The following is a 922,746-nucleotide window of genomic DNA, read 5'->3' on the forward strand; positions in this document are numbered from 1 at the left end:
CCACCTAAGTGTGTATCACCATCAGTAGATTTCACTTCAAAAACGCCATCACCTAATTCTAAAACAGAAACATCATGCGTACCACCACCACAATCAAACACAACAATTTTCATGTCTTTGTGTGCTTTATCTAAACCATAAGCTAAAGCAGCTGCAGTTGGCTCATTAATAATACGTTTTACACTTAAACCAGCAATTTCACCAGCTTCTTTAGTCGCTTGACGTTGAGCATCGTTAAAGTAAGCAGGTACTGTAATAACCGCTTCTGTTACTTCTTGTCCTAAAAAATCTTCAGCAGTTTTCTTCATTTTTTGTAAAATGATTGCCGAAATCTCTTGTGGAGTATATTTACGATCATCAATTTCTACACGTGGAGTGTTGTTATCACCTTTAACTACTTTATAAGGTACTCTAGCAATTTCTTTAGCAACCTCAGCATAGCTGCTGCCCATAAAGCGTTTAATAGAATAAATTGTTTTTGTAGGGTTAGTTATCGCCTGACGTTTAGCAGGTTCACCTACTTTACGCTCGCCATTTTCTGCAAAAGCAACAATAGATGGCGTAGTACGTTTACCCTCACTGTTGGCTATAACTACAGGTTCGTTACCTTCCATTACAGAAACGCAAGAGTTCGTTGTTCCTAAGTCTATACCAATTATTTTTCCCATTTTATTTTGTATTTCTTGTAAATTTTATTGTTTACAAGCTAATAACAAGCAATGTGCCAATTAGGTTTTGGCAGAAATAACGCTCAAAAGACTGTTAAAATGTAAAAAAGATTAGTAAAAATTGCTGACACGTTGGCAGAATTATAATAAAAAGCAACAGGATTAAGGAATTAGCTTCTGCAACTGATATAATCGAGCCGTAACATATCCCTTAAACCTAAGTCGAAATGTAAATTACTCTATATGAAATTATTTTTATTTCTTTCCCTCACAATTTTACTAATAGGCTGCGTTGATCCATTTAGAAATAAATCGATAAAAGTCAGAATTCTAAATTCCTCAAATTCTGTTATTTCAAATGTTAAAATTACCACCTCAGAAAATTTAGATTCTTTGTATTTTCCAGATATAGCTATTTATGAGAGAAAATCTAAAAATTTAAATATGACAAAAAATAAAATAGATGGTGAATATCGATTAACCTATAAGAAAAATGGTAAATATCATTTTGCAAAAGGCGGGTATTATACTAATGGCAGATCGTTAAATTACTCCATGAATATTGTAATAAAAAGTGATACAGTATTTATCAAATTCTAATTAGATCTTCATCAATCTTTCCAAATGGTGATAATCTATTCCGAAATAAGCTTTAGTCTCTTTAATTTTCTGTAGGATTTCTTCTTTATTCTTTGCTCCTTTATCCTTGTTCTTCACTCCCACTACCAAAACATTTTTTGGAGTATGTGCATCAGAAATAAACTCGAATACTTTAGTTTTATAACCATAGTATTCTAAAATCAAAGCTCTTATTCCATCAGTAACCATTTCGGCTTGACGCTCTAGAAAAATTCCATATTTAGTTAAAAAAGAAACATCATTTTTCACTTTGTGCTTTTCAATTTCTCTTCTAATCTGTTTATGACAACATGGTGCAACGACAATTAATTCGGCGCCAGCATTTATTCCCTTAAAAATTGCATCGTCAGTCGCAGTATCACAAGCATGCAAAGCGATTAATAAATTAATGTCTTTTACGTTATAATCTTCAATCGTTCCTTGAACAAAATTTAATTGATCAAAACTCGATTGCTTGGCAATATCATTACATAAAGCCACTAAATCCTCTCGAAATTCTACTCCAGTAACTTTAGTTTTTATGTTAAGTTGTTGATGTAGATAATCATACAAAGCAAAAGTTAAATACCCTTTTCCAGAACCCATATCAACCACATTTCTAACCGTTCCTTGTGGTAACTCCTTAATTAAAGAGCTTAGTATTTCAATATATTGATTAATCTGTTTGTATTTATCTTGTGCATTTTTAAACACATTCCCTTCTACATCAGTAATCTTCAATGCATGCAAATACGCATTTCCCTCTGGTTTGATAATGCGTTTTTTCTCTTTATTATGGTTTAAATTTGGTTGTAGTGTGGTATTTAAATCTCTTTCTCTAATCTTTATCACACCTTTCTTATCGTGCTCTATTATCACTTCTTTATTGACAGAAAATAAAGTACAAATCTTGAAATCGTTACTTAATAAATTATCAATTAAGTAAAGTCCATCCCCAATTGCATAATTTTTAAAAATGTCTCTAGTTTTATATCGATAATTAAAAGAAAGCATATCAAGTTTCTTAATCTTTACCTTTTTTACGTACAGATTTTTTAACTCTTTATCGTTACCCTGATAGTTACCAAGCGATAGTTTTACAAAGCTACCATTTGCAATAATTTCACTTAAAAGACTACTAAATTTTGCTAATGCTTGGCTGTTACTCATAATTCTAGATTAATTTGTTACATCCATTTTATTAAAATAGTAGGTGTAACATTTCCATTTGACAAAATTAAGCTTAAATTAGGATATCGTTAAATTTCTAACCATTTATAATGAGTGACTTTCAAATAAAAAAATCCTCTACGGTTTACGATGCCATTATAGTTGGCTCAGGAGCAGGTGGAGGAATGGCAGCATATGTATTAGCAAATGCTGGACAAAAAGTTTTAATGCTTGAAGCTGGTCAATATTTCGACCCAAGAATTGATGCCCAACAAATGAAATGGCCATGGGAATCGCCTCGACGTGGGGCAGGCACAACACGGCCTTTTGGAGACTTTGATGCTTCTTATGGTGGTTGGCAATTAGATGGAGAACCTTATACAACAAAAGATAAAACAGAGTTCGAATGGTTTAGATCACGTATGTTAGGTGGTCGTACAAACCATTGGGGAAGGATTTCTTTACGAATGGGACCAATAGATTTTAAACCAACAGACGGGTTAACAGATCCATGGCCTATTACCTATGCTGATGTGAAACCATTTTACGATAAAGTTGATCGAATGATAGGAATTTATGGCACCGCAGAAGGAATAGAAAATGAGCCTGATGGGATTTTCATGAAACCACCTAAACCAAGATTGAATGAACTTTTCATTAAAAAGGGTGCTCAAAAAGCAGGTGTTCCTGTAATTACGGGTCGAGGGGCAGTAATGACCGAAGAAATTAAAGGAAATAAAGATCGTGCACCTTGTTTTTATTGCGGTCAGTGCGGAAGAAGTTGCAAAGTGTATGGTGATTTTTCTGCATCCTCATGTTTGGTCATTCCAGCAGTAAATACTGGTAATCTAACTGTAATTACTGATGCAATGGTTAGGGAAGTAATTACAGCTAAAGATGGAACTGCAAAAGGCGTTTCTTATGTGAATAGAAAAGATTTACAAGAATATCAAGTAAATGCAAAATTGGTGATTTTAGGCGCCAGTGCTTGCGAATCAGCCAGGATATTATTGAATTCAAAGTCATCACAACATCCAAATGGCTTAGCTAATAATAGTGGAGTAGTAGGGAAATATCTTCACGATTCAACCGGTGCAAGTGTTTCTGGGTTTCTTCCTCAATTATTAGATAGGAAAAGATATAACGAAGATGGTGTTGGTAGTGTTCATATTTACTCGCCATGGTGGTTAGATAATAAAAAATTAGATTTCCCTCGAGGTTACCATATCGAATATGGAGGTGGGATGCGAATGCCTTCTTATGGCTTTGGTGGAGGAGTGCCTACTCAAAATGGAATGGTTCCAGACCGAAATGGAAAAATGAAAGAAGCTGGTGGCTATGGTGCATCGTTAAAAGATGATTATCGTCGCTTTTATGGCACAGGTGTTGGTATGGCAGGTCGTGGAACCGCAATTGCCAGAGAAGACAATTATTGTGAAATTGACCCTAATATAGTTGACAAATATGGAATTCCAGTATTGAGATTTCATTACAAATGGGCAAAAGAGGAAATTTTGCAAGCTAAACATATGCAAGAAACTTTCTTATCAATAATGAAAGAAATGGGTGCCGTTGTAACTTCAAAAATTGAAGGCCCAGAAACCAATTATGGATTAGAAGCACCAGGAAAAATCATACACGAGGTTGGAACAATTCGGATGGGCGATGATCCTAAAAAATCAGCATTAAATAAATATTGTCAGGCACACGACTGTAAAAATTTATTTGTGGTAGATGCTGGACCATTTGTACAACAGGGTGACAAAAATGCAACATGGACCATTCTTGCATTAGCAATGAGAACAGCAGAATATATTTTAGCGGAAAAGAAAAAACAAAATATTTAAACATGAATAGACGTGATTCCTTAAAAGCAATAGGTCTAACAGCACTAAGTACAACTGTACTGATAGAAGCATGTAAACAACCAGGGGCAAATACTGAAACTTCAATAGAAGACGGTGCAAAAGAAGCAGGAAGAGAGCAATGGGAAACTGACAGAGATAAAAAATTAAAGGCGGAAACTTTTTTCACCAAACATGAGATGGCTACCATTACTGTTTTGGCAGACATAATCATTCCAAAAGATGGCGTTTCAGGAAGTGCTTCTGATGCAAAAGTTCCAGAATTTATAGAATTTATTGTAAAGGATATGCCAGATCATCAAATTCCAATGCGTGGTGGTTTGAAATGGTTAGATATTCAATGTTTCAATAGATATGAAAAACCTTTTATAGAAGCATCAGCTACACAACAAATTAGCATTGTTGATGAAATTGCTTATCCTGCAAAAGCAAAACCAGAAATGCAAGCTGGAGTAGCATTTTTCAATAGAATGAGAAGCCTTACCGCCTCTGGTTTTTACACCACTGAAATGGGAGTTAAAGATATTGGATATGTAGGAAATGTTCCAAATCAATGGGCAGGTGTTCCAGCTGATGTTTTAAAACAGTATGGAATGGAAAATGTAAAAATCTAAAAAAGCAATTTTCAACCTAACAAAAAAGCCCTCTGGATGTAAAATCAGGAGGGCTTTTATATTTTTAGTTAAGATTAACTAACTATGCTTTTGGAGCTTCTTCGTCAGCAGCTGGTGCTTCAGGAGTTGCTTCTTCAGTTGCAGGAGTTTCTTCAACAACTGCAGCAGCTGGTGCGGCTTCTTGTTCAACTACTACCGCATCTTCAACAACAGCTTCAGCTTTTGATGCTTTAGCCTCAGCAGCAGGAGCAGCAGCTTTAGCTGATTTGCTTCTACCTCTACGTGTAGTTTTCTTCTCTGCAGCAGCTGTATCTTGACCGTAAACTTCGTTATAATCAACTAACTCAATTAACGCCATTTCAGCATTATCACCTAAACGATTGTTTAATTTGATAATACGAGTATAACCACCTGGACGGTTAGCAACTTTCGCAGCTACATCACGAAACAATTCAGTTACTGTTTCTTTATCTTGTAAGTAAGAGAATACAATACGACGAGAGTGCGTAGTATCGTTTTTAGATTTTGTAATAATTGGCTCAACATACACACGTAAAGCTTTTGCTTTCGCTAAAGTAGTTGAAATTCTCTTGTGTTTAATTAATGATGATGCCATGTTAGCCAACATCGCTTTTCTGTGCGATGTAGTTCTGCCTAAATGGTTGTGTTTTTTACCGTGTCTCATTTTTTGTTTTGTAAAGTGTATACCGTCTCTTTGAAATTAATCTGAGGGAATTATACACAGTGAATATTTAATTAATACTATATTCCTAGCCTTGAATAGAATTTCACAACTGCAACTCAAAACTGAAAACTGTTTTTATTCTTCGTCTAACTTGAATTTAGAAAGGTTCATTCCAAACGATAATTGTTTAGATTTCACCAATTCTTGAATTTCAGTTAAAGATTTTTTACCGAAGTTTCTGAATTTTAACATATCAGCAACATCGTAAGAAACTAAATCAGCTAAAGTGCGAATATCTGCTGCTTTTAAGCAGTTTAAAGCACGAACTGAAAGATCTAAATCAACCAATTCTGTTTTAAGGATTTTACGCATGTGTAAAATTTCTTCATCAACTTCTTTAGTTTCTTCTTTGGCTTGAGATTCTAATACTAAATTCTCATCTGAGAACAACATAAAGTGTTGGATCAAAATTTTAGCTGCTTCTTTTAAAGCTTCTTCTGGGTGGATAGATCCATCAGTAGAAATATCTAAAATTAATTTCTCGTAATCTGTTTTTTGTTCAACACGATAATTTTCAATCGTATATTTTACATTTTTCATTGGAGTAAAAATCGAATCGATTGCAATTACACCAACTACTGTATCAGTAATTTTGTTCTCCTCAGCAGGCACATAACCACGTCCTTTATTAATAGTTAATTCTACTTCTAAAGTAACTGACTTCTCCATGTTACAGATTACAAAGTCAGGGTTTAAAACCTCGAAATTGTTAGAGAATTTTGTAATATCACCAGCTAAGAATTGATCTTGACCGTTTACAATGATGAATACTTTTTCTGAATCTCCAGAATCACCTACTTTTTTAAAACGAACCTGTTTTAAGTTTAAGATGATTTCTGTTAAATCTTCTACAACACCTTTCATAGTAGAAAATTCGTGAGAAACGCCTGAAAAACGAATACTTGTAATAGCAAAACCTTCTAAAGAAGAAAGTAAAATTCTTCTCAAGGCGTTACCAATTGTTACACCGAAACCGGGCTCTAAAGGACGAAATTCAAATTGACCATCGAAATCAGTTGATTTCTGCATGATTACCTTATCGGGTTTCTGAAATGCTAAAATTGCCATTTATAATGTTTTTAGATCGTTATTAATTTTGTGTAACGTAAAAAAGTTAAAGCCATTAAGGCTTTAACTAAATTTATTACTTCGAGTACAACTCGACGATTAAATTCTCTTTAATGTTTTCTGGGATCTCATCACGGTTAGGATAAGCTAAAAACTTACCTGTTAACTCGCTTGCATTCCAATCTAACCAATTAAATTTATTGATTATTCTTCCTGCTACAGAATTTGTGATTGCTTCTAATGATTTAGATTTATCACGTACTGCGATTACGTCACCAGCTCTTAATTGATATGATGGAATATTTACTACCTCACCATTAACAGTTACATGTTTGTGGCTAACCAGTTGACGTGCACCTGAACGGGTTGGAGCAATACCTAATCTATAAACGGTATTATCTAAACGTGCTTCTAATAATTGCAATAAGTTATCACCAGTGATACCTTCGCGAGATGAAGCTTTAGTAAACAAGTTACGGAATTGTTTTTCTAACACACCATAAGTGTATTTTACTTTTTGTTTTTCCATTAACTGTACTGCGTACTCAGATTGTTTTCCTCTTCTTTTTGAAGCGCCATGTTGGCCTGGAGGATAGTTTTTTCTGTCTAATACTTTATCAGGGCCGAAAATTGGCTCTCTGAACTTACGGGCTATTTTGGACTTTGGTCCTGTATATCTTGCCATTGTTGTTTTTGATTTTAAAGTATCTTCCCAACTTAAATCAGGAGACTCTTAGCTTTAAAAATAATTAATTAAACTCTTCTTTTCTTAGGAGGACGACATCCATTGTGTGGAAGTGGAGTGATATCTTTAATTGAAGTCACTTCGATACCAGCTACTTGCAAAGTTCTGATTGCAGACTCACGGCCTGAACCTGGACCTTTAACAAATACTTCTACTTTACGTAAACCTAAATCAAATGCTACTTTACCGCAATCAGATGCAGCTTGGCCAGCAGCGTATGGAGTGTTCTTTTTAGAACCTTTAAATCCCATTTTACCTGCAGACGACCATGAAATAGTTTGACCGTTGTTGTTTGTTAAAGTAACGATGATGTTGTTGAACGTAGCATTGATATGTGCCTGACCAACAAACTCTATTACAACAATACGTTTTTTGGTAACTTTTTTACTTTTAGCCATTTTGCTTTAATTATCAGTTACTGAATTACTGGATTAACGAATAACCCGGACTCATTAACTATTTTAATTGATTTTATTCCAAGTAACCTTACAATTACTTATCAGTTATTATTTAGTAGCTTTTTTCTTGTTAGCAACTGTTTTTCTCTTTCCTTTACGAGTACGAGAATTATTTTTAGTACGTTGACCACGAACAGGTAAACCTTTTCTGTGACGTAAACCACGGTAGCAACCGATATCCATTAAACGTTTGATGTTCAATTGAACTTCAGAACGCAATGCACCTTCTACTTTAATACCGTCGTTAATAATAGTACGAATAGCCGACAATTCATCATCTGACCAATCTTGTACCTTTTTATTGAAATCAATTCCTGCTTCAGTTAAAATATTCTGTGCAGTAGTTTTACCTATTCCGTAGATATAAGTTAATCCGATCTCACCTCTTTTGTTTCTTGGTAAATCAATACCTGAAATCCTTGCCATATTTATTTGTGTTTTTAAGTAATTCCGAACGGCGGGCCACCGTTGTGCGGTACATTACAATATTCTTTAATTACCCTTGACGTTGTTTGTATTTAGGATTTTTCTTGTTAATTACGTAAAGTTTTCCTTTACGGCGAATAATCTTACAATCAGCGCTACGTTTTTTAATTGATGACCTAACTTTCATTATAATATTTATTTATATCTATAAGTGATCCTACCCTTTGATAAATCGTAAGGCGACATCTCTAATTTAACTTTATCTCCAGGTAAAATTTTGATGTAGTGCATCCTCATTTTTCCTGAAATATGAGCAATAATCTCATGGCCATTTTCAAGTTCAACTCGAAACATAGCATTCGATAATGCTTCTCTTATTACTCCGTCTTGTTCAATTGAGGCTTGTTTAGCCATATTATATTGATTTTTACTTAATTAGCTGCTACTAAACAGGGTTGCAAAATTAAATAAAAATTTTTAATTTTTTACTTTTTTTCTTTTAAAACTTCTTCAATCAGTGAAAAGGTCGATAAAACATCTGCTTTCCCCTTTTTGACAGCAACCGTATGTTCAAAATGTGCTGAAGGTTTATTATCTACTGTGGTAACCGTCCACCCGTCAGACCAAAACTTAACACCAGCTTTACCAGCATTAATCATTGGCTCAATAGCGATAACCATTCCCTCTTCTAATTTAATTCCACTCCCTCGTTTACCATAATTAGGCACTTCGGGTTTTTCATGTAGTTTCACTCCAACACCATGTCCAACAAGTTCTCTTACTACACCAAAGCCATTAGTTTCTGCATGATTTTGTACTGCAAAAGCGACATCACCTATCCGCATACCAACCACTGCTTTTTCTATTGCTAGAGCTAAACATTCTTGAGTTACCTTAGTCAATTTTTGCTTATCGCTATCAACTTCGCCAATAGAAAATGTGTAAGCAGAATCTCCGAAGAAATTATTTTTGATTACACCGCAATCAACAGATATTAGATCTCCTTCTTTGATGATATAATCATTTGGAAAACCATGTACAACTTGCTCATTAGGAGATATACATAATGAATTAGGAAAACCGCCGTAGTTTAAAAAAGCTGGTATTGCACCATGATCCTTAATAAACTCAAAAGCTAGTTTATCTAACGCAAGTGTAGTAACTCCAGGTGCAATTATCTTCGCAACTTCGGCTAGTGTTTTTGAAACAAGTAAAGAACTTTCTCTTATTAATTCGATCTCCTCCGGAGATTTATAATAAATTTTTGACATACTTATTTTTTACAACACAGCATTGCTACCGCTTGCAGGAATACCTGTACGTCCAGTAACTCTACCAGTTTTCATTAATCCATCGTAATGACGCATTAAAAGATAACTTTCAATCTGTTGCAAAGTATCTAATACTACACCTACTAAAATCAATAAAGAAGTACCTCCAAAGAAATGAGCAAATTCCTGTTGTATTCCAACTTTAACTGCAAACGACGGAAGAATAGCAATAATAGCTAAGAACAACGATCCTGGGAAAGTAATCTTAGAAATTACATCATCTATAAAAGAAGAAGTAGCTAAACCTGGTTTAATACCTGGAATAAACCCTCCATTCTTCTTCATATCATCAGACATTTGAGTTGGATTAACTGTAATTGCTGTATAAAAGAAAGTAAATGCAATAATCAAAAATGCAAAAGTTAAACTGTACGTCGCTGAAGTAATATCAGTGTACTGGTGCAACCAACTATCTGTCAATTTAGGGAACAAACCAATTAAAGCATTTGGAATAAACATTAATGCTTGAGCAAAAATGATTGGCATAACACCAGCTGCATTTACTTTTAATGGAATGTACTGTCTTACACCACCAACTTGTCTGTTGCCAACAATTCTCTTGGCATACTGTACAGGTACTTTACGTACACCTTGTACAATAAGAATAGTGAACATCACGACAGCAAATAAAGCAACGATTTCTAAAACAAGCATAATCATCCCACCTTCATTCCCAGTAAATCTTGATTCAATCTCTTGCTTCAATGCTAATGGTAAACGAGCAATAATACCCACCATAATAATTAATGATGTGCCATTACCAATACCTTTATCTGTTATTTTCTCACCTAACCACATTACAAACAATGTACCTGCTGTTAAAACAAATCCAGAAAGAACATAGAACATAGTATGATCTATCAATATTGCCTCTACAGGGACTTGTGTTTTAACATATCCAACAGCTTGTACTGCTGTAATAGCTACGGTTAAATAGCGAGTAATTTGAGTTAATTTTTTTCTGCCACTCTCACCTTCTTTTTGCATTTTTTGGAAAGAAGGCACTGCAATACCTAATAACTGAACAACGATAGATGCTGAGATATATGGCATTACACCTAATGCAAGAATTGATACTTTAGAAAAAGCACCACCTGCAAACATATCTAACAAACCTAAAATGCCTGTTTTTTGAGTATTCACTAACTGAGCTGGATCTACACCTGGTAAAACCACTTGACAAACGAACCTGTAAATAACAAGAATCATTAACGTAAAAAGAATACGTTCTTTTAATTCTTGTATTTTCCAAATATTACTGAAAGTAGTAAATAGCTTCTTCATTAATTACAATTTTACGATTGAGCCTCCAGCAGCTTCAATAGCTTTCTGTGCTGTTGCAGAAAAAGCATGAGCTGTAACTTCTAATTTAGCTTTAACTTCACCACGGCCTAAGATTTTCACTAAGTCATTTTTTGAAGCTAAACCATGCTCTTGAATAGCAGCAAAATCTATACTAGTTAAGTTGAATTTTTCTGCTAAACCTTGTAATACGTCTAAGTTAACACCAACATATTCAGTACGATTAATAGGTTTGAAACCTACTTTAGGCACACGACGTTGTAGTGGCATTTGACCACCTTCGAAACCAATTTTAGTTGAGTGACCAGAACGTGAACCAGCTCCTTTATGACCACGAGTAGATGTACCACCACGACCAGAACCTTGACCACGACCAATTCTTTTAATTTTTTTAATAGACCCTTTTGCAGGTTTTAAATTACTTAAGTTCATTTTTAAACTTGTTGTGTTGCCCTTCGCTTTCACTAATCAGGGACAACGATAAATAAATAAAAATCTGTTTAAAAGAAAGACTCCTTCAAACAGATTTTAATAATTAAATAGTCTCTATAGCTACTAAGTGATTAACTTTTCTTACCATCCCAATAATGGCAGCGTTGGCCTCAACTTCTACACTTTGGTTCATTTTAGTTAAACCTAAAGCTTTCATTGTTCTTTTTTGGCGCTCGCTTCTATCGATAATGCTTTTTACTTGGGTAATTTTAATTTTAGCCATGATATTATCCGTTAAAAACTTTATTTAAATCTACACCACGGTGCTGAGCTACTGTATAAGCATCACGCATTTTAGTTAAAGCATCTACTGTTGCTTTTACCACGTTGTGTGGATTTGATGAACCTTTTGACTTTGCTAATACGTTATGAATACCAGCACTCTCTAATACAGCACGCATTGCACCACCAGCAATTACACCAGTACCCACAGCTGCAGGTTTGATTAAAACAAAACCTCCAGAGAATTTACCAATTTGCTCATGTGGAACAGTACCATGCAAGATTGGAACTTTAACTAAGTTCTTTTTTGCATCATCAATTCCTTTAGCAATTGCTTCAGTAACCTCTTTCGCTTTACCTAAACCATAACCTACAACACCTTGCTCATCTCCAACAACCACAATGGCTGAGAAGCTGAAAGTACGACCACCTTTGGTTACTTTGGCAACACGTTGTATGCTAACTAAACGATCTTTCAATTCGATTTCGCTAGTCTTAACTCTTTTTATATTGATAGTTGACATCTTATCCTATTTCTTAGATTAAAATACTAAACCAGCTTCGCGAGCACCCTCTGCTAGCGATTTAACACGACCATGGTATAAGTAACCATTTCTGTCGAAAACAACTTCTTTAACACCAGCTGCGATTGCTTTTTCGGCAACTAACTTGCCTACTGCAACAGACTGATCAGATTTGTTTCCTTTACCAGTAAAATCTTTAGATAAAGAAGATGCTGAAACTATTGTATTACCAGTTACATCGTTAATGATTTGAGCATAAATACCTTTATTGCTTCTATAAACTGATAAACGTGGACGGCTCTCAGAACCAGTAAGTCTTTTTCTGATACCTTTTTTGATACGATCTCTACGAGATAATTTTTTTCCTGCCATTTTGATTATTTTTTAGAAGCTGATTTACCTGCTTTTCTTCTTAACACTTCACCAACAAACTTGATACCTTTACCTTTATATGGCTCTGGTGCACGTAACGAACGGATTTTTGCTGCTACTTGACCTATCAATTGTTTATCAATACTCTCTAAAATAATTTTAGGAGTTTGACCTTTTTCAGATGTGGTGGTTACTTTAATCTCTACTGGTAATTGAAATACATAGTGGTGAGAATAACCTAAAACTAGATCCAAAGTATTACCTTGGTTAGTAGCACGGTAACCCACACCTACTAATTCTTGTTCTATTTTATAACCTTCTGTAACACCAACAACCATGTTGTTAATTAAAGAACGATATAACCCGTGAAGGGCTTTATGTCTTTTTTGTTCAGTTGGACGACTAACAGTTAAAACATTATCTTCTTGTTTAACTATAATATCTGTATCTACTTGTTGAGATAACTCTCCTTTTGGACCTTTAACAGTTACTAAATTATCATTAGCAACAGTTATAGTTACGCCTGCTGGGATATTAATTGGATTTTTTCCTATTCTTGACATTGTGCTATCCTCCTTTAATTAATAAACGTGACACAATACCTCACCGCCAATGTTTAATTTGGCTGCTTCCTTATCGGTCATTACACCTTTAGAAGTAGATAAGATTGCTATACCTAAACCATTTAATACTCTTGGCATGTTTTCTACACCAGCATATTGACGTAAACCTGGTTTACTGATACGAGTTAACGTACGGATAGCCGAGATTTTAGTAATTGCATTGTACTTTAAAGCGATTTTAATTACGCCTTGAGCATTCGTCTCTTCAAACTTGTAGTTTGCGATGTAACCTTTATCAAAAAGAACTTTTGTAATTTCTTTTTTAAGGTTTGATGCAGGGATTTCTACAATTCTGTGATTAGCTTTGATAGCATTTCTCACTCGTGTCAGATAATCTGCGATTGGATCTGTATTCATTATTATTTATTTGTGATAGTGGTATCCTTTTTGCCACTCGGCTTGGGACCTGCTATCGGTTAAAATTCTATTTGTAGCTATATATACAATGAGCTATAAGTTGTAAGGGCTGCAAAAATACAACTTACAACTTATAACTCAAAATTTATAACTCCGTAATTACCAGCTAGCTTTTCTAACTCCTGGTATTTTACCGTCTAAAGCCATTTCGCGGAAAGTTACCCTTGATATACCAAAAGTACGCATATATCCACGAGGACGACCTGTTAATTTGCAACGGTTATGCAAACGCACTGCCGATGAATTTTTAGGTAATTTATCTAATCCTGCGAAATCACCTGCTGCTTTTAATTCAGCACGCTTATCTGCATATTTAGCAACCAATTTTTGACGCTTAACTTCGCGAGCTTTTACACCTTCTTTTGCCATTATTGCTCTGTTTTTTGATTTTTAAATGGTAATCCAAATTGTTTTAAAAGTTCCAATGCTTCAACATCAGTAGTAGCAGACGTTACAAATGTAATGTCCATACCTAAAATCTTATTGATTTTGTCAATGTTGATCTCTGGGAAAATGATTTGTTCAGTAATACCTAATGTATAGTTACCTTTTCCATCAAATCCTTTATCATTGATACCTTTGAAATCACGGATACGAGGCAAAGCTACTGAAATTAATCGATCTAAAAACTCATACATGTTATTATCACGTAAAGTTACTCTTACACCAACTGGCATACCTTTACGTAATTTAAAGTTTGAGATATCTTTTTTAGATTTTGCTCCAACAGCTTGTTGACCAGCGATTGTGCTCATTTCTAAGATAGAGCTATCCATAACTTTCTTATCAGTTACAGAATAACGGCCAACACCTTGGTTAATGGCAATTTTCTCTAATTTAGGAACTTGCATGATGCTTTTGTAATTGAACTTATCTTTAAGAGCAGTTACAATTTCCTCTTTATATTTACTTTTTAATCTTGGTACGTATGCCATTATTTGATTTCCTCCCCTGAAATTTTAGCAACTCTAACTAATTTTCCGTCAGCGTTTAATTTACGACCAACACGAGTAGTTTTACCAGATTTTGGATCAACTAACTGAACGTTAGAAATATGAAGAGCAGCTTCTTTTTTAATTATACCACCGTTTGGTGTAGCAGCATTTGGTTTAGTATGTTTTGATACAAGGTTAATACCTTCAACAACAACTCTACTTTTGGCAACCAATACTTCTTGTACTTTACCTTGTTGGCCTTTTGAAATCGCCAGCTATCACCTTTACTAAATCTCCTTTACGGATTTTTACTTTGGCTTGTGTTACTTCTTTTTTCATATTATAATACCTCCGGTGCTAATGATACAATTTTCATGAATTGTTTTTCACGCAGTTCTCTTGCAACCGGGCCAAAAATACGTGTACCACGTGGCTCGTCTTGTGCATTTAACAATACTGCTGCATTGTCATCAAAACGAATATAAGAACCATCCTTACGCCTGATTTCTTTTTTAGTTCTTACTACAACTGCTTTAGAAACTGTTCCTTTTTTAATGTTACCAGATGGCAAAGCGCTTTTTACAGTAACAACAATTTTGTCACCTATTGAAGCATATCTTTTGCCAGTTCCACCAAGTACACGGATAACCAGTACTTGTTTTGCGCCGCTATTATCGGCTACGTTTAATCGTGATTCCTGTTGTACCATCTTATTTAGCTCTTTCTAAAATTTGTACCAATCTCCAGTTCTTGTTTTTACTCAGCGGACGAGTTTCTTGAATTAATACAGTATCACCGATACCACATTCATTCTTTTCGTCATGAGCCATAAATTTGGTAGTTTTCTTAACAAACTTACCATAAATCGGGTGTTTCACTTTACGCTCAACCGCTACAACAACAGATTTATCCATTTTGTTGCTTACCACCAACCCGGTTCTTGTTTTTCTTAATTGTCTTTCCATTTCGACTCTAAAGTTATTTAGTTTCAGTTGCAGACTGAGCATTAAGCTTAGTCAATTCAGTGTTTAATCGGGCAATGTCTTTTCTTACCTTAGTAATACGGGTAGGATTTTCTATAGCCGAAATTGTATGTGCAAATTTTAACTTTACTAAGTTTTCTCTTTCTTCTGCAATCTTAGCTACTAGTTCTTCTTTTGAAAGCCCTATGATTTCTGAGTTCTTCATTTTATTAATTTTTATGTTCGGGTCTAGCGGTTATAACAACAAGTTATTTACAACATTGATCCCAAAACTTTTTTATGCTTCTACGTAATCTCTACGTACTACAAATTTTGTTTGAATAGGTAATTTTTGAGCTGCAAGTCTTAATGCTTCTTTGGCAATTTCCATTGGAACACCTTCTGCTTCAAAAATTATACGTCCGGGTCTAACAACAGCTACCCAATATTCTGGAGCACCTTTACCTTTACCCATACGTACCTCAGCTGGTTTCTTAGTTACCGGTTTGTCCGGGAATATTCTAATCCAAACTTGACCTTCACGTTTCATGAAACGAGTTACCGCAATACGGGCTGCTTCTATCTGGCGACTTGTAATCCAAGTTGCCTCTAAAGATTTAATCCCGAAAGATCCGAATGATAATTCAGCACCACGAGTTGCTAAACCTTTCATTCTGCCTTTTTGCATCTTTCTGAACTTCGTTCTTTTTGGCTGTAACATTTTATTTTAATATTATCGTTAAACGATCTTGTTAACTATTTGCGTGGACCTCTGTTGGCACCACCACCTTTATTATCTCTTCCGGCTCCACCTTGACCTGGACGACCACCACCTGGGCGTTTGTCGTTTCTTCTGTCTCCACCGCCTCTATTATCTCTACCGCCATCTCTGCCACCAAAAGCACCTTGAGGTCTGTCGCCACCTTTGCCTGGAGCATTGCTCGCAGCGCCGATGTTTGGAGAAAGATCACGTTTACCGTAAACTTCACCTTTACAGATCCAAACTTTAACACCTATTTTACCATAAGTTGTTAATGCTTCTGCTAATGCATAATCAATATCTGCACGGAAAGTATGCAAAGGAATTCTTCCTTCTTTATACTGTTCGCTACGAGCCATCTCAGCACCACCTAAACGACCTGAAGTCATTATTTTGATACCTTCTGCACCCATACGCATTGTTGATGCGATAGTAGATTTCATTGCTCTACGGAATGAGATTCTAGCCTCAAGTTGTTTTGCAACACCTTCTGCAACTAATTGTGCATCAAGTTCTGGGCGTTTAATTTCAAAAATGTTAATTTGAATTTCCTTTTTAGTCAATTTCTTTAACTCTTCTTTGATTTTATCAACCTCTTGACCTGCTTTACCGATTACAATACCTGGACGAGCTGTATGAATAGTAACAGTAATACGTTTTAACGTACGTTCAATTACTACTTTAGCTACTCCACCTTTTGCAATACGTGCTGAAAGGTATTTTCTTATTTGTTCGTCTTCAACTAATTTATCAGCATAGTTGTTGCCTCCGAACCAGTTAGAATCCCATCCTCTGATAATTCCTAATCTAGCACCTATTGGATTTGCTTTTTGTCCCATGTTTATGAATTAGTTTGAGTTTCAACGTTTTTACTATCTACTACCAAAGTAACATGGTTTGAACGCTTACGTATTCTATAACCACGACCTTGAGGAGCTGGTCTTAATCTTTTTAATTGACGACCACCGCCTACCATTATCGTTTTCACGTATAATTGGTTTTCTTCAGGGCGAGAACCTTCATTTTTAGATTCCCAATTTTTGATTGCTGATAACAAAAGTTTCTCAACTCTTATTGCTGCTTCTTTATTGGTAAATTTCAAAATGCTTAATGCTTTCTCAACACGCTCACCTCTGATTAGATCTACAACCAAACGCATTTTACGTGGTGAGGTTGGACAATTGTTTAATTTCGCTAGTGCTTCCATCTCTTAATTATTTTTTCTTATCAGAGTGACCCCTAAATGTTCTGGTTGGAGCAAATTCTCCTAGTTTGTGACCAACCATGTTTTCTGTTACGTATACCGGAATAAATTTATTTCCGTTGTGTACTGCAAATGTATGACCCACAAAATCTGGTGAGATCATTGATCTGCGAGACCAAGTTTTGATCACAGACTTTTTGCCTGAAATCATTCATAGAGACTACTTTCTTCTCTACGTTATGGTCAATATAAGGTCCTTTTTTTATCGAACGAGCCATTATTTCTTCCTTTTCTCTATGATGAAACGATTTGAGTATTTTTTCAGTGTACGGGTTTTGAAGCCTTTAGAGTAAACTCCGTTTCTTGAACGAGGTTGACCTCCTGAAGAGCGACCTTCACCACCACCCATCGGGTGATCTACTGGGTTCATCGCTACTGGACGAGTTCTAGGGCGACGACCTAACCAACGGCTACGTCCTGCTTTACCTAATACTTCATTAGCGTGATCTGAGTTAGAAACTGCACCAATTGTTGCTAAACAAGTAACTAAGATAGATCTTACTTCACCTGATGGCATTTTAATAGTTGCATATTTACCATCTCTAGCTGCAAGCTGTGCATAAGCACCTGCGCTACGTGCCAATTGAGCACCTTTACCAGGATGAATTTCTAAATTGTGTACAATAGATCCCAAAGGGATATTTGCCAATTTCAAAGTGTTGCCTACTTCTGGAGTAGCTTTGTCACCCGAAAGCACTGTCTGTCCTACTTGCAATCCCTCAGGAGCAATAATGTAACGCTTCTCGCCATCTGCGTAATGCAATAATGCAATACGAGCGGTACGGTTTGGATCGTATTCAACAGTAGCTACTGTTGCAGGGATATCAAACTTATCACGTTTAAAATCGATTAAACGGTAAGATTTTTTGTGACCTCCGCCCATGTAGCGCATTGTCATCTTTCCTGTATTGTTACGACCTCCCCGATTTCTTAGAAGATACAACCAATGATTTTTCGGGCTTGGTTGCTGTAATCTCCGAAAAGCTTGCGCCTACCCTAAAACGGGTTCCCGGAGTGACTGGTTTAAATTTTCTTAAGCCCATAGTTATATATTATTCAATTCTTATTAAATATTCGCGTAATAATCTATTGTTTCGCCATCTTTCAATGTTACAATAGCTTTCTTATATTTCGGGCTACGTCCCGATACTAAACCACCTTTAGTATTTCTTGATTTCATTTTACCTACAACCACCATGGTGTTTAAGGCAACAATGTTCACTCCATACATTTTTTCGATGGCCGATTTAATCTGCAACTTGTTAGCTCTGTGATCTACTCTAAAAGTAAAACGGTTAGCTTTTTCAGTTAATGCAGAAGCTTTTTCAGTTAATATTGGTTTTTGTAAAATTTCCATATTACTTGGCAAATGCCTCCTCCAATGTTTTAAGCGAATCTGCAGTTAACAAAAGTTTACCAGCGTTTAATACATCATAAGTATTTAACTGATCAGCAGTAGTTACTTTTGCTTTCTGAATATTTCTGCTTGATAAATAGATATTGTTATTTTGTGCAGGTAAAACTAATAACGTTTTCTCTCCAGCTAAATTCAATGCATTAACTAAATTGATATAGTTTTTAGTTTTAATGTTATCAAACGTGAAATCTTCTAAAACTACCACGCTGTTATCAATTGCTTTGTATGATAAAGCTGATTTACGTGCTAATGATTTTAATTTCTTGTTTAATTTAAAACTATAGTCTCTTGGTTGTGGACCAAAAACACGACCACCACCATTGAATAATGGAGATTTAATGCTTCCGGCACGTGCACCACCAGTACCTTTTTGTTTGTATAATTTACGGGTCGAACCTGCAATTTCGTTACGTTGTTTAGATTTATGAGTTCCTTGACGTTGATTAGCCAAGTACTGTTTTACATCTAAATAAATCGCGTGATCGCTTGGAGTAATTCCAAATACCGACTCAGGAAGTTGCACCTTGGCACCTGTCTCTTTTCCTGTTATGTTTACTACTTTAACTTCCATCTGCTTACTTATCTAAGATTACGTAAGAACCTTTAGCTCCTGGAATGGAACCACTAACTACAACTAGGTTTTGCTCAGCATAAACTTTCAATACTTGTAAGTTTTGAATTTTTACTCTGTCTCCACCAGTTCTTCCTGCCATACGCATACCTTTAAATACACGAGCTGGATAAGATGCAGCACCCAATGAACCTGGAGCACGCAATCTGTTATGTTGACCGTGAGTTTGACCACCCACACCACCAAAACCGTGACGTTTAACTACACCTTGAAAACCTTTACCTTTTGAAGTACCTACAACATCAACAAAATCGCCTTCGGCAAAAATATCAACAGTAACTGTATCACCTAAACTAAGTGATGCTTCAAACTGTTCAAATTCTACCAATTTACGTTTTGGAGTTGTGTTTGCTTTCGCAAAGTGACCTTTTAAGGGCTGTGTAGTGTTTTTTGCTTTGGCTTCATCGTATCCTAGTTGAACTGATACGTAACCATCTTTCTCTTCGGTCTTAACTTGTGTTACAACACAAGGTCCAGCTTCGATCACCGTACAAGGAATATTCTTTCCTTCGGCGTCAAAAATGCTGGTCATTCCTACTTTTTTTCCAATAATACCTGACATTTTCTATTTTAAATTTAACACCCATCGAAGCAGTAGGGCTTCGTTCAAGGTGGATATACATTCCCCGCTAAGGGACGGCAAAAATAGGAAAGAATTCTTAATTTTCAAATAGTTAGCTCATTATTTTTTCAAATAATTGAGATTATTTTTCTAAGTGTCAGCACAATAGCTTAAAAAAGGCCTTTAATGTACCACGTCGAGGTATAAACTGGTGATAATCACGCACAATACAATTATGCCTATAAGCACATACATATAATCTTTTTCCATTAAGAAACTAAAAATAGAAAAAACTACTCTAGCTATCGGCGTAAAGATGAGCAGTAAAACTCCAAACTGAATAATGGCAAGCCCATCAAGTGTTTTTAACCCCTTAAATATTTCGGCTACTGATGAAAATTTTGCTTCCTCTGGTTTAAAATCTGCGTAAGAAATAGATTGATGCGTATGATTCATTAAAAAAATTATTCCACCTAATAAAACAACACTAGTAGATACTATAACACCTACCCGCAAAAGTGTTCCAAGAATAATTTGAACATCTTTATCTCCTAAGTAATGTTTAATTTGTCTACTCATGCCGCTCCTGTTAGTCCTTTATAAATCATTTGAAGTGCCAAAAAGGTGACTACAATCGCAAATATTACTTTCAATTTATCGGTTTTAGTTCTAATTAGAATTTTCGCACCGATGGTAGCTCCAGTAATAACCCCAATTGTTACTGGCATTGCTATAGCTGGATCGATTTGACCTTTATGCAAATAAACCAGTGCACTTGCTGATGCTGTAACACCTATCATGAAGTTGCTAGTGGTAGTAGAGACCTTAAAAGGTATTTTCATGATGTTATCCATACCTATTACTTTTAGAGCGCCTGAACCAATCCCTAAAAGTCCAGAAAGCGTGCCTGCAATAAACATCATTGAAAAACCACCAACTACATGATGAACTGCATATTGTTTTGGTCCATTTTCGGTTGGATAACTGCCATTCAATTTAAAATAATTGGCCAGAATGCTTGTTTTTTCATTATTAGAGTGATCCACCTTCTTACGAAGCATCATAAATGCGGAAAACAATAAGATTAATCCAAAAATAACAATGATATAATCTGCTTTAATATAGGTAGCAATAATTACTCCTACTATGGCACTTGCTGTAGTTGCTATCTCTAAAAACATCCCAATTCGCACGTTCGTAATTCCTTCTTTAACATAAGCCGCAGCAGAACCTGAAGAAGTTGCAATAACCGAAATGATTGAGGCACCAATTGCATAATGAATATCAACACCTAAACCTAAGGTTAATAATGGTATAATGATCACACCCCCACCAAGACCGGTTAAAGAACCTAATAATCCTGCTAGGAAAGCTCCAACTAATACAATAATGGTAAAAAGCAATACCGACATGCTGGCAAATATACCCGCCTTACTTCGCTTAACCTAGAATAATTTGCATTAAGTAAACTACCAAAAAGGTGTGCTTAATAGGCTTAAGCATATGAATAGACCAAAGGATGAGTAAATTTTGAACTGTTTCAAATTAGGCAAACACAATATTTTTTGATTATACTTGTTAAAGTTAACAACGATATTAAACTATGAAACAAAGATTACTTTCTATTACTACCATTTTAATTTTAGGAATCTTTGCTCAAAATATTTGGGCACAAACTCCAATTAAACCTCAAAAAGCGGTTGTTAAAACGCAAAAGGTTTATACAAAAGTACCAGACACTACAAAAAACACTGATCCTAGTTTAAAAGGGCAATACTTATTTATGTTGTCTAGATCAAAAAGCTTAAATGGTTATAAATTAATTAATCCTTATCGATTATCAACAGTTTGGCAAAGTGTAACTGACACATTGCGCAAAGAGCGTATAGAGCTAAAAAATGCAAAAAACAAGGTCACTGAGCAAGAAAAAACCATTTCTAGTTTAAAAACTGAGATCAGTGGAAAAGAAAATACCTTAAATGATACGACTGCTAAAGCTGATGAAATTAATTTTCTTGGCATTTCCTTCACTAAAGGAACTTATAGTATCATTGTTTGGTCTATCATCATCATATTAGCTATTTCTTTATTTATTGTGATAGCAAGATCTGCTAAAAACATATTAGAAGCCAAGCACAGAACACAGCTTTACGATGAAATTTCTGCTGAATATCAAGCGTTTAAAGCAAAATCTAATGAACAGCAACGTAAACTAGCAAGAGAACTTCAAGATGAACGCAACATTATTGAAGAGATGAAAAGTCGAGGTAAGTAAGTGACACAAAAATAACTCACAAAAAAGACCCTTGGAAACTCCAAGGGTCTTTTTTATTTTATAAAATCATTAAACTTTGATTTCTACTTCAACACCGCTAGGTAATTCAAGTTTCATCAATGCATCAACAGTTTTAGAGTTAGAGCTATAAATATCTAAAAGACGTTTATAAGCACACAATTGAAACTGCTCACGTGCTTTTTTGTTTACGTGTGGTGAACGCAAAACAGTGAAGATTTTCTTTTCTGTTGGCAACGGAATTGGTCCGCTAACTACTGCACCCGTAGGTTTAACAGTTTTAACGATTTTCTCAGCAGATTTATCTACTAAGTTGTAATCGTATGATTTTAACTTAATTCTAATTCTTTGGCTCATCTTATTTTAAATTATGACTTCTTGTTAGAGCTATTAATAACAAGAAGTCGGTTTTTATTTTATTTAGTCTTCTGACTTAACTTTACCTTTTGATTTAGCAATTACCTCATCTTGTACGTTTTTCGGTGCTGCTTCATAATGATCAAATTCCATTGTTGAAGTTGCACGTCCAGAAGTAATGGTACGTAATTGAGTTACATAACCAAACATTTCTGACAAAGGAACAGTTGCTTTAATTACTTGAGAACCAGCACGAGTATCCATACCTAAAAGTTGACCACGACGACGGTTCATGTCACCGATAACATCACCCATGTTTTCTTCAGGGGTTAAGATTTCGATTTTCATGATTGGCTCCATCAATGTAGGTTTACATTTTGGCAATGCTTCTCGATACGCCATTCTAGCTGCTAACTCAAATGACAATGCATCTGAATCGACCGCGTGGAATGAACCATCAATTAAACGAACTTTCATATCAGGTAGTGGATAACCAGCTAATACACCGTTCGACATTGCAGATGCAAAACCTTTCTCTACTGAAGGAATAAATTCACGAGGAATTGCACCACCAGTAATTTCGTTTACAAACTGTAAACCACCTTTTTCGTAGTCAGCATCAATTGGAGAAATGATAACTTGGATATCCGCAAATTTACCACGACCACCAGATTGTTTTTTATAAGTTTCACGGTGTTGAGTTGAACCAAAGATTGCTTCTTTGTAAGCAACTTGCGGAGCACCTTGATTAACTTCTACTTTAAATTCGCGTTTTAAACGATCAATTAAAATATCTAAGTGAAGCTCACCCATACCTGAGATAACTGTTTGACCAGTTTCCTCATCAGTTTGAACTCTAAATGTTGGATCTTCTTCAGCTAATTTACCTAAAGCCATACCTAATTTATCAACGTCTGCCTGAGTTTTAGGCTCAATTGCTAAACCGATTACTGGCTCAGGGAAGTTCATTGATTCAAGAATGATTGGATTTTTCTCATCACAAAGTGTATCTCCAGTTTTGATATCTTTAAAACCTACAACCGCAGCAATATCACCAGCACCTACATTAGGAATTGGATTTTGCTTGTTTGCATGCATTTGGAAGATACGAGAAATACGCTCTTTGTTTTCAGAACGTGTATTGTAAACGTATGAACCTGCTTCTAAGTTACCTGAATATACACGGATAAAGCATAAACGACCTACAAAAGGATCTGTTGCAATTTTAAATGCTAAAGCTGCAAACGGCTCTTTTTCAGATGGTTTTAATAATACTTCTTGATCAGTGTTTGGGTTAATACCGGTTACACCTTCGCTATCCAATGGTGAAGGCAATAATTCCATCACATAATCAAGCATAGTTTGTACACCTTTGTTTTTGAAAGATGAACCACAAACCATAGGAACGATTTTAGCATCTAAAACAGCTGCACGTAAAGCGTCTAAAATTTCACGCTCAGTGATTGAATTAGGATCTTCGAAGAATTTCTCCATCAAAGTTTCATCATAATCAGCAACTGATTCTAGTAATTTTTCTCTCCATTCAGCAACTTCATCTAACATATCATCAGGAATTGGCACTTCAGTAAAGGTCATCCCTTTATCATGTTCATTCCAAACAATACCACGGTTGTTAATTAAATCAACCACACCTTTAAATGAATCTTCAGCACCGATAGGTAATTGCAATGGAACTGCATTAGAACCTAACATATCTTTAACTTGCTTAACAACTTTTAAGAAGTCAGCACCAGAACGGTCCATTTTGTTAACGAAACCGATACGAGCTACATTATAGTTGTTAGCTAAACGCCAGTTAGTTTCAGATTGAGGCTCAACACCATCAACAGCTGAAAACAAAAATACTAAGCCATCTAATACACGTAATGAACGGTTTACCTCTACGGTAAAATCCACGTGTCCTGGTGTATCGATAATGTTAATATGATATTTGCTACCTCTATAGTTCCAATTAACTGTTGTTGCAGCAGAAGTAATGGTGATACCACGCTCTTGCTCTTGTGCCATCCAGTCCATTGTTGCAGCACCTTCATGCACCTCTCCAATTTTGTGACTAACACCAGCATAATAAAGAATACGCTCAGTTGTTGTAGTTTTACCCGCATCAATGTGAGCAGCGATTCCGATATTTCTTGTAAATTTTAAATCTCTTGACATTATAATCTTATTAGAATCTAAAGTGTGAGAACGCCTTGTTAGCCTCAGCCATTTTATGCGTATCTTCTTTCTTTTTAACTGCTGCGCCTTCGCCTTTAGCTGCTGAAACGATTTCACCTGCTAATTTCTCTTTCATGGTTTTTTCACCACGTTTACGAGCGTAAGAGATTAACCATTTCATGCCTAAAGCAATTTTACGATCTGGTCTTACCTCTGTAGGAACCTGGAAGTTTGCACCACCAACACGACGAGATTTAACCTCTACTGCTGGCATAATGTTAGTTAAAGCACGTTTAAATACTTCTAATCCGTTCTCGCTAGTTTTTTTCTCTGCGATTTCAACTGCATCATAAAAAATAGAGTAAGCGATAGATTTTTTACCATCGAACATCATATTGTTTACAAATCTTGTAACCTGAACATCGTTAAATTTAGGATCAGGAAGAATAATTCTCTTTTTTGGTTTTGATTTTCTCATTTCTGTTTCCTCCTAATTATTTTTTCTTTCCCTTAGTTGGTGCTGCAGCTGCTTGTCCTGGCTTAGGACGCTTAGTACCATATTTACTACGACGTTGGTTACGACCAGCTACACCTGATGTATCTAATGCACCACGAATGATGTGATAACGTACACCTGGTAAATCTTTAACACGACCACCACGAATTAACACGATCGAGTGCTCTTGTAAGTTGTGACCTTCTCCAGGAATATAGGCATTCACCTCTTTTCCATTGGTTAAACGTACACGGGCAACTTTACGCATTGCTGAGTTTGGTTTTTTAGGGGTAGTAGTATATACACGTGTACATACACCTCTTCGCTGTGGACAGCTGTCCAACGCCGGAGACTTACTCTTGAACTCCAGTGCTACTCTACCTTTTCTAACTAATTGTTGAATGGTTGGCATTTCTTGCTTTTTGTTTTTTCTATTTTATTTAAAAACTTCCCTTAATGGCCAGCCTACAATAAGGCCACATTAAGGGACTGCAAAAGTAGGAACTTAATTTGTGATAATCAAGGTCTTGCAAAAGATTTTTTTCTTTTATCGTTTTGCATCCTTTAAGAAGACCAACAAATCAAGCTCCTTATGTAAAACTCTAAATCTGCAGGTAGTAAATAAGCTAGAAATGTGGCTTTTCCAAAAAATCATTGCCATTGAATAGTAGAAACTAAACAAAAAAGTCCTAAACATTTTCAACAAAAGCTTTCGCCCAGTTTTGAATTAAGGTTTATCATTTAACTCTTGCTTTACCCACTTCTTCTTTTATTAAGTTTTTCTTATTAAACTCGTTTAACAATTGCGAACAACTTTAACATTCTCTAATTACATTGTGATTTCTTTAGTCTTCGTTATAGCAAGTCCGCATCTAGTCCGCATCTAGTCCGCATTAATTCGCAAAAACGCGGAGTATAGGCGGATTTATTATGGTCTTATTATTACTTTAACACGAAGCAACCTTTAAGGGAAAAACCATGTTCTCTTTTTGGTTAACTTTTAAGTTGAAGCATTTTCGATAATTAATCTAAATTTGAATTGTTAATTTAACTATTAGAGAGAAGTCTTATTCAAACTGAATTTTTCATTTTATCAACTAGAATAAATAAGAGTTTAAGAGAAAGGATATTTTTAGTAGACTGTCATCTTTTTGTTTTAATAACTCTTCCTGTAATTAAATGAAATTCGTAAATTTTATACAAACCGTCATCGGTTGTTTCTATACGTTCAACTAAACTCGTTTTACTAAAGCCATCTGTTACTAAATCACCAATTTTAATAGTTTGAAGTACTTCGTCAGGTGTTTCATCATTTATTCTAATCATGGCTTAATTTTTCATTACAAAGTTAACTCTTTAAATTAATACCTAATTTTAAATTATGGTAGCTTTAGAAACAATGCGGAAAATTGCTTTAAGTTTTCCTGAGACTAGTGAACAACCTCATTTCGATAAAATTTCTTTTCGTGTAGGTAAAAAAATATTTGCAACCTATGATGGTAAAAAGAACCAAGCTTGCTTACTGTTATCTCCAATAGATCAATCAGTTTTTTCAGCATTTGATTCAAGTATTATTTTTCCAGTTCCCAATAAGTGGGGACAAAATGGTGCGACATTATTTAATTTAGACAAAGTAAGAGTTGATTTATTTACTGATGCATTAACAACTGCTTATTGCAAAGTAGCTCCAAAGCAACTTGCTGAAAGATATAAACAATAAAAAACTCCCTAGTAAATTTATACTAGAGAGTTTTATAAACAAAACTTAATTATTGACTATTTTTTAGTCGCTGCTTTTTTAGCTACTTTTTTTGCTTTTTTAGCAGTTTTTTTTGCAGATGTAGTGTCTGCTTTTTTCTCAACTTTAGCTGGTTTAACAGTTTTTGCTGTTTGTTTAGCTGGCGCAGTTTGTGCGCTTACTGTGTTTACTGTAAATGCTGCTACTAAGGCGATCATTAGAACTTTAATTGCTTTCATTTTTTTATGATTTAGTGATTGTTATAATTATTTAACACTGCTAAATTCTATATCTAAAATGAAGATTTTGTGAAGTTTTTAATTAAGCTCAAAATTTGCTAATTATTTCAATACCCATTTGATACCAGCTAATAAATGCTGCAAAAATAAAGGGTCTGTGTAGCATTCCTTAGTATGACCAAGTGCAGTATAAAACACCTTTCCGCCCTCAAAATTATGATACCAGCTAATGGGATGATCATTTTTCATAGTACCACCTTGATATGAGGTTTCATCTACTTTAATTAATACGTTAACAGAAGTATTAAAAGATTTAAAATTATACCATTCATCTTTATGCGGCCAAGGTTGAGGCAAACCCTTTACTATTTTATTCTTAGGCTCAATAATATTCAATTTTGCATCTTGTACTTTTGGATGGCTATCAAAAAAACCACCTACCATTTTCCCGTACCATTCCCATTCAAAATTACAATCAGTTGCTGCATGAATACCAATAAAACCACCACCGTTATTTATGTATTGTTTAAAGGCAGCTTTTTGTTCATTATTAAAAACACTACTTCCTGTAGGGCTTAAAAACACGAGTGCTTTGTATTTTTTCAGATTTTCTGGAGTAAATAATCTGACATCAGTTGTTGTATCTACTGTAATTCTATTTTCTAAACCTAGTTTTTTAATAGCAATAATTCCATCTGCTATTGAAGCATGATGATATCCTTTAGTTAAAGAAAAAATAAGAATAACTGGTTTTTTTGCTACTTTTTTCTTTTCTATTTTAAAACCAAAAAATAGAATGCATAATAAAAACAAGATTATTTTTGATTGGAATTTCATGTTAACCCGGCTAATTAATGGAAGGTATTTAAGTATAGTTTTTCTACTTTCTTTCTAGCCCACTCAGTTTTACGCAAAAACTTAAGGCTCGATTTTAAGGATGGATCATTTTTGAAACAAGCAATTTTAACTAGATTTCCCAGCTCTTCCCATCCATAATGGAAAAACAACTGCTTTACGATAAACTCGAGTGTTAAACCGTGTAGTGGGTTATTTTTTTGTTCTTGTATTGCCATTAAAACAAAGATAATAGTTTAAGCTGAAAGCAAAAAAGGCGCAAGGTTTAGTTACCTAATCCTTGCGCCTTTTAGAAAATTTAATATTCTTTATTTAGCTTTAGTTAAAACAAAGCTTTGACCTTGTGCTCCTAATGTAAGTTCATTTTTAGCTGTATTAAAATCAAATTCTAAATCATTTGCTTCTTGAACAAATTTAGTACCACTTGAAAAAGTTATTGGGAAAGCAGGGTTTGTGCCTATTTGAGCCATTAATTTACCATCAGCTTTAGTAATTACAATTTTAACTGGTATATCTGGAGAAGAGTAAGTACCTAAAAATACATCTAAATTAGCTGGTGGAGTAGTTGAAACAGCTGCAGTTCCTTCAGAAGTCCATTTGTTATTATCTGGATTTCCATCTGGCAATACTTTTTCTGGATCTAATGTTACTTCCGTAATTTCTTCTGTTGTAGGGTAACGTACCAACCAAGTTGTATTTTTCATCCAAACATCTACCGGAACTTTAACAATTTCGGTTTTACCACTTTTCGATTTAATTTGTAATATAATTGGCATTGGCATTTTTTCCAAGTTTTTAACTTGAATGGTATAACCAGTCAATTTTCCATCTTTCATTACTGGTTTAACATCTCCTAATCCTTGGTCATTTTTCCAGCTGTTTAAGAACCAACTTCTCCAGAACCATGCTAAATCTTCACCAGCACCATTTTCCATTGAGCGGAAGAAATCAAAAGGAGTTGGATGTTTAAATGCCCAGTTTTTGATGTATTGTCTAAATGCGTAATCAAAACGATCTTTACCTAAAATTTGGTTTCTTAAAATATCTAAACCCCATCCTGGTTTGCTGTATAAGTTAATACCGATGTTGGCTTCAGCCATTCCATCAGGCATTTGCATAATGTTTTCATAACGAGGATTACCAATATTAGCTTTCCCAATACGGTTCATATCTGCTGGACGTTGTTTGTATTCGCCATTGTTAAAGTTTTGAGAAGAAATACCATTAATGAATGTATTAAAACCTTCGTCCATCCAACCGTATTTACGTTCATTTGAACCAACAATCATTGGGAACCAAGAGTGACCAAATTCATGATCAATTACGCCCCAAGCACCACCTTTTTTAGCAGTCCAACCACAAAAAACAATACCAGGATATTCCATACCACCAATATTTGTAGCTACGTTAACTGCCATAGGATATGGGTACTCATACCACATTTTTGAATAATGCTCAATAGTAGATTTAACATATTCAACACCACGACCATAACTATCTACACCATTGCTTTCTACAGGATGTGCAGAAACCGCTAAGCCTTTTCTTCCGCTAGGGAAATTGATACGAGCAGCATCTAACACAAATGCTTTTGAAGAAGCCCAAGCTGCATCTCGAGCATTTGTAATTTTAAATTTCCAAGTCAATTTATCTTTTGCAGGACGAGATTTAGGATCTAAAACCTCCGCTTCTGAACGAATATGAACGGTTGCATCACTTAATTTAGCTGCATTCCATCTTTTTAATTGTTCTGCTGTGAATACTTCTTGTGGATTTAATAATTCTCCAGAACCCATTACAATGTGACTTGCTGGTGCAGTAATTGCATAGGTGATATCACCATATTCGCAATAAAACTCACCACCACCCCAATAAGGTAATGTATTCCATCCTAACACATCATCATACACACACATACGCGGAAACCATTGGGCAATTGCAAAAATTTCTCCGTTTTTTGTAGTTAAATGACCTGTTCTATCCGAACCTTCTTTTGGAAGAATGTAAGAATAATCCATTTTAACTGTGATGATATCGCCATTTGCAGCCATTGGCTGATCTAAACGAATTTGCATACGTGTATCCTCCACAATTGAGGTGAATTTTACAGCAGCAGCTTTTTGCGAAACACTAATGTTTTGGATTTTGTAACCACCATCAAATTTCTCACCTTGTGCACCATAACGACTACGTGAAGGTGTAATTGCATAACCACGTGAAGTTTCTTTAAATGTATTTTGATCTAATTGCAACCATAAATACGGTAATTTATCAGGGCTATTATTTTTGTAAGTAAGGGTTACAGTTCCGCTAACCATATTTTTGGCTTCATCAAGACTAGCAGTAATGTTGTAATCTACTCTGTTTTGCCAGTATTTAGCGCTAGGTGCACCATTAGCCGAGCGAAATTCGTTTCCATTTTGTGTATAGAATAATGGTCCGAATGCATCTGCAGGGACATAGTTTGTTGCGGGTGGAGTTGTTGATTGTTGTGCAAAGCTGGTAAGGCTACACGCACTAATAACCACCGCACATAAAAAGGGTTTAGTTATAAATTTAAGCATGTTAATTGTTTTTTGTGCTAAAGGTAATTTCTAATTGAATAAATTCAAATATATATTCAATATTGTTACGCCCATAATTTTTATCTAATGAACTAGGCAAAAACTTAGTTAAAAGTTTTAGGCTTAATTAGTGGTGGGAGTTTTCTTTGATCTAAAGGCAATTTTAACCAAGCATGATATGATTTTACAATATAATATGAATAATTAAAAGGTCTCTCTGCTTTAATCTGATCTACAGTTGGGCGAAATAAATCTATAAAATTCTTTATATCTGCTCCTTCAAACTTCAATGCGTTTTTAATGGTTTGTTCATTAAAATTTTTAGTAATTTCTTCTTGGTAATTCTCTTGCTCTGTTAGTTCCTGAATTTTCAATTTCTCTTTGCGCCATTTACCATATCCTAAATTAAGGCGTAAACCTCCCTTTTCTTTGGAATAATCTAATTGACGTGTAGGAGGTTTATTATCTGGATTACCTAAATTGCCTAACATTGGAGACATTTTAGTAGAATTAATATCCACTGCGTTTAAATTATTTACTTGTACTCGCAGATATATATTTTTAGGAAAAAGATTGGTTAAATACACTGTATCGGTTTGATAACCTACCATGCCAAAAGAAATTAAATCGCCAATTTTTGCAGGTATTGCAAAATTACCATTTTTATCTGTTAACACTAATGCTTTGGTACTTAGGTTTTTTATAGATGCTCCTTCTAAACTTGTTGCTCTATTATCATTGTCAAAAATATTTCCTGTTAAGATATTATTCTGAGCCCATATTTTAATTGGAGCAATAAGTAATAGTATTAAAATTAACTTTTTAAGCATATTCAAATTTAAAGCTCTTTTAACTTAAGCTTGCCTATTTAACAAAATTTAACAGAATGACCAATTTATGAACAGGCAGCAGACTACTTTAGTTTTTCTTTATATGTATCTTCTACAAATCCAATTAAAATGGCTTTCCCATTTTGTTCTATAATTGGGCGTTTAATAGCACTAGTATTTTGCATCAAATAAACAATGGCTTTATCTGCCGAATTAATTTCTGCCTGCTCTTCTTTAGCCAATTTCTTAAAGGTTAATCCGTTTTTATTGATTACTTTCTCCCAACCAAAAGTGTTAAACCATTCTGTTAATTTCTCGGCAGTTATACCCTTCTTTTTAAAATCGTGAAATTCAAAATCTTGTTGATGTGCTTTTAGCCAATCTTGTGCTTTTTTAACCGTGTTGCAATTCGGGATACCGTATACTATCATTTGAGTTTTAAATTAATAGGCCTAAGTTATAAGTCTGAGAACAAAATCATTACTAATTAGTTCAATTCTTACTAAAACTTACAATTTCATCACATTTTTATACTGGTTTATCACATTTTTATATTCAATAGATTTAGAGTTCTTAAAATTGCGCTATCAAACTCACAATTATGAAATTAAAAGATTTACAAAAGGCAGAATTTTGGATAGCAACTATTTTATATGCATTTGCCATTATAGTGCTTATATCTAATACAAGTAATAGACATCACGATTTTGACTACTATTCTTTTAAAGAAGCAAAAGTTTCTTATTCCTATTTTTCAAATTACTTTGTACCTGGAATTTTTCGAATTTCAATTATATATTTTACTTTTTTATTGCTTAATTTCTGCATCATTCCAGCTCTTATTCAACGAAAAAATGAAATTCTTAATTACTCGTTAATCTTAATTTTTATTGCATTTATTGGCTTGGTTAATGGTGTATGTACAACCTATACAGATGCTTATTTATTAGTTCAATACGATACATTGCAACAGGCCTACAATCGCATTTTCTTTAGCAGTTTTAGTTATTCAATCTGGCTAATTATTTTAATATCAGCCTATGCTTGTGCAAAAGCTTTCATCATGTACATGGTTGAAAACAAGGATAAAAATACCCAAAGCCAAAATCAAATGAGATTAGACGTGGGCGTAGGATTAGCATTTTGGTTTGTTGGAATGTTATTATGGCTAACCACAAGATCGCCATTTGAAATAATTATTGTGTGGACTTTAGTGATCTTCTCAACCATTGGTATCATCGTTTATTCAATCTATTATTTGCTCCCTTATATTTACGCTCAAAACAAAAAATTTAAATCGTTTTTCTGGCAAGTATTTTTTATCAGTATTCTTTTAGCAGTGCCGATGAGTTTTATTTCGATGTTCTTTTTTTACACCAGACCAGAAGGTGTTTTAGTTGTGTTTTTATTTCATTTACCTACACAATTAATTATTAGTGCACCACTAGCTTGGTATGTTTATAAAAGGCGTTTAGCAAGTAACAACGAATTAACTTCTTTAAGAACGGAGTTAGGAAAATCTGATGCTTCTTTAAGCTTCTTACAATCTCAAATCAATCCGCACTTTTTGTTTAATGCATTAAATACTCTTTATGGCACAGCTTTACAGGAAAATGCAGAAAGAACTGGCGAAGGAATTCAAAAATTAGGTGATATGATGCGCTTTATGCTGCATGAAAATGTGCAAGATAAAATTTCGCTAACGCGGGATGTTGATTATCTAGAAAATTACATCTCTCTTCAAAAATTAAGAACATCAAGATCTGCAGATATTGTAATTGAAACTCAAATTGATGAACAATTGAATAATTTACAAATTGCACCAATGTTGTTAATTCCTTTTGTAGAAAATGCATTTAAACATGGCATCAGTTTACAACACCCTTCGCATATTAAAGTAACCCTACAAACCAAAGAGAATACACTTTATTTTGATGTACATAATAGCATTCATATTAAACCAGATAACGATCCTGAAAAACTGAAAAGTGGCATTGGCTTAGCAAATGTGAAACAACGTTTGGCCCTATTATATGTAGGAAGACATGAATTAATTATTCGCGAAAGTGCGAAAGAGTTTTTCATTCATTTAACTATTCAGTTATAAACAAATAATCTTTAAAAGATGAATTCAAAAATTGTTAAATCTGAAAGTATTTGTATTTTAACGATGAAATAAATGCAGAAAATGATTGCAATTGCAATAGATGATGAGCCTATAGCTTTAGATATAGTTGCAGCGCATGCTAGCAAAGTGCCTTTTGTTGATTTGAGTGCTCAATTCACTAATGCTTTTGAGGCTATCACGTATTTACAGCAACATAAGGTTGATTTGATTTTTTTGGATATTAAAATGCCCGACATCAATGGCATTGATTTTTTAAAGGCGCTGAGCAAACCTCCAATGGTAATTTTTACCACAGCTTATAGTGAACACGCTGTACAAAGTTTTGAACTTGATGCTGTTGATTATTTGTTAAAACCTTTTTCATTATCTAGGTTTTTAAAAGCCTGCAACAAAGCAAAAGAACTTTTCGATTTGCGCAATCAAATTCCAGAAAGCAAAGCTGATTTTATTTTTATAAAGGATGGCTATGAGCAGGTAAAAGTGTTTTTATCAGATATTTTATATATTGAAGCATCCGGAAATTACACACAAATCCATTTGGCAAATGATAAATTGTTAAGCTCAAGAATTACAATAAATGAGTTGACAGATCTTTTACCAAGCAAACAATTTATTCGTACACATCGGGCATTTATTATTGCAAAAGATAAAATTAGCAAATATGACCGTTCGCAAGTTTGGATAGGTAAAGAATCGCTTCCAATTGGCACAACCTATCTGCCAAATCTTAAACTTTTTTAATCAAAAAACTAACTGTTTAAACTTTTATTTTTTCCGAAAACAGAATATCTTTAGTCAACATTTAGCTAAAGTATTATCTTAGTGCTTTAAAATTTGGCCATCCCTCATTCCGTTTAAAAAAATGTTTAAACTCTCATTCAAACAACAAGTATTAACTGGCTTTGCGGTTTCTCTGATATTTGTTTTTATAGCTGCATTAGTATCTTATTTAAGCATAAAATCCTTTAATGAAAGTTCTAATTGGATTGAGCATACTTACAAGGTTATAAGCACTGCTGAAAAGACAAAGACAGAATTAATTAATGCAGAAACGGGGTTAAGAGGATATATCATCACTCAAAGAGTATCTTATAAAAATCCATATAATAAGAGTATAAATGAAGTTTTAAAGAACGTAGATGCTTTAAAAACACTAGTTAAAGACAACCCTAACCAATCTGTAAAAGCCGATAGCATTGAATATTATGCTATACAAAAGGTTGATGACATGAAAAGCATTATGGAAAAAGCCGAAACTATTGGCTTTGAAGCTGGGCGAAATCAAATTTTAACTAATCAGGGTCAAATAGCTAAAATTAATTTTTTACGAATTACCGAAACCTTCACTAATGTAGAATTAGCATTATTACAGCAACGGAAAAAGGATAATGAAGAAAAAAGTAAACAAACTATTGCTATCGTTTTATCAAGTTCTTTCATCATTTTCGTTTTAATCTTATTTCTTCTTTCCTATATCAGGAGAACATTTGATCAGCAAAAAGAAACTGAACGACAAATTTTAAGTACAAATACAGAATTAGCTCAAGTTTCTGCATTAAATGAACACCACAACTGGCTTTTAACTGGAGCAGCCGAAATTAATGAGGCAATGCAAGGAGAGCAAGAGATTGAGGAGCTTTCTTCTAATATCATTTCAAAAATTGGAAACTACATTGATGCCGTAATTGGAGCTTTATATTTAGTAGATGATAAAAGAAAAATCCTATACCTCACAGGTTCTTATGCTTATCAAAGCAAACAAAAAAATCATATCAAATTTGGCGAGGGATTAGTGGGTCAAACTGCTGTAGAAAAAAAATCGAAGTTCATTAGTGATATTCCAAAAGACTACGTTAAAGTGAATTCTGCACTAGGAAATACTCATCCTGCATACATATTTTTAGTACCTATTATTTTTGAGAATAAAACAATTGCAGTAGCAGAACTTGGATTTTTAATAAAACCTCAAGAAAACAAACTACAACTCATTAGCAATATTGCAGAAAATATTGGGATAGCATTACACAGCGCATTAGCACATTTACAATTAAGAGAATTGTTTGAGCAAACTCAACAACAGGCAGAAGAGTTAGCTAGTCAGCAAGAAGAATTACGAACGACCAATGAAGAATTGATGTATAAAACAGATGCGCTACAAGCATCTGAAGAAGAACTTAGAGTACAACAAGAAGAGTTGCAACAAACAAATGCTGAGTTAGAAGAAAAAGCACAACTGCTCGAAGAACGTAATATTTTAATTAATGAAGCTAAAGAAGCCATTAGTGTTAAAGCTGAAGAATTAGAATTAAGTAGTAAATACAAATCTGAATTTTTAGCCAACATGAGCCATGAGCTCAGAACTCCTTTAAATAGTATTTTAATTTTAGCTAGAATTTTAAAGGAAAACAGACCCAATAATTTATCAGAAGAGCAAATAAAATATGCTGGTGTAATTCACAATGCTGGTAACGACCTCTTAAATTTAATTAACGACATCTTAGATTTATCAAAAATAGAGTCTGGTAATATTGATTTGCACATAGAGAAAATTAAACCAATTGAAATCAAAAACAATCTCGAGTCGTTGTTTACCGAATTGGCAAATCATAAGAAAATAGATTTTAACATTAATTTAAGCACAGATTTACCAGCTAATTTCACATCAGATCAAACTAGATTAGAACAGATTATTAAAAATCTATTATCAAATGCATTTAAGTTTACGCCAGAAAAAGGTAAAATTAGTTTAACTGTTGGATTAGCTAATTCAAATCAACTTAAAAACGATATTAATTCAAAAAACAACAAAGGAAAGTATTTATCTTTTGCTGTTAGCGACACTGGGATTGGAATCTCTAAAGACAAACAAAAGGTAATTTTTGAAGCATTTCAGCAAGAAGATGGCTCTACAAGTAGAAAATTTGGAGGAACGGGTTTAGGTTTATCCATTAGTAAAGAATTAGCAAGCTTATTAGGCGGAGAAATTCAGGTAGAAAGCGAACAAGGCATTGGTAGTACATTCACTTTATTTATCGTTCAAGATTTAGATACAGAGGTTACAGAATCTGTTGATTCGCCTGAAGAAGCTCAAAATGTTCACACTATTATATCAGAAATCAATCCTAATCCGACTTCAACCACCAGTAAAACAAATAATTTATTAATTATAGAAGATGATATTGAATTTGCAGATATCCTAAAAACTTACGCATTAGAGAAAGGATTTAATCCAATTTTAGCACACAGTGGTGATAAAGGGTTAGAAATGGCGACTGAATTATTACCTGATGCTATTGTTTTAGATGTAATGTTGCCAATTATGGATGGATGGACTATCCTTAAAAAATTAAAGTCAAATCCAGCAACGCAACACATCCCTGTGCATATGATGTCTGCAGGTGATGAGAAAGAAACAAAAGCAAAAAAAGAAGGTGCAATTGGCTTTCTTAAAAAACCTATTGAAAAAGAAAAACTAGATCAGGCTTTAGATTTATTAAGTGTTCAACATCAGTACGATTTTAAAAATGTATTGGTAATTGAAGATCAAGTTTTACAAAACAACAATTTAACAGAACAATTAGAAAAAAAAGGTGCAAAAGTAGCACAAGCTTTTACTGGTAAAGATGCTCTGGAGCTATTAAAAGACCATCATTTCGACTGTATTATATTAGATTTAAAACTTCCAGATATCAATGGTTTCGATCTTTTAGATCAAATTAAGATGAAAGAAGAGCTAAAACACATTCCAGTTATTATCAATACAGCAATGGAATTGGATAGAAATGAAATGGCCCATATTATGCAGTATACGGAAGCCATGGTGTTAAAAACAAATAAATCTAACGATAGATTATTAGATGAGGTAAGTTTGTTTATTAACAAACTAAAAAGTCCTGCACTTGTATCAAATAGCTCGCAAAATAATGCGACAAAAAGACCAGCAGCAACTACATTAGAAAAAGCATTGAAAGAAAAAGTAATCCTAATTACTGACGATGATATGCGCAATATATTTGCGTTATCAAGTGCGTTACAGGCTTATGATATAAAAATAATCATTGCAAATAATGGTATAGAAGCGCTTCAAAAATTGGAAGAGCATCCAGAAATTAATTTAGTATTAATGGATATCATGATGCCAGAAATGGATGGATATGAGGCTATGCGTAAAATTAGAGAGCAAAAAAAACTCGCGAACCTCCCTATTATCGCATTAACTGCAAAAGCAATGAAATACGATCGTGAAAAATGTATTGAAGCAGGAGCAAATGATTACGTATCTAAGCCTGTCGATGTAGATAAACTGTTATCAATGCTTCGTGTTTGGTTAAGTTAAAAGTAAATGAAAAATATACCTAAGAAAAGTGCAGAAGGTATTTCTGATGAAGAATTACAGGCGCTAATTTTTCTGATTAAAAAAGTATATGGCTTTGATTTTAGCAATTATACGATGGCTTCTCTTAAAAGACGCGTCAATCGTATAATGGACTTGCAAAAATTAGATTATTTCAATTTGAGCAATCAACTTATAAATGACACTAGTTATTTCGATTTTTTCTTAACAGAGGTTACAGTAAATGTTACTGAAATGTTTAGAGATCCTCCATTTTTCAAATCGATAAAAGAAAAAGTCTTCCCCTATTTAAAATCTTATCAGCATATTAAAATTTGGAGTGCTGGGTGTTCTACTGGAGAAGAAATCTATTCCTTATCCATTTTACTTTTTGAAGAAAAGCTATACGAACGTAGTTTTTTATACGGAACGGATATTAATCAGGATGTTTTGATGAAAGCAAAGGAAGGAATTTATGACCTCAAAAAAATGAAAAGTTATTCAGAAAACTATATTCAAATTGGTTCAGGGATCTCTTTAGCAAATTATTATACAGCTAAATATGATGCTGCTTCAATGAGTAGAAAGCTTAAAAAGAATATCTTTTTTTCTATGCACAACTTAGTTTGTGATGGTCCATTTAATGAATTTCAACTAATTTGCTGTCGAAATGTGCTAATATACTTTAACACAGAACTACAATCGAACGTAATCCGGTTATTCTATAATAGTTTAGCAAATTTTGGTTTTTTATGCCTTGGCACAAAAGAAAGCATTAGAGATAATGAGCTGCTGAAAAAATTTAAAATAATTGACAAAAAGAATAATATCTACCAAAAAATTAATTAAAATCAATTTAAAATGAATAAAGTCAATCTTTTAATTGTAGATGATAAACCTGAAAATATTATTGCATTAGAAGCAGTTTTAGATCAACAGGATATTAATATTATATCCACAACTTCGCCTAATGAAGCACTAAGAATTTGCTGGGAAAAAGATATTGCACTTGCGCTTGTAGATGTACAAATGCCAGGCATGAATGGTTTTGAATTGGTAGAAATATTGAAAAGTAATGCAAAGACTCAAGATATCATGGTAATTTTTGTAACTGCCATATCTCTAGAAGTTAAATACGCACTTAAAGGTTTAAATGCTGGAGCAATTGACTACTTATATAAGCCGCTTGATCCTTACGTTACTTCTGCAAAAGTAGATTCATTCATTCAGCTTATTCGTAATCAACGAGAAATAAAAGATAAAAACCAACAGCTAGAAAAGTTTCAAAAAGAGCTAATTAAAGCTAAAAACGAAGCAGAACTAAGCAAAAAAGCTAAAGAAAATTTCATGGCAAACATGAGCCACGAAATTCGAACGCCCATAAATGGAATTATTGGTTTAATTAACCTCTTAAAAAAAACTGAATTAAATAATGATCAAAAAGAAATGTTAAGCCTTTTAGAAGTGTCATCAGAATCATTGCTTGGAGTAATTAATGATATTTTGGACATTTCTAAAATTGAAGCGGGTAAATTCAGAATTAATTATGCTGAAACAAATATCAGGCTTATTTTAACGCAAGCTACAAACCTATTAGACATTAGAGCAAAGGAAAAAAAGCTAAACTTAAAATTAGAAATAGATGATGATTTGCCAGAAATCATTATCGCAGATTCACTTCGTTTGAATCAAATTTTCATGAATTTATTAAGCAATGCTGTCAAATTCACCCAAAAGGGAGAAATTAAACTTAAAGCAGAAGTTCTAGGTAAAAAAACCAATACGGTACAAATTCGTTTTTCCGTTATAGATTCTGGAATAGGTATTTCATCGGCAGATCAGGCCAAAATATTTGATAAATTCGAACAAATCGAAGATCACACCATTGCCCAACATGGTGGAACTGGATTAGGTCTATCTATTGTGAAGAAATTAGTTGAATTAAAAGGTGGAACACTTGAATTAATCAGCAAAGAAGGTGAAGGAAGTACGTTTAGTTTTACAAAATGGTATGAATTTATAGCTGATGATAAAGCAAAACAAGATGCTGAAAAAACAAATGAAACGAGAGCTTTATCATCCTTAAAAGGATTAAAAGTTTTGGTTGCGGAAGATAATGTGATTAATAAATTCGTATTATTAAAGGTTTTAGATGGATGGGAAGTAACATCTGACGTTGTAGTTAATGGATTAGATGTTCTAGAAATACTTAAGACAAATGACTATGATGTAATTTTAATGGATACTTATATGCCAGGAATGAATGGCTTAGAAGCAACAGAAAAAATTAGAGCTGGCTACATTCCTGGTAAAGAAAATATACCAATTATTACTTTTACAGCTGGTGTACTTGAAACAGATAAAGAGACTTCTGTAAAAGCTGGAGCTAATGATATTTTAAGTAAACCTTTCAAACCAGCTGTTTTATATCAAAAGATTAAACTTTACTTAAAATAAAACTATTTATTAAATAAGGTCATGGTTTGGGCAGGGCCGATGGTTACAAAACTTTTAATCATGGTTACGCCCCTATTTATTAGAGTTGGCAATTCTTTTTGTTCATCTTTGTCAAACAAACCCAATACATAATCAGCTTGCTGACCTTTTCTAAAATTATCACTAATCCCAAAACGCAAGCGGGCATAATTTTGTCCGCCACATACTTCTTCAATACTTTTTAAGCCATTATGTCCAGCGCTGCTGCCTTGTAATTTCATTCGCAATTTCCCTAAAGGCAAAGCCAAATCATCCACCAAAACCAAAACATTCTCTGGTGCAATTTTCAAGTCTTTCATCCAATAGTTAACCGCTTTACCACTTAAATTCATAAATGTGGTAGGCTTTATCACATGCAATTTTTTGCCTTTAAAACTTACTTCAGCATAATAAGCCAATCGCAAAAGTTCAAAACTCCCGTTTAAATCTTTCACTAATTCATCAGCAATATTAAAACCAATATTATGTCGAGTGTTAGCATATTCTGGACCAATATTTCCTAAGCCAACAATAAGGTATTTCATTCTATAAATATAAAAAGAAGTTTGTAGTTTTCTATTCTGAATAATCAAACTAAACAAAAAAGCGATCCAAGATTTCTCTTGCATCGCTTTTTTTGAAAACTTCAAGCTAAATTATTTACCTTTAGCTGCTTCAGTTTCTGCTTGTTTTAATGCTCTAGACATACCAACAGAAACAATTGTATCTTCAGGAGTGTTAGTAACAACATAATCACCTTTTTGCAAATCACGAACGCGGAATAAATTTCCAACTTCCATTTTAGCAATACTTACTTCAACTACTTGAGGCATGTTTTTAGGCAATGATTTAACACGTAATTTACGTAGTTTTTGAACTAATTTACCACCCATTTTAACACCTGGAGAAGTTCCAGTTAATTTAACAGGGATTTCCATTACAATTTCTTTATCATCAAATAATTGAAGAAAGTCTACGTGTAATAATAAATCTGTTAATGGATGAAATTGAGCTTCTTTAATGATAGCTTTAGTTTTAGTACCACCAATAGTGATTTCTAAAAAGTTAGCTTCTGGAGTGTAAATAGCTTCGTTTAAATCGGTACTTAATACAGCAAAGTGCACTTGCTCTTTACCACCATACAATACTGCAGGAACTTTACCTTCATAGCGAAGCTCTTTAGCATCGCGTTTCCCTACGTTCTCTCTTGGAGAACCGCTAATTGCGATTGTTTTCATTTTATATTTATTTATTGTTAAAATTCTTAATTAAACCCTAAATAGGTCACTTATCGAGCCATGCTCATTAACATTTGCAATCGCTTTTGCAAATAGTTTTGCAGTACTCAATACTTTAATTTTAGCGCTCTCTTGTTTTAGAGGAATAGTATCAGTTACGATTAATTCTTCTAACATTGAGTTTTCTATTGTTTCGTATGCCTTGCCAGATAAAACGGCATGCGTACAAACTGCTCTTACACTATTTGCTCCGTTTTCCATAATTAAAGCTGCTGCTTTAGCTAAGGTTCCAGCGGTATCACAAATATCATCCATCAACACTACATCTAATCCCTTTACATCTCCAATAATCGACATTGATTCGATTTCATTGGCACGTAAACGACGTTTATCACAAATTACAACCTCCGCGTTAAAAAACTTTGCAAAGGTACGAGCTCTGTAAGATCCACCCATATCTGGCGAAGCAATTGTTAAATTTTTTAAGCCTAAGCTTTTGATATAAGGCACAAAAATAACCGATCCATCTAAGTGATCAACCGGAATATCAAAGAAACCTTGTATCTGAGCTGCATGCAAATCCATTGTCATGATACGATGAATACCTGCGGACTTTAATAAGTTAGCAACCAATTTTGCCCCGATCGCCACACGTGGCTTATCTTTTCTATCTTGTCTAGCTAAACCATAATAAGGTACAACTGCCGTGATGTAATGTGCTGATGCTCTTTTAGCTGCATCAACCATTAGCAATAGTTCCATTAAATTATCGCTTGGCTGATAGGTAGATTGTACTAAGAAAACATCACATCCCCTAATTGATTCATCAAAAGAAGGTTGAAACTCACCATCGCTAAACCGACTTAAAGTTACATCTCCTAGTGGTTTGCCGTAAGCTTCGGCAATTTTTTTTGCTAAATCTTTTGTACCGCTTCCGGCAAAAATTTTAACTGGGTTAAATTGCAATGGCATGATTTCGCGGGTATCAATGCTGGTTAAAAAAAATCGGATTGCGGTTTTATTCACAATCCGAAAAAAATTTGTTGTCCGACCTGGATTCGAACCAAGACAAACGGTACCAAAAACCGTTGTACTACCCTTATACTATCGGACAATCATTTCCCATATCGTTGTTCTGAAATGGAATGCAAATTTACGCTTATTTTTTATAGCTGCAAGTCCCAAATCAAAAAAATTTCAAATAATTTTAAAAGCTTATTTGTTACGTTAAAAAAGGGTTAATTTTTGTTAAAAGACCTTAACTATTTGTATTTATATCAATCTATTTCTTTATTTTCGGCAGCATTTTTATGTATTAAGGCATTTATTTTTATCCATTTTATACAATGAACTATTCAAAAATAAACAACATAGTTGGCTGGATTTGTTTCTTTATAGCCACTTTAACCTACATTTTAACTTTAGAACCATCAGTAAGTTTTTGGGATTGTGGAGAATTCATTGCTTCGGCCTTAAAAATGCAGGTAGTGCATCAACCAGGCGCACCTTTATTCTTAATGATTCAACGGTTCTTTTCTATTTTCGCCATGGGCGATGTAACTAAAGTAGCTTATTTCATGAATTTAGGTTCCGCAATTGCCAGTGGAGCTACTATTTTATTCTTGTTTTGGACAATTACAGCACTCGCAAAAAAAGTCTTAATAAAAGCGAATGAGAAAATTAGCACAGGCAATTTAATCAGCATAATGGGTGCTGGAGCTGTTGGCGCATTAGCTTATACTTTTTCTGATAGTTTTTGGTTCTCTGCAGTAGAATCAGAAGTTTATGCACTTTCATCATTATTTACAGCAATAGTTTTTTGGGCTATTTTAAAATGGGAAGCCATTTCAGATGAGCCAAGAGCAGATAAGTGGTTACTTTTTATTGCCTACATTATGGGGCTTTCCATTGGTATTCACTTACTAAATTTACTTACTATACCAGCTATTGCTTTTGTTTATTATTTCAAAAAAACAGCCAAACCAACTACAGCTGGCGTTCTTAAAACTTTTGGAATCGGTGTTGTAATATTAGCTATTATACAATATGGTATTATCCAATATTTAGTTTCTGCTGGCGCTTATTTCGATCTTTTCTTTGTTAACACTTTAGGTTTAGGTTTTGGTACTGGGGTACTTTTCTTTGCTCTTTTATTAATTGGAGGGTTAGTTTGGGGCATTCGTTATTCTATTAAACACCAAAAGAAGATTTTAAATCTGGCTTTATTATCAACTGCATTAGTAATTTTTGGTTATGGTTCTTTTGCCATGATTGTAATTAGAGCACAGGCTAAACCCAATCTAAATAACAGCGATCCTGATAATGCATTCTCGTTTTTAAGTTACTTAAACCGTGAACAATATGGAGATAGACCATTATTAGTTGGACCAAATTACAATTCAATTCCTAAATATAATGATGATGGTAGTAACCCTATTAATATCCCGGGTGGGAAAATTTATAGAAAGGGCGAAACTAAATATGAAGTAGCAGGTATAAAATCCGATCATATTTATGGCGAAAACGAAAATTTCCCTGATAGTATTAAACGCTTACAGCATGAAGTTTTGTTCCCAAGAATGTATAGTGATGATGAAAGACATGTAAAATATTATCAGGATATGATGGGTTTTGACCAAACTCATTTCCCAACGTTTTTTGATAATGTTGGCTTTTTTGCCCGTTACCAAGTTGGGTTAATGTATATGCGTTATTTCATGTGGAATTTCGTGGGTCGTCAAAATGAAATACAAGGTCAAGGGAGTTTATATGAAGGTAGATCTTTAAGTGGAATTAAACCTATTGACGCTTTAAATCTAGGAGATCAAACTAATTTACCTCCTTCTATTAAAGAAAGTACTGCTTACAACCGCTTTTTCTTTTTACCACTGATTTTAGGTTTATTAGGTGCAATTTGGCATTTTAAACGTAAACCAGAAGATGGTGGTATCATAGGTTTATTATTTTTCTGTACTGGTTTAGCTATTGTTTTATACCTCAACCAAAAACCTATGGAACCAAGAGAAAGAGATTATGCTTATGTAGGTTCATTTTATGCCTTTGCAATTTGGATAGGGCTTGGAGTTTTAGCAATAAAGGAATGGGTGTTTAAGAAATTAAGTGCAAAAAATGCAGCAATTGGCGCTACAGCAATTGCTTTACTTTGTGCTCCAGTTTTAATGGCTAGCCAAGGTTGGGATGACCATAATCGTTCTACAAAAATGGTGGCACATGATATTGCAGTAAGTTATATGGAATCTTGCGCACCAAATGCCATTTTGTTTACTTATGGAGATAATGACACATATCCATTATGGTACATACAAGAAGTGGAAGGTGTTCGTCCGGATATACGTTTGGTGAATTTAAGTTTGTTTGATACAGATTGGTACATTAACGGAATGAGAAGAAAAGTACATCAATCAGAACCATTGCCTATTACGATGAAACCATCTCAATATGTTTCCGGTGTAAGGGATGTGATGTATTATAAGGAATTCCAAATTCAAGGTTCTGTTGAATTGAAACAACTTGTAGATCTTTTATTGTCAGATAATCCAGAGGATAAAGTTCCATTGGTAGATGGTAGTAAAACCAACTTCATTCCGACTAAAAATTGGAAATTAACGGTAAATCCACAAGATGTGATTAGCTCGGGCACTTTACCTGCTTCGGCAATGGGTAATATTACGCCTGTAATGGAATGGAAATTTAACAAAGGAATTGTTACTAAAGGCACATTAGCCATGATGGATATTTTGGCGCACAACAACTGGAAAAGACCTGTCTATTTCTGTAGCACTGTTCCGTCTGAACAATTTAATGGTTTAGATAATTATTTATATAGTGAAGGTTTGACATTGCGTTTATTGCCTTTGAAACAAGATAGTATTGCAAACACTGGAGAGCAGCCTATTAATTTAGACCCAATGTATTCACACATCATGAATAAATTTAAATGGGGAAATATTAAAAATGCATCTTATTTAGATGAACAATCTTCTGATGATGTTTCTATTTTTAATAATATGTTTAACAGTTTGATTACTGGTTTGATTAAAGCTGGCAGACTTGAAGATGCTAAAAAGGTTGTTCGTAGATATGATGAGGTAATGCCTACCAAAATTTATAGCCTTCGTACTATGATGGGCGTACCAACTATGGCTCAAAACTTGTACATTTTAGGTGAAACTGAAAAGGCAAACAATTTGCTTAAAAAATCGGCTGATTATATACAAAAAGAGATTTCGTATTTGGCAGATGTTTCGAAAAGTAAGAACCAATTGGTAGGCGGCCAGAATTTACAAATTGGATTAATGTACGGTTTAGAACCAATGGTTAAGGTAGCTGCTCAATACAAGCAACAAAAACTTGCAGATCAATTGAATAAGCAGTACGACGAATTGTATAACAGATTTAGTCAATTCTTTGGTCCTGCACCACAACAATAAATTATGTAGTAAGTCAGCATGATGCTGATTCGAAATAAAAGCCATCAAAGTTAATTTGATGGCTTTTTTATGTCGCTATTAATTTTAAAGCAGTTGATAGTTCTAGTGTAGCAGTTTCCAGTTCGAACTTAGCAGTTGACAGTTCGAGCTTAGCAGTTGACAGTTCTAGTGTAGCAGTTAATAGTTCGAGCATAGCAGTTAATAGTTCGAGCGTAGCAGTTGTCAGTTTTAGTATAGCAATTGTCATTTCGAACTTAGCAGTTGATAGTTCGAGTAATGTAGTTGTCTATTCTTGCCTTAATCTAGGCGAGATTGCATACTCGGGAAAAAATACTTATCTATGATAAGGATTAAAACTAAAAAAGCCATCACGTTAAACATGATGGCTTTTCTTTATTAGATAGAACAGAATTAGTTTTCGACTACTACACCCATTGCACAGAATTTTTCAATTCTAGTTTCTATTAGCTTATCAGCATTTACATTTTTCAATTCTTTTAAATCTTTTACAATTTGTACTTTAAGAGTTTGAGCCATTAATTCTGGGTTTTGATGCGCACCACCCAATGGTTCTTTTACAATACCATCAATTAAATGGTTTTTGTACATATCATCTGATGTTAGTTTTAAGCACTCTGCTGCTTTTTCTTTAAAATCCCAGCTTCTCCATAAAATAGAAGAACAAGATTCTGGTGAAATTACTGAATACCAAGTGTGCTCTAACATATATACTTTATCGCCTATTCCAATACCCAAAGCACCTCCTGATGCGCCCTCTCCTACTACAAAACATAAGATTGGCACTCTTAAAACAGACATTTCTAATAAATTACGTGCGATTGCTTCCCCTTGTCCGCGTTCTTCTGCTTCTAAACCTGGATAAGCTCCCATTGTATCTATAAAAGAAATTACAGGTTTATTAAATTTTTCGGCCAATCGCATTAAGCGTAAGGCTTTTCTATAACCTTCTGGATTTGCCATTCCAAAATTACGGTACTGTCGTTCTTTGGTGTTTTTTCCTTTTTGGTGACCAATAATCATCACGGTTTGACCATCGATAGTTGCAAAACCACCAATAATCGCCTTGTCATCTTTTACAGTTCTATCACCATGCATTTCGATGAAATCATCGCATATCAAGGAAATATAATCTAAGGTTTGCGGTCTTTCTGCATGGCGAGACATTTGAACTTTTTGCCATCCAGTTAAGTTTGTATATAATTTCTTACTTGTGGTAGCTACCTTTTCGTCAAGCTCTGCTAAAGTTGCAGACATATCTACTTTAGTTTTATCGGCAACTTGCTTTACCTTTTCAATTTGCTGCATTAAATCAGCTAAAGGTTTTTCGAAATCGAATGATGTTTTTATCTGTTCCATAAGCGGGATACAAAAATAAGTAATTATCCCGAAACATAATGCAATAAAATTTCTCTAAAAGGTTTTACATTATTTAGCCACAGATTTGCCTATTTCTTCCTGAAATAACATTAAGGAATTAAGTTAGATTAAGAATTATGACTTGTTTGTTATAAACATGATAAGGAATTTATGTTAGTGTACACCGAAAGCGTAAGGTCTTTTCATTATCAAATAAAAATTGTAGCTTTATTTAAACTTAAAATCAAACATTTAATTATGAAAATTACAAAATTACAAAATTACAAAATTACAAAATTACAAAATTACAAAATTACAAAATTAAAATTTTTGTTCCATTAATCCTTTTATTATTTATTACGTGTAAAAAGGAGCAAACAAGTCCTATTGAAAGCCTTTCTGATTTAACCAAAGAAGTGCTTGCAAAAACTTCCCTTTTAGAGTTAAAACAAGGTCAATCTTTACTTTCCTATGAAGAAAGAGAGATACTATGGAAAACAAAATTAGATTTTATCCTATCAAATGGGAATGAGAAGTTCACTTCTGAGCAGAGAAAAATAGTTATTATGCTCAAAGAATTCCTTGATAAAACAGGAATAAAAAAATTGATTCAAAATCATTCGATTAGCGCTGAATTCATGAACTCTAATCTCCCTTATTTTGAACAACATTTTTCTAAAGAGCAATTAAATATTTTAATTGAAAGTCCATATTTTAAACAAAACATGTTAATATCGACTTTCTCCTTAAAAGAAATGCAAGCATTAAAGTCTCCTACACAAGCAATGTTAATAGCACCTGTTCATTGTACCTGTAATTATGATATGGGTTGTTCTGGACTTGGAAATGATTGTGATGTGAAAGGTTGTACTACGGATAGCGACCTAGAAAGTTGTGGTTTATTTGGAACGGAAGACTGCAAGAAAAGATGTGAAGGCATTCAACCAGATTTAGACTAATGAATCTCAATAAAAGATTATTAGTTAATATTGTTATTTCTATAGTATTTACAATAGTAATAAACATAATTATCTATAACTACAGGATTCTAATAGAAAATATTTTTGCAATTAAAGTAGAGCCACTGAAACATTATGTGGCTCGCTTTTGTGTTTATTTTGTTTTTACACTTTTATTCGTAAAGCCAAAAAATACGCCTAACCAATTCTGGATAATTTTTATTCCAGTACTCTTATTAGATATTGTTACAATATTTACTGGGAGGGCATTAATTCCGTTACGTTTCCCATTTGACACGCTATATCCGTTATTTGGAATTCTATCCGGGTGTTTTTTCAGGAACAGAAATAGATTTGTAATTATATTTACTTTTTCTATAATTTTTATAGTTATATCTGACATATATATAAGGCCCAGCTTGTTATGGTATAGAAGGGAGTATAATAATAAAACGAAATACCAGCCCCAAAACATTTCTATAATGGAAAAGAAATTTATGACGGTTGATAGCACTCACATCACATTATCAGACACACTAAAAACATCAGCAAAGCTTATTGATTTATACTTTGTTGGATGTGCTCCATGCGAAGAAAAGTATGAGGTTTTAAAAATTCTTTCAACTACTTACAAGAAATCAGATTTACAAATAGCATTAATATGTGATGGAGCAATATCTTCTTATACAAACTTTATTAAGCATGCAAAAAAAAATAAATTTGATGGGATTATTTTTTTATTTGATGACAATAAGATAATAAGTAACTACAACTGGGTCAAGGGTTATCCAATAGAAATTCTATTCTCAGGAAAAAAAATAAAAAACATAGATTTTGGTTTTGGAGAACCCATTAAAGAAAAATGGATCGAAAAAGAAAAATCATTAATTAACAATATAATAAATCATGAAAAGTAAAATAAGTTTTATTTTAATCATTTTTGCATTAGCGGCTTGCAAACAAAAAAAACCTCAAATATTTGTAGACTATAAGGATGTTAACAAGTCTGATACAATCAGGCATTTCACAATTTATAACAAAGGAAACGCACCACTTATTATAGAAAATTTTACTACAAGTTGCGAATGTACTCTTTTAAAACTTGAAAAAAATCAAATAATTAACCCCAATGAAAAGATAATAGCGGATATTAAAATTGATAAATCAAAAGTTGGAACTGGCAATCAAATATTTTTAACGATAAAAACAAATGCGGTACCTAGATTAACATCTTTTCATTTCAACCTATAAAAAAGATTAAACCTCACAGGTTTTAAAAACCTGTGAGGTTTCTTATGCACAACTAAAACTTAGCTGGAACTCCAGGTTTTGGTAAAGCTTTTTCTATAAATTCTCTAATATGATCGTTACCCATTTTTAAATCTGGTTTACGAAGGTACATCATGTGTCCACTTTCATAACCTTCCCAACTCATTCTATCTTTTAATTTACCACTCGGATCCATTTGCCACATGTTATATTTAGCATTGAAATAGTCGCAAGCACCATCAAAATATCCAGATTGAACCAGTACATGTAGGTATGGATTTTGAGCCATTGCAGATCGTAAATTTTCTCCAGTACGATCGCCAGTGTTATCCCATGGATAAACAGAGCCAAACATGTTGTATTTTAAATCGGTTTTATAATTGAGTTCATTACGGATATACATATTTATAGCTGGTGTAAACGAATGCAGCCATGATGTTAATTCTGCATTGTAATCTGGACCATCACCAGCATCAGCTCTATCTATTCCTTTATATCTCGAATCTAAACGCCCAACGGTAAATCCTTGATCGCGTAGTAGCTCTTTCCAAAATAAATTGGTAGATATATCTAGATTATTTTGCATAATTACTTTTTCAGATATTCCTGAAAACCTGGCCATTTTTGCAGCTATCTTTTGCTTATCAGCTTGCGGTAAAAAACCACCTTTAGTAATTGCAGGAATAAGTTCATTAACGGTAAAGTTTTCAACTTCTGGCAACATATCCGTTAATTTTTTGCTTTGTAAATCGGTAGGTAATTTTTTATGATACCACGCCGTTGCAGCAAAATATGGCAAACGTAACGCGGCATCCAAAACTGTACCCCTTTCCATACCTAATTCTGTTGGTGATACCAAAATAACACCGTTTAGATACATCCATTGGTTACTTTGTAACTCTAAAGCTAAGCCAGAAACTCGTGTTGTTCCGTAACTTTCTCCAATTAAAAACTTCGGCGATGCCCAACGATTATTACGAGTTACAAATGTATTTAACCATTCCGCCAAATATTTAATATCAGCTCTTACACCAAAAAATTTAGTGCCTGGAACATCTTTACTTGTTGCACGAGAATACCCTGTGTTTACTGGATCTATGTAAACGATATCAGCAACATCTAAAATAGATGAACTATTGTCTTTGTAACCATACGGCTGAATTGGATATCCTTCATCATCTATATTTAAAACAACTGGGCCAGTATAGGCAATATGCATCCAAACTGATGCAGAACCTGGTCCACCATTAAAAGAAATAACTAAAGGTCTGCTTTCCCTGTTTTGAACATCTGAACGTTCATAATAGGTATAAAATAAGCCAGCAATTGGCTTTCCATCTTCATCCCAAACTGGTAAAGTACCTGTTGTGGCTTTGTAAGGAACAGCTTTTCCTCTAATAGTTACCGTATGATTGGTTACTACGGAGCTCTCTGGAACAATTGTTCTTGAGGCAATATTTGTGTTAATTTTGGACTCTTCTTTAACAGGAGCTGTTGCTGTCGGAGTTCCAGCTTGAGTTGGTTTTACACCTTGAGAACGTTGTTGAGCTTGAACAAAACTCACAAAACTTAATGCAATAAGTGTTGAGGTAAAAAATTTCTTCATTTGAGTTTTTAGTTTGGTTGCTATAAATATCAAAAATTGAAACCCATATTTAGCATCAAACACGAAATTGTTACGGATGTATAGCCGTAGATGCACAGATTAAAAATTTATAGCCAAAGATTTAGCTGATTTAATAGTCTTAATTTATACATCAAGAATATCATTTATTATTTTAATCTGCGCATCTGCGGCAAAACCAAAATTACTATTTCAAAATTGGCGCTAACACTTTTGCTTGACCATCAATCTTTTGGGTATAGGTTAACCCCAAAATTTTCGCGATTAGTGGATAAACATTTACATTTTCGAACGCAGGAATTTTTAAATTTTGTTTAAAATTGGGTCCCCAAGCATAAAAAATTGCATGCATATCGGTTAGCGCTGGATCAAAACCATGCTGACCAAAATCAGGTTTTACACCGTTTATATTAAATACTTTTGGCAAATACGGGACTAATACTATATCTCCAACTCTGTTGTAAGTATCTTCTTTTTTATTGTAATGCCATGCTTTTGGAATATTCTTACTCAAATAAACATCGTAGTCTAGCGCTTCGGCCTTTAAAGCTTTATATGTTGATTTAATAAATGCTTTATTATTTGCATACACATGTAATAAGGCATTGCCAGGTGTAACTTTAAAATGTGTTAAATCTATTGCTTTTGGCAGCGGAATTGTGTTTACATTATCAATTGCTGACATACCGTGATCTGATAAAAGAATAAAATTAACTGCTAAACCTGTTGATTTAGCGGCATCAACCAGCTTACCGACGGCGTCATCTACTAATTGAACAGCTTTTCTTGTTTCTTCTGATTCTGGTTTGTATTTATGCGCTGCTTGGTCTACTTGAGGGAAATATAAAGCAATAAAGTGTGGTCTCTTTTCTTCAGGTAATTGAAGCCAATTTTTCACAACAGCTACTCGCTTATTTATTGGAATAATTTCGCTGTAATTGTACAAATAAGTTGGTTTTATACCATCCATAGAAATTTCTGAACCTGGCCAATAAAAGATAGCACTTAACATTTTTTGCTGTTCTGCTATTACCCAAAGGGGGGTTCCTCCATACCAAGAGCTATCGGCAGCCATGGTTTTATCAGATTTCCTGTAAATAACGTCTCTCTTTTTATCGTAAAAAATGTTATCTACCACCCCATGATGCACTGGATACAATCCAGTTACAATACTATAATGATTAGGGAATGTAAGTGAAGGAAAAGAAGGTTTTAAATATTCCGCTTGTATTCCAGTTTCTCTTAATTGAATTAAATTTTTAGCGTTGTATTTATCTGCTAAATCCCATCTAAATGCATCTATAGAAATTAGAATTACGTACGGTTTTTTCTGTTGTTCAATACTATTTACTCTGTTAGGAACTATCTTCTGAGTAGTGTCTTGTGCATGAGCAGATACATTTATAAATGAAAATAATAGAACTACAAATACTAACTTCTTAATGAGCATTGTTAAATTAATTTAAAGCTTGTTTACTATAAATATGGTATTCTCCAGGAGTTAAAGTTGCACCATATGTAGTACTTGCTAAATTAATAGTTGAACCACCGGTTGCATCAATCCAAGATCCATTTGCTCCAAAATCAATGTTTGCGGTTTGATTAATTACATCGAAATTACCTACTACAACCACTGTGTTTGTGCTATTAGTTAATTTAATATATTTAAGTCCACCGTTAACGCTGTATGTATATGTTGGGCTCGTAAAAATAGTATTATTCTTTTTTAGTTTGATGAATTTACTGTAAGCATCGTATAAAGCTTTCCTACGGCTATCCGCAAAATAATCCCACTTAATTGGTTTATCGCCTGTTCGACCATTAAAATCTATACTTATATCGTATCCAAGTTCACCAAACTGCCATATCATTTTCGGACCAGGAACTGCAAATAAAAATGCTGCAGCCATTTCTTCGCGTTTTAAAGCTGTAGTTAAATCCTTAACAGAATATCCACTAACAACATTTCCATAGGTGATATTTTTAAAGTTCAATCGTTCTTCATCATGGCTTTCTATGTAATCAACCAAATTTTCAGATTTGCTAAACCCATGCTTCGTATAAAATGCCCAAGAAAAGTCTGAAGTTCCTATCCAGCCCATTGTTGCTTCGTTCATGTTATAATTCAAATTATTCCACAGCATCATCCCTTCATCTGCTAATACTTTTTCTTCACTTGCTTCTGCAAAATGTTCTAAAATCACATAAAAATTATTTGGATCTATACTTTTGATGTAATTGTTGTATTCTTTCCAAATCGCAATTCGACTTGCATCATAAGCAGCAAAACCTGCATCATTTGTAGAGTAATTTTGTGTAAATCCTTTCGATAAATCAAATCTAAATCCATCAATTTTATATTGTTGCATCCAAAATTTAACCACATTTTTAACAAAATATTTAGTCGCTGCATTCTCGTGATTAAAATCATAACCCACATTATACGGATGTTTAGCATCTACATTAAACCAAGGACTATTTGAAGTGGGTTTACTACCATCAAAATACAATTGTACCATAGGTGATTGACCAAAAGAATGGTTTAGTACCATATCCATAATTACAGCAATTCCTTTACCATGACATTCGTCTATGAAGTTTTGCAAAGCAGTTTTAGACCCATAATATTTATCAGGTGCGAAATAATAAGATATATTATAACCCCAACTTAAATTGCCTTCAAACTCTGTTACAGGCATTAATTCGATTGCATTAATACCTAAGTCTTTTAAATAATCTAATTTTTGAAGTGTTGATGTATAACTATGATCCGTTGTAAAATCGCGAATTAACAATTCATATACTACTAAATTATCTTTTGCTGGCCTAGTAAAACTTCCATTTTTCCATGTATAAACTGCCTGATTTGCTTGCATTAGACTTACAATTCCAGTTGTCTTTCCAGTTGGATATGCTTTTAAATTTGGATAGGTTACTGATGAAATATAACTGTCATTGTTAGGGTCTAACACTTTCTCGCAGTAAGGATCTGCAACTTTCAATGTTCCATCTACAAAAAATTGATATGAATATTCTGTATTCGGATTTAAGTTATCAATTTGAACCCACCAAGTTGTATTGTCTGGTGCCAACTTCATTTGATAAGCGGGTAAAGTTTGCCAATCGTTAAAATCGCCAATTACATATACGGTTGATTTTGAGGGTGCATATAAAGTTACAATTGCTGATGTACCACCATTTATAAATACTACACCATCTTTAGCTGCACTTGGTAATGGATAGGTTGGAGTTGTTGGTACTGTAGGTGTAGGTGGTGTTGGATCTGGTTCTGGGAACGTTCCCGATTTTTTGCAATTAAAAAGCAAAGCGACAATTGCAAACAATAAAGGATAAATCAATTTTTTCATACGTGGGATTATATTTGGACTCAAAAATACTTAATATTAGGTATTTATGTCTATAAAATTAACTGTAATTTTCATTTAAATAGTTATTTAAAAAAACATTCACAGCATGAGCCATCAATTAATGTCTGTCATTATTCGTAAATATGGCTTGATTAATTCAATTGAGCATTTAATAAATGGCTTTAATACCTCAGGCAAAATTCACATTGAACATTTAATTTATGGTTTCGATGATCTTTCTAAATATCCAGAAGATTTTCAGCTTAGTTTTTATCATATTGTGCAAAAAATTTTCCAAAATATTATAGAACATGCCAAGGCTACAAATGCAATTTTTCAATTGATAGAACATCCAGATTCTATTAATTTATGTATAGAAAATAATGGAAAAGAAATAAATAGCGATATATACGATCGCAATGTAAAAAAGGTTGGTCTATTACCTGATCGGATAGATTATTATGAAGGAAAAATAAGTATTGAAAGACAGCATGGTGAAGGAATGCTTATTGTAATTGATATTCCAACTCAGCATATGATTTCTCTTCATCTTAATTAATTAAAAAACATGCACTACATCCTTTGTTTAAGCTTTTGCGTAAATAAGTACTAAACAGCTAAAATTAAACTAGTATTTGTGTGACATAACTCATTAATTAGACTACATTAGCTAAAATTAAAAAACCGCACCTACCACACTTTACATAAAATATGACAAAGAAAGTCAAGTTTACGAATACCAATAAATCTACCTTTTATGCTACCCTACGTAAACGTGTTGATGAACATTTTGATCAAAAACAAATAAGTGTGCATGCCAATGGCGCTATGTGGTTTAAAGCAGTTTTCTTTTTAGGAACCTTTATTACCTTGTATCTTTTGATTTTATTAGGTGGTTTTAATCCGATATTAATGTTGGGCATGGCTATTTTGTTAGGCATGTTTGGTGCTTTTGTTGGTTTTAACATTTGTCATGATGCTATTCACAAGGCTTTTTCTGATAAGCCCTCTATTAATAAATCATTTAGTTTTTTATTTAGTTTAATTGGCGCTAGCGCTTATGTTTGGAGCATTTGCCATAACATTGTACATCATACTTACACCAACATTTCAGGACATGATGAAGATATTGATGTGGCACCAGGCTTAATTCGCTTTTGCGAAAATGAACCTGTGAATAAATTACAACGCTATCAGCATTTTTATGCTTTTGGACTGTATAGTTTAGCTATGTTATCTTGGGTTTTTAGAAAGGATTATAAGAAATTTTTCCAAACAAAAATTGGTTGCCAAGTGGCAAATCATCCAAAAATTGAATATTTTAATCTGTTTTTCTTCAAATTTCTATATTATTTCCTATTCATAATTTTACCCTTATTTGTTGTAGATATCACATGGTGGCAATTTTTAATTGGGTTTTTAGCTATGCAATTTGCACAAGGTTTGGTATTGGGTTTAGTTTTTCAATTGGCTCATGTAGTGGAGGGAACTAGTTTTCCTCATCCAAATAACGAAGGAAATATTGAAGAAGCTTGGGCAGCACATCAAATGATGACTACTGCTAATTTTGCAGTAAATAGTAAACTTGCTGGTTTTATATGTGGCGGTTTAAACAGACAGGTAGAGCATCATCTTTTTCCAAAAATATGTCATATTCATTATCCTGCTATTGGCAAAATTGTTAAGGATACCGCTTTAGAGTTTAATCTTCCTTATATAGAAAGTCCAACTTTTTTAAGTGCATTAAGTTCTCATTATCGTATGTTGAGGAAATTAGGTAAAGAAGCATATATAGCGAAAGAGAAATTAGCCATAATACCTTGTATTCTTACACCAAAAATTAGCACGCCTTTATAACTAGCTAATTTCTTTCAATCAATCGAACAAAAAAATATATTATTTGTTAATTGGGGATATAAAATTTCTTAATTTACAATGAACTATTTTAACAACGCATGAATTTTGGCTTCATTAGTAGAGGTGGAGAATGTGGTGAACTAATCCGTTCTATTGATTGGATTAAAAACCCTCTTGGGCCTATAGAAAAGTGGCCTCAAAGCTTACGTACTACACTTAGCATTCTGCTAAATTCTAAATTTCCAATGTTTTTATTTTGGGGGCCAGAATTAATTTGCTTTTATAATGATGCTTATCGCCCTAGTTTAGGTAACGAAGGAAAACATCCAGAAGCTATGGGTCAACCTGGCATAAAGGTATGGCCAGAAATTTGGGAAATTATTAAACCGTTAATTGATCAGGTACTTTCTGGAGGTGATGCCACTTGGAGTGAGGACCAACTAATTCCAATTTATCGTAACGGCAAAATTGAAGATGTATATTGGACTTTTAGTTATAGTCCAGCTTATGATGAAACTGGAGAACCTGCTGGGGTTTTTGTCACCTGTACGGAGAGTACACCAAAGGTAAAAACCTTAAAAGCCTTAAGTGAGAGTAAAGATGAGCTTGAATTTGCCTTAAATGCAGCAGAATTAGGCACATGGGACTATAACCCAATTACTAATAAATTTACTAGTAATGCTCGCTTAAAAAAGTGGTTTGGCATTTCTTCGCATACTGAAATCGACTTATCTATTGCACTTAACTCTATTGCTGAAAGAGATAGAGAAAAAGTAAACGAAGCCATCTCAAAAGCTCTTGATCACTCATCTGGAGGAACTTATACTGCAAAGTACACCATTGTCAATGCAAAAACTGGAAAAGAACGGATTGTAAAAGCAAAAGGTAAAGCATTATTTAATGATCAAAATATAGCCTATCGTTTAAATGGTACATTGCAAGATATTACAGAAGAAGTTGCCGCTCAAAATGCATTTAAAGAAAGTGAGGAAAATTTTCGCAAGTTAATTTTACAGGCTCCAGTAGGAATGATTATTTTGAAGGGGGAGCAGCTTTTTGTAGAATTAGTGAACGATGCTTATCTAAATATTGCGGGTAAAAACAGGGAAGAATTTGCTGATAAAACGCTATGGGAGGCTCTCCCAGAATCTAAAACATTAGGATTTGATAATATCCTTAAAAAAATAATGCAAACTGGCGTTGCTCATCATGGTAATGAACAACCAATCACTTTAATCAAAAATGGTCAGAAACAAACAGTTTACATCAACTATGTGTATGAGCCATTGAAAGATGCAGACGGAAGCATTAATAGGATTATGGTTGTGGCGATTGATGTGACTGAAATGCTCGAAAGCAAACGCAAAATTCAAGATGCGGAAGAAAGAGCTCGGTTATCAGCTGTTGCTGCAGGATTAGGCACTTTTGACCTGGATTTACGTACTGGAGAAATGAATACCTCTGAACGTTTTGATGAGATTTTTGGTTATAAACATCACGTTCCAAGAGCTAGCTATGTAGCCGCCATTCATCCTGATGATCATGAATTACGCTTAAATGCCCATAGACGGGCTTTAGATATTGGACAAATATATTATGAAGTAAGAGTTATTTGGGAAGATAAATCTATCCATTGGATAAAAGTTCAAGGAAAAATTTATTACGACGCAGATGGAAAAGCGTTACGGATGTTGGGTACAGTTATGGACACTACGCAACAGCGAAATGCCAAAGAAGAGCTAATACGAATTAATCAAAGATTAGAAATTGCCTTAGAAGCTGGAAGATTAGGGTCCTATGAGTTAGATATTAAAACAAACAAAATTAGATTTTCTGATCAATTCAATAAGAATTATGGCGTTTTACCCAAAAAGAAGTTAACCTATGCTGAATTACTTAATTTTATTGAGCCACATTTTAAAGAGAGCGTAGTTAATGCAATAAATACTGCAATTTTAGATGGAACTATTTACCAAGCTGAATATCAAATTCGGTGGCCAGATGATTCCATTCATTGGATTAAAGAATCTGGCAAGGCTCAATATGACGAGAAAGGAAATCCGCTAACATTTATCGGTGTATCTTTTGATATCACTGAAACCAAACAATTGCAACAACAAAAAGATGATTTTATTGGTATTGCCAGCCATGAATTAAAAACACCAGTAACTAGTATTAAAGCTTATACTCAAGTATTAGAGCGAATTTTGTTGAAAAAAGGCGATGTAATGGAGGCTGGTTTGATGAAAAAGATGGATTTACAACTTAATCGTCTTACTAATTTAATTGGGGATTTATTAGATGTAACTAAAGTAAATTCAGGAAAATTACAATATAACCTCACTCATTTCGATTTTAATGAAATGGTTAGATCTGAGGTAGAAGAATTACAACGTGCCACAGAAAAACATGAAATTGTAGAGAATTTAGAAGAAGTGGGTCTAGTTTATGCAGATAAAGAGAGAATAAGTCAGGTGGTTACAAATTTAATGACCAACGCCATTAAATATTCTCCAAATTCTGAAAAGATTATAGTGCATACTACAATAGAAAGTGATAATGTTTTGCTGTGTGTAGAAGATTTTGGCATTGGTATAGCCGAAAATAATTTAAATAAAGTATTTGAGCAATTTTATCGCGTGAGTGGAAGTATGCAGCATACATTCCCAGGTTTGGGATTGGGGCTTTATATCTCTTCTGAAATTATTAAACGTGAAGGAGGGAAAATTTGGGTAAGTAGTAAAGAAGGAGAAGGATCTAAATTTTGGTTTTCTATTCCATTACAACGACCAATTGGTTAATTAACAATGTAGGCTCGATTTTTGCGCATAAATTAAAGATGAACAACCCAAAACGAATTACTGTTGCTGACGATGATCCTGGTATTTTAGATGCAGTTGGAATGATGCTAGAAATGGAAGGTTACATTGTAAATGCTACACTAAATGGAAATACTATACTTACTTCTCAAAATGAATTACCAGACATTTATGTCTTAGATATTTGGATGTCTGGTTCTGATGGTAGAGAATTGTGTAAAAAACTGAAAAGTGAAGAACGCACTAAACATATTCCAGTTATTTTAATTTCAGCAAGTAACGATTTAAAACATTCTGCCGAAATTGCTGGGGCTGATGATTTTTTACCTAAACCTTTCGAAATAGATATGCTGTTAGCCAAAATAGAAAAAGCCTTGCTTAATTAAACAAGGCTTTTTGGGGATAATTAGTATTATGTAGTGTACTTCTTAAACAAACTGCTAGCAGTATGTCCACCAAACCCAAAGGTGTTGTTTAGCACATAATTAACAGTTTGGAAGATGGGCTTACCTAAAACAATTTTTAAACCATTAGGCACTTCATCAGCTAGTTTTTGAGTATTTATTGTTGGAGGAATGATATCGTTTTTAACGGACAACACTGAAATAATACTTTCGACAGCACCCGCAGCACCTAACAGATGACCAGTCATAGATTTCGTTCCGCTTATAGCAACTGGTAAATCACCAAATAAATTTTTAATGGCTACCAATTCACTAATATCGCCGATACCTGTAGAAGTTGCATGTGCATTAATGTAATCTACTTCTGCTAAACTAATGCCTGCCTCTTCCACTGCTTTTTTCATACCTAAAACAGCACCTAATCCTTCGGGGTGTGTACCAGTTAAATGATAGGCGTCAGCAGCCATTCCACCACCTACTAATTCTGCATAAATATGTGCACCTCTAGCTAAAGCATACTCTAAATCTTCAAAAATTAATGCGCCTGCGCCCTCTCCCATTACAAAACCATCTCTATCTACATCAAATGGTCTTGAAGCTTGTTGTGGATTTTCATTATTTTTAGATAAAGCTTGAGCAGAATTAAAGCCTCCTACTGAAGCCTCAGTAATCGCTGCTTCAGATCCACCAGCTATCATTACTTTCGCTTTGCCTAATCTAATGGTATCAAAGGCATTGATGATTGCTGTATTTGAAGATGCACAAGCAGATACTGTACAATAATTTGGTCCATGCAGTTGATGACGAATTGATATTACACCTGCTGCAATGTCAACAATCATTTTGGGAATAAAATAAGGATTGAATCTAGGTGTGCCATCGCCAGTATTGAACTCTTTTAACTGACTTTCAAAAGTAGCAATACCGCCATTTCCAGTTGCCCAAATTACGCCAATTTCATAGCGCTCTTTTTCATCCATTGATTCAAAATCAAGTCCTGAATCTTTAATTGCTTGATCACTTGCTGCAATAGCGTATTGAGTAAATAGATCATACTTTTTGGTTTCTTTTTTATCCAAATAGGTTTCAATCTCAAAATCTTTAACTTCGCAAGCAAAATGGGTTTTGAATTTAGTACTATCAAATTTTGTAATTGGTCCAGCCGCACTTTTCCCAGCAACTATATTATCCCAAAATTCATTTACTGTATTTCCTAAAGGTGTAATTGCCCCTAGGCCAGTAATCACAACTCTTTTCATGTTTTAGTGATTAGTCTTTATCTTTTCTTTAACTACTTTTTGCACCAATTGTTCTATTAATGGTCCTGCAATTAAAATACAAGGCACTGCAATCAAATAGGCAATGAGCCACGATTTAATCCATATGTGTAAAAAATCGTTTATAAAACCCAAATTAACACCTATTACTGTGAAAGAAATAATACCAGTCGTCAATAATGCCATTAATAAGGCAAAGGCTATTTTCCTTTTTAGATGAAATGACATCTTTTTAAGAGTTAACGCTCTCTAACCATGCTTCTCTGTTTGCATTCATTACATTCAAAGCATCAGTAGGTGAAGAAAGGAACAATTCGTAAATTTTAGCGGTATCACCTACTCGTATTTCAAAATCGTTATTGGCAAATGCTACTAAAAACTCATTAGCAACTTGTGATGGATGAATACCATTATGGCCACCTATTGCTGCTGAAAGTTGTGTGTCAACTAAAGGGGGCATTAATTCGAATACTTTAATTGCTGTATTTTCTAAACTTAATCTTAATGAAGTAGTATATGAATGCAAGGCAGCTTTACTTGCAGCATACGTCGGCAAAGTAATACCTGGCACATAAGCCACAACTGATGATACATTTATAATTGCAGCCGCTTCTTGTTTTAACAATACCGGTAACAATGCTTGGTTTAATTTAATAATAGAAAGATAATTGGTCAACATTTCTTCTTCTGCAATGCTAGAAGCATCTTTACTTTGGTCAGCCAAATTATAAGCCTCAGCTCTACCTGCATTATTAATCAATACATTTAAATTTGGAAAATCTTGGTTAATGGTAGCAACCAATCGTTTTACATCGTCTGCATTACTTACATCTGCTTGAATAGCACTTACATTGCCTAGTTTAGCTTTTGCACTAGCTAATCGATTTTCATCTCTGCCCACTATGATTACATGATTTCCTTTTTCACTTAATAATTTTGCTGTTTCGAAACCAATACCTGCACTACCGCCGGTAATTAATATGGTGTTGTTTGTAGTTTTCATTTTTTATTGTTTTTAAATTTTAATTTATCTTTATATACCAATCGGTATATTTTGTTTCAAATTTTTTTAATCGATGCTTTGGATCATTTTTTTCATAGATTGAAGCACCATGGTTACATACTGTTTGTTATCTAGCAATTTTGCAATCATCATAGATCCTTCTATCATTGCAATCATTGTAAAGGCAATTTGTTCTGCATTCGTGTCAGATTTAAACTCTTTGTCTTTTATACCTTGTTCTATAATCTTTACAATTGTTTTTTTCCAGCTAAGAATAGCTTCGGTAGCTTTTGTTCTTAATCCTGCATGGGTATCATCTGCTTCTACTGCAGTATTTAAAACGGGGCATCCACCTTCTGTAAATGGTGGATTTAAAAACTTCTCATATTGCTCTGCATAAACTAACAATTTGTTTCTAGCACCTTTTTGTTGAGATAGGTCACTATTAATAATATCGGTTAGTTTTTTAAGATTATAATCAAAAACAGCTAAAGCTACCTCATCTTTATTCGCAAAATTGCCATAAATGCTTCCTTTGGTTAAACCTGTTGCAGCAGTCATATCATTTAATGAAGTACCAGCAAACCCTTTTTTATTAAAGATTGGCGCTGTTTTTTCAATAATGTATGCTTTCGTTTTTTCTGCTTTTGTCATGACATTTAAATTGACAGCACAAATATATACCGATTGGTATTATCTTGCAAATTTATTTTATCAAAATGATTTTGAACAGACAAATGAAATCTTAAAATGAGGAATCTCATTGCGTATTAAACAAAGAGATTCCCTTAAATTGCTAAGATTATAATTTAAATTTTATTCCTCCATTCATTACAAAACCATCAAGTGGAGCATAGATATCTCTAAATTGAGGATTGGTTAATGTACCTGTGTAAATGGAATCAAAACGTGTTTGGCGTACATCTAAAAAATTCTCAAAGTTGATGTAAATTGAGAAACGATCCCAAATCTTCTCCGCCATAAAACCTGTGGTTACAAAACTTTTACCAAGCGAACCATCACTTAATAATTGCTTGCTAAATGAATAAGCTTCTAAACCAATTTTCCACTCATCCTCTAATTCGTACATTAGAACAGCATTAACTCGATGTTTAGCCGTTAACGTATTTTCCATTTTCACTCCGTTTTGATGCTGATGTGCATCGGTATACGTATAGCCTAAAAACAATTTAAAATCTTTGTAGCCCAATTTTACATTTGTTTCAGTCCCCTTACTTTCTATATTTCCTTTCACGTTTACGAACTGATAATTTCCATTGCCAACAGATAATAATTGCAACGGATTTCTAAGATGGGTGAAGAAAAATAGATGATTAATAGTAAAAGAAATCGTTTGGTTAAATAGTGCAGTGCGATAATTAATGTCCAAATTAGCGCCATAACTTTTCTCTAACTGATTTTCTGTTTTATTAATCGGTAATACATTTCTATACTGAATTCTTTCGCTATCTTCTGTAAAAATTGTAGGCGCTTTATAACCTAAACCTCCACCTAAACGAGAAGTAAGTTTAGGATTAATTTTAAACAGCGTTGATATCCTTGGTAAAAAAGCAAACCCATAATCACTCACATGATCTACTCGCATTCCTGTTTCTACATGCAACCAAGGATTAGCTTTCCATGTATTTTGCACAAAAGCTCCAGCAGTTGTTTGATTGTAATTGCGCAAAGCGGAAGATGATAATCCTTGCTCCTTAAAGCGATCTGTCCATAAATTTATACCACCAATCCATTCTATCTCTTCGCCATGATTTGCATAATTAGCTTCAGTAAAAGTGGAATATTGAGTGCCATTAAACTCATATCCTGGTGTATTTAATACTCGGTTAAAATAACTCAAGCTATTTTTTACTGTAAAATGTCCGCATTTACCTAAATCATGATCTAGTGAAAATTGGGTACTGATGCGTTGGGTTTTATTTTGCTCGAAATAAGTGTGTAGTGCATCGGCATCTCCTTTTATATAGTGCATATCTCCGCCAATTCGATCTTCAAAAGTGGTATTTACACCTAATATTAGTGTGGTTTTAGCATTTGGATATAAGAATAATTTTGGATTGAATGTAAAACGTTCCGATTTAGGAATGGCTGATAAATCGATATTTGCAGGATCATAAGCAGCATTATTTTGATACGCAGCAAATAAAGTAGTCCCTATTTTCTCATTACGCTTGCTATAAAACCCATTCAGGCTTAAGCCTAATGCATCTGTCCCATCAAAATGGAAATTCAATTCTTTTTCCTTACCCGGAGTTTTAGAAATCAAGTTAACTAAACCAGCAATTGCACCCCCGCCATACAAAGTAGATGCCGATCCTTTAATTAATTCGACTTGTTTTAAATCTAATGGTGGAATTTGTAATAAACCCAAACCACTAGCAGCGCCAGCGTATAATGGAAATCCATCCTTTAAAATTTGGGTATATCGACCATCTAAACCCTGAATACGAATGGCAGCATTAGCTGATGTTGCGGAAGTTTGTTGCGTTTGAATACCTGTACTTTCACTCAACATCATCCGAATATCTCCAGGTTTCATATTCGCTTTTTCTTCCAATTCTTCTCCAGCAATAAATTCAACTCTTGTAGGAATATCTTGTATGCTTCTTGAGCTTCGGGTAGAAGAAATAGTTACTTCTTCTAATTCATCCTCAGTTGCTTTCAATAAAATTGTGGTTACTTCAGTTTGAGTAAAAGGAAATTTTAAAACAATCGTGTTTTCCTCATATCCAACCAATTTAATAAGGATGGTTTGTGTTCCATCTGGAATAGCATTTAAGGTGATTAGACCTTCATTATCTGCCTTTGCACCTACAGAAGTTCCTTTTAAAAACGCGGTTGCAGTAGGTAATGGCTCTTTGGTTTCGTTATCAATAATGCGGGCTCGCCATGTATTTTGCCCAAAAGTTAGTGTCGTTATAAATAATGCCAGTATTGACAATATGATTTTTTTCATCTGTATTTTAATAATTGATGTAATAGAATTATGCATTGCTACATTGTTCTATTATTAAATGGATAATGATATTATTTTGAACTGCCATACAGATGCTTCGACAAGCTCAGCATGACAAACTTAAATTGCATTATCCGAATTTTGGCGGCTGCCAAATATTATCTGCTCTTTGCTCAAGAGAAAATTGATGTGTAGAAATTTCATTTTCTACTTTAAATGTTGTGATTTTTGATTGAAATGCAACAAAGTGAGGTTCAACCACACTTTGCCCGCAACACGAACATAAACAAATTGGAGAACAGTTTTCTGCGCTACCCTTTGCTTTACCATGATCTACCTTAACAATCGTGTGTTGCGTAAATTCTTGTGCTTCTAACTCATCACTACATGGCAATACCGAAAGCAATACCACAAAGATTAAATAAAAGACAGCTAGGTTTTTCACCTCGCAAAAGTAAGAATTAAAGATGAATTTTAGGGCCCTACTTCAAATAAGGCTCCATAATTTTTGCCCAAATCGCATATCCTTTGGCATTCATATGCAGCTTATCCGACAGAAAAATATCTTCCATTATTTTGCCATCGGCGTTAAACATAGCATCATAGGTGTTGATGTAAGCTGCACGTTTCATCCCCTTAATCATTTCGGCTATCTTTTGATTTGCTTCTACCATTAACGGCCAATATTTCTCTCTTGAAGGACTTGGTTTAATAGAAATATAGGCTATTCGAACTCTTGGATATTTTGCTCGAATCAAATCTATCAACTTTTTAACTCGGTCTACCACCATTTGTGCAGTAGCATTTCCTGTAAAATCATTTTCTCCACAGTAAATTACCACTTGTTTTGGGTGGTAAGGATAAACAATATCACCGATGTAATTAATGACATTTGGCAAAGAAGATCCTCCAAAACCACGATTTAAAATTACGTGATCAGGAAAATAAGCTTGTGCATCTTTCCATTTGGTAAAGGTTGAACTCCCTATAAAAAGCACTGCCTTTTTTGGTGGAAATTTAATACTGTCTTGCTTTTTAAAGTATTGAATTTCATTATAAAATGCATCTTTCTGTTGTGCTTGCGCAGTAATAAATACGAAAAGGAATAAGGCAATTAATTTTAAAGTCTTCATAAATTAAGTTAATTTATAGTTTTTAAGTTGTAAGTACGTATATAAATTGGTTGTAAACTTGGTAAAGTGTGAGTTGGCTTATCCAAATAAAAATAACTTGTTGCAGAATAATCATCAACTCTGTAAAACAATACACCACCTGGCCTAAACTGTTCATCTGTAATTTTGGGTGCAGAATTCATCGCATTTAATTTTAAATAACCTGTTTTAGAATTAGCAATAACGGGTTTAATTTTCACTCCTTTTTTATATAAATCTCTTGCTATTTCTAAGCTAGTACCACCTAGTTCTTGAATAGTTACTTTAATGCTGTTGTTAAAATAAATTTCATCAGGAACGTGATATCTATAGAATGCGAAATAACCTAATTTATTATCTGCCACTAAACATCCTTGAAATTGATGATTAAAAGTTCCTAAACCCCAGGCAGCACCAACATAATCTTCTGTGCCTGTTCCATTAATAGTGGGATATTTGGTATCTTCATCAATATACATTTTCACTTCTCCCTCACCCCACCATGTACCACGATAAACAGAGTCGGTAATTACGCCAACATTTGTCCCTAAAAATCTTCCCCTGCCTTTTATGAGAGGTAATAGTTCAAAATCTTCACCTAACTCGCTGGTAATTTTTCTATTCCAATAGGCATGAAAATACAATGCATCAGTCGCATGTGGTGGAGTATCTAAAATATCGACGTCAAAAAATAGGTTTACGTTTAATTTACTTTCATTAATGAAAAGAATTTTTACTTGTTTACGAAATGGCATTGGGATAATACAATTAAATGATTTTCCTTCTGGATCACTAAAAAAAGCAGATTCAAATGGTTTTTTCTGACCTAAACCAATCCCAAAAAAATCGCCAAATGGCACGTCAACTGCGGGTGTTGTGGCACCGTCCCAAAATATTTGCAATCGAATGGAGCGTAATACTTCTGGACTGCGTTCACTAATGGTGTACCACATTCTTTGTACTATTCCTATACCATTGTAATCTACAAGTGTTCTTGTAGCGCCTGGCAATATAGTTTCTGTCGCATGACCTTTTGCACCATTATTTTCCTTGCCACCATTACTACTTGCGCCACTTAAGTTCTCAAAACTGATGAGTTTGGATTTCACATTACTCTTCATTTTAAAAAGCTCTTGTGCATTCGTCACTATGCTTAAACTCAAAAGAAGTAAGGAAATTGTAATTCTTAGCTTTACCATTTCATTGTTTTTTTAACATAAGCCGTCAGTTCATCGGCAATCTCTTTGTGCTCTGCTAGAGAAGGATGTCCACCACAGCCTTTATTAGCTTGTTTTGTAAAGAAATAAGAGCCAATATTGTGTTCGCCTTGGGCATATAAGTTCTTTTTAACAGCAGTGATATACTTTACTAATGCTGTTTTCAATTCTTTATTCGCCATTGGGCTAGTTAAAAAAATCAGCTTTGCTTTAGGATAATAACTCCGCAATGTTTTCGCAAATTTCACATAAGCATTGCAAAATTTGGCTGAGTCTTGTACGCCATCATTTTGCCCTAAACATACAGTCACCACATCGGGTTGGTATTTACTAAAATCCCATTTTATGGTATCTCTTGCCATGCTTACTTTATCAAAAACCTGTGGCATCACTATTTTTTTATCACAACAGCTATGCATTAATCCAATGCCCGAAACAGAAGACAAATGCCATTGTGCATTTAAATTTCGAGCAGTAGTAGGACCATAAGCAAGCCAAGCATTGTGTTGATCGTGCCATTCTCCTTTTCCGCAAGTAATTACACTTTCATCACTTCCTGCGCCACAGGTAATCGAATCGCCAATAAATTCCATTTTCCGTTTTTGCTTTGCCGGTAGTGGCACCAATTTTTCGCAGGTGAAACCTACAATTTCTACATAGCCATTTTCAGCTTCTGAATTTTTGCAAATAGTGATTACATGATCTCCTTTTGTTAATTTTTCGGCTAATACTAACGTATTTTCTTTTCCTTTTAATTGAATTCGGTAAGCCGGCTGATCATCAACTTTTATTTCTAGATAGTTCAGGATTTTACCCCAAATCATTTCATCATTAATTTGAAGTGTACATGAAGTTCCATTAAACTTTACTTGCACATAAGCACCAGAAGCCCAAAATTTAGGTTTTGCTGGGTTTGTAAAATCTACTCTACCCGTGTATTGAATATATGGGTTATCTGCACTGAAAAATTGCTCTTTCTGATGTACAGTAAAGCTGCCGCAAATTGTTAGCAATAAAATTGAAAATAATAGTCTCATACCATTAAACGAAAACTCTATGACCAGAAAGATTTTCTCTAAACTCTTTTGGTGTACAACCTTTTTTCTTTTTAAATATTCTATTAAAATTAGAGATGTTATTAAAACCACAATTGTATGCGACTTCTGCGACAGCTTCTGTGGTGTCGATTAATTTTCTTGACGCATGACCCAATCTAATTTCTATTAAACTGTCAATAAAACTAATGCCCGTACGACTTTTGAAAAACCGACTAAATGAAACTTCAGTCATGTTTGCTATTCTTGCAACCTCAGCAAGGCTAACCTGTTTATCAAAATTGACATTAATGTATTCCATCACTTTTTCTACTCTTCTACTATTATAAGAAAACTCAGCATTGCTAAATGTAGAATCAGAAAGCGTACGCATGTTTCTAGAAGTAGAAAGATCATGTAGAATAGACATTAATTCTAATACCGAATCAAAACCATGTTTCTTATTTAGCTTTACCAATCGCGGACCAATTGCTAATGCTGTTTCTTTAGAAAATAAAATACCACATTTCGATTTTTCAAATAGTTCTCTAATTACACGCAACTGATTTCTGCGTAGAAATTTTTCATCAAAAAGATCTTTGTGAAATTGAATGGTTACTTCATGAATTTCTTTGCCATTTAACTTATAGGTTTCCCAAACATGTGGTAAATTAGAACCAACCAACACCAACTCAATGTCGCCAATCTCTTCAATATGATCGCCAACAACTCTACGTGCTCCACTAGCATTAGAAATAAAATTCAATTCCATCTCTTCATGATAATGCAAAGGAAAATCAAAATCTTGTTTCTTCCTTTCAAAAATGGTGAAACAATCGCTATTAGTAAGCGGAGTAATTTCTTTTATTATAGTTGAATGCACAATAAATGATTAAATAATATCAATAAACAGGATAAAATAATATCAATGTTCAAATATAGAACAACTATAGCTAATTTGCTAATTAAAAGAGCATAACGAAAGTTAAATGGCAGCTATTTTGAATAAAACGAACAGTAAGGCGATAAAAATATTATAAATGGATAAAATAGTATTATTTTACGCAACGCATTGAACACTACTTTTGATATAAACCAAATAAAACGCTTATGCTTAATAAACTATCTACTAATTTATTGGCAATACTTGTATGCCTGTTATCTATTACTACTTGTTTTGCTCAAGATAAGAAGATCTCAGGCAGAGTAGCTGATGAAAATGGATTAGCACTTCCAGGTGTTTCCGTTAGTATTAAGAACACCAAAGTAGCCACAGTTACCGATGGTAATGGTAATTTCTCCTTAAACATTCCTGCTACTGCACAAACCTTAGTCATTACATTTTTAGGAATGGAAGGACAACAACTTGCTATTGGCACTAAAACCTCCTTCAACATAGTTTTAAAATCTAAAAGCACTACGCTTTCTGATGTTGTAATTGTTGGCTATGGAACGGTTAAAAAATCAGACCTTACTGGTTCCGTATCAAGAATTGAGCGAGAAGACTTAATCAAAGATGCACCAACTAACGTTTTACAAGCTTTGCAAGGAAAAATTGCTGGCGTAAATGTAACACAAAATGATGGCGCACCAGGTGCTGGCTTAAGTATTCGCGTTAGAGGATCAAACTCGTTTTTAGGCGGAACAGAACCTCTTTATGTAATTGATGGAGTTCCCTTTAATAACAATAGCAGTGGTTCTACACCTTTATCTATTGGCGACGATGAGAAACAGACTTTAAATGCAATGTCTTTTTTAAATCCAGATGATATTGAAAGTATTGACATCCTTAAAGATGCGTCTGCAACAGCAATTTATGGTTCACGTGGCGCTAATGGCGTGGTATTAATCACAACCAGAAAAGGAAAAAGTGGCAAAGACAGAGTGGAAGCTAATTTTACGTTTGGACAAGCAGAGGTGTCTAGAAAAATAGATGTACTTAATGCATCAGAATATGCTGCCTATCAAAATTTAGCATATACGAATTCGAATAAATATACTGGTACAGCTTATACTCTACCTTATAGAGGCGAAACTATTCCTGATCCATTAAACCCTGGACAAACGTATTATAATAAAAGTCCACAAGATTATATAGGGGATAACAACAACTGGCAAGATCAAATTTTTCGTCGTGGCTTATATCAGAACTACTCGGTAAATATTTCTGGAGGTGGTGATGCTGGTAGTCATAGTTTAACATTTAGCTACCTTGATCAGGAAGGGACCATTTCAAATTCCGATTATAATAGATTTAGCTTAGGCTTAAACCTAAACAGAAACGTTAGCAAAACATTTAAAGTAGGCACAAGCACTTCTATCGCCCGCACAATTAACAACGGCGTAAAAACGGGAACAGATAAATCTGATGCGGCAAGTGCAGGCGTTATCCGTTCGGCGTTAACATTTCCTTCTACCTTATCTGAGCCAATAGCATATGATGGTGTTGGCGATGCTTTTATTACAAACCCTTACATCTACGTAAATGATGTTTTAAATAGAGTAAAAGGATTAAATATTTTCACTTCAAACTATTTAGAAGCAACTTTCTTAAAAGATTTCAAATTTAGACAGAACATTGGATTTAGTTATGCCGGCAGTACCAGAGATCAGTATTATCCAAGAAGTGTGTACGAAGGATTTGCGGTAAAAGGCTGGGGATTAAAATCTGATAACGTTTGGAATAGCGGTGTGGCAGAAAGTATTCTTACCTATGCTAAAAAAATTGACAAGCATAGCTTAAACATAGTTGGCGCTGGCACTTTTGAGCGCACTAATGGAAATAGCAAAAGAGCGGAAGCAAAAACTTTCCCAAATGATGCCTTAGAAAATGAAAATCTGGCAGCTGGAGAAGTTGTACTGCCAATTATTACCTACCGCTACCAATCTACTTTAATTTCATTTTTAGGTAGAGCTAACTATAGCTATGACGATCGCTATTTGTTAACGTTCTCTTATCGCCAAGATGGCTCAAGTAAATTTGGAAAAGACAATAAATGGGCGGGTTTTTCATCAGCTGCTGCTGCTTGGAAAATATCGAATGAAGAGTTCATGAAAAACGTTAAAGCCATTAGCGATTTAAAATTGCGTATTAGCTATGGTCAAACAGGTAATCAAGGAATTGGCTCTTATGCTTCGTTAGCTAAATTAAGTGTATACAATTATCCTTTTGGAGGATCTGTTCAAACTGGTTTAGCCAACGATTTATATGCTGGCCCTGCAAATGAGAAATTGAAATGGGAAACCACTACTTCATACAATTTAGGTTTAGACCTAGGGCTATTTAAAAACAGATTAAACCTACATGTAGATCTATACAAAAAGATAACCGACGATCTTTTACAAAACTTAATTATCCCTTCATCTACCGGATTTCAAACCAAGTTGGTTAATTCAGGATCGATTGAGAACAAAGGTTTAGAGTTAACTTTAAATGGTATTGTCTTAAAAAACAAAGATTTTGAATGGAATTCTAATTTTAATATCTCATTTAACAGAAATAAAATTTTAAGCCTAAGTCCAGATGTAACCGAACAATATGGACGAAATATTTCTACTGGTGATGCACCATTCATTCAAACTGTTGGCAAGCCAATTGGTGCATTATACGGCTATGTTGAAGATGGCTATTACGACAACGAAGCAGAAGTAAGAAGCGATCCAGCATACAGCGGATTAGGTGATGCTATTATTTTAAGAACGATTGGAGAGGTTAAATACAAAAATTTAGATAACGATAGAACTTCAATAGCGCAAAGCGACAGAACATTTATTGGCGATGTAAATCCTGATTATACCTTCGGTTTTACCAATAATTTTAAATACAAAAGATTTGATTTGAGTGTATTCATTAATGGTGTACAAGGAAATGATATCATTAACATGAATACTAGATTTAGTGGCAACTTAGGTACCAATAAAAATATCACTCAAGAAATGGCTGATGGTGCTTGGGCACAAGGCAATGACAATACGAATGCCACTGGTCCAAAAATTATGCGTCAGTTCTTTAGAAACCTATTGTTTAGCAGAAGATTTGTAGAAGATGGAAGTTTTGTAAGAATTAAAAACATCACATTCGGCTATAACGTTCCGCTAAAATCTAAAACAATTTCTAATTTAAAAGTTTCATTAGGCGTTAACAATCTTTATACGTTTACCAATTATTCTGGTTACGATCCTGAGATTAACAGCTATGGCGATAACCCTGCTTTATTTGGTGTAGACCTTGGAGGCTATCCAAATTCGAGAACTTATAATCTTTCTTTACGTTGCAATTTTTAACCTTATTAAAAATATAATATGAAAGCGATTTCAACATATTTTATAGCATTTGTAACTGGCTTAAGTGTACTTAGCCTTAGCTCTTGCAAAAAAGCATTACAAGAAACACCCTATTCTTTTTATTCACCAGAAAACTTTTATAAAAACGAAAGTGATGCAAAAGCAGCAATTAATGGGGTATATGCCGAATTGTATACGTATGATTTGTATTTACAGCCGTTTTGGAACATCACTATTTTAGATGATGATCATGTATCTGGAGCCGATTGGTTTTTAGGAACAACTGGTGCTGGAAATCCACAAGCTTATTTTGGCTGGCAAGCACCTTGGATTGGGTGTTATACCATTATCGCAAGAGCAAATACGGTATTAGAAAACGTTCCTTCCATCACCAATATGGATGCTGATGTAAAGAAAAGGATTTTGGGAGAAGCTTACTTTTTAAGAGGATGGGCTTATTTCCAGTTGGTGCAATTATATGGCGGCGTACCCCTACGTTTGAAATCTTTATCGGCAGAAAACCCAGAAGTAAATGTGCCTCGTGCTACGGTTAAAGAAACTTACGATGTGATCATTAGTGATTTCAAATCTGCCGAAACCAATTTATTCCCATTAGGACATCCTAAAGCGGGTGAAGCCGGTAGAGTAAATCAAGGTGTGGCCAAAGCTTTCTTAGCCAAAACGTATTTAACAATGGCTTCTGGTGCAGCAACAGGCAATGTTACTGTACGTGGGGGAACTGATAATGGGTATTATACATACGCTAAAAATGTAGTAGCTGGTCATGAAGGAATGGATGCGAAAGCACTTTATACCTTAGCAAGAGATAAAGCTGGAGAAATAATTACTAGCAATACATACTCACTAACACCAAGCTGGAAAGATTTATGGAGTATCGCAGGCAGAAATAGTAAAGAACAAATGTGGGAGTTACAATCACTAGCTGGAACTGCATTTATTAATAATTTAAGTGCTTATTTCCCTGCTCGTTCTACCTTCGGACAAGGTGCTGTTTGGACCACCAATAACCATTACAACGATTACGATATTGAGGATAAAAGAGTATTGGATGGAATTACGCACAATTACACTACACTACAAGGAACCAATATTTTTTATCCTTTTGCACAATCTGCATTGTATAAAGTAGTCAATGGAGTAACGTATAATAATAGCAATACCGCCACTTCAGAAAGAGCGTATACTATTAAATATAGTGCTGTTGCAGACCCAACCGTGGCAAATAGCGATGCTTTCTTCCCTTTGTTACGATATGCTGAAGTATTATTAATGTATGCAGAGGCAGAAAACGAAGTAAATGGTGCTACAACTGCAGCATACGATGCATTGAACACTGTTCGTTTCCGTTCTTATCCAACTACTGGAACCCCAGCAATGCCAGTTGCATCAGCTTACGCTCCAGCCGGAATGACTCCAGAGCAATTCCGTAGTTATGTGTTAGCAGAACGTGCTCGTGAACTTAATTTAGAAGGAATCAGACGTTTTGATTTAATCCGTTGGGGAATTTATTTACAGGTAATGAATAAAATTGGAACTGGACAAAACAACATCTCGAAGGTTCGTACTAGAAAAAATTTATTATTGCCTCTCCCATTAAACGAATTGAATTCTAATAAGGCCCTTGGAGGAAAAAACAACCTTGATTGGTAAATTAAACTAGTTAATAAAATCATAACTTAAATTTATGAACATGAAAAGATCGCTATTCATAAGCCCCCTCGCTCTCTGTGCGATGCTATTTCTGCTTTTGGGAGCTTGTAAAAAGGATAAAGTAGTAGATACTGCACCTCCTACATTAAGTGCAGTAACTAATTTGACGGATAGGAATACAGCCTTAACCTCGATTGGATATGGAGAATGGATTGTGATTAAAGGCACAAATCTGAGCACCACCTATAAAGTTGATTTTAATGGTACGTTAGCTAAAAATTCGTTAATTTATGGCGATGACAATACCATAACGGTTAAAATCCCAGCGCAATTAACCGACCCAATCAATAACCCGATTACGGTTACCACGAAATATGGCACAGCAACCTTAAATTTCCAAATTAAACAACCGCCTCCAACCATTACAGGTTTTGATCCTGCGGCAGGAAATCCTGGCGACGATATGACCATTAATGGAAATTACTTTAAAGGTGTTACCGGCGTTACTATAAATGGTGCTAATGCGACGGTTGTGTCTAGCACTCAAACAGAAATTAAAGTAAAAGTACCTACTGGTGTTACCTATGGTGCAGTAGTGGTTACCACCCCAGTTGGCACAGTGACTACTGATAAAACCTTCGGGTTGAAGCACTTTATTTTTGATGACGCTTTAAGAAATGTGTGGACAAACACCTCTTACTCTTTTACTTCTTTAGATCTTGCCAACAGCGAAATTGTAAGGAGAGGTACTACATCCATAAAAGTGGTACACAAAGCATTTTCTGCGGTAAGGTTTAGGTTAGTAGCCAAACTTCCAATGACTGGGTATGCTTTCGTGAAACTATCCATGTATGGTGGTGCTGGTACACAAGGCAAAAAAGTTAGGGTATCATCTTCTAATTTAGGTGTAACTTCAGGTACGTATGATGTAATTTTAAATGAAGGAAAGTGGACCGAATATCAAATTCCTTTAATCAATATCGCAAATCCTGCAACCATCGAATACCTTACTTTTCAAGAATTTAGTGGTTTTGCCTCTACCATTTATATTGATGATGTTGGTTTCTATTAATTAAAGAATAGATGAGTTTGAAGAAATTGATTATCCTGAGTTTACTTTTTAGTTTTAACATCGCGTTAGCACAAAAAACAAAAAATGTAGTCATCATTACATTTGACGGTTACCGATGGAAAGACCTATTTAACGGTGCCGATTCAAGTCATCTATTTGGAAAGAAATTTACATCTCAAGACTCAACATGGCGAGTTAAAAAATATTGGGGTAAAACTGAGCAAGAAAGAAGGGCAAAACTAATGCCTTTCTTTTGGAGCACCATAGCTTCCAAAGGTCAAATTTATGGCAACCGAAAATATGGCAATTTTGTAAATGTAACCAATCGGTATTGGTTTTCTTATCCTGGCTACAACGAAATATTTACAGGCTATCCAGATACGTTAATTAACTCCAATTCACATTCTGCAAATCATAACATCAACGTATTAGAGTTTTTAAATAAAATACCTGCATTTAAAGGTAAAGTTGCCACATTCACTTCGTGGGATGCTTTTTATAAAATTTTAAATGAAGAAAGATCTGGTTTGCCCATTAATTCTGGCTACACCAATATGAAAGGCGACAAATTAAGCGATGTTCAAAAAACATTAAACGATTTGCAGTGGTGGTTACCAAAAGATTACGGAATGGGCGAAAGACACGATGGCATCACTTATTCTTTTGCGAAGGAGTATGTAAAATTAAATCATCCTCGGGTATTACAAGTAAGCTTTATAGAAACAGATGCCCTAGCGCACAGCAGAAAATATGATTATTACTTAGATGCGGCCAATTACAACGATAAAATGATTGAAGACATTTGGAAATATATGCAAAGCGATCCTTTTTATAAAGACAACACCACTTTTATCATTACAGAAGATCATGGTAGAGGATATTTAGACAATTGGCAACACCATTATTATACGGTTGAGCATAGTAATGAAATATTCTTTGCGGTGATGGGTCCAGATACCAAACCACTCGGAGAAATTAAAACCCAAGGACAACTCTATCAAAATCAATTCGCCCAGACTATCGCTACCTTTTTGGGAGTAAAGTTTGAAAACGGTCATGAAATTGGTAACCCAATTAAAGCGGTTTTACCTCAAAAATAGCAGCATCCCTATATGAAACTAAACAGGATTATTTTAACCAGCATTTTAAGCAGCTTACTATTTTTAGCAAGTAGTGCAACCTATGCTCAATCCTTAAGCGATAAACTCGCCACAAAAGAAACTAGTGCGCTCTATAAAAATCTACACAAATTAAGTAAACGCTACACGTTATTTGGGCATCAGGATGATTTAGCCTATGGTGTAAACTGGAAATATGTTGCGGGCAAAAGCGACATCAAAGACATTGTAAATGATTATCCTGCGGTGTATGGTTGGGATATAGCTCGAATTGAACACGATTCATTAAAAAACATCGATGGTGTTCCTTTTAGCAACATGAAAAAATACATTCAGTGTGGGTATAAAAAAGGAGCTGCAATTACCTTAAGTTGGCACTTTGATAATCCCTTAACGGGTGGCTCATCTTGGGACACCACTAAAAATTCCCTAGCGTCTATTTTACCTGGAGGTTCAAAACACCTACTGTATGTTTCTTGGTTAGATAAAGCAGCCAAATTTATGGGCAGTTTAAAAGGCAGTAAAAATGAAGCTATTCCGATTCTCTTTCGCCCTTTTCACGAGTTAACGGGCGATTGGTTTTGGTGGGGCAAAAATACCTCCTCACCTGCCGAATTAAAAAAAGCTTGGCGTTTTACTGTAGAGTATTTACGGAACAAGAAAAAATTGCACAACCTCATTATCGTGTATAACACGAATGGTTTTGCCAATGAAAAAGAATTTTTAGAACGCTATCCTGGAGATGATGTGGTAGATGTAGTGAGCTTTGATTTGTATCAATTCGAAAATCAAGATAAAAAGGCATTTGTAGATACCGTTCGATACGAACTAAACATTCTTTCTAAGATTGCGAAACAGAAAAACAAATTAACCGCATTTGCAGAGACTGGATACGAGGCTGTGCCTGATGCAACTTGGTGGACAGAAACTTTGTTACCCGCCATCAACGGTTTTGAACTTTCGTATGTGCTAGTGTGGCGCAATGCAGGCTATGTTCCTTCCATGAAGAAAATGCATTATTATGCTCCATTTAAAGGCCAAATCTCCGAAAACGATTTTAAGAAGTTTTACCAAACAGATCGCATCTTATTTGAAAAGAAAGTAGGCGCAAAGAAATTATACCAATCACATTAACGCACTCATGAAACTACAACTTATAGATATTTTAATTCTAGTTGCTTACTTGCTTACTATGGTTCTCATCGGTTTCTATATGAGAAATAAAGCAAAGCAAGATAAAGAAAGCTACCTGATGGGTGGCAAAAAACTGCCTTGGTACATGTTAGGGTTAAGCGATGCCAGCGATATGTTTGACATTAGCGGCACCATGTGGATGGTGGCACTTTGTTTTGTGTATGGCTTTAAAAGCATTTGGATTCCATGGTTATGGCCAGTTTTTAATCAAGTATTTATGATGATGTTCTTATCCAAGTGGTTAAGAAGATCAAATGCAACAACGGGTGCCGAGTGGTTAAAAACAAGATTTGGGTTAACTGGTAAAGGTGTACAAAGTTCGCATATCATTGTTATTGCTTTTGCTTTAATTAGCTGTTTAGGCTTTTTAGCCTATGGTTTTGTAGGGTTAGGTAAATTTGTACAAGTTTTCATCCCATGGGAGATGGTAAAGGACTATGTTCCTTTTCATGTAAGCGATAAGTATGTACCTCAATTCTATGGCATTGTGTTTACCTTATTTGCCATGTTCTATTCTATTATTGGTGGTATGCACAGTATCGTTTTGGGCGATGCCATTAAATATCTAATCATGACGATTGCATGTGTTGCCATTGGCGTTATTGCTGTACAACATTTACACGGACAAACTTTAAATGTGCCAAAAGGATGGAATGATCCTTTCTTTAGTTGGAAGTTAAACCTAGATTGGAGTAAGATTGCAGCTGATGCGAATAAAAAAATTGCAGATGATGGCTTTAGTCTGTTCGGTATTTTCTTTATGATGATGTTAATGAAAGGCATTTTTGCCTCACTTGCTGGTCCGGCACCAAACTACGATATGCAAAAAGTATTGAGTACACGTAGTCCTAAAGAAGCAAGTAAAATGACAGGATTTGTGAGTATAATTTTATTGCCTATTCGCTATTCTATGATTACAGGGCTAACCGTTTTAGCCTTGTTATATTACAACCAACTGTACTTAAAAGGACCCGATGGCGTAACCGATTTCGAACGCATTTTACCAGCAACAATTAATAACTTTTTACCAGTAGGCGTATTGGGTTTGGTACTTACCGGATTGCTTGGTGCGTTTATGGGTACCTTTAGCGGAACACTAAATGCCGCTCAAGCCTATATCGTCAATGATATTTATTTGAAATATGTCAATCCAAATGCCCCTACTAAAAAGATCATTTCGATGAATTATATCGTGGGCATAGTCGTGGTAATTGTAGGCATATTCTTTGGGTTTTTAGCTAAAGATGTAAATAACATTCTACAATGGATAGTGGGCGGATTATATGGGGGTTATGTAGCTGCAAACTGTTTAAAGTGGTATTGGTGGCGCTTTAATGCCAACGGATTTTTCTGGGGTATGGCGGTTGGAGTTGGTTCAGCTTTATTAATGCCGTATGTAACCACCGGACTACCTTTATACTGGTGGCCACTGCTTTTCGTCTTATCAATACTGGGGTGTTTAATTGGCACCTATACTGCGCCACCAACAGATGAAAAGGTGTTAACATCATTTTATAAAACCGTAAAACCATGGGGCTTTTGGAAACCTATCCATGCGCTAGTGGTAGCGAAAGATCCCGCTTTTGAAGCCAACAAGAATTTTAAATTAGACATGTTTAATGTCGCCCTAGGCATCCTTGCACAACTTTGCCTTACCATTTTCCCTATGTATTTAATAACAGGAATGTATAATCCTTTATGGATAACCATTGCTGTATTAGCCATCATCATTTTCATTTTAAAAAGAACGTGGTGGAACAGATTAGAAGATTAAGAAAACACGATCCTTTAAAAAACAAACTATACGAATGAAAACTATTTTCGAACAACGCATTGCCGAACTCGCTTTACATCAAGAAAAACTGATTAAAGTACCTAATAAAATGATTGAAGCTGGAAACGGCGTATTCAATCGCTATAAAAATGCTGTTTTAACTGCCGCCCATGTTCCGTTCAATTGGAAATACGATTTAAATCCACTAACGAATCCGAATTTAATAGAACGCTTCGGCATAAATGCTGTTCTGAATGCAGGGGCTATAAAGTGGAAAGATAGCTATGTTTTAGTAGCACGGGTAGAGGGCAACGACCGAAAATCTTTTTTCGCCATAGCTGAAAGCCCTAATGGGATAGACAATTTTCGCTTTTGGGAATATCCATTGGTGATGCCCGAAACAGCCATTCCAGATACCAATATTTACGATATAAGATTAGTTGCCCATGAAGATGGGTGGATCTATGGATTATTTTGTACTGAACGAAGAGATCCTTCCGCAAGTGAAGGAGATCAATCGGCAGCTATTGCACAATGCGGAATTGCCCGAACCAAAGATTTAGTACAATGGGAACGCTTAGCCGATCTTAAAACACCCTCACCGCAGCAACGTAATGTCGTTTTGCATCCAGAATTTGTAAACGGAAAATATGCTTTTTATACACGTCCACAAGATGGATTTGTAGAAGCAGGTAATGGTGGAGGAATTGGCTTTGGCCTTTCTTCAACTATAGAAAATGCAACCGTTACAGAAGAAATCGTTATTGATAAGAAAGTATACCATACCGTTTACGAGGCAAAAAACGGTCTTGGCCCTGCCCCAATAAAAACCTCTCAAGGTTGGTTACATTTAGCACATGGTGTACGAAATACCGCAGCGGGTTTACGTTATGTGTTGTATCTATTCATGACTGATTTGAACGACTTAACTAAAGTAACTCACAAACCTGCAGGTTATTTTGTAGCCCCAGAAGGCGAAGAACGTGTTGGCGATGTATCCAATGTGGTTTTTAGCAATGGCTGGATTGCCGATGATGATGGCACCGTATACATTTATTACGCTTCTTCAGATACACGTATGCATGTAGCCACCAGCAGCTTGCAGCAGCTTACAGACTATGTGATGAATAATCCAGCAGATGGTTTACGCTCTGCAGCATCCGTTGAAACGATAATCAACATCATCGACCAGAATAAAAGTTTAACCGAAAAGCATCCTATAGCTGTACATTTGAATGGAGAATCTGCTCATTAACATCAAATGAATTTAACCGTACTAACCACATTTGCCAACCAAGTCGAAACAGAATTACACGAGCTATTGCAGTGGTGGATGACCTATACCGTTGATGAAGAAAACGGCGGTTTTTATGGAAAGATTGATAACAACAATATTTCGACTCCTCAGGCCCCAAAGGGATTAGTTTTAAATGCCAGAATACTGTATACGTTTTCATCTGCTTATGCACTGACAAAAGAACCTGCCCATTTAAGTATGGCGAATAGAGCCTTTGAGTATGTAAGCACACATTTTTTAGACAAAGAATACGGTGGTTTCTATTGGTCGGTAACGGATACTGGAGCTGTATTAGATGGGAAAAAGCAAATTTACGGACAAGCTTTCGCTATCTACGCATTGGCCGAATATTATAAAATTACAGCAAACACAAAAGCCTTGTCATTAGCGCAAGGTACATTTGCATTGTTAGAGAAATACAGCTTCGACCCTATTTATTTAGGGTATTTGGAAGCTTTTTCGATAGATTGGAAATTGCAAGAAGATCTTCGCTTAAGTGATAAAGATCAGAATGAGCAAAAATCGATGAATACCCATTTGCATGTAATAGAAGCCTATGCGAATTTATATACCGTTTGGCCTGATGAAACCTTAAAAACAGCCATTAGTAAATTACTAGCTAATTTTAAGCAACACATTATTGATCAAAAAACTCATCACCTCCATTTATTCTTTACGGCCAATTGGGAAGTAAAATCTACTGTTACTTCTTTTGGGCACGACATTGAAACAGCATGGCTTTTACAAGAAGCCGCAGAAAGTATAGCAGACGAAACCGAAATTTCAACGTTTAAAACCATTGCGGTGCAACTTAGTGCTGCTACAGAAAAAGGATTAGCTAAAAATGGCGGACTTTGGTATGAGTATGATACAGCATTAAACCATTGGATTAAAGAAATGCATTGGTGGCCACAAGCAGAAGCCATGGTTGGTTTTTTCAATGCCTTTCAATTAAGTGGGGATGAGAAATACCTACAACATTCGCTACACAGTTGGGCGTTTATTAAAAACCACCTAAAAGATAAAAAGAATGGGGAATGGTTTTGGGGTATACACGAAGATTATGAATTACTACAAGATGAGGACAAAGCTGGCTTTTGGAAATGTCCATATCATAATGGCAGAGCTTGCTTAGAAATTATAAAGCGTATTAAATTACACGGAAATCATCTGGTGTAATTTGTTTTTTCCGTCATCCTGTACTTGATACGGGATTCTAATGCGGTAGTGTTCACTTAAGCCCGTCTTTGCGAGGTTTGCCCTTCGCAAACCGTGGCAATCTCCTTTTAGTATATCCAAACAACTTATAACGCAAAGAAAAGGAATACGCTAAGTGAAGAACACTTGAGTATAAATGTTTTTTTCGCCGCTATTTTTCCGTTTTTCCCAATGGGAAAAGACCTTTGCGTGATAGGAAATGTCCTTTGCACGATAGGAAATGTCTTTCGCATGATAGGAAATGTCTTTCGCACGATAGGAAATGTCCTTCGCACGATAGGAAATGCCCTTCGCACGATAGGAAATGTCCTTTACATGATGGAAAAACCAAATTTCCGTATCGAAACGTACGTAAACTACAGAGTTTTGATCAAATTAAACAGGTTTTGTATGAATGGTATAGGAATACTAAAAACAACACATTTTAATCATTTATATACGTTTATGTAACATTTAGCGACTAAGGATTAATTAAAACTCCTTAGCATCCATTTTTTAAAGTCAGCATTTTCCCGCTGACTTACATCAATTTCTAAATTTAAAGGAGACTTTAACATAATTGTTGTCTTTCTAGAATTGACAACATTCACTTTATTAATGACAGCTCTATTTACAATAAAAGAACGTTTAATCATATAAAATTGGCTTCTAGGTAAATAGTTGATACTTTTAATTAAAGTATCGTTCCAGATAATTTTTTCTCCTTGTAAATCATAGGCGAAGCAGTTTTTATCTTCAATAAAAACACAGGCTATTTGCGTAAAAGTTTCTTGTGCAGTTGATTCATGTGTGTAATCTTCTAAAAGTGCTTTTGGTACGCTTTTTTGTTTGTTGAGTATGTACCAGTGGTAAAATAAATATGCATTTAAGATAATGAGCATGAACACAATTTGTTGTAGATACCTACTAAAATACACTGTATTCAAAATGTTAATTTCATAGTAAGCAAAATACAGTGTTGCCAATATAATTGCTGGTAAAATCGGGAAAAGCACCCCGCCTACTAACTGCCTAGGCATTCTTATTTTGTAGCTTCTACCCCATGGGTAGTAATAATCTAAAAGACTAGTAATTCTAAAAACTATTGAAATTAATGCATAAGCCATACCAGCATTAATTAATAAGGCACTATAATAATATGGATTTGTAAAAATAGCTGCATACGTATGTTTTTCTTCATAAACAATAAGGAGGTGCGAAGACAAAAATGCAAATGGTAATTTTATAACATAGTTAGGGTATTTAACTGCGCCAGCAGCTCTATACCAAGGTGATTTGTTCATGTTAGCTGTATAAAAGGTAGATGTAAAAGATTACTGAAATCGATAATTGAGATTTAAACGTTTAAAAAATCTGAAGCATTGCCTAAAAATTAAGCAAATAGGTATACCAATATATAAAAGTTTTTGGAAGCGTTTAAAACAAGTACAATCGCTAAGGATTAGTTATTTGGCAAGAAATAATCTTTAAAAATTTATTAGCTGTAAACCGTTGTAAGCGGTAAATAAGATTAACTATTAGTTATTTAATTATTGCGAAACATCAGTTATCAAAAATAATGACATCGTTCAGCAAGAAATCCTATTTCTATTTTAAAAAATTTTGATGTTGATTTTAATTTAATGGCTTACTATTAACCTAATTTACAATGAAAAAATTTCCATTTACCAATGCGGGCTTTCTAGCCTTGCAACATGACCTCTATAATTTAAGTGATGAGGTTTTAAAAATCGAAGCCGATTTAGTACTTAATTATTTTGATTATTGGATGGACAATCACTTCGAGCTAAGTCATAATCAATTGTCTTATCTTAAAGCTATAGATCCTAGAGCAAAGCCACTACTAATTTTTAACACTAGTTTTGCTATCCAAAATAGATTACCTATTATTCTCAATAAAGCTAGAAATAGCAATGACAGTGAACAAGGTAAAATTATTTGGCATAAAAGTACATTAAGCGCAAGTTCTGGAGGGCATACTGGATATAAAGCAAGTGGCACATTAGAAATAAATATTGCTTATCAACTTGTAGAAATTCATCAACCCGTTTTTGCTAAACAGTTCTAATTATTAACTACGTAAGTTAATTCCCTTGACTTCATTGGCGTGAAGCAAGGGAATTTTTTATTTAAAGAATCCTTTACTCAAAAAGTTTATCCCTTCTTATATTGAAAACAAAGCAGGTGGCTATCAACTTTTACTATTAACCAATAGACTACCCACTTTGTCTAACTCAAATATATTAAAAAGCATTTAACTAAACAAATATGTTTAGTTAATTTTAACTTTATGATTGACAATAGTTAAGGCTATTTTTTTTATGTGTCGCATTTCACCCCAAAGATTGTCTTTTTTATAGCGCCATTACTTTTCATCTTCTTGATACCTTAGCTTAACTAAAAATTAAATCAGATGAAAAAAGAAAAAACAATTTTTTGGATCTCAACTACCATTATCTTCTTAATGGAAGGTGTTATGCCAGCTTTAACTTCTCAAACTGAGTTGGCAAAAGAAGGAATCAGACATTTAGGCTATCCTGAATATTTTGGAAATGCCCTAGTGGTTTTTAAAGTTTTGGGTGCCTTAATTTTAATGATTCCTCAAGTGCCGAAGCGTATTAAAGAATGGGCTTATGCAGGATTTGGATTTGACTTCATATTTGCAAGTATTAGTCACGGTGCAGTAGATGGTATTAATTTTCAAACATTTTTCCCATTGATATTCTTGGTGATTTTAGCCATTTCTTATGTGTATTATCATAAATTAAATACCGCTGCCATTAAACAAAATTAATTTTATCTAATATTAAATGGTTGATGTCACCAACCACTAGGCTAAAAGATCTCTCCGTTCCGCTACGCTTCAGTGACGAGTTTGTGTTATAAAAAAAGCTTCTCGAAAATTCGAGAAGTTTTTTTAGTTTTTGTCGTCACCTTGGATTGGAGCTAAAAACCTAAACTATTCAACGCTTTATCAACTAAAAGACTATCTACTGCTTTTAAATTAAAGGTTACTTTACGTTTTGCTTTTAATTTAATCACGAATAAATCGGTATTTCCTTTTAGCGTTTGCTTATCGCCTATGTTTACAAACGTAGGATATAAGGCTTTTTTACCATTTGTATGCAATCTATCGTAGGTTAGGTTTTCCATATCCTTAACGGCTAAGCCCTGTACACTTACAAATTCAAAGTCTTGTGGGTTGTAAGGCAAACCAAAACTCAATGCATTTACACCACTTAGATTAGTTCCTTTTACCATTATCTCTACAGTTTCTCCTTCGTTGTAACTTGATTTTGCGGTGCTTAGGGTAATGCTTCCTGTTAGTTTTTCGTTCTTATCAATTTCTACCCCACCATCTAATTGTACAGCTACGTTCGAAATATCATACACATCTATCAAGTCATTTTTGTTAATATCGCCATTGCTAATGTAACCATCAAAATCGCCATCGCCTTTACGTAAACCAGTATAATTGGTGTAAGAAGTGATATCATTTGCATCAATTAATTTATCGTTATTAATATCACCTGGAATAAAGCTTTCCGTTCCTGGCACTTTAAATACATATAATTCTCTGCCAGAACCAAAGCCACCAACACCTTCTGTCACTGCAATTTTGATGTAACGTACAGTTGGGTGATTAGCAAAATCAAATGTTTTCGTATCACCGTTTTTAGCCCACGTAAATTTACCAGCTTCTGTCCATGTTGTTTTATTGCTGCTGTAGTAGATTGTTCCTTTTAGCAACACGCCATTTCCTCCGCCTGTACGTGGTAAATAATTTAATTTTTCTAGTTGGTTTACACTTTTCAGATCTATAACTAGATCAAACGGCACTGAGTTCTGACCCCACTTGGTATGCCAGCCATTGTCTTCCTCAAAATCAAACAGTTTATTAATTCCTGCTCCACCTTGATTTTCTGCAGTAGTTTCTCCTTTTATTCCTTTAATGGCAAATTGTAACGGATTTACTGTTGTGGTAGCTTTAATATCTACCCAATTAGAATACCCATCTTTATTGGCTGCTCTTAATTTAAATGAATAAGGAGTTTCTGGTTTTAATCCATCGAATAAAAATGTAGTATCCTTAATAGTGGTGTACACCATATTGTTAAAATCAATTTCATAAAAATCAGCATTGCTTACTGCTTTCCAAGATGGTTTTAAGGTAAAAGCGGTAGTATTTTTTGCTGAAACCTGTGCTACTGTTGGAGCAGTTAATGTGCCAGATGTAATACGGTATTTATCCGCAGGTGCAAAAACGAAACCTTTAATTTGCACCGTAACTGCATTTGCACTGATATCAGTTGATGCTAACTTTACAAGAACCTGTGGATTTTTAGTCATCGCAACTTTTTCAAATTCACTGCCTTTAGTTGCAAAGCGATTTAAATTTGGTGAAGCTTCGTAAAAATATCCATTTTGCAGTTTTGCAAATTCATCAGCTGATTTTGCAGCCTCTAATTTTACACTTTTACCACCAACAGTTGCGGTAACTTTTTGAGGCTGATCGGTTACATTTATAGTAAACAAAGTCGATTTCTCTTTTACAAAACCCTCAAAATCACCTTGAGTAGGATTGATGGTTAGTGTTGCAGTAGTTTTATCTACAGAAGAGGAAATCAATGTTGTTGCTCCTTTGCCCAATTTGTAAGCTTCTGTTTTTCCATCGTCATCATATGCTGTAAAAGAGCTAGTTCCTGAGGGATAAACTTCGTAACTACGTACTGCATTATTAATTTCAGAAACATTATTATTTGCATTTACCATTGGGATAATTGCTCCGCTTTTTACAAAAACAGGCAGTTTCCAAATTGGTGTATTAAAGCTATTAATGACTGTATTTCCAGTATACTTTTCACCTGAAAAGTAATCTATCCACGTTCCCTCTGGCAGGTAAATATTGTTACGAATATCATTTCCTTTTTCATCGGCTTTTGTGGCTTGATAAATTGGCACCACCAAAAAACTAGGGCCATATAAGTATTCATATTGTGTTGCAGTACCCAATGTAAAAGCATTTGGATCAGTTAAAAATAGTGCTCTAATGATTGGTAAGCCATTTATTGCTTCTTTTGCAATACTATAACTATAGGGCAATAACTCCGATTTTAGTTTTAAATAATTACGATTGATAGAAGCAGCTGGTTCACCTTGTGCGTGTGGATATTTTTGACTTGAGCCCCAACCATCCATATTTAATTGCATTGGTGTAAATGTTTTCCATTGGAAATCTCTAATGTTTACTGGAACATTTTTACCACCAAAAATACCATCCACATCTGAAGTAATGTTTGGTTGACCGGATAAACCTGAGCCAATATACGTTGGAATGTGGAAACGAATATACTCCCAAGCACCACCGGTTTGATCTCCAGACCAAATGGTTGCATAGCGTTGTGTACCTGCCCAACCATCTAAGGAAATAATAAATGGTCGGCTGTCATTTCCATAATATGGAATGGTTTGACCAACATCGGCAACGCCATTTAATCCAAATGAATACCCCGCACCAACCCAAGCTACATCGGTTTTAAGTACTCTAACGCCTGCATCTCTAACTTCTTTTAAAATATCACGTTGTAATAAAGGACTAACTTCTGGTTTTGGGTATAAATCAGATTGGGTCCATAAACCAATCTCTACTCCGTTTTTACGGGCGTAATCACCAAAGCTTTTTAAGTTTTCAATGTTGCCATCTAAGGTTTGAGTTTGACCGTAACCAGCACCATAACCATCGTTAGGTAAAATCCAGCCTAATGGCATGTCGTGTTTTTTGTACCTATCAATTACGCCACGAGCAGAAAATTGATAGTTATTTTTTTCACCATTTAACGATTCCTTAATTCCTCCATTGTCCTTTTGGCTTTCCTTGTAGGTTTTACCATCTTCAAATAAAAGTCCTGCAGGATCTTCCTTCCAATAATCGCGATTAAAAGCGTTTAAATGACCTTCATAAAATCCGAATTTGGGTAACAATACTGGATTTCCTGTTAATTGATAGAAATCATTTAATAAAGGCACAGCCCCATCGTTTACCATAAAAAACAAATCCAAGTAATCTGTTTCGTGGAAAAGTTTAACCGTTCCTTTGCTTTTTGCGCCGAAATCATATCTACCTTGCTTAAAAGTGTACCATAATATGCCGTATCCTTTAGTTGTCCAATAATAAGGTGTTGGAGAAGCTACCCCACCATCTGTCCAACTGTTTTGGTTTTCTATGGCAATTGATTTCCCTTTGTGAGAAAAACGGCCATTTTGTACACCACCACCATAATAATATTCTTCCGGATTTTCTTTTAAGGTAAGTGTAACTCTATTTTTTTCAAACTGAATAGGTTCTGTTTCTTCGGCTACTACAGCTTGAGTTTGTAGGTTGATTACTTTAAATAAGTTTGTGTTTTTATCTAGTAAGAGTGTAATTTTTGCCGTTGAGATAAAAATTTGACCACTTTCATCTTTCAACGTAAGTTTTGAAACTGGTTTGCGTGGATTATTTACTAAAATTTGTGCAGCTGGCTTAGCTTCTGGATTTCTTAGTATACCACCATTATTATCTTGAAACATTCTGAAAATGTTCTCTCCGTAAAAATCAATGGTTAAGCGTTTATTATCGTCGTAAAGAATTTCAACAGTTGTTGGATTAATAATTTTTGCGCCGGTAATTTTAGAATCATATTTAAATCCTAATGATGATTTTACTGATCTACTTGCTTGCACATTTACTTGCGAGAGTAGCAGCATGATTACCGCAAAAATGATACCCTTAAAAGTGGTCTTATTAAGTTTCAGGTTCATGATGAATAGAGTGTATTTGTGTGTGTTGGTTAGTTGAATAAGGATGATTAAGTTGGCTAATGTAAACAACAAGATTGTTTTTTTAAGCATATTTTATACTTTAAAATCCGCTTAATTATACTTTAAAGCCAATAAATGACGAATCCAGCAATCTCAAACGTTTGTGTAAGATTTGTAAAATCTTAACATAGGTCAATGAAACTTTCACGATTTATTAAATATCTTTACAAAAACTTAAAAAAATTTATAATGAAATTAAAAATCACTTCAATCTTATTACTAGCAGTTATAGCTAGCTTTTCATTAGTTGCTTTTACAGCAAAAGATGATATTTATAAAGTAGATCTTACTAAATCTAGCATCACATGGGAAGGCAAAAAATTTGCAGGTTCTCATAATGGTACTGTAGATTTAACTTCTGGTAACTTAAATTTTAATGGCAAAAAATTAACAGGTGGTGGTTTTGTTGCAAACATGACTACAATTAAAGATGCTGATAAAAATGGTGGCTTAGAAAAACATTTAAAAGCAGATGATTTCTTTGGTGCTGATAAATTTCCTGCTGCAAACTTTGTGATTAAAAAAGTAGAAGGAAATGGTGCTAATGTAAATATCACTGGAGATTTAACTATTAAAAACGTTACTAACTCTGTTACGTTCCCTGCTACTTTAGTTTGGAATGCAGATAAATCAGTTACTGCAACTGCGGATAAAATTGTGATTGATAGAACTAAATATGGCATTCAATTTAAGTCTAAATCAGTTTTCTCTAACATTGGTGATAACTTCATTTATGACGAATTTACTATAGCGGTAAAATTAGTTGCTAAAAAATAAGGGGAATAACTAGATAAAAAAGACCCAATGGAAACATTGGGTCTTTTTGTTTTAAAGCTATTGTTATTTCAATTTGCAATATATACCTTTAACTATGTAAGAAAACGCTTTTTTACGTTACATAAGGAGCTAAATGTTAGACACTAACATCAATTTATTGGTTATAGATGACGATGATATTAACATTTTTATCATCAAAAAAATTGTAGAAAAGACAGGATATGATATTAATATGGTGTCTAAAAGTAATGGACAACAGGCAATAGCGTATTTAAATGATGTTATTTCGGCAAACCAACCCTTACCGCATCTCATTTTAATAGATATAAATATGCCAGTAATGAACGGATGGGAATTTGTAGAAGCTTATCAAACTTTAGGGATTGAACAACGGGTAGATTTATACATTCTTTCTTCTTCCGTTTACGAGAACGATATCGAAAAAACGAAAAGTTATAGCACTGTAAAAGGCTTCATTTCAAAACCACTTTCTATAGAGCGTTTAAAAGAATTAATAAAAGAGTTGGAGCATTAATTACACAATTTTAAAGCGGTCTTCTGTTAATTCAATAAAAGCTTGACTTTTTGTTTTGGAGTGATAAAACAAGCACTTCCAGTTTTCTGCAGCAGCTTTTTGCCCGAATTCTTCTCTAAGCTCCATTGCTTTACGACCATCAAAATCATATTTAGCTATGAACTTTCGTAGCAACTCTTCAGGCTCTGGTAAAACATCACCTCCAAAAAACACTTTATCTTCTCCATCATCTACTAGAAAAACTTGATGATATGGACAGTGGGCTCCAGTTAATTCGTAGCTAATTTCGTCTGTTAATTTTCCTGAACCCTCTACAAACTTCAGCTGTGCGTTACGTTGTAAAAATTCAAAAATTTCGGTGTGATAAGAAGATGAAGTACTGGTGAATGCAGTTTCCCACTCGCCTCTTTGTATAACATAAGTTGCATCTGGAAAACTCAGTTCCATTTTACCATTTAGATGATGAACCATACCGCCAGAATGGTCGAAATGTAAATGTGACATTAATACCATAGTTACATCTTCTGGATTGAAGCCTGCTTTTTTAATGTTTTCATGTAAGTGCAACTTTCCATCAGCATTGCTGTAACCTAACCCTGTATCAAATAAAATTAACGCATTTGCAAGCTTCACCAAAAAGGGTTGTACATGAATAAATAACGATGCAGGTCTATCTTTTGGATTATCTTTTGTTGGATCGAATGGAAGAAATTTTTTGGTAATATCAACTGAATAAGAACCTTCGTGTAATGTGTGAACTTGCAAAGACATGGGTTGTTTTTTGGAAAGAAATTAAATGATATATTTACGAGCAATAGGACAAATATATGGAACCTGTATGAACTTATAGTTATGGGAACCTTTGAATAATAAGAAAACTTGATGGAAAAAAGATGGGCTCAGATTGACCAAGGTGATGTAGAAACGTGTAAAACGCTTGCCCAAGAGTTAAATATAGATTACGCTTTAGCTCAGTTACTAGTTCAAAGGGGTGTTTCTAATTTTGAGGATGCTCGTTACTTTTTTAGACCAACGCTCACTCAATTGCATGATCCTTTTTTAATGAAGGATATGGAAAAAGCCATTGTTAGAATTACATCGGCTTTGCAAAACAACGAACGAATATTAGTGTATGGTGACTATGATGTAGATGGTACTACTTCAGTTGCATTGACTTATAGTTTCTTTAGTCAGTTTACTAGTGAAATTGCATATTATATTCCCGACAGACATTTAGAAGGATACGGAATTTCTACTACTGGGATTGATTTTGCAAAAGAAAATGGTTTTACCTTGATTATTGCATTAGATTGTGGAATTAGATCAGTAGACAAGATTGCTTATGCTAATTCTTTGGGCATTGATTTTATCATTTGTGATCACCATTTGCCAGGTGATGAATTGCCAAATGCCACTGCCGTATTAGATCCTAAAAGAGAAGATTGCGATTATCCATTTAAAGAATTATCTGGTTGTGGAATTGGTTTTAAATTGGCACAAGCCTATTGTCAAGCAAATGATTTACCAGATGAAAAATACGAGCAATATTTAGATTTATGCATGGTAAGCATTGCAGCTGATATTGTTCCTATTGTGGATGAAAATAGAGTAATGGCTCATTTTGGGTTAATAAAACTAAACGAAAATCCGTGTTGTGGTTTAAAAGCTTTAATGCAAATTGCTGGTAAAACCGAAAGCTATACTATAACCGATGTTGTATTTTTACTAGCTCCACGTATAAATGCCGCAGGGCGGATGGGGGATGCAAAAGATGCTGTTAAAGTTTTACTAAGCGATGAGGTTGTGTTAGCCGATGAGCAAAGTTTATTTATCAATTCACAAAATACCGAACGCAAATCTTTCGATCAAAATATTACATTAGAAGCATTAGCGATTATTGAAGAAAGTGAATTATTGAGAAATAGGAAGACTACAGTAGTTTATCAGCAAAACTGGAATAAAGGTGTGATTGGGATTGTAGCATCTCGTTTAACAGAAAAATATTACCGACCAACCATTGTGTTAACAGAATCAAATGGCAATTATACAGGTTCTGCTCGCTCTGTTGTTGGTTATGATTTATATGAAGCGCTACTTTCTTGCAGCGAATTATTAGAACAATTTGGTGGTCATAAATATGCCGCTGGTTTAACCATTAAACCTGAAAACTTAATTCCATTTTCTGAAAAATTTGAAAGTGTAGTCGCTTCAACCATTAGTCCTAATTTGCTTATTCCGGAAATAAAAATTGATTGTGAAATTGAATTGAGCCAAATTGATGCTAAATTTTATCGTGTATTAGCACAAATGGCACCATTTGGCCCACAAAATATGGCACCAGTCTTTGTAAGCAAGGGCGTAACTTTAGTTGGCCCAGCGCAAATTGTTGGTACAAATCACTTAAAGTTGAGTATAAAACAACAAAATTCGACTATTTTTGAAGGCATCGCTTTTGGTTTAGGAGAATTTGAAGCTAAACTAGATCCGAATAAAACTTTTTCTGTGTGTTATACCATTGAAGAAAATATTTGGAGAGATAAAAAACGTTTGCAATTAAATATAAAAGGAATTAAAATTGATTAATTATCATTCGTCATGCCGAACTTGTTTCGGCATCTGTTCTGTTTGTTAGAAATAGATTCTGAAATAAATTCAGGATGACGTAACATATAAAAATATGATCTTAAGAGCCGAAAATCTGGTTAAAAAATACAAGCAACGCACAGTTGTGAACCATGTATCTTTTGAAGTAAGTCAAGGAGAGATTGTGGGTTTATTAGGCCCCAATGGTGCTGGAAAAACGACTTCATTTTACATGATTGTTGGTTTAATTAAACCAAATGAAGGTACTATTTTACTAGATGGTTTAGACATTACAAAAGACCCAATGTATCGAAGGGCGCAAAAAGGAATTGGTTATTTAGCACAAGAGGCTAGTGTATTTAGAAAACTTACGGTAGAGGACAACATTATGGCCATTTTAGAAATGACCACTTTAAATAAAGAAGAAAGACACGAAAAACTTGAAGAATTAATTAACGAGTTTAGTTTACATAAAGTAAGAAAAAACCGAGGCGATTTACTTTCTGGAGGAGAACGTCGTAGAACGGAAATTGCTCGTGCTTTGGCTGCCAACCCTAACTTTATTTTATTAGATGAACCTTTCGCTGGAGTTGATCCAATTGCAGTTGAGGAAATACAAACCATTGTAGCTAAATTGAAGAAAAAAAATATCGGAATCCTAATTACAGATCATAATGTGCAAGAAACATTATCTATTACTGATAGAGCGTATTTGCTTTTTGAAGGAAAGATTTTAGAATCTGGCACACCTGAAGTATTAGCGGCCAATGAAATGGTGCGCAAAGTATATTTAGGCTCAAATTTTGTACTGCGTAGAAAAAATTTATAATCTTAGGATCTCACATGGCAATTGTAAATTCTATTTTTACTTGGTATATGAAAAAGCGCATTCATCAGATTGAGCTTTTTAAAAAATATCCACTAGATGTGCAAGAAGAGTGGTTACACACGTTGATTTCTAGTGCTCAAAATACCGAATGGGGTAAATTATACGATTATAAATCCATTCTTACCGTTGGTCACTTCAAAGAACGCGTGCCTATCCAAAATTACGAAACGTTAAAGCCTTATATCGAGCGCATGCTCAAAGGTGAACAAAATATCCTTTGGCCATCAGAAATTAAGTGGTTTGCAAAATCGTCTGGCACTACTAGCGATAGAAGTAAATTTATTCCAGTATCAGAAGAAGCCTTGGAAGAATGCCACTATAAAGGTGGAAAGGATATGATTTCCATTTACTGTAACAACCGACCAGACACACAGATGTTTACCGGCAAAGGATTGGTTTTAGGGGGAAGTCATCAGATAAATCAGCTATGCGAAGATATTCATTACGGGGATTTATCAGCTGTACTTATAAAGAATTTGCCCATGTGGGCTGAATATTATAGGACGCCTGATATTTCTATTGCATTAATGGATAATTACGAAGAAAAAATGGATAGAATGGCAGAAGCCACCATTAAAGAAAACGTAACTAGCATTTCGGGCGTACCAACATGGACTATTGTTTTAGCTAAAAAAGTATTAGAATTAACTGGCAAAAAAAATCTATTAGAAGTTTGGCCAAACTTGGAGCTTTATTTTCATGGTGCGGTAAACTTTACACCTTATCGTGAGCAATTTAAGGAGTTAATTCCTTCTAAGGACATGTATTATCTGGAAACATATAATGCTTCCGAAGGTTTTTTTGGCATACAAGATCAAGATGACTCAGAAGAATTATTATTGATGCTTGATTACGGTATATTTTATGAATTTCTTCCGTTAGAAAACATAGAAGAAGAAAATCCAAAAACGTTATCATTAGAGCAAGTAGAACTCCATAAAAACTATGCGATTATTATCACCACCAATGCTGGTTTATGGCGCTATTTAATTGGAGATACCATTCAATTTACTTCTCTTTCTCCTTTCAGAATTAAAATTACAGGTCGTACGAAGCACTTTATTAATGCCTTTGGTGAAGAAGTAATAATAGATAATGCCGAAAATGCATTAACCAAAGCATGTATTGAAACAGGCGCAAAAGTAAAAGATTATACAGCATGTCCTATTTATTTTAAAGGTGAAGATGTTGGTGGTCACGAATGGATTATTGAATTTGAAACACAACCAAAAGATTTTGAAAAGTTTATAGATGTTTTAGATTTAACCTTACGCGAAGTAAATTCAGATTATGACGCAAAACGTTTTAAAGATATGGCATTACGTCGCCCCAAAGTTCATAATGCACCTATAGATACTTTTTACAAATGGCTTAAAGCGAGTGGGAAATTAGGCGGCCAACACAAGGTTCCTCGCTTAGCAAATGAGCGCAAATATGTAGATGAAATATTGAAAATGCTTTAATTAGGTATGCTTATTGATAGGTAACTGAAAACGATTATCTATGGACTTTAATAAACTTACCACCAGATTTAATATCTTCAAAAAAATTGCGCAACAACTCCTTCTCAATAAAAACAATACTTTCAAAAAAGTGCAAGAAGGTTTAAAAAAAGCCGACAAGCATAAAGGAGTTTTAACTGCTATTTGGGATCAATTACAATTACTTTTTGAAGTAGCTAAAGCTTACTCTAATGGAAGTTATACCACTATTCCAAGAGGCTCCATTGTTGCAATTGTTGCCGGTTTATTGTATTTCATTTCACCATTAGACCTTGTTCCTGATTTTATTGCAGGTTTAGGTTTTGTAGATGATGCACTGATTTTAAGTTTAGTATATAAACAGGTTGCAAAGGACTTAGAGAAATATTTGAAGTGGAAAGCAGCCCAGAAAAACATCATTCATATTTAACTAACCTATTGACTTCAAGTTTTCATAATTTCTTAATTTGGAATTAAGGTTTTTTTCGCTAAATTTAAGTAGCTAATAAACAAACTATTATGAGAACTGTACAGCAAATTCTTAATACCAAACCTATTCAAATTTATAGCGTTAATGCTACTACTTCGGTTTTAGATGCGCTTAAAATAATGACAGATAAAAATATTAGTGCGTTATTAATTATGGATGATGAACGCTTATTAGGCATTTTTACAGAGCGAGATTATGCTAGAAAAATCGTTTTGCTGGGTAAGTCATCAAAAGACACGTTAATTAGTGATGCAATGACTACTAATCCTATTACCGTAAGTCCATCAGATAGTATTGAATTGTGCATGCAAATCATGACTGACAAACACATTAGGCATTTACCTGTTATGGCAGCAGATAAAGTAGCTGGAATGGTTTCAATTGGCGATGTAGTAAAGTTTATTATCGCCGATCAAAAACAAACAATTTCTCAATTAGAAAGCTATATTAACTCTTAGGTTTGTTGTTTGGTTTTTTAGTGCTATATGCTCAAAAAAACCAAACAACTAAAAACCAACAGTCTAATCTTTCCACCTCCAATCACCTGCAATTTTTAACGGCTCTTTTAAGTTTTGGCTTTCTAAAAACGCTTCCAGATCTTTTTCATTTTGTTTTGCAACAGGAATTTTTGGTGTACTTGCTAAAGCATAAGTAAGCATTGCTGAATAACGCACCGTATTTTTCAATTCTTGCTCATCTACCAATCTAAATAGATCTCCATCAGAATGATAATAAGGTCCAGAATTATTAGGTAATCTGCCACCAAAACCTCCACCAGTAGGTATTCCTTCTAACATAAATGGCTGATGATCGCTATGCAAACCAGCACCTGCTTGAAATAAGTTCTTAAAATTAGTATCAACTTGCGCTACTTCTCCACCCCAACCTTTAAACAAAGGTTCCATTTCTTTTCTTGTGGTCGAAAATCCTTTTGGATCATTAGTCATATCATAATTTAACATAAAACTAACCTGATCTAGTGTACCATTTTGTTTAGCTTGAGCAATATATGCTTTAGAACCTAATAAACCTTGCTCTTCACCCATGAATAAGACAAATTCTACTGTTCTTTTGGTTTTAAGATTTAATTTTTTAAATGTACGAGCCATATCTAGAATAGAAAAAGATCCTATCCCATTATCAATAGCTCCAGTAGCTAAATCCCAACTATCTAAGTGTCCACCAACAACAATTTTTTCTTTAGGGAATTCTGTTCCTTTAAAAGTGGCAATTACATTACGAGCTTTAATTAATCCAGAGAAATTAGTCATTTCGATCGATGCGATTTGATTAGCTGTTTTTAACTTTTCTTTTAAAGCCATTCCGTTTTCTAAACCAATACATACTGCAGGAATTGGAATTAATTTACCTGTAACCGAAGCTGTGCCTGTCAGTAAAACACCATCTTTCACGGTATTAATAATAATTACACCAATTGCACCATATTTTGTAGCAATAGCTGTTTTTTCAGAGCGATGCAGCGAGGCTGTTCCACTTGGAGAACCTGGCAATACACCTAGGTAAATTAAAGCAATTTTGCCTTTTACTTTATCGCCCAATGGCTGATAATCTGATTCCAAACCGTTACCAACATCAATTAAGTCAGCGGTTACTTTTGCAGCTACTGGCGAATGAGCCAATGTTACGGCTTTCATTGGCATTAATTCGTTGACAGAATTACCTATTTTAACAGCAATTGTTTTCCTATCCCAACTCTCTACTTCAAAAGGTTGATATTTAACATCACATCCATAAGATTTCAATAAATTGTAAGCGTATTCCTCAGCTTTTGCACCATTTGCAGAACCAGTTAAACGATGCCCAATAGTTGTCGAAGCATCTTTTAATGTGCTATACGCTTTTGAATTATTTTGTACTTCGGTATTAATCTGTTTAAAAACAGGCCCGAAATTATCTTGTGCACTGGCAGATAAACATAAACTTGTAAGTGCTACTAAAAAGAAATTCTTCATCAATCTAATTTTTTGATGAAATTAAGGTTTTTTAAGTGGAAGTTGAATTAATGCTTTTAGATTTTTACAAATGATTAAAGATTTAGGAATTATGTTGATTATTACGTCCTATTTCTCCTCTTCTTCTTTCCCGCTCACATTAATATAGAATTCCCTATCGCCCAACTTCACAAATGCTTGTCCCTGATTATTAAAAATTTCAGCGGCATCGTATTTGATCGGAATTATCACCTGACCATATTCATCTAGAAATCCGAATTTATTTTTTATTCTTACCCAACCCCTATGCCATTCTTCACTATAATAAACCTCATCATAAATGATTTCACTCACCTGTCTACCAGTTCGGTCAATAAATCCACTTTTGTACGTCTCTTTTTTAATGTTTATTACTTGCCAAACCTTTGGGCTGTATGGTGAGATTTGATCATAGTTAACATCTGCTATTTTTTCACCTTTGGTATTGATGATAAAATATTTATTCACATTTTTCACTAAGGCAGTTCCTTCATAAAAGGACTCCGCAAATTCAAAGTTAGTATCAAAAACACGTTTTCCTTTTTCGTCGATAAAAAAACTTTTTTCGTTCAAATCTACTAGAGCTAAACCACATGAATATGGATAAGCAAAATCATAATGTATTTGATTTTTGAGATAAGTCTCATCAATCTTCTCATGCAGATCAATAAAAACAAAGCCTTCACTCATTTCTACCAACGCTTTATGACCCTGAATAGTTTTTACTAAAAATTCGATACTAGCTGGCAATAATGGTTTTCTATTAATATCCATAATCTGCTCTGTATATTTATTACCTTGCCTGATGGAGGTTTTTCCATATCCAAATTCATTGGGTCTTTCATTACGTGTAAACTTTGTGTTATCATCCACCCTATCCGAACCATCTGTATTTTCTATGGATGAATACTTAAAGGATTTGTTATCTTCTTCCACCCATATATTATCAAGTACTTTACTATTACTTTTCTGTTTACAACTAGTTAAACTTATTGGGAAGATAAGCGCAGCAATATATTTATAGATTGTTTTCAATGTTTTGAAGATTAGCACTTATCTTTTTTGGTTTATGCAGATCGAAATTACTATCATGATTATAGGCTTTCATATCCGTTTCTCACCATTATGACTTTTCCGAATTAAAAAAAGGGCCCAGCGTTTTTCATTGCCAGACCCTATCCTCTCTACTTGTTAATCAGGAAACTCCTTTCCTAAAATCTTAATATTTATCTCAGCTCAAAGGTTCAGTTTGGCATAACTGTCAATAGCTGGTTTCTAATTGTAAAATTCGAAATGATTTAGAATTAACATTTCAAAAGTACATAGACTATTTTCTTTAAAAAATCATCTTTTGGGGGATAAGCCATTAAAACTGAATAAATGTTTAAACATCAGTAAGGGAGGGATTAACTTAAAACAAATGTAGAAATAAGGTATTTTTCTATTTTGCCTTAAAAGTCAGCTGATAGTGTCGCACAAAAAAACTCACCTAGATAGATGAGTTTTTAAGAATTAATCAGAATAGCTTTCTATAAATTAATCAATATGAACTCGTTTCTTCTTAGGAAAAATCAATGAGGCCACAACACTTGTCGTTAATATAAAGAGTATAATTAATAAAGAATGTTCTGTAGTAAAACCCCAAGCTTTTAAATAATCATGAGCTAGCATTTTTACACCAATAAAGGTTAACAACACCGCTAACCCTGTTTTAAGGTAATGGAATTTATGAATAATATTGATCAACAAAAAGAACATTGAGCGCAAACCCATAATAGCAAAGATGTTTGAAAAGAACACAATATACGCATCCTTAGTCACTGCGAAAATTGCAGGTATTGAATCTACTGCGAAAATTAAATCTGTAAATTCAACAATTAACAGTACTAAAAATAAGGGAGTTAGCAATGTTTTACCATTTACCTTATGGAAGAAATTATTCCCTTCATAGCGTGGATGAATAGCAAAAAATCTCGATGCGAATTTAACGACAGGATGTTTTTCTGTGTCAATTTTATCATCTCCTTCTTTAGAAAAGAACATTCGTATACCGGTAAAAATTAAGAAGGCTCCAAAAACATATAAAATCCATGAGAACTGATTAATCAAGGCCGCACCTACAAAAATGAAGATAAAGCGCATCACAATAGCTCCTAAAATACCCCAAAACAAAACACGGTGATAATATTTTTCAGGTACTGCAAAGGCAGAAAAAATAAGTACAATTACGAATATATTATCTACCGAAAGCGCATACTCAATTACATAGCCTGTCAAAAATTCTATCCCTAAATTCTGTTTATAGATTTTTAAACTCTCTTCGAAATTGCCAGAGATTAAGGTAATCTGATGCTGATGTGCTTTTACGATCTGTTCCAGTTTTGCATAATCTCGAATACCATGTAGCTCTTGCCCTTCTAAAATCAATAAAAAGTAAAAGCCTAAGGCTAGCATTACCATGATAAAACTCATGATACCTGCTTGTTTTAAGCTAATGATGTGATCTTTTTTACTAAATAAACCTAAGTCTAGTGCTAAAATAAGCACTATGAAGACTAAGAAACCACCAATGAATAATAATTCGTTCGACATTATTTTTTACGTTCAGTTGTATACCTTACTAATTGCTCTAAACCCGTTCTTGCATCGCCTTCTTCAAATTGATATAAAATATCAAAAGCTTGTTGCTGATATGCTAACATCTTTTCATTGGCATAATGCACTCCATCCTTACTATTTACAAAATCTATCACCTCTTGTATCTTTTTAGGATCATCCTGATGGTTTTTAACCAAATTTATTATTCTTTTTCGTTCTACCTTTTCTGCCCTATTTAAAGCATAAATTAAAGGTAAGGTAACTTTCTTTTCTTTAATATCAATTCCTAAAGGTTTCCCCACATCATCCGTACCAAAATCAAATGTATCATCTTTAATTTGAAAAGCGATGCCAACTTTCTCTCCAAACAAGCGCATTTTTTCAATCGTTTCTGGATCAGCACCTGCAGAAGCGGCACCACAGGCGCAACACGAAGCAATTAATGAAGCTGTTTTCTGACGAATGACCTCAAAATACAATTCTTCACTAATATCCATCCTCCTCACTTTCTCAACTTGTAGTAATTCACCCTCGCTCATTTGTTGTACCGCTTCAGATACTATTTTCAACAAAGCAAACTCGCTATTGTTTACCGAAAGTAACAAACCCTTGGCTAATAGATAATCTCCTACTAAAACCGCTATTTTATTTTTCCATAATGCGTTAATAGAGAAAAATCCACGACGTTCATAAGCGTTATCAACCACATCATCATGAACTAAAGTTGCTGTATGTAAAAGTTCTACCAATGCAGCGCCTCGATGAGTAGATTCTATAATTCCACCGCAAAGTTTAGCAGCAAAAAACACAAACATAGGTCGCATTTGTTTGCCTTTTCTTTTTACAATATAATGCGTAATTCTATTTAACAATGGCACATCACTGTGCATTGAATCTTTGAATTTTGCTTCAAATGCATCAATCTCTGCGGCTATAGGTAGTTTTATCTGATTTATTCCGGGCATTCAGCTAAAAATGTGTCTGCAAACTTACTTAAATTCCATTAAAAGCGTATTTTTAATCAAACTATTAACATGAAACCATTATGATTTTTTACAAAAATTACACTCATAGTAGCTTCATCACCTTTTTAAAAGCAAATTTCATATAGATGAAAATATTCTTAAGTGCACTATTTATCCTTGTGGTAACATTAGTTGTTGTTTATTTAGTAGGTCCTAAACCTACTAAACCAATTTATAATGCCAAACTTCCAATAGTTCCAGAATTAATTGCTCTGCAAGCCTATGTTTCATCGCAAGAAGCGCAACACAAAATTAAACCAGGTAATGAAGCCGAAATTGTTTGGGCAGATAGCACAAAACAACAGACAGAATATGCTATTGTTTATTTACATGGATTTTCAGCATCTAAACAAGAAGGGAATCCAGCTTATACTTATTTATCAAAGGCTTTACATGCAAATTTATATTTAGCTCGTTTAGCTGATCATGGCTTGGATACGATTGCACCAATGCAATATTTTACTGCAGATCGTCTTTGGGAAACTGGTAAACAAGCATATGCAATTGGTAAAAAATTAGGCAAAAAAGTAATAATAGTAGGCACGTCTACTGGCGGAAGTTTGGCTTTACAATTAGCCGCTGCCTATCCAGAAATAAACAGCTTAGTGTTACTATCACCAAACATTGCAATAAATGATAGCAAAGCATGGTTATTGAATGACCCATGGGGATTACAAATTGCTCGTAAAGTAACTGGAGGAAACGAACGAAAGGTAGACGGAAAAAGTCCAGAATATAAAAAATATTGGTATACTCATTATCGCCTTGAATCGGTAGTTCAGCTAGAAGAAATGTTAGAAAGTAGCATGACCACAACGCTATTTCAAAAGGTAAAACAACCGGTATTACTGCTTTATTATTATAAAAGTGAAACTGAACAAGATCCAGTTGTAAAGGTAGATGCTATGTTAAAAATGTTCGATGAATTAGGCACACCCAACACAGATAAACAAAAAATAGCGATTCCAAAAGCTGGCAATCATGTTATTGGTTCTTCAATCACATCAAAAGACGTAGAAGGCGTAGAACATGCAATGGATGGATTTATAAAAGCAAGGGTGGGAGGTCAGGCTAATCAGTAGTTTAGAAAAGGATAACCTTTATGAACTAAACCATTCATCCAACTATTTATTAGCTATCTACGCTAAAATACAGGCTGTTATTTCTCTAAAATTTACTTGCAGATTTAGTTTTTGATGTGTAACTTCATATAGCTTAAAGGAGATTTGTTATGAATGTTATCCAAAAAGTTGAGCACTGGGGTGATGCCCATCACGCAAAATGGCTAGATATAGTTCGCATTGTATTAGGCCTAATCATATTTACTAAAGGTATTGCACTCATTAGTGATACTGGAGCCCAGCAAGAAATTCTAATCAATAATAGCATCTTTGGTTTTTCTGGAATGATGGCAAGTGTTGCTATTCACATTGTGGCATTTGCACATTTAGTGGGTGGCATCTTAATCATTATCGGTTTAGTCACACGCTTTGCAGTCGTTATTCAAATTCCTATTTTAATTTGCGCAATTGTATTTGTTAATATATCTAATGGATTTTCTCCCTTAAATTCCGAGTTGTGGCTATCGCTATTAGTGCTTTGTCTGCTCGTTTTATTTTGGATAGTTGGCTCAGGTCCTATTTCTGTAGATCATCAGATTAAGCGGAAAAAATAAAACTCTGATACTATTGTCCCTTTGTCACATAGATTTTATTTCATTCATGATTTATTTTCAAGATAACTGATTACCTTTCGGTTTAGAAAACAAGTATGAAACCATCATGATTTTTCAATCACACCGTGACATGAACAAATCTGATAGATTCATCATAGATGAAAACAAATTATATTGATGAAAAAAATCTTTCTTTTTGCGTTAACACTATTCTCTACAGTCACATTTGCTCAAACTCAAACCGCTAACTATTTTAAGTTAACACGTGCAAGTTTTAATCAAAAAAACGCATACGAAACTACTGCTTTTGTAGAAAAGTATTTCCGAGTACCAGGCAACACTGGTTTTAACGCAAGTATCCACCGTGTGGAAGAAATATTGAAAAAAGCTGGTTATGTAGAAGAAAAAGCGAATGAATTTGAAGCTCCATTAACTTATCGAATAGAAAAACGTCCGATGAAACGCAGTACTTGGGAGCCTATAAATGCAAGTGTAACTATTGTTGGTGAAACGCAACCACTTATTGCTTTTCAAACCAATCGCAATATGATCCCTATTAATTGCCCATCAACTGTAGCTGGTGGCGTTACGGCCGAAGTAATTTTTGTAGGTAAAGGAACCGCTACTGATTTAGAAGGCAAAGACCTAAAAGGAAAAATTCTATTTGCAGATGCAGCTGCTGGAAGGTTGATTGCAACTGCTGCGAAAGCTGGCGCAATTGGAGTAATGGGTTATTCTGTACCTAAATATAATCAGCCAGAAAAATATCAAACTTCCATCTCTTTTGGCAGTATGCCAGCTAATGCAGGTATATGGTCTTTGCTTTTATCGTATGGTGTAAAAGAAAAGCTAAAAGCTGCTTGCTTAAAAGGTGCAGTAAGTTTAAAAGTTAATATTGAAACTAAAATTTATGAAGCTGATGAATTAACCATTGTTGCAAATGTAAAGGGCAGTGTAAAACCCAATGAACGTTTTGTATATAGTGCACATGTGCAAGAACCAGGTGCGAATGATAATGCTACAGGCGTAGGAACTTTAGCAGAAATGGCTCGTGTAACTGCTAACTTGGTTAAAAATGGCCAATTAAAGCCACAACGTACGTTAACCTTTTTATGGGGTGATGAAATTGTATCAACAAGAAGATATATCACCGATGATAAAGAACGTGCGAACGGAATTTTATGGGGAATGAGTTTAGATATGGTTGGTGAGGACACTAAAAAGACTGGTGGTTCTTTCTTAATTGAAAAAATGCCAGATCCTTCTGCAATTTGGACTCGAGGAGCTGACAAACATACCGAATGGGGCGCTGGCGATGTAAAAGAAAAGGATCTTTTCCCTCACTATTACAACGATTTTATTTTCGATATCTGTAAAACACAAGGTAAATTTGCCAATTGGACGGTAAACTACAACCCATTTGAGGGTGGTAGCGATCATACTCCTTTTTTACAGAATAAAATACCTGGTTTATTGATGTGGCATTTTACAGATGTATTTTACCATACGGATAACGATAGAATTGATAAAGTATCTGCAACGACCATGAAAAATGTTGGCGTTAGTGCCCTTACTGCTGCTTATACTTTAGTTACCGCAGATGAAAATACAGCAACAGCTACAGTTACTCAAGTGAAAACAGATGCTTTAACTCGTTTAAAAACTGAATTTGAGTTAAGTAAAAAAGCTATCGCCGAAGGTAAACCTGTAGCGGATGAAAAACACATTATTGAAGTTTGGGGAAAATGGTATATTGATGCTTTAGCAACGATTGGAACAATGCCTGTTGATGCAAAAACAACACGGGTAGGTTCTTCTATTAAAGTGGCTACTTTAGCGGTAGAGAAACAAGTTCAAACTTATTTAGATGAATTAAAGTAATGAAATTAGCAGTAGTTTTGGTTTCCTTAATCTTTCTATTTTTAATAGGGAGGCCAATAAATAACTATCAAGCTACTTTTACCAAAGAAACTGCTAAAAATAAATTCTTCAAAATTGCTGTGATAAGCGATTTAAATTCTGGTTATGGTTCTACAGCATATCATCCTGATGTTGCTGCTGCGCTTAAAGAAATAGACAGTCTAAAACCAGATATGATTTTATGTGCTGGAGATATGGTAGCAGGACAAAAATCTTCTCTAACTGAACAGAATCTGGCAGAAATGTGGCAGAGTTTTAAGGTGAATGTATTGTCGCCTATACAAGCGATGAAAGTACCTTTTGCTTTCACCGTTGGTAATCATGATGCTTCGGCAAATTTCAAAAAAGATAGAGCTGCCACTCAGAAGTTCTGGAATGACAATCAAGCTGATTTAGGATTAAACTTTATCGACAAGGAAAATTTCCCTTTTTATTACAGTTATACAAAAAATGATGTCTTTTTTATCAGTTGGGATGCAGCAAGCTCTACTGTTGAAGCAGATGTATACCAATGGATGGAAAAACAACTCAATTCTGAAAAAGCTAAAAAAGCGAAATTAAGAATACTATTAGGTCACTTACCAATTTATGCAATTGTAGATAGTAAAAATAAACCAGGTGAGGTTTTAGCTTCGACAAAACAGACAGCAGATTTTTTTAAGAAGAATAATATAAACTTATACATCAGCGGACATCAACATGCATATTATCCAGCTGGAGAAAATGGCTTAAGATTATTAAATACTGCATGCATTGGTGAAGGCCCGCGAAAACTTATTGGGGATTCTACTTCCGCTACTAGAGCCTATACAATCATTGAAATTCCAATTAAGTCTTATAAAGATTTTACCTACCGAACATTTATACCCAATAAAAAGGTTGAAATTAAGTTAGCTCAACTTCCTGATTCTGTAATTGGATTTAATGGAGTATCTAAACGGGAAAGAAATTAAGCTTGTTGCATTAATATGAGACTTTCTGTGCTACGTAATTGTTAACTTAGCATAAACGCAAATCATATGAATTTTCATACTCGTAAATGGATAAAACCAGAAGACCTTAATCCGAATGGCGGATTATTTGGAGGCAGCTTATTAAAATGGATTGATGAAGAAGCTGCTATTTATGCAATTGTTCAATTAGAAAATCCTAAAGTGGTAACCAAATATATGTCTGAAATAAACTTTGTGAGTTCAGGCAAGCTTGGGGATATTATTGAATTAGGAATAACAGCTACATCTTTTGGCAATACATCCATCACCATGTGTTGTGAAGTGCGAAATAAAATTACCAGAAAGAGCATTTTAACTATAGACAAAATTGTTTTCGTAAACATTAACGATTACGGCGAACCAACTCCACATGGAAAAACAAAAATTAAATATATCGAAGAGCAGTTTGATCAAGAAGGGCAAGTGTGATTGCTATCATGCTGAGCTTGTCGAAACACCTTAAATAAATTCGGCAAATATTTATACCATTACATGTTAAGTACCTTTTCCATCTCGATAAGGTTGATAACCGATACCTTTGGCTCGCCAAACCTGCCCTCGATATCCTCGAATGCAATAGAAGCTCCAGTGGACGCATAGCCATGGCGGCTGTACCAATTAATTAACTCAACTCGACTACTAATCACTGAAATGATAATCCGGGTGCAATTATTTTCTATAGCATGGTGCTCTGCCGCTATTAAAAGGGCCTTACCTATTCCATTACCTTGAGCAAGAGGTGATACAGCAAACATACCCAGGTACAACTTATGCGATTTTACCTCCAAGCAAACCGTACCCACAATTTTACCACTCTGATTGGTCAGTTTTAGGATGGTCACTTTTGGTTTAGCGATTAACAGCTCTAAAGCCTTTTCATCAATTCGGATACCATCAAGAATTTCAGCTTCGGTTGTCCAGCCTTTTTTCAACTCCTCGCCACGATAGGCGGAGTTTACTAGATTGTTCAATTCCTTAACGTCATTAAGGCTAGCCTGAGTTATTTTCATCTGAGAGATTTGAGCGGCAAAAGGATAATTAAACGGTTACTACTTACAAGTGGATTTACGAAATCTAATTCCCTTTTATTTGTTTTTCCAATACTTCTACATCTAAATCAAATGCATTTACAATGATCTGAGCTTGATTATAGAAATGATCACGCTCTGCTAATTTCATTTCTATAAAAGATAAAAGCTGTTCATCGTCCATACCTTTAAGTAATGGTCTTTTTTCTCTGTTGTGAAGCCTAGATACAAGTTGCGGTGGTGTCATGTGCAAATAAACAGTTTTACCATGTTCATTCATCCACGCCATATTATCGAAAAAACAAGGCAAACCACCTCCTGTTGCAATTACACATGTTTCTGGGTAGGGAAATGTTTTTAATGTTTGACTTTCTAATTCTCTAAAAGCGGCTTCACCATTTTCTGCGAAATAATCGGCAATTGATTTGCCCTCCTTTGCCACAATTTCGGCATCTAAATCTATTACTGAGCAATTTAATCTATTTGCTAATTGCTTTGCTTTAGTGCTTTTACCGCAGCCCATAAATCCGATTAAGAAGACTTTCATAATTGATGATCGCGTTTTAACATAATATAATCTGTAATCGGCGGGGTAATTCCATCTAACTTAAATAGGCTAGCTATTTGTGCCCTATGGTAAGTAGAATGATTTACCACATGAAATAAAATATCCTTAGCTAAACTTGTATACTGATCACCTAATGAGTTGGTATAGGTTATTTCTTTATCCAATGTGATGGTTTTAACTATTTGATCCAACAATTCAAAATTCTCAGTAGAAATCTGTTCGAACATATCAGTACCATATGTTTCCCAAACTTGATATTTTGGCAATAAGCCTAAAATTCTATTTGCCCAAATGTGTTGTGCATTTAAAACATGAGTAAATAGATCGATTGCTTTTGGAGAAATTTCTGGATGATACTTAAAAATTTCAATCAGTTTGCTATCAGCAACTTTAGTGTAGCGAATACTTTCTTCTAACATTTTAAGCTAGTTTAACTCTAGGATCTACCCAAGCATACAACAAATCGACCAATATATTTACTACTACAAATACAAACGCAATAAATAAGATGGATCCCATTACTACGGGAAAATCAGACATCTCTAAAGCAGTAACTGTGGTTCGGCCTAAACCGTTATAGCCAAAGATATATTCAACGAAGAATGATCCTGCTAGTAAAGAAGCAAACCATCCTGAAATTGCTGTAATTACGGGATTCAACGCATTTTTCAACGCATGCTTATAAATTATCGCATTACGACCTAAGCCCTTTGCTCTTGCGGTTCGAATATAATCCTGGGCCAAAACATCTAACATCGCACTTCGAGTTAATTGTACTATTATAGCCAAAGGACGTAAACCTAACGTAATCATGGGTAGCCAAAGGTTTTTCCATGAGATAACTTCGCCCTTAAATGGATCATAACTATATAAACTACCGCTCATATTTAAGCCTGTATAATCTGCCAATACAAAACCAAATAACCAAGCAATGATAATCCCTGCGAAAAAAGATGGAGCAGAAATACCTAAAATAGCAAAAGAGTTTGCGGCATTGTCTATCCATGTACCTTGATGGACAGCTGAAACTACACCCAATAAAACACCAATTATAGTAGCAAATATCATAGCGGTTAAAGCCAGTACAAAAGTATTTGGTACCGTTTCTGAAAGTATAGTAGTTACATCTCTTTTAGTTTGATAAGATCTCCGTAGGTAAGGAATCTTAACCACGACCACATCTTTACCTACACTAAATAGCTTTTGATAATGATATTTCTCTTGATTTTCAGCTGTGCTTGGATGGATGCTAATTGGAGATAAATCATTGATATACAAAAAGAATTGAACAGGTTTTGAGCGATCTAATCCAAATTCCTTGCGTACTGCTTCTAGCGATTGCACATCAGATCTCTGCCCCATTGTCATTCTCGCAGGATCTCCAGGCAAAATGTTAAATAGCACAAATACTACAAGAATAACTCCTGCCATTACTGCAAAGCCATATAACAATTTTCTAATCGCGTATGCTCCCATTTATTTTGTAAAATATTTTTCAGATAATTCATTAAACGATGGCAAATTATGATAATGCCATTTATTTATAATTACGCCATTTTTTAATAATAGTATACCAGGGTTTGCCCTTACCATACTTTTTAATGGAACAGCATCTGCATAAAAAACTTCCATAAAAAGTTTCATTCTCTTACTAAAGGTATCCGCATCTTGTGCAGAATTAGAAGTTAACAAAACGGTACGAATATTAAACTGATCTGCTGCATTTAAAGCTAAAGCATTAGTTGCTGCAATAGCATTTTCATTGGTATTTTTTAAATCGTAAGCAACTACAACTAAACTATAATATGGATTTTCTACAATTTCTTTTGTGTAATCCGTTCCAGATGCATCTGCAATTAATAAATCTTTAATTTTAACATCGTATCCCTTTTTAATCAATTTCTTTTCAGGATTACCAACTACTTCCCAATTATTATCTTTCCAAACTTCCAACTTTAAATAATCTTTATCACTCATGGTCTTAGTTTCACCAGTCGCTTTATTTTTAAGCTGGTACATGATTAGAAACTCATCAGGTGTCTCTCCTTCTGGAATTTTCATAGATTCAGGAATGTTCGATCCTATTTTATAGGGCAAGAAATCTAATATGGGTAAAAAATTATAGGTAAATAATCCAAAAAGTAAGGATACAAGTAAAACCAACAAGGCTAATCTTTTTTGCCAAGCTACATTAACTGTAATTGGTTCTATTTTAGTTCGGTGAATGAACAAATAAACAATCATCACCAATAGGATTAAATCTTTTGTAAATGATTGCCAAGGTGTAAGAGGAATGGCATCGCCGAAAACAACCGCAAGAAGTAACTACTTTAAATGCAGCCGAAACAAAAGTGAGAAAAGTGAAGAAAATAATTAGTGCTAATAAGCCCTTAGTTACTTGATTACGCCAAAAGCCAAACAATAACAGTGCACCTAAAACAATTTCTAAAACACATAGAATGATGGCAATACCTGTAGCCCAATTACTTAAAAAAGTCAGGTGAAAAACTTCAAAGTATTCTTGTAGTTTATAGCCAAAGCCAAGTGGATCATTCGCTTTTATTAAGCCAGAAAAAATGAATAAAACTCCAACAAACCAACGAGAAAAGGTTAATGCTATTTTCGACATTTTATAATTGCTTGTTTATTTTTAATTTGTTGCAACAATCCTACAACATGTAACTTGTAACTCTTATTTAACGCCTAATTTAATCAACGCAAAAACTGCATAGTTCAACATATCCTGATAATTTGCTTTTACACCTTCCGAAGCTACGGTTTGACCTAAATTATCTTCAATTTGTTTAACTCTTAAGATTTTCATCAATATCAGATCTGTTAAAGAACTAATTCGCATATCTCTCCAGGCCTCTCCATAATCATGGTTTTTGGCAAACATTAAATCTTTGGTCTCGGTAACGCGTTTATCAAACAAACTTTCTACTACCTGCACATCCATTTCGTTAGGATCGCTTTCGCTTAATTCTAATTGCAACATCGCAATTACGCAATAATTTACAATGCCAATATATTCAGATGTGATATCCTCTCCTACTTTAGAAATTTTCTTCTCTTCTAAAGTACGAATGCGTTGTGCTTTGATAAAAATTTGGTCGGTTATAGACGCTGCCCGAAGGATGCGCCAAGCAGTTCCATAATCTTTTGTCTTCTTTAAAAAAAGCGATTTACATACCGCTATAACGTTGTCGTACTCTTGTGATGTGTTTACTGCCAAAACAATTAAAATATTTAGTTTAAAGCTATTTTAATACCTATTTTTGTATTAAATGATGGCTAAAGATACATTTTTAAACCGAAAAGTAATACTAAATAGCAAAGGCAAACTGATAGATTTATGCAGTCCGGCTGTGATGGCCATTTTAAATTTAACTCCCGATTCATTTTATGCCAACAGCAGAATTAGCAGTGTTGATGAAGCCTTAAAAGCAACTGAAAAATTTTTAAATGAGGGTGCTAAATTCATAGATATTGGTGCTTATTCTTCTAGACCAGGTGCGGTAGATATTACACTAGACGAAGAATTAAAACGTCTTATTCCAGTAGTTGAGGCAATTACAAAAGAATTTCCAGATGCTTTAGTTTCCATAGATACGTTTAGAGCAAAAGTGGCGGAAGAAACTATTTCGGCTGGCGCACATATAATTAATGATATTTCAGCTGGAAATTTAGATGAACAAATGTTCGAAACAGTGGCAAAATTACAAGTTCCTTATGTGATGATGCACATGAAAGGTACGCCACAAAACATGCAACAAAATCCAACTTACCATAACATAGTTGAAGAAATAAGCACTTACTTCTCAGAGAAATTAGCTATTTTAAACAAATTAGGTGTAAAAGATATTATTATCGATCCTGGCTTTGGCTTTGCAAAGACCATTAGCCACAATTACGAGCTTTTACAGCAAATGGAACAGCTAAATTCTTTTAAATTACCAATTCTTGTTGGTTTTTCTCGAAAATCTATGGTGACAAAAGTGCTAAATAATAAATCTATTGACGCTTTGAACGGAACTACAATTTTAAATACATCTGCTTTACTAAAAGGAGCTAAAATTTTAAGAGTTCACGATGTAAAAGAAGCAATGGAGTGCATAACTTTAACAGAAAGAATAAAAAATCCTTAATAAGTTCGATTTTTATCTTTTATAGTTCGCTCTTAGTTGATGGAAAGGCTTAAATTAACTAACTTGTGCTCAATGAAAAGCCTTGACTTTGACTTTCTTAAAATTACTTGGGTTGATGGGATAGATATTGTCCTCGTCGCTATCCTTATCTATTATATTTATAGCTTAATACGGAATACATTAGCTGTGAATTTGCTATTGGGCATGTTCATAATTCTTATTTTTTATTATGTGGTAAAAGGGCTACACATGAATTTGTTGTCGGCCATTATTAATAAGTTTATGAGCGTAGGTATTATGGCGCTCATTGTTATTTTTCAACCAGAAATAAGACGTTTTTTACTCCATATTGGAAAAAATACCTTCCTCCAAAAAAATAAAGCATGGTGGGGATACTTGTTTGGGAGTAAGAATTTAGAACGTGACAATTTAATACGAATTAAACCCATCATCGATGCTTGCAAAAGCATGAAAAAAACACGTACAGGAGCATTAATCGTATTTGTTAAGTTTTATGATGATGAACTTTTCACCAATAGCTGTGAAATTATTGATTCGAAAATATCGAAACGCTTGCTAGAAAGTATATTTCAAAAACATAGTCCATTACATGATGGTGCTGTAGTTATTGCTGAAAATAAAATTAAAAGCGCAAGCTGTATTTTGCCTTTAACAGACAACGATAAATTACCTCCACAATTCGGTTTACGCCATAGAGCAGGAATTGGCGTATCTGAAACAGCTGATGCAGTTGCTGTAATTATCTCAGAAGAAACAGGTGAAATTGCTTATGCAAAGCAAGGTCGTGTGCGGATGAATGTTTCTTTTGGGGAATTGGAAAAGTTGCTGAATAAAGATTTTTAGAATAACATTTCTTAAATCCGCTACATAAAAAAAGGATAAAAATAATGGCAATCCAATATCTTTATCCCTTATTCTTTAATTTTTAGCTAATTAGCAGTATTGCTCAAATGCACCAATTAAGCTATCCGCTATCATTTGTGCAGGGCGACCTTCAATTTGATGACGCTCAATCATGTGAACCAATTTTCCATCTTTAAATAATGCCATTGCAGGCGATGAAGGCGGAAAAGGCATCATGTAAGATCTTGCTCTATCAACTGCATCTTTTTCCATACCCGCAAAAACGGTTACTAATTTATTAGGATGTTTAGCGTTAGATGCTGCAATTTTTGCCGCTGGGCGAGCATTTGCTGCTGCACAACCACATACAGAGTTTACAACTACAAATACAGTTCCTTCGCCTTTAATTGCGCCATCTACTTCTTCTGCTGTTTTTAATTCTTCAAAACCTACGTTAGTCAACTCAGCACGCATAGGTTCTACTAAATATTCAGGATACATTCTTTTCTCTTTTTATTAATAATATGCAAAGATAACAAATATGATGCGCTAAAAATTAGTACAACATAAAATAACAATTTACTGACTTACAGTCAACAAAAAAGCAACTTGCATAATCAATGCAAGTTGCTTCAAAAAATTGGTTTGAAAATATTATTGCATTCCTTTCATTATCTCCTGTAACTCTTTTGGATTACTTAAAATTCCAGCACCAAACATGATAATAATTGCAACAAAATATAATAGCGACAGAATATTTAGAATTAAGCCAATAATGGCACAAACCCTACCAGCATTTAAATTTTTATAAGAGCTTAAGGTATATGCTCCTGGATTTATTTGATATAGTCCCCTATCTTTTTTACTTAATACTAGCGCAATAATTGCGGGTATCAAGCCAAGTATACCATAGCAGCAGCAAAATACGATTGAGAGTATTCCTAATACCAAAACCACAGTTGCATTTGGTAAAGATTGTTGCATTCCATAACCAAATCCTCCATTTTGTGGTGGAAAAGGATTTTGAGAGCTTGGTTGTGGCGTAGGTTCTGGTTGAGGGTTTTCTTGTGGTTCTAATTGTTCTTCAGACATAGTGTTAGCTTAATTGATGAGTAAATATTTTATAAATATAATTGATTACAATAATTAATGTGATACCAATATAAAGCATTTTAATAAAAAACGCTCCGTTTTTAAAATCAAATTTTAAATGCACTATAGTAAACATAAATAAGGCAATAATGGGGAGCGTAGCTGGATAAAGTTTAAAAGAAGCTATAAAATTACCCTCCATCAATTCTAAAATCGAGCGCTGTATACCACAACCCGGGCAATCTATACCTAAAGTTTGTTTAAATGGGCACAATAACAAATGATTTTGTAGCCAATTTATAACGCCCTTACTTTCACTTAAAAAAAATAACGCTAGTAATATAATCGTTCCCTTCATCTACTGATAAAAATATCAATTTTTAACTAGTTACAAAAATGCTTTAATGTGGGGTGTCTCAAATAATTGATATTTGTGATATATAAGCATATATAGCATACACTTTAGCTTAGATTACATCAAAATATATTTTCAAAATTCTGAACTTTATTTTTCAATTTTATTACATTTAGAATTCAAATCAACTAAACACAAATGAATGAAAAATAACTTATTAGACACGAAGGATTACATTGTATTTCTAATCTACTTCGTAATTGTAGCTGCTTATGGTTTGTATATCTACAATAAGAAAAAATCTGCTTCTGGTGGTTCTAAAGACTATTTCCTTGCCGAAGGCTCGTTAACCTGGTGGGCGATTGGCGCATCTTTAATTGCCTCTAACATTTCTGCCGAGCAAATGATTGGCATGAGTGGTTCGGGTTTTAAACTTGGTTTAGCTATTTCTGCTTATGAATGGATGGCTGCAGCGACTTTGATTATTGTAGCTGTTTTCTTCATGCCAGTGTACCTGAAGAACAAAATTTTTACAATGCCTCAATTCCTCAGTCAACGGTACAATTCTCAAGTAGCTATGATTATGGCTGTTTTTTGGTTGATGCTTTATATCGTCGTAAACTTAATGTCTATTTTATATTTAGGCGCTTTAGCCATTAGTGGTATATCAGGTCTAAGCATTACCTTCTGTATTTTAGCCTTAGCTATATTTGCTATTTTTATTACCCTTGGTGGGATGAAAGTAATTGGCTACACGGATGTAATACAAGTATTTTTCTTAGTTCTTGGAGGTTTAGTAGCAACCTATATTGCTTTAAATCTTATTTCTGATGGAAAGGGTATTTTAAAGGGCTTCTCGATGTTGAAAGAAGGAGCATCAGAACATTTCCATTTAATCTTTAAAAAAGATAACCCCAATTATATCGATTTACCTGGATTAAGTGTGTTAATTGGAGGTATGTGGATTGCAAACTTAAGTTATTGGGGTTGTAATCAATACATTACTCAACGTGCTTTGGGCGCATCGTTACCTACTGCTAGAGCTGGATTATTATTTGCAGCATTTTTAAAAATGTTAATGCCCGTAATAGTTGTTTTACCAGGTATTGCCGTTTATTATATCATTAAAAACAATGTTGGTGTAATTAATTCGGGAGATTTATTAACCTCTTCAGGTGTACAAGATCCAAACAAAGCTTACCCTGCATTATTAACTTTATTACCAGCAGGTTTAAAAGGTTTATCGTTCGCAGCCTTAACTGCAGCTATTGTAGCTTCATTAGCAGGTAAAGCAAATAGTATAGCAACCATTTTCACTTTAGATATTTACAAAAAAGCGTTCGAACCTCAAGCTTCTGAAACCAGATTAGTGAATGTAGGTAAAATAGCTGTTGTAGTTTCTATGTTGCTAGCTGTTTTATTATCGTTTATAGTTGGCGATGCGTTAATGGGAGAAGGAAAACAAGGATTCCAATACATTCAAGAGTATACTGGATTTGTATCTCCTGGTATTTTTGCCATGTTTATTTTTGGTTTCTTTTGGAAAAAAACTACCTCAAATGCAGCTTTATTTGCAACCATTGGTGGTTTCTTAATTTCTGTTTTCTTAAAGTTTACACCTACCATGTTCGATTTATCGCCATTGTATGAGTTCGGGTGGGCTGTTAAAAACTCTGCGGGTGTTTTTGAAATTCCATTTATGGACAGAATGCTTATTGTTTTTGCATGCTGTGCCATTGGTATGTACATCATTAGCATGTACGAAAATAAAAAGGGAGTTACCCCTAATAGTTTAGAAATAGATACTAAAATGTTTAAAACAACTACTGGGTTTGCAGTAGGTGCCGTGTTAATTATAGGCTTATTAGTTGCGCTTTATACCGCTTTTTATTAAGCGCATAATCTAAAAGTAAAGCCTCTCAGAAAAACTGAGAGGCTTTTTTATTATGCAGCAAGAGGTAATTACAATTAAAACATAAATCTTTATCTTGTACCTTTTATGCAACCGACTACTTCACAGCCAAAGAAAATAATTTTACCCATTATTGTTGTCGCACAATTCTTTTGTACTTCATTATGGTTTGCTGGTAATGCAATTATCAGCGACTTAGTTAAACAATTACATTTCCCATCTTCTTATTTAGCACATCTTACAAGTGCTGTTCAGTTTGGTTTTATTAGTGGTACGTTGGTTTTTGCTGTATTGAGTATTTCAGATCGTTTTTCTCCATCTAAAATTTTCTTTAGTTGCGCTGTTGTTGCAGCATTAGTTAATCTTTGTGTAAGTTTTGATGGCATAACGGTTACTCAATTAATGAGCGTTAGATTTGTTACCGGTTTCTTTCTTGCTGGCATTTATCCAGTTGGGATGAAAATAGCTGCAGATCATTTTCAGAAAGGGTTAGGTAAATCTTTAGGTTTCTTAGTAGGTGCCTTAGTTTTGGGAACTGCTTTTCCTCATTTCTTAAAAAGTATACACGGGGTTCCTTGGCATTATATTGTGTTTTGTACGTCCTTACTTTCTTTAGTTGGAGGTTTTGCACTATTTATTCTTGTTCCTGATGGACCTTATAGAACTATCGGACAAAGATTGAGTTTAAGTGCATTCATAAAAGGATTTGGAAATAAAAAATTTAGAGCTGTTGCTTTTGGATATTTTGGACACATGTGGGAACTTTATGCTTTTTGGGTATTTGTTCCTGCTATTTTGCTAGTCTACAATAACCAACATCCAAATCAGGAGTTTAATGTTCCATTATTTTCTTTTTTAATTATTGCGGTTGGAAGTATTGCATGCGTAATTGGCGGAATGATCTCAACAACAGTTGGTGTGAAGAAAATTGCTAGCCTTTCTTTAGGGTTGTCTTGCCTTTGCTGCTTAACCTCTCCATTGTTTATACTCAATAGTTCGGCAACTGTTTTCATCGTATTTATGTTTATTTGGGGAATGGCAGTTATTGCAGACTCTCCTTTATTTTCCACTTTGGTGGCGCAAAATGCAGTAGCCGAATATAAAGGCTCTTCCTTAACCATTGTAAACTGTATTGGTTTTGCAATTACCATTGTCAGCATTCAACTCATTGATGTTTTAAAGACTGCAAACAATGTGCAATACATTTATATGCTATTAGCATTGGGACCAATTTTAGGTTTAATCGCACTGCGAAGAAGTGATTAATTATTTCTGTAACTTTAAATCTTATCTTTCATTAAATGTCTATACGATGAAATTAAATCTAAAAATAAAAAGCTGTTTTATGTTTGTATTTGCATTAGCATCCTCAGCTTTTGCACAAATCACTCCAAAGTTTAAAGAGATTCATCATCAGTTTTACGGGCAATGGCCAAAGACGATTACATTTAATCAGAAAACTGGTTTTTATAGAGCAGATACACTTAGTCGAAGCCAAATATGGTATGAGGCTGGTATTTTTCCTAATTTATTCAGAATTGATTTAGGAGATCCTAAAGATGGCAATGCTATAATTTACAGAGGTGATACCACTTACAATTTCAGGCAATCGAAAAAATTGAAGCCTGCAGTTAATCCAAACATTTTAGTCTATTTATTAGGTGGTATGTATTTTGAAACCGTAGACCAAGTAAATCAAAAACTAGCTAAAGATGGGTTCGATTTAAGTAAAGGTTTTAAAAGTAAGTGGAAGGGAAAAGAAGTTGACATTATTGGTGTAGCAAGTGCTGATACAACGAAAAGCCAATTATGGTACGATGCTAAAAATCATTATTTGGTGAGGATGATTCAACAAAATGAGAAATCTCGTTTAGAATGTCAATTTGAAGACCATCAAAAAATTGGCAAAATATGGCACGAAGGAAATGTAAAGATTTTTGTGAATGGCAAACTTGTACAAAAGGAAGAATATCACGATTTTAAAATCAATGTAGCTTTAAAACCTGAGTTTTTCGATCCTGAGAAATTTGGCTCATGGCATTGGCTAAATGCTAAATAAAAATCTTTACTGTACACTTAAATTCTTTTTCTCATCTCTTTCTATTTCTTCAAGTTCCTTTACGTATTGAACTTTCAGATGATCATATAAAGAATGTTTGTCTATCAACATCGATACTAAACTAGCTACCATTCCCGCAAGGATTAAGCTAAATATAGCTGTTTGACGGTTGGTCATTTCTAATACCAAAATCGCTGATGTAAATGGCGAACGGGTAACTCCTGTTAAAAAACCCACCATTCCTGCCAATATTAAAAGATTGGTATTTGTTTCTGATAAGTTGAACCAACCTGCAACAACAGATCCTACTGAAGCACCAGCAGCTAATGCAGGGGCAAAAATTCCTCCAGCAGCGCCCGTTGTAAAAGATACCATCGAACTACCTATTCTTAAAATTGGAATGTACCAATGAGCATGACGATCTGGGGTGAATAATACCGTTTCCATCACTTGTTTACCAGACCCCAATGCATTTGTTCCGAAAAGTATGGCAAGAGTTACCAATAGCACTGCACAACCAACTACATAGACCATATTGGCACGTACCGATTTCAATCTTGCTTTCCATCTAAGTATCAATAAAATTAATTTCCCCATCAAACTTCCCAATAAGCCAGAAATTAATGCCACTAAAAGAACTCCGAAGAATATATACCCAGAAGTATTGTCAATTTTAGGATAACCAAGATAAAGATAAGGACCTAATATAGCTTGAGCGGTTAATCCAGCAATAATTACCGATGAGAAAATAGCCGTTTTAAAAAAACTAAAGTGTGTTTTTGTTAGTTCTTCAATGGCAAATACAATTCCTCCCAATGGCGTGTTAAATGCTGCAGCTAATCCTGCGGCAGCCCCTGTTACCAGCATGTTTCTCTTTGCAACCTTAGGCCACCAGTTTGGCAACATTGAATTTACTGAACGAAATATAGAGGCAGAGATTTGAATGGTTGGCCCTTCTCTACCTATTGCTCCTCCACCCATTGCCATTACTAAACTAGATAGTACTTTGATCACCATAACTTTTAGACTAAGCAATCGACTGACTAAGTCATGCGTTTTAGGAGCAGAAATAGTTATTCCCGCCATTACCTGAGGAATACCACTACCTTTAGCATAAGGCGCAAACCTCCAAACTAAAGCCCAAGCAAGTACAAAACAAATTGGAGTTAGTGCAAATAATAACCAAGCATTATAGTTAAAAACCCAAAGTGCTACATCTTCTGCCATCACAAATAATTTAGCATAAGCAACTGCGGCTAATCCAGCAATCATCGAAGCAATCCAGAAAGGAACTGCTTGCAACAGATTCTTTTTAAATCGTTCATTGCCGATGCGATCAAATGATTTTTTTAGATGTAGACGAATGGAATGTATTATTTTCTTGAATTGCGACATAGATTTCAGAGAATTTTAATGAGCGCAGCGCAAATTACAAAAAAATAGTAGTGCCGTTTATACGTAAGTGCTATTTATTAGTTAAATACTGTAATGCTTTAGCCAAATGCATGTCTCTTGTTGCTATTAAATCTTTAACACTAGGTTTGTATACAACATCTGGAACAATACCAATGCGTTGGGTTTCTTTTCCGTTTGGATAAAAGATTCCATTTCCTGTAAACAAAAACTCATAACCACCTGGTAAGTTCAAGTGTTTCATATCGCCATCAGCTCCTGCGGTTTGATTACCAATCACTGTAGTATTGCGATTAAGTTGACGAAGCATCATGGTAAACCATTCGCCCATGCTTTGTGTGTTTTCGTCTGTTAAAATCACAATTTTGCCAGTATACAAAGGCATTTCAGTTGTTATATCCTTCGAAAGGAAAACTTCTATACCATCTTTTTTCGAGAAAACTCCAGGATTGCTGATATCAGCACCAAAATATTGTGCAAATCTAAAAGCAGGTTTACCCAATGCCATCGGTATAAAATAATAGAATAGACCTGGCGCTGCTGGATATTTACGCATATCAAAAATGATTGCTTTTTTCTTATTCAAGTTTTGCGAAAAGGTCATCATTTCATCGCCTTTAGGGAGGTTCTTATCGAAAAAGTAACCTGCTCTAATCAAGGCAATGTCGTTAGGTAAATCTTCATAACCTTTTACCAATTGTTCTTGTGCATATTTTTGTTTAAAATAGGTGTTTACTATTTCTCCAACTTTCTTATCCTTGCGATCTAAAAGCGACACTTGTACATTTAAATAGTTATGATTCCTTTTAATCCTTACATTAAGTATCGCATTGTCAATTGCACTAAAAGCAAATGCATCGTTATCGGCTAATAATCTATTTTTTACACTTTGGTTAGATGCAGGTAATAAAATAGAGCGTTGTTTAAGCCATTCTTTTGTTTTTACTCCATTTATCATTACAATTAAATCACCGGTTTTTAAACTACTTGTTTGCGCTAAAGAATCAGTTAGAAATTCTTTAACCACTATATAATTCTGATAAATTTTATAGGTAAAGGAAGGATAATATTTCAAGTTAAAGATTTCAGGTAAGCTCTTCACCTGATTTAAAAAACCCGAAGCATGGGTATCGTCTAGTGCACTTTCTAGTAAAAGAATACTTTTTTCATAAGCTGCCCTAGAATGAATACTGCTAAATATTGGAATTAATTGCTGCAGCGTAAGCTCCCATTTTTGATCCATTACATAACGATATGGAAACAAATAGGCTATGGCGTTCCAAGCTTTAGCAAGCGCCAGCAAATTCATGGCTTCACTATCAAATGCATAATTGGGATATGCATTTTCATGTGGCAGGTCACCTTCATATGCGATAGTAGGAATAAAATAATGTGTATTGCTAGGGTTATACGTTTTGGTTAATACAACCAATTGCTTTTGAATAGTAGAGGTGAATAGTTTATTTTTTATCCAGCCATAATCGATGTTTTTCGTCAATAAGCTTTTGTTAGTTGGGTGTACCCTATGTACATCAGGTTGGCCTGGATTTTCTTTCAATAGCAGTGCGATTAATTCTCTAAACTGATTTTCATCAGCTTTTTTTACGTTGTTTATTAAAGTAAGAAACACACTATCCGCCTTAAATTTACCTTGCGCACCATTTATCGACTTATATTTTACCAAACCCCAAACTTGTATAAAAGCTTTGGTGCGCTCATTTGTTGTCGAATTGTTAGTTCCATACACATTGCTAAATGAAAGAACAACTAGTAAAAAGAGGATGTTGTTGAACAGATATTTTTTCATGATATTAATTTTTGACTACTCAAAAGTCCAATCAAACATGTAAAACAAAGAAAGCGATTGACGAAAGCCTTTATTACCTTGACAAAATGAATTTTTAGTGAAAATAGATTTGGTGGATAAAGTTTAAGGCTTCGTCAGTAAGATTTAGCTTTTGATGTATTGCTTTTCTATTCACTACTATTTTAAAGTACTTTTAAGCCATGAATAAGCATAAAATAATTTATTTACACCTTGGTTACTGGTTATTGGTGGCTGTGCAAGTTTTGCTGGTGTCTTTAGGTACAGGTGTACTTGGCACACAAATCTATTGGAAGTTATTCTTTACAATTGTCATCCCTGTTAAAATCTTACAGATTGCTTGTTCTGCTGCCTTTTTCTACCTTAACTATCTCTATTTAATCCCTCGTTTTCTTAAGCAAAGAAATATTTTCCAATACCTTATCTCTATAGGTATAGCAATAGTACTATTTACACCACTCTATTATTTCTTAGAACAATCCTTCTACCCAACCCTAGGCTGGAAAACGTATGAGTTAGATTTAACATTTTGGTCTGCATTAATGATCACACTAAGTGCTAATTTCCTGCATATTTTCTTGGGCATACTTTTAAGCTACCTTATGGATTGGCGAACCATGCGAATGGAAAAGGAAATTGCAGAAAAAGAACAACTCCAAACAGAGTTAGCATTTCTTAAATCGCAAGTAAACCCGCATTTTTTATTCAATACCATTAACGATATTTATGCACTTACTCAAAAACAAGACGAACAAGCCCCAGAAGCGTTGCTTAAACTCTCAGAACTGTTACGTTACATGCTTAGAGAAAGCGATGGCCCATTTGTAGGGTTAACGAAAGAATTAGACTATTTAGAAAATGTGATAGAACTACAAAAGATTGGACAAAAGGGACTTTCACATGTAGATTTTACTATAATCGGCAATCCAGATAAATTAAAGATTGCTCCATTAATTTTGATCAATTTTATTGAAAATGCGTTTAAACATGGCATATTTACGGATAAAGAAACACCTATTCGCATTCACATTGAACTTAAACAAAGTACTTTTCATTTCAACATAGCTAATCAAGTAAACGGGTATAAGAAAGATAAAACTGGTGGAATTGGTTTGGTGAATGTAAAACGACGATTGGCATTGATTTATCCAAATAAACATCAGCTTTTAATTACACATGATCCGCTTAACTTTACTGTCGACTTAAAAATTGATTTATCATGATCAGATGTATTGTTGTAGACGATAAACCATTAGCGATTGATGTACTTACACATTATATCGCTAAAGTCTCGTTTTTAGAACTGATATATAGCACAACCAATCCTTTAGCAGCTTTAGAAAAGGTTGCCGAAGGAGAAGTAGACCTAGTCTTTTTAGATATTCAGATGCCTGAGCTAACGGGATTACAGTTTATGCAAATTATAAAAGGAAAATGCCAAGTGATATTAACTACAGCGTATACCGAATATGCATTAGAGGGTTTCGAAAATGACGCAATAGATTATTTGTTAAAGCCAGTTTCCTTTGAGCGTTTTTATAAAGCTGTAGAGAAAGCAAAGTTAATGCACAAAGGAATGTCACTCCCGTCTAGCGAAGCGCCTACTGTGAAAAAAGAAAAGGATATTGACCACATTTTTGTTAAAACAGAGTATAAGTTAATTAGGGTAGCTACTGCAGACATAGTGTACATAGAGGGTATGCAAAACTATGTGAATATTTATACCACTACCGAGAAGATAACTAGTTTACAAACCATGAAAAAGATGGAAGAATTACTATCGTATCCCCAGTTTGTACGTGTGCACAAATCTTTTATTGTAGCCGTAGACAAAATTGCTGCTATAGAACGTAATCGCATTGCCATAGGCGAGAAAGTAATTGCAGTAGGTGATAATTACCGCAGCTCATTTTATGATGCTATTGAGCACTAAGTGCTGTATAGGTCTTTACAGTACTTAATCATAAGGGTCTGATAAAGTTTACTATCGATATATATTCTAACGATACAATGGAGTATATTTACGTATGGATACTATCAAAACCAGCACTACTCAAAATATCTTAAGAATTATTTTGGGTATTTTCATGATCGCAGCCGCTATTGGGCATTTTACTTTTCAGCGAGCAGCATTCCAAGCACAAGTGCCTAACTGGATACCCATCAGCAAAGACAGTGTTGTATTAATTTCGGGCATAGTAGAAATATCACTGGGCCTAGCTATGCTCTTCTGGACAAAACAAAAGGTTAAGATAGGAATAGCTCTTGCCGTGTTTTATGTGTTAATTTTTCCAGGTAATATTGCTCAATATTTGAACCATACGGATGCATTTGGACTTGATACTGACCGTGCTCGACTTATTAGATTGTTTTTTCAACCCCCACTTATTTTAGCAGCATTGTGGTCTACAGGGGCTTTTACTTATCTTTTCAAGAAGAATAAGTAATTCTTAATCCTGCGCAACCCTTTTAGTAATCATGATTAGTCGAACGCTAATCAGCTGCGGCTAACTAAAAAGCTTTAAAAACAAGAAAGCCTTACGTTTCTGTAAGGCTTTCAATCTGCTTCCGAGCCTATTTACTTTTCTAGAAATCTACTTAATGATTGATTAGGATTTCAAAAATTGATAAATATCCTTTGTAGTAATAAGAGAATGTAATTTCGAACTTTACTGAGTTACCCAAATTTCTGCTATCTATTCTAACAACCATTTTTTCGCCGCTAAGATCACCCCATCACTTTTAGTATTAGTAAAGTCGTTCACAGTTACATCAGGCATGATTTTATCTACATAGGGTTTACCAGTTCGGTCAGCTACAAATTGGACTGCTAGCAGCAATTGCGACCCATTGGATAAAAAATAGGTTTGATTTGCCGTGGTATAACCTGCGGAGGGTTGTCCAAAAGTTTTCACATTTGGTAGTCCAATAAAGGAGATTGCCGTCATTTCTCCACTGCTTCCCGTCATGGAGTCAATAAGAACCGCAATTTTAACTTTCATATTCTCAATTTTATAATTACTGATGGTTGAGGAACCTAATTTTCCATTTTGGCTGATCCAAGGTTGTTTTTTATTTGAGTTGGGATCCACAAAGTAACCAACCGTTCCATCCTCAATGAGCGCATTCAGTCCCGCAAGCATAGGCCACATATTTCCTCCTGTGTTATGGCGAAGATCCACAATCCACCCTGAGATCTTTTGTCCAGAATCAATTCTTTTTATTTCTGACCGGATGGTATTGGCAAAGGCTTTATCCTTTACTGCATCGAAAGTTAGACACTCGGGAACTTTTACCCATGCAATTCCATCACCTAGATAGTCGGCTTGAGGAGGAATTGGTGCCTGTGCCTCCATAATTTTGGATATAGATTTCTTAGCTATAAAAAATGAGTGCTTATCTCCAGCTTTCCTTAGTTTTTGAGTAAAAAAATCGAATATAATTTTAGTGTCCGTGCTATCACTCTCATTTAATTTCAACGCATCAGATTCTTGGGCAACTTTATTCCAATCAAGGGAATCAGTGAACATTGAATTATTTTTAATTATCTTAAAAATCTCCCTTTTTAGTTTAATTACTTCAGGGCTTGGTAAATTTTTATCCTTTTGGCCGTATATAACCAAAGGAGATATGAAAAACAGGAAGAAAATATATTTAATCATTACGTACAATCAATCTAGTTAATAATAAAATCTAATAGTTGTTATTGATCTGTGTCTTTTTTATTATGATGTATTTTAACACAGAAAGGTTGCAAAGCAATATGTAAAAACACTAATCTTGATTTTGGACTTTGTGAAGGGCTATTATAAACAGTTGAAGCAATATAATCCTTATGCTTAAAGTACTAACGTAATATTCCCCACAATAAACATTTGGAATATTATATAATTAACAAAATCTATTACTACTAAAAGGTAATGGAAGATTTCAAAACTACAGTCACAATTGTTTTAGTAGAAGAAGCGGAGAAATATATTGATTTAGTTTATCTCTTCTCAGTAGCTAAACGCCGACCATGATTATTGGTGTGACCAACATAATACCTGTCTGCGTAACTTGATTAAATAATATAGATAAAACATAAAAAAGCTTTTAAAACAAGAAAGCCTTACATTTCTGTAAGGCTTTCAATCTGCTCCCTCTGCTGGGCTCGAACCAGCGACCCTCTGATTAACAGTCAGATGCTCTAACCAGCTGAGCTAAGAAGGAGTACTGGTTATTCCTAAAACGCTTTCTGGATGATGTTAAGAACATAATGCCTCGTTCGTTTTGGGAATGCAATATTAGGGCTTTTAAATTATTTATGCAATATTTGCAGAGAAAAAATTTAAAATAATTTTAATAAGATATATATGAGCCTGATAATCATAGGTAGTGTGGCTTTCGACGCCATAGAAACTCCTTTCGGAAAAACTGATAAAATTGTTGGCGGAGCCGCACCTTACGCTACTGTTGCTGCTTCTTACTTTTATAAAAACACAAAACTGGTAGCTGTTGTGGGTGAAGATTTCGGGAAAGAAAATATCGCCATCTTTGAAAAACACGGCATAGATACAGAAGGATTACAGATTAAAAAAGGGGAAAAAACATTTTTCTGGAGCGGAAAATACCACAATGACATGAATAGCCGTGATACTTTAATCACTGATTTGAATGTACTGGGCACTTTCGATCCAATCATTCCAGAGAGTTACCAAGATTGTGAGTATTTGTTATTAGGCAACTTAACCCCACAGGTACAGCAAACTGTTATTAAAAGACTTAGAAACCGTCCGAAACTAATTGTGTTAGATACCATGAATTTCTGGATGGACATTATGATGGACGACCTATTGGAAACCATTAAAATGGTTGATGTATTAACCATTAATGATTCTGAGGCTCGTCAATTATCTGGCGAATATTCATTAGTTAAAGCGGCCAATAAAATTTTAACCATGGGACCAAAATATTTGATCATCAAAAAAGGTGAACATGGTGCATTATTATTCCATGAGGATAAAATATTCTCTGCTCCTGCACTACCATTAGCTGATGTTTTTGATCCGACTGGTGCTGGCGATACGTTTGCTGGTGGCTTTATTGGCTATTTAGCACAAGTTGGCACCGTGAATTTCAATAACATGAAAAATGCATTGATTTACGGTTCTGCATTAGCATCGTTCTGCGTAGAAAAATTTGGAACGGAGCGCTTATTAGAATTAGATAAAGCTACAATTGCTGCTCGTTTACAACAGTTTGTAAACTTAAGTAGTTTTGAGATTATTCAAGATTAATTAGATTTAACTAAAAGTTAATTGCAACTAAACCCATGCAAAATTTGCATGGGTTTTTTCGTTTATTTTAACAAGGTTTTAACAGGGTAATCACAGGGTGCAAACAAGGTGAAAACAGGGTTATTTACCTTGTAAATTATTTGTTAAAACCTCATCGTTTATATTTTAACTAATAGTTAATTCTAAGTAAGAATTGTAGGCATTAGATGGCAGCATTTACATACCTATAGTGAAGAATTTTGAAAATATACAAGATTAAGTTTATTGGAGACCTATAAAAAAGGTAGGTTAAGCGATCTGCCTTTTTTATTTAGTATGCTCTACTAATTTTTTTAACCCTTTCAACACCTTTTTCCAGCCTTTAGTTGAGCGTTTATACCTCTTTTCTGCTCCTTCTCCTTGTCCAACATCATCTGTTATAGAAACCGTTGTTATTCCTTTGGCATACGTTAAGGTATCGGTTATTGTAGAAAATGATTTACCTTTTTTATCGCTACTATTTTTCAGCGTATATTTTAATAGCTTTTGTGGTTTTATTTCAAGGATTTTGCCAATCATTTCAAATTTAATGATCAAAAATAGGGTGCCTTTAAACGTTATTTTGCTTCCTTCTTTCCATTTGGAAAAGACCTTTGCGTTAAAAAAATATGCTTTTGTTTTTTCAGGGTTAGTTAATGCATCCCAAACCTGAGCAGGCTTAGCGTTGATTTTAATACTTTGCTTAACTATGTATTCCATTATATTTAATTTACTACATCCTCAATTGGAAGTTTAAATTAAAACGGAAATTAGCAGGATAATGTTTGTATTATTTTGACAATGAACTATTTACTTCAACATACCAATCACTGTAAATTTTTCGAAAACAGTTTCCGTATGCGGAGCATCAGGTAATTCATCTGTTAAATCTTGCCCAGCCCAATGTTCATAATGCTTACCATTTTTCCATAATCGACTGCTGCCTACATCATAAATTAATCCTTTGTAAGCAATCCAAATCTGAGGTTTGTCTTGTCCATTACGCAAAGCGAGTTGCTGTTTACTGTAAATAGGCAAATCCATTATTTAGCTGCTGCTCTTTTTTCGAAAAACTCTGATACATAAACCGCTAACAAAAGCATTCCCATGATATAAAAATGATTTTCGAGAGGAATATTTGATACGTTTAATTTAACGGTTTCTGTTGCTTGATATTGAATAATAGGCCAATTACAAATGATGCCATAACAGATATAAAACGGGATAAGGCAAACTACATATGCTCTGTAAAATCGATACATAAATCGTAGTTTATTTAAATATTCGATGTACAATAACAGGATAAATAGTACCGAAAAAGTGATGACTGTATACCATTTTGCATAAGCGAAAAACAAAAATGCTACACAAACGCCCAACATTAAATTGCTAACTGATAAACTAAATTTCTGTAAGTGATTATTCGGAAATTTAGCATTTAAATAGTGATAAATGCCTAAGCCCGCAAAACTGAAAGTAAATGAAAAAAGATATTGCTCTAAAGGAAGTTCTCTATAATAAACCCCAACTAAATAAGCTGGATTAAAGCTCCACACTTTAAAAATAACAAAGAATATGGCTATGGCCGAAAAAATAATTCCAGCTATTAAGGTAGCTGCAATAGTCGATTTCAATTTTTCAATTAGAAAAGCTTTTTTATCAAAAGAAAAAAATAGTGGAATGAGAAATAGAAAAAGATTTAGCAATAAAAAAATATAGTTCATTAAATACGGTGTTTAATTTTAGATTTTCAAAAGTATGATTTTGAAGCGGTTTACATCGTATAAATATTTATTAACGCATAAAAAAGGCTCCATATTGGAGCCTTTTCTGTTGTTTTTCATTCGTAGATTGTTAAACTTTTATGCATCTGCTGTTGTAAGATCTTTTGCATAAGTTTTTAAATATTTTTTTAAAATTCCACGTGCTACGTGAATACGTGTTTTTACAGTACCAATTGGAATATCTAGTTCATCCGCTATTTCATGGTATTTATATCCCTCAAAATATTTAATGAATGGCACATAATATTCTGGTTGTAACGTAGCTAAAGCTTTATGAATATCGCCCATCACAAATTTACTTTCTACCTCATTTCGTGTAGCACTATAATGTAAATTAGCTGAAGAAATATCTTCGCTTTGCGTAATTAATGTATTAGTTTTCACCATACGTCTATAGTTATTAATAAACGTATTGCGCATAATTGTAAATAACCAACCTTTTAAATTAGTTCCTTCTTTAAATTTACTGTAGTAAGTAACCGCTTTAAGCATGGTATCTTGTACCAAATCATTGGCATCCTCTACATCTTTTGTAAAATTTAAAGCGAATGACTGTAACGAACCAGAATAATCATGCAATTGGTGGTTAAATTGTAGCTGTGTCATAGTTTTTTAGTTTTAAGTTTTAAAAAAGAAACAGGGGCTTTTTTTTTGGTTCGAGCCAACTGTTTGTAATTATTAAAATCTATACAACTATGATACCAAAAAGAAAAATGAAGATTATTTTAAAGAAAAACCCTATCTGAGTGAGTAAAAATCAATGTATTACAAAATATTTACTTCTCGCTCTAGCTTAACAGCAAATTTGGTATACACAGTATTAATTATTTGTTCTGAAAAAGTGTACACCTCCTGTCCGCTTGCATGACCATGATTGACCAATACTAAAGCCTGGTTTTTCCAAGTACCCGTTTCTCCAACAACAATTCCTTTAAACCCACATTGTTCTATTAACCAACCTGCAGCAAGTTTAACCTTTCCATTTGCTGCCGGATAATTCACCACATTTGGAAATCTTTTCACTAAGCTATCAAACTCCGTTTTTTCGATAACAGGGTTTTTAAAGAAACTCCCAGCGTTACCAATTGTTTTAGGATCTGGTAATTTACTTACTCTAATAGCAGCTACAACGTTAGAAACATCTGCAATAGTTGGTGCTGCGATATTCCTTTTTTCGAGCTCTGCTGTAATAGCTCCATAATGAGTTTGCAGTTTTGCTTGCTTACTTAAATGAAATTGTACGGAGGTAATAATGTATTTATTCTTGAGTTCATTTTTAAATACACTATCTCTATATCCAAAATTACAATCAGCGTAATTAAAAATCCTTAATTCGCCAGTGGCGATTTCAAATGCTGTACAAGAAGTGAAAATATCTTTTAATTCTACACCATAAGCACCAATGTTTTGTATGGGCGATGCGCCAACTGTACCTGGTATTAAAGTTAAATTCTCTATTCCAGCGAAATTATTGTCGACGCAATACAGTACTAAATCATTCCAAACTACGCCTCCCCCAGCAGTAACAACTACATCATCACCTTGTGTTTGATAGGTAATACCTGGAATACTTACTTTTAATACAATGCCATCAAAATTTTTAGTGAAAAGCATATTACTTCCACCTCCTAATACCAATAACTTTTTAGTTTTAGCAATTGGATGATTAAAAACTTCCCTTAAATCTTCTACATTTTTAACTTCAACAAAATAATTGGCAGTAACATCAATACCAAAAGTATTATATGTTTTTAAGGATACGTTTTCTTGTAAGATCGGCATGGGTCAAAGATATTAAATTGTTGTATTGTTAAATTGCTAAATTGTTATTAAGTATTGGATATATCTAAACAACAATAAAAGCTATACATGCTAACAACTATTCTTTTTCATGTTCTTCGTGAATTACTTTTTCAATTCGTTTATCTGGAATTAACCACATAAAAGCCACTAAAATATATAGAGCTCCAGAAATCCATACATTAACAAATGCACATGGTATAGAAAGGATATAACAAGCTACCGAAAGTTTGCCTTTAAAATCATTTCCCAAAGCCCTTGCTAATAATGAATCTTCACCATGGTGTTTAACTAATAACGAAGCCAAAATTGAATAAGCAATTCCATTCATTAATAAAACAAAACCATACAATGCGATAGGTGCAGCAGCGAAATGATTTTCTCCCATCCAACCAGTGGCAAAAGGGATCATAGAAAGCCAAAACAACAAATGCAAGTTTGCCCAGAGTATAGCGCCATTTACTTTATTTACCACCATAAACATGTGATGATGATTATTCCAGTAAATGCCAACATAGATAAAACTCAATACATAACTCAAAAATACGGGCAATAATGGCATTAAATCTTTTAACGCACTTTTATCGTGTGGGATTTTTAACTCCAACACCATAATAGTAATAATGATGGCAATAACACCATCGCTAAATGCCTCTATTCTTCCTTTTTTCATTTTTTTGGTTATTTATTCCTTCTCATGCCGAATATAAAACAAATCTTTGAGTTGTTAAATTATTAAGCTAGTACGATAATACGTCCGAAAGCTGTAATCCGATTTCTTCAGAATTTCACCTACTCAAATCCTCCATTCACCGATTAAGACTGTTTCCGCCTTGCATAATTGTGTTTTTTTGTAGCATGGAAACAACACAAACAGAGCAAACGCTCATAGAAGAAATAAAAATATTAATTAGGAAACTTTGGAATTAAAAAAAGTTTCCATAGTTTTGCTCCATCATTTTTAAGAATATGTTGGGATATAAAGAAGTAGAAACTACGATAGCTGAAGAGATTACAATTTTAATCAAGAAAATTTGGGGCTAGTTTTACTACATTAATTAAGGAGCAAAATTGGAAGTTAAAGAATACATAGTTGAGGAATCGGATAAGCTTTTCTGTCAATACGGCTTTAAAAGTGTAACGATGGATGACATTGCCAAACACTTGGGCATGTCTAAAAAGACAATTTATCAGCATTTTAGAGATAAAGATGAACTGGTAAATATTCTAATAAAAGCCAAACTAGAAAATCAAAATTGTACAATGGATTTTTGTGCAACAAGTGCAGAGAATGCAGTTCATGAAATATTTTTCGCCATTACCAATATCCACGAATTATTAAGTAGCATGAACCCAAAGCTTTTTTATGATTTACAAAAATATCATCCAAAAGCATGGTTATATTTTAAGGAGTTTAAGGAAAATAATTTGGGTAAATGTATTTATGCAAATCTTGAACGAGGCATAAACGAACATTTGTATCGCCCTGAAATTAACAAAGATATTTTAACGCAGATGCGCCTTGATCAAGTTGATTTATTGTTTAATCAGCACGATCATTACACCAAGAATAAATATAATATTGCTCAGGTAATGGCTGAGATAACTGAACATTTCCTTTATGGAGTTTGCAACTCAAAGGGATTAGAAAAAATTAATTATTACAAACAACAATCGTCCCAAGTATAATCATTTATGAAAAAACAACTTTACATTTTACTTTTTGGTTTGAGTTTGGCTTTCCCAGCCTTGGCCCAACAAAAAGACACGACGGCAAGTTTTAGCTTACAAGATGCTATTTCTTACGCTCAACAACATCAAACGAGTATTATAAATGCAAAAATTGATGAGCAAATAGCTATTAATACTGTTAAAAAAACTATTGGTATTGGCTTACCACAAATTAGCGCCAATGCAGATTTTAACGATTTTCTTAAAATGCCAACATCTATTTTTCCAGATTTTATTTCGCCGTTAGTTTATAAAGCTTTCACAGACAATAATGTTAAAGATGGAAATGGAAACCCAATTACAATGCCTGCAGGCCTTGGGGGTTCAACTCCTGTTCAATTTGGCACTAAGTTTACTTCATCTGCTAGCTTACAGGTAACTCAATTATTATTTGATGGCAGCTATTTGGTAGGTTTACAGGCTTCGAAAACTTATAAAGAGTTGTCGCAAAAAAACACTACTAGAAGCAAAATTGAAACCACATTTGCAGTTACAAAAGCTTATTATTCGGTATTGGTTAGCAATGAACAGCTTGCTTTAATTGATGCCAATTTAGAGCGTTTGAAAAAATCATTAAACGATACAGAGCAAATGCTAAAAAATGGTTTTGTAGAAAAAATAGATGTTGACAGACTAAGTGTTTTAAACAACAATTTACTTACCGAGCGTGAGAATGTAATCAGATTATTAGCCTTAAACGTTAATTTGTTAAAGTTTCAAATGGGTATGACAATTGGTAGCACATTAACCCTAACAGACAGAATTAGTGATGTTAATATAGATAAAACACCAATATTAAATGACGGGCTGACTTATAATAAGAGGATTGAATATTCTTTACTACAAACACAAAAGAAATTAAATGAATTAGATGTAAAGCGTTATAAAAGTTTATACCTGCCAACGTTATCTGCATTTGGTAATACTTCAGCTAATTTCCAAGATAACAAATTTTCAAATCTCTATGATAAAAGTTTCCCAAGCACAGTAATCGGATTAAAACTTTCAATTCCATTATATGCTGGTGGTCAGAAACTTTATCAATTACGTAATGCAAAATTAGAATCTTTAAAAACTGACAACAACCTAATCAATTTAAAAAACTCTATTGATTTAGAAGTTGCACAAGCTCAAACCACTTATCTAAACGGTCAGAAATCTTTAGAAAACCAAAAAAGAAATATGGAATTGGCTAAAGAGGTTTTACGTGTTACTAAAATTAAATACGACCAAGGAGTTGGTTCTAGTTTAGAGGTAACTACTGCCGAAACTTCATTAAAAGAAGCCCAAAACAACTATATTAATGCTTTATACGATATGCTGATTAACAAAGTAAATCTAGATAAAGCTTTAGGAAACATTAACCACTAACCTTACAAACAATTTATAATGAAAAGAATATTATTTATAGCAGCAATCGCAATTTTAGCAGCGTGTTCTTCTGAGAAAAAAGATCCAAAAGCTGAATTAGCGGATCTTAAAAAACAACGCACAGAATTAGATGCGAAAATTGCAAAATTAGAAAGTACTGTTGGCGACAAGGACTCTGTATCTACTAAAGATGTAACTGTTTTCGAAGTTAAACAGACTACCTTTAATAACTATGTAGAAATTCAGGGTAAGGTTGATGCTGAACAAAATGTTCAGGTTAATCCAGAAGCACAGGGTGTAGTAACCAGAGTATATGTTAGTATTGGCCAAACAGTTAGTAAGGGACAAGTTTTAGCTCAAATTGACGACAATGTACTTCGTCAGAGCATGGCGCAGTTGCAAACACAAATTGATTTGGCTACCAATCTATTTAACCGCCAAAAAAATCTTTGGGATCAAAAAATCGGCACGGAAGTTCAATACCTAAATGCAAAAACTCAAAAAGAAGGTTTAGAGCGTCAAATGAATGTTTTACGTTCTCAACAAGCGATGTATAAAATCAAAGCTCCAATCAGTGGAAGTATTGAACAAATGGACCTAAAAGTTGGTCAGGCTGTAGCTCCAGGTGTTACAGGTATCCGAATTGTAAATGGAAATATTTTAAAAGCTAAAGCGCAGGTTGCTGAATCATACTTAGGCAAGATTAGCCAAGGTGATGATGTAAAAGTGATCTTCCCAGATATTCCAGATAGCTTAGTAACCAAGGTAAGCTTTGCAGCTAAGGTAATTGATCCTTCTTCTCGTAGTTTCAATATCGAAGTTAAACTACCATCAAATGCAAAATATCGTGCTAATATGATTGTAGTATTAAAAGTTGTCGACTATAAAAATCCAAAGGCGATTGTGATACCAGTTAGTGCCATTCAAAATGCAGAAAATGGTCAATATGTGATTACAGTAGTGGATGGAAAAGCGAAACGTACAACAATAAAAGCTGGAAGAACAATTGATGGAAAAACTGAAATTTTATCAGGCTTAACCCAAGGCGACAAGATTGTAACTACCGGAATTGATGACATCAACGAAGGCGATCCAGTTAAATATTAATCAGCTAATTAGTCTCTAACATTCAAATAAAATGAAAGACGTAAACAAAGAGTTTGGCCCATCAAGTTGGGCAATAGACAATAAAACGGCTATCTATATCATAACGATTATGATTACACTAGCTGGATTATTTGCCTATAATTCAACTCCGAAAGAGAATTTTCCGGAAGTAATTGTTCCTAAAATTTTCGTACAAACTGTATATCCTGGAACTTCTCCTGAAAACATGGAGAACCTAGTGACCAAACAACTAGAAAAACAAATCAAAGGTACGCAAGGCTTGAAAAAAGTGACCTCGAATTCTTATCAGGATTTCTCAGTTATTACTGCCGAATTTGGTACCGATGTAGATATTAAAGATGCTAAACAGCGTGTAAAAGATGCAGTTGATAAAGCTAAGACAGATTTACCAAATGACATCCCAGATGATCCGACTGTTATGGATTTCAATATGTCTGATCTACCAGTAATGTATATCAATATCTCAGGTAATTTCGATCTTAAAAAATTAAAAGACTATGCAGACGATATCCAAGACCGTATAGAGGCTTTACCGGAAATCTCGGGAGTTGATTTGGTTGGTGCCTTGGATCCTGAAATTCAGATCAATGTAGACATGAATAAAATGGCTGCTGCCCAAGTTTCTTTTACCGACATTCAAAATGCAGTTGGTTATGAAAATTTAACTGCATCTGGTGGTACTGTAAAAATGGACGGCCTACGTCGTACTTTGAACATTAAAAAGGATTTCAAAAGTGCTGAAGAAATTGCCAATCTGGTAATCAAAACACCTTCTGGTGCAGTTGTGTATTTAAGAGATATCGCTGAAGTTAAGGATGCATTTAAAGAACAGAATAGTTATGCACGTTTATATGGAAAGAATGTAATTACTTTAAATGTAAAAAAACGTTCAGGTCAAAATCTAATTGAAGCATCGGATAAAATCAATCAGATTTTAACGGAGATGAAGGCTAAATCGTTACCAAAAACTTTGGACATTAAAATAACTGGGGATCAATCTGATCAAACGCGTGTTACTTTGCACGATTTGATTAACACGATTATCATAGGTTTTATTTTGGTAACCATTATCCTCATGTTTTTCATGGGAGTAAAAAATGCCATTTTCGTAGCGTTATCTGTGCCATTATCAATGTTTATTGCTTTCCTATTCATGCCTCTATTAGGTGGAATAATGGGTTTTAACTTTACTATGAACATGATTGTACTCTTCTCCTTCCTGTTAGGGTTGGGTATTGTGGTAGATGATGCGATTGTAGTAATTGAGAACACACACCGTATTTTCGATAATGGTAAAGTTCCTATTGTAAAAGCGGCTAAAATGGCTGCTGGAGAAGTTTTTGTACCAGTATTTTCTGGAACATTAACCACTTTAGCACCTTTCTTCCCCTTATTATTTTGGCCAGGAATTATCGGTAAATTCATGTATTTCTTGCCGTTAACGCTTATTGTTACCTTGTTTGCATCATTAATTGTTGCCTATATCATTAACCCTGTTTTTGCAGTTGATTTTATGGAACATGATGATCATTCTGCTAACAAAAAACCCACTTTTGATAAAAGGACAAAGAAAATAACCCTCATTTTGGGTATTGCCACAATTGTTGCCTACGCTATTGGCGCATTGGCAGGCAGCTTCGGATTTGGTAATTTCATGGTATTTATCATTATATTATACTTATTGAACCATTATTTCTTGGAAAATTGGGTTAAGACCTTTCAAAACAAAATTTGGCCAGCTTTCCAAAACAAATATGTTAAGTTATTGCACTGGGCAGTAGACCACCCTAAAAAATTAATTTGGGGTACCTTTGGCCTATTTTTCGGGACGATTATTCTTTTTGGTGTTTTGGTAATTGCAGGTCGTCAGAAGGTTATTTTCTTCCCATCAGGAGATCCAAACTTTGTATACGTATATGTTGGTCTTCCAGTAGGAACTGATCAAGCCTATACGAATGAGGTAGTTAGAAAAGTTGAACAACGTGTTACAGGTGTACTTTCAAAAGATGGAAAGATAGATCCAGTAGTAACATCTATCATTTCAAATGTTACTAAAGGCGTTACAGATCCGCAAGATGAAGATCAAGGTGAATATCCAAATAAAGGAAAAGTGACCGTTGCCTTTGTAGAATTTGGCAAAAGAAACGGGGTGAATACCGCAGCTTATTTAGATAAGATCAGAAATGCAGTGAAAGGTATTCCTGGTGCTGAAATTTCGGTAGCCCAAGAACAAGGTGGTCCACCAACAGCTAAGCCGATTAGTATTGAGATTACTGGTGACAACTTGGATTCTATCGTTCATACCTCTGAAAGATTGAAAAAATACTTGGTGAGCAAGAATATTGCTGGAGTAGAGGAATTGAAGTCAGATTTCCAGAACAATAAGCCAGAAGTTATATTTGATATCGACAGAGAAAGAGCAAACAGAGAAGGAATTTACTCTGGACAGATTGCAATGGATCTTCGTGCAGCGCTTTATGGACGTGAATTGTCTAAGTTTAGAGATGATAAAGAAGATTATGAGATTAATGTTCGTGCTCGTGATGACCAAAAGAATAATCTTGAAGTTTTGAGAAACATGAAGATGACCTATCGTGATATGGCGATGGGTGGTCAGATCCGACAAGTTCCAATTTCTTCATTTGTAAATATCCGGTACGTAAATACTTATGGCGGTATTAAGCGTAAACAGCAAAAACGTATTATCATTCTTTCATCTAATGTTTTAAGTGATGCCAATGCAAATCAGGTAGTACAGAATGTTGCTCAAGAAGTAGCACAATTTAAAACACCTACAGGGGTTGAAATAAAAATGGCGGGAGATCAAGAAGAACAGGCAGAAACCATGGGCTTTTTAGGAATGGCATTCTTTATTGCAATTGGTACAATCCTTATCATATTAGTTACCCAATTTAACTCTATTAGCAAACCTATTATCATTTTGGTTGAGGTACTATTTAGTTTTATTGGGGTATTAGGAGGCTGTATAATTTTCAATATGCCATTCTCTGTAATGATGTCGATGTTGGGTATTGTTGCTTTAGTGGGTATTGTAGTTCGTAATGGTATTTTATTAGTAGAATTTACAGAGCTATTAATCAGCCAAGGCTCTACAGTTAAAGATGCAGTTATTGAAGCTGGTCGTACACGTATGACACCAGTATTATTAACTGCAACTGCAACCATGTTAGGGTTAATTCCATTGGCTGTAGGTTTAAATATCGATTTCGTGAAAATGTTTACAGAATTAAATCCACACATATATTTTGGTGGAGATAACGTTGCTTTCTGGGGTCCACTTTCATGGACTATGATTTTCGGATTAAGTTTCGCAACCTTCTTAACGCTAATTTTAGTTCCTTGTATGTATATCGTAATGGATAAAAATTCAAGAGCTATTAAAGGATGGTTTAAGAAAAAATCGGTAGAAGCTGATCATAATGCTAAAACAGCAGAAGAGCCAGCAGCTGAATAAAATATAATACACACAAATAGAATCCCTTTAGTCGAAAGATTAAAGGGATTTTTTATGTGTCTAACATCCGCCCAGTATAAAAAAATAGCCCGAACTATTGTTCGAGCTATTTTGTAGTTTATAAATAAGATCCTTCGAAAAGCTTAGGATGACAGAGTTGGTGACAATGACAAGCTAAACTGTTACTTCTTCTTCCATGTAGCTTTCTAATGGAGGACAAGCACAGATTAACGATCTATCTCCATGACTATCGTTTACTCTACCAACCGATGGCCAGAATTTATAAGTAGCTACATAAGGTAAAGGGAAAGCAGCAGTCTGACGGCTATATCCATGTTCCCACTCATTCGCAGTAACTACAGCAGCAGTATGCGGAGCGTTTTTCAATGGATTATCAACTTTATCTAATTCGCCTTTTTCTACAGCAGTAATTTCATTTCTAATGGCGATTAATGCATCACAGAAACGATCTAATTCATGTTTAGGCTCACTTTCAGTTGGCTCAACCATTAACGTTCCAGCAACTGGAAAAGAAACCGTTGGAGCGTGGAAACCATAATCCATTAAGCGTTTAGCAATATCAACTACTTCAATACCGAAGTTTTTGAAACCGCGACAATCTAAAATCATCTCGTGTGCACAACGACCTTGACTACCCGAATACAATACTGGATAATGAGCTTCTAAACGAGCTTTCATATAGTTTGCATTCAAAATTGCATACCTAGTAGCATCAGTTAATCCTTCACCACCCATCATAGCGATATAAGCGTGAGAAATAATTAAGATAGAAGCAGAACCCCAAGGTGCAGATGATACAGCTGGGATAGATTTTTCGTTATTGATATCTACAACCGCATGACCAGGCAAATATTTTACTAAATGTGCCGCTACACCAATTGGACCCATACCAGGACCTCCTCCACCATGTGGAATACAGAATGTTTTGTGTAAGTTTAAGTGGCAAACATCTGCACCAATATTTGCTGGGCTTGTTAACCCAACTTGTGCATTCATGTTAGCGCCATCCATGTAAACTTGTCCACCGTTTTCGTGAATGATGTTACAGATGTCGATAATACTTTCTTCGAAAACACCATGTGTAGACGGATATGTAACCATTAAGCACGAAAGATTTGCAGCATGTTCGACAGCCTTAGCCTTTAAATCTTCTACGTCAATGTTTCCATTTTCTAAAGATTTAACTACAACTATTTTCATTCCGGCCATTGCTGCAGAAGCAGGATTTGTACCGTGAGCCGAAGCAGGAATTAACGCGATGTTACGGTGAAAATCTCCCCTATCTTGGTGATAAGCACGAATAACCATTAAGCCAGCATATTCGCCTTGCGCACCAGCATTTGGCTGCAAACTCATGGCTGCAAAACCTGTAATTTCGCTTAACCATTTATCTAACTCATCAAAAACAGTATAATAACCTAATACTTGGTCTGCTGGTGCAAATGGATGCACTTTACCAAATTCTGGCCAAGTAACAGGAATCATTTCGCTAGTTGCATTTAGTTTCATGGTACACGAACCTAAAGCAATCATAGAATGACAAAGTGAGAGATCTTTAGTTTCTAACGATTTGATGTAACGCAACATTTCATGCTCAGAATGATGTGAGTTGAAAACAGGGTGCGTTAAATATTCAGAAGTACGTTGTAAACCTGCCGGGATAGTAGTTGAAACATGCTCTACAACTGTTAAATTATCAGAAGAGATCGCTTTAACCTTAGAGAAAATACGGACTAATAATTTTACATCTTCAAAAGTAGTAGTTTCATCAAAAGCGATGCTAACTGTATTTCGAGTATAATTTAGGTTGATGTTGTTATCTAAACATTCTTTATGGATAGAATCAGTTAAATCTCCTAAATCTAACTGGATGGTATCGAAGTAAGACTTGCTTAATACATTATAACCAATTTCACTTAAAGATTTTGCAAGAGTTACTGCTAATCCGTGTGTACGTTCTGCAATTAATTTTAATCCTTTTGGACCATGATAAGCAGCATAGAAACCTGCCATAATAGCCAATAAAGCTTGGGCTGTACAGATATTTGAAGTTGCTTTGTCTCTACGGATGTGTTGCTCGCGAGTTTGCAAAGCCATACGTAAAGCGTAGTTGTTATTGCTATCAATAGTTACACCAATAATACGACCGGGGATAGAGCGTTTATACTCGTCTTTAGTTGCAAAATAAGCTGCATGCGGGCCACCAAAGCCCATTGGCACACCAAAACGTTGTGTGGTACCCACAACTACATCAGCTCCCCATTCTCCCGGAGGAGTTAATAAAGTTAAGCTTAGTAAATCTGCTATAACGGTTAGTTTACTATTCTTTGTGTGTAGCGTAGCAGCAAAATTGGTGTAATCAAATACTTCTCCATTACCTGCGGGATATTGAACAATTGCACCAAAAAATTCTTCAGTTGCAGTAAATTCTTCGTGATTTCCGATTACTAATTCAATCCCGAAAGGGTTAGCACGAGTTTTTAAAATATCGATGGTTTGTGCAAAAACTAAATCAGATACAAAGTATTTAGTAGCTTGTTGATTTTTGCGCAAACTAAATTGCATAAACATCGCTTCCGCCGCTGCGGTACCTTCATCTAATAAAGATGCATTTGCAATTTCCATTCCGGTTAAATCGATAACCATAGTTTGGAAATTCAATAAAGCTTGCAAACGACCTTGTGCAATTTCTGCTTGATAAGGAGTATATTGCGTATACCATCCTGGGTTTTCCATTACATTACGCAAAATAACACCAGGTGTTAAGGTGTCGTAATAACCTTGTCCAATGTAAGATTTGAAAACTTTATTTAACGATGCAGTTTGCTTTAAACTGGTTAAATATTCAATTTCAGATTTTGCCTTTGGCAGATTTAACGGTTGCTTTAATCGTATTTTCTGAGGAATGGTTTGTTCAATCAGTTCATCAATAGATTTTACACCAACAGTGTGTAGCATTGCCGCAGTATCTTCCTTATTAGGTGCAATATGACGGTCTTGAAAGTCTTCTTGGTAATGGATGTTTAAACTCATGAAGTATAGCTATAATTGATTGCGCAAAGGTACAAAATTGTCTTGTTAAAAACATGTAAAAAAAGATTGACGAACCGTGTTTTTTGCCGCTTAAAGCCTATAATTTTAGTAGTATATTAAATCAAACGTTTGTTTAAATTTTTAAAAAAGTTAATAAACGGATCTATTCTTCTATAATCATTTGACTACAGAAAAACATTTTGCAAATAAGAAATTTGTTGTGGGATTCTTCTGGCTTAATCTATTTATTTACCTTCCAACCTTCGTCTTTACTTAGTTTTAAGCGATAGGTTTTAGTGATAAAATTACTATTATTCTCTTGATTTTTATCAAAAGCAGCAAATGGTGTATTTACCTTTTTAAGTGATACCGTTACTTTAGCATTGTTATCGTTTACTCTATTAAAATCTACAGGTTTTTCACTTGCCAATTCATACGTAACTGCTTTTACGGTTGCTTTATCTGCATCTTGTTTTAACACTAAATCACTGGCTTTATCCGTTAATTTTATCACGTACACAAAACTACTGTCTTTAGAAAGGAATTTCTTTTTAGCTTCTATTAAACTCAATGAGATATAACCATCATTAGCTAAGGCTCTATAATTAGCTAGCTCTTTCATCTCTTTTTCACTATTAAATTTCATTTCGCCGAAACTAAAGCGAGTGGTTTTATATTCAGGATTTGCTTTTAAATAATCAGTAATTACTTCGCCGGCCTCATCAGCATTAATAGTGGCAATATTTTTACATCCGCCAAAGGCGAAAAAAAAATAAACTCAATAGAATTAATAATTGGTTTTTCATATTATAGTTGTTTTTATAAATGTAATGAAGCTATGATGATTTATTAAAGATATTCCCCTTTTTTATATTTTCCAAATTCGGTAAAATCATCGCACTTAAAATTATGACCACGCCTAACCAGCGAATCCAACTTATATCTTCATGTAATACTAATGCCGACATGCTTACTGCAACAGGCAATTCTACTGAACTTAAGATGGAACTTAAAGTAAGTCCAGCTTTTGGTATACCTGATGAAAAACAAAGTGGAGGAATTACGGTTCCAAAGATGGCTAGAATTATTCCCCATTTTAATAGATTACCAGCTAAAGCACCATTGATTAAAAAGGTAGGAGGAAGAATTGCAAAAATTAATAAACAGGCTCCAGTAATCATTAATGCACTCTTTTTTAGTGGTGGATATTCGTTACCCAACTTACCGTTTAACATTAAGAATGCAGCGTAAAAAAGTGCAGCTAGCATACCGTATGCGATACCTAAAATGTTAAAACCTGTTATTTTTGTTTCCGTTAATCCACTTGCTAAAACCGTTCCTCCTAAAACAAGTAAAATTGCCAAAACTTGATTGCGATTTGGTTTCTTTTTATAAATAAAAAGTTCTAATAATACGCTGATCCATACAAATTGCATTAATAAAATGATGGCAACTGATGCTGGCACCAATTTTACACATTGGTAATACGTAATGCTGACTAATCCTGTAAAAAAACCTGCACCAATTAATTTTAGCCAATGCGTTTTTATAACTGGCTTTTTTTGCTCTTTGACTTGCGTTTTGGTTTGTACAAAATAGAGAAGCCATAATACAATAGCTCCAAATAATGCTTGTGTACCAGTTACATCACCTAAAGAATAACCTTCTGCATAAGCCAATTTTACAAAGGTAGAAAGGATGCCGAAACTGCAAGCACCAAAAAGAACAAGGATAATACCTTTGAACATAAATTTTTGATTAGTAGGAAATAGCTTAAGCACAAATACTAAGCTTTCGTTTTTCCGATTTAAGCTTATTAAGCTAATTGTTTTAAATAAAGTTGAATTGTGTTTTCCAGACCTAAATATAGTGCATCGCTAATTAAGGCATGGCCAATAGAAACTTCTAGTAAATTGGGAATATTTTGTGCGAAATACTGGAGATTGTGTAAATCTAAATCGTGACCGGCATTAATGCCTAAACCTAATTCATTTGCTTTTTTTGCCGCAGCGATGTAAGGAGCAATTGCTTTTTCCTTATTTAAAGGATATTCGCTTGCGTAAGCTTCAGTATATAATTCAATTCTGTCTGTTCCAGTTGCAAAAGCACCTTCAACCATCTCGATAACTGGATCTACAAAAATAGAAACACGAATACCTGCATCTTGAAAAAGCGAAACCATTTCTTTTAAGTAGGCTTGCTCTTTTATGGTATCCCAACCATGGTTTGATGTAATTTGACCTAAAACATCAGGTACCAAGGTTACTTGTGCAGGTTTGTTAGCTAAAACTAAATCAATAAATTTTTGCTCACGGCAATTACCTTCTATGTTAAATTCAGTTGCAATTACTGCTTTTAAGTCAAATGTATCTTGATAGCGAATATGGCGTTCGTCTGGTCTTGGATGCACCGTAATTCCTTGTGCACCAAAATGCTCACAATCTAACGCTACCTTAACTAAATCGGGATTATTACCACCACGACTGTTTCTTAAAGTAGCTATTTTATTAATATTGACGGATAGTTTTGTCATGCAGCAAAGATAAGGATTAAGCTGAAACCTAAATATCGATTAGCCCTTTTTCTTTTCTGTCAATAATTTTATCGTTGTAGCTTTAAAACGGTTATCAACAATTTCACCAGTTACTTCTGCTTTGCTAATGGTATTACAAAAACCATGTTTGCCGTGTGCATCGCCAAAATCATCTATGCCTTTTCCATCAACAAAATAAGATTTACCATCTATTCTAATGGCTAGCTCACAATCTTTACCTTTCATTTTAAACTGACATTCACCACAAGCAATTTCTACTGTTTGGTTAACAATCTTAAGTGATTTAGCAGGCTTTTGTGCATAAGAAGCAAAGCTGATGATAGCGATGATTAAAGTTCCTATTAATTTTTTCATTGCAATTTCTTTTAACCAAAGCTAAGTGTTTTAGGAGTTTTGATGCTCAATTTTTTGTAAAATAAGATGAAAATAATGAATTCTATTTATGTAATCTCAGTTATTTCGGCATCATGGTGTAAACAAACTATAAATTGATGAATAAATTCCTTTTAACCTTATTAATACTGGCCAGCATGATAGCTTTATCTAGTTGTAAGGAGCAACGAGCTGTTAAAACAAAAATTGACGAAAAGTATAGCGTTTGTTATATGGCCATAGACAAAACAGATACAGCCTGGTTAAAATTAGATACATCGGATAAGAAAAGAATATTGGGTGAAATGGTTTTTAATTACAGTAATAAAAATCGCTATGTAGGACTTATTAAGGCGGTATTTGCGGGCGATACCTTAAAGGGTAATTATTCTTTTAAATTAAATGAGGTAGATAAATGGTACAAAAACCCAATTGCTTTATTAAAGCAGGGGGATAATTTAACTATGGGGATAGGAGAGATTTACACTTTATGGGGTTCAGGTTTTTTTTTGAAAACTGTTCCAATCAATTACGAAAGGGCTAGGTTTATTTTTAAACCGATTGCTTGTAAGTAGAGGCCTTAGTTTATTTGCTATTTATAGGAGATGAATGAACAAATAAAAATTTGGTTTTATAAATTAAACTTGATTGGAGTGGCACGAAGTAAAGCGGAACGCAAGGCGAAATTGAGCAAAGCACTACTGACCTAGTTTTACTAAACCTTAAAAGGCTAGCATAAAAAAAGAGATATGCAAATTGCATATCTCTTTTTTTATATCTCAAACTGAGATTAGTATCTGTAAGTTTCTGGTTTGAAAGGACCTTCAACTGGAACACCGATATAATCTGCTTGATGTTGATCTAAAACGTCTAATTCTACACCAATTTTTTCTAAGTGTAAACGAGCAACTTTTTCGTCTAGGTGTTTAGGCAACACATACACTTTGTTTTCGTATTTACCTGGATTAGTCCACAATTCTAATTGAGCTAAAGTTTGGTTAGTAAATGAGTTACTCATTACGAAACTTGGGTGACCAGTTGCGCATCCTAAGTTAACCAAACGACCTTCAGCTAAGATAATTACATCTTTACCGTCTATTGTATATTTATCAACCTGAGGTTTAATTTCAACTTTAGTATCGCCATAATTAGCATTTAACCAAGCCATATCGATTTCGTTATCAAAGTGACCAATGTTACAAACGATAGCTTTATCTTTTAATGCTCTAAAATGTTGTTCGCGAACGATATCACAGTTACCAGTTGTAGTTACCACGATATCAGCTTCTTTAATTGCAGTAGCTAGTTTCTTCACTTCATAACCTTCCATTGCGGCTTGTAAAGCGCAAATTCGGGTCAATTTCAGTAACAATAACACGTACACCTTGAGAACTTAAAGATTCGGCAGAACCTTTACCTACATCACCATAACCGCAAACTACAGCTACTTTACCAGCCATCATTACGTCAGTTGCACGACGTATTGCATCAACTAATGATTCACGACATCCGTATTTGTTATCGAATTTAGATTTAGTTACTGAATCGTTTACGTTAATTGCTGGTAAGTGCAATGTTCCGTTTTTCATTCTTTCATATAAACGATGAACACCCGTTGTAGTTTCTTCAGATAAGCCTTTAATTGCAGCAATTAATTCTGGATATCTATCGAAAACCATATTAGTTAAATCGCCACCATCATCCAAAATCATATTTAATGGTTGACGTTCTGGACCGAAATGTAAAGTTTGCTCAATGCACCAATCGAAATCAGCTTCGTTTAAGCCTTTCCAAGCATAAACCTGAATACCTGCAGCAGCAATTGCAGCGGCAGCATGATCTTGTGTTGAGAAAATGTTGCAAGATGACCACGTAACTTCTGCGCCTAATTCCACTAAAGTTTCAATTAAAACTGCAGTTTGAATGGTCATGTGTAAGCAGCCAGCAATACGTGCACCTGCTAAAGGTTTTGATGGTCCGAATTCTTTACGTAAACTCATTAAGCCCGGCATTTCTGCTTCGGCTAATCCGATTTCTTTACGGCCCCATTCTGCCAGTGAAATGTCCTTAACTTTGTAAGGAATGTAAGTTGTCTCTACTGATGACATAATTTATTGTTTTTAAATGTGGTACAAAGGTAAGTCATTACGATATCAATAACAAAACTGCAAGCATTGGCAATTAGTATTTAAGAACAACTGATTTTAATTTGACAATATTCTGCATTTTATTTTTTTATGTACATTTAAAAAAATAACGTTCAACGCTCTCCATGACATCTCATTTTTTTAACCATTCATTGGTTAATTTACACTATTATCGTTTTGGAAATGGACCTAAAACCATGTTATGTTTTCATGGATATGGAATGCATGGAAAGCAATTCTCCATTTTAAAAGAAAAATTAGGGAGCGAGTACACATTTTATGGTTTTGATCTTTTTTTCCATAAAGAAACCTCATTGCATGATCAATCAATACAACAGGTAAAAAGAGGGATTTCAAAAATTGAATTTTGCGAGTTAATCAACTCATTTTGTACACATGAAGGAATTGATAGGTTTTGTGTTATTGGTTATTCGTTAGGATCGCATTATGCAACTGTGTTGGCCGAAAAAGAAGCTAAAAGAATTGATCAGCTTTTTATTTTAGCTCCTTCTTTTTTAAAGATTTTACCAATTTTACAACTGTTTTCTAAAAATGGGGTAGCAAATTTAACCTTCAGAAAGCTGTTTTTAAGTAAAAAAGGAATTCACATCGCATTAAGTGTTTGTAAAAAATTAGGAGTTATTGATTTAAAAAGTCATGGCATTTTAAGTAAGGAAATGGCAACAGAAGAGCTAAGATTTGCATTTTATGCTAACGTTACTTTTTTACGCCATTTACAAGTAAAACAGATAGATTTAATAACATCGTTAAATAAGCATAATGTAAAATGCTTTTTCCTTTTTGGACAAAGAGATAAAATGTATCCACAGCATTTAGCTGATAAAATGATCTCAAAATTGAATTTTGCAAGTAAAATAACGCTAGATGAAGATCATGATATGGTGAATAAAAATTTGCCAGCTAAAATTTATGAGTTAATGTATGATAATTAAGGCAAATCCTATTCGAGTTAAATATCTACTACTTGTTGGTCAATTTTTATCTTGGCTTTTTAGTTGGCGATTTAATAAAATGAAAATTAATGAGGTCGAAGTTTTAAAAAATCATTCGTACATATTAATGTGTAATCATTTTAGTTTTTGGGATGGATTTTGGGCAGGCTATTTATGCTTGAAATCTATCTATAAACAAGAGCCTAACCTAAAAGGATTTTATATTATGGTACTAGAAAAACAATTGGCACAACATAAATGGTTAACACGTTTGGGCTGCTTTTCTATTGCTCCAGGCACTATTACAGTGGGGGAAAGCTTGGATTATGCTGCTTCAATATTAGATGTTCCTGGAAATATATTTTTAATGTTCCCACAAGGAAATCTAGAATCGAATCATGTAAGGAATATTGTAGTTAAACCTGGTATTGCCGAAATTGTAAAACGAATAGAGGGAAATTGTCAGTTATTATGGAGCAGTAATTTAATTGAGTATTTTGAAAGCTTAAAACCATCTGTATATTTTCATATGCTAAATTGTGGTACGAACCACGAGTTTAATTTAGAACTGTTAACTGCAAATATTAACCAGCATCATAAATTAGCAATTCAAAAACAATTTAGGTTTACAAATTCTGATTAGTGACTATTAAAAATCAAATAACCTATTCATATCAACAGCTAATGCATCTGCAATCTCTTTCAATATATATCCCGAGGCATTTACTCGGCCATTTTCTATTCTACTGATACTTTGAAAATCTTTGTTGATAAGGGCAGATAACTGAGATTGAGTTAAACCTTTATCTTCTCTCAATTTTGCTATTTGTTTGCCCAGTTTTTTCTTAAAAATTTCTAGATCATTTGTCATGATGCAAACTCAAAAGATTTTCAACTAATCAACTAAACGCATTTGTTTAATTGCTAATTTTTATTAAGCAAAACAGCAATTAATTACATAATTAAATACAATTTATTGATTATCAATGACTTTAGCAACTAATATAGGTAAATAGAGAAACAAATAGTTTAACGAAAGCGGGTAGCTTACACTGAAATGCTTTCTTTAGTGAACTATTACTTTATTGCACTAATTTTGGCTACTAGTATAGAAATTAACAAACCAAAACAACCAATTACTGCATAAGAATAGCGTAAGTTGGATAGTGCTGATATATAGCCTATTAAGGGAGGTCCCATTAAAAATCCAAAATAACTAACCCCTGAAACCATAGCCAATGCAATACCCGGGGAGACTTTTGTGTTGCTTCCTGCTATACTGTATACCATAGGCACAATGCCAGATACGCCAATACCTACCAACATAAAACCGAATGTTGCAGGGATAATAAAAGGAAAAATGACAGAAATAAACATCCCTGTTGAAATAATGACACCACTAGTTTGTATCATTTTTTTCCTGCCATAGCGGGCAATTACTTTATCGCCTAAAAAGCGACCAGTTGCCATCATAATCATAAAAGAAGTGTAACCGAGAATTACCAAAGCATGTGGAGCCTTTACAATTTCTTTAAAATAGACACCACTCCAATCGAACATGGCTCCTTCTGTTGCCATGCTACAAAAACCTATAATTCCCAATTGAACGAGCACACCTTGAGGTTTCGTAAATAGTTTTGTTTTTTCGGTTTCTTTAGGTTTTTGCCAACCTAATAAATATCGGTAATTAATGAATATATGTATCCAAGCTAATACAGCAATTATACAAAAATGGATATATGGATTAAGGTGTAAATTGACCATAAATAAGCCTACTAACGCACCAGTAAATCCGCCTATACTCCATGCTCCATGAAAAGAAGTCATAATAGGTTTACCATAATAGGCCTCTCCTGCAACACCTTGGGTGTTTAGGGCGATATTACATAAGTTCCCAGCAACGCCAAATAGAAATAAAAATAATGCTAATTGCCATCCGGCAGTTGCCAAAGCTAAAATAGTTAAAGCAAAGGCATACAAAGGTGTAGCGATCGTTAACATTCTTCTGCTCCCAAAAATGGTGGTTAATCTACCAGAAATAGGCATGGTTACTAATTGACCTAAAGGTAAAGCTAGCAAAATGCTCCCTAATTGCGCATCGGAAAGATGCATAGTTGATTTTAAATCTGGAATTCTGCTCGCCCAAGAAGCAAAACAAACTCCTTGTCCGAAGTAAAATAAAGAAACCGCAAGTCTTACTCTTTTCTTACTATAGGGATGGTTTTGAAAAGGATTTTGTAAAACTGAAGCTTCAATAGTTTGGGACATAGTTTCTAGAAAAAAGTAGAATTCTTTAGAAGTGTAAAGTTCTTTAAATCTATTGGGAATAGAAAGGAGTTTTTATCATTTAGATAAATAGCTTTCCACAACCACTGGCTTTCCTCTTCGAAGGAGAGGGGTGGCGGCATGATGTAAATAAAAAAGCCGCAGATGGGCAGATTATTATTGTTTAATCTTTGCATCTGCGGCTAAATTAGTTATTCCGACTTCTTAAATATGTATTGCTCTATTTTCTGTTGCAGCCATTGCCGCTTCTTTTAATGCTTCTGTATAAGTTGGGTGTGCATGGCAAATTCTTGCAATATCTTCTGCAGATGCACGGAATTCCATAGCAACTACTGCTTCTGCAATCATATCGGCAGCACGTGGACCAATCATGTGTACACCTAAAATTTCATCTGTCGCTTCATCTGCCAAAACTTTTACGAAACCATCTGTATCCATACTAGCTTTTGCTCTTCCGCTGGCTTTAAAAGGGAAAGAACCAGCTTTGTATTTTATGCCAGTAGCTTTCAATTGCTCTTCAGTCTGACCAACTGATGCAACTTCTGGCCAAGTGTAAACCACACCTGGAATTAAATTATAATTGATATGAGGTCTTTGTCCAGCAATGGTTTCAGCAACATATATACCTTCATCTTCGGCTTTATGCGCCAACATAGCACCTGTAATTACATCGCCTATAGCATAAACACCTGGAACTGTAGTTTCTAAATGTGCATTTACAGGAATTTTCTTTCCTCTCTCTTCTACTGTAATTCCGATTTTATCTAAGCCTAAACCTTCACTATATGCTGTTCTGCCTACTGCAACGATGCAATAATCAGCTTCAAATTTAACAGGTTCACCTTTAGCGTTATCAGCAGTTACAGTAACGGATTTACCTTTAGTTGTTGCACCAGTTACTTTATGACCCATAAAAAATTCCATGCCTAAAGATTTCTTTAACACACGTTGTAATTCTTTGCCTAAGCCTGCATCCATTGTAGCAATAATTGATGGCATGAACTCGATTACAGAAACTTTTGTGCCTAAGCGGGCATATACAGAACCTAATTCTAGACCAATTACACCACCACCAATTACCACCATGGTTTTAGGCACTTCTTTAATGTTTAAAGCTTCAGTAGAGGTGATGATGCGTTTTTTATCGATTGGTAAAAATGGCAGTGCGGTAGGTTTAGAACCCGTTGCAATAATTACATTTTTAGCAGAAAGTGTTTCTGTCGTTCCATCTGCTTTAGTAACCAGAATGGTGTTTTTATCTACAAAGGAACCTACGCCTTCAAAGGCATCAATTTTATTTTTCTTAAAAAGATAGGTAATACCAGCAGTGTTTTGTGAAACAACATCGTCCTTACGGGCAATCATTTGTTTCATGTCAACTTTTAAATCTTTTAAATTAATACCATGGGTTGTAAAGGTGTGTGCCGCATTATGAAAGTGCTCTGAAGAATCTAATAATGCCTTTGATGGAATGCAGCCCACATTTAAGCAGGTACCACCATAGGTTTTATATTTTTCTACTACGGCTGTTTTTAAGCCTAATTGTGCACAACGGATGGCACCTACATAACCGCCCGGACCCGAGCCAATAACAACTACATCGTATTGCATATTCAAAGATTTTTTTGTGCAACAAAGTTAAGCAATAGGTTTCAATGTTGGAAGGTTGAATGTTGGAAGGTTGTAAAGTTGTAAAGTTTTTGATGCATCTTCTTGAAAATCCTTTAATCTTTAAATCCTGATAAATTGTTTAATATATTTATACTTTGTAACCTATTCTTACCGATATGACCAATTTAAAACTATTCTTATTTCTAGTTATCGTTTCATTTTCTTACTCAGTTTCTGCACAAGAAACAGACTCGGCTTATGTAAAAAGTCACTACACTAAAATAGAACGACAAATACAGATGCGAGATGGAGTGAAATTATTTACCTCGATTTATATGCCAAAAGATCAGAGTAAAAAATATCCCATGCTACTTAATCGTACTCCATATACAGTTGCGCCTTATGGTGAAGACAAATACAAAACTAGCTTAGGTAACTTTCCAGGCATGATGAGAGAAGGATTTATTTTCGTTTACCAAGATGTGCGTGGAAAATGGATGAGCGAGGGAAATTTTGAAGACGTTAGACCTCAAACTACCAGTAAAGGAAACAAAGCAATAGATGAAAGCACGGACACCTACGATACAATAGATTGGCTAGTTAAAAACGTACAAAATAACAATGGGAAAGTTGGTATTTCTGGTATTTCTTATCCAGGTTTTTATTCTACAACCTCATTACCTAATGCGCACCCTGCCTTAAAAGCGGTTTCGCCACAAGCACCCGTTACCGATTGGTTTATGGGAGATGATTTCCACCACCGTGGCACCTTATTTTTAATGGATGCTTTTAGCTTCATGACTACTTTTGGCGTTCCTCGTCCTAAACCTATTACACCAGATAAAGGTCCGAAAGGTTTTAAGTTTCCAATACAAGATAATTATCGTTTTTATTTAGAAGCAGGTTCAGTTAAAAATCTTAAAGACAAATACTTTGCAGATAGTATCAAATTTTGGAACGATTTATTTAAACATTCTAATTTAGATACGTTTTGGAAAGCTAGATTAATATTACCTCATTTAACCAATATAAAACCTGCAGTTATGGTTGTGGGCGGTTTTTTTGATGCAGAAGATGCATATGGAACTTTCGCTACATATAAAGCAATTGAAAAACAAAATCCTACTGCAAATAACATATTAGTAGCTGGCCCTTGGTTTCATGGAGGTTGGGTACGCAGCACTGGAAATAGCTTTGGTGATATCGAATTCGGACAGCCAACTAGTACCTATTACCAAGAAAACTTTGAACTACCTTTCTTTAAATATTTCTTAAAAGGAGAAGGCAATTTTAATCCTGCCGAAGCTAATATCTTTGTAACTGGTAGTAATCAATGGAAGAAATTTAATAGCTGGCCGCCTGCTGATACAGAAAGCAAAAATTTGTATTTACAACCTAATGGGAAGTTAGCATTTGAAAAAGTTGGCAGAACAGATAGCTGGGATGAATATGTGAGTGATCCTGCAAATCCAGTTCCGTACCAAGATGGAGTTCAAGCTAGACGTACTCGTGAATATATGATAGATGACCAACGTTTTGCAGCCCGCAGACCTGATGTTAAAACTTATCAAACTGATGTTTTAACAGAAGATATTACCTTAACAGGACCAGTCTTGGCAAACTTAGTAGTTTCTACCACAGGTACTGACGCCGATTATGTAGTAAAACTAATTGATGTATACCCAGAAGATGCACCGAACCCAACTCCAAATCCTAAAAACTTAATTATGGGTGGTTATGAAATGTTAGTTCGAGGAGAAATCATGAGAGGAAAATACCGCAATAGCTTCGAAAAACCCGAACCATTTGTGCCTGGTGCAATTACAAAAGTGAATTATCCTTTGCCAGATGTTGCCCACACTTTTAAAAAAGGGCATCGCATTATGATTCAAATTCAAAACTCATGGTTCCCATTGGCAGATAGAAATCCTCAAAAGTTTATGGATATATATCAGGCAGAACCTAAAGATTTTCAAAAAGCAACACATAAAATTTACCACGACACTCATAACAGTTCATTTATTACTGTGAATGTTTTAAAACCATAACTAATTTATAAACTGATGAAAACAAAAATTTTCACAATCTTAGTCTTACTGCTCGTAGGCTTTGGTGCCAAAGCTCAGCTTGGGGTAGCTAAAGAAACTTTTACCAGAGCAGATACTTTAAGAGGAATGCTTACTCCTTTACGTACCTGTTATGATATTAATTACTACCACCTAGATGTAAAAATCAATTTAGATGATAAATCGCTAAGTGGCAGTAATGAATTTGCTTTTACGGCTACGCAGGATTTTACAAAACTACAATTCGATTTATTTGCTAACCTAAAAATAGAGAAGGTAGTATATAAAGGAGCTGAATTGCCCTATACTCGTGAGTTCAATGCAGTATATATCACCTTCCCAAAAACCATAAAAAAAGGTAGCAAAGATAGTTTCACAGTATGGTACAATGGTAATCCGCCAATTGCACGTAACCCACCATGGGATGGCGGTTTTATTTTCAAAAAAGATAAAGGTGGTAATCCTTTCGTTTCGGTAGCCTGTCAAGGTTTAGGCGCTAGTGTATGGTGGCCAACAAAAGATCATCAAAGTGATGAAGTAGATAGTATGCTGATCAGCATTTCTGCACCGAAAGATTTAGACGAAGTATCTAATGGTCGTTTACGTAGCGTAGTAAATAAACCGGATGGTTATAAACAACACAATTGGTTTGTAGCAAATCCAATTAATAATTATGATGTATCGTTTCAAATTGGCAAATATGCACATTGGACAGATACTTACGCCGGAGAAAATGGACCACTAACATTAGATTTTTGGTCGTTAAAAGAAGATAGTGCAGTAGCTCGCCCGCATTGGGATGCAGATGTAAAACCAATGCTAAAATCATTTGAATACTGGTTTGGTCCATATCCTTGGTATAAGGATGGTTATAAATTAGTACAAGCACCACATTTGGGTATGGAACACCAAAGTGCAGTTGCCTATGGTAACCAATTTAAAAAAGGCTATTTAGGCAGAGATTTATCTGGAACAGGATTAGGCTTAAAATGGGATTTCATTACTGTACATGAAAGCGGACATGAATGGTTCGGCAATAATATAACGAGCAAAGATTTAGCAGACATGTGGTTACATGAAGGTTTTACAAATTATTCGGAAACTTTATTTACTGAATCAACACAAGGAAAAAAAGCTGGAGAAGCATATGTAATCGGCATTAGAAAAGGCATTGGCAATAGAGAGCCTATTATCGGCGCATACAATGTAAACAAAGAAGGTAGTGGAGATATGTATCCAAAAGGAGCAAATCTAATCCATACTATTCGTCAGTTAATAAATAACGACGAGAAATTTAGAGGAATTTTAAGAGGTATAAACAAAGTTTATTACCATAAAACAGTAACATCTGCAGAAGTAGAAAATTACATTGCTAAGCAGAGCGGTTTAAAATTGGATAAAGTATTTGATCAGTATTTACGCCATTCAAAAATCCCAGTTTTAGAGTATAAAATTGATAACGGAATCTTATCTTATCGTTGGATAACGGATGTAAAAGGTTTTGATATGCCAGTTAAAGTTTCGCTAAAAGCAGATGAATATACATTGATTAAGCCAACTAACGATTGGAAAACAAGTAAAATTGATGCATCGGTAACTATGGATAACTTTAAGACTGAGCCTAATTTTTATGTAAATACAAAGAAAGGAGAATGAATTTTTAAATAAGATGCAACGTTTAAGCAGCAATAAGCGTCTATTAACAAAAACCACGTAAACATGAAAAAAATATTTATCACATTAAGCTTCATCTTGGTACTAGCTACGATGAGCCTACAACCTGTTTTGGCAAACTATCCAATCGTTATTGGCTTATCTAGGTTTTCAAAACAAGATAGAGAAGTAAAAAACTTTAACGGTGTTGCTGCAGGCGGGCCAATAAATGTAGTCGTTACTTTAGGCAACACAGAAGGTTTAAGATTTGAAGGCGATGCAGATGCGATTTCAACTTTAATTACAGAGGTAAAAGGCAACGTTTTAATAATCAGACCTCAAAATAGTTGGACAAGCTGGAGCCACAAATACGAGAACAAAAAAATTACAGCCTATGTTAGTGCAAAAGTTATTAAAAGCCTAACCATGAGTGGTTCGGGTAAAATGAGCTTAGTAGGATCTACTAAAGGTGCTGGCTTCTCAGCAACTTTAAGTGGATCTGGTAGTATTTCGGCTAATGTAGATGTAGATAATTTTAATGGTGTAATTAGCGGTTCAGGAAATTTAAATATTTCTGGGAAAGCGGGAAGAGCAAATATTACACTTAGCGGTTCTGGCTCATTAGCTAAAAGTGGATTTTCAGTAGGTACACTTTCTACAACAATTAGCGGATCTGGCTCTGTAAATGTATATGCTAATGATAAAATTAACGCTGTAATTAGCGGCTCTGGTAGCGTAAACTACAGCGGTAATCCAAGTGTAGATCAAACAGTAATAGGTTCAGGTAGAGTGCGAAAAATATAAACGCTTTTAACACACATAAAAGCTAAGCTCTCTGACTTCAAATCGGAGAGCTTTTTTTATTGCAAAAAAACTTTAACTTGTTAAAAGCGTGTATATAATGCTAATTGTACAACACGATTTGAAGTATTCCTTGTTACTCCATTACTATACTGATTTAAATATCCTACCTCCAAATCCATTTGTTTCGAAAAACGATAACCAGCGGCTAGGTATAATCTATTTTGATCAAATAAGCTATTATTCAACAACTCTTTATGCTGAACATTCAAGAATACTTCGTTTTGCAAGGCGATAAAAGCGCCTTTGCTAAAACTTTCTACCTTACCTTGTAAAGGCTGTAGTAATCTAACAAAGTAGCGAAAACGTTGAGCGAAAATTTCATTGCCATTGGTTTGTTCAATAAAACGCTGTTCCAATCTTGCCCTATGACTTACAAAACTTGATTTTAATTTATGTGTAAAAATATATTGTTCCCAAATTCTATTTTCTGTTAAAACAGTATTAGAAGTTCCTATTAATCGGGTATCGGTTGTGGTATATAAATAACCAGCCGTAATATTATTTTTATCATTGATGTAATAAGTTATGCCGGGTCTAATCAATACATTTCTAACATACTCCCAGTTGTCAGAACTACGAATCTGGATATCAAAAGCAATCCCCCATTTGTTGTTAAACTTAGTACTATTAAATAAAGCCAACCAACCAGAATTTTGAATATTAGTTTGTGCCGAAATAGTTCCAATACTCCAAAAAAACAGTAAGCTTAATAGTATTTTCTTCATAAAATGAATATCATTTATTACCTATAGACTTAACATTAGTCTATAAAATTTATCAAAAAAAAGCCCTAATGCAAAACATTAGGGCTAAATGTATATTTTAAATTATACGCCTAATAATAACCTAGCGGGATCTTCAAGTAATTGCTTAACTCTTACCAAGAAACCTACAAACTCACGCCCATCAATAATTCTATGATCGTAAGATAAAGCTACATACATCATAGGACGTATAACAACTTCTTTGTTCTCCGCAATTGGACGCTCAATAATATTGTGCATTCCTAAAATAGCCGATTGTGGTGCATTAATAATTGGGGTAGACATCATCGAGCCAAATACCCCACCGTTGGTGATGGTAAATGTTCCGCCAGTCATTTCATCAATTGTCAATTTACTATCTCTTGCTTTAGTTGCCAACTCAATTACCGTTTTTTCAATCTGAGCTAAACTCATGCTCTCAGCATTTCTAATAATTGGAACTACTAATCCCTTTGGAGCAGAAACCGCAATAGATACATCTACAAAATCATTGTAAACTACTTCTTCTCCCTCAATACGAGCATTTACCGCTGGAAAATCTTTAGCTGCTTCACAAACCGCTTTTGTAAAGAAACTCATAAAGCCTAAACCAACGCCAAATTTCTCCTTAAACTGATCTTTATACTTAGCTCTTAAATCCATAATTGGTTTCATGTTCACCTCATTAAAAGTGGTTAACATGGCGGTTTCATTTTTTACAGTTACTAAACGTTTAGCCACAGTTTTACGCAATGGCGACATTTTTTCTCTGCGCTCATTTCTAGCACCTGCAACAACTGGAGCTGCTGTAGCTTTTGGACTTTCTGTCTTCGAACTAGTAGCTTTCGGGTTTTCTGATTTTAAAGCATCTTCCTTAGTAATTCTGCCATCAACACCAGTACCTTTTACTGAACCTGCATCAATACCCTTTTCAGCTAAAATTTTTCCAGCCGCAGGAGATGGAGTTCCTGAAGCATAGCTATCACCAGCTTTTTCTGCAACTGGAGCTGCTACTTTATCAGCAACCGCTGGAGCTGCATCAGTTTTTGGCGTTTCTTTAGCAGGAGCTGCTGCACCACCTTCTTCAATAGAACAAACTACCGCTCCAATAGACAAAGTATCGCCTTCGGCTGCTACAATTTTTAAAGTTCCTGCCTTCTCAGCTGTTAGCTCAAACGTAGCTTTGTCAGATTCTAATTCAGCAATGATTTCGTCCATTTCAACAAAATCTCCGTCGTTTTTAACCCAACGTGATAAAACTACTTCTGTAATCGATTCGCCAACTGGCGGAACTTTTATTTCTAAACCCATAATATTTAAATATCTGTTTTTTTATGCAGGTAATGGTCTACAGACTAGGTCCATGGACTATTGTCTAATCTATGTTTACTAATTTTTTAGTCGCTTTTGCAACAGTTTCTTTTACTTTTTCGGTTACTGGAACATCAAAAGCTGTTGAAACAATGTAAGCTTGTTGATTCGTGTGCTGTTTCATATATCCAGTTGCTGTACTGCTACTTTCTCTTCTAGAAATTACATCCATTTGGCTTAATGAAGTTTTTCTCAATCGACGTAACAGATAAGGCCAAGCGCCCATATTTTCTGGTTCTTCTTGCACCCAAACTGCATCAGTAGCGTTCTTATAACGTTTGTAAACAGCTTCCATTTGATCCACAGGAGTTGGATACAATTGCTCAACACGAACCAATGCAACATCACCTTTCGTATTTGCTTTTTGCGTTTCTAGCATTTCATAATAGATTTTACCACTACAAAATACCACACGTTTAACATCCGCAGGTTTTACATTTTCATCATCTATAACTTCTTTAAATTTACCATCTGTAAAATCAGCTAACGGGCTAACGCAAAGCGGATGACGTAATAAACTTTTCGGTGTAAATACAACCAATGGTTTACGGAAATCACGTTTAAACTGACGACGTATAGCATGGAAGAAGTTTGCTGGTGTAGTGCAATTTGTTACTTGCATATTGTAATCTGCACAAAGTTCCATAAAACGCTCAATCCTTGCAGATGAATGCTCAGGTCCTTGCCCTTCATATCCATGTGGCAATAACATTACCAATCCATTTTCTCTTTGCCATTTCGTTTCAGCACTTGCGACGTATTGGTCAACCACAATTTGGGCACCATTAAAGAAATCTCCAAATTGTGCTTCCCAAATCGTTAACGCATTAGGATTTGCCATTGCATAACCATATTCGAAACCTAAAACACCATACTCAGATAAATGCGAGTTGTAAATATCAAAAGCGGCTTGTTGGTCAGAAACATGTTCTAATGGAGTATATTCTTCTTCGCTATCTTCTAAAGTTAATACCGCATGGCGATGAGAAAATGTTCCCCTCTTCACGTCTTGTCCACTTAAACGAACTCTTTTACCCTCGGCCAATAAAGTACCGTAAGCTAATTGCTCACCCATTGCCCAGTCAAATACATGAGTGGATGTTGCCATTTTATTACGTTCATCAAATAATTTTTCAATCTTTTTGAAGAACTTTTTATCTTTAGGTAAAGTAGAAATCCGTTTAGCAACCTCTAATAAAGTTGCTTTCTTAACTGCTGTGTTTGGAGATACTTCGAAATCTTTTGCTGTTGCGATACGCATATCTGCCCATGCTCCACCAAATTTAACATCATGATATGTTGACGTAATTTCTTTAGCTTCATTTAAACGCTCTTGTAAAAGGCCTTTAAATTGTTTCTCCATTTCTTTTGCTAAACCAGCTTCTAACTCTCCTGTTTTAGTTAATTTATCGATATAAATATCACGCGGATTTGCGTGTTTTTCTATCGCTTTGTATAATAATGGTTGAGTGAATTTCGGCTCATCCGCTTCGTTGTGACCAAATCTGCGGTAGCATAAAATATCAATAAACACATCATTTTTATATTTCTGACGATACTCCATCGCTAAATTAATAGCGTAAACTAAAGCTTCTACATCATCTCCATTTACATGGAAAACTGGTGATAAAGTAACTTTAGCTATATCTGTACAATAAGTACTAGAGCGAGCATCTTTATAATTTGTAGTGAAACCGATTTGATTGTTAATGACCAAGTGAATAGTTCCACCTGTTTTGTAACCTTCTAAACCAGCCATTTGAATCACTTCGTAAACAATACCCTGACCAGCTACAGAAGCATCACCATGTATTAAAATAGGTGCTAAGCGGCTATTATCGCCAGCATATTTGAAGTCGATTTTCGAACGAGACATTCCCTCTACCACACCATTTACCGTTTCTAAGTGTGATGGATTTGGACATAAACTCAAGTGAACACTTTTACCACTATTTATCGTAGTTACATCTGTAGAATAACCTAAGTGATACTTCACGTCACCACCAAACGGAGATTCTGCGCTATAACCTTTGCCTTCAAACTCTGCAAAAATATCCTTATAGGTTTTTTGCATAATATTTGCCAGCACGTTTAAACGGCCACGATGTGCCATTCCAATTACAAACTCTTCGATACCTAGTTCTGCACCTTTTTCAATCACAGAATCCAATGCAGGTATTAATGCTTCAGCACCTTCTAATGAGAAACGTTTTTGTCCCAAAAATTTGGTGCCCAAAAAGTTCTCAAAGCTAACTGCTTCATTTAATTTTGTAAGGATGCGTTTTTTCTCATCAATAGAAAACTTAGGCGTATTGCGTTCGTTTTCCATCTTGGTTTGAATCCATTTCAAGATTTCTGGATCACGTACATATAGATATTCAGCACCGATAGAAACGCAATACGTTTGCTCTAAGAAAGCAACAATATCACTTAATTTAGCAGGCGCACCAATACCTGTTTCCACTGCAGAATTAAATACGGTATTTAAATCGGTTTGTGCTAAACCAAAGTTTTCTATAGCAAGTGTTGGTGAATGTTTACGTCTTTCTCTTACGGGATTTGTTTTGGTAAACAAGTGTCCACGTTGACGGTATCCATTAATTAAATTTAAAACATTAATTTCTTTCAAAAAATGCTCTGGAGCTTCATTACTTACATGAGTAGCATCAGAGCCCCTTCCAAAATCAAAGCCTTCAAAAAATTTCTGCCATCCAAATTCTACCGAATTTCTGTCTTCTTTATAGCTTTGATATAAGGACTCGATATATTCGGCATTGGCGCCATTGAGATAAGATAAGTTATCCATTAGTGTATTTTTACGATAAGTATTGCAAAATTAGGATTTTACCACAAGAAATGGCAACAATCTTAACAATTAAATCAAATAAAAAACGGTTTTTTTGAACGCGTAATATAAGCTACCCATTTTATTCGCTCATGAAGTTGACAAAAAACAGATTAAGCTCTTACACTTTGCGCATAAACCCCTTTTGGATCTACAATTTTAAGCTGTTTTTCGAAGTCGAAACTATTCGTTAAACGTTGATCATTACCAACACCAGCAACAGTTGCCCAATTGCCCCAATTACTCGCTGGACAATAATCGATTAGTTTTTCTTCTAAATAAGCTGCGCCCATTACCCAATTTACGTTTAACTCGTAAACTAAATAGGTCGCTACTAATTGTCGTGATGCGTTGTTAATGTACCCTGTCGCATTGAGTTCATGCATTATCGCATCCACCAATGGATGGCCTGTAGTTCCTGTTTTCCAAGAATCCAATAAATTGCTATCAGACAATGTAATTACTTTTGCATCTATCGCAAAACCTTCTGGTTTAAAGAAAGTATTACCATGCTTTTTAAACATAAAACGGTAATAGTCACGCCATAAAAGACCAAGAACAATCTGATTAAAATAAGGTTTCAATCCGTAATTAGCTTCCGCTTCCTTCATTTTCCAATATACTTCACGAGGGGACAAACAGCCTAAAGCAAGCCATGGAGATAGCCTAGAAACAATTTCATTCTTTTTTAGCGATGCATTTGCTAAAGCCATATCTTCTCCAGTATGTAGAAAATCATGCAAATGCTCCAAAGCTTGTTGTTCTCCGCCTTTAAAATCAATATTTTGAATTGAATTATCTAAATCTTCATGTACTACAAGCTCATTTAATTCAGGTAAAACGCCCCAATCTTCAATAGTGACAAAGTTGATTTTATCAGGGGTTAAAAAACAAGGTTTAACTATAGCGTCACGTTCAGTTTTCTTTTTAAACTGAGTAAATACATCGGGTATATCTTTTATTGGAAAAGGTAAATCTTCTTTGTTATACAATGTGTGCCCAATAAAATGTTTCAGATTTACTTTCTGTTTCCATAATAAATCTTCTACTTGGGTAGAAACTGCGGTCTCCTCGCTTGCCACTTCTCTATGATGGTAAACCTCAGCAATTTCATATTGGCTCACTAATTCGGGTAAAAAATCTTCAGGTTTTCCCTTTAAGATCAAAATATCACCACCGAGTTGTTGAAATGATTGGCGTAATGCCGCTACACTTTCTAATAAGAATTGAGCTCGAGTTGCTCCAGTTTTAATACTGTGATAACGTGTTAACTCAAATTGACGTGGATCGAAACAATAAACAGGTAAAATTTCATCAGATTTGGCAATGGCTTCTACCAGCATTTCGTTATCATGCAAGCGCAAATCATTCCTAAACCAAACTAAAATCTTCTTGCTCATATCCGTAGCCTTTTATATTGGTTTGCAATTTGCACAATTTGTCGCAATTACCCGTTTAAACATTATATTTTTTACATACTGATAACATATTCTTGAAATTTTCTCTTTAATAAATTTAATGTCCTGAATTGTCTTAATATGTCTGAACATGTCAGTATAAAAGTTAAGTTCTCCTAGTGTTGTTCGAGGTTTACCCTAGGTTTGTTCTTCTCAAACGGCATTTTGCAGGAGAAATGCAGGAGCATACTGGGAGGAATGTGGGAGAATTTAACACATTAACTCTGCATTAATAATAGGTTTAAATTAATTTGAACGATTTTTCTTACGGCTGAATTACTATATTGTCAAACCAAAAGCTAATTCAACGGTTTGTTAACTATGTCAAAAAATATTCTTATTACTGGTGCTAGTGGCTTAATTGGAAAACAACTCATTCCTGCTTTGCAGGAACAAGGTCACACAGTCTCTATTTTATCCAGACAACAAACTAACATAAAAGATGTGCATGTTTTCTTGTGGGATGTTTACAATCAAACGATAGATAAAAATGCGCTTAAAGGAATTGACACCGTCATAAATTTAGCTGGAGAAGGCATTGCCGATAAAAAATGGACAGATAAGCGTAAGCAAGAAATTATTGATAGTCGAGTAATGTCTGCGCAACTTTTATACAAAACTATAAAAGAAACAAAAGCGCCAGTTACCACGTTTATTTCAGCTTCTGCTGTGGGGTTCTATGGAGATAGAGGTGACGAAGTTTTAACTGAAAATAGTGATAGCGGTACTGATTTCCTTTCCAAATGTTGTGTACAATGGGAAAATGCTGCAACCCAAGGTGTAGAGTTGGGAATTAGAGTAGTTAAAATTAGAATAGGCTTAATTTTAAGCAAAGATGGCGGTGCTTTACAAGTAATGGAAAAACCAATTAAATTTTTCGTTGGCACACCTTTAGGTAATGGTAAACAATGGATGCCGTGGATACATTTAAATGATATTATAAATATATTTACAAAAGCTGTAGAAGACATTCAAATGGTTGGAGCATATAATGCTTGTGCACCTTTTCCAGTTACCAATGAATTGTTTACCAAAACTATTGCTCAAAAGTTAAATCGACCATTTTGGCCAGTTCATGTACCTAAATTTGCATTAAAAGCAATTCTTGGTGAAATGAGTATTTTGCCTTTAATGAGTAGTAATACAATAGTGCAAAAACTATTAGATACAGGCTATAAATTTAAATACAACTATCTTAGTGATGCTCTAGATTCGATTTATAGTTAATAGATGTTTCTCATTACTTCCCCATTACTAAAAACAAAAAATGAAAAAAGAAGTTTCCATCTGCTGGTTACGTAGGGATCTGCGATTAAAAGATAATGCTGCTTTATATCACGCATTAAAGAGCAAATATCCAGTATTACTACTATTCATTTTTGACAAAAATATTCTCCTAAAACTAGCAGATAAAAAAGATGCACGTGTTACTTTTATCCATCAAAGTATAAGCAAGCTAAAAAAAGAATTGTTAGAAAAAAATTCAACTATTTTAGTAAAACATGAAACCCCAGAAAAAGCTTGGGCTCAGATTTTAGCTGAATATAATGTAAAAGAGGTATATGCCAACCATGATTACGAGCCTTATGCGATTAAACGAGATGATAGTTTTTCAGAGTATCTCAGTAGCGAAGCAATTCCATTTTACACCTATAAAGATCAGGTTATTTTTGAAAAAGCAGAAGTAATTAAAGCCGATAGTAAACCTTATACTGTCTTTACGCCTTATTATAATCAATGGTTAAAAAAGTTAAATGATTTTTACATTAGCTCCTATCCTACGGAAAGGTATTTTGAAAATTTTTTACAGGTAAAAGATCTTCCATTTCCTACTTTAGAAGATTTAGGTTTTGAGAAATCTGAAAAGACATTTCCAACACTTCATTTTGAAGAGAAACTGGACGCTTATGATACACTGCGTGATTATCCTGCTAAGGATGCAACAACGCATTTAGGCTTACATTTGCGTTTTGGTACAGTTAGTATTAGAACTGTAGTACGTAAGGCGCAAGCTCATAAAGCAGATAAATGGCTTTCTGAATTAGCATGGAGAGAATTTTACATGATGATTTTATGGCATTTCCCCTACATAGTAGATAGTGCATTTAAACCTGCCTATAACAATATCCAATGGCGCAATAACGAAGATGAATTTAACGCATGGTGTGAAGGTAAAACTGGTTATCCGATAGTGGATGCTGGCATGCGACAATTAAATGAAACTGGTTTTATGCATAATCGAGTACGCATGATTGTAGCTAGTTTTTTATGCAAACATCTGCTAATAGACTGGCGTTGGGGAGAAGCCTATTTTGCTGAGAAATTATTAGATTATGAACAGGCTAGTAATGTGGGTGGATGGCAGTGGGCTTGTGGTTCTGGCAATGATGCTTCACCTTATTTTAGGGTTTTCAACCCAACCCTTCAACTTCAAAAATTTGATCCTAAAATGGAATACGTATATGAATGGGCACCTGAATATAAGTTGGCTATTTCCCCCGTTCCAATTGTAGATCATGTATTTGCTAGAGATAGGGTACTAAAAGCCTTCAAAAAAGCTTTGACATAAAAAAGCCATCAAGAATATGCATTGATGGCTTTAAATATTATTTAAATAATGATTAGTTAGTTACACTAACAATTTCTATATCGAAATCTAAAATTGAATTACCAGGAATAGCAGTTCCATTTCCAGCAACTCCATACCCTAAATCTGAAGGAATAAATAATCTAATTTTTGCTCCACTTTTAAATAATGGAAGAACTTTCCCCCAACCAGCTATTACACCAGTTAAAGTTGTTGTGTATGAATTATTAGAATCAAAAACAGTTCCATCTAAGGTTCTGCCTGTATACTTCACTACTAAGGTAGAGTTTTGATCTATTACGTCAGTTCCAGTGCCTGGTGTCAAAACTTGATAATAAACTCTTGATGGATCTTTAATAGCTGTAATTCCTTTAGCACTTAGAAATGCCTTTATTTTAACATCATCTAATTCCCATTGTGTTTTTTGGGTATAAGTTGATATTTCCGAAATAAGAACTTCGTTTGAAGGAATATTCCCACTCCCATTTTTTCCGAAAGCCAAATAAGATGGAAAAATGACTTTAACAGAACCTCCTCTTTTTAAATTTGTTAGTGCAATTCTATAAGGTGAGGGTGTGATGTAGCCCAAATAATTTCCAAAGTTACTAATGGTACTTTTTTTCTGATATTCTACTCCACTCAATGATTTAATATTGAAATCATAAAAAACAGAATCTTTGTTCAGCATAACATCTCCTGTTCCCTGCTCAACAATTTGATAATAAAACCCAGACGGGTCTTTAGTCATAGTTAAGTTATTCTGCTTTATATAAGCCTGTATTTTTGCTTCATCAATGCTCTCAATAGAATTCATATTCTTTTTTACAAGAATTTAATAGCATAAATGTGCCTAATAAGGCAAAAGTATATAAAGTTATTTTTTTACGCATTTGTATATTATTGTACATTGATTAAGTCTATTGTGAAATCTAAAACCGCATTTTTTGGAATTCCTGCTCCAGGAGATGTATTTCCATAAGCTAAAGCCGATGGAATAATTAATCTTATTTTACCCCCTTTTTTTATTAAAGGCACACCAATTTTCCAACCTTGAATTAAATTACCAGATAAAGAAAAAGAAACAGGGTTACTTGACGAATCGAATTGATATCCATCTAAAAGTTTACCACTATAATTAACAGATACCGTGTTTGAAGCTGTTACTTCATTTCCAGATCCTGGATTTAAAATTTGATAATATAATCCTGAACTATGCTTTACAGCAACAATACTATTTTTTGCAATAAAATCTACAATTAATGCATCATCTGTTTTTGCTTGTTTTTCTGCATCATAGCTATCTTTTTTACATGAAGAGAAAGCCCCAACGATTAAAAAAAGACCTAATAAAATTTTGGGTTTTAACATAATTGCACAAAAATAAGCTTTTATTGCCGATGGCGCAATTTTTAACCAATTTTAACAAATAAGAGCATTGGTGAGCTAAAATATGTAGGTTAAAAAGACCTTGTTAAAATGCAAAAAAGAACTAGGTTTAGTAATTACTAAACCTAGTTCTTACCTTATCAACCTCCCTAAAAAAAATATTTATTTGCCTCTACAATCTGCTGTGCTACATTTTGACGAGCCTGTTTCACATTAAATGGTTCCATTTTAGTAAATCTACGTAGGCCAACCAACATCATGCGTTGCTCATCACCTTCTGCAAAAGCCCACAAAGCTTCTTTTCCTGCCTTTTGAACTCCATCAACTGCTTCAACAAAATAGATTTTCATCATGTCGATTTGGCCTTTGCAAGCTTCTTCCCCGCGTAATGAAACTAATTTTTCTGTTCTAAGCATTGCTGATTCAGCTATATAAACATAACTTGTCATATCTGCGATGTTCATTAAAATCTCTTGCTCTTTAGATAAGCTCATCATCAATTTTTGCACCGCAGCACCAGCTACCATTAATGTCGCTTTCTTTAAATTTTGAATGATTTTTTTCTCTGCGGCAAACAAAGTCGTGTCTTCTTCACCAAAATCAGGTATAGACATTAGTTCTGCGGCTACTGCAGTTGCAGGTGTCATTAAATCTAACTCACCTTTCATTGCACGTTTCAACATCATGTCGACTGTTAAAAGTCTGTTAATTTCATTTGTACCTTCGAAAATTCTATTGATACGGGCATCACGATAAGATCTATCCATTGGTGCATCGGCTGAAAAACCCATACCGCCATAAATCTGAACACCTTCATCAGTTACATAATCCAATACTTCAGAGCCCCAAACTTTCAAAATAGCACACTCTACTGCAAATTGTTCTGTTGATTTCAGCTTTGCTTTGCCTTGATCCATTCCTCCTGCAACTAGTTCGTCATAAGCATCATCAATGTTTTGTCCGGCCCTATAATTTGCAGATTCTACTGCGTAAATTTTAGTAGCCATTTCTGCCAATTTGAAACGGATAGCTCCATATTTAGAAATTGGTCTATCAAACTGAACTCTCTCATTAGCATAATTAATTGCCTGATTTAAGACTTCTCTACTGCCACCAATTGCAGCTGCAGATAATTTTATGCGACCAATATTTAAAATGTTAACTGCTATTTTAAAACCATTTTCTCTATCAGAAAGCATATTTTCAACTGGGACATGGCAATCATTAAAGAACACCTGACGCGTTGATGAACCTTTAATACCCATTTTATGCTCTTCTGGGTTCATGGTAATGCCACCAAATTCCTTTTCAATAATAAATGCAGTTAAATTTTTATCATCATCAATTTTTGCAAAAACGATAAAAATATCTGCAAAACCGCCATTGGTAATCCACATCTTTTGTCCGTTGATGACATAGTGTTTTCCATCTTCAGTTAACTTCGCTTTTGTTTTACCTGAGTTGGCATCTGAGCCAGAATTTGGTTCAGTTAAACAGTAAGAGGCTTTCCATTCGCCCGTTCCTAGCTTAGGAATATACTTTGCTTTTTGAGCTTCATTCCCATAATAAAGGATTGGTAATGTTCCAATTCCTGTATGTGCAGATAAGGCAACCGCAAAAGAGTGGCCAGCACCACAAACATCAGCTACCAACATAGAGGTGTTAAAGTTTTTACCAAACCCTCCGTATTCTTCAGGAATAGAAACTCCTAAAATGCCTAGATCACCAGCTTTATCCATCAACGATGGCATTAAACCTTCTTCTTGGCTATCAATCCTATCCAAAATTGGATTAATTTCTGTAGCTAAAAAGTCTCGGCAAGTTTGCGCAATCATTTGTTGCTCTTCATCAAATTCTTCAGGAATAAATACATCCTGGTAAGTGGTTTCAGTAATTAAGAACTCGCCACCTTTAATTGTTTTTTTGTCTGTAGTTTCCATTTTTTAATGATTAAGGAGCAAGGATTGAAGCCAAGCTGCCTGCTTTATTTCTTAAAATACTTCAAAAATACCTGCTGCGCCTTGTCCAGTACCTACGCACATGGTTACCATTCCGTATTTTTTATTTTGTCTTTTTAATTCGTTAAAGATTTGCACTGATAATTTTGCTCCAGTGCAACCCAGTGGGTGACCTAAAGCAATTGCACCGCCATTCACATTTATTTTACTTTGATCTAATCCTAATGTTCTGATGATCGCTAAAGATTGTGATGCAAAAGCTTCATTCAATTCGATTAAATCAATATCATCTTGCTTCATTCCAGCTTGTTTTAATGCTTTCGGGATAGCTTCTATAGGACCAATACCCATAATACGAGGTGGAACACCAGCTACACCATAACTTACTAAACGAGCAATTGGCTCAGCACCTAATTCTTTCATTTTCTTTTCAGACACGACTAAAACAAATGCCGCTCCATCTGATGTTTGTGAAGAATTTCCTGCCGTGATTACTCCATTCGCTGCAAAAACTGGTTTTAATTTTGCCAAAGCCGCAACGGTAGTATCTGCTCTGGGCCCTTCATCTGTATCTACTACATAAGAGCGAGTTTGTCTCTTCATATTCGCATCCAAATAGTTTTCGTTTACCGTAATTGGTAAAACCCCAGCTTTTAAATGTCCATTTTTTATTGCTTCAATAGCTTTTTTATGCGAATTGAAAGAAAACTCATCTTGATCTTCTCTATTCACATTGTATTCTTTTGCTACCGCTTCTGCAGTTAAACCCATTCCCCAGTACCAATCTGGGTTTGTTTTGGCAACCTCAGGATTTGGAACTAATTTCCATCCGCCAAATGGCATACCAGACATTATTTCTACTCCACCAGCCACGATACAATCGGCCATACCTGCTTTAATTTTTGCTACCGCAGTGGCAATAGTATCTAAACCAGATGCACAATAACGGTTAATGGTTACTCCTGGAACTTTATCCGTATCTAACCCCATTAACGAAATCATACGAGCAATGTTTAGGCCTTGTTCTGCTTCTGGAGTTGCATTACCCACAATTACATCGTCAATTTGCTCCTTGTCCAAATTTGGAACCGAAGCCACCAACTCTCTAATTACATTTGCCGCCAATTCATCAGCCCTTGTAAAACGAAACAAACCACGTGGTGCTTTACCTACAGCTGTTCTAAGTCCTGCTATTATATATGCTTCTTGCATTTTATTAAATTTGAAATTTATAATTTGAGATTAATCAAATCTAAATCGTGTTTTTATTTAATTTCTAAGGGGTTTGCCTTTTGTAACTATCGATTGTATTCTTTCTAGCGTTTTACGTTCTCCACAAAGCGATAAAAAGGCTTCTCTTTCCAAATCCAAAAGATATTGTTCGGTAACTTCTGTTGGGGATGATAAATCTCCACCGCACATTACCCAACCTAATTTCTCTGAGATTTTTTTATCGTGTTCTGAAATGTAGTTACCAGAATACATGGTATTTGCACCAGCATAAACAATTCCTAAACCTTGTTTACCTAAAACTTTTATATCTTTTCGTTGAACGGGTTTCGTATAACCTGCATTTGCTAATTCAATTGCTTTTGCTTTAGCATCGGCAATTAAACGGCTCCTATTCATACTAATTGCATATTTATCTTTTTGGAGATAACCTAATTCAAAAGCTTCAACAGCTGAGGTAGAGACCTTCGCCATTCCGATTGTTAGGAAACGGTCTTTCATTGTGTTTTGCACAATTTGGTCGGCTTTGTATTCATCAGAGGCACGTAAAGCAAACTCTTTACTTCCACCACCACCTGGAATAACACCTACACCAAACTCAACCAACCCCATATAAGTTTCTGCGTTTAGTTGTACAAAATCGGCGTGTAAACTAAATTCACATCCACCACCTAAGGTTAAATTATGAGGCGCAACTACAACCGGAATTGATGAATAACGAATACGCATCGACGTATTTTGGAACAATCGAACAGCCATATTCAGCTCTTCCCATTCTTGCTCAACTGCCATCATAAAAATCATCCCCACATTAGCGCCAGCAGAGAAATTTGCACCATCATTTCCAATCACAACCCCACGATAATCTTTCTCCGCCATATCAATTGCTTTATTAATGGCTGATAAAGTATCACCTCCAATTGTATTCATTTTAGAATGGAATTCTACATTCAAAATTCCATCACCTAAATCGATGATTGATGCACCACCATTTTTCCAAAGCACTTTATTGGCTCTTAAATTATCAAGGATGATAAATTCATCAGCTCCTGGAATTGCTTTGTAGCTTTTTGATGGGATATCATAATATTTTTTAACGCCATCTTCAATTTTGTAGAATGAGGTATGTCCAGCTGCCAACATTTCAGTTACCCAAGCTGCAGGTGTGTGCCCCAAATGTTTCATTCCATCAAGTGAAGCTTGAATACCAACAGCATCCCAAACTTCAAACGGCCCTAAATCCCAACCAAACCCTGCTCTCATTGCATCATCAATGCGATACAATTCATCAGAAATTTCTGGAATACGATCTGAAACGTATTCGAACAAACCAAAGAAAGAAGCCCTAAATAATTCAGCAGCTTTATCTTTTCCTGTCGCAAAAACTTTCATTCTATCTGCAACTTTTTCAATGGTTTTAGTCATTTCCAAAGTGCTCGATTTAACTTTTTGCTGTGGACGATATTCTAGCGTTTTCAAATCCAACGCTAATATTTCTGTCTTACCTTCTGGTGTTTTTGTCTTTTTATAAAAACCTTGTTTGGTTTTATCGCCCAACCAATTGTTGGCTTCCATTTTCTGAACATATTCAGGAAGCTTAAATAAATCGTGAGCCTTATCGTCCGGGCAGTTATCATACAATCCTTTTGATACTTTAATCATTGTATCTAGACCAACTACATCTGTTGTACGGAAAGTAGCAGATTTTGGTCTACCCAATGCTGGACCAGTAAATTTATCTACTTCTTCAACAGTTAGATCCATTTTCTCTACCAAATGCAATAACGACATGATAGAATAAACTCCAACTCTGTTTGCTATAAAGGCAGGTGTATCTTTACATAAAACTGTTGTTTTACCTAAAAACTTATCACCATAATGCATTAAGAAATCTACCAGTTCTGGTTTGGTATGTGGAGTAGGAATAATTTCCAACAACCTTAAATAACGAGGCGGATTAAAGAAGTGAGTACCACAAAAGTTAGCTTTAAAATCATCACTCCTACCTTCAGCCATCATATGTATTGGAATACCCGAAGTATTAGAAGTAACTAAAGTACCTGGCTTGCGGAATTGCTCTACTTGCTCAAATACTTTTTGTTTGATCCCTAAATTTTCAACTACAACTTCAATTATCCAGTCGTAATTAGCAATTTTAGCCATATCATCTTCAAAATTACCAGTGCTAATTCTTTTTAAAACACTTTGTGAATAGATTGGCGATGGATTAGTTTTAACAGCAGTTTGCAAAGCCATATTTACAATACGATTTTTTACTGCAGGATGAGTTAAAGCCAATCCTTTTGCCTGCTCTTCTGCACTCAATTCTTTTGGAGCAATATCTAAAAGCAAAACCTCTACACCAATATTGGCGAAGTGGCAGGCAATACGAGAACCCATAATGCCAGAGCCTAATACAGCTACTTTATTTATTCTTTTCATCATTCTCTTTTATAGTTGCGTAAGCCAAGGTTAATTGGTTTACTTTATCTAAGGTTGATATCAATTGTTCTTTTTCTTTCGGACTAAGTTTATCGTTCAAATATTCATTGAAAGACACCACAACATTTCTGGCTAATTTCCTTTTTTCTATACCAAATGGCGTTAAAAAAACCTTAACCGAACGTTTGTCGCCTGTAGAAGTTTCGCGGTAAATTAAGCCCAGCTCTTCCATGTTATTTAACATTCGTGATAAACTCGTAGCTTTAACACCAAGTAAAGCAGCCAATGCCGAAACTGCCGTTCCTTCTGCTTCAATATTGATGAGCACATACCCTATGGCTTGTGTAATACCAAAGCCACCTGCAATTTGGTTGTAGGTATTGGATATATTTTGCCAAACCACCTTTAAAAAATAATCTACTGTTTCTTTCTGCCTCATTAATTACTATGCTTGCATAACAAATTTATAGAAATAGAATTTAGTATGCAAATAGAATTTGAAAATAATTTTCATATCTAAATCATAATTTTTTAAACTCAATTAAATTAGATTGATTTTATTTATTCAAAAATCCCTATGAGATTGGAATGAAAAAATACAGAATAAAAAAAAGCGCTTCGATTGCTCGAAACGCTTTGACTATAAGGATGATTTTTTTCTAGTATAAAGTAAATTCTACTCTACGGTTTTGTTGACGACCAGCTGCAGTTTTGTTAGTTGCAATTGGTTGATCTTCTCCATAACCTGTAGCTTCAATTCTACTTGCATTAGCACCTTGAGATACTAAATATGCTTTTACAGATTCTGCTCTATCTTTAGATAAGCGCATGTTTAATTCGTTTGAACCTGTGTTATCTGTATGACCTGCTAATTTTAAGCTAAAGTTTTTCTCCATTAATAAAGCAGCAACTCTATTTAAAGTAGCATACGATTTTGAACGAATAGTAGCTTTACCTAAATCGAATTCTAAGTTTTTAATTGCATCTGCAACAACTTTACGATCCGCTTCAGTAACAATTACTTTTTCTGTTACTTGTGGAGCTGGCACTTTTAATGGACAACCTGAACCATCAACTACTGTACCCGCAGGAGTTCCAGCGCATTTATCCAATTTATCAGCAACACCATCTCCATCGCTATCTTTTAATAAATCGCCCATTTCTGAACGTAATCTAGCATTTTCAGCCTTTTGAGCATCTAAATCAGATTTTAAACCGTTTGCAATGTTTTTAGCGGCTACAGCTTCATCATAAGTTGCAGCGGTTGGGCTATAAAAAGCTAATTGTTTTCCTTTACCTAAAGCAAATTCTAAACCAGCATAAGCGTAATTGTATTTATCATTACCACCTCTTGCATAACCGTCAAATGTATCGCCATCAACAAAGCTAATGGTCCAACCTAAATCCAAGTTTATTGCTTCTGCTAAACGGAATTTAGCACCTAATCCCACTGGGATAATCATTCTATTTACTGTTGCGTTTTCTACGGTTGCACCACCAGTACTTACAGTAGTTGTGGTATAATTTGCAACACCACCACCCACAGATGCATATAATTGGGCATTATTTTGTTGTTTAAACATGCTCCAATTAAACATATTAACTACAGCGTTTAAACTTCCCGAATAATTTAAATCAGTTGAGAAAGATTTAAATGGGCTAACGTTTACAACACCACTATTATACGGTTCTGCGTTATCACCTTTGGCGCTACCTCTATTACCGTCTAAACGTAAAGAGAAGTAGGGCGTAATTTGTTTCTTAATGTACAAGCCATATCCGAAACTAGATTCCCAGTTAGAATAATCGTTTTGTCCACCAAGGGGCGAGATTGGAGAAATTACACCTGCATTTACTCCAATAGACCACGTTCTAAAAGGAGTCATTGTAGAGGTTTCTGTTTGCGCTTGTGCAGCACCACCAATAAATAAACCAGCTAGGGCAACTGGTAAACATTTTAATAGATTGAGTTTCATAATACTAATTTTAATAAGCGTTTTGATATTTACGTTGCAATAGTCAATCGCTATACCAAAAAAGATCTAAAAATTAATATTTTTACTTTACCATCCTTATTTACAGACCATTAAACAAATCTTATTGACTTATCATATGTTAAAAAATGTTAAAAAGTGTGTGGTATGCTATACAAAAATTAAGTAAAAGTGTTGGGGCGAAGGCAAACAAACAAATATGCCTTTTGTTTCATTTTATGGAATTAAACCTGCAAATTTCCAGTTAGTAGTGAAGTTTTCTGGCAATACTTGTTGAGTTAAAATTGCTCTAACCATTTCTACAGGCATATTATTTTCTTTTAAAATTTTATCGTGAAATTGAATGTTCGTCATTTTACCGCTTTCTACTAATTCTTTATGTAGTGCTCTAAATTCTAATCCTCCAAGCATATATCCTATTTGATAAAGAGGTCCATATCCACCAGTAAAAGAACGACGAACTTCCGCTTCAGCATTTGCTCTCTCAAAACCCACACGTTCTACTAAAAAATCAATGCATTGTTTAGGCGTCCACTTACCTAAATGGTAATTCATAGAAAAAATAATTCTAGCACATCGATGCATTCTCCAAAATAACATCCCAATTTTATCTTCAGGAGTTTTCGCAAAATTTTTATCCCACAACAACATTTCCCAATATAACGACCAACCTTCTGTCCAAAAAGGAGTACCAAAACCTCTGCGATAAGGCTTATATCTACTTTGCATGTAGTATTGCAAATTATGCCCAGGTATTAATTCATGGAAAACTACAGCCCGAGAAAAATGCCTATTATTCCCTCTTAAGGTCATCATTTTTGCATCCTCACTCATATCTTCTGTCGGATAAGCGATTAAAACAGATTCTCCTCCTAAAAAGAAAGGTGCAAATTGCTGTTCTTGCGGACTTAACATTCTCATTCGCCAGCCTTCTTTAGCCATAGCTGGAATTTTGATCAGATTATTCGTTTCTACAAAATCAATGGCTTCATTTGCTAACTCGTACACAAACTCAGGTTGTTTCCCTAATTCTGGATAATCTGTTTTTACTTTTTCTAATGCTTTTTTCCAATCGTTACCAAAACCCATTTGCTGAGAAGCTTTTAACATTTCTGCATCGCACCATGCAAATTCTCGCATTGCGATTGCTTCTATTTGTTCAGGAGTGTAAGCAATCATTTCATCTTTCAAATTACTTATCAAAGCATTTCTTCCAATTGGATTACCTAAAATTCCACTTCCATCATCTTTTACATTTGATAGTTTTGCGATTTTCCCTAATTCCGCAGCATATTCTTTTAATGCATTCACTACATCTAGATAACTGCCTTTAGTTGCTTTTGTAAATTGTGGATCATAGCCATCGTAAAATTTATATGCTTCTGTAAAAACAGTTAAATATTGATTGACCGTTTGTTGTGCCCAATTTGCTTGCACAGGATTTATAATAAGTTGCTGATTGCGTACTGCTTTTGTCGCATTATTGATATCGTCTTTTAATTTGCCAAAAATCTCTTCAGTTTGCTTGCCATTTTGCTGTTTACCTACTCTTCTTTTTTGCTCAAAATCTAGCATTGCTTTTGCGAAAGGAATAGTAAAATTTGTGTTTTTGAATTCTGTATAGGCTTCTTCGAGGCTTCTAGAATCTGAATTGATATCGCGTTTAAGCAAAGTATAATCTACGCGTTCATTTACATTAAGTTTAGTAAAAGGCAGGGTTTTTAATTTTGTTAACCAATCGGTATAAAAGCGTTCCATTCTTTGAAAATATTCTTCAGAACGTTTCAACGTGTATTTACGTCCAAGCATAGTTTCATCTGCCTGATATTGATTAATAAATGGGCTAACTATACTCGCTTCATTACTTTGCGCATTTGATAATTGAGTTGCAAGGGTTAAAATGAGGAGCGACAATAATAGTTTACGCATAGCGGATGATTTTTTTGATGAATTTACAGATTTTAATCACAAATTGATTGGGCATTAGCAAGTTTTGCTACTTGAAATATGTAACTATTGTGAAAGATTAAAAATGACGAGAATAGGTTATCACTTTAAAATTCCATCCCAATAGCTCTCGAAATTTGTGGTTGCCGCTGTTGCGGGAATGGCAGATTGGAAGAATTTAGTGGTTTTGGCAGATTTTGGTGGATTTTAATGGACTTTAATGGATATGACAGTAAGGAATAAATATTGGTAAGGATAACTAAGCATTAGAAAGTGCGAAAGAAGGGTCTACAAGCATGAATAATATAAATAAATAGGAAAGAACCCCTGATTTTCATGACAAATACATGACATTGTACCGCATACAATGGTCATTGTAAAGCAAACAAAGGTCATTGTAAAGCATACATACGTCATTGTATGACATACAAAGGCTATTGTAAAGCAAACAAACGTCTTTGTAAAGCAAACATGTGTCATTGTAAGACAAACAAAGGTCATTGTAAAGCATGCAAAGACCATTGTATAGCATACATGCGACCTTGTATAGTAGATGTATGAGGAAGTATAGCATTAATAAATTGGATTGCCAATTCGGAGAAGAACCTATTAGTAAGGACTAGGCTTTTATTTATTTGTACTTAAATATGCAATAACTTGTTCAACCCAATCTTTATCTCGTAATAATTTTACGTCTGGAGGAATGCCATCTGTTTCATATATCTTAAATGCTGGATATTTATTTTCCGTAATTTCTGAAATATAATTAAAGCAAGATGTATTTATGGTGATACTAGATCGATTTCCATAACCATACCCCATATAACCTGCAGAATTTTCTCCGTAAGTTTTTACTTTAGGATTTTTGCGCATTGCCAATATAAAATGTTCGCCACCACTAGCACATGAAAGGTTTTGAATAATGGCAATTTGATTAGCAGCACATGCTGAGCTATTTACAAAATTAAGGAACATGTTATAGCTCCGTTCGCCGCCACCAGTATTATTTCTTACATCGATAATTAACTTTTTACCTTTTAATTTTGGAATTAGTTCTCTATAAAATGTATCTGTTTGATACGCTAGTGTACCATGGAAAGTACCTAAATAAACATAATCTGTTGAATCGTTTAGTTTTTGATAATCCCATCTTTTTTTTGTGGGCAGGATATAAGGATTGATAGGTTCTTTTTTTAAACGCTCTTGTTTAACCCATTCCACTCCATTTAATTTTAAATCTGCGTAAGTAACTTTAAAATATTTTGCAAAGTGTATATCATCATAAAATATACCATCAAAAGATCCATCTTGATTTAATTTCAATTTGAACTTTACTTGATTAGGCTTCCACATGCCGTTTTTAGTCGACAAAACAACTCCTAAATATTGGCTTTTATTGGCTACATCTCTTATTAAAGCTACTTTATATACTTTGTAGACGTCTTGATAAATACCCTCAATTTCATCTTTAAAATTCAGTTGATTGGTATCAATAGGAATAGTTTGTACTAGTTTATAATTAACTGAATTAAAGATATCTTGTTGAGATTTAATTTTACTATAATCCAAATACAGACTCAAATGCTTATCTCTAAACAAGCTTAAATATTTTTGAATGTAGGCAGAACAGTTCTTCTTAATAATTGGATCAGCTGCGATTTCTGCTTTAATCTTTATCAGTTCTGCTGAGAAAAATTCTACTCCTTTTTCTTTTACACTGTCTTTATAACTTGGTGATTTTTTAACTCCAGCGGCAACTTCATCTAAATCGGTTATGCAATTGCACTCTTGTGCTTTAACTAAGCTTGAGCTTGTGAAAATAAATAATAAAAGAAGTAGAGATTTGATTTTCATAAAATGAGTTTAATCAAATGACGCTACAAACTACTAAATAGTTGCATGAATAATTGTTGATTTATTCTCTACCAACCAACCGCCTTATCATCTCCACGTGGATCTGCTCCACCCTGATAATAACCCCATTTTGTTTTTAAAATAGCATCTACTCTACCAATTGCACCTCTATTAACGAATTTGTATCCTTTAGCTTTAAGTTTTTCTGTGGTTAAACTATCTAAAGCTTTATCTTCTACAGCAATTTCATCTGGTAGCCATTGATGATGGAATTTCTTTGCGTTTACAGCACTTTGCATCGACATGTTAAAATCGATCACATTTAAAATTGTTTGAAATACTGATGTGATGATGGTTGAGCCGCCTGGTGTACCAACTACCATAAATAATTCTCCATCTTTAGATACAATTGCAGGAGTCATAGAACTTAACATGCGTTTGTTTGGTGCAATAGCATTTGCTTCTCCGCCAACCAATCCATACATATTTGGCGCACCAGGTTTTACAGAAAAATCATCCATTTCATTATTCAATAAAAAACCAGCGCCTTTTACAACAACACCAGCCCCGTAAGAACCATTTAATGTTGTAGTAATTGCGACTGCGTTTCCTTCTCTATCTACAATAGAAAAATGAGTAGTTTCTTCATGTTCTCTTGGCGCAATTTCACCAGCACTAATCTCTACACTTGTACTAGCCTTTTGCCAATTAAACGTACTCATCCGTTGTTTTATATATCCGTTCTCTATCAACTTTGTTTGAGGAACAGGGTAAAAATCTGGATCACCTAAATGTGCAGCTCTGTCTGCATACACTCTTCTCTCTGCTTCTACCATTAACTGAACTGTAGAATCTGAATTGAAACCCCATTTAGTTAAAGGATAAGGTTCAACCGACTTTAGCAATTGGATTAACGCAATTCCTCCACTTGAAGGCGGTGGCATCGTCACTACTTCATAACCCCTATATTCTCCAATTACAGGTTTACGCCAAATTGCTTTGTAAGATGCAAGATCTTGTTTTGTAATAATTCCTCCACCACGTTGCATTTCTGCTACAATTGAATCGGCTACTGCACCTTCATAAAAACCATTTCTTCCTTTACTTGCAATTAATTTCAAGGTATTCGCTAATTCGTTTTGCGCTAAAAAATCACCTTCTACCCATTTAGCTTCTTTTACCAATGCTGTACCTAAAGGATTTAGTTTTGTAAATGTTCCTTTTAATCCATTTAACTCTCTAGCCTGCCTTGCGGATAATTTGAACCCATCTTGTGCTAAATGTATAGCTGGGGCAATTAAATCTTCCCATTTTAAATGACCATATTTTTGATGTGCTTCGGCCATGCCCGCTACAGAACCTGGAACACCGGCTGCCAATTGCCCGTGTAAACTTTTATCAATTATCGGATTTCCAGCAGCATCTAAATACATATCTCGACCTGCATTTGCACCTGCTTTTTCTCTAAAATCTAATGAATTAATTTCCCCCTTGGCAGAACGATACACCATGAAACCACCACCACCAATATTGCCAGCGTTTGGATATACTACGGCTAAGGCAAACTGAACAGCAACTGCAGCATCAACTGCGTTACCGCCTTTTTTTAAGATTTCTACACCAACTTCCGATGCGATCTCATTTGCAGAAACGACCATTCCATTTCTAAATTCGCCACTGTTATTTTTACCGAGCTGACCACCAACACAACTTAACAATAAGCTTGTTGCTAGTATTACGCAGGTAAATCCTGTAATTTTCAACTTATACTTTGTAATTCTCTGCATCTTTATAAATCTTTTCAATGATGTCTTTATTTTTTTCTAAAATAACCTTGCGCTTAAAGCTCAATTTTGGTGTGAGTTCACCACCGTCTATGCTAAATTCTTTTGCCAATAATGCAAAACGTTTCACTTGCTCCCATTTACCAAATTCAATTCCTAAAGTAGCAATTATGCGGTTAAATTTATCTATTACTTGCTCATTGCAAATCATGTCTTCATTGGTAGTGTAGACTATACCTTTTTTATCGCACCATGTTTTTAGAGCAGGAAAAGCAGGTACAATTAAAGCTGATGGGAATTTTCTGTTTTCACCTAATACCATAATTTGTTCAATCAATGGTGATTCTTTATATCTATTTTCTAGCATTTGAGGGGCGATATACTTCCCTCCAGCAGTTTTAAAAATTTCTTTTTTACGATCAGTGATTTTTAAGAATTTACCTTGTAAAATTTCCCCTATATCTCCAGTATGGAACCAGCCATCTTTATCAATGCTTTCGGCGGTTAAATCATCTCTTAAATAATAGCCTTTCATAATATGATGACCACGGGTTAAAATCTCTCCGTCTTCTGCAATTTTAATTTCTACGCCTTCGATCACCGGTCCAACCGTACCAAACATGGTTGCTCCAAAATGATTCACTGTAATTACTGGTGAAGTTTCTGTTAAACCATAACCTTCGAAAACTGGCATTCCCGCAGCCCAAAATATACGAGCCAATCGCGGATTTAATGCAGCACCACCAGAAGCTAACACCACAATACGACCGCCTAAAGCTTCTTGCCATTTTTTAAATACCAATTTGCGAGCTATACTTAATTGAAAATTGTACCACCAGCCATTTTTAACATCGTATTTTTCAGCTAAAGCTAAAGACCAAAAGAAAATACCTCTTTTAATTCCTTTTAAATCTTTACCTTTTTCCATGATTTTATCGTACACTTTCTCTAATAATCGAGGTACGGTAGAAAATGCATTTGGTTTCACCTCTTGAATATCAGCAACAATGGTATCCATGCTTTCAGCATAATAAATAGAAACTCCCGAATACACATACAGGTAAGAAATCATTCGCTCAAAAATATGCGACAAAGGCAAAAAGCTTAATGCTGTTTTTACTTCTTTGGGAAAAATAATAGCTGATTTCTCGAAGTTCATCACCAAATTATTATGCGTAAGCATTACGCCTTTTGGTGTGCCGGTAGTACCAGATGTATAAATTAATGTTAAAATATCGTCGCCTTCTACTGCATTTCTATAGGTTTCTAAATCTATTTCTAGTTTAGCTTTACCAGTATCAATCAGCTCTTGCCAGTTTTCAGTACCATCAACTTTGTTAAATGTGTAGATTTTAATAGCGTGTTTTAACTCTTTCGCAACAGCTTTTACTTTCTGATAGATTGCTTCATCGCTTACAAAAACCACAGTAATTTCTGCATTTTCTATAATAAACTTAACATCATGCTCTGCTAAAGTTGGATATAATGGAATTTGATAAGCGCCCAATTGCATAATTGCATAATCGCAAATGTTCCACTCTGGTCTATTATGTGACATTACCGCAACTCTACTTCCTTTCCCGATACCTATTGTGGTTAATCCTCTACTAAGATTATCGGTTACTTCACAAAACTCTTGAGTACTATATTTCTTCCACTTCCCATTGGTTTTCCCGCTAATAAATTCTGGCTTAGGAAAATTCTCGAGGTTATATTTTAAAAGATCAAATACTCTGGTTATGGTTGTAGACATGGGATGACTTTTTAACTTGGCTAGAATTGCTGTTTCTCAAATCTAATAAATTATCTTTTCTGCAACAACCGATTTTAAATTTATTCTGCATGCATAGCAATTTATTGCTTTCTAATGAACCTAAACACAAAAAAGCCCCGATAAATTATCGAGGCTCATTTCTGTATCAATTATAAATTCTATTTGTAAGTTGCCGCCAATTTTAATGCGTTATATGCATTTACAATTCCACCTGTTACACATAAATCTGAAAAAGGAATACTTACCGTATCTGCACCTTTAAGGGTAGAAACGTTATGATTCACTTTCACTACAGATTTCATAATAATCTCTTTCACTTGCATTGCAGTTAATTTTGGATAATACGAACGAATTAAAGCTGCTAAGCCAGTTACCACAGGAGCCGCCATACTTGTACCGTCTTCTTGAATGTATTTATTTTCTGGTACGGTAGACGTAATACGAACACCAGGCGCAAAAACATCAACAGATGTTTTACCATAATTAGAAAATGCTGCTTTTAAGGTTTCATCATCTTTTGGTCCAGATGCACCAACAGTAATCCATGAGCTTGCTACGCTTCCATCTAAATATTTATTGGTAGGGAAATTATTTTCTACATCAATATCTGCGTTCTCATTACCAGCGGCATGAACCAATAACACATCTTTACTTACTGCATATTTTACAGCCTCATCAACTGTAGCTTTATCCCACGAATATCCTTTACCAAAGCTCATATTCAATACTTTTGCGCCATTATCTACCGCATAGCGAATAGCATTTGCAACATCTTTATCCCTTTCATCGCCATTTGGCGTGTTGCGTACACCCATAATTAAAACATTATCGGCCACACCCATAATACCAATTTTATTGGTACGATCTGCGCCAATAATACCAGCAACGTGCGAACCATGTAAAGCATCAGGACCTTTAATGTCGTTATTTCCGTAGAAACGTTCTTTACTATCATTAGGATTATCGCCAACTATAGCTCTTGGGTCGTAATCTACATTGTAATTATATTTTACCTGACCTGTGTAATATTTTACACCTTCAGCAATTTGGGTTTCGTAAAAAGTTTTGAAATCCATTTCCTTTAATACATCAAGTACTGCATCTTTAACCCTAATTTCTTGTTGATCTGTAGATTTAAATGCTTCGAAATCTGCTTTAGTTGGATTTTCTTTACCAATCTTTTTCACAACAGCATCCAACACGAATTTAAAACCAGAAATACCAGCCAAATTACTTTTCGCAGTCGCTAATTCCTTTTCTACTTCAGTTCTATTTTTGATATATGCTTCATAATCTGCTTTATCTTTTTCAGCAACAGTTGCTGCTGTTACACCTGCAAAACGGGCATTATCTCTACGCACCAAACGAGTAAGTTCTAAAGCTTCAAATTCTACCGAACCATTTTTACCTCCCAAAAAGTTCCAGCCGTGCAAATCGTCAGCATAACCATTTTTGTCATCGTCCACACCGTTTCCAGCAATTTCTTTTTTATTCGTCCAGATTACTCTTTTTAAATCTTCGTGATTTAAATCTACGCCGCCATCTAATACAGCAACTACTACAGGAGTAGATTTCTTTCCTTTTAATAAATCAGTATATGCTTTTTCGGTACTGATACCAAAAATAGAATCCTTTTTAAGATCGAAATTTTGCCAATTTGCTTTTTGGCCAAATGAAAGAAAAGGTAATGCAGCTAATAGTACGAGCGGAATTAATTTTTTAAAGTTATTCATGTAATTTTTATATTAAATACGTAGGTTGAAACGATGGCGATTTATTTTTAGTATCAAATCATCTGCTAGCTTTCTTCAACAACAATGCCATAATTAGTGAGCAAACCTGCCAAGCCATCTGCAGAAAATTTTGCCTTTCTGAGTTGATTTTTTTCTGGATCAATAGTAAAGTTAATGGCTGATGTAAAGTTGGCACTGTTTAAAATACTTCGCATAAAAACTGCAGCACTTAAATCGCAACGTTCAAATACCGCAGACGTTAAATCTGCTTCAGAAAAATCAGTGCCTTTTAGTGAACAATTATTAAAATGGCTTTTACGATTTTTCTTCTTCATAAAAGCCGCATAATCTAAAATGCAATTCGTAAAATCTACAGCAAACAAAAAATCTTTAGTATGCGAAAAATCTACCCCAATCATTTTGCAATTAGTGAACTGAACTTTGTCAAAGCCAATCGGGCCAAATTTTACCATGCTTAAATTACACCCATCAAAAGTACATTTGATAAAATCACATTTTGAGAAATCTGTTTCAGTAAAATCGCAATTGATAAACGTACATTCGTCGAATTGCGTTTCAACTAATCCCTTTGTAGGGAGTGAAACTTTTTCGAATACCTGATTAACATAATAAAGATTTTCTTCGACTTCCATAGTTAGCGCAAAATAACAAAAAGTTTGTTAACGGTTGTCGTCTTTAGAACGCTAAACAAAAAACCTAAAATAGTTTAAAATAAAAATTTAGTTTTACCGAATGGAAGAGCATTTGGTGTACAGCCTGGGTGAAAGATTGGTTAAAGTAAAATCAGTAGATAAAAACTTATATCGAGTTACAGTAGATAATAAACCGATTGGTTTTATCAGAAAAATAGATGGTGGTTGGATGTTGGAAGAATATGCAAAAGAAGAACTAACTGCAGAAAGTGTACAACTAATTGGCGATAAAATAGATCGTTTGCCTTGGCAATTTACCCAATAAATAAAAAGATGAACACAGACTTTTAAATCTGGTTCATCTTTTCAAAAGCTTATGACACTGCTTTTTTATCTAGTAATCTTTTAATTCTATTTTCGATATCGTCTAAATCAAATGGTTTGCTAATGTAATCATCTGGCGCAGCCATTTCACTCATTTGCTTGCTTCTAATATTAGCTGACATTACAATAACGGGAATATGTTTAGTGAAAATGTCATTCTTTAAATCATGACAAATTTCAATACCATTTCCATCTGGAAGCATTACATCTAAAATGAAAAGATCAGGAATAGAATCCTTTAACTTCTTTTTCATTTCTTTAAACGTAGAGGAAAGTTGTAAATCATATCCCTCATCTTTTAATAAAAATTCGATGATGTAACCTATATCTTTATCATCTTCTAAAATGTGTATCCGTTTCTTCATATGCTAATATGAACAAAAAAATAGAAGGATTGTTTTTAGAAAATTAATTTTTTGATTCTTCTTTATAATTTAACGCACTATACCCATAAGCACAGAGCATCAGCATAATCGTCATGCAAATAAAAAGTAGGTTATAGCCAAATTTTTCTGCTAAATAAAATCCTGCAATTGGAGCAACAACCTGAGCTATAGACCAGCTAATCATGAAACCGGCAGCATACATACCTCTATTAAATTCATTACTTCTTTTGATCACAAAAGTATTAATAAATGGCATAGAAAACATTTCGCCAAATGTAAAGCAAACTATACTTAACAAGGCTACAACTATTGGCAAAAACTTAGGTATCATTAATACTGCAAATGACAGTCCTGTAATTAAAACCCCTGTTATAATGTAAAATTGAGGAGAGCGTTTATTCTCTAATTTGCTAATCATTACCATTTCTAGCAAAGCAATAATTGCTCCATTCACCCCTAATATTAAACCTATCGTTGCTTCATTTATATGCCATTCTTGCTTAAAAAATACTGGCACAACCCTAAACATTAAGAAAAAACAAGTCGCAAAAATGGTTGTAAGTAAAATAAACTTCACAAACAATGCATCTCTCCAAGGTTTCCTAACAGTAATGCCAATTAACTTTTCCTTTACTGCTTTTCTAAATCCTCTAACAGCGGGCAAAAGTAAAAATATAGCCATACCTACAGCAATACTTACTACTCCATCTACAATAAATAACAACTTATAGTTAAAAGAAGCAATTATTCCGCCCATTGTTATACCAAAAGAGAAACCAATATTAGTTGCTAATCTATTTAAAGAATACGAACGAGTTTCTTTTCCTGGTGCAGAATAAGCAGCAATTGCAGCAAAATTAGCAGGGCGAAAAGCATCATAAAAAAAGCTAATCAATAAAGATAAAATACAAAGTGTAGTAAAATCATTTACTTGAGCAAACACCAAGAAAAATGCCCCGCCAATTATTGAAGAAAAAATTTGAACTGGCCTGAAGCCAAACATATCTGTCAACTTTCCTCCAGCAGTTGCACCTAAAATAGCACCAACCCCAAATAAAGAAATAATAATTCCTGCATCAGATTCTGGACGATGTAAGGATTGCGTAACATACAAACCCATAAAAGGCACCGCCATATATCCGCAGCGATTTAGCAAAATAACACAACTTAACAGCCAAGTTTCTCTACTTAATCCAGAAAATGAGGTTTTATACGCGTTAATTATTTGCCTTAACATTTGGGTTTGGTTGGAAACCAAAAATAGACATTCGGCTGTAAAAACCTATCCATAATTTCTGTATTTTTGAGTTCGCCTAAAATTTAGCATTAATAAAATTATAGCAAATGTCTACAGAAATTAAATGCCCTAGTTGCAATCATATTTTTCCGCTTGAAGCAGCAATTACCGAAGACCTTAAACAAGGAATGAGGCAAGAAATGTTAAGCTACAAAAAGCAAAAAGAGGAAGAATTCTTGAAAAAATCTCAAGCATTTGAAATTCAAAAAAAACAACAAGAAGAATTATATAATACGCAAAAAAAGCAACAAGAACTAGCTTTTGAGCAAAAATTAGCACAAGAAAAAGCTGCTTTGCAAACATCGATGGCAGAAAATTTACGTAAAACAATTAGTGCAGATTTTGAAAATAAATTAAAAATGTTGGATGATGCCAACAAAGAAAATGAAGAAAAATTAAAGTTAGCTCGCGGTAAGGAAATTGAATTTTTAAAAAAAGAACAAGAGATCAAAAATCGCGAAGCTGAATTGGAATTGAGTATCCAACGTAAGTTGCAAGAACAACGTGAAGAATTAGTCGCCCAAGTACGCAAGCAAGAATTAGAGAAAAATAATTTGAAAGATACCGAGCATCAGCTTCGTGTAAAAGAATTAGAAAAACAACTAGACGACCAAAAGAAACTGGCTGAAGAAATGAAGCGCAAAGCGGAGCAAGGTTCTATGCAATTGCAAGGTGAAGTACAAGAATTAATTTTGGAAGAATTGCTTCGAAATACATTCCCATTCGATTTAATTGAGGAAGTTGGCAAGGGTGTTCGTGGGGCAGATTGTGTACATAATGTGCGCAACCAATTCGGACAAGAATGTGGTAAAATTATTTACGAAAGCAAACGCACTAAAGATTTTTCGATGGAATGGATTGAGAAATTGAAAAAAGATATGCGCAGCATGGGCGTAGATGTGGCTGTTATAGTAACACAAGCTTACCCAAAGGGGATGGATTGTTTTGGAGAACGAGATGGCGTGTGGATTTGCTCTTTTGATGAAGTTAAAGCCGTCTCTTACATTTTGAGAGATGGAATTGTAAAATTATTTGGTGCCACTAAAACGCAAGAAAACAAAGGTGATAAAATGCACATGCTGTACGATTACCTAAACGGAAATGAATTTTCTGGACAATGGAAAGCTATTCGTGAAGGTTTTATGAGTATGAAATTATCTATTCAACGTGAACGCGATGCCATGGAACGTTTATGGAAAAGCAGAGAAAAACAATTAGAAAAGGTATTGTTAAATGCAGCTCATATTCGTGGTTCCATCGAAGGGATTTCTGGCAATGATAATATCCAATTAAGCCTAGGAGATGAGGAAGATGATTTGCTATTAGAGTAGTTTATAAAAAGATCTGTCATTCCGAGGCACTAGGAATCTAATAATATTCACTCTGGATGAAAAACAGAGCTTGCTACAGCTTCTTCACCATCCAAATATCACAGCCAAAGTGTCCAGAATTACCTAACGAGCTACATAATTTTTCAAAGCCCATTCGTTCATACATACTTACCGCCTGATTTAACTCGGGCATAGATTCTAAATAAATATTTTCGTAACCTAATTCTTTAGCAGATGTAAAACATTTATCCATAATGGCTTTACCCAAACCTCTTCCTCTAGCTGCTGGATATAAATAAAGTTTAACTAATTCGCACGTCCCTTCAGGTAAATTTTCTGTCGGAAAAATGCCTCCACCACCAATTACTGCTCCATTTTCTTCTATCACCCAATAAACAGATTTGGTGTTTTCAAATACAGTTGACAAATGGTTTGTACTTTCATCATAGTAAGCAGTACCAGGTTTATTCGCTTTAAATTCTGATAAAACACTTTTAATAAGTTTGCTTAGCTCAGCATTATCGCTTGACTTAATTGGTCGTATTGTAAGTTGCATAATTCAAAGTTAGTGCTTTATCATAAAATCGCATAACCGCAAAAAGACTTCTCGCTCCTACGAAAAGACTTGTTGTATATGCCAAAAGACTTTTCACTCCCGACGCAAAAAACAAGGTTAATTTTTACAAAATCCCACCCATAAAAGGATCCGTTATAGAATCTTCTCCTGTTTCTACATGGCCTGCATAATGTTTACTGAAATTAGTTTTACCCTTTACCTCAACCTTAAAATCATACCAACCCTTACTCTTTTGCAGATTTAAGGTTATTGTCTTTTTACTATTCGCAGGAATCGTTATCGTTTTAGTATTTGCTTGATAAACATCATCTGTAATTTGAATTTGCAAAGCCGACAATTCTATATTCTCAAACAAAAGTTGAATGTTTCCTGTCGCTTTTTTGAGCATACCACTTTGCTCATAAATACAGTCTAAACTTAAAAGCGGGTCATTTTTATCACCTTTAAAATGTCTAAAAAATCCATTAGGACCATTTACAACAAGATTATATATTCCATTTTCAAAATCTTCAATCTCCCAACTATCTCTAACCCAACCACCCGCATTTACCGCATAATTCCAAGTTTTGCCAGCTTCTTTTTTGTAGGTAGTTGGCGTGTAAACAGTAAACGGAGCACCCACATTTTCTAGTTTCTGACCAAACGACGTTTTAAGCGATGTAAAATCTAGCTCAATAGTAGTTACATTAATAAGCGAATCTACCTGTAATTGATAAGGCAATGCACAGGCAGGTTTAATTCCTTTTTCTTGTACAGGGGCAAATTCAGATGCATTTTTATGAAATGGAGGTAACGAATTTATTTTATCAATCTCTTCCTTTGCTAACGCAGTTGGAACAACTTGAGCAGGCTTTGATTTTGCATTTTGAATATCACCTATTACTTTTTCTCTTTTCAGCCTTGATGGAGTATTAATATTCTCACCAATATAAGGTCTAAATATCGATGTTAAATCTCCGCAAATCGCCCTTCGCCACGGACTAATAGTATTACTTTTAATTTTCTTTCCCGTTTTATGGCTTAAAAAGTTCTCTAAAAACATCAATGAAGAAGTATGGTCGAAAACTTGCGAATTCACATAACCACCTTTACTCCATGGCGAAGCAACCATCATGGGTACACGGTAACCTAAACCTATCGGACTATCTTTTTTAAATTCGTAATCGGCCCAAGTTTCTAAACCCTCACTTACTTTCCCTGTAGAAAAATCTTCAGGTTTTGGTGGCACAAAAGGTGGCAAATGATCAAAGTAACCATCATTCTCATCGTAGGTTAAAATGAAAATAGTTTTCTTCCAAACCTCTGGATTTTTAGTTAAAATATCTATCGCTTCCGAAACATACCATGTTCCATACAATGGCGAACTAGTATGATCTGAAAACCGTTGTGGAGCTACTAACCATGAAACTGTTGGTAATTTTCCAGTATCAACATCTTTTCTAAACTGCTCAAAAATATCTTCCTTCGGGATGTTTAACGTTTCTTTTTTGCCCTCATCGTTTGTAAACGTAAAAGGTGCTAATTGTAAATAATCAGGGTTATCAATATTTGTGGTAAATGCTTTATCAATTAAGTTCTTTTCGCGTTGCGAGAGCTGATTGTATTTCGCTAAAACTTCATCAACTGTTAAAGCTGGATGACTGGTTTTATCGCCATTTTTACGGAAATAAGCAGATAGTTTTACGTGATGGCGAGTAACATATTCCAAAGGATTATCGCCATAATTACCCAACCAATCGTCAATTTCTCCGTCTTTATCTAAGTTGGTTAATTTAGCTGTCCATAATTCATTTTGATAAACCTTCCAAGACACCCCATTATCTTCTAACAATTCTGGGAAAGTTTGCCAATCTACAAACACATTATCTTGCGATTCGGCTTGCGAATTATTTACAACTGCAACAGAATTCCCATTTTGTTCTGGTCTAATTGTGCCGGTCCAAAAGAAGAGTCGATTTGGTGTTGTACCTGTTAACGATGAGCAGAAATGATGATCGCAAATGGTAAATGCATCAGCCATTGCGTAATAGAAAGGGATATCCTCTCTTTTATAATAGCCCAATGTCATTAAAGATTTTACAGGCACCCATTTATCGTATTTACCTTTATTTCTTGCTGCAACTTGATCTGGCCAAGAGTGTGCTAAACCACCCTGCCATGTAATTTTTGTTTTATTAATATCTACATGAAATGGCGCATATATTTTCCCCTTTTCATCGCTTTGCAACCATACTTTATTTTGATTAGGTAGTGTTTTTGCCCTTGGATCATTAAAACCACGCACTCCTTTCATCTTACCAAACATGTGATCGAATGAACGGTTTTCTTGCATTAAAAAAACAATATGTTCTGCATCGTAAAATGTACTATCAGGTTCGGCGTTAATAGCCATTGCCTTTTGTATAGACATTGGAATTACGTTAGGCAAACCAAATGCACCTGATAACAATGCCGCTTTTTTTATAAAGTCTCTTCTCGAATCCATTAGGAAATAGTTTATTTAAAAGAAAGTTACTTGCCAAGTTCTTTGCCAATCTTGTTTTGGAGCTAATGTAACTATGCCTTCTTTATCTTTTAATTGCTGATTATGATTTACACCATCGGCAATGCCACACCAAGGTTCTAAGCAAACAAAATCTGCATCTTTTGCGGCCCAAATGCCAAAGTAGGGAAAATCCTTAAAGATGAATTCTAAGCCATTGTAATTCTTAGTGTTTAAGATAGAAATACGATCGCTCTTTAACTTTTTAAAAACTAAAGCATCCTCGTAAAACAACTTGTGTTGTAAAGTAAGTTTGCCATCATCAAGTTTTAAAACAGATTTTTCATCTGAAATTAAATTATTAACAATGTGATGATAGGTTAATTCCGAGTCCTTGTTAAACTGCAAATAGTAGTTTGTATATGTACCTTCATTATTTAAAGGAACAGCAAACGCTGGATGTCCACCGATAGAGAATAGCAAATCTTTTTCTGCAGGATTGGTCACTTCATACGTACAGGATAAACTTGCATGTGAGAGTTTATACCGCAAACTTAATCTAAACTGAAAAGGATAAATTTTTAAAGTTTCTTCGCTATGCGTAAGTGTAAAAAGAATTTCTTGTTCATTGATGTGATGGTATTCAAATTCCATATCTCGAGCAAATCCATGTCGTGATAACTGGTATGTTTTACCTTCAAATTGATAAGAATTATTTTTTAATGCACCAACTATAGGAAATAAAACAGGACTAAACTTACCCCAATAATTGGTGTCGCCACTCCACATATATTCTGTTAAACTATCTGTGCCTAAAATGCTTTGTAACTCTGCACCCTTTGCTGCAAAAGATACCTTTAAGTGTTCATTCTCTATAAATATCATAACTTTTAAAAATAGAAAATTGAGATTTAATGATTACGAAATTAACATTAAATAACATATTAATTGATAATCATCTTTTTAAAACCAGTGGTGAGCGTGTCGACTATTTTACCATCAGATTTTTTATATATGAGGTATGCCTCTAAATTTTTATGCGCTTCAACAAAGGTTAAGGCTTCTTTTACTGTCATTCCCATAAGTACATTGTCGTAACCATCGGCAGTTAGTGCATCTGGTGCAAAAACTGTTGCACTTATCATTTCATTAGCTAACGGATAACCTGTTTTTGGATTAATTAAATGAGAGATTTTTTTTGATCCGTTAGTTAAATATTTACGGTAATTACCTGATGTAGTTACTGCGCCTTCTGTAAACGACATGATGTGTTTAATACTTGGCTCTGCATTTGGAGTTTCACTTGGTCCTTCAATACCAATGCGCATTGTTTTACCATCTGGTTTAGGCCCTTTTACGCGTAATTCTCCGCCAATTTCTACCACAAATATTTTAATCCCCTTGGCAAGCATAAAATCTGCTATCACATCTACAGAATATCCTTGCGCAATGCCATTTAAATCTATGCTAATGCAGGGTTTCTTTTTGGATAAGTAATTTTCTGTGAGCTCAAGTTTATCCATTCCAATACATTGCATTAAGCTTTCGATGGTTTGCGTATTTGGTTTTTCTGTTAATGATTTAGGCCCAAAACCCCAATACTGAACTAAAGGTGCAACAGTAATGTCGAATATGCCGTTGCTATCTTTATAAATATCAAACGATTGTTTTACTACTTTTTCAAAATGAGAATTTAGCGCTATTCCTGTTTCAGATGTATTGAATTTATTAATGGCTGAATTTGGTTTGTATAGCGACATTGATAAATCAATCACATTTAAAATACTATCTACTTGCGTTTGAGAAACTAAGCTATCTACAGCAAAATAGCTGATCGAATAACTTGTTCCTTGTGCATAACCACTCATTTTAAACTCACGTAAAGGCAAACGATTTGCTGCGGAAAGAAAAATAAGTGATATTATTAAAAAGTATTTTAAATGTGATTGCATTAAGTTTACGATTAGCCCAAAACTTTGGTTTTACCTGGCATTGCTATCGGATAAAGTCCGTTTGCATCTGGTAAAACTCTTGGTTTAGCATCCCAACTTAATTGATCTGGGAAGAGGTTATTTTCAGCTTTCAAAGCATCATCCCATTTAATAACTTCTCCAGAATACGTTGCATAACGACCAACTATAGCTGTGAAACAACTCTTAGCTGCTCGTTCTGCATCCCAAAATTTATATTCGTTGTTAGTAATTGCTGCAAATAATTCATCATGCTCTGTTTGGTAAGGGTTGGCATTCCCTTTTGTATTATGGCTAAACAGTTCTTTGCCATTGTGATCCCATAAAATTCCTGAATTATTGGCTGAAAGATAAACTCTACCTTTTGTACCTTGAAAACTCTCATCAACGCGGTTATTTGTTCCTTCAAAATGTCGACATTGACTGTAAATTACTGAACCATCTGCATAAGTAAGTTCTACTGCATGATTATCATAAATTTCTCCGTAATTTTTACCTGTTCTCCAAGCTCTACTTCCAGTACCCTGAATAGAAACTGGATACGCATTTTTTACCCAATTTGCGATATCTATATTGTGTACGTGTTGTTCTACAATGTGATCTCCACATAACCAATTAAAGTAATACCAATTTCGCATTTGATATTCCATTTCAGTCTGATTTGCTGTACGTGGTTTTACCCAAACGCCACCACTATTCCAATATACCTGTCCAGAAACAATATCTCCTATTTTACCATCTTCAATTCGCTTTAAAACCTCTCTATAATTGGTTTGGTATCTGCGTTGCAAGCCTACCACTACATTTAGTTTTTTCTGTTTTGCTAATTCTGCTGCTGCTAAAACTTTTCTAATTCCTGGAGAATCTACTGCTACAGGTTTTTCCATGAAAACATGTTTTCCTTGTTTTATGGCTTCTTCAAAATGAATTGGTCTGAAACCTGGAGGAGTTACCAATAAAACTACATCTGCTAAAGCAATAGCTTGTTTATAGCCATCAAAACCTACAAACTGACGCTCTTTAGGCACATCAACTTTAGCTCCAAATTTAGTGGAAATAGCTTTATAACTATTATCAAGGCGATCTTGAAAAGCATCGGCCATTGCTACCAATTTTAAATTAAACTTAGTACTTAAAGCTTGAAAAGCAGCTCCCGTTCCTCTGTCTCCACAACCTATTAAAGCAATTTTAATAGTATCATCGTTAGAAGAAGGCATGCCTGCCCAAGAATAGCCGCTCATCAATACGCCGCCAGCTACAAGTGCAGAGGCTTTTAAAAATTCTCTACGTTCGTTGTGTGTTTTGTTGTTGTCGTTCATTAGTTTTGGTTTATCAGGTGTGTATATTTAGTTAGTAATCTGCTATTGGAGGTCGATTATAATAAGCATCAATTTCTTCTTTTGTAGGAGCGTTAAATGGTCGTACTAAGCGTATGCCAATAAACGGAGCCTCTGGAAACCACCAATTACTTTTAGGTATTTGAGGATCAATTTGCTTCCAAACTGGATCAGATGCTCTTCTTGCTGCAGAGCGAAGTGCTTTTGCATCGTCTTCATAAGAACCTCCACGAATAACTAACGGATATAATTTATCAGCAACTGCTATAGGGTTATTAACTTCCGTTTGACCAGAACTCGCATAAAAATCAGGTTTATATTCATCGTATGTCCATTCTGCAACGTTTCCAAGCATATCATACAAACCCCAAGCATTTGGTTTTTTTAAACCAACTTCATGCGTTTTCTTTTCACTGTTTGAACCAAACCACGCATATTCGTTTAATTTTTTGCTGTCGTTCCCAAAGTAATAATCTTCATTACTTCCTGCCTTACAAGCATACTCCCATTCTGCTTCAGTTGGTAAGCGATAAAAAACACCTGTTCTAGCATACAACCATTTACAAAACTGGATCGCATTATATTGAGTCATTGCAAGCGCAGGATGATTTTGCTTTCCCATCCCAAAAGTCATGTCTAAATACGGCTTTGTTGGTCGAGTAACGGCGTCAACTTGTGCAGAAACAGATACAGTGTTGTTTACTTCGTAATCTTTGTAAAGAAAGGGTTCAAAAATATCCCAAGTTACTTCCACTTTGCTCATCCAAAATGGATCGAGTTTTACTTTATGAATTGGTTTTTCATCGGCATTGCCATTTTTACTCCCCATTAAAAAATTTCCACCTGGTATGGCCTGCATATCAAATGAAAGTTTTGTGCCTTCTAATTTTTGTGTATAGGATTCGTGCTTTTGCTGTGCAACTGATTTAAGGCCAAATAGTATTAATAACCATGCTACCCCTAGTTTAAAGTTCATGGATTTAAAAATAGAAAAAGAAAATCAGAATCAGGTGCAGATATTAACTAAGGGTTAACATTTTTTAGCTAAAAGATAGTTTAGGAATTACCTGAAAATATATTTTCAATGTTAAAATTGCAAGCTTTGGCAATAACTATTGCGATTACCACGATAATGATAAGAGATACAATTCTTCTTTTGCGAGCACTATCCATAAGTATGAAAGGATTTTTTACTAAATGTATGCTTTTAAAATAAAAAAGCCTTAGATTTCTCTAAGGCTTTTGGTGGGAGCTGAGGGGTTCGAACCCCCGACCCCCTCGGTGTAAACGAGGTGCTCTGAACCAGCTGAGCTAAGCTCCCTTTTATTATCCCTTTACTTCAAAACTTAATAAGTGTTCCTTCGTTTTGGGATTGCAAATATAGTGTCTTCTAACTGTTTTGCAAAAATAATTTTACTTTTTTTAAGAAAGCACTTCTTCTAATATTTGATGAGATTTAATTTGCCCAAAAGAAGCCGTATGTAACATATAGTAAACCAATATTTTATCTAAAATTAATCGCCTAATTTTATTATCGATTTTTATTTCATTTAGTCTTTCAAATGGAGTGGTAAATAACAATAAAAAGTAATCGGCTTCAGTTTTATGAATAAAATTAGGGTGAATTGGGGGTATAGAAGTAAAATCTCCTTCTTGCAAATCGAAATATTTTTGATCGGTGCGAGTTTGAGCATGTGGAGCAAAACCTAAAAATCGAGATAGTTTAAGCAAAAAAGCTAAATGAAAATTTATACTCAGTTCATCCGTTTCATCAAACCAAATCATCGCATTATAAATAAAGTCAAAAAGGTTTTCATCTGTATTTTGCTGTCGGATGCTTTTATAGAGTACTTCATTTAGAAATTGAACAATTGTATTTTTGATGACATGATAAGGAATAGAGCGAAAAACTGGCGATGGCCGAGCTTCGGCTACGCGTTGAATTTGCGTATTCATTTTATGATATACTACCAAATCCAATAAATGTAAAGGCTGCAAAACATTCATCGGTATCTTAGCTTTTGCCTTTTTTACGCCATTAATTAAGTACGATTGTATGCCAAACTTGTCCGTAAAAACTTGAACAATTACGCTGCTCTCGCTATACAAAGTAGTTTTTAAAACAATTCCACGAGTTTTGTGCAGCATTTACTAAATCAACTTTGGCACAAAAATAAGTAATCCGATACCTAAAGCAAGCAAAGCTGAGATTAAAACCGCAGCTGCTGAAATATCTTTAATTGCTCCAGCTTTTGGCTGTTGCTGTGGCGACACTAAATCTACCAAAACCTCTATTGCAGTATTAATTAATTCTAAAACTAGAACCAATGCAATTGCCAAGCTAATCCACAACCATTCTATAATGGATAGATTGAGGTAAAATCCTAATGCAATTACAAAAACTCCAGAAAAGCAATGAATTTTAAAATTTAGTTGCGTTTTAAAAGCATATGCTAAACCTTTTAATGCATACAAAAAACTCTTTAAAAACCTTTTCATGATAATGCTAAAATACATCAAAATTGTGGGATGATGTATTTCAATACAAAACAATACCACTTTTTTTATGTTAAACTAAAGCGAAATATCGGTGTAGATTTTGCATTAAGCCATTTTTATACTTTCTTTACTTTTTTAAAACGCAGTTGATTATGTGGGCTAAACTCTCCAGAGCTATACTTCAAAACCGAATTCTTATTATACTTTTTTTTCTTGTTGCAACCATTTTTATGGCTTGGCATGCTCGAAATTTAAAACTTTCTTACGCTGGCAGTAAAATTTTACCATTAACAGATTCGGTTTTTATTAAGTATAACGCGTTTAAAAAGACTTTTGGAGAAGATGGAAGTGTAATGGTTCTTGGCGTTCAAAGCCCAGGTATTTACAAAAAAGAAAACTATAATAAGTGGATACAATTATCAGATGAAATCCAAAAATTAAAAGGAATAAAAGGTGTTTTATCTATAGGAAAGCTGTTTGAATTGCAAAAAGACACAGTTAATCAAAAATTCATGGTTAGTCCAATTCCAAATGGTTTAGTTAAAACGGATACGGAAATGGATTCGTTAAAAAACAAGATACAAGGAATGCCTTTTTATAGTGGATTGTTATTTAATAAAGAAAGTAACGCTACATTAATGGCCATCACTTTTGATCCTAAAATATTAAATTCTGTTAACAGAAACCCGATATTAAAAGAAATAGAAGCAAAAGCAAAAGCCTTTGAAAAAAGCACAAACATACAAGTTCATTTATCTGGATTGCCATTTATTAGAACCGCAACAAGTAAATTAGTTTCTAACGAATTTGTACTTTTCTTAGGCCTGTCCATTCTAGTTTCTGCATTAATATTATTGATTTTCTTCAGAAGTTTTTACGCCGTATTCTTCCCTATTTTGGTGGTAATTATGGGTGTTATATGGAGTATTGGCACTTTGGTATTATTTGGTTATGAGATTACCATTTTAACAGGATTAATTCCGCCACTGATTGTAATTATTGGTATTCCAAATAGTATTTTGTTGTTAAATAAATACCATAATGAACTCAAAAAACATGGCGATAAACAAAAAGCCCTCGCCATTACTATTGAAAGAATTGCCGTTACCACATTAATTGCAAATGTAACCGCAGCAATTGGTTTTGGCGTTTTATATTTTACTGGTAGCGAATTATTAATGCAATTTGGTAGTGTAGCCGCTTTAAATGTAATGTTTACATGGTTAATGTGTTTATGCTTAATTCCAATTATTTTTAGCTATTTGCCAATACCAAAAGGTAAAGCAAATGCTAAGCATGTCCCTAATTTTTTAGATCATTTATTAGCAAAAACTGATGTATTAGTTCAAAATAAAAGTGTATTAATTTATGTTGTGACACTTATTTTAACTGCTATATCATTTATCGGAATTTATAAAATAAATATAAATGGTTATGTGGTAGATGATTTACCTAAAAGTTCTCAAATTTTAACAGATTTAAAGTTTTTTGAAAAGAATTTTGAAGGAATTTTACCATTAGAAATTAGTGTTGACACTAAAAAGAAAAATGGAATTTTAAGTATTTCAACACTAAATAAAATTGATAAAATGGAGCGCATGATTGCTTCCTATCCAGAATTTTCACGTTCTATTTCTTTAAACACTGGATTAAAATATGCTTCTCAAGCTTTTTACAATGGCGATTCTACATTTTATCGTTTACCAACAGATATTGAAAAGAATTTCATATTAGCCTATGCTGCCAACTCTGGTAAAGGCAATGGAAATATGCTCACCAATTTTGTAGATAAGGATAAGCAAACTGCTCGTGTAAGTTTTCAAATGGCTGATATTGGTTCAAAGCGATTAGATGCAGTTTTGCTAGAACTTAAACCTAGAATTGATTCTATTTTATCACCTAAAAGATATAATGTTGAATTAACAGGATCGAGTATTATTTTCTCAAAAGGAACAGATTATCTGTTAAAACATTTATTCGAGAGTATCGGATTAGCAATTGTTTTAATCTCACTTTTGCGTTTGGCACAGTTTAGAAGCTTAGGCATTATGTTCATCTCTTTATTACCAAATATTGTTCCTTTGGTAATTACAGCAGGGCTGATGGGCTATTTTAATATTCCACTTAAGCCATCAACAATTTTAATTTTCACAATAGCCTTTGGCTTAGCTTCTGATCAAACTATTTACTTTTTAACACGCTATCAGCAAGAATTAACTTTGACAAATTATAGTGTTGTGAAAGTGGTTTCAGATACAATTAGAGAAACAGGGGTAAGCATGACTCACATTGCATTAATCTTATTTTTTGGATTTGGCATTTTCACTGCATCAACTTTTGGCGGTACAGTAGTTTTAGGTTTATTACTTTCTATTACCTTAATTGTGGCCTTGGTTTTCAATTTAACCTTATTACCAGCATTAATGTTATGGTTAGATGCTAAGAAAGCTCGCAAATTAATACCAGCAGATGAAGCGGCGATGAATGAAGAAAAGATTGATCATTAATTATAGAATGATTTTTAGGGAAGCGACAATACAAGATATTAAACAAATTCAACTAGTTAGAAACTCGGTTAAAGAAAATACTTTATCTGACCCAAATTTGGTGCCTGACAGGGATGTTGAAGACTACATTTTGAATCGAGGAAAAGGTTGGGTCTGTGAAATTAATTCTGAAATTGTAGGTTTTTCCATAGTAGATTTAAAAGAAAATAATATTTGGGCATTGTTTTTAGCTCCTGAATTTGAAAGACAGGGTATTGGAAGAAAACTTCATGATATGATGTTAGATTGGTATTTCAGTCAAACAAATATTAATGTTTGGCTTGGAACTTCACCAAATACCAGAGCAGAGCAATTCTATAAAAAAGCAGGTTGGAAGATAATTGGAACACATTGAAAAGGAGAAATTAAATTCCAAATGACAGCAGACCACTGGAAAAACACTGTAAATTAAACTACATTCTCTCCTTCTAAAGGTTCTTTTTCAACAGGTTTTAGTTCAACCACTTCTCCTTCATTATCAACTTTTTTGGCAAATAAAATCGGATATAAAAGAACTAAAGATCCTACAATTAAAAGAACTCCAGAAATAGCTAAAACAATATTGCTATTTTCAATATGCTTACTACTCATTATTTGAGCAACAATAAGCGCAATTATTCCTAAAATAATTGCAATAACACCTTTTCTTAATCTTAACGCATTTATCATAACCTAAGCTTTTAGATTTTTTTTCTTCTTAACATGCTCATTATAACAAAGATTAAACCAATAAGTTCTAATAACATAGTAAAAATAAGCAACACCACAGTTAATGTTTCATTGCTATTTTTAAGCAAAATTGCAGCAGGCATTAATACCACTGCAGCTACCATAAATATTAGTCCGGTTTTTAGTCTTTTATCCATAAAACAAATTGACTTCAAAACTACCAAAATTCATTCTAAAACCTTAGCTTTGCATCCTTTAATTTTTGGAGATACTTGATTGATGTATAGGGAATTTAAAACTTTAGAACTAGCTAAAATAGGAGAAGAAATACTTAAGTTTTGGAAAGAAGAAATGATATTTGAAAAAAGCATTTCAACTCGTTCAAAAGCTAACCCATTCACTTTTTACGAAGGACCGCCTTCTGCAAACGGAATGCCTGGTATTCACCACGTAATGGCTCGTGCTATTAAAGATATTTTTTGCCGTTACAAAACCCTAAAAGGTTACCAAGTTAAACGCAAAGGCGGATGGGATACGCATGGTCTTCCAATAGAACTTGCTGTGGAGAAAAAATTAGGTATTACCAAAGACGATATCGGCAAGAAAATTTCTGTTGAAGAATATAACTCAGCCTGTAAAGAAGAGGTAATGCGTTATACTGATGTTTGGAATGACTTGACCGAAAAGATGGGTTATTGGGTTGATTTAGAAAAACCATACGTTACCTATCACAACGAATATATCGAAACTCTTTGGTGGATATTAAAATCGTTCTACGAAAAAGGATTATTATATAAAGGTTATACCGTACAACCTTACTCGCCTGCTGCAGGAACTGGCTTAAGTTCACATGAATTGAACCAACCTGGAACTTACCGCGATGTAAGTGATACCACTATTGTTGCTCAATTTAAAGCAATTGATTATACTTTACCAGCTGCTTTAAAAACCTTTGGAACGGTTCACTTTTTAGCTTGGACAACTACTCCTTGGACTTTACCAAGTAATACTGCTTTAACCGTCGGACCAAAAATTGATTACGTTTTAGTTAAAACTTTCAATCAATATACATTTGAGCCAATCCAAGTTATCTTGGCAAAAGCTTTGGTAGGTAAACAGTTTGCTGGCAAGTACTTTTTAGCAGAAGCTGATGAAGATTTTAACAACTTCAGAGCAGAAGATAAAAAAATCCCTTATCAAGTATTAGCCGAATTTGTTGGCGCTGATTTAGTTGGCATTAAATATGAACAATTATTGCCTTATGCCCTTCCCTATCAAAACCCAGAAAATGCTTTTAGGGTAATTGCTGGTGATTTCGTAACCACGGAAGATGGAACTGGTATTGTGCACACTGCTCCTACTTTTGGTGCTGATGATGCTCGTGTTGCTAAATTGGCGACACCAGAAGTTCCACCAATGTTGGTGTTAGATGATAAAGGTAACGCTGTCCCTTTAGTAGATTTACAAGGAAAATTCATTGCATCTTTAGGTGGTAATTATGGAGGTAAATACGTTAAAAACGAATATTATGCAGATGGCGATGCGCCAGAAAAATCTGTTGATGTTGAGTTGGCCATCCAATTAAAAGAAGAAAATAAAGCCTTTAAGGTAGAGAAATACGTTCACACTTATCCGCATTGCTGGCGTACAGACAAACCAGTTTTATATTATCCATTGGATAGCTGGTTTATCAAAACAACAGCCGTTAAGGAGAAAATGGTTGAATTAAATAAAACCATTAACTGGAAACCTGAAGCTACTGGAACTGGTCGTTTTGGCAACTGGTTAGAGAATTTGGTGGATTGGAATTTATCTCGTTCCCGTTATTGGGGTACACCATTACCAATTTGGCGCACAGCGGATGGTTTGGAAGAAAAATGCATTGGTTCTATATCGGAACTGAATGCAGAAATCAAAAAATCTATTGATGCTGGTTTTATGTCTACTGGTTTTGAGCTAAAAGACATGCACCGTCCGTATGTTGATGATGTGATTTTAGTATCTGCGAATGGAGAAAAAATGACTCGTGAATTAGACCTTATCGATGTTTGGTTTGATAGCGGTGCGATGCCTTATGCACAATGGCACTTCCCTTTTGAGAACAAGGAAGAATTTGAAAATGCATATCCAGCAGATTTTATAGCTGAAGGTGTTGACCAAACTCGTGGTTGGTTCTTTACTTTACACGCAATTGCGGTAATGTTAAGCGAAAGTAGCGATGAAATAAAAGCAATTAATAAACACGTAAACAATTTAGGTGTTGCATATAAAAATGTGGTTTCTAACGGACTAGTGTTAGATAAAAATGGCAACAAAATGTCTAAACGTTTAGGCAATGCAGTTGACCCATTCAGCACAATAAATACGTATAGTGCCGATGCTACGCGTTGGTACATGATTTCAAATGCATCACCATGGGATAACTTGAAGTTTAGCCTTGATGGGTTAGATGAAGTTCGCCGTAAATTCTTCGGAACACTTTATAACACCTACTCATTCTTCGCACTTTATGCAAATATCGACAAGTTTGAAATTGATTTAGAAAATCAAACGCCAATTGCACAAAGAAGTGAATTAGACCGTTGGATTTTATCTTTATTGCAAACTTTAATTAAAGAAGTTGATGAAAGTTACGAAGCTTATGAACCGACAAAGGCAGCTCGAGCAATCCAAACTTTTGTTGACGAACACTTAAGTAACTGGTACATTCGTTTATCTCGTCGCCGTTTCTGGAAAGGCGAAATGACGGAAGATAAAAAAGCAGCTTACGAAACGTTATTTACTTGTTTAATGACCATTTCTCAAATCATGAGCCCAATTGCTCCGTTCTTTGCAGATTGGTTATACATCAGACTAACAGAAGCAAATCCTGAAGTTCATACTGCAAAATCTGTTCACTTAACTATTTGGAATGAAGTTGATGAAACATTAATCGACTACGATTTAAATGAACGAATGGAATTGGCTCAGAACATTTCTTCGATGGTTTTATCGTTGAGAAAGAAAATGGGAATTAATGTTCGTCAACCTTTGGCAAAGGTTTTAATTCCAGTACTAGATGATAATTTCCAAACCAAAGTTGAATTGGTTAAAGATTTAATTTTATCGGAAACTAACATTAAAGAAATAGATTTCATAAAAGATACCGCTGGTTTTATCAAGAAAAAAGTAAAACCAAACTTTAAAGCTTTAGGTGCAAAAGTTGGTAAGGATATGAAATTAGTCGCTGACGCGATTCAAAATATTTCGCAAGAAGATTTAGCTAAATTTGAAAAAGAAGGTTCTATTGAAATACCTAACACAAATTACTCGATCATTCTAAGTGATGTAGAAATTATTGCTGAAGACATTCCAGGTTGGCAAGTGACCAATTTGGGGAATTTAACCGTTGCTTTAGATGTAAGTATTACAACTGCGTTGAAACAAGAAGGTTTATCGCGTGAGTTAATTAATCGCATTCAAAACTTGAGAAAAGAATTGAATTTTGAAGTTACGGATCGCATTACTGTAAATTTACAACACGATAATATTATTGCGGACGCAGTAATGCAAAACAAAGCCTACATTTGCGCAGAAATATTAGCTAATGACCTAATTTTGTCAGAAAGCATAGATAATGGAAACAAAATAGTAATCGAAGATGTTGAACTACAAATTTCGATTGCAAAACAATAAAATAATATGGAAAAAACTGAGAAAACCCGCTATTCTGATAGCGAATTACAAGAGTTTAAAGAGCTGATCCAAGGAAAATTAAAAAGTTCAAGAGAAGAGTTTCTTTCACTAACCTCGTCGTTAAGTAACCCAAATTCGCACGGAACTGAAGATACTTCTGGTGCTTACAAAACACTCGAAGATGGTTCTGCAACTTTAGAAAAAGAACAGATTAACCAATTAGCTGCTCGTCAAAAAAAGTTTATTGATAATTTAGAGGCTGCTTTAGTGCGCATTGAAAATAAAACTTATGGTATCTGTAGAGAAACTGGAAAGTTAATACAAAAAGAACGCTTACGTGCTGTACCTCATGCTACGTTGAGCATGGAAGCTAAATTGAAACAAGGTTAATGAAAGGCTATACAAAACCCTTACTACTTATTTTTCTGGTTTTAATTGCCGATCAGGTTTTAAAAACTTGGATTAAAACACATATGTTTTTAGGTCAGGAATTTAAAATTATTGGCGATTGGTTTATTATCCACTTTACCGAAAATAATGGGATGGCATTTGGATTAGAGTTTGGTGGTGAATTTGGCAAACTGGCTTTATCCTTATTTAGAGTGCTTGCTGTGATTGGAATTGGATATGGCTTGCATTATTTAATAAAACGCAAATATCACCGTGGCTTAATATTAAATGTGGCCTTGATTTTTGCAGGAGCATTAGGTAATATTATCGATTCTGTATTTTATGGCGTGATTTATAAGTATGAAACTCTTTTCCATGGAAGAGTAGTAGATATGCTTTATTTTCCAATTGTTAAAGGAACATTTCCTTCTTGGTTTCCTATATGGGGCAACGAATCATTTGAGTTTTTCAGACCAGTATTTAATTTAGCAGATGCTGCAATTTCAGTTGGTGTAATTGCCATTTTAATTTTCCAAAAACGTTATTTTAAAGAAGAAGTTAAAGATGAGGTCGGAATAAATAATGAAACTGTAGAAGATTAAGTAAAGTAAAAACTTATTTTATACAAAGCCATTTAGTTAAAGCTAAATGGCTTTTTTAATTTAGATGATTATATTTGAGAAGATCAAACCTAAAAATCATGCAAAAATTCAAGCTCATCCTTATTTTTATTACAATTGGATTATCTATATCTTCAGCTTTTGCTCAACAAAAAAGTCTTTTTGACGGGAAAACTCTAAACGGTTGGCATGCAGATGTACCAGCTAAAGATAAAGATCCAAAAACTCCTGATGCTTTTATTGTAAGAAAAGGATTGTTGGTTAGTCTTGGCGATCCACGAGGTCACTTAATTACAGATGCCATTTATAAAGATTATCGTTTGGAAGTTGAATATCGCTTTGCGGGGAAACCTGGAAATTGCGGTGTATTAATTCATGCTTCAACGCCGAGAGCATTGTATGGCATGTTTCCAAAATCTTTAGAAGTTCAAATGCAACATCAAGATGCTGGAGATTTTTGGTGTATTGAGGAAGATATTACTGTTCCTGATATGGAAGCTCGTCGTGGACCGAAGGAAAATTGGGGTGTTAATGGAAATAAGTTACGCAGAATTAAAAACCTAACAGACGGCAGCGAAAAACCTTTAGGCGAATGGAATAAAATGGTGATTGAATGTTTTAAAAATTCGGTAAAAGTTTGGGTAAACGGGTTTTTAGTTAATGAGGGAACGAATTGTACGGTAGATAAAGGACAGATTGCATTGCAAGCGGAAGGCGCTGAGGTTGAGTTTAAAAAGTTGCTATTAAAGCCAATTAAAAAACTTAGCAAATAATTAACTAATGGAATTTAATTTACAACCCACACTTGAAAATGATCTGATCAAGATTGTTCCATTGCAAGATGAAGATTTTGAAAAGTTATATGCAGTAGCTTCAGATCCACTAATTTGGGAACAGCATCCTAATAAAAATCGTTATCAAAGAGAAGTGTTTCAAAATTTCTTTAAAGGAGCAATGGAATCTAAAGGTGCTTTTTTAGTGTATGAGAAAGAAACCGGAAAAATTGTTGGAAGCTCTAGGTACTACGAATTAGATGAAGAAAACAGTTCTGTGACTGTTGGTTATACTTTTATTGGACGAGATTATTGGGGCAAAGGTCATAACAAAGCTTTAAAAAACTTAATGTTTAACTACGCGTTTCAATTTGTAGATAAAATAATCCTACACATTGGCGAAACTAATTTCCGTTCTCAAAAAGCTGCAGAAAAATTAGGCGCTAAAAAGATTGGAGAGTTAGAAGTAGCCTATTATGGAGAACCTGTTAAATTGAATTTTGTGTACCAAGTAGATAAGGTAAGTACTATTACTTAATTCTCTTCTTATTATCTTTTACAAAAGCATCCCAACCAGAATAAGATTTACCAGTTCCAGCAGTGCTAATTCGCTGAAAAGAGTGACAAACAGCAACAGCTAAACCATCTGTAGCATCTAAAAATTCAGGAGTTTCTTGAAAGCCCAACAATCGTTGTAACATTGCGGCAACTTGCTCTTTGCTGGCTGTTCCTTTACCAGTTATAGATTGTTTAATTTTTCGAGGAGCATATTCCGTAACCGAGATATTTCTTGATAAAGCAGCAGCCATTGCAATTCCCTGAGCTCTACCCAACTTTAACATTACCTGAATGTTTTTACCATAAAAAGGAGCTTCAATAGCTAAAACATCAGGTTTATATTCATCAATTAAAGCAATTGTTTTTTCAAAAATGCGTTGAAGTTTTAAAAAGTGATCCTCTAAATGATTCATTTTTACAATGCCCATGCCAACCAACTCAATTTTATTTCCCTTTTCTAAAACAATACCGTAACCCATAATGGCTGTACCTGGGTCGATCCCCATGATAACACGTTCCTTTTTTTCAACCAACATAAAACAATATTAAGCATATTTGCACAATCAAAAAGCAAAAATTTGACACCTCAATACAAAAAAATATTTTCCATCAGTATTAAAATCGCGATTGTAGTTTTTGCATTTTGGTTTATCTATGTAAAACTGATCGCTAATAACGATTTAAAGAAATTTATCTCGCTATTAACTGCAATGCCTAAATCTCAAATCTGGACAATACTTTCTATTGTTATTGCTTTAATGCTTATAAATTGGGGGTTAGAAGCTGTAAAATGGAAACGATTAATCAAACAAGTCGAACCAATTAGTATATGGCTGGCCATCGAATCTGTTTTTTGTGGATTAACTTGGGCAGTTTTTACGCCAAACCGATTGGGAGAATACGGAGGAAGAGTATTTTTTCTTTCGCCCAAAAGAAGGATAGTTGGTGTAGTAGCTATGGCAGTGGGTAACATTGGACAGTTAGTGCTAACCAATTTTTTTGGTGCAATTGCCGTTTGTATTTTTATTTACAGATTTACTCCAATAGACCATCGCTTGTTTTTAGCAGTTTGCGCTATAGCAATTGGGTTTTGTTTGTTCTTTATTATATTCTTCTTCAATATAAAGTGGTTAAATGGAATTTTATTATCCATGCGTTTTACCAGAAAGTATAAAAAATTCTATTCCATTTTAGCTCGCTATAAAAAAACAGAATTACTTAAAATTTTACTCTTTTGTTTAGCTCGTTACTTTGTTTTCAGTACCCAATATTTTATCATGTTTTTGTGGCTTATTCCCGAGCTTCGTTTTTTAGACATCATGATGTTAGTCAGTATTTTATTTTTTGTTCAATCTTCATTACCCTCATTAGATTTATTAGATATTGGCATTAGAAGTGTTACAGCCTTATTTTTCTTTAAATATGTAACGCAACAAAACACGGCAGTTGTAGCATGTATTGCAAGTATTTGGCTCATCAATATTATAATTCCTGCTATATTAGGATCTTATTTCGTTTTTAAACTCAATTTCTTTGGAAGTAATCAGCGTACTTAGTTATTTTACCGTTTTTTTAACCCTAATTTATGTGTTTGTAGTTAGTACATTTATACGAGGTTGGGCAAAAATTATTCCGTATAAACGGAATGACAACGTTGCAAAAACAAAGGTTTCTATATTAATTGCCGCTCGTAATGAAGAGGACAAAATAAGTAAAACCATCGATGACCTCTTAGCTCAAGACTACGATAAAAATCTAGTTGAAATTATTGTAATTGATGACCATTCTACCGATAAAACTTCACAGATTATAGCTTCTTATGCAAATCAAGATGTAAAATTAATACAACTTAATGAAGCAAATGCTTTAAACTCTTACAAGAAAAAGGCAATACAAACTGCTATAGGAGAAGCAACCGGAACCCTCATTATTACTACAGATGCAGATTGCAGAATGGGATCCAATTGGCTAAAGACCATTGTAAATTATTATGAAACTAATCATTATAAAATGATTTCTTCGCCTGTGGCTTATTTTGAAGAGAAAAGTTTTTTTGAAAGAATACAAACCTTAGAATTTTCATTTCTAATTGGTTTAGGTGCCTCAACTATTGGTAACAACAATCCAAGTACATGTAATGGTGCAAACCTAGCTTATGAGCGAGAAGCATTTTTTGATGTTGGTGGCTTTAAAGGAATTGATGATTTAGCATCTGGAGATGATGAATTATTATTGCATAAAATGGCAGCAATTTACGAAGGAAAAATAGGTTTCTTAAAAAACAAAGATGCAGTAGTTTACACCCATGCTAAACCAACAATAAGTGAATTTATACAACAACGTAAACGTTGGGCATCAAAAAGCACTCGATATAAAGACAAATTGGTTATTGTTTTGGGCATAAGTATTTGGCTATTTAACCTTAGTATCATTATAAATACACTATTAGCTATTATTTTCCCTGCTGGAGAAAGTATATGGTTTTTAGTTTTTCAATTAATTTGTAAAATTGGTATAGAATTGATTTTTTTGAACAGCATAACTTACTTCTTTAAACGGAAACAATTATTAGTTTTACTGCCAATAATGAATATCCTGCATATTATTTACTTCGTTTATATCGGTATTGCTGGTAACTTTGGTAAATACAATTGGAAAGACCGCATGGTTAAATAATTAAGATGAATAATAACAGTCCTTCGAAGAAAATATGGAATAGATTTAAACGCAATAGACTAGCGTTTGGCGGATTGATATTTATTATTTTATTGATGGTAATGGGTATTTTAGGTTATTTAATTACGCCAGATCAAACTCCTTATGCCAACTCCATGCATTTGCAAATTACCAATAAAAAACCTGGTAGATCATTCAATTTCTTAATCATCAGCAGAAACAACAACATAAAAAAAGTGAATTTTTTTGAGAAAATGTTGTACGGACAAGAAGCAAATTTTAAAAGTATTCCAATTACCTCCTATCGCAAAGTAGGAAATAAAGTATATGCTAGAGAATATATTGGTGATGATGAGCAGGCAGAAGAAATTGCTTATCCTTTAGTTTCTGGTACAAATCGGTATACACAAACTTTTTATTTAGGTACAGATATTTACGGACGAGATTTATTAAGTAGATTAATTTTGGGTATTCGCGTTTCGCTTTCAGTAGGTTTAATGGCTGTATTAATCTCGCTATGTATTGGTGTAAGTTTAGGCGCAATTGCGGGTTATTTTGGTGGTAAAACTGATGCAAATATCAGTTGGTTTATGAACGTAATTTGGTCATTGCCTTCTTTATTACTTGTTATAGCCATTTCTTTTGCTTTAGGTAAAGGCTTTTGGCAAATCTTTATTGCGGTTGGTTTATCAACTTGGGTAGATGTTGCTCGTTTAGTGCGTGGACAGGTTATGGCCTTAAAAGAAGTAGAATTTGTAGAAGCTGCCAAAGCATTGGGTTTTTCTACAAGTCGCACCATTGCAAAACATATTTTACCTAATATAGCTGGTCCAATTTTAGTAGTCGCATCAGCTAATTTTGCATCCGCAATTTTATTGGAAACTGGCTTAAGTTTTTTAGGCTTTGGCGCACAACCACCTATGCCAAGTTGGGGTACTATGATTAAGGAACATTACGGCTACATCATTATGGATGCAGCCTATTTAGCAATTTTACCAGGCTTGGCAATTATGCTTACTGTTTATGCGTTTAATTTATTAGCTATTGGCTTACGCGATGCTTTTGATGTAAAAGGTCAAAATACTTCTGTTTAGAGTAAAGCCAATAAATCTATCTAATGAATCTGTGTAATCTATTTTTTAACTTTGTATAGTGTTACTAAACTGCTACCATTTAGAGTTAATTGAAGCCGGGTGCGATGAAGCTGGAAGAGGATGCTTAGCTGGGCCAGTGTTTGCTGCTGCTGTAATTTTACGGAAAAATTTCTACTTAGAAGGACTAAATGATTCGAAACAATTAACACATGAGCAGCGTGACGAATTAAGGCCTATAATTGAAAGAGAAGCACTAGCTTGGGCTGTTGCATCAGTAGACCACGAAGAAATAGATAGAATTAATATATTAAATGCATCTTTTTTGGCCATGCATAGGGCGATAGAAAAACTAATGATTATTCCGCAGCATTTAATTATTGATGGCAATAGGTTTAAGGCTTTTTCAGATATTCCACACTGTTGTATTGTAAAAGGCGATGGAAAATACCTTAATATCGCTGCAGCTTCAATTTTAGCAAAAACACATCGCGATGAATACATGGCCAACCTTCATTCAGAGTATCCGACATATAATTGGAAACAAAATAAGGGATATCCAACCATTGAACATAGAAGAGCAGTAGTTGAAACTGGTTTGTCACCATATCATCGTAAAACTTTTAATGTAAGCGATCCTCAAATCAGTCTTTCTTTTGAAGCAATAGGATAATTCGTAAATTCATGGTGTGAAAGTACTCATTTTAACAAATCGTGTTCCATTTCCACCAAATAGCGGTTATCCAATTGTGGTGTATAATACCATAAAGGGCTTGCTTAACCTAAATGTAGAGGTTTCATTATTCAGTATTAATGCATCAAAACACAAGGTGGATGTTGATGATATTTACGACCCAATTTTTGAGCGAATCAATTTTCATTCTTTTAATGTTGATACCGAAGTAAATATTTGGGGTGCTTTCTTCAATATTTTCTCTAACCAATCTTATAACGTTTCACGTTTTTACGATGATGATGCAGCTAAACTTTTAGAGAATGTGTTAAAAGAAAATGAATTCGATATTATTCAGTTTGAGGGATTATTTGTTGTTCCTTATTTAGATCTTGTTAAAGAAAATAGCAAAGCAAAGCTGATTTATAGGGCGCATAATATAGAGTTTGATGTGTGGGAACGTTTGGCAGCACGTGAGCAGTTTACACCACGTAGAAAATATTTAGAATTTTTATCTCGTCGATTAAAGGTGTACGAGACAGAGCAGATTAATCGATTTCATCAAGTATTTGCAATAAGCGATTCCGATAGGCAAAACATATTGAGATTAGGTTGTCAAACGCGGTTAGCTGTTTTTCCAGTAGCGATAGATTTTGAAAAATACCAAGTTGATATAAAGAAGACTAGTTTCCCTACTTTGTTCCATTTAGGTGCAATGGATTGGCGGCCAAACAAAGAGGGATTGGAATGGTTCTTAGATGAAATTTGGCCAGATATTGAAAAATTAAGTGGCGAATTGCGTTTTTACATTGCTGGTAAGAATATGCAAAAGCAATTTTTTGATTACGATTCGGATAATTTAATAGTTGAGGGTGAAGTTTTTGATGCGGTAGAGTTTATGAATTCTAAAGCCATCATGATTGTGCCTTTGTTATCGGGTAGTGGTATGCGGGTAAAAATTATTGAAGGCATGGCTATGCAAAAATGCATTATTGCTACTACTATGGCTGCAGAAGGCATTAAGTGTCAACATGGAAAAGATATCTTAATTGCTGATACCCCTGATGAATTTTACCGTTCGATTTTACAATGCATTACTCAACCTAACCGCTGGAGAGAAATTGGCAAACAGGCTCGTAAAACCGTAGAACGAGACCATGATATTAATGGTAATGCAACGCGGATGTTAGAGATTTATACGATTTTGGTGAATAGTTAGGCCATTACCATTGTCTTACTTCTTTTTTACATAGCCAGATTTCCTTTTTACCAGATAACTATCGAGGAAGTGGAAATCATTTTTGTGTTGTAGATGCTTCGACAAGCTCAGCATTACAAATTCACACATATATTGCAACGCAAGCGGGGCTAGAATTGTGATGAAATGCTGCCTTTGTTTTTCGACTATTGAGCTCCTTTAAATTAACTTAACCTTAAAACATTGAGGTATTCTTAGTATTTTTACCAGCTAAGATTATATAAATTACAATGAAGAATACTGCATTAACAGAAAAACACATATCACTAGGTGCTAAAATGGTGCCGTTTGCAGGTTACAATATGCCTGTACAATATCAAGGTATTAATGTAGAGCATGCTACCGTTAGAAACGGGGTTGGTGTTTTTGATGTGAGTCATATGGGCGAATTTATTTTAAAAGGTGAAGATGCTTTAGATTTAATTCAGCGAGTAACGAGTAATGATGCATCGAAATTATACGATGGTAAGGTGCAATATTCTTGCTTACCAAACACTGATGGCGGTATTGTTGATGATTTATTGGTGTATCGTATTGACGAGAAGACGTATATGTTGGTGGTTAACGCATCGAACATTGAGAAGGATTGGAATTGGATACAAAAATACAATACTGGTAATGTAGAGATGCATAACATTTCTGATCAAACTTCACTTTTAGCAATACAAGGTCCTAAAGCTGCGGATGCTTTGCAAAGTTTAACGGATATTGATTTAGCATCAATGGAATATTATTCTTTTAAAAAAGGAACTTTTGCTGGTGTTGAAAATGTGGTAGTTTCGGCAACAGGTTATACTGGTGCTGGTGGTTTTGAAATTTATTTTGAGAATAAATATGCTGAGCAAATGTGGGATGCTGTTTTTGCTGCTGGTGCTGAATATGGAATTATGCCAATTGGTTTAGCGGCTCGTGATACCTTACGTTTAGAAATGGGTTTCTGTTTGTATGGAAATGACATTGACGATACGACATCACCTATTGAAGCTGGTTTAGGATGGATTACAAAATTCACTAAACCATTTACGAATTCGGAAGCATTATTAGCACAAAAAGAGGCTGGTGTTGAACGTAAATTAATTGGTTTTGAAATGATTGATCGTGGTATCCCACGTCATGATTACCCTATTGTGGATGTTGAAGGAAATGTGATTGGAAAAGTAACTTCGGGTACACAGTCTCCATCTTTACAAAAGGCAATTGGAATGGGTTATGTGAAAAAAGAATTTGCTAAAGAGGGTACAGAAATCTTTATCGATATTAGAAATAACAAGATCAAAGCTAAACTGGTTAAGTTTCCATTTTATAAATAGTATTACGGGTTGCGGGTTGTGTGTTGAAGATTTGGATGCATACAACTTGCAACTTATAAATAGTGTTGCAGGTTTGAATACCTAGCTTGTAACTCATACCTCTCAACTCACAATCCCAATATGTCTAGAACAATTGAAGTTTGCTTAACACCTGCTCTGCTACATTTATATGCTATTGAAAATAGTATAGTTGTGGTTATTGATATACTTAGAGCTACATCATCAATTACTTATGGGATAGATAATGGTGCAGAGACGATTATTCCGGTTTCGAATGTTGAAGATTGTTTGGCTTACGCTGATCAAGGGTTTTTATTAGCCGCAGAGCGAAATGGCGAGGTTGTTGAAGGGTATGATTTCGGAAATTCGCCTTTTTCTTATACTAAAGAAAAGGTTGGTGGCAAAACGGTTGTGCTAACTACTACCAATGGCACTAAGGCAATGCATATGGCGCATGAAAGAGCGCACCAAGTGGTGATTGGCTCTTTTTTAAACATAACTGCTTTATGTAATTGGCTAAAAACACAGGATAAAAATGTGTTGTTGCTTTGTGCTGGGTGGAAAGATAATTTCAATTTAGAGGATACCTTGTTTGCGGGAGCTGTTGTAAATGCTTTGCGCAATGATTTTAAACATAGCGATGATGCTTGCGTTGTGGCAGAGGACATGTATTTAATGGCTAAGGATGACTTGAGAACTTATTTGCATAAATCTTCTCATAGTCATAGATTGGCTGCCTTAAACATTGAAGAGGATGTGCAATTTTGCTTAAAACTAGATGTGTGTAAAGCTATTCCTGTTTTAGAGGGAGAGCGATTGGTGGCTTTGAATTATTAAGCGTGTATCAACTCTTGAAAACTCTCGCTATTTTTAATTGCTCTTAATGCTTCTTCGTGAGCTAACCAATAAATGGTTTCTGCTTTTTTCATGTCGAATGTGCTAATTTCGCCCATTCCTTTGGGCTCAATTAATAAATCGCAAAACTTAGCTTTCCGCTCCATATCATGATTAATAGACATTATTCCTGCTCGCTGCATGAGGTGAGAAATCCTGACTATTTTATCCACTGGTTTTAAGTGATTGCAGGAAGAACCGATAATGTAGTCGCAGTTATTTAGCAAAGGTTCTACCGGAAAATTGTTTAAGATTCCTCCATCCACAAACATTTGGTTCTCAATCATAATTGGTCTAAAAATCCCTGGTATGCAACTTGATGCCAATATTGCTCTAATTAAAGGGCCTTTTGTAAAATATACTAAATTACCCTCGCTAAAGTTTGTTGCACAAATGGTTAAAGGAATTTTGAGGTCTTCTATTTTATCGTGAGGAAAATATTCACTTAAAACATCTCTTACGTTCTCGATATTAATTAAACCTAAAGAGCCTAATGCAGGGCGTATAAATCGTAAAAGTTTGGTCCGCATAAAGATGTTTAACCCTTCTTCTGGGTCGATACCTGCTGCATAAAATGCACCAGCAATAGAACCAGCACTTGTACCACTTACATGACTAAATTTGATGCCTGCATTCATAAAGGCTTTTAAAATTCCTAAATGTGCAATACCTCTAATGCCTCCGCCAGATAATACAATGCCGATTTTCTTTTTGGGTTTTATTTGTTTCATTAGTTCATTGGTGATAATGTTCACTGTCCTTCGACCAGCTTAGGATGACACGTTTTAATTACTGGTTTTCTTTAGGCTTGTATTTCGCTTTGGTTAATATTTTTTGCGCATCTGCTTCGACCATTAACTGCTGTAAAGTTATAGTTGGGTTTTCTGCCATGTACTTTCTTACAATTTGCCAACCTAACCAAACCCCTAATTTAGGCGCTGATGACCTTTTCTCTCCTATGCCTGGTGTAAATGGCCCATCTGTTAAAAAGGTTTGTATTTTTTGATTATCACTTTGGTATAATAAATCGTTCTCTAAAAAGAAACCCCAAATGTTGCCTTCGTAATTTTGGCACCATGCTAATTGTTTTCCTGTATAGCCAATTTTAACGGTGTCAGCTGTTGTTTCTGGTAAAACTTGATCCATAAAATATAGAATTTTACCATTGTGAATCATTTTTGCCAGCAAGGTCTGATCTTCATCACGCTCTGGAAATAACTCCTCTCTTGCATAGACTTCGGTAACTCTTGGTATAATATATTGTGGCTCAAATCTTCTAGATTGATACATTGGAATACTTTGCACAATAGCGCCATAGAATTTACTGTTTCTGCCTAAAAACATATCTAAACCAATGCTCATATAATCGTCGCCTGTTGTAATTTGGTAAGCAAAACCAGATAAATGAGCAATAAAATGAGGAACTTTTGCTTTTGGATAATAATATTTGATGTATTTGAAACTCTGCGTTAACTCTTTCTCTACAGTTTTTAAATTAGGATAAATGCTATCTACCTCGTTATTTAAATCTGTATAGGCTTGGTCTTTGTATAAACCAGTTAACACTTCCTTTCCAGTTAAATTGGGGTTTCCCACCATTCTGTGTACAAAATCATCGTAAAAGAAACCATATTTCTGCTGTAAAAAGTTATCTGTCTGTTGTACATCTTTATTTTTACCACGGTACAAATCTTGGTCAAACCGTTGTATTTTTATATCGAGCTTACTATTGCTGATATCTGGTCTTTTATCCTGCTTGCAAGAAAAAATTACCATTACACACAGAAAAAATAGATAAATTTGTGCCGAAGGCATCCGTTTTGAAAGATGTTTTACGTTATAACCCATGAATAACAAATATAACCACAAGTAACATGAAAAAAACAGTAACCGCAATACTATTCCTTTTTTTTACATTGAATCTTTATGCTCAAGAAAATGCTGCTCCATATTATGGTTTTAGGCTTGGGTTAACCGCGCATCCAAACTTTGGCTATATCAAAGCAGAAAATGGCAAAAGCAATGGGGTTAGTTTAGGATTTTCTTATGGCTTAATTGGCGATTTTAATTTTGCGGAGAATTATAGTTTTTCTACGGGTTTAACCATTACTACTATTAATGGTAAAAGCACAGAAATAAATGCTTTACCTTATCACGCTAGTGTTAGCAGTACTACACCTGTAAGTTATAATCTTAAGTATAAAATGCAGTATGTTGAAATTCCGTTAACTATTAAATTAAAGACCGGCAATTTTGGCAATATTCGTTGGTTTGGTCAGTTTGGTTTATCGAATGATATCAAAATAGGTGCTAAACAAGACGCAGAGTCAAATGGAAAACAATTAGCAGATGATGTAAATTCATCAGATTGGACACGTTTTTACAGAGCCGGGCTAATTATTGGTGGTGGTGCAGAATTTAATATCAATGGTAAAACCAGCATCATGACAGGTCTTACGTTAAATAATGGTTTTACTAATATTTCAACTGGAGAAAACACTATTCGTAATCATTACGTTGCTTTAAATTTAGGCGTATTCTTTTAATAAACTACTCTACTCAGATCATTTAATGAAAATAGCACTAGCACAACTTAATTACCACATTGGTAATTTTGAATATAATACAAAACGAATAATCGACCATATAAATTTGGCAAAAGCTAAAGGGGCGGATCTTGTTGTATTTGCAGAATTGGCAATTTGTGGTTATCCGGCAAGAGATTTTTTAGAGTTTTCGGAGTTTATTTCACTGTGTGAAGAAGCTGCTCAGGAGATAGCAAAACATGGTGTTGATATTGCTTGTATTATTGGTTTGCCTATTAAAAATGACGTTTTAGAGGGTAAAGATTTATATAATGCTGCTTATTTTATTGAAAATGGGAAGGTAAAAGCGATTACAAAGAAAGCATTGTTGCCAACCTATGATGTATTTGATGAGTACCGTTATTTTGAACCAAATACTCAATTTGAGTGTATAGAGTTTAAAGGAAAAAAGATTGCATTAACCATTTGCGAAGATCTTTGGAACATTAATGATAACCCATTGTATATTTCTTGTCCAATGGATGAATTGATAAAAGAATCGCCAGATGTGATGATTAATATTGCCGCATCCCCATTTAATTATCGCCATGATGAAGATCGAATTCAGGTATTAGCAGATAATGCCAAAAAGTATAATTTACCTTTGTTTTATGTCAATCAAGTTGGTGCCCAAACAGAGATAATTTTTGATGGCGGCTCATTAGTATTTGATGAAGCAGGAAAAGTAAAAGCAGAAATGAAATACTTTGAAGAGGATCTTCAGGTATTTGATTTGGATGAAATACAAAATGTAAAAAATAAATATCCTGAACCAGAAAGAGCAAGTGATATCGCTCAAATTCACGATGCTTTAATTATGGGTATTCAGGATTATTTTAAAAAATCTGGATTTAATAAAGCGGTGTTAGGTCTTTCTGGTGGTATAGATTCTGCTGTTGTTTGTGCATTGGCTTGTAGAGCATTGGGCGCAGAAAACGTAATGTCAGTTTTAATGCCTTCTAAATATTCATCAGATCATTCTATAAAAGACGCTTTAGATCTAGTGAATGCTATTGGCTGTAAACATGAAATTATAGAAATAAAAGAAGCCGCCGCTGCTTTTGATAGCATGTTAGCTAAGCCATTTACAGGTTTGCAACCTAATTTAACCGAAGAGAACATTCAGGCTCGTTGTCGCGGAATTGTATTAATGGCAATGTCTAATAAGTTTGGTTATATTTTACTTAATACCTCTAATAAAAGTGAGTGTGCAGTTGGTTACGGTACTTTATACGGAGATATGTGTGGTGCCATTGGTGTAATTGGCGATGTATACAAAACGCAGATTTTTGAATTAGCTCGTTATATCAATAAGGATGGAGAAATTATACCAGAAAATACAATTGTAAAACCACCTTCAGCCGAATTAAGACCAGATCAAAAGGATTCTGATTCATTACCAGATTATGGAATTCTTGATCAGATTTTGTTTCAACATATCGAATTGCAAAAGGGCTCAAAAGCTATTGTAGCACAAGGGTTTGATGAAGCATTAGTGCAAAGGGTTCTTAAAATGGTCAATCTAGCAGAGTTTAAACGTTATCAAACACCTCCAATTTTAAGAGTTTCTCCTAAAGCGTTTGGCATGGGACGAAGAATGCCCATTGTTGGGAAATATATGTCTTAATAAGTAATTTTTCTTGGTAATGTATATGTAATTTTTCTACTGGCACATTAAACCTAATGCATCAAAAATTGTTAAATGCTAAAATGATGTGCCATGAAAAAGATATTAATTTTAGTGAGCATTATGATAGGATTAGCATCATGCTCAAGTTATGATTACTATTCAGTTAGTAACAAACCCGTAAATACTACACGTTATAAAACCTATGCTTGGATTCCCGAATCTCAATCTAAAGCATCATCCACTTACAATAATGATATTGCAACAGACAAAATTGTGGATGCAGCAAGTGCTGAATTAAATAAAATAGGATTAACATTAAAAAATACAAATCCAGATTTATTAATCAAATATACAGCGGTTGTAAATAAAGAAATTAAAACTTATGATGAGCCTGTATATTATAATCCACCAGCAAGATTATCTCCAAGACTAGGTTATTATCGTGGTAGAGCAATATATTATTATACTTATACAGATCCTTTTCCAGTTTATGTAGGTAGCAGAGCCAGAAAAATGCAAGTGAAAGAGGGTAGTATAATGATTGATATTATAGAACGGAGAACTTCAAAATTAATTTGGAGAGGTTGGGCAGAAGGAGAAGTTAACGATCCGCAAAAGGCAATTAATGATATTCCTAATGTAATAGCTAATATATTTAAGAAACTGCCTAAGGCTTAAATATTGTTTTCTAAAGAGGCTGGCTTAATTATTTTCCTTTTTAAAGATTGGATAAATAAGAGAGCTATGCCTATCATGATAGAAACATCGGCTAAATTGAAAATACCAGTTCTGAAAATTCCAAAGTCTAGGTGAAGGAAATCTGTAACGGAGCCAAATAAAATGCGATCATAAACATTACCAATTCCACCTCCTATTAAAAAACATAGACCGATTTGAACTCCGCTTGATAATTTGTTTTTACTGAGTACATAAAATAAGCCATAGCCTAATACTAAAACTGGCAAAATACTCAATAAAATAAATCTAACAGCTTCGGGTAAATTATTTCCAGCACTTAAAAACGCACCCGTATTCTCTACTTTGGTTAATATAAAATGATTTTTAATGATGCTGATATTTTCATCGTAATCAATTTTTTGTCTTACAATGCTTTTTGAAACTTGATCGCAGCCAATATTTAAAGCAACTATTGCCAAAATTAAAATCAATCTTATTGTTTCTTTCTTTTTCATGATCTTTTTATACCAGCTTTATTTTTTTATCCATTTGTTGTAAGGAATAATTAATGCCAACACTACTGCTAAAGCTGAGAATAATTGTGCTAATATATCACCACTATTAACGTAGGTTGTTATAGAATCGTTCAAATTGATGTCGGCTTTTAAAGCAGCTCTTGTCCACCATTTAGATTGTTTAACTACATCACCCCGTTGATTAATAAATGCAGAAATACCCGTGTTTGCGGAGCGAACTACCCACCTACGTGTTTCAATAGCTCTTAATTTTGCATATAATAAATGTTGATCTTTGCCTGAGGTATTTCCCCACCATCCATCGTTTGTAATTACTGCGATAAATTGTGCTCCATTTTTTACTGATTCACCAATCCAATTTCCCCAAAGGGATTCGTAACAAACTATTGGGGCTACCCCAATTCCACTTTGTGAATAAAAAACCGCTGGTTTCTCTTGCCAACCCCAGCCTGATGCACTGCCACCTAAACCTTCAAAAACTGGAGCTAAGAAAGAAAACACCTTAGGAAATGGCATTTTTTCTACTCCAGGTACTAATTTGGATTTGTGATAGAACTCTACTTCTGCAGAATTTTCTACTTGCATTGCTGCATTATAATTATCGTACCAAGCTGTACCTTCTTTAGATTGTTTAGCTGAAATCGTCTCTTTTGTATTATACCATTTTACACTTTCAATTCCTGTAATTAACGTTCCATTTTTGTACTTGCTTAAAAATTGTTGAGCTTGTAAAAAATCTGGATTGCTTCTTATTTTTTCTTCATCAGCATACCTTGGTAAAGCTGTTTCTGGCCAAATAAAATACTCAGTGTTTACTTGTCCAACAAAATCTGATAAATGAGTTAGGATATCCAATTGTTGTTCAGGACTAATTGATCCATATTTCTGATAAGGGTCAATATTTGGTTGAACCACTACCACATTAACTGGAACAGATTTCTCTTTGTAACTATAATACGTAAATAACGAAAATCCGATAGGTAATGCAACTACCAATGCAAAGCTTAAAGTTGATTTTAACTTCGAATCATTGTTTTTCCAAGCTTTGTAAGCCTCAAAAGCTAAAATATTACTTAACAAAATCCATAATGAGCCGCCGTACACGCCTGTATATTCATACCATTGTGCCAGTTGATGCATACCTGCAAATCCATTGCCTAAATTCATCCATGGAAAAGCTAAATCCCAACTTTGGTGGAGGTATTCCATAGCAATATAAAAGGAAATCAATCCTAAATAAGCGATTTTGGTGTTTACTTTTGTTGATAACTGATAATACAACCAAAATGCGAAAGTCATTAATAATGCACCTAAGCCATATGGAATAAGTGATACCAATAAAGAAACTACAGCACCAATAAAACCCGCATTTGAAGCGCTTATAGCATTATAAACCCAATAAATACTAGCGGTATTCCAAACTAAAAAAGTTAATCCTGCGGTTAAGAAAACACGTTTGCCAGTCTTTTTTTGTTTTTGATCAATAGTATAATTTAATGCAATAAATAGTGGCACTAAACCAATTAGCAATAAAGGAGCTAGCCAAATATGTGGTGGCCATGCTAGCCATAATATAAATGCGCTTAATAAGGCTAGTAGATAGTTCTTTTTGGTCATTTTATTATATGTCGGTCGTCATGCTGAATTTATTTCAGCATCTTTCATGCTATTCCATTTTTCAGCTATATCCTGAGTAAATTCAAGACAATCAGCTTATTTGTTATTCTAACTTAAAAAACAAATCATCCCAATTCGGATTTTCAGAATTAATTAAATTAATTTTCCAAGCCCTTCGCCAATTCTTTAACTGTTTTTCTTTACCAATAGCCTCTTCAATGGTACTGAATTGTTCATAATAAACTAATTTATTACAATTGTATTTAGCAGTAAAAGATTTTGGATATAACTTTTCTTTATGCTCTATACTTCTAAAATATAGCTCTGAAGTAACACCAATGTATAAAACGGAGTGAATGAAGTTTGTCAAAATATAAACACAACCACCTCTTTCCATTTTTACAATCTTATTTAATCTGTCGTCATGCTGAATTCATTTCAGCATCTTTTATAGTATTGCTCACCAACTAAACAGACCCTGAAATAAATTCAGGGTGACGGTTAGCTTCTATAAACTATCTAGAATAGCTGATTTTTTACTTTCGTATTCTTCTCTAGTAATTAACTGCTTATCGTAAAGTGTTTTCAGCTTTCTCAATTTCAATGTGGTTTCATCTTCTGGTTCTTCAAGTTGAACTTGAGGAATTACGATGGCTTCTTCAATTTCAATTGGTGTTTCGAATGTACTTTGAACAACAGGCGGCACATTAATAGCTGAGGCTGAAGCACGATTTTCTTCTAATTTTTGTTGTCTAGTTAATTCTTTAAATGCTTCTAATTGTTCATTTGCAGCTTGATGTAGTTTTCTAGCTTGTATTTTAGGAATAAATTCCGTTACAATATTTTCACCATGCTGCGGTACGCAGATAAATTTAGAACCAAAAAATTCTTCTTTAAAAGAAACCTCTTTAATGTTTTTCCAAGAAATATCTTTAAAATTCATCGTTAAGCCTAAATTTCCAGGCTCACAATAGAAAATGCGTTTATTGCTAATTGCAATGCTATCTGGTAGCAAGTTTACTGCTGGTTTTTTTTGTACAGCTAGGTATAAAATTTCTTCACCACTAGTTAGTAAATCATTTAATTTTCCAATTACTTTTTCTACTGCCTTTGGATCTTGTTCGTCACTTAAAAATCTATCTATTGAAATCATTATTTATCTTGTTTGTATTTGTCTTTATTCTTTACTGCTTTTTCTTTTTCTGGTTTTCCAGCAACACAAATTACGAATTCTCCTTTTAATATATTGTTTTCGAAATGTGATTTTATTTCTAAAACTGTACCACGAACGGTTTCTTCGTAAATTTTTGTTAATTCTCTACTTACAGATGCTTGTCTATCTTCTCCTAAAAACTCTGCAAATTCTTCTAAGGTTTTTAATAATCGATGCGGACTTTCATAAAAGATCATTGTACGCTCTTCATCTGCCAATAGTTTTAACCGCGTTTGTCTTCCTTTCTTAACAGGAAGAAATCCTTCAAAAACAAACTGATCGCTTGGCAAACCAGAATTAACTAAGGCAGGAACAAAGGCTGTTGCACCTGGCAAACAATTTACTTCTATCTCGTTTTTTAATGCTTCTCTTACTAAGAAAAAACCAGGGTCAGAAATTGCTGGAGTGCCTGCATCAGATACTAAAGCTACGTTTTTACCTTCTTTTAAAAACTTAATAATTTCTGACGTTGCTTTATGTTCGTTGTGTTGATGATGCGAATATGCCTTTTTATCGATACCAAAGTGTTTCAACATCGGCGCACTTGTACGCGTATCTTCAGCCAAAATTACATCCGCTTCTTTTAAAATACGGATGGCTCTAAAGGTCATATCCTCTAAATTGCCAATCGGTGTAGGTACGAGATATAGTTTTCCATCCATTGAGATGTGAGATTTTTAGATATGAGATTTGAGAACTGCTAACTGAGAACTGAAAACTCTTGCTATCTTTGTAAAAAAATAAAATAATGCTGCAAGTTAACTATATCCGCGAAAATAGAGAGAAAGTTTTAGAGCGCTTAAATGTGCGCAATTTTAAACAACCCGAATTGGTAGATCAAATCATTTCTATAGATGAAGAACGTCGCCAAACTCAAACTTCGTTAGATAATCTTTCAGCAGAAGCTAATGCAGCCGCCAAACAAATTGGCGAATTGATGCGTAATGGCAAAAAAGAAGAAGCTGAAGTGATAAAAGCTCAAACTGCTTCTCAAAAAGAAAGTATCAAATCTCTTGGTGAAAAACTGACAGAATTAGAGCAAAATCAATTTAATCTGCTTGTTCAATTGCCTAATTTGCCTTACCATTTAGTTAAACCAGGCACAACGCCAGAAGAAAATGAAGTAGTTTTAGTGCATGGTGAGCCTGCAAAATTACCAGCAAATGCCAAACCACATTGGGAGTTGACGGCTAAATATGATATTATTGATTTTGAACTTGGCGTAAAAATTACGGGTGCGGGTTTCCCTGTTTATAAAGGGAAAGGAGCTCGTTTACAACGTGCTTTAATTAATTTTTTCTTAGATGAAGCAGTTGCAGCTGGTTATAAAGAAATGCAAGTGCCTCATATGGTAAATGCTGCGTCTGGTTTTGGTACTGGTCAATTACCAGATAAGGAAGGACAAATGTATCACTCTACAGTTGATGATTTGTATTTAATACCAACTGCAGAAGTTCCAGTAACTAACTTATACCGTGATGTAATTTTAAAGGAAGAAGATTTACCAATAAAAAATACTGCTTATACTCCTTGCTTTAGAAGAGAAGCCGGTTCTTATGGTTCACATGTACGTGGTTTAAATCGCTTACATCAATTTGATAAAGTAGAATTGGTACAAGTTACTCACCCTGATAAATCGTACGAGACACTTGAAGAAATGAGTACTTATGTGCAATCACTTCTACAAAAATTAGGATTACATTACCGCGTTTTACGTTTATGTGGTGGCGATATGGGTTTTGGTTCAGCAATGACGTACGACATGGAAACATGGAGTGCTTCTCAAGAACGTTGGTTAGAAGTTTCTTCAGTTTCAAATATGGAAACTTTCCAAAGTAATCGTTCAAAAATACGCTTTAAAGGAAAGGAAGGTAAAACTCAATTGGTGCATACCTTAAATGGAAGTGCCTTGGCTTTACCTCGAATAGTGGCATCAATTCTAGAGAATTATCAAACTGAAAAAGGTATAATTATTCCTGAAGTATTAAGAAAATATACAGGATTTGATATCATAGATTAATCAACAACATCGCGTCATTGCGAGGTACGAAGCAATCCTAAAGCTGTCACATAAAACATTGTAAGATTGCTTCGTACCTCGCAATGACGAAATGTATAAAATGAAAAAGCCCCCGAATAATCAGGGGCTTTTTCATTTATATAGGATTGAGTACGTTCTTACAAGATTAAAATCAATAATAAAATAATGATAATAATTGCACCAACTGAAAGGTAAACACCACCAGACAAAGCACGAGCTTTATCTTTCATTTCTCTCAATTCTTTACGCAATTCTTTTTTCTCAACTCTGGTTAAATTAGATTTATCCATTTTACGGATTTCTTCAACTCTGTTTACAATTTTTTCAAATTGAACCTTTTGTTCAGCGGTCATTTCTGTTTTTGGTTCTTTTTTATCAGCAGCCGAAACAGTATTGGTGCTAATTCCTAATGTGAAAATTAGTACGAGAGAGTAAATAAATTTTTTCATGTGATTTTGATTTAATGGTTAATTAATGGTAAGATAACAAAAAACCTACCAATATGTTTGGTAGGTCTTAAAAACGTTATTTAATTTAAGTAATTAACTATTTAATTTCAAAAACTGCGTTTACAGTAAAATTCAGCTTTATTTTTTTGAAATCAATTTCTTGAGCAGGTGCAGCAGCATCGGCCATCTCGGCTTTCATCATGTAGTTTCTGTATACAGGTTGTACTACATTGTCGCCACCATCTTGTATTTCTAGTACACCGCCTAACTTTTCACCAAGAGCAGTAACCATGTAATTTGCTTTATCTCTTGCAGCCAATAATGCTTTTATTTTAAGGTCTTTTTTTAGCGTTTCCATTTTGCTATAATCATAACTTTCAATGTTAGTGCTTGCAATCCCTTTTACATCTATAGCACTCATAATTTCATTGAATTTGTTTAGATCGCTTACTTTTAAACGGTATTGTTTGCTTGCTAAAAAATCAGGATTTTTCTTTTTCTCTGTCGCATAATTGTAGCTTGATACATTATTAATCATTAAATCCTCTTTTGAAATTCCTGCTTTTAAAACTGCATTATACAACTGATTTTCCAACTCTGTAATGTCTACTCTTTTTTTACTATTGTTATCTTTCAAATACTCTTTTAAAGAAATTCCGATGTAAATAATATCTGGTGTTACTTCTGTTTCTGCCGAACCACTTACGTTAATCTTTTTTCTCAAATCTACTTGTTGAGCCATGGCACTTACACTAAATAAGGCAACAAAGGCTAGTGTTATTAATTTTTTCATGTTATGATATTTAAATTGTGTGTTATACCAATCAGATGTAAAAACCGTACCAATTCCACAGAATTAATTTTATTTTTTATTGCTAAGAACATAACATTCACATTTACAAAAACTTATATATGAATATATTTTAGATTTTTAGAACGCTTAACTTTTCACTATTTGAGAATAGCTTAGCGAAGCTACACCCAATTAAATCAATCGTAAATCGCTTACCTATAGAAAATCAATAAGATCGTAATTGTTTACCTGCAAACATTATGAGCTGGTATGTATTATGACCCATTGTCAAGAAATTTCTATCTCAAACATTGTTACATTAAGGTAGCATGGAACATCCTCTGTTAAGACTGTTAACCATTTTACATTTAAAAGATCCCTTAGCATTTTATAAGAAGACATCACTAAGAGATTGTTTTACTAAGTCTATTATTTTAGCCCTTTTTAAAAAGTCTGCCACTTAAATTTAGCGTTTGGATGTTTTTTCACCTCTATTTTTCAGTTTTTCCCAATGGGAAAAGGGCTTTGCATAATAGGAAATGTCCTTTGCGTGATGGGAAATGTCTTTTGCGCAATGGGAAATGCTCTTTGCGTGATGGGAAATTGTCATTTCCTATCGAGAAAAGCTCTTTGCGTGACGGGAAATGTCCTTTGCGTAACGAGAAATGTCCTTTGCGTGACGGGAAAAGCTCTTTGCGTGATGGGAAATTGACATTTCCTATCGGGAAAAACCAAATTTCCGTATCGAAACGTACTTATACCTACAGGGTTTGGCCAAATTAAACAGGTTTTATAGCGAATAGTATAGGAATGATACAAAACAACACATTTTAACTATGTATACCTTATTCTTACCGCTTTTACACGAATAGATTAAAAAGAAATTGGTTTCAAGATATTAAATTCGTCGCGAACTACCTTTTCTAATCCAATACCTAACTCCAAAAAATATTAAAAAACCTAATGCAATAATTGCCCACAAGCGTGATAAACCCAACAAGAATTCTTTAAAATATACCCATCCATCAATAATGTTTAAACCTAACCGTTGGAAGAAACCAGGGCGATAATCGTATAAATTATCATTGCCAACAATTAAAGTGTTAACCGTATTGTCTTGATAGAAATTAAGCGTTATTGTGCTAAATTTTACGCGATTATCAATAGTCATATTCTCGATTTTCTTATCTACGTAATCGTCTTTTATATACAATGATGTTTCCACATTTTTCCCTTTTCGAGTTGCTGTTTTATTGATGGTATTCATCGCATCAACTCTATTTTGAACTTTGAGTTTATTAGCCAAATAGGTGATACTTTGATCATCCATTTTCATTGCCTGATGATCAACGAAAACAGCCATTTTTGCAACTGTATTCGTAAAATCATCCAACTTTTCTGAAGGAATTTTTGCAATGAGAAATCCTTCTTTACGATAAGAAGTAATTTCTTTCAAGGAATCTACACTGTATTTTACTTTGTCACTTTCTTGAATTGAGCTTTCGATAGAAAATTCAGCAATTGTTCCACCTTGTGCTTTTATAGTGGCGCTTAACTGTTCTTTTGTTTTTTGAACATCTTTAACACGAAACCGCATATCTGCAGTCTTTATGATTTTCGCAGTTGAAGTTGTGTCAATAGATGCTACAGTGTCGGATAATACCATGGCATTTTCAGAACTTGCATAATCTTTTTTTTCCGAGTTGCAGCCAAACATAGCTATGATGATAGCGGCACAAAATAAATATCTTTTCATTATTTCTAATTGTTTAAGGTGTCAAAATCTAGTGCCAATTGATACAGCTTGCCCATAACAATTTTAGCATTAAAATTTGTTTAATTTATTTGTACCGGCCGGTATTGCTTAATGCCAATAGGATGCAGAAGTAACCTTAAATTCTTACGAGTAACAGAAATAATACGAAATAAAAAATCCTCTCTGGTTATTACCAAAGAGGATTAATACCTATAATAATAGTCTATTTATTTTGCGTCTAAAATCTTAAAAACAGCTTTAAAGCTCCAAATTGTACCAATTAATAAGATTACCCAACATGCAATTGAAAGTGCAGTTGAGTCGAAAGCAAAGCGTCCAAAAACACCTACAACACCAATTAAAATTCCTACTAGTAATGATTTATATATCGAAACTTGATTAGCAGATTTCATGCTTTGGTCTCTTTCTTCAGATTGTTCCATTGTTTTTTCTTTTAAAATTTTCTGCTACAAAAATAATATTAATTAGCTAAAATCAGCATACAATTTAATAACTTTTAAGCTTTTCAAATCTTTGTTTTGCTTTGTCTGCTTCGTTCAACTTATCGCCTGTGTATAAGAGTTTTTCCCAATCACCATACATAGGATTTGGCAACACGATAAAACGAGTTCCAAATAGGTTTTGCAGCAAATTAACCTGTTCTTTTGTATCTTTTCCTTCACGGTAAAATACATTTGAAAAATCGCTCAAATTATCTCCGCATAACAATAAAACATTATATTTTTCAAGTACTTTTTGTCTGCGTGGTTCTTTATCAGAAGTAGTAGTTTTTAACAATAAATGTGCTTCATCAGCATACGGAAACCCAAATTTTTGTAAGTTCTTTAGTGTGCCATCATGGTCTGCAATTTCTCTATTGGTTACATAAAAAGTTTCTACATTCTTACTAGCCGCAAATTTTAAAAATGCTAAAGCTCCGGGAACTGTATCAGCCTGCGCTAAAGAAGTCCATTTAGTCCAGTCCTTTTGCACATAACTCACTCCATTTTTCACTTCATGTCCTTGAAAAGCAGAATTATCCAAAATAGTTTCGTCTGCATCAACAATTACACAATTTGGTTTAGTATTCGCTTGATTCCATAACGCTTCTTTTAGTGATAATCGAGCAAAATTATAGGCTTGAAAAGACAGTGCCCTATATTCGCCACTGTACTGTTGCCATAAAACTGCATTGGTATAATCTCTACTTGGTGTTAGCGCTTGTGCAAATGATAAAATAGGTAGAATGCTAAGCATCCAAAATATAAACTGTTTTTTCATTGGTTTTTGTTTTTATCAAAGATAAGCCTTAGAAATGTTTTAAAGCAAAAAACCCTTACCAATTATGATAAGGGTTTTTATATTTTTGATCCTTCGACAAGCTCAGGATGACAAATTAGTGTTTATCCATTCAATGCTGCTGCACCACTTACAATCTCTGTCAACTCTGTTGTAATTGCAGCCTGACGAGCTTGGTTATATGCTAATTTTAATGCTTTAATCAAATCTCCAGCATTTTCTGTTGCTTTATCCATTGATGTCATACGAGCACCATGTTCAGAAGCATGAGAATCTAATACTGCTTTATATAATTGAGTTTTAATTGATTTAGGAATTAACTGTCTTACAATTTCTTCTTGATTTGGCTCTAAAATATAATCAACATTTGATGTTTTAACAGTCTCCTTAGTTTCTGTTTTAGGCAATGGCAATAATTGTTCTGTAGTTAAAATCTGCACGGCAGCATTTTTAAAACGATTATAAACCAATTCTACTCTATCAAACTCTCCCTTTTCAAAACCAGCCATAATAGCTTCTGTAATTTTAGTTACATTTTCGAAAGTTAAAGCCGAGTAAACTTCGTTATTGTTTCCAACTACTTTGTAATTACGTTTTTCGTAAAAATCTTGCGCTTTTTTACCAATAGCAACGATACTTACATTGCCATTTTTAAGTTGTTCACTATATTTTTCGGCAATTAAAATATTCGCAGTTTTAATTACATTCATGTTAAAAGCACCAGCTAACCCACGGTTAGATGATACCACAACAATTAATACCTTATTTGGCTCACGTTCCTGAATAAAAGGAGATGAAGCGCCTTCTAAACTGGCAGAAAGATTTCCTAAAATCTCTTTCAATTTAGTAGCATAAGGACGTAAAGCCACAATAGCATTGGTAGCACGTTTTAACTTTGCAGCCGAAACCATTTTCATAGCTTTGGTAATCTGCTGGGTAGATTGTACCGATGATATACGAATTCTTACTTCTTTTAAATTAGCCATTCTTGTTTAGTATAAAGTAGTTAGTCTTAAAATTTTAAGACCAACTACTTCTTATCTAATTAATATTTACTTGAAATCTCTTTTGCCACAGTTTCTAACACTTCAACTGCATCATCTAACTTACCAGCTTTTAAAGAAGCTAAAGCTTCTGGATGACGTAATTCTAATGCTTGTAAAAACTCAGCTTCAAATTCTTTTACTTTGTTTACTGGAACAGAACGCATTAAGTTTTTAGTACCTAAATAAACAATCGCAACTTGTTTCTCAACAGTAAACGGAGAGAATTGAGCTTGTTTCAACATCTCTACGTTACGAGCACCTTTATCTAAAACAGATTTAGTAGCCGCATCTAAATCAGAACCGAATTTAGAGAACGCCTCTAACTCGCGGTATTGAGCTTGATCTAATTTCAATGTACCAGCTACTTTTTTCATTGATTTAATTTGTGCATTACCACCTACACGTGATACCGAAATACCTACGTTAATTGCCGGACGTACACCAGAGTTAAATAAATTCGACTTCTAAGAAAATCTGACCATCAGTAATTGAAATTACGTTAGTTGGGATATAGGCAGAAACGTCACCAGCTTGAGTTTCGATAATTGGTAAAGCAGTTAATGAACCACCACCTTTCACAATTCCTTTTAATGATTCTGGTAAATCGTTCATATTTTTTGCAATCTCATCATTCTGATTGATTTTTGCAGCACGCTCTAACAAACGACTGTGCAAATAAAACACGTCACCTGGATAAGCCTCACGACCCGGTGGACGACGTAATAACAACGACACCTCACGGTAAGCTACTGCTTGTTTAGATAAATCATCATAAACAATTAAAGCTGGGCGACCAGTATCACGGAAAAACTCACCAATTGCAGCACCCGCAAATGGAGCATAAAACTGCAATGGAGCAGGTTCAGCTGCAGATGCAGCAACAACTACAGTATAAGGCATTGCACCGTTTTCTTCTAACGTACGTACAACGTTTGCTACTGTACTTGCTTTTTGTCCGCAAGCAACATATATACAGAATACAGGATTTCCTGCATCATAAAATTCTTTTTGATTGATAATTGTATCGATACAAACTGCAGTTTTACCAATCTGACGATCACCAATAACCAACTCACGTTGACCACGACCAATTGGAATCATTGCATCGATTGCTTTGATACCTGTTTGTAAAGGTTCAGTAACTGGCTGACGATAAATTACACCTGGTGCTTTACGCTCCAAAGGCATTTCATAAGTTTCACCTAAAATTGGTCCTTTACCGTCGATAGGCTCGCCAAGTGTGTTTACAACACGACCTAACATACCTTCACCAACTTTAATAGAGGCAATTTTTTTAGTACGTTTAATTGTATCCCCTTCTTTGATTTCGTCTGATGGGCCTAATAAAACCACACCAACGTTATCTTCTTCAAGGTTTAAAACGATACCTTGCAACCCGTTTGCAAATTCAACTAGCTCACCACTTTGAACTTTAGTTAAACCGTAAACACGAGCAATACCATCACCCACTTGTAAAACGGTACCAACTTCTTCCAATTCAGCTTCCGATTTAAAGCCTGACAATTGTTGTCTGATAATTGCCGAAACTTCGTCTGGTCTTACCTCTACCATAATTTTTATTTTGATTTCTTTTTGAAAATATAAATCTTGTACTCTTTTGTTATTTCAGTCCCGCTTTCCACTTTACTTCGTGTCCGCTTCAATCGGGTTTATATATTAGCGTTCGGTATTTCTTCGTTTGCTTTTTCAGCAATTAAGCTACACCTTGTGCAAATTCTTTTTTCAGTTTACTTAAACCGCTGGCAATACTTGCATCAAACTGCTTATCACCAACTTTTAAAATAAAACCACCAATTAATTTCTCGTCAATTTTCTCCTTAACAATAACTTCTTTAGCGCCTAATTCTTTTTTAACCAAGCTAACTATTTCAGCTCTGCTTGTATCAGTTAATGCAATAGCAGATGTTACTTCAGCAGTTACAATTCCTTTAATTAAGTTGTATTGTGCAACAAATTGTTTTGCAGTATCAAATAAGATTGCAGAACGACCTTTATTTACTACTAGCTTTAAAAAGCTATTGGTAATTTTATGAACTTTGTTACCAAAAACATCCGTCAAAATCCCTAATTTCTTATCTAAAGGAACAATTGGATTTTTAAGGATCGCTTCTAATTCACTATTATCATGAACGATCTTTTCAAATAACACCATATCGTTTTTAATTTCCTCTAAAGCGTTTTGCTCTGTAGAAAGGTCAATTAACGATTTTGCGTATCTAGCTCCTGCTTTACCTGACATATTCTTTTACTTGTAAGTTATACGTGTAATTATAACTTAATTTAATTCAACATCTTTTAACAAGCTTGTAACTAAGTCTTGTTGTTTTGCTTTATCATCTAATTGACTACGTAAAACACGTTCAGCAATATCTAATGATAGTGTAGAAACCTGACCTTTTAATTCAGCCAAGGCTGCTTTTTTCTGATTTTCGATCTCGATACGAGCTTTTTCAATCAATTTAGCACCCTCTGTTTGAGCAGATGTTTTAGCCTCATTAACAATAGCGTCTTTCAGCTTTTTAGCTTCTTTCAGAATTTCATCACGCTCAGCACGAGCTTGTTTCATTAAATCTTCATTTTGAGCAGCCATTTCAGCCAATGCTTGTTTAGCAAGCTCAGCTTTATTTAAAGCGTCATCTATTGAACTTTCACGTTCTTTAATTGCCGCTAATACTGGCTTCCAAGCAAACTTGCCCAAAAGAAACATTAACAATAAAAATGCTATTGTTTGAAATACAACTAAACCAACTTCAGGTATTAATAAATCCATTTCTGTATATATTATAATTTTTTTCTTGTTTCAAATAATAACCATTCTGTAAAACAATCTTATACAGAATGGTTAAGGGTGTTATTACATTAACGCAACAACAACCGCGAATAAAGCAACCGCCTCAACGAAGGCAGCAGCGATTAACATCGCAGTTTGAATTTTTGAGGCAGCTTCTGGTTGACGAGCGATACCGTCCATAGCAGAACCACCAATACGTCCGATACCTAGACCAGCGCCAATCGCAGCTAATCCTGCACCTACTGCAGCAATACTTCCTGTAATCATGATTTTATATATTAATTGTTAAAAATTAAGCTTATTAATGGTGTTCTTCTACTGCCATTCCAATAAATAAAGCAGAAAGAATAGTAAATATAAATGCTTGAATAAAGGCAACCATTAATTCAATACCACCGATAAAAATAGCGAATGGTATAGAAGCTGCAGATACCCACATGCTGTTAAATACAAAGATCAAGCAAATTAATGAAAGCACTAAAATGTGTCCAGCTGTAATGTTAGCAAACAAACGAATCATTAACGCAATTGGCTTAGTAAAAATACCAATTAACTCTAATGGCATTAAAAATATTTTCATTGGAACAGGAACACCTGGCATCCAAAAAATGTGTTTCCAATAATGCTTGTTACCATTAAATACAGTAATTAAGAACGTAGTTAAAGCCAAAACCATAGTTACCGCAATATTACCTGTTAAGTTAGCACCACCTGGTAAAAAAGGAACCAAGCCTAACATATTATTAAACCAGATAAAGAAGAAAACGGTTAAAAGATATGGCATGAAACGTTCATGTTTATGACCTAGATTTGGTTTAGCAATATCATCTCGTACAAACAAGATAATCGGCTCTAACCACGACTGTAATCCTTTTGGAGATTTGCCTTTACGTTTTTTGTAACCATTAGCAACACTAATGAATACAACCAATAATAAAACAACCGAAATTAACAGCGTACAAGTGTTTTTTGTTAATGAAAAATCTAAAGGACGAGCATTTGTGGCGTGATGTTTTTCATCAAGCTCTACATATTGACCATGCTCATTTGCTGTTGCCGATGCCAAGTAAATTTTCTCATGCATCTTAACAAAGCGTTCACCATCTTTCTCTACTACAACTTTTGCATCATCATCATGATTAAAATCATTTGAATTAAAAGTTATCAATTTACCGTTAGCATATAACATTACTGGCAAACCAATATAGGTTTCACCAATCACGTGCCAACTGTGAGAGTCTGCAATGTGATGCAAAGCAAACTTTCCAATCTCAAACTTTTTCTTTTCTGTTGTTTCAGCATGAGTATTCTCAACATTATGCACAGTATCAGCTTGAGCTTTTACACCAAGCGAAACCATGAAAAACGCTGAAAAAAGCGCAAAAACAACAATTAACCTTCTAAACTTAAACTCAAAAACGTGGCTACAATCCATTTACTCGCAGATTTTTACTATTTATTTTGGTGGCGCAAGTTACGTAACAAACCGTATATTTCAAAACCCGTAAACAATAAATATAAAGAAAAAAAATTGAAGACAAATACGAGGTCTTTTCCTTTATGGTTTAAGCTGTAAATCAGCACAAAAGCCATAGAAAAAAGCATCTTTACGGCAATTGAGCCCATAATTGCCAAAACACCCGTTTCTGGATTACGTTTTATCCCTAAATAAGCTACTATATAAGCGATAAAAGTAATACCTGCAATAAATCCAAAAACAAGCCAAAATTTATTACTTAACAGGTTTAGATTTGGGAAAGCATAGGTTAATCCGACAATAATTCCTATTAATAATAAGGTATATAAAAGATAGTATAAAATGAAACGCGGTAAACTCAAAATCTATAATTTTAAGGCAAAGGTATAAGAAAGCACTGATATTAGGGCTTTCATTTTGCAATTAATGCTGGGGCAAATAGAAGATTATTTTACTTTTTATTTGTTAAAGACCTAATTACCATAAATAAAGACATAACAACTCCTAGCAAACCTAACATAGCGGTGTAAATTGATTTTGTGTTTCCACTATTCTCATCAATTTTATACCCTATAAATGCAAATAACCCAATTGTAGCTAACATCTGAAAAGCTATACCTGTATACTTTGCGAAATTACTAGCCTGTTTATCTTTATCATTATCCTCAAAGTTTGTCATAATAACTATTCTGTTAAAAATATAAGTTCAAATATTAAAAATTTACTGTCAAATAAAATATTTTTGCATACATTCTGTTATCTTGTAAAGTTATACGCAATTCTTAAATTCTTGAACAACTACGCAAAACTCAGCGCAAAAATTATTCTATCTTGCCTAAGCATAACCATTTTTATTGGTTGCTCTACGCAAAAAGATAATGCTACAAACAGAAGTTTACAAAACCTATCTGCCCGTTACAACTACATTTATAACTCAAATGTTTTATTAACAACTTATCAGGATGATCTTTCTCAGACCTACAAAGATAATTATGATGATTTTTTGGCAGTTTATATCGCTCCTGCAACTTCAGATTATCTAAATCCTATTGCTACTACTGGCAATGCCAAATCATTAGATGAGATTACACAAAAGGCTCAAACAATTATTAGCGAAAAAAACTTTAGCAATTATATTGATGAAGCGTACATCCTTCTAGGAAAAACAAATTTTTATAAGGGTAATTATTTTACTGCGGTAGAATATTTTGATTATACTGCAAAAACTTATAAAAGAAATAAGGACGTCTTTTTAAGTGCGATGACATGGAAAGCTCGTAGCTTAATGCAATTGAATAATTATGAAAAAGCAGAACTTACCTTAGATACTGTAAAAGCAACATTAGATTCTGTTAAAAGTGAAAAAGCAGAACCATTGGCTACGTTAGCACAAATGAGCATTTATCAGCAAGATTATAAAGAAGCAATTGGTTTTTTAGAGCAAGCGATTAAGGAAACTAACAAAATACAAAGTAGAACTAGATGGCCCTATATTTTAGCTCAACTATACGAATATAATAAAGAGTACGATGCTAGTTTACACAATTATACAAAAGTTGAGAATAGCAATGCGCCTTTCGAAATGTATTTTAATGCAAAGCTGAGTAAAATTCGAATTAATGATTTTTTGAATGCACAAACTTCAAACCGCAAACAGCAATTACTTAAGTTATTAAAGGACGATAAAAATTTCGATTATACCGATCAGATTTATTATGAGGTAGCTGAAGATTATTTTGCGGATAAGGAGTATAAAAAGGCAGAGGAGTATTACAAATTATCTGTTCAAAAAAGTGTAACTAACCAATATCAAAAGGGCTTATCGTATTTAAAAATTGCCGATCTCAACTTTAAAAATCTCGGCGATTATGTGAATGCTAAGTTATATTATGATAGTGCAGTAACTACGTTACCTAAAAATTATCCAGGCTATGAAGGGATTCTTAAAAAAGCAGAAAATTTAGAATATTTAACTCAACGATACCAGTTAATTGCAAATGAAGATACATTGCAGCTTATTGCTCGTTTACCAGAACAGGCTCGTGAAAAGAAATTAAGCGAACTATTTGAACCGAAAAAGGAAGTTTTATCCACTAAATCTATTGATAATGGTAAGGTTATAAAAGCAGACGATCCTATAAAAACGCAAAGCAACGAAAAGTTTTATTTTAGCAATAACAATGCAATTAGCAGAGGTTTTACAGATTTTAAAAAGCGCTGGGGGAATAGAGTTTTAGAAGATAATTGGAGACAAAGTGTAAAGTCATCTGCTCAGGTTAATCAACAAAATCAGTCTGCTGCAATTGGTAATTCAACTAATCCATCAGATATTCAAACTGCAAACGCTGATAAAGAAACACGAATTAAAGAATATACAGCATTATTACCTTTAACAGCAGATCTGATGGTTAAGTCTGATCAAAGAATAGTAGATGCTTATTTCGAAATTGCTGGATTTTATCAACAAGTACTTCAGGATGAAGAAGAGGCTATCAAGGTTTATGAAGAATTATTAGCAAGATATCCACAAAACAATCATTTAGACGCAATTTATTATAGCTTATATCTTGGTTATGCAAAAGCAGATCAAGCCAATTCTGCGTTGTATAAAAATAAGGTGTTAGCTCAATATCCAAATTCTGTTTATGCTAAAACCATTTTAGATCCTAATTTTTCAGCGAAACAAAATGCTTTAGATTTAGAAGTAAATAAAATTTACAATACTGTTTTTGGTCGTTATGAACAAAAAGATTTTCCTGCTGTAATTGCTGCTGTAAATGAAACCAATCAACGATTCCCAGGGAATGCATTGCAAGCTCAATACGATTATTTAAAAGCTATCGCCATTGGTCGTACACAAAACGTGGATAGTTTATTGTTAGCCTTTAACACTATTATTTCCAAATACCCAGATGATAAACTGATAAATCCATTAGTTTTAGATCATATAAATTACATTAATGCTAATTTACCTGCATTTAAAGCAAGAAAAATTGCACTTATTGATTTTGATCCAACAGAACCTCATTTTATTTCGCAAGGAGAAAATAGTGCTGTCGTAAATAAGCCAGCGCTTATTGTAACTAGGTCAGAACCTGCAGAGGTTAAGCCTGTTGTTCCTGCCCCTACACCAGTTGTCACTCCTACTCCAAATACACCAATTAGCGCAAAATCGCAAGAAGTTAAAAATGAACCAGTAGTTAAACCTGTAGATAATTTTTTCAGCAAAGCGGAATCCGATCTTTATTATTATGTAATTAGCGTTAATGATATGAGCTTAAGTGTCAGCTCATCTCGTTTTGGTATTGGTCAATTTAATAGAGGAAATTATGCTGGAACAGGATTAAAGCATCAATTATTAGAACTAGATGAAGATCAATTAATTTTTGTTGGTAATTTTACCTCCTTAAATGAGGTAAGAGTTTATGCAGAAAGTATTACTCCGCAACTAGCAAAAATCATGAAAGTTCCTGTGACTACTTATAAAGGTTTTTATATTAGTAAAGAGAACTTCGACAAAATTAAGAATAGAGAACTATTAAATAGGTATATTGAGTTTTTCAAGAACAACCAGTAATAAAATGAATACATCCCTAACACCAGAAAACATAAAGAAATATAATCTCAGACTTTGGAAATTGCTCATTGGTGGCATGGTGTTTTTCGCTTTATTTATTGTTTCAATAGGTTTCGGGCTATTTGGCGATATTCCTTCCTTTAGAGCAATTGAACATCCAAAAAGTAATGAAGCAACCGAAATTCTTTCTGAAGATGGTAAAGTTATAGGAACTTACTTTGTTAAAAATCGTTCTAACATCAATTATAGCGAAATATCTCCAAATGTCGTAAATGCATTAATTGCAACAGAAGATGTCCGTTTTCTTTCTCATTCTGGCATAGACTTTAAGCGTACTTTTACCATTTTCGCCTATGCATTAATGGGCAAAAAACAGGGCGGGAGTACAATTACTCAACAATTGGCTTTAAATTTATTTTCTGAGGAAGGGAGACAAAAGAATTACTTTAAAAGAATAATCCAAAAATTTCAAGAATGGGTAATTGCTGTAAAATTAGAACGCAATTATACGAAGGAAGAAATTATCACCATGTATTTAAATACAGTAGATTTTGGTAATCAAGCTTTTGGGATTAAATCTGCTGCAAGAGTTTACTTTAATACAACTCCTGATAAATTAACAGTACCACAAGCCGCAGTTTTAGTTGGTATTCAAAGAGGTATTACAAGGTATTCACCAACTAAAAATCCAGAAAGATCATTAACCAGAAGAAATACAGTAATGGCGTTAATGGTTAAAGCAGATTTACTTACTGCTGAACAATTTGAAAAAGAAAAGGTAAAACCGCTAGATTTACATTTTAATGCAGCTACTACCAATGATGGTGTTGCCCCTTACTTCAGAGCCGTTTTAAAATCAGAAGTAAGAAAAATTTTAGAGGATCGCTCTATTACAAATAATGGCATTCCTTACGATTTAGATAGAGATGGATTGAAAATAACCACCACTATTAACTACGATATGCAAGTTTATGCTGAGCAAGCGCAAAAAGAATACATGAAAATTTTGCAACAGCAATTTACGAATAGTTGGAAAGGGCGAAACCCCTTTAAAGGAATGGAATTACAAATCGATCAAGGAATTAAACGTTCAGATCGATATAAAGCATTAAAATTAGAGGGGAAATCTGATGAAGAAATAAGAAAAGATTTTAATACGCCAAGCATGCTAACTATTTTCACTTGGAAAGGTGATATAGACACCTTGATGAAACCTATTGATTCTGTAAAATATTACAAATTATTATTGCGCAATGCGATGATGGCAATGGATCCTAAAACAGGTTACATTAAAGCTTGGGTAGGGGGAATTAATTTTGAGCATTTTAAATACGATCAAGTAAAAATGGGAACTCGCCAAGTTGGCTCAACGGCTAAACCATTTACATATGCGGTAGCCATAGAGAATGGATACTCACCTTGCTTTACAGTGCAAAACGAGCCTGTTACTATTTCGAACCCAGGCAGTCCTGACTGGACTCCTCGTTCATCTGGAACTTTACCTGGTGCAATTACCTTGCAAAAAGCTTTGGCCTATTCACAAAACTACATTGCAGCTTATTTAATGAAGCAAGTCGGACCGACCGCGGTAGCTACAGAAGCAAAAAAAATGGGTATAACCTCAGATGTTCCGATTGTACCTTCTATTGCTTTAGGCGTTTTTGACGCCTCTATTTACGATATGGTTGGTGCTTATGGTGTTTTTGCGAATAAAGGTGTTTGGACACAACCTACCTATATTTTAAAAATAGAAGATAAAAATGGCGTAGTGCTATATGATAGTAAACCAACCATAAAGGTGGTTATGAACGAAGAAGTTGCTTTTGTAATGACAAGAATGTTAAAAGGTGTAATTACTGGCGGAACAGGTTCAAGATTAAGCTATAAATATGGTATAAATGCACCAACTGGTGGAAAAACTGGAACAACTCAAAACAATTCAGATGGGTGGTTCATGGCAATTACACCTGATTTAGTGGCAGGTATTTGGACAGGTTGTGAGGACAGGGCTTTCCATTTTACAAGTACTAGAGATGGAGAAGGTGCAAATTCGGCACTACCTATTTATGCTGGTTTTATGAAGCGGGTATATGCTAATCCAAATTTAAAAATAAGCAAAGCTGATTTCGAACCTCCTAAAAACGGCGTTTCCATCGTTTATGATTGTAATCAATATCAGCAACCTGAACAGGACACAACTGAACTCGATAAAAAGTTAGGTTTCTAGTTTTATTAAATCATCCCGACGTATAAATGAGTGCTTTCGATTATAAAAAGGCATTGGCCGATATTCCGCATAAACCTGGAGTTTACCAGTATTTTGATGAGGAAGGTTTGCTGATTTATATTGGCAAAGCTAAAGATTTACGCAATCGTGTTGGTTCTTATTTTAATCAAGATAAACAGGTTAATGGCAAAACAAAAGTTCTTGTTTCTAAAATTAGACGAATAAGTTTTACCATAGTTGATACTGAAATTGATGCTTGGTTATTGGAGAACAGCCTAATTAAAAAGCATCAGCCTCGCTATAACATTATGCTGAAAGATGATAAAACCTATCCATGGATTATCATTAAGAAAGAAGATTTTCCGCGTATTTACTGGACACGAAAATTGATTAAAGATGGTTCTACATATTTTGGGCCATACGCATCGGTAGGAATGATGCACACTATTTTAGATTTAATAAAGGAAACCTATACATTAAGAACCTGCAATCTTCCATTAACTCCACAGAATATTAACGATGGAAAATTTAAAGTATGTTTAGAATATCAGATAGGTAATTGCAAAGGTCCTTGCCAAAATTATCAAAGCAAAGCAGATTACGATCAAAACATTGAGGAAATTACAGCTATTTTAAACGGTAAAATTGGTAGTGTAATTAAGGACGTAAAACAAGTTGTCAAGAAAGCTTCAGAAGATTTAAATTTTGAACTTGCTCATTCGTATCAAAAAAAACTATTGATTTTAGAAAAATACCAAAGTAAATCAACCGTTGTAAATAGCGCTATTACAAATATTGATGTGGTAAGTATTGCATCAGATGAACGTTATGCTTTTGTAAATTACTTGAAAGTAGTGAATGGTAGTATTATTCAAACGCAAACTATAGAAATTAAAAAACGATTGGATGAGACTGATGAGGAATTATTAACGATTGCAATTACTGAGTTCAGAACCAAATTTAATAGCACTTCCAAAGAGATTATTGTTCCTTTCAATATTTCATTATTAGATAAAAATTTAAAATTTACCGTACCAAAGCTTGGCGAAAAGAAGAAATTATTAGAGCTATCGGAAAAAAATGTATTGTTTTTTAAACGTGAGAAATTAAATCAATATGAAAAATTAAATCCTGATTTAAGAACTGATCGTATTTTAAGTCAGATGCAAAAAGATTTAAGGCTTACCCAAGTTCCTCAACATATTGAGTGTTTTGATAACTCAAATTTTCAAGGTAAATATCCTGTTTCTGCCATTGTAGTTTTTAAGGATGCTAAACCAAGTAAGAAAGATTACCGCCATTTTAACGTTAAAACAGTAGAAGGGCCAAATGATTTTGCGACTATGGAAGAAGCCGTTTATAGACGCTATAAACGAATGCTGGAGGAAGAACAGTCACTACCACAATTAATTATTATAGATGGCGGTAAAGGTCAATTGTCATCTGCCGTTAGCAGTTTAAAGAAATTAGGCATTGATAAAAGAGTAACGGTTATTGGTATTGCTAAGCGTTTAGAAGAATTGTATTACCCTGGAGATAGTTTTCCGTTGTATCTTGACAAAAAATCTGAAACCTTAAAAATAATTCAACAATTACGAGATGAGGCACATCGTTTTGGTATTACTTTCCATCGCAAAAAAAGAGATCAGGGTACACTGAAAACAGAATTAGAAGTAATTCCTGGCATTGGAAAAACTACCGCAGATAAACTTTTGGTGAAATTTAAGTCTGTTAAAAAAATAAAAGAAGCATCAGAAGAAGAATTAGCTCAACTTCTAAACAAGAGACAAATTATCGCATTAAGTAATTACTTTAAAGCATAAAAAAACCCCGAATAATCGAGATTTTATAAAATTTTAAGATTAGTATTCCCAAAGACCTTGTTCAAAATCTGCCATCGCCTTTTTAATACGCTCAGATTCTAATAATCTCTCTTTAGGATTAAACAAAATGTCTTCAATTCTATTATCCGCAGCATTAGAAACTTTAGTGATATTGCTAAAAAACAATCTTCTTGTAAATACATCATCAAAGTTAATTCCAGAATTATCATTCTGATTATTCGCAACTTTGTGTTTCACTAAGATTTCTCTTAGATCATCAAAATACAACCAACCTGCTACTGTTTTTAATGTATCTGCTCTCGGTTTCCCCGTTGTAGGATCAGGAACTGGATTTCCATTATTGTCAACTTGAGTTTTCACATCAATTCTAACTGGAGCAATACCAATTATCCTAGGTTCGAAAATTCCTCGTTTAATATCTAATATCCAATCTTCTTTAATTCTTAACGTAGTAAAGCTTGAAGCAAAGAACTCATTGTTTGCTCTGTTAATTTCATTTGTACCTGGATTAACACCTAAAAAAGCGGTATCAGCTGCAGAGCTATTGGTAATTTTTGGATCATTACCTTTTTTCTGTCCTAATGGTTCACCTTTAAAATCTTCATCTTCACTAGAATATAAATCCAATTCCCCATTGCTAACTGCATCATAAATAACACCTAATAAACTAACTTTAGGTGAAGCTAACACTTGGTTACCACGATCACGAAGATCTATTTCACGCCATACTCTCTTTGTGTAAACCACATCTTCTTTATTTACTGGTGCATAAGGTACGACAGTATCCGCTACACTTTCTTCTCTATAAATAAAGCCATCTTTCTTTGGGCCTTTCTTCTTAGGTGTTACTTTTTTATCCGCAGCTGTAGGAGGAGTAGTTGGATTTTGTGCATAAACAAATCCCACACTTAAAAGGAATATAGCTAGAAAAAATATTTTCTTCATAATTTTTAGTTTACGGTAAATACCATAGAATTTAATGTTGGTGTACGTCCATCTGGCATTTGAGCAACAATATTATCAATATAAACCACAGATTTAAATGGCAAGTTTGATAATGCAGCTTTAGCTTGTGCATTAAAATTATCGCCAGTGCAATAATAAACTTGGGCATCTTGGCGTGGTCTAACTACTGTTACACTGAACTTAGTAACTCTTACTTTAACATCAAATTCAAAATTTTCAATAGTTGCTGAAACTTGACCTTCTCTTGCAATTGTATTCCCAGAAATAATTCCTCCCATTTTACCAGCAAATTTAGCTACTGGATTAGGAATTCCTTTTACTCTAAATTTATTCGTTCCCAAGCTTAGCGATTTTCCATTGCTATTACCCGAAACACTAATCGTAACTTCATTACCAATTAAGCTACCAGGTACATTAATGGTATATCTACCAGAACCACCAGTCATTGAGCCTGCAGAAATACTAGCTTTAATACTTTCTAAAGAAAATCCTGGTGCAGAAATTGAAAATGGATTAGGAATACCTGCGTAAATTACATTTAAGTTAGTTGATGATACTGTTGCAGATGGTTTTGCAACTTGATATGTCATTTCTTCTGTTGGATAAGTTGAATAAGTACCATCAGTTTTTTTAACTCTAATTGTACCTTTCCATTTAAATTCGCCTACGCTGTTTGTGCCGCCAGTATACGTAGCGATGCCTTTTACAACCGATAAAGAACTACCACCCACAGAAATTTCCGGATTTGATTTTGTATCTCTTGCGGTTAAGAAAATATCCGCTTTGTACGGTTGACCTTGAATTACATAACTACTTGAAGGAACAGCCACAGCTTTAAACTCATCCATGATAATCGTAGTTTCGCTCATTTTACCAAAAATCTTCCGAACTACTTCTGATTCTGCATTTTTTAAATCTGCTTGTAATTTAGTTAAAATGGTATTTGCGGCTGTTAATGGAGTTCCTTCGCCAAAATTAACATCTTCCCATTTTTTACCATTCACCGCTTTTAAAGGATCCTTCGCTTCTAAAGAAAATGAAACATTTGCTCTATCTTTCTCATCTAATAATGCAATTAGCTTTGCTCGAGTATCATTAATTTTCTCTTTTAGCTTTGCGCCTTCTTTTTTATTGATCATGATGTTTTGAGCAATATCTAAATTGTCTCTTAACACAAAATCTCCAGTTTCAGGATCAATTCCTTCGCCTTTTTCTTTAAACTCATCTTTAAGTCTTTGAATTTCTTTATTCAACTCTTCAGCATAAGCTTTTACCTTTTGAGCTCGTTCCCAAAGTGGTTGAGCTCGTTCAGGTTTATTTTTTAATTCTGTTTCTTCAAATGCACTAAAAGTTTGCTCTAAACCAGAGCTTACATTCGTTTTTGAGGCATCTAAACTATCGTTAATGTTCTTAAAAGCATTTAAGATTGCATCTGAAACGTTTAAAGCAAGCATTGCTAACAATACCAAATACATGATATTAATCATCTTCTGCCTTGTCGTTTCTTTTCCTCCAGCCATGTTAAATTAGATTTTTGTTTACTGATTTAAATAATGGAACTAATTATGTACGTGGTTGGTTCATAGCTGTTAACATATTGCCATAAATTGCATTTAATGACGCTAAGTTTTTAGCCAGTTTACCTACTTCTTCTTTAAACTGTTTAGAATCTTCCATTGATTCATTGAAATTACCCATTGTTAAAGATAAATTCTGGTAGAACTTATTCATTGATTTTAAATGAGCACTAGAATCTTGTAATTCTAATTCATATACTGCGTTTAAGGCTGATAAATTCTTAGCTAAATTATTTACTTGATCATGGTATGCTTTAGAATCAACATTGCTTTCTCCCATTTCTACTAACTGTGAAGTAGCTTTTTCAAAAGCATTACTTAAATTATCAAAGCTTGATGAAGCTGTTTTTACTTTCCCCGTAAATTCGTTTGTTGCAAGCGCAGCATCACTCACATTAGAAATCGTAGCGACTTTATCACCAAAAGTGCGTAAGCCAGTTCCCAAACTCTCAATTAATTCAGGTCCAATTTTAGCATTATCTAACATACTATCTAATGCTGCTGTTGAAGAAGAACCTGAAGAAACTGCTGGTCTAGCAGTAGCTTTTGGTAATTCACCTGCAAATCCCATATTTAATTCAGGATAAACTCTTTCCCAAGGCAACTCTGGTTCTGGCGGAAAAAATCCTGTTAAGAAGAATAATAATGCTTCCACACCTAAACCAACTCCAATAATTATGTTTGCCCATGATCCACCAAAGTGAATAATTTTACATAATGCACCGATAATTACTATACTTGCTCCCCAGGAAATTGCCACGTGTAACCAACCCGGTTGTTTTCTTGCTGCCATAATTTTATTTAAAGTTTTTTATTTGTTGTTGTTGAAATTTTAATTTAATGCGTTGCCAGGATAATCAGAAACACAACGGAAGCCGATATACGATCTTGCTTTATCTTGGTATTCGTAAGTACCTACAGAGTTTTGCAAAAAGAAGCCAATATCTTTCCATGAACCACCTCTTACTACTTTAGCTCCTTTTGCTGTATTTACATAGTTAGGACTAAAATCTGACAATAAGCTTGTAGCTGATCTGTTATAAGCTGTTACTGTCCACTCGGCTACATTCCCTGCCATGTTATATAAGCCATAATCATTAGGAATATAAGCTCTAGCATCTACTGTATACAAACCGCCATCATCAGTATAATTACCTCGGCCTACTTTAAAGTTTGCTTGTAAACAGCCTTTAGTATTTTTAATATAAGGACCACCCCAAGGGTATTTAGTTTGAGTTCTTCCACCTCTAGCTGCATATTCAAATTCTTGATCTGTTGGTAGGCGATATTTTAATCTCCCATTTTCTGGAAGCTTTCTAGCAGATGCTATATTTTTATATAAAACTGTTCTCCAATTACAAAAAGCAGTTGCTTGTTCCCAAGTTACGCCAACTACTGGATATCCATCATACGATGGATGGTTAAAATATGAATCAACCATTGGATCATTTTGCGCATAAGAAAAATCCAATTTCCAAACTAAGGTATCTGGATATACACTAACCGAAGGATGCTCATTTGCTTTCCCTGGAGTAGGATTATCCGTATATGTTTGTATAAAATCTTGTCTGCTTTTGCTTGGATCGTTTCTTCCTGCAGCTTCTAAATCGTGATCCAAATAACTGTAAGCATATCTGAATTTACGAATATCAAATTCATTTTTACCTGGTAAAGCATCATTACCTGAATAATACATATTTTGCAATCTAGCTTTATATGCACTATTTTTTCCCCAAAGCACACCACTTTTACCTATAGCTTTCCAATTAATATTTCGCTGACCAGATACCGTTGTTCCTGCTGCTGCAGCTGGTTGCGGCATATATAAATTTGGCGCACCAGATTGACCTAATGTCGTTACCGCAACGGAATCTCTAACCCAATTTACAAATTGTCTATACTCTGCATTTGTAATTTCAGTTTGATCCATATAAAATGCAGGAAATGAAGTCATACGGCTTGGTGAACCCTGATAAAAGCTAATATCTTCATCAGTCATACCAATTAAAGTTCTTCCTGGCGGGATAAAAACCATTCCATAAGGAATTGTTTTATTCTTAAATTTTTTGTTGTATGCGCCAACTAGTTCTCCCTGCTGCCCACTTTTACAGCTAAAAAGCAAACTAGAGAGGATCAAAAATCCAAGAAAGTATATTTTTCTCATAAAATTCGTTAAAGCAATATCTTTTTATTATGTAGCAATTTTATCGAAAATCCTTGAAATAAACAATTATTTAGACAAATAAATCCACAACACCTTGTTAGCATAATTCAAAATATAACAACTTAATAGTAAGTTGTTTAATTTAAATCAGCCCATATCTCAACTAAGATTTAAGGTGAAGAAAATTGTTTTTAACCGTAGAATTTCTTCAAATATTGTTGAAGTAACGGCACATGTTATGAAAAATTACTTATTAGATTTTTTTATATAATTTTCTATTGCCATAATCATAGAAGGAGCTTCTGGACTAGGTGCAGCAATATCTACTATTTGACCAGCATCGGTTGCAGCTTTATTAGTATTTGAACCAAATGCAGCTATGCGGGTATTATTCTGCTTAAAGTCTGGAAAATTAGTATAAAGCGATTGTATGCTTGATGGACTGAAAAACGCAATTACGTCATAGAAAACTTCTGCTAAATCTGATAAATTACTAACTACTGTTTTAAATAAAACTGCAGGAGTAACATCATATCCATTTTTCTGCAAGAAATTCATGGTATCTTCTGTAGCCACATCAGAACAAGGATATAAAAATTTCTCTCCGGCGTGTTTTTTCAAAACTTCTGCTAAATCTGAAGCTGTTTGTTTACCAAAGAAGATTTTACGTTTTCTATATTGAATATATTTTTGAAGATATAAAGCAGTAGATTCAGAGATACAAAAATATTTAAGATCTGCTGGCACCTCATATCTCATCTCTTCACATATTCTGAAGAAATGATCAACTGCGTTACGACTTGTAAAGACAACGGCAGTAAATTCTGCTAAGTTGATTTTGTCTTTTCTAAAATCTCTGGCTGGAACTCCTTCAACGTGAATAAATGACCGAAAGTCGATTTTCAAATTGTACTTTTTAGCCAAATCAAAATAAGGTGATTTTTCTGTTTCGGGCTTTGGTAAAGTGATCAGTATACTTTTAACTTTACGTAACCTATCTTCTTTCTTTTCCTGCATTTTAACTAATTACCTCTTTAAAATCCTATTGCCTTGATTAATATTAATATAGGGCAAATTTCGAGGGTGCAAAAGTACAAAAATAAATAGACTTTTGAAAACCTATAATGAGATAAAATATTTACTCCTGCCCTGATAAATTGAAAAACAAAGATTACTACTACTAAAATAATTGCCGTTGCAATATAAAATGAGCCGTATTTTAGTGGAGAAAGTGCAAATGCGATAACTAGCGGAGTGAACAATAAAGAAGCATTAAAATAACTTAAATATAATATGGAAATATATTCGTTAACTGGTTTTTGGATGTTAAATATATAGCCAAGCACTCGCAATAATACAATTTTTAACACATATAGCACTATGATGGCGATTGAGATTGTTATAAAAAATTGGAAACCATTGGCAATATAATCTAGTTTTTGATATTGAGCCATCAAATAAAAAAACATCCCAATGGTAAAACCAAACTGAACAAAAAGTAATAAAAAAGGCCATGAGGTAAAGAGATTGTCCTCTTTATTTAAATTACCTAAAGCTCGATTGCTAAAAAAGGATAAAATAATTGCCATTAACTGTTTAGAAAAGACATTTTTTAAAATGGCAAATAGCACCAATAAAAAGGCAATAAAGGCTAGTATCCAAATATCGCCTTTCGCTAATATATCTCCTTGTTGCCGCGGATCATTATTTACAGAATTGCGTAAAAAATTTTCTACAAGAACCTTAAAATTTAATTTTGGATACCCAAATCCCTTTTTTAAACTATCTATAATAAACACCTTTGTTAAAGAATCAAGTGGTCTTAAGCGCTGCGGGGTTATAGTATCTTCTACAACAACTACAGTTTTAGCAGAATTTAAACTATCTGCTATTAATGAGATTCTAGAAATACTATCTGTTGTTAAAGGTATTTGTTGCGCTTTAACAGGCAATATTAAACTACTAAAACACAATAAAATAAGTAAAAGACTTTTTCTAAACATTGTAAATAAACAGCTAATTAGCTGTGCCAAATAATCACAAATTTACTGCTTTATTATTTTGTTTTCATAAAAGACATTGTTTTAAATCTTGAGCTATAAGAGCTGTCGGCTTAAATTAATTTATCTTTGTACAATGGCTGGCATTTATATCCATATTCCCTTCTGTAAAAAAGCATGCACCTATTGTGATTTCCATTTTTCTACTTCCTTTAAGTATGTAGATGAAATGACAGATGCAATTTGTACAGAAATTAGACTTAAAAAAGATCGCATAACAGAACAAATCGGGAGCATTTATCTTGGTGGTGGCACTCCTTCTGTTTTATCTGCGGCCTCACTTCAAAAGATTTTCGATACACTTACAACATGTTTTTCCATATCGGCCGATGCCGAAATTACGATTGAAGCCAACCCTGATGATCTTGATGCTAAAAAAATAAGCGAACTACGTCAACTTCCAATTAATAGATTTAGCATTGGCATCCAATCTTTTTTTAATGAAGATTTAGTTTGGATGAACCGAGCGCATAACGCGGATGAAGCTATAAATTGTATAAAAAGAAGTCAGGATGCTGGATTTGAGAACTTAAGTATCGATTTAATTTATGGCTATCCATTGTTAACCGACGAAAAACTGTTGGCTAATATTCAAACTGTTTTATCTTTACAAACCCCACATATTTCCGCTTATTCTCTAACGGTAGAAGCCCGTACGGTATTAGCTAATTCGATACAAAAAGGCAAACAAACACCTATAAATGAAGAACAAAGTGCAGCTCAGTTTTTAATCTTAACAGATCAATTGACGAAGCATAATTTTGAGCACTATGAGATTTCAAACTACAGTTTACCTGGCAAATATGCAGTTCATAATACTAATTACTGGAAGGGTGTATCGTATTTAGGTATTGGCCCTTCTGCTCATGGTTTTGATGGTTTCAACAGATATATAAACGTAGCTAATAACGCAAAATATTTAAGTGCTTTAAGCTCACAAAAACTAGCTGAAGATATTGAAGAATTAAGTCAAATTGATCGTTTCAATGAATACATTATGACTTCGCTGCGTACCATGTGGGGAATAAATTTACAAAAGATAACTACCGATTTCGGCAAAAATTATGCGGAACAAACGCTCAAACAAATTCGACCATTTATTGATAAAGAGCACTTGGTGTTAAACCATAATATCATCAATCTTACTCATGAAGGTAAATTATTTGCAGATGGTATTGCGGCAGAACTTTTTGCAACTGATGAATAAAAAATTCTAATGCATTTTACTTATTTTTGCTCAACATCCTCTATTATTTGCTGTTATGACCCCAGAAAATTTCCTGAAATATATTTTTGATGTAGGAACTCGTTATTTTTTAATCGCTGGAATTGCTTTTTTAATTTTCTATGTATTATTTCATGAACGGTTTAGCGGAAGACGCCTACAAAAGAAAATACCTAAAATATCTGATCACAAACGAGATATTTTCTATTCGATTATTACCATTGTAATTTTTGGAGCTTTACCAGTAATTTTTTTAGAAAACGACAAGATGCGTCCACATACACTGTTATATCAAAATATTAGTGATTACGGTTGGGTGTATTTCTTTTTAGCATTTCCTTTAATGTTGCTTATTCATGATGCTTATTTTTATTGGACTCACCGTATGATGCATCATCCGAAATTGTTTCGTCTTTTCCATTTAATTCACCATAAATCTACCAGTCCAACTCCTTGGACCGCTTATTCCTTCCATCCATTAGAAGCGGTAATAGAAACCGGAATATTTGTGGTGATCATCTTTATTATGCCAGTCCATCAAATACATTTAGCCGTATTTTTCACGATTGTATTTGTTTACAATGTGTATGGCCATTTAGGTTATGAATTATTTTCAGCAAAATTTCAAAAAAGTAAAATTGGCAAATGGGTAAGTACTGGAACTGCTCATAATATGCATCATCAATTTTTTAAAGGCAATTATGGTTTGTATTTTTTATTTTGGGATAGATGGATGGGAACCTTAAGACCAGAATACGATGAAAAATTTATACATACCACTTCCAAGAAAGAAAAGATAGTTACTGAGAAATCGATGGAAGAAAAAGTTATAGAAAATGATGCATTAAAAAACTCCACATCCAATGCAGATGAACAATAAAATTGTGTGGATTACAGGAGCTTCATCTGGCATTGGCGAAGCATTAGTATACGCATACAACAAAGCTGGAGCAAAATTAATTATTTCATCTCGCAACCGAGATGAGCTTTTTAGAGTGAAATCTAATTGCAAAGATCAAATTAATGTGCACGTTTTATCACTTGATTTAGCTGACAATACTTCCTTAAAAGGCAAATCCGATGAAGCCATCAAAATTTTCGGCAGAATTGATATTTTAATTAATAGTGGAGGAATTAGTCAAAGAAGCTTAGCACTAGAAACTAATTTAGAAACCGAAAAACGTTTAATGGATGTTAATTTTTGGGGTACAGTAATTTTAAGTAAAGCTGTTTTACCACAGATGTTAGCGCAAGGAAGTGGCAATATTGTTTGTGTGAGTAGTTTAGTGGGGAAATTCGGAACTCGTTTCCGCTCTGCTTACGCTGCATCAAAACACGCTTTGCATGGTTATTTCGATTCATTGCGCATAGAAATTGACAATCCAAATGTACATATCATGTTGGCTTGCCCAGGTTTTATCAAAACAAATGTAACTATCAATGCGGTAACGGCAAATGGTACAGCGCAAGGTACTATGGATGACGCTCAAGAAAATGGTATGATGCCTAAAGTTTGTGCTGAACAAATAATGAAAGCAATTGAAGCCAAAAAAGAAGAAGTTTACATTGGCGGCAAAGAAGTAAAAGGCGTATTACTTAAACGCTTTTTCCCTCGCTTATTTTCTAAAATCATCCGCAAAGCGAAAGTTACTTAGCTTTAATATTAAATTTAATAAATTGTAATTCAGAGCATTAAGCAATTCATTAAATCAATCTCAATCCAGTAAGTTTTATTCTGCGTATCTGCTTTCATATCAAATTAAAAAATTATGAAAAGAATATTCTTATCAGCGATTGTAGTAATAACTATCGCATTCACAACTCAAGTTTATGCACAAAAAAACCCAATGGTTGGTGGTGCTGAAATGTATCCAACCAAAAACATTGTTGAAAACGCTATCAACTCAAAAGATCATACTACATTAGTTGCGGCTGTGAGTGCTGCAGGTTTGGTAGAAACCTTAAAAACTGCTGGACCATTTACAGTTTTTGCACCGACAAATGATGCATTTGCAAAATTACCTGCAGGAACTGTAGATATGTTAGTAAAACCAGAAAACAAAGCAACGTTAACTACAATCCTAACTTATCATGTTGTAGCAGGTAAAATGGGAAGCAAAGAAATTGCAACTGCTATTAAAGCTGGCGGTGGTAAAGCAGAATTGACCACTTTACAAGGCGGAAAATTATGGGCTTGGATGGAAGGTAAAAATTTAATGCTTAAAGATGAAAAAGGTGGAATGGCTAAGGTTACCATTAAAGATGTTTTTCAAAGCAATGGGGTTATTCATGTAATTGATACCGTTTTAATGCCGAAATAAACATTTAATTATTTTAGTTTACTGGTTAATACGAGAGCGTTCTGAATATTCAGGGCGCTTTTTATTTACATCGAATTATCATAGTCTTAACATTTATGAGATTAATCATATTTTTTTTAAATTTTAATTTACACTTTTGTGTTGGTAAAATAATTAAACAATTTTTTTTGCCTAGAATTTACTTTATTGCACATTATGAGCTTTATTTTAAAACCAGTTGACACCGTTGAAACCATTAGCCGAGAAGACTTCAAAAAAAATTATCTCGATGCAGGTAAACCGTTAATTATAAAAGGATTAACCAAAGATTGGCCTGCCCGGGAAAAATGGACAACCGATTATTTAAAGGAGATTGGTGGGAATATTGAAGTTAACTTAGTGGATAATTCTAAGGCTGATCCTACTAAGCCGATTAATGCTTCTATTGCCAGCATGAAATTTGGCGATTATTTGGATTTGATTAAAAGAGAACCTACCGAATTACGCATTTTCTTTTTTAATTTGTTTAAGCATGTTCCAAGTTTAATAAACGACATTAAAATCCCTAAAGATTTAATGGGTGGTTTTATAGAAAGTATGCCAGCTATGTTTTTTGGCGGTTCTAATTCTGTTACATTTTTACATTACGATATAGATTTACCACATCTTTTCCATACGCATTTCGGCGGAAGAAAACATATCATTCTATTTGATAATAAATGGAAAAAGCGTTTGTATTGTATTCCTAACGCAACATATGCGCTAGAAGATTATGATGTTGCTAATCCAGATTTCGAAAAATTCCCAGCATTGAAAGGCGTAGAAGGTTACGAAGTATTTTTAGAACATGGTGATACATTATTCATGCCAACAGGTATGTGGCATTGGATGAAGTATTTAGATGGTTCTTTCTCTTTAAGTTTAAGAGCTTGGGATGCATCTTTAAGTAGAAAAGCTGCCAGTGTTTTCAATTTAGCCATCAAAGGTGGTGTAGATAGTTTATTGAAAATGGCTTTTAAAGCTCCTTATGCACAATGGAGAGAAAAACTAGCTATTAAACGTGCCGAAAGAGCATTAAAGAACGGAAATCCTAAATAGTTTTTCATAAGAAGTTAAAAAGGTCAAAGCAATAATGTTTTGACCTTTTTTTATTGTTCTTTTAGCTCGAATGATCTACCACAACTTTCCAAGCGCCATTTATCTTGCGCAATAGAAGTGTAAAATATCCTTTTAACTCATTTTTTTCCTGTTTTACATTCCAACTCCCTAAAACAAAAGCTCTATCTTTAGTAAAAAGCTCTACTTTTTTAATTCCGAAAGTTAAAAAACCCATTGCTGCCTTATCAGGATAGCCCTTCTTATAATTGTCCAATGTTTTTTGCCAACCATAAGTTGCTCCACTTTTTCCTACAAACAATAGACTATCGTTTTTCCAGTAGCCTTGCATAAAAGCTTCAACGTCACCCCTATTCCAGTCTGTTCGTTGCTTTTCTAGTAGGTTCAAAATTTCTTGCTTATCATTAACTTTTTGTGCCTGAGTTTGTAAAGAGAACAAGCAAATGAGTAGTACTATTAATTTTTTCATCTGTTTCATCTTTAAATATAGTAAGGTATTTTTACAAGTCCATAACATTACTTCATTCTCAAACTTTTACCTTCGATACTACGTTTATATAGGTCATGAGAGGATTTCAATTTTCTAAGTTTTTACCGAATAAATTGCCAAAAGGTGGTTTCGATGAATTGCTTAAGCTTTTTACCGAATTACTTAATTATACCGCTGGCGATGCTGGGGAAACTTTAGCGTGGATGAACGAACTTGATAAGCAATACAAATTCACCAATAATGATTATGCCATGGGCGATTTTATTGAGGATTTGAAAGAAAAAGGTTATCTCAAAGAGGAAAATGGTGAAGTAAAAATAACTGCAAAAACTGAGCAAACCATTCGAAAATCTGCGTTGGAAGAAATCTTCGGTAAATTAAAAAAAGCTGGAAAAGGAAATCACAACAGCAATATTTCTGGTATTGGAGAAGAAAAAAATGCAGATCGACGCGAATATAATTTTGGCGATAGTTTAGATCAAATCGACATGACAGCGTCAATTCAAAATGCGCAAGTAAATCATGGCATTAGTAATTTCACTCTAACTGAAAAAGATTTAGAAGTCGAGGAAAAGGACTATAAAACACTAACATCAACTGTGTTAATGATAGATATTTCTCATTCTATGATTTTATATGGCGAAGACCGGATTACACCTGCAAAAAAAACAGCAATGGCTTTAGCGGAGCTGATTAAAACAAAATACCCAAAAGACACTTTAGATATTGTAGTTTTTGGAAACGATGCTTGGCCAATTACCATTAAAGATTTACCTTACTTACAAGTTGGTCCTTACCATACCAATACGCTAGCAGGATTAGAGCTAGCTACCGATTTATTACGTCGTAGAAAAACGCATAACAAACAAATTTTTATGATTACCGATGGAAAACCAACTTGTTTAAAGGAAAATGGTCGATATTATAAAAATAGCATGGGCTTAGATAGAAAAGTAATTGGTAAAACTTTAAATATGGCGGCACAATGTAAACGGCTAAATATTCCGATTACCACATTTATGATTGCACAAGATCCTTATTTACAACAATTTGTAAGACAGTTTACACAAATTAATGGCGGTAGAGCTTTTTACAGTTCATTAACTGGCTTAGGCGAATACATTTTTGAGGATTATATTAAAAATAGAAGAAAAACTTTTAGGTAGTCGGAAAGTTATTAGACCAAAATTCGGACTTAAGACTTTACAGACTTACTGACTAAATAAAAATTATGCAAGCAAAAACATTAGGCGAATTAAAAGCCTCGAACTATATTTCACTTAGCGTTAAAGACGAATTAAGAAAAAATCTGATTAAACAGCTTCAACAAAAAGAGCTTGGTTTTGAGGGAATTCTTGGTTACGATGAAACTGTTATCCCAGAATTGCAAACTGCTATTTTATCAAGACATAATGTTTTGTTATTAGGGTTGCGTGGTCAGGCGAAAACCAGAATTGCTCGTTTACTAGTAAATCTTTTAGACGAATATATTCCTTACGTTGCAGGAAGTGAGATTTTTGACGATCCGTTAAATCCTATCTCATGGTATGCAAAAAACGAAATTGCTACGAAGGGTAATGAGACCCCAATTTTGTGGCAGCATCGCAGCGAACGCTATACAGAAAAATTAGCCACACCCGATGTAACCGTTGCAGATTTGATTGGCGATGTTGATCCGATTAAAGCTGCAACCTTAAAATTAACATATAACGATGAACGTGTAATCCATTTTGGGTTAATTCCAAGAGCGCATCGCGGAATATTTGTCATTAACGAATTACCCGATTTACAAGCTCGTATTCAAGTAGCTTTGTTCAACATGCTACAAGAAAAAGACATTCAAATTCGTGGCTTCAAATTGCGTTTACCGCTAGATGTTCAGTTTGTATTTACAGCAAATCCTGAAGATTATACCAACCGTGGCAGCATTGTAACACCTTTAAAAGACAGAATTGAAAGTCAAATTTTAACACATTATCCAAAAACAGTAGAAATTTCTAGAAAAATTACTTTTCAAGAAGCAAAATTGACTGAAGAACAACGTTTAATTGAAGTTGATGGGTTAGTGAAAGATTTAATTGAGCAAGTATCTTTCGAAGCACGTAAAAGTGAATTTATTGATCAAAAATCTGGAGTTTCTGCTCGTTTAACTATCTCAGCATATGAGAATTTAATAAGTAATGCAGAGCGAAGAATGTTGATCAATCATGAGCAATCTACATTTGTACGTTTAGCAGATTTAAGTGGAATTATTCCAGCAATTACAGGCAAAATAGAATTAGTTTATGAGGGCGAATTAGAAGGTCCAGCCAAAGTTGCTCATACGTTAATAGGAAAAGCGGTCAAACATTTATTTGCCAGATATTTCCCAGATCCAGAAAGAGCTAAAAAAAGCAAAAGTGCCAATCCGTACACAAAAATCACGGAATGGTTTACAGAAGGTAATACGATAGATATTGCTGATGATTTGAAGCTAGATGAGTACAAAAAACATTTAATGGAAGTGGAAGGATTGCATGAATTAGTTCAGAAGTTTCATCCTAAATTAAGCGAAAATCAAACACTTTTATTAATGGAATTTGTATTGCATGGTTTAGCAGAATTTTCACAATTAAGCAAAAATTACTTAGCAGGTGGTTTTGGTTTTTCAGATATGTTTGATAGTCTTTTTAATGTAGATTTAACCGATGAGGACGAAGACGATTTTAGATAATAAAAACCCCTCCAAACTATATTACTTCAACAATAAAATTATACCACTACTTTAATCCATAAATGGGAAGAACAGGATTTTTAACTATACTTTGTCTAATAGTACTTTTATTAGATTTTTACTGTTACAAAGCTATTATTAGCGTTTTTAAAAAATGGTCGCCCAAAACCAAAAGAAATTTTACCATTGTTTGGTGGACGATAAATAGTTTATTAATTATTGGTGTTTTTGCAGCCATCTATCTTAACTTATTTTTAACAGTAAGAGCAGTTATTCTGGTAGCTTTCTTTTTATTAAGTGTAGGAAAAGTCTTCATGCTTCCATTTTTATTAATTGATGATTTAAGACGGTTTTCTATTAAATTATTTAGATTAACTAGACCGAAACATCCAAGCAGCCAAACAACTCAACAACCAATGGGCGAACCTATCAGTCGCTCTTCTTTTTTAGTAAAAGCTGGACTTGTAGCAGCTGCAATTCCTTTAAGCTCTTTAAGTTGGGGCATTATTTCTGGCGCATACGATTACAAAGTAAAACGAGTAAAACTCATTCTTCCTAACTTACCAAAAGCCTTTGATGGTATAAAATTAGGACAAATATCTGATATCCATTCTGGCAGTTTTTACAATAAAACAGCGGTAAAAGGTGGTGTAGAAATGCTTTTGGCAGAAAAACCAGATTTAATTTTTTTCACCGGCGATTTAGTCAATAACTTAACGAATGAGGTAAGAGAATATCAAGATATTTTCTCAAAAGTTAAAGCGCCATTAGGCGTATATTCTACGTTAGGTAATCACGATTATGGTGATTATTATTTTGGCAAGGAAAGCTCGCCAGCAAAAGTTAAAAACTTACAAGACATGATTGCAACTCATAAATTAATGGGTTATGATTTGTTGATGAATGAAAATAGACGCTTAAAAGTTGATGGTGAAGAAATTGGGATTTTGGGAATAGAAAATTGGGGAATGGGTCGTTTCCCTAAATATGGGAAGATGGAATTAGCCCATAAAAACACCGAGGATTTGCCTGTTAAATTACTACTTTCTCATGATCCATCACATTGGCGTGGAGAAGTTTTAGAAAAATACCCAGATGTTGATGCTATGTTTAGCGGCCACACTCACGGTATGCAGTTTGGCGTTAGGTTAAAAGAATTTCAATGGAGTCCAGTACAATATATTTATAAAGAATGGGCTGGGCTTTATAGAGAAAAAGAGCAACAGCTATATGTAAATGTAGGTTATGGCTTTTTAGGATATCCGGGACGTGTAGGAATTTTACCAGAAATTACGATATTTGAATTAAAGCGATCTTAAGTAGTAAAAATACCAAGTTACTATTCGCTAAATTTATATTATGTTAAAAAAAGCACTTTTTTCTATTTTAGATTTTCTGCTTTTTAGCAATCTTTTTATTGCCATTTGCGCCGTTGCGCAAGGTTTAGTTACCTATTATCTCTTAAAGCTCCCGCCAGATATTTACGTTTTAGCGTTCGTTTTCTTTTCTACATTGTTGATATACAATTTAAGCATGTTGTTATCCAAGCCGAAAGAACCGCATAAATCGCCGTTTAAAAGAGTACGGTGGATTTTTTCTCATCATCGGTTAATTATTTCTATCACGTTAATTTCTATACTGTGTATTATCCCAGTAGGCCTACTGTATTTAAGTTTTCAGGCAAAATTATTAATGGGTTTTGTTGGCTTAATCGCAGTTGCATATAACTTTCCTTTTTTAAGTTTAAATCAAAAAAAAATAGGATTAAGAAATTTACCAGGTATTAAGCTATTTTTAATTGCTTTTGTTTGGTCGGTAAGTTGTGTGCTTTTACCAATTGTAGAACTTGAGAATAATAGGAATGTAGTAATCCCATTAGGAGAAACATTATTGTTAGTGGCTAAACGATTTTTATTTATTTGTGCCATTACTATCCCTTTTGATATTCGTGATCTTTTTCAAGACAAACTCTATGAATTGAAAACTATTCCTGTAATGTTGGGCGAAAAAAAAGCATGGATTTTTTGTCAAGCTTTATTAGGTGCTTATTTAATTTTACTCGTACTTTTCACTAAAAACATCAACTTAGATGTGATAGGTTTAGCTTTAACTATTTTCTTAACAGGATGGCTGATTTTTAAATCGAACTTCAAAAGAAATGAATATTACTACTTCTTTTACTTAGATGGAACAATGCTTTTGCAATGGGCAATTCTGTTTGTTATCCATTTTTTAAGTTCAGCAGTACCCATTTGAAAATAAACAGCATAAAAAATCCTGAATTTCTTAAATAAATCTGATTACAATCTTTAAGAAATTCAGGAGAAATATTATCCAGCATTAAAGCGATAACCTATACCGCGTACCGTTTGTAATAACTGAGGATTATCTGGATTAAGCTCAATTTTTTTACGTAATCTAACAATGTGCATATCAAGTGTACGCGTATTCACATCAGAATTGTAACCCCAAACTACCAACATCAATTCATCACGATTAATTACTTTATTTGGGTTACGTAAAAAATATAATAATATTCTATTCTCTAAAATAGTAAGCTCAATTTTTTTTCCATCACGATATAAGGTATGAATATTTGGATGATGCTCCATGTTACCAAATCGATGAATTTCTGAGCGGTCATTGTTCAACAAAAATTTAACTTTACTATCTAACATCGCCACCAAAACATCCATATTAAAAGGTTTAGTTACATAGTCTGACGCACCAAAATTATACGCATCAATTTTATCTACATCTTGGGCTTTTGCAGTCATCATAATAACTAGCCCCTCGTACCCTTGTTTACGCACCTCTTCACAAACTTCTCCGCCTTCTTTACCGGGCAACATCCAATCTAACAGTACAATTTCTGGTTTTTCTGCCATGATAGTTTCTACAGCAGTTGCACCATCGCTATTTTCTAGTACTTGATATCCTTCTGCTTGCAAGCGATGAACTACTAAAAAACGTAAGTTTTCATCATCTTCAACTATAAGTATTTTAATTCCTTTAGACATTTGTTTTTGTTTTAAGGTTGAAAAATTGAAAGATTGAAAGGTGTATTACTTCCAACATTCTAACATTTCAACATTTCAATTTAATTAGTATAGGGTAGTACAATTTTAAACTCTGTTCCTTTATCTACAACACTTTTTACCGAAATTTCACCGTTCATAAAGTTAACAAGTTCCTTACAAAAAGCCAAACCCAAACCCACGCTTCCATTTTGATTATATCGGTTTTGAATACGGTAAAACTTTTTAAAGATATTATTTATTTCTGATGATGGAATACCTATGCCAGCATCTTTAAATCGAAGTACAACTCTATCTTTAATTAACCGAGCACTAATGTGTAATTTTTTACGATCAGGCGGAGAATATTTATAAGAATTCTCTACTAAATTATCGAATAAACTGCCTAATAAAACAGGATCTGTTATAAATGTTTTAAAGCCAGAAACTTCATAAGTAAACTCAAAATCCGGATGTTTTAGTTGATGTACATCTATCGTACTTTCAATAAATTCTTCCATATTTATTTCATCCTGATTTAAGGTAATAGCCTTATTCTCTATTTGAGTAAATGCTAGCAACTTATTCATCAAACCATTTAGTTTATCAGCTTCCTCATCTAATATTTTACCATACAATTGTTGTTCTCTTACGGTTAAACTTGCTGCACTTTTAATGTTATTTCCAGCAATCTTAATTACACTTACAGGTGTTTTAAACTCATGTGTTAGATTGGTTACGAAATCATATTGAAGTTTAAACATTTTATGATTTATATTTAAGTTTCGATAGATTAAAAAGGCAACTAAAACCAATACTCCATACACCAATAATAACAACGCAGCAATAGGTAAAAAATAACTGAATATTTCTCGTTTTATAAAAGATTTGGAGGAAATAAAATAGAGTTTATATTCTGAAAATGCACCTCCCAACGTAATTTCTCCGGTAACATATTCTGATGAGGTATCTAAAGGATCGTAGGTAATAGGTTCAATTCTGATGTTTTGATATAATAATGGTCTAGAGTTTTTAATCCTTATTTTGTAAGGATCTAACTCAAAAGAAAGCATATCTTGCTCATATACAGGGTTAGATTCTAGCTTTGTTGTTACCATTTTTTTATAGGTTTTTAACAACTCATGACTAGGTATATTAAAATAATCGATGTGATTAGAACGTGTATTTGTGAAATTACTAAATAGCTCTTCCTGACTTGGCACCTTCGTGGTATCTAATTTTTGAATAAAATTGATGAGTTTTATAGAAAGTGCTGTAAAATCATCTAAACTCACATTTTTGCGAACTTCATTTTCCCCAAAAAGCTTTATCGAATCTTTAGGCACTAGGCTTCCAAACTGATAGGCACTTTTCATCCCTATGGAAAAATCTCCGATGTTAAGACCATTTTCTTCGTATTTTACATTTCTTACTTGTGTATCATAAAAAATCACCTTAGATACAAAAGGATATTGCAATAATACTGTATCGACAAATTTAGAAGCCGTTGCAGAATCTAAATAACCGTTGTAGTATGAAATTTCTGGCAGTTTATTTAAAAAGAAATCATTATATGGTTTTATACTTTCTTCGAGTACGTTGGCTTTGGCAGATACAAAATCGTTCTCTATATTCTTTTTACTAAAATTAAAAGCTAAGAAAAGGGAAAGAATAAATAAGATAGAAATTAAGACAATAAATGTTACTATCAGTGAAAAATTCTTGCGATAACCACTATCCTTTTCTGAAATCATTTTTGATTTATCGGATTATTTCTTCTTCAAATTACTTTCTAGAAACTGTTCTAAAGCAGTGTAAATTTGCTGACGGCTTTCTTCGCGGTTCATAGAAAAAGGTGTTTCGTCTTTTTCAAAATAAGTAACTGGCGCATTACGTTTTTTCAATTCTTTAACAAACTGTATCGCATCACTCGAATTAATGCGTGGGTCTTTAATATTTTGAGTAATAAAGATAGGAATATTAATTTTATCGGCATGAAACACTGGTGAAGCTTGGCGCATATAATCTACATCTGTATCTGGATTACCTAAGACATCGTAATACATTTGCAAATTCGATTTAAAATATGGCGGAATTGACTTTAAATAGCTAAATAAATTAAGTACGCCTGAATTTGATGCAGCACATTTATACAATTTCGGACTTTTAATAGCGCCATTTAGTGCGATATAGCCACCAAAACCACTACCATAAATTGCTATTTTTTGAGGATTAGCAATCTTTCTATTTATTAACCAAAGTACACCATCATCCACATCATCTTGTATTTTAGCACCCCATTGTTTAAAGCCAGCAGCATAGAAATCCTTCCCATACCCTGTAGACCCACGATAGTTCACTTGCAAAACTGCATAGCCTCTATTTGCTAAAAATTGTACTTCTGCATTAAATCCCCAAGTATTGCGCTGACCTGGACCATTGTGTGGCATAACAACCACAGGTAAATTTTTAGCGTTTGAATTTAAAGGCAGTGTTAGATATCCATTTATTTTTAATCCATCTCTAGCGATATAACTAATTGGTTTCATTTCACACATTTGCTCCTCATTAATCGCAGAGTTAATATCACTTAACTTCTTTAAGGTACCTGTGTTAGCACTATATAAATAATAAGATCCTGGATTTCTATCTGTAAATGTTCTAACTACAAAGACATTTTCATTTTTATCTCTGTCCATTATTCTTGATTCCGTTTTAGGTAATAGTTTATCCAATTTCTGATAAAGAACCTTTGCATCATTATCTAAATAGTGTTTTTCCTTTTTCCAACTTTCGTACACAACGTAAGCCATTTTTCCTTTTTGTCTCGAATACTGTGCATTAACCACATTCAATGTGTCGTTAGCAAATAATACGCTTTTTTCCTTTCCAGTAATACAATCTAATTCAATCAAAGCATTTTTATCCCTATTTACATTAGATATAGCATACACGATATTTGGTTTATCTTCAGCAAATGCAACTGGAAATAATGTTGTTTTAAAGTTGTTTGTAAGAATTGGTTTAAACTTTTGCTCTTCATTGGCTCGGTACAACACAGTTTCATTTACACCATCACTTGAAACGGCCATACGAAGCTTACCGCGAGAATCTGTTACCCAATTGGTGATATTACCTGGATTTTGCGCTGCCATTTCCATTTTTCCATCCCTAACATTTAAGCGATAAACATCAGAAACTGTAGAGTCTCTTTTATTAGAAAGCACTAACAAAAACTTATCTTCAATCAATTGATCTTCTAAAACCCGAATTCTACTCTTTTCGTTATTACCCAATTGCCGTTCTTTTGTACCCTCTTTGTTGATAATAAAAAGATCTGACTGAAAACGTTCACCAGCCTTTTCTTTATAATAAATTAGCTCATTATTACTTACCCATGAGTAAAAGTTGATATTTTTATCACGTAAATGCGTTAGCTGAACAACTTTCCCAGTTGCAATATCTTCTACAAAAAGATTTTGTTTTTTATCTTGTAGTTTTAGATAAGAAAGACTTTTACCATCTGGAGAGATATGATAGGTTGCTCTATCCTGCGATTTAAAAAAATCATTAACAGGAATAATCGCAACCTTATTTCCCTGCTTACAAGCAAAAAAGGATGCAACCAGCATTACCCAAACATATCTCTTCAATATCATCATAGTTAAATCGTATACAAAAATAAGCAACCCTATCTGCCAAAGGCACTAAATAGTAACATTGTTACTTACTCTTAAAAACAGACTTCGGAGTCTCAATGTAGCAACATTGTACTTTTATTCAAACAAAATATGAGTAACATTTAGAATACGCTTTAACAATTTTCGTTATTTTAGCAATCAGCTTAAATTGTGTTTAAAACTTAATTTAGGCGATACGTTAATCCATTTTTAATGAAAAAGTTTCTCTTAGTCTGTTTCCTAACCTGCGCTTGTTTTTTGCTACATGCACAAGACAATGTTGATGAAGCTTTGGCTTATCAGTATTACCAGCAAGCAGATTACGAGAAAGCTGCAGTTTTATTAGAAAAACTCTTCAATGCTACTAAGAATGATACGTATTTTGAACTTTATTTCACATCTCTCATTAAAATTAAAAAATACACTGAAGCAGAAAGTCTTCTTAAAAAGCTGATTAAACAAAATCCCACAAAAACACAGTATTCAATTGCTTTAGGCAGAGTTTATCAAGAGAATGGGCGCATTGCAGAAGCTAACAAATCATTTCTGGAAGCCATAAATAACACACCAAAAGACGAATATAGATTTAGAGATTTAGCCAATAGTTTCTACCGTTTTGAAGCTTATGATATGGCAGTCTCAGCGTTTTTGCAAGGAAGAAAATTGTTTGGTGACGACCAAATGTTTGTTTATGAATTGCTTAGTATTTATCGACTTAAAAAAGATAAAAGAATGCTAATTGAAGAATACTTGAACGCTTTACCTAGCGCCCCTCAATTAATATCGCAAGCGGAAAACGTTTTATCTTCTGTATTTGAGGATAATACAGATTATCAATTATTACAAACTGCTCTACTAAAAAAAATACAAAAAGATCCACAAACGGAAGTTTATACAGAGTTACTTACATGGCAATATATACAGCAACAGGATTACGAAATGGCTCTACGGCAATTAATTGCTCAAGATAAACGAACAAAAGGAGATGGATTATTATTGTTTAACTCGGCTGATACTTTTATTGCGAACAAAGCATTCTCAACAGCTATAAAAGCGTACGAGTATATTTTAACAAAAGGACCAGAAAATGAGTTATATCTCCCAGCGAAAATTGAATTGATTAATGCTAAATATGAATTAGCAGTTGCTGGAAAAATTGATAAACAAGCTATACTGGCGTTGGTAAATGAATATCAGGAGACTTTAACCAAATACGGTAAAACCCCGCAGACACTTTTTGCTTTAAAAAAATTAGCTTATTTGCAAGCTTATCATCTAAACGACTTAAAAAAAGCAGAAGCTACTTTAGAAGAAGGATTACAAATTAAAGGGATCTCTAATGCAGATATTGGACAAATAAAGATAGACTTAGGTAATATCTATATTTTAACTAAACAACCTTGGGAAGCTATTTTGGTGTACGAACAAGTAGCTAAACAATTCGAAAATCAGCCAATTGGGAATGAAGCTCGTTATCGCTCTGCTCGACTTAATTTTTACGTTGGTGATTTTGATTATGCTAAATCTCAAGCAGATGTTTTAAAAGCATCTACTACACAATTAATTGCAAATGATGCGTTGAACTTAAGCCTTTTACTCTCTGATAACCTGCAAAGCAAGAACGATAGTTTAGCACTAAAAATGTATGCTGATGCAGAAATGCTGCAATTTATGAATCTCTCTGATCAAGCTTTGAGGAAATTAGATAGCATTGATATTGCTTATCCGAATAATAGTTTAATGGATGATATTTTAATGGCTAAAGCTAGAATTTATATCAAAATTAATGAGATGAATAAAGCGGTTACTGCGTTAAAAGAATTAATTACTACTCAAAATACTAGCATTTGGATTGATGATGCTTTATTTACACTAGCGGACATTTTGGAGAAGAAACTGAATAACCCTGAAGAAGCTAAAAAGCTGTATCAACAATTGATAAACGATTATCCTGGAAGTATGTTTAATGCAGAAGCACGGAAACGTTTTAGAAATATACGTGGTGATAATGTAGGCACTTAATTATATCTTTGTACTATGTTATTATACAACGTAACCGTAATTATAGAAGATGCAGCTGCAGAAGAGTGGTTGCAATGGATGTTAGAAATGCATATTCCTGAGGTAATGGCAACTGGAAAATTTGTTTCCAATCGTTTACTGAGAGTGCTAGATTCTCCAAATGAAGGAATCACTTATTGCACACAATATGTGGTAGAAACAGTAGAAGATTATGACGATTACCAACAAAATTACGCTCCAGCTTTACAAGCAGACTTACAACGTAAATTCGAAAATAGATTTGTTGCTTTTCGCACATTAATGGAATTTGTAGCCTAATATGAATATTATAGAAACCCCTATAAAAGATCTTTTTGTAATTGAACCTAAAATTTGGAAAGATCCTCGTGGTTATTTTTACGAAAGTTATAGTGCAAAATTATTTTCTGAAGCAGACATAAATGCTGTATTTGTACAGGACAACCAATCCTTTTCTCAAAAAGGAACTTTACGCGGTTTACATGCACAAGCACCTCCTTTTGCACAAGGCAAATTAGTTCGTGTGATACAAGGAAGTGTTTTAGATGTTGCTGTTGATATTCGTAAAGATTCAGCCACCTATGGCGAACATTTTGCGATAGAATTAAGTGGTGAAAATCATAAGCAATTGTGGGTTCCACCAGGTTTTTTACACGGTTTCTTAACGTTACAAGACAATACTATTTTCACGTATAAAGTAACCAATTATTACGATAAGGATTCTGAAATTGGAATAATGTGGAACGACTCAACTTTAAATATAAATTGGAGTAAGCATCTTAATGCCAATCAATTTTTATTGTCCGATAAAGACTTAGTTCTAGGTGACTTCAACTCTTTAGTAAGTCCTTTTTAAAAATTAATAACCGATTAAAGCGAAGAATCTATAAATAAGTTATTAATTCTTCGCTTTAATTCAATAACAAAACACTTACTGTTTTATTAAGTCGTATAATTCATCCAATTTGGGTGATAATACAATTTCTATTCTACGATTTTTGCTACGACCTTCTGCGGTAGTATTTGGACCTAAAGGCTGGAATTCTCCCTTACCAGTTGCTGTCATTCTCACGCTTTCTACTTTTTGTTCATCTGTTAAAAAACGAACTACAGAAGTTGATCTAAGCACACTTAAATCCCAATTATCTTTAATTTGACCAAGGTTATTAATCTTTTGAGAATCAGTATGACCTTCTACCGCGATATTAATTTCTGGTTGTTGCTTTAATACTGAAGCCAATTGCGTTAATGCTTGTTTACCTTTTTCATCGATAATAATACTGCCTGATGGAAATAATAATTTATCAGTTAACGAAACGTATACTTTACCGTTTTTAATCTCAACGGTTAGCCCATTTTTAGTAAATCCTAATAATGCTTGTTGTAATTTTGCTTTTAATTGATTGGTTGCTTCATCACGTTTGCGCAGCACTTCTTCTACTTCTTTTAAGCGCTGTTCACGTTTTTTTAAATCATCAGAAAGTTTATTAATCTCGTTAGAACTATTGCTGCGCAACTTAGTATAGTTGGCATCCATTTCTGCATATTGAGATTTTAAATCATTTAGTTGACCACTTAAGTTTGTAGTGTCCGTTTTTAAACGGGCAATTAATTGTTCTAAGCTTTCATTTTTTAATTGAGATTCTGTCCAACCTGTACTTAATGAATCTTGTTTTGCTAATAAAGCTTTATACTTTTTAGGTGATAATATTACGCAAGAACTAATGGTTGAAGCGAATAAAAAGATCGCTAATGCTAGAAAAGTGTTTTTCATTATACGAATTGTATGTTTTATTGTTAACTGTAAACTGCCAGCTTTAACTAGGGTGTAGTGGCTTTTCTCAAAAATAGAACAAAAGGTTGGATAGTTTTAAAAGCAGTTATCAACTTATCAACGATTGTTGGTTTGAAAAACTCTGCGTCTGGTATTGAATAAATTGCGATAAAGCTTTTTAACTTTAACAATTCAATTTCAGGATGGGTAATTTCATATCCTTTTGGCGCTTTTTTCAGTTTATCTTCTTGGCTTAGCTTGAATATACTTTTAAATTCTTTTGCATTGATAACGTCTAAAAATTCAGAAGTATTGTAATCAATTTCCTCTCTAATCATTTTTAATACCGAAGACTCTGGTTGCCAAAAACCCACACCGAAAAAACAATTTCCAGGTTGCAAATGAAGATAATAGGCTGCTATATTTGGTCCATATCCTTTTACATCAAATGCGATACCGTAATTCTTTTTATAAGGATCTTTATTTTTGCTAAATCGTACATCACGGTAAATACGCATTAACGCTTTTTTCGGTTCTGTATCGGCAGAAAACTGTGGATCGATTATGGCAAGTTCTTTAATCAGCTTTGCTATGAGTGGAAATAAATCTGCTTTTGCTTCTTCATACAAATACTTGTTTTCTGCAAACCATTCACGATTATTATTTTCGGCAAGTTCAGTTAAAAAGGATAAGGTTTTAGGTTTAATCATGGCTTATCAAAATTGGCATTGTATTTAATTTTAGGCGATAACAAATGCAGTAAAATTATACGTGAATATCGATAATTTAAGGGAGATAAAAAAAGTGATCCCAAAAAAATGACACCTACATACAGCCATAAAGAATCGAAATCCAATCTTCCATTAGATAGATAATATGCTGCAAAACCCATGGTTATCATTTCAACCATATTCATCGCATAACTCACATACATTGCTGCATAAAAGTAACCAGGTTCTATTTCAAATCGCTGTCCACAATGTGCACATTTATAATTAGTCCGCTGCACATTAAAACCGTAAATACTTCCTGTAAATATTTCGCCTCTTCTGCAATGTGGGCACTTTCCAGTTAGGAGTGCATAAAGTTTAGGTGTTTTCTTTATAGAATGACCCATTACAATAAGTTTGATGAGGAAACCTAGTGATTACTAGGTGTAGATATCATTTTTTTACGGTAATTTCTATACCATAATACACCAATCCCTGTCATTAAAAGATAGGGAATAGCTAAAAGATAAACGATACCAGAATTAAGTCCTTTGCCTTGGGTATTTCCATTTTTAGTGCCTTGTTCGGCATTAATGGTACACATAGAACATTGCGCTTTAACTGTTGGGCTAAACGAAAAGCTCAATAAGATAAAAAATAGAAAAATTATTCCTTTTTTCATGATTACAAATATACCTAATAAAAGATAAAATTGCTTTAAAAATTATAATATGGCGATATCATGAGATATACGATTACCCCAGTTACTGCCACATATAACCACATTGGAAATGTAATTTTTGCAATTTTCTTATGTCTATCAAAACGTTGCGCTAAGGCTCTAACATACGTTACCAATACAAATGGAATAATAATTACTGATAAACAGATGTGCGTAATTAAAATAAAATAGTAGATGTACTTGATAGCACCTTCACCACCAAATTTTGTAGAATCTGATGTCATGTGATAAGCAACATACATTCCTAAAAATAAAACAGAAAGAAAGATCGCAAACTTCATTAAGTTTTCGTGCAACCTTCTTTTCCCATTCTTGATTGCCCAAACTGCTATAATTAACACTACAGCAGTTATTCCATTAATGGTTGCGTAAATTGGTGGCAAAAAAGAAAGCGGCTGTACATCGTAACCTAGTTTTCTTAAATTAACGCCAAAAAGCAAGGCCACAACTAGAGGTATCGCTATAGATAATACAATTATCCACTTATTATATTTTTGTTCTACTGCTGTATTCATTTGTATTTAACTTATCCTATTTGTCAATTTATTTGACTATGACATCTATCGTCCGTCTTTTATATCTCTTAATTCTTCAGCAATCAATACTTTAATTTCATCATCTAGCTTAGATAATGCTTCTTGATTTGTGGCTTCGTAATATCCTCTTATCCTATGCTGTGGATCCAAAAGAACAAACATATTACTAAACGTAAATTTAGTTTGTCCGTTTTCCGTGAATTTCAATGCATCTAACAATAATCCATTTTTAATAAACTGATGTATGGTTGTGCTATCACCTGTCAACAAATCCCATTTGCCTGGTTTGGCATTTAGTTTTTTAGCGTAATCGGCTAAAACCGAAGGTTGGTCATGTTCAGAATCCATTGTTAAACCCACAAAGTGAACCATTGTATTCTTTGCATATTCTTTATTCAGGGTTTTTAAAGCTGTATTCGCAACATCAATCCCGTAAATTCCTCCATTCGTATAAAAAAGATGAGTAAGAATAATTTTTCCGTCGTAATTTTTCCAACTAACTGTATCAGCCTTTTGGTTAACTAATTTAAAGTCTTCCACTTGGTGATAAATGGTATCTGGAATTTGCTTTCCTCTTACCGAATGAAAGGTTGACGCAACTTGCTTTTCGCCATAAATAGCTAAGGGCTTATATCTGTTTTTACCCTTTTCCTGAAGTAAATAATATAAAAATCCCGGTACCGCTAATATGGTGACCAGGATTAATATTTTTTTTATGGGGTACTTCATTAAACCTTTGGCATGTGAATGTGAAGATAGCCACCTTCAATTAGCATTAATGTTATGAAATAAATAATAAATACAAAGGAAACCGAAAGCGCTAACTGGAGTCCTAGTTTTTCGTACTTTAAGTGCATAAAGTAGGCCACAATGTAAAATGCTTTAAGTAAGGTTAATACGATATAAATATAATTACCTGTATGTTGTGTAAGATGTCCTTGAGGAATTGCCCACAAAGCGATGATAAACTCAATAACGGTAATCATCAATAAAATACCGAAAACTTTCCAGATTTTTTTCTTCGTCATTCCTTCATGCTCACCGTGTGCATGATCATCTGTATGTATGTGTTGTTCTGACATAATATTTTTTTTAAAATAATAATTAAACTAGATAGAAGAATGTAAATACAAACACCCAAACTAAATCTACAAAGTGCCAATAAAGACCTACTTTTTCTACCATTAAATAATGACCACGTTTCTCGAAAGTTCCGTTAATCGTCATACATAAAATGATGATATTGATCACCACACCACTAAATACGTGGAAACCGTGGAAACCAGTAATGGTAAAGAATAAGTTTGCAAATTGTTGTGCGGCAACTGTAGAGACAGGCCCATTAAAGAAATGAGTTAATTCTTCTGCAGATGGAATAGAACCCCACCAAAAACCATCGTGGTGTAAGTGTGTCCACTCAATAGCCTGACAGCCTAAGAACATGAAACCACCAATAATAGTTGCGATCATCCAGCCAATTACTTCTTTTTTAGCACGGCGATGACCAGCTTCTACCGCTAGCACCATTGTTACCGAACTCATAATCAAAATAAAAGTCATAATACCCACAAATACAAGTGGAGCACCGCTTTCTGCTATGCCTGGGATAGATTGGAAAACCTTGTCTGGTGCAGGCCAAGTAAACTTAGTAAAACGTTGTGCACCATAATAAACCAATAATGATGAAAATGTAAAGGCATCTGATAATAAGAAAAACCACATCATTATTTTACCATATTCTACATTCCAGGGAGAATGTCCGCCAGCCCATGGAGTGGTTTTAACTTGGTCTAATTTCGATAATGAATCCATTTAGTAATAGTATAATAGTTTGTTAAAAAATCTAACTGTTCAAAAGTAAAAAAACATACAGATATATCCATAATATATCTATAAAATGCCAAAAAATAGAGGTAATTTCTTGACGATAAACTGCTTTCTCTAATGGAATCTCTTTATAAGAACCAATTAATGCATTTAAGATAAAGCAAATACCTGCAAAAATGTGTAACAAGTGGAAACCTGATACAACATATATCAAAGAAATAGCTGCATTATTATTAATTAAAACTGCTCCACTACGATATAATCCTGTCCAACCTTGAAATTGCAAATAGGCAAAAACCAGCCCTAACGCAAAGGTAATCCATAAAAATAACTGTTGTGATTTTTTGTTCCCATTTCTTAAAGCTCTTGAAGCTAAGAAAAGTGTAACACTGCTAATTACCAATACCGCGGTGCTGTACATAAAAGCATCTGGCAATACTAAGCCATGTCCTTTACCTTTAGAAGCAGCGAATACAATGTAATAACTTGTCCAACCACCAAACATAATGGTAGAAGAAACCACAAATAACCACACCACAAACTTTTTGGGTTTGGCATCAAATTTAAATTCTTGTTGTTGCAAAGTATGCACCATTTTAATATTGTTAAACTATTAAATTAAATAATAAAACCACTTGTACTAAAGGGATGTAAATAAACGAACAGAACATCACTTTTCTTGCGCTGGGCAAATCCATTTTCACCATCATTTGATAAGCGAAATAGCTAAAAAGAAGGCCAGCTACAATAGATACTCCAGCAATATAATATCCACCAAAACCATAAATGGTTGGCAATAAACTTATAGGTATCAAAATCAATGTACTTACAAAAGTAAATACCGCACTTGTTTTATCACGTTTTTTGGTTGGCAATAATCTAAAACCAGCCTTTTTATAATCATCATCTAATACCCAAGCAATAGACCAAAAGTGAGGGAATTGCCATACAAATTGAATGAGGAATAAAATTAATGCGATCTGATAATCTACAGGAACATAACCAATTTCCGATTGTCCGCCAATAGCAGCAATATATCCAATAAGTGGTGGTAAAGCGCCTGGTATTGCTCCTACAAACACTGCAATTGGCGATTTACGTTTTAAAGGTGTATAGGCAAAAGCATACAATAATATAGAGAAAACAGAAAGCAAGCCTGTTTCTGGATTCAATTTCACCAATAAAGAAGTACCTGCCATTCCCATTATTAAACCAAGTACCAAACCTTGTCCTGTAGTCATTCTACCAGCTGGCATTGGTCTATCTTTGGTTCTAGACATCAATTTATCCAAGTCCTTTTCAATAATCTCATTGAAACAATTTGCTGAAGCGGTAACCAAAAATCCACCCACAATAAGAATTAGCCAATTAGTCCAATTTATGCCTGGTGCTATGCCTCTATCAATCTGAATTTTAGATCCAATTAAAAACGTAACCGACGCAGAAAACACTACCAAAAAGGTAAGTCTGAATTTGATTAGTTTTGAGAAGTCTGAAAAAAACTGTTTCAATTTAATTGGGTTTATAAGTAGCTGTACGGTAAACTAATAGGTATAAATAATATTGTAGGCTAAATAAAAGCATAGAAAACAACACATGTATCGCTTGTGCATATGGTGGTAGTGCTAAGTACGATAATAAAAATCCAGTAGCAATTTGTACTATTAGTGTGATCATGATATAATTAGCAGTTAACAAAGGCCAACCTTTACCACTAAAACGATCAATCACCATTTTGTATACGATGAAATTGCAAATGGTTACTAAAATTGCCAAATCCCTATGATATGAAAATATAGCACCAACTTTACCAATCCACGTATTTCGTCCATTAAATTGCAAAGATTTAGCAACTGCATCTACGCTTTCACGTACCTCTGTGCCTAAAATAATTTGTATAATGGTGATGATAATCGTAAAAGCTAAAAAGCCTTTTAACCATAAAATGCGGTACATAATTACACTGCGTTCTTTGTGCAGCATTTTAGCATAATTGTAGGTATAAATTAAAATACCAAGTATTACTAAAGCGATTAACATGTGCGCCGTTACCACCCACTGTGTTAAGTTAGTGGATACTACAATAGCGCCCAACCATCCTTGAAAACCAATAAGAATTAGATTTAAAATGCTGAGCACAATTATTCTTTTAGCTGACTTCTTAAATGCAAATGAATAGACCACTAATAGAATTAGACAAAAGCCTGCTACCACACCTACCAATCTATTTGCATATTCTGTCCACGTATTTGCAACGTTAAATGCTTCTGGTTGCGCAATTGAAGTATCGTGTCTAATACTATCTGCTAAATCAGCTTTGCCTAATTTTTCTAAAGTTTTAGCAAAACGTTCATTTTTAGCCAAGCGCTGAGCTACATATTTTTCTTTGTAGTTAGCAGGTAATTGTGATGCGGAAGTTGGTGGTATATATTGATCAAAGCATTTCGGCCAATCAGGACAACCCATACCAGATCCTGTGCTGCGAACAATTCCTCCAGCCAAAATGACTAGTAGTGTTACAACAATACTAATAAAGTTTAATCTAATAAATCTATTTTCAGATTTAGCAATCATTTGATGTGTGATAGATTAAAAAAATAAGGTATCTGTTGCAAGTTAAATTACTTCAGCAGATACCCTATCTATATTCTTATACAGAATAATACCTGCTATTCTGTGTCTTTTGCTGGTTTGTTATTAAACTCCCAATCTGCTTGAATTTTTTCAGCTTCTGTGTTTCCTTCAAAATCATGTGGCAAGTTAGAGCTCATGGTTTGAGAGAAAGGAATAGTTTGTGGAATGAAATCTTCTTCAGCACCTGGTTTGCTATAATCATATGGCCAACGGTATACTGTTGGGATTTCTCCTGGCCAGTTACCATGTATTCGCTCAACTGGAGCAGTCCATTCTAATGTATTTGCACCCCAAGGATTTTGTGATGATTTTTTACCTTTAAATATCGAATAGAAGAAGTTAAACAAGAATGCTACTTGAGCTAAACCAGCTATAATTGCCGACCAAGTTACCAATACATTCACAGTTAACCATTTCTCCATGAAAGCAAATTCAGTAAATGCATAATAACGACGTGGTACTCCATCCAACCCTAAAAAGTGTAGTGGGAAGAACACTAAGTAGGCACATGTAAATGTAATCCAGAAGTGTAGGTAACCTAATTTTTTATCCATCATGCGACCAAACATTCTTGGGAACCAGTGATAAACACCCGCAAGCATACCAAATATTGCTGCAGAACCCATTACTAAGTGGAAGTGAGCAACTACGAAATAGGTATCGTGTAAGTTAATATCTAAGGCTGCATTACCTAACCAAATTCCAGTTAAACCACCTGAGATAAAGAATGAAACCATACCAATAGCAAATAACATTCCTGGCGTAAATCTAATGTTACCTCTCCACAAGGTAGCTAACCAGTTAAATGTTTTTACTGCTGATGGAACCGCAATAATCAATGTAGTGATCATAAATACACCACCAAGCAACGGATTCATACCCGTTACAAACATGTGGTGACCCCAAACGATAAATGATAAAACAGTAATACCAATTAGTGAATAAATCATGGCATGGTAACCGAAAATTGGTTTTCTAGAGTTTACAGAAATGATTTCTGATGAAATACCCATTGCTGGCATGATTACAATATATACCTCTGGGTGACCTAAGAACCAGAATAAGTGTTGCCATAAAATTGGCGAACCACCTTCATTAGGCAAAATCTGCGTACCGAAAACAATATCCGATAGGTAGAAACTTGTACCAAAACTACGGTCAAATACTAATAATACAACACCTGCTACTAATACAGGGAATGATAGTATACCTAAGATAGCGGTTAAGAAGAATGCCCAAATTGTTAAAGGCATTTTCCAAAGATCCATACCTTTAGTACGCATGTTTAAGATTGTACTTACATAGTTAATACCACCCATTAATGATGATGCTACGAAAAGTACCATACTAATTAACCACATCGTCATACCTAATCCAGAACCCGGAATTGCTTTTGGTATGGCTGATAAAGGCGGATATACCGTCCAACCAGCACTTGCAGGACCTGTCTGAATAAAGAATGAACCCATCATAATCACACAAGCAGTGAAGAAGAACCAGTAAGAAAGCATGTTCAAGAATGGCGAAGCCATATCTCTAGCTCCCACTTGTAATGGAATTAATAAGTTACTAAACGTTCCACTTAAACCAGCAGTTAACACAAAGAATACCATAATAGTACCATGTATTGTAACTAATGCCAAGTAAAAGTCTGGTCTAATTCTACCACCTTCAGCCCATTTACCTAAAAATGTTTCTAAAATAGGAAAGCTTTTATCTGGCCATGCTAATTGTAATCTAAATAAAATAGATAAACCCATAGCAATAACAGCCATGATAATACCAGTTATTAAAAACTGCTTGGCAATCATTTTATGATCTTGACTAAATACGTATTTAGTTAAGAACGTATCTTGGTGATGCTCATGACCGTGATCATCATGATTATCGTGGTGGTGTGTATCTTGTAGTGATATAGTTGACATAATAAGGGCTCTCCAGTATTATTATTTTTTTAAAGCTAATTGATTTGTAGTTGCAGTAGTATCTTTTGCTGTAGAATCAGCTGTTGCAGGTTTTGCAGTCGGTTCAGCAAGTAAAGGTAATTTAAAGGTCTTTCTCAAATCGTTAGTTAAATAAGTTGCTTGTTTAACCACCCATTCCTCATATTCTTTTTGAGAAACAACTCTAACTGGTTTTTGCATGTTATAGTGGTTAGTACCGCAAATTTTAGCACAAAGCAATAAATAGTTGAAATTTGGATCGTTTGTTTTAGCCTTCATTTCAGCAGTAGTAATGGTAGGCGTAAATTCAAAATAAGAAGTCATACCAGGTACAGTATTTAATTGAACTCTAAAATGAGGCATATAAAAACTATGGATAACATCTTTACTTGTTAAAATAAAACGAACTGGTTTGTTTACTGGAAGTACAATTTCATCAGCAACTTGATCATCCAGGTTGTTTTTATCGTTAAAATCGATACCTAAATTATTGATAGAGGTAATTAATTTGTAGTTTTTTAACCCAACAATACCATCAGCTCCTGGATAACGCACATCCCACTGAAATTGAGAAGAAGTTACTTCAATACTCAAAGGCTTATTTTTAGGGTCTTCTATTTTATAGAAAATTGATCTCCAAGTAATAAAGCCCATTAATACCAAAATGGTTAAAACAAATGCAGGAATAACAGTCCAAACACGTTCTAAAACATTGTTATGTGGATAATAATATGCTTTCTTATCTTTTTGATGTCTATAGATATAGGCAAAGCTAAATAAAACAATATGCGTAGCAATAAATACGATGGTCGTTAATATCAACGTAATATTAAACATTTCATCAATTTTCTTACCGTGCTCAGATGCAGCCTCAGGTAAAATCATATTACCATGAACTGTATATTCCCAATATACACCGTATAAACCTACTAATAGGAATACAACGAATATAATCCCATTAACTAAATCCCAGTTAATTCCTTCAGATTTACCTTCGCTCTCACGAGTTAACTCATACACCTTCATTGCTTTACCAACTATCGCGATGAATAAGCACAATAGCAAGAATAACAATACGTAGAATAACGTTGATTTATAAACAGGACCCATATCTACAGGTTTAGCTGTAGCGGCTGCGGCTGCTTCTTGGGCAAAAGCACTGGTGCTTGCAAACGCAGTAAGAATTACTGCTAAAGCTCCCATTGTTTTATTACTTATTAATTTTTTTAAACTCATTTTCTTAAAAGTAGTACGCTGTACTTTTATAATATTAATTTATATACTCCTAAACCTAATCTATTATAGATGATGGTTTAAACTTTCTTGTAAAAACGGATGGTTTTTAGGGATTAATGCTTTTTTACTTAGTGAGCTTAACACTGTAAATGTAAATAAGCCTAAGAAACCTAATGCTGTTCCTATTTCTATGATCCCAAATCCACTTCCTGGTTTTCCATCAACTACTTTAGGTCCAAATTCAAATACACCTGGCATAATCATTTGGTAATAATCTACCCAGTGTCCACAAAGAACCACAATAGAAACTGCCAATAATATATTTTCGCTTCTTTTGTTATCACGATCCATTAACAATAATAAAGGAGAAAGGAAGTTCAATATTAAATTGATGTAGAACCAAGCCTCATAGTTATTGAAACGTTTGTAGAAGTATACAGTCTCCTCAGACATATTCGCATAGTAGATCAATAAGAATTGAGCAAACCATACATAGGTCCAGAAAATAGAGAAACCGAAGATAAACTGACCCAAGTTATGCAAGTGGCTATTGTTAACCCAACTCATATAACCAGCTTTCTTTAATAAGATAATGATGACAGCAATCGTAGCTAAACTACTTACCCACATTGCAGCAAAGTTATACCAACCAAACATAGTTGAGAACCAATGCGCTTCTAATGACATGATCGTATCAAAAGCAAAGATTGGTGTAGTAAAACCGTAGATTACTAAAAATATACATGAATATTTAAAGCTTTTACGGTATGAATTTAATCCCCCTTCTAAGTCTTCATTGTTAGACCACTTTGCTAAAAGCACAGCAAAAATACTATATACTCCCAAAAAGATAACTTGTCTCGCCATGAAGAAAGGCACATTTAAGAATGCCGATTTACCATCGATCAATTTATCATAGTTCGGAGAATTTGGATCTGTAATGCCTGGTGCATTCCAATGGTGGTATAGGTTATGTGTGTATAAACCTAAGCCTACAACAACCAATAAGATAATCACAGCTAAAGGCAAAACTTTCGCCATTGCTTGTGGTACACGTAAAATAGACGCAGACCAACCTGCTTGAGCTACATATTGAACGGCTAAAAAGAAAGCCCCCGACATACATACACATGCAAAGTAATATGCCATTAGTAACAGGTTAGCGAATGTACGCTCGTGAGCATCGCTCATAAAACCGTAAGCAATAGCACCAATACCAATTACGATACCGATAATGCTTAGCGTTTTTACCTTTCCTGTAAACTCAAATTGTTCACTTAAATTATAATGATGAGTTCCCATTTAAATCTGCTTTTCTTATTTTATTTTTTGTAATTGTTGAACATACATCACCACTTTCCATCTTTCTGTTGGCGTAAGTTGTGAAGCATGAGATCCCATTGCATTTAAACCATACATAATCGTATGATAAATTTTACCAGCTGGCATATCTTTCATTAATCCACCACGTGATGAAACTGCATCAGCTCCATGATATGCTGGAACTCCAGAAATACCTTTATCTAGTTTTACGATATGACCTTGACCGTCTCCTTTATCTCCATGGCATGGAGCACAGAATACTGTAAAGAAGTGTTTACCTTCTACTAAATTCTTTTCTGTTAAAGGTAAAGGGTTTACTAATGCTGCAGAAGCTTCATAACCTTCTTTGGTATTAGCGTACTCATATCTTACAAATCCAATTGGATCTGTATTTGCTGGTGGAGTTTGTGCAGTAGCTCCATTTGCAAAGTTTTTGTTTGGTTGATCCTGATTGTACGCAATTGGATCATACATATTTCTTGCATACTCTAAGCCTGTACTGCGTTTATCTCTACAAGCCGAAAGCATCGCCACAGAAGCAAGCACTATAAATGCGGCGTAAACTATATTCTTCTTATTCATAGCTAACATACTTCCTTTCATTATACTTTACTTCTAAAGCACCAGCACCTTTTAATAGTTCGTCAATTTTAGTGTGCTCAATATTTTGTTTTGCATCAATTGCGATGATAAAACGATCATCAGTTGCACGTAAATCCATTACCCTTGGTGCTCTTCCCGGAAACAAGTGGGTAGAAGCATAGTATGATCCTACAAGGCCAAAAGCACAAAATAAAATCGTTAACTCAAAAGTTATTGGAATAAAATCTGGTAAGGCGAAGTGGGTTTTACCACCAATGTTAATCGGCCAATCTACTGTTGTAGCTAAATAAACCCCAGTTAGCATAGTTATCGTTCCGGTAATACCGAAAAAGAATGCAGCTATATCTAACCTAGATCTTTTAACTCCTAATTTTGCTTCGATGCCGTGGATAGGCATAGGCGTGTATACATCATGTATTTTGATGTTATTTTCCTGCAATTTTTCGATGCCGTGCATCATTTCATCAGGATCGCCAAAACTGCCTAAAATATATTTGATATTACTCATTGTTATATTTTTGCGTATTCTTCTTGTTTAACACTATCAAATTTATCTAAAGACTCTATGTACTCAGCTACTTGTTCTTTATCCAAGTGACCGTCTTTGATTAATTCCATTTTAGATTGCTCACTCGCACTCTTCAACAATAATTTCACCTCTGCTATCGCGATAGATGGCAATACTCTTAAGAACAATAGGAATAACGTAAAGAATACACCTATAGATCCTACAAATACACTTACATCAACCCATGTTGGATAGAACATTGCCCAACTTGATGGTAAATAATCACGGTGTAAAGAGGTTACAATAATTACGAAACGCTCAAACCACATACCGATGTTTACTACGATAGATAAAATCCAAGTAGCTGCAATACTGGTACGGATTTTTTTGAACCATAACAACTGTGGAGAGATTACGTTACACGTCATCATCATCCAATATGCCCACCAGTAAGGACCAGTAGAACGGTTAATGAAGGCATATTGCTCGTATTCTGAACCAGAGTACCAAGCGATAAAGAACTCAGTTAAGTAAGCCACACCTACAATTGAACCTGTTAAGATGATAATCTTATTCATTAATTCGATGTGGAACATTGTGATGTAATTCTCTAAACCTAATACTTTACGTGCAACCAATAATAAAGTTAACACCATCGCAAAGCCTGAGAAAATTGCCCCAGCCACAAAGTATGGAGGGAAAATGGTCGTGTGCCATCCCGGAATTACCGAAGTTGCAAAGTCCATAGATACAATCGTGTGTACCGAAAGTACTAGTGGAGTTGAAATACCTGCTAAGATTAGCGATACGGCCTCAAAACGTTGCCAAGTTTTTACGTTACCAGTCCACCCGAAAGAAAGAATAGTATATACTTTTTTACGCATACCTACTGCTCTATCTCTAATAGTCGCGATATCAGGCAATAAACCTGTATACCAGAACAATAAGGATACTGAGAAATAAGTTGAGATCGCAAACATATCCCATACTAATGGCGAGTTAAAGTTTACCCAAAGTGAACCAAACTGATTTGGTAAAGGTAATACCCAATACGCTAACCATGGTCTACCCATGTGAGATACTACGTATGTTGCGGCGCAGATAACGGCGAAAATGGTCATCGCCTCTGCAGAACGGTTAATTGAGTTACGCCAATTTTGACGGAAGAGTAGTAATACTGCAGAAATTAGCGTTCCTGCGTGACCAATACCTACCCACCATACGAAACCGGTGATATCCCAAGCCCATCCAACTGTTTTATTTAAACCCCATGATCCGATACCGAACCAAAAAGTATAACTCACGGCAACTACCCAAAGTGTAGCACCGCAAAGTGCGATGATAAAGCCAATCCACCAAGCCCTGTTCGGCTTGTTCTCTACCGGTAGTAAAATATCATTCGTAATTTGAGCATACGTAATGTCTTTACCGGTAATTAATGGTTCTCTTAAAATTGATTCGTTATGTCCTGACATAATTTATAGTGCTGTAAGTACAGCTTAAGCGTGTACTTCTTTAGTTTCTGAATCTGTATTTCTAATTTTCGTCATATAACCAATACCTGGTTGTACGTTGATTTCCTCTAAAACGTAGTACGTACGTTCACTACGCAATAATTTCGATACTTCTGAATTTGGATCGTTTTTATCACCAAAGATAATCGCGTTAGCTGAACAAGCTTGTTGACAAGCCATTTTAATATCTCCGTCTTTTAGTGCACGTTTTTCTAGTTTAGCTGTTAATTTACCAGCTTGGATACGTTGAATACACATTGAGCATTTTTCCATTACCCCACGAGAACGTGTAGTAACATCTGGATTTAATACTAATTGTGTGAACTCATTGTTTAAGTAGTTATCGAAACGTGAATCATTCCAGTAGTTAAACCAGTTGAAACGACGAACTTTGTAAGGGCAGTTGTTTGCACAATAACGTGTACCTACGCAACGGTTGTAAGCCATGTGGTTTAAACCATCTGATGAGTGTACAGTTGCTAATACCGGACAAACTGTTTCGCAAGGTGCATGATCACAGTGTTGGCATAACATTGGTTGGTGAACAACTGAAACATTATCTAAATTGCTCATGTGAGCGATTTCTTTTTCTTCAGTTACATTTTCACCTGTTTTCTCATCGTTAAAGCTGTAGTAACGATCGATACGCAACCAATGCATTTCTCTACGTCTACGAACCTCATCTTTACCTACAACAGGAATGTTATTTTCTACATTACATGCAACAATACAAGAACCACAACCCGTACAAGCATTCAAATCGATTGCCATTACCCAGTCGTTACCTAATTTCTCGTATTTATCTGTTGTCCATAAATCGTAAACTTTATGTTTATGGTGATTACCAGAACCAGCAGCTGGATCTTTTAAGTAGTCTTTTAAACTCGCTTCGCGAATAATATTTCTGCCTTCAAATGAATAGTGCGTTTGTGTTTGCGCTAATTCATCTGTCATTCCTGTTCCTGTTAATTTAACAGTAGTCGCATATTTTAATGTGCCGTTGTTAAAGCTTACAAAAGGGAAAGCGTTTTTACCAACATTATCACCAGCTTTACCAACTTTAGTACGTCCGTAACCTAAAGCTACAGAAGCAGTACCCATTGCTTGACCTGGCTGAATTAATACCGGTAAATCAATTGATGTTCCTTTTTCATCTTTAATCGTAACTACATCAAATTCTTTGAAACCAGATGCTTCAGCTTGCTTAGGTGAAAGTGCTAAATAGTTATCCCAAGTTACTTTAGAAACTGGATCAGGTAATTCTTGCAAGAATGCATTGTTAGCATGTTTACCATCACGCATCGGAATGCTTTCGTATACATGTAATTCTAACGTATCTTTTCCATTTCCTTTAGCTAAAGCTTTGCTGCTATTTGCAATTGAAGTAGCAACCGCATCTAAAGAAAGAGCGAAATTATACGCTCCAACAGATTTTGCAGGGGCAGTAACTACACCGCTTTGCAATACATCGTTCCAAGTTTTACCTACAGTAGGTAAAATGTTTTTCTCCCAATTGTTACGTACATATTGGTAGTAATCTTGAACCGCAGCATCAGACCAGATTAATAAGCTTTGTTCTGCTTGACGTGAGTTGAATACAGGATTAATGGTTGGTTGTACGATTGAATAGAAACCTTCGTATGTATTTGCATCACCCCATGATTCTAAATAGTTAGGTGTAATAGCAACAGCATCACAAAGATCAGAAGTTTCATCAACTCTATCTGAGAAAGAAACTTTCAAGGCTACTTTAGCTAAAGCATCTGTAAATGCCTTCGAATTAGTAGCATCATAAACAGGGTTTGAATTTAAGAAGAATACCGCAGCAACTTCTCCTCTGTTCATTTCATTAATTAATTCTGCAAACTCTGCATCATTACCTTCGTAACGTTTATTTGCATTATCTAAATCGATAGTAGTGCCGTAACTACCAATAGCGGAGTTAATTGCATTTACTAAGGTTTGAGTAGAAACATCATTAGAACCAGAAACTACTAACGATTTTCCTTTGTTCTGAAGCAATTCTTTAGCAACTAATTTTAAAGCTTTATCGGCACTGGTATTGTTACCTAATGTTCCGCCAGCTAAATTGCTACCTGTAATTGCATTATATAAGGTAATTAAAGCTGGACCTTCTTCAGATAATTTAATCGGAATACGTGTATCAGCGTTAGTACCAGTTAAGCTCATACCAGTTTCAAACTGAAAGTGGCGAGACATTTTACCTTTTTCTAACGATTTATGATTTCTGTTAGAAACGTATTGAGCAGTAAATTCTTCTCCACTAATCCAAGTTCCTAAGAAATCGGCAGCGAAACTTACAATTAAGTCTGCTTTATCAAAGTTATATTTTGGCAATACGGCTTTACCAAAGCTATTTTCATTTGCTTTGATGATACCTGTATAAGATACCGGATCGTATTGTACATGTTTTGTAGTAGGGTATTTAACCGCGAAATCTGTAACAACTGCTTTAGCCGATGGGCTATTTAAGCTAGATGATACAATACGGATTTTTTTACCTGATGCTTGTGCTTTGTTTAATTCACCTTTTACAAACTCGTCTAACTTACTCCAAGTTGCTTCAGATTTTTTAAGCAAAGGCGCTTTTAATTTAGATACATCGTACAAATCTAATACAGAAGCTTGCGCTTGTGCATCTGTACCTGTACTAAATATACCAGCATTTGGATTAACCTCTATTTTAATTGGTCTACCAACTACTGTTTTAACCAATACGCTTTGACCTTTAAAAGTCGAAACATAATAGTTAGGGATACCTGGCACAACCTCTTCCGGTCTAATTAAATAAGGAATTGATTTGTGTACAGGTGTTGATTGACAAGCTGCTAAGGTTACCGCACCTAAACCAAAACCTAAGGCTTTTAAAAAGTCACGGCGTGGGGTAACGGTACTTAATCCTGCTTCACTTAAAACATCTTCTATTGGAAGTGGCTCTGCAAATTCGTTTTTGTTGTTTTCAACAAAATCGGGAGTGTTTTTAAGCTCCTCTAAGCCTTTCCAGTATTTTTTATTGCTTTCCATTTAAGCTCTATTACTGTTTATCGAACGTTCTTTACTAAACTCTATTAATTAATAATGGCATTTACCACACTCTAAACCACCTAACATGGCTGGAGTAATTTTTTCGCCTTTTTTAATTTTCTCATGCGCTGCAATAATGTTCGCATAGAAAGCATCATTTTTCTTACCAGAGATATCTGCATCTTTATGGCAATTGATACACCATTTCATAGTTAATGGAGAATACTGATAAATTTCTTCCATTGTATTAACCGGACCATGGCAAGCGAAACATACTGGGTCTTTTGGATTAATGCCTTTTTCTTTACGAATAGCTGCTTCTCCAACTACTACGTGTTGTGAGTGATTGAAATAAGCGAAATCTGGCAAGTTGTGTACACGAACCCACTCGATTGGTTTTTCTTTCGTTTTATCGTAAGTCTGTTTATCAGCATCGTAACCTAAAGCATTGTATATTTTCTGAATTTCTGGAGAAATCTGACCGTCTTCTGTTCTCGCTTGTACGTTTTTGTGACAGTTCATACAAACGTTAAGCGAAGGAATAGTAGAGTTTTTTGATTTAAATGCACCAGAGTGGCAATATTGACAATCGATTTGATTGATACCAGCGTGTAATTCGTGTGAGAATTTAATTGGTTGTACTGGTTGATACCCTGTATGTACACCTGTTTCCCACATGCCCATCCAACCGAATGAACCTAATACAATGATTAAACACAATACAAAGAAGGCAACAAATTTTTTGTTTTTAAATAATCTTCTAACACCTGTAGCAAGAGATACATTTTCTTCTTCAACAATATCGATACCTTGTTTTTGTAGAATTAAGCGCTCTAACATTTTTACTGCACGGCCTAAAACCACCAATACAATAATAGATAGGATAATGATGGCAATTACACCAACAATAGAAAGACTTGAAGTGCCTTCGTCTTGAACAGCAGCACCGGCTTCTGCAACTTTCTTAGGCTCTCCTGCTTTAGCGTAAGCGATGATGTTTTTGATTTCTTCATCTTTCAACGTAGGGAATGCAGTCATCTCTGAAGGAGAAAACTTTGCAGCCTCTATCGCTTGTGCATTTCCAGAAGCTCTTAAAGCAACGTTGTTTTTAATCCACGCAAGTAAAAAGGTTTCATCCAATTCATTCATCTTTGGAGTAAGTGCTGGACCTGTAGCATCATGATCTAGCGCATGGCATGAAGCACATTTTGCTTTGAATAATGTTCTACCAGCTACTACATCTTGCGCCTGTGTTACAGTTACAATTAAAAAAGATAAAGACGCAAAAACAAATGCTGACTTCCAAACTTTCTTAAAAATTAATGAGATATTCCTCATAATGAGTATTTTATGCTATTTTTTGAAATAATTTTTAAATCTAGATGATGATTTGACTTAGCCATTCAGAAAGATTTGAACAAAAGTAAAATTTATTAAGATACCAATGACATATTAATGACACTGAAATACAATTTATAATCATTCTAAATTATTGTATTTTCTGCTTTAAATGATAAAAAATCAGCAATTTTTAAAAACTGCTGATTCTCTTATCCTTATCTTTTCGAAAAAAATTTGGAATTAAATTACATTTTCAATATCCATGCAAAAATCAATGGAGCCACGATTGTAGCATCAGATTCTACTATGAATTTAGGTGTATGAATATCCAACTTACCCCATGTAATTTTCTCATTTGGCACAGCACCTGAATAAGAACCATATGATGTTGTTGAATCAGATATTTGACAGAAATAACTCCAGAATGGAATATTCTCCATTTCCATATCCTGATATAACATCGGTACCACACAAATTGGGAAATCGCCAGCTATACCCCCACCAATTTGGAAAAAGCCAATTCCTTTACCAGCAGAGTTTGCGATATACCAATCTGCCAAATAGCCCATATATTCAATACCACTTTTCATGGTGGTTGCTTTTAACTCATTTTTCATCACATAAGATGCGAAGATATTTCCCATTGTCGAGTCTTCCCATCCTGGAACTACGATTGGTAAATTCTTTTCGGCCGCTGCCAACATCCATGAATTTTTAGGGTCAATTTCATAGTATTGCTCTAAATCTCCACTCAATAGCATTTTGTACATAAACTCGTGTGGAAAATAGCGCTCGCCCGAAGCATCAGCATCTTTCCAAATTTTGTGAATGTGTTTTTGCAAACGACGAAATGCTTCCTCTTCTGGAATACATGTATCCGTTACACGGTTATAATGGTTTTCTAATAAATCCCATTCATCTTGTGGACTTAAATCACGGTAGTTTGGAACGCGTTTATAGTGCGAGTGTGCAACAAGGTTCATAATATCTTCCTCTAAGTTGGCACCTGTACAAGAAATAATAGCCACTTTATCTTGTCTAATCATTTCTGCTAAAGAAATACCCAATTCTGCTGTGCTCATTGCACCTGCAAGGGTAATCATCATTTTTCCACCTTCGTTTAAATGGGTTTCGTAACCTTTAGCTGCATCCATCATTGCCGCAGCGTTAAAATGAAGATAGTTAGTCTCCATAAATTTCGATATCGGTCCTCTTGTCGTACTCATTTGTATATTTTTATTGTTTGCTGCAAAAGTACAGTTTTTAGATTAATTGTTTACTGGTTGCTTTGTATTATCAGTTCATTCATAAAAGTCAAAAGTAAAACCTTAAAGTTTAACTAATAGTTATACCTAGCTTGGTCTTATATCGACATAAGTACGGCTTTACTTCGGTGTTTAGTCGGAGTTTGTTCGGATAAGTAGCCAAAACTCCGAACGAACTCCGAACAAGCTCCGAAGAAGCTCCGAAGAAGACAAAAAGAAAAACTTAATGAGCTATAGTTAACTATTAGTTAATATATAGAGGCTAGATACTTATTAAACAATAATTCCTTTACTTTGTGCCGATGAAAAAAATAATACTCTTCCTACTGATATCTTTATCCTCAACCGCACTTTTTGCACAAAAAAAATTAATCCAAAAACTATTGTCTAATGAGAAGGATACTACTCGAAAGGCCAGCTTTATGCCTATACCTGTTTTGGGCTATGCGCAAGAAACAGGGTTTGAATTTGGCTTAGGTGCGCTTTACTCGTTTTATATGGATAGAAAAGATACCACAAACCGAAGCTCTAATTTCTCGGGTACGGCATCTTACTCTACTAAAAAAACATACAACTTAACACTAAAAGGCGATGCCTGGACAAAAGGCAATCGCTATCATTTTATTGGTGAAGTACGGTTTAAAAAAACACCTTTCAATTTTTACGGCATAGGGAATGACACGCAAAAAAGTGATGAAGACAAGTTGGTGCAACAACAAATAAAAATTTTATTAGATGCGGAAAAAACGTTTATAAAAAATGCCTATACCGGACTTTCTTTAGGGTTTGAAAATTATAGTTTTACTGATAAAATTACCGGTGGAATTTACAGTTCATCGCCTATTTTATACGATAGAGCAGGCGGTTCGGTCGTATATGTTGGTTTATCTCAAAGTTACGATACCAGAAACTCTAATAACTACCCTACAAAGGGATTTTTTGGAAGAATAACCTATCAATATGCACCAGATGTTTTTGGTGGCAGCCATTTTACAGGCAGCCAAATAAAGGTTAATGTGCGTAATTTTTGGTCGTTGGCTCCAAAAGTAGTTTTAGGTGTACAGGGCTTATATCATACAGTGCAGGGTACACAAACACCATTTTATCTTTTCCCACAATTGGGTAATGATGAAATTATGCGTGGTTATTATACGGGACGCTATCGCGATGAAAATTTACTGGCTGCACAGGCAGAATTACGCTACCGTTTTATGAACAGGTTTGGCATCGTTGCCTTTGCAGGCGGAGGAAAAGTTTTCGCCAATGGCAATCTTTCTCTGGATGATTTAAAACCTAACTATGGTGTAGGCGGAAGATATTTCTTTGATACCGCCAAAGGATTAAGTGTTCGTTTGGATTATGGTGTGGGTGAGAAAAAAGCAAATGAAAAGCGTCAGAGTGGTTTTTATATAAGTTTAGCAGAGGCATTTTAGTGTAGACTTTAGCCGCAGATGCGCAGATTTATTTTTAATCTTATTGTTTAAATAAAAGGAATATTTTGGTCGATGAGACATTAACAGACAGGCAAAATATGAACCTATAAATAGTTAGGAATCTAATCAGTCAAAAAATAATATTTACCAGTATTATCATTCTTCATATTGAAGAAAACTGGATCATTACCATATCCCTTAAAAACTTCTGATTTTAATCTGCTGTTTTTTCCTACGCTTGTAAATGTCCCATATTGAGCATATAAAGTAGCTGTGTCTTTTTCAAAGAAAAGAAAAAGTTCAAATCCTGAATTAAATCCTGAATAATCTGGCGAGATATAGTTTTGTGGGATGCTTTTAGATTCATATTTACCATATGTAAAATATGTTTTGCCATCATAATCCACTCGAGTTACTTCATGCTGTTTATCAGGCGAGCTAAAGTATGTATACTTATACTTAGGCAACAAATTTATAGTGATTATGAATAGTGCAACAAAAAAAATCACTATTATGCATTGTAAAAGTATTTTTACCATTTAAATTGACTTGGTTTTTTTGCTAATTGATGATATTGTTTAATGAAATCTATACACCTATCGAATGAATAATTTTGAAGAAGAGTAGTATTCTATAGCCATATAAGCACACCAAGAACAAGAGCATGGTTACTACAGATCCAATAATTGATCGAAGTACTGAGGCTTTATAAAATCTCCTTGCAGCAAAAAAGTAATACACTCCGAAAATTACCCAGGCTGTTAGTGCACTTACCAAATCATAGGTGCTATCGTAATTACCTTTTACAAAGAAATAGTAATAGGGATTTGTGATACAGGAACCAATAAAAGTGTAAAACAACAATAAGAAGGCAAACAAGTATGTACTAAAAATTAAATGCTCTGAAAGGTACCTCCTTCTGTACACCAAAACACCACCAATTGCTAGTAAAGGAATAAAAGCAACTAAAAAAGCTTTCGATTCTATCCCCATCTTTTGGTTAAAGATGGTAGCAACAACTTTAAATTGTTCATTTGTAGGTGCAACCTGATCTATAATTTCTTTAGAGTGAAATTCTGTAAATGGATAAAAATTATAAAAACTAGTTAAGGGAGTAGAAAACAGATTATTTTGTCCAATTAATAAGAAATAAAAGATATTGCAGACAAAGAACAAAGCAAATGGGCGCATAAATGGCACTCTTTTACCTCTGCAAAAGTCTAAGGCTAATAGACCGGGTTTAGTAATTAAAAGCTTTACCGACTTAAAGAATTTATTATCGAAATGGGTAATGCCTTCAATTGATTCTTCAGCATAGTGCTTCAAAGCTAAATCATGAAGTTCAAATCTTTTCTCGCCACAAACGCTACAATAATTTCCTGTTAATATCGACCCGCAAGAAATGCATGCTGTTTTATTTTCTACAGTAGAGTCGATTGTTGTATGATGGCGCATGAGTTTAGATTTATAACTAATTTCGATAATTATCTAGCGTAAAGCAAATGAAATTTCATCTGTAATCCACTAATTTAAAGTCAATTATACCATACTACTTTATAAATCAAAAATATTTCTCAATTTAGGTCTTCACATCATACTGTGCTTTTAATACTTGGTTATGAAAAAATTAGTGTTGCTACTTTTCCTCCCTTTTTCAGTTTTCGCTCAAAAGTTTACTGCTGCTGAAATTGCAGCGTATCAAGCACAAGCTAAAAAAGTAACTATTATACGAGATAATTGGGGCATTCCGCATGTGTATGGGAAAACAGATGCTGATGCTGTTTTTGGCTTATTGTATGCTCAGTGTGAGGATGATTTTAAACGTGTAGAACTTAATTATATAGAAAAATTAGGCAGATTAGCTGAGATTAATGGCGAACGAAGTCTTTATAATGATTTGCAAATTCGTTTATTAATAGATTCGACTGAAGCTATAGCTGATTATCAAAAAGCACAACCATGGCTTAAGAAATTATTAGATGCCTATGCTGCTGGAATTAATTATTACTTGTATAAGAACACGAAAGTTAAACCTGCCTTATTACAGCGCTTTAAACCTTGGTATGCTTTATTGTGGACTGATGGGAGTATTGGGGCAATTAATACAGCAGATTTAACGCTAGAAGAACTTAAGAAATTTTATACTGGCAACCATTCTCCAACTGCTACTATTCCAGTGATAAAAGATCAACACAGTGGATCAAATGGATTTGCTTTTGCGCCATCCATGACCGAATCGGGGAATGCAATTTTGTATATCAATCCGCATACTACTTTTTATTTTAGACCAGAAGTGCAAATGCAAAGCGAAGAAGGTTTAAATGCGTATGGCGCTGTAACATGGGGGCAGTTTTTTGTATACCAAGGTTTTAACGAGCATTGCGGTTGGATGCATACGTCTAACAATGTTGATATTGCCGATATGTATGCGGAAAAGATCACAAAATCTATGCATTATAATTATTTATACGAGTATAATGGCATCAAAACACCTGTTATACAAAAACAGATCGCAATAAATTATAAAGAAGGGAATGTGCTAAAAACAAAGAAATTCGTTGGTTATTTCACCAATAATGGACCTGTTATGGCGATAAGAGATGGTAAGTGGATTAGTTTGAAATCTAAAAACAGAAACACCCAAAGTTTAGTACAAAGTTGGGTGCGTACCAAAGCCAAAAGCTTTAGTGATTATCAGAAAGCGATGGACTTAAAAGCAAATGCATCTAATAATACCGTTTATGCAGACGCACAGGGAAATATCGCCTATTGGCATGGGAATTTCATTCCAATACGAGATAAAAGATACAATTGGAGTGAGGTGGTAGATGGTTCTACATCAGCTACGGCCTGGAAAGGCTTACATGCTGTGAAAGATATGGTCCATGTGTATAATCCACCAAATGGCTGGTTACAAAACTGTAATTCTACACCGTTTAGCTCGGCAGGAAAAAATAGTCCGATTAAAGCTAATTACCCAACTTACATGGCTCCAGATGGAGAGAATTTTAGAGGAGTTGCTGCTGTTAAATTGTTGAGTAGATCTGTAAAGTACACTTTAGATAAGGTTATTGCAACCGGTTATGACAGTTATATGCCTGGTTTTGAAGTACTAATTCCGGCATTGCTAAAAGCATATGCGCAATTGCCGCAAAGTGATCCGTTACTAGAAGAATTGAAAGCGCCAATTTCCATTTTAAAAGAGTGGGATTATAGATCGGGAGAAAATTCTGTAGCTACTACTTTAGCAAGTGAATGGGCACCACGATTAAATTCGGCAATACGCAAAGTATACATTAATCCTGGAGATATGGATCAGGTGGAAGCGACTACTGCATTTGCAAAAAGTGCTCGGCCAAATGAATTATTAGATCCGTTAAAAGCTACAGTTGCCGATTTGACTAAACGTTTTGGTAAATGGGAGATTGCATGGGGAGAAGTGAATCGCTTTCAAAGGTTAACTGGTGCTGTTACTGAAAAATACGATGACAATTCAGCCAGCATTCCTGTAGGTTTTGGTTCTGCCATGTGGGGTCAATTGGGTTCTTTTATTAGCAATACGTTTAAAACCAACAAACGTTATGGCTATAGTGGCAATAGCTTTGTTTGTGCAGTTGAATTTGGAAAAAGGATTAAAGCAAAATCTATTTTAGCTGGCGGAAATAGCGGAGATCCAACGTCAAAACATTTTAACGATCAGGCTTTAATGTACAGCAAAGGACAATTTAAGGACGTGTTGTTTTATAAGGAAGATGTGCTTAAACATGTAGAACGCAGTTACCAACCTGGTGAATAAGTGATTTTTAGCCGCAGATGCGCAGATTTATGTTTTTCTAATTCATTTGTCATCCGATAGCGGAGGAATCTCTCGGCATTAAGAAAAGAGATTCCTTGCTGTGCTCTCAATGACAAAAATATTATTTATAAATGCTACCAGTTGGTTCTGTTACTGTATACTTTTTAAGGAGTGCATCGTATTCAATTTTGTCGCCACTTATTTTATACCCTTCTGGAGTTGTTAAAGTTGCTACATGAGCGGTTATTATATTAGAATTTTTATCTACGGTAACCACTTTGGCGTTAAATAAATATTTATCAATATTTAATTTCACCTTACCACTTACGATCAAGGTTTTATCCATTATGGTATTCATTTTTAACGAATCATTATCTGCCTTTAATTTAGTGACTAACTCGTATGCATCAGAGTTTACGTGAATAGTATTGCCAGGCGTTTTATTAGTGATATACGTTCCTTTTTTCATATCATAAATGATATACTTTTCTGCTACTGTAATTCCGCTTTTTAAAGTAAGTTTGGCATCTTTTGCAGTTAGCTTTTCATTTCGCTTATCAAATGCAATTTCTTCACCTTCTAGTTTATTTTCTCCTATTTGAATTATTCCCTTTTTTAAATAAGAAATATCATATTTTTTATCAACAGTTATCTTCGAGGAAGAGATGATTGTAGGTTTGGGATAGATTTTAGCTTGTGTATTTTGAACTACATTTCCTTTTGCCTTAAGAGCTTTATATGTTCCTCTTTTCGAATCATAGATAATTGATTCAGAAGAAATAACTTTATTTTTAGAAGTTATATTAGCTCTTTTTGCACTAATGATTTCATTTTTTTTATCCCAAATGATTTCTTCAGCTTCTAATTTATTCTCTCCTATTTCCATCTTACCTTTTTCGATATAGGAAATGTTGTTTTTAACATCAACAGTTAATTTTGAAGATGAAATTAATACTGGTTTGGGATAGATCCTATTTTGCACAATATTAACATCATCATTTGTTGCCATTGTATTATTTGCAGTTTTTGGCCATCTATCAAATAAAACTTTATCACCTTTCATTAATTTATAACTAGTTACTATTGGAAACTCCGTTTTTTCCGAGTAGTTGGCATTATATATTTTTATGGAAATTTTATCGCCTTTGGCTATCATCGTTTGAGTTTGCTTAGCAAATTTTTCCTCAACATTTGCTTTTAATGTTTCTCCATTAGTTGTTTTTACGATAAAACCATCCATTACTTTTGAAATAGGAGAATAGGTATACTCTACTATTTTTCCATCTATCGTTTTACCATTATACTTCTCATAAATGCTTCTATTTTTTATCATTGAAGCAGATAATTGTGGCTCTTCGCCAAACCAAACTACATAGTTGTTATTTGAATTTTCTACACCAGGCACCACATAATTGTTTTTAGTATTTCCGATGCCACTTTTACTACTTAATTGAGCAATAAATTCTGGAGTAAATTTCATTGCTTCAGCTTCGCTAAATAGCTTTTGGTTGATATAGAAATACAATTTCGTTTGTCCAACAGAAGTTGTATAAATTTTCCTGATAGTTTTAGGATTAGCCGTTATAACAATATATTCTCCTTTGAAACCATCATTATAATTAGTCTTAGTTCTTTGAATAAATGGAACATTTTGTTGATTTGGTTTAGGAGGCAATTGTAATGATGCTCCTTTCATATTCGATTCTATTTCCTCATCTGTTCGCAAGTTTTCTTTATAGCGCAGTATTCCGTTTACTATAGCTTCAGCCAATTCATTCTGCTTAGCTTCATTGGTAATGGCTTTTAAATCTTGTTCATTCGTTAAATAGCCCATCTCCAGCACTAAACCAGCTGCAGTAGAATTTTGTAATAGAAATAATTTCTTTTGAATTGGTTTATTGCCGGTTTTAATACCATCTACAGTTTTTAGGTTTTGATATAAACCATACGTCATGCTTGTCGATTTAAACCAATTCAATTTCTTATCTGAAGTTGGTGTGTACATTTCTATTCCATTCTTTGAGCCATTAGTTTTAATTGGTTCGCTGTTTACATGGATAGAAAGTAAAAAATCTCCTTGTGGTTTTAATCTGTCGGCTAAGCTTAAACTCTCATCACTAGCACGAGTAGTTACTACTTTAATTCCTTTAGCTTCTGCTAATGCTTTAATCTTTTTTGTAAATGTTAAGGCGATATCCTTTTCTTTATATCCATTTACATTGGCTCCACTTTCTTTACCTCCATGACCAGCATCTAATATTAAGGTAAATTCATTTTTAAGCGTTGCATTAGGAGAAACTTCAATAACATCTACCGTAAAACCCCATAACAATCCCAATCCAATTGGCAATGCTAACAAGTACATTAATTTTTTCATGTTTTTAGATTTTGAGTTAAATAACATTTTTATTCTTTCTTTAATGGGGCTTTTCACAAAGTTGTGAATGAGCGGCATTGTATTTTTGCTGACGGCTAGTTTTAATAATAGATGAGCATACTGTTCTGTTCCAACGTTTAACGATGTAGCTTCATCTGCTTCATATTCATGCGTTTGCTCTAATGCTTTATCATATAAATAAACTATGGGATTAAACCACAACACTGCTTTAGCTATCATTAACAGAATTTTATCTATCGAATGAAGTTGCCTAGCATGCACCTCTTCGTGTCGCAATAAAACTTGTAACTCAGTTTCTGTTAAGCTATTTTGATCGATAAAAACATAGTTAAAGAAGGAGCAATTGGTAAATCCTACACTTTTAGTTACTAATTTTAGCCCATTCACTTCGTGTGCTTTTGTTCTAGTGTGCTTGTACAATTGAAATAATCGCCATGCGGCTATCGCCAACAAACCCATAACAATAGCAGCATAAACATAGGGAAGCAAGCCGTACCAATTGAACGGTTCAATCTCAGTATCTCTAGTTCCTGCACCAACAACAATTGGTGTGGTAAAAGCAGCCTCGCCTAGGTCGACATCTTGCAAAACAGTTGGTTGTTCAATTATTGGACTTCGTTCAACTTCTCTCTCTATCGTAAACTGCAATGCAGGTATAATTAAGCTAAGCACTAAACTGCCTAGTAAATAAAATCGATTAATTTTAAAAAAGGTTAGTTTCCTTAAAACCACTAGATAAAAGGCAAAGAATAACGCAGTACAAGCGCTTACTTTTAAGAGGTAGTTGAACCATTCCATAAGTAGTTTTTTTAATTAGATCTTAATTCAAGAACTCCATCGTATTTACCTACTAACTCTGGATATAGTCTTGAAAATTCACTACCTCCCTTTTCGCAAGCCGAAACCTTATTGTATTTTTCTATCGTTACTTTTTTAAGTCCTGCTGCTTGACTTTCAGTATAAGGAACTCCATCTATATAGATCATCACTTTTCCATTTCTAGGAAGTTCAATAGCAGCGGAACTGCCTTTCGCCGTTTTTATTACTGCTACATCGTGTGCTTCACCACTTCTTCCTATTTCTGTATATCTTTCATAATACACTTCTTCTTCTGTATTCGCTTTTCTACTTCTAGCTATAGGTTGCTCTGTTACTGCTGCAAAAACTTGAGTGCCTTTTATTCCGGTTACTCTAGCATTTGTTGAAGCGATGCTTTGCACTCCTGTTGTTATTACTCCATCGTGAACTGAAATTGCTTTCATATTATTAATGCCAGTAACCGTAACACCAGTTAATCTATCTACAGATGGTCTTACCTCTGTAATTACGCCTCCATTAACAGAGATAGCATTTAATCTTTCCACGCCAGCTACTCTTTCAGTTATTGCTTGTCTTCCAGTTACTACAACCTCAGCTACCTCACCTCTTTTTTCAGTAGCTCTTACTGCATTGCCAGAAAACACGGTATTTCCCGTAGCTTTTATCTGCACACCGCTAACTTTAATTGGCACTTCTTTTACTTCCAGTGGTACAGTTTTACCTTCTATTCTTACTTCTTTTACTTCGTTTTCTTTTGACTGGGCATACACTACATTAACAGCGAAACCCCACACTAATACTAAACCTATTGGCATTGCCAATACATACCTAAATTTTTTCATGTCTTTTGATTTTGAGTTGTATAACATTTTTATTCTTTCTTTTAATGGACTTTTCACGAAGTTGTGGATGAGTGGCATATTGGTTCTTACTACTGCTAACTTTAATAAAAGGGTAGCATAAGGTGCTGTCCCAAAATCTTGAGACGTCACCTCATCCGCTTCGTATTCGTGTGTTTGTTCTAATGCTTTATCGTACAAATAAATGATGGGGTTAAACCATAATATGGCTTTTGTAATCATCAGCAATAGCTTATCAAATGAGTGGTATTGTTTGGCGTGTACTTCTTCATGTTTCAGCAATAGCTCTAATTCTTCATCTGTTAGGCTATCTTGATCTATAAAAACATAGTTGAAAAAAGAGCAGTTTGTAAATCCATCCGTTTTGGATACTAATTTCAGCCCGTTAATTTCACGTGTTGGTTGTCTGGTGAAGCTTAGTAATTGAAACAAGCGACATGCAGCGATAAATAGTAGACCTGCAACAAGTACCTTATAAGTCGAAATCAATAAGAATTGCCAATCTAAATGTTGAGTTACTATTGGAGTGGCAACTTGAGTACCATTTGCAATTGGGGTTTCTTGCTGGAAAACCACACGATTAACGATTTCAGGAGCGGCTCGTTCTACTTTAAAATTTAACGTTGGAATAATAAAACTCAACACCAATGCCGCAAGTAAATAAAAACGATTGGCTTTAAAAAAGGTTAATTTGCGTAAAAACAGTAGGTAAAATGCAAAGAACAACCCAGAGCATACACTTACTTTAAAAAGATAGATGAGCCATTCCATACTTATGATTTTTTATTAATTAAAGCTTTTAATTCTTCGATATCACGCTCGCTCAATTTCTCTTCTTTTACCATAAATGATAATAGACTTGTTGGCGAATTATCGAAGTAACCCGAAAATAGTTTGGAGAAAGTAGTCTTGGTATAATCTTCTTTACTGATGGCTGGAAAATACTCGTAAGTTTTGCCGTATGCTTTATAGCTTACGTAGCCTTTCTTTTCTAAAAGCCTAACAATAGATGAAATGGTATTATATGGTGGTTTGGGCTCCTCCTCTAATTCATCGATGATATCTTTTACAAATGCAGTTTTCAGTTTCCATAGAACTTGCATGATGCGCTCTTCTGCCTTAGTTAATTCTTCCATAAACTAAAGCTATAACTTAATTTTCAGTTATACAACTAAAAAATACGTTATACAATATATATGACTGATTATCAGGTAAATAATTTTCAATTGTGAGATAACTAAGAAAATAAAAGGGGGATTAGAACTTAATCTTGAAGTGTTCTTTGGCTTGTCCTTTTTTGAAATAAACTAGTCCTATCCAAAATAAATCGATAGTTATGGCAACCTGCGGATGGTTTTTAATTTCTTCCCATGCTTCTTTCATTCCTTTGCTCCAATAGATATCATCGAAAATAAGCAGTGAATTTTCATGGATTTTTGGCAAACACCAATTAAAGTAATTCAGTGTTGCTTCTTTGGTGTGATTGCCGTCTATATACACAAAGTCTAATTTTTCAGCTTCTTTTATCGACTTTGGCAAAAGATCATTAAAATTACCAACTTGTAATTCGATGTTATTTAAACCAAGTTCATTAAAGTTTTGGTACGCAACAGCAGCAGTTTCTGGACAACCTTCTATAGTTAATATTGCTGCTTCTGGCGCTGCTTTCGCTAAATATGCAGTTGTAATACCTAAACATGTACCCAATTCAATCACATTTTGCGGGTGTTGATTTACAACTAAACGGTAAATCAGCTGTGCTAAACGTGGATTTTTTAGCGCATTCTTTGCGATTTGACTTACTTTCTTTGTGCGATTTTTATTAAGGTGTGAGCCTGCGCCCAAATCAGTTACTGTGATTAACTTATCGTCATTTAAAAGTTTTTTTCGTTGATCTTCAATGCTGTTGTATACTTTTTTTGCAGAAAAGTCGTAAATTACCTCATCAGTTAGCTTATAAACAAAAGGCGAGTGCGTACCGTGTCTACTTTTAGCGGTAAGACGATGTTGAAGATAATCGACAAAGAATTGAAAAACCATAAGCGCAAAAATAGGCAAACAGAAAATTGTAATTTGCATTTTTAATGGAAAATCTTGCAGAAATAGATGCTTTAGTTAAATTATTAGATGATCCTGATGAGGAAATCTATCAGCATGTGCAACAGCGCCTGTTAAGCTACGGTAATGAGGTAATTACGTATCTCGAAAGCGCATGGGAGCAATCTTTAGATACTTTGCTTCAAGAACGCATTGAAAATATTGTTCATACCATCCAGTTTAATAACGTTAAAGAAGATCTTAATCTATGGTATCAAAGTGGTGCATTTGATTTATTGCAGGGTGCTTTAATTATCAATCGTTATCAATATCCAGATTTAGATGAGCAAGCAATTATTAATCAGATTGAAGAAATAAAGCGAGAAATTTGGGTGGGTTTGCAATATGAGATGAGTTCTATTGAAAAGATTAAACTCATTAATCATGTTTTTTATAATCAGTATGGATTTGGTGGCAATACCAAAAACCATCATGATCCACAAAATTCATACTTAAATCAGGTTTTAGAAAGTAAAAAAGGAAATCAAATATCTTTAGCTATTATTTATGCTACGCTAGCTCAAAAACTAGATATTCCAGTTTATGGAGTGAATTTACCGCAGCATTTTATTTTAGGTTACATTGATGAGAGCAATGCTGAAAAAGAATATGGGGTGCTTTTTTACATTAATGCATTTAATAAAGGGGCAATTTTTGGCAAACACGATGTAGATCAGTTTTTACGTCAACTGAATTTAGAGCCACAACCTGGATTTTATTCACCATGTAGTAATACAGAAATTATCCGTCGCATTATTCGTAATCTTATTTCAGCATACGAAAATTTGGGTGCTGCAGAAAAAGTAGAAGAATTGAAAGAATTGCAGGATATTTTATCGGAGTAGGCTATTGCTTTAATAAGTCCTGAAAAGCATCAATAAATTTTATCACGTTGGATAATGTTGCTGTATCTGCAATTTCTAATTGGTCGTTTATTTTTCCTTTAATTCCTTTGATTAGCAAAGTTGTATGCTCATTAAATTTAGTCTCTAGGGTTTGCATAATTAATTGCAATTCTTCACTTGCTTTATCTCCAGAAGCTGATGCTGTAATTAAGCCGACTGGTTTTTGAGAAAAGACCGTTGTAGAAACACACCATTCAATTGCATTTTTTAAACTTCCTGGTAAGCTGAAAATATATTCTGGTGTGCAAATAATTATGCCATCTGCCTCAGCTATTTTTTTCCGAAAGCTAATTACATTTTCTGGTGGATGATTAGTGTCAAGGTCTGGATTAAAGTGTGGAAGACTGGAAATTTCATCAAAAATAGTAAGATCGAAAACCTTTTTGGATAGCGCTTCTATTTTAGCAACTAACTTAAGATTGGATGAATTCGCTCTCGTACTTCCAATAATTGCAAGTATTTTCTTTTTAGCAATCACAGTTTACTCTTACAATAGGTTATTGTTTCGCATCCAGTTTTTCATGGTTTCGAACCAATTTTCTTTTGTTGTGGTATTATTTAAACCAAAACCATGTCCACCAGCCTGATAAATGTGCATTTCTGATAGCACTTTATTCTTAGCCAAAGCTTCATCATACGCTAAACTATTTTTAACTGGCACGGAGCCATCGTTATTTGCGTGAACTAAAAATGTTGGTGGGGTTTGCGCATTGACGTGAAGTTCTGTAGAAAAGTAGCGTCTTTGCGCATCTGTAGGCTGATCGCCTACTAAGTTTTTAACTGAGCCAGCGTGAGCATAACTTCCGAAAGTAATTACGGGATAGATTAACAAAGAGAAATTTGGTCTTAAACTGATATTCTCTTGGTTTTGAACTTTCATGTCGTTGTAATGAACACTTAAGCTAGCTGCCAAATGTCCGCCAGCAGAAAAACCCATTACACCAATTTTAGCTGGGTTTATTCCCCATACATTTGCATTTTTACGAACTAAATAAATAGCTTGCAATGCATCTTGTAGCGGCCCCATCGATTTATCATCCATAATTAAATCGCTCGGTAAACGGTATTTTAATACAAAAGCTGTTATCCCTACCTCATTGAATTTTTTAGCGACGTTATTTCCTTCTTTATCAATAGCTAATATTCCATACCCACCTCCCGGACAAATAATTACTGCTGTGCCATTTGGTTTGGCAGGAATATAGGCTATTAACGATGGATCTGTAACCTTACTTACTCTCGTTACGCCATCTGCCCCTGTTACTATGGCTTCTTTATAATCTGCGGGTGGAGTTTTTGCTCCGGGAATTGCACCATTGTAAAGCGGAATAACTTGTTGAGCGTTTACTTCCATGACTATAAAAAGAGAAAATAAAAAAATGAATAGCTTTTTCATTGGATGATTTAATTACAGCTTAAAAGTATCAAAATTATTGTTGAATTTACATATCGTTACCCTGAATTCATTTCAGGGTCTGTTTATATAAGAAAGATGCTGAAATAAATTCAGCATGACGGCAATGCATATTAAAACTCCATCAGATACGCTTTCAAAAATTCGTTTATATCTCCATCAAGTACTGCTTGGGGATTTGAAGTTTGATAATTTGTTCGGTGATCTTTTACGCGTCTATCATCCAACACATAACTTCTAATTTGCGAACCCCATTCAATTTTCTTTTTAGAACCTTCAATTAATGCCGTTTCTTCATCGCGTTTGCGTTGTTCTATTTCATACAATTGTGATTTCAGTAAACGCAAGGCATTTTCCTTATTTTGTAACTGCGATCTAGATTCTTGATTTTTGATGATGATACCTGAAGGTTTATGGTATAAACGAACTGCAGTTTCCACTTTGTTTACATTTTGTCCACCTGCGCCACCTGCTCTAAATGTTTCGAATTCTACATCTGCTGGATTGATATCAATTTGGATGGTATCATCCACTAAAGGATACACATAAACAGATGCAAATGAAGTATGACGACGAGCATTTGAATCGAATGGAGAAATTCGCACCAAACGATGCACTCCGTTTTCTCCTTTTAAGTAACCATAAGCAAATTCGCCAGCAATTTCAATCGTTACAGATTTAATTCCTGCAACCTCGCCTTCTTGATAATCTTGTTCTGTTACTTTATAGCCATTTTTCTCTGCCCACATTAAATACATCCGCATGAGCATGTACGCCCAATCGCAACTTTCTGTGCCGCCTGCGCCTGCTGTAATTTGGACAACTGCATTTAATGAATCTTGTTTGGTTTTGAGCATATTCTTCAACTCTAACTCTTCAACAGCCTTTAAGCTTATATCAAATTGTTCTTGGAGTTCTTGCTCGGTAGCATCGCCACTTTGAAAAAAATCATACAGCACTTCTACATCTTCAACTGCAGCATTGGCCTTCTGCCAACCATCTGTCCAGACTTTCTTTGCATTAATTTCTGCAATATGTTTTTCGGCTTTTTTAGGATCGTCCCAAAAATTGGGCTGCAAGGTGAGTTCTTGCTCTATGCGAATATCTTCTAGTCGGTTTTCAACGTCAAAGATACCTCCTCAGCGACGTTACTCTGTCCCTTAAATCCTGAATTAGTTCTTTAGTCATAGCACAAATATATAAAAACTGATACTCAAAGACTAAAGCTGCAAACCACTCACAAAATAAATTTACGTATAATCTGTTATTTCTTCTTGATCGGCATATAATAATCAAACAAGTTACACAAAGCTTTTCCTAGTATAAATGCTCTTGGTACGCTAGTTATCCCTTTTTAAAAATGACAATTTTTCTTCCATAAACATCACAAACTATCACTTCATCATTTGGACCAATTGTTACTCCGACAGCAAGTTGAAACTGTCCCTCTCCAATTTTTTCTTGCACATCACCATTTTCATCTGTTTTAATAATATAACTAGAGGTGGCAATATATAAATTGTCACCTTTGGCCTTAATAGCATAATAAGCGTTCTTATTTGCAAATGTCTTTAAATATTTTCCAGTTTTATCAAAAACCTGTATTCTACTATTTCTAGTATCGCTAACATAAATTTTACTCTTAAAATAACAAATTCCAAATGGAGCATCGAAGTCTCCGTTAGCATTTCCCTGTTTGCCAAATTTCAGCAATAGATTTCCATTTTGGTCGTATTTTTTTATTCGGTGATTTATCCCATCAACAATCCATATATTTTGGTCATCATCGATAGTTAATTCTTCAATATTTCCAAAATTGCTATCTCCTGTACCATAGGTTCCCCATTCTCTAATGAGTTGTTTACTAGCATTGAATAGTTGAACATAGGTTTGGCTTTTCGTTCTGGTTGCAACATAATTCCCATTGGCAAAAAATGCCATTGCTCTTGCTCCAGAGCCACTATAAAACTGTTCCAAGAACGTTCCAGTAGAATTAAATTTCAACACTCTATTTGCACCTTCATCACTAACATATATGTTTCCATTGGAATCTGAAGTGATGTGCATTGTAAAATTAAACTGTGATGCTCCAGAGCCTTCTGATCCAAAAGCTAAATATTTGTAATAATTTAAACCAGAGGTATACCCAAAATCTGCATCGCTAAATCTACTAAAGGAAGTTGCGTTATTAAATGTTCTCACTTTATAAAAGTTCTTAGTGAGGGGTTTAGCAATTATCAAATCATCAAAAGTAGTATCAGATAATTCTTTTAACAAAACATATTTCTGAGTTGCTTCATTGAATTTGTAGAGCTGATACTTTTGAGCAAGAGGCATTGGGGTCCAAGAGACATTTATTTTAGTGCCAAATAACCCTTTTGTAGCTTTGAGATTTATTGGTCTATCAACATCTAATGTGTCTATTATCTTAACTGTATCCCGAACAGTTTTAGTTTCTATCTCCTTTTGAATTTCCTTATCACAAGAACTCAAAGTAAACAAATAGATTACAAGGCAACATAGACCCGTTAGTGAAAGCGTTTTAGGCATTTATAGATTTTTTTTTGCAATATAAGTTTAAATAATAATTTCTTTAAAAACTAGTTGAATTATTAATGGTGTGAATTTTTATATATTCAGTGTTATTCATTTTTAAATCAAATACTACAACAACTGAAATATCATCAAATTAATGTTTTGTTTGTAGATTTACATTAATAAATATTCAATTATGCTTCCAAAAATAAATTTTACCACTACAAATGCTTACAAATATTTAGCAGATCATTTTATAGCTATTAATGAAACTAATTTAAAAGAGTTATTTACTGAAGACGAAGAACGGTTTAAAAAGTTCTCCATCTTATTTGAGGATATTTTAGTTGATTTTTCTAAGAACAGAATTAACGATACTACTTTAGCTTTACTCGTTCAATTGGCTCGCGAATGCAAATTAGATGAGGCGATAAAAGCGATGTTTAGTGGCGATAAAATTAACGCAACTGAAGGCAGATCTGTATTACACGTCGCCCTGCGTAACCAAAGTAATACCCCTATTTTGGTGGATGGTAAAGATGTAATGCCTGATGTAAATGCTGTTCTAGCCAAAATGGAGAAATTCAGTAATTCAATTATCTCTGAGGAATGGAAAGGCTATACTGGCAAAGCAATTACAGACATTGTGAATATTGGTATTGGTGGCTCAGATTTAGGTCCAGTAATGGTTACAGAAGGGTTAAAAGCTTACAAAACACGCTTAAATTTGCATTTTGTTTCTAATATTGATGGGACACATTTGGCAGAAACTTTAAAAAGTGTAAATCCTGAAACGACTTTATTTTTAGTGGCTTCTAAAACATTCACTACACAAGAAACTATGACTAATGCGCATAGTGCGAGACAATGGTTTTTAAACAGTGGCGCTAAAACTGAAGATATTGCTAAACATTTTGCTGCGCTTAGTACAAATGCAAAGGATGTTGCTGCCTTTGGAATTGATACCGAAAACATGTTCGAATTTTGGGATTGGGTTGGCGGTCGCTATTCGTTATGGAGCGCCATTGGACTTTCTATTTCTCTAGGCATAGGTTTCGATAATTTTAAACAACTATTAACAGGCGCACATGCTAGCGATCAGCATTTTGAAACTACACCACTTGAACAAAATATTCCTGTAATTTTAGGCTTATTAGGAGTTTGGTATATTAACTTTTTCAATGCAGAAACGCATGCTATTTTACCATACGATCAATATTTACATCGCTTTGCAGCATATTTTCAACAAGGAGACATGGAAAGCAACGGCAAGCATGTGGATAGAAATGGAAATGCAGTAGATTATGAAACTGGGCCTGTAATTTGGGGTGAGCCAGGAACAAATGGTCAGCATGCTTTTTACCAATTAATACATCAAGGCACTCGTTTAATTCCTTGCGATTTCATTGCACCAGCGCAAAGCTTAAATCCATTAGGCGATCATCACGCTATCTTATTATCTAATTTCTTTGCTCAAACGGAAGCTTTAATGAATGGTAAAAGTGAGGAGGAAGTGATAAAAGAATTGAAGGAAGCAGGAAAATCCGAAAGTCAGATAAAAGAACTAGCTCCTTTTAAAGTATTTGATGGCAACAGACCTACTAATTCAATTTTATTAAAAAAAGTAACTCCTTATAGTTTAGGAAGTTTAATTGCATTGTACGAACACAAAATATTTGTACAGGGAATTATTTGGAACATCTTCAGCTTTGACCAATGGGGAGTTGAATTGGGCAAACAGTTAGCGCAAAAGATACAACCAGAATTAAAAGATAATCAACCTGTTAATACACACGATTCTTCAACCAATGGATTGATAAACTTATATAAAGAATGGAGAAAAAAATAAGTCATTAGCCATTAGTTTGGCTCTAATCTCAAATCGCCATTTAGTTGAAAATTAATCAATTAAATGGCGATTTTTCTTTATACAATAATTTATACATAAATTTCTTAAGCGCAGGCAACCTTTATTAATGATCTGCCGTAATTGCTAATATCTGAACTAATCTAGATTGAAATTATTTTGTTGACACCTGAACTCATAAATGGCTGTATAAAAAAAGACCGACGAAGTCAGAAGGAATTTTATCGTCTTTTTTATGGGTATGCCATGAGGATCTGTTTACGTTATGCAAAAAATAAAGATGAAGCTGTTGAAATGGTAAATGATGGTTTTATGAAAGTTTTCATGAATATCCATGGATACGATAAGGAGCGTTCTTTTAAAGCTTGGCTAAGCACATTGATGATTAATACATCGATAGATTATTACAGAAGCCGAATAAAAAAAATAGAAATGGAAGAGCTAAATGATAAACACGAAGTGGAAGATAGTGAAAACATTCTCTCCCATTTAAATTACAACGATCTCATAAAGTTAGTTCAAAAACTATCGTATGCTTACAGAACCGTTTTCAATTTATTTGCCATAGATGGCTATTCACATGAAGAAATTTCGAATATGCTATCCATTTCTGTGGGCACTTCTAAATCTAACTTATTTAAAGCTAGAGAAAATTTAAAAAAAATGATAGCTGAAGCACCTGAGCACAGCAGACAAAAAATTAATTATTAAGAAATGAAAGAGTTGAATGATGAAGACTTTGATCAAGCCTTTAAAACTAGGATAACTGAAGAGTATCTTGAGTTTGAGGAAGAATCATGGTTGAAGATGGAGAAGAAGTTGCGAAAAAGAGATCGACTGGTATTCTATAGAAATGCTAGCATCATATTGCTTTTTCTTTCATTTGGGTTGGGATTTTATTTAATTAATGGAAAAGTTGGAGATAAAAATAATGTTATTGCAGTAAAAAAACAGGAAACTAAAAGAGCTGAAGGTTTAGACGGGAAATTAAATCAAACAAAAAAAGAGGAAATAAAAATTGCTGAAAATGGAAATAATAATAGAGTGGTTAATGGAACAGGTCAAGCTGTAAAATACACTCATTCTGCAACGCCATTACACTCTGAAAACGAACCTATTCTATTAATTTCACAAAATGCGAATAGTAAAACAATTGATAGTTCTATTGCGCAAAAACCATTGGTTGCTGTAAAAGCTCAAGAAGTTATTACTACACCGCAGGAACAATTAAGCAACAAAGTTGATTTTCCTAGTGTTGTACAAACTATTCCTGAAACTAAAATTAGCGATGAAAATGATATTGAGAACAAAGTTAAAAAGGGAACAAAAGTTAAACGTAAAATCCCATTTAGTTTAGCCTTAAGTGTTGGGCCAGATTTTAATTCAACAAACTCTATTGTTGGCGGTAAGAGTAGTATAGCTTTTGGAATTGGAGTTGGTGTAGGTTTAACAAAAAAATTAAGTGTACAAACGGGTATAATCTATGGTTCAAAAAATTATACAGCAAGCAGCTACAATTATACATTTAACAATCCTGCCGTAGCAGCTACTATTGCAGAAATTAATGCGGCTTGTAAGGTCTTAGAAATTCCATTAAGAGCGTCTTACACTATAGCTAATCATCAAAAAAGTAGCATTGATTTGAATGCTGGCTTATCTAGCTATTTAATGTTAAAGGAAGATTATGTTTTCAAATATACTGCAGCATCTGGCCGAAAAGATAGAATTACCGAGAAAACTAATGCCAATCAGCACTTTTTAAGTGTGATCGATTTATCTGCTACCTATACTATCAAATTAAATAAAAAATTGGGTTTTGGTATTGAGCCTTATGTTAAAATTCCATTAAGTGGAATTGGAGAAGGTGATGTGCCTTTAAAATCTAGTGGTGTATCCTTAAAACTGCGTTATGATTTCAATAAAAAATAGTAGTCTGATCTTACTGTTGCTCCTTTATTTCGCGTTTATAATTTCTGCGAGCGCACAAACTTATGTTGGCAAAAACATTAAAACGAGCATTTTTTCATCTACACCTGTGGAAGATATTAAAGCAGCTAGTACAGCTGGAACGGCAGTTTTAGTGACTCAAACGCAAGAATTAGCGATCCAAGTTCCCATTAAAAGTTTGGAATTTGATAAAAAAATGATGCAGGAACACTTTAATGAAAACTACATGGAAAGCGAAAAGTATCCTTTAGCCAAATTTAAGGGAACAATCGAACCAAAAGTAGATTGGAAAAAAGATGGTGAATATCCTGTTTTTGCTAAAGGTATACTTACCGTTCATGGTGTAGATAAACCCAGAACGATTGCTGGAAGAATTACCATTAAAAATGGAATTCCAACATTAGGTTCAACCTTCAATGTAGCTTGCGCTGCTCATGAAATTAAAATTCCAAGTCTGGTTTTTACCAAAATTGCTGAAACAATAAAAGTAACCATTCAAGGCACATTAAACCCTCTAAATAAGTAATTATGAACAAGCCTAAACTATTTATTTATTTATTTTTAATCTTACTGGTGATTGCATTAAGAGCGAGTGCGCAAAAAGCAGATTCACTACTTAATACACTAGATAGCACAGCTAAGTTTACTAAAATTGAATCAACTTTTAAATCAACGCATGTTGTTTTATCTCATTCTACAGAAACGCAGAAAAAACATGATTTAGACTTAAGAATTCGACATCATTTTGGAGATATTGGTGGACAATTTGGTAGCGCACATACGCTATATGGTTTAGATGTTGCCACAGACTTATTTATTGGTTTGGATTATGGTATTACGGATAAACTAACCGTTGGATTTGGCAGAAGTAAACACGATGAACTTTACGATATATATGTAAAACAAAAGTTTCTTCAGCAAAAGAGCGATGGTAGCATGCCGATAAATTTCACCTTTTTAGCACAGGTTGGACTAGTAGCTAGAGAACCCTTTTCTACAAATGAATTTGATAACTATTCTAATCGATTAAGTTATCTCATTCAACCTATTTTTTCTCGTAAATTTTCATCCAGACTTTCTCTCCAAGTGATGCCTGCCTTATTAATTCGTTCGGTCACAACTGGAGCAGATGATCCTGAAAATTTATTTTCTCTTGGCTTTGCCGGAAGAGTAAAATTAACAAAACGTCTTTCGTTCGTTGCAGATTATACACTTGTTAATGGCTTATCAAGACCTAAAGATTTACCTATTGTATTTTATAATCCACTTGGCGTGGGATTAGAAATAGAAACTGGTGGACATATTTTCTCCCTTAATTTTATGAATTCAGAATACATCGTAGAAAATAACTATATCGGAAATACCAAAAAATCATGGACCGAAGGTGGTGTACGTTTTGGGTTCACTATCTCTCGAAACTTTAGCTTATTCAAAAACAAGAATCCAGATACTAAATCAACAATTTACTAAAAAAGAAAATTATGGAACGTAATGAATTTATCAAATCCTTAGGGCTTGGTGTGGCTCTGATATGCACAGGAAGTTGCCTTTCTGGCTGCGGCGGAAGTAAATCAAATGACCCAAGCCCAACACCTGGAGGTGGGGGCGGAGGCGGTGGTGGTGGCACTGTTGGAACAAAAGTTAATGTGGATTTAAATTCACAATTAACATCTATAGGCTCTTTTGTTTCTACAGGAGGTGTATTATTTGTCCGCCTAGCTGCAGGAAACTCAACTTCATCTTTTGTAGCTACACAGGCAGTTTGTCCTCATCAAGGAGGCACACTAAATTGGGTGCAGGCGAGCAATCTTATTCAATGTAGTCTACATAGTTCACAGTATAGTTCATCAGGAGCTGTGCTTGCACAACCTAATGATGGAGGCGCAACAACTGCATTAAAAGTTTATGCCACTTCTATTACAGGGACTGTGCTAACTGCTACTATATCATAGTTTTAAGGTTGGTCAGGGAGGGTTGTGCTATTTTCTCTCCTTGATCAATCTTATTCCCTAATAAGCTTATACTAATTGCATTTACTTGTCGTTTTCAATTAAACTTTAAATCAATTATTTTGTTTAATTGGTATATATAGATTTATTCCTATGAAAACGCTTAAAACACTAGCCTTTGTAATTTTAGTCCTGATTGGCTTCAAAGCAAATGCGCAAACAGATAAGGCAACAACTTTAAGAATTGTTGAAGAAAAAAATTACGCTTTTGTTGCAACAAGTGCCATTCCTACAAATAGCACAGACATTAATGATGTATTGCGAAAAATGCCAGGAAATGTAGGTGGTGGAAGTATTAATCTTAGTGGCAGCTCTTATGATGTACGTATTACCAAAGATAGTGTAGTTGCTTACTTGCCTTATTATGGCAGATCATACTCTGCTTCCATGAATCCTGATGAAAATGGATATAAGTTTAAAACCAAAAATTTCACTTACAACGCCGAAAAAACCAAAAAAGGCGGCTGGAACGTAAATATCAATACAAAGGATGTAAAAGATAATGCAAGAATGACCTTTAATATAAGTACTAATGGTTATGCTACTCTAACAATAGTTAGCAATAACAAGCAGTCAATTATGTACAGTGGTTATTTAAGTGAGAACAAAAAGAAAGATTAATACTACTTATTTGTAGAGTTTGCAATTAGTTTTATCTCAAATATTTTTGGCCATTTTTTACCTGTCACAAAAAGACGTTTGCCTTTAGCATCCCAAGCAATCCCGTTTAATACATTATTTCCTCGCTCAAAATCGGTTTTAAAGTAATCGTTTGCTGGAAAAATACCTGAGAGATTTATTCTACCTTCAACAGCACCATTTTGAGGATTAATGATTAATATGGTATCGGTAGTATAAACGTTTGCATAAATCTTACCATCGATAAATTCGAGTTCATTTAGGTTTTCGATTGAACCTTTATTATCATAAACAGTGATTGAACCAATTCTTCTATAATCATTCTTATCTAAAAAGAAAATAGTATCTGTACCATCTGTATTTAATACTTTTTGCCCATCAAAAGCTAGTCCCCAACCCTCTTTTCCTGTAGTATACGAGAACTCTGAAAGCTTTTTTAACGTTGCTTTATCGTAAACAAAACCCATTTTTTCTTGATAGGTTAATTGAATTATTTTATCACCAATAACTGTTATTCCTTCAGCAAAATACTTTTTATCTACTGGTGTAGATTGCAAAACTTTTCCTGTTGATGGCTCTACTTTACGCAAACTAGAATGTCCATAATCCCCAGCACTTTCGTAGAAGAAACCGTCGTGATATTCTAAACCTTCTACATAAGATGAGGTGTCATGCGGTAAAGTTTTAATTATTTTATATGTATATTCTATTGGAGCTTTAGCAGCTAAAACATTAATATTTGCCGTTAGTTCTTCACTTGTTCCTTCCCCATAAATTTTTGCCGTTAGTAAATGGCTACCTAATTTTAATTCTTCTGTTTTTAATCTAATTGATGTAGTATCAACTTTTGAAGCGACTTTTGTACTATCTATTAAATAAACCACAGAATCCACTTTTTTATCTTTCCCAAATAGGATTTTAACTTCAACTTCAGTTCCTGAAGAAACGTTTTGTCCAACTTCTGGAGAAAGAAAACTGCGATAAGTAGATGAATTTTTACAAGCGCTTACAAAAACGACAACTATTCCAATAAATAATAAGGTTTTGATTTGACTAATCTTCAGGCCAGAATGCATCTTCAATATGTTTTAAAGTGTGATTATTTTGTTTATCAAAAAGAATAGAAATAATATCAAAGCGGATTTCGCCTTCATGATTCATCAATTCTATATATTCATTTGCAGCTAATTCCATTTGTTTTTGTTTAGCAATGCTTACAAAATCTTCGGGTAAGCCAAAAGCTATTGAGCTCCGAGTTTTTACCTCCACAAAAATGATTTGTCTATTTAAATAAGCTATTAAATCAACTTCTGCTTTGCCATGCACCCAATTTTCATCTAAAATTTCATACCCATTTTTTTCTAAATGTTGCTTTGCAATTGTTTCTCCTTTAATACCTAAATCGTTATGAATTGCCATTATTTAACAATTACAGAGCCTAGAAATCTAGAAATTTCTTTCTCTACATTCTTAATAAAAGCATATCGTTGCATCAAAATCTCTTGATTAGCAGCATCACTTTCTGTTTTAATTTCTTTCAACAAATCCAATAAAATCCGATCTACTTTTCTCTTTTTAAGGTGATATAATCCGCCCAAAATTGTTGCTTTTAAGTTTATGGTTTCATCACGCACATAAATATTATGCTTATTATACCAGTTTTCACTTAATGTGTACGGAGAAGTGGAAAGTGTAATAGCTAGATCTGCAATTTCTCTATCCTCGCTTTTTATAAACTGATTTGCAGTTGGCAACTGCCCATTTTCTATTTCAGTCCTATAGTGATCTATAATTCTTTTACATAGTTCATTTTCAAACGTAACATCAGTTAAATTTTGCATGATAAAAGAACCGATGTACATATTATCAATCTTATCCCAACTCACTAATTCATGTCCAAAAGCTAACAATAAACGCACAATTTCTTGCTCTTGTAGTTCGTCGTTTGTAGCAACTGCAGTTGTTACTTGGGGTTCATCGTCAGCTAAAAGATCAGCAGGAGGCATATCTTGATATTGAGATGGCCTTGCTTGAGGAGCGGATGCTTTTTTAAATTTTGCAGCCCGCATGGTGTTTAATTCACTTAGCAAAACTCTTTCTTCTATTGCTAACAAGCTACTGCACTCGCGAATAAAAACTGAGGCTTTAATATTGTCTGGAATTTTGGCTATGCTTTCTACAATATCTCTAATAATTCCAGCCCTTTTTATTGGATCTGTTCCAGCTTCTGCTAAAAGGATATTTGCTTTATATAGAATAAAATCCTGACGATTGTCTTCTATGTAAGTTTTAAATGCTCCTGCACCAACTTTATGCATATACGAATCAGGGTCATCTCCTGCTGGGAAAGACACTACCTTTACGTTTAATCCCTCCTCTAAAATCATATCCAATCCACGTAAAGATGCTTTTATACCTGCTGCATCTCCATCGTAAAGAATAGTTACATTTTGTGTAAAACGACCAATTAAACGTATTTGTTCTATTGTTAATGATGTTCCTGAAGATGCAACTACATTTTCTATATAAGCTTGGTGAACAGAAAGCACATCCGCATATCCTTCTACTAAATAACAATTATCTAAATCTCTGATTGCTTTTTTAGCATGAAAAAGACCATATAGTACATTAGATTTATGGTAAATTTCACTTTCTGGAGAGTTTACATATTTGGGAACATTTTTATCCGTTTTTAATGTTCGTCCGCCAAAGCCAATTACTCTACCTGTAAAATTGTGTATTGGGAACATTACCCTCCCTCTAAATCTATCGTATAATTTACCTTTATCATTTCTGATGGATAAACCTGTTTTTTCTAGGTATTCTTCTGCATGTTTATTTTTAACCGCATCTTGAGTTAATGCATCCCAAACATCTGGCGAATAACCCAGATTAAATTTTTTGATGATATCTGCTCTAAAACCACGTTCTTTAAAATAACTTAAACCAATCGCTTTACCTTCTGAGTTATTCCATAATTGCTCTTCAAAAAAAGTAGCTGCAAATTGCGATACAATGTATAAGCTTTCTTTAGCATTTTGTGCTTCTAAATCTTGTACGGTCTCGACTGTTTCTTCGACCTCAATATTATATTTTTGGGCTAAAAACTTAAGTGCTTCTGGATAAGAATATTTCTCATGCTCCATAATGAAGCGAACAGAATCTCCGCCCTTGCCACAACCAAAGCACTTGTAAATTCCTTTGGTTACCGAAACATGGAATGAAGGAGTTTTTTCACCATGAAAAGGGCAATTGCCAATTAAACTGGTACCGCGTTTTTTTAAATGCACAAAATCACCTACTACCTCTTCTATTCGGGCAGTATCCATTATTTTGTCTATTGTTTCGCGGTTTATCATAATTAGTATTCGTTATTGCTAGGAAATCGCAATGACGATAATGCTTTTACTTAATAAAAGGTAACATTGTATCGGCTACCAATTGATTACCTACATCGTTTAGATGTACTTTATCAACAGTTAAAACGCCTTTTTCTATATCTGCAGTATTATTTCTGTCCTCGTACGCTGTAAAAGCTTTTCTTAAATCGCAAAGCGGAAGATTATTTTTTGCAGCCAATTCTCTAATACCAGCAGCATATTTGTTTAAATCTGCATCAACTTCGTTTGCATTGTTTTTCTTTTCACCAATAACTGAAGGTGTACACATTACAATCTTACTTCCGTTAGCTTGAATTTTATTAATTAATGCCTGATAGAATTTCAAATATTTATCATAATCAGTACCTGTATGTGCTCCTAATTTATGCCAAACATCGTTTATACCCACATATATGATTACTAAATCTGGTTTTTTATTTAGCACATCATCTTCTAATCTCAAGTAAAGATCGTATACCTTATTTCCACCAACACCAGCTCCAATTAACTCATATTGAGTAGGATCTAATGTTTTTTTTAAAAGATTAATATAACCATTGCCTTGAACTCCGGCTTGTGTTATTGAATCGCCAAAGAAAATGACTTTTTTAGGTTTTGCTTTCATCGCCATGCATAAAGATAAAATAGCAAAAAATGCTACTAGTCTGCCTAATTTGATATAATTTTTCATCATTCTTATTTTGTGTTGGTTATTTTAAAATTCAAATCCTGAAAATCGAAACTAAAATCTGTTAATGGAGAAATTGCCTCCAATTTAAATCCATCTGCTGATGCATTATTGTTTAAACTAAAATTCACAAACGCATCTGCATCCAAACTTCTATCGTACCATTTTACTATAAAAGTATTGCCTTTATAATAAGTCATATCTCCTCTTAATTTTGGTGAATTTTTTGCCTGAAAATGCATTTTTCCATTTATTTCACTAATGGTAACGTCTCCAAACCGAAGAATCTTTGAATGTTCCCAAGTAATTTTTGGTATCAGGTTTTGTATTATTTGATTTCTGTGCTGTTGCGATATCTGCCCAAATTTTATCTACAATTTCTTTTGCTTGTTTCTCGTTTCTTAATCTATTATCGTTGTAGGTTTTTATTCTATTTTGGCCTTTTATGTCTAAATATCCGTCTTTAATGGAATTGGTTATAGAATTAAATGCAGCACCAGATTGCTGATTGGTTAATACAATAATACCCAATTTGAGTTCTGGTAAAATAGTAACCTGAGTTACAATTCCGGATAAACCACCAGTATGCGTTGCCTGGAATTTTCCATTTACTGAACTTAAAAACCAGCCTAATCCGTAACTACTAAAACTGCTCGGATTACCGCCAGCAATAATGGTTTGTGGTGTCCAAAGTTCTCTTGCAACCGCAGGGCTGAATAACTTTTTATCTAAGTTATCACCGTATTTGCCTCCGTTAATCATTGCAATAACCCATTTACTCATATCTGTAATGCTCGAATAAATTCCGCCAGCAGCATTAGCAATTTCACCAAAACTTAAACCAACTGGCAATAATTTGTCTTCATAAGGCGCATGACCATCTATTACATTCGATTTATCTTTTAAACGATACCATGATGCCGCAGTTTTCGACATGCCTAAAGGTTTTATTATTTTGCTTTCTATAAAATCTTCATAGGTCATCCCAGAAACTCTTGCTACTACATCACCAGCTACAATGTACATTAAATTATCATAATCGTATTTTGTACGGAACGAAGAAACTGGTTTCAAATACCGAAGATTATGAATCAATTGTTTCTTATCTACTGTTGATGAATCTGGCCAAATCATTAAATCGCCTGCACCTAAACCCAAGCCACTACGGTGCGTTAACAAATCCCTTACAGTAAATTCGCTCGTTACATACGGATCGTACATTTTAAATTCTGGAATTACATCAATTACTTTCGTATCCCATGTTATTTTTTTCTCATCTACCAACATACCCAAAGCCGCAGCAGTAAATGCTTTTGTATTTGATGCCACACCAAAAAGTGTGTTTTCATCAACCTTTAAATTTGTTTTGATAGAGCGAACGCCATATCCTTTTGCATGAATAACTTTGCCATCTTTAACAACTGCAACGGCAATGCCTGGAACATTAAATGTACTTAACGTTTTTTCAGCTACGCTATCTATTTGTTTAGAAGTTAAGATTTGAGCGTGTAAGCTACTCGTTGAAAATAGCACAATAGCTAATAACAACTTTGTTTTAGTGCGATAAAGTGATTGCATAAATGAGATTTTTGAGAGTTAAAGATAATGAAATTGTTGGATTGTTAATGTTTACTAGCACCTAGCAATTCAACAATTAACACTCAATTTTACTTTCCTCTAGCCAACTTATAATCTTTATGCACTACTAAGAAACTAGCCCTTTCTTCTTTCTTAAAAGGATAATCCCAATTACCTTGATAAGTGATTTTTGTAGGTAATTTCACTTCATCAAAATAACTCATTTCAATGTTCATTTGCACATCAAAATCAAACAACATATTGCTGTATTTCATATCAACATACCGCCCAAGAATTTCGAAGTTTCTTTTGTCAAAAATGGTAACCAACTCTTTAATCATCAAGCCATCTTTTGTCCAACTACTTAAATCTGGTTTTACAGAAATTTTAAATCGATATACAGGAATTGAATCTAGATAAGTACCGCTATAAAAAGTATAATCATAATACTGACGCATATTGGCTGTAAATATTTGAGTTTTACTACCTATAAATGGCAATCCTTTAATTGGTCTACCGGGATTAAAAATTAAGGTTTTTAATTTATCCTTGTAACTTTCATTCGTACCACCCTTACCATCACTGCTGGGTGCATTTGGTACAAAATCGGTGTTATAAGCGTTCATAAAAATGTAATCGAACATTTCTACTGTATACAACTGATACTTACCGTTTTTCTTGTAAACTTTCCCATTATCTTCCTTTACTAAATATTCCATTTTGTAAGGGCCATTGTTATTATGTCTTATTTTTCTATACACTTTCCCATCAACTTTGTCATTTTTATCGTAAGTATAAATTCTATTTTCAGCAATGAAAGTATACTTTTTCATGTTGCGAAATGCCTGATAAAAACTAGTATCGTTGATGATTGCATTGATAAATCGTTCTATATTTAAACGCTGCGCTTTAATGACCACTACAGAATCTAACTGTATAGTTTTAATGGTATCAGGATTAAAACGTGGAATTTCTTGACCATTAGCTTTTAAAAAGAAAATAGATAAAGCTAATAATAGAACTATTTTTTTCATGTTTTTTTTAAATACAAAAATCTTGCCCTTTTGAAATGAAGTATTAAAGCGAAGTTCTTAATTAATTTCCGAGTTGTTTTAGAGCGATATAAGCCATCAACCCTGTTGAAGTTTTTAAGGCGTCTTCATCAATATCGAAGTTTGGCGTATGAACAGAATAGGTTGTTCCTTTTTCTGCATTTCCAGTCCCCAAACGATAAAAACAAGCATCAGTTACTTGAGAATAATATGCAAAATCTTCTGCTGCCATCCAAATATCTAAATCAATCACATTTTCTTTTCCTAAGTATTCTTCAGCAAAAGTGCGAGCATTATCTGTTAGTTTTTCTTCATTAATTAAAAACGGATAACCACGCATAATAGTAAACTCACAACTTCCGCCCATGCTTTCTGCAATGCCTTCAGCCATTTTCTTCATCAACTTATGCGCTTCGTTTCTCCAATCTTCGTTTAGCGTTCTAAAAGTTCCTTCCAATTTTACCTCATTAGGAATGATATTAGTTGCACCATTGGCATTCACTTTACCAAAAGAAAGTACGGATGGTAAACGAGGATCTGCATTACGACTAACGATTTGCTGTAATGCCACGATGATATGAGCGGTAATTAAAACTGGATCTATATTTTGATGAGGTTGTGCACCATGACCACCCTTCCCATGAACGGTTACGTACAATTCATCTGTTGACGCCATATAAATTCCAGATCGAAAACCTACCTTACCAGTTTCGATTAACGGCATTACATGTTGACCAACTATAGCTTGTGGTTTAGGATTTTCGAGCACTCCTTCTTTAATCATAATGCTAGCACCTCCTGGTAAAACTTCTTCTGCAGGTTGAAAAACTAGTTTAATCGTGCCCGCAAATTCATCTTTCAATTGATTTAAAATATAAGCTGTACCTAAAAGTGATGAGCTATGTACATCATGTCCACACGCATGCATTACTCCTTGATTTTTAGATCGATAGGGTTTATCATTTGCCTCATGAATAGGTAAAGCATCCATATCAGCACGCAATGCGATAATATTTTCTGATGGAATTTTGCCCTTGATTAAACCTACAATACCCGTATTAGCCATATCGGTAAATTCGATACCCCATTTCGTTAACTTGTCTTTGATAAACAAAGAGGTTTGAAATTCTTTAAAAGAAAGTTCTGGATGAGCATGAATATGATGGCGATAACCAACAACATCGTTATATATTTTAGCGGATAATTCTTGTATCTTCTGTTTCATAAATCTATTTGTTAGGCGCTATTTATTTACATCATCTAATTCAGGAGCATTTATCTTTTCTCTGAAAATAAATAATGTCGGGAAATTTGCCTTTAACTCATTCAGTAAGCGTTGGGCCTCCATTCTGCTTCTAAAATCCCCTACACGTAAATAATAATTCGGTTCTTTATAGGTAATGTATGTTCTAAGTTGCGGGTAAAGCGCCTTAAATCTGCTCTGTTCATTAAACGCCTCTCTTCTATCAGAGCCGTAAAAAACCTGTACCCTATAACCCATATCAGATACTATTGCCTTACTTGTGGGGTTAGTAATTGTTGGTTTTGTTCTGTTTAGCTCTATTCGCTTTGCAATAAGGCTATCTATTAAAGGATCTTTAACAACAGTAACTTCCCCTTTAGTTTGAGCAAAAGAAAACTGAAAGCACAATACAAAAATAATAGATAGATAAATTCTCATCATAATATTAAGATAGATTACTTGTCACTCTTCATCAAATGACGAATAGGTAGTATAAAAAGAATGCCGAACTTTTTACAAAATTCGGCATTCTTATCTGGTATTACAAATTATCCGTTTATACCATGGCAGTTTTTATACTTTTTGCCACTACCACAAGGACAAGGTTCGTTTCTGCCAACCGTAGCTTCTTTACGAATCGGTTGTTGTGGTACCGCCTCACGTGTATCGCCAAACTCAACACCTGGTTGTTCTGAACCATACTCTTGTTTAGTAGTTTGTAATTTTGGTTGCTTTTTAGCTACTGGTGCCTCTCTAACATCATCAACATCTTGCTGCACTGGAATACCACCTTTGTATAAGAAACTTACAACCTCTTTATTTACTACATTCAACATGCTTTTAAATAAGTTGAAGGCCTCCATTTTATAAATGATTAATGGATCTTTTTGCTCATACACAGCATTTTGCACGGATTGCTTTAACTCGTCCATTTCACGCAAATGCTCCTTCCAACTGTCATCAATTAAAGCAAGAATAATTGTTTTCTCGAAGGCTTTAGTTACTTCACGACCATTGTTATCTATTGCTTTTTGTAAGTTAACAGGAACTTGTATATGTCTTATTCCATCTGTAAATGGTACTACAACTTGCTCAATTTGTTGTCCTCGCTCTGCATAAACTTGTTTTAACACTTGCATAGACTGATTGATGATACCTTCAGACTTACGAGCATAAAAAGCAGTAACTTCTTCGAACAAGGTATCTGTTAAAGCATGAATGTTCTTAGAATTAAAATCTTGTTCTGAAATTGCAGTATCTGCTGAGAAGTTTTTAATTACCTCTAATCTAAAACCTTCGTAATTTCCTTCTTCTTTGTATTCAGTTACAATATCTTCTGCAACATCAAATACCATGTTATTCATATCTACATCTAAACGATCACCAAATAAAGCATTGCGACGTTTAGCATAAATAACCGTACGTTGTGAGTTCATTACATCATCATACTCTAACAAACGTTTACGAACGCCAAAGTTGTTTTCTTCCACTTTTTTCTGAGCTCGCTCAATAGAGTTGGTAATCATAGAATGTTGAATTACTTCTCCATCCTCAATTCCCATTTTCACCATAATATTAGAAATACGCTCCGAACCAAATAAACGCATTAAGTTATCTTCTAATGATACGAAGAATTGCGAAGTTCCTGGATCTCCTTGACGACCAGCACGACCACGTAGCTGTCTATCTACACGACGAGATTCATGGCGTTCTGTACCTACAATCGCTAAACCTCCAGCTTCTTTAACGCCTGGGCCTAATTTAATATCGGTACCACGACCAGCCATATTCGTTGCAATGGTTACCTGTCCAGCCTGACCAGCTTCTGCAACAATATCTGCTTCTTTTTGGTGCATTTTCGCGTTTAATACATTGTGTTTTATTCCGCGAAGTTTAAGCATACGACTTAACAATTCCGAAATCTCAACCGATGTTGTACCTACTAAAACTGGGCGACCCGCTTCAGTTAGTTTTACAATTTCCTCTGCAACTGCATTGTATTTTTCACGAATGGTACGGTATACATAATCTTGCTCATCTTTACGAGCCATTACACGGTTAGTAGGAATTTCTACCACATCTAATTTATAAATAGACCAAAACTCACCAGCTTCTGTAGTTGCTGTACCCGTCATACCGCACAATTTGTGGTACATACGGAAGAAGTTTTGCAAAGTAACCGTTGCATACGTTTGTGATGCATCTTCTACCTTCACATTCTCTTTCGCCTCAATTGCTTGGTGCAAACCATCAGAGTAACGGCGACCATCCATAATACGACCAGTCTGCTCATCTACAATTTTAATTTTACCTTCATCGATGATATATTCAACATCAATTTCAAATAAAGTATACGCTTTTAATAATTGATTTACCGAGTGGATACGTTCTGCTTTCACAGAATAATCACGCATTAACGCATCTTTTTGAGCTATTTTTTGCTCGCTGCTTAAATCAGATTTTTCAATTTCAGCAATTGCTGTACCTACATCTGGTAAAACAAAAAAGTTAGGGTCTTCACCTTGTTGAGTAATTAACTCAATTCCTTTTTCTGTTAATTCAACTTGATTATTTTTCTCATCAATGTAGAAGAACAACTCAGAATCTACCTTAGGCATATTCTTAGATTGATCTGCCATATAATGATTTTCTGTTTTCAATAAAGTCTGTCTAACACTTCCTTCACTTAAAAACTTAATTAAGGCTTTACTTTTTGGCAAACCACGATGCGCACGTAATAATGCTAAACCACCTTCACCTTCTTCGGTTCCAGTTTTACCATCATTAATTAATTTTTTCGCTTCGTTTAATGCAGAAGAAACATATGTTTTTTGTGCATTTACCAAACGTTCGATACGTGGTTTTAATTCGTGAAATTCGTGTTGATCTCCAAAAGGAACTGGACCAGAAATAATTAACGGTGTACGAGCATCATCAATTAATACTGAATCGACCTCATCTACCATTGCGAAGTGCAATTTACGTTGGACCAATTGATCTGGCGTTTGAGACATGTTGTCACGCAAATAATCGAAACCAAATTCATTGTTTGTTCCGTAGGTAATATCTGCTAAATAAGCGTTTCTACGTTCTTGTGAGTTTGGTTCGTGTTTATCAATACAGTCTACACTCAATCCATGAAACTCGAATAATGGCCCATTCCATTCACTATCACGACGAGCTAAATAATCATTCACGGTTACAATGTGAACACCTTGTCCAGCTAATGCATTTAAATATGCTGGCAATGTACTTACTAAGGTTTTACCCTCACCAGTTGCCATCTCGGCTATTTTACCGCTATTTAAAACCATACCACCTATCAACTGTACATCGTAGTGAACCATGTTCCAAACTACTTCAGTTCCAGAGGCATCCCATCTGTTAGCCCAATATGCTTTATCACCAACAATTTTTACATTGCTTTTGCGAGCTGCATAATCTCTATCAAATTGTGTAGCGGTAACTTCTAACTGCTCGTTTTCACTTAAACGGCGAGAAGTATCTTTTACAACTGCAAAAGCAGCTGGTAAAATTTGCAATAGCACTTTTTCCAATTCTACATCGCGTTCTTTAACAAGTGCATCAACCTCATCGTATAAAGCAGTTTTTTCATGCAATGCTAAATCCTGTGCTTCTGCTTTAAGTTTAGTATCAGCAATTTTCGTATCAATATCAGCTAATGCTGATGCAATAGTTTCTTTAAACTCAACAGTTTTATAACGTAATTCGTCGTTACTTAATGACGAAAGTTTTGCGTACTCTTCGTTAATTTGTTGTACTAAAGGCTGTAACGCTTTAATATCTCTTTCTGATTTGCTCCCAAATATCTTGGCTAAAAATCCTAACATGTTTTATGATTGTGTTTATATTATTCTTAAAATGTTCAATTTGCAACAACCAAGCCATTGCTTAAACTAAGTCAACTTGGCAGTTAAGGGATAAAAATTCCTTTTCCTAATCTGAATAGATTGGGATTATATACTAAAGAGGGAAATAATTAGGGACTATTATTTTTTGGCTTTTTCCGTATCGTTAAATCGGCAACGATGTGATTATACGTAACGTGTTTTGCAACTTTAATTTCTGGCAATAAGCCAATTAAAGTTAATTCACTATATGATAATAGGAATGGATTTCTTTGGTCGTTAAGCTGATTGACATCCGTATTAACAACTTGAGAATCGTTTTGCGTTTTATTACAATACCGCTCTGTTAATAGCTTTAACCTCCCTACATCTTCCGCTTTTGCGAGATGAGTAAGGCTAAAAAATACAAGTGATATGGCAACAACGTGTTTCATTCTTGCGGCAAATCTAATTTTAATCTTTTACATACAGAAATCTAATTGGTTAATTACAAGTATTTAGGAATTAGCTGATTTATTTACCGCTCTTTTTAACTGAAAGCAATATCTTTGCTTGCATGAATATTTTATTGTTAGGTTCTGGCGGAAGAGAGTGCGCTTTTGCTTGGAAAATGAGCCAATCTACTCATTGCTCAAAATTATTTATCGCTCCTGGTAATGCGGGTACTGGGGCTTACGGCAAAAATGTAACTTTAAATCCGAATGATTTTGAAGCAGTAAAAACCTTTGCTTTAAAAGAAAATATTAATCTTTTAGTAGTTGGACCAGAAGAACCTTTGGTAAATGGTATTCATGATTTTTTTGCTAACGATGAAGAATTAACTCACATTCCCGTTATCGGACCAAAAAAAGAAGGTGCAATTTTAGAAGGAAGCAAAGATTTTTCTAAGCAATTTATGGAGCGTCACGGTATTCCTACTGCCGCATCTAAATCTTTTACGAATGAAAACTTAGCAGATGGATTAGCCTATTTGCAAAATCATGCTACACCAATTGTATTAAAAGCTGATGGTTTAGCGGCTGGAAAAGGCGTTTTAATTTTAGATAATGTTGCCGAAGCACAAGAAGAATTAAAATTAATGCTAGGTGGAAAATTCGGCAATGCTGGAAGTACAGTAGTAATTGAAGAATTTTTAACAGGAATTGAACTTTCAGTTTTTGTATTGAGTGATGGAAAAAACTATGTGATTTTACCAGAAGCGAAAGATTACAAAAGAATTGGGCAAGGCGATACGGGTTTAAATACTGGCGGAATGGGTTCGGTTTCTCCTGTTCCATTTGCTGATGAAGCTTTTATGGCTCAAGTAAAACAAGAAATTATTCAACCAACCATTGATGGTTTATTAAAAGACAACATTGAGTATACTGGTTTTATCTTCTTTGGATTGATTAAAGTTGGAGATAAACCTTATGTAATTGAATACAATTGCCGTATGGGCGATCCAGAAACGGAAAGTGTTATTCCTCGTATAGAAAGCGATTTAGTTGAATTATTCATCGCGTGTGCGGATAAAAAATTAGCCAATTATCAATTAAAAATCAGTAAGAAAAGTGCAGCAACTATTATGCTAGTTGCAGGTGGTTATCCAGGCGAATATGAAAAAGGGAAAGCAATTTCTGGAATTGAAAACCTACGTGATTCTTTAGCTTTTCATGCTGGGACTAGTTTAGAAGGTGGCATTGTTAAATCAAATGGCGGTAGAGTGATTGCCATTACCAGTTTACAAGATGATCAGTTTAATGCCTTACAAAGGGCTACAGCAGATGCTGGTCGCATTTATTTTGACGGTAAATATTTTAGAGAAGATATTGGCTTCGATTTAATGTAATTAATTTCGATTAACGTTAATTCTTTAACATCTCAAAAAAATAGCCGCTGATTCGCAGATTTAATATTCATTTAATGAATCTGCTAATCAGCGGCAAAAATTTTACTTAGCTAGTGTTTTTCCTTCTTTCTTGCCAAGAATTTCAGCTAGTTTAGTTTGCAATTCTTCGCCTCTAATGTTACGAGCAATAATTTTTCCGTTCGGATCTACTAAAAAGTTAAATGGAATAGCTTGTACACCAAAACTTTTTGATACTGTATTATCCCATCCTTTTAAATCAGTTACATGAGTCCACGTTAAGCCATCATCTTTAACTGCTTGTAACCAAGCTTCTTTTGTAGTACGTGTATTTCCACCATCTAAAGAAACACCTAAAACAGTAAAACCATTATGTCTATATTTATTATAGGCAGCAACCACATTCGGGTTTTCTCCTCTACAAGGACCACACCAAGATGCCCAAAAATCAACTAACACATAACTTCCTTTAAAATCAGAAAGGTGAACTGGCATACCGTGTCTGTCGTTTTGAGTAAAATTAACAGCAGTTATCCCAATTTGAGTTTTCTTAGCACCATCAATAGCGGTTTTAATGTCTTTACCATATTGAGTTGCTCTTACCTCTGCCGAATATTTTAAAAATTCTGGTTCAACAACCTTTGGATCAATATCATATCCCATTGAACTTCTAAAAGCAACTAAACCTATGTATGAATCTAGATTTTCTGATGCGAATTTCTTAGTCAATGGATCTCTTTCTTTATTTGCAGCAGTATACTTAGCCATAAAAGGTTTCATGAATACGGTATCCTTTTTCTGTTCAGTTGTATAACCATTATATTCTTTCATCAGAACAGCTACATCCGCATCAATTTGTTTAAATAAAGCTTTAAACCTTGCATTGTCATCATTTACTTTTGACCCAGTTATTTTAGCATATTTAATTGAATCTGCTGCGTTAATATTTATGGTAGCTTTTTCTAAATAAAGAGAAATTACATCAGATGGAACTCTTTTCTTAGGGTCAACCGGTGCTGCATCATGCTTCACTCGAATAGATGCTGATGTTGGGCCTTCTATAGCACCTTTAAATTCGAAAGCACCGTTTACTAAAGTTGCAGAATCTGTAATACTGTTTGAGCCAACACGGTATATCAAAAATGCTTTAGCTGGTTCATTTAAATTACCAACTTTACCTTTTATAGTAAAGTCTTGCGCCATTAAGCCTAGTGGCAATAGGCAAAGGGCAGATAAAATTATTTTTTTCATTATCAATAGGGTTTTAGGGGGGTATTTATCAAAAATAGTAAACGTAAATTCTTTTAGCGAAATTCTCTTGTAAAATTATCCTAACTTTTGGTAAGTTCTCCACCATAAATCAGGCATTTCTCCATTAACCGCTGTATTATAATCCTCATAACGGCATGGCACAAGGTGATATCTTTCGTTTTTAGAAATTCCAGTCGGATAAGGCACTTGCATCCACCAGCGATCTGAACGCTTGCTTTTAACGAAATTCATTTCTCCAGAACCATCTTTTAAACTTGTTCGGTAAATGATGTATTGAGATTTTGGCGTTAATGGGAAATCTTTTTTTCGATTGTAAAATCCATCTACAAAATACCACACCATCTGAGCAAGAAGCATTGCCGTTTGTCCGTTACGATCATAGGCCGGATTAAACTCATAAAAACCAATTGAGGTGAGTTTATCATTCATTCCAGCATAACGAGTAATTCTGCAAATATCTTCACCATAAAAACCATTCGGTCCAGCATTTATATTTGCTCCAGCATCTGCAGAACGAACCGCACCAATATCAAAACTCATCATATTCGCATTACGGATAATTGGCTCTGTTAATGAAATATCTGACAAAAATTCTCCTAATCGGTGCACATCAAAATACAACTTATCCATTACTTTTAAGCTATCTTGATTCACAAAATAGGTTTGATAACCCACATTGCTAAAGTTGAATAAATAATTAGGTTGATGTAAAAATATTTTGCTCAAATATGAGTTAGAATCTGTTACAATTCCTTCATTATCATCTTCATCTAAATCAAACTTAGAGTCTACGACTACCAAATCCACCTTTTGTTCTAAGCTTTCATATGCCATATATTGCGCATAGGTAATATCCTGACCCCCACCAATTAACACCGGCAAAATATTCAATTTTATCAGCTCTGCTACCACTGTTTTTACTGCGAAATACGTGTCAGATATTTCTTTACCAGCAATAATATTTCCTAAATCAATTATTTTACTGGTAAAAGCACCTTCATTTAAGGCATAAAATTGAGCTCTAAAATGATCTGCGCCTAAAGAACAACCGTTATTATTTACTGCTCCTCTATCATCTTTTACTCCAATAATGGCAATATCATAGGTGTTTTCTTCCAAATCAGGAAAGCGATCGGTATAAAAATCAGCCTTTAATCCCAACTGACTGGTTAAAAATCCCTTTTTAGGGCTAAACTTATCGGGGTTAATAGGCGAAAAAAAAATCTGATAAAGACATAAAAGCGGTATAAATGTTTGGCATCAAATATCTATTTTTGAGCGCATATATTAATGAGCTATCTAAAAAAAATGATATGATACTGGTAACTGGCGCTACAGGGTTTTTAGGAGCAGAATTAATTACACAGTTAACGGCTCAAAGTTTAAAGGTTAGGGCTCTAAAAAGAACTACTTCTATTATTCCAGATTTACTGAAAGAAAATAAATTGGTGGAGTGGTTTGTTGCCGATATTAACGAGCCAGAAAGTTTAGCCGATGCTTTTGAAAACGTTACTCAAGTTTATCATTGCGCTGCTTTTATTTCGTTCGATCCTAAAGACAAAGCTAAATTACTGAAGATAAACATTGAAGGAACTTCAAATATTGTAAATCTTTGTGCTGAGCATCAAGCTCGATTAGTGCATGTAAGTTCTATTGCCGCATTAGGAAACGCAAAAAAAGACGAGCAAATTACTGAGAAAGATTTTTGGGAGTACGATTCTAAAGTGCATGCTTATGCTATCTCTAAGTATGAAGGCGAAATGGAAGTATGGCGGGGCATAGCCGAAGGATTAGATGCTGTAATTGTAAATCCCGCCGTAATTATTGGAAAAAATGCTGGATTTGAAGGCAGTGGAGCAATTTTCAAACTCGTAAAAGACGGTTTAAAATTTTATACCGATGGGGCAACAGGAATTGTTGATGTGGAAGATGTGGCAAAAGCAATGATACTTTTAATGAATAGTGAAGTTTCCGCAGAACGATATACCCTATCCGCAGATAATTTAAATTACAAAGATTTTTTTGCCGAAATTGCCACAGGATTTGGAATTAAACCTCCACAAATTGAAGCAAAACCTTGGATGTTAGGTATTGCGTGGAGAGCAGCAAAACTAGCTTCATTATTTACTCAAAAAGCACCTGCTTTAACACGAGATGCCGCTAGAAGTAGCTTCAATTTAAGTTATTATAGCAATGCCAAAGTTAAAAACGCAATTGATATAAATTTTAAACCTTTAAAAGAGAGCATTCTGGAAGTTTGCCAAGCTTTGAAATAATTTTAGATGAAACAGCAGAATTTTTACATTATTGATTTTGACAGCACTTTTACCCAAGTAGAAGCATTAGATGAGCTGGCCCGTATTTCGTTAAATAAACATCCAGATAAGGAAGCAATTTTTAAGAAAATTGAAGAGTATACCAATTTAGCTATGGAAGGAAAACTTTCTTTTTCGGAAAGTTTAGCAAAACGTGTGCAATTATTAGAAGCTAACGAAGATCATTTAAAACAATTGATTACCCGTTTAAAAAAGAAAGTTTCTGCTTCGTTTTCTCGTAATGCTGCGTTTTTTAAAAAACACGCAGATGAAGTTTTAATTGTTTCTGGCGGATTTAAAGAGTTTATAACGCCTGTTGTAAGTCAGTATCACATTAAAAAAGAAAATATTTATGCCAACACTTTTGTAACCACAGGTGATGGAAAGATTATCGATTACGATCACGCAAATCCATTAAGTGAAGAAGGTGGAAAAGTAAAACTAATGCGTCAAATGGATTTAAAAGGCGATTTATATGGCATTGGCGATGGCTATTCAGATTTTCAACTTCGTGAAAGTGGATTAATTAAAAAGTTTTTCGCCTTTACAGAAAATATTGCTCGAGAAAGTATTGTTTCAAAAGCCGACCATGTTACGCCAAGTTTTGATGAGTTTTTGTATGTAAATAATTTGCCAAGGGCGATTTCTTATCCTAAAAACAGAATTCTGTGTTTGGTAATTGGCAATGTTTCTGCTGAAAGCATTGCACTACTTAAAAAAGACGGTTTTTCTATTCGACATAAGTCTTCCTTTGAAGAAAAGTATGTTGCCGATGTGGGCATGATTTTATTAGCTGATGGCGAAAAAATAGAGAACGAAAAACTGGAGCGTGCTGTAAAGCTAAAAACGATCGGTTATTTAGGGAGTGCCAAGAACAAATTCTCTTTTCAAACCTGCACCAATATGGGCATTGTAGTTTTTGATGATCCAAAAAGTAATCCAAGAAGCGCTTCTTTTATTCCTAAACGTGTAATAGATTTTATGAATAAGGGAACGACTTACATGAGCTCTAATTTCCCGAATTTGCAATTACCAGCAATTGATAAATCGCACCGTTTAATTCACATTCACAAAAATGTTCCAGGAATTATGGCGCAGATTAATACTATTTTTGCGAAGCATAACATCAACATTGTTGGACAATTTTTAATGACAAATCCAACTTTGGGTTATGCCATAACAGATATCAATGCCGAATACGATAAGCAATTATTCAAATCCTTAAAGAAGATAGATCATACCATTAAATTTAGAGTGTTGTATTAGATACTTACTTTGTCAATCTTCTACAGATTGACAAAGTTTAAAAGCAAACATGGCCAAAGAAGAACATTATTACACCAAGTTTGAAGAAGGGAAATTTTATCATATTTACAATCGTACAGTAGATAAAAAGCCGATGTTTGCTAATGATGGAAATAATGCATTTTTTCTACAAAAACTGCGAATTTATCTTTCAGGAGTTGCCGATGTTTATGCTTACTGTTTATTAGATAATCATTTCCATATTTTAATTCGTGTTAATGAAAATATGAGCAATTACAGATTAGCAAATCAAATTGAAGATGCCATTGACACTCACATAATTATAAGTAAACAGTTTCGAGTATTTTTTCAGAGCTATGCCCTAGCCTTTAATAAGCAACAGAATAGATTTGGAACACTTTTTCAAACTCCTTTTAAAAGAGCACTAGTGAATGATGATGACTACTTCACACATTTAATTTATTATATTCACTTCAATCCTCAAAAACATAATCTCATTAGTGATTTTAGAAATTGGAAATGGAGCTCATATAAAGGAATAATAAGCATTAAACCTAGTAGATTAATGAAAGCTGAAGTAATTAAATGGTTTGGAAGTGAGCAACAATATTTAAACTTTCATCATAGCGGAAAATATTTATTAAATGATAATTTCATAATTGACGATTTTTAATTAGAACTTTGTCAATCTGTAAAAGATTGACAAAGTAACACACTTAACCATGGGTTTTAAAACTTGGAAATGGACTTCTTTCATTAGCCTAATTATTGCAAGGCCGAGTTAATTAGTAAATAATTTATCGTTGCAAGATTGCGACCCTATATTTTATTCACACTAATTATAAAATTCATGGATTTTACACCAGAAATAAAAGACAAAATAAACAAGCTTCAAGAAAAGTACGAAGCGATGGGACAAGATATGGCCTCTTACCTGGATGGTTTATTGTATGCAGATTTTTTAACCTATTGGGATTATATTCACTTAGATACGCTGCTAAGTTTACAAAGCCCAAAAACACCTTTCCCTGATGAAGAGATTTTTATCATGTATCATCAGATTACAGAGTTATACTTTAAACTTTGTCTACATGAATGCAAACAAATATCTACTCATCAAGAATTAACAGCCACATTCTTTACACAACGTTTAAAACGCATTAATGCTTATTTTAATGCCTTAACCACTTCTTTTGAGGTAATGGTAAATGGCATGGAAAAAGAACAATTCTTAAAATTCCGTATGTCATTGCTACCCGCTAGTGGTTTTCAGTCGGGGCAATACAGAATGATTGAAATTAGCGCTACAGATTTTACCCAATTGGTAGATAAAAGTCAGCGTGAAGCTTTAAGAAATGCGGATATTGAGCAAAAATTCGAATACATCTACTGGAAATTTGGCGCAACAGAATTATCAAGTGGCAAACAAACCTTAACCTTAAAGCAGTTTATTAAAAAATATGCAGATCAGTTTTTAGCCTTAGCAAAAGAGCGTCAGTATAGCAATTTCTCAGCTTTATACCATCAACTAAAAGAAAAAGGAGAAGATGTAAGTGAGTTAGGAGAAGAATTGAGAAAATTAGATTTGTATGTGAACGTCGAATGGCCGTTATCTCATTATAAATCCGCTGTGCGTTATTTAGAAAAAGACCCAACAGATATTGCTGCAACTGGCGGAACAAACTGGCAAAAATATTTGCCTCCGCGTTTTCAAAAGCGCATTTTTTATCCTTTTTTATGGACGTCTGAACAACTAGAAGAATGGGGAAAAGGATGGGTGCTTAGTGTATTGCAAACACTTCGAAAATAAGATTAATTTGGGTTTAGAGCCATTTTTTCTTAATTTTGCAGCTTAATTTAATACTTAAGGCAGTGATAGATACTTTACAAATTAAGGTTACCGAAACTAGCAATCCGAGATTAGCTAGTACAGAATTTAAAGACATCCCATTCGGAAAAATTTTTACAGATCATATGTTTATGGCTGATTTCGAAGATGGCGAATGGAAGAATTTGCAGATTTTACCTTACGGACCAATTCCGATGAGCCCTGCAATTTCGGCTTTACATTACGGACAAGCAATTTTTGAAGGAATGAAAGCGTATCGTTTGCCGAACGGTGATATTAGCGTGTTTAGAGCAAACAAAAACTTTGAACGTTTTAATATTTCTGCAGATCGTATTGCAATGCCTACAATTCCGGAAGAAATTTTTATGCAAGCTATTTCTGCTTTAATTAACATTGATAAAGGTTGGGTGCCAACTCAAGAAAATTACTCATTGTACTTAAGACCGGTAATGTTTGCTACTGATTCTTCTTTAGGCGTAAGAGCAAGTGATACTTATAAATTCGTTTTATTGGCTACACCAACTGGTCCATATTATACCAAAGCGTTAAAGGTTAAAATTGAAACAAAATATACACGTGCAAACGAAGGTGGTGTTGGTTACGCCAAAACTGCTGGAAATTATGCTCGCTCGTTATATCCATTTGCAGAAGCACAAAAAAGAAGGGTTCGACCAATTAATTTGGACAGATTCTGCTACGCACACTTTGGTGGAAGAATCTGGTGCTGCTAACGTAATGTTTGTTTTAGATGGCAAATTAATTACTGCTGCAGTAAGTGAAACCATTTTAAACGGCGTAACGCGTGATACGATTATCACTTTAGCAAAAGATAAAGGCATTACAGTTGAAGAAAGAAAAGTAACGATTGCTGAAATTATTGAAGGTGCTAAAAACGGAAAATTAACCGAGGCATTTGCTGTTGGTACCGCAGCTACAGTTACTCAAATTGGCGAAATTGGCTACGAAGGTGAGCTTTATAAATTAAGTGATGCAAGTACTCGCACTGTTTCTACCAGTCTTGCAAAAGAATTAAATGACATTAGAAACGGTTTAGCTGAAGATAGATTTGGCTGGAACTGGATTGTGTAATTTTGTCATCCTGAGCTCGTCGAAGGATCTATAAATAAAAAATCCCTTACATCTAAAACATGTAAGGGATTTTTTATTTAACGTTGTTCTCTTTCCTTTTTCTCTATACGCAATTGTCTACGTCTTCTCCGCTCATCTCTATCATCTTTCATTTTTTCAAATTTGGCAACTTGTGCTTTAATTTCAGCTTCTTTTTGAGGGGTTACGCCCACGCTATATTTAACACCCTGGTAAAGTGTTTTCCATATAAAATTGAAAAAAGATCCAGTAGGCTGTCTGCTATAATGAATTGGGGCTGAAGTGAATTTACCGTCTTTGCTTGGGTTATCGGAATAAATAACCAACGCATTTGCCAAAATGGAGAGTAATCCTTTCCGAACTAACCTGGCTTTCCCTTCTTCCTTTTTTAACAAAGCCACCGAAAGATCATTAAAAGCAAAGTCTACTTTTCCTTTGGCAACATCTTGATTTGCCTTAATATCAAAAGCCAAACTTTTAATCATTCCTTTATTCACTTGAACCATGCCTAAAGGTTTTGTAATCTGATTTAATTTCCTGCCATCCAAATTGGTAATTGCACCTTTATACGCAAATTCACCAGTTGATGAGTTTAAATCAAATTTAAAATTGATAGCCAATTTGCCCTGCCCCATTACATAACTCACTAAATCAGCTTGCATAATCGGATTTGCAGTTTTTACTTTTACTGCATTGGTGGCATTCGTTATTGCGCCAGTTGTATTTTCAAAGCTTATACGACCTCGTTGCTGACTTTTTTTATCAAATTCCGTATAACTCACATTGATATTGCTCAATTTTATTTTTTTAATGGTCAATTGCGCTTTTAATTGCTGCAAAAGTTGGTGCGGAAATCTCCCTGTCTTAATTTTTTCCAACTTTGGAAAAGTGTTATTATTAAAAACCGCAACTTCTCCATCAGCTATGCTCATCTGACTAGCAATCAGTTCCCTTTTTTGTAGATAAGCAGGCAAATCAATGCCATCTAAGTCGATATTTTTAAGTTGAATTGTAAAACGATCTCTAGCATAACCAGCAACTTTTGCAAAATTAGCTTCGCTATATCGAGGTATTAATCCGAATTGTTTGATGTTTACTTTTCCGCTAGATGCGTTAAAATCTAATTGGTTAATAGTAATGTGGTACATGCTATCGGGTGTAGCATAGCTATAATTACTCAAGTTTAGATCTACATCTTTTAGCAAATAGAGCCTTGTGGTATCTTGTGCGGATAATGAATCAATTAGCCAATCTTTTAAGGTTACATTAAGATTTGAAACCGAATCTACATCTGGTAAAAGATCATTATTATTTACATATTTAAAGCGCACATTTCTAAAATCTACGAGCTGAACTCTTAACGATTTAAATAAGTTTTTAATGTAATCATAAGGGGATTTACGTGGTCTAGGTGGTCGATTATCATTAAAATCAAAATGTTTATTTACCATCGTGATATCGGGATTATCGAACAAAAGCAAGCTGATGTCTACCTTTTTATTAAAATAAATATCATAAGGATGAAATCGTTTAATAGAAAGTTTTTTAAGACGAATATAGTACAGGTTATTTGGTGCCTTTTTCGCTGCAACTAGCACTTTAAAAACGTTTGTATCCGGTGTAATATTTACATCACTAATTGTAGCAGAACCTGTAATAAAATTAGTGTGTATTTGCGAAAATTCTATGCGGTACAACCCATGTGTCGATTTCTGTACCAGTTCTGTTATTTCTTTTCTAATTAAGGGTTTAAATTTTACACTAATATACCAAGATGCACCAACTAAAATTAAAGAAATGAAAAGCACTATTCCTATTATCCATTTTAAAACTTTAAATTTTCGTGGTACTTTTTCAGCCATATTGGAATTCATTTTTGTGTGTTCCAATATAGTAAAATATAGCCATTTAAGAAATGCTGAGAAATAGTACCATCACAAATGCACTAAAATTATCGTAATAGTTAATAACCAGATCTTATCAAAACAGATGCATTTAAGCGTTAATACCACATGCCCTATTACAAGGTATTAACAAGGTGGTAACAGGGTGCAAACAAGGTGCAAACAGCCTTATTGACCATGTATAGTTCTTGTTATTTTCCTGTTATATTTACCTAAATAAACAAGAAAAGTTTATGTAAATTATACTTTAAAGAAAATGCAGTTTGTGCTTCTTCCTTTCTTGCTGATCTGATAGCTATCGGATGACAAAACTTGATTAATTCTTTTCCCGTTCTGCTTTTCGCTCTGCACGTTTTTTAATCCGTTCTGCTTTTTTACTAGAGATTGGTTTTTCCATAGGTTTTATAGGTACCACTCCAATTCCTACAGTTTCTCTTATCCCTATAAAAATACTCTTCCACATTAAATTGAAAAACGAAGCTTGAGGAGCTCGAGTAAAAGTAATTTGGCTAGTTCTAAGGGCTTCTCCTTTAGTAGGATTATCATTTTTAATTAGAATGGTATTTGCTAAAAATGACAATAATCCTTTCTTTTCCTTTACTCCATTTTCATCCTCTTTCAGCAAATTAATTTTTAGATCAGTATAGGCAAATTTAACCGTTCCCGAACTTCCTCGTTCATTGGCAGAAATGCTAAAATCTAGACTTTTTACATTGCCATTTTCAATGGTAACCAATCCTAACGATTTAGAAAGTGGATTTAATACTTTTAAATTAAATGGGCTTACATGACCAACATAATTAAATGATGCGGCTTTGTCTGTTAAATTAAAATCGATTTTCACATTCAACTTTCCTGTGCCCATAACATAGGTAGTTAAATCGGCGTAAGCGTGATTTTTTTTAACTAGCCTTAAGGAATCATTTGTAATATTTAAAATTTTACCCCCTAAATTGGTTAAGTGTAAAGTTCCTCTTTCTTTGGTTTTAACATTATACTCCGTATAATCAATATCAACTTTGTGTATACTTAACGTATCAATTAAAGTTTCTATAGACAATCTTTTTAAAGCATTATGAGGGTAGTTTCTTCCTTTATCAAAATTTGCTGGCGGCAATTCTCTATTTAAAAATACTGCAACTTTACCGGGCCCGATTATCAGTCGTTTTGCATGTAAATTTCCATCGTTATTTAAGGAAATAAAATCTACACCCGTTAAATTAATCTCGCTTAATTTTATATCGTAGCGGTCTTTTTGCGCATTATATTTACGACTAAATGTTAAATCAGGATATAAGGGCTTAAGTTTTACACCTCTTACCTGAAGTGTTTTTTTACTAAATGAACCACGAATTGTATCTACCGTAACGTTATACATTTTATCCTTTGTGGTGCTCTTGTATCCGCTTAATTCAAAACCAATATTTTTGGCGTGAAAAACACGTGTAGTATCGTATTGAGAAAGCGAATCGACTAAAATGTCTTTTGCATTTAACGTTAAATGCTGTACACCATTTAATTTTTTCAATCCACTATAATAATCAAAGTCAGCATCTACCACATTAATGCCTCCTATCCTAATCGACTTAATTGATTTTGAAATCTGTTGGTAAAGTGTTTGTTGAACCTCAGTTGTATCTATTTTTTTAGGTACTTTATGGTAAATCATATCAATGGATGGATGATCCAATTGGATAGCATTTATTTTTATCTTTTTATCAAAATAAGCCGTTAATATTCCAATTCTACTCAGTTTTAAATGAGCCAGCTTTATTCTAAATAAATGCGTAGGTGCTTTTCTTATCGCTTTTAGCTGATTAAATACATTCGTATCTGGTGTTAGAGAAATACTATCTAACACTACATTTCCAGTAATTAAATTTAAATGAATGTCTTTAAAATTTACTTGATATAAATGATTTGAGCTAGTGTACACACCTTCCTTAATCTTTTCAGTTAGCAAAGGTTTCCACTTGGCGCTCAAATAAATAGCTACACCTCCAATTAAAAGAATGAGTGTTAGCAAAATGCCCCCAACCCATCCGAGTATTTTTTTTGTATTGCGTTTTTTAGCTGGCATAAAATGATTTATGGAATAACCTACAACCTAGTTGTTTTGTTTGAAATTTGTAAGGAGAGTTATTTTTGATGCTGACAATTTGTCATTTACAAATTAAATTTAGTATTTTTGAAACCCATAAAATTTGAATATTTGATGATTGATTTACAGCTTACGGATAAGAAACACGATGAAGAACGCCAAGGAGAGGCTTTAGTAATAGAAACTCCAAAAAAAGGCGATGGAAGAAAACTGTACATTGAAAGTTATGGTTGCCAAATGAATTTTGCAGATAGCGAAATTGTAGCCTCTATCTTATCTGATACCGGTTTTGAAACAACTGGAGATTACCACCAAGCCGATGTAATTTTTATAAACACTTGTTCTATTCGTGAAAACGCAGAGCAACGTGTGCGTAATCGTTTATCGCAATTTGGTGTAGAAAAAAGAAGAAATCCGAAGTTAATTGTAGGCGTTTTAGGGTGTATGGCCGAACGTTTAAAGGCTAAATTTTTAGAAGAAGAAAAATTAGTTGATGTAGTTGTTGGTCCAGATGCATACCGTGATTTGCCAGGCTTAATTAGTCAGGTAGAAGAAGGGCACAAAGCGGTAAATGTAATTTTATCTCGTGAAGAAACGTATGCTGATGTAAGTCCAGTTCGATTAAACAGTAACGGGATTACTGCTTTTGTAACCATTATGCGTGGTTGCGATAACATGTGTTCGTTTTGCGTGGTACCGTTTACTCGTGGTCGTGAGCGGAGTAGAGATCCTTTTTCTATTATTCAAGAATGTAAAGATTTATTTGAAAATGGCTATCGTGAAGTTACGTTATTAGGGCAAAATGTAGATTCATATCATTGGAATAAACCTAAAGCTGAAAAAGTTGCCATTGATGATTTGACGGATGAAATGAATACCTTAACTGGTGATGCATTGTTAGAAGCTTTAACGAATAAAACTGATTTACCTGCAACGCGTAGAAATGAAAACGAGCTAAATGAAGAGGGTTCAATGAACTTTGCCCAATTATTAGCTTTAGTTGCAGAAATTAGTCCAGAGTTGAGAGTGCGTTTTTCTACATCTCATCCCAAAGATATTACCGATGAGGTTTTATATACCATTGCTAAATACGATAACATTTGCAATTACATTCACTTGCCGGTTCAGTCTGGTAATTCGAGAATTTTAGCGTTAATGAATCGTACGTATACTCGCGAGTGGTACATGAATAGAATTGATGCTATTCGTCGTATCATTCCAGGCTGCGCCATCTCTGCGGATATTATCGCAGGTTTCTGCACCGAAACAGAAGAAGAACACCAAGATACATTGAGTATTATGGATTATGCGAGATACAATTTCGCCTATACGTTCTCTTACTCTGAACGACCTGGAACTTTAGCTGCTCGTAAATACGAAGATGATGTACCTGAAGAGGTGAAGGCTCGTCGTTTGGCAGAAATATTTAAAAAACAACAAGAAGATTCGTTAGCGTGTTTAGAAGATTTTGTAGGCAAAACGGTTAAAGTTTTAATCGAAGGATTTTCTAAAAAGTCGGATAAAGAATATAGAGGTCGTAATGACGAAAATGCGATGGTGGTTTTCCCAGTTACAGATTCTGTAAAACCAGGTGATTATGCAAATGTTTATGTAGAACGTTGTACATCTGCCACGCTAATTGGCAAAGTTGTTTAAAAACACGTCATTGCGAAAATAATAAAAATGGATATACAAGATATTAAAAATAGGTTCGGAATAATTGGTGGTTCTCCGCTATTAAACCGTGCTATAGATACAGCCAGACAAGTTGCGCCAACCGATATGTCGGTATTAATTACGGGTGAAAGTGGTAGTGGTAAAGAAGTTTTTTCTCACATTATCCACCAAATGAGTACGCGTAAACATGGTGCTTTTATTGCAGTTAACTGTGGCGCTATTCCAGAAGGAACTATTGATTCAGAATTATTTGGTCACGAGAAAGGTTCATTTACAGGTGCTCACGAAGCTCGTAAAGGTTATTTTGAAGTTGCCAATGGCGGAACAATTTTTTTAGATGAAGTTGCCGAATTACCCTTAGGTACTCAAGCTCGTTTGTTGCGTATTTTAGAAAGTGGTGAGTATTTGCGTGTGGGTTCATCTAAAGTTCAAAAAACTGATGTACGTATTATTGCAGCCACAAATGTGGATGTGTATAATCGAGTAAAGTCGGGCAAATTCCGTGAGGATTTATATTATCGTTTAAATACCGTTCCATTACGTATTCCTGCTTTGCATGAGCGTAAAGAAGATATTTATTTGCTTTTCCGCAAGTTTGCAGCAGATTTTAGTGATAAATACCGCAGTCCAGGCATTCAATTAGAGCCTGAAGCTATCCAAATTTTAAGCAATTACAGTTGGCCAGGAAATGTGCGTCAATTGAAAAATATTGCAGAGCAGATTTGCGTTTTAGAGAAAGATAGAAATGTAAGTGCACAAGCATTGCTAAATTATATTCCGAATGAGCAGGCCAATAACTTGCCAATGACGATAAATGGAAGTAATAAAGAAGATTTTTCGGAAAGAGATATTTTGTATAAAGTTCTTTTTGATATGAAAAAGGACATGATGGAGTTGAAGAAATTGGTGGCAGAGATTATCCAAAACGGTGGTAATACCTCGCATATTATGGCTGATAATCCTCAATATATCAATCAATTATATCAAGAAGTAGATTTACCAAATCATAACGATGCTACATTAACAATTAAACACCCAACGCAAAATGTACCTACTGAATTTAATTATGCACATGATGCGGAGGAAGTGGAAGAATCATTATCCTTAATTGATAAAGAATCTGATTTAATTAAAAAAGCACTCAAAAAACACAAAGGTAAACGCAAATTTGCCGCACAAGAATTAGGAATTTCTGAACGTACATTGTACCGTAAAATCAAAGAATTAAATCTGTAACCATCATCCATTAAAAACAAATTATATATAGATGAAAAAAGCACTATTCATTTTAGTAGTTATCGCTCTCAGCGGATGTGGTTATAAATTTAGCGGAGCTTCTACTGAAGGATTAAAAACCGTTAGAGTTGAGTTTTTCGAAAACAATGCACCATTAGTCGTTCCAAATTTAAGTCAAACTTTTACGGAGGATTTAAAAGAAAGAATTCGTACGCAAAGTAAGTTGAGTATTACACAAAATGAAGCGGACGCGACTTTTGAAGGTAGAATTACCGGTTACGACATTAAACCGATCGCCATACAAGATAATGCTCGTCCAATTGCTGGTGCAAATCGGTTAACCATTACTGTTGCAGTTAAATATACGAACAACACTAAAACGGAAGGAACTTTAAGTAAAAGTTTCGAGGAAAGTTTTACTGCTTTTGAAGATTTTTCATTGGCTGGTCAATCCTTACAATCACAAGAGCAGGCACTGATTAAAAAAGTAAATGCTAAACTGACCGACAATATTTTTAATCGTGCTTTTGCACAATGGTAAAGAAATTGAACTTTCAATTATTAACTTAGCGGCATGGAGATCGATTTAAACACGAAAGAACAACTAGCAGATTTACTTGCAAAACCAGCAATGGTAACGCAAGATCATGCTGGCATGTTGACTGCGTTGGTTAAAAAATATCCATATTATCAGCCCTTGCATTTATTGCTTGCAAAAGCCACCGTACACGAAACCAATCCGACAAATAGTTTAGCCACTGCGGCATTATACAATGGTGGTGGTTTAGTGCATCGTGTAATTTATCAACCCGAAACGTTAGCCACTACTTCTTCATCTTCGGCCATGAAGGCGGATGAAGATTTTGACAACGAACAAATTGACATCGCAGAAGATATTGAGTATATTGAACCTGCACCAGTTGAAGATAATCTAAGCGATGAGCAGGAAACTTTTGAAGAAATTGCCGAGATCAAAACAACTCCTGTAACAGAAAATAAAACCGATGAGCAAGAAGTTTTTGATGAAATTGTAGAAGTAGATTCATCAGCATTTGTGGCTCCTCCATCAGAGAATGAAATTGAGGAAGAAGAACCAATTGAAGAAACAGTACCTGATGAATTAGCCATTGAAAGTATTGTTGCCACAGATTTCTTTGCGTTCGAAAAAAGTTTTAACACAGAGCAAGCTGTAGAAAATCAAAAAATAGAGCCAGCAACGGTTACACTGCCTGAAGAATATAATCAGGAAGCAGAAGCGCAGACGGTAAGCAAATACGATGACGATAAACTTCCATATACCTTTTTATGGTGGTTAGCAAAAACACGTAAAGAACATGAGCAAATATTTCAGCCTTATGTTACACCTAAAAAGAACGATAATCCAACTCCAACTACTCCAGGCGAATTACAGCAACAATATGTAGAGCATATTTTCCATATTCAAACTCCGTTTAACGTAGCAGAAGAAGCAAATAAAAGCCCACAAAAACAGGCAATTGCACCGAAAGGATTGGAAATTATTGATTCATTTATTAAAAACGAACCACAAATTAGAGCACCAAAACCAGAGCAAATCAATAATGAAAATAAAGCAAAGAAAAGCGCTGAAGATAATTACGATTTAGTTTCTGAAACTTTGGCCGCTATTTATATCGAGCAAATGCTTTACCACAAGGCGATAGACACTTATGAAAAATTAAGTTTGAAGTTTCCAGAAAAAAGCCGTTACTTTGCCGACCTTATTCAGTCTTTAGAAAAAAAAATTTAACAACATAACATAGTATGGTAACCTTATTAATCATTTTATTAATTATTTTCTGCATCGCATTGGGTTTATTCGTTTTAATACAAAACCCAAAAGGTGGTGGTTTAGCTACTGGCGGATCTGGCAGTAACATGTTTGGCGTACAGCGCACAGGCGATGTTTTAGAAAAAGGAACTTGGGTATTATTAACGTTAATTGTAGTAGCATCATTAGCCATTACAACTGTAGGTAAATCTGGTAACGGATCTACTGGAACAGGTTCTAAAATAGATGAGCAAATTAACAAAGCAGCAACTCCATCTGTATTAGGTGGCGGTGCACCTGCAACTAGTACTCCAGCAACTACACCAGCTGCAACTCCTAAAACTGGAGATAGCACTAAAAAATAATTTTTCTTAACCGAAATAGTAAAAACTCCTTAGTTAATCGCTAAGGAGTTTTTTGTTACACCATCTTTTCACCCTAAAAGACTATTCCGATCTCCTTGTTTTATTTAATGCATTAAGTATCTTTAATATTAGATAAAATCAAACCATGAAGAAACGATTTAAACTAACCCTCCAAAAAGTTAATTTTCGACTCATCTTCTTTTTAAGTATGGTGCTATTACTCACTAACTCGTGCAGAAAAGATAGTCAAGATTTACCTTTAACAAAGTCAGAATTAATTGCGGAGGCACGCAGTTATTTCGAAAATGAGATTAGTAACCTACCACAACTTAGAGACAATAATGCAAGACATGCCTTTGGTAAAACTCCAATATGGGACAAGGCTCTAGTGAAAAAGTTGTCAATCGGCGATGCGGTAATCGTTCCCATAAAATACGATGGAGAGCTCTATGCTAAACAAAATGATAGCTTAACAAGTTTAGCAAAACTTAGTTACCTAATGATGTACAAGGATAGCAAGCAAAATACACAGGTAGAGTGGGTTACTCTTTTACCAAGCACTACCGAAAAGAAGACAGGGAAGTTTATTGGCACAGTTCAAATAGAAGAATGGAATGGAACATCAAAACGTGCCTTTGCTTTTGGTGCAGACGGCAAGATACTTCCAGTTTACCTTAGCGAATCAAGCATCTTTCATAAAACAAGCTTTGGCCGAACAGTTACCTGCTACACACATATGGTATGGGCAGAACTGGTCTGAGGGTAATGGTTACGGAGAAGTTTACTTCATATCCGGTGAGATTTTCTGTGTTGGTAGTCCAAATACTCCACCTAATGAAATTCCAGCACCAGATGACGGAAATGGGACACCTGGTGACGGCGATCAGCCAGCCCCTGGGGAATATCCCAATGTATTTGACTGTGCAGGAACATTAAATGGAGGAGCGTATTGGAACTACAGCTGTAACACTTGCATGGGTGGTACTACTGGGATAACAGAGTGTCCGCCTCTATTTTTAAGTAAAATTGATGCAACGCAATTAAAACCATGCATGAAAACCATCTTGGATACTATTAAGAAACTTTCAAATGGATCTGTTGCCGGTATAATCCAAAAATTTTCTGGGAATTTACCAGGTTATAATTGGATATTAAAAGATGGAGGATTGCCAATAGGAACAAACGGTCAAACTAGTTCAATATATAATAGTTCAATGGGAACTGTCACAACAATTTTTGACAGTAGTAAATTTACAATGGGATCTGACTTATCAGTTGCTCGAACAATATTACACGAATCAGTTCATGCCTACCTTATTACTTTTTTCAAAACTAATTTACCTAATTTTATAGGATCGTATCCCCAAATGGTACAAGAATGGGGAATTTATAACAATTGGAATGATACTCATCATGCAGAATTTGTCAGATCTTTTGTAAATGATATTGGAGTAGCTTTGGAAGAATATGGAAAGAAAAATGGATACAATCTTCCCTCTCAATTCTATAATGATTTAGCTTGGGGCGGTTTAACCCATACTATTGATGCGAACGGAAATGTAATAGAAACAAATTGGTTTAAAACCAATATTCCGAATATACTAGATAGACAAAGGATCTTAAACAATCTAAGTGCAGAGCAATATGGTGTAAACTCCAATGGGAATCCTCAATCAAAAAAAGGAAACAATTCAGGATGTTAATGCAAATTTACAATGAGAAATTTATACTTTTTAACCGGCTTACTTCTTTTTACATCACAAATTAGTGCTCAAGTGCTAAGTGGAGCTTACCAACAAAAATCGCTTAATAATGAAATTACAATAAATTTCAATGGCAATAGATTTCATCAAGTATATAATGATAATATTATAGGTAAAACGGAGAGCGGAGGAACTTATAAAATAAGGGGTAAAAAGCTAGTATTAAATTTTGAGAATTCAACTAAATCTGACACTTCTACTTATGTATTAAAGCTAAATAAAATTAATAATTCGACTATAGTACAACTCGATATAAGAGTTTTTGATGTTGCGAACAATAATAAACCCTTTGCTTCGGCATTCTGTGCTTTAAATAATTTTGAGAACAAAATGGTAGCATTATATATTACTGATACGATAGGCAAAGCTCATCTATCATTATATGATTCTAAAATCTTTAAATCTATAGTTCTTGGAAGTATTGGATATAATTCTGTTGAGATTCCCATTTCTAAAATCATGGGAAACAACGCTTTTTTAAATGTATTCCTAAAAGAGCAGAATACACAAGCCATTCAAAAAAAAAATGAGATAACTTATGATATACTAAAAAATTCAAATAAGGAGCTGATATTGAAATCAAAAGAGGGTAGAAAACTAAAATTCATCTGGGTTTATATGCCTATTATAGAATAAATTACGCTAAATCATATAAACGCTATCTGCTAAAATTAATTTCCTTACTTATGAATAAAATATCAATACTATTTTTATTGTTTTTATCGTCTTGTTCTTTATTTAACAAACGTGCAAGTGAAAATTTTGACTGTGCTAGATATACAATACTACACGATTTAAAATTTGCTAGAAAAAGCAGTAGAGAAGATACGGTCAGAGTATCTGGGATAACCAGATACTGTGATTATAACAGCATTGCGAAAGCTAGCTTTATAAGGGTCATCGACGAAAGGGATAGTATACTTTTCTATGTTAAATCAGATAATAATGGTAAATATAGATTAAAATTAAAATCAGGAGCTTTCAGAATTTCAGCAATAAATCCAGCAGGCGGAATTGTTGAAACCTCACTAATAGATTTCGGACTATCTTCGATGTCAACAAATATCAACCTTTATATGCAACATCCTAATGCATTTATTGATAAGATGGAAGACCCGCGTACAAGGAAAAATTAGAATTACTAAAATGGAAAAAAAGATTATAATCATATTGTTTTTATTATTTAGTAAGCTTTCCTATTCCCAAATAGTTTCATTTGACAGAAAAGATAATCTCAAATTATATGCAATTACATTCAATGAAATTGAAAAAAAGATGATATTGGAAAAAGAATTACCAAAAACATTTGTAGTAAATGGAAGTATGTTATCGTATATAAGTGAATTTTTAGTAGAGAACTCCACATCCCTTAGTGTTAAAAAATACGTTACAGAAAATGGTTGGGGATTTATCAATGATATTGATACTTTGAATTCATTAAGAAAATTCAAGAAAATTCACATCAAGCAATTAAAGCCATTTATAAATAATTTCACTATTAAAAACAAGCTAAACTTTAATTATAGTCTTAGCCCAGTTATATTTTCGCCAGATAATAAAAAAGCATTCTTAATTTGTCAGAAAAATTCTTCAACAGAAGTTTATGAAGTAGAGCTTTATTTTTTTATCAAACAGTCTGATAAATGGATACTCATAAAGACTATAGTTCCTTATATAATTTAATTCTTTATCCTAAATAGTTAAAAACTCCTTAGTTAATCGCTAAGGAGTTTTTTGTTACACCATCTTTTCACCCTAAAAGACTATTCCGATCTCCTTGTTTTATTTAATGCATTAAGTATCTTTAATATTAGATAAAATCAAACCATGAAGAAACTATTTAAACTAACCCTCCAAAAAGTTAATTTTCGACTCATCTTCTTTTTAAGTATGGTGCTATTACTCACTAACTCGTGCAGAAAAGATAGTCAAGATTTACCTTTAACAAAGTCAGAATTAATTGCGGAGGCACGCAGTTATTTCGAGAATGAGATTATTAACCTACCACAACTTAGGGATAATAATGCAAGGGATGCCCTGGGTAAAATCCCATTGTGGGATAAAGCAAAGGTTAAAAAGATATCATTGGGTGATGCCGTAATTGTACCCATAAAATACAACACGGATATTTATACTAAACAAAATGGCAAATTAACAAGTTTAGAAAAATTGAGCTACCTGATGGTTTATAAAGATCATAAACAAAATATACACACAGAGTGGGTTACACTTATGCCGAATGATACTGGAGAAAAAACACAAAAATTTATAGGTACAGTTGAAATAAAAGATTGGAATGGGAAATTTAGACGTGCCTTTGCTTTTGGAGCGGATGGAACAGTACTGCCGGTTTACCCTACCGAAACCAGCATATTTAGAAAAGCTAGCTATGCCAGATCAACCACTTGCTACACACACATTTGGTATGGGCAAAATTGTGTGGTAGGTTATGGCTGTGGAAATTTTTATCTCATATCTTCAGAAACTTTTTGCTTTAGTGATAGCGGAGAAGGACAAGAGGGACAGGGTAGCGGCAGTAGTAATAACCAAAATACCGAAGAAGAAGCTGTTGTTGATGATTATATCACTTCTTATTATATGGATTGTAATGAAGATATTGATGGTACAGCTTATTGGAACTCTAATTGCAATACTTGCATGGGAGGTAATACCGGAATAACAGAGTGTCCTAAAGATATAAAAATTGATACAAGTGCAAGGAAATGTTTAGACACCTTAAGCAAAGGAATAATAAGTAGTGCTAGTATTCTTTCAGCTTTTCAGAAGATATTTACTATAGAAACTAATTCAAACAGCGTATCAGGAATGATTAATAGGATATCACAATCATCTGACTGGAACGTCGTTATTCGAGAAGGCAACATAGGCAGTGAAACAAATTATGCTGGAGACACCATTGAAACTAACGCTACTACTTCTGCTACTCAAGGCAAAGTTTATATCACTTTTAATAAATCATACTTAAACAATGCTACTAATTTATCCATAGCAAGGACTATGATTCATGAGCTTATGCATTCATATTTTACCTATGGGTTAGCTATGTCAATGGATCCAGGTTATGGCAAATTTATAGAAGCGAATGACTTACTATTTAAGAAAAATGGGAATCCTTATTATGATCAAAATGATGCCCAGCATCAACAAATTGCTAACAAATATGTAACTCAAATGAGTAGTTTATTAGAAGCTTATGCGATCTCAGCGGGTATTCAATCACCCGATCCATCTATGTCCTTAGCTGATTATTGCAAGGATTTGGCTTGGGGAGGTCTTAAAGATACTAAAGCCTACAGGAAATATGCCACAGATAAATCACGTATAGACAATCACCTAAAAAGTGAAGCAAAAAATGATTCTAACTCAACTAAGAAAAAAGGATGTTAAATATAAAGATACTTGCGGTACTAATAATTTTGACAATTAGCAAGGCTAATTGTCAAAATAGGGTTTATGACGAAAAGGGTGAGATTCATAAAAGAGTGGTAAGTGCTCTAAAAAAAGAAGGAGAAAAGTTTGCTATATATCCCTCCACAAAAAAAAGTAGCTTTTCTAATTTTGATTTTAGTGGAGGAGGTAGGGGATTAGACACCATATCTAATAGAGTTTCTAATAAAAAAGAGTGGATAAATTTTATAAAAAGCATCGATACTGCTTCAATAACAGATTATCAATTAGACATAAATAATACTTCTAGTAAAGAAATTAAACAATTAATTTTTGCTCCAATTCTATTTTCTAAGAAAAACGATAAAGCTTTATGTATAACAAAAATATACTCTATATCAAGTCAAACTGGTCAAGTTAGTGCTTGGTACTTTGAAAAGGAAAAATCAATTTGGATATTGAAAGATGTGCAAATATTTTTGCTAATTAACTAGGTTTTGACAAAAAAAATCCAAACGGTTCCAACGCAGGGACAGATGCTTATGCTCGTCCTTGGAGTGGAAATTATAAACTAAGTCAAATAATCGCATTTAATGAAGTTATATTGCTAATTAAAATATTTCGTCGTGAAAAAAATATTTTTAAGTTGCTTATTTATATTTCTTGTTCACCATGCCTTTTCACAAGGAAATGGAAAGATCTATTTTTTGGCTGACACGATAAATACATCAAAAAATAACCAGGTTTTACGTATTGAAACGATAAGTTTTTTTGAGTATTCATTTATTTTCTATTGCAAATGTGCTTATCCATATAAAAGTTATGTATCATTTTCTTATCTAATAACTAAGAAAGAACCTAAAGCTGAAATTGTATCAAAAAAGCCAAACTACCCATATATTAGTTTTAAAGAACTGATGGATATTGCAGCAAAAACTCATCGTTATTTTGATACTACTTATGAGCTGTATATTACAGAAGTATTACCAGGAAATAAATACAGAACAAATAAGGTAAGTTTTGTCCCTTATATAGAACCAACTATTGACTTTGAAATTTTGAAAGGCAAGCAATAATTGGTAATATATAGATATGAATGCTTGAATTATGAATAAAATATCAATATTATTTTTGCTGTTGTTATTTTCAATGATTTGCCATGCTCAAGATATAACGGGCTCTTATCGATATAAAAGCAGCGATCTTTCAGAAAGTCGTACCATAATCTTCTCACAAAATTCTTTTAATGAAGAACGTGTTGGTGATTTAACATCAAAGATAGGTACTGGCAGCTATAGCATACACAATAATGAACTTACACTAAAGTATAAAGAAGTTCCAAACCAGGATACTTCTAGGTATGAGATCTCTTCATTAGATAAGTCAAAAGGTTCGTCAATTATTGATTTGAAGGTTTTTGACATTAATGGATTGGCTTTAATAGGAACTTATGGTTGCAGAGATTATAAAAACAATCCTTTAAACTTCATTTTTACTAACAACAATGGTTTAGGTAATATGATGGTTTATAACAATAGCTCAATCGGATATTTTACAATAGATTGCATTGGCTATTACCGAATTTCAATCCCTATCAAAAAATTAATGGGCAAAACAGTTAATATAACTGCTTATTTGCGACCTCAAACAAAGAATTATATAGAACCGCATATAGTGCACTACAAAATTCTAAAACATACCAAAGAAAAATTAATATTAATGGAAAGCAAAAACACACTAATTTTTGAAAAGATCCAATAACATATTTATAATCAATTGCGGTTAATGCGCTACTTATAAAAACTCCTTAGTTAATCGCTAAGGAGTTTTTTGTTTTTCTGCCAGTCTGACACCTGAAATTATACCTTAAAATCTATTAACTGCCATCAAATGTAAATTTGACAAGCAAAATAGTCTTGGCATAAAAACTGTTTAATCCAATTCATCGTATTACATTTACGAATTAATTCAATTATAAAAACTAAAAATAAAAGTATTTATGTCATTAAATCTTAAACCAGTTGCTGGCACAGCAAACAGAGTGATTGTTGAACCTGCTGCGGCAGAAGAAAAAACAGCATCAGGAATTTATATTCCAGATACAGCTAAAGAAAAACCATCTAAAGGCACTGTAATTTCAGTTTCTGATGAAGATTCGGAAGGTAAAAAACCAACAGTAAAAGCCGGTGATGTAGTAATCTATGGTAAATATGGAGGTACTGAATTTCCTTACAACGGAAAAGATTATCTAATTATGCGTGAAACTGACATCTACGCAATAGAAGGCTAAGTATAATTAATTAAAAAACAAGACACGTCTGACGATAAAATCGTCAATCGTAATTAAAATCGTAAATAAAAATGGCAAAACAAGTAAAATATAACGTTGAAGCACGCGACGCCCTGAAAAGAGGTGTTGACATTTTAGCAAATGCAGTAAAAGTAACTTTAGGCCCAAAAGGTCGTAACGTAATTATCGATAAGAAATTCGGCTCACCAGCAATCACTAAAGATGGTGTAACGGTAGCGAAAGAAATTGAATTAAAAGACCCAATCGAAAATATGGGTGCTCAAATGGTGAAAGAAGTGGCTTCTAAAACTGCAGATATTGCTGGTGATGGAACTACAACTGCTACTGTTTTAGCGCAAGCAATTGTAACGGCAGGTATTAAAAACGTAGCTGCTGGTGCAAACCCAATGGATTTAAAACGCGGTATTGACAAAGCTGTTGCTGCTGTAGTTGAGAACTTAAAAACTCAATCTCAAGCAGTTGGTGATGACAATAACAAAATTAAACAAGTTGCATCTATCTCTGCAAATAACGACGAAGTTATTGGTGCTTTAATTGCTGAGGCAATGAAAAAAGTAGGTAAGGATGGTGTAATTACTGTTGAAGAAGCAAAAGGTACTGAAACTGAAGTAAAAACAGTAGAAGGCATGCAATTTGATAGAGGTTATTTATCTCCATACTTTGTAACTAATGCTGATAAAATGGAAGCGGAATTAGAAAGCCCTTACATTTTAATCTACGACAAAAAAATCAGCAACATGAAAGAATTGTTGCCAGTTTTAGAAAAAACTGTTCAAACTGGTAAACCATTGGTTATCATTTCTGAAGATTTAGATGGCGAAGCTTTAGCTACTTTGGTAGTTAACAAAATCCGCGGTTCATTGAAAGTTGTTGCTGTTAAAGCTCCAGGTTTTGGTGACAGAAGAAAAGCAATGTTAGAAGACATCGCTATCTTAACTGGCGGTATCGTGATCTCAGAAGAAAGAGGTTATAAATTAGAAAATGCTGATTTAACTTACTTAGGAAGTGCAGAAAAAGTTGTGGTTGATAAAGACAATACAACAGTAATAAACGGTGCTGGTAAATCTGATGATATTAAAGCTCGCGTTAGTCAAATCAAAGCGCAAGTAGAAACAACTACTTCAGATTACGATAAAGAAAAATTACAAGAGCGTTTAGCTAAACTTTCTGGCGGTGTTGCTGTACTTTATGTTGGTGCTGCTAGTGAAGTTGAAATGAAAGAGAAAAAAGACCGTGTTGATGATGCTTTACATGCAACTCGTGCAGCTGTAGAAGAAGGTATTGTTGCTGGTGGTGGTGTAGCATTTATTCGTGCAGTTGAAGCTTTAGCTGGCTTAAAAGGTGTTAACGATGATGAAAACACTGGTATCCAAATTATTCGCAGAGCGATTGAAGAACCATTACGTCAAATTTGCGAAAATGCAGGTATTGAAGGTTCTATCGTAGTACAAAAAGTAAAGGAAGGTAAAGCTGATTTCGGTTACAATGCTCGTACTGATGTATACGAAAACTTAATCGGTGCTGGTGTAATCGACCCAACTAAAGTTGGTCGTGTAGCATTAGAAAATGCAGCATCTATTGCAGCTATGTTATTAACAACAGAAGTTGTTTTAGCTGATGAACCAGAAGAAGCTGGTGCAGCTGGCGGTCATCCACCAATGGGTGGTGGCGGTATGGGCGGAATGATGTAATTCCTCTTATTCACAACGATTTATTATAAATTATCCCTCAGAGCTATCAGTTTTGAGGGATTTTTTTGTGTTCAAAAATTATAGTTAATTCTCTATATTTACGATACCCTATTTGTTTTATCGTGAAGTTAGCCCGTATACTGCTTTTGAGCTTTTTTTTGTGCGCTTGCATTTCCAGCGTTTGCACAGCTAAGTATAGGAACAGTAGATCCAGGGCCTTATACACCAGGCAGTACGATTACAGCTACTTTTGCAATTAGTAATGCATCTTGTATCGCTCAAGGCAATACGTTTCAACTTTATTTATCAGACCAAAACGGTAATTTTGCCAGCGAAAGATTAATTGGTACATATAATGGGTTTTATTCAACATTTGTAAATGGAACAATACCCTCTGTAGGTATAATTGCAGGAACTGGTTATAAAGTAAGAATTAAATCAACCAATCCAGTTTACACAAGTACCGAATCGAATGCTTTTGAAATAAAAGCTGGTACACCAGTAATAGCCAAATTGTCATCAACTTTATTAAATGCAACAAATACAGAAGTATTTGGTACTTGCACCAGTAAACCTAACAACAATTTCTTCTTAGCTGATGAATCCACTACAGGAAGTACAATTGCTGCGACAATTACTGATGAAATAAATGGTGGCACAACAAACTTAAGTTTCTCTTCAGGAATAGCTTCTTATTCTGCTCAATTAGCACATTATACTATTTTTACAAAAGCGAGAATGCCGGATGGAACTGTCGGAACTAAAGCATATTTTATTATTAATAATAGTGCAGTTACTGCTTTCTCTACTTCAGGTAATAATGTGGTTTGTTTGCCCTTGGGTTATTTAGAATTTACCGTAGTAACATCAGGGGCGGGTGGAATACAAAATAACTTTCCTGGGGATATTTATAAAATTAATTGGGGAGACGGTTCTCCAGAAAGCACTTATACTTTTTGCGAAATTATTAGCAACGCCGGCAAAGTTCGTCATGCGTATACACGATCTTCATGTGGCAGCAACTCAACAGGAAGTAGCGGTACTATCTATAATGTTTTTGATGTAGTAATTAAGGTTAATAATTCTTTTTGTGGAGATATTGGAACACCTGTTTCTTCAACCGCCAAAGTTGTTGTAAAACCAGTAAACTCATTTACTCCTCCTATCAATGGTGGTTGTACAAATATTGATGTTGTATTCCCTAATACTTCAGTTGCTGGCGAAAATCCAAATACAAATACACCAGGCTGCACACAAAATAATGTAACTTACAATTGGTTTGTTGATGGGGTTCCTGTAAAAGTAAATCAACCAGCATCCTATAACTTGGTATGGAAGTTTACTACAAATGGAAACCATGTGGTAAGATTAGAATCTTCTAGTTCAGGCGTTTGTGACGCAGAACCTTTTGAACGTACTATTTGTATTCAAAATGCACCAGTACCATCATTTACAATTCCATCACCGGTTTGCTTAACATCATCAGTAACCCCTAACAATACTTCAGTAGTTGATATTTCATGCAATAATAATGTAACTTATAACTGGTCTGTATCTCCCGCAACCGGAGTTAACCCAGCAACCGTTACTACCACTTCTGCAACTCCTCCAACATTCAATTTCACTCAACCAGGAAACTATACAATTAATTTAGTTATCAATACGCCTAATTGTGGTCCATCTGCTACTTTTTCAAGGCCAATAACTGTCAATAGCCTTCGTACAGTAACTCTTTCAACTGATGTTACGCTTTGTAATACTGGCACATTTGATTTTTCAACCACATCTGGACCAACAAAAACAACATATACTGGCAATGAAACTATCTTAGATGATGTTTATTCATGGACAGTAACAAGTGCAAGCGGAGGAACACATACCTTTGTTACTCCTGCTACTTCTAAATATCCTCGTATCACTTTTAATAATTATGATGTTTATACCATAACATCAACCGTTACAAACACCTGTGGTACTACTACCGATACCCAAGTAATAACTTTTGTCCAATCTCCTATCCCTTCAGTTACCGCCTCATCCAATCCAATTTGTCAAGATGCAGTTGCAAATTTAACAGGTTCTATTTCTGGAACGTATTCTTCTTTCACATGGATTAATAGTCTAGGAACAAGTGCTGGATTTTCAAACCCAACAAACCTTGTTACCACATACACTCCTACAACTACTGAAAGAAATGCGGGCTTTGCAAATGTAAGGTTAAGAGTAATTACAGGTCTTACTGGCACATGTTCAACTGTAGATGAACTTTTCCGAATCAATATCTATCCAATTAATACAGGCACAAATGCTACACAAACTATTTGTACTGGTGGTACCGCTACTTATACACCTATATCTAGCGTAGCAGGCAGCACTTTCACATGGACAGCCGCAAATGCCGATGGAAATGCAACAAGTTTTAGTGCTTCTGGTAATGGCCCGATTAGTGATGATATAATTAACACCAACCCAACAGCAAATGCTGTAGTAGTTTATACCATTACTCCTACAGCCAATGGTTGTACAGGTACACCTTTTACGTTTACTGTAACTATAACTCCCAAACCTACTGTTACCCCAACTGCCACAAGTACAACTATATGTAGCGGACAAAGTACGGGCATCAATTTAACTTCTAATTTAGTAGGCACACAATATACTTGGACAAGCGTTGCAACCGGCGGAATTACAGGATCATCTAACAATGCTACTCCTACTACAACAGCTACCATAAACCAAGTTTTAACAAACCAAGGCACTTCTATTGGCACTGTTACTTATACTATCACTCCTATTTCAGCTAATGGATGTGGTGGAACACCTGTGCCCATTACCATAACAGTTGAACCACAACCCACCCTACCAAATGCTGGTCCAGATGAAAGTATTTGTAGTACTGCTGATTATATCCTGAAAGGAAATCAGCCAGCTGTTGGAACTGGAAAATGGACGGAGGTTTCTGGCATTGGCGGAATTACTTTTGATGATGAAACTGTATACAATACAACCGTTCACGGTTTACAACCTGGTAACGCCTATACTTTTAGCTGGACAATTACAGGTGCCGTAAGTTGCTCACCAAAAACGGATAATGTTATTATAACTGTAAACCCTTCATCCATTGGTGGTACAACTGCAGCAAGTATTCCAACCGTTTGTGCAGGAAACAACTCTGGAACAATTACCTTAAGTGGCCATATAGGAAATGTAATACGATGGGAAAGTTCAACAAATGGCGGAACTACGTGGGTACCTATAGCAAATACCACCACAACATTAACCTATACCAATTTAACTACCAACACACAATATAGAGCAGTGGTACAAAGTGGAGTATGTACACCTGCTAATTCTAACGTTTCCACAATAACAGTAAATCAAGGAACAGTAACGGCAACAGTTGGTCCAAATCAAACCTTATGTGATGAAAGAACTACAATCCTTACTGGGAATGACCCTTCACCAAATACTGGATTATGGACATTAATATCTGGACAAACTGGAGTAACATTTACGGCAAACCAATTTAATACGCCTGTGAGTGGTTTAGTTGGTGGGCAAACCTATACTTTCCGTTGGACAATTTCTGGACAAGCCCCTTGCCCACCAACAGATGCTACATTAACCATAACCAACCTATCCGCTCTGCAAAATAATATCATTAGTACACCAGCAACTACTGTTTGTACTGGGCAAACCATTACGATAATTGGCAGTGCACCAACTGGTGGAAATAATAGTTACAACTATGCTTGGCAAAGTAGTTCAGATGGTACAACTTGGAATCCTATCAACGGTCAAACTAATCGTGATCTTACGCTAACGGCCTCTACAAGTTTATCGTATCGTCGTATCGTAAATAGTGGCACATGTTCATCAATTAGTTTACCACTTCCCATAACAGTTCTTCCTCCAATCGCCACAAATACAATTGCTACAGATCAAACCATTTGTATCACCACAACACCTAATCAACTGATTGGCTCACAACCAACTGGAGGCGATGGTACAAATTATACTTATCAATGGGAACAAAGTATAGACAATGGAGCAACATGGAGTATAGTGCCATCAGCTAATGCTCGTAATTATGCCCCGCCAGCAATTACACAAACTACTTTATACCGCAGACTAGTAAGTAGTGGAGCTTGCACAGGAAGTCTGCAAAGCATAAGCAACGTGGTAAAAATTACGGTTAATCTTAATGCAAAAGCAGAGTTTACGTATACCAACGACATAGGTTGCGTTTCTTTCCAACTAGATGGAAATAACATTAAGGCCGTACAATACCCAACCAGAAATGCAATTTATACCTGGTTTGCAAACGGAACACAAATTGGAACAGGTGTTAATTTTCCAGGTTACACCATTACTACTGATAACACAGATGTTACCATAAAATTAGTGGTAACCAGCAGCGTTGGTTGCTTATCAGATGAAATGAGTCATACATTTAGCACTCGCCAAACCATTACCGCTTCCTATACACAAACGGCCACAGAAGGCTGTGGACCATTAGATGTTACCTTTACAAATACATCAACTTCTTTAACTGGGGTAACATTTCTATGGGATTTTGGTAATGGCACAACATCTAACCAAGCAAGTCCGCCACCAATAACCTTTTTAGCAGACCCTACTGGAAAAGATATTACCTATACCGTTACCTTAACCGCTACAACACCTTGCGGTTCTAGTTCCTCAACATCAACTGTGTTTGTAAAAGCTAATCCAATTTCTGTCTTTTCTCCAGATAAAACAGTAGGCTGCTCTCCACTAGATGTAAATTTCAGCAATACCTCTCCTGGTGGAACAAATACCTATACGTTTGACTTTGGCGATGGAAGTCCGTTATTTACCACCAACAACAAAAATGCTGTTCAGCACCGCTATACAACCGGCAGAAATATTACAACCTATACTGTAAAAATGACTGCCCAAAACGATTGTGGCACCAATGAATCTCAATACACCATACAAGTTTCTCCAAATACAATAACACCAGAGTTAGTCGTAAACAGTAACGAATTACGTGGTTGCGCTCCACTAACCGTACATTTCTTTAATAATACTTCTGGAGCAAATTCATTCACCTATACTTTTGGCGATGGAGCTACGGCAACTACTCTTTCAGCACCAGAAACCGTGACTCACATTTTTACACAACCCGGCACCTATACTGTTCGGCTAGATGCTACTAATGGTTGTTCGAATGCCAGTACTACCGAAACCATTACAGTGCTTCCACAGCCACAAGCAGCATTTCATGGCGATATACTAGTAGGGTGCTCTGGATTAAATGTTAAATTCACCAACAGCAGTACAGATGGCGTAAGTTATCTTTGGGAATTTGGTGATGGAGCCACTTCTCGAGATGTAGCACCAAGCCATGTATATACTGGTCCGGCCGCTTCGTATACCGTAAGGTTAACAACCTATAATAATTTAGGATGCCCAAACACAGCAACACTTACAGATTATATCAGAATTGTTGGACCGCCAAATGCAGATTTTTCAATATCACCGGCGCCAATAATTAGCATTCCGACCTATACATTTAAGTTTACCGATGAAAGTACAAATTCCCCTAAAACCTATAGGTGGACTTTTGGCGATGGCGATGCTTCCTTACAAAGAGACCCAACACATACCTATGCAGACACTGGAAAATACCTAGTAACTATGAGAACATACAATGAATACGGTTGTGTAGATAGCGTTCAAAAACAAGTGCAAATAATTGGTGTACCAGGGTTTATGTATGTGCCGAACTCATTTATCCCGGGAGGAACGAGTACGCAATTACAAAAATTCATGGCAATAGGTTCCGGCATCAAATCATGGCACATGTCTGTATTCAATAAATGGGGGCAAGTACTTTGGGAAACCACTCAATTAAATGATGGTAAGCCTGTAGAAGGTTGGGACGGAACTCACAAAGGCACACCACAGCCACAAGGCATTTATTTCTGGAAAATAGATATAGAATTTATAAATGGCACAGAGTGGAAAGGAATGACCTACGATAGCTCGCCACCAAAACGAACTGGCTCAATATATTTAATAAGATGATGAAAAGGATTGCCATAGGGATTTTACTAATTACCTTAAGCTATAGTATACAAAAAGCTAAAGCTCAAGATCATCTATTTTCTCAGTTTTTTAATGCCCCAATTTATCTAAACCCATCGCTAACCGGTCAGTTTGATGGAGACATTAGATTAAACATGATATATAGAAATCAATGGAGCTCACTTGGCGGAGATCTATCTTATATCAACGCCTCAGTAGATGTAGCTGTTCCAAAATTGGCAGGCGGTGTTGGCTTATCATTCAACAGAAGCACAGAAGGCACAGCTTATCTAACAAAAAACAATATAGCAGCAACCTATTCTTACAGTGTGGGAGGAGATGATTTCTTAGCATCTTTCGGTATACAAGCTGGCTTTACCAACCGCTCAATTGATTGGAGCAAATTAGTTTTTGGCGATCAAATAGACAGAAGATTAGGATACATCCCAGGCAGTATATCATCCGCACAATTACCAGATGTTTCTAACCGTTTCTTCTTTGATCCAGCAGCTGGAGTAAACTTTGTATATCGCAATGCGATGTTAGGCGCTGCCCTATATCACGTTAATAAACCTGACGAATCCTTTAGCGGTACACAAGCCAAACTTCCCATGCGCATGACGATAAACGCAAGTTTTAAAATGCCTTTAAGTTATAATTACGATTACACCGAAGATGAAGGCGCTTTTTTAATCCCGTCAGTTGTTTATTACAAACAAGGCAATGTAAGCTCTATAAGTGCAGGCGCTCAATTCAAATACAAAGGCTTTAATACCGGAGTTTGGTACCGCACCAATCAAGAAGGCGGTTCAGATGCACTAGTATTTTCATTAATTATAGATATCTTCCTCAAACGTAGCGATACCGAAAAAGTAAGAGTAGGTTTAAGTCACGATGCAACCACCTCTAAATTGAATTACACCAATACTAGTGGCACAACAGAAGCAAGCATAGGTTACGAAAAATATTGGCCAAATAGTACGCGTACAAAAAAATACAATGGTTTGCGCTGTTCTAACTTTTACTAAGCAAAAACTTAACGCTCCTAATTAGCGTTATTTAAATATTAATTTCAGAAATTAGGCAATAGTCGATAACCCAAAAAATATGCAAAGCTTTTTTGATAGCAGTCATTTCATCACACAAAGTGAAGTCAATAAATTCTTATTAGCCACCCTACTTTGCGGACTAATTGGTGTAGAACGAGAATTTAGGAGTAAACAAGCTGGTTTAAAAACCATGATTATGATTGGTTTGGGTGCTACACTATTCACTATTTTATCAGTTAAAATAGGTTTAAATAGTCAAGATCGCATTGCATCAAACATTGTAACAGGCATTGGCTTTTTGGGTGCCGGCGTGATATTTAAAGAGGATAATCAGGTTAAAGGATTAACAACAGCCTGTGTAATTTGGATTGTTGCGGCAATCGGCATGGCAGTGGGGTCTGGTTATCATGAACAAGCAATAGGTGTAACCTTAGTCGTTTTACTCGCTCTACTTGTTTTCCCTTACGTAGAGAATTTTGTAGAAAGACGTTTTACAAAGAGAACATATCGAATAGTAAAAAAATATGAAAACGAAAGTCTAGATACCTATGAAGAATACATAAGAACCTCAAAACTTAAACTTCACAGGGGCAAACAAGAACTAGCCAATGGCATTATAAGCGGTACTTGGGTAGCAGTAGGAAGTCCTAAAAACCATAAAAAGTTTGTAGATAAAATGTTAATGGACGAAAAAATCATTGCATTCGATTTTTAAAAAGCTACATCACTACCCTCAATTTCATCAAGCAGTTCATGTAGCCAATACAAATCCGTTAGCAAATCTTTAAAATCAATTGGTAAAGCATCCATATTATAAAAAAGATAGTCAGCTAACATCTTTCTCAAATTCCTATTTAACCTCTTTGCAGGTACCGTTGTTATAAAAACTTTAAACTCGGTTAAGATAGTATCAGAGATTTCAATATCTATCGATGCATTTAATTGAGGTTTAATTACTTCATCCATATCTTAGTTTGTTAAATTCTATTCATCAATTTGATTTTTTCTATTACATTTATAACTAGAATACAAGTGTACTCACAATAAATGAGCAATACAACAATAAAAGAGTATTAAATTCACAAAATGAAGGATAAAATAGATAAATCACTGATTTTAAGTAGAATAAAATTTCATTATAAATTTAAATCTGATGCTCAATTAGCCAGATTTTTAGGACTTGGCACAAACACACTCGCCAATTGGTACACAAGAAACACCATTAACTACGATTTGATATTCACAAAATGCGAAGAACTAAATCCCACTTGGATTATTACAGGAGAGGGTCGCCCAACTAAAGCATATATCAATACAGAAGAAAATGGAGTCTCAATTGTTACAGAACAGGAAGTAAAAAACCCAACCGAATACAATCAACTCACTGAAATAGAACGTTTACATCAAATCATTACCTTGCAAGAAGGAACAATAGCAGCTCAAGCCAAAACTATAGAAGTAATGAACAAACTGATTAATACTAAGGATAAGTAGTAAAAAAGCTAACTTCATAACAATTAAGTGATGATAAAATCGTGCCTCGATTTTAAACAGTTGGTTTAATTAAATCGGTTAATTTACGCATCAGCACCTCTTTCTCTTTTTGGATTTTTGTTACTCTTAGCCATTTAAAAAATAACTCATAACTCCAACTTGAAATATCTTTTTTATTCTTTAAAATTATATTTTCTAAAAAAGGAAAGTTAACCTCTTTAATCTTATTGTTTCCAATTTTAGCACATGCGCTAAGGTAAGCCAATAGTGTAATATTGGAAGTTTTTTTTATTTCCCCTTTAAGTGTTTCTGCATAAACTTCAGCTAAAATAAAATCTTCTGAAATAATGTATAACTCTAATAAACTTAATTGATTCAGTTCTACATCATATTTTTGTTTTTTACTATCGTCGATGGTTTCTAGATACTTTTTAATCCCTTTATTAAATGAATTTTTTGCAGCAATATCATTATTAATTTTTCTGTACAAAATCCCCACCTCTCCCCAGCTATCACTCCAATTGTTTACTGCTAGCATTTCATAATCTCTAATTGCATTTATGGTGTCACCTAGTTTTAAATAACTTTTAGCTCTAAATTCAAAATCTGGAACAACAAAATTCATTATCCTTACATTACCCGCAGTATCGTTTTTAAGAGCCAATGTTAATAACTCAATTGCTTCCTTATAATTCCCAACTTCATAATTGGCTTCGCCCAAATTACCTTTAAAAATTTTAGATAATGCAAGATCTTTATTGATATTAATAGCTTGATTTGCATAGTCAACGGCATTTTTATATTCTTTCCGATAATAATGATTACTACTTTTTTCAATTAATGCTAAAACCATTGAGTCTACTTTCGGTAAATCTTTCTCCGTAATAAAACCAAATTCTTTAAACCACAATAACTTTTCATATCTATTACCCGCATAAGAGTTTAAATTTATTGGTTTAGATGGCAAAAGATTATTATTAAAATTATAAGATTCCAAATAAGGTGCATTAATTATATCTGCTGGGATGCTCGTTAATTTATTACTGCGAAGATTTAAAACCCTAGCATTAAACCTTATCCAATCAGAAAATGGCAATGTTGTGATATTAACATTTTCTAACTCAACGCTAAAACCTTTGGATGGAATGGTAAACAATGACTTAAACAGATTATCTTCCCTTAAAGTAGTATAATTACTCATTCTAATAAATTTTAAGTTATTCCATTTACTTAAATCATTAGGCAGATATTGAATACTATTTTTTGTAGTTGTTAATTTAGGATTTGGATTATCCTTTCTATAAATTTCTCTAGGATTATAAGACTGCTTTGGGTTTGCTGTATTACTAAGATCTAATTTCTGCAAAGCAATTAAATTACCCATTTCTTCTGGTAAGGAGCTTAAATTATTAGTAGCCAAATATAATTCCTCAAGTTTGGTAAGCCCTCCTATACTTGCTGGTAATGCCGAAATATTATTCGATGTAAGATCCAAAAATTTCAAATTTAGCAATGAACCAAAAGCGACGGGTAAATCCTTAAGATCATTTGAGCTAAAATTAACATACATAACATTGCTAAGATTTGCAAAGCTATTAGGAAGTGATGTAAGAAAATTGCCTTGGAGTTTAAGCACTTCTAATTTATGGAGATTACCGATAGTCTCAGGTAAAATTTTAATGTCGCAATAAGTTAAATCTAAAAGTTTAAGGTTTTGCAATTGCCCTATTGATTTTGGTAACTCGCTAATAGGATTTGCCATTAAGTTTAAGTGAGATAAACTCTTTAAATCTCCAATATTATTTGGCAAACGAGTTAATATATTACTAGCTAAATCTAAACCTTTTAATTTTACTAACTTATCTAAGTTGCTTGGTAAAGCATTAATTGAATTATACTTAAGGTCTAACGATTCTAAATGACTTAATTTAGCTATGTTAACTGGAATAAATGATAATTTATTGGAACTTAAATTCAGCTTAATTAAGCGCTTAGGAAATTCAATCCTAGAATCAATACCATTAAAATTCCGAATTTCTAAAGTATTTAATTGTGTTAGTTTTTTAAGGTTGAACTCTAATGTTAAAGGCTTATTTGCCCCAACAATTATTAAACTTTTAAGTTCTTTTAGTTTTTCTAAATCTCCTTTCAAAGTATCTATATATAATTGGCTTAATTCTAAGAATTTCAATTTTTTCTGATTTGAAAGAAATTTAAAGAAATTATGATTGTTAACAATTTTACCCTCACTAATTTTTAATCTTTCTAACTTTTTAAAAGATAGATGATCATAATCTTCTTTTAAGTCATACAATTTACTGATATATAACCCTTTTAAATTGGGAATTTGCACTATTTCTTTTAATGCCGCCGAAAAATCTAAATAATTTGGACCTTTGTTTTTATATTGAGAAAGCCCAATAGCTAATGATTCAAGTTTAGCAAATTGATTTATCCATTCAGGCAATAAAACACTATTATCACTATAAATAGATATACCCTTAAGGTTCTTAAAATACCTCAATTCATCAGGTATTTTCTGTGTAATGTTTACAAATAAAAAGAATTCTAGTTTTGTTAGCCCTCGCAAAACTCCTAGACTTTTGCTATAATTCATGTTCCAATTACCATCAAATTTAACTGCAATTATATTTCTATAATTAGTAAGTTCAGCAGGAACTATAATGGAATCAGTCGAGGTTTTAGAACCGTATCTATTATCAGCAAAACTCAAATATTTCAAATTACTATAATGTGTCAATTCTTTAACAAGTTGATTTAGCTCTAACTGATTACTAAAGCATAACTCAACATATTCTACATTTTTAACTATTGCTAATTTTTCTTCGCTTTTACTTTTGAGGTCTTCAACCCTAAGCGAAATTCCAGTAACGGAATCGGGTAATTTTATTATAAACCTTGGGCTTGGTAAGTCATTAGGAAAACTCATTTTCTTTGACACGTCCCAAATATCTTGAGCTAAACAATTAACGGAATTGGCTATAAGAAATAAAAAAACTGCTACTCTAAATTTAAACATCATATCAATTTATCTTAAAAACCAATGCATGTTTCAAACCCATTACTTCTTTGGGCAAAATAATTTCTACACCATTGCCAACCTGTTTCCATTTCAACACACTTTTAACTCCTAATAAAGAAATTCTTTTAGGCATCTTTGGTACTGATTTAAGGATAATTCTTACAGGAACTTCACTATTTTCGTCAACTAAATACAGCGCATACATATTACCGTTTTTACTCTTAGTAAAACAAACATTGGCAGTTTTATAAGGCGCAATTGGTTCCGTCGCATAAATAGCTTCTTTATTAATATCCATCCATAGGGCAACCTCGGTTAATCGTTGCAAGACAACATCCGGAAAAGTTCCATCAGGTTTTGGACCAACATCTAATAAAAAGTTGCCGCCTTTAGCCACAATATCTATTAATAAATGAATAAGTGTATTGGTACTTTTATAGGTATCGTTTGGCACATAGCCCCAAGCATTACCCATCGTCATGCACGTTTCCCAAGGATAGCTTAAAGGCCTTTCAGGGATTTTTTGTTCAGGTGTTTGATAGTTTTCATATTCGCCATGCACTGTTCTATCTACCATGATTAAGCCCGGTTGCTTAGCTCTTGCCATCTTAGCTATTTTTGGCATATCAATATCCTGATCCCAAGCTGGAATTGGCGCACCCCAAGACAGAACCTCTTCATTAACAGTTGCTTTCGGCCTAACCCAACCCCCATCAAGCCATAAAATATCTACTGCACCATAATCGCTCATCAGCTCATTTATTTGATTGTAGGTAAATTGCTTAAACTGTTGCCAGCGTTGCGGATGTAAGCGAATATCGTAATTGTTGTTGCGATCTGGTGTGGCATAACGCGGCCACCAATAATATTCACTATGCCAATCTGGTTTCGAAAAATAAGCGCCAATCATAAATCCCTCATTTCTAAAAGCCGAGAAAACTTCTTTAACAATATTCGCCTTTGGATTTGATGAAAAAGGAACAGCTGCATTAGTCACTTTATACTCACTTTGTTTGGTGTCGAATAGGGCAAAACCATCGTGGTGTTTAGCAGTAAAGACTACATACTGCATCCCAGCTTTCTTAGCATAGTTAGCCCAAATAGTTGGATCAAACTTTACAGGATTAAATTGTTTATTGAGATCGAAATACCATTTTTTATACGCTTCGTAATTTAGGGTACTATCTCGAGGTATCCAAGATGCATCTTCAGAATTAATACTCCACGATTCTACAATTCCAGGAATACTATAAATTCCCCAATGCATAAAAAGTCCAAATTTCTTATCTCCCCACTGGGATAATTTAGCTGCAACTTTTGTATCTGTTGGTGGTTGATAGATTTGAGCAAAAGTTAAAAAACTGATGAAAAGGAAATAAGTTAGCGCGGCTATTTTTTTCATAAAATGATTTTAAACTTCGTACCACAAAATACACAAATATCAGTAAAAGTATATAGCTTTGTTAACGATGCAAAACGAGCAAATTTCAGTTTTCGACATATTTAAAATAGGTATTGGCCCTTCTAGTTCACACACTTTAGGCCCTTGGCGAGCTGCGCAACAATTTACAACTTCCTTAAAAAAGCAAGGATTATTAAATGAGGTTGAGCAAGTAAAAATACTTTTATATGGTTCTTTGGCCAAAACAGGCAAAGGACACGGAACTGATATCGCTATTTTATTAGGGTTGGCAGGTGGCGATCCGGTTACTTTTGATGTAAATGCAATTGACAGTACTGTTGAAGAAATTAAAACCAGTCAGCAATTACTATTGGGTGGAGAAAAAAAAATCAATTTCTCTTATACTGACGATTTAATCTTCTTATTTACGGAGAGTTTGCCTTTCCATCCAAATGCTGTTACTTTTCAAGCGTTTTTAAGTACAGGAAAAGCTTTTTCTGGAACCTATTATTCTATTGGTGGCGGTTTTGTAGTGAAAGAAGGTGAAAATGGTAGCGAAAAAGAACAGGTTGATCTTCCTTTTCCAATAGAAAAAGCGAGTGAGCTATTACATTGGTGTTTATCAACCGGTCTAAAAGTAAGTGAAGTAGTATTAGAAAACGAAGCTGCCTGGCGACCAGAAAATGAAACCAAAAAAGGTATTTTGCAGCACTTTCAAGTGATTAAAGAATGTATTTATCGCGGCTGCCACACTGGTGGTTTTTTACCTGGCGGATTAAATGTAGCTCGTAGAGCATCTGCCTTAAATAAAAGATTAATTAATGGACAAACCTATTCAGATTACGATAGTTGGGTAACAGCAATCAGAAATGGCGGTAATGGCTTTAACTATATTTTAGACTGGGTAAGTTGTTTTGCTTTGGCTGTTAATGAAGAGAATGCAGCTTTTGGCAGAGTAGTTACAGCGCCAACAAATGGAGCGGCGGGTGTAATACCAGCAGTTTTGCAATATTATATTGCCTTTTGCGATGGGTATGATGAAGAGAAAATAATTCAGTTTATTGCTTGTGCATCAGAGGTTGGAAGTATATTTAAAAAGGGCGCCACAATTTCTGCAGCGATGGGCGGTTGTCAGGCAGAAATTGGAGTATCATCAGCAATGGCTGCTGCTGCATTAACAGAATGTTTGGGCGGTTCGCAACGACAAGTTTTAATGGCCGCTGAAATAGCGATGGAACATCATTTAGGTTTAACCTGCGATCCGATTGGCGGCTTAGTACAAATTCCATGTATAGAACGCAACACAATGGGCGCCATCAAGGCAATAACTGCAAGTCAATTGGCGTTGCAAAGTAATCCTGATAAGGCAAAAGTAAGTTTAGATGCGGTAGTAAATACGATGTGGGAAACTGCATTAGATATGAACTCTAAATACAAAGAGACTTCTGATGGTGGCTTGGCAACGAATATTCCATTGAGTTTACCAGAGTGCTAGGTTTTCAAACCTTAAATCTGCTGCTTTGCTTTAATTGCCAAATATCTATTTACCACATTAACCGTTAATTTTTGAGGTGGGGTTAACAAACTTAAAATACCATGTTTGGCTAATTCCTTAACCATTAATTTCTTTTCGAAAGCAAATTTCTCTGCGATAGTTTTAATGTAAATACCTTCAATATCTTGTGCAGGTTCTTCACTTAACGATTTTAATGTGGTATTCTCAAAAAACACAACCAATAGCAAATGAAATTTAGCTATGCGTTTTAAAAAGGGTAATTGCCTTTCTAATCCCGACATGCTTTCGAAATTGGTAAAGAATACCACCAAACTTCGTTGTTTTAAAACAGCCCTCACACTGATATATAAAGCCTCCATATCCATTTCCAAATAACGAGTTTTCTCTTTTATATAACACCTCCATAATTTTGTTAAGTTGCGTTGGTCGGCGATCTGCTGGCACTAAACTTCCCGTTTTTTCAGCTATCGTAATCAGCCCTGCTTTATCTTGTTTTACTAACGCTACGCTACTTAAAATCAAGCTGGCATTAATAGCATAGTCGAGTAAACTCAACCCTTCAAAAGGCATTTTCATTGCTCTCGATTTATCAATTACGCAATAAATATGTTGTGCTTTTTCATCGGTAAAAGAGTTGACCATTAAATCGCCTTTACGAGCTGTTGCTTTCCAGTTTACAGTTCTGTAATCATCGCCAGCAACATAGTTTTTAACTTGGTCAAACTCCATACTATGGCCTATTCGCCTCATTTTCTTTATCCCGATATCGGTTAAACAATTCGAAACAGCCATTAATTCGTATTGTCTTAATTTTAAAAACGAAGGGTATACCGGTACACCTTTATCTTCACCAACACTAAATCGACGACTTATTAATGCCAAAGGTGATTGCACATATAATCGTGTTAATCCAAAATTATACTCACCACGTTTAGTTGGTCGCAAAGTATAGGTAATTAATTTTTGCTCTCGCGATAATAAATTAGCTGTAAACCATAAATCACGTTTTTGGAATTGGAATGGAATTTCATCGATAATTCCTACACTAATTTGAAAAGGATAAAAGTTTTCAATGTAAATTTTAAGTTCATTATCATCTCCATTGCTTAACCTTTCCGGCACATCTCTGCGAAGAAAAACACCTCTATTATTTCTGTACAATAAAAAGAGATCTAGTATAACTAAAATGAGTAATATACCAAAAAGCATGTAAGGTAAATCGCCAAAAAACGGCATGAAGAAAGAAAATAAAAACAGTGTTACGCATACACCACTGGAGATGAATAATCTTTTACCTAAAAATAGGTCCGTATAATATTTTCTAAATAGGTTCTTCACTATCTCGGCACTTCTATTTTTTTAATAATTTGCGCAACCACATCAGCAGTTGTTAGTCCTTCCATTTCCTTTTCTGGACTTAGCATAATGCGATGTGCTAACACTGGTGCAGCTACTTTTACAATATCATCTGGTGTTACGAAATCGCGACCAGCCATTGCAGCAATAGCCTTTGCACCATTTACCATAGCCAAAGATGCTCTTGGTGATGCACCTAGATACAACGATTTATTATGACGAGTTTCATGCGTAATTTGCGCAACGTAAGCTAGTAATTTAGGCTCCACAAACAACGATTTGATAGTTGCTCTTAACTCTTTAATTTGCTCAACAGATAAAACAGGTTCAATTTCTTTTAATTGGTCTTCCGTTCTTTGTTGATGTTGGCTCGTTAATATTTCTATTTCTTCTTCTAATGAAGGGTATTTCACTTCGATTTTAAATAGAAAACGATCCAACTGCGCTTCAGGTAAGCGATATGTACCTTCTTGTTCTATTGGGTTTTGAGTTGCCAAAACCATAAAAGGCTCCTCCAATTTATATGTGTTTCCATCTACTGTAATTTGGCGTTCTTCCATGGCTTCAAATAAAGCAGACTGGGTTTTTGCAGGCGCTCGATTAATCTCATCTACCAAAATGATATTGCCAAAAATAGGTCCTTGCCTAAATTGAAACTCAGCTGTTTTTGGACTAAATACTGCAGTTCCTAATACATCGGATGGCATTAAATCTGGCGTGAATTGCATTCTAGAAAATGTTGCTGAAATACATTTTGCTACTAATTTAGCACTCAAGGTTTTCGCCACACCCGGTACACCTTCTAATAAAAGATGTCCGTCTGCCAATAAACCTGCAATTAAAAGATCTATAGTCCCTTTTTGACCAATGATTACATGGCTTAAAGATTGCCTAATTTGATCTACTGCGGCACTTAATTGGCTCAAATCGGTTCGTTGATTAAACACTTCCTGTTCCATATTTATTGGTCTTGCTTATAAAATTGTTCAATTAATTTATTTAGACGGATTAGCTGTTGGTCTTTCACCATTTGCCCCGCTTTAAGGTATGTTATTTCTTCTAAGAGTTCATCTATTATATCTGCTGATACACTAGAAATATTGATCAGTGCTATTTTAAATTCCTGATTTAAATCCAACGTTTTTAAGCGATACTTTGTGCGGATATATTCTAATAAATAGTTCACTTTTTTTTCTGCAATGTCCCTATTATTGCGCTGCTGATAATACACTCGACCTACTACCTCTGCAAACTCTACAGAAGTATTTTTTAATTGTTCTACAACTGGGATTATTCGTTGTCTTCTTTTAATTTCAAATAGAATAAAAGCGACTAAACTAAGTAGTGCAATGTAATAAGCCCATTTTAATTCGTCGTATTTAAAAAGAACTCTTAAAACCGAGCTATCTTGTTCATCTGGTCGGGTAAAATGTTCATCCCAAATTAAAGTTTCGGCCTTTGGCAAATAAGAAAGCGCCTTGGCTGCATAATCTAATCCATCTTCCCTCAGCAAACTATAATTGGTTAATAATTGTGGGTTTGGCAGTATAAATAAAGAGCCTTTACCAAATTTATATTGAATGAAATTTGCAAATTCATCTTGTTTTTTGCCTAAAACAATAGCTCTTGTTGTGTCTGCTTTAAAAAAATATTGTCCACTTATACCTTTGTCAAAATAATAATCCAAATCTCTTTTTAAGGATGGATTAACAAAGTTGATTGGATATTTACGCTTATTTTGAAAATTAAAATCGGATGTAATTTGCAGTTTTAAAGTATCTAATAAAATACCTTGAATTTGGAAAGCAGCAATAAAAATGTTGTTTCCACTTTCCATATACTTTACCATTTCGCTGTAATCCAATTTATCTACCTTTAAGTTTGAAGCGATAATAAAATAATTGGATTGCCCTTTTGGTCTTTCTTTTAAGTTATTATAAACTGCAGATTGAACTGTCTTTATGGTAGTGTTTGGTAAAATATCGTTAATTCTTTGACGTAAAATGTAAGTGCCAAATGGAATTTTATCTTCAGATAGATAGGTAGGTGCCCAATTAGTTGGCTTTGGTTTAAAATATTGAACTACCAAATATCCCACTATTAAAATACTGCCAATTATTAAATATCTTCTCAATCCGCTGTTCATCTCATTTTATGATTAAACTGTAAAAAGGATTGATTAATTGATTCGAAACTGAGTTTGTCTATAAAAAATTCGCCATACCAAATGTATTCGAATTGATGAGTTAGCGTATTAAATTCTTGTTTATAATTTTCGTTTTCTAACTCTAAAACATAAGTCTGATTCGTTTTTTCTGGCTGCCAGTTAATGAGCTCTTTATCACTCAATTGTTTTAATGTTTTTAAATATAGAAGTCGTACAGCAAGGCGGTAGTTTGCGTTTTGTAAAGCAAAATCAATTTGCTCATCGAAATCAATTTCATGAATATTTTCTAAACTTTCTTCAAAAGGTATAGCAACAGTTTTAGATTTTCCCGTTAGGAATTTATAATCTAATCCAATTAATTTAATAGCAATAAAAACAACAAGAGCAATTACAACGGCTATTAAAATGTATTTAATAATGTTGCTAGTAATTCCTCCACTAAAAACCCTATTAATTAATCGCCAAACCCATCTCCAAAAGCGATCCCATAGACTTAAACTTTGTGGCGCAACATCATCGTAAATAAATTCCTTTTGTTGGCTATATTTTTTAACCGCTGTTTCATCAAATTTTCTCAGATCTATTCTACTACTATCTGATTTTAAAACAATACCTTTTTTAACTACAAGCTTGGCAACCGGTGTTTGTACCGCAGTTGCTTGCACAATACTTGTCCAGATAAAAAAGATAAAGAAAACCAGGCCTAAGCGCATTTAATATTCTTCTGGAGTTTCGGCTTGATTTGAATTCTGACCCAAACCATCAATTCTGTTTAATAAGCCAAGGCTTTCTTTTCGTTCTACCAAATTAAAATAAATTAAGGTTGAACAAACGATTGGAATAATCATAAAAATATAAGCTATCTGTTGCGATATTGAAGAAATAAAAACATAAGTTCTTGTAATAGGTTGCTCCGCATGTGTAAATGCACCGACCATTGCAACAATTATGGCAGGTAATTGAACAATCATACTGCAAGCATAAAAAATAACATAGATAACCAATAAAGTTGCTGCAGTAATCCACCATTCATCTTTTAATAATTTAAATGAGCGTTCAAAAGCATGAGAGAAGTTTCCGTTCTCTAAAATCATAACTGCATAAAATAACGTCACAGCAGGGAAAACATAAATACCAGGAAGGAGACAACATGCAAAACAAAGCATTAAAAAGATGGTCATTAATAGACCACTACCCAACATTCTAAAATAGTAATATTTAAAATAAGCCCATACCTCTGCAACTGTAGGGCGTAAATTTCCCTTTTCTACATAGAGCGCAATGTAACTTAAGATTGAAACATACATGGAGGTATAACTTAAAATCAAAAAAATGATCATGAGCACATAACTAAATCCCATGCTATATATTTTTGCAAATGGGCCGCTTCCAGTATAACCGCCACTTTCACTTAAATCTACTATTTGCAATTGGGCCATTATTGAACTTAACATCCCACCCAAAATAAAAATACCTGTTAATGAGAAATAAGCTGCCATTAATGGCTTAAAATTTTGTTTAATAAAAACAAAAGTATCTCCTATAATATCTCCAAATTCTCTTATTTTTTTAAATTCTATATTATCTTTCATCGTTGCTTGTTTGAGTGCGTTTATATAATTGTATTGGATAAATGATTACATACCAAACCATAAAAATTAAGGAACCTGCTAAAATACTTATGCTCAACCAAATTGGCATTTCGGTATGACGGGTAATAAAGCTTTCGAAAAATGCTGCCATTAAAATGATGGGGATAATACCTAATGCTATTTTTGTGGCATCTTTAGCGCTGTTTTTAAAGGCTACTAAACGTGTATGTGTTTTTGGAAAAAGCAAACCATGACCTAACACTAATCCGGCACCGCCTGCAATAATGATGGCTAATATTTCTAATGTTCCATGAATCCAAATTACTAAAATAGATTGTGTGCCTAAGCCTTTGCTAAAAAAATAATATTCAAATGCACCAAGCATTATTCCATTTTTTAATAGAAAAAATACTGGCCCGATAGAAAAAAGTACGCCGCTTACAAACATTACTAACGAAACCCAAACGTTGTTTGCAGCAATTCGAAAGAACATTTGAAATTCTCCTGTTTTCTTGTAAACACCAAAAGGATCTCCCTTTGCAATGTTTTCATTTGTCATGTTTACATAGCTGTCGCCCATAATTAAGCGAACAAAACGATCATCATATTTGGCAGATAATGCTCCAATACTAGCGGCGATAACAAAAAAAATAAATGAGTAAATTATTTGCTTGCGATATTGATGAAATAACAAAGGTAATTCGTATTTCCAGTAGCGGGCAAAACGACCTTTTTCTTCTTTTTTATTTTTATAAATAGCTTGATGCAAAACCGATGCTATTCCATTTAAGTATGCAGTAGTTTGAGATTTTGGATAGAAGGTTTTTGCGTATGCTAAATCATTTGTAACATCTATAAAACGATGAGCTAATTCATCGGGGTTATTCGTTTGTAAAACTTCGTAGCTCTTCCATTTATCGGAATTCTGCTTCACAAACAGCGCTTCTCTCATAAAATTAATTTCCCCGGTTAAATTTCCGTTAAAATAAAACAAAATTTTAATTAGTCAATAAAAAATAAAAATCCCTATTATATTTGAGACCATGGAAACCGTTAAAGTAAATACTAGTCAACATATTGATATTGATTATCCCGTTGCGGGTTTAGGCGAACGTGTTGCAGGTTGGCTAATTGACATCGGTTTATTTATTGCTGTCTTTTTTGTTTTTCTAATCGTGTTTTCCATGACTGGACTTTCTGGTTCAGGTTTATTTGATACCATCATGCTTATTATTTATGGTGCTGGTTATGTATTTTATGATTTGCTTTGTGAGGTTTTTATGAATGGTCAGAGCATAGGCAAAAGATTATTAAAAATTAAAGTCATCAGCCTTGATGGCGCACAAGCAAGCCTTGGTCAGTATTTTATACGATGGGTTTTTAGAATTGTCGATTTCCCGTTAACGGCATGGGTAGGCGGATTAATTTGCGTAGCTGTTAGTGAGAATAAGCAGCGCATTGGCGATATTGTTGCGGGTACAACATTAATTAAAACCGTTCCGCGTACACAATTTCAGCACATTGCTTTTCATCCAGTTGCCGAAGAATATAACCCAGTTTTCGCTAGTGTAAATCAGATGACTGATAGGGATATTGAACTTATTCACGAAGTTTTAAATACCTATTACAAAACCAGAAACCACGATTTAGTTTACCACATGGCGGCTAGAGTTTCTAATCATTTGGGTATTGTTGTACCTAATGGAATGAATGAACTTGAGTTTTTAAAAACGCTAATAATGGATTATAATCAGCTGACTTCTAGATCAATTTAAGTTTTTAATAGTTACTTAAACGCAGTGGCAATTGCATTTGAAACTTTAACTGCCCATTCGCTATACATTTTACCAGAAGGATGTAATCCGTCGCTAGCTACTAAAGAAGTTTCTGTTGCTGCATTTCTTGAACCCGGTGTAATATCAATATAACTCAAGCCCATTGCTAAAGTTTCTTCTTTACATATTCCATTAAATGCATCTATTTCTTGTGCAATTGTGGCTGTACTTCTACCACTTCCTTTTCCAAAAGGTGTTACGCCCCAATCTGGAATTGAAACTACAAATACATGCTTTTTATTTCCCCCAGCAAAACCAATAGCTGTTTGCAATAATGCTGCAAATTGCACACGATATTCTGCTTGAGAATTTCCTCTATATTGATTGTTCACCCCGATGAGCAAAGTAACTACATTGTAAGTTTCTGTAATTTTTTCAGCTTTGATAGCAGACTGCAGTTCGCCTGTTGTCCAACCTGTTTTTGCAATAATTTTTGGAGCGGCAAACATTAATCCTTGATCATTTAGCATAGAACTCACCTGATATGGGAAACTTTCTTTTTGCGGAACAGCTTCACCAATGGTATACGAATCGCCAAGGGCCAGATAAGTTAAGGATGATTTATTTGTGGTAGTTGGAGTTTGTATCATTGCCTTTTCTACATTTTTATTACAGGCCAATAATAAACATAAAGACAGAAAACCAAGGCTAAATTTCATCTTTTAATTTACGTAAATTTTTAGGCTGAAGATTTAAATTAGCTAAACTAATTCCATTTCAAATAATATGGCAATATGATGTTTGAGTTTTTCTTTTACTTCTTCCATATTTAATTTTCGCCCCAATTCTCTTTCTAAAGAAGTTACGTCCTTGTCGTCTATCCCGCAAGGAACAATATTTTTGAAATAATCTAAATCAGCATTTACATTAAATGCAAAGCCATGCATGGTTACCCATCTGCTACAACGCACTCCTAAAGCACAAATTTTTCGGGCTTTTTCATTATCAGCATCTAGCCAAACACCTGTATAACCTGGGTAACGATCAGCATTAATTCCATAATCGGCAAGTGTTAAAATAACCGCTTCCTCTAATGTTCTGAGATATAAATGGATGTCTGTAAAAAAATTATCTAGATCTAAAATTGGATAGCCTACTAGTTGCCCAGGGCCATGATAGGTAATATCGCCCCCGCGATTAATTTTATAATACGTTGCTTGCTTATTTTTCAAGCCTTCTTCATCCAATAATAAATTTTCTGGATGTCCGCTTTTGCCTAAAGTATATACATGTGGATGTTCGCAAAAAACAAGATAATTAGGGGTTTCAATCTCCGTATTTTCAGTTCTATTTCTGCCTTTTAAAGCAACCGTTTTATCAAAAATTTCTTCTTGTTTTGTCCAAGCATTTTGATAATCAATTAAACCCCAATCTACAAACTTAACTTTCTTGTTCATCTTAGTTAATTAAGCAACCACGTACCCTAACATATACCCATCTTTAGTTTTAAAGTAGTTTACAGCTAATTCTCTTGTTCCTGTTGGTAATTCTACAAGTGCTTGTAAAGAACCTTCATCTTTTAATTTAAATGGTTTGATGTGTATATGTTGTTTAAACTCTAACCCTTTTTTTCCATGCCATTTGTAAATTGCTTCTTTCGCACACCAAGCAACATATAAACCATTTGTATTATCGCCAATTTGTTTTTGCGCAAGCTCAACATCAGATAAAAACTTATGCTTAATACTCTTGATTTTCATTTTAATCAATTCGATATCAACGCCAACCTGTTTTTCTTTACTAATGATAACTGCTGCATAATCATACGAATGACTTAAAGAAATATAAGCTTCGGAATTAACAAGGTAAGGTTTGCCATGATCATCCATTCGGCAATCTATATAATCTGCTGTGTTAAGCATAGTTCGTAGCAATAAACGAGTGCTTAACCAATGTAACGCTCTCTTCCCATTACTTAAAGACGAGATAATATCTAGCTCATGTTGTTTAAGTTGCAAACCAGAGAGTAACTGCTCTTCTGTTTCTTCAATCTTCCATACAGCTAGTACGGTTTGATCATCAATTTTTTTATTAAAAACTACTGGCATCTCTTATTTAGAAAATCAATGCAAAAGTATCTTAAATTAATCATAATTTAGTCCAAAATACTTCATAAAAATGATACTTTCAGATAAACGCATTCTCGAAGAAATAGAAAAAGGCACCATTATTATAGAACCTTTTAATTTAAATTGTCTCGGTACCAATTCTTACGATGTGCATTTAGGCAAGTATCTGGCCACGTATAAAGATCGTGTTTTAGATGCCAAAGCACACAATAAAATAGATCATTTCGAAATACCAAAAGAAGGTTTTGTATTACAGCCTGGCACTTTATACTTAGGCGTAACTTTAGAATATACCGAAACTCATGCTCACGTTCCATTTTTAGAAGGCAAAAGTAGCACAGGTCGTTTGGGTATAGATATACATGCTACAGCTGGCAAAGGAGATGTAGGTTTTTGTAACACTTGGACTTTAGAAATTTCTTGTGCACAACCTGTTCGTATTTATGCAGGTATGCCAATTGGCCAACTCATTTATTTTTTGGTTGATGGTAATATAGAAAACATGTACAACACTAAAAACGATGCTAAATACAATAATAAAACTACTAAACCTGTAGAAAGCATGATGTGGAAAAACACATTTTAGGTAATCAACTAACTTTTTAATTACTTATTTTAATAAAGCCTTAGGTTTTTGTAACTTAAGGCTTTATTATTTTCATACATGAAACGAAAACTTCTTATCCTAGCCATTACGCTCCTCTCTTTATTCAGTTTTTCTGCTTTTATTACAGACGATGATCCATTTACTGAATTACTTAAAAAGCTCGAAGAATTCACGAAGAAGTATCCGCAAGAAAAAGTTTATTTACACCTCGACAAGCCTTATTATGCGATAGGTGATGATATTTGGTTTAAAGCCTATGTAGTTGATAGCAAAACTTCCCTACCCTCAACCATTAGTAATATTTTATATGTAGAATTAATTAACGAGAAAGATTCTGTTAAAAGGCAAGTCAAATTGCAAATGCAAAGTGGAATTTCATGGGGAGATTTTAAATTGACCGATTCGTTAAATGAAGGAAATTATAGAATTAGAGCATATACACAGTGGATGAGAAATGCCGGACCAGAATTCTTTTTTGATAAAACTATTAAAATCGGGAACTCTTGGGCAAATAAAGTTTTCACTAAAACCAACAATCAATATAGCAAAGAAAATAATACAGAAAAGGTAAACAGTACAATTCAATTTTTGGATAAGGATGGTAAACCGTATGCAAATAATTTAGTGAACTATGAGGTGCAGTTAAATGCTCGAAACATTTCTAAAGGCAAGGCAACCACCAATGAAAATGGAGAAATTAATATTCCTATTCTAAATACCCAGCCTAATGTATACAAGTCGGGCAAAATCACTGCTACCATTACAATGGCTGATAAACAAACTGTAGTTAAAGTTATTCCTATTAAATCTACATCTGCCGATGTTGATGTTCAATTTTTCCCAGAAGGAGGAAATTTAGTAGAGGGCTTGCCAAGTAAAGTTGCCATTAAAGCCATTAATGCAAATGGATTAGGAGAAAATGTAAGTGGTAGAGTTTTGGATAACGATAACAATGAAATTCTAAAATTTGAGACTGCCTATTTAGGAATGGGGTCTTTTATTTTGAATCCACTTCCAGGGAAAATGTATACTGCAAAAGTTAAACTTCCCAATGGATCGGAAAAAAGTATAACCTTACCTAAACCGCAAATTAGTGGTTATGTACTTTCTGTAAATAATACAGATAGTGCTAAAATGAGCGTAAAAGTAATATTAACTACTGATGTAATGAATAAAGGGGAGCTTAAACTAGTAGGGCAACATAATGGTGATGTTTATTTTGTAACCAAACTTTCCACAGAAAAACAATTAATTTCAGTAGCTGTTCCTAAATCCGAATTTCCATCTGGTATTATTCAACTTACATTATTTTCTGCTGATAATTTGCCGGTTGCGGAACGTTTAGCTTTTGTAAATAATAACCACGATAAAATTGACATAAGTGTTCAGAATTTAAAACCAACTTATAGTAAACGAGGGAATGTAGATTTAACCTTAACTACAACCAATAATGCAAAACCAATACAAGGAAGTTTTTCTGTAGCCATTACAAATACAGCTGCTGTAGCTCCAGATTTAGAAAATGAAAGTAACATTTTAACTAGTCTTTTATTGACATCAGATTTAGCAGGATATGTAGAAAAACCGAATCATTATTTCTTAAAAAATGATTCAAAAACTCGCAATGAATTAGATAATCTGTTACTTACACAAGGTTGGAGAAAAATAAACTGGAAAAACATTATCAATAATCAATTTCCAGCAATAACGTATCAACCGGAAAAACACTTAAAAATAAGTGGCACTATTACCAAAGGGGGTAAACCAGTAGCTAAAGGAAAAGTTGTACTATTTTCTAATACAAATGGTTTTTTTGTTATTGATACCTTAAGCGATGCTAATGGACGCTTTAACTTCGATCAAATTGATTTTACAGAGAATATCAAATTTGTTGTACAAGCTCGTACCGATAAAAACAATAAAAACACACAAATAGACCTTGATATAGTGCCTAATCAAGTAGTTACTATCAATAAGAACACAGGAGATGTTGAGGTTAATGTGAATGAAACTTTAATGCCGTATTTAGCACAAAGTGCTACATATTTTGATGAACAAACTAAAAGGGGTTTTCTAAATAAAACAATAACGCTCAAAACAGTAAACATTGTTGAAAAGAAAAATCCTGCTCCAAACTCCTCAAATTTGAATGGTGCTGGTCGTGCAGATTTTGTAGCTACTGCGAAAGATTTAGAAACTGCTTTCTCACTTTCTATGTATTTACAAGGACGAGTTGCTGGTATAATGATCCGTGATGGAAAAGCTTATTCTACCCGTGCAAATGGAGGTCCTATGAGCATTGTTTTAGATGGAATTAATATGGGAAGTGATTTCCAATTAGATGATATTAATGTGCAAGACGTAGAAAGTGTTGAGGTTTTAAAAAGTATTGGTAATACTGCAATTTATGGCAGTCGCGGCTCTAGTGGTGTTATTGTAGTTACCACAAAAAGAGGAGCTGGTACAGAAAGTAATTACGCTAGATATTCACCAGGAATAGTTACTTATGCCCCAAAGGGATATTATCAAGTTAGACAATTCTATTCGCCAAAATATGATGCAACTCCAGATCCAAAACCAGATTTAAGATCAACTGTATATTGGAATCCACATTTAGTATCAGACACAACTGGAAAAGCAAATCTGAATTATTACAATACAGGCCAATCTGGTATGTATAGAATTGTAATTGAAGGAATAGATGTAGATGGAAATTTGGCCAGAAAAGTTTATGCTTACGAAGTAAAATAATCAATCTTATGAAAACAATAGAAGTCACGATAAAAGATCGTTTAGCAATTATTAGTCTGAACAGACCTAAATCTAATTCGTTAAACCAAGAAATGGTTATCGAATTAACTGATATGCTAAACAATATAGAAATGGATCAAACTATTGGTGGGGTACTAATTACTGGCAAAGAGCACTTCTTTTCTGCAGGTTTAGACTTAATAGAATTATACAATTATAATGAAGAGGAGGCTAAAAGTTTTTGGCATTTGTTTTTAAACTTTGTAGCTAAAATTACTTCTTTTAATAAACCCTTAGTGGCGGCAATAAATGGTCATAGCCCTGCGGGTGGCTGTGTAATTGCATTAGCTTGTGATGCCCGTGTAATGGCTGAAGGGAAATATATTATCGGTTTAAATGAAGTTCCTGTTGGGATTATTGTGCCTAATAGTATTTTTAGTTTATACTCATTTTGGTTGGGCAAAGCCGATGCTACCCGAAGTTTATTAGAAGGAAAACTTTTTAATCCAGAAGAGGCATTGGCTATTGGTTTGGTAGATGAATTGGTAAAACCAGAAAGCATTTTAACTGCAGCAGAGCGTAGAGCCAGAAAGTATATGGCTTATGAAAGAAACACGTGGTCGCAAAGCAAATTAAATATTAGAAGGGAATTGATAGAAAGTACAAGTGCCGATCAAAGTGCGGACTTAGAGATTATGTTGAAGCAATGGTGGTCGCCAAGTACCAGAGCAATTTTAAAAACAATTATTGATAGTCTCCAAAAGAAATAGTAAAAACCAACGAAACAAAAAAACCAGCTAGATGTATAACGAACCCATGTTAAAAGACGATGCTTTAAAAGGCAAAACCATAGTAGTAACAGGAGGTGGCACAGGATTAGGTCGTGCCATGGGAACTTACTTTTTAAAATTGGGAGCCAATTTGGTAATTACCAGTCGCAAACTTGAAGTATTACAAAAGACCGCTGATGAAATGGCTGCAGAAACTGGTGGACAAGTTTTAGCGGTGCAATGCGATGTAAGAGATTATGAACAAGTTGAAATGGTACTTGCTAAAACCATCGAAAAGTTTGGCAGAGTAGATGGCTTACTAAACAATGCAGCAGGTAATTTTATCTCACCAACAGAACGTTTATCAGCCAATGCTTTCTCAAGTATTATAGATATCGTTTTAAAAGGAACAGTAAATTGCACCCTAGCTTTTGGCAAACATTGGATTGCAGCCAAACAGCCTGCGAGCATTTTAAACATTGTGACCACTTACGCTTTTACTGGCTCGGCTTATGTGGTTCCTTCAGCGTGCGCTAAAGGCGGCGTACTTGCCATGACTAGATCGTTAGCGGTAGAATGGGGTAAATATGGTATTCGTACCAATGCTATTGCACCTGGTCCTTTCCCTACAAAAGGCGCATGGGATAGATTATTACCTGGAGATTTGGCCGAGAAATTCGATTTCAAAAAGCGTGTACCTTTAAAACGTGTTGGTGAAAACCAAGAATTAGCCAATTTAGCTGCGTTCTTGATCAGTGATTTTGCTGGTTATATTAATGGCGAAGTAATTACAATTGATGGTGGTGAATGGTTGCAAGGTGCTGGGCAAATGAACGGATTAGAGGCCATCCCATCGGAGATGTGGGATATGTTAGAACAAATGACAAGATCTGCAAAAGGGAGTTAATCATTTTAATAAAACTACTCAAATGAAATCCTTATTTAACACTCAAGAACGGGAAGAAATTATCAATCGCATTCAATCTATCAATGAAAACAGCGAAAGACAATGGGGTAAAATGTTGCCATCGCAAATGTTATTGCATACGCAAGCGCCAATTAAAGTGAGCATTGGCGAATTAAAATTACACAGCAATTTAATTTTTATGATCTTAGGCCCAATCATTAAAAAGAAATTAATGAAAGAAGAACCATTTGAGAAAATCTGCCAACTCATAAAAGTTTGTCGTGAACTTTGATCCAAATTTAGAAGCAGAAAAACAAAATCTTATCAACTTAATTAACAAGTTTGATGCTCAAAAAGATACTCTTGCCATAAAACATCCAATTTTTGGTAAAATGAGTACAGAACAGTGGGATGTTTTATTGTGGAAACATACCGATCATCACTTGCGTCAATTTGGAGCTTAAACTTTAAATATTACTTCTGTAGCGCCAAAACCAAACTTCTCTTTGCGGGCATCCATAAAGGTACGCACCTGCGGATGCTTGCTGATTGTTTTATGAATGTGATGTCTTAATGTTCCGTTGCCTACACCATGAATAAATACAATTGATGGGAGTTGATGAACAATTGCTGCATCCAGCATTTGCTGAAAATAAGTTAACTGTATATCAATAATTTCAGATTGATTTAAAAACTGATAATCGTCTCTCAACTTCTCGATATGTAAATCTATTTCGGTAGCAGGCTTTAAAACTTTTGGCTTCTCGGTTTCTCCTCTAAAAAAACTTTCTTTTAATTTTTGCGCATCTATTAACTGCACTGGTTCATCTAATTGGATCAGCCATGCGTATTTATTGATTTCTGGAATCTGTTTTTTCGCTCCACTGAAATCTTTAGCCTTAAACTTCTTTGTTAAATTTAAGGGTGCAACAGGTTTAATATTTGCTGTAGTAAAATACAATATTTGAAAAATAAATTCAGGCCAAATTTCTAAATCACTCAAATTTGCGCTATAAATTTGTGTACTTGTTTTAGGTTGTACTACACTTGCAAATTCACCTTTATAAATTCCCTTTTTATCGGTTTTTAAACTTAACAAGAGTTGATAAGATGTATTATTTAGTAAGGTGAAATGCGCAACAGCACTTGCTTTTGAATCCTCAGCAACCGCTAAGAAAATTCCAGTTTCTTTAAATCCTTCGTCAACGATAATGGGCTTTTGATGATCACTTTGTGTAATTGTATTCGCACTATGGCCATGAACATGCGTTAAATTACTTATTGCTACAGGTATTTCAAATCCATCTGTATCTGTTACGCCTAATGTTTGCGCATCAATCATTCTCGTTATATATCCTTCTCTCTTTTCGTCTACAAAACGGACAAAATCACCTAGTTTGAACATAAATCTTTGTATTGTTAATTTGCTTTATTGGTTATAAAATCTCTATTCCTCCTTTTTTTATATTCAATCATTACTCCCTGTTGTAGCTTAGTTAACAAAGGATGGCTTTCTAAATCAGGAGATTGTGTATAAATTTTTCTTGAAATTTTACCTTTATTAATTATAAAGTTTACTGAATGTCCATCTAGTACAAGTCTAGTTACGTTAGGAGTTTTATTTTCAAGTTTCTCAGTTGATGAACTAAATACAGAATCTAAAAGAATATCAAATTCTCTGTTTACTTTTCTTTTAAAGATCAAGCTATCTTTTCTATAATAACTATAGGAAGACTCGATTGCCTTCATCCTATTGTTAATTAGTATAAATTTATTTGAATCATATTTCTCGTTTTTTAAGAGCAATGAATCTACAAGCTCAAAACATTTTTTATATTCTAAATCATTGTTTAATTTGTACGAAACACTATCTCGGTGTTTGTACAAAATTTTTATTGATTTATTTGTTCTATAAATAGATAAGGTATAATCTTCTCCACCAAAACCTTTTAATATTTGAATTTCAATACTTGAATTAATTTTTTTTTGACCAAACACTACACTTGTACTGCATAGAAAAAATAATATTATCGCTATCCTTTTCAACTTACCATCTAATTAAAGCACTTGCCCACGTAAAACCAGATCCAAAAGCAGCTAAACAAACTAAGTCGTTTTCTTTAATTTTTCCAGCTTCCCAAGCTTCACACAACGCAATTGGTACCGATGCAGCTGTAGTATTACCGTATTTTTGGATGTTATTAAAGACTTTATCATCGCTTAACCCTAGTAATTGTTGCACATATTGACTGATGCGCAAATTCGCTTGATGTGGCACTAATAAATCAATGTCTTTTTCAGTTAAATTATTAGCTTTTAGTGCTTCTTTAATCACCTCTGGAAATTTAACAACTGCTTTTTTAAACACTGCAGGTCCATCCATATAAGGTAATGCAGCACCACCTTCCAATTGTTCTGTTGTCATAAATAAACCGCCCAATTCTTGATCAGGGTATCCCGGTTTATCCTTCATCCATTTATTGGCATGCGAACCCGGATAAAACATGGCTAAAATTTCTGCATCTGCACCATCGCTATGCAAATGTGTACTTAAAATTCCTTGTCCTTCTTTTTGTGTGGGTTGCAAAACTACAGCCCCTGCGCCATCGCCAAATATGACCGAAACGTTTCGACTACGGGTTTCAAAATCCATTGCAAAAGAATGTTTTTCGGCACCAACTACTAAAATATTTTTATACATGCCGGTTTTAATAAACTGATCGGCAACAGATAATGCGTATAAGAAACCAGAGCATTGGTTACGAACATCGAGCGCACCGACTTCTTTCATTTTCATTTCACGCTGTAATAGAACGCCACAACCTGGAAAATAATAATCTGGACTAAGTGTAGCGAAAATAATAAAGTCGACATCTTGAGCGGTAATGCCAGCTCGTTCTATTGCAATTTTTGCGGCCTCAACACCCATTGTTGTTGTGGTTTCTTCTAATCTATCTGCAAAGCGACGTTCTTGTATGCCCGTACGTTCTTGTATCCATTCATCATTGGTATCCATAAAACGAGACAAATCGGTATTGGTATATTTATTTTTAGGCACATAATATCCTATTCCGGCAATTTTTGAACTTTGCATACAATTTGGTTTGAAGAACAAATGTAACTAATTTGATGAATAGTAGCTGACCAATAACCTATAGTCTATTCATCATAAACTACTAAAAATTCCTTATTTTTGCATCATGTCAACAGAAACAAAGGAAGAAACATTTACATTAGAGGAGATTCTTACTTCTTTAAAAACCGTTCATCGCCTAATTTTATGGAACGATGATGTAAATACCTTTGAACATGTGATTTGGTGTATGATGAAATACTTAGATTATACCGAAGCGCAAGGTGAAAAAATTGCTTGGGAAGTACATAATAAGGGTAAATGTGCAGTACTTGAAGGTTCTTTTACAGAAATGGAAGTTTACCGTAAAATATTACAACAAGAGGGGTTAACTGTTACAGTAGATTAAATTACTCCAATTGTTTTAATAACTCTACTAATTCTGATTGGGTAGTTTGCGTTTTATCTTTTGCATACCACCCATGTAATTGCTCTGCAATTAAACCCATATCATCGCTTTCTTCTTTCCATTGTTTTAATAATTTTTGCACAACTTGTGGTCTTGGTCCCCACTTTGGTAAAATCGGATTTTTATTCTCATCCAATATGATTACCACAGGAATTGCTCTTCCACCATTGGTGAGATAATTATCAATTAATGCTAGATTTTCATCTCTCAAAACGATTTTCATTTGAAATTTCTCTTTTGCTTCTTCAACTATTCTTTCAAATACTGGCAAAATCTGAGCGGCATCACCACACCACCCCTCACTAATTACTAAAAAGTTATACTTTCCTTTTATGGTTGAAATAACATTTGATAAATCACTACTCAAAACCATATTTTTTTCAATACGGTCCATTCTATGATTATTCATTTTTGTATAATGCAACATCTCTGGCGAATGATTATCGCCTGTGGTTTTGCCTTTTAGCAATCGCGTATAAACCACTTCACGGTAATTACCATACGTCATACCGTTATCAAAAATAGTACTGTAATTGAGCATAATATAGCTGTAATAAAATAGTTACTCCTCGTTTTTTAAACCTTCAACCCCGACCTTTGTCTTCTTATAAGGAAAACGAATTTACTAAAGATTAAGAGGAAAAATAATAACTTAAAGTTCTATTATTAATAGTTGTTATTTGTATTTTAACTGTAAATATTGTCGCTTTACTAAACTAATTTATGTTTACCATTTTATCTTAACTCAATCTTGAAAAGACTGTTCCTCTATTTTTTTGCCGTTACACTGCTGAGTTTATTTTCATTCGACGCCAAAGCTGCTGAAAATGGTGTTATTAGGGGCAAAGTTATTGAAGAAGTTGGTGCATTACCCATTCCATATGCTGTAGTTTCTATTTTTGAATCAACAGCGGAACAACCTTTATTAACTATACAAACTGATGAAAATGGGTATTTTAAGTTTAATAATCTTAAAACTGGCACTTATAAAATAAAGGTTAGCTATGTTGGTTTTGCTAGTCTTTTTGTAAACGAAATCAGCATTACAGATAAAGATTCGGACAAAAATTTAGGCAATCTAAAATTAAGCAGCGAGCAAAGCAATTTAAATGAAGTAGTAATATCAGCTCAAAAACCGCTAGTAGAATTTGGTGCAGATGTAATTACGTATAATGTTGGCTCATCTGTTTTAGCAGAAGGAAGTACCGCTACTGATGTGCTTAAAAATGTACCGATGGTACAGGTTGATATTGATGGAAATGCAACTATTTCTGGTAAACGAAGCACACGCGTTTTTATAGATGGGAAACCGTCTGATTACATGACATCAAACATCGCAGATTTGCTAAATGTATTACCTTCAGACGCGATTGAAAAAATTGAAGTAATGACTAACCCACCATCTAAATATTCTGGAGATGGAGAGGGCATTCTTAATATCGTAATGAAAAAAGGATTTAAGGTTGGTTTTAATGGTAACATTGGTGTAACTGCTGGTATCCAAGGTAATAAAAACACCAATGCCAACGCATCTTATCGTGGTAAAAATTACAATTTAAATGGTAGTGCAGCATACCGAGAAAATATTGGCAAAGGAACCAGTGAAAGTTATCGAACTAACTTTTTTCCTGACACTACTTTTTATTACAATCAGTTTAATAATAACCGAAGTAAGAATAATGGTGGTAATTTTAGGTTAGGTTTGGATTGGGATATTACACCAAAACAAAATTTACGACTTTCTACCAATTACAACACTAATAACAGCAATAGCAATTCTGGCAACAACTTTTATTACATAGATGAAGCGCTAGTGCCAACGCGTTTACGTAATCAGCTTAACCTTGGAGATGGTAACAGCAACAATTTTGTGTTTAATGCCGACTATAATTTACAAACAGATACAACTGGCGGTAAACTTACAATGGGTGTTACGTTAAACACAAATGCGAACTACGATTTACGTTCATATAATCGAACATATGCATTTCCAACTAATTTAAATCCTAGTTTACAGCAAAACGATAATGAAGTTAGTAATCGTGGATTAAATTTTAACCTCGATTATGATAAACCCGTGTTTAACAAAAGAGATCAGTTAGAATTTGGTATTGCGTACAATTACCGAAAAAATGACAACGATTTATTAGTAGAAAATTTCAACTATCAAACAGAGCAATTTGTAACGAATAAAAACCTGACCAACAAATTCTTTTATAACGAGAACATACTTTCTGGATACGCTTCTTATAATTACCGTAAAAACGGATGGGGGTTAAAAGGAGGTTTACGAGGAGAATATACGGATGTAAACTTCGATCTTTCTACTGGAACAAGCTATCATGTAAGTCCTTATTTGAGTTTATTTCCAAACCTATCTTTAAATCATTTTTTTAAAAAGCGATATAATTTTGGTGCAACGTATAGTGTGCGTATCAATAGACCTAGAGAGAACGCTTTAAATCCACAAGTAAATAATGCCGATACCTTGAATATTTCTTTCGGGAATCCGGATTTATCACCAGCTTACACTCACCAAATGGATTTTAGTTTTGGCGCTTTCGGACAAAAATGGTCGTTTACACCGCGTATTTCTTATTCTACTAGTCGTGGGGTTATTGAAAGATATCGTACCGTTAAAAAGAATGGGGTTTCAGAAAGCACATTCGATAATGTAGGTACAAATAATTCTTTTGCCTTGATGTTAATTGGAAATTTTCGTCCAACGAACAAAATTTCTGCTAATGGAAACTTTAGTATAATTCAAAGCAAATATAGTTCAACATTAAATACAGCTTTAAATAGAGATGGGTTAAGTTTAAGAGCATCTTTAGGTTTTTCGATGCAATTACCTTACAAAACTGCATTTGAATCTAACCTAAATTATGCGAACAACATTAATGCCCAAGGTCGAAATAAAGGATCGATCAATAGTAGTTTTGGTGCTCGGAAATCATTTTTTAAAAACACATTAAGTGCTCGCATCAGTACAAACGATCCTTTTGGTAGAAAGAATAATAACTCGTTTAATTCGGGTACAAATTTCACTTCCCAAAGTTATTCTACTAACAATTCAAGTAACGTTACGTTCAGCTTAAATTATCGTTTTACGAAAGTGAAAATGAATAAGGTTGTTGTTCCGCCACCACCACCTGCTAAACAATAGTATAGCTTTGCATTCCTATTAAAAGCTCCGTATCTTGCGGCCATGAGCATTAGTAACCCTTGGAAAGTTTTAGAAAGTCAAAAAATTTACGATAATAACTGGATTTCTTTAACAGAACATCAGGTACTAAACCCATCTGGCGGGGCAGGAATTTATGGTGAAGTGCATTTCAAAAATATGGCTATTGGCATTTTGCCTTTAGATGTAGATTTAAACACATGGCTAGTTGGACAATATCGTTTTCCGATAAAAGAGTACAGTTGGGAGATTGTAGAAGGCGGTGGGCAATTACAAGCAGACCCTATAGAAAGTGCTAAAAGAGAACTCGCTGAGGAAACTGGATTGACTGCAAAACGTTATACCGAAATTCAACGTATGCATTTATCAAACTCAGTAAGTGATGAATTAGCCATTATTTATTTGGCTCAAGAGTTACAATTAGGAGAATCATCTCCAGAAGAAACTGAGGAATTAATTATTCGTAAAATGCCATTTAATGAAGCTTATCAAATGGTTATGGATGGTAAAATTACAGATAGCATTAGTGTAGCAGCTATTTTAAAAACTCACATATTAATACAGGAAGGCAAAGTTTAATGCGTAAAATATTTTTATTGTATTGGTTGTTAGTACTTTTAACAGTAAGTGGTTGTGGTACTGTATCAAAAATGACAAAAGAAACATTTATAGATAATTTTACTAGCAATTTAAAAGCGAATTGGACGATTGAAAATCATACGTTTGAAAATAATTTAGCTCACTTTTCTGCTAAGAATGTTGCTATTAAAAACGACGAATTAATTTTATCCTTAACAAAGGAAAAATTTCACAAAAAAGAATATGCTGCTGCTGAAATAAGATCAAAAAAAGCATATTTGTATGGTAAATTCGAGGCGAGAATTAAAGCTACAGATGCTTTAGGATGTATTACTGCATTTTTTTTGTATCAGCCAGCTGGAGATAACCAAGAAATAGATTTTGAAATTAGTGGAAAATCTCCAACTGAAATAACGTTAAATAATTGGATAGATAAAACATCTCATGACAAACTAATCCTACTTGATTTTAATACTACTGCAGCATTTCATGATTACGCAATCATTTGGTCTCCTAATGAGATTAAGTGGGAAATAGATGGTAAAATTGTGCATTCTACTACAACAGCTATTCCTAACAAACCAATGCATGTTATTTTTAATCTTTGGGCCACAAAATCTGTAAATTGGGGTGGGAATATAGAACAAGCAACCCTACCAACGAAAGCATATATAGATAAGGTTAAATTTTATACCTATATTAATTAACAAATGAAAAAATTACTAGGCTACATTTTTACACCGATATTTTACTTTTTCTTCTTTTCATTGCTTTGCATTTTCCACCCTATACAATGGATTTGTTATCGCTTTTTTGGATATAAAGCACATAAAGTTTCTGTAGACGTTATGAATTTTTTCTTAACCTACTGCAACTGGTTTTTATTAAACTCAGTTACGTTTACCAATCAGCAAAATTTACCAACGGATAGGCCAATTATCTTTGTGGCAAATCATCAAAGTATGTACGATATTCCAGGATTAATCTGGTATTTGCGTAAATATCAACCTAAATTTATTTCGAAAATTGAATTAACAAAAGGGATCCCTTCAATTTCATTTAATTTAAAATATGGTGGGGGTGCAAATATCGATCGCAAAGATAGCAAACAAGCTATTTCAGAAATTATCAAATTGGGCCGTAGGATGAAAGAAAATAATTGGTCGGCAGTAATATTTGCAGAAGGAACGAGAGCGAAAGATGGTAAGATAAAAACGTTTCAAGTCGGCGGTATAGCTACACTTTTAAAAGTAGCATCGAATGCTTTAGTGGTTCCGGTTGCAATTGAAAATTCATGGAAAATTGTTCGTTTTGGTAAGTTTCCATTAAACATTGCTAATCCAATTAAATGGACGGTTTTAAAACCAATAGATCAAACCGATAAAAATGCAGAAGAAATAACCTTAGCTGCAGAAAATTCTATACGAGAACAACTACATCAATCCATATAATTTCATGAGATTAATCAACTACTTTTTAATCTGTTTTTTAAGCCTCGGTTTTACCGTAAATGCACAAACTAAAAAAACAGAAAATACTTTATTATGGGAGATTTCTGGTAAAGATTTGAAAAAGCCATCTTATTTATTTGGCACTTATCATTTAATAGGGAAAGAATTTGTAGATACAATGAAAGTAGTAAACGAGAAACTGAAATCAGCAGATGTTGTAGTTGGAGAATTAGTGATGAATGATTCTGTGGCAATTAAACTTTCTGATTATTTCATGATGAAAAACAACACATTGGATCATTTATTAACCAAAGATGAGTATAAAAAAGTAGAAGATTTCTTTAAAGAAAAAACACCAGAATTTGACCTTAAAAGTGTGAATGCTTATAAGCCCAATATGATTTCTATCTTCATTACTTTGTTTAATTCATCAGAAATGGAAATTCCAGAAAAAGGTATCGACGAAAGTTTTCAGGTATTTGCAAAAGAAAACAATAAGAAAGTAATTGGCTTAGAAACCGCAGCATTTCAGGGAGAACTTTTATTTGGTAATGATTTAGAAAAACAAAAGAAAGCGCTTTTAAAAGCTATACAGGAAAACGATAAAAACAAGATAAAAGTAAAAGAGCTGTATCAGTATTATATTACTCAAAACATGGAAAAGATGAATGGATTTTTCAAGGAAGAAGATGAAGATTCAAAAGAGTTTATGAATGATATGCTGATAAATAGAAATAAAAATTGGCTGAATCAATTACCTGATTTAATAAAAAACAATTCTCTCTTTATTGCAGTTGGCGCAGGTCATCTAGTAGGTGATAATGGCTTAATTAAAGGTTTACAAGCTAAAGGGTATACGGTTAAACCAGTCGCAACGAATTAATAACAAAGATGCGTCGCCCTGAATTCATTTCAGGGTCTTTCATACAATTTAGATGCTGAAATAAATTCAGCATGACGGAACTTTTCTAAATATTCTTACCGTCAATCAATTTAAAGAATTCATCTCTGTATGTATCTCCTATCGGGATGATTTTACCTGCAATTAAAATTCGACTACGCTCAATACTTTCGATTTTATCTAATGCAATAATATACGATTTATGCACTCGGATAAACTCTCCTTTAGGTAAGGTTTCTTCCATTTTCTTCATGTTTTGAAGTGTAATTATTCGTTCAGTTTTGGTGAAAATAGAAATATAGTCTTTTAGTCCTTCGATGTATAAAATATCATCTAACTGAATTTTTTGAATTTTATGTTCTGTTTTAACAAAAATAAAATCTTGCACTGGAGCATTAGTATGATTGTTATTTTGCGGAGCAACAGGTTCTGGAGCAGTAGCTGCAACAGGCTCAGATTTTAATAATTGATTACGAACTTTCTCTACAGCTTTGTAAAAACGATCAAAAGCAATCGGTTTTAATAAATAGTCTGAAACATTTAAATCATAACTTTCTAAAGCATATTGCGAATACGCCGTTGTTAAAATATAATTTGCTTTTCCACTAGCTATTTTCAAAAATTGAATCCCGGTTAAATCTGGCATTTGAATATCTAAAAACACCAAATCTATCCCTCCTGCTTGCACTAATTGTAATGCTTCAATAGCATTTTCAGTACGTTTTACAAGCTCTAAAAAGGGAACTTTAGATACATAATCTTCAATAATATCAAGCGCTAATGGCTCGTCATCAACAGCAATACATTTTAATATCATAAGTCTAGCATCAATTCAGTAGTGTAATGTGTAGCCGAATTTACAATATTTAATTTATACCTATCGGGATAAAGTAATTGCAATCTTCGTTCTACATTATTTAATCCAACACCACCCATGGCGTCTTTATTGGTTTTACTTTTTTTATTGCTCACACTAAAGTGAAGTATCTTTTGGTTCGCAATAATATTTATTTTAATCGGATCTTCATGGTCATTTGCAACACCATGTTTAAATGCATTTTCTACAAAAGAAATTAAAATTAGCGGCACAATTTGTTGTCCATCTATTTCTCCATTTATGGTAATTTCTACCGCAGCTCCATCCTTAAATCTCAATTTTTGTAATTCTACAAAACTTTGAACGTATTCTACTTCTTTATTTAAATCTACCCAGCTATCGTTACTTTCATAAATCATGTAGCGCATAATTTCAGATAGTTTTAAAATAGCATCTGCAGTTTTCTCTGATTTTTGATACGCCAGTGAATAAATATTATTTAAAGAATTAAATAAAAAATGTGGATTAAGTTGAGATTTTAAAAACTGTAATTCCATATCTTTTTTCTCACTCTCTAAATTGCGTTGTATGCGTTCATTAGAAAACCAATCTGTAGCAAATTTTAATAGAGAACTGATCACCACAAAAAAACCTGTTATGAAAAGCGCTTGAATTAGGTAATGATCGTAAGATTGCATTTCCTTTTTCTTATTCGGACCCATATGTTCCAAAATAATTTCAGGGTACATGATTGCAATTCCCAACTTTAAAATTACTGCAACAATAATTAGCCCTACTAATAAAAACAAATACAACCACGTTTTTTGACGTTTTTTTATGATATCTGGAATTAAAATAAGGGAGTTGATGTAAAATAAAGAAACGTTTATAATACCATAATAACCAAATTCTACCAATAATTCAAACCAAGATACTTTGTGTGAACTATTTAAAATTCCAAAAGTAATCATGGTAATGATTAGCATCCAAAAAATGAGATTTACAATTATTGCGCCTTTACTTCTCATGCGTGTATTATTTTAATGTGCGTCTATTTAATCCAAAGTAAATATTTCATTTATTTTAAGCTATCACTTTCGACGAACTGGCATTTTTTTTCTACCAAAAGGCTAAATATAACAACCAGTTACAAAACTATTCATTTTAACCGTTTATCTAGAATAATATGCACTTGGTCTAAAACATTTTAGCAGTACTTTTTTAATTATTCTATTTGTTTCAACAAAACGAAACAACACAACTTAAATAGAAGAACCATGAAAAAGTTATCAAACGTATCGCCATTCTTACTTTTATTATTTCCAGTATTTATCATGATGGTATTAGCTTTTGCAACAAGCACAAGTACTACTCAAAATGATGAAGTTGCTTTAAAAAACACTACACCAACAAACACTATTGTTAAAGCAACAGCTGCAATTTTAAAATAAGCATGAGCAATTTCGCAATAGAAACAGTAGGCTTAACCTATAACTTCGGTTCACAAACCGTTGTTAAAGATTTATCACTACAAGTACCAAAAGGAAGTATTTATGGTTTTCTTGGGCCAAATGGTGCTGGAAAGACCACAACCATAAAAATTTTATTAAACCTTTTAAAATCTCCTGCAGATCAGGTATTTATTTTCGGAAAAGAAATTAATGCAAATCGCATTGCGAGTTTAAAACGTATGGGGGCTTTAGTAGAGCAACCTGCAATTTATGGTCATTTAACAGGAAAAGAAAATTTAGTTAATCGTTGTATCCTTTTAGGAATTAAGAGAAGCAAATATGCTGAAATGTTAGACATAGTTGGTTTAACGGATGCAGCTAACAAAAAGGCGGGTAAATATTCTTTAGGGATGAAACAGCGTTTGGGTATAGCTTTGTCTTTAATATCTGATCCTGAATTATTATTGTTAGATGAGCCTACGAATGGTTTAGATCCCAATGGGATTATTGAAATAAGAAACTTGATGATTGATTTGACCACTAAACATGGCAAAACCATTTTAGTATCAAGCCATTTATTAGCTGAGATTGAAAGAACTGCAACTCATGTTGGTATCATTAATAAAGGGCAATTATTATTTCAAGGAACAATAAATGAATTGCAAGATTTGAGTAAGCCATCAGTAAAAATTGAAACTGATAACCAAGAAAAAACTATTGCCACTTTAGTAAGTGCGGGAGCAGAAATTGTTCAACAAAGTGAGCAAACGGTATCAGTTACTTTTAAAACAAAAGCTGAAATGGGAAACATGAATACCTTGTTAGTTCAAAATGGCATTACTGTTTTTTCTATTGGTAAGGAAAGAAAAGACCTTGAAAATTTATTCTTAGACATTACTTCAAAAAATTAACATGCGCTCACTATACATATCCTATTTTTCAGAATTTTATAAATCTCGCAAAACACTTGCTTTTTGGGCAGCAATCATTTTACCAATACTTATTTGCGGCCTTATTGCATTTGGCTTCTACTCTGGATCTGACAAAGTATTAAAATATAATTATCCTGGGTTAGCACTTTGGGCACAATATAGCGGTGCTGCATTAAATGTAATGGGAATGCTTATTTTACCATTTTATGTAATGTTTATGGCTTTTTCTGTAAACAACATAGAACATAAAAACGATACTTGGAAAACACTTTTTTCTCAACCCTTAAACAAGTTTTCCATTTATGCAGCTAAATATCTGTATGCATTAACCTTATTATTTATTTGTCTTTTTCTATTCGCAGCCTTAACCCTTGCAACAGGCCATTTAATTCAACTGTTAGTTCCGAAATATACTTTTAATGATTATAACCCCATATTGATTTTAACTAAATTCTACACAAAGTTATGTTTAGCATCATTAGGTATTTTATCTCTACAATTTATTTTAAGCTTAATATGGTCTGATTTTCTTAAACCAATGGGTATTGGGTTTGTTGGTACTATTGCAGGTATCATCACCGCTAACGTTGGTTGGAAACATGCTTACCTTATTCCATATAGCGATCCAACTTTGGCATTGAGAGTTACTAGAGCAAAAGGTGCAAAGATTGAAGACTTTCCAATATTTACACAAGAAATTTGGGTAAGTGTAATTTTTGCAGCAGTCATGTTTATCGTAGGGTATTTCATTTTGTCTAAAAGAAATATCAAATAAAGATTTTAGTTTAGTTTTTAGTTTAGTTAAGGGTGGTGGATGCTACCCTTTTTTAGTTTATAGTGAGTAATAGTCAATCAACAAAGAGTAATTGTAAACCTATAATGAGCCATTGTAAAACAACAATAAACAATTGTAAAACAACAAATTAACTGAAGTTTTAACTATGTTATAAAATTAAATTATCTTTCCCTTAAGCTCTTTGTGTTTAGATCTGCCTATTCGAATAATCTAGCTATTCAAGATGTTAGCGAAGAGCATCACAGAATATCTCAAACAGCAGGGTTAACAAAAATTAACTTTTGTGCTTGGAAATAAATTCAATCTTTGTTAAAGATAAACTGGATGCCATGCAAAAATATCTTTTACCTCTTCTTCTGCTAATAACTAACGCCTGTTCTGCGCAAACTAGTATTAATGGAAATTTTGAGAGCATAGACTCAAAAACCAATAAACCTGCAGGTTGGACTTACGGCTTTGATAAAGCACAAGAATTGGCCTATCTAATTAAATTAGATAGTACAATAAAAAAAGAAGGCAATTACAGTTTTTCGATCGAAAGAAAAGGCAAAGAAGCAAACAATGGAGTAATTGATTATAGTATACCTAATAATTACGAAGGCAAAGTAATTGATTTGGTTGGTTACATGAAAACAGAAGCGGTTGCCAATGGCTTTGCTGGTTTATGGCTAAAGCTAAATGACCAAGATGGACAAATGATTAAGGTAGATTACATGCAAAAGCAAGCGATAACTGGCACCAACGATTGGGAGCAGTATGTGATTAAACTCGCTTATGATGATCAAGTAAAAACCATACATATAGGCGGCTTACTTGTGGGCGATGGTAAAGTTTGGTTTGATGACTTACAAGTATACATTGATGGTAAAAAGATTGAAACCTTAAAACCTCGTATTTTATCTGCCGCAGAAACAGATAACGAGTTTAACACGAATTCTAAAATAGAAACATTTGTCCCAAACAATCAGCAGATTACAAATCTTGCTATAACTGCCCAATTCTGGGGCTTTTTAAAATATCATCATCCTGCTGTTGCCAAAGGAAACTATAATTGGGATGCTGAATTATTTAGATTATTACCATCTGTTATTTCAGCAAAAAACAATACCGATTTAAGTGTAGCATTAGAGAAATATTTGGATAAATTACCTAAAGTTGAGGTTTGTAAATCTTGCAACACAGAGGTAAAAGGAAGTACAATAAAACCAAACTATGGAGATTTATTGTCGGGTAAAGTTTTAAGCAAGGCATTGACTGAAAAAATTGACTTCATTCTACAAAATGCCAACATTAAAGAGAATTATTACATCACATTTAAAGGCGGTGCTGGCAATCCTATATTTCAACATGAAAGGTCTTACACTACAATGAAATATCCTGATGCCGGTTATCGCATTTTGAGTTTGTATAGATATTGGAATATGGTAAATTATTTCTTTCCATCTACAAATTTAATGGAGAATAATTGGAATGCCGTTCTAACTAGTTTTATCAATCCATTTTTAGAGGCCAAAACTGCTAAAGAATATACATTAACTACGATTAAGTTAATTGGCGAGATCTCTGATACCCACACCAATATTTATGGTTATAACGATGTATATGAAAAAATTAAAGGGGAAAACATCACGCCTTTTAGGGCTCAGTTTGTAGAGAATAAATTAATAGTTACTGGCTTTTATAGTGATACACTAAATATTAAAAATAAAGTTAAACTAGGTGATGAGATATTAACCATAAACGGTGAAACAGTAAATAACTTGATTAGTAAATATAAATCAATACTTCCTGCATCAAATAATGATGCTTTACTAAGAGATTTGCCCAACACTTATTTGTTAAGAAGTGATAGTGCTTCCTTAAAATTAAGCGTGAAAAACAATATAGGTATAAGTGATATTAATATTCCAATGGTAAACGTAAGATATTCTTATAAAAATCTTAATTACACCAAGCCAACAGGCCATTTTTTATTAAATGATAAAATCGGCTACGTTTATCCAGCTAAATATAAAAACTCTGATTTACCTACCATTAAAAAGTTGTTTGAAAGAACAGAAGGAATTGTAGTAGATATGCGTTGTTATCCATCAGATTTTATGCCTTTCACTTTTGGCGACTATATTAAACCTGTTAAAACACCATTTGCTAAGTTCACAACAAGTAGCGTCGCTCATCCTGGATATTTTAGTTACACAGATAATGTGAACAATGGTGGAAGTAAAAATACCTATAAAGGCAAAGTGATTGTAATTGTGAATGCAGAGAGCCAAAGCCAAGCTGAATATACTACTATGGCATTTCAAAGTTCTCCAAATGTCAAAGTATTAGGTAGTCAAACTGCTGGTGCTGATGGTAATGTTTCACAGATTACATTACCAGGTAATATCATAACCTGTTTCTCTGGCTTAGGAGTTTTCTACCCAGATGGCACAGCCGCACAAAGAGTTGGCGTTAAAATAGATTACCATATAAAACCTACCATAAAAGGAATAATTGAAGGAAAAGACGAGTTGCTTGAAAAAGCTGTTTCTCTTTTAGAAAAAGGATGGTAGATATTACTTTTTTATTTTACAGCGACTAAATTATCTTTTCCTTAAGCTCTTTATACTTAGATCTGCCAATTGGCAATAGTTCTCCATTTTTTATGAGCAATCCGTATTTACTGCCAGGCTGAACAATTATTTTCTCAGCCAATTTTAAAGAAACTAGATACGATTTGTGAATGCGGTTAAAGGAATTAGGTAAGAGTTGTGCTAAAGTTTCTAAAGATTTATCGTGTAATTCATGATTTCCATTTTTCAAATGTAGTTCACTATAAATTCCAGCACCTTTAATGTAGAGCAAATCTTCAATATCTATCAGCTTAATGTTTCCAGCTTTTTTCACAGCCAAAAATTTAAGCGGTTCATTATTTATTTTTGGTTTGTTTTTTATCCTTTTAAAAGCCTGATTTAACCTAAGTTCATCAAATGGTTTGGGTACAAAATCTAATACACCATATTCAAATGCCATGATTGCTTTATCGGTATAAGCAGAAACAATAATGGTATGAAATGATTTTGAGACTACAGATTCCAATAAATCAAAACCATTTTCTCCATTTAAATTTAAATCTAATAGTAAAAGATCAATTTCATTATTTTCTATATGAGTCATTCCTTTTTGAACAGAATCGCAACTAGAAATCACAGAATTTTGTTCAAAAAAACTAGCTGCCATTCTTTGTAATCTTTTGGCAATTCGAGCCTCATCTTCAATTATCAATACTCTCATTTAGTATAAATTTTAATAATCGAAATCCAACCTTGATCATTTTCATTAGATTTAAATTCCCAATTATCACTATAACTTTCTGTTAGTCGAGCTTTGATGTAAATAAATCCATTACCTCCTGCTCTTGGTTTAACTTTAACCCTATTATTTGCAAAGGTTTCAAAAGCATATTGCTTGTGTTCAAGAGTTGATGAAAATGACAATTTAAACTTCATACTTCCATCTTCTAGTGGGCTGCTATGCGTAATTCCATTTTCTAAAAGTGTGTGAAATAATGCTGGCGAAATAAATTCATTTTCATCTATACCAGTTTCTTCCCATTGATAGTTTATCTCTTTACGAAATTGCATGACTGATAAGTGTTTTTTGCAAAGTTCAATCTCTTGTCTAATCGGAATAAGAACCTGTTCTGATATATCATTAATAATATCGAATTCATCGGCCAATGCCTGAATAAAAGCTGTTCCTTCTTTAGGTGATTCTTCTACCCAATCTATTAAAGAGGTAAGTGTATTTTTTATAAAATGAGGTTGGATATTCTTTTTAATTAACTCTAATTGTAGCTTAGAAGAAAGTAATAGTGAGGACTGATATTCTTCTTCTATTATTTTCATTTGAATGGTATTCAAGTAAAGCATACATAAAACGATTATACAGAAACTGATAAATAAGCTAAAATCATAATATAAATATTGATTAATTAACACTCTTAAAAGTAAGCCGATTAATACAATTATTGCTCCCTTTTCTTTTTGATAGATGGCGTTAAAAACGATAATCAAAGAGAAAATCCACATGGTTAGGCTATAATAAATAGCGGTGATATCGTAATGTCCAAAGTTTAAACTATAAATCAACACCAATGTTATAAACAGCAAACTCATCACTGTTTTTTTCCATTTAAACTTAAATTGGATTGCAAAATATAAGGGCACTAACATGGCAAGTGCAAAAGTTATCCAGCCTATAAATTCCAATCGTAAGAAAAAACGCGTATAAGGTATTTCTACATAATATTTGATATATTCTAAAATCAGCAATGCGAAAAATAGAAAGCAAATCAAAGCAAAAATCAAAACGGTATACTGCCTAGTTCTACTATTGATGTATAAGAAAATATAATAAATGGCTGCAATTAGAAAAGCGCCAGCTATTAAATTCATAAATGATGTGATAATTAACGGCCGTTTAAGTAAGTTTTCATAACTACTTAAACCAACTCCTACACTGCGTTGAACATCACTTAAATACGATTGTGAAACTCTAAGTGCTACAAGGTGACTTCCTGTTTGGGCTAATGAATCTGGTATACTAAAATAACTGGTTGCATTACCAGGAACTTCAGCTTTGCTGCTAATTACATCGCCATTTTTGCCGATAAATTTTCCATCCCAATATAGCTCAAAAGCGCCAAAGGCTTCAACTTTTAATCCCAATTGTCCTACTGGTTTCTTGGTTAAATCGACCTTAGTTCTTACCCAAAAAATATTCTTTCCAGTATTGCCACGTTCGGTTGACCAATTAGCATCGTCAATATCTTTCTTTGCCCAAGATGAATCATCTCCTGTTTTAAAAACTGGCGGATAATCTTTAAAACTGATATCTGGTCTACAAGAAGTAAGAAAGCATATCGCTAGAAAAAGAAAAAGGTAATTCTTCATTCATCAAAGATAATATATAGCATGCTGAGAAAAATGCATTTCAAAAGGACATAGAGCAGTTCACATGGTTTTCTGCAATTGGGTAATTGTTGTCGTGTAAACTTGTGCCATGAAACGACTTTTCTTCTTTATCATCATCTTATTTAGTTGCGCTATTGGTAAAGCCCAACAATCAATCACAATACACGGAACAGTACAAGAGCAATCTTTTAAAGACCCATTGATGTATGCAACCGTTCGTATAAAGAATGCGAAAGCTAAATTATTAGCCGCAACAATTACAGATGAAAAAGGAGCATTTAAATTAGAATTTATTCTAACTGATAGTGCAACATTAGAGTTTTCATTAGTAGGGTATCAAACCTTAGTCAAAACACTTAGCAAATCTAATATGGCTGTTAATTTAGGGATAATCAATCTTCAACCAGATGCTACTTTATTAAAGGAAGTTGCGATAAACGGTGAACAGCCATCAATCAGTTTAAAGCTAGACAAGAAAATATTTCAAGTTGGAAAGGATGTTTTATCTCAAACAGGTTCCTCTTTAGATGTGCTTAATGGTGTACCATCGGTAAGTGTAAGCCCATCTGGAAGTGTGAGTTTAAGAGGAAATAGCAACGTTTTGGTATTAATTGACGGCAGGCGTTCTGGATTTACTCAAGGAAATGCTTTAGACCAATTACCAGCAGATCAAATAGAACGAGTAGAAGTAATTACAAATCCTTCATCACGTTATGATGCAGCTGGTTCTGCAGGAATTATCAATATTATTTTAAAGAAAAACAAAAAATCTGGATTAAATGGACAATTAAGTTTGGTTGCTGGAATACCAAATGAAACTAAAATTACACCAAGTTTAAATTACAAATCATCTAAAATTAATTTGTTCTCTACCTTCGGTTTACGTTATTCTGATTATAATGGATTGTATATTTCTGATCAGTCTACAAATGATGCAGGTACTATCAATTTGCTACATAAAAGGCAAGACGAAGATCGCCATGACGATGCGAAGATGTTATATGTTGGTGGAGACTTTCTACTTAATAATCATAATACGATTACCGCTGCATTTTTAAACAAAACCACAAATGATCACGATAAAACAAGTTTGCAATACGATTATAGAAAGAAAGGACAGGCTTTAGATAGTACATTATTGCGTACAGGAGAATCGTGGGAGAAAAGGAACTATAATCAATTAGAGTTTAACTACACCAAAACATTCAATCAGCCAAATAGAAAATATACAGTTGATATGCAGTACGATTTTTGGAATAGCGATAAGGATTGGAATTTATTTACTCGAAAATTAGCGCCAACTACTACTGCTTTTCCAGGTGTTAGAACGAGTTCAATTGGTGCTAGTAAGGATTTTATGTTGCAAACAGATTATGTGCATCCTTTAGATAGTGTTTCAAATGTAGAGTTTGGCATTAAAGCAGAAAAACGAAGTGTAACTAGTGATTTTAAAGCTGAACGACAAAACAGCAACGATTGGGAAATATTGGATGGCATTAATAATCAACTTATTTACAACGAATTAATTGGAAGTGCTTATGTACAATTTAGCAGTAAATGGAATAAAATAGCCTATCAACTTGGGTTGAGAACTGAACTCACTAAAATTGGTTTAGAAGATAGGGCGGGTACATTTAATAATGATAAAAGCTACACACGTTTTTTTCCAACGCTTAACTTAACTTATCCATTTAGCGAAAATGCTTCATTGCAGGCTAGCTATAGCAAAAGAATTAATAGACCTTCTCTGTTTTCATTATATCCTTTTAATGAATTGACTGATTTCAATGCTCAATACGTAGGTAATCCTAATTTAAATCCATCTTATGCAGATATAATAGAACTAGGGTTTCTAAAAAATTGGGGTAAGCTAACATTCAATCCTTCTTTATATTACCAAAACAATAAAAACATCGTTCAAGATTATACCTATAGAAATTCTGATGAGCTATTTATTACAACACCTATTAATATAGATGGAGAAACACGTGGTGGAATTGAGCTTTCAATGTTATACAATCCATATCAATTTTTGCAATTTAGCATGGAAGTAAATGCGTACCATTTTAAGCAAAAAGGGTTTTACGCAAATCAAGATTTCAATTATAACGGTAAAATCTTAACGAGCAGAATTAGTGCACAACTCAAGTTGCCTAAAAAATTAAGTTTTCAAGGGCGATATAATTTTACAGGCGCTCAAAATAATGCACAAAGTAGAACGGCAAGCATTCATAATATAGATTTTGGCGCCGCAAAGACATTCTTAAAGGATAAAGCAAGCTTAATTTTTGATGTTACAAACTTCTTTAATCTCAAAAAGTTCGAAACTACAACAAGAGGTAACACTTATTTACTTTCACAAGTAAATAGTCCAAATGCAGCTCGTTATCGTTTAACTTTTGTATATAAATTGAACTTAAAAGAAAACCAGGGTGTACGACAAGCAAAAACGGGAAATAGGAATTAGCAGTTGAGTTAATTTGAAGATTTACTTTTGCATTATAAACTTTGACAAACTACTTTCAATTCTATAAGTTTGTCAAAGTGACTATCTCCCTGCTTTTGGAATAATCACTAAACTTTCGTGCCCATTTTCATCTACAGATTGAACGCCGAAATAATAATTGTCTTTCGAGTAGGACAATACCGCTGAATTTTCTTTTACAAAGAATTTTTTCTCCCAAAACGGACTTGTAGTTTCTCGCATTAAAACATAATAGCCTGCTGGAGTTTTTCCTTTCGGCGCATCCCATTTTAAAGAAGTTTTATTCGTTAATCCTGAAGTAAGTACAATAACATTTTCAGGTTCTTGAGTTGATAAACCTAAATTTGCCATGGTTGATAAATTCATTCGTGTTACTTTTTGCAGATAATTATAATCTACATATTCAGGTAAGTCACCATATTTAAATCCATTTTCGGTTCTAACATCTTGATGTTGGCGATTAAAATCTTCATTCATTTCGGTTATCCGCACTGCGGCAAAACCTTGTTGAGAAAATGGAGTGTGATCCCCACCACGTAAATAACGATCTCTTCTGTAAATCAATTTTACTTCTAATTGGTCAACATAGCGCTCTGCAACTTCTTTAATATATCTAGCCGCCTGACGAGCTTTTCCATCGTTTTCAGTTCCAGCAGCTATTCTAGCCGCAGCCTGAGCTGGTGTTTCTAAAGCAGAAACTCCTTCACTAAAAACACGTACACTTTTATTGTCTTTCAAATCGGTTTCCATACCGTATGAATTGCCAACAATATCATTATTCATTAACAAATGAACATTCCAACCTTCTTCCTTAGCTCTTTTAGCCAAATTTGTTGCGCCATATAAGCCTTGTTCTTCCCCTACCATTGCAATAAATACCAATGTGCAATTAAACTTTTGCTTACTCATTACTCTACACATTTCTAGTACAGCAGCTACACCAGATGCATCGTCATTTGCACCAGGAGCAAAATCTTTGATATTCATTACATCGGTAACTCTCGAATCATAATGACCAGAAACGAGTAACATTCTCTTATCATTCGGATCTGTTCCTGGCAAAACAGCTATTACATTCTTCAATACAACAGGAGCAGTAATTCTTCTGCCGTCCGCAGCTTGAGTAAACGTATCATAAGAAACTTGAAGTCTGCCACCACCTGCCGCACCATATTTTTCGAATTCACTTTTAATCCATGTTCTAGCAGCACCAATTCCTGTGGTTTTGCTTAAGGTATCACTTAACGTATGTCTAGTTTGAAAAGACACTAACTTCTTAATGATTTGCTCTAGATTTGTCGCAGATACTTCATTTACCATTGCGGTAATATTCGGATCTCTAGTTATTGTTTTCTGTGCACCAGACTTTTCCGAAAAAAGAATAACAACTAATAAAAGGAGGAAATATTTTGTTCTGAACATAATAGGGGCATGTAAAAATGTGAATAGAAAGGTACAATTATTTATCATTAGTTGTAAATTCACAAACAACAACGTTACTTAACTAATTATTGAATTAAGATGAACCCTTGCAAACTAGTAGACCAAAATACACCAATTGGTTTGTAATAACTTCATTTCTATTAAACAACAAATTAAAATTATGATGAAAAAATTTACTTTTAGTGCATTAGCTCTAGGCTTATGCTTTTCTGCATTTGCGCAAGAGCCTGTAAACACGGCTATTGTTCAAAAAATAAGAACAGAAGGCTTAGAGAAATCTAAAGCGATGGACATTGCATTCCATATCACAGATGTTTCTGGACCACGTTTATCTAACTCTCCTGGCTTAAAAAGAGCACAAGATTGGGCAGTTAAATACATGAAAGAAATGGGCTTGAAAAATGTTCATTTAGAAGCTTGGGGAGATTTCGGTAAAGGCTGGCAAGTAGATAAATTTTATGCTGCTACCACATTGCCATATTATCATGCTATTATTGCTTCACCAAAAGCATGGACTCCTGGTACAAATGGCTTAATTAAATCTGAAGTAGTTTTAGTTAAAGCGGATACAATTACTGATTTAGCAAAATACAAAGGCAAATTAGCAGGTAAAATTGTAATTTTAGATCAAGGAACTCCAATTCGTAGCAGTGACAAACCTGAGTTATTAAGATCAACTGACGAGCAATTAGCAGAAATGGCAGCTGCACAACCACAAGCTGCTGGTGGCAGACCACAACGTGCTGCTGCACCTGGTGGAGCTGGCAATAACCAAAGAGCTGCAATGATGAGACAATTCGCTATACGTGCAGCATTGGATAGTATGTTATTAGCTGAAAAAATCGGATTAAAGTTAACTCAAGCTAGAGGTAGTTATGGAACTTTCTTTACCAGTAATGGTGCTTCATATAAGTTAGATGCTAAACCTGTTTCTCCAGAATTAGAAGTTGCAGGTGAAGATTATTTACACATTTTACGTTTATTACGTGGCGGAGAAAAAGTAGAAATGGAAGCTGATATCAAAACTTCATTTTACGATAAAGATCCAAAAGGATATAACGTAATTGGTGAAATTCCTGGAACTGATCCAAAATTAAAAGATGAAATTGTAATGCTTGGTGGTCATTATGACTCGTGGCATGCTGGAACAGGCGCTACAGATAATGCTGCAGGTTCTACTGTAATGATTGAAGCGATGCGTATTTTAAAAGCAATTGATTTTAAACCAAAACGTACTATTCGCATTGCATTATGGAGCTCAGAAGAACAAGGTTTATTTGGTTCTAGAGGTTATGTTGCTGAACATTTTGGTACGCCAGCATCTCCAGCAAGACCAGCAACTGCAACTACTCCAGAAATTGCCGCAAAAGAATTGGCATTAAAACCTGGGCATGAAAAATTAAGTGCTTATTACAATTTAGACAATGGTACTGGAACTATTCGTGGTGTTTATTTGCAGGGTAATGCTGCTGTTAAAGATATTTTCCAAAGCTGGTTAACTCCTTTTGAAGACTTAGGTGCAAAAACAATAACGATTGGTAATACAGGTGGTACAGATCACTTAGCTTATGATGCTATAGGTTTGCCTGGTTTCCAGTTCATTCAAGATCCTATGGATTACAACACACGCACGCACCATTCTAATATGGATACGTATGATCGTTTAGTGGAAGATGATTTGAAAAAATCTGCAACAATTGTAGCTTCTTTCGTTTATCATACTTCTGAAAGAGCAGAAAAATTACCAAGAAAACAATAATAATGCTAACTATACAAAAAAGCCTCCAATCGGAGGCTTTTTTTACTACTAACTATTTGTTTAACGCCTTATATCGTTCTCCGTAAATTACAGCTTGCCCTTGATCTGTGAGTACAGTTACTCCCATTAAATCGTAACTATTTACTGGATAATTACCATTTTTTCCATCTAAGTATTGTATAAGCAAGGTATATTGATATCTTCCATTAATCCCTTCGGTTTTTCTTATCACACCTTTTGCATCACAATCAATCCAATATTTAATAGAGATTGGGGGAACCATATGTGGCTGAAAAGATCCCGTTCCATCGGCATTTAATACAACTTTTGGTTCTCCTTTCTTTTCGTATAAATATTCACCAATAATTTCCTTTGGGATTTTCTTGCTGACTGTATACTTTGTTCCTTTTAAATCTATTGATATCACATCGCTTTGAGCAAAAACAAAGCCCAATGAAAAGATTAGAACTACTAAAGTGAGGGTGATTTTTTTCATTTTGATTTACTATTAAAATGTTTGCTTATACGTCGGCTAATATTTTAGAAAGTGTTACAATCAATACTTTTCCATTGTGTTGTTAACTGAGTAATTTGAGATTTTGTTGCAGCATCGCATTTTTCAAATTTTTTAATTAAATCCAGCGAAGCTGTTTTTAAAATATTGCAATTACTTCGTGTTGGGCTGTTGCCAAATGTTACTGCTTTGTTATAATAGGCTTTTGATTCTGCGTCAGTAAAGGTGCAGGCAGAAGATGTTACTTCATCTTCAGGTTTACATTTGGCAAACAAGATTACTGTACAGCATAGAATTACAATTTTGAGAGAGAAATTTTTCATGATTTTTTTTTAATTTGATGGTTATATTTTTAGAAAAAATTAAAATGTTAACTTATTAAATGAATTGACCTTAATTTTATATCAAAAGAAGAAGATATAGTACTAGCAAACAATACCTAAAAATGAGTATTTATTGCAGTTAGAAAGACATTCAAAGTTGGAGATATCTCTTTAAACAGAAAGCATTCTTTCTTTAAATGCCCATACTATTAATTGGTGAGTGTTTCTTAAGCCCAATCTCTTTACCATGTTTCGACGATGAGTTTGCACTGTAAGCTCGCTAATAAAAAGTTGTTCGGCAATTTGCTTGCTGTTATAACCCATGCCAACCATATATAAAATTTCTAGTTCCCGTTGAGTAATATGTTCAGCTTTGTATGATATATCTAACGTCATAAGTTAATTTTTCTAACGTATTTATTGTTTAGAAACTATTGCAATCAATACTATTCCATTGTTGTGTTAGTTGAGCAATTTGTGATTTTGTAGCAGCATCACATTTTTCAAATTTTTTAATTAAATCCAGCGAAGCTGTTTTTAAAATGTTGCAATTACTTCGTGTTGGGCTGTTGCCAAATGTTACTGCTTTGTTATAATAGGCTTTTGATTCTGCGTCAGTAAAGGTGCAGGCAGAAGATGTTACTCCATCTTCAGGTTTACATTTAGCAAACAAGATTACTGTACAGCATAGAATTGCGATTTTGAGAGAACAAATTTTCATGTTTTTTAATTTGAATGATTGCGTTTTTAGAGTTAATTGATTTTTAAACTTTTAATGCAATCAAATTTACCCCAGTAATTTTGCCAATTTTAACGCCTAATTGCCCTTTTTAATAAGGTGTTTTTACGGTAATTCAATAAAGCAATTTTACGGTTGCTAATGCGCTGGGAATTAATGAATTTTAGAAATAATAAATCAAACATTCAACTAAAAACTATTTACAATGAGTGATCAAAAACAAAACGCTAAAAAATCTAAATCTGCCGATATTGAATGGGCACAACAAATGGTTAGTGCTCATAAAAAAGCCGAGAGAGGTAAACCTGGTTATACCCGTTCAGTTTGGTTTTCTATTCAACAAATGCAAGGTTTAATAAATAGAATTGCGAACGAACCTGATGCCGATGGTGTAAGAATTTATTTCGGAAAATATACTAAAGCTGTAATTGATAATGTGAATTCTAATTTACCTCAAGGTGAACCAAAAATCCCTAGTAATTATGTTGATCGCAATACTGTGATATTTGTTTCAACAAAAAATACGAATGGCATACCTATGCGTGATTATGTTGAAAATGCACTTTTTTCTGAACCTCAAAATAGAGGTGCACTTTGTCCACCAGATACTGGTTGTGATTGTACAAGCGATATTATTGACCCTAATGATCCTGATACTAACTGCCCATGATTTCAATAATCAACATTATTATTGAGCTATCTTGCTTCATTATGGCAATAGTCTTTTTAAAAGGGGATGATTTATTATTCTCAAAAGTAACAAAAGGTTATTTAGCTATTGTAGTAATTATAGAAACGATAGGCTTTTCAATGTCTAAAGGTTTCCATCTTAATAATGCATGGTTGTATAATATTTTTATAATTTTTGAAGCTACATATATCTCTTACGGGCTATATGTAGCTTTAAATAAATTAACTAACAAAGCATTAGTAATTTGCACTATCCCGATAATTACATTTATCATTACCTATATATTTGAAATCTATACCCATGGTTTTCTGAAATTTAATAGCTTAACCATAAATATAGAATCTGTTCTTTTTGTAATTGTAAGTTTAATTTATTTCAATTTACTTATTAAACAAAAAGATCCAATCGACCTAAATACTAACGCACAATTTTGGTGGGTTTCGGGTGTTTTATTTTACTATTTTGGTAGTACTATCTATAATTTATTTATTTACTTTTTGTATCAAGATTTTCCTAAATCTTATACGATTTTAATTTACGTAATGCTTATTTTAAATTTACTACTATATAGCATTTGGATTTATTCTTTTATATGCAATTCACGTCAACGGAAGTTATTGTTATCATCATATTAGCAACCTTTATTTTTTTGTTGGCTCCATTATTCCTACTAATTTATATAGGGGCATATAATGTGCGTAAAAAAAAGGATTTGGAGGAAAAGCGCAATATGCAATTAGAATTTGAATCGGAACTTCTCAAAACTCAAATAGAAGTACAAGAGCAAACTATGCAAACCATTGCATCTGATTTGCACGATAATATTGGTCAACTGCTAAGTTTAACTGCGCTTACTTTAAGTTCAATTAACTTAAAAGAGCCTCAAAAATTAGAGAAAAAAGTTTCTGAATCAATCGGCCTAGTAAATAGTTCTATTAAAGAGTTAAGAGGCTTGGCCAAATTAATGAATGGCGAACTTATTGTTCAAACCGGCTTAGGTAAAGCTATAAAACAAGAAATTGATCGGTTAAAAAAGATAGGTACCTATAAAATAAAAGTTAAAAACGAATTACTCGATATCGAAATTTCATCGCCGAATAAAGACCTTATTGTTTTACGACTACTTCAAGAAATTATAAATAACATCATTAAACATGCGCATGCTTCACATATAGAAATTGAGGTTTATAGCATTAGCGATGTACTCTATTTAACAGTAAAAGACAATGGTATTGGCTTTGATTATGAAACAGCAAAAACTCAAATTAAAGGAATTGGCTTATCTTCAATTCATAATAGGATAAAAATGATTGATGGCAAAATCAATATACAGTCAAATCCAAGTGATGGAACGCTAACTACAATTGAAATTCCTTATCCATAAAATTATGCTAGAAATTATTAATATAGCTGTTGTAGATGACCATACTTTGTTCCGCTCTGGACTTGCAAATCTATTATCAGAATTTGAGGAAATCAATGTTGTGATTGAAGCCCAAAATGGTGCAGATCTACAAGAAAAAATTAAAACCTTTGAAGAAGTTAAAGTGATTTTAATGGATATTAATATGCCAATAATGGATGGATATGCGACTACTAAATGGATAAAAGAAAATTATCCACAGGCTCATGTTATAGCATTAAGTATGTTTGAGGATGAAAAAGCAATCATTGGAATGTTAAAAGCCGGAGCGGGTGGTTACCTACTAAAGGAATCAAAACCTTCTGAATTGCTAACTGCGATAAAAACCATTGCCGAAAAAGGATTTTACATCAACGATTTGGTGTCGGGGAGGTTATTGATTTCATTAAAAAATGAAGATGCAAAACCCATATTTTCTGAAAAAGAATTAATATTTCTTCAATATTGCAGTACCGAATTAACATACAAGGAAATTGCATCAGAAATGAATATTAGTCCACGAACGGTAGATAATTATCGAGAGTCACTTTTTGCAAAATTGAATATTAAATCAAGAACTGGTTTAGTGGTTTATGGCATAAAAAATAATTTAATTTCAATTTAAATCAAATTCCTGGTGCCTATCTGGAATTTCTACATTCAAAAATCCTTTTGCAATTAATTTTTGTGCAAAAATCTGCTGCACATCATAATCACCATGTACTAAAAATACTTTTTTAACTTTTGCAGGATTTTGGCAAGACATAAATCGAAGTAAATCTTCATAATCGCCATGTGCGCTCATAGATTGTATGCTTTGTACTTCGGCAATAACTTGAAATTGCTCACCATAAATACTTACCTCTTTTGCGCCATTTTTTAATTGTCCACCTAAAGATCGTGGCTCACAATAGCCAACCATTAAAATTGTATTCTTACGATCACTAATATTGTTTTTAATGTGATGTTTAACTCTTCCTGCTTCGGCCATGCCAGACGCCGAAATAATTATACAGGGATCTGGATTAGAATTTAATGCTTTAGATTCTTCTGCATCTTCTACATAATGTAAGTTTTTAAAATCAAATGGCTCATCATCAACTTTTAAAACCGCCAAAACATCTTGATTATACCCTTCGGCATGATTTTCTACTATTTGTGTAGCTTTTGCAGATAATGGACTATCGACATATACTTTTACATTAGGCAATTTTCCTTCTAAACTTAAATTATTTAAAATGTATAAAATTTCTTGAGTTCTCCCAACGCTAAAAGCCGGAATAATTACTTTACCTTTTTTCTCTACACACGTTTTTAAAATCACAGCTAACAAAGCTTCTTTTGTTGGTTGCGCATCTTTGTGTAGTTTATCACCATAGGTGGATTCTAATAAAATATAATCAGCTTGAGGAAATTCTTCTGGAGATTTTAACAACAGATCTCCATATTGTCCAACGTCACCGCTAAAACTCAATCTTGTAGTTTTTCCATCTTCTACAATAGTTAAATGAACAGATGCACTACCAATTATATGTCCAGCATCTATAAACTGTACTGTAACGCCATCCATCAATCTTGTTTCTGTGTGGTAATCAACAGCTACAAAATAGTCCATCGCTTGCAATACATCTTCTTCTTCATACAAAGCCTCTTCCAATGGTAAACCGCGTTGTTGTAGCTTCTTATTTTTGTATTTTAAATCGCCAGCTTGAATTTTAGCAGAATCTAACAACAATATTTTACTTAAATCTTTAGTGGCCGATGTACCAAAAATCGCTCCTTTAAATCCTTGTGCAATTAAACGCGGAATTAATCCACTATGATCGATGTGCGCATGAGAAAGCACCAAAACATCAACTTCAGCAGCATTAAAACCGAAGTTTTTATTCATTTCGTCCGTTTCCTGTCCCATGCCCTGAAACATTCCACAATCCAATAATATTTTTTTCCCGTTGTTTAACGTAATTAAATGTTTGCTCCCTGTAACGTTACGAGCTGCACCATGAAAGGCTATTTTCATACAGATGAAATTATTTTTGAATAATATAGAAAATAATTAATGAAATATTTTGAAAACTAAAATATTAGTTTTAAGTTTATGTTATATTATTTATATGTTAGGGCTTAATAAAGGTCATAATATTAAAAATAACGCTCTAACACCCTAAAAACAACAATTATCATGGAAATAAAAGATTTAACGAAGGCAGAAGAACAAATCATGCAAATTGTATGGCAATTAGAAAATTCTTTTGTAAAAGAAGTAATGGATTATTTGCCAGAACCCAAACCCGCTTACAATACAGTTTCAACTATTATTAGAATTTTAGAAGTTAAAGGGTTTATTGGACATGAAGCTTTTGGAAAAGCTCATAAATATTATCCTTTAATTAGTAGAGAAGAATACAAGCGCCATGCAACAGAAAAACTACTTGGCAATTATTTCGAAAATTCTGTTGAAAGTATGTTCTCATTTTTTGTGAAAGAAGAAAAGTTGGATTTAAGTGATGTGGATGAGATTTTAAAAATGATCAACAAATTTAAAAACAAACCAAAATGAGTTGGGCGCATTATCTCTTACAAGTAAACATTTACTTGATTATATTTTATTGCTTCTATAAATTACTTTTAGATAAGGAAACCTATTTTGTATTAAATCGGATATACCTTGTTTCATCAGGACTATTTTCTTTAGCTATACCTTTCTTAAGGTTCGAGTTATTTAGCCAAAAAGTAGTAAGTGATAAATTATACATCAGCGTAAGCGAGATAAATACCGTTGTAAATAATTATGCTATTTTACCTCAAACGCAAGAACAATACGATTGGGGAAGATTAATTGTTATTATTTATATTATCGGTGTACTTATCTACTTGTTATATTTTGTGTATCAACTATTTGCAATTAATACATTATTTAGTAGAGCTAATGCAAACGATGCTTTTTCTTTCTTTCAACGAAAATCAGTTGCAGAAAATTTACCTGAAAGAGCTACGGTAGATTTACACGAAGATATTCATGTAAAACAATTACATACCATTGATGTTCTCTTTTTTGAAATTTTAGCAATAATAACTTGGTTTAATCCTGTTATTTATTTCTACAAAAAATCCATTAAAAATATACACGAATATTTAGCCGATGAGGCTGCTGCCAAATTTCAAGGAGATAAGGAAACCTATGCGCTTTTATTACTGAGTCAGGCTTTTGGCGTAAAACCTAATACATTAATGAATGGTTTTTTCACCAAATCATTAATAAAAAAGAGAATATTCATGTTGCACAAACAGCGCTCAAAAAAAACTGCTATTTTAAAATATGGTTTATTTGTGCCCTTGTTTGCGCTAACACTTGTTTTATCATCGGCCACAATTCGTAAAAACAATCAAATTTTAGCAGTAGCTGACCAAATCCCTTTAAATGATGCAAGCTCAGTAGTTAATCAAGCAATAAAAGCACCATTAAGTGTTGTAAATTTAGCACCAGCACTTAAATTAGATCAAGTAGAGGTTCAAGATTTAGTTACTAAAAGTACGGTCATCTCTCCATCTAATAAGGATGGGGACTTAGAAAAGGAAAATACCAATTCATGGAATAATTTCTATAAATTTTTGGGTGATGGTATAAAATATCCTGCAGATGCTGTTAAGAAAAAAATACAAGGAAATTTAGTCGTTAATTTTGCTATTAGTCGTGGTAAAGTAACCGATTTAGTTGTCCAAGATGAATTGGGTGGTGGTTGTGATGAGGAAGTTATTCAACAAATATCGAACTATGATGACTTTTTTCAAAAAGATGGCAACTATTGCTTAAAAGTAACTTTTAAACTTGAAGGAGCAGATTCTCAGTTTAAAAATGAAGAGGTAACTCTTCCAGAAGGTTATAGAGTTTTGCAAGGTATGTTGATAACTGGTTTTGCGCCTAAGGAGGAAACCGTAGACAACAGAGTTTACAATTTTGTTGCCATGGAAAACCCTCCAAGTTATCCGGGTGGAGTTGGTGCGTTTTACAAATTTTTAGCAAACAATATAAAATATCCACTATTAGCTAGCGATAATGAGATACAAGGAACTGTATACGTTTCTTTTACAGTAGAAAAAGATGGATCATTAAATGATATTAAAGTAGACCGCAAATTAGGTTACGGTACAGATGAAGAAGCAGTAAGGGTTTTAAAACTTAGCAAAAGATGGAATCCGGGGATGCAAAATGGAAGAGTAGTTAGGGTCAAATACAATATCCCTATTAAGTTTTCATTTGCTTCAGAGAAACAACAGGTGAATTCAACTATCCTCTTTAAAAACTATAGTAATGATAAAACACCTCCTCTAATCGTATTAGATGGAGAATTAAAAGATGGTGTTCTTTTAAAAGATTTAGATCCTAAAACAATAGCAGAAATTAGCGTATTAAAAGGAGCAAGTGCTACCGCTTTATATGGTAAAAGTGGCGAAAATGGCGCTATACTTATTACATCAAAAAAGCAAAAATCTGGCTCTATAACAGCAACACTTATCAATAAAAATTAAATTAAATCACATATGAAAAAGTTAATTTATGTAGTAGTACTAGGCTTGCTATGTTCATTCCAGTCAGTCAATGCACAAGAAACTAGTACAGTAAAAGGAAAAATTGATTCAATAAAAGTTATAGGCTATAGTTCTACTATTAATATAACAGGCAACTCTAAAACAGATGGAACACCATTAGTTGTATTGGATGGTAAGATTATCGAATATAATTCGATGAATGCAATAGATCCAAATAAAATTGCAGCTATAAATATTTTAAAAGATATTTCCGCTATATCTCAATACGGAGAATCGGCAAAAAATGGAGCAATTATTATTTCTACTAAAGATTATGTGCCAAATAATGATGTTAAAGTAATAGGTTATGGTTCTAACGCTAACTTCATTGTTCGTAATCAAAATGCTTTGGCTAATGAAGCTAATCGCCCCTTAGTTATAGTAAATGATGAGATTATTGGATATGATGGTATGAAAGGAATTGACCCAAATAAAATTCGAGCCATCAGTATTTTAAAAGATGCGTCTGCTACTGCATTATACGGGCAACCAGCAAAAAATGGAGTAATTATTATTACTACCAAAGATTATGTGTCAAAGAAAACGATCAAATAAATCTCATAACTAAAAAATAAATTATATGAAAAAATTAATTTTCTCATCGCTATTAGCGGTGTTACTGCTAAGTTTTTGTCATAATAAAGCTGTAGCACAAGTAGAAGACAACACCGTTTACAATTTCGTTTCGATGGAAAACCCTCCTTCATACCCAGGTGGAATAGCAAGTTTTTACAAGTTTTTGGGAGATAATATGAAGTATCCTCAACAAGCTAAAGATGACAATATACAAGGAATTGTTTATGTTTCTTTTATAGTTGAAAAAGATGGTTCCTTAAATAATCTAAAAGTTGATCGTAAGCTAGGAGGTGGAACGGATGAGGAGGCAATTAGAGTATTAAAATTATCTAAAAGATGGAATCCTGGAATGCAAAATGGTAAAGTGGTTAAAGTGAAGTATAATATCCCAGTTAAATTCTCTATTCCAGGTAAAAAGCCTAATCCTAAAGTAGCTATACCAATAGCTGGTTCAGTTGGCCCTGTTAACGAATCTAAAGTATATAACCTCTTAAGTGTAGAAAATCCTCCTTTGTACCCAGGAGGAATTGCAAAATTCTATGAACTTATAACAGAGAACATTAAATATCCTAAGTCTGCCATTGATGCTAAAGTAGAAGGAAATGTTTATGTTTCTTTTACCATTGCAGAAGATGGTTCCTTGATTGATATTAAAGTGGATGGTAAACTTGGTGCTGGAACTGATGAAGAAGCTATAAGAGTAATAAAATTATCCAAAAGGTGGATGCCAGGAACGCAAAATGGAAAACCAGTTCGTGTTAAATATAATGTTCCGATTAAATTTAAATTGCCTAAATAAACCAACAGATATAATACTCAACAAAAAACCCCAACCTAATGGTCGGGGTTTTTCGTTTATTAAATCTCCTGTGTCTCGGACATTTAAATCTAGTAATTTTATAGGATAAAAACAAAATTAAGTTTTCAGCTCACATTTTCAATTAACAATTCCATACTGAAAACTGAACTATCCTTCCTCTTCGCTTACAAATTTAGCCGAATAGTAATCTCTGTTCATACGAGCAATGTTCTCTAAAGAAATTCCTTTAGGACACTCCGCTTCACAAGCGCCAGTATTAGTACAATTACCAAAACCTTCAACATCCATTTGTGCAACCATATTCTGTACACGTTTATATCTTTCTGGTTGTCCTTGAGGTAATAAAGCCAATTGAGATATTTTAGCAGAAACAAAAAGCATAGCTGATGCATTTTTACACGTAGCCACACAAGCACCACAACCAATACAAGCTGCTGCTTCAAAAGCCGCATCTGCTTGTGCTTTTGGAATAGGTAAAGCATTTGCATCTTGCGCATTACCTGTATTTACAGAAATAAATCCACCTGCCGCAATTACACGATCAAATGCAGATCTGTCTACTGTTAAATCTTTAATTACTGGGAATGCTTTTGCTCTCCAAGGTTCAACCACAATGGTATCTCCATCTTTAAAAGAACGCATGTGCAACTGACAAGTTGTTACTGCATCTTTTGGTCCGTGAGGACGACCATTGATAAACATTGAACACATTCCGCAAATACCTTCGCGACAATCGTGGTCAAATACAATAGGATCATCACCTTTGGTAATTAAATCTTCGTTTAAAACATCAAACATCTCTAAAAAAGACATATCTGGAGAAATATCAGACACTTTATAGTCTACCATTTTTCCTTTGTCTTTTGTGTTTTTCTGACGCCAAACTTTTAGCGTTAAGTTCATATTTCCTGTACTCATTGTATAGAGATTTAAGTAGAAAGCACCACGACTTTTTACTATTTATAACTTCTTTGTGCTATTTTAATATTTTCAAACTTCAACTCTTCTTTATGAAGTTCGAAAGTTCCATCACCTTTGTTTTCCCAAGCGGCTACGTATGCGTAGTTTTCATCATCACGTAATGCTTCTCCTTCTTCCGTTTGATATTCTTCACGGAAGTGACCACCGCAGCTTTCGTTACGATTTAACGCATCCATACACATCAATTCTCCAAGCTCGATAAAATCGGCAACACGGCCAGCTTTTTCTAATTCTGGGTTGTATTCATCAGCCGACCCTGGAACACGAACGTCACTCCAAAAGTCTTTTTTCAATTGTTGTATTTCAGCAATTGCTGACTTCAAACCTTCAGCATTACGAGCCATTCCACATTTATCCCACATGATTAAACCAAGTTTTTTGTGGAAATGATCAACAGATTTAGTTCCTTTAATACCAATTAACGTATCTAAAATTCCTTTTGCTTTAGCCTCTGCTTCAGCAAATGCTGGATGATCTGTTGGAATTGCTTTAACCGAAATTTCTTTCGATAAATAAGCGCCTATAGTGTAAGGAAGAACGAAATAACCATCTGCCAAACCTTGCATTAACGCTGATGCACCTAAACGATTAGCACCATGATCTGAGAAGTTAGCTTCACCAGTGCAGTACAAACCAGGAACAGTTGTCATCAAGTTATAATCAACCCATAAACCGCCCATAGTATAGTGAACTGCAGGATAAATACGCATTGGTGTTTCGTAAGGATTTTCACCAGTAATTTGTGCATACATATCAAATAGGTTACCATATTTTTCTTTAATTACCTCTAAACCTAAACGCATACATGTTTCCTTGTCAGGATTATGATTACCAGTTTTTGAGGCTTCTATTCTACCGTAACGCTCTGTATTTGCTTTAAAATCTAAATAAACAGCTAATTTAGAAGCGCCAACTCCATAACCTGCATCACATCTCTCTTTTGCAGCACGAGAAGCAACATCACGTGGCACCAAGTTACCGAAAGCAGGATAACGACGTTCTAAATAATAATCTCTTTCCTCTTCAGGGATATCTTGAGGTTTACGCGTATCATCTTTCATTTTCGGCACCCAAATACGTCCATCGTTACGTAACGATTCAGACATTAGAGTTAATTTAGATTGATGATCTCCAGAAACAGGGATACACGTTGGGTGAATTTGAGTGTAGCAAGGATTTGCAAAAAACGCACCTTGTTTATTTGCTTTCCAAGCTGCAGTTACGTTACTTCCCATTGCATTGGTAGACAAATAGAATACGTTTCCATAACCACCTGTCCCTAAAACTACCGCATGACCGAAATGACGTTCTAATTCGCCTGTAATTAAGTTACGAGCAATGATACCACGAGCTTTACCGTCAATTTTAACTACTTCGAGCATTTCATGGCGAGTGAACATTTCTACTTTACCCATGCCGATTTGACGCTCTAAAGCAGAATATGCGCCTAATAGCAACTGTTGACCAGTTTGACCAGCTGCATAAAAAGTACGTTGAACTTGTGTACCACCAAATGAACGGTTATCTAACAAGCCACCATATTCACGAGCTAAAGGAACTCCTTGTGCTACACATTGATCGATAATATTTGCGCTTACTTCCGCTAAACGATAAACGTTTGCTTCACGAGAACGATAATCACCACCTTTAATGGTATCATAAAATAAACGATAGGTACTATCACCATCATTTTGGTAATTTTTTGCGGCATTAATACCACCTTGAGCAGCAATTGAGTGTGCTCTGCGGGGTGAATCTTGAAAACAGAAGCATTTAACTTTGTAACCCATTTCGGCCAAAGTTGCTGCCGCAGATGCTCCAGCTAAGCCAGAACCTACTACAATTACTTCTAAAGTTCTTTTATTTGAAGGATTAACCAAAGCCACAGACGATTTGAATTTCGTCCATTTAGTGGTTACATCTCCCTCTGGTATATTTGAATTTATTGCTGACATTATATATAGCTTTATTCGTTCAAAATTAATTTATAAGCCCCAACCAAAGTAAATTGCAATTGGCATTAATGCAAAAAGCAATGGAACTAGAATAGAAAACCAAACGCCTAGTACTTTAATAATTGGTGTATATTTTTTATGGTTCCAGCCCATAGTTTGAAAAGTTGAGGCAAAACCATGTAATAAGTGATAAGCTAAAGAAACCATAGCAAGTACATATAAAACAACACGCCAAGGCTCGCTAAATTTAGCATGCATAACTGCGTATAAGTCTTCGCGACCAGCTGCATCTAGTGGAGTTCCACCATTAAAATGCTCAATACCTGTAAAACGAGAAACAACCCAAAAGTCAGATAAATGCACAATTAAGAAAATTAGCAATAAAGTACCCAATAAACCCATTGAACGAGAATACCATTTACTATTTGCATTACCATCATTATAGGCATATTTTACTGGCCTTGCAGCTTGATTTTCAAATGTTAGTCTTGCGCCTTGTATAATATGTAATACTAATCCCAGCATCAATACAACTTCCATAGCACGGATAATCCAATTTGTTGCCATAAAATGTGCGCCTTCGTTAAATAAAACTCCCGTTTTATCAAAAAACACAAAAGAATTCAGAAAACAGTGGACTATTAAAAAAGAAATTAGAAAAAGGCCCGTAAGGCCCATTATTAGTTTTTTTCCTATTGATGAGGAAAAAGCATTTGCGATACTACCCATTAGCTTTTTATTTTTTATTCAGTTAGTGCAAAAGTATTTAAAATATGATTTAAAATAGGAATGCTCGACATAAAAAACCAATAAAGAAGCTATTTAGAAACGTTCTAAAAAAACTAGATGAAAATTCATTGAGATTCTCACTTAATGAAGGGCTTATCAAAAAAGAAGCAAATAAAAAGGGAGCGGTAAATACCACTCCCCATTGTTATTACATGTATATTAATTTTTAATTAAATGAAATGGTGTATGAACCTCCGTTTTCGTTAAACCCAGAAATAGTTGTTTTACCATTTGGAGATGTTGGCAATGCTTTTTCAATATCAGCAGCATTATTTACTGGCTTGCCATTTACCTTTGTAATTAACAACCCTTTACTCACATCCCAATAATCAAATAATTTTCCCTGCTCTACATTAGTCACTACAACACCGTCCTTAACGCCAAATTTAGCTTTAAGTGCTGGTGATGCTGGTGCAAAACTCGCCCCCAATTTGCTAATTGTTGCTCCAGTTGCTTTGTTTTCTACACTTTTTGATGCTAAGCTAATGTTGCTTTCTGGCTTTAGAATTACACTTACATTTTTAGTAGAACCATCTGCTTTCAAAACAGTTAACGCAATTTTATCTCCTGGGCGCATACGACCTACTTTTTCTTGTAAATCTGGCGAGTCATAAATTTCTACACCTTCAACTTTTTTAATGATATCACCTTCTTTTATTCCAGCAGATGCTGCACCACCACCTGGAAGTACACTACTTACATATAATCCGTTGATTTCTTTAACATTTAATTTCTCAGCAACGTCAGCATCTAAAGATTGAAAAGTTACGCCAATATAACCACGTTTTACAACACCATATTCTTTAAAATCTTCTAATATTTTTTTTGCCAAATTTACAGGAATTGCAAATCCATAACCTTCATTTCTTCCAGTTTCTGAAGCAATTGCCGAATTGATACCCACTAACTCTCCATTTGCATTTACCAATGCGCCACCGCTATTTCCAGGGTTAATTGCTGCATCTGTTTGGATATAAGATTCAATAGAATTATTTGCTGGACGTTCAGGCATTTTACCTGTTCTTTGATATTCTTCGTACTCTTCACGAGTTGGTTGTTGATTTTTATTTAAAATACCAATATTACGTGCTTTTGCACTCACAATACCTGCAGTAACAGTAGTTTGTAAATCTAAAGGGAAACCTACTGCTAATACCCATTCACCTACTTGTACATTATCTGAATTACCCATTTTAACAAAAGGTAAACCATTCACATCAACTTTAATTAATGCTAAATCTGTATTTGGATCTCTACCAATTACTTTTGCTGTTACTTTACGTCTATTTGATAAGACAACTTCAATTTTATCTGCATTTTCTACAACGTGATTGTTCGTTACAATGTATCCATCAGCTGTTAAAATTACACCCGACCCTGAAGCAGCTCTAGGCACACGTAATCTTCTTCCCCCATTGCCAAAAAATTGTTCTAACATATCATCCATTCCGCCACCGCCATTGTCATCTGACGAACTATTTCCGTATGTAGTTTTAATATGAACAACTGCTGGAGAAACTGCAGCAGCAGCTTGAACAAAATCTACTGCACCTGATGATCCAATTTTAATTGGATTATTGGCAAACATCATATTTTGCTTCTCTGTTAATGAAAAGTTATCGTTGTTGCGCTCTAATAGTTTATAAGCGCCAATTGCAACTGCACCTCCTAAAAATGCAGCTAACACTATTAATCCTATTTTCTTCATTTGTTATATTATATAGTTATTATTCTTTTTTACGAATGATTTACTCAAATTTAATACCATATAAACGATATTTGTATAGCAAACACATCCAATTTTGTGTTAAAAAATGTTAAATCAAATTCTACGAGTGATTTAACATTAAACTTAGACAAATATTAGCTGTTAAAATGAAGAAATAATGAATATAAAATTCTATAAATATCAGGGTGCAGGTAACGATTTTATCCTAATTGATCATCGCGTTAGTGAATTAAAAGACATTGATAATAAGCTAATTGCTCAACTTTGTGATCGTCGTTTTGGTATTGGAGCTGATGGTTTGATGTTTCTAACAAATCATAAAGATTACGATTTTGAAATGGTATACTACAACTCAGACGGTAATATAGGAAGTATGTGCGGAAATGGCGGTCGTTGCATTGTAGCATTTGCCAAATTTTTGGGCGTTATTGAAAATGAAACTAATTTTTTGGCAGTCGATGGCCCACATTATGCCAAAATTACAGCAGAAGGCAATTGGGTAGAGTTGCAAATGATTGATGTTGATACCATTAAAACAGATGGAAGTGCTTTTGTATTAAATACCGGCTCTCCTCATTATATACAAGAAGTTAAAAATTTAGCAGAGCTAGATGTATTTATAGAAGGCAAAAATATTCGTAATAATGAGACATACAAACTGAATGGCATTAATGTAAACTTTGTTGAAAATAAGGGTGATCATTTGTTTGTGCGCACATTTGAGCGTGGTGTCGAAGATGAAACTTATGCGTGTGGTACTGGCGTTACCGCTGTGGCAATGGCAATGTCTCAACAAAAACAACCAGGCCATATTGAAACTCCAATTGAAGTTTTGGGTGGCAAGCTACAAATCAACTTTGATTACGACGGTTCGAAATTTACCAATGTGTTTTTATGTGGGCCAGCAGAGCAGGTTTTTGAAGGGAAACTGAATTTCTAATTCCCTTCTGCTAAATATGCCGCTATTGCAATTTTAATTTCTCCAAAAGCATAAGATTTACCTAAATGCTCGCGGATATCATTCATTCGTATAGATTTTAATTTGACAATAGCTGCTGTAATTTCATCCAATTTTTTTGTAGAAATAAGATCAATTGCTTTTACTTCTTGTTTTGCTACAAAATGTGCCAAATGGCCCTCAATTGTACTTTGTGTTACTTTACGTTCTTTTGCTATTTCGGCTAGTGTTTTACCTTCTTTAAATAAGGCCAATGTAATTTCTTTTGTATCTTCTTTTGGCATTGATGTTGTTTTAGATTTTCGCAACGTCTTTGGCTTACTATATTCATCTTCTTCTGTCGGATTAAATTCTTTTTTATTTGGCAAAGTGTAGGCTTTTTTAACCTGTTCCTCTCTTTTTGTACTTGTATACAAAGCCAATACTTCTTCTTTGGTTAATTCGACACCATTATTTGTTGCAGCTAACATCGCTTTTGCTTTCCGAATTTTTTTAAATTGCTCGTAGAACATGGCTTCCATAGCTAATAATTCAGCTAAATATTCTTTGGTCTGTTTTTCAGTTTTAACTATTTCTATTAGCTCGAAAATAGAAGTACTCATTTGTTCTAATTGCGGATTGAAATAGTTAACTGCAGCTTCTGTTCTTTCTAAAAGTAAGTTTAAGCTTTCGGTATTGCCTATGATAAATAATCTTTCTATCTGTTTTAAAAACTTATCGGCATTTACTTTTAGCGCAATTAAATCCTGTTGCAGTTTTACTGCCCAAGCTAAATGCGTTTGTTTTGTAGACCGTTTTTCATCCTTCGTATAACTAAAAACGTGTTCAAAAACATAGTTATCAAGTACTGTAAAATTGAAACTTTGCAACAATGAGTGTTTTAAAAACGCATCACTTTCCTTTTTAATCTGAACAATCAAATCTTCTTGTTGCTCTTTTGTTCTTGCAAAATAAGTTACATTTTGATCTTGTCTAATTCCTTTGCCAGAAATTAATGAAGTAAGCACTAAACCATTTAATGAACGTAAACGTGAAAGTGCTACATAAATTTGCCCTGGTGCAAATGCATCCCCAATATCAATTATTGCTTTATCAAACGTTAAACCCTGACTTTTATGAACCGTAATTGCCCACGCCAATTTTAATGGAAACTGCGTAAATGTTCCAGCAATTTCTTCTTCTACTTCATTGGTTACTTTGTTGGCGGTATATTTTATATTTTTCCATGTATACTTCTCTATGATTAAATTTTGCTTCGACCCATCAGCTTGTACCTCAATAGAATCAGAACTTAATTTAGTAACCACAGCTATTTTTCCATTAAAAAATCTTTGTTCACCAGTTGAATCATTTTTAATGAACATTACTTGAGCTCCAACCTTTAATTCTAAAATTTTTTCTGCTGGATAAGCGCTTTCGTTAAACTCTTTTTCAATAGTAGCATGGTATAAAAACGACTTGCTTTCTAACTTATTTAAGCTGGTTTTATTTAGTGTATCTGCTTTACTATTGTGTGTAGTCAGTGTAATATAATTGTCCGTAAGCTCCGGCTGATAATTCTCTCTATAATAGGCTTTAAGCGTAGCGATATCTTGTTCAGTAACCTGATTATTGCGCAGATTATTTAGTAAATGAATAAAGGTTTCATCCGCTTGACGATAAATTTTCTCTAATTCTATATAAACAGGTTTATCTTTTTCTAATGCCAGCGCATCAAAGAAAAAAGCACTTTTATAAAAAGAGCTTAACAAACTCCATTCATCATTTTTAACTACTGGCGGCAGCTGATGTAAATCGCCAATAAATAACACTTGCACCCCGCCAAAACTTGCCGAATTATTTTTACGGATATAGCGCAAAACCATATCAATTGCATCCAATAAATCTGCACGCAGCATACTTACTTCGTCAATAATTAATAACTCTAAATCAAGCAAAATACGCCGCTTAGTTGCATTCATGTTTAAATGCTTTACAATAGATTTTGGCGTATGATAGTGTTGATATGCCGTAACAGTAGTAGTTGGCGCAACTCTTGGTAAAAAAGTACCAAACGGTAATTGAAAAAGAGAATGAATAGTTACTCCCGCTGCATTAATTGCTGCAATACCTGTTGGCGCAACAATTACAGCTTTTTTATGGGTTAAGGAAATGAGGTTTCGAAGAAAAGTAGTTTTTCCTGTACCAGCTTTACCTGTTAAAAAAATATGTCTCGACGTTAAATTAATAAACTTTGCGGCAAGTTGGGCTGGTTCAAGTTCTTCTAAGGATTGTAACATTTTATTCTTTAAATCACAGTTGTGATAATCTTTTTTAATTCTTTTTAATTAAGACGAAACCTTGGAAATTAAACCAGTCGAAATCTTTTTTATCATTATTATAATAACCATTCATATTAGTTACTATAAGTTTAATGGTATAATGCTTTGTCTGATGAATGAGTTCCATTTTTTCTGAGGGATATTCATAGTTGTTGTAATCGACTTTTGGAAGTTTATCTGTTTTATACTGATTGTAAGCCTCAATTGCCATGTCTTTCAAATTAAAATTGAATGAACTCTCTCTACCCACTGTAATTGTTAATCTATTATTATTCCCGCTTCTTTTCTTTTCAGGATTTTGCTCCAATTTAAAAGTAGTTCCATCGAAAACTTTTGTAGAATCTGAATATTCGTTAAATGAAAAAACTGCATCATAACCAGTAACCGATATTACACCTTTGTCTTTACTGATAAAGTTAACTTGCTCGTTATCATCTTCATATCTCGCATCCTTTACTTTTAATAAGCTAAAAGCGGTATCAATCTTTTGATTTTTTATCTCATAATCATAAACTCTTTTGGATTTTACTTTAGCATTAATTTTAGTCTCTATAGTTTCTAAATCTGCGTTGGTAAAACTTTGTAAGGAAGTTAGTCCGTGTCTATCTACTAAATATCTTACCACTCCTGATCGTTCCTCAATTTCTTTTTTATTTGTGCTTTTCATTAACATTTTTAGTCTCGATACTTGTGAATATTTTGAAACAGAAAATGCACTTTGTGGTCCATAAGTTGCTAACAACGCTAAAATGCAAAGGCTAATTGGAATGATTTTAATATTTTGTTTTTTACTGATTAAGAAATAAGTGGTAATGGCAGTGAGCCATATACCCAAAACAATTAAAATGTACCTAGATTCTGTAACACCATAACTAAAAACTCGTTTGCCAATTGCAAGCAACAAAAGTACAATTAATGGAATCATCATTAAGTAAAAAAACTTAGAGAATAAACGCATCCAACCATTGCCTTCTTTATCTTTTATTGGATAAATTAAGAGCAACGATAAAATTCCGAATACGGCATAACCTAAAATTAAAGTAGAAACTAAGCCTTTTGGTAAAGTCCACTGAAAAATGATCTTTACTTCATATACTAGGAGAATCCCTAAGTAAATTGTCATTAAAGGAATAAGCACGTATTGGGTAAAAATTTTCAATCCCTTTGGATAAGATTGTTCCTCGGCTAATGCTTTAAAATTTTCAGGTACTCCAGCTAAAAAGAAAATGGTAGTAAATCCTGCGCTTACTACCGCAAAAAGTTTCATGTAAGTTTTATATGTAATATCTACATCAAACAAACCATCTATGGCTAATAAAGCAATTGCTAAACCTGCATATAAAACAGCGGCATAAAATGCAGAAGTTAAAAATCGAAGAAAAAGTGTTTTATTATATTGCCAAAAGCCATTAAGATCTGATTTTCCAATAAAAGGCGCAAAGGCAACTAGCAAATGGAAAGCAAAAGCTAAGAGAAATATTCGATATACATCTATTAAATACGCCCATGGATTAAGTAAAAAATAAAACCCTATTGAAATTGCAAGTACCACAATTCTTACTATCCATTTTTTAAGAGCTGAATAGTGATGAACTTCGCAAAACAAATCTGCGGATAATAAAAGCGTTAAAGCTAAATTACAAACTGCTAAAGCTGTAACTAGATTACGCGTTTGCTCTTGTTCCTTATAGTTTAAATCTGTTAAATACCACCATAGTCCAGTAGAAATAATAGCAATTAAAAATTGTAAAGGAAATCGTGTGGAAACTCGGTTCGTTCCTTGCCAGAGCGTTTGTAAAGATGGTAGTTTCATAATCCTATTCTGTGCTTTAAAGATACAATTGAATATAAGCTTTTTGTAAATGTTAAATATTGTTATTTAATGTTAAATTTCTTCAACTAAATTTTTAGTATTAAAGATTTAGTTATATCTTGGCACAACCAAACAAAACTTCAAAATGAAATTTATAAGCCTAGCCATCTTGCTTTCCTTAAGCTTTTGTACGGCAATTTTTGCGCAAAATTCTTACTCAGTTAAAGGAATTGTTGCAGATACTGCTAACAATAGCAAACTTCACAACGCAACAATTAGTATATTAAATGCTAAAGATTCTACATTGTTTAAATATACTAGAGCTTCGGCGACCGGTTCATTTACAATAAACTCAATGAAGAAGGGGAATTTTATCCTTTTGCTGACTTATCCAGATTATGCCGATTTTGTTTCGAATTTCACACTTGATTCTGTTAAAAAAGAAATTGATTTTAAACAGATCAACATGAAAACAAAGGCTAGATTGCTTAATGAAGTAATTATTAAGGGTCAAGCTGCAGCAATTAAAATTAAAGGTGATACCACTGAATTTAACGCTGGAAGTTATACCATCCAACCTAATGATAAAGTTGAAGATTTATTAAAGAAATTTCCTGGAATGCAGGTAGACAAGGACGGGAAGATTACCGCTCAAGGAAAAACAGTATCGAAGGTCTTGGTAGATGGTGAAGAATTTTTTGGTGATGACCCTACTCTAGTCACAAAAAATTTAAGAGCTGATATGGTAGATAAAGTTCAGCTTTTCGAGAAATCAAGTGATCAAGCTGCATTTACTGGTGTAGATGACGGGCAAAAAACAACAACACTTAACATCAAGCTTAAAGAAGATAAAAAGAGCGGATATTTCGGGAAAGTAGATGCTGGAATTGCGACTAATGACTTATACCAAGGGCAGGTAATGTTCAATAAATTTAAAGCGAAGCAAAAATTTTCATTATATGGCACATCTAGTAATACTGGTAAAACTGGTTTAGGATGGGAAGACAATGGAAAATTTGGTGGCGGAAGCGATAATGTTGAATTTATAGACGGTGGAATGATGATAAGCGGTGGCGGAGGAGACGATCTAGATTCATGGGGTGGAAGATATTATGGCGAAGGTATACCTGTAGCTCACAATGGCGGCGCACATTACGACACAAAGTGGAATTCAGATAAACAATCGTTAAACACAAACTATAAAATTGGGTCTTTACGCGTTACAGGTTCAAACAATACAATTACACAAAACAATTTAGTAGACAGTATTATCAACAGTAACTCTACTAAATTAACTGATAACTACATGTTTAGACAAAAGTTAGATGCGACGTATCAAATCAAATTAGATACAACTTCTAACTTAAAAATAATGGTAGATGGCAGTTTGAAAAATAACGAAACCACAAATACTTTTAATTCTGAAAGTAAAAGAGGAGATAATACACTATTAAACTCAACCGAAAGAAATGTAGATAATAATGGCGATGAAAAGGCATTTAATTTCTCTGCTTTTTACACCAAAAAACTAAAAAAAGTTGGCAGAAATTATTCCGTTAGGTTAAGTGAATCCATAAGCGAAAAAGATAGTGAAGGTTTCCTTTATGCAAAAAACAAGTTCTACAACCCTCAGGGTGTAGCGTATAAAACAGAAGTTACCGATCAATTTAAAACAGTAAATGGGAAAAGCAATGTATTTAATTCAAATATTACTTATAATGAGCCCATTAGCAAAAGTTTAGCTTTAGTATTAAATTATGGCTTGAGTATTAACAACAGTAGATCTGATAGAAAATCTTTTAATGCATCTACACCAGGCAATTACGATGTTTTAGATGCTGTATATAGTAACGATTTTAAGGCAGATCAATTAATTAATCAAGCTGGGGCAATATTCAATTATAAAAAATTAAAAACAGTTGTAAGCTGGGGTACTAAAATTAGTGCTGTTAACTTTAATCAGTTCGAGGCTTATTCAAATAGCAGTTATAAAAGAAGTTTCACCAATTGGATGCCACAAGCAAGTTATCAATACAAGTTCTCACAACAGAGTTCATTCAGAATGGGTTATAGTGGTTACACAAATCAACCGTCTGTTGAGCAATTACAACCTGTAAAAGTGAATACAGATCCTTTAAACATTCCATTAGGTAATCCTAATTTAAAACCATCTTACAATAACAGTTTCAACGTGAGTTACAACTCTTATAAAGTATTAAGTAATCAATCTATTTATTTAAGTGGTAGATACAGTTTTGTTGGAAACCAAATTGTAAATAACACTACAATAGATAAATCTACCGGTAAAACAGAATATCAATCTATCAATTTAACTGACAAGACTCCTTTTAATTATAGTGCATATCTTGATTTAAACAGAAAAATTAAATTCTTAGGAATTAATGGTGGTATTAGCTTAAATACCTCTGGAAATACTTCATATAATTATGTAAATAAAGAGCTAAATAAATCAACCTCAAATAATTATTCAGCAAACATTTCTTTAAGTAAATACAAAGAGAAAAAATATGACTTCTATTTTTACTTTGGACCAAACTACAATACACAACAAACTTCGCTGCAAAAAAACGTGAACAACAATGGTTGGGGAGCTGACGGTGGTGCACAATTTAGTTTATACTTGCCAGGAAAAATACAGTTAAAATCTGATGCTAATTATGAATATACTGCTAAAACGCAGTCATTTTCTGAAGATTTTACTCGTGTGATATGGAATGGATCTATTAGCAAAGCATTTTTTAAAGCAGAAAATTTAAAAATGACTCTTTCTGGAAATGATTTATTAAACCAAAATACTGGCTTTAGCAGACGCGTAAGTGGAAACATGATAACTCAAAATAGTTACACAACTATAAAACGTTATTTTATGTATTCAGTAAGTTGGGATTTTAGCAAAATGGGGGTAACCAAATAATTATATCATGAAAATTAATCAAATTACAATCGCCTGTTTGTTAGTAGTTGCTATGCAAACTGCGTTCGCTCAAAATGCTCGTTTTGCTGAGCATGGAACCATAGAGTTCGAAAAAAGAGTAAATATGTTTGCCCTTCTTAAGAAGCAAATTACTTCACGTAACGAAAGTTACATGAAACCGATGCTGGAAAACTATCAGAAAACTCAGCCTCAGTTTAAAGTTTTAAAAAGCACCTTAACGTTTTCAAAAGATCAAACTTTGTTTAAACCAATAGAAGAAACTGTTCCTGCTAATAATATGTGGGGTGATTTTGCTGCACAACAAAACAACACCATTTATACAAATACTGTAGCTGGTACGAGTATCAGTCAGAAAAAAGTATATGAAGAAACTTACTTGGTAAAAGACAGCACGAGGAAAATTAACTGGAAAATTACCAATGAAATTAAAAACATTGCTGGCTACGATTGTCGTAGAGCAAACGCATTAATTATGGATTCTATTTATGTAGTTGCTTTTTATACAGATGAAATACCCGTTTCTGGTGGTCCTGAATCTTTTTCAGGTTTACCTGGAATGATATTAGGAGTAGCACTGCCATATGAACATACCACTTGGTTTGCTACCAGCGTAGTCGATCAATCGGTAACAGAAGATAAAATTAAAGCTCCTGTAAAAGGAAAAGCAACAACCAATGCTGGCTTAATAGCTACATTACAATCAGCACTAAAAGATTGGGGAGAATATGCAAAAGATGCATTTAAAGCTTTTCTTCTTTAGCCATCAGAGCTTAAAAAGAAAAACTCGTAGTATGAACTACGAGTTTTTTTATGCTAATATTTATTAGTGATTTAATTCACCAACAATTTGTATCCTTTACCGTGAACGTTTAAAATCTCAACTTTAGGGTCTTCCTTAAGATATTTGCGAAGTTTGCTTAGGAAAACATCCATACTCCTACCATTAAAGTAGTTGTCATCATGCCAAATACTTAATAGCGCTTCTTCCCTAGTTAAAACAGTATTTTTCTTTAAACAAAGCAATTGCAAAAGTTCAGCTTCTTTAGTAGATAATTTTTGTTGTTGACCATTAAAATGTATCAACTGCGTCGTGTAATCAAAAGTATATTGACCTATTTCAAAATTAGTTTGCAATGGTTCATTCGTCGTATTTTCCTTTGCTGATGCTCTTTTTAACAAAGCATTAATTCTTAAAAGCAATTCTTCAATACGAAAAGGTTTAGTAATATAATCATCGCCGCCCAAATCGTAAGCAGAAGCTTTATCTTCCATCATAGCTTTAGCTGTTGCAAAAATGATAGGCACCTGCTGATTCGTCTTTCTAATTTCTTTACCTAAAGTGAAACCATCTTTTTTAGGCATCATTACATCTAAAATGCAGAGATCAAAGTTTTGTTTAGTAAAGGCCTTTATTCCTTCTTCTCCGTCCGTACATAAAACCACATCAAACTTACCTTTTAACTGTAGGTAATCTTGTAATAACATGCCTAAATTAGGATCATCCTCTACTAATAAGATCTTCTTCATATCTATTTAATTGCTTTGGTTAAATGGCAGGCACACTTCAAATGTGGTTCCTTTATCTTTTTCGCTATGTACCTTTATTGTTCCGTTCATTTCGTTTATAATGTCCTGTACATAATTCAAACCCAACCCAAACCCTTTCACATCATGTAAATTGCCAGTTGGCACTCTATAAAACTGATCGAAAATACGCTTAGTTTGATCCTTCGTCATTCCAATTCCCTCATCACTTACTTCAATATACAAGTTTTTGCTGTCATTTTTAGAAGATATTACAATCTGAGGTTCGCTTACACTATACTTATTTGCATTATCAATTAAATTGTAAATTACATTTGATAAGTGCAATTCATCTCCCATAATTACATCAGTTGTTGCATTTAAATTAAGTGTAACAGTTGCATTCTTTTTTTGCAATTGTAGGCTCATACTATCCACTACTGCAGTTATTAAATCATTTATCTTAACAGGATTAAATTCTAGTTTTATTTCTTTTTTCTCTAACCTCGCAACACTCAATACACGTTCGATATGATTACCTAAGCGTACATTTTCATCGTAAATAATATTTGCCAACCGACTAATTCTGCTTTTATCCTCTACAATTTCAGGGTCTTTCAAAGCTTCACTCGCTATCATAATGGTAGCAACTGGAGTTTTAAATTCGTGAGTCATATTATTAATAAAATCTGTTTTCATCTCCGACAGTTTTTTCTGTCTAATAATGGCATAGATGGTATAGGTAAAAATAAAGATGAGTACTAAAAGTAATCCTGCTGATGAAGCCATAGTTGCAGACAGATTGCTAAATATTAAGGAGTTTTTTCTTGGAAAATAGACATACAACATCCCTGGATCTCTAATAATATCTTTACTAAACAAAGGCAACTTATATAAACCTGAACGAGTGATATCCTCGTTATTATGAGCCGCATTTTGATAAATTACAGAATCCTTTGTGGCCAATTTTACCCAAAAATCATAATCAATATTTATATTTCTTATGAGCAATTCTCTCTTGATGAGCGTATCCAAATTTTCCCTTTTAGGGATTCTTTTTACCAAAGGAACATCTTTGTCTGCCATTTCATTAGCCGCCTCTTGGTAAACCTTTGCGCTTCCATCATCTAATGAATTTACTGTATCCACTTTTATTTGGAGTAAAGCCTGTTGATACCTTCTTTTAGCAATAGCATCTTCTATTTTAAACTTCTTGGCCATTGCGCCATCAATAGTAGCAACAGAAACACCCAAAGGCTTTAAATCTCTAGGATCTTGCACCAAATATCTAATAGTATCTGGCATTGTATCAGGGGATAAATTAAATGTTCTAGCTCTATTAGGGTCATATCTTAAAGCGGCTATTCGACGAAGAATGTTCCCATTCGCATCCATCAAATCTTTAGTAACCATTAAAACACCCGAATGCGTTAAATCTGATAAATTAGCATATTCTTCCTCAGAAATAACTACAGCATCTCCAAAGTTCTGTCTAATTAAAGTATCTTGATAATTTAGTGCAGCTAGAATTTGGCGGTATTTTTCTTGCTTTCTTTCTTCTTCCTCTTTATTAAATTTCTCTTTTAAATCAACATATTTTTGAGCCCTATCTAACTCGCTTTGCTCTTTTTGTATTTTTAAATCAAGATATTTTTTAGTGATGTTGGAAATCGCATTTTGCTTTTGCACTTTATTAACCACAGCATTTAATGCTTGGTTTACATCTTGTTCAAATAGCTGAGATTTTAAGGTGTACGATTCTTTTATGTAATACAATTGCATTACAAATACACCTAACAAGGCTAGGGTCATTAAGGCGGTTATTAACCAAAGACTTCTCTTCTTCATTTAAACTATTCAAAAATAAATGATTAATCACCAAAAAACCGTGTTTTAACACTTTTTAACACTGTCGCAACCAACAGCTTAAATAAAAAAACCGTCCTTTATAAGAGGACGGTTTAATAACAAACTTGTTTTTCTTAAAAAAGAACTTTTAAAATGGAAGATCATCTTCTTCTCCCGCTGGAGTATTAATATCTACTGGAGCAGCATATTGTGGAGCCGCCGCAGCACCTGCTGTATTAGTTAAAGCTGTTAAACGCCAAACCACTAAACTGTTAAAATATGACGTTACACCTTCTTTATTTGTCCACGGACGACCGCGTAAATTGAAAGAAACTTCTACTTCGTCACCAGCTTTTAGCGCATCAAATAAAGCCGTTTTATCTTGTAAAGCTTCAAATCTAATATATTCTGGATATGTTGGATTCTCTGCGTATTCTATAATTAAATCACGTTTTTTAAACGTTTCACTTACCTGTTGTAATGCACCTATTTCGTGTACCTTGCCTTTAATTTCCATATCAAAACTTATAATTATACTATCAAACCAAATCTCTAAAATTTTATTGATAAATCTGCATCAAGTTTTCCACACAACTTTTAGTTAACTTATTATAGAATAACGATAATTAATGTTCATACTATACAAATCCAGCTGAAAAACTAATTATCTGTTTTTATTGGTAACTTTGCCTTCAATATGATGCAAGTTTTCCAAACTAAGAGTAAGGTAATTATTACCTGCAACAAAAGGCTTTCGCCTTATTTACAAGATGAAGTTACCGCTTTAGGCTATGAAATTGTAAGGGCTTTTCCAACTGGTGTTGAATTAAATATTACCTTAACAGAATGTATAAAACTGAACTTAAATTTAAGATGTGCAAGTCAGATTTTATATTGCATAAATAGCTTTAAGGCTAACACGCCCGAAGAATTATATACTGCTTTAGTCGCCATGGAATGGGAAGAATTGATAGATTTTGCAGGTTATTTCTCTGTAACTTCTAACGTAGATAATCCAACGATAACTACACCGCTTTTTGCTAATTTAAAAGTTAAGGATGCTATTGTAGATCGATTTAGAGAAAAGAAAAATATTCGCCCAAATTCTGGTTCTGATGCCAATAAAACGGTTGTACATTTATATTGGAAAGATGACGAAGCTGATGTATTTTTAGATACCAGTGGTGAAACTTTAGCGAAACATGGTTACCGTAAAATACCTGGAAAGGCGCCAATGTTAGAAGCTTTGGCAGCCAGCACAATTATGGCAACTCAATGGGATCAAAAATCTCCTTTTATAAACCCAATGTGTGGTTCAGGAACTTTAGCCATAGAAGCTGCCTTACTAGCAACCAATCGCCGACCAGGTTTATATAGAATGAACTATGGCTTTATGCACATTTTAGGCTATGATGAAGAAGTGTTTTTTGCTGAGCGAAGAATATTGAAAGATCAAGTCATTAAAAATGCAGACGTGCAAATTATTGCCACTGATATTTCTGAAGATGCGGTTGATGTAACCAGAAGAAATGCAAAAACTGCCGGCGTAGATACTTTAATTACTTTTGAAGTTTGTGATTTTGAAGAAACTCCAGTTCCAGAAGGTGGCAAAGGCGTAGTAGTTTTTAATCCAGAATATGGTGAACGTTTAGGTGTGCATAGCAAACTCGAATTAACGTATAAGCGTATTGGTGATTTCATGAAAAAGAATTGCAAAGGATATTTTGGATATATCTTTACAGGAAATCCAGACTTGGCAAAGAAAATTGGACTTAAAGCCGATAAAAAAATAGAATTCTATAATGGAAAACTAGATTGTCGTATGCTTGAGTATGAATTATACGACGGAACTAGACGACCAGAAGACGAACGACCAAAAGCAAAACTAGACTAGATTTAATTCCAATAAATTTTATTAAAACTGTTACTACCACTTTTTCGTTTATGTAGGTAATCAACCTATACTAATTAGATGAAAGACAAGGTAAAAGCAGAAATGCAAGCTGTGGCGGGTAACATTAGAAAAGTAAGAGAATTTCGAAATTATACGCAAGATTATTTAGCCGCAAAGCTAGAAATATCACAAAATGCATATAGTAAAATTGAATTGGGTTATACTAAAATCACTTTGGATAGGCTTTTTCATATCGCCTTAATTTTAGAGGTAGAAGTAACTCAGCTCTTATATTTTAATCAAGATAAATTTGAAAAACTAGGCCCGTTTGCATAGCAATTTTTCAACATTAAGTGGTTTTCAATAAAATTCAGAATACCTTGCAGCATAATTTTTCTTTATGCAGCATATCATTGAGCAAACCATCAACTTTGTTAAAATTACATTGGCTAACGCAGAAACTGGACACGATTGGTTTCATATTGAACGCGTTTACAAGACTGCACAAACTATTAATGCTACAGAAAAAGGCGATGAATTGATTGTTGCTCTAGCTGCTTTATTGCATGATATTGCAGACAGCAAATTTAACAACGGAGATGAAGAAATTGGTCCGCAAAAAGCTGGTGATTTCTTAAAAAGCATTGGTTTAGAAAATGGAATTATTCACCATGTGCAAGAAATTATCAGAAACTTATCATATAAAGCAAGTTTGGGACAAATTTCATTTAAATCTAAAGAGTTAGACATTGTACAAGATGCAGACCGATTGGATGCGATTGGCGCTATCGGCATTGCTAGAGCTTTCACCTATGGTGGTTATAAAAATAGGATTTTGTATGACCCTGAAATTAAACCCAACCTAGCTATGAGCAAGGAAGAATACAAAAATACCACTGCACCGACATTAAATCATTTTTACGAAAAATTATTGTTGCTTAAAGATTTAATGAAAACCGATACAGGAAAAGTTATGGCCGAAGAACGTCATCAATTTATGCTTAGCTATTTAGAGCAATTTTATGCCGAATGGGAAGGTAGAAAATAGCTTCTTACTCTTAAAAGTGCTGTGTTTTAACTCTTAAAATACTAACATTATTAGTTTTATTTACTATTTTTGTTAGTAAATATAGATGTGATGTCAGAAAGATTAAGAGAAAAATTAAATATCCTTGCCGATGCCGCTAAATATGATGTTTCTTGTTCATCTAGTGGTAGTGATAGAAAAAATACTACTAAAGGTGTTGGTAATGGACATCAATCAGGGATTTGCCATACCTATACAGAGGATGGCCGATGCGTTTCTCTATTAAAAATTCTTCTCACCAATCATTGTATTTTCGATTGTGCCTATTGCGTATCTAGAAAAAGCAACGACATTGAAAGGGCTGCTTTTACTGTAGATGAAGTGGTAGAGCTAACCATGAATTTTTACCGTCGCAATTTTATTGAAGGTTTATTTTTAAGTTCTGGCATATTTAAAAATGCAGACTTCACCATGGAACGGCTTTTAAGAGTGGTTAAAAAACTGCGTTTAGAGCAAAATTACAATGGATACATCCACCTCAAAACCATACCAGGTGCTAGCGATGAGTTAATTAAAGAAGCTGGCTTATATGCTGATCGAATGAGCATTAATTTAGAGATGCCAACTGAAACTGGCTTAAAATTATTAGCTCCAGAAAAAAGCCATCAAGATGTTATCAAACCATTAGATTTCGTTCAGAAACAAATTGTTCAATTTAAAGATGAGAAAAAGCTAATTAAAAGCGTTCCAAAATTTGTTCCGGCAGGGCAAAGCACACAAATGGTTGTTGGAGCAACAGCAGAAACAGATAAAGAAATTATGTATACTGCAGATTCGTTTTACAAGAATTTCGCATTGAAACGAGTTTATTATTCGGGCTACATTCCGATTAGTAATGACACTAGAATGCCAATATTAGGCACACAACCCCCTTTGCTTAGAGAAAATAGATTATATCAAATGGATTGGTTAATGCGTTTTTACGGGTTTAAGGTTCACGAAATTTTAAACGACGCCAATCCGCATTTAGATATTGATATTGACCCGAAATTGAGCTGGGCATTAAGAAATTTGCAACATTTTCCTGTAGATATAAATACCGCAGACTATCGAATGATTTTGCGCATTCCTGGGATTGGCGTAACCTCTGCAAATAAAATTGTTCAAGCTCGTAAATTCGGGAAACTTCACATTTATCAATTAAAAAATATTGGCGTAGCTTATAGTAGAGCAAAACATTTTATTAAATGTGCCGACACTCCTTTTCAGTTAAAAGATTTTCAGGCTACACAAATTAAAGCCTTTATTTTAGCAGAAAGTCAGAGTAAATATTTAAAAACAGATACTAACCAACTTATTCTTTTTAAATGATCTACATTTTTGATGGAAGTTTAGAAGGATTACTTACTGCCGTTTTCGAATGGTTTGAGCGCAAGCCAGGAAAAGTGAATTTACGAACGATAAAAACTCATCAGCCTGATGCTTTTACTGAAACGTTTTCTGTCCATACAAATAGAGCAAAAGCAGATCGTGTTTGGAGTGGATTGCAGAAAAAACTGGGTAAAGAATGGATGCGAAAATTTTATTGTGCTTATCTATCAGAACTACCAGAAGTTTTAAATACTCTATTCCATTTTGTGTGTTATATTTTTCTTCATCCAGCAGGTGCTGAAAAAAATTATGGAAACGAGCATGTTTTGACCGTTTCAAAAACAGCTAGAAGTGTAGAGAGAGAAAAACATAGAATGGAAGCTTTTATTAGGTTTAAACACACAGCAGATGGGATTTTTTATTGCGGTATAGATCCAGATTTTAATGTTTTACCTTTAATTGTAAATCATTTTAAAAATCGCTATGCAGATCAAAAATGGATAATTTATGATTTAAAAAGGCATTACGGCTTGTTCTATGATTTGAGTACAGTGGAAGAAATTACAGTAGAAATCAATTCGCAAATTTTAAAAAACCCAACAGTTAATCAATTAGATGAAAAGGAAAAATTATATGCGAATTTATGGAAGGATTATTTTAAAAGCACAAATATAGAATCTAGAAAAAACACCAAACTACATGTGCAACATGTACCTAAAAGATATTGGAAATATTTAACCGAGAAGAAAATAGATTAAAGACTAGCAGTTCCATTTCAGAATAATCGATTCTATTAGCTAACAATTACTTAACATATAAAGTGTAAATTAGCTTTATGAAGTTAAGCGTACTTGTTTTAATTACTGCTCTTGCCGTTGGGCTATCTATTGGCTTGGTCAATTTCCATTTTCAAGGCAGTTGGTATTATCTATTAATTTCCTTTGGAATTTCATTTGTTACTAGTTTTTTAGTGTTCTACTATCTTTTGGAGAAATATATTTACACTAAAATTAAGCTCATTTACAAACTTATTCACAACTTAAAACTTGGCAAAGATTTAAAAGAAGCCATTGGCGAGTATAAAAGTTCAGATCCAATTAATGATGTTGAACAAGAAGTGAAAGAATGGGCTGGTGCAAAAAAACGGGAAATTGATCTCCTAAAAAAACAAGAGCAATTTAGAAGAGAATTTTTATCAAATGTATCCCATGAGTTCAAGACCCCACTTTTTGCCATTCAAGGATACATAGAAACTTTACAAGATTGCATGGCTGATGATCCGGAAATGGCAGTTAAGTTCCTTAAAAAAGCAGAAAAGAATGTAGAACGATTAAGTTATTTAATTAATGATTTAGATTCTATTTCCAAATTAGAAACTGGAGAAATCCCTATCAATTATGAAAAATTTGATTTCGTTGCTTTGGCCAAGGAAGTAATGGATAGTTTAGAAGATCGAGCATTAACGCATAAGATTACGCTTTCTTTCAAAGATAAATACACCGGACCAACCTTAGTTTATGCTGATAAAGAGAAAATAAGGCAAGTCATGATTAATTTAATTCAGAACTCCATTAAATATGGTAAAGAAAATGGATCTACGGCTATTAAAATCTTCGAATTGCATGATCAATTTTTAATTGAAGTAACGGACGATGGCATTGGAATTGAAGAAAAACATTTAACACGTTTATTCGAACGTTTTTATAGAATTGATTCCCACCGTTCTCGTCAGGAAGGCGGTACAGGATTGGGCTTAGCTATTGTAAAACATATTTTAGAGGCACACGAGCAAACTATTTCCGTTCGTAGTACACCAAACATAGGCACCACTTTCGCTTTCACTCTACAAAAAAGTAATTAGCTTTATTAAAATAGTTAAGCGACTTAACATTAACTTAACATTGTAGCTTTAGCTTTGCACCATATTTAATTTAACATGAATAGTATTTTTAGCTTCTTTACACCTAAAGACAAAAAATTTCAACCTCTTTTTGAACAAGCAGGGGCAAATGTTTTAAAAATTTCTGAAGCCTTATTAGTTGTAGTTACAACTAATGATATGGAAAAAAGAAAAGAAGCAATTAAAGAAGTTGAACGACTGGAGCATGTTGGTGATGATATTACCCATACCATTTTTATCGAGTTAAGTAAAAACTTCATCACTCCATTTGATAGAGAAGACATTCACTCTTTGGCTAGTGCTATTGATGATATTGCAGATTATATTCACGCATCTGCAGGAAACATCGAATTGTATAATGTAACCAACATTGGCGATGCAATGGTAAAACTTGCTGAGCTTTTAGTAGAAATGTGTGGTGATCTTGAAAAAGCAATCAAAGAATTAAGAAGCTTTAAAAATATTCGCGTTATTGCGGATGCTTGTGTTAGAATTAACAGTGCCGAAAATCAGGCGGATTACGTATGTAATTTAGCAATTGCCCGCTTATTTGAATTTGAAACTAACGCAATAGAATTGATTAAACAAAAAGAGATTTTACAAACCTTAGAAATCGCTACGGATAAATGTGAAGACGCAGCGAATGTATTGGAATCTATTTTGGTTAAAAACGCTTAAAAAACATGACTTTAACCCTACTTTTTGTTATCATCGCTTTAGCCTTAATTTTCGACTATATTAATGGTTTTCATGATGCTGCAAATGCAATTGCAACTATTGTAGCAACAAAGGTATTAACTCCTTTTCAGGCTGTACTTTGGGCTGCATTTTTTAACTTTTTAGCGTATTGGGTTTTTGGTTTTGGTGTAGCAGATACTGTTGCAAAAACAGCCAATACCATGGAAATTAACTTGGTTGTTATTTTAGCAGGTGTTATTGCCGCAATCATCTGGAATTTATTTACCTGGTGGTTTGGTATTCCGTCAAGTTCATCACATACCTTAATTGGAGGTTTTGCTGGTGCAGCTATTGCTCATGCAGGTTTTAGCGCTGTGAACTGGTACAAAGACGGTAAAGCTGGCGAAATGCCAACAGGTGTTTTAATTATTATTCTATTTATCGTTATCGCACCATTTATTGGCGCTATCATATCTTATTTTATCTCCATTTGGTTGCTACATTCTTCCAAAAAAAGTGTTTGGCCAAAGGTTTTTACATTAACATTAATGGCCTTAACAGCATGGTATATTTATAACCAAATGCTGTTTTACGGAGAAATTAAACATCCACGATTTGATTCTCATTTTTTAAGTGTGGTACTCGAACCACATAACATTAAATGGTTATTGGTCTTATTTATTGTATTCTCCATCAGTTTCTTCTGTTTAATATTTAGCAGTTTAAATCAAACTCAATCTACTGCTTGGTTAAGAAAAATGCAATTACTTTCATCTGCCTCTTTTAGTTTAGGACACGGTGGTAACGATTCGCAAAAAGTAATGGGTATTATCGCAGCAGCAGTTGTGGTTTATATTCATACAAGCGGAGTTGCTATGGAAGCGTTGCCAACCTGGCTGCACGTAGCATTACCATCAAAAGCAGCTAATGGAGAAGAAATTGCTGGTCATATGCCAAGCTGGATTCCTTTAGCCTGTTATAGTGCAATTGCTGCCGGAACATTAAGTGGTGGTTGGAAAATCGTGAAAACGATGGGTTCTAAAATCACTAAAGTAACTCCATTTGAAGGTGTAACCGCCGAAACTGCTGGTGCATTAACCTTATACTTTACAGAACATTTAAAAATCCCAGTAAGTACAACACATACTATTACAGGTTCTATTATTGGTTCTGGTTTAACGAAAGGTGTTTCTGCGGTAAAGTGGGGCGTAACAGTAAAACTGATTTGGGCTTGGGTATTAACTATTCCAGTATCTGCAATTTTAGCAGCCTTAATTTATTATCTATTAAGCGCTTTTATTCACTAACAATTCGCTTTCATTTGTTGGGCAACTACAATAGCATTTTGATCATTACTGTCAGATAAATGCTCAATAATTTTTGCCTGATTTACTGCTGAATGGTTTTGGCTTAGTTTAAATACGTTATTAATTTCTTCTACTTGTATTTCAAAACCACTAATGGCTTTTAGGTTTTTTTCGATGTAGGCATCATCCATTTTATGAAAAGCAGCTGGACTTTTCGCTGGATCTTCATAGCTATTGGTTAGCTGTTTAATTACTTCTATGGTTTCATCCGTGTTCATTAATCGGATTTTCCCTTTTGCTTGTACTGAACTGTAATTCCAAGTAGAGGCAACTGCCGGATTTTCATATACCGATGCACTTACATATGCATGTGCACCCGTAAAAACAGCTAATACATTTTCATTTTTAGCATACGCTAGATAATGATCTGTTTTTTTCATGATGTGTCCAACTATTCGAGTGCCATGTTCATCTTGATATACATGAACAGGAATTTGTGTTGCAACTGGATAAACGCCATCATAACCAATTAAGATAATAAAGGAATGCGCTTGCATAAATGCCAATACTTTAGCAGCATCCTTTTCTTCAAAATAAGGAACTTTGTACATGTTGAGATTAGTAGTTTAGAATTTAATAACCACCTGCATAGTTGCTGATACTTGTGCAGGCACAATCCAATTTGGTCCAGCATTAACTAAACGAATGGCTTCTTCATTTTCTGCTTTAGTTAAACCTTGTACTATTATAATACGACTAGGCCGTCCATTTATAATTTCAAATTTGAGAGTTACAGATTTATCTGAAACAGCTTCTTTAGCTAATCGATTATTAGTTTTAAGGTATTGCTCAAAATTTTCCCAACCACCTTCTGGTAATGGTGTTGATTTTACTTTAGCAACAGATCTCTTAGCTTTTGCAACACCAGAACTCGTAACCACAACCTCACTTAAAGACTTTGAATCCGGTTCTAATACTACATTAAGATTTTGATTTGGACTAGCTGATACATTTTTAGTAAGAAAACCAATATAGCGAATATCTAATTGTTGATTAGTCTTGCTACCACTATCTAAGGGAAGTGTAAATTCTCCTTTAGCATTTGTTATAGTACTTGCGTTACCATTTGATAGCCTAACAGCAGCTCCAGGTATAGGTAATCCATCTTCTTGCGAAAGTACTCTACCAGTTATTGATTTAGCATTAGCTGCATCAACCTGTACACCAGCAACTTTACTAGCCAAAGCAGATGCTACAACAGCCTTGCTTTCCTGTTCCTTTTTCTCGGCAGCCATAGCTTTAGCCACACTCTCTTGTCTAGCTTCTGCTTGCGCAACCTCCCCACCTAAAATAGATAGTTCTGGTGCAGCAGCTGCTACAGCAAAAGTAGGTTTTGCAGCAACAACAGCTGGAATATTATTTTTTGCTTTTGGATTTACTTTTGCAACAACAATAGCTTTATCAGCATCCAAACTTAGTGGTGTAGTTGGCTTAATTGCTGGACTAGGTTTTATATCTGGCGCAATTTTAATCTGCACATTTTTTGGTGCATTGTCATTTATTTTAGGTTGAGACTTATCTTTCATCCAAAATAAAACACTAGCAGTAACAAATAACACCGCAGCAGCAGCACCTATACTTAAACGTTGTGAAGTAATTGTCCAACGTTTTTTCTCAATAGGTTTTTGCGCAATGCGTTCTTGTAATTGTTTTTGCAATAGCGATAAAGATTGGCTTCGTCTTGGCGATTGACTTAACCCCGCCAATGCTTCAGCCACAAAAGGATCTTCAAGCGAAAGTCGCTCAACCTTATACATAGTTTTAGCATCAAGTTTACCATCAAGGTAATCTTCCAACACATCAATATCTAACCACTCGTTATAGCTCACTGTTCTTTTCTATACAAATTTTCAAATTTCTCTTCCCATTTTGGATATAACTCTTCACTTTAAGCATATCGTAGCCTGTTATTTCGGCAACTTCCTTATAACATTTCTCTTGTAAATAAAACAAATCTACACTTTTACGTTGCTCTTCAGGTAAGGTTTCCATACACTTTTCCATCACAGTTAACTGCGTTTCCTTTGTGTCGTCGATATCAAGATGCACAAAATCACCATTTTCCACAAAATTATCCTCCATTGCAACGGTCGGATTTTTTGCAGACTTACGCAAAGCCATTAAGCAATGGTTACGAGCCAACACATGCAACCAACTCTTAAAGTTTTGAACTTCATGCATCTTCAACTTTGTGACCAACTCCTCAAAAATCTGCATTACAGCATCCTTACTTTGCTCTTCATCCTTAAAATAATTAAAGCAAACACCAAAAACCAAATGCATGTATTTGTTGTAGAGTGTACCCAATACCGCTAAATCACCACTTTTTTTATAAGCGGTAATGAGCGTAGAATCATCTTGTTCATTAATCTTAGCGGTGTTTTTTATAAACTTCAAATTGGGTATTCGGCTAAATGTTGTTCAAGTATAAAAAATATTTTCCGATAAGAATATGGAAATCTCATAAACCTTACATCTCCTATTAAAACCAAAACTTATGAAAAAATTTATAGTACCCATTTTAGCACTTCTTATCCTAGTCGGATTTAAAGCTGCCACGACTAGAACGATTACAGGTCTAGTAATTAGCACTGATGATAACCTTCCAATTCTTGGTGTTTACCTAAAAAGCTTGCCCAGCAATACAACAACAAGTACAGATAAAAATGGAAAATTTTCTATCATCATCCCTGAAACTGATACCAAATTAGTGGCCTCCTATATCGGCTACGGAACAAAAACTTTTAAACTAGGGAAAAGCAATAATGTAACAATTAAGCTTAACGCTGATACCAAAACATTAAATGAAGTTGTTGTGGTTAGCGCAGGACAAGTGCAACAAAAAGAGATAGCTTACAATAATGCGTCTGCCGCTAAACAAAAAACATACGGTTTGCAAAGTAGAACAGCTGCAGGAGCTCCAGCTCCTTCAATGATGAGCGCACCTAATTACGATAGTGAAAGCTATGCTGGAATAACAGAAAATGGTTTTAAAAACCCTTTAAAAGAAGCACTCTCTACTTTTTCTATTGATGTAGACGCTGCATCTTACAGCAATGTGCGTCGTTTTATTAATAATGGAACTTTGCCTCCAAAAGATGCTGTTCGTATTGAAGAAATGATTAATTATTTCGATTATAACTATGCACAACCAACTGGAAATGACCCTGTAAATATTCAAACAGAATTAGCTCCAGCACCTTGGAATCCACAACACAGATTAGTACAAATTGGACTTAAAGCAAAAACCATTGCTACTGATAATCTTCCAGCATCAAATCTTGTGTTTTTAATAGATGTTTCTGGTTCAATGAGTAGCGCCAACAAATTGCCGTTATTAATTTCATCTTTAAAATTATTAACAGATCAACTGCGAGATAAAGACAAAGTTGCGATTGTAGTGTACGCCGGTCAGTCTGGTTTGGTATTGCCTTCTACCAGTGGCGATGCAAAAGCAAGTATAAAAGATGCCTTAAATAAATTAAGCGCTGGTGGTTCTACCGCTGGTGGAGCTGGTTTACAATTAGCCTACAAAGTAGCAGGTGAGAACTTTATAAAAGGAGGTAACAACAGAATAATTTTAGCCACTGATGGAGATTTTAATGTGGGTATAAGTAGCGATAATGAAATGGAACGCTTAATTGAAGAAAAACGAAAAAGCGGGATTTTCTTAACCGTTTTAGGTTATGGAATGGGTAATTATAAGGACAGTAAAATGGAAATTTTAGCCAATAAAGGCAATGGAAATTATGCGTACATCGATAACATTAGCGAAGCTAGAAAAGTATTGGTAAACGAATTTGGAGGAACTTTATTTACAGTAGCTAAAGACGTGAAGTTACAGATAGAGTTTAATCCTGCAAAAGTACAAGCCTACCGATTAATTGGCTACGAAAACAGAATGTTAAAGGATGAAGATTTTAACGATGACAAAAAAGACGCTGGCGAAATGGGTTCTGGACATACCGTAACGGCATTGTATGAAATTATTCCAGTTGGTGTAAAAAGTTCTTTTGCAAACAAAGTTGATGACTTGAAGTACCAAAAAACGGCAAAATCTGCAACTACTTACACTGGCGATGAGATGTTAACTATTAAACTACGCTATAAATTGCCAGATCAACATATTAGCAAAAGCATGCAAAAAGCCATTAATGATAACCAGAGTGCAAACACTAGTGTAAACTTTAGATTTGCAGCTGCTATAGCCGAGTTTGGTATGTTACTCCGTCAATCTGAATATAAACAAAACAGCAGCTTTGCGCAAGTAATTACATTAGCAGAAGGCGCTATGGGCAAAGACAAAGAAGGATATCGCTCAGAATTTTTACGATTAGCTAAATCTGCTCAATTAATGGCAAAGGATTTGCTTAGTATTGTTGAAGTAGAAAACGGTAGCGAACAAACCATTAAATAATACTGGTTAATTGCAATCTGTTCCGTTTCAAATTATACATAACTATGGAAAAGATGAAAAAAATTAACCTTTACTTAATTGGATTACTATTAGTTTGTTCAAGCAGTTGCGATGTGCAAAGTCAACAGAATATTGGTAATATTTTAAAACAAATACCAATAGGAGGTACACCAACAACATTAGAAATTGGACAAGGCATTAAGCAAGCTTTAGAAATAGGAACTTCACAAGGTGCAGATCAACTTTCTGCTAAAGACGGTTTTTTAGGAAATTTAGCTGTTAAAATTCTATTTCCACCAGAAGCGCAAAAAGTAGAAAAAACGTTAAGAAGTGTAGGTTTAAATTCGCTAGCGGATAATGTAATTTTAAGCATTAACCGTGCTGCAGAAGATGCTGCAAGAGAAGCAAAGCCGATTTTTTTATCTGCCATTAAGCAAATGACAATTGCCGATGCAACTAACATTTTATTAGGCAATAAAGATGCCGCCACTCAATATTTTAAACGTGTAACTACAGCCCAACTGATGGAAAAATTTAAACCTGTAATTACTTCAAGTTTAAGTAAAGTTGGCGCTACTAGATATTGGACTGATGCAGCATTAGCCTACAATAAAATACCTTTAGTGAAACCAGTAAACACAGATTTATCAGCTTACGTTGCACAAAAAGCAATTGATGGCATGTTTATACAAGTTGCACAAGAAGAATTAAAAATAAGAGATAACATTAGTGCTCGTAGCACTAGCTTATTGCAAAAAGTATTTGGCTATGCCGATACAAAGAAATAATTAACACAATTGTGAATTTGTGGATAAATTTATGCCGAATTAAAACCAAATAGTTGCTAGCTTGTTCTATCAAAAAAGAGGATTAATTACTGATAAAAAAGTCCTGTGAACGGGGGATCCGTGAAGGGCAGGCACACCATAAATAAACAAGTTTATACAATTTAAAAAAGGCTTTTCGAAACAAATCGAGAAGCCTTTTTTTATGCCTAACCTGTACAAAGCAGTAACAACAGAGCTTAGGTTTTATCCCTTAAGCTTTGCTTCGTATCAAAGTTTTATTAACACCGCAATTAATCCGCATCAAGTCCGCATTATTACGTAATAATGCGGACTTGATGCGGACTCTATGCGGACTTAATACGAATATGATCTAACTAAATCCGCTTTGTTTATATAGCTAAAACTAACACAATTGTCTTGGCGATACATTATTTTACCAAGTGTAGCAATTTCCCAATACGCTAAAAATAACAACAATTAGGAAGATTGTACCGTTGGCAATCCTTTAAATTTCGTACCTCGTAATGACTATCGTAACCAACTTATTTGCTTTTCGCCTTAATTTAAGGTAAATTACACCCTATATTTACCATATTTAAACATTGGATTTCAAAGATTTTAATTTCAACCCCGAACTTTTAGAGGGTTTAATGGCAATGGGTTTTAAAAACGCAACGCCTATACAACAACAAGCCATTCCGCTTATTTTAGCTAAAAAAGATTTAATTGCATGTGCACAAACTGGCACTGGCAAAACGGGTGCTTTTTTATTACCAATAATGAATTTGCTAACTCAAAAACACGAACGTCATAACGAAGTGCTTATTCTAACACCTACAAGAGAATTAGCTCAGCAAATTGATTTGCAAGTTGAAGCACTTTCCTATTTTACCAATATCAGTTCATTAACCGTATATGGTGGTGGCGATGGAGTTGCTTATGAGCAACAAAAACGTTCGATGCGGGAAGGTGTAGACATTATTATTGCTACGCCTGGCAGATTAATTTCTCATTTATCATCTGGTTTGTTAAAGATGGATAAATTAGAATATTTGGTACTAGACGAGGCCGATAGAATGTTAGACATGGGCTTTTACGATGACATTATGAAAATTGTGGGTTACTTACCACAACATCGCCAAACGGTAATGTTTTCAGCTACCATGCCGCCAAAGATTAGAAAACTCGCAGCAACTTTATTAAAAGAACCTGAGCAAATAAGTTTAGCCATTTCAAAACCTGCTGAAGGCATTAATCAACAAGTTTATTTTGTTTTCGATGATCAAAAAGTTCCTTTACTAACGGAAATGCTAAAATCAGCAACATATAAACGAATTATTGTTTTTGCAGGTAGAAAAGAGAAAGTAAAAGAACTTGGTAAAGTTTTTAAAAAAATAGGACTAAAAGCAGCTGCTTTTCATAGTGATTTAGAACAAAAAGATCGTGAAGCAATTATGCTTGATTTTAAAAACAGCAAACTAGATGTGTTAATTGGAACAGATGTTTTAAGTCGTGGTATTGATGTGACGGGTATTGATTTAGTAATTAATTACGATGCACCTCAAGATCCTGAAGATTACATTCACAGAATTGGGCGTACAGCAAGAGCAGAAACCACTGGAACCGCCATTACTTTGGTTAACAATAAAGACAAACGTAAATTAGCCAACATTGAGAAGTTAATTGAACGCCAAATTGATAGAATACCTTTACCCGTAAATTTAGGTGAAGCACCTAAAGATGAACCTGCTACCGCAAGTGATAAGCCATACGTTAAGAAAAAGAAATTTTTCAAGAAGAAACCGAAGCCAAGCGTTTAGATTTTTATGCTTTAAAACTTAAATTTTTGTTTTTTCTTCTTATCCATCTATTTTATTAACTTCTTAAGAAGATTGAAAATAATTGGTGGCGTAATATTTTTAACTGCATTTTTTAGCTTTGGAAATACTATTTTTGGAGGGGCTATATCATTTAATTTTCCTTTTCTGCCTACAAACAAAGTGCTATGACCATCATCATTCAATTCACTAGCAGGCCGCCCATTTGTATAATAATATAAAGCAATTGATTTCCTGCTTCGATCTGGTGGACAGGTAAGTGCATCAGGATGCCCATGGTAAGAAAAATCTGTAGTAGAAAAAATTGCAACACGATTAAATATTGGCAATAGTTTTCTTTGCGCACTAATCATATTTTCATCCCATAGTTCAAAAAAGCCACCATAGCTTTCCTCCCAATCTTTATTTAAATAAACTAATAGATTTATTCTTCTATCCAAATTTGTTGTATTGTGTTTGTTAAAATCAGCGTGAATTTTCAAGTATCCACCTGGTTTAATTTCATGATACCCACCTCCATAGAAATAAGGATCTGGCAATAAAACTTCCTTTATCCCAGTAAGTTCTTGCAGAAATTCGAGGATTGGTTGGGAATTAAGAAAATGGCAAATCAGTTTTGTATACTCCCCAAAATCTGCTTCGCCTTTTGCACCTAACTTTTTTTCATTAAGGTTATCAAAAACAGTAACATCACTTTTAGTCGAAAGATCTGGAAATTCATCTAATACTTTAGACAAAATTTCTTCCTCAAAAAAATTATCTATCACAATGTTCGGGAATGGTTTTGCATTTGCATATTCTTCATGCTTTTCTTTTGCAAACTTTCGCAGATCAGTAATATTTTTATTTAGATAAACCATAATAGGGTCGTTAATAATCAAAATTAATATTATTTGTCAATTTTAAGCTATTAGAGGTAAATTCTTTATTTGCCATTTTTAAGATTAGATATGATAAGGCAGATAATAAAATTACTACCTTTAACTATGCAAAACCTACCTCCTTTAGCCGAACGGATGCGTCCTCAGAATTTGGACGAATATGTAGGTCAGCAGCATTTGGTGGGCACAGATGCAGTTTTACGCAAGGCGATAGAAAGTGGACAATTGCCATCTATGATTTTTTGGGGACCCCCAGGAGTTGGTAAAACCACCTTAGCTTATATTATTTCTCAAAGTTTAGATCGACCGTTTTTTAACTTGAGCGCTATTAATTCTGGTGTTAAGGATATTAGAGATGTGATTGATAAAGCGGCTGCTTTAAAAAACAGTTTTTTAGGCTTACCCATTTTATTTATAGATGAGATCCATCGCTTTAGCAAAAGTCAACAAGATAGCTTATTGGGTGCAGTAGAGCGTGGTTTGGTTACTTTAATTGGCGCTACGACCGAAAATCCAAGTTTCGAAGTTATATCAGCTTTGCTATCGCGATGCCAGGTTTACATTTTACAAGCATTAAGTGAAGATGAGCTAGTGGGCTTACTACAAACCGCCATCAAAAAAGATGTAGTTTTAAAAGAGAAAAAAATCAACATAAAAGAACATGAGGCTTTAATTCGCTTATCTGGTGGAGATGCTCGTAAGTTATTAAACGTTTTAGAAATTGCAGTTAATGGTATTGGCGGCAATAAAATTGAGTTAACAAATGAAAGCGTCCTTGCCCATGCGCAACAAAATTTAGCCCTATACGATAAAGCAGGTGAGCAACATTACGATATTATTTCAGCGTTTATTAAATCAATCCGTGGCAGCGACCCAAATGCAGCTGTATATTGGCTAGCCAGAATGATTGAAGGTGGCGAAGATCCTTTATTTATTGCTCGTAGGTTGTTAATCTTATCGTCTGAAGACATTGGCAATGCAAACCCTAATGCTTTATTGCTAGCAAATAATTGTTTTACGGCAGTAAATGTAATTGGTTATCCAGAAGCTCGAATAATACTTTCACAATGCGTAACTTACTTGGCGTCAAGCGTTAAAAGCAATGCGAGTTATGAAGCTATAAATAAAGCACAGGCTTTGGTGAAACAAACTGGTAATTTGCCAGTCCCATTACATATCCGCAATGCGCCAACAAAGTTGATGAAGAATATTGGTTATGGAAAAGATTACCAATATTCGCATAGTTATGAAGGTAATTTCTCTCCGCAAGAGTATATGCCGGAAGAGTTAAGCGGTACAAAATTATACGATCCGGGTAAAAATCCGGCAGAAGAAAAACTGAGAGAGAAACTAAAACAGAATTGGAAAAACAAATACAATTACTAATATGCTATCAACTTTTTTAAACCACCAGTGGAAAGATTTTTGGCGAAGCCGAAATAAAGCTGGCAGTATTGCTGCAAATATTCTTCTCGGTTTTTTTATGCTTTATTTTTTAGTCGTTGCAATTGGTGTAGGCTTTTGGATGGCAATGATTATTGGGAAAGCTTTTCCAGGACAAAATGTAATTACCGTTTTTAATGGCTTTATTTTGTACTACTTCTTATTTGATCTTGCGGTTCGTACACAAATGCAGGAACTACCAACATTAAGTATTATACCTTATTTGCATCTAAACATCCCAAAGAAAACGATTGTTAATTTTTTGAATATCAAATCGCTGTTTTCATTCTTTAATCTATTACCCCTATTTATTTTTATTCCTTTTAGTATTATCAAAATTGGCTCAACATACGGCACAATCACTTCATTAATGTATGTGCTCTCTGTTTTTTCACTTATTATTTTTAATAACTATTTGATTTTATACTTAAAGCGAAAATCCATTAATAATTTTGCTTATTTCATATCTATTATAGGTGTAGTTGTAGCACTAGCAGCTTTAGATTATTATAAAATAATTTCGGTGCGTAGTGCATCTAATTTCATATTTGTACAAATCACAAAATATCCCTTTCAAGCACTAGTTTTTACATTAGCAGCCGTGCTAATATTTGTACTTAACTCAACCTATTTACGTGCAAATTTATACACCGAAGAATTAAGTACTAAAGATGATAAGAAAGCAAGCACAGATTATGCTTTTTTAAATCGTTTTGGAAGAGTGGGAGAATTAGCCGCATTAGAATTGAAGTTAATCTTACGCCATAAACGTTCAAGAAGTTCTATTTTAATGGGGTTTGCCTTTTTAGCTTATGGTTTTATTTTCTATAAGGATAAAATGATTGCAAATGATGAATTTGGCAAAATGCTTTTCGCTGCAGTATTTATGACGGGCATTTCCATTATATCTTACGGTCAGTTTATGTTTGCTTGGCAAAGCACCCACTTTGATGGACTTTTAGTAAATAAAATTGATTTTAAAAACTTCATTAAAGCTAAATTCTTACTGTTCACCATCAGTTGCACTATTATTACCATACTGGCTAGTTTTTACGGTTTCATGAGTTATAAACTGCTTTTACTTCACTTAGCAGCTTATCTATATAACATCGGCTTTGCTACAGTAATTGTATTATACTTTGCTACGCTGAACTACAAACGATTAGATATTACCAAAAGTGCAAGCTTTAATTGGCAAGGCGTAGGTGCCACACAGTGGATTTTAGGATTACCTTTTATTTTAATTCCAATTCTAATCTATGTTCCATTCGGGATAATGAATAAACCGTATTATGGGTTAGCCGCAATTGGATTATTTGGGTTGATTACTCTTTTAATGCGCAATTTTTGGATTAATCTACTCGTTAAAAAATTTGAAAAACAACGTTATAAAATAGCCGAAGGCTTTAGAGAATAAGATATGCTAACATTTAAAAATTTAAAGAAAACTTACGGAGGCAGAACCGTAGTAGACATTAATAATCTGAACATTCGTTCTGGAGAAACCATTGGTTTAGTTGGAAATAATGGCGCTGGGAAAACTACGCTTTTCAGAATGTTGCTAGATTTAATTAGACCTGATAGTGGTGAAGTATTATCTAAAGATCAAAACGTAGCGCAAAACGATCATTGGAAAGATTACACAGCTTCTTACCTAGATGAAGGTTTTTTAATTGACTACTTAACACCAGAAGAATACTTTACTTTTATAGGCAGCCTACATAATTTAAGTGTAGCACATGTTGCAGATTATTTAAAGCAGTATGAAGAATTTTTTAATGGTGAGATTTTAAATCGTGGTAAATACATTAGAGATTTCTCTAAAGGAAATCAAAATAAAGTAGGGATTGCTGCAGCACTAATGCAAAAACCTGAACTCTTAGTATTGGATGAACCTTTTGCGAATTTAGATCCTACCACTCAGATTAGACTTAAAAGTTTAATTAAATCTTTAAAAAGTACACATCGTTTAACGACTTTAATTTCTAGTCATGATTTAAACCATGTTACCGATGTTTGTGATCGAATTATTTTATTAGAAAAAGGATTAATCATCAAAGATTTCCATACAGATGAGAATTCATTAAAAGAGTTGGAAGCCTATTTCTCTGAATAGACTTTGTAACAATTGTATAGTATTATGGTCAATTTGATGCCCAACGTGCGGTATTAAATTGACCATTCATTTTAAAGTGATTTTTTAAAATTACTTTGTATAATGAGCTTAACGTACAGTAATACAGCACATAAAATACTAATATTTTTTAATTTGAATACTGAGCTTTAATTGGCATTACCTTTGAATACTTCATTTTATTAAATTAAAAATCTAACTAAAATGATGACTTCAAAATTCAAAATAGCGACATTAAGTATTGCCTTATCATTAGGCGCAATGACTTTTCAAAGTTGTGATAGTTTAACTAACACACAAAAAGGTGCCGGTATTGGTGCAGCTGCTGGTGGTGTAATTGGTGGTATAATTGGTAAAAAAGCAGGTAATACAGCTGTTGGCGCCATAATTGGAGCTGCTGTAGGTGGTACTGCTGGTGGTTTTATTGGTAAACGTATGGATAAACAAGCTGCAGAAATACAAAATGCCATTCCTAATGCGGAAGTTATTCGTGAAGGTGAAGGTATTATTGTAAAATTTGATAGTGGTATTTTATTCGACTTTGATAAGTTTGCTTTAAAAGACGCTGCTAAACAAAATATTCAATCTTTAGCAAGTTCATTAAATCAATATCCAGGTACTGATATTAAAGTTATTGGTCATACTGATAGCCGTGGTACTGAACAATATAACATGGGTTTATCTGAAAAAAGAGCTGCTGCTGTTAAAGCGTACGCTGTTTCTCAAGGGGTACCATCGTCTCGTTTAATCACGATTGGTAAAGGTTTTGCAGAACCAATTGCAGATAATGCAACTGAAGAAGGTAGAGCTGCTAACCGTAGAGTTGAGATTGTAATTGTTGCAAATGATCAATTGAAAAAAGAAGCTGCCAATCAAGGCAAATAATTAAAATTTATATCTACCTATAAATATAAAACCCTGTTGTATTCAGTTACTTCAGGGTTTTTAATTTTATGCAACTTCATGCTGAATTTATTTCGCAGCTTTCATATTAGACCCTGAACTGAATTCAGGGTGACGGAAAAATTAAGAATAAATATCCTCGAAATAGGTAATTGCAAGGCTTTTAAGTAATAGTTCTTGTTCCATTAGGGCATAAGATGGAATTGGCTTAATTAATTTCCAATGCGGCCAACCATCCTGATCTAATCCTTCTAGTTCATAAAAGCCCATCTCACTTAACAAGCGACATGTAGCAATATGCATTAATTCTTCCTTTTGTCTTTTGCTATATTTACCAGGTCCTTTGCCTAATTCTTGTACACCAATTAAAAACAGAATTACTTTTAGATCAGGCGTATCTGAATCAAATTCCCCTGCAATTTTTTGTTGCAAGGTTTTCCATTTGGCATGTATTTCTGCTGGCTTCATGTTGCAAATATACATTTATAGCAGCTTTATGACCTAGAGAATAACGCACATATACGTCAAATTTTTAGCTTTGTGTTATGAACAGTAAAATCAATACTGGCCTTTTGGCTTATGGCATGTCTGGCAAGGTATTTCATGCCCCATTTGTGAGTACACATTCCGGTTTCAACTTTGTTGGAGTTACCGAACGTAACCAGAAACAAGCTGTTAAAGATTATCCATCTGTTAAGAGTTATAACAGTATTGAAGAATTGATAGCTGATGAATCTATTGAGTTAGTCATCATTAATACCCCAAATTTTACACATTACGACTATGCTAAACTGGCCTTACAAGCTGGAAAACATATTTTAGTTGAAAAACCTTTTACTGCAACTAGTGCCCAAGCAAAAGAATTGTTTGCGTTAGCTAAAAGCGTAGGAAAAAAAGCATTGGTGTATCAAAATCGCAGGTATGATAGTGGATTTAATTCAGTAAAGAAAATTATAGAAAGTGGTAAGTTAGGCAAATTGGTAGAGGTTCATTTTCGTTACGATCGCTATAGAAACGAAATTAGCCCTAAGTTTTTTAAGGAAGAACCTTATCCTGCAAGTGGTTTATCTTATGATCTTGGCCCTCATCTATTAGATCAAGCCATTTGCTTATTTGGTAAACCTAAAAGTTTTCACAAAGTATTAAGTAAAAACCGAGTAGATACAAAAGTGGATGATTATTTCGCCATACAATTAAGTTATCCGAACGATTTGAATGTATTTTTAACGGCGAGCATGTTAGTTACAGATATACAATCTGCCTTTGTATTAAATGGAATGATGGGTTCTTTTAGTAAAAACCATGCTGATGTGCAAGAAGAACAATTATTAAAAGGGATAAAACCTACTGATGAAAAATATGGTATAGAAAATTCAGCAGATGCAGGTAAACTTACTTTAGTTACTGAAAATGGCGGTAGGGCAACTCAATTTATTCCGTCGGAAAAAGGAGATTACATGGGTTTATTCGAAGCTGTCTATCAAAATATAGTGCATGATGTTCCTTATCCGATTACGGAAGAAGATATTATTACACAGTTAGAAATTTTAGAAGGATAATCAGTATAATTTATACTTTTGAGCACCAAATATAAATACATGACAGATTACCAAATCGGTTCGGGGCAATTGTCTTTGGCCGTTATTGAAAACATCATTCAGGAGAAAAAAAGTATTAGTTTATCTGCTTTAGCAATTGAGCGCATTGAAAAGTGCAGAAAATATTTAGATGATAAATTAAATACAACTGGAGATCCGATTTATGGGATTAACACTGGATTTGGCTATTTACAAAACGTAAAAATTGAGGCCGAAAACCTGACTCAGCTTCAGCATAATTTATTATTGTCGCACGCTTGTGGAACAGGACAAGAAGTACCTAAAGACATCATAAAATTGATGCTTTTGTTGAAAATACAATCGCTAAGTTATGGGCATTCTGCAATTGCGTTAAGTACAGTACAACGTTTAGTAGATTTTTACAATCATGATATTTTACCAGTAATTTATACACAAGGTTCTTTAGGTGCATCGGGTGATCTAGCGCCACTAGCTCATTTAGCTTTGCCTTTAATTGGTGAGGGAGAAGTTTGGTATCAAGATCAAAAAATCAGCAGTGCTAAATTAAATACAAAATTTAATTGGAAGCCACTTACCTTACAAAGTAAAGAAGGTTTAGCTTTAATTAATGGTACTCAGTTTATGAGTGCCTATGGCACTTTTTGTTTATTAAGAGCGCAAAAACTTTCAGCATGGGCTGATGTAATTGCCGCTATTTCTATTGATGCATTTGATTGTAGAATTGATCCATTTTTAAATTTAAGCCATATAATCAGGCCTCATCAAGGACAGATTGCAACAGCAGAAGTTGTCAAGAATTGGTTAGAAGGTAGTGAGTTGATAACTAGAAAAGGTAAGCAAACACAAGATCCTTACTCTTTCCGTTGTGTGCCACAAGTTCATGGTGCAAGCAAGGATAGCATTACCTATATCCAATCTGTTTTCGAAACAGAAATGAATTCGGTAACGGATAATCCTAATGTTTTTCCAGATGAAGATTTAATTATTTCTGCTGGGAATTTCCATGGGCAGCCATTGGCTTTAACCTTAGATTTTTTGTGCTTGGCATTGGCCGAATTAGGTTCAATCTCAGAACGCAGAACTTTTCAACTAATTTCTGGAACTCGAGGATTACCGCCGTTCTTAGTTAAGAATGCTGGTTTAAATTCGGGCTTAATGATTACACAATATACAGCAGCATCTATTGCAAGTGAAAATAAACAATTGTGTACACCTGCATCTGTTGATAGTATTGTAAGTAGTAATGGGCAAGAAGATCATGTAAGTATGGGTGCAAATGCTGCAACGAAATGCCTTCGAGTGGTAGAGAATGTAGAACGAATTTTGGCTATAGAACTGTTAACAGCAAGCCAAGCATTAGAATTAAGATTACCAGAAAAATCATCGGTTAAAATTGAGAAATTGGTGAGTAAATATCGTGAACTTGTTTCTTTTAATGAGGCGGATAGACTTTTGGCAAATGATATTAAAGCGAGTGTTGAGTTTATGAGAACTGTCGTTATCTAAAATCGTCATTACGAGCAAAGCGAAGCAATCTTAAAGCAATAGTCTTTAAACCAAAGTTGTAGGATTGCTTCGTGCCTCGCAATGACGATTAGTTTACTTCTTATACATTTGGTTCAAATTAACCGCAGGCATTTGTACTGTTGTTTGATCTGAGAAACTACCAGAACAATTGTTAATCTTAATATTTTCCACTTTAACATCTGCTAAGTCGAAAGTGTTTATAGTTAGATTTTTAACTGCATAAGCTTTGCTTTTATCCTCATAGCTGCTAATCTCTATATTGCTTTTACCATGAGTTTCGATTGATAAATTCTCAAATGAGTTGTTCTGTGTCTTAAAGTCCGTACCATTTAGCTTCACATTTAGAGACTTTATATCAACATTAGATAAATATAAATCTCCTACTTCTTCTGTATTGATAGTAAAAGACTTTAACTCTAAATCATTTTGCAAGCTTATTGAACCTGATTTTTTAACATTCAAAATCAAAGAATCTAATTTTGCATCTAAATAAACACCTCTAGCATTTACAACATTTACTTGTTTAATAGTTGGAGCATAAACCCATATCGTAGTATAAGAATTGTCGTTTTTTGCTTGTTTATTATTAAATGTAATTTGTAATTGCCCATTTGCATCAACATTAAAATTGATCACATCTTTTAGTTCTTTAGGGATTTTTACACCAAATTTTTCATCTTTAATAATATTAACATAGATGCCTAATCTTTTAGCATCCTCAACATTAATTGATTCAAATGGTATGGCCATTGCTTTACTTTCCATGTTTTCGGTTGGAGTGCTAAAGTTTTCCACTTTTCGAACCTTATCTGCAAGTGTATCCCCGCCTTCTTTATAGTATACTCGAGAAACATAAATCATTCCCATTAAAGGAATAAGAATTAATGCTAATGCAAATCCGATTAATAATTTATTACTTAATTTCATTTCTTTAAGGATTAAAAGTTTCTTTTACAAAAGTGTTGTAGCGATTTTCCAATTCATCAAACCCGATGTTTAATAAATACATGTTGCGGAAAACAACAGGAAGTTCATCGTCCATAAACTGAGTTTTTCTATAGCTTTTTACCTGTGCAATAGCATCATCTGCTATAAAAAACCCAATACCTCTTTTGTTATTAATTATATTTTTACTTTGAAGTAATTCGTAAGTACGCATTACTGTATTTGGGTTTACCTCTAGCTCTACAGCCATTTCCCTAACCGAGGGAACTTTTTCGTCTGCATTCCATTTGCCAAGCAAAATATGCTCGCAAACGTACTCTGCTATTTGAAGGTATATTGCCTTATTATCTCTAAATTCCATATCTATACCATTTAAAATTAAACCTCTTTTTCTTTAAGGCGAACGTAAGTAAGGCTCCAAAAAATTAACGTGAGTGCAACCAATAGCAATGTTAGCCATATTTCTACATTATCTTTTCCAGAAAAATTACGGGTTGTTTGGTTAATAGGCGATCTATTATCAAACAATAGTTTTCCAGATTTAATAATAATTGCTGTCCAAATTCCAGAGAAAATCATAACCGAAATAGCAGTTTTGATGTAGTGGAACTTGTTAAAATAAATAGAACCTAACAAGAATATACTGGTGACAAAGAATGGAGCATAATAGATTGGTAAAAACTTATCATCACCGGTATTTTTTGAAAAGAAATACGCTAAATTATCATAACTGTTAATTTCTTGACCATTGTGCACATAAGGTGTAAGCTGTTCCACACTTGTGTAAATACTCCTTAACTTAGCTATAAACGCTAAATCTGTTAGGTAAAATATTAGTATAAAGCTAACTGTACTTAATAGTGCCGTAAATATAATCCCTGTTAAAAATTTCTCAAAAGTCGATGCAGGTATCATTAAATCTATAATAGCTTTTGGTTTTTGACCCAAATGAGCAAAATAATTACTTGCAATAACAGTAATAAACAAGAAGCCTAAAATTAAAAATAAAGGCTCTCTAAATTGAAGCGCTCTTTCATAAAAAGGCGTTACTTCTGTAATATAACCCCATAGTGAAAGGCTATAAAAAGTAAGGATTACTCCTAGCGCAACCGCTAACGTAATCAGGTAAATTTTACCAAATTCTAGCCATTGTCTCTTCAACAAAAGACCAAAACGTTGTATGTTAAATGTGTTGTTCATGTCTGTTTAAGATTTAGTTAAAAATTGGTTTTAATTTGTTCTTTTCTGCTAGTACAGCATTAAATAGCAACTCTAAATCAAGTTTACTATCTTCTTGATGAAAGTTTTGTACCACTGCATTATAACCAGCTAAAGAAGGTTCGGCGTAAATTACTTTATCATCGATTTCTTTTACGCGTTTAAAGCAAAGTTTGTCAGTAATTTCATCAACTGATGCTTTTAAGGCTACTTTATTTTCATCGAGCATAATTACGGTATCAATTAAATTATCTAAATCTCTAACTTGATGTGTTGAAATGATAATGCAACGATCATCTGTTAAAGCCGATGCCATAATTTTACGGAATTGAGCTTTTGAAGGGATATCTAAACCATTGGTTGGCTCATCCATAATTACCAATTTAGCCTGAGTAGCTAAGCCAAAAGCGATGATCACCTTTTTCTTTTGTCCGTAAGACATGTCAATTAATTTTTGTGCCACAGGAATATCAAACTCTCCTAAAAGCGCAGTAAAATACGGATGATCAAAATTTGGATAAAAACCTGCATTTGCTTTTACATACGCATCAATTTTAATCGACGGCAAATAAAACTCTTCAGGGATAAAACAAATTTCCGCTAATAATGCAGGTTGTCGTTTTGATGGGTCATAGCCCATAACATCCATTGATCCGCTATCTGCGTAAACCAATCCTGCGATGTTTTTTAATAAGGTTGATTTACCCGCACCATTTTTTCCTAGCAATCCATAAATATGTCCAGTACTTAATTGCATGCTCATATTTTTGAATAACAGTTGATTTTTGCGGTAACCAAAATTCAGGTTGTTAATTTTAATCATATTCTACTGTATTAGTTAAATAATACACTAAATTATGATGTTATTTTGAAATCACCAAATTATTTTTGAAATTAATTTTGTTAGGAGTTACCCGTTTAGAGCAAATAGTAGATTTAAACGTTGTAGGGCATGAAAAAGCCGCAGATTCGCTGATTAAAATAATCTGCAAATCTGCGGCTTTTATTTTGGTTGGTGAACCCAACCTAATAATAGTTCAGCTAATGAACCATTAAACTATAGTAACGGAACACTTATTCCAAAACTTACATTACGTCCTGGATTGTAAATACCAGCAGGTTTATATCTACTTAAATGATTATAGTATAATTTGTTGCCCAAATTTTGTCCAGTAACCCATACGTTAATTTTACCATTTTTAACTTTTAACGAAGTTCCAATACCAGCGTCTAACAAAGTATAACCATCTGTTTCTGTCTCGAAACTATCAAAACGATCTTGCTTAAAAACATTCGTTAAACCAATTTTGATAAAACTATCTTTCAATCCTTTAATTGTTGGTTCAAAACGTAGTTCATTATTTAAACTTGCAGCTGGAATAAAAGGTAAAGCTGTATTGTTTGCTTTGTTAGTTCCTTTTACATAAGCGAAGGTATTTTCAAAATGTAGAGATTTAATTAAATGAAAATCTACAGAAGCTTCACCACCTAATAGCTCTGCATCTGTTTGCACATAACGATACAATGGCAATGTAGTTGTGCTGCCATTTTCTTCTAGGAAAGGATAAGTCTCATTGTTAAAGTTACCTGGATAAATGTAATTGTAAATACGGTTGCTATATGCGTTTAAGCCAACCGTTACTTTCTCCGCATTGTATTCTAATCCTAAATCGAATTGTAAACTGGTTTCTTGTTTTAAGTTACTGTTACCAATTTCGTATCTAAATGTACCTTCATGACGACCATTTGCCCCTAACTCTGCAATATTTGGTGCTCTAAATCCTGAACCAGCATTCCCCTTTAGGTTTAGGTTTTTTGCAATTTCAAATGCAAAACCAATTGATCCAGAAATATTAGAAAACTTATTATTGAATGCTGTAAACACTTGGTTTCCGTCTGCCGTCAGATCATCTCCATCTACATTTTTATAATCGTAACGAATACCTGCATTAATTGCTCCATTTGTGAAATTACGTTTCAAATAAGCAAATGCGCCAATATTATCACTTGTATAATCTGGTATTAAAAACTCATCTCCACTGTTTAAATTCGTTTGATGCATTCCTTGTAATCCAATAGTAGGCTCCCAAACACCACTATTCGCGAAAGAATATTTCACATCATAGGTATAAGAGTTCAATCCTAAATTTAAACCTGGTTCAATTGCACTTTCTTCAAATTCTTTACGAATATTTCGCTGAAAAGCCAACGTAGTTTTCAATTGTCCACCACCTAAAAGGATATTACTATTTAAAGCAGCACGATAATGATTAATATTTTGGAAAGGAAGATCAAGTTTTCTAGTTTGTGCTTCATCTTTGGTAATTATTGCTCCATTTTCATCTTCATAATCGCCATTTGCATTTGGACCATTTTCTACCAATCCAACATTTGTACTAAACTTTGATAAACTTAAATGTGCATAGCCCCAAGTTTTGTTCAAACCTAACATTCCACTAAAATTAGTTTCGTTAAAACCAGAATTTGGAACCGTTTTATCGCCATAGCTAAAACCATATGCGTTTTTATACGATACACGACCACGATAAACGAAACCGTTTGTATTGCCCTGTAACATTAAGGAAGATGCTGTTAAGCCATTGTTTGTGCTATAACTCGTGGTGAAGTTTCCATTAAAATCTCCAGGTGCTGGTACTAAATCATCAATAATATTAATTACTCCGCCTAAGGCATCAGAACCATACAATAAACTTGCAGGACCTTTTAAAACTTCAATTCGATTGGCAGAAAATTGATCAACCTCAACGCCATGTTCATCTCCCCATTGTTGGGCCTCTTCTCTTGCACCATCCACAATAGTTAACACACGGTTATAACCCAACCCGCGAATAGATGGTTTTGAAATGGCACCACCTGTTGTTACTTGAGAAATACCAGGCACTTTGGCAATTGCATCTATAATATTTGTTCCTGCAGCTTGTGCTAACTTTTCTCTATTTACAGAAACTACAGCTAAACTGTTTGTTTTGTTATTCGAACTATAAGGCGTTCCTGTAATTACTACTTCGGCACTTTCAATAACAGATTGTTCTAGTTCAAATGTAATTTGATTATTAGCAGCCAAATCAACTTGCTTAGAAGTTGTTTTATAACCTACATATCGTACTTCTACTAAAAACTTTCCTTTAGCAGGAATACTTGTAAACGTAAATTCGCCATTGGCGTTTGTGGTAGTGGTAGCTTTTAAATCTGAAATGTAAATTGTAGCGCCAGAAAGAGGCTCTTTAGTGGTGGCATCGGTAACTTTTCCTTTAACTTCTGTTACTTCTATAGCTAATACTGGTATAGAAAAACAGGCAAATAGTACAACCATTATTAGGCGTATCTTGTTCATCATAATATATTTTTAAGGATAAAATAGTGCATTAGTATAAACTAATAGCTATTCATCAGGTAATTAAATAATAAGGGGATATAAGCTTTTTGCTTACTCAATTTGTGAAATACTATGACAAATTTGGTGGACCTCTAAGCGAGGTAGAAATAAGTTCTGCGTAAGAACTCGTTACAATAGCAATATTTTTCGGCATCAACTTACTTGTTAAATAAGTGATGTAAGAAGACGAAGTGATGGTATAATTTTTTTCGAAATGAGCAGCACAAATTAAACAGGTATCTTGCTGTGTTTTTAGATGCAGTTTATGAGTACAATGTTTTTCAGCTGCTGTATCTACAACTTGCTCGTGATGGTGAAAAGCACTCCAAGGAGTTATCGCAAGTGAAAACACCCACAGCATAACTACAGTTAAAATTTTTTGGATATGTAAACGCTTCTTTTTCAATTTCAATAGCAAACCTAAGCAAATAACATAAATTTCCTACATTTGGAATTGTAACATTGCCTTGATATGACGACGAACATTGAAGAAGGTTTAAACCTTAAAATTAAGCAAACACCTATTGGAAGCACATTAACTTGTAAAGGTTGGGTGCAAGAAGCAGCCTTAAGAATGCTGTTAAATAACTTAGATCCAGATGTTGCTGAGCGTCCAGAAGATTTAATTGTGTACGGAGGGAGAGGAAAAGCTGCTCGTAATAAAGAAGCATTAGTTTTAATTATAAAAGCCTTAAAAAACTTAGAGGAAGATGAAACCTTACTCATCCAATCAGGTAAACCAGTTGGTGTTTTACCAACTCATAAAGATGCTCCACGGGTTTTAATTTCTAATTCTCAACTCGTACCAAAATGGGCAACTCAACAACATTTTGATGAATTAGAAGATAAGGGTTTAATGATGTACGGTCAGATGACAGCTGGCTCGTGGATTTACATCGGATCACAAGGAATTGTACAAGGAACGTATGAAACCTATTCGGCTCTTGCCAAAAAACATTTTCAAAGCAATTTAAAAGGCACGTTAAATGTTACCGCTGGTTTAGGCGGAATGGGCGGGGCACAACCTTTGGCTATTACTATGAATCAAGGGGTTTGCTTAGCGGCCGATGTAGAAGAATGGCGTATTAAAAAACGTTTAGAAACTAGATATATTGATGAAATTGCTTACGATATTGATGAGGCAATTGATAAAGCATTAACCTATAAAAATGAAAATAAAGCCATTTCAATTGGCGTAGTTTGTAATGCAGTAGAACTTTTACAACGTTTAATTGATAGAAATATCGTTCCAGATACCTTAACCGATCAAACTTCAGCTCATGATCCATTAATTGGTTATTTCCCAGAGGGATTATCTGTTGAGCAAGCAAATGTACTGAGAACAGAAAATCCTGAAGAGTATACCAAGCGTTCTTATGCAACAATGGCAAAACATGTACAACAAATGTTGGAATTGCAAAAACGTGGCGCAATAACTTTTGATTATGGCAATAATTTACGCGGTAGAGCTCTAGAAGCCGGTGTAAAAAATGCTTTTGATTTTCCGGGTTTTGTACCCGCTTATATTCGTCCTTTATTTTGTGAAGGAAAAGGTCCTTTTAGATGGGCAGCTTTAAGTGGCGATCCACAAGACATTTATGAAACCGATAAATTAATTTTAGAGCTTTTTCCAGAAAACGAAAGTTTGCGCCAATGGATTACAATGGCTCAAGAACGCATTGCTTTTCAAGGTTTACCTGCTCGTATTTGCTGGTTAGGACAAGGTGAAAGAGAAAAAGCGGGTTTGGCATTTAATAAATTAGTAGCTGATGGAAAAGTAAAAGCCCCAATCGTAATTGGTCGAGATCATTTAGATACAGGCTCTGTAGCCTCGCCAAACCGTGAAACTGAAGCCATGTTAGATGGTTCTGATGCAGTAGCCGATTGGCCAATTTTAAATGCATTAATTAATACCGCTGGTGGTGCAAGTTGGGTATCCTTACATCATGGTGGTGGCGTAGGTATTGGTTATTCTATTCATGCTGGGATGGTGATTGTTGCAGATGGAACTGAAGATGCAGCCATCAGAATAAAACGTGTATTACATAATGATCCTGCAATGGGTGTTATCCGCCATGCGGATGCCGGTTATGATATTGCAAAAGATACGTTAAGAAAACATAGATTAGGATTGAAATAAAAATGAGCAAAAAACAAGCAGAATTTTTAAACTGGCTAGGGCCAATTTTGGATGCTTTGAGGGAATTAGATGGTTCTGGTAAACCTAGAGAAGTATCTGAAGCAATTGCAAGTAGGTTAAACCTTTCTGATTCAATCTTAAATCAAACCTTAAAATCAGGAGAATCTAGGTTTCACAATCAAGTTGCGTGGGCACGACAATATCTAGTTTGGGAAGGACTACTTGAAAAAGATAGTAGAGGTACCTGGATACTAACTCCTAAAGGAGAAAAAACAAGTCTTTCCGTTGAAGATTCAAGAAAAATTGTCAAAAAATGGGTTTCTATTTATACAAAGGCTCGTAAAGAGACCGATAAAAATGTAATCGTTGATGTTTCTATTGATGCCCCCGCTGAATTCCTTAGAGTTAAACGATAGGTCCGATTTATTAAGTACTCTTCAATCAGTATCTCCTCATGGTTTTGAAAAGATTTGTCAACTACTATTAAGAAAATCAGGTTTTGAAAACGTAATAGTAACAGGCAAATCTCATGATGGGGGAATTGATGGTTACGGTATTTTAGAGATTAACCCTTTTGTAAGTTTTAAGGTATTGTTTCAATGCAAAAGATATAAAGGTGGTGTTTCTAGATCTCAGGTTGGTGATTTTAGAAATGCAATGATTGGAAGAGCCGAAAAAGGCATTATGTTAACGACTGGTCATTATACTTCAGAAGCGATTAAGGAAGCCAATAGAGATGGTGCACCACAAATTGAATTAGTTGATGGTGAAAAATTAGTCAGGATGTTTGAAAGGGTTGAATTAGGACTAAAACCAAAAACTGTTTATGAGGTTGATTTAAATTTCTTTGAGCAATACTTTTAATATGATAAAACAACTTTTATTAGTAGGCTTGGGTGGCGGAATTGGAAGTATATTTCGATACTTAACTTCTATCCTAACGGCAAAGTATTATGCCAATGCATTTCCTTTAGCCACATTTATTACCAATGTTTTAGGTTGTTTTATTATTGGATTATTAATTGGCTATTTTGCAAACTCCAATCCCGATAATAATTTAAAATTACTTTTCATCACAGGTTTCTGCGGTGGCTATACAACCTTTTCTACTTTCGCTGCAGAGAATATTTCCTTATTACAAAGTAACAACTACTTAACCTTAATTACTTATGCTATAGCCAGCATACTTTTTGGTTTTTTAGCGGTTGGGTTAGGCTTGGTGCTTACAAAAGGCGCATAATTACTTCGCTATTTTATTGCAAAGCGGTGATAAATAAAGTCTTAATTTTGAGTGGTTTCGGAAACCAAGACCACATTTTTTACGTTTTTAAATAAAAAGAAAATGGCAACTCAAGCGCAAATCCAAAAAGGGTATATCGACTATGTGTTAACACACAACGAACAACCAAAATCAGTTTATACTTTCGTTAAAAAATTAAAGATAACAGAGGCTGATTTCTATGCATTTTATGCATCCTTTGATAGCATTGAAAAAAACATTTGGTTTGAATTGACACTTACGGCGATTGAAGAAGTCGAAAAACAAGAACTTTGGGCACAATATTCATCTAGAGAGAAAATGTTATCGTTCTTTTACTGTTACATAGAGCTGTTAAAAGGAAGTCGCAGTTTCGTGATTTATAGCTTGAGAAAACAACCCCTTAAACTTGGCACTCCAGCTGTTCTATCTGGTGTAAAACCAATTTTCGAAAACTTTGCAACACAACTAATTGAAGAGGGTTTAGAAACTGGCGAACTAGCTGATCGTAAATTTTTCAGCAAGCGTTATAAAGATGCGCTTTGGGTGCAATATGCGTTTATATTAAATTTTTGGATTGATGATGACAGCAAAGGCTTCGAAAAAACAGATGAAGCTATAGAAAAAGGAATCCAAGTAACTTTTGATCTTTTCCAAAGATCGCCAATAGATAACCTTTTCGAGTACGGAAAATTTCTTTCGCAAAACGGAAAGTTGAAAGAAAAAATGGGTTTTTAAAGACTAAATGAAAGCACAAGAAACAATGCCTACCACCAAGGTAGAGCGTTCTGCTAAATTTGTTAAAACAGGTTTTCAGATCGGCGGCAATTACATAAAACATTATTCAAAAAAACTCTTCAATCCAGATCTAAGCCGTGATGAATTGAATGAGGATAATGCATCAGATATTTACAATTCGTTGAGTGAATTGAAGGGTTCTGCCTTAAAAATTGCACAGATGCTAAGCATGGATAAAAATATCTTGCCAAGAGCTTACGTAGATAAATTTACACAGTCACAATATAATGCACCGCCATTATCTGGGCCGTTAATTGTTCGCACCTTTACTAAGAGTTTTGGGAAAACACCAGAAAAAATATTCGATAAGTTTAACATAAAATCTACTCATGCCGCTTCTATAGGACAGGTGCATGAAGCAGAATTAGATGGTAAAAAATTGGCTGTTAAAATTCAATATCCTGGAGTTGGAGATAGCATTTCATCAGATTTAAAAATGGTGAAACCAATTGCCTTTCGCTTATTAGGCATGAGTGAAAAGGAATTGAGTGTGTACATGAAAGAGGTGGAAGAGCGTTTGTTGGAAGAAACGGATTATGAGCGTGAGGTACGCAGTTCTGTTGAATTTGCCGAAGCTTGTAAGAACTTAAATAATATAGTTTTTCCAGAATATTATCCACAATTTTCTAGCAATAGAATTATCACAATGGATTGGCTTGAAGGAATGCATTTAAAAGAATTTTTAAACACTAATCCTTCACAAGAATTAAAAAATAAAATTGGTCAGGCTTTATGGGATTTTTATAATTTTCAACAGCACGAGTTAAGAAAAGTACATGCAGATCCACATCCAGGCAATTTCTTAATTACTAAAGATGAAAAACTTGGTGCTATAGATTTTGGTTGTATTAAAGAAATGCCAGATGATTTTTATGAACCGTTCTTCTCTTTAACATCTACAGATTTATTCGAAGATAAAGAAGAAACCATAAAAGCATTCCGCCAGTTGGCAATGATTTTACCAAATGACACCCCTTCTCAAATCGAATTCTATTACAAAGCTTACAAAGAAATGATTTCTCTTTTTGCTAAGCCATATGTTACTAATACTTTTGACTTTAGTGAAAAATCATTTTTTGAAGATTTGTATAATTACGGTGAAAAGATTAGCAAAATGCCAGAGTTTAAACAAGCTCGTGGCGTAAAGCATTTCATTTACATTAACCGCACCAACTTTGGTTTGTATACTATTCTTCATGAATTGAACGCAACTGTAAAAACTGATACTTATAAACCACACGTAAAAAGGAAATAACAAATCGCTTAGCTTGGCTGTTACGTATATAATTATTCATTCACAAACATGAAAATTCTACTTACCGGCGCAAACGGCTATATCGGCACACGCTTACTTCCTGTGTTATTAGAAAATGGCCATGATGTGATTTGCATGGTTCGTGATCCACGTAGATTTGCTCTTGAAAGTGATTTTGGAAATAAAGTACAAATCATTACAGGCGATTTGTTAATTTCTGAAAGCTTAAAAAGTATTCCAAATGATATTGAGGCGGCATATTATTTAGTGCATTCTATGTCTGGAAGTGGAGAAGATTTTGCCGACTTAGAACTAAAGTCAGCACAAAATTTTGTACAACAAATTCAAAAAACTGCTTGTAAACAAATCATTTATTTAACAGGAATTGCTAATGATGATGAACTTTCTAAACATCTAACCTCTCGCCTAGCAGTAGAAGAAGAACTTAAAAGCTCGGGTATATCCTATACCATTTTAAGGGCTGCCATCATCATTGGATCCGGCTCTGCTTCTTTCGAAATAATAAGAGATTTAGCAGAGAAACTTCCTGTAATGGTTGCACCAAAATGGGTAAAAACAAGGTGCCAACCTATTGCCATTAGGGATGTGCTGGCTTATTTAAGTGGCGTTTTGAAAAATGAGAAAGCCTATAATGAAGTGTTTGATATTGGTGGTCCCGACATATTAACGTACAAACAAATGCTATTGCAATATAGCGAATCTCGAGGCTTAAAACGATGGATCATTACGGTTCCAGTATTAACCCCAAAATTGTCATCACTTTGGTTAAACTTAGTAACCGCCGTGCCATATTCTTTAGCTAGAAGCCTTGTTGATAGCATGAAGAACGAGGTGATCTGCAAGAACGATAACATACAAAAAGCTGTCCCTAAAGAATGCTTAACCTATAAAGAAGCACTTAATTTAGCTTTCGAAAAAATAGAACAAAATTCTATTGTAAGTAGTTGGAAAGATGCTTTGAATAGAGGCTATCTCGAAACGTCTTTTATGGATCAGGTAAAAGTGCCACAAAATGGAACTGTAGAGTATAAAGTTAAAATGCCTTTTGAACGAAAGGCAGAAGAAGTTTTTGAAAACATTTGGGGTATTGGGGGTAGTCGTGGTTGGTATTACTTAGATTGGCTTTGGAGTTTAAGGGGATTTTTAGATAAAATGTTTGGTGGTGTTGGTACAAGGCGAGGGCGTACCAGTAATGTATCTCTACAAGCTGGCGATGTGTTAGACTTTTGGAGAGTTCTATTAGCTGACAAAACCAATAAACGTTTGTTGCTTTACGCAGAAATGAAAGTGCCAGGCGAAGCTTGGCTCGAATTCAAGATTATTCAATACCATGGTAAATCTTACCTCTCCCAAATTGCCACTTTCAGGCCACATGGTTTATGGGGCAGAATGTATTGGTATGCGATGTTCCCTTTTCATTTGGTATTGTTTAAAGGAATGGCAAAACAGATTACCACATACAAGCCAAAGTGATTAGTAGCCTTTACCCTATTCATGCAATTCTTTCTTCATCATAATATCAAGCTGCTCCTCATCACCCATTTTGAACATATGCTTTTCAAATGCTATAAATCCATTCTTTTCATAAAATCTTATTGCCCGAGGATTTTTTTCCCAAACGCCCAACCATAAATAGGAATTATGTTCTTGTTGAGCTACCTCTAATGCTTTTTCATAAAGAAGTTGACCAACTTTTTTACCATGATAACTTGCCTTCACATAAATGCGTTCTATTTCAAGAGCAGTTTCGTCTAGCATTTCAGTTTGTGCAGTTCCTGTGTTTAATTTTAGATAGCCAACTGGGGTTTCATCTTCCCAAGCAACATAGAATGATGAATTTGGATTAGTTAATTCGCTAATTAATTTATCATCATTAAAACTCTCTTCAAGATACTTGTTCATATTCTCTTCGGTATTGCTATTGGCAAATGTTTCAAAGAAAGTTTCTTTACTTATGAGTTGAACTGTAATTAAATCCTGTATTGTGGCTTTTCTAACTTGTAAATCTTCCATTATTAATTTTTTGTTTACAAATTTATTCAATAGTTAAAGTATTGATTATTTTAAAAAGATAGTAATGAAGATCTTATCACCTTGCAAAAGGAAATAAGACAACTGTGTTTTTTATTTTGTCAACCGTCGAAGGAAAATAAACAACTGTATTTTTTGAATTAACAACTGTAAAAAGAAAATAAACGACTGTGTTTTTTAATTTTTCAACCGTCGAAGGAAAATAAACAACTGTATTTTTTGAATTCACAACTGTAAAAAGAAAATAAACAACCGTATTTTTTAATTTTTCAACCCTCGAAGAAAAATAAACAACTGTTTTTTTTAAATTGACAACTGTAAAAAAAAAATAAACAACCGTATTTTTTAATTTTTCAACCGTCGAAGAAAAATAAACAACTGTGTTTTTTAAATTGACAACTGTAAAAAGAAAATAAACAACCGTATTTTCTAATTTTTCAACAGTCGAAGGAGAATTGACAGTTGTATTTTTTGAATTGTCAGTTGACTAAGAACAATTGTCAACTGACTTTTAATTAATGCTAATGTACAATGGTCAGCTTCCTTGCCTAAAATCTAAAAAATGTATCCTTACCACCTACTTTACCGCCAAAATTTTGAATATTGTAGGTTAACGTAACCAAACCATGTCTGCCTAAGTTATTTGTACGTGTATCGCGAATTGAGTTTTCACTAATAGAAATATATCTTCTTGTGTTGGTATTTAGAATATCATTAATAGCAAACTTTAATTGTGCTCTATCGTTCTTCATAAACAATAAAGTAAGGGCAGCATTCCAAATTTCTACATTGTTGCTAAAGCCAGCAGTTTTTTGAGTGTTATGTTGAATCTTGTAGGTAGTTTCCCAAACCATTTTCTTCGGCAAACGAACAATTAATTCAGTTTCACTATTGTGTGTATAAAAATTTAGATCTCTGTAAAATGGATCATCATAAGTGCTTTTGTTATAGGCAACGCTATATGATTCCCCCAATTCAAATTTATCATTCAAGTTAATTCTACCACTAATTCTTGGTGCAATAGTTATAGTTTTAGCATAACTTCTTACATCATTTACTTGTACAATGTTGCGGGTATAATTAGAATAAAATCCTGTTCCAAATGTGAATTGTCTTGTCCCGTTCTTAAAGTCTTTGTTAATGTTTCCACCTAAATAAAAACGCCAAATGCCATCAGCATTAATTGGCGTATTTGTTTGCACACCTGTTGGAGAAATGGTTCTAGCCATAATTACAGCATTGTTCTGCACACTTCCATTCGAGTTTAAATTGTAATTAAGTGAACGTTTTGTGTCGTATTTATAAAAATTTAAGTTGACTTGATAAGACTTAGCTGGTAACAAGTTTGGATTACCTTTTTGCTCAAATAAAGGATCAGTGTTGTTAGTTACAGGCTGAATGTATTTTACATCTGGTTCTCTAAATGAGGGCGAGTAACTTAAATTTAATGATTTGTACGTAATGTTTAAAGACGGTGCTATAAACTGATAATGTTGCTCAAATGATGGGTATGTACTAAAGTTGTTCTTTAAATCAATTGTATTAAAAACAAAGCCTGGCTGTATACTTAAATCCTTTGTAGCTTTCCATCTTAAACTTGTTCTCGTGTTTGATTTATATCCGCTTTGCGTAACAGTTTGAGATAAATTTGGCACTTCAACATCATAGGCTTGATCTAGAGGGTTTTTATAAAAAGTAGAAAGTGCATTTTCATTATCTAAATAGTTTGCGCCAACAGCTAAACTTAACCGTAATTTTTTACCGATTGGTTCATTGTAATTCGCACTCAAATAAATCCCAAAATTTCTAATGTTATTATCCCTTAATTGATCTATACTTAATGTTGATGGTGCTGGCAAATAAAAATTACTATTAGAACTATTAAAATTATCACTCAAGTTATCTTTTTTAGTAAGGCTAACGCTGGTATTTAAAGAACGTCCAGCCTTTTTAAAATCTTTCCATAAGCTAGTTAGTAAAGAATAATCTGCATTATCGCCACGAAAACGGGAGTTATTTACACCATTATTTATTAATTGGTTGGTTGTGTTTCTATTTTCAGTTTGGGTTATCCCTAAATTTCGTAAAATGTTCAAGGTAACCGTTGGCTCAAAAGAGAATTCTGTTAAACTATCAATTTTCCATTCGGCTCTTGCACCAAAATTGTGATTATAGCTTTTGTTTTTAAGATTTGAAAAAGTACTTGTATACTGTTTTTCACTTCCTAAATTCTGGTCAACACCAACGAATTGATCGATTAAAGTTTTAGCTTGTCCAAAGAAATATTTCCCATTAATCTTGATTCCATTCTTGGTTAAGGTGTTAAAATTTGCTCCAGCACCTAACGATTGTTGCACACCAGTAGAAGTTCCTCCAAAGCCAATATTATTTAGTTCGAAACCTCCTTCACTATTAATCATAATCGAATTAATACCTGCTCTACTAAATCCTCCAATACGAGAAACATCACCAATACTAAAGCCAGGTTTATTAATATTGTTTCCATACGCTAAAACGCTAACTTGCGTAGTATCTCTAAAAAAGTTCATAATACCACCGGCTTCAAATAAATCATTAGGTCCGCCACCAGCATACAATTTACCAAAAGCTCCTTTTTTAATTGCTTTCTTCAATTTTAAATTAATGACTTGCGGTGTATTTCCTGCCAGTAGATCAGGGTCTCTTCGCTTTGCTTCTTTATCATCGCTTACCTGAATTTTATCAATAATATTTGCTGGTAAATTTTTGGTCGCCATTTGTTGGTCTCCACCAAAAAACTCTTTTCCATCAACCAAAATTTTACTTACTGTTTTTCCATTTACTTGTATCGATCCATCCGATGAAATTGCAACACCTGGCAGTTTTTTCAACAAATCTTCAACTACTGCAGTTGGTAGAGTTTTAAAAGATTCTGCATTAAATTCTATGGTATCTTTTCGAACAATTATTGGTGGTCTTTCCGAATTGATAACCACTTCATTTAAGTTATTCGTTTTGCCAGAGAGTAATAATTTTCCTAAATCTAAATTAAGTGCAGTTGGCGATAAGGTTACTTCCTTACGTAAAACATTGTACATCCAAGCATTAACTACCAAGCGGTATTTTATTCCAGCTTCGAGATTAGAAATCTTAAATACACCTTTATCATCAGATAATTTATAGGTGGTTAAAACTGTATCAGTTCCTTTAAAAACAGAAACTGTAGCATAATTTAAGGTGAGTTTTTGATTTGTACTATCTAATAGAACTCCTGTAATACTTCCCCTTTGGGCAAACAAGAAATTAGTACATAATAGTAAAGCGAAGGCTAGTAAAATTCTTTTCATAAAATGGGATAAACAGCTAAAAGACACCAAATTTTTTATAATGTTACTCAAACCTAAAAAATTAGTTGATAAAAATGATGATTTAACAACTTTGTTACGATTATCTCGTAGGTGAGTTTAACATTATGAACCAAAAATGGTAAATCCTAGCAGATTACTTTATGAAATGTGATGAACGTTAGCAAAAATGTGATGAGTTAAGCTTTAGAGTAAGATTTTACTACTTACTTCTTTATCAATGGTGATATAACCAGGGTACTTAACCAAATTATTTCCAACTAGTATTGATGGTTTAATTTTAAGTGTAACCATTCCTTTCTTTTCTGTGCCTTTACTTGCACTAGTTAAAAATGCAGTAATATCATCTAAAACTTTTCCATTGGCTATAAACTGATAAATATTGGCATTCAGTTGAACCGGTACAGTAACGCTTTGGCCAGCGTCGATACTAACGCGTTGATTTACTGAACCATTTGCAATTTCTTGTCTATTGATAAGAATAATATATTCGAAATTATTAATAGCAGCTAAAGTGCCTGATGGGTTGGTAATTTGAAGATTTAAATTTGCTCGTAAAGGAATGTCTTTTCTTAAATAACCCAAGGCTAATGCAGGAATACTCACTAAATTAACAGATTTTTCATCTATTAATTTTTTTACATCAGTACCAGCTACTGTAATATTAGATGCATTAACCAATTTATAGTCGCATTGCTCTAACGCTTTAATTTGTTGAGTTTGTTTATTAATGCTACACGAAGACAAACCAACGGCCAATAGGCAAATTAAAAATAATTTATTCATGATATATTAACGACTAATTACACATAAAGGTATAAAACACTTCCTTTTGCTATATAACATCACTTAGAGCAAATTGTTACGTAAAGAATAAATTCACGTCCATTTGTTCTGTTAAATTTTAATTAATTTAGTCCAATAACCAAATCTTATGAAACGTCTGGCTTATTTTTTTGCTTTACTTTTATTGCCCCCATTTCTTTTAAAAGCTCAAATGCAGCAAATGAATGCTGCTGAAATTGCATTGGGCATCTCTAAACTAAGTGTTAAAGGAAGCGTATTATATATTGCAGCACATCCCGACGATGAAAACACAAGGTTATTGGCGTATTTAGCAAAAGAGCAAAAAGTAAGAACAGGATATTTATCGCTTACCAGAGGTGATGGAGGACAAAATTTAATTGGCAACGAACAGGCAGAATTGCTAGGATTAATTCGTACTCAAGAATTATTGGCAGCTCGCCTTATTGATGGAGCTGAACAATTTTTTACGCGTGCAAACGATTTTGGTTTTTCTAAAACTCCTGAAGAAAGTTTTAAAATTTGGGGTAAAGAACAAATTTTGGCGGACGTAGTTTGGGTAATTCGCAAATTTAGACCTGATGTTATTATTACTCGTTTTCCTGAAGATGCTAGAGCTGGACATGGTCATCATTCGGGCTCTGCAATTTTAGCTAGAGAAGCTTTTTCTGCTGCTGCAGATCCCAAACGTTTTCCTGAACAATTAAAATATGTGCAGGTTTGGCAAGCAAAAAGAATAGTGTGGAATACATTTAATTTTGGAGGGACGAATACAACATCAGCCGACCAACTGAAAATAGATGTAGGTTTGTACAATCCACTTTTAGGTAAAAGCTATGGCGAAATTGCAGCAATTAGTCGTACAAACCATAAAAGTCAAGGATTTGGCTCTGCGTTACAACGTGGCGAAGCTTTTGAATATTTTAGTCCTATTGCGGGTGAACCTGCTAAAAATTCGCTTTTTGATGGAATAAATACAACACAAGAAAATTCCCAACTGGCTCCTTTACTATCAGAAATTCAAACGAATTATCGTGTTGACAAACCCTGGCTTTCCTTACCCAATTTATTAAAACTTAAAAATGCAAGTAAGGATATTTCTTTTAATCACCAATTAGTGGATGATTTGATTTTAGCCTGCGCTGGAGTTTGGGTAGAGACAAATGCTCTGGAAAATACCTATGCCACTGGCGATTCTATCCCAGTTAAAATTCAAGCAATTGCCAGAACAAAAGATGTTTCTTTAACAATTGAAAATCAAAAACCCATTCCACTCGAACCAAATAAATTGGTAGTTTCCGATTATAAAGTTATTACTTCATCAGTTCATAGTACTCAGCCATATTGGTTAACAAAAAATCATTCCATTGGTCAATTCGTAATAAAGTCTCAACAAGATGTTGGCTTTCCTGAGAATCCAAAATCGTTGAGTGTTAAACTTCAATTAACAATTAATGATCAACAAATCGAATTAAATAGTCCTGTGGTTTTCAAATCTACTGATCCAATTCGTGGTGAACGTTATCAACCTTTAGTTATAGCTCCTCCAGTTACAGCTACAATGAGCGAGAAAGCTTATCTATTTAATGGTAATTCTGCTAAAAACGTTTCCGTTCAACTTAAAAGTTTTCGCAATAACAGCGCTGGTTTCATAACGCCTCAATTACCAAAGGGATGGAAAAGTAATCCTGAAAAAATCAATTTCAATTTAGAGAAAAAAGGTGACGAACAACTTGTAAATTTTAACATTACTCCGGGAAATGAGACAAGCAATGGAAATTTAATTTTGCAGGTAAATACCAATGGAAATATTGATGATAAAAGCTTAAAAACTATTAGTTATGATCATATTCCTAACATTACCATCTTTCCTCAAGCTAATGCCAGATTAGAAAAAGTAGATTTAAAAATTGTTGGAAAACGCATTGCATATATTGATGGAGCTGGCGATTTAGTAGCTGATGCACTGAAACAAATTGGTTATGAAGTAACGCATTTAACCACAACACAAATTCTTAATAACGACTTATCCATTTATGATGCAATAGTAACAGGTGTTCGTTTGTATAACATTAATAACGAAGTTAAAATCATACAACCCAAACTATTAGCGTATGTTCAAAATGGTGGAACTTTGTTAATTCAATACAACGTAAATAATGGTTTAAAAACACAAAATATTGGCCCTTACCCTTTTAAACTTTCTGCTAAAAGAGTAACCGAAGAAGATGCTAAAGTGAATTTTATGGCACCTACACATTCCGCTTTAAATTACCCGAATAAGATAACAGCTAAAGATTTTGAAGGTTGGGTACAAGAAAGAGGTATTTATTTTGCATCAGACATCGATCCAAAATATACCACCATTTTAAGCATGAATGATACAGGAGAAACAGCTGGAGATGGTTCTCTACTCATAACCGATTATGGCAAAGGGAAATTTGTGTATACCTCTTTAGTTTTCTTTAGAGAGTTACCAGCAGGAGTGCCTGGTGCTTATCGATTATTTGCAAATTTAGTAGCGCCAAAACAACCCTAATTATGGACGAAAAGCAATCAGAGCAAGAATTACCTCCATTTGTAAAAACCTGGAAACAATTTTATAGATTACTAATTCTATGGCTTGCTTTTTTAATCGCATTGTTTTATGCCTTTACTAAATATTTCGAATGAGCTACGTAGATTGGGCAGTATTATTTACAACCTTGCTAGCAATTGTGGGGTATGGCGTTTACAAAAGTAGTGGCCCACAAAGCATGCAGGCTTATTTATTGGGCAATCAAAGTTTGCCTTGGTATACCGTTTGCCTTTCGGTAATGGCTACACAAGCAAGTGCAATTACTTTTTTATCCGCACCAGGCTTGGCTTATTCATCGGGCATGAGCTTTGTGCAATTCTATTTCGGTTTACCATTGGCTATGATTGTGTTGTGCATCACCTTTGTACCTATTTTTCATCGTCTAAAAGTTTATACAGCTTACGAATATCTAGAACAACGTTTTGATTTAAAAACAAGGGCGTTAACTGCTTTTCTATTTTTAATCCAACGTGGGTTATCAACTGGAATTACCATTTATGCGCCATCTATTATTTTATCAACTATTTTAAATATTGATACCACCTATACAACTTTATTTATTGGCAGTTTAGTTGTTTTTTATACTGTTTATGGCGGCACAAAAGCGGTATCTTATACACAGCTTTTACAAATGAGCATTATTTTTTGCGGTTTATTTGCTGCCGGAATTATGGTTGTTCATCTCCTACCAGGAAATATTGGATTTGGTAAAGCTATTGCCATTGCTGGAAAAATGGGAAGAACAAATGCTATTGATTTTCATTTCGATTGGGATAATCCATACACTGTTTGGAGTGGATTAATTGGAGGGTTCTTTCTTCAACTTTCTTATTTTGGTACAGACCAAAGTCAGGTGGGCCGCTATCTAACTGGCGCATCTGTAAGCCAAAGTCGGCTCGGTTTATTGATGAATGGTTTGGTAAAAATTCCTATGCAGTTTTTAATTTTACTAATTGGGATTTTGGTTTTCACTTTTTACCAGTACAACAAACCCCCGCTATTTTTTAACTCTTACGAATTAAACAAACTAGAACAAAGTCCATACAAAGCAGAGCTGAAAAAGATAAATGAAGAGTATAACACGTCTTTTGAAGCCAAAAAATTAGCGGTCATTAAGCTTGATGAAATTCTTGATCAGAATAATAAAACTGCTATTGAACAACAACGTTTAGTGGTAAAAAAAGCAGATGACCAAACAAAAAGCATTCGAAAAAACTTAACAGATTTAATGATTAAAAATGATAAGAATGCTGAAAAAAATGGTGCTACAAATGACAATAATTATGTCTTTTTAAGTTTTGTTACTCAATATTTACCAAAAGGGTTAATAGGCTTATTGATTGCAATTATTTTTTTAGCATCTATGGGTTCTACAGCAAGTGCATTAAATTCTTTAGCTTCTACCACTGTGGTAGATATTTACAAAAGATTAATTAATAAAGAAGCGAACGATTTACAATACGTTAAGGCATCTCGTTGGGCAACCATCATGTGGGGCGTGGTTTGCATTGTTATGGCATTATTTACAAGTAAAATTGGCAATTTATTAGAAGCAGTAAATATACTTGGCTCTTTTATTTACGGAACGATTTTAGGGGTATTTATTGTTGCTTTTTATCTCAAGAAAATTAACGGAAAGTCTGTATTCTATGCTGCAATTTTATCAGAAATTTTAGTTTGTATTTGTGGATACAACAAAGTAGTGGCCTATCTTTGGTTAAATGTTATTGGTTGTTTATTGGTGGTTATTTTATCGCTAATTATCCAACAATACACAAAAAAGGCTGCTGAAAAAACTCCAACAGCCCATTAATTTATTCCATTGGAATTCTAATTTCTTCTAACTTCTGTGGTAGTAAAGGTCTTAGTTCTTGTTACAACTCCGCCATTACTTTTTGATTTTGCTTGACGTTTTGCATCTTCCAAAACTTGCGTGTTTAATCTTATGTATTCATCATCTTTATTTGCAACAGCTAAATCAACTCCAGCTTGTGCAGTGACCAGTGCTCCGGCAATATCTCCCATTTTCAACTGTATTTTAGCTTTCCATAGTTTAATATATGGCACTTTTGGATTTGCTTTTTCAGCTTCATTCATCCAACCTAATGCAGTTGCTAAATCCTTGCCGTTATCTAAGTAATACTGTGCTGCGCCAACATAAGGTTTTTTATCTGTCTTCATTGCCGCATCAATACTTGCCATTACTTGCTCATCAATAGAAGTCGTAATGTTAACAGCTATTGCAGTGTTTTCCCACATGATGTGAAGTTGAGCAGAGGTTGGCAATACATTGGTAAATTGCATAGCAAAAGTTTCCACCTTATCTTTCACCTTCATTGGTTTTACTTTGATACGTAAAATATCATCCGCTTCTTTATACTCATATGCGCCCCATTGCTTTGAGGTTTTGTTTAAAATTACAGTCCACTCTGTTTTATTTGGAATAGTAAATAAACCATATTCACCGGCCGGAACATCTTGTCCTTCGATTTTTACCGCGTCAGTAAATTTGATTACAGTTGCTGAATTTGCTCCAGTGCGCCAAACTTTATTGTAAGGTTCTAATCCTCCAAATATTTTACGGCCCTTTACATTTGGTCGAGAATAAACTAGTGTAACTTTCCCAAGCCCCAAATCTTGAATAAGAGTTTGACCACTACTTGCTTGTGGCAATTTAACTCCTTGTGCATTAAGTTGTCCTTGCATACCTAATGCTACAAAAAGTAACACAATACCTTTGATTGTAATTTTCATTTTTTTGTTTTTAGTTTTCCGATTAAAATTAAACATATCATTAGATAAAATATGTTCTCTTAGAAATTTTCTTTTTTGGTGACATTGTTTAGCATTGATTAACCTATCTTGTTCAAAATTCATTCTATTAAATGACAAATAATCAAACAGAACAAAAAAAGAAAATAAGCATTTTAGGATGTGGCTGGTATGGATTTGCTTTAGCAAAAAGTCTAATTAAGAACGGATATTCAGTTAAAGGATCAACCACTAGTGAAGATAAATTAACCCTACTTAAAGAGACAAACATCGAAGCTTACCTGGTTAATTTCGAGGCAGATAAATCTGAGTATGAAGCTAGTTTCTTTGATTGCGACTTGTTAATTATTAGTATACCTCCTAAAAAAAATTCATTGCAGTTGCAGGATTTCCCTGTTAAAATTAAAAACATAGCAGAAGCTGCCGCAAAAGCAGATGTTAAACAGGTTATTTTTATTAGTTCTACAAAGGTTTATCAAGATGGAAATTTTGTTGTAGATGAAAATATAATTCCTCAACCAAATACTGATTCTGGAAAAGCAATACTTGAAGCAGAACATATTTTAATACAAAATCTAATTTTCACCACAACTATTATCCGTTTCTCGGGGTTAATTGGCCCAGAAAGGAATTTAGCAAAGCATTTTGCTGGTAAAAAAAATATTGCTAATGGATTAGCCCCAATAAACTTAATTCATTTAACTGATTGCATTGGAATGACAGAGGCGATCATTCAGCAAAAAGCATTCGGAAAAATATATCACGGTGTAACTCCTAATCATCCTTCTAGAAAAGAATTCTATACTAAAGCTTGTATTGCATCTGGCTTAGAAGAGCCATCATTTATGGATGAATTAATGGATTGGAAACAGATAGAAAGCAAAAACGTATTCGAAGTTTTAGCTTACGAATACGTTTTTAAGATTTGGGATAAATATTTTGAGACACTAGCTGATTAAGCAGTTGCCAATTTACTCACATTACGATAAGGAAATGCGTTGAAGATGTGTCTTCTAGCAAATCTTCCTGGAGAGTCTGCGTTTACTAATTTGATATACATCGCTCTTGGCACATCAAAATATTCGTAACCACTACCGTCAAAAAAATCGATTCGTAGAATTTGATCTTTATATTGAAAATCTTGAATATTTGATAATGTTGTAGTTTGAATATACTCTTCTTTTGCATGCTCCAAAGTTTCTGGTGCAATGCTTAATAAAAAATTATATGCTTCAATAATTTCTTTGCTTTTTTCTTCCGCTTCAGTATGTTTTTCTGCATCATCGCTAAATTTATCAGGGTGCCAATCTTTCATCAAGCCTCTATAAATACTCTTGATTTCTTTTAACTCTGTAGCTTTAGTAACGCCTAATGTCTTTCTGTAATCTCCAACTTTTTTCATTCTGTTTTCATTTCTGTTTATTGGAAATGAAGCTTTCATGAGTTGGTTGTTTATATAAGAAACAACTCATTCAGGATTCATAAACCTTTTTATATGTTATTGTTTATGAAATGATTGCAAAATTTTAAAGCGCAACTCCCAGTAAAACAATTTTTGTGCAAAGGTACGCTTTTTAAAGGAAAATTCTAATAGTCGGCTTACTAATTGTTTTATTTAGCCTTTATCCATACTGCAATATCATCAATTAGCTTTTCTGATACATTTACAGGAACTTGGTATTGTGCCATTGTTCCTTTTTCTGTTTGTGGACTTAACAAATGATTTAACTCTGGATATAATTTCAATGTTACATTAGATTTTTTGCTCAATGCAGTATTCCATAAATTGTAATCGATTTCAGATACTTGAAAATCATTCCCCCCCTGAAAAACAAGCATACGTTGTTTTATTTTTTTTGCAGCAGCTACTTGATCATAAGAGTTTAAATCAACCCAATAAGATGCTGGCAAACCAATTACAAGCGAATCTGGTTTTATGCCACCCAATTGCGAAATTCTACTTTTTTGTATTGTGCCAATTGCTTCCTGCAATTTATCTTTAGTAGCTTGTGTAGTATCTTTTGAAAGTTCAAACATATATTTATTCTGATCTAAAATAATGTCTGTTAACTTTCTAGCAGGTGCTGCAGCTAAAATAATTCCTTTTAAATCTGGTGCCATAGTTGCTAAACGAGGAGCAAGCATTCCACCTAAACTATGCCCTAACAAATAAACGTTTTTCGAATCTGCTCCAGACACAGTTTTAGCTAAAGCAATAGCAGCCAAAGCATCATCAGTTACTTCTTCCTTAACTGTAAATGCACCTCTAAAATCATTTGGATAAATTAATGTTCTTTTTACATAACGTACACTAGCAATTCCTTTTGTTGCTAGACCTAAAGCCAAATCTTTTAAAGGCTTATTTGGACCTACAGTTTCATCCATATCACCAGGTCCAGAACCATGTACAAGAACAACTATTGGGAAATTTTTAACGTTTTTAGGCGTGGTAATTATTGCTGCAAGTTGATGACCAGGAGACTGAAGATAAACCGATTTTTCTTGATATAAAGTGGTATCAGCTGCATAACTTGGTTTTGTATATACCACGGCTTTTGGAGCCATAAAAAGTCCAACTAATTTTTCACTTTTATCGAAAGCTAGCATAAAATCTTGCTCATCCTTTTCAAATTTGCCATTTACAATTACAATATAATATTGCCCTTGTATTTTACTTTGAATAGCCTCTAAAGATTCTGTTTTACCTAATTTTGTTTTTACAGAACCCCACAATTGTTTTAAATTTTCGACAGAAATTTTAGCCTGTTCACTTTCTGCAAAATAAGCATGAGCTGTATCAAATTTGCTTTCTTCTAATAAGGTGAAAAACTGGTTGGCTTTGCCAAATAAGCTCAAAACATTTTGAGAAAATGAAACTGTACTGATAAATAATAGTGCAACTAAGAGGATGGTTTTCTTCATAAAAAATATAATTACCTCACATTTAGTGAGATTCAAAGTTAATAATATTTAAATCGCTTTAATGTTAAAAACTGTGAAATAAAAACGCTGTTCCAGAAATTGAAACAGCGTTATTTTATTGAAAAAGAAATAGAGATTATAAAAGCTCCGCTTCAATAGTTATTGTAGTATTTAACAATTTAGAAATTGGGCAATTTGCTTTTGCATCAGCAACAAGCTCATCAAATTTACTTTGTGAAAGACCTGTTGCTTTAACTTTTACCTCTAAATGTATGTCTACAATCTCTCCTTTTTCTGGATTAAGATTAACAATAGCTTTAGTAGTAATTTCTTCAGGCGTAATATTTTCTGCCGAAATATTAAAGCTCAATTTCATGGTAAAACAACCAGAATGTGCCGCAGCAACCAGCTCTTCAGGGTTTGTACCTACACCTTCTTCAAAACGACTTTTGAAGGAATATTGCGTCTGATTTAATGTTCCACTTTGTGTGGTTAATGTTCCTTTACCGTCTTTTCCTGTGCCATTCCAAACGGCTGTTGCATTTCTTTTCATAATTGAATTAGTTTTAAATAAAGAAAGATAATGTATGTTACATAAGTATGCTTATACCAATTATTCGACACTAAATTTACTCATATTTTCTCTAAACAAATTTAGTTTAAAATATCATTGCAATAAATATATTTGTAATAACATTAAAATATAATACCGCATTGGCAAAAAATACTAAATCGTACAAAAACATCTTAGTTATAGAAGATAATCATGCTATTTTAGATGTGATAACATTAATTCTACAAAGTGAGGCTTATAAAGTTTCTGGACTAAATAAAAGTGCGAATATGATGGATCATATTCAAACTTTCCAGCCAGATTTGATGATACTTGATATCATGCTTCCTGATGCTGATGGTAGGGAATTATTAACTCAAATTCGCACAAACGAGAAAACCACGAATATTCCAGTCCTCATGATTTCTGCAAAATACACGGCTCAAAATATTCAGCATGGCCCACATAAGCCAAATGGATTTTTAGCTAAACCTTTTGATATAGATGACCTTTTGGATAAAATTGAAGGTATTCTCGCAGGAAAAACTTATTAATAATCGTTGACTTAAGTTAACACCAATAAACTTCGTTCAGCGATAATTTCTTACATTTAAGAAAACTAAAGCTAATGAACTCGAACGAAGAACTCATCAACACTTTTTATACCTGTTTTAAAAATAAGGATTATAAAGGTATGCAAGCTTGTTATGCAGATAACGCTATTTTTAGTGATGCTATATTTAAAAATCTAAATGCGGCACAAGTAAAAGCGATGTGGGAAATGTTGATTTTGAAAGGCAAAGATTTGCGATTAGAATTTAGTGATATTTCTGCTAATGAAACTACTGGTAAGGCGCATTGGGATGCTTATTATACGTTTTCAGCATCTGGCAAAAAAGTAATCAACCGAATTGATGCTAGCTTTGAAATTGAAAACGGAAAAATCATTAAACATGTGGACCATTTTAATTTCTATACCTGGGCAAAACAAGCATTGGGAATAACTGGTATTTTGTTAGGTTGGACAGGATTTTTGAAAAACAAAATTCAAGCTACAGCATTAAGTAATTTAACTAAATTCATGAATAATGAAAGATAATTTCTCTACCCAATCTGCTCAATATGCTAAGTTTAGACCAAAATATCCTGAAAAACTCTACGATTTTCTTTTTTCAGAAGTAGTAAATACAGAATTCGCTTGGGATTGTGCAACAGGAAATGGTCAGGTTGCGGTAGAGCTCTCTAAAAAGTTTAATCATGTTGACGCTACAGATATTAGTGAGAAGCAATTGATCAATGCACCACAATTATCCAACATTACTTACAAAGTTGAATCCGCAGAAGAAACTCAATTTCCCGATAACCATTTTGATTTAATTACTGTTGCACAAGCCATACATTGGTTTAAATTTGACTCATTCTTCACGGAAGTAAAACGTGTTTTAAAACCAAGTGGAGTATTTGCCGCTATAGGTTATGGCATTATGCAGATAAACCCCGAAATAGACAAAGTTGTCCATTATTTATATGAAAATATTTTAGGCAACTATTGGGATGAAGAAAGAAGACACATTGAAGATAACTATCTTAACATTCCCTTTCCATTTGCAGAGATAGAAAGTCCAGCATTAGAAATTTTAACCCGATGGAATTTTGAGCAATTAGTTGGTTATTTAGAAACATGGTCTTCATTACAACATTACATTAAAGCAAGTGGAGAGAACCCGATGAACTTGGTTTATGAAGATTTAAAGAAAGCATGGGGAAATAATGAGCAAATGGCTGTTCATTTTCCGCTTTTACTTAAGGTTGGAAGAAAATCTTAAGTACTCAGTTTTGCTATAATGGCAGCTACATCCAACTTTTGTTGATCTCCGCTTTCCATATCTTTTAAAGTTAGCAAACCGCTATCCACTTCATCTGCGCCAATTAAAATCACATAAGGGATATTTTTAGAGTCTGCATAACTCATTTGCTTTTTAAGTTTCGCTGCCGATGGATATAATTCTGCAGAAATATTAGCAGTTCTTAATTGTTGCAAAATTGGCAAAGCATATATCTCTGCTATTTCATCAAAATTGCTAATTAACACCTTAGTTCCCTGTGCTGCAGATGCTGGAAATAAGTTGAGTTCTTCTAACACATCGTAAATCCGATCGGCGCCAAATGAAATTCCGACTCCTGTTAAATCTTTTAAACCAAACATGCCAGTTAAGTCATCGTAACGACCACCACCGCCAATGCTTCCCATCGCAACTTCATTAGTTTTAACTTCGAAAATACAGCCCGTGTAATAGTTTAAGCCACGAGCTAATGTTATATCAAGTTCAATTTCATTCTTTAATTTCGCATTTTCACCTGTGATCTTAGAAACGTAACCAAAAACAGTTTCAATTTCTTCAATTCCTTTTAAACCAACTGCTGAAGTTGCTAATACCAACTTTAAGCTTGATAGTTTTTCATCGGTAGTACCTTGTAATAAAATGACTGGTTTTAGTTTTTCAATATCACCATTTGTAAAACCACGCTCTAATAATTCTTTCGTTACGCCATCAAACCCTATCTTATCTAATTTATCAATCGCGACAGTCATGTCTACAATTAATGCTGGCTTACCAATAATTTCCGCTATGCCTGATAAAATTTTACGGTTATTAATTTTTATGGTGAAATCGTTTAAACCTAAGTTTTTTAATGCTTCGTGATAAATTAGGATAAATTCCGCTTCATTTAATAAAGACGGAGAACCTACTACATCTGCATCACACTGATAAAACTCTCTATACCTGCCTTTTTGCGGTCTATCTGCTCGCCAAACAGGTTGCACTTGAAAACGTTTAAAAGGTAAAGAAATTTCGCTTTGGTGCATTACCACATAACGAGCAAAAGGCACGGTTAAATCATAACGGAGTGCTTTTTCAGAGATATCTGTAAGAATAGTTTTGCTTACATTTTTATAAAGAGAAATGGCCTTCTGTAATTTATTATACTCTTCCTTACTTCCAAATACCACAGAAGCGTGTCCACCTAAAACAATTTTATCTGGATTAGAATCATCATTTTCAGCAATATAACCTTGTGCTTCTTCAAATTCTTTTTTGAGATGACTAATTTTATCTAAAACTTTTTGACTTAAATATTCACCACTATTTAAAATTTTAAAGATTAATTTATCGCCTTCATCACCATATTTACCTGTCAAAGTTTGCAAGTTCTCCATACTTGGAGTTTGAATTTCGGCATACCCATATTTTTTGAACACAGTTTTAATCGTGTCAAAAATATAGTTGCGTTTCACCATTTCTTGTGGCGAAAAATCTCTTGTTCCCTTTGGTAAACTTGGCTTGGTAATAGACATGGCGCAAAAGTACAAAAAAGATTAATGAACATGTTAAGACATACTCTTCTTGTTCTTTTATATCTAGATTGATTTTATTTTTTTAGTTGTAGACGTTTACGGTAACTTAATTGTCGCCAAATCCATTCTATTGGCCCATAATTATATTTTGATAACCACCATTTGCTAAAGTAAACTTGTACCATATAAACAACTATCGCCAATACTATGTAAAACCAAAGTGGTTTAGTGTTCCAAATACCTAAGCCAAAACCAGAAAAAACAAGCAAACCAATTAAATTTTGTGTCATGTAATTTGTCAATGTCATTTTACCCATAATAGCCATACTTGCAAAAGCATTTTTAAATTTCCCGGCTAGGTATAGCCAGCAAATTGCAGTTGCAATAAAAAGCATGGAACTTAAAATTATCCAATAACGTATATTGTAAAATTGAGAAACATGCCATTTCAATTTTTCATCTAACATTGAAAATCCTGTTAACAATATTGCAATAATCAAAAAACTCCAAAATGCAGTTTTAATCCATTTTTTCTTGCTTTGCAAGTCATTAAAAAAGTTGATTTTATACAAAGAAAATCCCCATAGAAAACAACAAAACATGACTACATGAACAGTATATAAATAAGGTTTACTAATTATTTGCACTAAATAAGTAGCTTGTAGTCCAAAGCCTAAAACATCTATTGGATTACTACTTTTATACAAGGGAAACAATTTAGGTACTTCTGTCCAATTGGTGTTTTTTAAAGAATAAATATAGCTACTCAGTGCTGGAATAGAGAGCAATAAAATTAAACTAGTGATAAATGCAGTTTTTGCAGATGCACGATAAAAACACAACAACAACAAACCTAGCATTGCATAATCTTTTAGGATATCGCCAAAAAACAATGCACTATTAACTAAAGCCAACACCAATAGCCAAAACATCCGTCCTGCGAAAAAGCTATATGGATTGTGCCCTTTTTCTTTAATATTATTCATGAGAACAGCAAAGCCATAACCAAAAAGCAAGCTCAATAGTGTCCACGATTTTGCAGAGAAAATAATGCTGGTCACATAAAAAAGAATGTTGGTGATGAGGTATGGTTTAAAATTTGTCCAATCTCTACCTAGTGTGAAGAAATCGAAATAGTTCATGAGTACAACACCAAAAAGTGCCCAGCCTCTAAGTACATCAACTATTACTGTACGCTGGTTTAATTGAATTGGCTGATTAAGTACATTATCCATATGCGCTGAAATTAAATGTTTTAACTAAGATAATGTTATTTTTAATTAACACTGAAACAAAAAAAGCTACCCTTATGAGGTAGCTTTTCAAATTTATTTACGAGATCCTTCGACAAGTTCAGGATAGCAATCTTACATTATGCTAATAATCTGATTGGTTCTTCTAATAACCCTTTTAACGTTTGTAAGAATTGTGCTCCAGTTGCTCCATCAACCACACGGTGATCGCAACCTAAAGTCAATTTCATTACATTACCAGGAACAACCGCACCATTTTTAACAACTGGAATTGCTTGAATTGCACCAACTGATAAAATTGCACCGTCTGGAGAGTTAATAATAGAGGTAAATTCATCAATACCAAACATACCTAAGTTAGAAACAGTGAATGTACTTCCTTCCCAATCTGCTGGTTGTAGCTTTTTCGCTTTTGCTTTTTGACCGAAGTCTTTCACTTCTGCAGAGATATGAGATAATGATTTTCCATCAGCAAAACGAACAACTGGCACTAACAAACCATCTTCAACAGCCATAGCTACACCAATGTTGGTATGCTCATTGAAACGAATTTTATCGCCGCCCCATGATGAATTAACAGCTGGGTGTTTTTTCAAGGCAATAGCAACCGCTTTAATTACGATATCGTTAAAAGAAACTTTTACTGGAGCAACTGTATTAATTGCTGTACGAGCAGCGATAGCGCCGTCCATATCAATGCTAACAGTTAAGTAGAAATGTGGAGCAGTAAATAAACTTTCTGCCAAACGTTTTGCAATTACCTTACGCATTTGCGAAACCGGTTGTTCAGTAAATTTAACTTCGCCAACATAAGTTGGAATTACTGGAGCAGGAGCCGCAGCTTTTTCGGCAGGAGCACCAGCAGTTGTTGCAGCTGGGGCTGCTGCAGCAGCAGGTTTATAGTTTTCGATATCTTTTTTAATGATACGACCACCTTCTGCACTACCAGCAACTTGTGCTAAATCAATTCCTTTATCTTTCGCAATTTTTTTAGCCAATGGCGACGCAATGATACGACCGCCGTTTGAATTAGATACTACCTGCGGTTTTTCTTCTTCTTTTGGAGCTTCGGACTGTTTACTTTCAGCTTTAGGTTCTTCGCTTTTAGCTTTTGCAGGGGCATCGCCTTGTGCTAAGATGCCAGAAATATCTGTTCCTTCCGGACCAACAATTGCTATAATACCATTTACTTTGGCTGCTTCACCTTTGTTAACGCCAACATGCAATAAAGTTCCAGTTGCGTAACCCATCACTTCCATAGTAGCCTTATCGGTTTCTACATCAGCTAAAATATCGTCGTCTTTTACTTTATCACCAACTTTTTTATGCCATTCAGCGATAACACCTTCAGTCATTGTATCACTTAATAAAGGCATACGAATTACAGTTACGCCTTTTTTAGCTAATTCTTCTTCACTTAAACCACCATCCTGAGCTGGTGCTTCAGTTTTTGCTTCTTCTTTTGGAACTTCTTCAGTTTTAGGTGCCTCTGCTTTTGCAGCGCCTCCTTCAGCTTCAAGCGCAGCTTTGTAATCTTCGCCTTCTTTACCAATTACTGCAATCACAGCATCAACCGGAACAGCTTTACCTTCTTCAACGCCAACAAATAATAACGTTCCATCCCAGTAAGATTCTAAATCCATCGTAGCTTTATCAGTCTCCACTTCGGCTAAAACATCACCGCTTTTAACTTTATCGCCCACTTTTTTATGCCACTTCGCCATTACCCCTTCGGTCATGGTATCGCTCATTTTGGGCATTTTTACTATATCAGCCATTTATATATATTTCTATTGAAATGCGTTTTTATTAATTTTCTTGGTAAGGATAATCTGATTGCATGTACACATCTTTGTACAGTTCTGATGCGTCCGGCCATGGTGATTCTTCAGCAAATTTCACTGATTCATCCACAATCTCTTTTACTTTTTCTTCAATTGAAGTAATCCAAGCATCATCAGCATATTTCTCTTTTAAAATCACTTCTCTTACTTGTTCAATTGGGTCTTTCGCTTTGTATTCTTCCAACTCATCTTTGGTACGGTATTTTGCTGGATCTGACATTGAGTGACCTCTGTAACGATAAGTTCTCATTTCTAAGAAAGTTGGGCCCTCGCCATTACGAGCACGTTGAATTGCTTCATCCATTGCATTGTGTACCGCAACTGGATCCATACCATCTACAGGAGCACATGGCATATCGAAACCTAAACCAATTTTATAAATATCTGTCATGTTTGTAGTGCGCTCTACAGAAGTTCCCATGGCATAACCATTGTTTTCGCAAACAAAAATTACTGGTAATTTCCATAACATCGCCATGTTAAATGCTTCGTTTAAAGCACCTTGGCGCACTGCTCCATCTCCCATGTAGCAAACATTAACGTTTTTAGTTCCTTTATATTTTTCTGCAAAAGCGATACCTGCACCTAATGGAATTTGACCACCAACAATTCCGTGACCACCATAAAAATTGTGTTCTTTGCTAAATATGTGCATCGAGCCACCCTTACCTTTTGAGCAGCCAGTAATTTTACCATACATCTCAGCCATGATACTATTTGCGCTTACACCTAAAGCTAGTGCATGTGCGTGATCGCGATAAGCTGTAATCATAGAATCATCTGGCCCCATTGCAGAAATTGCACCAGCAACAACCGCTTCTTGACCAATATATAAATGACAAAAACCACGAATTTTCTGCTGTCCGTATAGTTGTCCAGTTTTTTCTTCGAATTTGCGCATTAGCAACATCGACTCAAACCACTTCAAATAGGTATCCTTATTAATTTCTACTGCACTCATGTTGAGGTATTGATTTTTTTGTTTGTGAGAGCAAATCTAATTTTTTTTATGCAATTTCTGATAAGAATTAATGTAAAATTATCCGTATGTAGTAGTCAAACTACTAGATTTCAGCCTTGTTCTTAAGATTATCAAATATTTATTTTACTGCAATATAAGGATATGTATAATTAATATTTTTCCCTTTCCTACAATTGCAATAAATTTTAGAATTACTTAAAAATAATAGAAAAATAATATTCTGTTTAAACTTTACCTTTTATTTGATAAATTATCAACAGTTTATAATTTTAATTCTTTGAAAGAAATCGATCCAATACTTATTTTTCTTTTAAAAAAGAGCAAAATGTTAATAACTTTCAGTTTTAACTGAAATACATTTGGATAACATTTGTAAATAATCTATTTTTGCTTCCCTAACAATAAGCCCTAGTGGTGTACGTTTAAGTGTAAGTGTCATTTACCCAAACTTAACAGTATAACATGATTAAAAAGTTTTTGTTTTCTACCCTTATTGTCATTTGCAGTTTATCTACTGTATTTGCTCAAAACAAGACAAAAGAAACCAATAAATTAGAAGACCCAGATAATTTAGCCTCGCAATATTTTTCGCAGGTAATGGGTGTGGCTGTAGATGCAACCTCTAACTTAAAATTATATAAATTCATTTACGAATGGATTGGAACTCCCTACCGCTTTGCGGGAAATACCAAAAAAGGAATTGATTGTTCAGCTTTTGCGAAAACTATTTACGATAAAGTGTTTAATACAACCATATTACGTAACTCTCGTGATATTTTTAGTACAGTAAACCCATTATCTAAAGATGAGTTAAAAGAAGGTGATCTAGTTTTCTTTAGAAGTAATGGCCGTACAATTTCTCACGTAGGCGTTTATTTAGGCGATAATCGTTTTGCACATGCTTCCTCATCTAGAGGTGTTGTAATTAGCAATTTAAACGAACCATATTATTCTCGCATTTTTTATAAGGGCGGAAGAATTTTAGAAGCGACGAAGAAAGATTTTGTAGAAGAATAATTAGTTAACTATTGACGTTAACCTAAAACATATAATCCTTCCTGGTAAATCGGGAGGGATTTTTTTATGAACAAAACATGAATAAACTTTTTAGCACTACCTTTTTAACTATTCTTGTTGCTTATTTTTCAATGAGTTGCCAAAGTGAAACTACTGCAGCAGCACAAAAAAACAAAGCTGATAGTATAAAGGTTAGAAAAATTAAAGATACAATTACCATTACTGCTGTAGGCGACATGATGCTTGGCTCTGCTTATCCAAGTAAGCTTAATTTGCCACCCGATGATGCAGTTCATAGTTTCAATGCAGTTGCTTCCTTTTTAAAAGGAGATATCGTTTTTGGAAATTTGGAAGGTTGCTTTTTAAATTCAGGAAATTCTGATAAATGCAAAGGCATCAATCCTAATAATTGTTATGCGTTTAGAATGCCAGATCGCTATGCCGAAATTTATAAAAAGGCAGGTTTTAATGTGTTAAGTATTGCTAATAACCATGTTGGCGATTTTAATGCAAAAGGTCGAAAAAATACAGCTAGAATTTTGGACTCGTTGCAAATACATTACGCTGGTCAGCTAAACAAGCCTTTTGAAATTTTTGTAATAGATAGTGTTAAATATGCATTTTGTGCTTTTGCACCTAATGAAAATACGGTATCTATTAAAAATATTGATAGTGCAAAAATGTTAGTTACTGCACTTAAAAAGCAAGCAGATATTGTAATTGTTTCTTTTCATGGTGGAGGTGAAGGCGCAAATTTTGAGCATGTAACTCGCAAAACGGAAATCTTTTTTAAAGAAAACCGTGGAAACGTTTATGAATTTGCACACGGAGTAATTGATGCAGGCGCAGATGTCGTTTTAGGTCATGGGCCACATGTTACTAGAGCGGTTGAAGTATATAAAAATAAATTCATCGCCTATAGCTTAGGCAATTTTTGCACCTATGGCATGTTTAGTTTAAAAGGGTCAAATGGTTTTGCTCCATTATTGCAATTAAAAATAAATTCAACTGGTGACTTCTTATATGCTGATATAATTTCTGTAAAACAGGATAAAGTTAATAGACTTACTCTTGATGAAAATAATACTGCGTTTTACAAAATTAAAGGATTAACAAACTTAGATTTTGCAGGTCATAACTTATTATTTAATGATAACAGCAGAATAACTTTAAAAGATTAATCAAAAAATTGGTAAGAATTATCTAATTTCTTAAAATCTGTTCTAATTTCTCAATCGATTCATATCGATCTATCTTTCCTTGGTAATAAGTAGACCATTCATTGTTAATACCGGGTGTATTTTCATCTTCACTTGCATTATTCACTTGTCGTATTAATCTACAATATAATACATCTGGTTTAAGATAAGCAATCATGTGTGTTTGTGTTTCAGACCAGATGCCACCCTTATTCATCCATGTATAACTGAGATTATTTCCTAAAAGCATACTACTCTCTTTAAGAAAAGAGCTTCGTTCGAGTCTTTTAGTCTCCGTATTGTAGCTATATCTACTGGCGATACCGTTGGATATTCGAATAATAGAAACTAACTTATCTCCATTATCATTCTTTAATATTCCAGCCCAAATCCCATCGTATGAACTTGATGTAGCTATATGTTGTGCTTTAGCAGATAATAACAAAAAAAAGCAACTCATTATAAGTGCAATTTTAAGATTGAAGAAATTTTTCATAAGCTTATTTTTTTAATAAACTTACATACTACAACTTAATAATATATACCTAATAATGAGTATTTTATCCTATAAAAATTAGAGGGCTTTATGCTTCGTCCTTTGTATTTCTCACCAAGCCAATGCCCGATACAAAGAAAATAATGCCAATAATACCAACTACGATTAATTCACGGCCGCCATCACTGTGTTGTACAAATCCCCAACCAGCATAAATTAATCCAATAATTCCTAAAATTGTTAGGATAGTTCCGAAAGTACGTTTTACGTTCATAAGTTTAGATTTTATCCTCCTATAACAGTACAAAATGATTTTTGTTTCATAAAAAAGCAGCATCAACTAAATGATACTGCTTTAAGAATTAATATATTATCTAATCAGTTTACCAAACTCCAAGTCTATTTTCTGGAGCAATATACATTTTAGCTGTTTTAGGGACATTAAAGGCTTTATAAAATGCTTCCATGCTATAAACTGGCCCATTTACTCTAAACATTTCTGGTGAATGTGGATCTACTTTTATACGTACACGCATATTTTCATCTCTATCTTTAATTCTCCAAACTTGTGCAAAGCTTAAGAAGAAACGTTGATCTGGTGTAAAGCCATCAATTTTTTTGGTAGCTTCTTTGCCTTGCTCGGTTAATTTAAATGCATCATAAGCAATTGCTAAACCACCAATATCTGCTAGGTTTTCTCCTAATGTTAAATTACCGTTTACATGCTGATTATCTAATAAGCTAAATCCACTATACATTGCTGCAACTTTATCTGCTTTTACTTTAAATTTATCTGCATCAGCTTTTGTCCACCAATCTTTCATGTTACCTACTGCATCGTACTGGCGACCTTGATCATCAAACCCATGGGTCATTTCATGGCCAATTACTGCACCAATAGCGCCATAATTAATTGCATCATCTGCATTCGCATCAAAAAATGGAAACTGCAAAATTCCAGCAGGGAAAACGATTTCATTAAAGGTTGGATTGTAGTATGCATTTACAGTCGGTGGGGTCATTCCCCATTCTGTTTTATCAACTGGTTTTCCAACTTTATTAATCATTTCATTATAACCATGTGTTCTTGCACTACGAGCATTTCCTAAATAATCACCTTTATTAATGGTTACATCATCAAAGCTTTTCCACTTTGTGGTATAGCCAATTTTCTTTAAAAAGATATTTAGTTTTTCAGTTGCTTTCGCTTTTGTTTCGGCACTCATCCAATCCAATTTATTAATACGCGTTGCAAATACTTTTTGTAAGTTATTAACCAATTCATCCATACGCTGCTTAGCTTCTGGTGTAAAGTACTTCTCTACGTATAATTGTCCTAGCAAATCGCCTAAATTAGCGTCAATTCCACTAACCAATCTTTTCCAACGTTCCGATTGCTTCTTTTGTCCGTTAAAAATTTTATTAAAATTGAATGATGAATCTACAAATGCTTTGCTTAATAGACCTGCATTTCTAGCCATGTAATTATACTTGAATTTAGTTTTCCAAACATCTAATGGTTGGCTTGCTAGTAACGTGCTTAATGTTTTAAAATAATCTGGCTGGCCGACATTAACACTATCTGTCTTAATTTTCATCGCACCAAAAAGCGCTGGCACATTTAAGTTTGGCGCCAACTGTGCAAATTGAGTAAGACTCATTTTATTATAATTTTTTTGTGGATCTCTAAGTTCTTGTGGACTGCGGTGAGATTTTGCAATTTCTGTTTCTAGTGCTAAAATGACATTTGCATTTTTAGTAGCGGTTGCTGTATCAACTCCTGTTAACTTAAACAATGTACTAGCATATGTAACAAATCCAGCTCTGGCTACCTTAGAGGCGCTATCGGTTTTAAAATAATAATCTTTTTCTGGTAACGATAGTCCGGATTGATAAAATGATGCAATATTTTTAACGCTATTTTTCTCATCTGCTCCAACATTTAGTCCCAATAAACCAGCTTCGTCTGTTTTAGCCAATTCCGCCAATAGGCTTACTAATTCTTGGTAATTTTTTGCAGCATCAATTTTTGCTAAAACGGGCTTTAAAGGTTCTGCACCAAGTTTCTCGATTGTAGTAGTATCCATTCCACTGGCATAATAATCACCAACTTTTTGTTGCATGCTACCTTTTGTCGAATTACTTTTTTCGGCATCTTCAACAATTCCTCTTAGCTTCTTTAAATTATCTTCGTACAATGTATAAAAACTGCCCCAACCACTTTGATCGTCAGGAATAACAGTGCTTTTCATCCATTTTCCGTTAGCATATTCAAAAAAATTATCTCCTGGATTAACTGTAGTGTCCATCCCTGCTTTATCCAAAAAGACAGTGCGCTCAGCGGTCTCGGTACTTTTGTTTTTACAGGCCATTAGCAAAGCAAGACCTATTAGTGACAATCCTAATTTTAGTTTCATAAACAATTGATTAAAAAATATTTAAATAAATCTACATAGAAAATCAGTAATATTGAGCTTAATTTAAATCAAATAATACCATGAATTACATTCCATACGTTCTACTCTTTTTTGGATTAATTGTTCTTTTTAGTTCATTTGTAACTGTTAAACAAGGTACAATTGCAGTGATTACTGTTTTTGGGAAATATCGCAGGCAATTAAGACCAGGCCTAAGTTTAAAAATCCCTCTAATAGAGCAAATTCATTCTAAAATTTCTATTCAAAATCGTTCGGTTGAGCTTTCTTTTCAGGCAGTTACGCATGATCAAGCCAATGTTTATTTTAAGGCGATGTTACTTTATTCAGTTTTAAACCATGATGAAGAAACCATTAAAAATGTAGCCTTTAAGTTTGTTGATGCAAGTAATTTAATGCAAGCCTTAATTCGTACAATTGAAGGGTCGATAAGAGCTTATGTAGCTACCCAGAAACAAGCCAATGTGTTAGCTCAACGAAATGAAATTGTTGAACATGTAAAACACCAAATAGATCAGGTTTTAGAAAGTTGGGGGTATCATTTACAAGATCTTCAATTGAATGATATCACTTTTGATGAAGAAATTATGCGTTCTATGAGTCGTGTAGTGGCATCAAATAATTTAAAAGCTGCTGCAGAAAATGAGGGGCAAGCTTTATTAATTACTAAAACTAAAGGTGCAGAGGCTGACGGTAATGCAATTAAAATTGCAGCAGCTGCAGAACGTGAAGCTGCTCAATTACGTGGCCAAGGTATTGCGTTATTCAGAGCGGAAGTAGCGCATGGTATGACAAAAGCTGCTCAGGAAATGGAACAAGCTAACTTAGATATCTCAGTAATTCTATTCACAATGTGGACAGAATCTATTAAACACTTTGCAGAAAATAGCGATGGCAATGTGATTTTCTTGGACGGTAGTACTGAGGGAATGAACAAAACGATGAAAGAAATGATGTCTATGCAAATGGACAAATCAAAAAAATAATTTAAATTTAGCTTAACAAAAAAGTCCAGGCGCTTAAACCTGGACTTTTTTATGATATAATTATTACTAGTCTATTTATTAAAGTTTTGAGTTACACTAGCTGTTTTTGATCCATCTGTCAATTTCATCAAATCAACCATAATTTTTAAGCTTTCATCTTCTATAAAATCATACGCTTCTTCTTTTAAAGCTTTATCTCCTTTTTTAACTGGAGCTAATCCTCTTGCAGCTCTTATTTGATTTAAACGAGCTAGGCCTTTTCTCTCTAATTGATCACGTTCTGCTTTCAACTTAGCTTCATTTAATGTAATCGAAGTTTCACCATCACGTTTTTTAGATTCTGCAATATCATCTACTAAAGCTTTATAATCTAAGGAACCTGCCATTCTTTCATCGTGTAGTTTTAACAAATTCGCTTTAATACCTGTCAAATCAGAAACTGCTATATAATTTGATGCTTTAATCATATCAAAAGGCAAAGCCGATGGTTCAGTATCTTCTCCAATTTTATCTAATGGATAAATTGATGGAAAAGTAACATCAGGAATAACACCTTTATGCTGTGTACTATTTCCATTAATACGGTAAAACTTACCCATTGTTAAGTTCAGTTGCCCAAGTTGAGGAATGCCATCTTTATCTACGATGGTTACGCTTGTTGAACCAGGATTTTGAATTTTTTGTCCTACAACTTTTGCTTTTGTAGCAGCAATAACCGTAGCCATTTTTTGCAAAATTGTTGGATCGATCATTTCGTTAAGATCGATGGTACGTTGAACAGTTCCTTTACCATATGTTTGAGTACCCATTACTATACCACGACCATAGTCTTGTATCGCTCCCGCAAAAATTTCTGAAGCAGATGCACTTAATCGATCTACCATTACACCAAATGGACCAGTCCATGCAGCGCCAGCATTTTTATCATCATTAACTTTTATAGTGTTGTTAAACTCTCTTGTTTGTACCACTGGACCTTTATCAATAAATAATCCTGTTAAGTCTATTGCTTCGTTTAAAGAACCTCCACCGTTTGAACGTAAATCCATTACAATAGCATCCACTTTATCCATATTTTTTAAGGTATCGATTAATAAACGTACATCACGAGTGGTACTTTTATAATTTTTGTCGCCTGCATTTGCTGCTTTAAAATCCGCATAGAATGCTGGTACTTCAATAATTCCTATTTTATAAGGTTTGCCATCCGATTGAATAGTTTTAACCGATTTTTTAGCAGATTGATCGGCCAAAATAATTTTATCTCTAACTAAGGTTACGATAATTGGCTTAGAAGAAAGTTCTTGTCCACTCGGAATTACTTTTAATTTAACAGTTGTTCCTTTAGGACCTTTGATTTTAGATACGGTATTGTCTATTCTCCAACCAATTACATCTTCAAATTCACCATTTGCGCCTTGCGCTACTGCGATGATTTTATCCCCAGCATTTAATTGTTTGCTTTTAAAAGCTGGACTACCAGGAACAATAGTTACAATTTTAGTAACCTCATTTTCTAATTGTAATGTTGCGCCAATTCCTTCTAGAGAACGAGCCATTTCTTGATTGAAAACCTCAGCATTTCTTGGATTAAAATAATTGGTGTGTGGATCAATAGCCTCTGTAAAAGAGTCCATCAAAATTTGAAACACATCTTGATTATTGAATTTTGCAGCTTGAGATTTTAAACTCTGATAACGTTTGGTTAAAGTTTCTATATTCTTTGCTTGATCTGTTCCTGCAATTTTAAGGTTAACCAACTCATATTTAACTCTTTTCTTCCAAATATCATCCAATGCAGTTGTGCTACTTACCCATGGCATTTTCTCTCTATCGTACACATAGGTATCATTTTGATTAAAATCGTATTTGTTTTTTATTTGAGCGATAGAGTAATCGATACGTTCATTATATCTTTTTAAATAAACATTGAAAATATAAAATGGTGCACTTAAATCTCCAATTTTAAAATCATCATCCAAAGTGGTTCTATTTTTTTCGAACTCGGCAATATCGCTAGCTAAAAAATAATATTTTGAAGGATCTAATGCCTTTATATATCTGTCTAAAACTAGAGATGAAATAGAATCATTCAGCTTTATCTGTTTATAATTATAGCCCTCAATTAATGAAACAACTTGCCTAAGCACCAAACTTTGTTGATCATCTGGCTTTATATTTTGTACACCATCCACCATTTTTTGCGGTTTAGGTGAAGCGCTACATGCCAATGCCGCGGCTGTAAACGTAATCATCAATACTCTTCTCAACATCTCTTTAACTATTTTAAAATTCATTCTTATAAAATCATTATCCAATATGATACCAATTTCTCAAATAAACAAAAAAGATACAGCTTTAAACTGTATCTTTTTTGTAAACTTTGTAAAGTTAATTAATTCTATGCTGAAATTAACTTGCTTTTAATGGCTAACATTACCAAACCAACCACACTTTTAACCTTTGTTTTTTTAAAAATGTTTTTACGATGTGTCTCTACTGTACGTTTACTTATTGCTAAATAAGTCGCAATATCTTCATTGCTATACTCTTGTGTTATAAGTTTAATAATTTCTACCTCACGCCTGCTCAGAACTTCAATTACTCTAGTACTTACTTTAGTATTCATAGCGGTTTGGTTTTAAATTATTTACTTCATTTCCTTAAAAAGAAGCTGAAAACTTGCCGCTTCCTAAGCTACAATAAACAGCTGATGATGTTGTTCCATCGAACATTTCTGCTAAGAAGGTTCCTTCAATTTTATCATTAGTTAACGAAGTGATGATAATATTCCCTCCACCGTTATTTATAGTTGCATACGTTTTCCCGCCAGTTGTAAATGATGCAGTTCTTGTAGCAGTTGTTAAGTTGTAAGTACCTGCAGCTGTCACGTTGTCTACTTTAATAACAAGATTCGTGCTACTTGCACCTATGGCAGTTATGGTGTAACTCGTTCCAGATTTTACTGCTGTTGCCGCTGTTGCGGTCCATGCTACGGCTGCTGCGCTTCCAACTGTTAATGATGCACTTGCAGAGCCAACTGCTTTAACTTTTTCATCGTCTTTTTTACAAGAAACAACTACTGTACTAAGCATTACAAATGCTACTAGGATGATACTAATTTTTTTCATTTTTGATTTATTTTATTAAACAAAAATTGAAAAAAGCACTACTCCCTACAATACCTTTACACGGGTATATTCATCTACCCAACAGCAGGTATAGCTTAAATTATCTTATGTTCGTATGCATACTTTAATAGCCCTACAATGCTCTGTGTACACGTTTTTCGGAAAATATTTTTACGGTGTGTTTCTACCGTGCGTTCACTGATAAACAACATATCTGCAATTTTCTTGTTGCTATGTTCGCATTCTATTAATCGAATAATTTCTACTTCTCTATTGGTTAAGTGAGATTCTTCATCGTTGTTTCTAAAAGATTTCATTAGCTCACGTGTTACCTCTTCGCCATAAAAAGTTTGACCTTTAGCCAATTTATCTAACGCCTCTAATAATTCTTGTTTCCCAGTATTTTTAAGAATGTATCCTGATATGCCTGCATCAACCATTTCTTTAATCACTTGTCGCTCGCCAAACATGGATAATGCAAGAACTTTAATATGCGGGTGCTTTTTCTTTACATTTCTTGTTAACTCTACACCAGACATTTCTGGCATATTGATGTCGGTAAGAAGAATATTTACGTTCAGTTCGTCAAGCCGTCCCATTACTTCCTTAGGCTGATTACTGCAGCCAACGATAGTGTATTTTTCTTCGTTGTTAAGCAAAGACCGTAAACCATCAACTACTAATTGATGATCGTCTACAATGAATAAATTTGTTGAGAGCATATTTTCCATTAGTGTACTATTTTTTTAAAGTTTATGAAGCTGACATGGTTTATTAAACTATATCGTTTTAAAAATCATATCAACTAATTTACAAAGGAATATGAATAGCGACAAGTGTTCCTGAACCAAGTGTAGAAGAAAAATCTACCACACCTTTTAAATACTCCACTCTACTTCTAATATTTTTTAAACCTATTCCTTCAAATTTTTCTAAGGATGCAGTATCAAATCCTTTTCCATTATCTTCAATCATAGCATTAATTCCTTCATCGTCTTTTGTGAGTTGAATATCTAAACTATTTGCACCAGAATGCTTGATTACGTTATTAACTGTTTCTTGGATCACTCTGTACAAAACGGTTTCTACATTTTGATCTAACCGTTGTTGTAATCCGAATGTTTCTAAATTAATTTTCAGCTTACGAGCATCAATTTTATTTATAAAATCTCTTACAGCGGTAGCCAACCCAGATTTTAACAATACATTTGGTGCCATTTGATGCGAAATTGATCTTACTTCTTTACAACTTTCATCTACCAAATTCAACGTTTTTCCGAACATTTCTTTGCTACTTTCATTTTTAAATGTCAAATCTTCTGTTAAAGCAGATAAATTCATTTTTACAGCTGAAAACATTTGTCCTAAGCCATCATGTAATTCACCAGAAATCCTCCTTCTTTCGTTTTCTTCTGCATTTAAAACTGCTTTAGTTGCTAAATCTTGCTGTAATATTACTTCGGCCTGCAAACGTGAAGCTTGCCTCAATTTAACACTCTTGAAAAGCAAAAACCCAAACAATAATGTAATTACCAATGCTCCAATTGCTGAACCTAACAGGATGTTTCGTTTTAGAAGAAGTAGCTTTTGGATTTTATTTTCTTTATTAAGCAGTGCGATTTGTTGTGTTTTTTTCTCAGTTTGGTAGGTTATCTGCAGCTCGTTAATTTTATCGATAGTTTGTTTATTATAAATGCTATCTTTCATTATAGCACTTTCTTTAAAGAACTTTAACGAACTAATGTAATCTTGTTTCTCTTCAAAAACATTTCCTAGTATTGCATACGCCTCTCTCAAATAATCTTTTGAATTTAGCTCCTGGAAAATCGCTATGCTTTGGTTAATATATTGTTCTGCTTTTGGATAATCTTTAAGCTTAGCATAGCAAGCACCTAAATTCTTATAACACGATGCAATGCCTAATTTATCTTTCATAAACTCCCTAAATTTCAAAGAGTTGTTATTGTATTTTATTGCTTCTTTATAATTTCCTTTTTCGTAATAAACTTGACCCATTGTATTGTAAATAGCGGCCAAATCACTTTTCATATTTAAATCGTTTAAATATTTAGCTGCTGCTGCACCATTTTTTAACGCTTGATCATAATTTTTTAATTGAAAATAATATTTCATTAGGCCAGAATATCCACTTGGTAATAATGAATTTACTTTATTCTTTTTAGCTAAACTAATTACCCTATCATAACTTTCTTTGGCTGCATCATACTTCTCATAATTCATGTAAACATTGCCAATGTTGCCAAGCACTAAGGCTTGCTTTACTTCATCACCTGTTTCTTCGTAAATTTTTAAAGATCGGTGCATGTAATTCAATGCTTCTTTATAATTGCCAAGTTGTTTATAGATGATTGAAATATTAGAAATAGATCCCGCAGCTTTAGCCTTTAAACCCAATTTCTCTCTTAAGGCAAGGGATTTTAGATGATAATTTAGCGCCTCTTTTAGATTATTTACACGAGTGTAGGTGTTGCCAATATCACTATAAGCAAGAGCCACCGATGCGCTATCTTTTAACTTTTCGGCTAATTGTAATTCTGCTTTTCCATAAAAAAGAGCTTTATCGAAATTTACACTGCCATAGCTCCAACACAAATCTCCAGAAACCTTTAATTTAAGTTTATCATCCTTAGCAGTACGGTATACATTTTCAAGGCTATCAAGTATTTTTTGATCTTGAGCTTTAACTGTATTGAATACTATTAAAAAAATAAAAATTGAGAGCGTAAATTTCATTGGGATGATTTAGCACTCGAAATTACTTTTATTAGCAGCAGCACATATACCCACTAGCGGGTATTTTTCATATAAATAGTTGTGTTAAAAAATTATACGCTTCCTTTAAAGGGAATAAAAATCGCAATGAGCGTTCCTTTACCAAGTGTGGAAGAAAAATCTACAGTTCCATTCAAATAAGTCACACGAGTACGAATATTTTTTAATCCAATGCCATCAAATTTTTCTAGATGATTTGTATCAAAACCATTCCCGTTATCTTCAATCATCACATTTATTCCTTCTTCATCTTTAGTTAATTGAATATCTAAACTATTTGCCCCAGCGTGTTTGATCACATTATTAACTGCTTCTTGTATGACTCGATATAACACCATTTCAATATTTTGATCTAGTCGATCTTGCAAACCAAAAGTGCTTAAATTTACCTTTAATTTTTTGACGTCTATTTTATTAATAAAATCTCTTATTGCACTTGTTAAGCCTGCTTTTAACAAAACATTTGGCGCCATTTGATGTGAAATTACACGAACTTCTTTGCAACTTTCATCTACCAAACTTAAGGTTTTACCATACATTCTCTTACCATGTTCATCCTTAAATTCAAAATGATCAGCTAATGCAGATAAGTTTAATTTTACAGCCGAAAACATTTGTCCAAGCCCATCGTGTAATTCATTAGCAATGCGTTTTCTTTCATTTTCCTCCGCATTTAAAACAGCTTTTGTCGCTAAATCTTGTTGAGCGATGACTTCATTTTGTAATCGAGCATTTTGCCTTAATTTATAGCGATTATACACTAAATAGCCAATAACTAAGCAGAATAAAAACGCTAGAGCTATGACTAGGATAATTCCATCGCGTTGGTTTAATTTTAGTTTTTGAATTGCACTTTCCTTATTTAAAAGCTTAATTTTTTCCTCTTTCTTCTCTGTATCGTATCGCGTTTGTAATTCGTTTATCTGATTGCTTTTGGCAACATTAAATATCGAATCTTTTATAGTTACATACCTTTTATGTGCTTCATAAGCTTGTCCGAAATCATTTTTTTGTTCGTATATTTTTGAGAGTAATAAATAACCTTGTTGCAACATATCAGGGTAATTTATTTTCTGGCAAAAGGAAATAGCTTGCTTGGCGTAACTTGTCGCCTGATTAAAATCCTTCTTAGCGGTATTAACTTCTGTCAATTCAATTAAACAAATTGCAATCCCATAATTATCTTTCAATTCTTTTCGAAGTGATAAGCTTTTTTGTAAGTATTCAATAGCAAAATCATAATTCTTCATTAGTCCATACACATACCCAATGTATTCTAAGCTGTAGATTCACCTAATTTTTCTTTAGCTTTTTGATAATAAAATAATGATTTTTGATACTGTTTTAAAGCATTTGAGTAATTACCGTCTTCCTCATACACCAACCCAATATTATTATGGGAATTCGCTATTTGAGCATCATTTTTTATGATTGCTGCCTCATTCATAGCCCTCGTATAATAAAAAAGTGCCTTTTTTAGATCTTTGTTTTTCTTAAACAAGGTGCCGATTTCATTGCAAATTGCAGATATCTGCTCATGAAAATTATTTTTTTCAGCGATAATTAAAGCATGTAAATAGATTGCTAACGCTGTATCATGCTTTCCTTTAAAATAAGCGATGTTTCCTGCAATAAGTTCTGCGGCAATCAACGAATTATTGTCTTTTGCTTTTATCGCATTATTTTTTACTTGTACTAAAAGTGATGTAGCTAATTCTGGTTGAGCTCTAAAGATATTTTTAGCAGAATCTAATAATTTATTTTGCTGTGCAATTACAGGTAATGAAAAGATCAACACTCCTAGTACTGTTGTAATAGAAATGAAAATCTTTTTTAATAAATATGGTTTTTCAGGAGACACAAGACAAAGTTCGATTAATAACCTAATAATCAAATACCCTAATCTACTGATTTTAAAAGAATTTGCTATTTCTTGATGTTTTGCTTCTCGGCGATAGTAGATCTGCTACTTTTAATCTGCTGAGCAAATTGAGTAATTTTTGCATTTTTTGCAAGCAATTCAGCTCTGTCCACATCTTTCATAGCTAAACTATATTCCTTCTTTTTAATTTTTACTAATGCAATGCCTAATACTGAATCAATGTAAGAAATATTATTTTTAAGCTGCTGGGCCAACATTCCTTGTTGGCTATAAAACCATAGTGATTGAGTAAGCTTATTAGCAGCGAAATAGATTTTTCCGAGTTGATTATACGATGCCATTTGGCCAGATTTACTGCCAATTCGCGAATATGTTTTTAATGCCGCATTCAACACAACTTGCTCTGCTTCAGTATAATGAGATAGCAGTAAGTGCACATTACTCATTCTAAGTAAAGAAGCACCATAACGACTAAATTTTTTATCATTATTATACTCAAATGCTGCTTTGCCAAATAAAATTAAAGCTTCATTTAAATCACCACGACGCTCATTACGTTCTGCATCTTCAAAAAATTCATCGGCTGTAGTCTCTTCCACATTCGACACCGAAATATTAATTGCGGATATCGGTTGAGGAGTATCTTGAGGCCCTGAATTAACATTTTGTGCATTTGATATAGAAACCAAAGACAAGGAAATAAGCGTTAAGCAGATTTTATTCATCCGATAAAGATATATAAAATTTAGTTAAACACCTGTAAACTACCATCAAAAGATGCCCAAACCATATACGGATGAGAATCGCAATGGTAAATTTCACCTTTGGCTGATATGCCAACTACTCCGGCAAACCCATCAAACGGTTTCAATTCGGTAAAAGATTTATCGCAAGCAGCTTTTAAAGTAAAACCATCGGTTACACGGGTTACAATTTTAGCAGCTAATGCGCCACTTACAATATCTTCACCAACGCCCGTACAAGAAATCCCTGCAAAATCAGTTGCAAAATTACCTGCTACCGTTGCAGAATCACTCACACGACAAGGGATTTCAAAGCCTTTTCCTCCAGTTGATGTTGCTGCAGCTAAATTTCCAGCTGTATCTAATGCCACACAGCCAACTGTCCCTTTTTTTTCCTGTTGATTTAATTTCTCTTGGTATTCAGCCTGTCTTTGTGCAGTTATTGGATTAAAATAATCAAACCCATTATTTCTTGCAAAAACTAAAGCACCCTCCCCACTCAATACCCGGTCATCATATTCCAATAGTTTTTGGGCAACCTCAATTGGGTTTTTAACATCTTCCAAATTAATAACGCCACTAAATTTTTGGGTTTTACCATCCATTAACGATGCACTTAATCTCACTTTACCATCACTTTGTATTTGAGAACCGATACCTGCATTAAAGAGCTCATCGTTTTCTAATAAACTTGTAGCGTACACCACCGTTTCTAGTGCTGTATGTGTAGCTAAAAAATGATAGGCTTTTTCAACAATTCCAGCTAAAGCATCTTGCTTCGCTTTTTTTGTTTCTTGATTAGTAGAAGATTCACTAAAAAATCCACCATGTATTATTATTTTCATTGATAAATTTTTAATTATTCTGTCGGAACAACCTTAGGATGTTGAATAACTAATTGGTGACTTTTTAAATCGTAGATATCGCCATCACACATCACATGTACTATCATGTTTTTTATAGAAACGGGTTGCCCCATTTCTACATCAGTTAAATTGGTATCTGCCATATAACGTCCATCAACCAAAATTACCATACCAGAACCGATAGCTTCCATTGTATTTTCTTGAATATACAAACCCGTATCTTCACCTAAACCAATTCCTAAAATGCCTGGATTACTTGCTGTAGCATATAATAAACGACCAATTCTGCCTCTTTGTACAAAATGCGTATCAACAATTACATCATCAATAAATCCTAATCCACCAGTTATTTTAACTTCACCTTTTAACAAGGCGTCTTTACTACTTCCCTGATATATCATGTTTTTAGAGCTAGCAGCAGCGCCAGCAGATGTACCTGCAATCACAATTTCAGTGTTTTCGTATTTATCAAGCAAAATGCGGTGAATTTCTGTACCCCCAAAAATTGAGGATAAACGCAATTGATCGCCACCAGTAAAAATGATTACATCAGCTTTTTTAACACGTTCTGCATATTCAGGTCGGTTTGCCTCTTCTCTACTTCCAATATTAAGCACACCAACATCATGCACATCTAATTGAGCAAAAGCTTTAATGTATTCTTCACCAACCCTTTCAGGAATTAGCGATGCAGTTGTCATAATTTCGAACCGAGAACTCATTTCCTTTAACAGATTCAGTAGTTATCCTTTTTAAAATTCCACGCTCAAAAAAGTTCATGTTCTGTGGCAGTCCGAACTGTGTTTCGGCAAAACTTCCAGTGTTTATTGCACCGCCAATTATTATTAATTTCCCTTTTGGAGCCATCTTATCGTTTAGTTTTTCGCTAAAATTCAAATATATACCATTAGCCTAATAATTAACATTATTTTTATCAATATTATACTTTTAATTAACATTTAAACTGGTTTTGTTTGTTTTCTTAACTGAATAAAAACGATTGCAAAATTTAACACTAGATAAAGGTTAATTTGAAAAAATTTTTATACTTTAATTTTTTCTTTGAAATTATACGCTCTATCCGTAACGCTCCATTACCATACTTAAAATAAACAACAATGAAAATATTAGGCATACAGGTGCTAAGAGGACCAAATATTTGGTCTGTTAACCGAAAAAAATTAATCCAAATGCGTTTAGATTTGGAGGAATTAGAGCAACGCCCAACCAATACAATAGATGGTTTTAGAGAGCGAATAGAAAAACTAATTCCTACATTACAAACTCATCGTTGCTCTAAAGCAGCACCAGGAGGATTTTTATTACGCGTGGAAGAAGGTACATGGATGGGACATGTAATTGAACATATTGCCCTCGAAATACAAACTTTAGCTGGCATGGATACTGGTTTTGGCAGAACTCGCCAGACAAAAACAGAAGGAATTTACAATGTTGTTTTTAGTTATTTAGAGGAAAAAGCTGGCGTTTATGCCGCAGAATCTGCAGTCCGTATTGCGGAAGCATTAATTGATAACAAAGAATATGATTTAGAGCATGATATCCAGCGCATGCGTGAATTGCGTGAATCAGAACGTTTAGGGCCAAGCACAGGTTCTATTGTTGATGAAGCGATTTCAAGAGATATTCCATGGATTAGATTGAATAAAAGTTCGTTGGTGCAATTGGGTTATGGTAAAAATCAAGTTCGTTTTAGAGCAACCATGACTGAAAGAACAAGTAGTATTGCGGTTGATATTGCCGGCAATAAAGATGAAACGAAACGTTTATTAAGTGATGCAGCAATTCCGGTTGCAAAAGGTGTAACTGCTTTTACATTAGAAGATGTATATGATGCTATAAAAAGAGTAGGTTTCCCTTTGGTTTTTAAACCTTTAGATGGAAATCATGGTAAGGGCGCAACCATCAATGTGAAAAATGAAGAAGAGGCAATTGCTGCTTTTCACTATGCCAAAGAATACTCACGACGAATTATTGTTGAGAGTTTCATAACTGGACATGATTTTAGGGTTTTGGTGATAGATCATAAAATGGTTGCTGCTGCTTTACGGGTTCCTGCACACGTAAAGGGCGACGGGAAACTTACCATTCAACAATTAATTGATAAAGAAAACGAAGATCCACGTCGTGGATATGGACATGAAAATGTATTAACAGAAATTACAGTTGATCGAGATACATTAGATCTTTTAGAAAAAAAATCATATACCTTAGAAACCATTGCTCCAAAAGGAGAAATTGTTTACTTAAAATCTACTGCAAACTTAAGTACTGGTGGCACTTCCATTGATGTAACTGATCAAGTTCATCCTCAAAATGTTTTTAATTGCGAACGTATCTCAAGAATTGTTGGCTTAGATATTTGCGGTATTGATATAATGGCGCAGAATTTAACTGAGCCTTTAACCGAAAATGGTGGTGTTGTTTTAGAAGTAAATGCAGCTCCAGGATTTAGAATGCACTTAGCGCCAAGCGAAGGTTTACCGCGTAATGTTGCAGCTCCTGTTATTGATATGTTATATCCACCAGGAAAATCTGCTCGTATTCCAATTATCGCAGTTACTGGAACAAATGGAAAAACTACTACTACGCGTTTAATTGCTCACATTGTGAAAAATAATGGTAGTAGAGTTGGCTTTACAACCTCCGATGGAATTTATGTACAAAACACCTTGTTAATGAAGGGTGATACGACTGGTCCGTTTAGTGCAGAATTTATTCTAAAAGACCCTACGGTAGAAGTTGCTGTGTTAGAAACTGCTAGAGGTGGAATTTTACGTGCTGGGTTGGGCTTCAACAAATGTGATATTGGTGTGGTGACTAATATTCAGGAAGATCATTTAGGCATTTCGGATATTAATACATTAGATGATTTAACTCGTGTAAAAGCAGTTATTATTGGCGCTGTAAAAAGAAATGGCTGGGCAGTTTTAAATGCTGATAATGCTTATTGTTTGAAAATTGCAGCTAGCGCTGATTGTAATGTTGCGTATTTTAGTATGGATGAAAAGAATCCAGTCATAAAAGAACATTGCAAAAAAGGAGGCATTGCAGCGATCTACGAAAATGGATATGTAACTATTAAAAAAGGTGATTGGAAAATTCGTGTAGAAAAAGCCACACATATTCCATTAACATTTAATGCTTCTGTTGATTTTATGATACAGAATGTATTAGCTGCTACACTTACTACTTTCTTGTGGGGATATAAAACGGAAGACATCAGAACATCCTTAGAAACATTTATTCCATCGGCGGCTCACACACCAGGTCGAATGAATATTTTTAAGTTCAAAGACTTTAAAGTGCTCGTAGATTTTGCTCATAATCCAGATGGTTTTAATGGCATTAAGGATTATTTACAAACTGTAGAAGCAACAGAACATGTTGGTGTAATATCTGGCACTGGAGATAGAAGAGATGAAGACATTATTGAAACTGCTCGAATTGCAGCTAAAATGTTTGATAAAGTAGTAATTTGTCAGGAGAAATATTTGCGAGGACGTAAACAACAAGAATTAATTGATTTGTTATTAGTTGGATTAAAAGAAATTAAACCAAATATGTCAATTGAAATCAATAATAATGGTGAGGATTGTATGAGAAATCTTATTACTAATGCAAAATCCGGCTCCTTTATTACCATTTTAAGTGACACAATTGATGATGCTATTCATAAAGCGACTTATTATTTAGACAAAGAATTGGATAAAAAATAAGGCAATATTATTAACCAAAAAACCCTCCTAACTTAAGTCAGGAGGGTTTTGTTTAACCGAGAGTTTTTACTTACAATTGGGAGTCTCTCAGCATCTTAATTTCATCATGTGAAGCTCTTAATTCAGCTTTTTGTTCTGTAATCATGATCCTAATATTTGCAGATAAGCCATCGGTTTCCAATGCCATCTTATACGCTTTTTGAGCAGCATCTTCACCAAATTCACAATTATTTAAAACTGTTTTACGATCATGACCTGTAAACATCGCTTTCACATCCATCCATGCTCTATATACTTTACCAGAGTTTGTAGTTCCTTCTTCAACATCTTCGCCTAAAGCCTGCACTTCTGTTGCCAAAGCCATTTTATGTTTATGGCTTTCTCCTATCATTTTCACAAAAAGCGTTTTCAAATCAGAATCTTCAGGAGTTAATTCTTCAATTGCTCTTTCGTAGCCGTTAACTCTGTCATTATTAATTAAGATGAGATCGTTTAATACTTCTGCGTTTGCTGTTCTAGTTTCCATATCATTATTGTTTTGATGTATTTTAAAAACAGCAATAAAAATGAAAAGTTTAAAATACCTTAGCGCATTTAGGAATACAATAAGCTTTGATATATTTGACTCGTAAACACACTGCTATGTATCCGAATTTTATCGAACATCTTAAAAAGCATATTTCTCTAACGGATGAAGATATTAAAGTCTTATTAACCTATATAAAAATAAAGTCAATTAAGAAAAAGGAGTTTTTGCTAAAAGAGGGGCAAATTTGTAAAGGCAATTATTTTGTAGAAACTGGTCTTTTACGGATGTTTTACATCAATGAGAAAGGAAATGAGCAAATTACTCAGTTCGCTTTAGAAAATTGGTGGCTATCAGATTACATGAGTTTAATGATGCAGGCTCCTTCCAAATTCTACCTTCAAGCGGTAGAAAATTCTGAAATCGTAGTAGTCGAACATCAAAAAGAAGAAGAACTATTTGAGAAATTGCCACAGCTTGAGCGATATTTTAGAATTATGATGCAAAGAGCTTACGCCGCTTCGCAAATGAGAGTTAAATACTTTCATGATTTATCCAAAGAAGAAAACTACAGACAATTTGTTTCGTTATTTCCTAAATTTATTCAGCGCATCCCACAGTATATGTTGGCTTCTTATTTAGGAATTACACCAGAATATTTGAGCGAACTACGAAAAAAACATCCTTAATTGATTTCTTAAACCAGCTTAAGTTTTTTAAAGAAGTCTCATTTTATCTTTGATGTATCAAATTAAAAGATAATAAAAATGGAAACAAGAATAAATATCGGCCAAATTGAGCCAGAGGCTTATAAAGCTTTCGTTGGAATTGAGAACTACTTAGGAAAAACGAAAATTAGTAAAACGCACAAAGAGTTAATTAAAATTAGAGCTTCACAAATTAATGGTTGTGCTTTTTGCATAAATATGCACACAAAAGATGCTAGAAAAAATGGAGAAACCGAACAACGCATCTATTTATTAAATGCGTGGAAAGAAGTTAAAGATATTTATACAGCTGAAGAAAGGGCTATTTTAGCTTTAACAGAAGAAATGACGTTAATTGCAAATGGTGGTGTTTCAAACGCAACTTACAATGCTGCAAAAGCATTATTCGACGATAATCATTTGGCTCAAATTATGGTGGCAATAATGACAATTAATGCTTGGAATAGAATGGCAATTGCAACACACATGCAGCCTGCTTAATTTCTATAATTTTGATAAAGGCAAATACCCTAAAAAGACTTCATCTTCAGGCAAATTGATATTTGAAGTAAACTTTAAAGCGTATTTGCTTTTTATTTCTGATGATAAAATATCTTGGATCTCAAAAATATCATCTACGTCAACTCCAAATTTATCATCTATATGAGAGGTAGCACCTTCAAAAGCTGTGTGTTTATAAAAAGCTGTTTCCTTAGCTTGCTTAATTGCCACCGCTTTCTGATCAGATACTACTAGCATTTTATAATGCAGTTCGTCAAATTCATCTTTTTTGTAGCCGCCTAAATTTAAAAAGAATAGACTGTTTAGATCAGCCTTTACTTCGTCATTTTTTGCTATAACTTCTACTTTATAGCCATCAACTTTGTTTACAGTTCGCCAAGCATCTACATGAATTTTGCCTTTCGCCTCAGGCCAAAAAGCATTTATTTCCGGTATCAATTCTTGTATGGAATTACCAATGCCAAAAAAAATATCGTGTTGTTCAATATGTCTTCCTGCAGGTCTACAACCAAGTAAAACCATAAATAATTGTGCTGCCATTCTGTTTTTATATTATGACTTTAACTCTTCTATTAATTCCATGCATCTCTTTTCTATCAATGCACAAACCAATTCAAATAATGAACTATCCTTATAGGGGTCGGTAACATCTGCTTCATCAGCCAAAAACAACTTTACTTTCTTTTTTTGTTCTTCAGTTTCAGCTAAGCTTAATACATCTCTCAAATTGTATTTATCCATTACCAAAATATGGTCAAACTGCTCAAATAAATCAGCTGTAAAATGCCTTCCTCTTTGAGTTGAAATATCATAACCAAAGGTTTTCGCCATAAGGATACTTCTTCTATCTGGCGCTTGTCCAACGTGCCAATTCCCTGTTCCAGCAGATGCAACTTCCCAATTTAGCTGTTGTTCATTAACTAAATGACGCATTATACCTTCCGCCATTGGCGAACGACAAATATTACCCAAACAAACCATTAAAATTTTCAACTTACTTTGATTTTGCTATAAATTTCCAAACAATTGTATAATTTGTGCCGTTATCATTATGGGTTGTTGTATACATCAACTGAGTGCCATCCAACTTAGCATTAATTTCAGAATTATTATTCCGTGTGTTAATTAAAGTAATCTGATCGCCACTTTTTGTCCATTTTAAACTATTATCATTTGCTACTAAGTCACAAAGCGGCCCATTAGATGCATATCCATAAGTCCCATTATTAGAGAATACAATTGTATAATTATTTTTGAGGCAGGTGCTAGGATCGCTTTCTATATAATCGGTTTCAATTTTTCCATTATACATTTTGCCTGGTGTACGAGTAGCTGTTTTTAAAACCCAATTAAACTTTGTAATGTCTTCTATTTTTTCTTTTTTACAAGAAAGCACTGCACAAATGCAAACAAATAAAATCAGCTTTTTCATGACAGATATTTTTAATAATTACTTATAAATATCGTTTAAAATTTTTGCCAAACGAACACCACCCTTAAGCAATTGTTCATTTACGGTGTCAATCCAATCAAAATTGTATTTGTAACTTAATTTATCGTCATTTTTAATGCCAGTTGCATAAATTTTATTGCAGATTTGATATGATTCAAATACACAATCTTTTATGCTTGTTTGTTGCCAATTAATAACTTGTTGTTTTGTGGGATGATTAATTGCCTTTGTGTATTCTGTAAAACTCAATTGCTGAAAACCAACTAATCCTTCGTCCCAAACTCTATGTAAATTAGATTTTTCGCCAAACCATGATAATAGAATTTTATTCCCCCCTAAATCATCTTTTCTAGCTGTATGCATAGGCTGATGTAAATCTCCGACTAAATGAATAACCATTCGTAATGCTAATTTCTTTTGGTCTGCAGTACTTTTTGCATTTTTAAGCACGGCAATCATTTCATTAAGTTTATTATAGATATTGGCTGCAGGCTGATTATCTAAAAAGCTATAGACATCATTTTTGGTTAAATCTGCTGGAAGATTTACATAATGCCAGTTGCTCAAATAATTATAGGTCGTATCAGATTTTATAAAATCTGCCCAATTAGCGGCCATTGCCATGCTCTCTGTACCTAAAATCTGTTTGATAGCCAAACGAGTTTTTGCCTGTAGATATTGATCAGCAACTTCGCCAACAATTCTATGTCCTAAAACGCCCCAAGCACCAGCTGTGAATGGCACATAAATCAAGGCCAATACGATAACGATTTTCTTAAAAAAGGATAATTTCTTCATTTTATAATTCTTTAGGTACACAGTTTATCTTTTCTTTTAGAACAAGTGTACATTCTCTTTGATCGTTTAAATTCTCTAATACTAAGCTAGTAGAACTTGATGATTTAATTTTGAAATTGCTTAAATATTGTCCATTTCGGTAACATCCTGAAGCTTTTTGCTTATAATTTGCTTTTGTAAATGTGCCAGTTAACATCAATGTATCGCCTTTAACAACATACGTTCCTTTTGCATATTCTTTCCAAATGCCTTTGTTAAAGCATGAATCTGCATAGTAATTAACTTTAGAAAAGGTAGTTAAATTTACATAAAACGAATCGCAACTTATTTTGAAATGATGTTGAGTATAGTTTAACAACTTAACCGAATTAGCAATACTATCTTGATTCCAAACACCTTGTAAAAACACCTCTCCTTTACCTTGTACGTTTGGTAAGCGTGTGCATGAAAAGGTCAAGGCCGAAAGAACAAATACTAAAGCGAATTGTATATTTCTCTTAAAAAAAAATGGCATCATTAAATAATTACATTGTTATATTTTGCACCTTATAGTAGCTTTCTGCTTTAGTCTTTTGGCTTAATTATTTAAGGCTACCAACCATATCTTCAGGTTTTACCCATTCAGTAAATTGCTCGCTGGTTAATAAACCTAATTCAACTGCAGCTTCACGTAAAGTTTTATTTTCTTTATGTGCTTTTTTAGCAATTTTAGCTGCATTTTCATAACCAATATGTGGATTTAAAGCTGTAACCAACATCAAAGAATTTTCCATGTGTTGTTTAATTACTGGTCTATTTGGTTCAATACCCACTGCACATTTATCGTTAAAGGAAACACATGCATCTCCAATTAAGCGACCACTTTGCAGTACGTTTGCTGCTATAACTGGTTTAAAAACATTCAACTCAAAATGACCATTGCTACCACCAATACCAACAGTTACATCGTTACCCATAACTTGTGCACAAACCATTGTTAAAGCTTCTGGTTGTGTTGGGTTTACTTTGCCAGGCATAATAGAAGAACCCGGTTCGTTATCAGGAATGATGATTTCTCCAATTCCACAACGTGGACCAGAACTTAAAATTCTAATATCATTAGCTATTTTCATTAAAGAAACTGCAACACGTTTATAAGCGCCAGATAACTCAACCATTGCATCATGCGCAGCTAAAGCTTCGAATTTATTTGGAGCAGTTACAAAAGCTAAGCCTGTCAATTCAGCGATTTTTTTAGCAACCAAAACATCATATCCATTTGGTGTGTTTAAGCCTGTGCCCACTGCAGTACCGCCCAAAGCCAACTCACTAATCATTATTAAGGCATTTTTTATTGCTCTAATTCCATTATCTATTTGCTGTACATAGCCAGAAAATTCTTGCCCTAAAGTTAAAGGCGTGGCATCCATAAAATGCGTACGGCCAGTTTTTACAATATCATTCCAAGATCCAGCTTTTTGATTTAAAGTATCTCTTAATTTTTCCAATCCTGGAATAGTAATTTCTACTGCTTGTTTATAGGCAGCAATGTGCATTGCAGTTGGATAGGTGTCATTTGATGACTGCGATTTATTCACATCATCATTCGGGTGAAGTACTTTTTTATCATCAGCTAAACTACCACCATTTAACACGTGAGCACGATTTGCAATAACCTCATTAGCGTTCATGTTACTTTGCGTACCAGAACCTGTTTGCCAAATTACCAATGGAAATTCTGCGTCCAATTTACCTGCAATTACTTCATCACAAGCATTTGCAATTAACGTTGCTTTTTCACTAGACAATACTCCTAATTCAGTATTTGCTAAAGCTGCGGCTTTTTTCAAGTAACCAAAAGCATGTATAATTTCCTTCGGCATACTGGCCTCTGGGCCAATTTTAAAATTATTACGCGAACGTTCTGTTTGTGCGCCCCAATATTTATCAGCGGGCACTTGTACCTCGCCCATGGTATCGTGTTCTATTCTGAAACTCATGATGTTGCTATTTTTTTGCCAAATTTAAAGATTTTGAAGCGCTTTGAAGTAACATATTTAATAGGATTGCAAATTATTAACTTAAAAGAAAATTATCTGCAATGTTTAAAACTCTTTTACGTTTAAAAAGACAATAATTCTTATTTTTCGCCTTTTAAACCTGTTTATCCCTATACATGAAGTTTCGTTTACTCGTTGCAGCTTTTGCAATCACCATTATATCCATTTCATCTTGTACATCTAAAGAAGAAAAAGCTAAAAAGGCAGAAGCCGATAAAAAAGTAAGAACCAAAGAAGACGATAAAGCAGATAGTTTACTAATTGCTTATGATCCAGCTAAAGGCGATCAATGGATTGCAGATTTTGCCCAAAATCTCCATAAAAAATCAGGCTTTAACGGAAACATGTTGGTAGCAAGAAAAGGTAAAATCTTATATGAAAAAGCAATTGGATGGGCAGATTATTTACATCGCGATAGCTTAAAAATAAATTCAGAATTTGAATTGGCTTCAATTAGTAAGACATTTACGAGTGTTGCAATTATGCAATTAGTGGAAGCGGGGAAACTGAAATTAACAGATGACGTAAAAAAATTCTATCCAAACTTCCCTTACGATGGTATAACAATTAAACTACTTTTATCCCATAGAAGTGGAATGATGAATTATGTTTATTTCATTGATGACATTTGGCGTAAGGAAAAAAGAGATCAAAAGAAAGGGGTATCAAACCAAGAGGTGATGGATATAATTGCCGAAAGGAAGCCAAATCCATACACCAAACCAGATAAGATATTTCACTACAACAACTCAAATTTTATGGTTTTGGGTGCGATTATAGAAAAAGTTACAGGCAAGCCTTATGCTGATTATATGATGGAACATGTTTTTAAACCTGCTGGAATGAAACATACACATGTCTATTCGACTACGGTTTACCCAAAAGTTCCTGTAGATGTAGTTGGTCACGATCGTAATAATTTTAGGTATTCTGTTGTACAAAATTTTTTAGATGGACCAGTTGGAGACAAAGGAATTTATAGCACATTGCACGATTTAGTTTTATACGATAAGTATTTAAAAAACGGAAGATTATTATCTCAAAAGAGTTTAAACTCCGCTTACACTGGCCACAATAAACCTGTAAATGGTCATTTTAATTATGGTTACGGCTGGAGAATGTTTGACGGAAAAGGAATGGACAAAGTAGTTTACCATACTGGTTGGTGGCATGGTTTCCGTCATATTTATGTTAGAGATTTAGATAAAGATATCGTGGTAATTTTCTTAGGTAACCTCACCAACGGAAGCTTAATGCATTTAGATGAACTTTTCAAATATTTAAAAATGCCAATTATCCGTAAAGGTGCATACACAGGAAGTGGTTCATTACCGGGAACGGATGAAGATTAATTAAGAAATTTTATCAAAAGCGATTGCTCTTGTTCTTTTATTAAGGTAGTTCTTAAGGAGTATATTTTCTGGTAATTCAAGCATTGGATCTTTTTCAATAAGTTCAATTACTGTATTTCGTGCTTCTTGTAAAATGATTTGATCTTTAGCCAAATTTGCCATTTTGAGTTCTAAAACTCCACTTTGTTGTGTACCGGTAATATCTCCTGGACCGCGAAGTTGTAAATCTATTTCTGATATTTCAAAACCATTATTAGTTTTAACCATAGTTTCTATTCGCAATTTTGAGTTTGGCCCCAATTTATTTCCTGTCATTAAAATACAAAAAGATTGCTCAGCACCTCTACCAACTCTACCTCTTAATTGATGTAATTGCGAAAGCCCAAATCGTTCTGCATTTTCGATAATCATTACCGATGCATTTGGTACGTTTACACCAACTTCTATAACAGTAGTAGCTACCATAATTTGACTTTTACCATCAATAAATCGTTGCATTTCATATTGTTTATCTGCATTTGGCATTTGTCCATGCACAATACTAATTTGATAATCTGGTAAAGGAAACTGATAACGCATTTGTTCTACACCTGCTTCTAAATGCAATAAATCTAATTTTTCGCTTTCTCGTATCAACGGATAAACAATATAAACTTGTCTACCTTTTGCAATTTCTTGTTTCATAAAACCAAACATTCGCATTCTTTGGCCTTCAAATAAATGTTTGGTTTCTATTGGCTTTCTTCCCACAGGCAGCTCATCAATTACCGAAACATCTAAATCGCCATATAAAGTCATAGCTAACGTTCGTGGAATTGGTGTTGCTGTCATGACTAAAATATGTGGAGGAACAACATTTTTGCGCCACAATTTTGCTCTTTGTTCTACACCAAAACGATGCTGTTCATCAATTACAACTAAGCCTAAATTTTTAAATTGAACTTTATCTTCAATCAGCGCATGTGTACCAACTAAGATGTCTATCTCTCCACTTTCTAATTGCTGATGTAAAACAGTTCGTTGTTTTTTAGTTGTGTTTCCTGTTAAGATAGCGACATTTACTAATTCGCCTTTTAAAAGATCAACCAATGATTGATAATGTTGTCTAGCTAAAATTTCAGTAGGTGCCATCATACACGCCTGATAGCCGTTATCATTTGCCAACAGCATACTCATCAAAGCTACCACTGTTTTTCCACTACCTACATCACCTTGAATAAGACGAATTCATTTGACTTCCCCTTTGGGTATCTAATCTTATTTCCTTAATAACTCGCTTCTGTGCGTTTGTTAAATCAAAAGGAAGCATTGTGTTATAAAATGTATTTACTTTCTCTCCAACAGTATTAAATAGCGCTCCTTTAAATTTTAAACTTCGTAATTGTTTATTATGCAATAATTGCAATTGGATAAAGAAAAGCTCTTCAAATTTTAATCGCCTCTCTGCATGTTGTAACATCGAAGTATTAGCGGGGAAATGAATATGGATTAAAGCCTCTTTTCTACTAATTAATTTATATTTTTCTAAAATATAAGCAGGTAAAGTTTCTCTAACTTCATTGATATGTAATTCAATTATATGATGAATTAACTTCTGAATACCCTTACTATCTAAAAAACTTTTTTTCAGTTTCTCAGTAGAGTTATAAATTGGTTGTAAGGTTAAATTTCCTGTTATTCCAGTTTGTCTGGGATAAGTTTCTAAATCTGGATGTGAAATACTAAAGCTACTATTAAACAAGGTCGGTTTGCCAAAGGCGATGTAAATACTGCCACGCATCACATGATCTTCTACCCATTTTAAACTTTGAAACCACACTAAATCCATCGTTCCAGTATCGTCTGTAAATTTAGCAACAATTCTTTTTTTATGTTTTTCACCAACGGTTTCTTTACTTGTAATTCTACCAATTACTTGCACCAAAGGCATATCAGGATTTAATTCATTTATCTTATAAAATCGCGTTCTATCAATGTATCTAAAAGGATAATGATTTAAAAGTTGCTCATAGGTTGATATACCCAGCTCCTTTTGCAGCAGTTCAGCACGTTTAGGACCAACTCCTTTTAAATAAACTAAAGATGTATCTAAATTTGAGGCAAACAAAGCAGATTTATTTTCTCTTAAAAGTAAAAATATCTTTTATCAAGTTCCAATTAAAAAGGAAAACTGCGAATAATAATAGTAAATAAGCTAATAATTGATGTAGGCTTATTTTCTCGTCGAAATATAAAACCGCAACAGCAAACGCAATAATTGGGTTTACATAAATAATAATTCCTAAGGTAGATGAAGGAATTGCGATTAACGCATACAAACTTAAAAACAGCGGAATAACTGTAAACACAACTGCGATGATAACGATATGACTCCAAAACCACACGCCAGTTGGAAAGCCTTCATGATGGTATACATAAAAAGGTAACATTAATAAAACCGCTACAGTTATTTGTAAAGCAAGCACATTCAGTTTATCTAAGTGTTGCATCTTACGTTGAATGATGAGATAAAAAGCATACAATGCTGCTATAATAACTGACCAAACTACATCAATAAAAGAACCAGTAGCTAGCATAACAATGCTTAGTAATGCTATACCAAGGGATATTAATTTCAAGTTAGATAGTTCTTCTTTTAAAATTAGAAAACCACCAAATGCTGTTATTAATGGACATACCATATAGGCAAACGCCGCAGACTTGAGGTTAATATGATTTACAGCATAAATAAATGTATACCAATTTAACGTAAGCAATATAGTAGCTCCAATAATCTGATAAACAATTATTCGCTTTTCTTTGGGTAGTGCATTCTTAAAATAGTGAATGTCTTTTATTAAGATTTTTCGTCGAAATAAAAGTATTGCAATCCAAATAACAACTAATGAAGTAAATATCCGATAGTATAAAATTTCTTCAGAAGGAAATGATTTAAGGTTTCTTAAAGGAATAGAGAAAAATCCCCAAATAGCTACAGATAAAAAAGCAGCAAATAAATAACGTGATTTGGATTTCAACAAAGCTTATGCTTTAAAAGCTGTCACCGATATTTCTACATTTACACCTTTTGGCAGACCTTTAACTGCAACCGTTTCACGTGCAGGAAAATGTGATTGGAAATAAGATCCATATACTTCATTTACTTCAGCAAATAAGCTCATGTCTGCTAAAAATATTGTGGTTTTAACAACATGATTAAACCCATACTCTGCCTCTAACAACACCGCTTTAATATTGCGCATTATTTGATGTGTTTCTTCAGAAATTGACGAAAGGTTTAGCTCTCCATTTTCAGGATTAATGGCTACTTGGCCTGATACAAATAAAAATCCATTAGCCAATACTGCCTGACTGTAAGGACCAATTGGTGCTGGTGCATTGTGGGTAATAATTGTTTTCATTTATTTTTTAATATAAACCATTGTATCAATTTCCAGGTTATTCCACCAACAAATAATAAGATAGCAATTGCATTAATGATATGCATTATCTTAATATTGATATTAGTTGGACGTTGTGGATCTTTCTTTCTAAAGAAGTACATGTACAAATGTAGGTATAAAAAAAAAGAGCTCCGAAATTTCGGAGCTCTTTTTATATCGAATTAAGAAAGATTAGTTTCTTGAAGTCTCAACACGACGATTTTGGATACGACCTTCTTCAGTATCGTTAGAAGCAACTGGATTAGCTTCACCAAAACCTTTAGTAGTTACTTGGCTAGAATTAACACCAGAGTTTACTAAGTAAGTTTTAACAGAATTAGCTCTGTCTTTAGATAATTTCATATTGTATGCAGTAGTACCTTCGCTTGAAGCATAACCTTTAGCAGTTATTTTACCACCGTTTTCACGCAATACTGAAGATAATTTATCTAAAGTAGGGTAAGATTCAGTTTTTAATACTGAGCTGTTAAATTCAAATTGGATAGTTTCCCAACCAGTTACATTTGAAGTTTCAGTTGGAGTTGTAGTTACTACAGTTGGTGCAGGAAGTGGACATCCTGATCCATCAACTTTAGTTCCAGCTGGAGTTCCAGCACATTTGTCAAATTGATCAGCAACACCGTCACCATCTGAATCTTTTTTCAAATCTTCAACAGATTTTTCAACATTAGAAACACGGTTTTTCAATGCCTCAACTTCTTGACGTAAAGTAGGATCTTTTAATTCATCATACATCATAGCTACTGGGTTAACCCAATCCAAGTTAGGTTTAGCTTTCGAACCTAAAGAGAATTCTAAACCAGCAGAAGTGTAAGAATACTTATCTTTTGAAGTACCACCAGCGTAAACTCTATCAACGTTATCACCATCAACAAAATTCATTGTATAAGCTAAGTTGAAAGATACACGGTCAGATACTTTGAATTTAATACCAGCACCTACAGGGATATAAGCTTCTTTGATATAGTCATTATCATGATCCTCACCATATTGGCCTTTAGTATTAACTACTGTACCATTAGCTAAAGTCAATTTAGGGTTATAAGCCATTAAACCATAACCAGCTGTTACGAAGAAGTTAACTGAGTTCTCACGACGTAAGAAATCTACAGTTGCAACATTCACAACACCTCTTAAATCAGCTGCATATTGAATATCAGTTTCGAATTCTTTAGCGCCATTTTTAACACCACCAGTAGCATCTTTATTAGTTCCAGATAATTTACCACGGAAAATGTTACCTTCTAAGCCAAATGCATGACCTAATTGTTTACGTAATGAGATACCATAACCTAAGTTAACATCCCAGTTAGTGAAATCGTTAGTACCACCAGTAACAACAACTGGTGCTAAAACACCACCATTGATACCTAATGACCACGTTCTGTACTGTGCTCTACCACCAAATACTTTGGCAGAAGAAGACATTGCAGGAGCGTCCTGAGCGTTAGCAAGAGTTGTTACTCCCATTAAAGCTACTAAAGAAGCTACAACGCCTTTTTTTAAAGTAGAATAATTCATAATTTTCTTTTTTAAGGTTAAACAAATATTAATTGTATAATTTTTTGTAAGACAAAATTAAACAAATTTTTATAATCTCAAAACACTATACAAACTCCGTTCCAAACTTCTAAAGAATTGATCATTTTATTACATTTGGAAAAATTATCTCACTTAAAGATAGTAAAATAATGAAATACAAAGAAATAAGCTCCTCTCTATTTTCAATGAACAGAGAAAATTTTGCAAATCTATTGCCTGATAATGGAATAGCCATATTTCAATCTAATGATGAGTTTCCAAGAAGTGGAGATCAAAACTTTCCATTTAAGCAGAATCCTGACCTTTTCTACTTGTCTGGCATAGATCAAGAGCAGTCAATATTACTGATATATCCAAACTGTCCTAATCCATTATACAGAGAAGTCCTATTTTTAAGACAGACCAATGACCACATTAAGGTATGGGAGGGGCATAAATATACCAAAGACCAAGCTAGAGCAACCTCTGGGATTAAGAATATCTATTGGTTAGATGATTTTGAAAACATTTTACATAGTATAATCCACTATGCCGAATGCATTTATTTAAATACAAATGAGAATGACCGTTATGCTCATTCTTTACCGTATCGAGATATTCGTTTTATTAAAGAATTACGTGAAAAATATCCTTTACATAAATATGAAAGAGCCGCTCCTTTAATGCGGGATTTACGAGCAATAAAATCTGATATAGAGGTTGAACTTACCCAAAAGGCATGTGATATTACTAACGATGCCTTTAGAAGAGTGCTAAAATTTGTGAGACCAAACGTAATGGAATATGAAATTGAAGCAGAAATTATTCACGAATTTATTAAACAAGCAGCTACTGGGCATGCGTATAACCCAATTATAGCTTCTGGAAACAATGCTAATATATTGCATTACACAGATAATAATCAGAAGTGTAAGGATGGCGAATTAATTTTAATGGATTTTGGAGCTGAATATGCAAATTATAATGCAGATTTAACCAGAACAATCCCTGTAAATGGTCGATTTACAACAAGGCAAAAAGAAGTTTACAATGCCGTTTTACATGTAATGAAGGAAGCTAAAAAATTGATGGTCGCTGGCGCGATATGGAATACATATCATGAAGAAATTGGAGAAATCATGACAGAACAATTGATTAAGCTTAAGCTAATTTCTTCTGCTGATGTGAAAAATCAAAGCTCAACATATCCAGCATACAAGAAATATTTTATGCATGGTACTTCTCATCATTTAGGTATAGATGTACATGATTTTGCAAGTAGATACACTCCTTTTGCAGCAGGGAATATTTTAACTTGCGAACCAGGCATCTATATTCCAGAAGAAGGATTAGGTGTAAGATTAGAAAATGATATTTTGATCACAAAGAATGGGAATCTAGACTTGATGGTTAATATTCCTATTGAAGTAGATGAAATTGAAGATCTTATGAATGCTTAATCCAGCTTTCTGTAAAACGATAAATATTGAAGTCTGGTTGCATTACTGCTTTTTCGACATCCAAGCGTAATTGGATGCTATCAATATCTTTCATTCGATAATGCTGAATAATTCTTAGTGCTTTTTCTGCCATTAAGAATTTTTTACGCTCATTAATTGTGTCAGTTGGCTTCAAAATCCATTTGCATACGGCGCTTATACCCTCATTTTTATCCGCAATAGTTTTAAAAACCGGAATATTTTGATGTTGCTGCGTAACTAATTTTTTAAGGTTGTTAGCAAAAGTGTCTGCGCCATCTCTGTCCGCTTTGTTTACAATGAAACCTTGAGCAATTTCCATTAACCCAGACTTTATATTTTGTATTTCATCTCCCGATTCAGGAACCAGCACCACAACCGTTTTGTCTGCTAATCCTGCTATTTCTACTTCAGATTGACCTACACCAACAGTTTCTACCAAAATCAAATCGAATTTGGCGGCTTTCAAAACATCTACCATCTCTAATGTTTTAAGAGAAATTCCTCCTAAAGCCCCACGGGTAGCAATAGATCTGATAAACACATTTGGATTATTAAATTGTTGAGCCATTCTAATTCTATCGCCTAATAACGATCCAAAATTGAATGGAGATGTAGGGTCTACTGCCAAAATGGCTATTTTCTTTTTCTGCTCAATAAAATAGTTTGTAATCGTATTTACTAAAGTACTCTTGCCTGCCCCAGGTGGGCCTGTTACGCCTACAACAGGAATCTCATTTTTAATATGAATAGTTTTTAATAAAGTTGAAGCAGGTTCAATATCATTTTCTACAAAAGTTAATGCTCTTGCTAAAGCTCTAAAATCTCCTTGTTCAATTCCTTCCTTAAGTATCTGATGCGAATTCATTGCAAACTATCTTTATTACAAATAAACAGAATTTTATTAAGTATGTAACATTCAATATAGCTACACCTGATATCGTTTGTTTTTGGTAATATTATATACAGCAAAACGATCAATCCGCAAACAAACAACAAAATATGTAACTTTGTATGTTTTATACACTTTGAATGAAAACCTACTTCAGATTATTATCTTTTGCTAAACCTATAGAAAAGTTCGCTATACCCTATATCATTGCAACGGTACTTTCAATTATTTTTGGCACCTTAAATCTTACATTATTAGTTCCTCTTTTTGAAACTTTAATACCCTCAACATCTCCCAATGCCTTAAAAAACGTTGCTGATACTGCAACCTCGTCATTTGATATTACTGGGCAACTAAGAGACTTCGTTAATCATTCCAAGTATACAAACGGTATTCAACTAACCCTTGCTTATGTTTGTCTTGTAATTGTGGGCTCGGTTTTGCTATCCAATATTTTCAGATATCTTTCTCAGCGCTACATGGAAGATTTACGTGTACATACTCTTTTAAATCTACGCAAAACGGTTTTCAATAATGTGATGGATTTACATGTTGGTTACTTTAATAATGAAAAAAAAGGTGATATTATTTCCAAAGTTGCATCAGATGTTCAGGTGGTACAATTTACAGTAACCAACACTTTACAAGTAGTGTTTAAAGAGCCCTTAACTTTAATATTTTATGTACTTGTGTTGCTTTCTATTTCTGTAAAATTAACTCTATTTTCTCTTTTAGTGATTCCTATATCAGGGTTTATAATTAGTAAAATTGTAAAAAGACTTAAACAACAAGCTAAAGAGGCACATGAATCTTTCGCTAAAATGATTGGCTTTTTAGACGAATCATTAAGCGGAATTAAAATTATTAAGGCTTTTAATGGCACGGAAAGAACTAAACACAAGTTTCAAAAAGAAAATGTGTTTTATTCTAACATAAATAGAAAAATGGTGAGAAGACAACAACTCGGCTCTCCAGTATCTGAATTTTTAGGCGTAGTTATGGTTTCTATGATTGTATGGTATGGAGGAAATTTGATCATTAACAACCAACCGGGAGCATTAACTACAAGTCAATTTATTGGATATATTGCATTATTTTCTCAAGTGATGAGGCCTGCAAAAGCCTTATCTGATTCTTTTAGTGGCATTCATTCTGGAATCGCAGCAGGAGAACGTGTTTTAGATTTAATCGACACAAAGGCTGAGCTAGAAAATAAACCAGATGCCATACCCTTACCTGAGTTTAAAAAAGCATTGGATATAGAAAATGTTTCCTTTAGCTATGGAGAGAAACAAGTGCTAAAAAATATTAATCTAAGCATTGAGAAAGGTAAAACAATTGCTCTTGTGGGCCCATCCGGTGGCGGTAAAAGCACATTAATGGATTTAATTCCTCGTTTTCATGACCCCCTAATGGGTGATATAAAAATTGATGGATATAACTATAAAGACTTAACGATAGAGAGTATTCGAGCTCAAATGGGTACAGTTAATCAGGAATCATTTTTATTTAATGATACCATTTTCAATAATATAGCATTTGGAAAACCAGAAGCCACTGAAGAAGAAGTTATCGCTGCTGCAAAAATTGCCAATGCTCATGAGTTCATTTTAAATACCGAAGAGGGCTATCAATCTTTTGTAGGCGATAGAGGAAATAGATTATCTGGCGGACAAAAACAAAGAATTTGTATTGCTAGAGCAGTTTTAGCAAATCCTCCAATCATGTTATTGGATGAAGCGACATCTGCATTAGATACCGAATCGGAAAAATTAGTCCAAGAAGCACTTAATAATTTAATGCAAAATAGAACTTCAATTGTTATAGCACACCGATTAAGCACTATTCAACAAGCAGATCTTATTGTTGTAATAGATAAAGGTGAAATCGTAGAAAGAGGGACACATCAAGAATTAATTAGCAATAATAAAGTCTATAAAAGGTTAATTGATATGCAAACCTTTAACGATTAATCATATTAAAACTTACCTCTTTGCCTTCTTGAGTCATTAAGCGCTTTTGCATAAATGGTTATTAACATCGAAAAACCGTACTTTGTGTATATTTCCTTTATAAGCTGAACATTTAAAAAACCCTTCGACAAAATAATTTCCCTATAGGATAAGGCTTTCTTTTTTTCGTTGACTTTAGTTAACGTGTTCTTTTGATGTTCTGTTAACAAAGAAGAATTCCGTATCATAAGATCTATTTTATCCCTTAAAGCCAAATCTTGGCTCATCATACGCATTTTATCAATACTCATACTTTCAAAATGCAACCTAATCAATGATATTGAATTATCATCATCACAATAGCCAAAGGACAAATTTCCAAAAGCACAGCGCAACCAAAACTCCCAATCCTCCAAACTTTTCAAGTTATCATTCTGCATTCCAACCAAGCTAAACACTTCACGTTTCAGTAATGCTGAATTCACAGGCATAATATTTCTTTCAACTAACTCAGTAATAATGTTCATCCCTTTGCCATTTAATTTTGGTATCCAAGCACTTTGAGTCATGCGCCTATTAGCGTAGGTCTCATGAACATTCTTTTCTTTAAAGTAAAGTCCATTTGTATAAGAAATGTGAAGCCACTCACGCTCTTGCATATACTTAACTTGTATGGCTATTTTTTCTTTAGAAAGTAAATCATCAGCATCTAAAAATTGTATGTACTCTCCTTTCGCTATATTAATCCCTGCATTTCTGGCAGCTGGGAGCCCTTTATTTTCTTGCTTATAGTAAATAAATCTTTCATCTATAATAAAAGGTTGAATTACGTCTTGCGTATTATCAGTAGAGCCATCGTCAATGATGATTACTTCCCAATTTGAATAAGTTTGCTGCAACACACATTGGAGTGTTTCACCAATCAGTGCTCCATAATTATAGGTTGGTATTATAATGGAAACAAGAGGTTTATCCATATCTAATTTTTAAGGGTGAATTCAAATCTTTTTTACCCTATTATAGCGAATAGGCTTTAAAAGTTTGTCTACCACATTTTTGCTTAGCCATAGGCTAAAAAGCTGGTCAAAGATGCAAAATAAATAAGACAAAGCTATTTCCTAGCCTCAGAAAGTATCGATCTAGCACACTAAATTATTTATGTTATTTTTACATTCATAATTCAACTTTTAATTAGATGATAAAAGAACCTCGGGTAGAAGTTACCGTGCTAATGCCAGTTTTTAACAGTGAGTTGTATTTAAGAGAATCCATATCAAGCATTCTAAACCAATCATTTACTAATTTTGAGTTAATTATAATAAATGATGGTAGCACCGATGCAAGCGACAAAATAATACGCTCCTTTAATGACAACAGGATTAATTACGTAAACAATCTATCTAATAAAGGAATAGTTTCTGTACTAAACGAAGGACTTGATTTAAGCAAAGGAAAGTACATTGCCAGAATGGATGCGGATGACATTGCAACAGCTCACCGACTTGAGACTCAAGTACAATTTTTAAAAGCAAACCCTGAGTATAAACTTTGCGGCACTTATGCGATAAAGATAAATGAACACAGTGAAAAGAGTTCTAAAATCAGGCCACCAAAGCAATATGAAAAAATTAAAGTTTCTCAACTATTTAAGAACTCATTTATTCATCCATCAATACTAGCTGATGCTGATACTATTAAGTCATTTGGTTATAAGGAAGAATATAAATATGCAGAAGATTATCTTCTTTTTTCTGAAATTACAATGCATCATAAAGCAATCAACATCAAAAATATTGGGCTTTATTATCGTGTACATAACCAAAGTATATCCACAAAGCGATTAAGTGAAATGATGGAAAGTGAGCGAAAAACGATGCATTATTTATTATCATTTTTATTTGATGAGGTTACAGAGAAACAATTAGCAATACATCATTCTCTTTTACGCTTTGAGCAAAATAGCGACTATAATAGTGTTGAAGTTGAACAACATCTCATAGCAATTAAGCTGGCAAACCGTTCCAAAAAGATATATATCAAAAGTGTATTGGAAAAAAGGCTTCAAAAAGAATGGTTCAATACTTTAAATAGAAGTTCTGAAAACAATAAATTATTGAAATTTATTTCCTCTAAATTATTCTCAATACGTTTTCTTAATCTTAAACAGTTAATTAAATTATCTTCCAATTAATATGCAACAACAAGAACTAATTTCTATTGCGCTTTGCACATATAATGGAAGTAAGTATATTGAGCAGCAAGTATACAGCATACTTAATCAAAGCTATAAAAACATAGAAATTGTTATAGTTGACGACAATTCTACTGACGATACTTATCACCTACTAGAAAAATTAAAACAGCAGCATTCTCAACTAAAAGTTTTTAGAAATAAAGCAAATTTAGGTTTCAACAAAAATTTTGAAATAGCAATTAAGCTGTGTACGGGGAAGTATATTGCAATAAGTGACCAAGATGATATCTGGTTACCACAAAAACTGGAATTATTGTTAAAGAATATTGGAGATAATTGGTTAATATTCTCCAATTCAGAATGGGTAGATGAGAATGAAGTTTCAATGGGGAGGCAGATACTAAAGCCATCCTTTACCATGAATGAGCGTGACTTTAGAAGTATTTTGTTTTATAATTCGGTGACCGGCCACACCGTATTGTTTAACAAGGAATTTGTGGATTATTTCACACCTATTCCTACGCTAGGCTACTACGACTGGTGGATGGGTTTTGTAGCTATGTACCACAATAAAGCTACATGCCTAAACGAGTGTTTAACTTTGCACCGAATGCATAGTAGTTCGGTAACCACTAGCGCTTATAGTAATGATAAAAAGCAGTTTAAAAAAGATCTTAATGTTGAGGCAGAAATACAATTAGAGCAGTTTAGACAATACAAAAACTTAAAACCAGAGGATAAAAAATTTCTTGAAAAAATAAGTAATGAATACCGTAAAGATTTTAGCTTTTATTTAATGTGGTTGATACTAGTAAATTATCCAATCTATTTCCCCGACAAAAAACCTAGAAATTGGCTAAGTAGGCTAAACTTTGCCCGTAAATTGAAATAACTTCAACGCCATACCTTAGGTAATTTCCTATTAAATCTTTTAGTAAGTTTGTATGTTTAAAATAGTTTTTACAATGAAATGTGTAAAAATGTCTTAAAAGAATTACAAGATATAATCAATGCTTTATGATGTTGCCCCAATCTATTTGCGCTGTATTAGTAACTTATAATAGAGTTGATCTTTTAAAAGAATGTGTCAATTCTTTACTAAAACAAACCATTACCTTAGATAAAATATGCATAGTAGATAACGGATCAACCGATGAAACCCCACAATATCTAAAAAGCATTGCCAGCGATAAAATAACAATCATTACACAAAGTAATGTAGGTAGTGCTGGCGGATTTCATACCGCCATAAAATACGCTTATGAAAACGGCTATGATTGGATTTGGACAATGGACGATGATGTTGAACCATTTAGAGATTGCTTAGAGCAATTACTTAAGCTTGGCGATATATCAAAATGTATAAACCCATTAAGATTATTCAAAGATAACGATGAGGTTTACGAATGGGAGCATTACTTTGACTATAAAACATGTATGCCTATTGTGCATAACAACATGTCTCTTAGAAATAAAGAGTATTGTTTTGTAAACACAACTTGTTTTGAAGGAATGCTAATACATAGATCAATTGTAGAAAAAATAGGATTTCCTAATCGAGATTATTTTATTGCTGGCGATGATACCGAATATGGAGTACTCGCCAATCTTTATACAAATGTTGCATATACTAAAACTGCAAAAATGTATCGTAAAAGGTTGGTTAGCCTGAATAAAATAAGGCCACTTCAAGCCTATTATGAGTTTAGAAATTTATTCTTATTGAAAAGGAATTTAAGAATACACTTTTTGCAAAGGAACAGTCCTTCTTTTTATAAAAACCTTTATAAAGAACTTAAATACCGCACAAAGCTTATATTAAAAGGGAAAGAATATACCATGGCAGAAAAGAAAGATCTCATATCTCGAATGCTCAGAGGAATTAGAGATGGTATTAAACTTTATAAAGTAAGAACGAATGAATAATTTTTATAAAGTATCTGTAATTGTGCCTTGCTACAATCAAGCAAAATATTTAGAGCAATGTTTTACTTCGCTTACTAACCAGACTTACAGTAATTGGGAATGCATACTAGTTGATGATGGAAGTACAGATGAAACGGAAAAAATAGGGAGTGAATGGGCGCAAAAAGATGCACGAATTAAATATTACAAGAAATCAAATGGCGGTTTAAGTTCAGCTAGAAATTTTGGTCTAAGTCATATAAATGGAGACTTTATACAATTCTTAGATGCTGACGATTTTCTTCATCCGGCAAAATTCGAAAAGTCCTTGAATCAGGTTACAGATAAAGATAATACTGTCATAATCACTAATTTTCTTCTTTTTGATGATAAAAAACAAAAAGAAAAACCAGCTTATTGCAAACTTGAGCAAAACTGTTTTAATCAAGAAGCTATTTTAACAGAATGGGATAAGCGCTTTACAATTCCTATTCATTGTGCTCTCTTCCCTTCAAATTTAACTGCTAAATATTTATTTAGAGAGGATTTAAAAGCAAAAGAAGATTGGATATTCTGGCTCCAGATATTTCAAAATCAACCTATAGCAATTTTTATTGACGAACCTTTGGCATTTTACAGAGAAAATCTAGGAGGGATGAGCCGTAAAGATGATTTTATGCAAGAAAATAAAATAAAGGCTATCAAAATTATAGAGCAAATCATCGACAACCCTTCTCTTTTTAATACCTATCTAAGATACAATAATGATTATCTTCTCAATGAAAACCACCTATTGCTTAAACAAATAAAGCTTCTAAAGTATAAACGAACCTTTAACTATAAATTAGAAAAATTATTCCCGTTTTTTAAGAGAAAGAAAGGTTAGGATTTTAAATACTATTTGTAATCTTGTACATTATTATCCAAAGAATATGTCTATGAAATATGATTTTCTAATTGTTGGGGCTGGACTTTTTGGTGCAACATTTGCAAATAGAGCCAAAGCCAATGGAAAAACCGTATTGGTTATTGATAAAAGGAATCATCAAGGTGGCAATGTGTATTGTGAAAATATAGAAGGGATAAACGTACACAAATATGGTCCACATATTTTTCATACCAATGATAAGACGATTTGGGATTTTGTAAATTCTTTCGTTGAGTTCAACCGCTTTACCTATACACCCGTTGCAAATTATAAAGACAAGCTTTATAATCTACCCTTCAACATGAACACCTTTTATCAACTATGGAAAACCAAAACACCTCAAGAGGCGAAAACAATAATTGATAAACAGATTTCTGAAAACCCAATTTCTACACCAAAGAATTTGGAAGAACAAGCAATGAGTTTAGTAGGTAAAGACATCTATGAGAAACTAATTAAGGGATATACCGAAAAGCAATGGGGCAGAAAAGCTACCGAACTACCTTCATTCATTATCAAACGTTTACCATTACGATTTACCTTTGACAATAACTATTTCAATGACAAGTATCAAGGGATTCCAATTGGGGGTTATAATAAATTAATTGATGGACTTTTGGAGGGAATAGAAGTTAAATTAGGTATTGATTTCTTTGAAGAGAAAGAAAAGTATAAAGACCTTGCACATAAAATTGTTTACACAGGTAAACTTGATGAATATTTCGGCTATTCCTTAGGGCATCTGCAATACAGAAGTCTAGCATTTGAGCACTCGATATTAGATACTGAAAATTACCAAGGAAATGCAGCCATAAATTATACAGACTACGCTATTCCTTATACAAGAATTGTAGAACATAAGCACTTTGAATTTGGAAAACAAGAGAAAACTGTAATTACCAAAGAGTATCCTTTAGAATGGAGCAGTGAAAAGGAACCATATTATCCAATAAACGATAAAAGGAACGAAGATTTGGCTAACCAGTATAAAAACCTAAAAAAGCAAGAGCAAAATGTTATTTTTGGTGGGCGCTTGGCTGAATATAAATATTACGACATGCATCAAGTAATTGGCGCAGCATTAAGTGTTGCTAAAAAAGAATTCGAGTAATTTGGAATTAGCCTTTTACACCAATAAGCCTCTTAAATTTTGTTTTAAGGATTAATTTGATAAGCACTACCGTTAATCCATAAACGATAATAAAACGAACTATTGAATATGCTATAGCTTCTACTGGAGGCATTGTATCTAAAGGCAATTTAAGTGGTCTAACAATTTCAGAAAGTACTAGTTCAATAATAATAAAATGAATCAAGTATATTCCATAAGTAGTTTGTCGCGGTTGTAATAATTTTTGTATGGATTTCATTGAACCTAGTTTAAGTAAAATCCCGAACATTACCATTGAGTATGCAATATTAGTTATACGTAAGGTATTGTAAGGATCCGCTATTTTTAGCTCCATAAGCTTTACTGTTTCCAGTGTTGCCAAAGAAAATAATATCAACGCAGTAGTAATTAATGCGATCATAGGCACTTTCCTTAAAAAAGCAGTCACACTTTCATAATATCTATTCAAAAAAACACCTAACCAAAGATATACTACAAATCCAAAGATCGCTGTAGTATGCTCTGCAGGAAACCATCCATAATATAAATTAACACTATACGTGACAGAGATTAGGCCTAAAATAATGCCAAAACCTATTTTATAAAGATGCTTCTTGAATAAGAGTAAAACAACAATGCAGATAAGAAAATTTAAAATGAACCAGTAATTTGTATAAAATATAGTGTAAAAGAATTGTCCAAAAGTAGCATCGTACCAAGTGTTGGGTAAATAAATTGCGTCTCTAGTTTTGAAGTACATAAAAAAACTATGCGCATTCTTTAATAGGATAAATACTGTAATCCAAAATAACCAAGGACCAATTGTATTTTTGAAGCGATTTTTAAGGTACTCAAAAGGTGTATACTCCGTGAATTTATAATTGATTAAAAAGCCACTAATTAAAAAAAACACAATCGTTGCAAACTTTGCAAGCTGCATATAACCTGCCTGAATAAGTTGATCGCTTTGTTCGCTATATTTTATAAACCAGAAAGCAGACGAGTGCTCAAATACAATTCCGAACATTGCAATGCCCCTAATAGAATCTATAAAATCGAAGTTCTTTTTTGTTGGCGATAAGAGCGTACTTTCTGACATCAATTAGTGTAGGTATAATAAAAAAGAGCAACAAAAATCGCTCCTCGAATTTTAGACCTTCATAATTGTTACAAGTTTAATCTAGTCAACTTTATTTAACTTCTTACGAAGTCTAATCGTTTTTAAATAACGATGAAAAACAAAAGGAGCCTAATGTTTTAGGCTCCCTCATTTAGTTTATTTGTAAAAAATTACAGTTTACGCTTAACTTCTACTTGTTCGTAAGCTTCTACAATATCTCCGACTTCAATGTTATTAAAGTTTTGGATGTTTAGACCACATTCATAACCTTTCGCTACTTCTTTAACATCATCTTTAAAGCGTTTTAATGAAGCTAACTCTCCGGTGTAGATTACAACACCGTCACGTACAATACGGATTTTGCTATTTCTAGTAATCTTACCATCTAATACCATACAACCTGCAATGGTACCCACTTTAGTAATTTTAAACGTTTCTCTAATCTCAACGTTAGCTACAATTTTCTCTTCAAATTCTGGTGCCAACATACCTTCCATTGCCGCTTTAATCTCGTTGATTGCATCGTAAATAATAGAGTATAAACGAATATCAATTTGTTCAGCCTCTGCTAATTTACGAGCACCTGGCGAAGGACGTACTTGGAAACCGATGATAATCGCATCTGAAGCAGACGCTAACAATACATCTGATTCTGAAATTTGACCTACTGCTTTACCAATAATATTGATTTGTATTTCTTCTGTAGATAATTTCAATAATGAATCGGCTAATGCTTCAATTGAACCATCCACATCACCTTTAACAATTAGGTTTAACTCTTTAAAGTTTCCAATTGCTAAACGACGACCAATCTCATCTAACGTAATATGTTTCTGTGTACGCAAGCCTTGTTCACGCATTAATTGCAAACGTTTATTGGCAATTTCTCTTGCCTCAACTTCGCTTTCCATGGCATTAAATTTATCTCCCGCTGTTGGAGCACCTTGCATACCTAGTACTTGTACTGGTACAGATGGACCAGCTTCTTCAACTTTCTGACCACGTTCGTTAAATAAAGCTTTTACTTTACCGCTATAACTACCTGCTAAAATTGGATCTCCAACTCTTAACGTACCAGCTTGTACCAATACTGTAGTTACAATACCACGTCCTTTATCTAATGTTGCTTCGATTACAGTACCAGTAGCTCTCTTATTAGGATTAGCTTTTAGTTCTAATAATTCTGCTTCTAATAATACTTTATCTAATAGTAAATCTACATTTAATCCACTTTTACTTGATATTTCTTGCGATTGGAATTTACCACCCCAATCCTCAACCAAAATATTCATAGCAGATAATTGCTCTTTTACTCTATCTGAGTTAGCACCTGGCTTATCAATTTTTGTAAAGGCAAATACCAATGGTACACCCGCAGCTTGTGCGTGGTTAATTGCTTCTTTTGTTTGAGGCATTACCGCATCATCCGCAGCAATAACAATAATTGCAATGTCTGCTACTTTCGCACCACGAGCACGCATCGCTGTAAAGGCTTCGTGACCAGGTGTATCTAAGAAAGTAACTTGCTTACCCGAGTTAGTTGTTACTTTATATGCACCAATGTGTTGTGTAATACCACCGGCCTCACCAGCTACCACATTCGCTTTACGAATATAATCTAGCAATGAAGTTTTACCATGATCTACGTGACCCATGATGGTTACAACAGGAACCCTAGTTTCTAAATCTTCTGGTGCATCTTCTTCTTCAATAACGCTATCAGCTTCCTCATCCGCTTTTACAAACTGAATTTCATAACCAAATTCATCAGCAACAATGGTTAAAGTCTCTGCATCTAAACGTTGATTAATTGAAACGAACATACCCAAACTCATACACGTACCAATAATTTTGGTAACAGGCACATCCATCATATTCGCTAACTCATTTGCCGTAACAAACTCAGTAACCTTTAATACTTTAGATTGTAATTGTTCTTCTGCTGCTGCTTCTTCTGCAGTTAATGCAACATCATCACGTTTTTGACGACGAAGTTTAGCACGTTGTGCAAATTTACCAGATTTACCAGCTCCACTTAAACGAGCAAGTGTTGCTTTAATCTGATCTTGTATTTCTTTTTCTGTTGGCTCTTCTTTAGGACCTCCTGATGACGGAGCACCTGGTCTAGCATTTCTAAAGTTTGGACGGCCACCAGCGGTATTGTTGGTGTTATTTCTAAAATCTGGTCTATTACCAACATGCGGAGCAGGTGTTCCTGCTGGGCGAGGTTGATTTGTGCCTTGCTGACCTTGATTTTGTTGACCTTGCCCTTGTTGAGGAGCATTTGGTCCACCAGGAGTTTTTTTACGTTTGCGCTTGCGTTTTGCTGCTTCGCTATCACCAGATGAAGCCACTGGTTGGTTTCTACGATCAGGAGTAGTTGGCAAAACAATTTTACCAATAATGTTTGGTCCTGATAGTTTAACCGAACGAGCTTTAATAACTTCATCTTCCGGAGAAGCTGGAGTTTCCGCTACTGGCGCAACAGGTTGAGGTGCTTTTGGTTTTTCTTCAACCTTAGCTTCAACAACAGGTGCTTTTTCTTCTTTAACTTCAGCTGGTTTTTCTACAACTGGTGCTTCTGCTTTTGGAGTTTCAACAACTGGTGGAGTTTCTATTTTAGCTTCAGGAGCTTTAACTTCAACAGGAGTTTCTTCTTTTTTAGCAGGACGAGTTTTACTGTTTAAATCGTTAAGATCTATTTTTCCAACAATTTTAACACCAGGTAAAGATCCCTCTTCCGCTACAGCTTCAACTTTAGCAGGTGCTTTTACAGGTTCTTCAACTTTAGTTTCAACTGGTTTTTCTTCCTTCGGCTTCTCAGCAGCAGGAGGAGCATATGAATGAAGGTTTTTAATTAAAATACCTTCGTTTTCAAAATCTTGTTTTTTTCTAGGCACCTCAGGAGCTTTCTCAGCTACTTCGGGTTCATCACGACGAATTTTACCTATAACGATCTGATTGGCTTCTTCTTTTACGATTTTATCCCCCTGAAACTCTCTCAATAATGTATCATACATATCTTTTGAAAGTTTTGTAGTGGGTTTATTTTCCACAGCAAAGCCTTTCTTACCTAGAAACTCTACGGCTGTAGCAATCCCTATGTTAAGCTCTTTGGCTGCTTTAAATAAAATTATGGCTTTGTCGTCTGACATTTATTATCCTATTTTTACTAATTATATACAAAAGTAACGTTTATTCTTATTTATTCAAGCATAACACGTTATTCAAATTCCGATTGAAGAATTGCGATCACCTCTTTAATGGTTTCTTCTTCAAGATCGGTACGTTTTACTAATTCATCTACTGATAAGGCTAAAACACTTTTTGCTGTATCGCAACCAATTGCTTTTAGCTCATCGATAATCCAGCTATCAATTTCATCCGAGAATTCTTCGATATCCACATCCTCATCTTCTTCTCCAGCTTCACGATAAACATCGATTTCATATCCCGTCAATTTACCTGCCAATTTAATGTTATGACCACCACGACCAATTGCTAATGACACCTGATCTGGTTTTAAGTAAACTGAAGCATGTTTTGTAGCATCATCTAATTTAATAGAAGTGATTTTTGCAGGGCTCAAAGCACGTTGAATGTATAATGAAATATTGTTTGTGAAGTTAATTACGTCAATATTTTCATTTTTCAATTCTCTCACGATACCGTGAATACGAGAACCTTTCATACCAACACAAGCACCTACCGGATCAATTCTATCATCGTAACTTTCTACAGCAACCTTAGCACGCTCCCCTGGTTCACGAACAATTTTCTTAATGGTAATTAAACCATCAAAAATCTCTGGAACTTCAATTTCGAATAAACGTTGCAAAAACTCTGGTGCAATACGCGAAATAATAATTTTTGGTGTTGCATTTACCATATCAACTTTAGAAATTACAGCACGAACTGAATCTCCTTTTTTGAAATAATCTGCTGGAATTTGCTCAGTTTTAGGCATCATTAATTCGTTGCCTTCATCATCCAATACCAACGTTTCTTTTTTCCAAACTTGATAAACTTCACCAGTTACAATCTCACCAACTCTATCTTTATATTTTTTGAAAATCTCGTCTTTCTCTAATTCTAAAACTTTAGAAACCAAAGTTTGACGAGCTGCTAAAATCGCTCTGCGACCAAAACTTTCTAAGGTAATTTGTTCGATATGATCATCTCCAACCTCTAAATCTGGATCAATCGTTTTGGCTTCAGCAAGTTCGATTTCTAAATCATCATCTTCAGAAAATCCATCTTCCATCACTTTTCTAGTTCTCCAAATCTCCAAATCCCCGTTATCTGGATTCACAATTACGTCACAGTTTTCATCTGTGCCATATTTTTTACGCAACATACTGCGAAATACCTCTTCCAGTACGCTAATTACTGTAGGGCGGTCGATATTTTTGAAGTCTTTAAACTCCTGAATGAATCGATTAAATTAATATTGCTCATTCTTTATTTAAATGAAATTAAAACCTTTGTTTCTACTATTGTATTAAATTCAATCTCGGTTTCTGCCAGTTGAACTTTTTTACCTTTTTCTTTTATTTTTTCTTCTATAATAATTGCATTATCGTTTACCGCAAGCAATTTTCCCTCTTTCACCTTTCCGTCTGCTAATTTAACACTCAATTCTCTACCAATATTTTTATGATATTGACGATTCAATAAAAGTGGCTCACCAACACCTGGAGATGAAACTTCTAAATTGTAAGCTTTTTCAATTGTGTTTTCTTCTTCTAAATGAAAACCAACATGCCTACTAATTGCTGCACAATCCTGAATACTTATTCCCTCATCACCATCTACATGGATAATAAGTTTGTTATTTGGTAGCATTTTGATGTTTACCAAAAACAGTTCAGGTCTGTCTGCAATCTTTTCCTCTACGAGCTCTTTAACTCTTTTTTCTACCTGCATATCCTAATTTGTTGTAAAAGAAAAGAGGGAACTCTGTCCCCTCTTCTTCCTCTATTACGGTGCAAATGTACGAATAAATTTCAAAATAAAAAAGCCTATAAATGAGATATTTATTATCGCTTTAAGATTTCTTGTTGAGCTTTCACTTTATGGCCAACATCAGATTTGATGATTTCAGTACCTTTTGCAAATTGTGTATTTAGCATTGTTTCAATAAGATAAGATTTTCCTTTTACAAAGGGGGTTGTCGGTGTAAATAGCAAACTATCTCCAACAATACTTAATTTCCCAGGCCATTCAATTTCCATGCTTGTCGAATCATCATCAGCAGGTGTTTGTAAAACTGATACTAAATTTTGATACGTTGTATCTGTATTTATGTTATTTTTAAGTTGCAATAGACCTGCAGGTTCTATATTAGTAATTACAATGGCACTGCTATCTTTAGAAAAATGAATGAACAATGGCTTGTTATTTGTAGTACAACCAAATAAGAAAAGGCATAAAAGCCAACTTGATACATTTAAATATTTTAACATTTAACTAAATTAACATTATGAAGTTGATACTCGAAATTTTATTGATGGGCTTAGCCATGATGTTTGGCGCCTATATTGTTCCTGGTGTTACTGTAGATGGTTATGGAAGTGCAATTATTGCCGCCATTTTAATTGCAATTGTCAATGCAACGATCGGATTAATTTTAAGAATTTTTACCTTTCCATTAAATGTATTAACCTTAGGGCTAATCTCATTTGTTATTACCGTATTGATGATTTTATTGGTAGATAGTTGGATGACAGGATTTAATACTTCTGGATTTTTAGCAGCTGCAATTTTAGCAATAGCCGTATCTATTATTAAAATGATTTTGGATTCTATTTTTGGAGTAGAGAAGAAGTAATTTAAAAATTAAAGCCACAGATTTACAGCTTTTTAATTAAGCTGCGAATTTGTGGCTTCTTTCCTTCTTTCTGATTTTTTTAGCTTAAAATACTTCGGCTAATTACCATTTTTTGTATTTCGGATGTACCCTCGTATATCTGTGTAATTTTAGCATCTCTCATTAATCGCTCTACATGGTATTCTTTTACAAAACCGTAACCACCATGTATTTGTATCGCTTCAACTGTAACATCCATAGCAACTTTACTTGCAAATAATTTAGCCATAGAACCTGCCAATGTATACGACTGCCCTTGATCTTTTAACCATGCAGCTTTATATACCAACATTCTAGCCGCCTCAATTTGAGTAGCCATATCTGCTAGTTTAAAAGCAATTGCCTGATGATCTGAAATAGGCTTACCGAATGCTTTACGTTGTTTAGAATAGTCAAGGGCTAATTCATACGCACCCGCAGCAATGCCTAATGCTTGGGCTGCAATACCAATTCTACCGCCTTCTAACGTTTTCATGGCAAAAGAAAATCCAAATCCATCCTCTCCAATTCTATTCTCTTTTGGAACTTTTACATCATTAAACATTAACGAATGTGTATCAGATCCACGAATACCTAACTTATTTTCTTTCGGCCCAATAGTAAAGCCAGGTGTTCCTTTTTCAACAATAAAAGCATTAATACCTTTATGTCTCAATTCTTTGTGCGTTTGGGCAATTACTAAATAGGTACTTGCGGTACTGCCATTGGTGATCCAGTTTTTAGTACCGTTTAATAAATAGTAATCGCCTTTATCTTCTGCAGTAGTTTGTTGAGATGTGGCATCAGAACCTGCTTCTGGCTCAGAAAGACAAAAAGCGCCAATTTTTTCTCCTGATGCTAATGGTTTTAGATATTTTTCTTTTTGTGCTTCATTCGCATACGCTTCAAGGCCATAACAAACCAATGAATTGTTTACAGAAACCACTACAGATGCAGATGCATCAATTTTTGATAATTCTTCCATTACCAAAACATAAGAGACAGCATCCATACCGCTTCCATTATATTTTGGATCAACCATCATTCCTAAAAACCCAAGTTCGCCAAGCTTTTTAACTTGTTCCGTTGGGAATTTCTGATGTTCGTCTCTTTCGATTACTCCTGGCTTTAATTCTGTCTGTGCAAAATCTCTTGCAGCCTGTTGTATCATTAATTGTTCTTCGCTTAACTCAAAAAGCATAATTATGATTTATAAAAGGTTAGATTTTCCAAATTTAGTATTTCTTAAACAAATTACTATGGTTGCATAGTAATTTTTTCGATAAATAGACATCTAGGATAAAAGTTAGACCATTTATTGCTGTTATGTTTAGTTTCAGCTATACTATGAAAACCTTTACCAAGATGATTTTTTTAACTTACTAAAATTCAAAACTTAGCATTCATTTCTCCTACATTCCTCCTAGTCTCCTCCTACATTTCTCCTGAAAAATGCCCTTTGAGAAGAACAAACCTAGGGTAAACCTCGAACAACACTAGAGCAACACCACTTTTTTACTGACATTTCTGGACATATACAGACATTCTCGGACATTTAAACTACTCGGTTATGTTCGAAAAAAGTAAAAACAGTCAAACTTAGAATTAAAAAACTCTAAAATCAGTTGTGAAAGCTCTGTATCGTTAAGAAGAGGATATTATTTCAAAAGCTTGTTGTTATCGTCTGGGAAAACGAGAATGGGTTGATATTTTTTAGCCTCTTCTATTGGTAAAGAGCCATAAGACATAATAATTAAGATATCGCCAACTTGAACTTTTCTAGCGGTAGCACCATTTAAGCAAATAGTACCTGTACCACGTTCGCCTCTAATTGCATAGGTTTCAAAACGTTCGCCATTGTTATTATTTACAATTTGAACTTTTTCATTTGCGATGATATTAGCTGCATCCAATAAATCTTCATCTATAGTAATACTGCCAACGTAATTTAATTCTGCCTGCGTTACTTTAACACGGTGTATTTTCGATTTTAAAATCTCGATAATCATACTGCAAAGTTAGTACATTATTATGGAAGATATATAATGGAAGATGTAAGATGTGTCATATGCAATCCATTTTACAGCTCCCATATTACATTTTAAGCAGCATGTTGTCTATTAATCTTGTTTCGCCAACCTTTGCAGCTACAAGCGCTATCGGATATTTAGTAGTTTTAGTCTCTATAGGCAATAAGGTTTCTCCATCGGCAATAGTAAAATAATCTAAATCAACTCCATTGGTTTCATTAATCATTTTTTTAGCGTCTTCTAACAACTGCGCTAAACTCAATTGCTTAAAATTATCTTTCACATAGTGTAAAGCTTTGCTTAATACTAAGGCATTTTTTCTATCTGCTTTAGATAAATGGATATTTCTAGAACTCATCGCCAATCCATCTTCTTCTCTTATAATTGGACAAGAAACAATTTCGACAGGCATGTTAAAATAGTTCACCATGTTCTTAATCATCAGCACCTGCTGGAAATCTTTTTGACCAAAAAAAGCAATGTCTGGATGTACAGCATCAAAAAGTTTTTTTACAATTTGAGTTACGCCTTGATAATGACCTTTCCTAAATTCTCCTTCTAACAAAAACTCTGCATTGCCTAAATCTATATGCCAATTTTCAGGTTTTGGGAAGCTTGGGTACATCTCTTTAACCGTTGGCATAAATACAACATCACAGCCCGCATCGTTTAACATTTTAATATCATGCTCCAGTGGTCTTGGGTATTTTTCTAAATCTTTAGGATCTGTAAATTGAGTAGGGTTTACAAAAATGCTACACACAACTATATCAGCATATTGTTGTGCAATTTTAATAAGTGATAAGTGACCTTTGTGCAGGGCGCCCATAGTAGGCACCAATGCGATTTTAGAATTTGTCTTCTGCAATGGTGTTAACACTAACTGCAGTGCTGAGATTGTATGTATAATTTCCAAATTACCAATTGGTTTTAAAGGCTCAAAGTTGAACATTTATCTAAAACTTACAAAGCCTATTGCACAAGTTATTGATAAATATTAATATTATACGTACCTTTGCACCTTGATAATCTTTAAATTAACATAATTTAATATACACTATGGAGATGGCAAAAACGAAGCTACTGATTGTTACACACGAGATGTCGCCTTTCCTCGAACTCACTAAAATTTCAGAAATTACCCGTCAATTACCACAAGCAATGCAAGAAAAAGGATTTGAAATCCGCATCTTAATGCCGAGGTTTGGTAACATTAACGAAAGAAGAAACAGGTTACACGAGGTTATCCGTTTATCTGGTATGAACATTATTATTGATGATAATGATAATCCGTTAATCATAAAAGTTGCATCAATTCCAGCTGCACGTATGCAAGTTTATTTCTTAGATAATGAAGATTATTTTCAAAGAAAATATGTTTTCAGAGATAAGGAAAACAAGTTTTATGCAGATAATGATGAGCGTACAATTTTCTTCTGTAAAGGCGCTTTAGAAACTGTTAAAAAATTAGGTTGGGCACCTGATATTGTTCATTGCCACGGCTGGATGACATCTTTAGTACCTGCTTACATTAAAACCACGTATAAAAACGACCCTACATTTAAAAATGCAAAAGTAGTTTACTCTGTTTATGAGAATTGCTTTACTGAAACTTTAAATGCTGATTTGCATAAAAAGGCAGTGATGAATAACATGACTGAAGATGATACAAAAGCATTCATTAAAGCGGACTGTAACAGCTTGCATATGGGGGCAATAACCCATTCGGATGCTGTTGTTTTGGCAGATGAAAATGTAGATAAAGATGTGTTAAAATTTGTTAAAGATTCTAATAAGCCAACTTTAGCCTTTAATTTAACCGAAAATTACGAGAACTTCTTCAGTTTTTACGAAGAAATCTCTGATGAGGAATTGGTTTCAGTAGCTTAAAAGCGAGCATTATTTTAATATTAAATATGAAATTTTCAAAACTAGACTTATTAACCCTGTTGATAAGTCTTTTCTTTTCGCATCATGCGAAAACACATCAACCATAGGATTAGAAGTAGACCCTAGTAGTGCTATACAAGGTTCTTTAGTTGATTCGATTACAATTACCTCTCGTACTATAAAAGAGGATGAAACATCTACACTTTCTGCCGTTAGACATCCTTTAGGGTATATGAAAGATCCACTATTTGGAACAACAGAATCGAGTTTAGCAATGGCTGTCAATTTACCAAACGATGCATACGATTTTGGAACTACACCTGTTATCGATTCAGCAATTTTAGTTCTAAACTATGGCAGTGAGTTTTATGGAGACAGTACATCAACTTATAGTATTGATGTTCATCCATTAAATGTTAACATTTCAAAAGAAACTTCCTTTTTAAGTAATAGAAATTGGACTTACAATAATCAGTTGATAGGAAATAAAACAGGTAAATTATATCCAACAACAGCATATAAAGTTACTGATGTTGTAGCGGGCAAGGCGGACACATTAAGAACCGTTACACCACAAATAAGAATACCTTTGGATAAAACATATATTCAAAATAACATTGCGAATTTGAGCGCTACAAGTTTAAAGTACAATTCGAACTTTACACAGGCTTTTAATGGTTTACACGTTCAAATTAATAAAACGAATTCTACTGGTAACGGAGGTATTGCTTTCTTTGATTTTACAGGAACTACTTCAGCACTCGTTTTATATTATAAAAAGCAAAATGCAACTACTGCTACTGTAAAAGATACAGTATCAATCAATTTCCCAATTGCAAATACAAAAGCGCCAATTGCAGCAACGATTAAACATGATTATACAGGCACCCCAATTGCTACTCAATTAAGCAATCCAACAGTACAGCAATCTGTAACATACTTACAACCATTAGTTGGCTTGAGGAATAAAATTGCTTTCCCTTATTTAAGCAAATTTGCTGCTAACATTGGTAAGATTGTGGTTAATAAAGCAGAATTAGTAATTGACGTAAGCACAGGGACAGATATTATTCCTTATGGGGTTGCACCGAGGCTTGCTCTTTATAGATATGATATTGCAGAACAAAGACAAAATGTGCCAGATAATAATTCAGCAACACAATTTTCTAGTGGAGATCCTCGCTCATTGACTCCAACAGTTTTTGGTGGATATTATAATTCCGTAACTAAGCAATATGTATTTGTAGTAACAAGTTATGTTCAGGATTTATTGAACGGAAAAACTACAGATTATGGTACATTTTTAGCAGTAACACCTACTAATGAATATCAAATCTATCCATCTATTTCTGCAGCTGCTAGATCTGTAATTGGTTCTTTTAAAAAGACCCCAGTTGCAGGCGATAATGTGATGAAATTAAACATTTACTATACCAAAATAGACTAAAAATTTATTTTACGCAACCGTTTGATTAATCCCTCAAAAGCAATACTTTTGAGGGATTTCTTATTTTAATGGAAAAATTTATATGTGTGGAATTGTAGGTTATATTGGTTTTCGTGAGGCATGGCCAATTGTAATTAAAGGGCTAAAAAGATTAGAATACCGTGGTTACGATAGTGCAGGCATCGCATTAATCGATGAAGGTGATCTAAACATCTATAAAAAGGCTGGAAAAGTTCAAGAACTCGAAAATTATTCTGTAGGCAAAAATTTGTCGGGAACAATTGGTATGGGGCATACCCGTTGGGCAACCCATGGAGCGCCATCAGATCGGAATTCTCACCCCCACACTTCTAATAATAGCAGATTAAGTATCATCCATAATGGCATTATTGAGAATTATGCGACTTTAAAAGAAGAGCTTTTAAGAAGGGGGCATACTTTTAATAGTGACACTGATACTGAGGTTTTAATTCATTTGGTAGAAGAAATCTATAAAAATGAAGAAGTAGATCTATTAGAAGCTGTTAGATTAGCTTTAAACGAAGTTAGCGGAGCTTATGCTATTGTTATAATGGATCAAGATAATCCTAATGAATTAATTGCCGCTAGAAAAGGAAGCCCTATGGTTATTGGTGTTGGTCAGGGAGAATATTTCATCGCTTCTGATGCTACGCCTATTATTGAATATACTAAAAATGTTATTTATCTAAACGATAATGAAATTGCTTTTGTAAAAAGAGATGAGCTTTTGATTAAACGATTAGATAATGTTATACAAACTCCATATATACAAGAATTAGAGCTTCAATTAGAAATGCTTGAAAAAGGTGGTTACGATCACTTTATGTTAAAGGAAATTTATGAGCAACCTCGTTCAATAAGAGACTGTATGAGGGGCCGTATATATCCTGAAGAGGGCAAAGTGCAATTAGGAGGAATTAAAGAGTTTGCAGATAAGCTTAAAAATATAGACCGCATTATTATAGTTGCTTGTGGTACTTCATGGCATGCTGGTTTAGTTGGAGAATATTTAATAGAGGAGTACGCTCGTATTCCAGTTGAGGTAGAATACGCCTCAGAATTTAGATATAGAAATCCGATTATTACTGAAAAAGATGTAGTTATTGCTATTTCACAATCTGGCGAAACTGCAGATACAATGGCGGCTATAGAAATGGCTAAAGAAAAGGGCGCCACCATTTTTGGTGTTTGTAATGTTGTAGGAGCTTCTATTCCTAGAATTACCCATGCTGGCGTGTATACGCATGCAGGACCAGAAATTGGTGTGGCATCTACAAAAGCATTTACTGCCCAAGTAACGGTATTAACGTTAATGGCGTTTTATATGGCGCAGCAAAAAGGAACTATTTCTAATTCAAAATTAGTAGAGCTATTAACAGAGTTAGATTGTATTCCTGATAAAATTGCTGTAGCATTGAAATCGAACGATCTTGTCAAATCAATCTCAGAAAAATTTAAAGACTCAAGAAATTGTTTGTTTTTAGGCAGAGGAAGCGGTTTCCCAGTAGCTTTAGAAGGTGCTTTAAAATTGAAAGAGATATCTTATATCCATGCGGAAGGATATCCAGCAGCGGAAATGAAGCATGGCCCAATTGCGTTAATTGATGAAGAAATGCCTGTAGTTGTTATTGCTACCAAAAATTCATCGTATGAAAAAGTGATTAGCAACATTCAAGAGGTTAAAGCTAGAAAAGGAGTTGTCATTGCTATTGTAACTGAAGGTGATACTGAAGTTAAAAAGATGGCAGATTATTGCATTGAAATACCTGATTCTAGTGAAGCTTTCTTACCGTTATTAGCAACTATACCGCTTCAACTATTATCTTATCATATTGCAGTTTTAAGAGGTTGTAATGTAGATCAACCTAGAAATTTAGCAAAATCTGTGACAGTAGAATAATTTAATCATTAAGCAATTAAAAAGAATAAGACTCCTTGAATCTTAATTTCTAATATTAAAATGGCTAAAAACAAAAGGCTCGATAAATATCGAGCCTTTTGTTTAAATAAGTTTTGAGCATTAAAAGGGCAAATCTCCAGTTTCATCTACTGGACTTACAAAATCATCCTCACTTTTAGGCGTAGTACCTCCATTATTAGCTGGTGTATTTTCGAAATCACTTTTCCTACCCAACATCGTAAAATTCTCTGCTACAACTTCAGTAACATACTTTTTAACCTTTTCCTTGTCTTCAAAAGAGCGAGTGCGTAACTTTCCTTCAATATAGACCAGTTTTCCTTTTTGTAGATACTTAGATGCAACCTCTGCTAAGCCTCTCCATAACACAATATTGTGCCATTCAGTTTGTTCTACACGCTTACCGTCTTTGTTGTACGTTTCTGAAGTAGCCAATGGAAAACTTGCTACCGTGACGCCACCTTCTAAATGCCGAACTTCTGGGTCTTTTCCCAGATGTCCTACTAAAATAACTTTGTTAATGCCAGACATAGATATATTTGATTAGTTTTTTAAATACAGATTTATAAAATCGCTGATTACTTTAGGATGAGGTAAATCTTCAAAATCTTCAAGCAAAACAGATTTAATATCTGCATGTAGATTAAAGTTAACAATATAATTATCTAAACCAAAAAATTGCACGTATATAATTTGGTGGCTTAACAGGTGCTTTTTTTGCATTAATGGCGTAACTCTAACGTTTTGCCCAAAAGTATTTTTCATACTTTCAATGAATGATTTTTCTTCAAAATCAGGCTTTCCGTCAGTTTCAATTAAAGGGAAATCATATAACTGTTGCCATACATCTCCAGGTTGACGTTGTTTAGTTAGAATTTTCCCATTCTTTATGCCAACAAAGTAATTAAACCATCGTTCTCTAACTTTAAGTTTTTTTAATTTTACAGGCAAATCATCCACTTTGTGGTTCTTATAAGCATAACAACCAAGCTGTAAAGGGCATACAGTACACAAAGGCGATTTAGGCTTACATTGCAAGGCACCAAACTCCATCATAGCTTGGTTATACAAGGATGGCTTTTGATCTTCGATTAAACGCTGTGCTAATTCTGAAAACACCTTTTTCCCAATAGTAGAGTTTATGGGTTCTTCAATTCCAAAATATCTGGCCAATACTCTAAAAACATTACCATCTAAAACAGCTTTAGCTTGATTATTAGAGAAAGACGATATCGCAGCAGCTGTATAATCGCCAATTCCTTTTAATTGAATCAACTCTTCATAATGAATAGGAAATACTCCATTATGCATTTCCATTACCTGTTTAGCTGTGAACAACATATTTCTACCACGTGAATAATAACCCAAACCTTGCCAAAGTTTTAATACTTGATTTTCTGTTGCTTCTGCAAAGGATTTAACCGTTGGAAAATGTGCTAAAAATTTATTGAAGTAAGGTAAACCTTGCTCAACACGGGTTTGTTGTAAAATAATTTCTGATAACCAAATCACATAAGCATCGGTAGTATTACGCCATGGAAGCTCACGTTTATTAATTTTATACCATTTTACTATTTCATTTTGGAAGTTCATTCCTTCAAAAATACGATCTAAATATATCATTTTACCAAAACTTGCATTAACATGATAAGTTTCCTTGTAAATAAATCATCTTTTATTTTCCTATCTCATTAAAAAGCAATACTTTTGCAACCCCAAAACAGTTATAATATTTAACAACAATAACTTAATAATAGAAAAATATGACTAAGGCAGATATTATTTCAGAAATATCAACAAAAACAGGAATTGAGAAAGTAGACGTACAGGAAACAGTTGAAGCATTTTTCAAGGTAATCAAAAACAGCATGATTGGCGGAGAAAATGTTTACGTAAGAGGATTTGGTAGTTTCGTTGTAAAAAAGAGAGCACAAAAAACTGCTAGAAATATTTCTAAAAACACTGCGATTATTATTCCAGAGCATTTTGTTCCAAGCTTTAAACCAGCAAAAGTTTTTGTTGATAAAGTAAAAAACAACTCTAAAAAAGTTAAAGCAGAAGCTTAATTATTATGTTAAACACAATCCGTTCAAAACAAGTTTTTATAATTATTGCAATTTTATTGCTTGTTGGATTTTTGTTTACAAGACAAATTAAGGGTTTAGTTAAACCAAAGGATGAAGCAAGTAAAATGCCAACTGAGCAGACTACTGCAAATTCGACCACTACGCAATTAACTATTGAAGAGTTATCTGCTACTGCAAAAAACTTAGTAAGCAATGCAACATCAAAAGAAATTTCTACTTTAGAAAACGCTTACAAAAGCGCCTCTGGAGCAGAAAAGACTGCACAAGCTAAGCAATTAGCTCAAAAATGGGATGATGTTGAGCAAGCGGCTCCAAGTGCTATGTATTTAGAAGTTGTTGCAAATAACGAGCCTACATTAACAAATTGGTTAAATGCTGGAACTCGCTTTTTGAAAGCTTTTGATAATGCTGTACAAGACAGCTTGGTTCAACCAGTTATGTTGCAAAAAGCAAATGCAGCTTTTACTAAAGCATTAGCAATAGACTCTACAAGTAGCGATGCAAGAACCGGTTTAGGTACAACCATTGTTAACGGTTTAGGTGCACCAATGCAGGGTATAGCAATGTTATTGGATGTAGTTAAAAAAGATCCTAAAAACCTTAAAGCAAATATGCAACTAGGCATGTTCGCAATAAAATCTGGTCAATTTGATAAAGCAATTATTCGTTTTAATGATATAATTACCAATATTAAGGCTACACCAGATGCCTATTTTTATTTAGCTACTGCTAATGAAAATTTAGGCAACAACAAAGAAGCAATAGACGCTTATTTAAATAGCAAGAAATTAGCAGCTAACCCAACATTATCCAAATGGATTGATACTAAGGTAGCTGAGTTAAAGAATAAACGTTAATTAACAGAATTAATAAAAACATTAAAAACTTAAAATTATGCCAAGCGGTAAAAAAAGAAAAAGACATAAAATGGCTACGCACAAACGTAAAAAACGTTTAAGAAAAAACAGACACAAGAAAAAATAGGATACTCCTATTAGTGTATTGATCAAAAATAAATATCTGATAATTCGGGTATTTATTTTTGGATTCAATGTTTTTTGGTCCATGTGTAATAAGGCATTAAATTGCCTTAAAATCTGTAGCTTTTGGTAAAGGAATTAATAATCGATTCGACTCCTACGGGAGTAACCATAGCTTTGATTGAAGATAAACATCTTGTAGAACTTCATAAAGAACACATTAACAACAATTACGCCGTTGGCGATATTTATTTAGGCCGCATTAAAAAAATTATGCCTGGTTTAAATGCTGCGTTTGTTGATGTAGGTTATGAGAAAGATGCATTTTTGCATTATTTCGATTTAGGTCCGCAAGTACAATCTTTAATAAAGCTTACAAAAATTAAGCGTAACGGCACAGTTAATGGTACTTTATTAGATAATTTTAAATTAGAAGCTGACATAAATAAAGCGGGTAAAATATCCGAAATCGTCAGCAAAAATTTGATCCTTCCCGTTCAAATTGCTAAAGAACCTATTTCTACTAAAGGCCCTAGATTAAGCTCTGATCTTTCCATTGCAGGAAGATATATAGTTTTAGTGCCCTTTTCTAACGTGATATCCATCTCTAAAAAGATTAAAAGCAATACTGAACGTAATCGTTTAAAAAAGATTATTGAAAGTATAAAGCCTAAAAACTTTGGAGTGATTATCAGAACTGTTTCTGAAGGAAAAGGCGTTGCCGAATTACAAAAAGATTTATTGGATTCTGTATCTAAATGGGAAAACTTTACAAAGAAGTTGCCCGAAGCAGAACCTTCTAAACGTGTTTGGGGAGAGATGGATCGTACTTCTACCCTAATCAGAGATATTTTAAGCACCGATTTTACAAATGTTTATGTAAACGATGCAAACCTGTTTGAAGATATTCGTTCTTATGTACATGAGATTTCGCCCGAAATGGAGAAAATCGTTAAACATTACAAACATAAAGAGCCTATTTTTGAGCATTTCGGTGTAGAAAAGCAAATTAAAAATGGCTTCGGTAAAACAGTTAATCTTGCTGGCGGAGCTTATTTAGTAGTAGAACATACTGAGGCTTTACATGTTATTGATGTAAACAGTGGTAATAGAACTGCTAGTAAAGAAAATCAAGAAGAAAATGCGCTTCAAGTTAATAAAGAAGCTGCAAAAGAAATTGCTCGTCAATTGAGATTGAGAGATATGGGCGGTATTGTGGTGATCGATTTTATCGACATGCACAAACCAACTAACCGTAAAATGCTTTTTGATTATTTACGCGATTTGATGTTACTTGATCGTGCTAAACACACCATTTTGCCTCCAAGTAAATTTGGCTTAGTTCAAATTACTCGTCAACGTGTTAGACCAGAAATGAATATTGTTACGGTAGAAAAATGCCCTACATGTGATGGTACTGGAGAAATTAAAGCAAGTATTGTTTTAATGGATGATATAGAAAGTAATTTGACTTATATTTTGCAAGAGCAGAATGAAAAGAACATTACACTTTGCGTGCATCCTTATATTGAAGCTTTCATTAAAAAAGGATTTATTTCATTACAATGGAAATGGTTCTTCAAATTTGGTCAACGCATTAAGATAAGATCAGTATCTTCTTATAACTTAACAGAGTTCCATTTTTTATCTTCAAAAGACGAAGAAATTAAATTATAACAATTAATAAAACTGAGAGCCTGGTTTCTAAAAAGAAATCAGGCTTTTTTATTGTTCATAAATTTTCAAGATTTTTCAGCTGAATAAATCTAAATTCGTAGTAAAAAATCTTCATTCAAAAATTGTAAATCTTAAATCAAATTGGCTAAAACAAAATCAGCATATTTCTGTCAGAGTTGTGGTTATGAATCTGCAAAATGGTTGGGCAAATGCCCATCATGTAACCAATGGAATACCTTTGTAGAAGAAATAATTGATAAAGGCACAACCCATGTTCCAACTTGGAAATCTGCCTCAGGAACACAAAGGCTAAGTAAGCCAAGTAAGGTTGAAGAAATTCAAAGCGCAACAGAGGAAAGAACTACTACAGGCGATGCAGAATTAGACCGGGTTTTAGGCGGAGGATTAGTTGCAGGTTCGGTTATATTAATTGGTGGAGAGCCTGGAATTGGTAAATCAACCTTAATGTTACAGGTTGCGCTAAATGTATCTGGCAGAAAAGTATTGTACGTTTCTGGAGAGGAAAGTGAGCAGCAAATTAAAATGCGAGCAGAAAGAATTACAATTAATCCTAAAGCAGATTGCTATATTCTTACCGAAACTTCAACACAAAATATTTTTAAGCAAATAGAACAGTTAGCGCCAGAAATTGTCATTATTGATTCTATTCAAACCTTACATTCTGCACATATCGAGTCTACTCCAGGAAGCGTTTCTCAAGTTAGAGAATGTACGGCAGAGTTATTGCGTTTTGCAAAGGAAACCGACACGCCTGTTTTTTTAATTGGACATATTACCAAAGACGGCGCAATTGCAGGTCCCAAAATTTTAGAACACATGGTAGACACTGTTTTGCAGTTTGAAGGAGACAGGCATCACATTTATCGAATTTTAAGATCTATTAAAAACCGTTTTGGCGCAGCTGCAGAATTAGGAATTTATGCCATGCAAAGCAGTGGGTTGAGAGAAGTTTCAAATCCCTCAGAAATTCTGCTTTCTCAACGAGATGAAGAATTAAGTGGAATTACAATTGGAGCAACTTTAGAGGGCGCAAGACCGATGTTAATTGAAACACAGGCCTTAGTTAGTATTGCTGCTTATGGAACTCCGCAGCGATCGGCCACGGGCTTTGATACCAAGCGGATGAATATGTTGCTTGCCGTACTAGAAAAAAGATGTGGATTTAGATTGAGTGCGAAAGATGTTTTCTTAAATATCGCTGGCGGAATTAAAGTTGAAGACCCTGCGATTGACTTATCAATTATGGCGGCGATTATTTCATCTCATGAAGATATTTTTATTTCATCAAAAATTTGTTTTGCTGCAGAAGTTGGTTTATCTGGAGAAATTAGAGCAGTAAATCGCATAGAGCAACGCATTTCAGAAGCAGAAAAGTTAGGTTTCGAAAAAATATTTATCTCAAATTACAACCTAAAAGGATTGGTGAAAGATAAATTTAAAATACAAATAATTACAGTTAGCAAAATTGAAGAAGTTTTCTCTTTACTTTTTGGCTAACTCTCCAATTCATTTAAGGAAATAAATTACCCATATCATGATTTTCTGGTACATATCTCTACAAGTGAGTATTAGGTGTTATGAATAAATTTTTATAGAAAGACCTTTAAACTATTATTTATCAAGCATTTATAAATATTATTTGCCAAGTCATTTATTTGGACAGCCTATTGCTTCTTATTTAGCATTGGTATTTTCATGATTACTAATAAATAGGGATGATTGACCCCCACTGCTTTTAAGTAGTGGGGATTTTTTTCAATCCTACATTTATGAACAGAACATTCCTTATTTAAAAAGATTTTAAATATTTTTGTATCAGATAGATAAGAGTTCGTCCAATTAAAAATAGAGAAAATGAAAAAAATTATTTTAAGCCTGGCCCTTTGTATGTTTACTGCATTTGCTTTTGCACAAGACGCAACTTCATTTGAAGGAAAATCTTTTGGTGAAGGTGTTAAAAAAGGAAATGTAATTACAACCGCTGAAGTAAATGCGAAACTTGGCAATGAAACCAAAAAAGATATGAAAGTTACTGGGCTAGTGACTTTAGTTTGTCAAAAAAAGGGTTGTTTTATGAATTTAGAAGCGCCAAATGGTGAGACTATTCGTGTGAATTTTAAGGATTATGCTTTTTTTATGCCTAAAGATTTAGCTGGTAAAAAAGTAGTAATTGATGGTTTTGCAGAAAGAACGGAAACATCTGTTGAAGATTTAAAACATATTGCTGAAGACGCTAAGAAACCAGCTGAGGAAATTGCAAAAATCACAAAACCTAAAAAAGAAATTGTGTTTGAAGCAAAAGGAGTCGTAATTTTGGAGAATTAGAAAGGTTCTCCTTTTTAATATTGATTGATTGAACCCTGCTCTCTCCGGAGTAGGGTTTTTTTTACACATTTGCTTACTGCAAAATTTGGAAATTTAACTGCTGTAACGTTTTGTAAATATCTGCATCCAATCTCTATACAAAAAACTTATATTTATCTTAACACTTAAACACAAACAGATATGATTATAGTTGCTATCATTGCAATCGCCGTTTTAATTATTGGCATTGGCATATACAATTCCTTAATTAGTAAAAAGAATCAAGTAGCAAATGCATTTTCTGCCATAGATGTAATGCTTAAAAAACGTTTCGACTTACTACCAAACTTAGTAGAAACAGTTAAACAATACATGCAGTACGAAGGTGATACGTTGACAAAAATCACTGAATTAAGAGGAAAAGCTTTAGGAGCAAACGTTAGTGAAAGTGATAAATTAGCTCTAGATCAACAAATTGGGAGTGCTGTAAAAGGTTTAATGGTAAGTGTAGAGAATTATCCAGATCTAAAGGCAAATCAAAATTTTTTAACCTTACAAAGTACATGGACTGAAAGCGAAGAGCAGATTGCTGCCGCTAGAAGAAACTATAATTCTTCTGTAACTACTTACAATAATGCTGTAATGATGTTCCCTGGGAATATGTTCGCTGGTATGTTGGGTTATCAACCAATTGCAGTTTTAGAAACCGCCGAAGAAGAACGCAAAAATGTAAGCGCTAAAGAACTTTTTAATAATTAATGTCTACAAATTTCACATTACCTGCAGCTGTAGAAAATGTACTTGCTGAATTAGAAATTGAACGAAAAAAAATTGTTTCTAATAAATTGCAAGGCTGGAGCTTTATTGTATTAGGCATAGTTTGTTTCGCTTGTGGTTCTGTTTTAAGTTTAGTTTTCCTTGCAGTTGTTGGTTTTATCATCGTAATTCCTGGTGCAGTTATTTTATTCCGAATTGGAGATACTGTTTCTAATTACAAAAGTCGATTTAAACAAGAAGTAATTGGAGCAGCATTAAGTTCAGTAGATAAAAGTTTAACTTTAGATCCTAACAGGGGAATTATAGAATCAGAATTTACAGCTTCGCAGCTTTTTACTACATCACCAGATAGATACAGTACTGAAGATTTAATAAGTGGGGTAATTGGCAAAACTAGCTTTTATTTTGCAGAAGTACATGCAGAATACAAAACCGAAGTTCAGACCAAAAGCGGTAGGCAAGTTACTTGGCATGATATTTTAAAAGGAATAGTGTTCACTGCTGATTTCAACAAAAATTTTAATGGCGTTACTGTAGTTAGGCCTAGAGATTTTGGCAGTAAGATTGGCGCTTGGTTTTCTAAAAATGTATATTCATTTGGAGATAAAAACATAGTAGAGTTAGAAAATGAGGGCTTTAACAAAAATTTTGTAACCTATGGCACAGATCAAATTGAAGCTCGATATATTTTAACTCCAGCAATGATGGAAAGAATAAATGATCTTAATCAGCGATCGGCTTATACGATATCTTTATCATTCATCGGTACACAAATGTATATTGCTTTCCCTTTGGATAAAAATTATTTTGAACCTCCTGTTTTTAAGACATTATTAAAATCAGATTTATTAGATGATGATATGTCTGTGTTGACTTTTATGTATGATATTGTACGAGAACTAGATTTGAATACTAGGATTTGGACAAAGCTGTAATAAAAAATCCCTCAACTTTCATTAAGGGATTTTTAATTATTTAGATAAATACATCGATTTATCTTTATATAACTTACGGAAATAAGGATCTTCTAAATCTTTAATGAAACGAATGGCTTCACCAGTTGATTTCATTTCTGGACCCAATTCTTTCGTTACTTCAGGGAATTTATCAAAAGAAAATACAGGTTCTTTAATTGCGTATCCATTTAGTTTACGAACAATATTAAAGTCTTTTAATTTATTTACGCCCAGCATAATTCTAGCCGCGATATTAATATAAGGCACATCATACGCTTTTGCGATGAAAGGAACTGTACGAGAAGCTCTTGGATTTGCTTCGATTACATATACCTTATCATCTTTAACTGCAAACTGAATATTTAATAATCCAATTACATTTAAAGCTCTTGCAATTTTCTTAGAATAGGTTTCCATATCTGAAATTACCTGTTCCGATAAGCTAAAAGGAGGTAAGACTGCACTAGAATCTCCAGAGTGAATACCTGCAGGCTCAATGTGTTCCATTAAACCAACAATATGCACATCTGTTCCATCGCTAATTGAATCTGATTCAGTTTCTTCTGCTCTGTCTAAGAAATGGTCAATTAACACTCTGTTTCCAGGTAAATCTCCCAACAACTTAACAACAGCTTTTTCTAAGTCTTCATCGTTAATTACAATGCTCATCCCTTGTCCGCCTAAAACATAACTAGGGCGAACTAAAACTGGGTAACCAACTTCATTTGCAACCACAATTGCTTCTTCCGCATTTTCAGCTACACCATATTTTGGATAAGGAATGTCTAATTCTTTTAATAAGTCTGAGAAACGACCACGATCTTCGGCAATATCCATATCGTTATACGCAGTACCGATAATCTTGATATTATTCTCATGAAGTTTTTCAGCCATTTTAAGTGCTGTTTGTCCGCCAAGTTGAACAATTACGCCTACCGGATTTTCTAGCTCTATAATTTCGCGAACATGCTCCCAGAAAACTGGCTCAAAGTATAATTTATCGGCCATGTTAAAATCTGTAGATACCGTTTCAGGATTACAGTTAATCATAATCGCTTCAAAACCACTTTCTTTTGCTGCTAATAATCCATGTACGCAAGAATAATCAAATTCTATCCCCTGACCAATTCTGTTTGGTCCAGAACCTAGAACAATTACTTTTTTCTTATCGGAAACTATTGATTCGTTTGTACCTAATTCATCTCCATTTGAAAGCGTTTCATTGCCTACTAAAGAAATTTGAATTGGCGATTCTTCAAATGTTGAGTAGAAGTATGGCGTTTGTGCTGCAAACTCTGCGGCACATGTATCTACCATTTTATACACTCGTTTAATTCCTAATTCTTTACGGCGATTGTACACATCATCCTCTGTTACATTTCCTAAAACATAAGCAATTTGTATATCAGAAAAGCCTCTTTGCTTTAAGTTAAAGAAGAAATCTTTAGGAATATTAGTTAATGAATAACGTTTAAGTTCTACTTCTAAGTTTACTAATTCTTGAATTTGAGACAAGAACCATTTATCTATTTTAGTTACTTTACGAATAGATTCTAAAGGTACACCCATGCTCATTGCATCTTTTATAAGGAACAAACGGTTCCAACTTGGATGCTCTAAACCATACATTATTTCATCGATACTTCTGTTATGTCTGCCATCTGCGCCTAAACCTGCTCTACCTATTTCTAAACTTTGAGTAGCTTTTTGCAGCGCCTCAATAAAGCTACGACCAATGGCCATTACCTCGCCTACAGATTTCATCTGTAAACCTAGCTCCATGTTAGCTCCTTTAAATTTATCGAAGTTCCAACGTGGGATTTTAACGATAACGTAATCTAAAGTAGGTTCGAAATATGCTGAAGTAGTTTTGGTAATTTGATTTTCAATCTCATCTAAGTTATAACCGATGGCTAATTTAGCTGCAATTTTTGCAATTGGATAACCAGTTGCTTTACTTGCTAAGGCTGATGAACGCGAAACACGAGGGTTAATTTCAATCGCAATAATATCATCGTTGTCTGGATTTACAGAGAACTGAACATTACATCCGCCAGCAAAATTACCAATGGCACGCATCATTTCTATAGCTTGATTACGCATTTCTTGGTAACAACGATCAGATAATGTCATTGCAGGAGCTACGGTAATCGAATCTCCAGTGTGAATTCCCATTGGATCAAAATTCTCAATTGAACATATGATGATTACGTTATCATTATTATCTCTCAGCAATTCCAATTCGTATTCTTTCCAACCTAAAACAGCCTTTTCTACTAAAACTTCGTGAGTTGGAGAAGCTTCTAAACCACGTTTTAAAGCGGCATCAAAATCTTCTTTTTTATGTACAAAACCACCACCAGAACCACCAAGTGTATAGGATGGTCGAATTACTAATGGGAAGCCAATGTTTTGTGCGGCTTCTTTACCTTCTAAATAAGAGTTTGCAATTTTTGATGGAGCAACACCTACACCTATATCAACCATTAACTGGCGGAATGATTCTCTATTTTCAGTTTTCTCAATTGCAGCTACATCTACACCAATAATTTTTACACCATGGGCTTTCCAAATACCACGTTCTTCTGCATCAACACAAAGATTTAAGGCTGTCTGACCCCCCATTGTTGGCAATACTGCATCAATTTTAGGAAGGTTTGGGTTGTTTGCATGATCAGTTAAAATCTGTTCTATCGATTCTAACGTTAAAGGCAACAAATAAACATGATCACCGATAACTTTATCGGTCATAATGGTTGCTGGATTAGAATTAATAATAGAAACCGTAATTCCTTCATCTTTAAGTGAAAGTGCGGCTTGTGAACCAGCATAATCAAATTCGCAAGCTTGACCAATAATAATAGGTCCCGATCCGATAATAAGTACTGAGCGTATGGAGGTGTCTTTAGGCATTGTGAGGGTTTAAAAAAGTCTAAAGTAAAAGTCAATTTGACTGCTAGCTGGGAGAATTCCTATGCTATAAAATGAAAAATCCCAACTGCTCTGTCGGGATGCAAAGATAGGTTTTTTGAAAGAAAAAATATGGTGTTTTTTGAAATTATTGTAATAAAAAGAGGGCATCGAGCCCTCTTTTTGTTTTTAACACACAATTTATATTTATTGTTGCAATTTTATTTCTCCTAAATCTGTTGTTGCACTATCTGTAACTGCAACATTTTCTACAGAAGCATCTTTATAAGGGGCATTTGCTTTTACCCAAACGGTATATGTGCCTTTTTTAACATTACTAAATACAAAAGCTCCGTTACTAATCTGACTTTTTAAAGTGTCCGTTCCAGCAACTGCAACAACTTCTTTTGCACCTTCGGCTGGTGTAACTTTACCTTGTATTCCACCTTCTTTAATTGAACCGAATGCAAACAATCCCAATGATAAACCTGCAACAGCTAAAAAATTTAAACTCGCTCTTTTCATAATTTTAATTTTAGTTAAACTTCTATTAATTAAGCGTAAGTTTTTTCCATCCAGTGAGTTTAAATTTAATGTTTAGTTTTTTAGAGGTGCGTTTAAATAAACACTTTTATAACGAGCTTGTTTTAAAAAATATTGCCTGTCTTATTTAAACTTGATTAAAAACTGGCTAGGAATACCTTTAAAACGTCTTAAATTATAGACAGAAACCTATCCCTAAGACAGGTAAAACTATTTGGAATAGCATTTGTTATCAATGAGTTAATTAACAAATAAAATTCAGATGAAAAAGATAATCTTACCATTTATTGCTTTAATTGTTCTTGTTAGTGGTTGTGCTACAGTACAATCTATTATAAAATCAACATTTCCTTATACAGCAACATTAGTTATCCCAGCAGGAACTAAAAATAATGTTGTGCAGGTAACAACTAGTACGGCTAGCAGTTTTGACCAAATATTTGGAAACCAAAGTGGCACAGATTACATTAGAGATGTACGAGTTACTTCTGTAAAATTGGATGCTAGTAATCCTAGCACTCAAAACCTAGGCATATTTAAAACAGTAAAACTATTTTTAGTGAACGGTAGTTCAGAAGTCATGGTTGCGTCAAGAAATGATGTCTCAGAAAATATTGGCAACAATCTTGTACTAGACATAGACAATTCACGTTTTGTTGATGAGTATATCAAAGGAAGTAATTTGAGAATGAGGATGGAATACACGTTAAGAAATAGTTTAACGAGTGATGTGAGTGTAAGAGCGGCGATAAATTTTAGCTCATCGCCAAATACAAAATAGAACTAAAATTTCCTCAACAAGTTTGAGGATTCTTCATAAATAGTTTGTTTGGTTTATTGTCCGGTAGGGGTTGTTCCCTATCGGACTTTTTTGTTTTATACTTTAATGCTACTATTTTATACTTTTGAAACATGTTACTATTGATTGACGGTTTTAAAGAAAGTATCTCTCAATTCATTTTTGGAACTGGGGTATTAGAATGGTGTGGCGTTTTTACAGGAATTCTCTGTGTATGGTTAGCTGCAAAAAACAACATTTGGAATTGGCCAATTGCAATAGTGAGTGTACTGATTTACATAATTATCTTTTTCGAAAGTAAGCTGTATGCAGATATGGGTTTGCAATTTTACTTCTTCGCTATGAATATTTATGGCTGGTACTATTGGAGTAAACAAAGAGATAATCCAGAAAAAGAACGACCAATTAGTCTAATTACTTCTAAAGAAATTGTATTATCAATAATCGGAATAATTCTTTTTACGCTGGCTTTAGGTTTTATATTACACAAAAACACCGATGCTTCTTTTCCTTTTATAGATAGCTTTTGTACTGCCTGTAGCTTAATTGCACAGATATTTTTAGCAAGAAAAGTATTACAAAATTGGTTAATTTGGATATTCGTAGACATCATTTATGTAAGTGTGTATTTCTCTAAAGAATTATACGCGACAGGGTTGATGTACGCTTTATATGTTATTATAGCTGCTATGGGTTATATCGATTGGAGAAAAATCTACCGTGAACAAACAAATTAAAAAAATAGCAATAGTTGGCCCAGAAAGCACAGGTAAATCAACCATGTCTCAACAACTGGCTAAGCACTATAATGTGCCTTGGGTACCAGAGTATGCTCGTTATTATTGTGCTGCTTTAACTTCCGATTGTACTTTACAAGATGAAATTAATATGTTTCATGGTCAAGTTGCTTTAGAAGAATCTGTATTGGCTATGGCCGATACTGATTTTATTATATGCGATACCACTTTTGTAACGGTTAAAATTTGGAGCGATGAGATGTTAGGCGAAACCCCGCAAATTGTACTTGATGCCTTAAAAACTCATAAATATGATTTTTACCTCTTGCTTGATATCGATTTACCATGGCAAGAAGATCCATTAAGAGATTTTCCACACATGCGAGAACATTTTATGGAAATTTGGCATAATGAGTTAAAAGCACTTCATGCGCAATATAAAGTAATTGGTGGCATAGAAAATCGTTTGCAAAACGCTATATACGCCATAAATAATTTTCTACTGGAATAACCCTCGCACGTATATTTTCTAAAACTATTTCTTAATGTCAATCCTTTTGCGTTACATTTGTACCATCAATAAGGGGTGCCTTGTTTTTGTAAAAAACGCAAATACAGGCTGAGAACATACCCATTTTAAAGCGTAAAGCTTTAAATGCACCTGATCCAGATAATGCTGGCGTAGGGATGGTTTATGGAGTTTAACTAACGTCGGGAGTACCCCTACTGTCGGCAGGTTTAACTAAAACAAAAATACAAATTGAAAAAATTTAAGTTAGCAGTAATCACTGCATTATTGTGCCCAATCTTTACAATGGCACAATTCAACATTTCGGGTACAGTATCTGAAAAAAACAACAGTAATTTACCTAGCGCAACTATCCGATTAAAAGGAAAATCCTCAGTTCTTTCTAGTAACGAAGCTGGTTATTACGAGTTTAAAAATCTTCCAGCAGGTAATTATACTATAGCTGTTAGCTTTTTAGGTTACCAAAGTCAAGAGCAAACTATAAATCTACAAGCAAACGCTGTAGTAGATTTCAAATTAAATCAACTTACCTTTTTAGCGAATGAAATTGTAGTAAGTGCAACTCGAGCAGCTGCAAATTCGGCTAGTACATACAAAAACATTGATAAGCAAACCATCGCTAAAAACAATTTCGGACAAGATTTACCTTTCCTTTTAGATAACACACCAGGTGTTGTCATCACTTCAGATGCTGGTGCGGGCGTAGGTTATACAGGTATTCGCATACGCGGAAGTGATGCAACTCGAGTAAACGTAACTTTAAACGGTATTCCTTATAACGACAGTGAAAGTCAAGGAACGTTTTGGGTAAACATGCCCGATTTCGCTTCATCAGTAGATAATATTCAAATTCAGCGTGGTGTTGGTACCTCTACAAATGGTGCAGGTGCTTTCGGTGGAAGCTTAAATATTCAAACTACAGCAGGCGAAACAGAACCTTATGCAGAGTTAAATAATACGTATGGATCTTTCAATACCTGGAAAAATACGGTAAAAGTTGGTACAGGGTTAATTAACAATCATTGGAGTTTTGATGGCCGTTTATCTCGTATTAAATCTGATGGTTTTATCGATCGTGCTGCTTCAAATCTTAAATCTTATTTCCTGTCAGGAGCCTACCATGGTAAAACCGATTTACTTCGCATTAATGTATTTTCTGGAAGTGAAAAAACATATCAGGCATGGAATGGTATTCCAGAATCTCGGTTAAATGGAGATGTTGTAGGCATGAACGATTACATTTCTCGCAATGGATTAAATCCAGCAGATGCCGCTAACTTGTTGAACTCTGGCAGCAGAACCTACAATAGTTTTACGTATAAAGATCAAACAGACAACTATTGGCAAGATCATTATCAGCTTTTGTACGCCAAACAGTTTAGTGATCAATTTTCTTTCAACGGAGCTTTGCATTATACCGCAGGGCGAGGTTATTATGAAGAATCTAAAGAGGGTCAGAAACTAGCAGACTACGGTTTATTGCCAGTAGTTGTTGGTGCTACCACAATTACTAAAACAGATTTAGTGCGTAGAAGATGGTTAGATAACGATTTTTATGGTTTCACCTATGCCTTTAATTACAAACCAGCTACCAAACTGCAACTCACTTTAGGTGGTGCGTATAACGAATATAAAGGGGCTCACTTTGGTCAAGTTATTTATGCACAATACGGCAGTAATGGCAACAATGATAGACATTATTACGATAACGATGGCTTTAAAACCGATTTTAACTCTTACTTAAAGGTTAATTTTACTCCGATTGAACAGCTTACTATTTTTGCTGATTTACAATATCGTCATATGTATTACACTGTTTTAGGAACAGAGAAAAGTTTAAATCAGTTAGACATTAAAGACAAACTTGATTTCTTCAATCCTAAAGTTGGCGCAAGTTATTTTGTTAATTCTAATTCAAATATTTACACTTCATTTAGCGTAGCTAACAAAGAACCAGGTCGTGATGATTATGTAAACGTAGAAGCTGGAACGCTACCAAAATCCGAAAGATTAAACAATTTAGAAGCAGGTTATCGTTTCAAAAATGCTAGCCTATCTGCGGGAGTAAATGTATATGGTATGTGGTATAAAGATCAATTAGTTGTAACTGGAAAAATTAATGATGTAGGTGAATACTACCGCCAAAATGTAGATAAAAGTTATAGAGCAGGTGTAGAGTTAGATGCTGCTTATACCATTAATCAGCAGTTTTCTATTTTGGCAAACGCAGCTTTAAGTCGTAATAAAATTAAAAACTTTACAGAGTTTATAGATGATTATGATAATGGTGGGCAAATCGTAAATACTTATAAAAGCACTGATATTTCTTTCTCACCAAACGCTGTAATTTCTGGTGAGTTAGTTTATAGTCCAATAAAAGCATTGGCTTTAGGTTGGCAAAGTAAATATGTAGGCAAGCAATATTTAGATAACACCCAAAACGATATGCGTAAATTAAATTCATATTGGGTAAATAATGCTCGTTTAGCTTACGATATGCAATTAAAAGGATTTAAAAACATTAACATCGCTTTCTTAGTGAATAACATTTTAAATAACAAATACGAAAGCAATGGCTATACCTACGGTTACTTTTACGAAGGTGCCCAAACTACAGAGAATTTTTATTTCCCACAAAGTGGAACGAATTTAATGCTAAGTTTAAATTTGAAGTTTTAATCTTTTAACAAACGCGTCATTGTAAGGAACAAAGCAATCTCCTTAAACAAATTACTTCGTTCCTTACAATAACATTTATAATCGGCAGCTTAGCATATGAAAAAATATATAGATAAACTCCATTTCATTACGCACGATATTCTACAACATTCCCACATCGCACAAGCACAAATAGCTTGCGAAGCAGGTGCAAAATGGATTCAATACCGTTGCTTAAGCAAAGCTGATGATGAACTATTAAGCGATATAAATACCATCGCAGCAATATGCGATGATTGGGGCGCAACTTTAATCGTTACCAATCACATTCATTTGAAAGATAAAGCCGATATACAAGGTTTCCATATAGAAGACATGGACGCAGACTTTATCGCTCTACGCAAGCAATTAGGAGAAGGATATACCTTAGGTGGGTCATCAAACACGATTGAAAACTTAATACGATTAGCTAATGAGGGTGCAGATTATGCAGGCTTCGGGCCTTTTAAAGTAACTACAACTAAACCTAATAATGCACCGCTACTTGGAGTAAAAGGTTATGCAGATGCTATGGAAGCATTAAAAAAGGCAAACATAGTATTACCTATTTTAGCGGTAGGTGGAGTAACTCTAACAGATATCCCTCAACTTTTAGAAACGGGCATTTATGGTATTGCCGCCTCATCCGCAATTAACCAAGCCGAAGATATGTATGAGGCTTATTCAGATTTTTATAAGGCAATGATTTAAGTCCTTTACTTTTTGAAATACGCTGTTTTCATTGCGAAGCACGAAGCAATCTTAACTAATAACTATACACAACTCATTTAAGATTGCATCGTGCCTCGCCATGACGCTTTTGCTTTATTACTTATTCAAATACCAACTTGAGGTCATTTTATGATTGTGAATTAATCATCTCTAGTAAAACGGCTTATATTTGATTGTATTAAGCAACAGCAATATGCAAAGTGAAAGCACAGACATTTTAACCCTTGATAATGTAAAAACGTTGGTTGATGACTTTTACGGAAAGGTGAGAGACAATGCCTTACTGGCTCCTGTTTTTAACGACGTAATAAAAGATAATTGGCAATCACATTTAGAAAAGATGTATACCTTTTGGCAAACCATTTTATTAGAAACCCCTACATACAGTGGCAGTCCGTTTTTAAAACACGCCAAACTTCCTATTGCCAAAGAGCATTTTGATACTTGGATTAGCCTATTCAACCAAACAGTGGACGAACACTTTACTGGTGAAAAAGCAAGTGAAGCCAAGTGGAGAGCAGCCAAAATGAGTGAAATGTTTCAATACAAACTAGATTATTACAAAAATAATCCAGCGCAACCTCTAATTTAAAAACTCGAAATTGTAATTTTACTACAAATTAATTCCTTTGGAAGAGCAGCCCATCATTACCGAGAAAAAAGACCCATTTGCCGCACTCCGTTACCGAGAATTCCGCTCTTATTTAGGCATGCGTTTCTTCTTTACGTTTGCTTATCAAATGCAAGCTGTAATTATTGGTTTCCACATTTATCATTTAACAAAAGATCCATTAGCATTAGGCTTAATCGGTCTGTGTGAGGCGATACCGGCCATCAGCATTGCTTTATATGGAGGCTACGTTGCCGATAAATCAGAGAAAAGAGGTTTATTATTGAAAATATTTAGTGGCGTATTCTTATGCTCATTAATTATGTTAGTTGCCACTTCTAAACAAATGCATACTTACATCCCGACAAGCTACATTGTACCTATTATGTATTGTATGGTTTTTGGAGTAGGTTTAGCTCGAGGCTTTTTTGGACCTGCTACATTTTCTTTAATGGCGCAAATTTTACCAAAAGATTTATATCCAAATGCAAGTACATGGAGCAGCTCTAGCTGGCAATTGGCTTCTATTTTAGGGCCAGCGGCTGGTGGATTAATTTATGGCTTTTACGGCATCACTCCGACCTATATTGTTATTATCATCTTTATATTTATTTCCTTAATCTGTATTTTCTTTCTTAAGAAACATCAACCCTCTTTTATTCCAAAAGAAAGTATTGTAAAAAGTCTAACTGAAGGTATCAACTTTGTTTTTAAAAGTAAAATGATGTTAGGCGCAATGAGCCTAGATTTATTCTCTGTTTTTTTTGGTGGTGCCGTTGCCTTACTTCCAGTATTTGCCAACGATATTTTAAAAGTAGGATCAGAAGGTTTAGGTTTTATGAGAGCTGCGGCATCCAGCGGAGCGGTAATTACCATGCTGTTAATGACTAGGTTTTCGCCGATGAATAAACCTTGGCGCAATTTGTTAATTGCTGTTGCTGGCTTTGCTACCAGTATCATTTGTTATGGTTTATCAACCAGCTTCTATTTAACACTTTTCTTCTTATTCTGCGAAGGTGCATTTGATAGTGTAAGTGTAATTATTCGTTCTACCATTATGCAGCTCTTAACTCCAGATCAAATGCGAGGTAGAGTTTCGGCAGTAAATAGTATGTTTATAGGTTCATCTAATGAAATTGGTGCTTTCGAATCTGGCTTAACAGCAAAGCTAATGCGAACCGTACCTGCAGTAGTTTTTGGGGGTAGCATGACCTTAGGTATCGCAGCAATTACCTACTTTAAAACAAAAAGCTTATTGCCTTTAACGCTAAACGATATCAAGCCTGCCGATAAAATCGAAGACCAGATTTAACTTAAACCACATAGACAGATAGAAAACATCTTTTTTAATGATCTTAGCTATGTGTCTATGTGATAAAAACTTTAAGACAAAACTTCATCATTTACTCGCTCACCAACTTGTTGTCTCCACATGGCGAAATACAAACCTTTTTCAGCTAGTAAATCTGCATGTTTGCCCTGCTCAATAATATGTCCTTTCTCTAAAACATAAATCCGATCTGCATGACGAATGGTTGATAAACGATGTGCAATTAATATGGTTACATGACTCGTTAAAACCGACACATCTCTTATCGTCATGGTAATTTCTTCTTCGGTTAATGAATCTAGTGAAGATGTAGCCTCATCAAATACTAAAATGTCTGGGTTACGTAATAAGGCTCTAGCAATTGATAGACGTTGTTTTTCTCCGCCAGAAACTTTTACACCCCCTTCTCCAATTACAGTATCTAAACCTTTATCTGCTCTTGCTAATAAATTCTGACAAGCAGCTTGATGTAGAACTCGCATACAATCTTCGTCGCTTGCAGTAGGTTTTACAAAAAGTAAGTTCTCTCTAATTGTTCCAGAAAACAGTTGTGTATCTTGTGTTACGAACCCTATTTTTTCTCTCAACTGATCTAAATCTATTTCTCTTCCTGAAGTTCTATTGTACAATACTTCACCTTCAATTGGTTGATAAAGGCCTACCAGCAATTTCACTAACGTTGTTTTCCCAGAACCTGATGGACCTACAAATGCAATGGTTTCTCCATTATTAGTAGCAAAGCTGATGTTATTTAACGCATTTGTTCTACCCGATAAATGTTTAAAACTTACATTCGAAAATGCTAAGGTTTCTATCTTTTCTAGTCGAACAGGATTAACAGGTTTTTTATCTACAGGTGTATTTAAAATAGCTTTAAAATTACCTAGCGACACTTCCGCTTCTCTCCACGATAAAATCACATTTCCCAGTTCTTGCAAAGGGCCAAACAAGAAGAATGAATAAAATAAGAAAGAGAAATACTGTCCTGGAGAAATTGTATTTTCAAATATCAAGATTAATAACACCACCACCATTGTACTACGAACCAAGTTTACAGTTGTACCCTGCACAAAACTCATGCTACGTACATACTTTACTTTTCTTAGTTCTAAGCCTAATATTTTGTAGGTCGTTTTATTTAGTCGCTCAATTTCTTGGCTAGCTAAACCTAAACTTTTTACCAATTCTATATTACGAAGAGATTCTGTGGTAGAGCCTGCTAAAGCTGTAGTTTCTGCAACAATTGAACGTTGTATGGTTTTAATTTTACGACTTAAAAACCAACTTAAAAAGCTAATAATTGGAATTGATGCTGCATAAATTAACGAAACTTTATAGCTAACAGAAAGGGAGTAAACGATTACGAAAATCAACCCAATTAAACTCACAAAAAGAATGCTGATAAAAGAAGTGATGAACTTTTCACTATCCAATCTAACTTTTTGCAAAATCCCTAAAGTTTCTCCACTTCTTTGGTCTTCAAATACTTGATAGGGTAATTCTAGCGAATGCTTTAATCCATCAGCATACATTTTTGCACCAACCTTTTGTACAATAATATTGGTAAAATAATCTTGAAAGTTCTTTGCAATTCTAGAAACCATTGCAGCACCTACTGCTAAGCCAACCAGTCCTAAAACTCCCCAGATATATTCACTTCTACTTAATTCGTTATGCCTGTTGATGAATCTATCTAAAATTCTTCCTGTAAAGTATGGATCCATTAAAGAGAAACCTATGTTAAAAGCGGCTAATACAAGCGCCAAAACCACAATCCACTTATGTGTTTTTAAATACTGAAGTAATAAATTCATTTTTTTTATTGTTTGGGTTTCAAAAATAAACAAAGGGAATGAAGCTATGCTGCATTCCCTTTTAAATTACATTCTAACGATATATAAATTAGATTGTCATGATATCTTTTTCTTTCACTTCAGCATGTTTATCTACTTTAATAATATATGCATCTGTTATTTTTTGAACCTCGCCTTCGCCAGTTTTGATTTCATCATCAGAAACACCTTCACCTTTTAGCCTTTGAATTTTACTGTTAGCATCTTTACGAATATTACGAACAGTAATACGTCCTCTCTCCGCTTCTTCTTTTACTTTTTTCACTAAGTCCTTACGACGTTCTTCTGTTAATGGTGGTACAACTAAACGAATAATTACACCATCATTTTGTGGGTTGATACCAATATTGGCTTCCATAATAGCACGTTCTATTGGTACTAATAGAGATTTTTCCCAAGGTTGGATGATTAAAGTACGTGCATCTGGAGTAGTAATACCACCAACTTGTGCTAAAGGGGTAGCAGCTCCATAATAATCTACCATAATACCATCTAGCATTCCTGCTGATGCTTTACCCGCTCTTATTTTTGTTAATTCAGCCTCGCAATGAGCAATTGCTTTTTCCATTGCTACTTGTGCATCTTCTAATTGTTTCTTTATGAGGTCGTTCATAATGTGTTGTATTTATACAAAAATATAAAAAATGGTTAAGATTAGCCCTGAACTAACGTGCCTATTTCTTCGCCATTGGCAATTTTCATGAAGTTACCGGTTTTATTCATATCGAAAACGATAATTGGGACTTTGTTTTCTTCGCAAAGCGTGAAAGCAGTCATATCCATTACGTTCAATCCTTTAGCGTACACTTCTTTGAAAGAAATCTCCGTATACTTTGTTGCAGTTGGATCTTTTTCAGGATCTGCTGTATAAATTCCATCAACGCGAGTTCCTTTTAATACCACATCTGCGTTAATTTCAATTGCTCTTAATGCAGCTGCAGAATCTGTTGTGAAATATGGATTTCCTGTTCCTGCACCAAAAATAACTACACGTCCTTTTTCTAAATGTCGAACAGCTCTTCTTCTAACAAATGGTTCGCAAATTTGCTCCATTTTAATAGCAGATAACAAGCGGGTTTTTATGCCTACTTTTTCTAAAGCATCTTGTAAAGCCATGCTATTAATTACTGTAGCTAACATGCCCATGTAATCCGCTTGCGCCCTATCCATTCCAGATTTTTCTGCGCTTAAGCCTCTAAAAATATTTCCTCCTCCAATAACAATTGCTATTTCTAAACCTTTGTCGTGAACTGCTTTAATATCTTCAGCATATTGTCTAACGCGTTCATTGTCAATACCGTATTGTAAATCGCCCATTAACGATTCACCGCTCAATTTTAGTAAAATCCGTTTATACTTCATGACCTCAAAAATATTAACAATTTTTTACTTAGCCGCTATGCTTTTAAACAATTGATGTAATTATTTAGTTGTGGATGGATTCTCCTTGGAATATTACTTCTTTTAAGTTCAATTCTTGATCTAGAATCAGCATGTCCGCTTGGTAGCCAGATTGGATTTTCCCCTTTAAATTATCTTCTCCAATTAATTTTGCCGGATACATTGAACTCATTTTTAGCGCATCTTTTAGATCAATACCACACTGGTTTACACAGTTTTTAACGGCTTGCAACATTGTTAAAGACGATCCTGATAAGGTTCCATCTGGCATTACAAATTTATCTCCTACTAACTGGTGCTGATAAGGACCTGATGAACATTCTGTTACTGCATCGGTAATTAAGAACATTCTTTCCTTTAACAGTTTCTGACTAAACTTTATCACTTCAAAATCTACATGATTGCCATCAGCGATGATGCTTGCCATAGCTTTATTGTGATTAAAAACTGCAGTCGGAATGCCTGGTTCTCTATGATGAATTGGAGACATTGCATTAAATAAATGTGTGGTGGTTTGTATACCTAAGTCATAGGCCTTTGTGGCTTGTTCAAAATTCGCATCACTATGCCCTAATGATACCACAACCTGATTATCCAACAAATATTGAATCACCTTTTCGTCCTGTAATTCTGGAGCAATGGTCATCATTTTAATTACACCATCGCCAAAATCAAGTAATGCTTTAATTTCATCAAGTGTTGCTTTGCGGATAAATTCACTCACATGGGCGCCTCTACGTTTTGGATTAAGAAATGGGCCCTCTAAATGCAGACCTAAACAATTTTTTGCTATTCCTCTATGTTCTTTAGCAGCTGTAATGCATGCGTTAAAAACATCAGGCGTATTTGTTGCAATGCAGATCAGAAAACTGGTTGTACCCGTTTTTAAAAGATTTTCTTCAATTATGGTTAATGCTTCTACGGTTGGGTATGCAGAAAACAACTTTCCTCCAGCGCCATAAATTTGGAGATCAATAAACCCTGGGATAATAAGATTTTCCCTTTGTGAAACACTTTCGGACTCTAGTACAGATTTAATTTTTCCATCTGCGATTTCTAATCCTTTTAAAGGCTTTATCGTATCTCCATCAAAATAGTTGTAAATATCAAACGTTTGCATCATGTTAAGCAGGTGATTTGTGCTAAGGTAATATTTTAATCTTTTATATTGGTTGCTAGAAACCTTCAAAAATGGATAAAATACAGACCTCACAAAGAAGAAATTTTCTTAAAACCACATTAGCTCTTGGCGCTACAGCATTTATCAATCCATTGCAAACAATAGCGAGTTTGCCAGAAAAGGCTGATGAATTTGCACTTTCAGTTGGACCATATTTGCAAACCAATTTTGGTAATGAGATGAGTATTTTATGGTTGACAAACAAAGTTGCCGCTGGTTGGGTAGAGTTTGGCGATTCTCCTGATAAGTTAAATCAAAAAGCATATGGAAAAGCCGAATTAGGACTAAAGCCTGCAAATAGCAAATTAAATTGTGTTACGCTTAAAGGCTTAATTCCAGGAAAAACGTATTACTATCGGATTTATTCTAAAGAGATAAAAGATTTTCAACCGTATAAACTGACCTATGGAAATACGATCAATACTGAAACTGAAAGTTTTATCAATACAGATACTACTAAAAAGGATGTTTCATTTTTAATGTTAAACGATATTCATGATCGTCCAAAATCTATTCCTTTATTATTGGATTTAGATAAAGAAAAGAAGAATGATTTTATCTTTTTTAATGGAGATATTTTTGATTATCAAACGGATGAACAGCAAATTATTGATCACATGCTAAAACCTTGTGTTGATTCATTTGCCAAGAAAACACCATTCATTTATGTAAGGGGGAACCACGAAACTCGGGGAAAATTTGCCAGAGAATTTCCTCAATATTTTAAACATGTAGGTTACGATGCATTTAGTGTTGGTCCAGTTCGCTTTGTGATTTTAGACACGGGTGAAGATAAAGAAGATGCGCATCCAGTTTACGCAGGAATAGTTGATTTTGATCAATACAGAATTGAACAGGCAGAGTGGTTTAAAAATGAAATCAACTCTAAAGTATTTAAAAAAGCTCCATTTCGAATTGTATTAATGCATATTCCACCTCGTTTTTCTGGAGATGCGCATGGACCTAAGCATTGCACTGAATTATTTGAACCTTTATTAAATCAAGGGAAAGTAGATTTAGTTTTAAGTGGACATACCCATACCTATAAAGTACACCAACCAAATGAAGCACTAAACAATTACCCTTTAATAATAGGTGGTGGACCAAGAGACGGAACTAGAACATTAACTAAAATTACTGCCAATGCTAGTGAAATCAAGGTTAGTATGTTAAATGATGTAGGTAAGGAAGTAGGCAGTTATACTGCAAAACGGAAATAAAAAAGGGTCGGTTAAAATTAACCGACCCTTTTCTTATAAAATGTTCTTAATTAAGAACCTAATTGTACTCTTTTGAAAGCTGTTACTGTTAATCCTTTAACTGTTTGGTCTAAGAATTTACGAACATCGATTGAACCATCTTTAACAAACTCTTGGTTTAATAATGTACTGTCTTTGTAGAATTTATTCAATTTACCAGCAGCAATTTTCTCAACCATTTCTTCTGGTTTACCTTCTTGACGGATAACATCTTTAGCGATCTCAATCTCACGCTCAATAGTAGCAGGATCAACACCATCTTTATCAACAGCAACTGGGTTCATTGCAGCAATTTGCATTGCAACATCTTTACCTGCTTCAGTAATATCTGCGCCATTTGCGCCTTCAAATACTACTAAAACGCCCATTTTACCATTCGAGTGGATATAAGATACGATTTGCTCACCAGAAATATTTGCATATTCTTGGATAACAATTTTCTCTCCGATTTTACCAGTCAATTCAGTGATAGTTTCTGCAACTGTACGTCCATCTTCTAATGTAATTGCTGCTAATTCATCAGCAGTAGCAGGATTGTTCGCAACTGCCGCAGCTAAAACAGCTTGAGCAAGATTACGAAAATCTTCAACTTTAGAAACTGGTTCAGTTTCACAAGCTAAAGCAACTAATTTACCATTTGTGCCATCTGCTGAAATATTGATTAATACCTGACCTTCAGAAGTAGCATTACCAGAACGAGCGGCAGATACTTTTTGACCTTTTTTACGTAATAAATCAACAGCAGCTTCGAAATCGCCATTGGCTTCTACTAATGCTTTTTTGCAATCCATCATACCGGCTCCGGTTTGTTGGCGTAATTTATTTACATCTGCGGCAGTAATTTGTACTGTAGACATTTTGTATGTTTTTTATTTTTTTTTATAAAATATTATGGGTTGAAGGTTACAAGGTTATGGGTAAACCCGCAACTCGTAACTCTCAACCCACAACTTAATTTAAGCTTCTGTAGTATCTTCTGTTGACGCTTGTGCTTCAGCAGTTTCTTTTTTAGTTGGTCTTTTAGCACCAGCTTCTCTTGGCTCTTTAGTTTCTGGAGCATCAGCAGCAGCTTTAACAGCTACAGCTTCTTTTTCAGCTTCATCATCTTTTTCGCGTTTGCGCTCGTCTAAACCTTCTTCGATAGCTTTGATAATTACATCAGTAATCAATAAAATTGATTTAGTTGCATCATCATTCGCTGGAATTGGGAAATCGATGTTAGATGGATCAGAGTTAGTATCCACCATTGCAAAAGTTGGGATGTTTAATTTCATCGCTTCTGCTACAGCAATATGCTCTTTTTTAACGTCGATTAAGAAAATTGCAGCCGGTAAACGGTTTAAGTCTGCAATACCACCTAATAAACTTTCCAATTTGATACGCTCACGTTGAATCATCAAACGCTCTTTTTTAGAAAGAATTGAGTAAGTACCATCTTTAGTCATTTTATCGATGGTAACCATCTTTTTAATTGACTTGCGTACTGTAGCAAAGTTGGTTAACATACCACCTAACCAACGCTCGGTTACGAAAGGCATGTTTACTTTTTTCGCTTGTTCAGCAACGATTTCTTTAGCTTGTTTCTTAGTAGCCACGAATAAGATCTTACGACCTGATTTTACGATTTGTTTAATCGCTGCTGCAGCTTCTTCAGTTTTAGTTAAAGTTTTATTTAAATCTATAATGTGAATTCCGTTGCGCTCCATAAAAATATATGGTGCCATTTTCGGATTCCATTTGCGGGTAAGGTGACCAAAGTGTACACCTGCATCCAATAAGTCTTGATATGTAGTTCTTGCCATTGTGTTTGTCTCCTTAAGATTAACGTTTACTGAATTGGAATTTCTTACGTGCTTTTTTACGTCCTGGTTTCTTACGTTCAACCATACGCATATCACGGGTCATTAACCCTTTAGCGCGTAATGCTGGTTTTTTCTCAGCATCTAATTCAACAATGGCTTTAGCGATAGCTAAACGAATAGCCTGTGCTTGTCCTGTAACTCCACCACCGTTAACATTTACAGTTACATCAAATTTACCAACCGATTCAGAAACTTCTAAAGATTGGTTAACAATGTATTGTAATGGTAATGTTGGGAAATATTCTTTGTGGTCTTTACCGTTAACGGTAATAACGCCGCTGCCGTCTTTTAAATAGATACGGGCAACTGCAGTTTTTCTTCTACCTGAAGTATTTGTAACTGACATTTCTTTTCTCTTTTAATTAAAGTTTAATGGTTTTTGGAGATTGTGCCGAGTGCGGATGCTCCGAACCAGCGTAAACAAAAAGATTGGTGTACAATTTTTTGCCCAATTTTGTTTTTGGTAACATACCACGAACAGCCTTCTCAACTACGCGAGTAGGGTGTTTTGCCATTAATTCTTTAGGAGAAATAAATTTCTGACCACCTGGGTAACCAGTATAAGAAACATATTGCTTATCGCTTAATTTGTTTCCTGTCAGTTTTACCTTGTCTGCATTAATAACGATAACGTTATCACCGCAGTCTACGTTTGGGGTAAACTCTGGCTTGTTTTTTCCTCTAATAATCATTGCGATTTTAGAAGACAAGCGCCCCAAAATCTCTCCTTGTGCATCAACTACAACCCACTGTTTATTAACAGTTTTGGCATTGGCAGAGACAGTTTTGTAACTTAACGTATTCACTTGCTTTTATTTAATTTGTTAAAAAATAGTTATTATCCCTGTTTTTTAGGGACTGCAAAGATAGGGAGAATACTTTAATTACCAAAGAGTTGAGACGAAAAAAGTTGAAGGTTTTTAGTCAGGCAAAGTAAAGTGGTAGGTTTTTGTTGATAAAACCATTAAAAACCAAGTTTATTCGCATCCTAAAAGCGACGATTTACACTGTCCGAAAATGTCTGTGAATGTCCAGAAATGTCAGTATAAAACTTGCGTTGTCCTAGTGTTCTTCGAGGATTACCCTAGGTTTGTTCTTCTCAAACCGCGTTTTGTAGGAGAAATGCAGGAGCATACTAGGAGGAATGTGGGAGAAATAACCTTTGATTTGTTATGTTGGCTGGTAAAATAAACGTCCCTTAGTTTTATTTTTCTGCAGAATGCAAATCATAAAAAAAGCCCAAGCAATATGCTTGGGCGTTAAATTATCATTACTTATAAAATTACTTTGCTCTTTTCAAGTTAATCGACATGGTTTTAACTTCTTTGCCGTCTTTTGTATCGAACATTTCCATTTGTTGTGTATTGTCATCAATAAATTTCAAGGTTTCCCTAATCGTAATATCTTTACCAGAAACTACATCTGTTGCTTTACCTTTCATGTTCATGGTTTTTGTTGCAGCATCAAATGTTCCTTCTAAATACATTACACCAGTTCCCATATTATCTACCCAGGTACTTACGTAAATTTTCTTTGAATTATCGTAAGCTAATGTGCTTATCCCTTCAAAAGGCATGCCCTCAAAAGATCCTTTATAAGTAGATTGTTGATAGCGTCCGCCTAGAATCATTTTATTTTCACAAACTGCTTTATTTACACTAGGGGGTTGGTCTGGCGAATAATACATGGTAATTTCTGCATCCCATTTCCCATCGGCTGCTGCCATCATTTTATGAGGATCGCCTGGCGCCATGTATGCTGCCCATGCCTTATTCATAGCGGCAGTATCTACTGGAGTAGTTGTTTTGGCAGCTGTATCTACCTTTGCACTATCTGCAGAAGTGCCTTTTTTTTCGTTGTTACATGCTACTGCGAGTAACAATACAAAATACGAAGCAATAGTTAATCTTTTCATTTTTTTGTTTTTTAAGTTTCGGTCTTACTCAAATTTAAAAAATTATGCCTTCAATTCCTTGTAGTTTTTTGAAAAGTAAAGTATGAAATGTGCTATAACTGAAATAGAAAAAATAAAGCTGATGGTTAGATAAGTAGCTGTATCACTGCTCATAAAGTCGTATTCAATAGCAGGGCGGATAATATATATTGCACCATATAGTAGTGTTCCAATAAAGTATAAACACCATAATCCTGTTAAGTAATGCCAAATTTTCCATTGGTAATTATCAAGCTGATAGCTTCTTAAACATAGCCAGCTAAAAACTATTACCACAAAAATTCCTGCTGTTGAATTAAATGTTCCATTTTTTAAATAAATCAACCCGTAAAGTAATGCTACTGTTAAATTAAAGTAAGATAGTTTTTGGAGCATATGAACTAAGTAAAGATTAAAAATGCAACTTATAAAGAACAAATCCGTTTTTATATTGTTAGAAATTTATTAAAACTTGAATTATGACAAAGCAAACGAAAATATTAACTGGTTTATTGGCTGGTGCTGCCCTAGGGGCAGTTGTTGCCTTAGTTATTGCGGCTGATAAAGATGACGAATTAAAAGGAAAAGTTACGGATTGGTTTTGTGATCTTTTAGATAGCTCTAAAGACAAACTTAATGCCGTAGGAAGTTTAGTAAAAGATAATTTAGCAAAAGTTAAGGCCTAAATTTGAGTATAAGGCTAACCAATAAACTATCTTTGAAACATGGATGTTTTTGGAAATGCTTTAACTGATTTTTACAAAAAAGGCAAAGCCGATATTTTGTGGCTGCATAATTCTTACGATGAGCCTGAAGAGATGCCAATCGACATCTTCTTTAGAAACTTTGAAGAAATGCCCGATTTAGAACATAAAGCCCTAACTCTCTGTTATGGAAAAGTTTTAGACGTGGGTGCTGGAGTAGGTAGTCATGCATTAATTTTACAAGAGGCAGGTGCTGATGTAACGGCTATTGATATATCCGCAGATGCTGTGAAATTAATGCAGCAACGTGGCATTAAAAAAGCCGTTGAACAAGATGTTTTTAAAACCACAGAAAAATACGATACGCTTCTCCTTTTAATGAACGGTATTGGTTTAACTGGAACTTTATCTGGCTTTATTGATTTTTTAGGAAAAGCGAAAACATTAATAAATCCTGATGGGCAATTACTTTTTGATAGCTCTGATATTGCTTATTTGTACACGGAAATTTCAAAACCAGAAAATAAGTATTACGGAGAAGTTAGTTATTGCTACGAATATAAAAAGCAAAAAGGCAGTTGGTTTAATTGGCTGTATTTAGATCAAGAAACTTTACTGCGTACTGCACATGAAAATGGTTGGGACTGCGAAATTGTTTTTGATGATGGCGAAGACCAATATTTAGCTCGATTAACCTTAATTGGCTAATCGATATAGTCATGCTGAATTTATTTCAACACCCGCTAAATAGAAGGCTCTGAAATAAATTCAGAGTGACGACTTTCGGAGGCTACGCTTTTTCCTCCCAGATACAGGCAATATTTACAATGGTTTGCACTGCTTTTTCCATGTCCTGTACTGAAACCCATTCTTGTTTACCATGAAAAGCATGTTCGCCGGCAAAGATATTTGGACACGGCAATCCCATAAACGATAAACGAGAACCATCTGTTCCTCCTCTAATGCTTTGTTTTTTTGGCGTTAAGCCTGCTCTTTCAATTGCCTCTACTCCATTTTCAATTAGTTGGGGATATTTATCTAGCACTTTTTTCATGTTTCGGTATTGCTCCGTTACGTCAAATTCGTATGTAGCATTAGGATAAGATCTCAAAACCTCTTTAACTAAATTCTCTAAAAAAGTCTCGTGAGATTTCAGCAGTTCATCATCAAAATCTCTAATGATAAATTGGGCTTCTGCTTGCTCTGCATGCCCGTTAAAACTTACTGGATGAATAAATCCTTCTTTTCCACTTGTAGCTTCTGGAGTTAATTTATCTTTTGGCAGAGCTGATAAAATGTCTCCCAAAATTTTAATTGCACTTTCCATTTTGCCTTTTGCAAAACCTGGATGAGCACTTACCCCATTTATAATTAGTTTTACGCCATCAGCAGAAAATGTTTCATCTTCAATAGAACCCAATGTTTCTCCATCAACCGTGTAAGCGAAATCAGCACCCAGTTTCTTCAAATCTGCTTTATCTACACCTCTTCCAATTTCTTCATCTGGCGTAAATAATATTTTTATTGTGCCATGTTTAACACTTGGGTTTTGAACTAGAAAAGCAGCAGCTTCCATAATTTCTGCTAAACCTGCTTTGTTATCTGCTCCTAAAAGTGTGGTACCGCTTGCTGTTATAATATCATTTCCTAGCTGATCTTTTAAATCTTTATGTTCCTCTAACTTTAAAATGATGGAGTTGTCATCTGGCAAAATCAAATCTTCCCCTTGGTAATTTTTATGAATAATTGGTTTTACATCTTCACCACTACAATCTGGCGAAGTATCCATATGCGAGCAAAAACAAATTACAGGAACTTGCTTTTGGCTAGTACTTGGGATGGTTGCATACACATAACCAAAGTCATCCATGTGTGCATCTTCAATACCTATTGCTAACAATTCGGCAACCAATACTTTGGCTAAATTCTTTTGTTTTAAGGTTGATGGGCAAGTTTTAGAAGTTGGATCTGATTGAGTATCTACTTTTACATAGGTAAAAAATCTATCTTCTAATTTATGTGATGCATTTGAGTAAATCATGTCCCAAAATTAACATATTGAATGTATAAGCGCTAAAGATTTTAATGAAAACCACTTATTTCTCAAAATACATTTAAAGAGAAAAGAATGTTACAGTTTGCTCAAAAATAAAAAAGTAATTTAGAGTTTTAATTTAGCCATTCATTTTATGAAGAGATTATTTTTACTTCTGCTTATTTTTATAAATATGGAAACTTTTGCCCAACAAACTCCGTTTGAGCTTAGCAATAAAAAGGAAACAACTACCTATGAAGCAGCGATTTCTTTTTATCAGGATTTAGCAAAAGCATTTCCTCAGCAAGCAAAGTTATTTACATACGGAAGTACTGATTTTGGAAAACCTTTACACCTATTAGTATTATCGAAAAAAGGCATATTTGATCCTATCTCTTTAAGAAAAAACAACAAAAGAATATTTTTAATTAATAACGGCATTCATCCAGGAGAACCTGAAGGAATTGATGCCAGCATGATGTTCGCAAGAGATTTATTAAAAACCAATAAATTACCAGAAGATGTGGTGATTTGTATTATTCCTGTATACAATATTGACGGCAGTCATAACCGCAGCGGTACTTCTCGTGCCAACCAAAATGGACCAATTGCGTATGGCTTTAGAGGAAATAGCAAGAATTACGATTTGAATAGGGATTTTATTAAAACAGATTCGAAAAACTCACAGGCGTTTCAGCAAATATTTAATACATGGCAACCAGAGATTTTTGTAGATACGCACACAAGCAATGGTGCTGATTATCAGTATACAATGACGCTGATTCCTACTCAAAAAGATAAGTTGAATCCAGTTTTATCGTCATACTTAACCAAAACAATGGTGCCCGATTTATATAGTGAGATGAAAGGAAAAAACTACGAATTAATCCCTTACGTAAACTCTATCAATGAAACTCCAGATGCTGGAATTACGGGCTACATCGAATCGCCGCGTTACTCTACCGGATATGCAGCGTTGCACAATTCGATAGGTTTTATGCCCGAAACTCACATGTTAAAATCTTTTGATAAACGTGTAGAATCAACTTATAAGTTATTACAAACGTATGTAGATATTATTGTTCGTGATGCGAAAATTATTGGCGAAAATAAACGAAAAGCGGATGAATTTACTGCGCAACAAAAAGACTTCCCATTAGACTGGAAATTGAATCGTTCTGTTTACGATAGCATTGAGTTTAAAGGTTATGCTGCAAAATATAAACCAAGTGAAATTAGTGGCATGGATCGTTTATATTACGATAGAAATGAACCTTATACTAAAAAAATAAAATATTGGGATAAGTTCGAGCCTAGTTTAACTGTCACCAAACCAATTGCCTATGTTATTCCAAAAGCGTGGAGCAAGGTAATTGAATTGCTAAAACTGAATAATGTGAACATGCAGCAATTGACAGCAGATGTAAAACTTGATTTAGAGATGTATTACATTGCTGATATGAAAACCGCAACTAGACCATACGAAGGACATTATCAGCATTCGGCAGTGGTGTTAAATCCTGTAGATCAGAAAGTGCAGTTTTACGCTGGCGATTATGTGGTATATGTAAATCAACCGAATAATAGATATATTGTTGAAACGTTAGAACCTCAAGCAATTGATTCATTTTTTAACTGGAATTTCTTCGATTCTGTTTTAGGTCAAAAAGAAGGATATTCTTCTTATGTTTTTGAAGATACTGCCGCAGATTTATTAAAAAAATACCCAAATCTTAAACAAAAATTAGAGGCAGAGAAAGCAAAAAATCCTGACTTTGCAATAAATGGTAGAGCACAATTAGATTTTGTGTACAAAAACTCCGATTATTACGAAAAAACGTACATGCGTTATCCTATTGGGAGATTAAAACAAGACGTAAAATTAAACCTGAAATAATACTATGAACTATCTAAACGATACGCCCGTAGCTTCAATTATATTTATATTTACTTTAATTACAAGTATTTACGCTTTTAATGATGCCACTTTATACGGTAAATTTATGCTACATCCGTATACGGTTAGCAAAGGGAAAAAACTATATACATTTATTACTAGTGGTTTAATTCATGCCGATTGGACCCACTTGTTTTTTAACATGTTTACATTCTATTTCTTTGCTTTTAGATTAGAAATGATGATTGGGCATTGGCAATTTGGATTGCTTTATTTCCTGAGTTTAATCTTGAGTGATATCCCAACGGTTATCAAGCACAAAGATCATTTTTGGTATAATAGTTTAGGAGCATCTGGCGCAATTAGTGCAGTTTTATTTAGCTACATTATGTTCGAACCAATGAGTTTAATTGGGGTAATGTTTATACCAATGCCAGCTATTTTATTCGCTATATTGTATTTGGCTTATTCTTGGTATATGTCTAAAAATGCAAAAGATAATATTGGACACGATGCTCACTTTTTTGGTGCTTTAACAGGCCTAATTTTTACCGTGATTTTTGTGCCTGGAATTATCCCTTATTTTATAGAAAAATTAACTGGAAATGGGTAAAAAGGGTTCTTCAAAATAGCTCATTGGTGTTGTCGGGTCTTTAATAATCTCAAACAATGTATGACCCCAAGGTTTCCAGAAGTTTTCTAAAACCTGTCCGTACGTTTTGTTAGTCCAAATATCAAAAAGCGCTTTGTTTTGTGTTCCCTTTAAAGGCATTGCATCAATATAAATTACATCTTCCACAGGCATAATTGTATATTCTGGCAAGCGATTAAATAAATAGGCAGAATAGAAAAATCTAGCAGCTAACTCCTCAAACTGTTGTTCTAAAAGTTTTTTGTCTCTAATAGAATCAATAATTTCTTGATGGTATCTTTTGTTCGTTCCGTTATCTTGTAAACATGCGATTATTCCAAAATCTTTAAATTTCAGCGAGAAGGTTAAGGTGTTAATTTCATCTCTAAAACTAAATGCTGTATCAGCATTTTCCAATTGCACAACCACGATAGACCAAGGTGTAAAATCTTCTAAAACTACTTCTCGGTAAATACTTTGCAACATGGTGTGTAGGTTGCCAAATTTGTGCATTAATCCTTGCGACATGTTCATTCCATCGCCGCTTAATTGTTGCAAACGAATAGCGCCCTGCATTTCGATATACAAAAAGCTGTACATCAATTTACCAATCCAATTAAACAAATCTATCTCTGGCAAAGCCGAAACACCTGCGTACCCTTTTCCAAAAGCTAATGCAATTTTATCTTCCAATGGAGAAACAAACTGATCATAAACTGTTGTGTTACAGGGAACATTCAGGCTTTTATAGGTACGAATGGTTTCATCTAATAATTGAATTTTTTCATCACCAGTTAAGCTTGCCATGCTTAGAAGCCAATCAGGCAAAACATTTATAGTTGCCAAAGGTGATGAAAAACTATCACCGCTTAAAAAGCATTTATCGTTCTTAAAATCGAAGTTTTTGAAAGGATTGTATAAGGCAGTATTCATTGCTGCAATATTAGCTAATAAATTGATACGATAAATCAATATCAAGTCAAAAGTATTGAGTATTGAATTTATAAAATAAATGTATCTTCATAATTAAAGGTATATATGAAATTGAAATATTATTTATTTATATGGGGCATGGTTTTAAGCATGCATTGCTTTTCTCAAAACAAAGTAGTTTTATCTGGAAGAGTAAGTTATGCTAGTAAGCCAATCTTGATGCTGAATTCTTTCACTGTAATCGTTAACGATACACTTAATAAGGCATATAAAGAATCGCAGATGAAATTTCAAGAGGCAGTTAAAATTGGCAAGAAGGATACTACAAAACTCAAAAGTGCATTTAAGCTATTAGATGAGGGAAGAAAAGCACAGGATAAAATAACAACAGATTCAAATTTATATTTTCACACAAAAGTTAACGGTTTGTTCAAAATTGAAGTAGACATGCGAGATAGTTTGTTTTTTCAATCGCCTAGCTGCCTCACTCAAAAATTTGCAGTTTCAGATCTAGTGAAAATGGATTCAATAGCAATTAAGTTAATCCCAGAAAAGTGTATACCATTTGATCAAACTGATGATAAGAATCCAAAGCGATATGTTATAATTGCGGAAAAAGTAGAATTAAAATCAGTGTGGCCTTTATATTGTAACCATATATATTCTATGGATTCAAGATATGAAGCGAAATATAAAATAGTCAAAAATGTATATGGTAACCTGAATACAGATACTGTTAGATTTACTGTATTTGATCATTATGGCATTCCTGCTTTTTCAGAATATAAATATGTGCTTTTGTTTCTTAGCGAGTATAATGGTAAAATATACCATGAGAAGTATCAATATTTTGATGTTTATCCAACCAAGAACGGTAGATGGGCTAGAGCAGGAAACCCTTATGCACTTGATGAGAATATTAAAAATAAAACAGTAAAATCAATTGATATTAAGTTTAAAGATTCCGTAATATTCGAACGGTCAGATTATTATCCTTTTGAAATTAAAAAGAAATTTAGTGAGCCCTACTTTAAATTTGTTGGAGATAAGATTTATCCTGTAGCTGGTGTTTATATTGAAGATTTAATAGAAATTAAGCGAGAAGGAGTCTTGAAAGAAAGAGGATTTAAGTTGGATTAAAGCTTAAAAAAATAATTCTAGGACGAGGAATCTCTTGGTAATTACAAGAGATTCCTCGTTAAATCAGAATAACAGAAACATTAATATCTATTATAAAAATAGCTGATCTCGTCCACTAATTGTGCATAAATTGGTTTAGTAAACTCTACAAATAAGGCATCTGGGGCAGGAGGTAAAATTTCTCTCCTTTTAGTCATGCTTAATTGTTGTTTAGTTAAAGCTCTTTCATCACCTTTATAACTTGCCCAGCTATCTTGCCAAATGTAAGTTCCTGGTAAACGTTGTTGCTTAATAATTTTGTTAGTTTGATAATCGTAAATAGTCATTGCTAACAAACCAGATGATGAAACCTTTTTATCGAAAATACTCAATGTTGCTTTTACAGTTCCGTACACTTTGCCATTTGCTCTGGTTTCTTCAATGACAACACTATCTCTTTTAAGTTTCTCCACTCTTTCTTTAACATAGGTCTGACCAACTACAAAATCATCAAAATTTAATCGTAGCACTTGATCTGGAGTTATTTTCTGGGTGTTTGCTTGTTGTTCAGAATAAAAAATCACAAATCTATTCTTTTGATAATTGCTCATAAATTGATTTACCTGTTGCTGAAAATACTGGTTACTCAATTTATAATAATTACTTTGAACCATAACAGGTTGCACAACAACTTTTAAAACTGCAGCCCAATAGGCATCATCCATTTTACGCTGAACATCTTTATAATTTGGATAGAAATAGTTCGCTTTTTCAAAATTGAAATACGCATTTTTAGCACTAATACGATTGTTTTCGTTTAATTGATCTACGCCTAAAAGATAACGAGCTTCTGCTGCTTTGTATTTACTATCCTCCACTTCATTACTAAATCTTGGAGGATTTGGCACTAAACTTTGTGCAACAGGTGAACTGTTAATCTCATCACTTAGCTGATTGATTTGTTGATAATGGCTTACTATAGTTTCCCATTTTAAAACGTTCGAAGAAAGTTTAGCTTCGTCAATTTTTCTTAAGTGATCTTTTAATGCCAACTCATAAGCAGTAGGTAAAACTTGCATTGCTTCTGCATTTTTAGGTGAATTTTTTAAACGATCAACTGATTTAGAAACTGATGCATCGTAATTTCCTTTTTGCAAAGCATTTTTTCCGGTGGTACATCCAACAATTAGTATGGATAAATAAAGAAAATACCGTAATCTTGAACTAGTTTTCATGGCCTTTGTGTTTAGCGTTAACAAATATACTGTTGGCACGATTGCCTTTTAATAATAAGACGATAACAAATGAAAATAAGTTGCAAGCAGTTTGAATTAGAATTAAAACATCCATTTTCAATTTCCAAATTTACAAGAACAAGTACACCATTATTACTTTTAAAGCTTAATTATGAGGGTTTTATTGGTTATGGTGAAGCAAGCATGGTTCCCTACATGGGAGAAAGTCAGACAAGTGCTGCGGAGTTTATTGCGAAAGTAGATTGGGCTAGATTTAAGCATCCCTTTGACTTTGCAGAAATTCATCACTATTTAGATAGCATTGCTTCAGGAAATCCGGCAGTAAAAGCAGCAATAGACATTGCTTTAAATGATATAAATGGCAAGATTTTAAATCAGTCTTGCGCTACAATTTATGGTGCTGATAAAACTAAAATGCCCGTAACTTCTTATACATTAGGCATCGATACTCCCGAAGTTTTAAAAGAAAAAGTTGCCGATGCCAAAGGTTTTAAAGTGCTAAAAGTAAAGTTAGGTAGAGATAACGACAAAGAGTTAATAGAAACCATTAGAAGTGTGAGCGATTTGCCGCTATACGTTGATGCAAACCAAGGTTGGAGTGATAAAAAACAGGCGATAGAAATGTGTTATTGGTTACACGATCAGGGTGTTTTGTTAATTGAGCAACCCATGGATAAAAATAATTTAGAAGGGAATGCTTGGCTTACGCAACGCAGTCCGATACCAATTTTAGCAGATGAAGCCGTCCAGCGTTTAACGGACTTAGAGGGATTAAAAGGTGCTTATCATGGCATTAACATTAAATTAATGAAAACTGCAGGGATGTACGAAGCGCATCAAATGATTTTAAAAGCTAGAAGTTTTGGCATGAAGATTTTGATTGGTTGCATGAGCGAAACTTCTATTGCTACCTTAGCTGGCGCTGCATTAGCTCCGCTTTGTGATTGGTCTGATTTAGATGGACCTTGGTTAACTAAAAACAATCCTTTTGATGCACCAGAAATGCAAGATGGACGTTACATTTTAAACGATTTACCAGGGTTAGGATTGACGGGAATTGATGAGGGTTTGTTTTTATAATTACAGTGCGTGATTATTTATACTCCCATTTAACCATATCAAATTCCTTTAAGTTTCTATCACTAAAATTCTTTGTTTTTTCCACTTGTATTATAGATTTGAATACAATCTGTTTAAAATCTCCTTTTTCTTCTATAAATGTTGTGCTTTTATTACTGTTATCTAAAATATACCTTCCTTCTTCTTTTACATATTTAAAATGATAAGTATCCATTAAGACTTTAAATACTAATGGTTTTGAAGTACTGAAATTTATCTCCTTTTTAAAAAATGGTTTATCATTTAAAAGTTTAGATTCAAACTCATAAATCCCATAATCGAATTTATCTATAATTAAATAACCCTCAATACTAAACAAGCCAATCTTTCTTTTTTGTTTAAACTCCAATTTGTAATATGAATCATCTTCTACGATTTTATAATTGAACAGATCTTGATGACAAAAGAAATCCGTAAAATCTACACTATAATTTACGCCTAATGGTGTTAAAGAAATTAGTCCGGGAAAATTGATTTTTTTGTTACCCCAATAGTAAGTTTTGTATATATTATCTTTGTTATTTATGTTCTTGAAATTTTTAATGATTTTGGTTTGATCGTTAACTTTAAAAATGTTTTTATAAACTGTAAACCTATTATTTAAATAGTGTAAGGTATCTTCATTAGCCACAAACTTATTATAAACTTGTAAATTATGTGGAAATTGATAACTTGATTGCGCTTTTTAAATCCCATCTTCATCTCTATTATGAAAAAAATTTGTTATTTTTTTAAGTAGGGTTTTTGCATTCATCGGTGTTATTACTACTTCATTTAAAGTTATGGCTTGATTTTTTTTCAAGGTAACCGTTTCTGACAATTGGTTCTTAGCTAAAACAACATCTATATACTCATTTTTAACAAGTGTCAGGCTATCAACAAGATTTAATCGAAGTATAACTTTGCCAGTTTTATCTGTTTCTCCAATAATATCTGCTTTATAATATATTAATACATTTTGTAATGGTTTATTATCATTAAAAGAGACGATGGTAATTGTTTTAGTTTGTGCTTTTAATTTGGTAAAGCTTAATGTTAGTAATATAAAGAATAGGATGTTTAATTTCATACTTAAGGTTTTTTAATAAAATCATCCACAGTTCTTAAATCCTTGATTTTTTTGAAAATATTTTCACCATCGGAATAAAAGATTGTAGGATATTCTATTACAAAGCCTAAACCAAATCTTTTAACAAAAAGTCTATCCTTATCATACAAGAGCTTAATGTTCTTGGCACTATCTATTTGATTACTTAAAAATTTCTCTTTTGATATAGGCAGTTCGTCGCTTGATGAAACAACTATAAAAATTAAATTTGGATGATTTACAGCAAGTTCCTTTACCTGCTGTAATGCCTCGTTGCAACTTTCGCATTTTGTTGATATATAAACTATTAACGTTTCTTTGCCTTTTAGCTCATTTTTAGAAAAAGGGCGATTGTTTAAATCATAGAAAATAAAATTTGGTAGGTTATTTACATTTGAATTGTTGTAAATAATTAATCCGGTTATCACTGTTAACAATAAGAAAGATATTATCCATTTTAAACTCTTCATTATATACTTAAATTAATTTTAGAGACTATACTTTTATAAAAATCATTCAGTATGAGTTTTTTACTTTTTTTATCCATACGTTTTATTTTGTAATTTACTAGCGCAAGGTCTTTGTCAACGGCTTTTATTAGAATGTGATCATTTTCATCAATTTTATAATCAACCTTCAAAATATATCTTTCGATCACGTATTCAATATCTAGATTATACTTATTATCATAATTTGTAAATAATCTACCACTTGTTACTTTGTTCTTTAAAGCTTGAGTTAAGGATAATGGCAACATTTTTTGCTTATCAATTAACAAGCTGCCCATAACGGAATTAGATTCGAAAAGAACTTTAAAGGTTGTATCTAAATCTTCCAAGGAATATTTAAATAAAGATTTTTTCTTTAAAAAAAGATTTTCAGAAAATACATAATTGAAGCTATTTTGAAAATTAAAAAAAAACATTCTGCTCAATTCAAAATCGAAATATTTGCTTAAGAAACCATCGTAGGCATTTATGTCTTTAATTTTCTTTAAATTAACTAATCTATCAGTATAGCTTGTATCCAACAAGAATAAATCGTCAATTGTAAGTTTTTCTATGATTTTAAAATTAAATATACCATCACCAATTTTTGATTTATTATATTTTGCACTAACAGTTTCAATAATTTTTACAATTTGTTCTTGTGTATATCCTTTAATGTTAACGGCCTTTAACTCGACTACCTTTTGCTCTGTTACTTGTGCGCTACAATAAACAGAAGATGCAAAAAATAAAATGACTAGATAAATGTTTAATCTTTTCATACTTGAAAATTATTCATAAAACTTGATGCTAGAAATTCTAACATCAAGTTTTCAATGGTTTTTTTGTTAAAACCAATCCCAACCCGCCATATCACCACAATATTTATTACACTTTGTCACTATATGTACTCCAAATACACTAACGTCCCAACAGTGACATTTAGGATCTGTCGATTCAACCTGTTCTTCTTCTGCTACTTCTTGATAAGCAAACAATCCACCAGAAGAAAGAATAATTAGAGATAGCGTTAAAAATATCCTTCTAGTTTTAGTTAAAATTTTCATAGTTTATATAAATTAAAAATGCACCTACTCTTTTAAAGATTTTCGGCAAGCTCTTGCTGTTGGCCAAACATTAAACCAAATGTATATGTGTTTTCAAAGGAAAAGTAAACTTTTACCCTACAAAAAATGTAGGGTGGTTTTTTTGAAAAGCTAAACTTATTTACTTCGATAAATTTTTCTCTTAAGAGTTTATATCGCCTTATATCTAAGAAAATTGTTTAAGTAGAAATTTAAATTCTTTCCTTATAATCAAGAATGTAAAAGCAACCTTTTTCAAAACATACTAGAGACAAGGATAAACTAAAACGAAATTGGCAGTAACTCTTAGATTTTGACTTAAAAACACTATTATTTTAAACAAAATCTACTCTTTAGAAACTGGTCGAATTTTAAAAGATGTGATGTTTAGCTACTTTAGTTACTACCTAAACAAATGAAAAGAGCAACCGGAAAAGTAATTAAGGCTTTTAGAAAACACTTAAATTACAAACAAGAATTTGTCGCAAAGAAAATTAATATTACTACTGAAACATTAGCCAACATAGAAAATGGAAGAGTGGGGATAGACTTAGAAAAGCTTTACTTAATAAGTCTTTTATTTAAAGTGCCAGCTAGAGAAATCTTGTCTCTTATATTAGAGATATTTGATAAAGGAAATGATGAAGGTTTAGCTAGTGCAGTAAAACAGCTACGAGTAATTACTGATGATGAAGATTTATTGGAATAGCTATGAAACCTTCTACTTCTTTAAATCTTTAAGTGTTTTAAGCAACTGGATTTTAACATAAATAAATGCCACAAAAGTTGCTGCAAAAAATGCAACAACCAATGGGCTATTATTATTAAATGACCATCCCATTCCAAAAATGGAAAGAATGATTCCTAAATTGAAAAGTACGTTTAAGAAGATCTTTTTACGCATTAGTATACTGGCATATTTGGATCAAAAGCTTCTTGCCAAGCTAAAATTCCACCTTTTAAATTGTATAAATTATCGAACCCGTGTAATTGCTCTAATTGCATAATTGCAGCAGCGCTTCTTTTACCACTACGGCATTGTACAATTACAGGTTTATCAGTAGCAATTTTATCTGTTTCAATTAAAATTCCGCCTAAAGGGATATTTAATCCATCAAGATTAGAAGTTTCATATTCGAAAGTTTCTCTAACATCAATTAGTTGAAAATCTTCTTTATTATCTATTTTCTGTTTTAATTCTTGTACTGAAATTTCTTTCATGATTTTATATTTTTTTCAAATATACAAAAACCAGTTTTATGGGCAACCTCAGCAAAATCGTTTAAAAGTAAAAATCCCAGTTTAAAACCGGGATTTAATTTTTTTTGAGCGTATGTAAATTGAGTGTTATTTTGATTTATCGCCATTCATCGCCTTATTTGTCGCTATTAAGTTTTGCGTCATTTTAGCATTAAAAGAAATTTCTTGTTTTAAAGCCACAAAAGCATTTTTAATATAAGCCATAGATTTTAATGCCTTCATTGCTTTCATTACACCTGCACTTTTAATCTCACCTGGCATAGTGATTAAGTCTTTTGAAGATTTAACCAAATCAACCCCCATTGTTACAAACATTTTAGATAATGCAATTAACTGATCTGGTTGTACAGGCGTAACTGTACCAGCAGGTGAACCATCCATTGTTTGACCAGTAATGCTTGCGTAAAACTGAGGAATAGAACCTCGAGTGGTTTTCATTTGTTCTAATAATTTAGAAGCCATTGAGGCTAAAGCATCTAAGCCAGCAATCCCAACTTCATTTGGTGCTTTTAATTTATCTGCCTTAGCTATTTTTTCTAAAAAATCTTCAGATTTAGATAATGCAACCAAAGCAGCACGTTGAGCTTTTAATTCATCTAGCGATAATGCTTTTGAATCCGTTACTTCAGCAGGATTGTTGTCGATCACCTCTTCTTGGGCGTTTGCAGCAAAGCACAATGATAATGCAAATGCCGCCGTTAGTAATAGTTTTTTCATGATGTTTAATTTTTAATAAATATCAGAATATCAAAATATTACATAAATACCGTCTTCTTGGTATTTTCAACTACCCATTGCCACGTAGTAATTTTATAGACTAAAAAATCATTTCACCAATTGAGATATGTGATCGTTAAGGAATTTGAAAAAATACAGTATATTTTATTCCTTGATTTTACTGTAACAACTTGCTTGTAAAAGCGTTTAATAATAAATCTTGGTTAATTTTGCTTTAATTATGAATAGCATCTCTCGTTTCTTTTGGTTTTGCTCTGGCACACACCTTTCTACTTTAGAAAAATATCCTACAGAACATAATAAATACATAGGTATTGGCGCAACTATCTTTTTTACCGGATTGTTCGCTGCACTTTCTGGTGGCTATGCCATGTATTTTGTATTTAAAGGTGGGGATTTTGCATGGTTATTCGCTCTTTTTTTTGGTATCATTTGGGGCTTAGCCATTTTTAATATGGATAGATATATTGTATCCAGTATTAATAAAAACGCCACCACAAGCAAGCAAGTTTGGCAAGCAACCCCACGTATTCTGTTGGCAATTATGATTGGGATTGTAATTTCTCGTCCCCTAGAGCTTAAAATTTTCGATAAAGAAATTAAAGAACGTTTAAACGTAAGTTATTTGAACGGTCAGCGCTCTAAAATTGATACGCTGAACAAAGCTTTTGATAAAAAATATACGATTGAAATTGGTAAACTAAACGATGCCAAAGCACAACGCGATTCATTAGCTGCAGCCATCAAGGCAGATAGGCAGAAATTGAATTTTGAGATTTTCGGGAATAAAACAACGGAAACCTCTGGTATTATGGGTTATGGACCCTATGCCAAAAGAAAAGAAGCTGAGCTAAAACAGCGTGAACAAAATTTAGATACCTTAAGCAGTGATGTTCGTCAATTACAAAAATTTGTTGATGGCAGAAAACAGTTCGATGGTTTAATGACCGAAAAACTATATACCACAAAACAACTCGATAGCTTAAGCAACATAGCTGGCTTTGCAGATCGAAATTGGGCATTAGGTCAGTTGAGTTTTAATGTAGATGGGACTCGGGATTTAAACACATCTTTAGCTGTTACTTTTATTGGGCTCTTATTTATTTTCTTCGAATGTTTACCTGTTTTTGTAAAACTGATGAGTAGTAGAGGCCCTTATGATCATTCTGTAGAAAACCTAGAAATTTCACAGGTTCATTTATCTGATAAAGAAAGAGAATTTGAAGTTGAAGTAGCAGATGGCATTCATGAGACTCGTGTAAATACTGAAATAGACAAACGTAAAGAACAAATCCGTAACAAGGCCTATCGAGAATTGCATAGTGAAGACTAGCAAATCACTCCATTCGTAATAATTTTCAGACAATTTGTGTTTTTTTATTGAATAGCACTACCTTAAGGCATTATTTTAAATCTGATGAAGAAAATTATACTTGCCATAAGCGTGTTAGCGACATCAATTGGTGTTAAAGCGCAACAAGAAATTAGTTATGAAGTTAGCTTCCCTAATGCCATCCACCACGAAGCTCAAATTAACATGTCTATTCCAAATGTGCCAGCAGGACCGTTAAAAGTTCGAATGAGCCGTTCTTCACCAGGTAGATATGCAACTCACGAATTCGGAAAAAACGTATACAATTTAAAAGCATTTGATGCTAATGGCAAACCTTTAGTTTTAAATCAGCCAGCTGGCGATGTATATGAAATTCCAACCCATGGCTCAAGCGTAAAAATAACGTATACTTTATTCGGCAACTGGATAGATGGCACTTATGCTGGTTTCGACGAAACGCATGCACACATGAATATGCCAGCTACTTTTGCTTTTCCACTTGGAATGGATAATCGCCCACGTATTGTAAAGTTTAATTATGCAGAAAAGCAAAACTGGAAAGTAGCTACCCAACTTAAACCAATGGGGAAAGACGCCTACTACGCACCAAATTTGCAATATTTCATGGATAGTCCTACAGAAATAGCAAACTATAAAACTGCAAGTTGGGAAGTAAAAAATCAGAATGGAAAAACACAAACCATTCATCTAATTTCTCACTCAGATGATGAGCAAAAAACCATAGATGATTATGCAGTAATGGTTAAGAAAATGGTGGCGGAGCACATGGCAGTTTGGGGAGAGTTTCCAACTTACGACTATGGGAATTATTACTTTTTGCAAGATGTATATCCAGCAAATGCAGGCGATGGAATGGAACACAGAAACTCGACTTCAATTGTACAACGTACACCAAAAATTGCAGGTTATGAATCTGCATTATTAGGTACATTTTCTCATGAATATTTTCACAGCTGGAACGTAGAAAGATTAAGACCAAAAGGATTAGAGCCTTTTAATTTCGAGCATTCTAACATAACCGATGGCCTTTGGGTTGCAGAAGGTTTTACTCAATATTACGGTAATCTATTATTAGCAAGGGCAGGTTTTAGAACGGTAGATAATGCTGCACAAACCTTTAATGGTTTGGTAAATGCAGTGCTTAATTCGCCAGGTGCTAAGAATTTTACGCCTATTCAAGCTAGTCGTTATGCGGTATTTGCCGATGCAGGTGTGGCAATAGATCAAACCAATAAAAACAATATTTTTACTTCGTACTACACCTATGGAGCAGCAGTTGCTTTAGCGCTTGATCTTCGTTTACGATCGGACTTTAAGCTAACGCTTGACGATTATATGCGAGCTTTATGGAAAGCATACGGCAAAACAGAAATTGCCTATTCGATGTCTGATTTAGAGAAAACATTAAGTCAACTGACAAAAAATCCAGCTTTTGCTGCAGATTTCTTTAAAAACCATGTGTATGGAACTGCTAAAAACGATTACGCTAAATTATTACTAAACGCAGGTTTCGTTTTAAGAAAGGCTAATCCGGGAAAAGCATTTACAGGTTTTGGAAGAGTGGACTTTGAAAATGGAAAAGCAACATTAGGTAGCACAACACAAGGTACACCAGCTTATGATGCTGGTTTAGATATTGGAGATATTCTATTAACGGTTGACGGTGTTGAGATTAAAGATCAAGCTGCTTTAACTAAAATAACCGATGCACATAAACCTGGAGATGTAATTACCATTACGTACACTTATCGTGGAGAAGAGAAAACGACCAAACTTACTTTTAGTGAAAACCCTGCTTTAGAAATAGTTTCGATAGAAAAAACTGGTGGTGTTTTAACTCCAGCTATGCAGACCTTTAGAGACAATTGGTTAAACTCACAAGTTAAATAATACTATATATATAAAATGAAAAGAACAATTTACACCCTATTGCTATTGTGCACTGCTTCAATTGCATTCGCACAAGACATTAATAAAATTATAACAAGAGATTATGTTGACCATTTGATAAAAACACTGAGTAGTGATGATATGCAAGGCAGAAGAACCTTTACGCCTGGTATTGATAAAGCGGCTACTTTTATTGAAAATGAGTTTAAACAAATTGGATTAAAACCACTTGATGGCGCAACAGGATATCGCCAAACATTTTACAAATACCAATTAAAACCGTCTTCAGTTAATGTAACTATTGATGGAAAAACTGTAGATAACCAAAACATCGCTATAGTGGGTAACAATTCGAAAGAAATTTCTTTTGATCAAAGTACTGGCGATGGATGGGTTAAACTTGATCCAGGAAAAGATTTTATGAGCCAATACAGAACAATTAGCAGAAGTGGCAAAAAACAGTTGGTGTTAGTGGATGTGAAGTTTGTGGATATGTTTAACCGTTTAAAGGCTCAACCTGCAAGGGCGGTTGATGAAAAAGACTTAACTCCTGCAAAACCTGGTGCACTAATTTTTATTTTAGATAAAGATACTGTAGCAAAAGATTTTAAGGTAGACTTGAAAAACGAAGTGGTGAAAATGCCTTTATTTAATGTGGCTGGTATTATTCCTGGTAAATCAAAAGCCAAAGAATTAGTTATTTTTTCCGGTCATTATGATCACATGGGAATTGTTGCACCAAAAGAAGGTGATAGCATTATGAATGGTGCAGATGATGATGCTTCAGGCACGTCGGCCATGATTGCTTTAGCTAAATATTATAAAAAACTAAACAACAATGAACGTACCTTAATTTTTGTAGGTTTCACAGCAGAAGAGATAGGTGGTTATGGTGCTCGGTACTTCTCACAACAATTAAATCCTGATGATGTTGTTGCCATGTTTAATATCGAAATGATAGGTAAGGATAGTAAATTTGGTAAAAACACCGCGTTTATTACAGGTTATGAAAGATCAGATTTCGGGAAAATTCTACAGAAGAATTTAGAAGGAACTGAGTTCACTTTCCATCCAGATCCATATACTGAGCAAAACTTATTTTACCGAAGTGACAATGCAACTTTAGCTGCATTGGGTGTTCCAGCGCACACCATTAGTACCGATCAAATTGATATTGATAAACACTATCACCAAGTTACTGACGAGTACAAAACACTTGATGTAGAAAATATTTTATCAACGATTAAAGCAATTGCTAAAAGTGCAGTAAGTATTGTAAAAGGTATTGATACGCCAACTCGTATACCAAAATTAACTGGAAGACAGTAGAATTATCAATAAAGCAAGCTTAAAGCGCTAACTCCATTACATAATCATTCATCAAGAAACCGTTGCCAATTTCAATGTCAACGGTTTCTTTTATTTTAAAGCCTGCTTTCATATAAAAATCCTTGGCCCTATTGTTCCTGTTTACATTTAGTTGCAGCACTTTTCCACCCTCGCGAATAATTAAATCTTTAACTTCATTAATTAATATTTTACCTACACCTTTGCCATGTGTTTCTGGCAAAACATACAACTTGTGTAATTTATAAATGTGGTTTTCGCTGTCTACATTAGAAAATCCAGCAAAACCAACATCCTTATCTTCTTCTGTATCTGTTGCAATTAAAAATGTATATCCTTTTTGTAGTTGCGATAACAATTCTCCTCTATTATACATTAAATTAAGCATATAACTCAACTGCTCTTCGCTTAAGTAGGCACTATAGGTTTGTGGCCATATGCGCTCTGCTAAATCGATTATAATAGCTAAATCATCTTCTTTTGCTCTTCTTAAAACGATCATAACAATTCGCTTAAAAATAAATAATCAGTACTAAAATTAAAACTGACAAAGCCATCTTTCAACACTACAAAATCTCCATTTTCTTGTTGTTTTAAATTGCTTGTTTCGAAATAAGAAATAATATCGATATGAAAAATTGAGCCAGCTGGTTTCCAAACACTAAAGCCTGGTTTTACTGCATAGCTTTTTTCTGTTTCAGTAAATAATACAATACTGATTTCTGGTAAAAATTCGGCTAAATCATCAAATCGATTTTCTTTGCTGATAATATTTACAGCAGGATATTTCTCTGCTATTAAATATTTAACCACCGTTTGCAAATTGGCAGTTCGTGAGAAGATCCACTTTGTATTTTCTTGTCCTTGCAAATTATCTTCTGCTCCAATTACTACATCAACTTTCAATCCCAAAGAAATCGCTTTTTCATATTCATCCGCCGCCACCAATAAAGTTGGGCTCCATTCTAGCAACTGACCTAAAAGTTCTTCATCAAAATTACCTAAATGATGAATATATAGTGCTGGTTCTTGTTTTTCTCTTACAATGTGATGTGATGACATATAGCGAAGATAAAATGAATTTCAGTTTTATTTTACTATTTATCAAATATTCAATTTACTAGTCATCTATCTTCAGATGTGTATCCTAGTCCTTTTTTCGTATAACGAAATCTAAAATCACAGAAAATACGCGTTAAAAATCCTCACTTCTCCAAAATATGGGTAAAAATGGATGAAAAATACCCATAAGTAGGTATTTTTTGTTACCTCCAATTTATTGAATTTTAATAAAATAATCCTACCTAAAGGAAAACATAATAATTAATAGTTAAAAATAGACGAATAATATAATGCTATACGAAATTAAAGGCAAGCTATTACGAAGCTATTAAGGTTATCATACAACGCTCTTAAACCAAACAAACTATATCAATATTATGAAAAATCCACAAAAATTATTCGTTTTACTTGGGTTACTTATGGGTTTTACTACCCTAGTAAAAGGCCAAGCTGGCGATGCTGAAAGTGCAGTAAAATACCGCAGAAATTCACTCCATCTAATCTTACTCGAATCAGAAGATTTTCCTAGAAAGGAAACCGTAATGAAAGCATACAGCAATGCTCCATTTCCAGAAAAATACAATAACCATTCTATCGGTTTTAACTCTTTTAATCCTACCCAATATGGTGTAGTAGAAACAACAACTCAAACAGCAGCAGTAAGTTCAAAAAAAGGCATGTTTAGCAGTTTGACTGCAGCAACAGGTGCAGTAAAAGGAAGTGACGGTGATGGTTCTGAAATGTCATTGGTGATTAATAAATTCATTAAAGAGAAAAAGGTTGCAAATCAACTTATAGGCAAATGGTTTAACCGCCAGGCTGATGGTTCTTTTGACATGAAACTTGTAGCAGAAAGAGGTTCTTATAATGCTACCGAAATGGAAGCAAATATTGCAAAAGGATCTGCAAGAGGAACGGCTTCTTTAGCTGATGCAGGTGAAGAATTGATAAAAAACACTTTCGTTGTGTTTACAAAGTTGAAATTTGTAAGCAATGAACCTATTGCATTGGCTATAATGTTGGCAGCCAAATCACAAACCTCTAAACTAGGTACTTTCGGACAAATGCTTGCAGATAAAGCAGCCGAAGCAATTTATAACAAAACCAAAGAAGGTTATTCTGTTTGGACAACTTCTTATTTATATCGCTTAAAATGGAACGATACAACCGCAGCTGTTTTTTACGATAAATACTGGATGGACAAAAAAGGTATAAATGTGAAGAAAAAACAAGCATTTGACAATGCTACTGATTTTGACATGGAATTTGTGGGCAGCGAAAAATCTAGTACGCTCGTTACGTTCTCATTAAAATCTAAAAGAACTGAAGATGAGATTGTAGAGCTAGCAACAGTACGAAACGTAGATAATGTTTTTGCAAAGCTTCAAAAAGAATACGATGTATTTAAACCAAAAACCCCACTCTATTCAGGTGATCCTATCACAGCTAAAATTGGCTTGAAAGAAGGTATAGAAGGAGGTGACAGATTCGAAGTATTGGAACAAACGTTAGACCCTAAAACCGGGCTAACATCTTATGTGAGAAAAGGAATAATTACAGTAGATAAAAATTCTATTTGGGATAACAGATACAATGCTGCGGAAGGTGAAGTATCTGAAAAAGAAGATAAAAAAAGCAAGTCTAAAACTCCACTAGATAGAACAACATTTAAAGGCGGGAAAAACTTCGCAGCCGGAATGCTAATCAGACAAATAAAATAAACAAACTATTTATAATTTAATACACAGATGAAAAAACACATCTTAAGTTCGCTCTTATTGTGCTTGTTTATTGTTGGGTTTACCCTAACTGCTCAAGCGCAAGCGCATGCAAAGAAAAAGGCCGACGAAGCAACAGAAGCTTGGAGGTATGAAGTTGAAGTAGCCGGTACTGGCGTACAAGGAACCTATTTAATTAAAGTTTGGTCATACTCAAAGCGCTCAGATGTTGCGATTGAACAAGCAAAAAAGAATGCAGTGCATGCCATCATATTTAAAGGGTTTCCAGGAAAAACAGGTATTGCGGGGAAACCACCATTAACTACAAACGTGAATATCGAAGAAGAAAAGAAAGATTTTTTTACTGACTTTTTTAGCGAAGGTGGTAAATACATGAAGTTTGTTTCTTTAGCGGCTAATGGCGCCGTAGCAGCAGAAGACAGATTAAGGGTTGGTAAAGAATACAAAATTGGTGTGCTAGTTTCTGTGAATGTTGCCTTGCTAAGAAAAGATCTAGAAGACGCAGGAATTCTAAAATCTCTTAATGCTGGCTTTTAATCTTTAAATTATGAGAACTAAATTATTAAGCACTGGTTTAGCTGTATTGCTATGCTATGCAAGCTGCTCTACTCCTAAAATTGCAAATAACTATTACACGCATAAAACCGAATGCGTTAGTGTTGAGCTAGATGGAACTCAAATTGTAAATGCATGGTCTAATACTGCCGAAACCGTTACTGTTATTGAGCAAGCTAAAAAGAATGCAATAAATGACATTTTGTTTGGAGGAATTGTAGAGGGAAAAGCGACATGTGATGTAAAACCTATTCTTGCCGAAGCAAATATCAAAGCTCAAAATGAAGCTTATTTTAATAAGTTTTTCGCCGATGGCGGAGAATATAGAAACTACGCTTTTATTAAGGATGATATGGTTGAGGTGAACTTTTCAAAAGATCCTCAGTATGCAAAAAGAATGATCAATAGTGGATTTATCATTAAAGTTAAAAAACCAGATCTCAAACAAAAAATGATTGCCGATGGCATTCTTAAACAATAACCTAGCATAAAGATAAATATGAAACTAAAAGTCATGAAAATAATGCTCTTATCTTTAATGATACTGGGCTTTACCACATCTGTATTCTCTCAAGCAAAAAAACCAACCATTATGGTGGTACCAAGCGATGTGTGGTGCAATCAGAATGGGTATATGAAGGAATTCGATAATCAGGGAACGAAAGAAAAAGTTCCTGATTATAAAAGAGCATTTCAAGAAAATGCCGATCTCATTGCAATGATTAGCAAAATTAACGGTTTGATGGCAGATAGAGGTTTCCCGCTAAAAAACATGGAATCTGTAATGAAATCATTAGCCTCTGAAAGTGCTGAAGATGCAATGTTAACCTCTAAAAGTGGCGGTAGTGGTGTAGTTGAATCTCCAATTGATAAATTAAGAAAAACTGCCAAAGCCGACATCATTATGCAGTTAACGTTCGAAGTTTTAAAAACCGGACCTAAAAAATCTATCCGTTTTACGCTACAAGGAATTGATGCCTATACTGATAAGGAAGTTGCAACAGCTGGAGGAACAGGGAATCCTTCGTTTAGCGCAGACCCTGCAGTAATGCTAGAAGAAGCAGTCATTGACAAGATTGATAATTTTAACGCAGGCTTGCAACGTCATTTTGATGATTTATTTGCGAATGGACGTGAAATCATTGTTCGTGTGAAGAAATTCGAAAAATGGAATGGTGATCTGGAGAAAGAATACGGTGGCGAAGAACTAGGTACAATCATCGAAAATTGGATGAGAGCAAATACTGTTAAAGGCCGATTTAGCACAAGTGAATCAACAGAAAACATGTTGCTATTCGAGCAAGTGCGTATTCCTTTATACGATGCTTCAGGCAATGCAATTGATGCAAGAGGATTTACCAGAAATCTTCAGAAATTCCTTACCGCAGCCCCTTATACCATAGTAAATAAACTAATGACCAAAGGACTTGGCCAGGCTGTAATTGTTTTGGGAGATAAATAAACTTAAAAAGCTAAACATGAAAAAATTACTACTTTTCTTTATTACTCTTTCTTGTGTTTTAAGCACTTATGCTCAAAACACCCAGGGTAAATCAGATGATTTAGGCAGAATAACGCTTGCTGCGTACGTACCCGATCAAATTGAGAGAATGCCAGAATCAGCTAGAAGCATTTTGTCTAATAAGTTAAATCAGCTCATCTCTCAAAATGGCATAGGTGGCAGCAACGTGAGCGAACGATTTATCATCACGGCTAATGTTGGTGTACTTTCAAAAGATATTACGGCTACAGCTCCAACTATGATTACGTTATCTTTAGATGTAACACTTTATGTAGGCGATGGCATAGACGGTACAAAGTTCGCCAGCACTACTGTTAGTGTAAAAGGTGTGGGAGAAAATGAAACCAAGGCTTATGTTTCCGCTATAAAAAACATCAATGGCAACAATAGCGCAATTCAGTCATTTTTAGAATCTGGAAAAGCAAAAATCTTAAAGTACTACAACACCCGTTGCGATTTCATTATCAGTGATGCACAAAGCCTTGCCAATCAAGGAAGATATGAAGAAGCATTTTACAAATTATCTGGCATACCAGAAGCAAGTAGTGCGTGTTACAGTAAAGCAAGAGCAGCTATCATTCCGATTTACAAAAAACACATCAACAAAATTTGTCAAGTAAGATTAATGGAAGCGAAAACCGTTTGGGCAGCCAATCAGAACTTTGAAGGTGCAAATAAAGCTGGCGATATCTTATCACAAATAGACCCTAATTCTTCTTGCTATACAGATGTGAAAAACTTTGTCAATCAAATTGCAAAAAGCATCAAAGAAAACGATAAACGCGAGTGGAATTTTATCTTTAAGCAACAACAAGCAGATGCGGATGTACTAAAATCTGCATATACTGCAGCTGCAGCTTATGCCAATTCACAACAACCACAAGCGGTAATTTATAACGTTAGAGGTTGGTGGTAATCATCTTTTCATGCTAATTTTCTTTAGGGAGAATGCGAACTGCATTCTCCCCTAATAACACAGTACATTGCCTAAATGCGCATGAACTATTTAGTGCATAAAAAAGATGATTAATTTAAATTTTTCATACTTATTTCTTTTTTGGAACCTTTGCGCCTTCTTTTCTAGCTTCTGATAAGCCGATTGCTATGGCTTGTTTTTTAGAAGTTACTTTTTTACCCGTTCCGGTTTTTAATGTTCCTTCTTTTTTTTCATGCATTGCTCTTTCTACTTTTTCGCTTGCTTTTTCTGAATATTTTGCCATGACTATAAATTGTTAAATAAAACAAATTAGTATCATTAGATGGTATATTTGATAAACACCCAAAATAAGTAACGGTTTCGGAAATTTTTTTTTGACTAAAGCTTTTAAGACCCTGTTAAACTGCCACAAAACGTTACCTTTCTTGCCTTAACTTATCTCTGTGCATCGTTCCCCAGTCTGCTAAAGCATGTAGCACATTGCTTAAACTGCCTGCATATTCAGTAAGTTCGTACTCCACAACTACAGGTATTTGTTGATGATGAACTACCCTTTTTACAAAACCATTTAGCTCTAATTCCTTTAACTCTGCCGAAAGCACACGAGCCGAAATTCCATGAACAGCTCGTTGAATTTCATTAAATCTCTTGCTCCCATCTCTTAGTCCAGAAATTACGCGTAGTTTCCACTTCCCACCAATTACATATAAGGCATCCCCAATAGGATTTAAAAAAGCATTACAACCTTCCTCAGTGTATTCTTTTTCCATAACTATTTGATTATCATGATACTATACAAAACATTAGCACTAACCTTTTGTATACTACTAACTTTTTACAACCAAATGTAAATAGATTTGTCGACATAAATTATATAAAACAATGAAAAAGATATTACACATTATTTCTAGCCCAAGGGGAGATGCCTCTTATAGTATCCGATTAGGAAATGCCATTATAGATAAAATCCAATTAGCGTATGCGGATAGTACCGTGAAGGAAGTTAGTTTGGTAGAGGAGCGCTTTCCTCATTTAGAAGAAGCACATTTAAATGCTTTTTTTACGCCAGCAGCAAACAGAACTCCAGAAAATTTAGTTGCCATAAAGCATTCCGATGAAGCTATTGCCGAAATTATGGACGCAGACATTATCGTGCTTGGCGTACCGTTATATAATTTTGGTATCCCTTCTAACTTAAAAGCATGGATAGATCATATTAGTAGAGCTGGAGTTACTTTTAAGTATGATGAAAATGGTCCAGAGGGATTAATTAAAAATAAAAAACTGTACATCGCTTTCTCTGCAGGAGGAATTTATACAGATAGCCCAATGGCAAGTTACGATACTGCAACCCCTTACTTAAAATCGGTATTTGGTTTTCTGGGCATAACCGATGTAACCGTTGTTCGTGTAGAAGGTACTTCGGTTCCTGGAGTTCAAGACAATGCCTTAGCAAAAGGAATTGAAAGTATTGTGATTAATTAAGTTTTATCCCCTTTTCCTTACAAGCAAAAGGGGATAATTCTATTGATTTAATCATCAACATTTGTTTGTGCTGATATACTACCTACTCAGCACCAGGTCCTACATTAATCCGATTCTTGTTCGAGAAAATGACCAATTTTAAAGAACCGAGTATACCAAAACCAGCAGTTAACCTAAACTAAGGTAGCACTAAACAAGAACTCTTCTAGGACATAAGTCGCGGTAAGGTCGCCATAAGGTCGCCGTAATGTCGTGGTAAGCAATAAGAAATAATTGAGATTTGTAACGGAAAATCGTTGTATATTGAAAGGTTTTTAAATATACATTTTTTATGGCAAAGGCTCGTTCAATCGTTAAATTAAGTGGTACCATTGGTGATATTACTTTTGTAGATAGCAATGCCTATGGTTTTCATGGGAGGAAGAAAAGAACGGTTTGGAAAAAATCTGAAGGGATGATTTCCAGCTCAACACACCAAACTCAAGCTAACTTAATGGCAAAAATCATCTTTGATGCCGTTAATGAATTTGCACCTGGCTTTAAAAATGGCAAGTTTTGGAGCAGACTTGTATCTGTTTTCCGTCAGCAGAAAAAGGCTAATCAGGTTTATAATTATGCGGGTTTTAATGGACTGGAAATGAGGTTGGATTACCCCTCTTCTAAAAAAGGCAGATTTACACTTTATCATAAAAAAGAACAGATAAAGTGTGCTATCGAGCTTAACTATTACTTAAATAACACGACGGCTTACAAGTTAAGTCTATTACGTATTGCCGCTGATGAAACCTTGTTAATTCCTTACGCTATAGAAAAGTTAGCAGGAGTAACTAAGGAAGGAGAAAAGACAGGGACATTACATTTCCAATTCACAGCCTTACAAGAAACCGTTCAAGTACTTTATGTTTTGTACTGTGAACAGCTTAAAAATGGAAAGCCAACCGGCTTAATTAGTGGAAAAAGTGTTGTTTTTCTGAAAGTTAGTTAACGCATGGATTAGGGATGAATTGTAAGAAAAACATTTCTCTCTATCATACATCTTCTTAACTAAAGTATTAGCACCTTTGCAATGGGCAATAGGGTTGACTAAAATGAACCCTTAACGAGAAGAATTCCAAGAACCACACCTCGTGGTAAAGTTGAAAAAGTATTTTCATAGAAAAGGATTTAATTCTGCCATTCATTAGCCTCTAAACGTATAAAGAACTAAACAGATTACACAATATGATGACTCAAATAAATTTATATTATCCTCTTTGGAAGAGATATCTTCCTGTATTTGCTATACAGCTCAAAAAAGCACTAACTGAAGAACAAGAGATCGGCTTCACTAAATCTGACCTGCACAGCTTAGGCAACCGCAACAAGGCAGATTATAGCTTTAGCTTAGAAATAGAAAATGGAAAGGTGAAAAATAATATTTCAGGTTCTGCTGTTGCTAGAGATTTATTTGATGTTTTAACTAGTAGTCCTAAAATAAAAGAACTGCTGCAGGAAAATCATTTTAAGTTTAGCTTGGGCAAAGCATATATTTTAAAAATTTCTTCTTTAAAATTATAGTTTATAAGGAGACTACACTAATGGGACATGAGCTAGATATTTATATCTTTGCATCTCAATGGTCCCGTAGTTCAACGGATAGAATAGGAGTTTCCTAAACTTTAGATATGAGTTCGATTCTCGTCGGGACCACAAAAGCATCAACAAAATATACAAAGGCTGTAAATATTGAAATTACAGCCTTTGTATATTTAGGATATGACAAATTCCATTAAATTGCCATACTAAAAGCTTGGAAATCGTTGAGTCACCAATTTAAAATAGCGACTCACTACAGAGAGTAATAACTGTACATTATCAAGCCAAAATTGAAAATCTTGACTCAAGGTGACCATTATACTTTTCTAGAAAAGTATAATGAAGGAATTAATTAACTTTTTTGATAGCAAGATGTATTTTTTACGCAAAACACCTTGCCTATCTCTGGTTAGGGTTTTGCTTGGGAGGCCTTGTCTTGAAAATGGATTGGATGCATAAAACTTCAACCAAAAAGTTGGAAGCTTAATTGCCGAAGTTTAAGTAGGAAATGATAATTGTAACAAATACTTAATTGCTTATTAATAAATTAATCTATTTCTTAACAACTATTGCTTTACAATTTATTTGTTTAGACATTTATGTAGCTCTTAAATAATAAATATGACTAAAGAAGAACGGTTGGCAGAACTCGAAAAAGTTTTTTCACCCACAGCGCCGATAAAAGAACAAAGTTTGTTTTCTGGAAGATTTAATCAGTTGAAAAAGACTGCAGAGGCTATTAATCAAGTTGGTCAACATGCTATCGTTTACGGAGAAAGGGGTGTTGGAAAAACCTCACTAGCTAACACGATGACATATACGCTCACGAACATATATCCAGTAAAGGTTACTTGTAATCGAAAGGATACCTTCGCCACCTTATGGAGCAAAATTTTCCGCAAAATAAGTCAATCAATAACCACTTCTGGAGTCGGTTTTAGACCGATCGAAAAGCATATTGAGATTTCTTTAGACAGCATTATCGATTTTGAGAGTAAGAATGTGCAAAGTGAAATAGAAGCAATTTTAGAGGAGTATGCTCCGAAGAAGTTCTTGTTTATCTTCGATGAGTTCGATAACATCTTGGATTCTGAAACACGTGAGTCATTTGCCGATTTAATTAAGTCATTTTCTGATAATGTCACCAATACTACCATTGTGTTGGTAGGCATAGCAGATACGATTGATACTTTGATTGGTAGCCATCAAAGCCTTGAGCGATGTTTAAGGCAGATTAAAATGCCAAGGATGTCAGATCCAGAAAGTGAACATATTATTGAACATGGCTTAAACTGCCTTGACATTTCCATAAGCAAAGAGGTAAAAAGCAAAATAGTAGAATTTTCTTCTGGATTTCCACACTACATTCATCTATTATGCAAGTACGGTGCTGAAGAAATCATCATGAATGACCACACTGATTTTACTGAGGCATATCTGAGGATTGCAATCAATAAAGGAATTGAAAACACCAATGAGCAGTTAATTTCTGCTTATAGAAAAGCCGTCGTCGGCTCAAGTGCTACTATTAAGTGGCAGAATGTTCTTTTTGCGTGTGCTGAAGCTCCGCTAGATGAATTCAATTGTTTCAGCTTATCTGATATTATCGATCAGTATAATCAAATTACTTCCATGGATAGGAAGGCCGGTACAATAGCATACAATCTAAAGCAAATATGTCAAGAAGAGAGGGGTTCAATCCTACAAAAGCTAGATAAAGGAATTATTGTTAGGTATCGCTTTTCAAACCCAATGATGAGAGCATTTATTAAATTGAAGATAAATAGCGATTATCAGCTTTAGAGATTTTTAATCATAAAATCTAAGTAATTCGCTCCACTTCTCTCTTTGAATACTTGGCGCAAATCTGTTTTATAATCTATTAGATAGTCACGAAGTTGCTTCCGAACTTCTGAATCAAAATAGCAAATGATATTTTTTCCTAGCATGGCATTGCTTACATCGGTAGCATCAAAAGTAAATTCGATTAGCTTATCTTCCTCGACATAACAGGTTGCAATCCAAATGTATTTGGGCATGCTTTGTTTTATGATGTCTAATTTTTCTTCATTTTCAATTTTGTAACCCAGGACATTTTCTTTAAATGCTTCACTATAATCAATTTTAATATCCCAAGAAAGAATTTCTAGCTCGTTAGAGAATGCTCTGATGAAAATCCGTTGAAAACTTGATACGATGGCTTCAATATCTTCATAGGATATCCTGATTTTTGGATAAACCGGGATAACCATTGTAATTACAAAGCTTGGTAAATTGTCAGGATTGTCAACTGACCATTGTGTTGCTATTCCATTAGGCTCGACAAAAGGAACTCTGGCAAAAGGGCCATACTGGTCATCATGAACATAAATTTTTTCAATTCGATTTGCGATATATGGATTTGAATTATAAAGCTTATTATCTTTATCGCATAGTTTGTGCCCACAAACGGCCACAGCATGGTAACCATAAGAACCCTTGTTAGGAACTTTTATTCCCAATATTATAGGTATGCCTATTGGTTCATAGGCATAAATTATCTTTTTAAGATATAAGTTGTCAATAAACTCATCTACTTCTTCATAGTGGTCGGTTATCTCCTCAGTTCCAGTTCTCACTTCTGGCGCCAAGCCTGAGTTGTCAATTGCTTGACAAATCTGTAAGGTTCCAAGACCCTTATTCGGAAACAATCTATTTCCATCGTTTTGCAACTTGTCTGCGTCCTTTGTAATTTCACTTGGGACTTTTAAGGTGGTGTGAAAATTGATCGAGGCTTTATTCAACATTGACCAGATAGCAGTAGTAGCACAAGCAGCAAGGACATTATCTTGTTCTTGAAAAGCAAGAGATTTAATTACCAGTTCTTTTCCAAGAAAGTGAATTTTATAATCTCTTAAACCCCAAAATTTCCGTAAATGGCTATTCTCACCTGATGAATAGGTCTTGAGGACAGTGTAGCCAATCATTGTAATAGGTATGGGATTGATAACAATAAAACCCAAATATGAAATCCCATATTTTGGATTCCTTATCAAAGACAGCATTATCTAATTCCTCAGAGCTAAATGATGAAGAGAAAAAATGTAAACGCTTACAAAATTTATCGTAATCTGTAAAACAGAAAGCATAATAGCTTGCAAAATCATGGAGAAAGTCTTTACTAATATACTTATCCTCTACAACTATTGATTTTGCTCTTAGACCTTTTTCACCCAAATAATTATTGAAATACTGAAAATGGTTTTTGGTTTTAACCATGTCAATATCAGTATGCAAATTCGAGAATGCTGTGGCCAGATTGGAGGAATTAAACTTGAGAACGTCCAAAATAACTTATAACTTGATAATGACTTTTAATTGAGCGTCATTCAAATGTTTTAATCTAAGTATTGCGTCTTGTTCTTTCCTCGTATCGATAATAAATTGCTTTAACTCCTCTTTGTTCTCTTTGATTTTTCCAGGTTTAAAAGTACTATTACTTTTAAGTATATCTGAAAAGCTCAGCTTGTTTATAGGATTCATATAAATTTATTTTGTTGGCAAATATAATAAATACCTTATATAAATATAAGTAAAAATATATAATACAATAGTACTATATATTAAATAACTATTTTTTACTTGTAAATGTTTTGGGATATTTGAGATGGATTCCTATTCAGATTCGTTTTCAGAATCTAATCTTTGAATAAGGTCTTCAATAGTGACATGCTCATCAAGGTTTTCCAACAATGCAGTATCCAATTTTTTTGAACTTTGAAATTGAACTTTGAAATTACCTTTCAAGCAGGTATTCAAAACACGTTTCGTCCGCTCAGGATTAATCATTAAGTATTCATTAATCTTGTTCTTTAGTGTTGCTATCCTTTTTTTCTTTTCATCTGCTGCCGCAGATTTGGAAAGCGTAATATTATATCCTTTAATTTTTTCCAAAGAATTCTTCATTAAAGCAGAGGTATTTACACCATTTGCTGCCAGTAGTTCCAGACTATGTGACGGATGGCTATCACTGATTTCTATAAGCGCATCATTTAAGTGCTTCTGTAGGCTTTGTTCTTTTTTATGCATGATTGTTTGCTTAGTTGATGTCGTATTTTTTTAATTTGCGTTGCATTCGCTTAATAATATTGTAAATGTGTTCAATCTCAATGTCGAGTTCTGCAGATATTTCCCTTGGCTTTAGCCCATTCTTTAAACAATCGAATATTTCCATTGCTTCGGCATCATCTTTAAGAATTTTTGCTATTTCGATTTCTATTTCCTTAATAATATAATCGTGCTCTGGATCACTTGCTAATTGTGAGACTATTGTCTCTTGATCTTCAGGGAGCGCCTCGGTGATTTCAGTTTCTTTCAAATGAAGGAAATTTGAGTGAAGACTATCGACAATACCCTTCAGAAGGACATACAGGTCTGTATAATAATTGGTATTCCATTTTCTTTCTTGCTCCCATACCATCCTAATAGCTTCATCAGCAAATTGTGCCGATAGGTTTTTTACATCATAGCGGCTATGAAGAAAATCAAATCTTTGCAGTCTGTTTAACGAGTAGTAGTGCAACTTTGGTATGATCGCTGCCCAATCTTCTTGGTTCAACCTGTCCCAAAGTTCCTGCCCCGATAGTATATTTTTATTTAAATTCATTAGCCTTCAACTATATATGCTGTAAACTTAGATTTTTTTTCCATCAGGTGGCAAAAAAAATAATTTCCTTAGCATATAATAGTGGAAGGCTTTTCAACTTCCACATACAAGAATGAAACCATTTGATATTCTCGTGAACGAAAGAACGTTCAAGTTTGATGCGCCCTCAATTACTGGCAAACAATTATTGGTACTGGTTGGATTACCTCACTCAGTTGATTATGAAGTTCTGTACAAGCTTTCAAAAAAGGAGTTTGAACCGGTACAGCTTGATGAAGAAATTGATCTCACTAACCCAGAGATCGAAACCTTTTTCATCAAGCCACTACCCTCTACCAAGATCGAAGTAGATGATGAAACTTATCCGGTTGCATTGCTTTTCATGACACCAAAAGAAATTTTGGTGCTTGCAGGTATAAATGCCGATAACCATTATTTGAAGCAGATCTTAGAACATAAAGAGATCACCTACAAAAACGATATGGATTATGTTATCGCCATTGTAAACAAAATGAAATTTGTGAGTTGTAAACTTTCACCTACAACAGTCTCATGATAGGGTCTTTGCAAATTAAAGAGGAGCTGGAAAAGCTCGGCTATGAGACAATAGCTTATACAGCGGACTTTATAGGGTTTAAATTCATTATACCCCTTGGCAGGTTTAAGGGACAGGAAATTGAGGTAGCGATCAACGCTCCTCAATTTCCTTCAATTCCTCCGTCTGGGCCACACATTAAGCCTCAACTGCTTCCGATAACGGGTGGTGGTGGAACTCATCCATTTGGCGGGGTGCATGCCAGGGAGCTACCAAATTCAGATTTTCAATATTGGAGCAGGCCCTTTGCAGATTGGGAAAATACTGATAAGGATATGAAGACCTATATCGCATTTTTAAGAACATTATTAGATTTCGAATGAGTTACACAGTAGGAATATCAGAAAGCGACAACAAGTTGTTGCAATCCCATTTAATCCGTTCAGACGGACAGGAAGATCTTTGCTTTGCGCTTTATAACATTGCGGAATCAAAGAATAACACTATTGCCTGCATAGCAGAAGTTATTTTGCCTGGAAAAGGAGATAGAAACGTACATGGTAACGTAAGTTTCAATTCACAGTTCCTCGACAGGGTCAGCGAAATGGCTGTGTCTAAAAAATGTGGCATATGTTTTATGCACAGCCATCCTTCAAATGGGTGGCAGGGCATGAGCGAGGATGACATTAAAGCTGAACAGATGCTGGCACCAAGAGTTAAAGCCGCGACAGGGTTACCTTTGTTAGGCATGACAACTAGTCAAGATGGCCTATGGAGTGCAAGATTTTGGATTAAGGAAGCGCCAAAAACTTATAATAAATATTTCTGTTCAAAGGTTAAAGTTGTAGGAAAAGGGCTAAATATTTCCTTCTACGACAAACTTTCACCAAAGGTAATTTTCGGCGAAGAATTTACAAGGACGATTTCCTCTTGGGGTGAACTGAAACAAGCTGCAATAGCTAGACTGAAAATAGGTATTATCGGTTTAGGCAGTGTGGGGTCAATTATTGCAGAATCACTCATCAGAACAGGAGTACAAGAAATATCACTGATAGATTTTGATAAAGTAGAACGGAAGAACCTTGACAGATTGCAGGGTATTGGCCCAGAATCAATTGGTAAGTTAAAGGTCGATGAGATTAAAAAGTACCTGAAAAGAATATCATCAGATAGACCCACACATGTCCATGCCATTCCATATAGCGTAATGGAAAAGGAAGGCCTTTTAGAGGCCCTTGATTGCGATATTCTATTTTGCTGCGTTGACCGTCCATGGCCAAGATTCGTTATTGACCGTATCTCTTTTGCGAACCTAATCCCAGTCATTGATGGTGGTATTGATGCAGAAATAAATAGTAAGCATACCAACTTGAACCAAGCACGGTGGAAAGCACATGCTATAGCTCCAGGAAGGGTTTGTATGCAATGCTTAGGTCAATATGCTCCCGAAGATGTAGCGCTAGAAATGTCGGGAATGTTAGAAGATCAACATTATATCAAGGGGCTTCCGAAGGAACACTTTATCAATGGTGGGGAGAATGTATTCGCATTTAGCCTAGGTGTTGCATCAATGGAAATGCACCAGTTTTTGTCAATGGTTTTAATGCCTAAGGGACAATATTATGGGCCTAAGGAATATGATTTCAACTCTGGTAACATTGATTCAGATTTTCCTTTTACGTGCAAAATAGATTGCGATAACAAGAATATAATTGCTTTAGGGGATAAAATAAATCATGGATTGATAGCAGTGCATGAAGTTGCGAGACTATCTCGGGAATCGGTTCTTCAAGTTGTGGAAAGCAACAAAAAACCGTCCGTATTTAAACGATTTTGGAAATTATTTGTAACTTTATATTATGGCAAAGGTTAAAAAACATATTTCGAGACAAACTACAAGTGATGGCTTTTCCTATCTTACAAAACGCACATTAGTTGCCAAAGCTAAAAGCGCAGGCAAGTTTGCCGCAAAAAGTGCGATGACGACAATGGGCTATGTGGTTACTGTAAAAGACGGCTGGCTTGTTAAACAATACAGCGACGGAAATATTGAAAAAGTACAAGACTTGGGTTTAAAATAATCTATTTTGAGCACAGCTAAAGGAAGTCCACAATTACGTCTTAAAGTCTTCGCCGGACCTAACGGCTCTGGAAAAAGTACTGTAATAAAAGGAATTATGGGCAGTAAGGTGGGAGGAAAAAAAATAGATTTTGGCGTGTATGTTAATGCGGATGATATTGCAAAAAAACTTTCTACCAATGCATTTTCGTTCAAACCCTATGCAATATCAGCAACCCTGCAAAATATCTTAGATTTTGCGCAGGCATCTGGTCTATTAATGCCCGGATTTGAATATGAGGATCTTCAAAGTTCAATTGAAGTATCTGGAGATAAAGTTTTAGTAATCAAAGCCATATATTCTGATCGAATCGCTCAACTGATTGCCCGGTTTCTTAGAGAAGGGCTTTTAGCTGCGAAGAAAAGATTTTCATTCGAAACTGTGTTTTCCCATGAATCTAATATTGAATTTATGGAAAAGGCAAAAGCCGAGGGATATAAGGTATATCTTTATTTCGTATCTACCGAATCTCCAGAGATTAATAAATTCCGTGTAAAATTAAGAGTTAAACAAGGCGGTCACGATGTACCTGAAGATAAAATCAAAAGTCGCTATTATAGATCATTGGAACTCCTTTATGATGCAGCTGAAGTGTCCTATCAATCCTATTTCTTCGACAATTCGGGTGCTGATGAGCCTTTCAAACTCAGTGGTCATTTCAAGGTAATTGATAATGAAAAAGTCTGGGATGAGGTTGAGGAGGATAATGTAGCGGGATGGTTCAAAAAGTATTATATTGGAAAACAGCCTAGTATATAACTAATTTTTCCTAGATGACTTGAATAAATTTCATTATTTTAGTATGTTTATATAAGCAAAAACATATAAAGTATACTTCAGGACAATGGGAAATTCGTGGAGTCAACGAAATAGCAGTCTGTAAAGCGTTGATAAAAGAACATGAAGTGAATAGTTCAATTCTCGTCGGGACCACAAAAGCCATTCTTTAGGATGGCTTTTTTAGCTTATTGCGCTACTATTTTCAATTATTTACAAAGTTTACATTTTTATTTACAATCCAAACTGCTCGAGTTGAAGAATGTCAATGTAGATTCGCTCAATCAATTTTGAAAGGACATGAAAAATAAAAAAAATGTGGTTTATGCGCTCATCTTAGCGCTAGTTGTAGTGAGCGGACTAGTATTCGCTAATCGTGAAATTAAAAATGAAACTCCTGAGAATTCATCTTTAAAATCATCATCTGTTGCTGACAAAAAATCCCGTTTGATGAATGAAAAGAAAAAATGGGAAGCTTCTCCAGATGGTATAAAGTACAAAACATGGGAGGCTTCTCCTGAAGGTAAAAAGGTACATGCCAGCTACGATAAAATAAAGAAGGACATAAAGGCTTTCACTACTATGGAGGCCGTAGTAACATCTGTTACTTTTCAACGTAACGGGAAATCATCAGGAATAAAATGGCTAATCGTTAGGATTGATGACGAAGAATACATGATGCAATTTACTCCTAAGGAATTTGAGCAGCTAAATGACCTGAAAGTTAACGACAAAATTAGTGTGAGAAGCCACAGCGCAGGATATTCGCCTAATCATCCTTACTTAATGGTATCAGGCGACTATATTGAGCAAAATGGTAAGCTACTTTTTAAACGTGATTTCAGTAAAAATAATCTCTGCTAAGAGTAGCTGCGATAGTCATAAAAAGAGATCGATTCTCATACGGCAACCCACGAACTTCACTCGAATTTCGTGGGTTTTTTCTTTCTCATTAACGTTGTGTACTCAGTTAATGTTCCTTCGCTTTATTTCCAATTGTAGCGTAAAAGTAGTACTAAAATCTAGTATCAAAATTTGTAATTTGCTTCCCAATTCTCTATTGCATAAAAAGAAGTTACGATGAATAAAAAGATAATCCCTGTTTTTGCAGCAGTTGCTGTACTGTTTACCCTATGTAGTTTTGTAGCATCTTATTTAGTTAATGAAAACCAGGAACATAAAATCCATGGAGAGATTATTTACAACCAGAAGAAACATAGCCTAACGTTATCATGGCCATCATTTGGGTCTTCTGGAAATTATGTAATTACTAGAGGAGGAAGTCGTTTGGCTTCAGATTTTGTAGTAGTGGATTCAACTTCTAAATTGACATTTACAGATGCAAAACCAAATGCAGATAAGTACGAAAATTATTATAAAATTACACGTAATGCGATCACCATCATAGTTTCATTAGAGAATCAGATTTTTGGTGACAATATGTATTTCTATGATCGCAAATATGAAACTGTAGCAACTGCTAGAAACGAAATCAATTCGCACTTTAGCACCATTGGTCGAGGAGGCGCAAATGGCGAGTGGACGACAAAGCGTCAAGCCTATTATTTCAAAGCAAATGTGAATGGGCAAACGTACGATTCAGGAGGCTCAGGTTCTGCTTCATCCTCCACTGCTAACGCTATAGAATTAGGATTTTATGCACACATTGGAGGTTTAGGTAAAGTACCTGATGCTGTTAAATTAGGTGCTATCTTCACCAGACCCCACCTTTCGGGCGGAGCTAATGCTACCTGCACTTTTTGGCGTTCTGTAGAAAATGTATCCGTGATGCGAGATTTTGCTTGGACGGTTTCTCAATCTACTAGTGCACGAAGAATGTTGATTGAAAGCACGTCAAAATATATTTCAGATATTGGGACAAGTAACTTTTGGGGAAGCGGTGGTTTTATTGCCGACACGCATTACACATCAATTAGACCAAACTGGGGCGGACAACAGCAATGGTACACCAGAAATACGGTTTTCCCTTCAGGCTCTGGAAAGATGGGCGGCTCTTATAATATGGTTTGGCAAGGGTGTGTCAATCCTCCAAAAGCGGATAGTGTTAATTCTCCCATTGCTACCACACCAATGATTAGAGAAAAACCCTTTCTTTTTATAGATGATGATCATGAATACAAAGTATTTGTTCCAGCATGGCAAAAGGATAGAGTAGGTGTTTCTTGGTCATCAACAGACATGGGTAAAGGCAAAATTCAAGATTTGCTGACCGATTGGTATGTTGCTAAAGAAGGTGATACTGAAGTAGAAATAAATAATGCGTTAAAAGCTGGCAAAAATATATTTTTCACACCCGGACATTACGCATTAAATGCACCTATTCAAGTAAATAGAAAAGATGCAATATTACTAGGTGCTGGTATCGCTTCGGTAACTTTGGAGCCTACCGAGAAAAACACGTGGGGATGTATTTATGCTGACGATAAGGATGGAATTATCATTGCTGGGTTGTTGATGGATTCATTCAATAGTACAACCTATCAAATTAGAGTGGGCGCAGAAGGAGCAAATGAAGATCATACTGCAAACCCGATCTTGCTTACGGATATTACGTGTAGAGTGGGTGGGGTTCAATCAAAAAATATTCAGATTCATGCCTCTATGCAAATTAACAGCAACAACGTAGTTGGCGACCACTTTTGGCTGTGGCGTGCTGACCATGGTACGCAACGTGGAGGAAATGCCCGTTGGACAAGAGATAGATGTAAAAACGGACTTATTGTGACGGGTGATGATGTCACACTGTACGCCCTATTTGTTGAACATTACCAAGAGTATGAAGCGCTATGGTTGGGTGAGCGTGGCAGAACCTATTTTTTACAAAACGAACCTCCATACGATGCACCAACTCAAACAAGTTGGAGCAGTCAAGGAGGCAGAGTTAAAGGTTATGCTGCATTCAAGTTAGCAAACACGGTAAAAGAATATCATGGCATCGGCATGGGCTCTTACGCAGTTTTCACTGGGACAGATGGGAATGTGAATAAGAGTAATGGCTTTGAAATACCTAATCGTGCAACCGTTAAACTTGAAAAGCTGTGTATTACTCGATTTTCTGGTTCAGGCAATATCCAAAATGTAATCAATGGAGTTGGCGGTAGCACAGCAACCGGTGTAAAACGTGTGGCATCTTATAACAATGGCACAGGGATACAACCTTACGATGAAGAGTTTGATTTACCTAATCGTGAATCATATCCTGCTTATATTGTGATGGGCAAATAATATTATTTAATTGTTAGACTAACCTATAACAGCCTTAATCCCTTCCTTAGAATGGATGCATTATTTTGATGAACAATTAATTAAAAAAGTAAACTCCCAACAACAAAAAGAGCATCCCAATCAGTTCTATTTTTGGACGGTTGTGAGTTAAGGGCCGCTCAAAATTAGGTTTCTTTTCGAGATTAATTTGAAAGAGTACTCCTCTTATCACAACAACATCCCATTGTCTAAATTCTCTTCTCCCCAATTGAGCAAATGATTCTTTCACAAAATAATTAATGATTGCAACACTATCCTCCTTTTTTTTAGGGAAACGGAAATCATTTGCAATATATTGATCAAATACCATTGCATCATTCTTTATTTCTTTTTGAGAGCCAATGCTCTTTACTGCATTATAATTGATTTGTTTAGCCAGCGTATCATGCGCACTAGATGTAAGGATTTGATCGTATTTTTTTTCAACGCTGCATGAACTGAGAAGAAATGCTATAGAAAATAAGGTCATTAACTGATTTAAAGTTGTTTTGAGTATCGAAGTTGGGGCTGGATTCATCTAGCGTATATTTTATTGAATTGATACCTCAAATTTCTTGAATTAAATTGCTGTGGGTAATGATATAGGTCATCCGATGGAATGAGATTTATCACATTGAAGTATGTTTAGTGCATCGGAAATTGATTGGTTTTAAGCTGACCAACGTATGTTCAACATCATATCAAAAACTGATGCTCATCACAAATTAAACTTCTCGTAATCAACAAATTTGGATAAGCAATTTATTGATCATGAAAACAATCCCCCCTACCATAAAAAGAACAAAAATGATAATCCCAAAAACAATGAAAGCTGCTGTGCTCCATGAGTTCGGCAAGCCCCTTACCATCGAGCAGGTAGAAGTAAAAATGCCTGGCGAAGATCAGGTCTTAATTAAAGTAGTTAGCAGTGGTGTATGCCATACCGATTTACATGCTTGTATGGGCGATTGGCCCGTAAAACCAAAACTTCCACTTATTCCAGGGCATGAAGCAGTAGGTTATGTAGTTGCCCTTGGAAGAGGTATTGAACATATTAAAGAAGGTGATATTGTAGGCGCACCATGGCTCTTTAGTGCGTGTGGATGCTGTGAGTATTGCATCACGGGTTGGGAAACTCTTTGTGAAAGCCAGAAAAATGGAGGATATAGTGTGGATGGTGGTTATGCAGAATATGTTGTTGCAGATGCAAGATATGTTGCTAGGTTTCCGCAAGGAATAGATTTTCTGGAGATGGCCCCTATCACCTGCGCAGGAGTTACTGTATACAAGGGGTTAAAAGAAACTGAAACAAAGCCAGGAGAGTGGGTAGCGATTTCAGGAATTGGGGGGCTAGGTCATCTTGCGGTTCAGTATGCAAAAGCGATGGGAATGCATGTTGCAGCTATCGATGTTTCGGACGAAAAACTTGCCTTAGCAAAAAAATTGGGCGCAGACCTTACGGTTAATGCACTTGAAAATGACCCAGGCTTGTACTTAAAAAAAGAGACGGGTGGTATGCATGGAGTGTTGGTTACTGCAGTTTCACCAATTGCCTTTAAACAGGCGTTAACAGCGTTGAGAAGAAAAGGAACCATTTCACTAAATGGTCTTCCGCCGGGCAGTTTTGACCTTCCCATCTTTGAAACCGTACTTAACAGATACACCGTTAGAGGTTCAATTGTTGGCACCAGAAAAGATATGCAGGAGGCTATTGGATTTGCAGTAGAAGGAAAAGTTAAGGCTACAGTACACTCTGCAAAACTTGAGGATATTAATGAAGTTCTTGAACAAATGAAGAAAGGAGAAATAGAGGGAAGGATAGTGCTTGAAATCTCCAATCCACAGTAGATGTATCGCATATGAAAACGATTTTAGTTGCAACTGATTTTTCGGTGCCTGCAGAAAATGCAGCTCATTACGCCATTCAATTGGCCAAGCAGATAAAAACTAATGTAACTTTATACAATGCTTTTAAGGTTCCTGCCGATGCGCCTATGGCCGCACAAGTTGCCTGGCCTTTAGTAAATGAGGAAGACATGGAACAAGAATCCGATAGTAACCTTACTCAACTCGTCGAAAAACTAAGTAACAATGCGTGTAATCTTGATACTTTTTGCCCAGAAATCACTTTTGAAAGTGAAAAAGGGGATGTGATCCAAGTGATAAAAGAAGCTGTAAAAAGGAAAAAGATTGATCTGGTAGTGATGGGTATGGCAGGAGCTGGGCAATTGGTTCAATGGGCGCTTGGCAGTAATAGTAAAAAAATGATTGATGAGGCCGATTTCCCCGTGCTTTACGTGCCAAGTGTTGCAACATTCCATGGCATCAAAAGAATTGCGTTTGCGACCAACTTATCAAGTGATGATCTTGCGCCTCTTCAATTCCTTTGTGCATTGGCAAAACCAATAGATGCAGAGATTTTAGTCTACCATATTACAAGCGCAGAATCAAAACGGTTTGAGGAAGTTAAGGGAATAGATCAGGACTTTTATGATAATGTAGTTTCCAAGCTTGACTATAAAAAAATCAAATACGAAAACATATGGCACTCCGATATTCATGAAGGTTTAAGATGGATCAGAAACAATGAGGCAGTTGATATCATTGCAATGGTACATCGTCAACATAGTTTGGTAGACAGACTGGTAAACGGCAGTTACGTGCATAAACTCTCTAGATTCACAAACATGCCACTGCTTATATTCCAGCAGAAAAATAGGTAATGAAATGAAACCCAGAAAATTTAATGTGATAGGTTACGATACCAGGTATTGGTGGCTTTTATTAGGAGGAGGTGTGCTTTTTATTGTCTTGGGAGTCTGGATTATCCTATCCCCAGAAAAATCATACCTTTTCCTTAGTCTTTTATTGGCAATTGGAATGCTGACTACAGGTCTTTTCGAGTCAATCTTTTCGCTTTTCCACATACACAAGATTAAGGATTGGGGATGGATATTTGTTGGAGGACTAGTTGATACTATACTCGGTATATATGTATTTAACTACCCGTTATTGACCATGATCTTGATGCCATTAGTGATTGGGATCTGGATGCTTTTCCGTGGATTTATGACAATCAGTAGCCCTGTTATCTTAAAGGCACTTGGTGTTAAGGATTGGATTTGGCTTATGGTGACCAGCATCTTGCTCATTTTACCATCACTAGTTATATTAATTTATCCATTTTTTGAATTTTTAAACGTTGTCAAATTAACTGGTGTTGCGTTCATACTTTCTGGAGTTTTTAGGGTCTTTTTCTCTCGGCAACTTAGAAAGCTTAAAACAACTTATAGGCAGATCAAAAGAAGAAAAAACCACCTTAACTAGGATCAAAAATTGTGCAACAAATCAGTACGCTTCTTACTTATATTTCAGAGGATATTAGTTAAACGTAGGAGAAACGATTATTCCTAATTCGGATAACCCTTTCGCCAAGTATTGAAAGACCACTCCATTAATTTGGAGCGGTTTCTATTTAAGAATAGGAAATAGACGAATAAATAACTGGATAATTGAAGTTAGCAGAATGACTACAAGCACCATTGTTTTGAACCAGTTCTGTGGTACATGCTTTAAAACTATTTTCCCAAGCCATGTTCCTATAAAACTGATGATCAAAAGAAATGGCAGCATAAACAAAAACTCTTTCCTGACATATCCATTAGCTGCATATACTATTGCCCTGCTCGTATCAACTCCAAGATCAATTAAAGCAGAGGTGGCAATAAATACATTTTTTTCCAGTCCAAAAGCGGTTAAGGCAAGCCCACGTATAGCGCCTCCAGTACCAGCCAGTCCCGCAAGAAAGCCCGATGCCAGACCTCCATTGATTAGGTTTGTATTGGTATCTTTCAATTTTCTATTGGTATTGAAAAGAAGATATAACGCTATAAGAAATATTGCAGCACTCATGATCATTTCAAGTTCAGTTTGCGGTAGAAAATTGGTTATCAAAGCACCAATAATTACTGCAACTATAGCTGGAATACCCATTTTTAGTGCAATTCGTTTATCGATACCGTTTTTGAAAAGATATATTTTGGAAAAGTTGCTGAAGATGTGGAAGATTGCGGTAATTCCTAGGGCAATTTTAAAATCAAAAAATAAAGAAGCGATAGGAATAAAAAGAATGGATGAGCCAAACCCGCTTACCGTACCAATAACTTCTGCTATTAAAGCCAAGAGATAAAAAAGCCAGTATTTTTCCATAATTACTCGCCCAATATGCGCAACCTTCTGAAAGCTTGCCTACGTTTTTCCGCATGTTTAACCATTGCAATAGTTTTAATATGGTGCAAGGTTTCTTCAACTGAATCCGTGAATAGCACAAGATTTAGGTCTTCGCCACCAATCATCTTGGCTTCCAACATAGTAGCAAATAGCGGTTGTAAGGGCTCCCAAAATTTTCTTCCAAAGAGAATAATCGGGAAGTCAAGGATTTTTTTAGTCTGGATTAGGGTAAGCGCCTCAAAGAATTCATCTAAAGTTCCAATACCACCAGGCATAATGATAAAAGCATCCGAATATTTGAACATCAATACCTTTCTTACAAAAAAGTATTTGCAAATAAACCACTTATCTAAGTAAGGATTAGGTTGCTGTTCTTTCGGTAAACGGATATTGCAGCCAATAGATTGACCTAAATTTTCCTTTGCTCCACGATTAGCAGCTTCCATTATACCTGGGCCGCCTCCGGTAATAGTGGTAAAGCCTTGCCCCGCCAAACCAGCACCAATTTTTCTTGCGCTCTCATAATAGGGTGAATCTTCAGTAATTCTTGCGGAACCGAATACAGCCACACATGGACCGAGAAAGTGTAGCACCCTAAATCCTGAAATAAACTCAAACAATACCTTTATGGTAAAAATCAATTCTTTGATACGAGATCTAGGGCCTTCCAAAAATATTTTTTCACTATCTTTTTTCTTCCCTGAAATTTTGTTTTCAACGGCTATTGTCTGATTAGGGTATGTAGTGTCTATCGTATCCATGGCTTAGGGGTTAATGATAATAGTGTTGATTTGCCCTTGGAAGTAGGTAAAGTCTCCTGTTGGGAAATTCCATGTAGCTTTAAATGATGTTGGGAAACTGATCTCGCCATGTCTGGTATAACCACTACACTCTGCTGTCCATTTAACGGGATGAAATTTCCCTTTTTTATCTGTGTAGAAACGATCAGTGGTCTCGAACTTTTCAATTACAAAATTGCTGTTGAAATAAAATATTCCGCTGGCCATTAGTCCATGATAGTTTATTGTTCCTCGAAGCGTATAAGGATTGATTTCTTCCCATTGGATATAAGTTTGTACTGCATAATCAGGGATAATCATGACCTCGGCTAATATAGTAACTAGTTCTGCCTTATCAATTTCTGGGCCTTTAGCATCGGTCATATTAAATAGTTGTGCCATTCTTATCACCATTCCCCCATGTCCATGACGAAAACTGTCAAACGCTTCAAGACCAATTATGCCAAGCATTTTGGTTTTCATATAAACTAACCGGATAGGGTCAGGAAGAAAGTTATGTTGCACACAATCGATATGTTTCCATTGCCCAGTTTTACTAAATTTAAGTGCTGCATTCTTCCATTCAATTTTTGCTTGGTGAATGCTACCAACCGCCATAAAACCAGATTGGATGAGGAAATGCTGTAGCGCAATCGGGAGTTCTTCCAATTTACGTTTGCCTGTGTAAATTCTTTTTACCAAAGCTCGGGCTCTTCTCAACTCCAATGAAAAAAATGTTTTTAAGCTTCCCATCGATGTAATTTTAAGGGTTTGATGGGAAAATTAGTAAGGGTAGTTGTTGATTCCGAATTAGCTTTGCTGTATGACTATTATGAAAAAGTTTCCAGCTAATTGAATGTGGATTATAAATGATTGCAAGCATATCAGCACCAATTGATGTACTAAATTCATTGAGGGTTTTTGCAAGATTTTTGCCTTTAAGGTTGGTGAAAGTAATATTTCCCTGACCCAGCAGAGCAACATGGTGTTCAAACTTAAGCACCATTTCTTCCTCAATAAAATCAGGTACAAAAACTGGCGCTGAAACATGGCATATATGGATGTTAAACTTAAAAATCTTTGCATAACTCCATATCTTATTCAGTACTGCAAAATCACCTGTTCCAAGATTGGAAGCAAATACAAAATCGTTGACTTTAAAATTTATAAATTTTTTTGGCACAATAAGTAGTGGACATGTCAATTGGTGCAGCATTTGATCGAGGTCAACTGCAGAGAAAATTACTGGAAGAGCTGTTTCATGAACACCAATAACCATCATTTGAATATCAAAAGTTTTCGTTAATGATTTAATTGCCTGGCTTACTGTTTCTAGTGTAGCAATTGCCTCTATGGTAATCTTTTGCGCAGACAGAGACTTCGAATCAACAATTCTTCGTAAACGTCTAACTTCTTTTTTAAGTCCATCTTCGCTAGCTGAAGCGATAAGTCCCGAATCAAGGAGTGACCTACCCTCTCCTTCGGCCGCAAAAATTGCAAAAGGTGTCAAGTAAGAATTCACTAGCAGAATGTCAAGTTGCATTTTAACTGCTATTTCAAGTGCTACATTAGCCGCATTACGTGCTGTTTTTGAAAAGTCAGTAAGTAGAATCAGTTTTTTCATGTTTTCTAAGGATTACCATCCAATAGGTGTTTTATTTTCGGGCATAACTAGCAATGGCAAGTGAATTGAGTTTGCCATTTTTTGGGTGTGGCTGCCCTCTAGAATTCTCGAAACAATACTTGGATGGCGGTGAATCATGGATAGGATATCAACTTGTCCATTTTCGCTCAGCCATTTTAGGCCTTTGTCGATATCGGTTTCATTAATATGTCGGTAATAGATTTTGCCATAATTAATATTACATGTTACCCTATTCAAAAATTGACTTGAAGGACTTTTAGGATCATGGAAGTCTGAAGGACGGTCATCGGCATGCACCAAAAGAATTTCAGGATTGTATAAGCAAAACAATCTGGCTAGGTCGTGAATCGAATTTAGGTCGCTTTCTGAAAGATCTGTTGCAAAAGCTATTTTATTTATGGGGTGATACTGAGCTATTGCTGGAACTAAAAGAATTGGTACTGAAGCTTTTTCAATCATTTGTTTGCTAGTACTGCCAAGAAAGAAACGGTCTATTTTGCCCTTACCTTCCATCCCCATTATCACTAGATCAGGTTGTTGGTCTATAATAGCTTGATTGATTACTTGTGTGGTAACGCCAATTGAAGTACTGAAAGTGATATTTGGAAAATAGGGCTGTTGATGTGCTGGATCTTCTTTAAGTTTTAACAAATATTTTTCCATGTCTTCATCTGCCTCTTCTTTCATTTCAGAAAAATCTTCGGCTGGCCAAACCATAAAACCAGGCATGGCGATAAGTTCTGGGGCTTCCAAACCATGAAAGAGATGAATATCTGCATTTATTTTCTTTGCAATTTCTATCGCATAGCTTACTGCATTATCAGAATGCGATGAGTAGTCTATTGGAACAAGTATCTTTTTCATCTGTTTAAATTATTTAATTGTTGTGCTGATTAGTTGTTCAGCTTTATACATTTTGCTTTCTAAAACTTTATCCTGCAAATAGATATCTGCATGCTTAACCAATAGGCCATCTTCAACTGTAATAGTCAGATATGTTATAATAATTGGTAGTGGTGTTTTAAGTGCAAATTTTTGTTTGCTGTAAGTCGACATTGCCTTTTTTAGGTCAATTGTTCGATTTTCTTGTCCATCATTTTGTAATAAAATCGCAGCCAGTTGTTCTGCATTTGAAACCCTGATGCAGCCATGGCTAACGGCCCGTTTATTTTGATTGAAATATTGTTGTTCAGGCGTATCATGTAAGTAGATATCATGAGCATTTGAAAAGCGAAAGACAACTTTTCCAAGTGCATTTTCACAACCAGCGGTTTGCCTTGCATGGTACTTAGTTGGATTTTGTTTGATCTTGGCAATTGTTTGTGCATTTATTGGAACGAAAATCTCTTGCTGGTTGTAAACGGCCATATGATTATTCTCGAAGTATGCGAAATTCTTTTGCGCCCTAGGTAACAGTTCGTTAATGAAAATCTTGTTAGGTATTCTCCAATCAGGTGCCGTCTCGAGATAACTAACTACACTTACAAGCGTAGGAGTTAGTGTTGAGGCTTTTCCAACCACAACTTTATACTCAGCTGTTTTTAAAGGAGTATAATAAGTCAGCTTGAAGGAAGGAATATTTACATGTAGGTAACTGCTATTTTCCATACTTATCCAGCGTAGACGTTCCATATTAATAGCAATTGTTCTTATCTCCTGTTCTGGTGTTTCATAAGAATCACAGGTATATTGGCCCATAATGAGTTTCATATAACCTTGCAATTGTTTGTACTGATCAATCTTAGGTTGTACAGTAAGGATTGCCTCCCTTAAATTAGGACTATTGGTTGCTTCATGAAGAAAAACATCTGCCTGTAGACCCTCTTTTACGCCTTTATCTATTGATGACCTGCTTAATGTTGGATTGAATGCTCCATAATGGAGATTATTAATTACGCTGATCATTGCATCTGTAAGCATCAATTCAAACTCTATTTTTTGTACAGCCGATAGCTGAGTATTTGCACTGAATAGGCTATGCATCTTGTCGTATGTTAAAACATTTGGATGATAATCCCGTGGTTGTAACCCGTATTGCTTTACGCAATCAAGCAAGAGCATGGCCATCACTGTAGGTCCTGAGTTTTCTTCAGACCTTAGCCAGTTTGTTTCCATTTTGCTTTGTTCATAAAAGCGTTTTACCGTATTGGGAAAATTTAATCGCTGGATTATTGCTGGATTATTGAGATGTATGCTCAATTGGTAATTCAATGAATCTTTACCAAGGGAAGATGTCCTCTCCAATGATTTTGCGCCAACTGTTAAATGAAAAGCAAGCTGTAAGAATAAGATAACTACGCCGATAATGAGAATCGTTTTGGTATCATCTTTCTTTGGAGTAGTTAAAGCCCTATACTGTGGTTTCATATTATTCGGTTTTGATAATGTAAAGTTCAGAAAGGTGGAACTTTGAAATACTGATTTCGGTCACTTCTAAAAGTGATATCATGCAATCACTCGCATAGCCTAAATGTTTGTCCTTGCTAACATTTTAGCTAAAAAAGTGACCAACATCATATTTTTAGCTGATGAAAGCATTCCGTTGATTTGAGCATGGCTGATATTTTTGGCACATCATAACAACACAATAACATGGCACATAAATTTCACATCCCCGTTCTAGGGCTTGGTTTTTCAATCGACAGCCCACTTAAGGTAGCTATATATGGTATTTCATCGGTAGTTTCTATTGTAGATGATGAACTAATCGAACGCATGAGAGAATACCATACCAAGCTGCGTGGTGAGGTCTTTACGCCAATTTTAAAACAGAGTTTTGATAAACGAGCCAGAAGGATAACCTGTTACCTCAACATGATGCTGCGGATGGTTACAAAAGATTTCGAAGAGTTAAAGCAACTACCCTTTGAAAGTGGGAATGATCTGTGCAGATATTTTGAACTCCTACCCGATGATTCGCAATTGAAGCATGGATATGAATTAATGATGGATTATCCAGATGGAGAGCGTAAAACTATTTTCCAGAATATTTTGCGGAATCGAATGGAGATGGGATCGATAGATGTAAATATCATGTCTAAAGTGGATCGTGTTAACCACGAAAATGGAGCGGGCGTTACAGGAGATGAAGAAAGCGATGCACTTACAGCCCTACGTGGATTTGCCAATAGCAGATTAAATTCATCTTTGATACTCTCTGCGGGAATGAACCCAAGATTGTATAGTTATATTGAACAATTTAACGATTTTTTCCCCGACGAAAATAATATCATTCAAAAGAAAATCATTCTAAAAGTAAGTGATTTTAGATCAGCATTTATCCAAGCTAAATTCTTGGCAAAAAAAGGAATTTGGGTTTCAGAGTTTAGAGTAGAAAGTGGGCTAAACTGTGGAGGTCATGCATTCGCTACAGCAGGATATCTGTTGGGACCAATATTAGAAGAGTTCAAGCAGAACAAACATCAAATGAAGGAAGATCTCTTTTCATTATACACTACTGGCTTAAAAGAGAAAGGAATAAGTATTGATGATTTGCCAAATCAGCGGATTAGCGTACAGGGGGGCATTGGGACTGCGGCTGAAAATGATTTCTTAATCAAACATTATCAACTTGATTCTACAGGTTGGGGAAGTCCTTTTCTATTAGTACCAGAGGTGACCAATGTAGATGAATCCACATTACAACAACTTACAAATGCAAATGAAGATTCGTATTACCTAAGTAATTCTTCACCACTTGGTGTACTGTTTAATAATTTTAAGAACAGTGGAATCGATAAGGAACGTTTGGACAGGATCAAAAAAGGAAAGCCGGGCAGTCCATGCAAAAAGAAATACTTGTGTACCAATACAGAGTTTACCGAATTACCAATCTGTACTGCATCAAGGGAATATCAACATTTGAAGATAAACGATTTAAAAACTAAAGGATTGCCTATTTCAGCATTTGAAAAAGAGTTAGAAAAGGTGACAGAGAAAGTATGTCTTTGTGAAGGTCTTTGTAGTTCAACGTATCAAAAGATAGGCATACTGAAACCAAAGGAAAGTAAAGCAGTTGCAATATGCCCAGGCCCTAACCTTGCTTACTTTTCGAGAGTGTATTCTTTGGATGAAATGGTTGGACACATTTATGGTAGAGAAAATCTATTAGAGAAGGTGCAACGTCCAAATGTGTTAATTAAAGAACTAGACCTTTATGTCAATTACCTAAATACAGAAATCAAGATGATGATGGACGATTTTACGGAAAAGAAATGTGCCCAATTAGCCAAATTCAAAATCCAGCTTTTAGCTGGCATTGATTATTATAAGTCCTTGTTTACTCAATTTCCTGAGAGTGTAACTTTTTTTAAAGACAGATTTTACAGCCCATTGCTTTCTGCAGAATCTGCATTGAACAAATTATTCATCTAATATTTTTAAGCTATATTTGATGGAATACTCAACTATGGAAAGAGAAAAATTATTGATTGCTATAATCGAAAATGCAATCGATGGTATCATTACAATTGATGATCGTGGCCTGATAGAAAATATTAATCCAGCGGCATTAGAACTGTTCGGCTACCCTAGCAGAGATGTACTGCTTGGTAAAAATGTTTCCGTGTTGATGCCTGAACCAGATAAAAGCAAGCATGATAGTTATTTAGCCAATTATGAAAACACAGGAAAGAAGAAAATCATTGGTATTGGCCGTGAAGTTACTGGCCAGCGTAAAGATGGAAGTATTTTCCCCTTTAGATTAGGTGTAAGCGAAATTAAGTTTAGTGATCGTAGAATATACACTGGTTTTATACATGACCTGAGCAGGCAAAAGGAAGACGAAATCAAGATAAAAAGTTATACAGAAGAACTAGAAGAAAAAATTAAAGAGCGTACACGCGAACTGATGAAATCCATCAACGAGCTTGAATCTGCAAAAGAGCATATGAGCGCCCTCTTCCAAAAAGAAAGAGAGTTGAACCAGTTAAAAACAAGATTTGTTTCTATGGCTTCTCATGAGTTCCGTACGCCATTGAGTTCAATACAACTATCCGCATCGTTAATTAATAAATATGTTGAAAAACACGATGTAGAAAGTGTTGAAAAACACACTTCCAAAATTAAAAATTCTATAAATAACCTAACGACTATTCTCAATGATTTTCTTTCTTTAGAAAAACTGGAAGCAGGAAAAGTGGAGGCTAATGCACAATGGTTTGATATTTTTTCTTTCTCAGAAGAAATTGCGGAAGAGATGCAGTTGATGACTAAGCAAAAACAGACCATCGTATACGAGCATAAAGGCACAACTGGACAGGTATTTTTGGATCAAAATTTATTGAAGAATTGTATCATTAATCTCATTTCCAATGCAATCAAATATTCAGGAGAGGACACCATGATTCAGTTTAATAGTATCGTTAAAGAGCATGAACTTATAATCGATATTAAAGATAATGGTATTGGCATTCCAAAATCGGAAATGAATAATCTCTTTGAGCCCTTTTTTAGAGCACATAACACTGGTGATATTCCAGGAACAGGTCTTGGGTTGAACATAGTAAAACGTTACGTTGGTCTAATGAATGGCACATGTACCTGTGAAAGCGAACAAAATAGCGGAACTACTTTTAGGCTTCATTTTAAATTTTAATATAGTATGAAAAAAGCACTAATCATTGAGGATAGTGATGATATCAGAGAAGGAATTGCAGAAATGTTGGACTTGGCAGGCTATGAAACTTTTGCTGCCAAGAATGGCAAGATAGGCGTTGATCTAGCGATAAAACATTTGCCAGATATTATTCTTTGTGATATCATGATGCCAGAACTTGATGGTTATGGCGTACTTTATCTATTGCAGAAGAATACCCAAACAGCGAATATCCCTTTCATATTTATGACCGCTAAAGCAGAACGTGCTGATATGCGCAAAGGAATGGAAATGGGAGCAGACGACTACCTAACTAAACCTTTTGATGATGTTGAACTTTTCAATGCGATAGAAAGCAGACTAAAGAAACGCAGCAAGCCAGTTGGTTTTAGATCTGCTGGAGGTGATAGCGCTTCTCTTTTCGAGTCGATGAAGGCCAAAGGGAAAACTAGGTCTTTTGCTAGTAAACAGATTATCTACGTAGAGCAGGATGAACCAGCGCATCTTTATTATGTAAAAAAAGGACAAGTAAAGACTTATAAACGAGCTAAAGATGGACGTGAGCTTTCTTCCACTTTATATAGCGAAGGCGATTTTTTTGGTTACGAAAGTTTATGCAGATCAGCCCTGTATGCTGAAAATGCTGCAACATTAAGTGATTCAGAACTTACGCTAATTGCCAAAGCTGATTTTATGGAATATCTACTCAACCATCAGGAAATTGCGAACGCATTCCTAGGGCTACTTTCTGGTAGTGTACAAGAGAAAGAAGAGCAGATGCTTCGACTGGCCTATTTTTCGGTACGTAAACGTGTTGCTGATGCATTGGTACAGGTAGCAGCTAAATTCGGGCAACCGGATTCAGATACTTGTACACTAAAAATTTCTCGCGATGACCTCGCTGCCTTAGTAGGCACCGCTAGCGAAACGGTAAGCAGGATGTTAGCAGATTTTAAGGACGAAAAACTCATCGAGAAAAGCGGTAATGCCATCCAAATTCTTTCCATAGAAAAACTGAAGAATGTAAAACAATAGTTGTTTAACTTTTCCTTTTCAATAAAGAGATTGCGATTGTAATAAGTGTAATCATTTTTAGACCTTCGGCAGCGACATAGTAAAAATGTAGATTGCTTGGCGGCACAGTGTCACCAGTAATATACAGTTCAGCACGTGCATCAAGTGCTGGCAACAACCAAATAGTTTGCACAATAAGAATTCCAGCAGCAAATAGTAGGAACATTTCTACTGATTTCCATTTGGCTTTAAATTGAACAAGAGAAATGAAAGCAATTAAAAATGCTACCCATTCCATTTTATTTAATGCCGCAAATACTAAGCGTCCAATTCCGAGTCCTATAGGTAGAGTTACGCCAGGCGCCTTGAATTTTAACCATGCTTCCATAAAGCTAATGGCACCTACAAAGCCAATCCATATGCATATAAATCCAAAACCTATACTTTTCTTCATATCAATGCGGTTCTAGTTGCTCCGTTGTAAAATTCAATTTTTGCTAGGAACATTGCCGCCATAGCCTCTCCTCTCCACTTTGCTTCATTAGCTTTAATCCCTTGGAAATACAAATTTATGGTTTCTTTCCAAATAGCTAACCAACGGTCAAAATGTTGACCAGTTAACGGCATTGTTGCATGTGGCAGAAAAGGGCTTCCGCTATAGGTATGCTGTTCAAGAAGCACAGTTTCCCAAAACCGATACATCTTTTCCAAATGTTTTGGCCAATCACCAATCTTAGCCGCAAATAAATCTCCTAAAAGCACGTCTTTTTGTATTTTTTCATAAAAAGCGGCGACTAATTGTTGTATGTCCTGAATATTTTCGATGTCTTTTTTTCTCATGTTCAAAGTTTCCCTATTTATGCCTTTTACCATCTGACTGACATCACTTTTTGAAGTGATTATGCGCAAATTTTCTCTAGTCCCAAATTCTTTCGTGACTAAAATCATTTTTTCTTCTAACCTATCTCACGGGTTACCCAATCTACACTTGATAGTTTTGTGAGTAGAAAAAATATGCATATGAAAGCTATCGCTTATAATATCAACACCAAAGAAAAAGAATGGCTTATTCTCGCCAACTATAAAAAGCACGATATAACCATCATAGCCAACAGTCTAACACTGGATACATTGAATTTTGCTGCTGGCAAGGAAGCGTTAATCGTATTTAATAAGGATCTGATAGATGCACCGTTAATTGAAGGCCTAAAAGCAGTTGGCATCAAATACATTGCTAGTTCTACATTTGGATTTGATCATATTGATTTAGAAGCAGCAAGATTGGCCGGTCTTAAAATCGCCAATATTCCTTTTAAAGATGGAGGAGCATTGGAAAACATGAATCAGGTCATCACTAATCTAGATAATTGGTCTGCAGGAAAATGCGTTGGTGATGCTTGTTGTTGCCAAAAGGATTGTGCCATCAAAATAGAAACGCATTAATGATATGGATACATCAACATTACTTAAAAAGTATGCTATAGCTGCGCCTCGTTATACAAGTTATCCAACAGTTCCTTATTGGGAAGCAGAATCTTTTACAATTGAGAAATGGAGTGAATCATTAATTAATGCTTATAAAGCTCATAAAAATCAGGGTATAAGTCTTTATATTCATCTTCCGTTTTGCGAAAGCCTTTGTACCTACTGTGGTTGTAACACACGAATTACCAAAAATCATGGTGTTGAAGTACCATATATTGACTCATTGGTTAAAGAATGGCGCATGTACTGCGATTTGCTAGGCGAAACCCCTAAAACTAAAGAATTGCACCTTGGGGGTGGAACACCAACTTTTTTTAGTCCAGAAAACTTACAAAAACTCATTACTTCCATTTTGGAAAATTTTGATGAGGAGACTACCTGCTCTTTTGAAGGGCATCCAGATAATACCACATTTGAGCACCTTCAAACCCTTGCGCAACTTAAATTTAAGCGTATGAGTTTGGGCATACAGGATTTTGACCCTAAGGTTCAAATGATGATTAATCGATTTCAAACTCCTGAGCAAGTAGTTAGCATTATGCAAAAAGCTAGAGAACTGGGATATGATTCCATCAATTTTGACTTGATTTATGGGCTGCCAGGGCAAACACTAGGAGGACTGGGGCAAACCATGAATGAAGTGCTCGTTATGCAACCAGAGCGCATTGCTTTTTATAGTTATGCACACGTGCCATGGATGAAACCTGGGCAACGTCACTACTCGGAAAAGGATATTCCTCAAGGTGACGAAAAATTTGCTCTTTATCAACTTGGAAGAAATATGTTGATTAATGCTGGTTACGAGGAAATTGGCATGGATCATTTTGCACTGAAGAAAGATAGTTTGTATAAAGCAACCGAGAATCACCAACTGTATCGCAATTTTATGGGCTACACCGATAAACGTACGGATGTATTAATTGGCTTGGGTGTTTCAGCTATAAGTGATTGTCAGACTGCTTTTTCTCAGAATAGTAAAACTGTAGAAGAATATCTTGAAAAGACAAATAAAGGAAATTTTCCTATATACAGAGGTCATATTTTAACAGATAAAGACCTTGATATCCGCCAGCATATTCTTAACATGATGTGCAAAGGGGCTACGTGTTTTAGTATAGCTATACCAAATTCGGTTCGTGAAAGGTTAGCGCCTTTAGTAGCTGATCACTTAGTAGAACTCGATGGCCCTCAAGTGCAGATCACAAAAAACGGTATGGCCTTTTTAAGAAATGTATGCATGGCTTTTGATGAACGTCTATGGCAAAAAGAGCCCAGCTCAAGTTTATTCAGTCAATCCGTTTAAAAATGATAGAACAGCAAAAAACTCTGAATACCAGTATATGCTATCACTGCGGGGAAGACGTGGTGGGAACAGACCGCATACTAGAAGATAAACATTTTTGCTGCGCAGGATGCCTGGGTGTTTACCAAATTTTGTCTTCCAATAACCTTTGTGCCTATTATGCTTATAATGATACCCCGGGCAAAAGATCCACAAGCAAAAGTCATCTGGAATATTTAGATGAGCCAAACATCATTAAACAGCTGATCGATTATCAAGATGATAAAAGTACTATCGTTACGTTTTATGTACCTGCTATACATTGTAGTTCATGTATATGGTTATTAGAACATTTGTACAAAATCAATCCTGCAATCTTTAGCTCACGAATTGATTTTTTAAAAAAGCAGGTTACCATTAGTTTTAAAAACAAAGAAATAAGCTTAAGAAATTTAGTGGAGACTTTGGTAGAAATTGGTTACGAACCTGCCATCAACCTGCAAGATGTAGTAAAAGAAAAAAGCCATTCGGTAAACAAAAGTCTCATCTTAAAAATTGCAGTAGCTGGTTTTTGTATGGGTAATGTAATGCTCTTTAGTTTTCCAGAATATTTTGGGCTTTCTGGTTTGGAGAGTAAATTTCAGGTCTTATTCGGTTGGCTAAATCTTGCCCTTTCCATTCCAGTTGTTTTTTATTGTGGTCGAGAATATTTTACTTCTGCTTGGAACAGCTTAAAACATAAACATGTTAACTTAGATACGCCATTGGCACTAATTATTGCTGTACTTTTCTTACGCACTACTTATTCCGTGGTTTTAAACACTGGACCAGGGTTTGCAGATACCTTGACAGGTTTAGTATTTTTGTTATTGATGGGAAAGTGGGTAAAACAACGTACTTATCATCACATTTCTTTTGATAGAGATTATCGCTCTTACTTTCCTATCGCTATTACAACGCTTTTAAATGGGAAAGAAAAACCGAAGGCAATTAATGAACTAACAATTGGCGATCGTCTTTGGATTAGGAATGGTGAACTCATCCCTGCAGATTCCATTCTGATGAAAGGAAATGCCTGGCTCGACATGAGTTTCGTTACTGGTGAAACTGAACCTCAACAAAAAGTATTAGGAGAAATTGTTTATGCAGGAGGCAGACAAATGGGTGAAGGTGTGGAACTAGAAGTTGTAAAAGTGCCATCACAAAGTTACTTAACTGGATTATGGAACAAAGAGCATTATTCTAATGGTTTTAAACAGCATTTTAATGATAGTGTAGCCAAATATTTCAGCATTGCCGTGTTTGTAATTGCTTTTGTAGCTATGGGTTATTGGTTTTTTGAAGGTAACAGCGGTAAGGCTTGGGCTGCATTTACAGCTGTGATTATAGTGGCCTGTCCATGTGTGCTTGCATTAAGCACTCCATTTACCTTATCGGCTATTTTAGCTGTATTTGATAAAAAAGGATTTTATGTGAAAAACACCGATGCTGTAGAAGATTTAGCTACCTGTAATTCCATTGTTTTTGATAAGACAGGAACCTTAACCACTACTGAAGGTGCCAAATTATCCTTTACCGGAACGCTTAGTGATGAAGAACATAAACTTGTCGTTTCATTACTTACAAATTCTTCGCACCCATTAAGCAGGCAAATCTTAAAAAGCTTAGGTTATGGTGGTTTTTATCCTATATCAAAATACAATGAAATCCCAGGAAAAGGAATTCGTGGATTAATAAATAATCAAATGGTTTATGCTGGCAACCAATCTATTTTGCCATTTAATATCAAAGCCGAACAACACAGCGGAGTGCATATTGTGATCAATAGTTCTTACAAAGGCACTTTTGTAGTTGAGCAGCAGTGGCGAGAAGGATTAACAGATTTGGTTTCGACGCTTAAAGAAGAGTTTAGCCTAACTGTATTGTCTGGAGATACTGATAAAGACAGGAGAGCATTACAAAATATTTTCCCTCAAGATGTAAGTATCGGTTTTGAACAAAGTCCGCACGATAAACTCGAAGCCATTTTAAACAAGCAGAAAAATGGAGAAAAAGTGATGATGCTTGGCGATGGGCTAAATGATGCTGGAGCTTTAAAGCAAAGCGATTTTGGTATTGCCATTACCGATAACGTCAATAACTTTACCCCAGGCTGCGATGCCATATTAAAAGGAAGCTCTCTCAATCATTTACCCAACTTTTATAAATTAAGCAAAGATGGGCTAAAGGTCATTAAAATGAGCTTCGCAATTGCCATTTTCTACAATTGTATTGGGCTATTCTATGCAGTTCAAGGAACCCTTTATCCTCTTGTTGCGGCCATTTTAATGCCTATTAGTACGATCACCATCATCAGTTTCACCTCAATAGCGACCAGATTTTTTGCACGTAAAAATAACCTATTATGAACATACTTTATTTTTTGGTTGGATGCAGTGTAATTATGGCGTTGATTTTTTTAGGGGCATTTGTATGGTCGCTTAAAAATGGACAGCATGATGATGTGGTGACACCAGGAATGCGGGTTCTTTTCGATGACGAGATTGATGAAGAAAGCGAATCATAATAAAAACACGTAAAGTGATAAAGATCACTTTTTCAACTAACACCTGTCAACTAGTAATCAATGCGCTGTAAATACTTTTGAACTATTACAAATAACAAACAACTCTTTTTTTTATGCAGTTAGAAAAATTTACCTACGACAATAAGATTGTTCGCAATTTTGGCCTCGCTACTATTATCTGGGGCATTATCGGAATGACCGTTGGTTTGCTTGTGGCAATGCAACTGTTCAAGCCAGCCATGAATATGGGCAATCAATACACCACTTTTGGTAGAATTAGACCGTTGCACACTAATGCTGTAATTTTTGCATTTGTGGGTAATGCCATCTTTATGGGTGTTTATTACTCTCTTCAGCGACTGCTCAAAGCAAGAATGTTTAGTGATGTACTAAGTAAAATCCATTTTTGGGGTTGGCAATTGATTATAGTCTCTGCAGTTATTACTTTGCCTCTTGGTTTAACTACATCGCATGAATATGCAGAATTAGAATGGCCAATCGATATTGCCATTACACTCATTTGGGTTGTATTTGGGATAAATATGTTCGGCACAATTATCAAACGCAGAGAAAGACATTTGTATGTTGCAATTTGGTTTTACATTGCCACATTCGTAACCATTGCTGTACTACATATTGTTAATTCATTCGAACTTCCAATCTCATTTTTCAAGAGTTACTATGTATATGCTGGTGTTCAAGATGCCTTGGTACAATGGTGGTATGGTCATAATGCTGTAGCGTTTTTTCTAACTACACCATATCTAGGTATGATGTACTATTTTCTACCTAAGATGGCGGGTAGACCAGTCTATTCCTATAAATTGAGTATTCTGCATTTTTGGTCGCTGATATTTATTTACATCTGGGCTGGGCCCCACCACTTATTATATACCTCCCTTCCAGGATGGGCACAATCATTAGGTGTAGCATTTTCTATTATGTTGATTGCACCAAGTTGGGGTGGAATGATCAATGGACTACTTACTCTTCGAGGCGCATGGGACAAGGTTCGTGAAGATGTAACGCTCAAATTCATGGTAGTTGCTTTAACCGCTTATGGTATGGCAACTTTTGAAGGACCATTACTTTCGCTAAAACAAATTAATGGTGTTGCGCACTTTACCGATTGGATTGTAGCACACGTACACGTTGGAGCATTAGGATGGAATGGCTTCTTGACCTTTGGAATATTATACTGGCTCATCCCAAGAATTTATAAAACTGAACTGTACTCTAAAAAAATGGCTTCCTTCCATTTCTGGATTGGTACATTGGGCATCCTATTTTATGCGGTACCGATGTACTGGGCTGGATTTACGCAAGGCCTAATGTGGAAAGAGTTTACCCCAGAAGGATTGTTAAAGTATCCGAACTTTTTATCAACTACGTTGCAGATCATTCCAATGCATGTTTTAAGAGCGATTGGTGGAACACTTTATTTAGCAGGGGTAATTGTAATGACAATTAACCTTGGCAAAACAATGCTCCGCTCAAAATTAGTTGCCAATGAAGCTGCAGAAGCAATGCCATTGCAAGAAGTAGTGGTAGAAGATGCAGGAGATAAAAAATGGCATCGCAGGTTAGAGCGCAAACCAATTAAGTTTATGGTCTTTGCATTAATCATTATTCTAATTGGCGGCATGGTTGAAATGATGCCGACGTTTACTATCCAATCAAACGTACCTACCATTGAAAGTGTAAAACCATATTCGGCTTTAGAACTTCAAGGAAGAGATTTATACATTCGTGAGGGTTGTGTAAACTGTCACTCTCAAACGGTGAGACCTTTCCGTTCGGAAACAGAGCGTTATGGAGAATACAGCAAGGCTGGAGAATTTGTTTACGACCATCCATTTTTATGGGGTAGCAAGCGTACAGGGCCTGATTTGCACCGTGTTGGTGGAAAATACAGCAATGCATGGCATTTTAACCATTTGCTAGATCCAACCTCTATGTCTCCAGGTAGTATCATGCCGTCATATCAATGGTTAATCAGTCAAAAGCTAGATACATCGACAACCGCAGCGAAGATTAAGGCCATGCAACGTTTGGGTGTACCGTATGAGGTTGGTTACGATCAGAAAGCAAATGCCGATTTAAAAACACAAGCTGATTCTATAGCAACAAACCTTCAAAAAGATAATATCAGAGTTGCAAGTAACAAGGAGATCATTGCTATTATCGCCTATCTCCAGCGTCTGGGAACCGACATTAAAGCTAATAAATCAACCATTCCTTCAAACCAATAGTTATGTTCAATCAAATACGAGACCTAGCCGGAGGCGAATTTTATCTTATCACCTCATTATTACTATTCATGGTATTCTTTATCATCGTTACAGTTTACCTTTTAAAACTTAGTAAACATCACGTAACCTTAATGAGTAATCTTCCAATCGAAAATCAACACACTCAAAAACATGAAGAAGATTAGCCTAACTTTCACAATTTTATTAATCAGTTTGCAGGCTTTTTCTGCAGCGAAGGAAGACGTAGCTGCTGCCATACCTGAACCAAGTATTGGATTAAGTTCCTCTGAACTTTTAATTGTCGCTTTGCTTCTATTTGGAGTAGCATCATTGTTTGCCGCTATTGTAATTTTAAATGCGCTAAAAGTGATGATAAAGGAACGAATGAATCCAACGCCATTCGTAAAATATCAAGAGCCAGAACCATTGGATTATGTTGAATGGATGAAGCTGAAAAAGAGCAAACCGAATATCTGGACAAAGATCCTGAGTCTTAGACCACTTGAAGAAGAAGAATCAATGATTATCCCTCACAGTTATGATGGTATTCATGAGCTTAATAATCCTATTCCCAGATGGTTCAATGTATTGTTTTATGGCACGATGATTTTTGCAGGTTGCTACCTGTACTATTATCATATTGGCGATGGACCAAGACAAGATCAGGAATATAGTACTGAAATGGAAAAAGCCGCAGCCGATAAAAAAGCATTTTTAGCTGTGGCTGCTGAAAAGTTTGACGAGAATTCGGTTAAGCTTGATGCTTCGTTAATCGAAAATGGCAAGTCAGTATTTATGGCCAACTGTATTGCTTGCCACGGTGAACACGGACAGGGAATAGTTGGACCAAACTTAACAGATGAATTCTGGTTGCATGGCGGAAGTATCAACGATGTTTTCAAAACAATAAAGTATGGGGTTCCAGCAAAAGGAATGGCGAGCTGGGAGAAAAACCTAAGCTCTAAAAATATTGCCGAAGTGGTCAACTTTATCATGTCGTTACAGGGTACAAAACCGGCTAACGCAAAAGCACCACAAGGAGAAAAGTTTGAACCTAAAAGTGTGAAGGATACCGTGATCAATGAAACCATTGCAAAAAATTAAGCAACTAAAAGTTTTTGGCAGAGAATTTATCTATCCAAAAAAACCTGCTGGTAAGCTATATACATATAGGAAATGGTTTAGCTATTTTCTACTAATTTGCTTATTCTCGTTTCCATTTGTAAAATTGAGAGGCGAACAATTGGTATTGCTAAATTTTCTGGAAAGGAAGTTTGTTTTCTTCGGTGTCATTTTCACTCCACAGGATTTCTACCTGTTTGCACTGGCCATGCTCATTTTTATCATATTTATAGTATGCTTTACTGTGATATTTGGAAGGCTTTGGTGCGGTTGGGCTTGCCCTCAAACAATTTTCATGGAGATGGTATTCAGAAGGATAGAGTATTGGATTGAGGGAGATGCTAACCACCAAATAAAATTAGATCTCCAACCATGGAACAGCGAAAAAATACTTAAAAAAAGTAGTAAGCATTTTCTTTTCTTAATGATATCCTTTGCTATTGCCAATACATTTTTAGCATACTTAATCGGTTCAGATTTACTGTATAAAATTATAACCGAACCCATTAGTAAACATATCAGCGGGTTCCTGTCTATATGGCTTTTCACCTTTATTTTTTATGGGGTTTTCGCTTATGTAAGGGAAGTGGTTTGTACAGTAATTTGCCCTTATGGTCGTTTGCAGGGCGTTTTATTAGATAACCAGAGTCTAATTGTTGCCTACAATGAGCAAAGAGGAGAGCCAAGAGCCTTCCTACAAAAAAACAATACAGACCCAACAAAAGGAGATTGCATCGATTGTGGGCTATGCGTACAGGTATGCCCTACTGGTATTGATATTAGAAAAGGTACACAGCTAGAATGTGTGAACTGTACAGCATGTATTGACAGTTGCAATGAAGTAATGCTTAAAGTCAATAGGGATCCAAACCTCATTGGCTTTTACACTCAAGATTTTATCAAAACCAAAAAGCCCTTTAGACTAGGACTAAAAGCCTATGGTTATGCTGCGGTGTTATTTTTAGTGATGTTGGTTTTCTCTAGCTTGATTTATAAAAGGCAAGATGTAGAAACCACTGTATTAAGGGCTAGCGGAACAATGTATCAACTTAATGCTGATGGAACTGTGAGCAATCTTTATAATGCAGAGCTAATTAATAAAACAAACAAGGACATATCGTTCCTATTTCGTTCTCAAAATAAGAGCGATGTAATCAAATTTATTCAGAGACCTGAGATTTTAGTGAAAGAAGGTACAACACATTTAACTTTCTTCCTTATTAAGAAACAGAGTGAACTTACAGACTTTAAATCTGATGTGGAATTTGAAGTGACTGCCAATGGAAAGATCATCAGTACGGCATCAACTTCATTCTTTTCGCAACCGTAATCGTCAACTTATTATACTAAACAAAAAGATATGAATTGGGGAACAAAAATAGTTTTAGGAATGATTGCATTTATGCTCTTTATTGTCGCTATGGTGGTATACATGTTTAGTGTACATGGAAATGATGCGCTGGTTGACAAAGACTATTATGAAAAGGGCATCAATTATAACCAGGAATACAACGCAAAGCACAATGTTGCTGAGGAAGGTGCTCAACCAATTATTACGATTAACAAATCACAAGTAAGTATTCAGTTAAAGGATAGTGCAGCATTTGAACTAAAGCTTCAACGCCCTTCTACTGTTAAAGATGATATCCTTATCAAAGGGAATACCTCTGGGAAGTCAAACCTCATTCAGTTGAATTCCACAACTATGCCCAAGGGACTTTGGTTTTTAGAACTAAAATGGAAAAGTAATAACAAAGAGTATCTGTTTAAGAAAGACATCACATTGTGAGTAATTTACCCTTAGCATTTATATTGGGCCTAATGGGCAGCCTACACTGCGCTGTGATGTGCGGACCACTCATGCTTAGTCTACCTATGTCGCAAAAGAATCAGGTGTGGTATGCTGTTCAACTCGTGTTATATCAATTGGGTAGGGTTTTAGTTTACACTTTTCTTGGGCTGTTAGTCGGCGTAATTGGCAGTAGCATTACTTTGTTTACAAACCAAGAAACACTAAGCCTTTTTGTGGGCATTCTTCTAATTGCTTTCACCTTAATTTATTTCTCGGGGCGTTATTTTAACTATATAGAACGTTTTCAAGCACTGCTGATTTCCCCCATTAGTAGATTAATGGGCAGGATTTATAGTTTGCCCTTTTGGGGTTTTTTCGCGGGAATGTTGAACGGACTTATTCCTTGCGGAATGGTCTATCTCGCCTTAGCAACAGCGCTTAACTCTTCGTCAGTAAAAGAATCAGCAAGTTTTATGTTCTTGTTTGGTCTTGGTACCACTCCGTTAATGTTACTTATATCTTTAGGAGGAATCTATCTCAAAAGGTACATTCGTTTTAATCCAAACAAACTCATTCCTTGGTTTATGCTATTTCTAGGTGCACTCTTTATTTTAAGGTCTACAGAACTTGGGATACCATTTCTTTCACCTGAACATAATATCAAGATACATAACCATATTGCCGAATGTAAATAGTAGTCGAGTTATTTACTTCATTAAATATAGTTTAATGATTAGACTTGAACTTATATTCTAATTTATAACCAAGTTGGTGATTTTGGTAGGACGGGCTAATATTAAATTCATTTTTGTTGATACCAAGAAGCTTTTTTAACTTGGGATAGATTAAATAGGTAAGTTTTGTAGACAATATGCCAAATCCAGCACCAGCCACAACATCACTAACCCAATGCATATTATTGTACATTCTTAAAACCCCAGTTGCCGTTGCTACTGCATATCCTGCATATCCAATCCAAGGACTATTGTCTCTAAATTCTTGATTTAACATTTCAGCAGCGGCAAAAGCAGTCGCTGTGTGCCCCGAGGGGAAAGACGTATAGCTTGAACCATTTGGCCTCAATCGATGTGTCCATTTTTTTAAATCAGTAACAACAACGGTAGATAGCACAGCAGTAATCACTACCATAGCCGTTTGGTCTAGTACACTGCTTTTTGCTTTAACTCCAGCAAGGTCTAACCCATACATAGCTAAAAGCGGTACAAATTTGCTATAGTCATCAACATGTGCCGCAAAAAGTGGATGGTCTTCTGTTAACTCAGCTTTGGTGCTCAGATCAAGGTTTCGAATGGGGTTATTGCCTAGAGAAATTATGCCGTAAGTTATAAAACAGAAGGCACTATGTATGATTTTATTTTTTGTGGACGAGGAATTTCAGAAATACTATCTATTCTTTTTAACGAATCAATTTGTCTGGCGTGCAGTTGGAGTGAAAAGAATAATAGTACTACTGTAAATATTTTCATAGTGCAGGTTTATGGATAAAACTACACGCGAAAACTGAAGAAAGTCTGTAGCTAAAAATTAAGACAGAAAGTATGTTTCCCTTCTTGATGGCTATACGAAATTTTAAATTTGTGGAGCACAGCAATCTGCTTGACAATGGCCAACCCAAGACCCATTCCTTCAGACTGCATGCCCTTATAAAAACGTTCAAAAGCATGTTCAGGATCAATGGCTGGAAGTGTGCTCGTATTGGTAATTTTAAGCATATTCTTAGTAAGTGATAGATGGATAGTACCGTTAACATGGTTATGTCTAATTGCATTACCAATAAGATTATCTACCAGGGTTTCAGCCAAAAATTTACTCATCGAAACTGTTTTTTCTTCTAATTGAAGATCAAGGGAAATCTTTTTATTGTACAACAGTTCTTGGAAATAATGTATTCTTTCCCCAATTACATCTTTTAGATTTACTTCTTGTTGATCTCGCAGTAGGTTATTGTCAATTTTTACCAATAACAATAGCGATTGATTCAACTTAGTGAGCTTTGAAGTCGCTTTATAAAGTTCATGTATATCCTTACCCTGTTGTTCACTAAGCTCATTACTCTGGAGCATCATTTCAAGTTTAGAATTGATTACCGCAATAGGGGTCATCATTTCATGGGAAGCATTTTCAGTAAAGAGCTTAATCTCCCTGTATTCTGAACGAATGCGCTGGGAAATTTCTGCTATTGCATCATTTAGCTCTCTAAATTCTAATATGGGGGTTTCAACTTGTCTAAAGTTATCTTGTTGATTTAGGTTAAATGATTTTAAGTTAAGCAGTAATTGCCTAAAAGGCTTCCAAAGTCTTGCCATCATCAGTCGGTTAACAAGTAAGAGCAGCACAAAAAGAGCTGCAACTGGAAGCATGATACTTAAGAATATACCTTTGATTTGCTCGCTATGGGCAATTTTTGAAACAATAACAGTTACTCTAACTGGTTGTCCATTTAGCATTAGATCCTCTTTGAGATACCTTGCAAATTCCCTTGTCCTTTTTTTAGGGTTGAAAAAAACGGTATCTGCAAAATGCTTTTGTAGAGATATTTGATAGATTTTCTGATAGTCTACCACTAAGTCCTTAAAAATTTCATGTGCATTGTCTGCTTCCATGGAATGAGCATTTTCCCTTACTTCCAATTGCTCCTCTACTAGGTAACGGTCAACTTGTTCATTGAGATAGCGACCCATCGTAAGGTAAAAAAGATACCCAATCATGCAGAGGCCAAAAATTGCGGTAGCTAAAAGAACTTGGTTATATCGGCTGAAAAGCTTCATAAGTCAGCAAATTTATATCCTACTCCGTAAACCGAATGGAAATAATCCTTTGCACCCGCATCAACTAGTTTTTTACGGATGTTCTTGATGTGGGTATAGATAAAGTCAAAACTGTCCGCCATATCTGCATGATCACCCCAAATGTGTTCAACTGCAGCAGACTTAGCAATTACCTTCGATCTGTTGGCCACAAAATAAAGCAATAAATCAAATTCTTTTCTGGTGAGATTAATTACTTTGCCGTTTACTTTGGCTTCTTTTGCTTGGATATCAATATCAAGTTCATTAAATACCACATGATCGCTTCCATTAAATGTGCGCCTACGGATAACAGCCATTATCCTTGCACTCAGTTCTGAAAGGTGAAAAGGCTTGATGAGGTAATCATCAGCACCAAGACTAAGGCCTTCTATTCGCTGGTCTACAGAATTTCTGGCAGTGATAATAATTACGCCATCTTTTCGCTCCATTTTTTTGAGGTCATTAAGCAGTTTTAGCCCATCCCCATCGGGTAGAGTAAGATCTAATAAGATACAATCATAACTGTAAAGGGCGGTTTTCTGTGCAGCCTCAGCAAAAGTTTTAGCATGGTCGCATACATTACCTTCTGCCATTAGGTATTCGATAATGTTTGTTCGTAACGTATGCTCGTCCTCTATAACCAGTATTTTCATGTATATTCTATTGCTACAAGATAGCTAAACTAGCCTTATTTATATTTGATGTTTAATGAAATAATATCTGAGCTCATGTTAATGTTTTTTGCGTAATGCCCATAGCGAAGTTCGAGCATGCTAAAATGTTGCATGCCAAACACGCCTTTTGGCGGGGCAAAGCGAATACCAGCACCATAAAAATCACTGTTGAACTTAGATAAATCATAATTGCTGTTATAATATTGCTCGGCTGTAGTATGTGTTTGAAACGGAGCAAAATATTTAGCTGCTGTTTGCGTATAATATCTATAAAAAGGGCTGATGGAAAAGAAGGAATTGATTTTAATTGGTACTTCTAGATCAACGGTATGTGATTTCAGTCCCCAGTTATCCGTATAATAACGATAATACGTTTTAATGATCAAGTTATCTCCAATAAAGTAGTTTGCCCTAAAACCCAAAGGTATTTTCAATCTACTATCAGGAAGATTTTCTTGATGGACTGTGTTATCTTTAAAATAGACCCTATGAAAAGGAAGGCTGAGATAGCCATTCTGTTGCACTACATCGGCAAGCACCATCACCTGTAATCTTTCATTAATAATCTGTGAGTAAGATAAAGAACCCGCAAATGTATTTCGTGCTGCTGATCCATACTGTTCATGACCCATCGTATTTGTTCTGAGTTCAACCGGCTGTATCAACGTAACCTGATCTAGGTAAGTCTGAAGCTTAGCCGTAAACTCTCCGCTTCCATCCTTGGTTTTTGTAGAGAAACTAATGTTACCACCAAATGATTGGTAATCGAATTCTGTAGATGAGGAAAGACCCAAAGCTAATGTAGTTCCTTTCTTTTCGTTTTCAATGCTCCAACTTAAAGAAGGATAAATTCTTGTATCACCATGGGATGCAGAAGAATTGGCCTGAAGATCAATCATGTCCGATGATGCGGACGTATAATGATCGATTCCAACTTCAAGACCAAAAGTATGCTTTCGTGAATTTGAGTCATATTTAATCATTTTCACATCAAATACATTGGCAATATCAGTTAGTTTTTGTGAACCAATACCGCCTGTAACAGCGGCATTGTTGCCATTTTGAGTATAATAACTTGAAACCAGATTTACCTCATCCAGTTTAAGTTTCCTACTCTGAAAACCTGTAGTATCCTTTGGTGTTGTTTGAGCAAAGGAATGCAGCAATGCGAAAACAGCCGCTGCAGTTAGAAATATCTTTTTCATGTGCTTCTCTACTTAATTACATCCACAACCACCGCCACTTTTGCCTGAATTTGCACCCGAGGCGCCTTCTCTATATCCCTGAAAGCTGAGCTCCGTCTTCTCAATCTTCCTATTTCCTAGAACCATTTCTGCATCGTTCAATCTGTTCTTTTGGTATTCTTTCACTGTGGTGCAGGAAGGTATAGCTAGGATTACACCAAGTGCCATTGCCATTACGAGCATTCGTTTTATCACTTTTGCTTTCATTTTAGGTTAATATTTTTACTGGTATAAATTTTATTATTGTCGTCTATAATGATGCAACCCAGATAATTAATTTGATTGATCATATCCAAGCCTACTGCAATGCCCATTACGGTAACTGGAGTTGCCATGGCATCGGCTATCTCTGCATTTGGACTAATAATAGTCACACTTTTTATCCCTCTAATTGGTAGGCCGGTTTTAGGATTAATGGTGTGCGAATACTTTTTGCCACCAATGTTTACAAATTTTTCATAATTGCCAGAGGTAGCAACGGCCATATCCGTTACATTCAGATAAGAAAAGGGTGTGTTTTTTTGATCTGGGTCAACAATACCAATTGTCCATGGCTCTCCATTAGGTTGCATACCCCAAGTGGTGAGGTCGCCCGAAGCATTTACAATTCCGGCTTGTACTCCTTCCATTTTTAATAGCGCTTTTGCCATTTCAGCAGCATAACCCTTTCCTATTCCTCCAAAACCTATTCGCATTCCCTTTTCTTTAAGCATCACGGTATAATTTTGTGGATCAAGAATGATGTTTTTATAATTTATCAATCTAACCATAGATTTGGCCGTCTCGCTATCAGGAAGATGTGTCATGGTGCTATCAAAATTCCATAACTTTTTATCAATTGAGCCATAAGTAAGATCGAATGCACCATCTGTAATTGCTGATATTCGTATCGAACGTTCTATTAACTGATAAACTTCAGGATCCACGTTTACAGCGGCAATTCCAGCTTGTCGGTTGATTTGATTGGTCTGGCTATTCTCGTCAAAGGTAGTGAACAGCTTTTCAATTCGTTTGATTTCATCAATCGCGAGTGTTATCTTTTGCAGTGCCCAACTTTCATTGTTTGCAACCACGGTTAGCTCAAAGGTATTTCCCATCAAGCGCTCTGTGCGTTTAAAAACTTCGAGAAGTTGTATTTCCCTATTTTTTAGCATCGCAGATTTTTTTGAGTTCGCTTGTAAATTCAGCTGCAGTTTGATCTGGTAATCCATCATACGACTTGATTACTTTTCCATCCTGATCTAGAATTACCGTATAAGGAAATTTCCCCTGTGGGTTATACTTATCTGCCAACATTTCGTTCTGCTTTTTGATCGGTACTGCTGGTTGCTTTTTCTTATTTCTAGGAAAATCTGCATTGACCATAACTAGGTTTGCAGTCGCCATTTTTATAAATCCTTGGTCAGCAAAAATTTCACTGTGCATTCTAATGCAGGGACCGCACCAATCTGAGCCCGAAAAATTCAGAAGAATAAGTTTGTGCTGTTCTTTTGCATTTTTTTGGGCAGTTTCAAAGTTTTGTTCCCAAGGTATTGTCGACGAAATCGCAACTAGTGCGATAAATAGTAGATGTTTCATAATTAATTAGCTTACGTAATCTTTCTCCATAGGCCTTTTAACCAACTAGTTTTGCAATACCAAATGCAGCGGCAGCGGCAATTAATCCAATCATGGTTACCTTCAATGCCCCCTTTATTGGCGCCTGCCCAGTCATCTTGCTTTTAAAATAGCCAAAAACAAATAAGCAGATCGTTGTAAAAATGCATGACACAAGTAAGCCTTTTTCTGGAGTTGTTGTAAAAAGATAAGCGGATAATGGTAGCAATCCACCAACGAAATAGGCAGTTCCTATAGTTAAAGCCGAGTTTCTAGCTCTATTTGGGTTTGGCTGCTCCAGCCCAAGCTCAAACTTCATCATAAAATCAACCCATTTATGTTTATCACTAGCGAGTTCCTTTGCCAGTATATCTTGGCCATGGGGGCTAATTCCATAACTAGCAAATATCTCCTTTACTTCCTCCATTTCTCGTTCAGGTACACGTTCCACTTCTTCATATTCTCTTTTCAGTTCGCTTTGGTAGTGTTCTTGTTCGGTCTTTCCAGCAAGATAGCCGCCAAGGCCCATGGCGATACAGCCCGCCACTATTTCCGCAATACCTGCAGTAATAATTATCGAATTGCTGCTTACTGCACCACTAAGTCCCGCAGCTAATGCAAATGGAACAGTAAGTCCATCGCTCATTCCAATAACCACATCCGTGATAAAATCAGAGCTTTTTAAGTGCTTTTCGCTGTGATGTCCATTTGGATGATTTTGACTATCCATTTAAGTTTCCTCCACCAATCATATCCGATACAATTCCTTTTTTATCTTTTCTCTCTGCCATAAAAACGCCGCCAAGATGCAAAACGATAAACCCTAATATCAAGTACATACAAAACCCATGAACTTCCTTAAGTGAATGGCTGAATGATTTTGTTAGTCCAAGTTCATTATCAAACGCTATAGAAAGCCCTGTTATTACCATTAAAAACAACACAACATAAAACACTACATAAGCTAGTTTTATGCCTAACTCATGCCGTGAAGATTTAACCTTTTTGGTGAAATAGAGTACCCATGATTCTTTTAATACGTTACCAAAGTTTGTTTTCTTCGCACGAAAAAATTCAGAGATTATCCGGAATAGAAATAAAGCAGCAAGCACATAGCCAAAATAAATATGTATACCCCAAACTTTATCTTCTAAACTATGAGCAACCGAACGAGCCTGTTCAGTAGTTATAACCACATTTGACTTCACTAACTCTCCTTGAATATAGGTTGCATTATCACGCACATCGAAAAGTGTTGAATTTAGTAAAACCGTAAGTAAAGATCCACAAATTACAAGTGAATTGGCCCAGTGCCAAAATCGAATTGTTGCAGGATATTTTTTTTGATTGTTATCTACTGATTTCATTTGCCATTATTAATCAACTAAAGATAGTAGTTGAATCTGAAGAGATTCTGAAGAAATGATTGTGATCTCAAATCAGATGATGTCGTTGGCATTACTGATGAATATCAGTTTTTAACCTGTTACCTATCAGCTTTCTCATACCCTGTTCAAGGTACTTTTGATTATCAATTCACAAGACAAATTATCATGAAAACATTAAATACATCAAATGGCATTTGGTTCGGACTAAAAACTACCGTGTTGGTTTTTCTTCTAGCCTTACAAACAGTATCAGCCCAAACTATCTATAAAATCAATGGGGGAAAAGACGCAACATTAACTGTACTCGGCACATCCAATGTGCACGATTGGACAATGGTTTCAACCGCTGCGGAAAGCCAAGGGACTTTTAAGTTCAATGCAAAGGACGAGCTCATCGGACTTTCTAACTTTAATTTAACTGTTGCTGCAAAAAGCCTTAAAAGTGGTAAATCATCAATGGATAGTAGAACTTATAAAAGTTTGAAAGCGGATGCATTTCCTACCATTAGTTATCAGTTAAAGGCTGTCGAAATCACTATGGTTCAGGCAAATAAGTTTAAGATACAAAGCAAAGGCAGTGTTACCATTGCTGGTAAAACAGAACCAATTACAATGATGGTTACTGCAGTGTTGAATGCAGACAAATCTATCACTTGCACAGGAAGTACACCACTTAAACTCACCGATTTCGGCATCGAGCCACCAAGTTTTATGCTAGGTGCAATGAAAGTAGGAAATGATCTTACGATCAAATTTAACCTAGACTACACTAAAGCAACTACAGCTAAATAAATTTTACTTACTACTAAACGTTAATATCATGAAACATACCTTAACAATTCAAAAGACTTCAGCAATTGCTGTTGCTTTTATTAGCCTATTCTTTTCATACGCTAAAGCACAGGTTTCCAATCTTCGTCCTTATGACAAATCAGGCATAAACGTTTTTGAAGCTCCAAAAGATAGTAACGCCGTATTTGATAAATTGAAAGTTCAATTCGGTGCAGGTTTCACGCAATCCTTTCAGGGACTAAAACATGAAAATGCAGCTGGCGGATTATATAAAATGACACCAGGATTTAATACCGCCAATGCTAACTTGTTCATGGATGTGCAATTAGCCGATGGAATTAGATTGAACTTGACCAGTTATCTTTCTTCTCGTCACCATAATGAAACATGGGTAAAAGGTGGATATATCCAATTTGATAAATTACCATTTAAAGGTGAGGTTTGGGATGCGATCATGTCGGTAGCTACGATTAAAATTGGACACATGGAGATCAATTATGGAGACCAACATTTCCGTAGATCAGATGGTGGACAAACACTTTACAACCCTTTTATTGAAAACTATATTATGGACGGCTTCACTACTGAAATAGGTGGTGAGATCTTGGTGAGAAAAAATGCATTATTTGGTTTAATCGGCGTTTCGAATGGAATGATTAAAGGGAATATCGATAGTTTAATAGCTACCGCTCAAGATCAAAACATTCATAAATCCCCAGCCATTTTTGTGAAAGGTGGCTTTGATAAACAATTGAATACAGATTTGAGGGTTCGTTTAGCAGCATCTTATTACAGCAATAACAGTTCTGGTGGACAGACCTTATTTGGTGGCGACCGTACTGGGTCAAACTATTTTATGGTGTTAGAAAAAGTTGGCGCAGTAAGTACTACCAATGCATTTTCTGGACGCTTTAATCCTGGGTTTACCAAAAAAGTAAATGCATTACAATTAAATGCTTTCGTAAAACTTCAAGGACTGGAATTATTTGCCACCTATGAAAATGCCAAAGGAAGATCGAAAACCGAAACAAGTGTAAGGGGAGCAGAACAAATGGCAATAGATGGCGTATACAGATTTGGAGCAACAGAGAACTTTTTTGTAGGCGCTAAATATAATGTGGTTACCGCTAAATTGGCCAATGTACCAGCAGTAACTGGCGCAACACCTGCTCCTGCTATCATTTATACAGGAGATGTAAAAGTTGACCGAATTGCTTTTGCAGCAGGTTGGTTCATGACTAAAAACATCTTGCTAAAAGGTGAATATGTAACCCAAAAGTATAAAGATTTTCCAACCGCAGACTACCGAAATGCTGGAAAATTCAAAGGCTATGTTATCCAAGCCGTAGTAGGATTTTAAATTATACCTATAAGGAAGAGGCGCAAACCTCTTCCTTCTTGTTTTTACAGTTATGATCATAAAAGCACTTGTACTGATGTTAGCTTTGGCAGTACCAAACTTCAATACATCTGTTAAAAACGAAAGCAGATGGGTAATTGTCGAAAACAGTAGGCTTAGGGTTAATGGAAGCACTAATATCAATCGATTCTCCTGTGCTATCTTAAATTATCCAAAAACTGATACAGTAACCATCAATACAGAGGTTGGTAAACAGATCGCTTTGCAAGGTCGGGTTAGTTTGGATCTTAAAAATTTTGACTGCAATAATCTGATGATGACTAAACAGTTGCGTAAAACGTTAAAGGAAGAAAGATATCCATTTTTACATGTGACATTTCTTTCATTAAAAGGAATACCTATAACAGAGCAGACAGATAATGGCATTAAGGGAATTGTAGAAATAGAACTCGCTGGAATTAAAAAAAGATTTCTAATCTTTTATCAGCTCAAAAACAGCGCTAATGGAATGACACTTACAGGGAGCCAAGCCATAACTTTTTCGGATTTTAAATTGGTGCCTCCACAAAAAATGGGGAAACTTATTCAGGCAAAGGATCAACTTAATGTTGATTTTGAACTCAATCTTCACCAAGTAAAGTAGCTTAGACGTAATACATATCATTTTTTTATCTGACTTAAGTCTCCTACTTACAGGCATTGATTACTGAAATTTGTTTAAAAAAATCGTCATGAATACCATACCAGATTTACAATTATCGCAAGAGCTTCAAGAGCTATATCTTGAAAATAAAGAGTGGAGATCTGAAATAGATTTCTTAAAAGATGAACATCGCTTTTTTACAAAACTGTTTACTGCAGAAAAATTAGCCAAGATAAAACATGGCAAAGAGCAGGTGGAACTGATTGGAGCAAGCCTAGCTCAACTCCAACAGAAAATAGAAGATTTAGAAAAACTGACCAGTAAGCATCAGCATTTACTCGAATCAATATTCGCTGATAGCGAACAGCGTATTGGATTAGAATTGATAGAACAGAATACCGCAATTGGAAAGGAAATTAAACTACTTTTAGCAACCGATAGGATCATAAAAAAAGATCTTTTTGATTTAGTGGAGGGAGTTAAAATATGACCAGCCCAGTCTATATCTCAGAAGATCATGCACTAGAAGCAGTAAAATCTGGAAATCGAGTTTTTATTCATGGAGGAGCAGCAACACCAGTTTGTTTGGTAAAAGCACTTCAGAAAAAGCATCGCCAACTCAAAAATGTCGAACTAGTAAGCATTACTACTTTGGGAGATATTAATTTTGATAGTCCAGAGTTTGCAGGTTCTTTCTTTTTTAATTCCCTTTTTGTTTCCGCCGCAACTAGAAATATAGCCAACAGTGAGCATGGTGATTATGTTCCCATTTTCCTTAGCCAAATTCCGCAGCTTTTTAGAAAAAATATCTTGCCTATTGATGTAGCGTTGATACAGGTATCGCCACCAGATGCGCATGGTTATTGCTCATTGGGTACATCGGTGGATATTGCCAGAGCAGCGGTAGAAAATGCCAAGCACGTGATTGCACAAGTAAACCCTTTAATGCCAAGAACTCATGGAGATGGTTTTGTACACATCAATAAAATCCATGCAATGGTATGGTATAGTTCTGCGCTACCAGAAGTTAATTATGGTACCCTATCTAATAATATCGTTAGCAAAATAGGATATCATGTAGCCTCGTTAGTAGAAGACGGAGCAACACTTCAGATGGGGATTGGAGCTATTCCAGACCAGGTTCTCCAAAACTTGACTCATCATAAAGATCTTGGCATCCATACCGAAATGTTTTCTGATGGAATTATTCCGCTAATTGAAAGTGGTGTAATCAACAACAGCAAAAAGAAATTAAATGTGGGTCGTTCGGTAACTTCATTTATCACAGGAACAAGAAAACTTTACGATTTTGTGAACGATAATCCATCTATCCGCACTATGGCTATCGATTATGTTAACGATACAAGCATTATTAGGCAAAACCCAAAAGTTACCGCTATCAACAGTGCTATTGAAATTGATTTAACTGGACAAGTATGTTCTGATTCGATTGGTACTTATCAATTCTCTGGTATTGGCGGGCAAATGGACTTTATTCATGGAGCATCTCTTTCTGAAGGTGGAAAACCAATTATTGCCATCCCTTCGCAAACGAACAAAGGAATTAGTAGGATTGTACCTTTCTTAAAAGAAGGCGCAGGTGTAGTTACTACAAGAGGGCATGTGCATTGGGTGGTTACAGAATATGGCATTGTAAATCTTTTCGGTAAAAGCTTAAAGCAAAGAGCAAAGGAGCTGATCTCTATCTCACACCCTGACCATAGAGAGTTATTAGAGGCCTCTTTCCGCAAACGTTTTGGGGCAAGCCTTGTTTCAATAGTTTAATTCCAACAATTACGCTCCATATATGAAAGCTGTTAACACTATGTTAATGGCTTTTTCGCTTAACCCATATCGTATCTAGTTTAATCCGAGTCTTGTTCTAGAAAATGGCCAATTTTAAAGAACTGTCCAAACCAAAACTAGTAGATAACCTAAACTAAGACAGAACTAAACTAGAACTCTGCTAAGACATAAGTCGCGGTAAGGTCGCCATAAGGTCGCCGTAATGTCGCGGTAAGCATTAAGAAATAATTAGGTTTTGTAACGGGAAATTGTTGTAAATGGGAAGGTTTTTAAATATACATTTTTTAGAACAAAGGCCCGCTTAATTATAAAATTATTGGCATTATTTGGCGGTAGTAGTTTGTATATAGGAAGGCTTGTTGCTTTCTTAAATAAAACTTAATTCTCTACCTTTAGCTTACACAACATAAAAAATGAAAGCTAACTATTTTCTTTTCTTCCTTTTTATATTTACGAAAGCCCAAGCCCAAACTATCTGGTATAATCCCTTGCAACAAAAATATCCAGTAGTACAAGGGCAAGCACAGCCAGCAGCAATTGGTGCAAGTTTCCAACGTTTACCAAATGCATTAAAAGATGAAGTTAGACCCCCTGTTTGGGCACTTTCGCAAAATACAGCGGGCGAATACATTGAGTTTAGCACTACAGCAAAAAAGATAAAAATTCGTTATCAAGTTAGCGGTTCATTGAACATGCCACATATGCCATCAACTGGTGTAAGTGGAGTAGATTTATATGCACACAACGAAAAAGGCATTTGGGATTGGTCGCCAGGCACTTATGCCTTTAAAGATACAGTAACCTATACTTTCGATAACTTAGCTGCAAAACATGGAAAAATCTTCAGGCTCTATTTGCCTTTATACAATTCGGTAAAATGGTTAGAGGTTGGAGTTGATGAAGGAACACCATTAACGTTTTTGCCTATTAATAGTCAAAAACCAATTGTAGTTTATGGTACTTCGATTGCACAGGGTGGCTGCGCAAGTAGGCCTGGCTTAGCATGGCCTTCCATTTTTGGTAGAAAGATAAATACCCCTGTAATTAATATGGCTTTTTCTGGTAATGGCAGATTGGAAACGCCAATCATTAACCATATTGCACAGATTGATGCTAAGCTTTTTATTCTCGATTGCATGCCCAACTTAGGCTCAAGAACCCTTTATCCGGAAGATGAAATTAGGAAAAGGATAAATGAAGCGGTAACCACATTGCAGAAAAAGCAACCTAAAGCACCTATTTTATTGGTAGAACACAGTGGAGGTGGAAGTGAGCATGTCTTAGATACTGTTAAGAATACAGAGTTTAGAACCTCAAGCCAAATACTTGCTAAAATATACAATGAACTTAAAGCAAAAGGAATTAAAAACATTCACCTATTAACCACAAAAGAGATTGGAATGGGCATCGAATCTACCGTTGATGGTGCACATCCTAACGATATCGGGATGATGGAACATGCACTAGCTTTTGAAAAGAAATATAGGGAGCTATTTAAATAGTCGATTTAATTAAGCCTTTCAGCTGTTCATATAAAACGCACAGAGCTAGAAATCTAGTTCACCCTGTGCATTATACATAAAAACTTATCGCACGACACTACCGTTCTCAAATTTCAAGGTAGGTGCTACAAATGTGAGTTTACCTTCAGAATCTTCGGCCATTAAAATCATGCCTTGAGATACAACTCCTTTAATTTCTCTTGGCGCTAAGTTTACTAATAGACTCACCTGTTGACCAATGATATCTTCCGGTTTATAATATTCGGCTATGCCCGAAACTACTGTCCGTTCATCTAATCCTGTGTTTACCGTTAGCTTTAATAGCTTTTTAGTTTTTTCTACTTTTTCTGCTGCGGTAATAGTGGCTACACGAATATCCATTGCTCCAAACTGGTCAAATTGAATATTTTCCTTTGCAGGAACTAACGTTGCATTTGCTTGTGCGTTTGCAGATTTACTGTTATTTAATTTATCAATCTGAGCTTGTACTTCTTCGTCTTCAATCTTGCTAAATAACAATTCTGGTTCATTCAATTGATGCCCACGGGTTAACAAATTCATTTTACCTGCATCTTCCCATTGGTAACCACCATAGTTTAGCATCTTCATCAGTTTATCTGCCGTAAATGGTAAGAAAGGTTCTATTAAAATTTCAATATTTGCTGCAATTTGCAAGCTGATATTTAAAATGGTTCTTACTCTATCCTCGTCAGTTTTAATCACTTTCCAAGGTTCTGTATCTGCTAGGTATTTATTACCTAAACGAGCTACATTCATCACTTCAGATAAGGCTTCTCTAAAACGATAGTTTTCTATAGATGCGCTAATTTTTGCAGGATAGGTAGTCAACTCATCAATTACAGCTTGGTCTTGCGCTGTCACCTCCATTAACATTGGCACTTTACCGTTAAAATACTTATGCGTAAGTACGGTAACACGATTAATAAAGTTACCTAAAACGGCAACTAATTCGTTGTTATTACGAGCTTGGAAATCTTTCCATGTAAAATCGTTATCCTTTGTTTCTGGAGCGGTAGCAGTTAATACATAACGCAAAACATCTTGCTTATCTTTAAACTCCAGTAAATATTCGTTCAGCCAAACTGCCCAGTTTTTAGAGGTAGATATTTTTTGACCTTCTAAATTTAAGAATTCATTTGCTGGCACATTATCGGCTAAAATATAATCGCCATGTGCCATCAGCATTGCTGGAAAAATAATGCAATGGAAAACGATATTATCCTTGCCAATAAAGTGAACTAGTTTAGTTTCTTCGTCTTTCCAATAGTTTTCCCAACCACATTTATCATCTTCCATCGGGCTGATGTAATATTCTTCTGCTTTCGGGTTCCAAACATCAAGCGTAGCGTAATTACAAAGCTCCTTAGTTGCAGAGATATAACCAATTGGTGCATCAAACCATACATACAAAACTTTACCATCTGCGCCTTTAATTGGAACTTTTACGCCCCAATCTAGGTCTCTTGTCATCGCCCTTGGCTGCAAACCTGCATTTAACCAACTTTGGCATTGGCCATATACATTTGGACGCCACTCTTTATGACTTTCGATATAAGCTCTTAATTTATCTTCGTATTTATCTAATGGTAAAAACCAGTTCTTGGTTTCTTTACGCACAGGTGGTTCGCCAGATAGCGTAGATTTTGGATTGATTAAGTCTGTTGCATTCAGCGTACTTCCGCAATTTTCGCATTGATCGCCATACGCATTTTCATTGCCACATCTAGGGCAAGTACCTGTAATGTATCTGTCAGCTAAAAAGGTTTGTGCTTTCTCGTCGTAATATTGTTCAGTAATTTCCTCCGTAAAAATACCATCATCATATAATTTTTTAAAAAATGCTGAGGCAGTTTGGTGATGAGTTAACGATGAGGTGCGGTGATAAATATCAAAAGAAACACCAAATTCTTTAAAAGAATCACCAATAATCTTATGGTATTTATCTACTATTTCTTGAGGGGTAACGCCTTCTTTTTTAGCCTTTAAGGTTATGGGAACGCCATTCTCATCAGAACCACAAATAAACTTTACATCTCTTTTGTTCGAACGCAAATAACGCACATAGGTGTCTGCCGGCAAATAAACACCTGCTAAGTGACCAATATGCACCGGACCATTGGTGTAAGGCAAGGCCGCCGTTACGGTATATCTTTTAATTTTACTATTATCCAAAACTATTTATTTATTTTGGCAAAGATAAGTGTTTTACCTATGATTAAACAGCCACCATATTTAAAAAAAGGAGACAAAATTGCAATTGTTTGTCCTGCTAAGAAATTACCCAAAAGTATAGCTTATGGAATTTCCATTTTACAGCAATGGGGATTAGAAGTAGTGATTGGAAAAACAGTAGCTGGTTCTTATCACCAATTTTCGGGAACGGATGAAGAAAGAACCGCAGATTTACAGCAATTTTTAGATGATAAAAGTATTAAAGCGATTATAGCTGGTCGTGGGGGTTATGGTACCATTAGAATAATAGACAAACTTGATTTTACCACGTTTAACGAGCAGCCAAAATGGTTAATTGGTTTTAGCGATATAACCATTTTGCTTTCTCACGCATTGGCGGAATTAAACACACAGAGCATTCACGCACAAATGCCTTATACATTTGATGAAAGTACTCCTGAAGCTTTAGAAAGCTTGCGAAAATCTCTTTTTGGCGAGCCTGTTTCTTATACGTATTCTAGTGAATTTCCTAATCGAGTTGGAACAACCAAAGGGATTTTAGTTGGTGGAAATTTAAGTCTACTGATTGCTGTTGAAGGCTCTATTTCTGAAATGGATTATACCGATAAAATTCTCTTTTTTAGAGGATGTTGGTGAGCATGAATATTCAATAGATAGAATGATGCGTTTGCTGAAACGGAAAGGGAAGCTAGCTAAACTAAAAGGACTAATTGTAGGTGCTTTTAATGAGATTTCGGAAGAGAAAATCCCTTTTGGGCAAACACCAGAAGAAGTAATTTGGGAATTGGTAAAGGAATACGATTATCCAGTTTGCTTTAATTTCCCAACAGGGCATATTGATGATAACCGAGCAATGGTTGTCGGTAAAAATGTATCTTTAGCCGTAAATAAACACAACGTTCAATTAAACTTTTTATAAAATGGCAATTCTTGACAACCTAGGAAAATACCGCAATACTGGACTATTATTAATTAGACTTGGCTTAGGCGTGATGTTTATGATTCATGGTTTCCCAAAAATTATGGGCGGTGTAGAAACCTGGAAAGGGCTTGGTGGAAGCATGAAATTAATTGGCATTGATTTTTTACCTGTTGCATGGGGATTTATGGCTGCGGCAACCGAAACTTTTGGTGGTTTTTTATTAATACTTGGATTGTTTTTTCGTCCTGTAAATATTCTATTGGTTTTTACAATGATTATTGCGGCCTTGGTTCATTTTAACAAAGGCGATGGCATTAACGGCGCTTCTCATGCTATTGAATTGGGTATTGTATTTTTTGGATTATTATTCGTTGGTCCAGGGAAATATAGTATTGATAAGAAGTAAGTTCTAAAGCAAATCATCATTCACTTGAAAACGGGAATCTTAATGCTAACTATCATGAAGATTCCCATTTGAATGGGAATGACGTAAATAAAATTGGGGTTTTTTAGATTAATTCACCAAGAAAATAGCATTGGTAAATAATTGCTTTCCATTTTCCCAGAAAGAGCGGAATAAAACATCCGTGCCTAAGTAAACTATATTTCCTCTGCCAACTTGCTGTACCCCATATAATAATCCTGTAGCCAATTTCTTCTTCACTTTCTCTCCTGCTATGCCAGCCATGTAACTATTTGCTTTTAGGGTACCCACATTCCACCCATTTTCTAAAGGTTCGTAAATTCTTTCGTCTGTTTTTAAGGTATAATAATAGGTACCCAAGCCTGCAGCAAGTGGGTGACTTTGATCTAAGCTCACTTTATATATTGCTCCAGGGATAGAGTTTTGTAAATCATCCTTGTCTTTTTCAGCGTATTTACGTTCGTTACTTTCTTTTTCATCCTTCTTAGGATATTCCTTTTTCTTAATGTCGAACGATTTCTTACCAACCATGGATTGAATTGCATCCTCCATTAAAATAAGATTACCGCCAGCATTAATCCATCCACTTAATTGTTCTGCTAGTTTTTCTGGATAATTCCCGTCTGGCAAAATCAACACATTAATTTTATTTATATCCAAATACGCTGCACTTTGTACGCTAATTAGACTTACAGGGTAGTTTAATTCTTGTTCAAAGAAATGCCAAATTTCCCCAACACTTTGCGACGAAACTTCTTGTCCAGTAGCTACTGCTATCTTTGGTGCGGTTAACAATCGATAAACCGAGGAACCAAAGTCTTTCCCTTTTTCTACATAACCACTTGCAATAGGATAAAAAGATACATTGTTTTGTTTGGCTATTCCCATTAAAACAGTACTAAATTCTTTGATATTTCGTTCGTTTTCAGTTCTATAGATTAATAAAGAACCAGCGGGGTAAACTTTTCCTCCGATTGTAAATCCTTCTTCCGCCAGGCGAACTTTTATTTTCTGTTTTTGTAAAGCCATCAAGATTTGTGCATCTGTAACTGCATTCCATGGCATTACCCAAGCATAAGGTTTATTAATCACTGGAACGTTTTCTTTTTTCTCATCTATAAAAGTGAAACTCCCTGATATCGGCTCTTTAACTGCATATGCTTTTAAACCATAGGCATAAGGCAATGCCCAAGCCGTAATATCGTAGGTGTTAGAATCGGTTACTACTGTTTGAGGCTCAAAAAGCACATTCGCCATTACCGAACGTGGCTGTTGTAGATTAACAATCAGATCGTTTCGTTCTACTTTAAAATTCTCTACTTTTTGAGTTTCGTAATTATAGCCATTTAAGGTACGATCGGCTCCAAAAGCGAAAGCAATGTGGTTTCTGCTCAGCAATTCTGCCATTTTACGCAGTCTTGCTATATTTTGAGCTTTTACTACATAGCTCTTATAAATTCCTGGTGGATTCATAGCGCTTTGCTCGAAGTACTTTTTAAACTCGCTCACTAATTTCTCTGCATGTGTTGAAACCGTTTCTAACGTAGCCATTGAAGTTGTAAAGTGATGGTCAATTCTATCTTTTAATGTCAATGTATCTCCATCTGATGTGATTACAGCCAAACCAGCCCTAATTCCTCCCTGCTCGTAGGTCATACCAATTGCACCATTGTAAAGTGGATAAGTATCTCCATACGATGGATATAAAAGATCGAACCGTTCTTTGGTAAAATATTGCCAGCCGTTTTCGTCAAAATATTTAGCGTTGTTTTTTCCGACAGTTACTTGAAATTCTCTTTGCCAAGGTGTGATATCTTGATGAACAGGTTCTGCCGCCGGCGCAAAATAATAAGGTTCATTGTAACTTTGTTCATGAAAATCTACATGAACTTGTGGCATCCATTTATGATAAGCAATTAATCGTTGCTGTGTTTCTACTTGAGTTTGCCAAGCCCAATCGCGATTCAAATCATAATAATAGTGGTTTGGTCTGCCACCTGGCCAAGGTTCGCTATGTTCTCGAGCAGAAGGATCTGGGTTTGGTAAAACCCCGCTTACCATGTTAAAATAACTCACGTATCTTTCTCTCCCATCGGGATTTAAACAAGGATCTATAATGACGACTGTGTTTTTTAACCACGCTGCAGTATTGCCATCTTTTGTTGAGGCCAGCGTGTACAAAACTTTCATTGCTGTTTCTGTAGAATTAGCTTCATTGCCATGTACATTATAACTTAACCATAAAATTGCTGGTTGTTTGGCTGTTTTTACACCACTTTTATCGGCATTTGCTAAACTCAAATTAGCTGTTCTAATCTGTTCTAGCTTATCCATGTTATCCTTATCAGAAATAATGGCAAGTACTAATTCCCGTCCTTCGTATGTTTTTCCGTAAGTCTGTAATTGGATGTTTTTGTTTGTTGAAGCTACTTTCTTAAAATAATCAACTACTTTTTGATGTGGCGTAAAACGACTACCTAATGGATAACCTAAAAATTCATCAGGCGATGGCGTTTGAGCTAAAACCACAGTAGTACTAAAACTCAAAAACAATATAGAAAGCAAAAATTTCTTCATACAATAGGAATATTTATCAATATACTAAAAAGGATTTTGTATTTATCTTTGCATTTGTAATTTTACGATGAAATTTATCCGCTTTGCGAAATGGCAAGTACCGAACAGCTTTACCAACATTATCTAAAACACGCTACAATTTGTACTGATACAAGAGCCATTACCGAAGGTTGTTTGTTCTTTGCGCTGAAAGGCGATAATTTTGATGCGAATACTTTTGCTGAAAAAGCTTTAGCTCAAGGTGCGGCTTTTGCTATTGTAGATAATAAGCAATACGCTATAAATAACCGGTGTATTTTAGTTGATGATGTATTAACCTCTTTGCAGGATTTAGCAAAACACCATAGAAAACAGTTAACTATTCCAGTTATTGGCTTAACAGGAAGCAATGGTAAAACCACTACAAAAGAGTTAATTAGAGCGGTACTGGCCGAAAAATTTAAGACTTTTGCAACCAAAGGGAATTTAAATAACCACATTGGTGTTCCTTTATCCATTTTAGCTTTACAAAACGATGTAGAAATTGCTGTAATTGAAATGGGTGCAAACCATCAAAAAGAAATAGAATTTTTGTGTGAAATTGCACAACCTACGCATGGATTGATTACAAACGTAGGAATGGCTCATTTAGATGGTTTTGGCGGCTTTGAAGGTGTTAAAAAAGGCAAAGCTGAATTGTATGCTTATTTAAAAGCACATCATGGCTATGCATTTATTAATCGCAATAATCCTTATTTATTAGAAATGAGCGAGGCTGCTGGATTAAATAAAGTGGTTTATTATGGGAGCGAAAAAGAAAATGCAGTTAGCGGAAAATTACAACATAGTGATCCATTAATTGAATTTGAGTGGGCTGCTCACAATGTCCGTTATCAAGCAAAAGCAAATTTAACAGGCACTTATAACTTCGAGAATATTTTAGCAGCGATTTGCATTGGCCATTTCTTTGAATTAAGTGCTGAACAAATTAATATAGGTTTAGCAAATTATTTTCCAAATAACAACCGCTCACAATTATCAAAGACAGAGAAAAACACGGTGATCTGTGATTTCTATAATGCTAATCCAAGCAGTATGAGTGCAGCGTTAAATAATTTGAAATCGCTAAATTCAGCACATAAAACTGCCATCCTTGGCGATATGTTTGAGTTAGGCGCAGAATCTCCACAGCAACATGAACTTATTGCGAAACTAGCTTCGGAAAGTAATATTGAAACGTTAATTTTTATTGGCAAAGATTTTTACGCGTACAAAGGAAAATATGCGGGTCACTTTTTTAACACTCCTGCAGATGCCACAATTTACCTTCAAGAAAATCCTGTTGTAGATAATTTGGTATTATTAAAAGGTAGTCGAGGAATGGCATTAGAACAATTATTGCATTTGCTTTAAAGTTCATTGGTTGAATAGTTCATTAGGCTAAACGCCTAGGTATCCTTTGTAATGAACTAATGAGCCAATTAACAGTATTATTTTATTCTTTCTAGCGCTGCCTTTAAATCTTCTTTAACCTTTTCTGGTGTGCCAGTACTAGTAATCATTGTATTTGCAACACCTTTAAATTTTTCAAAATCTTTCACTTTAATGTAGATAATGGCTTTCACAAAATCTTTCATATAAGCTTTATCTGCATCTTTCTCTGTCAGCTTTATATCTTCAAACTTTTTTAAAGTAGTTTCCAATTTACCTTCACTTAATAAGCCAGGGCCAATATTCATCATTGCATTACACACTTGATCGAAGGTTACTTTTGTTGGTGTGTTCGTTAAAATAGCATCAAATTCCGAAATCGCTTCGTCGGTTTCTTTATTATCTAATGCATATTGTGATTTAAAATAGTGGTAAACAAAGAACGCTTTTTCAGGAACATATTTTTCTAGTAATGTTTTAATGACCTCAAAATCTAAGGCTTCATCATCCAATTGTTCATGTTCAGAAAGTGAATAACCCAAGGTTAAGCTTATCAGACGTTCATTAAAGTCATCCTCAGTATAATTTCCCGTTTGTAAAATTTTGGCTTTATTATTCGCTATGTAGGCTAAAGATTTTTGATCTGGCAAAGAATTAGCATAGTTCATAATCAAATCGATTAAGTCTGCATTTCCTAAAATATCAGTTTGTTTAGCTAAATAGTCTTCACTCATTTGATCGAAATCTTCATCTTCAAATTTCGTTGCTTCTTCAGCAAATTTTACAAATTGAACATTGCTCATAGCCATTGCCGACTTTTTCGAAATAAGGAATTGAGCATTTTGTCCTAAATCTGTAAACTCTGGTCCTTTTCGAAATCCTGTACCTCTATGGAGTACGGTACCATCAGGATTAATAAATAATAAATTAGGGTATGATTCCACAGAAAATCGTTGTGCTAACAACAGGCCTTCACCTTTTTCCATATCGTATTTTACATTGATAAAATTAGCATTGTAATAATCAGCAACTGCTTGATCTTTATACGTTTCGCTATCCATCATTTTACAAGGGCCACACCAAGTTGCATAAGCATCCAAGAAAATTACTTTATTTTCTTTTTTCGCTTTTTCTAAAACGGTATTCCAAACTGGGTTATCTAAGAAATTAATTTCTGCAGCTGTAGCAGATGTGGTTATCATGAAAAGGCAAATTGCCCATATAATGTTCTTCATTTAAGAATTGAATTTTCGGTAATTAATCCTGTTTCTTTGCTACAGTTATTCCAATATCGCTAATGCCAATTAATGGATTATCACGCATATTTTGTTCTATTTCTATTTCGTATTTTCCAGATTTCGCAAAACGATAATTAGTTAGCAGTGGAAAATTATAGGTGTACAAATCTCCGGAACCTTTGCCCAACCATTCGCCGTCATTTTTGGCTAATTTAAATTGATAACGTGTACTTTTATTTAAGCCATTTCCTTTTAAACGCATTACTACATATAAATTAGCATAACGATAATCTGTAGTGTGACGAAGCTTAAAATAGAGTTGATACGATTGGATAGTATCCTTAATTTCTACAGTTGTTTTTATACTCTTGGCATAGGTCCAACTATTATCAGGAACATTTACATTGGTGTCAATAATGTTAGTATTACTACATCCTGAAAGAAATAGCAATAGACTTAAGAAAGGCAATATAAACTTCGTTTTATTCATTTTTCGGCTTTTCAGATGATGAATCTGTAGGTCTGTTTTTATTGCGATTTTTATTCCTATTTCTATTATTCCGATTCGGTTTTGGCGCATTAGGATTTGCTGGAGCCGCTCCTTCTACTATAGGTTTTTGGCCTTGAGGTTTTTGTTGTTGAACTGGCTTTGCTTGTTGAATAGGTTTAGCTTGTTGAGCAGGTCTTGGTTGTTGCTGCGAATTACCTGGTTGTTGATTGCGATTACGATCGTTTCTATTATTGTTATTTTTATTACGATTGTTATTGTTTCGGTTTTTATTTCTATCGTCTAAACGAGTTAAACTATCCTGACCAACCACATTTTCGTAATCGTGTACTTTTTCAACTATCGTTGTTGTTTTTAATTCTACCGCTTCGTCTTTTAAATTAACTGGTTTTTCTCCTTTTTTATTCATTGCCATGATCTCTTTCACACGGTCAACTTTTAAAGGAATCCAATCTTCTTGATTAGCGTAACTAAACCACATTAATTTTTTAAAGATGTCTGTTTTTTGATGACGAGCAACGCCAACTTCAGTTTGTAAAGCTTCAATACGATCTGGAATATCTTTCAACGCATCCAAATAGGTATCCAATTCGTAGTTTAAACAGCATTTTAGCTTACCGCATTGTCCGGCTAGTTTTAATGTATTTAGAGAAAGATTTTGATACCTAGCCGCAGCTGTAGAAACAGTTTTGAAATTTGTTAGCCATGTAGAGCAGCACAATTCTCTACCACAAGAGCCAATTCCGCCTAAACGACCTGCTTCTTGACGCATTCCAATTTGGCGCATTTCAATTCTGATCCTGAAAGTTTCTGCCATTTTTTTTATCAGCTCTCTAAAATCAACACGACCTTCTGCTGTATAAAAAAATGTAGCTTTTGTTTTATCTCCTTGGTAATCTACATCGCTAATTTTCATCGACAAACGTAAATCTAAGGCTAACGTACGGGCTTTATGCATGGTTTCCCATTCCATATCTTTAGCTAATTTCCATTTATCTACATCAGCTTCTGTAGCCTTACGATATATTTTACGAGTTACCTGATCTAGTGGAGTTTTACGACGTTTCATTTGCATACGCACCAATTCTCCTGTTAGGGAAACATGGCCGATATCGTATCCACCAGTTGCGCCTTCTACTGCAACTAATTCGCCTATTTCGAGGTAAATATTTTCGTTATTTAAAAAGAATTCTTTTCTAGCACCTTTAAATTTTACTTCAACAACTTGAAAAGGTATATAATTAGATGGCATATCCAAATTTGATAGCCAGTCGTGTACTTCCATTTTTTGGCATCCGCCAGTAAGACATGAGCCATTACTTTTGCAGCCAGAGGGGGCGCAACCGCCACCTGTCGAACAACTTCCACATCCCATATTAATTGTATATATATTGAGTCCCTTTCGGGAGCGTTTTAAACTTAATTATTTTTACTAATTGTAAAGATACATCTAAAAACAGAATTTTTGGATTCGCATTCCGCTCGATGTGGTAATGTGCTTTTTCCAATTCGTTAATTAGCGCTTCTACCATGGCTAAATTTAACACGTTTGTAGAAAGTTTTACTGCAATTTCTAAGGTTTGATGTGGCAATTTTACCAAATCATCAGCTCCGCTTAATAACAAACTACATTCGCGTAAAAAATTGATTCCGTATTTTAAAAAGTTTTTCTGATTTTCTCTGCCCCAACTTGCTGCTGTATCTGTAAAAGCAATCATTGCTGCTACCTTATTTCCAAAACCCATGCGTAACCATTCTGTAAAATAACCTGCATTATTGTTGGGTGTATCGTTTAATAATGCCTTTGCTTCTATCAAATTTCCATCTGCCAAAAAACTATATTCTGCTGCTTGGTTATCCGATAATTGTGATCTGTGAATGAGGTAATTTTCAATATCAGTATCGGCTAGCTTTGGAATTTTAACAATCTGCGTCCGCGATAAAATAGTCGATAAAATTTGTTCTTGATTTTGAGCGACTAAAATAAATAAGGTATTTGCAGGTGGTTCTTCGATAATTTTTAGCAAAGCATTCCCTTCTCTATCCAAAAATTCTGGCAACCACATAATCAATACTTTTGTATCTGCTTCAAAAGCTTTGTAACTTAATTTCTTGATGATATCGTGACACTCGGCAATGTTAATATTGGCTTGTTTATTCTCCGCACTCAGTTTCGAACGCCAAATGTCTAAATTAAAATAAGGATCTTCGAGCAATAAATTACGCCATTCTTCTAGCACATCGACTGCAATTTTTACATCTTTTGATGCGAAGAAAGGATAAGAGAAATGTAAATCTGGATGAATATACTTTTCATACTTGCGACACGACGCACATTCTCCACAACTATCTTCGCTTGTTCTATTTTGACAGTTGATGTATTGAGCGTATGCAATTGCTAACAATAAAGCACCGCTTCCTTCTGGAGATAAAAACAATTGTGCATGACTTACCCTGTTTTCTACAACAGTTTGAATCAACTGTTTCTTTAAGCTTTCCTGTCCAATTATCTCTTTAAACTGCATTGGTGCAAAATAAGAAATAGTTTGGAGAAATGAACAAAGAACAAGAAGCAAAGGCTTTTGTAAAATAATTGTTGATATATCAATTATTGATTATGCATTTATATTTTTGTGTTAATTACTTGCCATGGAAAAATTAAATGACACACTACTATACACTTTAGATAAGTGTTTTAGAACGTATAATCAGTTTGCACAACGAAATGTACGCAAAGCGGGATATGATATCACGATAGATCAATGGTTAATCTTAAAAAGCGTCGCTGAAAATCCTGATATCACTCAAAATGATATTAGTAAAATTGTTTTTAAAGACAATTCCTCCATCACTCGCATTATTCAGTTATTAATAAACGCAGGCTATTTAATTCGTGAAACTCATCCCTCAGATAGAAGAAGAGTAAATTTAACATTAACAGAAAGCGGAAAAAAAATAACCATAGATGTAAACGAAATAGCTATTCAGAATAGAGCCACCGCACTAGAAAATATTAATGAAGAAGCTATTCATCAAATGAAAAACCTACTTCAACAAATTATTAAAAACTGCAAATGAAATCCTTAACTAAATACCTTTTTATATTATTTTGCTCTATAAATTGCTTTATAGCCATGGCGCAAAACGCAAAACCTGATACAAGCTCTAAAAAATTAAAAGAAGTAACCATAACTGGTAAAAAGCAATTAATTGAGCGCAAACAAGGGAAAACGATTGTAAATGTCGACGCTGCAATTACCAACGCTGGAACTACAGTTCTAGAAGTATTGGAAAAATCGCCAGGAGTTATGGTAGATAAAAATGGTGGAATTAGTTTACAAGGGAAGTCAAGTGTTTTAGTATTAATTGACGATAAACCAACTTATTTGTCGGGTACTGAATTGAGTAATCTATTGGGAAGCATGAGTTCTTCGCAAGTAAATCAGATTGAATTAATTACGAGTCCATCGGCAAAATATGATGCGAGTGGAAATGCAGGTATCATCAACATTAAAACCAAAAAGAATAAACAAGAAGGAATTAATGGTAATTTTTTAACGAATATTGGTCAAGGGAAATATTTGAAAAATAATAACTCTCTAGTTTTAAACTTTAGAAAAGGGAAGATAAATACATTTTTGAATTACGGTTTTAATTACAATAAAAACTTTACCTCAATCTATGCGTACCGTCAATATTTTGATAATAAAGGTGACGTTACTTCTGCATTAGATCAACCTTCTTATTTAGGAAATGAAGGCCATAACAATTCTCTTAAAACAGGATTAGATTTTTATGCATCTGAAAAAACAACTTTTGGACTTACGCTTTCTGGTAATATAGTAGCTCGTAAAGGTGCTGGGGATGCGGTTGCAACTTGGCTAAGCCCACAAAAGATTGTTGACTTTGCAATTACAACATATAGCGGAAGTGATTTTAGATTAAGAAATGGTGCAGTAAATGTGTATGGCAGACACAATATTACCAAAACACAAGATATTGGTTTTGATATAGATTATCTAAAATACAGCATTGATAATGATCAAAATTTTCAAAACATCCGTACAGGAGCGGTTACTTATAACCAAGGTTCGCGAGGAAATATTCCTTCTAAACTGGAAATATTTTCAGCCAAAGCTGATTATATATTGCAGCTTGGAAAAAATGCAAAATTTGAGGCTGGTGCAAAATCTTCATCTATTAATACCGACAATACTGCAAATTATGAGTTGTTTGATGGAACAAATTGGAAAGAAGATCTTAAAAAAAGCAATCACTTTTTGTATAAAGAAAATATCAACTCTGTGTATAGCAGTTTAGAGCATAAAATTAATCGTTTCAGTTATCAACTTGGTGTTCGTTATGAAAACACCCATTACACTGGAAATCAATTAGGTAATGCTTCACAAGCAGGAAGCAATTTTTCTAAAAACTATCAAGATTTCTTCCCATCGGGATATTTATCTTATCAAGCCGACTCTGCCAATTCATTTTCTTTTACTGCAGGGCGCAGAATAGATCGACCAGCTTATCAAAAACTGAATCCTTTTGTTTTCATCATTAATAAATACACTTATCAGCGAGGGAATCCATTCTTTTTACCTCAATATACTTGGAATTTCGAGTTAAGTCATTCGTATAAGCAACTCTTAACAACGGCCGTTTCATACAGCGCAATTAAAAACTATTTTTCTCAATTATTTTTATCTGAAGGCGATGATATTTTAGTGTACACAGAAGGAAACGTGGGTCAGATGTACAATTTTGGTGCATCAGTTACACTACAAGTTTCTCCTGCTAAATGGTGGTCGTTAACTGCTCAAAGTAATTTCAATTATAAAAAATTAAGTGGTTATCAGAATGTGAATTATAAATCGTCTGTAAAACAATTGCACATCAACATGAATAATCAGTTTAAATTAAGCAAAACTTTAAATGGAGAAATTTCTGGGTTTTATACCACTAAAAATCGTAACGACTTACAAGAATTATTATCTCCAACTGGTCAAGTATCGGCAGGTTTGGCTAAAACTATTCTAAAAGGAAAAGGAACACTAAGATTAACTGCCAGAGATATTTTTTACACTCAATCTATGGAAGGAATGACTGATTTTCCTGGTGCAAACGAGTACTTCATTTTATGGAGAGATAGTCAAGTAATTAATGCCGGTTTTAGTTATCGTTTTGGCAAACCACTTAAAGCAGCTAAACGATCTACTGGTGGTGCGGGTGATGAAATTAATAGAGCGGGAACATAATCAATTGGCAGTTATCGGTTGATAACTTAAACAGTTAACCGACAAGCTAAAATTCAATTTCGTCAAAAATCATATCTTTGATTTTATGGCACGCATCCTTGCTTTTGATTATGGCACCAAACGTATCGGCATTGCCGTAACAGATCCTTTGCAAATTATAGCAACGGGTTTGGATACGATACATCCAAAATATGTAATCGATTTTCTTAAAAAATACATGCTCACTGAGCAAATTGAGGCTTTTGTACTAGGAGAGCCCAAGCAAATGGACGGTTCGCCATCAGAATCTGCACAACATGTTAAAGGTTTTTCAACTATCCTAAAAAAGAATTTCCCTACTATTCCGCAGCACTGGATAGACGAACGTTATACCTCTAAATTAGCAGAGCGAACTATTATGCAAAGTGGATTTAAAAAGAGTGATAGAAGAGATAAAGAAAGGGTTGATACCATAGCGGCGACAATAATTTTGCAATATTTTATGGAACAACACCGTTTATAAACACAATGATTAGCGAAGAACTACAGAATTTATTGTTAAAATACTGCGAACCAGAGGATGAATTGTTGCAGCAAATAGATCGAGAAACTCATCTTAAAGTGTTAATGCCTCGCATGTTAAGTGGACATTACCAAGGCCGTGTTTTAAGTTTGCTTAGCAAAATGAATACTCCTAAAAGGATTTTAGAAATTGGCACTTTTACAGGTTACGCTACCTTGTGCTTAGCTGAGGGTTTAACAGAAGATGGTCTAATTTACACGCTAGACATTAATGCAGAACTGGAAGAAATGGTTCGTAAGAGTTTTGCAAAATCGCCATTAAATTCTAAAATAAAATATCTTATCGGCGATGCTCAACAAAGTTTAAAAACTTTAGCCAACGAAATCTTCGATTTAGTTTTTATAGATGCTGATAAAAAAAATAATGGAACGTATTACGATTTAATATTTGAACAAGTAAAATCTGGTGGAATTATTATTGTAGATAATGTGCTTTGGAGTGGAAAAGTACTAAATAATGCACAAGACAAAGACACCAAAAATATTAGCAGTTTTAACGATAAAATTGCTGCAGATAAAAGAGTCGAAAAGTTAATATTACCCGTTAGAGATGGGTTGTTTGTGATACGAAAAAAATAACTCAGTTGGCAATTGTCAGTTGACAGTTTTAAGTTGGCATAGCGCTAACAATTGGATAATTAAACAATAACAATGAAAAAAACATTTACCCTATTTATCCTATTATTAACCTGCTTTTTTGGTAAAGCGCAAACTACACAAGATTATATTGCTGAACATGTAGGTTATGCACAAAAATTAATGCGTATAAATCAAGTTCCTGCTAGTATTATTTTAGCGGTTGCTATTCATGAATCTGCTGCTGGTACAAGTAAAATAGCCCGTTATCTAAACAATCATTTTGGTGTAAAAGGACCAAATAGCAGTAGCGAAATCAATTCATCTTATAGAGATTATCCAACTGTAGATTCTTCTTACAATCACTTCATTTCTTTTTTACATAGTCGTTCCTATTTCAACGTTTTGTTTAGTAAATATGATCAGTACGATTATAAAAATTGGGCAAAGGGAATTCAGCGGGGAGGTTACGCAAGTAGCCGCACTTGGGCATCACAAGTTATTGCGCTAATCAAGAAGTATGAATTGTATCAATATGATGATAGACCTGATGATTATATTGAAACAATAATTCCTACAGCAAATGTGGTAGCAAAATCAACAACAAGTAGTCGCACAAAATCCCGTTCATCAATTGCTAAAAAAAGTAAAATGTATACCATAAAAACTGGTGAAAACTTAAATATAATTGCAGAAAGAGTTGGTACAACGTCTGCAGCTTTAATGCAGAAAAATGGATTGAAATCAGCAGTTGTACAACCTGGTCAAAGAATTAAATTATAATGAAAAAAATTACGCTCATTTTAGCTATTGCTATTTTATTTTTTAGTGCTTGTAAATCTAGACAGTATAGTAGAAATAATAAGCAAATTGAAAAAGCTGCAAACAAAGAGAACCCGAATTTTACAACATATACCACTTTAACTTATATTGATGCTTTTAAAGCTGTGGCAATTGAAGAAATGAATGCATATGGTATTCCAGCAAGCATTACATTGGCTCAAGGCATTTTAGAATCGGGTAGTGGAAATAGTAGTTTGGCTAAATATGCAAATAATCACTTCGGTATTAAATGTACATCTGACTGGAAAGGAAAAGCATATTATAAAGATGATGATCAGAGCAACGATTGTTTTAGAGTGTATAAAGATGCAAGAGAATCATACAAAGATCATTCTGAATTTTTAAAACGTAAGCGATATAGTTTTCTATTTGAATTGGACAAGAACGATTACAAAAATTGGGCGCAAGGATTAAGAACTGCTGGATATGCTACAAACCCCAAATATCCAGAAATGTTGATAACAGTTATTGAGAAGTATAAATTATATCTATATGATCAACCTGAAAGTGAAAGCGAGAAAATTTCAAGAGAAGATCGCGTTTTTACCGAAATAAATGCGAACATCCCAATAGAAAAGAAAAAATTTACACCTGTTGATGTAGCACCAAAAGATCCACCAACTTTGACAGGTGCAGAAAGCTATTATACCGTTAAGCAGGGTGATACTTTATTCAAAATTGCTCAGCAATACAAATTAACCGTTGATGAATTAAAAGCACTAAACAAGTTAAACGACAATAACATTAAAATTGGTCAAAAACTTTTGATAGTTAAATAATGTTAAGAAAAGCATAACTCTTTCTAACATATTGTAGTTTTGTTAAACAAATGAAATTCTCGGGCTTTTTCTTATTGCTAACGCTGTGTTGCTTTCAACTCTTTGCACAAACTAAATCGGTGCAAGGCTTTGTTGTAGATAAGGATAGCAAACAGAGATTAGCAAAAGTTTACATCTACAATCCTGCAAACGATAATGGGATTTACAACAACAACAAAGGAGAATTTACAAGTACTGCCAAAGTTGGCGACACGCTTTTTGCTGCGCTCAGTGGTTATGGAATGGATACTGTGATTTACAAAGGTCAAAACGCTATTGTTTTTCAACTAAAATCTTTAAGCATCAAATTAAAAGAAGTTAAAATTTATGGTAAGGCACCAAGTCCTCAAGATCAATACAGCAAAACCTTAAAAGACTATAAATATGCTATTGATAAAGGAAATACAAGTGATTTATTGAACATAGGCTTAGGTGGCGTTGGTTTGGGTATCGATGCAATTTATAATTTACTAAGTAGGCAAGGTAAAAATGCTAGACATCTACAATCAATTTTAGAACGTGATTACCGTGAAGCGATTATCGATTATCGTTTTAGACCCGATTACATAAAATCTGTTGTTGCAACAAATGATACAGAGCTAGCAGATTTCATGTTGCAATATCGTCCAACATATCAGTTTGTTTTGTCAGCCTCAGATTATTCTTTTGTACAATACGTTAAAAATAGTTTTGCATCTTACAAAAGAAATCCAGCGATGTTTAGATTACCGAATTTACCAAAGATGAATCCGCCAAATCTTAGTTATCAAAACCAATGAGATTTTGGTTTATCATATTGCCTAAGTTATCTGCAAATGCAATGGCAATATTTCCATTTATATTGTTAAAAAACACAGCTCAAAAACGAGATTCTGTTCTAATTAATCACGAGCAAATTCATCTTCAGCAACAGCTGGAATTATTAGTTTTGCCATTCTACTTGCTTTACCTACTAAATTATTGCATCAACCTTATTAAATATAGAAATCATTACCAAGCTTACTTTAACATTTCTTTTGAAAAAGAAGCGTATCATTTTGAAAAGGATTTGAATTATTTATCTGAGAGGCAATGGTATAGTTGGATAAAATTTTTACGTTAATAGTTCACTTCTATACACTATCAATGAAGATGTTATCACACGTTTTATCATAAATCACTTTTATTCCGCTTAATTTTTGTTTTTATTTGTAGTACAAATGAAAAACTTATTACTTGCCTTTCTAATCGTATTTGCATTTTCCTCACGTCTTGCTGCTCAAGAGATAGACACAATTCCTATTCCCACAAAAGATTTAGACATCAAATTGAAGCGTAGTCCTCTTCCTTCTAGAATTGGAACTTTACAATTTCAACCGGTTAAATTAAATCCAGCATTAGTAAATGCAAAAATAAATTATTGGAAAACTAAAACATCAGTTGGCATTAATATTAATCAAGCATCATTTAGCGATAACTGGAAAGGTGGTGGGGTAAACTCATTAGCTATTGGCGGTTTAATAAATTATAAAGCCGAATACAGCAAAGAAAGTTATAGCTATGTGAGCGAAGTTATTTTGCAATATGGCAAAGTGAAAAATAAAAATCAGTTGCAAAAGAAAACCAACGACCGTATTTATTGGGATAACAAAGCGGCAATACAACTTTCTAAAAATTGGTATTTCTTTGGTTCGATTAATTTTGAATCGCAGTTTGATAAAGGGTTTTCTTATCCAAAAGATGCTGCAGGAAATGAAAGAGAAAATCTATTATCTAAATTCATGTCGCCGGGCTATTTAACAGAATCAATAGGTTTTGAATATAAACCAAATAAGTTTTTCTCTACTCGTATTGGTACAGGTACAGCACGACAAACCTTTGTATTAGATACAGATTTGTATAAAACTAATCCTAACAATTTTGGGGTAAAGCAAGGGAAAAAATTTAGGAATGAATTAGCATTTCAAATTGTAAGTAGTTTTGAAAAAGAGATTTTCCAAAATATTACCTTAAAAACACGGTACAATATGTTTATTCCTTATGATAATTTTGGACATATAGATCACCGATTAGATATAAACCTTGTTGCAAAAGTTAATCGTTTTATGAATGTTTCTCTTACCGGAGTTGGTTTATATGACAGAGATACTGATCTTAAAATACAAGGCAGTCAAACCTTAGCGCTAGGGTTAATGTTTACTTTTCCTAGGTAATATCATCAGCTCATTGGGTTAGATGTTTAGACACTTAACCAAATGAACTGGTGATGCAAATGAGCTAATAAATAAAATTATTTTTTCTTTTTCACTAGATCTAAGTAATCTATATAATACAATACTTTTATAGATAAGCTGTTATTTTGTGGTCCAGATAGCACTTTATCAAAGTTTCTGCCATAACGTTTGGTCAAAAACTTTTCGTTAGTTTCTGCAGCATCTTTGTATGTAATACTTAACTCACTTCCTGGCTTAAACTGCCAAACGTAAGCAAGATCAATATTAAAAACATTATAGTTTCTATCCACGTTTTGTAAAGCAGCTCCAGTATAGGCATTCAATCCACCCGTACTGTTTAATGCATAAAATTCTTTATTTCTTCTATCAGACCAATAATGTCTTACACCCAATTGAATTCCCATTTTATTACTGAAACTATATTTGGCATCCATTGTGTTTTCAACTGTGTTTCTATCGTATCTAGAAAAAACTGATTGTGCACCGTTAAACCCAACCCAGCTTACATAATCATAACTTGGATTAAAGTTTAGGTCTAAACCAAATGCCAGTTTATCGCTTACTCTTAAATTTTGAAAGAAGTAAAAGTTATAATTAACCCCATCAAATAAATCTACTTTAGTTCTAGTTACGTTTCCGCCAAAATTGTATGCTTTAGCTCTATTTGGGTTGATGTAAATTCCTAAACGATAACTTCCTGGTGCTTTATAAATTTGTCCATTTCTAGATTCATAAAAGTCGTTTGATTTTGCTAATACATTTGCATTTAATTCTGCTGACCATTGATTTTTAAACTGGACATAGAAGCCTGGAAAAAATCCTAAGCTTTGATAATCACCAGGTTTAAATCTTCTCGAATATTCTATTTCTGTCCATGCCTGAATTTGATTGTACCATTTACCAGGTTTATAAACATTATATGCAACGTTTACTGATTGATTGAAGAAGTTGTTATTGGTATAAAATCCCATATCAGATGGATCGAATTTAGTATCTGAAAATTCTTGTCCATAAGTAAATGTGTATGTTCCACTTTTCTTTCCTAGTGATAAATCATAACTGTAACCGTTACGATTTTCTTTAATTGGATCAGCAGTTACATAACTCATTTTACCAGCACCGTCAATAAAATAAGTGTTCTTTTTATCGTTAATATTGAAAAGTGCAGCACTCACGTTTGCATCATATGCACTCCCTTGTCTTAAAACGTTTGTATTAATTACGCTAACAGAACTGTTATTTTTTAACGATTGGTCTAATACGAAAATATTGTAATTGGTTAAAGGCTGACTTTCAAATCGGCTTCTATTTCCGGCTGGGTCTTCCACCTCTGTGTACATTTTATTAGTGATAGCATTAAAAACGCCTATGCCTAATCCCTTAGCTGTACGGCCAGAAATTTTAGTTGCATTTAATACTTTTCCCTCTTGTGGATCTTTAATTACCTTATCCGTAGATTTCAATGCGCTTCTATCAAAATAAGATGGAATAGATCCAATGCGTTTAGAATAAAATAAATCCCCCTTATTAAACAACTCTGTTCCTTCTGTAAAAAACTGACGGTTTTCATTAAATTTAACTTCAAATGGTGTAAGATTCAATACTCGATAATCGCTCTGAACCTGACCAAAGTCGGGGATTAAAGTCATATCTAAGGTAAAACTTTGGTTGATGCCGTATTTCACATCCATGCCACCATTAATAGAGGCTTGTGTGTTTTTAACACCCGGAGTATTATAAGGATAATTACTAATTAATGTAGAAACGTAAGGTGAAAACGACAAACGCAATGGCGCTTTAATGCCCTGCAAACCTTCTAAAACCCCACTTTGATTAATAAAACCACTTACTTTAGGGTCTACAAAATTCCAAAAAGTTTGTCTATTTGTTCCTGTTCTTTTACGAATGATATTCATTCCCCAGTTTTGGATATCCTTACTAGAAAATCGCAATGCAGAATATGGAATTTTAATTTCTGCGGTCCAACCTTTGTCGTCAATTCTTACAGCACTTTCCCAAACAGCATTCCAGTTTGGATCTTCATCACCAATAAGAGAATATTTAGCATCAAACTGAACACCAGCAGCAGTAACAAAAAAACCATTGCCATTCTGCCCATCCAAGAAAGTATCAAAAACAACGCCTATAAAATCTGCGTTACCAATTTGATCTCTTGCAACTAACTCATGTACAATACTATCAGGTTTATCATACATTCTTGCCGAAACATAAATCGCGTAATCATCGTATAAAAACTTTACATCTGTTCTACCTTCTCTCGGTTCCACACGGCCTGGAACCGGTCTGTTCTCTACAAAATCTGTAGCTATAGGAACTCCATCCCAAACAGCATCATCTAAAACACCATCTATTTTTGGGCTTATTGAAGTCCTTTTAGCTTGAACTTTCTTTTTTATTGGAGCATTCTGTGCAACGCTAACGGTAACAGTAAATGCTAGGATAATAAAGGTAAAAATTAGTTTCATTCGGTTTGTTTTGTTCACTATAAGACTGCACTTCATTATGAAATGTTGCACGACGTTGAAAATATATTTTTGTTTATTTATGGGAGGGGCAATTTTTTCCATGGCAATGCCAGGAGAGAAGAATAATCTCCCATTGGCATTGTTGGTTATACTTATTTTTGTTTCTTAATCGATTGAAAGTACTTTCAACGAGATGTACTTATCGATGGTAGAATAGTTACGGCCTTTTTTCCGCATTTCTGTTATAAATGCTGGAGTTACTCCAGTTGATTTTGCACCCATTACATCGCCAATGTCAAGCTTTTTAAAGCCAAGTTTTAAATAACTATTGTATTCTTCTGGTGTAAACCCTAATGCTTTTAAACTTACATAGTTTTCGGTTTCAAGGTTTGGAATAACCGCATCAAATTTTTTGCAAAATGCGGGTGTTATACCTAATGCTTTGATGGCCAAAAGGTCTTCATCTGTAAATTTATACCCAGCATCCCTAAAGCTTTTAATAAATTCAGGAGTAATGTTCATCGCTTTTTTTGCAATTAAAGATTCCAACGCATCATCGTCTGAGTTTTTATCCCCTTTACTTCCCTTGCTACCTTTTGGTCCTTTTGTATTCGCATTTAAATTAGCGTTTAGATTTGCATTGGCATTCTTATTTGCATTTGCGTTTGCATTCTGATTAGATTCTACCTTTGCAATTCTTGCAGTTTTAATATCTTCACCTGTAATCCCTTGCGCTTTAAGCGAAATTAATTTACTTGCCGTAACATCTTTATACCCAGAATTTTTAATATCAGTTACAAAAGCAGCATCAATATCTAATGCTTTTAATGGAATAAGATTTTGTAAGCTAAGCTCATTCAGTCCAGCTGCTTTTAAACTGCTTATGTATTCTTTACTAACCTTTAATGCTGCCAATGGGATAAGATCATTTTTAGAAAGCTGAGTATAACCTTGCGATTTTAACATGGTTACAAAATCTTTTTTAATGTTGATTAGGAAAAACACGAACATGTCTTTTTCTTTATCGGTTTTAATACCTTCTGTGTTTAAGAATGAAACATAACTTTCATTAGCATTAAAATTATATTCACCCATTCCAACATTACCATCAAATCTACCCGTAAATTGTACTGTTCCAGCTTCACGGGTTAAAGAAAATTGGCCAGTTGTATTTTGCGGAAGATTTTTAAATTCTGAAAGATCAAAATCGTTGTTGCTATTGCTATTTTTATCTTCTTCTCCTTCAAAACGGATTTTAACCTTGCTTCCTTTAATGGTGGCAAACCATGATCCTTTAGTTGGAATAGTAGTAAGTTGACTTGGTTTATTGGCAGTTTTAGGAGTTGTTTTTCCATAAGCTACTGGCTCGTTTAATAATGAAATAAATACGAGCAACAATGGTAAAATACAAAGGTATTTCCATGTTGAATTAAGGCTAGATTTTTTTGCGTTCATCATGATTAATCTTTTTTTAAGTACAGATTGGTTATAATTTGTGGTTAAACTAATTGGAAAATGAGGTGCAGAAACCTTAACCAAACTCATTTGGTAGCTGGTCTTTTCTACATCAGAATGTTCGAGTAATTCATTATCGGTTAAAAACTCAAGGTTATCTTCAATCGCTTTGCGGTAAAACCAAGCAAACGGATTAAACCATTGAAAAATAAGCGCAAGTTCAGCTAATAGAATGTCATAGCTATGCCCTTGTTGAATGTGTATTTTCTCGTGTAAAATAATTTGGCTATACGTATCCCAATCGTATTTTTCTGGGTTGATAAAAATATGATTCCCAAAAGAGCATGGAGCCTGATCTCCTGTAAGCTCAACAATTCGATAACGCCCATCTTCAATAGAAGGACTTCGATAGCTTCTATATAACAATAAACAGAGTTGGAATAAAAAGTTTAGCCCAAATACGGCAACGCCAAGCCAATAGCCCCAAACAAGCCCTTTAAAAATTGAAATATCTTTAAAGAAAGATTCTTTTTTAACAGGTGCAACGTATATAGTTTGGTTAGCAGCTGCACCACTTTGTGTAGTAGAAACCGTGTTTGAGATTGGCAATTCATCGGCTTGTTTACTTTCGACTATAGATGCAATGGCAGTTGCATTATCCGCATTACGAAAAGACCATTGTTCTGGAACTGGGATAAGCGGCAAACTGAAAGATAAAGCCAAACAGCCTAAGAGGACAAAGCGGTTAAGCGGAAAAAAAGTTTCTTTTTGCAATAATACTTTGTAAAACAAGAAACATCCTGCAAGAATAAGGGCAACATTTAAGGCATAAAACATCATGGCTTTTTAGTTTTAATGAGGTTTACTATTTCTGTTAGTTCGTCTTCTGATAGGTTTTGTTCTTTTGCAAAAAAAGCCAACATGCGTGGATAAGAATTATCAAAGTATTGACTTACCACATCTTTTAAAGCATGCTTTTGATATTCTTCTCTACTAATAAGTGGGAAATAGCAAAACATATTTCCAATTACATCATGTCCCAAAAACCCTTTTTCTTCCAAAATTTTTACCATTGTTGCAACACTGTTGTAATGTGGTTTCGGATCTGGAAGTAATGGAATAATATCTCTAATAAATGCTTTCTCTACATCCCAAAAGGTTTGCATAATTTGCTCTTCTCTTTTTGCCAGTTTAATCATCTTCTTTTAATTTGATAAACGAAGGTAATACTAATTAATTAATAACAAAACTAATCGATTAGTAGAATGGTAACTTTTTTGATACAAGTAGGTTTAAGGCAAGAAAAAATAAGATCTGAGAGTTTCTTATTTTCTTAATCATTTGTCATCAAGTATTGATTATCAGCAACACCATTAACTATCTCTTATGGATATCGCCCATTTTTAATATCTTTGCACTTTACACAATAAGAATATGTTTGAGAATTTACAGGATAAGCTAGACAGGGCATTTAAAGTTTTAAAAGGACAAGGAAGTATTACCGAAATCAACGTGGCCGAAACCATGAAAGAGATTAGGAAAGCTTTATTAGACGCCGATGTAAATTATAAAACAGCCAAAGCTTTTACAGATGATGTGAAAGAAAAGGCTTTGGGTTTAAACGTACTTACAGCAGTTTCTCCTGGTCAGTTATTGACCAAAGTAATGAACGATGAACTTGCTGCGTTAATGGGTGGCGAGGTTATAGAACTTGATTTAAATAACAATCCTACCATTATATTAATTGCAGGTTTAAACGGTGCGGGTAAAACTACATTCACTGGTAAACTAGCTTTGCACTTAAAAAACAAGGGCAAAAAACCATTAATGGTTGCAGGTGATGTTTATCGTCCTGCTGCTGTAGATCAATTGCAGATTTTAGGTGAACAAATTGAGGTTCCTGTTTATGCAAATACAGTTTCTAAAGATCCGATTGCGATTGCTTTAGAAGGTATTGCTGAAGGTAAAAAGAACAACAATAATGTAATCATTATTGATACGGCTGGTCGTTTATCTATCGATGAAAGCTTGATGAATGAGATCTCTGAGGTGAAAGCGCAAACTAAACCTCATGAAATTTTATTTGTAGTGGATGCCATGACTGGTCAGGATGCGGTAAATACAGCTAAAGTATTTAACGATAGACTTGATTTTACCGGAGTTGTATTAACCAAATTAGATGGTGATACACGTGGTGGAGCTGCTTTATCTATCAAATCTGTAGTTAACAAACCGATTAAATTTATTGGTACTGGCGAGAAAATGGAAGCACTGGATGTTTTCTATCCAGATCGTATGGCTTCTCGGATTTTGGGTATGGGCGATGTTGTTTCCTTAGTAGAAAGAGCACAACAACAATTTGATGAGAAAGAAGCGGCTGAATTACAGAAGAAAATTCGCAAGAATAAATTCGATTTCAATGATTTCTACAACCAAATTCAGCAGATTAAGAAAATGGGTAACATGAAAGATTTGATGGGCATGATACCTGGAGTTGGTAAAATGATGAAAAACGTAGACATTGATGATGATGCTTTTAAAAGTGTAGAAGCAATTATCCAATCGATGACTCCTTTTGAAAAAGAAAACCCAGATAGTATACAACAAAGTCGTCGTGTACGTATTGCCAAAGGTTCGGGTCATAAAATTGAAGAAGTAACTAAACTAATTAAACAATTTGAAGACATGCGTAAAGTAATGAAGCAGTTTTCAAATCCAGCAGCCGCTGCTAAAATGATGAAAAATATGCCGAAGATGCCACAAGGTAGAATGTAAGCTTAACCATAAAATTGAAGATCCCGTTACTTAGCGTTTCGGGATTTTTTTTGCGCTAATGTTTCCCAAAAGGAAAAATTTATCCTTTATAGTTAAAGAATTTACCTCATAGTTTCATTTTTAAAAAGGAATCTACAAATCCATTTTGCTTTGCATACATTTAAAACTATGCTTGTAAAAACCTATGGAAGTGCCGTTTATGGAGTAGACGCTTTAACCATCACCATCGAAGTAAGTATTGTAAGTGGCACCAAATATTTTGTGGTCGGCTTACCTGATAATGCTGTAAAAGAAAGTATGTTTCGGGTAGAAAGCGCTATCCGAACTTCGGGATATCATATGCCCCGACAGCGAATCGTTGTAAATCTCGCACCTGCTGATATTAGAAAAGAAGGTTCAGCTTATGACCTGCCCATTGCGATTGCAATTTTAGCCGCTTCGGGGCAAATTAAAACAGATGAATTAGACAGCTATTTTATTATGGGCGAACTTTCTTTAGATGGAGGTTTACAAAGTATTAAGGGTGCTTTACCCATTGCCATACAAGCTCGTGGTGATGGTTATAAAGGATTCATCCTGCCCAAAGTAAACTCTAGGGAAGCTGGTATTGTAAATGATGTACTGGTTTACGGCATGGAAACTTTAGCTGAAGTAATTGATTTTTTTAATGGCAAAGAAAAACCTGAACCTATTGTTGTTGATACAAGAGAAGAATTTTTTCGTCAAATAAATAGTTATGAGCAGGATTTTTCTGATGTTAAAGGGCAAGAAAACATTAAAAGAGCATTAGAAATAGCAGCTGCAGGTGGCCATAACGTAATTTTAATTGGTCCACCTGGGGCAGGAAAAACAATGTTAGCTAAACGCTTGCCCACTATTTTACCTCCTCTTAATTTACAAGAAGCTTTAGAAAGCACAAAGATTTATTCTGTAGCAGGGAAACTTCCTATTGCTAATGCGTTAATGACTGAAAGACCATATCGCTCACCGCACCATACTATTTCCGATGTAGCTTTGGTTGGCGGTGGAATTAATCCGCAACCGGGTGAAATTTCTTTAGCACATAATGGTGTTTTGTTTTTAGATGAATTGCCAGAGTTTAAACGTTCAGTACTCGAGGTTATGCGCCAACCTTTAGAAGATAGAAAAGTAAGTATATCTAGGGCTAAGTTCTCTGTAGAATATCCATCCAGTTTTATGTTGGTGGCTTCTATGAACCCTTGTCCTTGTGGATTTTTTAATCATCCAGAAAAGGAATGTTTATGTGGGCCAGGCATTGTACAAAAGTATTTGAGTAAAATATCTGGGCCCTTATTAGACCGGATTGATTTACATGTAGAAGTTACGCCTGTTAATTTTACCGAATTGTCTTCATCCCGCGATGCGGAAAAAAGCAGTGAAATTAGAAACCGAGTAATGAAAGCCAGAGAAGTACAAGACAAGCGATTTGCAGAAAATGATGTACTTCACTTTAATGCGCAAATGAGCCCAAACATGGTTAGGCAAATTTGTATAATTGATGAAACTGGACAATTTCTCATTAAGCAAGCCATGGAAAAATTGGGTTTATCTGCTCGAGCATATGATCGTATTTTAAAAGTTTCTAGAACCATTGCAGATTTAGCGGGAAGTGAAGTGATTGAGCCTGAACATTTAGCAGAAGCAATACATTATAGAAGTTTAGATAGGGAAAGTTGGGCTGGGTAGGTTTAACACAGATAAGGGGATGGCAACGTTAGCTATATCAAATTCTCATAAGAAACTTTAATAACTCTGGATTTTTATAAATATTTCTATTTAAGTCATTTTTTGAGCTTATAATTGGTTCGACTATTTCTTCTGTAATGATTAGAGTATTGTTCCTTTCTGTAGTCTTTATTTGAGTAATTGATTTGTTGTTTTTTATTTTGTGGGATAAAATCTCGGTTTTTGAAAATTCATTTAAAACAACTTGCTCCAGTGCTTGCAAGGTTATCCCTTCTTCAAAAACTTTACAAGCGAGAGAATGTTGCTTTTTTGGGTCATCAATTACTAGAAGAAGCCTCAGATATGACCATGATACTGTCTGCAAGAGCACCATTGGACGATCTTCCTTTCTGTATTGTGTTGCAAATCTTAAGCAATCCGATAATTGCGTTTTGTCAAAAACAGATGGAAAGCTTTTGTTCAGTTCCAATAAGCAATCATCAATCACTTTATTCTTATTTAGCTGCAACAAGTCGGAAAGCCTCAAGATTTCAATCCCAATTTCCCAAGAAAAGGAATTAAACTCCATATTAAGGATATGATTATAATAGGACTGGAAATCAAGTACCTTTCTGTAAATGCTGGTTATTATATCATAGTTACCAATATTCTTTTCCAACATCATATCCAGAATTGCTTTATAATTTTCTTTTGGCTCGAACAATTCTTGAAAAGCATCTCCTTTATTTCTGCCGAAATATAACTCGAACGTGCTTCGATAAAAGGGTTTAGCATTCGAAAGCATAAAGGCCATTTTGTCGTCATTCAACTTTTCTCCACTCGCTTCAAAGGCACTCTCTGAAATTCTTTTAGCGAGTTGCTTAGGGGCCAAGGATTCAGTGTGGATGAGCTCCATGTAAAATATCCATGCATTATTATTTTCTAAATTTAAAAGGAATGGCATATACTCCCAGTTTATGGCGGCCGATATATGGCTCATTGTAGCAAAACCACATTTTTTGGCAAACACTTTCATCATTGAAAGGTTTTCTGCTTGCAAGTAATTACCAAAAACAGGAGAAAGTTGGTCAGAAATCACATTTAAAAGATTTTTGTCATCGGTGTGATTTTCTTCCGATTGATGATTTATCAACATGCCAATCTCCCAAAACAGGTTAATTACTCCCGAATTGATGACTTTTAAAAGGTCTATGTGTTGTCTTTTAGCTTTGATTTCGATATTATTTCTTATTGGATCGTTTACAGTAGCTCTGACTATATGTCTTTTCGTCATTTTCGTGTGCTAAGATTAAAGTCGTGAAAATTTTTCTCTCATTACATAAAGGGCGTCACAATTTGGGTTTTAGTTTTATGGTACTGCTTAGTTGTCGAAGTGCCCTGACTTAGGTATGTCCATCTAAAATTCGCTTCAAAAGTCCAGACACAAACTGCTCCCTGTAGTGTCGGGTCTCTAGTATAACTTGTGTTTATTGTAATTGGAGTAACAACTCTTAATATATTACCTTTTGCATAATTATAATATGTTATACTGCTGGGATGAGCAGTTACATTAAACATGGTGATGCCAACTATCATGCGAGTTAAGGCAGCACGATGTACGTAATAACTGCAATCATATGTGGGTGGCGGGACAGTTGCCAATCCAGAGAAATCTTCTCCAATCTCCGATACATTATCGTCTTCTGTATATTCTGTTTCTACTAAATGGGCGGTATGCGCTGTTACGATTTCTTGATCTATCGGCTCCTCGCCGCCACCACCACCACCACCGCCACCACCGCCACCAGTATCGCATGTAGTAAAGAGGTATACCTCATAATAGTCTATAACAATTCCCTCTTCGTCGTAAACAGTTGTTACTAAATACCAATCTATACAAATAGGGTCAACATCACGAGGGGCATTGCTCAACTCGCTGTTGCGTTTTGTTTTGGTGGATAGTTGGCTTCCCTTCATCACTGTACCCACCGAACGCACCTTACCGTCCTTGTACCCTATCTGATACAGCAGCCTACCCTTTACGTTGAAAAATTTATACTCCCCATCATCGGTTACGGGCTCGTTATTCAGTATATTTTGTAACGTCATCTCTGATAGTGACGACTTCTTCTTGTCATCTAAGGGAAGATAGGAAACGACTGTTGACCATCTTAGCTTTCCTGTTCTACTTTGCACTATCATTAGCTTCAGGGCAGAGCGTTCATTTAAATTAAGGTTTTTCCTTACTCCGTCATCCACTGGAATTGTGATGATAACGTCGCCATTTTTTCTCGGCATGGCCTTCATGGAGCCGTAATCAAGGCTTTCGCTTATCATATCAAGTGTCACCGTTTCCTTGACGCTTGAGTTTTTATCATGTTGCTGAAGCCATTCTGAAATGACTTGCTTTTTCGGAAGCTCGTTTGTCGGGCTTTCTACGAATTCCTGTTTGCGACACGAAAGGACAATGGAAATAAGAGGTAGTAGCAAGGCTAAGAATATGCCCTTTTTATATTTTTTCATTTTTTTTTGAAATTGAGAACTTGTTAATCCGATCAATTGTAAACAATATCAAAAAAATTTCCAGCATATTCAAATATTTATCATGTATCATTTGTTTAAAAAGTATTAATATATATTCCAACTGTCTATTGCGCTTAAATCTCCCCCTAAAAGACTATATCATTAACTTATAGATATACATATCTTGATTTTTATAAAATACTATTAACCTTAAAAATAAAAATGTATGTCTACAACTTATGAAACAGGTCACGCTAAAAATGTAGCGAATTTTGAATCTCTAATTTCCTTTATAAAAGGATATGGGGCAGCTTACAACCCATCTAAAACAGCAATACATTTGGGTAATATGCAGGCGCAAGCTAAAAAAGCAAAGGATGCGATCAACAATCTTAATGCATTACTCGCAAATCATGGCAATGCAATTGCTGGCAGAGAAATAGCATTTGCGCCGATACAAAAATTAGGTAGTCGGCTATTAAGCTCATTAAAAGCAACAGACGCCCCAATACAAGTAATAGATAATCTATCAAGTATAAATAGAAAGTTACAAGGCAGAAGAGCATCCGTCAAACTCACCGATGAAGAAAAACAAACCTTAGTAGCCGAAGGAAAAGTAGTAAATCAAATATCAGCTTCACAACAAAGCTTTGATAGTTTATTAGACACTTTCGATAAATTCGTGAAACTACTAGCATCAATACCACAATATTCACCCAACGAAACCGAATTAAAAGTTGCAACCCTCGAAGGCCTATACATTCACCTAAAACTTCAAAATAGTACTGTAGTTAGTAGCGCCACATCTCTTAGCAATGCACGGTTAGAACGCAACATCGTGATGTACCATCCAGAAACAGGCATGGTAGTAACCGCACTAGATGCAAAAAACTATATTAAATCAGTATTCGGTATAAGTAGCCCACAATTTAAACAAGTTTCTAAACTAGTCTTTAAAAGCGTAAAATAAAATCATAAACAACAGTTGCGCCAAACAAAGCAATTGTTGTTTTAACCCAACCCGCAAGTTTACTTCTTTTTCCTACTATTTTACTTTTCCAACCTGCTGTTTTACTTTTCCAACCCGCAACTTTACTTTTCCGACCTGCAACTTTACTTTTTCAACTCGCAATTTTACTTTTTCAGCCTGCCATTTTACTTTTCCAACCCGAAACCTTACTTCTTCAGCATGCAACTTTACTTTTCCGATCTGCCATTTTACTTCTTCAATGCGCAACTTTACTTTTCCAGTCCTCCGCCCCGCAAGTAGGAGATTGCTCTAAATTATTAAATAGCAACCCTGCCAGTTCGGTTTCTTCTAACACTATTCTGATGGGTTGATTTTTAGTTTTATACTCCCATTTTATTAGTCTAATTTTTCCATCGGCTATTTCTAATCCGGTAATATCTCCATCGTTAAAACAACAACACCCGCTATTAAAATAATTAGTGCGTAATGCTGTAAATGCAGGGATTTCGGCTCCGCTTATTTTTTCTTTAAACATTTGATCGTGGAGCTTTTTCTGTGCTGCTTCATCGTTCTGTTTAATGGCTTCGTTTAACTTAATATATAGGCGTTCTAAATGTGTTAACGAATTAAAAACAGGTTGATGGGTATGTCCGGTTATTAATACGGCATCTTGTGTAGCTGCCCATTGGTACATTAGTTTATTGTGTTTTGATTTAAGCTGATTATTGAACGCCGGTGTATTTGGATTAATGCGTAAATAGGCTTGAAAGGGCGCCCAAACGTTAGAGACAAACCATTTACTAAACCAATTTCCATCGCTCTGCATATCGCCTTGATGGCCATGTGTTAAAAATAGTTGTAATGGTTTGTTATTGACAATGGTTTGAAGAATTAAACCCTCGTAAACTTTAACTTTTTGACCGTAAATGCTTTCGAGCTGAAAACCTGCAAGGGGATCGTTATCCCAATACAAATCGTGATTGCCAAATATTTTGGTGAAGGCATTTCTTTGCAAAAAACATTTTTCGAGTTCAAAGTTCTTTTTATTATGCTTCTTTACGGCTTCTAGGGTGTTTTCCCAAAGTTCTTCGCTGTCTCCTAAACTAATTAAATGATAGTTGTTTTGGTTATAATAGGTTAAAGCTGCTAAATAATTGTGTTCGCAAAAACCAAAATCGTCTGCATAATTACGTGCACCTTTGTGTTGATCTGAGAAAATAATAAATCGATCGTTTTGATTGAAATCTAGACGTAATCCTTTTTTACCTGGTTGTTGGTTAATGCTTTTAAAAAGTGCTGTTAATGCTTGGTGTATGCGTACGCTATTTGGTCGAGATGCGTATTTATTTGCCATTTTAACAACAAAACCACTGAATAGCTTTTGTAGCAATTTTCTCATCTCAACTAAAACAATTAAGTTGACTAATGTTTTAAAATACTTACGCTAAATAATTAACAATGGCTTCGCCGATGTCTTCAACCTCATCGTTGACTTCTACAATGGGTTGATCGGTTTTGTAGTCTATTCGCATCCATTTTAGATTTTTATTGCGAACGATTTGTGTATACTCTGCTCCCCATTTAAAAATGGTATAGGTATTGTTTTCTTCTGGAATAACTTCGTAAATGATGCCATTTACTTTAACATAGAATGATTCATCCATTATTCTGAATCTTCTAGCTCATCGTCCTCTTCTTCTTGTTCTGGATTTAACAAATACGCAGTGATTAGTTTTCCTATTTGATTCACTTCTTCATCGTATTCAAATAAAGGCAATGCGGTTTCTTTATCAAATTTTATCCATTGTTCTGCATCGTCCTTTTGAATTTGTGCGTATTCTTTTCCTTCTTTAAATACGACATATATATCATTCCCTTCTGGGAAAATAGCGTAATTGATATTGCCAATTTCTAAATCAAATGGTTGTTGCATTGCTTAATTTTTTAACTCTTTTAGTTGATTAATAAATGTAATAAATTTTGGGTTCGAGTAATTTGCTGCCCCTTCTCCATTAAAGGAAACTCTACCTTTTTTATCGAATACAATGGTGGTGGGTAGTGAGCCTTTAAAGATGGTTTCTGGTAAATTACTTGCGAAGTTATATACAGGTAGTTTATACTTTTTTCTATCCATGTAGGCTTGGGCTTTGGTAAAATCGCTATCTGCATCTACTAATAAAAAGACAACTTCAGGATCGTTTTTAAATTGCTCGTATAGTTTATTAACGGATGGCATTTCTGCTAAGCATGGTGGACACCAGGTTGCCCAAAAATTGAGAAAAATTATTTTGCCTTTTAAATCGGCCAGGCTAATGATTTCGCCTTTGGCATTTTTAAATTTAATGGAAGATAAATGGGTATTAGCAGTTTCCGTTTTGTAGGTTAAATTAGGTTTAAACAACCCTATTTCCATTAGGCCTTGTAGCATGAATGCTTTGGCTGCAGGAACAAATAAAAGAAGTAAAATTAAGGCGATAAATAGGCCATTGAAAATTTGTTTTCTTGTTAATTTTTGCTTAAAATTCGTCTTATTAGTTGCCATATTTATGAAAAAACTGCTGCATTACTAACGCAAAGCTACGGCTTTATTATAGAAATGGTTTTTGATTTTATAAAATTGACGCATTTATGCTTTAACAAAAAAGAGCCATCGCATAAAAGGATGGCTCTACGGAAAAGCTATTTGTGTGTGAAAATAGCGGCTCCGAATTTGGTTTGATCTATAGTTGCTTTTAAGCCTTTTGCATAAATGGTATAAATCTTCCCGCTTTCTATTTTAATGTCTGCAAGTGATGTTTCTAGTGCACTTGTTGTTGCATTTTTAACATTAAATGTTACTTTATCTGCCGCATCGATGTTTTCGAAAGTTGAATATTCTTTAAATGCTTTGTTGGTGAAAAGATCTGTTGTTTGCCCATTAATAGCTAAACTTAATGCTCCGCCGTCTGGACTTAAGTTTACAAATCTAATTTTTGCCTTTCCTGTTGCTGGTTTGGTAAGATCATCTTTTATCAACAGGAATTTAATGTTCTCTAACTTATCAACTACAAATAACGAATAACCAATCTGTGGCTCAAGTGTAAGTTGTTCTGTTTTTAAACTGGTGTTAGTGCCTGCTTTAGCAACATCAAATTTTCTATTGCCAGAATATGCATTTAAATAATCGACTTTACTGCCAAAAGAAAATTCGTTAAAGGTTGCCAAGCTATTATCTACATATACATTTAATTTTTCTGTAGTTGGCGATGCATGGATAATACTTAATCCCGAAATGTCTACTGGTTCGTAATCTGTATTTTTTGAACAAGAAAGTAATCCTAAGGATAATGTAACCGCAGCTAAGATAGCTTTGTAAGTCATTGATATTTTCATAATTAAATTTTAAGGTGTACAAATAAATTAGGTTAATTGGCCATTAACTTTAATCTATACGAGAAAGCTATACTAAACGCTACAGCAAGATTGAATTATTTACACTTATGGATCGACTTCTTTTTAATCTGCATCTACACGAAACACCTTTCCACCAAATTTAGAGATGTTGTAATTTACACCAAAGGTGAAAACTCGAGTAACTTGGTTACTTCGGCTATCTACAATAGAATTTCCAGAAACAAAACGAGTTAAATTGTTCCCCTGATTTAATAAATCGTTAGCATTGATGTTAATACTTAACGATTGATCTTTAAAAAATGCTTTGCTAAAATTGGCATTCAATATAAAAGGATTTGTGTTTGCTAAAGAGTAGCCTGAATTAATTTGTTTAGCTGCGCTGAAGCCAACAAAGTATGATTTTTTTAACGTAGCTCTTGCAGAAAGCGATAGATTTAAATTTTTAACATCTCTATTACTTTGATTAAAAGTTGCGTTGCTGTTGGTAATGCTATAGTTTACGTTTGTATTTACGTTAAGTTTTTTCAATCGTAATGAGCCGCTTAAATCTGTTCTAAAATTGTGTGTTCTAAAAAATGTAGCCCCACTAATTTGTCCTAAATTAAAAAGAGCGATATCGTTAATTGAATTTAGGTTGATGTTATTGTTGGAGTTAAAACTATAACTTGTACCTGCAGTGATATTAGCTTGTTTCAAATTAATGGTGCCTCGCAAATTCTGCGATAAGTTTACTCCTTTATTAAACCGTTTAATGCTATTAATAAATGTCGCTCTGTTTGAAAGGTTAATGTTACCGCTGTATGAAACTGAAAATTTATTTTTTTTGAGTGGAATATTTAGGGTGTAGTTATTTCCCAAATTATAGGTGCCGTTTGTATTTTCAAATCGCGTTTCTTGTTTTAAACTGTTTAATGTATCGGGAAGTAAAATAACATTATTTACAATTTCATTGCGAGTGGTAGAAAAACTTAATCCAGTTTGTACGGATACGCCCGATTTTAAATGTACATAGTTAAAATTTGAAGAAATGTTATGATTAAAAGATGGTTTTAAATTTGGATTTCCTACAATTACATTTTGTAAGTTTTGCGCATTTTTTACGGGTTGTAACTGGAAAAGAGAAGGTGCATTATTGTTCCCTGTATAACTAACCGAAATTGTTTTTCCCTTTGCAATTGTTCTACTTAAATTTAGATTTGGAGAATAATTAAATGCATTGCTGTTTATTTTTTGATGCAGATTTAGGTAATTACTGCTCATTAGCGTTGGTCGGGCGTTCATCCCAACATTGTAACGCATTTTTTTATTGGTGTAATTGTAATTTATACCTAAAGATTGACTAATGACCATTGAGGTGTATTGTGTACTTAATGAATCAATATATCTTGGTTGACTTGTTTTATTATCAAAAACTAGGGTGGCAACATCGTTACGACTACGCGTTACAGAAGCGGCGTAATTAAAACTTAGGGCTTGTTTGGCTAATGTATCTTTCAGTTTTTTTAATCCAAGGCTATAATTGATTCCAAGATTAACATTCTGACCATTACTTTCAGTGATTAGGTTTCTGTTTAATAGCGAATCTTTTTCTAAAACCTGAGTATCTTTATTGTAATACAGTGTATTTGTACTGATGTTTTGATTTGAATTCGTTGAGCTTGTGGAAACCATAAAGTTTGCGGATAAACTATTTCGTTTATTTTTCAAGATTTTCGCAAAACCTACATTCGCATTTATTCTAGGAGATTTATTGTTTGATTGACTATTGTTTCTCCGGTCTTGCTTGATAATTCCTAGTTGATTGTTAACTGATTCGTTTAAATTGTTGCCCTGATTGTACGATACACCGATGGAACTGTTTAGGAAGATTTTTTTATTGTTAAAACTAAAGTCCGAATTTAAATTTTGGTTGCTATTTCTGTTTTCTCCATTACTTTTCGTATCTGTATAAAATGTACCTAATGGATTTAGCGTTTCTACCGACTGTTCTGTGTTAAAAGCAGAAGTGTTTCGCCCAATGTTATACCCAACACCAAAGTTTCCGAATTTCCCTAGTTTATCACGATGGGTAGCAGATAATCTTATGTTTTCATTTTCTCCAGCGCCGTTGTTTGACGTGGTATAGTTTAATCCTCCACTACTTTGTTTCGTATCACGCCATAAACTCATGTTTCCACTACCACCAAGTTGGTCGTTGGTTCCAGCAGTTATACCTCCATTACCAAATTGCCCTTTATTCATGCCGGGTTTGGTTACAATGTTTAGCATTTTAGCTGGCTCACCTACTTTTATTCCAGTAAAATTTGCTTCATCTCCAAAATCATCAATAATTTGAATTTTAGATACAATTGCTGCTGGTAGTTTAGCGATAAAATCTTTTACGTTATTGGTAAAGAAATCTTTGCCGTTTACACGGAGCTTAACCATTTCTTTACCCATTGTTTTGGCGTTGTATTCCTCGTCAATCTCTAATCCAGGAAACTGCTTTAATAAATCAGCTACGTTATCGCCCTCAAAAACTTGAAATGCCGCAGCGTCGTATTCAACGGTATCTTGCATTACTCGTATAGGATTGGGCTTTCCTTTAATGAGGACCTCTTTGAGCATGTTTCCAGCAAACTTTAGCTCAATCCCTTTAATTTCTAATTCCTTTTCTTTACCAAAAGTATAGCTACCACTAAATTCTTGGTAGCCTATCATTTTAACCGTTACTGAAAATGATGTGGTTTTAACTTTAGAAAAATTGAAATACCCATCATCGTCGGTAGTGGTACGCAGGGTATCTTTATCTGTAATTAATAAAACATTGGCATTGCTTATTGCATTTTTACTGGTGTCGGTAACCAATCCATTCACTCGCTTATTGGTTTGTGCAAATACAGTTGATGCGCACAACATCAATAAACAAAATAGAAAGAGTGAGTGACGTTTTTTCAAGAGATCGTGATGATTATCTATACAAACTTAATTTTTAGTTTTCTACTAGCTGTATTTTTTACAAAATTTAACTAAATCTTTAAGTTAGATTAGATAATAAACCGTTTTCCATAACAAATTAGGAAAGATTATTTTCTCTTCAGTTCGATAACCGTAATTTCTGGCCAAATACCAACTCTGCCAGAAAAACCAATAAAGCCAAAGCCTCTATTTACGTTTAAAACTCTTCCGTTTTCTTCTTTAATACCTGCCCAATGTTTATAGCGTAAACTCACAGGACTCCATTTGATGCCAAATAGTTCAATGCCGAATTGCATTCCGTGTGTATGACCAGATAAGGTTAGGTGAATTTTTGAAGGATTGTTTTTTACTTGTGCCTCCCAATGTGATGGATCATGAGAGAGCAAAACTTTAAATTCTTCTATTGTGGTATTTTGTAATGCTTTTTGTAAATCGCCACGCTCCCCAAAACCTAGACCCCAGTTTTCTATCCCTGCTAAAATGATTTTCTCACCGTCTTTTTCCAATTCTATGTGCTCATCTAGCAATAAACGAAAACCTAATTCTTGATGGTATTTTTTGAGCTGTTGTAAATTGCCACGTTTGATTAAGTCATTTTCCCATTTCACATAATCGCCATAATCGTGATTTCCTAAAATAGAAAACTGACCATACTTGGCTTTGATTTGAGAGAAGTGACCAATGTAAGGTTTAATTTCTTCTGCTTTGTTGTTTACTAAATCGCCTGTAAAAACAAATAAATCGCTGTGTTGCTTGTTAATTAAATCGATGCCTTTTTGTACTTCGTTCGGGTTGGTAAAACTACCAGCGTGTACATCAGATATTTGAGTGATGGTAAATCCATCAAAGGCTTTTGGCAAATCATCGAAATATAAGGTATGCTTAATAACACGATACGCGTATTTACCCCAAAGCATCCCGTATAGGAAAGCAAAAAACAAGAACAAAAATAAGGCTAAACCAATTTCTATGGCAATTATAGACCTTGGCGGAAATATAAAATGATGAAAAACAGCAGCGATTAAACGATAACTGTCATTTATCAAAAGCACCGCAACAAATAGCAATTCGCTAGCAAAAAACATGATAAATGCATGTACTGCAAGCATAAAAAACTTATCTGGTTCGCGGCTTTGCAATCGAATTACTGCTGTAATCATTAAAACCACAATAAGTGCTACCACTGACCAAAAAATTACTGGAACATATGTTTGTGGCGCTAAAACCTGCAATCCTCCTAATGCATAAGCATTCAACAGCAGAAAGAAAATAGTAAAAATGGCTACCGGTACAAGTGAAAGTCTTCTTTTCATTTTATAGGAAATAAAAAAGGTGTTTTTCTATTCTTGTCGTCTTGCTGAACTCGTTTCAGCATCTGTTAGATAGACCCTGAAATAAATTCAGGGTGACGACAAGGAGAAAGAAAAACACCTTTTGTGTTATATTAACTCTACACTTCTGCTTACAAAAGCTGTTAATTCTGCTCCTGTTAACATACCTTGAGAAAGTAAAGCTAAATCAACTGCTTGTTTAGCAAATTTACTTTGCTCTGCTTCGTCAGTTGATGCTAAAATTTTGCTTACTAATTTGTGGTTCCCGTTAATGGCAACTTTATAGCTATCTGGCATATTTCCATAAAAACTCATTCCACCACCCATTTTAGCCATGTCTTTCATGCGACGCATAAATTCATCCATAGTTACGGTAACTGGAGAATCATCTGGATTTAAACCCACAACTTCTACGCTGAAATTAGGTTTTGCAATTGCTTTTTCGAAAATCGCTTTAACGTTTGTAGATTGCTCTTCGCTTAAAACAGATTCTAAAACTTCGTCTTTTTCAATCAATTGGTTAGCAACACTAGCATCCACACGTTTCAATTGTGTTTTCTCTAATTTTTGTTCTAAACTGCTCACAAAATGATTATCAATTGGAGAGTTCATCACCAAAACATCGTATCCTTTTTTCTCTGCAGATTGGATAAATCCATCTTGTTTTTCAGGATCTGTGGTGTATAAATAAACTACTGTTCCATTTTTATCCGTTTGAACTGGAGCTACTTTTTCTTTGTATTCTTCGAAAGTGAAGTTTTCTCCTTTGGTATTGGTTAGCAATGCGAAATCTTTTCCTTTATCGTAGAATTTCTCTTCGCTAATCATTCCGTATTTAACGAATAAACCGATATTACTCCATTTTTCTTCGTACGCTTTACGATCTTTGTTAAATAATTCAGCTAATTTATCTGCTACTTTTTTAGTGATGTAACTGTTGATTTTTTTTACGTTGCTATCAGCTTGCAAGAAACTTCTCGAAACGTTTAATGGAATATCTGGTGAATCAATTACACCGTGTAATAACATCAAAAATTCTGGAACAATGTCTTTAACTTCATCAGTAATAAATACCTGGCGACTAAATAATTTGATTTTGTTGCGTTGCATATCAAAATCATCTTTCACTTTAGGGAAGTATAAAACTCCTGTTAAATTGAAAGGATAATCTACGTTTAGGTGAATCCAAAATAATGGATCTTCAGAAAACGGATATAGTTGTTTGTAGAAATCTAAATAATCTGCATCTGACAAATCTGCAGGCACTTTCGTCCAAATTGGATTAGTAGTATTGATGATATTATCAACTTCTACTGATTTATATTTTGGCTTATCTTCTGCATCAACACCATCTTCTTCTTGCTCTGTTTTAGTTCCGAATTTAATTGGAACAGGTAAGAATTTAGCGTATTTATCTAAGATTTCTTGTAATCTATGTTCGCTTAAAAATTCCTCAGATTCTGCATTAATATGTAAAATAATGCTGGTACCGCGAGTTGTTCTATCACCATCAGAAATTTCAAATTCCGTACTACCATCGCAAGTCCATTTTGCAGGTGTAGCACCTTCCTGATAAGATAATGTTTGGATTTCTACCAAGTCAGAAACCATAAATGCAGAGTAAAATCCTAAACCGAATTTACCAATAATTTCGTTTGCGTCTTTTGCATCCTTAAATTTTTCTACAAACTCACTAGCGCCAGAAAAAGCAACTTGATTTATGTATTTTTTGATTTCCTCTGCAGTCATACCCAAACCGTTATCGCTAATGGTAATGGTTTTTGCTGCTGCATCTAAGCTTACTTCTACTAGTGGTTCGCCCACTTCGCCATTATACTGACCAAGTGCTGCTAAACGTTTTATTTTTTGAACCGCATCAACTGCGTTAGAAACTAATTCCCTTAAAAAGATTTCATTATCCGAATACAGGAATTTCTTGATGATTGGAAAAATGTTTTCTGTGTGTATGGAAATACTTCCCTTTTCTGTTGTCATATTTGTTTTATAATTTTTTGATTATACCTAAGCTTATCAATGCCTGTTCCAAAATGCTTTATAGGTCAAAATGACAGAGTTATACACTGGATATCAATAAATAATCTCGCAATCTTATGTATCTTTGCCGCTTAATGGAATATAACGTTCATACTTTACACAATGGCATTAGGCTTTTGCATGTGCCTTCTGCATCAGCAATTTCTCACGCTTGTATTATTATCAATAGTGGTTCTAGAGATGAGGATGAAAAGCAAATGGGTTTAGCTCATTTTATTGAACATTTAATTTTTAAACGTACCGAGAAGCGAAACACCAATCAGATTTTAACCCGATTAGAAAGTATTGGTGCAGATTTAAATGCATATACTACTAAAGAATATACATGTGTTCATGCTTCTTTTTTAAACCCATATTTGGACAGAACAATAGAGCTTTTTAATGATATCGTTTTTCATTCTGTATTTCCAGAGGATGAAATGGAAAAAGAAAAAGGGGTTATTTTAGATGAAATTACTTCTTATTTAGACCAACCTGAAGAGGCGATAAACGACGATTTTGAAGATCAACTTTTTGCTGGTCATCCCTTTGGGAGAAATATTTTAGGAACACCTGAAACAGTAAATGCATTAACAAGAAAAGACATTTTAAAGTTCATCAAGGATAATTACAGAACAGATGAAATCGTGGTTGCCGTGATTGGAAATTACCCTTTAAATAAGTTCATAAAAGTTGGCTCTACACATTTTGAATCTGTTCCAGCAAATTTATCAGATAAAAAAAGAAGTGCGCCAATCCCAAATAAAGCACAAAATATCGTTGTAAATAAACAAATTTCACAAGCGCATGTAATGATGGGCACACAGGCTTATTCTTTGCATCACCCATACAAAGCTGGTTTATTATTACTTAATAACATGCTTGGTGGAACGGGAATGAGCTCGATTTTAAATTTACAATTAAGAGAAAAATACGGCATTGCATATACCATTTGAATCTAATTATAGTCCGCTGAGCGATACAGGGATTTTTGCTTTATACTTTGGTACAGACAAAGAAAAATTAGACAAAGCGTTTAGCCTAATTGCAAAAGAGTTCAAAAAAATAAAGGACAATCCTTTAACAGAAATTCAATTGCAAAAAGCTAAAAATAAATTTATTGGACAAATTGCTTTAGGCGAAGAAAATAGAATTGGGTTAATCATTTCTATGGCAAAAAGTCTAATTGATTACAATAAAATTGATGATTTAGAAACTGTATTTAATAAAATTAGAGCAGTTAGTACAACTGATATGGTAATTATTTCTAACGAGATTTTAGATGAAAGCAAATTAAGTTCGCTCACATTTTATCCCACAGAAAACTAAGCATCCCGAATAGTTATTAAACATTGCTGTCATCAAAACAACAATTTAGCAACAAAGCAATCTAACAATTCGTGTATTTTTGTATTTTTGCAGTATGAAGTTACCAATTGTAGCCTACGGCGATCCTGTTTTAAAGAAAGTTTGTGATGATATTGATGAAACATATCCTGATTTACAACAACTGATAAAAAACATGTTCGAAACCATGTATAATGCTAGTGGCGTTGGTTTAGCTGCTCCTCAAATTGGTTTGCCTATCCGTTTATTTATTGTGGATACTAAAGGTGACGAAGATGAGGAGGCTTATGTGAAAGTTTTCATCAACGCTCAAATTTTAGAAGAAACTGGTGAGCCTTGGGCTTTTAATGAAGGATGCTTAAGTATTCCAGAGGTGCGTGAAGATGTAACACGTAAGCCAAATATCTTAATTAAGTATTATGATGAAAATTGGAAGCTTCACGAAGAAAAAGTTACAGGTTTTCCAGCTCGAGTAATTCAACATGAATACGACCATATTGAAGGTAAATTGTTTACTGATAAATTGAGTTTGTTGCGCAAACAAATGTTAAGAAGTAAGCTTGACAATATTTCTAAAGGAAATGTACAAACGGATTACAAAATGCGTTTCCCAAAACAAAACAAAAAAAGATAATTTATCGATCTTCGCTACGAAGTTTATCTCCACTAAAGATAGTTTGCATTAATCTGCCCCAAGCAAAAGGATTTAGTAATGGATTTGTCTGACGCATATTGGTGTTTACCATCCGATCGAAATTATAACGATAATTCCCATTACTAATTTCTTGACCATCTCTTGGTAAGGTAGCAATCATTCCTCTCAATGCTTTCGGCGATACATTTCTTTTGGCAATAGCCATATCATCATCAGCTACTTTCATAGAGAGAAAATCTTTATTAAACTCTTCAACCGTTGCCCATGGGTTAACTCTTACCGCTTGCAAATACACCACCTCTGATTTTAACTTAACCATTGCTGTATATTTATGCTCGGCAATTTCCCTTGGTAATATTAACGTTTTGCTGGTAAAGCCAACTGCAGAAAACACCACCGTATCACCTGGGTGGGCAATAAATGAATAATAGCCCTGGTAATTTGCGGCGTATTTTTGTTCTTTAACTGATAAATTTGTTATCGTTACATAGGGCACAACTATATTGCTGTCAGCATCGGTAATAATTCCCGAAAACTGCACCAATTTGTTGCTTTTGGTTTCGCTTTGCGCAAAAGCCGTGGCAACAAATAATAGCAATATAATGGTTAAGCTATATTTCATTTCACAAAAATAAGTGTAAATGCTGTATTGACTAGTTAAATTGTGTTAAAATCTAATCTTGTTCTGCTAAATCTACGGCAACAACACCTGTAATTTCAGGCACTGCTTTCATAATAGCTTGTTCAATTCCTGCTTTCATAGTCATGAAACTCATTTTACAAGAACCGCAATTACCCAATAATCTTAATTTAACAACATGCTCTGGCGTTATCTCTTCTATGGCAACATTTCCACCATCAGCTATTAAATATGGCCTGATCGTTTCTAATGCTTGCTCCACTTGTTCCGTTAAATTCATCTTATATTTTTTAAAGTATAAAAATAGTAATTTTTTAGCAATTTGCTGTCTGAATGTTATTTATAGAAATCTGTTGCGCCATTTTACCAGCAATTTCTGCAAATGCAACAGCTAATGGGCTTTCTTTATCTATTGAAATTGGTTGTCCACTATCTCCAGCTGCAGTAATACTTTGCACCAAAGGAATTTCTCCTAAAAATGGCGCTTTATATTGTTCTGCTAATTGTTTTCCACCATCCTTACCAAAAATATAATATTTGTTATCTGGTAATTCTGCTGGTGTAAAATAAGACATGTTTTCTATTACGCCCAAAACTGGAATATTAATTCCAGGCATTTTAAACATCGCTAATCCTTTTCTTGTATCGGCCAATGCCACTTGTTGTGGAGTAGTTACAATTACAGCTCCTGCTATTGGGAAACTTTGAGAAATAGTAATATGAATATCTCCTGTTCCTGGAGGAAGATCAACAATTAAATAATCTAATTCTCCCCAATCCGCATCGTTAAATAACTGTTTGATGGCATTTGAAGCCATTGGTCCACGCCAAGGCACAGGCTGATCTGGGTCTGCAAAAAATCCTAACGAAAGTAATTTGATACCATATTTCTCAATTGGTAAGATTAAGGTCTTTCCATCTTCTGTTTCTCTCGCACTTGGCTTTGCACCAACTAAACCAAACATAATAGGCACAGATGGCCCATAAATATCTGCATCGATTAGGCCAACTTTAGCTCCATCAGCAGCTAGAGTTACCGCCAAATTACTAGCAACTGTAGATTTTCCAACCCCGCCTTTACCAGATGAAACTAGAATAATATTTTTAATCGCCTTTAGTTGTGTAGTGTCTAATGGCTTAGTAACTTTTGACGTAATATTAATATTGATTACCGCATCTGCTGCAACAAAATGTTTAATGGCATTTGTACAAGCATTCTTCAGCATCTCTTTCATTGGACATGCTGGCGTGGTTAACTCTAATGTGAATCCAATCGTTTTATCTTCAATTTTAACATCTTTAATCATGTGTAGTGTAACCAAATCTTTTTTCAAATCTGGGTCTTCTACATTTCGTAAAGCGGCTAAAACCTGTTCCTCAGTAATTATCATTCCTCAAAATTAACAAAACATAGGCATAAAAAATTTTCTATCGCCCTTTTTGTTGTAATTTTAACACGAACTAGACGAAACTGACAAATGGTTGTTAGTTTGTCGAACTCCGTGCAACAGATGAATACAATTAATATCTTAGCACGAAATAAACATTTGCCCTAAGCGTTTGTTTAACAATAATTTCTACTTTAGTTTATGCATCTACCGAAAATTAAAATCCCTAAAAAATATTTAAAGATTGGTGCCTGGGTTTTAGGCGTTTTTTTACTCGTTTTTATATCACTTGGAGCAATCGCTTATAGTAAAAGAGAGGCTCTGCTTAAAAAAATGATGGCAAAAGCTATCGCAAAAGCTGATAAAGATTACGGACTTGAAATTAAAATTGGTTCTGCTGGTTTTACTGGATTAAGCTCTGTAAACATGAAAAATATTTCAGTGGTACCAAAAGACAGAGATACATTATCGACGATTAATGACATCACAATTGGAGTTAAAATATTTCCATTGCTGTTTGGTAATGTGAAGCTCTCAGAAATTAATCTTAATCAAGGAAAATTGAATGTTGTTTTAAGAGATTCTCTAACCAATTTGGATTTCATCCTGAAAAGAAAAAAGAAAGATAGCACTGCCACAACAAATAAAGTTGCATTGAGCGATTTAGCTAGCAATTTGCTGAATGAAGTTTTTTATAAAATTCCTGATGATATGGAAATTAAGAACTTCCTGATGCAATTGAATGATAACGATACGGCGTCAGTTAAGTTTTTAACTACTAGTGCAACCATTGATAATGGAGAATTAAAATCGAACATTTTGGTAAATGATACCGCAGCAACATGGCATGTAAACGGCAAATTGCGCCCAAGTGCAAAGCGATTAAACTTGATGCTTTTTGCAGATGGAAAGAAAGTAGAATTGCCATATTTGGAACAAAAATTACACACAAAAGTCAACTTTGATACAGTTAGAACCGAGATGAAAGATGCAGATTATAGTGGTGATGATTATAAAATTTCTGGTTCTTGGTCTATAAAAAATCTGTTAATTAATCAGAAAAGGATTTCATCTGCAGATGTAATTGTACCTGATGCAAAAGTGGACGCAGACATGTTAATTGGTGAAAATTACATTTGCTTGGACAGTACATCAACAGTTTACCTAAAAAACGCATCTATCCATCCTTACTTAAAATATACATTGTCTCCTAACAAAATTTACGAGATGAAACTAAATGCAGAAGAACAAGATGCCCAAGCTATTTTCGATTCTTTTCCATTAGGATTGTTTGAATCATTAGAAGGAATACAGGTAAAAGGTAAATTGAAATATAGCTTGGATTTTTATTTAGATTCATCAATACCTGATAGTGTACAATTTAATTCTACTCTTACACCTACTGATTTTAAAATAGTGAAATGGGGTAAAACAGATTTGCAAAAAATCAATTCTACTTTCGTTTATACACCCTATGAATATGGAAAACCAATGCGAAATATAACTATTGGGCCTTCTAATCCTAATTTTACACGTTTAGACGATATTTCTTCGAATTTTAAAAATGCACTGTTAACTTCTGAAGATCCATCATTCTTTAGGCACAAAGGTTTTGTAGAAGAATCTATTCGAAAATCTATTGCTGTAAACTTTAAAGAAAAGCGTTTTAAACGTGGTGGAAGTACAATTTCTATGCAATTGGTTAAAAATGTTTTCTTAAGTAGACAAAAAACATTAGCTCGCAAAGCGGAAGAAATATTAATTGTATGGTTAATTGAAAACAACAAATTAATTAGCAAACAACGGATGTTAGAAGTCTATTTCAATATTATAGAAATGGGCCAAAATGTATATGGAATTGGCGAAGCTGCTCGTCATTATTTTGGTAAAACACCTGCAGAATTAACTACTGGTGAAGGAATTTTCTTAGCTAATATTGTACCTAAACCAAAGGTTGCTCTTTACAAATTTATGAGTGATGGTAGTTTAAAAGGATATTTATTACCTTATTTCAATTTCATTGGAAATACGATGGCTCGAAGAGGTTTAACACCTGCTGATACTAGTGGTTATGGTTTTTATAACGTCCGTTTACGTGAAGGATTACGACAATATTTATTACCAGATTCAGTAGTGATTGATACGAATAAAATTGAAGGTGATGAGGATGATATGATGCCACCTGCAGGAATGCAAGATAAATCTAAAAACCTTTTTGACCGTTTATTTGGTGCACCAAAAAAGGATACTTTAATTAAAGCTCCTGTAAAAACAGATACTGTAAAAACTAAAAAACAATTACGCCAAGAAAGACGAGAACAACGGAGAAAAGAGAACGAAGAGGGCGGTTAAACTATATCCAATGAATAAAATTCAGGTAAACGATAAAAATTTTGAAATCTTGTTGGAAAACGAGACGATTAATAAGCGAATCCGTTTAATCGGTATTCAGCTTAATGTTGACTATGAAAATAGGTGCCCCGTTTTTATTGGTGTTTTAAATGGTTGTTTTTTGTTTATGGCCGATTTAATAAAAGAAATAGATATAGCTTGCGAAGTGGGCTTTATTCAAGTAGCTAGCTATAAAGGAACTGAAAGCACTGGTAAAATAAAAGAGGTTTTCGGATTGCCAACTGATTTACACAATAAGGATGTGGTTTTGGTAGAAGATATTGTGGATACAGGTTTAACGTTAAAATATATCTTAGAGAAAGTTCATGCACAAAAGCCCGCATCGGTAACGGTTTGCAGTTTATTATTTAAACCCAAAGCATTAAAAGAACCTATTGAAGAGTTAAATTATGTTGGCTTTGAAATTCCCAACGAATTTGTGGTTGGTTATGGTTTAGATTATAACGGCTTAGGCCGAAACTTAAAAGATATTTATAGAGCCATATAGGTTTAATCTATCAGTTTTTTTTCCGATTTTTGCCTCACTAAAAACAAAAACAATGACTATACATAAAGAAGGTTACACCACCATTGCGCTTACCGTTTTATTTATCATGGTACTTAACGCCTTTGTAGATTATAAATATGCAGATTTAGCTTGGCTACGCTGGTTTACTTATACCTTATCTTTTGCTCTTTTTGTTATCGTTTTACAGTTTTTTAGAAACCCATCTAGAACATTTACTTCGGGAGAAAATTTAGTGATTTGCCCTGCAGATGGTAAAGTAGTAGTAATTGAAGAAACCGAAGAAGGCGAGTATTTTCAAGATAAACGTTTGCAAGTTTCTATTTTTATGTCACCCGTTAATGTACATATTAACAGGAACCCTATTTCTGGTGTGGTGAAGTTTTTTAAATATCACCCTGGTAAATATTTAGCTGCTTGGAATCCAAAATCTAGTACAGAAAACGAGCGTACTACTACTGTTGTTGAACATAAAAACGGAACTTCTGTATTATTCAGACAAATTGCTGGAGCTTTAGCTCGTAGAATTGTTTGGTATATTAAAGAAGGAGACCAGGTTGTACAAACTGAACAATTTGGGTTTATTAAATTTGGTTCAAGGGTAGATATCTTTTTACCTATCGGCACAAAAGTAAACTTACAATTAAATGAAGTTGTAAAAGGTGGGATTACTGTTTTAGCAGAATTGAGTTAACTCTCTCACAAATCTTATAGTTGTCTATAATAAAGGTTACGTTTTAGGTTTATCTGCTACCTGACGTTGAGTTGGATAAGCAAAATCAGAGTTGTATTGATGAACTAGCTCGATAATCTTAAAGTTTACCTCTTCTTTAATTTTGAGATAAGTATTGAAGTCTGGGTTTTCGACTAAATATAAAATCTGAATATTTAAAGCAGAATCTGCAAAACTATCAAAAGTTGCTACACCATCTGTAGTATCTGGATTTTGCGCTAAAAACTGATTAATTTCTGTGATTATCTTTTTAATCATATCGGCTTCCGTTTCATAAATGATCCCGATATTGAACTTAACTCTACGGAAATTTCTACGGGTCATATTTTCTAAAACACCATCTATCATCGCTCTGTTGGGGATAATTAAGGTTGTTTTGTCTGTACTACGTAAGACCGTACTTCTAAATCCAACTTTTTCAATTGCACCTTCAATTCCATCAACTTTTACCAAATCACCTACTGTAAATGGTTTATCAATAAAAATAGTAAAGGAGGCGATGAGGTTTTCCAATGTTTCTTTCGCAGCTAATGCAATTGCGATACCGCCAATTCCTAATCCAGTGATTAGACTTAATGCATTTACTTCAAAAACGTAGCCTAACAATACAAAAAAGCCTATGAAATAGATAATGAATTTGAAAAGCTCTTTTAAAAATGGCACTAACTGATCATCTGCTTTGTTATCAGATTTTATAGCTCTATACATAAATACATGTGCTACAAAATCGATAATTCTTAAAATAATCCAGAAGAATGAAAGAATAATTAGAAATAAAAATATCTTATCCAAAAGTTCACCAAGCGTAAATACTTGTAATACTTTTACTTTATCAACTAGTTTATGATAATGAAAAACCTCTACTCCAAGCGGGTGCTTTAATTGATTTATCGCTAAATATAAAGTAGCTAACGTTATAAAAAATTCAAATGGTTTTAAAAGCAGAGCGATGAAAGTGTCTATTTTTACTTCATCAGCAAATTTTTTGAACAGTTTAAATAAGAGTTGACTTAAAAATCGTGAGACGATTCTTTTAAATAAAAGTCCGAGTAATATAATGCCCGTAAACATACAGTATGCTCGTATGGTGTTGCCCCAAAATACCTGTTGAAAAAATTGATTATCCATTCATCTATTTATTTTTATAGTTTTTAATTGTTAGATGGAGTGTTTAATGATTAAAAATTAGTTTAATCTTATCGGGTTATACCAATTGCTTCAGTGCAATTTCAAATGCTGTGCTCGATAAATTTGTTCTTTTATTAGCCTTCGCATATACCGCCTGCAAAGCATTTCCAATTACGTTTGATGCATCAGAGAAGATTGCATTGTCGCTCATTTCCACATTACGTTGCATTAAATATGCAAAAACTCTAGCCATTCCACAATTCGCAATAAAATCTGGAATTACTGCAACATGATTATCGGCGTGCTCCATAATGCTTCCAAAGAAAATTTCTTTATCTGCAAAAGGGACGTTAGCGCCACAAGCAATTACCTCTAGACCACTTTTAATCATTTTGTCTACTTCTTCTTGCTGAACTAATCTTGAAGAAGCCGCTGGAACGAAAATTTCAGCCCCTACATTCCAAATTTTTTCACTTGCTTCTGCAAAAGGAATTAAATTATCAGCAACCAATGTATTGTTTACTCTATTGTTAAACAATGTTTTCACTTCTTCTTCTGTAAATCCCTCTGGTTTAATTAATCCTCCAACTCGATCTATAATTCCCACAATCTTAACGCCATGTTGAGCTAAATAATAACCTGCCGCAGCCGCAACATTTCCCCAACCTTGTATAATTGCTTTTTTACCCGCTAATTCTCCCCCCCAAATGTTATAATAATGTCTAATCGATTCAGAAACGCCATAACCGGTAATCATATCGGCTACTTTATATTTTCTTTTGATATCTGGGGTATAATCTAGATCTTCTAATACTTTAGAAACGCCATAACGTAACTGACCAATTTGGTGAATCCGTTCGTTTTCTCTAGCTTGGTAATGTCCACTAATTACTCCTTCTTGTGGATGCCATAATCCATAGCTTTCGGTAATTGGAATAACTTCATGTATTTCATCTATATTCAAATCTCCGCCAGTGCCATAATAACTTTTTAATAATGGCATTACAGCTTTATACCAACGTTCTAAAACTTCTTTTTTACGTGGATCTGCTGGATCGAAATTAATACCAGATTTCGCTCCCCCAATTGGTGGACCAGAAACAGTAAACTTAACCTCCATTGTTTTAGCTAAAGATTCCACTTCACGTTTATCTAAGCCTTTGCGCATACGTGTACCACCGCCAGCAGCGCCACCACGTAATGAATTGATCACTACCCAGCCTTCTGCTTCAGATTCCTTGTCTTTCCATTCAAAAACAATCTCAGGCTGTTTCTCTTCGTACTTTTTTAAAAGTTGTTTCATTTCGTTCATTTCAATTCTATTTGGTGCGGCAAAGATATAAACAAAAAAACCTCCACGAAACTAATCGTGAAGGTTATATATCTTATTAAAGAATATTATTTTCTTAAAGACTTGATACGAGCAGCTTTACCAGTTAATTCACGTAAATAGAACAATTTAGCTCTACGTACTTTACCGTGACTGTTAACTTCTACTTTATCAATATTTGGAGAATTAATTGGGAAGATACGCTCTACTCCAACACCATTACTCATTTTACGAACAGTAAACGTTTCGTTTGCACCAGCACTGTTACGTTGAATAACAACACCTTGATAAATTTGAATACGTTCTTTATTACCTTCGCGAATTTTATAGTGAACACTCACTGTATCTCCTGATTTGAAAGAAGGAAACTCATTTTTTGCAATTACTTGCTCTTCTACAAATTTTACTAAATCCATGATTTTAAGCTATTAAGCCGATTTTTTGTTGTTTAAAATCGGACTGCAATATTAGGAAAATTATTTTAAAAATAAAAGTGATGTTCGAAATTTATTTATTTTCTAACAATTTATAGTTTTTCCACACTCGCTTATCTACTTTAATAAGTCTGGCCTACGTTCTTGTGTACGCTTAACCGCTTCTTCGTGGCGCCAGTCGTTTATTTTTGCCTCATGCCCGCTCAACAACACATCAGGAACTTTATGGCCTCTCCAGTCAGCAGGACGAGTGTACAATGGGGCATCTAACAAATCTCCTTGAAAACTATCAGATAAAGCGGAAGTTTCATCGTTTAAAACTCCTGGAATAAGTCTAATTACTGCATCAACTAAAACTGCGGCTGGTAATTCTCCGCCAGATAAAACATAATCCCCAATAGAAATTTCTCGAGTTACATAAATATCGCGTATGCGTTGGTCAATCCCTTTGTAATGCCCACATAAAATGATGATATTTTTTTTCGTCGAAAGTTGATTTGCAATAGTCTGATTTAATGTTTCTCCATCTGGACTCATGAAAATAATCTCATCATACTCACGTTCGCTTTGTAATTGTTCTATACAAGCTGCAAATGGAGGTACTGCCATAATCATTCCACTTCCTCCTCCATAAGGATAATCATCTACACTTTTCTGTTTATTTGTTGCGTAATCTCTTAAATTATGCACCACAATTTCAGCAATACCTTTTTTTTGCGCTCGCTGTAAAATAGAGTGAGCAAAAGGACTTGTCAATAAATCTGGCAAAACGGAAATAATATCAAAACGCATATACAAATATAAAGTTTTTCCCAAAGTGATACCAATGGTAGATATGATACCCTTATTTGACAAATTAAGGAATTAGCTAGCTTTTAAAAGTTAATATGTTAATTCTAAATTGTCCACTGATCATGGATAATGGCAACTAGAAAATATTGACCATCTTCCTTTTCGAAAACTAAACGAAGACTTGTCCAATCCATTCCTTGATTTTTTTGATCAAATCCCCTAAAATGGTAATCTATAAAATGATGGTTTGGATAAATGGTTTTAAGATTGTTCAACGAATTTCCTTGCTTTATAATTTCATCGTAGCCAACTGCTTCCGCATTTAGATAATCCGAATTATAAACAAACTTTTTAAGATAGGCTGGAACAGTTAATTTAATTGGATCCCCTGTCCCATCCAAATTCCCCCATGTAAGTACCCATTTTTTATGGATAGATTCTAAAAAGTCCTCTGGAGTGAGTTTTTTAGATTTTACTGTGTCAATAAAACCATAAGGCGAAAATCGAACACCATCATTTGAAAAGTATTTGCTGAGTTCTTGAAAGTTGTTTTCCTTAAGAAAAATTAAAATTTGCCTTCCAGTTGCTTTAATAAAGTCTTGCTGAGATAAACCATCGTCTTTAGGTGTCTCTCCTTTTACAGTATCTACAACTTTGGTAGCCATTTCTTCTTTATTCTCTTTCTGATTATTACAGGCAGAAAACAGGACAACTAATAAGGCAAATAGGGTTAAGCGTTTCATTTAGATTTAACGAAATAGCCTATCTATTGTTTCAATTTATTAGTTAGAAAGATAAATATCTAGCAATCCTTCTGGTAAATCGACATATACTATTTTCTCTTCATCATCAATTTCTACAATCATATCTTCATTTAAAGGAAATAAAATCTCTTTCTCTTTATAAAGTAGAGTTGCTACAAATTGTTGAGGATATTCATTAACCTCGATAATCTCACCAAGTTCGCCATGTGTTTCATCGGATACCATAAATCCTTTTAGATCATTGTATGTAAAATCATCTTCATCACGTTCCGGCATTTTATTTAACGGCATGTAGATTTTTTTCTTCACCAAAGCCTGAGCTTTATCTATATGATCGATATCATCAAAATAAAAAAGACCCGTTTGATTTGGATATAATTTATACGATGCCACAAAAAAAGGAACCATTTTACCATTCATGTCAGCAAAAAGCACATCCAGATTTAAATCTTCATAGGCATCAAATTCGAAATATAGTTGAACTTCGCCTTTTAATCCTTTTGTTTTAGTGATGTAGCCGATATAAAATGATTCTTCCTTAGTCATGTTCCTTTTATTAAAACTTGAAATAAATTCTTTGTCTTTAGAGACAAAATGGATTAGATATGGGTTAAAAAAAATAGCGTCCCGAAACTCGGAACGCTATAAATAAGTTAAAACAAATCTATGATTATGCTTCTTCTTTTGTTTCTTCAGCCGATCCCTCAGCAGCAGGAGCTTCTTCAGCAACTGGAGCCTCTTCAGCTACAGCAGCAGTTTCTTCAACAGCCGGAGCTTCTGCTACCACTTCTTCAGTTGCAGCTTCAACCGCAGGAGCCTCTTCAGCAACTACTTCTTCTTCAACAACCTCTTCTACAGGAGCATTTTTCAATGCAATTGCAGCAGCACGGTCAGCATTTTTCTTAGCTTCAGCAGCTAAAGCAGCTTTTTTAGCCTCACCTTTGCTTGCACTTAAACCTTCGATTTTTCCTTCAATTTGACCACCTTTAGCTTCTAACCAAGCTGCAAATTTTGCATCTGCTTGTTCAGTAGTTAAAGCGCCTTTTTTAACACCACCTTGTAAGTGTTTTTTGTACAAAACACCTTTGTAAGAAAGGATAGCACGAGCAGTATCCGTTGGTTGTGCACCTTTGTTTACCCAGTCTAATGTTTTTTCGAAGTTAATTTCGATGGTTGCTGGATTGGTGTTTGGGTTATAAGAACCTAAACGCTCAATAAATTTACCATCTCTTGGAGAGCGAGAATCTGCTACTACCACGTGGAAAAAAGGTTTCCCTTTTTTACCGAATCTTTGCAATCTGATTTTAGTTGCCATTTTTCTTTAAGTTTATGTATTCAACATAGTTCCCGGAGCTTCGTGCTTGCGGGGATGCAAAAGTAAGTAAAATACTAATAACTAGCAAACTGCATTAATTTTATATTCAATTAACATAATTCTACACGCAAATTTGGATATTTACAACCATGAAGATAGCCATAGATATGGACGAAGTCCTAGCCGATCCAATTAAAAAATTTATTCAACTTTATAACCGTGATTACGGCATTCCATTAGACTTAAAAATAGATGCTGGTAATGAAATTTATCATCATATTCCAGAGCATATCAACAATAAATGGTTCGATTATATTAATGAAAAAGGATTTTTTAGAGATTTAGAATTAATTGAAGGGTGTGTTGAGGCTGTTAAAAAATTACAAGAAAAACACGAGGTTTACATTGTTTCTGCAGCAATGGAATTTCCAAATTCGCTAGAAGATAAATACCATTGGTTAGCAGATCACTTTCCGTTTATAAGCTGGAAAAACATCATTTTTTGTGGAGAAAAAATCGTAAATACAGATGTAATGATAGATGACAGAGCTAAAAACTTTATTGATTTTAAAGGTAGAACTTTGCTTTTCACCTCTCCTCATAATTTGCTTTTAACAGATTACGAACGTGTTGATACATGGGAGCAAGTATTAACCAAATTGTTGTAACAATTTTCCAAAATTAACATCGAAATATAAAAACCTAAATAAGATGTTAATTACAACCACAAATACCATTGAAGGCAAGAAAATTGTAAAATACATTGGTCTTGTAACTGGCGAAACTATTATTGGCGCCAATATTTTTAAAGATCTTTTTGCGGGTATCCGCGATATTGTTGGCGGACGATCTGGCTCTTACGAACAGGTGTTACGCGAAGGCAAAAATACTGCAGTAAACGAAATGCAACAATATGCTGTTGCAATGGGAGCCAATGCAATTATTGGAGTGGATTTAGATTATGAAACTGTTGGCAGCGGAGGAAGTATGCTAATGGTTACGGCAAGCGGAACTGCTGTTTTACTGGAAGACTAAATTAGATGTTAGATGGAAATGGTAAAATGGAAGAGGAACAACCATCTTCCATTTTACCTCTTCGTTTTTCATTATAATGAGAGTATTTCAACTAATCTCAGCCAAGCTGGAGTAATTTTTTCTGCGTCAATGTGTTTAATAGCGTGTGAAAAAGGAGTAAATACAATCTCACGATTAACTTGTCCTGCCATTACATCGGTTTTGCCAGCCAACAGGCCTTCTACTGCAGCCACACCCAAACGACTTGCTAAAACTCTATCCATACAGCTTGGTTTTCCACCACGTTGAATATGTCCTAAAACAGAAATACGAATATCATAATTAGGGAATTTTCCTTTTAAAGCTTCGCCAACATTATATGCACCTCCGGCTTCATCCCCTTCAGCTACTATAATGATTTTCGAGGCTTTATCTTTTCGTCCGTTTTCTAATCTAGATACCACATCTTCAACTCCGATTTTTGCTTCAGGAATCATAATTGCTTCTGCGCCAACACCAATTCCACTTCTCAAAGCAATTAATCCAGAATCTCTTCCCATTACTTCTACAATAAATAATCTGTCGTGAGATTCTGCTGTATCTCTAATTTTATCTACCGCATTTACAACAGTGTTGATAGCTGTATCGTATCCAATCGTAAAATCTGTTCCTTCTAGATCGTTATCAATAGTTCCAGGTAAGCCAATTACAGGAAAGTTAAACTCTCTAGAAAATAAATCTGCCCCGGTAAAAGTTCCATCTCCACCAATTACAACCAAGGCGTCAATATCACTTTCTACTAAGTTTTTATGCGCTAATTCTCTTCCTTCTTTTGTTCTAAAAGCATCGCTTCTAGCTGTTTTTAAAATTGTACCGCCTCGTTGAATTATGTTTGCAACAGACTTACCATCCATTGGTATAAAATCTGCATGAATTATTCCTTCGTAACCTCTTAAAATACCTGTTACTTTTAAATTATGGTATAAGCTGGCTCTTACTACAGCCCTAATTGCCGCATTCATTCCTGGCGAATCGCCACCAGATGTTAAAACTCCTATGTTTTTTATTGTACTCATTTATTTCTTTGTATTCGCAAATTCAGCTAATCCTTTGTTTAGATAAGCTATGTATTTATCAATATCATATTCTACTCCAATCGGTGGAGAAACTAATTCTTTCTCATCATTTCCTAACAGCACGTAATAAGGCTGAGAAACGGTTTGAAATTTATCGGCTTGTAAATGTTGGAATTTTAATCCAACAGTGTTGACTTTTCTTTTTAATACTTTAGAATCAAATTGTTCATTTTCTGGAAGATCAGTTTTATCGTCAGTGTAAATCGCAACAGCAACATAATTATCGTTTATAATTTTAAGTACTCTTGGATCTGATAAAACTTTGGCTTCCATTTCTCTACAATTTACACAGCCATGCCCCGTAAAATCTAAAAACAAAGGTTTATTTACGTTTTTCGCATACGCGAGAGCTTCGTCATAATCGAAGAAACCGTCAGTTATTTTATACTCGAAGCTCAAAAAATCACTATACTTTTTCTTGCTATTTATTTCTGTATGCCCAGCAATTGTTCCACCTTCGGTTAAAACAAAATCTTGTGTTGACCTTGGCGGAACTAAAGAGCTTACCGCTTTTAATGGCGCTCCCCATAAACCGGGAATTAAATAAAATGCAAAAACAAAACAAGCAATAGAAAGGAAAAGTCTTGGGATAGAGACATAAGGTAAATCGCTATCGTGCGAGAATTTGATTTTTCCCAATAAATAAACACCTAAAAGGATGGCCAAAACAATCCAAATGGCTAAGAAAATTTCTCTATCTAAAATTCCCCAATGGTAAGATAAGTCTGCGGTAGACAAAAATTTTAAGGCTAAACCCAGCTCTAAAAATCCTAACACCACTTTAACTGAATTTAACCAGCCGCCAGATTTTGGTAGACCAGTCATCAAACTTGGAAATATCGCAAACAGTGTAAATATTATCGCTAATGATAACGAGAAGCCAAACATCACCACAACTGGAGTCCATAAATCGGTATTAATTGCGACTAAGGATGTTCCGATTAATGGGCCTGTACACGAAAACGAAACTACTGCAAGTGTAGCGGCCATGAAAAATATGCCGCTTAGACCTTTAGAATCTGATTTCGCATCTAATTTATTTACAAAAGAACTTGGTAATGTGATTTCAAAAGCGCCTAAAAAAGAAACTCCAAAAATTACAAGGATCAAAAAGATAAGGATATTAAAAAATCCATCAGTTGAGATTTGATTTAATGCGCTTGCTCCCCAAATCAGTGTAATAACAACGCCTAATCCTACATAAATCACAATAATGGATAATCCATAAATAATTGCACTTCGTATTCCCTTTCCTTTACTTTCTGCTCTTTTGGTAAAAAACCCTACAGTAAGCGGAACCATTGGGAATATACACGGTAGAAAAAATGCTGCCAGTCCCGCTAATAATCCTAAACCAAAAGTTACCCATAACGACACTGGTTTTGCCGTGTTCGTTGGCGCTATTAATGTATTGGTTTTTGCACTATCAATTCCTTTTTCTGAAGTTTGCGCTTTGCTATTTGCGACACTATCTTCTGTAGATCCAATAGTTGTAAACTGACTATCATCTGGAACTGCATTTGACACAGTATCTGTTTGCGGAGTTAGCGCAACACTTTGATTAGGGTTTATCAGAAAAAAAATGCCGACAAAAAATAAAAGGATGCTTATCTTTTTCATTATTGTTATTTAAAGGTCGTGAAATTAAGAAATCTTTTCATTAAAGATGGAGAATAGAGACTTGCCGTTAGTTACATTGCAGAACAATTACAATCCCTTCTATCAATTTAATTTATAGGAATGTTAAGTGTAATTTCATCCGCAGGCAAGCAACTTCTGTCGTTACATACCATAAATTCGATTTTTGCTTTAATAACCACAGGCGATTTAATCAATTTGATCTTTTGTTGAAAAACGACTTCATTCTCAAAATATGCTAAATCCATCTTTACGATTTTATCGTATTTCTTGATTGGTTTTGGCTCGATGGTTTTACCGATTAACTTGAAATTTTTGGATGACGCATAACTAAATTTCAATCTCATCGCATCAGATTTTACGCCTTGAGCATACATATGCCATTTTGTATCAAGCTTTGCTTTTAAATAAAGTATTGCCTCTGTTTTGTTTATTCTTTTAACAAAATAAGACCATTTAATCGGTTTTTCTAATTGTGCAAAAGCAACAAAATTCAACATCATGAAAGCGAAAAGAAAGACAACTTTTTTCATTTCTATATGGTTTGTAAAAAACAAAAGCCTTTTAACATCGTCAAAAGGCTTCTTTTTTGATATGATAAAATTACTTAACAGGAATACTAAATGTTACTTCATTAGGCGGCAAACATTGTTTATCGTTACACACCATAAACTCAACTTTTCCTTTTACAACCGTAACCCCTTTATTCAATTTTATTTTTTGTTGAAATACTACTTCGTTTTCAAAATATAAGACATCCATTTTAAATACCTTTTCATATTTGGTAATTGGTTTCGGCTCTGTTGTTTTTCCAATTAATGAAAAATCTTTTGATGGAGCGAAAGTAAAAATAGTTTTATTTGGACCGCCTGGTTTTATATTCTGAGAATAAATATGCCAATCGTCTTCAATTGTAGCTTTTATGTATATAACTGCTTCTGTACTGCTTATTTTTTTTCCATAATATGCCCAACTTACTGGATTATCTAATTGCGCAAAAGCACCAACAGCGCTAAAAAAAACTAGTGTTAAAATTAAAATTATTCTTTTCATTATGTGTGATTTAAAAATTCTATTTCTTTAAAATTATATTCCCTTATTTTTCCTTCTTGTTCTACGTTTAATAGTCCTAAATCTGTTACTCCTTTTATTGTCCCTTCAAAAAGCTCGCCATTTTGTCGGTATGTTGCTGGTTTATCAAATTTGTATAGCTTCTCAACGTACTTTTGCCTTAAAAATGTATAGTTACCCGCTTTTAAAACTAGATACAAACTTTCTATTTGACTACAAATTTCTATTAATAGCTCATCTAAATTAACATCTTGTTGTAAAATTTGATGTAACGATGTTGCTTTACTCTTTAACTCTTCTGAAAACTCTTGTTGATTAATATTTAATCCTATGCCAATTACGGCAGTTTTAATGGTATTACCAGTGACCGAATTTTCTATTAAAACACCCCCAAGTTTTTTATCAAAATAATAAATATCATTCGGCCATTTTATGCTAATGCCGTTTGCCACATGAGTTGATAAAGCCTTATTAATAGCAATGCTAATAGCCATATTTAATAAAAACTGTTTATTTAGCGGTAAAAATCTTGGCTTTAATAAAATGCTAATGGTTAGATTTTTTCCAGGTTCGGCATGCCAAGTGTTTTGTTGCTGGCCTCTTCCTGCAAACTGGTCATCTGCCATAATTACAGTTCCTTCTGGTAATGGCTCGGATTTTGACACCAAGTTCTTTAAAAAATTATTGGTAGAGTCGACCGCCAATAATTTGATGCGATTTTGACCAACAAATAGTGTTGAAAAAGTGTTATTTTGCAAGTGTTGATTATATTTGTTGATAATCAAAATTAAAAATTTTTAATGGTAAAAAAGAAAACCGCAAACCTTTCTACATACCTCTCAGAAATAGCCGTACATGGCATTCAAGAAAAAAAGGGAAATGATATTGTTCGTTTAGATTTAAGAGAACTAAATAGCTCTGTTTCTGACTATTTTATTGTTTGCAATGCAGATTCCTCAACTCAAGTAAAAGCTATTGCCGATAGCGTTGAAGATGAAATATATAAATTAACCAAAACAAATCCTTGGCATAAAGAAGGTCAAGAGAACGCTGAATGGATCATCTTAGATTACTTTGATATCGTGGTTCACATTTTTAAAACAGAAAAACGTGAGTTCTTTGGAATTGAAGATTTATGGGGCGATGCAGAAAGTACATCTTTCAAGAGTGCTTAAGCAATTATTTACACACATTTGAATTAACATGAAAGAAAATCAAAATAAAGATACCAAACCGAAACAAATTAAACGTATCCCAAACATCCCTAAAAAGCCTCAAAAAGGTTCTAAATTCAACATTTTTTGGGTTTATGCGGCAATAATAATCGGATTATTAGTAGTTAACTTTATGTTTAACTCAGAAACGGTTAAAGAAGTGAACTATGCCACGTTCGAAAAAGATATGTTATTAACTGGCGACGTTGAAAAAGTTGTTTCCTATAAAGTTGATGACATCGCAAGAGCGGAGGTTTTCATTAAAGTTGATAAAAAGACAGATCCAAAGTATAAAAAGTATATTTCTCAAAATGCATTTAATACTTCGGGGAATGGACCGCTAGTATATTTTAATGCAAGTACGTTAGATGATATCTCTAAACAACTAGAGAAATCACAAGCAAATTTACCTGCAGGTAGTGTAATTATTAAACCTACAGTTGTTTCAAAATCAAATGCTTGGTCTGGAATTTTTATTCAAATCATATTGCCATTATTGCTTTTTGCAGGTCTTTGGATCTTCATGATGCGCCGAATGGGCGGTGGCGGAGGTGGTGGCGGAGGCCAAATCTTCAATATTGGTAAATCTAAAGCTACTTTATTTGATAAAGAAAGCCAAGTTAGCATCACATTTAATGATGTTGCCGGCTTAGAAGAAGCAAAACAAGAGGTGATGGAAATTGTTGATTTCCTTAAAAACCCTAAAAAATATACCAATTTAGGAGGTAAAATTCCAAAAGGAGCTTTATTAGTAGGTTCTCCAGGTACAGGTAAAACATTATTAGCAAAAGCTGTTGCTGGTGAAGCTCAAGTTCCATTTTTCTCTTTATCAGGATCTGATTTTGTGGAAATGTTTGTAGGTGTTGGGGCTTCACGTGTACGTGATTTATTTAAACAAGCAAAAGACAAAGCGCCTTGTATCATCTTTATTGATGAGGTTGACGCAATTGGTCGTGCTCGTGGAAAAAACAGTATGATGGGCGGTAACGATGAGCGTGAAAATACTTTAAATCAATTATTGGTAGAAATGGATGGTTTCGGAACAGATTCTGGAATTATTATTCTAGCTGCAACAAACAGACCTGATGTTTTAGACTCTGCCTTAATGCGTCCAGGAAGATTTGACAGACAAATCTCTATTGATAAACCTGATTTAATTGGTCGTGAGCAAATTTTTAAAGTTCACTTGAAGCCAATTAAAACAGCAGAAGAAGTTGATGCTAAAAAACTATCTGCTCAAACACCAGGTTTTGCGGGTGCAGAAATTGCCAATGTATGTAATGAAGCTGCATTAATTGCTGCTCGTCGGAATAAAGAATCGGTTGATATGCAAGATTTTCAAGATGCAATTGACCGTGTAATTGGCGGTTTAGAGAAGAAAAATAAAATTATTTCTCCAGAAGAGAAAAAAATCGTTGCTTATCACGAAGCTGGTCACGCAATTGCAGGATGGTTTTTAGAACATGCCGATCCATTGGTTAAAGTTTCTATTGTTCCTCGTGGTGTTGCTGCTTTAGGTTATGCGCAATATTTACCAAAAGAACAATTTTTATACACTACAGAGCAACTAACAGATGGAATGTGTATGACAATGGGCGGTAGAGTAGCTGAAGATATTGTTTTTGGAAAAATTTCTACTGGCGCACAAAATGATTTAGAGCGTATCACTAAATTATCATATGCCATGGTAACTATTTATGGAATGAACAGTACCATTGGTAACGTATCATTCCATGATCCACAAAATGAATATAACTTCAACAAACCTTATTCTGAAAAAACATCAGAAATGATTGACCATGAAGTTCGTTTATTGATTAGTGATGTTTACGTAAAAACAAAACAATTATTAACTGATAAACGTGAAGGTTTAGAAAAATTAGCTCAAAAACTGATTGAAAAGGAAATTTTATTCCAAGCCGATTTAGAAGAAATCTTAGGTAAACGTCCGTTTGATAACAGAACTACTTACGATGAATTTGTAAACGGTACTGGCGATCAAACTCCTGCTGCACAAGGTTTAATTCACGATGGTGTTGGGCCAACTACAGACCCAAGTGCTCCATCTGCCAATGCAGAAGAAGAAAGCAAATAATTTTCTTTATAGAAACTATTTCAAGAAGCAATCTTAATTATTAAGATTGCTTCTTTGTTTATATGGGCTAGGATAAGTAATTTTGATCACCAACTATGAAAGAGAACATTTCTTCAAAGGAACTTATGCTTAAAAAAATTAGGAAGGCTTTGCTCGAAAAGCGAGACAATCCTTATCCTAATTTAGAAGAAAGTCAACTTTACAAAACCAACACAGAAGAGCTAGAAATTTTATTTGCGGAACAATTAACAGCTGTTGCCGGTAATTTTATTTTTTGCGAAAATGGCGTAGATTTTATCGAAAATATTCTAGAATTAGCCGATAAGTTTAATTGGAGAAAGATTTATTGCTGGGAACCAGAATTGCAAGCCTTGTTAGCTAATTATGAATTTCCTTTTTATCAAACAGACAAAGACTTTGAGCAGGCTGAAGTTGGTATTACCTTGTGTGAAGCATTAATTGCCCGCAATGGTTCTGTAATGGTAAGTAACCAAAATGCTGCTGGTCGTAGATTAAGTATATTTCCTCATCAACATATTGTTATTGCCAGAACCGGACAATTGGTTTTAGATTTGAAAGATGCTTTTCAACTGCTTAAAAACAAATATGGCACTCAAATTCCTTCAATGGTAAGCAACATTACCGGTCCAAGTAGAACTGCAGATATTGAAAAGACTTTAGTACTTGGGGCTCATGGGCCAAAAGAATTATTTGTGTTTTTAATTGATGATTTCTCCTAAAAATTTTTAATTTCAATTAAAATATAATATTTTTATACTAGATACCAAATTAGTATACGGTACAGAATGGGCAACGAAAAAAAAATTTATTCAGTTATTACTGGAACTGGGAGTTATATCCCTGAAAATATCATCTCTGGAGACCATTTCATGGATTCTTCTTTTTTCGACAATGGCATTAAGCTAGATAAAGAAAATACTGAAATCATAAATAAGTTTAGTGAAATTACTGAGATCATTGAACGTCGATATGTTTGCTCAGATTTACTAAATAGTGATATTGCTACTTTGGCTGCAAAAAAAGCACTTGAAGATAGTCATGTTGATAAGGAGACTTTAGATCATATTATATTTTGCCACAATTTTGGCGATGTAAAATTGGGCTCAAACCGCATGGATATGTTGCCTGCTTTAGCGGCAAAAGTAAAGCAACAATTAGAAATAGAAAATCCTGATTGTGTTGCTTATGATATTATTTTTGGTTGCCCCGGATGGGTTCAAGGTGTTATTCAAGCCGATTATTTAATAAGAAGTGGAGATGCCAAAAAAGTGCTAGTTATTGGTTCAGAAACGCTTTCTAGAATTATTGACCCACACGATAGAGATAGCATGATCTTTTCTGATGGTGCCGGTGCAGTATTATTTGAAGCGAAAGAATCTGAAGAGCCAATGGGAATAATTGCTCATAAAAGTCAAACATTTGCTAGCTATGCCTCTCTTTTAACTATGGGTAGCAGCAACAATCCTAATGAAATAAATGGGAATACCTATTTGAAGATGAATGGCCGTAAACTTTATGAGTTTGCTGTTATTAACGTACCTCAGGTAGTAAAAAAAGCAATTGATAAATCTGGAGTTCCGCTTGAAAAAATAAAAACTGTATTCATTCATCAAGCTAATGGAAAAATGGATAACGCTATAATGAAGCGCTTATTTAAGCTGTATGACTTAGATTCTGTTCCAGAAAACTTGGTTCCTATGACTATTTCTTGGCTAGGCAATAGTTCAGTCGCTACTATTCCCACACTAATTGATTTAGTTTTAAATGGTAAAGTTGAAGGGTATAAAATTGAAAAGGGAGAATATGCGGTTTTTGCATCTGTTGGGGCTGGCATGCATATTAATGCCGTAGTTTATAAGTTTTAGCCACCTATTCTTTTTAAGCCTTGTTTTGCTTCTGTTTCGATACTATTTTCATCTTCGTGATTTTTCATGTTTATAGCTATATTGAAACTCAATTTCGCCTTAGCTTGGTTTTTCTTTTTTTCGTAAATCTTGCCCATTTGCACAGCTGATTTTGCTGCGTAATAATATTTTAGGTTCTTTCCTATATTAATAGCGTTTTGATAATTTGTTAATGCAGTATCGTCCTTTTCCAAATTGTCATTTATTCTTCCTAAACGATAAAAATATTCTGTTTTGTCCTTTGTGGATGCAAAATCATCAACTTTGTTATCCGCTAATATAGCCAATGCTTTTGATAAATATCCACCATCAAACAACAACCTTGCTTTAAGCAAATCAATATTTGGAACTGGTGCATTTGCTTCGTTAAGTGCTTGTTTATCTCTCTCGTGATACGTATATCCACTACTTTTAGTTTTCGCTATCAAGGTTGAAAACCCGCTTGTGTCACCCTTTAATAAACTAATCCATGCTAAATGCAGATTGGTATCTTTAATATAGTTTACGCCTTTATTTGTTTGTAAATATCGTTCGAAATACGTTGCAGCCGAATAATCCAACTTGTTTAATTTGGCAATTCCCATTAAATAATCTAAGTATGGGAAAGCTTGATATACAGCCCCAGTAGGTTTGTTTGTTAACATATTTATGGCCTCATCATTATGCCCATTTCTTGCACAAACATACGCTTGTAAATATGCTTTTAATAAGCTACTATCTGCAATCCTTGCTGTATATTTCATTGTTTTTGCATAGGCTAATGGACTGCGGGCAACATCAGATAATACATAAGCATAATTAAAAATGGCTTCTTCGTAAAAAGGCTCATATGACGATTTAGGAAGATTCTCTGCCAATTTATCTAGCATATTTACCCCTGTTTGCAAATTACCTTTTAGCCCAAAAGTTGAAAGTGTTGATTTTAAAACACCATCAGGTAAAGCGCCCATAACGGCATTAATTATGCCCAACCCTATTCCATTTAAATGAAATCCTGGGAATTTTTTTGTGTTTTCTTGTAGCAGATTATTGGCTTTGTTTATCTCTCGAGCAGCAGCAAAATAAGCGCCATATCGCCCCCTAATTAATGCCCATTGCAAATTGATTTGTGCTTGAGCGTATAAATAATAAGGGGAGCTTTTGTCATCATCACTAATCTGATCTATCCTATCATCTTTATTAGATTCTAATCTTTCAAACTCAGATTTGCTTTCGGTTGTTAATAAATAGAAATAATCTGCGTAGTTTTCCAATAATGGGATTATTGAATTATTAGGATGAATTTTCTTTTCAGCGGCAATTAATTGTCTCGCTGTTACTAGTTTTAACTCAAAAATATTTTGATAGGCTTTTAAGCAATTGGCATTAAAATCAAAATTAGCAGAAGCTACAAAAGACGAAAAGAGAAGAATAGAAAAGAAAGTGTAAAATTTTGGCATTTTGATTTGATGCATGTATGACGAACCGCTTTTTTAAAGTTAAGTTAACGAATTATATAACGTAAAAAAAAACACTATGTTTTGATTAATAATTTTTCAATTTCTAAAAGTTCAATGTAACCTTTATTCATAAAAAAAGCCAGACTTTCATCTGGCTTGGTATTTATATTTGGTTTTTGGTTGTTAGGCTTCAGCTAATTCGTGAGTTAATGCCTCATCTACTAAAATTCTACCACAGTGCTCGCAAACAATAACTTTTTTGCGTTGACGAATATCTAATTGGCGTTGAGGTGGAATTTGGTTAAAACAACCTGAGCAAGAATCTCTATCGATTGTTACAACAGCTAATCCATTCACGGCGTTACTTCTTAATCTATGGTAAGCGGTTAATAAACGCTCCTCAATTTGAGTTTCCGCTTTATCAGCTTTTTTAACTAAACCTTGTTCTTCTTTCTCAGTTTCTGAAGTGATTGTTGCTAACTCGCCTTTTTTAATCTCTAAATCGCCTTTTCTTGATTCGATATTTGCTAAAGCTTGTTCGTAGATTTCTGTTTTAGAGGCGATATCAAAACCAAATTCTTTGATTTTTTTCTCGCAAACTTGTATCTCTAAATTCTGAATCTCTACTTCTTTAGTTAAAGCATCATATTCACGATTATTTTTTACATCTTCTAACTGTTTTTCGTATTTTTTGATTAAAGCTTGTGCTTCTTTAATCATGTTTTTACGATTTACAATTGCATCTTCAGTATCGTCTAATTCAGCTTTGATTTTTTGTATACGTGTTTCTAATCCGGCTACTTCATCCTCTAAATCAGCCACTTCCATTGGCAATTCACCACGAATTTGACGTATTTTATCAATCTTTGTATGTAGGTTTTGTAATTCGTATAAAGCTTTTAGCTTTTGCTCTACTGTTTGTTCCATTAAATGAAATAATTTATGGGGTTTGTGTTATGCTCCGTTAAACGGATTGCAAAGTTAGGAAATTTTTCTTGAATATTATCTATCAACAAATTAGATGTAAATTGTTCACTTTCATAATGACCAATGTCGCAGATGATCAGTTTCTGTTCTGCATCAAAAAATTCATGGTATTTAAAGTCTGCAGTAATAAAAGCATCAGCACCAGCGGCTATTGCATCTTTCAATAAAAAACTTCCCGATCCACCACAAACAGCCACTTTTTTAATCTTTTTCGATAAGAATTCAGTGTGTCTAATCACTTTTGTGTGCATTTTTTCTTTAACAAGCTGCAGGAAATCAGTACTATCCATTTCTTGTGGTAACCAACCCACCATCCCTGCGCCAACATTTTCTAATTTGTTTGCCAATGGATAAATGTCATACGCTACTTCTTCATAAGGGTGATTCTCTAATAACGCCAGCAAAATTTTTCGCTCGTCTTGTATTTTAAAAATCGTTTCTATCCTTACTTCAGATTCATGATGTTGAACTCCTTTTTCACCAACAAAAGGATTGGTTTCTTCATTTCCTTTAAATGTCCCATTTCCTTCAGCATTGAAACTACATTCGCTATAATTACCAATGTTTCCTGCGCCTGCGGCAAATAGTGCATTTCTAACTTGATCTGCTTGGACAATTGGGCAAAATGTAACTAGTTTTTTTACTAAATTATTTTTTGGCGATAAAATCTTTGCGTTTTGTATGCCTAACCTTTTACAAATTTCTCCGCTTACTCCATGAGCAACATGATCTAAATTTGTGTGAATAGCATAAAGAGCAATGCTGTTTTTTATGGCTTTTAGCACAACTCGCTCTACATACGTTTTTCCGTTAAACTTTTTTAAACCTTTAAAAACTATAGGGTGGTGAGTGATGATTAAATTACAATTTTTTGCAATCGCTTCGTCAACAATTTGTTCTGTACAATCTAATGCTACTAAAGCGGCACGAATTTCATCATTTGCATGACCAACTAGTAAACCAGAATTATCGTAATCTTCTTGGTAATTAAGGGGAGCAATATTTTCAAGGAAATTGGTAATCTCAGATAACTTCATTCTATAAAAATAACAAATCCTTACCCGTTTTTAAACAGATAAGGATTATTTATAAAAATTTGTGTGTGTTAGTTTATTGAAAACTGCCCATTCTTGTCATTTGTAAACTTTCAAAAACCATCTTTTGATTGTGCTCAAATGCTAATTCTTTGTGGTTAATGATATCTACAATTGATCCGATAAAGCATAATCCAGCAGTAAATAGATATAAGATACCCATTCCTATTTGTCCGATAATGAATCGTTGTAATCCTGGAACTAAACAAAGACCAATTACACAGAACAAAAGCATGTCACTTGGGTTTTTTCTTTTACCCGAATAAATCATTAAAAAAGTTCTCACTTGTTGTTCATTTAAGCCGTTGGTGGCGGTTTGTAAGTAACTATATTCTTGCGGGGTGATGCCCGGTAATGCCATAAATTGTGCGTCAAACATTGTTAATCCTCCTTATACTTTAAATTAAATCCTTTTTGTTTATAAAATAATTGTTTGGTGAGTTGATAAATGCGGTAGCTAATTAAAATCAATGATGGTATACCGAACCAATGATATGAAAAACTTGCACTTACATCTCCATGAAACAATGCGGTAATTGACCTTCCTAATCCACATCCTGGACACCATGTTATTCCTAAATTTGCTAAAGGGCAAAATGTGAAATGGTGCTCATGAGGGTCTGCTGTTGCCAACAATATTAAAGCTAAAACCCAGAAAAATAACTCTAGTGGAAAGCTTTTAATGTACTTCATGTTTCTTGTTTTATATTATTTAGAAACAATGTTAAGTTTTTTGTTACGGCTATTAAATTCAATTCGACGAAACTAAAAAAAATCTCGACCAAACCGCTAGTTGCCTCGAACAAACATTATTCAATTTTGTATTAATGATGTTTAAATCTCATTACGAACTTCTATTAATAATAATTTTTTACCTTTACCTAGTGAATATTCGCGACCTGATTAATCGATATAAAAAGGACGATCGTGTTGTTGCCTTAGCACAATCGTTAAATAAAAGTAAGGGGACTAAAACCCAACTAAAGGGATTGGTGGGTTCTGCCGATGCCGTAATTGCTGTTTCTACTTATTTTTTACTACACAAGCCACAACTTTTTATTTTACCAAACAGAGAAGAAGCATCTTATTTTTTATCTGATTTAGAAGGAATATTAGATAAGGAAGTCTTGTTTTTTCCTTCTTCGTTTAGAAAAGCTTTTGAATTTACACAAATAGATACGGCAAATGTTTTGGCAAGGGCCGAAGTATTAAATGAATTAAATCATCAAAGTGAGTACGGAAAAATTGTAGTTACATATCCAGAAGCACTGGCAGAAAAAGTAATTGATCGTTCGGTTTTAGAAAAAAACACCTTAGAAATTAGTGTCGGCGCAACCTTAGGTATAGATTTCATTAATGAGTTTTTATTTGAATACGATTTTGAAAGGTCTGATTTTGTTTATGAACCTGGGCAGTTTTCTATTCGAGGTGGTATTGTAGACATTTTTTCTTTCTCACACGAATTACCTTATCGAATTGAGTTTTTTGGCGATACTGTGGAAAGCATTAGGACTTTTGAAATTGAAAGTCAGCTTTCTGTAGATGATGTAAAAAGTTTAACCATTGTGCCTAATGTTCAAGCTAAATTTTTGACAGAAAACAACATTAGCCTGTTGGATTATATTGAAAATGACACGCAACTTTGGTTTAAGGATGTAGAATATACCATCGACATTGTTAAAGCTGGTTATAAAAAAGCTGTTGAACTTTGGAAAGCATTGGGCATTGCCGAAAAACAGCAAAATCCAAATTGGTTAGATCCAAAATTCTCTTTTACAGATGAGAAAATGTTGTCTGATTTATTTCAGGATTTTTCGTTAGTTGAGTTTGGCAAACAGTTTTTCTATGAAACTGATGATGTAATTCAATTTGAAACGAAACCTCAGCCATCTTTTAATAAAGATTTTGATTTGCTGATTAAGAACTTAAAAGAAAATGAAAGTCAGCATATTCATAATTTCATTTTTACAAATTCGACTAAACAAACTGAACGTTTGTATGCAATTTTAGATGATATTGATAAAACCGCAAAATTTACGCCTGTAAATATTCCATTGCGTGAAGGCTTTTTAGATGCGCAGCAAAAAGTTGCTTTTTATACCGATCATCAGATTTTTGATCGTTTTTATAAATATCAATTAAAGAAAGGTTATCAACGAAGCCAAGCAATTACACTTAAAGATTTACGCGAATTGAAGCCTGGTGATTTTGTAACTCATATTGATCATGGAATTGGAAAATATGCTGGTTTAGAAAAGGTAGAAGTAAATGGCAAAACCCAAGAAATGATTCGTTTGGTTTATGCCGATAACGATTTGCTGTATGTAAACATCAACTCCTTAAATCGCATTGCGAAGTTTAGCGGAAAAGATGGTACGCAACCCAAAATGAATAAATTGGGTACAGAAGCTTGGGATAAACTCAAAAAAACCACAAAAAAAAAAGTTAAAGACATTGCCCGAGATTTAATCAAGCTATATGCCATGAGAAAAGCTCAAGTGGGTACTGCTTTTGCGCCTGATGGCTATTTAGAAACCGAACTTGAAGCCTCATTTATTTACGAAGATACTCCCGACCAAGTTAAGGCAACTGCCGATGTAAAAAAAGACATGGAAGCGCCGCACCCTATGGATCGATTGGTTTGTGGTGATGTAGGTTTCGGTAAAACGGAAATTGCTATTCGTGCCGCTTTTAAAGCTGTAGCAAACGGAAAACAGGCCGCCGTTTTAGTACCGACAACAATTCTTGCACTTCAGCATTTCAAGACGTTTTCATCTCGTTTAAAAGAGTTTCCCTGTACGGTAGACTATATTAATCGTTTTAAAACCTCAAAGCAAATTAAGGACACTTTAGAGCGTGTCGGACAAGGAAAGGTAGACATTGTAATAGGTACTCATCGTTTGTTAAGCAAAGATGTGAAGTTTAAGGATTTGGGAATCATGATAATTGATGAAGAACAAAAATTTGGCGTAGCTGCTAAAGAAAAACTGAGGGCTTTACGTGTAAATGTGGATACGCTAACGCTAACTGCAACGCCAATTCCTAGAACTTTACATTTCTCTTTAATGGGTGCTCGAGATTTGTCGATTATGAGTACTCCTCCACCAAACAGACAAGCGGTTAATACAGAATTACACGTTTTTAATGATAAATTAATTCAGGAAGCGGTACAGTTTGAATTGGATAGAGGCGGTCAGGTTTTCTTTATTCACAACCGTGTGAATGATTTGAAACAATTAGGCGGATTGATACAAACTTTAGTACCAAAAGCGAGAATTGGTATTGCACACGGACAATTAGACGGTGATCAGTTGGAGGATGTGATGCTCGATTTTATTAACGGCGAAAAAGATGTTTTGGTTGCTACTACTATTATCGAAGCTGGATTAGATATTCCGAATGCAAATACAATCATCATTAATCATGCACACATGTTTGGCCTGAGTGATTTACACCAAATGCGTGGTCGTGTGGGCGCTCTAACAAAAAAGCGTTTTGTTATTTGTTGAGTTTGCCTTTATCAACCTTGACCAACGAAGCTAGAAAGAGATTAAGTGCCATTGAAGAATTTTCTGATTTAGGAAGTGGGTTTAACATCGCTATGCGTGACTTAGACATACGTGGAAGTGGAAATTTATTAGGCGGTGAGCAAAGCGGGTTTATTGCCGAAATTGGCTTCGAGATGTACAATAAAATATTGGATGAAGCCATTCAAGAATTGAAAGATGCTGAGTTTAAAGATTTATTTAAGGACGAACCGCAGCGAGCATTTGTGAACTTTACTCAAGTTGATACAGATTTGGAGTTACACATTCCGGATGATTACGTGACGAGTATTACAGAGCGATATAATTTATACACAGAGCTTTCGAAACTAGAAAACGAAACTGAGTTAATCGCATTTGAGCAAGAATTGAAAGATCGTTTTGGACCCGTTCCGTTGCCTGTAAAAGTAATGCTTAAAGTTTTACGTTTACAATGGGTTGGTAAACGATTAGGCTTTGAAAAGTTGAGTTTTAAGAAGAATATTTTACGTGGTTATTTTGTCAGTGATAAACAATCTAAATTCTTTGATTCAGAGGTGTTTAATAAGGTTTTGGCCTTTGCACAAATTCATCCACGTTTGTGTAATTTGAAAGAAGTAAAAGATAGTTTGCGAATTTCTTTCGATAACATTGCAAATATTGACGAAGCAATTGAAATGTTGGAAATGATTTTATAATCTTCATCATCTACCTTATTCTCAAATTATGGATCCACAAATGCTAAATGAATTAATTACCATGAAAATGCCTTTTGGTAAATACAAAGGCTGGGTACTTTCACGTTTGCCTGAGCCTTACTTAGTTTGGTTTCATAATCAAGGCTTCCCTCCTGGGAGATTAGGGAATTTATTAGCAACTATGTATGAAATTAAGCTAAATGGTTTGGAGTATTTGTTGCAAGGATTGAAGAGTAGATATTAATTCAGAATTACGACTATCTGGCTAAATCTCACATCCATTTTCATCACAAACCGCATCATCATTTTTATTTAACGATTTCAGTTGGGCTGTTGGCTGAGCTGCTTTCCATTCCGTAAAACTTTGTGTAATTGCTTGCTCAAAAGTATCAATTGGTTGTGCACCTGATAATGCATATTTTCTATCAAATACAAAATAAGGAACTCCTCTAACGCCTAATTGTTGACTTTCATAAATGTCGTAACGAACTGCTTCGGCGAAGTGATCGCCTTTCAAAACACTTAAAGTTTCATCTTTATCCAATCCTAATTCTTCAGCAATGCTAATTAAAGTTTCGTGTTTAGCAATATCTTTTGCGCCCATAAAATGCGCATTAAATAACGCTTCTTCTGCTTGATCTTGTAATCCTTTGCTTGCCGAAAAATGAAGAAATCGATGTGCATCAAAAGAATTGGCAGGAATATTTGTCGCAAAATTTAAATCCAAGCCAACGTTTGAAGCCATTTCGACCACTTGGCCCGTCATTTGTTTCGCTTGATCCAAAGACATGCCTTTGCTTCTCGCCAAATACGTGTATAAATCTTCGTTATTTGTATTGTGGTATTCTGGATTAAGCTGAAAACTTTTCCATTCTACTTCCACTTCATTTTTAAACGGTAATTTTTCAATTGCTTTTTCAAAATGCCTTTTACCGATATAGCAAAACGGACACATCACATCAGACCAAATTTCTACTTTCATACTACAAAGATAACCTTGATGATTTTTGGAATGGTAAGCTAAAAGTAAAAACCCCACTAACCAAAATATTAGCAGGGTTTCCAATTTTCACCATTGCAAAGCAGTGACTAAGCCTTTACTTATACAATTGGTTAAACATCCATTTAAAGGTTCCATGAGTTTGTGCTCTAAACGTAATCTCTGGACCGAAGGCAAATAATTTTCCTTTTCCATAATCTGCTTCAAAAGCAGCTACACCATCCTGTAAATAACTTTGTCCCCATGCCCAACCACTTCGTAAAGGCGTTGCATTAGCAAACCAAGCTAAAGGTTTAATTTTTCCACTTGAAACTGCATCAGCACTTAATTTAAATACAGGGCTATTATCGAAATAAACATCTGCAGTATTGTCCATGCCCCAATTTGCTGGTTGATTCTTATCTAGCGTAACATTTAAAACACTACCTGGCACATAATATTTCTCCGCTGGTAATCTTTTTTCTAAACCCCCTATCAATTCTACCATCGCATTACGAACGGGTAAATTTAAATGTGTAGCTAAATTAGTGGCAGTACCAATAGCAACGATTTCTCCTCCGGCTTCTAAAAATTTCTTTAATTGAGGAATTGATTTATCTTGAGTCATTCTTCCTAATCGAGCCCTGTATTCTTCTGGAATGGTTTCTGGAGCAGGGCTACCAAATCCACCTCTTGCGCCAGCACCAATTGATACATTTGGACTGTATGCTGGAATAGAACCATCCACAAAAACAATCACATCAAATTTATCTTTTAAATTCCCAGCATCAATATCCGGAGCATAAATTACAGTTGCATCAAAGTGATATTGTTCCATAATAAATCGAATCCATCCAGAATCCATTGACCCTCCATATGTATCCCATAATGCAATACGAGAAGGCGCAATTTTAACTGCTTTAGCAGGTTTTTGTGCTGCTGTAACTCTCATACCAAAACCATGTTCCGCTTTATCCAATATACTTTTAGCTTTTGAAGATGCTGGTACATAAAATGATCCGTCCGCAGTATTGCGATAAACTTCTGCTCCTCCTTTCAATAATTCATTAACAGCCAAAAAACTTTCGTTGGCTGATGAACTTAACGTGTATCCTCCACCGGAAGGAAGTGCTTTTGATATTGCTTTTATTAATTCTCCATATGGTAGTTTTTCAAACGGACCATCAAATTTATCTTGAATTCTATCGAATTTAACGTTCATTAAATAGGCTAATGTCCAACCAGCAGCATCATAAGGTGCAATTGGAGGACCTCCCTCGTATTTAAAATCGTTAGGGTGATCTTGTGGTTCGAACATATCTAAAACGTGTGGGCGAAAAGCTTGATCGGTTTTAACAACATAACTTCCGGCAGGGTAATTTTTGCCAGCAACAGCAAATGGAGCAGTTGCTTTTTGAACCGAAATACCTGTTCTAATCAATGCATTTAAAAATCGAATGGCGGTCGTAAAATCTGGCTGATCTGCCGAAAGAATATATCCCCTTGCATCGCGATTAGCTGGGTTTTTCATCACCGTATCTAAATACTTAGTAGACATTGCACCTCTTCCCTCAAAACCTCCACCTTGTGTTGTTGTGCTAGCTGGTCTTCCCGCTTGTGCAGCAGCGTTAATGGCTTCAATCTTTTTAGGTGAGAAAGACCAAGTATCTTTACTTCCTCTATCAATTGAGTTTTTACCCATTTGATAAATATTAAACAATAATTCATCATGATAGCGTTGTGCATAATTTAACACGGCATAGTTTAATGAAACAGAGTAATCTATCGAGTTTTTAAAATACCATTTTTGTGGTAAAACTGGATTTGGAGAATCGCCGTTAGGCAATAAACGAGACGGTACAAGTGGAATATCAGACGGAGTTGGACTACCTACAATTTCGGTTAATAGCCCAATCATGTTGTGGAAATACGTCGTTGTACGCAAACCACCATTATACCACGTAGAAAATACAGACCCTCCGCGTTGTGTATAACCTGGTTTAGACTCAACATTCATTCTATTGTGCATTGCCGCACCCACAGCATCTATACTTGTTAATATAATTGGATCGAAAACATAATTATACGGATCGCGATACGGAGGACCAGCAACAACTGTTCCTGCCGGGCCAGCTTGGTGATGATTGTACATAATTTGTGGTATCCATTCTACAAAAAGTTGACGACCAATATTTTGAGTTTCTTTTAAATTTAACATGAAGAAATCTCTATTGTTATCATGTCCTGCGTATTTTTCGTACAAACGAGGAAGGCCATTTATAGATCTTTTCTTTGGATCCTTTTCTCTCATGTACCAATTGCTCACCAATTCTTGTCCATCTGGATTAGCATGCGTCATTAACACAATTACATTATCTAATATTTTATTGGTTTCTGCGTCTGTTCTGCTAGAAAGGTTATACGCCATTTGTATTAATTGGTGTGCACCTACAACTTCATTTGCATGTAAACCTCCGTCAATCCACACTACTGCTTTTCCTTCTGCTGCTAAAGATTTAGCCTGTTCTGGCGTTAGCCCTTCTGCGTGTGCTAATCTTTGAGAAATCTCTTTATATTTTTCTAGGTTTTTTTGATTTTCTGGCGAAGTAATAATCAACATGTATTGAGATCTTCCTTCTTCGGTTTTACCAATATCAACAAGTTTTACTCGTTTTGAGGTTTCTGCCAGCTTCTTAAAATAAGCTTCTGTTTGGGTGTAATTCGCGAGCTGATAATCATCGCCAATGTTAAAACCAAAATGTTCTTTTGGAGTTGGAATGTTTTGCGCTTCTGCAACTTGAAAGCAAAGAAATAATGCAAAAAACAGTAAGCTACGTTGGTAAAGTTTTGCCATGAGGTTTAGTTTAGTTGATAATAAATCAAATATAAACAGAAAACGAAGTAATGTATGGCTGTTATTGATTTGTTACAGACAGCTAATGCAAAATCAGATACAAGTAAACGTACACAACTGGCGCAGCTATTAACAAGCCGTCAAAACGGTCTAAAAATCCGCCATGGCCTGGTAAAAAACTTCCTGAATCTTTTGCGTCAAGACTTCTTTTTAACATCGATTCTACTAAATCACCTAACGTACCAAAGCACACAATTAGAATAGACATTCCTGCCCAAACAATTGGCTTCATTTCAGGAAACTGTAAAGAAATCAAATAAGAGACTATTAGACTTGTAAACATACCGCCAAAAAAACCTTCCCATGATTTTTTTGGAGAATGTCGTTCAAACAATCTGTGCTTTCCCCATTTTACACCAAACAAATATGCGCCTGTATCATTTGCCCAGAGCAGTAATAAAAAGGCAAGTGGTAAGTGAAAGTTATATAAATTAAAGTTGGCCAAAAAGCCTAAAGAATAAAAGAAACAAAATGGAATGGTGACGTAAATAAAGCCAACAAAGGTGTAAGAGATATTAGCAAATGGGATTTTTTCCTTTTTATACAATTCAAAAATAAATACCGAAAATATAAGCGGAACAATAAGTAATAAATACTTTAACTCAAACTGAAAATAATGATAGCTTGCTGTTAATAAAAAGATAATTACCGCAGCCAAAACTGCAATATTTCTATGGGGTCGAATGCCTGACGTTTTAACTAATTTATAAAACTCTAATAGTGCAACAATGCTTAAAATTAAGTAAAACCCTGTAAAAGCGTAGCCATTTATTAACGATGCAAGCATCACTAGTGTAAAAAAGAAAGCGGTTATTGCTCTAGTCTTCATTTAAAGTTGTAGGTTGTGGGCTATGGTTTTCGGTTGATTTCTCTTTTAAAATCCAAAACAAAGCTATGGTTAATATTGCACTAATTAAATAGCCATACCAAGCAACCGAAGGTCCATCATCGTTAGTTATTGGCAAATTGTTTTTTTGTAAATACCAGGCCATCGCGACAGCATATCCATTATTTAAAAAGTGAGCAAAAACAGTATACCAAATGCTACCTGTCCAAAAATAGATGTAGCCAAACGCTGCGCCTAAAAATAATCTTGGAAAAAACCCAAAGAACTGGAAATGTATCGTGCTGAAAATGATTGCCGATGTCCAAATAGCAATATGCGGATTTTTTATTATTCGTAAAAAAGTGCGTTGTAAAGCCCCTCTAAATATAAACTCCTCACAAATAGCCGGTATAATAGCAATTACTAATAGATTAATTAAAAAACCACCAATGGAATTCATTTTTAAAATAGCTTCTGTGGTTTTTGTTCCTTCGTCTTCCATCCTTCTCATCCAGTTCTCTAGCCATTTTAAACCTTCTGGGAGATTCATTTTTTGATTTAATTCATTTACAAATCCTAAAATTGGTGTAGAACATAGCATCAATATAAAAACCAATAAAATAAGGTTTGCTTTCGGCATTTTCATACCATAAAAATGTTGTGGTTTTTTACCTTCGGTAATGCCTAAAAATATGGCGGGCGCTAAAAAAAGACCTATTTGTTGTGCAGTAAGTAATATTTTTAAGGCTCCAATATATTTCAAATCATTTCCTGTCATCCACCCTGTGTTATGGAGTAAATCTAATCCATAAATACCGAGGCAGATTAAAAATCCAATAATCATCGCTATCACAAGCCCCACCACAGCATAACCGCCTAGTAACAACAGCTGTAAAAATGGATTGATTTCTTCTCTTGACGTTTGTGTAACTTGCATTATTTGTAAAATCCGTAACTTTGTAAATAATTTTGGTTTGAAGATAGAAAAATGTCTGTAAAGATAGGAAATATAGATTTGGGAGATTTCCCTTTGTTATTAGCACCGATGGAAGATGTGAGTGATCCACCTTTTCGTTACGTGTGCAAGCAGGGGGGAGCAGATTTGATGTATACAGAATTCATTTCTTCGGAAGGATTAATTCGAGATGCAGCAAAAAGCCGTCAGAAACTAGATATTTTTGAATACGAAAGACCAATTGGGATTCAGATTTTTGGTAGTGACATTGAAAGCATGCGTGAAGCAACAGAAATTGCCACGTTAGCTGGGCCTGATATTATGGATATCAATTACGGTTGTCCTGTTAAAAACGTAGCTTGTCGCGGTGCGGGATCTGCTTTGTTACAAGACATTGATAAAATGGTGAAAATGACAGAAGCGGTTGTAAAAGCAACACATTTACCTGTTACCGTTAAAACCCGTTTAGGATGGGACGACAATACCAAAAACGTAGAAGAAGTTGCTGAAAGACTACAGGACATTGGCATTCAAGCGTTAACTATTCATGGTCGCACAAGAGCTCAATTGTATAAAGGCGAGGCCGATTGGACCTTAATTAGAGAAATTAAACGAAATCCACGTGTTAAAATCCCAATTTTTGGTAATGGCGATGTAGATAGTGTGGAAAAAGCGGCTAATTGGAGAATGGAATACGAAGTAGACGGAATTATGATTGGAAGGGCTGCAATTGGTTACCCATGGATTTTCCGCGAAGTAAAACATTTCTTTAAAACTGGCGAACATTTACCTGGCCCAACGTTAGAAGAAAGGATTGTCGCTTGTCGTACTCACTTGGATAAGTCTATTGAGTGGAAAGGACCAAAAGTAGGTGTGTTTGAAATGAGACGTCATTATGCCAATTATTTTAAAGGCTTGCCTGATTTTAAACAGTACCGAATGCTGTTGGTAAAAGAAGAAAATATTGCCGTTATTCATCAGATTTTAGACGAAGTGGCAGAAAAATATGAGAACGTTGTTCCCTTTTCAGAAATGGCTTGATTATTGAAAAGCATTTTATAAATTTAACAAATGGTTACAGCTATAACACAAGGTGTAAAAATTTCGGTAGAAACCATTTACCAAGACGAGCATTCTAATCCTGCAAACGAACATTACATGTTTGCTTATCGCATAGAAATAGAAAACTTATCGGATTATGCAATACAATTAATGCGTCGCCAATGGTTTATTTTCGATTCAAACGGCTCAATTAGAGAAGTAGAGGGAGAAGGTGTGGTTGGTGTTCAACCAGTAATCGAATCTGGCAAAAGCTATTCTTACGTTTCTGGTTGCAATCTTAAAACAGATATTGGCAGTATGCGTGGTCATTATTCAATGAACCGTTTAGTTGATGAAACCAGTTTTGAAGTAGATATTCCAGAGTTTCAATTGATTGTTCCTTATAAACTAAACTGAGATTTTTCAATCTCAATAAAAAAGGGATGATAACTGGTTATCATCCCTTTTTTGTTTTTCATTGGTATCCTTTTAATTTCTGTTTCTGCCAAATAGCATTGATGCGTAATATAATAAGTTAGCTAATGCACCAAGCGCTGCTATTACATAGGTCATTGCCGCCCACCAAAGCGCATCTTTTGCCTGTACATTTTCTTCATCGCTTTGCATAACACTATGATTATTTCTCAGCCAAAGTAATGCTCTTTTACTTGCATCAAACTCTACTGGTAATGTTATGATACTGAATATGGTTACTAAAGCTAATCCAGCTACACCAATTCCTAATACCAAGGGATTTCCAGTAAAACCGATTAATAAAACACCAATTATAAGTACCCACTGCAAAAGGTTAGAAGAGATGCTTACAACAGGTACCATGTTAGAGCGCAATTGCAACCAATGATATGATTTTGCATGTTGTACGGCATGTCCACATTCATGAGCGGCTACTGCTGCGGCAGCAACACTTCTTCCATAATAAACATCTGTACTTAAATTTACAGTTAAAGAGGCTGGATTATAATGGTCGGTAAGTTGACCTTCTAAGCTCATTACATTTACATTATAAATACCGTTATCGCGTAGCATTTTTTCAGCTACCTCTTTTCCCGATAGGCCAGAACTAAGCTGAGTTTCTGCATATTTTGTAAATTTATTTCTAAATCGCCACTGCACAAACATGCTCAGTAATAGTATCGGGATGATTAAAATTAAATAAGTTCCCATATTCGATGATGTATGTTTTTCAATATCTTTAAATCAAAAAGCGTTCCCATATTTAAAAGACATAAAAAAATTACAATACATTTATCTATGCTTCATAATCTATCCTATTGGGAAAAAAAGAATTTCTTTCATGCCGATGTCATTATAATTGGTAATGGGATTGTAGGTTTAAATGCTGCAATCGCTATTAAATCGGAAAACCCAAAAACGAGCGTTTTAATCCTTGAAAGAGGCTTTCTACCCTCAGGAGCGAGTACAAAAAATGCTGGTTTTGCCTGTTTTGGTAGTGTTTCAGAATTAATAGAACAAGAAAAATTAAGCGGAACTGATGGCCTACATCAACTGATTTCGAAAAGATGGAAAGGGCTTTTAAAGCTTAGGAATTTGCTTGGCGATAAGTCTATTTCCTTTCAAAATAATGGTGGTTTTGAATTATTTAAGCCACAACAAAGCGATTTAGCTAACGAATGTGTAGCAAAAATGAGCCATTTTAACACTCTAATTGAGGATATTGTGCTTCAAAAAGACACATATTCCTTAACTAATTCTAAAATTAATTCTTTTGGTTTTAAGGGTATTGATGTGCTTATTGAAAATAATTTAGAAGCACAAATTGATCCTGGTTTAATGATGAAATCACTTTTGGCTAAAGCAATGTCAATTGGAGTACAGATTTATACAAGCTGTAAGGTTGAAGAGTTATTAAACGAAAATAATACTGTATTAATTAAAACTAGCCAGGGTGATTTTTCTTGCAAAAGGGCTTTACTAGCTACTAATGCTTTTGTAAATGAACTATTGCCAGATTTAGCTGTTGTACCTGGTCGCGGACAAGTCATTATAACTAAACCTATTGCTAACTTAAAGTTAAAAGGCGCTTTTCATTACGATAAAGGTTATTACTATTTTAGAAATATTGATGATAGAGTTCTTTTAGGTGGTGGTAGAAATTTAGATTTTAAAGCCGAGGAAACAACGGATTTTGGTGAAACAGTAGTAGTTCAACAAGCGTTAGTTAATTTATTAAAAGAAACCATTTTACCAGAAACCCCTTTCGAAATTGAACAAAAATGGAGTGGTATAATGGCCTTTGGTACTCCATTAGCTCCACTAATTGAAGAAGTAAAACCTAATATCTTTTGTGCAGTTCGATGTAACGGAATGGGTATTGCAATTGGTAGTCAAACTGGGCAAGAAGCAGGAGACATGGTGGCAAGGAGTTTCTAGTAATCTTTATTCCATTAGTAAATTGGTTCTTATTTTTCTATTTTTGATAAAAATATTAGCAAATGGAAATAGCAGGTTTAGCATTATTAGTTCTCATTTTACTTTTCCTTATTGTTTTATTGGTCCGCAAACCGGCTGTTCAAAACAATACTGAAACCATCACTTATTTAAAGGACGAAAAACAGAAATTAGAAGATGAATTAAATGATCTTCGAGAACGCTTTAATGAAGAGCGAAGTAATTTAATTAAAGCAGAAGCTTTAGTTAATTCGCATCGTGAGAAATTAACTGAACAACAGAAAAATCTAGAAGATCTACAGCAAAAATTCACCTTAGAGTTTTCATTAATTGCCAATAAAATATTGGATGAAAAGTCTGCAAAATTCACTGCACAAAACCAAACTAATTTAGATTTTATTTTAAATCCTTTAAAAGCGAACATTAAATCATTTGAAGAAAAAGTAGATAAAGTTTATCAAACTGAAGCTGCGGAAAGAAGCCAATTAAAAGGGGTTATTTTTCAGTTAATGGATCAGAGTAAACAAATTCAAACGGATGCAAACAATTTAACTAAAGCACTAAAAGGAGATAGTAAAAAACAAGGGAATTGGGGCGAAGTAATTTTAGAAAGAGTTTTAGAACGTTCTGGATTGGTAAAAGATAGAGAATATAGAATTCAAGCTAGTATTAATAACGAAGGGGCTCGTTTTCAACCCGATGTAATAGTTGACCTACCTGATGAAAAACATTTGATTGTAGACGCTAAAATTAGCTTAGTTGCTTACGAGCGAATGATGAGTGCAGAAACTGAAGAAGAAAAATTATTGAATTTAAAACAGCATCTGCTTTCCGTAAAATCTCATATTGATGGATTGGCAAGTAAAAACTATCAAAATTTATATCAAATCAATTCACCAGATTTTGTTTTGCTTTTTATCCCTATAGAATCTTCTTTTAGTATAACCGTACAGGCAGATAATGAATTATTTAATTATGCCTGGGATAGGAAAGTGGTTATCGTAAGTCCGACTACATTATTAGCAACTTTACGCACCATTGCTAGCATTTGGAAAGTAGATAGACAAAATAAAAACGTTTTTGAAATTGCTGAAGAGGCTGGTGCTTTATATGATAAATTTGTTGGCTTTTTAGAAGATATGGAGAAGATTGGAAAACACATTGACCTCACGCAAAAAGCACACGATGATGCCTTTAAAAAACTACAATATGGCAATGGAAATCTAATTGGTAAAGTAGAAAAGATCAAAAAACTAGGGGCAAAGACAAAATCTAATAAACAGATAGATTCTAAGTTTTTAGAAGAAGATTTGGAAGACTAATATCCTTTAAATTTTTGTGGCACTTTTTATCAAATTAATACTTTTATTATCGGATATATTTAAAATAATTACCCCACCCATAGCTCTTGAAACATATATAGCCGTTGCTGTTGATCCTGTATAAATGTTTAATTCATCAATACTTATTTCTTTTTTAATTTGATGTAATTGACTAATTATTTTAATGTTAACAACATCGTTTATAACCAGTACATTTTTCTTGTCTTTTTTAAATGCAAAGACTACGATTGGTTTACAACATCCAGTATATTTATTCGGGGTAGACAAAATCGGTTTTATCCCATCTGGAAAATACTTTGGTATAAACACATTTGTATCTAACACCATTCTTTTCATAATAAAACTAAATTGCGCTTCTTTAGGTAGTTTTTTTAAAGAATCTAACCAGTTATTATTTTGTGTTTCAGTAAGAATTAGTTTCTTTTTTAATTCGGCTGTGTCTATCTTATTTTGAGCAGAACAAAAATTAGAAAGGAGTAAACAAAAAATAAACAAATTTCTTTTCATTAGATTTTTAGTTATTAATGAACTTATCTTTTTATAAATTTTGTCATCCTGAACGCAGTGAAAGATCTTTAAAAAGAGATTTCCTCCTATCGTCGGAATGACAAGATGTATTTACCCTTTAAACGCATTCCATCCCTGGGCTTTTATTTCATGAGAAATATTAGATTTTGAAATCATATTACATCCTGAATTTTTATCAGTAATATGACCAATGATGCTGATATCAACATCATTTTTCAGCTTAGTATAATCACTTTGTTTAATGGTAAATAATAACTCATAATCTTCACCACCATTTAATGCACAAACTGTTGGATCTAAACCTAATTCACGAGCAGTTTCATAAGTCATTGGATCGATGGGAATTTTTTCTTCGTACAATGTACAGCCTTTTTCAGATTGTGTACAGATATGTAAAATCTCAGAAGCTAATCCATCAGAAACATCAATCATTGAAGTAGGTTTTATTTTCATTTGAGCTAATAAATCAACAATATCTCTTCTTCCTTCTGGTTTTAATTGACGTTCGATGATGTAATCTTTACCTTCTAAATCTGGTTGCAATTGCGGATTTTCTAAAAAGATTTGTTTCTCTCTTTCCAAAATTTGCAAGCCAACATAAGCCCCTCCCAAATCTCCAGAAACACAAATCAAATCACCTTCTTCTGCACCATTTCTATAACAAACATCTTCCGCTGCTGCATGACCAATACTCGTTACAGAAATGACTAATCCTTGTTTACTTGAAGAGGTATCGCCACCTATTAAATCGATGTTAAATTTATTACAAGCTAATTCAATTCCTTTATAAATTTCTTCAACCGCTTCTAATGGAAACTTGCTCGAAATACCTATTGAAACTGTAATTTGAGTAGCAATTCCATTCATAGCATAAATATCACTCAAGTTAACTTGAACAGCTTTATAACCCAAATGCATTAAAGGCACATACGCTAAATCAAAATGAATTCCTTCTAACAATAAATCAGTAGATATTAGTACTTGATCTTTAAAATTTAATACTGCAGCATCATCCCCAACACCTTTTACACTTGTTTCATGTTGTATTTTAAAATTAGTTGTTAAGTGTTTTATTAATCCAAATTCACCTAAATCTGATATTGCTGTGCGTTCTTTATTCTCAAACATAATTTTTATTTCTTTCGTCATGCTGAATTTATTTCAGCATCATTTTAGCAAGCCCAACCCTGAAATAAATTCAGGGTGACGGGTGATTATTTACAATCCCAAACTTGCTGAAATTTCTAACATTCTTTCTATTGGTTTACGAGCTTCTACAATAATATTTGCAGGTACTGTAACTTCTGGTAAGCCATTTTTTAAACACAAATACAATTTTTCTAATGTATTTCTTTTCATATATGGACAATCATTACATGCACAGCTATTATTTGGTGGTGCCGGAATAAAGGTTTTTGTAGGGTTTGCCTTTTCCATTTGGTGAATAATTCCACTCTCAGTAGCTACAATAAACTCCTGCGCATCGCTATTTATCGTGTATTTTAATAAACCCGTTGTACTTCCAATATAATCGGCCATAGCCAAAACAGTTTCTTCACACTCTGGATGTGCAATAAATTTAGCATTTGGATGACGTTCTTTTAATTTGGTAATCTTCTCTCTCGAAAATATTTCGTGTACCATACAGGCACCATTCCACAACACTAAATCTCTACCTGTTTTTTTAGCAACCCAAGCACCTAAATTTTTATCTGGACCAAAAATTATCTTCTGATCTTTCGGTAAACTTTCCACAATTTGAACTGCATTTGTTGAAGTACATACAATGTCACTCAATGCTTTTAATTCAGCTGTGCAATTCACATAGGTAATTACCAAATGGTCTGGATATTTCTCTTTAAATTTCTTAAATAAATGTGGTGGACAACTATCTGCCAAAGAACAACCAGCTTTTAAATCTGGCAATAAAACAGTTTTTTCTGGTGACAAAATCTTAGCTGTTTCTGCCATAAAATGCACTCCAGCAAAAACTATAATATCTGCATCAGTCTTAGCCGCTTCTTGAGATAAGCCTAAACTATCTCCAATATAATCAGCAATATCCTGTATATCAGGTTCTTGATAATAATGAGCTAATATTACTGCGTTCTTTTCTTTCTTTAACTTTTCAATTTCATCAAATAAATCAAGTGTTGGATCAATTGCTTCATCCACAAAACCTTTTTTATTTAATTCTTCTAAAACATCAATCATCATTTTCTTTTATGGGCATCAATCTTTTGTAAAGATACCGAGTTTCAACACTACAATAGATTCTAATTATTTTATATAAAGAAGAATCTTATTACTTATTAAGGTGTTGGTACTGTGAGTAAGTTCTTTATTTAAATTGTGTAATATAAGTTATCACATACTTACCAACATTTAGTATTCAATTTTATTTTAAATTAATACTGATTTACAATGCTATACTATTTTGCTTAGAAACTTATCAATACCAAAATGTGTATTGTTAATGGTGGTATAAAAAGTTAATAAACTATGCAAAGTTGCTTAAAAATAATGTAAAAGATTGTGTCAAATTACCTTTTTACATTAGCTTTAAACTTTCAAAAATAGTTGTTGGTTTTATTTAGACATTCTGCTAACACTATTTAAGATGTTCTTAACAATTGTTTGATTTACGTTAGTTTTAATGAGAAAAGTTGATTTTTTAGTCATAGGATCGGGTATAGCAGGTTTAAGTTTTGCGTTGAAAGCTGCACAACATGGAAAAGTATTAATAGTTACCAAATCAAATGAAGATGAATCTAATACAAAATATGCCCAAGGTGGAGTAGCTGTAGTGGTAGATAAATCAGATTCTTTTGAAAAACATATAGACGATACTTTAATTGCTGGAGATGGTTTATGCGATAAAAATATTGTAGAAATAGTCGTAAAAGAAGGACCTCAGCGGATACAAGAGATTATAGATTACGGAATTAACTTCGATAAAAATACTGCTGGAGTTTTCGATTTAGCTAAAGAAGGTGGTCATTCTGAACACAGAGTTTTACACTATAAAGATGTTACTGGATACGAAATTGAGAGTGTATTATTGAAACAGATTCATGAAAATGAAAACATAGAGATATTAACACACTACTTCTGTTTAGAGTTAATTACCCAACATCACCTAGGTGAACATGTGGATAAGAGTAGCGAAGATATTAACTGTTATGGTATATATGCCTTTAACACAGAGCTTAACGATGTGGAGAAAATATTGGCAAGTGTAACAGTAATGGCAAGTGGTGGAGCTGGCCATGTATATTCTAACACCACAAATCCAGTTATTGCGACAGGTGATGGAATGGCAATGGTATACAGAGCAAAGGGAAAAATTAGAAATATGGAGTTTATTCAATTCCATCCAACAGCTTTATACAATCCAGGAGAATATCCTTCATTTTTAATTTCTGAAGCAGTTCGTGGTTTTGGTGGTGTTTTAAGAAGAAGAAATGGAGAGGAATTTATGTATGAATACGATGAACGTGGATCTTTAGCCCCACGAGATATTGTAGCTCGTGCTGTTGATAATGAAATGAAAAAATCAGGTGAGGATTTTGTGTATTTAGATATTACGATGAGAAAGAAAGCTGATATTTTAACTCATTTTCCTAATATTTATGCCAAATGCTTATCTATTGGAATAGATATGACTAAAGATTTTATTCCGGTTACGCCTGCATCACATTACATGTGTGGTGGTATTTTGGTGGATGAATATGGAAGATCATCTATTAAAAATCTATACGCTTGTGGCGAAGTTTCTTCAACAGGATTACATGGAGCAAATAGGTTAGCATCTAATTCATTACTAGAAGCAACAGTTTTTGCACACCGTATTTATTTATCAGCATTAGAAAATTATAAAAAGAATACCATACCTGATGAAATTCCTGAGTGGAATGAGCAAGGTGTTACACAATCTAATGAAGATATTTTAGTTACTCATAATCTTCGTGAAACACAAAAAATAATGAGTGATTATGTAGGCATTGTACGTTCTGATTTTAGATTAGATAGAGCAATGCGACGCTTATTTTTATTGTACGAAGAGACAGAAGAATTTTATAAAATGAATAAGGTTTCTGTTAAATTATGCGAGTTAAGAAATGTGATCCAAGTAGCATATATGATTATTAAATCAGCAGTTGCTAGAAAAGAAAGTAGGGGATTACATTATACTACAGATTATCCAGAACACGCAAAAGAACTTGTTGATACTATTATATAAACATGTGATAAGAGCAAAGGGAAGAATCTAGATATAGATTTCTCACAATGTTCGAAATGACAGAAAGAGAAATAAAATGCCAGTTATATTACCAGTTAAAGGAATAAACCCCAAGTGGGGAGAAAATTGTTTTATTGCGCCAAACGCAACAATAGTGGGTGATGTTGTAATGGGCAATAATTGTTCTATTTGGTTTAATGCGGTTGTTAGAGGTGATGTAAACAGCATTACCATTGGTAATGATAGTAATATTCAAGATGGAGCTGTCATTCATGCAACCTATTTAAAAGCATCAACGCATATTGGTAATAGAGTTTCAGTTGGTCATAATGCAATTGTACACGGATGTGAAGTTAAAGATCATGTGTTAATAGGTATGGGAGCAATAGTAATGGATCATGCTATAGTTGAAGAATATTGTATTATTGCAGCAAATACTGTAGTGTTAGAAAACACCATTTGCGAAAGTGGATATTTATATGCTGGAACTCCCGCAAAAAAAATAAAGCCCATTACTGATGAGCAAAGGGCTTTATTAAATAGATTGCCAGATAATTATATCATGTATTCAGACTGGTTTAGATAGTTATTCTTTAGGAATAATTAGTTTTTCTTTTCTATCCCAATTGGCTTTAATAGATAATTCTAAAGGTGCATACCATATTTTTTCTGGTTGAAATCCTTGTTTTACATTTCCAGTATCCCAAATTCCATTTTTGTTCTCATCATATACAATTCGAGCAAAATAAATCCCAGCCCTATATTTATTAAATGTCACGGTTGTATTTTTATAAATGCGCTCACTAGATATCACAACTTCTTTCTTTTCATTTACAACCTGTAAAATATAGTTTTTAGTAGTATCTGGTACTTCTACATTCAGAATTAATGTGCCATAATCATCGTCATTTCCTAATTTAAAAGTTTTAGTGATATCTTTATTTTTCGAATTAAAAATGCCCGTTAAAGCTCCATCAGCTAATTTAAGTATATATTCTTCTTTAGTTTTCCAAGGATATTTAACGCTATACGTTAAAAAGTCTGAGCTATCTTTTACTAATGTTAGTCCCGTTCTTGGAATAGAGTCTTCCAATAATGTGATTTTGGTTACATCGATTTTATCTATCGGAAAATTGAAATGTAATTTTAAATCTTTATAAGGATTCAAAAGATTTCCTTCTAAATTATCCCCTGCTTGAATATTTCGAGTATAGGTGTCTTTTTTACCCCTCGTAAATTTAATGGTATCTAGACCTTTTCCTTCATCTTTTATGGCAACTTTAATAGAATCAAAACTCAAATCATTTAACCAGATTTTAACGGAGTCATTCGTTTTATTAAAGCGAACTTTTTTATTTGCATCTATGTTAGTAGGCTCAATTACAGTTATTTTTGGCTTTCTGAGTTGTTGATTAAAATTCATAGAAATACTGCCATCACCATTTAATTTTCTATCAAAAATCCTAAAGTCGCTGGCCAATTCTTTAAAAACAGTTAAATTTACACTATCTAAATTCTTATTTAAAACGAGCGGGTTTTTAATAAAACCAACCTCATCTGAATTTTGCTGATAAATTTTATCACCACCTTTTTCACGTAGAGCATAAACTTTATAAGTGTCTTTTTTTAGATTGGTCAATTTATAATTTCCACTACTATCGGTAGTAGTATAAATCGCTGGTTTCTTTTTACCAAAAAGACTGTCACGCGAAAGCGGAAGTATAAAAACAATAGTTTCTATTTCTGGTTGACCAGTTAGTGCATTTTTAACATTTCCGCTTATGCTTAACGAATCGAGTGTTGGTCCAGTTGCAAAAACATAGGTGAAATTTTTAAGCACATTTCCTTCTGTAATATCTGCAATAGATTTACCAAAGTTTAAAGTATACGTTGTATTTTTCTCTAAAAAGTCTTGCAGTGTGATTTCTATTTTTTTTGTATTGCTACCTTTTAAAATAGGAGGGCGTTCTTGCTCTGGTGAAATCGAGAATTCTTTAAACTCATTTTGAAGTTTAAAATATTCATCAAATTCAATAGTTATTTTTTTTGCCTTAAAATTTGTTGTGAAATTTTTTGGTTCCATTTTTAAAACCTTCGGTGGCTTTGTGTCTTTTGGACCACCCTCTGGAGTTCTTATACTTGCGCAACCGTAAATTAATGCAATTATCAAAATCAGATAATAGAAATACGGTCTATTTGTTATTTTTTCAATTTTTGACATTTAGATGCGCTATATTTAATTCAACATTAATTTTGATACATGATATTAAAAAAGTAAAAAAGACGCTTAAATCGCTTAAAATTAAGCCGCTTCTTTTTGTTTTTTAATTGTTTGATAATCAATTATTTGATTATTATTTTGTAATATGAACCATTAAAACTGATATATCCGAAGGAGAAACACCAGAAATTCTAGATGCCTGGCCTAAAGTTCTTGGTTTAATCTTCAATAATTTTTCTCGAGCCTCTTTTGATAAAGAAAGTAGTTTGCTATAATCAAATTCTGGATTGATAGATTTATCCTCCATCTTTTGCATTTTGTTTACAATCTCATTTTCCTTTTCAAAGTAACTCTCATACTTAATTTTAATCTCCGCTTGCTCTACCGTTTCTTGATCAAATGTATTTAAAAAAGAGTCAAAGGCTGGGCTTACTTTTCTAATATCGCTAATCCCAACTTGAGGCCTACTTAGTAAATTTACTAATTTAACATTTTGATTTAATGCAGAAGTTCCTAAACTTTCTAATAGCTCATTTGCTGCGCCCATCTCAATCCCTTGTTTTTTTGCAAAAGCTACTATCGCATCAGAGTTTTCTACTTTTTGATTTACAATCGCCAAACGTTCATCATTAATTAAGCCAAGTTTGTGTGCGATAGGAGAGAGCCTAATATCAGCGTTGTCTTGTCTCAATAATAAACGATGTTCCGCTCTAGATGTAAACATTCGGTAAGGCTCTTCAGTACCTTTAGTTACTAAGTCATCAATTAATACTCCTATATAAGATTCAGAACGTTTCATAATCAACTCATGTTGATCTTTAACCTTTTGATGTGCATTAATTCCGGCTATAAATCCCTGACTAGCAGCCTCTTCGTAGCCTGTTGTGCCATTTATTTGACCAGCAAAGAATAAATTACTGATTAATTTAGTTTCTAATGTTAAAGAAAGCTGTGTAGGTGGAAAATAATCGTATTCTATAGCATATCCTGGGCGAAACATTTTTGCGTTTTCAAATCCTGGAATTTGAGTTAAGGCTTTATATTGTACATCTTCTGGCAACGATGTTGAAAAACCATTCACATAGATCTCTACTGTATTCCAGCCCTCAGGTTCAACAAATATTTGGTGCCTTTCTCTTTCTGCAAAACGATTTATTTTATCTTCGATAGATGGGCAATATCTTGGGCCAAGGCCTTTGATTCTGCCCGTAAACATGGGTGATTTTTCAAAACCTTCTTTTAAGGTTTCGTGTACATTAGCATTGGTATATGTAATCCAGCAGCAACGTTGATCGGTTGGTCTTTCTACATTTGTATAAGAGAAGCGCCCAGGATTTTCGTCGCCCCATTGCTCTTCCATTAGACTATAATTTAATGAGCGACCATCAACTCGGGGAGGAGTTCCTGTTTTCATTCTCCCTGCTTCGAAACCTAATTGAGTTAATTGTTCAGTAATTCCGGTAGCAGCCTTTTCTCCAGTACGACCACCGCCAAATTTTTTCTCTCCAATATGTATTAAGCCATTTAAAAAAGTGCCGTTAGTTAATACTACTGCTTTGCCCATAATCTCTACACCAAGTGCAGTTTTAACACCAACAACAGTATTGTTTTTTATGATTAATTCACTAACCATTTCCTGCCAGAAATCTACATTTGGCGTTCTTTCTAAGGCTAAACGCCATTCTTCCGCAAAGCGTTTTCTGTCGTTTTTGCGCCCTCGGGCTCCACATGGCAGGGCCTTTAGATTTGTTTAACATGCGAAATTGCAAAGTGGTTTTATCAGCAATAATACCTGAATAACCACCCATCGCATCAATCTCTCTCACTATTTGTCCTTTGGCAACGCCACCCATAGCAGGGTTACAGCTCATCTGTGCTATAGTCTCCATGTTCATGGTAACCAGCAAAACAGAAGACCCAAGGTTTGCAGCTGCTGCAGCAGCTTCACAGCCTGCATGTCCAGCACCTACAACAATTACATCGTATTCTTTAAACATTGATTTTTATTTTTGTTTCACGTGAAACAACACTAAATCCATAAAAGATTAATCATGTTTCACGTGGAACTTTTCTTTTTTTTGTATATAATTTAATTAATCCATACAGCGCAACAATGCTCCATACGGCTTCTAAAATAACAAATGGCATAAAGGGAATTAACCAGGAAGCATAACCAGCAATGGCTGCTCCAAAGAAGTTTAACAACCCATAAGTTGCGCTTTCTGTCTTTATTACTTTTAAACTTTGCAAAAAGAAAGCGATTAACAATAAACTTACGCCAAACGTTGCAATAATATCTGATGTTTCCATTAATTTGTTTTCTCTGAAAGTTCTACCCAGCGCCCCATTATGCCTTCTAATTGTATGTTTAATTTTTCTATAGCTAATGAAATTTCTTGAATCTTTAGATAATCAGAAGCCTCTACAGCGTTCAATTTCATAGTTAATTCTTCAATTTCATTTTCTTTTTCAGCAACAGTTTCTTCAATCTCATCTAATTCTTTTTGCTCTTTAAAGCTTAGTTTTTTTATAGAAGTATTTTGAGAAGGTTCTTCAATTTTATTTTTTTTCTGTGCTGTAGTGTCTTTAGCAGTATCTAAACTAATACGGTATTCTGAATAGTTTCCATTGTAGATACTTACACCACCATCGCCTTCCATGATAAATAATTGCTCACTCATTTTATCCAATAGGTATCTATCGTGAGAAACTAACATTAAAACACCAGGAAAATTTTCTAAAAATTCTTCCAATACGTTTAAGGTATCAATATCCAAATCGTTCGTCGGCTCATCCAATATTAAGAAGTTTGGGTTTTGCATTAATACCTTCATCAAGTGTAAACGTTTCTTTTCGCCGCCACTTAACTTCTCTACCATGCCATGTTGCTTTTTAGGGGGGAAGAGAAATAAGGTTAATAATGCAGAAGCTGATATGGTTTGTCCATCTGCCATTTTAATATATTCAGCATCAGATTTTACAATATCAATCACACGTTCTTTTTCATTGAACGCTAAACCGCCTTGTTTATAATATCCATAAACCGTTGTATCGCCAACATCTACTTTACCATTTTCAGGTTTTAGATAGCCAGTTATAATGTTCAATAAGGTTGATTTACCTGTTCCGTTTTTACCCGCTAAGCCAATTCTGTCACCTCGTTTAAACGTATAAGAAAAATCATTAATTATTTTTTTATCATCAAACGATTGACCAATATGATCTAATTCAAGAATTTTATTGCCTTGACGAGACATTTTAACATTCAAAGTAACCTGTTGATTGTCAGAACGTTGCTTTGTTTTTTCTTCTAAATTATAAAAGGCATCTATTCTGCTTTGAGATTTTGTTGTACGAGCAGCTGGCATGCGCCTCATCCACTCCAATTCTTTTTTCAATAGGTTCTTATTCTTCTGAAAAGTGCTGTCATCAGCGGCTTCGCGTTCAGCTTTCTTTTCTAAGAAGTAAGCATAATTTCCATTGTAATTGTAAATTTTTCCTCTATCTAATTCAACAATTGTATTGCAAACATTATCTAAAAAGTACCTGTCGTGAGTTACTAAAAGAATGGTTTTGTTTCCAGAAGTTAATAGTTTTTCTAACCACTCAATGGTATCAATATCCAAATGGTTGGTTGGCTCATCTAGTACATAAATCTCAGGATCTTCGATTAACAATTTTGCTAAAGCCAAACGTTTTTTCTGTCCGCCAGACAGGGTATCTATTTTTTGTTGCAAATGGTTAATTCCCATTCTGCTTAAAATAGTTTTGATTTCGTGTTCGTATTCCCAAGCATTGTGTTCGCTTAATTCTTCATACAAGCGATTTAATGTTTTCTCATCAGGATTAGGGTCTTCAATCAATTCTTCGTATTCCTTTATTAACTGCTGTTGTTTATTCTCTAACGAAAAAATAAAATCACTAATAGAATATCCATCTGGAAAAGAAGGTTCTTGATCTAAAAAGCCAATTTTAACAGCTTTATTTTTTACTATTTTTCCCTCCAAAGGAGAAAAGCGTTCGGCTAATAATTTTAAAAGGGTGCTTTTCCCTGCGCCATTTATACCTACCAACGCTACGCGTTGACCAGGGTTTATGCCCAGTGTTAAATTTTTGAAAAGCCATTCATCATGGTATCCGTGGCCTAAGCCCTCAGCTGCAATTAGTGTACTCAAAGTATTTTTTAACGATTTATCTAATAAGAAATTACCGCAAAAGTAAGGATTAAAATTTTGGAATAAGATGAACGAAGTAATTGTAAAGACAGAATTTAGTAAAATCAGCCTCGATCGAGTAAAATGAGTCGTTACTACGTCAGATTTTTATTAAGTTTTCCTTAAGTCAAGATTAGGGTGAGTCCGCATCAAGTCCGCATCTAGTCCGCGTCTTTCCAGCAAAATGCGGACTTGACGCGGAGTTACTGTAGACTAAATTCGAAGCAAATACGAACTAGATTAAAGGTGAATCATTTTACGAAGACTTAAATATGGCAATGTAATGAAAAGTGTGTTTTAAATAGATTTAACAAAGAAAATCTAATTCAAGTTAAATTTATCCTGTTTTACCTTCATCACATTCGAAGCAAAAATGATAGAAACAATCAATACACCAATAACAATCGCTAATGCAAACTGAATTGCAGAGTAGATTTTGCTTCCAGTAAATAAGCTTTGAGATTCTTTAATTAATTCTTTACCTACTTCAATTTGGGTTTTGGTTAATAGGGAAAGGTTTTGTAAAATACTCTTGTAAGAAATATTCAATTGTTCTAATGCAACCTCATCACCTTTTGATGCAGAAACTAACTGTTTTTCAAGCTGCTGATGAGCTTTTAGCTTTTCTTTTAAATGCTGCAAATGATCTTTTTCATTAGTTACCAAAAAAGTTTGTTCATATTTTTTTAATACGGAATCGATTTTAAAATCTTGGGCGTCGAGCAGCTTTGTAGTTTGCTGACCTTCTAAAATAACCGAGCGTTGCTGTTTTTCTAGTATATCCTTTTTATCAAAAAGCAATTCAGAAATATGAAATAAATCTGTTGCAGGAACCAATCTATCGTTATACATAGAAACAAAAGCATTATTCATGCTCTTTATGCTTTTATCTTCCAAAAATCGGATTAAAATAGTGCAAATCATGATGCAAAAAAGTAACAATGCGATCTTAGATTTTTGTTGAATGGAGAAGGCAATTTTCATAAGCTCAGAATTCGTTTTAGGGCAAAATAACTAAAGAATACAATTCTGCCAATTCAAATACATAAAGTGACTTATCTATGCCAAACTTAAACGCACAAAAAATGCGGACATCCATCCGCATTTTTTCTAACTAAACTAAAAACTAAACTAAATTTATGATGGATTATGAATTTTATAGGGTAACTAAATCATCTGCTGTAGGCAATTCTGCTTTTGCTACTTTAGCAATTGAAACATTTTTTGATTGGATATTAGTAGTTTCTGCAACAAATTGTCCCATGTTTACTTTTGCAACGCTTCCAACAACTGCATTGTAATCTGTAGTAGATCCTGATAACGTTAAGTTCGCTTGATCTGCAATGTTTGTAGATAAACTTATTGTGTTGGTGTTTAATGTAGCTTTTGCTTCGTCTTTTAAATTCACATCTAAACTTAATGTGCTAAACTTTCCAAAAGTTTTTACCGTTGCATTGTTAGATGCAGAGATAGAAGTTAAGCTGTTTACATAAACCACAACTGTTAATGTTTCTTTGTTAAAAGAACTGATGCGTAATTCGCCATCTTTTTGTTGAACCAATGCATTTTTAGAGAAGTAGTTGTCATAAACTTTAACACTCTCGTCTGCACTTTGAACCAAAATCAATTCAACGTTTCCAGATACATTGATTTTGTTTACTTTTTTAACTTCAGATAATACAGTTACTTGTGTGTTATCTTCTGCTTTTACATTTATTGTTGCTGTTGTTAATACTAATCCTGTTGCTACTAATGCGATTAATGATTTGATAGAAGTTTTCATATTTTTATTTTTTAAAATCTTGTTTTATAAATTGTTTTCTTTTTTGTCTCCGCCCTCTTTCAGGCTGGTTTCGTATATAAGACGACGCTAAGGGCAAAAGGTTGCAGCGTAAATGGCTGTATTATACCTACATCGCGTAACTCTCGACGAACGCCTGTAATATTTCGACCAACAGTCACTATAAAAATGGGTAGAAAAGCATGTTCAGCAGAAAATACTGCGTAAGTCCACTTTCCTTCTTGCCTCATGCTCTTCCCGATAACTATCGTAGAGTGGTTTAAGGGAAAATAATGTTTTACAGCAAAAACAGCTTCCTGTTTTGATTTGAGAAAAGAAAAAGCCAATTTTATTAAATCTGTAACAACCTAAAAACCTCAGTATGTCAGCTTATAAACGTCGCGATTTCTTAAAGCTCTCTTCATTATCTGCCCTGCCACTTATTGCATCGGCTGTGCCATTTAATACATTTGCTTCAGAAAAAATTCAACCGTTATCAAAAGATAGTGAAGCAGTCTATTTCATTAACGACGGTATTTTTTATCGACCAGAAGATTTTATCAATAAGTTACAAGAAATAAATACTACCGCTCCCATAGAAAGAGATAGTTATGGAGAAGGAGGTGCTATAGAAAAGCTGTTAAAGAAATTTATAGAAATAACCGGAAAGGAAGCCGCCGTTTATATGCCAACAGGCACATTAGCAAATCAGTTGGCAATTAGTGTTTTGTGCGGGGATAATACAAAAGCATTTGTTCAGGAAACGAGCCATGTTTACAGAGACGAAGCAGATGCATCTCAAACATTATTTAATAAACGTTTAATTCCATTAGCAGAAGGCAAAGCACATTTTACTGTAGAGCAGTTGAAAAAATCTGTAAACTACCATAAGGAAGGAGAAGTATTTGTTGCTGGAGTTGGCACAATTTCAATAGAAACGCCAGTAAGAAGGTGTGATAATCAAGCGTTTCCCTTAGATGAAATTAAAAAGATTTCCGCCTATTGTAAAGAACAAGGCTTTAAAATGCACTTAGATGGCGCAAGATTACATATGGCTACAGCGTTTACTAATACAACAGTTAAAGAATATGCGTCGTATTTTGATACGGTTTATATGTGTTTGTACAAATATTTAGGCGCAACAGGTGGTGCTGTTTTATGTGGGGACAAAGCGGTAATAGATCAAATGCCTCATCTCATTAAAATTCATGGTGGTGGGATATTTAATAATTGGCCAAGTGCTGCGGTTGCTTTGCATCATTTAAACGCTATTGATGAAACGATGGAAAAGATTAAAATAAAGTCCAAAGAACTTTTTGATCAATTCAATCAACTTAAAGGCATAAAAGTTAGTCCGATAGAAAATGGAACAAATCAATTTAATGTTTTACTAGATAAAGGAATTGATCCTGTGAAGCTGAATACAAGGTTAAGGGGAGAGCATACTATTGTTTTTGGATTACCACAAAAAGATGGTTTTGTGAAGATTAAGGTAAATGCAACGCTGTTGAGAAGAGATAACAAATTAATCTTGGACTCTTTTAAAGAAGCAATCGCATTTGCAAAGGCTTAATGAATATACAGGCTGAATATTCTTCTTAAAACAGAATTTTAAATTCTTTTGCCAGTGTACTAGAAAATGTTTTTAAACCTTTCGGTAAAAAAATCAGTCAGAAATGGGATAAATTCAAATGCAAACTTTACATTTGCACACTATTTAGAATTAAACTTAATAACGATATGAAATTATTTGCCTCATTGCTAACGGCATTTGTACTAATTGGTGCACAACCAGCTACCGAAGCGCCTAAAAAAAGTAGCCAAAGATTATACGTTTCAAATTATGAAAACGTATTGGGAACTTCATTAGAATTTAAATTTACTAGCGTTTCTGAAGCAGAGGCAGAAAAAGCGGAAGTTGCAGCATTAGCTGAAATAAATAGATTATCCTCAATATTTAGCGCTTACGACGGAAAGAGTGAATTTAGCCAATGGATGAAAACGGATTTGAATAAACCGGTTAAAGTTTCTAAAGAGTTATTTGAAATGTTGAATCTATTCGAGCAATGGAAAACGCGTACAAATGGCGCATTAGATGCTTCATCTGCTGTTGCTGTACAGTTGTGGAAAGACGCAGCGAAAAAACAAGTTATTCCATCAAAAGAAGAAATAAATGCTGCAGTAACAGCAATGAAATCTGCCCACTATCAATTAGATGGTACAAATTTAACCGCTACTCGTTTAAATAATACACCATTGGTGATGAATACCTTTGCAAAAAGCTATATTATCAATTTAGCTTGCGATGCTGCATTAGCGTCATCAAAAATCAACGCTGTTGTTGTAAATATTGGTGGAGATTTAGTGATTAAAGGAGATGTTGCAGACGCAGTAAATGTTACAAACCCTTTAGCAAATGCCGAAAATGATGCACCATTAGCTCATTTATTGGTGAGTAATAAAGCGGTTGCAACAAGCGGAAATTACCGTAGAGGAGAACAAATAGGAAAACATTGGTATTCGCATATTGTAGATCCACGCACAGGAAAACCTGTAGAAGGAGTAATTAGTGCAACTATTGTAGCTCCAAATGCTACGGATGCAGGCGCATTAGCAACAGCGTTTAATGTTTTATCGTTAGAAGAAAGCAAAGCATTAGCTGCTACAGTAAAAGATGCAGAATATTTAATCATTACTAAAGACGGAAAAAGAATAGAAAGTAAAGGTTGGAATGCATTAGTTGATCCAAAAGTGAAAGAGGCTAAAACAGAAACCGCAAAACCAGTTTTAGCAAATGCACAAAAACCATGGGATGCTAAATTTGAATTGGCAATAACTTTCGAAATGAATGTAATTGCTGGAAATAATCACCGTCCGTTTGCTGCAATTTGGGTAGAAAACGAAAACAAAGAATCGGTACGTAATTTGGCGTTATGGTACAACAAGACGAAATGGGTTCCAGACCTTAAAAATTGGTACCGCATTAATGGAGATAGTTTTAAAGCAGATAAAGCGAATTATGCTTCTGTAACAGGCGCAACTCGTTCACCAGGAAAATACACCATAAAATGGGATGGAAAAGACGATAAAGGAAACTTTGTTGCCCAAGGAAAATACACCATCATGATCGAAACCTCAAAAGAACACGGTACAGATGAAATTATCCGTCAGCCAATGGAACTAAGAAAATCTGCTAGAAAAGCAACTTCAGCGGGCAATGTTGAAATATCAAACGTAACTTTTGACTTCTATAAAAAATAATCCAGCACCACTTCCTTCGAAGAAGAAAGTAGCTACAAAAGCAAGTAATCCGAAAAAGGAAGTTGCCAAACTATCGCGTTGGCTACATATTTATCTTTCAATGGTGAGTTTTGCCATTGTACTTTTCTTTTCGGTAACGGGTTTAACACTAAATCACCCTACGTGGCTTGGTGGAGATAAACAAGTAAACGTCAAAAATAAAGGTGTTTTAAATGTTAAATGGGTAAACAATCCGGATACCAACAAAATTGCTAAACTAGAAATTGTAGAGTTTTTACGCAAAACCTATAATGTTAAAGGTTATGTAAGTGAGTTCAGGATTGATGATACCGAATTAAGTGTTTCTTTAAAAGGGCCAGCTTATTCTGCCGATGCATTTATTGATCGGGAAACAGGAAAATACGAACTTTCTGAAATTAAGATGGGTATTGTAGCCGTAATGAACGATTTACACAAAGGAAGAGATTCTGGATCGGGCTGGGGGTGGATTATTGATATTTCTGCTGTGTTTTTAATTTTGGTTTCACTTAGTGGATTAATCCTATTGTGTTTTATTAAAAAGAGACGCGTTGCCGGATTTATTACAGGAATTATTGGGCTGATTATCTGTTACTTAATTTATGTGATTTTCGTCCCTTAAAAATCTCTTTTCACTAAATAGAAATCTTCTTTTTCAGTCATTAAGGTTTTTGCTGCTTTTGTTTTGTCTTTGTAACCTAACAAATGCAATGTTCCATGAATCATTACTCGGCATAATTCGTCTAACGTAGTTGATTTAAAATTAACAGCATTTTCCTTAATCCTATCAAGGCTGATAAAAATATCGCCCACAATCATTTTAAGCTCTTCTGAGTTGTCAAAAGTAATCACGTCGGTATAATCGTCGTGTTGAAGGTAATCTTGGTTTATACGCAATAAATAGTCGTCGGAGCATAAAAATGAAATTCAGTTCAGCTAATTGATATCCTTCAGCTAAGATTGTTGCTTCAATCCAGTTTCTAATACTGGTTTTATGCTTTAATGTGTATTGAATATCTTCTGTGAAAAAAGTAATTTTTGCCATGACGAATTAACGGTTTGGCGAATTTAGCAATTTAAAATATTCAGCTATTTTATTTTTGTAGTAATAATTCAAGTTAGGTGACAGTTTTTGGATCACTTCACTTTCACTTTGCTGTTGTTTTTTAAATTTATCCAGCATTTGCTGATAAGATGGAGGAAATTCTTTTGCAGCATTACTCTCTCTTTTCGAATCTTGATCTTGTTCGCGTTGTGCTTTATCAGCGTCTAATAATTTTGTCATTAAGTTTTTCTGACGATTCATCGTTTCTTCAGAAATTTTCTTGTTCACTAAATCTAATTCCGTCTGCTTCATTTCTTGCGTCATTTGGTTTAAATTACCGAATGAGCCTTTTCCGTCTTTATTATCTTCTTTGTTTATTTTTTGCAAAGCTTCTCTAATCATTTGCTGTTGTTGTGCCATTTTCGCAAATTCTTGGCTCATTTGCCCTTTGGGTACAGTGCCTTTATTGCCTTCGCGTTGCATTTTATCTCTGGCATTTTGCATGTTTTTATTCAATTGATCTTGCATTTGCTGCAATTGTTGCATGCTTTGTTTTTTGCCTTTGCCTTTACCAGATTTTGCATTTTTCATCGCATTTTGCAATTGGTCTAGCGCCTCATTTAACATTAATGCTAAATTATTCAGAGACGTCATGGTAAACTGTTGCGAACGATTTGCCTCTGCTGTTCGTCTATCGCCTAAAAGATCTATAGATTTCCCAATGTTGAAATTAATTTTATCAACTTCTGTATTTACCACACTCTCAATTTGTGGCACTCGTTTGCTTAAAGAAAATAAACTATCCGCAATAGTTTTCATGTTGTCTTTAATGGTATTTTGTTGCTGCACATTGGCAACATAAGAAGGGTCATTGCTATTCATTCTCTTCAGCGCAAGCATTACTTTTTCTTGTGCAAAAGAGGTGCTTAATAAATTCTCCAATAAGCGACGTAATTCTTCAGCGTTTGTTTTAGCTTCTTGTTCTTCTCCTTCTTGCTGACTTTCTTTCATTTTTTGAGCCAACTCTTCCATTTGCTCGCCTGCTTTTTGTTGTTTTTCGGCAGCTTTTTGTTTATCGTTTTTAGTTAGCTGTTCTTTGCTGTCTTGCTGATTTTTCTCAATTTGTTCCGTTTCCTTTTCTGGATTTTTAAAAGGGTTTGGTCTTTCTAGCTCTTCATTTTTATCTTCTAGTTTTGCTAATTCTTTCTGTAAATCTTTAAAATCTTTATTTAATTGATCTTGTTTATTCTTTAGATCTAATACAGGTGCATTTTTATCCTTGCTTTGTTGGCTTAACTCTTTTTGTTGTTTCGCCATTTCTTCCAAACGATCTATTTTATTTTGCAGATTTTGCTCAAACTCTAATTGCTTATATAACTCTAAGATCCGATCTAATTCATTTTTCAACGATTTATTGTCGAGTTGCATTTTAGAAAGCTGATCACGTGTTAAATCTTTATTGTTCATTTCCATTAATTGCTGCAGCTTTTGCAATAATTCTTTGGTTTTTTCATCGAGTACATTATTAAAAAGTTCGTCAATTTGTTTTTGCTTTTCTTTTAATTCCTCATTAATCGCATTGTTTTCTGTCTTTTCAAACGTGTTTTTCTCATTCTGCTTTTTAATGTCCTTAACCGCTTCTTCTAATTGTTTTTGTTTGTCTAACAATTGCTCAATTTGTTTTTTATCTTCAAAACTAAGCTGTTTTTTATCTAGTAAATTCTGACTTAACTTTTTACTTTCTTTTTCTATAGAACTCGCTAATTTAATAGTCGATTCCATCTTTTGTTTGAGCGATTCACTAGCAGCGGCTAGTTTCTCTGCTACTTGCTGCAGTGTAGGAACTTGATAGGTTTTTATTTCAGACTTTGAACTCTTTGCGCCATTTACACCATCGTTATCGGCCACTTCAAAATAATATTCTAGAACTTGGCCAGGTTTTAGGCTGATTGTATTCAAATTCCATAAATAGAAAAAAGTATTTTCTACTTGATTATTTTTGATAGGAATGGATTTGCTTTGTAAGCTTATCACTTTCCCATTCTCCATCATTTTATAAATGAACTTTAAGGAAGAAAAACCATAATCATCTGCAATGTTTCCTGAAAAATAAAGTGCTTTACTGCTTACAGAATCTGGTGTTTCTATAACCGAAATACTTGGAAATTGATCGGTAATAACGTTTAGTTGGTGGCTTAAAGAATCAGAACTGCTTACAAAAGTATTTTTAGGAATAACCTTATAAGTGCTATTTTTTCGCACAGTTGTGGTGAAAGTCGCCGTGTTGTTATTCACCTTTAAATCATGAGATTGATTTTGAAGGATAAATGCCAATTCTTCACTATTTTCTGTATGTAAATCCCAAATTATTTTCGTGCCTTCTGGAATTAATAAATCGCCAACATTGTTTAACTCTTCATTTTTTCTTTGCAGATAAGCTGGATAAATCAACTTTGCACTCATATTTAACAGCGAAGGACGAGGCTTTACATCAATAGTAAAAGCTGCGGAATTAAAGCCGCCACCCAAAAAGCGTAATGATTTGTTTTTTTGAATGTTTTTGAATGTATAATTGAAATGATCGATGTTTTCTTTGGCCAATTTATACATGTTTGACCCATCTTCAATGTAAATATCTTGGGGGAATTCATTTCCAGTCAATTGCAGCTTAACTGTAAAATCATCACCTTGCGTAACACTTAAATTCTTGTTTAAAATCACAAAGTCGAATGGGGCTTTTGGTAAAATTTCTTCATCGTAACGGATGAAACTAGTTGTCCCTTCTTTCAGTATTGCAGGAGCAATTATTCCAATAAAAAGAATAAGTGTTAATGGGATTAAAATATACTTAATGTGTTTTCTGTTATCATTAAGGTTAATAGCGCTTGCAAACGGAATTGGTTTTAAAGCACTAATTTTTTGGTCTATTCCAGCTAAAATTAATTGGCTGTTTTGAGGAGAATCATCAGCCAAAGCTTTAAGTTGTAATGTGTTCAATAATCGATCTTTTACATTAAAAAAGTGATTACCAATTAATCCGGCAGCCTGTTCTATAGTTAATGTTTTACTTAGCTTAAAATAAGAGAGTGCGGGTTTAATAATCCAAAAAACAATGGCAATTAATGCAATACATAAGAATGAAAAGAACAAGGTTGTTTTTGTTCCAGTTCCTGGATGAGTGTAATACACTAACACAAAAAGGCAAAGATACAGGCCTAAAATACTAGCTGCGGCATAAATGCTTCCACGCAAAAGCTTATTTAAATAAAACTTTCGAGTAAACTCATTAATCTTAGCTAATAAAAGATCGTAGTTATTGGCCATGTTTTGTTAACGGAACTAGACGTAAAAATAGTGTATGTAACTTGTCGATGAATATTATATTTCATCTTTGTTATTTATATCGTATAAGGTAACAAAAAATCAATATAAATTTTGTTTCAAAATCTTACTTTTAACACATTAAAACAAACACATGAAACAATTATCAATTGCTGGCTTCCTCATATTAATGATTTCTACAAGCGGAATTGCTCAAAAAAAGATTACTTCTTGGAATAAAAACCAAGTTATTGCTCACCGCGGGGCATGGAAAAAAAATAACCTTCCTGAAAATTCAATCGCTTCGCTAAGACAAGCATTTAAGATAAACTGTTTTGGATCTGAGTTTGATGTTCATATGACTTTAGATAGTGTACTTGTAGTAAATCATGATCCAACTTTTATAGGCATGCCGATTTCTAAATCTACTTATAAACAGTTATTGACAAAAAAACTTTCCAACGGAGAATCTATCCCAACTTTAGAAAGCTATTTAAAAGAGGGAATGAAACAGAAAAAAACCAAGCTTATTTTAGAGTTAAAACCTCAAAATATGGGTAAGGAAAGAGATGAGTTTTTAGCTGAAAGTGCACTACAAATGATTAGAAAACTAAAGGCTGAGGCATGGGTAGATTACATAAGTTTTAGCTATGACATTTGTGCCTATGTTATTGCACATATGCCAAATGCTAAGGTTGCTTACCTTGCGGGAGATGTAGATCCTGAAAAACTTAAAGCGGATGGTTTTGTGGGTTCTGACTATCATTATTCTGTTTTTCAAAAGAATAATTGGATTGCGCCATCTAAAAAGCTCGGCTTAACCGTTAACGCTTGGACAGTAAATACTGAACCAGAAATGGAATGGTTGTTGGCAAATGAGGTTGAATATATCACTACAAATGAACCTGAATTACTATTTGAAACCATAAAAAAGTCTCCTATTGCTAGCGGATGGAAATTAAAATGGTCAGATGAGTTTAATGCTAAAGGTTTACCAAATTCTAATAATTGGACGTATGATGTTGGTGGGTCGGGTTGGGGAAATAATGAAAAGCAATTTTATACCAATGCAGATACACTAAATGCAAGCGTAGATAAAGGGGTTTTGAATATTACTGCTCGCAAAGCGGATAAGGAAAACAAGAATTACACCTCAGCAAGATTAGCTACCCGCAAAAAATTTGATTGGAAATACGGACGTGTAGAGGTAAGAGCCATGTTACCAAAGGGAAGGGGTTTGTGGCCCGCAATTTGGATGTTGCCAACAGATTGGAAATATGGATCTTGGCCAAAAAGTGGAGAAATAGATATCATGGAACATGTTGGATATGATCCAGATACAGTTCATGGAACAGTACATACAGAAGCATTTAATCATGTTAAAGGTACACAAGTTGGAAAAGCACTAAAAATTACAAATCCTTATACCGAATACCATGTATATGCAATAGAATGGTTTGAAGATCATATAGATTTCTTTATTGATGGAAAAACCTATTTAACCTTTAAGAATAGCCATAAAAGCGTTTCTGAATGGCCTTTTGATCAACCGTTTCACTTATTGTTAAATGTTGCAGTAGGCGGAAATTGGGGAGGTGCAAAAGGAATTGATGAATCTGTTTTTCCGGCCACGATGAAAGTAGATTACGTACGCGTTTTCCAAAAGTAAAAAGCCTTAAAATAAAAAAGCCCCGATTGTTAAATCGGGGCTTGGTAAAATATGATAATAATTAGATTACTTTCACATTAACGGCGTTTAAACCTTTTTTACCGCTTTCAACATCATATTCAACTTTATCGTTTTCACGAATTTCGTCGATAAGACCTGTTGAGTGTACAAAGATTTCGCTATCGCCGTTTGCAGGGATAATAAATCCAAAACCTTTTGTTACATTAAAAAATTTTACTGTTCCTTCTTGCATTGTATTGTATATTAATAATTAAGTGCGCAAGGTACATAATTTAATTTTAATAAATGCAAATACCTCATTTTTTGATAAATATACTATAAAGTGGAGGTTTATTTAGATCGTTTTCCAGTTACAGTTAATGTTATTTCACTAGAATGTGGAATGCCTAAAGTTTTACCGGGAGTAATTTTTAATAAGTTCTGCAAATAAACATCTATAATTCCTTGTACCAATTTTTTGCGGGCTTCAAGGTATTCTGGTAAAACGATACTTCCTAATCGATTCAAATGCATTTTCCCGTTTGCATCAACCACGACAGAAAAATTGTATGCAAACTCTTTGTAAGATCTTAGAATTTCAATCTCATATTCCGGATAGAGATAATCATACGATCTTGGGCGATGATTAAGTTCATCTACCGTGCTTATTTTCTTTGCAGTTATAAATTTACTTTTTGGTTCGAAAACTACCGGTTGCCTTGCTGCAAATGCAGTATCTGGATTTTTAGGATTTCGATATGTCCGTTCTGATAAACGCTTAATGAAAAGAGTATCTGCTTTTGAAGGCCTTTGGAGTTCCTTAATAGTTGTATGTAATTTATTTTCGATGTAATCTTTTGTATAGTAAGTACAGTAAACATCCGAGCGTTCGTCATCATCGCCCATTATTTGTTTGCCATTCACTTGTAGTCGTTGCAAAATTAAACTGTCTTTGCTAATTACCTTTGCTCTAAAAAACTCCCTAGCGAAGTTATAGACCTTTTCATGGTCATGCTGAAGATAAAAACCCTGCATACGAGCTATTTCTGGACTATAGGCCAACATAGTATCAGGAGCTTTGAACTCTATTGTCCAAGTGGGTTCTTGTTGGAATCCGACTTCGTTAAAAGATAATCCATTTTTAAATCGTCTTTTCACTTCATAAAAACGGATGCCGTTCACATCTTTAAAACTTAAGTTGTTTTCTGGCATTTCTGAGGGATCACTGATTTTTTTCTGCTTTTTTGATTCTGATTGACAAGCAGATAAAAACAAAATAGATAGAACAACGGAAGAAACGGCAATAGTTTTAAACTTCATCTTAAATCGGGCACAAAAGGATTAACAGCGGCAAATATATTATTGTTTCTTCTTTAGCAAAATAACATTTGCAACTTTTCTTGCACCTTCGTGATCCCACTTTTTATTATCGGAAGGATAATTTACAATCCCGTTTTCTGGTGCATTGTAAACCCATAAAGTTGTAGAACCGCCACCATCTAAATTAATAGCGCTTGTACAACCTAACCATCGCATTACTTTAGTTAATTCAAAAAGACTTACTCCGGCAGAATTTTCTTGTCTTCCATCTATGGTAAGTAAAATGATTTTCCCATTAGGTTTAATTCCAATTGCACTTCGTGGGTGTCTTAATCGATTAAATGCAGAAGTATCTAAAGCTTCGTCCACATGGTTAAAAGTTAATAGTGGTCCACTTAACATGACGTTTTTCTCGGTCATATTTTCTTCCCAATTCGAAGTATTATCCCATTTTTTTAAAGTGAGTTTCCCGTCTTCAATAACAATCGCAGCCATTTGATGTCTTGCTCTCGTGTTATTCTTTTCCAATCGATTAGAATTAATTACCTGTCCATCAACTTTAATAAAGTCGACCGAACCGCCATTTTTTACATCGAAAAAAGTTCCATTTATGGCTACAAGTGCATTATTTTCTTTACCAAAGGTTGGTGTTATTTTGAGTTCTTTTGGAGATGCACCAATTCCAAATTCAGGAGAGTTACCTCTGTTTTTTACTTCTACATAACTAATATTTTGATTAGAAAGGAAAAGGTTTTTTTGATCGAAATGATGTGTAATTAATTTTGTTTTTGGTGCGATGCGTTGTTTGTGCCATTTTGCAGTAACAAATGCAACCGAGTCTACATTTTGAGCAAAAGTGAAGTTGCTAAGTGCAATAAACAGGAAAAATAGGGTTCTTTTTAACATAATAAAAATAAAAAATTGACTTATACTCTACGTTTTAATCTAATTAGCTTAACAATTGTCCTGTCTTTTCTCCAAATTTCTATAAGAACAGCTTGTCCATCATTTGATTTGAAAAGATTGCTAATATCATCAAGAGAATAACTATAAATAGGTTTAAAATTAATAGAAGTTATTTCATCATCTACTAAAAGGCCACCCTTTTCTGCTGGAGAATCAGTTTCTAATCTGCTAATGAAATAACGTGTATAAGGTTTATCTGTCATATAGATTTCAATGCCAGACATGTCGTGTTCAAAGGGAATCCAATAATGATTATTCCTTTCTAAATACATATTACCGTTTTTATAATCAAAGGTTACATTAAAACGGCTTAGAATTTCGGAGCCAAGATTTCCATTCCTTTCTTTCACTCTCACCTTAGTCACTACATCACTATATTTAGGAAAATTAGTCAATACATTTTTAAGCTGAAAACGACCTATTTGAAGCGTTTTAACTCTTCCAATATGTCCGCTTATTTCACCACTTAAACCAACGCCTAAATTTCCATAAATATTTGGAGAAGGAATGGGGAAATTATTATTGTTGTAAGCTTCTAATGATAAAGCATGGCTAGCACCACAATCGACAATAACTTTAGCATTTATTAATCCTGTTTGCGACGTTTCTACTTTTATATTAATGTAGGGTTTATTGTCAAAAAACTCTAGCGGTATTTTTTCTCCTCTTAGTTTAGTTTTTCCGTTATTAACACTAAAATGAAGCTTTTTTTGAACATAGTTTATTCTTACTAAAAAGCTATTAAAAAAATTATATCCAATAAGGCCATAAATTTTTTTACCCACGTAGCCTGATAAATTAAAGAAGTCTTTCTTAAAAATTACAGTTGGTATTGTCGCAATATTTGCATCAGCAACTTTAACACTTACATTATTTGTTAAAAAAGCATCAATCTCGTCTCCTTCTCCAAAACCATTAATTTTAACAGATCTTGTTCCTTTAATAGATAAACTATCTTTTAATATGGGATCTGTAATCACGAGTGGGCCTACTCCCGTATCTAAAATAAAGTTAAATGGTCCTTTATCATTGATATATATAGGAATAATGATTAGATTTTTAATAAAATCAAAGTTTAGTGAATTCTTTTTGATGGAACCTTCAAAAGTGAAATTTTGCGCATGACAACGGTTCACAAATAAAGATTGTGATACCATCAATCCAATAATTAAAGATAATACCTGGATTTTTATTGCCTTTTGCCAATATTTCATGAAACTAAATTAATAAATTAGGGCGCACATTTTTATCATAAATGGATTTATAAATGGAAAACCATTCTCAGTACTATAAAAAACAGCTTATTTACTTGATTTTAATTATTACAGGTTGTTTTTCTGCTTGTGCACCCAATAAAATCATAGCTCATAAAGTTAAGAAAGAGTTTAAAAATTCAGCAATAATTAAACAATATCAAGTTGGATTTGCACTTTTCGATTTGGCAAAAAAAGAAATGATTTTCCAGAAAGATGCGGATAAATATTACACCCCAGCATCAAATACAAAATTGTATACATTTTATGCCGGATTAAAAATGATGCCTGATTCTATTCCATCTCTGAAATATATTGAAAAAGGAGACTCGCTTATTTTTTGGGGAACTGGTGACCCCTCATTCCTACATACCCAATTAAAGGGAACTAAGGCATTTAATCTTTTAAAATCGACCAACAAAAAACTTTTCTTTGCCCCAGGTAGATATACGGGAGATTTCTATGGCAATGGTTGGCAATGGGATGATTATAATGAATACTATCAAGCAGAAATTAATGAATTACCGCTAATGGATAATATGGTTTTGGTAAGTGCCACTGCAGCAGGGTCAATGCATATTTTACCACAAACTTTTGCTTCATGCTTTGTAAAAGATAGCCTAAACGTTAAACCATTTAGAGTTACTAGAGATTTTAATGTGAATCGATTTAACTACCCTAGCACAACTATTCCAGCAAAGTATGCGCAGCAAGTTCCATATAAAGTTAATACTTCAACAACAGTAAATCTTTTAAGTGATACATTAAATAAATACGTAGGAATTATAAATATGAAAATGCCAACAGAGGTAAAAACAATTTATAATGTAAAGAGCGATTCGGTTTTTAAAGAAATGCTTTTGCCAAGCGATAACTTTATAGCAGAGCAATTATTGTTGGTGTACGGAAATAAATTGGGTGAAGAATTAAGCACGACTAAAGTGATAAACTATGTTGAAAAAGAATACTTAAAAGATTTACCTGATAAACCAAAATGGGTTGATGGCTCTGGATTATCAAGAGGAAATTTATTTACGCCAAGGGATATGATAAAGTTGTTAGAATTGATTTATGGGGAAGTAAATAATCAAGAAAAGTTATTTAACATGTTGCCCGCTGGAGGAAAAACAGGGACACTAAAAAATGCCTACCCTAAAACAGATAACCCCTTTGTTTTCGGTAAAACCGGAAGCCTTTCGAATAACCATAATCAAAGCGGATATGTAGTAACCAAAAAAGGAAAAGTTTTCATTTTTTCTTTCATGAACAATAATTTTGTTTTGCCTACGGCAGATGTTAGAAAGGAAATGGTTAGGGTGATGACGTATATTCATGAAAACTTTTAAGATGAAAAAATTAATAATAATAATTACGATTTTAAGCTTTTGTTGTTCGGCATATGCGCAAGAACAAATCATTTACCAAAGTAAAAACCTTCCAAAAGCAGATACTACATGGGTTTTTAAACCAAAAAACTATAAGAAATTAGGCAAGCTTCCAGTTATGTTTTTGCTACACGGATACAGTGGAAACTATAAACAATGGAATGGGATTATGGATGCCCAAAAATATGCCGATGAATATGGTTTTATCATTGTTTGTCCTGATGGCTTATTTAGCAGCTGGTACTTAAATAGTCCAGTAAAAGCCGATTGGCAGTATGAAAATTTCTTCTTTGATGAGCTTTATCCAAATATAAAACAGAAGTACAAAGTAGACGATCAGAACATTTTTATTAGTGGTTTAAGCATGGGTGGGCATGGAGCACTTTATTTATTTATAAAAAAACCAGAACTTTTTAGTGGTGCAGGAAGTACAAGCGGGGGTGTGAAATTATCAGATGGATTTGGTAAGTTTGGATTAGGAGAATTATTAGGAAATCCATTGGCTGATAATGAATTATGGAAGAAATTCTCTGTTTACGACAACATTGATAAATTAAAAGGAAATACCAAACCAATTATTTTTGATTGTGGAGCTTCTGATTTTTTCTATGCTTCTAATAATCAATTAAAACAAAAATGTGATGAATTGAAACTTAATGCGACGTATATTTCTCAGCCTGGAGCGCATAATAAACCGTATTGGGCAAAATCTATTAAGCAACAATTCGAATTCTTTAAAAACCAATTGAAATAGGATTATGAAACTAAAATTATTACTATTCTCACTAGTTGTTGCTTTGAGCATTGTTTCGTGTAGCAAAAAAAGCGATCCTGTACCAAATCCAACTCCTCCAACACCAAACCCACCTAGTATTCCCACTCCGCCAACCAGAACAGCATGGGTACCGGGTACGTTTAAAATTGTGGCGTATATGCCGAGTTATAAAGATCCTGCTACGGTAGATGATAGTAAATATAAAATGATTACACATTTATTATATGCTTTTATCAACCCAAACGTTAGCGGAGATGGGTCGTTGAACACCGTTTTACAACCAACTAGATTTACTACCGTTATCACAAAAGCCAAAAATTACGGTGTTAAAACGGGCATTTCCGTTTCGGGCGATAAAAATATATTTGCTACGATTGCCGCATCGGCTTCGGCAAGAACAAAATTTACAACTCAAGTGGTAGCCTTTGTTAAAAATAATAACCTTGATGGTGCTGATATTGATTGGGAATACCCAACTGCAGCAGATGCTTCCGCAGATAATTTTGTGCTATTAATGCAAGAATTAAGTATCGCATTACATGCTGAAGGTAAGTTTTTGAGCGCTGCGGTTACTCCAGGGGTGTACGCCGGAAATATTAAAAATGGGATGAAACCCGAAGCCTTTCAATACATAGATTTCCTTAACCTAATGCAATATGATGGGCCAAATTATGATACAACGGAACCATTAAACCATGCTTCTATGAAATTAACATTAAAAAGTTTAGATGTTTATTTGGTAGAAAAAGGCTTGCCGAAAGAAAAAGCCATTTTAGGAATACCTCTTTATGGCGAAAATGCAGGTGGAGGAGCAATTGCCTATCGTGATATTGAAGCCAGTGGAGCTAATGTATATTTAAATATTGCAAAAGTTAATGGTCTCAATTACGGTTATAATGGAATTGAATTAATTTGGCAAAAAGCACAATTGGCCAAAGAAAGATGTAATGGAATTATGTTTTGGGAGTTTTCTTTCGATTCTAATTCTTCAAAATCTTTAATAAAAGCGGCAAACGACCAGTTGGGTAGAACATATAATTAATGCAAGAAAAAAGCAGTTTTAATCAACTTAATGTTCCATTAACATCAAAAATTATTATCGATGGTAAAAACTATCTTTATTTTGGCGGTACGGCATATTTAGGTATTCCACAAAACGATAATTTTATAAAACTCTACCTAAAGGGGATTGAATATTTTGGACTGAATAATGGCACAAGCCGAAATAATAATGTTCAATTGGGTATTTATGATGATGCAGAAAAACATGCTGCAAAAAGATTTGGCTCAGAATCTGCATTAATCGTATCAAGTGGGTATTTAGCGGCGCAACTTACTGTAAAGGAATTATCAACCTTTGGTGAAGTAAGGTATTCTCCTGCAACACACCCTGCATTGTGGTTAAAGGAAGACCCAAAAACAAAAGGTTCGTTTAACAATTGGTCAAAAAATATCGTCGAAGAAATTAACTCAAGTGAAAAGAAAAATTGGGTGCTGATTAGTAATTCGATGAATAATCTTTTTCCAGAAATTTATGATTTCTCTTTTGTTAATCAAATCAAAAAAGAGAAACGGGTTGTTTTAATAGTTGACGATTCACACGGGATCGGCGTAAATAATAGGGGTTTGAGCGCTTTATCTACAATTCCAAAATGTGAAAATGTCGATGTTTTATTAATCGCTTCAATGGCAAAAGCATTAGGTGTAGATGCAGGATTAGCTTTAGGATCTGAAAAAATCATCAAGAAATTAAAACAGAGCAACGAGTTTTTAGGAGCTTCACCTCCATCTGCTGCAGGCCTTTTTGCTTTTATGCATGCCGATGAAGTTTACAGAAATGAATGGTCAAAACTTCAGGAAAACATATTGCTATTAGGTAATGCTTTAATAAATAATGTAGATTGGCATTTTATAACAGGTTTTCCTGTGTTTTTCTATAAAAATGTAGACCTTAGCCCCAAGCTATTAAAACGTAATATATTGGTCTCATCATTTCCATATCCTGATAAAGATGGGCCAATAGTAAATAGAATAGTTTTAAGCAGTTGGCATAGCAAAGCTGATATTCAAGAATTAATAAGAAACTTATAGACAGATACCATGAGAAATTTTATCCTTATCCTTTTAATGATTTTGCTTGGACAGCAGAATTTAAGCGCACAAAAAACTGTAAAAGTTTGGGTGGTTAGACATGCAGAAAAATTAACAGACGATCCAAAGGATAGAGATCCAGACTTATCTCCAGAAGGAAAAGAAAGAGCGGAAGCATTGATGAAAGAACTTAAAGGAGAAAAAATTGATTCTATTTTTGCGACAAATTATAAAAGAACTAAGTTGACAGGATTCCCATTGGCAGACAAGATTGGAATTTCCGTTAAAACATATAACCCAGAAGATCAAAAAGCACTTGCTAAACAATTAATAGTTAACGCTAAAGGAAAGAATATTTTAATTGTTGGTCATTCTAATACAGTACTTGAAATAGTTGAAGCATTTGGTGCTACAAAACCTATAAAAGAATTAACTGACAACGATTACGATTATCTTTTTGAAGTAACAGTTAAAGGAAACAAGGCTGATGTTAAAGTTAGTCGCTATGGAAAAGAACACCATAGTAAAGAATAAAGATTACAGCTTTTCAAATGGGATATCCATTAAATCGTAATTTTGCCAACCATTAAAATCAAAGTGCCACCATTCATTATAAATCACTTTAAATCCATTTGCCTGCATAGTGTTAATTAAAAAGTCTCTGTTTTTAATTATTGCTGGCGGAAGATTTTGGAAGTGCGGTGCTGCCTCTGCAGCAAAACTATCATAAGGAGTTGGCATTGGCACATCTTTGCCGGTTTTTAGATCAATAATAGTTAAATCTACGGCACAACCACGATTATGTTTAGAGCCTTTTGCTGGGTTCGCCACAAAATTTTTATCGCTAGCTTTTTGATAAAAAGAAACGGTAATCGCATAAGGGCGATAAGCATCAAAAATCTTCAATCCATAGCCTTTTTTATTCAAAATAGATTGGATTTTCTTCAAATGTTCTACAACAGGTTTTCTAGCGAAAGCCCGAGCTTGTTTATACATAACCTGATGCATAAAATTATTTTTAGTAGCATAGCGAATATCTAAAACAACCGATGGAATAGCCTTTTTAATTTCAACAAGTTCATTATTTGGGTTTGTTTTATTATCTGCATTATAAGTTTTTAAATCATTTATAACTTTTAACCCATACGGATTTTGAGCGTTTTTTTGTGCACAAGAATTAAGACAAAGCACAAGTAAAAAAAGAAGTAAAAAGTTTTTCATCGGTATTTATTGATTGGAAACAACTAGTAATTCTAAATCCTTAAAAGGGAGATTATACATGTTGGCCAAATCTTTATTGGTTAAATGACCTTGATAACAATACAACGCTTCGCGAATTCCCGGTCTATTCCAAACCATATTCATTAAACCACCCATATCTCCTATATCAACTAATATTGGAGCAAAGATATTAGTTAGCGCATAAGAAGCTGTTCTCGGCACTCTAGATGCGATATTTGGCACACAATAATGGATAACATCATGTTTAATGAAAACAGGGTCTTTATGATTAGTTACTTCTGATGTTTCGAAACAACCACCTTGATCTATACTTACATCTACCACAACTGAGTGAGGCTTCATCTTGGCAACGGTTTCTTCCATTACTAAACAAGGACTGCGCCCGTGTTCAGAACGAATGGCGCCAATCACAACATCACACGTAGTAATAGCTTTTGCAAGCACAATGGGCTGCATTACTGAGGTAAAGACTCTACTTCCTAAATTATTCTGTAATCGACGTAATCTAAATATTGAGCTATCAAATACTTTTACTTCTGCACCTAGAGAAAGTGCAGTACGAGCAGCGTATTCGCCAACAGTTCCAGCGCCTAAAATAACAATTTCAGTAGGTGGCACGCCCGTAAACCCTCCTAACATTAACCCTTTACCGCCAAAAGCACTACTTAGATATTCTGCTGCAATAAAAATAGATGCGGCACCAACAATTTCGCCCATGGCACGTACTACACTTAATACATTTCCTTCATCACGTAAATTCTCAAAGCATAAAGCGTTAATTTTTTTATGAAGGATAGCTTTTAGATTCGCATCTTTAAGCGTACCAATTTGCAAAGCAGAAATAAGTGTTTGGCCTTTATGCATCAACCCAATTTCTTCTAAAGTTGGCGGAGCAATTTTCACAATAATATCTGCCGCATATACATCTTTTTTACTGAAAGATATTTGTGCGCCTTGTTCACTATAATCTTTATCGGTAAAATTTGCACCAACTCCTGCTCCTGATTCTATAACAACTCTATGGCCGTTGTTAACTAGTAAAGCAACAGATAGTGGAGTAAGCGCAATCCGACATTCTTGAAAAGAAATTTCTTTTGGAATGCCGATATATAAACTATTGCTTTTTTTATTGGTCTCCAGCATCGACTCTTGAGTTTGCATTAAACCTCTTTGAGCAATGGCGGCCATGCCTTCGCGAAATCCTGTAGCCATGATTTATCTGGTTGTTTTAGGTGTTTGAAGATACAGAAAATCTATGAATACCTAAAGTTAAATCTTAATTAGAAATCCTATTGAAATTAAAGGTTCGTTGGGTTTCTCCGGTTATCTGGATCTCAACTTTTATAAATTTTTCTGGTAATAATCCTTCAATTTTTTGAGGCCATTCAACTAAGCAAAAAGAATCACTATAAAAGTATTCTTCATAGCCAATGTCATAAGCTTCTTGTAGGTTTTTTATTCGATAAAAATCAAAATGATACACTAGGCCTTTAGCACTTTCGTATTCATTTACAATTGAAAATGTCGGACTACTTACCACATCTTCTACGCCTAAAACATCACAAAATGCTTTGATGAAAGTTGTTTTCCCCGCTGCCATTTCTCCCTCGAAAACAAAGAATTTATCGTCATTTGCAAAAGCTAAAAGTTGTTTGGCAACAGCACTTAATTCAGTTATGCTATTAATAGGTATAGATTTCATTTTTGAAAACTTTGTCAATCTTTTAAAGATTGACAAAGTTAATATATTTTGAACCACCGAAGAGATCTTAGATGTCTCATACGGGAAAAAACTATTTAGAACTATAAGTCACAACTGGAATAATCATTTCTTCTAATGAAATTCCACCATGCTGAAAAGTTTCATTATAATAATTCACAAATTGATTATAATTATTTTGGTACACAAAATATTGATCTTCTTTCGCAAAGATGTAGTTAGAGCTAATGTTTATTTTAGGTAATTGCGCTTCGTGTGGATTTTTAATTAAAAACACTTCCTTCGCGTTGTAATTTAAATTTCGGCCTTGCTTATAGCGCAAATTAGTATTTGTGTTTCTATCGCCAATTACTTTGCTTGGGTGTTTTACTCTAATTGTGCCATGATCTGTTGTAATGATCAGTTTTACTCTTTTTTGAGAGATTTTCTTTAACAAATCCAATAAAGGCGAATGTTCAAACCACGATAAAGTTAATGAACGATAAGCAGCATCGTCATTTGCCAATTCGCGAATCATTTGCATATCGGTACGAGCATGAGAAAGCATATCTACAAAGTTGTAAACAATTGCATTAAACTCATTTTCCATTAAATTGTTTACCTTTTCTGTTAATTCTTTCCCCTGATCAAAAGTTAAAATTTTATGGTAACTAAACTTGCAATCTTTGCGTAAACTGCGTTTAATCTGATCGCCTAGAAAAGTTTCTTCGTGTAAGTTTTTTCCACCTTCATCATCGTCATTTTGCCACAAGGAAGGAAAACGTTTTTCCATTTCTAAAGGCATCAAACCTGAAAAAATAGCATTACGAGCATACTGAGTTGCCGTTGGTAAAATACTTGAATATGTATCTTCCTCATCTAACCGAAAATATTCAGTAATTAACGGATTGATAATTTTCCACTGATCATAGCGTAAATTATCAATAAGAATAAAAAACACTGGGGTGTTGGAATTAATTAAAGGAAAAGCTTTCTTTTTTAATAATTCATTTGACAATAATGGGGCCTCCCCCTTTCCATTAACCCATCCCAAATAATGATCTTCAATAAATTTAGAAAATTGAGTATTTGCTTCAGATTTTTGCATGGTTAAGATTTCATGCATTTGCGGGTCGTCTAATTTTTCGAGCTCGAGTTCCCAAAAAACCAATTTTTTATACACCTCAACCCATTCTTCATAACTTAATTTATCATTTAAAGTCATGCCTAAACGCCTAAAATCTTGTTGGTAAGCAGAAGAAGTTTTCTCGCTTACCAACCGTTTATTATCTATAATTTTCTTTATAGTTAATAATACTTGTTTTGGGTTGACGGGTTTAATAAGGTAGTCATCTATTTTAGAACCGATGGCATCTTCCATCAGATTTTCTTCTTCACTTTTCGTAATTAGTACCACTGGTACATCAGAGCGAATATTTTTTATTGCAGAAAGAGTTTCTAACCCACTTAAGCCAGGCATATTTTCATCTAAAAAAACAAGATCAAAATGCTCTTTACCAAATGCTTCTAACGCATCATTGCCATTGGTAAATGTTGTCACATGATATCCTTTTTCGTTTAACAATAAAATATGTGGTTTTAACAAGTTGATCTCATCATCGGCCCATAAAATTTTGGTTTCCTGCATTATATATACTTTTTATGTAAATTAAAGTTTTTAAAAGCGCATGTCTTTTTTACTATGGATAAAAATAGCAATTTTTGTACCGTATAATTTATTTTTGAGAGTTGAACAAAAAGAAAATAATAAACGACCCAGTTTATGGGTTCATCAGTATTCCTTCGGCCTTAGTTTACGATCTAATTTCGCATCCGTATTTTCAACGGTTAAGATATATCAAACAATTAGGAATGACACACTTGGTCTATCCAGGGGCATTACATACTCGCTTTCATCATGCGATTGGTGCAATGCATTTAATGAGTTTGGCACTCGAGGTATTAAGAAACAAGGGACATGAAATAAGTGCAGAAGAAGAAGAGGCCGCAACTATTGCAATTTTACTTCATGATATCGGACATGGCCCTTTTTCTCATGCACTGGAGCATACGCTAGTCAATGGAATTAAGCATGAGGACATTTCTATGCTCATGATGGATCGGTTAAATGAAGAGTTTGAGGGTCGACTAACACCTGCTATTACTATTTTTAAAGGGAAATATTACCGTAACTTCTTTTGTCAATTGATATCTGGCCAGCTAGATTTAGATAGAATGGATTATTTGAACCGTGATAGCTTTTTTACGGGTGTAAGTGAAGGTGTAATTAGTTTTGATAGAATCATTAAGATGTTTAACATTGTTGATGACCAATTGGTGATTGAAGAAAAAGGTATTTATTCTATCGAGAAATTTTTAATTGCTCGCAGATTAATGTATTGGCAAGTTTACCTTCATAAAACAGTGATCGCTGCAGAACAATTACTTGTTAAAATTTTAGAAAGAGCAAAAGAATTGGCATCTAGTGGAGCAAAATTATTTGCAACACCAGCTTTGCAACATTTCCTGCAGAATGATATTACTGAACATAATTTTTTTGAAGATGAAAATCATTTGCTACAATTTTCAAAATTAGACGATCAGGATATTTACGCAGCAATTAAGGTTTGGGAAAATAATGATGACCTCATTTTGTCAAAACTTTGCCAGATGTTAAATTCACGTAAACTGTATAAAGTAGAAATTACAAATTCACCTCCATCTGCTGAAAGAATAGAGCGTTTAGCAAATCAAACAGCTTTAGCACTAAACTTACAAGATGATGATGTGGCTTATTTTGTTTTTACAGATACGATAAGAAATAGAGCTTATAATGCGGGAAACAGTAATATTAATATTTTAATGAAGAATAATGAGTTGGTAGATATTGCAAAAGCATCAGATTTATCTAACTTAGAATCTTTAGATAAAACTGTTAAAAAACATATTCTTTGTTATACAAGAGACATTTAGCATTTTTTAACAAAATATTTAACTTTTTGCAACGTTTCGTGTCTTATCCTTGTAATGTAAGATTAACAGGTGTTGTTTATTTGTTCATATCAATTTAACATTTAACTTTGTAACATGCAATTTACTGCCAAGCAGATAAGCGAATTTTTAGACGGCGCCATAGAGGGAGATGCAACTGTAAAAGTTGGAGAGCTTTCTAAAATAGAAGACGGTAGTGCTGGCTCATTGTGCTTTTTGTCAAACCCTAAGTACGAAAGCTATTTGTATACAACAAAAGCCTCTGTGGTTATTGTATCAACAGACTTTGTGCCATCACAACCTGTAAATTGCACTTTAATAAAAGTAAAGGACCCATATAGCGCATTTTCTGTGCTGTTAGAAAAATACAACGAAGCACTTAATCAAGATAAAACCCAAGCAGGTATTACACAACCATGTTTTATTCATCCAACAGCAAAAATTGGAAAAAATGTTTTTATTGGTGCATTTTGCTCAATAGATGAGAATGTTGAAATAGGTGATAATTGCAGAATATATACCCAAATATACATCGGATCTGATACTAAAATCGGCAATGATTGTACAATTTACCCAGGAGTAAAAATTTATAACCGAACTAAACTAGGAAATAGAGTAACAATTCATTCTAATGCAGTAATTGGCAGTGATGGATTTGGTTTTGCGCCACAAGCAGACGGAACCTATAATAAGATTGCACAGATTGGCAACGTTATTATTGAAGACGATGTTGAAATAGGTGCAAATACAACTATTGATAGAGCGACAATGGGATCTACTTTTATCCGTAAAGGAGCAAAATTGGATAACCTAATTCAGATTGCACATAATGTGGATGTTGGCGCTCACGCTGTAGTGGCTGCACAAAGCGGAATTTCTGGAAGTACTAAATTAGGTGAGAATTCAGTAATAGGTGGACAAGTAGGAATCGCAGGACATTTGAATTTAGGAAAAGGAACACAAATAGGTGCTCAAGCAGGAATAAACTTCAATACAGAAGAAAATAGACAATGGCATGGTAGTCCAGCACAACCTTTAAAAGAATGGATGCGTTCTACAGTAATATTTAAGAAGTTGCCGGAAGTTGATAAACGCATTAGAGATTTAGAGGCTAAAATAGCAGAGCTAACAGCTATTATAGAGAATATAAGTACAATACAAAAATAAGAATGAACGTTAAGCAAAAGACCATTAAAGGCGAAATTTCGGTTAAAGGTGTAGGTTTGCACACAGGTGCAAATGTTACGTTAACTTTTTGTCCAGCACCTGATAACCATGGTTTTAAATTTCAAAGAGTTGATCTTCCTGGACAACCAATCGTTGACGCAGATTGCGATAATGTAACAGATACAGCTAGAGGAACCACCATTACACAAAATGGCGCAAGCATTAGCACGGTAGAGCATGTAATGGCATCATTAGTGGGAATGGATTTAGACAATGTTTTGTTAAAACTTGACGGTCCTGAAACGCCAATTATGGATGGCAGCTCAATTTTATTTATAGAAGCTTTGGAGGAAGTTGGAGTAGTTTCTCAAGATACAGATAGAGAGTATTTCACTATTCCTCATAACATTACCTATACAGAGGTAGATAGAAAAGTAGAAATCGTGGCCATGCCATTAGACGATTATCGGTTTACATGCATGATAGATTACAATTCACCAGTTTTAGGAAGTCAACATGCAGGTATTTCTAGCATTGCTGAATTTAAAAAAGAAATTGCGTCATGTAGAACATTTTGTTTTTTACATGAATTAGAATATCAATTGCAAAATAACCTAATTAAAGGTGGCGATTTAAATAATGCAATCGTAATTGTCGATAAAGAAGTAACAAAACCTGAATTAGAACATTTAGCCAAAATATTTAATAGATCTGCCATAGAAGTTGCCCCACAAGGGATTTTAAATAATATGGAATTGCGTTACCAAAATGAACCAGCTCGTCATAAATTACTAGATATGATTGGTGATTTGGCTTTGGTAGGAGTTCATTTAAAAGGCCACATTATGGCGGCAAGGCCTGGACATGCAGCTAACGTTGCGTTTGCGAAAAAGATTAAAGCCGCTATTAAAAAAGAAAAGGGCAAAAAAATACAAAAAGTGTACGACGCTAATGCAAAACCATTATATGATGTAATGCACATTATGGATATTTTACCACACAGGCAACCATTCTTGTTTGTTGATAAAGTACTAGAACTTAGCAAAACACACGTGGTTGGCGTTAAAAACGTAACCATGAACGAAGATTTCTTCAGAGGACATTTTCCTGGCGCACCAGTAATGCCTGGTGTAATACAAATAGAAGCAATGGCGCAAGTAGGCGGGATTTTAGTGTTAAGTACCGTTCCCGATCCTCGTAACTATTTAACCTATTTCTTAAAAATAGATAATGTACGTTTTAGAGCACAAGTTTTACCGGGCGATACCATTATTTTTAGATGTGATTTAATGGAGCCAATCCGTAGAGGAATTGCTCAAATGAAAGGCATTGGTATGGTAGGAGAAAAAGTAGTGGTAGAAGCCGAAATGATGGCTCAAATTTCAAGAGTAAAAGATAGCGAAACAGCATAATGATACAACCTTTAGCATATATACACCCACAAGCAAAAATTGCAGATAATGTTGTAGTTGAGCCATTTGCTGTAATCCACAAAGACGTAGAAATTGGCGAAGGAACTTGGATAGGTTCTAATGTTGTGATAATGGACGGAGCCAGAATTGGGAAAAATTGTAGGATTTTTCCAGGATCTGTAATTTCTGGTATTCCACAAGATTTAAAATTTGCAGGAGAAACAACTACTGCCGAAATCGGAGATAATACCACCATTCGCGAATGCGTAACCATTAACCGTGGCACAAAAGATAAATGGAAAACAGTTATTGGTAAAAATTGCCTAATTCAAGCGTATTCTCACGTTGCACACGACTGTGAAGTGGGCGATTTCTGTATATTTTCTAATAGTACAACATTAGCGGGTCATATTACTATAGGTGATTATGTAGTTTTAGCAGGCTTGGTGGCAATCCATCAATTTGTTAAGGTAGGTTCACATGCATTTGTAACAGGCGGATCATTAGTGCGTAAAGACGTTCCTCCATATGTTAAAGCAGCAAGAGAGCCACTTTCTTACGTTGGTATCAACTCTGTTGGATTAAGAAGAAGAGGATTTTCTCCAGAAAAAATTAACGAAATACAAGAGATTTATCGTGTACTTTTTGTTAAAAATAATAACGTTACAAAAGCGTTGGACATCATTGAAGCAGAATTTCAACCTACTGAAATACGAGATGAGATTGTAGATTTTATACGCAATTCTAACCGTGGTGTAATGAGAGGTTTTGGTACAGGAAGCTAGTTCATCCTCCAAATGGAAATCAGCCTAAATAATATTGGTCGCAGGTTTAATAAAGAGTGGATATTTAAAAATATTAACTACAACTTTAAACAAGGACAAAAATATGCAATACTGGGTCCAAACGGCTCAGGCAAATCAACTCTGTTAAGCGTGTTATTAGGGAGCTTAACTCCGTCTGAAGGGGAAATTTCATATACTAACCCTACTGAAATTAGAGTTGAACAAGTTTATCAATACATCAGCTTTGCTGCACCTTATTTAGATTTAGTAGAAGAATTTACCTTACAAGAGACCATCGATTTTCATTTTCAATTTAAAGCTTACGCTGATGGATTAAACGCTTCGGGCGTGCTAAGTCTTCTTGGTTTAGAAAAATCTCAAGACAAAGCTTTAAAACACTTCTCTTCGGGAATGAAACAGCGCACTAAGTTAGCTTTAGCTTGCTGTACAAATACACCAATTCTATTATTAGATGAGCCAACTTCAAATTTAGATGAACAAGGAATAGATTGGTATTTAGCATTAATAAAAAAGTTTGCAGGTAATAAAATGGTGATCATTGGTTCTAACCAGACGCATGAATACAATTTTTGCGAACATCAATTGAGCATTTCTGACTATAAATAGGCAGGAGCAGCTTGTCAACTTAGCAGAAAATAAAACAAATTTTTTGATGCTTTGAGTTCAAAAACTAGTCTATTTCTCTTTAAATCCATGGTGTAAAAATATTTTTTATTTGCTATTGCAAAATTTAAATATTGTATATACCTTTGCGCCACGAAATAAGGCGTAATATTTAGCTAAATTTCCAATAAAATTAATAAAAACAATTGCTAGCAATTATCAATCAAGAGGGATTTAGCAGTTGAAAAATATAAAGGAATAAAATAAGAATTTTCATAGTTTAGTTTTAGGTTTAGGTTGATTGTAGCTTCGGAGTGGTTCCCGAAGCTATCTTTTTTTTACAGCTTTTTGAAAAATAGTTTTTACCTTGCGCCTTCAAAAAACAACCAAATTAGTAGTGATTTTTAAAATATCATGGCAAAAGCATCAGAAATAAAAGTAGGAAACATCCTTCGTTTCAACGGAGAGTTGGTTACCGTTGAAGAATGGAATCACCGCACACCAGGTAAAGGTGGAGCATTTTATACAGGAAAATTTCGTAACATCAAGACTTCTAGACTTGTAGAGGCTCGTATGAATACAGATGAGGTAGTAGAAATTTGTCGTGTTGAAACTAACGATTATCAATATTTGTACGAAGATGGAGATTATTTAGTAGTAATGGATAATACATCTTACGAGCAATTTAATGTGCCTAAATCTTTATTCGGGGCATCAATTAAGTTTTTAAAAGAAGGAATGAGCATTTTGGTAGCTTTAGAAAGTGAAGAGCCAATTCAAGCAAGTATTCCTAATTTTGTAGAAATGGAAGTGGTATATTCAGAACCAGCTGTTAAAGGTGATACATCTACAAATGCATTAAAGGCTGCAACAGTTGAAAACGACGTTGAAATTAAAGTTCCAATGTTTGTAAATCAAGGCGATAGAGTGAAAATTGATACGCGTACAGGCGAATATGTAGAAAGAGTAAAATAAGATTTTCTCTTCTCCGATGAAATAATGTGGCCGCAGATTCGCTGATTAAATCAATCAGTAAATCTGCGGCTTCTTTTTGTAAATTTGTATATCATGCTTAAATCAGCCTTAAGAAAACAAGTCTTACAGCAAAGAAAAAACCTAAGCGAGGAAGAAATAACCTCGTTGAATAAGAAGTTATTAGCGCAGTTTAAAAAGCTTGATTTATCGAATATTAAAACCTTACATATCTTTCTATCAATCATCCACCAAAAAGAACCTGATACTTTTTTACTTATTGAATGGTTGCAAAAAAATCATCCCGAAATTCAAATTATAGTTCCAAAAGCAGATTTTAATTCGAGTTTAATGAGTCATTATCACTATAGTGATAAGAATGATTTAAGAAACAATCACTATCACATCCCAGAACCTCAACAAGCAAAACCGTTTAATGGCATACCAGATATGGTAATTGTTCCGTTATTAGCTTTTGATGAAAGGGGTTACAGAGTAGGTTATGGAAAGGGATTTTACGATCGATTTTTACAAAATATATCCACTCAAAAAATAGGCTTATCTTTTTTTGATGCTGTAACAGAAATTAATGATGTACATTTGAATGATATACGATTGGATAAGTGCATCACACCCAACAAAATCACCGAATTTAATTAGTTAAGAATGGAAAAGGAATTTAAAATAACTTCTGCTAAACATTATGAAGAAACCATGATTAACATTTTCGAAATGCAGGAACAAGAGGAGCCTTTAACTGCTGCGCAGGTAGCAGAAATGGAGCTAATGATTAAGGCTGCTGATAAATACGAGGCAGAAGAGCTTTAATAAAATCAGTTATTAAATACGCAATTGTTTTTCCTGTAGTTAAATCTTTTCTTCCATCTGTCAATTCAATTGCGCCTTCACAGATGTGTAAATAACTGTATTTTTTCTTGTTGGATAAAAGAATTTTCCGAATATCGTTTAATGCAAAACCTGACGGGCTAACTGCGCTAGATAATACGTTTTCAATACTATCTAGATCAATTTCTAATCCGCAAGGAGATGGTAAATCTGCGGTAAACTCTGACCAGTTTTGATAAATTGATACATCGCTTTGTAAGATGTTTTCAAAGTAAATTGCTTTTACTGAAGAATTATTTTCAAGGTAATTCGGTAAATTCTGATTCACATAATTTTGATGTAACCCAAATATCCGATACTGATTTAAAATTCCATTTTTTAATGCGAAACTAAATCCGTTTCCGCTATGCCTCCCTTCTTCCGTATTTCTTAAATCTGCATGAGCATCTATGTTAACTACATTTATAGATTGTTTCAATCCTAACGATGTACCTCGAATAATAGGGTATGCATTGTTATGTCCACCACCAATTATAATCGGAATTTTTCCGGCAGCAACAACTTTTTCTATAATTGGATAAACTAAATCATCAATTTCAGTAGCTTTTTTTCTTAGTTCATCAACGCTTTTATGTGAGGGTTCTGCAATTTCAAAATTGCCTAAAATCAAAATTTCCTCACCAGGTAGAAAAGAATTGCTTTGCGCATTAAGTAGCGCTTTCAAAGCTACAGGCCAAACGGTTTTTGCTCCACCAATTCCGTAATTAGCTCTTACCCCAACATCTTCAGGAATGCCTAAAAGAACAAATTTAGCGGATGAGTTTTGTAACTCATTTAATGAAGAAACTGTTTGCGCTTTTTCGCCCAATTTTATTTCACCCGCTCTTTGATTTACTAAGTTTAAAACATCACTTTGCGAATAAATTTTAAAACTATCCATTGTAAATTTCTCCATTTAAAATAACAGTTTCTACTTGTAATTGCCCAAAACTGTAAGGCAAAAAGGCTAAAGAAGGCATTTCTCGAGTAATAAATAAATTCGCTTTTTTACCTAAGTCAATACTTCCCATTTCTCGACTTAATTCCATTGCGGCAGCACCATTTAGTGTAGATGCATTAATCGCTTCTTCGGGCAGCATTTTTAATTTGATACAGGCTAATGAAACTACTAAATTCATGTTTCCAGAAGGTGTAGAACCAGGATTATAATCTGTAGCTAAAGCGACTGCAGCATTAGCATTTAGCAAACCACGAGCATTTGCAAAAGGAATATTTAAATAAAAAGAACACGATGGCAAAAGTGTTGCAATAGTATTGTTATTGGCTAAAGCATTTAATACATCACTATCGGTTTCTTCTAAATGATCTACTGAAATCGCATTGTTTTTTATACCAACCTGCACTCCTCCAGAAACTGAAAGTTGGTTGGCATGAATTTTTGGTTTTAAACCATATTTTGCCGCAGCGGATAAAATTTCATCAGTTTCTGAAACAGAAAAAAAGCCTTTTTCGCAAAAAACATCAATATAATCTGCTAATTTTTCTTTAGCAACCGTAGGAAGCATTTCATTGATAATGAGATCAATATAACCTTGATGATTATTTTTGTACTTGGTTGGATAAGCATGCGCCGCCAAAAAAGTTACTTTTATTGGAATTGGAAAGGCTTGCTTTAATCTTTGGATAACCCGCAACATTTTTAGCTCGCTTTCTACTGTTAAACCATAACCACTTTTAATCTCTACAGCACCTGTGCCTTGCTTAATCATATCGTTAAGACGAATGCTAGCGCTTTCAAAAAGATCATTCTCAGAGGCATGTTGTAGTTTATGAGCGGAGTTTAAAATTCCTCCGCCAGCTGCGGCAATGTCTTCGTAAGTTTTTCCTGCTATCTTCATGACAAATTCTTCTTCACGTGGTGCGGCAAAAACGATATGTGTATGGCTATCGCACCAGCTTGGAAATACGAATTTTCCTTTTACATCAACAGATTTAAGATGTGAAATAGAAGATGGGATATCATCCATCAATCCAAAACCCTTTATTAATCCATCTGCTAGCAAAAGCCAAGCATTTTCCAATACAGGTAAATTAGCCATTTCGCTCCCACGAAGCACTAAAGTCTCTTTCGGATGTACACCTATAAGGCCTTTGATGTTGGTAATTAACATTGTTGAATTACGGCTATTCTATTTCTAATAAAACTGGGCAATGGTCTGAGTGCAATGCATCAGGCAAGATTTTTACATTTTTTAATCTGTTTTCCATTTGTCGTGTAGCCAAATGATAGTCGATACGCCAACCTAAATTTTTACCTCTTGATCCAGCTCTATAACTCCACCATGTGTAATGATGCGGATCTTTATTAAAATGTCGGAAAGTATCGATAAAACCATTGTTCATAAATAATCCCATCCATTCACGTTCTTCGGGTAAAAAACCAGATGAATTTGCATTCGATTTTGGATTATGAATATCTATCGGTTGATGGCAAATATTGTAATCGCCAGAAATAATTAAGTTTGGACATTGCTTACGTAATTCATCAATATACACATCAAAAAAGCGCATAAACTCATATTTTTTGATTTGCCTTTCATCCCCACTTGAACCAGATGGCATGTATAAACTCATTAAAGAAAAGTTATCAAAATCTGCTCGCAGGATTCTGCCTTCGGCATCAATCCAAGGTTCGCCACAACCATAAGAAACATTATTCGGTTTAATTTTAGTTAAAATAGCTACGCCGCTATATCCTTTTTTCTCTGCAGGAAACCAATAATGATGATACCCCAATTGTTCAATTAAGGCAATAATTTCTGGAATTTGTTCTTTTAGTGCTTTTACTTCTTGCAAGCAGACCATATCTGCATCGGTAGCTTGTAGCCAATTAAAAAGACCTTTTGTAGCTGCGGCACGAATGCCATTTACATTATATGAAATGATTTTCATTTGTATTATGTGTTTTGTTTGACTGCATTTTTAGCCAATTCTTTTTCTAATTTTTTAGCTTCACGTTTGGTTAAAACGGTAACCGTCATTTTAATATCGTTTTTAGGTCGATTATTTTTATCGGTTGATTCTTCTGCAATTGCATCCACCATTTCTAATCCCTTTACCACTTCGCCATACACCGTATAATTGCGATCTAAATGTGGCGTGCCACCAATAGTTTTATAAATCTGGCGTTGCCATTCAGGAATTTTAAATTTCATGCGTTTAGTTTCAACGACATTCAATGAAGAGTCCGTCCAAACTTTTCCTTGTACAATATAAAATTGACAACTACTTGATGCTTTTAATGGATTAATATCATCACCTTCTCTAGCGGCAGCTAAAACTCCCTTTTTATGGAACAAACTGTCTCTAAATTCTGATGGAATAGTATACCCTAAGTCTCCATTTCCTAATAAAGAATCTGGCTTTGCATTTTTAGAATCAGGATCACCACCTTGAATCATAAAGGCTTTGATCACCCTGTGAAATAAAGTGCCGTTGTACGTGCCGTTTTTGGCTAATTTTAGGAAATTATCTCGATGCAAAGGCGTTTCATTATACAATTTAATGATGACTTCACCTTTTGAAGTGCTAATTTTAACGTATTGATTTTTAGGCTTTGCACCGAATGCTTGTATAAAGCAAAGGCTTAAAAAAAGGAATAGTATTTTTTTCATTGATTAAATTCTGTTTTTAATGCGATGAAGCTGTTGTGTGACTTAACATTTATTGTGGATTTTGAAATCATAACAGTTTCATATTCGGATGAATTTATGCTAAGTTATTTAAAAAAGTACAACAGCCTTATATCCGCTCTAAATTTTATTTACCAATTTTTAACAAACGTTAAAATATGATTTCAAAAATTTATGTATAGCTTTGCTTTTGATGAAGTTAAAGCAAAAACTTGCCCTCAGTCTTTGTACCTTTTACCTATTAAGCGTAATTGGTGTGGCATTGAGCATGCATTTTTGCGGAGGAAAACTTGCTTCAGTGTCTGTTTATACTGATAGAGCTGCATGTAAATATTGCAAATCAGAACCTAAAGACAAAAAGGACGACGGCTGTTGTAAAAACACCAAAGTTGATGTTAAGGTTAAAGATAGTCATCAGGCCGAAAACTCTTTTAAACTCCCTAAACTTTTTAGTTTAGAAATGTTTATCCCTACTAAATTTAGTGTGCTATTTAAACCATTTTTCCCAGCGTTTTTTAGCAAATTGGAAAACAAAGCTCCTCCAAGATCCACAAGTGTAGCCATACATGTGTTCAACTGCGTTTTCAGAAATTAGCCAATAAATAACTAAGTAATAGTTTTAATAGCTGTGCTTAACTGTATTCTTATTTCCCAAAAGGGGTATAATTAAATGTATTTATTTTAAAATTTCGATAATGAAAACGATCAAAATCACCATATTATTTTTGATATTTTTTGCCATAAAAGTATCCGCTCAACAAGTAGCTACCGTAGAAATGCAAGTAACAGGATTAACTTGTTCAATGTGTTCTCAGGCTACTGAAAAATCTTTACGCACTTTAGATTATGTGAGCAATGTTACACCAGATTTAAACAGAAATCTTTTTGTAATTACATTCAAAAAGGATAAAGCCGTAAGTTTTGATCAACTAAATAAAAAAGTGAAAGATGCTGGTTTTTCGGTTGGAAAACTGGAAGCTACAATGAGTTTTAATCAGGCAAAAATTGATGAAAATGGACAAACTATTATAAATGGTACTGTTTATCGTTTTACAAATGCAAAAGACAAAGTACTAAATGGACCAGTTAAAGTAAGTGTAATTGATAAAGGCTTTATATCAAACGCTGCTTTTAAACAGAAATCGGCAACAGTAAAATTCGATTCTTATACTAGCGGAACTGCGCTTGTAAATGGCAAGAAAACAAGAGTTTATCATTTAAGTATTTAAAAATGATAAAGAAAATAATTGCATTTGCGCTGATCATATTTAGCGCAAACCACTTTGTGCATGCACAAGAATTGTATGTGTTTACTGAGCCAGCTAGCAATATGCCATCTAAGTCTATTGGTATTCGATTAGCGAATGAAGGGTTTTTCAGTCCTGATTTTAGAAGTAGATCTGTTGGTGAAGTAATGATAGGATTAAATAAAAATTTAATGTTTCATGCACAAGGATTTCTTTCTGATATGGATGGCAAATATAGATTGGAAGGTGGTAGTTTCTATGCGAAATATAGATTTTTATCATCTGATGAAGCACAAAGCCATTTTCGCGGCGCCGCTTATGGAAGAATTAGCACAAGCAAAAGGCCAACCTATACAGAAGATATAAACTTTGAAGGCGATAATTCTGGCTGGCAAGGCGGGCTAATTTTTACACAGCTAATTCATAAATTAGCTTTATCTGCTACAATTGGCTATAGTCAGGCTTTTGAGAATAAAAGCAAACAATTAATTGGAATGCCCCAACCAGATAAAATGCTGAATTATAGTTTGTCTTCTGGCTATTTGGTTTTGCCTTTTGTCTATAAAAACTACAATCAACCAAATTTTAATGTTTATCTTGAAGTGTTAGGTAAAACAAATCCAGATAATGGAAATTCTTATTTAGATTTGGCCCCAGCAGTTCAATTAATACTAAATAGCAGAACCAGAATTGACTTGGGTTATCGCTTTCAAGCAGTAGGAAATCTACAAAACAGATACTTGAAAAATATGTATTTGGCCAAAGTAGAATTTAATTTTTTCAACATACTAAAATAAAAAAAATGAAAAAGACAGTTTTAATGATCATCATTATATGTGCTACTAGTTTATCTATAGTAAAAGCTCAAAATACAACTAGTAAAAAAGAGTTTAACAAAACTTTGCAAGCCTATTTCGACACTAAAAATGCTTTAGCAAAAGATAATGTTAGCTTAGCCAATACGAGTGCGAAAAGTCTAATCGCATCTTTGGCAACTTTTCCAGTTAAATCATTATCTACAGTACAGCAAACTATATGGAAAACCCAATCAGAGCAAATTAAAAAAGCCGCAAACGCGATTGTGTTACAAAAGGATTTGGCAGCACAACGCAAAAGTTTTTGGCCACTTTCATCAGCCATGTTGAAATTAACGCAAGAACTGAAACTAAATGCGACCGATGTATTTGTTCAGTATTGTCCTATGGCTAAAAAAAGTTGGTTAAATGAGGTTGAGGATGTTCAAAATCCATTTTATGGCAGCCAAATGTACGATTGCGGTGAAGTAACGGAAACTATCACAAAAAAATAATGAAACTGTATATCAAAAATATGGTATGCAACCGATGCAAAATGGTGGTTAAAACTGAGCTCGAAAAGCTTGGTTTTAATTCCATTTCTGTAAAGTTAGGCGAGGTAGAACTTGTACAAGAAAGTCTAGATGATTCTCAAAATGAAGCGATTAAAAAAGTAATAAGGAATTTTGGTTTCGAATTGTTGACAGATAAAAAGAAACAACTAACAGAACAAATTAAAACAACTATAATTGAGCTAGTTCATTATCAAAATGAACCTTTAAAAAGTAACCTTTCTGATTATTTGAGCAAAAAGCTTAACACAGAATACGCTTACCTAAGTGCAATTTTTTCTGAAGCAGAGCAAAATACGATTGAGAAATATTTTATCCAACAGAAGATTGAAAAAGTGAAAGAACTACTTACGTATGGTGAACAATCCCTGAGTGAAATTGCATTTCGTTTAAATTATAGTAGTGTAGCACATTTATCTGCTCAATTTAAAAAAATAAGCGGACAAACTCCCTCTCAATACAAACAAAGCCAGGATTTGAATCGTAAAACTTTAGACGAAATCTAATCAGTCTCATTTCTTATCTTACATCAACACTTAGAAATGGGTTAGTGTGTATTATTGCATAAGTAATTCATCAAAAGGATTTTAATTATGGAAACGCTAAATCAATTTAAGAATTTTACTGCGAACTTAAGTCAAACAGAATTGATGCCTGTACTTTTTATGGGGCATGGTTCTCCAATGAATGGTATTGAAGTAAATGAGTTTAGTGAAAAATGGGGAGAAATTGCTAAAAGTATTCCTGTTCCACTAGCAGTTCTAGTAGTTTCTGCACATTGGTTTACCAAAGGAACTCGAATTACAGCGATGAATTTTCCACCAACAATTCATGATTTTGGCGGATTTCCACAAGCACTTTTTGATGTACAATATCCTGCTCCAGGCAGTCCAAAATTAGCACAAGAAACGGCCGATTTAGTAAAATCTACTTCCATTATTTTAGATCACGATTGGGGATTAGATCATGGCGCTTGGTCGGTAATTAAACACATGTACCCAAATGCAAATATTCCTGTTTTACAACTCAGTATCGATTATACAAAAGATGCTCAATACCATTATGAATTAGCAATAGAATTATCCGCCTTGCGTAAAAAAGGGGTGTTGATTTTAAGTAGCGGAAACATGGTGCATAATTTAAGAATGATGAGCTGGGAAATGATAAACGGTGGCGGTTACGATTGGGCAATTGAAGCTAATGAAAAATTAAAAAATGCCATTCTGAACAAAAACCACCAATCGTTAATTAATTTTCAAACTATGGGTAGCGATGTACTATTGGGCATACCAACACCTGAGCATTATTTGCCTTTGATGTACACACTTGGTTTGCAAAATGAGAATGAAGAAGCGACTTTATTTAATGATAAAGCAGTTGGTGGCTCGCTAACCATGACGTCTGTAAAAATAGCCTAAATCAATCCATTTTCTTGTAATTATATAAATCATTTTGGTTAGGATATAACAATTGCGCAAACTCTCGCCGTAATTTTGTGTTATAAAATAATAACAATGAAACATACCTATCAAGTTACAGGAATGACCTGTTCTGGATGCGAAAATAATGTAAAAAGCAGTTTGCTTTTAGTGCCAGATATTATCGATGTCGAAGTTTCTAAAGACACAAATTCGGCAACAATAACCATGGAAAACCATGTTGCATTAAACAGCTTACAAAATGCTTTAGGTGGCAGAGATTCAAAATATCAAATTTCTGCACAAGCGCATAGCGAGGTTCTCGAAGAAACCAAATCATTTTTTGAAACCTATAAGCCTGTACTTTTACTTTTTGGCTATGTGGGCGTAATTTCTCTCATCGCAAGCTGGCAAAACGCAACTATAAATGGCATGTTGTTTATGCGATTTTTTATGGCTGGGTTTTTCCTTTCGTTTTCATTTTTTAAACTAATTAACCTAAAAGGATTTGCAGAAAGCTACGCGATGTATGATATTATTGGCAAAACCTTTAAACCATGGGGATATATTTATGCATTTATCGAATTAGCTTTAGGTCTTGCTTTTGCGCTTAATGTTAATCCTGTTCTAACCAATTCGATTACGTTAATTGTGATGACAATCAGCATAATTGGTGTATTACAAAGTGTTTTAAATAAGCGAAAAATACAATGCGCATGCCTAGGTGCAGTTTTCAATTTACCCATGAGCACCTTAACAATAATCGAAGATTTTTTGATGATTGCAATGAGTGCAACCATGCTAATTTTACTATAAAATGAAACCATCATGAGCAAACAACTCATAAACAATAATGAATATTGCTCATGATAGCTTCATCACCTTTAAAAACAATTATATACTGATGAAAACAATACTAATTACATTAACTGTTGCGGCAGTACTATTTTCAGCTTGTAATCAGGCAGAAAAAACCAAATCAAATAATCATTCTGCTATGAATCATACACCTATAAAAAATGAAATGATGCAGGCAATGGATGAAAGTATGATGGCTATGCACAAAGTGAAACAAACTGGAAATCCAGATTATGATTTTGCTTCAATGATGATACCGCATCACGAAGGAGCAATTGTAATGGCCAAAGCAATTGTGAATAATGGAAAATCTGCAGAATTAATCAGTTTTGCAAACAAAGTAATTGAGGCTCAAAAAAGGGAAATTACAATGCTCCAAGATTTCTTGAAAACAGCATCTCAAAAACCTTCAACTAATGTTGATAAATTTAAGGCCGCATTAGCTACGTCTATGAATCCAATGATGGATGCAATGAGCAAAGTAAAATTGACCAATAATATAGAAAATGATTTTGTAGCACTAATGATTCCTCATCATCAAAGTGCAGTTGATATGGCAAAAGCATATTTACCGTATTCCAATAATACTCATATTAAATTAATGGCTGAAGACATTATTAAAGCTCAAGAAAAAGAAATAAACTGGCTAAATACACAGATTAATAAATTTTAAGCAATAATTTTTTGTCACCAGAACGAAGAGGAGAATAGCTGAGAGTAATAGTTACATTTTCCGATGGTAACGAAACTCGGATTTGCTTTTTTTGCCATTTCGCTCCCCTTCTATCCAAGCTAATAATTCATTTTTACTCATATTTTGGTAAACAATTCGTTGCGGAAAATCATGCGTAGCATTTTCAAAAACTAATATATTATTCTCATTCGATATAAGTTTGAAACTCACAGTTTCGCCATTATTTTGCCCACTAACATTTGAGCAGTAGTAAAAATCACTATCAATTTTTTTGATGAGTAAGGTTTCCATCAAACTGCTATCACCATTTAAAGCGTGACGGTAACTTTTGCCGCTTAAACTTTCTTTGTTTTGCGTCCAACTTTCGGTGATTTTCCCTTTTGCAGTTTTCATTTCCCAATTGCCTAACATAAAATAGAACTGTTTTAACGTGCTGTATTTTTGCGCATTAGCAGGTAAATGAAATGCTATTCCAATAAGAAATATCACTAAATATTTTTTCATTTTAAAGCCGATTGAATATGAGCTAAATGATGTTTACCATGCCATGCATAATTACCAAGCAAATAACCTAAAGTAAATTCTTTTTCTGCCTCTGGATGAAAATAAGTTCTCTCAAAATCACTTGATTTAAGCGTTCGAAGTAAAACTACTAATCGCTCATGAATGGCCTTTAAAATAGCAATAGAAAGTTGGATATCACCAGTTTTTCCATCAGGTAACTCTGCCCATTTATCTTCAAAATACGGGCGAATAGTTGGGCATTCTTCCGTTAAAGTTAGATGAACACGAGTGTATGCATTAATGTGACTGTCTGCTAAATGATGAATTACTTGTCTAACGGTCCAGCCATCTGGGCGATAAGGAATTTCTAAATCAGCTTCGCTTAATGAAGAAGTAATTTTTGCAATTTCCTGAGGGAAATTCGCCAAATCATCAATCCATAATTGAACTTGATCGGTATCAATATTTACTGGAGGAGTATACTTCCCGATGGGATATTTTAATTTTTCTAGTTCTTGCATACATTACATAATTCTCTTTAGTAGTTTCAATACCCATTCTTTACCAATATACGGCGGATAAATCATGCTACTAAGATCTAATCTCGATTGGAAAACCACTGCTCTTTCATGAGAGAAATTTTTGAAACCAAAAAATCCATGGCAACTTCCAATCCCACTCCCATTTACACCACCAAAAGGCAATTTAGGATTAGAAATATGAATTAAAACATCATTTACACAAGTACCACCTGCACTTGTATTTTTAATAATGTGTTTAATATTTTTCTGGTTTTTGCTAAAGATGTATAATGCCAACGCTTTACTTTTAGAGTTGATTTGATCAATTACCTCCTCCAAGTTTTTGTAAGAAATAATAGGCAAAACAGGTCCAAATATTTCTTCTTCCATTACTTTTGCACCTTCAGGTATTTTACTTAATAACACTGGGTAAATGGTTTGGTTAGATTCATCAAAAGTTCCACCTAAATCTATTCTAGCACCTCTTTCTACGGCTTCATCTATTAAAGTTTTTAATCTTTTATAGTGTTTTGGACTAATTATTTTACCATAAACCTTAGTGTCTAGTTTATCCGTTTTGAAATACATTTTGTTTACAGCTGCTTTATACAAACCAATAAATTCATCGAGCTGTTGCTCGTGTACAAAAACATAATCTGGCGCAATACATGTTTGTCCAGCATTAACTAACTTACCCCATGCAATTTTTTCTGCTGCTTTTACCAAGTCAACATCTTTATCAACTATTGTTGGAGATTTTCCACCAAGTTCTAACGTTACGGAAGTCAAGTTTTTAGCGGCAGCCTCCATTACTATTTTCCCAACTTCAGTACTTCCAGTAAAAAAGATATGATCGAAAGGTAATTTTAACAACAATGTAGAAAGACTAGCATTTCCTTCGAAGCAAGCTACTTCTTGTTCCTCAAAGGCTTCAGCAATAATTTTACTAATTACTTTGCTAGTTGCTGGACTAAGTTCTGAAGGTTTAACTATTGCACAATTCCCAGCGGCAATTGCAGAAATTAATGGACTCATGACTAACTGAAAGGGATAATTCCAGGGCGCAATAATTAAGCAAACTCCTTTTGGTTCATAATATATCCTGTTTTTAGAAAATGGGCTAGTCAATGTAGTGCCAACATGCTTGGGGAACATCCAACCCTTTAAATTTTTGATGGCGAAATCAAGTTCTCCGTAAATAAAAAACAGTTCGGTAATAGAACTCTCAAAAACACTTTTACGCAAATCACTGTTTAAAGCTTTATAGAGTGCGCCTTCATATTTTTTTATAGCGTCTTTTAACGTCTTTAGTTTAACTATTCGTTGTGCAGCATTATTTTTTCTAAGCGTATATTTGTATGCTTGTTGAGTTTTAAAAACCACGTCAGTCTTTTGTTCCATATAATTGAGCACTAATGGGTTTGTGAATTGTTAAATATAGTTAAATGGCAATAAAATTCATCAAAAACACATCCAATTAAAGCATATTGCGTATATAATCTTATAACACTATAAAATGAGAAAAAATTTATTTTTTGCTTTGATCTTAATGGTCTTCTTTGATTATGCAAACGCACAAACATTGAAACCCGGAGTATTGGTAATTGGAAATGGAAATGCGGCAGTTGCTGCAGGTCTTCAATCAGCTATTTCTGGGGTAAAAACTACAATTTTATTACAAGCGGGCGGGTTTGATATTTCACCAATTGAAAATGATTTAAATTCGGGAATACAAGCTACATTTTTAAAAAAGTACAATGCTTTTCTGAATAAAAATGGAGAAAAATATGTAACAGGTTTCGACAAGCAAGTAGCCAACAATGTATTAACCATTTGGGCAGATAGCACTAAAAATTTAACGATTATTAGAAACGTGATGTGGGTTAAAGCAGAACGTTCTGGAAACAATTGGAATTTTAAATTAAGCGATGGAAGTACAATAAAACCTAAAGTATTCATTAATCTGGCAGATGCGAAATTGAACGAGGCTTTAAAAATCACTGTAAGATCAACACAAAACTGGGCAAAATTAGACTATGGCTCGACACTTTACAGAACAAGCGTAGCGGCAGGAAAATCAGCTAATGGAACAAATGCCAATTTCTTTTCATTATATAATTTCTTTATTCCTCAACAGGAAAATTTAGTGTGGATAAACGACCCAAATAGTATGTTACTTGGTCAAGCCGCAGGAGCAACCGCTGCCTACTCTGCTTTTTACGATACTAAAACCTCACTTTCTAATTTGAAGAAAATTCAAGGGGAATTAATTAACTATAAGTTAAATTTAATACCCTTTGCCGATATCAAAACAGCAGACACCAATTGGAAAGCGATTCAGTTTGTTGGCGTTACAGGGATATTGAAAGCAGATATTAATGGAGCAATAGCTAATTTTTCTCCAGATAAATTGGTAACTACCGAAGAAATTAAACAACCGTTTAAAGATTTCTATTATAAAGCTCAAATTTGGTTTGATGATTATAAATCGCCACAAATGACAATTGGGTCTGCTATAGATATGGTCTGTTATGTTGGAAATAAATCGTTAGAAGATACAAAAAGAGGCCTCGAAAAAAAATGGAAAACGACGTACCAATTTAAAACGGAATTAGACTTAAAGAGACAGATAAATCGTAGAGAATTCGCCGTTTTATTGCAAGATTATATGCCTCCATTTAATGTAAATATAGACCAGAACGGTAAAGTAGTTCGGTAAGCTTGTTTTTATCGTTTTATGGATGTGTAACATTTATAAAATCTTGTAATGCTTTAGATTATGTAACTGCTTTTTTATATAAATTGCAAGCATAACCTAAACAAATATGAAGAAACTTTACCTTTTTAACTTGGTTTTTCTGCTATTGCTATGCAATGTCTTCGCACAGAATCAGCAGGATTATAGTAACAATGCTCGTTTAGCTCAGAGAGTTAAAGCGCTTGCAGAAAAATACCCACAATGGGTTAAAACCAAATCTTTAACGCAAACGGTAGGTAGCAAAGACATCTGGATGTTGACCATCGGATCTGGTAAAACAGAACAAAAACCAGCTATTGCTGTAGTTGGAGGAGTAGAAGGAAAACATCTTTTAGGTGTTGAAATGGCTATCGGCTTTGCTGAAAAATTAATGGCATCTTCTACTATAGATAGCATTAAAAGTGTGTTGAATAAACAAACGTTTTATGTGTTTCCGAATATGAGTCCAGATGCAACTGAGCAATATTTCGCTAAAGTAAAATCAGAACGTAGTGGAAATGCAACTAAAACAGATGACGATAGGGACGGCAAAGTAAATGAAGATGATGTAGACGACCTGGATGGAAATGGAAAAATTACTTGGATGCGCATTCTTGATCCGACAGGAAAATATAAAATAAACTCGGATGATCCTCGCTCTTTATTGCTAGCTGATGCCACGAAAGGTGAAACAGGAAAATATATTTTATTGCCAGAAGGAATAGATAACGATAAGGACGGCGATTTTAACGAAGATGGCGATGGCGGAATCCATTTTAATAAAAATTCAAGTTATAATTTTAAAGGATTTATTGCAGGCGCTGGAGACTATGCAGTTTCGGAAAAAGAAAACAGAGCGCTTTTTGATTTCTTGTTCGATGCATTTAACGTGTATGCTGTAGTTACTTTTGGCCCGACAAATAACTTATCTGCACCAGTTACTTTTAATCCAGCAGCAATTTCTAAACGTGTAATCACAGGTTGGTTTGATAGCGATGCAAAATCAAATGCGCTAGTTTCCGAACGTTATAATAAAATTACCAAAACAAAAGATGCACCAAAAACGCAAGCAGAAAGTGGTGATTTCTCACAATGGGCATATTTCCATTATGGACGTTTAAGCTTTAGCACTCCAGGATGGTGGGTTCCTAAAACTACACCAGATTCGTCTAGAAAAGAAAAGAAATTTACGAACGAAGACGCAACAGCATCTTACTTACGCTGGGCGGCTAGTCAAGGGATTACTGATACATTTACCCCTTGGAAAGCAGTTTCTCATCCAGATTTTCCTGGTCAAACGGTAGAAGTTGGAGGTGTTGATCCTTTTGTATTGATTAATCCTCCGTATAAAATGGTGGATGGAATTGTAGGAAAACACACAGACTTTATTGTAGGATTAGCGGCAATGGCTCCACAAATAGATGTGGTAAATGTAAAGACTGAAAAAGTTTCCGATGGACTAACTCGTGTTACTTTAAGTGTTTTAAATACTGGTGATTTACCAACTTATACTAAAATTGGCGACCGCAGTTATTTCTTAAAAAAGATTACTGTAAAAGTTAACCTCAACGCAAATCAAAACGTAGTTAGTGGTCGAAAAACCCAATCGTTAGAAGGTATTCAAGGTAAGGAGTATAAAGAATTAACATGGTTGATAAAAGGTAGCGGTAAAATAACTATCGATGCTGGCAGCCCAACCACAGGAAGTAAATCTATTGAGGTAACACTATAAATCAGACAAGACAATGAGAATCAAACATACTATTCTTCTGGCTGTACTAATTTTGTGTGCCGGAATTTTAAAAGCTCAAAAACCAGAAAATTTGCTGGCAGCAGTTGGAACGCCACCAAATCCTAAAATGCAAATTAGTTGGAACCGTTACAACGATCACACGGCAATTACAGAAATTTGCAAGAAACTAGCTGCGGCTCATCCAAACTTGGTTAAACTCGAGTTTATGGGAAAATCTTTTCAAGGCAAAGAGCTTTGGGTAATGACTATAACCGATACAAAAGTTGGAAGTGCAGATAAAAAACCAGCGATGTACATTGATGGAAATATCCACTCTAACGAAATACAAGGAAGCGAATTTGCCTTATATACAGCATGGTATTTAGCAGAAATGTACAATGCTGGCAATAAGGAAATCCAGTCTTTATTGGCAGATAAAACTTTTTATATCGCACCAACAATTAACCCCGATGCTAGGGATAATTTTATTCATCAAGCAAATACAGCACACTCTCCTCGTACTGGATTAATTCCAATTGATAACGATAGAGATGGAGCAACAAATGAAGATGGTTTTGATGATTTAGATGGCGACGGAAACATTGTAATGATGCGCCGTAAAAGTGCAACTGGTCGTTACAAAGTTGACCCAACAGATTCCAGGCGAATGATTATGGTAGGGAATGATGAAAAGGGAGAATATGAATTATTAGGATCGGAAGGAATTGATAATGATAGCGATGGTTTCGTAAATGAAGATGGTGAAGGTGCTTATGATCCTAACCGCGATTGGGGATGGAACTGGCAGCCAAATTATATTCAAGGCGGTGCGTATAAATACCCTTTCTCTATACCAGAAAACAGAGCGATTTTAGATTTTGTAATGAAACATCCGAATATCGCGGCAGCACAATCTTACCATAACAATGGCGGAATGATTTTAAGAGGTCCAGGTGCTTTAGAAGATTTAGATACCTACAACGCACAAGATGTTAGAGTGTACGATGCATTAGGTAAAAAGGGAGAAGAAATGCTTCCAGGATATAAATATTTGGTGGTTTATAAAGATTTGTATTCTGTTTTTGGTGGAGAATTAGATTGGTTTTATGGAGGTAGAGGGATTTATACATTCTCAAACGAATTATGGACAGGTTATTCGATGTATAACAAGACAGATGGAGAAGACAGCCAAACACAGATTTATACTTTTGATAAAGATCTGTTGATGAAAGATGCGTTTGTAGATTGGCATCCTTACAAACATCCAACGTATGGTGATATTGAAATTGGAGGATTTAAGAAAACATATACGCGTTTACACCCTGGTTTTTTACTAGAAAGTGATGCGCATAGAAACATGGCTTTCAGTATTTATCATGCTTACAATACGCCAAAATTAAACGTTGGAGAAATTGAAGTAAAAGAAATTGGTGGTGGATTAACACAAGTAACGGCAGTCGTAACGAACGATAGAATGATCCCAACACACTCTAGTCAAGATGTGAAAAATAACATCGAAACACCAGACATCATCTCTTTAGCTGGTGGAAATGTAGTTGCAGGAATGGTGGTAAATAACCGTGATATGAATTTTACAACAGAACAAAAAATGGATCCGGCGAATATCAAAGTAAGCAACATTGCTGGTAATTCTTTTGTAACTGTTCGCTGGTTGGTAAAAGGTGGAGGTAAATTTACTGTGAATGTAAGCAGTAAAAAAGGCGGTTTCGCAAGTAAATCAAACTAATCGAATTTGTCATCCTGAGCGTAGCGAAGGATCTATTAACAATAATCATGAAAAAATACTTAGTTCTCTTTTTGCTTTTAGCGGGCGTAGCACAAGCACAGCAGCTTGCTCCTTTAACAGTTCAAAAAATAATGCGTGACCCAAAATGGATGGGTGTTTCTCCAACAAATTACCGTTGGTCTGAAGATAGTAAAACTGTTTTCTTTACTTGGAATCCTGAAAATAAGGAAAAAGATCAGGCGTATAAAGTAAGTGTTTTAACTAATAAAACTGAAATTGCAGCAGATAATGAAGCGACAAAAGCTGCGGGAAATAATTATACGTACAATAAAGACAAATCTTTAGCCTTGTATGAAAAAGGCGGGGATATCTACATTTACAATTTTAAAAGCAAAAAGGAATCCAGATTAACCAACACAGTTGATCGTGAAAATGGCGCTTATTTTTTATACAATAATGATGTCGTTTTTCAGCGTGGTGATAATTTATTTCAATTGAATTTACAAACTAACGAGTTAAAACAATTAACAAACTTTGTAAAAGGCAAAAGACCAGCTATTCCAGAAAGAGCTACATCATCTTTACAAGATACTTGGTTAAAAACTGAGCAAACAGAGCTTTTCGATATCATTAAAAAACGTAATAAAACAGGAGGAAGGGCTCAAGGTTTTGCAGGACGTGGTCGTTTTGGCGCTTTCGATGCTAATCAGAAAGCAATTAAACCTATCTACCTTGAAGACAAATTTTTATCGGGTTTGGTAGTTAGCCCAGATGGAAGATTTGTGAGTTATCGTTTAACTACACCAGTAACTACAAATCACAATACTATAGTCCCTAATTATGTTACCTCATCGGGTTATACAGAAGATATTCAAGGGCGTACTAAAGTTGGAGAGAACTTAACCCTATCTGAAAGCTTTTTATACGATGGAGAAAAAGATAGTGTTTATACAATTAAAACAACTCAAATTACAGGTATAAAAGATTTGCCAGATTATGTAAAAGATTATCCTAAACAATTAGAAGAACGAACTCAGAAAAATGAAGACCGTAAGGTAAATCTAGGGAGTCCTGAATGGAATGAGAATGGAACTACAGCTATTATTACTGCTGATGCACAAGACAATAAAGATTTATGGATTTTAAAACTAGATGCTACAACAGGTAATGTAACTGTATTAGATCGTCAACGTGATGAGGCATGGATTGGTGGCCCTGGAGTTGGTAGAGGTATAGAATGGATCGATAATAATCGTTTTTATTTCCAAAGCGAAGCAACGGGTTATTCGCATATTTATGTTTTCAATGTTGCAACAAACGAGAAAAAGCAAATCACCTCTGGCAAATGGGAAGTACAAAGAGCACAATTATCAAAAGATAAAACTACTTTTTACATCACTGCAAATAAAGAACATCCTGGCATTACACATTTCTATAAAATTAGTGTAAATGGCGGGGAATTAGTTCAGATCACTTCGATGAAAGGTGGTAATGAAATCACTTTATCTCCAGATGAAAAGTGGTTGGCTATCAATTATTCGTATATGGATAAACCGTGGGAACTGTATGTCCAAGCGAACAAGCCAGGTGCAAAAGCCGTTCAAATTACAAAATCTACTACTGCAGAGTTTGATAGTTACAAATGGCGTCAACCAGATTTAGTTTCATTTAAAAATCGTTATGGAGATGATGTGTACGCAAGAGTTTATCCAACAACAAATCCTCATCCAAATAAGCCTGCAGTAGTATTTGTACATGGTGCTGGTTATTTACAAAATGTTCATTACTGGTGGAGTCAATATTTTAGAGAATACATGTTCAATAATTTACTGGCAGATAATGGGTATACGGTTATTGATATTGATTACACAGCAAGCTCTGGATACGGAAGAAATCACCGCACAGGAATTTATAGAGATATGGGTGGGAAGGATTTAACGGATCAAGTAGATGGTGTTAAAATGTTAGTAGAGAAGTATGGTGTTAACCCTAAACATGTAGGCTTGTATGGCGGCTCTTACGGTGGTTTTATCACCTTAATGGGGCTTTTTAAAGAGCCAGAAGTATTTGCTGCTGGTGGAGCTTTACGTTCGGTAACAGACTGGGCGCATTATAACCATGGTTATACCGCAAATATTTTAAATGAACCTTTTAATGATCCAATTGCTTATAAACGTAGCTCGCCAATTTATTATGCCGATAAATTAAAAGGAAACTTGTTAATGCTACACGGTATGGTTGATGAGAATGTACACTTCCAAGACATTGTAAGATTGACTCAGCGTTTTATAGAACTTGGTAAAGACAATTGGGAGCTTGCTGTTTACCCAGTAGAAGACCATGGCTTTGTAGAACCAAGCAGCTGGACAGATGAGTACAAGCGCATTTTTAAATTGTTTGAAACTACGCTGAAGAAATAGCTCGTTTTAAAGAAAACAAAAGCCACAAGAATTATTTTCTTGTGGCTTTTTTGTTCCATATGTAAATCCAGCACGTCATTGCGAGGCACGAAGCAATCTTAAAGCGATATACAATCAAACTTTACTTTTTTGTAAGATTGCTTCGTGCCTCGCAATGACGAAACATGTAAAAACCTGCGTATCTGTGGCTATTTTTTGCCCAAAATTTCAGTTCGAATTTAATATAGACAAAAACTAACCATTATCAATAATTTATAGTTTTTGTCTATATGGCTATCAACATTTAGTATGTAAGATAAGTTAAACTTGATTGTTTTAGAAGGCTTATTGCCTTATCTTTGCAAAAAATTTAATTTATATATGGCTATAGTAGGTAAAAAATTCCCGAGTGTTAGTATTGATGCAATGTCTGAAATGGGCGACGACTTGAAAATCAATATATTTGAAGAAGCAGTAAATAAAAATTCTAAAGTTTTATTATTCTGGTATCCAAAAGATTTCACTTTTGTTTGTCCAACAGAATTACACGCATTTCAAGCAGCTTTACCGGATTTCGAAAAAAGAAATACAATTGTAATTGGTGCATCATGCGATACAAACGAAGTTCATTTTGCATGGTTAAATACAGCAAAAGATAATGGGGGAATTGAAGGTGTAACTTATCCTTTATTAGCGGATACACATAGACATTTAGCTAATATCTTAGGTATTTTAGATCAAGATGTTGAATATAACGAAGCGGGCGAAGAAGTGTTTTCAGGTTCTAACGTAACATATAGAGCAACGTATTTAATTGATGAAACTGGTAAAGTATTCCACGAAAGTGTAAACGATATGCCATTAGGTAGAAACGTAAAAGAATATCTGCGTTTAATTGATGCCTATAGTCACGTACAAAAACACGGTGAAGTTTGTCCAGCAAACTGGGAAGAAGGTAAAGAAGCAATGAACGCAAACAGAACTGGCGTTGCAGAATACCTAAGCGCTAACTAATTAACCTAAATCACATGTTTTTAGAATTAACAGAAGATAACCTTCAGCAGCATTTAGCTGATCACAGCAAAGTGATGGTTCAATATGCGGCATCTTGGTGTGGCAATTGTAGAATCATGAAGCCGAAGTTTAAAAAAATGGCATCAGAAAATGAAGAAGTTGCATTCTTAATTGTTGATGCTGAAAAATATCCTAATTCAAGAAAGTTTGCTAACGTTGATAATTTACCAACTTTTGCAGCTTTTGAAAACGGTGCATTGGTTGATCAAGTTCAAACCAATAAAGCCGAAGGATTAGCAGAATTATTTACAAAAATAAAGTAATGAAAATTCCAGTTATAAGACAGTTATTTCAAAATAACACTCCAGAAAAATTGGAGGCAACATTAGAAGTTTTAGAAGCATTTTGTGAGTTTAGAGGCGTAAGCGAAACAGAAGTTGATGTTGCAGGTGAAATGATTACTAATATTTGCGGAGCATTAGAAGTTCATCAAATGGTAAAAGAGGGTGCAGTTGAAAAAGATGCACTGAATGCTTTTGGACAACGAGTAATGGGGTCGATTGATCGTTAACTATTATTCATTTATTAGTACTAAAAGACCCATAGATAAACTGTGGGTCTTTTTTATTTATCTATTGTTTTCACTTAACTTCTTTGAATAGCAATTCTCTAACAGTTGTCCACCTTATTTCTGGATAACGGTCGTTATCATATACGGTTACTTTTGCTCTTCCACTCATCATATCCCTCATGTATTGCATCCCTTGCCATGCTGGATAAAGCTCATGTTTTGCAGGATTAAAAAATTTGATGGTTTTAGTCAGAACTTGTAGCAATTTTAATCCCCCTGGCCTAAAGAGTTTAAATGGATGATCCGTTACTTCTCCAACAACTTTAGCGATTTCTTTAGGTGTAATTTGATCGCCAGCGATGTGGTAATAACGTGGAGATGATTCCTCCAATGCAACACAAGCAGTAAATTCTGCTATATTATCCATTGTAGTAAAATCGAGAGATTGATCTGCGTTTCCCCAATACAAAAGTTTCTTTTGCTTAAATAAAATCATTGGTATTTTATCGGTAAGCATATCCATAAACGTTCCATTAAAAATGCTTGTTGCAGCAATAGTAGTCTGATCTAAGTAGCGATGAAACTCACGTCTCAAATCTAAATTTCTATTTTCACCGTCTTTAAGCCTTGTAAAATCAATGGAGAAGTCTGAAGGAATGAAACGCTTAACTCCAGCCGCAATAACCGCATTTAATAATCTTTTCTGCCCATCGATAATTACTTCTCTCAAACCTGATAATGCAGAAATTACACAGTGTGCATTTATACAGGCGTCTGTTAATTGTTGAATGGATGAATAGTCTACAATAACAATTTTTACACCTAGGTTTTCTAATTCTTTTATTTTACCTGCATCACTATTACTCCTAACTAGGGCATGTACGATGGCATCTTTTTCTCGTAAGGCTTTACTAATGCGTGTGCCTAAGTTACCTGTAGCTCCAGCAACAACAATGATTTTTTCCATGAAGTAGTTATCTCTTTAGCTATAACATCAGAATGCAATTATAGTTTGAGACGTCGGCTCTAATTGTTTATTAAATAACCTATAGATTCTTTTTAGTTTAAACAGGTAGAAGCTTTCTATATTATCAGTGAAATTCTTTGTAACTATTTTAATAGTAGAATGGATTTACAAAAAACAAATTGTAATATTACTATCTAACTTAACGACTATTACATGATAAAGAAATTAGTATTGACCACCTTTTTGGGACTGGTTTTATGGAACACAAGCCTGTTAGCGCAGGATAAGAGAACTACTGTATTTGGGGTTGAAATGCGTACAAATGCTCTTGAAATCGGAGCAGAGTATTTAAGCCCTATGAAAGACATGAAAGAATTATTTGGTGAATTTAGTTATGGTATTGCGGCTCGTTATCGTTTCGGTATTACCGAACATAAAAGTTTACTTTTTAGTTTGGGATATGAGCAATTCAAAGGTGGAAAGGTACAAGGCTATACTCCTAACACTTCTTATACTACAAGCCTTGGCTTAATTCCTGTTAAATTTGGCTTACATTTTAAAGTAATAAAGACCCTTTATATTGCTGGAGAAACGGGCGTAAGCATCTCTACTGGCGTTCCTAATTATGACAAGTATGGAGGTGCAAATATAAATGATTATAAATTTAGCACAGTGATGTTTAACTTTTCTCCTTCTATTGGCTTTCAATTACCTCTTGCTAATAAAAACCACATAGATTTAAGTGCTCGATATGAAGGAATTGCTGATCAAGGATTTAAGTCACTCGCCGGCTTTAGAGCAGCTTATGCTTTAAATATTTCTAGATAAAATTAAATTACTACACACCAAACATCTTAAGTTAACCAATTGATTAACTTAAGATGTTAATATTTTAAACTATTAAGCCAAATTTCGTCCTGCGTTAACAATACCGTAAACCGTACGAATGGCTAGCTTTTCATATGCTTGCTGCTGCTCTTCATTTAGTTTATGTTGTAGCTTTTCTAAAGCATAGTGTTGAATTAGTACTAATGGCAAAATTATTTTCTCGCGTACAGCAATAGAGCGCTTCTCTACCGGATAATTTTCCATTAAACTATGATGACCAGCCAACTTCAACAACATGGTTTTAGAAAGCTCGAATTCTTCGTGTAAGGTTTTCCAAAACTCACCGTATGTTTTGTCTTTCGCTAAATAAGCAGTTATGGTAAAATCAGATTTACTCATAGACATCATACAATTATCTATAATGGTTTTAAAATATCCTGATTCCTGATATGTTTTAGTCACTTGTTCCCAATTACCAGCTTTTTCTTGATTTTTTAAAGCGGTTCCTATTCCATAAAAACCAGGGATATTTTGTTTCAACTGACTCCAAGAGGTTACGAAACTAATTGCTCTTAAATCTTCTAATTTCAACGCTTCACCAGAGTTTCTTTTCACTGGTCGACTACTAATTGTAATTTTAGAAAGCAGTGTTAATGGCGATAAGGTTTCTAAGTAAGGTAGAAACAACGGGTGCTGACGTAAAGCTAAAAACGATTCATAACTATCTTTTGCCATTACCTCTAACGTGTTATAATTTTCTGGATCTAACAATACGTTATGTTTTTCCTTTACACCTGCAGAAATACCTGCATTAATTAATTGCTCAATGTTAAAAGCAGCACTATCAATAGAACCGTATTGCGAACTAATCGTTTGTCCTTGTATGGTTAATTGAATATTCTTGTTCGCAATTTCTTTACCCATTGATGCATAAAAACGATGTGTTTTACCGCCACCACGAGAAGGTGGACCGCCACGGCCGTCAAAAAATGCTAATTTGATATTGTGCTTTTCCGAAACAGTAGTTAAGTCAACTTTTGCTTTAAAAATAGACCAGTTAGCCATTAAATATCCACCATCTTTTGTACTGTCAGAGAAGCCAAGCATAATATCTTGCTTTCCGCCCCTGCTAGCTAAATGTTTTTGATAAAAAGGATGAGTATATAATGTTTCCATGATTTTGGCTGCGCCGGATAAATCATTTACAGTTTCAAAAAGAGGTACAAAATCAATCGTCAATTCATCAGCTTCCCAACCATTCCATAAAAACAACTCCATCAATTGTAAGATGTCGCTTGCTTGTTGGCAATTACTAATAATAAAACGGTGACAAGCCATTTCACCATTGCTTTGTTGCATCTCTTTAATTTGAGCAATGGTTTGTAAAGTGTCCTCAATCAAACTACTTTGTTCACCGCTGTAAATTATCTTAGCATTTCTAAAAGAGAGGGCTTTTATTTTTTCTTCTTCAGATAACTCAGCATAATTCTCACTAAACAAGGCGTTAATTGGTTTCTGTTGACGGCAATACGCATGCACATCACGCAAAATGCGACTATCTTGTCTAATATCTAAGGATGCAAAATGGCTACGATACAATTCAACTTTTCGCAATAAATCATCTACCAAATCGGCAAAAAGTCCATCATGATCATTCGTTAAAATATCCTTAATCTTATGTAAATTTTCTAATAAGAAATCTGAAATATCTTGTGGTTCTAAATTACTATCGAACGCATTTTTATACAATACATCTTGTAAAACAGCAATTGCATCTTCAACTCCTCTAAATGTAATGCGGCGTTTTATATTTCTAAAATCACGGTAATAACATCTAAATAAAATTTGACGCAACATTTTAGAAACTTGTAATGTTGTTTCTGGATGTACATTCGGATTGCCATCTCTATCGCCACCTGGCCAAAAACCTAATTCAATAATTTTTTTAGGATCGATATGGTATTCGCTCAATAACTGATTTAATCCAGATTGGATATTTGCTGCCGCGAAATAGAACACGTTCTCTAAATACCATGCTAAACTCAACGCCTCATCAACCGGTGTTGGAGATTTTTTATTGAAAAAAGGTGTTTTACCTAGCTGTTGCAATAACTGATTAATGGTACTGATATCGTTTTTTTTGATGGCTAAAGTTAAATCGTTAATAATAGCCAAAACACTACCAGGATAAAATTGAGTTGGGTGAGCGGTTAATACTAAGCGCAAAGAAAAGTCCTCGATGAGTTGATCAACCTTGTGATGTAATTTTTTATTGTCGTTCGCTTTTAAAAATAATGCTCTTAGCGAACTTTGTTCATCTGTAATATTCAACTTATTAAATGAAGCATCCTCAACCGCATCAAACAATACTACTTGTCTCTCTATGTATTGAATAAACCTAAACAGTAAATCAATAATATCCTGCGGATCTGTATTTGGCGTGTATTTCTTAAAAAACTCTTCTATTAGCTTTGCTGGTGTTTCATGATGTTTTACACCTTCCTCGCAACTTTTAATAAACAAGGGTAATAAGGTTCCAGTGTCTTTTACCTTATAAAATGGAAGGGTTAAAAATAGACTATTGTATAACTCAAAACGAGAGATAACCTCGTTATTAAATACTGATTCTCGCTGACTAGTAGGTTGGTGTGCTTGCATGTGGATAAGATAAGGATATTGCGCTATACCAACAAAAATAATACAAAAAGAAAGAAAAAGTTAATAATTATAAATTTTGAACTTTTATAAATAAGTCTTATCTTGTGTCTTATTAAAGGTTAAACAAATCTTTTAAAAGTATCCGCAAGGTTTTGTAAGAAAACTCTTGTACTAATTGTTAATTTTTTGGGAAAAAAAAGTCCCGGCATTTATGTCGGGACTTTTTTATTTAATGGGCATCGGTTACTATGTTAGCATTCTTTTTAAACTTTTGCAGGTACAGCAAAGGAATAGAGAATAACATAATCAATCCGGCTACCCAATAGGCATCATTGTAAGTAAGTAACATTGTTTGCTTAATCACAGATCCTTCAATTGCTTTCATGGCCATTAGCTTCGCATCTAAATAAGAAGCGCCCTTAGCCATGAAATTACTAATTAAGCCATTTAGCTTTTGCGTAAATGAAGGATTGTATTCGTTGATATTCGTTAATAAATTACTTCTGTGAAAGCCAGCACGAACGTGGATAAGTGTAGTTAATGCGGCAATTCCGAAAGAACCACCTAATTGTCTACTCATGTTGTTTAATCCAGATCCCTGTCCAATTTCAGGCCCTTTTAAATCTTGCATAGCCAACGTTGTTAATGGAACAAATAATAAGGCCATTCCAAAACCTCTAATCACTAATGGCCAGAAAAAGTCGCCTGTTCCAGAAGCTAAGGTCGATTTACTCAACATCCAACAGAAAACAAAGAACAAGAACATTCCGCCTGTTGCCATAAATTGTGCCGGTACACCTTTCTTAAGCATAATACCGATAAATGGCATCATAGAAATGGTACAAATTCCGCCCGCAATAAATAGTTTACCAGTTTGTAGCGCAGTAAAACCTAATAAATTTTGTGCAAAAACAGGGAATACGAACACTGAGCCATATAATCCAAATCCTAAAATGAAGGAAGTAAACATCCCAATGGAGAAACTTCGCTTTTTCATGATCTTGAGATTTACAATCGGATGGTCTGTACTTAACTCTCGCCAAATAAATAACAGCAAGCCAAAAACTGAAGTTGCTGCTAACACAACAATATAAGGAGTAGAGAACCAATCTTCGCTTTCACCTTTTTCTAACAACGTTTGTAAACTACCAACGGCAATAGCTAATAATCCTATACCATACCAGTCTACGGGTTTCCCCTTACCGTCTTTTGGCGTCTCTCGAATAAACGTAATCGTACAATAGGCGGCGAGTATCCCGACGGGAATATTTACGTAAAAAATCCAAGGCCAGTCGGCAATCTCTAAAATATAACCCCCAATTGTTGGTCCTACTGTTGGCCCTACAACCGCACCTAAACCAAATAAAGCAGTTGCAATACCGACATCCTCACGAGGCCAAGTTTCTATCAAAATTGCTTGAGCAGTAGAAATCAATCCACCACCTGCTAGTCCTTGCAAAATCCTAAATAGAATTAATTCATTTAAGGATGTTGCATTACCACACAAAAAAGAAACAAGGGTAAAAACGATGATGGAGGTTAAGAAATAATTTTTACGTCCAAAGCGACTACCCAACCAACCCGACATGGGCAAGATGATTACGTTCGCAACGGCGTAACCTGTAGATAACCAAGCGATGTCCTCGAGGGTTGCGCCTAAGTTACCTTGTATTTGAGGAATTGCTACGTTTACAATCGTGGTATCAATCAGCTCCAACAACGAAGCCGTGATTACGGTAAACGTAATAATCCATTTTTTAAAACCTACTTCGGCCATTGTTAGTTATTTATAGAAACAGATACTTTTACGCTCATTCCTGGACGTAATTTTTCTAGTAATTCTTTGTCTTTTCCTAAAAATTTGATTTTTACAGGCACACGTTGTACCACTTTCACAAAGTTACCCGTTGCATTATCTGGAGGCAATAAAGAGCCTTTTGCACCAGTAATTGGAGAAAAATTGTAAACTTCTCCTTCAATTGGCTGGTCTTGATAAGCATCAACAGTAATTTTAACTTTAGAACCTACTTTAATTTTTTCTAATTGCGTTTCTTTAAAATTCGCAGTTACGAACAAACTGTTTTCATTTACAATAGCAAACAACGATTGACCTGGTTGCACTAATTGACCTTTTTGAACATTCTTTTTAGAAACAATACCTGTTGCAGGTGCTTTAATTTGCGTGTATGATAATTGCAGTTTAGCAAAGTCTACGTCAGATTGACGTTGACTAACACCAGAACTACTTACGCCCAATTGAGATTGAGTAGTTCCTACTTGTTTAACGGCTGCATTATATTGATCTACCGCTGCTTGATAGGCTGCTTGAGCTGCTGCTTTTGCAGCTTCTGCAGATTCTTTATTAGCTCTTGCCTGATCGAAAGCTTGTTGTGTAATGGCACCATCTTTAATCAAATTCGCATAACGATTAAAATCTTTCTGCGCTAAATTTAATTTCACATTTGCCGCCTGAACATTTGATTGAGCAGCTTGGATATTTGCTTTTGCCGTACTTGTATTTGCAGAAGTTGCAGCAATTTGTGCTTGCGAAACACCTACACCAGCATTTGCACCAACTCGGCCCGCTTGTGCTTGCTCTAATTTAATTTTGTAATCACTATCGTCTAAGGTTACTAAAACCTGATCTTGATTCACTTTTGTGTTTTCTTCGAAATTAATATCCTTTACATAGCCGCCTACACGAGCTACTACCGGACTAATATCTCCGTCAATTTGTGCGTCATCTGTATCTACATGTTTGCTAGCATACATATATTCACTAATACCAAATGCTGCACCAGCAACTAGCAAAATTGCTAATACAATTGGTAAAACTTTATTTTTCTTTTTTTCTGGTTTCGTTGTCATTGTCTTTATGTTGTTATGGTTATATTATGGAGTAATTTTTCCTGTAGATTTTAATAAAGTATAGTAAGCTAGCTTGGCATCCGCTTTTGCCAACTCTAAATTGATTTTAGCTTGATATAAAAGCGTTTCTGCATCAATTCTATCTGTAGCAGAAGCGATGTTGTTTTTATATTTTGATTCTAATAATCGATCGTTTTCCGTTGCTTGAGCAATTGAAGTTTCTAAAACGTTAATTCGTTGTACAGCTAGATTATAATTTTGATAGTTTCTATTCAACTCTGTTTTTACATTATCAGATAACATATCTTTTTGCAAACCGATTTCCTTTTGTTGAATTTTAGCTTCAGCTACTTTATTTTTATTGTTCCATAAAGAAGCGATGTTCCAAGAAATGGTTGCACCAATAGTAACTGGCATGATAAACTGCTCTGAAGGAGGAATGAAACTGCCGCTTGGGTTAATGTAATATAAGTTTGCACCAACTCCAACAGTAGGTCTAGTGTTTGCCTTAATCGTTTTGATGTTAAAATCAGCTACTTTATTTTGCAAATCTAATTGTTGTAATTCCTGACGGTTCGCAAAAGCAGTGCTGATGTAGGTACTTAATGGCTGTACCGTTTGTAAAGGCAAATCACTTTCAGCAATGGCAACTTCAGTATCTTCAGGCAAGCCTAAAAGGATATCTAAATTGTAATTGATGATTTTACGATTGTTCTCAATTTCTAAATCCGTTAACGAGACATTGGCTTGTTGCAATTGAAATCTTAACACATCATTTTTAGTGACGATGCCTTGCTCAAAAAAGCGTTGTGCTTGTTTTAGTTGACTAGCAATGGCTTCTAAATTCTGAGCAACTACCTTTTTGCTTTGCATTACTTTAAAAAGAGAAAAGTAGGTGTTGATGATCGCATAGCTAACTTCTTCCTTGTTTTTATCGGCATCTAAACGAGCAACATCTGTTAATAGTTTAGTGCTTTCTTGTGCATATTTATATTTGCCACCACCATAAATAACTTCCTGAATTGCTGCGGTACCTACAAAGGCATCAGCTCTGCTTGGCAAATGAATCGGATTACCACCGCCAATACTTAATGTATTTGTAGGAATTTCGGCATGGTTGTATAAAAAACTTGCCGAAGCACTAGGCAACACATTGTCTTTTACTACCGCAAGCCTCGCAACAGCTTCATCAATTTTATTTTGCGAAAGCTTAAGGTTTTTGCTATTGGCAACACCTAAATCTATGGCTTCTTGTAAGCTAAGCTTTTTAACTGTTTGCGCATTAACTACAAGTGGTAGTAGTAATGCAGTTAAGAGGATTTTAAATTTATTAGTTATCATTTATTTGGGATTATTATATAAGATTGTACGAGGTGTTGTAAAAATGAAGACAGGCGTTGGCGAAGTTCTTCTCGTTGTTTATCGTTTTCTATATCAAAGTTCGGGTCATCTATCACTTTATCGGGTTGAGAAGAAACAGAAGTGATTGCACCGAATATGGTAGCGATAAGCATACGGCCGTCTATTGCTTTAAAACTGCCATCCTTTACACCATCCGCAAAGATTTCTTCTATGACCAGGCGGTTTTCTCTTATTGCATCTTTTATTTTGCTGTATATCTCTGGTCGCTGACCTAAAGAAAGTTCTCTTTGCATCATTCTGTGAAAGCAAACATTAGAAAAAATCTTTCTAGTGTATTGGTCAATCACTTTCATTAGTTTTTCTACAGGAGATACCTGAAGTTCACTTATTTCTTTTAATGTTGATTTATGTCCAGAAATACGTGCTTCCATAATTTCTAGAAAAACGCCCTCTTTACTTCCAAAGTAATAATTAATCATCGCCATGTTGGCGCCCGATTCCTTAGCAATTTGACGAGTAGAAGTACCCTCGAAACCAAATTCAGAAAACAGCATTTCTGCCGCTCTAAGGATATCAGTTTTTTTATCAGTTTTTTCCATTTGTCTTTTTGATGGGCCAAAGTTAATCAATCGATTGATTAATTTCCAAATTTTTGTGATGTGGTTTTACAATTGAATGATAATTGAGTAGCGTAATTAGGATGAACTGTTGTCCTTGCGAGCGCAGCGTGGCAATCTCCTGTGAGCAATAGACCTTGATTTATAAACTGTCCACTATGTTAAAGCTTAATTTTCTCTTAATAAATTATCGGAATTGTTAAACATAATTAACTGACAATTAATTAATTAACTAATAAATTACTTGCGTTGTTTCCTCTTTATCTCTACTTTAGGAAAAGAAGAAATCGTTGGTTTTTGCAAAACAATCAAGACTACTTTTACCAGTTTGTGTGATCGAATACACTTTGCTCTGGGAACAGAATTAACCAGTGGAAATAAAAACGTAAGTGATGATTAATCTTTTAATAGAAACAAATGTGTTCTCTTTATTTAGTGTAGTACCAGAAAAAAGAGCACGGCTCCCACCAAAGTGAATAACTTTAAAAGGTGGTCATATGGCTGAAAAACAATAGCTGTAAATTAGCATGAAACAATTGTCAACTGATTTTAATTGATTAACAACTGTCAAAAGAAAATAAGCAACTGTATTTTTTGGATGGACAACTGTCAAAAGAAAATAAACAACTGTATTTTTTGAATCGACAACTGTCAAAAAGAAATAAGCAACTGTATTTTTTGAATTGACAACTGTCAAAAAGAAATAAGCAACTGTATTTTTTGAATTGACAACTGTCAAAAAGAAATAAACAACTGTATTTTTTGAATTGACAACTGTCAAAAGAAAATGAACAACTGTATTTTTTAAATTGACAACCGTCAAAAGAAAATAAACAACTGTATTTAATTCATTGTTGAGCGTTGCTAGACTATAAACATAGCTTAAACAAGATTATACATTCATTATAAAACAATTTATCTATCAATTTCATATCCCGCTATTTATTCATTATGCTGTCTAATTAGATTAATGGTAAATAGGGCTTAAAAACAAAACTATGAGTAAACCAAAAATTACAACGGGCTTTAGCCGTTACCATAAAACAGAACTAGATGTTAAAGCGAAATTTATTGTCGACAGTATGACAAACAATCCAAACTTTGTAACACCTGTTCCTTCATTAGCTGAGGTTACAGCGGCAACTACCGCTTACATGGTAGCCTTGAGTAATGCCGAAGGCGGAGGGAAATCTCAACTAGCAATACGAAACCAAACTCGCGATAACCTAGAAACAATGTTAGAAAAACTAGCGCTCTATGTTGAAGCATATGGTAAAAATGACGAAGTGATTTTACTAAGTTCTGGATTTAGTCTTGCGAAAGGATTTAGTCCGATTGGTATTTTAACAAAGCCAGAAAGGTTTACAGCACAGCCTAAAGAGAAGGGTACTATCAATTTAAAACTAGCCGCCATACATGGTGCAAGTAGTTACCAGTTTGAATATCGTGTTCTAGGTGATGAGACATGGATTATCTCTGTGCAAAGCAAAAGCTCTTTGTCCTTAACTAATTTACAAAGCGGTTCGCAATATGAGTTTAGGGTAGCTGGCATAGGTAGCGCTAAAGAGCGGATCTATAGTGATGAACTTAGAAGCTTTGTGTTATAGATAGCAGTAATTCTATAGTTTAAAAAGCCACTCAAAAGAGTGGCTTTTGTATGTAAAACGTATGCTAGATTTTTAACAGCTTAATTAATTGTTGTAATTTGGTTTTGAGTTAGCGTAGTTTGCAAATTCCCATTTAATATATACAAGTCGATGAAAAAATTATCCTTACTTAAAGCCTTTTTGCTAATCCTCACCTTAACCTCTTTTATTTCAAAACCAGAATTCAATTCAACTAACAGTTGGGTAAGAATTAATCTATTAGGCTATCAACCAAAAGCCACTAAGGTTGCTATTTGGGCAACCAAGGCAAATCAAGTCCCAGATAAATTTGAGTTGATTGATCAAAATGGAAAAGTAGTCTATACGTCAACCGCTATTAAATCATTTGGTGCTTATGGCCCGTTTACCGCAACAGCAAGACTAAACTTTTCTGATTTTAAAACACCAGGTAAATATTTCATCCGCATTGCTGAAATTAAATCTCCAGAAATTATCATTAACGATGAAGTGTATCGCCATACGGCAGACTTTGCCCTGCGTTACATGCGTCAACAACGAAGCGGATTCAATCCTTATTTAAGAGATAGCTGCCATACTCACGACGGTTATGTATTGTACGGCGCAAAAGCTGGCATAAAAGACAGCACCCATATGGACGCATCTGGCGGATGGCATGATGCAAGCGATTATTTGCAGTATTCCACTACATCAGCCAATGCTACTTATCATTTATTAATGGCATATCGAGATTTTCCTCAGGCATTTGCCGATACGAAACAAGCCAATGGTTTGGATGGCAAAAACGGAATGGCCGATGTGCTGGATGAAGCAAAATGGGGTTTGGATTGGTTGGTAAAAATGCATCCAAAAGACAACATTATGTTCAATCAGCTAGCGGATGATCGAGATCATATTAATATGAGAATTCCGAAAGAAGATAGTCAGTATGGGAAAGGTTTTGAGCGACCACTGTATTACATAGATGGCGAGCCACAACAACGTGGTAAGTTTATGAATAATACAAAAGGTACGAGTTCTACCGCTGCAAAGTTTACTAGCGCTTTTGCATTGGGCTCTAAAATTTTCGCGTCCACGGACGAAACATATGCTCAACAATTGAGACAAAAAGCAATGAGTGCATTGGCGTATGCGAATATCAAAAAGGGGGTAACACAAACCGTTTCTGTGAAATCACCTTACATTTATGCAGAAGATAATTGGGTAGATGATATGGAATTGGCGTATGCATCGATGCCATTAGTAGAAGAAAAATCGTGGAGAAAAAATGAAAGCATTGCATTTGATTACGCAAAGCAAGAAACCATTACGCCTTGGCTAACTAAGGATACCGCAAATCATTATCAGTATTATCCTTTTGTAAATATTGGACATTACGAATTGGCAAAGAACTCCCAACAATATAAAAAAAAGGTGGCCAGCTATTATAAACAAGGCATTGAACAAGTGTGGGAAAGAGCACAAAAAAATGCTTTTTATCGTGGGGTTCCATTTATTTGGTGTAGCAATAATTTAACGGTTGCTTTTGCACAACAGTGCATGTGGTATAAGCAATTAACCGGTGACGATAGTTTTACTGAGTTAGAGCAGGCAAATTTCGATTGGCTTTTTGGGTGTAATCCTTGGGGAACAAGTATGGTGTATGGTTTGCCAAGTTGGGAAGACACGCCAACGGATCCACACTCGGCGTTTACCCATTTAAAAAATTATCCGATAGATGGTGGTTTAGTTGATGGACCAGTTTATACCAGTATTTATAAAAATTTAATCGGTATTCAATTAACCAAACCAGATGCCTATGCTGATTTTCAAAGTGATTTGGCAGTGTATCATGATGATTATGGAGATTACAGCACAAATGAACCAACAATGGATGGAACGGCTTCGCTCATTTATTTATTGGCTGCGTATGATAGTAGAACGAAAACTATTCCGAAAGAATTTCAGAGTTTGCAAGGTGCAATTATTAGAGGTAAAACCACCGAAAAGAAAATTGCCTTAGTATTTACAGGTGATGAGTTTGCAGATGGTGGAAATAGCATTAATAAAACATTGGTTGATGAAAATGTAAAGGCATCTTTCTTTTTAACAGGGAGATTTTACGGCAAACTCAAAAACAGAAAATTAATTGAAGCGTTAAAAACTAACGGGAATTATTTAGGGCCACACTCTAATGCTCATTTATTATATAATGACTGGACTAAAAGAGATAACTTATTGGTTTCTGAACTTCAATTTAAAACTGATTTAATTTGGAATTATAGTGCAATGGAAAAGTTTGGAATAACAAAGGATAGTGCCAAATATTTTCTTCCGCCGTATGAATGGTACAACCAACAAATTGCAGATTGGACAAGCCAAATGGATTTACAATTGATAAATTTTACTTCGGGCACTCGGTCAAATGCAGACTACACCTATCCAGAATTAGGAAAATCATATAGAAATAGTGAGGAAATTTATAAATCGATACTAGAGTATGATAAAAGTAAACCTGATGGATTAAATGGTTTTATATTGCTACTCCATATCGGAACAGATCCAAGGCGAAAGGATAAATTTTATGATCGATTGCCAGAATTAATCAAGTACCTCAAAAATTCGGGGTATGAGCTGGTCAAAATCAATGAATTATTAAAAGTGGAGCATTAAATGCGTTAAACTTTTTAAAATAAATATTTACCTTTGGCACAAATTATATATAAAGATGAATACAGAAGACAATAAAAATAGCTTTGAGTGGGTTTGGTACGTAATTGGCCTTTTAACAGGTATGGCATCAATTTTATCAGTAACAACTAGTTTTGGTTGGGTAATTTTAGGCGGTATTTTAGGGTTAATCTTCGCAGGAGTATTTTTAAATAAAATTGTAAAAGGTCGCGAATACTAGATCTTTAACTATTCCTTTAATTTTTATTGATATGAAGAAATTAGGCATGTGCCTTGTTTTGGCATTATTTAATTTTGCAGTACACGCACAAAAAACACCGGCTGCAATTAAATTTCCGAGTTTGGACGCTAGTCCATTGGATGCACTTTATTATCCGCTAAATGCGACAAAAGTAAAAAAGGAAGATACATCAATGCCTATCATCAAGGTTTTGTATTCTCGTCCACAAAGAAAAGGGAGAGAGATTTTTGGTGTTTTAGAACAATTTGATAAAGTATGGCGATTAGGTGCAAATGAAAGCACAGAAATTTACTTCGATAGAAAAGTAACTATCGGAGATAAGAAAATTAAAGCTGGCACTTATAGTTTGTTCGCTATTCCAAGCAAAGATAAATGGACAATCATTGTAAATAAACAAACTAGCCGATGGGGGCTTAATTATGATGAAACCAAAGATTTAGTAAGAGTTGATGTTCCAGTAACTAAAATAGAAAAACCTATTGAAGCGCTTTCTATGACTTTTACAGATTTAGAGGATGGCGTTAATTTGGTTATAGCATGGGATTTTACCCAAGTTGCTTTACCTATACATTTCAAGAAATAATTCATTATAAATAAAAAAGGGAGAATTAATCTCCCTTTTTTTGTGCTAAATCTTTTCTTTTCCTCAAAAAACCATCTAAGTAAAGTAATCCTAAGGCTACATCCACCAATAAGAAAATTTGAATGGTTGTTGCATTAATATGTTTCGATACATCAAAATTTAGTGTTGGCATTTTGAACTCGAAAGTCGCATTGCTTTTAGCTACAGCGTACATAAATAGACCTATGATAGATAAAGCGAAGAATGTACCAATGCTATAGATAATACGATTGTCTATTTTCGTTTTTAAGGCCACAGGCTTTAATTCTAAATTCACTTTGTCCATAACATTTCGCGTAAAAGACATAGATGGTTCTTCAAAATCAAGTTTGTTCAGCTCGTTATGAACAGCCAATAACTCTTGATACGTGCTATGATATTGAATATTGACCGCTATTTTAGTTTCAATTTCAATTTTTTCTTCGGCAGTACAATTACCGTCAATGTAGTTCCAAAGTTGTTCTTCTATTGTGTTCATATCAATTCCTTTACTTCATCCTTTAACAAATACTGTAATTTCTCTTTTAAACGTTGTCTTGCTCTGTGTAATTTTACCTTAACTGTATTTGGTTCCATGCTTAAAGCTTCACCAATTTCTTCTAAACTTTGCTCGCCTTTATAAAACAAAGTAATAATTGCAGCATCGTCTGGTAAAAGCATATCAATTGCTTGGTTTAAGTACGCATAACTCGATTTCTTTTCTACTATATTGGCATCAAAATGAGTACCATTATTTGCAATTTGTAAAACGTTTTCATCATCATTAATAGATTGAGTATCCAATCTCTTTTTGCGTAAAAAAGTCATCGCTGTGGTATACGTTATGGTATATAGCCAAGTAGAAAATTTAGAAGTTTGCTTAAACGTTCCTAATGCTCTATATGCTTTAACAAAAACATCTTGTGCAACCTCTTCTGCATCTTCCCTATTTTTTGCGAAACGTAACGCTAGCGTAAATACAAAGCGCTGATGGTGTTTAACTAACACCGCATATTGTGCGGTATTGCCGTTCAGCACTGCTGTAATTAAATCTAGATCTGTTTCTTTTTGCTGCATAAGATTATCACTAAGACGCAGGGTTTTAAAGCTAGGTTACACTAATTTAGAAGTATTTAGTTATTAGTAATCTTAATTCTATTATTTAAATTAACTAGGGTATATGTAATCGTCATTGCTAGTATTGGTAGATGTATAATATAATCCACAGATTTCTCGGCTACGCTCGAAAAGACGAACGGGCTAACAAGATCATTCCGAACTTAATTGGTATGATGATCAAGGTCGCATGTCAAATTAATTAACCGATTTAAACAGTTAACAGATCTCATGTTTGTTCTTTTATCTTTTTTATCTGACGGGTGTAACCTAAATTTTTTTGATGTAGTCATAGTATTCAGAACACGGTTCATAAACGAAAAGAAATATTAACATTAAAAAAATAAGATCATGGAAGGAATATTAGTACCTATCACATTTTTCATCTGCACATTTGCAATGATATTCGGAATAAGATATTTTAACAACAAAGAAAAAATGGCAATGATTGAACGAGGCATAGATCCTGGCGTTCGTAAATCTACACCACAACCATTTTTAAGTTTAAAATTCGGCTTACTATTAGTTGGTTTAGGGATTGGCCTTTTAATTGCCTTATTTACGGTAAGAGGTGTATTTGGCGGCAATATGACTGATGCTGAAGAAGGACAATCTGTAGCGATTTACTTCGGTTGCTTAGGCATATTTGGAGGCCTTGGTTTAATCTCTTCTTATATTGTTGAGAAGAACTGGTTAGATAAACATAGCTAGTTAGAAAGTTGATAAAGAAAGTCTATAGGCGATAGCTTATGGACTTTTTTTGATTCTATGACTTAAGCTTTTATAAAGGCTTCGGTAAAATGGCAACGGTTAATCGGCTTACACAATTCATCTTCCCTTTATCGTTGTACATTTTTATTTCCCAAACTTGCGTTTTTCCACCAAGGTGTAAGGGTTTACAAATGCCTTTAACCAATCCAGAACTTACTGGACGAATATGATTGGCATTTACTTCTAAACCAACAGCAATATATTTATCTGGATTGATGCACATATAGGATGCGATACTTCCTAAGGTTTCAGCTAAAACTACTGATGCACCACCATGTAAAATTCCTGCAGGTTGATGTGTTCTTTCGTCAACTGGCATGGTTGCAGCTACATAGTCTTCACCAACTTCTGTAAACTCAATCCCTAATACTGCACCAATATGATTTTTTGGTCTATCATTCAGCATTGCTGGAGTAAATTCCTGAAACCAAATCATAAATAACGCTCTTTAATCACATTTGTATGATGAATAATGTGACCAGCAAGGATGTAAACTAAAGATCTTACACTCATTTGCTTTCCGTTTGCATTTCCAATAACGTTCAGTTCATCCTCATTTAAAGAATTAATGAGATATAAATTGGCTTTTCTTAGCAACGTGAATTCTTCAGCAAAACTAAATAAACTACGATCTTGGAAATGTGCAGCAGCTACATAATCATCTTCTTCAAAACCCGGCAATGCCACTTTTTCGCCTCTAGCAAAACTTAATAATCTAAACACTAAAATGCGTTCAGTATCTACAATATGACCTATTAATTCTTTAATTGTCCATTTACCAGGAGCATAAGCATAATCTGCTTTTTCGACTAAACTATTAATGAACTCTGCAAATTCTGTAGCTTGTTTAGTTAGTATTTCAATTACATCACCTTCAACAAGGCGAATGTAGGTGTTACCCCATTCTGGGTACTCCTGTGTTTGTGGTCGGTTCATATGTAATACTGCTTTTTAATATAATTCTAAAAGTTGTGCCTTTGCCTAATTCAGAGTCTTTTACAAATATTTGTCCTTTATGGTAGTTTTCTATTATCCTTTTGGTTAAGGATAACCCTAATCCCCAACCACGTTTACGAGTGGTATAACCTGGTTGAAAAACTGTATCAAACTTAGAACGAGGAATACCTCTTCCAGTATCACTAACGTCGATAAATACTTCTTCTTTGGCTAGGTTTTCTATAATATTGATGGTAATTGTTCCTTCATTTTCTATCGCATTTGCGGCATTCTTCAATAAATTTTCAATCACCCAATCAAATAATGGAACACTTAATAAAGCTCTAACTTGACTATCTCCTGTTATAATAAAATTGATTTTGTCAGAGGTCCGGACTTTAAAATAATCTACAAAATTTTGAATAACCACATACACAATGTGATCCTCAAGTATTGGTTTAGAACCAATTTTAGAAAAACGATCGGTAATAATTTCTAATCGATGAATATCGTTTTCCATTTCTGCAACTAACGGATCATCTTCCGCATCGAACCTGGATTTTATAAGCTCTACCCAAGCCATTAATGATGAAATTGGCGTGCCTAATTGGTGTGCTGTTTCTTTGGCCATCCCTACCCAAACTTGATCTTGTTCTGCTTTTCGGGCCTGACTAAAAGCTACATAGGCCGCTAAAACAAATAAGGCTACTACGCCAAGTTGTATGTATGGAAAATAGCGTAATTGGGTTAAAATAAATGAATCTTTGTAGTAGGCAATTAAAGGCTCCCCCTCACTGCCAACCATTCTGGCAGGTAAATGCTGCTCTTTCATTTTGGCCAATTGCCTTACATAATATAAGGAGTCGTATTGTTTTGTAGTATCACTATCGTACAATGTTTTTGTACTGTCTAATCCGTCGTACAAATAAATTGAGCCATTTTCCTCAGTGATGATAACGGCCATTTTATTGTTTTTCTTAATTAGATCGAAAACACCAGTTAATTGCTCGTTATCATACATCTTCATCTGCTGTTCTAATACTTTCACACGAAGTTGAAATTGAGCGGCCTCTTCGCGTTCCATTTTTTTTACAAAGAAATCAGAATAAAAAACGGATGCACCACCAATAACGATAGCAAAAACAAGTAAAAATATCTTCCAACGACGCTTTTTCTGATATGGATTCATAAGGGTGATGGCAAATTACAAAAAAATGTAAAATGTAAGATGGAAAATATATCATAACAAGACTCAATCTGAGTTTACTGACCATTTTCTGTTTTCCATCTCACATCTTCCATTGAAATCTTATCTTTGTACCGTAATGGAAAAGAAAATTAGAGTAAGATTTGCTCCAAGTCCAACTGGGGGCTTACACTTAGGCGGCGTTCGTACCGCATTATTTAACTATTTATTTGCTAAAAAACACAACGGAACTTTCGTTTTACGTGTAGAAGATACAGATCAAACTCGTTTTGTTGCTGGAGCAGAAGAGTATATTGTAGACTGCTTAAATTGGTGTGGACTAACACCAGATGAAAGCCCACAAAAACCAGGTGCTTTTGGACCTTATCGTCAAAGCGAACGTAAAGCAAGTTATAAGCAATATGCTGAGCAATTAATTGCGGATGGATATGCCTATTATGCTTTCGATACCCCTGAGGAGTTAACGGCCAAAAGAAATGATCAGCCTAACTTTTTGTACGGACAAAAAAGCCGCATGGAAATGCGTAATTCTTTAACATTAGCACCGAATGAAGTGGCTAAATTAATAGCCGAAAACACACCTTACGTAGTACGAATCAAAATTCCAGAAAACGAAACTGTTTCTTTTGTGGATATGATTAGAGGGCTGGTAAGTTTTGATACGAATTTAGTAGACGATAAAGTTTTGCTAAAAGCAGACGGTATGCCAACCTATCATTTAGCAGTTGTTGTAGATGATAAAGCGATGGAAATTAGTCATGCTTTTAGAGGAGAAGAATGGTTGCCATCTGCACCGATTCATATTTTATTATGGAAATATTTAGGCTGGGAAAATGAAATGCCAAAATGGGCACATTTACCATTGATTTTAAAGCCAGATGGAAATGGAAAATTAAGTAAGCGTGACGGAGATCGTTTGGGTTTCCCAGTATATGCCATGAATTGGACAGATCCAAAAACTGGAGATGTGACTAAAGGATTTAAAGAATTAGGTTTTATGCCTGAAGCTTTTATTAATCTTTTGGCGATGTTGGGTTGGAATGATGGGACTGATAAAGAAATATTTTCATTAACAGAACTGATTGATTTATTCTCAATAGAGCGCATTAGCAAAGCTGGTGCAAAGTTCGATTTCGAGAAAGCAAAATGGTACAATCACGAGTGGATAAAACTGTCAACAGCTAGCAATTTGCAGGTTAAGGTTCATAGTTTATTAACCGAAAAAGGTATTGAAGTAAAAAATGAAAGTTTACTATTAAAAGTAATTGACTTAGTTAAAGATCGCTGTAATTTATTAGGTGATTTTGTGGATCAAAGTGTCTACTTTTTTTCTTCACCAGTTGAATATGATTTAGCTGCGGTTAAGCCAAAATGGAGTCCTGAAAAAGCTGCATTTTTTCAAGAATTTAGTCAAAACATACAAGATGATTCAACTGCTTTACAATCGGAAGAAGAATTTAAAGCACTCGCAGAAGCCAAAGGATTTAAACCTGGAGAATTAATGCTTCCATTCCGCATTATGCTAGTAGGTGGTAAATTTGGGCCTGGCGTTTTTGATATCGCTACTTTATTAGGTAAAGCTGAAACACAAAGAAGAATAGAAAAGGGCATTGCAGCTTTCAACTAGAAGGATATTTTTTAAATTGGTATAAGAATTGCCCCAAATTTAAAAATTAAATCAAAATCTATGCAGTGGTTCGGAAAAGGTAGTCAAAATGTTGAAGACGGAAGAAGTGGTGGCGGTGGCCGTGTAGCCTTAGGTGGCGGTGTTGGAATTATTGTCGTTATTGTTGGACTATTGTTTGGCAAAGACTTAACAGGCTTAGTTAGTCAGATGCCGGCAACTGAACAAGGAGAAGTTAAGAGGGGAACGCCAACTGATGCGCAGGGGAAATTTGTTGCTGGTATTCTCGAATCAACTGAGCAGGTTTGGGAAGAGCAATTCAATGCTTTGGGCGCACCATACGAGCAACCAGTTTTAAGATTATTTAGAGATGGTGTACAATCTGCTTGTGGTAATGCAAGCTCTTCGGTTGGGCCATTTTATTGCCCAGGAGATCATAAAGTTTATATCGATTTATCTTTTTATGATGAGTTAAAAAATCGCTTTGGCGCTGCTGGTGATTTTGCACAAGCCTATGTAATCGCTCATGAAGTTGGTCACCATGTGCAAAATTTATTAGGGATTTCAGCTAAGATGGAAGAAGCTCGTGGTAGATTGAGTGAAGTTGAATACAATAAATTATCAGTAAAACTAGAATTACAAGCTGATTTTTATGCTGGTCTTTGGGCACATCATGCACAAAACCTTAAAGATTTTAAACTTGATGAAGGAGATATCGAAGAGGCTTTAAATGCTGCTAACGCAATAGGTGATGATAAATTACAAAAACAAACACAAGGCGAAGTAGTTCCTGATGCTTTTACCCATGGTACTTCAGCTCAAAGAGTATACTGGTTTAAAAAAGGTTTTGAAACAGGAGACATTAAACAAGGCGATACTTTTAACTCCTCAAAGCTGTAAGACTGTTTATTATTTTTAACTTTTTTAAATTTCCTCAAACAATAATATAAAATTTTTGTTTTCATTTCTTATAGTGATTTTATGCGGTAAAAATCATCTATATTTAAATGCCAAGTTTTAATTATTTAATGAATGATTCTTATTGTAGATGATACACCAGAAAACCTAATTTCTTTAAAAAAGGTTTTTGAAAAGCATGATTTTGAAGTAGATACAGCCTCATCCGGAGAAGAGGCTTTAAAAAAAGTTCTCAAAAACTCTTACGTATTAATTATTCTTGATGTTCAAATGCCAGGTATGGATGGCTTTGAAGTAGCAGAGGCAATTTCTGGTTATAGTAAAGCTAAAGAAACTGCCATCATATTTTTATCTGCAGCAAATACAGAGTTTAAATTCATAGCAAAAGGATATTCGTCTGGAGGTTTAGATTATATTACTAAACCTGTTGATATGAATATTTTACTACTCAAAGTAAAAACTTTTTATCGCATTTATGAGCAGAATAGAAAGCTAAATGAAATGCAAAAAACACTGCTCGAAGAGATTGAATTTCGTAAAGAAGCAGAGCGGAAAAAAGACGAATTTATCAGTATTGCTAGTCACGAATTAAAGACACCATTAACTAGCGTTAAAGGCTATGTGCAGTTGTTAGAAAGAAGTGTAAATAAAGGGGATACTGATACTGTTAAAAAACATTTAAATAAAGCTCAATCGCAACTAGAAAAACTGAATAGTTTAATAGCTGATTTACTTGATATTTCTAAAATTGAAAGTGGAAAACTTAAATTCAACAAACAAAACTTCTCCATTGATGGTCTTTTAGACAATGTAATAGAAGTAATGACTCAATCCAATCCTGAGTTTAAAATACATAAAAAAGGTTCGGTGAATTGTGAAATTTACGGCGATGAAATGCGTATTGAACAAGTAATTGTGAATTTTTTAACAAATGCAATAAAATATTCACCAGGAACTAATGAAATTCAACTTACTGTAAATGTAGAAAACGATGAACTTTATGTGGCTGTAAAAGATTACGGAATTGGAATGCTGCCAGAACAATTGAATCATGTATTTGATAAATTTTATCGTGTAGAAGAAACCTCTCAACGCTTTCAAGGTTTGGGAATTGGCTTATATATCTCTGCAGAAATTATTAAAAGACATGGAGGGCGTATTGGTGTAAATAGCACCTATAATGAAGGTTCAGAATTCTATTTTATAATGCCTACTAATTTAAGAACTGAAGTTTAATGATTAAAAAACTACTCTTTAAATGAAATTATCTCTAAAAACTAACCTTCGCTTAGGACTTGGTTTATCATTGATCATATTGATCTTAAGCTCACTCGCATCTTACGTAAGTATCAGAAATTTAATTAGATCTGCCGATTTGGTTGGCCACAGTAATCAAGTAATGGACGGTCTAGAAAGGATTATTTCTACATTAAAAGATGCAGAAACAGGACAAAGAGGATATCTGTTAACGGGTAACAAAGTTTTTTTAGAACCATATGTTGGTGCTAAAGAAAAGGTAGATGCTTTATACAATAAATTAAATGCAGAAACAAAAGATAACCCTTTTCAGCAACGCAAATTAGATGAAATAAAAGAAATACTAGATACAAGACTAGGAATTCTTCAAAAAACGGTTGCTATTAAGGAGAATAATGGCATTGTGTCTCAAGCCTACTTATTAGACGGAAAAGTGTACATGGATAAGTTGCGGCTAATTATAAAAGAGATGCAAGATGAAGAGAGAAGGTTATTAGCCAATCGTACAACAGAGATGAACACATTATCTGGCTATACTCCATTATTAATCATTTTAGCCTCAGTTCTTTCTCTACTTATTACCATTTTCTTTTATAGAAAAGTTGCTTCTGATTTTGATGATCGCACAAGACTGCAACAAAAATTACAAGATATAAACGATGAAACGGCAAAGAGAATACAAGCGATTCAAGATATTGCCAAACAAATTTCAAATGGCGATTATAAAATTAGATTAGATGAAGTTGCAAAAGATGGATTAGGTAGTTTGGTTGGATCGCTAAATGCAATGGCAGAATCGCTACAATATTCATTTGGTTTATTGGAAGATAAAGAATGGTTACAATCTGGGGTAGCCAAACTAAACGACCAAATGGTTGGTGAAAAAGACCTTAAAACATTGGCAAGTGACATGTTATCTCACATTGTGGAACACACAAAAAGTCAAGTAGCAGCACTTTACATTTTAGAAGAAGATAAAAATTTATACTTAACTGGTGGATATGCATTATCTGCAAACGACAAAAGCAATAAAATAGCAATTGGGGAAGGATTAATTGGACAATGTTTAAAATCTGAGAAACTAATTTTATTAGATAAAATTCCAGACGAAGAAACAACCATTAGTTATGCTACCGGACAAACAAAACCAAAAAATGTAGTGGCGTTTCCATTGCATAGGGATGGAATTATGGTGGGTGTAATTGAATTAGCAACATTAATTCCTTACACGCCAAGAAAAATAGACTTTTTAAATGCAATTGCTGGCAATATTGGTATCGCTATTCATGTTGCACAAAACAGAAAAAAATTACAAGAGTTTTTAGAAGAAACACAAGCTCAGGCAGAAGAACTACAGGCACAACACAGTGAACTTGAGGCTTTAAATGCTGAACTTGAAGCTCAAACACAAAAAATTCAAGCTTCTGAAGAAGAACTTCGTGTACAACAAGAAGAACTTTTACAAAGTAATCAAGAGTTAGAAGAAAGGACTAGTTTGCTCGAAGAAAAAAATCAACTTATTCAAGAGCGAAATATTGATATTCAGCAAAAAGCAGAACAATTAGAGCAAAGTACACGCTATAAATCAGAGTTTCTAGCTAACATGTCGCATGAATTGAGAACTCCTTTAAACTCAATTTTATTGTTGTCTAAATTAATGGCAGATAATGAAGAATTAGATACAGAATATACAGAATATGCATCTGTAATTCAAAGTTCTGGTCAAGGTTTACTTAATTTAATTGATGAAATTTTAGATCTTTCAAAAATAGAAGCTGGTAAAATGAGCTTAGAAATTGAAGAAGTTAAACTAGCAGAAGTGACAACTGATATGCACTCTTTGTTTAACCCAATTGCTAAAGAAAAACGCATAGAATTTGAAGTTGTGGTGGACAAAAATGTACCAACATATATGAGTACAGATAAAATGAGATTAGAGCAAATCTTAAAAAACCTGTTATCAAATGCATTTAAATTCACTTCAGAAGGAAAAGTAAGCCTATCATTATCATCTGATACAAGTCGAAACGCTCTAATTTTTAAAGTTAAAGATTCGGGTATCGGCATTGCTAAAAATAAAATGAATATGGTTTTTGAAGCTTTCCAGCAAGCAGATGGATCTACTCGTCGTAAATTTGGCGGAACCGGTTTGGGGTTATCTATTAGTAGAGAATTAGCTAAACTATTGGGTGGGGATATTCAATTGGAAAGTGAAGAAAATATAGGTAGCGAGTTTACATTAGTTGTCCCAACACAGTATAAGAACGGAGTTTTAGGAGAACAGGTAATCAATTTTGAAACACATAATACACCTAGCTATACAGAGACTGTTACAGAAGAACGATTTACGGTAGAGCATATTCCTGGTGATGTGGAGGATGATAGAACGAATATTGAACCGTCTGATAAGGTAATTTTAATTATTGAAGATGATACTATTTTTGCTAAAACCTTACTTGATTTTACACGAAAAAGAAACTATAAAGGCATAGTTGCAGTCCGTGGAGATGTCGGAATAGAATTAGCTAATGAGTATAATCCGTTGGCTATTTTATTAGATATTCAACTGCCAGTAAAAGATGGCTGGCAAGTGATGGAAGAGCTAAAATCAAACCCTAATACACGACCTATTCCGGTTCATATCATGTCTTCACTTTCTGTTAAAAAGGAAAGTTTGTTAAAAGGGGCGGTAGATTTTATTGATAAACCTGTAGCATTAGAGCACATGAAACAGATTTTCGAAAAACTGGAAGATGCATTAAGTAGATATCCTAAAAAAGTATTAATTGTTGAAGAAAATGAACAACATGCTAAGGCTTTAAGTTACTTTTTAGGCACTTCTAATATTCAAAATATAGTGTCGAAAAATGTAAAAGAAAGTATTGAAGCGCTTCAAAAAAAGGAAATCGAATGTGTGATTTTAGATATGGGAGTTCCGGATAAAAACGCATATGAAACTTTAGAAACGATTAAGAAAAGCGAAGGATTAGAAAATCTTCCAATTATAGTTTTTACTGGTAAAAATTTATCTAAAGGAGAAGAAAGTCGAATTAAGCAATATGCAGATTCCATAGTTTTAAAAACGGCTCATTCTTATCAACGTATTTTAGATGAAGCTGGTTTATTTTTGCATTTGGTAGAAGAAAAGGAAAAACGGAGCCCTGCTATGAGAACCAATTTGGGCGGACTAAACGAGGTACTTAAAGATAAAGTTGTATTAATTGCTGATGATGATGTACGTAATATTTTCTCTTTAACCAAAGCTTTAGAACAACATAAAATGAAAGTGTTGCCTGCTGTAGATGGAAAAGAGGCCTTAAGAGTTTTAAGTGAAAACCCTAAAGTAGATGTAGTGTTAATGGATATGATGATGCCTGAATTGGACGGTTATCAAACTACTAAAGAGATAAGAACAATGCCTGCTTACAAACAATTACCCATTTTAGCTGTTACTGCAAAAGCAATGATGGGAGATAGAGAGAAATGCATTGCTGCGGGAGCATCTGATTATATCTCTAAGCCTGTTGATATTGATCAATTAGTTTCTTTATTAAGGGTTTGGTTGTACGATAGGGTTTAAATTATTGTTTTATAATTTATGGAAGTTAAGACAAAAAAAGTATTAATAATTGACGACGATAGTAGGAATATATTTGCACTAAAAGCAGTTTTAAAAGCTAAAAAATTTACATGTCTTTCTGCGAGCAGTGCTCAGCAAGGATTTGATATCCTTGCCAGTGATAAAGACATAGCAGTTGTTTTGATGGATATGATGATGCCAGACATGGATGGATATCAAGCAATGGCTGAAATGAAAAAAGATCCTGAAATGAAATCAGTGCCTGTAATTGCAGTTACTGCACAAGCCATGGTGGGCGATAAAGAGCGGTGCATAAATGCGGGTGCCGTAGGCTATATTTCTAAACCAGTTAATGTTGATGAATTGGTTCTTCAACTAAAAAATTATATCTAGTGCCAAACACATCTTCTATAAATGACGAGCAAATAGAAACATTAATTACTGATGTTTTAGAGCAATATGGATATGATTTTACGGGATATTCAAGAGCGTCTTTTAAAAGGAGAGTGCTTCGCTTGTTTGGTTTAGATAAACAAGTTAGCTTTGCAGAATTTAGATATAAGATTGGAAATGATAGTACTTATTTTAAACGTTTTGTAGAACAAATTACAGTAAACGTTACAGAAATGTTTCGTGATCCTGGGTTTTACAAAGCACTAAGAGAAAAAGTCTTTCCAAATCTAAGCACTTATCCATTTATTAGAATTTGGCTCGCTGGTTGCTCAACTGGAGAGGAAGTATATTCAATGGCAATATTGCTTAAAGAATTGAATTTGCTGAATAAATCGCTAATTTATGCTACAGACATAAATCCGATAGTATTAGAAAAAGCAGCACAAGGTTTGTTTCCACTTAGTCAAATGAAGCAATATTCAGAAAATTACATTGCATCTGGAGGAACAAAAGATTTTTCATCATATTATAGCGCAAATTATTCTTTAGCCAAATTTGATCATGAGTTAAAAGCTAAAATGATTTTTTCTACTCATAACTTAGTTTCTGATCATTCTTTTAACGAATTTCAATTAATATTATGCCGTAATGTGCTAATTTATTTTGATAGAGATCTACAGCATAAAGTTTTACAACTTTTTGATAACAGTTTAGAAAAGTTAGGTTATTTAGCATTAGGAACAAAAGAAACAACCGATTTTTCGCCAATTAGTAAAAGCTATAAAAGATTAGAAACTGAAAAAATTTGGAGGAAATTAAGCGATGAAAAACTGTAATGCTTTGGTTATTGGCGGCTCCGCCGGAAGTTTAGATGTGCTGATTAAGGTATTGCCAAAAATTGATATCAACATTCCTTTTCCAATAATCATTGTAGTACATCGTAAACAAGGAACCGATTCATTGTTATCAGAGCTTTTATCGACCAAAACAGCACTAATAGTTAAAGAAATTGAAGAAAAAGAAAGTATCTTGCCAGCAACCATTTATATTGCACCCTCAGATTATCACTTATTGATAGAAAAGGATTTAACTTTTTCACTAGATTATTCGGAAAAAGTAAATTATTCAAGACCATCAATTGATGTAAGTTTTCAGTCGGCGGCAGAAGTGTATGGAGATAAGCTAGTGTGTTTGTTGCTTTCTGGCTCTAACTCTGATGGAGTAAATGGGTTAATTGCTGTAGAAAGTTATGGTGGAGAAACTGCGGTTCAAGATCCGCTGACTGCACAAGTAAATTACATGCCTGCACAAGCAATTTTAAAGGCCAAAATAGATAGGGTTTTAAAAATAGAAGAAATGGCAAATTATATAAATTTATTAGGTAAAGGCTAAAAGAATATGAATAAAAAGGTATTTATTTTTGATGATAATGAAGATATTTTAGAATTATGCACATTAATTTTAGAAGATGCAGGTTATGAAATTAAAACCTCTGCTACCTCTAATCATATCGTTGATCAGGTATCAGCATATATGCCCGATTTGATTTTCATGGATAATTGGCTGCCAGATGTAGGTGGAATTGAAGCAACCCAGGAATTAAAAAGTCATGAAGATTTGAAACATATTCCAGTAATTTATTTTTCGGCAAATAACGATGTAAGTTCTTTAGCAGAAAAAGCAGGTGCTGATAGTTTTTTACCGAAACCGTTCGACATTCAAGCGCTAGAAGAAATTGTACACACGTATATCGGAAAGTAAAATGCCTTACATAGTTTAAACTACATAAGGCATTTAGTTCATTTATATATTGATTAATTCTTCATTCTACCTTGCTCATCTTCTGTTCCTGTAGAACGACGACGTGCTGGTTTAATTTCATTTTTACCAAAGCGATAAGTGAAACTGATTCTTCCAATTTGGGTATCGTTCTTTTGGTATAAATCATATGTTAAACCCGGATAAGCACTTGTAATATTTTGCTCATTGGTATTAAATACATCACTAAGTGCAAGTTTTAAACTAGCTTTTTTGTTCAATAAAGATTTACTTAATCCCATATCTACATAATATCTATTACCTATGCTAAGTGTTCCATAATCTATTGGTGATTCGTAATTTCCACTTAATTCTGCAGTTAATCCTGGTATGATGATAAAATTATTTTGCATTTTATATTGAAAAGATGTTTTACCAGTTTTTAATTTTTGGCCTGCTAAACTAGGTGACTCAAAACTTAAGTGAAAAACATTGAAATTATTATTCATATCCCACCATTTGAATGGTTTAATTGGTACGTTTAAATTTGCACCATAGCTTACGTTTTTAGCAAGGTTTGCGTTGGTTTGATATAATGCCTTTTTAGATTCATCTGGTAATAAAACCTGTGTAATTACATCATTTACTCTACTATAATTAACAGACAATAAATATTTCTGTTTAAAGGTGTAGGAAACTTCAAAATTGTTCGTGTATTGAGGATTTAAGAAAGGATTTCCTTTATTGTAAGTATATTCATCTAAATAATAAACAAATGGGTTTAAGGCATCATAACTTGGTCTGTCAATTCTACGACTGTAAGAAAATCCAATTTGATTATCCTTAGATAAAGTTTGTTGCAAAAAGAAGGTTGGAAAAAAATCCCAGTAACTCCTTTTAACCACTTCATTGTTGGTGATTAGATTACCTGTAGAATTTGTCTGTTCTACTCTTAATCCAAACTGTACGCTAGTATTTTTAAACTGCTTATTAAGATTTGTGTATATAGCATTTACATTTTCATCGTAAACAAACTGATTACTTCTTCTTACATCGTTTTGCCAAACATTATTCACCAATTCTTCAGCTCTTAAATCGTTGTCTGTTTTAACCCAGCTACTTTTTACACCAGCTTCTAATTTTATAGTTTTGCTCAATGATACATTGTAATCTACTTTAAATGCTTTAATATCAATTTGAGTTGGTGTAGTATTTCTGATTACACTTAATGGTCTAATTTTACTTCCATTCGCAAAAAGATAATCATTGTAGTAGTCTGCAATGTCCTTTCCATTATAACGCGAATAATCTAAATCAGCAGAAATTTCTGAACCAGCAGTGTCTAAAATGGATTTATAATTTAAATTGTAAGCGATGTTGTTATACTTATCACGTGTTTGCGAAGTGGTATTAAGTAGAGAATCTGTTTCTGTATAAGATTTTCCAATCAAGGTTTTATTATCAGTAGTCTCTTTACCAGAGTTTAGGTAGCCATTAACTAAAAAACCGATCGTGTTTTTTTTGTCGATAAAATAATCTAACCCAGCTTTAAAGTTATTGTTTTCACGTTTTCTATAATTTTCGCCTACTTGCATAAAATAGGTTTTTGGACTACCATTAGAAATGCGGTTAATTTCTAATAGATTGTTATTTCTAAAATTGCCGTAGTTATAGTTTCCAAATACATTTAGTTTTTTAGAACGATGGTTTAGAGTTAGACCTGCATTTCCCCTAAAATTTTTGCCTTGAGCTGCGGTTAATGAAACGCTTCCATTAGTACCACCATTTTTGCTCTTTTTTGTTTTGATATTGATAATTCCAGAATTACCAGATGCAGGGTATTTTGAAGATGGATTTGTAATTAACTCGATCGTTTCAAGTTCAGAGCTTTGCATGTTTCTCAATAGATTGGCAACATCAGCATTGCTCATGTAAGTTTGTTTTCCATCTAATAAAATTAACACGCCTTGTTTTCCTTGCATAGAAATATTATCATTCTGGTCCACTGTTACACCTGGTGCTTTTTGCAAAACTTCCAGCGCAGATGAGCCAATAGCAACGCTGCTATTTTCTACATTCATTACCAACTTATCAGTTTTACGTTCTATAAGTGGCTTAATTGCAGTTATACTTACTGCGTTTAGCGTTTTACTATTCGACTTTAATCGAATTTCTTCTAAGCTTAAAATTAAGTTGCTTTCAGTTAATTGAAACGGTTTTCCTTTGAAGATATCATAACCCATCATATTCGCTTTCACGAAATAAGAACCAGTATTGATGTTTGCAAATTCAAATTTTCCATCTGCAGTAGTTAAAGCGGTTTTAACTAAAGATGAATCGGACGATTTAAAAAGACCAATTGTTACAAAATCAATTGGCCTGCTTTGTTCGTCTACAACAACGCCACTTATGGTTCCTTGCTTTGTGTTAGCGGAGGCGATGTTTCCTGTTAATAATACAAATAGTAATAAGTAAATAGTTTTCATTTTGTGTTTGTTTGGTTTAAAAAATAGGGCATAAAAATTTCACAGCGTTCGCACGCAATTTTTTTCATTTCCAAAATTTTAAGTTTAGTTCAAAAGACCGAAAGCCTTTCTGTTAGTTTGTATCGTATAGACGAGACGAACCTAAAAAAGGTTACAGAAAATTTATTCTTTTTTTCTTGTCAGAAGTTTTTAAAAACAAAAGAGCTCATTTAATTAGTTTAAATGAGCTCTTTTACAGAAGGATACTAAATTATTTCATTCCTAAAACGTCAACACCTTGTTCAAAAACAATATCAACTGGAATACCCTTTTTACTTAAACGATCTAAATCTTTTTGAAGCTCTGGTTGTATAATTCCTTTTTCTTTTTGAGCTTTTTCTACCGCAGCTTTATTTCCATTACCTTGCAATTCAATAATGAAACGACTTAATTCGTTCATTGCAACTGCAAACTTATCAAAGTCTACTTTATAAGTTCCATTTGTAGTTCTTTCAAAAGCTCCTTTTTCTTTAAAGAAGTTGAAACATTGCATGTTTGCTTTCCCATGCGCTTCTGATGCGCCAAAACGTACAGATCTTAATAAACCAGCCATAAATGTAGTATAGTAATCTTTAATGTCGCCAGTTAATTCACCTTTTTTAAGTAGGCCAGTAACCATATATAAACCTAGGATATCGGCTTTACCTTCTTCTAACCAAGAATATTGCTCTTTTAAAGCAGAACGGACTGTTCCCTTACCTGAAATTGTATTTTTGATACCTAAACCATGGGCAACTTCATGAAACATCACATTAGCAAAAAACGCATCAAACTTAATGTATTGCTGTTGATCTTTGTCAATTAACTCTTTCGATATTGGCACTAATATTTTATCAAACTTAGCCTGCATTGCATTTTTCAACTGCGAACGACGTGTTCCTTTTTTCTGTTGAATTGCTTCATCATTAGGTAAGTTTACGGCAATAGTTTTCGATCCTGCATTACAATCGCCAGCATAATAAACTACATCGTATGCATTTAACTCCGAATCCGTTCCAGGAACTTCTTTTTTATACTTTCCGTCAACAGGCAACCCTTTTTGTAATTCAGGCAACATCGATACGTATTTGGCTAAACGCTTGCTCCAAACTTTATCCTTCACTAAAACGTACGATTCGAAAGATGCACGAGCATTAAATAGTTTATCCTCGTAATTTTCTATCGGGCCAATTATAATGTCTAAACCGTTGGTTTTCATGTCTAACCAAGCGTAATCACTTGCAGAATAATCATCGGTAACCAAAGCATCAGCTCTAAGATTTAAGTATTTTTTTAAGCCCGCATCATCTGCCAGCAAAGCCGCTTGTTTTAATAAACTACTTGCTTTTTGTAATTCGGTAGCATATAAAACATGATATGGAACAGAAATCAATTTCCCTTTCTCCGTTCTAATAACAGAGTATAATCCATATTTATCTTTTACATCAGATTTTTCTAAGGCTTCTTTGGTCATACCAGCAGGATAAAAAGTTCCAGTTTCTGATTTTGGACCAATACCAGTTACAAATGGTTTATCGCCATTTAACCTATCCCATGGACCATAATTAATATCTATAAACTGTTTAGTTTTTTCGTCTTTAATAGAATTTTTAAGGCTGTCACGCTGTGGATATACTTGTTTCCAAAATAAATCATCCATTATTTTAGCAGCTTCTATTAATAAAGGCAAAACCTTTCGCTCGCTTACAGTAAGCTGATTAAGGTTGGTAGTTAATCTTACTTTCTCGTAAATTGGTAAACGTTGTGCTACATATTCTTGTAGAGAATCTTTAGTTGAGTTGTCTTTTTTATCAGTAGTTTGATCAGAATTACTACATGCAATTAAGCAAGCTGTAATTGAAACTCCGATAAATAAAGTTCCTATTTTATTAATGTTTTTCATTTGGTTAAGAAATTGTTTTTCATTTTGTTTCAATGCACTAAATTAGCAAAAAATATAAGCATGTATAATTTTAATATATTGCATGCTCAACGTATTATCCCTAATCATAAATCATGTTAGTAAACAAAATTACATTAAAAAGCGCTGTACTAATTTCCTGCGTATTGTTGTTAACCAATTGTAGCACGAGTAAATATGCCGCTACAGATAAGGTATACAAAAATATGGCAAAAGGCTTTTCTAAAATAATTAAGGCAACTCCACCAGAAGGTCAAACTATTGATTCGTTAAATAATGAACAATATTTTGTGGGTACTGTAAATATGGGTATTCGCAAACCTAATTTTGTAATTATACACCATACTGCGCAAGATTCTACTGCACAAACGTTAAAAACGTTTACCATTGCTAGAACTGCTGTTAGTGCACACTATGTGGTTGGTAGAGATGGAAAAGTATACCACATGGTAAATGATTATTTAAGAGCACAACATGCAGGTGTTGGGCGTTGGGGAAACGATACTGATTTAAATTCTTCTTCTATTGGAATAGAGTTAGATAATAATGGCACTACAGATCCTTGGACAGATGCTCAAATTAATAGCCTTTGTTCGTTATTAGCAACATTAAAAAAGAAGTATAGTATTCCAACAGCTAATTTTATTGGCCATGCAGATATTGCGCCAACACGTAAACCAGATCCCAATAATTTTCCATGGAAAACACTCGCTAAAAAAGGATTTGGATTGTGGTACGATGATGTTTTGCAATTGCCACCAGCAGATTTTGATACAACAATTGCACTAAGAATTATTGGATATGATGTAAGAAATTTACCTGCTGCAATAACCGCATTTAAACGTCATTTTGTGGGTACAGATATTACACCAAAATTAACAGAACCAGACAAATTGATTTTATACAATTTGTATAAGAAATATATGTAGGAAATCCTATTAATAAAAAAGCCGCAGATGCATAGATTATTTTAAATCTGCGCATCTGCGGCTTACTATTTTAACCTAATTATGCTTTAGGCTTCCAAGCTTCTTTTAATGAAACCGTTCTATTAAAAACTAATTGACCAGGTTTCGAATCTTTATCTAAACAGAAATAACCTTTACGAATAAACTGATAACCTACACCTTGTTCGGCAGTTGCCAAATAAGGTTCAATGTACGCTTGCTTAATCACTTCCATGCTTTCTGGATTTAAATAATCTTTAAAATCACCTTCTTCACTATCTGGAGATTCCACAGTAAATAAGCGATCATATAAACGAACTTCTGCAGTTTGGGCATGTTTTGCACTCACCCAATGAATTGTTCCTTTTACGTTTATACCGCTTGTATCTTCACCGCTTTTCGATTCTGGAATATATGAACAATGAATTTCGATTACATTTCCGTTTTCATCTTTTTTAAAATCTTCGCATTTAACAATGTAAGCATGTTTTAATCTTACGGTTGCACCAGGAGCTAATCTGAACCATTTTTTAGCAGGCTCTTCCATAAAATCTTCACGCTCAATCCACAATTCATTACTAAAAGGAATTTCACGTGTTCCGCCTTTGTCTTCAGCCTCTGGGTTATTTTCACCAATTAAAGTTTCTTCTTTCCCTGCTGGATAATTGGTAATTACTAACTTAATCGGATCCAAAACAGCCATTACGCGAGTAGCTCTTTTATTCAAATCTTCGCGAATACAGAACTCTAATAAACCTAATTCAATTAAGTTTTCTCTTTTGGCAATGCCGATACGCTCACAAAATTCTTTAATGCTTTCAGGTGTATAACCCCTTCGGCGCAAACCACTAATAGTAGGCATACGAGGATCATCCCATCCACTAACTAAATTGTCATTTACCAATTGCATTAATTTGCGTTTACTCATTACCGTGTAAGTAAGATTTAAACGGGCAAATTCATATTGTTTAGATGGAAAAATTTCTAGTTTTTCGATAAACCAATCGTACAATTCGCGATGTGACACATATTCTAACGTACAAATAGAGTGTGTGATATTTTCAATACTATCACTTTGTCCATGTGCAAAATCATACATTGGATAAATGCACCAAGCATCGCCAGTTCTATGATGGTGAGCATGTTTAATACGATAAATAATAGGATCACGCATCAACATATTAGAACTAGCTAAATCAATTTTAGCACGTAATGTACAAGCACCATCTTCCAGTTCGCCACTTTTCATGCTAGCAAACAAAGCTAAATTTTCCGCTATACTGCGATTTCTATAGGCATTTTCTTTACCTGGTTCTATTGGTGATCCCTTTTGTTCTGCAATTTCTTCAGCTGTACTATGATCTACATAAGCCAAGCCTTTTTCAATCAGTTTTACTGCAAAACCATGTAATTGATCAAAGTAATCTGACGCATATAATTCGTTTTTCCACTCAAACCCCAACCAATGAATATCCTCTTGCTGGCTATTTACATATTCTGTTTTCTCCGTAACCGGATTAGTATCATCAAAACGCAAATTGGTATAACCACCATATTTTTGGGTTAATCCAAAATTAAGGCATATGGCTTTTGCATGGCCAATATGTAAGTATCCGTTAGGCTCTGGCGGAAAACGTGTAACCAAAGTTTTCGTTTTTCCACTACTTAAATCATTCTCTATTAGCTCTTCAATAAAGTTCAATGATTTTTCTTCACTCATAAAAATTATAAATTATAGACGCCAAAGTTAAGAAGATTAAGGGTATTTTAAGGTTGTTTTTAATGGGTTGATTAATAAAACAGCTAATTTATTTACATTTACACTGTATTTTGTTGGTTAGTTTATTGGATCGATTAACGATTAACCCCTTTAAACAACAAACCAACTAAAATCGAAGCAAACCAAAAAAACCAGAAATGAGCAAAACATTGAACAGACCGATTAGAGTTTTAGTGGCAAAAGTGGGTTTAGATGGACATGATCGTGGGGCAAAAGTAATCGCAACCTCGCTACGAGATGCAGGTATGGAAGTAATTTACACAGGTTTGCGTCAAACGCCAGAAATGGTAGTAAATACGGCATTGCAAGAAGATGTTGATGCTATTGGAATTTCTATTCTTTCAGGTGCACACATGACAGTTTTCCCTAAAATTGTTGCTATTATGAAAGAAAAACAATTAACAGATGTTTTGTTAACTGGCGGAGGAATTATTCCCGAAGGAGACATGAAAAAGCTACAAGATATAGGTGTAGGAGAACTTTTCCCACCAGGAACACCCATGGCAAGCATTGTAGAATATATAGAAAATTGGGTAATTGAAAACAGAAATTTTTAAGACATGATGTATCAGCAAATTGTAACTGAAGTAAAAGAAAATATATTTTATATCACAATAAACAGAGAGCAAAAACTTAACGCTTTAAATAAGGAAGTGTTAATGGAATTAGCGGATGCAATTAATTTTGCTACGCATAGCGATGAAGTTCGTGGTGTATTACTAACTGGTGCTGGAGAAAAAGCTTTTGTAGCTGGCGCTGATATTTCTGAATTTCAAAATTATAATGTAGAAGAGGGAAAAGAGTTGGCAAAAGTTGGTCAGACTAATGTTTTTGATGCCATAGAAAATTGTCCAAAACCTGTAGTTGCAGCTATTAATGGTTTTGCTCTTGGTGGAGGGTTGGAATTGGCAATGGCATGTCATATCCGCATTGCGAGCGAAAATGCAAAATTGGGCTTGCCAGAGGTAACTTTAGGTTTAATACCTGGTTATGGCGGTACACAACGGTTAACCCAATTAGTTGGAAAAGGTAGGGCAATAGAAATGATTACGACGGCAGATATGATTACTGCTGAAAAAGCGTACAGAATTGGCTTGGTAAATGAAGTTGTACCACAGGCAGAATTAATCAGTAAAGCGGAAGAGATTTTAAATAAAATTAAACTTAGAGCTCCATTAGCAGTAGCAAGTGCTGTAAAAGCAATTAATTCATCCTTTAGAATAAATGTAAATGGATTTGATGTAGAAATTGAAGAGTTTGCAAAATGTTTTCAAACTGAAGATTTTAAAGAAGGTGTTAGTGCATTTTTAGAAAAAAGAAAGGCAGCTTTTAAAGGGAAATAAGCTTCGTTAAATAAAACTTTTAAACCCATTGATGATTGATTATCAATGGGTTTTGTTTTTGTACGTACTGTTGGGTAGTTAAATATACCAATGCAAGGGTATTTTATGTGGCAGTGTTTGTTGCAATATTTGTCTAAACAAATAATAAATTAAAAACCAACAAACATGAAAAAATTAGTACTCACTTTATTGGCTGGTGCAATGTTACTAGCTAATGTAAATCTAAAGGCACAAGACTCAAAAGGCGGTGTTAATGGGTTTAGATTTGGTATTGGCTTAGAAGGTGCATTGCCATCAGGCGGATTGAAAGTATACGATGCTGGTGCTGGATTAACCTTAAGATTTAGTCAAGGTATTGCAGAAAACTTTGATGCTACATTAACTTCTGGCGGAATGGCATTTTTCCCTAAAAGTTTTAGTGGTGCAACCACCAATACAAAAGCATCGATCTTTATTCCTATTAAATTAGGTGGACGTTATATGTTCTCAGAAAATTTTTATGGAATGGCTGAAGCTGGAATGACTATCGCTAAAACCTATACTGTTAAAAGTTTTAGTGGCACAACTCCAACTTATGGTTTTGTAAGTAGCTCAAGTTTTACCTATGCTCCGTCTATCGGTGCTCGTTTTGGTGGATTTGATATTGGCGTAAGATATGAAGGTCTTGATGGTGGTGGATTTATGGGTTTAAGACTAGGTTACGATTTTTAACTAAAAGGAAAATAATTTCTTTAAAAGCATCAAAACCCTTTGATGCTTTTTTGTTTTAGCAAATTTTGTATGATTTTCAATAAAAAATAGTGTAGAAAATATTTCCCATATCAAAAATTTCTTATATTTAGCTATTATTTGTAACCAGATAATAAGCGTATGAAGAAAATATTAATAGTTGATGATGAGGTTAATATAGGCCTATTGTTATCAAAATTCTTAACTAGAAATTCTTTTAGTGTTGAAACTACTACAAGTGGGAGTTCAGCTATGGAGTATCTTTCTAAACAAAAATTTGATTTAGTTTTATGTGATTACCGTTTGGAAGATACAGACGGAAAAGAGATGTTAATTAAAATTAAAGAGAACTATCCTAGTACTGGTGTAATTATAATTACTGGTTATTCTGATATTAAATTGGCAGTAGAACTCATTAAATTGGGAGCATACGATTATATCACAAAACCGCTTTATCCAGATGAGATTTTAAATACTATTAATAAAGCAATTGAAACTCAAATTGCACTTAATCAAAACAATTCTGAAGCTGGAATAACTGAAAATAAAAAAGATAAAGCAACTAAGCAGATTCAAGCCGAAACTGGAGAATTTGTGGTTGGAACTAGTAGCGCTTCAAGAGATTTGATGAAGCAGATTATGCTTGTTGCGCCAACATCGTATAGCGTAATTTTAACTGGGGAAAGTGGTACAGGTAAAGAATCGGTTGCTAAAACTATTCATTTAAATAGTCCTAGAAAAGATAAGCCATTTATAGCAATGGATTGCGGTTCTTTAACCAAAGAACTGGCAGGTAGTGAGTTTTTTGGCCATGAAAAGGGATCTTTTACCGGAGCTTTATATACTAAAATTGGTCATTTTGAAATGGCAAATGGCGGCACCTTATTTTTAGATGAAGTGGGCAATTTATCGTATGATATTCAAGCAGCTTTATTAAGAACAGTACAAGAACGAAAGATTAAACGTATAGGTAGCACCAAAGAGATTGACTTAGATGTACGAATTATTGTTGCAACTAATGAAAATTTAGGAGAATCTATTCAAAAAGGAAGATTTAGAGAAGATTTATACCACAGATTTAATGAGTTTTCTATCCACTTACCACCAATTAGTGAAAGAGGAAGAGATATTATGGTTTTTGCTACTACATTTTTGATATTGGCAAATCAAGAATTAAATAGAAATGTACAAGGTTTTTCTGCAGAAGTAGAAGAATGTTTTTTAACCTATAATTGGCCAGGAAATGTTCGTGAACTTAAAAATGTTGTTAGAAGAGCAGCTTTGTCGACAGAAACAGAAGAAATTCAGTTAAAAGCATTGCCATTAGAAATTTCTACTTATGCAAAAGCAGCAGCTATAGAAAATGCAGTTGGTAATTCCATATTAAGAACAACTCAGTTAAGCAAACCAAAAAATTTAAAAGAAGCCGCACTAGAAGCTGAGTACGAAACCATTTTAAATGTATTAAGAGAAGTAAACTTCAACAAAACTAAAGCCGCTAAAATTTTAAATATAGATCGCAAAACGCTTTATAATAAAATGAAAGCCATAGATGCAGAGAATGAGTAATCAGTTTTTAAGACCTTAATTAAAACAAAACTGACTAAAACAATTTTAGGGCTTTTGTGTAATATATAGTATATCTAAAAGCTCCGTATGTCTCTATTTACCTATAAACAGCGAAACTACATCAATCTTGTTATTATAATAGCATTAGGTTGTTTAATTGCTTATTCCTTAATGGGAATTTTTGGTTCCTTATTAAGTACTCTTGTTTTATATACTATTTTACGACCAAGTTATATTTATTTAACAGATGTAAAAAACTGGAATCGTAGGTTTACAGCAATACTGCTATTATTTATTTCAATTATTGTTTTAGTCCTTCCATTTTATGGATTAAGTAGTATGGTAATTGAGAAAATTACAGAGCTTAAAAATGATGAAATCTATTTTAAAAACCTCCTTTTCAAGTTACAACATCTATTGCCCGTTGGTGGCAATGCACAACAAATTATAGAAGACGGTTTAAAGAATATCGGAACTTGGGCAACAGGTTTATTTCCATCACTAATTTCGGGTGTATTTAATATAGTACTCGGATTATTATTAATGTATTTTTTGCTCTACTTTATGTTGGTAGAGCGAGAAGCATTTGAAAATGCATTAGTAAAATATGCACCATTTAGAGAACAAAATGCATTTCGCTTTGCAGAAGAAATGCGGAATACAACTTATGCGAATGTAGTTGGGCAGGGCTTTATTGCAATAGTCCAAGGTTCATTAGTCAGTTTGGCATTTTATGTTTTAGGCTATAAAGACCCACTTTTTTGGGGTGTAGTTACATCTTTTATTTCTCTTGTGCCAGTATTGGGTCCGCCAGTAATATTTGTACCTGCCGCTTTATTGCAGCTAGCAGATGGACATAACTTTGCTGGTTGGGCAATGATAATTTTTGGATTTGTTGTAATTATCAATATTGATAATGTGCTGAGATTTATGATTGCGAAAAAAGTTGGAAATATTCATCCAATAATTACAGTAATTGGCGTAGTTATTGGTATTCCTTTATTTGGTATATTAGGGCTGGTATTCGGACCGCTGTTATTATCTTATTTTTTCTTGCTCATTAAAATTTACGAAACCAGTTCGATGGCTTCAGAAAGATTAGAAAGAATTAAAACAATTCATGAAGAGGATGAGTTATAAAATAAGATTAACAATAGCATAACATCAGCAATGCTATATTTGAAATATAAATTGTTAAACATTTAAAATTAAAAGATCATGAGTGATAATTCAAAAGTAGTAGTGGGACTATTAGCTGGTTTAGCTGCAGGTGTAGCATTAGGTTTGTTATTTGCTCCAGATAAAGGAAGCGAAACTCGCGATAAATTAAGTCAATCGTTAAAAGATTTTGGCGATTCTATTAAAGATAAAGCTGCAGATGAAATTAACAATCTGAATAGTTTAAAAGACAAAGTAGTAAGTTCAATTAAAAGTAAACTTCGTGATGTAGAAGATGAATATTCTTCGGAAGTAGAAAACGTTTGAGCTATTTAACAGTAACAGATAATGGAAGAAAAAAAGGAAAAAGATCTTGAGGAGATTTTTTTAGATGCTAAAGCATATATCGATACTAGAATTGAATATACCAAACTATCAGCAGTTGAAAAAGGATCTAAAATATTTGCAGATTTAATTACTAATGCCGCTGTAATTATTTGCTTCGTATTGGCATTTTTATTTGCTTCATTTACGTTAGCACTATATTTATCGACTGTTTTAGGTAGTTATGCAGCTGGTTTTGGTTGTGTTGCTGGTATCTATCTACTGCTATCTATTATTGTTTATATAACTAAGGACAAATACATTGAAAGACATTTGGTAAATCTATTTATCAGAAAATATTTTGATAAAGTGGCCGATAAAGAAGAATTCGATGAAGATAAATTATAACAATATAAACACTTTGGACGATTTGCACAATCAAGTGCAGTTGTTAAAGGCTGATTACAAGCATAGGGGTGTAATGCTTAAAGAAGATTCTAAAAATTATATAAAGCAATTTTCTTTAGGTAATATGATTAAAAAATTTGCTACACCAAGTGGTCTTCTAAAAATTGATGAAAGCACACATATTACTAGCAAAATCATGTCAATAGCCTTACCTATGCTGTTGAATAGCACTATTTTTAGAGGTTCTGGTTTGCTTACAAAAGCACTTGGTGCATTAGTCTCTGGTAAAGTTGGCAAGTCACTAGATGCAGAAAATTTGTCTGGAATTTTTAATATGGTGAAATCAATATTTAATAAGAAAGGCAAAAAGAAAGATGCAGCTTTTGTAGATTATGGCATACCGCCGGATAGCGAAACGTATTAATTTATCGATTCAATGTTCTTAGTTTGGATGTTGAAGCTAAATATTTGAAAATAAAAAAAGGTCTTAGCAATTTGCTAAGACCTTTTTCTGCTCTTGCCCAAGGATAATCAACCAATGAACTATAGATCCGTTTTTATTTTTAATTCTTTCAATTGTTTATCATCAATTGTGCTTGGGCTGTCAATCATTACATCTCTACCCGAGTTGTTTTTAGGGAATGCAATTACATCACGGATTGAATCTAGACCAGCAAAAATTGAACATAACCGATCAAATCCGAAGGCAATACCACCATGTGGAGGTGCTCCAAACTCAAAAGCATCTAATAAGAAACCAAATTGTTTTTGAGCTTCTTCTGGGCTAAAACCTAAATGTTTAAACATTAATGCTTGTAAAGCTCTATCGTGAATACGAATAGAGCCGCCACCAATTTCAGTTCCATTTACGACCATGTCATAAGCGTTAGCACGAACGTTTTTAGGGTCTGTGTCTAATAAAGCAATATCTTCTGGTTTTGGAGAGGTAAAAGGATGGTGCATGGCATGGTAACGCTCGGTTTCTTCATCCCATTCTAAAAGAGGGAAGTCTAAAACCCAAAGTGCAGCGAATTTATCTTTATCACGCAAACCTAAACGACTACCCATTTCTAAGCGAAGTTCACTTAATTGTTTGCGAACTTTATCAGTTCCGCCAGCCATTACCAACACTAAATCGCCTGGCTCGGTTTGGCAAGTTGCTGACCATTTTGCCAATTCTTCTTCGTTATAGAATTTATCAACTGAAGATTTTAAAGAACCATCTTCATTATGACGAAGGTAAATTAAACCAGTTGCGCCAATTTGCGGACGTTTAATAAAGTCTGTTAATTCATCTAATTGTTTACGTGTATAATGAGCGCAACCTTTAGCATTAATGGCGATAACCAATTCTGCATTATCAAAAACAGGGAAGTCCTTGCCTTTTACAATGTCATTCATTTCGATAAATTTCATCTCAAAACGAGTATCTGGTTTATCAGAACCATAAAAACGCATCGCATCTGCATATTGCATACGTGGTACTTCTGGTAAGTCGTAATTACGAACTTCTTTAAACAAGGTGCGAATTAAACCTTCAAAAGTATTTAAGATATCTTCTTGCTCAATAAAAGACATCTCGCAGTCTATCTGCGTAAATTCTGGTTGTCTATCTGCACGTAAATCTTCGTCTCTAAAACACTTTACAATCTGAAAATAGCGGTCGAAACCTGAAACCATTAACAATTGCTTAAATGTTTGTGGCGATTGAGGTAAAGCATAAAACTCGCCACCATTCATGCGACTTGGCACCACAAAATCTCTTGCACCTTCTGGTGTAGATTTAATTAAAACTGGAGTTTCTACTTCTATAAAATCTAATCCATCTAAATATCTACGTGTAGCTTGTGCCATTTTATGGCGCAAAATCATATTATTTCTAATCGGGTTACGACGTAAATCTAGGTAACGATATTTCATGCGTAAATCATCACCACCATCGGTTTTATCTTCAATTAAAAACGGAGGTAATTTGGCAGCGTTTAAAATCTCTAATTCGGTTACTTTAATTTCAATTTCACCTGTAGGAATTTCTTTATTTTTATTTGAACGTTCTACAACGGTTCCGCTAACTTTAATTACAAATTCGCGACCAAGGCTACGAGCGCCGGCGCATAAATCTGCATTATCATTCATATTAAAAACCAACTGAGTGATGCCGTAACGATCGCGGATATCTATAAAAGTCATCCCGCCTAAATCTCTAGAATTCTGCATCCAACCGCAGAGTGTTACATTTTCGCCTAAATTTTGCAGTGTTAACGCACCGCAAGTTGTTGTTCTTAACATGTTTAAATTAAATTTTGAGCCGCAAAAATACCGATTTTGTTTTAATCGATGGCATAAAGGAAGAAGGTTTTTGAATTGGGCAATTTATTATCTTCTTTGCCGACTAAAGTGATTTCTTCTCTGCTATAAAAATGCTATGAGTGGAGATTTCATTGCCCTTTGGATATTCCTTACGAACTAAGTGCAATTGATCTAAATTATTTTCGTTTAACATTTCTTGCAAGTAGGCTGTTTCATGATAATATACAAACAAGCGATATTCTCCATTACTTGAGGTTTCATAAGTTGATTGATTATAATCGCCCTCTATCGTGCTCAAATAAAGTATGCCGCCATTCTTCAACAATGTAGCACAATCATTTATTAATTTGGCGCAATCTGCTTTGGAAAGATAAGGCATGCAAAAACCACAAATAATAGCGTCGTATTTTGTAGTTATCTTATCCAAATCCCTACAATCCATCACTTTAAAATTAGCATTTGGATTATTTTTCTTAGCCAACTCTACCATATTCGCTGCAGCGTCTATCGCATCAATTTTAAAATCTGGTTTTTTAGATAAAAGATATTGAGTAATATTTCCAGGACCACAACCTATCTCTAAGACTTTAGCATTTTGCTTTAGAATGTGTTCACAAAATAACGCATAAGTATCATCGTACAAATCCATATGCATAAATTTGTCTTCATAAAGCGATGCCATTTTATCCCAAGCTTCAAAATTTTTCTCTTGATTTTCCATTGTGTAGTTAAAGGTAAAAAATTAAAATAAACCTCTACATATTGATTTAACTGCGGTAAGCCGGACTCAGCATGAAATTTTTTTCTACCTTGATGCAACGTTTTTAAAATTACCCTGTCTATTAACATGAACGTTTAGAATTTGGAAACTGTATACATAGATAAGCACGTAGAGCTAGTAAATGATTGCCGAAATGGTAGTCGCAAAGCGCAATTTGAAATTTACAAACTGTACGCTAATGCGATGTACAATGTGGCGCTAAGAATTGTAAGCGACGACGCTGAAGCGGAAGATGTTTTACAGGAAGCATTCTTAGATGCATTTAATCGCATTGCGGATTTTAGACAAGAAACAACATTTGGTTTATGGCTAAAGCAGATTGTAATTAACAGATCGATTAATTATTTAAGAAAGCGAAAAGCAGAATTTGTGGCCATAGATGAAGTAGAAATAGCTGATGAACCTAGCTTCGATTATGAGGAAACAACGCTGAAAGTTGAAGCGATAAAAGCTGCAATGAACGAACTACCAGATGGCTATAGAGTTGTGTTAACACTTTATTTATTTGAAGGATACGATCACGAAGAAATAGCACATATATTAAAAATAACAGAAAACACATCACGCTCACAATATATGCGGGCAAAAAGAAAGTTGAATAGTTTATTAGAAATGAAAGGAGTAGTAAGATGAACAATAAATTAGAGGGGTTTGTAAAAGACAATAAGAAAGCATTTGAAGTAAAAGGTCCATCAGACCAATTATGGCAACGAATTTCTGCAGAGTTGGATAAAGAACAACAACCGAAAAAAAAAATTGAACTATATAAATGGCTCAGTATTGCGGCTATGTTGGTAATTAGTTTAGGTATTTATTTTACCTATAACTACCGAATGGCAAACAAAACAATTGATGTTGCCGATGTAAACCCAGCATTTGGAAAAAAGGAAATGCGCTTTGCTAGTTTAATTGAAGAGAAAAGAGATAGTTTAGAAATTTACGCAAAACGAAATCCTGATTTGTATCGCAAATTTATTGACGATATGAACAAACTAGATAACGATTACGAACAGCTTAAAAAACAATTACAAACTAGTCCAAATCCAGAAGTAATTGTAAGGGCGATGATGAAAAATCTCGAAATACAGTCGAGTGTATTAAGCCAGCAGTTATCCATTATAAATCAAGTCAATCAATATAAAAAGGAGAATACAATATGAAAAAATTAGTAAGTATTTCGAGCATGCTGTTGCTCGCTATACAAGTAAACGCTCAGCAGCAACCAGAAGTAACGATTAATGTTAATCCAAATCCAACAATTTCTGTTAATGTTTCATCAAATAAATCATACGCTGTTAATACTAGTGTTCATGTAAACCCTGATATAAATGTAACAACATCTGTAAATGTTCAAGAACAAACTGATGGACCAATGAAGGCTAAAACGTTTTCAAAAACCTTTAGTGTGGACAAAAGCGATAAAATAAATTTAAGTAACAGATATGGAGAGATGGTTATTAAGATCTGGGACAGAAATGAAATTAAAGTTGATGCAGATATTAAAGCCTATAGTACAAGCGACAACGATGCACAAAAATTATTAGATGATGTTTCAATTACTGCAACTAAAACCGGAGATTTAGTTACGTACAAAACAAACATTGAAGATAAAAACAGCAATTGGGGAAAGAGTATTAGAAATGGAAAAGTTCTTTGGCGAAAAGAAATTAAAGTGAATTATGTAGTATATATGCCTGCAAATAATGCACTAACACTTTCAAATATGTATGGAAATGTTAACATGGGGAATTTGGCTGCTGCATTATATGCAAAAGTACAATATGGAAATTTTACAGCCGGAAATCTAAGCAGTACTAATAATTATATTTTTGTACAATATGGAAATACTAATGTACAAGAGCTGAATAAAGCAGTAGTTAAGCAACAATATGGTAAAGGTTTAACCATTGGCACAGTAGGAACATTAGATTTAGATGTTCAATATGCTGGCGCTGATATTACAAACATAAAAGGCAATGCCGTTATTAAACAACAGTATGGAAGTGGATTAGTTATTGGCTCAGTAGATAATTTAGAATTAGCTGCACAGTATACAAATGTTAATGTAACATCAATTAATGGCAATGCATCTATTAAACAACAGTACAACAAGATTTCTATCGGTAGTGTAGGCAAACTAAAACTAGACGCTCAATATACTAGTGCAACAATAGGTAGTTTAAAAGGAGATGGATATTTTGATATTGAATATAACAATTTGAATATTGCTAATATCAGCACTGCTTGTAAAATATTAACAGTAAAATCAGAGTATGCAGATATCAATTTAGGCTTTGCAAACGGTTATAACGGCAATTTTGAAGTTAATAAAACCTATGGTTCATTCAAGTATGGCTCAGATATAACATCTAAACTTGTTTCTTCAGATGATGAGACAAAAAAATATAGCGGCAAAATTGGTAATGGTGGCAATGCTGATGTTAAAATAAGTGCTGAATACGGTGCTGTTACTTTTAAATAAACAAACCAAACAAATAATACGAAAGCCTGTTGATGTAAATCGACGGGCTTTTTTTATATTCGTGCCAAGATAAATTAACTATGGAATTATTAACCAGTCCTGAAGCGTGGATTTCGCTTTTTACGCTAACGCTTTTAGAAATTGTTTTAGGCATCGATAATGTAATATTTGTAAGCATTATTTTAAATCGAGTAAACGTTGCATCGCAAAAGAGAGCACGTCTAATTTGGATGATTACAGGTATTATTTCGCGTTGTTTAATGTTATTTGGTTTAAGTTGGTTATTACAACAAAAAGGCAATTACATTATCCCAGAAAGCTGGTTTGGCAAAGGCTTCGATTTAGCAAGTTTAGTGATGTTGTTTGGTGGTTTGTTTTTACTATACAAGTCAGTAATGGAAATCCACCATAAACTAGAAGGTGAAGATCCAAGTTCAAATCAAGAAAATAAAAAGCCGCTAGCATTTGGCGCAGCTATTTTTCAAATTATGCTGATAGATGCAGTTTTCTCATTCGACAGTATCATCACTGCTGGTGGAACTGCAAAGCACCTAGAAGTTATGATTATTGCAGTTGTAATTGCCATGATTATCATGTTTACATTTAGCCCAAAAATAGCTGGCTTTATACATAAGCACCCTACCTTAAAAATGTTGGCGCTATCGTTTTTGGTAATGATTGGGTTAAGTTTAATTATAGAGGGTTGGGATGCGGCTGCAGCCCATGAAATGCACCTTAAAAACTATATCTATTTTGGTATGGCATTCTCAGTTGGCGTAGAAGTTTTGAATATGATTTTCAGAAAACGCCAACAAAAAAATAGACTGGTAGAATTGAATGAACCAAAAATAGACGATAAAGAAAAATAATTATTTAATAATATTGCCACAGATATACAGATTGTCATCCTGATCATAGTTGAAGGAGATTTGTATATCTGTGGCTTTTTCGTTTACACTCTTAAATAAAATCTTCGTTTCTTTACGCCTCAATATAAAAATATGATCACTTTCTCCGAAGCAACATTAGCAGAACTTTCTATCCATAGAATTGGGAATAAACTCCAAGACGAATTTTATGTGCTCTCAGATCAATCTATGCATTTGGAAGACGAAATGTTAAAGCAATTGTTGTTGCAATATTTTTTATCTCCGTATGAAAAGGTAAACGAGATTTATCGTTTCATGCATCCAAATAACGATCTCAATTTAAATGAGGTCTATCATTTTGCAGCAGAAATTTTTGCAAATGGAGGAGTTTTCCATGATAATACTAAAAAGCTAGCTACTTATTTATTCGAAATCTCTAATCACCCTAAAATTAAGTCGGGAGAATTATATGTAGCTTATTTTGAGAACGTACAAATAGAAGGCGATTTACATGATGCCATTGGCATTTTCAAATCAGAAACTAAAGAAAGTTATTTAACAGTTTACCCAGAACAAGGTGGTTTTGGCTTAAAATACGAGCAAGAAGCCATTAACATTAATAAACTGGATAAAGGTTGTTTAATATTTAATACTGATGCAGCAGAGGGCTATAAAGTTGCAGTAATAGATCAGACTAATCGTAGTGCGGAAGCTGTTTATTGGAAAGACGAATTCTTAAAACTTAAAGTTCGTAACGATAATTACAGTCAAACACAGAATGTTTTAGGTGTGTACAAAAGTTTTGTAACCGAAAAACTAGATGAAAATTTTGAAATTTCTAGAACAGATAAAATAGATTTGCTGAATAAATCAATTAAATATTTTAAGGAAAAAGAAACCTTTGATATAGATGAATTTGCAAATGAAGTTATCGCTAATAAAGAAGGGATTGAATCTTTTAAAAGCTACAAGAAAAATTATGAAGAAGAATTTGATAGCCCTATTGCAGATAACTTTGATATTTCTGATGCCGCAGTTAAAAAGCAAGCTAAAACATATAAAAACATCTTAAAATTAGATAAGAACTTCCATATCTACATTCATGGCAATAAAGATTTAATAGAAAAAGGCTTTGATGATGATCGTTCGATGAATTATTACAAAGTTTACTTTAGAGATGAACAGTAGATTTTTAGTATTTTAGCTTAATGGCAATCCCGCATAAGATACTTACTCGTAAAGATGAAATAACAGCTAAGTTTTTTGAACTGTTGGAAAAACATATGGGAGAAATTATGGCTGGTAAGGTTGATAAGATGTATCATATTAAGGATTTTGCTGCTCTTTTGTTTATACATCCAACACATTTCAGCAATACGATTAAATTAACGACTGGTTATTCGCCATGTCATTTTGCAGAAGAAAGAACAATGGATGAAGCTCGCAAAATGTTGAGTGAAACGCCAATGTCGATAGCAGAAATTAGCTATAAGCTTACATTTAATGAACCGACAAACTTCACTAAGTTTTTTAAGTCATTCGAAGGCATAACACCTAAGCAATACCGAAAGCAAATTATAGAATCGGAAACTAACACCATTAATTCGGAAACTAGCACCATTTTTTAAGCACTATTTAAGTGGATATTTGTATATAATTTAAACACAAAGAATATGCAAACACAAAAAATAGCTTTAGTAACTGGCGGTAGCCGCGGACTAGGAAAAAATATGGCTTTGGCTCTTGCCAAAAAGGGTATCGATGTTATTTTAACATATAACAGTAAACAAGCAGAGGCTGATGAAGTGGTCGCTTCGATATCGGCTTTAGGGCAGAAAGCTGTGGCGCTTCAATTCGATGCAGGAAATGTGAAATCATTCGATGGTTTTATCGCCAAAGTAAAAACTGTTTTATCTGATAAATGGGGGAAAGATAAATTCGATTTCCTAATTAATAATGCCGGAATAGGAATTCATAAAAACTTTTCAGAAACTACGGAAGAAGACTTTGATTTGTTGAATAACATTCAATTCAAAGGAGTTTACTTTTTAACTCAAAAATCCTTACCAATCATCGCCGATGGCGGAAGAATAATAAATTTAGCAACAGGTTTAACTCGTTTTGCCTTACCAGGATATAGCGCTTACGCAGCGATGAAAGGTGCGATTGAAATATTCACCAAATATTTGGCAAAAGAATTAGGTTCAAGAGGCATTGCTGCAAACGTTGTGGCGCCAGGAGCAATTGAAACCGATTTTGGTGGCGGAGTTGTTCGCGACAACGAACAATTAAATGCGATAATCGCTTCAAACACAGTGCTTGGAAGAGTTGGTTTACCAGATGATATTGGTGGTGTAGTCGCTTTCCTGTGTTCTGAGGAAGGACGTTGGATAAATGCACAAAGGTTAGAAGTATCTGGCGGGCAGTTTATTTAATTGCTCCTGTGTTTATTAGAATTCTAAAACTTTAAACTGGGACTTTAAAGACCTTACAGGATAATAACTTGTAATTTAATTTTTAAAGACTTAGTTTTAAGGTGTATGAGCTCAACAACTAAACCAAATAGCATCTTTAAAGTAATTGGTGCGTCTTCTTTAGGCACACTAATCGAATGGTACGATTTTTATATTTTCGGCAGTTTAGCCACTATTATTGGTGCACAACTTTTTCCTGCAGATGCAGGAGCTTCTGCCTTAATTAATACATTAGCCATCTTTGCGGCAGGCTTTATTGTTAGACCATTTGGCGCATTAGTTTTTGGCCGTTTGGGCGATTTAATTGGCAGAAAATATACATTTCTACTTACATTGGTATTAATGGGTGGTTCCACATTTTTAATCGGACTTATCCCATCCTACTCAAGTATTGGTTATGCGGCACCTATTTTAGTTTTAATTTTGCGTTTAGTGCAAGGGTTGGCTTTAGGCGGTGAATATGGTGGTGCCGCAACATATGTAGCAGAACATGCACCAAAAGGTAAACGCGGTTTCTTTACCAGTTGGATTCAAACTACCGCAACTTTAGGCTTATTCCTTTCATTGGGAATTATAGTGCTTTCTAAAAACATAATTGGCGCAACTGCATTTGCAGATTGGGGTTGGAGAGTTCCATTCTTGCTATCTATTTTATTGGTTGGGGTTTCAATTTACATCCGTTTGAAGATGCATGAATCGCCAATGTTTACTAAGCTTAAAACAGAAGGCAATATTTCTAAAAATCCATTAAAAGAAAGTTTTAGAAAAAAGGGAAACTTCAAAATGGTACTCTTAGCCTTATTTGGCGCAACAATGGGGCAAGGTGTAATTTGGTATACGGGCCAGTTTTACGCACAATCCTTTATAGAAAATACCTGTAAAATTGATTTTAACGATTCACGGTATATTTTGCTTTGGGGTATTGCTTTTGCTACACCATTTTTTGTGGTATTTGGTTCTTGGAGCGATAAGGTTGGTCGCAAGTGGATAATGTTGACAGGAATGTTGTTGGGTATTCTCTTTTATCGACCAATTTATCAAGTCTTTTTAGATAAGAGCAATGTAACTACTTGGAATTCTCCAGTTTTAAAAGAGGATGCGCCAATAGTTACAAGAGTCGCATTACATGATAAAGGAGACAGTTTAATTACGAAGAGCTCAAAAATGAATTTGGTGAATGGCGCATCATTTAATTCGGTTTCTATAGATACTTTATATGCAGATTCTAATAAAATGATTGGCCATGCAGCTCTAGTTAAAGACAAAGTATTACCAACATCAACATTTTGGCTTTTTGTAGGTTTAGTATTCTTCCAAATTTTGTTAGTTACGATGGTTTACGGTCCAATTGCTGCATTTTTGGTAGAGCTATTTCCAACAAAGATTAGGTACACTTCAATGTCATTACCTTACCATGTTGGGAATGGAGTTTTTGGCGGTTTAGTTCCATTTATAGCTACACTAATTGCTAGTTTTGCAGGTTCAACACCACTTTCTGGTTTATGGTATCCTATCGGGATTGCCGCACTAAGTTTCATCATTGGAGCAGTTTATTTATCAAACAAAAAAGACGAAAACGTTAACGATTAAGCATATGAAATCAATTAAGAAAATATTAGGCGTTTTCTGGATTATTCTAGGTCCAGCAGCAATGATTTTTATGGCTTGTCAAGCTTGGGACAAAGTAAGCAAATCTGAATCAGGTATTGCACAAACTAACACTGCATTGCAATGGGGGATTATCTTGTTAATCTTTATTCCGATAGCGGTTGGCTTGGTTATATTTGGTAAATATGCCTTAGCTGGAGAATACGATAAATTGCCAGAAAGCTCAGAAGAATTATAGATGCTTTTCTTTTTATAAAACCCTAACCAATAAACCTTTTAAATATTCTCCCTCTGGGAAAGATAAGCGCACAGGGTGATCTTCAGGTTGCGAGAATTGTTTGATCACTTGTACTTCTTTGCCAGCATCTAATGCGGCCCAAGCAATAATCTGTTTAAAAGTTTCAATATCTACAGCGCCAGAACAAGAAAAAGTGGCCAATAAACCACCGCTTTCTAGTAACAACAACCCTAAACGATTAAGGTCTTTGTAAGCACGAGCAGCTCTATCCAATGCAGAACGAGACGGTGCATATTTAGGAGGGTCTAAAACTACAATATCAAATTTCTTGCCTTCTTCTTTAAAAGCCCGCAACTGTTTATTTACATCAGCTTGTATAGCAGTATGATTTTTCGAATCGAATCTATTCAGTTCAATGTTCTGTTTCAACGTTTCAATTGCTAAGGCAGAACTATCTACACTTGTTACTTGTTTTGCACCTTTTTTGAATGCATTTAAACTAAAACCACCGCTGTAACTAAAACAATCTAGTACATTTTTGCCATCAGCATATTCCGCCAGTAATAAACGGTTGTCACGTTGATCACAATAAAAACCAGATTTTTGTCCTTCGGCGATATTAATATGATAGGTAATCCCATTTTCCTTAACAGCGATAAAAGCTGCGGGAGCTTCACCCCAAAGCAAACCATTTTCTGCTGTAATTCCTTCGTGTGTACGAGCGGTTGCATCACTACGGTCAAAAATTCCTTTGGGTTGTAAAGCTTTGACTAAGATATCAATAACGATAGATTTTGCTTTTTCAATACCCGTACTTAAAATTTGTACAGAAAGAAAATCAGCATACTTATCGACAATTAAACCAGGTAAAAAATCAGCTTCGCTGAAAATTAAACGATATGCATTAGTATCTTTATTTTTTAAGAGGTGCGCTCTCGATTCTATCGCTTTATTAATTTTTTGTCCGTACCAAATCTCATCTATAACTTGATTTTCATCCCATTCTAATAGACGAACTGCAACACGAGATTGATCGTTGTAATACCCGTATGCTAAAAAATCATTATTCGCACCGCAAACTTTAACAACATCTCCATTTTCAGGAGCCCCCTTGATTTTTTCTAATGCCCCAGAAAACACCCACGGGTGGCGTTGCAAAACTGCTTTTTCTTTCCCTTTTTTTAGCTTGATTTCTACCATGTTGCAAAGGTAATAAAAAGAGAGCCAATTTATTTTTACCACTCAGAAACATCGACCACATAAGAATTTATAAATACTAAATCTATGTTTTCTATGTGCATATGTGGTAAATTATTTTTTACTTTTGATTAATGGAAGAAATAACCTGGAGAGATTTTGAGAAAGTAGAACTAAGAGCAGGCACTATACTTGAAGCTTTTGAATTCCCAGAAGCTCGAAAACCAGCTTACAAATTAAAAGTAGATTTTGGCGAATTTGGAATTAAAATGAGTAGTGCACAAATTACCAAACACTACACAAAAGAAGAGTTAGTTGGTAAACAAATCATTGGCGTAATCAATTTCCCTAAAAAACAGATTGGTAAATTTATGAGCGAGTTTTTAGTCACAGGGTTAGCAGATGCCAATGGCGATATTGTGTTAACTTCATTGGATAAAAAAGTACCAAACGGCAGCAAACTAATATAAATGAGTTTCTATAATTTCGAAGAAAACGAGAATCCAGCATTTGCTGACGAGCATTTTATGCGTTTAGCTTTAAATGAAGCAAAAAAAGCATTTGATAAAGATGAAATTCCTATAGGAGCTATAGTGGTTTGTCAAGGTAAAATTATTGGACGTGGTCATAATTTAACGGAGCAATTAAACGATGTAACTGCGCATGCAGAAATGCAGGCTTTTACAGCTGCTGCACAAACATTAGGGGGTAAATATTTAAAAGATTGCTCGTTATATGTGACTATTGAACCCTGTGTTATGTGTGCTGGTGCTAGTTATTGGACACAAATAAGCCGAATTGTTTTTGGCGCATACGAAGATAAACGAGGTTTCACCAAGATAAATCAAAACCTTTTACATCCAAAAACTGTTTTAAAAGGAGGTGTTTTGGCTCAAGATTGCGGTGCTCTTATGAGCACATTTTTCTTAAATAAACGTAATGAAAGTTGACAAACAATTGAATAAAACTTAACCTTTGTGAGTTATATTTGTACATTAACATTTTTAAACTTAAAATAATAATATTATGGCTTTTGAATTACCTGCGTTAGCATACGCAACAGACGCATTAGAACCGCATATTGATAAATTAACTATGGAAATTCACCATGGTAAACATCACCAAACATACGTTACTAACTTAAATAAAGCTTTAGAAGGTAAGCCCGAAGCTAATTCGAGCATTGAAGATATCATTAAAAATATTTCAAAGTTCCCTGCGGCTGTTCGTAATAATGGCGGTGGTCACTATAATCACTCTTTATTCTGGACAGTTTTGGGTCCAAATAAAGGAGGTGAGCCAACTGGAGATTTAGCTAAAGCAATTAATGATGCCTTTGGTTCTTTCGCAGATTTTAAAACTAAAATTCAGGATGCTGGTGCAACTCGATTTGGTTCTGGTTGGGCCTGGCTTTCGGTAGGTGCAGATAAAAAATTAGTAATTTCTTCTACTCCTAACCAAGATAATCCATTAATGGATATCGCTGAAGTAAAAGGCACACCAATTTTCGGTATTGACGTTTGGGAACACGCATATTATTTAAAATATCAAAACATGCGTCCATCTTATTTAGCGGCAATTTGGAATGTGGTAAACTGGGATGCAGTAGCAGAACGTTACAAAAAAGCAATATAGAAAATATTATAAGAGAACTTTTAAGGCTTGTTGACGTCAAAATCAGCAAGCCTTATTTTTTAGGGATTATTTCTTAAATTTGAACTATGAAAAAACTGATTGTAATGATGATGTTGGTGCTTGGCACATTTTTTTCTAGCCATGCCCAGAAAACGCCAACGGCAGAAGAATTGGCTAAAAAAAATGTAGATGAATTACAAAAACGTTTAACATTAAGCCCAACACAAAAGAGCATAGCTTATAATTACATTTTTAGTATGTATAAGGAACAATTGTTGCTATTTAAAAAGCAACAAGCAGGAACTTATAAAGAAGAAGATGAAACCAAAATATATAAACTACAAAACGAAACTAATGCAAATATTAAAGCAGTTTTAAAGCCTGAACAAATAGTTGAGTTTAATAAGTTAATAGAAGAACGTTTAAGCGGAGTAGACCCAACTAAGAAAAAGAAAAAGAAAAAAGGTGAAGAAGAGGAAAAAGTAGTGGGTATAGAAGGTCTTAAATCAGGTAATAATTAGATTCCAATTACATCTTTCTTTTTATGGTTTTTCATGGTTTTAGGGATAATTGCCAATATTTCTTCACGTAAAGCATTTAACATTCTTTTTTTAATGAAGTTTTTGTGTGTAACCAAGCTAATTTCACGTACAGGTTCTGGCGATTTAAAATAACGCACCTTGTTGAGTTGTTTGGTACTTAAATCGCCTAATGCTAATTCTGGTAATAACGTAGCGCCATCATTTACATCTACCATTCTAATTAAAGTTTCCACACTTCCAGTATTATAGGTTAACGATTGTAAGCGATTGTTTTTTGTAGAGCGACAAATATTCAATACCTGCGAACGCATGCAATGCCCTTCATTTAACAGCCAAATGTTTTCATCTTCTAAATCATCAGCATCAATAGTTTTCTTTTTAAAGAGCTTACTGTTTTTACTAATGTAGCTTACAAAATTTTCATAATATAAAGGCATCTCAATAATGTTAGCATCAACTAGAGGCGTAGCTAAAATGCCACAGTCAATTACACCAGTTTTTAAATGATGAACAATGTCTTCTGTCGTGTATTCCCATATTAATAATTTTAAATCGGGATATTTTTCTAACATTGACGAAATTACTTTAGGCAGCAAATACGGCGCAATAGTTGGAATAATGCCTATTTTTAATTCGCCAATTACATCTTGTTGTTGACTACTTATAATTTCTTTTATTTTTTTATTTTCTTGTAAAACGATACGTGCTTGAGCAATTATTTGCGCACCAATTTCTGTAGGAATAATAGGCTGTTTGCTTCTGTCGAATATTTTAACGTTTAAAAATTCCTCCAATTTTTGTACTTGCATACTTAATGTAGGTTGAGTGACAAAGCATTTATCAGCAGCACTAACAAAGCTTCGGTAGGTGTCTACAGCTACGATATATTCGAGTTGAACTAAGGTCATATAGTTAAAATTGATTATTAAATATAAATATATAAATTTTGATGATAATAGTGAATTTGGATTTAATAATTTGATTTTATTAACAGGAGCGCAATAAAATAATTGGACCAATTACTATTGCTAATTAAATCTTACTTTTGTATTTTAAGAATTTAAGCGTGGGTAAAGATAAATTAAGGAAATTTGCAGAGATAGATACTTTTCCAAATGTATATCAGTTGCATTTAGGTAAAGTGATGAAAGGAAAATGGGCTTCAGGTCATTTTAAAAATGATAATCCTGTTGTATTAGAGTTGGCTTGTGGAAAAGGAGAATATGCAGTAAACTTGGCAAAGCTTTTTCCAGAAAAGAATTTTGTTGGAGTAGATTTAAAAGGGAATAGAATTTGGCGTGGAGCTAGAACTGGTGTAGACGAAGGCATACAGAACTTGGCGTTTTTACGTATTCAAATTGAAGATATTTTGGAGTATTTTGCACCTGGAGAAATTGATGAAATCTGGATTACATTCGCAGACCCACAGCCGCAAGAAAGCAGAGAGAAAAAGCGCTTAACTTTTCCTGGTTTTTTGGATAAATATAAAATTCTATTAAAGCCTGGTGGTAAAATTAATTTGAAAACGGATAATGATGGTTTATATGCCTATACATGCGAAAAAGTAGCAGAACTAAACCTTATCACACATAAAAATACAGATCATTTATATCAATCGGAGTTCGCAGATGAAGTTTTATCTATAAAAACTCATTACGAAAGAATATATTTAAAACACGATAAAAACATCAATTATATTCAATTTTCGTTCAGCTAATGGAAGCATCATTTTATGAACAAGTGTTTGAAATTGCTCGTTTGGTCCCTAAAGGGAGAGTGACTTCTTATGGGGCAATTGCGAAAGCCTTAGGTGCTGGAGGTTCAGCTCGTATGGTTGGTTATGCAATGAGTAATGCAGGAATTGCACAGCCTAAAGTTCCTGCACACAGAGTGGTTAACAGTAGTGGATTGCTCACTGGAAAATTCCATTTTTCACCACCTGAATTAATGCAACAACTGTTAGAACAAGAAGGCATTAAAGTTGAAAATGATAAGATAAAGGATTTCAGAAAAGTGTTTTGGAATCCTTTAGAAGAAATAATTTAATTAATTTTTGCTTTGTAATCGGTTAAAATAAATACAATAAACATAACTACAGCCAAACCAGCATAATAAAAATGATCCGTCATATGCTTGCTAAAGACAGTAAGGGCAAGAGCAGCTAGAGAGAAGCTTACTACAAGCTCAATAAAACCATGGACAGGGAACGGAACCAGTTTTACCGCTCCACCTTTAAAAACGGTAAATAGCGTTAGCAAAAAGTGAATACCACCAAGCACCATCGAAAAGGTTGCGGCTGTAGTTGATAAAGCAATTATATTTGGTGCGATAATTAAAAATAAGGCAACAACATAATCTAAAATGGCGTGAATTTTAGGATTAATGATTTTCATGGAAATTAGGATTAGGTTTTGAAATTACAAAAAATAGTTAGTCAATATGGGAAAATTAGTAGAAGAATTTAACAGCTATCGTACAAAAATGAACGATAGAATTATGGAAACATCCAATACAAACATTAAGCGTTTCTTTGCTTTAGATACTACAACTTACGCTGACGGCGCTTTAAATGTAAAAACCAAAGAGATGTTAGGTTTAGTAGCATCAATGGTTTTACGTTGCGATGATTGCATTAAATATCACCTGGAAAAATGCTATAACGAAGGCGTTAATAGTGCAGAAATGAACGAGGTCTTTATGATTGCTAATTTGGTTGGTGGCTCAATTGTTATTCCTCATTATAGAAGAGCAGTTGAGTACTGGGATGAACTAAATTCAAATTCTTAATAATATGATACAAAATTCTCAGTATCGTTGCAAATGGTGTGGCACTGATGAACTTTACATCAAATATCATGATGAAGAATGGGGTAAGCCTGTTTATGATGATAAGGTATTATTCGAATTTTTGGTGTTAGAAGGCGCTCAAGCAGGCTTAAGCTGGATTACTATTTTGCGCCGTAGAGAAGGCTACAGAAAGGCATTTGCAAACTTTGATGTACAGAAAGTTGCGACATTTTCAGCAGCTGATGCAGAGCGATTAATGCAAGATGAAGGAATTATTCGTAACCGATTAAAAATTAACTCAACCATAAAAAATGCACAATTGTTTATCGCAATCCAACAAGAGTTTGGCTCCTTTGCTGATTATATTTGGGCGTATTTACCTCATAAAAAGCCAATTGTTAACGATTTCAAAAATGGAGGCATTCCTGTAAGTACCGAAATTTCTGATGCCATTGCGAAAGACATGAAAAAAAGAGGATTCAAGTTTTTTGGAACGACAATTTGTTATGCATTTATGCAAGCAACTGGAATGGTAAATGATCACGTAATTGGGTGTTTTGCTAGATAGAGAACTAATTCTCAATCCAGAAAGATTGAAGAAAAAGGTTGTCTAAGTTATTTTTTTCCAGAAGAATTGTAAGCTTTGATATAGGCTGCCAAATTTTTTGCATCAAAACTCTCGGTTGCTTTTATACTTTCGGCCAGATCTTCATCATTAGTTAATTTCTGCAATAAAATGGTCTTCACAGCATTGCTATTGTCCAAATTAACTTCTTGCATTGGTCCAGTTCCTGGTTTTTCTAAAAAGTAACTAATTTTTCCTTTTACTCCGGTGTTTGCCTGATCTTCATTTCTTCGGCCACCGCCACCAATAGTTATACCGCCACCAATTCCACCACCAAAACCCCCGCTTCCTATACCAACTCCAAATGTAGGTCTAACTTTTACTTTAGGTTGTGGTGCTTGTGCAACTATTCCTTTATCGCCATATGAATATAAATTTACAGTACCAGTTTCAAGTACTTTAAAAAAGCGAAACTCCATTTTCTTCTTCATTACAATGGGCTTACTCGCATAAGTTTCACCATTCCACACAAAAGATTGAATGTCCTTTGCCTGATACTCAACAATAGTTTGATCATCTTGCATAATAGCAACAGAACTAAAATTTGTCCCTTTTATTACACCACGCACAAAATTTCCTTCGCTAATTAAAACAGCATCTTGTGCTAATAACTTAACACTGAGTAAGAGAAATAGGAACAAAAAATTAAAAGCTTTCATACGCACAAATAACGTTAATTTTCTTTTCTTGTTGTATCGTCTTCATAAAGAATAACGAGCAGATAATAAAGATAATAAAGAAAAATAAAATCTAAATACCATTATCAAATTTGGTGGCTATTCTTAACTTTACACTATCATGGATAATAAAAAACTTTTCCTTTTAGATGGAATGGCGCTAATTTACAGAGCGCACTTTGCATTGAGTAAAAATCCTCGTTTTACGTCTAGCGGTGTAAATACATCAGCAGTTATGGGCTTTGCGAATACGCTAATGGAGGTATTGAAGAAGGAAAAACCCTCACATATTGCTGTAGTTTTTGATACGGAAGCGCCAACCGAAAGACATACAGATTTTGTGGCATATAAAGCGCATCGCGAGGCAATGCCAGAAGATTTATCGAAGGCACTACCTTATATTTTTAAATTGATTGAAGGGTTTAATATTCCAGTAATTACCAAAGATGGTTTTGAGGCAGATGATATCATTGGAACCATGGCTAAGCAAGCTGAAAAAAGAGGTTTCCAAGTATATTGTATGACTCCCGATAAGGATTTTGCACAACTGGTTTCAGAAAATATTTTCATTTACAAACCTGCTCGTATGGGGAATGATATGGAAATTTTAGGTGTAAAGGAGATTTTAGCAAAATGGGAAATCGAAAATGTACTTCAAGTTATAGATATTTTAGGCCTTTGGGGCGATGCGGTAGATAACATTCCTGGTATTCCAGGTATTGGAGAAAAAACTGCGAAATTGTTGATTAAGCAATACGGCAGTATGGAAAATATTATTGCCAATAGCCATGAATTAAAAGGGAAGCAAAGAGAAAATGTAGAGAACTTTGCAGAGCAAGGATTGGTTTCAAAAAAATTAGCTACTATAATTTTAAATGTTCCTGTAGAGTTTGATGAAGAAAAATTACTAGTTGAAGAACCTAGTAGAGAGTTATTGGAGCCTTTATTTGCCGAACTTGAATTCAGAACTATCGGTAGACGCGTTTTTGGTGAAGATTTCAGCATAAACGATGCAAAAAACACGAGTCAACAAAAAGATTTATTTGGTAATGATGTTGCAGAAGTAAAGCGTAAAGAATTTGTCGAACAACCATCGTTATTTGATACCCCAATCGATGCTAAAAATATAGATAATACACCACATCAATATTTTTTAATTGATGATTCGGCAAAGCGGAAGGAACTAATCGACTTGTTATTAACGCAACCTAGCATTTCTTTCGATACTGAAACAACTGGAACTGATGCTAATTTGGCAGATTTGGTTGGCTTATCTTTCTCTATAAAATCAGGCGAAGGTTACTATATTCCATTGCCAGAGGATAGACAAATAACCCAACGCATACTTGATGAGTTTAGAATAGTTTTAGAAAACGAAAATATTGGAAAGATTGGTCAGAATATCAAATATGATATGTTGGTGTTAAAATGGTACGATGTTCACGTAAAAGGGAAATTATTCGATACTATGTTGGCTCATTATTTAATTGATCCAGATACACGACATAACATGGATGTTTTATCTGAGAATTATTTAGGCTATACACCAATTTCCATTACTACGTTAATTGGTGCTAAAGGTAAAGGGCAAGGAAATATGCGTGATGTACCAGTAGAAAATGTGGTAGATTATGCAGCAGAAGATGCGGATGTAACGCTGCAGTTGGCAACTATTTTCGAGCCAATGCTAAAAGATAGAAATGCAACGAAATTAGCTGAAGAAATAGAAAATCCTTTAGTTTATGTATTAGCTGATATTGAAAAAGAAGGTGTTAAAATAGATATAGATACCTTAAATGCATACTCGATTGAACTGCAAACAGAAATTACCAAAGCAGAGCAAAGTGTATATGAAAAAGCAGGATTGAAGTTTAATTTAGCATCGCCAAAACAGTTAGGCGAAGTATTATTTGATCATTTAAAACTAGATCCGAAAGCTAAAAAAACGAAAACAGGTCAGTATCAAACTGGAGAAGATGTGTTGACTTATTTAGCAAGCAAAAATGATATTGTTCAAAATATTTTGGATTTCCGCCAGCTGCAAAAATTAAAATCAACTTATGTTGATGCATTGCCTTTAATGGTAAATCCTAAAACTGGTCGTGTGCATACTTCATATAATCAGGCAGTTGCCGCAACAGGGAGATTAAGTTCTAACAATCCGAATTTGCAAAATATTCCTATAAGAACAGAGCGAGGGCGAGAAGTACGTAAAGCATTTATTGCGAGAGATGAGGATCATATTTTATTATCTGCCGACTATTCGCAAATCGAATTGCGCATTATTGCGGAAATAAGCAAAGAAGAAAATATGCTAGATGCATTTAGTAAAGGCATTGATATTCACACAGCAACAGCTGCTAAAGTTTACGGAATTGCTATTGAAGATGTAGATTCTACTCAACGTAGAAATGCAAAGGCAGTAAATTTTGGTATTATTTATGGGCAATCGGCATTTGGTTTATCTCAGAATCTAAATATTCCACGTAAGGAGGCTGCAGAAATAATTGAGCAATATTTTACGCAATATCCAGGTATCAAAAGATACATGAGCGATACCATGAATTTTGCTCGTGAAAACGGATTTGTTGAAACAATAATGGGTAGAAGAAGATATTTAAGAGATATTAATTCGGCAAATCAAACTGTTAGAGGTTACGCAGAGCGAAATGCGATTAATGCACCGATTCAAGGCTCAGCAGCAGATTTAATTAAAATTGCGATGATCAATATCCACAAGGATATGCAAGATCAAAAATTAGGATCTAAAATGACCATGCAGGTGCATGATGAGCTAGTCTTTGATGTATTGAAAACGGAAGTTGATCAAATGAAAGCCATCATAACACATCGAATGAAAACCGCAATTAAAACACAAGTACCGATAGAGATTGAAATAGGCGAAGGCCATAATTGGTTGGCTGCACATTAAAGTTAGTCAGAATGAAAAAGGTAATTTTTTTAGCAGGTATATTGTTTGTAATTAACAATCTAGCTTTTGCACAGCAAGATACCACCACAGTTTATTCAGCTCCAGGTTATTCAAAAGATCCATTACGTTCTAAATGGAAGAAAACTGTCGAACAAAGGGATAGTTTATGGGTAGTCAAGTTTTATAATAAGAAGGATGTTTTGCAAGAAAAAATCAGCTTTGCAGATAAGAATTTAGAAGTTAGAAAAGGTCCGTATACCTTTTATGAGAATGGTAATTTAAAAGAAGAGGGCAATTATGAAAGAGGGTACAAAAATGGTGTATGGAAAAAGTATTATCCTAATCAGCAACTAGAAGAAAATGCCTATTACGTTTGGGGAAATTTAAATAGCATTTTTAAAACCTATTGGGATAATAGCCAGCTTAAAATGGAAGGAAAATATTTTCGTGGCAAAAAGATTGGCGTTTGGCGCTCATTTTATTCGGATGGAAAACCAGCATTTAAGGAAAGATATACAGAACAAGGTGAATTGATTGATAATGAATATTTTGATAAAGATGGGAAAAGTGTGAATAGTGCTAATTTTTCACTTCATGAGTAGTTTCAGTAACTTCATATAATCTTCATTTGTAAAGGGGATCTTAGATTTATAAAAACATAGAAAACATGAAAAAATTATTAGGTATTATTGCGATTGCAGTATTGGGTATCACTACTACTTTTGCACAAACAGCTGCTCCTGCAACAAAAGCAGCAACAAAAAAAACTGCTGTAAAAGCTCAAGTTAAAGCAGCGGCTCCTGTTGCTAAAGTTGAAACCAAAATGACAGTGGTAAAAGCTACAGCTCCGGTTGCCGTTAAAAAAGAAGTTAAAAAAGTAACGGTTGCTCCGAGTGTGGGTCTTAAAAAAGATGGCACACCAGATATGCGCCTGAAAGCTAACAAAGCAGCTAAAGTTGTTGGTCCAAAGAAAAAAGATGGTACAGCTGATATGCGTTACAAAGTAAATAAAGAAGCAGCAAAGAAAAACTAAGTCATAACTAGTTATTATAAAAAAAGCCTTCCAATTTTTGGAAGGCTTTTTTATAAATCTATTGTTTCGCCAATAGCTGGTAATAATAATAATTTTTGCGCTCGTTTGAAACTTTCAACTGCAACTTTAGAATCGATTTCTATGACAGGGAAAGTATCGTAATGCACACCAATAATTTTACTACAATCGATATAATTAGCTGCAATAACAGCATCATCTACATCCATAGTATAATTACCTCCAATTGGTAAAATAGCATAATCTAATTTATAGAGATCAGCTAATAATTTCATTTCTATTGTTAGGCCCGTATCCCCAGCAAAATAAATTTGTTTATGATCCAATTCTAAAACAAAACCAGCTGGGTTTCCTCCATAACTCCCATCTGGTAAACCAGCAGAATGTGTTGCCCAAACCATACGAACTGTTCCGAAATCGAAAGTGTGTTTTCCAAAATTCATGGGATGCACATTTTCAATTCCTTGTTTCATTACCCATCCAATTACTTCTGGTATAGCAATAACCTGAGCTTTTGTTTGTTTCGCAAGTGCAATTAAATCGCCTACATGATCGCCATGTCCATGACTGACTAAAATATAATCAGCTTCAATTTTTGTAATATCTATTTTACTAGCCAAAGGATTTGAGCTAATAAAAGGATCAAATAAGAATTTTTTACTATCCGTTTCTAATAAGAAACAAGATTGTCCGTAATACGTATATTTCATATCAATTACTTTTATCCGCCAAACATACCACCAAGTCCACCTAACATATCTTTTGTAGCAGCTTGCATTTCAGTTGCGCTCACTTGATCTGCTTGAGATAATGCTTTATTTATAGCCGTTAATAAAAGCTCTTCAACTTCTTCTTTGTCGGCATCTTTGTAAAAATCTTCATTAATTTCTATCGCAGTTATGGCTTTATTTGCTGTCGCTGTTACTCGAATTGCGCCTCCTTCAACTTCGCCAAATACAGAAATTGCATCTAATCTTTTTTTAATTTCATCTGCTTTTTGCTGAGCAGCCATTAATTTATCAAACATGAGTTTTAGTTTTTAATATAAGTGGAAAATAAGATAAATTGTTTTAAAATTCTAGCTACGTTTTTTTCTTGGTTTAGCACGTTCATATTGCGATGGCCATTTTACATCGTCACCTAATTCAAAAGCTGCATATAAAGGGAAATATGGATTTCTTAAGAACTCTCTCGCTATTAAAATTAAATCGGCTTGTCCATTTTGCAAAATGGTTTCGGCTTGTTGCGCCTCAGTAATTAAACCAACAGCACCAGTTAAAATTCCAGTTTGTTTTTTAATATCTTCTGCAAATTGCACTTGATAACCTGGCGATAAAGGAATTTCTTGTGCTAAAGTTAATCCGCCTGAAGATGTGTCAATTACATCAACACCTTTAGTTTTTAGCAAAGCAGATAAACGAACTGACTCTTCAGCAGTCCATCCTCCTTCAGCCCAATCTGTTGCTGAAATTCGAACGAATAATGGATTTTCTGCTGGCCAAACTTCTTGTACAGATTCAACAGTTTCAATTAATAAACGGATTCTATTCTCAAAACTGCCGCCATACTTATCTGTTCTTTTATTACTTAATGGCGATAAAAATTGATGTTGTAAATACCCATGAGCAGCGTGAATTTCTACTAGTTTAAAACCTGCTTTTATAGCTCTTTGTGTTGCAGATTTAAAATCTGATTTTACTTTTTCAATTCCATCAATAGTTAATGCAATTGGAGTTTTATCTGTCGAATTAAACGGGATTTCACTAGCCGAAACGGTATCCCATCCACCATTTTGTTTATCTAATTGTAATGGATTTTCCCATGGAATATCAAAACTAGCTTTTCTACCAGCGTGTGCTAATTGAATACCCGCAATAGAACCGTTCGCATGAATAAACGCTGTAATTTCTTTGAATTTTTCAATATGTTCATCTTTCCAAATTCCTAAATCTCCTACAGAAATTCTTCCTTCTGGAGAAACAGCAGTCGCTTCTGTTATAATCAAGCCTGCGCCCCCAACAGCTCTGCTTCCTAAATGAACCAAATGCCAATTATTTGGAAAACCATCTGTTGCAGAATACTCACACATTGGAGAAACCACAATTCTGTTTTTTAGGGTAATATTTTTTATGTTAATCGGTGTGAAAAGTAATGACATATGACATGATTTTGGACAAATTAACAACATGAAATTGGATTTGTTTCTATGGATTATATATCCAAACAATTTAATGACAAGCGGCGAATTTATTAATTCATCAACCCTTTATTAAACCCCACAAATAACTTAAATAAGTTTTCATAAACGGTAAAAGGCAAAGTTTCGGGTTTGTCGAAAACATCGTGATAAGCAGAAATTCCACCCTGTGTATAAAGAAAAAAAGCTGGAACTCCTTTTTCTGTAAAGAAATAATGATCGCTATTTGCGGCCTTTCCTCGAGGATTTATTTTGACTAATAATTTATTAGCATCGTTTACCTGATTTAGCATAGTAAATTCTTTAGGGTATTGCGTTGCATTTACCACTGTTGCGCCAGTTTCTCCAGTGCCAACCATATCTACATTGATTAGAAATCTTATTTTTTGTAAATCAATTAATGGATTTTCAGTGAAATGTTTTGAACCTAAAATACCAGCTTCTTCTCCTGCAAAGCAGATAAATGCGATAGTATATTTTTGCGGGTTAGCTGCATAATACTTCGCTAAGCTTAGTAAGAATGAAACTCCACTTGCATTATCATTAGCGCCTGGAAAATAAGTGTCTTTCCCCATGCCGCCTAAATGATCGTAATGTGCAGTAATTAAAATAACGGAATCAGGTTTAGTTGTTCCTTTAACAACAGCACAAATATTTGTTGCTTTAAATTCTGGAATAAAAACATTTTCGATAGTCGTTTCTATGCTTTTTGGTTTTTCATTAAGCGCTGATTTTTTGATTGAAATTTCAGTATAATCGTTTACTTTTTGAGAAACAGACCAAGTCAATTTATCCTTCAAACTAACTAATATCCTATCTCTATCATCTAAAAAATTCACACTATCTTTTTGTGTTAGATCTGCTGTTGCTTTTACGCCAACACTTGCTTGTCCAACTATAAAATCTTCTCCTGGAATTAGTTTTTTGCCATTAATTTTAAGCTCCATTTTTCCCGGAAAAGTATTTACGGAAAATGAAAATGATTGTTTAAAATCCTTTCCATCCATAGGTTGTAACCCAAAAGATTTAAACTGAGATTCGATGAAATCTGCTGCTTTACTCATTCCGTTCTTGGTATAGCCTCTTCCCCAAAATTCTTTAGAGGTAAGCGTATTTAAGGTTTTTCGAGCATAGTTTAAATCTTGGGCATAACTAGTTAAACTAGCTAACAGAATTGAAATGATCAGGATTTTCCTCATAAATAGCAGCTTTTTGGCAAGATAATAAATGATTGATAAAAAGGTAAATTTACCATATAGGAAAGCCGCAGATGCACAGATTTTCTATTGGTTTTTCTCCTCAAGTAATCTGCGCATCTGCGGCTCATCAAAGTTTACTTAGCTTGCTTTTGCTAAATAAGAATCGATCACCTTTTTAATATTCTCTTTATTTTTAGCTGAGCTCCAGTTTTCTTTTGCAGACTGATCTCCAAGTGCAAAGAATTGCTCATACAATAATTTGTCATCCACTTTTGGAACAAGTTTAAGGTAATTATTTTCTGCAAAAACTACATCCCATGTTTCACGAGCATCTTTCCAAAATGCTTGTTGCTGTTTCCACCATGTTTGTACGTAACCAAAAGATTTTGGATCTGTCTTAACAAACTCTTCCATCCCTTTTTCCATCGCCAAAAGTTTATCACCTTTTTCAGAACGGATGATTTTTTTATTGTCTTGCTCAAACATCCAACCATTTGCCGTTAAGTAAATATTGTTGCCCCGATTTAACACGTTGTAATCATTACGTTCTGTATTTTCTCTACGTGGAAGCGGAGAATCCGTATTGCTTTGCCATTGGTGCCTGCCATCAACATGTACCCAAGTTCCTATAGCTTGGTAACGCGGACTATCATCTACTTGGAAAACTTTTTGTGTCCATTTTCCTTTCACATCATTTGTAGAAAGGATTACTTTTTTCCATGCATTATCCTTATCGTAAGCCAATATCTGAGTGTCTTCATAAGTCCAATCTTCTCTCCAGTGTTTAATGATCATGCTATCTCCTCTCATTACCAACAAATGCTGAATAACAATTTTCTTAGGAGAAGTCTTCTAAAATAATAGCAATTTCTTTGGCTGAAGAACGATGTCTTTCATGAAATTTATAATCGTCATCTGGAGAAAAAGTTTCTGCATAATTAAAAGTTACTTTGTAAAATCCAGCTAGAGCTTTAATCGCTTCTCGATCTTGGTCTAGTTTTGTTTGGGCATTGATGCTTGATGCAAAAAGGAGCAAAACGAATAATAGATTTAGGTTTTTCATTTTATATTGAGTTTAGTTTTTTAGATCTTTTCTTTCTTCCAAGCCAAATTATCACCCCAGTAACCGGCATACTTGCTGCTATTAGACTTGCAAAAAAAGCTAATATTTTTCCTGGCAAACCCATAACTGCTCCAACGTGGATATCGTAATTCATTCTGGAGATTTTATCAGCTGTGCTGGCATTCGCAAATTTGCCATACATGTGTTTAACTTCAATTTCTTTTAATGTATGTTGATCGAAATATTGATAATCTGCTTTCCAATATGTTTCTGGATCTGGGTTTTTAGCAATTTCAATTGCAGCTTTTTCATTTTCTGGAACATGAACATCCAAACTTCCCTTAAACGATGGATCTTCTTTTACGAAGCGAGCCCAAAGTTGATCTGCCGCTGCAGCATTTAAACTTAAAGAACTTGCTCGTGTCGTATCGGAAAAAGTTTCTTCAAAAACATTCATAAATTCACCACCAGAGCTTACCCAATAAACAGATTTAGCAAACCATTGAAAGCCCATTACCATTCCAGATAAAGCGATGAAAACAACAATGAAAGTCATATAAAAGCCCGACACGTTGTGTAAATCATAATTTAGCCTACGCCATTTTGATTTCAATTTTACGCTAAAACGTTGCTTTCTTGCAGCCTTACTTTTCGGCCACCATAATACTAAACCTGAGATTAATAACAACACAAAAATCATTGTGGCAGTTGTTAATATAGGTTGACCAATTTCTGGGGGTAACCATAAATAATAATGTCCGTTAATTACAATTCTGAAGAAATCTTCACTCATGTCTTTAACTTTTATTACCTCACCAGTATATTGGCTTACAAAAACGATGTAATAGTATTCTGGTGCTTCATTGTAATAAACTACCTGTGCCGTTCTTCCAAGCTGATAATTAATGCTGTGTGCTTTTTTGTTTGGTAGGGCATTATCTGCAATTTCCTTTAATTTTGTAGGAGGTAATAATGGTTTGTTTTGTATTTCAGTAAAACGATAGGTTTGTACTGCATCTTCTATTTCTCGTTCAAATGCTAAAATGCAACCAGTTATGCCTAAGAAAAGCACAAATAGCCCAGATGTTAATCCAAGCCATAAGTGCATTCTACCTATCCAATATTTAAAACTCTTCGTTTTTTTCTTTTCGGACATAAATGAGTTAAAATTTATAAGCAACACTTAAACGGTAATTTCTTGGTGCCTCTGTTTGCCATGAATAAGCAGGTTGCGCATAATCTGGAGCATTCCAATAACCGGTATAATAAGCACCAGAGAATAAATACTTATCTAAAATGTTAAATGCATTTGCAGTAACTTTTATAGCTTTGTTTTCCCAGAATAAACCACCATCTAATTTGAAATAGTTAGGTAAGTTTTTATTGGCATTAGAGCCATCGTAGGTTCCAGTTGCTCTACCAGCTAAATAGGTAAACCCTCCAGAAATACCAGTTCCTTTTAATATTCCATTTTGTAACGTATAAGTTAACCACGCATTAGTGGTATGTTTTGAGAAACCAGGAACAACTTCTCCAACAACAATGCTTGTAACTCCTTCAGCAACTTTTGTAACCTTACCGTCTGTATAAGCATAGTTAGCAATTAATCTTAAACCAGCAGTAATTTCACCTCTTAAATCAAATTCGATTCCTTGTGCTCTTTTTTCTCCAACAACAATACTAAACGTTTCGCCAGCTTTGTTTTTTGGATCGCCAGTAAGCTCATTTTGTTTAAGTATTCTGTAGGCAGAAATTGTGGTATTCCACTTGCCATCAAACCAATCTTTTTTAATACCAATCTCGTGGTTTGTTCCAGTAATTGGATCTGGAGTTCCACCACTACGCAATAATCCACTTTGTGGAGTAAAAGCTTCGTCATATACAGCATATATAGCTGTGTTTTCATCAAGGGAAACACTTAATCCAATTCTAGGTGTAAAATGTTTTGCTTTATCAGAAGGGCCTCCCCAAGCAGATTGACTTACATAGGTATATCTTCCTGCTAAGGTCAAACGAGCTTTATTGTTAAAGAAACCAAGCTCATCTTGTACATAACCGCTAAGATATTTCTGATCCATTAAACCACCAGCAGCAATTGCTCGTTGTAATAAGGGCGTTTCTCTATCAAAATTAGGGTAGCCGTTAGATGGAAAACCATAATTGGGATTGTTTAAATCAAATGGAGAAGATGGTAAATCTAAATCATGCGATTGACCCCAATCAGCTAGATAATTTTTCTTCCCACCGTCAAAGCCTGCTATAATTCTGTGGTTTATTCCACCTGTTTTCACTAACCCATTGATGAATAACTGAGCTAATTTCATCGTGCTTTCAGCATCCCAGATCCCAACATTTCTAATTACAGTATTATTTGAGTTGATTACAGATGGCCAAGAACTTGATCCATTTTGTAAATATTTTGAATAAGCAACTTGAGCGGTTAATTTCCAGTCAGTGCTAAAATTGTGTTGTAAGTTTAAGAAAACACTATGATCGTTAATTCTTGTAGGTTGCACACCAGGTTGTGTAAGCGTAAAGTTTCTTGGTAATGAAGCATAGCCTCCGTCTGGTTTAAAGATATAATATGAACCAACTTCGGTCATTTTTGCATTTTGCAAAGTGTATTCAGCCGTAAGTTTAGTGCGATTTGATAGTTGATAACTCAATGACGGAGCAAATGTATATCTGTCATTTTTTTCAAAAGGTCTAAAAGAGCCTTTAGTTTGCACGGCAGCATTTAATCTGAATAATAATTTGCCATCGTTAGTTACTTTATGATCAAAGTCTAGTGTTGTTCTGTATAAATCAAAGCTTCCAACAGTTAACGAAACTTCGCCTTTATTAAATCCAGTTGGTTTTTTAGTTACAACATTATACATACCACTGGGATCGCCATTGCCAAGCATAAATCCTGCTGGTCCTTTTACGAACTCAATGTGTTCAACAATGCTCATGTCTTCAGTTAACGGTCCCCAGTAAGACGAAACAAAATTAAACCCATTGCGCATGGCTTGAATTTGAGAACCACGCATGGTAATGTTAGTATATAAATCCCCCCAATGCTCTAATCTCGTTGCACCACTTACATTTTTAATTAAACCATCACTCATACTAATAATTTGCTGATCTTTTAATGTAGAATTGCTTACGGTTTGTATATTTTGTGGAGCTTCTAAAAGGGGTTCGTTTAATCTCAGTGAAGCAGATGGTAAGCTGATTTTATACCTGTTATTTTTACCAGCAATGGTAACAGCTTCCAAAATTTGGCTGTTTTCTGTTAAAACAAAATCAAGTGTTACAGTTTCTCCAGCAGTAATAGTTATGTTTTTTTCTTGAGGATTAATGCCTACGGCACTAACTTTTATAGTGTAAGCACCAGGTTTAACTCTTGGGAAAGTGTATTCTCCATTGTCATTAGACACAGCGCTAATAACATTGTTTTTCAAGCCGATATTTACGTAAGCTGCGGGCTTGCCATCGGTACTTGTGATTTTGCCTTTAATACTACCGTGTTGTTGTGCAAAGGCTGATGCAGAAAATAAGGTTAAGAGCAAGATAATTTTAAATCGTAGTTGTATTCGCATGATTGTTTTTATTTGGATTAATTCTAAACAGTCGCAAATTAACAACGAAAAATATTGCTATCCAAATTATTTTGAATAATTCTAAATAAGGGTTGGGCCATTTAATTTAACGCTCATCAAACATAATTCTGACTTTACTGTTAGTGATGCGTGAATATTAGATCAAACGAACCCTATTTTTTAATTAAAAATGGAATCCTAAACTCTTATCCTTCATTAAGAGAAGATATTAATTGTGATGTGCTTATTGTGGGCGGAGGAATTACAGGCGCCTTAATGGCACATGCCTGTATACAAAAAGGTTTTAATACTGTTCTCATAGATAAGCGAGAAATTGCTAATGGAAGCACTTCTGCAACGACTGCTATGCTACAATATGAAATTGATATTCCCCTATACCAACTCATAAAAAAAATTGGGGAACAAGGCGCAGTAGCGAGCTATCAGGCATGTAGAAACTCTATTTATCAATTAAAAAAAATAACAGAGGACATTAATTCAGATTGTGGTTTTAAATCTAAAGAATCGTTATATTTTGCTAGTAATCCTAAAGATTTAAAGTGGCTTAAAACTGAATTTGAAACTAGGAAACAAAATGGTTTTAAAGTAGAGTGGCTTAATGCTGTTGACATTAAAAATAAATATGGTTTAGGGGCAGAAGGCGGGATCTTATCTGAAGATGGTGGCAGTATTGATGCATTTTGTTTAACACATGATTTGCTTAGTTATAATGTTAAAAAAGGATTACAAGTTTTTGATAAAACAGAGTTAAAAACAGTTAAGTATAAGGATGATAGCGTTACGGTAATAACAGATACAAAAGCTGAAATTAAAGCAAAAAAAATAATTTATTGCACGGGGTACGAAACTCAACAAATGTTGCCTAAAAAAATTGTAAAATTGAAAAGCACCTATGCAATGGTTAGTGAATACATGAAGGATTTAAGCGATAGCATTTCAAAAACTCTATTTTGGAATACTGATGCGCCATATTTATACTTGCGTAGTACGGAGGATGGAAGAATGTTGGTTGGTGGAGAAGATGAAGATTTTAAAAATGCAATAAAAAGAGATTTATTATTAGATAATAAAAAAGCTAAACTGCTTAAAACTTTTCAAAAATTCTTGCCTGATATAAATTTTATTGAAGATTTTAGGTGGTCTGGTACTTTTGGAGAAACAAAAGATGGGCTACCTTATATTGGCGCCCATTCTAAATTTCCGAACAGCTATTTTTGCTTAGGCTTTGGAGGTAATGGAATTACTTTTTCGGTTATTGGAGCAGATATAGTTACAGATCTAATTAATGGTAAAACCAATTTATTAGCCCATTTCTTCAGGTTCGATCGATAAGCTTATTGATGTAAAATAACCTGAATGCTTAATGGATGCTCTAAACTATTTGCTGGATTAATCAAACCTCTCGAAATAATGGTATAATACTTGCCGGCAGTTAAAACAGCATTAGGTAGTGTTGCTTTAACACTACCTGCACCATCTTTTAAATCAAAAGAATAGGTGCCAGAGGCAAGTGTTGTAAAAGGACTTGCAGCTTTATACGCTTTACCTGTAATCAAAGAAGTTCCATTAGTTACGGTTAAATCCAATGCAGGGGCATCTGGTGATAAATTAATAAATCGAATAAAAGCTTTATCATTCGAATTTGCACTTACATCATCAGTTACTAATAAACCATCTAAACTACCAGGTCTATCAATTAAATAAAAAGTTTGATAAATATTTGGAGTTAAAGAGATGCTTTTAGTTAATAAGCTCTCTGATCGTCCAGATGTTGTAAATTTTATATTCTGAGTACCCGCCGTGTACTGACCATACTTGGTCGATCCTCCAAATGGCAAGGCAACACTGTTAAGTTTTCCATCATTTAAATAAACGTCATATGTAGCAAAAGTAGGAGATGCATTTACAACACTAAAGGCAACAAGATTAGAGGATTCAATAGTTGTCTTTTTACAAGAAATTAAAGTTGTGAGGGAAATTAAAATTAATGAAAAATAAATTTTCAACTGTGGTAATTTTTTTAATGGAGTCGTTAAGTAAATCTCTTTCATATTGAAATAAATTATAAGGATTTTGTGAAAAACTATACACTAAATTTTTTCGGATCTAGTATATGCAAATATTGGTTTTATCTAATAAAATGGATGTTAAACTTTGTTAAATGATAATCTATCAAGAAACAATGCATTAAGCACATTTCAATTGTTTGCGTAATTATGATCTGTTTTAGTCAAAATAGTTTAATAAAACGGACAAAAAACTTAAAAAAATCAGATTCTTATTGCACAACTCAATTTTTATTTAAACCTTTGCGGCTCAAGTAATTTATACAGGCTAGCATACAAAATAATGAGCAAGCACATCATCCATAAACTTTCTATTTTAGAAGCAAAGAATATTGCCTCTAAAAGTTTGTTTATTGAACGCTTACGACCCGTATTTTTTATTACTACAAATCGGCAAAATTATACGCCGCGTATTTAGTACATCTTACTAATACCAATGAGGAATTGATCCTCTCTAAAAACCCAATTAACAAGAATATCTTAATTTTTCGTTAGAAAACGAATGAATATTGACGAATTTATAGTCCAGGTAGCTATCCCAGAGCATCGTGTTTTTGCTGAAGAGATTGTGACCGAAATGGCCGAATCTGCTAAAGCTCGAGGTACTGGCATAGCAAAACGTTCGCCTGAGTACATTTCTGGTAAAATGGAAGAAGGAAAGGCAGTAATTGCTTTTCACAAAGATGGCACATGGGCTGGCTTTTGTTATATTGAGACCTGGAGCCATGGACAATTTGTAGCTAACTCTGGCTTAATTGTAAGTCCACAGTTTAGAAAAGCAGGATTAGCAAATGCGATTAAAAAAGAAATCTTCGGACTATCGAGAACATTATATCCAAAGGCAAAAATATTTGGATTAACTACTGGTTTAGCTGTGATGAAAATTAATTCAGATTTAGGATATGAACCCGTTACGTATTCTGAATTAACGCAAGATGAAGATTTTTGGAAAGGATGCCAAAGCTGCGTGAACTTTGAAATCTTAAAAAGCAAAGATCGTAAAATATGCATGTGTACAGCTATGTTATATGATCCAGCAGAGAAGAAACACGAAGCGGCTAAGAATTTTGCCGAAGAATTGCAAAAAAATCCAACACTGTATGAGCGTTTTATGCGTATTAAGCAACGTTTAATTTTAAAACCAAAATCAGGATTAAAATCCATTTTTGTATTGTTTACCCTTTTACTTAATAAATAAATGAAGAAGAAAGTTGTTTTAGCATTTAGCGGAGGATTAGACACCTCATTTTGCTGTATTCACTTAGCAGAAGACCGTAATTTAGAAGTTCACTCGGTAATTGTAAATACTGGTGGTTTTTCTGATGATGAATTGCAAGAAATTGAAAAACGTGCTTATGCTTTAGGTGTTGCATCTCATGCGGTAGTAGATGAAACTGAAAATTACTACAATGGTTGTATCAAATATTTAGTGTTTGGCAATGTATTGAAAAATGCGACATATCCACTTTCTGTGAGTGCAGAACGTGTAAGCCAAGCAACTGCAATTGCTAATTATGTAAAGAAAATTGGAGCAGATTATGTTGCACATGGAAGTACTGGAGCTGGAAATGATCAAGTTCGTTTTGATATGATTTTCAATATTCTTATTCCAGGGGTTGAAATCATTACGCCTATTAGAGACTTAAAATTATCCCGCGAAGCGGAAATAGAATACTTAGCGAAACATGGTGTAGAATATAGTGCAGAAAAAGCTAGGTATTCAATAAATAAAGGATTATGGGGAACATCTGTTGGTGGAAAAGAAACATTAACATCCAACGAAACTTTACCAGAAAGCGCTTGGCCAACCCAAGTTTCAGAATCAGAAACAAAAAGAATTGAATTAACTTTTGAGAAAGGAGAATTGGTTGCTATTGATGGAGAAAAATTAAATCCTGTAACAGCTATCCAAAAACTACAAGCAATTGCTCAACCCTTCGGCATTGGTAGAGATATTCACGTTGGAGATACAATTATAGGTATTAAAGGTCGTGTTGGTTTTGAAGCGGCTGCGCCAATTATCATTATCAAAGCACACCATACGTTAGAAAAACATACGTTGACCAAATGGCAATTAAGTTGGAAAGAACAGTTGTCATCGTTTTACGGTAACTGGTTGCATGAAGGTCAATTCCACGACCCAATTATGCGGAATATCGAAGCATTTTTAACCGATACTCAGAAAGTAGTAAGCGGAAAAGTATTTGTAGAATTACTACCATATCGTTTCCAAATTATAGGTATTGAATCTAACCACGATTTAATGAGCAATAAATTTGGTAGTTATGGCGAAATGAATAACGCTTGGAGTGGAGATGATGTGAAAGGTTTCTCTAAAATATTTGGGAACCAAGTAATGATTTGGCATAAAGTTAACGAAGAATAAAATTCGTCTTTACAAGAAGAAACAACGAAGCTATCTCATTTAATTAATTAACTATAATGATAAACGTCTTTTCAAAAGAAAATTGTTTGGACCACTACAAATGGGGGGGTAACTGTGATGGATGGGATTTTGTAAGCAAAGCTGATGCAGCTATTAAACAAGAATTAATGCCTGCTCAAACTGCCGAGAAATTGCATTTCCATACTTACGCAGAACAATTTTTCTTTATCCTAAAAGGACAGGCGACATTTTTAATTGAAAATGAGACCATTTTAGTAAATGCAAATAATGGCTTACAAATAAAAGCTGGCGACAAACATAAAATCTCGAATGAAACAGATCAAGATTTAGAATTTATACTTTTCTCCTATCCATCAACTCAAAATGACAGAACAGATTGTGAATAGTAAAAAAATAAAAGCAGGTATAATTGGTGGAGCAGGATACACTGGAGGCGAAATGTTGCGCATTTTAATTAACCACCCGAACGTTGAAATTGCTTTTGTAAATAGCAGTAGTAATGCAGGGAATTTAATTTCTGATGTGCACACGGATTTATTTGGGGATACTGATTTAAGATTTATAAATGAAATCCCTCAACATATTGATGTGTTATTTTTATGCGTTGGACATGGTGATGCAAAGAAGTTTTTAGCAGCAAACCCAATTAACGAAAATATCAAAATCATCGATTTATCTCAAGATTTTAGATTAACTGCAAACGCTAAATTCGAGAATCGTGAGTTTGTTTATGGCTTGCCAGAATTAAATCGTGATACGATAAAAACTGCAAAAAACATTGCAAATCCAGGTTGTTTTGCAACATGCATTCAATTGGGTTTATTGCCTTTAGCAGCAAAAAGGTTAATTAAAAGTGAAGTTCATATTAATGCAACAACAGGCTCAACTGGCGCAGGGCAAAGTTTATCAACTACTTCGCATTTCAGTTGGAGAAATAATAACCTTTCTATTTACAAAGCATTTGAGCATCAACATTTAAATGAAATTGGAGAAAGTTTAGTGCAACTTCAACCTTCTATTTCAGAGGTTTTAAATTTCATCCCACAACGTGGTGCTTTTACTAGAGGGATTTTGGCTTCAATGTATGTTGAAAGTGATTTGACTTTGGAAGAAGCGCAAAAATTATATGAAGAGTATTATAGCGTCCATCCATTTACACATGTAAGTCGGAAAAACATCGATTTAAAACAGGTTGTAAACACCAATAAAGCGCTGATTTATATAGAAAAGCACGGTAATAAATTATTCATCATCAGCATTATTGATAACCTATTAAAAGGTGCAAGCGGGCAAGCTGTTCAAAATATGAACTTGCTATTTGGCTTGGAAGAAACGGCAGGCTTGAAATTAAAAGCAGCTAATTTTTAATAACATGTAATATTGAGTTTATCGAAGCACCTTAAAAGAGTTCTTCGTAAGCTCAGAATAACAAAAACTCTTTAAAAAATGAATTTATTCGACGTATACCCTCTTAACGATATAGAAATAACTAAAGCAGCTGGCAGCAATGTTTGGGATGCCAATGAACAAAAATATTTAGATTTATATGGCGGTCATGCCGTAATTTCTATCGGACACACCAATCCTCATTATGTAAAACGTTTAACGGATCAATTAAATAAAGTAGGATTTTATTCTAATTCGGTTAAAATCCCTTTGCAAGTGCAATTGGCCGAAAAATTAGGTCAGATTTCTAGAAAAAAAGATTTTCAATTATTCTTATGTAATTCTGGAGCAGAAGCAAATGAAAACGCTTTAAAGTTGGCATCGTTTTACAATGGAAAAAAGAAAGTAATTGCTTTTTCTGGTGCATTTCACGGGCGTACATCTTTAGCTGTCGCAGTTACGGATAACCCGAAAATTGTAGCACCGGTTAATCAAACTGATAATGTGATTTTCTTACCCCATAATAACGAAGTTGCGTTAGAAGAAACATTTAAAGCGCAAGGCGATGAAATTTGTGCTGTAATTATAGAAGGAATTCAAGGTGTTGGTGGAATTAAAGAAGCCTCTAAAAGTTTCTTGCAAAAAATTCGTTCACTTTGTGATGAGTATAATGCAGTTTACATTGCAGATTCTGTACAGTGTGGTTACGCTCGTACTGGTCAATTTTATTCCCATGATTATGCAGGTGTAGAAGCAGATGTATATACCATGGCGAAAGGAATGGGCAATGGGTTTCCAGTTGCAGGTATTTCAATTGCACCAAAATTTAAGCCTTGGCACGGCGAATTAGGAACAACATTTGGCGGAAACCATCTAGCTTGTGCTGCAGCATTAGCTGTTTTAGAAGTTATGGAGCAAGATAACTTGATGAAAAATGCTGAAGAAGTTGGTAATTACTTAATCGCTGAACTGAAAAAATTTAAACAAGTTATCGAAGTTCGTGGTCGTGGTTTAATGATTGGTATTGAATTGCCAGAAGAATTAGCGCATGTAAAAAAGGAATTGCTATTTAAGCATTTCATTTTTACGGGAGAGGCAAAGCCAAATGTAATTCGTTTGTTGCCAGCGCTGAACTTAACAAAAGCACATGCAGATGAATTTTTGACTGCTTTTGGAAAATTAGTAAAATAAATAGTGTCATGCTTAGCTTGTCGAAGCATCTTTAATCTTTAAAGAATGAAACTTTTCACCTCCGTACATGATGTTCCAAACATCAAACAATTTGTAAACGATGCATTAGCATTGAAAGCAAGTCCCTATGCAAACCAAGATTTAGGTAAAAACAAAACATTGGGTTTAGTTTTTATGAATCCAAGTTTACGTACACGGTTAAGCACACAAAAAGCTGCGCTTAATTTGGGTATGAATGTAATGGTAATGAACATGGATAAAGAGGGCTGGGCTTTAGAAACGCAAGATGGCGTGGTTATGAATGGTTCGACAGTTGAACATATTCGTGAAGCAGCAGCAGTTATGGGAGAATATTGCGATATTTTGGGCTTACGTTCTTTTCCAAAATTGACTAACCGAGATGAAGATTACAACGAAGATTTCTTCACTAAATTTGTGCAGTATTGTGGTGTGCCTGTGGTAAGTTTAGAGAGTGCTACACGTCATCCTTTGCAGAGCTTTGCAGATTTAATTACCATTCATGAAACTTGGAATCCATTAAGAGTTGGTGCTAATGCTAAACCTAAAGTTGTATTAGCTTGGGCGCCACATGTTAAAGCCTTACCACAAGCTGTTCCAAATTCTTTTGCCGAATGGATGTGCAAAGCTCAGCAAGAAAATATGTTAGATTTTACAATTGCTCAACCAGAGGGATATGAACTTTCAGAAGATTTCACTCCAGGAGCAAAAATAGAATACGATTTAGAAGCTGCATTAAGCGGGGCAGATTATATCTATGTAAAAAACTGGAGTAGCTACAAAGAATATGGTAAAGTTTTAACGTATCCAGACGGTTGGATGATGAACAACGAGAAGTTAGGACTAACAAACGATGCAAAAGTAATGCACTGTTTACCCGTTCGTCGTGATTTAGAGTTATCATCAGAAATATTAGATGGGCCAAATTCTTTAGTTATTCATGAAGCTGGGAATCGTCTTTGGGCAGCGCAAGCAGTTTTAAAAACACTATTAGAAAAACTATAATATGAAACAACTCACCATCATCAAAATAGGCGGAAATGTAATTGATAATTCTGAAAATCTACATCAGTTTTTATTAGATTTTACAGCCTTACCTGGAGATAAAATTTTGGTTCATGGTGGTGGTAAAATTGCAACAGAGCTTGGCGAATCATTAGGTATTGAAGCCAAAATGGTTGATGGTAGAAGGATTACCGATATTGAAACTTTACGCATTGTAACGATGGTTTATGCTGGGTTGATCAATAAAAATATGGTAGCACAATTGCAAGCAAAGCATTGTAATGCAATTGGTTTAACTGGTGCAGATGGAAATATAATCAAAGCAAAAAAGCGTCCTGTAAAAGAAATTGATTATGGTTATGTGGGCGATTTAGATGAAGATTCTGTGTCATCAACTACGTTGGATAATTTATTAAAAGTTGGCTTAACACCTGTTCTATGTGCCATTACACATGATGGAGATTCGCAATTATTAAATACAAATGCAGATACCATCGCTTCATCTTTGGCAATTGCAATGTCAGCAACATATGAAACTCGTTTAGTGTATTGCTTTGAGAAAAAAGGGGTTTTAAAAGATGTAAATGTTGATAATTCGGTAGTAAGAGAAATTAAGGCAGCTGAATTCGAAGGTTTAAAAGCGGAAGGGACGGTTCAAGGTGGGATGATTCCTAAACTTCATAATGCTTTCGAGGCGATTAAAAAAGGTGTTTCAGCAGTTTATATAGGTAAAGCCGACGAACTTTCTGAATTAAGTAATGGACTATTTGGAACTAAGATGTTAAAATAAGAAGATATACAGCAATCAACCATTAAACTAAAATCATGAAAAAAATAACCATTATCGGTAGTGGAAACATTGGTCTTTCGCTTGCAAAAGGCCTAGTAAATAAAGCCTACTGTAAGCCAGATGACATTACATTAACTAGACGCAACCTAAAACTCATGACTAATGAAGTAGCTGCTGGTTTTAATGTGAGCGATAATAATATTGTCGCAATTTATAATGCTGATATCGTTGTTTTAGCAGTATTGCCGCAACAATTAAAAAAAGTTTTAGAAGAAATTGCATCCTCAATAAATCCAGAAAAACAATTAATAATTTCGGTAGTTTCTGGTGTAAGTTGTGAAGATGTGCGCAAAGAATTAGGCAATAATGTACAGGTAATTAGAGCAATGCCAAATACCGCAATTGCTATTGGGCAAAGCATGACATGTATTGCTAGTGATAATGCGATTGATAAAAACATGAAAGAAGTAACTACACTTTTTGAAACAGTTGGCTCGGTTGTTACCATTAATGAAGATTTAATGACTTCAGCAACAGCACTTTGCGCTTGTGGTATTGCTTTCTTTTTACGGAGCATCAGAGCCGCTTCACAAGGTGGAGTTGAAATTGGATTTCACGCACATGATGCGTTGAAAATGGCTGTGCAAACCGCAAAAGGTGCAGCAGATTTGTTATTGTTAACCCAAAGTCACCCAGAGGGAGAAATCGATAAAGTGACCTCACCAAAAGGATGTACAATCGCAGGTTTAAATGAGATGGAGCACAATGGTTTTAGCTCGGCATTTATTAAAGGAATTAAGCTTTCCGCTAAAAAAGCAGCTGGCCTATATAATGATTAATTTGAAATGAGGAATTTCGAAATCTTAAATCAAAATTATGATTAACAAACTCATAGAAGAAAGCACCGAACTGCTGCGTGAATTGATTAAAACACCATCTTTTAGTAAAGAAGAACAGCAAACAGGCAATAAAATTGAACTTTTTTTGCAACAACACGGCGTAAAGACTATTCGTAAACTGAACAATATTTGGGCTTACAATAAATATTTCGATCCATCAAAACCTACGGTTTTATTAAATTCACATCACGATACTGTAAAACCAAATTCAGGCTATACACGCAATCCTTTTTCTCCAGATATTGTAGATGATAAACTGTTTGGTCTAGGAAGTAATGATGCTGGCGGCTGTTTAGTATCATTAATTGCTACTTTCCTATATTTTTATCCACAAGAAAACCTTACCTATAATTTTTGTTTAGCGGCAACTGCTGAAGAAGAAATTTCGGGTAATGATGGCTTAGAATTGGTAATTCCTGATCTTGGCCCAATAGAATTTGCTATAGTAGGTGAGCCAACAGAAATGCACTTGGCCATTGCCGAAAAAGGTTTATTAGTGATAGATTGTATTGCTCATGGGAAAGCAGGTCATGCCGCAAGAGATGAAGGTGAAAATGCAATTTATAAAGCTTTACAAGATATGGAATGGTTTAAAACGTATCAATTTCCAAAAGTATCTGAAGTTTTTGGGCCGGTAAAAATGACGGTCACCATCATTAACGCAGGCTCACAGCATAACGTGGTACCCGCAAGTTGCACGTTTACTGTTGATGTTCGTGTTACCGATTCATATACCAATGAAGAAGTAGTTGAAATCATTAAGCAACACGTAAACTGTGAAGTTAAACCTAGATCTGTCCGGTTAAAACCATCAAAAATTGATAAGAACCACCCAATTGTACAATCTGGAATAGCATTAGGTAGAAATACATATGGCTCGCCAACTACATCAGATCAAGCATTATTAGATATTCCCTCTCTAAAATGTGGGCCTGGTTTTTCTGGTCGTTCGCATATGGCTGATGAATTTTTATATGTTCATGAAATCGCCGAAGGCATAAATGGGTACATTAATATGTTAAAACCAGTTGTAGGCGGGAAATAAATAAACGAGGCGATTTTAGTACTTTTGTAAGTATTTTAAGCATAATTCGAATCCAAAGAAATGAAAACTGCGTAAGCAAAATTCATCACAATAGATATAAAGTAACGATGAAAATCTGGCAAAAAAATATTGAAGTAAATAAAGGCATCGAAACATTTACAGTTGGTAAAGACAGAGAACTGGATTTACAAATGGCAGCTTTTGATGTATTAGGTTCTTTGGCCCACGTAGAAATGTTGGCCAGTATTAATTTGCTAACAGCTGATGAATTGACAGAAATTCAAACTGCCTTAAAACTAATTTATAAAGAAATTGAAGATGGTAAATTTACCATTGACGATAGTGTGGAAGATGTACATTCTCAAGTAGAGTGGTTATTGACACAACGAATCGGCGAAGCAGGTAAAAAGATTCATAGTGGTCGCTCACGTAATGATCAGGTTTTGGTTGATTTAAAACTATATTTCAGAGCTTGCATTCAAGAAATAGTAGAAAATATTTCCACCCTGTTTAATCAATTAATTAAGCTTAGCAATACACATAAGGACAAATTATTGCCTGGGTATACGCACTTACAAATTGCTATGCCATCATCTTTTGGCCTATGGTTTGGTGCCTATGCAGAAAGTTTGGCTGACGATATGGAATTAATGTTGGCTGCTTATAAAGTTTGCAATAAAAACCCATTGGGTTCTGCAGCAGGTTATGGTTCTTCTTTTCCGTTAAATAGAACGATGACTACTGAATTGTTGGGCTTTGAAAAGCTAAATTACAATGTAGTTTATGCCCAAATGGGGAGAGGAAAAACTGAAAGAATTTTAGGTCAGGCGATGTCATCAGTAGCTGCAACTTTAGCCAAAATGGCGATGGATGTTTGCTTGTTTATCAATCAAAACTTTGGATTTATCAGTTTCCCTGATGAATTAACAACGGGTTCGAGCATTATGCCACATAAAAAAAATCCAGATGTTTTTGAATTAATCCGTTCACGTTGCAATAAAATTCAGGCTTTGCCAAATGAAATTGCAATGATGACTACAAATTTACCTTCTGGATATCATAGAGATTTACAGCTATTAAAAGAAAACCTTTTCCCTGCAATTACATCTTTAAATGAGTGCTTGGAAATGACAACGTTCATGTTGCAAAACATCACCGTTAAAGATCATATTTTAGATGATAAAAAGTACGATTACCTATTTAGTGTAGATGTAGTTAACGAATTAGCTTTAAACGGAACTCCATTTAGAGAAGCCTATAAAATTGTAGGAGAAACTATTGATAAAGGAACTTTTGCACCAAATAAAACAGTTAAACATACACACGAGGGAAGTATTGGTAACTTGTGTAATCCAGAAATTGAAGCTATGATGAATGAAGTTTTGGCTCAATTCAAGTTTGATAAAACAAATCAGGCAATTGTCAACTTATTAGCTTAGTATAAAATAAAATCTACATAAAATGAATGTATCACTATTGGCAAATACACTTATCGGCTCAGAAATCATTAAAATCGGTAACGAAGTAAATGATATGAAACGTAAAGGAGCGCAAATTGCAAACCTAACTATTGGCGATTTTGATTCATCCATTTTTCCAATACCTAAACCTTTAGAAGAAGCTATAGTAAAAGCATATCGTGAAGGTCATACTAATTATCCTCCAGCAGATGGTATTTTGCCATTACGCGAAACAGTTGTCGAAATTCTGAAAGATCGTTACGAATTAGATTATTCACTAAACGAAATTCTAATTGCGGGTGGCTCCCGACCATTAATTTATGCACTATATTTAGCCTTAATTGATCCTGGAGATAAAGTAATTTATCCAGCACCATCTTGGAATAATAACCACTATTGCCACCTTTCATCTGCTAATGGAATTGCGATAGAAACTACAGTAGAAAATAATTTTATGCCAACTGCTAATCAGTTGAAACCATATTTAAAAGGTGCAACTTTATTGGCTTTGTGTTCGCCATTAAATCCAACAGGTACTATGTTTACACAACAACAGTTGGAAGAAATTTGTGATATCGTAATAGAAGAAAATAAATCACGCAAAGCGGATGAAAAGCCTTTGTACATTATGTACGACCAGATTTATTCGTTATTAACTTTTGATAAAGAACACGTAAATCCAGTAAGTTTGCGTCCAGAATTAAAAGATTATGTAATTTATATTGATGGAATTTCTAAATGTTTAGCAGCTACAGGTGTGCGTGTAGGCTGGGCATTCGGATCAGAAAAAGTGGTGAGCAAAATGAAATCTTTATTAGGTCACATTGGTGCTTGGGCCCCTAAGGCGGAGCAAGTTGCAGTAGCAGATTATTTCAAAAATAAAACTTTGGTCGATGAATTTTTAACCAGCTTTAAAGCACAAGTTCAAGCAAGTTTAGATGAATTATACAACGGTTTTCAGCACTTAAAAAGTGATGGGTTTGCAGTTGATGCGGTTATCCCGATGGGAGCAATTTACTTAACCCTAAAAATCGATTACATTGGCAAAACTACGCCTACTGGCGATTTACTAAAAAATAGCGCTGACGTAAATTTCTATTTAATTAAAGAAGCACAAACAGCAATTGTTCCATTCTCTGCTTTTGGTAACGATGAAAATATGCCTTGGTTTAGGGCTTCAATAGGAGGTTGTTCATTGCAAGATATTAAGGATATGATGCCAAGAATTAAAACTGCTTTAGGCAAGTTGAAATAATATAAAACCCTTGTAGAATTTTAATCTACGAGGGTTTTTACTAATAACGATTGAACGAATGAACTACTTGAACTCACTTGTTTTATGGAACTCGATATCTGGATAATCCCTCATCGTCATATTAATCATAAACTCATTATCCGCTAAATAAACCGGATTACCATCTTTATCTTCACCAATATGTTGTTGTTTACGTTTTAAAAACTCTTCTAATTTTTTAGGGTCTTTTGAGGTTACCCAGTTAGAACGTGTATAGGTCAACATCCTAAAATGTGCTTTTGCACCGTACTCATGCTCCAACCTAAATGCAATTACCTCAAACTGTAAATCTCCAACAGCACCAATAACTTTTCTATTTCCAGGTTGCATCACAAATAATTGCGCAACACCTTCTTCGGTTAATTGTTGTAAGCCTTTTTCAAGCTGTTTAGTTTTTAAAGGGTCTCTATTCTCAACTTCCTTAAAAATCTCTGGAGAGAAGCTCGGAATACCTTTAAATTGTAGTTTCTCACCCTCCGTCAATGTATCGCCAATTTTAAATGTACCACTATCATACAAACCAACCACATCGCCTGGCCAAGCCTCTTCCACAATACTCTTTTCATTGGCCATAAAATCCATCGGGTTGGAGAATTTTATTTTCTTGTTATTCCTTGTGTGATAAAAGAACTTATTACGCTCAAACTTACCCGAACAAATCCTCAAAAACGCAATTCTATCTCTATGATTTGGATCTAAATTCGCATGTATTTTAAATACAAAACCACTAAAATTCTTTTCCGTTGCCAACACAGTACGCTCTTCCGCTTCTCTACTTTTCGGACTTGGAGCAATATTTATAAATGTGTCTAACAATTCCTTAATCCCGAAATTATTAATCGCACTACCAAAAAATAGCGGTGCCAATAATCCTTCCAAATACATTTCCTTATCTACCTTGCCATACACTCCCTCAACTAACTCTAATTCGTCTTTTAGATTCGATAAAGCGCTTGCAGGTAAGAATTTCTCCAGTTTCTCATCAGCTAAATTATCTACTTCAATTACTGGAGCACTTATTTTCTTTTTATCAGGTTCAAATAAATTAAGATGGTTATTATAAATGCTATAAACTCCTTTAAAAGTATGTCCTTGTCCAATTGGCCAACTTAGTGGACACAAACTAATGTTTAATTTACTCTCAATTTCATCTAACAAATCAAAGGCATCTTTACCCTCACGATCCATTTTATTAATGAAAATAATAACAGGTGTATTCCGCATTCTACAAACCGACATTAATTTCTCTGTCTGTTCCTCAACCCCTTTAACACAGTCAACAACTAGAATTACACTATCTACCGCCGACAAAGTTCTATACGTATCTTCCGCAAAATCCTTGTGTCCAGGTGTATCCAAAATATTAATACGTTTCCCATTATATTCGAAACCCATTACAGATGTAGCTACCGAAATACCACGTTGCTTTTCAATTTCCATAAAATCTGATGTGCTACTTTGGTTCGCTTTATTCCGTTTTACGGCACCAGCAGTATTTATTGCTCCACCAAAAAGCAAAAACTTTTCAGTTAAGGTAGTTTTACCAGCATCGGGGTGACTAATAATGGCAAATGTTTTTCTTTTTTCTATTTCAGGATTAACCATGGATTTGTATTGAGAATGAGTGCAAAAATTTTACTAAATAGCGAATACAGCAAAGCTTTATAAAAAGCGAAGTGGAAATAAAATGGCTGTAGCTTGTTTCATTGCGTTGCAAAGGTAAGAATAATTTCTTTCTAGTATAAAGTAGTTAGGCTAAGCATAAAAAAAGACCGCCTTTTACAAGGCGATCTTTTCAGTATTCATACTTATATTTTATCCTCTCCCTGGTCGGCCACCACCTCTTTCACCACGGCTTTCTGAACCACCAGAACTTCTTTGTTGAGGTGCTGGTTGAGAACGTTCTACACGTTGTGGTTGTGGTCTTTCCATTCTTTGAGGTGCTTGTTGCACCGGTTGCTGACGTTCAACTCTTTGTGGTTGAGGTCTGCTTTCTCTTTGCTGAGGAGCTTGTTGTACAGGTTCTTGACGTTCTACACGTTGAGGTTGAGCTTGTTGTTGAGGCATTTCTCTACTACGCTCTACTCGTTGTGGTTGGTTGTCACTGCTTTCACGATTTCTTCCAAATACACTCGGTCTAGAACCACCTTCATCGTTTCTTGGTGTACCAACGCGATTATCATTATCTCTGCTTGGAGTAGTATTTACTTCACCTCTTCCTGGACGGGCAGATATACCACCATTTCCTCTATTTTCATTTCCATTACGATCACCTTGTCCAAAATTGCCATTGCTATTTCCTCTTTCTGGGCGAGTGCTTACATTATTATCTCTTCCATCTCTTCCGATAGGACCACGATTAATACTGCCTTGTACAGCATTTCTTGGAGCTGCATTTGCATTCGAGCTACCTCTACTAGGTCTTGGATTATAGATGTTCACAGTATTATTGTCAATTCTACTTGCGCCAGGTCTGCTGCTTCTATTTACATTGTAAACAGTTACATTCTGATTGGTAGCACGTCTAACCTCTTCTGCTCTAGGGCCGGTATAGTAAGTCCTGTTATTGCGAACATATGTGTTATTAATAATCACAGTATTCTGAATATAAACTCTATTTCTGCCACCGTAATAACGAGGATAGCTATTGTAGTAAATGTTACTGTAAGGAATAAAGTTCCAGCACATATCTGGTATTCTATATCCACCTCTACCAATGTTGATGCCTATACTTATGCTTGGACCTAAAGGAGCCCAACCATAATAGCCACCACCACTTCTCCAACTTACCCAAGCCGGACCCCAAACAGTATCAGGTATCCAAACCCATTGGTTATACCTGTTGTATATCCAACGTCCATAATGAAATGGAGCCCATCCCCAATCGTAGTTAGAAACCCAAGTATTTCCATACTCAGTCATCGCCCAACGGCCATTGCTATAGTATGGCCTAAAATCTTCCTGATCTACATCAGGACGCCAAACGTAGCCATATTGTGGATCTTGGATCCATGTGCCATAAGGAGACAACTCGTCGTAAAACGATTGTAAGGAAACATCCTCTTGTTGTGCCATGGCTTTTTGTGTGGTTCCGGTAAGAAGGAGCATGAGCCCCAGCACAATTGCCGGTAATTTGATCATGTTTTTCATTTTTGTGTGTTTTAAAATTTATAATTAACCTAACGCTTTGTGTATATCAATTTGAACACCATTTTTAATAAAGGATTAATCAAAAAATAATAATCTTCTTAATTATCACCTTTTAACGCTTTTCTTTACAATTAAGTGTTTTAAGGTATACCAAAAAGCAACTCCTAGTATGTGTAAAAAATAAGGCGGGCAGAACTAAATTTGCTACAATTTATTAAATACAGTCAAACAATAACGTTAGTTTGTTGTTTAGCCAAACCTTTGAAAAATTTTAACGGTTCAAGTTGTTGGCTTAAAAGCGTACTTTTGTCCTATATTATTTTTTATGCAAAAAGGCACCTTGTTTTTAATTCCAGTTCCGTTAGCAGAAAATGCAACGCAAAAATCTTTTACACCCTATTTAATTGATACCATCAATGTAATAAAAACATACATCGTAGAAAATGAAAAAACGGCTCGTAAGTTTTTGAAAGAAGCTGGAATAAAAACACCACAAAGTGAATTACTTATCCATGATTTCGGGAAACACAAACGCGGAAACTCATTGGTGCCTTATTTCACACAATTAATGTCGGGTATTGATGTAGGTTTAATGAGCGAAGCTGGTTGTCCTGGAGTGGCAGATCCAGGAGCAGAAATTGTTTCAGAAGCTCACAAGCGTGGAATAAAAGTTGTGCCCTTAGTTGGTCCAAACTCAATGCTGCAAGCTTTAATGGCTTCTGGTTTTAGTGGACAAAGTTTTACATTTCATGGTTATTTACCAATTGATAAGGTAGATAGGGCAAAGAGGATAAAAGAATTGGAAAACCTTTCAGAAAGAAACAAACAAACGCAATTGTTCATGGAAACACCTTTTAGAAATAATCATTTACTGGAAGATGTGTTAAAAAATTGCCATGGAAGCACTCAACTTTGTATTGCTTGTAATATTAATGGTGAAGATGAATTTATTAAAACTATGACAGTTGGCGCATGGAGAGGTGAAAGAATAGATTTACACAAAAAGCCGACTGTATTTTTAATCTATAAAGGCTAGTTGTCCATTTTATTTAACCAACGGATTAAGATTAGCGATACATATTTTTCTGTTCAATAAACTCCAATACATTATCCGGTACAAAAAACTGAATATTTTTCTTGTCTTTTAATGCTTTGCGGATAAAAGTAGAAGAGATTTCCATTTCTGGCGTATCTGTAAATGTAATAGATGGGTGATTTCTCCATTCACTTACCTCTGCTCCAGGTCTAGGATAAACATAAATATGGTAGTCTTTCAATAGAATTTCAAAATTCTTCCATTTTTTGAGAGAGCTTAAATTATCGGCTCCCATAATAAGCACAAATTCCTTTTCAGGATAACGTTCATGCAGATATGTAAGCGTATCTATTGTATAAGAAGGCTGCGGTAACTTAAACTCAATATCACTTACTTTAATTTGAGGAGCATTTTCTGTGGCTAATTTTGCCATCTCCAAGCGGTCGTACATATTTGCTAAACCACTTTTTTGTTTTAATGGATTTTGCGGAGAAACAACTAGCCAAACTTCGTTTAAACCACTAAAAGTTGCCATATAATTGGCAATAACCAAATGACCAATGTGAATTGGATTAAAAGATCCGAAGAATAAACCAGTTTTCATTTGTTAACAGCAAACTCTTAATTAGTAATTTTCAAAAAATCTCCAACTAACTTCTCAGCCTCTTTACAAGCAATTTCTAAATCGTGGTTTTTGAGTATCACATCGAATTTATCTGCATATAACAATTCTTTTTCTGCTTTGATAAATCGTTCTTGTAGTTTTTCTGTGCTATCTGTTCCACGCCCAGTTAAACGTTCTTTTAACACTTCTAAAGATGGTGGTTGAACAAAAATCGCTAAGGCATCTTCTTCATATTTACGTTTTAAGCGTAAACCACCTTCTACATCAATATCAAAAATCACATGTTTACCTTCATTCCAAATTCGTTCAATTTCCGAACGCAGTGTGCCATAAAAAGTACCACTATATACTTCTTCAAATTCTACAAACTCTTGACGAGCAACTTTATGTAAAAAGTCTTCTTTGCTAATGAAATAATAATCGTCTTTGTGTTTTTCACTACCCCTAGAATCTCGTGTAGTAGCGGAGATGGAAAAACTTAATTGCGGAAATTTCTTCAATAAGTGTCTTACAATGGTAGTTTTACCAGCTCCTGATGGTGCAGAAAATATAATGAGTTTACCTTGTTTCATTTTTAATTGGAAAGTTGAAAAGCTAGAAAGTTGGAACGTTAAAACATCTCAACCTTACAACTTTACAATACATTTAATAACTGTTCTTTAATTTTTTCTAATTCTTCTTTCATACCCACCACCAACTGCTGTATATGGGCATCATTAGCTTTTGCGCCCATGGTATTAATTTCCCTACCTATTTCTTGAGAAATAAAACCAAGTTTTTTACCATTTGCATCTTTGCTTTTTAAAGTTGCCATAAAGTAATCGCAATGACTTTTTAGACGAGTTTTTTCTTCGGTAATATCTAATTTATCAATGTAATAAATCAATTCTTGCTCTAAACGGTTTTGGTCATAATTTACTTTACCAACCGTTTCCTCTAAAAATTGAGTAAGTCTAGCTTTAACCTGCGGAACTCTTAATGGAGCAAGTTTGTCTATTTCTGCAAAAAAACTAAGTATATTTTGAATGCGTAGCTCTAAATCAGTTCTTAAAACAGATCCTTCATCTTCTCTAAACTGGTTAAAGTTTGCTAAAGCTTTTAAAAAGGTTTGATGTAAAACTTCCCAATCGTTTTCGCCAACTTCTTCTTCGGTATAGGTAATTACTTCTGGAAAATTTAAAGCTGTTTGCAAAAGATTAGCTGAATTAGCACCTAATGAGGCGTTAATTTCTTCTAATTGTTTATAATATCGAGTTAATAAAACCGTGTTTATAGTAGCGCCTTTTTGATTGTCGTCACTACGTTCAATATTTACAGAAACATTTACTTTTCCACGTTCTATATCTTTGCTGCAGGTATTACGCAACAAAAGTTCTTTATCTGAATATGCTCTGGGTAATTTTAAATTTAATTCTAAAAACTTCGAGTTTAAAGATTTTATCTCTACTGCAAACTTTACGTTTTCATGATCTGTAGAGGCCAAGCCAAAGCCTGTCATTGATTTTATCATGTGCAAAGATAGTAAAAAGTATAAAGTTTTGACTTCAGCAATAACATTGACAATCTAATTGCCTAACTATATTTTAAGATAGCTTCTTCCATTAAGGTATATACTTTTTGCTTCAACATGTGTAGATCTTCTATTTGTAAACCTTTTACATCCACAGGTGTGATAAAAATAGTAGTTAGCAACCCCGGATGTGCTTTTAGGGGATGTGTTCTAGGTAGTAATGCTCTATTATTAATCATTACAAAAGGCATCAATGGTGTTTGTGTTTCAATAGCAATTTTAAATGCACCATCGTAAAATTCACTAAGCGGAGCATTGCTTTTATTCATTGTTCCCTCTGGAAAAATAAGGATGGATTGCCCATTTGAAATATCCTGTTTTAACGAAGTCACTGATCGCTCTCTGCTTTCTTTGCTACTTCGATCGATCATTACTACTATTCTTTTATAAATCCATCCAAAAATCGGAACTTTTGCCATTTCTATCTTACCTAACGGACTGAAATATTGTGGGATACTAATGCAAACTGCAATTGCATCTAAATAAGAACCATGATTGCCAACATAGATATGAGGCACTTTACGGTTAATTAAATGTTTGTTAACGGTTTCAACCCAAAAGAAAGTAGTTAAACTAAATCCCCATGCCCAGCAACGTAAAAAAAACATACCAGCTCTTTTGCCTGCTGCAGGAGCCAAAAGTGTAGTAGCTAATAGTACAAAAGGTAATGCGATGAGCATCAATGCGATAAAAATTATTGCGGCATAGCATAAATACAAACCAGATAAAACTTTACCCATTTATTAACGTTTTTTAACTTAAGAGATTACAAATAACCCTTAAGTTTACAAAAATAAAATTAACTCCGTAATGAGATTGGTTCGTTTATCTTTTTTCAGTATGCTATTGGTACTTTCTTCGGCAACTGCTTTTGCCCAACAAGAATTTATGCTGAACGGCGTATTGCTTGAAAATGGAACAAAAATAAGAGTTGCCTTAGGAGAAATCAGCAATAAACGTAATCGATATAGTGTTGGAAGCAATGATATGGGCTTGTTTCAAATTAGAGCAGTTGTTGGCGATACACTGGAAATTATCAAAAGAGGATTTAATGATGTTCAAGTAGTAGTTGCTTCGACAAAGGATATGGTAATTACGTTAAATAGGGGAACTACATTAAACGAGGTAGTAATTAATGGGCAAAGTAAAAAGCAAGCGTTAGATGCTATTAAAAATGATTTCAAGAATAAAGGTTCTTTTTATGATGGGAAGCCACCACTTTTTTCCTTCATATTTTCTCCATTAACAGCAATTTATGAGCTTTTTGGACGAACTCCGAGAAATGCTAGGAGATTTAATAATATGTACGTTTCTGAACTTCAAAACAACCAAGTAGATCTACTTTTTAATAAATCTACTATCAATAAAAATACTGGTTTAGAAGGAAAAGAATTAGAGAACTTCATGGTTAATTATCGTCCTGATTATGAAAAAGCAAAAAACTGGACGGTTTATGATGCCACAAAGTGGATTAAAGATTCTTACAAGAAATATACGGATACATTAACGAAGCCAGTTAAATAGCCAAAGATTCACATGCTTTTTCTGCAGCTAATTTCTCTGCATTTTTCTTATTATAATCTCTTCCAATACCATGGTTTTCACTGTCGATAATGGCATGAATGGTAAATAATTTTGCGCTTTCTCCTTCGCCATTTTCTACCATATCAAATGATATATCTTTACCATGACGTTGGCACCATTCAATTAATTTACTCTTAAAATTGGTTTCTGTCATTTCTAAGGTATGCACATCAATATATGGCTTAACAATACGTTTGAGCAATAAATTTTTGGTGAAATTGTAACCTTTATCTAAATATATTGCACCAATCAACGCTTCAAAAGCATCCCCTAACATGGAATGATGTTTGGATTGTACGTTTACTGTTTTCTGATCAAAAACAATCAATTGATCAAAACCCATTTTACGAGCAAGCTGATTTAAATTGGCTCTATTTACAATTTTAGAGCGCATTTCTGTTAAAAAGCCTTCCTCTTTATAGGGGTAAATTTTGAAAAGAAGCTCTGCAATTACGGAGCCTAAAATAGCATCACCTAAAAACTCTAAACGCTCATTACTACTTCTACTGCCATTCTTTAAAACTTTAGCAACAGAGCGATGTCTGAAAGCCATTTTATACAAAGTCACATTTCCAGGGATGAATCCTAAAATGTTCTTAAGTTTTTTTACAAACTCTTTGTCAGGCGATAAATAAAGTTTATATAAATTGAAAAACGGCATTAATCTTATAACAAAAAATTAAAAAGTTAGCTGTGTAAAGTATAAATATACAATACAAATAATCAACAAAGATATTTTCGTAAGTTAACCTTCGTATTTTTTGAAAATAACAGATGCATTATGACCACCGAAGCCAAAGGTATTACTTTGCGCAGCACGAATAGTACGTTTTTGAGCTTTGTTAAACGTAAAGTTTAATTTTGGATCAAACTCAGGGTCATCTGTAAAATGGTTAATTGTTGGAGGAACAATATCATTTTTTACAGCTAAAATAGTTGCAATCGCCTCAATAGCACCCGCTGCACCTAATAAATGTCCTGTCATGGATTTAGTAGAACTGATGTTCAATTTATAGGCATCTTCACCAAATAAATCTACAATCGCTCTGCTTTCACTTACATCTCCAAGCGGAGTAGAAGTGCCATGTACATTAATATAATCAATATCAGCTGTTGTTAATTTAGCGTCTCTTAAGGCATTAGACATTACTAATTTTGCGCCCAAACCTTGTGGGTGTGGTGCAGTAATGTGATTTGCATCGGCACTCATACCACCACCTACAATTTCGGCGTAGATTTTAGCACCACGAGCTTTTGCATGTTCTAATTCTTCTAAAATAATGGTTCCGGCACCTTCACCAGCTACAAAACCTTCACGATCTTTATCAAAAGGACGTGATGCAGTTTTTGGATCATCATTTCGTGTAGAAAGCGCATGCATGGCGTTGAAACCGCCAATACCTGCTTCGTTAATAATTGCTTCAGAACCACCAGAAATAATAATATCAGCAATATCCAAGCGAATATAGTTGAATGCATCAATCATGGCATTGGTAGCCGAAGCACAAGCAGAAACAGTAGAAAAATTTGGTCCACGTAAACCATATTTCATAGAAATGTGGCCGGGAGCAATGTCAATAATTACTTTCGGAATAAAGAAAGGGTTAATACGTGGTGTTCCATCACCTAAAAAGAAAGTTTTCATTTCCTCTTGAAACGTTTTAAATCCACCTATACCTGAGCCCCAAATTACGCCAACACGGTTGGTATCGATTTTTTCCCAATCATAACCACCATCTTTAACGGCCTCTGCTGTAGCTACTAAAGCATACTGCACAAATGGGTCTAATTTGCGAGCTTCTTTTTTATCCAAATGGTCTTCTGGATTAAAATTCTTCAGCTCACATGCAAATTTCGTCTTGAACTTTTCAGTATCAAAACCTGTAATTGGTCCAGCGCCGCTCACACCATTGATTAAACCATCCCAAAATTCTTGGGTGGTATTACCAATTGGAGTGAGCGCACCTAAACCTGTAACTACTACTCTTTTTAATTCCATTTATACGTATTGTACGGAAAGCGTATTTTATTACTTAACGTTTTTTTCTAAATAAGCAACTGCTTGACCTACAGTACCGATAGTTTCAGCCTGATCATCAGGAATCGCAACATTGAATTCTTTTTCAAATTCCATAATCAACTCAACGGTATCTGAAGAATCCGCACCTAAGTCGTTTGTGAAAGACGCTTCTGGCGTAACTTCGCTTTCATCAACACCTAGTTTTTCTACAATGATAGCCTTAACTCTTGAAGCAATATCAGACATAATTTTATAATTTAATGGTTAAATAATTCTGTGCAAAGAAAAATAAAATTCTAACACTTTTCAAATGTTTTTATTTCTCAATCAATTTTAATGTTTTTATTTCAAACTTAATGTAAAATTAGTTTTATAATTTCGTAATTCTAAAAAAATATTCTGTTTTGAACAAAACTTATTTAAAACTCTCTTTAGACCTTGATTTTGTTTTAATCGCTATAACGGCATCTTTAAAAGATTATATTCTATGTCACAAAATAAATAATAGCTTAGAATTTGATTTCGAAAAGGTTGATGATCACGAGGTTTATTATAATATTGATGAAGCTCCACTTTCATTTTCTAAGTTTTATTATTTTGTAGAACAGGGCGAAATAGAGTATTATTTAGTTAACAATCGAAATAGCGAAGGGTTTTTGATTCCTGAAATGAATAAAGTAGATTTTTTTATGATAATTCATCAATATATAGATAAAGAAGATCTCAATTTTATTCTAACTCGATTAAATAAACTACCTGATATACAGGTAGCTGCGCAGATTGATCCCCTTAAATTAAAGTCGAAAGAGAATTTAGTAATGTAAATTTTATATTGTTCGTGTATTAAATACACTATATTTGAATCTTAATAAAACTGAAACACAACATAAACAAATAGATAAAACAACGTTATTTTCAATAAATTCCTGCTTTTTGTTTTATCTCAATAAAATAATAAAAAATGAAACCTTTTCATTCAAGAACTAAAATAGTGGCCACTTTAGGCCCGGCATCAGCCAAACCAGATGTTTTGTATAGTATGTTTAATGCAGGACTAGATGTTTGCCGCCTTAATTTCTCTCATGGTTCTCAGGCTGATCATCAAGAAGTTTTAGATACTATACGTAGTATCAATAAAAAATATAAATATAATGTTGGAATCTTAGCCGATTTGCAAGGACCAAAAATAAGAATTGGAACTGTTAAAGATGGTGGTATTCATTTAGTTAATGGTAACCGTACAGTAATCACTACTAAAGAATGTGTGGGTAACGAAGAGCGGATTTATATTACTTATGAGAACTTCCCACAAGATGTAAAAGCAGGTGAAATTATCCTTTTAGATGATGGAAAATTGCAAATGCGAGTACTAGAAACCAATTATAAGGATGAAGTTGTTTGCGAAATTGTGCATGGTGGTATTTTAACATCTAGAAAAGGTGTAAATCTTCCAAATACTAAAGTTTCTATTCCTTCATTAACCATAGAAGATCGTAAAAACCTAGAATTTGTTTTAGAAAATGATGTAGAATGGATTGGTTTATCTTTTGTGCGTAACGCAGAAGATATTACCGAACTAAAAGATATTATTAAAGCAAGAGGCAAAACTGCAAGGGTTGTTGCTAAAATTGAAAAACCAGAAGCAATTGCTAACATCGATGAGATTATTGCAGTTTCTGATGCGATTATGGTAGCTCGTGGAGATTTGGGAGTAGAAATGCCAATGGAAGAAGTGCCATTATTGCAAAAAATGATTGTACAGAAATGTAGAGCAGCTTCTAAACCAGTAATCATTGCCACACAAATGCTAGAAAGCATGATTACCACGCCTCGCCCTACGCGTGCAGAAGTGAATGACGTAGCAAACTCAGTTTTGGATGGTGCTGATGCAGTAATGTTAAGTGGAGAAACTTCAGTTGGAGAGTTTCCATTGATTGTAATCGAAACGATGCAAAAAATCATATCTAACATTGAAGATAATAGCTACCCTTTCCACCCAGAGAAATTTTTAATAGCAAATTCAGATAGTTTCTTGAGTGATGCAGTTTGCGATTCTGCTTGTTTCCTTTCTAAGCAAACGAATGCTGTTGGTATCGTTTCAATGACATTGAGTGGTTATACCGCTTTTGAAATTGCTAGTCACCGTCCAGAGTCTCCAATATTTATTTTTACAAGTAATGAAGCTTTATTAAATACATTGAGCTTAGTTTGGGGTGTAAGAGGATTTTACTACGATAAATTTGAGAGTACTGATAATACCATTACTGAGGTAAACGATTTCTTGAAAAAGAAAAAACTAATTAAAAAAGGTGATGTAATTATCAATACAGCAGCTATTCCAATGGAAGTTAAAGGCAAAACAAACATGCTTAAAATTACCGTTATAGACTAACACTAACCAAATATAATAATAAGATGCCCTTGCTTTGCTTGGGCATTTTTTGTTTCAGGAAAAAGGCACTGATGCCAAAGTAGTGGAAAGCAAAAAAGTATAGAAAGCTTTTTGATTTTTTGCCTATAAAGATGTACCAGTTGGATGAGCATTTAAAGTTCCTATTTGCTTCGTGTTAAGGTTATATTAAAACCATAGTAAGTCCGCATCTAGTCCGCAATATTACATGATAACGCGGACTAGATGCGGACTAGATGCGGACTTACTATTAAGATGACCTCAACTTAACCTTAATTGTTCACCTTTGCTAAACGAGTTTTACGCTTGATCCACAGTGCTAGAATGATCCAGCTTGGAAATTGGGTGTAACGGTAATGGTAGCGAAGGTTCGAATCCTTTTTTCTCCGTCTTTTACTTTCGCTATTAATTAAATAATAATTGTATTTTACCTATCGAAATGAAAATTTTAATTACCAAAAGGATACCTCAAAAAGGCATTCAATTACTTGAAGAAGTAGGACATACGCTTACAATTCATTCGGAGACAACTGCGTTAACAAAAGCGGAGCTAATCAAGTTAGCAAAGCAACACCATGCAGTATTAAGTGTAGGTGGGAAATCAATTAGATTCTAATTTTTTTGAACAGTGTAACCATTTAAAATGCGTTGCTTTAATGAGCGTGGGTTATGATAATGTGGATATTAGCGCAGCAAATTTGTATAAAATACCCATTAGTAATACTTCCAATGTGTTAAGTAAAGCTACTTCTGATGTGGCTTTTTTATTAATGCTTGCCGTTTCTCGTAATGCATTTAATATGCATAAAAAAATTGAGCAAGGTAGTTGGAAAAGCTTTGAACCAACCGCTAATTTAGGTATTGAATTATACGGTAAAACCTTAGGTATTTTTGGTTTGGGTCGGATAGGTATAGAATTAGCAAAAAAAGCTAAAGCAGCTTATGAAATGAAAATTATTTATCATAATAGAAAACGAAATACGGAAGCTGAAGACCTGTTAAATGCAACGTATGTTACTTTTGATGAGCTATTGGCGCAGAGCGATATCATTTCTGTACATGCCAATCTTTCTGATGAAACTCGAGAAATTTTCGATCAAACTGCTTTTTCCAAAATGAAACCGTCTGCACTGTTCATTAATACGGCGAGAGGAGCAGTACATAACGAAAAAGATTTAATTGAAGCTATTCAAAATCGAACTATTTGGGGAGCCGGTTTAGACGTAACTAATCCAGAACCGATGGATAAAAGCAATCCCCTACTTAATTTACCAAACGTTTGTGTGCTTCCACATATTGGTTCGGCAACTTTAGAAACTAGAGATCAAATGGCGTTAATGGCAGCAAGAAATATTATAGCTGCATTAAATAATCAAAAAATGCCGCAAGTGATTAATAAAGAAGTTTACGATTAGTTAAATGGTCAATCTGGAGTAAATGTATTATTCCTAATACGTTGAAATCAATAAATAGAAAACATCCTATTTTTATCCCATAAGAAAATAAATTATGAAAAAATATTTACTTACGGCATCAGCAATTGCATTAACATTTGCTGCAAATGCCCAGCAAGGGAGTTCTACCGCAAAAGACTACGAAAGAGCCGAGAGCTTTATGAGCTACAATACTGAAAAATTTATTGATGGAACACCAGGAAGATTAAACTGGCTGGACAATGATAAATTTTGGTACACCGTAAGGAATGAAAGTGGAAATCAAACTTTTTTGGTTGATCCGGCTAAAAAGACAAAAACTTTAACTACAGCATATACTGCTGATGCTGCTGCACCAGCACCAGGTGGAAGACGCTTTGGAAATAGAAATGAAGTAGTTTCACCTGATGGCAAAAAAGCAGTATTTATTAAAGATTGGAATTTGTGGGTTAGGGATGTAGAGAGCAAAAAGGAAACTCAATTGACTACCGATGGCATTAAAAATTACGGTTATGCAACTGATAATGCTGGTTGGACTATGAGCGATGGACCAATTGTGCGTTGGTCGCCTGATTCGAAAAAAGTAGCTACTTTTCAGCAAGATCAAAGAAATGTGAGCGATATGTATTTGGTTACAACAAATGTTGGTGCACCCGTTTTAAAAGCATGGAAATACCCTTTGACAGGCGATAAAGTAATTGCTACGATTAGAAGAGTAATTATTGATGTAGAAAATGCAAAAGTAGTTAGCTTAAATATTCCTGCAGATCCACACAGAGCTACATTGAGTGATGATATTGCAAGTAGTGGTACGTTTGATGATATCGATTGGAAAGCTGATGGCTCTGAGATGGCATTTTTATCTACTTCTCGCGATCATAAAAATGAGAAATTCCGTATTGCAAATGCAACTACAGGTGCAGTTAGGGAGGTTTTCGAAGAAACAGTTAAAACACAATTCGAATCGGGTCGTGGCGCAATTAACTGGCGTTATTTACCAAGTTCAAAAGAAATTATCTGGTATTCTGAAAGAGATAATTGGGGACACCTTTATTTATATGATTCAACTACAGGGAAACTAAAAAATCAAATTACAAAAGGCGATTGGTTAGTTTCAAAATTACTTAGAGTAGATGAAAAAAATAGAGTGCTTTATTTTATGGGCAATGGTCGTGAACTAGGAAATCCATACTTTAGTTATTTCTATAAAGTTGGCTTTGATGGTAAAAATTTGACGTTATTAACTCCAGATCAAGGAAATCACACCATTACGTTTTCTCCATCAAATAACTATTTTGTAGATACATATTCTACTCCAGAAACACCTGCAACAATGGCTTATAGAGACATAAAAGGGAAATTGGTAACTAGTTTGGAAAAAACAAATGTTTCGAGATTAGCTGCGACAGGTTGGAAAGCGCCAATTTCAGTAAATGTAAAAGCGAACGACGGTACCACCGATATTTATGGCTTGGTGTTTACACCAACTAAAATGGATGCGAATAAAAAATATCCAGTTATCGATTACATTTATCCAGGTCCACAGGGAGGAAGCGTAGGAAACTGGTCATTTTCAGCATCAAGAGGCGATCATCAAGCGTTAGCTGAATTAGGATTTATTGTAGTTGTAATTGAAGGCACAAGCAATCCCTTCCGCTCAAAAAGTTTCCATGACATGAGTTATGGTAATATGGCGGAAAATACATTGCCAGATCAAATTGCGGCTATTAGACAATTATCAAAAACATATCCAATTGATACCAACAAAGTAGGTATTTGGGGCCACTCTGGAGGCGGTTTCGCAACTGCTGCAGCGATGTTCCGTTATCCAGATTTCTTTAAAGTAGGCATAGCCGAATCAGGAAACCATGACAACCGTAATTACGAGGATGATTGGGGCGAACGCTACAATGGTTTAGTAGAAAATTCTAATTATGAAGCTCAGGCAAACCAAAACTATGCGAAAAACCTAAAAGGTAAATTAATGTTAGCACACGGTATGATGGATAATAACGTACCACCATCTAACACCATGTTAGTAGTAGAAGCGTTAGAAAAAGCTAACAAGAGTTTTGATTTAGTACTTTTCCCTAATAGTGCACACGGTTATGGCCCTTACTCATCGTACATGATGCGTAGACGTTGGGATTATTTTGTACAAAACCTATTAAATATGGAACCACCAAAAGATTATTTATTAGGTGGAGCACAAAGAGCTAGAAATTAAAATAAATAACATACATAAAGCCTTAATCTTTACCGATTAAGGCTTTTTTAGTTTACATCGTTTTCCTTTTTTACATGGTCTGCCAATCCGTAACCCTTTTGTTGTTCACTTTTATCATCCAAAAACAGCAAAACGATTAGAGAAATGATAGGAATAAGGAAAGAAATGAAAAACCAAAACCAAAAATTTCTACCCATGCTTTTTGCAAAGACTCCAGCAACTATTTGCGGAATTAGCATTACACATAATAAAAGTAACTCTGGCATGACAGGGTAGTTTGATACAACAAATATAAATAATAGTAAATTAGCTATTATTTAAATTAGGATGGAAACTAAAGGAAGAGTTATACTAACAGGCACAACTGGCATGGTTGGCGAAGGCGTACTTTATGAGTGTTTACAAAACTCAAAAATAGAAGCAATTTTAGTGATTAACCGTAAACCTTGCGGATATAGTCACCCTAAATTAAAAGAAATTATCCATCAAGATTTTCTCAATTTCTCTTCCATAAAATCTCAATTAACAGGATATAATGCTTGCTTTTTTTGCTTAGGTGTTTCTTCTGTCGGAATGGCAAAAGATTTATATTTTAAGTTAACTTATACGTTAACACTTCATGTAGCCCAAACACTAAGCAGATTAAATGCCGATATGACTTTTTGCTATGTTTCTGGAGCGGGCACAAACGGTAGTGAACAGGGTAGCATAAATTGGGCAATTGTAAAAGGTAAAACCGAAAACGATTTGATGAAGTTGCCATTTAAGCAAGTATTTAATTTTAGACCGGGAATCATAAAACCCATTAACGGATTAAAACACACACATACATTTTATAAATTTTTTATGTGGTTGTTCCCCATTTTAAAAAGCATCAATCAAAATAGTTTTGTAAGCCTACATGAAATAGGTTTAGCCATGATAAATACTTTAAAATCTGATAAGGAAAGAAGAATTTTAGAAGTAAAAGATATTATCCAATTAGCAAAAGAATAAAAAAGCACCAGTGTTAACTGATGCTCTACTAATTATTCTCCCCTTTTTCGTTGATTATCCTTATTTGAGGTTTGATCTGATCGTTGTCCACCAGCATTGCTGATGCCATTTTCTTTTTTATCCAATTTGATATTGTGAGTTGCCCTATCTGCTTTTGAACTACCTTGTACAGTTGGGTTGTTTTTTGGTGTGCTTACATTTTTCATAACATATATTTTTAGGTTAATACGATGAAGAGCGATGTTACTATAACTTTTAATTCATCATATTGTTTTAAGAAAAGTGAATGTCTTTGAAACAAAAAGACCGCCTTATAAAAGCGGTCTTCCTTAATTAACAAGCGCAACTGCGCTATCGTTAACTTAAAATTTAATACCTAAACCTAACTGGAATACTTGGTTTTTATATTCAGGTGTTTGCGTACTTCCATTTTCATTGTTTTTCTGGAAATCTAAAGCATAACGACCATTAATACCAACTTTATCGCTAAAGTCATATCTAAAACCAATTACACCACCTACTAAACTCTTTTTAAAACGATCAGAATCATCTTCAACGATTTTTTGTTCAGCAGTACCGAAACCATTCTCAAATTTATTATTAGTAGATAATAAGAATGATACTTGAGGACCAGCTACCACATTTAATCCTTCAGCTAATTTAATACTAGCTAAAATAGGAATATCAATAAAATGAGTAGTTTGAGTAAAATCGCCAAAAGTAGAGCTTGATTTGTAACCTTTAGTAGAGTATAAAGCCTCTGGTGTGAAAGCTAAATTAGGCAACAACGGAATATCTAACGTGATACCTGCATGGTAACCTACCAAATAATCAGTTTTAAAGTCGTTGTTTCCATCGTCTTTAATAATGTTAGAATAGTTGGCGCCAGCTTTAATTCCAAATCGGATAGCCTTATCTGTTGATTGTGCATTTGCAACTCCTGTAATAAACAAGCCCATTGCTAGAATAATTATTTTTTTCATCTTTTTTACAATTTTAATTTCTTACCCATAAGGAATAAATGTGCCAAAGTGATTTAATTATTTTGTTAAAACGTTAAAATAATGCAGTTATAAATTGAATATTAGCCATTTAAACAATGTTTAAACATTTAAAAAAGTAAAAGCATAGTTAATAAAAATACCCGCTAAAGTGTATTAAATTTAATACAATAACTTGCCGATGACTCGGATTATCTATTTAATATTTAATATTGGCAATTATGTTTTCTGCGTATTTGAAGCGTCAACTTTAATATTTTACCTAATTTTATACCCAATCTACAATCGGAAAAAATGAAAAAAACACTAGCTTATACCTTGAGTATTGTTATTGGCTTTGCCACAACACAATTAAAAGCACAACAAACACCGTATATCGAATTATTAAAGCAAGAACCAAAATGGGTAGATTCAGTATTTAAAAAACTGAATAAGAAACAAAAAATTGCACAAATGTTTTTTGTTGCAGCTTATACCAATAAAAGTAAAGCATTTACAGATTCAATTGGAAAAGTAATTAGAAGAGAACGCGTAGGCGGATTAGTTTTCTTCCAAGGAGGTCCTGGTAGACAAGCAGCATTAACTAACAAATATCAAAAACTGGCTCGTGTACCTTTATTAATTGCATCAGATGGCGAATGGGGCTTAGGCATGCGCTTAGATAGTACAATTGCATATCCATATCAAATGGCATTGGGAGCTGTACAAAATAAAGAATTGATTTATAAAATGGGTTTAGAAGTTGCCAAGGACTTTAAAAGAGTTGGTATGCATATGAATTTAGCTCCAGATGTAGATGTAAATAACAACGCAAAAAATCCGGTAATAAATTATCGTTCATTTGGCGAAAACAAATATAATGTAGCAGAGAAAGGTGCGGCTTACCTAAAAGGAATGCAAGATGGTGGACTATTAGTAAGTATTAAGCATTTCCCTGGTCATGGAGATACTGATGTAGATTCTCACTTTGATTTACCTCAACTTAAATTTACCAAAGAGCGATTAGATACGTTAGAAATGTATCCATTTAAAGAATTAGTGAAAAAAGGTGCCGCTGGTGTAATGATTGCACACATGAATATTCCTTCGTTAGATGCAACCCCAAATATGCCTTCAACGTTATCTAAGCCAATAGTTACGGGTATCTTAAAAGAAGAAATTGGGTTTAAAGGAATTATTATTTCTGATGCAATGGGCATGAAAGGCGTTGTTAAATATTTTAAAGATGGCGAGGCCGATGTAATGGGTATCATTGCAGGGAACGATATTTTAGAATTATCTGAAAACAGCAAAAGAGCGGTGAAAATGGTGCGTCAGGCGATAAAAGATCAACGACTGACTATGGAGCGTATTGATGAGAGTGTAAAGAAAATTTTAACTGCAAAATATTGGGCAGGGTTAAATGTAAAGCAAACCATTAATGAAGATAATGTAGTTGCAGAAGTAAATCGTCCGGAGAGTTTGACGTTGTTACAACAATTAGCCGATGCGAGTATGACCTTGTTAAAAGGAAGAGAATTTGTACAGCAATTAACACCTAACAAAAGAACTGTAATAATAAATATCGGAACACCGGACGCAACTGTTTTTCAAAAGGAATTGGCTAGTATGTATAAAAATTCGATTTCCTTTAGTTTAGAAAAACGGCAAATGCTAATGCAATTGCAAAAGTATTGGCAGAAATTCAGCCAGAAGATCAAGTAATTATTGATATTGTAGATATGCGTTTGAGACCAGGAAATGGAATGGTATTAAGTGCAGATTTAAAAATGTTTATGACAGATATGGCTAAGAAAGATGCAGCATTTGTATTGCTCGCTAATCCATATAATTTAGCTGCTATGCCAGGATTGGAAAATGCAAAAGCACTTTTGGTAGCGTATCAAAAAGAAGATTTCATGCAAAAAGCTGCGGCATCAGTGTTTAAAAATCAATTAATGCCAACTGGTAAATTACCAGTTTCAGTAAATAGTTTCTTTAAATATGGTGATGGATTGTAAAATAAAAAAGGGAAGCAACTGTTAAAGTGCTTCCCTTTTTTATTTAATAGTAGTTATACTAATATTTATTATTTTCAGGTTGTAGTGCTGCGTAATTCCAGTTTTTCAAAAACTCGGTAATCTTCTTTACACTATGACCATTTCCTTCTTCTAGATAAGCAGAATTTTGTGTGTGAATTAGCTTTCCATCGCCATCTAAAATTAGAAATACTGGGAAACCAAAACGACCTGGGTAATTGAATTTTTTAAGAATTGCTTCATTTTTGTTCTCAGGGCTCCAGTTTAATAAAACAGTCTCATAATTTTTATTTAAAAGATCTTTTAACTCTGGTGTAGAATCAACTAAATCGTGAAAACGAATACACCAAATGCACCAGTTTCCTCCCACCTGAACAAATACATGTTTTTTTGCTGCTTTGGCTTTTGCAACCGCAGCATCAATATCTGCTTGTGCATTAGCTTGTGGATTGTAGAGATGAACAGCTGGCTTTGTTGCAGTTTGTGCAAAACCTGCACTTGCAATAAACAACGTAAAAAATATTGGAAGTAATTTTTTCATAATTAAAAGTATAAATATTTGCTTCAAAATTAAATAATAAAATAAAGACTAGTGTTTTGGTAGAGTAAAATTATTGTTGAAAATCTGCTTTTCAACTCTAAAGATTTAAGCGTACTTTGGGAATAAGTATTTTAACATGTCTAACAAACCAATCAAAATTCTTCAAGCCTCTGCGGGTTCTGGTAAAACATTTAGTTTAACAGCACATTACCTCACTTTACTCTTTAGTGGCGAAAATAAATACCGTGAAATATTAGCGGTAACCTTTACCAACAAGGCAACCGAAGAAATGAAAACCAGAATTCTAGAAGTTTTGGTTGGTCTGGCAAAAGGAACTCCAGCTCAAAAAATTGAAGATTACAGGAAGTTAATTCTTGCTGCCTATCCAAATCTTAGTGCACAGGAATTGCAGTTTAAGGCAGAGAAAGTTTACCGTAAAATCCTTCATGATTACAGCCGTTTTTCTGTTAGCACGATTGATGGTTTTGTGCAAAAGGTAATTCGTGGTTTTGCTTTTGAGTTGGGCCTAAATGCCGATTATAATTTAGAGATGAATTATGATAAGGTAAAGGATGATTTGGTAAACAAATTAGATGAAGCTTTAGACCATAACAAACAACTTTTACAATGGATTATAGATTTAGCCATCGAGCGAATTAGCGATAATAAAAGTTGGAATTACAAAATTGAACTCTACAATTTAATTGCCGAAATCTTCTCTGAACGGTTTCAAATTTTCGAAGCTGCTGTTGAAGATTTGGGTTTAGAAAACATAGATGAATTATTCAAAAAATATATCAGCGTTACCAAATCCGAGATTAAAAATTTTGAAGAAGAGATAATTGCTTTAGCTACAGAAGCTAATGAAGCAATGGATGTTTTAGGTGTTGAAACAGAAGAATTAAAAGGAAAATCGAGAAATGGATTAAAGAAAATAATTTTAGTTGCTAGAGGCGATTTCTCTCACCTAGAGACGTTATTCAAATACATTGATGAGCCTGAAGAATGGTTCCAGAAAAATGTAAGTCTGCCAGAAGTTTATGAGACAATTAATCCGATCTTGCAGAAAATAAAGGATCATTATTTAGCACATTTGCCAAACTATAGTTTAGCAATTGCCTTTAATAAAAATCTGTACTATCTAAGGTTGATGCAAGAAATTGCGGTGCTTTTGAAACAGTACAGAGCAGAAAATGATAACCTATTAATTAGCGATGCGCAAAAATTAATCTCTGGAATTACAGAAGATGCAGGAGACAACCCATCCTTTATTTGGGAAAAAGTTGGAAATAGGTATCGTAACTTTTTGTTCGATGAGTTTCAAGATACTTCAACTAGTCAGTGGGGAAGTTTCAAATCACTTTTAACCAATGCCATTGCTACGCCAAATCCAGATGTTATAGACCACTTAATTGTTGGCGATACCAAACAATCCATTTATCGTTGGCGCAATGGCGATTGGAATATTTTACATAAACACGCCAAAGTGGATGTTGGTGCGCACAATGTTTTAGAAGATAGTTTAGCTGAAAATTACCGAAGTACAGAGAATATCATCACATTTAATAATTTTCTGTATCGCCAAATTCCATTAACATTACAAAATGAGTTAAATGAAAATTTATTAGGCAAACCTGAAAGTATTTCCGCTTGGTGGCAAGCACAAAACTACCAACAAATTATCACTGATATTTATGCTGGTTCTACACAAAATTATGCACCAAATACCTTAAAAGGTGGAACCATAAAAATCAAGAAATTTGGTAAAGACGACGCACCAAATGAAGCTAGATTTACAGAAACTGTTTTTAGAGATTTGGCTTTAGCTGATGTGATACATGAAATTAATTACCTAAAAGATGAACAAAACTACTCGTTAAAAGATATTGCCATTTTGGTTCGTTCTAACAGCGAAGCAATGTTAACAGTTCAGCAATTAATGGAGCAAAATTTACCGGTTTTATCTGGCGATGCTTTGTTAATTTCAAATAATTCGGCAATACAATTAATCATCAATACCTTAAAGGTTTTAATTGGTATTGATGCGCAAACTGCATTATACAAAGCAAATTGTATTGCGCTTTATCATTCTTTGCAAGGAAAGGAAGCAAATGCCAATCATTATTTAAACTTAAATGGTGTTTCTTTAAGCAGTTTGTCTACTGTTCTTCCATCCACTTTGTGCGAAAATTGGCAAAGTTGGTTGCAATTGCCTTTACCAGAGTTGGTAGAGATTTTAATTGAGAGTTACGGCTTAAAAAATCTGCAAGAACATCTACCATATTTGTTAGCATTTAGAGATTTAACGGCCAATGCTAGTCGGATGGGAGAAAAAGGAATTATTGCATTTTTAACTTGGTGGGATGAAGATGGTGTGAAAAAATCATTACCGTCGCCAGAAGGAGTTGATGCCATACAAATCATTACCATTCATAAATCTAAAGGTTTAGCATTCAGGGCTGTTTTTGTGCCATTTTGTAATTGGGAAATCAAAGGGAAGGCGAACTCCACTTTTTGGGTTTCATCAGAAGACACGGTATACAAAGAGTTGCGTGGAATTCCATTAAAATACACTGAGGATTTATCGAACTCATCGATTTCAAAAGCGTATTACGAAGAGCTTTTGTACAACAACATGGATGCTTTGAATATGCTTTATGTGGCTACAACAAGGTCGAAGGATTATTTATACATCGCCACAATGGCTAAAAAAGAGCCTAAACTTTCTACAATGGGCGATGTAATTAATCACACTTTTGATGCTGATTTCGATGAGAATAACTTATATGCGATTGAAGATTATGTGAAGATTGAAAACAAAGTTGAAGAATCTAATTTTATCAGTTTAACTATTTACCCAACTACAACAAGATTATCTGAATTATATGTTCCATCGGAAGAGAAGCATTTAAGGCATTTAGTGAACATTGAAAAATCTGGTAGAAAAGGATCACTACTACACGATATTTTGGCAAATGCCAGTACAGAAAAGGAAGTTGAAACTTACATTACTGGATTGGTTTTACAGGGAATTGTACAAGATGAAGAGCAATCAGATTTAAAATCAGCTGTGCTAGAAGTATTAAATAATACCGACTTAAAAGCTATTTTAAGTAAGGCGACAGAAAGTATTACAGAGAAAAATATTATCGATGCTAAAGGAAAATTGCACCGACCAGATAGAGTTTTAATAACCAATGATGAAGTTATTATTTTGGATTATAAATTCACCTTGGAAGAGAGCGATAAACACATTGAGCAAATAGATAATTATAAAAATTTGTTGTTGGAAATGGGTTATGAAAATGTGAAAACATATTTGTTTTATGCGGTTAGTGGTAAATTAAAAATGGTTTAATATGGAAAAGAATATGAAACCATTTTTACAAGAAGTTGCGGAAGATTTGATAGCGAAATTTGGTTCGCAATTACAACACTGTGCCATTATCTTTAACAACAAAAGACCATCTGCTTATTTGCAGAAACACTTGGCAGATATTATCCAAAAACCATTCTTTAGCCCATCATTTTTTACCATACAAGAGTTTTTTGCAAACGCTACAACATACAAGATTACCGATTTTTACCTGCAGTTTTTCACCTTGCATAAAATCTATAATCAACTATTGGTTGAAGAGAAATTGGAAACCATTTCTAGTCATAAATTTTTTCCATTAGCGAAGATTATATTAAGTGATTTTAGTCAAATAGACAGTGATTTGATTGATGCAGAAAAGCTGTATCAAGACCTGGAAGATATTTCAATCATTAATAAAGACTTCGACTATTTAAGTCCGCAGCAATATGAGTTTTTAGCTCAATTCTGGACATCTTATTCTGAGGGAAAACACAAAAAACAACAAGAGCTTTTTATAAAGATGTGGCGCAGAATGCCAAAGCTTTATCACAAGTTCCACGAAACATTAAAAGCTCAAGATTACATTACCAACGGACAGGCTTATCGCCTCTTGGCAGAAGGAAATATTAATGAACAGGAATTTTTAAAGACTTTTGAAAAGGGAAAGATTGTTTTTGTGGGCTTTAATGCACTGAGTAGTGCTGAAGCTAAAATATTTACGCAATTACAAGAAGCTGAAAAGGCACTATTTTACTTTGATGCCGATGAATATTATCTAAACGACGCGTTACAAGAATCTGGTTTATTCTTAAGAAAAAACATCAGCCAGTTGGGCTTAAAAAATGTGTTCGAAAACCAAATAAGTTTGATGAAAACAGCTGAACATTCGGTTAATGTTTTCAAAGTTCAAGGTCAATCGGCACAAGCAAAAATTTTGAACCATATTTTAGTTGATGATTACGAGAAAACAGAAGAACTCGGTTCAACTGTTGTTGTGTTAGCTGATGAAAGTCTGCTCATTCCAACCTTACAAACCATACCAACAAGTTACAATGGGAACAACATTGATTTAAACGTAACCATGGGTTTTGCGTTGGCCACATCTAGCATATTTGGTTTGGCAGATTTATGGTTAACCAGTCAATTAGAGGTTTTGCAAAGCGATAAAGTTTCCTATAAAAACGTAGAGGCTTTTATCACACATCCATTATCTGGGTTAAGCCAAAAGATGAGAGATAAAATCCAGACGGCTTTATTAAATGAAAACATCGTAGAAATAGAACATCAACGGTTGTTAAAGCAAAGCGGATTATTTGAAGTTTTCTATAAGAAGATTGATAAACCGGAAAATGTGGTAACCTATCTATTAGAAGTGCTCGACTATGTTTTAACTCGGTTATCAAATGCTAAAACGCTCAAGAAAATTGATGCAGAGTTATTTGTAAAAACTATTCAAGAACTCAATAGGCTACACGATACTTTTGGAAAACATATTGCCAACGAAGAAATTCCTTTTGTAATTTATCTGGTTCAGAAATCTTTGCAGGCCATTGCAGTTCCTTTAGCAGGCGACCCATTAAATGGTATCCAGGTAATGGGATTGTTAGAAACTAGAAATTTGAATTTTGACAAGGTTGTTATCTTAGGTTTTAATGAAGGAATTATTCCTAAATCATCAATTGGAAATAGCTTTATTCCTGATAGCATACGACGAGTTTATGGCTTACCGGTATTAGAAAATTTAGATGCAATTTCCTCTTATATGGTGTACCGTTTACTACAGAGAGCAAAAAACATCAACTTTGTTTATAACAGTTTAACCGATGAATCTACTTCTGGTGAAGCCAGCAGAATTCTCAAACAATTAGAATTTGAAAGTGGTTTCGACTTTAATTACAATGAACTTAATCTCGATGTAAAAACAGAACCATTTAAAGAAGTTAAAATTGAGAAAGCTGGCAATGAATTTATTCAAAAAGCACTACAAGTTTATTTAGATAAAAAGAAGACACTTTCTCCATCTGCTTTAACTCAATACATTTCAAATCCCATAGATTTTTTCTTCAATTATATTGCTGGCATTAAAGAACCCAAAGAGGTTAGTGCAGTAGTGGAAGCAAATGAAATTGGTTCTGTTTTGCACAAAGTGATGGAGTATTTCTATCAGGATTTAAGGATTGCAGAAATTACCGCAGAACGAATTAATGAAAGAAGGAAATTAGTTCCTACACTTATCCAGAAAGCATTCAACTTTGTAATGTTTAAAAACCCAGATAAGGTTCTTGAATATAAAGGAATGCAAAAAGTAGTTTTGGCCATTGTAGATGCTTATGTAACGATTATTCTTGATCAGGATGTTAGACAAACACCTTTCAATATCATAAGTTTAGAGCAAAAAGTAGAAGCCGAAATTGCTTTCCCACTGAACGGAAAAGAAGCCAGCATTAAGATTTTTGGTTACATAGATAGGGTTGATCTTAAGGATGGAGTTACAAAAATCATAGATTATAAAACAGGAAGTGATAAACTAACTTTCAAAGATATTCCAGAACTTTTTAATTCTGATGGAAAGCACATCAACAAGGCATTAATCCAAACTTTACTTTACACTTATGCCTACGAGCAGTTTGCGGGTAAAACTTGTGTAGAGCCAAATCTTTATATCGTTAAAACGATGAATAAAGATGGAATTTGGTTTAAATCTGGTAGACAAAATCTCTCTGGAGATTATCTTGAAGAAATTAAACCTGAGTTTTTAGCTGAGCTGAGAAAAAAACTAACTGAATTGTTTGAGGCGCCTTATTTTGTCGCAAGTGCTATCCCAGATAATTACAAATATTCCATTTATAAAACCTTATTTGGGAAATAAATAAAATGTAAGATGGCAAACTTACAACTCGCCATCCAAACAGTTTGTCAAAGTTTAAGAATAAAATAACTTTGATAATTAATAACCAGTTGTCTACACATTTGCCAAAGTAGAAATATGCTTCAACTCAATTTCCCATCTTTCCCAGTTTTAGAAACCGAAAGATTACTGCTTAGAGAACATGCATTAACAGATGCCGATACGTTATTCGCCCTGCGAACCAATGAAAATGTAATGCGTTTTATAGATCGTGAAAGACCAAAAACAGTTAAAGATATAGAAACATTTATAGCTACTTTTAATGACGGATTTAAACAAGGTCAGCATTTAGCTTGGGTAATTGCATTAAAAGAAAATCCAACCCAAATGATTGGGTCTATTGGCTATTGGCGTGCAAACTTGGCTAATTACCGAGCAGAAATTGGATACATGTTACACCCAAACTATTGGCGAAAAGGAATAATATCCGAAGCTTTAAATGCAACAATCGCCTTTGGCTTTAACCAAATGAAATTGCATACCATACAAGCCAATATTAATCCAGGAAATGATGCTTCTCGGCAAATTCTACTAAAACATGGTTTTGTAAAAGAAGCTTATTTTAAGGAAGATTATTATTTTAATGGTAAATTTTTAGACAGTGAAATTTATTCGCTATTGGATAATAAATAATTAAACATTCAATTATGTTAAAAACCGCAACACCCATCCTCGCCTCCTTAAATGCCGATGAAACCATCAAATTCTATACAGAAAAGCTTGGCTTTACCTTCCATAACAATTGGGATGGATATTTGATCTTCAGTAAAGATGAAATTAACATTCACCTTTGGCCAACAAGTGATGAAAGCATTCCAAAAAATACAGGCTGTTATGTTAATGTAACAGAGGTTGACAAGCTCTATGCCGAGTACGAGAAGCAAGGCGTTGTTCACCCGAATGGGAAATTAAAAAATATGCCATGGAAAATGCGCCAGTTTTCTATTTTGGATAATAATGGAAATATCATCCATTTTGGAGAGGATATTTCTAAAGAAGAGGAATAAAATAATACGGATTAAAGCGATTAAAGAACTTAATTCTGTGTCACAAAATAATTAGCAAGGCGTAAGTAAAACAGACTTTATAATTACGATACAATAGTTATATTTGCGCTTGGTAATTTTTGAATAAACAATGAGAGAGATCCAATTTAGAGAAGCACTACGCGAAGCATTAAGCGAAGAAATGCGTAAAAACGAGAACATTTTTTTAATGGGTGAAGAAGTTGCGCAATACAATGGTGCATATAAAGTTAGCCAGGGAATGTTAGATGAGTTTGGCGATAAACGCGTTATCGATACTCCAATTGCAGAGCTAGGTTTTGCAGGTATCGGTATTGGTGCAGCAATGAATGGCCTAATTCCAGTGGTAGAGTTCATGACTTTTAACTTCTCATTGGTAGCAATAGATCAAATTATAAACGCTGCGGCAAAAATCCTTTCTATGAGCGGCGGTCAGTTCTCTGTTCCAATCGTTTTCCGTGGTCCAACAGGTAATGCAGGTCAATTAGGTGCACAACACTCTCAAAATTTCGAGAACTGGTTTGCAAACTGCCCAGGCTTAAAAGTAGTAGTTCCATCAACCCCATATAACGCTAAAGGTTTATTAAAAGCAGCCATTAACGATCCAGATCCAGTTATTTTCATGGAATCTGAAGTGATGTATGGCGATAAAGGCGATGTGCCAGAAGGCGAGTACACCTTAGAAATTGGTAAAGCACAAGTTGTTAAAGAAGGTAGCGATGTAACCATCGTAACTTTTGGTAAAATGTTAACTCGCGTAGTAAATCCTGCTGTAGAAGAGTTAGCTAAAGACGGTATTAATGTAGAGGTGATCGATTTGTTAACGGTTCGCCCTATTGATTACGCAACTATTATCGAATCAGTTAAAAAAACTAACCGTTTGGTAATTGTAGAAGAAGCTTGGCCATTAGCTTCAATTTCTTCAGAGATTACATTTAACGTTCAGAAGAATGCATTCGATCATTTAGATGCCCCAATTTTACGTATTACATGTGCCGATGTACCGCTTCCATACGCTCCAACACTTATTGCAGCTAGTTTACCTAATGCAGAAAGAGTAGTGAAAGCGGTTAAAGAAGTAATGTACGTTAATAAATAGTATCAAATTGTCACGCTGAGTTTATCAAAGCGCATAAAATATAAATCCTCTAAGTTTTCTTAGAGGATTTTTTGTTTATTAATAAACCCAAAACTTAGATATAAGATAGTAATGTGATGGTATAATTTATCTGCTTCACCATAAGAAGAATGATATATCAGTTACTTTTACACACAGGCAAGTTTCCTTTTTACACAGCCAGGTTTCTTTTCGACACAGCTGGATTTCTTTTTTACATTGCCAAGTCTCTTTCTGACATAGCTGGGTTTCCTTTTTACATTGCTAGGTATCTTGCTGACATGGCTAGGTCTCTTTCTGACATTGTTGGGTTTCCTTTTTACACAGCCAGATTTCTTTTTTAAATAGTCAGGTTTCTTTCTGACAAGGCTAGGTCTCTTTCTGACAGGGTTGGGTCTCTTTCTAACATAGCTAGGTTTCTTTTTTATATAATTAGGTTTCTTTCTGGCATAGTCAGGTTCCTTTTTGCAAAAGTATATGCACCTAAAAGACTAGGTAATAAAAGGTTTACGGGTATTTAAATTATATATCTTGAGCGCATTGGTAAACACATCTATTTAATAATTTAAAACAATGTCAAAAGGCTATGAAACGGGCCACGCTAAGAATGTGGCAAACTTTGAAACTTTAATTTCTTTTGTAATTGGGTATGGAGCAATTTATAATCCCTCTAATCTATTAATCCATATAGGTAGTATGCAGGGGCAATTGGTACAGGCTAAAAATGCTATTAACGATTTTCATGTGCTATTTGCTAATTTGGCTAATGCTGTTGTAGCAAGGGAGATAGGATTTAAGCCTTTAAGGAAACTTAGTACTCGCTTGTTAAATGCTTTGAAAGCTACGGATGCTCCCATACAGGTTATTGAGAACTTGGCTACTATCAATAGGAAGTTACAGGGTAAAAGGGCTTCAGGTAAATTAACAGAGGAGAGGAAGGCTGAGTTGTTGGCGCATGGAAAGGTAGTTAACCAGATTTCTGCTTCTCAATTGAGTTATGATAGTGTATTGGATCATTTTGATAAACTGATAAAGCTGCTTGCTTCTATACCACAATATCAACCAAATGAAATAGAATTGAAAGTGAACACGCTGGCTGCACAACATAGTACTCTTACTCAATTGAATGCTTCTGTTGTTACTCACGAAATTGCTCTTAGTAATGTGCGTTTATTACGTAATGAGGTTATGTATAATTCGGAAGTTGGTATGATTGCTAGTGCTCAATTTGTAAAGGCATATGTGAAATCTGTATTTGGAGCGAGTAGCGCATACTATAAACAAGTTTCTGGGTTATCGTTTAGAATGATGAGGCCTTTGTAGGTTATTAATAAGTTAATTTTGGACTTATGTATATATGGTTAAATTGTTTAAAAATCTATCTAACCTTTATAGCCTAAATCCATAAATTAGCTCACTCTAAAACTAGATATGAATACACATTTCCAACCTATTGCAAGCGCATTAAGCATTTCGATTAAACAAGTTAGCGAAACATTGGCATTATTAGATGAAGGTGCAACTGTACCTTTTATTTCACGTTACCGTAAAGAAGTAACAGGCAGTTTAGACGAAGTGCAAGTGGCTGCTATACGAGATTTAGCGCAACAGTTAAGGGAGTTAGATAAACGTAGAGAAGCTATTTTAAAATCCCTTACAGAGTTAGAGAAATTAACCCCTGCTTTAGAGAAACAACTAAACGAAGCCAAAACAATTACCGCTTTAGAAGATATTTATTTGCCTTATAAACCGAAGCGTAAAACCAGAGCATCGGCAGCTAAGGAAAAGGGTTTAGAACCTTTGGCATTGCGCATTTTAGCACAAAGTAGAATTGATCCATTGCAAGAGGCTGCTGGTTATATTAACGATAAAAAAGGCGTAGCAAATGAAATGGAAGCCTTAGCTGGCGCTAGAGATATTATTGCGGAATTGGTTAGTGAAAACGTGGAGGCTAGAACTAAAATGCGTCATCATTTTATGCAAAAGGCGACTTATAAAACAGCTTTAGTAAAGGGAAAAGAAGCAGCTGGAATTAAGTATAAAGACTATTTTGAATGGGAGGAGAGTGCTAAATCGGCACCATCACACCGAGTATTGGCTATGTTGCGGGGTGAGCAAGAAGGGTTTTTGAAATTGGATGTGCTTCCACCAGATGAAGCAGCGATTGAGTTATTGGAAAATCAATTTTTAACAAGTAACAATGCATGTGCTGATCAGGTACAATTGGCCATAACTGATGGTTATAAAAGATTACTTCGCCCTGCAATGGAAACGGAGTTGAGAGCAACAATTAAGCAAAAAGCAGATGAAGAAGCAATCAAAGTTTTTGCAGAAAATGCTCGGCAGTTATTATTAGCTGCGCCAATGGGACAAAAAAATGTATTAGCTATTGACCCAGGTTTTAGAACGGGTTGCAAGGTTGTTTGTTTAGATAAACAAGGTCAGTTACTAGTTAATACCACGATTTACCCACATACTGGACAGGGGAATTTGAAGGATGCAGCTTGGCAAATTACTCAGCTTTGCGAGAAACATGAGATTGAAGCGATTGCTATTGGGAATGGTACGGCAGGTAGAGAAACGGAAGTTTTTGTGCGTGGTTTGAAAATACCTGATGTGGTTGTGGTGATGGTGAATGAAAGTGGTGCATCTATTTATTCGGCATCGCCTTTGGCAAGAGAAGAATTTCCGACACAAGATATTACGGTTCGTGGGGCAGTTTCTATTGGTAGGCGATTGATGGACCCGTTGGCAGAATTAGTGAAGATTGATCCGAAATCGATAGGGGTTGGACAATATCAACACGATGTTGATCAAAATAAGCTGCAACAAAGTTTGGATGATACGGTAATGAGTTGCGTAAATGCGGTTGGTGTTGAATTGAATACGGCTTCGAAACAAGTATTGTCTTATGTTTCTGGTTTGGGAGATACATTAGCGCAAAATATTGTGAATTATCGCAATACGCATGGAGCATTTAAAAATAGAGAGAGTTTAAAGAAGGTTGCTCGTTTGGGTGATAAAGCCTTTGAGCAAGCTGCAGGTTTTTTGCGTATCCGCGATGCGAAACAAGTGCTGGATAGAAGTGGAGTGCACCCAGAACGTTATGATTTAGTGAACCGAATGGCTAAGGATTTGGGTTGTACTGTTGATGATTTGATAAAGGATGTAAACTTGCAAAAGCAAATCAATTTGCAACGTTATGTAAGTGCTGAGGTTGGTTTGCCAACGTTAACTGATATTGTAAAAGAATTGGCTAAGCCAGGTCGTGATCCGCGTGAGCAGTTTGAAGCGTTTAGTTTTGCTGATGGAGTGAACTCGATAGAAGATTTAAAAACTGGAATGAAATTATCTGGCATTGTAACCAACATTACCAATTTTGGTGCCTTTGTAGATATAGGTGTTCATCAGGATGGTTTAGTGCATACTAGCCAGCTAGCGAATAGATATGTGGCAAATCCTAATGAGGTGGTAAAAGTAAGTCAGGTTGTAGAGGTAACGGTGGTTGATATTGATGTGGCGAGAAAAAGAATTGCTTTATCGATGAAAACTGAAGAGAGTCAGAAAGACCGAAAGTCAGGAAGTCAGAAAGATGATAGAGCAAAGAGTTTTGCGGTTAAATCAAATCAAGTAGTTACTAAACCTCAACAGCAGCCTAAAAAAGAAGCAGATGGAGATTTACAAGAGAAGCTAGCGAAATTGAAAGGATTGTTTAAGTAAGGGTTTACCACCTAAAAAACCTAAGATCATCTATGTTTAAGTAGGTTTGTCAAATCGTCTTTGCGAGGTTCATTCTCCGATTTTTCCTCGGTAATGACCGTGGCAATCCCCTTTTGGGGTTTGTTTTCTAGAAGGAGGTTGCTTCGTGCCTCGCAATGACGGACGTAATCAAAGGGTTTTTTTGCAGGAAAGGTGCTGAAATAAATTCAGCATGATGAAACGTTCTACAATTCTATCTGTCTTTTAATACTTTCTTCTAAAGAAATTAATGTTTCGGTACGTTGTATTCCTTTTACAGCTTGTATTTCTTCGTTTAGTACGTGGCGCAAGTGATCGGTATCACGACAGGTTATTTTGGCAAACATGCTATAGGAACCAGTTGTGTAGTGTAATTCTACTACTTCTTTTATTTTACTAAGCTGTTCTACGGCATCCTTATACAAAGAACCTTTTTCTAAGTATATACCTAAAAATGCGGTGATATCAAATCCTGCTTTTTTAGGGTCAATAATTAAATGTGAGCCTTTGATGATACCCATATCTATCAATTTTTTCATCCTTACGTGTACGGTTCCGCCAGAAATGATGAGTTCCTTTGCAATTTCAGTATAAGGTTTTGTCGCATCTTGCATCAACTGTGTTAAAATCTGAATATCGAGGTTGTCAATTTCTAAATTTTGAGTTTCTTTTTTAAGCATAATTTTCTTAATTTTTATTAATACTGCTAATTTATTACAATTTTCGTAAAAATAAAATAAAATGATTAAAATATTTGCAACATATTTAGTATTTGTCTTATGTTTGTATCAAGCAAGTACAACAAGATAGTTCTTTAAAATCATTTGCTTATACTCTGTAGGGTGGTGAAATTGGCAGACACACCTCCTTGTCTCGGTGGTAGAGAAGATGGGAAATCCGGTAACGGTACAACCACTCTATGAAGGTTCAACTCCTTCCCCTACAGCAAGTTAAGTTTTACGTTTTAAAACGTATTACATGTAACTTAACAAAGAATGTTGGGTGGTGAAATTGGCAGACACACCTCCTTGTCTCGGTGGTGGGGATTATGGGACAAACGCAATTTATGGGTTGACCACAAATTAATTTTGAATTGCAGCTAACTACCCCTTGAAGGTTCGAACTCCTTCCCCAACAGCCAGTTTTATAAATAATAAGTTAGTTAAGGAAAGCGGCCCAGGTACAGGTCGCTTTTTTTGTGTGATCAGGATTTTCTGGATTAAATGGGTAATAAAAAGCCGCAGATGCGCAGATTTTCAAATTTGAACATTATCAAAAGAAATCTGTGTATCTGCGGCTAATTTTTTGTTAGTCTAAGTTTATTTCATTCCGTATTTATCGCTAAACTTTTTATCTAATTGTTTGTGCAAATTATCTAGGTTAATATCTCTTCCCTGAATAAATGCTTGCTCTACTTTATTACCTATCATATCTAAAGCGTCTCCGCCTGATATAAAGAATGTAGCATCTTTGCCAATTGCTAAACTACCTGTAGTTTTATCAACTCCCATAGCCATTGCAGCATTTAAAGTGATAGTTTTAAGGGCATCTTCTTTATTCATTCCCCAGGCAGAAGCTGTACCAGCCATAAAAGGTAGGTTACGTTGTCTCCAGAAACCATCACCTCCATCAAAACTAATCACTACGGTAACGCCAGCATTACTCAAACGTGCCACATTTTTGTAGGGCATGTTTACATCGTCATCAACATTGTTAGGTAAAGATTGAGGTTTTTTAACCACTACAATTATATTGTTAGCTTTTAAAAAATCAGTTAGCAGGTACGCTTCATCGCCACCAACAATCACTGGTGTAATTCCGAATTTCTTTGCAAAATTAACAGCGGCTACAATCTCTTTTTGTCCATCTGCTGTGATAAATAATTTCTCAGTTCCATTAAACACACCTTTCATTGCGGCCAAGCGTGTATTGGTTACAGCAGGCGTTGTTTCGGTATATACCTTCGCTTCTGAGAAAAACTTATTTAGCTCGAGTATTGCGTTATTGGTGCGTTCGTTAGGATCAACAGCAGTTGCGCCAACACCAAGTCTGCCTCCGAAACCAAAACCACCTCTTCCTCTCGGAGCAACTGGCCAAGTCATATGCATGGCATCTTCCTTTTTAATTGCTGCATCTTCCCAATTCCATGCATCTAATTGTACAACAGATGAACTACCTGAAATTGTACCACCTGAAGGTGTGATTTGAGCCATTAAAATACCATTGCTACGTAAGGTGTTAATTACTTTTGAATCTGTATTGTAGGCAATTATTGAGCGAATGTGTGCGTTATTTTCTCCTAATTCATCATCATCAACAGTTGCTTTTACTGCTTCAATTTCAATTAAACCTAAATTGGTGGTTGGAGAAATAAAACCAGGGTAAATGTGTTTACCGTTTGCAGAAATTACTTTTGCATCTGTAAGGGCCAACTTTACAACTGTGGCGTCGCCAATACCAATGATTTTACCTTTATCGAATATTAAATACCCGTTTTCGATTACTTTTCCATCACCTGTGTGAATAACAGCACCCATTACCACAGTTTTTTGTGATTGAGGTTTTGCTGGTGAAATAGTTGCTTGTCCGTAGGTTAAACTTACTGATGCAAATAATGCTATAGCTGTACTTATATACTTATTCATGATTGTTTGCTCCTTCCATTTCTAGTTGATTTTGTTCTGCCCAATAATCTTCTTCAGTTTCACAAGCGTATAAGCGAGGGGGTCTATTACCAAAAGCACGTTGTGTACTTGCACCAGCATTTTTGCTTGTTGCTAATTTTTGAATGATACGAGCTTTTTCTTCTTTTTGTGCAACTTGTAAAGCAGCATCACGATCTATATCCCAATATGCGATACCATCAACAAAAGTTTTTTCTGCTTTTGCGTAAATAGAAAGTGGATTAGCTGACCAGATTACTACGTCTGCATCTTTACCAACTTTTAAACTTCCAACTTTGTTGTCGATGTGCAACATCTTAGCAGGATTTAAAGTAACCAATTTTAACGCTTCTTCTTCTGAAACGCCACCGTATAATACAGATTTACCAGCTTCTTGATTTAAGTGACGAGCCATTTCAGCATCATCAGAGTTAAATGCAGTAGTGATACCTACGTTGTGCATAATTTTTCCGTTATACGGGATGGCATCTTGAACCTCCATTTTGTAAGCCCACCAATCTGAGAAGGTTGAACCAGCTATACCATGTGCTTTCATTTTATCGGCCACTTTATAACCTTCTAAAATGTGAGTAAACGTGTTGATTTTGAAACCTAAACTATCGGCTACATGAATTAACATATTGATTTCACTTTGTACGTACGAGTGACAGGTAATGAAACGTTTGTTGTTTAAAATTTCTACGATTGCATCTAATTCTAAATCTCTACGCACATTATTACCTTTAACAGCTAATGCTTTTTCATATTCTTTGGCACGTGTAAATTCATCAACAAATGTTTGCTCTACACCCATACGAGTTGATGGGAAACGTTGATTATTTGATGAAGAACTTTGTTTAACGTTTTCGCCTAAAGCAAATTTGATGAAACCATCTGCACCAGCAAACTTTAATTCTTCTGGTAATTTACCCCAACGTAATTTAATTAATTGCGATTGTCCACCGATTGGATTTGCTGAACCGTGTAAGATTTGGGATGAAGTAACACCACCAGCCAACTGGCGATAAATGTTAATGTCTTCAGAGTTAATGATATCTCCAATTCTAACCTCTGCAGAAACTGATTGTGCGCCTTCGTTAATACCGCCTGTTCCGGCAATATGTGAGTGTTCATCAATTAAGCCAGCAGTAATATGCTTACCAGTTGCATCAATTACTTTAGCTGAGCCAGCAGCTAAATTTTTACCAACGGCTTTGATTTTTCCACCTTCTAAAAGTACATCTGCATTTTGTAGAATACCTTCTTTTTCATTTGTCCAAACTGTGGCATTTTTTAATAGCACTGCTTCCTGAGTAGGAGCTTTCTCAGTACCAAATGCAATAAATGGATAGATTAAAGCGCCATTTGCGGTTGCTGGTTTTGCAGGCTCATCACGTTTTGGCATTTCTTTGGCGGCTTCTTTAAACGAACCATTCCAGAAACCAGCAGGGGCAGAGTTTATTACTACATCTCCACTAAATGCTACAGGATTTCCATTTGTTAAATAGCCACTTAAGCGAACATCACCAACAGGATTTTTCTTTAAGTTAAATCCGATAGTTACCCAATCACCAGTACGTGCAAACGTTGCAGTAGTTTTAACGCTATCAGCACCTAAACGTTCAATTGAAGCCATTGGCGCAGTTGCAGTTCCTGTAATTCTTAATACAGTTGAGCCAATTCCATCGATATTTAAATTATAGGTTCCGCGTAAATCTGTAACATCCATTCTGTTTACCACAAAACGTTTTCCTTGTACCCAGTTTTCGAAAATGATGTTTCCTGCTTTAAAGATATTATCAGATGTAATTAAGAAATTGGCCAATTTGCCTTTTTCAATTGAACCAACTTTATCGCTTACACCTAAAATTGAAGCAGGAATTTCTGTAACCGATTGTAAGGCTTGTTTTTCTGTTAAGCCGTTAGTTATAGCTTGTTGAATGTTTGTCCAGAAGTCTTTTGGCGTTTCTAAACCAAAGGTAGTTAATGCAAATTTTACACCTGCTTTTTCTAACACACCTGGATTTGTTGGCGCTAATTCCCATCCTTTTAATTGAGATAAACTTAAATTTCTAGCTTCGATTGGATCTTCAACATCAAAAGCTTTAGGGAAACTAATTGGAATAATTAGTGTTGCGCCTGTTGCTTTTACTGCATCAATACGTTGATATTCATCTCCCGTAGATTTGATGATATACGATTTACCAAATTCTTTCGCGATTTTATCAACACGTAAAATATTTGCCCAACCATCGGCTTCAAAAAGCTGTGGTAAGGTTTGTTGTTTGTTAAATTGTTCTAAAGAGATGTTATATTCTTCCTTTTGATTTTTATACCAGCTTGCATCTAAATAAGTTTGACGCAATAACGCGATAGAACCCATTAATGACGATGGATAATCGTTGGTAGAAGTACCTCTATTAAATGAATAATTTGCTGCACTTTGATCGTTAAGCATTACGTCATTTTCTTTTCCATCGTTTAACGTAACAGCCGAAGATGTACCACGAGCAATACCATCGCGATTAATTACGTTTACACTACCAAATCCAGCTTTACGTAAATCATCAGCTTTTTTAGTATCGATAGTGAAAATGGTTCTCACTTCAGTTTCTGGACGAATACTTTCATTCCAGCTGTACGCTCCTTTTTTAGTAGAGGTAAAAACAGATTGTCTACCGAAGAAACCACCTGTAGGAGCAGTACGTTGTGTTTCAGGAATTCCGTAAGATGTAAAAGCATCAATTAAGGAAGGATAAATATATTTTCCTTTTAGGTCTATCACTATATATCCTTTTGGGATAGTGGTACCTGTACCAACCGATTGGATGGTTTTGTCTTTGATTAGCAACACGCCGTTACTAATGGTTTGATTGGCGTTTACTACAATGTTTGCGTTGGTAAAAGCATATAATCCCGGTCTAACGTCAAAAGAACCATTAACGGGATAAGTTTGCTGCGCAAACAAAAATGCAGTAGAAAACACCAACGCGAGCGCAAGTAGAATTTTCTTCATCATGTTTAGTTTGTTAAGTCCTTAAATCTATCGATAAATAAAGATTTAAATTATTTATAACATGTTTTTTACTTAGAAAGGATATAAATTATTTATAGTTTGGAGATGATTTGAAGAACTTTGAGATAAAGACCAATTATTTATTATTTTTGAAATAAAAACACCATGAATTTTTATCAAATTTTAAAAAGTGCACACTCTGGTTGGAGATATATTGTTTTTGCTTTACTAGTAATCGCAGTTATTAATGCTTTATCAGGTTGGTTAGGCAAAAAGACATTTACAGATGGTAATAGAAAGCTAAATGTTTTCACATTAATTAGTGCACATATTCAGTTATTATTTGGATTGGGATTGTACTTTGTAAGTCCGCTTACAAAAATAGCTTCTTCTGAACCGATTGGACGTTATTGGAAAATGGAACACATCAGCATGATGATCTTAGCCATTGTTTTGATTACAATTGGTAATTCGAAGTCTAAGAAAGTTACAGATGCTGTGGCAAAACATAAAGCTGTTGCTATTTTCTTCGGTTTGGCATTAGTAATTATTGTTGGAGCAATTTTTATGATGGTAAAAGCAGATCCATCTAGAACTTTCTTTGGGGTTTCTTAAAACATTGCATGTTTAAGCCTAGACAAATTCTTATTTTAATTGCAGTTTTAATTTTGATCTGTTTAACTGTAAGCCTTTTAAAGAATGATTTTGTGTCATTTATTTTGCCAGGCTGGCATACTACTATCTATCCACCTTATTTTGTTATTTCTTGTATAAGCCTTAGCCTAGCTTGGATTTTTGCTATTTTATTGATATGGAAAGGTTATTTAGCTTTAAAAAAGAAGTAATAAGTTCTAATACCAATAAAAACTCAAATATTTTGATTATTTAACTTTTTGAATAGCTCTTCAAATACTAATTCAGCCTTCTGGATGATATAATTTTATCTTTAGGGTCATATAACTGCCTATTGCTGGTTATACATCACTTAAAGGATGATTTTTTAGTATTAACATAATCTATATGTTCGTTTTACTAATAAGGAATTGAAATATTTTCGATGACCTTCTAGCTATTAGTTATCCATGTAAAATAACATACATATGAAAGAACAATTCAAAAACAATTCAAAATTTTCTTTAGTAGTAGCCTTACTATTAACAGTTAGTGTCACAGCCTTTTATGCGTGTAAGAAAAGTGGGGAAAAGGTAGAGAAAATTACTGCAAGTATTAAGAATACTGCTCCAGCCTTTTCAAGCCTAAGTCCACAACAACAAGTAAATGTGCTTTCTAGAGACGAAGATTGGAAAACGATTGTAGAATTAAATACAATGTTTATGGATAAGGTGGTAAATAGTAAGGAAAGTTTCAATTCAGTAACTCTTAATGATGAAGAAAAAATATTAAGTATTATTGGGATGTCACGGGAGGAGTATTTGGGGAAAGTTGCTAAAGCTAAATCGGCGGCTGAAAGAATTTTGACAAAGTATAATATAAGTAAAAATTTAAATGCAAGCTGTGCTAGTTGTAATCTTCAAAAAAATGAAAAGGATTTTGCAGATTTTAAACAAAGTATTAACTTTTTCAAATCTAATAGATCAACATATGAACAACAGAGACAAAATATTATAACAACATCTCTTGTTGCAGCAGAGCCAGGGGGTGGTGGAGAGTCTTTATGTTGTGGTCCAGACTTTTATCTTTGCGCAACCATCTGTGCTGCCACAATTGAAGCGTTTCCAGTTTATCTTGCTTGTTGTTACCTTTGTTATAGATCATATTGTTGTAAAAGTTAATATGGAAGCTATATTTACTGTAACCTTCGCAATTTTATTTTATATTTTTTTTAGCTTCATAAAAATGAAATACTTAGAAAAATTTTTATGGAAAAATGTTGTACATTATATATTTTGTATTTTTCTTTTTGCAATACTTTTTTGGAACTTGTTAAAGTTTAAGAGTGAGTATTTAGATTTTCAAAATGTAGCTTTTGCAATTATTATAGTATTTTTTATTTACAAGATTTATAAAGAAATTGATAGAGTTAAGAGAGAAAAAAATAATTGAAATATTTAATTATGATAGTTTAGCATAATTTCCATGATTCTTTTACACAAATTGAAATAGGACAAATTCTAATAAAAAACTCAAAATATTTTGATTATTTAACTTTTTGTATATTTTTGCTGCTCAATGATTAACAATAACTTACATACATGGCAATGGCGTGGTACTCAAAAGAGTTTCGTCGTAGCTTTGTGCACCTTATAGTTTATCAACCTAAACCTAAACCACATTTAAAACCCGACGTAACCACACGCCGGGTTTTTTTATGTTCGGCGACTTAAGTCAACGGACAAAAGTAATTGAATAAAAGAAGAATGAAAACATATACAATACAAACACATACTAAAAAGCGATTAGCAGATACCACTACTCCGGTAAGCATTTATTTGCGTTTACGCGATGTTTTTCCGAACACCATATTATTAGAAAGTTCGGATTATCATAGCCGTGAGAATGCGACAAGTTATGTTTGCGCTGAGCCAGTTGCTGGAATTATGCTCCAAGATGGGAATTTGACTATGTATTTTCCTGATGGTACAAAAGAAGCAAAAACTAATTTCATTTTGGCGGATGAAATTGCTGCATTTAAAACTCGCTTCAATCCGGTTAATCAGACAAAAGATAAGCACATTTCTACAGGTTTATTTGGTTATTTTACATGGAATGCTGTTCAACATTTCGAGGATATTTCATTTACCTCGGCTACGCCTGATGATGAAAAAATTCCGACCATGCAATACCATGTGTACAGATATATTATTGCGATTGACCATTTTAAAAATGAAGTTACACTGGTTAAAAATGTTTTTAATAATGATGAAAATGAAGATTTAACAAAAGTTGAATACATTATTCAGAATAAAAATTACCCGGAATATAGTTTTAAAACCAATGGGGAAGAGCAATCTAATTTAACCAACGAAGGTTTTATGGATATGGTAGAGCAAATGAAAAAGCACATTTATCGCGGTGATGTTTTTCAGATTGTGCCATCGAGAGCTTTTAATCAAGGTTTTTTGGGCGATGAATTTAATGTATATCGTTGTTTGCGCTCTATAAACCCATCTCCATATTTGTTTTATTTCGATTATGGCAGTTTTAAGTTGTTCGGTTCATCGCCAGAGGCACAAATAACCATTGGTAATAACGTAGCAAATATTTTCCCGATTGCGGGAACATTTAAACGTACTGGAAATGATGAGGAAGATGCTGCTTTAGCGAAAAAATTAGAACAAGATCCAAAAGAAAGTGCAGAGCATGTGATGTTGGTTGATTTAGCCAGAAACGATTTAAGCAGACATTGTAGCGGAGTTGAAGTGAAATCGTTTAAAGAAATTCAATATTACTCGCATTTAATTCATTTGGTTTCTAAAGTGAGCGGAAATTTACAAGATGGAGTAAGTGCTTTTAAAGTGGTTGCAGATACGTATCCGGCAGGAACTTTAAGTGGTGCACCAAAATATAAAGCCATGCAATTGATCGATCAATATGAGAAATTAGGGCGTAACTTTTATGCTGGTGCAATTGGCTATATGGGCTTTAACGAAGATTTTAATCATGCCATTATGATTAGAACTTTTATGAGTAAAAACAATCATTTGCATTATAGAGCAGGAGCGGGAATTGTAGCTGATTCTATTGCAGAAAATGAATTAAATGAAGTCAATAACAAGATAGCGGCATTGCGTAAAGCAATTGCAATGGCAGAGGAAATATAATGAAAAAACCAATTTTAGTAATCGATAATTACGATAGTTTTACCTATAATTTAGTGCATTTAATTAATGAATTAGGATATGAAGCTGTAGTTTGGAGGAATGATAAATTTGCTTTGGAAGATGTAAATGTATATGATAAAATTTTACTTTCACCAGGACCAGGAATACCAGAAGAAGCGGGTTTGTTGCTAGAAGTGATCAAAACGTATGCACCAACAAAAAGCATAATGGGAGTATGTTTAGGCCAGCAAGCAATAGCTGAAGTTTTTGGTGGAAGTTTATTGAATTTAGGTAGACCAATGCATGGAATTGCTACACCAATTACAGTTTTAGATAAAAAAGATTTAACATTTAAAGATTGTGTAGAACCGATTGAAGTAGGGCGTTACCATTCTTGGGTGGTTGATCCAGCACATTTGCCAGCAAGTTTAGCGGTTACTGCAACTGACGGTGATGGACAAATAATGGCCTTGCGCCATAAAGAATTTGATGTTTGTGGCGTACAATTTCACCCAGAAAGTGTATTAACGCCAAGCGGAAAACAAATGATGAAAAATTGGTTAGAGAATTAGCATTTGCACAAGATGAACATTTTAGATAAAATCGTACTCCGTAAAAAGGAAGAAGTTGCCGAAGCCAAACAAAAGGTTTCAGTTAAAGAATTGGAATCTAATCCAAATTTTCAACAACAGCCTTTAGTTTTCAAAGATTTTTTAATTGATGAAAAACGGACTGGAATTATTGCAGAGTTTAAACGTCGTTCGCCATCTAAAGGTTTAATTAATGGCACAGCAAATGTTACTGAAGTTACTAAAGCCTATAATTTAGCGGGGGCTTCTGCATTATCTATACTAACAGATACTGATTTTTTTGGTGGCAAAACTGAAGATCTACTTCAAGCAAGAACGGCAAATCAAATCCCAATTTTGCGCAAAGATTTCATGATTCATGAATACCAAATTTTAGAGGCTAAAGCTTGGGGTGCGGATATCATTTTATTAATTGCCTCTATTTTAACGCCACAACAAATTATAGATTTTGGTAAACTAGCGCAAAGCTTGGGGTTAAATGTTTTATTAGAAGTACATAATCTAGAGGAGTTGGAAAAATCAATATGCCCAAATGTAAATGCGATTGGTGTAAATAACAGAAACCTTGGCGATTTTACTGTTAATATTCAAACTTCGTTCGATTTAGCGGATAAAATACCAAATGAATTTTTGAAGATTTCTGAAAGCGCAATTGATAATCCTGAGGTTATTAAACAGTTAAAAGCAGTGGGGTATAACGGGTTTTTGATAGGAGAAAATTTCATGAAAACTGTAAATCCTGGCAAGGAAATTTTAGAATTTGTAAAGCATTTATAATTACGGTTTACAGGCTTAATTTATCATAATATGCTTATTAGTATTCACTAATGGCATAGTGTTTGTCTTTAGATATGAAATAACTAATTTCTACTAAAAACAAATACCATGAAAAACAGTGCAAAAATTCTATCCTTATCTTTTATTGTGTTGGTCGCAACAGTTTTATTTTCTTGTAAAAAAGACAATAATAATGATGGAACACATAAAGTAAAATTTAAGGCAGAAACATCATCAGATGCAAAGCTCTCTTCTGTCGTTTATACTAGTGAAACAGGAGAAGCCACAACTAATTCATCTGTAAATAGTAGTTCTTTTGCTAGCGCAGAATTGACTATTCCATCATCTATTCCTGCAATTAGTTTTGGTGCAACTGGCATTGGCAATAGTGCTGGATCTACCTTAAAGGTTCAAATTTGGGTTGATGGCAACTTGGTTAAAGAAAATATAAGTACAGGAACAACATTATCTGCTACTTCTACATATTCTTTTTAACAAAGCAGATTACTTAATAGGATGCCCAGTTTTAACGCTGGGCATTTTTGTTTATAGAATTTATTTAATATTTCATGGCTTTAGCATGAAAATGAAACGTTGATAGATTTAGTATCTTTGTAACTATACATGGGAAAACAAAAAACATACGACACCGCCCTTAAACAAGAAAGAGCGGTACTTGTTGGGGTAATTACACCTGGAGAAAAACCTGAACAAACAAAAGAATATTTAGATGAGCTAGCCTTTTTGGTAGATACAGCTGGTGGTGCGGTAGAAAAAACATTTACTCAAAAAATGTTGAAACCAGACAGAGCAACATTTGTTGGAACAGGCAAATTAGAAGAAATACAAGCTTATGTAAAAGCTGAAGAAATAGATATGGTGGTTTTTGATGATGAATTATCGCCATCTCAACTGCGGAATATTGAGCGGGAACTACAGGTTAAAATTTTAGATAGAAGTAATTTAATTCTCGATATTTTTGCAGGTAGAGCACAAACTGCACAAGCAAAAACACAAGTAGAACTAGCGCAATTGCAATATTTATTACCTCGATTAACGCGTTTATGGACTCACTTAGAGCGCCAAAAAGGTGGTATTGGGATGCGTGGACCAGGTGAAACGCAAATTGAAAGTGATAGAAGGATGATTTTGGAGAAAATCTCTTTATTAAAAGAACGCTTGAAATTAATTGATCGCCAAAACGAGACACAACGTAAAAACAGAACACAATTAATTCGTGTGGCGTTGGTGGGTTATACAAATGTTGGTAAATCTACCATTATGAATATGTTGGCTAAATCTGAAGTATTTGCTGAAAATAAATTATTCGCAACACTAGATACAACTGTTCGTAAAGTGGTTATAGAGAATTTACCTTTTTTACTATCGGATACTGTTGGGTTTATTAGAAAACTACCTCACCATTTGGTAGAATGTTTTAAATCTACATTAGATGAAGTAAGAGAAGCAGATATTTTAATACACGTGGTGGACATTTCTCATCCAAATTTTGAAGATCAAATTCATACCGTTAATGAAACGTTGAACGATTTGGGTGCAAGAGATAAAGATACCATCATGATATTTAATAAAATTGATGCGTACGTTACGCCAAAAGCAGATGAATATAACGAAGAAGAGGAAACTGTGCCTCTAACCGTAGGAGATTTTAAAAAGAGTTGGATGGCCCATCATAATGCACCAGCAATTTTTATATCTGCTACTAAAAAGGAAAATATCGAAGAGTTTAAGCAATTATTATACGACAAGGTTAAAGCCATACACACTTCACGATATCCTTACGATAAGTTACTATATTAGCTGAAACAATAACCCATTTTATGATGAAGAAACTAGTTTTATGTAGCGTTTTCTGCTTTTTATGTATTATATCTAAAGCTCAAATAGTGAGTTTAAGTACAGCAGAATTAACAAAATTAAAAAGTTTAATTCGTTCGGAGGCTGATGTGAAAAAACAATGGGAAGACCTATTAAAAACAGCTAACGAATCGCTTGAAGCAACTCCAAATCCTTCTGATACTATTTTAACAGAAGGAATTTTACAAGGTGATCCGCGTAAAACTAGAACGTGGAAATCTATTGAGGATATGCAAAAAGTGTATTCACTGGCATTTGCATATAAAATTACTGGCGAAAAGAAATACCTAGCTAAAACGAGCGAATTTTTATTGGCTTGGGCTCAAAGAAATCAGCCGCAAGGCAACCCAATTAACGACACTAATTTAGATCGGATTATTTTTGCTTATGATTTGGTTAAAAATGATTTATCAGATGATATCAATTTGGCGACAAATCTTTGGTTAATGAAGGTTGGTCTACAAGAAATAAAATCTTTTAATAAGGCGGCAAATGGCAAGAGTTTAACTTATATGAATAATTGGAATTCTCATCGCATTAAGGAAGTTGCGGAAGTTGCTTGGGCAATTAATAACGATAGCTTGAAAACATGGGTAATTGATATTTATAAAAAACAAATTGCAAAAAACCTAAATCAAGATGGTAGCAGTTTTGATTTTCATGAAAGAGATGCATTGCATTATCATATTTATGACGTAGATCCGCTAATGGTTGCTGCAACTATTTTAAATAGAGATGGTAAATTTGGTGAGAGTGCGTATAGTTATAAATCGCCAGAAGGAAACTCGTTAAAAAACTCAGTCGATTGGTTAGTTCCTTTTTTTACAGGAGAGAAAACGCATGCTGAATGGGTAAACTCTAAATCATCTTTTGATAAAAAAAGAGCTGCTAATGGAGAAAAGGGTTATATTGCGGGAACACTATTTAAGCCACAAGAAGCAAGAACAAGCATTGCCTTGGCAAATTATTTTGATAAAGGAATGTTAGCGATTTATCAGGCAAATATTAATAGTAAATCAAAATATCCTACTTGGCAATTTGTGTTAAATGAGGTAAAGAGAAAATAAGAATATGGAAAGTAAAAGACAACAGAAGTTTGCAGGATTATTACAAGAAGAGCTTGCTGCCATTTTTCAACGTGAGGGAGCTGCTTACTTGCCCAATACATTAGTTACCATTACAAAAGTTCGCGTTTCGCCAGATTTAGCTGTAGCTAAAGTATATTTAAGCTTTTTAAACACTAATAATACTAGCCTTTCTGTAGCTACTGTAAATTCGCATGCTAGCGAAATTAGATACAAATTAGGTTCACGCATTCGTCATCAGGCAAGAGTTATACCAACACTTTCGTTTTTTGTTGATGATACCAATGAATACGTTGAGCATATGGATAAAATCTTTAATAAAATTGCGAAGGAACGTAAGGATACCGACGAAGAAAGCGATGAGCAGCACTAAGTAT

At 34.3% G+C, this 922,746-nt stretch carries 878 protein-coding genes, 4 tRNA genes, 10 pseudogenes and 1 riboswitch (2 of these 893 running past the window's edge); of the genes and pseudogenes, 428 read left to right on the forward strand and 464 right to left on the reverse strand.

Going from position 1 to position 922,746, the window contains the following annotated elements:
• On the reverse strand, positions 1-668 hold the start of the coding sequence (dnaK, locus tag ACHMWN_RS01415) for a molecular chaperone DnaK (protein ID WP_397297181.1). 1,240 nt of this gene lie to the left of the window's left edge; 668 of the gene's 1,908 nt are visible here — the first part of the coding sequence; the start codon lies at positions 666-668; its stop codon lies off the left edge, out of view.
• Positions 669-1,112: 444 nt separating this feature from the next.
• Here dnaK and ACHMWN_RS01420 point away from each other — a divergent pair, with 444 nt between their 5' ends.
• A complete protein-coding gene (locus tag ACHMWN_RS01420) occupies positions 1,113-1,268 on the forward strand; it encodes a hypothetical protein (protein WP_397297182.1) in 156 nt (51 codons plus the stop codon).
• Here the strand turns inward: ACHMWN_RS01420 and ACHMWN_RS01425 are convergent, their stop codons facing one another.
• Positions 1,269-2,456: a class I SAM-dependent methyltransferase gene (locus tag ACHMWN_RS01425; RefSeq protein WP_397297184.1), complete on the reverse strand. Its 1,188-nt coding sequence runs from the start codon at positions 2,454-2,456 to the stop codon at positions 1,269-1,271.
• Between the two features lie 110 nt (positions 2,457-2,566).
• Here ACHMWN_RS01425 and ACHMWN_RS01430 point away from each other — a divergent pair, with 110 nt between their 5' ends.
• Complete coding sequence (locus tag ACHMWN_RS01430) at positions 2,567-4,303, forward strand: GMC oxidoreductase (protein WP_397297186.1); 1,737 nt, start codon at positions 2,567-2,569, stop codon at positions 4,301-4,303.
• 2 nt (positions 4,304-4,305) lie between these two features.
• Positions 4,306-4,935: a gluconate 2-dehydrogenase subunit 3 family protein gene (locus ACHMWN_RS01435; protein ID WP_397297187.1), complete on the forward strand. Its 630-nt coding sequence runs from the start codon at positions 4,306-4,308 to the stop codon at positions 4,933-4,935.
• A gap of 82 nt (positions 4,936-5,017) precedes the next feature.
• On the opposite strand, the gene rplQ is transcribed toward ACHMWN_RS01435, so the two are convergent.
• From rplQ to ACHMWN_RS01590, 31 genes and pseudogenes are all read right to left on the reverse strand, one after another.
• Positions 5,018-5,620, reverse strand: a complete 603-nt coding sequence (gene rplQ / locus ACHMWN_RS01440) for a 50S ribosomal protein L17 (protein ID WP_397297188.1) — start codon at positions 5,618-5,620, stop codon at positions 5,018-5,020.
• 135 nt (positions 5,621-5,755) lie between these two features.
• Positions 5,756-6,748, reverse strand: a complete 993-nt coding sequence (locus ACHMWN_RS01445) for a DNA-directed RNA polymerase subunit alpha (RefSeq protein WP_090992908.1) — start codon at positions 6,746-6,748, stop codon at positions 5,756-5,758.
• 76 nt (positions 6,749-6,824) lie between these two features.
• Complete coding sequence (rpsD, locus tag ACHMWN_RS01450) at positions 6,825-7,433, reverse strand: 30S ribosomal protein S4 (protein ID WP_397297190.1); 609 nt, start codon at positions 7,431-7,433, stop codon at positions 6,825-6,827.
• Positions 7,434-7,501: 68 nt separating this feature from the next.
• A complete protein-coding gene (rpsK, locus tag ACHMWN_RS01455; RefSeq protein ID WP_397297192.1) occupies positions 7,502-7,891 on the reverse strand; it encodes a 30S ribosomal protein S11 in 390 nt (129 codons plus the stop codon).
• Between the two features lie 108 nt (positions 7,892-7,999).
• Complete coding sequence (gene rpsM / locus ACHMWN_RS01460; protein WP_173271978.1) at positions 8,000-8,377, reverse strand: 30S ribosomal protein S13; 378 nt, start codon at positions 8,375-8,377, stop codon at positions 8,000-8,002.
• Positions 8,378-8,447: 70 nt separating this feature from the next.
• Positions 8,448-8,564 (reverse strand): 50S ribosomal protein L36, encoded by a 117-nt coding sequence (rpmJ, locus tag ACHMWN_RS01465; RefSeq protein WP_010599887.1) that lies wholly within the window; start codon positions 8,562-8,564, stop codon positions 8,448-8,450.
• 8 nt (positions 8,565-8,572) lie between these two features.
• Positions 8,573-8,791: a translation initiation factor IF-1 gene (gene infA, locus ACHMWN_RS01470; protein WP_008244555.1), complete on the reverse strand. Its 219-nt coding sequence runs from the start codon at positions 8,789-8,791 to the stop codon at positions 8,573-8,575.
• 71 nt (positions 8,792-8,862) lie between these two features.
• Entirely contained in the window at positions 8,863-9,648 is a 786-nt protein-coding gene (gene map, locus ACHMWN_RS01475) for a type I methionyl aminopeptidase (RefSeq protein WP_397297195.1), read from the reverse strand.
• 9 nt (positions 9,649-9,657) lie between these two features.
• The gene (gene secY, locus ACHMWN_RS01480) at positions 9,658-10,992 is read right to left on the reverse strand and encodes a preprotein translocase subunit SecY (protein WP_397297197.1); all 1,335 of its coding nucleotides are present in this window, start codon (positions 10,990-10,992) and stop codon (positions 9,658-9,660) included.
• Between the two features lie 3 nt (positions 10,993-10,995).
• Positions 10,996-11,442 (reverse strand): 50S ribosomal protein L15, encoded by a 447-nt coding sequence (gene rplO / locus ACHMWN_RS01485; RefSeq protein ID WP_173271971.1) that lies wholly within the window; start codon positions 11,440-11,442, stop codon positions 10,996-10,998.
• A 103-nt stretch (positions 11,443-11,545) separates the two neighbouring features.
• Positions 11,546-11,725: a 50S ribosomal protein L30 gene (rpmD, locus tag ACHMWN_RS01490; protein WP_055130467.1), complete on the reverse strand. Its 180-nt coding sequence runs from the start codon at positions 11,723-11,725 to the stop codon at positions 11,546-11,548.
• A gap of 4 nt (positions 11,726-11,729) precedes the next feature.
• Complete coding sequence (rpsE, locus tag ACHMWN_RS01495; RefSeq protein WP_055130468.1) at positions 11,730-12,248, reverse strand: 30S ribosomal protein S5; 519 nt, start codon at positions 12,246-12,248, stop codon at positions 11,730-11,732.
• 18 nt (positions 12,249-12,266) lie between these two features.
• Positions 12,267-12,620 carry a 50S ribosomal protein L18 gene (gene rplR / locus ACHMWN_RS01500; RefSeq protein WP_173271969.1) on the reverse strand — a complete coding sequence of 118 codons (354 nt, stop codon included), beginning with the start codon at positions 12,618-12,620 and terminating at the stop codon, positions 12,267-12,269.
• Between the two features lie 5 nt (positions 12,621-12,625).
• Complete coding sequence (gene rplF / locus ACHMWN_RS01505; protein WP_397297200.1) at positions 12,626-13,183, reverse strand: 50S ribosomal protein L6; 558 nt, start codon at positions 13,181-13,183, stop codon at positions 12,626-12,628.
• Between the two features lie 18 nt (positions 13,184-13,201).
• Complete coding sequence (gene rpsH, locus ACHMWN_RS01510) at positions 13,202-13,603, reverse strand: 30S ribosomal protein S8 (RefSeq protein ID WP_397303515.1); 402 nt, start codon at positions 13,601-13,603, stop codon at positions 13,202-13,204.
• Positions 13,604-13,759: 156 nt separating this feature from the next.
• Positions 13,760-14,029, reverse strand: coding sequence for a 30S ribosomal protein S14 (gene rpsN / locus ACHMWN_RS01515; RefSeq protein WP_173271964.1), 270 nt, complete (start codon positions 14,027-14,029; stop codon positions 13,760-13,762).
• On the reverse strand, positions 14,029-14,595 hold the full coding sequence (gene rplE / locus ACHMWN_RS01520) for a 50S ribosomal protein L5 (protein ID WP_131555077.1): 567 nt from the start codon (positions 14,593-14,595) through the stop codon (positions 14,029-14,031). Before rplE ends, rpsN begins: the two co-directional genes overlap by 1 nt.
• Positions 14,595-14,934, reverse strand: a pseudogene (rplX, locus tag ACHMWN_RS01525) (50S ribosomal protein L24). The gene rplE and the pseudogene rplX overlap by 1 nt, the downstream one beginning before the upstream one ends.
• 1 nt (position 14,935) lies before the next feature.
• On the reverse strand, positions 14,936-15,304 hold the full coding sequence (gene rplN, locus ACHMWN_RS01530; protein ID WP_041878524.1) for a 50S ribosomal protein L14: 369 nt from the start codon (positions 15,302-15,304) through the stop codon (positions 14,936-14,938).
• Position 15,305: 1 nt separating this feature from the next.
• Complete coding sequence (gene rpsQ / locus ACHMWN_RS01535) at positions 15,306-15,560, reverse strand: 30S ribosomal protein S17 (protein ID WP_055130475.1); 255 nt, start codon at positions 15,558-15,560, stop codon at positions 15,306-15,308.
• 13 nt (positions 15,561-15,573) lie between these two features.
• Entirely contained in the window at positions 15,574-15,783 is a 210-nt protein-coding gene (rpmC, locus tag ACHMWN_RS01540; RefSeq protein WP_173271960.1) for a 50S ribosomal protein L29, read from the reverse strand.
• A gap of 72 nt (positions 15,784-15,855) precedes the next feature.
• Positions 15,856-16,278 carry a 50S ribosomal protein L16 gene (gene rplP / locus ACHMWN_RS01545; RefSeq protein ID WP_173271958.1) on the reverse strand — a complete coding sequence of 141 codons (423 nt, stop codon included), beginning with the start codon at positions 16,276-16,278 and terminating at the stop codon, positions 15,856-15,858.
• Between the two features lie 35 nt (positions 16,279-16,313).
• Positions 16,314-17,156: a 30S ribosomal protein S3 gene (gene rpsC, locus ACHMWN_RS01550; protein WP_173271955.1), complete on the reverse strand. Its 843-nt coding sequence runs from the start codon at positions 17,154-17,156 to the stop codon at positions 16,314-16,316.
• A 2-nt stretch (positions 17,157-17,158) separates the two neighbouring features.
• On the reverse strand, positions 17,159-17,524 hold the full coding sequence (gene rplV / locus ACHMWN_RS01555; RefSeq protein ID WP_173271953.1) for a 50S ribosomal protein L22: 366 nt from the start codon (positions 17,522-17,524) through the stop codon (positions 17,159-17,161).
• A 7-nt stretch (positions 17,525-17,531) separates the two neighbouring features.
• Positions 17,532-17,799, reverse strand: a pseudogene (gene rpsS, locus ACHMWN_RS01560) (30S ribosomal protein S19).
• A pseudogene (gene rplB, locus ACHMWN_RS01565) lies at positions 17,799-18,624 on the reverse strand (50S ribosomal protein L2). Before rplB ends, rpsS begins: the two co-directional pseudogenes overlap by 1 nt.
• Before the next feature lie 23 nt (positions 18,625-18,647).
• Positions 18,648-18,938 carry a 50S ribosomal protein L23 gene (gene rplW / locus ACHMWN_RS01570; protein ID WP_372818188.1) on the reverse strand — a complete coding sequence of 97 codons (291 nt, stop codon included), beginning with the start codon at positions 18,936-18,938 and terminating at the stop codon, positions 18,648-18,650.
• 1 nt (position 18,939) lies between these two features.
• Positions 18,940-19,569 (reverse strand): 50S ribosomal protein L4, encoded by a 630-nt coding sequence (rplD, locus tag ACHMWN_RS01575; RefSeq protein ID WP_173271947.1) that lies wholly within the window; start codon positions 19,567-19,569, stop codon positions 18,940-18,942.
• Between the two features lie 4 nt (positions 19,570-19,573).
• Positions 19,574-20,191, reverse strand: coding sequence for a 50S ribosomal protein L3 (gene rplC / locus ACHMWN_RS01580; RefSeq protein WP_173271945.1), 618 nt, complete (start codon positions 20,189-20,191; stop codon positions 19,574-19,576).
• Between the two features lie 183 nt (positions 20,192-20,374).
• Positions 20,375-20,770, reverse strand: coding sequence for a DUF1634 domain-containing protein (locus ACHMWN_RS01585; RefSeq protein WP_397297204.1), 396 nt, complete (start codon positions 20,768-20,770; stop codon positions 20,375-20,377).
• Positions 20,767-21,603 carry a sulfite exporter TauE/SafE family protein gene (locus tag ACHMWN_RS01590; RefSeq protein WP_397297206.1) on the reverse strand — a complete coding sequence of 279 codons (837 nt, stop codon included), beginning with the start codon at positions 21,601-21,603 and terminating at the stop codon, positions 20,767-20,769. The genes ACHMWN_RS01585 and ACHMWN_RS01590 overlap by 4 nt, the downstream gene beginning before the upstream one ends.
• A 191-nt stretch (positions 21,604-21,794) precedes the next feature.
• Here ACHMWN_RS01590 and ACHMWN_RS01595 point away from each other — a divergent pair, with 191 nt between their 5' ends.
• A complete protein-coding gene (locus ACHMWN_RS01595) occupies positions 21,795-22,466 on the forward strand; it encodes a hypothetical protein (protein ID WP_397297207.1) in 672 nt (223 codons plus the stop codon).
• 69 nt (positions 22,467-22,535) lie between these two features.
• Here ACHMWN_RS01595 and rpsJ read toward each other — a convergent pair whose 3' ends face one another.
• The 5 genes from rpsJ to ACHMWN_RS01620 all read right to left on the reverse strand — a co-directional run bounded on the left by rpsJ (position 22,536) and on the right by ACHMWN_RS01620 (position 26,841).
• Positions 22,536-22,841: a 30S ribosomal protein S10 gene (gene rpsJ / locus ACHMWN_RS01600; protein WP_008244591.1), complete on the reverse strand. Its 306-nt coding sequence runs from the start codon at positions 22,839-22,841 to the stop codon at positions 22,536-22,538.
• A 63-nt stretch (positions 22,842-22,904) separates the two neighbouring features.
• Positions 22,905-25,019: an elongation factor G gene (fusA, locus tag ACHMWN_RS01605; protein ID WP_397297209.1), complete on the reverse strand. Its 2,115-nt coding sequence runs from the start codon at positions 25,017-25,019 to the stop codon at positions 22,905-22,907.
• 10 nt (positions 25,020-25,029) lie between these two features.
• Entirely contained in the window at positions 25,030-25,497 is a 468-nt protein-coding gene (gene rpsG, locus ACHMWN_RS01610) for a 30S ribosomal protein S7 (protein ID WP_173271935.1), read from the reverse strand.
• 16 nt (positions 25,498-25,513) lie between these two features.
• Complete coding sequence (gene rpsL / locus ACHMWN_RS01615; RefSeq protein ID WP_109926363.1) at positions 25,514-25,927, reverse strand: 30S ribosomal protein S12; 414 nt, start codon at positions 25,925-25,927, stop codon at positions 25,514-25,516.
• Between the two features lie 731 nt (positions 25,928-26,658).
• The gene (locus ACHMWN_RS01620) at positions 26,659-26,841 is read right to left on the reverse strand and encodes a hypothetical protein (RefSeq protein WP_397297212.1); all 183 of its coding nucleotides are present in this window, start codon (positions 26,839-26,841) and stop codon (positions 26,659-26,661) included.
• Positions 26,842-26,896: 55 nt separating this feature from the next.
• Between ACHMWN_RS01620 and ACHMWN_RS01625 the strand changes: the two genes are divergently transcribed.
• On the forward strand, positions 26,897-27,235 hold the full coding sequence (locus ACHMWN_RS01625) for an MmcQ/YjbR family DNA-binding protein (RefSeq protein WP_397297213.1): 339 nt from the start codon (positions 26,897-26,899) through the stop codon (positions 27,233-27,235).
• 56 nt (positions 27,236-27,291) lie between these two features.
• Here the strand turns inward: ACHMWN_RS01625 and ACHMWN_RS01630 are convergent, their stop codons facing one another.
• The 6 genes from ACHMWN_RS01630 to ACHMWN_RS01655 all read right to left on the reverse strand — a co-directional run bounded on the left by ACHMWN_RS01630 (position 27,292) and on the right by ACHMWN_RS01655 (position 32,172).
• On the reverse strand, positions 27,292-27,492 hold the full coding sequence (locus ACHMWN_RS01630; protein ID WP_397297215.1) for a hypothetical protein: 201 nt from the start codon (positions 27,490-27,492) through the stop codon (positions 27,292-27,294).
• Between the two features lie 102 nt (positions 27,493-27,594).
• Positions 27,595-28,329, reverse strand: a complete 735-nt coding sequence (locus tag ACHMWN_RS01635; protein ID WP_397297216.1) for a ThuA domain-containing protein — start codon at positions 28,327-28,329, stop codon at positions 27,595-27,597.
• Between the two features lie 14 nt (positions 28,330-28,343).
• Positions 28,344-28,565, reverse strand: coding sequence for a VF530 family DNA-binding protein (locus tag ACHMWN_RS01640; protein ID WP_397297217.1), 222 nt, complete (start codon positions 28,563-28,565; stop codon positions 28,344-28,346).
• Between the two features lie 90 nt (positions 28,566-28,655).
• On the reverse strand, positions 28,656-30,911 hold the full coding sequence (locus ACHMWN_RS01645; RefSeq protein WP_397297219.1) for a M1 family metallopeptidase: 2,256 nt from the start codon (positions 30,909-30,911) through the stop codon (positions 28,656-28,658).
• Between the two features lie 104 nt (positions 30,912-31,015).
• On the reverse strand, positions 31,016-31,741 hold the full coding sequence (locus ACHMWN_RS01650) for a hypothetical protein (RefSeq protein ID WP_397297220.1): 726 nt from the start codon (positions 31,739-31,741) through the stop codon (positions 31,016-31,018).
• Between the two features lie 83 nt (positions 31,742-31,824).
• Positions 31,825-32,172 (reverse strand): Spx/MgsR family RNA polymerase-binding regulatory protein, encoded by a 348-nt coding sequence (locus ACHMWN_RS01655; RefSeq protein ID WP_397297222.1) that lies wholly within the window; start codon positions 32,170-32,172, stop codon positions 31,825-31,827.
• Positions 32,173-32,342: 170 nt separating this feature from the next.
• Between ACHMWN_RS01655 and ACHMWN_RS01660 the strand changes: the two genes are divergently transcribed.
• The 5 genes from ACHMWN_RS01660 to ACHMWN_RS01680 all read left to right on the forward strand — a co-directional run bounded on the left by ACHMWN_RS01660 (position 32,343) and on the right by ACHMWN_RS01680 (position 40,659).
• Positions 32,343-33,848, forward strand: a complete 1,506-nt coding sequence (locus tag ACHMWN_RS01660; RefSeq protein WP_397297223.1) for a sensor histidine kinase — start codon at positions 32,343-32,345, stop codon at positions 33,846-33,848.
• Positions 33,849-33,920: 72 nt separating this feature from the next.
• Positions 33,921-34,610 carry a LytR/AlgR family response regulator transcription factor gene (locus ACHMWN_RS01665; RefSeq protein WP_397297224.1) on the forward strand — a complete coding sequence of 230 codons (690 nt, stop codon included), beginning with the start codon at positions 33,921-33,923 and terminating at the stop codon, positions 34,608-34,610.
• Between the two features lie 121 nt (positions 34,611-34,731).
• Positions 34,732-38,205, forward strand: coding sequence for a response regulator (locus tag ACHMWN_RS01670; protein WP_397297226.1), 3,474 nt, complete (start codon positions 34,732-34,734; stop codon positions 38,203-38,205).
• Between the two features lie 6 nt (positions 38,206-38,211).
• A complete protein-coding gene (locus ACHMWN_RS01675; RefSeq protein ID WP_397297228.1) occupies positions 38,212-39,051 on the forward strand; it encodes a CheR family methyltransferase in 840 nt (279 codons plus the stop codon).
• 12 nt (positions 39,052-39,063) lie between these two features.
• Positions 39,064-40,659: a response regulator gene (locus ACHMWN_RS01680; RefSeq protein WP_397297230.1), complete on the forward strand. Its 1,596-nt coding sequence runs from the start codon at positions 39,064-39,066 to the stop codon at positions 40,657-40,659.
• 2 nt (positions 40,660-40,661) lie between these two features.
• Here ACHMWN_RS01680 and pth read toward each other — a convergent pair whose 3' ends face one another.
• The 3 genes from pth to ACHMWN_RS01695 all read right to left on the reverse strand — a co-directional run bounded on the left by pth (position 40,662) and on the right by ACHMWN_RS01695 (position 42,887).
• The gene (gene pth / locus ACHMWN_RS01685) at positions 40,662-41,222 is read right to left on the reverse strand and encodes an aminoacyl-tRNA hydrolase (protein ID WP_397297232.1); all 561 of its coding nucleotides are present in this window, start codon (positions 41,220-41,222) and stop codon (positions 40,662-40,664) included.
• A 111-nt stretch (positions 41,223-41,333) separates the two neighbouring features.
• A complete protein-coding gene (locus tag ACHMWN_RS01690; protein ID WP_397297234.1) occupies positions 41,334-41,915 on the reverse strand; it encodes a 50S ribosomal protein L25/general stress protein Ctc in 582 nt (193 codons plus the stop codon).
• Between the two features lie 30 nt (positions 41,916-41,945).
• Positions 41,946-42,887 (reverse strand): ribose-phosphate pyrophosphokinase, encoded by a 942-nt coding sequence (locus ACHMWN_RS01695; protein ID WP_397297236.1) that lies wholly within the window; start codon positions 42,885-42,887, stop codon positions 41,946-41,948.
• 374 nt (positions 42,888-43,261) lie between these two features.
• On the opposite strand from ACHMWN_RS01695, the gene ACHMWN_RS01700 reads away from it, so the two are divergent.
• Complete coding sequence (locus ACHMWN_RS01700; protein ID WP_397297238.1) at positions 43,262-46,366, forward strand: protein O-mannosyl-transferase family; 3,105 nt, start codon at positions 43,262-43,264, stop codon at positions 46,364-46,366.
• Between the two features lie 67 nt (positions 46,367-46,433).
• On the opposite strand, the gene ACHMWN_RS01705 is transcribed toward ACHMWN_RS01700, so the two are convergent.
• The gene (locus ACHMWN_RS01705) at positions 46,434-46,613 is read right to left on the reverse strand and encodes a hypothetical protein (protein ID WP_397297240.1); all 180 of its coding nucleotides are present in this window, start codon (positions 46,611-46,613) and stop codon (positions 46,434-46,436) included.
• A 164-nt stretch (positions 46,614-46,777) separates the two neighbouring features.
• Positions 46,778-47,743, reverse strand: a complete 966-nt coding sequence (locus ACHMWN_RS01710; RefSeq protein WP_397297242.1) for an acetyl-CoA carboxylase carboxyltransferase subunit alpha — start codon at positions 47,741-47,743, stop codon at positions 46,778-46,780.
• Between the two features lie 416 nt (positions 47,744-48,159).
• On the opposite strand from ACHMWN_RS01710, the gene ACHMWN_RS01715 reads away from it, so the two are divergent.
• A complete protein-coding gene (locus ACHMWN_RS01715) occupies positions 48,160-48,702 on the forward strand; it encodes a bacteriocin fulvocin C-related protein (protein ID WP_397297243.1) in 543 nt (180 codons plus the stop codon).
• Between the two features lie 154 nt (positions 48,703-48,856).
• Here ACHMWN_RS01715 and ACHMWN_RS01720 read toward each other — a convergent pair whose 3' ends face one another.
• Positions 48,857-49,105, reverse strand: a complete 249-nt coding sequence (locus ACHMWN_RS01720; RefSeq protein ID WP_397297244.1) for a hypothetical protein — start codon at positions 49,103-49,105, stop codon at positions 48,857-48,859.
• Between the two features lie 79 nt (positions 49,106-49,184).
• Between ACHMWN_RS01720 and ACHMWN_RS01725 the strand changes: the two genes are divergently transcribed.
• Together ACHMWN_RS01725 and ACHMWN_RS01730 are read left to right on the forward strand one after the other, a co-directional pair.
• On the forward strand, positions 49,185-49,619 hold the full coding sequence (locus ACHMWN_RS01725; protein WP_397297245.1) for a hypothetical protein: 435 nt from the start codon (positions 49,185-49,187) through the stop codon (positions 49,617-49,619).
• Positions 49,609-49,953: a DUF1573 domain-containing protein gene (locus ACHMWN_RS01730; protein ID WP_397297247.1), complete on the forward strand. Its 345-nt coding sequence runs from the start codon at positions 49,609-49,611 to the stop codon at positions 49,951-49,953. The genes ACHMWN_RS01725 and ACHMWN_RS01730 overlap by 11 nt, the downstream gene beginning before the upstream one ends.
• Positions 49,954-50,005: 52 nt before the next feature.
• Here the strand turns inward: ACHMWN_RS01730 and ACHMWN_RS01735 are convergent, their stop codons facing one another.
• The 3 genes from ACHMWN_RS01735 to ACHMWN_RS01745 form a co-directional block, all read right to left on the reverse strand.
• Positions 50,006-51,577 carry a S10 family peptidase gene (locus ACHMWN_RS01735; RefSeq protein ID WP_397297249.1) on the reverse strand — a complete coding sequence of 524 codons (1,572 nt, stop codon included), beginning with the start codon at positions 51,575-51,577 and terminating at the stop codon, positions 50,006-50,008.
• Positions 51,578-51,782: 205 nt separating this feature from the next.
• A complete protein-coding gene (locus ACHMWN_RS01740; protein ID WP_397297250.1) occupies positions 51,783-53,045 on the reverse strand; it encodes an ectonucleotide pyrophosphatase/phosphodiesterase in 1,263 nt (420 codons plus the stop codon).
• A 7-nt stretch (positions 53,046-53,052) separates the two neighbouring features.
• On the reverse strand, positions 53,053-54,963 hold the full coding sequence (locus tag ACHMWN_RS01745) for an alpha-amylase family glycosyl hydrolase (RefSeq protein ID WP_397297252.1): 1,911 nt from the start codon (positions 54,961-54,963) through the stop codon (positions 53,053-53,055).
• A 106-nt stretch (positions 54,964-55,069) separates the two neighbouring features.
• Between ACHMWN_RS01745 and ACHMWN_RS01750 the strand changes: the two genes are divergently transcribed.
• From ACHMWN_RS01750 to ACHMWN_RS01765, 4 genes are all read left to right on the forward strand, one after another.
• Positions 55,070-55,522, forward strand: a complete 453-nt coding sequence (locus ACHMWN_RS01750) for a sensor histidine kinase (protein ID WP_397297253.1) — start codon at positions 55,070-55,072, stop codon at positions 55,520-55,522.
• A gap of 152 nt (positions 55,523-55,674) precedes the next feature.
• Positions 55,675-56,820 carry a fatty acid desaturase family protein gene (locus tag ACHMWN_RS01755; protein ID WP_397297254.1) on the forward strand — a complete coding sequence of 382 codons (1,146 nt, stop codon included), beginning with the start codon at positions 55,675-55,677 and terminating at the stop codon, positions 56,818-56,820.
• 98 nt (positions 56,821-56,918) lie between these two features.
• Entirely contained in the window at positions 56,919-59,621 is a 2,703-nt protein-coding gene (locus ACHMWN_RS01760; RefSeq protein WP_397297255.1) for a PAS domain-containing protein, read from the forward strand.
• 38 nt (positions 59,622-59,659) lie between these two features.
• Positions 59,660-60,025, forward strand: a complete 366-nt coding sequence (locus tag ACHMWN_RS01765) for a PleD family two-component system response regulator (RefSeq protein ID WP_397297256.1) — start codon at positions 59,660-59,662, stop codon at positions 60,023-60,025.
• 26 nt (positions 60,026-60,051) lie between these two features.
• On the opposite strand, the gene fabF (ACHMWN_RS01770) is transcribed toward ACHMWN_RS01765, so the two are convergent.
• The 10 genes from fabF (ACHMWN_RS01770) to ACHMWN_RS01815 form a co-directional block, all read right to left on the reverse strand.
• A complete protein-coding gene (gene fabF, locus ACHMWN_RS01770; RefSeq protein WP_397297257.1) occupies positions 60,052-61,302 on the reverse strand; it encodes a beta-ketoacyl-ACP synthase II in 1,251 nt (416 codons plus the stop codon).
• Between the two features lie 3 nt (positions 61,303-61,305).
• Positions 61,306-61,548: a DUF2798 domain-containing protein gene (locus ACHMWN_RS01775; RefSeq protein WP_397297259.1), complete on the reverse strand. Its 243-nt coding sequence runs from the start codon at positions 61,546-61,548 to the stop codon at positions 61,306-61,308.
• Between the two features lie 4 nt (positions 61,549-61,552).
• Entirely contained in the window at positions 61,553-62,323 is a 771-nt protein-coding gene (locus ACHMWN_RS01780; protein ID WP_397297261.1) for an SDR family oxidoreductase, read from the reverse strand.
• A 66-nt stretch (positions 62,324-62,389) separates the two neighbouring features.
• Positions 62,390-62,977 carry a TetR/AcrR family transcriptional regulator gene (locus ACHMWN_RS01785; RefSeq protein ID WP_397297262.1) on the reverse strand — a complete coding sequence of 196 codons (588 nt, stop codon included), beginning with the start codon at positions 62,975-62,977 and terminating at the stop codon, positions 62,390-62,392.
• 148 nt (positions 62,978-63,125) lie between these two features.
• Positions 63,126-65,300, reverse strand: a complete 2,175-nt coding sequence (locus ACHMWN_RS01790; RefSeq protein WP_397297264.1) for a TonB-dependent receptor domain-containing protein — start codon at positions 65,298-65,300, stop codon at positions 63,126-63,128.
• Positions 65,301-65,430: 130 nt separating this feature from the next.
• Positions 65,431-65,745 carry a DUF6660 family protein gene (locus tag ACHMWN_RS01795; RefSeq protein ID WP_397297266.1) on the reverse strand — a complete coding sequence of 105 codons (315 nt, stop codon included), beginning with the start codon at positions 65,743-65,745 and terminating at the stop codon, positions 65,431-65,433.
• A gap of 37 nt (positions 65,746-65,782) precedes the next feature.
• Positions 65,783-66,433, reverse strand: a complete 651-nt coding sequence (locus ACHMWN_RS01800) for a GDSL-type esterase/lipase family protein (protein WP_397297267.1) — start codon at positions 66,431-66,433, stop codon at positions 65,783-65,785.
• Between the two features lie 8 nt (positions 66,434-66,441).
• Entirely contained in the window at positions 66,442-67,650 is a 1,209-nt protein-coding gene (locus tag ACHMWN_RS01805) for a glycoside hydrolase family 172 protein (RefSeq protein WP_397297269.1), read from the reverse strand.
• A complete protein-coding gene (locus tag ACHMWN_RS01810; protein ID WP_397297271.1) occupies positions 67,644-68,705 on the reverse strand; it encodes an SGNH/GDSL hydrolase family protein in 1,062 nt (353 codons plus the stop codon). The genes ACHMWN_RS01805 and ACHMWN_RS01810 overlap by 7 nt, the downstream gene beginning before the upstream one ends.
• Before the next feature lie 4 nt (positions 68,706-68,709).
• Positions 68,710-69,585, reverse strand: a complete 876-nt coding sequence (locus tag ACHMWN_RS01815; RefSeq protein WP_397297273.1) for an AraC family transcriptional regulator — start codon at positions 69,583-69,585, stop codon at positions 68,710-68,712.
• A gap of 227 nt (positions 69,586-69,812) precedes the next feature.
• Between ACHMWN_RS01815 and ACHMWN_RS01820 the strand changes: the two genes are divergently transcribed.
• The 8 genes from ACHMWN_RS01820 to ACHMWN_RS01855 are packed head-to-tail and all read left to right on the forward strand — an operon-like array spanning position 69,813 to position 82,291.
• Positions 69,813-72,986, forward strand: coding sequence for a SusC/RagA family TonB-linked outer membrane protein (locus ACHMWN_RS01820; protein WP_397297274.1), 3,174 nt, complete (start codon positions 69,813-69,815; stop codon positions 72,984-72,986).
• Positions 72,987-73,004: 18 nt separating this feature from the next.
• The gene (locus ACHMWN_RS01825; protein ID WP_397297275.1) at positions 73,005-74,657 is read left to right on the forward strand and encodes a RagB/SusD family nutrient uptake outer membrane protein; all 1,653 of its coding nucleotides are present in this window, start codon (positions 73,005-73,007) and stop codon (positions 74,655-74,657) included.
• A 40-nt stretch (positions 74,658-74,697) separates the two neighbouring features.
• Positions 74,698-75,729, forward strand: coding sequence for an IPT/TIG domain-containing protein (locus tag ACHMWN_RS01830; protein ID WP_397297276.1), 1,032 nt, complete (start codon positions 74,698-74,700; stop codon positions 75,727-75,729).
• An 11-nt stretch (positions 75,730-75,740) separates the two neighbouring features.
• Positions 75,741-76,829 (forward strand): phosphoglyceromutase, encoded by a 1,089-nt coding sequence (locus tag ACHMWN_RS01835; protein WP_397297277.1) that lies wholly within the window; start codon positions 75,741-75,743, stop codon positions 76,827-76,829.
• Positions 76,830-76,841: 12 nt separating this feature from the next.
• Positions 76,842-77,981 (forward strand): glycoside hydrolase family 26 protein, encoded by a 1,140-nt coding sequence (locus tag ACHMWN_RS01840; RefSeq protein WP_397297278.1) that lies wholly within the window; start codon positions 76,842-76,844, stop codon positions 77,979-77,981.
• A gap of 7 nt (positions 77,982-77,988) precedes the next feature.
• Positions 77,989-79,815, forward strand: coding sequence for a sodium:solute symporter family protein (locus ACHMWN_RS01845; protein ID WP_397297280.1), 1,827 nt, complete (start codon positions 77,989-77,991; stop codon positions 79,813-79,815).
• Positions 79,816-79,849: 34 nt separating this feature from the next.
• A complete protein-coding gene (locus tag ACHMWN_RS01850; protein WP_397297282.1) occupies positions 79,850-81,070 on the forward strand; it encodes a glycosidase in 1,221 nt (406 codons plus the stop codon).
• 6 nt (positions 81,071-81,076) lie between these two features.
• Positions 81,077-82,291 carry an AGE family epimerase/isomerase gene (locus ACHMWN_RS01855; RefSeq protein ID WP_397297284.1) on the forward strand — a complete coding sequence of 405 codons (1,215 nt, stop codon included), beginning with the start codon at positions 81,077-81,079 and terminating at the stop codon, positions 82,289-82,291.
• A gap of 506 nt (positions 82,292-82,797) precedes the next feature.
• Here the strand turns inward: ACHMWN_RS01855 and ACHMWN_RS01860 are convergent.
• Positions 82,798-83,613, reverse strand: a complete 816-nt coding sequence (locus ACHMWN_RS01860; protein WP_397297286.1) for a LytTR family transcriptional regulator DNA-binding domain-containing protein — start codon at positions 83,611-83,613, stop codon at positions 82,798-82,800.
• Between the two features lie 365 nt (positions 83,614-83,978).
• On the opposite strand from ACHMWN_RS01860, the gene ACHMWN_RS01865 reads away from it, so the two are divergent.
• A complete protein-coding gene (locus ACHMWN_RS01865) occupies positions 83,979-84,398 on the forward strand; it encodes a hypothetical protein (RefSeq protein WP_397297287.1) in 420 nt (139 codons plus the stop codon).
• A 345-nt stretch (positions 84,399-84,743) separates the two neighbouring features.
• Positions 84,744-85,124: a DoxX family protein gene (locus tag ACHMWN_RS01870; RefSeq protein ID WP_397297288.1), complete on the forward strand. Its 381-nt coding sequence runs from the start codon at positions 84,744-84,746 to the stop codon at positions 85,122-85,124.
• A 152-nt stretch (positions 85,125-85,276) separates the two neighbouring features.
• Here ACHMWN_RS01870 and ACHMWN_RS01875 read toward each other — a convergent pair whose 3' ends face one another.
• Complete coding sequence (locus ACHMWN_RS01875) at positions 85,277-89,221, reverse strand: TIM-barrel domain-containing protein (protein ID WP_397297290.1); 3,945 nt, start codon at positions 89,219-89,221, stop codon at positions 85,277-85,279.
• Between the two features lie 159 nt (positions 89,222-89,380).
• Here ACHMWN_RS01875 and ACHMWN_RS01880 point away from each other — a divergent pair, with 159 nt between their 5' ends.
• Together ACHMWN_RS01880 and ACHMWN_RS01885 are read left to right on the forward strand one after the other, a co-directional pair.
• Entirely contained in the window at positions 89,381-89,968 is a 588-nt protein-coding gene (locus ACHMWN_RS01880; RefSeq protein ID WP_397297291.1) for a YceI family protein, read from the forward strand.
• A 133-nt stretch (positions 89,969-90,101) separates the two neighbouring features.
• Positions 90,102-90,503 (forward strand): response regulator, encoded by a 402-nt coding sequence (locus ACHMWN_RS01885; protein WP_397297292.1) that lies wholly within the window; start codon positions 90,102-90,104, stop codon positions 90,501-90,503.
• Here ACHMWN_RS01885 and ACHMWN_RS01890 read toward each other — a convergent pair whose 3' ends face one another.
• Positions 90,504-91,268: an MBL fold metallo-hydrolase gene (locus ACHMWN_RS01890; protein ID WP_397303519.1), complete on the reverse strand. Its 765-nt coding sequence runs from the start codon at positions 91,266-91,268 to the stop codon at positions 90,504-90,506.
• 117 nt (positions 91,269-91,385) lie between these two features.
• Between ACHMWN_RS01890 and recJ the strand changes: the two genes are divergently transcribed.
• The 5 genes from recJ to ACHMWN_RS01915 all read left to right on the forward strand — a co-directional run bounded on the left by recJ (position 91,386) and on the right by ACHMWN_RS01915 (position 96,404).
• On the forward strand, positions 91,386-93,086 hold the full coding sequence (gene recJ / locus ACHMWN_RS01895; RefSeq protein WP_397297294.1) for a single-stranded-DNA-specific exonuclease RecJ: 1,701 nt from the start codon (positions 91,386-91,388) through the stop codon (positions 93,084-93,086).
• Positions 93,087-93,180: 94 nt separating this feature from the next.
• A complete protein-coding gene (lptB, locus tag ACHMWN_RS01900) occupies positions 93,181-93,915 on the forward strand; it encodes an LPS export ABC transporter ATP-binding protein (RefSeq protein WP_397297296.1) in 735 nt (244 codons plus the stop codon).
• Positions 93,916-93,929: 14 nt separating this feature from the next.
• Positions 93,930-95,438, forward strand: a complete 1,509-nt coding sequence (locus tag ACHMWN_RS01905; protein WP_397297297.1) for a GH3 auxin-responsive promoter family protein — start codon at positions 93,930-93,932, stop codon at positions 95,436-95,438.
• 40 nt (positions 95,439-95,478) lie between these two features.
• A complete protein-coding gene (locus tag ACHMWN_RS01910) occupies positions 95,479-95,886 on the forward strand; it encodes a YkvA family protein (protein ID WP_397297299.1) in 408 nt (135 codons plus the stop codon).
• A gap of 89 nt (positions 95,887-95,975) precedes the next feature.
• The gene (locus ACHMWN_RS01915; RefSeq protein ID WP_397297301.1) at positions 95,976-96,404 is read left to right on the forward strand and encodes a CBS domain-containing protein; all 429 of its coding nucleotides are present in this window, start codon (positions 95,976-95,978) and stop codon (positions 96,402-96,404) included.
• Positions 96,405-96,467: 63 nt separating this feature from the next.
• On the opposite strand, the gene ACHMWN_RS01920 is transcribed toward ACHMWN_RS01915, so the two are convergent.
• The 4 genes from ACHMWN_RS01920 to ACHMWN_RS01935 all read right to left on the reverse strand — a co-directional run bounded on the left by ACHMWN_RS01920 (position 96,468) and on the right by ACHMWN_RS01935 (position 101,500).
• Positions 96,468-97,919 (reverse strand): M28 family peptidase, encoded by a 1,452-nt coding sequence (locus ACHMWN_RS01920; protein WP_397297302.1) that lies wholly within the window; start codon positions 97,917-97,919, stop codon positions 96,468-96,470.
• Between the two features lie 108 nt (positions 97,920-98,027).
• Entirely contained in the window at positions 98,028-98,972 is a 945-nt protein-coding gene (locus ACHMWN_RS01925) for a WG repeat-containing protein (RefSeq protein WP_397297304.1), read from the reverse strand.
• 501 nt (positions 98,973-99,473) lie between these two features.
• Positions 99,474-100,529 (reverse strand): TerC/Alx family metal homeostasis membrane protein, encoded by a 1,056-nt coding sequence (locus ACHMWN_RS01930; RefSeq protein WP_397297305.1) that lies wholly within the window; start codon positions 100,527-100,529, stop codon positions 99,474-99,476.
• On the reverse strand, positions 100,529-101,500 hold the full coding sequence (locus ACHMWN_RS01935; RefSeq protein WP_397297307.1) for a polyprenyl synthetase family protein: 972 nt from the start codon (positions 101,498-101,500) through the stop codon (positions 100,529-100,531). Before ACHMWN_RS01935 ends, ACHMWN_RS01930 begins: the two co-directional genes overlap by 1 nt.
• A gap of 146 nt (positions 101,501-101,646) precedes the next feature.
• On the opposite strand from ACHMWN_RS01935, the gene ACHMWN_RS01940 reads away from it, so the two are divergent.
• From ACHMWN_RS01940 to ACHMWN_RS01960, 5 genes are all read left to right on the forward strand, one after another.
• Complete coding sequence (locus ACHMWN_RS01940) at positions 101,647-102,642, forward strand: alpha/beta hydrolase (RefSeq protein ID WP_397297309.1); 996 nt, start codon at positions 101,647-101,649, stop codon at positions 102,640-102,642.
• Positions 102,643-102,791: 149 nt separating this feature from the next.
• Positions 102,792-103,235 (forward strand): DoxX family protein, encoded by a 444-nt coding sequence (locus ACHMWN_RS01945; protein ID WP_397297310.1) that lies wholly within the window; start codon positions 102,792-102,794, stop codon positions 103,233-103,235.
• 177 nt (positions 103,236-103,412) lie between these two features.
• On the forward strand, positions 103,413-105,116 hold the full coding sequence (locus ACHMWN_RS01950) for a M28 family peptidase (protein WP_397297311.1): 1,704 nt from the start codon (positions 103,413-103,415) through the stop codon (positions 105,114-105,116).
• Positions 105,116-106,108 carry a metallophosphoesterase family protein gene (locus tag ACHMWN_RS01955; protein ID WP_397297313.1) on the forward strand — a complete coding sequence of 331 codons (993 nt, stop codon included), beginning with the start codon at positions 105,116-105,118 and terminating at the stop codon, positions 106,106-106,108. The genes ACHMWN_RS01950 and ACHMWN_RS01955 overlap by 1 nt, the downstream gene beginning before the upstream one ends.
• A gap of 66 nt (positions 106,109-106,174) precedes the next feature.
• On the forward strand, positions 106,175-106,576 hold the full coding sequence (locus ACHMWN_RS01960) for an acyl-CoA thioesterase (RefSeq protein WP_397297315.1): 402 nt from the start codon (positions 106,175-106,177) through the stop codon (positions 106,574-106,576).
• Between the two features lie 59 nt (positions 106,577-106,635).
• Here ACHMWN_RS01960 and ACHMWN_RS01965 read toward each other — a convergent pair whose 3' ends face one another.
• The 7 genes from ACHMWN_RS01965 to ACHMWN_RS01995 form a co-directional block, all read right to left on the reverse strand.
• Positions 106,636-107,157 carry a GNAT family N-acetyltransferase gene (locus tag ACHMWN_RS01965; RefSeq protein WP_397297316.1) on the reverse strand — a complete coding sequence of 174 codons (522 nt, stop codon included), beginning with the start codon at positions 107,155-107,157 and terminating at the stop codon, positions 106,636-106,638.
• A 64-nt stretch (positions 107,158-107,221) separates the two neighbouring features.
• Positions 107,222-107,722: a shikimate kinase gene (locus ACHMWN_RS01970; protein ID WP_397297317.1), complete on the reverse strand. Its 501-nt coding sequence runs from the start codon at positions 107,720-107,722 to the stop codon at positions 107,222-107,224.
• The gene (locus tag ACHMWN_RS01975; RefSeq protein WP_397297319.1) at positions 107,719-108,162 is read right to left on the reverse strand and encodes a DinB family protein; all 444 of its coding nucleotides are present in this window, start codon (positions 108,160-108,162) and stop codon (positions 107,719-107,721) included. The genes ACHMWN_RS01970 and ACHMWN_RS01975 overlap by 4 nt, the downstream gene beginning before the upstream one ends.
• 1 nt (position 108,163) lies before the next feature.
• Positions 108,164-109,219 (reverse strand): ABC transporter permease, encoded by a 1,056-nt coding sequence (locus ACHMWN_RS01980; protein ID WP_397297320.1) that lies wholly within the window; start codon positions 109,217-109,219, stop codon positions 108,164-108,166.
• Positions 109,220-109,990, reverse strand: a complete 771-nt coding sequence (locus ACHMWN_RS01985) for a hypothetical protein (RefSeq protein ID WP_397297322.1) — start codon at positions 109,988-109,990, stop codon at positions 109,220-109,222.
• A complete protein-coding gene (locus ACHMWN_RS01990; RefSeq protein WP_397297324.1) occupies positions 109,956-110,372 on the reverse strand; it encodes a MauE/DoxX family redox-associated membrane protein in 417 nt (138 codons plus the stop codon). The genes ACHMWN_RS01985 and ACHMWN_RS01990 overlap by 35 nt, the downstream gene beginning before the upstream one ends.
• 63 nt (positions 110,373-110,435) lie before the next feature.
• Positions 110,436-110,978: a DUF1599 domain-containing protein gene (locus ACHMWN_RS01995; protein WP_397297325.1), complete on the reverse strand. Its 543-nt coding sequence runs from the start codon at positions 110,976-110,978 to the stop codon at positions 110,436-110,438.
• Positions 110,979-111,033: 55 nt separating this feature from the next.
• Here ACHMWN_RS01995 and folP point away from each other — a divergent pair, with 55 nt between their 5' ends.
• Positions 111,034-111,891, forward strand: a complete 858-nt coding sequence (folP, locus tag ACHMWN_RS02000; protein ID WP_397297327.1) for a dihydropteroate synthase — start codon at positions 111,034-111,036, stop codon at positions 111,889-111,891.
• A gap of 72 nt (positions 111,892-111,963) precedes the next feature.
• Entirely contained in the window at positions 111,964-112,755 is a 792-nt protein-coding gene (gene cdaA / locus ACHMWN_RS02005) for a diadenylate cyclase CdaA (RefSeq protein WP_397297329.1), read from the forward strand.
• Between the two features lie 90 nt (positions 112,756-112,845).
• On the opposite strand, the gene ACHMWN_RS02010 is transcribed toward cdaA, so the two are convergent.
• From ACHMWN_RS02010 to ACHMWN_RS02020, 3 genes are all read right to left on the reverse strand, one after another.
• Positions 112,846-113,256, reverse strand: coding sequence for a BrxA/BrxB family bacilliredoxin (locus ACHMWN_RS02010; protein ID WP_397297330.1), 411 nt, complete (start codon positions 113,254-113,256; stop codon positions 112,846-112,848).
• A 153-nt stretch (positions 113,257-113,409) separates the two neighbouring features.
• Positions 113,410-113,847: a CCC motif membrane protein gene (locus ACHMWN_RS02015; RefSeq protein ID WP_397297331.1), complete on the reverse strand. Its 438-nt coding sequence runs from the start codon at positions 113,845-113,847 to the stop codon at positions 113,410-113,412.
• 4 nt (positions 113,848-113,851) lie between these two features.
• Positions 113,852-114,205, reverse strand: a complete 354-nt coding sequence (locus tag ACHMWN_RS02020) for a DUF2752 domain-containing protein (protein ID WP_397297332.1) — start codon at positions 114,203-114,205, stop codon at positions 113,852-113,854.
• A gap of 199 nt (positions 114,206-114,404) precedes the next feature.
• Between ACHMWN_RS02020 and ACHMWN_RS02025 the strand changes: the two genes are divergently transcribed.
• The 3 genes from ACHMWN_RS02025 (at position 114,405) to ACHMWN_RS02035 (ending at position 118,173) form a co-directional block, all read left to right on the forward strand.
• Complete coding sequence (locus tag ACHMWN_RS02025; protein WP_397297333.1) at positions 114,405-116,096, forward strand: sodium/sugar symporter; 1,692 nt, start codon at positions 114,405-114,407, stop codon at positions 116,094-116,096.
• Positions 116,097-116,201: 105 nt separating this feature from the next.
• Positions 116,202-117,380 (forward strand): nitrate/nitrite transporter, encoded by a 1,179-nt coding sequence (locus ACHMWN_RS02030; RefSeq protein ID WP_397297335.1) that lies wholly within the window; start codon positions 116,202-116,204, stop codon positions 117,378-117,380.
• A gap of 79 nt (positions 117,381-117,459) precedes the next feature.
• Positions 117,460-118,173, forward strand: a complete 714-nt coding sequence (locus tag ACHMWN_RS02035; protein ID WP_397297337.1) for a hypothetical protein — start codon at positions 117,460-117,462, stop codon at positions 118,171-118,173.
• Between the two features lie 6 nt (positions 118,174-118,179).
• Here ACHMWN_RS02035 and ACHMWN_RS02040 read toward each other — a convergent pair whose 3' ends face one another.
• Together ACHMWN_RS02040 and ACHMWN_RS02045 are read right to left on the reverse strand one after the other, a co-directional pair.
• The gene (locus tag ACHMWN_RS02040) at positions 118,180-119,568 is read right to left on the reverse strand and encodes a chloride channel protein (protein WP_397297339.1); all 1,389 of its coding nucleotides are present in this window, start codon (positions 119,566-119,568) and stop codon (positions 118,180-118,182) included.
• 70 nt (positions 119,569-119,638) lie between these two features.
• On the reverse strand, positions 119,639-121,393 hold the full coding sequence (locus ACHMWN_RS02045) for a S41 family peptidase (protein WP_397297341.1): 1,755 nt from the start codon (positions 121,391-121,393) through the stop codon (positions 119,639-119,641).
• A 200-nt stretch (positions 121,394-121,593) separates the two neighbouring features.
• Here ACHMWN_RS02045 and ACHMWN_RS02050 point away from each other — a divergent pair, with 200 nt between their 5' ends.
• The 3 genes from ACHMWN_RS02050 to ACHMWN_RS02060 all read left to right on the forward strand — a co-directional run bounded on the left by ACHMWN_RS02050 (position 121,594) and on the right by ACHMWN_RS02060 (position 123,858).
• Positions 121,594-122,634, forward strand: a complete 1,041-nt coding sequence (locus ACHMWN_RS02050) for a sensor histidine kinase (RefSeq protein ID WP_397297343.1) — start codon at positions 121,594-121,596, stop codon at positions 122,632-122,634.
• A complete protein-coding gene (locus ACHMWN_RS02055) occupies positions 122,631-123,344 on the forward strand; it encodes a LytR/AlgR family response regulator transcription factor (protein WP_397297344.1) in 714 nt (237 codons plus the stop codon). The genes ACHMWN_RS02050 and ACHMWN_RS02055 overlap by 4 nt, the downstream gene beginning before the upstream one ends.
• A 94-nt stretch (positions 123,345-123,438) precedes the next feature.
• Positions 123,439-123,858, forward strand: coding sequence for a hypothetical protein (locus ACHMWN_RS02060; RefSeq protein ID WP_397297345.1), 420 nt, complete (start codon positions 123,439-123,441; stop codon positions 123,856-123,858).
• A 249-nt stretch (positions 123,859-124,107) separates the two neighbouring features.
• Here the strand turns inward: ACHMWN_RS02060 and ACHMWN_RS02065 are convergent, their stop codons facing one another.
• Both ACHMWN_RS02065 and ACHMWN_RS02070 read right to left on the reverse strand, forming a co-directional pair.
• On the reverse strand, positions 124,108-124,941 hold the full coding sequence (locus tag ACHMWN_RS02065; RefSeq protein ID WP_397297346.1) for a S41 family peptidase: 834 nt from the start codon (positions 124,939-124,941) through the stop codon (positions 124,108-124,110).
• Between the two features lie 608 nt (positions 124,942-125,549).
• Positions 125,550-125,623: transfer RNA gene (locus ACHMWN_RS02070), tRNA-Asn, on the reverse strand.
• Between the two features lie 143 nt (positions 125,624-125,766).
• Here ACHMWN_RS02070 and ACHMWN_RS02075 point away from each other — a divergent pair.
• The gene (locus ACHMWN_RS02075; protein ID WP_397297347.1) at positions 125,767-126,690 is read left to right on the forward strand and encodes a PfkB family carbohydrate kinase; all 924 of its coding nucleotides are present in this window, start codon (positions 125,767-125,769) and stop codon (positions 126,688-126,690) included.
• Between the two features lie 306 nt (positions 126,691-126,996).
• Here the strand turns inward: ACHMWN_RS02075 and ACHMWN_RS02080 are convergent, their stop codons facing one another.
• The 6 genes from ACHMWN_RS02080 to ACHMWN_RS02105 all read right to left on the reverse strand — a co-directional run bounded on the left by ACHMWN_RS02080 (position 126,997) and on the right by ACHMWN_RS02105 (position 130,965).
• On the reverse strand, positions 126,997-127,428 hold the full coding sequence (locus ACHMWN_RS02080) for an SRPBCC domain-containing protein (protein WP_397297349.1): 432 nt from the start codon (positions 127,426-127,428) through the stop codon (positions 126,997-126,999).
• A gap of 90 nt (positions 127,429-127,518) precedes the next feature.
• Positions 127,519-127,752 (reverse strand): cytochrome b5 domain-containing protein, encoded by a 234-nt coding sequence (locus ACHMWN_RS02085; RefSeq protein WP_397297351.1) that lies wholly within the window; start codon positions 127,750-127,752, stop codon positions 127,519-127,521.
• On the reverse strand, positions 127,752-128,432 hold the full coding sequence (locus ACHMWN_RS02090) for a lycopene cyclase domain-containing protein (protein ID WP_397297352.1): 681 nt from the start codon (positions 128,430-128,432) through the stop codon (positions 127,752-127,754). The genes ACHMWN_RS02085 and ACHMWN_RS02090 overlap by 1 nt, the downstream gene beginning before the upstream one ends.
• A gap of 138 nt (positions 128,433-128,570) precedes the next feature.
• Positions 128,571-129,098 carry an RNA polymerase sigma factor gene (locus ACHMWN_RS02095; protein ID WP_397297354.1) on the reverse strand — a complete coding sequence of 176 codons (528 nt, stop codon included), beginning with the start codon at positions 129,096-129,098 and terminating at the stop codon, positions 128,571-128,573.
• A 159-nt stretch (positions 129,099-129,257) separates the two neighbouring features.
• On the reverse strand, positions 129,258-130,274 hold the full coding sequence (gene murB / locus ACHMWN_RS02100; protein WP_397297356.1) for a UDP-N-acetylmuramate dehydrogenase: 1,017 nt from the start codon (positions 130,272-130,274) through the stop codon (positions 129,258-129,260).
• Between the two features lie 97 nt (positions 130,275-130,371).
• Positions 130,372-130,965: a TMEM175 family protein gene (locus tag ACHMWN_RS02105; protein WP_397297358.1), complete on the reverse strand. Its 594-nt coding sequence runs from the start codon at positions 130,963-130,965 to the stop codon at positions 130,372-130,374.
• 398 nt (positions 130,966-131,363) lie between these two features.
• On the opposite strand from ACHMWN_RS02105, the gene ACHMWN_RS02110 reads away from it, so the two are divergent.
• The 4 genes from ACHMWN_RS02110 to ACHMWN_RS02125 are packed head-to-tail and all read left to right on the forward strand — an operon-like array spanning position 131,364 to position 137,997.
• Complete coding sequence (locus ACHMWN_RS02110; RefSeq protein WP_397297359.1) at positions 131,364-131,981, forward strand: TetR/AcrR family transcriptional regulator; 618 nt, start codon at positions 131,364-131,366, stop codon at positions 131,979-131,981.
• A gap of 6 nt (positions 131,982-131,987) precedes the next feature.
• Entirely contained in the window at positions 131,988-133,394 is a 1,407-nt protein-coding gene (locus tag ACHMWN_RS02115) for a TolC family protein (RefSeq protein WP_397297361.1), read from the forward strand.
• An 18-nt stretch (positions 133,395-133,412) separates the two neighbouring features.
• Positions 133,413-134,501, forward strand: coding sequence for an efflux RND transporter periplasmic adaptor subunit (locus ACHMWN_RS02120; RefSeq protein ID WP_397297362.1), 1,089 nt, complete (start codon positions 133,413-133,415; stop codon positions 134,499-134,501).
• A 31-nt stretch (positions 134,502-134,532) separates the two neighbouring features.
• Positions 134,533-137,997: an efflux RND transporter permease subunit gene (locus ACHMWN_RS02125; protein ID WP_397297364.1), complete on the forward strand. Its 3,465-nt coding sequence runs from the start codon at positions 134,533-134,535 to the stop codon at positions 137,995-137,997.
• A 174-nt stretch (positions 137,998-138,171) separates the two neighbouring features.
• Here ACHMWN_RS02125 and gcvP read toward each other — a convergent pair whose 3' ends face one another.
• From gcvP to ACHMWN_RS02150, 5 genes are all read right to left on the reverse strand, one after another.
• On the reverse strand, positions 138,172-141,051 hold the full coding sequence (gene gcvP / locus ACHMWN_RS02130; protein WP_397297365.1) for an aminomethyl-transferring glycine dehydrogenase: 2,880 nt from the start codon (positions 141,049-141,051) through the stop codon (positions 138,172-138,174).
• Between the two features lie 241 nt (positions 141,052-141,292).
• Positions 141,293-141,697, reverse strand: coding sequence for a hypothetical protein (locus ACHMWN_RS02135; RefSeq protein WP_397297367.1), 405 nt, complete (start codon positions 141,695-141,697; stop codon positions 141,293-141,295).
• Between the two features lie 190 nt (positions 141,698-141,887).
• On the reverse strand, positions 141,888-142,799 hold the full coding sequence (locus ACHMWN_RS02140) for an EamA family transporter (RefSeq protein ID WP_397297368.1): 912 nt from the start codon (positions 142,797-142,799) through the stop codon (positions 141,888-141,890).
• Between the two features lie 68 nt (positions 142,800-142,867).
• Positions 142,868-143,584: a pyridoxine 5'-phosphate synthase gene (locus ACHMWN_RS02145; protein WP_397297370.1), complete on the reverse strand. Its 717-nt coding sequence runs from the start codon at positions 143,582-143,584 to the stop codon at positions 142,868-142,870.
• 39 nt (positions 143,585-143,623) lie between these two features.
• A complete protein-coding gene (locus ACHMWN_RS02150; protein WP_397297371.1) occupies positions 143,624-143,959 on the reverse strand; it encodes a DUF6370 family protein in 336 nt (111 codons plus the stop codon).
• A 137-nt stretch (positions 143,960-144,096) separates the two neighbouring features.
• Between ACHMWN_RS02150 and ACHMWN_RS02155 the strand changes: the two genes are divergently transcribed.
• Positions 144,097-144,552, forward strand: coding sequence for a hypothetical protein (locus ACHMWN_RS02155; protein WP_397297372.1), 456 nt, complete (start codon positions 144,097-144,099; stop codon positions 144,550-144,552).
• A gap of 215 nt (positions 144,553-144,767) precedes the next feature.
• Here the strand turns inward: ACHMWN_RS02155 and ahcY are convergent.
• Positions 144,768-146,085, reverse strand: a pseudogene (gene ahcY, locus ACHMWN_RS02160) (adenosylhomocysteinase).
• Positions 146,086-146,249: 164 nt separating this feature from the next.
• Here ahcY and ACHMWN_RS02165 point away from each other — a divergent pair.
• Both ACHMWN_RS02165 and ACHMWN_RS02170 read left to right on the forward strand, forming a co-directional pair.
• Positions 146,250-147,077 (forward strand): alpha/beta hydrolase, encoded by an 828-nt coding sequence (locus ACHMWN_RS02165; RefSeq protein ID WP_397297374.1) that lies wholly within the window; start codon positions 146,250-146,252, stop codon positions 147,075-147,077.
• 79 nt (positions 147,078-147,156) lie between these two features.
• On the forward strand, positions 147,157-147,720 hold the full coding sequence (locus tag ACHMWN_RS02170) for a glycerol acyltransferase (protein ID WP_397297375.1): 564 nt from the start codon (positions 147,157-147,159) through the stop codon (positions 147,718-147,720).
• A gap of 6 nt (positions 147,721-147,726) precedes the next feature.
• Here the strand turns inward: ACHMWN_RS02170 and ACHMWN_RS02175 are convergent, their stop codons facing one another.
• From ACHMWN_RS02175 to lpdA, 3 genes are all read right to left on the reverse strand, one after another.
• Positions 147,727-147,948: a helix-turn-helix domain-containing protein gene (locus ACHMWN_RS02175; protein WP_397297377.1), complete on the reverse strand. Its 222-nt coding sequence runs from the start codon at positions 147,946-147,948 to the stop codon at positions 147,727-147,729.
• Positions 147,949-148,154: 206 nt separating this feature from the next.
• A complete protein-coding gene (locus ACHMWN_RS02180) occupies positions 148,155-149,345 on the reverse strand; it encodes an MFS transporter (RefSeq protein ID WP_397297378.1) in 1,191 nt (396 codons plus the stop codon).
• A gap of 222 nt (positions 149,346-149,567) precedes the next feature.
• Entirely contained in the window at positions 149,568-150,974 is a 1,407-nt protein-coding gene (gene lpdA / locus ACHMWN_RS02185; protein WP_397297380.1) for a dihydrolipoyl dehydrogenase, read from the reverse strand.
• 176 nt (positions 150,975-151,150) lie between these two features.
• On the opposite strand from lpdA, the gene ACHMWN_RS02190 reads away from it, so the two are divergent.
• From ACHMWN_RS02190 to ACHMWN_RS02200, 3 genes are all read left to right on the forward strand, one after another.
• Positions 151,151-153,022, forward strand: coding sequence for a CocE/NonD family hydrolase (locus ACHMWN_RS02190; RefSeq protein WP_397297382.1), 1,872 nt, complete (start codon positions 151,151-151,153; stop codon positions 153,020-153,022).
• A 15-nt stretch (positions 153,023-153,037) separates the two neighbouring features.
• Positions 153,038-154,696 carry a M1 family metallopeptidase gene (locus ACHMWN_RS02195; protein WP_397297383.1) on the forward strand — a complete coding sequence of 553 codons (1,659 nt, stop codon included), beginning with the start codon at positions 153,038-153,040 and terminating at the stop codon, positions 154,694-154,696.
• A gap of 63 nt (positions 154,697-154,759) precedes the next feature.
• Positions 154,760-155,497, forward strand: a complete 738-nt coding sequence (locus tag ACHMWN_RS02200; protein ID WP_397297385.1) for a head GIN domain-containing protein — start codon at positions 154,760-154,762, stop codon at positions 155,495-155,497.
• An 80-nt stretch (positions 155,498-155,577) separates the two neighbouring features.
• On the opposite strand, the gene ACHMWN_RS02205 is transcribed toward ACHMWN_RS02200, so the two are convergent.
• From ACHMWN_RS02205 to ACHMWN_RS02220, 4 genes are all read right to left on the reverse strand, one after another.
• The gene (locus ACHMWN_RS02205; protein WP_397297386.1) at positions 155,578-156,282 is read right to left on the reverse strand and encodes a DUF2490 domain-containing protein; all 705 of its coding nucleotides are present in this window, start codon (positions 156,280-156,282) and stop codon (positions 155,578-155,580) included.
• Between the two features lie 102 nt (positions 156,283-156,384).
• Positions 156,385-157,611, reverse strand: a complete 1,227-nt coding sequence (gene odhB, locus ACHMWN_RS02210) for a 2-oxoglutarate dehydrogenase complex dihydrolipoyllysine-residue succinyltransferase (RefSeq protein WP_397297388.1) — start codon at positions 157,609-157,611, stop codon at positions 156,385-156,387.
• Positions 157,612-157,675: 64 nt separating this feature from the next.
• Complete coding sequence (locus tag ACHMWN_RS02215; RefSeq protein WP_397297389.1) at positions 157,676-160,477, reverse strand: 2-oxoglutarate dehydrogenase E1 component; 2,802 nt, start codon at positions 160,475-160,477, stop codon at positions 157,676-157,678.
• Between the two features lie 152 nt (positions 160,478-160,629).
• Positions 160,630-161,916: a DASH family cryptochrome gene (locus ACHMWN_RS02220; protein ID WP_397297390.1), complete on the reverse strand. Its 1,287-nt coding sequence runs from the start codon at positions 161,914-161,916 to the stop codon at positions 160,630-160,632.
• A 378-nt stretch (positions 161,917-162,294) separates the two neighbouring features.
• On the opposite strand from ACHMWN_RS02220, the gene ACHMWN_RS02225 reads away from it, so the two are divergent.
• Together ACHMWN_RS02225 and ACHMWN_RS02230 are read left to right on the forward strand one after the other, a co-directional pair.
• Positions 162,295-163,200, forward strand: coding sequence for a TIGR01777 family oxidoreductase (locus ACHMWN_RS02225; protein WP_397297391.1), 906 nt, complete (start codon positions 162,295-162,297; stop codon positions 163,198-163,200).
• A gap of 40 nt (positions 163,201-163,240) precedes the next feature.
• Positions 163,241-164,542, forward strand: a complete 1,302-nt coding sequence (locus tag ACHMWN_RS02230) for a cryptochrome/photolyase family protein (protein ID WP_397297392.1) — start codon at positions 163,241-163,243, stop codon at positions 164,540-164,542.
• A 52-nt stretch (positions 164,543-164,594) separates the two neighbouring features.
• Here ACHMWN_RS02230 and ACHMWN_RS02235 read toward each other — a convergent pair whose 3' ends face one another.
• The 13 genes from ACHMWN_RS02235 to ACHMWN_RS02295 form a co-directional block, all read right to left on the reverse strand.
• The gene (locus ACHMWN_RS02235; RefSeq protein WP_397297394.1) at positions 164,595-165,374 is read right to left on the reverse strand and encodes an FKBP-type peptidyl-prolyl cis-trans isomerase; all 780 of its coding nucleotides are present in this window, start codon (positions 165,372-165,374) and stop codon (positions 164,595-164,597) included.
• Between the two features lie 83 nt (positions 165,375-165,457).
• A complete protein-coding gene (locus ACHMWN_RS02240) occupies positions 165,458-165,928 on the reverse strand; it encodes an FKBP-type peptidyl-prolyl cis-trans isomerase (protein WP_397297395.1) in 471 nt (156 codons plus the stop codon).
• 167 nt (positions 165,929-166,095) lie between these two features.
• Positions 166,096-167,886, reverse strand: a complete 1,791-nt coding sequence (locus tag ACHMWN_RS02245; RefSeq protein WP_397297396.1) for an acyl-CoA dehydrogenase family protein — start codon at positions 167,884-167,886, stop codon at positions 166,096-166,098.
• A 51-nt stretch (positions 167,887-167,937) separates the two neighbouring features.
• Positions 167,938-169,116, reverse strand: coding sequence for an acetyl-CoA C-acyltransferase (locus ACHMWN_RS02250; RefSeq protein WP_397297397.1), 1,179 nt, complete (start codon positions 169,114-169,116; stop codon positions 167,938-167,940).
• 57 nt (positions 169,117-169,173) lie between these two features.
• Positions 169,174-171,579 (reverse strand): 3-hydroxyacyl-CoA dehydrogenase NAD-binding domain-containing protein, encoded by a 2,406-nt coding sequence (locus ACHMWN_RS02255; RefSeq protein WP_397297399.1) that lies wholly within the window; start codon positions 171,577-171,579, stop codon positions 169,174-169,176.
• On the reverse strand, positions 171,560-172,015 hold the full coding sequence (locus tag ACHMWN_RS02260; RefSeq protein WP_397297401.1) for a MarR family winged helix-turn-helix transcriptional regulator: 456 nt from the start codon (positions 172,013-172,015) through the stop codon (positions 171,560-171,562). Before ACHMWN_RS02260 ends, ACHMWN_RS02255 begins: the two co-directional genes overlap by 20 nt.
• 220 nt (positions 172,016-172,235) lie before the next feature.
• Positions 172,236-173,552 carry an OmpA family protein gene (locus tag ACHMWN_RS02265; protein ID WP_397297403.1) on the reverse strand — a complete coding sequence of 439 codons (1,317 nt, stop codon included), beginning with the start codon at positions 173,550-173,552 and terminating at the stop codon, positions 172,236-172,238.
• 234 nt (positions 173,553-173,786) lie between these two features.
• Positions 173,787-175,499, reverse strand: a complete 1,713-nt coding sequence (locus ACHMWN_RS02270; protein WP_397297404.1) for a DUF885 family protein — start codon at positions 175,497-175,499, stop codon at positions 173,787-173,789.
• 645 nt (positions 175,500-176,144) lie between these two features.
• Complete coding sequence (locus ACHMWN_RS02275) at positions 176,145-177,371, reverse strand: hypothetical protein (RefSeq protein WP_397297406.1); 1,227 nt, start codon at positions 177,369-177,371, stop codon at positions 176,145-176,147.
• 68 nt (positions 177,372-177,439) lie between these two features.
• Complete coding sequence (gene ggt, locus ACHMWN_RS02280; RefSeq protein WP_397297408.1) at positions 177,440-179,158, reverse strand: gamma-glutamyltransferase; 1,719 nt, start codon at positions 179,156-179,158, stop codon at positions 177,440-177,442.
• Positions 179,136-180,908 (reverse strand): AMP-dependent synthetase/ligase, encoded by a 1,773-nt coding sequence (locus tag ACHMWN_RS02285; RefSeq protein WP_397297410.1) that lies wholly within the window; start codon positions 180,906-180,908, stop codon positions 179,136-179,138. Before ACHMWN_RS02285 ends, ggt begins: the two co-directional genes overlap by 23 nt.
• Before the next feature lie 179 nt (positions 180,909-181,087).
• Positions 181,088-182,662, reverse strand: coding sequence for a S8 family peptidase (locus ACHMWN_RS02290; protein WP_397297411.1), 1,575 nt, complete (start codon positions 182,660-182,662; stop codon positions 181,088-181,090).
• 65 nt (positions 182,663-182,727) lie between these two features.
• Positions 182,728-183,315: a pentapeptide repeat-containing protein gene (locus ACHMWN_RS02295; RefSeq protein WP_397297412.1), complete on the reverse strand. Its 588-nt coding sequence runs from the start codon at positions 183,313-183,315 to the stop codon at positions 182,728-182,730.
• Positions 183,316-183,415: 100 nt separating this feature from the next.
• On the opposite strand from ACHMWN_RS02295, the gene ACHMWN_RS02300 reads away from it, so the two are divergent.
• The gene (locus tag ACHMWN_RS02300; protein WP_397297414.1) at positions 183,416-183,640 is read left to right on the forward strand and encodes a hypothetical protein; all 225 of its coding nucleotides are present in this window, start codon (positions 183,416-183,418) and stop codon (positions 183,638-183,640) included.
• A gap of 49 nt (positions 183,641-183,689) precedes the next feature.
• On the opposite strand, the gene ACHMWN_RS02305 is transcribed toward ACHMWN_RS02300, so the two are convergent.
• Positions 183,690-184,064 (reverse strand): response regulator transcription factor, encoded by a 375-nt coding sequence (locus ACHMWN_RS02305; protein WP_397297416.1) that lies wholly within the window; start codon positions 184,062-184,064, stop codon positions 183,690-183,692.
• A gap of 43 nt (positions 184,065-184,107) precedes the next feature.
• Positions 184,108-185,322 (reverse strand): MFS transporter, encoded by a 1,215-nt coding sequence (locus tag ACHMWN_RS02310; protein ID WP_397297417.1) that lies wholly within the window; start codon positions 185,320-185,322, stop codon positions 184,108-184,110.
• 107 nt (positions 185,323-185,429) lie between these two features.
• On the opposite strand from ACHMWN_RS02310, the gene ACHMWN_RS02315 reads away from it, so the two are divergent.
• The gene (locus ACHMWN_RS02315; RefSeq protein WP_397297419.1) at positions 185,430-186,713 is read left to right on the forward strand and encodes a DUF2130 domain-containing protein; all 1,284 of its coding nucleotides are present in this window, start codon (positions 185,430-185,432) and stop codon (positions 186,711-186,713) included.
• A 73-nt stretch (positions 186,714-186,786) separates the two neighbouring features.
• Here ACHMWN_RS02315 and ACHMWN_RS02320 read toward each other — a convergent pair whose 3' ends face one another.
• From ACHMWN_RS02320 to ACHMWN_RS02360, 9 genes are all read right to left on the reverse strand, one after another.
• Positions 186,787-187,269: a GNAT family N-acetyltransferase gene (locus ACHMWN_RS02320; protein WP_397297421.1), complete on the reverse strand. Its 483-nt coding sequence runs from the start codon at positions 187,267-187,269 to the stop codon at positions 186,787-186,789.
• A 124-nt stretch (positions 187,270-187,393) separates the two neighbouring features.
• Complete coding sequence (locus ACHMWN_RS02325; protein ID WP_397297423.1) at positions 187,394-189,775, reverse strand: phosphocholine-specific phospholipase C; 2,382 nt, start codon at positions 189,773-189,775, stop codon at positions 187,394-187,396.
• Between the two features lie 15 nt (positions 189,776-189,790).
• Positions 189,791-190,657 carry an aldose 1-epimerase family protein gene (locus ACHMWN_RS02330; RefSeq protein ID WP_397297424.1) on the reverse strand — a complete coding sequence of 289 codons (867 nt, stop codon included), beginning with the start codon at positions 190,655-190,657 and terminating at the stop codon, positions 189,791-189,793.
• 59 nt (positions 190,658-190,716) lie between these two features.
• Positions 190,717-191,724, reverse strand: a complete 1,008-nt coding sequence (locus tag ACHMWN_RS02335; RefSeq protein WP_397297425.1) for an FAD:protein FMN transferase — start codon at positions 191,722-191,724, stop codon at positions 190,717-190,719.
• A gap of 11 nt (positions 191,725-191,735) precedes the next feature.
• Entirely contained in the window at positions 191,736-193,061 is a 1,326-nt protein-coding gene (locus ACHMWN_RS02340) for a Gfo/Idh/MocA family protein (protein ID WP_397297427.1), read from the reverse strand.
• A 31-nt stretch (positions 193,062-193,092) separates the two neighbouring features.
• Complete coding sequence (locus ACHMWN_RS02345; protein ID WP_397297429.1) at positions 193,093-194,055, reverse strand: formylglycine-generating enzyme family protein; 963 nt, start codon at positions 194,053-194,055, stop codon at positions 193,093-193,095.
• 267 nt (positions 194,056-194,322) lie between these two features.
• Positions 194,323-194,400 (reverse strand) — tRNA-Val (locus ACHMWN_RS02350).
• A 101-nt stretch (positions 194,401-194,501) separates the two neighbouring features.
• On the reverse strand, positions 194,502-195,227 hold the full coding sequence (gene recO, locus ACHMWN_RS02355; protein WP_397297430.1) for a DNA repair protein RecO: 726 nt from the start codon (positions 195,225-195,227) through the stop codon (positions 194,502-194,504).
• A gap of 3 nt (positions 195,228-195,230) precedes the next feature.
• Positions 195,231-195,578, reverse strand: a complete 348-nt coding sequence (locus tag ACHMWN_RS02360; RefSeq protein ID WP_397297431.1) for a diacylglycerol kinase family protein — start codon at positions 195,576-195,578, stop codon at positions 195,231-195,233.
• 152 nt (positions 195,579-195,730) lie between these two features.
• Here ACHMWN_RS02360 and ACHMWN_RS02365 point away from each other — a divergent pair, with 152 nt between their 5' ends.
• On the forward strand, positions 195,731-198,085 hold the full coding sequence (locus ACHMWN_RS02365) for an RND family transporter (RefSeq protein ID WP_397297433.1): 2,355 nt from the start codon (positions 195,731-195,733) through the stop codon (positions 198,083-198,085).
• On the forward strand, positions 198,063-198,479 hold the full coding sequence (locus ACHMWN_RS02370) for a GNAT family N-acetyltransferase (RefSeq protein WP_397297435.1): 417 nt from the start codon (positions 198,063-198,065) through the stop codon (positions 198,477-198,479). Before ACHMWN_RS02365 ends, ACHMWN_RS02370 begins: the two co-directional genes overlap by 23 nt.
• A 53-nt stretch (positions 198,480-198,532) precedes the next feature.
• On the opposite strand, the gene ACHMWN_RS02375 is transcribed toward ACHMWN_RS02370, so the two are convergent.
• Positions 198,533-198,793 (reverse strand): isoleucyl-tRNA synthetase, encoded by a 261-nt coding sequence (locus tag ACHMWN_RS02375; RefSeq protein WP_397297437.1) that lies wholly within the window; start codon positions 198,791-198,793, stop codon positions 198,533-198,535.
• Between the two features lie 33 nt (positions 198,794-198,826).
• Between ACHMWN_RS02375 and ACHMWN_RS02380 the strand changes: the two genes are divergently transcribed.
• The 6 genes from ACHMWN_RS02380 (at position 198,827) to ACHMWN_RS02405 (ending at position 204,789) form a co-directional block, all read left to right on the forward strand.
• The gene (locus ACHMWN_RS02380) at positions 198,827-199,069 is read left to right on the forward strand and encodes a hypothetical protein (RefSeq protein WP_397297438.1); all 243 of its coding nucleotides are present in this window, start codon (positions 198,827-198,829) and stop codon (positions 199,067-199,069) included.
• Positions 199,070-199,072: 3 nt separating this feature from the next.
• Positions 199,073-202,468, forward strand: coding sequence for an isoleucine--tRNA ligase (gene ileS / locus ACHMWN_RS02385; RefSeq protein ID WP_397297440.1), 3,396 nt, complete (start codon positions 199,073-199,075; stop codon positions 202,466-202,468).
• A gap of 6 nt (positions 202,469-202,474) precedes the next feature.
• The gene (locus ACHMWN_RS02390) at positions 202,475-202,858 is read left to right on the forward strand and encodes a TraR/DksA C4-type zinc finger protein (RefSeq protein WP_173271671.1); all 384 of its coding nucleotides are present in this window, start codon (positions 202,475-202,477) and stop codon (positions 202,856-202,858) included.
• Positions 202,858-203,460 carry a lipoprotein signal peptidase gene (locus tag ACHMWN_RS02395; protein WP_173271669.1) on the forward strand — a complete coding sequence of 201 codons (603 nt, stop codon included), beginning with the start codon at positions 202,858-202,860 and terminating at the stop codon, positions 203,458-203,460. Before ACHMWN_RS02390 ends, ACHMWN_RS02395 begins: the two co-directional genes overlap by 1 nt.
• Positions 203,461-203,558: 98 nt before the next feature.
• Positions 203,559-204,251 (forward strand): DUF1080 domain-containing protein, encoded by a 693-nt coding sequence (locus tag ACHMWN_RS02400; RefSeq protein ID WP_397297442.1) that lies wholly within the window; start codon positions 203,559-203,561, stop codon positions 204,249-204,251.
• Positions 204,252-204,258: 7 nt separating this feature from the next.
• Positions 204,259-204,789, forward strand: coding sequence for a GNAT family N-acetyltransferase (locus ACHMWN_RS02405; RefSeq protein WP_397297443.1), 531 nt, complete (start codon positions 204,259-204,261; stop codon positions 204,787-204,789).
• Here ACHMWN_RS02405 and ruvC read toward each other — a convergent pair.
• Positions 204,782-205,345 carry a crossover junction endodeoxyribonuclease RuvC gene (gene ruvC, locus ACHMWN_RS02410; protein ID WP_397297445.1) on the reverse strand — a complete coding sequence of 188 codons (564 nt, stop codon included), beginning with the start codon at positions 205,343-205,345 and terminating at the stop codon, positions 204,782-204,784. The two genes, ACHMWN_RS02405 and ruvC, sit on opposite strands and share 8 nt — an antisense overlap.
• 42 nt (positions 205,346-205,387) lie before the next feature.
• Here ruvC and ACHMWN_RS02415 point away from each other — a divergent pair, with 42 nt between their 5' ends.
• The 7 genes from ACHMWN_RS02415 to ACHMWN_RS02445 all read left to right on the forward strand — a co-directional run bounded on the left by ACHMWN_RS02415 (position 205,388) and on the right by ACHMWN_RS02445 (position 212,654).
• On the forward strand, positions 205,388-206,365 hold the full coding sequence (locus ACHMWN_RS02415) for a hypothetical protein (RefSeq protein ID WP_397297447.1): 978 nt from the start codon (positions 205,388-205,390) through the stop codon (positions 206,363-206,365).
• Positions 206,343-207,485 carry a glycosyltransferase gene (locus ACHMWN_RS02420; RefSeq protein WP_397297449.1) on the forward strand — a complete coding sequence of 381 codons (1,143 nt, stop codon included), beginning with the start codon at positions 206,343-206,345 and terminating at the stop codon, positions 207,483-207,485. Before ACHMWN_RS02415 ends, ACHMWN_RS02420 begins: the two co-directional genes overlap by 23 nt.
• Before the next feature lie 5 nt (positions 207,486-207,490).
• Positions 207,491-208,579, forward strand: coding sequence for an ABC transporter permease (locus ACHMWN_RS02425; protein ID WP_397297450.1), 1,089 nt, complete (start codon positions 207,491-207,493; stop codon positions 208,577-208,579).
• A 58-nt stretch (positions 208,580-208,637) separates the two neighbouring features.
• Positions 208,638-209,249, forward strand: coding sequence for a ribonuclease HII (locus ACHMWN_RS02430; RefSeq protein ID WP_397297451.1), 612 nt, complete (start codon positions 208,638-208,640; stop codon positions 209,247-209,249).
• A gap of 16 nt (positions 209,250-209,265) precedes the next feature.
• Positions 209,266-210,468, forward strand: coding sequence for a glycosyltransferase family 4 protein (locus tag ACHMWN_RS02435; RefSeq protein WP_397297453.1), 1,203 nt, complete (start codon positions 209,266-209,268; stop codon positions 210,466-210,468).
• Positions 210,469-210,737: 269 nt separating this feature from the next.
• Entirely contained in the window at positions 210,738-211,817 is a 1,080-nt protein-coding gene (gcvT, locus tag ACHMWN_RS02440) for a glycine cleavage system aminomethyltransferase GcvT (RefSeq protein WP_397297455.1), read from the forward strand.
• A 120-nt stretch (positions 211,818-211,937) separates the two neighbouring features.
• Positions 211,938-212,654 carry a 2-phosphosulfolactate phosphatase gene (locus tag ACHMWN_RS02445; RefSeq protein ID WP_397297456.1) on the forward strand — a complete coding sequence of 239 codons (717 nt, stop codon included), beginning with the start codon at positions 211,938-211,940 and terminating at the stop codon, positions 212,652-212,654.
• Here the strand turns inward: ACHMWN_RS02445 and ACHMWN_RS02450 are convergent.
• Both ACHMWN_RS02450 and gldB read right to left on the reverse strand, forming a co-directional pair.
• Positions 212,651-213,442, reverse strand: a complete 792-nt coding sequence (locus ACHMWN_RS02450) for a patatin-like phospholipase family protein (RefSeq protein ID WP_397297458.1) — start codon at positions 213,440-213,442, stop codon at positions 212,651-212,653. The two genes, ACHMWN_RS02445 and ACHMWN_RS02450, sit on opposite strands and share 4 nt — an antisense overlap.
• Before the next feature lie 58 nt (positions 213,443-213,500).
• Positions 213,501-214,559, reverse strand: coding sequence for a gliding motility lipoprotein GldB (gene gldB, locus ACHMWN_RS02455; protein ID WP_397297459.1), 1,059 nt, complete (start codon positions 214,557-214,559; stop codon positions 213,501-213,503).
• A 26-nt stretch (positions 214,560-214,585) separates the two neighbouring features.
• Here gldB and ACHMWN_RS02460 point away from each other — a divergent pair, with 26 nt between their 5' ends.
• The 3 genes from ACHMWN_RS02460 to ACHMWN_RS02470 all read left to right on the forward strand — a co-directional run bounded on the left by ACHMWN_RS02460 (position 214,586) and on the right by ACHMWN_RS02470 (position 217,604).
• Positions 214,586-215,257, forward strand: coding sequence for a porin family protein (locus ACHMWN_RS02460; protein ID WP_397297461.1), 672 nt, complete (start codon positions 214,586-214,588; stop codon positions 215,255-215,257).
• A 25-nt stretch (positions 215,258-215,282) separates the two neighbouring features.
• A complete protein-coding gene (locus ACHMWN_RS02465) occupies positions 215,283-216,923 on the forward strand; it encodes an NAD+ synthase (protein ID WP_397297463.1) in 1,641 nt (546 codons plus the stop codon).
• A gap of 93 nt (positions 216,924-217,016) precedes the next feature.
• Positions 217,017-217,604 carry a DUF4136 domain-containing protein gene (locus tag ACHMWN_RS02470; RefSeq protein ID WP_397297465.1) on the forward strand — a complete coding sequence of 196 codons (588 nt, stop codon included), beginning with the start codon at positions 217,017-217,019 and terminating at the stop codon, positions 217,602-217,604.
• On the opposite strand, the gene lspA is transcribed toward ACHMWN_RS02470, so the two are convergent.
• The 5 genes from lspA to rsmI all read right to left on the reverse strand — a co-directional run bounded on the left by lspA (position 217,601) and on the right by rsmI (position 221,632).
• Positions 217,601-218,119: a signal peptidase II gene (gene lspA, locus ACHMWN_RS02475; RefSeq protein ID WP_397297466.1), complete on the reverse strand. Its 519-nt coding sequence runs from the start codon at positions 218,117-218,119 to the stop codon at positions 217,601-217,603. The two genes, ACHMWN_RS02470 and lspA, sit on opposite strands and share 4 nt — an antisense overlap.
• Positions 218,120-218,137: 18 nt before the next feature.
• On the reverse strand, positions 218,138-219,757 hold the full coding sequence (gene lnt / locus ACHMWN_RS02480; RefSeq protein ID WP_397297468.1) for an apolipoprotein N-acyltransferase: 1,620 nt from the start codon (positions 219,755-219,757) through the stop codon (positions 218,138-218,140).
• A gap of 103 nt (positions 219,758-219,860) precedes the next feature.
• A complete protein-coding gene (locus ACHMWN_RS02485; protein ID WP_397297470.1) occupies positions 219,861-220,154 on the reverse strand; it encodes a GIY-YIG nuclease family protein in 294 nt (97 codons plus the stop codon).
• A gap of 111 nt (positions 220,155-220,265) precedes the next feature.
• The gene (locus ACHMWN_RS02490) at positions 220,266-220,910 is read right to left on the reverse strand and encodes a PH domain-containing protein (protein ID WP_397297472.1); all 645 of its coding nucleotides are present in this window, start codon (positions 220,908-220,910) and stop codon (positions 220,266-220,268) included.
• Positions 220,910-221,632 carry a 16S rRNA (cytidine(1402)-2'-O)-methyltransferase gene (rsmI, locus tag ACHMWN_RS02495; RefSeq protein WP_397297474.1) on the reverse strand — a complete coding sequence of 241 codons (723 nt, stop codon included), beginning with the start codon at positions 221,630-221,632 and terminating at the stop codon, positions 220,910-220,912. Before rsmI ends, ACHMWN_RS02490 begins: the two co-directional genes overlap by 1 nt.
• An 86-nt stretch (positions 221,633-221,718) precedes the next feature.
• On the opposite strand from rsmI, the gene serS reads away from it, so the two are divergent.
• Complete coding sequence (gene serS / locus ACHMWN_RS02500) at positions 221,719-222,990, forward strand: serine--tRNA ligase (protein ID WP_397297475.1); 1,272 nt, start codon at positions 221,719-221,721, stop codon at positions 222,988-222,990.
• Between the two features lie 158 nt (positions 222,991-223,148).
• On the opposite strand, the gene ACHMWN_RS02505 is transcribed toward serS, so the two are convergent.
• The 13 genes and pseudogenes from ACHMWN_RS02505 to ACHMWN_RS02565 all read right to left on the reverse strand — a co-directional run bounded on the left by ACHMWN_RS02505 (position 223,149) and on the right by ACHMWN_RS02565 (position 233,322).
• Positions 223,149-223,460 (reverse strand): hypothetical protein, encoded by a 312-nt coding sequence (locus tag ACHMWN_RS02505; protein ID WP_372819380.1) that lies wholly within the window; start codon positions 223,458-223,460, stop codon positions 223,149-223,151.
• Between the two features lie 97 nt (positions 223,461-223,557).
• Positions 223,558-224,253: an SIMPL domain-containing protein gene (locus ACHMWN_RS02510; protein ID WP_397297476.1), complete on the reverse strand. Its 696-nt coding sequence runs from the start codon at positions 224,251-224,253 to the stop codon at positions 223,558-223,560.
• An 898-nt stretch (positions 224,254-225,151) separates the two neighbouring features.
• Positions 225,152-226,009, reverse strand: a complete 858-nt coding sequence (locus ACHMWN_RS02515) for a DUF4349 domain-containing protein (protein ID WP_397297478.1) — start codon at positions 226,007-226,009, stop codon at positions 225,152-225,154.
• 227 nt (positions 226,010-226,236) lie between these two features.
• Positions 226,237-226,452 (reverse strand): hypothetical protein, encoded by a 216-nt coding sequence (locus ACHMWN_RS02520; protein ID WP_397297479.1) that lies wholly within the window; start codon positions 226,450-226,452, stop codon positions 226,237-226,239.
• Between the two features lie 64 nt (positions 226,453-226,516).
• Positions 226,517-227,290: a 5'-nucleotidase, lipoprotein e(P4) family gene (locus ACHMWN_RS02525; RefSeq protein WP_397297481.1), complete on the reverse strand. Its 774-nt coding sequence runs from the start codon at positions 227,288-227,290 to the stop codon at positions 226,517-226,519.
• 122 nt (positions 227,291-227,412) lie between these two features.
• Positions 227,413-228,294 (reverse strand): ATP synthase F1 subunit gamma, encoded by an 882-nt coding sequence (gene atpG / locus ACHMWN_RS02530; RefSeq protein WP_397297482.1) that lies wholly within the window; start codon positions 228,292-228,294, stop codon positions 227,413-227,415.
• A gap of 59 nt (positions 228,295-228,353) precedes the next feature.
• Positions 228,354-229,926: pseudogene (gene atpA, locus ACHMWN_RS02535) on the reverse strand (F0F1 ATP synthase subunit alpha).
• Positions 229,927-230,068: 142 nt separating this feature from the next.
• Positions 230,069-230,614 carry an ATP synthase F1 subunit delta gene (gene atpH / locus ACHMWN_RS02540; protein ID WP_182923337.1) on the reverse strand — a complete coding sequence of 182 codons (546 nt, stop codon included), beginning with the start codon at positions 230,612-230,614 and terminating at the stop codon, positions 230,069-230,071.
• 36 nt (positions 230,615-230,650) lie between these two features.
• Entirely contained in the window at positions 230,651-231,145 is a 495-nt protein-coding gene (atpF, locus tag ACHMWN_RS02545; RefSeq protein WP_397297485.1) for a F0F1 ATP synthase subunit B, read from the reverse strand.
• 84 nt (positions 231,146-231,229) lie between these two features.
• Positions 231,230-231,430, reverse strand: coding sequence for an ATP synthase F0 subunit C (atpE, locus tag ACHMWN_RS02550; protein WP_055132568.1), 201 nt, complete (start codon positions 231,428-231,430; stop codon positions 231,230-231,232).
• Positions 231,431-231,467: 37 nt separating this feature from the next.
• On the reverse strand, positions 231,468-232,601 hold the full coding sequence (atpB, locus tag ACHMWN_RS02555; RefSeq protein WP_397297487.1) for a F0F1 ATP synthase subunit A: 1,134 nt from the start codon (positions 232,599-232,601) through the stop codon (positions 231,468-231,470).
• Between the two features lie 17 nt (positions 232,602-232,618).
• Positions 232,619-233,005, reverse strand: coding sequence for a hypothetical protein (locus ACHMWN_RS02560; RefSeq protein ID WP_397297489.1), 387 nt, complete (start codon positions 233,003-233,005; stop codon positions 232,619-232,621).
• Positions 233,006-233,094: 89 nt separating this feature from the next.
• Positions 233,095-233,322 carry an AtpZ/AtpI family protein gene (locus ACHMWN_RS02565; protein WP_397297490.1) on the reverse strand — a complete coding sequence of 76 codons (228 nt, stop codon included), beginning with the start codon at positions 233,320-233,322 and terminating at the stop codon, positions 233,095-233,097.
• A 111-nt stretch (positions 233,323-233,433) separates the two neighbouring features.
• Here ACHMWN_RS02565 and ACHMWN_RS02570 point away from each other — a divergent pair, with 111 nt between their 5' ends.
• The 3 genes from ACHMWN_RS02570 to uvrC are packed head-to-tail and all read left to right on the forward strand — an operon-like array spanning position 233,434 to position 240,270.
• Positions 233,434-236,220: a tetratricopeptide repeat protein gene (locus ACHMWN_RS02570; protein WP_397297491.1), complete on the forward strand. Its 2,787-nt coding sequence runs from the start codon at positions 233,434-233,436 to the stop codon at positions 236,218-236,220.
• A gap of 4 nt (positions 236,221-236,224) precedes the next feature.
• Complete coding sequence (locus ACHMWN_RS02575; RefSeq protein ID WP_397297493.1) at positions 236,225-238,447, forward strand: transglycosylase domain-containing protein; 2,223 nt, start codon at positions 236,225-236,227, stop codon at positions 238,445-238,447.
• A 26-nt stretch (positions 238,448-238,473) separates the two neighbouring features.
• Positions 238,474-240,270, forward strand: coding sequence for an excinuclease ABC subunit UvrC (gene uvrC, locus ACHMWN_RS02580; protein ID WP_397297494.1), 1,797 nt, complete (start codon positions 238,474-238,476; stop codon positions 240,268-240,270).
• A 39-nt stretch (positions 240,271-240,309) separates the two neighbouring features.
• Here uvrC and gldN read toward each other — a convergent pair whose 3' ends face one another.
• The 6 genes from gldN to ACHMWN_RS02610 form a co-directional block, all read right to left on the reverse strand.
• On the reverse strand, positions 240,310-241,236 hold the full coding sequence (gene gldN, locus ACHMWN_RS02585) for a gliding motility protein GldN (protein WP_397297496.1): 927 nt from the start codon (positions 241,234-241,236) through the stop codon (positions 240,310-240,312).
• A 5-nt stretch (positions 241,237-241,241) separates the two neighbouring features.
• Complete coding sequence (gene gldM, locus ACHMWN_RS02590) at positions 241,242-242,777, reverse strand: gliding motility protein GldM (RefSeq protein ID WP_397297497.1); 1,536 nt, start codon at positions 242,775-242,777, stop codon at positions 241,242-241,244.
• 43 nt (positions 242,778-242,820) lie between these two features.
• The gene (gene gldL, locus ACHMWN_RS02595) at positions 242,821-243,627 is read right to left on the reverse strand and encodes a gliding motility protein GldL (protein ID WP_397297499.1); all 807 of its coding nucleotides are present in this window, start codon (positions 243,625-243,627) and stop codon (positions 242,821-242,823) included.
• Between the two features lie 39 nt (positions 243,628-243,666).
• Entirely contained in the window at positions 243,667-244,998 is a 1,332-nt protein-coding gene (locus ACHMWN_RS02600) for an SUMF1/EgtB/PvdO family nonheme iron enzyme (protein ID WP_397297501.1), read from the reverse strand.
• Between the two features lie 246 nt (positions 244,999-245,244).
• The gene (locus ACHMWN_RS02605) at positions 245,245-246,015 is read right to left on the reverse strand and encodes a uroporphyrinogen-III synthase (RefSeq protein ID WP_397297503.1); all 771 of its coding nucleotides are present in this window, start codon (positions 246,013-246,015) and stop codon (positions 245,245-245,247) included.
• Between the two features lie 17 nt (positions 246,016-246,032).
• Positions 246,033-247,001, reverse strand: a complete 969-nt coding sequence (locus tag ACHMWN_RS02610) for a DUF4271 domain-containing protein (RefSeq protein ID WP_397297505.1) — start codon at positions 246,999-247,001, stop codon at positions 246,033-246,035.
• A gap of 133 nt (positions 247,002-247,134) precedes the next feature.
• On the opposite strand from ACHMWN_RS02610, the gene hemW reads away from it, so the two are divergent.
• The 5 genes from hemW (at position 247,135) to ACHMWN_RS02635 (ending at position 251,681) form a co-directional block, all read left to right on the forward strand.
• The gene (hemW, locus tag ACHMWN_RS02615; RefSeq protein WP_397297506.1) at positions 247,135-248,265 is read left to right on the forward strand and encodes a radical SAM family heme chaperone HemW; all 1,131 of its coding nucleotides are present in this window, start codon (positions 247,135-247,137) and stop codon (positions 248,263-248,265) included.
• A 55-nt stretch (positions 248,266-248,320) separates the two neighbouring features.
• Entirely contained in the window at positions 248,321-249,163 is an 843-nt protein-coding gene (locus ACHMWN_RS02620; protein WP_397297508.1) for a sterol desaturase family protein, read from the forward strand.
• Positions 249,153-249,938 (forward strand): SDR family oxidoreductase, encoded by a 786-nt coding sequence (locus tag ACHMWN_RS02625; RefSeq protein ID WP_397297510.1) that lies wholly within the window; start codon positions 249,153-249,155, stop codon positions 249,936-249,938. Before ACHMWN_RS02620 ends, ACHMWN_RS02625 begins: the two co-directional genes overlap by 11 nt.
• A 114-nt stretch (positions 249,939-250,052) precedes the next feature.
• Complete coding sequence (locus tag ACHMWN_RS02630; protein ID WP_397297512.1) at positions 250,053-250,604, forward strand: fasciclin domain-containing protein; 552 nt, start codon at positions 250,053-250,055, stop codon at positions 250,602-250,604.
• A gap of 195 nt (positions 250,605-250,799) precedes the next feature.
• Positions 250,800-251,681, forward strand: a complete 882-nt coding sequence (locus ACHMWN_RS02635) for a cupin-like domain-containing protein (protein WP_397297514.1) — start codon at positions 250,800-250,802, stop codon at positions 251,679-251,681.
• Positions 251,682-251,742: 61 nt separating this feature from the next.
• Here the strand turns inward: ACHMWN_RS02635 and ACHMWN_RS02640 are convergent, their stop codons facing one another.
• On the reverse strand, positions 251,743-252,168 hold the full coding sequence (locus ACHMWN_RS02640; RefSeq protein WP_397297515.1) for a YybH family protein: 426 nt from the start codon (positions 252,166-252,168) through the stop codon (positions 251,743-251,745).
• A gap of 95 nt (positions 252,169-252,263) precedes the next feature.
• Between ACHMWN_RS02640 and ACHMWN_RS02645 the strand changes: the two genes are divergently transcribed.
• The 4 genes from ACHMWN_RS02645 to ACHMWN_RS02660 all read left to right on the forward strand — a co-directional run bounded on the left by ACHMWN_RS02645 (position 252,264) and on the right by ACHMWN_RS02660 (position 257,158).
• Positions 252,264-253,355 (forward strand): VWA domain-containing protein, encoded by a 1,092-nt coding sequence (locus ACHMWN_RS02645; protein WP_397297517.1) that lies wholly within the window; start codon positions 252,264-252,266, stop codon positions 253,353-253,355.
• Positions 253,356-253,420: 65 nt separating this feature from the next.
• Positions 253,421-254,902, forward strand: a complete 1,482-nt coding sequence (locus tag ACHMWN_RS02650; RefSeq protein WP_397297519.1) for a sigma 54-interacting transcriptional regulator — start codon at positions 253,421-253,423, stop codon at positions 254,900-254,902.
• A gap of 62 nt (positions 254,903-254,964) precedes the next feature.
• A complete protein-coding gene (locus ACHMWN_RS02655; protein ID WP_397297521.1) occupies positions 254,965-256,221 on the forward strand; it encodes a metallophosphoesterase in 1,257 nt (418 codons plus the stop codon).
• Positions 256,222-256,261: 40 nt separating this feature from the next.
• Positions 256,262-257,158: a hypothetical protein gene (locus tag ACHMWN_RS02660; protein WP_397297523.1), complete on the forward strand. Its 897-nt coding sequence runs from the start codon at positions 256,262-256,264 to the stop codon at positions 257,156-257,158.
• A gap of 74 nt (positions 257,159-257,232) precedes the next feature.
• Here the strand turns inward: ACHMWN_RS02660 and ACHMWN_RS02665 are convergent, their stop codons facing one another.
• The 3 genes from ACHMWN_RS02665 to ACHMWN_RS02675 all read right to left on the reverse strand — a co-directional run bounded on the left by ACHMWN_RS02665 (position 257,233) and on the right by ACHMWN_RS02675 (position 261,581).
• Positions 257,233-257,922: a response regulator transcription factor gene (locus ACHMWN_RS02665; RefSeq protein WP_397297525.1), complete on the reverse strand. Its 690-nt coding sequence runs from the start codon at positions 257,920-257,922 to the stop codon at positions 257,233-257,235.
• Positions 257,923-258,002: 80 nt separating this feature from the next.
• Entirely contained in the window at positions 258,003-259,673 is a 1,671-nt protein-coding gene (locus ACHMWN_RS02670) for a sensor histidine kinase (RefSeq protein ID WP_397297527.1), read from the reverse strand.
• Between the two features lie 15 nt (positions 259,674-259,688).
• A complete protein-coding gene (locus ACHMWN_RS02675) occupies positions 259,689-261,581 on the reverse strand; it encodes a S9 family peptidase (protein WP_397297529.1) in 1,893 nt (630 codons plus the stop codon).
• A gap of 231 nt (positions 261,582-261,812) precedes the next feature.
• On the opposite strand from ACHMWN_RS02675, the gene ACHMWN_RS02680 reads away from it, so the two are divergent.
• From ACHMWN_RS02680 to rfbC, 3 genes are read left to right on the forward strand one after another with little or no spacing between them, the layout of a single operon-like run.
• Entirely contained in the window at positions 261,813-263,621 is a 1,809-nt protein-coding gene (locus ACHMWN_RS02680) for a tetratricopeptide repeat protein (protein ID WP_397297530.1), read from the forward strand.
• 15 nt (positions 263,622-263,636) lie between these two features.
• Positions 263,637-263,939: a DUF4286 family protein gene (locus tag ACHMWN_RS02685; RefSeq protein WP_397297531.1), complete on the forward strand. Its 303-nt coding sequence runs from the start codon at positions 263,637-263,639 to the stop codon at positions 263,937-263,939.
• Position 263,940: 1 nt separating this feature from the next.
• Entirely contained in the window at positions 263,941-264,495 is a 555-nt protein-coding gene (rfbC, locus tag ACHMWN_RS02690; RefSeq protein ID WP_397297533.1) for a dTDP-4-dehydrorhamnose 3,5-epimerase, read from the forward strand.
• A gap of 75 nt (positions 264,496-264,570) precedes the next feature.
• On the opposite strand, the gene ACHMWN_RS02695 is transcribed toward rfbC, so the two are convergent.
• The 20 genes from ACHMWN_RS02695 to ACHMWN_RS02790 form a co-directional block, all read right to left on the reverse strand.
• A complete protein-coding gene (locus ACHMWN_RS02695) occupies positions 264,571-265,413 on the reverse strand; it encodes an OmpA family protein (protein WP_397297534.1) in 843 nt (280 codons plus the stop codon).
• Between the two features lie 47 nt (positions 265,414-265,460).
• Positions 265,461-266,123, reverse strand: coding sequence for a DUF2461 domain-containing protein (locus tag ACHMWN_RS02700; RefSeq protein ID WP_397297536.1), 663 nt, complete (start codon positions 266,121-266,123; stop codon positions 265,461-265,463).
• On the reverse strand, positions 266,120-266,530 hold the full coding sequence (locus tag ACHMWN_RS02705) for a DUF983 domain-containing protein (protein ID WP_397297537.1): 411 nt from the start codon (positions 266,528-266,530) through the stop codon (positions 266,120-266,122). The genes ACHMWN_RS02700 and ACHMWN_RS02705 overlap by 4 nt, the downstream gene beginning before the upstream one ends.
• A 23-nt stretch (positions 266,531-266,553) precedes the next feature.
• Positions 266,554-266,805, reverse strand: a complete 252-nt coding sequence (locus ACHMWN_RS02710; RefSeq protein ID WP_397297539.1) for a hypothetical protein — start codon at positions 266,803-266,805, stop codon at positions 266,554-266,556.
• A 35-nt stretch (positions 266,806-266,840) separates the two neighbouring features.
• The gene (locus tag ACHMWN_RS02715; protein ID WP_397297540.1) at positions 266,841-267,380 is read right to left on the reverse strand and encodes a DUF420 domain-containing protein; all 540 of its coding nucleotides are present in this window, start codon (positions 267,378-267,380) and stop codon (positions 266,841-266,843) included.
• A 45-nt stretch (positions 267,381-267,425) separates the two neighbouring features.
• Entirely contained in the window at positions 267,426-268,130 is a 705-nt protein-coding gene (locus tag ACHMWN_RS02720) for an SCO family protein (protein ID WP_397297542.1), read from the reverse strand.
• A complete protein-coding gene (locus ACHMWN_RS02725; protein WP_397297543.1) occupies positions 268,130-268,483 on the reverse strand; it encodes a cytochrome C oxidase subunit IV family protein in 354 nt (117 codons plus the stop codon). The genes ACHMWN_RS02720 and ACHMWN_RS02725 overlap by 1 nt, the downstream gene beginning before the upstream one ends.
• 22 nt (positions 268,484-268,505) lie before the next feature.
• Entirely contained in the window at positions 268,506-269,213 is a 708-nt protein-coding gene (locus tag ACHMWN_RS02730) for a cytochrome c oxidase subunit 3 (protein ID WP_397297545.1), read from the reverse strand.
• 31 nt (positions 269,214-269,244) lie between these two features.
• Positions 269,245-269,823: a heme-copper oxidase subunit III gene (locus ACHMWN_RS02735; protein WP_397297546.1), complete on the reverse strand. Its 579-nt coding sequence runs from the start codon at positions 269,821-269,823 to the stop codon at positions 269,245-269,247.
• 10 nt (positions 269,824-269,833) lie between these two features.
• Positions 269,834-270,739, reverse strand: a complete 906-nt coding sequence (gene cyoE, locus ACHMWN_RS02740; RefSeq protein WP_397297547.1) for a heme o synthase — start codon at positions 270,737-270,739, stop codon at positions 269,834-269,836.
• A 1-nt stretch (position 270,740) separates the two neighbouring features.
• On the reverse strand, positions 270,741-271,802 hold the full coding sequence (locus tag ACHMWN_RS02745) for a heme A synthase (protein WP_397297549.1): 1,062 nt from the start codon (positions 271,800-271,802) through the stop codon (positions 270,741-270,743).
• A 95-nt stretch (positions 271,803-271,897) separates the two neighbouring features.
• Positions 271,898-273,787 carry a cbb3-type cytochrome c oxidase subunit I gene (locus tag ACHMWN_RS02750; protein ID WP_397297551.1) on the reverse strand — a complete coding sequence of 630 codons (1,890 nt, stop codon included), beginning with the start codon at positions 273,785-273,787 and terminating at the stop codon, positions 271,898-271,900.
• Positions 273,788-273,808: 21 nt separating this feature from the next.
• Entirely contained in the window at positions 273,809-275,041 is a 1,233-nt protein-coding gene (locus tag ACHMWN_RS02755) for a cytochrome c oxidase subunit II (protein ID WP_397297553.1), read from the reverse strand.
• Between the two features lie 63 nt (positions 275,042-275,104).
• The gene (locus ACHMWN_RS02760; RefSeq protein ID WP_397297555.1) at positions 275,105-276,343 is read right to left on the reverse strand and encodes a quinol:cytochrome C oxidoreductase; all 1,239 of its coding nucleotides are present in this window, start codon (positions 276,341-276,343) and stop codon (positions 275,105-275,107) included.
• A 15-nt stretch (positions 276,344-276,358) separates the two neighbouring features.
• On the reverse strand, positions 276,359-276,955 hold the full coding sequence (locus ACHMWN_RS02765; protein WP_397303524.1) for a c-type cytochrome: 597 nt from the start codon (positions 276,953-276,955) through the stop codon (positions 276,359-276,361).
• A complete protein-coding gene (locus tag ACHMWN_RS02770; RefSeq protein WP_397297556.1) occupies positions 276,939-277,475 on the reverse strand; it encodes a DUF3341 domain-containing protein in 537 nt (178 codons plus the stop codon). Before ACHMWN_RS02770 ends, ACHMWN_RS02765 begins: the two co-directional genes overlap by 17 nt.
• Positions 277,476-277,477: 2 nt before the next feature.
• Positions 277,478-278,950: an NrfD/PsrC family molybdoenzyme membrane anchor subunit gene (gene nrfD / locus ACHMWN_RS02775; protein WP_397297557.1), complete on the reverse strand. Its 1,473-nt coding sequence runs from the start codon at positions 278,948-278,950 to the stop codon at positions 277,478-277,480.
• Between the two features lie 24 nt (positions 278,951-278,974).
• On the reverse strand, positions 278,975-282,034 hold the full coding sequence (locus tag ACHMWN_RS02780; RefSeq protein ID WP_397297559.1) for a TAT-variant-translocated molybdopterin oxidoreductase: 3,060 nt from the start codon (positions 282,032-282,034) through the stop codon (positions 278,975-278,977).
• A 48-nt stretch (positions 282,035-282,082) separates the two neighbouring features.
• Entirely contained in the window at positions 282,083-283,372 is a 1,290-nt protein-coding gene (locus ACHMWN_RS02785) for a c-type cytochrome (RefSeq protein ID WP_397297560.1), read from the reverse strand.
• Positions 283,373-283,620: 248 nt separating this feature from the next.
• Complete coding sequence (locus tag ACHMWN_RS02790; protein WP_397297562.1) at positions 283,621-284,601, reverse strand: deoxyhypusine synthase family protein; 981 nt, start codon at positions 284,599-284,601, stop codon at positions 283,621-283,623.
• 341 nt (positions 284,602-284,942) lie between these two features.
• Between ACHMWN_RS02790 and ACHMWN_RS02795 the strand changes: the two genes are divergently transcribed.
• Positions 284,943-286,073, forward strand: a complete 1,131-nt coding sequence (locus ACHMWN_RS02795) for a BamA/TamA family outer membrane protein (RefSeq protein WP_397297564.1) — start codon at positions 284,943-284,945, stop codon at positions 286,071-286,073.
• 122 nt (positions 286,074-286,195) lie between these two features.
• Here the strand turns inward: ACHMWN_RS02795 and ACHMWN_RS02800 are convergent, their stop codons facing one another.
• Both ACHMWN_RS02800 and ACHMWN_RS02805 read right to left on the reverse strand, forming a co-directional pair.
• Positions 286,196-286,543, reverse strand: a complete 348-nt coding sequence (locus ACHMWN_RS02800; RefSeq protein WP_397297566.1) for a hypothetical protein — start codon at positions 286,541-286,543, stop codon at positions 286,196-286,198.
• A 118-nt stretch (positions 286,544-286,661) separates the two neighbouring features.
• On the reverse strand, positions 286,662-287,528 hold the full coding sequence (locus ACHMWN_RS02805; RefSeq protein WP_397297568.1) for a DUF3667 domain-containing protein: 867 nt from the start codon (positions 287,526-287,528) through the stop codon (positions 286,662-286,664).
• 163 nt (positions 287,529-287,691) lie between these two features.
• On the opposite strand from ACHMWN_RS02805, the gene ACHMWN_RS02810 reads away from it, so the two are divergent.
• Entirely contained in the window at positions 287,692-289,869 is a 2,178-nt protein-coding gene (locus tag ACHMWN_RS02810; RefSeq protein ID WP_397297570.1) for a penicillin acylase family protein, read from the forward strand.
• A 121-nt stretch (positions 289,870-289,990) separates the two neighbouring features.
• Here ACHMWN_RS02810 and ACHMWN_RS02815 read toward each other — a convergent pair whose 3' ends face one another.
• The 4 genes from ACHMWN_RS02815 to ACHMWN_RS02830 all read right to left on the reverse strand — a co-directional run bounded on the left by ACHMWN_RS02815 (position 289,991) and on the right by ACHMWN_RS02830 (position 296,025).
• Entirely contained in the window at positions 289,991-293,065 is a 3,075-nt protein-coding gene (locus ACHMWN_RS02815; RefSeq protein ID WP_397297571.1) for an N-acetylmuramoyl-L-alanine amidase, read from the reverse strand.
• Positions 293,066-293,076: 11 nt separating this feature from the next.
• A complete protein-coding gene (locus tag ACHMWN_RS02820) occupies positions 293,077-294,717 on the reverse strand; it encodes a M56 family metallopeptidase (RefSeq protein ID WP_397297573.1) in 1,641 nt (546 codons plus the stop codon).
• 2 nt (positions 294,718-294,719) lie between these two features.
• A complete protein-coding gene (locus ACHMWN_RS02825; protein ID WP_397297574.1) occupies positions 294,720-295,082 on the reverse strand; it encodes a BlaI/MecI/CopY family transcriptional regulator in 363 nt (120 codons plus the stop codon).
• A gap of 121 nt (positions 295,083-295,203) precedes the next feature.
• On the reverse strand, positions 295,204-296,025 hold the full coding sequence (locus tag ACHMWN_RS02830; RefSeq protein WP_397297576.1) for an O-methyltransferase: 822 nt from the start codon (positions 296,023-296,025) through the stop codon (positions 295,204-295,206).
• Between the two features lie 5 nt (positions 296,026-296,030).
• On the opposite strand from ACHMWN_RS02830, the gene ACHMWN_RS02835 reads away from it, so the two are divergent.
• Positions 296,031-296,888: a transglutaminase-like domain-containing protein gene (locus ACHMWN_RS02835; RefSeq protein ID WP_372816194.1), complete on the forward strand. Its 858-nt coding sequence runs from the start codon at positions 296,031-296,033 to the stop codon at positions 296,886-296,888.
• A gap of 1 nt (position 296,889) precedes the next feature.
• Here ACHMWN_RS02835 and ACHMWN_RS02840 read toward each other — a convergent pair whose 3' ends face one another.
• The 4 genes from ACHMWN_RS02840 to ACHMWN_RS02855 form a co-directional block, all read right to left on the reverse strand.
• Positions 296,890-297,426 (reverse strand): NADPH-dependent FMN reductase, encoded by a 537-nt coding sequence (locus ACHMWN_RS02840; protein WP_397297577.1) that lies wholly within the window; start codon positions 297,424-297,426, stop codon positions 296,890-296,892.
• 9 nt (positions 297,427-297,435) lie between these two features.
• Positions 297,436-298,344: an alpha/beta hydrolase gene (locus tag ACHMWN_RS02845; protein ID WP_397297579.1), complete on the reverse strand. Its 909-nt coding sequence runs from the start codon at positions 298,342-298,344 to the stop codon at positions 297,436-297,438.
• A 131-nt stretch (positions 298,345-298,475) separates the two neighbouring features.
• Positions 298,476-299,550, reverse strand: a protein-coding gene (gene prfB / locus ACHMWN_RS02850) for a peptide chain release factor 2 (protein ID WP_397297581.1) whose coding sequence is annotated in 2 segments (ribosomal slippage) — positions 298,476-299,489 and positions 299,491-299,550 — 1,074 coding nt in all. Because the reading frame shifts where the segments join, the coding sequence is not laid out codon by codon here.
• 156 nt (positions 299,551-299,706) lie between these two features.
• Positions 299,707-300,912 carry a hypothetical protein gene (locus ACHMWN_RS02855; protein ID WP_397297583.1) on the reverse strand — a complete coding sequence of 402 codons (1,206 nt, stop codon included), beginning with the start codon at positions 300,910-300,912 and terminating at the stop codon, positions 299,707-299,709.
• Positions 300,913-301,093: 181 nt separating this feature from the next.
• Here ACHMWN_RS02855 and pgi point away from each other — a divergent pair, with 181 nt between their 5' ends.
• The 7 genes from pgi (at position 301,094) to ACHMWN_RS02890 (ending at position 307,341) form a co-directional block, all read left to right on the forward strand.
• Positions 301,094-302,746: a glucose-6-phosphate isomerase gene (pgi, locus tag ACHMWN_RS02860; protein ID WP_397297585.1), complete on the forward strand. Its 1,653-nt coding sequence runs from the start codon at positions 301,094-301,096 to the stop codon at positions 302,744-302,746.
• Between the two features lie 264 nt (positions 302,747-303,010).
• A complete protein-coding gene (locus tag ACHMWN_RS02865; RefSeq protein WP_397297587.1) occupies positions 303,011-303,475 on the forward strand; it encodes an RNA polymerase sigma factor in 465 nt (154 codons plus the stop codon).
• 3 nt (positions 303,476-303,478) lie between these two features.
• A complete protein-coding gene (locus ACHMWN_RS02870) occupies positions 303,479-304,693 on the forward strand; it encodes a hypothetical protein (RefSeq protein ID WP_397297589.1) in 1,215 nt (404 codons plus the stop codon).
• On the forward strand, positions 304,674-305,237 hold the full coding sequence (locus ACHMWN_RS02875) for a YceI family protein (RefSeq protein ID WP_397297590.1): 564 nt from the start codon (positions 304,674-304,676) through the stop codon (positions 305,235-305,237). The genes ACHMWN_RS02870 and ACHMWN_RS02875 overlap by 20 nt, the downstream gene beginning before the upstream one ends.
• A gap of 2 nt (positions 305,238-305,239) precedes the next feature.
• On the forward strand, positions 305,240-306,181 hold the full coding sequence (locus tag ACHMWN_RS02880; protein ID WP_397297591.1) for a DUF5777 family beta-barrel protein: 942 nt from the start codon (positions 305,240-305,242) through the stop codon (positions 306,179-306,181).
• An 11-nt stretch (positions 306,182-306,192) separates the two neighbouring features.
• The gene (locus ACHMWN_RS02885) at positions 306,193-306,663 is read left to right on the forward strand and encodes a Rieske 2Fe-2S domain-containing protein (protein ID WP_397297593.1); all 471 of its coding nucleotides are present in this window, start codon (positions 306,193-306,195) and stop codon (positions 306,661-306,663) included.
• 150 nt (positions 306,664-306,813) lie between these two features.
• Complete coding sequence (locus ACHMWN_RS02890) at positions 306,814-307,341, forward strand: DUF4251 domain-containing protein (protein WP_397297595.1); 528 nt, start codon at positions 306,814-306,816, stop codon at positions 307,339-307,341.
• 2 nt (positions 307,342-307,343) lie between these two features.
• Here ACHMWN_RS02890 and ACHMWN_RS02895 read toward each other — a convergent pair whose 3' ends face one another.
• The 11 genes from ACHMWN_RS02895 to ACHMWN_RS02945 all read right to left on the reverse strand — a co-directional run bounded on the left by ACHMWN_RS02895 (position 307,344) and on the right by ACHMWN_RS02945 (position 319,603).
• Positions 307,344-308,435, reverse strand: a complete 1,092-nt coding sequence (locus ACHMWN_RS02895) for a glutaminyl-peptide cyclotransferase (protein ID WP_397297597.1) — start codon at positions 308,433-308,435, stop codon at positions 307,344-307,346.
• Positions 308,413-308,778 carry a YraN family protein gene (locus ACHMWN_RS02900; protein ID WP_397297599.1) on the reverse strand — a complete coding sequence of 122 codons (366 nt, stop codon included), beginning with the start codon at positions 308,776-308,778 and terminating at the stop codon, positions 308,413-308,415. Before ACHMWN_RS02900 ends, ACHMWN_RS02895 begins: the two co-directional genes overlap by 23 nt.
• Entirely contained in the window at positions 308,778-310,718 is a 1,941-nt protein-coding gene (dnaG, locus tag ACHMWN_RS02905; RefSeq protein ID WP_397297601.1) for a DNA primase, read from the reverse strand. The genes ACHMWN_RS02900 and dnaG overlap by 1 nt, the downstream gene beginning before the upstream one ends.
• Before the next feature lie 46 nt (positions 310,719-310,764).
• Positions 310,765-311,430, reverse strand: coding sequence for an SGNH/GDSL hydrolase family protein (locus ACHMWN_RS02910; RefSeq protein WP_397297603.1), 666 nt, complete (start codon positions 311,428-311,430; stop codon positions 310,765-310,767).
• A 5-nt stretch (positions 311,431-311,435) separates the two neighbouring features.
• Positions 311,436-311,669, reverse strand: a complete 234-nt coding sequence (locus ACHMWN_RS02915) for a DUF3471 domain-containing protein (RefSeq protein WP_397297605.1) — start codon at positions 311,667-311,669, stop codon at positions 311,436-311,438.
• Between the two features lie 16 nt (positions 311,670-311,685).
• The gene (locus ACHMWN_RS02920; protein ID WP_397297607.1) at positions 311,686-313,005 is read right to left on the reverse strand and encodes a serine hydrolase domain-containing protein; all 1,320 of its coding nucleotides are present in this window, start codon (positions 313,003-313,005) and stop codon (positions 311,686-311,688) included.
• A gap of 89 nt (positions 313,006-313,094) precedes the next feature.
• Positions 313,095-314,039, reverse strand: coding sequence for a hypothetical protein (locus ACHMWN_RS02925; protein ID WP_397297608.1), 945 nt, complete (start codon positions 314,037-314,039; stop codon positions 313,095-313,097).
• A 61-nt stretch (positions 314,040-314,100) separates the two neighbouring features.
• Entirely contained in the window at positions 314,101-315,282 is a 1,182-nt protein-coding gene (locus tag ACHMWN_RS02930; protein WP_397297609.1) for a M20 family metallopeptidase, read from the reverse strand.
• 18 nt (positions 315,283-315,300) lie between these two features.
• Positions 315,301-315,741 (reverse strand): SPOR domain-containing protein, encoded by a 441-nt coding sequence (locus ACHMWN_RS02935; protein WP_397297610.1) that lies wholly within the window; start codon positions 315,739-315,741, stop codon positions 315,301-315,303.
• Positions 315,742-315,848: 107 nt separating this feature from the next.
• Positions 315,849-319,151 (reverse strand): preprotein translocase subunit SecA, encoded by a 3,303-nt coding sequence (gene secA / locus ACHMWN_RS02940; RefSeq protein ID WP_397297611.1) that lies wholly within the window; start codon positions 319,149-319,151, stop codon positions 315,849-315,851.
• Positions 319,152-319,300: 149 nt separating this feature from the next.
• Positions 319,301-319,603, reverse strand: a complete 303-nt coding sequence (locus ACHMWN_RS02945; RefSeq protein ID WP_182923261.1) for a hypothetical protein — start codon at positions 319,601-319,603, stop codon at positions 319,301-319,303.
• Between the two features lie 122 nt (positions 319,604-319,725).
• Between ACHMWN_RS02945 and purD the strand changes: the two genes are divergently transcribed.
• On the forward strand, positions 319,726-320,997 hold the full coding sequence (gene purD, locus ACHMWN_RS02950; protein ID WP_397297613.1) for a phosphoribosylamine--glycine ligase: 1,272 nt from the start codon (positions 319,726-319,728) through the stop codon (positions 320,995-320,997).
• Between the two features lie 102 nt (positions 320,998-321,099).
• Here purD and ACHMWN_RS02955 read toward each other — a convergent pair whose 3' ends face one another.
• Together ACHMWN_RS02955 and ACHMWN_RS02960 are read right to left on the reverse strand one after the other, a co-directional pair.
• Positions 321,100-322,266, reverse strand: a complete 1,167-nt coding sequence (locus tag ACHMWN_RS02955; RefSeq protein ID WP_397297614.1) for a redoxin domain-containing protein — start codon at positions 322,264-322,266, stop codon at positions 321,100-321,102.
• A gap of 75 nt (positions 322,267-322,341) precedes the next feature.
• On the reverse strand, positions 322,342-323,448 hold the full coding sequence (locus tag ACHMWN_RS02960; protein WP_397297615.1) for a formimidoylglutamase: 1,107 nt from the start codon (positions 323,446-323,448) through the stop codon (positions 322,342-322,344).
• Positions 323,449-323,600: 152 nt separating this feature from the next.
• On the opposite strand from ACHMWN_RS02960, the gene ACHMWN_RS02965 reads away from it, so the two are divergent.
• The 6 genes from ACHMWN_RS02965 to ACHMWN_RS02990 all read left to right on the forward strand — a co-directional run bounded on the left by ACHMWN_RS02965 (position 323,601) and on the right by ACHMWN_RS02990 (position 328,806).
• Complete coding sequence (locus ACHMWN_RS02965) at positions 323,601-324,563, forward strand: NAD-dependent epimerase/dehydratase family protein (protein WP_397297617.1); 963 nt, start codon at positions 323,601-323,603, stop codon at positions 324,561-324,563.
• A 6-nt stretch (positions 324,564-324,569) separates the two neighbouring features.
• Positions 324,570-325,868: an HAD-IB family phosphatase gene (locus tag ACHMWN_RS02970; RefSeq protein ID WP_397297619.1), complete on the forward strand. Its 1,299-nt coding sequence runs from the start codon at positions 324,570-324,572 to the stop codon at positions 325,866-325,868.
• A gap of 49 nt (positions 325,869-325,917) precedes the next feature.
• The gene (locus tag ACHMWN_RS02975; RefSeq protein WP_397297620.1) at positions 325,918-326,541 is read left to right on the forward strand and encodes a transposase; all 624 of its coding nucleotides are present in this window, start codon (positions 325,918-325,920) and stop codon (positions 326,539-326,541) included.
• Positions 326,542-326,718: 177 nt separating this feature from the next.
• Positions 326,719-327,678: a tryptophan 2,3-dioxygenase family protein gene (locus tag ACHMWN_RS02980; RefSeq protein ID WP_397297622.1), complete on the forward strand. Its 960-nt coding sequence runs from the start codon at positions 326,719-326,721 to the stop codon at positions 327,676-327,678.
• Positions 327,679-327,740: 62 nt separating this feature from the next.
• Positions 327,741-328,448, forward strand: a complete 708-nt coding sequence (locus ACHMWN_RS02985; RefSeq protein ID WP_397297624.1) for an aminotransferase class IV — start codon at positions 327,741-327,743, stop codon at positions 328,446-328,448.
• A complete protein-coding gene (locus tag ACHMWN_RS02990; protein WP_397297626.1) occupies positions 328,339-328,806 on the forward strand; it encodes an aminotransferase class IV in 468 nt (155 codons plus the stop codon). Before ACHMWN_RS02985 ends, ACHMWN_RS02990 begins: the two co-directional genes overlap by 110 nt.
• A 77-nt stretch (positions 328,807-328,883) precedes the next feature.
• Here the strand turns inward: ACHMWN_RS02990 and ACHMWN_RS02995 are convergent, their stop codons facing one another.
• Together ACHMWN_RS02995 and ACHMWN_RS03000 are read right to left on the reverse strand one after the other, a co-directional pair.
• Positions 328,884-330,686 carry a hypothetical protein gene (locus ACHMWN_RS02995; RefSeq protein WP_397297627.1) on the reverse strand — a complete coding sequence of 601 codons (1,803 nt, stop codon included), beginning with the start codon at positions 330,684-330,686 and terminating at the stop codon, positions 328,884-328,886.
• A 358-nt stretch (positions 330,687-331,044) separates the two neighbouring features.
• Positions 331,045-332,808 (reverse strand): hypothetical protein, encoded by a 1,764-nt coding sequence (locus ACHMWN_RS03000; RefSeq protein ID WP_397297628.1) that lies wholly within the window; start codon positions 332,806-332,808, stop codon positions 331,045-331,047.
• 135 nt (positions 332,809-332,943) lie between these two features.
• On the opposite strand from ACHMWN_RS03000, the gene ACHMWN_RS03005 reads away from it, so the two are divergent.
• The 19 genes from ACHMWN_RS03005 to ACHMWN_RS03095 all read left to right on the forward strand — a co-directional run bounded on the left by ACHMWN_RS03005 (position 332,944) and on the right by ACHMWN_RS03095 (position 354,905).
• Positions 332,944-334,485: a MiaB/RimO family radical SAM methylthiotransferase gene (locus ACHMWN_RS03005; protein WP_397303527.1), complete on the forward strand. Its 1,542-nt coding sequence runs from the start codon at positions 332,944-332,946 to the stop codon at positions 334,483-334,485.
• Between the two features lie 27 nt (positions 334,486-334,512).
• Positions 334,513-335,742, forward strand: coding sequence for a sigma-54 interaction domain-containing protein (locus ACHMWN_RS03010; RefSeq protein WP_397297629.1), 1,230 nt, complete (start codon positions 334,513-334,515; stop codon positions 335,740-335,742).
• A 31-nt stretch (positions 335,743-335,773) separates the two neighbouring features.
• Positions 335,774-336,283, forward strand: coding sequence for an LptE family protein (locus ACHMWN_RS03015; protein ID WP_372816131.1), 510 nt, complete (start codon positions 335,774-335,776; stop codon positions 336,281-336,283).
• Between the two features lie 33 nt (positions 336,284-336,316).
• The gene (locus ACHMWN_RS03020; RefSeq protein WP_397297631.1) at positions 336,317-337,510 is read left to right on the forward strand and encodes a hypothetical protein; all 1,194 of its coding nucleotides are present in this window, start codon (positions 336,317-336,319) and stop codon (positions 337,508-337,510) included.
• 14 nt (positions 337,511-337,524) lie between these two features.
• Positions 337,525-337,896, forward strand: coding sequence for a preprotein translocase subunit SecG (gene secG / locus ACHMWN_RS03025; protein WP_397297633.1), 372 nt, complete (start codon positions 337,525-337,527; stop codon positions 337,894-337,896).
• 208 nt (positions 337,897-338,104) lie between these two features.
• Positions 338,105-338,656, forward strand: a complete 552-nt coding sequence (locus ACHMWN_RS03030; protein WP_397297634.1) for a hypothetical protein — start codon at positions 338,105-338,107, stop codon at positions 338,654-338,656.
• Positions 338,604-339,599 (forward strand): hypothetical protein, encoded by a 996-nt coding sequence (locus ACHMWN_RS03035; protein ID WP_397297635.1) that lies wholly within the window; start codon positions 338,604-338,606, stop codon positions 339,597-339,599. The genes ACHMWN_RS03030 and ACHMWN_RS03035 overlap by 53 nt, the downstream gene beginning before the upstream one ends.
• Positions 339,600-339,611: 12 nt before the next feature.
• The gene (locus ACHMWN_RS03040; protein ID WP_397297637.1) at positions 339,612-340,295 is read left to right on the forward strand and encodes a hypothetical protein; all 684 of its coding nucleotides are present in this window, start codon (positions 339,612-339,614) and stop codon (positions 340,293-340,295) included.
• 50 nt (positions 340,296-340,345) lie between these two features.
• Complete coding sequence (locus tag ACHMWN_RS03045) at positions 340,346-340,795, forward strand: hypothetical protein (RefSeq protein ID WP_397297638.1); 450 nt, start codon at positions 340,346-340,348, stop codon at positions 340,793-340,795.
• A gap of 10 nt (positions 340,796-340,805) precedes the next feature.
• Positions 340,806-341,342 (forward strand): hypothetical protein, encoded by a 537-nt coding sequence (locus tag ACHMWN_RS03050; RefSeq protein ID WP_397297640.1) that lies wholly within the window; start codon positions 340,806-340,808, stop codon positions 341,340-341,342.
• Between the two features lie 144 nt (positions 341,343-341,486).
• Complete coding sequence (locus tag ACHMWN_RS03055) at positions 341,487-343,067, forward strand: hypothetical protein (RefSeq protein WP_397297642.1); 1,581 nt, start codon at positions 341,487-341,489, stop codon at positions 343,065-343,067.
• Positions 343,061-343,561 (forward strand): hypothetical protein, encoded by a 501-nt coding sequence (locus tag ACHMWN_RS03060; protein WP_397297643.1) that lies wholly within the window; start codon positions 343,061-343,063, stop codon positions 343,559-343,561. Before ACHMWN_RS03055 ends, ACHMWN_RS03060 begins: the two co-directional genes overlap by 7 nt.
• Positions 343,562-343,693: 132 nt before the next feature.
• Positions 343,694-344,143, forward strand: a complete 450-nt coding sequence (locus ACHMWN_RS03065; protein WP_397297645.1) for a hypothetical protein — start codon at positions 343,694-343,696, stop codon at positions 344,141-344,143.
• Between the two features lie 31 nt (positions 344,144-344,174).
• Entirely contained in the window at positions 344,175-344,828 is a 654-nt protein-coding gene (locus ACHMWN_RS03070) for a hypothetical protein (RefSeq protein ID WP_397297647.1), read from the forward strand.
• 238 nt (positions 344,829-345,066) lie between these two features.
• Positions 345,067-345,357 carry a co-chaperone GroES gene (groES, locus tag ACHMWN_RS03075; RefSeq protein WP_055133373.1) on the forward strand — a complete coding sequence of 97 codons (291 nt, stop codon included), beginning with the start codon at positions 345,067-345,069 and terminating at the stop codon, positions 345,355-345,357.
• A gap of 71 nt (positions 345,358-345,428) precedes the next feature.
• Entirely contained in the window at positions 345,429-347,069 is a 1,641-nt protein-coding gene (groL, locus tag ACHMWN_RS03080) for a chaperonin GroEL (RefSeq protein ID WP_397297649.1), read from the forward strand.
• Between the two features lie 513 nt (positions 347,070-347,582).
• Complete coding sequence (locus tag ACHMWN_RS03085; protein WP_397297651.1) at positions 347,583-353,141, forward strand: PKD domain-containing protein; 5,559 nt, start codon at positions 347,583-347,585, stop codon at positions 353,139-353,141.
• On the forward strand, positions 353,141-354,169 hold the full coding sequence (locus ACHMWN_RS03090; protein ID WP_397297652.1) for a PorP/SprF family type IX secretion system membrane protein: 1,029 nt from the start codon (positions 353,141-353,143) through the stop codon (positions 354,167-354,169). Before ACHMWN_RS03085 ends, ACHMWN_RS03090 begins: the two co-directional genes overlap by 1 nt.
• A gap of 79 nt (positions 354,170-354,248) precedes the next feature.
• Entirely contained in the window at positions 354,249-354,905 is a 657-nt protein-coding gene (locus tag ACHMWN_RS03095) for an MgtC/SapB family protein (RefSeq protein ID WP_397297654.1), read from the forward strand.
• Here the strand turns inward: ACHMWN_RS03095 and ACHMWN_RS03100 are convergent.
• Positions 354,902-355,156: a hypothetical protein gene (locus tag ACHMWN_RS03100; RefSeq protein WP_397297655.1), complete on the reverse strand. Its 255-nt coding sequence runs from the start codon at positions 355,154-355,156 to the stop codon at positions 354,902-354,904. The two genes, ACHMWN_RS03095 and ACHMWN_RS03100, sit on opposite strands and share 4 nt — an antisense overlap.
• Before the next feature lie 120 nt (positions 355,157-355,276).
• On the opposite strand from ACHMWN_RS03100, the gene ACHMWN_RS03105 reads away from it, so the two are divergent.
• Positions 355,277-355,684: a helix-turn-helix domain-containing protein gene (locus tag ACHMWN_RS03105; protein ID WP_397297657.1), complete on the forward strand. Its 408-nt coding sequence runs from the start codon at positions 355,277-355,279 to the stop codon at positions 355,682-355,684.
• A 52-nt stretch (positions 355,685-355,736) separates the two neighbouring features.
• Here the strand turns inward: ACHMWN_RS03105 and ACHMWN_RS03110 are convergent, their stop codons facing one another.
• Entirely contained in the window at positions 355,737-358,727 is a 2,991-nt protein-coding gene (locus ACHMWN_RS03110; RefSeq protein ID WP_397297659.1) for a hypothetical protein, read from the reverse strand.
• 1 nt (position 358,728) lies between these two features.
• Positions 358,729-360,129, reverse strand: coding sequence for an alpha-L-fucosidase (locus ACHMWN_RS03115; RefSeq protein WP_397297661.1), 1,401 nt, complete (start codon positions 360,127-360,129; stop codon positions 358,729-358,731).
• Between the two features lie 67 nt (positions 360,130-360,196).
• Between ACHMWN_RS03115 and ACHMWN_RS03120 the strand changes: the two genes are divergently transcribed.
• A complete protein-coding gene (locus ACHMWN_RS03120; protein ID WP_397297662.1) occupies positions 360,197-361,624 on the forward strand; it encodes an L-serine ammonia-lyase in 1,428 nt (475 codons plus the stop codon).
• A gap of 11 nt (positions 361,625-361,635) precedes the next feature.
• Here the strand turns inward: ACHMWN_RS03120 and ACHMWN_RS03125 are convergent, their stop codons facing one another.
• From ACHMWN_RS03125 to ACHMWN_RS03155, 7 genes are read right to left on the reverse strand one after another with little or no spacing between them, the layout of a single operon-like run.
• Positions 361,636-361,926 (reverse strand): hypothetical protein, encoded by a 291-nt coding sequence (locus tag ACHMWN_RS03125; RefSeq protein ID WP_397303615.1) that lies wholly within the window; start codon positions 361,924-361,926, stop codon positions 361,636-361,638.
• Positions 361,880-362,983 (reverse strand): DUF58 domain-containing protein, encoded by a 1,104-nt coding sequence (locus ACHMWN_RS03130; RefSeq protein ID WP_397297664.1) that lies wholly within the window; start codon positions 362,981-362,983, stop codon positions 361,880-361,882. Before ACHMWN_RS03130 ends, ACHMWN_RS03125 begins: the two co-directional genes overlap by 47 nt.
• Complete coding sequence (locus ACHMWN_RS03135) at positions 362,983-363,960, reverse strand: AAA family ATPase (RefSeq protein ID WP_397297665.1); 978 nt, start codon at positions 363,958-363,960, stop codon at positions 362,983-362,985. The genes ACHMWN_RS03130 and ACHMWN_RS03135 overlap by 1 nt, the downstream gene beginning before the upstream one ends.
• A gap of 2 nt (positions 363,961-363,962) precedes the next feature.
• Positions 363,963-365,147, reverse strand: coding sequence for a DUF4350 domain-containing protein (locus ACHMWN_RS03140; protein WP_397297667.1), 1,185 nt, complete (start codon positions 365,145-365,147; stop codon positions 363,963-363,965).
• Positions 365,144-365,881, reverse strand: a complete 738-nt coding sequence (locus ACHMWN_RS03145) for a hypothetical protein (RefSeq protein WP_397297669.1) — start codon at positions 365,879-365,881, stop codon at positions 365,144-365,146. The genes ACHMWN_RS03140 and ACHMWN_RS03145 overlap by 4 nt, the downstream gene beginning before the upstream one ends.
• Positions 365,882-366,760, reverse strand: coding sequence for a hypothetical protein (locus ACHMWN_RS03150; protein ID WP_397297670.1), 879 nt, complete (start codon positions 366,758-366,760; stop codon positions 365,882-365,884).
• Positions 366,750-367,712 (reverse strand): stage II sporulation protein M, encoded by a 963-nt coding sequence (locus ACHMWN_RS03155; RefSeq protein ID WP_397297672.1) that lies wholly within the window; start codon positions 367,710-367,712, stop codon positions 366,750-366,752. The genes ACHMWN_RS03150 and ACHMWN_RS03155 overlap by 11 nt, the downstream gene beginning before the upstream one ends.
• 91 nt (positions 367,713-367,803) lie before the next feature.
• Between ACHMWN_RS03155 and ACHMWN_RS03160 the strand changes: the two genes are divergently transcribed.
• The gene (locus tag ACHMWN_RS03160; RefSeq protein ID WP_397297673.1) at positions 367,804-368,535 is read left to right on the forward strand and encodes an RDD family protein; all 732 of its coding nucleotides are present in this window, start codon (positions 367,804-367,806) and stop codon (positions 368,533-368,535) included.
• A gap of 11 nt (positions 368,536-368,546) precedes the next feature.
• Here ACHMWN_RS03160 and ACHMWN_RS03165 read toward each other — a convergent pair whose 3' ends face one another.
• The 3 genes from ACHMWN_RS03165 to ACHMWN_RS03175 are packed head-to-tail and all read right to left on the reverse strand — an operon-like array spanning position 368,547 to position 370,643.
• Positions 368,547-369,254, reverse strand: coding sequence for an SGNH/GDSL hydrolase family protein (locus tag ACHMWN_RS03165; protein WP_397297675.1), 708 nt, complete (start codon positions 369,252-369,254; stop codon positions 368,547-368,549).
• Between the two features lie 42 nt (positions 369,255-369,296).
• The gene (gene lipB / locus ACHMWN_RS03170) at positions 369,297-369,992 is read right to left on the reverse strand and encodes a lipoyl(octanoyl) transferase LipB (protein WP_397297676.1); all 696 of its coding nucleotides are present in this window, start codon (positions 369,990-369,992) and stop codon (positions 369,297-369,299) included.
• A gap of 9 nt (positions 369,993-370,001) precedes the next feature.
• Positions 370,002-370,643 carry a 4'-phosphopantetheinyl transferase family protein gene (locus ACHMWN_RS03175; RefSeq protein WP_397297677.1) on the reverse strand — a complete coding sequence of 214 codons (642 nt, stop codon included), beginning with the start codon at positions 370,641-370,643 and terminating at the stop codon, positions 370,002-370,004.
• A 70-nt stretch (positions 370,644-370,713) separates the two neighbouring features.
• Between ACHMWN_RS03175 and dcd the strand changes: the two genes are divergently transcribed.
• From dcd to ACHMWN_RS03205, 6 genes are all read left to right on the forward strand, one after another.
• Complete coding sequence (gene dcd, locus ACHMWN_RS03180) at positions 370,714-371,250, forward strand: dCTP deaminase (protein ID WP_397297678.1); 537 nt, start codon at positions 370,714-370,716, stop codon at positions 371,248-371,250.
• Positions 371,251-371,328: 78 nt separating this feature from the next.
• On the forward strand, positions 371,329-374,022 hold the full coding sequence (locus ACHMWN_RS03185) for a TonB-dependent receptor plug domain-containing protein (RefSeq protein ID WP_397297679.1): 2,694 nt from the start codon (positions 371,329-371,331) through the stop codon (positions 374,020-374,022).
• Between the two features lie 8 nt (positions 374,023-374,030).
• Positions 374,031-374,792 (forward strand): enoyl-CoA hydratase/isomerase family protein, encoded by a 762-nt coding sequence (locus ACHMWN_RS03190; protein ID WP_397297680.1) that lies wholly within the window; start codon positions 374,031-374,033, stop codon positions 374,790-374,792.
• A 31-nt stretch (positions 374,793-374,823) separates the two neighbouring features.
• Positions 374,824-375,699 (forward strand): SDR family oxidoreductase, encoded by an 876-nt coding sequence (locus ACHMWN_RS03195; RefSeq protein ID WP_397297682.1) that lies wholly within the window; start codon positions 374,824-374,826, stop codon positions 375,697-375,699.
• Between the two features lie 22 nt (positions 375,700-375,721).
• On the forward strand, positions 375,722-375,991 hold the full coding sequence (locus ACHMWN_RS03200; RefSeq protein WP_397297684.1) for a hypothetical protein: 270 nt from the start codon (positions 375,722-375,724) through the stop codon (positions 375,989-375,991).
• The gene (locus ACHMWN_RS03205; protein ID WP_397297686.1) at positions 375,981-376,163 is read left to right on the forward strand and encodes a DUF1569 domain-containing protein; all 183 of its coding nucleotides are present in this window, start codon (positions 375,981-375,983) and stop codon (positions 376,161-376,163) included. Before ACHMWN_RS03200 ends, ACHMWN_RS03205 begins: the two co-directional genes overlap by 11 nt.
• Here the strand turns inward: ACHMWN_RS03205 and ACHMWN_RS03210 are convergent.
• Genes ACHMWN_RS03210 through ACHMWN_RS03220 form a run of 3 tightly spaced genes read right to left on the reverse strand, consistent with a single transcriptional unit; the run spans position 376,160 to position 378,793 of the window.
• The gene (locus ACHMWN_RS03210) at positions 376,160-377,104 is read right to left on the reverse strand and encodes a Smr/MutS family protein (RefSeq protein ID WP_397297688.1); all 945 of its coding nucleotides are present in this window, start codon (positions 377,102-377,104) and stop codon (positions 376,160-376,162) included. The genes ACHMWN_RS03205 and ACHMWN_RS03210 overlap by 4 nt on opposite strands.
• A gap of 14 nt (positions 377,105-377,118) precedes the next feature.
• Positions 377,119-377,745, reverse strand: coding sequence for a hypothetical protein (locus ACHMWN_RS03215; protein ID WP_397297690.1), 627 nt, complete (start codon positions 377,743-377,745; stop codon positions 377,119-377,121).
• A gap of 1 nt (position 377,746) precedes the next feature.
• A complete protein-coding gene (locus tag ACHMWN_RS03220) occupies positions 377,747-378,793 on the reverse strand; it encodes a 3-oxoacyl-ACP synthase III family protein (protein ID WP_397297691.1) in 1,047 nt (348 codons plus the stop codon).
• A 106-nt stretch (positions 378,794-378,899) separates the two neighbouring features.
• Between ACHMWN_RS03220 and ACHMWN_RS03225 the strand changes: the two genes are divergently transcribed.
• Positions 378,900-379,181 carry an ATP-dependent Clp protease adaptor ClpS gene (locus ACHMWN_RS03225; RefSeq protein ID WP_372816074.1) on the forward strand — a complete coding sequence of 94 codons (282 nt, stop codon included), beginning with the start codon at positions 378,900-378,902 and terminating at the stop codon, positions 379,179-379,181.
• A gap of 1 nt (position 379,182) precedes the next feature.
• Here ACHMWN_RS03225 and ACHMWN_RS03230 read toward each other — a convergent pair whose 3' ends face one another.
• Positions 379,183-379,782, reverse strand: a complete 600-nt coding sequence (locus ACHMWN_RS03230; protein WP_397297692.1) for a thioredoxin family protein — start codon at positions 379,780-379,782, stop codon at positions 379,183-379,185.
• Between the two features lie 210 nt (positions 379,783-379,992).
• On the opposite strand from ACHMWN_RS03230, the gene ACHMWN_RS03235 reads away from it, so the two are divergent.
• From ACHMWN_RS03235 to ACHMWN_RS03255, 5 genes are read left to right on the forward strand one after another with little or no spacing between them, the layout of a single operon-like run.
• On the forward strand, positions 379,993-382,407 hold the full coding sequence (locus ACHMWN_RS03235) for an outer membrane beta-barrel protein (RefSeq protein WP_397297694.1): 2,415 nt from the start codon (positions 379,993-379,995) through the stop codon (positions 382,405-382,407).
• A 42-nt stretch (positions 382,408-382,449) separates the two neighbouring features.
• Entirely contained in the window at positions 382,450-383,004 is a 555-nt protein-coding gene (locus tag ACHMWN_RS03240; protein WP_397297696.1) for an NUDIX domain-containing protein, read from the forward strand.
• Positions 383,004-383,711, forward strand: a complete 708-nt coding sequence (locus ACHMWN_RS03245; protein ID WP_397297698.1) for a family 16 glycosylhydrolase — start codon at positions 383,004-383,006, stop codon at positions 383,709-383,711. The genes ACHMWN_RS03240 and ACHMWN_RS03245 overlap by 1 nt, the downstream gene beginning before the upstream one ends.
• Positions 383,712-383,714: 3 nt before the next feature.
• Complete coding sequence (locus ACHMWN_RS03250; RefSeq protein WP_397297700.1) at positions 383,715-384,455, forward strand: lysophospholipid acyltransferase family protein; 741 nt, start codon at positions 383,715-383,717, stop codon at positions 384,453-384,455.
• A gap of 4 nt (positions 384,456-384,459) precedes the next feature.
• Entirely contained in the window at positions 384,460-385,338 is an 879-nt protein-coding gene (locus ACHMWN_RS03255) for a TraB/GumN family protein (RefSeq protein WP_397297702.1), read from the forward strand.
• Positions 385,339-385,423: 85 nt separating this feature from the next.
• Here the strand turns inward: ACHMWN_RS03255 and ACHMWN_RS03260 are convergent, their stop codons facing one another.
• Together ACHMWN_RS03260 and ACHMWN_RS03265 are read right to left on the reverse strand one after the other, a co-directional pair.
• Positions 385,424-386,173, reverse strand: a complete 750-nt coding sequence (locus tag ACHMWN_RS03260) for a LytR/AlgR family response regulator transcription factor (protein ID WP_397297704.1) — start codon at positions 386,171-386,173, stop codon at positions 385,424-385,426.
• Positions 386,170-387,201 carry a sensor histidine kinase gene (locus ACHMWN_RS03265; RefSeq protein WP_397297705.1) on the reverse strand — a complete coding sequence of 344 codons (1,032 nt, stop codon included), beginning with the start codon at positions 387,199-387,201 and terminating at the stop codon, positions 386,170-386,172. The genes ACHMWN_RS03260 and ACHMWN_RS03265 overlap by 4 nt, the downstream gene beginning before the upstream one ends.
• Before the next feature lie 249 nt (positions 387,202-387,450).
• On the opposite strand from ACHMWN_RS03265, the gene ACHMWN_RS03270 reads away from it, so the two are divergent.
• The 4 genes from ACHMWN_RS03270 to ACHMWN_RS03285 all read left to right on the forward strand — a co-directional run bounded on the left by ACHMWN_RS03270 (position 387,451) and on the right by ACHMWN_RS03285 (position 391,907).
• Positions 387,451-387,624 (forward strand): hypothetical protein, encoded by a 174-nt coding sequence (locus tag ACHMWN_RS03270; RefSeq protein ID WP_397297707.1) that lies wholly within the window; start codon positions 387,451-387,453, stop codon positions 387,622-387,624.
• 2 nt (positions 387,625-387,626) lie between these two features.
• On the forward strand, positions 387,627-388,535 hold the full coding sequence (locus ACHMWN_RS03275) for an ABC transporter ATP-binding protein (RefSeq protein WP_397297709.1): 909 nt from the start codon (positions 387,627-387,629) through the stop codon (positions 388,533-388,535).
• A 1-nt stretch (position 388,536) separates the two neighbouring features.
• Complete coding sequence (locus tag ACHMWN_RS03280) at positions 388,537-389,331, forward strand: ABC transporter permease (RefSeq protein ID WP_397297711.1); 795 nt, start codon at positions 388,537-388,539, stop codon at positions 389,329-389,331.
• Between the two features lie 350 nt (positions 389,332-389,681).
• A complete protein-coding gene (locus ACHMWN_RS03285; protein ID WP_397297713.1) occupies positions 389,682-391,907 on the forward strand; it encodes a S41 family peptidase in 2,226 nt (741 codons plus the stop codon).
• Positions 391,908-391,932: 25 nt separating this feature from the next.
• Here ACHMWN_RS03285 and ACHMWN_RS03290 read toward each other — a convergent pair whose 3' ends face one another.
• Positions 391,933-392,628 carry a LytR/AlgR family response regulator transcription factor gene (locus ACHMWN_RS03290; protein ID WP_397297714.1) on the reverse strand — a complete coding sequence of 232 codons (696 nt, stop codon included), beginning with the start codon at positions 392,626-392,628 and terminating at the stop codon, positions 391,933-391,935.
• Positions 392,625-394,289, reverse strand: coding sequence for a histidine kinase (locus ACHMWN_RS03295; protein ID WP_397297716.1), 1,665 nt, complete (start codon positions 394,287-394,289; stop codon positions 392,625-392,627). The genes ACHMWN_RS03290 and ACHMWN_RS03295 overlap by 4 nt, the downstream gene beginning before the upstream one ends.
• A gap of 109 nt (positions 394,290-394,398) precedes the next feature.
• On the opposite strand from ACHMWN_RS03295, the gene ACHMWN_RS03300 reads away from it, so the two are divergent.
• On the forward strand, positions 394,399-396,777 hold the full coding sequence (locus ACHMWN_RS03300; protein ID WP_397297717.1) for a TonB-dependent receptor domain-containing protein: 2,379 nt from the start codon (positions 394,399-394,401) through the stop codon (positions 396,775-396,777).
• Between the two features lie 81 nt (positions 396,778-396,858).
• Here ACHMWN_RS03300 and ACHMWN_RS03305 read toward each other — a convergent pair whose 3' ends face one another.
• On the reverse strand, positions 396,859-398,217 hold the full coding sequence (locus ACHMWN_RS03305; RefSeq protein ID WP_397297719.1) for a M20/M25/M40 family metallo-hydrolase: 1,359 nt from the start codon (positions 398,215-398,217) through the stop codon (positions 396,859-396,861).
• A 181-nt stretch (positions 398,218-398,398) separates the two neighbouring features.
• On the opposite strand from ACHMWN_RS03305, the gene ACHMWN_RS03310 reads away from it, so the two are divergent.
• Positions 398,399-399,997 carry a M28 family metallopeptidase gene (locus ACHMWN_RS03310; RefSeq protein WP_397297720.1) on the forward strand — a complete coding sequence of 533 codons (1,599 nt, stop codon included), beginning with the start codon at positions 398,399-398,401 and terminating at the stop codon, positions 399,995-399,997.
• 52 nt (positions 399,998-400,049) lie between these two features.
• Here ACHMWN_RS03310 and ACHMWN_RS03315 read toward each other — a convergent pair whose 3' ends face one another.
• The 4 genes from ACHMWN_RS03315 to ACHMWN_RS03330 all read right to left on the reverse strand — a co-directional run bounded on the left by ACHMWN_RS03315 (position 400,050) and on the right by ACHMWN_RS03330 (position 401,555).
• A complete protein-coding gene (locus ACHMWN_RS03315) occupies positions 400,050-400,493 on the reverse strand; it encodes a hypothetical protein (protein ID WP_397297722.1) in 444 nt (147 codons plus the stop codon).
• A gap of 44 nt (positions 400,494-400,537) precedes the next feature.
• Complete coding sequence (locus ACHMWN_RS03320) at positions 400,538-400,834, reverse strand: hypothetical protein (RefSeq protein ID WP_397297724.1); 297 nt, start codon at positions 400,832-400,834, stop codon at positions 400,538-400,540.
• Positions 400,835-401,005: 171 nt separating this feature from the next.
• Positions 401,006-401,230, reverse strand: a complete 225-nt coding sequence (locus tag ACHMWN_RS03325) for a response regulator transcription factor (protein ID WP_397297725.1) — start codon at positions 401,228-401,230, stop codon at positions 401,006-401,008.
• Positions 401,231-401,258: 28 nt separating this feature from the next.
• Positions 401,259-401,555 (reverse strand): hypothetical protein, encoded by a 297-nt coding sequence (locus ACHMWN_RS03330; RefSeq protein WP_397297727.1) that lies wholly within the window; start codon positions 401,553-401,555, stop codon positions 401,259-401,261.
• A gap of 223 nt (positions 401,556-401,778) precedes the next feature.
• On the opposite strand from ACHMWN_RS03330, the gene ACHMWN_RS03335 reads away from it, so the two are divergent.
• The 4 genes from ACHMWN_RS03335 to ACHMWN_RS03350 all read left to right on the forward strand — a co-directional run bounded on the left by ACHMWN_RS03335 (position 401,779) and on the right by ACHMWN_RS03350 (position 404,291).
• On the forward strand, positions 401,779-402,243 hold the full coding sequence (locus ACHMWN_RS03335) for a hypothetical protein (RefSeq protein ID WP_397297729.1): 465 nt from the start codon (positions 401,779-401,781) through the stop codon (positions 402,241-402,243).
• 41 nt (positions 402,244-402,284) lie between these two features.
• Entirely contained in the window at positions 402,285-402,899 is a 615-nt protein-coding gene (locus tag ACHMWN_RS03340; RefSeq protein ID WP_397297731.1) for a hypothetical protein, read from the forward strand.
• Positions 402,900-402,994: 95 nt separating this feature from the next.
• Positions 402,995-403,648 carry a sensor histidine kinase gene (locus tag ACHMWN_RS03345; RefSeq protein WP_397297732.1) on the forward strand — a complete coding sequence of 218 codons (654 nt, stop codon included), beginning with the start codon at positions 402,995-402,997 and terminating at the stop codon, positions 403,646-403,648.
• A 4-nt stretch (positions 403,649-403,652) separates the two neighbouring features.
• Complete coding sequence (locus tag ACHMWN_RS03350; protein WP_397297734.1) at positions 403,653-404,291, forward strand: response regulator; 639 nt, start codon at positions 403,653-403,655, stop codon at positions 404,289-404,291.
• Here the strand turns inward: ACHMWN_RS03350 and ACHMWN_RS03355 are convergent.
• Positions 404,283-405,686, reverse strand: coding sequence for an MBL fold metallo-hydrolase RNA specificity domain-containing protein (locus tag ACHMWN_RS03355; protein ID WP_397297735.1), 1,404 nt, complete (start codon positions 405,684-405,686; stop codon positions 404,283-404,285). The two genes, ACHMWN_RS03350 and ACHMWN_RS03355, sit on opposite strands and share 9 nt — an antisense overlap.
• 162 nt (positions 405,687-405,848) lie before the next feature.
• On the opposite strand from ACHMWN_RS03355, the gene ACHMWN_RS03360 reads away from it, so the two are divergent.
• Genes ACHMWN_RS03360 through ACHMWN_RS03375 form a run of 4 tightly spaced genes read left to right on the forward strand, consistent with a single transcriptional unit; the run spans position 405,849 to position 409,631 of the window.
• The gene (locus ACHMWN_RS03360) at positions 405,849-406,226 is read left to right on the forward strand and encodes a BlaI/MecI/CopY family transcriptional regulator (RefSeq protein WP_372819398.1); all 378 of its coding nucleotides are present in this window, start codon (positions 405,849-405,851) and stop codon (positions 406,224-406,226) included.
• Positions 406,223-408,196, forward strand: coding sequence for a TonB family protein (locus ACHMWN_RS03365; protein ID WP_397297736.1), 1,974 nt, complete (start codon positions 406,223-406,225; stop codon positions 408,194-408,196). Before ACHMWN_RS03360 ends, ACHMWN_RS03365 begins: the two co-directional genes overlap by 4 nt.
• 12 nt (positions 408,197-408,208) lie before the next feature.
• Entirely contained in the window at positions 408,209-408,811 is a 603-nt protein-coding gene (locus ACHMWN_RS03370; protein WP_397297738.1) for a TonB-dependent receptor plug domain-containing protein, read from the forward strand.
• Between the two features lie 25 nt (positions 408,812-408,836).
• On the forward strand, positions 408,837-409,631 hold the full coding sequence (locus ACHMWN_RS03375; RefSeq protein ID WP_397297740.1) for an energy transducer TonB: 795 nt from the start codon (positions 408,837-408,839) through the stop codon (positions 409,629-409,631).
• A 168-nt stretch (positions 409,632-409,799) separates the two neighbouring features.
• On the opposite strand, the gene ACHMWN_RS03380 is transcribed toward ACHMWN_RS03375, so the two are convergent.
• From ACHMWN_RS03380 to ACHMWN_RS03395, 4 genes are all read right to left on the reverse strand, one after another.
• Positions 409,800-410,570: a succinate dehydrogenase/fumarate reductase iron-sulfur subunit gene (locus ACHMWN_RS03380; protein ID WP_397297742.1), complete on the reverse strand. Its 771-nt coding sequence runs from the start codon at positions 410,568-410,570 to the stop codon at positions 409,800-409,802.
• Positions 410,571-410,608: 38 nt separating this feature from the next.
• Positions 410,609-412,588 (reverse strand): fumarate reductase/succinate dehydrogenase flavoprotein subunit, encoded by a 1,980-nt coding sequence (locus tag ACHMWN_RS03385; protein ID WP_397297743.1) that lies wholly within the window; start codon positions 412,586-412,588, stop codon positions 410,609-410,611.
• Positions 412,589-412,618: 30 nt separating this feature from the next.
• Positions 412,619-413,317, reverse strand: coding sequence for a succinate dehydrogenase cytochrome b subunit (locus tag ACHMWN_RS03390; protein ID WP_397297745.1), 699 nt, complete (start codon positions 413,315-413,317; stop codon positions 412,619-412,621).
• Between the two features lie 226 nt (positions 413,318-413,543).
• Positions 413,544-415,085 (reverse strand): trypsin-like peptidase domain-containing protein, encoded by a 1,542-nt coding sequence (locus ACHMWN_RS03395; protein WP_397297746.1) that lies wholly within the window; start codon positions 415,083-415,085, stop codon positions 413,544-413,546.
• Positions 415,086-415,263: 178 nt separating this feature from the next.
• On the opposite strand from ACHMWN_RS03395, the gene dapF reads away from it, so the two are divergent.
• Complete coding sequence (gene dapF / locus ACHMWN_RS03400; protein ID WP_397297748.1) at positions 415,264-416,046, forward strand: diaminopimelate epimerase; 783 nt, start codon at positions 415,264-415,266, stop codon at positions 416,044-416,046.
• On the opposite strand, the gene ACHMWN_RS03405 is transcribed toward dapF, so the two are convergent.
• Entirely contained in the window at positions 416,043-418,343 is a 2,301-nt protein-coding gene (locus ACHMWN_RS03405) for a helix-turn-helix domain-containing protein (protein ID WP_397297750.1), read from the reverse strand. The two genes, dapF and ACHMWN_RS03405, sit on opposite strands and share 4 nt — an antisense overlap.
• A 34-nt stretch (positions 418,344-418,377) precedes the next feature.
• Positions 418,378-420,198, reverse strand: coding sequence for a DUF4153 domain-containing protein (locus ACHMWN_RS03410; RefSeq protein ID WP_397297751.1), 1,821 nt, complete (start codon positions 420,196-420,198; stop codon positions 418,378-418,380).
• Between the two features lie 145 nt (positions 420,199-420,343).
• Between ACHMWN_RS03410 and ACHMWN_RS03415 the strand changes: the two genes are divergently transcribed.
• Together ACHMWN_RS03415 and ACHMWN_RS03420 are read left to right on the forward strand one after the other, a co-directional pair.
• On the forward strand, positions 420,344-423,133 hold the full coding sequence (locus tag ACHMWN_RS03415) for an outer membrane beta-barrel protein (RefSeq protein WP_397297753.1): 2,790 nt from the start codon (positions 420,344-420,346) through the stop codon (positions 423,131-423,133).
• 7 nt (positions 423,134-423,140) lie between these two features.
• Positions 423,141-423,914 carry a GLPGLI family protein gene (locus ACHMWN_RS03420; RefSeq protein WP_397297754.1) on the forward strand — a complete coding sequence of 258 codons (774 nt, stop codon included), beginning with the start codon at positions 423,141-423,143 and terminating at the stop codon, positions 423,912-423,914.
• Between the two features lie 71 nt (positions 423,915-423,985).
• Here the strand turns inward: ACHMWN_RS03420 and ACHMWN_RS03425 are convergent, their stop codons facing one another.
• From ACHMWN_RS03425 to ACHMWN_RS03435, 3 genes are all read right to left on the reverse strand, one after another.
• Positions 423,986-424,681 (reverse strand): response regulator transcription factor, encoded by a 696-nt coding sequence (locus ACHMWN_RS03425; RefSeq protein ID WP_397297756.1) that lies wholly within the window; start codon positions 424,679-424,681, stop codon positions 423,986-423,988.
• 6 nt (positions 424,682-424,687) lie between these two features.
• Positions 424,688-426,526, reverse strand: a complete 1,839-nt coding sequence (locus tag ACHMWN_RS03430) for a sensor histidine kinase (protein ID WP_397297758.1) — start codon at positions 426,524-426,526, stop codon at positions 424,688-424,690.
• A gap of 148 nt (positions 426,527-426,674) precedes the next feature.
• On the reverse strand, positions 426,675-427,043 hold the full coding sequence (locus ACHMWN_RS03435) for a DUF3127 domain-containing protein (protein WP_397297759.1): 369 nt from the start codon (positions 427,041-427,043) through the stop codon (positions 426,675-426,677).
• A 183-nt stretch (positions 427,044-427,226) separates the two neighbouring features.
• Between ACHMWN_RS03435 and ACHMWN_RS03440 the strand changes: the two genes are divergently transcribed.
• From ACHMWN_RS03440 to ACHMWN_RS03475, 8 genes are all read left to right on the forward strand, one after another.
• Positions 427,227-428,420: a class I SAM-dependent RNA methyltransferase gene (locus tag ACHMWN_RS03440; protein WP_397303529.1), complete on the forward strand. Its 1,194-nt coding sequence runs from the start codon at positions 427,227-427,229 to the stop codon at positions 428,418-428,420.
• Positions 428,421-428,498: 78 nt separating this feature from the next.
• The gene (locus ACHMWN_RS03445; protein ID WP_372819419.1) at positions 428,499-428,756 is read left to right on the forward strand and encodes a helix-turn-helix domain-containing protein; all 258 of its coding nucleotides are present in this window, start codon (positions 428,499-428,501) and stop codon (positions 428,754-428,756) included.
• 64 nt (positions 428,757-428,820) lie between these two features.
• Positions 428,821-429,468, forward strand: a complete 648-nt coding sequence (locus tag ACHMWN_RS03450; protein ID WP_397297761.1) for an HD domain-containing protein — start codon at positions 428,821-428,823, stop codon at positions 429,466-429,468.
• A 90-nt stretch (positions 429,469-429,558) separates the two neighbouring features.
• The gene (locus ACHMWN_RS03455; protein ID WP_397297763.1) at positions 429,559-430,818 is read left to right on the forward strand and encodes a putative DNA modification/repair radical SAM protein; all 1,260 of its coding nucleotides are present in this window, start codon (positions 429,559-429,561) and stop codon (positions 430,816-430,818) included.
• Positions 430,815-431,576 carry a TIGR03915 family putative DNA repair protein gene (locus tag ACHMWN_RS03460; protein ID WP_397297765.1) on the forward strand — a complete coding sequence of 254 codons (762 nt, stop codon included), beginning with the start codon at positions 430,815-430,817 and terminating at the stop codon, positions 431,574-431,576. The genes ACHMWN_RS03455 and ACHMWN_RS03460 overlap by 4 nt, the downstream gene beginning before the upstream one ends.
• A 77-nt stretch (positions 431,577-431,653) precedes the next feature.
• Complete coding sequence (locus ACHMWN_RS03465; protein WP_397297767.1) at positions 431,654-432,679, forward strand: sensor histidine kinase; 1,026 nt, start codon at positions 431,654-431,656, stop codon at positions 432,677-432,679.
• A 75-nt stretch (positions 432,680-432,754) separates the two neighbouring features.
• Positions 432,755-433,396: a DUF47 domain-containing protein gene (locus ACHMWN_RS03470; RefSeq protein ID WP_397297768.1), complete on the forward strand. Its 642-nt coding sequence runs from the start codon at positions 432,755-432,757 to the stop codon at positions 433,394-433,396.
• Positions 433,397-433,401: 5 nt separating this feature from the next.
• The gene (locus ACHMWN_RS03475; protein ID WP_397297770.1) at positions 433,402-434,703 is read left to right on the forward strand and encodes an anion permease; all 1,302 of its coding nucleotides are present in this window, start codon (positions 433,402-433,404) and stop codon (positions 434,701-434,703) included.
• Here the strand turns inward: ACHMWN_RS03475 and ACHMWN_RS03480 are convergent.
• From ACHMWN_RS03480 to ACHMWN_RS03490, 3 genes are read right to left on the reverse strand one after another with little or no spacing between them, the layout of a single operon-like run.
• The gene (locus tag ACHMWN_RS03480) at positions 434,700-435,314 is read right to left on the reverse strand and encodes an FMN-binding negative transcriptional regulator (RefSeq protein WP_397297771.1); all 615 of its coding nucleotides are present in this window, start codon (positions 435,312-435,314) and stop codon (positions 434,700-434,702) included. The genes ACHMWN_RS03475 and ACHMWN_RS03480 overlap by 4 nt on opposite strands.
• 15 nt (positions 435,315-435,329) lie before the next feature.
• On the reverse strand, positions 435,330-436,592 hold the full coding sequence (locus ACHMWN_RS03485) for a carboxypeptidase-like regulatory domain-containing protein (protein WP_397297773.1): 1,263 nt from the start codon (positions 436,590-436,592) through the stop codon (positions 435,330-435,332).
• On the reverse strand, positions 436,582-437,160 hold the full coding sequence (locus ACHMWN_RS03490; protein ID WP_397297775.1) for an RNA polymerase sigma factor: 579 nt from the start codon (positions 437,158-437,160) through the stop codon (positions 436,582-436,584). The genes ACHMWN_RS03485 and ACHMWN_RS03490 overlap by 11 nt, the downstream gene beginning before the upstream one ends.
• A gap of 100 nt (positions 437,161-437,260) precedes the next feature.
• On the opposite strand from ACHMWN_RS03490, the gene ACHMWN_RS03495 reads away from it, so the two are divergent.
• From ACHMWN_RS03495 to ACHMWN_RS03505, 3 genes are all read left to right on the forward strand, one after another.
• A complete protein-coding gene (locus ACHMWN_RS03495) occupies positions 437,261-439,180 on the forward strand; it encodes a von Willebrand factor type A domain-containing protein (protein WP_397297776.1) in 1,920 nt (639 codons plus the stop codon).
• A gap of 53 nt (positions 439,181-439,233) precedes the next feature.
• A complete protein-coding gene (locus ACHMWN_RS03500) occupies positions 439,234-439,968 on the forward strand; it encodes a DUF4197 domain-containing protein (RefSeq protein ID WP_397297777.1) in 735 nt (244 codons plus the stop codon).
• 602 nt (positions 439,969-440,570) lie between these two features.
• Entirely contained in the window at positions 440,571-441,788 is a 1,218-nt protein-coding gene (locus tag ACHMWN_RS03505; protein ID WP_397297778.1) for a DEAD/DEAH box helicase, read from the forward strand.
• A 47-nt stretch (positions 441,789-441,835) separates the two neighbouring features.
• On the opposite strand, the gene ACHMWN_RS03510 is transcribed toward ACHMWN_RS03505, so the two are convergent.
• Positions 441,836-442,666 (reverse strand): 2OG-Fe(II) oxygenase, encoded by an 831-nt coding sequence (locus ACHMWN_RS03510; RefSeq protein WP_397297779.1) that lies wholly within the window; start codon positions 442,664-442,666, stop codon positions 441,836-441,838.
• 126 nt (positions 442,667-442,792) lie between these two features.
• On the opposite strand from ACHMWN_RS03510, the gene ACHMWN_RS03515 reads away from it, so the two are divergent.
• The 4 genes from ACHMWN_RS03515 (at position 442,793) to ACHMWN_RS03530 (ending at position 447,149) form a co-directional block, all read left to right on the forward strand.
• Positions 442,793-444,073 (forward strand): replication-associated recombination protein A, encoded by a 1,281-nt coding sequence (locus ACHMWN_RS03515; protein ID WP_397297781.1) that lies wholly within the window; start codon positions 442,793-442,795, stop codon positions 444,071-444,073.
• 1 nt (position 444,074) lies between these two features.
• Positions 444,075-445,547, forward strand: coding sequence for a DUF5687 family protein (locus ACHMWN_RS03520; protein WP_397297783.1), 1,473 nt, complete (start codon positions 444,075-444,077; stop codon positions 445,545-445,547).
• Positions 445,548-445,550: 3 nt separating this feature from the next.
• A complete protein-coding gene (locus ACHMWN_RS03525) occupies positions 445,551-446,246 on the forward strand; it encodes an ABC transporter ATP-binding protein (RefSeq protein WP_397297785.1) in 696 nt (231 codons plus the stop codon).
• A 222-nt stretch (positions 446,247-446,468) separates the two neighbouring features.
• A complete protein-coding gene (locus tag ACHMWN_RS03530; protein WP_397297787.1) occupies positions 446,469-447,149 on the forward strand; it encodes an OmpA family protein in 681 nt (226 codons plus the stop codon).
• A 141-nt stretch (positions 447,150-447,290) separates the two neighbouring features.
• Here ACHMWN_RS03530 and ACHMWN_RS03535 read toward each other — a convergent pair whose 3' ends face one another.
• A complete protein-coding gene (locus ACHMWN_RS03535) occupies positions 447,291-447,635 on the reverse strand; it encodes a hypothetical protein (protein ID WP_397297789.1) in 345 nt (114 codons plus the stop codon).
• Positions 447,636-447,712: 77 nt separating this feature from the next.
• On the opposite strand from ACHMWN_RS03535, the gene ACHMWN_RS03540 reads away from it, so the two are divergent.
• The gene (locus ACHMWN_RS03540) at positions 447,713-448,726 is read left to right on the forward strand and encodes a Gfo/Idh/MocA family oxidoreductase (protein WP_397297791.1); all 1,014 of its coding nucleotides are present in this window, start codon (positions 447,713-447,715) and stop codon (positions 448,724-448,726) included.
• Between the two features lie 39 nt (positions 448,727-448,765).
• Positions 448,766-450,253: a histidine ammonia-lyase gene (hutH, locus tag ACHMWN_RS03545; RefSeq protein ID WP_397297792.1), complete on the forward strand. Its 1,488-nt coding sequence runs from the start codon at positions 448,766-448,768 to the stop codon at positions 450,251-450,253.
• 93 nt (positions 450,254-450,346) lie between these two features.
• Here hutH and ACHMWN_RS03550 read toward each other — a convergent pair whose 3' ends face one another.
• The 6 genes from ACHMWN_RS03550 to ACHMWN_RS03575 all read right to left on the reverse strand — a co-directional run bounded on the left by ACHMWN_RS03550 (position 450,347) and on the right by ACHMWN_RS03575 (position 456,195).
• Positions 450,347-451,201: a GIN domain-containing protein gene (locus ACHMWN_RS03550; protein WP_397297794.1), complete on the reverse strand. Its 855-nt coding sequence runs from the start codon at positions 451,199-451,201 to the stop codon at positions 450,347-450,349.
• Positions 451,202-451,205: 4 nt separating this feature from the next.
• Positions 451,206-451,580: a GntR family transcriptional regulator gene (locus ACHMWN_RS03555; protein ID WP_397297795.1), complete on the reverse strand. Its 375-nt coding sequence runs from the start codon at positions 451,578-451,580 to the stop codon at positions 451,206-451,208.
• Between the two features lie 17 nt (positions 451,581-451,597).
• A complete protein-coding gene (locus tag ACHMWN_RS03560; protein ID WP_397297796.1) occupies positions 451,598-452,419 on the reverse strand; it encodes a hypothetical protein in 822 nt (273 codons plus the stop codon).
• A 13-nt stretch (positions 452,420-452,432) separates the two neighbouring features.
• On the reverse strand, positions 452,433-453,260 hold the full coding sequence (locus ACHMWN_RS03565; protein ID WP_397297798.1) for an ATP-binding cassette domain-containing protein: 828 nt from the start codon (positions 453,258-453,260) through the stop codon (positions 452,433-452,435).
• Positions 453,261-453,494: 234 nt separating this feature from the next.
• A complete protein-coding gene (locus tag ACHMWN_RS03570) occupies positions 453,495-455,795 on the reverse strand; it encodes a TonB-dependent receptor (protein WP_397297800.1) in 2,301 nt (766 codons plus the stop codon).
• Between the two features lie 109 nt (positions 455,796-455,904).
• Entirely contained in the window at positions 455,905-456,195 is a 291-nt protein-coding gene (locus ACHMWN_RS03575) for a hypothetical protein (RefSeq protein WP_397297801.1), read from the reverse strand.
• Between the two features lie 111 nt (positions 456,196-456,306).
• Between ACHMWN_RS03575 and hutU the strand changes: the two genes are divergently transcribed.
• From hutU to ACHMWN_RS03610, 7 genes are all read left to right on the forward strand, one after another.
• On the forward strand, positions 456,307-457,974 hold the full coding sequence (gene hutU, locus ACHMWN_RS03580) for a urocanate hydratase (RefSeq protein WP_397297803.1): 1,668 nt from the start codon (positions 456,307-456,309) through the stop codon (positions 457,972-457,974).
• Positions 457,975-457,976: 2 nt separating this feature from the next.
• Positions 457,977-458,390: a winged helix-turn-helix domain-containing protein gene (locus ACHMWN_RS03585; RefSeq protein WP_397297805.1), complete on the forward strand. Its 414-nt coding sequence runs from the start codon at positions 457,977-457,979 to the stop codon at positions 458,388-458,390.
• Positions 458,356-458,838, forward strand: a complete 483-nt coding sequence (locus ACHMWN_RS03590; protein WP_397297806.1) for a restriction endonuclease — start codon at positions 458,356-458,358, stop codon at positions 458,836-458,838. The genes ACHMWN_RS03585 and ACHMWN_RS03590 overlap by 35 nt, the downstream gene beginning before the upstream one ends.
• 1 nt (position 458,839) lies before the next feature.
• Positions 458,840-459,214: a fluoride efflux transporter CrcB gene (gene crcB, locus ACHMWN_RS03595; protein WP_397297808.1), complete on the forward strand. Its 375-nt coding sequence runs from the start codon at positions 458,840-458,842 to the stop codon at positions 459,212-459,214.
• A gap of 102 nt (positions 459,215-459,316) precedes the next feature.
• Complete coding sequence (locus ACHMWN_RS03600) at positions 459,317-459,970, forward strand: TetR family transcriptional regulator C-terminal domain-containing protein (RefSeq protein WP_397297810.1); 654 nt, start codon at positions 459,317-459,319, stop codon at positions 459,968-459,970.
• A gap of 7 nt (positions 459,971-459,977) precedes the next feature.
• Entirely contained in the window at positions 459,978-461,285 is a 1,308-nt protein-coding gene (locus tag ACHMWN_RS03605; RefSeq protein WP_397297812.1) for an ABC1 kinase family protein, read from the forward strand.
• A 48-nt stretch (positions 461,286-461,333) separates the two neighbouring features.
• Positions 461,334-462,779 carry an SDR family oxidoreductase gene (locus ACHMWN_RS03610; protein ID WP_397297814.1) on the forward strand — a complete coding sequence of 482 codons (1,446 nt, stop codon included), beginning with the start codon at positions 461,334-461,336 and terminating at the stop codon, positions 462,777-462,779.
• Positions 462,780-462,794: 15 nt separating this feature from the next.
• Here ACHMWN_RS03610 and ACHMWN_RS03615 read toward each other — a convergent pair whose 3' ends face one another.
• The 3 genes from ACHMWN_RS03615 to ACHMWN_RS03625 all read right to left on the reverse strand — a co-directional run bounded on the left by ACHMWN_RS03615 (position 462,795) and on the right by ACHMWN_RS03625 (position 467,467).
• Positions 462,795-463,319, reverse strand: a complete 525-nt coding sequence (locus ACHMWN_RS03615) for a GNAT family N-acetyltransferase (RefSeq protein WP_397297816.1) — start codon at positions 463,317-463,319, stop codon at positions 462,795-462,797.
• A 566-nt stretch (positions 463,320-463,885) separates the two neighbouring features.
• Positions 463,886-466,663, reverse strand: coding sequence for an outer membrane beta-barrel protein (locus tag ACHMWN_RS03620; RefSeq protein WP_397297817.1), 2,778 nt, complete (start codon positions 466,661-466,663; stop codon positions 463,886-463,888).
• Between the two features lie 204 nt (positions 466,664-466,867).
• Positions 466,868-467,467 carry a hypothetical protein gene (locus ACHMWN_RS03625; RefSeq protein WP_397297818.1) on the reverse strand — a complete coding sequence of 200 codons (600 nt, stop codon included), beginning with the start codon at positions 467,465-467,467 and terminating at the stop codon, positions 466,868-466,870.
• A 211-nt stretch (positions 467,468-467,678) separates the two neighbouring features.
• Here ACHMWN_RS03625 and ACHMWN_RS03630 point away from each other — a divergent pair, with 211 nt between their 5' ends.
• Complete coding sequence (locus ACHMWN_RS03630) at positions 467,679-470,024, forward strand: PIG-L family deacetylase (RefSeq protein ID WP_397297819.1); 2,346 nt, start codon at positions 467,679-467,681, stop codon at positions 470,022-470,024.
• A 130-nt stretch (positions 470,025-470,154) separates the two neighbouring features.
• Positions 470,155-471,876 carry a sodium:solute symporter gene (locus ACHMWN_RS03635; protein ID WP_397297821.1) on the forward strand — a complete coding sequence of 574 codons (1,722 nt, stop codon included), beginning with the start codon at positions 470,155-470,157 and terminating at the stop codon, positions 471,874-471,876.
• 17 nt (positions 471,877-471,893) lie between these two features.
• Here ACHMWN_RS03635 and ACHMWN_RS03640 read toward each other — a convergent pair whose 3' ends face one another.
• The gene (locus ACHMWN_RS03640; RefSeq protein ID WP_397297822.1) at positions 471,894-472,817 is read right to left on the reverse strand and encodes a DUF2911 domain-containing protein; all 924 of its coding nucleotides are present in this window, start codon (positions 472,815-472,817) and stop codon (positions 471,894-471,896) included.
• A gap of 131 nt (positions 472,818-472,948) precedes the next feature.
• Here ACHMWN_RS03640 and ACHMWN_RS03645 point away from each other — a divergent pair, with 131 nt between their 5' ends.
• Positions 472,949-473,794 (forward strand): NAD(P)H-binding protein, encoded by an 846-nt coding sequence (locus ACHMWN_RS03645; protein WP_397297824.1) that lies wholly within the window; start codon positions 472,949-472,951, stop codon positions 473,792-473,794.
• Here ACHMWN_RS03645 and ACHMWN_RS03650 read toward each other — a convergent pair.
• The 3 genes from ACHMWN_RS03650 to ACHMWN_RS03660 all read right to left on the reverse strand — a co-directional run bounded on the left by ACHMWN_RS03650 (position 473,791) and on the right by ACHMWN_RS03660 (position 476,310).
• The gene (locus tag ACHMWN_RS03650) at positions 473,791-474,237 is read right to left on the reverse strand and encodes a KTSC domain-containing protein (RefSeq protein WP_397303531.1); all 447 of its coding nucleotides are present in this window, start codon (positions 474,235-474,237) and stop codon (positions 473,791-473,793) included. The genes ACHMWN_RS03645 and ACHMWN_RS03650 overlap by 4 nt on opposite strands.
• A 209-nt stretch (positions 474,238-474,446) precedes the next feature.
• The gene (locus ACHMWN_RS03655; RefSeq protein WP_397297825.1) at positions 474,447-475,757 is read right to left on the reverse strand and encodes a DUF3887 domain-containing protein; all 1,311 of its coding nucleotides are present in this window, start codon (positions 475,755-475,757) and stop codon (positions 474,447-474,449) included.
• 136 nt (positions 475,758-475,893) lie between these two features.
• Positions 475,894-476,310, reverse strand: coding sequence for an OsmC family protein (locus ACHMWN_RS03660; protein ID WP_397297827.1), 417 nt, complete (start codon positions 476,308-476,310; stop codon positions 475,894-475,896).
• Between the two features lie 161 nt (positions 476,311-476,471).
• On the opposite strand from ACHMWN_RS03660, the gene ACHMWN_RS03665 reads away from it, so the two are divergent.
• From ACHMWN_RS03665 to ACHMWN_RS03675, 3 genes are all read left to right on the forward strand, one after another.
• Positions 476,472-476,864, forward strand: a complete 393-nt coding sequence (locus tag ACHMWN_RS03665; RefSeq protein ID WP_397297828.1) for a response regulator transcription factor — start codon at positions 476,472-476,474, stop codon at positions 476,862-476,864.
• A gap of 74 nt (positions 476,865-476,938) precedes the next feature.
• Positions 476,939-477,409: a nuclear transport factor 2 family protein gene (locus ACHMWN_RS03670; protein ID WP_397297830.1), complete on the forward strand. Its 471-nt coding sequence runs from the start codon at positions 476,939-476,941 to the stop codon at positions 477,407-477,409.
• Positions 477,399-478,136, forward strand: a complete 738-nt coding sequence (locus ACHMWN_RS03675) for a class I SAM-dependent methyltransferase (protein ID WP_397297831.1) — start codon at positions 477,399-477,401, stop codon at positions 478,134-478,136. The genes ACHMWN_RS03670 and ACHMWN_RS03675 overlap by 11 nt, the downstream gene beginning before the upstream one ends.
• Here the strand turns inward: ACHMWN_RS03675 and hisS are convergent.
• From hisS to pdhA, 4 genes are all read right to left on the reverse strand, one after another.
• A complete protein-coding gene (hisS, locus tag ACHMWN_RS03680; RefSeq protein ID WP_397297833.1) occupies positions 478,133-479,668 on the reverse strand; it encodes a histidine--tRNA ligase in 1,536 nt (511 codons plus the stop codon). The two genes, ACHMWN_RS03675 and hisS, sit on opposite strands and share 4 nt — an antisense overlap.
• A gap of 74 nt (positions 479,669-479,742) precedes the next feature.
• Positions 479,743-480,903: a DUF418 domain-containing protein gene (locus tag ACHMWN_RS03685; protein ID WP_397297834.1), complete on the reverse strand. Its 1,161-nt coding sequence runs from the start codon at positions 480,901-480,903 to the stop codon at positions 479,743-479,745.
• Positions 480,904-481,040: 137 nt separating this feature from the next.
• A complete protein-coding gene (locus tag ACHMWN_RS03690; protein WP_397297836.1) occupies positions 481,041-482,699 on the reverse strand; it encodes a 2-oxo acid dehydrogenase subunit E2 in 1,659 nt (552 codons plus the stop codon).
• Between the two features lie 31 nt (positions 482,700-482,730).
• Positions 482,731-483,726 (reverse strand): pyruvate dehydrogenase (acetyl-transferring) E1 component subunit alpha, encoded by a 996-nt coding sequence (gene pdhA / locus ACHMWN_RS03695; protein WP_372816819.1) that lies wholly within the window; start codon positions 483,724-483,726, stop codon positions 482,731-482,733.
• Between the two features lie 483 nt (positions 483,727-484,209).
• Between pdhA and ACHMWN_RS03700 the strand changes: the two genes are divergently transcribed.
• A complete protein-coding gene (locus tag ACHMWN_RS03700; RefSeq protein WP_397297838.1) occupies positions 484,210-484,764 on the forward strand; it encodes a C40 family peptidase in 555 nt (184 codons plus the stop codon).
• Positions 484,765-484,841: 77 nt separating this feature from the next.
• Positions 484,842-485,945 carry a CapA family protein gene (locus ACHMWN_RS03705; RefSeq protein ID WP_397297839.1) on the forward strand — a complete coding sequence of 368 codons (1,104 nt, stop codon included), beginning with the start codon at positions 484,842-484,844 and terminating at the stop codon, positions 485,943-485,945.
• A 22-nt stretch (positions 485,946-485,967) separates the two neighbouring features.
• On the opposite strand, the gene ACHMWN_RS03710 is transcribed toward ACHMWN_RS03705, so the two are convergent.
• From ACHMWN_RS03710 to ACHMWN_RS03720, 3 genes are all read right to left on the reverse strand, one after another.
• A complete protein-coding gene (locus ACHMWN_RS03710; protein ID WP_397297840.1) occupies positions 485,968-486,423 on the reverse strand; it encodes a hypothetical protein in 456 nt (151 codons plus the stop codon).
• A gap of 124 nt (positions 486,424-486,547) precedes the next feature.
• On the reverse strand, positions 486,548-486,733 hold the full coding sequence (locus ACHMWN_RS03715) for a hypothetical protein (RefSeq protein WP_173271203.1): 186 nt from the start codon (positions 486,731-486,733) through the stop codon (positions 486,548-486,550).
• 109 nt (positions 486,734-486,842) lie between these two features.
• Positions 486,843-488,876, reverse strand: a complete 2,034-nt coding sequence (locus ACHMWN_RS03720) for a M13 family metallopeptidase (RefSeq protein ID WP_397297842.1) — start codon at positions 488,874-488,876, stop codon at positions 486,843-486,845.
• Between the two features lie 80 nt (positions 488,877-488,956).
• Between ACHMWN_RS03720 and ACHMWN_RS03725 the strand changes: the two genes are divergently transcribed.
• Complete coding sequence (locus ACHMWN_RS03725) at positions 488,957-489,880, forward strand: SPFH domain-containing protein (protein ID WP_397297844.1); 924 nt, start codon at positions 488,957-488,959, stop codon at positions 489,878-489,880.
• A 71-nt stretch (positions 489,881-489,951) separates the two neighbouring features.
• Here ACHMWN_RS03725 and ACHMWN_RS03730 read toward each other — a convergent pair whose 3' ends face one another.
• The 10 genes from ACHMWN_RS03730 to ACHMWN_RS03775 all read right to left on the reverse strand — a co-directional run bounded on the left by ACHMWN_RS03730 (position 489,952) and on the right by ACHMWN_RS03775 (position 500,017).
• Positions 489,952-492,177: a carboxy terminal-processing peptidase gene (locus ACHMWN_RS03730; RefSeq protein WP_397297846.1), complete on the reverse strand. Its 2,226-nt coding sequence runs from the start codon at positions 492,175-492,177 to the stop codon at positions 489,952-489,954.
• 104 nt (positions 492,178-492,281) lie between these two features.
• A complete protein-coding gene (locus ACHMWN_RS03735) occupies positions 492,282-492,509 on the reverse strand; it encodes a response regulator transcription factor (RefSeq protein WP_397297847.1) in 228 nt (75 codons plus the stop codon).
• A 34-nt stretch (positions 492,510-492,543) separates the two neighbouring features.
• A complete protein-coding gene (locus ACHMWN_RS03740; RefSeq protein ID WP_397297849.1) occupies positions 492,544-493,011 on the reverse strand; it encodes a hypothetical protein in 468 nt (155 codons plus the stop codon).
• A 95-nt stretch (positions 493,012-493,106) separates the two neighbouring features.
• Positions 493,107-493,742: a response regulator gene (locus ACHMWN_RS03745; RefSeq protein WP_397297850.1), complete on the reverse strand. Its 636-nt coding sequence runs from the start codon at positions 493,740-493,742 to the stop codon at positions 493,107-493,109.
• Positions 493,743-493,821: 79 nt separating this feature from the next.
• Entirely contained in the window at positions 493,822-495,765 is a 1,944-nt protein-coding gene (locus ACHMWN_RS03750; RefSeq protein WP_397297851.1) for a tetratricopeptide repeat protein, read from the reverse strand.
• Between the two features lie 92 nt (positions 495,766-495,857).
• Positions 495,858-497,093 (reverse strand): sensor histidine kinase, encoded by a 1,236-nt coding sequence (locus tag ACHMWN_RS03755; RefSeq protein ID WP_397303533.1) that lies wholly within the window; start codon positions 497,091-497,093, stop codon positions 495,858-495,860.
• Positions 497,081-497,665, reverse strand: coding sequence for a hypothetical protein (locus tag ACHMWN_RS03760; RefSeq protein WP_397297852.1), 585 nt, complete (start codon positions 497,663-497,665; stop codon positions 497,081-497,083). The genes ACHMWN_RS03755 and ACHMWN_RS03760 overlap by 13 nt, the downstream gene beginning before the upstream one ends.
• A gap of 65 nt (positions 497,666-497,730) precedes the next feature.
• Complete coding sequence (locus ACHMWN_RS03765; protein WP_397297854.1) at positions 497,731-498,411, reverse strand: hypothetical protein; 681 nt, start codon at positions 498,409-498,411, stop codon at positions 497,731-497,733.
• A 20-nt stretch (positions 498,412-498,431) separates the two neighbouring features.
• On the reverse strand, positions 498,432-499,274 hold the full coding sequence (locus tag ACHMWN_RS03770) for an isoaspartyl peptidase/L-asparaginase (protein ID WP_397297855.1): 843 nt from the start codon (positions 499,272-499,274) through the stop codon (positions 498,432-498,434).
• Positions 499,275-499,288: 14 nt separating this feature from the next.
• Positions 499,289-500,017, reverse strand: coding sequence for a cyanophycinase (locus tag ACHMWN_RS03775; protein WP_397297857.1), 729 nt, complete (start codon positions 500,015-500,017; stop codon positions 499,289-499,291).
• A gap of 396 nt (positions 500,018-500,413) precedes the next feature.
• On the opposite strand from ACHMWN_RS03775, the gene cphA reads away from it, so the two are divergent.
• Positions 500,414-503,032: a cyanophycin synthetase gene (gene cphA / locus ACHMWN_RS03780; protein ID WP_397297859.1), complete on the forward strand. Its 2,619-nt coding sequence runs from the start codon at positions 500,414-500,416 to the stop codon at positions 503,030-503,032.
• A gap of 70 nt (positions 503,033-503,102) precedes the next feature.
• On the opposite strand, the gene ACHMWN_RS03785 is transcribed toward cphA, so the two are convergent.
• A complete protein-coding gene (locus ACHMWN_RS03785) occupies positions 503,103-503,558 on the reverse strand; it encodes a PA2169 family four-helix-bundle protein (protein ID WP_397297860.1) in 456 nt (151 codons plus the stop codon).
• A gap of 116 nt (positions 503,559-503,674) precedes the next feature.
• Here ACHMWN_RS03785 and ACHMWN_RS03790 point away from each other — a divergent pair, with 116 nt between their 5' ends.
• The gene (locus ACHMWN_RS03790) at positions 503,675-504,247 is read left to right on the forward strand and encodes a Crp/Fnr family transcriptional regulator (protein WP_397297861.1); all 573 of its coding nucleotides are present in this window, start codon (positions 503,675-503,677) and stop codon (positions 504,245-504,247) included.
• A gap of 78 nt (positions 504,248-504,325) precedes the next feature.
• Positions 504,326-504,766, forward strand: coding sequence for a carboxymuconolactone decarboxylase family protein (locus tag ACHMWN_RS03795; RefSeq protein WP_397297862.1), 441 nt, complete (start codon positions 504,326-504,328; stop codon positions 504,764-504,766).
• Positions 504,767-504,769: 3 nt separating this feature from the next.
• Here the strand turns inward: ACHMWN_RS03795 and ACHMWN_RS03800 are convergent, their stop codons facing one another.
• The 6 genes from ACHMWN_RS03800 to fumC form a co-directional block, all read right to left on the reverse strand.
• Positions 504,770-505,327, reverse strand: coding sequence for a DUF1543 domain-containing protein (locus ACHMWN_RS03800; protein ID WP_397297864.1), 558 nt, complete (start codon positions 505,325-505,327; stop codon positions 504,770-504,772).
• 12 nt (positions 505,328-505,339) lie between these two features.
• The gene (locus tag ACHMWN_RS03805) at positions 505,340-505,780 is read right to left on the reverse strand and encodes a low molecular weight protein-tyrosine-phosphatase (protein ID WP_397297866.1); all 441 of its coding nucleotides are present in this window, start codon (positions 505,778-505,780) and stop codon (positions 505,340-505,342) included.
• 1 nt (position 505,781) lies between these two features.
• A complete protein-coding gene (locus ACHMWN_RS03810) occupies positions 505,782-506,219 on the reverse strand; it encodes a hypothetical protein (protein WP_397297867.1) in 438 nt (145 codons plus the stop codon).
• A gap of 18 nt (positions 506,220-506,237) precedes the next feature.
• The gene (locus ACHMWN_RS03815) at positions 506,238-507,038 is read right to left on the reverse strand and encodes a S1/P1 nuclease (protein ID WP_397297868.1); all 801 of its coding nucleotides are present in this window, start codon (positions 507,036-507,038) and stop codon (positions 506,238-506,240) included.
• A 1-nt stretch (position 507,039) separates the two neighbouring features.
• The gene (locus ACHMWN_RS03820) at positions 507,040-507,555 is read right to left on the reverse strand and encodes a fumarate hydratase (RefSeq protein ID WP_397297869.1); all 516 of its coding nucleotides are present in this window, start codon (positions 507,553-507,555) and stop codon (positions 507,040-507,042) included.
• 64 nt (positions 507,556-507,619) lie between these two features.
• Positions 507,620-509,017 (reverse strand): class II fumarate hydratase, encoded by a 1,398-nt coding sequence (gene fumC, locus ACHMWN_RS03825; protein ID WP_397297871.1) that lies wholly within the window; start codon positions 509,015-509,017, stop codon positions 507,620-507,622.
• 176 nt (positions 509,018-509,193) lie between these two features.
• Here fumC and ACHMWN_RS03830 point away from each other — a divergent pair, with 176 nt between their 5' ends.
• The gene (locus tag ACHMWN_RS03830; RefSeq protein WP_397297872.1) at positions 509,194-510,429 is read left to right on the forward strand and encodes a serine hydrolase domain-containing protein; all 1,236 of its coding nucleotides are present in this window, start codon (positions 509,194-509,196) and stop codon (positions 510,427-510,429) included.
• Here the strand turns inward: ACHMWN_RS03830 and recG are convergent.
• The 5 genes and pseudogenes from recG to ACHMWN_RS03855 all read right to left on the reverse strand — a co-directional run bounded on the left by recG (position 510,430) and on the right by ACHMWN_RS03855 (position 515,393).
• Positions 510,430-512,536 (reverse strand): annotated as a pseudogene (gene recG, locus ACHMWN_RS03835) (ATP-dependent DNA helicase RecG). It abuts the gene before it with no gap.
• Between the two features lie 7 nt (positions 512,537-512,543).
• Positions 512,544-513,446 carry an EamA family transporter gene (locus tag ACHMWN_RS03840; protein WP_397297874.1) on the reverse strand — a complete coding sequence of 301 codons (903 nt, stop codon included), beginning with the start codon at positions 513,444-513,446 and terminating at the stop codon, positions 512,544-512,546.
• Between the two features lie 6 nt (positions 513,447-513,452).
• Positions 513,453-513,830, reverse strand: a complete 378-nt coding sequence (locus tag ACHMWN_RS03845; RefSeq protein WP_397297876.1) for a RidA family protein — start codon at positions 513,828-513,830, stop codon at positions 513,453-513,455.
• Entirely contained in the window at positions 513,827-513,973 is a 147-nt protein-coding gene (locus ACHMWN_RS03850; protein WP_397297877.1) for a DUF6728 family protein, read from the reverse strand. Before ACHMWN_RS03850 ends, ACHMWN_RS03845 begins: the two co-directional genes overlap by 4 nt.
• 70 nt (positions 513,974-514,043) lie before the next feature.
• Positions 514,044-515,393 (reverse strand): OmpA family protein, encoded by a 1,350-nt coding sequence (locus ACHMWN_RS03855; RefSeq protein WP_397297878.1) that lies wholly within the window; start codon positions 515,391-515,393, stop codon positions 514,044-514,046.
• A gap of 170 nt (positions 515,394-515,563) precedes the next feature.
• On the opposite strand from ACHMWN_RS03855, the gene ACHMWN_RS03860 reads away from it, so the two are divergent.
• Positions 515,564-516,853 (forward strand): aminopeptidase P family protein, encoded by a 1,290-nt coding sequence (locus ACHMWN_RS03860; protein WP_397297880.1) that lies wholly within the window; start codon positions 515,564-515,566, stop codon positions 516,851-516,853.
• On the opposite strand, the gene meaB is transcribed toward ACHMWN_RS03860, so the two are convergent.
• A complete protein-coding gene (meaB, locus tag ACHMWN_RS03865; RefSeq protein ID WP_397297882.1) occupies positions 516,840-517,739 on the reverse strand; it encodes a methylmalonyl Co-A mutase-associated GTPase MeaB in 900 nt (299 codons plus the stop codon). The two genes, ACHMWN_RS03860 and meaB, sit on opposite strands and share 14 nt — an antisense overlap.
• 164 nt (positions 517,740-517,903) lie before the next feature.
• Here meaB and ACHMWN_RS03870 point away from each other — a divergent pair, with 164 nt between their 5' ends.
• Complete coding sequence (locus ACHMWN_RS03870; RefSeq protein WP_397297883.1) at positions 517,904-519,736, forward strand: ABC transporter ATP-binding protein; 1,833 nt, start codon at positions 517,904-517,906, stop codon at positions 519,734-519,736.
• A gap of 5 nt (positions 519,737-519,741) precedes the next feature.
• Here the strand turns inward: ACHMWN_RS03870 and ACHMWN_RS03875 are convergent, their stop codons facing one another.
• Entirely contained in the window at positions 519,742-520,692 is a 951-nt protein-coding gene (locus ACHMWN_RS03875) for a glycosyltransferase family 2 protein (protein ID WP_397297885.1), read from the reverse strand.
• A gap of 218 nt (positions 520,693-520,910) precedes the next feature.
• Here ACHMWN_RS03875 and ACHMWN_RS03880 point away from each other — a divergent pair, with 218 nt between their 5' ends.
• The 5 genes from ACHMWN_RS03880 (at position 520,911) to glf (ending at position 525,853) form a co-directional block, all read left to right on the forward strand.
• Positions 520,911-521,906, forward strand: a complete 996-nt coding sequence (locus ACHMWN_RS03880; RefSeq protein WP_397297887.1) for a glycosyltransferase family 2 protein — start codon at positions 520,911-520,913, stop codon at positions 521,904-521,906.
• 1 nt (position 521,907) lies between these two features.
• Positions 521,908-522,801, forward strand: coding sequence for a glycosyltransferase (locus ACHMWN_RS03885; protein WP_397297888.1), 894 nt, complete (start codon positions 521,908-521,910; stop codon positions 522,799-522,801).
• Positions 522,802-522,926: 125 nt separating this feature from the next.
• A complete protein-coding gene (locus ACHMWN_RS03890; RefSeq protein ID WP_397297890.1) occupies positions 522,927-523,835 on the forward strand; it encodes a glycosyltransferase family 2 protein in 909 nt (302 codons plus the stop codon).
• The gene (locus tag ACHMWN_RS03895) at positions 523,828-524,700 is read left to right on the forward strand and encodes a glycosyltransferase family 2 protein (protein WP_397297892.1); all 873 of its coding nucleotides are present in this window, start codon (positions 523,828-523,830) and stop codon (positions 524,698-524,700) included. Before ACHMWN_RS03890 ends, ACHMWN_RS03895 begins: the two co-directional genes overlap by 8 nt.
• Positions 524,701-524,752: 52 nt before the next feature.
• Entirely contained in the window at positions 524,753-525,853 is a 1,101-nt protein-coding gene (glf, locus tag ACHMWN_RS03900; RefSeq protein WP_397297893.1) for a UDP-galactopyranose mutase, read from the forward strand.
• Between the two features lie 7 nt (positions 525,854-525,860).
• On the opposite strand, the gene ACHMWN_RS03905 is transcribed toward glf, so the two are convergent.
• The 5 genes and pseudogenes from ACHMWN_RS03905 to ACHMWN_RS03925 all read right to left on the reverse strand — a co-directional run bounded on the left by ACHMWN_RS03905 (position 525,861) and on the right by ACHMWN_RS03925 (position 532,438).
• Entirely contained in the window at positions 525,861-526,952 is a 1,092-nt protein-coding gene (locus ACHMWN_RS03905; RefSeq protein WP_397297894.1) for an acyltransferase family protein, read from the reverse strand.
• 191 nt (positions 526,953-527,143) lie between these two features.
• Positions 527,144-530,128: a translation initiation factor IF-2 gene (gene infB, locus ACHMWN_RS03910; protein WP_397297896.1), complete on the reverse strand. Its 2,985-nt coding sequence runs from the start codon at positions 530,126-530,128 to the stop codon at positions 527,144-527,146.
• A gap of 68 nt (positions 530,129-530,196) precedes the next feature.
• Positions 530,197-531,431 (reverse strand): annotated as a pseudogene (gene nusA, locus ACHMWN_RS03915) (transcription termination factor NusA).
• 3 nt (positions 531,432-531,434) lie between these two features.
• A complete protein-coding gene (gene rimP / locus ACHMWN_RS03920) occupies positions 531,435-531,899 on the reverse strand; it encodes a ribosome assembly cofactor RimP (RefSeq protein WP_397297898.1) in 465 nt (154 codons plus the stop codon).
• Positions 531,900-532,012: 113 nt separating this feature from the next.
• Positions 532,013-532,438: a hypothetical protein gene (locus ACHMWN_RS03925; RefSeq protein ID WP_397297900.1), complete on the reverse strand. Its 426-nt coding sequence runs from the start codon at positions 532,436-532,438 to the stop codon at positions 532,013-532,015.
• A 17-nt stretch (positions 532,439-532,455) separates the two neighbouring features.
• Here ACHMWN_RS03925 and ACHMWN_RS03930 point away from each other — a divergent pair, with 17 nt between their 5' ends.
• A complete protein-coding gene (locus ACHMWN_RS03930) occupies positions 532,456-532,803 on the forward strand; it encodes a phage holin family protein (protein WP_397297902.1) in 348 nt (115 codons plus the stop codon).
• A gap of 79 nt (positions 532,804-532,882) precedes the next feature.
• Here the strand turns inward: ACHMWN_RS03930 and ACHMWN_RS03935 are convergent, their stop codons facing one another.
• From ACHMWN_RS03935 to panC, 3 genes are all read right to left on the reverse strand, one after another.
• Positions 532,883-534,022, reverse strand: coding sequence for an acyl-CoA dehydrogenase (locus tag ACHMWN_RS03935; RefSeq protein ID WP_397297903.1), 1,140 nt, complete (start codon positions 534,020-534,022; stop codon positions 532,883-532,885).
• A 457-nt stretch (positions 534,023-534,479) separates the two neighbouring features.
• Positions 534,480-534,830, reverse strand: coding sequence for an aspartate 1-decarboxylase (panD, locus tag ACHMWN_RS03940; protein ID WP_173271117.1), 351 nt, complete (start codon positions 534,828-534,830; stop codon positions 534,480-534,482).
• A gap of 85 nt (positions 534,831-534,915) precedes the next feature.
• Positions 534,916-535,767: a pantoate--beta-alanine ligase gene (gene panC / locus ACHMWN_RS03945; protein WP_397303535.1), complete on the reverse strand. Its 852-nt coding sequence runs from the start codon at positions 535,765-535,767 to the stop codon at positions 534,916-534,918.
• Positions 535,768-535,916: 149 nt separating this feature from the next.
• Here panC and ACHMWN_RS03950 point away from each other — a divergent pair, with 149 nt between their 5' ends.
• The 3 genes from ACHMWN_RS03950 (at position 535,917) to glmS (ending at position 540,109) form a co-directional block, all read left to right on the forward strand.
• Complete coding sequence (locus tag ACHMWN_RS03950) at positions 535,917-536,741, forward strand: glycogen/starch synthase (RefSeq protein WP_397297905.1); 825 nt, start codon at positions 535,917-535,919, stop codon at positions 536,739-536,741.
• Positions 536,742-536,919: 178 nt separating this feature from the next.
• Entirely contained in the window at positions 536,920-538,188 is a 1,269-nt protein-coding gene (locus tag ACHMWN_RS03955; RefSeq protein ID WP_397303538.1) for a DUF4270 family protein, read from the forward strand.
• Between the two features lie 82 nt (positions 538,189-538,270).
• On the forward strand, positions 538,271-540,109 hold the full coding sequence (gene glmS / locus ACHMWN_RS03960; RefSeq protein ID WP_397297907.1) for a glutamine--fructose-6-phosphate transaminase (isomerizing): 1,839 nt from the start codon (positions 538,271-538,273) through the stop codon (positions 540,107-540,109).
• Between the two features lie 120 nt (positions 540,110-540,229).
• Here the strand turns inward: glmS and ACHMWN_RS03965 are convergent, their stop codons facing one another.
• Together ACHMWN_RS03965 and mutY are read right to left on the reverse strand one after the other, a co-directional pair.
• Positions 540,230-540,658, reverse strand: coding sequence for a single-stranded DNA-binding protein (locus tag ACHMWN_RS03965; RefSeq protein WP_397297909.1), 429 nt, complete (start codon positions 540,656-540,658; stop codon positions 540,230-540,232).
• 12 nt (positions 540,659-540,670) lie between these two features.
• Positions 540,671-541,750: an A/G-specific adenine glycosylase gene (gene mutY / locus ACHMWN_RS03970; protein WP_397297911.1), complete on the reverse strand. Its 1,080-nt coding sequence runs from the start codon at positions 541,748-541,750 to the stop codon at positions 540,671-540,673.
• Positions 541,751-541,890: 140 nt separating this feature from the next.
• On the opposite strand from mutY, the gene ACHMWN_RS03975 reads away from it, so the two are divergent.
• The 7 genes from ACHMWN_RS03975 to ACHMWN_RS04005 all read left to right on the forward strand — a co-directional run bounded on the left by ACHMWN_RS03975 (position 541,891) and on the right by ACHMWN_RS04005 (position 548,908).
• Entirely contained in the window at positions 541,891-542,193 is a 303-nt protein-coding gene (locus tag ACHMWN_RS03975; protein ID WP_055133196.1) for an HU family DNA-binding protein, read from the forward strand.
• Between the two features lie 5 nt (positions 542,194-542,198).
• Entirely contained in the window at positions 542,199-543,071 is an 873-nt protein-coding gene (locus ACHMWN_RS03980; protein ID WP_397297913.1) for a tetratricopeptide repeat protein, read from the forward strand.
• Between the two features lie 249 nt (positions 543,072-543,320).
• The gene (locus ACHMWN_RS03985) at positions 543,321-544,871 is read left to right on the forward strand and encodes a ribonuclease E/G (RefSeq protein ID WP_397297915.1); all 1,551 of its coding nucleotides are present in this window, start codon (positions 543,321-543,323) and stop codon (positions 544,869-544,871) included.
• A 141-nt stretch (positions 544,872-545,012) separates the two neighbouring features.
• A complete protein-coding gene (gene radA / locus ACHMWN_RS03990) occupies positions 545,013-546,389 on the forward strand; it encodes a DNA repair protein RadA (RefSeq protein WP_397297916.1) in 1,377 nt (458 codons plus the stop codon).
• Between the two features lie 357 nt (positions 546,390-546,746).
• On the forward strand, positions 546,747-547,217 hold the full coding sequence (locus ACHMWN_RS03995; RefSeq protein ID WP_397297918.1) for a DUF4920 domain-containing protein: 471 nt from the start codon (positions 546,747-546,749) through the stop codon (positions 547,215-547,217).
• A gap of 180 nt (positions 547,218-547,397) precedes the next feature.
• A complete protein-coding gene (locus tag ACHMWN_RS04000; RefSeq protein WP_397297919.1) occupies positions 547,398-547,955 on the forward strand; it encodes a LemA family protein in 558 nt (185 codons plus the stop codon).
• Positions 547,955-548,908 (forward strand): DUF3137 domain-containing protein, encoded by a 954-nt coding sequence (locus ACHMWN_RS04005; RefSeq protein ID WP_397297920.1) that lies wholly within the window; start codon positions 547,955-547,957, stop codon positions 548,906-548,908. The genes ACHMWN_RS04000 and ACHMWN_RS04005 overlap by 1 nt, the downstream gene beginning before the upstream one ends.
• A gap of 36 nt (positions 548,909-548,944) precedes the next feature.
• Here the strand turns inward: ACHMWN_RS04005 and carB are convergent, their stop codons facing one another.
• Entirely contained in the window at positions 548,945-551,842 is a 2,898-nt protein-coding gene (gene carB, locus ACHMWN_RS04010) for a carbamoyl-phosphate synthase large subunit (RefSeq protein ID WP_397297922.1), read from the reverse strand.
• A 204-nt stretch (positions 551,843-552,046) separates the two neighbouring features.
• Positions 552,047-552,364 (reverse strand): carboxypeptidase regulatory-like domain-containing protein, encoded by a 318-nt coding sequence (locus tag ACHMWN_RS04015; protein ID WP_397297924.1) that lies wholly within the window; start codon positions 552,362-552,364, stop codon positions 552,047-552,049.
• A gap of 280 nt (positions 552,365-552,644) precedes the next feature.
• Here ACHMWN_RS04015 and ACHMWN_RS04020 point away from each other — a divergent pair, with 280 nt between their 5' ends.
• The 7 genes from ACHMWN_RS04020 (at position 552,645) to ACHMWN_RS04050 (ending at position 559,798) form a co-directional block, all read left to right on the forward strand.
• Positions 552,645-553,163 (forward strand): hypothetical protein, encoded by a 519-nt coding sequence (locus ACHMWN_RS04020; RefSeq protein ID WP_397297926.1) that lies wholly within the window; start codon positions 552,645-552,647, stop codon positions 553,161-553,163.
• Positions 553,164-553,294: 131 nt separating this feature from the next.
• On the forward strand, positions 553,295-553,918 hold the full coding sequence (gene pnuC, locus ACHMWN_RS04025; RefSeq protein WP_397297928.1) for a nicotinamide riboside transporter PnuC: 624 nt from the start codon (positions 553,295-553,297) through the stop codon (positions 553,916-553,918).
• A complete protein-coding gene (locus tag ACHMWN_RS04030) occupies positions 553,902-554,429 on the forward strand; it encodes an AAA family ATPase (RefSeq protein WP_397297930.1) in 528 nt (175 codons plus the stop codon). Before pnuC ends, ACHMWN_RS04030 begins: the two co-directional genes overlap by 17 nt.
• A gap of 61 nt (positions 554,430-554,490) precedes the next feature.
• Positions 554,491-554,623: riboswitch (TPP riboswitch) on the forward strand.
• A 55-nt stretch (positions 554,624-554,678) separates the two neighbouring features.
• Positions 554,679-557,126: a TonB-dependent receptor gene (locus ACHMWN_RS04035; protein WP_397297932.1), complete on the forward strand. Its 2,448-nt coding sequence runs from the start codon at positions 554,679-554,681 to the stop codon at positions 557,124-557,126.
• A gap of 96 nt (positions 557,127-557,222) precedes the next feature.
• Entirely contained in the window at positions 557,223-557,855 is a 633-nt protein-coding gene (locus tag ACHMWN_RS04040; RefSeq protein ID WP_397297934.1) for a thiamine phosphate synthase, read from the forward strand.
• Positions 557,856-558,069: 214 nt separating this feature from the next.
• Positions 558,070-558,468: a group III truncated hemoglobin gene (locus ACHMWN_RS04045; protein WP_397297935.1), complete on the forward strand. Its 399-nt coding sequence runs from the start codon at positions 558,070-558,072 to the stop codon at positions 558,466-558,468.
• Positions 558,469-558,505: 37 nt separating this feature from the next.
• The gene (locus ACHMWN_RS04050; protein ID WP_397297937.1) at positions 558,506-559,798 is read left to right on the forward strand and encodes an MFS transporter; all 1,293 of its coding nucleotides are present in this window, start codon (positions 558,506-558,508) and stop codon (positions 559,796-559,798) included.
• 71 nt (positions 559,799-559,869) lie between these two features.
• On the opposite strand, the gene ACHMWN_RS04055 is transcribed toward ACHMWN_RS04050, so the two are convergent.
• The 4 genes from ACHMWN_RS04055 to nagA form a co-directional block, all read right to left on the reverse strand.
• Entirely contained in the window at positions 559,870-561,630 is a 1,761-nt protein-coding gene (locus ACHMWN_RS04055) for an ABC transporter ATP-binding protein (RefSeq protein ID WP_397297938.1), read from the reverse strand.
• An 88-nt stretch (positions 561,631-561,718) separates the two neighbouring features.
• Positions 561,719-562,282: a ribosome recycling factor gene (gene frr, locus ACHMWN_RS04060; RefSeq protein ID WP_397297940.1), complete on the reverse strand. Its 564-nt coding sequence runs from the start codon at positions 562,280-562,282 to the stop codon at positions 561,719-561,721.
• Positions 562,283-562,323: 41 nt separating this feature from the next.
• Positions 562,324-563,031 (reverse strand): UMP kinase, encoded by a 708-nt coding sequence (pyrH, locus tag ACHMWN_RS04065; RefSeq protein ID WP_182923055.1) that lies wholly within the window; start codon positions 563,029-563,031, stop codon positions 562,324-562,326.
• A gap of 64 nt (positions 563,032-563,095) precedes the next feature.
• The gene (nagA, locus tag ACHMWN_RS04070) at positions 563,096-564,193 is read right to left on the reverse strand and encodes an N-acetylglucosamine-6-phosphate deacetylase (RefSeq protein WP_397297942.1); all 1,098 of its coding nucleotides are present in this window, start codon (positions 564,191-564,193) and stop codon (positions 563,096-563,098) included.
• 68 nt (positions 564,194-564,261) lie between these two features.
• Here nagA and ACHMWN_RS04075 point away from each other — a divergent pair, with 68 nt between their 5' ends.
• Complete coding sequence (locus tag ACHMWN_RS04075; RefSeq protein WP_397297944.1) at positions 564,262-565,470, forward strand: metallophosphoesterase; 1,209 nt, start codon at positions 564,262-564,264, stop codon at positions 565,468-565,470.
• A 50-nt stretch (positions 565,471-565,520) separates the two neighbouring features.
• Here the strand turns inward: ACHMWN_RS04075 and tsf are convergent, their stop codons facing one another.
• The 6 genes from tsf to ACHMWN_RS04105 form a co-directional block, all read right to left on the reverse strand.
• Positions 565,521-566,366, reverse strand: coding sequence for a translation elongation factor Ts (gene tsf, locus ACHMWN_RS04080; protein WP_397297945.1), 846 nt, complete (start codon positions 566,364-566,366; stop codon positions 565,521-565,523).
• A gap of 99 nt (positions 566,367-566,465) precedes the next feature.
• Positions 566,466-567,311: a 30S ribosomal protein S2 gene (gene rpsB / locus ACHMWN_RS04085; RefSeq protein ID WP_397297947.1), complete on the reverse strand. Its 846-nt coding sequence runs from the start codon at positions 567,309-567,311 to the stop codon at positions 566,466-566,468.
• Positions 567,312-567,330: 19 nt separating this feature from the next.
• Positions 567,331-567,717: a 30S ribosomal protein S9 gene (gene rpsI / locus ACHMWN_RS04090; protein ID WP_397297949.1), complete on the reverse strand. Its 387-nt coding sequence runs from the start codon at positions 567,715-567,717 to the stop codon at positions 567,331-567,333.
• Between the two features lie 16 nt (positions 567,718-567,733).
• Positions 567,734-568,177 carry a 50S ribosomal protein L13 gene (gene rplM / locus ACHMWN_RS04095; protein ID WP_397297951.1) on the reverse strand — a complete coding sequence of 148 codons (444 nt, stop codon included), beginning with the start codon at positions 568,175-568,177 and terminating at the stop codon, positions 567,734-567,736.
• Positions 568,178-568,653: 476 nt separating this feature from the next.
• On the reverse strand, positions 568,654-569,286 hold the full coding sequence (locus ACHMWN_RS04100; protein ID WP_397297953.1) for a DUF1579 domain-containing protein: 633 nt from the start codon (positions 569,284-569,286) through the stop codon (positions 568,654-568,656).
• A gap of 42 nt (positions 569,287-569,328) precedes the next feature.
• Positions 569,329-569,700 carry a hypothetical protein gene (locus ACHMWN_RS04105; RefSeq protein WP_397297955.1) on the reverse strand — a complete coding sequence of 124 codons (372 nt, stop codon included), beginning with the start codon at positions 569,698-569,700 and terminating at the stop codon, positions 569,329-569,331.
• Positions 569,701-569,783: 83 nt separating this feature from the next.
• On the opposite strand from ACHMWN_RS04105, the gene ACHMWN_RS04110 reads away from it, so the two are divergent.
• Positions 569,784-569,990 carry a YtxH domain-containing protein gene (locus ACHMWN_RS04110; RefSeq protein WP_397297957.1) on the forward strand — a complete coding sequence of 69 codons (207 nt, stop codon included), beginning with the start codon at positions 569,784-569,786 and terminating at the stop codon, positions 569,988-569,990.
• Positions 569,991-570,029: 39 nt separating this feature from the next.
• Complete coding sequence (locus ACHMWN_RS04115) at positions 570,030-570,716, forward strand: class I SAM-dependent methyltransferase (RefSeq protein ID WP_397297959.1); 687 nt, start codon at positions 570,030-570,032, stop codon at positions 570,714-570,716.
• Positions 570,717-570,798: 82 nt separating this feature from the next.
• On the opposite strand, the gene pepT is transcribed toward ACHMWN_RS04115, so the two are convergent.
• Positions 570,799-572,049 (reverse strand): peptidase T, encoded by a 1,251-nt coding sequence (gene pepT, locus ACHMWN_RS04120; protein ID WP_397297960.1) that lies wholly within the window; start codon positions 572,047-572,049, stop codon positions 570,799-570,801.
• A gap of 187 nt (positions 572,050-572,236) precedes the next feature.
• Here pepT and ACHMWN_RS04125 point away from each other — a divergent pair, with 187 nt between their 5' ends.
• Both ACHMWN_RS04125 and ACHMWN_RS04130 read left to right on the forward strand, forming a co-directional pair.
• Positions 572,237-573,940, forward strand: coding sequence for a M14 family metallopeptidase (locus ACHMWN_RS04125; RefSeq protein WP_397297962.1), 1,704 nt, complete (start codon positions 572,237-572,239; stop codon positions 573,938-573,940).
• A 4-nt stretch (positions 573,941-573,944) separates the two neighbouring features.
• Positions 573,945-574,553 (forward strand): rhomboid family intramembrane serine protease, encoded by a 609-nt coding sequence (locus ACHMWN_RS04130; RefSeq protein ID WP_397297963.1) that lies wholly within the window; start codon positions 573,945-573,947, stop codon positions 574,551-574,553.
• Here ACHMWN_RS04130 and ACHMWN_RS04135 read toward each other — a convergent pair.
• Positions 574,536-575,504 carry a hypothetical protein gene (locus ACHMWN_RS04135; RefSeq protein ID WP_397297964.1) on the reverse strand — a complete coding sequence of 323 codons (969 nt, stop codon included), beginning with the start codon at positions 575,502-575,504 and terminating at the stop codon, positions 574,536-574,538. The genes ACHMWN_RS04130 and ACHMWN_RS04135 overlap by 18 nt on opposite strands.
• 105 nt (positions 575,505-575,609) lie before the next feature.
• Between ACHMWN_RS04135 and ACHMWN_RS04140 the strand changes: the two genes are divergently transcribed.
• Positions 575,610-576,644, forward strand: a complete 1,035-nt coding sequence (locus tag ACHMWN_RS04140) for a hypothetical protein (RefSeq protein WP_397297966.1) — start codon at positions 575,610-575,612, stop codon at positions 576,642-576,644.
• An 80-nt stretch (positions 576,645-576,724) separates the two neighbouring features.
• On the opposite strand, the gene ACHMWN_RS04145 is transcribed toward ACHMWN_RS04140, so the two are convergent.
• Positions 576,725-577,858 (reverse strand): hypothetical protein, encoded by a 1,134-nt coding sequence (locus ACHMWN_RS04145; protein ID WP_397297968.1) that lies wholly within the window; start codon positions 577,856-577,858, stop codon positions 576,725-576,727.
• 69 nt (positions 577,859-577,927) lie between these two features.
• Between ACHMWN_RS04145 and ACHMWN_RS04150 the strand changes: the two genes are divergently transcribed.
• The gene (locus tag ACHMWN_RS04150; RefSeq protein ID WP_397297969.1) at positions 577,928-578,959 is read left to right on the forward strand and encodes a dipeptide epimerase; all 1,032 of its coding nucleotides are present in this window, start codon (positions 577,928-577,930) and stop codon (positions 578,957-578,959) included.
• 13 nt (positions 578,960-578,972) lie between these two features.
• Here ACHMWN_RS04150 and ACHMWN_RS04155 read toward each other — a convergent pair whose 3' ends face one another.
• From ACHMWN_RS04155 to ACHMWN_RS04175, 5 genes are all read right to left on the reverse strand, one after another.
• The gene (locus tag ACHMWN_RS04155) at positions 578,973-579,629 is read right to left on the reverse strand and encodes a hypothetical protein (protein ID WP_397297971.1); all 657 of its coding nucleotides are present in this window, start codon (positions 579,627-579,629) and stop codon (positions 578,973-578,975) included.
• A gap of 54 nt (positions 579,630-579,683) precedes the next feature.
• Positions 579,684-580,067, reverse strand: a complete 384-nt coding sequence (locus ACHMWN_RS04160) for a hypothetical protein (protein ID WP_397297973.1) — start codon at positions 580,065-580,067, stop codon at positions 579,684-579,686.
• Positions 580,068-580,069: 2 nt separating this feature from the next.
• Positions 580,070-580,555 (reverse strand): TlpA family protein disulfide reductase, encoded by a 486-nt coding sequence (locus ACHMWN_RS04165; RefSeq protein WP_397297975.1) that lies wholly within the window; start codon positions 580,553-580,555, stop codon positions 580,070-580,072.
• Positions 580,555-581,355: a hypothetical protein gene (locus ACHMWN_RS04170; protein ID WP_397297977.1), complete on the reverse strand. Its 801-nt coding sequence runs from the start codon at positions 581,353-581,355 to the stop codon at positions 580,555-580,557. Before ACHMWN_RS04170 ends, ACHMWN_RS04165 begins: the two co-directional genes overlap by 1 nt.
• A 66-nt stretch (positions 581,356-581,421) precedes the next feature.
• Positions 581,422-581,640, reverse strand: a complete 219-nt coding sequence (locus ACHMWN_RS04175) for a hypothetical protein (protein ID WP_397297978.1) — start codon at positions 581,638-581,640, stop codon at positions 581,422-581,424.
• Positions 581,641-582,073: 433 nt separating this feature from the next.
• Here ACHMWN_RS04175 and ACHMWN_RS04180 point away from each other — a divergent pair, with 433 nt between their 5' ends.
• On the forward strand, positions 582,074-582,367 hold the full coding sequence (locus ACHMWN_RS04180; RefSeq protein ID WP_397297980.1) for a helix-turn-helix transcriptional regulator: 294 nt from the start codon (positions 582,074-582,076) through the stop codon (positions 582,365-582,367).
• A 12-nt stretch (positions 582,368-582,379) separates the two neighbouring features.
• Here the strand turns inward: ACHMWN_RS04180 and ACHMWN_RS04185 are convergent, their stop codons facing one another.
• From ACHMWN_RS04185 to ACHMWN_RS04195, 3 genes are all read right to left on the reverse strand, one after another.
• A complete protein-coding gene (locus tag ACHMWN_RS04185) occupies positions 582,380-582,562 on the reverse strand; it encodes a DUF6358 family protein (protein ID WP_397297982.1) in 183 nt (60 codons plus the stop codon).
• Complete coding sequence (locus ACHMWN_RS04190) at positions 582,562-582,879, reverse strand: rhodanese-like domain-containing protein (protein WP_173271020.1); 318 nt, start codon at positions 582,877-582,879, stop codon at positions 582,562-582,564. The genes ACHMWN_RS04185 and ACHMWN_RS04190 overlap by 1 nt, the downstream gene beginning before the upstream one ends.
• 126 nt (positions 582,880-583,005) lie before the next feature.
• A complete protein-coding gene (locus tag ACHMWN_RS04195) occupies positions 583,006-583,635 on the reverse strand; it encodes a hypothetical protein (RefSeq protein ID WP_397297984.1) in 630 nt (209 codons plus the stop codon).
• A 241-nt stretch (positions 583,636-583,876) separates the two neighbouring features.
• Between ACHMWN_RS04195 and ACHMWN_RS04200 the strand changes: the two genes are divergently transcribed.
• From ACHMWN_RS04200 to ACHMWN_RS04210, 3 genes are all read left to right on the forward strand, one after another.
• Entirely contained in the window at positions 583,877-584,989 is a 1,113-nt protein-coding gene (locus ACHMWN_RS04200; protein ID WP_397297986.1) for a DUF4407 domain-containing protein, read from the forward strand.
• A gap of 84 nt (positions 584,990-585,073) precedes the next feature.
• Entirely contained in the window at positions 585,074-586,900 is a 1,827-nt protein-coding gene (locus ACHMWN_RS04205) for a M61 family metallopeptidase (RefSeq protein WP_397297988.1), read from the forward strand.
• A gap of 15 nt (positions 586,901-586,915) precedes the next feature.
• The gene (locus tag ACHMWN_RS04210) at positions 586,916-588,229 is read left to right on the forward strand and encodes a M20/M25/M40 family metallo-hydrolase (protein WP_397297989.1); all 1,314 of its coding nucleotides are present in this window, start codon (positions 586,916-586,918) and stop codon (positions 588,227-588,229) included.
• A 19-nt stretch (positions 588,230-588,248) separates the two neighbouring features.
• Here the strand turns inward: ACHMWN_RS04210 and ACHMWN_RS04215 are convergent, their stop codons facing one another.
• Complete coding sequence (locus ACHMWN_RS04215) at positions 588,249-588,749, reverse strand: GNAT family N-acetyltransferase (protein WP_397297991.1); 501 nt, start codon at positions 588,747-588,749, stop codon at positions 588,249-588,251.
• A complete protein-coding gene (locus ACHMWN_RS04220) occupies positions 588,746-589,309 on the reverse strand; it encodes a thiamine pyrophosphokinase (RefSeq protein ID WP_397297993.1) in 564 nt (187 codons plus the stop codon). The genes ACHMWN_RS04215 and ACHMWN_RS04220 overlap by 4 nt, the downstream gene beginning before the upstream one ends.
• Positions 589,310-589,686: 377 nt before the next feature.
• On the opposite strand from ACHMWN_RS04220, the gene ACHMWN_RS04225 reads away from it, so the two are divergent.
• From ACHMWN_RS04225 to ACHMWN_RS04245, 5 genes are read left to right on the forward strand one after another with little or no spacing between them, the layout of a single operon-like run.
• Positions 589,687-591,030: a hypothetical protein gene (locus ACHMWN_RS04225; RefSeq protein WP_397297995.1), complete on the forward strand. Its 1,344-nt coding sequence runs from the start codon at positions 589,687-589,689 to the stop codon at positions 591,028-591,030.
• Positions 591,031-591,057: 27 nt separating this feature from the next.
• Positions 591,058-591,585, forward strand: a complete 528-nt coding sequence (locus ACHMWN_RS04230; RefSeq protein ID WP_397297996.1) for a hypothetical protein — start codon at positions 591,058-591,060, stop codon at positions 591,583-591,585.
• A gap of 10 nt (positions 591,586-591,595) precedes the next feature.
• A complete protein-coding gene (locus ACHMWN_RS04235) occupies positions 591,596-592,084 on the forward strand; it encodes a hypothetical protein (RefSeq protein ID WP_397297997.1) in 489 nt (162 codons plus the stop codon).
• A 33-nt stretch (positions 592,085-592,117) separates the two neighbouring features.
• A complete protein-coding gene (locus ACHMWN_RS04240; protein WP_397297999.1) occupies positions 592,118-593,065 on the forward strand; it encodes a DUF6175 family protein in 948 nt (315 codons plus the stop codon).
• Between the two features lie 16 nt (positions 593,066-593,081).
• Positions 593,082-594,041 (forward strand): hypothetical protein, encoded by a 960-nt coding sequence (locus ACHMWN_RS04245; protein WP_397298001.1) that lies wholly within the window; start codon positions 593,082-593,084, stop codon positions 594,039-594,041.
• Positions 594,042-594,171: 130 nt separating this feature from the next.
• On the opposite strand, the gene ACHMWN_RS04250 is transcribed toward ACHMWN_RS04245, so the two are convergent.
• Together ACHMWN_RS04250 and ACHMWN_RS04255 are read right to left on the reverse strand one after the other, a co-directional pair.
• The gene (locus ACHMWN_RS04250; RefSeq protein ID WP_397298002.1) at positions 594,172-594,345 is read right to left on the reverse strand and encodes a DUF6496 domain-containing protein; all 174 of its coding nucleotides are present in this window, start codon (positions 594,343-594,345) and stop codon (positions 594,172-594,174) included.
• Between the two features lie 133 nt (positions 594,346-594,478).
• Positions 594,479-594,832 (reverse strand): winged helix-turn-helix transcriptional regulator, encoded by a 354-nt coding sequence (locus ACHMWN_RS04255; RefSeq protein ID WP_397298004.1) that lies wholly within the window; start codon positions 594,830-594,832, stop codon positions 594,479-594,481.
• Between the two features lie 112 nt (positions 594,833-594,944).
• On the opposite strand from ACHMWN_RS04255, the gene ACHMWN_RS04260 reads away from it, so the two are divergent.
• From ACHMWN_RS04260 to ACHMWN_RS04280, 5 genes are all read left to right on the forward strand, one after another.
• A complete protein-coding gene (locus tag ACHMWN_RS04260) occupies positions 594,945-595,547 on the forward strand; it encodes an FMN-dependent NADH-azoreductase (protein ID WP_397298006.1) in 603 nt (200 codons plus the stop codon).
• Positions 595,548-595,878: 331 nt separating this feature from the next.
• Positions 595,879-596,532, forward strand: coding sequence for a hypothetical protein (locus ACHMWN_RS04265; protein WP_397298007.1), 654 nt, complete (start codon positions 595,879-595,881; stop codon positions 596,530-596,532).
• Between the two features lie 236 nt (positions 596,533-596,768).
• Positions 596,769-597,104 carry a hypothetical protein gene (locus ACHMWN_RS04270; protein WP_397298009.1) on the forward strand — a complete coding sequence of 112 codons (336 nt, stop codon included), beginning with the start codon at positions 596,769-596,771 and terminating at the stop codon, positions 597,102-597,104.
• A 60-nt stretch (positions 597,105-597,164) separates the two neighbouring features.
• Positions 597,165-597,236, forward strand: a tRNA-Arg gene (locus ACHMWN_RS04275).
• Between the two features lie 507 nt (positions 597,237-597,743).
• Positions 597,744-598,925, forward strand: a complete 1,182-nt coding sequence (locus tag ACHMWN_RS04280) for an AAA family ATPase (RefSeq protein WP_397298010.1) — start codon at positions 597,744-597,746, stop codon at positions 598,923-598,925.
• Here ACHMWN_RS04280 and ACHMWN_RS04285 read toward each other — a convergent pair.
• The 4 genes from ACHMWN_RS04285 to ACHMWN_RS04300 all read right to left on the reverse strand — a co-directional run bounded on the left by ACHMWN_RS04285 (position 598,922) and on the right by ACHMWN_RS04300 (position 601,767).
• Positions 598,922-600,088, reverse strand: a complete 1,167-nt coding sequence (locus ACHMWN_RS04285; RefSeq protein WP_397298012.1) for a hypothetical protein — start codon at positions 600,086-600,088, stop codon at positions 598,922-598,924. The genes ACHMWN_RS04280 and ACHMWN_RS04285 overlap by 4 nt on opposite strands.
• Before the next feature lie 367 nt (positions 600,089-600,455).
• The gene (locus ACHMWN_RS04290; protein WP_397298013.1) at positions 600,456-600,644 is read right to left on the reverse strand and encodes a hypothetical protein; all 189 of its coding nucleotides are present in this window, start codon (positions 600,642-600,644) and stop codon (positions 600,456-600,458) included.
• Positions 600,645-600,776: 132 nt separating this feature from the next.
• On the reverse strand, positions 600,777-601,190 hold the full coding sequence (locus ACHMWN_RS04295) for a hypothetical protein (protein ID WP_397298015.1): 414 nt from the start codon (positions 601,188-601,190) through the stop codon (positions 600,777-600,779).
• Between the two features lie 10 nt (positions 601,191-601,200).
• Positions 601,201-601,767, reverse strand: coding sequence for a hypothetical protein (locus ACHMWN_RS04300; protein ID WP_397298016.1), 567 nt, complete (start codon positions 601,765-601,767; stop codon positions 601,201-601,203).
• A gap of 112 nt (positions 601,768-601,879) precedes the next feature.
• Between ACHMWN_RS04300 and ACHMWN_RS04305 the strand changes: the two genes are divergently transcribed.
• From ACHMWN_RS04305 to ACHMWN_RS04335, 7 genes are all read left to right on the forward strand, one after another.
• Positions 601,880-602,323 carry a multiubiquitin domain-containing protein gene (locus ACHMWN_RS04305; RefSeq protein ID WP_397298017.1) on the forward strand — a complete coding sequence of 148 codons (444 nt, stop codon included), beginning with the start codon at positions 601,880-601,882 and terminating at the stop codon, positions 602,321-602,323.
• The gene (locus tag ACHMWN_RS04310) at positions 602,320-602,685 is read left to right on the forward strand and encodes a hypothetical protein (protein ID WP_397298018.1); all 366 of its coding nucleotides are present in this window, start codon (positions 602,320-602,322) and stop codon (positions 602,683-602,685) included. Before ACHMWN_RS04305 ends, ACHMWN_RS04310 begins: the two co-directional genes overlap by 4 nt.
• A complete protein-coding gene (locus tag ACHMWN_RS04315) occupies positions 602,682-604,175 on the forward strand; it encodes a ThiF family adenylyltransferase (protein ID WP_397298019.1) in 1,494 nt (497 codons plus the stop codon). The genes ACHMWN_RS04310 and ACHMWN_RS04315 overlap by 4 nt, the downstream gene beginning before the upstream one ends.
• Positions 604,162-604,383, forward strand: coding sequence for a hypothetical protein (locus ACHMWN_RS04320; protein ID WP_397298020.1), 222 nt, complete (start codon positions 604,162-604,164; stop codon positions 604,381-604,383). The genes ACHMWN_RS04315 and ACHMWN_RS04320 overlap by 14 nt, the downstream gene beginning before the upstream one ends.
• Positions 604,384-604,389: 6 nt before the next feature.
• On the forward strand, positions 604,390-605,181 hold the full coding sequence (locus tag ACHMWN_RS04325) for a hypothetical protein (RefSeq protein WP_397298022.1): 792 nt from the start codon (positions 604,390-604,392) through the stop codon (positions 605,179-605,181).
• Between the two features lie 318 nt (positions 605,182-605,499).
• Positions 605,500-606,063: a hypothetical protein gene (locus tag ACHMWN_RS04330; RefSeq protein ID WP_397298024.1), complete on the forward strand. Its 564-nt coding sequence runs from the start codon at positions 605,500-605,502 to the stop codon at positions 606,061-606,063.
• Between the two features lie 216 nt (positions 606,064-606,279).
• Positions 606,280-608,445, forward strand: coding sequence for a hypothetical protein (locus ACHMWN_RS04335; protein WP_397298026.1), 2,166 nt, complete (start codon positions 606,280-606,282; stop codon positions 608,443-608,445).
• 76 nt (positions 608,446-608,521) lie between these two features.
• Here the strand turns inward: ACHMWN_RS04335 and ACHMWN_RS04340 are convergent, their stop codons facing one another.
• Positions 608,522-609,001, reverse strand: coding sequence for a hypothetical protein (locus ACHMWN_RS04340; RefSeq protein WP_397298028.1), 480 nt, complete (start codon positions 608,999-609,001; stop codon positions 608,522-608,524).
• A gap of 233 nt (positions 609,002-609,234) precedes the next feature.
• Between ACHMWN_RS04340 and adhP the strand changes: the two genes are divergently transcribed.
• From adhP to ACHMWN_RS04355, 3 genes are read left to right on the forward strand one after another with little or no spacing between them, the layout of a single operon-like run.
• Positions 609,235-610,311: an alcohol dehydrogenase AdhP gene (adhP, locus tag ACHMWN_RS04345; protein ID WP_397298030.1), complete on the forward strand. Its 1,077-nt coding sequence runs from the start codon at positions 609,235-609,237 to the stop codon at positions 610,309-610,311.
• Between the two features lie 11 nt (positions 610,312-610,322).
• Positions 610,323-611,186 carry a universal stress protein gene (locus ACHMWN_RS04350; RefSeq protein ID WP_397298031.1) on the forward strand — a complete coding sequence of 288 codons (864 nt, stop codon included), beginning with the start codon at positions 610,323-610,325 and terminating at the stop codon, positions 611,184-611,186.
• 4 nt (positions 611,187-611,190) lie between these two features.
• Positions 611,191-611,790 carry an HdeD family acid-resistance protein gene (locus tag ACHMWN_RS04355; RefSeq protein WP_397298032.1) on the forward strand — a complete coding sequence of 200 codons (600 nt, stop codon included), beginning with the start codon at positions 611,191-611,193 and terminating at the stop codon, positions 611,788-611,790.
• A 144-nt stretch (positions 611,791-611,934) separates the two neighbouring features.
• Here the strand turns inward: ACHMWN_RS04355 and ACHMWN_RS04360 are convergent, their stop codons facing one another.
• Genes ACHMWN_RS04360 through ACHMWN_RS04385 form a run of 6 tightly spaced genes read right to left on the reverse strand, consistent with a single transcriptional unit; the run spans position 611,935 to position 617,484 of the window.
• On the reverse strand, positions 611,935-612,672 hold the full coding sequence (locus ACHMWN_RS04360; protein WP_397298033.1) for a sulfite exporter TauE/SafE family protein: 738 nt from the start codon (positions 612,670-612,672) through the stop codon (positions 611,935-611,937).
• 2 nt (positions 612,673-612,674) lie between these two features.
• A complete protein-coding gene (locus ACHMWN_RS04365; protein WP_397298034.1) occupies positions 612,675-613,454 on the reverse strand; it encodes a TIGR00730 family Rossman fold protein in 780 nt (259 codons plus the stop codon).
• Between the two features lie 3 nt (positions 613,455-613,457).
• Complete coding sequence (locus ACHMWN_RS04370) at positions 613,458-614,225, reverse strand: DUF6920 family protein (RefSeq protein ID WP_397298035.1); 768 nt, start codon at positions 614,223-614,225, stop codon at positions 613,458-613,460.
• 10 nt (positions 614,226-614,235) lie between these two features.
• Positions 614,236-615,096, reverse strand: a complete 861-nt coding sequence (locus ACHMWN_RS04375; protein WP_397298037.1) for a universal stress protein — start codon at positions 615,094-615,096, stop codon at positions 614,236-614,238.
• A gap of 12 nt (positions 615,097-615,108) precedes the next feature.
• Entirely contained in the window at positions 615,109-615,981 is an 873-nt protein-coding gene (locus tag ACHMWN_RS04380; protein WP_397298038.1) for a universal stress protein, read from the reverse strand.
• 9 nt (positions 615,982-615,990) lie between these two features.
• Positions 615,991-617,484 carry a L,D-transpeptidase family protein gene (locus tag ACHMWN_RS04385; protein ID WP_397298039.1) on the reverse strand — a complete coding sequence of 498 codons (1,494 nt, stop codon included), beginning with the start codon at positions 617,482-617,484 and terminating at the stop codon, positions 615,991-615,993.
• A 225-nt stretch (positions 617,485-617,709) separates the two neighbouring features.
• On the opposite strand from ACHMWN_RS04385, the gene ACHMWN_RS04390 reads away from it, so the two are divergent.
• Genes ACHMWN_RS04390 through ACHMWN_RS04400 form a run of 3 tightly spaced genes read left to right on the forward strand, consistent with a single transcriptional unit; the run spans position 617,710 to position 621,748 of the window.
• A complete protein-coding gene (locus ACHMWN_RS04390; RefSeq protein ID WP_397298040.1) occupies positions 617,710-619,491 on the forward strand; it encodes a hypothetical protein in 1,782 nt (593 codons plus the stop codon).
• Positions 619,492-619,525: 34 nt separating this feature from the next.
• Positions 619,526-620,713 carry an ATP-binding protein gene (locus ACHMWN_RS04395; protein ID WP_397298041.1) on the forward strand — a complete coding sequence of 396 codons (1,188 nt, stop codon included), beginning with the start codon at positions 619,526-619,528 and terminating at the stop codon, positions 620,711-620,713.
• 6 nt (positions 620,714-620,719) lie between these two features.
• The gene (locus ACHMWN_RS04400; RefSeq protein WP_397298043.1) at positions 620,720-621,748 is read left to right on the forward strand and encodes a response regulator; all 1,029 of its coding nucleotides are present in this window, start codon (positions 620,720-620,722) and stop codon (positions 621,746-621,748) included.
• 4 nt (positions 621,749-621,752) lie between these two features.
• Here ACHMWN_RS04400 and ACHMWN_RS04405 read toward each other — a convergent pair whose 3' ends face one another.
• Entirely contained in the window at positions 621,753-622,181 is a 429-nt protein-coding gene (locus ACHMWN_RS04405; RefSeq protein WP_397298045.1) for a hypothetical protein, read from the reverse strand.
• A complete protein-coding gene (locus ACHMWN_RS04410; protein ID WP_397298046.1) occupies positions 622,178-622,567 on the reverse strand; it encodes a group III truncated hemoglobin in 390 nt (129 codons plus the stop codon). The genes ACHMWN_RS04405 and ACHMWN_RS04410 overlap by 4 nt, the downstream gene beginning before the upstream one ends.
• A gap of 180 nt (positions 622,568-622,747) precedes the next feature.
• On the opposite strand from ACHMWN_RS04410, the gene ACHMWN_RS04415 reads away from it, so the two are divergent.
• The 10 genes from ACHMWN_RS04415 (at position 622,748) to ACHMWN_RS04460 (ending at position 632,921) form a co-directional block, all read left to right on the forward strand.
• Positions 622,748-623,170: a lactate dehydrogenase gene (locus tag ACHMWN_RS04415; RefSeq protein ID WP_397298048.1), complete on the forward strand. Its 423-nt coding sequence runs from the start codon at positions 622,748-622,750 to the stop codon at positions 623,168-623,170.
• A gap of 4 nt (positions 623,171-623,174) precedes the next feature.
• Positions 623,175-624,515 carry an oxygen-independent coproporphyrinogen III oxidase gene (hemN, locus tag ACHMWN_RS04420; protein ID WP_397298049.1) on the forward strand — a complete coding sequence of 447 codons (1,341 nt, stop codon included), beginning with the start codon at positions 623,175-623,177 and terminating at the stop codon, positions 624,513-624,515.
• 2 nt (positions 624,516-624,517) lie between these two features.
• Positions 624,518-626,902, forward strand: a complete 2,385-nt coding sequence (locus ACHMWN_RS04425; protein WP_397298050.1) for a heavy metal translocating P-type ATPase — start codon at positions 624,518-624,520, stop codon at positions 626,900-626,902.
• A complete protein-coding gene (gene ccoS / locus ACHMWN_RS04430; protein WP_397298052.1) occupies positions 626,899-627,060 on the forward strand; it encodes a cbb3-type cytochrome oxidase assembly protein CcoS in 162 nt (53 codons plus the stop codon). The genes ACHMWN_RS04425 and ccoS overlap by 4 nt, the downstream gene beginning before the upstream one ends.
• Before the next feature lie 113 nt (positions 627,061-627,173).
• On the forward strand, positions 627,174-629,312 hold the full coding sequence (gene ccoN, locus ACHMWN_RS04435; RefSeq protein ID WP_397298053.1) for a cytochrome-c oxidase, cbb3-type subunit I: 2,139 nt from the start codon (positions 627,174-627,176) through the stop codon (positions 629,310-629,312).
• A gap of 2 nt (positions 629,313-629,314) precedes the next feature.
• Positions 629,315-629,497: a hypothetical protein gene (locus tag ACHMWN_RS04440; protein WP_397298055.1), complete on the forward strand. Its 183-nt coding sequence runs from the start codon at positions 629,315-629,317 to the stop codon at positions 629,495-629,497.
• A complete protein-coding gene (locus ACHMWN_RS04445; RefSeq protein ID WP_397298057.1) occupies positions 629,484-630,416 on the forward strand; it encodes a cbb3-type cytochrome c oxidase N-terminal domain-containing protein in 933 nt (310 codons plus the stop codon). The genes ACHMWN_RS04440 and ACHMWN_RS04445 overlap by 14 nt, the downstream gene beginning before the upstream one ends.
• A complete protein-coding gene (gene ccoG / locus ACHMWN_RS04450) occupies positions 630,394-631,764 on the forward strand; it encodes a cytochrome c oxidase accessory protein CcoG (RefSeq protein ID WP_397298059.1) in 1,371 nt (456 codons plus the stop codon). Before ACHMWN_RS04445 ends, ccoG begins: the two co-directional genes overlap by 23 nt.
• Before the next feature lie 30 nt (positions 631,765-631,794).
• Positions 631,795-632,223, forward strand: coding sequence for a FixH family protein (locus ACHMWN_RS04455; RefSeq protein WP_397298061.1), 429 nt, complete (start codon positions 631,795-631,797; stop codon positions 632,221-632,223).
• Positions 632,220-632,921, forward strand: a complete 702-nt coding sequence (locus ACHMWN_RS04460; protein ID WP_397298063.1) for a sulfite exporter TauE/SafE family protein — start codon at positions 632,220-632,222, stop codon at positions 632,919-632,921. The genes ACHMWN_RS04455 and ACHMWN_RS04460 overlap by 4 nt, the downstream gene beginning before the upstream one ends.
• A 31-nt stretch (positions 632,922-632,952) precedes the next feature.
• Here the strand turns inward: ACHMWN_RS04460 and ACHMWN_RS04465 are convergent, their stop codons facing one another.
• The 9 genes from ACHMWN_RS04465 to ACHMWN_RS04505 all read right to left on the reverse strand — a co-directional run bounded on the left by ACHMWN_RS04465 (position 632,953) and on the right by ACHMWN_RS04505 (position 639,917).
• Positions 632,953-633,435: a phosphatase PAP2 family protein gene (locus ACHMWN_RS04465; protein WP_397298065.1), complete on the reverse strand. Its 483-nt coding sequence runs from the start codon at positions 633,433-633,435 to the stop codon at positions 632,953-632,955.
• A 329-nt stretch (positions 633,436-633,764) separates the two neighbouring features.
• Positions 633,765-635,015, reverse strand: coding sequence for a sensor histidine kinase (locus ACHMWN_RS04470; protein WP_397298066.1), 1,251 nt, complete (start codon positions 635,013-635,015; stop codon positions 633,765-633,767).
• On the reverse strand, positions 635,012-635,689 hold the full coding sequence (locus ACHMWN_RS04475) for a response regulator transcription factor (protein WP_397298068.1): 678 nt from the start codon (positions 635,687-635,689) through the stop codon (positions 635,012-635,014). Before ACHMWN_RS04475 ends, ACHMWN_RS04470 begins: the two co-directional genes overlap by 4 nt.
• A gap of 35 nt (positions 635,690-635,724) precedes the next feature.
• The gene (locus tag ACHMWN_RS04480; protein ID WP_397298070.1) at positions 635,725-636,915 is read right to left on the reverse strand and encodes a DUF3570 domain-containing protein; all 1,191 of its coding nucleotides are present in this window, start codon (positions 636,913-636,915) and stop codon (positions 635,725-635,727) included.
• Between the two features lie 12 nt (positions 636,916-636,927).
• Positions 636,928-637,128 carry a DUF4266 domain-containing protein gene (locus ACHMWN_RS04485; RefSeq protein WP_397298071.1) on the reverse strand — a complete coding sequence of 67 codons (201 nt, stop codon included), beginning with the start codon at positions 637,126-637,128 and terminating at the stop codon, positions 636,928-636,930.
• A 29-nt stretch (positions 637,129-637,157) separates the two neighbouring features.
• Positions 637,158-638,108 (reverse strand): FAD:protein FMN transferase, encoded by a 951-nt coding sequence (locus ACHMWN_RS04490; protein WP_397298073.1) that lies wholly within the window; start codon positions 638,106-638,108, stop codon positions 637,158-637,160.
• Positions 638,095-638,532, reverse strand: a complete 438-nt coding sequence (locus tag ACHMWN_RS04495; RefSeq protein ID WP_397298075.1) for a thioredoxin family protein — start codon at positions 638,530-638,532, stop codon at positions 638,095-638,097. The genes ACHMWN_RS04490 and ACHMWN_RS04495 overlap by 14 nt, the downstream gene beginning before the upstream one ends.
• Before the next feature lie 37 nt (positions 638,533-638,569).
• Complete coding sequence (locus ACHMWN_RS04500) at positions 638,570-639,280, reverse strand: VIT1/CCC1 transporter family protein (RefSeq protein ID WP_397298077.1); 711 nt, start codon at positions 639,278-639,280, stop codon at positions 638,570-638,572.
• Complete coding sequence (locus ACHMWN_RS04505; RefSeq protein ID WP_397298078.1) at positions 639,273-639,917, reverse strand: cytochrome b/b6 domain-containing protein; 645 nt, start codon at positions 639,915-639,917, stop codon at positions 639,273-639,275. The genes ACHMWN_RS04500 and ACHMWN_RS04505 overlap by 8 nt, the downstream gene beginning before the upstream one ends.
• A 186-nt stretch (positions 639,918-640,103) precedes the next feature.
• Between ACHMWN_RS04505 and ACHMWN_RS04510 the strand changes: the two genes are divergently transcribed.
• The 6 genes from ACHMWN_RS04510 (at position 640,104) to ACHMWN_RS04535 (ending at position 646,041) form a co-directional block, all read left to right on the forward strand.
• On the forward strand, positions 640,104-640,730 hold the full coding sequence (locus ACHMWN_RS04510) for a YceI family protein (protein ID WP_397298080.1): 627 nt from the start codon (positions 640,104-640,106) through the stop codon (positions 640,728-640,730).
• 28 nt (positions 640,731-640,758) lie between these two features.
• A complete protein-coding gene (locus ACHMWN_RS04515) occupies positions 640,759-642,090 on the forward strand; it encodes a hypothetical protein (RefSeq protein WP_397298082.1) in 1,332 nt (443 codons plus the stop codon).
• A gap of 52 nt (positions 642,091-642,142) precedes the next feature.
• Positions 642,143-642,733 (forward strand): YceI family protein, encoded by a 591-nt coding sequence (locus tag ACHMWN_RS04520; RefSeq protein ID WP_397298084.1) that lies wholly within the window; start codon positions 642,143-642,145, stop codon positions 642,731-642,733.
• 88 nt (positions 642,734-642,821) lie between these two features.
• Positions 642,822-643,223, forward strand: coding sequence for a hypothetical protein (locus tag ACHMWN_RS04525; RefSeq protein ID WP_397298086.1), 402 nt, complete (start codon positions 642,822-642,824; stop codon positions 643,221-643,223).
• Positions 643,220-644,518 (forward strand): acetyl-CoA hydrolase/transferase family protein, encoded by a 1,299-nt coding sequence (locus tag ACHMWN_RS04530; protein ID WP_397298087.1) that lies wholly within the window; start codon positions 643,220-643,222, stop codon positions 644,516-644,518. The genes ACHMWN_RS04525 and ACHMWN_RS04530 overlap by 4 nt, the downstream gene beginning before the upstream one ends.
• A gap of 434 nt (positions 644,519-644,952) precedes the next feature.
• Positions 644,953-646,041, forward strand: a complete 1,089-nt coding sequence (locus ACHMWN_RS04535; RefSeq protein WP_397298088.1) for an SGNH/GDSL hydrolase family protein — start codon at positions 644,953-644,955, stop codon at positions 646,039-646,041.
• An 84-nt stretch (positions 646,042-646,125) separates the two neighbouring features.
• Here ACHMWN_RS04535 and metG read toward each other — a convergent pair whose 3' ends face one another.
• Positions 646,126-648,234, reverse strand: a complete 2,109-nt coding sequence (metG, locus tag ACHMWN_RS04540; protein ID WP_397298090.1) for a methionine--tRNA ligase — start codon at positions 648,232-648,234, stop codon at positions 646,126-646,128.
• A 15-nt stretch (positions 648,235-648,249) separates the two neighbouring features.
• Between metG and ACHMWN_RS04545 the strand changes: the two genes are divergently transcribed.
• Genes ACHMWN_RS04545 through ACHMWN_RS04555 form a run of 3 tightly spaced genes read left to right on the forward strand, consistent with a single transcriptional unit; the run spans position 648,250 to position 649,583 of the window.
• The gene (locus ACHMWN_RS04545) at positions 648,250-648,891 is read left to right on the forward strand and encodes an LD-carboxypeptidase (RefSeq protein WP_397298092.1); all 642 of its coding nucleotides are present in this window, start codon (positions 648,250-648,252) and stop codon (positions 648,889-648,891) included.
• A gap of 25 nt (positions 648,892-648,916) precedes the next feature.
• Positions 648,917-649,174, forward strand: coding sequence for a hypothetical protein (locus ACHMWN_RS04550; RefSeq protein WP_397298094.1), 258 nt, complete (start codon positions 648,917-648,919; stop codon positions 649,172-649,174).
• A 1-nt stretch (position 649,175) separates the two neighbouring features.
• Positions 649,176-649,583, forward strand: a complete 408-nt coding sequence (locus tag ACHMWN_RS04555; protein WP_397298096.1) for a DoxX family protein — start codon at positions 649,176-649,178, stop codon at positions 649,581-649,583.
• A 108-nt stretch (positions 649,584-649,691) separates the two neighbouring features.
• On the opposite strand, the gene ACHMWN_RS04560 is transcribed toward ACHMWN_RS04555, so the two are convergent.
• Positions 649,692-652,178, reverse strand: coding sequence for a M14 metallopeptidase family protein (locus ACHMWN_RS04560; protein WP_397298098.1), 2,487 nt, complete (start codon positions 652,176-652,178; stop codon positions 649,692-649,694).
• 90 nt (positions 652,179-652,268) lie between these two features.
• Here ACHMWN_RS04560 and murF point away from each other — a divergent pair, with 90 nt between their 5' ends.
• Positions 652,269-653,570, forward strand: coding sequence for a UDP-N-acetylmuramoyl-tripeptide--D-alanyl-D-alanine ligase (gene murF, locus ACHMWN_RS04565; protein ID WP_397298099.1), 1,302 nt, complete (start codon positions 652,269-652,271; stop codon positions 653,568-653,570).
• Positions 653,571-653,647: 77 nt separating this feature from the next.
• Here murF and ACHMWN_RS04570 read toward each other — a convergent pair whose 3' ends face one another.
• From ACHMWN_RS04570 to ACHMWN_RS04585, 4 genes are read right to left on the reverse strand one after another with little or no spacing between them, the layout of a single operon-like run.
• Positions 653,648-654,823, reverse strand: a complete 1,176-nt coding sequence (locus ACHMWN_RS04570; protein ID WP_397298101.1) for a thioredoxin family protein — start codon at positions 654,821-654,823, stop codon at positions 653,648-653,650.
• A gap of 22 nt (positions 654,824-654,845) precedes the next feature.
• Positions 654,846-655,316 carry a gliding motility lipoprotein GldH gene (locus ACHMWN_RS04575; RefSeq protein ID WP_397298103.1) on the reverse strand — a complete coding sequence of 157 codons (471 nt, stop codon included), beginning with the start codon at positions 655,314-655,316 and terminating at the stop codon, positions 654,846-654,848.
• Positions 655,309-656,709 carry a stage 0 sporulation family protein gene (locus ACHMWN_RS04580; RefSeq protein WP_397298105.1) on the reverse strand — a complete coding sequence of 467 codons (1,401 nt, stop codon included), beginning with the start codon at positions 656,707-656,709 and terminating at the stop codon, positions 655,309-655,311. The genes ACHMWN_RS04575 and ACHMWN_RS04580 overlap by 8 nt, the downstream gene beginning before the upstream one ends.
• A gap of 1 nt (position 656,710) precedes the next feature.
• Positions 656,711-657,859, reverse strand: coding sequence for an ATP-binding protein (locus tag ACHMWN_RS04585; protein WP_397298107.1), 1,149 nt, complete (start codon positions 657,857-657,859; stop codon positions 656,711-656,713).
• A 124-nt stretch (positions 657,860-657,983) separates the two neighbouring features.
• On the opposite strand from ACHMWN_RS04585, the gene ACHMWN_RS04590 reads away from it, so the two are divergent.
• The 9 genes from ACHMWN_RS04590 (at position 657,984) to ACHMWN_RS04630 (ending at position 665,582) form a co-directional block, all read left to right on the forward strand.
• Complete coding sequence (locus ACHMWN_RS04590) at positions 657,984-658,412, forward strand: MarR family winged helix-turn-helix transcriptional regulator (protein ID WP_397298109.1); 429 nt, start codon at positions 657,984-657,986, stop codon at positions 658,410-658,412.
• Between the two features lie 56 nt (positions 658,413-658,468).
• Positions 658,469-660,592: an outer membrane beta-barrel protein gene (locus tag ACHMWN_RS04595; RefSeq protein ID WP_397298111.1), complete on the forward strand. Its 2,124-nt coding sequence runs from the start codon at positions 658,469-658,471 to the stop codon at positions 660,590-660,592.
• Between the two features lie 85 nt (positions 660,593-660,677).
• Positions 660,678-661,094, forward strand: a complete 417-nt coding sequence (gene ruvX, locus ACHMWN_RS04600) for a Holliday junction resolvase RuvX (RefSeq protein ID WP_397298113.1) — start codon at positions 660,678-660,680, stop codon at positions 661,092-661,094.
• Between the two features lie 5 nt (positions 661,095-661,099).
• Positions 661,100-661,732, forward strand: coding sequence for an O-methyltransferase (locus tag ACHMWN_RS04605; RefSeq protein ID WP_397298115.1), 633 nt, complete (start codon positions 661,100-661,102; stop codon positions 661,730-661,732).
• Positions 661,733-661,804: 72 nt separating this feature from the next.
• The gene (locus ACHMWN_RS04610; RefSeq protein WP_397298117.1) at positions 661,805-662,512 is read left to right on the forward strand and encodes a glucosaminidase domain-containing protein; all 708 of its coding nucleotides are present in this window, start codon (positions 661,805-661,807) and stop codon (positions 662,510-662,512) included.
• A complete protein-coding gene (locus tag ACHMWN_RS04615; RefSeq protein ID WP_397298119.1) occupies positions 662,512-663,351 on the forward strand; it encodes a glucosaminidase domain-containing protein in 840 nt (279 codons plus the stop codon). Before ACHMWN_RS04610 ends, ACHMWN_RS04615 begins: the two co-directional genes overlap by 1 nt.
• A gap of 50 nt (positions 663,352-663,401) precedes the next feature.
• Complete coding sequence (locus tag ACHMWN_RS04620) at positions 663,402-664,169, forward strand: hypothetical protein (protein ID WP_397298121.1); 768 nt, start codon at positions 663,402-663,404, stop codon at positions 664,167-664,169.
• The gene (locus ACHMWN_RS04625; RefSeq protein WP_397298123.1) at positions 664,166-664,492 is read left to right on the forward strand and encodes a hypothetical protein; all 327 of its coding nucleotides are present in this window, start codon (positions 664,166-664,168) and stop codon (positions 664,490-664,492) included. Before ACHMWN_RS04620 ends, ACHMWN_RS04625 begins: the two co-directional genes overlap by 4 nt.
• Before the next feature lie 97 nt (positions 664,493-664,589).
• On the forward strand, positions 664,590-665,582 hold the full coding sequence (locus tag ACHMWN_RS04630) for a DUF3078 domain-containing protein (RefSeq protein ID WP_397298125.1): 993 nt from the start codon (positions 664,590-664,592) through the stop codon (positions 665,580-665,582).
• 77 nt (positions 665,583-665,659) lie between these two features.
• Here ACHMWN_RS04630 and ACHMWN_RS04635 read toward each other — a convergent pair whose 3' ends face one another.
• The 3 genes from ACHMWN_RS04635 to ACHMWN_RS04645 form a co-directional block, all read right to left on the reverse strand.
• The gene (locus ACHMWN_RS04635) at positions 665,660-668,089 is read right to left on the reverse strand and encodes a DUF5916 domain-containing protein (protein ID WP_397298127.1); all 2,430 of its coding nucleotides are present in this window, start codon (positions 668,087-668,089) and stop codon (positions 665,660-665,662) included.
• 165 nt (positions 668,090-668,254) lie between these two features.
• A complete protein-coding gene (locus ACHMWN_RS04640) occupies positions 668,255-670,384 on the reverse strand; it encodes a M56 family metallopeptidase (RefSeq protein ID WP_397298128.1) in 2,130 nt (709 codons plus the stop codon).
• Complete coding sequence (locus ACHMWN_RS04645; RefSeq protein WP_397298130.1) at positions 670,381-670,743, reverse strand: BlaI/MecI/CopY family transcriptional regulator; 363 nt, start codon at positions 670,741-670,743, stop codon at positions 670,381-670,383. Before ACHMWN_RS04645 ends, ACHMWN_RS04640 begins: the two co-directional genes overlap by 4 nt.
• A gap of 235 nt (positions 670,744-670,978) precedes the next feature.
• Here ACHMWN_RS04645 and ffh point away from each other — a divergent pair, with 235 nt between their 5' ends.
• Together ffh and ACHMWN_RS04655 are read left to right on the forward strand one after the other, a co-directional pair.
• A complete protein-coding gene (gene ffh / locus ACHMWN_RS04650) occupies positions 670,979-672,319 on the forward strand; it encodes a signal recognition particle protein (RefSeq protein WP_397298131.1) in 1,341 nt (446 codons plus the stop codon).
• Between the two features lie 168 nt (positions 672,320-672,487).
• The gene (locus tag ACHMWN_RS04655) at positions 672,488-674,026 is read left to right on the forward strand and encodes a YifB family Mg chelatase-like AAA ATPase (protein ID WP_397298133.1); all 1,539 of its coding nucleotides are present in this window, start codon (positions 672,488-672,490) and stop codon (positions 674,024-674,026) included.
• Positions 674,027-674,063: 37 nt separating this feature from the next.
• Here the strand turns inward: ACHMWN_RS04655 and ACHMWN_RS04660 are convergent, their stop codons facing one another.
• Together ACHMWN_RS04660 and ACHMWN_RS04665 are read right to left on the reverse strand one after the other, a co-directional pair.
• Positions 674,064-675,299 (reverse strand): DUF1016 N-terminal domain-containing protein, encoded by a 1,236-nt coding sequence (locus ACHMWN_RS04660; protein WP_397298134.1) that lies wholly within the window; start codon positions 675,297-675,299, stop codon positions 674,064-674,066.
• 41 nt (positions 675,300-675,340) lie between these two features.
• On the reverse strand, positions 675,341-676,207 hold the full coding sequence (locus ACHMWN_RS04665; RefSeq protein ID WP_397298136.1) for a hypothetical protein: 867 nt from the start codon (positions 676,205-676,207) through the stop codon (positions 675,341-675,343).
• Between the two features lie 547 nt (positions 676,208-676,754).
• Here ACHMWN_RS04665 and ACHMWN_RS04670 point away from each other — a divergent pair.
• Both ACHMWN_RS04670 and ACHMWN_RS04675 read left to right on the forward strand, forming a co-directional pair.
• Complete coding sequence (locus tag ACHMWN_RS04670; RefSeq protein WP_397298138.1) at positions 676,755-677,498, forward strand: hypothetical protein; 744 nt, start codon at positions 676,755-676,757, stop codon at positions 677,496-677,498.
• Between the two features lie 4 nt (positions 677,499-677,502).
• On the forward strand, positions 677,503-677,811 hold the full coding sequence (locus tag ACHMWN_RS04675; RefSeq protein WP_397303540.1) for a hypothetical protein: 309 nt from the start codon (positions 677,503-677,505) through the stop codon (positions 677,809-677,811).
• Here ACHMWN_RS04675 and ACHMWN_RS04680 read toward each other — a convergent pair.
• The 8 genes from ACHMWN_RS04680 to htpG all read right to left on the reverse strand — a co-directional run bounded on the left by ACHMWN_RS04680 (position 677,755) and on the right by htpG (position 687,175).
• Positions 677,755-678,897 (reverse strand): metallophosphoesterase, encoded by a 1,143-nt coding sequence (locus ACHMWN_RS04680; RefSeq protein WP_397298139.1) that lies wholly within the window; start codon positions 678,895-678,897, stop codon positions 677,755-677,757. The two genes, ACHMWN_RS04675 and ACHMWN_RS04680, sit on opposite strands and share 57 nt — an antisense overlap.
• A gap of 40 nt (positions 678,898-678,937) precedes the next feature.
• A complete protein-coding gene (locus ACHMWN_RS04685; RefSeq protein WP_372819878.1) occupies positions 678,938-679,162 on the reverse strand; it encodes a hypothetical protein in 225 nt (74 codons plus the stop codon).
• Positions 679,162-679,431 carry a hypothetical protein gene (locus ACHMWN_RS04690; RefSeq protein WP_397298141.1) on the reverse strand — a complete coding sequence of 90 codons (270 nt, stop codon included), beginning with the start codon at positions 679,429-679,431 and terminating at the stop codon, positions 679,162-679,164. The genes ACHMWN_RS04685 and ACHMWN_RS04690 overlap by 1 nt, the downstream gene beginning before the upstream one ends.
• Before the next feature lie 3 nt (positions 679,432-679,434).
• Positions 679,435-680,040, reverse strand: coding sequence for a TlpA family protein disulfide reductase (locus ACHMWN_RS04695; RefSeq protein WP_397298143.1), 606 nt, complete (start codon positions 680,038-680,040; stop codon positions 679,435-679,437).
• A gap of 137 nt (positions 680,041-680,177) precedes the next feature.
• Positions 680,178-680,870: a DUF4397 domain-containing protein gene (locus tag ACHMWN_RS04700; RefSeq protein ID WP_397298145.1), complete on the reverse strand. Its 693-nt coding sequence runs from the start codon at positions 680,868-680,870 to the stop codon at positions 680,178-680,180.
• Positions 680,871-680,993: 123 nt separating this feature from the next.
• A complete protein-coding gene (locus ACHMWN_RS04705) occupies positions 680,994-683,828 on the reverse strand; it encodes a TonB-dependent receptor (RefSeq protein WP_397298147.1) in 2,835 nt (944 codons plus the stop codon).
• 128 nt (positions 683,829-683,956) lie between these two features.
• Positions 683,957-685,162: a metallophosphoesterase gene (locus ACHMWN_RS04710; protein WP_397298149.1), complete on the reverse strand. Its 1,206-nt coding sequence runs from the start codon at positions 685,160-685,162 to the stop codon at positions 683,957-683,959.
• A gap of 126 nt (positions 685,163-685,288) precedes the next feature.
• Entirely contained in the window at positions 685,289-687,175 is a 1,887-nt protein-coding gene (gene htpG, locus ACHMWN_RS04715) for a molecular chaperone HtpG (protein WP_397298151.1), read from the reverse strand.
• Positions 687,176-687,309: 134 nt separating this feature from the next.
• Here htpG and ACHMWN_RS04720 point away from each other — a divergent pair.
• A pseudogene (locus tag ACHMWN_RS04720) lies at positions 687,310-688,543 on the forward strand (M16 family metallopeptidase).
• Between the two features lie 94 nt (positions 688,544-688,637).
• Positions 688,638-689,195, forward strand: a complete 558-nt coding sequence (gene def, locus ACHMWN_RS04725) for a peptide deformylase (RefSeq protein ID WP_397298153.1) — start codon at positions 688,638-688,640, stop codon at positions 689,193-689,195.
• A 1-nt stretch (position 689,196) separates the two neighbouring features.
• Here def and ACHMWN_RS04730 read toward each other — a convergent pair whose 3' ends face one another.
• Genes ACHMWN_RS04730 through ACHMWN_RS04740 form a run of 3 tightly spaced genes read right to left on the reverse strand, consistent with a single transcriptional unit; the run spans position 689,197 to position 691,247 of the window.
• Positions 689,197-689,838 (reverse strand): hypothetical protein, encoded by a 642-nt coding sequence (locus ACHMWN_RS04730; RefSeq protein WP_397298154.1) that lies wholly within the window; start codon positions 689,836-689,838, stop codon positions 689,197-689,199.
• A gap of 52 nt (positions 689,839-689,890) precedes the next feature.
• A complete protein-coding gene (locus tag ACHMWN_RS04735; protein ID WP_173270804.1) occupies positions 689,891-690,136 on the reverse strand; it encodes a NifU family protein in 246 nt (81 codons plus the stop codon).
• Positions 690,137-690,170: 34 nt separating this feature from the next.
• A complete protein-coding gene (locus tag ACHMWN_RS04740) occupies positions 690,171-691,247 on the reverse strand; it encodes an Mrp/NBP35 family ATP-binding protein (protein WP_397298155.1) in 1,077 nt (358 codons plus the stop codon).
• Positions 691,248-691,445: 198 nt separating this feature from the next.
• On the opposite strand from ACHMWN_RS04740, the gene ACHMWN_RS04745 reads away from it, so the two are divergent.
• Genes ACHMWN_RS04745 through ACHMWN_RS04755 form a run of 3 tightly spaced genes read left to right on the forward strand, consistent with a single transcriptional unit; the run spans position 691,446 to position 694,855 of the window.
• Positions 691,446-693,596: a transglycosylase domain-containing protein gene (locus ACHMWN_RS04745; RefSeq protein WP_397298157.1), complete on the forward strand. Its 2,151-nt coding sequence runs from the start codon at positions 691,446-691,448 to the stop codon at positions 693,594-693,596.
• Between the two features lie 10 nt (positions 693,597-693,606).
• Positions 693,607-694,143 (forward strand): hypoxanthine phosphoribosyltransferase, encoded by a 537-nt coding sequence (gene hpt / locus ACHMWN_RS04750; protein WP_397298159.1) that lies wholly within the window; start codon positions 693,607-693,609, stop codon positions 694,141-694,143.
• Between the two features lie 52 nt (positions 694,144-694,195).
• Entirely contained in the window at positions 694,196-694,855 is a 660-nt protein-coding gene (locus ACHMWN_RS04755) for a phosphatidylserine decarboxylase family protein (protein WP_397298161.1), read from the forward strand.
• Between the two features lie 36 nt (positions 694,856-694,891).
• Here the strand turns inward: ACHMWN_RS04755 and ACHMWN_RS04760 are convergent, their stop codons facing one another.
• The 7 genes from ACHMWN_RS04760 to ACHMWN_RS04790 all read right to left on the reverse strand — a co-directional run bounded on the left by ACHMWN_RS04760 (position 694,892) and on the right by ACHMWN_RS04790 (position 700,657).
• Positions 694,892-696,022, reverse strand: a complete 1,131-nt coding sequence (locus tag ACHMWN_RS04760) for a mechanosensitive ion channel family protein (RefSeq protein ID WP_397298163.1) — start codon at positions 696,020-696,022, stop codon at positions 694,892-694,894.
• Positions 696,023-696,098: 76 nt separating this feature from the next.
• On the reverse strand, positions 696,099-697,325 hold the full coding sequence (locus tag ACHMWN_RS04765; protein ID WP_397298165.1) for a Glu/Leu/Phe/Val dehydrogenase dimerization domain-containing protein: 1,227 nt from the start codon (positions 697,323-697,325) through the stop codon (positions 696,099-696,101).
• A 95-nt stretch (positions 697,326-697,420) separates the two neighbouring features.
• Positions 697,421-697,768, reverse strand: coding sequence for a 50S ribosomal protein L19 (gene rplS, locus ACHMWN_RS04770; RefSeq protein ID WP_055133060.1), 348 nt, complete (start codon positions 697,766-697,768; stop codon positions 697,421-697,423).
• Between the two features lie 135 nt (positions 697,769-697,903).
• Positions 697,904-698,578: a tRNA (guanosine(37)-N1)-methyltransferase TrmD gene (gene trmD / locus ACHMWN_RS04775; protein ID WP_397298168.1), complete on the reverse strand. Its 675-nt coding sequence runs from the start codon at positions 698,576-698,578 to the stop codon at positions 697,904-697,906.
• Positions 698,579-698,682: 104 nt separating this feature from the next.
• Positions 698,683-699,321, reverse strand: a complete 639-nt coding sequence (locus ACHMWN_RS04780; protein ID WP_397298170.1) for a hypothetical protein — start codon at positions 699,319-699,321, stop codon at positions 698,683-698,685.
• 39 nt (positions 699,322-699,360) lie between these two features.
• Positions 699,361-699,888 (reverse strand): ribosome maturation factor RimM, encoded by a 528-nt coding sequence (gene rimM / locus ACHMWN_RS04785; RefSeq protein ID WP_397298171.1) that lies wholly within the window; start codon positions 699,886-699,888, stop codon positions 699,361-699,363.
• Between the two features lie 124 nt (positions 699,889-700,012).
• Positions 700,013-700,657, reverse strand: coding sequence for a 30S ribosomal protein S16 (locus tag ACHMWN_RS04790; RefSeq protein ID WP_397298172.1), 645 nt, complete (start codon positions 700,655-700,657; stop codon positions 700,013-700,015).
• 149 nt (positions 700,658-700,806) lie between these two features.
• Here ACHMWN_RS04790 and ACHMWN_RS04795 point away from each other — a divergent pair, with 149 nt between their 5' ends.
• Together ACHMWN_RS04795 and ACHMWN_RS04800 are read left to right on the forward strand one after the other, a co-directional pair.
• Positions 700,807-701,325 carry a 5'(3')-deoxyribonucleotidase gene (locus ACHMWN_RS04795; protein ID WP_397298174.1) on the forward strand — a complete coding sequence of 173 codons (519 nt, stop codon included), beginning with the start codon at positions 700,807-700,809 and terminating at the stop codon, positions 701,323-701,325.
• Between the two features lie 43 nt (positions 701,326-701,368).
• On the forward strand, positions 701,369-701,692 hold the full coding sequence (locus ACHMWN_RS04800; RefSeq protein ID WP_397298175.1) for a heavy metal-binding domain-containing protein: 324 nt from the start codon (positions 701,369-701,371) through the stop codon (positions 701,690-701,692).
• 71 nt (positions 701,693-701,763) lie between these two features.
• Here the strand turns inward: ACHMWN_RS04800 and pfkA are convergent, their stop codons facing one another.
• The 5 genes from pfkA to ACHMWN_RS04825 all read right to left on the reverse strand — a co-directional run bounded on the left by pfkA (position 701,764) and on the right by ACHMWN_RS04825 (position 706,301).
• A complete protein-coding gene (gene pfkA / locus ACHMWN_RS04805; RefSeq protein WP_397298176.1) occupies positions 701,764-702,747 on the reverse strand; it encodes a 6-phosphofructokinase in 984 nt (327 codons plus the stop codon).
• A complete protein-coding gene (locus tag ACHMWN_RS04810; RefSeq protein ID WP_397298177.1) occupies positions 702,748-704,427 on the reverse strand; it encodes a protein-disulfide reductase DsbD family protein in 1,680 nt (559 codons plus the stop codon).
• Positions 704,428-704,534: 107 nt separating this feature from the next.
• Positions 704,535-704,978, reverse strand: a complete 444-nt coding sequence (locus ACHMWN_RS04815; RefSeq protein ID WP_397298179.1) for a protein-disulfide reductase DsbD domain-containing protein — start codon at positions 704,976-704,978, stop codon at positions 704,535-704,537.
• Positions 704,979-705,048: 70 nt separating this feature from the next.
• The gene (locus tag ACHMWN_RS04820) at positions 705,049-705,498 is read right to left on the reverse strand and encodes a protein-disulfide reductase DsbD N-terminal domain-containing protein (protein ID WP_397298181.1); all 450 of its coding nucleotides are present in this window, start codon (positions 705,496-705,498) and stop codon (positions 705,049-705,051) included.
• Positions 705,498-706,301, reverse strand: a complete 804-nt coding sequence (locus ACHMWN_RS04825; protein WP_397298183.1) for a biotin--[acetyl-CoA-carboxylase] ligase — start codon at positions 706,299-706,301, stop codon at positions 705,498-705,500. The genes ACHMWN_RS04820 and ACHMWN_RS04825 overlap by 1 nt, the downstream gene beginning before the upstream one ends.
• A 15-nt stretch (positions 706,302-706,316) precedes the next feature.
• Here ACHMWN_RS04825 and rsfS point away from each other — a divergent pair, with 15 nt between their 5' ends.
• The 4 genes from rsfS to ACHMWN_RS04845 all read left to right on the forward strand — a co-directional run bounded on the left by rsfS (position 706,317) and on the right by ACHMWN_RS04845 (position 710,711).
• Entirely contained in the window at positions 706,317-706,691 is a 375-nt protein-coding gene (rsfS, locus tag ACHMWN_RS04830; protein ID WP_372819137.1) for a ribosome silencing factor, read from the forward strand.
• A 28-nt stretch (positions 706,692-706,719) separates the two neighbouring features.
• Positions 706,720-708,825 carry an ATP-dependent zinc metalloprotease FtsH gene (gene ftsH / locus ACHMWN_RS04835; protein WP_397298184.1) on the forward strand — a complete coding sequence of 702 codons (2,106 nt, stop codon included), beginning with the start codon at positions 706,720-706,722 and terminating at the stop codon, positions 708,823-708,825.
• A 95-nt stretch (positions 708,826-708,920) separates the two neighbouring features.
• Positions 708,921-709,565 (forward strand): lactate utilization protein C, encoded by a 645-nt coding sequence (locus ACHMWN_RS04840; RefSeq protein WP_397298186.1) that lies wholly within the window; start codon positions 708,921-708,923, stop codon positions 709,563-709,565.
• Between the two features lie 66 nt (positions 709,566-709,631).
• Positions 709,632-710,711 carry a 3-oxoacyl-ACP synthase III family protein gene (locus tag ACHMWN_RS04845; RefSeq protein WP_397298187.1) on the forward strand — a complete coding sequence of 360 codons (1,080 nt, stop codon included), beginning with the start codon at positions 709,632-709,634 and terminating at the stop codon, positions 710,709-710,711.
• Here ACHMWN_RS04845 and ACHMWN_RS04850 read toward each other — a convergent pair.
• The 5 genes from ACHMWN_RS04850 to ACHMWN_RS04870 all read right to left on the reverse strand — a co-directional run bounded on the left by ACHMWN_RS04850 (position 710,708) and on the right by ACHMWN_RS04870 (position 714,963).
• Positions 710,708-712,189 (reverse strand): tetratricopeptide repeat protein, encoded by a 1,482-nt coding sequence (locus ACHMWN_RS04850; RefSeq protein ID WP_397298189.1) that lies wholly within the window; start codon positions 712,187-712,189, stop codon positions 710,708-710,710. The genes ACHMWN_RS04845 and ACHMWN_RS04850 overlap by 4 nt on opposite strands.
• A gap of 183 nt (positions 712,190-712,372) precedes the next feature.
• The gene (locus ACHMWN_RS04855) at positions 712,373-713,116 is read right to left on the reverse strand and encodes a zinc ribbon domain-containing protein (RefSeq protein ID WP_397298190.1); all 744 of its coding nucleotides are present in this window, start codon (positions 713,114-713,116) and stop codon (positions 712,373-712,375) included.
• The gene (locus ACHMWN_RS04860) at positions 713,116-714,213 is read right to left on the reverse strand and encodes a Nif3-like dinuclear metal center hexameric protein (protein WP_397298191.1); all 1,098 of its coding nucleotides are present in this window, start codon (positions 714,211-714,213) and stop codon (positions 713,116-713,118) included. The genes ACHMWN_RS04855 and ACHMWN_RS04860 overlap by 1 nt, the downstream gene beginning before the upstream one ends.
• Before the next feature lie 73 nt (positions 714,214-714,286).
• Positions 714,287-714,649 carry a TM2 domain-containing protein gene (locus ACHMWN_RS04865; protein ID WP_397298193.1) on the reverse strand — a complete coding sequence of 121 codons (363 nt, stop codon included), beginning with the start codon at positions 714,647-714,649 and terminating at the stop codon, positions 714,287-714,289.
• 2 nt (positions 714,650-714,651) lie between these two features.
• On the reverse strand, positions 714,652-714,963 hold the full coding sequence (locus ACHMWN_RS04870; protein ID WP_397298194.1) for a DUF2752 domain-containing protein: 312 nt from the start codon (positions 714,961-714,963) through the stop codon (positions 714,652-714,654).
• Between the two features lie 191 nt (positions 714,964-715,154).
• On the opposite strand from ACHMWN_RS04870, the pseudogene mfd reads away from it, so the two are divergent.
• A pseudogene (mfd, locus tag ACHMWN_RS04875) lies at positions 715,155-718,492 on the forward strand (transcription-repair coupling factor).
• Positions 718,493-718,520: 28 nt separating this feature from the next.
• Entirely contained in the window at positions 718,521-718,736 is a 216-nt protein-coding gene (locus ACHMWN_RS04880; protein WP_397298195.1) for a DUF3820 family protein, read from the forward strand.
• Between the two features lie 21 nt (positions 718,737-718,757).
• On the opposite strand, the gene ACHMWN_RS04885 is transcribed toward ACHMWN_RS04880, so the two are convergent.
• From ACHMWN_RS04885 to ACHMWN_RS04900, 4 genes are all read right to left on the reverse strand, one after another.
• Entirely contained in the window at positions 718,758-719,474 is a 717-nt protein-coding gene (locus ACHMWN_RS04885) for a DsbA family protein (protein ID WP_397298196.1), read from the reverse strand.
• Between the two features lie 115 nt (positions 719,475-719,589).
• Positions 719,590-722,325, reverse strand: a complete 2,736-nt coding sequence (locus ACHMWN_RS04890) for a M14 metallopeptidase family protein (RefSeq protein WP_397298197.1) — start codon at positions 722,323-722,325, stop codon at positions 719,590-719,592.
• Between the two features lie 82 nt (positions 722,326-722,407).
• Complete coding sequence (locus ACHMWN_RS04895) at positions 722,408-723,214, reverse strand: phosphatidate cytidylyltransferase (protein WP_397298198.1); 807 nt, start codon at positions 723,212-723,214, stop codon at positions 722,408-722,410.
• Positions 723,204-724,148, reverse strand: coding sequence for a type II CAAX prenyl endopeptidase Rce1 family protein (locus ACHMWN_RS04900; protein WP_397298200.1), 945 nt, complete (start codon positions 724,146-724,148; stop codon positions 723,204-723,206). The genes ACHMWN_RS04895 and ACHMWN_RS04900 overlap by 11 nt, the downstream gene beginning before the upstream one ends.
• A gap of 51 nt (positions 724,149-724,199) precedes the next feature.
• Between ACHMWN_RS04900 and dusB the strand changes: the two genes are divergently transcribed.
• Positions 724,200-725,207 carry a tRNA dihydrouridine synthase DusB gene (gene dusB, locus ACHMWN_RS04905; protein ID WP_397298202.1) on the forward strand — a complete coding sequence of 336 codons (1,008 nt, stop codon included), beginning with the start codon at positions 724,200-724,202 and terminating at the stop codon, positions 725,205-725,207.
• 30 nt (positions 725,208-725,237) lie between these two features.
• Positions 725,238-725,624: a Co2+/Mg2+ efflux protein ApaG gene (gene apaG / locus ACHMWN_RS04910; RefSeq protein ID WP_397298203.1), complete on the forward strand. Its 387-nt coding sequence runs from the start codon at positions 725,238-725,240 to the stop codon at positions 725,622-725,624.
• Positions 725,625-725,696: 72 nt separating this feature from the next.
• Here apaG and ACHMWN_RS04915 read toward each other — a convergent pair whose 3' ends face one another.
• Positions 725,697-726,392 carry a zinc metallopeptidase gene (locus tag ACHMWN_RS04915; protein WP_397298204.1) on the reverse strand — a complete coding sequence of 232 codons (696 nt, stop codon included), beginning with the start codon at positions 726,390-726,392 and terminating at the stop codon, positions 725,697-725,699.
• Between the two features lie 87 nt (positions 726,393-726,479).
• On the opposite strand from ACHMWN_RS04915, the gene ACHMWN_RS04920 reads away from it, so the two are divergent.
• Positions 726,480-727,619, forward strand: coding sequence for an NAD(P)/FAD-dependent oxidoreductase (locus ACHMWN_RS04920; protein ID WP_397298206.1), 1,140 nt, complete (start codon positions 726,480-726,482; stop codon positions 727,617-727,619).
• Between the two features lie 62 nt (positions 727,620-727,681).
• Complete coding sequence (locus tag ACHMWN_RS04925; protein WP_397298207.1) at positions 727,682-728,959, forward strand: DNA recombination protein RmuC; 1,278 nt, start codon at positions 727,682-727,684, stop codon at positions 728,957-728,959.
• 6 nt (positions 728,960-728,965) lie between these two features.
• On the opposite strand, the gene ACHMWN_RS04930 is transcribed toward ACHMWN_RS04925, so the two are convergent.
• The 3 genes from ACHMWN_RS04930 to nadA form a co-directional block, all read right to left on the reverse strand.
• Complete coding sequence (locus ACHMWN_RS04930) at positions 728,966-729,487, reverse strand: hypothetical protein (protein ID WP_397298209.1); 522 nt, start codon at positions 729,485-729,487, stop codon at positions 728,966-728,968.
• A 111-nt stretch (positions 729,488-729,598) separates the two neighbouring features.
• A complete protein-coding gene (thiL, locus tag ACHMWN_RS04935; protein ID WP_397303542.1) occupies positions 729,599-730,636 on the reverse strand; it encodes a thiamine-phosphate kinase in 1,038 nt (345 codons plus the stop codon).
• Positions 730,637-730,726: 90 nt separating this feature from the next.
• Positions 730,727-731,725 (reverse strand): quinolinate synthase NadA, encoded by a 999-nt coding sequence (gene nadA / locus ACHMWN_RS04940; RefSeq protein ID WP_397298210.1) that lies wholly within the window; start codon positions 731,723-731,725, stop codon positions 730,727-730,729.
• A 439-nt stretch (positions 731,726-732,164) separates the two neighbouring features.
• On the opposite strand from nadA, the gene nadB reads away from it, so the two are divergent.
• Both nadB and ACHMWN_RS04950 read left to right on the forward strand, forming a co-directional pair.
• Positions 732,165-733,751 carry an L-aspartate oxidase gene (nadB, locus tag ACHMWN_RS04945; RefSeq protein ID WP_397298211.1) on the forward strand — a complete coding sequence of 529 codons (1,587 nt, stop codon included), beginning with the start codon at positions 732,165-732,167 and terminating at the stop codon, positions 733,749-733,751.
• A 76-nt stretch (positions 733,752-733,827) separates the two neighbouring features.
• The gene (locus ACHMWN_RS04950) at positions 733,828-734,337 is read left to right on the forward strand and encodes a gamma carbonic anhydrase family protein (RefSeq protein WP_397298212.1); all 510 of its coding nucleotides are present in this window, start codon (positions 733,828-733,830) and stop codon (positions 734,335-734,337) included.
• Here the strand turns inward: ACHMWN_RS04950 and ACHMWN_RS04955 are convergent, their stop codons facing one another.
• The 6 genes and pseudogenes from ACHMWN_RS04955 to ACHMWN_RS04980 form a co-directional block, all read right to left on the reverse strand.
• Positions 734,338-735,972 carry an Ig-like domain-containing protein gene (locus ACHMWN_RS04955; RefSeq protein ID WP_397298213.1) on the reverse strand — a complete coding sequence of 545 codons (1,635 nt, stop codon included), beginning with the start codon at positions 735,970-735,972 and terminating at the stop codon, positions 734,338-734,340.
• Positions 735,973-736,105: 133 nt separating this feature from the next.
• Positions 736,106-737,969 (reverse strand): annotated as a pseudogene (gene mnmG / locus ACHMWN_RS04960) (tRNA uridine-5-carboxymethylaminomethyl(34) synthesis enzyme MnmG).
• Between the two features lie 52 nt (positions 737,970-738,021).
• Positions 738,022-738,282: a hypothetical protein gene (locus ACHMWN_RS04965; RefSeq protein ID WP_397298215.1), complete on the reverse strand. Its 261-nt coding sequence runs from the start codon at positions 738,280-738,282 to the stop codon at positions 738,022-738,024.
• Positions 738,282-740,147: an ABC-F family ATP-binding cassette domain-containing protein gene (locus ACHMWN_RS04970; RefSeq protein ID WP_397298216.1), complete on the reverse strand. Its 1,866-nt coding sequence runs from the start codon at positions 740,145-740,147 to the stop codon at positions 738,282-738,284. The genes ACHMWN_RS04965 and ACHMWN_RS04970 overlap by 1 nt, the downstream gene beginning before the upstream one ends.
• A 360-nt stretch (positions 740,148-740,507) precedes the next feature.
• Positions 740,508-741,170 carry an MCP four helix bundle domain-containing protein gene (locus tag ACHMWN_RS04975; RefSeq protein ID WP_397298218.1) on the reverse strand — a complete coding sequence of 221 codons (663 nt, stop codon included), beginning with the start codon at positions 741,168-741,170 and terminating at the stop codon, positions 740,508-740,510.
• 172 nt (positions 741,171-741,342) lie between these two features.
• The gene (locus tag ACHMWN_RS04980; RefSeq protein ID WP_397298220.1) at positions 741,343-741,969 is read right to left on the reverse strand and encodes a GIN domain-containing protein; all 627 of its coding nucleotides are present in this window, start codon (positions 741,967-741,969) and stop codon (positions 741,343-741,345) included.
• Positions 741,970-742,348: 379 nt separating this feature from the next.
• On the opposite strand from ACHMWN_RS04980, the gene ACHMWN_RS04985 reads away from it, so the two are divergent.
• The 3 genes from ACHMWN_RS04985 to ACHMWN_RS04995 all read left to right on the forward strand — a co-directional run bounded on the left by ACHMWN_RS04985 (position 742,349) and on the right by ACHMWN_RS04995 (position 745,867).
• Positions 742,349-743,539 (forward strand): threonine aldolase family protein, encoded by a 1,191-nt coding sequence (locus ACHMWN_RS04985; protein ID WP_397298222.1) that lies wholly within the window; start codon positions 742,349-742,351, stop codon positions 743,537-743,539.
• A gap of 167 nt (positions 743,540-743,706) precedes the next feature.
• Positions 743,707-745,227, forward strand: coding sequence for a DUF2271 domain-containing protein (locus ACHMWN_RS04990; protein WP_397298223.1), 1,521 nt, complete (start codon positions 743,707-743,709; stop codon positions 745,225-745,227).
• On the forward strand, positions 745,208-745,867 hold the full coding sequence (locus tag ACHMWN_RS04995) for a PepSY-associated TM helix domain-containing protein (RefSeq protein ID WP_397298224.1): 660 nt from the start codon (positions 745,208-745,210) through the stop codon (positions 745,865-745,867). The genes ACHMWN_RS04990 and ACHMWN_RS04995 overlap by 20 nt, the downstream gene beginning before the upstream one ends.
• On the opposite strand, the gene ybeY is transcribed toward ACHMWN_RS04995, so the two are convergent.
• Genes ybeY through ACHMWN_RS05010 form a run of 3 tightly spaced genes read right to left on the reverse strand, consistent with a single transcriptional unit; the run spans position 745,864 to position 749,614 of the window.
• On the reverse strand, positions 745,864-746,142 hold the full coding sequence (ybeY, locus tag ACHMWN_RS05000; RefSeq protein WP_397298225.1) for an rRNA maturation RNase YbeY: 279 nt from the start codon (positions 746,140-746,142) through the stop codon (positions 745,864-745,866). The genes ACHMWN_RS04995 and ybeY overlap by 4 nt on opposite strands.
• Positions 746,084-746,290, reverse strand: a complete 207-nt coding sequence (locus ACHMWN_RS05005) for a hypothetical protein (protein ID WP_397303618.1) — start codon at positions 746,288-746,290, stop codon at positions 746,084-746,086. The genes ybeY and ACHMWN_RS05005 overlap by 59 nt, the downstream gene beginning before the upstream one ends.
• 6 nt (positions 746,291-746,296) lie before the next feature.
• Positions 746,297-749,614, reverse strand: a complete 3,318-nt coding sequence (locus ACHMWN_RS05010) for a DUF4175 family protein (RefSeq protein WP_397298226.1) — start codon at positions 749,612-749,614, stop codon at positions 746,297-746,299.
• Positions 749,615-749,765: 151 nt separating this feature from the next.
• Here ACHMWN_RS05010 and ACHMWN_RS05015 point away from each other — a divergent pair, with 151 nt between their 5' ends.
• The gene (locus ACHMWN_RS05015) at positions 749,766-751,280 is read left to right on the forward strand and encodes a family 16 glycosylhydrolase (RefSeq protein WP_397298227.1); all 1,515 of its coding nucleotides are present in this window, start codon (positions 749,766-749,768) and stop codon (positions 751,278-751,280) included.
• A gap of 61 nt (positions 751,281-751,341) precedes the next feature.
• Here ACHMWN_RS05015 and ACHMWN_RS05020 read toward each other — a convergent pair whose 3' ends face one another.
• From ACHMWN_RS05020 to ACHMWN_RS05035, 4 genes are all read right to left on the reverse strand, one after another.
• A complete protein-coding gene (locus tag ACHMWN_RS05020) occupies positions 751,342-751,533 on the reverse strand; it encodes a cold-shock protein (RefSeq protein ID WP_090993574.1) in 192 nt (63 codons plus the stop codon).
• Between the two features lie 98 nt (positions 751,534-751,631).
• Positions 751,632-752,600 (reverse strand): hypothetical protein, encoded by a 969-nt coding sequence (locus ACHMWN_RS05025; protein ID WP_397298228.1) that lies wholly within the window; start codon positions 752,598-752,600, stop codon positions 751,632-751,634.
• 39 nt (positions 752,601-752,639) lie between these two features.
• Positions 752,640-753,506 carry a phosphodiester glycosidase family protein gene (locus ACHMWN_RS05030; protein WP_397298230.1) on the reverse strand — a complete coding sequence of 289 codons (867 nt, stop codon included), beginning with the start codon at positions 753,504-753,506 and terminating at the stop codon, positions 752,640-752,642.
• A 20-nt stretch (positions 753,507-753,526) separates the two neighbouring features.
• Complete coding sequence (locus tag ACHMWN_RS05035; RefSeq protein WP_397298232.1) at positions 753,527-754,780, reverse strand: aspartyl protease family protein; 1,254 nt, start codon at positions 754,778-754,780, stop codon at positions 753,527-753,529.
• A 53-nt stretch (positions 754,781-754,833) separates the two neighbouring features.
• Here ACHMWN_RS05035 and ACHMWN_RS05040 point away from each other — a divergent pair, with 53 nt between their 5' ends.
• From ACHMWN_RS05040 to ACHMWN_RS05060, 5 genes are read left to right on the forward strand one after another with little or no spacing between them, the layout of a single operon-like run.
• Positions 754,834-756,165: a D-alanyl-D-alanine carboxypeptidase gene (locus tag ACHMWN_RS05040; RefSeq protein ID WP_397298234.1), complete on the forward strand. Its 1,332-nt coding sequence runs from the start codon at positions 754,834-754,836 to the stop codon at positions 756,163-756,165.
• 1 nt (position 756,166) lies between these two features.
• Positions 756,167-756,958 carry an alpha/beta hydrolase gene (locus ACHMWN_RS05045; RefSeq protein ID WP_397298236.1) on the forward strand — a complete coding sequence of 264 codons (792 nt, stop codon included), beginning with the start codon at positions 756,167-756,169 and terminating at the stop codon, positions 756,956-756,958.
• 4 nt (positions 756,959-756,962) lie between these two features.
• The gene (locus ACHMWN_RS05050) at positions 756,963-758,021 is read left to right on the forward strand and encodes a glycoside hydrolase family 18 protein (protein ID WP_397298238.1); all 1,059 of its coding nucleotides are present in this window, start codon (positions 756,963-756,965) and stop codon (positions 758,019-758,021) included.
• A complete protein-coding gene (locus ACHMWN_RS05055; RefSeq protein WP_397298240.1) occupies positions 758,021-759,070 on the forward strand; it encodes an aminotransferase class I/II-fold pyridoxal phosphate-dependent enzyme in 1,050 nt (349 codons plus the stop codon). The genes ACHMWN_RS05050 and ACHMWN_RS05055 overlap by 1 nt, the downstream gene beginning before the upstream one ends.
• A gap of 9 nt (positions 759,071-759,079) precedes the next feature.
• Entirely contained in the window at positions 759,080-759,604 is a 525-nt protein-coding gene (locus ACHMWN_RS05060) for a phosphoglycerate mutase family protein (RefSeq protein WP_397298242.1), read from the forward strand.
• A gap of 3 nt (positions 759,605-759,607) precedes the next feature.
• Here ACHMWN_RS05060 and ACHMWN_RS05065 read toward each other — a convergent pair whose 3' ends face one another.
• The 4 genes from ACHMWN_RS05065 to ACHMWN_RS05080 all read right to left on the reverse strand — a co-directional run bounded on the left by ACHMWN_RS05065 (position 759,608) and on the right by ACHMWN_RS05080 (position 763,659).
• Positions 759,608-760,291 (reverse strand): M15 family metallopeptidase, encoded by a 684-nt coding sequence (locus ACHMWN_RS05065; protein ID WP_397298244.1) that lies wholly within the window; start codon positions 760,289-760,291, stop codon positions 759,608-759,610.
• 6 nt (positions 760,292-760,297) lie between these two features.
• Complete coding sequence (locus tag ACHMWN_RS05070) at positions 760,298-761,524, reverse strand: alanine dehydrogenase (protein ID WP_397298246.1); 1,227 nt, start codon at positions 761,522-761,524, stop codon at positions 760,298-760,300.
• 64 nt (positions 761,525-761,588) lie between these two features.
• Entirely contained in the window at positions 761,589-762,014 is a 426-nt protein-coding gene (gene tsaE, locus ACHMWN_RS05075) for a tRNA (adenosine(37)-N6)-threonylcarbamoyltransferase complex ATPase subunit type 1 TsaE (RefSeq protein WP_397298248.1), read from the reverse strand.
• A 91-nt stretch (positions 762,015-762,105) separates the two neighbouring features.
• Positions 762,106-763,659 (reverse strand): PglZ domain-containing protein, encoded by a 1,554-nt coding sequence (locus tag ACHMWN_RS05080; protein ID WP_397298250.1) that lies wholly within the window; start codon positions 763,657-763,659, stop codon positions 762,106-762,108.
• A 101-nt stretch (positions 763,660-763,760) separates the two neighbouring features.
• Between ACHMWN_RS05080 and ACHMWN_RS05085 the strand changes: the two genes are divergently transcribed.
• The 8 genes from ACHMWN_RS05085 to ACHMWN_RS05120 all read left to right on the forward strand — a co-directional run bounded on the left by ACHMWN_RS05085 (position 763,761) and on the right by ACHMWN_RS05120 (position 770,790).
• Positions 763,761-764,984 carry an HD domain-containing protein gene (locus ACHMWN_RS05085; protein WP_397298252.1) on the forward strand — a complete coding sequence of 408 codons (1,224 nt, stop codon included), beginning with the start codon at positions 763,761-763,763 and terminating at the stop codon, positions 764,982-764,984.
• Positions 764,985-765,098: 114 nt separating this feature from the next.
• Positions 765,099-766,169 carry a UDP-3-O-(3-hydroxymyristoyl)glucosamine N-acyltransferase gene (lpxD, locus tag ACHMWN_RS05090; RefSeq protein ID WP_397298253.1) on the forward strand — a complete coding sequence of 357 codons (1,071 nt, stop codon included), beginning with the start codon at positions 765,099-765,101 and terminating at the stop codon, positions 766,167-766,169.
• Between the two features lie 2 nt (positions 766,170-766,171).
• Positions 766,172-767,581 (forward strand): bifunctional UDP-3-O-[3-hydroxymyristoyl] N-acetylglucosamine deacetylase/3-hydroxyacyl-ACP dehydratase, encoded by a 1,410-nt coding sequence (locus ACHMWN_RS05095; protein WP_397298255.1) that lies wholly within the window; start codon positions 766,172-766,174, stop codon positions 767,579-767,581.
• Complete coding sequence (gene lpxA / locus ACHMWN_RS05100; protein ID WP_397298256.1) at positions 767,581-768,366, forward strand: acyl-ACP--UDP-N-acetylglucosamine O-acyltransferase; 786 nt, start codon at positions 767,581-767,583, stop codon at positions 768,364-768,366. Before ACHMWN_RS05095 ends, lpxA begins: the two co-directional genes overlap by 1 nt.
• Before the next feature lie 12 nt (positions 768,367-768,378).
• Positions 768,379-768,993: an ATP-binding cassette domain-containing protein gene (locus ACHMWN_RS05105; protein ID WP_397298258.1), complete on the forward strand. Its 615-nt coding sequence runs from the start codon at positions 768,379-768,381 to the stop codon at positions 768,991-768,993.
• A 411-nt stretch (positions 768,994-769,404) separates the two neighbouring features.
• The gene (gene efp, locus ACHMWN_RS05110) at positions 769,405-769,965 is read left to right on the forward strand and encodes an elongation factor P (RefSeq protein WP_397298260.1); all 561 of its coding nucleotides are present in this window, start codon (positions 769,405-769,407) and stop codon (positions 769,963-769,965) included.
• A gap of 93 nt (positions 769,966-770,058) precedes the next feature.
• Positions 770,059-770,622, forward strand: coding sequence for a 5-formyltetrahydrofolate cyclo-ligase (locus ACHMWN_RS05115; RefSeq protein WP_397298261.1), 564 nt, complete (start codon positions 770,059-770,061; stop codon positions 770,620-770,622).
• A 6-nt stretch (positions 770,623-770,628) separates the two neighbouring features.
• A complete protein-coding gene (locus tag ACHMWN_RS05120) occupies positions 770,629-770,790 on the forward strand; it encodes a hypothetical protein (protein ID WP_397298263.1) in 162 nt (53 codons plus the stop codon).
• Here the strand turns inward: ACHMWN_RS05120 and ACHMWN_RS05125 are convergent.
• From ACHMWN_RS05125 to ACHMWN_RS05140, 4 genes are read right to left on the reverse strand one after another with little or no spacing between them, the layout of a single operon-like run.
• The gene (locus ACHMWN_RS05125) at positions 770,753-771,763 is read right to left on the reverse strand and encodes an arginase family protein (RefSeq protein ID WP_397298264.1); all 1,011 of its coding nucleotides are present in this window, start codon (positions 771,761-771,763) and stop codon (positions 770,753-770,755) included. The two genes, ACHMWN_RS05120 and ACHMWN_RS05125, sit on opposite strands and share 38 nt — an antisense overlap.
• The gene (hutI, locus tag ACHMWN_RS05130) at positions 771,741-772,979 is read right to left on the reverse strand and encodes an imidazolonepropionase (protein WP_397298265.1); all 1,239 of its coding nucleotides are present in this window, start codon (positions 772,977-772,979) and stop codon (positions 771,741-771,743) included. The genes ACHMWN_RS05125 and hutI overlap by 23 nt, the downstream gene beginning before the upstream one ends.
• 13 nt (positions 772,980-772,992) lie before the next feature.
• The gene (locus ACHMWN_RS05135) at positions 772,993-773,760 is read right to left on the reverse strand and encodes an exodeoxyribonuclease III (RefSeq protein ID WP_397298267.1); all 768 of its coding nucleotides are present in this window, start codon (positions 773,758-773,760) and stop codon (positions 772,993-772,995) included.
• A gap of 5 nt (positions 773,761-773,765) precedes the next feature.
• Complete coding sequence (locus tag ACHMWN_RS05140) at positions 773,766-774,482, reverse strand: peptidylprolyl isomerase (protein WP_397298268.1); 717 nt, start codon at positions 774,480-774,482, stop codon at positions 773,766-773,768.
• 211 nt (positions 774,483-774,693) lie between these two features.
• Here ACHMWN_RS05140 and ACHMWN_RS05145 point away from each other — a divergent pair, with 211 nt between their 5' ends.
• From ACHMWN_RS05145 to ACHMWN_RS05180, 8 genes are all read left to right on the forward strand, one after another.
• On the forward strand, positions 774,694-775,095 hold the full coding sequence (locus ACHMWN_RS05145) for an HYC_CC_PP family protein (RefSeq protein WP_397298270.1): 402 nt from the start codon (positions 774,694-774,696) through the stop codon (positions 775,093-775,095).
• Between the two features lie 100 nt (positions 775,096-775,195).
• On the forward strand, positions 775,196-775,729 hold the full coding sequence (locus ACHMWN_RS05150; RefSeq protein ID WP_397298272.1) for a heavy-metal-associated domain-containing protein: 534 nt from the start codon (positions 775,196-775,198) through the stop codon (positions 775,727-775,729).
• A 2-nt stretch (positions 775,730-775,731) separates the two neighbouring features.
• Positions 775,732-776,544: a hypothetical protein gene (locus tag ACHMWN_RS05155; protein ID WP_397298274.1), complete on the forward strand. Its 813-nt coding sequence runs from the start codon at positions 775,732-775,734 to the stop codon at positions 776,542-776,544.
• Positions 776,545-776,549: 5 nt separating this feature from the next.
• Positions 776,550-777,056 carry a DUF3347 domain-containing protein gene (locus ACHMWN_RS05160; protein ID WP_397298276.1) on the forward strand — a complete coding sequence of 169 codons (507 nt, stop codon included), beginning with the start codon at positions 776,550-776,552 and terminating at the stop codon, positions 777,054-777,056.
• Entirely contained in the window at positions 777,056-777,619 is a 564-nt protein-coding gene (locus tag ACHMWN_RS05165) for an AraC family transcriptional regulator (RefSeq protein WP_397298278.1), read from the forward strand. Before ACHMWN_RS05160 ends, ACHMWN_RS05165 begins: the two co-directional genes overlap by 1 nt.
• An 87-nt stretch (positions 777,620-777,706) precedes the next feature.
• Entirely contained in the window at positions 777,707-778,531 is an 825-nt protein-coding gene (gene ygiD, locus ACHMWN_RS05170; RefSeq protein WP_397298280.1) for a 4,5-DOPA dioxygenase extradiol, read from the forward strand.
• Positions 778,532-778,627: 96 nt separating this feature from the next.
• Positions 778,628-779,347 carry a heavy-metal-associated domain-containing protein gene (locus ACHMWN_RS05175; RefSeq protein WP_397298281.1) on the forward strand — a complete coding sequence of 240 codons (720 nt, stop codon included), beginning with the start codon at positions 778,628-778,630 and terminating at the stop codon, positions 779,345-779,347.
• 88 nt (positions 779,348-779,435) lie between these two features.
• Entirely contained in the window at positions 779,436-780,062 is a 627-nt protein-coding gene (locus ACHMWN_RS05180; RefSeq protein ID WP_397298283.1) for a DUF305 domain-containing protein, read from the forward strand.
• A gap of 51 nt (positions 780,063-780,113) precedes the next feature.
• On the opposite strand, the gene ACHMWN_RS05185 is transcribed toward ACHMWN_RS05180, so the two are convergent.
• Genes ACHMWN_RS05185 through ACHMWN_RS05195 form a run of 3 tightly spaced genes read right to left on the reverse strand, consistent with a single transcriptional unit; the run spans position 780,114 to position 782,509 of the window.
• On the reverse strand, positions 780,114-780,587 hold the full coding sequence (locus ACHMWN_RS05185) for a DUF6265 family protein (RefSeq protein ID WP_397298284.1): 474 nt from the start codon (positions 780,585-780,587) through the stop codon (positions 780,114-780,116).
• Positions 780,584-781,108, reverse strand: a complete 525-nt coding sequence (locus ACHMWN_RS05190) for a YfiT family bacillithiol transferase (protein WP_397298286.1) — start codon at positions 781,106-781,108, stop codon at positions 780,584-780,586. Before ACHMWN_RS05190 ends, ACHMWN_RS05185 begins: the two co-directional genes overlap by 4 nt.
• Before the next feature lie 3 nt (positions 781,109-781,111).
• Positions 781,112-782,509 (reverse strand): aldehyde dehydrogenase family protein, encoded by a 1,398-nt coding sequence (locus ACHMWN_RS05195; RefSeq protein ID WP_397298287.1) that lies wholly within the window; start codon positions 782,507-782,509, stop codon positions 781,112-781,114.
• A gap of 115 nt (positions 782,510-782,624) precedes the next feature.
• On the opposite strand from ACHMWN_RS05195, the gene ACHMWN_RS05200 reads away from it, so the two are divergent.
• The 7 genes from ACHMWN_RS05200 to ACHMWN_RS05230 all read left to right on the forward strand — a co-directional run bounded on the left by ACHMWN_RS05200 (position 782,625) and on the right by ACHMWN_RS05230 (position 791,308).
• Positions 782,625-783,827: a hypothetical protein gene (locus ACHMWN_RS05200; RefSeq protein WP_397298289.1), complete on the forward strand. Its 1,203-nt coding sequence runs from the start codon at positions 782,625-782,627 to the stop codon at positions 783,825-783,827.
• Between the two features lie 106 nt (positions 783,828-783,933).
• Positions 783,934-785,577, forward strand: coding sequence for a M14 family metallopeptidase (locus tag ACHMWN_RS05205; RefSeq protein ID WP_397298291.1), 1,644 nt, complete (start codon positions 783,934-783,936; stop codon positions 785,575-785,577).
• A gap of 13 nt (positions 785,578-785,590) precedes the next feature.
• Complete coding sequence (locus tag ACHMWN_RS05210) at positions 785,591-787,324, forward strand: M14 family metallopeptidase (RefSeq protein WP_397298293.1); 1,734 nt, start codon at positions 785,591-785,593, stop codon at positions 787,322-787,324.
• 47 nt (positions 787,325-787,371) lie between these two features.
• Positions 787,372-789,744, forward strand: coding sequence for a prolyl oligopeptidase family serine peptidase (locus ACHMWN_RS05215; RefSeq protein WP_397298294.1), 2,373 nt, complete (start codon positions 787,372-787,374; stop codon positions 789,742-789,744).
• Between the two features lie 360 nt (positions 789,745-790,104).
• Positions 790,105-790,737: a peroxiredoxin gene (locus ACHMWN_RS05220; protein WP_397298296.1), complete on the forward strand. Its 633-nt coding sequence runs from the start codon at positions 790,105-790,107 to the stop codon at positions 790,735-790,737.
• Between the two features lie 14 nt (positions 790,738-790,751).
• On the forward strand, positions 790,752-791,060 hold the full coding sequence (locus ACHMWN_RS05225; RefSeq protein WP_397298298.1) for a thioredoxin family protein: 309 nt from the start codon (positions 790,752-790,754) through the stop codon (positions 791,058-791,060).
• Positions 791,060-791,308 (forward strand): DUF6952 family protein, encoded by a 249-nt coding sequence (locus ACHMWN_RS05230; RefSeq protein ID WP_397298300.1) that lies wholly within the window; start codon positions 791,060-791,062, stop codon positions 791,306-791,308. Before ACHMWN_RS05225 ends, ACHMWN_RS05230 begins: the two co-directional genes overlap by 1 nt.
• 70 nt (positions 791,309-791,378) lie before the next feature.
• Here the strand turns inward: ACHMWN_RS05230 and ACHMWN_RS05235 are convergent, their stop codons facing one another.
• Positions 791,379-792,275, reverse strand: a complete 897-nt coding sequence (locus ACHMWN_RS05235; protein ID WP_397298302.1) for an NmrA family NAD(P)-binding protein — start codon at positions 792,273-792,275, stop codon at positions 791,379-791,381.
• A 213-nt stretch (positions 792,276-792,488) separates the two neighbouring features.
• Here ACHMWN_RS05235 and ACHMWN_RS05240 point away from each other — a divergent pair, with 213 nt between their 5' ends.
• The gene (locus ACHMWN_RS05240) at positions 792,489-793,103 is read left to right on the forward strand and encodes a hypothetical protein (RefSeq protein WP_397298304.1); all 615 of its coding nucleotides are present in this window, start codon (positions 792,489-792,491) and stop codon (positions 793,101-793,103) included.
• Positions 793,104-793,175: 72 nt separating this feature from the next.
• Here the strand turns inward: ACHMWN_RS05240 and ACHMWN_RS05245 are convergent, their stop codons facing one another.
• The 5 genes from ACHMWN_RS05245 to ACHMWN_RS05265 form a co-directional block, all read right to left on the reverse strand.
• On the reverse strand, positions 793,176-795,761 hold the full coding sequence (locus ACHMWN_RS05245) for a phosphoenolpyruvate carboxylase (protein WP_397298305.1): 2,586 nt from the start codon (positions 795,759-795,761) through the stop codon (positions 793,176-793,178).
• A 229-nt stretch (positions 795,762-795,990) separates the two neighbouring features.
• Positions 795,991-797,538, reverse strand: a complete 1,548-nt coding sequence (locus tag ACHMWN_RS05250) for a DHA2 family efflux MFS transporter permease subunit (protein WP_397298306.1) — start codon at positions 797,536-797,538, stop codon at positions 795,991-795,993.
• A 2-nt stretch (positions 797,539-797,540) separates the two neighbouring features.
• Positions 797,541-798,629 carry an HlyD family secretion protein gene (locus ACHMWN_RS05255; RefSeq protein ID WP_397298308.1) on the reverse strand — a complete coding sequence of 363 codons (1,089 nt, stop codon included), beginning with the start codon at positions 798,627-798,629 and terminating at the stop codon, positions 797,541-797,543.
• A 24-nt stretch (positions 798,630-798,653) separates the two neighbouring features.
• Positions 798,654-799,970 carry a TolC family protein gene (locus ACHMWN_RS05260; RefSeq protein WP_397298310.1) on the reverse strand — a complete coding sequence of 439 codons (1,317 nt, stop codon included), beginning with the start codon at positions 799,968-799,970 and terminating at the stop codon, positions 798,654-798,656.
• Entirely contained in the window at positions 799,967-800,590 is a 624-nt protein-coding gene (locus ACHMWN_RS05265) for a TetR/AcrR family transcriptional regulator (protein WP_397298312.1), read from the reverse strand. The genes ACHMWN_RS05260 and ACHMWN_RS05265 overlap by 4 nt, the downstream gene beginning before the upstream one ends.
• Before the next feature lie 1,016 nt (positions 800,591-801,606).
• Here ACHMWN_RS05265 and ACHMWN_RS05270 point away from each other — a divergent pair.
• From ACHMWN_RS05270 to ACHMWN_RS05285, 4 genes are all read left to right on the forward strand, one after another.
• Positions 801,607-802,215: a fibronectin type III domain-containing protein gene (locus ACHMWN_RS05270; protein ID WP_397298313.1), complete on the forward strand. Its 609-nt coding sequence runs from the start codon at positions 801,607-801,609 to the stop codon at positions 802,213-802,215.
• A gap of 150 nt (positions 802,216-802,365) precedes the next feature.
• The gene (locus tag ACHMWN_RS05275; RefSeq protein WP_397298315.1) at positions 802,366-804,885 is read left to right on the forward strand and encodes a glycoside hydrolase family 9 protein; all 2,520 of its coding nucleotides are present in this window, start codon (positions 802,366-802,368) and stop codon (positions 804,883-804,885) included.
• Positions 804,886-804,940: 55 nt separating this feature from the next.
• The gene (locus ACHMWN_RS05280) at positions 804,941-805,123 is read left to right on the forward strand and encodes a hypothetical protein (RefSeq protein ID WP_397298317.1); all 183 of its coding nucleotides are present in this window, start codon (positions 804,941-804,943) and stop codon (positions 805,121-805,123) included.
• Positions 805,124-805,154: 31 nt separating this feature from the next.
• Complete coding sequence (locus ACHMWN_RS05285; RefSeq protein WP_397298319.1) at positions 805,155-805,727, forward strand: DUF2911 domain-containing protein; 573 nt, start codon at positions 805,155-805,157, stop codon at positions 805,725-805,727.
• A 25-nt stretch (positions 805,728-805,752) separates the two neighbouring features.
• Here ACHMWN_RS05285 and ACHMWN_RS05290 read toward each other — a convergent pair whose 3' ends face one another.
• Both ACHMWN_RS05290 and ACHMWN_RS05295 read right to left on the reverse strand, forming a co-directional pair.
• Entirely contained in the window at positions 805,753-806,244 is a 492-nt protein-coding gene (locus ACHMWN_RS05290; protein ID WP_397298320.1) for a hypothetical protein, read from the reverse strand.
• Entirely contained in the window at positions 806,241-806,822 is a 582-nt protein-coding gene (locus tag ACHMWN_RS05295) for an RNA polymerase sigma factor (RefSeq protein ID WP_397298321.1), read from the reverse strand. The genes ACHMWN_RS05290 and ACHMWN_RS05295 overlap by 4 nt, the downstream gene beginning before the upstream one ends.
• Positions 806,823-807,212: 390 nt before the next feature.
• Between ACHMWN_RS05295 and ACHMWN_RS05300 the strand changes: the two genes are divergently transcribed.
• Complete coding sequence (locus tag ACHMWN_RS05300) at positions 807,213-807,572, forward strand: DUF6249 domain-containing protein (protein WP_397298323.1); 360 nt, start codon at positions 807,213-807,215, stop codon at positions 807,570-807,572.
• A 70-nt stretch (positions 807,573-807,642) separates the two neighbouring features.
• On the opposite strand, the gene ACHMWN_RS05305 is transcribed toward ACHMWN_RS05300, so the two are convergent.
• The 3 genes from ACHMWN_RS05305 to ACHMWN_RS05315 are packed head-to-tail and all read right to left on the reverse strand — an operon-like array spanning position 807,643 to position 809,757.
• Positions 807,643-808,068 carry a hotdog fold thioesterase gene (locus ACHMWN_RS05305; protein ID WP_397298324.1) on the reverse strand — a complete coding sequence of 142 codons (426 nt, stop codon included), beginning with the start codon at positions 808,066-808,068 and terminating at the stop codon, positions 807,643-807,645.
• A complete protein-coding gene (locus ACHMWN_RS05310) occupies positions 808,065-808,568 on the reverse strand; it encodes a DinB family protein (protein WP_397298325.1) in 504 nt (167 codons plus the stop codon). The genes ACHMWN_RS05305 and ACHMWN_RS05310 overlap by 4 nt, the downstream gene beginning before the upstream one ends.
• The gene (locus tag ACHMWN_RS05315; RefSeq protein WP_397298327.1) at positions 808,528-809,757 is read right to left on the reverse strand and encodes a sensor histidine kinase; all 1,230 of its coding nucleotides are present in this window, start codon (positions 809,755-809,757) and stop codon (positions 808,528-808,530) included. The genes ACHMWN_RS05310 and ACHMWN_RS05315 overlap by 41 nt, the downstream gene beginning before the upstream one ends.
• Positions 809,758-809,893: 136 nt before the next feature.
• Here ACHMWN_RS05315 and gltX point away from each other — a divergent pair, with 136 nt between their 5' ends.
• The 8 genes from gltX to ACHMWN_RS05355 all read left to right on the forward strand — a co-directional run bounded on the left by gltX (position 809,894) and on the right by ACHMWN_RS05355 (position 819,308).
• Positions 809,894-811,402, forward strand: coding sequence for a glutamate--tRNA ligase (gltX, locus tag ACHMWN_RS05320; RefSeq protein ID WP_397298329.1), 1,509 nt, complete (start codon positions 809,894-809,896; stop codon positions 811,400-811,402).
• 60 nt (positions 811,403-811,462) lie between these two features.
• On the forward strand, positions 811,463-812,299 hold the full coding sequence (locus ACHMWN_RS05325; protein WP_397298330.1) for a neutral zinc metallopeptidase: 837 nt from the start codon (positions 811,463-811,465) through the stop codon (positions 812,297-812,299).
• A gap of 132 nt (positions 812,300-812,431) precedes the next feature.
• Entirely contained in the window at positions 812,432-813,553 is a 1,122-nt protein-coding gene (locus ACHMWN_RS05330) for an ATP-binding protein (protein ID WP_397298332.1), read from the forward strand.
• Positions 813,554-813,575: 22 nt separating this feature from the next.
• Positions 813,576-817,154, forward strand: a complete 3,579-nt coding sequence (locus ACHMWN_RS05335) for a response regulator (protein ID WP_397298334.1) — start codon at positions 813,576-813,578, stop codon at positions 817,152-817,154.
• Positions 817,155-817,172: 18 nt separating this feature from the next.
• Positions 817,173-817,547, forward strand: coding sequence for a two-component system response regulator (locus ACHMWN_RS05340; RefSeq protein WP_397298336.1), 375 nt, complete (start codon positions 817,173-817,175; stop codon positions 817,545-817,547).
• Positions 817,547-818,383: a CheR family methyltransferase gene (locus tag ACHMWN_RS05345; RefSeq protein ID WP_397298338.1), complete on the forward strand. Its 837-nt coding sequence runs from the start codon at positions 817,547-817,549 to the stop codon at positions 818,381-818,383. Before ACHMWN_RS05340 ends, ACHMWN_RS05345 begins: the two co-directional genes overlap by 1 nt.
• Positions 818,370-818,939, forward strand: a complete 570-nt coding sequence (locus ACHMWN_RS05350) for a chemotaxis protein CheB (RefSeq protein ID WP_397298340.1) — start codon at positions 818,370-818,372, stop codon at positions 818,937-818,939. The genes ACHMWN_RS05345 and ACHMWN_RS05350 overlap by 14 nt, the downstream gene beginning before the upstream one ends.
• A gap of 6 nt (positions 818,940-818,945) precedes the next feature.
• A complete protein-coding gene (locus ACHMWN_RS05355) occupies positions 818,946-819,308 on the forward strand; it encodes a response regulator (RefSeq protein ID WP_397298342.1) in 363 nt (120 codons plus the stop codon).
• Positions 819,309-819,361: 53 nt separating this feature from the next.
• Here ACHMWN_RS05355 and ACHMWN_RS05360 read toward each other — a convergent pair whose 3' ends face one another.
• Together ACHMWN_RS05360 and ACHMWN_RS05365 are read right to left on the reverse strand one after the other, a co-directional pair.
• Entirely contained in the window at positions 819,362-821,791 is a 2,430-nt protein-coding gene (locus tag ACHMWN_RS05360) for a TonB-dependent receptor domain-containing protein (RefSeq protein WP_397298344.1), read from the reverse strand.
• Positions 821,792-822,041: 250 nt separating this feature from the next.
• Positions 822,042-823,712, reverse strand: coding sequence for a Zn-dependent hydrolase (locus ACHMWN_RS05365; protein WP_397298345.1), 1,671 nt, complete (start codon positions 823,710-823,712; stop codon positions 822,042-822,044).
• 113 nt (positions 823,713-823,825) lie between these two features.
• On the opposite strand from ACHMWN_RS05365, the gene ACHMWN_RS05370 reads away from it, so the two are divergent.
• Positions 823,826-824,659: an N-acetylmuramoyl-L-alanine amidase gene (locus ACHMWN_RS05370; RefSeq protein WP_397298346.1), complete on the forward strand. Its 834-nt coding sequence runs from the start codon at positions 823,826-823,828 to the stop codon at positions 824,657-824,659.
• A 79-nt stretch (positions 824,660-824,738) separates the two neighbouring features.
• Here the strand turns inward: ACHMWN_RS05370 and ACHMWN_RS05375 are convergent, their stop codons facing one another.
• Positions 824,739-826,397 carry a glutamine--tRNA ligase/YqeY domain fusion protein gene (locus ACHMWN_RS05375; protein WP_397298347.1) on the reverse strand — a complete coding sequence of 553 codons (1,659 nt, stop codon included), beginning with the start codon at positions 826,395-826,397 and terminating at the stop codon, positions 824,739-824,741.
• Between the two features lie 197 nt (positions 826,398-826,594).
• Between ACHMWN_RS05375 and ACHMWN_RS05380 the strand changes: the two genes are divergently transcribed.
• From ACHMWN_RS05380 to ACHMWN_RS05415, 8 genes are all read left to right on the forward strand, one after another.
• Entirely contained in the window at positions 826,595-827,014 is a 420-nt protein-coding gene (locus ACHMWN_RS05380) for a cobalamin B12-binding domain-containing protein (RefSeq protein WP_397298349.1), read from the forward strand.
• Between the two features lie 3 nt (positions 827,015-827,017).
• The gene (locus ACHMWN_RS05385; protein ID WP_397298350.1) at positions 827,018-827,800 is read left to right on the forward strand and encodes an enoyl-CoA hydratase/isomerase family protein; all 783 of its coding nucleotides are present in this window, start codon (positions 827,018-827,020) and stop codon (positions 827,798-827,800) included.
• Between the two features lie 165 nt (positions 827,801-827,965).
• A complete protein-coding gene (locus ACHMWN_RS05390; protein ID WP_397298352.1) occupies positions 827,966-828,511 on the forward strand; it encodes a hypothetical protein in 546 nt (181 codons plus the stop codon).
• A gap of 159 nt (positions 828,512-828,670) precedes the next feature.
• Complete coding sequence (locus ACHMWN_RS05395) at positions 828,671-830,098, forward strand: sigma-54-dependent transcriptional regulator (RefSeq protein ID WP_397298353.1); 1,428 nt, start codon at positions 828,671-828,673, stop codon at positions 830,096-830,098.
• 87 nt (positions 830,099-830,185) lie between these two features.
• Positions 830,186-831,238, forward strand: a complete 1,053-nt coding sequence (locus ACHMWN_RS05400) for an AI-2E family transporter (protein WP_397298354.1) — start codon at positions 830,186-830,188, stop codon at positions 831,236-831,238.
• Between the two features lie 78 nt (positions 831,239-831,316).
• On the forward strand, positions 831,317-831,583 hold the full coding sequence (locus ACHMWN_RS05405; RefSeq protein ID WP_397298356.1) for a YtxH domain-containing protein: 267 nt from the start codon (positions 831,317-831,319) through the stop codon (positions 831,581-831,583).
• A 21-nt stretch (positions 831,584-831,604) separates the two neighbouring features.
• Positions 831,605-831,988: a phage holin family protein gene (locus ACHMWN_RS05410; protein WP_397298357.1), complete on the forward strand. Its 384-nt coding sequence runs from the start codon at positions 831,605-831,607 to the stop codon at positions 831,986-831,988.
• Positions 831,972-832,412: a hypothetical protein gene (locus tag ACHMWN_RS05415; protein ID WP_397298359.1), complete on the forward strand. Its 441-nt coding sequence runs from the start codon at positions 831,972-831,974 to the stop codon at positions 832,410-832,412. The genes ACHMWN_RS05410 and ACHMWN_RS05415 overlap by 17 nt, the downstream gene beginning before the upstream one ends.
• A 119-nt stretch (positions 832,413-832,531) precedes the next feature.
• Here the strand turns inward: ACHMWN_RS05415 and aspS are convergent, their stop codons facing one another.
• Complete coding sequence (aspS, locus tag ACHMWN_RS05420) at positions 832,532-834,277, reverse strand: aspartate--tRNA ligase (protein WP_397298360.1); 1,746 nt, start codon at positions 834,275-834,277, stop codon at positions 832,532-832,534.
• A gap of 103 nt (positions 834,278-834,380) precedes the next feature.
• On the reverse strand, positions 834,381-835,019 hold the full coding sequence (locus ACHMWN_RS05425) for a class I SAM-dependent DNA methyltransferase (protein WP_397298361.1): 639 nt from the start codon (positions 835,017-835,019) through the stop codon (positions 834,381-834,383).
• A gap of 141 nt (positions 835,020-835,160) precedes the next feature.
• Between ACHMWN_RS05425 and ACHMWN_RS05430 the strand changes: the two genes are divergently transcribed.
• From ACHMWN_RS05430 to ACHMWN_RS05470, 9 genes are all read left to right on the forward strand, one after another.
• A complete protein-coding gene (locus ACHMWN_RS05430) occupies positions 835,161-835,712 on the forward strand; it encodes an RNA polymerase sigma factor (protein ID WP_397298363.1) in 552 nt (183 codons plus the stop codon).
• Positions 835,709-836,239: a hypothetical protein gene (locus tag ACHMWN_RS05435; protein WP_397298365.1), complete on the forward strand. Its 531-nt coding sequence runs from the start codon at positions 835,709-835,711 to the stop codon at positions 836,237-836,239. The genes ACHMWN_RS05430 and ACHMWN_RS05435 overlap by 4 nt, the downstream gene beginning before the upstream one ends.
• Positions 836,236-837,561, forward strand: a complete 1,326-nt coding sequence (locus ACHMWN_RS05440; RefSeq protein ID WP_397298367.1) for a hypothetical protein — start codon at positions 836,236-836,238, stop codon at positions 837,559-837,561. Before ACHMWN_RS05435 ends, ACHMWN_RS05440 begins: the two co-directional genes overlap by 4 nt.
• Positions 837,562-837,641: 80 nt before the next feature.
• Complete coding sequence (locus ACHMWN_RS05445; protein WP_397298368.1) at positions 837,642-838,430, forward strand: TerC family protein; 789 nt, start codon at positions 837,642-837,644, stop codon at positions 838,428-838,430.
• A gap of 132 nt (positions 838,431-838,562) precedes the next feature.
• Positions 838,563-839,618, forward strand: coding sequence for a nucleoid-associated protein (locus ACHMWN_RS05450; protein WP_397298370.1), 1,056 nt, complete (start codon positions 838,563-838,565; stop codon positions 839,616-839,618).
• Between the two features lie 20 nt (positions 839,619-839,638).
• Positions 839,639-840,058 carry a helix-turn-helix domain-containing protein gene (locus ACHMWN_RS05455; protein ID WP_397298372.1) on the forward strand — a complete coding sequence of 140 codons (420 nt, stop codon included), beginning with the start codon at positions 839,639-839,641 and terminating at the stop codon, positions 840,056-840,058.
• A 45-nt stretch (positions 840,059-840,103) separates the two neighbouring features.
• Complete coding sequence (locus ACHMWN_RS05460) at positions 840,104-840,865, forward strand: SDR family NAD(P)-dependent oxidoreductase (RefSeq protein WP_397298374.1); 762 nt, start codon at positions 840,104-840,106, stop codon at positions 840,863-840,865.
• Positions 840,866-840,970: 105 nt separating this feature from the next.
• Complete coding sequence (locus ACHMWN_RS05465; RefSeq protein WP_397298376.1) at positions 840,971-842,494, forward strand: MFS transporter; 1,524 nt, start codon at positions 840,971-840,973, stop codon at positions 842,492-842,494.
• A gap of 4 nt (positions 842,495-842,498) precedes the next feature.
• Entirely contained in the window at positions 842,499-842,750 is a 252-nt protein-coding gene (locus ACHMWN_RS05470) for a DUF6814 family protein (RefSeq protein ID WP_397298378.1), read from the forward strand.
• Between the two features lie 12 nt (positions 842,751-842,762).
• Here ACHMWN_RS05470 and ACHMWN_RS05475 read toward each other — a convergent pair whose 3' ends face one another.
• On the reverse strand, positions 842,763-843,950 hold the full coding sequence (locus tag ACHMWN_RS05475; RefSeq protein WP_397298379.1) for a class I SAM-dependent rRNA methyltransferase: 1,188 nt from the start codon (positions 843,948-843,950) through the stop codon (positions 842,763-842,765).
• A gap of 131 nt (positions 843,951-844,081) precedes the next feature.
• Here ACHMWN_RS05475 and ACHMWN_RS05480 point away from each other — a divergent pair, with 131 nt between their 5' ends.
• The 4 genes from ACHMWN_RS05480 (at position 844,082) to ACHMWN_RS05495 (ending at position 846,103) form a co-directional block, all read left to right on the forward strand.
• Complete coding sequence (locus ACHMWN_RS05480; protein WP_397298381.1) at positions 844,082-844,417, forward strand: tRNA-binding protein; 336 nt, start codon at positions 844,082-844,084, stop codon at positions 844,415-844,417.
• Entirely contained in the window at positions 844,418-844,897 is a 480-nt protein-coding gene (locus ACHMWN_RS05485) for a nucleoside deaminase (protein ID WP_397298383.1), read from the forward strand.
• Between the two features lie 76 nt (positions 844,898-844,973).
• On the forward strand, positions 844,974-845,582 hold the full coding sequence (locus tag ACHMWN_RS05490; protein WP_397298384.1) for a superoxide dismutase: 609 nt from the start codon (positions 844,974-844,976) through the stop codon (positions 845,580-845,582).
• 86 nt (positions 845,583-845,668) lie between these two features.
• Positions 845,669-846,103 (forward strand): hypothetical protein, encoded by a 435-nt coding sequence (locus ACHMWN_RS05495; RefSeq protein WP_397298386.1) that lies wholly within the window; start codon positions 845,669-845,671, stop codon positions 846,101-846,103.
• On the opposite strand, the gene ACHMWN_RS05500 is transcribed toward ACHMWN_RS05495, so the two are convergent.
• Positions 846,100-847,032: a hydrogen peroxide-inducible genes activator gene (locus ACHMWN_RS05500; protein ID WP_397298388.1), complete on the reverse strand. Its 933-nt coding sequence runs from the start codon at positions 847,030-847,032 to the stop codon at positions 846,100-846,102. The two genes, ACHMWN_RS05495 and ACHMWN_RS05500, sit on opposite strands and share 4 nt — an antisense overlap.
• Positions 847,033-847,190: 158 nt before the next feature.
• Between ACHMWN_RS05500 and trmB the strand changes: the two genes are divergently transcribed.
• Complete coding sequence (gene trmB / locus ACHMWN_RS05505) at positions 847,191-847,841, forward strand: tRNA (guanosine(46)-N7)-methyltransferase TrmB (protein ID WP_397298389.1); 651 nt, start codon at positions 847,191-847,193, stop codon at positions 847,839-847,841.
• Positions 847,841-848,170: an MGMT family protein gene (locus ACHMWN_RS05510; protein ID WP_397298391.1), complete on the forward strand. Its 330-nt coding sequence runs from the start codon at positions 847,841-847,843 to the stop codon at positions 848,168-848,170. The genes trmB and ACHMWN_RS05510 overlap by 1 nt, the downstream gene beginning before the upstream one ends.
• On the opposite strand, the gene ACHMWN_RS05515 is transcribed toward ACHMWN_RS05510, so the two are convergent.
• Positions 848,167-848,517, reverse strand: coding sequence for a hypothetical protein (locus ACHMWN_RS05515; protein ID WP_397298393.1), 351 nt, complete (start codon positions 848,515-848,517; stop codon positions 848,167-848,169). The two genes, ACHMWN_RS05510 and ACHMWN_RS05515, sit on opposite strands and share 4 nt — an antisense overlap.
• A 46-nt stretch (positions 848,518-848,563) precedes the next feature.
• On the opposite strand from ACHMWN_RS05515, the gene ACHMWN_RS05520 reads away from it, so the two are divergent.
• Together ACHMWN_RS05520 and ACHMWN_RS05525 are read left to right on the forward strand one after the other, a co-directional pair.
• Positions 848,564-848,911 carry a carboxymuconolactone decarboxylase family protein gene (locus tag ACHMWN_RS05520; RefSeq protein WP_397298395.1) on the forward strand — a complete coding sequence of 116 codons (348 nt, stop codon included), beginning with the start codon at positions 848,564-848,566 and terminating at the stop codon, positions 848,909-848,911.
• Positions 848,912-848,915: 4 nt separating this feature from the next.
• Positions 848,916-849,479 (forward strand): DNA-3-methyladenine glycosylase I, encoded by a 564-nt coding sequence (locus tag ACHMWN_RS05525; protein WP_397298397.1) that lies wholly within the window; start codon positions 848,916-848,918, stop codon positions 849,477-849,479.
• Between the two features lie 47 nt (positions 849,480-849,526).
• Here ACHMWN_RS05525 and ACHMWN_RS05530 read toward each other — a convergent pair whose 3' ends face one another.
• The gene (locus ACHMWN_RS05530; protein WP_397298399.1) at positions 849,527-850,195 is read right to left on the reverse strand and encodes a hypothetical protein; all 669 of its coding nucleotides are present in this window, start codon (positions 850,193-850,195) and stop codon (positions 849,527-849,529) included.
• Between the two features lie 139 nt (positions 850,196-850,334).
• Here ACHMWN_RS05530 and polA point away from each other — a divergent pair, with 139 nt between their 5' ends.
• The 3 genes from polA to ACHMWN_RS05545 all read left to right on the forward strand — a co-directional run bounded on the left by polA (position 850,335) and on the right by ACHMWN_RS05545 (position 854,178).
• On the forward strand, positions 850,335-853,145 hold the full coding sequence (gene polA / locus ACHMWN_RS05535) for a DNA polymerase I (RefSeq protein WP_397298401.1): 2,811 nt from the start codon (positions 850,335-850,337) through the stop codon (positions 853,143-853,145).
• Positions 853,146-853,156: 11 nt separating this feature from the next.
• Positions 853,157-853,747 (forward strand): toxin-antitoxin system YwqK family antitoxin, encoded by a 591-nt coding sequence (locus ACHMWN_RS05540; protein WP_397298403.1) that lies wholly within the window; start codon positions 853,157-853,159, stop codon positions 853,745-853,747.
• 65 nt (positions 853,748-853,812) lie between these two features.
• On the forward strand, positions 853,813-854,178 hold the full coding sequence (locus ACHMWN_RS05545) for a hypothetical protein (protein ID WP_397298405.1): 366 nt from the start codon (positions 853,813-853,815) through the stop codon (positions 854,176-854,178).
• A gap of 50 nt (positions 854,179-854,228) precedes the next feature.
• Here the strand turns inward: ACHMWN_RS05545 and ACHMWN_RS05550 are convergent, their stop codons facing one another.
• From ACHMWN_RS05550 to ACHMWN_RS05585, 8 genes are all read right to left on the reverse strand, one after another.
• On the reverse strand, positions 854,229-854,906 hold the full coding sequence (locus ACHMWN_RS05550) for a metal-dependent hydrolase (protein WP_397298407.1): 678 nt from the start codon (positions 854,904-854,906) through the stop codon (positions 854,229-854,231).
• A gap of 11 nt (positions 854,907-854,917) precedes the next feature.
• Positions 854,918-855,223 carry a YbaB/EbfC family nucleoid-associated protein gene (locus ACHMWN_RS05555; RefSeq protein WP_397298409.1) on the reverse strand — a complete coding sequence of 102 codons (306 nt, stop codon included), beginning with the start codon at positions 855,221-855,223 and terminating at the stop codon, positions 854,918-854,920.
• Positions 855,224-855,274: 51 nt separating this feature from the next.
• On the reverse strand, positions 855,275-856,354 hold the full coding sequence (namA, locus tag ACHMWN_RS05560) for an NADPH dehydrogenase NamA (RefSeq protein ID WP_397298411.1): 1,080 nt from the start codon (positions 856,352-856,354) through the stop codon (positions 855,275-855,277).
• A gap of 92 nt (positions 856,355-856,446) precedes the next feature.
• The gene (locus ACHMWN_RS05565; RefSeq protein WP_397298413.1) at positions 856,447-857,592 is read right to left on the reverse strand and encodes a M28 family metallopeptidase; all 1,146 of its coding nucleotides are present in this window, start codon (positions 857,590-857,592) and stop codon (positions 856,447-856,449) included.
• Between the two features lie 138 nt (positions 857,593-857,730).
• On the reverse strand, positions 857,731-858,402 hold the full coding sequence (locus ACHMWN_RS05570; protein ID WP_397298415.1) for a DUF6607 family protein: 672 nt from the start codon (positions 858,400-858,402) through the stop codon (positions 857,731-857,733).
• A gap of 28 nt (positions 858,403-858,430) precedes the next feature.
• Positions 858,431-858,655 carry a DUF6607 family protein gene (locus ACHMWN_RS05575; RefSeq protein WP_397298417.1) on the reverse strand — a complete coding sequence of 75 codons (225 nt, stop codon included), beginning with the start codon at positions 858,653-858,655 and terminating at the stop codon, positions 858,431-858,433.
• Position 858,656: 1 nt separating this feature from the next.
• Complete coding sequence (locus ACHMWN_RS05580; RefSeq protein ID WP_397298419.1) at positions 858,657-859,811, reverse strand: PepSY-associated TM helix domain-containing protein; 1,155 nt, start codon at positions 859,809-859,811, stop codon at positions 858,657-858,659.
• A gap of 7 nt (positions 859,812-859,818) precedes the next feature.
• Positions 859,819-862,239: a TonB-dependent siderophore receptor gene (locus ACHMWN_RS05585; protein ID WP_397298421.1), complete on the reverse strand. Its 2,421-nt coding sequence runs from the start codon at positions 862,237-862,239 to the stop codon at positions 859,819-859,821.
• Between the two features lie 150 nt (positions 862,240-862,389).
• On the opposite strand from ACHMWN_RS05585, the gene ACHMWN_RS05590 reads away from it, so the two are divergent.
• Positions 862,390-863,592, forward strand: a complete 1,203-nt coding sequence (locus ACHMWN_RS05590; RefSeq protein ID WP_397298423.1) for an NAD(P)/FAD-dependent oxidoreductase — start codon at positions 862,390-862,392, stop codon at positions 863,590-863,592.
• 2 nt (positions 863,593-863,594) lie between these two features.
• Here ACHMWN_RS05590 and ACHMWN_RS05595 read toward each other — a convergent pair whose 3' ends face one another.
• A complete protein-coding gene (locus ACHMWN_RS05595; RefSeq protein WP_397298425.1) occupies positions 863,595-864,311 on the reverse strand; it encodes a DUF4397 domain-containing protein in 717 nt (238 codons plus the stop codon).
• A 517-nt stretch (positions 864,312-864,828) separates the two neighbouring features.
• On the opposite strand from ACHMWN_RS05595, the gene ACHMWN_RS05600 reads away from it, so the two are divergent.
• The 11 genes from ACHMWN_RS05600 (at position 864,829) to ACHMWN_RS05650 (ending at position 875,782) form a co-directional block, all read left to right on the forward strand.
• On the forward strand, positions 864,829-865,524 hold the full coding sequence (locus ACHMWN_RS05600; RefSeq protein ID WP_397298427.1) for a GNAT family N-acetyltransferase: 696 nt from the start codon (positions 864,829-864,831) through the stop codon (positions 865,522-865,524).
• On the forward strand, positions 865,525-866,712 hold the full coding sequence (argG, locus tag ACHMWN_RS05605; RefSeq protein WP_397298429.1) for an argininosuccinate synthase: 1,188 nt from the start codon (positions 865,525-865,527) through the stop codon (positions 866,710-866,712).
• An 86-nt stretch (positions 866,713-866,798) separates the two neighbouring features.
• Positions 866,799-867,119 carry a cupin domain-containing protein gene (locus ACHMWN_RS05610; RefSeq protein ID WP_397298431.1) on the forward strand — a complete coding sequence of 107 codons (321 nt, stop codon included), beginning with the start codon at positions 866,799-866,801 and terminating at the stop codon, positions 867,117-867,119.
• Positions 867,097-868,101: an N-acetyl-gamma-glutamyl-phosphate reductase gene (argC, locus tag ACHMWN_RS05615; protein ID WP_397298433.1), complete on the forward strand. Its 1,005-nt coding sequence runs from the start codon at positions 867,097-867,099 to the stop codon at positions 868,099-868,101. The genes ACHMWN_RS05610 and argC overlap by 23 nt, the downstream gene beginning before the upstream one ends.
• Positions 868,102-868,179: 78 nt before the next feature.
• Complete coding sequence (locus ACHMWN_RS05620) at positions 868,180-869,310, forward strand: aspartate aminotransferase family protein (protein WP_397298435.1); 1,131 nt, start codon at positions 868,180-868,182, stop codon at positions 869,308-869,310.
• A 45-nt stretch (positions 869,311-869,355) separates the two neighbouring features.
• The gene (locus ACHMWN_RS05625) at positions 869,356-870,333 is read left to right on the forward strand and encodes an acetylornithine carbamoyltransferase (RefSeq protein ID WP_397298437.1); all 978 of its coding nucleotides are present in this window, start codon (positions 869,356-869,358) and stop codon (positions 870,331-870,333) included.
• Between the two features lies 1 nt (position 870,334).
• Complete coding sequence (gene argB / locus ACHMWN_RS05630; protein ID WP_397298439.1) at positions 870,335-871,123, forward strand: acetylglutamate kinase; 789 nt, start codon at positions 870,335-870,337, stop codon at positions 871,121-871,123.
• Positions 871,124-871,158: 35 nt separating this feature from the next.
• Positions 871,159-871,962, forward strand: a complete 804-nt coding sequence (gene proC, locus ACHMWN_RS05635; RefSeq protein ID WP_397298440.1) for a pyrroline-5-carboxylate reductase — start codon at positions 871,159-871,161, stop codon at positions 871,960-871,962.
• Between the two features lie 37 nt (positions 871,963-871,999).
• On the forward strand, positions 872,000-873,067 hold the full coding sequence (locus ACHMWN_RS05640) for a M20 family metallo-hydrolase (RefSeq protein WP_397298442.1): 1,068 nt from the start codon (positions 872,000-872,002) through the stop codon (positions 873,065-873,067).
• Positions 873,068-873,174: 107 nt separating this feature from the next.
• Complete coding sequence (gene argH / locus ACHMWN_RS05645; RefSeq protein WP_397298444.1) at positions 873,175-874,506, forward strand: argininosuccinate lyase; 1,332 nt, start codon at positions 873,175-873,177, stop codon at positions 874,504-874,506.
• A 22-nt stretch (positions 874,507-874,528) separates the two neighbouring features.
• Complete coding sequence (locus ACHMWN_RS05650) at positions 874,529-875,782, forward strand: pyridoxal phosphate-dependent aminotransferase (protein ID WP_397298446.1); 1,254 nt, start codon at positions 874,529-874,531, stop codon at positions 875,780-875,782.
• A 63-nt stretch (positions 875,783-875,845) separates the two neighbouring features.
• Here the strand turns inward: ACHMWN_RS05650 and ACHMWN_RS05655 are convergent, their stop codons facing one another.
• Entirely contained in the window at positions 875,846-877,426 is a 1,581-nt protein-coding gene (locus ACHMWN_RS05655) for a peptide chain release factor 3 (protein ID WP_397298448.1), read from the reverse strand.
• Positions 877,427-877,636: 210 nt separating this feature from the next.
• Positions 877,637-878,971 carry a DUF6600 domain-containing protein gene (locus ACHMWN_RS05660; protein WP_397298450.1) on the reverse strand — a complete coding sequence of 445 codons (1,335 nt, stop codon included), beginning with the start codon at positions 878,969-878,971 and terminating at the stop codon, positions 877,637-877,639.
• 325 nt (positions 878,972-879,296) lie between these two features.
• Between ACHMWN_RS05660 and ACHMWN_RS05665 the strand changes: the two genes are divergently transcribed.
• Positions 879,297-880,007, forward strand: a complete 711-nt coding sequence (locus ACHMWN_RS05665; RefSeq protein ID WP_397298452.1) for an SAM-dependent methyltransferase — start codon at positions 879,297-879,299, stop codon at positions 880,005-880,007.
• Between the two features lie 31 nt (positions 880,008-880,038).
• On the opposite strand, the gene nadD is transcribed toward ACHMWN_RS05665, so the two are convergent.
• The 4 genes from nadD to ACHMWN_RS05685 all read right to left on the reverse strand — a co-directional run bounded on the left by nadD (position 880,039) and on the right by ACHMWN_RS05685 (position 882,942).
• Entirely contained in the window at positions 880,039-880,611 is a 573-nt protein-coding gene (nadD, locus tag ACHMWN_RS05670; protein ID WP_397298453.1) for a nicotinate (nicotinamide) nucleotide adenylyltransferase, read from the reverse strand.
• A 17-nt stretch (positions 880,612-880,628) separates the two neighbouring features.
• A complete protein-coding gene (gene gmk, locus ACHMWN_RS05675) occupies positions 880,629-881,204 on the reverse strand; it encodes a guanylate kinase (protein WP_397298454.1) in 576 nt (191 codons plus the stop codon).
• 62 nt (positions 881,205-881,266) lie between these two features.
• Positions 881,267-882,130 (reverse strand): YicC/YloC family endoribonuclease, encoded by an 864-nt coding sequence (locus ACHMWN_RS05680; protein WP_397303545.1) that lies wholly within the window; start codon positions 882,128-882,130, stop codon positions 881,267-881,269.
• 74 nt (positions 882,131-882,204) lie between these two features.
• A complete protein-coding gene (locus ACHMWN_RS05685) occupies positions 882,205-882,942 on the reverse strand; it encodes a lysophospholipid acyltransferase family protein (RefSeq protein WP_397298456.1) in 738 nt (245 codons plus the stop codon).
• 70 nt (positions 882,943-883,012) lie between these two features.
• Between ACHMWN_RS05685 and ACHMWN_RS05690 the strand changes: the two genes are divergently transcribed.
• On the forward strand, positions 883,013-883,726 hold the full coding sequence (locus ACHMWN_RS05690) for a hypothetical protein (protein WP_397298458.1): 714 nt from the start codon (positions 883,013-883,015) through the stop codon (positions 883,724-883,726).
• Here ACHMWN_RS05690 and rnc read toward each other — a convergent pair.
• The 3 genes from rnc to ACHMWN_RS05705 all read right to left on the reverse strand — a co-directional run bounded on the left by rnc (position 883,719) and on the right by ACHMWN_RS05705 (position 886,052).
• Positions 883,719-884,447: a ribonuclease III gene (gene rnc / locus ACHMWN_RS05695; protein ID WP_397298459.1), complete on the reverse strand. Its 729-nt coding sequence runs from the start codon at positions 884,445-884,447 to the stop codon at positions 883,719-883,721. The two genes, ACHMWN_RS05690 and rnc, sit on opposite strands and share 8 nt — an antisense overlap.
• An 84-nt stretch (positions 884,448-884,531) precedes the next feature.
• Positions 884,532-885,785 carry a beta-ketoacyl-ACP synthase II gene (gene fabF / locus ACHMWN_RS05700; RefSeq protein WP_397298461.1) on the reverse strand — a complete coding sequence of 418 codons (1,254 nt, stop codon included), beginning with the start codon at positions 885,783-885,785 and terminating at the stop codon, positions 884,532-884,534.
• A 30-nt stretch (positions 885,786-885,815) separates the two neighbouring features.
• Positions 885,816-886,052 carry an acyl carrier protein gene (locus ACHMWN_RS05705; protein WP_397298463.1) on the reverse strand — a complete coding sequence of 79 codons (237 nt, stop codon included), beginning with the start codon at positions 886,050-886,052 and terminating at the stop codon, positions 885,816-885,818.
• 158 nt (positions 886,053-886,210) lie between these two features.
• Here ACHMWN_RS05705 and ACHMWN_RS05710 point away from each other — a divergent pair, with 158 nt between their 5' ends.
• The 5 genes from ACHMWN_RS05710 (at position 886,211) to ACHMWN_RS05730 (ending at position 891,876) form a co-directional block, all read left to right on the forward strand.
• Positions 886,211-886,630 (forward strand): IPExxxVDY family protein, encoded by a 420-nt coding sequence (locus tag ACHMWN_RS05710; RefSeq protein WP_372820861.1) that lies wholly within the window; start codon positions 886,211-886,213, stop codon positions 886,628-886,630.
• Positions 886,631-886,767: 137 nt separating this feature from the next.
• The gene (gene pyk, locus ACHMWN_RS05715) at positions 886,768-888,198 is read left to right on the forward strand and encodes a pyruvate kinase (protein ID WP_397298464.1); all 1,431 of its coding nucleotides are present in this window, start codon (positions 886,768-886,770) and stop codon (positions 888,196-888,198) included.
• A 457-nt stretch (positions 888,199-888,655) separates the two neighbouring features.
• Positions 888,656-888,832: a hypothetical protein gene (locus ACHMWN_RS05720; RefSeq protein WP_397298466.1), complete on the forward strand. Its 177-nt coding sequence runs from the start codon at positions 888,656-888,658 to the stop codon at positions 888,830-888,832.
• A 40-nt stretch (positions 888,833-888,872) separates the two neighbouring features.
• Positions 888,873-889,631, forward strand: a complete 759-nt coding sequence (locus tag ACHMWN_RS05725; protein ID WP_397298468.1) for a 2-hydroxyacid dehydrogenase — start codon at positions 888,873-888,875, stop codon at positions 889,629-889,631.
• Between the two features lie 94 nt (positions 889,632-889,725).
• Positions 889,726-891,876: a DPP IV N-terminal domain-containing protein gene (locus ACHMWN_RS05730; RefSeq protein ID WP_397298469.1), complete on the forward strand. Its 2,151-nt coding sequence runs from the start codon at positions 889,726-889,728 to the stop codon at positions 891,874-891,876.
• A gap of 47 nt (positions 891,877-891,923) precedes the next feature.
• Here the strand turns inward: ACHMWN_RS05730 and ACHMWN_RS05735 are convergent, their stop codons facing one another.
• On the reverse strand, positions 891,924-892,142 hold the full coding sequence (locus ACHMWN_RS05735) for a hypothetical protein (protein ID WP_397298471.1): 219 nt from the start codon (positions 892,140-892,142) through the stop codon (positions 891,924-891,926).
• A 61-nt stretch (positions 892,143-892,203) separates the two neighbouring features.
• Here ACHMWN_RS05735 and ACHMWN_RS05740 point away from each other — a divergent pair, with 61 nt between their 5' ends.
• Positions 892,204-892,872, forward strand: a complete 669-nt coding sequence (locus ACHMWN_RS05740) for an epimerase (RefSeq protein ID WP_397298473.1) — start codon at positions 892,204-892,206, stop codon at positions 892,870-892,872.
• A gap of 32 nt (positions 892,873-892,904) precedes the next feature.
• On the opposite strand, the gene ACHMWN_RS05745 is transcribed toward ACHMWN_RS05740, so the two are convergent.
• Both ACHMWN_RS05745 and ACHMWN_RS05750 read right to left on the reverse strand, forming a co-directional pair.
• On the reverse strand, positions 892,905-893,078 hold the full coding sequence (locus ACHMWN_RS05745) for a hypothetical protein (protein WP_397298475.1): 174 nt from the start codon (positions 893,076-893,078) through the stop codon (positions 892,905-892,907).
• Positions 893,079-893,234: 156 nt separating this feature from the next.
• On the reverse strand, positions 893,235-893,855 hold the full coding sequence (locus tag ACHMWN_RS05750) for a porin family protein (RefSeq protein ID WP_397298476.1): 621 nt from the start codon (positions 893,853-893,855) through the stop codon (positions 893,235-893,237).
• A 312-nt stretch (positions 893,856-894,167) separates the two neighbouring features.
• Between ACHMWN_RS05750 and ACHMWN_RS05755 the strand changes: the two genes are divergently transcribed.
• Positions 894,168-895,577 carry a glycoside hydrolase family 3 protein gene (locus ACHMWN_RS05755; protein WP_397298478.1) on the forward strand — a complete coding sequence of 470 codons (1,410 nt, stop codon included), beginning with the start codon at positions 894,168-894,170 and terminating at the stop codon, positions 895,575-895,577.
• Positions 895,547-895,873, forward strand: a complete 327-nt coding sequence (locus ACHMWN_RS05760) for a hypothetical protein (protein WP_397298480.1) — start codon at positions 895,547-895,549, stop codon at positions 895,871-895,873. The genes ACHMWN_RS05755 and ACHMWN_RS05760 overlap by 31 nt, the downstream gene beginning before the upstream one ends.
• A gap of 58 nt (positions 895,874-895,931) precedes the next feature.
• On the opposite strand, the gene ACHMWN_RS05765 is transcribed toward ACHMWN_RS05760, so the two are convergent.
• The gene (locus tag ACHMWN_RS05765) at positions 895,932-896,432 is read right to left on the reverse strand and encodes a thioredoxin family protein (protein ID WP_397298482.1); all 501 of its coding nucleotides are present in this window, start codon (positions 896,430-896,432) and stop codon (positions 895,932-895,934) included.
• A gap of 136 nt (positions 896,433-896,568) precedes the next feature.
• On the opposite strand from ACHMWN_RS05765, the gene ACHMWN_RS05770 reads away from it, so the two are divergent.
• The 7 genes from ACHMWN_RS05770 (at position 896,569) to ACHMWN_RS05800 (ending at position 908,560) form a co-directional block, all read left to right on the forward strand.
• Positions 896,569-899,790 (forward strand): UvrD-helicase domain-containing protein, encoded by a 3,222-nt coding sequence (locus tag ACHMWN_RS05770; protein ID WP_397298483.1) that lies wholly within the window; start codon positions 896,569-896,571, stop codon positions 899,788-899,790.
• Position 899,791: 1 nt separating this feature from the next.
• Positions 899,792-902,659, forward strand: coding sequence for a PD-(D/E)XK nuclease family protein (locus ACHMWN_RS05775; protein WP_397298485.1), 2,868 nt, complete (start codon positions 899,792-899,794; stop codon positions 902,657-902,659).
• Between the two features lie 117 nt (positions 902,660-902,776).
• Complete coding sequence (locus ACHMWN_RS05780; protein ID WP_397298487.1) at positions 902,777-903,331, forward strand: GNAT family N-acetyltransferase; 555 nt, start codon at positions 902,777-902,779, stop codon at positions 903,329-903,331.
• Positions 903,332-903,345: 14 nt separating this feature from the next.
• Positions 903,346-903,705: a bleomycin resistance protein gene (locus tag ACHMWN_RS05785; RefSeq protein ID WP_397298489.1), complete on the forward strand. Its 360-nt coding sequence runs from the start codon at positions 903,346-903,348 to the stop codon at positions 903,703-903,705.
• 130 nt (positions 903,706-903,835) lie between these two features.
• On the forward strand, positions 903,836-904,822 hold the full coding sequence (locus tag ACHMWN_RS05790) for a pyruvate dehydrogenase complex E1 component subunit beta (RefSeq protein WP_397298490.1): 987 nt from the start codon (positions 903,836-903,838) through the stop codon (positions 904,820-904,822).
• Positions 904,823-905,413: 591 nt separating this feature from the next.
• Positions 905,414-906,163 carry a hypothetical protein gene (locus tag ACHMWN_RS05795; protein ID WP_397298492.1) on the forward strand — a complete coding sequence of 250 codons (750 nt, stop codon included), beginning with the start codon at positions 905,414-905,416 and terminating at the stop codon, positions 906,161-906,163.
• Positions 906,164-906,271: 108 nt separating this feature from the next.
• A complete protein-coding gene (locus tag ACHMWN_RS05800; RefSeq protein ID WP_397298493.1) occupies positions 906,272-908,560 on the forward strand; it encodes a Tex family protein in 2,289 nt (762 codons plus the stop codon).
• 224 nt (positions 908,561-908,784) lie between these two features.
• Here ACHMWN_RS05800 and ACHMWN_RS05805 read toward each other — a convergent pair whose 3' ends face one another.
• Entirely contained in the window at positions 908,785-909,258 is a 474-nt protein-coding gene (locus tag ACHMWN_RS05805) for an Lrp/AsnC ligand binding domain-containing protein (protein ID WP_397298494.1), read from the reverse strand.
• Between the two features lie 156 nt (positions 909,259-909,414).
• Between ACHMWN_RS05805 and ACHMWN_RS05810 the strand changes: the two genes are divergently transcribed.
• Positions 909,415-909,524 (forward strand) — tRNA-Asp (locus ACHMWN_RS05810).
• A gap of 373 nt (positions 909,525-909,897) precedes the next feature.
• On the opposite strand, the gene ACHMWN_RS05815 is transcribed toward ACHMWN_RS05810, so the two are convergent.
• Positions 909,898-911,223, reverse strand: a complete 1,326-nt coding sequence (locus ACHMWN_RS05815; protein WP_397298495.1) for an amidohydrolase family protein — start codon at positions 911,221-911,223, stop codon at positions 909,898-909,900.
• Positions 911,216-914,257: an amidohydrolase family protein gene (locus tag ACHMWN_RS05820; RefSeq protein ID WP_397303547.1), complete on the reverse strand. Its 3,042-nt coding sequence runs from the start codon at positions 914,255-914,257 to the stop codon at positions 911,216-911,218. The genes ACHMWN_RS05815 and ACHMWN_RS05820 overlap by 8 nt, the downstream gene beginning before the upstream one ends.
• A gap of 165 nt (positions 914,258-914,422) precedes the next feature.
• On the opposite strand from ACHMWN_RS05820, the gene ACHMWN_RS05825 reads away from it, so the two are divergent.
• The 10 genes from ACHMWN_RS05825 to ACHMWN_RS05870 form a co-directional block, all read left to right on the forward strand.
• Positions 914,423-914,872 carry a cytochrome B gene (locus ACHMWN_RS05825; protein ID WP_397298496.1) on the forward strand — a complete coding sequence of 150 codons (450 nt, stop codon included), beginning with the start codon at positions 914,423-914,425 and terminating at the stop codon, positions 914,870-914,872.
• Between the two features lie 485 nt (positions 914,873-915,357).
• Positions 915,358-916,050 carry a hypothetical protein gene (locus ACHMWN_RS05830; protein WP_397298497.1) on the forward strand — a complete coding sequence of 231 codons (693 nt, stop codon included), beginning with the start codon at positions 915,358-915,360 and terminating at the stop codon, positions 916,048-916,050.
• A gap of 585 nt (positions 916,051-916,635) precedes the next feature.
• Positions 916,636-918,039, forward strand: a complete 1,404-nt coding sequence (locus ACHMWN_RS05835) for an anthranilate synthase component I family protein (RefSeq protein WP_397298498.1) — start codon at positions 916,636-916,638, stop codon at positions 918,037-918,039.
• Complete coding sequence (locus ACHMWN_RS05840; protein WP_397298499.1) at positions 918,039-918,611, forward strand: anthranilate synthase component II; 573 nt, start codon at positions 918,039-918,041, stop codon at positions 918,609-918,611. Before ACHMWN_RS05835 ends, ACHMWN_RS05840 begins: the two co-directional genes overlap by 1 nt.
• Before the next feature lie 12 nt (positions 918,612-918,623).
• Positions 918,624-919,406: an indole-3-glycerol phosphate synthase TrpC gene (trpC, locus tag ACHMWN_RS05845; RefSeq protein WP_397298501.1), complete on the forward strand. Its 783-nt coding sequence runs from the start codon at positions 918,624-918,626 to the stop codon at positions 919,404-919,406.
• 108 nt (positions 919,407-919,514) lie between these two features.
• The gene (locus ACHMWN_RS05850; protein WP_397298502.1) at positions 919,515-919,901 is read left to right on the forward strand and encodes a hypothetical protein; all 387 of its coding nucleotides are present in this window, start codon (positions 919,515-919,517) and stop codon (positions 919,899-919,901) included.
• Positions 919,902-920,030: 129 nt separating this feature from the next.
• Positions 920,031-921,227 carry a GTPase HflX gene (gene hflX, locus ACHMWN_RS05855; RefSeq protein WP_397298503.1) on the forward strand — a complete coding sequence of 399 codons (1,197 nt, stop codon included), beginning with the start codon at positions 920,031-920,033 and terminating at the stop codon, positions 921,225-921,227.
• Between the two features lie 20 nt (positions 921,228-921,247).
• Positions 921,248-922,351, forward strand: coding sequence for an alginate lyase family protein (locus ACHMWN_RS05860; RefSeq protein WP_397298505.1), 1,104 nt, complete (start codon positions 921,248-921,250; stop codon positions 922,349-922,351).
• 4 nt (positions 922,352-922,355) lie between these two features.
• Complete coding sequence (gene rbfA, locus ACHMWN_RS05865; RefSeq protein ID WP_397298507.1) at positions 922,356-922,742, forward strand: 30S ribosome-binding factor RbfA; 387 nt, start codon at positions 922,356-922,358, stop codon at positions 922,740-922,742.
• A protein-coding gene (locus tag ACHMWN_RS05870) for a hemolysin III family protein (protein WP_397298508.1) crosses the window boundary here: on the forward strand, positions 922,729-922,746 show its 5' portion. Its footprint extends 624 nt past the window's final position; 18 of the gene's 642 nt are visible here — the first part of the coding sequence; it begins with the start codon at positions 922,729-922,731; its stop codon lies off the right edge, out of view. The genes rbfA and ACHMWN_RS05870 overlap by 14 nt, the downstream gene beginning before the upstream one ends.

Source organism: Pedobacter sp. UC225_61 (genome assembly GCF_044452285.1).
Taxonomy (GTDB): Bacteria; Bacteroidota; Bacteroidia; order Sphingobacteriales; family Sphingobacteriaceae; genus Pedobacter.

Bases quoted from the DNA above. Each gene is read 5' to 3' on its own strand.
- ACHMWN_RS01420 (WP_397297182.1), top strand. From the start codon at position 1,113: ATGACAAAAAATAAAATAGATGGTGAATATCGATTAACCTATAAGAAA.
- ACHMWN_RS01425 (WP_397297184.1), bottom strand. From the start codon at position 2,456: ATGAGTAACAGCCAAGCATTAGCAAAATTTAGTAGTCTTTTAAGTGAA.
- ACHMWN_RS01430 (WP_397297186.1), top strand. From the start codon at position 2,567: ATGAGTGACTTTCAAATAAAAAAATCCTCTACGGTTTACGATGCCATT.
- ACHMWN_RS01435 (WP_397297187.1), top strand. From the start codon at position 4,306: ATGAATAGACGTGATTCCTTAAAAGCAATAGGTCTAACAGCACTAAGT.
- rplQ (WP_397297188.1), bottom strand. From the start codon at position 5,620: ATGAGACACGGTAAAAAACACAACCATTTAGGCAGAACTACATCGCAC.
- ACHMWN_RS01445 (WP_090992908.1), bottom strand. From the start codon at position 6,748: ATGGCAATTTTAGCATTTCAGAAACCCGATAAGGTAATCATGCAGAAA.
- rpsD (WP_397297190.1), bottom strand. From the start codon at position 7,433: ATGGCAAGATATACAGGACCAAAGTCCAAAATAGCCCGTAAGTTCAGA.
- rpsK (WP_397297192.1), bottom strand. From the start codon at position 7,891: ATGGCTAAAAGTAAAAAAGTTACCAAAAAACGTATTGTTGTAATAGAG.
- rpsM (WP_173271978.1), bottom strand. From the start codon at position 8,377: ATGGCAAGGATTTCAGGTATTGATTTACCAAGAAACAAAAGAGGTGAG.
- rpmJ (WP_010599887.1), bottom strand. From the start codon at position 8,564: ATGAAAGTTAGGTCATCAATTAAAAAACGTAGCGCTGATTGTAAGATT.
- infA (WP_008244555.1), bottom strand. From the start codon at position 8,791: ATGGCTAAACAAGCCTCAATTGAACAAGACGGAGTAATAAGAGAAGCA.
- map (WP_397297195.1), bottom strand. From the start codon at position 9,648: ATGTCAAAAATTTATTATAAATCTCCGGAGGAGATCGAATTAATAAGA.
- secY (WP_397297197.1), bottom strand. From the start codon at position 10,992: ATGAAGAAGCTATTTACTACTTTCAGTAATATTTGGAAAATACAAGAA.
- rplO (WP_173271971.1), bottom strand. From the start codon at position 11,442: ATGAACTTAAGTAATTTAAAACCTGCAAAAGGGTCTATTAAAAAAATT.
- rpmD (WP_055130467.1), bottom strand. From the start codon at position 11,725: ATGGCTAAAATTAAAATTACCCAAGTAAAAAGCATTATCGATAGAAGC.
- rpsE (WP_055130468.1), bottom strand. From the start codon at position 12,248: ATGTCAACTATCAATATAAAAAGAGTTAAGACTAGCGAAATCGAATTG.
- rplR (WP_173271969.1), bottom strand. From the start codon at position 12,620: ATGGCAGGAAAAAAATTATCTCGTAGAGATCGTATCAAAAAAGGTATC.
- rplF (WP_397297200.1), bottom strand. From the start codon at position 13,183: ATGTCAAGAATAGGAAAAAATCCAATTAATATCCCAGCAGGCGTAACT.
- rpsN (WP_173271964.1), bottom strand. From the start codon at position 14,029: ATGGCAAAAGAAGGTGTAAAAGCTCGCGAAGTTAAGCGTCAAAAATTG.
- rplE (WP_131555077.1), bottom strand. From the start codon at position 14,595: ATGGCATACGTACCAAGATTAAAAAGTAAATATAAAGAGGAAATTGTA.
- rplN (WP_041878524.1), bottom strand. From the start codon at position 15,304: ATGGTACAACAGGAATCACGATTAAACGTAGCCGATAATAGCGGCGCA.
- rpsQ (WP_055130475.1), bottom strand. From the start codon at position 15,560: ATGGAAAGACAATTAAGAAAAACAAGAACCGGGTTGGTGGTAAGCAAC.
- rpmC (WP_173271960.1), bottom strand. From the start codon at position 15,783: ATGAAGAACTCAGAAATCATAGGGCTTTCAAAAGAAGAACTAGTAGCT.
- rplP (WP_173271958.1), bottom strand. From the start codon at position 16,278: ATGTTACAGCCAAAAAGAACGAAGTTCAGAAAGATGCAAAAAGGCAGA.
- rpsC (WP_173271955.1), bottom strand. From the start codon at position 17,156: ATGGGACAAAAAGCAAATCCAATAGGTGCTAGATTAGGAATTATCAGA.
- rplV (WP_173271953.1), bottom strand. From the start codon at position 17,524: ATGGAAGCACTAGCGAAATTAAACAATTGTCCAACCTCACCACGTAAA.
- rplW (WP_372818188.1), bottom strand. From the start codon at position 18,938: ATGGAAATTTTACAAAAACCAATATTAACTGAAAAAGCTTCTGCATTA.
- rplD (WP_173271947.1), bottom strand. From the start codon at position 19,569: ATGGAAGTTAAAGTAGTAAACATAACAGGAAAAGAGACAGGTGCCAAG.
- rplC (WP_173271945.1), bottom strand. From the start codon at position 20,191: ATGTCAGGTATTATTGGAAAAAAAGTAGGAATGACCAGCATTTTTGAC.
- ACHMWN_RS01585 (WP_397297204.1), bottom strand. From the start codon at position 20,770: ATGAGTAGACAAATTAAACATTACTTAGGAGATAAAGATGTTCAAATT.
- ACHMWN_RS01590 (WP_397297206.1), bottom strand. From the start codon at position 21,603: ATGTCGGTATTGCTTTTTACCATTATTGTATTAGTTGGAGCTTTCCTA.
- ACHMWN_RS01595 (WP_397297207.1), top strand. From the start codon at position 21,795: ATGAAACAAAGATTACTTTCTATTACTACCATTTTAATTTTAGGAATC.
- rpsJ (WP_008244591.1), bottom strand. From the start codon at position 22,841: ATGAGCCAAAGAATTAGAATTAAGTTAAAATCATACGATTACAACTTA.
- fusA (WP_397297209.1), bottom strand. From the start codon at position 25,019: ATGTCAAGAGATTTAAAATTTACAAGAAATATCGGAATCGCTGCTCAC.
- rpsG (WP_173271935.1), bottom strand. From the start codon at position 25,497: ATGAGAAAATCAAAACCAAAAAAGAGAATTATTCTTCCTGATCCTAAA.
- rpsL (WP_109926363.1), bottom strand. From the start codon at position 25,927: ATGCCAACCATTCAACAATTAGTTAGAAAAGGTAGAGTAGCACTGGAG.
- ACHMWN_RS01620 (WP_397297212.1), bottom strand. From the start codon at position 26,841: ATGATTAGAATAAATGATGAAACACCTGACGAAGTACTTCAAACTATT.
- ACHMWN_RS01625 (WP_397297213.1), top strand. From the start codon at position 26,897: ATGGTAGCTTTAGAAACAATGCGGAAAATTGCTTTAAGTTTTCCTGAG.
- ACHMWN_RS01630 (WP_397297215.1), bottom strand. From the start codon at position 27,492: ATGAAAGCAATTAAAGTTCTAATGATCGCCTTAGTAGCAGCATTTACA.
- ACHMWN_RS01635 (WP_397297216.1), bottom strand. From the start codon at position 28,329: ATGAAATTCCAATCAAAAATAATCTTGTTTTTATTATGCATTCTATTT.
- ACHMWN_RS01640 (WP_397297217.1), bottom strand. From the start codon at position 28,565: ATGGCAATACAAGAACAAAAAAATAACCCACTACACGGTTTAACACTC.
- ACHMWN_RS01645 (WP_397297219.1), bottom strand. From the start codon at position 30,911: ATGCTTAAATTTATAACTAAACCCTTTTTATGTGCGGTGGTTATTAGT.
- ACHMWN_RS01650 (WP_397297220.1), bottom strand. From the start codon at position 31,741: ATGCTTAAAAAGTTAATTTTAATACTATTACTTATTGCTCCAATTAAA.
- ACHMWN_RS01655 (WP_397297222.1), bottom strand. From the start codon at position 32,172: ATGATAGTATACGGTATCCCGAATTGCAACACGGTTAAAAAAGCACAA.
- ACHMWN_RS01660 (WP_397297223.1), top strand. From the start codon at position 32,343: ATGAAATTAAAAGATTTACAAAAGGCAGAATTTTGGATAGCAACTATT.
- ACHMWN_RS01665 (WP_397297224.1), top strand. From the start codon at position 33,921: ATGCAGAAAATGATTGCAATTGCAATAGATGATGAGCCTATAGCTTTA.
- ACHMWN_RS01670 (WP_397297226.1), top strand. From the start codon at position 34,732: ATGTTTAAACTCTCATTCAAACAACAAGTATTAACTGGCTTTGCGGTT.
- ACHMWN_RS01675 (WP_397297228.1), top strand. From the start codon at position 38,212: ATGAAAAATATACCTAAGAAAAGTGCAGAAGGTATTTCTGATGAAGAA.
- ACHMWN_RS01680 (WP_397297230.1), top strand. From the start codon at position 39,064: ATGAATAAAGTCAATCTTTTAATTGTAGATGATAAACCTGAAAATATT.
- pth (WP_397297232.1), bottom strand. From the start codon at position 41,222: ATGAAATACCTTATTGTTGGCTTAGGAAATATTGGTCCAGAATATGCT.
- ACHMWN_RS01690 (WP_397297234.1), bottom strand. From the start codon at position 41,915: ATGAAAACAATCGCAATTAGCGGTTCTCCAAGAGAGAACGTAGGGAAA.
- ACHMWN_RS01695 (WP_397297236.1), bottom strand. From the start codon at position 42,887: ATGCCATTGCAATTTAACCCAGTTAAAATTTTTGCCGGAAGCGGTACA.
- ACHMWN_RS01700 (WP_397297238.1), top strand. From the start codon at position 43,262: ATGAACTATTCAAAAATAAACAACATAGTTGGCTGGATTTGTTTCTTT.
- ACHMWN_RS01705 (WP_397297240.1), bottom strand. From the start codon at position 46,613: ATGACAATTGCTATACTAAAACTGACAACTGCTACGCTCGAACTATTA.
- ACHMWN_RS01710 (WP_397297242.1), bottom strand. From the start codon at position 47,743: ATGGAACAGATAAAAACATCATTCGATTTCGAAAAACCTTTAGCTGAT.
- ACHMWN_RS01720 (WP_397297244.1), bottom strand. From the start codon at position 49,105: ATGTCAGATATAACTATAAAAATTATAGAAAAAGTAAATATAATTACA.
- ACHMWN_RS01725 (WP_397297245.1), top strand. From the start codon at position 49,185: ATGGAAAAGAAATTTATGACGGTTGATAGCACTCACATCACATTATCA.
- ACHMWN_RS01730 (WP_397297247.1), top strand. From the start codon at position 49,609: ATGAAAAGTAAAATAAGTTTTATTTTAATCATTTTTGCATTAGCGGCT.
- ACHMWN_RS01735 (WP_397297249.1), bottom strand. From the start codon at position 51,577: ATGAAGAAATTTTTTACCTCAACACTTATTGCATTAAGTTTTGTGAGT.
- ACHMWN_RS01740 (WP_397297250.1), bottom strand. From the start codon at position 53,045: ATGCTCATTAAGAAGTTAGTATTTGTAGTTCTATTATTTTCATTTATA.
- ACHMWN_RS01745 (WP_397297252.1), bottom strand. From the start codon at position 54,963: ATGAAAAAATTGATTTATCCTTTATTGTTTGCAATTGTCGCTTTGCTT.
- ACHMWN_RS01750 (WP_397297253.1), top strand. From the start codon at position 55,070: ATGAGCCATCAATTAATGTCTGTCATTATTCGTAAATATGGCTTGATT.
- ACHMWN_RS01755 (WP_397297254.1), top strand. From the start codon at position 55,675: ATGACAAAGAAAGTCAAGTTTACGAATACCAATAAATCTACCTTTTAT.
- ACHMWN_RS01760 (WP_397297255.1), top strand. From the start codon at position 56,919: ATGAATTTTGGCTTCATTAGTAGAGGTGGAGAATGTGGTGAACTAATC.
- ACHMWN_RS01765 (WP_397297256.1), top strand. From the start codon at position 59,660: ATGAACAACCCAAAACGAATTACTGTTGCTGACGATGATCCTGGTATT.
- fabF (WP_397297257.1), bottom strand. From the start codon at position 61,302: ATGAAAAGAGTTGTGATTACTGGCCTAGGGGCAATTACACCTTTAGGA.
- ACHMWN_RS01775 (WP_397297259.1), bottom strand. From the start codon at position 61,548: ATGTCATTTCATCTAAAAAGGAAAATAGCCTTTGCCTTATTAATGGCA.
- ACHMWN_RS01780 (WP_397297261.1), bottom strand. From the start codon at position 62,323: ATGAAAACTACAAACAACACCATATTAATTACCGGCGGTAGTGCAGGT.
- ACHMWN_RS01785 (WP_397297262.1), bottom strand. From the start codon at position 62,977: ATGACAAAAGCAGAAAAAACGAAAGCATACATTATTGAAAAAACAGCG.
- ACHMWN_RS01790 (WP_397297264.1), bottom strand. From the start codon at position 65,300: ATGAAAAAAATCATATTGTCAATACTGGCATTATTTATAACGACACTA.
- ACHMWN_RS01800 (WP_397297267.1), bottom strand. From the start codon at position 66,433: ATGAAGACTTTAAAATTAATTGCCTTATTCCTTTTCGTATTTATTACT.
- ACHMWN_RS01805 (WP_397297269.1), bottom strand. From the start codon at position 67,650: ATGGTAAAGCTAAGAATTACAATTTCCTTACTTCTTTTGAGTTTAAGC.
- ACHMWN_RS01810 (WP_397297271.1), bottom strand. From the start codon at position 68,705: ATGAGACTATTATTTTCAATTTTATTGCTAACAATTTGCGGCAGCTTT.
- ACHMWN_RS01820 (WP_397297274.1), top strand. From the start codon at position 69,813: ATGCTTAATAAACTATCTACTAATTTATTGGCAATACTTGTATGCCTG.
- ACHMWN_RS01825 (WP_397297275.1), top strand. From the start codon at position 73,005: ATGAAAGCGATTTCAACATATTTTATAGCATTTGTAACTGGCTTAAGT.
- ACHMWN_RS01830 (WP_397297276.1), top strand. From the start codon at position 74,698: ATGAAAAGATCGCTATTCATAAGCCCCCTCGCTCTCTGTGCGATGCTA.
- ACHMWN_RS01835 (WP_397297277.1), top strand. From the start codon at position 75,741: ATGAGTTTGAAGAAATTGATTATCCTGAGTTTACTTTTTAGTTTTAAC.
- ACHMWN_RS01840 (WP_397297278.1), top strand. From the start codon at position 76,842: ATGAAACTAAACAGGATTATTTTAACCAGCATTTTAAGCAGCTTACTA.
- ACHMWN_RS01845 (WP_397297280.1), top strand. From the start codon at position 77,989: ATGAAACTACAACTTATAGATATTTTAATTCTAGTTGCTTACTTGCTT.
- ACHMWN_RS01850 (WP_397297282.1), top strand. From the start codon at position 79,850: ATGAAAACTATTTTCGAACAACGCATTGCCGAACTCGCTTTACATCAA.
- ACHMWN_RS01855 (WP_397297284.1), top strand. From the start codon at position 81,077: ATGAATTTAACCGTACTAACCACATTTGCCAACCAAGTCGAAACAGAA.
- ACHMWN_RS01860 (WP_397297286.1), bottom strand. From the start codon at position 83,613: ATGAACAAATCACCTTGGTATAGAGCTGCTGGCGCAGTTAAATACCCT.
- ACHMWN_RS01865 (WP_397297287.1), top strand. From the start codon at position 83,979: ATGAAAAAATTTCCATTTACCAATGCGGGCTTTCTAGCCTTGCAACAT.
- ACHMWN_RS01870 (WP_397297288.1), top strand. From the start codon at position 84,744: ATGAAAAAAGAAAAAACAATTTTTTGGATCTCAACTACCATTATCTTC.
- ACHMWN_RS01875 (WP_397297290.1), bottom strand. From the start codon at position 89,221: ATGCTTAAAAAAACAATCTTGTTGTTTACATTAGCCAACTTAATCATC.
- ACHMWN_RS01880 (WP_397297291.1), top strand. From the start codon at position 89,381: ATGAAATTAAAAATCACTTCAATCTTATTACTAGCAGTTATAGCTAGC.
- ACHMWN_RS01885 (WP_397297292.1), top strand. From the start codon at position 90,102: ATGTTAGACACTAACATCAATTTATTGGTTATAGATGACGATGATATT.
- recJ (WP_397297294.1), top strand. From the start codon at position 91,386: ATGGAAAAAAGATGGGCTCAGATTGACCAAGGTGATGTAGAAACGTGT.
- lptB (WP_397297296.1), top strand. From the start codon at position 93,181: ATGATCTTAAGAGCCGAAAATCTGGTTAAAAAATACAAGCAACGCACA.
- ACHMWN_RS01905 (WP_397297297.1), top strand. From the start codon at position 93,930: ATGGCAATTGTAAATTCTATTTTTACTTGGTATATGAAAAAGCGCATT.
- ACHMWN_RS01910 (WP_397297299.1), top strand. From the start codon at position 95,479: ATGGACTTTAATAAACTTACCACCAGATTTAATATCTTCAAAAAAATT.
- ACHMWN_RS01915 (WP_397297301.1), top strand. From the start codon at position 95,976: ATGAGAACTGTACAGCAAATTCTTAATACCAAACCTATTCAAATTTAT.
- ACHMWN_RS01920 (WP_397297302.1), bottom strand. From the start codon at position 97,919: ATGAAGAATTTCTTTTTAGTAGCACTTACAAGTTTATGTTTATCTGCC.
- ACHMWN_RS01930 (WP_397297305.1), bottom strand. From the start codon at position 100,529: ATGTCGAACGAATTATTATTCATTGGTGGTTTCTTAGTCTTCATAGTG.
- ACHMWN_RS01935 (WP_397297307.1), bottom strand. From the start codon at position 101,500: ATGCCCGGAATAAATCAGATAAAACTACCTATAGCCGCAGAGATTGAT.
- ACHMWN_RS01940 (WP_397297309.1), top strand. From the start codon at position 101,647: ATGAAAATATTCTTAAGTGCACTATTTATCCTTGTGGTAACATTAGTT.
- ACHMWN_RS01945 (WP_397297310.1), top strand. From the start codon at position 102,792: ATGAATGTTATCCAAAAAGTTGAGCACTGGGGTGATGCCCATCACGCA.
- ACHMWN_RS01950 (WP_397297311.1), top strand. From the start codon at position 103,413: ATGAAAAAAATCTTTCTTTTTGCGTTAACACTATTCTCTACAGTCACA.
- ACHMWN_RS01955 (WP_397297313.1), top strand. From the start codon at position 105,116: ATGAAATTAGCAGTAGTTTTGGTTTCCTTAATCTTTCTATTTTTAATA.
- ACHMWN_RS01960 (WP_397297315.1), top strand. From the start codon at position 106,175: ATGAATTTTCATACTCGTAAATGGATAAAACCAGAAGACCTTAATCCG.
- ACHMWN_RS01965 (WP_397297316.1), bottom strand. From the start codon at position 107,157: ATGAAAATAACTCAGGCTAGCCTTAATGACGTTAAGGAATTGAACAAT.
- ACHMWN_RS01970 (WP_397297317.1), bottom strand. From the start codon at position 107,722: ATGAAAGTCTTCTTAATCGGATTTATGGGCTGCGGTAAAAGCACTAAA.
- ACHMWN_RS01975 (WP_397297319.1), bottom strand. From the start codon at position 108,162: ATGTTAGAAGAAAGTATTCGCTACACTAAAGTTGCTGATAGCAAACTG.
- ACHMWN_RS01980 (WP_397297320.1), bottom strand. From the start codon at position 109,219: ATGGGAGCATACGCGATTAGAAAATTGTTATATGGCTTTGCAGTAATG.
- ACHMWN_RS01990 (WP_397297324.1), bottom strand. From the start codon at position 110,372: ATGTCGAAAATAGCATTAACCTTTTCTCGTTGGTTTGTTGGAGTTTTA.
- folP (WP_397297327.1), top strand. From the start codon at position 111,034: ATGGCTAAAGATACATTTTTAAACCGAAAAGTAATACTAAATAGCAAA.
- cdaA (WP_397297329.1), top strand. From the start codon at position 111,964: ATGAAAAGCCTTGACTTTGACTTTCTTAAAATTACTTGGGTTGATGGG.
- ACHMWN_RS02010 (WP_397297330.1), bottom strand. From the start codon at position 113,256: ATGTATCCTGAATATTTAGTAGAACCTATGCGTGCTGAGTTGACTAAC.
- ACHMWN_RS02015 (WP_397297331.1), bottom strand. From the start codon at position 113,847: ATGTCTGAAGAACAATTAGAACCACAAGAAAACCCTCAACCAGAACCT.
- ACHMWN_RS02020 (WP_397297332.1), bottom strand. From the start codon at position 114,205: ATGAAGGGAACGATTATATTACTAGCGTTATTTTTTTTAAGTGAAAGT.
- ACHMWN_RS02025 (WP_397297333.1), top strand. From the start codon at position 114,405: ATGAAAAATAACTTATTAGACACGAAGGATTACATTGTATTTCTAATC.
- ACHMWN_RS02030 (WP_397297335.1), top strand. From the start codon at position 116,202: ATGCAACCGACTACTTCACAGCCAAAGAAAATAATTTTACCCATTATT.
- ACHMWN_RS02035 (WP_397297337.1), top strand. From the start codon at position 117,460: ATGTTTGTATTTGCATTAGCATCCTCAGCTTTTGCACAAATCACTCCA.
- ACHMWN_RS02040 (WP_397297339.1), bottom strand. From the start codon at position 119,568: ATGTCGCAATTCAAGAAAATAATACATTCCATTCGTCTACATCTAAAA.
- ACHMWN_RS02045 (WP_397297341.1), bottom strand. From the start codon at position 121,393: ATGAAAAAATATCTGTTCAACAACATCCTCTTTTTACTAGTTGTTCTT.
- ACHMWN_RS02050 (WP_397297343.1), top strand. From the start codon at position 121,594: ATGAATAAGCATAAAATAATTTATTTACACCTTGGTTACTGGTTATTG.
- ACHMWN_RS02055 (WP_397297344.1), top strand. From the start codon at position 122,631: ATGATCAGATGTATTGTTGTAGACGATAAACCATTAGCGATTGATGTA.
- ACHMWN_RS02060 (WP_397297345.1), top strand. From the start codon at position 123,439: ATGGATACTATCAAAACCAGCACTACTCAAAATATCTTAAGAATTATT.
- ACHMWN_RS02065 (WP_397297346.1), bottom strand. From the start codon at position 124,941: ATGTTCACTGATTCCCTTGATTGGAATAAAGTTGCCCAAGAATCTGAT.
- ACHMWN_RS02075 (WP_397297347.1), top strand. From the start codon at position 125,767: ATGAGCCTGATAATCATAGGTAGTGTGGCTTTCGACGCCATAGAAACT.
- ACHMWN_RS02080 (WP_397297349.1), bottom strand. From the start codon at position 127,428: ATGGAATACATAGTTAAGCAAAGTATTAAAATCAACGCTAAGCCTGCT.
- ACHMWN_RS02085 (WP_397297351.1), bottom strand. From the start codon at position 127,752: ATGGATTTGCCTATTTACAGTAAACAGCAACTCGCTTTGCGTAATGGA.
- ACHMWN_RS02090 (WP_397297352.1), bottom strand. From the start codon at position 128,432: ATGAACTATATTTTTTTATTGCTAAATCTTTTTCTATTTCTCATTCCA.
- ACHMWN_RS02095 (WP_397297354.1), bottom strand. From the start codon at position 129,098: ATGACACAGCTACAATTTAACCACCAATTGCATGATTATTCTGGTTCG.
- murB (WP_397297356.1), bottom strand. From the start codon at position 130,274: ATGCCGATCTTACAAGAAAACGTATCCTTAAAAACATATAATACTTTT.
- ACHMWN_RS02105 (WP_397297358.1), bottom strand. From the start codon at position 130,965: ATGAAAAAAGGAAGAATAGAGGCATTTAGCGATGGTGTTATTGCCATC.
- ACHMWN_RS02115 (WP_397297361.1), top strand. From the start codon at position 131,988: ATGAAAAAACAACTTTACATTTTACTTTTTGGTTTGAGTTTGGCTTTC.
- ACHMWN_RS02120 (WP_397297362.1), top strand. From the start codon at position 133,413: ATGAAAAGAATATTATTTATAGCAGCAATCGCAATTTTAGCAGCGTGT.
- ACHMWN_RS02125 (WP_397297364.1), top strand. From the start codon at position 134,533: ATGAAAGACGTAAACAAAGAGTTTGGCCCATCAAGTTGGGCAATAGAC.
- gcvP (WP_397297365.1), bottom strand. From the start codon at position 141,051: ATGAGTTTAAACATCCATTACCAAGAAGACTTTCAAGACCGTCATATT.
- ACHMWN_RS02135 (WP_397297367.1), bottom strand. From the start codon at position 141,697: ATGAAATTTAATAGTGAAAAAGAGATGAAAGAGCTAGCTAATTATAGA.
- ACHMWN_RS02140 (WP_397297368.1), bottom strand. From the start codon at position 142,799: ATGTTCAAAGGTATTATCCTTGTTCTTTTTGGTGCTTGCAGTTTCGGC.
- ACHMWN_RS02145 (WP_397297370.1), bottom strand. From the start codon at position 143,584: ATGACAAAACTATCCGTCAATATTAATAAAATAGCTACTTTAAGAAAC.
- ACHMWN_RS02150 (WP_397297371.1), bottom strand. From the start codon at position 143,959: ATGAAAAAATTAATAGGAACTTTAATCATCGCTATCATCAGCTTTGCT.
- ACHMWN_RS02155 (WP_397297372.1), top strand. From the start codon at position 144,097: ATGAATAAATTCCTTTTAACCTTATTAATACTGGCCAGCATGATAGCT.
- ACHMWN_RS02165 (WP_397297374.1), top strand. From the start codon at position 146,250: ATGACATCTCATTTTTTTAACCATTCATTGGTTAATTTACACTATTAT.
- ACHMWN_RS02170 (WP_397297375.1), top strand. From the start codon at position 147,157: ATGAAAATTAATGAGGTCGAAGTTTTAAAAAATCATTCGTACATATTA.
- ACHMWN_RS02175 (WP_397297377.1), bottom strand. From the start codon at position 147,948: ATGACAAATGATCTAGAAATTTTTAAGAAAAAACTGGGCAAACAAATA.
- ACHMWN_RS02180 (WP_397297378.1), bottom strand. From the start codon at position 149,345: ATGTCCCAAACTATTGAAGCTTCAGTTTTACAAAATCCTTTTCAAAAC.
- lpdA (WP_397297380.1), bottom strand. From the start codon at position 150,974: ATGCAATACGATGTAGTTGTTATTGGCTCGGGTCCGGGCGGTTATGTA.
- ACHMWN_RS02190 (WP_397297382.1), top strand. From the start codon at position 151,151: ATGACCAATTTAAAACTATTCTTATTTCTAGTTATCGTTTCATTTTCT.
- ACHMWN_RS02195 (WP_397297383.1), top strand. From the start codon at position 153,038: ATGAAAACAAAAATTTTCACAATCTTAGTCTTACTGCTCGTAGGCTTT.
- ACHMWN_RS02200 (WP_397297385.1), top strand. From the start codon at position 154,760: ATGAAAAAAATATTTATCACATTAAGCTTCATCTTGGTACTAGCTACG.
- ACHMWN_RS02205 (WP_397297386.1), bottom strand. From the start codon at position 156,282: ATGAAGAAAATACTATTAAGCTTACTGTTTTTTTGGAGTATTGGAACT.
- odhB (WP_397297388.1), bottom strand. From the start codon at position 157,611: ATGGGTTTAGAAATAAAAGTTCCGCCAGTTGGCGAATCGATTACAGAA.
- ACHMWN_RS02215 (WP_397297389.1), bottom strand. From the start codon at position 160,477: ATGGATAACTTATCTTATCTCAATGGCGCCAATGCCGAATATATCGAG.
- ACHMWN_RS02220 (WP_397297390.1), bottom strand. From the start codon at position 161,916: ATGAGCAAGAAGATTTTAGTTTGGTTTAGGAATGATTTGCGCTTGCAT.
- ACHMWN_RS02225 (WP_397297391.1), top strand. From the start codon at position 162,295: ATGTCAAAAAATATTCTTATTACTGGTGCTAGTGGCTTAATTGGAAAA.
- ACHMWN_RS02230 (WP_397297392.1), top strand. From the start codon at position 163,241: ATGAAAAAAGAAGTTTCCATCTGCTGGTTACGTAGGGATCTGCGATTA.
- ACHMWN_RS02235 (WP_397297394.1), bottom strand. From the start codon at position 165,374: ATGAATTCTATTGAGAGCATTGATGAAGCAAAAATACAGGCTTATATA.
- ACHMWN_RS02240 (WP_397297395.1), bottom strand. From the start codon at position 165,928: ATGTTAAAACCCAAAATTTTATTAGGTCTTTTTTTAATCGTTGGGGCT.
- ACHMWN_RS02245 (WP_397297396.1), bottom strand. From the start codon at position 167,886: ATGGAAACTACAGACAAAAAAACAATTAAAGGTGGCGAGTTCTTAATT.
- ACHMWN_RS02250 (WP_397297397.1), bottom strand. From the start codon at position 169,116: ATGCAAGAAGCATATATAATAGCAGGACTTAGAACAGCTGTAGGTAAA.
- ACHMWN_RS02255 (WP_397297399.1), bottom strand. From the start codon at position 171,579: ATGATGAAAAGAATAAATAAAGTAGCTGTATTAGGCTCTGGCATTATG.
- ACHMWN_RS02260 (WP_397297401.1), bottom strand. From the start codon at position 172,015: ATGAGGCAGAAAGAAACAGTAGATTATTTTTTAAAGGTGGTTTGGCAA.
- ACHMWN_RS02265 (WP_397297403.1), bottom strand. From the start codon at position 173,552: ATGAAACTCAATCTATTAAAATGTTTACCAGTTGCCCTAGCTGGTTTA.
- ACHMWN_RS02270 (WP_397297404.1), bottom strand. From the start codon at position 175,499: ATGCGTAAACTATTATTGTCGCTCCTCATTTTAACCCTTGCAACTCAA.
- ACHMWN_RS02275 (WP_397297406.1), bottom strand. From the start codon at position 177,371: ATGAAAATCAAATCTCTACTTCTTTTATTATTTATTTTCACAAGCTCA.
- ggt (WP_397297408.1), bottom strand. From the start codon at position 179,158: ATGCAGAGAATTACAAAGTATAAGTTGAAAATTACAGGATTTACCTGC.
- ACHMWN_RS02285 (WP_397297410.1), bottom strand. From the start codon at position 180,908: ATGTCTACAACCATAACCAGAGTATTTGATCTTTTAAAATATAACCTC.
- ACHMWN_RS02290 (WP_397297411.1), bottom strand. From the start codon at position 182,662: ATGAATAACTTTAAAAAATTAATTCCGCTCGTACTATTAGCTGCATTA.
- ACHMWN_RS02295 (WP_397297412.1), bottom strand. From the start codon at position 183,315: ATGGAAGTCGAAGAAAATCTTTATTATGTTAATCAGGTATTCGAAAAA.
- ACHMWN_RS02300 (WP_397297414.1), top strand. From the start codon at position 183,416: ATGGAAGAGCATTTGGTGTACAGCCTGGGTGAAAGATTGGTTAAAGTA.
- ACHMWN_RS02305 (WP_397297416.1), bottom strand. From the start codon at position 184,064: ATGAAGAAACGGATACACATTTTAGAAGATGATAAAGATATAGGTTAC.
- ACHMWN_RS02310 (WP_397297417.1), bottom strand. From the start codon at position 185,322: ATGTTAAGGCAAATAATTAACGCGTATAAAACCTCATTTTCTGGATTA.
- ACHMWN_RS02315 (WP_397297419.1), top strand. From the start codon at position 185,430: ATGTCTACAGAAATTAAATGCCCTAGTTGCAATCATATTTTTCCGCTT.
- ACHMWN_RS02320 (WP_397297421.1), bottom strand. From the start codon at position 187,269: ATGCAACTTACAATACGACCAATTAAGTCAAGCGATAATGCTGAGCTA.
- ACHMWN_RS02325 (WP_397297423.1), bottom strand. From the start codon at position 189,775: ATGGATTCGAGAAGAGACTTTATAAAAAAAGCGGCATTGTTATCAGGT.
- ACHMWN_RS02330 (WP_397297424.1), bottom strand. From the start codon at position 190,657: ATGATATTTATAGAGAATGAACACTTAAAGGTATCTTTTGCAGCAAAG.
- ACHMWN_RS02335 (WP_397297425.1), bottom strand. From the start codon at position 191,724: ATGCAATCACATTTAAAATACTTTTTAATAATATCACTTATTTTTCTT.
- ACHMWN_RS02340 (WP_397297427.1), bottom strand. From the start codon at position 193,061: ATGAACGACAACAACAAAACACACAACGAACGTAGAGAATTTTTAAAA.
- ACHMWN_RS02345 (WP_397297429.1), bottom strand. From the start codon at position 194,055: ATGAACTTTAAACTAGGGGTAGCATGGTTATTAATACTATTTGGCCTT.
- recO (WP_397297430.1), bottom strand. From the start codon at position 195,227: ATGCTGCACAAAACTCGTGGAATTGTTTTAAAAACTACTTTGTATAGC.
- ACHMWN_RS02360 (WP_397297431.1), bottom strand. From the start codon at position 195,578: ATGAAAAGGTTTTTAAAGAGTTTTTTGTATGCATTAAAAGGTTTAGCA.
- ACHMWN_RS02365 (WP_397297433.1), top strand. From the start codon at position 195,731: ATGTGGGCTAAACTCTCCAGAGCTATACTTCAAAACCGAATTCTTATT.
- ACHMWN_RS02370 (WP_397297435.1), top strand. From the start codon at position 198,063: ATGAAGAAAAGATTGATCATTAATTATAGAATGATTTTTAGGGAAGCG.
- ACHMWN_RS02375 (WP_397297437.1), bottom strand. From the start codon at position 198,793: ATGATAAATGCGTTAAGATTAAGAAAAGGTGTTATTGCAATTATTTTA.
- ACHMWN_RS02380 (WP_397297438.1), top strand. From the start codon at position 198,827: ATGCTCATTATAACAAAGATTAAACCAATAAGTTCTAATAACATAGTA.
- ileS (WP_397297440.1), top strand. From the start codon at position 199,073: ATGTATAGGGAATTTAAAACTTTAGAACTAGCTAAAATAGGAGAAGAA.
- ACHMWN_RS02390 (WP_173271671.1), top strand. From the start codon at position 202,475: ATGGAAAAAACTGAGAAAACCCGCTATTCTGATAGCGAATTACAAGAG.
- ACHMWN_RS02395 (WP_173271669.1), top strand. From the start codon at position 202,858: ATGAAAGGCTATACAAAACCCTTACTACTTATTTTTCTGGTTTTAATT.
- ACHMWN_RS02400 (WP_397297442.1), top strand. From the start codon at position 203,559: ATGCAAAAATTCAAGCTCATCCTTATTTTTATTACAATTGGATTATCT.
- ACHMWN_RS02405 (WP_397297443.1), top strand. From the start codon at position 204,259: ATGGAATTTAATTTACAACCCACACTTGAAAATGATCTGATCAAGATT.
- ruvC (WP_397297445.1), bottom strand. From the start codon at position 205,345: ATGTTGGTTGAAAAAAAGGAACGTGTTATCATGGGGATCGACCCAGGT.
- ACHMWN_RS02425 (WP_397297450.1), top strand. From the start codon at position 207,491: ATGAATAATAACAGTCCTTCGAAGAAAATATGGAATAGATTTAAACGC.
- gcvT (WP_397297455.1), top strand. From the start codon at position 210,738: ATGAAGAATACTGCATTAACAGAAAAACACATATCACTAGGTGCTAAA.
- ACHMWN_RS02445 (WP_397297456.1), top strand. From the start codon at position 211,938: ATGTCTAGAACAATTGAAGTTTGCTTAACACCTGCTCTGCTACATTTA.
- ACHMWN_RS02450 (WP_397297458.1), bottom strand. From the start codon at position 213,442: ATGAAACAAATAAAACCCAAAAAGAAAATCGGCATTGTATTATCTGGC.
- gldB (WP_397297459.1), bottom strand. From the start codon at position 214,559: ATGGGTTATAACGTAAAACATCTTTCAAAACGGATGCCTTCGGCACAA.
- ACHMWN_RS02460 (WP_397297461.1), top strand. From the start codon at position 214,586: ATGAAAAAAACAGTAACCGCAATACTATTCCTTTTTTTTACATTGAAT.
- ACHMWN_RS02465 (WP_397297463.1), top strand. From the start codon at position 215,283: ATGAAAATAGCACTAGCACAACTTAATTACCACATTGGTAATTTTGAA.
- ACHMWN_RS02470 (WP_397297465.1), top strand. From the start codon at position 217,017: ATGAAAAAGATATTAATTTTAGTGAGCATTATGATAGGATTAGCATCA.
- lspA (WP_397297466.1), bottom strand. From the start codon at position 218,119: ATGAAAAAGAAAGAAACAATAAGATTGATTTTAATTTTGGCAATAGTT.
- lnt (WP_397297468.1), bottom strand. From the start codon at position 219,757: ATGACCAAAAAGAACTATCTACTAGCCTTATTAAGCGCATTTATATTA.
- ACHMWN_RS02485 (WP_397297470.1), bottom strand. From the start codon at position 220,154: ATGGAAAGAGGTGGTTGTGTTTATATTTTGACAAACTTCATTCACTCC.
- ACHMWN_RS02490 (WP_397297472.1), bottom strand. From the start codon at position 220,910: ATGATTTCAATAGATAGATTTTTAAGTGACGAACAAGATCCAAAGGCA.
- rsmI (WP_397297474.1), bottom strand. From the start codon at position 221,632: ATGGATGGAAAACTATATCTCGTACCTACACCGATTGGCAATTTAGAG.
- serS (WP_397297475.1), top strand. From the start codon at position 221,719: ATGCTGCAAGTTAACTATATCCGCGAAAATAGAGAGAAAGTTTTAGAG.
- ACHMWN_RS02505 (WP_372819380.1), bottom strand. From the start codon at position 223,460: ATGAAAAAATTTATTTACTCTCTCGTACTAATTTTCACATTAGGAATT.
- ACHMWN_RS02510 (WP_397297476.1), bottom strand. From the start codon at position 224,253: ATGAAAAAATTAATAACACTAGCCTTTGTTGCCTTATTTAGTGTAAGT.
- ACHMWN_RS02515 (WP_397297478.1), bottom strand. From the start codon at position 226,009: ATGAAAAGATATTTATTTTGTGCCGCTATCATCATAGCTATGTTTGGC.
- ACHMWN_RS02520 (WP_397297479.1), bottom strand. From the start codon at position 226,452: ATGGAACAATCTGAAGAAAGAGACCAAAGCATGAAATCTGCTAATCAA.
- ACHMWN_RS02525 (WP_397297481.1), bottom strand. From the start codon at position 227,290: ATGAAAAAACAGTTTATATTTTGGATGCTTAGCATTCTACCTATTTTA.
- atpG (WP_397297482.1), bottom strand. From the start codon at position 228,294: ATGGCTAATTTAAAAGAAGTAAGAATTCGTATATCATCGGTACAATCT.
- atpH (WP_182923337.1), bottom strand. From the start codon at position 230,614: ATGTCAGGTAAAGCAGGAGCTAGATACGCAAAATCGTTAATTGACCTT.
- atpF (WP_397297485.1), bottom strand. From the start codon at position 231,145: ATGGATTTATTAATACCTGAAGTTGGTTTAGTTGTATTTCAAACAATA.
- atpB (WP_397297487.1), bottom strand. From the start codon at position 232,601: ATGGATTGTAGCCACGTTTTTGAGTTTAAGTTTAGAAGGTTAATTGTT.
- ACHMWN_RS02565 (WP_397297490.1), bottom strand. From the start codon at position 233,322: ATGACAAACTTTGAGGATAATGATAAAGATAAACAGGCTAGTAATTTC.
- ACHMWN_RS02575 (WP_397297493.1), top strand. From the start codon at position 236,225: ATGAATACATCCCTAACACCAGAAAACATAAAGAAATATAATCTCAGA.
- uvrC (WP_397297494.1), top strand. From the start codon at position 238,474: ATGAGTGCTTTCGATTATAAAAAGGCATTGGCCGATATTCCGCATAAA.
- gldN (WP_397297496.1), bottom strand. From the start codon at position 241,236: ATGAAGAAAATATTTTTTCTAGCTATATTCCTTTTAAGTGTGGGATTT.
- gldM (WP_397297497.1), bottom strand. From the start codon at position 242,777: ATGGCTGGAGGAAAAGAAACGACAAGGCAGAAGATGATTAATATCATG.
- gldL (WP_397297499.1), bottom strand. From the start codon at position 243,627: ATGGCAGCAAGAAAACAACCGGGTTGGTTACACGTGGCAATTTCCTGG.
- ACHMWN_RS02600 (WP_397297501.1), bottom strand. From the start codon at position 244,998: ATGAGAAAAATATACTTTCTTGGATTTTTGATCCTCTCTAGTTTGCTT.
- ACHMWN_RS02605 (WP_397297503.1), bottom strand. From the start codon at position 246,015: ATGCAGGAAAAGAAAGAAGATAGGTTACGTAAAGTTAAAAGTATACTG.
- ACHMWN_RS02610 (WP_397297505.1), bottom strand. From the start codon at position 247,001: ATGTTTAGAAAAAGTCTTTTACTTATTTTATTGTGTTTTAGTAGTTTA.
- hemW (WP_397297506.1), top strand. From the start codon at position 247,135: ATGGCTGGCATTTATATCCATATTCCCTTCTGTAAAAAAGCATGCACC.
- ACHMWN_RS02620 (WP_397297508.1), top strand. From the start codon at position 248,321: ATGACCCCAGAAAATTTCCTGAAATATATTTTTGATGTAGGAACTCGT.
- ACHMWN_RS02625 (WP_397297510.1), top strand. From the start codon at position 249,153: ATGAACAATAAAATTGTGTGGATTACAGGAGCTTCATCTGGCATTGGC.
- ACHMWN_RS02630 (WP_397297512.1), top strand. From the start codon at position 250,053: ATGAAAAGAATATTCTTATCAGCGATTGTAGTAATAACTATCGCATTC.
- ACHMWN_RS02635 (WP_397297514.1), top strand. From the start codon at position 250,800: ATGAGCTTTATTTTAAAACCAGTTGACACCGTTGAAACCATTAGCCGA.
- ACHMWN_RS02640 (WP_397297515.1), bottom strand. From the start codon at position 252,168: ATGAAAAAATTAATAGTACTACTCATTTGCTTGTTCTCTTTACAAACT.
- ACHMWN_RS02645 (WP_397297517.1), top strand. From the start codon at position 252,264: ATGAGAGGATTTCAATTTTCTAAGTTTTTACCGAATAAATTGCCAAAA.
- ACHMWN_RS02650 (WP_397297519.1), top strand. From the start codon at position 253,421: ATGCAAGCAAAAACATTAGGCGAATTAAAAGCCTCGAACTATATTTCA.
- ACHMWN_RS02655 (WP_397297521.1), top strand. From the start codon at position 254,965: ATGGGAAGAACAGGATTTTTAACTATACTTTGTCTAATAGTACTTTTA.
- ACHMWN_RS02660 (WP_397297523.1), top strand. From the start codon at position 256,262: ATGTTAAAAAAAGCACTTTTTTCTATTTTAGATTTTCTGCTTTTTAGC.
- ACHMWN_RS02665 (WP_397297525.1), bottom strand. From the start codon at position 257,922: ATGTCTAAAGGAATTAAAATACTTATAGTTGAAGATGATGAAAACTTA.
- ACHMWN_RS02670 (WP_397297527.1), bottom strand. From the start codon at position 259,673: ATGATTTCAGAAAAGGATAGTGGTTATCGCAAGAATTTTTCACTGATA.
- ACHMWN_RS02675 (WP_397297529.1), bottom strand. From the start codon at position 261,581: ATGATGATATTGAAGAGATATGTTTGGGTAATGCTGGTTGCATCCTTT.
- ACHMWN_RS02680 (WP_397297530.1), top strand. From the start codon at position 261,813: ATGAAAAAGTTTCTCTTAGTCTGTTTCCTAACCTGCGCTTGTTTTTTG.
- ACHMWN_RS02685 (WP_397297531.1), top strand. From the start codon at position 263,637: ATGTTATTATACAACGTAACCGTAATTATAGAAGATGCAGCTGCAGAA.
- rfbC (WP_397297533.1), top strand. From the start codon at position 263,941: ATGAATATTATAGAAACCCCTATAAAAGATCTTTTTGTAATTGAACCT.
- ACHMWN_RS02695 (WP_397297534.1), bottom strand. From the start codon at position 265,413: ATGAAAAACACTTTTCTAGCATTAGCGATCTTTTTATTCGCTTCAACC.
- ACHMWN_RS02700 (WP_397297536.1), bottom strand. From the start codon at position 266,123: ATGATTAAACCTAAAACCTTATCCTTTTTAACTGAACTTGCCGAAAAT.
- ACHMWN_RS02705 (WP_397297537.1), bottom strand. From the start codon at position 266,530: ATGGGTCATTCTATAAAGAAAACACCTAAACTTTATGCACTCCTAACT.
- ACHMWN_RS02710 (WP_397297539.1), bottom strand. From the start codon at position 266,805: ATGAAAAAAGGAATAATTTTTCTATTTTTTATCTTATTGAGCTTTTCG.
- ACHMWN_RS02715 (WP_397297540.1), bottom strand. From the start codon at position 267,380: ATGAATACAGCAGTAGAACAAAAATATAATAAGTGGATAATTGTATTA.
- ACHMWN_RS02720 (WP_397297542.1), bottom strand. From the start codon at position 268,130: ATGAAGTACCCCATAAAAAAAATATTAATCCTGGTCACCATATTAGCG.
- ACHMWN_RS02725 (WP_397297543.1), bottom strand. From the start codon at position 268,483: ATGTCAGAACAACACATACATACAGATGATCATGCACACGGTGAGCAT.
- ACHMWN_RS02730 (WP_397297545.1), bottom strand. From the start codon at position 269,213: ATGGATTCATTATCGAAATTAGACCAAGTTAAAACCACTCCATGGGCT.
- ACHMWN_RS02735 (WP_397297546.1), bottom strand. From the start codon at position 269,823: ATGGTGCATACTTTGCAACAACAAGAATTTAAATTTGATGCCAAACCC.
- ACHMWN_RS02745 (WP_397297549.1), bottom strand. From the start codon at position 271,802: ATGATTGCTAAATCTGAAAATAGATTTATTAGATTAAACTTTATTAGT.
- ACHMWN_RS02750 (WP_397297551.1), bottom strand. From the start codon at position 273,787: ATGTCAACTATATCACTACAAGATACACACCACCACGATAATCATGAT.
- ACHMWN_RS02755 (WP_397297553.1), bottom strand. From the start codon at position 275,041: ATGAGTTTAAAAAAATTAATAAGTAATAAAACAATGGGAGCTTTAGCA.
- ACHMWN_RS02760 (WP_397297555.1), bottom strand. From the start codon at position 276,343: ATGGGAACTCATCATTATAATTTAAGTGAACAATTTGAGTTTACAGGA.
- ACHMWN_RS02765 (WP_397303524.1), bottom strand. From the start codon at position 276,955: ATGTTAGCTATGAATAAGAAGAATATAGTTTACGCCGCATTTATAGTG.
- ACHMWN_RS02770 (WP_397297556.1), bottom strand. From the start codon at position 277,475: ATGAGTAATATCAAATATATTTTAGGCAGTTTTGGCGATCCTGATGAA.
- nrfD (WP_397297557.1), bottom strand. From the start codon at position 278,950: ATGTCAGGACATAACGAATCAATTTTAAGAGAACCATTAATTACCGGT.
- ACHMWN_RS02780 (WP_397297559.1), bottom strand. From the start codon at position 282,034: ATGGAAAGCAATAAAAAATACTGGAAAGGCTTAGAGGAGCTTAAAAAC.
- ACHMWN_RS02785 (WP_397297560.1), bottom strand. From the start codon at position 283,372: ATGAGGAATATCTCATTAATTTTTAAGAAAGTTTGGAAGTCAGCATTT.
- ACHMWN_RS02790 (WP_397297562.1), bottom strand. From the start codon at position 284,601: ATGAGTACGACAAGAGGACCGATATCGAAATTTATGGAGACTAACTAT.
- ACHMWN_RS02795 (WP_397297564.1), top strand. From the start codon at position 284,943: ATGAAAAAAATAATACTCTTCCTACTGATATCTTTATCCTCAACCGCA.
- ACHMWN_RS02805 (WP_397297568.1), bottom strand. From the start codon at position 287,528: ATGCGCCATCATACAACAATCGACTCTACTGTAGAAAATAAAACAGCA.
- ACHMWN_RS02810 (WP_397297570.1), top strand. From the start codon at position 287,692: ATGAAAAAATTAGTGTTGCTACTTTTCCTCCCTTTTTCAGTTTTCGCT.
- ACHMWN_RS02815 (WP_397297571.1), bottom strand. From the start codon at position 293,065: ATGGAATGGTTCAACTACCTCTTAAAAGTAAGCGCTTGTACTGCGTTA.
- ACHMWN_RS02820 (WP_397297573.1), bottom strand. From the start codon at position 294,717: ATGGAATGGCTCATCTATCTTTTTAAAGTAAGTGTATGCTCTGGGTTG.
- ACHMWN_RS02825 (WP_397297574.1), bottom strand. From the start codon at position 295,082: ATGGAAGAATTAACTAAGGCAGAAGAGCGCATCATGCAAGTTCTATGG.
- ACHMWN_RS02830 (WP_397297576.1), bottom strand. From the start codon at position 296,025: ATGCAAATTACAATTTTCTGTTTGCCTATTTTTGCGCTTATGGTTTTT.
- ACHMWN_RS02835 (WP_372816194.1), top strand. From the start codon at position 296,031: ATGGAAAATCTTGCAGAAATAGATGCTTTAGTTAAATTATTAGATGAT.
- ACHMWN_RS02845 (WP_397297579.1), bottom strand. From the start codon at position 298,344: ATGAAAAAGCTATTCATTTTTTTATTTTCTCTTTTTATAGTCATGGAA.
- ACHMWN_RS02855 (WP_397297583.1), bottom strand. From the start codon at position 300,912: ATGCCTAAAACGCTTTCACTAACGGGTCTATGTTGCCTTGTAATCTAT.
- pgi (WP_397297585.1), top strand. From the start codon at position 301,094: ATGCTTCCAAAAATAAATTTTACCACTACAAATGCTTACAAATATTTA.
- ACHMWN_RS02865 (WP_397297587.1), top strand. From the start codon at position 303,011: ATGAGGATCTGTTTACGTTATGCAAAAAATAAAGATGAAGCTGTTGAA.
- ACHMWN_RS02870 (WP_397297589.1), top strand. From the start codon at position 303,479: ATGAAAGAGTTGAATGATGAAGACTTTGATCAAGCCTTTAAAACTAGG.
- ACHMWN_RS02875 (WP_397297590.1), top strand. From the start codon at position 304,674: ATGATTTCAATAAAAAATAGTAGTCTGATCTTACTGTTGCTCCTTTAT.
- ACHMWN_RS02880 (WP_397297591.1), top strand. From the start codon at position 305,240: ATGAACAAGCCTAAACTATTTATTTATTTATTTTTAATCTTACTGGTG.
- ACHMWN_RS02885 (WP_397297593.1), top strand. From the start codon at position 306,193: ATGGAACGTAATGAATTTATCAAATCCTTAGGGCTTGGTGTGGCTCTG.
- ACHMWN_RS02890 (WP_397297595.1), top strand. From the start codon at position 306,814: ATGAAAACGCTTAAAACACTAGCCTTTGTAATTTTAGTCCTGATTGGC.
- ACHMWN_RS02895 (WP_397297597.1), bottom strand. From the start codon at position 308,435: ATGCATTCTGGCCTGAAGATTAGTCAAATCAAAACCTTATTATTTATT.
- ACHMWN_RS02900 (WP_397297599.1), bottom strand. From the start codon at position 308,778: ATGGCAATTCATAACGATTTAGGTATTAAAGGAGAAACAATTGCAAAG.
- dnaG (WP_397297601.1), bottom strand. From the start codon at position 310,718: ATGATAAACCGCGAAACAATAGACAAAATAATGGATACTGCCCGAATA.
- ACHMWN_RS02910 (WP_397297603.1), bottom strand. From the start codon at position 311,430: ATGAAAAATTATATCAAATTAGGCAGACTAGTAGCATTTTTTGCTATT.
- ACHMWN_RS02915 (WP_397297605.1), bottom strand. From the start codon at position 311,669: ATGCATTTTCAGGCAAAAAATTCACCAAAATTAAGAGGAGATATGACT.
- ACHMWN_RS02920 (WP_397297607.1), bottom strand. From the start codon at position 313,005: ATGCAATCACTTTATCGCACTAAAACAAAGTTGTTATTAGCTATTGTG.
- ACHMWN_RS02925 (WP_397297608.1), bottom strand. From the start codon at position 314,039: ATGAAAAAAATAGTTCTATTATTAGCTTTATCTATTTTCTTTTTAAAA.
- ACHMWN_RS02930 (WP_397297609.1), bottom strand. From the start codon at position 315,282: ATGAAACAGAAGATACAAGAATTATCCGCTAAAATATATAACGATGTT.
- ACHMWN_RS02935 (WP_397297610.1), bottom strand. From the start codon at position 315,741: ATGATGAGAATTTATCTATCTATTATTTTTGTATTGTGCTTTCAGTTT.
- secA (WP_397297611.1), bottom strand. From the start codon at position 319,151: ATGTTAGGATTTTTAGCCAAGATATTTGGGAGCAAATCAGAAAGAGAT.
- ACHMWN_RS02945 (WP_182923261.1), bottom strand. From the start codon at position 319,603: ATGAAACACGTTGTTGCCATATCACTTGTATTTTTTAGCCTTACTCAT.
- purD (WP_397297613.1), top strand. From the start codon at position 319,726: ATGAATATTTTATTGTTAGGTTCTGGCGGAAGAGAGTGCGCTTTTGCT.
- ACHMWN_RS02955 (WP_397297614.1), bottom strand. From the start codon at position 322,266: ATGAAAAAAATAATTTTATCTGCCCTTTGCCTATTGCCACTAGGCTTA.
- ACHMWN_RS02965 (WP_397297617.1), top strand. From the start codon at position 323,601: ATGATACTGGTAACTGGCGCTACAGGGTTTTTAGGAGCAGAATTAATT.
- ACHMWN_RS02970 (WP_397297619.1), top strand. From the start codon at position 324,570: ATGAAACAGCAGAATTTTTACATTATTGATTTTGACAGCACTTTTACC.
- ACHMWN_RS02975 (WP_397297620.1), top strand. From the start codon at position 325,918: ATGGCCAAAGAAGAACATTATTACACCAAGTTTGAAGAAGGGAAATTT.
- ACHMWN_RS02980 (WP_397297622.1), top strand. From the start codon at position 326,719: ATGGATTTTACACCAGAAATAAAAGACAAAATAAACAAGCTTCAAGAA.
- ACHMWN_RS02990 (WP_397297626.1), top strand. From the start codon at position 328,339: ATGCTCGCTCGTTATATCCATTTGCAGAAGCACAAAAAAGAAGGGTTC.
- ACHMWN_RS02995 (WP_397297627.1), bottom strand. From the start codon at position 330,686: ATGGCTGAAAAAGTACCACGAAAATTTAAAGTTTTAAAATGGATAATA.
- ACHMWN_RS03000 (WP_397297628.1), bottom strand. From the start codon at position 332,808: ATGCCAGCTAAAAAACGCAATACAAAAAAAATACTCGGATGGGTTGGG.
- ACHMWN_RS03005 (WP_397303527.1), top strand. From the start codon at position 332,944: ATGATTGATTTACAGCTTACGGATAAGAAACACGATGAAGAACGCCAA.
- ACHMWN_RS03010 (WP_397297629.1), top strand. From the start codon at position 334,513: ATGGATATACAAGATATTAAAAATAGGTTCGGAATAATTGGTGGTTCT.
- ACHMWN_RS03015 (WP_372816131.1), top strand. From the start codon at position 335,774: ATGAAAAAAGCACTATTCATTTTAGTAGTTATCGCTCTCAGCGGATGT.
- ACHMWN_RS03020 (WP_397297631.1), top strand. From the start codon at position 336,317: ATGGAGATCGATTTAAACACGAAAGAACAACTAGCAGATTTACTTGCA.
- secG (WP_397297633.1), top strand. From the start codon at position 337,525: ATGGTAACCTTATTAATCATTTTATTAATTATTTTCTGCATCGCATTG.
- ACHMWN_RS03030 (WP_397297634.1), top strand. From the start codon at position 338,105: ATGGTGCTATTACTCACTAACTCGTGCAGAAAAGATAGTCAAGATTTA.
- ACHMWN_RS03040 (WP_397297637.1), top strand. From the start codon at position 339,612: ATGAGAAATTTATACTTTTTAACCGGCTTACTTCTTTTTACATCACAA.
- ACHMWN_RS03045 (WP_397297638.1), top strand. From the start codon at position 340,346: ATGAATAAAATATCAATACTATTTTTATTGTTTTTATCGTCTTGTTCT.
- ACHMWN_RS03050 (WP_397297640.1), top strand. From the start codon at position 340,806: ATGGAAAAAAAGATTATAATCATATTGTTTTTATTATTTAGTAAGCTT.
- ACHMWN_RS03055 (WP_397297642.1), top strand. From the start codon at position 341,487: ATGAAGAAACTATTTAAACTAACCCTCCAAAAAGTTAATTTTCGACTC.
- ACHMWN_RS03060 (WP_397297643.1), top strand. From the start codon at position 343,061: ATGTTAAATATAAAGATACTTGCGGTACTAATAATTTTGACAATTAGC.
- ACHMWN_RS03070 (WP_397297647.1), top strand. From the start codon at position 344,175: ATGAATAAAATATCAATATTATTTTTGCTGTTGTTATTTTCAATGATT.
- groES (WP_055133373.1), top strand. From the start codon at position 345,067: ATGTCATTAAATCTTAAACCAGTTGCTGGCACAGCAAACAGAGTGATT.
- groL (WP_397297649.1), top strand. From the start codon at position 345,429: ATGGCAAAACAAGTAAAATATAACGTTGAAGCACGCGACGCCCTGAAA.
- ACHMWN_RS03090 (WP_397297652.1), top strand. From the start codon at position 353,141: ATGAAAAGGATTGCCATAGGGATTTTACTAATTACCTTAAGCTATAGT.
- ACHMWN_RS03095 (WP_397297654.1), top strand. From the start codon at position 354,249: ATGCAAAGCTTTTTTGATAGCAGTCATTTCATCACACAAAGTGAAGTC.
- ACHMWN_RS03100 (WP_397297655.1), bottom strand. From the start codon at position 355,156: ATGGATGAAGTAATTAAACCTCAATTAAATGCATCGATAGATATTGAA.
- ACHMWN_RS03105 (WP_397297657.1), top strand. From the start codon at position 355,277: ATGAAGGATAAAATAGATAAATCACTGATTTTAAGTAGAATAAAATTT.
- ACHMWN_RS03110 (WP_397297659.1), bottom strand. From the start codon at position 358,727: ATGATGTTTAAATTTAGAGTAGCAGTTTTTTTATTTCTTATAGCCAAT.
- ACHMWN_RS03115 (WP_397297661.1), bottom strand. From the start codon at position 360,129: ATGAAAAAAATAGCCGCGCTAACTTATTTCCTTTTCATCAGTTTTTTA.
- ACHMWN_RS03120 (WP_397297662.1), top strand. From the start codon at position 360,197: ATGCAAAACGAGCAAATTTCAGTTTTCGACATATTTAAAATAGGTATT.
- ACHMWN_RS03125 (WP_397303615.1), bottom strand. From the start codon at position 361,926: ATGTCGGGATTAGAAAGGCAATTACCCTTTTTAAAACGCATAGCTAAA.
- ACHMWN_RS03135 (WP_397297665.1), bottom strand. From the start codon at position 363,960: ATGGAACAGGAAGTGTTTAATCAACGAACCGATTTGAGCCAATTAAGT.
- ACHMWN_RS03140 (WP_397297667.1), bottom strand. From the start codon at position 365,147: ATGAACAGCGGATTGAGAAGATATTTAATAATTGGCAGTATTTTAATA.
- ACHMWN_RS03145 (WP_397297669.1), bottom strand. From the start codon at position 365,881: ATGCGCTTAGGCCTGGTTTTCTTTATCTTTTTTATCTGGACAAGTATT.
- ACHMWN_RS03150 (WP_397297670.1), bottom strand. From the start codon at position 366,760: ATGAAAGATAATATAGAATTTAAAAAAATAAGAGAATTTGGAGATATT.
- ACHMWN_RS03155 (WP_397297672.1), bottom strand. From the start codon at position 367,712: ATGAGAGAAGCGCTGTTTGTGAAGCAGAATTCCGATAAATGGAAGAGC.
- ACHMWN_RS03160 (WP_397297673.1), top strand. From the start codon at position 367,804: ATGGAAACCGTTAAAGTAAATACTAGTCAACATATTGATATTGATTAT.
- ACHMWN_RS03165 (WP_397297675.1), bottom strand. From the start codon at position 369,254: ATGAAATTTAGCCTTGGTTTTCTGTCTTTATGTTTATTATTGGCCTGT.
- lipB (WP_397297676.1), bottom strand. From the start codon at position 369,992: ATGAACAAGAAAGTTAAGTTTGTAGATTGGGGTTTAATTGATTATCAA.
- ACHMWN_RS03175 (WP_397297677.1), bottom strand. From the start codon at position 370,643: ATGCCAGTAGTTTTTAATAAAAAAATTGATGATCAAACCGTACTAGCT.
- dcd (WP_397297678.1), top strand. From the start codon at position 370,714: ATGATACTTTCAGATAAACGCATTCTCGAAGAAATAGAAAAAGGCACC.
- ACHMWN_RS03185 (WP_397297679.1), top strand. From the start codon at position 371,329: ATGAAACGAAAACTTCTTATCCTAGCCATTACGCTCCTCTCTTTATTC.
- ACHMWN_RS03190 (WP_397297680.1), top strand. From the start codon at position 374,031: ATGAAAACAATAGAAGTCACGATAAAAGATCGTTTAGCAATTATTAGT.
- ACHMWN_RS03195 (WP_397297682.1), top strand. From the start codon at position 374,824: ATGTATAACGAACCCATGTTAAAAGACGATGCTTTAAAAGGCAAAACC.
- ACHMWN_RS03200 (WP_397297684.1), top strand. From the start codon at position 375,722: ATGAAATCCTTATTTAACACTCAAGAACGGGAAGAAATTATCAATCGC.
- ACHMWN_RS03210 (WP_397297688.1), bottom strand. From the start codon at position 377,104: ATGTTCAAACTAGGTGATTTTGTCCGTTTTGTAGACGAAAAGAGAGAA.
- ACHMWN_RS03220 (WP_397297691.1), bottom strand. From the start codon at position 378,793: ATGCAAAGTTCAAAAATTGCCGGAATAGGATATTATGTGCCTAAAAAT.
- ACHMWN_RS03225 (WP_372816074.1), top strand. From the start codon at position 378,900: ATGTCAACAGAAACAAAGGAAGAAACATTTACATTAGAGGAGATTCTT.
- ACHMWN_RS03230 (WP_397297692.1), bottom strand. From the start codon at position 379,782: ATGCTCAATTACAGTACTATTTTTGATAACGGTATGACGTATGGTAAT.
- ACHMWN_RS03240 (WP_397297696.1), top strand. From the start codon at position 382,450: ATGAGCATTAGTAACCCTTGGAAAGTTTTAGAAAGTCAAAAAATTTAC.
- ACHMWN_RS03245 (WP_397297698.1), top strand. From the start codon at position 383,004: ATGCGTAAAATATTTTTATTGTATTGGTTGTTAGTACTTTTAACAGTA.
- ACHMWN_RS03250 (WP_397297700.1), top strand. From the start codon at position 383,715: ATGAAAAAATTACTAGGCTACATTTTTACACCGATATTTTACTTTTTC.
- ACHMWN_RS03255 (WP_397297702.1), top strand. From the start codon at position 384,460: ATGAGATTAATCAACTACTTTTTAATCTGTTTTTTAAGCCTCGGTTTT.
- ACHMWN_RS03260 (WP_397297704.1), bottom strand. From the start codon at position 386,173: ATGATATTAAAATGTATTGCTGTTGATGACGAGCCATTAGCGCTTGAT.
- ACHMWN_RS03265 (WP_397297705.1), bottom strand. From the start codon at position 387,201: ATGAGAAGTAAAGGCGCAATAATTGTAAATCTCATTTTTTGGATGCTA.
- ACHMWN_RS03270 (WP_397297707.1), top strand. From the start codon at position 387,451: ATGAAAAAGTTATCAAACGTATCGCCATTCTTACTTTTATTATTTCCA.
- ACHMWN_RS03275 (WP_397297709.1), top strand. From the start codon at position 387,627: ATGAGCAATTTCGCAATAGAAACAGTAGGCTTAACCTATAACTTCGGT.
- ACHMWN_RS03280 (WP_397297711.1), top strand. From the start codon at position 388,537: ATGCGCTCACTATACATATCCTATTTTTCAGAATTTTATAAATCTCGC.
- ACHMWN_RS03285 (WP_397297713.1), top strand. From the start codon at position 389,682: ATGCAAAAATATCTTTTACCTCTTCTTCTGCTAATAACTAACGCCTGT.
- ACHMWN_RS03290 (WP_397297714.1), bottom strand. From the start codon at position 392,628: ATGAGAGTATTGATAATTGAAGATGAGGCTCGAATTGCCAAAAGATTA.
- ACHMWN_RS03295 (WP_397297716.1), bottom strand. From the start codon at position 394,289: ATGAAGAATTACCTTTTTCTTTTTCTAGCGATATGCTTTCTTACTTCT.
- ACHMWN_RS03300 (WP_397297717.1), top strand. From the start codon at position 394,399: ATGAAACGACTTTTCTTCTTTATCATCATCTTATTTAGTTGCGCTATT.
- ACHMWN_RS03305 (WP_397297719.1), bottom strand. From the start codon at position 398,217: ATGTTCAGAACAAAATATTTCCTCCTTTTATTAGTTGTTATTCTTTTT.
- ACHMWN_RS03310 (WP_397297720.1), top strand. From the start codon at position 398,399: ATGATGAAAAAATTTACTTTTAGTGCATTAGCTCTAGGCTTATGCTTT.
- ACHMWN_RS03315 (WP_397297722.1), bottom strand. From the start codon at position 400,493: ATGAAAAAAATCACCCTCACTTTAGTAGTTCTAATCTTTTCATTGGGC.
- ACHMWN_RS03320 (WP_397297724.1), bottom strand. From the start codon at position 400,834: ATGAAAAATTTCTCTCTCAAAATTGTAATTCTATGCTGTACAGTAATC.
- ACHMWN_RS03325 (WP_397297725.1), bottom strand. From the start codon at position 401,230: ATGACGTTAGATATATCATACAAAGCTGAACATATTACTCAACGGGAA.
- ACHMWN_RS03330 (WP_397297727.1), bottom strand. From the start codon at position 401,555: ATGAAAATTTGTTCTCTCAAAATCGCAATTCTATGCTGTACAGTAATC.
- ACHMWN_RS03335 (WP_397297729.1), top strand. From the start codon at position 401,779: ATGAGTGATCAAAAACAAAACGCTAAAAAATCTAAATCTGCCGATATT.
- ACHMWN_RS03340 (WP_397297731.1), top strand. From the start codon at position 402,285: ATGGCAATAGTCTTTTTAAAAGGGGATGATTTATTATTCTCAAAAGTA.
- ACHMWN_RS03345 (WP_397297732.1), top strand. From the start codon at position 402,995: ATGCAATTAGAATTTGAATCGGAACTTCTCAAAACTCAAATAGAAGTA.
- ACHMWN_RS03350 (WP_397297734.1), top strand. From the start codon at position 403,653: ATGCTAGAAATTATTAATATAGCTGTTGTAGATGACCATACTTTGTTC.
- ACHMWN_RS03355 (WP_397297735.1), bottom strand. From the start codon at position 405,686: ATGAAAATAGCCTTTCATGGTGCAGCTCGTAACGTTACAGGGAGCAAA.
- ACHMWN_RS03360 (WP_372819398.1), top strand. From the start codon at position 405,849: ATGGAAATAAAAGATTTAACGAAGGCAGAAGAACAAATCATGCAAATT.
- ACHMWN_RS03365 (WP_397297736.1), top strand. From the start codon at position 406,223: ATGAGTTGGGCGCATTATCTCTTACAAGTAAACATTTACTTGATTATA.
- ACHMWN_RS03370 (WP_397297738.1), top strand. From the start codon at position 408,209: ATGAAAAAGTTAATTTATGTAGTAGTACTAGGCTTGCTATGTTCATTC.
- ACHMWN_RS03375 (WP_397297740.1), top strand. From the start codon at position 408,837: ATGAAAAAATTAATTTTCTCATCGCTATTAGCGGTGTTACTGCTAAGT.
- ACHMWN_RS03380 (WP_397297742.1), bottom strand. From the start codon at position 410,570: ATGAGTACAGGAAATATGAACTTAACGCTAAAAGTTTGGCGTCAGAAA.
- ACHMWN_RS03385 (WP_397297743.1), bottom strand. From the start codon at position 412,588: ATGTCAGCAATAAATTCAAATATACCAGAGGGAGATGTAACCACTAAA.
- ACHMWN_RS03390 (WP_397297745.1), bottom strand. From the start codon at position 413,317: ATGGGTAGTATCGCAAATGCTTTTTCCTCATCAATAGGAAAAAAACTA.
- ACHMWN_RS03395 (WP_397297746.1), bottom strand. From the start codon at position 415,085: ATGAAGAAAATAGGATTAATAGTGTTAGCTGCATTTTTAGGAGGTGCA.
- dapF (WP_397297748.1), top strand. From the start codon at position 415,264: ATGAATATAAAATTCTATAAATATCAGGGTGCAGGTAACGATTTTATC.
- ACHMWN_RS03405 (WP_397297750.1), bottom strand. From the start codon at position 418,343: ATGTTACAATCCTTAGAAGAACTTGAACCAGCCCAACTTGCCGCAAAG.
- ACHMWN_RS03410 (WP_397297751.1), bottom strand. From the start codon at position 420,198: ATGAAACTACCATCTTTACAAACGCTCTGGCAAGGAACGAACCGAGTT.
- ACHMWN_RS03415 (WP_397297753.1), top strand. From the start codon at position 420,344: ATGAAATTTATAAGCCTAGCCATCTTGCTTTCCTTAAGCTTTTGTACG.
- ACHMWN_RS03420 (WP_397297754.1), top strand. From the start codon at position 423,141: ATGAAAATTAATCAAATTACAATCGCCTGTTTGTTAGTAGTTGCTATG.
- ACHMWN_RS03425 (WP_397297756.1), bottom strand. From the start codon at position 424,681: ATGAAGAAGATCTTATTAGTAGAGGATGATCCTAATTTAGGCATGTTA.
- ACHMWN_RS03430 (WP_397297758.1), bottom strand. From the start codon at position 426,526: ATGAAGAAGAGAAGTCTTTGGTTAATAACCGCCTTAATGACCCTAGCC.
- ACHMWN_RS03435 (WP_397297759.1), bottom strand. From the start codon at position 427,043: ATGGAAATTAAAGGCAAGGTACACGAAATAGGTGCATTACAACAGGTA.
- ACHMWN_RS03440 (WP_397303529.1), top strand. From the start codon at position 427,227: ATGCAAGTTTTCCAAACTAAGAGTAAGGTAATTATTACCTGCAACAAA.
- ACHMWN_RS03445 (WP_372819419.1), top strand. From the start codon at position 428,499: ATGAAAGACAAGGTAAAAGCAGAAATGCAAGCTGTGGCGGGTAACATT.
- ACHMWN_RS03450 (WP_397297761.1), top strand. From the start codon at position 428,821: ATGCAGCATATCATTGAGCAAACCATCAACTTTGTTAAAATTACATTG.
- ACHMWN_RS03455 (WP_397297763.1), top strand. From the start codon at position 429,559: ATGTCAGAAAGATTAAGAGAAAAATTAAATATCCTTGCCGATGCCGCT.
- ACHMWN_RS03460 (WP_397297765.1), top strand. From the start codon at position 430,815: ATGATCTACATTTTTGATGGAAGTTTAGAAGGATTACTTACTGCCGTT.
- ACHMWN_RS03465 (WP_397297767.1), top strand. From the start codon at position 431,654: ATGAAGTTAAGCGTACTTGTTTTAATTACTGCTCTTGCCGTTGGGCTA.
- ACHMWN_RS03470 (WP_397297768.1), top strand. From the start codon at position 432,755: ATGAATAGTATTTTTAGCTTCTTTACACCTAAAGACAAAAAATTTCAA.
- ACHMWN_RS03475 (WP_397297770.1), top strand. From the start codon at position 433,402: ATGACTTTAACCCTACTTTTTGTTATCATCGCTTTAGCCTTAATTTTC.
- ACHMWN_RS03480 (WP_397297771.1), bottom strand. From the start codon at position 435,314: ATGTACAAAGTTCCTTATTTTGAAGAAAAGGATGCTGCTAAAGTATTG.
- ACHMWN_RS03495 (WP_397297776.1), top strand. From the start codon at position 437,261: ATGAAAAAATTTATAGTACCCATTTTAGCACTTCTTATCCTAGTCGGA.
- ACHMWN_RS03500 (WP_397297777.1), top strand. From the start codon at position 439,234: ATGAAAAAAATTAACCTTTACTTAATTGGATTACTATTAGTTTGTTCA.
- ACHMWN_RS03510 (WP_397297779.1), bottom strand. From the start codon at position 442,666: ATGGTTTATCTAAATAAAAATATTACTGATCTGCGAAAGTTTGCAAAA.
- ACHMWN_RS03515 (WP_397297781.1), top strand. From the start codon at position 442,793: ATGCAAAACCTACCTCCTTTAGCCGAACGGATGCGTCCTCAGAATTTG.
- ACHMWN_RS03520 (WP_397297783.1), top strand. From the start codon at position 444,075: ATGCTATCAACTTTTTTAAACCACCAGTGGAAAGATTTTTGGCGAAGC.
- ACHMWN_RS03525 (WP_397297785.1), top strand. From the start codon at position 445,551: ATGCTAACATTTAAAAATTTAAAGAAAACTTACGGAGGCAGAACCGTA.
- ACHMWN_RS03530 (WP_397297787.1), top strand. From the start codon at position 446,469: ATGATGACTTCAAAATTCAAAATAGCGACATTAAGTATTGCCTTATCA.
- ACHMWN_RS03535 (WP_397297789.1), bottom strand. From the start codon at position 447,635: ATGAAGCCAGCAGAAATACATGCCAAATGGAAAACCTTGCAACAAAAA.
- ACHMWN_RS03540 (WP_397297791.1), top strand. From the start codon at position 447,713: ATGAACAGTAAAATCAATACTGGCCTTTTGGCTTATGGCATGTCTGGC.
- hutH (WP_397297792.1), top strand. From the start codon at position 448,766: ATGACAGATTACCAAATCGGTTCGGGGCAATTGTCTTTGGCCGTTATT.
- ACHMWN_RS03550 (WP_397297794.1), bottom strand. From the start codon at position 451,201: ATGAAATTAAGTAATAAATTATTAATCGGATTTGCATTAGCATTAATT.
- ACHMWN_RS03555 (WP_397297795.1), bottom strand. From the start codon at position 451,580: ATGGAATTTAGAGATAATAAGGCAATATACCTTCAAATAGCAGAGTAC.
- ACHMWN_RS03560 (WP_397297796.1), bottom strand. From the start codon at position 452,419: ATGAACAACACATTTAACATACAACGTTTTGGTCTTTTGTTGAAGAGA.
- ACHMWN_RS03565 (WP_397297798.1), bottom strand. From the start codon at position 453,260: ATGATTAAAATTAACAACCTGAATTTTGGTTACCGCAAAAATCAACTG.
- ACHMWN_RS03570 (WP_397297800.1), bottom strand. From the start codon at position 455,795: ATGATGAACAAGATACGCCTAATAATGGTTGTACTATTTGCCTGTTTT.
- ACHMWN_RS03575 (WP_397297801.1), bottom strand. From the start codon at position 456,195: ATGCTGTGGGTGTTTTCACTTGCGATAACTCCTTGGAGTGCTTTTCAC.
- hutU (WP_397297803.1), top strand. From the start codon at position 456,307: ATGACGACGAACATTGAAGAAGGTTTAAACCTTAAAATTAAGCAAACA.
- ACHMWN_RS03585 (WP_397297805.1), top strand. From the start codon at position 457,977: ATGAGCAAAAAACAAGCAGAATTTTTAAACTGGCTAGGGCCAATTTTG.
- ACHMWN_RS03590 (WP_397297806.1), top strand. From the start codon at position 458,356: ATGCCCCCGCTGAATTCCTTAGAGTTAAACGATAGGTCCGATTTATTA.
- crcB (WP_397297808.1), top strand. From the start codon at position 458,840: ATGATAAAACAACTTTTATTAGTAGGCTTGGGTGGCGGAATTGGAAGT.
- ACHMWN_RS03600 (WP_397297810.1), top strand. From the start codon at position 459,317: ATGGCAACTCAAGCGCAAATCCAAAAAGGGTATATCGACTATGTGTTA.
- ACHMWN_RS03605 (WP_397297812.1), top strand. From the start codon at position 459,978: ATGAAAGCACAAGAAACAATGCCTACCACCAAGGTAGAGCGTTCTGCT.
- ACHMWN_RS03610 (WP_397297814.1), top strand. From the start codon at position 461,334: ATGAAAATTCTACTTACCGGCGCAAACGGCTATATCGGCACACGCTTA.
- ACHMWN_RS03615 (WP_397297816.1), bottom strand. From the start codon at position 463,319: ATGGAAGATTTACAAGTTAGAAAAGCCACAATACAGGATTTAATTACA.
- ACHMWN_RS03620 (WP_397297817.1), bottom strand. From the start codon at position 466,663: ATGAAAAGAATTTTACTAGCCTTCGCTTTACTATTATGTACTAATTTC.
- ACHMWN_RS03625 (WP_397297818.1), bottom strand. From the start codon at position 467,467: ATGAATAAATTATTTTTAATTTGCCTATTGGCCGTTGGTTTGTCTTCG.
- ACHMWN_RS03630 (WP_397297819.1), top strand. From the start codon at position 467,679: ATGCAGCAAATGAATGCTGCTGAAATTGCATTGGGCATCTCTAAACTA.
- ACHMWN_RS03635 (WP_397297821.1), top strand. From the start codon at position 470,155: ATGAGCTACGTAGATTGGGCAGTATTATTTACAACCTTGCTAGCAATT.
- ACHMWN_RS03640 (WP_397297822.1), bottom strand. From the start codon at position 472,817: ATGAAAATTACAATCAAAGGTATTGTGTTACTTTTTGTAGCATTAGGT.
- ACHMWN_RS03645 (WP_397297824.1), top strand. From the start codon at position 472,949: ATGACAAATAATCAAACAGAACAAAAAAAGAAAATAAGCATTTTAGGA.
- ACHMWN_RS03650 (WP_397303531.1), bottom strand. From the start codon at position 474,237: ATGAAAAAAGTTGGAGATTACAGAAAGACATTAGGCGTTACTAAAGCT.
- ACHMWN_RS03655 (WP_397297825.1), bottom strand. From the start codon at position 475,757: ATGAAGAAAACCATCCTCTTAGTTGCACTATTATTTATCAGTACAGTT.
- ACHMWN_RS03660 (WP_397297827.1), bottom strand. From the start codon at position 476,310: ATGAAAAGAAATGCAACAGCCGTTTGGAATGGCACAGGAAAAGACGGT.
- ACHMWN_RS03670 (WP_397297830.1), top strand. From the start codon at position 476,939: ATGAACTCGAACGAAGAACTCATCAACACTTTTTATACCTGTTTTAAA.
- ACHMWN_RS03675 (WP_397297831.1), top strand. From the start codon at position 477,399: ATGAAAGATAATTTCTCTACCCAATCTGCTCAATATGCTAAGTTTAGA.
- hisS (WP_397297833.1), bottom strand. From the start codon at position 479,668: ATGTCTATTACCAAGCCAAGTTTACCAAAGGGAACAAGAGATTTTTCG.
- ACHMWN_RS03685 (WP_397297834.1), bottom strand. From the start codon at position 480,903: ATGGATAATGTACTTAATCAGCCAATTCAATTAAACCAGCGTACAGTA.
- ACHMWN_RS03690 (WP_397297836.1), bottom strand. From the start codon at position 482,699: ATGGCTGATATAGTAAAAATGCCCAAAATGAGCGATACCATGACCGAA.
- pdhA (WP_372816819.1), bottom strand. From the start codon at position 483,726: ATGAGTGCAGTAGAAATTAATAAGGATACCTATTTGAAGTGGTTTGAG.
- ACHMWN_RS03700 (WP_397297838.1), top strand. From the start codon at position 484,210: ATGATTAAAAAGTTTTTGTTTTCTACCCTTATTGTCATTTGCAGTTTA.
- ACHMWN_RS03705 (WP_397297839.1), top strand. From the start codon at position 484,842: ATGAATAAACTTTTTAGCACTACCTTTTTAACTATTCTTGTTGCTTAT.
- ACHMWN_RS03710 (WP_397297840.1), bottom strand. From the start codon at position 486,423: ATGAGTTGCTTTTTTTTGTTATTATCTGCTAAAGCACAACATATAGCT.
- ACHMWN_RS03715 (WP_173271203.1), bottom strand. From the start codon at position 486,733: ATGAACGTAAAACGTACTTTCGGAACTATCCTAACAATTTTAGGAATT.
- ACHMWN_RS03720 (WP_397297842.1), bottom strand. From the start codon at position 488,876: ATGAAACTAAAATTAGGATTGTCACTAATAGGTCTTGCTTTGCTAATG.
- ACHMWN_RS03725 (WP_397297844.1), top strand. From the start codon at position 488,957: ATGAATTACATTCCATACGTTCTACTCTTTTTTGGATTAATTGTTCTT.
- ACHMWN_RS03730 (WP_397297846.1), bottom strand. From the start codon at position 492,177: ATGAATTTTAAAATAGTTAAAGAGATGTTGAGAAGAGTATTGATGATT.
- ACHMWN_RS03735 (WP_397297847.1), bottom strand. From the start codon at position 492,509: ATGAATACTAAAGTAAGTACTAGAGTAATTGAAGTTCTGAGCAGGCGT.
- ACHMWN_RS03740 (WP_397297849.1), bottom strand. From the start codon at position 493,011: ATGAAAAAAATTAGTATCATCCTAGTAGCATTTGTAATGCTTAGTACA.
- ACHMWN_RS03745 (WP_397297850.1), bottom strand. From the start codon at position 493,742: ATGGAAAATATGCTCTCAACAAATTTATTCATTGTAGACGATCATCAA.
- ACHMWN_RS03750 (WP_397297851.1), bottom strand. From the start codon at position 495,765: ATGAAATTTACGCTCTCAATTTTTATTTTTTTAATAGTATTCAATACA.
- ACHMWN_RS03765 (WP_397297854.1), bottom strand. From the start codon at position 498,411: ATGAATAAAATCTGCTTAACGCTTATTTCCTTGTCTTTGGTTTCTATA.
- ACHMWN_RS03770 (WP_397297855.1), bottom strand. From the start codon at position 499,274: ATGAAAATAATAATACATGGTGGATTTTTTAGTGAATCTTCTACTAAT.
- ACHMWN_RS03775 (WP_397297857.1), bottom strand. From the start codon at position 500,017: ATGAGTTCTCGGTTCGAAATTATGACAACTGCATCGCTAATTCCTGAA.
- cphA (WP_397297859.1), top strand. From the start codon at position 500,414: ATGAAAATATTAGGCATACAGGTGCTAAGAGGACCAAATATTTGGTCT.
- ACHMWN_RS03785 (WP_397297860.1), bottom strand. From the start codon at position 503,558: ATGGAAACTAGAACAGCAAACGCAGAAGTATTAAACGATCTCATCTTA.
- ACHMWN_RS03790 (WP_397297861.1), top strand. From the start codon at position 503,675: ATGTATCCGAATTTTATCGAACATCTTAAAAAGCATATTTCTCTAACG.
- ACHMWN_RS03795 (WP_397297862.1), top strand. From the start codon at position 504,326: ATGGAAACAAGAATAAATATCGGCCAAATTGAGCCAGAGGCTTATAAA.
- ACHMWN_RS03800 (WP_397297864.1), bottom strand. From the start codon at position 505,327: ATGGCAGCACAATTATTTATGGTTTTACTTGGTTGTAGACCTGCAGGA.
- ACHMWN_RS03810 (WP_397297867.1), bottom strand. From the start codon at position 506,219: ATGAAAAAGCTGATTTTATTTGTTTGCATTTGTGCAGTGCTTTCTTGT.
- ACHMWN_RS03815 (WP_397297868.1), bottom strand. From the start codon at position 507,038: ATGAAGAAATTATCCTTTTTTAAGAAAATCGTTATCGTATTGGCCTTG.
- ACHMWN_RS03820 (WP_397297869.1), bottom strand. From the start codon at position 507,555: ATGATGCCATTTTTTTTTAAGAGAAATATACAATTCGCTTTAGTATTT.
- fumC (WP_397297871.1), bottom strand. From the start codon at position 509,017: ATGAGTTTCAGAATAGAACACGATACCATGGGCGAGGTACAAGTGCCC.
- ACHMWN_RS03830 (WP_397297872.1), top strand. From the start codon at position 509,194: ATGAAGTTTCGTTTACTCGTTGCAGCTTTTGCAATCACCATTATATCC.
- ACHMWN_RS03845 (WP_397297876.1), bottom strand. From the start codon at position 513,830: ATGAAAACAATTATTACCCACAATGCACCAGCACCAATTGGTCCTTAC.
- ACHMWN_RS03850 (WP_397297877.1), bottom strand. From the start codon at position 513,973: ATGTACTTCTTTAGAAAGAAAGATCCACAACGTCCAACTAATATCAAT.
- ACHMWN_RS03855 (WP_397297878.1), bottom strand. From the start codon at position 515,393: ATGAATTATTCTACTTTAAAAAAAGGCGTTGTAGCTTCTTTAGTAGCT.
- ACHMWN_RS03860 (WP_397297880.1), top strand. From the start codon at position 515,564: ATGAAATACAAAGAAATAAGCTCCTCTCTATTTTCAATGAACAGAGAA.
- meaB (WP_397297882.1), bottom strand. From the start codon at position 517,739: ATGAATTCGCATCAGATACTTAAGGAAGGAATTGAACAAGGAGATTTT.
- ACHMWN_RS03870 (WP_397297883.1), top strand. From the start codon at position 517,904: ATGAAAACCTACTTCAGATTATTATCTTTTGCTAAACCTATAGAAAAG.
- ACHMWN_RS03875 (WP_397297885.1), bottom strand. From the start codon at position 520,692: ATGGATAAACCTCTTGTTTCCATTATAATACCAACCTATAATTATGGA.
- ACHMWN_RS03880 (WP_397297887.1), top strand. From the start codon at position 520,911: ATGATAAAAGAACCTCGGGTAGAAGTTACCGTGCTAATGCCAGTTTTT.
- ACHMWN_RS03885 (WP_397297888.1), top strand. From the start codon at position 521,908: ATGCAACAACAAGAACTAATTTCTATTGCGCTTTGCACATATAATGGA.
- ACHMWN_RS03890 (WP_397297890.1), top strand. From the start codon at position 522,927: ATGATGTTGCCCCAATCTATTTGCGCTGTATTAGTAACTTATAATAGA.
- ACHMWN_RS03895 (WP_397297892.1), top strand. From the start codon at position 523,828: ATGAATAATTTTTATAAAGTATCTGTAATTGTGCCTTGCTACAATCAA.
- glf (WP_397297893.1), top strand. From the start codon at position 524,753: ATGAAATATGATTTTCTAATTGTTGGGGCTGGACTTTTTGGTGCAACA.
- ACHMWN_RS03905 (WP_397297894.1), bottom strand. From the start codon at position 526,952: ATGTCAGAAAGTACGCTCTTATCGCCAACAAAAAAGAACTTCGATTTT.
- infB (WP_397297896.1), bottom strand. From the start codon at position 530,128: ATGTCAGACGACAAAGCCATAATTTTATTTAAAGCAGCCAAAGAGCTT.
- rimP (WP_397297898.1), bottom strand. From the start codon at position 531,899: ATGCAGGTAGAAAAAAGAGTTAAAGAGCTCGTAGAGGAAAAGATTGCA.
- ACHMWN_RS03925 (WP_397297900.1), bottom strand. From the start codon at position 532,438: ATGTTAAAATATTTAAATGTATCAAGTTGGCTTTTATGCCTTTTCTTA.
- ACHMWN_RS03930 (WP_397297902.1), top strand. From the start codon at position 532,456: ATGAAGTTGATACTCGAAATTTTATTGATGGGCTTAGCCATGATGTTT.
- ACHMWN_RS03935 (WP_397297903.1), bottom strand. From the start codon at position 534,022: ATGCTTTTTGAGTTAAGCGAAGAACAATTAATGATACAACAGGCTGCA.
- panD (WP_173271117.1), bottom strand. From the start codon at position 534,830: ATGATTATCGAGATTTTAAAATCGAAAATACACCGTGTTAAAGTAACG.
- ACHMWN_RS03950 (WP_397297905.1), top strand. From the start codon at position 535,917: ATGGCAAAAACGAAGCTACTGATTGTTACACACGAGATGTCGCCTTTC.
- glmS (WP_397297907.1), top strand. From the start codon at position 538,271: ATGTGTGGAATTGTAGGTTATATTGGTTTTCGTGAGGCATGGCCAATT.
- ACHMWN_RS03965 (WP_397297909.1), bottom strand. From the start codon at position 540,658: ATGTCTGGCATTAACAAAGTTATTTTAGTAGGACATCTGGGAAAAGAC.
- mutY (WP_397297911.1), bottom strand. From the start codon at position 541,750: ATGATATATTTAGATCGTATTTTTGAAGGAATGAACTTCCAAAATGAA.
- ACHMWN_RS03975 (WP_055133196.1), top strand. From the start codon at position 541,891: ATGACTAAGGCAGATATTATTTCAGAAATATCAACAAAAACAGGAATT.
- ACHMWN_RS03980 (WP_397297913.1), top strand. From the start codon at position 542,199: ATGTTAAACACAATCCGTTCAAAACAAGTTTTTATAATTATTGCAATT.
- ACHMWN_RS03995 (WP_397297918.1), top strand. From the start codon at position 546,747: ATGAAAAAAATTATTTTAAGCCTGGCCCTTTGTATGTTTACTGCATTT.
- ACHMWN_RS04000 (WP_397297919.1), top strand. From the start codon at position 547,398: ATGATTATAGTTGCTATCATTGCAATCGCCGTTTTAATTATTGGCATT.
- ACHMWN_RS04005 (WP_397297920.1), top strand. From the start codon at position 547,955: ATGTCTACAAATTTCACATTACCTGCAGCTGTAGAAAATGTACTTGCT.
- carB (WP_397297922.1), bottom strand. From the start codon at position 551,842: ATGCCTAAAGACACCTCCATACGCTCAGTACTTATTATCGGATCGGGA.
- ACHMWN_RS04015 (WP_397297924.1), bottom strand. From the start codon at position 552,364: ATGAAAAGAGCGAGTTTAAATTTTTTAGCTGTTGCAGGTTTATCATTG.
- ACHMWN_RS04020 (WP_397297926.1), top strand. From the start codon at position 552,645: ATGAAAAAGATAATCTTACCATTTATTGCTTTAATTGTTCTTGTTAGT.
- pnuC (WP_397297928.1), top strand. From the start codon at position 553,295: ATGTTACTATTGATTGACGGTTTTAAAGAAAGTATCTCTCAATTCATT.
- ACHMWN_RS04040 (WP_397297934.1), top strand. From the start codon at position 557,223: ATGAAAAAATATATAGATAAACTCCATTTCATTACGCACGATATTCTA.
- ACHMWN_RS04045 (WP_397297935.1), top strand. From the start codon at position 558,070: ATGCAAAGTGAAAGCACAGACATTTTAACCCTTGATAATGTAAAAACG.
- ACHMWN_RS04055 (WP_397297938.1), bottom strand. From the start codon at position 561,630: ATGAATTTATTACTTCAGTATTTAAAAACACATAAGTGGATTGTGGTT.
- frr (WP_397297940.1), bottom strand. From the start codon at position 562,282: ATGAACGACCTCATAAAGAAACAATTAGAAGATGCACAAGTAGCAATG.
- pyrH (WP_182923055.1), bottom strand. From the start codon at position 563,031: ATGAAGTATAAACGGATTTTACTAAAATTGAGCGGTGAATCGTTAATG.
- nagA (WP_397297942.1), bottom strand. From the start codon at position 564,193: ATGATGCAAACGTTTGATATTTACAACTATTTTGATGGAGATACGATA.
- ACHMWN_RS04075 (WP_397297944.1), top strand. From the start codon at position 564,262: ATGGATAAAATACAGACCTCACAAAGAAGAAATTTTCTTAAAACCACA.
- tsf (WP_397297945.1), bottom strand. From the start codon at position 566,366: ATGTCTACAGTACAAATTACTGCCGCAGATGTAAATAAATTACGCCAA.
- rpsB (WP_397297947.1), bottom strand. From the start codon at position 567,311: ATGGCAAGAACTACATATCAAGACTTATTGGATGCAGGTGTACACTTT.
- rpsI (WP_397297949.1), bottom strand. From the start codon at position 567,717: ATGTCAGTTACAAATACTTCAGGTAGAAGAAAAACTGCAGTTGCCCGT.
- ACHMWN_RS04100 (WP_397297953.1), bottom strand. From the start codon at position 569,286: ATGAAAAGATTAACTATTGCTTCGTATTTTGTATTGTTACTCGCAGTA.
- ACHMWN_RS04105 (WP_397297955.1), bottom strand. From the start codon at position 569,700: ATGCTCCAAAAACTATCTTACTTTAATTTAACAGTAGCATTACTTTAC.
- ACHMWN_RS04110 (WP_397297957.1), top strand. From the start codon at position 569,784: ATGACAAAGCAAACGAAAATATTAACTGGTTTATTGGCTGGTGCTGCC.
- ACHMWN_RS04115 (WP_397297959.1), top strand. From the start codon at position 570,030: ATGGATGTTTTTGGAAATGCTTTAACTGATTTTTACAAAAAAGGCAAA.
- pepT (WP_397297960.1), bottom strand. From the start codon at position 572,049: ATGATTTACTCAAATGCATCACATAAATTAGAAGATAGATTTTTTACC.
- ACHMWN_RS04125 (WP_397297962.1), top strand. From the start codon at position 572,237: ATGGAAACTTTTGCCCAACAAACTCCGTTTGAGCTTAGCAATAAAAAG.
- ACHMWN_RS04130 (WP_397297963.1), top strand. From the start codon at position 573,945: ATGAACTATCTAAACGATACGCCCGTAGCTTCAATTATATTTATATTT.
- ACHMWN_RS04135 (WP_397297964.1), bottom strand. From the start codon at position 575,504: ATGAATACTGCCTTATACAATCCTTTCAAAAACTTCGATTTTAAGAAC.
- ACHMWN_RS04140 (WP_397297966.1), top strand. From the start codon at position 575,610: ATGAAATTGAAATATTATTTATTTATATGGGGCATGGTTTTAAGCATG.
- ACHMWN_RS04145 (WP_397297968.1), bottom strand. From the start codon at position 577,858: ATGAAAACTAGTTCAAGATTACGGTATTTTCTTTATTTATCCATACTA.
- ACHMWN_RS04150 (WP_397297969.1), top strand. From the start codon at position 577,928: ATGAAAATAAGTTGCAAGCAGTTTGAATTAGAATTAAAACATCCATTT.
- ACHMWN_RS04160 (WP_397297973.1), bottom strand. From the start codon at position 580,067: ATGAAATTAAACATCCTATTCTTTATATTACTAACATTAAGCTTTACC.
- ACHMWN_RS04165 (WP_397297975.1), bottom strand. From the start codon at position 580,555: ATGAAGAGTTTAAAATGGATAATATCTTTCTTATTGTTAACAGTGATA.
- ACHMWN_RS04170 (WP_397297977.1), bottom strand. From the start codon at position 581,355: ATGAAAAGATTAAACATTTATCTAGTCATTTTATTTTTTGCATCTTCT.
- ACHMWN_RS04175 (WP_397297978.1), bottom strand. From the start codon at position 581,640: ATGAAAATTTTAACTAAAACTAGAAGGATATTTTTAACGCTATCTCTA.
- ACHMWN_RS04180 (WP_397297980.1), top strand. From the start codon at position 582,074: ATGAAAAGAGCAACCGGAAAAGTAATTAAGGCTTTTAGAAAACACTTA.
- ACHMWN_RS04185 (WP_397297982.1), bottom strand. From the start codon at position 582,562: ATGCGTAAAAAGATCTTCTTAAACGTACTTTTCAATTTAGGAATCATT.
- ACHMWN_RS04190 (WP_173271020.1), bottom strand. From the start codon at position 582,879: ATGAAAGAAATTTCAGTACAAGAATTAAAACAGAAAATAGATAATAAA.
- ACHMWN_RS04195 (WP_397297984.1), bottom strand. From the start codon at position 583,635: ATGAAAAAACTATTACTAACGGCGGCATTTGCATTATCATTGTGCTTT.
- ACHMWN_RS04200 (WP_397297986.1), top strand. From the start codon at position 583,877: ATGAATAGCATCTCTCGTTTCTTTTGGTTTTGCTCTGGCACACACCTT.
- ACHMWN_RS04205 (WP_397297988.1), top strand. From the start codon at position 585,074: ATGAAGAAAATTATACTTGCCATAAGCGTGTTAGCGACATCAATTGGT.
- ACHMWN_RS04210 (WP_397297989.1), top strand. From the start codon at position 586,916: ATGAAAAGAACAATTTACACCCTATTGCTATTGTGCACTGCTTCAATT.
- ACHMWN_RS04215 (WP_397297991.1), bottom strand. From the start codon at position 588,749: ATGATCGTTTTAAGAAGAGCAAAAGAAGATGATTTAGCTATTATAATC.
- ACHMWN_RS04220 (WP_397297993.1), bottom strand. From the start codon at position 589,309: ATGTCATCACATCACATTGTAAGAGAAAAACAAGAACCAGCACTATAT.
- ACHMWN_RS04225 (WP_397297995.1), top strand. From the start codon at position 589,687: ATGAAAAATCCACAAAAATTATTCGTTTTACTTGGGTTACTTATGGGT.
- ACHMWN_RS04230 (WP_397297996.1), top strand. From the start codon at position 591,058: ATGAAAAAACACATCTTAAGTTCGCTCTTATTGTGCTTGTTTATTGTT.
- ACHMWN_RS04235 (WP_397297997.1), top strand. From the start codon at position 591,596: ATGAGAACTAAATTATTAAGCACTGGTTTAGCTGTATTGCTATGCTAT.
- ACHMWN_RS04240 (WP_397297999.1), top strand. From the start codon at position 592,118: ATGAAAATAATGCTCTTATCTTTAATGATACTGGGCTTTACCACATCT.
- ACHMWN_RS04245 (WP_397298001.1), top strand. From the start codon at position 593,082: ATGAAAAAATTACTACTTTTCTTTATTACTCTTTCTTGTGTTTTAAGC.
- ACHMWN_RS04250 (WP_397298002.1), bottom strand. From the start codon at position 594,345: ATGGCAAAATATTCAGAAAAAGCAAGCGAAAAAGTAGAAAGAGCAATG.
- ACHMWN_RS04255 (WP_397298004.1), bottom strand. From the start codon at position 594,832: ATGGAAAAAGAATACACTGAGGAAGGTTGTAATGCTTTTTTAAATCCT.
- ACHMWN_RS04260 (WP_397298006.1), top strand. From the start codon at position 594,945: ATGAAAAAGATATTACACATTATTTCTAGCCCAAGGGGAGATGCCTCT.
- ACHMWN_RS04265 (WP_397298007.1), top strand. From the start codon at position 595,879: ATGGCAAAGGCTCGTTCAATCGTTAAATTAAGTGGTACCATTGGTGAT.
- ACHMWN_RS04270 (WP_397298009.1), top strand. From the start codon at position 596,769: ATGATGACTCAAATAAATTTATATTATCCTCTTTGGAAGAGATATCTT.
- ACHMWN_RS04280 (WP_397298010.1), top strand. From the start codon at position 597,744: ATGACTAAAGAAGAACGGTTGGCAGAACTCGAAAAAGTTTTTTCACCC.
- ACHMWN_RS04285 (WP_397298012.1), bottom strand. From the start codon at position 600,088: ATGATTGGCTACACTGTCCTCAAGACCTATTCATCAGGTGAGAATAGC.
- ACHMWN_RS04290 (WP_397298013.1), bottom strand. From the start codon at position 600,644: ATGAATCCTATAAACAAGCTGAGCTTTTCAGATATACTTAAAAGTAAT.
- ACHMWN_RS04295 (WP_397298015.1), bottom strand. From the start codon at position 601,190: ATGCATAAAAAAGAACAAAGCCTACAGAAGCACTTAAATGATGCGCTT.
- ACHMWN_RS04300 (WP_397298016.1), bottom strand. From the start codon at position 601,767: ATGAATTTAAATAAAAATATACTATCGGGGCAGGAACTTTGGGACAGG.
- ACHMWN_RS04305 (WP_397298017.1), top strand. From the start codon at position 601,880: ATGAAACCATTTGATATTCTCGTGAACGAAAGAACGTTCAAGTTTGAT.
- ACHMWN_RS04310 (WP_397298018.1), top strand. From the start codon at position 602,320: ATGATAGGGTCTTTGCAAATTAAAGAGGAGCTGGAAAAGCTCGGCTAT.
- ACHMWN_RS04315 (WP_397298019.1), top strand. From the start codon at position 602,682: ATGAGTTACACAGTAGGAATATCAGAAAGCGACAACAAGTTGTTGCAA.
- ACHMWN_RS04320 (WP_397298020.1), top strand. From the start codon at position 604,162: ATGGCAAAGGTTAAAAAACATATTTCGAGACAAACTACAAGTGATGGC.
- ACHMWN_RS04330 (WP_397298024.1), top strand. From the start codon at position 605,500: ATGAAAAATAAAAAAAATGTGGTTTATGCGCTCATCTTAGCGCTAGTT.
- ACHMWN_RS04335 (WP_397298026.1), top strand. From the start codon at position 606,280: ATGAATAAAAAGATAATCCCTGTTTTTGCAGCAGTTGCTGTACTGTTT.
- ACHMWN_RS04340 (WP_397298028.1), bottom strand. From the start codon at position 609,001: ATGAATCCAGCCCCAACTTCGATACTCAAAACAACTTTAAATCAGTTA.
- adhP (WP_397298030.1), top strand. From the start codon at position 609,235: ATGAAAACAATCCCCCCTACCATAAAAAGAACAAAAATGATAATCCCA.
- ACHMWN_RS04350 (WP_397298031.1), top strand. From the start codon at position 610,323: ATGAAAACGATTTTAGTTGCAACTGATTTTTCGGTGCCTGCAGAAAAT.
- ACHMWN_RS04355 (WP_397298032.1), top strand. From the start codon at position 611,191: ATGAAACCCAGAAAATTTAATGTGATAGGTTACGATACCAGGTATTGG.
- ACHMWN_RS04360 (WP_397298033.1), bottom strand. From the start codon at position 612,672: ATGGAAAAATACTGGCTTTTTTATCTCTTGGCTTTAATAGCAGAAGTT.
- ACHMWN_RS04365 (WP_397298034.1), bottom strand. From the start codon at position 613,454: ATGGATACGATAGACACTACATACCCTAATCAGACAATAGCCGTTGAA.
- ACHMWN_RS04370 (WP_397298035.1), bottom strand. From the start codon at position 614,225: ATGGGAAGCTTAAAAACATTTTTTTCATTGGAGTTGAGAAGAGCCCGA.
- ACHMWN_RS04375 (WP_397298037.1), bottom strand. From the start codon at position 615,096: ATGAAAAAACTGATTCTACTTACTGACTTTTCAAAAACAGCACGTAAT.
- ACHMWN_RS04380 (WP_397298038.1), bottom strand. From the start codon at position 615,981: ATGAAAAAGATACTTGTTCCAATAGACTACTCATCGCATTCTGATAAT.
- ACHMWN_RS04385 (WP_397298039.1), bottom strand. From the start codon at position 617,484: ATGAAACCACAGTATAGGGCTTTAACTACTCCAAAGAAAGATGATACC.
- ACHMWN_RS04390 (WP_397298040.1), top strand. From the start codon at position 617,710: ATGGCACATAAATTTCACATCCCCGTTCTAGGGCTTGGTTTTTCAATC.
- ACHMWN_RS04395 (WP_397298041.1), top strand. From the start codon at position 619,526: ATGGAAAGAGAAAAATTATTGATTGCTATAATCGAAAATGCAATCGAT.
- ACHMWN_RS04400 (WP_397298043.1), top strand. From the start codon at position 620,720: ATGAAAAAAGCACTAATCATTGAGGATAGTGATGATATCAGAGAAGGA.
- ACHMWN_RS04405 (WP_397298045.1), bottom strand. From the start codon at position 622,181: ATGAAGAAAAGTATAGGTTTTGGATTTATATGCATATGGATTGGCTTT.
- ACHMWN_RS04410 (WP_397298046.1), bottom strand. From the start codon at position 622,567: ATGAGAAAAAAAGACATCGAAAATATTCAGGACATACAACAATTAGTC.
- ACHMWN_RS04415 (WP_397298048.1), top strand. From the start codon at position 622,748: ATGAAAGCTATCGCTTATAATATCAACACCAAAGAAAAAGAATGGCTT.
- hemN (WP_397298049.1), top strand. From the start codon at position 623,175: ATGGATACATCAACATTACTTAAAAAGTATGCTATAGCTGCGCCTCGT.
- ACHMWN_RS04425 (WP_397298050.1), top strand. From the start codon at position 624,518: ATGATAGAACAGCAAAAAACTCTGAATACCAGTATATGCTATCACTGC.
- ccoS (WP_397298052.1), top strand. From the start codon at position 626,899: ATGAACATACTTTATTTTTTGGTTGGATGCAGTGTAATTATGGCGTTG.
- ccoN (WP_397298053.1), top strand. From the start codon at position 627,174: ATGCAGTTAGAAAAATTTACCTACGACAATAAGATTGTTCGCAATTTT.
- ACHMWN_RS04440 (WP_397298055.1), top strand. From the start codon at position 629,315: ATGTTCAATCAAATACGAGACCTAGCCGGAGGCGAATTTTATCTTATC.
- ACHMWN_RS04445 (WP_397298057.1), top strand. From the start codon at position 629,484: ATGAAGAAGATTAGCCTAACTTTCACAATTTTATTAATCAGTTTGCAG.
- ccoG (WP_397298059.1), top strand. From the start codon at position 630,394: ATGAAACCATTGCAAAAAATTAAGCAACTAAAAGTTTTTGGCAGAGAA.
- ACHMWN_RS04455 (WP_397298061.1), top strand. From the start codon at position 631,795: ATGAATTGGGGAACAAAAATAGTTTTAGGAATGATTGCATTTATGCTC.
- ACHMWN_RS04465 (WP_397298065.1), bottom strand. From the start codon at position 633,435: ATGTATGGGTTAGACCTTGCTGGAGTTAAAGCAAAAAGCAGTGTACTA.
- ACHMWN_RS04470 (WP_397298066.1), bottom strand. From the start codon at position 635,015: ATGAAGCTTTTCAGCCGATATAACCAAGTTCTTTTAGCTACCGCAATT.
- ACHMWN_RS04475 (WP_397298068.1), bottom strand. From the start codon at position 635,689: ATGAAAATACTGGTTATAGAGGACGAGCATACGTTACGAACAAACATT.
- ACHMWN_RS04480 (WP_397298070.1), bottom strand. From the start codon at position 636,915: ATGAAAAAGATATTTCTAACTGCAGCGGCTGTTTTCGCATTGCTGCAT.
- ACHMWN_RS04485 (WP_397298071.1), bottom strand. From the start codon at position 637,128: ATGGCAATGGCACTTGGTGTAATCCTAGCTATACCTTCCTGCACCACA.
- ACHMWN_RS04490 (WP_397298073.1), bottom strand. From the start codon at position 638,108: ATGCTAAAAAATAGGGAAATACAACTTCTCGAAGTTTTTAAACGCACA.
- ACHMWN_RS04495 (WP_397298075.1), bottom strand. From the start codon at position 638,532: ATGAAACATCTACTATTTATCGCACTAGTTGCGATTTCGTCGACAATA.
- ACHMWN_RS04500 (WP_397298077.1), bottom strand. From the start codon at position 639,280: ATGGATAGTCAAAATCATCCAAATGGACATCACAGCGAAAAGCACTTA.
- ACHMWN_RS04505 (WP_397298078.1), bottom strand. From the start codon at position 639,917: ATGAAATCAGTAGATAACAATCAAAAAAAATATCCTGCAACAATTCGA.
- ACHMWN_RS04510 (WP_397298080.1), top strand. From the start codon at position 640,104: ATGAAAACATTAAATACATCAAATGGCATTTGGTTCGGACTAAAAACT.
- ACHMWN_RS04515 (WP_397298082.1), top strand. From the start codon at position 640,759: ATGAAACATACCTTAACAATTCAAAAGACTTCAGCAATTGCTGTTGCT.
- ACHMWN_RS04520 (WP_397298084.1), top strand. From the start codon at position 642,143: ATGATCATAAAAGCACTTGTACTGATGTTAGCTTTGGCAGTACCAAAC.
- ACHMWN_RS04525 (WP_397298086.1), top strand. From the start codon at position 642,822: ATGAATACCATACCAGATTTACAATTATCGCAAGAGCTTCAAGAGCTA.
- ACHMWN_RS04530 (WP_397298087.1), top strand. From the start codon at position 643,220: ATGACCAGCCCAGTCTATATCTCAGAAGATCATGCACTAGAAGCAGTA.
- ACHMWN_RS04535 (WP_397298088.1), top strand. From the start codon at position 644,953: ATGAAAGCTAACTATTTTCTTTTCTTCCTTTTTATATTTACGAAAGCC.
- ACHMWN_RS04550 (WP_397298094.1), top strand. From the start codon at position 648,917: ATGCGTTTGCTGAAACGGAAAGGGAAGCTAGCTAAACTAAAAGGACTA.
- ACHMWN_RS04555 (WP_397298096.1), top strand. From the start codon at position 649,176: ATGGCAATTCTTGACAACCTAGGAAAATACCGCAATACTGGACTATTA.
- ACHMWN_RS04560 (WP_397298098.1), bottom strand. From the start codon at position 652,178: ATGAAGAAATTTTTGCTTTCTATATTGTTTTTGAGTTTTAGTACTACT.
- murF (WP_397298099.1), top strand. From the start codon at position 652,269: ATGGCAAGTACCGAACAGCTTTACCAACATTATCTAAAACACGCTACA.
- ACHMWN_RS04570 (WP_397298101.1), bottom strand. From the start codon at position 654,823: ATGAAGAACATTATATGGGCAATTTGCCTTTTCATGATAACCACATCT.
- ACHMWN_RS04575 (WP_397298103.1), bottom strand. From the start codon at position 655,316: ATGAATAAAACGAAGTTTATATTGCCTTTCTTAAGTCTATTGCTATTT.
- ACHMWN_RS04580 (WP_397298105.1), bottom strand. From the start codon at position 656,709: ATGGGATGTGGAAGTTGTTCGACAGGTGGCGGTTGCGCCCCCTCTGGC.
- ACHMWN_RS04585 (WP_397298107.1), bottom strand. From the start codon at position 657,859: ATGCAGTTTAAAGAGATAATTGGACAGGAAAGCTTAAAGAAACAGTTG.
- ACHMWN_RS04590 (WP_397298109.1), top strand. From the start codon at position 657,984: ATGGAAAAATTAAATGACACACTACTATACACTTTAGATAAGTGTTTT.
- ACHMWN_RS04595 (WP_397298111.1), top strand. From the start codon at position 658,469: ATGGCGCAAAACGCAAAACCTGATACAAGCTCTAAAAAATTAAAAGAA.
- ruvX (WP_397298113.1), top strand. From the start codon at position 660,678: ATGGCACGCATCCTTGCTTTTGATTATGGCACCAAACGTATCGGCATT.
- ACHMWN_RS04605 (WP_397298115.1), top strand. From the start codon at position 661,100: ATGATTAGCGAAGAACTACAGAATTTATTGTTAAAATACTGCGAACCA.
- ACHMWN_RS04610 (WP_397298117.1), top strand. From the start codon at position 661,805: ATGAAAAAAACATTTACCCTATTTATCCTATTATTAACCTGCTTTTTT.
- ACHMWN_RS04615 (WP_397298119.1), top strand. From the start codon at position 662,512: ATGAAAAAAATTACGCTCATTTTAGCTATTGCTATTTTATTTTTTAGT.
- ACHMWN_RS04620 (WP_397298121.1), top strand. From the start codon at position 663,402: ATGAAATTCTCGGGCTTTTTCTTATTGCTAACGCTGTGTTGCTTTCAA.
- ACHMWN_RS04625 (WP_397298123.1), top strand. From the start codon at position 664,166: ATGAGATTTTGGTTTATCATATTGCCTAAGTTATCTGCAAATGCAATG.
- ACHMWN_RS04630 (WP_397298125.1), top strand. From the start codon at position 664,590: ATGAAAAACTTATTACTTGCCTTTCTAATCGTATTTGCATTTTCCTCA.
- ACHMWN_RS04635 (WP_397298127.1), bottom strand. From the start codon at position 668,089: ATGAAACTAATTTTTACCTTTATTATCCTAGCATTTACTGTTACCGTT.
- ACHMWN_RS04640 (WP_397298128.1), bottom strand. From the start codon at position 670,384: ATGATGTTTTATGCCTTAAATGTTGCCCTTATTCTTGCAGGATGTTTC.
- ACHMWN_RS04645 (WP_397298130.1), bottom strand. From the start codon at position 670,743: ATGATTAAACTGGCAAAAAGAGAAGAGCAAATTATGCAAACCTTTTGG.
- ffh (WP_397298131.1), top strand. From the start codon at position 670,979: ATGTTTGAGAATTTACAGGATAAGCTAGACAGGGCATTTAAAGTTTTA.
- ACHMWN_RS04655 (WP_397298133.1), top strand. From the start codon at position 672,488: ATGCTTGTAAAAACCTATGGAAGTGCCGTTTATGGAGTAGACGCTTTA.
- ACHMWN_RS04660 (WP_397298134.1), bottom strand. From the start codon at position 675,299: ATGACGAAAAGACATATAGTCAGAGCTACTGTAAACGATCCAATAAGA.
- ACHMWN_RS04665 (WP_397298136.1), bottom strand. From the start codon at position 676,207: ATGATAGTGCAAAGTAGAACAGGAAAGCTAAGATGGTCAACAGTCGTT.
- ACHMWN_RS04670 (WP_397298138.1), top strand. From the start codon at position 676,755: ATGTCTACAACTTATGAAACAGGTCACGCTAAAAATGTAGCGAATTTT.
- ACHMWN_RS04680 (WP_397298139.1), bottom strand. From the start codon at position 678,897: ATGAGAAAATTGCTACAAAAGCTATTCAGTGGTTTTGTTGTTAAAATG.
- ACHMWN_RS04685 (WP_372819878.1), bottom strand. From the start codon at position 679,162: ATGGATGAATCATTCTATGTTAAAGTAAATGGCATCATTTACGAAGTT.
- ACHMWN_RS04690 (WP_397298141.1), bottom strand. From the start codon at position 679,431: ATGCAACAACCATTTGATTTAGAAATTGGCAATATCAATTACGCTATT.
- ACHMWN_RS04695 (WP_397298143.1), bottom strand. From the start codon at position 680,040: ATGGCAACTAATAAGACGAATTTTAAGCAAAAATTAACAAGAAAACAA.
- ACHMWN_RS04700 (WP_397298145.1), bottom strand. From the start codon at position 680,870: ATGAAAATATCAATGACTTACAAAGCTATCTTAGCTGCGGTTACATTA.
- ACHMWN_RS04710 (WP_397298149.1), bottom strand. From the start codon at position 685,162: ATGAAAAGAAGACTTTCACTTGTACCGGTAGCCATTTTTACTATTTTC.
- htpG (WP_397298151.1), bottom strand. From the start codon at position 687,175: ATGACAACAGAAAAGGGAAGTATTTCCATACACACAGAAAACATTTTT.
- def (WP_397298153.1), top strand. From the start codon at position 688,638: ATGAAGTTACCAATTGTAGCCTACGGCGATCCTGTTTTAAAGAAAGTT.
- ACHMWN_RS04730 (WP_397298154.1), bottom strand. From the start codon at position 689,838: ATGAAATATAGCTTAACCATTATATTGCTATTATTTGTTGCCACGGCT.
- ACHMWN_RS04735 (WP_173270804.1), bottom strand. From the start codon at position 690,136: ATGAATTTAACGGAACAAGTGGAGCAAGCATTAGAAACGATCAGGCCA.
- ACHMWN_RS04740 (WP_397298155.1), bottom strand. From the start codon at position 691,247: ATGATAATTACTGAGGAACAGGTTTTAGCCGCTTTACGAAATGTAGAA.
- ACHMWN_RS04745 (WP_397298157.1), top strand. From the start codon at position 691,446: ATGCATCTACCGAAAATTAAAATCCCTAAAAAATATTTAAAGATTGGT.
- hpt (WP_397298159.1), top strand. From the start codon at position 693,607: ATGAATAAAATTCAGGTAAACGATAAAAATTTTGAAATCTTGTTGGAA.
- ACHMWN_RS04755 (WP_397298161.1), top strand. From the start codon at position 694,196: ATGACTATACATAAAGAAGGTTACACCACCATTGCGCTTACCGTTTTA.
- ACHMWN_RS04760 (WP_397298163.1), bottom strand. From the start codon at position 696,022: ATGGATAATCAATTTTTTCAACAGGTATTTTGGGGCAACACCATACGA.
- ACHMWN_RS04765 (WP_397298165.1), bottom strand. From the start codon at position 697,325: ATGAAACAACTTTTAAAAAAGTACGAAGAGAAACAGCCTGAGATTGTT.
- rplS (WP_055133060.1), bottom strand. From the start codon at position 697,768: ATGGATTTAGTAAAATTTGTAGAAGAGCAAGTAATTGCAAAAAATGAG.
- trmD (WP_397298168.1), bottom strand. From the start codon at position 698,578: ATGCGTTTTGATATTATTTCCGTTTTGCCAGATTTATTGACAAGTCCT.
- ACHMWN_RS04780 (WP_397298170.1), bottom strand. From the start codon at position 699,321: ATGAAACGCTTAACCCTATTTGCCTTATTAGTTGTCCTGTTTTCTGCC.
- rimM (WP_397298171.1), bottom strand. From the start codon at position 699,888: ATGACTAAGGAAGAATCATTTTATATCGGCTACATCACTAAAACAAAA.
- ACHMWN_RS04790 (WP_397298172.1), bottom strand. From the start codon at position 700,657: ATGGCAACTAAAATCAGATTGCAAAGATTCGGTAAAAAAGGGAAACCT.
- ACHMWN_RS04795 (WP_397298174.1), top strand. From the start codon at position 700,807: ATGAAGATAGCCATAGATATGGACGAAGTCCTAGCCGATCCAATTAAA.
- ACHMWN_RS04800 (WP_397298175.1), top strand. From the start codon at position 701,369: ATGTTAATTACAACCACAAATACCATTGAAGGCAAGAAAATTGTAAAA.
- pfkA (WP_397298176.1), bottom strand. From the start codon at position 702,747: ATGAGTACAATAAAAAACATAGGAGTTTTAACATCTGGTGGCGATTCG.
- ACHMWN_RS04810 (WP_397298177.1), bottom strand. From the start codon at position 704,427: ATGAAAAAGATAAGCATCCTTTTATTTTTTGTCGGCATTTTTTTTCTG.
- ACHMWN_RS04815 (WP_397298179.1), bottom strand. From the start codon at position 704,978: ATGAAAAAAGTTGTCTTTCTTTTCGCTTTCATGATGTTGAATTTTGTT.
- ACHMWN_RS04820 (WP_397298181.1), bottom strand. From the start codon at position 705,498: ATGAAAAGAATAATTTTAATTTTAACACTAGTTTTTTTTAGCGCTGTT.
- rsfS (WP_372819137.1), top strand. From the start codon at position 706,317: ATGGTAAAAAAGAAAACCGCAAACCTTTCTACATACCTCTCAGAAATA.
- ftsH (WP_397298184.1), top strand. From the start codon at position 706,720: ATGAAAGAAAATCAAAATAAAGATACCAAACCGAAACAAATTAAACGT.
- ACHMWN_RS04840 (WP_397298186.1), top strand. From the start codon at position 708,921: ATGAAAGAGAACATTTCTTCAAAGGAACTTATGCTTAAAAAAATTAGG.
- ACHMWN_RS04845 (WP_397298187.1), top strand. From the start codon at position 709,632: ATGGGCAACGAAAAAAAAATTTATTCAGTTATTACTGGAACTGGGAGT.
- ACHMWN_RS04850 (WP_397298189.1), bottom strand. From the start codon at position 712,189: ATGCCAAAATTTTACACTTTCTTTTCTATTCTTCTCTTTTCGTCTTTT.
- ACHMWN_RS04855 (WP_397298190.1), bottom strand. From the start codon at position 713,116: ATGGAACAAACAGTAGAGCAAAAGCTAAAAGCTTTATACGAATTACAA.
- ACHMWN_RS04860 (WP_397298191.1), bottom strand. From the start codon at position 714,213: ATGAAGTTATCTGAGATTACCAATTTCCTTGAAAATATTGCTCCCCTT.
- ACHMWN_RS04865 (WP_397298193.1), bottom strand. From the start codon at position 714,649: ATGTTTGACGCACAATTTATGGCATTACCGGGCATCACCCCGCAAGAA.
- ACHMWN_RS04870 (WP_397298194.1), bottom strand. From the start codon at position 714,963: ATGAAGTACATTAAAAGCTTTCCACTAGAGTTATTTTTCTGGGTTTTA.
- ACHMWN_RS04880 (WP_397298195.1), top strand. From the start codon at position 718,521: ATGGATCCACAAATGCTAAATGAATTAATTACCATGAAAATGCCTTTT.
- ACHMWN_RS04885 (WP_397298196.1), bottom strand. From the start codon at position 719,474: ATGAAAGTAGAAATTTGGTCTGATGTGATGTGTCCGTTTTGCTATATC.
- ACHMWN_RS04890 (WP_397298197.1), bottom strand. From the start codon at position 722,325: ATGGCAAAACTTTACCAACGTAGCTTACTGTTTTTTGCATTATTTCTT.
- ACHMWN_RS04895 (WP_397298198.1), bottom strand. From the start codon at position 723,214: ATGAAGACTAGAGCAATAACCGCTTTCTTTTTTACACTAGTGATGCTT.
- ACHMWN_RS04900 (WP_397298200.1), bottom strand. From the start codon at position 724,148: ATGCAAGTTACACAAACGTCAAGAGAAGAAATCAATCCATTTTTACAG.
- dusB (WP_397298202.1), top strand. From the start codon at position 724,200: ATGTCTGTAAAGATAGGAAATATAGATTTGGGAGATTTCCCTTTGTTA.
- apaG (WP_397298203.1), top strand. From the start codon at position 725,238: ATGGTTACAGCTATAACACAAGGTGTAAAAATTTCGGTAGAAACCATT.
- ACHMWN_RS04915 (WP_397298204.1), bottom strand. From the start codon at position 726,392: ATGGGAACTTATTTAATTTTAATCATCCCGATACTATTACTGAGCATG.
- ACHMWN_RS04920 (WP_397298206.1), top strand. From the start codon at position 726,480: ATGCTTCATAATCTATCCTATTGGGAAAAAAAGAATTTCTTTCATGCC.
- ACHMWN_RS04925 (WP_397298207.1), top strand. From the start codon at position 727,682: ATGGAAATAGCAGGTTTAGCATTATTAGTTCTCATTTTACTTTTCCTT.
- ACHMWN_RS04930 (WP_397298209.1), bottom strand. From the start codon at position 729,487: ATGAAAAGAAATTTGTTTATTTTTTGTTTACTCCTTTCTAATTTTTGT.
- thiL (WP_397303542.1), bottom strand. From the start codon at position 730,636: ATGTTTGAGAATAAAGAACGCACAGCAATATCAGATTTAGGTGAATTT.
- nadA (WP_397298210.1), bottom strand. From the start codon at position 731,725: ATGATGATTGATGTTTTAGAAGAATTAAATAAAAAAGGTTTTGTGGAT.
- nadB (WP_397298211.1), top strand. From the start codon at position 732,165: ATGAGAAAAGTTGATTTTTTAGTCATAGGATCGGGTATAGCAGGTTTA.
- ACHMWN_RS04950 (WP_397298212.1), top strand. From the start codon at position 733,828: ATGCCAGTTATATTACCAGTTAAAGGAATAAACCCCAAGTGGGGAGAA.
- ACHMWN_RS04955 (WP_397298213.1), bottom strand. From the start codon at position 735,972: ATGTCAAAAATTGAAAAAATAACAAATAGACCGTATTTCTATTATCTG.
- ACHMWN_RS04965 (WP_397298215.1), bottom strand. From the start codon at position 738,282: ATGGAAACATCAGATATTATTGCAACGTTTGGCGTAAGTTTATTGTTA.
- ACHMWN_RS04975 (WP_397298218.1), bottom strand. From the start codon at position 741,170: ATGAAAATTGCCTTCTCCATTCAACAAAAATCTAAGATCGCATTGTTA.
- ACHMWN_RS04980 (WP_397298220.1), bottom strand. From the start codon at position 741,969: ATGAAAACTTCTATCAAATCATTAATCGCATTAGTAGCAACAGGATTA.
- ACHMWN_RS04985 (WP_397298222.1), top strand. From the start codon at position 742,349: ATGTCAGCTTATAAACGTCGCGATTTCTTAAAGCTCTCTTCATTATCT.
- ACHMWN_RS04990 (WP_397298223.1), top strand. From the start codon at position 743,707: ATGAAATTATTTGCCTCATTGCTAACGGCATTTGTACTAATTGGTGCA.
- ACHMWN_RS05005 (WP_397303618.1), bottom strand. From the start codon at position 746,290: ATGGCAAAAATTACTTTTTTCACAGAAGATATTCAATACACATTAAAG.
- ACHMWN_RS05010 (WP_397298226.1), bottom strand. From the start codon at position 749,614: ATGGCCAATAACTACGATCTTTTATTAGCTAAGATTAATGAGTTTACT.
- ACHMWN_RS05015 (WP_397298227.1), top strand. From the start codon at position 749,766: ATGAAACAATTATCAATTGCTGGCTTCCTCATATTAATGATTTCTACA.
- ACHMWN_RS05020 (WP_090993574.1), bottom strand. From the start codon at position 751,533: ATGCAAGAAGGAACAGTAAAATTTTTTAATGTAACAAAAGGTTTTGGA.
- ACHMWN_RS05025 (WP_397298228.1), bottom strand. From the start codon at position 752,600: ATGAAGTTTAAAACTATTGCCGTTTCTTCCGTTGTTCTATCTATTTTG.
- ACHMWN_RS05030 (WP_397298230.1), bottom strand. From the start codon at position 753,506: ATGTTAAAAAGAACCCTATTTTTCCTGTTTATTGCACTTAGCAACTTC.
- ACHMWN_RS05035 (WP_397298232.1), bottom strand. From the start codon at position 754,780: ATGAAATATTGGCAAAAGGCAATAAAAATCCAGGTATTATCTTTAATT.
- ACHMWN_RS05040 (WP_397298234.1), top strand. From the start codon at position 754,834: ATGGAAAACCATTCTCAGTACTATAAAAAACAGCTTATTTACTTGATT.
- ACHMWN_RS05045 (WP_397298236.1), top strand. From the start codon at position 756,167: ATGAAAAAATTAATAATAATAATTACGATTTTAAGCTTTTGTTGTTCG.
- ACHMWN_RS05050 (WP_397298238.1), top strand. From the start codon at position 756,963: ATGAAACTAAAATTATTACTATTCTCACTAGTTGTTGCTTTGAGCATT.
- ACHMWN_RS05055 (WP_397298240.1), top strand. From the start codon at position 758,021: ATGCAAGAAAAAAGCAGTTTTAATCAACTTAATGTTCCATTAACATCA.
- ACHMWN_RS05060 (WP_397298242.1), top strand. From the start codon at position 759,080: ATGAGAAATTTTATCCTTATCCTTTTAATGATTTTGCTTGGACAGCAG.
- ACHMWN_RS05065 (WP_397298244.1), bottom strand. From the start codon at position 760,291: ATGAAAAACTTTTTACTTCTTTTTTTACTTGTGCTTTGTCTTAATTCT.
- ACHMWN_RS05070 (WP_397298246.1), bottom strand. From the start codon at position 761,524: ATGGCTACAGGATTTCGCGAAGGCATGGCCGCCATTGCTCAAAGAGGT.
- tsaE (WP_397298248.1), bottom strand. From the start codon at position 762,014: ATGAAATCTATACCTATTAATAGCATAACTGAATTAAGTGCTGTTGCC.
- ACHMWN_RS05080 (WP_397298250.1), bottom strand. From the start codon at position 763,659: ATGCAGGAAACCAAAATTTTATGGGCCGATGATGAGATCAACTTGTTA.
- lpxD (WP_397298253.1), top strand. From the start codon at position 765,099: ATGCAATTTACTGCCAAGCAGATAAGCGAATTTTTAGACGGCGCCATA.
- ACHMWN_RS05095 (WP_397298255.1), top strand. From the start codon at position 766,172: ATGAACGTTAAGCAAAAGACCATTAAAGGCGAAATTTCGGTTAAAGGT.
- lpxA (WP_397298256.1), top strand. From the start codon at position 767,581: ATGATACAACCTTTAGCATATATACACCCACAAGCAAAAATTGCAGAT.
- ACHMWN_RS05105 (WP_397298258.1), top strand. From the start codon at position 768,379: ATGGAAATCAGCCTAAATAATATTGGTCGCAGGTTTAATAAAGAGTGG.
- efp (WP_397298260.1), top strand. From the start codon at position 769,405: ATGGCAAAAGCATCAGAAATAAAAGTAGGAAACATCCTTCGTTTCAAC.
- ACHMWN_RS05115 (WP_397298261.1), top strand. From the start codon at position 770,059: ATGCTTAAATCAGCCTTAAGAAAACAAGTCTTACAGCAAAGAAAAAAC.
- ACHMWN_RS05120 (WP_397298263.1), top strand. From the start codon at position 770,629: ATGGAAAAGGAATTTAAAATAACTTCTGCTAAACATTATGAAGAAACC.
- ACHMWN_RS05125 (WP_397298264.1), bottom strand. From the start codon at position 771,763: ATGGAGAAATTTACAATGGATAGTTTTAAAATTTATTCGCAAAGTGAT.
- hutI (WP_397298265.1), bottom strand. From the start codon at position 772,979: ATGTTAATTACCAACATCAAAGGCCTTATAGGTGTACATCCGAAAGAG.
- ACHMWN_RS05135 (WP_397298267.1), bottom strand. From the start codon at position 773,760: ATGAAAATCATTTCATATAATGTAAATGGCATTCGTGCCGCAGCTACA.
- ACHMWN_RS05140 (WP_397298268.1), bottom strand. From the start codon at position 774,482: ATGAAAAAAATACTATTCCTTTTTTTAAGCCTTTGCTTTATACAAGCA.
- ACHMWN_RS05145 (WP_397298270.1), top strand. From the start codon at position 774,694: ATGAAGTTAAAGCAAAAACTTGCCCTCAGTCTTTGTACCTTTTACCTA.
- ACHMWN_RS05150 (WP_397298272.1), top strand. From the start codon at position 775,196: ATGAAAACGATCAAAATCACCATATTATTTTTGATATTTTTTGCCATA.
- ACHMWN_RS05155 (WP_397298274.1), top strand. From the start codon at position 775,732: ATGATAAAGAAAATAATTGCATTTGCGCTGATCATATTTAGCGCAAAC.
- ACHMWN_RS05160 (WP_397298276.1), top strand. From the start codon at position 776,550: ATGAAAAAGACAGTTTTAATGATCATCATTATATGTGCTACTAGTTTA.
- ACHMWN_RS05165 (WP_397298278.1), top strand. From the start codon at position 777,056: ATGAAACTGTATATCAAAAATATGGTATGCAACCGATGCAAAATGGTG.
- ygiD (WP_397298280.1), top strand. From the start codon at position 777,707: ATGGAAACGCTAAATCAATTTAAGAATTTTACTGCGAACTTAAGTCAA.
- ACHMWN_RS05175 (WP_397298281.1), top strand. From the start codon at position 778,628: ATGAAACATACCTATCAAGTTACAGGAATGACCTGTTCTGGATGCGAA.
- ACHMWN_RS05180 (WP_397298283.1), top strand. From the start codon at position 779,436: ATGAAAACAATACTAATTACATTAACTGTTGCGGCAGTACTATTTTCA.
- ACHMWN_RS05185 (WP_397298284.1), bottom strand. From the start codon at position 780,587: ATGAAAAAATATTTAGTGATATTTCTTATTGGAATAGCATTTCATTTA.
- ACHMWN_RS05190 (WP_397298286.1), bottom strand. From the start codon at position 781,108: ATGCAAGAACTAGAAAAATTAAAATATCCCATCGGGAAGTATACTCCT.
- ACHMWN_RS05195 (WP_397298287.1), bottom strand. From the start codon at position 782,509: ATGGAACAAAAGACTGACGTGGTTTTTAAAACTCAACAAGCATACAAA.
- ACHMWN_RS05200 (WP_397298289.1), top strand. From the start codon at position 782,625: ATGAGAAAAAATTTATTTTTTGCTTTGATCTTAATGGTCTTCTTTGAT.
- ACHMWN_RS05205 (WP_397298291.1), top strand. From the start codon at position 783,934: ATGAAGAAACTTTACCTTTTTAACTTGGTTTTTCTGCTATTGCTATGC.
- ACHMWN_RS05210 (WP_397298293.1), top strand. From the start codon at position 785,591: ATGAGAATCAAACATACTATTCTTCTGGCTGTACTAATTTTGTGTGCC.
- ACHMWN_RS05215 (WP_397298294.1), top strand. From the start codon at position 787,372: ATGAAAAAATACTTAGTTCTCTTTTTGCTTTTAGCGGGCGTAGCACAA.
- ACHMWN_RS05220 (WP_397298296.1), top strand. From the start codon at position 790,105: ATGGCTATAGTAGGTAAAAAATTCCCGAGTGTTAGTATTGATGCAATG.
- ACHMWN_RS05225 (WP_397298298.1), top strand. From the start codon at position 790,752: ATGTTTTTAGAATTAACAGAAGATAACCTTCAGCAGCATTTAGCTGAT.
- ACHMWN_RS05230 (WP_397298300.1), top strand. From the start codon at position 791,060: ATGAAAATTCCAGTTATAAGACAGTTATTTCAAAATAACACTCCAGAA.
- ACHMWN_RS05235 (WP_397298302.1), bottom strand. From the start codon at position 792,275: ATGGAAAAAATCATTGTTGTTGCTGGAGCTACAGGTAACTTAGGCACA.
- ACHMWN_RS05240 (WP_397298304.1), top strand. From the start codon at position 792,489: ATGATAAAGAAATTAGTATTGACCACCTTTTTGGGACTGGTTTTATGG.
- ACHMWN_RS05245 (WP_397298305.1), bottom strand. From the start codon at position 795,761: ATGCAAGCACACCAACCTACTAGTCAGCGAGAATCAGTATTTAATAAC.
- ACHMWN_RS05250 (WP_397298306.1), bottom strand. From the start codon at position 797,538: ATGGCCGAAGTAGGTTTTAAAAAATGGATTATTACGTTTACCGTAATC.
- ACHMWN_RS05255 (WP_397298308.1), bottom strand. From the start codon at position 798,629: ATGACAACGAAACCAGAAAAAAAGAAAAATAAAGTTTTACCAATTGTA.
- ACHMWN_RS05260 (WP_397298310.1), bottom strand. From the start codon at position 799,970: ATGATAACTAATAAATTTAAAATCCTCTTAACTGCATTACTACTACCA.
- ACHMWN_RS05265 (WP_397298312.1), bottom strand. From the start codon at position 800,590: ATGGAAAAAACTGATAAAAAAACTGATATCCTTAGAGCGGCAGAAATG.
- ACHMWN_RS05270 (WP_397298313.1), top strand. From the start codon at position 801,607: ATGAGTAAACCAAAAATTACAACGGGCTTTAGCCGTTACCATAAAACA.
- ACHMWN_RS05275 (WP_397298315.1), top strand. From the start codon at position 802,366: ATGAAAAAATTATCCTTACTTAAAGCCTTTTTGCTAATCCTCACCTTA.
- ACHMWN_RS05280 (WP_397298317.1), top strand. From the start codon at position 804,941: ATGAATACAGAAGACAATAAAAATAGCTTTGAGTGGGTTTGGTACGTA.
- ACHMWN_RS05285 (WP_397298319.1), top strand. From the start codon at position 805,155: ATGAAGAAATTAGGCATGTGCCTTGTTTTGGCATTATTTAATTTTGCA.
- ACHMWN_RS05290 (WP_397298320.1), bottom strand. From the start codon at position 806,244: ATGAACACAATAGAAGAACAACTTTGGAACTACATTGACGGTAATTGT.
- ACHMWN_RS05295 (WP_397298321.1), bottom strand. From the start codon at position 806,822: ATGCAGCAAAAAGAAACAGATCTAGATTTAATTACAGCAGTGCTGAAC.
- ACHMWN_RS05300 (WP_397298323.1), top strand. From the start codon at position 807,213: ATGGAAGGAATATTAGTACCTATCACATTTTTCATCTGCACATTTGCA.
- ACHMWN_RS05305 (WP_397298324.1), bottom strand. From the start codon at position 808,068: ATGATTTGGTTTCAGGAATTTACTCCAGCAATGCTGAATGATAGACCA.
- ACHMWN_RS05310 (WP_397298325.1), bottom strand. From the start codon at position 808,568: ATGAACCGACCACAAACACAGGAGTACCCAGAATGGGGTAACACCTAC.
- ACHMWN_RS05315 (WP_397298327.1), bottom strand. From the start codon at position 809,757: ATGAATCCATATCAGAAAAAGCGTCGTTGGAAGATATTTTTACTTGTT.
- gltX (WP_397298329.1), top strand. From the start codon at position 809,894: ATGGAAAAGAAAATTAGAGTAAGATTTGCTCCAAGTCCAACTGGGGGC.
- ACHMWN_RS05325 (WP_397298330.1), top strand. From the start codon at position 811,463: ATGCAGTGGTTCGGAAAAGGTAGTCAAAATGTTGAAGACGGAAGAAGT.
- ACHMWN_RS05330 (WP_397298332.1), top strand. From the start codon at position 812,432: ATGATTCTTATTGTAGATGATACACCAGAAAACCTAATTTCTTTAAAA.
- ACHMWN_RS05335 (WP_397298334.1), top strand. From the start codon at position 813,576: ATGAAATTATCTCTAAAAACTAACCTTCGCTTAGGACTTGGTTTATCA.
- ACHMWN_RS05340 (WP_397298336.1), top strand. From the start codon at position 817,173: ATGGAAGTTAAGACAAAAAAAGTATTAATAATTGACGACGATAGTAGG.
- ACHMWN_RS05350 (WP_397298340.1), top strand. From the start codon at position 818,370: ATGAAAAACTGTAATGCTTTGGTTATTGGCGGCTCCGCCGGAAGTTTA.
- ACHMWN_RS05355 (WP_397298342.1), top strand. From the start codon at position 818,946: ATGAATAAAAAGGTATTTATTTTTGATGATAATGAAGATATTTTAGAA.
- ACHMWN_RS05360 (WP_397298344.1), bottom strand. From the start codon at position 821,791: ATGAAAACTATTTACTTATTACTATTTGTATTATTAACAGGAAACATC.
- ACHMWN_RS05365 (WP_397298345.1), bottom strand. From the start codon at position 823,712: ATGAAAAACATTAATAAAATAGGAACTTTATTTATCGGAGTTTCAATT.
- ACHMWN_RS05370 (WP_397298346.1), top strand. From the start codon at position 823,826: ATGTTAGTAAACAAAATTACATTAAAAAGCGCTGTACTAATTTCCTGC.
- ACHMWN_RS05375 (WP_397298347.1), bottom strand. From the start codon at position 826,397: ATGAGTGAAGAAAAATCATTGAACTTTATTGAAGAGCTAATAGAGAAT.
- ACHMWN_RS05380 (WP_397298349.1), top strand. From the start codon at position 826,595: ATGAGCAAAACATTGAACAGACCGATTAGAGTTTTAGTGGCAAAAGTG.
- ACHMWN_RS05385 (WP_397298350.1), top strand. From the start codon at position 827,018: ATGATGTATCAGCAAATTGTAACTGAAGTAAAAGAAAATATATTTTAT.
- ACHMWN_RS05390 (WP_397298352.1), top strand. From the start codon at position 827,966: ATGAAAAAATTAGTACTCACTTTATTGGCTGGTGCAATGTTACTAGCT.
- ACHMWN_RS05395 (WP_397298353.1), top strand. From the start codon at position 828,671: ATGAAGAAAATATTAATAGTTGATGATGAGGTTAATATAGGCCTATTG.
- ACHMWN_RS05400 (WP_397298354.1), top strand. From the start codon at position 830,186: ATGTCTCTATTTACCTATAAACAGCGAAACTACATCAATCTTGTTATT.
- ACHMWN_RS05405 (WP_397298356.1), top strand. From the start codon at position 831,317: ATGAGTGATAATTCAAAAGTAGTAGTGGGACTATTAGCTGGTTTAGCT.
- ACHMWN_RS05410 (WP_397298357.1), top strand. From the start codon at position 831,605: ATGGAAGAAAAAAAGGAAAAAGATCTTGAGGAGATTTTTTTAGATGCT.
- ACHMWN_RS05415 (WP_397298359.1), top strand. From the start codon at position 831,972: ATGAAGATAAATTATAACAATATAAACACTTTGGACGATTTGCACAAT.
- aspS (WP_397298360.1), bottom strand. From the start codon at position 834,277: ATGTTAAGAACAACAACTTGCGGTGCGTTAACACTGCAAAATTTAGGC.
- ACHMWN_RS05425 (WP_397298361.1), bottom strand. From the start codon at position 835,019: ATGGAAAATCAAGAGAAAAATTTTGAAGCTTGGGATAAAATGGCATCG.
- ACHMWN_RS05435 (WP_397298365.1), top strand. From the start codon at position 835,709: ATGAACAATAAATTAGAGGGGTTTGTAAAAGACAATAAGAAAGCATTT.
- ACHMWN_RS05440 (WP_397298367.1), top strand. From the start codon at position 836,236: ATGAAAAAATTAGTAAGTATTTCGAGCATGCTGTTGCTCGCTATACAA.
- ACHMWN_RS05445 (WP_397298368.1), top strand. From the start codon at position 837,642: ATGGAATTATTAACCAGTCCTGAAGCGTGGATTTCGCTTTTTACGCTA.
- ACHMWN_RS05450 (WP_397298370.1), top strand. From the start codon at position 838,563: ATGATCACTTTCTCCGAAGCAACATTAGCAGAACTTTCTATCCATAGA.
- ACHMWN_RS05455 (WP_397298372.1), top strand. From the start codon at position 839,639: ATGGCAATCCCGCATAAGATACTTACTCGTAAAGATGAAATAACAGCT.
- ACHMWN_RS05460 (WP_397298374.1), top strand. From the start codon at position 840,104: ATGCAAACACAAAAAATAGCTTTAGTAACTGGCGGTAGCCGCGGACTA.
- ACHMWN_RS05465 (WP_397298376.1), top strand. From the start codon at position 840,971: ATGAGCTCAACAACTAAACCAAATAGCATCTTTAAAGTAATTGGTGCG.
- ACHMWN_RS05470 (WP_397298378.1), top strand. From the start codon at position 842,499: ATGAAATCAATTAAGAAAATATTAGGCGTTTTCTGGATTATTCTAGGT.
- ACHMWN_RS05475 (WP_397298379.1), bottom strand. From the start codon at position 843,950: ATGGTAGAAATCAAGCTAAAAAAAGGGAAAGAAAAAGCAGTTTTGCAA.
- ACHMWN_RS05480 (WP_397298381.1), top strand. From the start codon at position 844,082: ATGGAAGAAATAACCTGGAGAGATTTTGAGAAAGTAGAACTAAGAGCA.
- ACHMWN_RS05485 (WP_397298383.1), top strand. From the start codon at position 844,418: ATGAGTTTCTATAATTTCGAAGAAAACGAGAATCCAGCATTTGCTGAC.
- ACHMWN_RS05490 (WP_397298384.1), top strand. From the start codon at position 844,974: ATGGCTTTTGAATTACCTGCGTTAGCATACGCAACAGACGCATTAGAA.
- ACHMWN_RS05495 (WP_397298386.1), top strand. From the start codon at position 845,669: ATGAAAAAACTGATTGTAATGATGATGTTGGTGCTTGGCACATTTTTT.
- ACHMWN_RS05500 (WP_397298388.1), bottom strand. From the start codon at position 847,032: ATGACCTTAGTTCAACTCGAATATATCGTAGCTGTAGACACCTACCGA.
- ACHMWN_RS05510 (WP_397298391.1), top strand. From the start codon at position 847,841: ATGGAAGCATCATTTTATGAACAAGTGTTTGAAATTGCTCGTTTGGTC.
- ACHMWN_RS05515 (WP_397298393.1), bottom strand. From the start codon at position 848,517: ATGAAAATCATTAATCCTAAAATTCACGCCATTTTAGATTATGTTGTT.
- ACHMWN_RS05520 (WP_397298395.1), top strand. From the start codon at position 848,564: ATGGGAAAATTAGTAGAAGAATTTAACAGCTATCGTACAAAAATGAAC.
- ACHMWN_RS05525 (WP_397298397.1), top strand. From the start codon at position 848,916: ATGATACAAAATTCTCAGTATCGTTGCAAATGGTGTGGCACTGATGAA.
- ACHMWN_RS05530 (WP_397298399.1), bottom strand. From the start codon at position 850,195: ATGAAAGCTTTTAATTTTTTGTTCCTATTTCTCTTACTCAGTGTTAAG.
- polA (WP_397298401.1), top strand. From the start codon at position 850,335: ATGGATAATAAAAAACTTTTCCTTTTAGATGGAATGGCGCTAATTTAC.
- ACHMWN_RS05540 (WP_397298403.1), top strand. From the start codon at position 853,157: ATGAAAAAGGTAATTTTTTTAGCAGGTATATTGTTTGTAATTAACAAT.
- ACHMWN_RS05545 (WP_397298405.1), top strand. From the start codon at position 853,813: ATGAAAAAATTATTAGGTATTATTGCGATTGCAGTATTGGGTATCACT.
- ACHMWN_RS05550 (WP_397298407.1), bottom strand. From the start codon at position 854,906: ATGAAATATACGTATTACGGACAATCTTGTTTCTTATTAGAAACGGAT.
- ACHMWN_RS05555 (WP_397298409.1), bottom strand. From the start codon at position 855,223: ATGTTTGATAAATTAATGGCTGCTCAGCAAAAAGCAGATGAAATTAAA.
- namA (WP_397298411.1), bottom strand. From the start codon at position 856,354: ATGTCATTACTTTTCACACCGATTAACATAAAAAATATTACCCTAAAA.
- ACHMWN_RS05565 (WP_397298413.1), bottom strand. From the start codon at position 857,592: ATGAGGAAAATCCTGATCATTTCAATTCTGTTAGCTAGTTTAACTAGT.
- ACHMWN_RS05570 (WP_397298415.1), bottom strand. From the start codon at position 858,402: ATGAGAGGAGATAGCATGATCATTAAACACTGGAGAGAAGATTGGACT.
- ACHMWN_RS05575 (WP_397298417.1), bottom strand. From the start codon at position 858,655: ATGAAAAACCTAAATCTATTATTCGTTTTGCTCCTTTTTGCATCAAGC.
- ACHMWN_RS05580 (WP_397298419.1), bottom strand. From the start codon at position 859,811: ATGTCCGAAAAGAAAAAAACGAAGAGTTTTAAATATTGGATAGGTAGA.
- ACHMWN_RS05585 (WP_397298421.1), bottom strand. From the start codon at position 862,239: ATGCGAATACAACTACGATTTAAAATTATCTTGCTCTTAACCTTATTT.
- ACHMWN_RS05595 (WP_397298425.1), bottom strand. From the start codon at position 864,311: ATGAAAGAGATTTACTTAACGACTCCATTAAAAAAATTACCACAGTTG.
- ACHMWN_RS05600 (WP_397298427.1), top strand. From the start codon at position 864,829: ATGAATATTGACGAATTTATAGTCCAGGTAGCTATCCCAGAGCATCGT.
- argG (WP_397298429.1), top strand. From the start codon at position 865,525: ATGAAGAAGAAAGTTGTTTTAGCATTTAGCGGAGGATTAGACACCTCA.
- argC (WP_397298433.1), top strand. From the start codon at position 867,097: ATGACAGAACAGATTGTGAATAGTAAAAAAATAAAAGCAGGTATAATT.
- ACHMWN_RS05620 (WP_397298435.1), top strand. From the start codon at position 868,180: ATGAATTTATTCGACGTATACCCTCTTAACGATATAGAAATAACTAAA.
- ACHMWN_RS05625 (WP_397298437.1), top strand. From the start codon at position 869,356: ATGAAACTTTTCACCTCCGTACATGATGTTCCAAACATCAAACAATTT.
- argB (WP_397298439.1), top strand. From the start codon at position 870,335: ATGAAACAACTCACCATCATCAAAATAGGCGGAAATGTAATTGATAAT.
- proC (WP_397298440.1), top strand. From the start codon at position 871,159: ATGAAAAAAATAACCATTATCGGTAGTGGAAACATTGGTCTTTCGCTT.
- ACHMWN_RS05640 (WP_397298442.1), top strand. From the start codon at position 872,000: ATGATTAACAAACTCATAGAAGAAAGCACCGAACTGCTGCGTGAATTG.
- argH (WP_397298444.1), top strand. From the start codon at position 873,175: ATGAAAATCTGGCAAAAAAATATTGAAGTAAATAAAGGCATCGAAACA.
- ACHMWN_RS05650 (WP_397298446.1), top strand. From the start codon at position 874,529: ATGAATGTATCACTATTGGCAAATACACTTATCGGCTCAGAAATCATT.
- ACHMWN_RS05655 (WP_397298448.1), bottom strand. From the start codon at position 877,426: ATGGTTAATCCTGAAATAGAAAAAAGAAAAACATTTGCCATTATTAGT.
- ACHMWN_RS05660 (WP_397298450.1), bottom strand. From the start codon at position 878,971: ATGAAAAACATGATCAAATTACCGGCAATTGTGCTGGGGCTCATGCTC.
- ACHMWN_RS05665 (WP_397298452.1), top strand. From the start codon at position 879,297: ATGCAAAAAGGCACCTTGTTTTTAATTCCAGTTCCGTTAGCAGAAAAT.
- nadD (WP_397298453.1), bottom strand. From the start codon at position 880,611: ATGAAAACTGGTTTATTCTTCGGATCTTTTAATCCAATTCACATTGGT.
- gmk (WP_397298454.1), bottom strand. From the start codon at position 881,204: ATGAAACAAGGTAAACTCATTATATTTTCTGCACCATCAGGAGCTGGT.
- ACHMWN_RS05680 (WP_397303545.1), bottom strand. From the start codon at position 882,130: ATGACAGGCTTTGGCTTGGCCTCTACAGATCATGAAAACGTAAAGTTT.
- ACHMWN_RS05685 (WP_397298456.1), bottom strand. From the start codon at position 882,942: ATGGGTAAAGTTTTATCTGGTTTGTATTTATGCTATGCCGCAATAATT.
- ACHMWN_RS05690 (WP_397298458.1), top strand. From the start codon at position 883,013: ATGAGATTGGTTCGTTTATCTTTTTTCAGTATGCTATTGGTACTTTCT.
- rnc (WP_397298459.1), bottom strand. From the start codon at position 884,447: ATGCCGTTTTTCAATTTATATAAACTTTATTTATCGCCTGACAAAGAG.
- fabF (WP_397298461.1), bottom strand. From the start codon at position 885,785: ATGGAATTAAAAAGAGTAGTAGTTACAGGTTTAGGTGCGCTCACTCCA.
- ACHMWN_RS05705 (WP_397298463.1), bottom strand. From the start codon at position 886,052: ATGTCTGATATTGCTTCAAGAGTTAAGGCTATCATTGTAGAAAAACTA.
- pyk (WP_397298464.1), top strand. From the start codon at position 886,768: ATGAAACCTTTTCATTCAAGAACTAAAATAGTGGCCACTTTAGGCCCG.
- ACHMWN_RS05720 (WP_397298466.1), top strand. From the start codon at position 888,656: ATGAAAATTTTAATTACCAAAAGGATACCTCAAAAAGGCATTCAATTA.
- ACHMWN_RS05725 (WP_397298468.1), top strand. From the start codon at position 888,873: ATGAGCGTGGGTTATGATAATGTGGATATTAGCGCAGCAAATTTGTAT.
- ACHMWN_RS05730 (WP_397298469.1), top strand. From the start codon at position 889,726: ATGAAAAAATATTTACTTACGGCATCAGCAATTGCATTAACATTTGCT.
- ACHMWN_RS05735 (WP_397298471.1), bottom strand. From the start codon at position 892,142: ATGCCAGAGTTACTTTTATTATGTGTAATGCTAATTCCGCAAATAGTT.
- ACHMWN_RS05740 (WP_397298473.1), top strand. From the start codon at position 892,204: ATGGAAACTAAAGGAAGAGTTATACTAACAGGCACAACTGGCATGGTT.
- ACHMWN_RS05745 (WP_397298475.1), bottom strand. From the start codon at position 893,078: ATGAAAAATGTAAGCACACCAAAAAACAACCCAACTGTACAAGGTAGT.
- ACHMWN_RS05750 (WP_397298476.1), bottom strand. From the start codon at position 893,855: ATGAAAAAAATAATTATTCTAGCAATGGGCTTGTTTATTACAGGAGTT.
- ACHMWN_RS05755 (WP_397298478.1), top strand. From the start codon at position 894,168: ATGAAAAAAACACTAGCTTATACCTTGAGTATTGTTATTGGCTTTGCC.
- ACHMWN_RS05765 (WP_397298482.1), bottom strand. From the start codon at position 896,432: ATGAAAAAATTACTTCCAATATTTTTTACGTTGTTTATTGCAAGTGCA.
- ACHMWN_RS05770 (WP_397298483.1), top strand. From the start codon at position 896,569: ATGTCTAACAAACCAATCAAAATTCTTCAAGCCTCTGCGGGTTCTGGT.
- ACHMWN_RS05775 (WP_397298485.1), top strand. From the start codon at position 899,792: ATGGAAAAGAATATGAAACCATTTTTACAAGAAGTTGCGGAAGATTTG.
- ACHMWN_RS05780 (WP_397298487.1), top strand. From the start codon at position 902,777: ATGCTTCAACTCAATTTCCCATCTTTCCCAGTTTTAGAAACCGAAAGA.
- ACHMWN_RS05785 (WP_397298489.1), top strand. From the start codon at position 903,346: ATGTTAAAAACCGCAACACCCATCCTCGCCTCCTTAAATGCCGATGAA.
- ACHMWN_RS05790 (WP_397298490.1), top strand. From the start codon at position 903,836: ATGAGAGAGATCCAATTTAGAGAAGCACTACGCGAAGCATTAAGCGAA.
- ACHMWN_RS05795 (WP_397298492.1), top strand. From the start codon at position 905,414: ATGTCAAAAGGCTATGAAACGGGCCACGCTAAGAATGTGGCAAACTTT.
- ACHMWN_RS05800 (WP_397298493.1), top strand. From the start codon at position 906,272: ATGAATACACATTTCCAACCTATTGCAAGCGCATTAAGCATTTCGATT.
- ACHMWN_RS05805 (WP_397298494.1), bottom strand. From the start codon at position 909,258: ATGCTTAAAAAAGAAACTCAAAATTTAGAAATTGACAACCTCGATATT.
- ACHMWN_RS05815 (WP_397298495.1), bottom strand. From the start codon at position 911,223: ATGAATAAGTATATAAGTACAGCTATAGCATTATTTGCATCAGTAAGT.
- ACHMWN_RS05820 (WP_397303547.1), bottom strand. From the start codon at position 914,257: ATGAAGAAAATTCTACTTGCGCTCGCGTTGGTGTTTTCTACTGCATTT.
- ACHMWN_RS05825 (WP_397298496.1), top strand. From the start codon at position 914,423: ATGAATTTTTATCAAATTTTAAAAAGTGCACACTCTGGTTGGAGATAT.
- ACHMWN_RS05830 (WP_397298497.1), top strand. From the start codon at position 915,358: ATGAAAGAACAATTCAAAAACAATTCAAAATTTTCTTTAGTAGTAGCC.
- ACHMWN_RS05835 (WP_397298498.1), top strand. From the start codon at position 916,636: ATGAAAACATATACAATACAAACACATACTAAAAAGCGATTAGCAGAT.
- ACHMWN_RS05840 (WP_397298499.1), top strand. From the start codon at position 918,039: ATGAAAAAACCAATTTTAGTAATCGATAATTACGATAGTTTTACCTAT.
- trpC (WP_397298501.1), top strand. From the start codon at position 918,624: ATGAACATTTTAGATAAAATCGTACTCCGTAAAAAGGAAGAAGTTGCC.
- ACHMWN_RS05850 (WP_397298502.1), top strand. From the start codon at position 919,515: ATGAAAAACAGTGCAAAAATTCTATCCTTATCTTTTATTGTGTTGGTC.
- hflX (WP_397298503.1), top strand. From the start codon at position 920,031: ATGGGAAAACAAAAAACATACGACACCGCCCTTAAACAAGAAAGAGCG.
- ACHMWN_RS05860 (WP_397298505.1), top strand. From the start codon at position 921,248: ATGATGAAGAAACTAGTTTTATGTAGCGTTTTCTGCTTTTTATGTATT.
- rbfA (WP_397298507.1), top strand. From the start codon at position 922,356: ATGGAAAGTAAAAGACAACAGAAGTTTGCAGGATTATTACAAGAAGAG.